This window comes from Diaphorobacter sp. LI3 (assembly GCF_022807955.1).
GTDB lineage: Bacteria > Pseudomonadota > Gammaproteobacteria > Burkholderiales > Burkholderiaceae_C > Diaphorobacter > Diaphorobacter nitroreducens.
The window spans coordinates 777501-1687693 of the sequence record NZ_CP094346.1 but is presented as its reverse complement, the minus strand read 5'-3'; the positions used below and the strand labels follow the sequence as shown (position 1 = coordinate 1687693).

Annotated in this window: 823 protein-coding genes, 5 tRNA genes, 2 rRNA genes, 1 other RNA gene, 12 pseudogenes and 1 riboswitch (2 of these 844 cut by a window edge); of the genes and pseudogenes, 343 read left to right on the top strand and 500 right to left on the bottom strand. The window is 67.3% G+C overall.

The window, feature by feature from the left end; translation table 11 throughout:
• From MRB47_RS07855 to MRB47_RS07840, 4 genes are all read right to left on the bottom strand, one after another.
• Positions 1-745, bottom strand: partial view of a SufD family Fe-S cluster assembly protein gene (locus MRB47_RS07855; RefSeq protein ID WP_252102381.1) — the 5' portion only. It extends 503 nt beyond the left edge of the window; the window shows 745 of its 1248 coding nt (coding positions 1-745); the start codon lies at positions 743-745; the stop codon falls past the left edge of the window.
• A gap of 4 nt (positions 746-749) precedes the next feature.
• Positions 750-1520: a Fe-S cluster assembly ATPase SufC gene (sufC, locus tag MRB47_RS07850; RefSeq protein ID WP_252102380.1), complete on the bottom strand. Its 771-nt coding sequence runs from the start codon at positions 1518-1520 to the stop codon at positions 750-752.
• 80 nt (positions 1521-1600) lie between these two features.
• Positions 1601-3094: a Fe-S cluster assembly protein SufB gene (gene sufB, locus MRB47_RS07845; RefSeq protein ID WP_123676040.1), complete on the bottom strand. Its 1494-nt coding sequence runs from the start codon at positions 3092-3094 to the stop codon at positions 1601-1603.
• A 151-nt stretch (positions 3095-3245) separates the two neighbouring features.
• Entirely contained in the window at positions 3246-3965 is a 720-nt protein-coding gene (locus tag MRB47_RS07840; RefSeq protein ID WP_252102379.1) for an ArsR/SmtB family transcription factor, read from the bottom strand.
• A 108-nt stretch (positions 3966-4073) separates the two neighbouring features.
• Between MRB47_RS07840 and MRB47_RS07835 the strand changes: the two genes are divergently transcribed.
• The 10 genes from MRB47_RS07835 to murI all read left to right on the top strand — a co-directional run bounded on the left by MRB47_RS07835 (position 4074) and on the right by murI (position 10708).
• Positions 4074-4427, top strand: coding sequence for an NIPSNAP family protein (locus MRB47_RS07835; protein ID WP_252102378.1), 354 nt, complete (start codon positions 4074-4076; stop codon positions 4425-4427).
• A complete protein-coding gene (locus MRB47_RS07830; RefSeq protein WP_103738029.1) occupies positions 4424-4828 on the top strand; it encodes an antibiotic biosynthesis monooxygenase family protein in 405 nt (134 codons plus the stop codon). Before MRB47_RS07835 ends, MRB47_RS07830 begins: the two co-directional genes overlap by 4 nt.
• Positions 4829-4957: 129 nt before the next feature.
• Positions 4958-5170 carry a 30S ribosomal protein S21 gene (gene rpsU, locus MRB47_RS07825; protein ID WP_007833691.1) on the top strand — a complete coding sequence of 71 codons (213 nt, stop codon included), beginning with the start codon at positions 4958-4960 and terminating at the stop codon, positions 5168-5170.
• Positions 5171-5267: 97 nt separating this feature from the next.
• Complete coding sequence (locus MRB47_RS07820; protein ID WP_011806014.1) at positions 5268-5729, top strand: GatB/YqeY domain-containing protein; 462 nt, start codon at positions 5268-5270, stop codon at positions 5727-5729.
• Between the two features lie 337 nt (positions 5730-6066).
• Entirely contained in the window at positions 6067-7161 is a 1095-nt protein-coding gene (locus tag MRB47_RS07815; RefSeq protein WP_252102377.1) for a tartrate dehydrogenase, read from the top strand.
• A 203-nt stretch (positions 7162-7364) separates the two neighbouring features.
• Entirely contained in the window at positions 7365-7637 is a 273-nt protein-coding gene (locus tag MRB47_RS07810) for a metal/formaldehyde-sensitive transcriptional repressor (protein WP_088886391.1), read from the top strand.
• Positions 7634-8617 (top strand): CDF family Co(II)/Ni(II) efflux transporter DmeF, encoded by a 984-nt coding sequence (dmeF, locus tag MRB47_RS07805; RefSeq protein ID WP_252102376.1) that lies wholly within the window; start codon positions 7634-7636, stop codon positions 8615-8617. The genes MRB47_RS07810 and dmeF overlap by 4 nt, the downstream gene beginning before the upstream one ends.
• Positions 8618-8628: 11 nt before the next feature.
• Positions 8629-9273, top strand: coding sequence for a DUF938 domain-containing protein (locus tag MRB47_RS07800; protein WP_252102375.1), 645 nt, complete (start codon positions 8629-8631; stop codon positions 9271-9273).
• 25 nt (positions 9274-9298) lie between these two features.
• Entirely contained in the window at positions 9299-9730 is a 432-nt protein-coding gene (locus MRB47_RS07795; protein ID WP_252102374.1) for a GFA family protein, read from the top strand.
• Between the two features lie 102 nt (positions 9731-9832).
• A complete protein-coding gene (gene murI / locus MRB47_RS07790; protein WP_252102373.1) occupies positions 9833-10708 on the top strand; it encodes a glutamate racemase in 876 nt (291 codons plus the stop codon).
• Positions 10709-10775: 67 nt separating this feature from the next.
• Here the strand turns inward: murI and MRB47_RS07785 are convergent, their stop codons facing one another.
• From MRB47_RS07785 to MRB47_RS07765, 5 genes are all read right to left on the bottom strand, one after another.
• On the bottom strand, positions 10776-11291 hold the full coding sequence (locus MRB47_RS07785; protein WP_047350544.1) for a M48 family metallopeptidase: 516 nt from the start codon (positions 11289-11291) through the stop codon (positions 10776-10778).
• Positions 11292-11357: 66 nt separating this feature from the next.
• Positions 11358-12344, bottom strand: coding sequence for a Bug family tripartite tricarboxylate transporter substrate binding protein (locus MRB47_RS07780; RefSeq protein WP_041836343.1), 987 nt, complete (start codon positions 12342-12344; stop codon positions 11358-11360).
• Between the two features lie 50 nt (positions 12345-12394).
• Positions 12395-13396 carry a Bug family tripartite tricarboxylate transporter substrate binding protein gene (locus tag MRB47_RS07775; protein WP_252102372.1) on the bottom strand — a complete coding sequence of 334 codons (1002 nt, stop codon included), beginning with the start codon at positions 13394-13396 and terminating at the stop codon, positions 12395-12397.
• A gap of 37 nt (positions 13397-13433) precedes the next feature.
• Positions 13434-14408: a hydroxymethylglutaryl-CoA lyase gene (locus MRB47_RS07770; RefSeq protein WP_252102371.1), complete on the bottom strand. Its 975-nt coding sequence runs from the start codon at positions 14406-14408 to the stop codon at positions 13434-13436.
• Entirely contained in the window at positions 14405-15625 is a 1221-nt protein-coding gene (locus MRB47_RS07765; protein ID WP_252102370.1) for a CaiB/BaiF CoA transferase family protein, read from the bottom strand. The genes MRB47_RS07770 and MRB47_RS07765 overlap by 4 nt, the downstream gene beginning before the upstream one ends.
• A 120-nt stretch (positions 15626-15745) precedes the next feature.
• On the opposite strand from MRB47_RS07765, the gene MRB47_RS07760 reads away from it, so the two are divergent.
• From MRB47_RS07760 to efp, 3 genes are all read left to right on the top strand, one after another.
• Positions 15746-16645, top strand: a complete 900-nt coding sequence (locus tag MRB47_RS07760; RefSeq protein ID WP_220637662.1) for a LysR family transcriptional regulator — start codon at positions 15746-15748, stop codon at positions 16643-16645.
• Positions 16642-17754: an elongation factor P maturation arginine rhamnosyltransferase EarP gene (gene earP, locus MRB47_RS07755; RefSeq protein ID WP_252102369.1), complete on the top strand. Its 1113-nt coding sequence runs from the start codon at positions 16642-16644 to the stop codon at positions 17752-17754. The genes MRB47_RS07760 and earP overlap by 4 nt, the downstream gene beginning before the upstream one ends.
• Positions 17755-17920: 166 nt before the next feature.
• The gene (efp, locus tag MRB47_RS07750; protein ID WP_011806028.1) at positions 17921-18475 is read left to right on the top strand and encodes an elongation factor P; all 555 of its coding nucleotides are present in this window, start codon (positions 17921-17923) and stop codon (positions 18473-18475) included.
• Positions 18476-18589: 114 nt separating this feature from the next.
• Here efp and MRB47_RS07745 read toward each other — a convergent pair whose 3' ends face one another.
• The 4 genes from MRB47_RS07745 to ppsA all read right to left on the bottom strand — a co-directional run bounded on the left by MRB47_RS07745 (position 18590) and on the right by ppsA (position 24003).
• A complete protein-coding gene (locus MRB47_RS07745) occupies positions 18590-19057 on the bottom strand; it encodes a hypothetical protein (protein WP_047350521.1) in 468 nt (155 codons plus the stop codon).
• Between the two features lie 138 nt (positions 19058-19195).
• Entirely contained in the window at positions 19196-21283 is a 2088-nt protein-coding gene (locus tag MRB47_RS07740; protein WP_252102368.1) for a VC_2705 family sodium/solute symporter, read from the bottom strand.
• Positions 21276-21593: a DUF4212 domain-containing protein gene (locus tag MRB47_RS07735; protein ID WP_252102367.1), complete on the bottom strand. Its 318-nt coding sequence runs from the start codon at positions 21591-21593 to the stop codon at positions 21276-21278. Before MRB47_RS07735 ends, MRB47_RS07740 begins: the two co-directional genes overlap by 8 nt.
• Before the next feature lie 19 nt (positions 21594-21612).
• Positions 21613-24003, bottom strand: a complete 2391-nt coding sequence (gene ppsA / locus MRB47_RS07730) for a phosphoenolpyruvate synthase (protein ID WP_252102366.1) — start codon at positions 24001-24003, stop codon at positions 21613-21615.
• Between the two features lie 223 nt (positions 24004-24226).
• Here ppsA and MRB47_RS07725 point away from each other — a divergent pair, with 223 nt between their 5' ends.
• Positions 24227-25057 carry a pyruvate, water dikinase regulatory protein gene (locus MRB47_RS07725; protein WP_011806033.1) on the top strand — a complete coding sequence of 277 codons (831 nt, stop codon included), beginning with the start codon at positions 24227-24229 and terminating at the stop codon, positions 25055-25057.
• A 100-nt stretch (positions 25058-25157) separates the two neighbouring features.
• Here the strand turns inward: MRB47_RS07725 and ahpF are convergent, their stop codons facing one another.
• Positions 25158-26714 carry an alkyl hydroperoxide reductase subunit F gene (ahpF, locus tag MRB47_RS07720; protein ID WP_252102365.1) on the bottom strand — a complete coding sequence of 519 codons (1557 nt, stop codon included), beginning with the start codon at positions 26712-26714 and terminating at the stop codon, positions 25158-25160.
• Positions 26715-26819: 105 nt separating this feature from the next.
• Positions 26820-27383 (bottom strand): alkyl hydroperoxide reductase subunit C, encoded by a 564-nt coding sequence (ahpC, locus tag MRB47_RS07715; protein ID WP_015913767.1) that lies wholly within the window; start codon positions 27381-27383, stop codon positions 26820-26822.
• Positions 27384-27620: 237 nt separating this feature from the next.
• Here ahpC and bfr point away from each other — a divergent pair, with 237 nt between their 5' ends.
• From bfr to flhC, 3 genes are all read left to right on the top strand, one after another.
• A complete protein-coding gene (gene bfr, locus MRB47_RS07710; RefSeq protein ID WP_011806036.1) occupies positions 27621-28097 on the top strand; it encodes a bacterioferritin in 477 nt (158 codons plus the stop codon).
• A gap of 304 nt (positions 28098-28401) precedes the next feature.
• Positions 28402-28731: a flagellar transcriptional regulator FlhD gene (gene flhD, locus MRB47_RS07705; protein WP_011806037.1), complete on the top strand. Its 330-nt coding sequence runs from the start codon at positions 28402-28404 to the stop codon at positions 28729-28731.
• A gap of 41 nt (positions 28732-28772) precedes the next feature.
• Entirely contained in the window at positions 28773-29312 is a 540-nt protein-coding gene (gene flhC, locus MRB47_RS07700; RefSeq protein ID WP_252102364.1) for a flagellar transcriptional regulator FlhC, read from the top strand.
• A gap of 81 nt (positions 29313-29393) precedes the next feature.
• Here the strand turns inward: flhC and MRB47_RS07695 are convergent, their stop codons facing one another.
• The 4 genes from MRB47_RS07695 to ppc all read right to left on the bottom strand — a co-directional run bounded on the left by MRB47_RS07695 (position 29394) and on the right by ppc (position 35717).
• Positions 29394-29948 (bottom strand): FlgO family outer membrane protein, encoded by a 555-nt coding sequence (locus MRB47_RS07695; protein ID WP_252102363.1) that lies wholly within the window; start codon positions 29946-29948, stop codon positions 29394-29396.
• A gap of 14 nt (positions 29949-29962) precedes the next feature.
• Complete coding sequence (locus tag MRB47_RS07690) at positions 29963-30577, bottom strand: hypothetical protein (protein ID WP_011806040.1); 615 nt, start codon at positions 30575-30577, stop codon at positions 29963-29965.
• 97 nt (positions 30578-30674) lie between these two features.
• Positions 30675-32858, bottom strand: coding sequence for a YccS family putative transporter (gene yccS / locus MRB47_RS07685; protein WP_252102362.1), 2184 nt, complete (start codon positions 32856-32858; stop codon positions 30675-30677).
• Between the two features lie 9 nt (positions 32859-32867).
• A complete protein-coding gene (gene ppc / locus MRB47_RS07680; protein WP_252102361.1) occupies positions 32868-35717 on the bottom strand; it encodes a phosphoenolpyruvate carboxylase in 2850 nt (949 codons plus the stop codon).
• A gap of 125 nt (positions 35718-35842) precedes the next feature.
• Here ppc and hemC point away from each other — a divergent pair, with 125 nt between their 5' ends.
• Genes hemC through MRB47_RS07660 form a run of 4 tightly spaced genes read left to right on the top strand, consistent with a single transcriptional unit; the run spans position 35843 to position 39969 of the window.
• Positions 35843-36775 carry a hydroxymethylbilane synthase gene (gene hemC, locus MRB47_RS07675; protein ID WP_015913774.1) on the top strand — a complete coding sequence of 311 codons (933 nt, stop codon included), beginning with the start codon at positions 35843-35845 and terminating at the stop codon, positions 36773-36775.
• A 2-nt stretch (positions 36776-36777) separates the two neighbouring features.
• Positions 36778-37596, top strand: coding sequence for a uroporphyrinogen-III synthase (locus tag MRB47_RS07670; protein ID WP_252102360.1), 819 nt, complete (start codon positions 36778-36780; stop codon positions 37594-37596).
• Complete coding sequence (locus MRB47_RS07665) at positions 37586-38662, top strand: uroporphyrinogen-III C-methyltransferase (RefSeq protein ID WP_252102359.1); 1077 nt, start codon at positions 37586-37588, stop codon at positions 38660-38662. Before MRB47_RS07670 ends, MRB47_RS07665 begins: the two co-directional genes overlap by 11 nt.
• A 23-nt stretch (positions 38663-38685) precedes the next feature.
• Complete coding sequence (locus tag MRB47_RS07660; RefSeq protein ID WP_252102358.1) at positions 38686-39969, top strand: heme biosynthesis HemY N-terminal domain-containing protein; 1284 nt, start codon at positions 38686-38688, stop codon at positions 39967-39969.
• A gap of 16 nt (positions 39970-39985) precedes the next feature.
• Here the strand turns inward: MRB47_RS07660 and MRB47_RS07655 are convergent, their stop codons facing one another.
• The gene (locus tag MRB47_RS07655; protein ID WP_011804582.1) at positions 39986-40948 is read right to left on the bottom strand and encodes an IS110 family transposase; all 963 of its coding nucleotides are present in this window, start codon (positions 40946-40948) and stop codon (positions 39986-39988) included.
• Positions 40949-41329: 381 nt separating this feature from the next.
• On the opposite strand from MRB47_RS07655, the gene MRB47_RS07650 reads away from it, so the two are divergent.
• The 3 genes from MRB47_RS07650 to galU all read left to right on the top strand — a co-directional run bounded on the left by MRB47_RS07650 (position 41330) and on the right by galU (position 45917).
• On the top strand, positions 41330-41950 hold the full coding sequence (locus tag MRB47_RS07650; RefSeq protein ID WP_011806047.1) for a VOC family protein: 621 nt from the start codon (positions 41330-41332) through the stop codon (positions 41948-41950).
• Between the two features lie 134 nt (positions 41951-42084).
• Entirely contained in the window at positions 42085-44952 is a 2868-nt protein-coding gene (locus tag MRB47_RS07645; RefSeq protein ID WP_252102357.1) for a valine--tRNA ligase, read from the top strand.
• 77 nt (positions 44953-45029) lie between these two features.
• Positions 45030-45917 (top strand): UTP--glucose-1-phosphate uridylyltransferase GalU, encoded by an 888-nt coding sequence (gene galU, locus MRB47_RS07640; RefSeq protein ID WP_011806049.1) that lies wholly within the window; start codon positions 45030-45032, stop codon positions 45915-45917.
• Between the two features lie 110 nt (positions 45918-46027).
• On the opposite strand, the gene MRB47_RS07635 is transcribed toward galU, so the two are convergent.
• The 22 genes and pseudogenes from MRB47_RS07635 to MRB47_RS07530 all read right to left on the bottom strand — a co-directional run bounded on the left by MRB47_RS07635 (position 46028) and on the right by MRB47_RS07530 (position 68957).
• Entirely contained in the window at positions 46028-46255 is a 228-nt protein-coding gene (locus MRB47_RS07635) for a sulfurtransferase TusA family protein (RefSeq protein ID WP_011806050.1), read from the bottom strand.
• Positions 46256-46260: 5 nt separating this feature from the next.
• Positions 46261-46824, bottom strand: a complete 564-nt coding sequence (locus MRB47_RS07630; protein WP_252102356.1) for an NUDIX hydrolase — start codon at positions 46822-46824, stop codon at positions 46261-46263.
• 115 nt (positions 46825-46939) lie between these two features.
• Positions 46940-47845, bottom strand: a complete 906-nt coding sequence (cysM, locus tag MRB47_RS07625; protein WP_252102355.1) for a cysteine synthase CysM — start codon at positions 47843-47845, stop codon at positions 46940-46942.
• A gap of 611 nt (positions 47846-48456) precedes the next feature.
• A pseudogene (locus tag MRB47_RS07620) lies at positions 48457-48700 on the bottom strand (DUF2274 domain-containing protein).
• Entirely contained in the window at positions 48697-49959 is a 1263-nt protein-coding gene (locus tag MRB47_RS07615; RefSeq protein WP_013517130.1) for a TrbI/VirB10 family protein, read from the bottom strand. The pseudogene MRB47_RS07620 and the gene MRB47_RS07615 overlap by 4 nt, the downstream one beginning before the upstream one ends.
• A gap of 1 nt (position 49960) precedes the next feature.
• Entirely contained in the window at positions 49961-50941 is a 981-nt protein-coding gene (trbG, locus tag MRB47_RS07610; RefSeq protein ID WP_013517131.1) for a P-type conjugative transfer protein TrbG, read from the bottom strand.
• Positions 50938-51642 carry a conjugal transfer protein TrbF gene (gene trbF / locus MRB47_RS07605; RefSeq protein WP_013517132.1) on the bottom strand — a complete coding sequence of 235 codons (705 nt, stop codon included), beginning with the start codon at positions 51640-51642 and terminating at the stop codon, positions 50938-50940. Before trbF ends, trbG begins: the two co-directional genes overlap by 4 nt.
• A gap of 18 nt (positions 51643-51660) precedes the next feature.
• Positions 51661-52995, bottom strand: a complete 1335-nt coding sequence (gene trbL, locus MRB47_RS07600; protein ID WP_013517133.1) for a P-type conjugative transfer protein TrbL — start codon at positions 52993-52995, stop codon at positions 51661-51663.
• 12 nt (positions 52996-53007) lie between these two features.
• Positions 53008-53733 carry a P-type conjugative transfer protein TrbJ gene (trbJ, locus tag MRB47_RS07595; RefSeq protein WP_013517134.1) on the bottom strand — a complete coding sequence of 242 codons (726 nt, stop codon included), beginning with the start codon at positions 53731-53733 and terminating at the stop codon, positions 53008-53010.
• A complete protein-coding gene (gene trbE, locus MRB47_RS07590; RefSeq protein WP_013517135.1) occupies positions 53730-56165 on the bottom strand; it encodes a conjugal transfer protein TrbE in 2436 nt (811 codons plus the stop codon). The genes trbJ and trbE overlap by 4 nt, the downstream gene beginning before the upstream one ends.
• Positions 56166-56174: 9 nt before the next feature.
• On the bottom strand, positions 56175-56447 hold the full coding sequence (locus MRB47_RS07585) for a VirB3 family type IV secretion system protein (protein WP_013517136.1): 273 nt from the start codon (positions 56445-56447) through the stop codon (positions 56175-56177).
• The gene (locus tag MRB47_RS07580) at positions 56444-56821 is read right to left on the bottom strand and encodes a TrbC/VirB2 family protein (RefSeq protein WP_013517137.1); all 378 of its coding nucleotides are present in this window, start codon (positions 56819-56821) and stop codon (positions 56444-56446) included. The genes MRB47_RS07585 and MRB47_RS07580 overlap by 4 nt, the downstream gene beginning before the upstream one ends.
• Positions 56818-57852: a P-type conjugative transfer ATPase TrbB gene (gene trbB / locus MRB47_RS07575; protein ID WP_013517138.1), complete on the bottom strand. Its 1035-nt coding sequence runs from the start codon at positions 57850-57852 to the stop codon at positions 56818-56820. The genes MRB47_RS07580 and trbB overlap by 4 nt, the downstream gene beginning before the upstream one ends.
• Positions 57849-58295, bottom strand: coding sequence for a CopG family transcriptional regulator (locus tag MRB47_RS07570; protein ID WP_013517139.1), 447 nt, complete (start codon positions 58293-58295; stop codon positions 57849-57851). The genes trbB and MRB47_RS07570 overlap by 4 nt, the downstream gene beginning before the upstream one ends.
• Positions 58292-60292 (bottom strand): conjugal transfer protein TraG, encoded by a 2001-nt coding sequence (locus MRB47_RS07565; protein WP_041715981.1) that lies wholly within the window; start codon positions 60290-60292, stop codon positions 58292-58294. Before MRB47_RS07565 ends, MRB47_RS07570 begins: the two co-directional genes overlap by 4 nt.
• A gap of 218 nt (positions 60293-60510) precedes the next feature.
• On the bottom strand, positions 60511-60783 hold the full coding sequence (locus tag MRB47_RS07560; protein ID WP_009523287.1) for an EexN family lipoprotein: 273 nt from the start codon (positions 60781-60783) through the stop codon (positions 60511-60513).
• Between the two features lie 35 nt (positions 60784-60818).
• A complete protein-coding gene (locus MRB47_RS07555) occupies positions 60819-61712 on the bottom strand; it encodes a LysR substrate-binding domain-containing protein (RefSeq protein ID WP_252102354.1) in 894 nt (297 codons plus the stop codon).
• A 69-nt stretch (positions 61713-61781) separates the two neighbouring features.
• Positions 61782-64970: a CusA/CzcA family heavy metal efflux RND transporter gene (locus tag MRB47_RS07550; RefSeq protein ID WP_252102353.1), complete on the bottom strand. Its 3189-nt coding sequence runs from the start codon at positions 64968-64970 to the stop codon at positions 61782-61784.
• 16 nt (positions 64971-64986) lie between these two features.
• Positions 64987-66579 (bottom strand): efflux RND transporter periplasmic adaptor subunit, encoded by a 1593-nt coding sequence (locus MRB47_RS07545; RefSeq protein ID WP_411275737.1) that lies wholly within the window; start codon positions 66577-66579, stop codon positions 64987-64989.
• A 2-nt stretch (positions 66580-66581) separates the two neighbouring features.
• Entirely contained in the window at positions 66582-67898 is a 1317-nt protein-coding gene (locus MRB47_RS07540; RefSeq protein WP_252102352.1) for a TolC family protein, read from the bottom strand.
• Between the two features lie 165 nt (positions 67899-68063).
• Complete coding sequence (locus tag MRB47_RS07535; RefSeq protein WP_252102351.1) at positions 68064-68417, bottom strand: hypothetical protein; 354 nt, start codon at positions 68415-68417, stop codon at positions 68064-68066.
• A gap of 204 nt (positions 68418-68621) precedes the next feature.
• Complete coding sequence (locus MRB47_RS07530) at positions 68622-68957, bottom strand: DUF4148 domain-containing protein (protein ID WP_252102350.1); 336 nt, start codon at positions 68955-68957, stop codon at positions 68622-68624.
• Positions 68958-69101: 144 nt separating this feature from the next.
• Here MRB47_RS07530 and MRB47_RS07525 point away from each other — a divergent pair, with 144 nt between their 5' ends.
• Together MRB47_RS07525 and MRB47_RS07520 are read left to right on the top strand one after the other, a co-directional pair.
• Complete coding sequence (locus tag MRB47_RS07525; protein WP_252102349.1) at positions 69102-69788, top strand: heavy metal response regulator transcription factor; 687 nt, start codon at positions 69102-69104, stop codon at positions 69786-69788.
• Between the two features lie 128 nt (positions 69789-69916).
• Complete coding sequence (locus MRB47_RS07520) at positions 69917-71107, top strand: heavy metal sensor histidine kinase (protein ID WP_013517148.1); 1191 nt, start codon at positions 69917-69919, stop codon at positions 71105-71107.
• A 35-nt stretch (positions 71108-71142) separates the two neighbouring features.
• Here the strand turns inward: MRB47_RS07520 and MRB47_RS07515 are convergent, their stop codons facing one another.
• From MRB47_RS07515 to MRB47_RS07505, 3 genes are read right to left on the bottom strand one after another with little or no spacing between them, the layout of a single operon-like run.
• Positions 71143-71829, bottom strand: a complete 687-nt coding sequence (locus MRB47_RS07515; RefSeq protein ID WP_024537626.1) for a ZIP family metal transporter — start codon at positions 71827-71829, stop codon at positions 71143-71145.
• Between the two features lie 9 nt (positions 71830-71838).
• A complete protein-coding gene (locus tag MRB47_RS07510; protein ID WP_013517149.1) occupies positions 71839-72129 on the bottom strand; it encodes a double zinc ribbon domain-containing protein in 291 nt (96 codons plus the stop codon).
• A 22-nt stretch (positions 72130-72151) separates the two neighbouring features.
• Positions 72152-74596 (bottom strand): heavy metal translocating P-type ATPase, encoded by a 2445-nt coding sequence (locus tag MRB47_RS07505; protein WP_041715872.1) that lies wholly within the window; start codon positions 74594-74596, stop codon positions 72152-72154.
• Between the two features lie 103 nt (positions 74597-74699).
• On the opposite strand from MRB47_RS07505, the gene cadR reads away from it, so the two are divergent.
• Positions 74700-75155, top strand: a complete 456-nt coding sequence (gene cadR, locus MRB47_RS07500; protein WP_013517151.1) for a Cd(II)/Pb(II)-responsive transcriptional regulator — start codon at positions 74700-74702, stop codon at positions 75153-75155.
• On the opposite strand, the gene MRB47_RS07495 is transcribed toward cadR, so the two are convergent.
• The 9 genes from MRB47_RS07495 to MRB47_RS07455 all read right to left on the bottom strand — a co-directional run bounded on the left by MRB47_RS07495 (position 75156) and on the right by MRB47_RS07455 (position 82575).
• Positions 75156-77138 (bottom strand): relaxase/mobilization nuclease domain-containing protein, encoded by a 1983-nt coding sequence (locus MRB47_RS07495; protein ID WP_252102348.1) that lies wholly within the window; start codon positions 77136-77138, stop codon positions 75156-75158.
• A 448-nt stretch (positions 77139-77586) separates the two neighbouring features.
• The gene (locus MRB47_RS07490; RefSeq protein ID WP_013517154.1) at positions 77587-78186 is read right to left on the bottom strand and encodes a S26 family signal peptidase; all 600 of its coding nucleotides are present in this window, start codon (positions 78184-78186) and stop codon (positions 77587-77589) included.
• Positions 78183-78728 (bottom strand): DUF2840 domain-containing protein, encoded by a 546-nt coding sequence (locus MRB47_RS07485; protein ID WP_013517155.1) that lies wholly within the window; start codon positions 78726-78728, stop codon positions 78183-78185. Before MRB47_RS07485 ends, MRB47_RS07490 begins: the two co-directional genes overlap by 4 nt.
• A complete protein-coding gene (locus MRB47_RS07480; protein ID WP_013517156.1) occupies positions 78725-79009 on the bottom strand; it encodes a hypothetical protein in 285 nt (94 codons plus the stop codon). Before MRB47_RS07480 ends, MRB47_RS07485 begins: the two co-directional genes overlap by 4 nt.
• On the bottom strand, positions 79006-79644 hold the full coding sequence (parA, locus tag MRB47_RS07475; protein WP_252102347.1) for a ParA family partition ATPase: 639 nt from the start codon (positions 79642-79644) through the stop codon (positions 79006-79008). Before parA ends, MRB47_RS07480 begins: the two co-directional genes overlap by 4 nt.
• Before the next feature lie 253 nt (positions 79645-79897).
• Positions 79898-80731 carry a replication initiator protein A gene (locus tag MRB47_RS07470; RefSeq protein ID WP_013517158.1) on the bottom strand — a complete coding sequence of 278 codons (834 nt, stop codon included), beginning with the start codon at positions 80729-80731 and terminating at the stop codon, positions 79898-79900.
• A gap of 26 nt (positions 80732-80757) precedes the next feature.
• Positions 80758-81039 (bottom strand): helix-turn-helix transcriptional regulator, encoded by a 282-nt coding sequence (locus tag MRB47_RS07465; RefSeq protein ID WP_003107109.1) that lies wholly within the window; start codon positions 81037-81039, stop codon positions 80758-80760.
• An 83-nt stretch (positions 81040-81122) separates the two neighbouring features.
• Positions 81123-81896 carry a DUF2285 domain-containing protein gene (locus MRB47_RS07460; protein WP_013517159.1) on the bottom strand — a complete coding sequence of 258 codons (774 nt, stop codon included), beginning with the start codon at positions 81894-81896 and terminating at the stop codon, positions 81123-81125.
• Between the two features lie 328 nt (positions 81897-82224).
• Positions 82225-82575, bottom strand: a complete 351-nt coding sequence (locus tag MRB47_RS07455; RefSeq protein WP_013517160.1) for a DUF2958 domain-containing protein — start codon at positions 82573-82575, stop codon at positions 82225-82227.
• A 258-nt stretch (positions 82576-82833) separates the two neighbouring features.
• On the opposite strand from MRB47_RS07455, the gene MRB47_RS07450 reads away from it, so the two are divergent.
• From MRB47_RS07450 to chrA, 8 genes are all read left to right on the top strand, one after another.
• A complete protein-coding gene (locus tag MRB47_RS07450; protein ID WP_013517161.1) occupies positions 82834-83127 on the top strand; it encodes a helix-turn-helix domain-containing protein in 294 nt (97 codons plus the stop codon).
• 224 nt (positions 83128-83351) lie between these two features.
• Positions 83352-83681, top strand: coding sequence for an ArsR/SmtB family transcription factor (locus MRB47_RS07445; RefSeq protein WP_027457577.1), 330 nt, complete (start codon positions 83352-83354; stop codon positions 83679-83681).
• Positions 83682-83693: 12 nt separating this feature from the next.
• Positions 83694-84164: an ArsI/CadI family heavy metal resistance metalloenzyme gene (locus MRB47_RS07440; RefSeq protein ID WP_027457578.1), complete on the top strand. Its 471-nt coding sequence runs from the start codon at positions 83694-83696 to the stop codon at positions 84162-84164.
• A gap of 12 nt (positions 84165-84176) precedes the next feature.
• Complete coding sequence (locus MRB47_RS07435) at positions 84177-84674, top strand: arsenate reductase ArsC (protein WP_027457579.1); 498 nt, start codon at positions 84177-84179, stop codon at positions 84672-84674.
• A 10-nt stretch (positions 84675-84684) separates the two neighbouring features.
• The gene (gene arsB, locus MRB47_RS07430) at positions 84685-85770 is read left to right on the top strand and encodes an ACR3 family arsenite efflux transporter (RefSeq protein WP_049405857.1); all 1086 of its coding nucleotides are present in this window, start codon (positions 84685-84687) and stop codon (positions 85768-85770) included.
• Positions 85771-85785: 15 nt separating this feature from the next.
• Positions 85786-86208 (top strand): arsenate reductase (glutaredoxin), encoded by a 423-nt coding sequence (gene arsC / locus MRB47_RS07425; RefSeq protein ID WP_027457581.1) that lies wholly within the window; start codon positions 85786-85788, stop codon positions 86206-86208.
• A 94-nt stretch (positions 86209-86302) separates the two neighbouring features.
• Positions 86303-86605 (top strand): PadR family transcriptional regulator, encoded by a 303-nt coding sequence (locus MRB47_RS07420; protein ID WP_027457582.1) that lies wholly within the window; start codon positions 86303-86305, stop codon positions 86603-86605.
• Positions 86602-87831 carry a chromate efflux transporter gene (gene chrA, locus MRB47_RS07415; protein WP_027457583.1) on the top strand — a complete coding sequence of 410 codons (1230 nt, stop codon included), beginning with the start codon at positions 86602-86604 and terminating at the stop codon, positions 87829-87831. The genes MRB47_RS07420 and chrA overlap by 4 nt, the downstream gene beginning before the upstream one ends.
• A gap of 54 nt (positions 87832-87885) precedes the next feature.
• On the opposite strand, the gene MRB47_RS07410 is transcribed toward chrA, so the two are convergent.
• Together MRB47_RS07410 and MRB47_RS07405 are read right to left on the bottom strand one after the other, a co-directional pair.
• Entirely contained in the window at positions 87886-88842 is a 957-nt protein-coding gene (locus MRB47_RS07410) for an IS110 family transposase (protein ID WP_027457584.1), read from the bottom strand.
• 484 nt (positions 88843-89326) lie between these two features.
• Positions 89327-90301, bottom strand: coding sequence for an IS5 family transposase (locus MRB47_RS07405; RefSeq protein ID WP_252100569.1), 975 nt, complete (start codon positions 90299-90301; stop codon positions 89327-89329).
• Between the two features lie 98 nt (positions 90302-90399).
• Between MRB47_RS07405 and MRB47_RS07400 the strand changes: the two genes are divergently transcribed.
• Together MRB47_RS07400 and MRB47_RS07395 are read left to right on the top strand one after the other, a co-directional pair.
• On the top strand, positions 90400-91497 hold the full coding sequence (locus MRB47_RS07400) for a nucleoid-associated protein (RefSeq protein WP_041715873.1): 1098 nt from the start codon (positions 90400-90402) through the stop codon (positions 91495-91497).
• Complete coding sequence (locus tag MRB47_RS07395) at positions 91494-92480, top strand: GTP pyrophosphokinase family protein (protein ID WP_041715874.1); 987 nt, start codon at positions 91494-91496, stop codon at positions 92478-92480. Before MRB47_RS07400 ends, MRB47_RS07395 begins: the two co-directional genes overlap by 4 nt.
• Positions 92481-92613: 133 nt before the next feature.
• Here the strand turns inward: MRB47_RS07395 and MRB47_RS07390 are convergent, their stop codons facing one another.
• The 3 genes from MRB47_RS07390 to MRB47_RS07380 all read right to left on the bottom strand — a co-directional run bounded on the left by MRB47_RS07390 (position 92614) and on the right by MRB47_RS07380 (position 95833).
• Entirely contained in the window at positions 92614-92823 is a 210-nt protein-coding gene (locus MRB47_RS07390; RefSeq protein WP_013517165.1) for a hypothetical protein, read from the bottom strand.
• A gap of 62 nt (positions 92824-92885) precedes the next feature.
• Positions 92886-94940, bottom strand: a complete 2055-nt coding sequence (locus MRB47_RS07385) for a ParB/RepB/Spo0J family partition protein (protein WP_013517166.1) — start codon at positions 94938-94940, stop codon at positions 92886-92888.
• A gap of 65 nt (positions 94941-95005) precedes the next feature.
• On the bottom strand, positions 95006-95833 hold the full coding sequence (locus MRB47_RS07380) for a DUF932 domain-containing protein (RefSeq protein WP_013517167.1): 828 nt from the start codon (positions 95831-95833) through the stop codon (positions 95006-95008).
• Between the two features lie 1020 nt (positions 95834-96853).
• Between MRB47_RS07380 and MRB47_RS07375 the strand changes: the two genes are divergently transcribed.
• From MRB47_RS07375 to MRB47_RS07365, 3 genes are read left to right on the top strand one after another with little or no spacing between them, the layout of a single operon-like run.
• Positions 96854-97087, top strand: a complete 234-nt coding sequence (locus tag MRB47_RS07375) for a hypothetical protein (RefSeq protein WP_013517168.1) — start codon at positions 96854-96856, stop codon at positions 97085-97087.
• 49 nt (positions 97088-97136) lie between these two features.
• A complete protein-coding gene (locus MRB47_RS07370; protein ID WP_013517169.1) occupies positions 97137-97445 on the top strand; it encodes a helix-turn-helix domain-containing protein in 309 nt (102 codons plus the stop codon).
• Complete coding sequence (locus MRB47_RS07365; protein WP_013517170.1) at positions 97408-98436, top strand: reverse transcriptase family protein; 1029 nt, start codon at positions 97408-97410, stop codon at positions 98434-98436. The genes MRB47_RS07370 and MRB47_RS07365 overlap by 38 nt, the downstream gene beginning before the upstream one ends.
• 171 nt (positions 98437-98607) lie before the next feature.
• Here MRB47_RS07365 and MRB47_RS07360 read toward each other — a convergent pair whose 3' ends face one another.
• The 14 genes from MRB47_RS07360 to MRB47_RS07295 all read right to left on the bottom strand — a co-directional run bounded on the left by MRB47_RS07360 (position 98608) and on the right by MRB47_RS07295 (position 110072).
• On the bottom strand, positions 98608-98925 hold the full coding sequence (locus MRB47_RS07360; RefSeq protein ID WP_013517171.1) for a DNA-binding protein: 318 nt from the start codon (positions 98923-98925) through the stop codon (positions 98608-98610).
• Entirely contained in the window at positions 98922-99251 is a 330-nt protein-coding gene (locus tag MRB47_RS07355; protein ID WP_013517172.1) for a type II toxin-antitoxin system RelE/ParE family toxin, read from the bottom strand. The genes MRB47_RS07360 and MRB47_RS07355 overlap by 4 nt, the downstream gene beginning before the upstream one ends.
• 105 nt (positions 99252-99356) lie before the next feature.
• On the bottom strand, positions 99357-100721 hold the full coding sequence (locus tag MRB47_RS07350; protein ID WP_013517173.1) for a tyrosine-type recombinase/integrase: 1365 nt from the start codon (positions 100719-100721) through the stop codon (positions 99357-99359).
• 1009 nt (positions 100722-101730) lie between these two features.
• Positions 101731-104622, bottom strand: a complete 2892-nt coding sequence (locus MRB47_RS07345) for a DUF927 domain-containing protein (RefSeq protein WP_252102346.1) — start codon at positions 104620-104622, stop codon at positions 101731-101733.
• The gene (locus tag MRB47_RS07340) at positions 104619-104885 is read right to left on the bottom strand and encodes a hypothetical protein (RefSeq protein WP_252102345.1); all 267 of its coding nucleotides are present in this window, start codon (positions 104883-104885) and stop codon (positions 104619-104621) included. The genes MRB47_RS07345 and MRB47_RS07340 overlap by 4 nt, the downstream gene beginning before the upstream one ends.
• Entirely contained in the window at positions 104882-105103 is a 222-nt protein-coding gene (locus MRB47_RS07335; RefSeq protein WP_252102344.1) for a helix-turn-helix transcriptional regulator, read from the bottom strand. The genes MRB47_RS07340 and MRB47_RS07335 overlap by 4 nt, the downstream gene beginning before the upstream one ends.
• A 185-nt stretch (positions 105104-105288) precedes the next feature.
• Positions 105289-105570, bottom strand: coding sequence for a hypothetical protein (locus tag MRB47_RS07330; RefSeq protein ID WP_252102343.1), 282 nt, complete (start codon positions 105568-105570; stop codon positions 105289-105291).
• On the bottom strand, positions 105567-105884 hold the full coding sequence (locus MRB47_RS07325; protein ID WP_252102342.1) for a hypothetical protein: 318 nt from the start codon (positions 105882-105884) through the stop codon (positions 105567-105569). The genes MRB47_RS07330 and MRB47_RS07325 overlap by 4 nt, the downstream gene beginning before the upstream one ends.
• On the bottom strand, positions 105881-106105 hold the full coding sequence (locus MRB47_RS07320; protein ID WP_252102341.1) for a hypothetical protein: 225 nt from the start codon (positions 106103-106105) through the stop codon (positions 105881-105883). The genes MRB47_RS07325 and MRB47_RS07320 overlap by 4 nt, the downstream gene beginning before the upstream one ends.
• Positions 106106-106401: 296 nt before the next feature.
• On the bottom strand, positions 106402-107196 hold the full coding sequence (locus MRB47_RS07315) for a hypothetical protein (RefSeq protein ID WP_252102340.1): 795 nt from the start codon (positions 107194-107196) through the stop codon (positions 106402-106404).
• Positions 107197-107249: 53 nt separating this feature from the next.
• Complete coding sequence (locus MRB47_RS07310) at positions 107250-107450, bottom strand: helix-turn-helix transcriptional regulator (protein ID WP_252102339.1); 201 nt, start codon at positions 107448-107450, stop codon at positions 107250-107252.
• Positions 107451-107452: 2 nt separating this feature from the next.
• On the bottom strand, positions 107453-107740 hold the full coding sequence (locus MRB47_RS07305) for a hypothetical protein (protein WP_252102338.1): 288 nt from the start codon (positions 107738-107740) through the stop codon (positions 107453-107455).
• A gap of 313 nt (positions 107741-108053) precedes the next feature.
• Positions 108054-108371: a hypothetical protein gene (locus MRB47_RS07300; RefSeq protein WP_252102337.1), complete on the bottom strand. Its 318-nt coding sequence runs from the start codon at positions 108369-108371 to the stop codon at positions 108054-108056.
• Positions 108372-108866: 495 nt separating this feature from the next.
• Complete coding sequence (locus tag MRB47_RS07295) at positions 108867-110072, bottom strand: tyrosine-type recombinase/integrase (RefSeq protein WP_252102336.1); 1206 nt, start codon at positions 110070-110072, stop codon at positions 108867-108869.
• A 531-nt stretch (positions 110073-110603) separates the two neighbouring features.
• Here MRB47_RS07295 and MRB47_RS07290 point away from each other — a divergent pair.
• The 3 genes from MRB47_RS07290 (at position 110604) to MRB47_RS07280 (ending at position 111488) form a co-directional block, all read left to right on the top strand.
• On the top strand, positions 110604-110819 hold the full coding sequence (locus MRB47_RS07290; RefSeq protein WP_041839047.1) for a hypothetical protein: 216 nt from the start codon (positions 110604-110606) through the stop codon (positions 110817-110819).
• Between the two features lie 23 nt (positions 110820-110842).
• The gene (infA, locus tag MRB47_RS07285) at positions 110843-111103 is read left to right on the top strand and encodes a translation initiation factor IF-1 (protein ID WP_011806104.1); all 261 of its coding nucleotides are present in this window, start codon (positions 110843-110845) and stop codon (positions 111101-111103) included.
• A gap of 76 nt (positions 111104-111179) precedes the next feature.
• Positions 111180-111488 carry an RNA recognition motif domain-containing protein gene (locus MRB47_RS07280; RefSeq protein ID WP_011806105.1) on the top strand — a complete coding sequence of 103 codons (309 nt, stop codon included), beginning with the start codon at positions 111180-111182 and terminating at the stop codon, positions 111486-111488.
• A 247-nt stretch (positions 111489-111735) separates the two neighbouring features.
• Here the strand turns inward: MRB47_RS07280 and MRB47_RS07275 are convergent, their stop codons facing one another.
• From MRB47_RS07275 to MRB47_RS07235, 9 genes and pseudogenes are all read right to left on the bottom strand, one after another.
• Complete coding sequence (locus MRB47_RS07275) at positions 111736-112224, bottom strand: nuclear transport factor 2 family protein (RefSeq protein WP_252102335.1); 489 nt, start codon at positions 112222-112224, stop codon at positions 111736-111738.
• A gap of 3 nt (positions 112225-112227) precedes the next feature.
• Entirely contained in the window at positions 112228-113010 is a 783-nt protein-coding gene (locus MRB47_RS07270) for an SDR family NAD(P)-dependent oxidoreductase (RefSeq protein WP_252102334.1), read from the bottom strand.
• A gap of 11 nt (positions 113011-113021) precedes the next feature.
• Positions 113022-113558: a DUF3833 domain-containing protein gene (locus MRB47_RS07265; protein WP_252102333.1), complete on the bottom strand. Its 537-nt coding sequence runs from the start codon at positions 113556-113558 to the stop codon at positions 113022-113024.
• Complete coding sequence (locus MRB47_RS07260; protein WP_252102332.1) at positions 113555-114874, bottom strand: MFS transporter; 1320 nt, start codon at positions 114872-114874, stop codon at positions 113555-113557. The genes MRB47_RS07265 and MRB47_RS07260 overlap by 4 nt, the downstream gene beginning before the upstream one ends.
• Positions 114871-115467 carry a chalcone isomerase family protein gene (locus MRB47_RS07255; RefSeq protein WP_252102331.1) on the bottom strand — a complete coding sequence of 199 codons (597 nt, stop codon included), beginning with the start codon at positions 115465-115467 and terminating at the stop codon, positions 114871-114873. The genes MRB47_RS07260 and MRB47_RS07255 overlap by 4 nt, the downstream gene beginning before the upstream one ends.
• 27 nt (positions 115468-115494) lie before the next feature.
• Positions 115495-117171, bottom strand: coding sequence for a methyl-accepting chemotaxis protein (locus MRB47_RS07250; RefSeq protein WP_252102330.1), 1677 nt, complete (start codon positions 117169-117171; stop codon positions 115495-115497).
• 78 nt (positions 117172-117249) lie between these two features.
• Positions 117250-118470, bottom strand: coding sequence for an SAM-dependent methyltransferase (locus MRB47_RS07245; RefSeq protein WP_252102329.1), 1221 nt, complete (start codon positions 118468-118470; stop codon positions 117250-117252).
• A gap of 2 nt (positions 118471-118472) precedes the next feature.
• On the bottom strand, positions 118473-119291 hold the full coding sequence (locus MRB47_RS07240; RefSeq protein WP_252102328.1) for a DUF1365 domain-containing protein: 819 nt from the start codon (positions 119289-119291) through the stop codon (positions 118473-118475).
• Positions 119288-120593, bottom strand: a pseudogene (locus tag MRB47_RS07235) (NAD(P)/FAD-dependent oxidoreductase). Before MRB47_RS07235 ends, MRB47_RS07240 begins: the two are co-directional and overlap by 4 nt.
• A 168-nt stretch (positions 120594-120761) precedes the next feature.
• On the opposite strand from MRB47_RS07235, the gene MRB47_RS07230 reads away from it, so the two are divergent.
• Both MRB47_RS07230 and MRB47_RS07225 read left to right on the top strand, forming a co-directional pair.
• A complete protein-coding gene (locus MRB47_RS07230) occupies positions 120762-121712 on the top strand; it encodes a MerR family transcriptional regulator (protein WP_252102327.1) in 951 nt (316 codons plus the stop codon).
• Between the two features lie 25 nt (positions 121713-121737).
• Positions 121738-122346: a lipocalin family protein gene (locus MRB47_RS07225; RefSeq protein ID WP_411275736.1), complete on the top strand. Its 609-nt coding sequence runs from the start codon at positions 121738-121740 to the stop codon at positions 122344-122346.
• 575 nt (positions 122347-122921) lie between these two features.
• Here MRB47_RS07225 and MRB47_RS19965 read toward each other — a convergent pair.
• Both MRB47_RS19965 and MRB47_RS07220 read right to left on the bottom strand, forming a co-directional pair.
• Positions 122922-123056 (bottom strand): hypothetical protein, encoded by a 135-nt coding sequence (locus MRB47_RS19965; RefSeq protein ID WP_255580449.1) that lies wholly within the window; start codon positions 123054-123056, stop codon positions 122922-122924.
• 613 nt (positions 123057-123669) lie between these two features.
• Entirely contained in the window at positions 123670-123897 is a 228-nt protein-coding gene (locus MRB47_RS07220) for a hypothetical protein (protein ID WP_252102326.1), read from the bottom strand.
• Between the two features lie 225 nt (positions 123898-124122).
• On the opposite strand from MRB47_RS07220, the gene MRB47_RS07215 reads away from it, so the two are divergent.
• Positions 124123-124497, top strand: a complete 375-nt coding sequence (locus MRB47_RS07215; protein WP_015913797.1) for a CidA/LrgA family protein — start codon at positions 124123-124125, stop codon at positions 124495-124497.
• A 32-nt stretch (positions 124498-124529) separates the two neighbouring features.
• Complete coding sequence (locus MRB47_RS07210) at positions 124530-125219, top strand: LrgB family protein (RefSeq protein WP_370633114.1); 690 nt, start codon at positions 124530-124532, stop codon at positions 125217-125219.
• 21 nt (positions 125220-125240) lie between these two features.
• Here MRB47_RS07210 and MRB47_RS07205 read toward each other — a convergent pair whose 3' ends face one another.
• Positions 125241-126194: a LysR substrate-binding domain-containing protein gene (locus MRB47_RS07205; RefSeq protein WP_011806121.1), complete on the bottom strand. Its 954-nt coding sequence runs from the start codon at positions 126192-126194 to the stop codon at positions 125241-125243.
• Positions 126195-126358: 164 nt separating this feature from the next.
• Here MRB47_RS07205 and MRB47_RS07200 point away from each other — a divergent pair, with 164 nt between their 5' ends.
• The 3 genes from MRB47_RS07200 to MRB47_RS07190 all read left to right on the top strand — a co-directional run bounded on the left by MRB47_RS07200 (position 126359) and on the right by MRB47_RS07190 (position 130023).
• The gene (locus tag MRB47_RS07200; protein WP_047350724.1) at positions 126359-127555 is read left to right on the top strand and encodes an acyl-CoA dehydrogenase; all 1197 of its coding nucleotides are present in this window, start codon (positions 126359-126361) and stop codon (positions 127553-127555) included.
• Between the two features lie 152 nt (positions 127556-127707).
• Positions 127708-128964 (top strand): CaiB/BaiF CoA transferase family protein, encoded by a 1257-nt coding sequence (locus MRB47_RS07195; RefSeq protein ID WP_252102325.1) that lies wholly within the window; start codon positions 127708-127710, stop codon positions 128962-128964.
• Positions 128965-129054: 90 nt separating this feature from the next.
• Positions 129055-130023 carry a tripartite tricarboxylate transporter substrate binding protein BugE gene (locus tag MRB47_RS07190; RefSeq protein WP_015913802.1) on the top strand — a complete coding sequence of 323 codons (969 nt, stop codon included), beginning with the start codon at positions 129055-129057 and terminating at the stop codon, positions 130021-130023.
• A gap of 16 nt (positions 130024-130039) precedes the next feature.
• Here the strand turns inward: MRB47_RS07190 and MRB47_RS07185 are convergent, their stop codons facing one another.
• Positions 130040-131002 carry an IS110 family transposase gene (locus tag MRB47_RS07185; RefSeq protein WP_011804582.1) on the bottom strand — a complete coding sequence of 321 codons (963 nt, stop codon included), beginning with the start codon at positions 131000-131002 and terminating at the stop codon, positions 130040-130042.
• Positions 131003-131459: 457 nt separating this feature from the next.
• Between MRB47_RS07185 and MRB47_RS07180 the strand changes: the two genes are divergently transcribed.
• From MRB47_RS07180 to MRB47_RS07170, 3 genes are all read left to right on the top strand, one after another.
• Positions 131460-133022 carry a methyl-accepting chemotaxis protein gene (locus tag MRB47_RS07180; RefSeq protein WP_252102324.1) on the top strand — a complete coding sequence of 521 codons (1563 nt, stop codon included), beginning with the start codon at positions 131460-131462 and terminating at the stop codon, positions 133020-133022.
• A 247-nt stretch (positions 133023-133269) separates the two neighbouring features.
• Positions 133270-133869 (top strand): hypothetical protein, encoded by a 600-nt coding sequence (locus MRB47_RS07175; protein ID WP_011806125.1) that lies wholly within the window; start codon positions 133270-133272, stop codon positions 133867-133869.
• Between the two features lie 9 nt (positions 133870-133878).
• Positions 133879-134526 carry a DUF4124 domain-containing protein gene (locus MRB47_RS07170; protein WP_252102323.1) on the top strand — a complete coding sequence of 216 codons (648 nt, stop codon included), beginning with the start codon at positions 133879-133881 and terminating at the stop codon, positions 134524-134526.
• Here the strand turns inward: MRB47_RS07170 and MRB47_RS07165 are convergent.
• On the bottom strand, positions 134523-135479 hold the full coding sequence (locus tag MRB47_RS07165; RefSeq protein WP_252102322.1) for an SDR family oxidoreductase: 957 nt from the start codon (positions 135477-135479) through the stop codon (positions 134523-134525). The two genes, MRB47_RS07170 and MRB47_RS07165, sit on opposite strands and share 4 nt — an antisense overlap.
• Positions 135480-135524: 45 nt before the next feature.
• Between MRB47_RS07165 and MRB47_RS07160 the strand changes: the two genes are divergently transcribed.
• Positions 135525-136577, top strand: coding sequence for a CDP-6-deoxy-delta-3,4-glucoseen reductase (locus MRB47_RS07160; RefSeq protein ID WP_220637714.1), 1053 nt, complete (start codon positions 135525-135527; stop codon positions 136575-136577).
• Positions 136578-136764: 187 nt separating this feature from the next.
• Here the strand turns inward: MRB47_RS07160 and MRB47_RS07155 are convergent, their stop codons facing one another.
• On the bottom strand, positions 136765-137115 hold the full coding sequence (locus MRB47_RS07155; protein WP_103738818.1) for a four-helix bundle copper-binding protein: 351 nt from the start codon (positions 137113-137115) through the stop codon (positions 136765-136767).
• Positions 137116-137247: 132 nt separating this feature from the next.
• Here MRB47_RS07155 and MRB47_RS07150 point away from each other — a divergent pair, with 132 nt between their 5' ends.
• Complete coding sequence (locus MRB47_RS07150) at positions 137248-138219, top strand: Bug family tripartite tricarboxylate transporter substrate binding protein (RefSeq protein WP_103738817.1); 972 nt, start codon at positions 137248-137250, stop codon at positions 138217-138219.
• 263 nt (positions 138220-138482) lie between these two features.
• On the opposite strand, the gene folK is transcribed toward MRB47_RS07150, so the two are convergent.
• Genes folK through hda form a run of 4 tightly spaced genes read right to left on the bottom strand, consistent with a single transcriptional unit; the run spans position 138483 to position 142034 of the window.
• Positions 138483-139001 carry a 2-amino-4-hydroxy-6-hydroxymethyldihydropteridine diphosphokinase gene (gene folK, locus MRB47_RS07145; RefSeq protein ID WP_252102321.1) on the bottom strand — a complete coding sequence of 173 codons (519 nt, stop codon included), beginning with the start codon at positions 138999-139001 and terminating at the stop codon, positions 138483-138485.
• On the bottom strand, positions 138998-140593 hold the full coding sequence (pcnB, locus tag MRB47_RS07140) for a polynucleotide adenylyltransferase PcnB (RefSeq protein ID WP_252102320.1): 1596 nt from the start codon (positions 140591-140593) through the stop codon (positions 138998-139000). The genes folK and pcnB overlap by 4 nt, the downstream gene beginning before the upstream one ends.
• Positions 140590-141291: an HAD family hydrolase gene (locus MRB47_RS07135; protein ID WP_011806133.1), complete on the bottom strand. Its 702-nt coding sequence runs from the start codon at positions 141289-141291 to the stop codon at positions 140590-140592. The genes pcnB and MRB47_RS07135 overlap by 4 nt, the downstream gene beginning before the upstream one ends.
• 50 nt (positions 141292-141341) lie before the next feature.
• A complete protein-coding gene (gene hda / locus MRB47_RS07130) occupies positions 141342-142034 on the bottom strand; it encodes a DnaA regulatory inactivator Hda (protein ID WP_011806134.1) in 693 nt (230 codons plus the stop codon).
• 336 nt (positions 142035-142370) lie between these two features.
• Between hda and purM the strand changes: the two genes are divergently transcribed.
• From purM to MRB47_RS07115, 3 genes are all read left to right on the top strand, one after another.
• Entirely contained in the window at positions 142371-143420 is a 1050-nt protein-coding gene (purM, locus tag MRB47_RS07125; protein WP_252102319.1) for a phosphoribosylformylglycinamidine cyclo-ligase, read from the top strand.
• Positions 143421-143438: 18 nt separating this feature from the next.
• A complete protein-coding gene (locus MRB47_RS07120; RefSeq protein WP_252102318.1) occupies positions 143439-144518 on the top strand; it encodes an AI-2E family transporter in 1080 nt (359 codons plus the stop codon).
• Positions 144519-144741: 223 nt separating this feature from the next.
• Complete coding sequence (locus tag MRB47_RS07115; protein WP_011806137.1) at positions 144742-145134, top strand: universal stress protein; 393 nt, start codon at positions 144742-144744, stop codon at positions 145132-145134.
• 88 nt (positions 145135-145222) lie between these two features.
• On the opposite strand, the gene ppk2 is transcribed toward MRB47_RS07115, so the two are convergent.
• From ppk2 to murJ, 3 genes are all read right to left on the bottom strand, one after another.
• Positions 145223-146137, bottom strand: a complete 915-nt coding sequence (gene ppk2 / locus MRB47_RS07110; protein ID WP_011806138.1) for a polyphosphate kinase 2 — start codon at positions 146135-146137, stop codon at positions 145223-145225.
• Between the two features lie 107 nt (positions 146138-146244).
• Entirely contained in the window at positions 146245-147093 is an 849-nt protein-coding gene (locus tag MRB47_RS07105) for a SirB1 family protein (protein WP_047350733.1), read from the bottom strand.
• 13 nt (positions 147094-147106) lie between these two features.
• The gene (gene murJ, locus MRB47_RS07100; RefSeq protein ID WP_047350742.1) at positions 147107-148672 is read right to left on the bottom strand and encodes a murein biosynthesis integral membrane protein MurJ; all 1566 of its coding nucleotides are present in this window, start codon (positions 148670-148672) and stop codon (positions 147107-147109) included.
• 104 nt (positions 148673-148776) lie between these two features.
• On the opposite strand from murJ, the gene rpsT reads away from it, so the two are divergent.
• A complete protein-coding gene (rpsT, locus tag MRB47_RS07095) occupies positions 148777-149079 on the top strand; it encodes a 30S ribosomal protein S20 (RefSeq protein ID WP_011806141.1) in 303 nt (100 codons plus the stop codon).
• Positions 149080-149257: 178 nt separating this feature from the next.
• Here rpsT and MRB47_RS07090 read toward each other — a convergent pair whose 3' ends face one another.
• On the bottom strand, positions 149258-149572 hold the full coding sequence (locus MRB47_RS07090; RefSeq protein ID WP_011806142.1) for a DUF3579 domain-containing protein: 315 nt from the start codon (positions 149570-149572) through the stop codon (positions 149258-149260).
• 234 nt (positions 149573-149806) lie between these two features.
• On the opposite strand from MRB47_RS07090, the gene MRB47_RS07085 reads away from it, so the two are divergent.
• The 4 genes from MRB47_RS07085 (at position 149807) to MRB47_RS07070 (ending at position 152623) form a co-directional block, all read left to right on the top strand.
• On the top strand, positions 149807-151003 hold the full coding sequence (locus tag MRB47_RS07085) for an aspartate aminotransferase family protein (RefSeq protein ID WP_252102317.1): 1197 nt from the start codon (positions 149807-149809) through the stop codon (positions 151001-151003).
• Between the two features lie 14 nt (positions 151004-151017).
• Positions 151018-151935 carry an ornithine carbamoyltransferase gene (argF, locus tag MRB47_RS07080; protein ID WP_252102599.1) on the top strand — a complete coding sequence of 306 codons (918 nt, stop codon included), beginning with the start codon at positions 151018-151020 and terminating at the stop codon, positions 151933-151935.
• A 20-nt stretch (positions 151936-151955) separates the two neighbouring features.
• Positions 151956-152129, top strand: a complete 174-nt coding sequence (locus MRB47_RS07075) for a hypothetical protein (protein WP_220637720.1) — start codon at positions 151956-151958, stop codon at positions 152127-152129.
• A gap of 143 nt (positions 152130-152272) precedes the next feature.
• Entirely contained in the window at positions 152273-152623 is a 351-nt protein-coding gene (locus tag MRB47_RS07070) for a YkgJ family cysteine cluster protein (RefSeq protein ID WP_252102316.1), read from the top strand.
• A 130-nt stretch (positions 152624-152753) separates the two neighbouring features.
• Here the strand turns inward: MRB47_RS07070 and MRB47_RS07065 are convergent, their stop codons facing one another.
• From MRB47_RS07065 to MRB47_RS07055, 3 genes are read right to left on the bottom strand one after another with little or no spacing between them, the layout of a single operon-like run.
• Positions 152754-152951 carry a hypothetical protein gene (locus MRB47_RS07065; protein ID WP_011806146.1) on the bottom strand — a complete coding sequence of 66 codons (198 nt, stop codon included), beginning with the start codon at positions 152949-152951 and terminating at the stop codon, positions 152754-152756.
• 23 nt (positions 152952-152974) lie between these two features.
• A complete protein-coding gene (gene feoB / locus MRB47_RS07060) occupies positions 152975-154876 on the bottom strand; it encodes a ferrous iron transporter B (protein WP_252102315.1) in 1902 nt (633 codons plus the stop codon).
• Complete coding sequence (locus tag MRB47_RS07055) at positions 154873-155166, bottom strand: ferrous iron transport protein A (RefSeq protein WP_015913817.1); 294 nt, start codon at positions 155164-155166, stop codon at positions 154873-154875. Before MRB47_RS07055 ends, feoB begins: the two co-directional genes overlap by 4 nt.
• A gap of 117 nt (positions 155167-155283) precedes the next feature.
• Between MRB47_RS07055 and MRB47_RS07050 the strand changes: the two genes are divergently transcribed.
• A complete protein-coding gene (locus MRB47_RS07050; protein ID WP_252102314.1) occupies positions 155284-155610 on the top strand; it encodes a YkgJ family cysteine cluster protein in 327 nt (108 codons plus the stop codon).
• Between the two features lie 18 nt (positions 155611-155628).
• On the opposite strand, the gene MRB47_RS07045 is transcribed toward MRB47_RS07050, so the two are convergent.
• A complete protein-coding gene (locus MRB47_RS07045) occupies positions 155629-156096 on the bottom strand; it encodes an Lrp/AsnC family transcriptional regulator (protein WP_015913819.1) in 468 nt (155 codons plus the stop codon).
• Between the two features lie 94 nt (positions 156097-156190).
• On the opposite strand from MRB47_RS07045, the gene kynB reads away from it, so the two are divergent.
• The 3 genes from kynB to kynA all read left to right on the top strand — a co-directional run bounded on the left by kynB (position 156191) and on the right by kynA (position 159121).
• Positions 156191-156862 carry an arylformamidase gene (gene kynB / locus MRB47_RS07040; protein WP_370632957.1) on the top strand — a complete coding sequence of 224 codons (672 nt, stop codon included), beginning with the start codon at positions 156191-156193 and terminating at the stop codon, positions 156860-156862.
• A 73-nt stretch (positions 156863-156935) separates the two neighbouring features.
• The gene (gene kynU, locus MRB47_RS07035; RefSeq protein WP_252102313.1) at positions 156936-158249 is read left to right on the top strand and encodes a kynureninase; all 1314 of its coding nucleotides are present in this window, start codon (positions 156936-156938) and stop codon (positions 158247-158249) included.
• 2 nt (positions 158250-158251) lie between these two features.
• Positions 158252-159121, top strand: coding sequence for a tryptophan 2,3-dioxygenase (gene kynA, locus MRB47_RS07030; protein WP_252102312.1), 870 nt, complete (start codon positions 158252-158254; stop codon positions 159119-159121).
• 98 nt (positions 159122-159219) lie between these two features.
• Here the strand turns inward: kynA and MRB47_RS07025 are convergent, their stop codons facing one another.
• Positions 159220-161664, bottom strand: a complete 2445-nt coding sequence (locus MRB47_RS07025; protein WP_252102311.1) for a penicillin acylase family protein — start codon at positions 161662-161664, stop codon at positions 159220-159222.
• Between the two features lie 327 nt (positions 161665-161991).
• Between MRB47_RS07025 and MRB47_RS07020 the strand changes: the two genes are divergently transcribed.
• Positions 161992-162954, top strand: coding sequence for an IS110 family transposase (locus MRB47_RS07020; RefSeq protein WP_011804582.1), 963 nt, complete (start codon positions 161992-161994; stop codon positions 162952-162954).
• Positions 162955-162970: 16 nt separating this feature from the next.
• On the opposite strand, the pseudogene add reads toward MRB47_RS07020, so the two are convergent.
• Positions 162971-163723: pseudogene (gene add / locus MRB47_RS07015) on the bottom strand (adenosine deaminase); the annotation flags it as partial.
• Positions 163724-163905: 182 nt separating this feature from the next.
• On the opposite strand from add, the gene istA (MRB47_RS07010) reads away from it, so the two are divergent.
• Positions 163906-165450: an IS21 family transposase gene (istA, locus tag MRB47_RS07010; protein ID WP_252100662.1), complete on the top strand. Its 1545-nt coding sequence runs from the start codon at positions 163906-163908 to the stop codon at positions 165448-165450.
• 36 nt (positions 165451-165486) lie between these two features.
• The gene (gene istB, locus MRB47_RS07005) at positions 165487-166224 is read left to right on the top strand and encodes an IS21-like element helper ATPase IstB (protein ID WP_011805003.1); all 738 of its coding nucleotides are present in this window, start codon (positions 165487-165489) and stop codon (positions 166222-166224) included.
• A gap of 147 nt (positions 166225-166371) precedes the next feature.
• On the opposite strand, the pseudogene MRB47_RS07000 reads toward istB (MRB47_RS07005), so the two are convergent.
• A pseudogene (locus tag MRB47_RS07000) lies at positions 166372-166683 on the bottom strand (adenosine deaminase); the annotation flags it as partial.
• Between the two features lie 352 nt (positions 166684-167035).
• Between MRB47_RS07000 and MRB47_RS06995 the strand changes: the two are divergent.
• Both MRB47_RS06995 and MRB47_RS06990 read left to right on the top strand, forming a co-directional pair.
• Positions 167036-167602, top strand: a complete 567-nt coding sequence (locus MRB47_RS06995) for a hypothetical protein (protein WP_252102310.1) — start codon at positions 167036-167038, stop codon at positions 167600-167602.
• Complete coding sequence (locus tag MRB47_RS06990; RefSeq protein ID WP_252102309.1) at positions 167593-167916, top strand: hypothetical protein; 324 nt, start codon at positions 167593-167595, stop codon at positions 167914-167916. Before MRB47_RS06995 ends, MRB47_RS06990 begins: the two co-directional genes overlap by 10 nt.
• 1380 nt (positions 167917-169296) lie before the next feature.
• Here the strand turns inward: MRB47_RS06990 and MRB47_RS06985 are convergent.
• From MRB47_RS06985 to MRB47_RS06975, 3 genes are all read right to left on the bottom strand, one after another.
• Positions 169297-169488 carry a hypothetical protein gene (locus MRB47_RS06985; RefSeq protein WP_252102308.1) on the bottom strand — a complete coding sequence of 64 codons (192 nt, stop codon included), beginning with the start codon at positions 169486-169488 and terminating at the stop codon, positions 169297-169299.
• A 69-nt stretch (positions 169489-169557) separates the two neighbouring features.
• A complete protein-coding gene (locus MRB47_RS06980; RefSeq protein WP_252102307.1) occupies positions 169558-170904 on the bottom strand; it encodes an IS1595 family transposase in 1347 nt (448 codons plus the stop codon).
• Positions 170904-171203, bottom strand: a complete 300-nt coding sequence (locus MRB47_RS06975) for a hypothetical protein (RefSeq protein ID WP_252102306.1) — start codon at positions 171201-171203, stop codon at positions 170904-170906. The genes MRB47_RS06980 and MRB47_RS06975 overlap by 1 nt, the downstream gene beginning before the upstream one ends.
• Positions 171204-171514: 311 nt before the next feature.
• On the opposite strand from MRB47_RS06975, the pseudogene MRB47_RS19960 reads away from it, so the two are divergent.
• A pseudogene (locus MRB47_RS19960) lies at positions 171515-171823 on the top strand (N-6 DNA methylase); the annotation flags it as partial.
• Between the two features lie 52 nt (positions 171824-171875).
• Positions 171876-173417 (top strand): UvrB domain 3-containing protein, encoded by a 1542-nt coding sequence (locus MRB47_RS06970; RefSeq protein WP_252102305.1) that lies wholly within the window; start codon positions 171876-171878, stop codon positions 173415-173417.
• Positions 173418-173652: 235 nt separating this feature from the next.
• Here the strand turns inward: MRB47_RS06970 and MRB47_RS06965 are convergent, their stop codons facing one another.
• From MRB47_RS06965 to MRB47_RS06935, 7 genes are all read right to left on the bottom strand, one after another.
• Positions 173653-174018 (bottom strand): hypothetical protein, encoded by a 366-nt coding sequence (locus MRB47_RS06965; RefSeq protein WP_252102304.1) that lies wholly within the window; start codon positions 174016-174018, stop codon positions 173653-173655.
• Between the two features lie 721 nt (positions 174019-174739).
• Positions 174740-176647 (bottom strand): hypothetical protein, encoded by a 1908-nt coding sequence (locus MRB47_RS06960; RefSeq protein ID WP_252100595.1) that lies wholly within the window; start codon positions 176645-176647, stop codon positions 174740-174742.
• Positions 176648-176797: 150 nt separating this feature from the next.
• Entirely contained in the window at positions 176798-177952 is a 1155-nt protein-coding gene (locus MRB47_RS06955; RefSeq protein ID WP_252102303.1) for a BMP family ABC transporter substrate-binding protein, read from the bottom strand.
• An 84-nt stretch (positions 177953-178036) separates the two neighbouring features.
• The gene (locus MRB47_RS06950) at positions 178037-179185 is read right to left on the bottom strand and encodes a BMP family ABC transporter substrate-binding protein (protein WP_252102302.1); all 1149 of its coding nucleotides are present in this window, start codon (positions 179183-179185) and stop codon (positions 178037-178039) included.
• Between the two features lie 30 nt (positions 179186-179215).
• Positions 179216-180136 (bottom strand): ABC transporter permease, encoded by a 921-nt coding sequence (locus tag MRB47_RS06945; protein ID WP_172207694.1) that lies wholly within the window; start codon positions 180134-180136, stop codon positions 179216-179218.
• On the bottom strand, positions 180136-181209 hold the full coding sequence (locus tag MRB47_RS06940; protein WP_252102301.1) for an ABC transporter permease: 1074 nt from the start codon (positions 181207-181209) through the stop codon (positions 180136-180138). The genes MRB47_RS06945 and MRB47_RS06940 overlap by 1 nt, the downstream gene beginning before the upstream one ends.
• On the bottom strand, positions 181196-182797 hold the full coding sequence (locus MRB47_RS06935) for an ABC transporter ATP-binding protein (protein ID WP_252102300.1): 1602 nt from the start codon (positions 182795-182797) through the stop codon (positions 181196-181198). The genes MRB47_RS06940 and MRB47_RS06935 overlap by 14 nt, the downstream gene beginning before the upstream one ends.
• Positions 182798-182977: 180 nt before the next feature.
• On the opposite strand from MRB47_RS06935, the gene xdhA reads away from it, so the two are divergent.
• Both xdhA and xdhB read left to right on the top strand, forming a co-directional pair.
• On the top strand, positions 182978-184501 hold the full coding sequence (gene xdhA / locus MRB47_RS06930; RefSeq protein ID WP_252102299.1) for a xanthine dehydrogenase small subunit: 1524 nt from the start codon (positions 182978-182980) through the stop codon (positions 184499-184501).
• An 86-nt stretch (positions 184502-184587) separates the two neighbouring features.
• Positions 184588-186870: a xanthine dehydrogenase molybdopterin binding subunit gene (gene xdhB / locus MRB47_RS06925; RefSeq protein ID WP_252102598.1), complete on the top strand. Its 2283-nt coding sequence runs from the start codon at positions 184588-184590 to the stop codon at positions 186868-186870.
• Positions 186871-186905: 35 nt separating this feature from the next.
• Here the strand turns inward: xdhB and MRB47_RS06920 are convergent, their stop codons facing one another.
• Both MRB47_RS06920 and MRB47_RS06915 read right to left on the bottom strand, forming a co-directional pair.
• Positions 186906-189008: a diguanylate cyclase gene (locus MRB47_RS06920; protein WP_252102298.1), complete on the bottom strand. Its 2103-nt coding sequence runs from the start codon at positions 189006-189008 to the stop codon at positions 186906-186908.
• Between the two features lie 250 nt (positions 189009-189258).
• Complete coding sequence (locus MRB47_RS06915; protein WP_252102297.1) at positions 189259-189882, bottom strand: Crp/Fnr family transcriptional regulator; 624 nt, start codon at positions 189880-189882, stop codon at positions 189259-189261.
• Between the two features lie 255 nt (positions 189883-190137).
• Here MRB47_RS06915 and MRB47_RS06910 point away from each other — a divergent pair, with 255 nt between their 5' ends.
• The 3 genes from MRB47_RS06910 to MRB47_RS06900 all read left to right on the top strand — a co-directional run bounded on the left by MRB47_RS06910 (position 190138) and on the right by MRB47_RS06900 (position 193807).
• Complete coding sequence (locus MRB47_RS06910) at positions 190138-191160, top strand: porin (protein WP_088886342.1); 1023 nt, start codon at positions 190138-190140, stop codon at positions 191158-191160.
• Between the two features lie 224 nt (positions 191161-191384).
• Entirely contained in the window at positions 191385-193271 is a 1887-nt protein-coding gene (locus MRB47_RS06905; RefSeq protein WP_252102296.1) for an EAL domain-containing protein, read from the top strand.
• Positions 193272-193369: 98 nt separating this feature from the next.
• Positions 193370-193807, top strand: a complete 438-nt coding sequence (locus tag MRB47_RS06900) for an HIT family protein (protein ID WP_252102295.1) — start codon at positions 193370-193372, stop codon at positions 193805-193807.
• A gap of 7 nt (positions 193808-193814) precedes the next feature.
• Here the strand turns inward: MRB47_RS06900 and MRB47_RS06895 are convergent, their stop codons facing one another.
• A complete protein-coding gene (locus tag MRB47_RS06895) occupies positions 193815-194804 on the bottom strand; it encodes a 2-hydroxyacid dehydrogenase (RefSeq protein ID WP_252102294.1) in 990 nt (329 codons plus the stop codon).
• A gap of 144 nt (positions 194805-194948) precedes the next feature.
• Between MRB47_RS06895 and MRB47_RS06890 the strand changes: the two genes are divergently transcribed.
• The 3 genes from MRB47_RS06890 to MRB47_RS06880 are packed head-to-tail and all read left to right on the top strand — an operon-like array spanning position 194949 to position 197840.
• Positions 194949-196205 carry a multidrug effflux MFS transporter gene (locus MRB47_RS06890; RefSeq protein WP_252102293.1) on the top strand — a complete coding sequence of 419 codons (1257 nt, stop codon included), beginning with the start codon at positions 194949-194951 and terminating at the stop codon, positions 196203-196205.
• The gene (miaA, locus tag MRB47_RS06885) at positions 196195-197166 is read left to right on the top strand and encodes a tRNA (adenosine(37)-N6)-dimethylallyltransferase MiaA (protein WP_252102292.1); all 972 of its coding nucleotides are present in this window, start codon (positions 196195-196197) and stop codon (positions 197164-197166) included. Before MRB47_RS06890 ends, miaA begins: the two co-directional genes overlap by 11 nt.
• The gene (locus MRB47_RS06880) at positions 197163-197840 is read left to right on the top strand and encodes an ABC transporter ATP-binding protein (protein WP_252102291.1); all 678 of its coding nucleotides are present in this window, start codon (positions 197163-197165) and stop codon (positions 197838-197840) included. The genes miaA and MRB47_RS06880 overlap by 4 nt, the downstream gene beginning before the upstream one ends.
• Here MRB47_RS06880 and MRB47_RS06875 read toward each other — a convergent pair.
• Complete coding sequence (locus tag MRB47_RS06875) at positions 197837-198265, bottom strand: Hsp20/alpha crystallin family protein (protein ID WP_015913840.1); 429 nt, start codon at positions 198263-198265, stop codon at positions 197837-197839. The genes MRB47_RS06880 and MRB47_RS06875 overlap by 4 nt on opposite strands.
• A 137-nt stretch (positions 198266-198402) precedes the next feature.
• Here MRB47_RS06875 and MRB47_RS06870 point away from each other — a divergent pair, with 137 nt between their 5' ends.
• From MRB47_RS06870 to MRB47_RS06860, 3 genes are read left to right on the top strand one after another with little or no spacing between them, the layout of a single operon-like run.
• Positions 198403-201036, top strand: coding sequence for an FtsX-like permease family protein (locus MRB47_RS06870; protein WP_252102290.1), 2634 nt, complete (start codon positions 198403-198405; stop codon positions 201034-201036).
• Positions 201037-201045: 9 nt separating this feature from the next.
• Positions 201046-202137, top strand: coding sequence for a PLP-dependent cysteine synthase family protein (locus tag MRB47_RS06865; RefSeq protein ID WP_252102289.1), 1092 nt, complete (start codon positions 201046-201048; stop codon positions 202135-202137).
• A complete protein-coding gene (locus MRB47_RS06860) occupies positions 202137-203279 on the top strand; it encodes a carotenoid 1,2-hydratase (protein WP_252102288.1) in 1143 nt (380 codons plus the stop codon). Before MRB47_RS06865 ends, MRB47_RS06860 begins: the two co-directional genes overlap by 1 nt.
• Positions 203280-203480: 201 nt before the next feature.
• On the opposite strand, the gene MRB47_RS06855 is transcribed toward MRB47_RS06860, so the two are convergent.
• The 7 genes from MRB47_RS06855 to MRB47_RS06825 form a co-directional block, all read right to left on the bottom strand.
• A complete protein-coding gene (locus MRB47_RS06855) occupies positions 203481-204482 on the bottom strand; it encodes a branched-chain amino acid ABC transporter permease (protein WP_088886334.1) in 1002 nt (333 codons plus the stop codon).
• Between the two features lie 18 nt (positions 204483-204500).
• Entirely contained in the window at positions 204501-205385 is an 885-nt protein-coding gene (locus MRB47_RS06850; RefSeq protein WP_088886333.1) for a branched-chain amino acid ABC transporter permease, read from the bottom strand.
• Between the two features lie 48 nt (positions 205386-205433).
• Entirely contained in the window at positions 205434-206630 is a 1197-nt protein-coding gene (locus MRB47_RS06845) for an ABC transporter substrate-binding protein (RefSeq protein ID WP_123675978.1), read from the bottom strand.
• Between the two features lie 83 nt (positions 206631-206713).
• On the bottom strand, positions 206714-207916 hold the full coding sequence (locus tag MRB47_RS06840) for an ABC transporter substrate-binding protein (protein WP_015913847.1): 1203 nt from the start codon (positions 207914-207916) through the stop codon (positions 206714-206716).
• Positions 207917-207960: 44 nt separating this feature from the next.
• On the bottom strand, positions 207961-208674 hold the full coding sequence (locus tag MRB47_RS06835) for an ABC transporter ATP-binding protein (protein ID WP_252102287.1): 714 nt from the start codon (positions 208672-208674) through the stop codon (positions 207961-207963).
• Position 208675: 1 nt separating this feature from the next.
• Positions 208676-209446: an ABC transporter ATP-binding protein gene (locus MRB47_RS06830; RefSeq protein ID WP_088888483.1), complete on the bottom strand. Its 771-nt coding sequence runs from the start codon at positions 209444-209446 to the stop codon at positions 208676-208678.
• A 172-nt stretch (positions 209447-209618) separates the two neighbouring features.
• Positions 209619-210404 (bottom strand): TOBE domain-containing protein, encoded by a 786-nt coding sequence (locus tag MRB47_RS06825; protein ID WP_252102286.1) that lies wholly within the window; start codon positions 210402-210404, stop codon positions 209619-209621.
• A 140-nt stretch (positions 210405-210544) separates the two neighbouring features.
• Between MRB47_RS06825 and modA the strand changes: the two genes are divergently transcribed.
• The 3 genes from modA (at position 210545) to modC (ending at position 213166) form a co-directional block, all read left to right on the top strand.
• Positions 210545-211306, top strand: a complete 762-nt coding sequence (modA, locus tag MRB47_RS06820) for a molybdate ABC transporter substrate-binding protein (protein ID WP_252102285.1) — start codon at positions 210545-210547, stop codon at positions 211304-211306.
• A gap of 91 nt (positions 211307-211397) precedes the next feature.
• On the top strand, positions 211398-212081 hold the full coding sequence (gene modB, locus MRB47_RS06815) for a molybdate ABC transporter permease subunit (protein WP_047349501.1): 684 nt from the start codon (positions 211398-211400) through the stop codon (positions 212079-212081).
• An 8-nt stretch (positions 212082-212089) separates the two neighbouring features.
• Entirely contained in the window at positions 212090-213166 is a 1077-nt protein-coding gene (modC, locus tag MRB47_RS06810) for a molybdenum ABC transporter ATP-binding protein (RefSeq protein WP_411275735.1), read from the top strand.
• 123 nt (positions 213167-213289) lie between these two features.
• Here the strand turns inward: modC and MRB47_RS06805 are convergent, their stop codons facing one another.
• The 4 genes from MRB47_RS06805 to MRB47_RS06790 are packed head-to-tail and all read right to left on the bottom strand — an operon-like array spanning position 213290 to position 216485.
• A complete protein-coding gene (locus MRB47_RS06805; protein ID WP_252102283.1) occupies positions 213290-214144 on the bottom strand; it encodes a molybdate ABC transporter substrate-binding protein in 855 nt (284 codons plus the stop codon).
• 9 nt (positions 214145-214153) lie between these two features.
• Positions 214154-214978, bottom strand: coding sequence for a substrate-binding domain-containing protein (locus tag MRB47_RS06800; RefSeq protein ID WP_252102282.1), 825 nt, complete (start codon positions 214976-214978; stop codon positions 214154-214156).
• Complete coding sequence (locus MRB47_RS06795) at positions 214975-215751, bottom strand: phosphate ABC transporter ATP-binding protein (protein ID WP_252102281.1); 777 nt, start codon at positions 215749-215751, stop codon at positions 214975-214977. The genes MRB47_RS06800 and MRB47_RS06795 overlap by 4 nt, the downstream gene beginning before the upstream one ends.
• Positions 215748-216485: an ABC transporter permease gene (locus MRB47_RS06790; RefSeq protein WP_011806253.1), complete on the bottom strand. Its 738-nt coding sequence runs from the start codon at positions 216483-216485 to the stop codon at positions 215748-215750. Before MRB47_RS06790 ends, MRB47_RS06795 begins: the two co-directional genes overlap by 4 nt.
• A gap of 50 nt (positions 216486-216535) precedes the next feature.
• Between MRB47_RS06790 and MRB47_RS06785 the strand changes: the two genes are divergently transcribed.
• Entirely contained in the window at positions 216536-217657 is a 1122-nt protein-coding gene (locus MRB47_RS06785) for a substrate-binding domain-containing protein (RefSeq protein ID WP_252102280.1), read from the top strand.
• Positions 217658-217692: 35 nt separating this feature from the next.
• Here the strand turns inward: MRB47_RS06785 and MRB47_RS06780 are convergent, their stop codons facing one another.
• The 3 genes from MRB47_RS06780 to MRB47_RS06770 all read right to left on the bottom strand — a co-directional run bounded on the left by MRB47_RS06780 (position 217693) and on the right by MRB47_RS06770 (position 221523).
• Positions 217693-219663, bottom strand: a complete 1971-nt coding sequence (locus MRB47_RS06780; RefSeq protein ID WP_252102279.1) for a TRAP transporter large permease subunit — start codon at positions 219661-219663, stop codon at positions 217693-217695.
• Positions 219660-220280 (bottom strand): TRAP transporter small permease subunit, encoded by a 621-nt coding sequence (locus MRB47_RS06775; RefSeq protein ID WP_011806256.1) that lies wholly within the window; start codon positions 220278-220280, stop codon positions 219660-219662. The genes MRB47_RS06780 and MRB47_RS06775 overlap by 4 nt, the downstream gene beginning before the upstream one ends.
• Before the next feature lie 127 nt (positions 220281-220407).
• Positions 220408-221523: a TRAP transporter substrate-binding protein gene (locus MRB47_RS06770; RefSeq protein ID WP_123675969.1), complete on the bottom strand. Its 1116-nt coding sequence runs from the start codon at positions 221521-221523 to the stop codon at positions 220408-220410.
• A gap of 432 nt (positions 221524-221955) precedes the next feature.
• On the opposite strand from MRB47_RS06770, the gene MRB47_RS06765 reads away from it, so the two are divergent.
• On the top strand, positions 221956-223008 hold the full coding sequence (locus MRB47_RS06765; RefSeq protein ID WP_252102278.1) for an Ldh family oxidoreductase: 1053 nt from the start codon (positions 221956-221958) through the stop codon (positions 223006-223008).
• A gap of 92 nt (positions 223009-223100) precedes the next feature.
• On the opposite strand, the gene MRB47_RS06760 is transcribed toward MRB47_RS06765, so the two are convergent.
• Both MRB47_RS06760 and MRB47_RS06755 read right to left on the bottom strand, forming a co-directional pair.
• Positions 223101-224318, bottom strand: a complete 1218-nt coding sequence (locus MRB47_RS06760) for a multidrug effflux MFS transporter (RefSeq protein ID WP_252102277.1) — start codon at positions 224316-224318, stop codon at positions 223101-223103.
• 59 nt (positions 224319-224377) lie between these two features.
• Positions 224378-226024: an acyl-CoA synthetase gene (locus MRB47_RS06755; RefSeq protein WP_252102276.1), complete on the bottom strand. Its 1647-nt coding sequence runs from the start codon at positions 226022-226024 to the stop codon at positions 224378-224380.
• Between the two features lie 80 nt (positions 226025-226104).
• Here MRB47_RS06755 and dnaG point away from each other — a divergent pair, with 80 nt between their 5' ends.
• The 4 genes from dnaG to MRB47_RS06735 all read left to right on the top strand — a co-directional run bounded on the left by dnaG (position 226105) and on the right by MRB47_RS06735 (position 232545).
• Positions 226105-228081 (top strand): DNA primase, encoded by a 1977-nt coding sequence (gene dnaG, locus MRB47_RS06750; protein WP_252102275.1) that lies wholly within the window; start codon positions 226105-226107, stop codon positions 228079-228081.
• A 271-nt stretch (positions 228082-228352) separates the two neighbouring features.
• Positions 228353-230758, top strand: coding sequence for an RNA polymerase sigma factor RpoD (gene rpoD, locus MRB47_RS06745; protein ID WP_252102274.1), 2406 nt, complete (start codon positions 228353-228355; stop codon positions 230756-230758).
• Positions 230759-230962: 204 nt separating this feature from the next.
• Positions 230963-231922, top strand: coding sequence for a ketopantoate reductase family protein (locus MRB47_RS06740; RefSeq protein ID WP_252102273.1), 960 nt, complete (start codon positions 230963-230965; stop codon positions 231920-231922).
• Positions 231923-232086: 164 nt separating this feature from the next.
• A complete protein-coding gene (locus MRB47_RS06735) occupies positions 232087-232545 on the top strand; it encodes a methyltransferase family protein (protein WP_252102272.1) in 459 nt (152 codons plus the stop codon).
• A 44-nt stretch (positions 232546-232589) separates the two neighbouring features.
• Here MRB47_RS06735 and MRB47_RS06730 read toward each other — a convergent pair whose 3' ends face one another.
• From MRB47_RS06730 to MRB47_RS06720, 3 genes are all read right to left on the bottom strand, one after another.
• Positions 232590-233591 (bottom strand): Bug family tripartite tricarboxylate transporter substrate binding protein, encoded by a 1002-nt coding sequence (locus MRB47_RS06730; protein WP_252102271.1) that lies wholly within the window; start codon positions 233589-233591, stop codon positions 232590-232592.
• A 96-nt stretch (positions 233592-233687) separates the two neighbouring features.
• Entirely contained in the window at positions 233688-234896 is a 1209-nt protein-coding gene (locus MRB47_RS06725) for a CaiB/BaiF CoA transferase family protein (protein ID WP_252102270.1), read from the bottom strand.
• A 38-nt stretch (positions 234897-234934) separates the two neighbouring features.
• Positions 234935-235906, bottom strand: coding sequence for a hydroxymethylglutaryl-CoA lyase (locus MRB47_RS06720; protein WP_252102269.1), 972 nt, complete (start codon positions 235904-235906; stop codon positions 234935-234937).
• 111 nt (positions 235907-236017) lie between these two features.
• Here MRB47_RS06720 and MRB47_RS06715 point away from each other — a divergent pair, with 111 nt between their 5' ends.
• The 3 genes from MRB47_RS06715 (at position 236018) to MRB47_RS06705 (ending at position 237888) form a co-directional block, all read left to right on the top strand.
• Positions 236018-236920: a LysR family transcriptional regulator gene (locus tag MRB47_RS06715; RefSeq protein WP_252102268.1), complete on the top strand. Its 903-nt coding sequence runs from the start codon at positions 236018-236020 to the stop codon at positions 236918-236920.
• Positions 236921-237094: 174 nt separating this feature from the next.
• Positions 237095-237400: a winged helix-turn-helix transcriptional regulator gene (locus MRB47_RS06710; protein WP_011806269.1), complete on the top strand. Its 306-nt coding sequence runs from the start codon at positions 237095-237097 to the stop codon at positions 237398-237400.
• 128 nt (positions 237401-237528) lie between these two features.
• Positions 237529-237888 (top strand): FKBP-type peptidyl-prolyl cis-trans isomerase, encoded by a 360-nt coding sequence (locus MRB47_RS06705; protein ID WP_011806270.1) that lies wholly within the window; start codon positions 237529-237531, stop codon positions 237886-237888.
• Between the two features lie 95 nt (positions 237889-237983).
• Here MRB47_RS06705 and rimO read toward each other — a convergent pair whose 3' ends face one another.
• The 5 genes from rimO to MRB47_RS06680 all read right to left on the bottom strand — a co-directional run bounded on the left by rimO (position 237984) and on the right by MRB47_RS06680 (position 243484).
• On the bottom strand, positions 237984-239375 hold the full coding sequence (rimO, locus tag MRB47_RS06700; RefSeq protein WP_015913872.1) for a 30S ribosomal protein S12 methylthiotransferase RimO: 1392 nt from the start codon (positions 239373-239375) through the stop codon (positions 237984-237986).
• A gap of 27 nt (positions 239376-239402) precedes the next feature.
• Positions 239403-239972, bottom strand: a complete 570-nt coding sequence (gene phaR, locus MRB47_RS06695; RefSeq protein WP_252102267.1) for a polyhydroxyalkanoate synthesis repressor PhaR — start codon at positions 239970-239972, stop codon at positions 239403-239405.
• A 199-nt stretch (positions 239973-240171) separates the two neighbouring features.
• A tRNA-Val gene (locus MRB47_RS06690) sits at positions 240172-240248 on the bottom strand.
• A 60-nt stretch (positions 240249-240308) separates the two neighbouring features.
• The gene (locus MRB47_RS06685) at positions 240309-242522 is read right to left on the bottom strand and encodes a RelA/SpoT family protein (RefSeq protein WP_228403809.1); all 2214 of its coding nucleotides are present in this window, start codon (positions 242520-242522) and stop codon (positions 240309-240311) included.
• Between the two features lie 26 nt (positions 242523-242548).
• Positions 242549-243484 (bottom strand): alpha/beta fold hydrolase, encoded by a 936-nt coding sequence (locus tag MRB47_RS06680; RefSeq protein WP_252102266.1) that lies wholly within the window; start codon positions 243482-243484, stop codon positions 242549-242551.
• Between the two features lie 69 nt (positions 243485-243553).
• Between MRB47_RS06680 and MRB47_RS06675 the strand changes: the two genes are divergently transcribed.
• On the top strand, positions 243554-244336 hold the full coding sequence (locus tag MRB47_RS06675; protein WP_252102265.1) for a 3-hydroxybutyrate dehydrogenase: 783 nt from the start codon (positions 243554-243556) through the stop codon (positions 244334-244336).
• A 79-nt stretch (positions 244337-244415) separates the two neighbouring features.
• Here MRB47_RS06675 and MRB47_RS06670 read toward each other — a convergent pair whose 3' ends face one another.
• Positions 244416-245129 (bottom strand): SIMPL domain-containing protein, encoded by a 714-nt coding sequence (locus MRB47_RS06670; RefSeq protein WP_252102264.1) that lies wholly within the window; start codon positions 245127-245129, stop codon positions 244416-244418.
• Between the two features lie 220 nt (positions 245130-245349).
• Between MRB47_RS06670 and ompR the strand changes: the two genes are divergently transcribed.
• Both ompR and MRB47_RS06660 read left to right on the top strand, forming a co-directional pair.
• Positions 245350-246081, top strand: a complete 732-nt coding sequence (gene ompR, locus MRB47_RS06665; protein WP_011806277.1) for a two-component system response regulator OmpR — start codon at positions 245350-245352, stop codon at positions 246079-246081.
• Positions 246082-246164: 83 nt separating this feature from the next.
• Positions 246165-247673 carry an ATP-binding protein gene (locus MRB47_RS06660; RefSeq protein WP_252102263.1) on the top strand — a complete coding sequence of 503 codons (1509 nt, stop codon included), beginning with the start codon at positions 246165-246167 and terminating at the stop codon, positions 247671-247673.
• A 72-nt stretch (positions 247674-247745) separates the two neighbouring features.
• Here MRB47_RS06660 and ispF read toward each other — a convergent pair whose 3' ends face one another.
• Both ispF and ispD read right to left on the bottom strand, forming a co-directional pair.
• Positions 247746-248225 (bottom strand): 2-C-methyl-D-erythritol 2,4-cyclodiphosphate synthase, encoded by a 480-nt coding sequence (gene ispF / locus MRB47_RS06655; protein WP_252102262.1) that lies wholly within the window; start codon positions 248223-248225, stop codon positions 247746-247748.
• 20 nt (positions 248226-248245) lie between these two features.
• Complete coding sequence (gene ispD / locus MRB47_RS06650; protein WP_047349483.1) at positions 248246-249085, bottom strand: 2-C-methyl-D-erythritol 4-phosphate cytidylyltransferase; 840 nt, start codon at positions 249083-249085, stop codon at positions 248246-248248.
• Positions 249086-249186: 101 nt separating this feature from the next.
• On the opposite strand from ispD, the gene mfd reads away from it, so the two are divergent.
• The 5 genes from mfd to MRB47_RS06625 all read left to right on the top strand — a co-directional run bounded on the left by mfd (position 249187) and on the right by MRB47_RS06625 (position 257182).
• Positions 249187-252681, top strand: coding sequence for a transcription-repair coupling factor (gene mfd / locus MRB47_RS06645; RefSeq protein ID WP_252102261.1), 3495 nt, complete (start codon positions 249187-249189; stop codon positions 252679-252681).
• An 8-nt stretch (positions 252682-252689) separates the two neighbouring features.
• Entirely contained in the window at positions 252690-253364 is a 675-nt protein-coding gene (locus tag MRB47_RS06640) for a hypothetical protein (protein WP_103737491.1), read from the top strand.
• A gap of 41 nt (positions 253365-253405) precedes the next feature.
• Entirely contained in the window at positions 253406-254122 is a 717-nt protein-coding gene (serB, locus tag MRB47_RS06635) for a phosphoserine phosphatase SerB (protein ID WP_011806283.1), read from the top strand.
• Positions 254123-254357: 235 nt separating this feature from the next.
• Positions 254358-255143: a MetQ/NlpA family ABC transporter substrate-binding protein gene (locus MRB47_RS06630; RefSeq protein WP_252102260.1), complete on the top strand. Its 786-nt coding sequence runs from the start codon at positions 254358-254360 to the stop codon at positions 255141-255143.
• Between the two features lie 131 nt (positions 255144-255274).
• Positions 255275-257182, top strand: a complete 1908-nt coding sequence (locus MRB47_RS06625) for a hypothetical protein (protein WP_252100595.1) — start codon at positions 255275-255277, stop codon at positions 257180-257182.
• 640 nt (positions 257183-257822) lie between these two features.
• Here MRB47_RS06625 and MRB47_RS06620 read toward each other — a convergent pair.
• From MRB47_RS06620 to xseB, 4 genes are all read right to left on the bottom strand, one after another.
• Positions 257823-258905 carry a TRAP transporter substrate-binding protein gene (locus MRB47_RS06620; protein WP_011804476.1) on the bottom strand — a complete coding sequence of 361 codons (1083 nt, stop codon included), beginning with the start codon at positions 258903-258905 and terminating at the stop codon, positions 257823-257825.
• 271 nt (positions 258906-259176) lie between these two features.
• Complete coding sequence (gene dxs, locus MRB47_RS06615) at positions 259177-261066, bottom strand: 1-deoxy-D-xylulose-5-phosphate synthase (RefSeq protein ID WP_252102259.1); 1890 nt, start codon at positions 261064-261066, stop codon at positions 259177-259179.
• A 103-nt stretch (positions 261067-261169) separates the two neighbouring features.
• Positions 261170-262066 carry a polyprenyl synthetase family protein gene (locus MRB47_RS06610; protein WP_252102258.1) on the bottom strand — a complete coding sequence of 299 codons (897 nt, stop codon included), beginning with the start codon at positions 262064-262066 and terminating at the stop codon, positions 261170-261172.
• A gap of 8 nt (positions 262067-262074) precedes the next feature.
• The gene (gene xseB / locus MRB47_RS06605) at positions 262075-262320 is read right to left on the bottom strand and encodes an exodeoxyribonuclease VII small subunit (RefSeq protein WP_015912683.1); all 246 of its coding nucleotides are present in this window, start codon (positions 262318-262320) and stop codon (positions 262075-262077) included.
• Positions 262321-262626: 306 nt separating this feature from the next.
• On the opposite strand from xseB, the gene MRB47_RS06600 reads away from it, so the two are divergent.
• The 9 genes from MRB47_RS06600 (at position 262627) to MRB47_RS06560 (ending at position 273804) form a co-directional block, all read left to right on the top strand.
• On the top strand, positions 262627-263766 hold the full coding sequence (locus tag MRB47_RS06600) for an aromatic ring-hydroxylating oxygenase subunit alpha (RefSeq protein ID WP_015912682.1): 1140 nt from the start codon (positions 262627-262629) through the stop codon (positions 263764-263766).
• Between the two features lie 97 nt (positions 263767-263863).
• The gene (locus MRB47_RS06595) at positions 263864-264775 is read left to right on the top strand and encodes a DMT family transporter (RefSeq protein ID WP_015912681.1); all 912 of its coding nucleotides are present in this window, start codon (positions 263864-263866) and stop codon (positions 264773-264775) included.
• Between the two features lie 60 nt (positions 264776-264835).
• Positions 264836-265735, top strand: coding sequence for a sulfurtransferase (locus MRB47_RS06590; RefSeq protein ID WP_015912680.1), 900 nt, complete (start codon positions 264836-264838; stop codon positions 265733-265735).
• A 323-nt stretch (positions 265736-266058) separates the two neighbouring features.
• Positions 266059-266367, top strand: a complete 309-nt coding sequence (locus tag MRB47_RS06585) for a DUF3649 domain-containing protein (RefSeq protein WP_015912679.1) — start codon at positions 266059-266061, stop codon at positions 266365-266367.
• Positions 266364-268043: a PepSY-associated TM helix domain-containing protein gene (locus MRB47_RS06580; RefSeq protein WP_252102257.1), complete on the top strand. Its 1680-nt coding sequence runs from the start codon at positions 266364-266366 to the stop codon at positions 268041-268043. The genes MRB47_RS06585 and MRB47_RS06580 overlap by 4 nt, the downstream gene beginning before the upstream one ends.
• Before the next feature lies 1 nt (position 268044).
• Entirely contained in the window at positions 268045-268398 is a 354-nt protein-coding gene (locus MRB47_RS06575; RefSeq protein WP_252102256.1) for a DUF3325 domain-containing protein, read from the top strand.
• A 263-nt stretch (positions 268399-268661) separates the two neighbouring features.
• Positions 268662-269387 carry a DUF4198 domain-containing protein gene (locus MRB47_RS06570; protein ID WP_252102255.1) on the top strand — a complete coding sequence of 242 codons (726 nt, stop codon included), beginning with the start codon at positions 268662-268664 and terminating at the stop codon, positions 269385-269387.
• 32 nt (positions 269388-269419) lie between these two features.
• The gene (locus MRB47_RS06565) at positions 269420-271576 is read left to right on the top strand and encodes a TonB-dependent siderophore receptor (RefSeq protein ID WP_252102254.1); all 2157 of its coding nucleotides are present in this window, start codon (positions 269420-269422) and stop codon (positions 271574-271576) included.
• A 74-nt stretch (positions 271577-271650) separates the two neighbouring features.
• Positions 271651-273804: a TonB-dependent siderophore receptor gene (locus MRB47_RS06560; RefSeq protein ID WP_252102253.1), complete on the top strand. Its 2154-nt coding sequence runs from the start codon at positions 271651-271653 to the stop codon at positions 273802-273804.
• 56 nt (positions 273805-273860) lie between these two features.
• On the opposite strand, the gene MRB47_RS06555 is transcribed toward MRB47_RS06560, so the two are convergent.
• The 5 genes from MRB47_RS06555 to MRB47_RS06535 form a co-directional block, all read right to left on the bottom strand.
• Complete coding sequence (locus MRB47_RS06555; protein WP_252102252.1) at positions 273861-275297, bottom strand: NAD-dependent succinate-semialdehyde dehydrogenase; 1437 nt, start codon at positions 275295-275297, stop codon at positions 273861-273863.
• A gap of 135 nt (positions 275298-275432) precedes the next feature.
• Entirely contained in the window at positions 275433-276869 is a 1437-nt protein-coding gene (locus MRB47_RS06550; protein WP_252102251.1) for an efflux transporter outer membrane subunit, read from the bottom strand.
• A gap of 14 nt (positions 276870-276883) precedes the next feature.
• Positions 276884-280117: an efflux RND transporter permease subunit gene (locus MRB47_RS06545; RefSeq protein WP_252102250.1), complete on the bottom strand. Its 3234-nt coding sequence runs from the start codon at positions 280115-280117 to the stop codon at positions 276884-276886.
• Positions 280118-280145: 28 nt separating this feature from the next.
• Positions 280146-281405, bottom strand: coding sequence for an efflux RND transporter periplasmic adaptor subunit (locus tag MRB47_RS06540; RefSeq protein ID WP_252102249.1), 1260 nt, complete (start codon positions 281403-281405; stop codon positions 280146-280148).
• Between the two features lie 224 nt (positions 281406-281629).
• Positions 281630-282469 (bottom strand): alpha/beta hydrolase, encoded by an 840-nt coding sequence (locus MRB47_RS06535; protein WP_015912669.1) that lies wholly within the window; start codon positions 282467-282469, stop codon positions 281630-281632.
• A gap of 165 nt (positions 282470-282634) precedes the next feature.
• Here MRB47_RS06535 and MRB47_RS06530 point away from each other — a divergent pair, with 165 nt between their 5' ends.
• The 3 genes from MRB47_RS06530 (at position 282635) to MRB47_RS06520 (ending at position 284461) form a co-directional block, all read left to right on the top strand.
• Complete coding sequence (locus MRB47_RS06530) at positions 282635-283549, top strand: LysR family transcriptional regulator (RefSeq protein ID WP_088887450.1); 915 nt, start codon at positions 282635-282637, stop codon at positions 283547-283549.
• A gap of 109 nt (positions 283550-283658) precedes the next feature.
• Positions 283659-283931 (top strand): VF530 family DNA-binding protein, encoded by a 273-nt coding sequence (locus MRB47_RS06525; RefSeq protein WP_252102248.1) that lies wholly within the window; start codon positions 283659-283661, stop codon positions 283929-283931.
• A gap of 152 nt (positions 283932-284083) precedes the next feature.
• Positions 284084-284461, top strand: a complete 378-nt coding sequence (locus MRB47_RS06520) for a hypothetical protein (protein ID WP_252102247.1) — start codon at positions 284084-284086, stop codon at positions 284459-284461.
• A 33-nt stretch (positions 284462-284494) separates the two neighbouring features.
• On the opposite strand, the gene MRB47_RS06515 is transcribed toward MRB47_RS06520, so the two are convergent.
• From MRB47_RS06515 to MRB47_RS06495, 5 genes are read right to left on the bottom strand one after another with little or no spacing between them, the layout of a single operon-like run.
• Positions 284495-285463: an alpha-E domain-containing protein gene (locus MRB47_RS06515; protein ID WP_011804459.1), complete on the bottom strand. Its 969-nt coding sequence runs from the start codon at positions 285461-285463 to the stop codon at positions 284495-284497.
• A complete protein-coding gene (locus tag MRB47_RS06510) occupies positions 285457-285612 on the bottom strand; it encodes an alpha-E domain-containing protein (protein WP_015912665.1) in 156 nt (51 codons plus the stop codon). The genes MRB47_RS06515 and MRB47_RS06510 overlap by 7 nt, the downstream gene beginning before the upstream one ends.
• The gene (locus MRB47_RS06505) at positions 285606-285761 is read right to left on the bottom strand and encodes an alpha-E domain-containing protein (RefSeq protein ID WP_252102597.1); all 156 of its coding nucleotides are present in this window, start codon (positions 285759-285761) and stop codon (positions 285606-285608) included. The genes MRB47_RS06510 and MRB47_RS06505 overlap by 7 nt, the downstream gene beginning before the upstream one ends.
• A 1-nt stretch (position 285762) precedes the next feature.
• Entirely contained in the window at positions 285763-287226 is a 1464-nt protein-coding gene (locus MRB47_RS06500) for a circularly permuted type 2 ATP-grasp protein (protein ID WP_047349598.1), read from the bottom strand.
• A gap of 48 nt (positions 287227-287274) precedes the next feature.
• Positions 287275-289860: a DNA internalization-related competence protein ComEC/Rec2 gene (locus MRB47_RS06495; RefSeq protein WP_252102246.1), complete on the bottom strand. Its 2586-nt coding sequence runs from the start codon at positions 289858-289860 to the stop codon at positions 287275-287277.
• Positions 289861-290002: 142 nt separating this feature from the next.
• Between MRB47_RS06495 and MRB47_RS06490 the strand changes: the two genes are divergently transcribed.
• Positions 290003-290461 (top strand): RidA family protein, encoded by a 459-nt coding sequence (locus MRB47_RS06490; protein ID WP_252102245.1) that lies wholly within the window; start codon positions 290003-290005, stop codon positions 290459-290461.
• 133 nt (positions 290462-290594) lie between these two features.
• Here the strand turns inward: MRB47_RS06490 and MRB47_RS06485 are convergent, their stop codons facing one another.
• The 4 genes from MRB47_RS06485 to MRB47_RS06470 form a co-directional block, all read right to left on the bottom strand.
• Positions 290595-292370, bottom strand: coding sequence for a methyl-accepting chemotaxis protein (locus tag MRB47_RS06485; protein ID WP_252102244.1), 1776 nt, complete (start codon positions 292368-292370; stop codon positions 290595-290597).
• A 192-nt stretch (positions 292371-292562) separates the two neighbouring features.
• Positions 292563-294917 (bottom strand): DNA topoisomerase IV subunit A, encoded by a 2355-nt coding sequence (gene parC / locus MRB47_RS06480; RefSeq protein ID WP_252102243.1) that lies wholly within the window; start codon positions 294915-294917, stop codon positions 292563-292565.
• Complete coding sequence (locus tag MRB47_RS06475) at positions 294914-295792, bottom strand: lytic transglycosylase domain-containing protein (protein WP_252102242.1); 879 nt, start codon at positions 295790-295792, stop codon at positions 294914-294916. Before MRB47_RS06475 ends, parC begins: the two co-directional genes overlap by 4 nt.
• Before the next feature lie 40 nt (positions 295793-295832).
• Positions 295833-297815, bottom strand: a complete 1983-nt coding sequence (locus MRB47_RS06470; protein ID WP_015912658.1) for a DNA topoisomerase IV subunit B — start codon at positions 297813-297815, stop codon at positions 295833-295835.
• A gap of 116 nt (positions 297816-297931) precedes the next feature.
• Here MRB47_RS06470 and MRB47_RS06465 point away from each other — a divergent pair, with 116 nt between their 5' ends.
• From MRB47_RS06465 to MRB47_RS06445, 6 genes are all read left to right on the top strand, one after another.
• Complete coding sequence (locus MRB47_RS06465; RefSeq protein ID WP_015912657.1) at positions 297932-299149, top strand: MFS transporter; 1218 nt, start codon at positions 297932-297934, stop codon at positions 299147-299149.
• 2 nt (positions 299150-299151) lie between these two features.
• Entirely contained in the window at positions 299152-299280 is a 129-nt protein-coding gene (locus MRB47_RS19955) for a hypothetical protein (protein ID WP_011804451.1), read from the top strand.
• A gap of 2 nt (positions 299281-299282) precedes the next feature.
• A complete protein-coding gene (locus tag MRB47_RS06460; RefSeq protein WP_252102241.1) occupies positions 299283-299867 on the top strand; it encodes a class I SAM-dependent methyltransferase in 585 nt (194 codons plus the stop codon).
• Between the two features lie 34 nt (positions 299868-299901).
• A complete protein-coding gene (gene dapA / locus MRB47_RS06455) occupies positions 299902-300798 on the top strand; it encodes a 4-hydroxy-tetrahydrodipicolinate synthase (RefSeq protein ID WP_011804449.1) in 897 nt (298 codons plus the stop codon).
• A gap of 83 nt (positions 300799-300881) precedes the next feature.
• Positions 300882-301970, top strand: a complete 1089-nt coding sequence (gene bamC / locus MRB47_RS06450; protein ID WP_015912654.1) for an outer membrane protein assembly factor BamC — start codon at positions 300882-300884, stop codon at positions 301968-301970.
• A 38-nt stretch (positions 301971-302008) separates the two neighbouring features.
• Positions 302009-302791: an MBL fold metallo-hydrolase gene (locus tag MRB47_RS06445; protein ID WP_252102240.1), complete on the top strand. Its 783-nt coding sequence runs from the start codon at positions 302009-302011 to the stop codon at positions 302789-302791.
• A gap of 88 nt (positions 302792-302879) precedes the next feature.
• On the opposite strand, the gene MRB47_RS06440 is transcribed toward MRB47_RS06445, so the two are convergent.
• The 3 genes from MRB47_RS06440 to MRB47_RS06430 form a co-directional block, all read right to left on the bottom strand.
• Entirely contained in the window at positions 302880-303146 is a 267-nt protein-coding gene (locus tag MRB47_RS06440) for a hypothetical protein (RefSeq protein WP_041835919.1), read from the bottom strand.
• A gap of 193 nt (positions 303147-303339) precedes the next feature.
• Positions 303340-303852 (bottom strand): hypothetical protein, encoded by a 513-nt coding sequence (locus MRB47_RS06435; protein ID WP_252102239.1) that lies wholly within the window; start codon positions 303850-303852, stop codon positions 303340-303342.
• Between the two features lie 23 nt (positions 303853-303875).
• Entirely contained in the window at positions 303876-304997 is a 1122-nt protein-coding gene (locus MRB47_RS06430) for a cupin domain-containing protein (protein WP_252102238.1), read from the bottom strand.
• Positions 304998-305050: 53 nt separating this feature from the next.
• Here MRB47_RS06430 and MRB47_RS06425 point away from each other — a divergent pair, with 53 nt between their 5' ends.
• Positions 305051-305575 (top strand): peptidylprolyl isomerase, encoded by a 525-nt coding sequence (locus MRB47_RS06425; RefSeq protein WP_252102237.1) that lies wholly within the window; start codon positions 305051-305053, stop codon positions 305573-305575.
• A 576-nt stretch (positions 305576-306151) separates the two neighbouring features.
• Here the strand turns inward: MRB47_RS06425 and MRB47_RS06420 are convergent.
• The 4 genes from MRB47_RS06420 to coaBC form a co-directional block, all read right to left on the bottom strand.
• Positions 306152-308059 (bottom strand): hypothetical protein, encoded by a 1908-nt coding sequence (locus MRB47_RS06420; RefSeq protein ID WP_252100595.1) that lies wholly within the window; start codon positions 308057-308059, stop codon positions 306152-306154.
• 133 nt (positions 308060-308192) lie between these two features.
• Positions 308193-308690 (bottom strand): glycine zipper 2TM domain-containing protein, encoded by a 498-nt coding sequence (locus MRB47_RS06415; protein ID WP_252102236.1) that lies wholly within the window; start codon positions 308688-308690, stop codon positions 308193-308195.
• Positions 308691-308855: 165 nt separating this feature from the next.
• Entirely contained in the window at positions 308856-309302 is a 447-nt protein-coding gene (dut, locus tag MRB47_RS06410; RefSeq protein WP_252102235.1) for a dUTP diphosphatase, read from the bottom strand.
• A 97-nt stretch (positions 309303-309399) separates the two neighbouring features.
• On the bottom strand, positions 309400-310620 hold the full coding sequence (coaBC, locus tag MRB47_RS06405; RefSeq protein ID WP_252102234.1) for a bifunctional phosphopantothenoylcysteine decarboxylase/phosphopantothenate--cysteine ligase CoaBC: 1221 nt from the start codon (positions 310618-310620) through the stop codon (positions 309400-309402).
• A gap of 91 nt (positions 310621-310711) precedes the next feature.
• Here coaBC and MRB47_RS06400 point away from each other — a divergent pair, with 91 nt between their 5' ends.
• The 6 genes from MRB47_RS06400 to MRB47_RS06375 all read left to right on the top strand — a co-directional run bounded on the left by MRB47_RS06400 (position 310712) and on the right by MRB47_RS06375 (position 315680).
• Positions 310712-312370, top strand: a complete 1659-nt coding sequence (locus MRB47_RS06400) for a CTP synthase (protein WP_015912646.1) — start codon at positions 310712-310714, stop codon at positions 312368-312370.
• A gap of 15 nt (positions 312371-312385) precedes the next feature.
• A complete protein-coding gene (kdsA, locus tag MRB47_RS06395) occupies positions 312386-313243 on the top strand; it encodes a 3-deoxy-8-phosphooctulonate synthase (protein WP_252102233.1) in 858 nt (285 codons plus the stop codon).
• A gap of 4 nt (positions 313244-313247) precedes the next feature.
• The gene (locus MRB47_RS06390) at positions 313248-313538 is read left to right on the top strand and encodes a DUF1330 domain-containing protein (RefSeq protein ID WP_103737324.1); all 291 of its coding nucleotides are present in this window, start codon (positions 313248-313250) and stop codon (positions 313536-313538) included.
• A gap of 83 nt (positions 313539-313621) precedes the next feature.
• Positions 313622-314908: a phosphopyruvate hydratase gene (gene eno / locus MRB47_RS06385; RefSeq protein WP_252102232.1), complete on the top strand. Its 1287-nt coding sequence runs from the start codon at positions 313622-313624 to the stop codon at positions 314906-314908.
• A 26-nt stretch (positions 314909-314934) separates the two neighbouring features.
• Positions 314935-315219, top strand: a complete 285-nt coding sequence (locus MRB47_RS06380; protein WP_011804436.1) for a septum formation initiator family protein — start codon at positions 314935-314937, stop codon at positions 315217-315219.
• Positions 315216-315680: a hypothetical protein gene (locus tag MRB47_RS06375; RefSeq protein WP_252102231.1), complete on the top strand. Its 465-nt coding sequence runs from the start codon at positions 315216-315218 to the stop codon at positions 315678-315680. Before MRB47_RS06380 ends, MRB47_RS06375 begins: the two co-directional genes overlap by 4 nt.
• A gap of 92 nt (positions 315681-315772) precedes the next feature.
• Here the strand turns inward: MRB47_RS06375 and MRB47_RS06370 are convergent, their stop codons facing one another.
• Entirely contained in the window at positions 315773-316759 is a 987-nt protein-coding gene (locus MRB47_RS06370) for an Hsp33 family molecular chaperone HslO (RefSeq protein ID WP_252102230.1), read from the bottom strand.
• Positions 316760-316791: 32 nt separating this feature from the next.
• Entirely contained in the window at positions 316792-317316 is a 525-nt protein-coding gene (locus MRB47_RS06365) for a gamma carbonic anhydrase family protein (protein ID WP_011804433.1), read from the bottom strand.
• A gap of 49 nt (positions 317317-317365) precedes the next feature.
• On the opposite strand from MRB47_RS06365, the gene MRB47_RS06360 reads away from it, so the two are divergent.
• The 3 genes from MRB47_RS06360 (at position 317366) to MRB47_RS06350 (ending at position 320937) form a co-directional block, all read left to right on the top strand.
• The gene (locus MRB47_RS06360; RefSeq protein ID WP_252102229.1) at positions 317366-318172 is read left to right on the top strand and encodes a ferritin-like domain-containing protein; all 807 of its coding nucleotides are present in this window, start codon (positions 317366-317368) and stop codon (positions 318170-318172) included.
• 147 nt (positions 318173-318319) lie between these two features.
• Positions 318320-319591 carry an EAL and HDOD domain-containing protein gene (locus MRB47_RS06355; RefSeq protein WP_252102228.1) on the top strand — a complete coding sequence of 424 codons (1272 nt, stop codon included), beginning with the start codon at positions 318320-318322 and terminating at the stop codon, positions 319589-319591.
• A 50-nt stretch (positions 319592-319641) separates the two neighbouring features.
• Positions 319642-320937, top strand: coding sequence for an EAL and HDOD domain-containing protein (locus MRB47_RS06350; RefSeq protein WP_252102227.1), 1296 nt, complete (start codon positions 319642-319644; stop codon positions 320935-320937).
• Between the two features lie 47 nt (positions 320938-320984).
• Here the strand turns inward: MRB47_RS06350 and MRB47_RS06345 are convergent, their stop codons facing one another.
• The 3 genes from MRB47_RS06345 to MRB47_RS06335 form a co-directional block, all read right to left on the bottom strand.
• Positions 320985-321962, bottom strand: coding sequence for a Bug family tripartite tricarboxylate transporter substrate binding protein (locus tag MRB47_RS06345; RefSeq protein WP_252102226.1), 978 nt, complete (start codon positions 321960-321962; stop codon positions 320985-320987).
• Positions 321963-322041: 79 nt separating this feature from the next.
• On the bottom strand, positions 322042-322941 hold the full coding sequence (gene xerD / locus MRB47_RS06340) for a site-specific tyrosine recombinase XerD (protein WP_041836206.1): 900 nt from the start codon (positions 322939-322941) through the stop codon (positions 322042-322044).
• Between the two features lie 565 nt (positions 322942-323506).
• A complete protein-coding gene (locus tag MRB47_RS06335) occupies positions 323507-325414 on the bottom strand; it encodes a hypothetical protein (protein ID WP_252100595.1) in 1908 nt (635 codons plus the stop codon).
• 332 nt (positions 325415-325746) lie between these two features.
• Here MRB47_RS06335 and MRB47_RS06330 point away from each other — a divergent pair, with 332 nt between their 5' ends.
• The 6 genes from MRB47_RS06330 (at position 325747) to accD (ending at position 333047) form a co-directional block, all read left to right on the top strand.
• Entirely contained in the window at positions 325747-328404 is a 2658-nt protein-coding gene (locus MRB47_RS06330; RefSeq protein ID WP_252102225.1) for a FimV/HubP family polar landmark protein, read from the top strand.
• Positions 328405-328474: 70 nt separating this feature from the next.
• Complete coding sequence (gene truA / locus MRB47_RS06325; RefSeq protein WP_252102224.1) at positions 328475-329299, top strand: tRNA pseudouridine(38-40) synthase TruA; 825 nt, start codon at positions 328475-328477, stop codon at positions 329297-329299.
• On the top strand, positions 329296-330039 hold the full coding sequence (locus tag MRB47_RS06320) for a phosphoribosylanthranilate isomerase (RefSeq protein WP_252102223.1): 744 nt from the start codon (positions 329296-329298) through the stop codon (positions 330037-330039). Before truA ends, MRB47_RS06320 begins: the two co-directional genes overlap by 4 nt.
• The gene (gene trpB, locus MRB47_RS06315) at positions 330040-331308 is read left to right on the top strand and encodes a tryptophan synthase subunit beta (RefSeq protein ID WP_252102222.1); all 1269 of its coding nucleotides are present in this window, start codon (positions 330040-330042) and stop codon (positions 331306-331308) included.
• Complete coding sequence (gene trpA, locus MRB47_RS06310; protein WP_252102221.1) at positions 331305-332114, top strand: tryptophan synthase subunit alpha; 810 nt, start codon at positions 331305-331307, stop codon at positions 332112-332114. Before trpB ends, trpA begins: the two co-directional genes overlap by 4 nt.
• A 60-nt stretch (positions 332115-332174) precedes the next feature.
• Complete coding sequence (accD, locus tag MRB47_RS06305) at positions 332175-333047, top strand: acetyl-CoA carboxylase, carboxyltransferase subunit beta (protein ID WP_135148127.1); 873 nt, start codon at positions 332175-332177, stop codon at positions 333045-333047.
• Positions 333048-333126: 79 nt separating this feature from the next.
• Here the strand turns inward: accD and MRB47_RS06300 are convergent, their stop codons facing one another.
• A complete protein-coding gene (locus MRB47_RS06300; protein WP_252102220.1) occupies positions 333127-333675 on the bottom strand; it encodes a YggT family protein in 549 nt (182 codons plus the stop codon).
• 85 nt (positions 333676-333760) lie between these two features.
• On the opposite strand from MRB47_RS06300, the gene MRB47_RS06295 reads away from it, so the two are divergent.
• The 3 genes from MRB47_RS06295 to MRB47_RS06285 are packed head-to-tail and all read left to right on the top strand — an operon-like array spanning position 333761 to position 336828.
• Positions 333761-334408 (top strand): LON peptidase substrate-binding domain-containing protein, encoded by a 648-nt coding sequence (locus tag MRB47_RS06295; RefSeq protein ID WP_252102219.1) that lies wholly within the window; start codon positions 333761-333763, stop codon positions 334406-334408.
• A 6-nt stretch (positions 334409-334414) separates the two neighbouring features.
• Positions 334415-335518 carry a glycosyltransferase family 4 protein gene (locus MRB47_RS06290; protein WP_252102218.1) on the top strand — a complete coding sequence of 368 codons (1104 nt, stop codon included), beginning with the start codon at positions 334415-334417 and terminating at the stop codon, positions 335516-335518.
• Positions 335515-336828: an exopolysaccharide biosynthesis polyprenyl glycosylphosphotransferase gene (locus MRB47_RS06285; protein WP_252102217.1), complete on the top strand. Its 1314-nt coding sequence runs from the start codon at positions 335515-335517 to the stop codon at positions 336826-336828. Before MRB47_RS06290 ends, MRB47_RS06285 begins: the two co-directional genes overlap by 4 nt.
• Before the next feature lie 3 nt (positions 336829-336831).
• Here MRB47_RS06285 and MRB47_RS06280 read toward each other — a convergent pair whose 3' ends face one another.
• Positions 336832-337410: a class I SAM-dependent methyltransferase gene (locus tag MRB47_RS06280; RefSeq protein WP_252102216.1), complete on the bottom strand. Its 579-nt coding sequence runs from the start codon at positions 337408-337410 to the stop codon at positions 336832-336834.
• Between MRB47_RS06280 and MRB47_RS06275 the strand changes: the two genes are divergently transcribed.
• The 15 genes from MRB47_RS06275 to MRB47_RS06205 all read left to right on the top strand — a co-directional run bounded on the left by MRB47_RS06275 (position 337402) and on the right by MRB47_RS06205 (position 352420).
• Complete coding sequence (locus MRB47_RS06275) at positions 337402-338562, top strand: glycosyltransferase family 4 protein (RefSeq protein WP_252102215.1); 1161 nt, start codon at positions 337402-337404, stop codon at positions 338560-338562. The two genes, MRB47_RS06280 and MRB47_RS06275, sit on opposite strands and share 9 nt — an antisense overlap.
• Positions 338556-339428, top strand: coding sequence for a glycosyltransferase (locus MRB47_RS06270; RefSeq protein WP_252102214.1), 873 nt, complete (start codon positions 338556-338558; stop codon positions 339426-339428). Before MRB47_RS06275 ends, MRB47_RS06270 begins: the two co-directional genes overlap by 7 nt.
• Entirely contained in the window at positions 339425-340576 is a 1152-nt protein-coding gene (locus MRB47_RS06265) for a hypothetical protein (RefSeq protein WP_252102213.1), read from the top strand. The genes MRB47_RS06270 and MRB47_RS06265 overlap by 4 nt, the downstream gene beginning before the upstream one ends.
• A gap of 35 nt (positions 340577-340611) precedes the next feature.
• Positions 340612-342159, top strand: coding sequence for a lysine--tRNA ligase (gene lysS / locus MRB47_RS06260; protein WP_011806371.1), 1548 nt, complete (start codon positions 340612-340614; stop codon positions 342157-342159).
• 73 nt (positions 342160-342232) lie between these two features.
• Positions 342233-343258: a diguanylate cyclase domain-containing protein gene (locus MRB47_RS06255; protein ID WP_252102212.1), complete on the top strand. Its 1026-nt coding sequence runs from the start codon at positions 342233-342235 to the stop codon at positions 343256-343258.
• Between the two features lie 39 nt (positions 343259-343297).
• The gene (locus tag MRB47_RS06250; protein ID WP_011806373.1) at positions 343298-343966 is read left to right on the top strand and encodes a mechanosensitive ion channel domain-containing protein; all 669 of its coding nucleotides are present in this window, start codon (positions 343298-343300) and stop codon (positions 343964-343966) included.
• Positions 343967-344328: 362 nt separating this feature from the next.
• A complete protein-coding gene (locus tag MRB47_RS06245; RefSeq protein WP_011806374.1) occupies positions 344329-345450 on the top strand; it encodes a branched-chain amino acid ABC transporter substrate-binding protein in 1122 nt (373 codons plus the stop codon).
• Positions 345451-345551: 101 nt separating this feature from the next.
• Positions 345552-346478, top strand: coding sequence for a high-affinity branched-chain amino acid ABC transporter permease LivH (gene livH / locus MRB47_RS06240; protein WP_011806375.1), 927 nt, complete (start codon positions 345552-345554; stop codon positions 346476-346478).
• Positions 346478-347719, top strand: a complete 1242-nt coding sequence (locus MRB47_RS06235) for a high-affinity branched-chain amino acid ABC transporter permease LivM (protein WP_011806376.1) — start codon at positions 346478-346480, stop codon at positions 347717-347719. The genes livH and MRB47_RS06235 overlap by 1 nt, the downstream gene beginning before the upstream one ends.
• Positions 347716-348483 carry a high-affinity branched-chain amino acid ABC transporter ATP-binding protein LivG gene (gene livG / locus MRB47_RS06230; RefSeq protein WP_015913961.1) on the top strand — a complete coding sequence of 256 codons (768 nt, stop codon included), beginning with the start codon at positions 347716-347718 and terminating at the stop codon, positions 348481-348483. Before MRB47_RS06235 ends, livG begins: the two co-directional genes overlap by 4 nt.
• Positions 348483-349196: an ABC transporter ATP-binding protein gene (locus MRB47_RS06225; protein ID WP_011806378.1), complete on the top strand. Its 714-nt coding sequence runs from the start codon at positions 348483-348485 to the stop codon at positions 349194-349196. The genes livG and MRB47_RS06225 overlap by 1 nt, the downstream gene beginning before the upstream one ends.
• A gap of 331 nt (positions 349197-349527) precedes the next feature.
• Positions 349528-349668, top strand: a complete 141-nt coding sequence (locus MRB47_RS06220) for a hypothetical protein (protein ID WP_252102211.1) — start codon at positions 349528-349530, stop codon at positions 349666-349668.
• A gap of 144 nt (positions 349669-349812) precedes the next feature.
• A complete protein-coding gene (gene istA / locus MRB47_RS06215; protein ID WP_252100662.1) occupies positions 349813-351357 on the top strand; it encodes an IS21 family transposase in 1545 nt (514 codons plus the stop codon).
• 36 nt (positions 351358-351393) lie between these two features.
• Complete coding sequence (gene istB / locus MRB47_RS06210) at positions 351394-352131, top strand: IS21-like element helper ATPase IstB (RefSeq protein ID WP_011805003.1); 738 nt, start codon at positions 351394-351396, stop codon at positions 352129-352131.
• 82 nt (positions 352132-352213) lie between these two features.
• On the top strand, positions 352214-352420 hold the full coding sequence (locus MRB47_RS06205) for a hypothetical protein (protein WP_252102210.1): 207 nt from the start codon (positions 352214-352216) through the stop codon (positions 352418-352420).
• A gap of 353 nt (positions 352421-352773) precedes the next feature.
• Here the strand turns inward: MRB47_RS06205 and MRB47_RS06200 are convergent, their stop codons facing one another.
• The 25 genes from MRB47_RS06200 to MRB47_RS06080 all read right to left on the bottom strand — a co-directional run bounded on the left by MRB47_RS06200 (position 352774) and on the right by MRB47_RS06080 (position 376319).
• Positions 352774-353073: a carboxymuconolactone decarboxylase family protein gene (locus tag MRB47_RS06200; RefSeq protein WP_252102209.1), complete on the bottom strand. Its 300-nt coding sequence runs from the start codon at positions 353071-353073 to the stop codon at positions 352774-352776.
• A 381-nt stretch (positions 353074-353454) separates the two neighbouring features.
• A complete protein-coding gene (locus MRB47_RS06195; RefSeq protein ID WP_088886243.1) occupies positions 353455-354507 on the bottom strand; it encodes a 6-phosphofructokinase in 1053 nt (350 codons plus the stop codon).
• A gap of 14 nt (positions 354508-354521) precedes the next feature.
• Positions 354522-355613 (bottom strand): beta-N-acetylhexosaminidase, encoded by a 1092-nt coding sequence (nagZ, locus tag MRB47_RS06190; RefSeq protein ID WP_252102208.1) that lies wholly within the window; start codon positions 355611-355613, stop codon positions 354522-354524.
• A 67-nt stretch (positions 355614-355680) separates the two neighbouring features.
• Positions 355681-356073: a holo-ACP synthase gene (gene acpS, locus MRB47_RS06185; RefSeq protein WP_011806383.1), complete on the bottom strand. Its 393-nt coding sequence runs from the start codon at positions 356071-356073 to the stop codon at positions 355681-355683.
• Between the two features lie 51 nt (positions 356074-356124).
• Entirely contained in the window at positions 356125-356904 is a 780-nt protein-coding gene (locus MRB47_RS06180) for a pyridoxine 5'-phosphate synthase (protein WP_047351556.1), read from the bottom strand.
• Between the two features lie 139 nt (positions 356905-357043).
• A complete protein-coding gene (locus tag MRB47_RS06175) occupies positions 357044-358759 on the bottom strand; it encodes a DUF4153 domain-containing protein (protein ID WP_252102207.1) in 1716 nt (571 codons plus the stop codon).
• A 189-nt stretch (positions 358760-358948) separates the two neighbouring features.
• Positions 358949-359737 carry a DNA repair protein RecO gene (gene recO, locus MRB47_RS06170; RefSeq protein ID WP_252102206.1) on the bottom strand — a complete coding sequence of 263 codons (789 nt, stop codon included), beginning with the start codon at positions 359735-359737 and terminating at the stop codon, positions 358949-358951.
• Between the two features lie 253 nt (positions 359738-359990).
• Positions 359991-361004 (bottom strand): GTPase Era, encoded by a 1014-nt coding sequence (gene era, locus MRB47_RS06165; protein WP_011806387.1) that lies wholly within the window; start codon positions 361002-361004, stop codon positions 359991-359993.
• The gene (gene rnc / locus MRB47_RS06160; protein WP_123675902.1) at positions 361001-361687 is read right to left on the bottom strand and encodes a ribonuclease III; all 687 of its coding nucleotides are present in this window, start codon (positions 361685-361687) and stop codon (positions 361001-361003) included. The genes era and rnc overlap by 4 nt, the downstream gene beginning before the upstream one ends.
• Before the next feature lie 5 nt (positions 361688-361692).
• Positions 361693-362070 carry a DUF4845 domain-containing protein gene (locus MRB47_RS06155; RefSeq protein ID WP_123675901.1) on the bottom strand — a complete coding sequence of 126 codons (378 nt, stop codon included), beginning with the start codon at positions 362068-362070 and terminating at the stop codon, positions 361693-361695.
• Positions 362071-362097: 27 nt separating this feature from the next.
• Positions 362098-363075 carry a signal peptidase I gene (gene lepB / locus MRB47_RS06150; protein WP_088888474.1) on the bottom strand — a complete coding sequence of 326 codons (978 nt, stop codon included), beginning with the start codon at positions 363073-363075 and terminating at the stop codon, positions 362098-362100.
• A gap of 5 nt (positions 363076-363080) precedes the next feature.
• Positions 363081-364889 (bottom strand): translation elongation factor 4, encoded by a 1809-nt coding sequence (lepA, locus tag MRB47_RS06145; protein ID WP_011806391.1) that lies wholly within the window; start codon positions 364887-364889, stop codon positions 363081-363083.
• A 440-nt stretch (positions 364890-365329) separates the two neighbouring features.
• Positions 365330-366760: a DegQ family serine endoprotease gene (locus tag MRB47_RS06140; RefSeq protein WP_252102205.1), complete on the bottom strand. Its 1431-nt coding sequence runs from the start codon at positions 366758-366760 to the stop codon at positions 365330-365332.
• A gap of 139 nt (positions 366761-366899) precedes the next feature.
• Entirely contained in the window at positions 366900-367922 is a 1023-nt protein-coding gene (locus MRB47_RS06135; RefSeq protein WP_411275734.1) for a MucB/RseB C-terminal domain-containing protein, read from the bottom strand.
• Positions 367923-367987: 65 nt separating this feature from the next.
• Entirely contained in the window at positions 367988-368611 is a 624-nt protein-coding gene (locus tag MRB47_RS06130) for a sigma-E factor negative regulatory protein (RefSeq protein ID WP_252102203.1), read from the bottom strand.
• A 40-nt stretch (positions 368612-368651) separates the two neighbouring features.
• Positions 368652-369287, bottom strand: a complete 636-nt coding sequence (rpoE, locus tag MRB47_RS06125) for an RNA polymerase sigma factor RpoE (protein ID WP_103737424.1) — start codon at positions 369285-369287, stop codon at positions 368652-368654.
• Positions 369284-369817: a hypothetical protein gene (locus tag MRB47_RS06120; RefSeq protein ID WP_252102202.1), complete on the bottom strand. Its 534-nt coding sequence runs from the start codon at positions 369815-369817 to the stop codon at positions 369284-369286. Before MRB47_RS06120 ends, rpoE begins: the two co-directional genes overlap by 4 nt.
• Before the next feature lie 91 nt (positions 369818-369908).
• Positions 369909-371153 carry a beta-ketoacyl-ACP synthase II gene (gene fabF, locus MRB47_RS06115; RefSeq protein WP_252102201.1) on the bottom strand — a complete coding sequence of 415 codons (1245 nt, stop codon included), beginning with the start codon at positions 371151-371153 and terminating at the stop codon, positions 369909-369911.
• Between the two features lie 57 nt (positions 371154-371210).
• Positions 371211-371450, bottom strand: coding sequence for an acyl carrier protein (gene acpP, locus MRB47_RS06110; RefSeq protein ID WP_003058049.1), 240 nt, complete (start codon positions 371448-371450; stop codon positions 371211-371213).
• A gap of 103 nt (positions 371451-371553) precedes the next feature.
• Positions 371554-372294: a 3-oxoacyl-ACP reductase FabG gene (gene fabG, locus MRB47_RS06105; RefSeq protein ID WP_252102200.1), complete on the bottom strand. Its 741-nt coding sequence runs from the start codon at positions 372292-372294 to the stop codon at positions 371554-371556.
• Positions 372291-373244, bottom strand: coding sequence for an ACP S-malonyltransferase (fabD, locus tag MRB47_RS06100; RefSeq protein WP_252102596.1), 954 nt, complete (start codon positions 373242-373244; stop codon positions 372291-372293). The genes fabG and fabD overlap by 4 nt, the downstream gene beginning before the upstream one ends.
• 57 nt (positions 373245-373301) lie before the next feature.
• Positions 373302-374279: a beta-ketoacyl-ACP synthase III gene (locus MRB47_RS06095; protein WP_011806400.1), complete on the bottom strand. Its 978-nt coding sequence runs from the start codon at positions 374277-374279 to the stop codon at positions 373302-373304.
• A gap of 18 nt (positions 374280-374297) precedes the next feature.
• Complete coding sequence (gene plsX, locus MRB47_RS06090; RefSeq protein WP_252102199.1) at positions 374298-375329, bottom strand: phosphate acyltransferase PlsX; 1032 nt, start codon at positions 375327-375329, stop codon at positions 374298-374300.
• A gap of 122 nt (positions 375330-375451) precedes the next feature.
• Positions 375452-375634 (bottom strand): 50S ribosomal protein L32, encoded by a 183-nt coding sequence (rpmF, locus tag MRB47_RS06085; protein ID WP_011806402.1) that lies wholly within the window; start codon positions 375632-375634, stop codon positions 375452-375454.
• Between the two features lie 133 nt (positions 375635-375767).
• Positions 375768-376319 (bottom strand): YceD family protein, encoded by a 552-nt coding sequence (locus MRB47_RS06080; protein WP_252102198.1) that lies wholly within the window; start codon positions 376317-376319, stop codon positions 375768-375770.
• A gap of 26 nt (positions 376320-376345) precedes the next feature.
• Between MRB47_RS06080 and MRB47_RS06075 the strand changes: the two genes are divergently transcribed.
• Together MRB47_RS06075 and MRB47_RS06070 are read left to right on the top strand one after the other, a co-directional pair.
• Positions 376346-376945 (top strand): Maf family nucleotide pyrophosphatase, encoded by a 600-nt coding sequence (locus tag MRB47_RS06075; RefSeq protein WP_252102197.1) that lies wholly within the window; start codon positions 376346-376348, stop codon positions 376943-376945.
• Entirely contained in the window at positions 376942-377748 is an 807-nt protein-coding gene (locus tag MRB47_RS06070; RefSeq protein WP_252102196.1) for an SAM-dependent methyltransferase, read from the top strand. The genes MRB47_RS06075 and MRB47_RS06070 overlap by 4 nt, the downstream gene beginning before the upstream one ends.
• 84 nt (positions 377749-377832) lie before the next feature.
• Here MRB47_RS06070 and MRB47_RS06065 read toward each other — a convergent pair whose 3' ends face one another.
• Genes MRB47_RS06065 through MRB47_RS06050 form a run of 4 tightly spaced genes read right to left on the bottom strand, consistent with a single transcriptional unit; the run spans position 377833 to position 380938 of the window.
• Positions 377833-378876 carry a S49 family peptidase gene (locus MRB47_RS06065; RefSeq protein WP_252102195.1) on the bottom strand — a complete coding sequence of 348 codons (1044 nt, stop codon included), beginning with the start codon at positions 378874-378876 and terminating at the stop codon, positions 377833-377835.
• Between the two features lie 4 nt (positions 378877-378880).
• Complete coding sequence (locus MRB47_RS06060; protein WP_011806407.1) at positions 378881-379258, bottom strand: Rieske (2Fe-2S) protein; 378 nt, start codon at positions 379256-379258, stop codon at positions 378881-378883.
• Entirely contained in the window at positions 379258-379926 is a 669-nt protein-coding gene (locus tag MRB47_RS06055) for an HAD family hydrolase (RefSeq protein WP_015913984.1), read from the bottom strand. The genes MRB47_RS06060 and MRB47_RS06055 overlap by 1 nt, the downstream gene beginning before the upstream one ends.
• A complete protein-coding gene (locus MRB47_RS06050; RefSeq protein WP_123675887.1) occupies positions 379919-380938 on the bottom strand; it encodes an RluA family pseudouridine synthase in 1020 nt (339 codons plus the stop codon). The genes MRB47_RS06055 and MRB47_RS06050 overlap by 8 nt, the downstream gene beginning before the upstream one ends.
• 589 nt (positions 380939-381527) lie before the next feature.
• On the opposite strand from MRB47_RS06050, the gene MRB47_RS06045 reads away from it, so the two are divergent.
• From MRB47_RS06045 to queF, 5 genes are all read left to right on the top strand, one after another.
• The gene (locus MRB47_RS06045) at positions 381528-384617 is read left to right on the top strand and encodes a ribonuclease E/G (protein WP_252102194.1); all 3090 of its coding nucleotides are present in this window, start codon (positions 381528-381530) and stop codon (positions 384615-384617) included.
• A 147-nt stretch (positions 384618-384764) separates the two neighbouring features.
• A complete protein-coding gene (gene yaaA, locus MRB47_RS06040; RefSeq protein WP_252102595.1) occupies positions 384765-385547 on the top strand; it encodes a peroxide stress protein YaaA in 783 nt (260 codons plus the stop codon).
• A gap of 31 nt (positions 385548-385578) precedes the next feature.
• On the top strand, positions 385579-385965 hold the full coding sequence (locus MRB47_RS06035; RefSeq protein ID WP_011806411.1) for a hypothetical protein: 387 nt from the start codon (positions 385579-385581) through the stop codon (positions 385963-385965).
• 22 nt (positions 385966-385987) lie between these two features.
• Entirely contained in the window at positions 385988-386857 is an 870-nt protein-coding gene (locus tag MRB47_RS06030) for a 2OG-Fe(II) oxygenase (protein ID WP_252102193.1), read from the top strand.
• 58 nt (positions 386858-386915) lie between these two features.
• A complete protein-coding gene (queF, locus tag MRB47_RS06025; protein WP_252102192.1) occupies positions 386916-387761 on the top strand; it encodes an NADPH-dependent 7-cyano-7-deazaguanine reductase QueF in 846 nt (281 codons plus the stop codon).
• A gap of 2 nt (positions 387762-387763) precedes the next feature.
• Here the strand turns inward: queF and MRB47_RS06020 are convergent, their stop codons facing one another.
• The 7 genes from MRB47_RS06020 to MRB47_RS05990 all read right to left on the bottom strand — a co-directional run bounded on the left by MRB47_RS06020 (position 387764) and on the right by MRB47_RS05990 (position 396753).
• Positions 387764-389326: a methyl-accepting chemotaxis protein gene (locus MRB47_RS06020; protein WP_252102191.1), complete on the bottom strand. Its 1563-nt coding sequence runs from the start codon at positions 389324-389326 to the stop codon at positions 387764-387766.
• A 93-nt stretch (positions 389327-389419) separates the two neighbouring features.
• On the bottom strand, positions 389420-390589 hold the full coding sequence (gene dinB, locus MRB47_RS06015; RefSeq protein ID WP_252102594.1) for a DNA polymerase IV: 1170 nt from the start codon (positions 390587-390589) through the stop codon (positions 389420-389422).
• Between the two features lie 75 nt (positions 390590-390664).
• Positions 390665-391600, bottom strand: coding sequence for a DMT family transporter (locus tag MRB47_RS06010; RefSeq protein WP_252102190.1), 936 nt, complete (start codon positions 391598-391600; stop codon positions 390665-390667).
• A 157-nt stretch (positions 391601-391757) separates the two neighbouring features.
• Complete coding sequence (locus tag MRB47_RS06005) at positions 391758-392930, bottom strand: L-lactate dehydrogenase (protein ID WP_411275733.1); 1173 nt, start codon at positions 392928-392930, stop codon at positions 391758-391760.
• A 216-nt stretch (positions 392931-393146) separates the two neighbouring features.
• A complete protein-coding gene (pbpC, locus tag MRB47_RS06000; protein ID WP_252102189.1) occupies positions 393147-395453 on the bottom strand; it encodes a penicillin-binding protein 1C in 2307 nt (768 codons plus the stop codon).
• Positions 395425-396297 (bottom strand): methylglyoxal synthase, encoded by an 873-nt coding sequence (locus MRB47_RS05995; RefSeq protein WP_015913994.1) that lies wholly within the window; start codon positions 396295-396297, stop codon positions 395425-395427. The genes pbpC and MRB47_RS05995 overlap by 29 nt, the downstream gene beginning before the upstream one ends.
• Positions 396298-396375: 78 nt before the next feature.
• Positions 396376-396753 (bottom strand): YkvA family protein, encoded by a 378-nt coding sequence (locus MRB47_RS05990; RefSeq protein WP_103737410.1) that lies wholly within the window; start codon positions 396751-396753, stop codon positions 396376-396378.
• A 144-nt stretch (positions 396754-396897) separates the two neighbouring features.
• On the opposite strand from MRB47_RS05990, the gene MRB47_RS05985 reads away from it, so the two are divergent.
• Positions 396898-397113, top strand: a complete 216-nt coding sequence (locus MRB47_RS05985) for a DUF3079 domain-containing protein (RefSeq protein WP_011806421.1) — start codon at positions 396898-396900, stop codon at positions 397111-397113.
• 12 nt (positions 397114-397125) lie between these two features.
• On the opposite strand, the gene MRB47_RS05980 is transcribed toward MRB47_RS05985, so the two are convergent.
• The 6 genes from MRB47_RS05980 to MRB47_RS05955 all read right to left on the bottom strand — a co-directional run bounded on the left by MRB47_RS05980 (position 397126) and on the right by MRB47_RS05955 (position 408572).
• Complete coding sequence (locus MRB47_RS05980) at positions 397126-398001, bottom strand: endonuclease/exonuclease/phosphatase family protein (RefSeq protein WP_015913996.1); 876 nt, start codon at positions 397999-398001, stop codon at positions 397126-397128.
• Positions 398002-398071: 70 nt separating this feature from the next.
• A complete protein-coding gene (locus MRB47_RS05975; RefSeq protein ID WP_011806423.1) occupies positions 398072-398893 on the bottom strand; it encodes a carbohydrate ABC transporter permease in 822 nt (273 codons plus the stop codon).
• Positions 398894-399041: 148 nt separating this feature from the next.
• A complete protein-coding gene (locus MRB47_RS05970) occupies positions 399042-399944 on the bottom strand; it encodes a carbohydrate ABC transporter permease (RefSeq protein WP_252102188.1) in 903 nt (300 codons plus the stop codon).
• A gap of 13 nt (positions 399945-399957) precedes the next feature.
• Positions 399958-401253, bottom strand: a complete 1296-nt coding sequence (locus MRB47_RS05965) for an ABC transporter substrate-binding protein (protein ID WP_015913998.1) — start codon at positions 401251-401253, stop codon at positions 399958-399960.
• Between the two features lie 93 nt (positions 401254-401346).
• The gene (locus tag MRB47_RS05960) at positions 401347-402387 is read right to left on the bottom strand and encodes an ABC transporter ATP-binding protein (RefSeq protein WP_015913999.1); all 1041 of its coding nucleotides are present in this window, start codon (positions 402385-402387) and stop codon (positions 401347-401349) included.
• A 164-nt stretch (positions 402388-402551) separates the two neighbouring features.
• The gene (locus MRB47_RS05955) at positions 402552-408572 is read right to left on the bottom strand and encodes an alpha-2-macroglobulin family protein (RefSeq protein WP_252102187.1); all 6021 of its coding nucleotides are present in this window, start codon (positions 408570-408572) and stop codon (positions 402552-402554) included.
• A gap of 228 nt (positions 408573-408800) precedes the next feature.
• Here MRB47_RS05955 and MRB47_RS05950 point away from each other — a divergent pair, with 228 nt between their 5' ends.
• Complete coding sequence (locus tag MRB47_RS05950; protein ID WP_011806429.1) at positions 408801-410909, top strand: catalase; 2109 nt, start codon at positions 408801-408803, stop codon at positions 410907-410909.
• 89 nt (positions 410910-410998) lie between these two features.
• Here MRB47_RS05950 and MRB47_RS05945 read toward each other — a convergent pair whose 3' ends face one another.
• Together MRB47_RS05945 and argH are read right to left on the bottom strand one after the other, a co-directional pair.
• Positions 410999-411973, bottom strand: coding sequence for a Bug family tripartite tricarboxylate transporter substrate binding protein (locus MRB47_RS05945; RefSeq protein ID WP_252102186.1), 975 nt, complete (start codon positions 411971-411973; stop codon positions 410999-411001).
• Positions 411974-412106: 133 nt separating this feature from the next.
• Positions 412107-413567, bottom strand: a complete 1461-nt coding sequence (argH, locus tag MRB47_RS05940; RefSeq protein ID WP_252102185.1) for an argininosuccinate lyase — start codon at positions 413565-413567, stop codon at positions 412107-412109.
• 49 nt (positions 413568-413616) lie between these two features.
• On the opposite strand from argH, the gene MRB47_RS05935 reads away from it, so the two are divergent.
• Positions 413617-414684, top strand: coding sequence for a sensor histidine kinase (locus MRB47_RS05935; RefSeq protein ID WP_011806432.1), 1068 nt, complete (start codon positions 413617-413619; stop codon positions 414682-414684).
• Between the two features lie 46 nt (positions 414685-414730).
• The gene (locus MRB47_RS05930) at positions 414731-415483 is read left to right on the top strand and encodes a LytR/AlgR family response regulator transcription factor (RefSeq protein WP_015914004.1); all 753 of its coding nucleotides are present in this window, start codon (positions 414731-414733) and stop codon (positions 415481-415483) included.
• A gap of 145 nt (positions 415484-415628) precedes the next feature.
• Here the strand turns inward: MRB47_RS05930 and MRB47_RS05925 are convergent, their stop codons facing one another.
• The 3 genes from MRB47_RS05925 to polA all read right to left on the bottom strand — a co-directional run bounded on the left by MRB47_RS05925 (position 415629) and on the right by polA (position 420379).
• A complete protein-coding gene (locus MRB47_RS05925) occupies positions 415629-416459 on the bottom strand; it encodes a ZIP family metal transporter (protein WP_252102184.1) in 831 nt (276 codons plus the stop codon).
• A 116-nt stretch (positions 416460-416575) separates the two neighbouring features.
• A complete protein-coding gene (locus tag MRB47_RS05920; protein ID WP_011806435.1) occupies positions 416576-417469 on the bottom strand; it encodes a dienelactone hydrolase family protein in 894 nt (297 codons plus the stop codon).
• 141 nt (positions 417470-417610) lie between these two features.
• Positions 417611-420379 (bottom strand): DNA polymerase I, encoded by a 2769-nt coding sequence (polA, locus tag MRB47_RS05915; protein ID WP_252102183.1) that lies wholly within the window; start codon positions 420377-420379, stop codon positions 417611-417613.
• A 142-nt stretch (positions 420380-420521) separates the two neighbouring features.
• On the opposite strand from polA, the gene MRB47_RS05910 reads away from it, so the two are divergent.
• The 4 genes from MRB47_RS05910 to MRB47_RS05895 all read left to right on the top strand — a co-directional run bounded on the left by MRB47_RS05910 (position 420522) and on the right by MRB47_RS05895 (position 423363).
• Complete coding sequence (locus tag MRB47_RS05910) at positions 420522-420938, top strand: hypothetical protein (protein ID WP_088886204.1); 417 nt, start codon at positions 420522-420524, stop codon at positions 420936-420938.
• A 36-nt stretch (positions 420939-420974) separates the two neighbouring features.
• Positions 420975-421343 carry a DUF2782 domain-containing protein gene (locus MRB47_RS05905; RefSeq protein WP_252102182.1) on the top strand — a complete coding sequence of 123 codons (369 nt, stop codon included), beginning with the start codon at positions 420975-420977 and terminating at the stop codon, positions 421341-421343.
• Positions 421344-421434: 91 nt separating this feature from the next.
• On the top strand, positions 421435-422385 hold the full coding sequence (locus MRB47_RS05900) for a homoserine kinase (RefSeq protein WP_088886202.1): 951 nt from the start codon (positions 421435-421437) through the stop codon (positions 422383-422385).
• A gap of 150 nt (positions 422386-422535) precedes the next feature.
• Positions 422536-423363 carry a BPSS1780 family membrane protein gene (locus MRB47_RS05895; protein ID WP_252102181.1) on the top strand — a complete coding sequence of 276 codons (828 nt, stop codon included), beginning with the start codon at positions 422536-422538 and terminating at the stop codon, positions 423361-423363.
• 267 nt (positions 423364-423630) lie between these two features.
• Here the strand turns inward: MRB47_RS05895 and MRB47_RS05890 are convergent, their stop codons facing one another.
• The 9 genes from MRB47_RS05890 to MRB47_RS05850 form a co-directional block, all read right to left on the bottom strand.
• Positions 423631-425781, bottom strand: coding sequence for a PhoX family protein (locus MRB47_RS05890; protein ID WP_252102180.1), 2151 nt, complete (start codon positions 425779-425781; stop codon positions 423631-423633).
• A 181-nt stretch (positions 425782-425962) separates the two neighbouring features.
• Complete coding sequence (locus MRB47_RS05885; protein WP_252102179.1) at positions 425963-426535, bottom strand: OmpA family protein; 573 nt, start codon at positions 426533-426535, stop codon at positions 425963-425965.
• 128 nt (positions 426536-426663) lie between these two features.
• Positions 426664-427257, bottom strand: a complete 594-nt coding sequence (locus MRB47_RS05880; protein WP_252102178.1) for a hypothetical protein — start codon at positions 427255-427257, stop codon at positions 426664-426666.
• Positions 427258-427301: 44 nt separating this feature from the next.
• A complete protein-coding gene (locus MRB47_RS05875; RefSeq protein ID WP_252102177.1) occupies positions 427302-427532 on the bottom strand; it encodes a hypothetical protein in 231 nt (76 codons plus the stop codon).
• A gap of 230 nt (positions 427533-427762) precedes the next feature.
• A complete protein-coding gene (locus MRB47_RS05870) occupies positions 427763-428410 on the bottom strand; it encodes a sel1 repeat family protein (protein ID WP_252102176.1) in 648 nt (215 codons plus the stop codon).
• Between the two features lie 161 nt (positions 428411-428571).
• A complete protein-coding gene (locus tag MRB47_RS05865) occupies positions 428572-429723 on the bottom strand; it encodes a CsgG/HfaB family protein (RefSeq protein WP_252102175.1) in 1152 nt (383 codons plus the stop codon).
• 57 nt (positions 429724-429780) lie between these two features.
• Positions 429781-430215 carry a hypothetical protein gene (locus tag MRB47_RS05860; RefSeq protein WP_252102174.1) on the bottom strand — a complete coding sequence of 145 codons (435 nt, stop codon included), beginning with the start codon at positions 430213-430215 and terminating at the stop codon, positions 429781-429783.
• A 48-nt stretch (positions 430216-430263) separates the two neighbouring features.
• A complete protein-coding gene (locus MRB47_RS05855; protein WP_252102173.1) occupies positions 430264-433824 on the bottom strand; it encodes a beta strand repeat-containing protein in 3561 nt (1186 codons plus the stop codon).
• 183 nt (positions 433825-434007) lie between these two features.
• Positions 434008-434367, bottom strand: a complete 360-nt coding sequence (locus tag MRB47_RS05850) for a hypothetical protein (protein ID WP_252102172.1) — start codon at positions 434365-434367, stop codon at positions 434008-434010.
• A gap of 385 nt (positions 434368-434752) precedes the next feature.
• On the opposite strand from MRB47_RS05850, the gene MRB47_RS05845 reads away from it, so the two are divergent.
• Positions 434753-435358, top strand: coding sequence for a hypothetical protein (locus MRB47_RS05845; RefSeq protein ID WP_252102171.1), 606 nt, complete (start codon positions 434753-434755; stop codon positions 435356-435358).
• A 50-nt stretch (positions 435359-435408) separates the two neighbouring features.
• Here MRB47_RS05845 and MRB47_RS05840 read toward each other — a convergent pair whose 3' ends face one another.
• On the bottom strand, positions 435409-437859 hold the full coding sequence (locus tag MRB47_RS05840; RefSeq protein ID WP_252102170.1) for a UvrD-helicase domain-containing protein: 2451 nt from the start codon (positions 437857-437859) through the stop codon (positions 435409-435411).
• 64 nt (positions 437860-437923) lie between these two features.
• Between MRB47_RS05840 and MRB47_RS05835 the strand changes: the two genes are divergently transcribed.
• From MRB47_RS05835 to MRB47_RS05825, 3 genes are all read left to right on the top strand, one after another.
• Positions 437924-438631: a hypothetical protein gene (locus MRB47_RS05835; protein ID WP_411275732.1), complete on the top strand. Its 708-nt coding sequence runs from the start codon at positions 437924-437926 to the stop codon at positions 438629-438631.
• Between the two features lie 191 nt (positions 438632-438822).
• Positions 438823-439800 (top strand): GMP reductase, encoded by a 978-nt coding sequence (locus MRB47_RS05830; RefSeq protein ID WP_015914016.1) that lies wholly within the window; start codon positions 438823-438825, stop codon positions 439798-439800.
• Between the two features lie 84 nt (positions 439801-439884).
• Positions 439885-439960: transfer RNA gene (locus MRB47_RS05825), tRNA-Lys, on the top strand.
• A 118-nt stretch (positions 439961-440078) separates the two neighbouring features.
• Here MRB47_RS05825 and MRB47_RS05820 read toward each other — a convergent pair.
• From MRB47_RS05820 to MRB47_RS05780, 9 genes are all read right to left on the bottom strand, one after another.
• Positions 440079-441299, bottom strand: coding sequence for an NnrS family protein (locus tag MRB47_RS05820; protein ID WP_252102168.1), 1221 nt, complete (start codon positions 441297-441299; stop codon positions 440079-440081).
• 62 nt (positions 441300-441361) lie between these two features.
• Positions 441362-442195, bottom strand: coding sequence for an ATP-binding cassette domain-containing protein (locus tag MRB47_RS05815; protein WP_252102167.1), 834 nt, complete (start codon positions 442193-442195; stop codon positions 441362-441364).
• Positions 442192-442983 carry an ABC transporter permease gene (locus MRB47_RS05810; RefSeq protein WP_252102166.1) on the bottom strand — a complete coding sequence of 264 codons (792 nt, stop codon included), beginning with the start codon at positions 442981-442983 and terminating at the stop codon, positions 442192-442194. Before MRB47_RS05810 ends, MRB47_RS05815 begins: the two co-directional genes overlap by 4 nt.
• Before the next feature lies 1 nt (position 442984).
• Complete coding sequence (locus MRB47_RS05805; protein WP_252102165.1) at positions 442985-443314, bottom strand: DUF2149 domain-containing protein; 330 nt, start codon at positions 443312-443314, stop codon at positions 442985-442987.
• Positions 443311-443856 (bottom strand): MotA/TolQ/ExbB proton channel family protein, encoded by a 546-nt coding sequence (locus MRB47_RS05800; RefSeq protein ID WP_252102164.1) that lies wholly within the window; start codon positions 443854-443856, stop codon positions 443311-443313. The genes MRB47_RS05805 and MRB47_RS05800 overlap by 4 nt, the downstream gene beginning before the upstream one ends.
• A 13-nt stretch (positions 443857-443869) precedes the next feature.
• Positions 443870-447793 (bottom strand): cobaltochelatase subunit CobN, encoded by a 3924-nt coding sequence (locus MRB47_RS05795; RefSeq protein WP_252102163.1) that lies wholly within the window; start codon positions 447791-447793, stop codon positions 443870-443872.
• Between the two features lie 85 nt (positions 447794-447878).
• A complete protein-coding gene (locus tag MRB47_RS05790; RefSeq protein WP_252102162.1) occupies positions 447879-449831 on the bottom strand; it encodes a TonB-dependent receptor plug domain-containing protein in 1953 nt (650 codons plus the stop codon).
• Entirely contained in the window at positions 449816-450946 is a 1131-nt protein-coding gene (locus MRB47_RS05785) for an ABC transporter substrate-binding protein (RefSeq protein ID WP_252102161.1), read from the bottom strand. The genes MRB47_RS05790 and MRB47_RS05785 overlap by 16 nt, the downstream gene beginning before the upstream one ends.
• 10 nt (positions 450947-450956) lie before the next feature.
• A complete protein-coding gene (locus MRB47_RS05780) occupies positions 450957-453110 on the bottom strand; it encodes a TonB-dependent receptor family protein (protein WP_252102160.1) in 2154 nt (717 codons plus the stop codon).
• Between the two features lie 75 nt (positions 453111-453185).
• On the opposite strand from MRB47_RS05780, the gene MRB47_RS05775 reads away from it, so the two are divergent.
• The 4 genes from MRB47_RS05775 to MRB47_RS05760 all read left to right on the top strand — a co-directional run bounded on the left by MRB47_RS05775 (position 453186) and on the right by MRB47_RS05760 (position 456394).
• A complete protein-coding gene (locus MRB47_RS05775; RefSeq protein ID WP_252102159.1) occupies positions 453186-453926 on the top strand; it encodes a Crp/Fnr family transcriptional regulator in 741 nt (246 codons plus the stop codon).
• Positions 453927-454003: 77 nt separating this feature from the next.
• The gene (locus tag MRB47_RS05770; RefSeq protein WP_252102158.1) at positions 454004-454396 is read left to right on the top strand and encodes a DUF2946 family protein; all 393 of its coding nucleotides are present in this window, start codon (positions 454004-454006) and stop codon (positions 454394-454396) included.
• Positions 454397-454489: 93 nt separating this feature from the next.
• Entirely contained in the window at positions 454490-454978 is a 489-nt protein-coding gene (locus MRB47_RS05765; RefSeq protein WP_123675851.1) for a copper chaperone PCu(A)C, read from the top strand.
• Positions 454979-455158: 180 nt separating this feature from the next.
• Positions 455159-456394 (top strand): multidrug effflux MFS transporter, encoded by a 1236-nt coding sequence (locus tag MRB47_RS05760; RefSeq protein ID WP_252102157.1) that lies wholly within the window; start codon positions 455159-455161, stop codon positions 456392-456394.
• A gap of 276 nt (positions 456395-456670) precedes the next feature.
• On the opposite strand, the gene MRB47_RS05755 is transcribed toward MRB47_RS05760, so the two are convergent.
• Positions 456671-458566, bottom strand: coding sequence for a DEAD/DEAH box helicase (locus MRB47_RS05755; RefSeq protein ID WP_252102156.1), 1896 nt, complete (start codon positions 458564-458566; stop codon positions 456671-456673).
• A 282-nt stretch (positions 458567-458848) separates the two neighbouring features.
• Entirely contained in the window at positions 458849-459427 is a 579-nt protein-coding gene (orn, locus tag MRB47_RS05750; protein ID WP_088886186.1) for an oligoribonuclease, read from the bottom strand.
• Between the two features lie 38 nt (positions 459428-459465).
• Here orn and MRB47_RS05745 point away from each other — a divergent pair, with 38 nt between their 5' ends.
• Genes MRB47_RS05745 through rsgA form a run of 3 tightly spaced genes read left to right on the top strand, consistent with a single transcriptional unit; the run spans position 459466 to position 462087 of the window.
• Positions 459466-460779 (top strand): M48 family metallopeptidase, encoded by a 1314-nt coding sequence (locus MRB47_RS05745; protein ID WP_252102155.1) that lies wholly within the window; start codon positions 459466-459468, stop codon positions 460777-460779.
• Positions 460776-461114, top strand: a complete 339-nt coding sequence (locus MRB47_RS05740; protein ID WP_088886185.1) for a 4a-hydroxytetrahydrobiopterin dehydratase — start codon at positions 460776-460778, stop codon at positions 461112-461114. The genes MRB47_RS05745 and MRB47_RS05740 overlap by 4 nt, the downstream gene beginning before the upstream one ends.
• A gap of 4 nt (positions 461115-461118) precedes the next feature.
• Positions 461119-462087, top strand: coding sequence for a ribosome small subunit-dependent GTPase A (rsgA, locus tag MRB47_RS05735; RefSeq protein ID WP_041838880.1), 969 nt, complete (start codon positions 461119-461121; stop codon positions 462085-462087).
• 65 nt (positions 462088-462152) lie between these two features.
• Here the strand turns inward: rsgA and MRB47_RS05730 are convergent, their stop codons facing one another.
• The 6 genes from MRB47_RS05730 to rpsP form a co-directional block, all read right to left on the bottom strand.
• On the bottom strand, positions 462153-463139 hold the full coding sequence (locus MRB47_RS05730; RefSeq protein ID WP_123675847.1) for a CobD/CbiB family protein: 987 nt from the start codon (positions 463137-463139) through the stop codon (positions 462153-462155).
• Positions 463140-463217: 78 nt separating this feature from the next.
• Positions 463218-463943 (bottom strand): CoA pyrophosphatase, encoded by a 726-nt coding sequence (locus MRB47_RS05725; RefSeq protein ID WP_411275731.1) that lies wholly within the window; start codon positions 463941-463943, stop codon positions 463218-463220.
• A 77-nt stretch (positions 463944-464020) separates the two neighbouring features.
• The gene (rplS, locus tag MRB47_RS05720; protein WP_011806470.1) at positions 464021-464404 is read right to left on the bottom strand and encodes a 50S ribosomal protein L19; all 384 of its coding nucleotides are present in this window, start codon (positions 464402-464404) and stop codon (positions 464021-464023) included.
• 113 nt (positions 464405-464517) lie between these two features.
• Positions 464518-465285, bottom strand: a complete 768-nt coding sequence (gene trmD, locus MRB47_RS05715; protein ID WP_172208091.1) for a tRNA (guanosine(37)-N1)-methyltransferase TrmD — start codon at positions 465283-465285, stop codon at positions 464518-464520.
• Positions 465286-465303: 18 nt separating this feature from the next.
• Positions 465304-465876, bottom strand: a complete 573-nt coding sequence (gene rimM / locus MRB47_RS05710; RefSeq protein WP_252102154.1) for a ribosome maturation factor RimM — start codon at positions 465874-465876, stop codon at positions 465304-465306.
• A gap of 88 nt (positions 465877-465964) precedes the next feature.
• Entirely contained in the window at positions 465965-466216 is a 252-nt protein-coding gene (gene rpsP / locus MRB47_RS05705) for a 30S ribosomal protein S16 (protein WP_011806473.1), read from the bottom strand.
• A 127-nt stretch (positions 466217-466343) separates the two neighbouring features.
• Between rpsP and MRB47_RS05700 the strand changes: the two genes are divergently transcribed.
• On the top strand, positions 466344-466865 hold the full coding sequence (locus MRB47_RS05700) for a GNAT family N-acetyltransferase (protein WP_220637837.1): 522 nt from the start codon (positions 466344-466346) through the stop codon (positions 466863-466865).
• Between the two features lie 22 nt (positions 466866-466887).
• Positions 466888-467334: a TM2 domain-containing protein gene (locus MRB47_RS05695; RefSeq protein ID WP_252102153.1), complete on the top strand. Its 447-nt coding sequence runs from the start codon at positions 466888-466890 to the stop codon at positions 467332-467334.
• Between the two features lie 121 nt (positions 467335-467455).
• On the opposite strand, the gene MRB47_RS05690 is transcribed toward MRB47_RS05695, so the two are convergent.
• The 8 genes from MRB47_RS05690 to MRB47_RS05655 all read right to left on the bottom strand — a co-directional run bounded on the left by MRB47_RS05690 (position 467456) and on the right by MRB47_RS05655 (position 474883).
• Positions 467456-468466 carry an inorganic phosphate transporter gene (locus MRB47_RS05690; RefSeq protein WP_011806476.1) on the bottom strand — a complete coding sequence of 337 codons (1011 nt, stop codon included), beginning with the start codon at positions 468464-468466 and terminating at the stop codon, positions 467456-467458.
• A gap of 59 nt (positions 468467-468525) precedes the next feature.
• Positions 468526-469173, bottom strand: coding sequence for a DUF47 domain-containing protein (locus MRB47_RS05685; protein WP_252102152.1), 648 nt, complete (start codon positions 469171-469173; stop codon positions 468526-468528).
• A gap of 172 nt (positions 469174-469345) precedes the next feature.
• Positions 469346-469708: a DMT family protein gene (locus tag MRB47_RS05680; RefSeq protein WP_011806478.1), complete on the bottom strand. Its 363-nt coding sequence runs from the start codon at positions 469706-469708 to the stop codon at positions 469346-469348.
• Positions 469709-469827: 119 nt separating this feature from the next.
• Entirely contained in the window at positions 469828-470559 is a 732-nt protein-coding gene (locus tag MRB47_RS05675; RefSeq protein WP_252102151.1) for an ABC transporter ATP-binding protein, read from the bottom strand.
• A 2-nt stretch (positions 470560-470561) separates the two neighbouring features.
• Positions 470562-471344 (bottom strand): ABC transporter ATP-binding protein, encoded by a 783-nt coding sequence (locus MRB47_RS05670; protein ID WP_252102150.1) that lies wholly within the window; start codon positions 471342-471344, stop codon positions 470562-470564.
• A gap of 21 nt (positions 471345-471365) precedes the next feature.
• A complete protein-coding gene (locus MRB47_RS05665) occupies positions 471366-472442 on the bottom strand; it encodes an ABC transporter permease subunit (protein WP_252102149.1) in 1077 nt (358 codons plus the stop codon).
• 13 nt (positions 472443-472455) lie between these two features.
• The gene (locus MRB47_RS05660; RefSeq protein ID WP_252102148.1) at positions 472456-473385 is read right to left on the bottom strand and encodes a branched-chain amino acid ABC transporter permease; all 930 of its coding nucleotides are present in this window, start codon (positions 473383-473385) and stop codon (positions 472456-472458) included.
• A 199-nt stretch (positions 473386-473584) separates the two neighbouring features.
• Positions 473585-474883, bottom strand: coding sequence for a replication-associated recombination protein A (locus MRB47_RS05655; protein ID WP_252102591.1), 1299 nt, complete (start codon positions 474881-474883; stop codon positions 473585-473587).
• 79 nt (positions 474884-474962) lie between these two features.
• On the opposite strand from MRB47_RS05655, the gene MRB47_RS05650 reads away from it, so the two are divergent.
• The 11 genes and pseudogenes from MRB47_RS05650 (at position 474963) to MRB47_RS19945 (ending at position 485540) form a co-directional block, all read left to right on the top strand.
• A complete protein-coding gene (locus MRB47_RS05650; RefSeq protein WP_252102147.1) occupies positions 474963-475580 on the top strand; it encodes a uracil-DNA glycosylase family protein in 618 nt (205 codons plus the stop codon).
• Positions 475581-475820: 240 nt separating this feature from the next.
• A complete protein-coding gene (locus MRB47_RS05645) occupies positions 475821-475976 on the top strand; it encodes a hypothetical protein (RefSeq protein WP_252102146.1) in 156 nt (51 codons plus the stop codon).
• A 12-nt stretch (positions 475977-475988) separates the two neighbouring features.
• Positions 475989-476528 (top strand): cytochrome C oxidase subunit II, encoded by a 540-nt coding sequence (locus tag MRB47_RS05640; protein WP_252102145.1) that lies wholly within the window; start codon positions 475989-475991, stop codon positions 476526-476528.
• 16 nt (positions 476529-476544) lie between these two features.
• Positions 476545-478239 (top strand): cbb3-type cytochrome c oxidase subunit I, encoded by a 1695-nt coding sequence (locus MRB47_RS05635; protein ID WP_252102144.1) that lies wholly within the window; start codon positions 476545-476547, stop codon positions 478237-478239.
• 17 nt (positions 478240-478256) lie between these two features.
• Positions 478257-479156 (top strand): heme o synthase, encoded by a 900-nt coding sequence (gene cyoE, locus MRB47_RS05630; protein ID WP_252102590.1) that lies wholly within the window; start codon positions 478257-478259, stop codon positions 479154-479156.
• Positions 479157-479171: 15 nt separating this feature from the next.
• The gene (locus MRB47_RS05625; RefSeq protein ID WP_252102143.1) at positions 479172-480038 is read left to right on the top strand and encodes an SCO family protein; all 867 of its coding nucleotides are present in this window, start codon (positions 479172-479174) and stop codon (positions 480036-480038) included.
• A 17-nt stretch (positions 480039-480055) separates the two neighbouring features.
• The gene (locus MRB47_RS05620; protein ID WP_252102142.1) at positions 480056-481639 is read left to right on the top strand and encodes a cytochrome b N-terminal domain-containing protein; all 1584 of its coding nucleotides are present in this window, start codon (positions 480056-480058) and stop codon (positions 481637-481639) included.
• Positions 481636-482139, top strand: coding sequence for a carboxypeptidase-like regulatory domain-containing protein (locus MRB47_RS05615; protein WP_252102141.1), 504 nt, complete (start codon positions 481636-481638; stop codon positions 482137-482139). Before MRB47_RS05620 ends, MRB47_RS05615 begins: the two co-directional genes overlap by 4 nt.
• On the top strand, positions 482136-483575 hold the full coding sequence (locus MRB47_RS05610) for a cbb3-type cytochrome c oxidase subunit I (protein WP_252102140.1): 1440 nt from the start codon (positions 482136-482138) through the stop codon (positions 483573-483575). The genes MRB47_RS05615 and MRB47_RS05610 overlap by 4 nt, the downstream gene beginning before the upstream one ends.
• Positions 483576-483587: 12 nt before the next feature.
• Positions 483588-484211, top strand: a pseudogene (locus MRB47_RS19950) (cytochrome b N-terminal domain-containing protein); the annotation flags it as partial.
• A gap of 273 nt (positions 484212-484484) precedes the next feature.
• Complete coding sequence (locus MRB47_RS19945; protein WP_411275749.1) at positions 484485-485540, top strand: CDP-6-deoxy-delta-3,4-glucoseen reductase; 1056 nt, start codon at positions 484485-484487, stop codon at positions 485538-485540.
• Here the strand turns inward: MRB47_RS19945 and lolA are convergent.
• Positions 485530-486162 carry an outer membrane lipoprotein chaperone LolA gene (gene lolA, locus MRB47_RS05600; RefSeq protein ID WP_252102138.1) on the bottom strand — a complete coding sequence of 211 codons (633 nt, stop codon included), beginning with the start codon at positions 486160-486162 and terminating at the stop codon, positions 485530-485532. The two genes, MRB47_RS19945 and lolA, sit on opposite strands and share 11 nt — an antisense overlap.
• An 11-nt stretch (positions 486163-486173) precedes the next feature.
• Complete coding sequence (locus MRB47_RS05595) at positions 486174-488504, bottom strand: DNA translocase FtsK (RefSeq protein ID WP_252102137.1); 2331 nt, start codon at positions 488502-488504, stop codon at positions 486174-486176.
• A 292-nt stretch (positions 488505-488796) separates the two neighbouring features.
• On the opposite strand from MRB47_RS05595, the gene trxB reads away from it, so the two are divergent.
• The 3 genes from trxB to rpmG all read left to right on the top strand — a co-directional run bounded on the left by trxB (position 488797) and on the right by rpmG (position 490408).
• Complete coding sequence (gene trxB / locus MRB47_RS05590) at positions 488797-489750, top strand: thioredoxin-disulfide reductase (protein WP_252102136.1); 954 nt, start codon at positions 488797-488799, stop codon at positions 489748-489750.
• A gap of 233 nt (positions 489751-489983) precedes the next feature.
• The gene (gene rpmB / locus MRB47_RS05585; RefSeq protein ID WP_003058229.1) at positions 489984-490217 is read left to right on the top strand and encodes a 50S ribosomal protein L28; all 234 of its coding nucleotides are present in this window, start codon (positions 489984-489986) and stop codon (positions 490215-490217) included.
• Between the two features lie 20 nt (positions 490218-490237).
• Positions 490238-490408: a 50S ribosomal protein L33 gene (gene rpmG, locus MRB47_RS05580; protein WP_011806495.1), complete on the top strand. Its 171-nt coding sequence runs from the start codon at positions 490238-490240 to the stop codon at positions 490406-490408.
• Between the two features lie 135 nt (positions 490409-490543).
• On the opposite strand, the gene MRB47_RS05575 is transcribed toward rpmG, so the two are convergent.
• The 3 genes from MRB47_RS05575 to MRB47_RS05565 form a co-directional block, all read right to left on the bottom strand.
• Positions 490544-491755 (bottom strand): fatty acid desaturase, encoded by a 1212-nt coding sequence (locus tag MRB47_RS05575; protein WP_252102135.1) that lies wholly within the window; start codon positions 491753-491755, stop codon positions 490544-490546.
• A gap of 132 nt (positions 491756-491887) precedes the next feature.
• Complete coding sequence (locus MRB47_RS05570; RefSeq protein ID WP_011806497.1) at positions 491888-493165, bottom strand: RsmB/NOP family class I SAM-dependent RNA methyltransferase; 1278 nt, start codon at positions 493163-493165, stop codon at positions 491888-491890.
• Positions 493166-493208: 43 nt separating this feature from the next.
• On the bottom strand, positions 493209-495080 hold the full coding sequence (locus tag MRB47_RS05565; RefSeq protein WP_252102134.1) for a M48 family metallopeptidase: 1872 nt from the start codon (positions 495078-495080) through the stop codon (positions 493209-493211).
• 50 nt (positions 495081-495130) lie between these two features.
• Between MRB47_RS05565 and MRB47_RS05560 the strand changes: the two genes are divergently transcribed.
• Positions 495131-495379, top strand: a complete 249-nt coding sequence (locus tag MRB47_RS05560) for a DUF1653 domain-containing protein (protein WP_041836404.1) — start codon at positions 495131-495133, stop codon at positions 495377-495379.
• Positions 495380-495585: 206 nt separating this feature from the next.
• A complete protein-coding gene (locus MRB47_RS05555; RefSeq protein ID WP_252102133.1) occupies positions 495586-496143 on the top strand; it encodes a hypothetical protein in 558 nt (185 codons plus the stop codon).
• Positions 496144-496207: 64 nt separating this feature from the next.
• Here MRB47_RS05555 and purN read toward each other — a convergent pair whose 3' ends face one another.
• Positions 496208-496792 (bottom strand): phosphoribosylglycinamide formyltransferase, encoded by a 585-nt coding sequence (gene purN / locus MRB47_RS05550; protein ID WP_015914055.1) that lies wholly within the window; start codon positions 496790-496792, stop codon positions 496208-496210.
• Positions 496793-496815: 23 nt separating this feature from the next.
• Here purN and MRB47_RS05545 point away from each other — a divergent pair, with 23 nt between their 5' ends.
• The 4 genes from MRB47_RS05545 (at position 496816) to MRB47_RS05530 (ending at position 501560) form a co-directional block, all read left to right on the top strand.
• The gene (locus MRB47_RS05545) at positions 496816-497493 is read left to right on the top strand and encodes a YceH family protein (protein WP_252102132.1); all 678 of its coding nucleotides are present in this window, start codon (positions 496816-496818) and stop codon (positions 497491-497493) included.
• A gap of 87 nt (positions 497494-497580) precedes the next feature.
• Positions 497581-498762: an acyl-CoA dehydrogenase family protein gene (locus MRB47_RS05540; RefSeq protein ID WP_252102131.1), complete on the top strand. Its 1182-nt coding sequence runs from the start codon at positions 497581-497583 to the stop codon at positions 498760-498762.
• Positions 498763-498772: 10 nt separating this feature from the next.
• Entirely contained in the window at positions 498773-499888 is a 1116-nt protein-coding gene (locus MRB47_RS05535) for an acyl-CoA dehydrogenase family protein (protein WP_252102130.1), read from the top strand.
• Positions 499889-500240: 352 nt separating this feature from the next.
• Entirely contained in the window at positions 500241-501560 is a 1320-nt protein-coding gene (locus tag MRB47_RS05530) for a tetratricopeptide repeat protein (RefSeq protein ID WP_011806506.1), read from the top strand.
• Positions 501561-502127: 567 nt separating this feature from the next.
• On the opposite strand, the gene MRB47_RS05525 is transcribed toward MRB47_RS05530, so the two are convergent.
• Both MRB47_RS05525 and MRB47_RS05520 read right to left on the bottom strand, forming a co-directional pair.
• Entirely contained in the window at positions 502128-504035 is a 1908-nt protein-coding gene (locus MRB47_RS05525) for a hypothetical protein (RefSeq protein WP_252100595.1), read from the bottom strand.
• Between the two features lie 112 nt (positions 504036-504147).
• Positions 504148-504705: an HNH endonuclease gene (locus MRB47_RS05520; RefSeq protein ID WP_252102129.1), complete on the bottom strand. Its 558-nt coding sequence runs from the start codon at positions 504703-504705 to the stop codon at positions 504148-504150.
• A 162-nt stretch (positions 504706-504867) separates the two neighbouring features.
• Here MRB47_RS05520 and MRB47_RS05515 point away from each other — a divergent pair, with 162 nt between their 5' ends.
• From MRB47_RS05515 to MRB47_RS05500, 4 genes are all read left to right on the top strand, one after another.
• Positions 504868-505911, top strand: a complete 1044-nt coding sequence (locus MRB47_RS05515) for a bifunctional riboflavin kinase/FAD synthetase (protein ID WP_252102128.1) — start codon at positions 504868-504870, stop codon at positions 505909-505911.
• 114 nt (positions 505912-506025) lie between these two features.
• Entirely contained in the window at positions 506026-508881 is a 2856-nt protein-coding gene (gene ileS, locus MRB47_RS05510; protein WP_252102127.1) for an isoleucine--tRNA ligase, read from the top strand.
• Positions 508881-509378 carry a signal peptidase II gene (lspA, locus tag MRB47_RS05505; RefSeq protein ID WP_011806510.1) on the top strand — a complete coding sequence of 166 codons (498 nt, stop codon included), beginning with the start codon at positions 508881-508883 and terminating at the stop codon, positions 509376-509378. Before ileS ends, lspA begins: the two co-directional genes overlap by 1 nt.
• Before the next feature lie 97 nt (positions 509379-509475).
• A complete protein-coding gene (locus MRB47_RS05500; RefSeq protein ID WP_252102126.1) occupies positions 509476-511146 on the top strand; it encodes a Na/Pi cotransporter family protein in 1671 nt (556 codons plus the stop codon).
• Here MRB47_RS05500 and MRB47_RS05495 read toward each other — a convergent pair whose 3' ends face one another.
• The 3 genes from MRB47_RS05495 to MRB47_RS05485 form a co-directional block, all read right to left on the bottom strand.
• On the bottom strand, positions 511147-512115 hold the full coding sequence (locus MRB47_RS05495) for a bile acid:sodium symporter family protein (protein WP_172208152.1): 969 nt from the start codon (positions 512113-512115) through the stop codon (positions 511147-511149). It lies immediately after the preceding gene.
• Positions 512116-512336: 221 nt separating this feature from the next.
• Positions 512337-513158 carry an NUDIX hydrolase gene (locus tag MRB47_RS05490; protein ID WP_252102125.1) on the bottom strand — a complete coding sequence of 274 codons (822 nt, stop codon included), beginning with the start codon at positions 513156-513158 and terminating at the stop codon, positions 512337-512339.
• Entirely contained in the window at positions 513155-514141 is a 987-nt protein-coding gene (locus MRB47_RS05485; protein ID WP_103737068.1) for a quinone oxidoreductase family protein, read from the bottom strand. Before MRB47_RS05485 ends, MRB47_RS05490 begins: the two co-directional genes overlap by 4 nt.
• 132 nt (positions 514142-514273) lie before the next feature.
• Here MRB47_RS05485 and MRB47_RS05480 point away from each other — a divergent pair, with 132 nt between their 5' ends.
• Positions 514274-515176 carry a DMT family transporter gene (locus MRB47_RS05480; protein ID WP_041838882.1) on the top strand — a complete coding sequence of 301 codons (903 nt, stop codon included), beginning with the start codon at positions 514274-514276 and terminating at the stop codon, positions 515174-515176.
• A 19-nt stretch (positions 515177-515195) separates the two neighbouring features.
• Here the strand turns inward: MRB47_RS05480 and MRB47_RS05475 are convergent, their stop codons facing one another.
• The 3 genes from MRB47_RS05475 to MRB47_RS05465 all read right to left on the bottom strand — a co-directional run bounded on the left by MRB47_RS05475 (position 515196) and on the right by MRB47_RS05465 (position 519917).
• A complete protein-coding gene (locus tag MRB47_RS05475) occupies positions 515196-517880 on the bottom strand; it encodes an EAL domain-containing protein (protein ID WP_252102124.1) in 2685 nt (894 codons plus the stop codon).
• Complete coding sequence (locus tag MRB47_RS05470; protein ID WP_252102589.1) at positions 517877-518959, bottom strand: TRAP transporter substrate-binding protein; 1083 nt, start codon at positions 518957-518959, stop codon at positions 517877-517879. Before MRB47_RS05470 ends, MRB47_RS05475 begins: the two co-directional genes overlap by 4 nt.
• A 127-nt stretch (positions 518960-519086) precedes the next feature.
• Positions 519087-519917, bottom strand: a complete 831-nt coding sequence (locus MRB47_RS05465; protein WP_252102123.1) for an SDR family oxidoreductase — start codon at positions 519915-519917, stop codon at positions 519087-519089.
• A gap of 728 nt (positions 519918-520645) precedes the next feature.
• Here MRB47_RS05465 and MRB47_RS05460 point away from each other — a divergent pair.
• Positions 520646-522553: a hypothetical protein gene (locus MRB47_RS05460; protein WP_252100595.1), complete on the top strand. Its 1908-nt coding sequence runs from the start codon at positions 520646-520648 to the stop codon at positions 522551-522553.
• A gap of 584 nt (positions 522554-523137) precedes the next feature.
• Here MRB47_RS05460 and MRB47_RS05455 read toward each other — a convergent pair.
• The 8 genes from MRB47_RS05455 to MRB47_RS05420 form a co-directional block, all read right to left on the bottom strand.
• Entirely contained in the window at positions 523138-524649 is a 1512-nt protein-coding gene (locus tag MRB47_RS05455) for a tripartite tricarboxylate transporter permease (protein WP_252102122.1), read from the bottom strand.
• Positions 524650-524665: 16 nt separating this feature from the next.
• Entirely contained in the window at positions 524666-525154 is a 489-nt protein-coding gene (locus MRB47_RS05450; RefSeq protein WP_088888468.1) for a tripartite tricarboxylate transporter TctB family protein, read from the bottom strand.
• Between the two features lie 303 nt (positions 525155-525457).
• Complete coding sequence (locus MRB47_RS05445) at positions 525458-527254, bottom strand: GspE/PulE family protein (RefSeq protein ID WP_252102121.1); 1797 nt, start codon at positions 527252-527254, stop codon at positions 525458-525460.
• 20 nt (positions 527255-527274) lie between these two features.
• A complete protein-coding gene (locus MRB47_RS05440) occupies positions 527275-528036 on the bottom strand; it encodes a hypothetical protein (protein WP_011806519.1) in 762 nt (253 codons plus the stop codon).
• 4 nt (positions 528037-528040) lie between these two features.
• A complete protein-coding gene (locus MRB47_RS05435; protein ID WP_252102120.1) occupies positions 528041-528571 on the bottom strand; it encodes a DNA-deoxyinosine glycosylase in 531 nt (176 codons plus the stop codon).
• Positions 528572-528664: 93 nt separating this feature from the next.
• The gene (locus MRB47_RS05430; protein ID WP_252102119.1) at positions 528665-529504 is read right to left on the bottom strand and encodes a TatD family hydrolase; all 840 of its coding nucleotides are present in this window, start codon (positions 529502-529504) and stop codon (positions 528665-528667) included.
• Positions 529505-529625: 121 nt separating this feature from the next.
• Positions 529626-529823 carry a DUF2892 domain-containing protein gene (locus MRB47_RS05425; RefSeq protein WP_011806522.1) on the bottom strand — a complete coding sequence of 66 codons (198 nt, stop codon included), beginning with the start codon at positions 529821-529823 and terminating at the stop codon, positions 529626-529628.
• 55 nt (positions 529824-529878) lie between these two features.
• Positions 529879-530160, bottom strand: a complete 282-nt coding sequence (locus MRB47_RS05420; RefSeq protein ID WP_172209352.1) for an ArsR/SmtB family transcription factor — start codon at positions 530158-530160, stop codon at positions 529879-529881.
• Positions 530161-530300: 140 nt separating this feature from the next.
• Between MRB47_RS05420 and MRB47_RS05415 the strand changes: the two genes are divergently transcribed.
• Positions 530301-530672, top strand: a complete 372-nt coding sequence (locus MRB47_RS05415; protein WP_011806524.1) for a carboxymuconolactone decarboxylase family protein — start codon at positions 530301-530303, stop codon at positions 530670-530672.
• A 56-nt stretch (positions 530673-530728) separates the two neighbouring features.
• Here MRB47_RS05415 and lolD read toward each other — a convergent pair whose 3' ends face one another.
• From lolD to MRB47_RS05400, 3 genes are all read right to left on the bottom strand, one after another.
• Positions 530729-531409 (bottom strand): lipoprotein-releasing ABC transporter ATP-binding protein LolD, encoded by a 681-nt coding sequence (lolD, locus tag MRB47_RS05410; RefSeq protein WP_047349873.1) that lies wholly within the window; start codon positions 531407-531409, stop codon positions 530729-530731.
• The gene (locus MRB47_RS05405; RefSeq protein WP_011806526.1) at positions 531402-532655 is read right to left on the bottom strand and encodes a lipoprotein-releasing ABC transporter permease subunit; all 1254 of its coding nucleotides are present in this window, start codon (positions 532653-532655) and stop codon (positions 531402-531404) included. Before MRB47_RS05405 ends, lolD begins: the two co-directional genes overlap by 8 nt.
• Positions 532656-532792: 137 nt before the next feature.
• Positions 532793-533983, bottom strand: a complete 1191-nt coding sequence (locus tag MRB47_RS05400; RefSeq protein WP_252102118.1) for a glycerophosphodiester phosphodiesterase — start codon at positions 533981-533983, stop codon at positions 532793-532795.
• Between the two features lie 116 nt (positions 533984-534099).
• Between MRB47_RS05400 and MRB47_RS05395 the strand changes: the two genes are divergently transcribed.
• The 5 genes from MRB47_RS05395 to MRB47_RS05375 all read left to right on the top strand — a co-directional run bounded on the left by MRB47_RS05395 (position 534100) and on the right by MRB47_RS05375 (position 538597).
• Positions 534100-535056, top strand: coding sequence for a phosphoglycerate mutase (locus tag MRB47_RS05395; RefSeq protein ID WP_252102117.1), 957 nt, complete (start codon positions 534100-534102; stop codon positions 535054-535056).
• Positions 535053-536777 carry a single-stranded-DNA-specific exonuclease RecJ gene (gene recJ / locus MRB47_RS05390; protein ID WP_252102116.1) on the top strand — a complete coding sequence of 575 codons (1725 nt, stop codon included), beginning with the start codon at positions 535053-535055 and terminating at the stop codon, positions 536775-536777. The genes MRB47_RS05395 and recJ overlap by 4 nt, the downstream gene beginning before the upstream one ends.
• A 94-nt stretch (positions 536778-536871) precedes the next feature.
• The gene (locus MRB47_RS05385; protein ID WP_252102115.1) at positions 536872-537552 is read left to right on the top strand and encodes a CsgG/HfaB family protein; all 681 of its coding nucleotides are present in this window, start codon (positions 536872-536874) and stop codon (positions 537550-537552) included.
• On the top strand, positions 537549-537926 hold the full coding sequence (locus MRB47_RS05380; RefSeq protein WP_123676240.1) for a DUF4810 domain-containing protein: 378 nt from the start codon (positions 537549-537551) through the stop codon (positions 537924-537926). The genes MRB47_RS05385 and MRB47_RS05380 overlap by 4 nt, the downstream gene beginning before the upstream one ends.
• The gene (locus MRB47_RS05375) at positions 537923-538597 is read left to right on the top strand and encodes a DUF799 domain-containing protein (RefSeq protein ID WP_252102114.1); all 675 of its coding nucleotides are present in this window, start codon (positions 537923-537925) and stop codon (positions 538595-538597) included. The genes MRB47_RS05380 and MRB47_RS05375 overlap by 4 nt, the downstream gene beginning before the upstream one ends.
• Positions 538598-538705: 108 nt before the next feature.
• On the opposite strand, the pseudogene MRB47_RS19940 reads toward MRB47_RS05375, so the two are convergent.
• A pseudogene (locus MRB47_RS19940) lies at positions 538706-540460 on the bottom strand (methyl-accepting chemotaxis protein).
• A 213-nt stretch (positions 540461-540673) separates the two neighbouring features.
• Between MRB47_RS19940 and MRB47_RS05360 the strand changes: the two are divergent.
• Positions 540674-541552, top strand: a complete 879-nt coding sequence (locus MRB47_RS05360) for a 3',5'-nucleoside bisphosphate phosphatase (protein WP_047349830.1) — start codon at positions 540674-540676, stop codon at positions 541550-541552.
• A 15-nt stretch (positions 541553-541567) separates the two neighbouring features.
• Positions 541568-542203, top strand: coding sequence for an L-threonylcarbamoyladenylate synthase (locus MRB47_RS05355; RefSeq protein ID WP_015914083.1), 636 nt, complete (start codon positions 541568-541570; stop codon positions 542201-542203).
• A gap of 124 nt (positions 542204-542327) precedes the next feature.
• Here the strand turns inward: MRB47_RS05355 and MRB47_RS05350 are convergent, their stop codons facing one another.
• From MRB47_RS05350 to MRB47_RS05335, 4 genes are read right to left on the bottom strand one after another with little or no spacing between them, the layout of a single operon-like run.
• Positions 542328-544397 carry a nitric oxide reductase activation protein NorD gene (locus MRB47_RS05350; RefSeq protein WP_252102112.1) on the bottom strand — a complete coding sequence of 690 codons (2070 nt, stop codon included), beginning with the start codon at positions 544395-544397 and terminating at the stop codon, positions 542328-542330.
• Positions 544398-544399: 2 nt separating this feature from the next.
• Positions 544400-545203 carry a CbbQ/NirQ/NorQ/GpvN family protein gene (locus MRB47_RS05345; RefSeq protein WP_011806537.1) on the bottom strand — a complete coding sequence of 268 codons (804 nt, stop codon included), beginning with the start codon at positions 545201-545203 and terminating at the stop codon, positions 544400-544402.
• 19 nt (positions 545204-545222) lie between these two features.
• Positions 545223-546596 carry a cbb3-type cytochrome c oxidase subunit I gene (locus tag MRB47_RS05340; RefSeq protein WP_088888459.1) on the bottom strand — a complete coding sequence of 458 codons (1374 nt, stop codon included), beginning with the start codon at positions 546594-546596 and terminating at the stop codon, positions 545223-545225.
• A 30-nt stretch (positions 546597-546626) separates the two neighbouring features.
• Positions 546627-547499: a c-type cytochrome gene (locus MRB47_RS05335; RefSeq protein ID WP_252102111.1), complete on the bottom strand. Its 873-nt coding sequence runs from the start codon at positions 547497-547499 to the stop codon at positions 546627-546629.
• A 272-nt stretch (positions 547500-547771) separates the two neighbouring features.
• Between MRB47_RS05335 and MRB47_RS05330 the strand changes: the two genes are divergently transcribed.
• Together MRB47_RS05330 and MRB47_RS05325 are read left to right on the top strand one after the other, a co-directional pair.
• Entirely contained in the window at positions 547772-548458 is a 687-nt protein-coding gene (locus tag MRB47_RS05330) for a site-2 protease family protein (RefSeq protein WP_411275730.1), read from the top strand.
• A gap of 24 nt (positions 548459-548482) precedes the next feature.
• Positions 548483-549787 (top strand): tryptophan--tRNA ligase, encoded by a 1305-nt coding sequence (locus MRB47_RS05325; protein ID WP_047349826.1) that lies wholly within the window; start codon positions 548483-548485, stop codon positions 549785-549787.
• Positions 549788-550688: 901 nt separating this feature from the next.
• Here the strand turns inward: MRB47_RS05325 and MRB47_RS05320 are convergent.
• Together MRB47_RS05320 and MRB47_RS05315 are read right to left on the bottom strand one after the other, a co-directional pair.
• A complete protein-coding gene (locus MRB47_RS05320) occupies positions 550689-551717 on the bottom strand; it encodes a hypothetical protein (protein ID WP_252102110.1) in 1029 nt (342 codons plus the stop codon).
• Positions 551718-551781: 64 nt separating this feature from the next.
• Positions 551782-552177 carry a hypothetical protein gene (locus tag MRB47_RS05315; protein WP_252102109.1) on the bottom strand — a complete coding sequence of 132 codons (396 nt, stop codon included), beginning with the start codon at positions 552175-552177 and terminating at the stop codon, positions 551782-551784.
• 267 nt (positions 552178-552444) lie between these two features.
• Between MRB47_RS05315 and istA (MRB47_RS05310) the strand changes: the two genes are divergently transcribed.
• On the top strand, positions 552445-553989 hold the full coding sequence (istA, locus tag MRB47_RS05310) for an IS21 family transposase (RefSeq protein WP_252100662.1): 1545 nt from the start codon (positions 552445-552447) through the stop codon (positions 553987-553989).
• Between the two features lie 36 nt (positions 553990-554025).
• A complete protein-coding gene (istB, locus tag MRB47_RS05305; protein ID WP_011805003.1) occupies positions 554026-554763 on the top strand; it encodes an IS21-like element helper ATPase IstB in 738 nt (245 codons plus the stop codon).
• A gap of 612 nt (positions 554764-555375) precedes the next feature.
• Here istB (MRB47_RS05305) and MRB47_RS05300 read toward each other — a convergent pair.
• From MRB47_RS05300 to serS, 11 genes and pseudogenes are all read right to left on the bottom strand, one after another.
• Entirely contained in the window at positions 555376-556971 is a 1596-nt protein-coding gene (locus tag MRB47_RS05300; protein ID WP_252102108.1) for a YfjI family protein, read from the bottom strand.
• Positions 556964-557899, bottom strand: a complete 936-nt coding sequence (locus tag MRB47_RS05295; RefSeq protein WP_252102107.1) for a toprim domain-containing protein — start codon at positions 557897-557899, stop codon at positions 556964-556966. Before MRB47_RS05295 ends, MRB47_RS05300 begins: the two co-directional genes overlap by 8 nt.
• Positions 557896-558189, bottom strand: a complete 294-nt coding sequence (locus MRB47_RS05290; protein WP_252102106.1) for a hypothetical protein — start codon at positions 558187-558189, stop codon at positions 557896-557898. The genes MRB47_RS05295 and MRB47_RS05290 overlap by 4 nt, the downstream gene beginning before the upstream one ends.
• Positions 558186-558362, bottom strand: coding sequence for a helix-turn-helix transcriptional regulator (locus MRB47_RS19935; protein WP_411275748.1), 177 nt, complete (start codon positions 558360-558362; stop codon positions 558186-558188). Before MRB47_RS19935 ends, MRB47_RS05290 begins: the two co-directional genes overlap by 4 nt.
• A 133-nt stretch (positions 558363-558495) precedes the next feature.
• On the bottom strand, positions 558496-559053 hold the full coding sequence (locus MRB47_RS05285) for a hypothetical protein (protein WP_252102105.1): 558 nt from the start codon (positions 559051-559053) through the stop codon (positions 558496-558498).
• Positions 559054-559419, bottom strand: a pseudogene (locus MRB47_RS05280) (JAB domain-containing protein); the annotation flags it as partial.
• A gap of 191 nt (positions 559420-559610) precedes the next feature.
• A complete protein-coding gene (locus tag MRB47_RS05275) occupies positions 559611-560177 on the bottom strand; it encodes a hypothetical protein (RefSeq protein ID WP_252102103.1) in 567 nt (188 codons plus the stop codon).
• Positions 560174-560401 (bottom strand): hypothetical protein, encoded by a 228-nt coding sequence (locus MRB47_RS05270; protein WP_252102102.1) that lies wholly within the window; start codon positions 560399-560401, stop codon positions 560174-560176. Before MRB47_RS05270 ends, MRB47_RS05275 begins: the two co-directional genes overlap by 4 nt.
• A 295-nt stretch (positions 560402-560696) precedes the next feature.
• A complete protein-coding gene (locus MRB47_RS05265; RefSeq protein WP_252102101.1) occupies positions 560697-561920 on the bottom strand; it encodes a tyrosine-type recombinase/integrase in 1224 nt (407 codons plus the stop codon).
• A 176-nt stretch (positions 561921-562096) separates the two neighbouring features.
• A tRNA-Ser gene (locus MRB47_RS05260) sits at positions 562097-562186 on the bottom strand.
• Between the two features lie 34 nt (positions 562187-562220).
• Positions 562221-563549, bottom strand: coding sequence for a serine--tRNA ligase (serS, locus tag MRB47_RS05255; RefSeq protein WP_103737083.1), 1329 nt, complete (start codon positions 563547-563549; stop codon positions 562221-562223).
• Positions 563550-563681: 132 nt separating this feature from the next.
• Between serS and MRB47_RS05250 the strand changes: the two genes are divergently transcribed.
• Entirely contained in the window at positions 563682-564362 is a 681-nt protein-coding gene (locus tag MRB47_RS05250) for an HPP family protein (protein WP_252102100.1), read from the top strand.
• 3 nt (positions 564363-564365) lie between these two features.
• Here MRB47_RS05250 and MRB47_RS05245 read toward each other — a convergent pair whose 3' ends face one another.
• From MRB47_RS05245 to MRB47_RS05235, 3 genes are all read right to left on the bottom strand, one after another.
• Positions 564366-565688 carry a hemolysin family protein gene (locus MRB47_RS05245; protein ID WP_252102099.1) on the bottom strand — a complete coding sequence of 441 codons (1323 nt, stop codon included), beginning with the start codon at positions 565686-565688 and terminating at the stop codon, positions 564366-564368.
• A gap of 250 nt (positions 565689-565938) precedes the next feature.
• Positions 565939-566934 carry a 4-hydroxy-3-methylbut-2-enyl diphosphate reductase gene (ispH, locus tag MRB47_RS05240; protein ID WP_252102098.1) on the bottom strand — a complete coding sequence of 332 codons (996 nt, stop codon included), beginning with the start codon at positions 566932-566934 and terminating at the stop codon, positions 565939-565941.
• A gap of 13 nt (positions 566935-566947) precedes the next feature.
• Positions 566948-567424 carry a peptidylprolyl isomerase gene (locus MRB47_RS05235; protein ID WP_252102097.1) on the bottom strand — a complete coding sequence of 159 codons (477 nt, stop codon included), beginning with the start codon at positions 567422-567424 and terminating at the stop codon, positions 566948-566950.
• Positions 567425-567506: 82 nt separating this feature from the next.
• On the opposite strand from MRB47_RS05235, the gene radC reads away from it, so the two are divergent.
• From radC to MRB47_RS05220, 3 genes and pseudogenes are all read left to right on the top strand, one after another.
• Positions 567507-568223, top strand: a complete 717-nt coding sequence (radC, locus tag MRB47_RS05230; protein ID WP_015914096.1) for a RadC family protein — start codon at positions 567507-567509, stop codon at positions 568221-568223.
• The gene (locus MRB47_RS05225) at positions 568220-569434 is read left to right on the top strand and encodes an esterase-like activity of phytase family protein (RefSeq protein ID WP_252102096.1); all 1215 of its coding nucleotides are present in this window, start codon (positions 568220-568222) and stop codon (positions 569432-569434) included. The genes radC and MRB47_RS05225 overlap by 4 nt, the downstream gene beginning before the upstream one ends.
• Positions 569407-570099, top strand: a pseudogene (locus MRB47_RS05220) (Smr/MutS family protein). Before MRB47_RS05225 ends, MRB47_RS05220 begins: the two are co-directional and overlap by 28 nt.
• 134 nt (positions 570100-570233) lie before the next feature.
• On the opposite strand, the gene MRB47_RS05215 reads toward MRB47_RS05220, so the two are convergent.
• From MRB47_RS05215 to MRB47_RS05125, 19 genes are all read right to left on the bottom strand, one after another.
• Positions 570234-572315, bottom strand: a complete 2082-nt coding sequence (locus MRB47_RS05215) for a bifunctional 2',3'-cyclic-nucleotide 2'-phosphodiesterase/3'-nucleotidase (protein ID WP_252102095.1) — start codon at positions 572313-572315, stop codon at positions 570234-570236.
• Between the two features lie 138 nt (positions 572316-572453).
• On the bottom strand, positions 572454-572879 hold the full coding sequence (locus MRB47_RS05210) for a group II truncated hemoglobin (protein ID WP_015914100.1): 426 nt from the start codon (positions 572877-572879) through the stop codon (positions 572454-572456).
• A gap of 42 nt (positions 572880-572921) precedes the next feature.
• Positions 572922-573308: a TraR/DksA family transcriptional regulator gene (locus MRB47_RS05205; protein ID WP_015914101.1), complete on the bottom strand. Its 387-nt coding sequence runs from the start codon at positions 573306-573308 to the stop codon at positions 572922-572924.
• Between the two features lie 43 nt (positions 573309-573351).
• Positions 573352-574923: an AAA family ATPase gene (locus MRB47_RS05200; RefSeq protein WP_252102094.1), complete on the bottom strand. Its 1572-nt coding sequence runs from the start codon at positions 574921-574923 to the stop codon at positions 573352-573354.
• A 45-nt stretch (positions 574924-574968) separates the two neighbouring features.
• Entirely contained in the window at positions 574969-575196 is a 228-nt protein-coding gene (locus MRB47_RS05195) for a hypothetical protein (protein WP_252102093.1), read from the bottom strand.
• 8 nt (positions 575197-575204) lie between these two features.
• Positions 575205-577778: an ABC transporter permease gene (locus MRB47_RS05190; protein ID WP_252102092.1), complete on the bottom strand. Its 2574-nt coding sequence runs from the start codon at positions 577776-577778 to the stop codon at positions 575205-575207.
• A 72-nt stretch (positions 577779-577850) separates the two neighbouring features.
• On the bottom strand, positions 577851-578741 hold the full coding sequence (locus MRB47_RS05185) for a formate dehydrogenase accessory sulfurtransferase FdhD (protein ID WP_252102091.1): 891 nt from the start codon (positions 578739-578741) through the stop codon (positions 577851-577853).
• A gap of 116 nt (positions 578742-578857) precedes the next feature.
• A complete protein-coding gene (locus MRB47_RS05180) occupies positions 578858-579250 on the bottom strand; it encodes a hypothetical protein (RefSeq protein WP_252102090.1) in 393 nt (130 codons plus the stop codon).
• Positions 579247-580452 (bottom strand): formate dehydrogenase subunit gamma, encoded by a 1206-nt coding sequence (locus tag MRB47_RS05175; RefSeq protein ID WP_252102089.1) that lies wholly within the window; start codon positions 580450-580452, stop codon positions 579247-579249. Before MRB47_RS05175 ends, MRB47_RS05180 begins: the two co-directional genes overlap by 4 nt.
• A gap of 13 nt (positions 580453-580465) precedes the next feature.
• Positions 580466-580699 (bottom strand): lipoprotein, encoded by a 234-nt coding sequence (locus tag MRB47_RS05170; protein WP_047349804.1) that lies wholly within the window; start codon positions 580697-580699, stop codon positions 580466-580468.
• Positions 580696-581316 carry a formate dehydrogenase FDH3 subunit beta gene (gene fdh3B / locus MRB47_RS05165; protein ID WP_011806563.1) on the bottom strand — a complete coding sequence of 207 codons (621 nt, stop codon included), beginning with the start codon at positions 581314-581316 and terminating at the stop codon, positions 580696-580698. The genes MRB47_RS05170 and fdh3B overlap by 4 nt, the downstream gene beginning before the upstream one ends.
• A gap of 10 nt (positions 581317-581326) precedes the next feature.
• Complete coding sequence (locus MRB47_RS05160; protein ID WP_252102088.1) at positions 581327-584296, bottom strand: formate dehydrogenase subunit alpha; 2970 nt, start codon at positions 584294-584296, stop codon at positions 581327-581329.
• A 21-nt stretch (positions 584297-584317) separates the two neighbouring features.
• Positions 584318-584530: a formate dehydrogenase gene (locus MRB47_RS05155; protein WP_015914109.1), complete on the bottom strand. Its 213-nt coding sequence runs from the start codon at positions 584528-584530 to the stop codon at positions 584318-584320.
• Positions 584531-584703: 173 nt separating this feature from the next.
• Positions 584704-585342 (bottom strand): molecular chaperone, encoded by a 639-nt coding sequence (locus MRB47_RS05150; protein WP_011806566.1) that lies wholly within the window; start codon positions 585340-585342, stop codon positions 584704-584706.
• Positions 585339-587402, bottom strand: a complete 2064-nt coding sequence (locus tag MRB47_RS05145) for a 4Fe-4S dicluster domain-containing protein (RefSeq protein ID WP_252102087.1) — start codon at positions 587400-587402, stop codon at positions 585339-585341. Before MRB47_RS05145 ends, MRB47_RS05150 begins: the two co-directional genes overlap by 4 nt.
• Positions 587362-588045, bottom strand: a complete 684-nt coding sequence (locus MRB47_RS05140) for a DUF3306 domain-containing protein (protein WP_088888675.1) — start codon at positions 588043-588045, stop codon at positions 587362-587364. The genes MRB47_RS05145 and MRB47_RS05140 overlap by 41 nt, the downstream gene beginning before the upstream one ends.
• Positions 588038-588619: a DUF3305 domain-containing protein gene (locus MRB47_RS05135; RefSeq protein ID WP_252102086.1), complete on the bottom strand. Its 582-nt coding sequence runs from the start codon at positions 588617-588619 to the stop codon at positions 588038-588040. The genes MRB47_RS05140 and MRB47_RS05135 overlap by 8 nt, the downstream gene beginning before the upstream one ends.
• A gap of 21 nt (positions 588620-588640) precedes the next feature.
• Positions 588641-591532, bottom strand: a complete 2892-nt coding sequence (gene fdhF / locus MRB47_RS05130) for a formate dehydrogenase subunit alpha (RefSeq protein ID WP_252102085.1) — start codon at positions 591530-591532, stop codon at positions 588641-588643.
• Complete coding sequence (locus MRB47_RS05125) at positions 591529-593514, bottom strand: NADH-ubiquinone oxidoreductase-F iron-sulfur binding region domain-containing protein (protein WP_252102084.1); 1986 nt, start codon at positions 593512-593514, stop codon at positions 591529-591531. The genes fdhF and MRB47_RS05125 overlap by 4 nt, the downstream gene beginning before the upstream one ends.
• Before the next feature lie 350 nt (positions 593515-593864).
• On the opposite strand from MRB47_RS05125, the gene pstS reads away from it, so the two are divergent.
• The gene (gene pstS, locus MRB47_RS05120) at positions 593865-594980 is read left to right on the top strand and encodes a phosphate ABC transporter substrate-binding protein PstS (protein ID WP_252102083.1); all 1116 of its coding nucleotides are present in this window, start codon (positions 593865-593867) and stop codon (positions 594978-594980) included.
• Positions 594981-595001: 21 nt separating this feature from the next.
• Here the strand turns inward: pstS and apbC are convergent, their stop codons facing one another.
• From apbC to selD, 3 genes are all read right to left on the bottom strand, one after another.
• Positions 595002-596093 carry an iron-sulfur cluster carrier protein ApbC gene (gene apbC, locus MRB47_RS05115; protein ID WP_103737100.1) on the bottom strand — a complete coding sequence of 364 codons (1092 nt, stop codon included), beginning with the start codon at positions 596091-596093 and terminating at the stop codon, positions 595002-595004.
• A gap of 78 nt (positions 596094-596171) precedes the next feature.
• The gene (locus MRB47_RS05110; RefSeq protein ID WP_252102082.1) at positions 596172-597242 is read right to left on the bottom strand and encodes a tellurite resistance/C4-dicarboxylate transporter family protein; all 1071 of its coding nucleotides are present in this window, start codon (positions 597240-597242) and stop codon (positions 596172-596174) included.
• Positions 597239-598309: a selenide, water dikinase SelD gene (gene selD / locus MRB47_RS05105; RefSeq protein ID WP_252102081.1), complete on the bottom strand. Its 1071-nt coding sequence runs from the start codon at positions 598307-598309 to the stop codon at positions 597239-597241. The genes MRB47_RS05110 and selD overlap by 4 nt, the downstream gene beginning before the upstream one ends.
• Before the next feature lie 128 nt (positions 598310-598437).
• On the opposite strand from selD, the gene mnmH reads away from it, so the two are divergent.
• From mnmH to MRB47_RS05080, 5 genes are all read left to right on the top strand, one after another.
• Complete coding sequence (mnmH, locus tag MRB47_RS05100) at positions 598438-599487, top strand: tRNA 2-selenouridine(34) synthase MnmH (RefSeq protein ID WP_252102080.1); 1050 nt, start codon at positions 598438-598440, stop codon at positions 599485-599487.
• 166 nt (positions 599488-599653) lie between these two features.
• The gene (locus tag MRB47_RS05095; protein ID WP_252102587.1) at positions 599654-600223 is read left to right on the top strand and encodes a restriction endonuclease; all 570 of its coding nucleotides are present in this window, start codon (positions 599654-599656) and stop codon (positions 600221-600223) included.
• Between the two features lie 33 nt (positions 600224-600256).
• A complete protein-coding gene (locus MRB47_RS05090; RefSeq protein ID WP_088888439.1) occupies positions 600257-601489 on the top strand; it encodes a patatin-like phospholipase family protein in 1233 nt (410 codons plus the stop codon).
• A 59-nt stretch (positions 601490-601548) separates the two neighbouring features.
• Positions 601549-603615 carry a methionine--tRNA ligase gene (metG, locus tag MRB47_RS05085; RefSeq protein ID WP_047349793.1) on the top strand — a complete coding sequence of 689 codons (2067 nt, stop codon included), beginning with the start codon at positions 601549-601551 and terminating at the stop codon, positions 603613-603615.
• Positions 603616-603680: 65 nt separating this feature from the next.
• The gene (locus MRB47_RS05080) at positions 603681-603941 is read left to right on the top strand and encodes a hypothetical protein (RefSeq protein ID WP_252102079.1); all 261 of its coding nucleotides are present in this window, start codon (positions 603681-603683) and stop codon (positions 603939-603941) included.
• A gap of 48 nt (positions 603942-603989) precedes the next feature.
• Here MRB47_RS05080 and MRB47_RS19930 read toward each other — a convergent pair whose 3' ends face one another.
• Positions 603990-604418 (bottom strand): helix-turn-helix domain-containing protein, encoded by a 429-nt coding sequence (locus tag MRB47_RS19930; RefSeq protein WP_411275747.1) that lies wholly within the window; start codon positions 604416-604418, stop codon positions 603990-603992.
• Positions 604419-604438: 20 nt separating this feature from the next.
• Here MRB47_RS19930 and MRB47_RS05070 point away from each other — a divergent pair, with 20 nt between their 5' ends.
• A complete protein-coding gene (locus MRB47_RS05070; RefSeq protein WP_011804582.1) occupies positions 604439-605401 on the top strand; it encodes an IS110 family transposase in 963 nt (320 codons plus the stop codon).
• On the opposite strand, the gene MRB47_RS05065 is transcribed toward MRB47_RS05070, so the two are convergent.
• Complete coding sequence (locus MRB47_RS05065) at positions 605389-606186, bottom strand: AraC family transcriptional regulator (protein ID WP_252102077.1); 798 nt, start codon at positions 606184-606186, stop codon at positions 605389-605391. The genes MRB47_RS05070 and MRB47_RS05065 overlap by 13 nt on opposite strands.
• Positions 606187-606301: 115 nt before the next feature.
• Between MRB47_RS05065 and MRB47_RS05060 the strand changes: the two genes are divergently transcribed.
• From MRB47_RS05060 to MRB47_RS05045, 4 genes are all read left to right on the top strand, one after another.
• Positions 606302-607915, top strand: coding sequence for an FAD-dependent oxidoreductase (locus tag MRB47_RS05060; protein ID WP_252102076.1), 1614 nt, complete (start codon positions 606302-606304; stop codon positions 607913-607915).
• Positions 607912-609060: an L-lactate dehydrogenase gene (locus tag MRB47_RS05055; RefSeq protein WP_252102075.1), complete on the top strand. Its 1149-nt coding sequence runs from the start codon at positions 607912-607914 to the stop codon at positions 609058-609060. Before MRB47_RS05060 ends, MRB47_RS05055 begins: the two co-directional genes overlap by 4 nt.
• 71 nt (positions 609061-609131) lie before the next feature.
• The gene (locus MRB47_RS05050) at positions 609132-610799 is read left to right on the top strand and encodes an acetolactate synthase large subunit (protein WP_252102074.1); all 1668 of its coding nucleotides are present in this window, start codon (positions 609132-609134) and stop codon (positions 610797-610799) included.
• 120 nt (positions 610800-610919) lie between these two features.
• Positions 610920-612827 carry a hypothetical protein gene (locus MRB47_RS05045; protein WP_252100595.1) on the top strand — a complete coding sequence of 636 codons (1908 nt, stop codon included), beginning with the start codon at positions 610920-610922 and terminating at the stop codon, positions 612825-612827.
• A gap of 616 nt (positions 612828-613443) precedes the next feature.
• Here the strand turns inward: MRB47_RS05045 and MRB47_RS05040 are convergent.
• Entirely contained in the window at positions 613444-614130 is a 687-nt protein-coding gene (locus tag MRB47_RS05040) for a YitT family protein (protein WP_123676274.1), read from the bottom strand.
• Between the two features lie 149 nt (positions 614131-614279).
• A complete protein-coding gene (gene bamE / locus MRB47_RS05035) occupies positions 614280-614780 on the bottom strand; it encodes an outer membrane protein assembly factor BamE (protein WP_252102073.1) in 501 nt (166 codons plus the stop codon).
• A 144-nt stretch (positions 614781-614924) separates the two neighbouring features.
• Between bamE and MRB47_RS05030 the strand changes: the two genes are divergently transcribed.
• The 5 genes from MRB47_RS05030 (at position 614925) to MRB47_RS05010 (ending at position 618502) form a co-directional block, all read left to right on the top strand.
• On the top strand, positions 614925-615128 hold the full coding sequence (locus MRB47_RS05030) for a DUF3460 family protein (RefSeq protein WP_015914130.1): 204 nt from the start codon (positions 614925-614927) through the stop codon (positions 615126-615128).
• Between the two features lie 75 nt (positions 615129-615203).
• The gene (locus tag MRB47_RS05025) at positions 615204-616064 is read left to right on the top strand and encodes a segregation and condensation protein A (RefSeq protein WP_011806590.1); all 861 of its coding nucleotides are present in this window, start codon (positions 615204-615206) and stop codon (positions 616062-616064) included.
• Positions 616065-616110: 46 nt separating this feature from the next.
• On the top strand, positions 616111-617700 hold the full coding sequence (gene nadB / locus MRB47_RS05020; protein ID WP_252102072.1) for an L-aspartate oxidase: 1590 nt from the start codon (positions 616111-616113) through the stop codon (positions 617698-617700).
• Between the two features lie 27 nt (positions 617701-617727).
• Entirely contained in the window at positions 617728-618108 is a 381-nt protein-coding gene (panD, locus tag MRB47_RS05015; RefSeq protein ID WP_252102071.1) for an aspartate 1-decarboxylase, read from the top strand.
• 31 nt (positions 618109-618139) lie between these two features.
• Positions 618140-618502 carry a 5-carboxymethyl-2-hydroxymuconate Delta-isomerase gene (locus tag MRB47_RS05010; RefSeq protein WP_011806593.1) on the top strand — a complete coding sequence of 121 codons (363 nt, stop codon included), beginning with the start codon at positions 618140-618142 and terminating at the stop codon, positions 618500-618502.
• Positions 618503-618840: 338 nt separating this feature from the next.
• Here the strand turns inward: MRB47_RS05010 and MRB47_RS05005 are convergent, their stop codons facing one another.
• From MRB47_RS05005 to nadC, 3 genes are all read right to left on the bottom strand, one after another.
• On the bottom strand, positions 618841-620640 hold the full coding sequence (locus tag MRB47_RS05005; RefSeq protein WP_252102070.1) for a chorismate-binding protein: 1800 nt from the start codon (positions 620638-620640) through the stop codon (positions 618841-618843).
• A 69-nt stretch (positions 620641-620709) separates the two neighbouring features.
• Positions 620710-621834: a quinolinate synthase NadA gene (nadA, locus tag MRB47_RS05000; RefSeq protein ID WP_252102069.1), complete on the bottom strand. Its 1125-nt coding sequence runs from the start codon at positions 621832-621834 to the stop codon at positions 620710-620712.
• A gap of 79 nt (positions 621835-621913) precedes the next feature.
• Positions 621914-622792, bottom strand: a complete 879-nt coding sequence (gene nadC / locus MRB47_RS04995; RefSeq protein WP_252102068.1) for a carboxylating nicotinate-nucleotide diphosphorylase — start codon at positions 622790-622792, stop codon at positions 621914-621916.
• Positions 622793-622857: 65 nt separating this feature from the next.
• Here nadC and panB point away from each other — a divergent pair, with 65 nt between their 5' ends.
• Positions 622858-623739 carry a 3-methyl-2-oxobutanoate hydroxymethyltransferase gene (gene panB, locus MRB47_RS04990; RefSeq protein WP_252102067.1) on the top strand — a complete coding sequence of 294 codons (882 nt, stop codon included), beginning with the start codon at positions 622858-622860 and terminating at the stop codon, positions 623737-623739.
• Positions 623740-623755: 16 nt separating this feature from the next.
• Entirely contained in the window at positions 623756-624625 is an 870-nt protein-coding gene (gene panC, locus MRB47_RS04985) for a pantoate--beta-alanine ligase (protein WP_252102066.1), read from the top strand.
• Between the two features lie 310 nt (positions 624626-624935).
• Here panC and MRB47_RS04980 read toward each other — a convergent pair whose 3' ends face one another.
• The 4 genes from MRB47_RS04980 to MRB47_RS04965 form a co-directional block, all read right to left on the bottom strand.
• A complete protein-coding gene (locus MRB47_RS04980) occupies positions 624936-625928 on the bottom strand; it encodes an NAD(P)H-dependent glycerol-3-phosphate dehydrogenase (protein WP_252102065.1) in 993 nt (330 codons plus the stop codon).
• A 71-nt stretch (positions 625929-625999) separates the two neighbouring features.
• On the bottom strand, positions 626000-626452 hold the full coding sequence (secB, locus tag MRB47_RS04975) for a protein-export chaperone SecB (protein ID WP_011806600.1): 453 nt from the start codon (positions 626450-626452) through the stop codon (positions 626000-626002).
• 101 nt (positions 626453-626553) lie between these two features.
• The gene (gene grxC, locus MRB47_RS04970; RefSeq protein ID WP_011806601.1) at positions 626554-626811 is read right to left on the bottom strand and encodes a glutaredoxin 3; all 258 of its coding nucleotides are present in this window, start codon (positions 626809-626811) and stop codon (positions 626554-626556) included.
• Between the two features lie 50 nt (positions 626812-626861).
• Positions 626862-627269 (bottom strand): rhodanese-like domain-containing protein, encoded by a 408-nt coding sequence (locus tag MRB47_RS04965; RefSeq protein ID WP_047349768.1) that lies wholly within the window; start codon positions 627267-627269, stop codon positions 626862-626864.
• Positions 627270-627342: 73 nt separating this feature from the next.
• Between MRB47_RS04965 and gpmA the strand changes: the two genes are divergently transcribed.
• The 4 genes from gpmA (at position 627343) to MRB47_RS04945 (ending at position 630989) form a co-directional block, all read left to right on the top strand.
• A complete protein-coding gene (gpmA, locus tag MRB47_RS04960; protein ID WP_252102064.1) occupies positions 627343-628086 on the top strand; it encodes a 2,3-diphosphoglycerate-dependent phosphoglycerate mutase in 744 nt (247 codons plus the stop codon).
• Positions 628087-628201: 115 nt separating this feature from the next.
• Positions 628202-629638: a S41 family peptidase gene (locus MRB47_RS04955; RefSeq protein WP_011806604.1), complete on the top strand. Its 1437-nt coding sequence runs from the start codon at positions 628202-628204 to the stop codon at positions 629636-629638.
• A 67-nt stretch (positions 629639-629705) separates the two neighbouring features.
• Positions 629706-630470, top strand: coding sequence for a HesA/MoeB/ThiF family protein (locus MRB47_RS04950; RefSeq protein WP_123676200.1), 765 nt, complete (start codon positions 629706-629708; stop codon positions 630468-630470).
• Between the two features lie 108 nt (positions 630471-630578).
• Positions 630579-630989 carry a response regulator gene (locus MRB47_RS04945; protein WP_015914142.1) on the top strand — a complete coding sequence of 137 codons (411 nt, stop codon included), beginning with the start codon at positions 630579-630581 and terminating at the stop codon, positions 630987-630989.
• 116 nt (positions 630990-631105) lie between these two features.
• On the opposite strand, the gene MRB47_RS04940 is transcribed toward MRB47_RS04945, so the two are convergent.
• Entirely contained in the window at positions 631106-631666 is a 561-nt protein-coding gene (locus MRB47_RS04940) for a response regulator transcription factor (protein WP_252102586.1), read from the bottom strand.
• Here MRB47_RS04940 and MRB47_RS04935 point away from each other — a divergent pair.
• From MRB47_RS04935 to MRB47_RS04905, 7 genes are all read left to right on the top strand, one after another.
• Positions 631601-631741 carry a hypothetical protein gene (locus MRB47_RS04935; RefSeq protein ID WP_252102660.1) on the top strand — a complete coding sequence of 47 codons (141 nt, stop codon included), beginning with the start codon at positions 631601-631603 and terminating at the stop codon, positions 631739-631741. The two genes, MRB47_RS04940 and MRB47_RS04935, sit on opposite strands and share 66 nt — an antisense overlap.
• A 150-nt stretch (positions 631742-631891) precedes the next feature.
• The gene (locus tag MRB47_RS04930) at positions 631892-633235 is read left to right on the top strand and encodes a CHASE3 domain-containing protein (RefSeq protein ID WP_015914144.1); all 1344 of its coding nucleotides are present in this window, start codon (positions 631892-631894) and stop codon (positions 633233-633235) included.
• Positions 633236-633402: 167 nt separating this feature from the next.
• Positions 633403-633567 (top strand): DUF1328 domain-containing protein, encoded by a 165-nt coding sequence (locus tag MRB47_RS04925; protein ID WP_011806609.1) that lies wholly within the window; start codon positions 633403-633405, stop codon positions 633565-633567.
• Positions 633568-633622: 55 nt separating this feature from the next.
• Positions 633623-634015, top strand: coding sequence for a hypothetical protein (locus MRB47_RS04920; RefSeq protein ID WP_252102063.1), 393 nt, complete (start codon positions 633623-633625; stop codon positions 634013-634015).
• 22 nt (positions 634016-634037) lie between these two features.
• Positions 634038-634583 carry a bacterioferritin gene (locus MRB47_RS04915; protein ID WP_011806611.1) on the top strand — a complete coding sequence of 182 codons (546 nt, stop codon included), beginning with the start codon at positions 634038-634040 and terminating at the stop codon, positions 634581-634583.
• 99 nt (positions 634584-634682) lie between these two features.
• Positions 634683-634997 (top strand): BON domain-containing protein, encoded by a 315-nt coding sequence (locus tag MRB47_RS04910; RefSeq protein WP_015914146.1) that lies wholly within the window; start codon positions 634683-634685, stop codon positions 634995-634997.
• A 90-nt stretch (positions 634998-635087) separates the two neighbouring features.
• Positions 635088-636188: a putative zinc-binding metallopeptidase gene (locus tag MRB47_RS04905; protein ID WP_252102062.1), complete on the top strand. Its 1101-nt coding sequence runs from the start codon at positions 635088-635090 to the stop codon at positions 636186-636188.
• Here the strand turns inward: MRB47_RS04905 and coaD are convergent, their stop codons facing one another.
• The 4 genes from coaD to MRB47_RS04885 form a co-directional block, all read right to left on the bottom strand.
• The gene (gene coaD / locus MRB47_RS04900; protein ID WP_252102061.1) at positions 636189-636686 is read right to left on the bottom strand and encodes a pantetheine-phosphate adenylyltransferase; all 498 of its coding nucleotides are present in this window, start codon (positions 636684-636686) and stop codon (positions 636189-636191) included.
• A 144-nt stretch (positions 636687-636830) separates the two neighbouring features.
• Positions 636831-637454 (bottom strand): 16S rRNA (guanine(966)-N(2))-methyltransferase RsmD, encoded by a 624-nt coding sequence (rsmD, locus tag MRB47_RS04895; protein WP_252102060.1) that lies wholly within the window; start codon positions 637452-637454, stop codon positions 636831-636833.
• The gene (locus MRB47_RS04890; protein ID WP_252102059.1) at positions 637451-638833 is read right to left on the bottom strand and encodes a M16 family metallopeptidase; all 1383 of its coding nucleotides are present in this window, start codon (positions 638831-638833) and stop codon (positions 637451-637453) included. Before MRB47_RS04890 ends, rsmD begins: the two co-directional genes overlap by 4 nt.
• Before the next feature lie 15 nt (positions 638834-638848).
• Complete coding sequence (locus MRB47_RS04885) at positions 638849-640303, bottom strand: M16 family metallopeptidase (protein ID WP_252102058.1); 1455 nt, start codon at positions 640301-640303, stop codon at positions 638849-638851.
• Between the two features lie 29 nt (positions 640304-640332).
• Between MRB47_RS04885 and ftsY the strand changes: the two genes are divergently transcribed.
• Positions 640333-641481 carry a signal recognition particle-docking protein FtsY gene (ftsY, locus tag MRB47_RS04880; protein WP_252102057.1) on the top strand — a complete coding sequence of 383 codons (1149 nt, stop codon included), beginning with the start codon at positions 640333-640335 and terminating at the stop codon, positions 641479-641481.
• 50 nt (positions 641482-641531) lie between these two features.
• Here the strand turns inward: ftsY and cutA are convergent, their stop codons facing one another.
• The gene (gene cutA / locus MRB47_RS04875; RefSeq protein ID WP_252102056.1) at positions 641532-641894 is read right to left on the bottom strand and encodes a divalent-cation tolerance protein CutA; all 363 of its coding nucleotides are present in this window, start codon (positions 641892-641894) and stop codon (positions 641532-641534) included.
• A gap of 191 nt (positions 641895-642085) precedes the next feature.
• On the opposite strand from cutA, the gene rpoH reads away from it, so the two are divergent.
• From rpoH to MRB47_RS04860, 3 genes are all read left to right on the top strand, one after another.
• A complete protein-coding gene (gene rpoH / locus MRB47_RS04870) occupies positions 642086-643021 on the top strand; it encodes an RNA polymerase sigma factor RpoH (protein ID WP_088888417.1) in 936 nt (311 codons plus the stop codon).
• Between the two features lie 126 nt (positions 643022-643147).
• Positions 643148-644158, top strand: coding sequence for a Bug family tripartite tricarboxylate transporter substrate binding protein (locus MRB47_RS04865; RefSeq protein ID WP_252102055.1), 1011 nt, complete (start codon positions 643148-643150; stop codon positions 644156-644158).
• A 236-nt stretch (positions 644159-644394) separates the two neighbouring features.
• A complete protein-coding gene (locus tag MRB47_RS04860; RefSeq protein ID WP_252102054.1) occupies positions 644395-645111 on the top strand; it encodes a Crp/Fnr family transcriptional regulator in 717 nt (238 codons plus the stop codon).
• Positions 645112-645132: 21 nt separating this feature from the next.
• Here MRB47_RS04860 and MRB47_RS04855 read toward each other — a convergent pair whose 3' ends face one another.
• From MRB47_RS04855 to MRB47_RS04830, 6 genes are all read right to left on the bottom strand, one after another.
• Positions 645133-646956 carry a putative bifunctional diguanylate cyclase/phosphodiesterase gene (locus MRB47_RS04855; RefSeq protein WP_252102053.1) on the bottom strand — a complete coding sequence of 608 codons (1824 nt, stop codon included), beginning with the start codon at positions 646954-646956 and terminating at the stop codon, positions 645133-645135.
• Positions 646957-647171: 215 nt separating this feature from the next.
• Entirely contained in the window at positions 647172-647735 is a 564-nt protein-coding gene (locus MRB47_RS04850; RefSeq protein ID WP_252102585.1) for an SCO family protein, read from the bottom strand.
• 57 nt (positions 647736-647792) lie between these two features.
• A complete protein-coding gene (cyoE, locus tag MRB47_RS04845) occupies positions 647793-648713 on the bottom strand; it encodes a heme o synthase (RefSeq protein WP_252102052.1) in 921 nt (306 codons plus the stop codon).
• On the bottom strand, positions 648710-649909 hold the full coding sequence (locus MRB47_RS04840) for a COX15/CtaA family protein (protein ID WP_252102051.1): 1200 nt from the start codon (positions 649907-649909) through the stop codon (positions 648710-648712). Before MRB47_RS04840 ends, cyoE (MRB47_RS04845) begins: the two co-directional genes overlap by 4 nt.
• Positions 649906-650655 (bottom strand): hypothetical protein, encoded by a 750-nt coding sequence (locus tag MRB47_RS04835; RefSeq protein ID WP_252102050.1) that lies wholly within the window; start codon positions 650653-650655, stop codon positions 649906-649908. Before MRB47_RS04835 ends, MRB47_RS04840 begins: the two co-directional genes overlap by 4 nt.
• Positions 650597-651373 (bottom strand): SURF1 family protein, encoded by a 777-nt coding sequence (locus MRB47_RS04830; protein WP_252102049.1) that lies wholly within the window; start codon positions 651371-651373, stop codon positions 650597-650599. The genes MRB47_RS04835 and MRB47_RS04830 overlap by 59 nt, the downstream gene beginning before the upstream one ends.
• Before the next feature lie 15 nt (positions 651374-651388).
• On the opposite strand from MRB47_RS04830, the gene MRB47_RS04825 reads away from it, so the two are divergent.
• Positions 651389-651613 (top strand): twin transmembrane helix small protein, encoded by a 225-nt coding sequence (locus tag MRB47_RS04825; RefSeq protein ID WP_015914161.1) that lies wholly within the window; start codon positions 651389-651391, stop codon positions 651611-651613.
• A 177-nt stretch (positions 651614-651790) separates the two neighbouring features.
• On the opposite strand, the gene MRB47_RS04820 is transcribed toward MRB47_RS04825, so the two are convergent.
• From MRB47_RS04820 to MRB47_RS04790, 7 genes are all read right to left on the bottom strand, one after another.
• Positions 651791-652672: a cytochrome c oxidase subunit 3 gene (locus tag MRB47_RS04820; RefSeq protein WP_015914162.1), complete on the bottom strand. Its 882-nt coding sequence runs from the start codon at positions 652670-652672 to the stop codon at positions 651791-651793.
• Positions 652673-652730: 58 nt separating this feature from the next.
• Positions 652731-652940, bottom strand: coding sequence for a DUF2970 domain-containing protein (locus MRB47_RS04815; RefSeq protein WP_047349752.1), 210 nt, complete (start codon positions 652938-652940; stop codon positions 652731-652733).
• The gene (locus MRB47_RS04810) at positions 652937-653557 is read right to left on the bottom strand and encodes a cytochrome c oxidase assembly protein (RefSeq protein WP_088888409.1); all 621 of its coding nucleotides are present in this window, start codon (positions 653555-653557) and stop codon (positions 652937-652939) included. Before MRB47_RS04810 ends, MRB47_RS04815 begins: the two co-directional genes overlap by 4 nt.
• Positions 653558-653572: 15 nt before the next feature.
• The gene (locus MRB47_RS04805) at positions 653573-653683 is read right to left on the bottom strand and encodes a cytochrome oxidase small assembly protein (protein ID WP_011806633.1); all 111 of its coding nucleotides are present in this window, start codon (positions 653681-653683) and stop codon (positions 653573-653575) included.
• Between the two features lie 17 nt (positions 653684-653700).
• Positions 653701-655335: a cytochrome c oxidase subunit I gene (gene ctaD / locus MRB47_RS04800; protein ID WP_015914164.1), complete on the bottom strand. Its 1635-nt coding sequence runs from the start codon at positions 655333-655335 to the stop codon at positions 653701-653703.
• 32 nt (positions 655336-655367) lie between these two features.
• Positions 655368-656537, bottom strand: a complete 1170-nt coding sequence (gene coxB, locus MRB47_RS04795; RefSeq protein WP_252102048.1) for a cytochrome c oxidase subunit II — start codon at positions 656535-656537, stop codon at positions 655368-655370.
• 422 nt (positions 656538-656959) lie between these two features.
• Positions 656960-657868: a class I SAM-dependent methyltransferase gene (locus tag MRB47_RS04790; protein WP_252102047.1), complete on the bottom strand. Its 909-nt coding sequence runs from the start codon at positions 657866-657868 to the stop codon at positions 656960-656962.
• Positions 657869-657903: 35 nt separating this feature from the next.
• On the opposite strand from MRB47_RS04790, the gene MRB47_RS04785 reads away from it, so the two are divergent.
• A complete protein-coding gene (locus tag MRB47_RS04785; protein WP_252102046.1) occupies positions 657904-658632 on the top strand; it encodes a ComF family protein in 729 nt (242 codons plus the stop codon).
• A 90-nt stretch (positions 658633-658722) separates the two neighbouring features.
• Positions 658723-659211 carry a tRNA (cytidine(34)-2'-O)-methyltransferase gene (locus tag MRB47_RS04780; protein ID WP_172208380.1) on the top strand — a complete coding sequence of 163 codons (489 nt, stop codon included), beginning with the start codon at positions 658723-658725 and terminating at the stop codon, positions 659209-659211.
• A 31-nt stretch (positions 659212-659242) separates the two neighbouring features.
• Here the strand turns inward: MRB47_RS04780 and MRB47_RS04775 are convergent, their stop codons facing one another.
• From MRB47_RS04775 to MRB47_RS04765, 3 genes are all read right to left on the bottom strand, one after another.
• On the bottom strand, positions 659243-659707 hold the full coding sequence (locus MRB47_RS04775; RefSeq protein ID WP_011806640.1) for a MaoC family dehydratase: 465 nt from the start codon (positions 659705-659707) through the stop codon (positions 659243-659245).
• Between the two features lie 82 nt (positions 659708-659789).
• Positions 659790-660410, bottom strand: a complete 621-nt coding sequence (locus MRB47_RS04770; protein WP_011806641.1) for a ParA family protein — start codon at positions 660408-660410, stop codon at positions 659790-659792.
• 147 nt (positions 660411-660557) lie between these two features.
• Positions 660558-661196 (bottom strand): LysE family transporter, encoded by a 639-nt coding sequence (locus tag MRB47_RS04765; RefSeq protein WP_011806642.1) that lies wholly within the window; start codon positions 661194-661196, stop codon positions 660558-660560.
• Positions 661197-661483: 287 nt separating this feature from the next.
• Between MRB47_RS04765 and kefC the strand changes: the two genes are divergently transcribed.
• The gene (gene kefC / locus MRB47_RS04760) at positions 661484-663355 is read left to right on the top strand and encodes a glutathione-regulated potassium-efflux system protein KefC (protein ID WP_252102045.1); all 1872 of its coding nucleotides are present in this window, start codon (positions 661484-661486) and stop codon (positions 663353-663355) included.
• Positions 663356-663477: 122 nt separating this feature from the next.
• Here kefC and MRB47_RS04755 read toward each other — a convergent pair whose 3' ends face one another.
• The 5 genes from MRB47_RS04755 to MRB47_RS04735 all read right to left on the bottom strand — a co-directional run bounded on the left by MRB47_RS04755 (position 663478) and on the right by MRB47_RS04735 (position 668050).
• On the bottom strand, positions 663478-664470 hold the full coding sequence (locus MRB47_RS04755; protein WP_015914171.1) for a Bug family tripartite tricarboxylate transporter substrate binding protein: 993 nt from the start codon (positions 664468-664470) through the stop codon (positions 663478-663480).
• An 88-nt stretch (positions 664471-664558) separates the two neighbouring features.
• Positions 664559-665359 carry a 3-oxoadipate enol-lactonase gene (gene pcaD / locus MRB47_RS04750; protein WP_252102044.1) on the bottom strand — a complete coding sequence of 267 codons (801 nt, stop codon included), beginning with the start codon at positions 665357-665359 and terminating at the stop codon, positions 664559-664561.
• A 27-nt stretch (positions 665360-665386) separates the two neighbouring features.
• Positions 665387-666598 carry a 3-oxoadipyl-CoA thiolase gene (gene pcaF / locus MRB47_RS04745; RefSeq protein ID WP_252102043.1) on the bottom strand — a complete coding sequence of 404 codons (1212 nt, stop codon included), beginning with the start codon at positions 666596-666598 and terminating at the stop codon, positions 665387-665389.
• 75 nt (positions 666599-666673) lie between these two features.
• Positions 666674-667327 carry a 3-oxoacid CoA-transferase subunit B gene (locus MRB47_RS04740; RefSeq protein ID WP_252102042.1) on the bottom strand — a complete coding sequence of 218 codons (654 nt, stop codon included), beginning with the start codon at positions 667325-667327 and terminating at the stop codon, positions 666674-666676.
• A gap of 27 nt (positions 667328-667354) precedes the next feature.
• Entirely contained in the window at positions 667355-668050 is a 696-nt protein-coding gene (locus MRB47_RS04735) for a 3-oxoacid CoA-transferase subunit A (protein WP_015914175.1), read from the bottom strand.
• Positions 668051-668165: 115 nt separating this feature from the next.
• Here MRB47_RS04735 and MRB47_RS04730 point away from each other — a divergent pair, with 115 nt between their 5' ends.
• A complete protein-coding gene (locus MRB47_RS04730; protein ID WP_252102041.1) occupies positions 668166-668969 on the top strand; it encodes an IclR family transcriptional regulator in 804 nt (267 codons plus the stop codon).
• Between the two features lie 66 nt (positions 668970-669035).
• Here the strand turns inward: MRB47_RS04730 and MRB47_RS04725 are convergent, their stop codons facing one another.
• A complete protein-coding gene (locus MRB47_RS04725; RefSeq protein WP_015914177.1) occupies positions 669036-669257 on the bottom strand; it encodes a hypothetical protein in 222 nt (73 codons plus the stop codon).
• A gap of 151 nt (positions 669258-669408) precedes the next feature.
• Here MRB47_RS04725 and MRB47_RS04720 point away from each other — a divergent pair, with 151 nt between their 5' ends.
• Entirely contained in the window at positions 669409-669843 is a 435-nt protein-coding gene (locus MRB47_RS04720; RefSeq protein WP_041836092.1) for a DUF1841 family protein, read from the top strand.
• Here the strand turns inward: MRB47_RS04720 and MRB47_RS04715 are convergent.
• Positions 669804-670706 (bottom strand): universal stress protein, encoded by a 903-nt coding sequence (locus tag MRB47_RS04715; RefSeq protein WP_252102040.1) that lies wholly within the window; start codon positions 670704-670706, stop codon positions 669804-669806. The genes MRB47_RS04720 and MRB47_RS04715 overlap by 40 nt on opposite strands.
• Before the next feature lie 460 nt (positions 670707-671166).
• Entirely contained in the window at positions 671167-671826 is a 660-nt protein-coding gene (locus MRB47_RS04710; RefSeq protein ID WP_011806652.1) for a c-type cytochrome, read from the bottom strand.
• 108 nt (positions 671827-671934) lie between these two features.
• On the opposite strand from MRB47_RS04710, the gene MRB47_RS04705 reads away from it, so the two are divergent.
• From MRB47_RS04705 to MRB47_RS04675, 7 genes are all read left to right on the top strand, one after another.
• Positions 671935-672777, top strand: coding sequence for an AAA family ATPase (locus tag MRB47_RS04705; protein WP_252102039.1), 843 nt, complete (start codon positions 671935-671937; stop codon positions 672775-672777).
• A gap of 13 nt (positions 672778-672790) precedes the next feature.
• The gene (locus MRB47_RS04700) at positions 672791-673018 is read left to right on the top strand and encodes a hypothetical protein (RefSeq protein ID WP_047349743.1); all 228 of its coding nucleotides are present in this window, start codon (positions 672791-672793) and stop codon (positions 673016-673018) included.
• Positions 673019-673035: 17 nt separating this feature from the next.
• Positions 673036-673638 carry a GNAT family N-acetyltransferase gene (locus MRB47_RS04695; RefSeq protein WP_135149825.1) on the top strand — a complete coding sequence of 201 codons (603 nt, stop codon included), beginning with the start codon at positions 673036-673038 and terminating at the stop codon, positions 673636-673638.
• A gap of 18 nt (positions 673639-673656) precedes the next feature.
• Positions 673657-674844 (top strand): vWA domain-containing protein, encoded by a 1188-nt coding sequence (locus MRB47_RS04690; protein ID WP_252102038.1) that lies wholly within the window; start codon positions 673657-673659, stop codon positions 674842-674844.
• A 5-nt stretch (positions 674845-674849) separates the two neighbouring features.
• Positions 674850-676754, top strand: coding sequence for an autotransporter assembly complex protein TamA (locus MRB47_RS04685; RefSeq protein WP_252102037.1), 1905 nt, complete (start codon positions 674850-674852; stop codon positions 676752-676754).
• A gap of 107 nt (positions 676755-676861) precedes the next feature.
• Complete coding sequence (locus MRB47_RS04680; RefSeq protein WP_252102036.1) at positions 676862-681001, top strand: translocation/assembly module TamB domain-containing protein; 4140 nt, start codon at positions 676862-676864, stop codon at positions 680999-681001.
• Positions 681002-681106: 105 nt separating this feature from the next.
• Positions 681107-681181, top strand: a tRNA-Arg gene (locus tag MRB47_RS04675).
• Between the two features lie 30 nt (positions 681182-681211).
• On the opposite strand, the gene MRB47_RS04670 is transcribed toward MRB47_RS04675, so the two are convergent.
• The 4 genes from MRB47_RS04670 to MRB47_RS04655 form a co-directional block, all read right to left on the bottom strand.
• A complete protein-coding gene (locus tag MRB47_RS04670) occupies positions 681212-681571 on the bottom strand; it encodes a hypothetical protein (protein WP_252102035.1) in 360 nt (119 codons plus the stop codon).
• Between the two features lie 290 nt (positions 681572-681861).
• On the bottom strand, positions 681862-683265 hold the full coding sequence (locus MRB47_RS04665; protein WP_252102034.1) for a phospholipase D-like domain-containing protein: 1404 nt from the start codon (positions 683263-683265) through the stop codon (positions 681862-681864).
• Between the two features lie 332 nt (positions 683266-683597).
• Positions 683598-683954 carry an arsenate reductase (glutaredoxin) gene (arsC, locus tag MRB47_RS04660; RefSeq protein WP_015914188.1) on the bottom strand — a complete coding sequence of 119 codons (357 nt, stop codon included), beginning with the start codon at positions 683952-683954 and terminating at the stop codon, positions 683598-683600.
• A gap of 68 nt (positions 683955-684022) precedes the next feature.
• Entirely contained in the window at positions 684023-685657 is a 1635-nt protein-coding gene (locus MRB47_RS04655) for an ABC transporter permease (RefSeq protein ID WP_088888392.1), read from the bottom strand.
• A gap of 245 nt (positions 685658-685902) precedes the next feature.
• On the opposite strand from MRB47_RS04655, the gene MRB47_RS04650 reads away from it, so the two are divergent.
• Complete coding sequence (locus MRB47_RS04650) at positions 685903-686979, top strand: ABC transporter ATP-binding protein (RefSeq protein ID WP_252102033.1); 1077 nt, start codon at positions 685903-685905, stop codon at positions 686977-686979.
• Positions 686980-687022: 43 nt separating this feature from the next.
• On the opposite strand, the gene MRB47_RS04645 is transcribed toward MRB47_RS04650, so the two are convergent.
• From MRB47_RS04645 to MRB47_RS04585, 13 genes are all read right to left on the bottom strand, one after another.
• Entirely contained in the window at positions 687023-688249 is a 1227-nt protein-coding gene (locus MRB47_RS04645) for a Yip1 family protein (protein ID WP_011806664.1), read from the bottom strand.
• A gap of 130 nt (positions 688250-688379) precedes the next feature.
• Entirely contained in the window at positions 688380-689120 is a 741-nt protein-coding gene (locus MRB47_RS04640) for a lysophospholipid acyltransferase family protein (RefSeq protein ID WP_252102032.1), read from the bottom strand.
• 19 nt (positions 689121-689139) lie between these two features.
• Entirely contained in the window at positions 689140-690435 is a 1296-nt protein-coding gene (locus tag MRB47_RS04635; RefSeq protein ID WP_252102031.1) for a dihydroorotase, read from the bottom strand.
• 212 nt (positions 690436-690647) lie between these two features.
• A complete protein-coding gene (locus MRB47_RS04630) occupies positions 690648-691610 on the bottom strand; it encodes an aspartate carbamoyltransferase catalytic subunit (protein WP_011806667.1) in 963 nt (320 codons plus the stop codon).
• A gap of 2 nt (positions 691611-691612) precedes the next feature.
• The gene (pyrR, locus tag MRB47_RS04625) at positions 691613-692146 is read right to left on the bottom strand and encodes a bifunctional pyr operon transcriptional regulator/uracil phosphoribosyltransferase PyrR (protein WP_011806668.1); all 534 of its coding nucleotides are present in this window, start codon (positions 692144-692146) and stop codon (positions 691613-691615) included.
• Complete coding sequence (gene ruvX, locus MRB47_RS04620) at positions 692143-692562, bottom strand: Holliday junction resolvase RuvX (protein ID WP_252102030.1); 420 nt, start codon at positions 692560-692562, stop codon at positions 692143-692145. The genes pyrR and ruvX overlap by 4 nt, the downstream gene beginning before the upstream one ends.
• Positions 692559-693158: a YqgE/AlgH family protein gene (locus tag MRB47_RS04615; protein WP_011806670.1), complete on the bottom strand. Its 600-nt coding sequence runs from the start codon at positions 693156-693158 to the stop codon at positions 692559-692561. The genes ruvX and MRB47_RS04615 overlap by 4 nt, the downstream gene beginning before the upstream one ends.
• 125 nt (positions 693159-693283) lie before the next feature.
• Entirely contained in the window at positions 693284-699364 is a 6081-nt protein-coding gene (locus tag MRB47_RS04610; protein WP_252102029.1) for an Hpt domain-containing protein, read from the bottom strand.
• Between the two features lie 46 nt (positions 699365-699410).
• A complete protein-coding gene (locus MRB47_RS04605; RefSeq protein WP_252102028.1) occupies positions 699411-701675 on the bottom strand; it encodes a methyl-accepting chemotaxis protein in 2265 nt (754 codons plus the stop codon).
• A gap of 21 nt (positions 701676-701696) precedes the next feature.
• Complete coding sequence (locus MRB47_RS04600; protein ID WP_011806673.1) at positions 701697-702224, bottom strand: chemotaxis protein CheW; 528 nt, start codon at positions 702222-702224, stop codon at positions 701697-701699.
• A gap of 16 nt (positions 702225-702240) precedes the next feature.
• A complete protein-coding gene (locus tag MRB47_RS04595) occupies positions 702241-702606 on the bottom strand; it encodes a PleD family two-component system response regulator (RefSeq protein WP_011806674.1) in 366 nt (121 codons plus the stop codon).
• An 11-nt stretch (positions 702607-702617) separates the two neighbouring features.
• A complete protein-coding gene (locus tag MRB47_RS04590) occupies positions 702618-703010 on the bottom strand; it encodes a PleD family two-component system response regulator (RefSeq protein WP_015914196.1) in 393 nt (130 codons plus the stop codon).
• Positions 703011-703061: 51 nt separating this feature from the next.
• The gene (locus MRB47_RS04585; RefSeq protein WP_011806676.1) at positions 703062-703214 is read right to left on the bottom strand and encodes a rubredoxin; all 153 of its coding nucleotides are present in this window, start codon (positions 703212-703214) and stop codon (positions 703062-703064) included.
• Between the two features lie 115 nt (positions 703215-703329).
• Here MRB47_RS04585 and MRB47_RS04580 point away from each other — a divergent pair, with 115 nt between their 5' ends.
• The 3 genes from MRB47_RS04580 (at position 703330) to MRB47_RS04570 (ending at position 707504) form a co-directional block, all read left to right on the top strand.
• Positions 703330-704274, top strand: coding sequence for a hydroxymethylpyrimidine/phosphomethylpyrimidine kinase (locus MRB47_RS04580; RefSeq protein WP_011806677.1), 945 nt, complete (start codon positions 703330-703332; stop codon positions 704272-704274).
• Positions 704258-705562 carry a glutamate-1-semialdehyde 2,1-aminomutase gene (gene hemL, locus MRB47_RS04575; protein WP_015914198.1) on the top strand — a complete coding sequence of 435 codons (1305 nt, stop codon included), beginning with the start codon at positions 704258-704260 and terminating at the stop codon, positions 705560-705562. The genes MRB47_RS04580 and hemL overlap by 17 nt, the downstream gene beginning before the upstream one ends.
• 181 nt (positions 705563-705743) lie before the next feature.
• Positions 705744-707504 carry an alkaline phosphatase D family protein gene (locus MRB47_RS04570; RefSeq protein WP_252102027.1) on the top strand — a complete coding sequence of 587 codons (1761 nt, stop codon included), beginning with the start codon at positions 705744-705746 and terminating at the stop codon, positions 707502-707504.
• A gap of 88 nt (positions 707505-707592) precedes the next feature.
• On the opposite strand, the gene MRB47_RS04565 is transcribed toward MRB47_RS04570, so the two are convergent.
• From MRB47_RS04565 to dusB, 4 genes are all read right to left on the bottom strand, one after another.
• Positions 707593-708057, bottom strand: coding sequence for a c-type cytochrome (locus tag MRB47_RS04565; RefSeq protein ID WP_252102026.1), 465 nt, complete (start codon positions 708055-708057; stop codon positions 707593-707595).
• Between the two features lie 19 nt (positions 708058-708076).
• Positions 708077-709678: a bifunctional phosphoribosylaminoimidazolecarboxamide formyltransferase/IMP cyclohydrolase gene (gene purH, locus MRB47_RS04560; protein ID WP_088888382.1), complete on the bottom strand. Its 1602-nt coding sequence runs from the start codon at positions 709676-709678 to the stop codon at positions 708077-708079.
• An 82-nt stretch (positions 709679-709760) separates the two neighbouring features.
• Positions 709761-709994, bottom strand: coding sequence for a Fis family transcriptional regulator (locus tag MRB47_RS04555; protein ID WP_011806682.1), 234 nt, complete (start codon positions 709992-709994; stop codon positions 709761-709763).
• Entirely contained in the window at positions 709975-711036 is a 1062-nt protein-coding gene (gene dusB / locus MRB47_RS04550; RefSeq protein WP_252102025.1) for a tRNA dihydrouridine synthase DusB, read from the bottom strand. Before dusB ends, MRB47_RS04555 begins: the two co-directional genes overlap by 20 nt.
• Positions 711037-711205: 169 nt before the next feature.
• Here dusB and MRB47_RS04545 point away from each other — a divergent pair, with 169 nt between their 5' ends.
• Positions 711206-711739 (top strand): YqaA family protein, encoded by a 534-nt coding sequence (locus MRB47_RS04545; protein ID WP_252102024.1) that lies wholly within the window; start codon positions 711206-711208, stop codon positions 711737-711739.
• Positions 711740-711761: 22 nt separating this feature from the next.
• Here the strand turns inward: MRB47_RS04545 and MRB47_RS04540 are convergent, their stop codons facing one another.
• On the bottom strand, positions 711762-712733 hold the full coding sequence (locus tag MRB47_RS04540; protein WP_252102023.1) for a LysR family transcriptional regulator: 972 nt from the start codon (positions 712731-712733) through the stop codon (positions 711762-711764).
• Between the two features lie 202 nt (positions 712734-712935).
• On the opposite strand from MRB47_RS04540, the gene MRB47_RS04535 reads away from it, so the two are divergent.
• Positions 712936-713949, top strand: a complete 1014-nt coding sequence (locus tag MRB47_RS04535; protein ID WP_252102022.1) for a tripartite tricarboxylate transporter substrate binding protein BugE — start codon at positions 712936-712938, stop codon at positions 713947-713949.
• A gap of 14 nt (positions 713950-713963) precedes the next feature.
• On the top strand, positions 713964-715382 hold the full coding sequence (locus tag MRB47_RS04530; RefSeq protein WP_252102021.1) for a M20 family metallopeptidase: 1419 nt from the start codon (positions 713964-713966) through the stop codon (positions 715380-715382).
• A gap of 197 nt (positions 715383-715579) precedes the next feature.
• On the opposite strand, the gene MRB47_RS04525 is transcribed toward MRB47_RS04530, so the two are convergent.
• The 3 genes from MRB47_RS04525 to MRB47_RS04515 form a co-directional block, all read right to left on the bottom strand.
• Positions 715580-716086, bottom strand: a complete 507-nt coding sequence (locus tag MRB47_RS04525; RefSeq protein ID WP_088888377.1) for a GNAT family N-acetyltransferase — start codon at positions 716084-716086, stop codon at positions 715580-715582.
• A 166-nt stretch (positions 716087-716252) separates the two neighbouring features.
• On the bottom strand, positions 716253-717347 hold the full coding sequence (gene ychF / locus MRB47_RS04520; RefSeq protein WP_088888376.1) for a redox-regulated ATPase YchF: 1095 nt from the start codon (positions 717345-717347) through the stop codon (positions 716253-716255).
• Between the two features lie 124 nt (positions 717348-717471).
• A complete protein-coding gene (locus tag MRB47_RS04515; RefSeq protein ID WP_252102020.1) occupies positions 717472-718341 on the bottom strand; it encodes an MOSC domain-containing protein in 870 nt (289 codons plus the stop codon).
• 102 nt (positions 718342-718443) lie between these two features.
• Here MRB47_RS04515 and MRB47_RS04510 point away from each other — a divergent pair, with 102 nt between their 5' ends.
• From MRB47_RS04510 to miaB, 7 genes are all read left to right on the top strand, one after another.
• Positions 718444-719583 (top strand): FAD-dependent monooxygenase, encoded by a 1140-nt coding sequence (locus MRB47_RS04510; protein ID WP_252102019.1) that lies wholly within the window; start codon positions 718444-718446, stop codon positions 719581-719583.
• Positions 719584-719627: 44 nt separating this feature from the next.
• Complete coding sequence (locus tag MRB47_RS04505) at positions 719628-720338, top strand: DsbC family protein (protein WP_011806716.1); 711 nt, start codon at positions 719628-719630, stop codon at positions 720336-720338.
• A 167-nt stretch (positions 720339-720505) separates the two neighbouring features.
• On the top strand, positions 720506-722287 hold the full coding sequence (locus MRB47_RS04500) for a M61 family metallopeptidase (protein ID WP_252102018.1): 1782 nt from the start codon (positions 720506-720508) through the stop codon (positions 722285-722287).
• A gap of 50 nt (positions 722288-722337) precedes the next feature.
• On the top strand, positions 722338-723117 hold the full coding sequence (locus MRB47_RS04495) for an enoyl-CoA hydratase (RefSeq protein WP_015914224.1): 780 nt from the start codon (positions 722338-722340) through the stop codon (positions 723115-723117).
• Between the two features lie 26 nt (positions 723118-723143).
• Positions 723144-723220 (top strand) — tRNA-Met (locus MRB47_RS04490).
• A gap of 102 nt (positions 723221-723322) precedes the next feature.
• The gene (locus MRB47_RS04485) at positions 723323-723772 is read left to right on the top strand and encodes a hypothetical protein (RefSeq protein ID WP_162844551.1); all 450 of its coding nucleotides are present in this window, start codon (positions 723323-723325) and stop codon (positions 723770-723772) included.
• 137 nt (positions 723773-723909) lie between these two features.
• The gene (gene miaB / locus MRB47_RS04480) at positions 723910-725256 is read left to right on the top strand and encodes a tRNA (N6-isopentenyl adenosine(37)-C2)-methylthiotransferase MiaB (RefSeq protein ID WP_252102017.1); all 1347 of its coding nucleotides are present in this window, start codon (positions 723910-723912) and stop codon (positions 725254-725256) included.
• Between the two features lie 121 nt (positions 725257-725377).
• Here the strand turns inward: miaB and ffh are convergent, their stop codons facing one another.
• Complete coding sequence (gene ffh, locus MRB47_RS04475; RefSeq protein WP_135148851.1) at positions 725378-726757, bottom strand: signal recognition particle protein; 1380 nt, start codon at positions 726755-726757, stop codon at positions 725378-725380.
• 91 nt (positions 726758-726848) lie between these two features.
• On the opposite strand from ffh, the gene MRB47_RS04470 reads away from it, so the two are divergent.
• The 8 genes from MRB47_RS04470 to MRB47_RS04435 all read left to right on the top strand — a co-directional run bounded on the left by MRB47_RS04470 (position 726849) and on the right by MRB47_RS04435 (position 736993).
• Entirely contained in the window at positions 726849-727649 is an 801-nt protein-coding gene (locus MRB47_RS04470; protein ID WP_252102016.1) for an inner membrane protein YpjD, read from the top strand.
• Positions 727646-727876 (top strand): PP0621 family protein, encoded by a 231-nt coding sequence (locus tag MRB47_RS04465; protein WP_252102015.1) that lies wholly within the window; start codon positions 727646-727648, stop codon positions 727874-727876. Before MRB47_RS04470 ends, MRB47_RS04465 begins: the two co-directional genes overlap by 4 nt.
• Before the next feature lie 4 nt (positions 727877-727880).
• Positions 727881-729581: a sensor histidine kinase gene (locus MRB47_RS04460; RefSeq protein ID WP_252102014.1), complete on the top strand. Its 1701-nt coding sequence runs from the start codon at positions 727881-727883 to the stop codon at positions 729579-729581.
• A gap of 15 nt (positions 729582-729596) precedes the next feature.
• A complete protein-coding gene (locus MRB47_RS04455; RefSeq protein ID WP_252102013.1) occupies positions 729597-731105 on the top strand; it encodes a sigma-54-dependent transcriptional regulator in 1509 nt (502 codons plus the stop codon).
• A complete protein-coding gene (gene ampD / locus MRB47_RS04450) occupies positions 731086-731685 on the top strand; it encodes a 1,6-anhydro-N-acetylmuramyl-L-alanine amidase AmpD (RefSeq protein WP_252102012.1) in 600 nt (199 codons plus the stop codon). The genes MRB47_RS04455 and ampD overlap by 20 nt, the downstream gene beginning before the upstream one ends.
• Before the next feature lie 355 nt (positions 731686-732040).
• Entirely contained in the window at positions 732041-734959 is a 2919-nt protein-coding gene (locus MRB47_RS04445) for a ribonucleoside-diphosphate reductase subunit alpha (RefSeq protein ID WP_252102011.1), read from the top strand.
• A 138-nt stretch (positions 734960-735097) separates the two neighbouring features.
• Entirely contained in the window at positions 735098-736288 is a 1191-nt protein-coding gene (locus MRB47_RS04440) for a ribonucleotide-diphosphate reductase subunit beta (RefSeq protein WP_011806728.1), read from the top strand.
• Between the two features lie 180 nt (positions 736289-736468).
• A complete protein-coding gene (locus MRB47_RS04435) occupies positions 736469-736993 on the top strand; it encodes a histone (protein WP_252102010.1) in 525 nt (174 codons plus the stop codon).
• 96 nt (positions 736994-737089) lie between these two features.
• Here MRB47_RS04435 and MRB47_RS04430 read toward each other — a convergent pair whose 3' ends face one another.
• From MRB47_RS04430 to MRB47_RS04400, 7 genes are all read right to left on the bottom strand, one after another.
• Positions 737090-737986, bottom strand: a complete 897-nt coding sequence (locus MRB47_RS04430) for a carbohydrate kinase family protein (RefSeq protein ID WP_252102009.1) — start codon at positions 737984-737986, stop codon at positions 737090-737092.
• Positions 737987-738011: 25 nt separating this feature from the next.
• Positions 738012-739349 (bottom strand): DUF3426 domain-containing protein, encoded by a 1338-nt coding sequence (locus MRB47_RS04425; RefSeq protein ID WP_252102008.1) that lies wholly within the window; start codon positions 739347-739349, stop codon positions 738012-738014.
• A 49-nt stretch (positions 739350-739398) separates the two neighbouring features.
• A complete protein-coding gene (gene prmA, locus MRB47_RS04420; protein ID WP_252102007.1) occupies positions 739399-740292 on the bottom strand; it encodes a 50S ribosomal protein L11 methyltransferase in 894 nt (297 codons plus the stop codon).
• A gap of 84 nt (positions 740293-740376) precedes the next feature.
• Positions 740377-741726 carry an acetyl-CoA carboxylase biotin carboxylase subunit gene (accC, locus tag MRB47_RS04415; RefSeq protein WP_011806733.1) on the bottom strand — a complete coding sequence of 450 codons (1350 nt, stop codon included), beginning with the start codon at positions 741724-741726 and terminating at the stop codon, positions 740377-740379.
• Between the two features lie 113 nt (positions 741727-741839).
• Positions 741840-742304 carry an acetyl-CoA carboxylase biotin carboxyl carrier protein gene (gene accB / locus MRB47_RS04410; RefSeq protein ID WP_011806734.1) on the bottom strand — a complete coding sequence of 155 codons (465 nt, stop codon included), beginning with the start codon at positions 742302-742304 and terminating at the stop codon, positions 741840-741842.
• A gap of 110 nt (positions 742305-742414) precedes the next feature.
• Positions 742415-743002 carry a TlpA family protein disulfide reductase gene (locus MRB47_RS04405; RefSeq protein ID WP_252102006.1) on the bottom strand — a complete coding sequence of 196 codons (588 nt, stop codon included), beginning with the start codon at positions 743000-743002 and terminating at the stop codon, positions 742415-742417.
• Complete coding sequence (locus tag MRB47_RS04400) at positions 742999-743610, bottom strand: hypothetical protein (protein WP_103737170.1); 612 nt, start codon at positions 743608-743610, stop codon at positions 742999-743001. The genes MRB47_RS04405 and MRB47_RS04400 overlap by 4 nt, the downstream gene beginning before the upstream one ends.
• Before the next feature lie 216 nt (positions 743611-743826).
• Here MRB47_RS04400 and mpl point away from each other — a divergent pair, with 216 nt between their 5' ends.
• The gene (gene mpl, locus MRB47_RS04395; protein ID WP_252102005.1) at positions 743827-745251 is read left to right on the top strand and encodes a UDP-N-acetylmuramate:L-alanyl-gamma-D-glutamyl-meso-diaminopimelate ligase; all 1425 of its coding nucleotides are present in this window, start codon (positions 743827-743829) and stop codon (positions 745249-745251) included.
• A 48-nt stretch (positions 745252-745299) separates the two neighbouring features.
• Here the strand turns inward: mpl and MRB47_RS04390 are convergent, their stop codons facing one another.
• From MRB47_RS04390 to MRB47_RS04365, 6 genes are all read right to left on the bottom strand, one after another.
• On the bottom strand, positions 745300-745611 hold the full coding sequence (locus MRB47_RS04390; RefSeq protein ID WP_011806738.1) for a hypothetical protein: 312 nt from the start codon (positions 745609-745611) through the stop codon (positions 745300-745302).
• A gap of 94 nt (positions 745612-745705) precedes the next feature.
• Positions 745706-746824, bottom strand: a complete 1119-nt coding sequence (locus tag MRB47_RS04385) for a 3-deoxy-7-phosphoheptulonate synthase (RefSeq protein ID WP_196994997.1) — start codon at positions 746822-746824, stop codon at positions 745706-745708.
• A 254-nt stretch (positions 746825-747078) separates the two neighbouring features.
• A complete protein-coding gene (locus MRB47_RS04380; protein WP_252102004.1) occupies positions 747079-747627 on the bottom strand; it encodes a hypothetical protein in 549 nt (182 codons plus the stop codon).
• Between the two features lie 22 nt (positions 747628-747649).
• Positions 747650-749110 (bottom strand): metalloprotease TldD, encoded by a 1461-nt coding sequence (tldD, locus tag MRB47_RS04375; protein ID WP_252102003.1) that lies wholly within the window; start codon positions 749108-749110, stop codon positions 747650-747652.
• 61 nt (positions 749111-749171) lie between these two features.
• Positions 749172-750344, bottom strand: coding sequence for a rod shape-determining protein RodA (gene rodA / locus MRB47_RS04370; RefSeq protein ID WP_252102002.1), 1173 nt, complete (start codon positions 750342-750344; stop codon positions 749172-749174).
• A gap of 56 nt (positions 750345-750400) precedes the next feature.
• On the bottom strand, positions 750401-751357 hold the full coding sequence (locus MRB47_RS04365; protein WP_252102001.1) for a hypothetical protein: 957 nt from the start codon (positions 751355-751357) through the stop codon (positions 750401-750403).
• A 214-nt stretch (positions 751358-751571) separates the two neighbouring features.
• Here MRB47_RS04365 and MRB47_RS04360 point away from each other — a divergent pair, with 214 nt between their 5' ends.
• Both MRB47_RS04360 and MRB47_RS04355 read left to right on the top strand, forming a co-directional pair.
• A complete protein-coding gene (locus tag MRB47_RS04360; protein WP_252102000.1) occupies positions 751572-752324 on the top strand; it encodes a DUF4198 domain-containing protein in 753 nt (250 codons plus the stop codon).
• Between the two features lie 19 nt (positions 752325-752343).
• A complete protein-coding gene (locus tag MRB47_RS04355) occupies positions 752344-752499 on the top strand; it encodes a hypothetical protein (RefSeq protein WP_252101999.1) in 156 nt (51 codons plus the stop codon).
• Here the strand turns inward: MRB47_RS04355 and MRB47_RS04350 are convergent.
• Entirely contained in the window at positions 752448-752981 is a 534-nt protein-coding gene (locus MRB47_RS04350) for a protein kinase domain-containing protein (RefSeq protein WP_252101998.1), read from the bottom strand. The genes MRB47_RS04355 and MRB47_RS04350 overlap by 52 nt on opposite strands.
• 91 nt (positions 752982-753072) lie before the next feature.
• On the opposite strand from MRB47_RS04350, the gene MRB47_RS04345 reads away from it, so the two are divergent.
• Complete coding sequence (locus MRB47_RS04345; RefSeq protein WP_252101997.1) at positions 753073-753660, top strand: YqiA/YcfP family alpha/beta fold hydrolase; 588 nt, start codon at positions 753073-753075, stop codon at positions 753658-753660.
• Here the strand turns inward: MRB47_RS04345 and MRB47_RS04340 are convergent, their stop codons facing one another.
• The 4 genes from MRB47_RS04340 to MRB47_RS04325 form a co-directional block, all read right to left on the bottom strand.
• A complete protein-coding gene (locus MRB47_RS04340) occupies positions 753661-755214 on the bottom strand; it encodes a PglL family O-oligosaccharyltransferase (RefSeq protein WP_252101996.1) in 1554 nt (517 codons plus the stop codon).
• A 146-nt stretch (positions 755215-755360) separates the two neighbouring features.
• Positions 755361-755756 carry a c-type cytochrome gene (locus tag MRB47_RS04335; protein ID WP_371814800.1) on the bottom strand — a complete coding sequence of 132 codons (396 nt, stop codon included), beginning with the start codon at positions 755754-755756 and terminating at the stop codon, positions 755361-755363.
• Between the two features lie 71 nt (positions 755757-755827).
• A complete protein-coding gene (locus MRB47_RS04330) occupies positions 755828-756412 on the bottom strand; it encodes a ferritin-like domain-containing protein (RefSeq protein ID WP_252101995.1) in 585 nt (194 codons plus the stop codon).
• A 108-nt stretch (positions 756413-756520) separates the two neighbouring features.
• Positions 756521-757252, bottom strand: coding sequence for an RNA polymerase sigma factor (locus tag MRB47_RS04325; protein ID WP_252101994.1), 732 nt, complete (start codon positions 757250-757252; stop codon positions 756521-756523).
• A 128-nt stretch (positions 757253-757380) separates the two neighbouring features.
• Here MRB47_RS04325 and MRB47_RS04320 point away from each other — a divergent pair, with 128 nt between their 5' ends.
• The 5 genes from MRB47_RS04320 to ruvC all read left to right on the top strand — a co-directional run bounded on the left by MRB47_RS04320 (position 757381) and on the right by ruvC (position 762706).
• Complete coding sequence (locus MRB47_RS04320; protein ID WP_088888350.1) at positions 757381-759552, top strand: ribonuclease catalytic domain-containing protein; 2172 nt, start codon at positions 757381-757383, stop codon at positions 759550-759552.
• 79 nt (positions 759553-759631) lie between these two features.
• Positions 759632-760492 carry an energy transducer TonB gene (locus MRB47_RS04315; protein WP_015914250.1) on the top strand — a complete coding sequence of 287 codons (861 nt, stop codon included), beginning with the start codon at positions 759632-759634 and terminating at the stop codon, positions 760490-760492.
• Positions 760492-761340, top strand: coding sequence for a shikimate dehydrogenase (aroE, locus tag MRB47_RS04310; protein ID WP_252101993.1), 849 nt, complete (start codon positions 760492-760494; stop codon positions 761338-761340). Before MRB47_RS04315 ends, aroE begins: the two co-directional genes overlap by 1 nt.
• Before the next feature lie 3 nt (positions 761341-761343).
• A complete protein-coding gene (gene mtgA / locus MRB47_RS04305) occupies positions 761344-762066 on the top strand; it encodes a monofunctional biosynthetic peptidoglycan transglycosylase (RefSeq protein ID WP_123676134.1) in 723 nt (240 codons plus the stop codon).
• A 79-nt stretch (positions 762067-762145) separates the two neighbouring features.
• Positions 762146-762706: a crossover junction endodeoxyribonuclease RuvC gene (gene ruvC / locus MRB47_RS04300; protein ID WP_015914253.1), complete on the top strand. Its 561-nt coding sequence runs from the start codon at positions 762146-762148 to the stop codon at positions 762704-762706.
• Between the two features lie 36 nt (positions 762707-762742).
• On the opposite strand, the gene MRB47_RS04295 is transcribed toward ruvC, so the two are convergent.
• Complete coding sequence (locus tag MRB47_RS04295) at positions 762743-764395, bottom strand: methyl-accepting chemotaxis protein (RefSeq protein WP_252101992.1); 1653 nt, start codon at positions 764393-764395, stop codon at positions 762743-762745.
• A 254-nt stretch (positions 764396-764649) separates the two neighbouring features.
• Between MRB47_RS04295 and MRB47_RS04290 the strand changes: the two genes are divergently transcribed.
• Complete coding sequence (locus MRB47_RS04290; RefSeq protein WP_252101991.1) at positions 764650-766275, top strand: methyl-accepting chemotaxis protein; 1626 nt, start codon at positions 764650-764652, stop codon at positions 766273-766275.
• Positions 766276-766326: 51 nt separating this feature from the next.
• Here MRB47_RS04290 and thiC read toward each other — a convergent pair whose 3' ends face one another.
• The 3 genes from thiC to lpxC form a co-directional block, all read right to left on the bottom strand.
• Complete coding sequence (gene thiC, locus MRB47_RS04285; protein WP_252101990.1) at positions 766327-768171, bottom strand: phosphomethylpyrimidine synthase ThiC; 1845 nt, start codon at positions 768169-768171, stop codon at positions 766327-766329.
• A gap of 101 nt (positions 768172-768272) precedes the next feature.
• A riboswitch (TPP riboswitch) is annotated at positions 768273-768382 on the bottom strand.
• 33 nt (positions 768383-768415) lie between these two features.
• On the bottom strand, positions 768416-768592 hold the full coding sequence (locus MRB47_RS04280; RefSeq protein WP_011806756.1) for a hypothetical protein: 177 nt from the start codon (positions 768590-768592) through the stop codon (positions 768416-768418).
• Between the two features lie 18 nt (positions 768593-768610).
• Positions 768611-769534: a UDP-3-O-acyl-N-acetylglucosamine deacetylase gene (gene lpxC / locus MRB47_RS04275; protein ID WP_252101989.1), complete on the bottom strand. Its 924-nt coding sequence runs from the start codon at positions 769532-769534 to the stop codon at positions 768611-768613.
• Positions 769535-769753: 219 nt separating this feature from the next.
• Here lpxC and MRB47_RS04270 point away from each other — a divergent pair, with 219 nt between their 5' ends.
• The gene (locus MRB47_RS04270) at positions 769754-771493 is read left to right on the top strand and encodes a methyl-accepting chemotaxis protein (RefSeq protein ID WP_252101988.1); all 1740 of its coding nucleotides are present in this window, start codon (positions 769754-769756) and stop codon (positions 771491-771493) included.
• Between the two features lie 141 nt (positions 771494-771634).
• On the opposite strand, the gene ftsZ is transcribed toward MRB47_RS04270, so the two are convergent.
• The 24 genes from ftsZ to dapF form a co-directional block, all read right to left on the bottom strand.
• The gene (gene ftsZ, locus MRB47_RS04265) at positions 771635-772864 is read right to left on the bottom strand and encodes a cell division protein FtsZ (protein WP_252101987.1); all 1230 of its coding nucleotides are present in this window, start codon (positions 772862-772864) and stop codon (positions 771635-771637) included.
• A gap of 162 nt (positions 772865-773026) precedes the next feature.
• A complete protein-coding gene (gene ftsA / locus MRB47_RS04260; RefSeq protein ID WP_015914259.1) occupies positions 773027-774256 on the bottom strand; it encodes a cell division protein FtsA in 1230 nt (409 codons plus the stop codon).
• Positions 774257-774273: 17 nt separating this feature from the next.
• Entirely contained in the window at positions 774274-775107 is an 834-nt protein-coding gene (locus MRB47_RS04255) for a cell division protein FtsQ/DivIB (protein ID WP_252101986.1), read from the bottom strand.
• Positions 775104-776102: a D-alanine--D-alanine ligase gene (locus MRB47_RS04250; protein ID WP_015914261.1), complete on the bottom strand. Its 999-nt coding sequence runs from the start codon at positions 776100-776102 to the stop codon at positions 775104-775106. The genes MRB47_RS04255 and MRB47_RS04250 overlap by 4 nt, the downstream gene beginning before the upstream one ends.
• The gene (gene murC, locus MRB47_RS04245) at positions 776099-777532 is read right to left on the bottom strand and encodes a UDP-N-acetylmuramate--L-alanine ligase (protein ID WP_123676129.1); all 1434 of its coding nucleotides are present in this window, start codon (positions 777530-777532) and stop codon (positions 776099-776101) included. Before murC ends, MRB47_RS04250 begins: the two co-directional genes overlap by 4 nt.
• A complete protein-coding gene (gene murG, locus MRB47_RS04240) occupies positions 777529-778728 on the bottom strand; it encodes an undecaprenyldiphospho-muramoylpentapeptide beta-N-acetylglucosaminyltransferase (protein WP_123676128.1) in 1200 nt (399 codons plus the stop codon). The genes murC and murG overlap by 4 nt, the downstream gene beginning before the upstream one ends.
• Before the next feature lie 94 nt (positions 778729-778822).
• Entirely contained in the window at positions 778823-780103 is a 1281-nt protein-coding gene (ftsW, locus tag MRB47_RS04235; protein WP_015914263.1) for a putative lipid II flippase FtsW, read from the bottom strand.
• Positions 780100-781992 (bottom strand): UDP-N-acetylmuramoyl-L-alanine--D-glutamate ligase, encoded by a 1893-nt coding sequence (gene murD, locus MRB47_RS04230; protein WP_252101985.1) that lies wholly within the window; start codon positions 781990-781992, stop codon positions 780100-780102. Before murD ends, ftsW begins: the two co-directional genes overlap by 4 nt.
• Positions 781989-783167: a phospho-N-acetylmuramoyl-pentapeptide-transferase gene (mraY, locus tag MRB47_RS04225; RefSeq protein ID WP_088888341.1), complete on the bottom strand. Its 1179-nt coding sequence runs from the start codon at positions 783165-783167 to the stop codon at positions 781989-781991. The genes murD and mraY overlap by 4 nt, the downstream gene beginning before the upstream one ends.
• Positions 783158-784606: a UDP-N-acetylmuramoyl-tripeptide--D-alanyl-D-alanine ligase gene (locus MRB47_RS04220; RefSeq protein WP_252101984.1), complete on the bottom strand. Its 1449-nt coding sequence runs from the start codon at positions 784604-784606 to the stop codon at positions 783158-783160. The genes mraY and MRB47_RS04220 overlap by 10 nt, the downstream gene beginning before the upstream one ends.
• Positions 784603-786108 carry a UDP-N-acetylmuramoyl-L-alanyl-D-glutamate--2,6-diaminopimelate ligase gene (locus tag MRB47_RS04215; RefSeq protein WP_047350618.1) on the bottom strand — a complete coding sequence of 502 codons (1506 nt, stop codon included), beginning with the start codon at positions 786106-786108 and terminating at the stop codon, positions 784603-784605. Before MRB47_RS04215 ends, MRB47_RS04220 begins: the two co-directional genes overlap by 4 nt.
• The gene (locus MRB47_RS04210) at positions 786105-787853 is read right to left on the bottom strand and encodes a peptidoglycan D,D-transpeptidase FtsI family protein (RefSeq protein ID WP_088888338.1); all 1749 of its coding nucleotides are present in this window, start codon (positions 787851-787853) and stop codon (positions 786105-786107) included. Before MRB47_RS04210 ends, MRB47_RS04215 begins: the two co-directional genes overlap by 4 nt.
• On the bottom strand, positions 787850-788152 hold the full coding sequence (gene ftsL, locus MRB47_RS04205; RefSeq protein WP_088888337.1) for a cell division protein FtsL: 303 nt from the start codon (positions 788150-788152) through the stop codon (positions 787850-787852). The genes MRB47_RS04210 and ftsL overlap by 4 nt, the downstream gene beginning before the upstream one ends.
• A 109-nt stretch (positions 788153-788261) precedes the next feature.
• A complete protein-coding gene (gene rsmH, locus MRB47_RS04200) occupies positions 788262-789188 on the bottom strand; it encodes a 16S rRNA (cytosine(1402)-N(4))-methyltransferase RsmH (RefSeq protein WP_252101983.1) in 927 nt (308 codons plus the stop codon).
• Positions 789189-789197: 9 nt separating this feature from the next.
• Positions 789198-789626, bottom strand: coding sequence for a division/cell wall cluster transcriptional repressor MraZ (gene mraZ, locus MRB47_RS04195; protein WP_011806773.1), 429 nt, complete (start codon positions 789624-789626; stop codon positions 789198-789200).
• A gap of 264 nt (positions 789627-789890) precedes the next feature.
• Positions 789891-791231, bottom strand: coding sequence for an ATP-dependent protease ATPase subunit HslU (gene hslU, locus MRB47_RS04190; RefSeq protein ID WP_252101982.1), 1341 nt, complete (start codon positions 791229-791231; stop codon positions 789891-789893).
• A gap of 95 nt (positions 791232-791326) precedes the next feature.
• Positions 791327-791872: an ATP-dependent protease subunit HslV gene (gene hslV, locus MRB47_RS04185; protein ID WP_015914271.1), complete on the bottom strand. Its 546-nt coding sequence runs from the start codon at positions 791870-791872 to the stop codon at positions 791327-791329.
• 93 nt (positions 791873-791965) lie between these two features.
• Complete coding sequence (locus tag MRB47_RS04180; protein ID WP_252101981.1) at positions 791966-793774, bottom strand: STAS domain-containing protein; 1809 nt, start codon at positions 793772-793774, stop codon at positions 791966-791968.
• A gap of 53 nt (positions 793775-793827) precedes the next feature.
• Entirely contained in the window at positions 793828-794673 is an 846-nt protein-coding gene (gene dksA / locus MRB47_RS04175; RefSeq protein ID WP_228403853.1) for an RNA polymerase-binding protein DksA, read from the bottom strand.
• A gap of 23 nt (positions 794674-794696) precedes the next feature.
• Entirely contained in the window at positions 794697-795815 is a 1119-nt protein-coding gene (locus MRB47_RS04170) for a CobW family GTP-binding protein (RefSeq protein WP_015914274.1), read from the bottom strand.
• Between the two features lie 107 nt (positions 795816-795922).
• On the bottom strand, positions 795923-797110 hold the full coding sequence (locus tag MRB47_RS04165) for a class I SAM-dependent rRNA methyltransferase (protein ID WP_252101980.1): 1188 nt from the start codon (positions 797108-797110) through the stop codon (positions 795923-795925).
• Between the two features lie 90 nt (positions 797111-797200).
• Positions 797201-798172 (bottom strand): tyrosine recombinase XerC, encoded by a 972-nt coding sequence (locus MRB47_RS04160; RefSeq protein ID WP_252101979.1) that lies wholly within the window; start codon positions 798170-798172, stop codon positions 797201-797203.
• A gap of 99 nt (positions 798173-798271) precedes the next feature.
• Entirely contained in the window at positions 798272-798964 is a 693-nt protein-coding gene (locus MRB47_RS04155; protein WP_252101978.1) for a DUF484 family protein, read from the bottom strand.
• Positions 798961-799839 (bottom strand): diaminopimelate epimerase, encoded by an 879-nt coding sequence (gene dapF / locus MRB47_RS04150; RefSeq protein WP_088888328.1) that lies wholly within the window; start codon positions 799837-799839, stop codon positions 798961-798963. The genes MRB47_RS04155 and dapF overlap by 4 nt, the downstream gene beginning before the upstream one ends.
• Positions 799840-800033: 194 nt before the next feature.
• Between dapF and MRB47_RS04145 the strand changes: the two genes are divergently transcribed.
• From MRB47_RS04145 to MRB47_RS04125, 5 genes are all read left to right on the top strand, one after another.
• Positions 800034-800231, top strand: a complete 198-nt coding sequence (locus MRB47_RS04145) for a hypothetical protein (protein WP_015914278.1) — start codon at positions 800034-800036, stop codon at positions 800229-800231.
• 83 nt (positions 800232-800314) lie between these two features.
• Positions 800315-800515 carry a hypothetical protein gene (locus tag MRB47_RS04140; protein ID WP_011806784.1) on the top strand — a complete coding sequence of 67 codons (201 nt, stop codon included), beginning with the start codon at positions 800315-800317 and terminating at the stop codon, positions 800513-800515.
• A gap of 34 nt (positions 800516-800549) precedes the next feature.
• Complete coding sequence (locus MRB47_RS04135) at positions 800550-802256, top strand: MBL fold metallo-hydrolase (RefSeq protein ID WP_252101977.1); 1707 nt, start codon at positions 800550-800552, stop codon at positions 802254-802256.
• The gene (locus MRB47_RS04130) at positions 802249-803049 is read left to right on the top strand and encodes an rRNA pseudouridine synthase (RefSeq protein WP_252101976.1); all 801 of its coding nucleotides are present in this window, start codon (positions 802249-802251) and stop codon (positions 803047-803049) included. Before MRB47_RS04135 ends, MRB47_RS04130 begins: the two co-directional genes overlap by 8 nt.
• Before the next feature lie 182 nt (positions 803050-803231).
• Positions 803232-805025 (top strand): lysoplasmalogenase family protein, encoded by a 1794-nt coding sequence (locus tag MRB47_RS04125; protein ID WP_252101975.1) that lies wholly within the window; start codon positions 803232-803234, stop codon positions 805023-805025.
• Positions 805026-805029: 4 nt separating this feature from the next.
• Here the strand turns inward: MRB47_RS04125 and ruvB are convergent, their stop codons facing one another.
• Positions 805030-806100 (bottom strand): Holliday junction branch migration DNA helicase RuvB, encoded by a 1071-nt coding sequence (ruvB, locus tag MRB47_RS04120; protein WP_011806788.1) that lies wholly within the window; start codon positions 806098-806100, stop codon positions 805030-805032.
• Positions 806101-806324: 224 nt separating this feature from the next.
• Between ruvB and MRB47_RS04115 the strand changes: the two genes are divergently transcribed.
• Genes MRB47_RS04115 through MRB47_RS04100 form a run of 4 tightly spaced genes read left to right on the top strand, consistent with a single transcriptional unit; the run spans position 806325 to position 812376 of the window.
• On the top strand, positions 806325-806963 hold the full coding sequence (locus tag MRB47_RS04115; protein ID WP_011806789.1) for a DUF2760 domain-containing protein: 639 nt from the start codon (positions 806325-806327) through the stop codon (positions 806961-806963).
• A gap of 8 nt (positions 806964-806971) precedes the next feature.
• Complete coding sequence (locus MRB47_RS04110; RefSeq protein WP_252101974.1) at positions 806972-808882, top strand: Hsp70 family protein; 1911 nt, start codon at positions 806972-806974, stop codon at positions 808880-808882.
• A 10-nt stretch (positions 808883-808892) separates the two neighbouring features.
• Positions 808893-809486: an NAD(P)H-dependent oxidoreductase gene (locus MRB47_RS04105; RefSeq protein ID WP_252101973.1), complete on the top strand. Its 594-nt coding sequence runs from the start codon at positions 808893-808895 to the stop codon at positions 809484-809486.
• A gap of 4 nt (positions 809487-809490) precedes the next feature.
• Positions 809491-812376, top strand: a complete 2886-nt coding sequence (locus tag MRB47_RS04100) for an Hsp70 family protein (protein WP_252101972.1) — start codon at positions 809491-809493, stop codon at positions 812374-812376.
• Between the two features lie 264 nt (positions 812377-812640).
• On the opposite strand, the gene MRB47_RS04095 is transcribed toward MRB47_RS04100, so the two are convergent.
• On the bottom strand, positions 812641-814107 hold the full coding sequence (locus MRB47_RS04095) for a trypsin-like serine peptidase (RefSeq protein WP_252101971.1): 1467 nt from the start codon (positions 814105-814107) through the stop codon (positions 812641-812643).
• Positions 814108-814129: 22 nt separating this feature from the next.
• Positions 814130-814702, bottom strand: coding sequence for a Holliday junction branch migration protein RuvA (gene ruvA / locus MRB47_RS04090; protein WP_252101970.1), 573 nt, complete (start codon positions 814700-814702; stop codon positions 814130-814132).
• Positions 814703-814758: 56 nt separating this feature from the next.
• Between ruvA and MRB47_RS04085 the strand changes: the two genes are divergently transcribed.
• The 3 genes from MRB47_RS04085 (at position 814759) to MRB47_RS04075 (ending at position 817188) form a co-directional block, all read left to right on the top strand.
• The gene (locus tag MRB47_RS04085; protein ID WP_041838940.1) at positions 814759-815712 is read left to right on the top strand and encodes a PhoH family protein; all 954 of its coding nucleotides are present in this window, start codon (positions 814759-814761) and stop codon (positions 815710-815712) included.
• Between the two features lie 65 nt (positions 815713-815777).
• Entirely contained in the window at positions 815778-816236 is a 459-nt protein-coding gene (ybeY, locus tag MRB47_RS04080) for an rRNA maturation RNase YbeY (protein WP_011806796.1), read from the top strand.
• Positions 816237-816411: 175 nt separating this feature from the next.
• Positions 816412-817188, top strand: coding sequence for a sulfite exporter TauE/SafE family protein (locus MRB47_RS04075; RefSeq protein WP_011806797.1), 777 nt, complete (start codon positions 816412-816414; stop codon positions 817186-817188).
• A gap of 26 nt (positions 817189-817214) precedes the next feature.
• Here MRB47_RS04075 and dbpA read toward each other — a convergent pair whose 3' ends face one another.
• The 3 genes from dbpA to MRB47_RS04060 are packed head-to-tail and all read right to left on the bottom strand — an operon-like array spanning position 817215 to position 820054.
• Positions 817215-818624: an ATP-dependent RNA helicase DbpA gene (gene dbpA, locus MRB47_RS04070; RefSeq protein ID WP_252101969.1), complete on the bottom strand. Its 1410-nt coding sequence runs from the start codon at positions 818622-818624 to the stop codon at positions 817215-817217.
• Between the two features lie 9 nt (positions 818625-818633).
• On the bottom strand, positions 818634-819098 hold the full coding sequence (gene dtd, locus MRB47_RS04065) for a D-aminoacyl-tRNA deacylase (RefSeq protein WP_252101968.1): 465 nt from the start codon (positions 819096-819098) through the stop codon (positions 818634-818636).
• Positions 819095-820054, bottom strand: coding sequence for a cation diffusion facilitator family transporter (locus MRB47_RS04060; RefSeq protein WP_252101967.1), 960 nt, complete (start codon positions 820052-820054; stop codon positions 819095-819097). The genes dtd and MRB47_RS04060 overlap by 4 nt, the downstream gene beginning before the upstream one ends.
• A gap of 131 nt (positions 820055-820185) precedes the next feature.
• Between MRB47_RS04060 and MRB47_RS04055 the strand changes: the two genes are divergently transcribed.
• Both MRB47_RS04055 and MRB47_RS04050 read left to right on the top strand, forming a co-directional pair.
• On the top strand, positions 820186-822276 hold the full coding sequence (locus tag MRB47_RS04055; protein ID WP_252101966.1) for a putative bifunctional diguanylate cyclase/phosphodiesterase: 2091 nt from the start codon (positions 820186-820188) through the stop codon (positions 822274-822276).
• A gap of 61 nt (positions 822277-822337) precedes the next feature.
• Positions 822338-823819 carry an AMP nucleosidase gene (locus MRB47_RS04050; RefSeq protein WP_252101965.1) on the top strand — a complete coding sequence of 494 codons (1482 nt, stop codon included), beginning with the start codon at positions 822338-822340 and terminating at the stop codon, positions 823817-823819.
• A 72-nt stretch (positions 823820-823891) separates the two neighbouring features.
• Here the strand turns inward: MRB47_RS04050 and MRB47_RS04045 are convergent, their stop codons facing one another.
• Positions 823892-825142, bottom strand: coding sequence for an MgtC/SapB family protein (locus MRB47_RS04045; RefSeq protein ID WP_228403604.1), 1251 nt, complete (start codon positions 825140-825142; stop codon positions 823892-823894).
• 247 nt (positions 825143-825389) lie between these two features.
• Here MRB47_RS04045 and MRB47_RS04040 point away from each other — a divergent pair.
• From MRB47_RS04040 to MRB47_RS04025, 4 genes and pseudogenes are all read left to right on the top strand, one after another.
• Positions 825390-826262, top strand: a pseudogene (locus MRB47_RS04040) (ATP-binding cassette domain-containing protein); the annotation flags it as partial.
• 1 nt (position 826263) lies between these two features.
• Entirely contained in the window at positions 826264-827073 is an 810-nt protein-coding gene (locus tag MRB47_RS04035) for an ABC transporter permease (protein ID WP_012655518.1), read from the top strand.
• An 11-nt stretch (positions 827074-827084) separates the two neighbouring features.
• Entirely contained in the window at positions 827085-827576 is a 492-nt protein-coding gene (locus MRB47_RS04030) for a hypothetical protein (protein WP_088887735.1), read from the top strand.
• Positions 827573-828919, top strand: a complete 1347-nt coding sequence (locus MRB47_RS04025) for a GAF domain-containing protein (protein WP_252101964.1) — start codon at positions 827573-827575, stop codon at positions 828917-828919. The genes MRB47_RS04030 and MRB47_RS04025 overlap by 4 nt, the downstream gene beginning before the upstream one ends.
• A gap of 20 nt (positions 828920-828939) precedes the next feature.
• On the opposite strand, the gene MRB47_RS04020 is transcribed toward MRB47_RS04025, so the two are convergent.
• From MRB47_RS04020 to MRB47_RS04010, 3 genes are all read right to left on the bottom strand, one after another.
• Positions 828940-829371: a hypothetical protein gene (locus MRB47_RS04020; protein WP_252101963.1), complete on the bottom strand. Its 432-nt coding sequence runs from the start codon at positions 829369-829371 to the stop codon at positions 828940-828942.
• Entirely contained in the window at positions 829368-830087 is a 720-nt protein-coding gene (locus MRB47_RS04015) for a hypothetical protein (RefSeq protein ID WP_252101962.1), read from the bottom strand. The genes MRB47_RS04020 and MRB47_RS04015 overlap by 4 nt, the downstream gene beginning before the upstream one ends.
• Before the next feature lie 175 nt (positions 830088-830262).
• Complete coding sequence (locus MRB47_RS04010) at positions 830263-831858, bottom strand: GMC family oxidoreductase (protein ID WP_252101961.1); 1596 nt, start codon at positions 831856-831858, stop codon at positions 830263-830265.
• 112 nt (positions 831859-831970) lie between these two features.
• Here MRB47_RS04010 and MRB47_RS04005 point away from each other — a divergent pair, with 112 nt between their 5' ends.
• The 4 genes from MRB47_RS04005 (at position 831971) to MRB47_RS03990 (ending at position 836277) form a co-directional block, all read left to right on the top strand.
• Positions 831971-832819, top strand: coding sequence for a 3-hydroxybutyryl-CoA dehydrogenase (locus MRB47_RS04005; RefSeq protein ID WP_252101960.1), 849 nt, complete (start codon positions 831971-831973; stop codon positions 832817-832819).
• Positions 832820-832839: 20 nt separating this feature from the next.
• Positions 832840-833640, top strand: coding sequence for an HpcH/HpaI aldolase family protein (locus MRB47_RS04000; protein WP_252101959.1), 801 nt, complete (start codon positions 832840-832842; stop codon positions 833638-833640).
• Between the two features lie 194 nt (positions 833641-833834).
• Positions 833835-835094, top strand: a complete 1260-nt coding sequence (locus MRB47_RS03995) for a YjgN family protein (protein ID WP_252101958.1) — start codon at positions 833835-833837, stop codon at positions 835092-835094.
• 58 nt (positions 835095-835152) lie between these two features.
• Complete coding sequence (locus MRB47_RS03990) at positions 835153-836277, top strand: M48 family metallopeptidase (RefSeq protein ID WP_252101957.1); 1125 nt, start codon at positions 835153-835155, stop codon at positions 836275-836277.
• Positions 836278-836342: 65 nt separating this feature from the next.
• On the opposite strand, the gene rnpB is transcribed toward MRB47_RS03990, so the two are convergent.
• Both rnpB and MRB47_RS03980 read right to left on the bottom strand, forming a co-directional pair.
• Positions 836343-836684: RNase P RNA component class A (gene rnpB / locus MRB47_RS03985), an RNA gene on the bottom strand.
• A gap of 49 nt (positions 836685-836733) precedes the next feature.
• Entirely contained in the window at positions 836734-836904 is a 171-nt protein-coding gene (locus MRB47_RS03980) for a hypothetical protein (protein ID WP_011806814.1), read from the bottom strand.
• Positions 836905-837147: 243 nt separating this feature from the next.
• On the opposite strand from MRB47_RS03980, the gene cysK reads away from it, so the two are divergent.
• The 5 genes from cysK (at position 837148) to MRB47_RS03955 (ending at position 843213) form a co-directional block, all read left to right on the top strand.
• The gene (gene cysK / locus MRB47_RS03975; protein ID WP_011806815.1) at positions 837148-838065 is read left to right on the top strand and encodes a cysteine synthase A; all 918 of its coding nucleotides are present in this window, start codon (positions 837148-837150) and stop codon (positions 838063-838065) included.
• Positions 838066-838279: 214 nt separating this feature from the next.
• Positions 838280-839050 (top strand): endonuclease/exonuclease/phosphatase family protein, encoded by a 771-nt coding sequence (locus tag MRB47_RS03970; RefSeq protein ID WP_103737197.1) that lies wholly within the window; start codon positions 838280-838282, stop codon positions 839048-839050.
• Positions 839050-840267 (top strand): cardiolipin synthase ClsB, encoded by a 1218-nt coding sequence (clsB, locus tag MRB47_RS03965; RefSeq protein WP_252102584.1) that lies wholly within the window; start codon positions 839050-839052, stop codon positions 840265-840267. The genes MRB47_RS03970 and clsB overlap by 1 nt, the downstream gene beginning before the upstream one ends.
• Positions 840268-840280: 13 nt before the next feature.
• On the top strand, positions 840281-841330 hold the full coding sequence (locus tag MRB47_RS03960; RefSeq protein ID WP_015914286.1) for a YbhN family protein: 1050 nt from the start codon (positions 840281-840283) through the stop codon (positions 841328-841330).
• A gap of 101 nt (positions 841331-841431) precedes the next feature.
• Complete coding sequence (locus MRB47_RS03955) at positions 841432-843213, top strand: NAD(P)/FAD-dependent oxidoreductase (protein WP_252101956.1); 1782 nt, start codon at positions 841432-841434, stop codon at positions 843211-843213.
• A gap of 12 nt (positions 843214-843225) precedes the next feature.
• Here MRB47_RS03955 and MRB47_RS03950 read toward each other — a convergent pair whose 3' ends face one another.
• The 13 genes and pseudogenes from MRB47_RS03950 to MRB47_RS03890 all read right to left on the bottom strand — a co-directional run bounded on the left by MRB47_RS03950 (position 843226) and on the right by MRB47_RS03890 (position 856595).
• Positions 843226-843858 carry a trimeric intracellular cation channel family protein gene (locus tag MRB47_RS03950; protein WP_252101955.1) on the bottom strand — a complete coding sequence of 211 codons (633 nt, stop codon included), beginning with the start codon at positions 843856-843858 and terminating at the stop codon, positions 843226-843228.
• Positions 843858-844397, bottom strand: a pseudogene (locus tag MRB47_RS03945) (peptidase dimerization domain-containing protein); the annotation flags it as partial. The pseudogene MRB47_RS03945 and the gene MRB47_RS03950, both read right to left, overlap by 1 nt.
• Positions 844300-844515, bottom strand: coding sequence for a hypothetical protein (locus MRB47_RS03940; RefSeq protein ID WP_252101954.1), 216 nt, complete (start codon positions 844513-844515; stop codon positions 844300-844302). The pseudogene MRB47_RS03945 and the gene MRB47_RS03940, both read right to left, overlap by 98 nt.
• 267 nt (positions 844516-844782) lie before the next feature.
• Entirely contained in the window at positions 844783-845715 is a 933-nt protein-coding gene (locus MRB47_RS03935; RefSeq protein WP_011806821.1) for an electron transfer flavoprotein subunit alpha/FixB family protein, read from the bottom strand.
• Between the two features lie 21 nt (positions 845716-845736).
• Entirely contained in the window at positions 845737-846486 is a 750-nt protein-coding gene (locus MRB47_RS03930) for an electron transfer flavoprotein subunit beta/FixA family protein (RefSeq protein ID WP_015914289.1), read from the bottom strand.
• 21 nt (positions 846487-846507) lie between these two features.
• Positions 846508-847482, bottom strand: a complete 975-nt coding sequence (locus tag MRB47_RS03925; RefSeq protein ID WP_252101953.1) for an NAD(P)H-dependent flavin oxidoreductase — start codon at positions 847480-847482, stop codon at positions 846508-846510.
• Positions 847483-847493: 11 nt separating this feature from the next.
• Positions 847494-848489 carry a Bug family tripartite tricarboxylate transporter substrate binding protein gene (locus MRB47_RS03920; protein ID WP_252101952.1) on the bottom strand — a complete coding sequence of 332 codons (996 nt, stop codon included), beginning with the start codon at positions 848487-848489 and terminating at the stop codon, positions 847494-847496.
• A gap of 70 nt (positions 848490-848559) precedes the next feature.
• Positions 848560-849795, bottom strand: a complete 1236-nt coding sequence (locus tag MRB47_RS03915) for a CaiB/BaiF CoA transferase family protein (RefSeq protein ID WP_011806825.1) — start codon at positions 849793-849795, stop codon at positions 848560-848562.
• A 35-nt stretch (positions 849796-849830) separates the two neighbouring features.
• A complete protein-coding gene (locus MRB47_RS03910; protein ID WP_252101951.1) occupies positions 849831-850661 on the bottom strand; it encodes an oxepin-CoA hydrolase, alternative type in 831 nt (276 codons plus the stop codon).
• 109 nt (positions 850662-850770) lie between these two features.
• A complete protein-coding gene (locus tag MRB47_RS03905; RefSeq protein WP_252101950.1) occupies positions 850771-851901 on the bottom strand; it encodes an acyl-CoA dehydrogenase family protein in 1131 nt (376 codons plus the stop codon).
• A 25-nt stretch (positions 851902-851926) separates the two neighbouring features.
• The gene (locus MRB47_RS03900; RefSeq protein WP_123676833.1) at positions 851927-853126 is read right to left on the bottom strand and encodes an acyl-CoA dehydrogenase family protein; all 1200 of its coding nucleotides are present in this window, start codon (positions 853124-853126) and stop codon (positions 851927-851929) included.
• Positions 853127-853136: 10 nt separating this feature from the next.
• Positions 853137-854336 carry an acetyl-CoA C-acyltransferase gene (locus MRB47_RS03895; RefSeq protein WP_252101949.1) on the bottom strand — a complete coding sequence of 400 codons (1200 nt, stop codon included), beginning with the start codon at positions 854334-854336 and terminating at the stop codon, positions 853137-853139.
• Between the two features lie 141 nt (positions 854337-854477).
• Positions 854478-856595, bottom strand: coding sequence for a 3-hydroxyacyl-CoA dehydrogenase NAD-binding domain-containing protein (locus tag MRB47_RS03890; RefSeq protein WP_252101948.1), 2118 nt, complete (start codon positions 856593-856595; stop codon positions 854478-854480).
• A gap of 131 nt (positions 856596-856726) precedes the next feature.
• Between MRB47_RS03890 and MRB47_RS03885 the strand changes: the two genes are divergently transcribed.
• Positions 856727-857536, top strand: a complete 810-nt coding sequence (locus MRB47_RS03885) for a LysR family transcriptional regulator (RefSeq protein ID WP_252101947.1) — start codon at positions 856727-856729, stop codon at positions 857534-857536.
• Here the strand turns inward: MRB47_RS03885 and MRB47_RS03880 are convergent.
• On the bottom strand, positions 857524-858486 hold the full coding sequence (locus MRB47_RS03880; RefSeq protein ID WP_011804582.1) for an IS110 family transposase: 963 nt from the start codon (positions 858484-858486) through the stop codon (positions 857524-857526). The two genes, MRB47_RS03885 and MRB47_RS03880, sit on opposite strands and share 13 nt — an antisense overlap.
• A 203-nt stretch (positions 858487-858689) precedes the next feature.
• On the opposite strand from MRB47_RS03880, the pseudogene MRB47_RS03875 reads away from it, so the two are divergent.
• Positions 858690-858848, top strand: a pseudogene (locus tag MRB47_RS03875) (LysR family transcriptional regulator); the annotation flags it as partial.
• Between the two features lie 13 nt (positions 858849-858861).
• Here MRB47_RS03875 and MRB47_RS03870 read toward each other — a convergent pair.
• The 7 genes from MRB47_RS03870 to uvrA form a co-directional block, all read right to left on the bottom strand.
• Positions 858862-859224: a hypothetical protein gene (locus MRB47_RS03870; RefSeq protein WP_252101946.1), complete on the bottom strand. Its 363-nt coding sequence runs from the start codon at positions 859222-859224 to the stop codon at positions 858862-858864.
• A gap of 94 nt (positions 859225-859318) precedes the next feature.
• Entirely contained in the window at positions 859319-860197 is an 879-nt protein-coding gene (gene htpX, locus MRB47_RS03865; protein ID WP_088888315.1) for a protease HtpX, read from the bottom strand.
• Between the two features lie 127 nt (positions 860198-860324).
• Positions 860325-861098: a DUF3025 domain-containing protein gene (locus MRB47_RS03860; RefSeq protein ID WP_252101945.1), complete on the bottom strand. Its 774-nt coding sequence runs from the start codon at positions 861096-861098 to the stop codon at positions 860325-860327.
• A complete protein-coding gene (locus MRB47_RS03855; protein ID WP_123676838.1) occupies positions 861095-861952 on the bottom strand; it encodes an NYN domain-containing protein in 858 nt (285 codons plus the stop codon). The genes MRB47_RS03860 and MRB47_RS03855 overlap by 4 nt, the downstream gene beginning before the upstream one ends.
• A 34-nt stretch (positions 861953-861986) precedes the next feature.
• Positions 861987-863030 carry a dihydroorotase gene (pyrC, locus tag MRB47_RS03850; protein ID WP_252101944.1) on the bottom strand — a complete coding sequence of 348 codons (1044 nt, stop codon included), beginning with the start codon at positions 863028-863030 and terminating at the stop codon, positions 861987-861989.
• Between the two features lie 138 nt (positions 863031-863168).
• Positions 863169-863678: a hypothetical protein gene (locus MRB47_RS03845; RefSeq protein ID WP_088888312.1), complete on the bottom strand. Its 510-nt coding sequence runs from the start codon at positions 863676-863678 to the stop codon at positions 863169-863171.
• Between the two features lie 137 nt (positions 863679-863815).
• Positions 863816-869641, bottom strand: a complete 5826-nt coding sequence (gene uvrA / locus MRB47_RS03840) for an excinuclease ABC subunit UvrA (protein WP_252101943.1) — start codon at positions 869639-869641, stop codon at positions 863816-863818.
• Between the two features lie 158 nt (positions 869642-869799).
• Between uvrA and MRB47_RS03835 the strand changes: the two genes are divergently transcribed.
• Both MRB47_RS03835 and MRB47_RS03830 read left to right on the top strand, forming a co-directional pair.
• Positions 869800-870912, top strand: a complete 1113-nt coding sequence (locus MRB47_RS03835) for an ABC transporter substrate-binding protein (RefSeq protein WP_088888310.1) — start codon at positions 869800-869802, stop codon at positions 870910-870912.
• A 133-nt stretch (positions 870913-871045) separates the two neighbouring features.
• Positions 871046-872170 (top strand): ABC transporter substrate-binding protein, encoded by a 1125-nt coding sequence (locus MRB47_RS03830; protein ID WP_252101942.1) that lies wholly within the window; start codon positions 871046-871048, stop codon positions 872168-872170.
• Between the two features lie 86 nt (positions 872171-872256).
• On the opposite strand, the gene MRB47_RS03825 is transcribed toward MRB47_RS03830, so the two are convergent.
• The 6 genes from MRB47_RS03825 to MRB47_RS03800 all read right to left on the bottom strand — a co-directional run bounded on the left by MRB47_RS03825 (position 872257) and on the right by MRB47_RS03800 (position 877382).
• Positions 872257-872430, bottom strand: a complete 174-nt coding sequence (locus MRB47_RS03825) for a hypothetical protein (RefSeq protein WP_015914305.1) — start codon at positions 872428-872430, stop codon at positions 872257-872259.
• 142 nt (positions 872431-872572) lie between these two features.
• A complete protein-coding gene (locus MRB47_RS03820) occupies positions 872573-873583 on the bottom strand; it encodes a porin (RefSeq protein WP_252101941.1) in 1011 nt (336 codons plus the stop codon).
• 238 nt (positions 873584-873821) lie between these two features.
• Positions 873822-875516, bottom strand: a complete 1695-nt coding sequence (locus tag MRB47_RS03815) for an MFS transporter (protein ID WP_015914307.1) — start codon at positions 875514-875516, stop codon at positions 873822-873824.
• A gap of 446 nt (positions 875517-875962) precedes the next feature.
• The gene (locus MRB47_RS03810; RefSeq protein ID WP_047350701.1) at positions 875963-876616 is read right to left on the bottom strand and encodes a 2-hydroxychromene-2-carboxylate isomerase; all 654 of its coding nucleotides are present in this window, start codon (positions 876614-876616) and stop codon (positions 875963-875965) included.
• Entirely contained in the window at positions 876613-876897 is a 285-nt protein-coding gene (locus MRB47_RS03805; RefSeq protein WP_252101940.1) for a DUF1289 domain-containing protein, read from the bottom strand. Before MRB47_RS03805 ends, MRB47_RS03810 begins: the two co-directional genes overlap by 4 nt.
• Entirely contained in the window at positions 876894-877382 is a 489-nt protein-coding gene (locus MRB47_RS03800; RefSeq protein WP_252101939.1) for a YbaK/EbsC family protein, read from the bottom strand. Before MRB47_RS03800 ends, MRB47_RS03805 begins: the two co-directional genes overlap by 4 nt.
• Positions 877383-877495: 113 nt before the next feature.
• Between MRB47_RS03800 and MRB47_RS03795 the strand changes: the two genes are divergently transcribed.
• Positions 877496-879229, top strand: a complete 1734-nt coding sequence (locus MRB47_RS03795) for a diguanylate cyclase (protein WP_252101938.1) — start codon at positions 877496-877498, stop codon at positions 879227-879229.
• Positions 879230-879243: 14 nt separating this feature from the next.
• On the opposite strand, the gene MRB47_RS03790 is transcribed toward MRB47_RS03795, so the two are convergent.
• From MRB47_RS03790 to MRB47_RS03755, 8 genes are read right to left on the bottom strand one after another with little or no spacing between them, the layout of a single operon-like run.
• Positions 879244-880158 (bottom strand): hydroxymethylglutaryl-CoA lyase, encoded by a 915-nt coding sequence (locus tag MRB47_RS03790; RefSeq protein WP_103738664.1) that lies wholly within the window; start codon positions 880156-880158, stop codon positions 879244-879246.
• Positions 880159-880186: 28 nt separating this feature from the next.
• Complete coding sequence (locus MRB47_RS03785; RefSeq protein ID WP_252101937.1) at positions 880187-881107, bottom strand: 2-hydroxyacid dehydrogenase; 921 nt, start codon at positions 881105-881107, stop codon at positions 880187-880189.
• 38 nt (positions 881108-881145) lie between these two features.
• Entirely contained in the window at positions 881146-883164 is a 2019-nt protein-coding gene (locus tag MRB47_RS03780) for an acetyl/propionyl/methylcrotonyl-CoA carboxylase subunit alpha (protein WP_252101936.1), read from the bottom strand.
• Entirely contained in the window at positions 883165-883884 is a 720-nt protein-coding gene (locus MRB47_RS03775; protein ID WP_047350695.1) for a DUF4126 domain-containing protein, read from the bottom strand. It abuts the gene before it with no gap.
• 6 nt (positions 883885-883890) lie between these two features.
• Positions 883891-884673: an enoyl-CoA hydratase/isomerase family protein gene (locus tag MRB47_RS03770; RefSeq protein ID WP_103738668.1), complete on the bottom strand. Its 783-nt coding sequence runs from the start codon at positions 884671-884673 to the stop codon at positions 883891-883893.
• The gene (locus MRB47_RS03765; protein WP_252101935.1) at positions 884670-885179 is read right to left on the bottom strand and encodes a DinB family protein; all 510 of its coding nucleotides are present in this window, start codon (positions 885177-885179) and stop codon (positions 884670-884672) included. The genes MRB47_RS03770 and MRB47_RS03765 overlap by 4 nt, the downstream gene beginning before the upstream one ends.
• Before the next feature lie 9 nt (positions 885180-885188).
• Entirely contained in the window at positions 885189-886793 is a 1605-nt protein-coding gene (locus tag MRB47_RS03760; protein ID WP_252101934.1) for a carboxyl transferase domain-containing protein, read from the bottom strand.
• A 14-nt stretch (positions 886794-886807) separates the two neighbouring features.
• The gene (locus MRB47_RS03755; protein WP_123676845.1) at positions 886808-888544 is read right to left on the bottom strand and encodes an AMP-binding protein; all 1737 of its coding nucleotides are present in this window, start codon (positions 888542-888544) and stop codon (positions 886808-886810) included.
• A 145-nt stretch (positions 888545-888689) separates the two neighbouring features.
• On the opposite strand from MRB47_RS03755, the gene MRB47_RS03750 reads away from it, so the two are divergent.
• Complete coding sequence (locus tag MRB47_RS03750; protein WP_252101933.1) at positions 888690-889760, top strand: AraC family transcriptional regulator; 1071 nt, start codon at positions 888690-888692, stop codon at positions 889758-889760.
• A 59-nt stretch (positions 889761-889819) separates the two neighbouring features.
• On the opposite strand, the gene MRB47_RS03745 is transcribed toward MRB47_RS03750, so the two are convergent.
• Together MRB47_RS03745 and MRB47_RS03740 are read right to left on the bottom strand one after the other, a co-directional pair.
• Positions 889820-890500: an HAD family hydrolase gene (locus MRB47_RS03745; protein WP_252101932.1), complete on the bottom strand. Its 681-nt coding sequence runs from the start codon at positions 890498-890500 to the stop codon at positions 889820-889822.
• The gene (locus MRB47_RS03740; RefSeq protein ID WP_252101931.1) at positions 890490-892454 is read right to left on the bottom strand and encodes a diguanylate cyclase domain-containing protein; all 1965 of its coding nucleotides are present in this window, start codon (positions 892452-892454) and stop codon (positions 890490-890492) included. Before MRB47_RS03740 ends, MRB47_RS03745 begins: the two co-directional genes overlap by 11 nt.
• 126 nt (positions 892455-892580) lie before the next feature.
• Between MRB47_RS03740 and MRB47_RS03735 the strand changes: the two genes are divergently transcribed.
• Complete coding sequence (locus tag MRB47_RS03735) at positions 892581-894092, top strand: ABC transporter substrate-binding protein (RefSeq protein ID WP_252101930.1); 1512 nt, start codon at positions 892581-892583, stop codon at positions 894090-894092.
• Between the two features lie 292 nt (positions 894093-894384).
• On the opposite strand, the gene MRB47_RS03730 is transcribed toward MRB47_RS03735, so the two are convergent.
• On the bottom strand, positions 894385-895371 hold the full coding sequence (locus tag MRB47_RS03730) for a hypothetical protein (RefSeq protein ID WP_252101929.1): 987 nt from the start codon (positions 895369-895371) through the stop codon (positions 894385-894387).
• A 308-nt stretch (positions 895372-895679) separates the two neighbouring features.
• Between MRB47_RS03730 and MRB47_RS03725 the strand changes: the two genes are divergently transcribed.
• Complete coding sequence (locus tag MRB47_RS03725; RefSeq protein WP_411275729.1) at positions 895680-896309, top strand: LuxR C-terminal-related transcriptional regulator; 630 nt, start codon at positions 895680-895682, stop codon at positions 896307-896309.
• Here MRB47_RS03725 and MRB47_RS03720 read toward each other — a convergent pair.
• Both MRB47_RS03720 and MRB47_RS03715 read right to left on the bottom strand, forming a co-directional pair.
• A complete protein-coding gene (locus MRB47_RS03720; RefSeq protein ID WP_252101928.1) occupies positions 896303-898156 on the bottom strand; it encodes a hybrid sensor histidine kinase/response regulator in 1854 nt (617 codons plus the stop codon). The two genes, MRB47_RS03725 and MRB47_RS03720, sit on opposite strands and share 7 nt — an antisense overlap.
• A 12-nt stretch (positions 898157-898168) precedes the next feature.
• Positions 898169-898585 carry a YchJ family protein gene (locus tag MRB47_RS03715; protein ID WP_252101927.1) on the bottom strand — a complete coding sequence of 139 codons (417 nt, stop codon included), beginning with the start codon at positions 898583-898585 and terminating at the stop codon, positions 898169-898171.
• 107 nt (positions 898586-898692) lie between these two features.
• Between MRB47_RS03715 and MRB47_RS03710 the strand changes: the two genes are divergently transcribed.
• Positions 898693-899160 (top strand): DUF421 domain-containing protein, encoded by a 468-nt coding sequence (locus tag MRB47_RS03710; RefSeq protein WP_252101926.1) that lies wholly within the window; start codon positions 898693-898695, stop codon positions 899158-899160.
• Positions 899161-899442: 282 nt separating this feature from the next.
• Here the strand turns inward: MRB47_RS03710 and MRB47_RS03705 are convergent, their stop codons facing one another.
• From MRB47_RS03705 to MRB47_RS03665, 9 genes are all read right to left on the bottom strand, one after another.
• Positions 899443-900573, bottom strand: coding sequence for an acyl-CoA dehydrogenase family protein (locus tag MRB47_RS03705; protein ID WP_011806864.1), 1131 nt, complete (start codon positions 900571-900573; stop codon positions 899443-899445).
• 49 nt (positions 900574-900622) lie between these two features.
• Positions 900623-901291, bottom strand: a complete 669-nt coding sequence (locus MRB47_RS03700; RefSeq protein ID WP_252101925.1) for an SDR family oxidoreductase — start codon at positions 901289-901291, stop codon at positions 900623-900625.
• A 102-nt stretch (positions 901292-901393) separates the two neighbouring features.
• On the bottom strand, positions 901394-902584 hold the full coding sequence (locus MRB47_RS03695; protein ID WP_103738677.1) for an acetyl-CoA C-acyltransferase: 1191 nt from the start codon (positions 902582-902584) through the stop codon (positions 901394-901396).
• Complete coding sequence (aceK, locus tag MRB47_RS03690; RefSeq protein ID WP_015914329.1) at positions 902581-904410, bottom strand: bifunctional isocitrate dehydrogenase kinase/phosphatase; 1830 nt, start codon at positions 904408-904410, stop codon at positions 902581-902583. Before aceK ends, MRB47_RS03695 begins: the two co-directional genes overlap by 4 nt.
• A gap of 37 nt (positions 904411-904447) precedes the next feature.
• Entirely contained in the window at positions 904448-905110 is a 663-nt protein-coding gene (gene can, locus MRB47_RS03685) for a carbonate dehydratase (RefSeq protein ID WP_015914330.1), read from the bottom strand.
• 55 nt (positions 905111-905165) lie between these two features.
• Positions 905166-906356, bottom strand: coding sequence for an isovaleryl-CoA dehydrogenase (locus MRB47_RS03680; protein WP_011806869.1), 1191 nt, complete (start codon positions 906354-906356; stop codon positions 905166-905168).
• A gap of 129 nt (positions 906357-906485) precedes the next feature.
• The gene (locus tag MRB47_RS03675) at positions 906486-906896 is read right to left on the bottom strand and encodes a MerR family transcriptional regulator (RefSeq protein WP_011806870.1); all 411 of its coding nucleotides are present in this window, start codon (positions 906894-906896) and stop codon (positions 906486-906488) included.
• 217 nt (positions 906897-907113) lie between these two features.
• Positions 907114-907226: ribosomal RNA gene (gene rrf / locus MRB47_RS03670) — 5S ribosomal RNA — on the bottom strand.
• 120 nt (positions 907227-907346) lie between these two features.
• Positions 907347-910193, bottom strand: a 23S ribosomal RNA gene (locus tag MRB47_RS03665); it runs 29 nt beyond the window's last position.

Here is a 910193-nt window from a genome sequence, read left to right as displayed (position 1 = left end):
GCGCACTGGCGCCCGCGCCCTGCAGCGTGATGTGGCTGCGTTGCAGGTGGTAGCTGGCGCCCGTGGCAACCAGCGCCTGGGCATAAGCGGCACCTGCCGCCACATGGACCTGCAGGTGGTGCGCCACGCGGTCGTCAGCCAACGGCGCAGCGACGCGCAGGTGTTGTAGCCGTGCCCCCTGCGCCAGACGAATGTGGGCGTGCAGGTTTTGCGCCACGGTCGACAGACCGTCTGCGGCAGGCCGCTCATGGGTTTCGATCAGAACGCACTGCACGCCGGCTTCCACGTCCAGCACCAGCAAGGGCGCCTCGGCCGCGGCGCCGGGCTGGTGGTACAGCTCCAGGCACACAGGCTCGCGCTCACGGCCCGGCGTGGCGGCCACGCGCAGGCGCAGGCCCCGGCGACACAGGGCACGGTGCGCCCAGGCGAAGGGGGCAGCAGCCCCATCCCCACTGCCGGACTCTGGCGACGGCAGCCCTGCCATCAACTCGGCGCGCTGCGCCGGATCCAGGGCGTCCAGCCAACGCGCCTGGACGCTGGTGGCCGCCTGTGCGTGGGGCAGGCGCAGCGTCCAGCCCGCACCCGCGGGCAACGAGGCCTCGTCGACGACCCCGGCCTGCGTTCCCAGCCAGTCCTGCAGCGCGGGTGGGGGCAGGTGGTGAAAGGCTTCGCTGCGCCGGGCAATCCAGCCCTGCGTCTGCAGGCGCTCGCGCGCGGCATGCATGTCGGCTTGTGCGCTGTTCATGGTGTCATGCCTCCGCCGTGGCAGGTTGGCGCGCAAAGCCCGTACGGGCGATGCGCCGCGCCAGTTCCACGTCGCCCGTCTCGGCGATGCGGCCCTGGTCCAGGCGCAGCACGGTGTCGGGCTGCAGCTGCTCGATCAGGTGCAGGTAGTGCGATACGACGATGAAGGCCGTGCCCTGTTCGCGCAGTTTCTGCACCAACGCGACCACGGCGCGCACTCCGTCCACGTCCATGCCCGAGTCGATCTCGTCCAGCAGCGCCAGGCGCGGTTGCAGCAGCGCCAGTTGCAGCAGTTCGTTGCGCTTGCGCTCGCCGCCGGAAAAGCCTTCGTTCACCGGGCGGCCCAGCATGGCCTGGGGCAACCCCAGTTCATGGGCGGTCTGCTTGGCGCTGGCCAGGAAGTCGAACGCGTCCAGCGGCTGCTGGCCGCGCGCCTCGTGCACGGCATTCAGCGCGGTGCGGATGAACAGGTTGTTCTTCACGCCGGGCACATCGGGCGGCGACTGGAAGGACACGAACAGCCCCGCGCGGGCGCGCTCATGCGCGGGCAGCTGCAGCAGGTCCAGCCCGTCCAGCAGCGCCTGGCCGTCCTGCACCTGGTAACTCGGGTGGCCGGCCAGCGCCATGCCCAGCGTGCTCTTGCCGCTGCCGTTGGCGCCCATCAGCACAACGAGCGCGCCGGCGGGCACGTCCAGCGAGACCGATTGCAGCACGGTGCGCTCGCCAACGCGCACACGCAGGTCGCGCACTTGCAGCAAAGGAGTGGTGGAGGTCATGTGGATTCCCTATTAATTTGATAGCTATTCGCGCTGGATGGATAAGGGCTAGAGGCCTTTTTCATTCAAACTTTGTCATCTCAACCCACCGCGCCTTCCAGCGACACGGCAAGCAGCGCCTTGGCTTCCAGCGCGAATTCCATGGGCAACTCTTCCAGCACCGCCTGGCAAAAGCCGCCGACGATGAGGGCCGTCGCCTCCTGCGGGTCGATGCCACGCTGCTGGCAATAGAACAGGCGCTCCTCCGAGATGCGCGTGGTGGTGGCCTCGTGCTCCACCACGGCATCGCTGCGCGCGGTGTCCACGTAGGGGAAGGTGTGTGCGCCGCAGTCGGGCCCGATGAGCAGCGAGTCGCACTGCGTGTGGTTGCGCGCGCCGGCGGCGCCGGGGTTCACGCGCACCAGGCCGCGGTAGCTGTTGTGCGCGTGGCCCGCGCTGATGCCCTTGGAGACGATGCGGCTGGTGGTGTTCTTGCCCAGGTGGATCATCTTGGTGCCGGTATCCGCCTGCTGGAAGTGGTTGGACACGGCGATGGAGTGGAACTCACCGTTCGATTCGTCGCCGCGCAGCACCACGCTGGGGTACTTCCAGGTGATGGCCGAGCCGGTCTCGATCTGCGTCCAGGCGATGCGCGAGCGCCTGCCGGCCGCCAGGCCGCGCTTGGTCACGAAGTTGTAGATGCCGCCCACGCCGTTCTCGTCGCCGGGGTACCAGTTCTGCACCGTGGAGTATTTGATGAACGCGTCGTCGTGCGCGATCAACTCCACCACGGCGGCGTGTAGCTGGTTCTCGTCGCGCTGCGGGGCGGTGCAGCCCTCCAGATAGCTGACCGAACTGCCCTCCTCGGCAATGATCAGCGTGCGCTCGAACTGCCCCGTGTTCTGCGCGTTGATGCGGAAGTAGGACGACAGCTCCATGGGGCACTTCACGCCCTTGGGAATGTAGACAAAGGAGCCATCGGAAAACACCGCCGAGTTCAGCGCGGCATAGAAGTTGTCGCCCTGCGGCACCACGGTCCCCAGGTATTTCTCGACCAGCTCCGGGTGGTTCTGCACCGCATGCGAGAACGAGCAGAAGATCACGCCCACTTCGGCCAGCTGCTCGCGGAAGGTGGTGCCCACCGAGACCGAGTCGAACACTGCGTCCACCGCCACGCCGGCCAGGCGGGCGCGCTCGTGCAGCGGCACGTTGAGCTTCTCGTAGGTCTCCAGCAGTTTCGGGTCCACCTCGTCCAGGCTCTTGGGCGCGTTCTTGAGCGACTTCGGTGCCGAGTAGTAGCTCAGCGCCTGAAAATCGATGGGCTCGATCTTCAGGTGCGCCCAGTCGGGCAACTCCATCGCACGCCAACGCTCGAAGGCCGCCAGCCGCCAGTCCAGCAAAAACTGCGGCTCGCGCTTCTTGCGCGAGATGGCGCGGATGGTGTCCTCGTCCAGGCCCGGCGGCAGGGAATCGGACTCGACGTCGGTGACGAAACCGTGCTGGTACGGGCGCTGCAGCGCCTGCTCCAGTGCGGGCGCCTGCGACGCCTCGCGACCGGCGACGGGCGCGTCGAGGATGGCGGGTTGTGAGGACATGACCGTGGGGCGGAGTTTTAATATTCATATGTTATGAATCTTTTAAAAATCCGCCAAACCCGCATGCGGTCCCTGCACCCGCATCAGGGGTTTACCGGCTCGCCGCTTCTAGGGGCCAGCGGCTTGCCGTCAGGCCAGCGCATCACCCCAGTCAGCCGGTCACCTCGCCCCAGCGCACCACGCCCAGCCAGTTGCGCAGCGCCGCCACGCCGGGCGGCGTGATCTCCAGCGCGCGCGATGCCTGCGCGCGCCGCAGCCAGCCGCGCTCCAGGCAATGCACGCACAGCAGCGCCCCCAGGCGCCCGGCCATGTGGGGACGGCGCTCACTCCAGTCCAGACAGGGCCGGCATGGTGGGCGCCGCGCGGCGCCTGCGGCCAGTGCGTCCTGCGCGGCCAGCCCCAGCGGTGCCAGCACGGCCTGCGCCCGGCCGGTCACCCGCCCACCCGCATCGTCATCGAAGACGATGGCGCCCTCTTCCAACAGGTGCGCGGCGATGGCCACGCCCAGGCGGCCGGCAATATGGTCATAGCAGGTACGCGCCTGGCGCAGCGCCGCGTCGCGCGGGCCCACGACCACGGGCCGCGACACCGTCGCCTGCCGCACGGCCAGCTGCATCAGCCCTTCCAGCAAATGCGCCACCTCGGGCGAAGCCAGGCGGTGGTACCGATGGCGCCCCTGGCGTTCCAGCACCAGCAGCCCGGCCTCCACCAACAGGCCCAGGTGGCGGCTGGCCGTGGCGGCAGACACGCGCCCAGCCTCGGCCAATTCACGTGCCGTAAGGGCGCGCCCATCCATCAGCGCGACCAGCATGGCGGTGCGTGCCGGCTCGCCCACCAGGGCCGCGACATGCGCAATCTGGTTGGTGTTCATGCGCGCAGTGTGCCGCAGCCAGCCCGGCGCACGCTTCGCTCCAGGACGAAACATCGGCCGTGCGACGGCCGGCACCATGGACGCATCCACCCACCACAGGAGCACGCCATGCCCATCACCTGTTTCATCCGCTACGAGATCGACCCTTTTCAGCGCGAAGCCTTCTGCGCCTATGCCGAAGCCTGGGGGCGCATCATCCCGCGCTGCGGCGGCCACCTGCTGGGCTACTTTCTGCCCAGCGAGGGCACCAATTACGAGGCCTGGGGCCTGATCGCCTTCACCAGCCTGGCCGACTACGAGGCCTACCGCGCCCGGCTCAAGGCCGACCCCGAGGGCCGCGCCAACTTCGAGATGGCGCAGCGCCAGCGCTTCATCCTGCGCGAGGAACGCAGCTTCACCGAGGCGGTGGCGGGCACCCTCGCGCGCCCCGCATTGCCCACCACCACGCAGGCCCAGCCATGATCGCCGTCATCTTTGAAGTGCAGCCGAGCAGCGACGGCCGCCAGGCCTACCTGGACCTGGCGGCAGACCTGCGCGCCGCGCTGCAGGCCATCGACGGCTTCATCTCCGTGGAGCGCTTCGAGAGCCTGTCCACGCCCGGCAAGCTGCTGTCGCTGAGCTTCTGGCGCGACGAAGAAGCTGTGGCCCGCTGGCGCGCGTTGCCGCAGCACCGCCAGGCCCAGGCGGCGGGCCGCGCAGGCGTGTTTGCCGACTACCGGCTGCGCGTGGCCACCGTGCAGCGCGACTACGGCCTACATGCGCGAGGAGAGGCACCCGCCGACTCGCGCGCCTGCCATGCGCCGCGGCCTGTGCCCAACCCCGCGCCGGGCAGCCGCTTGCCCGGCAGCGCAGAGCCGTTATAATGCTCGGCTCTGCTGGCATGACCCCGTCGGCCGGATACTAGTTACAGACGGGGAAAACCGCCGTATATGGCTTTTGGGCCCGATCTTCCCGAAAACCCGCTAGCGGCACCTATTGGAAAACATTAGCTAATGACGACCATTCGTGTAAAAGAAAACGAACCCTTTGACGTGGCCCTGCGCCGCTTCAAGCGCACCATCGAAAAGCTGGGCCTGCTGACCGACCTGCGCGCCCGTGAGTTCTACGAGAAGCCCACCGCCGAGCGCAAGCGCAAGAAGGCTGCCGCCGTGAAGCGCCACTACAAGCGCGTGCGCAGCATGCAGCTGCCCAAGAAGCTGTACTAAGCACAGCCCGGCGTTGACACCAGACGCCACAAAACCCGCGCTAGGGACGCCAAGCGCGGGTTTTTTGTTTTCTACACCGTTTGACTGGAGAAACACCATGAGCCTCAAGGACCAGATCACCGAAGACATGAAAACCGCCATGCGCGCCAAGGACAGCGAGCGCCTGGGCACCATCCGCCTGCTGCAGGCCGCCATGAAGCAAAAGGAAGTGGACGAGCGCATCACGCTGGATGACGCGGCCATCGTGGCCATCGTGGACAAGCTGATCAAGCAGCGCAAGGACAGCATCACCGCCTTCGAGGGCGCGGGCCGCCAGGACCTGGCCGACAAGGAAAAGGCCGAAATGGCCGTGCTGCAGGCCTACCTGCCCGAACGCATGTCGGCCGACGAAGTGGCTACCGCAGTGAAGTCCATCGTGGCCGAAGTCGGCGCAGAACTGGGCAAGACGGTGGGCCCCGGAGACATGGGCAAGGTGATGGGCGTGGTCAAGACCCGCCTGGCCGGCAAGGCCGACATGGGCCAGGTGTCGGCCGCCGTGAAGGCCGCGCTGAGCAGTTAATTGCCACTATGCTATTCATAGCTGCTTGCGCTTGATCTGTCTCGATCACAGACCCATTTGGCATTGAGTTCATTCGCTGGCAAGCGCTGGTAGCTATCGTTTTCGCTGCGCCGCACACGCCCCGCTCAACAGCCGCTCGGACACCCCCAGACCTGGCTGCTGGCAGACCGCTGGGCTGCGCGGGGCGCGGCCCCCGTACTGGGCGTCCCCCCGCCATTCCGTGCGCAGCGGCAAACGTCCTGCCAACGTCACGAAAGACGCAGACACGGGCGCGCACATTGAACGGACGCTCTCCTCGGTGAACAATGGCGGGCTTACATCGTTTGAAAAGCCACCCATGCAGCAGCAACGCACCCACAAGATCGCCGTGATCGCCGGAGACGGCATCGGCAAGGAAGTCATGCCCGAAGGCCTGCGCGCCGTGCAGGCCGCCGCCCGGCGCTTCGGTCTGAACCTGGAACTGCACACCTTCGACTGGGCGCATTGCGACTATTACGCCCAGCACGGCCAGATGATGCCCGACGACTGGAAGGCGCAGCTGTCGGGCATGGATGCGATCTTCTTCGGCGCCGTGGGCTGGCCGGCGACCGTACCCGATCACATCTCGCTGTGGGGTTCGCTGCTGAAGTTCCGCCGCGAGTTCGACCAGTACATCAACCTGCGCCCCGTGCGTCTGTTCGAGGGCGTGCCCTGCCCGCTGGCCGGCCGCAAGCCCGGCGATATCGACTACCTCGTGGTGCGCGAGAACACCGAGGGTGAATACACGTCGCTGGGCGGCATCATGTACGAGGGAACGGACCGCGAGATCGTGATCCAAGAGTCGGTCTACTCGCGCCACGGCGCCAACCGCCTGCTGAAGTTCGCCTTCGACCTGGCGCAAAGCCGCCCGCGCAAGCACGTGACGCTGGCCACCAAAAGCAACGGCATCGCCATCAGCATGCCCTGGTGGGACCAGCGCGCCGACGATGTCGCCAAGGGCTACCCCGAAGTCACGCTGGACAAGCAGCACATCGACATCCTCACCGCGCGCTTCGTGCTGCAGCCGGGGCGCTTCGACGTGGTGGCCGCCACCAACCTGTTCGGCGACATCCTCTCCGACCTGGGGCCCGCCACCACGGGCACCATCGGCCTGGCACCGTCGGCCAACCTGAACCCCGAGCGCACCTTCCCCAGCCTGTTCGAGCCCGTGCACGGCTCGGCGCCCGACATCTACGGCCAGAACATCGCCAACCCGATCGCCATGATCTGGTCCGGCGCGCTGATGCTGGACTTCCTGACCCACGGCCAGGGCGCGGGGCGGCAGGCCCACGATGCCATCGTTGCGGCCATCGAAGAGATCATCAAAAGCGGCCCACGCACACCAGACCTGGGCGGTGCGGCAAGCACCACGCAGGTGGGCGAGGCCATCGCCGCGCGCATCGCGCACGGGTAACCCCCGCCCGCATGGCGCGGCATGTTTCCGTCAACGGACTTACGCTATTAATTAAATAGCATGTAGCGCTTTTCCATCAAGCGCTGCAGCCCATTTCAACAACATATTGCGCACGCGCCCGCTGCGCGCAATGGCCAAGTTCCCGCCGCGGTCCGTGCGGCCGGGTTAGCATAGCCCCCCGCACTATATTTTCAAGTCATTCCATGTCCCACACCCACGGACAAAAAGACAAGCTGATCGCACGCGTGCGGCGCATCAAGGGCCAGATGGAGGGCGTCGAGCGCGCCCTGGAGGGTGACGCCGCGTGCGCGGAAGTGCTGCGGCAGCTCGCTTCGGCACGCGGCGCCATGAATGGTCTGACCACCGAAGTCATGCTGGGCCACCTGCAGGCTCATGTGGTGGACGCTGGCACCGATGCCGAGCGCCGCACCGGCGGCGAAGAAATGATGGACATCCTGCGCTCGTACCTGAAATGACTTCCTCCACCCTGCACACCGCGGGCGCGGCGCCCGCACCCTTCCCCGCCGACCATCACCACGTCTTCCTGGGCGCGGAGCACCAGCGCAACGAGCGGCGCGTGTGGCTCGTGATCGCGCTGACGGCCGGCATGATGGTCGCCGAGATCCTGGCGGGCAAGCTGTACGGTTCGATGGCCCTGGTGGCCGACGGCTGGCACATGTCCACGCACGCCGGTGCCATGCTGATCACGGCGCTGGCCTATGGGTATGCACGCCGCCATGCGGCCAACCCACGCTTCTCGTTCGGCACCGGCAAGATGGGCGACCTGGCCGGCTTCGCCAGCGCCGTGGTGCTGGCCATCGTGGCGCTGCTCATCGCGTGGGAGAGCTTCCTGCGGCTGACCGACCCCGTGCCCATCCGCTTCGAGCAGGCAATCGCCGTGGCGGTGATCGGCCTCGTGGTGAACCTGGTGTCCGCCCGGCTGCTGCATGGCGGACATGGGCACCACCACCATGGCCACGATCACGTGCACGACCATCACCACGCCGACCACGACCACGATCACGGCCGCCATGGCCACGACAACAACCTGCGCGCCGCGTACCTGCATGTGCTGGCCGACGCGCTGACCTCCGTGCTGGCCATCGCGGCGCTGCTCGTGGGGCGCAGTTACGGCTGGCTCTGGGCCGACCCGGCCATGGGCGTGGTGGGCGCGCTGGTGATCGCCCGCTGGTCCTGGGGGTTGATCCGTGACGCCGGCAGCGTGCTGCTGGATGCGCCAGCCGAAGGGCCGCAGGTCCGCCAGGAGATCGAGGACATCCTCGCCGCCACGGGCGACACGCTGAAAGACCTGCACGTCTGGCAGGTCGGCCCGGGCCATTTTGCTGCCATCATCTCCGTCGCCTCGGCCACGCCGCAGCCCGCGCAACACTACAAGGCCCTGCTGCTGCCGGTGCACGAGCTGTCGCACGTCACCGTGGAAGTACAGGCGCTTTGAGCACACATGCCATGAGTCACCCTCCCCTGCCGTTTTCCCAGGCCTGCGAAAACAACCAGGCGCCCATCTTCGCCGTGCTGCAGCAGGCCTTCGCCGACCGGCGCCATGTGCTGGAAATCGGCTCGGGCACGGGCCAGCACAGCGTGTATTTCGCGCCGCGCCTGCCCCACCTGGTGTGGCAGACCAGCGACCTGGCGGACAACCACGCGGGCATACGCGCCTGGCATGCGCAGCACCCGGCCCCCAACCTGCGCCCGCCGCTGCTGCTGGACCTGGCGCACAGCGATTGGCCGCAGGGCGCCCCTGGCAGCGGGCCGTTCGACGCGGTATTCAGCAGCAACACCGCGCACATCGTGGCCTGGCCGCTGGTGCAGCGGCTGTTCGCGCTGGCGGGCGCCCACCTGCCTGGCGGCGGCGTGCTGGCGCTGTACGGCCCCTTCAACTACGGCGGAACCTACACCAGTGACAGCAACCGCGCCTTTGATGCCTGGCTGCGCCAGCGCGACCCGCACAGCGGCATCCGCCACTTCGAGGACATCGTGGCGCTAGCGGCACAGCACGGCCTCGCGCTCGCGCACGACCACGCCATGCCTGCGAACAACCGGCTGCTGGTGTTCCACCGCACCGCCGCCCCGGCGGAGCCTGCCGTAGAGTGACGCCAACACACCTTCGCCGTCTGCTATGAACCCATCCGAGCCGCTGCACCACGGCGCCTGCCTCTGCCAGGGCGTGCGCTTCACGATCCGCGGGCCGCTGGCCCCGATCCAGATCTGCCACTGCGCGCAGTGCCGCCGCGCGCAGGGCAGCGCGTTTGCTGCCAATCTGCCGGTGGACGTGGATCGGCTGCAGTTCCAGGCCGGCCAGGACCTGCTGCGGCGCTTCGAGTCCTCCCCCGGCAAGCGGCGCGTGTTCTGCGGCATCTGCGGTTCGCCTGTATTCAGCGAGCGCGACAGCCTGCCCGGCGTGGTGCGCATCCGCGCAGGCCTGCTGGACGAGCCCGTGGCCACGGCGCCGGCATTCCACATGCATGTGGCCTCGCGCTGCAGCTGGTGGCCCCTCCAGGACGATCTACCCCAGCACCCGCAGGGGTACGTACCGCCCGGCGCGGCCTAGAGCGCACCCCTGCAGCCCGGCCGCCGCACGGGCATACTGGAGGCCCGTGCGCCGCCGCCCCTCCTGGCGGTGCCCTTCCCCCGATTTCTTGCCACGCCTTCCATGACATCGCCCCTTGCCGCCCGGCCCATTGGTGTGTTCGACAGCGGCATTGGCGGCCTGAGCGTGCTGCAGGCGCTGCGCCACGAACTGCCGCACGAGCATTTCGTCTACCTGGCCGACAGCGGCAACGCTCCCTACGGCGACGCCAAGGGCGACGCCTTCGTGCAGCAGCGCACGCTGGCCATCGCCCGCTGGCTGCGCGAACACCACGGCATCAAGGCGCTGGTGGTGGCCTGCAACACGGCCACCGCCGCCGCGGTGGAACAACTGCGCGCCGCCCTGCCCGACCTGCCCGCCATCGGGGTGGAGCCGGCGCTCAAGCCCGCCGCCGCCAGCAGCCAGACGCACCACGTGGGCGTGCTGGCCACGCGCGGCACGGTGGGCAGCGCGCGCTTTCAGCGCCTGCGCGATGGGCATTCGGCCGGCACGCGCTTTTCGGTGCAGCCTTGCGACGGCCTGGCGCGCGCCATCGAGCAATGCACCGAGGAGCCGCTGCCCGCCGCCGCATCCATGGCAAAAATAGAAGCGCTTTGCGTCCAGTACACGGGCGCGCTGGGCACTTTTGGCTTGAAGACGGGCGAGATCGACACGCTGGTGCTGGGCTGCACCCACTACGTGTTCGCCAAGGACATGCTGCGCGCCCTGGTGGGGCCGGATGTGCAGATCATCGACACAGGTGCGCCCGTGGCGCGCCAGACCCGGCGCATCCTCGACCAGGCCGGCGCCCTCGCACCCGAGCACGCGGCGGATGGCGCGCCCGCCGCGCCGGGGCATATCCAGCTCTACACCACCGGCCAGTTGGCCGCGCTGCAGTCGGCAGCCGAACGCTGGCTACAGTTGCCCGCGCAGTACTGCGCGGCGCTGCAGATCGACTGATATTCAAGCCAAAACGGGCTGCAGCGCTTACCTATCAAGCGCTGGCAGCTATTTTTTCAATAGCATTTCACCACAGCAGCTCACCACCCGCGTCCAGGTGCGTGAGGTACAGGCGCAGGTCGAACTCGAACTGGTGGTACTGCGGCTCCATGTGGGTGCACAGCTGGTAGAAGGCTTTGCCATGGTCCTTCTCGCGCAGGTGGGCCAGCTCGTGCACGACGATCATGCGCAGGAACTCGTCGGGCGTCTGCTTGAACAGCGCGGCCACGCGGATCTCATGCCGCGCCGCCAGCCGCCCGCCCTGCACCCGCGTGCGGTGGGTGTGCAGCCCCAGCGCATGGCGCACCACGTGGATCTTGCTGTCGAACAGCACCTTGTTCACCGTGCCCGCGTTGCGCAGGTGGCGCGCCTTGAATTCCTGGGCGTAGTCGTACAGCGCCTTGTCGCTGCGCACCGCGTGCCCCTCGGGGTACTTGCGCTGCAGCAGCGCGCCCAGCTGGCCCTGCGCCAGCAGCGCATGGGCCTGGGCCTGCAGCGCGGGCGCGTAGGCCCGCAGGTAGGGCAGATCGAGAGGGGCTGTCATCAGGGCGCCGGGCAGCGGCACCGGGCGTGCCGCCGCATTCCAAAGGGCGCCCAGTGTAGGGCGGATTTATTCCGCCTCGATCTTGGAGCTCTTGATCACGCCCGCCCAGTTGGCGAAGTCGCTCTTCACGCGCTCGCCCAGCTGCTGCGGGCCCTGGTAGTCGGCCGCGGCACCCTGTTCCTGCGCCTTCTTGCGGAAGGCCGGGTCTTCCACCACCTTTTTCATGTCGGCGGCCAGCTTGTCGATGACCGGCTTGGGCACCCCTGCGGGCGCAAACAGCGCGAACCACGAGGTGGCGTTCACGCCCGGGTAGCCGGCCTCGGCCGTGGTGGGGGCGTCGGGCAGGCTGGCCAGGCGCTCCTTACCCGTGACGGCCAGCACGCGCAGCTTGCCGGACTGGATGTGGGGCATGAACGGCGGAGCGGTGCCGAAGGTCAGGTCCACCTGGCCGCCCAGCAGGTCCTGCAGCGCGGGGCCCGTGCCCTTGTAGGGCACGTGCACCATCTTGATGCCGCCCTGCTGCTCCAGCATGGCGCCGGTCACGTGCTGCAGCGAGCCGTTGCCTGACGAGGCGTAGTTGAGCTTGCCGGGGTTGGCCTTGGCGTAGGCCACCAGCTCGGCCAGGGTCTTCACCGGCAGGCCGTCGCGCACCACGATGATCTGCGGCGCCGAGATCACGTTGGCGATGGGCTGGAAGTCCTTCTGATCCCACTGCGGTGCCTTGGTGAGATGGGGCGAGATCACGTGGTAGCCCGAGTACTGCATGAGCAGCGTGTAGCCATCGGGCTCGGCGCGCTTGACGATGTTGGCCGCGATGGCGCCGTTGCCGCCACCCTTGTTGTCCACCACCACCGACTGGCCCAGCACCGGCGCCAGCGCCTGCGCGGCCATGCGCGCCGAGATGTCGGTGGTGCCGCCGGCGGCGGCCGGCACGACGAAGGTCACCGTGCGCGATGGGTAACCGCCCTGCGCCCAGGCCGTGGACAGCGCCAGCGGCGCCAGAGCGGCCAGCGCCAGTGCGCCGAAATGTTTGCGTGTGATGCGCGTGGTCATCATGGGTTGTGTCTCCTTGTTGAAAGTTGTGCGAAATCGGGATGGAAGAATCAGTCCACGGTGGCGCCGGTGTCCTTGACCACGCGCGCCCACTTGGGCAGGTCGGACTGCACCAGCGCACCCAGCTGGGCGGACGTGCCCTTGAACGGCTCGCAGCCCACGACGGCGAGCTTGTCCACCACATCCTTGTGGTCCAGCGCGCGTGCCACTTCGGCCTGCAGCCGCTCGACGATGGGCGCGGGCGTGCCCGCCGGGGCGAACATGGCGTACCACGGTGCCTGGGCGAAGCCCTTGAGCGTCTCGCCGATGGTGGGCACGTCGGGCAGCGCGGCGACGCGCTTTTCGTTCACCACGCCCAGCACCTTGAGCTTGCCCGCCTTGATGAAGGCGATCGACGAGGGCAGGCTCTGCACGGACAGCGGCACCTGCCCGCCCGCCACGTCGGTGGCGGCCGCTGCCGAGCCCTTGTAGGGAATGTGCTGCAGCTGGATGCCAGCGGCCTTTTGCAGCAGCTCACCGATCAGGTGGTTGAGCGTGCCGTTGCCAGCCGAGGCGATGGCGTACTTGCCGGGGCTGGCCTTGGCCAGCCGGATCAGGTCCGCCACGTTGTTGCCCGGGAACGAAGGGTGCGCCACCAGCACGTAGCCGGCGGTGGCGACGGGCGCCACGGGCTCGAAATCCTTGACGGCGTCGAACCCCGGGTTCTTGTAGAGCGCCGGGCCGATCACGTGCGCGCTGTCGGCCGTGACCAGCAGCGTGTAGCCATCGTGCTTGGTACGCGCCAGGGCCGCCGTGGCCAGCGTGCCGCCCGCGCCGGGGCGGTTGTCCACCACCACGCTCTGGCCCATCTGCTCGCCCAGGCGCTGCGCCAGCACGCGCGCAATCGCGTCGTTGGCGCCGCCCGCGGCCTGCGGCACCACCAGGGTGATGGGCTTGGAGGGGTACTTGTCCTGCGCGGCGGCGCCCAGGGGCGCGGTGCACAGCAGGGCGCCCACAGCGGCCCCAAAGGCCAGCGCGGCCCTGCGGCCGTGGGATGCAGTGGTCAAAGGCATCGGGTTGTCTCCTGTCGTTATGGATGTGCGGTGAAAGCTACCGCGCCAGCGCACGCTCGCGGATTGCGTCGAAGCCGGCCGGCACCGGGTGCAGGTCCAGCCGGCACCCCGCCTTCACGATCTGGCTGGGCACCTCGTGGCCGATCAGCGCGGGCAGGCGGGCCGCAGTGGCAATCAGCGCCGGCAGATCAATGCCCGTGTCGTAACCCATGAGCTGCAGCGCATGCACCACTTCTTCGGTGCATACATTGCCCGTGGCACCCGGCGCATAGGGACAGCCGCCCAGGCCGCCCAGCGATGCGTCAAAGCGCTGCGCCCCCGCATCGATGGCCGCCAGCATATTCCCCAAGCCCATGCCGCGCGTGTTGTGAAAGTGCAGCGTGAAGGCCATGCCCGGCCAGCGCGCGCGCGCAGCGGCCACCACCTGCCCCACCTGCGTGGGAAAGGCCATGCCCGTGGTGTCGCACAACGTGATGCCCGCAACGCCCAGGTCGGCGAAGCGCTGCACCTGCTCCCACACGGCGTCCAGCGCCACATCGCCCTCCATGGGGCAACCGAACACGCACGACAGCGACACGTTCACCGGCACCTGCGCCGCCTGCGCCATGGTGATCACCTGTGCCAGTGCCGCGAACGATTGCGCGCGCGTCATGCGCAGGTTGGCGAGGTTGTGCGTCTCGCTGACGGACATGACCAGGTTCAGCTCGTCGGTGCGCGACTCGATGGCGCGCTCCGCGCCGCGCGCGTTGGGCACCAGCGCGGTGTAGGTCACGCCGGGGCGGCGCTCGATCTCGCGCATCACCACCTCGGCGTCGCGCAGCGCGGGGATGGCCGTGGGCGAGGTGAACGAGGTCACCTCGATCTTGGACAGGCCCGCGTGGGACAGTGCATTCACGAGCGCGATCTTGTCCTCGGTCGGCACGAACTGCGCCTCCATCTGCAGGCCGTCGCGCAGGCCCACGTCGCACAGCTCGATGCGCCGCCCGGCGCCGTTCCACACGCTGGTCGTCATTGGATCACTCCCTTGCTGCGCAGCAGCGCGATCTGCTCGGCCGTCAGCCCCGCCTCGGCCAGCACGGCATCGGTGTCGTCCCCCAGGCGCGGCGCGCTGGTGCGGATGGTGCCCGGCGTGGCCGAGAGCTTGGGCACGATGCCCGGCACCTGCAGCTCGTAGCCGTCGCGCGTGCGCTGCGTGAGCAACATGTCTCGCGCCTGGTAGTGCGGGTCCTCGGCGATGTCCTTGGCGGTATAGACCTTGCCCGCGGGCACGCGTGCGGCGGCCAGCAACTCCATGACTTGCGCCACGGTGCGCTCGGCGGTCCAGCGGCCAATGGCGGCATCGATCTCGGCCACGCGCGCCACGCGGCCGGCGTTGTCGGCCAGTTGCGGGTCATCGGCCAGATCCTGGCGGCCGATGGCGGCCATCAGGCGCTTGAAGATGCTGTCGCCATTGCCGGCCACCAGCACCCAGCCGTCCTGGCAGGGGTAGGCGTTGCTCGGCGCAATGCCCGGCAGCGCGCTGCCCGCGGCCTCGCGCACGGCGCCAAAGGCGCTGTACTCGGGGATCAGGCTTTCCATGCAGTTGAACACCGCCTCGTGCAGGGCCACGTCGATCACCTGGCCCACGCCGCCGTTCACCTTGCGGTGGTACAGCGCCATCATCACGCCGATGGCGCCGTGCAGCGCGGCCAGCGTGTCACCGATCGACACGCCCACGCGCACCGGCACGCGGCCCGGCTCGGCCGTGAGGTGGCGCAGGCCGCCCATGGCCTCGCCGATCACGCCAAAGCCCGGCAGGTCGCGGTAGGGGCCGGTCTGCCCGTAGCCCGAGATGCGCAGGATGACCAGGCCGGGGTTGAGGGCGTGCAGCGCCTCGGGCGACAGACCCCAGCCCTCCAGGGTGCCGGGACGGAAGTTCTCGATGAGCACATCGGCTTCGGCGATCAGGCGGCGCGCTATGTCCTGCGCTTCGGCCTGGCGCAGGTCCAGCGCCACCGACTTCTTGTTGCGCGACTGCACCTGCCACCACACGGAGGTGCCCTCCTTGATGAGGCGCCAGTTGCGCAGGGGGTCGCCCGCACCCACGGCCTCGATCTTCACCACATCGGCGCCGAACTCGCCCAATGTCTTGCCGCAGAACGGCCCGGCGATGAGCTGGCCCATTTCGATCACGCGCACGCCGGCCAGTGCCGCGGGCGTGGGGGCAGCGGTGTAGTACTTGGGGGTCATATATCTCCTGCAATCCAGGCGGCATGATGCGGCGCCCCGGCCGGGCCGCAAAACGCTCAAGCGCGAAGCTGCCATCGCAAACCGGCATGGCCCGCCGCCGCCGCAGTACCATCGCCGCCCATGAAGCTCGACCCGGTCTCCCTGCGCCTGTTCGTCGCGGTGATGGAGGAAAACGCCATCGCCCGCGCCGCCGCGCGCGAACACATCGCGCCCTCCGCCGCCAGCCGCCGCCTGGCCGAGCTGGAGGACGCGCTGCGCGTGGAGCTGTTCACGCGCAGCAACCGCGGCACCGAGCCCACGGCCGCGGCCTACGCCCTGCTGCACCTGGCGCGCGGCGTGCTCAACGACCTGGACGGCATCGCCACGCAGATGCAGGACTTTCGCGCCGGCGTGCGCGGCCACGTGCGCGTGGTGGCCAACATCTCGGCCATCACGCAGTTCCTCCCGGGCGAACTGCAGCGCTTCATGGCCGCGCACCCGCAGGTCGATGTGCGGCTGCAGGAGCAGATCAGCACCGCCGTGGCGCAATCGGTGGCCGAGAACGCAGCCGACGTGGGCATCCTCAACCACGGCAGTTATGGCGAGCGCGTGAGCCTGCTGCCCTACCGCGAGGACGAGCTGGTCCTCATCGTCCCCGCGGGCCATGCGCTGGCACGCCGCCGCAGCGTGCGCCTGGCAGACGCCCTGGCCTGCGACTTCGTGGGTATGCATCCGGGCAGCGCCATCAACAACCTGCTCACACGCGCCGCGGCCGAGCAGGAGATGCCGCTCAAGCTGCGCATCCAGGTCACGAGCTATGACGCCCTGTGCCTGATGGTGTCCGCCGGCCTGGGCGTGGCCGTGCTGCCGCGCGGCAGCGCCCAGATCTACCGCGGCACACTGGCCCTGCGCGCCATCACGCTGGATGAGCCCTGGGCACGGCGGCGCCTGTCGCTGTGCGTGCGCTCAGAGGAGTCGCTGTCCAGCGTCGCACGCTTGCTGGTGGACCACCTGCGCGCCGGCGCCCAGGAGGCGCCATGACGAAGGCCACGGCCCACCTGCGCTGGGACATCTTTTGCCAGGTGATCGACAACTTTGGCGACATCGGCGTGTGCTGGCGCCTGGCGGCCGATCTGGGCAGCCGCGGCCACCGCGTGCGCCTGTGGGTGGATGACGCCAGCGCTCTGGCCTGGATGGCGCCGCAGGGCGCACCTGGCGTACAGGTGCTGCCTTGGCCCACGCAGGCGCCCGTAGACGGGCCCGGCGACGTGGTGGTGGAGGCCTTCGGCTGCGAAATTGCTCCGCAATTCATAGCTGCCATCGCTCACCACACAAACGCTACAGGCCCAAAACCCTTATGGATCAACCTGGAGTACCTGTCGGCCGAGGCCTATGTGGAACGCTGCCACCGGCTGCCGTCTCCGCTCATGAGCGGCCCGGGGGCGGGCCTGACACGCTGGTTCTACTACCCCGGCTTCACCGAGCGCACGGGCGGCCTGCTGCGTGAGCCAGACCTGCTGGCGCGCCAGGCCGCGTTCGACCGCTCCGCCTGGCGCGCCGGCCACGGCATCGGGGCAGACGAAGTCGCCATCTCGCTGTTCTGCTACGAGCCACCCGCCCTGCCCCAGCTGCTGGCGCAATGGCAGCCGCGCAGCGACGTGCGGCTGCTGGTCACGCCCGGACGTGCCACGGCGGCCGTGCGCCAATGGCAGCAGCGGTTTGAGAGTCAAAAAAGCCTCCAAGGCTCATACAGCAAACGCGAGCAGCTATCAATTTCATATCTGCCACCCTGCCCTCAGCCGGCCTTTGACGAAATGCTCTGGGCCTGCGACCTGAACTTCGTGCGCGGCGAGGACTCACTAGTGCGCGCCCTGTGGGCGGGCCAGCCGTTCGTGTGGCAGATCTATCCGCAGCACGACGATGCGCACCACGCCAAGCTACTGGCCTTCCTGGACTGGCTGCACGCCCCTGCATCGCTGCGGCGCTGGTCGGCCCTCTGGAACGGTCTGGAGACCCGCAGCGAGTTACCGCCGCTGGACGCGGCCACCCTGGGCGAATGGCGCGCATGTATACAGTCCGCGCGTGCGCGGCTGCTGGCACAGCAGGATTTATTGACCTTACTGCTAGGGTTTGTGGCGGAGAAAAGCTAGAATCCCCGGTTTTGCGCCATACGAAGGCGGCACTCGCGTGCCCAGCCGGCGCCCCCGCCGCGGAACATGCGCCGGGGTGGAAGGCGGCCCAGTTCACGCAAACGCCTGGGCCACGCCCGCCCGCCCCGACTTGTGGAGCGGTCAACCTTTCCTTCCCAAGCAAGCCATGAAAATCGCTCAAGAAATCCGCGCCGGCAACGTGATCATGCAGGGCAAAGACCCCATGATCGTGCTGAAGACCGAATACGCCCGCGGCGGCCGCGGCGCCGCTACCGTGCGCATGAAGCTGAAGGCGCTCCTGTCCAACATGGGCACCGAAGTCGTCTTCAAGGCCGACGACAAGATCGACAACGTGATCCTGGACAAGAAGGAGTGCACCTACTCCTACTTCGCCGACCCGATGTACGTGTGGATGGACGCCGAGTACAACCAGTACGAAGTGGAAGCCTCCAACATGGGCGATGCCATCAGCTACCTCGAAGACGGCATGGCGGCCGAAGTGGTGTTCTACGACGGCAAGGCCATCTCCGTGGAACTGCCCACCAGCGTGGAGCGCGAGATCACCTGGACCGAACCCGCCGTGAAGGGCGATACGTCCGGCAAGGTGCTCAAGCCCGCGAAGATCGCCACCGGCTTCGAAGTGGCCGTGCCGCTGTTCGTGGACCAGGGCGACAAGATCGAGATCGACACGCGCACGGGCGAATACCGCAAGCGCGTCTAAGAACACCTTGCGTCCGGCTGCGGACGCCGTTCATGCAAGGGGAGCGTGTCATGCACGCTCCCTTTTTTATTGAGGACTGGGTGGGTCCGGCAGGGGCCACGCCCAGCGCCGCATTCACGCGAACAACGCCCTCTCCAGCCTGGTGTACTTGGCGTCTCCCACGGCCTCGCGGATCTTGGGAGCCAGCGCCGCCAGATCCTCATACCCCGCAGCGCCCTCGACCGCCAGATTCAGGCGGAAGCCCTTCAGCCCAAGGCTGGCGGTAAGTTCGGTGGCGATCGGGTAGGCGGCTTGATAGCGCTCGCGCTGCGTGCGCCCCGTGCCATCGACCTGCACCTCGGCGCCGTCCGCCGGCGCTGCGGCCGCGGGTGCCGGCGCTCCCGGTCCGCTCTCCAGCAACCCCTGGTCGATCATGAGCTGCACGTCCTCGCGCGAGATACCCATGGCCGCCGTGGCCGTCAGCACCTGGTCCAGGGTGCGCTTGCCGTCGAACAGGATGAAGGCTGAGCGCTGGCGCGGCGACAGCGCACCCTGGCGATCCTTCAGCGCCAGTTGCCCAGCCGGTGTTTTCACGAGAATCATGCCCACCTCTTCGCTTGGTACGTGATGGAAAAGCGGCATGGAACGCCGCACGGGATCAGCGTCGCACGGATGTGGCCATTTGTGAATGAGGTCAAACCGCAGGTCGCCCGTGGGCGCGCAGCCGCGGGGCGCGGCGCGCTACAGCCCGTCCGCGGGAGCCGGCCGCACGCGGCCCGGCCGCGTGGCCAGGCTGACGCTCCACGCCACAGCCAGGCCTACCGGCACGCCGAAGACCCCGGCCGAAATCGGATGGATGCCGAACCACAGGCCATCGACGAGCAGCGCGGAAGGCACCCATTCGCGCACGCTATCCACCTGCGCCAACAGGTAATACACGGTGACGGACAGGCCGGCGAGCATGCCGGCTACCGCGCCCTGGCGCGTAGTACCGCGCCAGAAGATGCCCAGCACCATCGCGGGCACGAAGGCCGATGCGGCGATGGAAAACGACGCCGACACCATGGGCAGGATTTCCGACGGCTTGAGCGCCGCAACGAACGCCGCGGACAGCGCCACGGAGAGCAGCGTGAACTTGGTCAGGATCACCCGCTGCTCGGGCGACGCCTTGCGGCGCGTTTCCTGGTGGTACAGGTCGCGCACCAGCGCGTTGCTGATGGTGAGCAGCAGGCCATCGGCAGTGGACAGCGCAGCGGCCAGCCCGCCCGCGGCCACCAGGCCGGAGATCACGTAGGGGAGCCCGCCGATCTCGGGCGTGGCCAGCATGATGAGGTCGGCCCCGAAGCGGATTTCGCCGAACTGCACGATGCCATCGCCGTTCACGTCCTCCACGGACAGCAGCGACGCGTCCACACGCGCCCATTGCGCCATCCAGTTGGGCAGTTGGTCGAAGCTGCTGCCCACGAGGTTGTTCATGACCTCGAACTTCACCAGCACGGCGAGCGCCGGCGCACTCAGGTACAGCAGTGCGATGAAGAACAGCGACCACGCGACCGACGCGCGCGCGCCCGCCACCGAGGGCACCGTGTAGTAGCGCGTCAGCAGGTGCGGCAGGCCGGCCGTTCCCACCATCAGGCAGAACATCAGCGCCAGGAAGTTGCGGCGCGCATCGTCGAAGGTCTGGCGCTCCTGCGGGGTGCCCTGCGGATCGCCCGCAAACGCCTGGCTGTGGCGCGGCAGGCCGCCCATGGCGCGGGCGCGCTCATAGTTGTCGCGCATCTCGCGCGTCCAGCGATCGCGCGCGGCAGCCTCGTCGCGCGGCATGGAGGCCAAATCCCGGCTGGCGGCCACGATCAGCCCCACGTCGGCGTTCTGGGCGCGCAGGCGCTGGATGCGCTCGCGCGCCGCTTCGCGCTCCCGCGCGAGTGCGGCGGGCACGTCGGCCAGCCGCGCCTTGTAATCCTCGGCGCGCTGCAGGTAGGCCGCGACCACGTCTTGCTCGACCTCCGAGGCCAGCAGCCCGCCCTCCAGCGTGGCGATCTTGCCGATCTGTGCTCCCGCCACCACAGGTGCAACGGGGTTGCCGAGCTGCTTGTACGCCAGCCACGACACCGGGATCAGGAACGCCAGCAGGATGACGATGTACTGCGCCACCTGCGTCCAGGTGATGGCGCGCATCCCCCCCAGGAACGAGCACAGCAGCACGCCGCCCAGGCCGAGCATGATGCCGATCTCGAACTGCACCCCGGTCAGGCGCGAGGCGATCAGCCCCACGCCGTAGATCTGCGCCACCACGTAGGTGAAAGAGCACAGCACGGCCGACAGGGCCGCGATGATGCGTGGCCAGCGCCCGCCAAAACGCACCTGGAAGAAGTCCGGAACGGTGTAGAGGTTCATCGCCCGCAGGTGCGGCGCGATGAGCATGGCCACGAGCACGAAGCCGCCCGTCCAGCCCAACAGATAGGCCAGCCCGCCCGGCTGCTCCGGCGTGCCCGAGAAGCCCTGCAGATACAGCGCGCCCGACAGGCTGATGAACGAGGCCGCGCTCATCCAGTCCGCGGCGGCGGCCATGCCGTTGTAGAACGGCGGAATGCGGCGGCCCGCCACGTAGTATTCGTCCGCATCCGTGGTGCGGCCGTACACGCCGATGGCGGCGTAGGCCATCACGGTGAGAAACAGGAAGATGGGGCCAATCCACTGGCGCGACAGCCCGCGCTGCTCGGCCCAGGCCATCAGGGCCACGAACCCCAGCAGCCCTGCGATGTACAGCGCCACGATGCGGTTCAGGCGCGCCATGTAGCTGCGCCCCTCGCCGCCGCGTTCAATCATGGGGTGGGGCTGTGGCAGCGTCGCGCTGCGCCGCCATGTCCTGCCGTTCGAAGTAGCTCATGGCGGTACAGTAAACGCAGACGATGCCAATGAACATCAGGACTGCCCCCTGGGAGGCAATCCAGTAGCTCAACGGCCACGGGCCCACCAGGAATTGCAGGTCGCGCGCGAAGTAGCCGGTGCCGAACGACACCAGCACCCACACGAGCAGCAGGCCCGCCTTCAGCCACAGGTGGCGCGCATCGTGCAGGTCGGGGGCAAAGGGCGCCCCCTCAATCTCTTCCTGCGTGAGCGACCGGCGGTGGGGCATGGCCTGCGGCTGCGGCGCGTCAGCGCGCCAGTTGCTGCCAGGTATCGATCACGCTGTCAGGGTTCAGCGAGATCGACGTGATGCCCTCACGCGCCAGCCACTGGGCAAAGTCGGGATGGTCGCTGGGGCCCTGCCCGCAGATACCGATGTATTTGCCCTGCGCGCGGCACGCCTTGATGGCCAGGTGGATCAGCGCTTCCACGGCCGGGTCGCGCTCGTCAAAGTCGGCGGCCAGCAGTTCCAGGCCCGAGTCGCGGTCCAGGCCCAGGGTGAGCTGGGTCAGGTCGTTGGAGCCGATGGAGAAGCCGTCGAAATACTCCAGGAAGCGCTCGGCCAATATCGCGTTGCTCGGGATCTCGCACATCATGATGAGCTTGAGCTCGTTCTCGCCGCGTTGCAGGCCGTGCTGTGCCAACAGCTTGGTGACGCGCTCGGCCTGGCCCAGCGTACGCACGAAGGGCACCATGACCTGCACGTTGGTCAGGCCCATGTCGTTGCGCACGCGCTTGATGGCCTCGCACTCCATGGCGAAGGCCTCGCCGAAGTCCTGGCTCACGTAGCGCGCTGCGCCACGGAAGCCCAGCATGGGGTTCTCTTCCTCGGGCTCGTAGCGGCTGCCGCCGATGAGCTTGCGGTACTCGTTGGACTTGAAATCCGACAGGCGCACGATGACGGGCTTGGGCCAGAACGCGGCGGCGATGGTCGCCACGCCCTCGGCCACCTTGTCCACGTAGAACGCGCGCGGGCTGGCATGGCCGCGCGCCACGCTCTCCACGGCCTTCTTCAGGTCGGCATCCACGGCGGGGTAGTCCAGGATGGCCTTAGGGTGCACGCCAATGTTGTTGTTGATGATGAACTCCAGGCGCGCCAAGCCCACGCCTTCGTTGGGCAATTGTGCGAAGTCGAAGGCCAACTGCGGATTGCCCACGTTCATCATGATCTTGGTGGAGATGGGCGGCATCTCGCCGCGCTGCACCTCAGTCACCTCGGTCTCGAGCAGGCCGTCGTAGATACGGCCGGTGTCGCCCTCAGCGCAGCTCACGGTGACCAGCGTGCCGTCCTTGAGCACGTCGGTGGCGTGGCCGCAGCCCACCACGGCCGGAATGCCCAGTTCGCGCGCAATGATGGCCGCGTGGCAGGTGCGCCCGCCCCGGTTGGTCACGATGGCGCTGGCGCGCTTCATCACCGGCTCCCAGTTGGGGTCGGTCATGTCGGTGACCAGCACGTCACCGGGCTGCACCTTGTCCATCTCGGCGATGTCGTTGACCAGTCGCACCGGGCCGGTGCCGATCTTCTGTCCGATGGCGCGGCCTTCGGCCAGCACCGGGCCGTGGCCCTTGAGCTTGAAGCGCTGCTCGGCCTGGCCCTTGGCCTGGCTCTTCACCGTCTCAGGGCGCGCCTGGAGGATGTAGAGCTGGCCATCAGTGCCGTCCTTGCCCCACTCGATGTCCATGGGACGGCCGTAGTGCTGCTCGATGGTCAGGGCGTAGTGCGCGAGCTGCTGCACCTCGTCGTCGGTCAGCGAGTAGCGGTTGCGCTGTTCGGTGGGCACGTCGATGGTCTTGACCAGCTTGCCCGACGTGGCCTTCTCCTCGGGCGAGGCAAAGACCATCTGGACCAGCTTGCTGCCCAGGTTGCGGCGGATCACCGCCTTGTGCCCTGCGCGCAGCATGGGCTTGTGCACGTAGAACTCGTCGGGGTTCACGGCGCCCTGCACCACGGTTTCGCCCAGGCCGTAGCTGGAGGTGATGAACACCACGTCCTCGAAGCCGCTTTCCGTGTCGATGGTGAACATCACCCCGGCCGCGCCCAGGTCGGAGCGCACCATGCGCTGCACGCCCGCCGACAGGGCCACCACGTCATGGGCAAAACCCTTGTGCACGCGGTAGGAGATGGCGCGGTCGTTGTACAGCGACGCGAACACTTCCTTCATCTTGTGCAGCACGGCTTCGATGCCCACCACGTTCAGGAAGGTCTCCTGCTGACCGGCAAAGGAGGCATCGGGCAAGTCCTCGGCCGTGGCGGAGGAGCGCACGGCGAAGCTGGCCTGGTCGTTACCCGCCGACAGCGCGGCAAATGCCTCGCGCACGGCCTTTTCCAGGTCGGCAGGGAACGGCTGGTTTTCCACCCAACCGCGGATCTCGGCGCCGGCCTCGGCCAGCGCGCGCACGTCGTCCACGTCCAGCGCGGCCAGGCGCTGGCTGATGCGGTCGTGCAGGCCTTCGTACTTGAGGAACTCGCGGAACGCATGCGCGGTGGTGGCGAAGCCCGTGGGCACGCGCACCCCCTGGGGCAGTTGGGAGATCATCTCGCCGAGGGAGGCGTTCTTGCCGCCAACGACCTCGACGTCGCTCATTCTCAGGTTCTCAAACGGTACGACCAGGGCGGTCGCCTCGAAACGTGCAGACATGGGAAAGCTCCAGAGTTTAAAAACCGGTCTGCGCCCACCGTCGCGTCAAGGGAAGGCGGGCAGTCGTCGCTCATGCAGCGGCCACGGCTTTGCTGTTGTTGTTGTGGGCCGGCGCGGTGCATGGGGAGAAATTGGGAATAATGGGCGCCATTGTAGGCGGGCTGCCCGCCGCAGCGCACGCGCCATCGCATCACCACGCTCTCCTTCCCGCTCTTCCTTTCCCATGCTTGCCACGCACACGCGCACCGTGTTCTATATCTCCGACGGCACCGGCATCACGGCCGAAACCTTCGGCAATGCCATCCTGGCGCAGTTCGACATCCGCCCGCGCCACGTGCGCCTGCCCTTCATCGATACCGAGGACAAGGCGCACCAGGTGGTGCGCCAGATCAACCACACGGCCGAGCTGGAGGGCAAGAAGCCCATCGTGTTCACCACGCTGGTGAACATGAGCGTGCTCAAGATCATCGAGGACGGCTGCAGGGGCATGCTGCTGGACATGTTCGGCACCTTCATCCGCCCGCTGGAGTCCGAACTGGGCGTGAAGTCACACCACCGCGTGGGGCGTTTCTCGGACATCAGCGTGTCCAAGGAATACAGCGACCGCATCGAAGCCATCAACTTCAGCCTGGACCACGACGACGGCCAGAGCCACCGCGACCTGTCGGGTGCGGACGTGATCCTGATCGGCGTGTCGCGCAGCGGCAAGACGCCCACGAGCCTGTACCTGGCCATGCAGTGCGGCCTGAAAGTGGCCAACTATCCACTGATCCCCGAGGACTTCGAGCGCCGCCAACTGCCGCCCGCACTGGTGCCGCACCGCAAGAAAATCTTCGGCCTGACGATCGACCCACAACGGCTGTCGCAGATCCGCAATGAGCGGCGCCCCGGCTCCCGGTACGCCGATCTGGTGAACTGCCGCAACGAGGTGGCCGAGGCCGAGGCGATGATGCGCCGCTCGGGCATTCGCTGGCTATCCACCACCACCAAGAGCATCGAGGAGATCGCGACCACCATCCTGCAGGAGGTGCGGCCGGAACGGCTGCAGTACTGATCGCCCCTGCATCAAAACAAAAGCGCCCCGAAAGGCGCTTTGTTTTTAATAGCTATCAGCGCTTGACTGGTAAGCGCTAGAGGCCAATTTGGCTTAGATATCAGTGGCGAATCAGGTGGTCGAAGGCCGACAAGGCCGCCGTCGCGCCCGCCCCCGCGGCGATGATGATCTGCTTGTACGGCACGTTGGTGCAGTCTCCCGCGGCGAACACGCCCGGCACGTTGGTGTGGCCCCGGGCGTCGATGATGATCTCGCCAAAGCGCGTCAGGTCCACCGTGCCCTTGAGCCAGTCGGTGTTGGGCAGCAGACCGATCTGCACGAAGATGCCCTCGACCGCCACGGTCTTGGCCTCGTCCGTCGTGCGGTCCTTGTAGGTCAGGCCGGTGACCTTGCTGCCGTCGCCATTCACTTCCGTGGTCTGGGCGTTCAGGATGACCGTCACGTTGGGCAGGCTGCGCAGCTTTTTCTGCAGCACGCCATCGGCCTTCAACTCGCTGGCGAACTCCAGCACCGTCACGCTCTTGACGATGCCGGCCAGGTCGATCGCGGCCTCCACGCCCGAGTTGCCGCCGCCGATGACCGCCACGTCCTTGCCCTTGAACAGCGGGCCGTCGCAGTGCGGGCAGTACGTCACGCCCTTGGTGCGGTACTGCTCCTCGCCCGGCACGTTCATGTTGCGCCAGCGCGCGCCAGTCGACAGGATCACGGTCTTGCTCTTGAGCGTTGCGCCGTTGTCGAGTTCGATTTCCACCAGGCCGCCTTCCGTTGCGGCGGGCTTCAGCGCCTTGGCGCGCTGCAGGTTCATCACCTCGACGTCGTAGTCGTTCACGTGCTGCTCCAGCGCGATGGCGAACTTCGGGCCCTCGGTCTTGCTGACCGAGATGTAGTTCTCGATGTCCACCGTATCCAGCACCTGGCCGCCGAAACGCTCGGCCACCACGCCGGTACGAATGCCCTTGCGCGCCGCATACACGGCGGCCGCGGCACCAGCGGGGCCACCGCCGACCACCAGCACATCAAACGGATCCATGGCATTGATCTTGGCCGCCACGCGGGCATGGGCGCCGCTGTCGATCTTGGCCACGATCTCCGCCAGCTCCATGCGGCCCTGGCCGAAGTTCTTGCCGTTCAGGAACACGGTGGGCACACCCATGATCTGGCGTTCCTTGATCTCGTCCTGGAACACGGCACCGTCGATGGCCGTGTGCGTGATGCGCGGGTTGAGCACGCTCATCAGGTTCAGCGCCTGGACCACGTCGGGACAGTTGTGGCAGGACAGCGAGTAGTAAGTCTCGAAATGGAAGTCGCCATCCAAGCCCTTGACCTGCTCCAGCAGGTCCGCCGATTCCTTGGAGGGATGGCCGCCCACCTGCAGCAGCGCCAGCACCAGCGAGGTGAACTCATGGCCCAGGGGGACGCCCGCGAAACGCACGCCGGTGTCCACCCCGGGGTTGGTGATCAGGAAGGACGGCTTGCGCACGGGCGCGTCGTTCTTCTCGACCACGGTGATCTTGTCGGAGAGGGAGCGGATCTCCTGGAGCAGTTCCCGCAGCTCTTGGGAAGTGGCGCCATCGTCCAGCGTGGCGACCAGCTCCACCGGGCGCTGCAGGCGCTCCAGATAGGCTTTCAATTGGGCTTGGAGGTTGGCGTCGAGCATAGGGTTACTCCTAATCAATCTAGTTATGGGCAAAAAAAACCCGGGCGCCTGGCACCCGGGCGTCTTGGTCAGCCGCCGCGGCGGCTGAACGCGGCTGGTGCCAGCTTAGATCTTGCCGACCAGGTCCAGCGAAGGAGCCAGCGTCTTGGCGCCCTCTTCCCACTTGGCGGGGCACACTTCACCGGGGTGGCTGGCCACGTATTGAGCAGCCTTGACCTTGCGCAGCAGATCGGCGGCGTTGCGGCCGATGCCTTCGGCGGTGATTTCCATCGCCTGGATCACGCCCTGGGGGTCCACGATGAACGTGGCGCGGTCTGCCAGGCCCTGGCCTTCGCGCAGGCAGTCGAAGTTCTGGCTGATTTGCCAGGTGGGGTCGCCCAGCATGGTGTACTTGATCTTGCGGATCGTGTCGGAGGCGTCATGCCATGCCTTGTGCACGAAGTGCGTGTCGGTGGACACGGAGTACACCTCAACACCCAGCTTCTGCAGCTCGTCGTAGTGGTCGGCCACGTCGCCCAGCTCGGTGGGGCACACGAAGGTGAAGTCGGCCGGGTAGAAGAAGAACACGGCCCACTTGCCCAGGACGTCCTTCTCGGTCACTTCGACAAACTTGCCGTTCTTGAAGGCTTGCGTCTTGAAAGGCTTGATAGTGGTGTTAAGCACGGACATTGCTGTTTCCTCTTACTTAGGTTGATGGGCTAGAACAAGACTGAAGTCTAGGCCGGATCGAATGATAAATCCAATAAATTGAACACATCAATTGAATTGACATTGACTATCAACTCATTCCATTCGAGAACACGACTCAGCATCACACGCAGGCAAAGCCTGCACGCAGGGGCATTGTCTTGCACCCTGGTGCCAGGGTCATGACAATGCCCCTTTCTGACTGAAAGGAGAAGCCCCATGAAAGGCGACGCGCAAGTCATCGCACACCTGCAGGCCCAGCTGAAGAATGAGCTCACGGCCATCAACCAGTACTTCCTGCACTACCGCATGCTCAAGCACTGGGGCTTCGACAAGCTGGCCAAGAAGGAATACGACGAGTCCATCGGCGAGATGAAGCACGCCGACCGGCTGATGGACCGCATCTTCATGCTGGACGGCCTGCCCAACCTGCAGGACCTGGCCAAGCTGCAGGTGGGCGAAGACGTACCCGAGATCCTGGAATGCGATTTGCGCGCCGAGCGCGGAGCGCAGGCCACCATCAAGGAAGGCATTGCCTACTGCGAGTCGGTACGCGACTATGTCTCGCGCGAACTGCTGGAAGACATCCTCGAAGACACCGAAGAGCACATCGATTTTCTGGAAACCCAGATCGAACTGGTTGCCAAGGTCGGGCTGCAGAACTACCTGCAGTCCCAGATGGGCGACGCCGACTGAGCCAGGCGCCAGGCGCCTGACACGGTGCCTTCCCCCCTGCGCACGACCGCGCGCAATCCATCCAACGGGCTGCGGCCCGTTTTTTCATGCCTGTACCGGCGAAACCGCTACCGCAAACACGCGCCACACGCCGACGCCGCTGTAAGGCAAATTCCTACAAAGGCTGCTCATCCGCCAGACGCTACGCAGCGCCGAACCCCGACTTAATTTCTTTTTGCCCCGGTTTCACAATCCATTTCATCGGATCACGCAACACATGCAACGTTATGCAACGCAGTGATCCCCTCTTGGAAAGGATTGCCCCATGACCTCCGAACAACTGCTCGCCGAAATCCGCGAAGCCAACCTCACTTACCTGATGCTGGCACAGACCCTGATCCGCCAGGACAAGGCCGAAGCCGTGTTCCGTCTGGGGCTGAACGAAGAAGCGGCCGACATTCTGGCATCGCTGTCCGCCGCGCAGGTGCTCAAGCTGGCCTCGCGCAACACGCTGCTGTGCAGCTTCCGCGTGGACGACGAACTGGTGTGGAGCCTGCTGACCAGCCACAACACGCCGCGCAAAGCCGCCAGCGAAGCCACCAACACGCTGCACGCCAACATCCTGATGGCCAGCCGCGTCTCCGAAGTGCTCTGAAGTCCCACGCCAGCGTTCCCCTCTTCTTCCGAAAGCCCGCCATGTCCGCACCCGCCAAGAGCGTTCTCAACGAATCCAAGCAAATCGAACGCGCCGCCATGCTGATCGAGATGGGAGCCCGCATGCAGGTGCTGGAGTCCGAGACCACGCTGTCGTACGAGCGACTGATCCGCCTGTACAAGGAGATCGCGGGCAAGTCGCCGTCCAAGGGACAGCTGCCCTTCTCCACGGACTGGTTCCTCACCTGGCAGGAGAACATCCACAGCTCGCTGTTCCTGAACATCTACGAATACCTGTCCAAGGGCGTGAGCCTGGACGCGGTGGAACTGCTCACCAAGGCCTATCGCCTCTACAACGAGCAGGTGGCCGCGGCGCAGATCGACCCGCTGCTGTCCTTCACGCGCGCCTGGCGGCTGGTGAAGTTCGTGGATGCCGGCATGCTCACGCGCACCAAGTGCTCGCACTGCAGCGGCCAGTTCGTCACCGAGTTGTACGAGAACCGCCACTATACCTGCGGCCTGTGCAACCCGCCCGCACGTGCCGGCAAGAGCAAGAGCGCCGGCGCACTCACGCTGCACTAATTCAAGTGAAAATAGCCTCTAGCGCTTACCCATCAAGCGCTAATAGCTATTAAATAAATAGCATAACGGCGCGGCAATGGGCTACCGGCCCGCCAGCAGACCGCGCACGTTGGCATCCATGGGCAGTGCATAGTCGTGCGCCGCCAGCACCGCGTTGCCCGCGCCCACCAGCTTCAGGCTCACGTAAACCGCCTGCGACGCCACCGCGTAGGTGCCCACCAGCACGGCCTGGGCCGCCTGGGCGCGCGCCACCTCCTGTGCGTGCCGCGACAGCAGCAGCTCGCCCTGTCCGGGACGCATCGCCAGGGTCTCGCGCATGCGCAACTCGGTCACGCGCAAGCCGCGCTGGGCCAGCCGGCCCGCCAGTTGCTCGGCCACCAAGCGCCCCAGGCGCGAAGATTCATCCAACCGGTCCAACTGCACCACTGTTCCCACCAGCACGGGGGCGCCGGGGTCCAGCGGCACTTGCAGCAACAGCGCATCCGCGGCGCCGTGGTTGCTGGCCATCAGGTCCACGGGGTCGCTGCTGGCCGCAGCGCCGTAGTAGTAGCGTGCGCAGCCCGGCAGGGCCAATGCGCTGGCGGTCAGCACCGCTGCCAGCAGCACGCGCCGCTGTATTCCAATGCGTTGCGTCATGCGGTCTCCCTCCTTCATGGCACGACCCGCCAGGTCGTGAGGGGCCCCGGCGCCGCAGCGGGGCGCTGGTACAGCGGTGCGTCCGGCTGCGCGATCGTGTACACGTCAGATGTGCGCACCAGCACCCGGCCCTCGCTTTCCAGCGACGTGACGACCAGCACCTCGGTGCGCATCGGCACACTCGCGTCCGCATGCGTTGCATTGCGCCGCACGTACACACCTTCGGCCAGGCGCTGCAACGGCGCCGCGGACGCCGCACCCGCGTGGTGCTGCACCAGCTGGGTGCTGGCCCGCAACCGCAGGGCTACGGGTTCGGTGGTCACGGCGATGCCCCGCTCCACCAAATGCGTGACCAGCAACTCGCGAAAGCCGCGCTGAAAGTCGGAGGCCTGGGGGGCCATCTCCACATGGATCGGGTGCTGCCCCGCGGGCCACGCACGCAGCCGATCGGCCACATGCGCCGCCACGTCGGCAGCCAGCACGTCCCATTGGCGGACTGCGTTCACCGCCTGTTGCTCCGTGGGCGCGTGCGCCCCCTCCGGCGTCGCGCCGTGCGGCGCCGTTGGCAGGGGCGCGCAGCCGGCCGCCAGCCCGGCCAGGACGCAGAAGGCCAAAACCCGGTTTCTCATGATCGAAGAATATGTATTGCGTGACGACCGGCCATGCTAGCCGGTGCGCCTGCGCGCCAAGGGTGGAACAAGAGGGGCTTTGCGGGCCAGATCAGCCTCAGGCCGCCGCGCCCTGCCCGGCAAGCGAGCGCACCGCGGCCCGCAGCGGCGCCACCTGCCGGCACACCAGCGCCAACTGGGCCTGCACGAGCGACAGGCCGTCGCCGGAGGCATCGGCCGCCTGCTCCAGCGCCAGCGCCAACCCCTCGGCAGCGCCATCCTCCTGCGCCAGCGCATGCCGCCCGCGCAGCGCCTGGGCCATCTGCTCGATCTGGTTCGCGGCCTCACGGGCGGCGCGCTCTGCCAACGAATCGGCCGCCACGTCGGCCGGCAGACCGCGGTGCGCACCCAGGGCCGACAGATAGCTCAACAGCGTGTGCGAGAGCACCAGCAACTGCAGGCCCACGCGCGCGTGGCGGCGCACCCAGCGCGGCTCCAGCAGCATGTGCGACAGGGCGGCGGACAGGGCCGCATCGGCGTTGTGCGCCACGCGGCGCGCCAGGCGGTAGTCCAGGTCGTCGTTCTTGCCGGTGGCGTACTGCGACATGATCTCGCGCAGGTACAGCGCATGGGCCTCCAGCGCCTCGGCCGCCACGGCACCCAGGCGCTTGCCCTGCCAGTCAGGCAATACCAGGAACATGGCGGCCGCCGCGATGAGACTGCCGATCACCGTGTCCAGCAGGCGCGGCAGGATGAGCGTGTAGCCTTCGCCCGTGGTCTGGTTGAAGCACAGCAGCACCATCAGCGTGATGGCCGCCGTGGCCAGCAGGTAGCGCTGGGTTCGCGTAAGGAAAAACAGCACCCCCGCCGCCACGGCCAAGAGCGCCTGCAGGGTCGGGCTGGGGAACAGCTCCAGCAACGCCCAGCCCGCCACCAGCCCCAGCGCGGTGCCCAGCACGCGCCGCGCCACGCGGGACACGGTGGCCCCATAGGTCGGCTGGCAGACGAACAGCGTGGTCAGCAGGATCCAGTAGCCATGCCGCGGGTCCGTGAGCTGCATGGCGGCATACCCCGCGGCCAACGCCAGCGTGAGGCGCACCGCATGCCGAAACAGCACCGAGCGCGCATGCAGCTGCGCACGCACGCGGCCCCACGCATCGGCCAGCGAGCGCGGCGTGCGGTCGAACAATGCGATGTCCCCCAGCACCGCGTTTTGCATGGGCAGCGTGGCGGTGGTGAGTTGCGCGTCCAGCGTGCTGAGGTTGCGCGCCAGCGCGCGCAGCGAGCGCAGCGGGCGCTGCCAGGCGCTCTGGCCCTGGCGCTCCAGGTAGGTGATGGAATCATGCAAGTCTGCCAGCGCCTGCGCATGCCCCGCATCGCGCACCAGCGGGCGGCGCCGGCGCAGTGCTTCACCCAGCTGCGTGCAGGCCATGCCCTGCAGCGTGAGGACGCGCTGGCAGCGGTACAGCACATCGCTGTGAAAGAGCACGTCCGCCCATTCGTTGTAGTGGTAGTGCGAGGAGCTCGCGCGCTCGTGAATATCCTGGGCGATGAAATACAGGTTGAGCAGCTGCAGCAGCCGGCCCTGGGGCGGCTGCGCGTCCATGCGGCTGAACAGGCTTTCCTTGGCGCTGTTGAGCGCCGCCACCACGCGCGCATTGGTCTGTGCCAGCGCCAGCCGCCTCTGCTGCACATCCACGCCGCGCACGGGCTCGAAGACGCTGGCCTTGAGCCGCAGGTAGGCGCCCAGTTCCTCGTACAGCGCAGCCATGCCATGCCGCAGGGGCAACAACGGCGTGAGCACACACCACGCCAGCGACAGCAGCCCGTACCACCCCGCGCCCGCCAGCAGCAGCGCAGGCATGCGCCACCAGGGCTGCGTGTCGCCCGCGCCCTGGGGCACGCTGAGGGCCGCATACAGCGCCAGGATCACCGTGGCCGAAGCGATCGCGCGGTAGCGCCCGCCGACCGCGCCCAGCAATGTGAAGACGAAGCTGCACACCAGCAGCACCAGCAGGAACCACAGCGGCTGGTCCACGAGCGCCGCCACCGGAAAGGCCACCAGCGCGAAGCACGCCAGTGTGACCAGCAGCGCCTTCAGGCGGCCGCGCCAGCTGTCATCCGTCTCGGCCAGCGCAGACGCGAGCACGCCCAGGAACAGCGGCACCACCAGCTCCACCTGGTGCGTGCCCCAGCTCCAGGCCATGGCGCCGCCCAGCGCGAGCAGCACGCGCAGGCCGTAAGCCCAGGCGACCTGCGCGCCCAGGCGTTGCAGCCACTGCGCCGTGATGCCGTCTACCACGCCCGTACCTCAGCCCGTGTTGCGCAGCCCCGCGGCAATGCCGTTGATGGAGATGTGAATGCCGGTCTGCACGCGCTCGTCGCCCTGGCCCGCGCGCCAGCGGCGCACCAGCTCCACCTGCAGGTGGTGCAGGGGGTCGATGTAGGGGAAGCGGTGCCGTATGGAGCGCGCCAGCGCCGTGTTGGCCGCCAGGCGCTGCTTTTCTCCCGTGATGCGCGTGAGCGCGTCGGCCGTGCGCTGCCATTCGGCCTCGATCACACCGAACACCTTCTTGCGCAGGCGCGCATCGGCCACCAGCTCGCTGTAGCGCGAGGCCAGCGCCAGGTCGCTCTTGGCCAGCACCATGTCCATGTTGGACAGCAGCGTGCGAAAAAACGGCCACTGACGGTACATCTTCTGCAACAGCGCCAGTTGAGCCTTGGGATCCTTGCCCGGCGCGTGCGTGAAGGCATCCACCGCCGCGCCGAAGCCAAACCAGCCCGGCAGCGTGAGGCGGCACTGGCCCCAGCTAAAGCCCCAGGGAATGGCGCGCAGATCCTCGATCTGCTGGCTGGCCTTGCGGCTGGCCGGGCGCGAGCCGATGTTGAGCTCGGCAATCTCGCGGATCGGCGTGGAATTGAAGAAGTAATCGGTGAAGCCCGGCGTCTCGTACACCAGCGCGCGGTAAGCCTCCATGCTGGCCTGCGAGAGCTGCTCGGCCGCTTCCAGGAACGCCTTGGTGGCGGACTTGGTGGGTTGCAGCAGCGTGGCTTCCAGCGTGGCGGCCACCAGGGTTTCCAGATTGCGCCGGCCGATCTCGGGGTTGGCGTACTTGGAGGCGATCACCTCGCCCTGCTCGGTCAGGCGGATCTGCCCGCGCACGGTGCCGGGCGGCTGCGCCAGGATGGCCTGGTAGCTGGGCCCGCCGCCACGCCCCACCGTGCCGCCACGGCCGTGGAACATGCGCAGTTGGATGGGCGCGCCCGCCTGGGCGGCGTTCATCTCGTCGAACAGCGCCACCAGCGCGATCTCGGCGCGGTACAGCTCCCAGTTGCTGGTGAAAATGCCTCCGTCCTTGTTGCTGTCGCTGTAGCCGAGCATGATGTCCTGCTCGGCCCCGCTGGCGCGCACCAACTGCACGATGCCAGGGATCGCGTAGAACTCGCGCATGATGGGCGCGGCATTGCGCAGGTCCTCGATCGTCTCGAACAGCGGCACCACGATCAGGTCCGCCCTGGCGCCCGTGTCCAGCGTGCCTTGCAGCAGGCCCACCTCCTTTTGCAGCAGCAGCACCTCCAGCAGGTCGCTCACCGTCTCGGTGTGGCTGATGATGTAGTGGCGGATGGCGTCGTCGCCATAGCGCTCGCGCATCTGGCGCGCGGTCTCGAAGATGGCGACCTCACCCGTCGTGTGCTCGGAATACGGCGCCCCCACCACGCGCAGGGGCCGTGCGTCACACAGCAGGCGCAGCAGCAGCGCGCGGCGCGCGGGCTCGGGCAGGGCCTCGTAGTCGGACTCCACCCGGGCGGTGGCCAGCAGTTCGGCCACCACGCGCTCGTGCTGGTCGGAGCTTTGGCGCAGATCCACCGTGGCCAGGTGAAAACCGAACACTTCCACTGCGCGCATCAGCGGGCGCAGGCGTTCGCCCACCAGGGCCGCACCGCGGTGCGAGCGCAGCGAAGCCTCGATCACGCGCAGATCGGCCAGGAAGTCGCCCGCGCTGGCGTACGCATTCTGTGGGGCTACGGCATGGCGTGCAGCCTCGCCGCCCGTCAAATCCCTGAGCGTGGCGGCCAGCCGCGCGTACACGCCCGTGAGTGCGCGGCGGTAGGGTTCGTCGCGGCGGTGCTCGCTGGTGTCGGGCGAGCGTGCGGCGAGCTGCAGCATCTCGGCCGAGACCTGCACCAGGTTGCTGGAGAGCGACAGCTCGCGCCCCAGGTGATGCACCTCGGTCAGGTAGTGGCGCAGCGCCACCTCGGCCTGGCGGCGCAGGGCCAGGACCAGCGTGTCGGCGCTCACGTTGGGGTTGCCGTCGCGGTCGCCACCGATCCACTGGCCCATGCGCAGGAAGCTCGCCACGGGGTGGCTGCCGCCCAGCTCGCGCTCCAGCTCGGCATAGATCTTGGGGATCTCGTGCAGGAAGGTGTATTCGTAGTACGAAAGGGCGTTCTCGATCTCGTCGGCCACGGTGAGCTTGGAGTAGCGCAGCAGCCGCGTCTGCCACAGCTGGGCCACGCGCGCGCGCAGCTGGGCCTCGTTGGCGGCCAGCTCGCGCGGGGTGAGCGTGTCTTTCGCGCTGTTGTAGAGCTGGGCGCGCGCCTGGATATCGTCGCGCTGGGTGAGCAGCAGGGCGATCTCGCGCTCCGCGTCCAGGATGCTCTTGCGCTGCACCTCGGTCGGGTGTGCCGTGAGCACCGGCGCCACATAGCTGGTGGCCAGCGTCTGCGCCACGGTGCGCGGCGCGATGCCGGCCCAGCGCAGGCGCGCCAGCGCCACCTCGATGCTGCCCTCCTGCGCGCTGCCCGCGCGCTCGTGCACGGCGCGGCGGCGGATGTGGTGGCGGTCCTCGGCCAGGTTGGCCAGGTGGCTGAAGTACGTGAAGGCGCGGATCACGCTCACCGTCTGGTCGCCCGTCAGGCCCTTGAGCAGCTTCTTCAGCGCCTTGTCGGCCTCGTGATCCGCGTCGCGCCGGAAGGCCACTGACAGTTTGCGGACCTGCTCCACCAGGTCATAGGCCGCCACGCCCTCCTGTTCGCGGATCACGTCGCCCAGGATGCGCCCCAGCAGGCGGATGTCCTGGATCAGCGGCAGGTCCTTGTCGGTCTTGCGGGCGGGCGCCGGCGCCGCGGCGGCGTCGGTCTTGCGGGCGGGGGCGGTCATGCGCAAAGGTCTCCTGGCGCGCCGATGGGATGGTTGATGGAATGGCGCGGCTGTTGCAGCGCAGCATGCTAGCATTCCCCCGCTGCCCCGCCGCCGTGCCTGCGGGGGCCGAGACAGACGCCGCAATGACCACTCCCTCCCCCTCGCTTCCTTCCATCGTGATCGCCACGCGCGAAAGCCAGCTCGCGCTCTGGCAGGCCGAGCATGTGCAGTCCTTGCTGCGCGCGCGCGGCCACGCCGTGGCGCTGCTGGGCATGACCACGCGCGGCGACCAGATCCTGGACCGCACGCTGTCCAAGGTGGGCGGCAAGGGCCTGTTCGTGAAGGAGCTGGAAGTGGCGCTGGAGGAAGGCCGCGCCGACATCGCGGTGCATTCGCTCAAGGACGTTCCCATGGAGCTGCCCCAGGGCTTCGCCCTGGCCTGTGTGATGGAGCGCGAGGACCCGCGCGACGCCTTCGTGTCGCCCGGCTACGCATCGCTGGACGAACTGCCCCACGGTGCGGTGGTGGGCACTTCCAGCCTGCGCCGCCAGGTGCTGCTGCAAGCGCTGCGCCCCGACCTGCAGATCGAGCCGCTGCGCGGCAACGTGCAGACGCGCCTGCGCAAGCTGGACGAGGGCCAGTACGCGGCCATCGTGCTCGCGGCCGCAGGCCTGAAGCGCTTGGGCCTGCACGAACGCATCCGCGCCGTGTTCACGCCCGAGCAGATGCTGCCCGCCGCCGGCCAGGGCGCGTTGGGCATCGAGATCCGCGGCGACCGCCACGACCTGCGTGAGGCGCTGGCGCCGCTGGCCCATGAGCGCACCTGGCTCACGGTGACGGCCGAGCGTGCCGTAAGCCGCGCCATGGGGGGGAGCTGTTCCATGCCGCTGGCCGCGCATGGCCAGTGGGACGGCGACACGCTCTCGCTGCGCGCCGCCTGGGGCGACGTCGCGGCCCGGGTGCCGCTGGTGCGCGCCGAGGGCGCGGCCCCCGTGCATACGCTGGAGCAGGCCGACGCGCTGGGACTGGCCGTCGCCGCACAGCTGCGCACTGCGGGCGCGGTGGGAGCGCTCTGACCTTGCCCGTGCCGCCGCCCCGGGCCATCGTCACGCGCCCCGCGCGCGAGGCCACGCAGTGGGCCGCCGATCTGCAGGCGCGCGGCATCGCCGCGCTGGCGCTGCCACTCATCGCCATCGGCCCGGTGACCAACCCGGCTCTGCGCGAGGAACTGCAACAGGCCCGCGCACGGATGGACCGCTACTGCGCGGTGATGTTCGTGAGCGGCAACGCGGCGCAGTATTTCTTTGAATCAAATATGCCTCTAGCGCTTTCTGGACAAGCGTTAGCAGCTATCAAAACGAGAGTATGGGCTCCCGGCCCCGGTACCGTGGCGGCACTCGTGCAGGCCGGGGTTGCGCCCGAGCGCATTGACGCTCCCGGCGCCGACGCCGCGCAGTTTGACTCCGAAGCCCTGTGGCAGGTGGTCGCGCCGCAGATCGGCCCGGGCGACCGCGTGCTCATCGTGCGTGGAGCCAACGCCCCCACGGCCGAGGGCGGCAACGGGCGCGAATGGCTGGCCCGGCAGGTCGCCGCTGCGGGTGGCGCGGTGGACTTCGTCGCCGCGTACGAGCGCGGCGCACCCCGCCTCGACGCCCAGCAACTGGTGCTGGCGCAAGCAGCCGCCAGCGACGGCTCGGTCTGGCTGCTGAGCAGTTCCGAGGCCATCGCCAACCTGCGTGCTGTGTTGCCCGCGCAACACTGGGGCATGGCCCGCGCCCTGACCACCCACCCGCGTATCGCGCAGGCCGCACGTGTGGCCGGCTTTGGCAGTGTGCACGAATGCCGTCCGGCGTTCGATGAAGTGGCAGCCTCGATAGAATCGCTTTATGAGCAATGAGTCCTCATCCGGGCTGCCCGCACCGGCGCCCGCCGCTCCCCGGCCCGCCGCGGCCCACGGCGGCCGCGCGACCCTGTTCGCGCTGAGCGCCATCGCCATTGCCGCGCTGGCCAGTTCGGTGATGCTGTGGCAGCGGCTGTCGTCCATCCAGGAGCAGTTGGCACGCCAGTCGGCCGACTCCGGCGCCCAGGCCATCGAGGCACGCACCATGGCCCAGCAAGCGCAGGAACTGGCGCGCGAGACCTCCACGCGCCTGGCCGTGGCAGAAGCCCGCGTGAGCGAAGTCGCGCTGCAGCGCAGCCAGCTGGAAGAGCTCATGCAAAGCCTCTCGCGCACGCGCGACGAGAACCTGGTGGTGGACGTGGAAGCCGCCATCCGCCTGGCGCAGCAGCAGGCCCAACTCACGGGCAGCCTGCAGCCCCTGGTGGCCGCGCTCAAGAGCGCGAGCCAGCGCGTGGAGCGCGCATCGCAGCCGCGCCTGGCGCCCGTGCTGCGCGCCATGGGCCATGACCTGGAGCGCCTGGAGCGCGCCAACGTCATCGACACTGCGGGTCTGCTCGGCCGCCTGGACGACCTGGTGCTCCAGGTGGACGAGCTGCCCCTGCTGGGCAGCGTGGCCCAGGCAGCCAGCATGCGCCGCCCGGCGGGCGAGGCGACGGCGCCCGCCCCCGCCGCGAGCACCGCCAGCCAGCCGCGCTGGCAAGCCACGCTGCACCGCACCTGGGAAGGCGTGCGCGACGAGGTGCGCGGCCTGGTGCGCGTGAGCCGCATCGACCATCCCGACGCCATCCTGCTCGCCCCCGACCAGGCCTTCTTCCTGCGCGAGAACCTCAAGCTCAAGCTGCTCAATGCACGGCTGGGCCTGCTGGCGCGTCGCATGGATTCGGCGCGCGCCGACCTGGCCGGCGCCTACAGCGCGCTGGGCAAGTACTTCGACCCTGCCTCGCGCCGCACGCAGAACGCCATCGCGGCCCTGCAGCAGCTGCAGGCGCACATGAAGACCGTCGAAATGCCCGCGCTGGAGGACACCTTCGCCGCGCTGGCCACGGCCGCGGCCGGCCGTTGACCCGCCCCTAGGACACTCTGCCCATGCGCGCAGCACTCTGGTTCCTGGCCCTGTTCGGTGTGGCCGTTGCCGTCGCCCTGTTTGCGGGCAACAACCAGGGCACGGTCACGTTGTACTGGCCGCCCTACCGCATCGATCTGTCCCTCAACATGGTGCTGATGCTGCTGTTCGGCGGCTTCACGCTGCTGTACGCGGCGCTGCGCGCCCTGGCGGCGCTGCTGGAGCTACCCATGCAGGCGCGCCGCTGGCGCCTGCTGCAAAAGGAGCGTGCCATGCACGGTGCGCTGCTGGATGCGCTGTCGCAGATGCTGGGAGGGCGCTTCCTGCGCGCCCGCAAGTCCGCGGAATCCGCGATCGCGCAGGAGCGCGCCCTCGAAGACGCCAAGGAAGCCCTGCCCCATGGCCGTCGGCTGCGCACGCTGGCCCACATGGTGGCCGCGGAAAGCTCGCATGCGCTGCAGGACCGTGCCACGCGGGAAGCACACTTGCAGCAGGCGCTGGACAACATTCCCGATCGTGCGGTCGCCATCGAGCAGGAATTGCGCGAGGGCGCGCAGCTGCGCGCTGCACGCTGGTCGCTGGACGAGCGCGACGCCACCACCGCGCTGGAGCGCCTTTCCGTCCTGCCGGCCGGCACGGCGCGCCGCACGCTGGCACTGCGCGCCAAACTCAAGGCATCGCGCCTGTCGCACCAGACCGAGCAGGCGCTGGAAACCGCCCGTCTGCTGGGCAAGCACCACGCTTTTTCGCCGGCCGCCGCCGAGAGCATCGTGCGCGGCCTGGCAATGGAACTGATCAACGGCGCCTACGACCCGGCCCAACTGCAGCGCATCTGGCTGGGGCTGGAGCCCCATGAGCGCGCCATGCCCGAGATTGCCGTGCATGCGGCGCAGCGCCTGGGCCAGTTGGGCGGCGATGCGATGCAGGTGCGCGCATGGCTTCTGCCGGTGTGGGAACGCATGACGGACCCCGCTCAGCCCCCGCTGCCCGATGCCCAGGTGCTCAAGCTGGTGCGCGCGCTCGAGGGCAGCCTGCAGGCGCTGGATGCCAACTGGCTGGCGCGCATCGAGTCCGCCCAGCAGGCGGCTCCGCGCAACGCGCGTCTGCAATACCTGTCGGCCAAGGCCTGCCTGCAGCGCAACCTGTGGGGCAAGGCCCAGCAGCTCTTCACCCAGGCCGCTCAGCAGCTTCCCGATGCGTCGCTGCGCGCCAGCGCCTGGCGCCACCTGGCCGAGCTGGCCGAGCAGCGCGGCGACGCAGAGGCCGCCGCGGATGCCTGGAAGAAAGCCGCCCAGGCGAACGCCTGAGTAACCGTCTTCGAAGTCAAGCGCAATGAAGCGACTTGTCCCAAGGTTTTCCAGTGCGCACCATGGCGTTGAGCGTGGTGAGCAACTTGCGCATGCAAGCGACCAGGGCGACCTTGGGCAACTTGCCAGCGGCCTTCAGACGCTCGTAGAAGGCCTTGATGGCCGGGTTGTAGCGGGTGGCCGTGAGCGTTGCCATGTACAGCACGCGGCGGATCTCGAAGCGCCCGCCTTGTACGCGCCGCCTGCCCTTGCTGCCGCCGGAGTCATTGGCCATGGGCGCCACGCCCACCAATGCAGCGATCTCGCGCCGGTTCAGCCGGCCCAGCTCTGGCAGCTCGGCAATCATCGTGGCACTGGCCACCGGGCCGACTCCCGCAGCCGACTGCAGCAGCGTGTCGAGCTCCCCAAAGTGCTCGCGCACATGCGTGACCATCTGCTCTTCGATCTCATCGAGCTGCGCCTTGATCGCCGCCTCGATGGCCTCGATGCTGGCGTGCAGCTTCTTGGGCGTGATCTGCAGCCGTTGGCGCTCCGAATGGAGCATGGTCAGCAACTGGCGCCTGCGCGTGACCAGGGCCGCGAGCCACTGCTGGCGCTCATCGGCCAGGGGGCGCAAGAAGCGCTGCAGATCGTCGCGGCGCAGCAGCACCGCTGCCAGCTCGGCCAGCGTGCGCGCATCCACCGCGTCGGTCTTGGCCAGGCGTCCCATGGATTTGGCGAAGTCGCGCGCCTGGCGCGGGTTGATGACCGCCACGGGCAGGCCTGTGGCCTGCAGGGCACACGCTAACGCGGCCTCGTAGCCGCCGGTGGCCTCCATCACCACCAGACCCACGTCCAGGGGCTGCAGGGCAGCCGCCAGCGCCGAGTGGCCTTCGGCATCGTTGTCAAACCGCTGGGCGCTGCTCTTGGCACCCAGCACACAGACATCCACGTGCGCCTTGGCCACGTCGATGCCCACCGTCACTGAGGTAACAGACATGATCTTCAGATCCCTTGCTTGTGCATGCGCGCTCAATCAAGGCGCGCGTAACCGTTCGGGCTTCACGAAGACCAGCGCGGCGGCCATGCGTTCTGTACTCAGTCACGGGCTCTATCACCCCAGCGCCTACCAAACTGCACGGGCCGGTCTGGCCGCCTCAACGGCGTTCAGACTCTACCGCGCTGGTCTGGTTTAAAGATACAAGCACCACTCCCCCTTTCCCGTTTGAGGCCACCGGCCGCCTTTGCCGCGGCGGCTGCGCCATGCCTGCTGGACAGCGGTTTTCAAATTCACTTAACGCAAATCAATTACGAATAGTAGAATTTCAGGCACTTCTTCATACCAGCATGCGCCCTGGCGCCCTATCCCGGAGACAACGCCATGACTGCTCCCCACGACACCCTCCCGCCCCCCGCCGCCATCCAGCAGCTGCACCACTACGCCTACAAGGCGCGCGACGCGGAGGAGACGCGCCACTTCTACGAGGACATCCTGGGCCTGCCGCTGTACCACATCATCCAGAGCGACTACGTGCCCAGCACGGGCGAGTACTGCCCCTACACCCACTTCTTCTTCCGGCTGCAGGACGGCTCGTTCATCGCGTTCTTCGACCTGGGCGACGACGTGAAGCCCGAGCCCTCGCCCAACACCCCCCCGTGGGTCAACCACATCGCCTTCCGCGTGAACACCGTGCAAGAGCTGGAGGACACCAAAACCCGTCTGCAGGCACACGGTGTGCAGGTGCTCGGAGTGACCGACCACCACATCTTCAAGAGCATCTACTTCTTCGACCCCAACGGCATCCGGCTGGAGCTGTCGGCCCAACTGGCCGACACCGCGCAGATGCAGCGCGAAAGCACCACCGCCCACGCCCGGCTGGCCGAGTGGACGGCCCGCAAAGAGCAATGGCGCAAGGAACGCGCCGGCGGCCATGCCAGCGCGCCGCTCAAACCCCAGACCAACGACCGCCCCGAATTCGTGCCCACCACAGGGTCTGAGTAAAAAGCGCCTCCAGCGCTTATCCAGCAAGCGCAAGCAGCTATCAGTATGGAAGCATGGCGGTAACCGAATAAAATGCCCCCATCCTCCGAACCACTGCCCAGGCGGCATCCCACGGGATGCCGTTTTTCATTGCCATGAGCGACACGATCGAACAACCCGGCCTGAACAGCCTCTCCAAGTCCTTTGAGCCCGCCGCCCTGGAGGCCCACTGGGGCCCCGAATGGGAAAAGCGCGGCTACGGCGTGGCAGGCTACCGCGGCACGGGCGCGGCGCGGGCTGGGCAGCCGGCGTTCGCCATCCAGCTGCCTCCGCCCAACGTGACGGGCACGCTGCACATGGGGCACGCGTTCAACCAGACCATCATGGACAGCCTGACGCGCTACCACCGCATGCTGGGCCACAACACGGCCTGGGTGCCCGGCACCGACCACGCCGGCATCGCCACGCAGATCGTGGTGGAGCGCCAGCTGCAGGAGCAAGGCGTGAGCCGCCATGACCTGGGCCGCCCCGACTTCGTGAAGAAGGTGTGGGAGTGGAAGGAAAAGAGCGGCAACACCATCACCACCCAGATGCGCCGCCTGGGCGACAGCGTGGACTGGAGCCGCGAGTACTTCACCATGGACGACAAGCTCTCCAAGGTGGTGACCGACACCTTCGTGAAGCTCTACCAGCAGGGCCTGATCTACCGCGGCAAGCGCCTGGTGAACTGGGACCCCAAACTGCAGTCCGCCGTGTCGGACCTGGAAGTGGAGAACGAGGAAAAAGACGGCTCGCTGTGGCACATCGCCTACCCCTTGGCCGACGGCAGCGGCCAGCTGGTGGTGGCCACCACCCGCCCCGAGACCATGCTGGGCGACGTGGCCGTGATGGTCCACCCCGAGGATGAGCGCTACGCGCACCTGATCGGCAAGATGGTGAAGCTGCCGCTGTGCGACCGCGAGATCCCGGTGATTGCCGACGCCTACGTGGACAAGGAGTTCGGCACCGGCGTGGTCAAGGTCACGCCCGCGCACGACAACAACGACTACCAGGTGGGCCAGCGCCACAAGCTGCCCATGATTTGCGTGCTCACCCTGCAGGCCACGGTGAACGAGAACGCGCCGCCCAAGTACCAGGGCATGGACCGCTTCGTGGCGCGCAAGGCCATCGTGGCCGACCTGGAGGCCCAGGGCCTGCTGGTCGAGACCAAGAAGCACAAGCTGATGGTGCCCATTTGCACCCGCACCGGCCAGGTGATCGAGCCCATGCTGACCGACCAGTGGTTCGTGGCCATGAACAAGGTGGCCCAAGAAGGCACGGGCGACGCCACCGGCAAGAGCATCGCGCAAAAGGCCATCGACGCCGTGGCCAGCGGCCAGGTGCAGTTCGTGCCCGAGAACTGGGTCAACACCTACAACCAGTGGATGAACAACATCCAGGACTGGTGCATCAGCCGCCAGCTGTGGTGGGGCCACCAGATCCCGGCCTGGTACGACGAGGACGGCAATGTGTACGTGGCCCGCAACGAACAAGAGGCCCAGGCCCAGGCCCCCGGCAAGACGCTGACCCGCGATGCGGACGTGCTCGACACCTGGTACTCCAGCGCCCTGGTGCCCTTCAGCACCATGGGCTGGCCAAACCAGACCGACGCTGCCACCGACGACTACAACCTGTACCTGCCCAGCAGCGTGCTGGTCACGGGCTACGACATCATCTTCTTCTGGGTCGCCCGGATGATCATGATGACCACGCACTTCACCGGTCGCGTGCCGTTCAAGCATGTCTACATCCACGGCCTGGTGCTGGACGCGCAGGGCAAGAAGATGAGCAAGTCCGAGGGCAACGTGCTCGACCCGGTGGACTTGATCGACGGCATTGCGCTCGAACCCCTGCTGGACAAGCGCACCCAGGGCCTGCGCCGCCCCGAGACCGCACCCAAGGTGCGCCAGAACACACAAAAGGAATTCCCCGAGGGCATTCCCGCCTATGGCGCCGACGCGCTGCGCTTCACCTTCGCCGCGCTGGCGTCGCTGGGGCGCAGCATCAACTTCGACAGCAAGCGCTGCGAGGGCTACCGCAACTTCTGCAACAAGCTGTGGAACGCCAGCCGCTTCGTGCTGATGAACTGCGAGGGCTACGACTGCGGCATGGACACCGCGCAGGGCTGCACTGAAAGCTACCTGCGCTTCAGTCAGGCCGACCGCTGGATCGTCTCGCAGCTGCAACAGGTCGAGGCCGAAGTGGCCAAGGGCTTCGCTGAGTTCCGCTTGGACAACGTGGCCAACACCCTCTACGACTTCGTCTGGAACGAGTTCTGCGACTGGTACCTGGAAATCGCCAAGGTGCAGATCCAGACTGGCAACGAAGCGCAGCAGCGCGCCACGCGCCGCACGCTGATCCGTGTGCTGGAGGCCATCCTGCGCCTGGCGCACCCCGTCATCCCCTTTGTCACCGAAGCGCTGTGGCAGGTAGTGGCCCCGCTGGCGGGCCTGAAGGGCGACTCCATTGCCATCGCCGCCTATCCGCAGTCCCAGCCCGAGAAAATCGACGAGGGCTCCATCGCCTACGTGGCGCGCATCAAGCAGGTGGTGGACGCCTGCCGCACGCTGCGCGGCGAGATGGGCGTGTCGCCCGCACAGCGCCTGCCGTTGCTGGTGGCGGGCGACGCGGACTTCATGCGCGACATCGCCCCGGTGCTGCAGAACCTGGCCAAGCTCAGCGAGGTGAAGGTGTTCGACGACGAGGCCGCCTGGGCCCAGGCCGCGCAAAGCGCGCCCGTGGCCGTAGTGGGCGACGCCCGCCTGGCGCTGTTCGTGGAGATCGACGTCGCTGCTGAAAAGGCCCGCCTGTCCAAGGAGGCCGCGCGCCTGTCCGGCGAAATCGCCAAGGCCAACGGCAAACTGGGCAACGAGGCTTTCGTGGCCAAGGCCCCGCCGGCCGTGATCGAGCAGGAAAAGAAGCGCGTGGCCGACTTCGGGGCCACGCTGGCGCGCATCCAGGAGCAGCTCGCGCGCCTGGGCTAAGATCAGCCCGATCACCGGACAAGGGCGCTGCAGGCGCCCTTGTTTTTACCCGGCACCCTTTTCGTGAGGCACCCGACTTGAACGCACCCACCCGTGTCCGCAAGGCCGTCTTTCCCGTCGCGGGGCTTGGCACCCGCTTCCTGCCCGCCACCAAGGCATCGCCCAAGGAGATGCTGCCGGTGGTGGACAAGCCCCTGATCCAGTACGCCGTTGAGGAGGCCTACGAGGCCGGCATCCGCGACATGGTGTTCGTCACCGGCCGCAGCAAGCGCGCGATCGAAGACCATTTCGATACCGCGTACGAGCTGGAGAACGAGCTGGAGAACGCCGGCAAGCGCGAGATGCTCGCGCTGGTGCGCAGCATCGCGCCCGACGACATGAACTGCCTGTTTGTGCGCCAGCCACGCTCGCTGGGCCTGGGCCATGCCGTGCTGTGCGCCGAGCCCCTGGTGGGCAACGAGCCCTTTGCCGTCATCCTGGCCGACGACCTGATGACCGGCGAGCCCGGCGGCCCCGGCGTGATGGCGCAGATGACGGCCGCTTTCGCCAAGCAGGGGCGCTCGCTGCTGGCCGTGCAGGAAGTCCCGCTGGAGCACACCAAGCGCTACGGCATCGTCAAGGGCGAGAGCGCTGGCGGCGCGCTGATCCGCGTTGACGAGATCGTGGAGAAGCCCGCACCCGAAAAGGCACCGTCGCGCATGGGCGTGGCCGGCCGCTATGTGCTCACGCCGCGCATCTTCGAAGAGATCCGCAACCAGCCGCAGGGCGTGGGCGGCGAGATCCAGCTCACCGATGCGATCGCGCGCCTGATGCAGCACGAGACGGTGTATGCCTACCAGTACGCTGGCAAACGGTACGACTGCGGCAGCAAGGAAGGTTTTTTGGAGGCCACGGTCGAACTGGCACTGCAGCACCCGCAGGTGGGCCCACAGTTCCGCGAATACCTCCAATCCCTGGCGCTGTAACGCACCGCCGGGGCGGTGCCCCTGCCTCCCGCCCGGGCATGGGATTCCTGTTTTGATAGCTACCAGCGCTTACCCAACAAGCGCTGGACGGCTATTTAGCCATTAATCACTCAGCGACGGCGCAGCACGTGGATGAATTCTTCGCCCACGGTCTGTTGCTCAACCAGTTCGTTGCCGGTCTGCCGGGCAAACGCCTGGAAGTCCCGCAGCGAGCCGCTGTCGGTCGCCACCACCTTGAGCAGCTGGCCGCTGGCCATGTCGGCCAAGGCCTTCTTGGCCTTGAGGATGGGCAGGGGGCAGTTCAGGCCCCGGGTGTCGATTTCCTTGTGGATGTCCATTTTTCTCAGTCCTTCGGCGCGTCCAGTCCGCGGCGGCGCTCTGCATTTTCCTCGGCGGTGAAGAACACCGGCTCGTGGCCACGCGAGCGCAGCCAGTCGGCCAGCGCATAGCCTGTGCCCGCGGGCCAGCACTTGAGCTGGTCCAGCTCATAAAAGCGGTGCTCCAGCAGCTCCAGCGACAGGCGCACCTCGCCTTCGGCCCGTACATGGTAGGCGATGATGACCTGGTTCATGCGCATGAACTCATACACACCCACCAGCTGCACACTGCGCGCGTCCAGGTTGGTTTCTTCCTTGACTTCGCGGGCAATGCCGTCCTCGGGCGTCTCGCCAGCCTCCATGAAACCCGTGATCAGCGCGAACATCTTGGGTGGCCACAGTGCATTGCGCGCCAGCAGCACGCGGCCGTCCACCTCCACGATGGCCGCCAGCACGGGCGTCGGGTTGTTCCAGTGCGTCCAGCCGCAGGCGGGGCAGCGCAGGCGTTCCTTCTCACCGCTGTCCTCAATGACCACGATGGATGCCAGCGCCGTGGCGCAGTGGGTGCAATAGCGGGTTTCGTACGACATAGCGATGCTCCTCCAGCATGCGCCATGGCAGTCACAGCGCCCCGTAATTGATAGCTGCTCGCGCTTGACTACCGGGCGCCAGCGGCCTTATTGATGCCCACTGTGATCTTCACGTTCACGCAGGGAAGACGCCGGTGGAGAGGTAGCGGTCGCCCCGGTCGCACACCACGAAAACGATGGTGGCGTTTTCCTCGCGTTGCGCGATCTGATGCGCCACCCAGCAGGCGCCGGCTGCGGAGATGCCGGCAAAGATGCCCTCTTCGCGCGCCAGGCGCCGTGCCATGTCCTCGGCATCGTCCTGGCTCACCAGCACCAATTCGTCCACCAACTGGGGCTCGTAAATCTTGGGCAGGTATTCCTCGGGCCACTTGCGAATGCCCGGGATACGCGAGCCTTCCTGCGGCTGCGCACCCACGATGCGCACCGCGGGGTTCTTCTCGCGCAGGAAGCGCGCGACGCCCGTGATGGTGCCCGTGGTGCCCATGGCGCTCACGAAATGGGTGATGCGCCCCTCGGTCTGCTCCCACAGTTCGGGGCCGGTGGTCTCGTAGTGGATGCGGGGGTTGTCCGGGTTGGCAAACTGGTCCAGCACCACGCCCTTGCCCTGCGCCACCATCTGGTCGGCCAGATCCCGCGCGTATTCCATCCCCCCGCTCTTGGGCGTGAGAACCAGCTCCGCGCCGAAGGCCTTCATGGTCTGCGCGCGCTCCACGGACAGATCCTCCGGCATGATCAGCACCATGCGGTAGCCCTTGATGGCCGCAGCCATCGCCAGGGCGATACCGGTGTTGCCCGACGTCGCCTCGATCAGCGTATCGCCGGGTTTGATCTCGCCGCGCTCTTCGGCCCGGCGGATCATCGACAGTGCCGGCCTATCCTTCACCGAACCCGCCGGGTTATTGCCTTCCAGCTTGCCCAGAATGACATTGCCGCGTGCCGCGTTGTCCTGTGCACCGATGCGCTGCAGTGCGACCAGCGGCGTGTGTCCGATCGCGTCTTCAATGGTGGGGTAGGTCTTCATACCGCGTTACTGTGCCATAATTTGCGACTTCGCTTTCGCGCCTGCCCGGGTGGTGAAATTGGTAGACGCAGGGGACTCAAAAATAGGGACTTCTACGTAGTTCTTGCTTGAGGCCACTGCCTGCCAAGCCGCATGGGACAAGGGATTGAGTGATAAATCGCCTCTTGATCGAGATGCCTGCATTTCGAGCCAGGAGTCAGCTAGGAGCCAGGACGATGCAAGCTGGCTCCCAGTGAGGAGTAGATAGTTGAAGTAGCATCGTGCGTCATGCCCGAGTGGTGAAATTGGTAGACGCAGGGGACTCAGACCAAATTTGAGCCCTCGGAGGGAAACCCCCGAGGTGAAGCCCGTCAAACTCGGCGAAGGCCCTGGACGATCAGTCCGAGCTAATACCGAGCCAAGCCCTGGAGCCGAAAGGTTCCTCGGAAGGTGTAGAGAGCAGACGGCGGGCACCTAAAGCCGAAAGGCTATGGTGAAGGCGTGCTCCAGCCCACGAACGTCGTTTCTTCGGAGACGGCGGCGGCGAAAGCCGAAGTGGGAAGAAAATCCCCCGCCGCAAGGCGTGCCGGTTCGATTCCGGCCTCGGGCACCAATTCGAAAGCCGCCCCTGTTCACGCAGGGGCGGCTTTTTCGTTCTTGGCCTGCCTGCGCCTGAACGCCCTATCCCCCGCCATGAAGGCTTCCAGCATGTGCGGGATCAGCGTCATAACATCGACCGTCTCGCCATACGCCTGCGCGTGCAGCGCGGCGTAGCGGTCGTAGGTCAGCTTTCAGGCTAACCGGGCACGCAAAGGTCAGCTTGACGCTCTCGGTCTTGGGCAGCGGCCCGAGCCGCAGCTTCTTGGTCGTGCTCATCGAATGGCTCCACGCTGGAAGAACATCGGCTGGTACGGACGCAACACCAGATCGCGGTTAGCGATGATCCGCACCGGCAGGCCGGGCCGTTCAGTCAGCGTTGGCTGGATGTTCATGTTGCGTCGGGTCATTTCCTGGCCAACCTGGTTGATGCTGTCCTGCGCGCTGTCGCGCCCGGCGATTACGATGCGATTGCCATCCTGCCGGTTCTCCGGCGCGGCCAGCTCGGCGCCCACGCCCAGCATCGTCGTCAGCGCAGCACCGGCGACGATGCGGCTCCAGTGGTAGTCCACACCGTCTTCCAGGCCGGAATAGCCGGCCGGATCGGTACCCACGAGGTTGTCCAGCGTCAGCGAGGACGTGTCCGGCAGGATGATCCGGTTCCACACCACCTGAACCCGGCTCTGCCCATAGCTGACCTGGCTGTTGTACTTGCCCAGGATGCGCGACCCCTGCGGGATCAAAAGGAACTTGCCCGTGGCCGTGTCGTAGACCGGCTCCGTCACCGTGGCGATCACGTCGCCCGGCAAGTCCGACTTGATGCCCGTCACCAGCGCGCCGGCGATCACCGTCCCGGCCATCACCTGATACGGCGAGGACGGCATTTTCAGATTCCCGGAATTGCGGGTCTCCGTAGAGCCGCCCTTCAGGAACGCCTCTTTTTGGTCTTGCCGGTTTTGCACAGCGGTCGGGTCGGCAGGCTGAGCCGCCGTCGAGGCTGGCCCGGCGGCCAGCGGGTCGAAGCCCGCCAAGGCCGATGCTTGGCCAGCCGCAGCGACTTGCGCAGTCGCTGGCGCGGCGGTCTTGCCAGGCGTGCCCGAGCGGAAGAACACCGAGGAAGCTGCTGCCGCTTCAGCTTCCTTGCGCCGTGCATCCTCCGGGTCGTGGCCCGGCGGCGCGTAGGTGGGCGCCACGGGCTGCTGCGACTTCACGATGGCCGGGCCAAGGTCGCCCGGCAGCGGCGGCCCCAGTTCCGGCACCTTCGGCAGCTTGGAGTAATCCGAAGGCAAGCCATCCAGCCCTTCGGACTTCGACACGCGATCGACGTTGTACAGCTCGGTCTGCTCACCCGCGCGCCGGTGCGGCTGCAATGACCAGATCGTAGCCCCGAGCACGGCGACCGACAGGCCGCCGGTGAGCATGACTAGCGTGCGCCGGTTCAGGCGTGTGACCGGGCGCGGCTGGGCGCGCAGCGCCACCGCCTCGGGCACGACCTTGCCCGCCTGCGGTGCAAGGTCAGGGGAATCGTCCTGGCTCATGTCAATTCCTCCTTGTGCCGTCCGTGCGCTCAATCCGCACCACGTCGCCCTTGTCCCCGCCCAGGCGCAGTTCGGCCGCGCCGAACAGGCGATCCACGATGTAGTACGGCGAGCGGAAACGGTAGTTCACCAGTTGCCCGTCACCTTGCGCGCCGATGACGAACAGCGGTGGCAACTCGCCCTGGGCGATGCCCGGCGGGAACTGGATATAGACCTTCTCGCCATCATCGAAGGCGCGCAGCGGTTTCCACGGCGGGTTGCTGCCACTGACCGCGTAGCGGAAACGGATCTTCTCCAGCGATAGCCCGCTATCGACCGGCGCGGCGGCGCTGGCCGCCTGCGCCTGGCGCTGCAAGGCCAGCATCTTGTCTTTCGGATACTCCCAGGACACCGACGCCATCCACGTCTTCTCGGTCGAAGTCAGCTCAATCAGGTACGTGCGCCGGCTGGTCGTGATGACCAGATTGGTCTTGAGGCCCGAGCGGATCGGCTTGACCATCACATTGACGCGCAAGGCGTCGCCGCTGCCGCTGGACGTGTCGCCCACGATCCAGCGCACCGTGTCGCCAGCAGCGACAGTCACCAGTTCCTCGCCCGGCTGGAGCGCGATCACCGTCACGCGGCCCACGGCCGCATAGACCTGATATAGCGCGCCGTCCGTGAAGGGCCACACCTGGATTGCGTTGACGTAGCCCTCGCGCGTCGGCGCAATGCGCGCTTCGGCATTGGCGCGGGACACGCGCACGGTTTCATCGGCGGGTTCTGCGGCGGGCTTGGCATCCGGCACAGGCTTCATCTGAGCCGGCATCGGCAGCACTTGCGGCATGGCCACCACCTCCACCGGCGCAGGCGGCTCCGGTAGCGGCTGCGCCTGCACCGGCTCATCGAGCGAGATGGACGGCGGCGGCTTGCCCTGCGTGGCGCAGGCCGACAGGGCAAGCAGGATCACCGGCAAGACGGATTTACGGAAAAGATCATTCATGGTTTTGCTCCTTCGTTTCCTTCCAGTTCGCGGCTCCACGACAGCCCGTTGACGTAGATGCCCAGGGGGTTCTTGCGCACACGCTGCTCGGTGCGCGGCGTCTGCTGCACGATGGAAACCACCGCGTTCCAGCGTTCAGTGCGATCCAGCGCACCGTTCACGAAGCGCGTCTCCGTCCAGCGCACGTTGAAAGACGTGTCGCTGGCGCGGGTCACGCTGGTGATCTGCACCGTCACCGACTCCTTGCCGATGCGCGCGAACGGATCGTTCACGCGGGCGTACTCGTTGAGCACCACGGCGCCTTTGTCGGTGGTGTAGTCATAGGCATCCAGCCAGTTCTGCCGCACCACGATGGGGTCGATGGACAGCGAGCGCACCAGGCCGATGAAGCGGCCCAGGTGATAGGCCACCTGGGCATCACTGGGCTTGTAGGGCGCGGCGGCTTCGCCCACGGCGCGCACCTGGCCCGCGTTGTCCACCTCGATGACGTAGGGCGTCACGATGGACTGCGCGGAACGCCAAACCAGCCCGCCCGCCATCAGCACGGCCAAGGTGAGGCAGCCGAAGGCCATGAAACGCCAGTTCTTCGCCTGCACGCGGGTCGAGCCGATGCGCTCGTCCCACACCTGTGCGGCGGACTGGTACGGGGTGGCAGGCTGCGGCGTGTCGGCGTAGCGCACCTGCGGTCGTTTGAATTGCATGGGTGTTCTCCTTGAGGATCAGGAATCGGAATCGCGCAGGCTCGGCCCCTGGCTGGAGCTGCCGCCGTCGCCCCCGCGCAGCGTGTGGGCGGCTGTCGTCGCGGCGTGGGTGAGTTGCTGCCTGCGATGCAGGCGCTTGGCCCAGGCGGGTTGCTCGACGGGCGGAGATGAACCAGCAGCGTCAGGCCCGGCGGATGCAGCGCTGGATGCCTGCGCGTCGTCAGGCCCAAAAGCCGCCGCCATGCGCTCTTTCATCGAGCGCGCCCCGTCGGCAACCTTCTGCCCGGCCGCCCGCGCGCCAGTCTTGGCGACATTGCCTACGCCAGCGGCGGCACCCTTGAGGCCGCCACCGGCCGAAGCGGAGCCCGCCTGATATGCCGACCTGGCAATGCTGGCGGTTGATGTCATCGAGCGGGCGGCTGCGGGGGCCATGCGCGCTCCGGCCGTCACGGCACTACCGACGCCCGCAGCCGCGGCACCGACCGCCACAGCGGTTCCGGCTGCGCCGATGGCGGCACCAGCCATCGCGCCTGCGCCAAGCTGCGGCCCACCCGATACCAAGCCCGTCGCGATGCCCGGCCCAAAGATGCCCAGGGCCAGCATCGCGAGCGAGGCCAGCATGATGACCAATGCCCGGTCGATCGACGGCTCCGAGCCGGCCGGTATGTTGAACTCGGAGAACAGCCCTGAGCCGATGCCCACGATCACGGCAAGCACCAGCACCTTGATGCCCGACGACACCACGTTGCCCAAGACCTTCTCGGCCAGGAACGCTGTCTTGTTCCAGAGGGCGAACGGCACCAGCACGAAGCCCGCGAGCGTGGTCAGCTTGAACTCGATCAGCGTGACGAAGAGCTGCACCGCCAGCACGAAGAAGCTGACGATGACCACCATCCATGCGAAGAACAGCACGACGATGGGCATGATGTGGATGAACACCTCGGGGAAGCCCGCCATCTCCTTGATCTGCTCAAGAATGGGCGCCCCGGCGTCGATGCCCACCTTGGCGAGCCGTCCCGGCTGCAAGAAGTTGCCCAAGCTCAAGGTCGAGCCGCTGGCCGTCAGGCCCAGGCCCGCGAACGAGCGGAACACCGCGCTGGCGAGCATGTTGAAGTTGCCGATGATGTAGGCGAAGGCACCGACATAAAGCACCTTGCGGAGCAATTTGGAGATCACGTCCTCGCCCTGGCCGGAGGCATGGCCCATTGCCCAGAACAGCCCGGCGAGCGTCATGTCGATGACGATCAGCGTGGCCGTGAGGAACGCCACCTCGCCGTGCAACAGCCCAAACCCCGAGTCGATGTAGCGCGAGAAAACATCGAGGAAACGGTCGATGACCGAAACGTCGTTCATGGCCCGACCCCGTCAGCGGCTATAAAAATCGACGGTCTGAGGCGTGTACGGCGTGCCTCCACCCAAGAAGCGCCGGTTCACCTCGCGGCCCCGCTCCACAGCGGCGGCCTGCCGCGCCAGCTCTAGCGAAGCGGCACGATCCTGAGTGATGTTCAGGCGCTGTGTCTGGATGGACTGCTTGGCCTGCAAGGCCAGAAGCTGGTTGGTGGCTTGCATGGCCTGCAAAGCACCCACGGCCGATTGGCTCTTGCCCACGAGGTCGGCCAGCACGCTTTCGTCATCGCTCAGGTTCTGCGATGCCTGGGCCTGCATCTGCATGGTGGTCTGCAAGCCATTGAGCGTGTTCTTCCAGCGTTCCTGCGCGTCGCGGTACATCTGGTTGCCGCTCACCGTGGCGGCGTATTGCTCTGGATACAGGCGCTGGAACTCCCGATCCAGATTCGTCACGTCATAAGCCAGGCCTCGGGCCTGGGCGATCAGCCGCTGGGTGGTCGCCAGGTTGGCGCGTAACTGGCCGACCACGCTGGACGGCAGGCTGGCCAGGTTGCGCGCCTGGTTACGCAGCATCTGCGCCTCGTTCTCAAGCTGCTTGATCTGGTTGTAGATCTGCTCCAGCGTCTGGATGGCCGTCAGCGTGTTCTGGATCAGGTTCGTAGGGTCGATCACGACCCATTGCGCATGGGCAGTGGCGGTGCAAAGCATGGCCGCGACGGCGGCGGCGAGTAGACGCCTTTTCATGATGGGTTCTCCTGGAGGTGGGTGGACGGGAACGTGGAAAGCAGGTCGGCGGCCCAATGCAGGCCGCGATGGCGCAGCCACGCGGCTGCAAACGGGGTGACAGCGGATGAAGCGGCGAGCACCGCGTCGATGTCGCGCTGGTCTTGCGGTGTGGACGCACCCGCGAAGGCGAGCGCCGCCGGCCCCAAGTCGAGGTCGAACAGGCGGTTTCCGAGGCGGGATTGGTAGTAGTAGTCGCGCTTGGGCTGCCCGGTAGCGACGATCTCGATCTGGCGGCTGTTGAGGCCGAAGCCTTCGTAGATAGCTCGGATTTGCGGCTCGGTCGCCTGCGGGTTCGGCAGAAAGATGCGGCTCGCGCAGCTTTCGATGATCGCGGGCGCGATGCTCGAATCCTTGATGTCGGCCAGGCTCTGCGTGGCGAAGATGACGCTGACGTTCTTCTTGCGCAGCGTCTTGAGCCACTGGCGAATGCGCGCCGCAAACACCGGGTCATCGAGGAACAGCCACGCTTCATCGAGGATCAGCAGCGTGGGCGCACCGTCAAAGCGTTCATCGAAGCGCGCAAAGAGGTAATGCAGCACGGCCATGACGGCGGCCTTGCTGTGCATCAGCTCCTCCATCTCGAAGCACTGCACGTCGGCCATGCCCAGCCGATCATGGTCGGCGTCCAGCAGCTTGCCGTGCGCGCCACCCAACACATAGGGCGCGAGCGCCTGCCGCAGCGAGTTCGATTGCAGCAGCACCGACAGACCCGTCATCGTGCGCTGCTCCACGGGCGCACCAGCGAGACTGCCGAGCGCCGACCAGATGGCAACCTTCTCGTCGGGGCCGACCGCGACACCTTCGTGCCGCAAGCGCCCTTCGATCCATTCGGCCGCCCAGGTGCGGTAGCCCTCACGGTCGATGCGGGCCAGCGGCTGGAAAGCAATCTCGCCATCCATCCCGAGGTCGTAGTGCTCGCCGGCCAGGCCCAGGATCGTGGCGCGCATCGAGCGCCCCATGTCGAAGGCGAAGATGCGTGAGCCGCGATAACGCCGAAACTGCATCGCCAGCGTAGCGAGCAGGACGGACTTGCCCATGCCGGTCGGCCCGGCCACCAGCGTGTGGCCCACGTCGCCGATGTGCGTGACCAGCCGGAATGGCGTTGCGCCTTCGGTGCGGGTCACGATCAGCGGCGGGCCGTCGAGGTGGGAGTTTTTCTCCGGCCCGGCCCATACGGCGGACACCGGCATCAGGTGCGCCAAGTTCAGCGTCGAGACGATGGGCTGGCGGACGTTCGCGTAGGCGTGGCCGGGAATCGACGACAGCCACGCCTCCACCGCGTTCAAGGTCTCGGGGATCGTCACGAACCCACGCCCTTGAATCACCCGTTCCACCATGCGCAGCTTCTCGTCGGCCTTTGCCGGGTCGGCGTCGAGCACCGTCACCGTGGTGGTGACATACCCGAAGGCCACCTGGTCGCTGCCCAGCTCCTGCAACGCTGCGTCTGCATCGGCCGATTTGTTGCTGGCGTCGGTATCAACCAGCGGGGTTTCCTGCTGGAAGATGGTTTCGCGCAGCAGCGCGATGACGTTCTTGCGCTTGGCGAACCATTGGCGGCGCAGGCGGGAAAGTTCCTTTTCCGCATCGGCTTTGTCCATGCAGAGGAACCGGGTTGACCAGCGATAGCCAAAGCCGAGGCGGTTGAGGTCGTCCAGAATCCCCGGCCAGGTCGAGGTCGGGAAGCCCCGCACCGACACCACGCGCAGGTGCTGGTCGCCCAGCATGGGCGCCAGGCCGCCAACCAGTGCGGAATCCGTCAGCAGCGCGTCGATGTGGAATGGCACTTCGGGCACGCTGACGCGGTAGCGCCGCGTGGAGATGGTCGAGTGCAGATAGGTCAGCGTCTGGCCGTCATCGAGCCAGGCGATTTCCGGCATCACGCCATCGAGCAGGTCGAAGACGCGATCGGTTTCCGCCACGAAGGCCGTCAGGCGCTCGCGCCAGTCCACGCCTTCGGTGGGCCGGTTCTCGTACAGCATCCCCGCCGCGCGGGCGCGCGATTCCTCGGGCGGCAGGTACACCAGCGTCAGGTGGTAGCCGCTCTCGAAGTGGTTGCCCGAGTCCTCGAACGTAGCGCGGCGTTCCTCGTCCACCAGCCACGAAAGCGGCTCGGGAAACTCCGAGTGCGGATAGTCGGCGGCGGCGCGGCGCTCGGCCTCGATGAACAGCGCCCAGCCCGAACCGAGCCGGCGCAGCGCGTTGTTCAACCGCGCAGCCGTGGCGATCAGCTCGCCCTGCGTTGCGCTATCGAGGTCGGGGCCACGAAAGCGCGCCGTGCGCTGGAAACTGCCGTCCTTGTTCAGGACGACGCCCGGCGCAACCAGTCCAGCCCAAGGCAGCCAGTCGGCCAGCAGCGCGGGCCGCTGGCGGTATTCGGCAAGGTTCAGCATGGCATTCCCTCACACGTCCAGCAGCGGCCGGTGCTTGATGTGCCGCGCGAACACGGCCATGAACTGCGGATCGACTCGGGCACCCCACACCGCCAGCGAATGGCCGGCGATCCACAGCACCACGCCGGGAATCCACAGTTGCAGGCCCAGGCCCACGGCGGCGGCCAGCGTGCCGTTGGTGATGGCCACGGTGCGCGGAGCGCCGCCCATCAGGATCGGCTCGGTCAGAGACCGATGTAGCGGCACCTCGAAGCCGGGCATTCCATCGTGCGGGCCGTTCATACGACGGCCCCACCGGAGAAGCTGAAGAACGACAGGAAGAAGCTCGAAGCGGCGAACGCGATGGACAGGCCAAACACGATCTGGATCAGCTTGCGGAAGCCGCCCGAGGTATCGCCGAAGGCCAGCGCCAAGCCCGTGGCGATGATGATGATGACTGCGACGATGCGCGCCACCGGCCCCTGGATGGATTCGAGGATAGATTGCAGCGGTCCTTCCCAGGGCATCGAAGAACCGGCGGCCTGCGCAGTACCTGCGAGCAGCAGCATGAAGGCAGCGAGCATCAAGCCCTGAATGGCCGGGCGAGCCAAGCCATGCAGCCGTGCGGGCCGAGGAAGCGGATTTGCGGAAATACGGAAAGCATCAACGTGCGTCATGGAAGTTCTCCAGAGTGGTCGGGGGACGGGGAGGAAAGGTCGGACTGCGGCAGCAGCTCCGGGAATGGAGCCTCAAGCGCATCCGCCAGGTGGTAGCCCACGCCATCGAAGCCGATGACGCGGGCGATGCTCTCGATGCGGCGCTTGCGCCCGCGCCCAGCGATGTGGATGACCACATTGACCGCTTCCGCGATCAACGCACGGGGCGGGTTCACCGCCACTTCGAGGATCAGTTGCTCCAAACGCAGCAGCGCGCCCAGCGCGGAGCCGGCATGGATCGTGGCAATGCCGCCCGGATGGCCTGTACCCCACACCTTGATGAGATCCAGCGCTTCGGCGCCGCGTACCTCGCCGACGACCACGCGATCCGGGCGCAGGCGCATGGACGAACGCACCAACTCGGTCATGGACACGACGCCCTGGCGTGTGCGCAGCGGCACATGGTCGCGGGCCGCGCATTGCAGCTCCACAGTGTCTTCGAGCACCAGCACGCGGTCGCCCGTGGCGGCGATCTCCGCCAGTAGCGCATTGGCCAAGGTGGTCTTGCCGGTGCTCGTCCCACCTGCGATCAGGATGTTTTGGCGCTCGCGCACGGCGCGCACCAGCAGACCCGCCTGCGCGGCGGTCATCATTCCGTCCTCGATGTAGCGCGACAGCGGGATCACGCCAAAGGCGCGCTTGCGCAAGGCGAAGGCCGGCCCCGGTGCGGCGGGCGGCAAGATGCCCTCGAAGCGCTCGCCCGTCTCGGGCAGCTCCGCCGTCAGGAGCGGCTGACCGCGATGCACCTCGGCGCCGACGTGGGCCGCGACGAGGCGGATGATGCGTTCACCGTCCGCCTCGGACAGCTCCACACCCATCGGTGCGCGACCCGACGAAAGCCGGTCGATCCACAAGGTTCGATCCGGGTTCAGCATGACTTCCACTACGTCGGGGTCTTCCAGCGCGGCGGCGATCAGCGGCCCCATTGCCGTGCGCAGCATCTGGATGCGGCGATCCAGGGAAACGGCGGTGAAGGAAGGAACGGCGCTCATGACGCGCGCTCCTGCGCGTCGTCCATGCGTGCCGGGTCTGGATGCAGTTCTTCCACCACGTCCCGCACCAGACTGCGACCGCGCAGCAAATGCCGCCCGAGTTGTTCGACGAACTGCTCGAAGCGCGCCTTGCCCTGGGCGCGCGCTGCGTCCTGATGCGCTTCGGGCACGGGCGTGCTCACCGTGAGGAAGTAGCGGATGAACAGTGCCAGCGTCTCGATCTGGATGTTCAGGTCGCGCTCCATGCGCTCGGCGTGCCGTGACAAGCGATCCAGGCGCTTGGCAATTGCTGCTTCGCGCTGGTCGGCGGCATCGGGCGACAGCCACGATGCCAAGGCGGCAGCGACGATGCTGGACTTGGATACGCCTTTCTTGGCGGCCAGTTCGTCGAGCCGCTTGCCATGCTCAGGCTGGATGAACACGTTGAGGCGGTGTTGGGTCATAGGTCGATTCCGTCGTCAGGGTCGAGGGAAGCCAGCCGGGCCGTGCGCTGCATGGCCGGATCAAGCTGGCGCGGAAGGGGAAGCGGCAAGTCGTCGTCGTCATCGAGCAACCCGAGGTCGGCTGCGGGCGCGGCCAGCTCGGGGTCGTAGGCGACGGTTTCGGAGAGTTCAGGCTGACGGCGCGGGCCGCCTTCATCCGTGGAACCCAGGCCATCGGCGGATGCCGTGGCCGGTGCGGCGGGCACGGCGGGGATCGCCAGCCCGCTCCAGTCGTCCGGGCGTAGCGGCGGCGCGTCGGCGTACTGACCGCCTGCAAGCACAGGCGGCGGCAGCACGCGGCGCTTGAAATTGGCGTCCGCGTAGTAGCGCAGCTTCTTCGCCTTGATCGGTGCCACGCTGGACACCATCACCACGGCCTCGTCGGGCGGAAGCTGCATGACTTCACCCGGCGTCAGCAGCGGACGCGCGGTTTCCTGGCGCGACACCATCAGGTGGCCCAGCCACGGCGCAAGCCGGTGGCCCGCGTAGTTGCGCTGGGCGCGCAGCTCGGTGGCCGTACCCAGCGTCTCGGAGATCCGCTTGGCGGTGCGCTCGTCGTTCGTGGCGAACGTCACGCGCACATGGCAGTTGTCGAGGATGGAATGGTTCTGCCCATACGCCTTGTCGATCTGGTTGAGCGACTGCGCGATGAGAAAGCTGCGGATGCCGTAGCCCGCCATGAAGGCCAGCGCCGTCTCGAAGAAGTCCAGGCGCCCCAGCGCCGGAAACTCATCGAGCATCAGCAGCAGCTTGTGACGGCGCTCGATGCCATCGGAGCCATCGAGCGATTCGGTGAGGCGCCGGCCGATCTGGTTGAGGATCAGGCGAATGAGCGGCTTCGTGCGCGAAATGTCCGAAGGCGGCACCACCAGGTACAGCGACACCGGATGCTCGGCCGCGATCAGGTCGGCGATGCGCCAGTCGCAGCGCGATGTGACTTCGGCCACCGTGGGGTCACGGTACAGGCCGAGGAACGACATGGCGGTGCTCAACACGCCGGAACGCTCGTTGTCCGATTTGTTGAGCACTTCGCGCGCGGCCGACGCCACCACCGGGTGCGAGCGATCGCCCAGGTGCAGGGTCGTCATCATCCGGTGCAGCGTCAGCTCGAACGGGCAAGCCGGGTCAGACAGGAAGTTGGCGACGCCGCACAGCGTCTTGTCCTCGCCGGCATAGAGCACGTGCAGAATCGCGCCGACCAGCAGCGCATGGCTGGTCTTCTCCCAATGATTGCGTTTCTCTAACGCCCCTTCGGGATCGACCAGAATGTCGGCGATGTTCTGCACGTCGCGGACTTCATGCACGCCGCGCCGCACTTCCAGCAGCGGGTTGTAGGCCGCTGACTGGCTATCCGTCGGGTTGAACAGCAAGCAATGCGAAAAGCGCGAGCGCCAACCGGCGGTGATCTGCCAGTTCTCGCCTTTGATGTCGTGGATGACGGCCGAAGCTGGCCAGGAAAGCAGCGTCGGCACCACGAGGCCCACGCCCTTGCCCGAGCGCGTGGGCGCGAAGGTCAGGATGTGTTCCGGGCCTTCATGGCGCAGGTACTGGTGGTCGTGCTGGCCGAGGAACACGCCGGTCGGCTGCGTGAGGCCGGCCTTGCGAATGTCATCCGCGTTCGCCCAGCGGGCCGAGCCGTAGGTCGTGACCAGGCGCGATTGCCGCGAGCGCCAGATCGACATGCCGATGGCGACCACCACCGCCAGCAATCCGCTGCCGCCTGCGATGGCGCCGCCGGTGTCGAACACGCGCGGCGCATAGGCATCGAAGACGAACCACCACTCGAACAGCCGCCACGGGTGATAGACCGGCGTACCGAAGAAATCGAACCAGGGCGAGCCAAGGCGTAGCTGATAGCCCAGGGCGGCGGCTGTCCATTGCGTGGCGCTCCACACCCCAGCGATCACGATGCCGAACACCACGGCAATCTGACCGAACAGCACGTTCGTTCCCTGCATCATCCAGCCTCCGATCGCGGCACAGGCATGTGCCGCCCTCGTGAGGATCAGTGCCGCTGGGCGTGCCGGTCAAAGACCGTTATCGGCAGGTTGATGCCGCAAAAAGCATGGTTTCCGGCAGGGAAGAACTGGGGCGAAAGACCGCCACAACGGGCGCGCTGCTGCGCAGCGCGCAAAAAGGCGCAGGCACGCGCAGGTGCGTTGCGGCAAACCGACCATCAGAACTTCGGCGGTTCCTTCGGCGGCGTATAAGGCACCTTGCCGTCACCCAGGAAACGCCGGTTCGTCGCCTCGGCCACTCGGTTGCACAGCACGTCGCCCATCGTCGGACGATCCGTCTTGCACTGCTGGCGCAGTTCTCGCAAACGCACGGGGTCAGCAGCCAGTTCCTCCACGCTGGGCACGGCGGCGGGCTTGGACGGCTCAGACTTGCCGCAGGCGACCAGCAGAACTGCTAGCGACGACATAGCGATGATCTTGGATAGGTTCATGGCTTGAATCCTCCGAAGTGAAACGGGGCCAATGGCTAAGCGTCTCCCGGTCCCAGGGCTTCGACCCGCTCGATAAAGCGGGCTAGCGCCTGCGACGGCTCGGCGTCGCGGCGCAGCAGATAGGTAGTGAGCATGGGCGACTTTCCCGCGAGCGGTCGGCCCACCACGCCCGGCTCGCGGCTGGAAGCGATGTGCGCGGCGCCTGCGAGCCCCAGCGCCAAGCCGGCCGACACGAAAGTCATCATCACGTCGAACGTGGCGACGTACTGTTCGATCAAGGGCTCCCGGTCCTGCTTGCGCAGGATGCGGTCGATCTGCTTGGCATGGCCTTCGCAAACTGCCGGGTCGCCCAGCACCAGGGGATGTTGCAGCACTTCATCCAGCGGTACCCGCCTGTGGGCCAGTAGTTCATGGCGCGCGGGCATGGCGACCATCAGCTCATCCTCCCAGGCGGGTTCGATGATGATGCCGTCGCCCACCTCGTCGGCCATCGAGAAGCCCGCGTCGTATAGATCGTCACGCAGGCCGCTGAGTTGCTGGGCCAGCGGCACCTCGAACAGGCGGATCTCGATCTCCGGGTCTTCCTCGCGGCAGCGCGCCAGCAGCGCCGGCAGGCGCGAGGGGGTGATGCCGTCGGACAGCGCCACGCGCAACCGGCCGTGAAAGCCATTGGCTGCCGCCTTCACGCTCTCACGCGCCTGGTCCAGCGCCAGCAGCACGCGAGGCGCGTTCTCCATCAGCAGCTTGCCCGCCAGCGTCAGGCGCGTGCTGCGGCTGGTACGCACGAACAGTTGCGCGCCCAATTCCTCTTCCAATTCCCTGATGGCGCGCGACAGTGGTGACTGTTCGATATGCAACCGCTCCGCAGCGCGGACGAAGTGAAGCTCTTCGGCAACGGCCAGAAAGTACCGGAGGTGACGCAATTCCATGAGTCGATGTCCCTGTAAAGCTTAAAGGAGTCTGTCGTGGTGCCGTAACGGCGTTCATCGTTTGTCCTTTCAAGCGGTTACGCCCTCATGTGCTGGCTCTGCCGTGACATCCTCTTCCTGCTCATCCGGGCGATGGGCCAGCCGGTACAGGATCGGCAACACCAGCAGCGTCAGCATGGTGGAAGACAAGATGCCGCCAATCACCACGGTGGCCAACGGCCGCTGTACTTCCGCGCCGGTGCCCGTAGCAATGGCCATCGGGATGAAGCCCAGCGATGCCACCAGGGCCGTCATCAGCACCGGCCGCAAGCGCGTCAGCGCGCCCTCGCGGATGGCTGCGTCCAGCGGCGTTCCGCCCTCTCGCAGGCTGCGGATGTAGGAAATCATCACCAGGCCATTGAGCACGGCAACGCCCGATAGCGCGATGAAGCCCACGGCGGCCGAGATGGACATGGGAATGTCGCGCAGCCACAGCGCCAGGATGCCGCCGGTCAGCGCGAACGGAATGCCGGTGAAGACCAGCAAGCCGTCCTTGACATTGCCGAACATGGCGAACAGCAGCACGAAGACCAGCAGCAGCGACACCGGCACGACGATCTGCAAGCGCTGCGTGGCGGATTGCAGGTTCTCGAACGTGCCGCCCCAACTCGTCCAATAGCCCGTGGGAATCTTGATCTGCGCCAGTGCCGCCTCGGCGTCGGCCACGAAGGAGCCCACGTCACGGCCGCGCACGTTGGCACTCACCACGATGCGGCGCTTGCCGTTTTCCCGGCTGATCTGATTGGGGCCGGGCGCCAGCTCGAAGCTCGCCACCTCGGCCAGTTGGATGAAGTTGGTTCGGCCCTCGCCGCCGCCCGCGCCACCCGTTCCGCGCGGCAGCGGAATCGGCAGGCGCTTCATGCTTTCCAGGTCGTTGCGCAAGGACTCGGGCAAGCGAACCAGAATGTCGAAGCGGCGATCACCCTCGAACAGCGTGCCGGCCTCGCGCCCACCGATAGCCGTAGCCACCGTGTCCTGGATGTCGGCCACGTTCAGCCCATAGCGCGCGGCTTTCTGGCGGTCGATGTTGACCGTGAGCATGGGCAATCCGGTGGTCTGCTCTACCTTGACCTCGGACGCGCCGGGAATCTTCTGCAACATGGCCGAGACCTCTTCGCCCGTCTTGTTCAAGACGTCCATGTCGTCACCGAAGATCTTTACCGCCACATCGCTGCGAACCCCCGAGATGAGTTCGTTGAAGCGCAGTTGAATCGGCTGCGAGAACTCATAGTTGTTGCCCGGCACCTTGCCCACGACCTCCTGAATGGCTTGCAGCAATTCGTCGCGCGACTTGCGCGGCTCGGGCCACTCGGACACGGGCTTGAGCATGATGTAGCCGTCGGAAATGTTCGGTGGCATGGGGTCGGAGGCGATTTCCGCCGTGCCGGTGCGCGCAAAAACGCGGTCGATCTCAGGGAATTTGGCCTTCAGCGTCGCTTCCAGTTGCTGCTGCATCGCCACCGATTGCGACAGGCTGGTGCCCGGAATGCGCAACGCCTGGATGGCGAAGTCGCCTTCGTTCAGGCTGGGCACGAACTCGCTGCCCATGCGGGTGGCGATCAGACCGCACAGCACCACCGCCACGGCGGCTGCCGCCAGCACCACGGCCTTGGCCGCCATCACGCGATCCAGCAGGGGGCCATACCAGCGCTTGGCCTGAACGATCAGAAAGTTTTCCGTCTCGCTGACCCGGTGGCCGATGAACAGAGCGACCGCCGCCGGAATGAAAGTCACCGACAGGATCATCGCCCCCACGAGCGCGGCCACCACCGTGAACGCCATCGGGTGGAACATCTTCCCTTCCACACCCGTCAGGGCAAAGATGGGCAGGTAGACCACCATGATGATGAGCTGCCCGAACAGCAGCGCGCGGCGCGATTCCTTGGACGCCAGGAACACTTCGTGAAAGCGCTCCGCCCGCGTCAAGGGCCTGCCCTGGTGCGCCTGCGCATGGGCCAGTCGGCGCACGCAGTTCTCGACGATCACCACCGCCCCGTCGATGATGATGCCGAAGTCCAGCGCCCCCAGGCTCATCAGGTTGGCGCTCACCTTGTAGTGCACCATGCCGGTGAAGGTGAACAGCATCGACAAGGGAATCACCGTCGCCGTGATGATGGCCGCACGGATGTTGCCCAGGAACAGAAACAGGATGACGATCACCAGGATCGCGCCTTCCAGCAGGTTCTTCTTCACCGTGGCGATGGCCTTGTCCACCAGCACGGTGCGGTCGTACACCGTCACCGCGTGCACGCCCTCGGGCAGGCTGCGGTTGATCTCCACCATCTTCTTGTCCACGGCCTGCGACACCGTGCGGCTGTTCTGGCCGATGAGCATGAAGACCGTGCCCAACACCACTTCGCGGCCGTTGTCCGTGGCGGCACCGGTGCGCAGTTCGCGCCCCATCCCCACGTCCGCCACGTCGCGCACGCGGATGGGCACCCCGCCCGCGCTGCTGAGGATGACGTTGCCAATGTCCTCAAGCGTCTTGACCTGTCCGGGCGCCCGGATCAGGTACTGCTCGCCGCGCTTTTCGATGTAGCCCGCGCCCACGTTGCCGTTGTTGCGATCCAGCGCCGTCACGATGTCCTGCAAGGTGACGCCCAACGAGGCCAGACGCGCTGGGATGGGCGCGATCTGGTATTCCTTGGCATAGCCGCCGATCGAGTTGATTTCCGTCACGCCGGGCACGTTGCGCAACTGCGGCTTGATGATCCAGTCCTGAATCTCGCGCAGGTCAGTGGCCGTGTAGGGTGTGCCATTGGGTTTCTTCGCACCGTCCTCGGCCTCGACCGTCCACAGGTAAATCTCGCCCAGGCCGGTGGAGATCGGCCCCAGCGCGGGGGTGATGCCGGCGGGCAGTTTGTCGCGTGCCTCCTGGATGCGTTCATTGACCAACTGGCGCGCGAAGTAGATGTCGGTGCCGTCCTTGAAGATCACGGTCACTTGCGACAGTCCATAGCGCGACAGGGAACGGGTCTGCTCCAGGTTGGGCAGGCCCGCCATCACGGTTTCAATCGGGTAGGTCACCCGTTGCTCGGTCTCCAGCGGTGAATATCCTGGCGCTTGGGTATTGATCTGTACCTGGACGTTGGTGATGTCCGGTACGGCATCGATGGGGAGCTTTTGGTAGTTGAACACGCCGACGGCAGCCATACCGATGACTGCCAGCAACACCAACCATCGGTGCTCGATGGCTGCGCGAATGAGTTTTTCAAACATGGACGTGGCTCCGGCATCAATGGGTGTGTTCGGCAGAGGCTTTGCCGAGTTCGGACTTCACGACGAAACTGCCTGCCGCCGCATACGCTGCCCCGGCCTGGAGCCCTTGCAGCACTTCGACGCGCTTGCCATCGCTGCGGCCCAACTGCACGGGCTGGGTCACGAAGCCGTCACTCACCTTGACGAAAACGACGGGCTTATCACCCACGGTCTGAATCGCATCGCTGGCCACGGTGACGGGCACGGTGGCCTCGGATGCGGTCACTTCCACATTGACGAACAGGCCGGGACGCCACGCGCCCTGCGGATTGGCCAAGACCACGCGGGCCTTGGCCGTGCGGGTCTGTTCGCCGATCAGCGCGCCCACGAAAGTGATGGTGCCTTGCGCGCTGGCATCGAAGGCCGTGGCCTTGATGTTGACTTTTTCGCCCACTCGGACGAGCGGCAAATCCTTGGCAGGCACGTTGATTTCCGCCCAGACCTGGCCCAGGTCCGACACCGTGAACACGGCGGCGTCTTCCTTGACGACTTCGCCCAGGCTGAGGTGCTTTTCAATCACCACGCCATCGAAGGGTGCGCGCAACTCCAGGCGGTTCAGCCCGCCCGAAGACCCTGGGGCCAGGCCCACGGCAGACAGCTTCTGCTGCGCGTTGGCCACGGCGACCTGCGCCTCGTTCAATGCCTGCCCGGCTTGCAGGTAATCCTGCTCGGCGGAAATTTTCTGTTCCCACAGCCGCTTCTCGCGCTCGAAGGTGGTCTTGGCCAAAGCCAGCCGCTTTTGCGCCGTCTGCAATTCGCTGCGCTGCTCGGATGCGGTCGGGCTGGTTATGACCGCCAGCACCTGTCCCTTCTTGACCGTTTGTCCCAAGCTGGCCTGCACGTTCTCGACCACGCCCGCCATGCGCGGGACGACATGCGAGGTGCGGTCTTCGTTCAGGCGGATCTCGCCCGGCAATTGCAGGGCAGACTTGATGCTTGCAGCCCCTGCGGTGTCGATGCCGATGGATGCCGCCTTGATTTGCGTATCGCTGAGTTCGACTTTCCCCTCTTCCTGGCGGAAGCTGAACGTGAAAGGCGCATTGGCCGTTTGCGCCACGATGCTGACCTCGAACGCATGGGGCTCCGGCACGGTCTCGCGGCTCAGCAGACTGTTCTTGTCGGGCGTGAAGTTGAGCGCCTGCTTCTCGCCGGTCAAACGCGAAACGGTGGCGCTGACCTTGGCGGCGCTGGCGGCCAGCGCCTTGCCCTTGTCGTACAGCCAGATGCGCAGACGCGGCTCGCCTCCGTCCTCGGCGAGCAATGCCTCCAATCCGAAATCCCCTTCATTGAACAGCTTGCCACCATGCGGCCCCTTGCCCGGCCCTTCATGGTGCTCGCCATCCGCATGGCCCTTGTCGTCCTCGTGCTGCGCATCGCTTGTCTTGCCATGATGCTCACCATCGCTGTGGGCCTTGGCTTCAACGTGGCTGCCGTGGCCCTCGCCTTCGGCGGTCTTGCCCGTCTTGCCGCCGAGAATGGCGCCGCCCAGTCCAATGCCCACCGCGGCGATCACGGCGATGGCGATCCACTGTTTCTTGCCGACGTTCAGTTTGTTCGTGTCGAGTTTCATGTTCATTCCTTGTTTGCGGGCGGGGTGGTCGTGGGTTCGGATGCGCCGATCACGCGATCCATGTCCGCCGCCGCGCGATGCGCTTCGGCCAGTGCCTTGAGGTATTGGGCTTGGGCGGCGAAGTAGGTGCGCTGCGCGTCCAGCACTTCCAGGAAGTTGAACTTGCCGTAGCCAAATCCCACGGTGGCCGCGTCATAGGCGCTCTTGGCTCCTGGCAGCACCTCGCGCTGCAACACGTCGATCTCGCCGCGCACTGAGGCCAGCCGCTCGCGGGCTTGAAGCACGTCCGTGCTCAGGCGCACGTTCAGCGCCTGGAGTTCGTCCCGCGCCTTGTCTTCACGTTTCAACGCTTCCAGCAAGTTGCCCTGATTGCGGTCGAACAAAGGCAGCGGCACGGAAACGCCGAGCATCAACTGATTGCGCGCAAGCTCGTTCGGGCGCTTCACGCCCAGGCTGACCGTGACATCTGGCGTTTGCTTGCTCCGCTCCACGTCAGCCAATGACCTGCGGCGTTCAACTTCCAACTGCGCCCGGCGCAATGCCGACGAGGCCGACAGGCGCTGCTGGATGTCATCCAGCGAAGGGACGACCGGGAGATCATCCACACTGCCCGACACCTGGGTGAACTGCGGCGGGCTGGCCCCCAGCAAGCTGGCCAGCCGTGCGCGGGCGCTGCGCTGTTCGCTTTGGGCCTGCGCCAGTTCAACCCGCACACCAGCCTCGGCCACCCGGGCCTTGGTTTCCTCGACCGGAGAGACCTTGCCCGCCGTCACGCGCTTGGCAACGGCGTCCGTCGCTTTCCTGGCCAAGTCAACGCTGTCCTGGGCCAGGGCCGTGCGATCCTGGGCGGCCAGCGCCTCGAAGAAGGCGGCGACCACGGCGGCGCGAATTTCGACGCGCCGCGCGTTCAACTCCTCGACCGCGACATCACGCCCTCGCTCGGCCGCCGCGATGCGGGCGGCGCGCTTGCCTCCCAATTCGATGGGCAGGTTGATCTGCGCGCTTTGGGTGCGGGTTGGCGTGCGCTGGTCTTCAAGCGCATACGCCAGTTCGGGGTTGCGGCGCGCTTGCGCCTGAAGCACCTGGCCTTGCACGGCCTCGACTTCCCGCTGAGCGACGGTCAGGTCAAGATTGGCTTCCAAAGCCAGCGCGATGGCTTTTTGCAGGCTCAGTGGAGCCGTTGCTTCAGTCTGCGCCCCGCTTTGGGCATTGCCCGGTAGCGCTGGCAGCGGCTGGGCGAAAGCCAGCCCTGCCGTGAACGCAAGGAGCAAGCCTGCCGCCGTTGCCCTTGCGTTGTGATTGTGAATACCCTTCAACATCCGATTCTCCAGTGACTTGAAATACACGAGGAAATCGGCGGGGGGCGATCCAGATGATCGCCAGCAACGTCGTCACATCAGCCGCATGAAGCCGACCGCACACCGTGACGCGCCATGCGCGACGGTAGAGGGATGACGAAGGGAAAGGAACGCGCTCCCCGCCGATCAGGCGAGGGCACGCCACTGAGGGCGCTCTAAACGTTCGGGTGGAGGCACTGCAAGGCGCTCCGGGTGGTACGCCGTATCTACGGACGGGCTGATCGGCGACGCCAACTTGACATCCTCAGACAAGACCGAGAAGCACCCGGCATGACAGGACGCGCAATCAGGATCGCCGCCCAGGGTCTTGGCCGGATCAGGGCTGGCGTCCTTGCCGTCGGCGGCCTTGTGCTGATGTGCATGGTGGCCGAAGTGCTTGGCCGCAGCCCCAGTTTCATGCTGGCAATAACTGGCCACAGCCGCCCAACTGAATTGGAGCGGCAAGAACACCAGCAAGACGATAGCCAGCCATTTGCGCATAGGGGTAACAGTGTAGCAGCTACAGGCTTCAATCCGCCATTCCTCGCTGCTTGGGTTTGTTTCAGAGTCCTCTGCGCGTAGCGTGCCTCCTCGCGGGTTCATCCAGAATGAAATAAGGACCGCTTCTATATTCGAATAGCTGTGGTCGCTTGACGCAACGAAGCGACACGAGGGGCACGGCAGCGCAGGGTATTGGCAGCAGTGTCAACCGCCGGAATACATTTCGAGCCGCGCACGCCGCGCTTCTGGTGATTCGCTGCGCATCTCATCGACAACCTGTTGGCGCGCCTTCGGTGCTGCGGAACTCTTGATGGGCACCGGCAGTCCACGTTGCATCAGCGTGAGCGTACCGTCCTTGCGGGCTGCCTCGACCTCGGCCAGCACCTGGGCACGGGTCTTGGTACTCTTGAAATGATCGGGGTGATACGTGAAGCCCTGCTCATTGGACGCGGGGTGCCAGAGCGAATCGGCCTGGGCCGCCATGGGCAGTGCCGTGGCCAGGATAATGGCTTTCATGGCGACAAGATGGGTCAGTTTCATTGCATGGTCCTTTCCAGTGTGATTTGCAGAAAATCGATATGCCCGAAGGCATGAGCACAATGTAAGAACCGGCACCGAACGGGAGTAAAACGTGCAGATGACAATTTGGACAGGTTGCGAGAGACCGCAGCAGGAACGCTGCGCATGAAGCTGCTGATCGTGGAAGACGAAGCCAAGCTCGCGGACTATCTTCGCAAGGGACTCTCTGAAGAAGGCTATGTGATCGATGTGGCTGCCAACGGCATCGATGGCCTCCACATGGCCTCTGACGGCCACTACGACCTGATCGTTCTCGACACCATGCTGCCGGGCATCGATGGCTTCGGCTTGCTGGCTGCACTGCGGCAGAGCAAGCAGACGCCGGTGATCATGTTGACGGCCCGCCATCGCATCGAGGATCGCGTACGCGGGCTGAAGGCAGGAGCGGACGACTACCTCGTTAAGCCGTTCGCCTTTTCCGAACTGGTGGCACGCATCGAGGTGCTGCTGCGCCGCACCGCCGGTACTGCGCCCGCGCCTGATGCGCTGGTGCTGTGCCTGGGGGACTTGCATATGGACCTGGCGAGGCGGCACGCTACTCGGGCCGGCCAGCGCATCGATCTGTCCGCAAAGGAGTTCCAACTGCTGACGCTGCTCTTGCGCCGCAAGGGCGAGGTTCTGTCACGTACCGAAATCGCGGAGCAAGTATGGGACGTGAACTTCGATCACGGTACCAACGTGATCGACGTCGCTGTGCGTCGCCTTCGGAGCAAGCTCGACCTGCCCTTCGAGCGCCCACTGCTGCACACCGTCCGTGGCATGGGCTACGTACTCGAAGATCGGCAGTCGTGAGACCCAGGCGTGCCGGATCGCTGGGACGGCGGCTTGCCCGTTGGCTCGCACTTCTCACCCTGGTCGGGCTGGCCTTAACCTGCCTGGGCATTTACACCGTCACCGCGCTGAGCTTCAAGGAGCGGCAGATGGACACGCTGCGGCAACAGCAGACCCAGGTGAACCATCTTATTGCCGAGGCAGCAGAGTTAGACAGCGGCACGCTCGCACACAAGCTCGACGATGGCATGGTCGGCCGACAGGACATGAAATTGATCCTGACCCGTGCCGACGGCAGCGTCATCTATGCCAGCGCCGGCATTCCAGTGCATCACCGCGTGATCGACATGCGATTCGAGGCTACGACCGGCATCCCCCCCATCCAGGCGGTGCTGAGTCTTGATGTCAGCGAGGACGATCGTGTGCTAGAACGCCTAGCCCGCACGCTCGTCGCCGCCGCACTCGCTGGCGCAGTGGTGATTGCTGCTGGCGGATTTACGCTGGTGCAAATCGGGCTGCGTCCCGTGCGCGACCTCTCGGCTCAGATCCAGGCACTGGAGGCCGATACTCTGCACCGGCTTCTGGATGGCTCCGCTCAACCCGACGAACTGGCTCCGCTGGTGGCTCACGTCAACGAGTTGCTGAAGCGTCTGCACAAAGCCTACGAACAACTGGAAGCCTTCAATGCTGACGTTGCGCATGAACTGTTCACGCCGTTGGCGACGTTGATGGGGGGCACTGAAGTTGCTTTGCGCAAAGCACGCGATGCCGACACGTTGCGAGACGTGTTGGGCTCGCACCTCGAAGATCTCCAGCGCATGTCGATGATCGTGCAGGACATGCTCTTTCTGTCGCAAGCCGACCGTGGGGCTGAGGCCCGCCGCGAGCACGTCGCCAGCATGGCAGGCGTTGCGCGCACGGTGGTGGAATTGCACGAGGCAGCCATTGAGGAAGCCGGGCTGAAAGTTCGTATCAATGGTGATGCCACTGGCTTGGCCGACGTGCGCCTATTGCAGCGCGCATTGTCAAACCTGATCGGCAACGCAACCCGGCACGCGCATCCGCACAGCACCGTTGTCGTGCAAATCGACCGGCTGGACGGCGAGATCGCCCTGCGGGTGGTGAACGAGGGGCAGACGATTTCAGCCGAGCATTTGCCCAATCTGTTCAACCGCTTCTACCGGGCAGATGCAGCGCGGTCGGATGCCGCCCGCAATCATGGACTGGGCTTGGCCATCGTGGCTGCCATCGCCCGCATGCACGGAGGGCGGACGATGGTCGATTCGAGCAACGGCATCACGTCTATCGGGCTCATGGTGCCCACCCCGCGCGCGCAATAGTCAACGGATCGGGCACCACCAACAGACTGGCTCCACTAGCCAATTACTTCTTCCAGCAGGAGAAGCGCCAGAAAGCCGACAAAGAACATCGCCGTCACCCAGGGGCGATCTGGCGTTTCGTGTGCTTCGATCAGCAGTTCTTCGGTCACGAGGTAGAGCAACGCAATCAGACCAAACGCGAAGAAGCCAGTCAGAAGAGGGTTGGGCAACAGCGCCACCGGCGCTCCAAGCAAGGCCCCGATCGGCAGCAAGAGCACGAGCGCGGCCGTGATCCAGACGACCCTGGCACGGGAGCGAACGCTCTCGCCGAGTTCCGTGGCCACTGTCAATCCCAGGAACAGAACCTCGATGGTCAGGGCGATGGTCAGAAGCAAGCCGACCTTTGGGCCAGCCGCAAACCCGATACCAAGCACCAAGCCATCAATCAGGATGTCGATGCCGATCACGGTCAGGAGACCGGCCGGCCCCTTCGCCAACGCTTCCAGATGCTTCACCAGCAGCATGGTGGCGACGCCGATTCCGCCGCCGATCATCGTCGCCCAAGGCGAGGCCCGGTGCATGATGTCGGGCAAGATTTCGCCGGCCGCCGCCGCGAACACGACGCCAGCGGCGAAATGCTGAATCGCGCTGACCAGTGTTGGCCCCGGCCGCACGTTCACCGCGACCGCAGCTCCGATGATGGCGGCCGCTGCCGGGATCAAGGTGTAGATCCAGGCCGAGATCACCATGACTTAAGTTACCGCGTTGCCGCACTGAGCACAGAATTTCGCGCCGATCGGAATGACGCTACTGCACTTCGTGCACGACGCTGGCACCAGCGATGTCCCGCACTGGCCGCAAAAGCGAGCGCCGTTCGGATTGATCGCTTTGCATTGCGGGCAGGTGATGCCACTGACCGAAGGCGCTGGATTGTGCCCCCAGTCGTGGCTGCTGGGGCTACCGTGGCCGCGGCTATTGCCATGCCCGTGGGAACTGCCATGCCCCCCGCCATGCCCGCCAAAAATTCGATCCAGAATTCCCATTTTCAACACTCCATATTCAGTTTTACTGACCCGCCCGCTGCCTGAGCAGCCTCAGCCCGTTGAAGACCACCAGCAGGCTCGCCCCCATGTCGGCGAACACGGCCATCCACATGGAGGCATCGTCGAAGATGGCCAGCAGCAAGAACACCAACTTGATGCCCAGCGCGAGCGCGATGTTCTGCCACAGCACGGCGTGGGTGCGCTTGGATAGCCGGATCGTTTCGGGCAGGCGGCGCAGGTCGTCGTTCATGACCACCACGTCGGCGGCTTCCATCGCCGTGTGGGTGCCCGCGCCGCCCATAGCGAAGCCGATGTCAGCCTTCGCCAGCGCGGGGGCATCGTTGATGCCGTCGCCGGTCATCGCCGTGACGCCCAGGCGCTGCTGAAGCTCGCCGATGGCGCGCAGCTTGTCTTCGGGCAGCAGGTTGCCGCGCACCTCGGCGATGCCCGCCTGGGCGCCGACGGTTTGCGCCGTCGCTAGGTTGTCCCCCGTCAGCATCACCGGCGTCACACCCAGCGCCTTCAGGTCGGCCACGGCCTGCGCCGACGAGGGTTTGATCGTGTCAGCCACCGCGCAGATGGCCATGACCCGTTCGCTGCTGGCCAGCAGCGTGACGGTACGGCCCGCTTGTTCATGCACTGCGAGGCGGGCTTCGAGTTCAGCCGAGCATTGCCCGCGCTCTTCGATCCAGCGGTGGTTGGCCAGCACATAGGTATGGCCGTCGATCACCCCCTGCACGCCGCGCCCGGCAACGGCCTGAAATTCGTCCACCTCTTGCGCGGCGGATGACACGCCGTCCGCGATGGCTTTGGACACCGGGTGATCCGACCGCGCCGCGAGGCTCTTGGCCAGCCCCTCCAGGACTTGCTGACCGAGTCCTGCGTCCACGGGCTCGAAGGCCACCAGCTTGGGCTTGCCTTCGGTGATGGTGCCGGTCTTGTCCAGCGCCACGGCCTTGATCTTGCGCGCCTCTTCCAGGTACACACCGCCTTTGATCAGGATGCCCCGCCGCGCCCCGGCGGCCAAACCGCTGACGACGGTGACGGGCGTGGAAATCACCAAGGCGCAGGGGCAGGCAATGACCAGCAGCACCAGAGCCTTATAGGCGGCCTGCATCCAGGTCAGCCCCATGAGCCACGGAGCCAACAGCGCAACGGCAACGGCCAGGACAAACACCGCAGGCGTGTAGATGGCGGCAAAGCGATCCACGAAACGCTGGGTGGGGGCGCGGGAGGACTGGGCCTGCTCAACGGCGTGGATGATGCGCGCCAGCGTGCTGTCGGAAGCAGGCGCCGTAACACGGATTTCCAGCGCCGCAGCCTGATTGATGGTGCCGGCGAAGACTTCATCGCCAGGGCTCTTGTCCACCGGCAGGCTTTCGCCGGTCACGGGGGATTGGTCAATGGCGCTCTGGCCCAAGGTCACGATGCCATCCAGAGGAAGGCGCTCGCCGGGGCGAATACGCACCGTCGCGCCCACAGTGACTTCCTTGACGCCGATGCGTGCCCAACTGCCGTCGTCTTGACGCACTTCGGCCTGCTCCGGCGCGAGCGCCAGCAAGCTCTTGATGGCACCGCGCGCCCGATCCACGGCGCGCGCCTCGATGGCTTCCGCAATGGCATACAAGGCCATCACCATCGCCGCTTCGGGCCACTGGCCGATCAGAAAAGCGCCGGTCACGGCCACGGTCATCAGGGCATTGATGTTCAAGCGGCCCTGTCGCAGCGCGGCCAGTCCCTTGCCGTAAACCGAGAAACCCGACAGCGCGATGGCCGCCGCAGCCAGTGCCATTCCCAGCGCCTTGACTGGCACGCTGTCTGGGAAGGCGAATGCCAAGCCTTCGGCCGCCACGGCGAGCCCCAAGGCGCCCAGCGACTTGCCCCAGGTCGTCCAGAAGCCCGTTGGCGAGGCAACCGCAGCGGCAGCAGCCGACGACCCGGTATCGCCAAGAGGTTCCGGCTTGAAGCCTGCCTTGCGGATCGCGTCCACCGCCTGCTGCAAGACAGGATCATCGGCGGCAATGGCCAGCTCGCGGTCGCCCAGATTGAATTGCAGGCTACGAATTCCCGCCATGCCGTCCAACGCCCGGCGGATTTCCGACTCCTCCGAGGCACAGTCCATGTTTGCAATGCGGAAGCGCTGGGCATTCTTCGCGCCGAGGGGTTCTGGCTTGAAACCCGCTTTGCGGATCGCTTCCAGGGCTTGGGGCAGCGCGTGGTCATCGGCGGCAATGGCAAGCTCTCGATCCCCTAGGTTGAATCGCAGGCCGCGAATCCCCGCCATGCCTTCCAGCGCCCGGCGGATTTCCGACTCCTCCGAGGCGCAGTCCATGTTTGCTATGCGAAAGCGCTGCGGCTCGACAGTCGTTGGATCAGACGGTGTTGGCTCGGGCACCGCAGGCACTGTTGCACAGCTACTCCCGCAGCAAGCAGCGTCGGCGTGTTGGCGTTGGTGGGCAGGGTTCATGAAATTCTCCTTTTCAGGCAAATTGGAAACCCTATACCCACTACAGAGTCAAGCGCCTACAATGAGCCTTGGAGAAAAACTCGCGACCGCTCAAGATGAAGCTATGAAAATCGGCGAACTGGCTAAGGCCGCACATACCCAGGTAGAGACGATCCGGTACTACGAGCGTGAAGGCTTGCTACCAGAAACGGCCCGTACAGATGGCAACTACCGCATGTACGCAGAAGAACACGTTGACCGACTGTCCTTCATCCGGCACTGCCGGGGTTTGGACATGACACTGGATGAAATCCGGGTTCTATTGCGCTTCAAGGATGCTCCGCACGAGAACTGCGCCCAGGTGAATGACCTGCTCGACGAGCACATCGACCATGTGGCTACCCGCATCAAGGAATTGAAAGCGTTGGAACGACAGCTCAAGACCTTGCGGGAAAGCTGCCGGGAATCCCAGCAGGCCAGCCAGTGCGGCATCTTGACCGAACTGTCCTCAGCATCGCGCCAGGTGCACGAGCCAGCAACGCGCAGGGGTCATGTTCATGGGGCACATAGCCTCAAGTGACTAGCTCAAAGAAACTCCAAGCCGACGCCCGATTTCCCATGAGGCCGCTCCGCCACGCACCGTCGCCGCAAGCTGCTGCCCCAGTCGCTGCTCGATCACTGGCTTCCACGGCACCAAGCTGAAGCCCATGCCGTCATCGAGCATCGCGTAACGGCCGCTGGCGAGCATGACACTGCGGCGGTAGATGCCAGCCACGCGCTGGCCATCGGCCACCGGCCGATGCTCCAGCCCGGATTCGGCGGCAATGTTCTTGGCAACCTGCGCCAGTTCCCGATTGCGCAGTGCGCCCAGCAGGTTCCGGGCGAGGATCACGCGCTGCCCGCGCCGCTCTGCCAGTCCCTGTTCGGCCAGGAAGTCGGCGCGCTGCTGCATCGCCTGCTTGGCCTCGCCGCCAAAGCCCAGGTCGCCCAGGCCCGAGCCGCCGCCGATCAGTTGCTGGTCGAGCCAGGTGGCCCCGATCACGCGCGCCTGCCGCTCGATGGGCAGGTGCGATTTCAGCTCCACGGCTACGCCGCCCAGGCGCTGCGCGTCGTACTGGCGGCCCTGCTCGGGCAGGTCGTCCGGCACCTTCCATAGCCCCTCGGCCACGCGCTCCACGATGCCAGTCCGGCGCAGAGCTTCGAGCCGGCGGACGTGGGCCGCGACGACTTCCTGCGGATCGCGGCCCGGCGCGGCCTGGCCCTGCGCGATGGCAAGGTGGTGGTCGGTGCGGTACAGGCCATCGCTCGCCAGTGCGGCGATGTTCTTGTCGGCCGCGCGCACGTCGGCCGATCCCTTCACCTCCACCACGGCGCCGGCCGGATAGTTCGCCAGCTCGTCGCGGGCGTTGAGCGCGACGTAGTGGGCCTTGCCGTCCACGCCGTCGATGACCAGATAGCCCCGGTCGCGCAGCTCGTCGGCCAGCCCCTTCGCGGCCACGCGGCCGACAATGGTGCGACCATCGTCGCCAGGCTCGAATACCGCCAGCTCGCGCGGCTCGCCCCGCATGGCCCGCTGCATGGTGCGGATGATGTCGCCGCGCTCGCCCAGGGCGCGCAGGGTCTTTTCCGCGTCGGCATGGACGGCCCAGGTGCCGGGCTGCGTTTCATCGGCCAGGCCCAGGCGCTGCAAGCGTTGCAGGCGGCCGATCAGCAGCAGGCACTGGCGTTGCAACCTCGACTCGTTGAGCCGTTCGACATGCACCAGGCCATCGTCGCCCAGCTCGCGCTTGAGCGTGCGATCCAGGTTCGTCCACCGCTCCTGATCCACCTCGCGCCGCAAGGTCTGCTGGATCTCCAGCTCGGTGCGCGGCCCCAGCCATTCGGTCGCCAGTTCGGCGGCGCGATGGCGGAAGCCGTCGGCGATGTAGTCGCCGGCGATGATGAGGTCTTTGCCGGTGTCGTCGCGCCCGCGCACGACGATGTGCGTGTGTGGGTTGTCGGTGTTCCAGTGATCGACCGCCACCCATTCCAGCCGCGTACCCAAGTCAGCTTCCATGCGGCCCATCAGGTGCCGCGTGTAGGTGCGCAGGTCTTCCAGCTCGGCGCCATCCTCGGGCGAGAGGATGAAGCGGAAATGATGCCGGTCATCGGCGCAGCGTTCCTTGAAGGCGTCGAGGTCGGCGGTATCGGTCTGCGGCCCGTAGGCTTGGCCCGGCTCGCCATCGCGGCCCACGCCGTCGCGCTCGATGTAGCGCAGGTGCTTGGCGAGCGACTGCGGGCTGGCCCGCTGCTGATTGACCAGCAGCGTCTTGATGGCCACGCGCCGCGACATGGGCGTGAGCTTCGCCCCCGCGAAGCGCGCTGCCGTGTGGCCGCGTCCCAGGCGCGAGCCGGGCCGCTGGCCGGCGCGCTGTCCGCTGCCGCTGGCGCCAGGACGGCGCACCGAGGACTTGCCGCTGCTGGCCTTGCCTGCCTGCTTGAGCACCTTGGAGACGAAGCCCTGGCCCCGGTTCTTCGGGGCACTGGGGCGGATGCGGAAATCATCGTCGCGGCGGTCGGTCATGGCTGCGCTCCCTGCAAGCTCTGGCGTGTCCGGTCGTGCGAAGCACGCGGACATGCCTGCATTGGCGCGGGCTTCGCGCCCCACGCGGCACGGCGGCGAAGCCGCTCCGTGCCGCGCCACCCCCACGTGCAGACTGGCTTTGCGGGCCGACAGGTGCCGCACCCTTTTGTCTTGCCTTCCGCCTTTGCCCCTCGCTGGCGCTCCGGGCAGCGGCGGCCCGGCGGCGCTGCTGCGCGAGCAGCCAGCGCGCCGGCGAACGCGGACACGGCCACAGACCGGGCGCGTTCGAGGCAAGACGCCTGCACGTTGGATGGCTGCGCCGAAGGCAGCGCGAAGTGCGGCGCGGATGCGCTCGCACTGCACGCGCTACGACACGGCGACGGCCAGCAGCACGACACGCCCGATGGCACGACAAGATGCACGGCGACGTGCAGCGAGTCGGCGGCCATCATGGGCGGGACTCCAGCCAGACCGGATGCGCGACGCCGATCACGGCGGATGTGCTGACCGGCCCGAAATACCGGCTGTCGAACGACGCCGGGTTGGTCACACTGAGCAGGAACAGTTCGCCGGGTTCTAGGTGACGGCACTGCTGCCAGGATGGCAGCGGCCGGCCCCAGCGGTCGGCAGGCAGCACGGCGGCCGAAGGCACGCCGTCGATGCGGACGACGCGGCCAGTGATGCACACCTCCTGCGGCGCGACGGCGCCCACGCGCTTGAGCAGCGGCACGCGCGCCGGTAGGTAGCCACGCTGCGCGGCCAGCGCGGCGGCGTCTGGCGGCAGCGTGGTCAGGACGATGCTGCCCACGGACAGAGGACGTGGCAGCGAGCCGGTATCGTGGCCCAGCGGATCGACGCGATACCAGCCGACCGCCACACTGTCGGACGGGTTGTAGATCAGGCGCGGCATCGGCTGCACGAAGGACGCCCAGGCCAGCGCAGCGAGGCCGCAGGCGGACAGGCCCGCCAGCACGATACGAGCGCGCAGGCGCGAGCGAGGACGCGGCGGAATGCCCGCTGCACCGGCAACGGCGGATGGAAACGTCATGACAGCGCCCTCCCGGTGAGCCAGGCAGCATGTCGCTCGGCGGTGTATTCGGGCAGCGGCAGGCGCGCAGCGAGCCGGTTGGCGAGCGTGCGCCAGTACGCGGGCGAGGCGCCGTTAGGCGCGATGCCCAGCGCCTCGATGGCGTCGATGCGCTCCAGCACGGCGCGCACCTGGTTCTCGCCCTCGGCGTGTAGCAGCAGGCGCGCGCCCGGCTGCACGCCGGGGATGCGCTGCGCCGCATCGAGCGGCGTGCAAGCCTGCATCACCATGAGCTGCCAGCGGATCGTGCCGTAGTCGTTGGCCTGCCAGCGGATGCGGCAGAGCATGGCGCCCGGCAGGAACACCGCGCAGCGCCGCCAGCGGTCGAGCTGGAGCGTGCGCGCAGGTTCGCCGAAGCGCAGGTAGAGCTTGAAGCGCGGTTCGATGTAGGCCAGCGCCACGCGCGTCAGCGGCGCGCTGGCGGGCTGGCCGGAAGGTGCTGCGAGCGCAGCCGTGGCCGCGCAGGCAACAGGCGCGGCGGCAGACGAAACGGATGCAGTCATGGGGTGTTCTCCCTGCGGTGCTCTGGAAACTCCCGCTCCAGCAGGCCGCGCAGCAGGTCGGCGACGGTCACGCCTTGCGTGAAGGCCGAAACCTTGATGCGCGCCCGCATCGCGGGCGTGATGTCGAGGGTCAAGCGAGCCGTGTAGAGGTCGCCCTTGCCCAGCGCATCGGCATCGCCCTGGCGAATCCACGCCTCGGCGTGCGGATTCGCGGGTGGACGCGCGCCGATGCTGACGCGCTTTGCCGTGCGCTTGCCGTTCGGTGGCGGCTTCGCGGTCATGGCGTCCACCGCAGCAGTTCGTCCACCAGTGCGGTGATTTCGCGGGCGGCGGCGCTGTCCGGCGCCGTCTCGCGTGCAAGCCGGCCAGCGGCCACGCTGTCGGCGAACACGATGCGCTGATGCACTTCCGCACGCAGCGCAGGAAGCGGTTGGTCGGCTAGCGCCTGGCGCGCTTCGCGCCCGATCACGGTGGTGCTGACGCGCCGGTTGATGACGAAGGCCGCGCGCAGCGCAGGCCGGAACACCTGCGCCTCACGGATCAGCGCCACCATCTCGGCGCTGGCCCACAGGTCGTAGGGGCTGGGCTGCACGGGGATCAACACGCGCTCGGCCGCCAGCAGCGCGGAGCGCGCCAAGGCGGCGATGCGCGGCGGGCCGTCGATGACGACGTGATCGGCCCGCTTGGCGACTTCTGGCGCCTCTTGGTGCAGCGTTTCGCGTGCGAGGCCCACGGCGCTGAACAGCCGCGGCAAGCCTTGTTGGCTTCTGCGCTGTGTCCAGTCCAGCGATGAACCCTGCGGGTCGGCGTCCAGCAGGACGACGTGCTGGCCGCGCATCGCCAGCTCGCCGGCGATGTGCGTGGCGAGCGTGGTCTTGCCCACGCCGCCTTTCTGGTTGAGCAGAGCGACGATCATGGCGCGGCCCTCCGTGTTGGAAAGCCGGGCTTTGGCTGCTGCGCTTGTGGCCGCGTGGTGGTTGTCCACCGCAACGGCGTTTCTCTACTAAAAGTTAGAGAAATTAAGTTAGGGAAGTTAGAGGGCGAACAAACCCAATGCTGGCGCGGGTTTGCGGACGATTTTGTTGCCTGATAGCACGAGGATTCGTTGCCTGATAGCACGATACCTCTGTTGCCTGATAGCACGAGTCCATCCACAGACTCTCCCGAAGTTATCCCCGTGCCGTCTGCGGCACGGGCCGGAACGTCAGCAGCGGCGAGGAAATCCCGGATACGTGCTCGATGCCCAACAGGTAGCCCGGCAAGGCTTGCCGCGCCACCAGCGCCCGCAGGTCGGCGGCGAAGTCGTAGTAGCGCGCCACGCTGCCCGATTTGCGGTACAGGTGCTGGAAGTCGAATTGCCAGCCGCCCGGCTGTCGGCCGCCGTGCTTGCGCACCAAGCGGTACAGCCACCGCTCGATGCCGCCGGTCAGCCGGAAATACGCCGGGTCGATGGTCAGCACCAGGGCGGCATCCAGCACGCCCGCATAGAACCAGTCCGGCAGGATCAATTCGAGGCCCAGCGGCGTGCCGCTGGCATCGGCCAGTTCCTTCCATTCGTTGATCCACGAGAAGCGGTGCAGGCGCCGGCCGGTCGTCTCGCGGATGGACGTGGCTACCGTGGTCGATTGCAGCCGGTCGAGCGCGGCCTTGAGGCGCTGGTAGTCGCGCAGCGACGTACCGCGCCCGATGAAGCGCAGCACCTCGTAGGGGCGTACCTGCATCAAGCGCGAGGGCCGCAGGCCCGCGTCGCGCGCTTCCACGATCTGGCTGGCGGCCCAGATCAGGATGTCGGCATCCCAGATCGTGGCGATGCCGTGCTCGGCTGTGCCTTCCACGCGGATGGTCACGTTGCTCGCGCGGAAGTCGATCGGCGCCGTGCGCCGCGACTTCGCCAGCGAGAAGAACGGAAAGGCCATCAAATCCTGGCTGTCGCGTGGCGCCATGTCGCCCGGCAGCGCGCGGAACAGGTCGAGCTGTTCGCGTTCCTGCAAGGGTTTGGACATGGCGAAGGCCGCCCACGCGCCGCCGATCAGCGCGCACGACTGTCGGCCGAGTGGTGCTCGGCGTATTCGGGATCGGAAGTCGTCTCGAAGCTGCGGTCGGCGGCCCAGGCATCGAGGTCAGCCACGGCGTACATGACGCGGCGGCCGAACTTGCGAAAGCGCGGGCCACCGCCGATCACGCGCTGCTTTTCCAGCGTGCGCGGCGACAGGCGCAGGTACTCGGCGGCTTCGTCGTTGGTGAGATAGCGTTGGGGCTGCGCGGCAGCGGTCGAGACAGTGGCGGCAGGCCGCAAGGGAGCGGGACGCATGGTGTGAACCTCCATAGCTTTCAAAGCTCCGGCCACACAGCGCAACCGGATGGAGGCAGTCTCAGAAAACGCGGCCCGCGTGCTCAGGGTCGTTTCGCGTCCGCATCAAAACGACCCTTCTCAAGTGGTGGAAGCTGTGCTAGGCGGCGATAGCCGCCGCGCATCAGCGCATCGCCACGCCGCACCAGGCGGCGCACCTTGGAGCGCAAGCCGCCGTCGGCGTACCAGTCGGCCACGGCATCCACGCCGAACAAGCCTTCGCCGACCTCGCGCAAGGACGCGCCCGCCAGGGTCGCGTCGAGCGCCTGCAAGGTGTGCAGTTCCAGTAGCGCCACCGGTGCTGGCCTGGGCAACGCAACGGCTGCGGGAGTCGCCAGTGTGGTGCCGCAAGCGCGATAGCGCGGCGATGCCGTGGCGTCGGTTCGCACGGCATAGGCGACAGCCATGCCGTCTTCCAGGCCAGGCGCCAGCGCGAAGCGCAGGCAATGGCCTGGGCTGTGCGCGATCAGCGCCAGCCGTTTGCCGTCATGGAGCAGTTGCTTATGGCCGGGGATGCGCCAGAACGCGAAGGATTCGGCATCCACGGGCGGATCAGCATCGGGGTGGAGCTGCACCACGGCAGCGTGGCCGGGCTGCCAGGCCGGATGCGCGTCACGCGCATCCAGCGCCGGGTCTTCCAGCAGGCGCAAGCCCCAACGATGCGCAGCATCGGGGCGTCGCGCGCGGCGCAGCCAGTCGAGCCGGTAATCAGGATGACGGCGCAGGTATTCCCAGGCCAGTGCGAGCGTATCCAGCCACAGGACGTAGAGGTACGCGGCGGTGGGATACCAGTGCGCGAAATGGTGGGGGCTGACCATGACGAAAGCTCCTGTCGAACAGCAGGAACGTCGCCACGGCGTCAAACATGCGGGAGCATCAAATCCAGGTAGAAATCCGGTTAAGCTGTAACTGCTGGTGTCAAGACCGATAGGCTCCGGCGTGTTGCGAAATCCGTCTGAATGCGACGGCCGCCTGATCCACAAACGTCACGCGGCACAAAACACCGTGCCGCAAGCCGCGTGAATGATCGTGACTGTTTCAGTCACAGATATTCGGTTTGATGCAAGAGTGCGAATTCAGACTCTGCGGGCCAGGAATAAGACCGAAATAGTCTGAATGCGCCCGGCTTGGTCGGAGCGCGAACGTTCAATCGACGATAGAACCGTTTTCCTGCGCCAGCCGCAGATATTCCGACAGCGGGTGCACCGCCTGGAAATACAAATCCCGCATCACGGGCTGTTTGTTCGGGCCGACGATGGAGGTCAGGTCGGACAGCTTGATATGGCCCAGCTCGGGCATACCGATGCCCACGTCCATGACGCCGAACGCCGTATCGCCATCGGCAGGATCTAGCGAGGCCAGCAGCCAGATGGCGTGCGCGTCGGGAGTGAACAGCCGCACGACCGGCAACGGGTCGTGCGGTTCAGCGGCGGCAACCCGCCGCCCGTTCGCCAGCAGCGCGGCGCGCTGCGCATCGGTGACGAGGGGAGCGTTCATCGTGGTGCTCCTGTTCCAACATGGAATGCCGGTTTTGCGCTTCCACGCCGAAGCGCGGATGTGATTTCCACGGAAGCCGTTGAAACACGAAAGCGCAAAAGCGGCATTGTAGAAATCCGCAAAGACACGTTGGCGGCTTTCCGGCTCTGTCGGAAACCGTAGAAGCGGATTTCCGTAAAAGCACGAATAAGGGCCAAAGGCATGTATGAGTTAAAGATAACGTGGTTTTAATTGTGCTGCGAATCGACGCTTCTGTCCATGCAGAAGCGATCCATCCAGCGCGGCCGGCCGACCGGCGCCACCACCTACGATGCCGAGCTGGCGCAAGCCTTCGGCGCGGCGGTGCGTGCGCTGCGGACGGAGCGCGGCATCGCGCAGGAGTCGCTGGCACACCTCGCCGGCATTGAGCGTTCGCACATGGGCAAGGTCGAGCGCGGCGAGCACATGCCCACGCTGGCGATCATCTTCAAGATCGCCGGCGCGCTCGAATGCAGCACGGCGGTGCTGATGAGCGAGGCTGAAAGCCAGCTCGCAGCAGCGGCCCAGCCGTAGGCGCTGGCCGAGCCGATCCGGCGCAGCCGGTTCGGCGGCATCGAGGGGCGCCAAGCATCGCGCGGCGGGGATAGCCCGCAGGGCTTTCCCCTGGAGTGCAAGCGCCAGCGCGCAGCGCCGCAGGCGCGAAGGCGTGAGCAACTGTCTTGAAAGTCAAGCCACGCAGGCTTGATCCAGCATAAGCGGCATTGCCATTGATTCAATAATTGATGTATTATTGAATAATGAATGAAGCCCAAGCCGTTTCCGCCCTCGGTGCCCTGGCCCATGCCCAGCGCCTGCGCGTGTTCCGATCCCTAGTCGTCGCCGGCCCCGAAGGGCTCACGCCCAGCGTTCTGGCCGATCAGCTCGACGTGGCCCGCAACGCGCTGTCCTTCCACCTGAAGGAACTGGCTCATGCTGGCCTCGTCACCATCGAACAGCAAGGCCGCAACCTGATCTACCGCGCCGACTTCAGCCAGATGAATGGGCTGCTCGGCTACCTGACCGAGCACTGCTGCCAAGGCAGCACGTGCGAGGTCAGTGATTCCTCCTCTGCCTGTACCTCCTGCTGAAAGGATCTCCCCATGAAGCGCTTCCACGTCCACCTGCACGTCGATGACCTGAACCGCAGCATCGGCTTCTATTCCCAACTGTTCGCCGCGCAGCCCGCGCGCGTCGAAAGCGACTACGCCAAATGGATGCTCGAAGACCCGCCGGTCAACTTCGCCATCTCCACACGTGGCAACAAGCCGGGCATTGACCACCTGGGTATCCAGACCGACGATGCCGAGGAATTGGCGGTGCTGAAGGCCCGCGCCGAGGCGGCCGACATGACGCTGCTGGACGAGGGCACCACGACCTGCTGCTACGCGCGCAGCGAGAAGCACTGGATCACCGACCCGCAGGGCGTGGCCTGGGAGCACTTTCACACGCTGGGCAATATTCCGGTCTTTAACGAAGCGGCGCCTGCAGCGACTTCCGCCGCAGCGTGCTGTACCCCGGTGCGCGGCAAGCCGATGGGCGTTGCGGTGAAGCCGGCCTCCTCCTGCTGCTGATGTGAGATACCCATGACCACCGACAAGATCTACAGCGCCCTGTTCATCTGCACGGGTAACTCGGCTCGCTCCATCCTGGCCGAAGGCATCCTCAATGAATTGGGCCAGGGGCGCTTTCGCGCCTACTCGGCGGGCAGCCACCCCAAGGGCGAAGTCCACCCACTGGCGCTCGCCACGCTGGAGCGGCTGCACATGCCGACCGCTGGCTACCGCAGCAAGAACTGGGATGAGTTCGCGGCGCCCGGTGCACCGGAGCTGGATTTCATATTCACGGTCTGCGACAACGCCGCCGGCGAGGTCTGCCCGGTGTGGCCGGGACGGCCAATGTCGGCGCATTGGGGCGTTCCTGACCCCGCAGCCGTCAAAGGCACCGATGAGCAGAAGCGCAAGGCATTCACGGATGCGGCGCTGACGCTGCGCCGACGCATCGAGCTGTTCCTGTCGCTGCCGCTGCAGCGGCTGGACGCCATGTCGTTGCAGCATGAGCTGCGCAATATCGGTACGAAGTGAGGCCGGGGCAATGAATGCAATCCCTGAAGCGCTGCGGCCTGAACAAGCGCCGCAGCCCATGAGCCTCTTCGAGCGCTACCTGACGCTGTGGGTGTTCCTGTGCATCGTGCTGGGCGTGGCCCTGGGCCAGTTCGCACCCGGCGTGTTCCAGGCCATCGGCCGCCTCGAGGTCGCGCAGGTCAACCTGCCGGTGGGCCTGTTGATCTGGGTCATGGTCATTCCCATGCTGCTCAAGGTGGACTTCGGTGCGCTGGGCCAGGTCAGGCAGCATTGGCGCGGCATTGGCGTGACGCTGTTCATCAACTGGGCCGTCAAGCCGTTTTCGATGGCGCTGCTGGCCTGGATCTTCGTGCGCCAGATCTTCGCCCAGTGGCTGCCGGCCGACCAGCTCGACAGCTATGTTGCCGGCCTGATCCTGCTGGCCGCCGCGCCCTGCACGGCCATGGTCTTCGTCTGGAGCCGGCTGACCGGCGGCGACCCGGCGTTCACGCTGTCGCAGGTGGCGCTGAACGACACCATCATGGTCTTCGCCTTTGCGCCCATCGTCGGCCTGCTGCTGGGCCTGTCGTCCATCAGCGTGCCCTGGAGCACGCTGATGGTGTCGGTGCTGCTCTACATCGTGATCCCGGTCATCCTCGCGCAACTCTGGCGCCGCGCGCTGCTGCGCCAGGGCCAGGCCGCCTTCGATGCCGCGCTGGCCCGCATCGGCCCGCTGTCCATGGCCGCGCTGCTGCTCACGCTGGTGCTGCTGTTCGCCTTCCAGGGCGAGGCCATCCTGCGCCAACCGCTGGTGATCGCCATGCTGGCCGTGCCCATCCTGATCCAGGTGCTGTTCAACTCGGGGCTGGCCTACTGGCTCAACCGCCAGGTGGGCGAGCAGCACCGCATCGCCTGCCCGTCGGCACTGATCGGCGCTTCCAATTTCTTCGAATTGGCGGTGGCCGCCGCCATCAGCCTGTTCGGCTTCCAGTCCGGCGCGGCGCTGGCCACCGTGGTCGGCGTGCTGATCGAGGTACCCGTGATGCTGCTGGTCGTGCGCGTGGTCAACCGCTCGCGCGGCTGGTACGAATGCGGCCCGAACCCTTCCTCCCGCTAACCCAGGCAAGCCACCATGAGCAACATCACCATCTACCACAACCCCGCCTGCGGCACGTCGCGCAACGTGCTGGCCCTGATCCGCAACAGCGGCGAGGAGCCCACGGTCATCGAGTACCTGAAGACGCCGCCCGACCGGGCGACGCTGACGGCACTGATCGCCGCGATGGGCGTATCGGCGCGCGCCGTGCTGCGCGAGAAAGGCACGCCCTATGCCGAGCTGGGCCTGGATGACCCGCAGTGGAGCGACGTGCAGTTGATCGACTTCATGCTCCAGCACCCCGTCCTCATCAACCGGCCCATCGTGGTCACGCCGCTGGGCACGCGCCTGTGCCGGCCATCGGAGGCCGTGCTGGACATCTTGCCGCAGCCGCAGCGCGGCGCGTTCAACAAAGAGGATGGTGAGGCCGTGGTGGATGCTGAGGGTCGCAAGGTCTAAATACCTCTGCGTGCGCAGTCGGGTGATCTGAAGCTGATATTATCGAATTTCGTTATCGATATTCGATATGAAAGAACAATCGACACCGCGCGCTATGGAGCACCACGACTTGCTGTCGGGACTGATCCGCCTGCATGTGCTGCACCACGCGGCCGAGCAGGAGATCTACGGGCAATGGATGATCGACGAGCTGGCCCACCACGGCTACCGCCTCTCTCCCGGAACGCTGTACCCGATGTTGCACAAGATGGAGCGCGACGGCTACCTCGTCTCCCGCCAGGAGCGTGAAGGGCGCACCGTGCGCAAGCTCTACACGATCACGCCCAAGGGCAAGGAAGGCTTGGCACTGGCCAAGGAACGCATCCGGGAGTTCACCGGGGAGGCGATGCACAAATGACAGATTCAACCAACACCTTGCAGCATGAGTCCGCAGCCGCGCGCGGCTCACCCGTCGAAGTCTTCGGCGCCTTTCTCAAGCTGGGGCTGACCTCCTTCGGCGGGCCGATCGCGCACCTGGGCTATTTCCGCTCGGAGTTCGTCGAGCGTCGCCGCTGGCTGGATGACCGCAGCTACTCCGATCTGGTCGCCCTGTGCCAGTTCCTGCCGGGGCCGGCCAGCAGCCAGGTCGGTATGGCGCTGGGGTTGGGCCGCGCGGGCTGGCTGGGGCTGCTGGCGGCCTGGGCCGGATTCACCTTGCCATCGGCGATTGCGCTGATCCTGTTCGCCTTTGGCATCGCCGAGTACCAGGGGCTGGCCCAGTCCGGCTGGGTGCACGGGCTCAAGGTCGTCGCCGTGGCCATCGTGGCGCAAGCGGTCTGGGGGATGGCCAAGTCGTTGTGCCCGGACCGGCCGCGCGCCGCGCTGGCCATTCTGGCGGCGCTGCTGACCATGGTCCTGCCCTCGGCCGCGGGACAGCTTGCCGCCATCGCGGTGGCTGGGCTGCTGGGCTGGTGGACATTGAAGATCGCGCAACCCGGCGGCGGCCACGCCCACAGCTACCCCGTCTCGCGCAAGCTGGGCATCGTGGCGCTGCTGCTGTTTGCCGCACCGCTCGTCGGGCTGCCCCTGTGGGCGGCAGCCACGGACTCGTCCACGATAGCCCTGCTGGAAGGGGTGTACCGCTCCGGTGCACTGGTCTTCGGCGGTGGACACGTTGTGCTGCCGCTGCTGCAGGCCTCGGTGGTGCCCAGCGGCGTCGTGAGCAATGCCGACTTCCTGGCCGGCTACGGTGCGGCGCAGGCCGTGCCGGGGCCGCTGTTCACTTTCTCGGCCTACCTCGGCGCGGTCGCCCACGGACCGCTGCATGGCTGGATCGGCGGGCTGGCACTCCTGGGCACGATCTTCCTCCCCGCTTTTTTCATGCTGGTCGGTGCACTGCCGTTCTGGGAAGTGCTGCGCCACCGCGCGGGCATCCAGACGGCCATGGCCGGCATCAACGCCGGCGTGGTCGGTATTCTGGTGTCCGCCCTCTATGACCCGGTATGGACGAGTGCCATCCACAGCAAGGCGGATTTTGGGCTGGCGCTGCTCTCGTTCGGGCTGCTGACGGTGGGACGCGTGCCGCCAGCGCTCGTGGTGCTGCTGGCCGGGCTGGCGGGCTGGGTCATGGCGATGGGTATCTGAAGCCCATTCGCCGGCGCAGCGGCCGGCCGGACATGGGGACACTCTCCAGCAATTTCAGGCCTGTGCAAGCTGGTCATTCCATGGCCGCCCGCTTTTGACCATGGCATTCAGGATAATCAGCAGCTTGCGCATGCAGGCCACGATGGCCACCTTCTTCGGCTTGCCTGCCGCCAGCAGACGCTCATAGCAACGCCGTATCACGGCGTTGTGACGCATGGCGACGATGGCGGCCATGTACAAAGCGCTCCTGACCGCGGCACGTCCGCCGCAGATGAAGCGTTTGCCGCGGGCCTGGCCCGAGTCCCGGTTCATCGGAGCGACGCCTACCAGCGCAGAGATCTGCCTGGCCTTGAGCCGGCCAAGCTCTGGCAGCTCGGACATCAGCGTCGCAGCCGTTGCCGGACCAACCCCTTTGACGCTCTTGAGCAAGGCGGCCAGATCGGGCTGATGGTACGCCAAGTGTTCCGCAATCCTCCGATCCAGCGCTTCAAGCTGTCTCGACAGCACATCCATCAGTTCCACAATGTCCTGCACCACCTCGGCATGCGCCATGTGCTTGCGCTGGCGCTCACTGACCAGAAGGCGCACCAGTTGCCGGCGTCGAAGCACCAGTGCATGAAGGTATTGCTGCGCCTGGTCTGGCATCGGCTTGATGAAGCGGTCTCGATCCGGCCGCAGATTCAGCACCTGGGCCAGCTCAGCCAGCATGCGGGCATCCACGCTGTCGGTCTTGACTAGGCGCCCCATGGCCTTGGCGAAGTCCCGTGCCTGCCGAGGGTTGATGACGACGACAGCGAATCCCGCAGCTTGAAGTGCGCAGGCGCAGGCCAGTTGGTACTGTCCGGTCGCCTCCATCACGATCAGCGAGACCTGATGGTTTTTCAGCTCTTCGATCAACGCTTGATGCCCGGCACCATCGTTGCTGAATATGGCCGTAGGCTGCTCGTGCCCCATGGCTACATCCATGGTCTTCTTGGAGATGTCGATACCGACTGCAATTTGATTGGCCATGATCCCTGCGTCCCTTCCTTGCAAATGCGAACGGCGTTCACGCAACTGTTCGGGCTTTCAGAGATCGGGCGCATGCATGCGCCCAAGACTCACGCACGGGCTCCATGGGCACCGAGGGATGACGGGCTACATGCTGCGGCCAACCCCGAACCCTGACAGGTCCGGGCGTGACGGCACTGCCGGACACGCACTTCAAAGATACAAGGGATTGAAGCCGAATGGCCGTGACGGCGAAGGCGGCACGGGGCGCAGCCCGAAAGCCCGGCGGCGCTGCGCGCCGACACGCTCACATCAGTGAAAACGTGCAGCGAACCGAGTGCCCAGAAGTTCGCTGCATAGGTTCATCGTTGTATCCTTAAGGCAACGCTGAACAAGCCGTCGTAATTTGCTATGCGGCACTGAACGACGCAGTTTTTCGGATGTTTTGGCCCCTCGCACCGCCCATTTGGGCAGTTCGCGGGGCCTTCAGGCCCGATTCCCGCCCTTACGGGCGCACCTGTCCCAACAGATGACTGCGGCACAGGTAAATGTTGGCCAGCGCCAGGGCCGTGAATGCGCGCGTGGCGTTCTTCTGCAGCCCGCGATAGCGCACCTTGCTGAACCCCCATAGCCGCTTGACCACGGCAAAGACATGTTCGACCCGAGCACGCACCCGCGACTTGTTGCGGTTCTTGGCCCGCTGCACTTCGTCCACCTCGCCAGCGCAGCGCGTGCGCTGGTTGGTGAAGTCCTTGGCCCTGGGCGCCTTGCTCGCGATCAGTGCCTTCTGGCTGGCATAGGCCGAGTCGCCATAGACCCGTTGCTCATTGCCGTGCAGCAAATCAGGCAGTGGATGCTTGTCATGCACGTTTGCCGCTGTGACCACCGCGCTATGGCTCAGCCCCGTTTGACTGTCCACACCGATGTGCAGCTTCATGCCGAAGTACCACTGCTGGCCCTTGCGGGTCTGGTGCATCTCGGGGTCTCTTGCCTTGTTAGCGTTCTTGGTCGAGCTGGGCGCACCGATGATGGTGGCGTCCACGATGGTTCCGGTATTGACCTTGATGCCGCGTGCCTGCAGCTCCTTGCCAACGCGTGCAAACAGGGCTTCGCTCAACCTGTTGTCGTTGAGCAGCCGACGGAACCTGAGCATCGTGGTCGCGTCGGGCACGGGTTCACAGCCCAAGTCAATGCCGACGAAGCGACGCAGACTGGCACTGTCGTAGAGGGCTTCCTCACACGCCAGGTCGGCGAGATTGAACCAATGCTGGATGAAGTGGATGCGCAGCATGCGCTCCAGGCCAATGGGAGGGCGCCCATTGCCGGCCTTGGGGTAGTGCGGTGCGATTTCTTCGCACAGCGCCGCCCAGGGCACCAGCGAATCCATAGTCTTGAGGAATTCGTCGCGCCGCGTAGGCTTACGGTGTTGTTCAAAGCCCAACTGCGCGTCGGCTGCCATAGCAAGGGTCTGCTGCTTCATGGCCCAGTAATTTACCCAGGCTGGAGCAGCAGCGGAGACTTTTTCAGCATTGCCCTAATGCAAATTTCGTTGCATCAAGATACTTTCAGCCAGCTCTCATGTCCTTTGAAAATCTCTCGATTGGCCGTCTGATCATCCACGAAGTCTTTGCACGAGGCGCGGACAGGGCCTTGGTTCAGCCGACTTACGGGAACCAGCTCTTGGTGCTCCCTCAAGACGCGAGGGATGCCTTGCAAGCCCGCATCACGAATGCTCTCGGGAAATCATCTCACGGTGTCGAAATGACGATCCGAGAGTCCGGGGCCGACAGCACTTGGCACAGAGCTAAAGAAATCGTCGAGGCGCAGGGCAACGATGCCCAATTCGTAAACATCTCCCAAAACATTGCCAGCAAGTTGGCGGTTGCCCAGGCCAATCGCACCATCCCTGGCGGCATCGTCGTGGTGATCGAAGGAACTTGCGGCAACCCCGCCAAGTCCTTCATGTGCGTCATCAAAGCCGAGCCCCATGGGGGCTTCACCAAGCGGCAAGCGGGCGGGCATTTGACCTTGGAATACATCAAGGAACTCATCCTCACACCCCAGGCCAAGCTCTACAAGATTGGAGCCTTCCTGCGACAAGATCCCGCAGCAGCCACACCCCAGGAGCCCACTACCGGCTGGAGAGCCTTTCTGTTTGATGACCTGATTACTCAGGGCAACAAGCTCGCTGCTGCGCAGTATTTTTATGAGTCTTTTCTGGGGTTGGAATTTCCATCCAACAGTGCATTTCAGACCAAACAGTTCCACGCACTGACCAAAGATTTCATCCGCAATGCCAATGTCGATTCGGAGAAAAAAATCGACCTCTTGAATGCTCTAACCACCTACTTGAAGACGGATCAGGCCGCCACGATTCAGGTGGACGTGTTCTCCCAAAATTATCTGGGAGACGCAGCTCTGCAAGATGCATACACGGCCTATATGGGGCAAAAGAGTTTTCCCAATACGGCCATCCATAAGGATCTCTCTGAGGTTCAAAGCCAATTGCGGCTGCGGAAACTCACATTCGGGCATGACATCAAGCTCACCGCTCCCGCAGATCAATTCGAGAACTACGTGCGAATCGAGTCCATCGACGGTGATGCCGATGAGCACGGCAACGTGCCCAAGTGGACCAAGATCACGGTGCGCGACCACATCCGAGACCAAGAGTGAACGAACAAGAAATCCTTGCGCGATGGGAAGCTGACAAGCCCTTATACAGAGCTTGGGCCAAGCTCATCGACCAGGAAATCGAAAGGCGCCTTGTATCCGCCATTGCCCCAACGCCGCTGGACTACTTCTTGAAGGTTCCCATGGTGCCTCGCCTCAAAGGCGACACCAGCTTGATTGACAAGGCCCTGTACCGCAGCAAGCCCTATAAGAATCCGTATGAGGACATTACTGACAAGGTGGGCATGCGGTACGTGGTACTGTTGACCACGCACATCAATACGTTCTGCTCGATCATCGAAAGCCGTGAGTGCGAAGCATTCTGGTCATGGTCCAAGGACAAGGACTACGAAGAGGAGCGGTTGGCCAAGCCCTTGGAGTTCTCCTATCAATCGGTTCACTACGTACTGCGCTCCAAGGCGGAGCTGTCCGTCGATGGGGTGAATCTCCCCGAGGGCCTTGCGTGTGAAGTGCAAATCCGCACGCTCTTGCAGCATGCTCATAGCGAACTAACCCACGACACGCTCTACAAGCCCAAGACCACTGCAAAACCCTCCATCAAGCGCACTGTTGCCAAGAGCATGGCATTGATCGAAGCTACAGACGAATTCTTCGAGCAAGCCATGAAGGATCTCGCCAGCGCCAGCGAGCCACAGCGGCAACTCTTGGACTACCTAAGTACGACCTACAGGAAGGGCACCGGCCTAGAGCCTGGCCAGGAGCGATCCAATCAGCTTGTGGTCGATGCCTTCATGGAGTTTCTGCCGCAGGAAACCAGTGCTCGTATCGAGGAATTCTTGACGGCCAAGAACTACATTTTTGAAAAGATCAAAGAGCAAAACGGCCAGCGACATTTCTTCAATCAACCTGCTGTACTCCTGGCGTACTTCCTCGTCGAGAAAATGCCTGCCCAGACCCGAGAGAATTGGCCTATAGACTCGGATGATCTGGCCAAAATATTCAGTGATTTGGGCGCCGCATTTTAAGGGGCGCACGGTTGCAGTGCTCAATTCTGATTCGGAGGTTGGCCTTCAACACCGGGCGCGGCCACCGCCGCGCCTGGATTTTGCATTTCACCACGCCCAGGGCGGAACGGCCTGGGCGCGGTGCTGATCGCGGTTATTCCTTCGTCTCGATGAGCCACCACACGGCGCGCGGCAAGGCGCGGCCCGTGATGGGGTGAATGTCGGTGAGGTCGGCGCGGGCCGACCAGCCCGAGGGCGGGCGGTAGCCGCGCACGTCGCCTGCGCCGTGCCAGCGGCGGGCGCGTACCGTGCCGGGCGCGTAGATCGCCGCCATGCGTGGGCGGCTGGTGGTGATGCGGGTCATGGGGGCTTCTCCTTGCAGCGAAGCGCCCCGGTCGAGGCCGGGGCGCTCGCCTTCGGCGCGGGTCAAGCGGCTAGCGCCTCGGCGGGTTCATCCGCCATTGCTTCGGCATCCTCCGGGGCGTCCTGCTCCGGGCCTGCTTCCTGCGCCACATCCTGCGGGCCTGTGGCCTTGAAGATCGCAGGCATCCAGCCCTTGCCATCGGCCAGTCGCTCGGCTTCGCTGGCAATGTCGGCCTTCTTGAGCTTCGCCAGCCGGGTGACGGATTCCGGTGCAAACGCGCCCACGGCATCCAGAATCACGGCCTTGGAAACGTGCTTGAAGTAGCCTTCTGCGGTCGGCTGCCACCATGCGGCCATGTCGAGGCCCACGGCCTGCGCCAGTTCTGCGCCGGGCTGGTGCGGCGTGGCACGTGGCGTCACCACGTCCACCGTGGAAGCCACGCACACGGCCAGCAGCCGCACCAGTTCGTCTTGCGGCTTCGCCAGCAGCGCGGCGAACAGTGCGGCGCTGTCCTCCGGCAACCCTTCCCCGGCCACCTGTTGCAGTTCGCGCAGCGCCACGGCGGCGGGCGATTCCGGCCAGTCCGGGGCCATGCCTTCCAGCCGGTCTTGCACTTTGAGGCCCACGCCCAGCGGCAGATCGTGGCCGTAGCGGCTTTCCTGCAAGACGGTCTGCACCATGCCATGCACCACGGCAGCCAGCGCCACCTGCGGATGCCGTGCGACTTCGATTTGCAGTGCGGCGGTGCGGTGCGCGCTCAGGCGCTGCGCCAGCCGGTCGGGCATGGCGGCGGTCTTGGGCTGCTCGTCGTCCTCGCCTTCGTCGTCGTTCTCGGCATCCTCGCCGCTGAACCCTTGGCGCAGCCGTTCCAGCGTGCGCAGCGCCTTGGCCTCGGCCTCGCGCATCAGGCCGCGATGAATGATGGCCTCGCCGTTGCGGTCGATGGTGACGATGGCACCGGCTGCGGCCTTCACGTTCGGGCTGTAGTCCTGCAAGCCATCCTCCAGCGCCTGCAACTGTTCGCCCAGGGTTTCGCCTTCCTCCTGCAAGGCGTCGGCCTTGTTCTCGTCATCGGCGTCCATCGCAGCATCCACCGCTTCGGCGACTTCCTGCATCTTGGCTTGCAGCTTCTCGATGCGCTGTGCCTCGCGCTTGTTCGGCTCGCGGCGCTCCCTCGGCGCACGCTGGAAAGCTTGCAGGTCGGCATAGGTGGCAGCGGGTGCTGCATCCACCCAGGCCCAGCCTTCGGCCTTTGTCTCGGCGGCGATGCCCGCCAGCTTGTCCTGCACCAGCCGTTCCAGCAAAGCGGCATCGGTCAGATACACGCCCGCATCGCCTTCCGCGAACAGGTCACGGCGAACCCTGCCGCCCGCCTGTTCGTAGACATCCAGCCCGACGAAGCGCACCAGCGGATGCCGGTAGGCGTCGATTTCGCGCTCGGTCAGGCGTTCGCGCAGATTGGACGGGTGACGTTGCCACGTTGGCGCATCGTAGAACGCGCTTTCCTGCGCGGCGTGGTCGTCGGTGATGGCAAGGGCCATCAACTGGTCAAGGCTCACCGCATCGGCGCGATAGTCGGCCATCAGGCGCGGCGAGACGTTCGCCAGCTTCAAGCGGCGCTGCACCACCAGCGGCGTGACGCTGAAATCTGCTGCAATGTCCTCGATGGGTCGGCCTTCGGCCACCAGCGCGGCGAACGCCTCGAACTGGTCTGCCGGGTGCATGGCTTCGCGCTGCACGTTCTCGGTGAGGCTGGCCGTGCGGGCCGTGCCATCGGCCACCAGCAGGCAAGGCACTTCCCATTCCTTGCTGATGCGGTGCTTTTTCGCCAGCAGCTTCAACGCGGCGAGGCGACGGCCACCGGCGACCACCTCGTAATGCTCGCCATCGGCGGATGCAATCACGATCAGGTTTTGCAACAGGCCCACACGCCGGATGGATGCGGCCAGTTCGGGAATGGACATGCGCGGGGTCTTGCGCACGTTGCGGCCCGTGGGCCGCAGCACCAGCCGCGACAGCGGAACCAGAATCAGGTTCTTGGTCGGGTCGGCGGCTTCCAGCGGGATAGCGGCGGCGGTATTGACGGCGCGGGCTTCGGTTTGGGTGATGGCGTTCATGGTGAATCTCCAATCGTGTGAAACAAGGGAATGGAGGGGAACCGCCCCTCCGGCGGGGGAGCGGTTCAGGCTTTCAACTGGCGCAGGCCATCGGCCAGCATCCAGAGAGCGCGATTGAGGCGCACATCGGAATCAATGCCCTGCACAGGTCGGGTTTGCTGGCGGCGTCCGTTGGCGCTGCGGCCATGCAATCCGCCTTTGGTCAAGTTCTCCTGCGTGCGGTTGAACACGCTCCACAAGTCCGGGCGGCGGTCGTCGAACCGGCGCGGCATCAAGATTTGCGATTCGGTGATGGGTGCGGGTTTGTCCGGGTCGTCGTACTTCAACGCCAGCGCAGCACGGGCGAACACTTCGGATTCGCCATCGTCCAAGGTGATGCCGCGCATCAAGTCGCGCGACTCCTTCACCCGCTCGAAGCCGCTCAACACCTCGAAAGCGCCTTCAATGACGGAACCGGCCACGTCGCCTTTGTGGGGCACGCGCACATCGGCCACGGTGTCGCCGCATACAAGGCCATTGCTGCAAACGAACCGGAACATTCCGGCCAGCATCTGATAGCTGCTGGTGCCGTCATGCGAGTTCAGCAGCACGATTTCGTTAGCCTCCGCGCCGTTGATCTGGCTGGCGTGGCGCAGGCGCAGCATGTGTTTCGTGTGCTCGCGTTTGCCTTCATCGCGCACGCGGGTTTGCGTCACCATGAAAGGCTGGAAACCTTCTTTGCGAAGCTCGGTCAGCACGGCAGCGGTCGGGATGTAGCTATACCGTTCGGAACGGCTCTCATGCGGGGCGTCCGCGAAGATGGACGGGGCCACGCTGCGAATCTGGTCATCGGACAGCGGGTAATCACTGCGCAGCGAAGGGGAGCGGGAAGCGAAACGGGATGCGAGTTGCATGGTCTTTCTCCTGACAAAAAGAGGTTTGCTGTTCACACCGCACACCGGATTCCAAGATTCGGAGCCCAGCCTTTCGGCTGTTCGGTGCGGTCGGCACGAGGAACCCGGTTGGCCCTGTTGCCACCGTCTTTCCTGAGTTCATCGCCCGCGACGGTCAGGAGCGCGCGAACGGGTGCCGTCAAGGAGGCAAGCGCAGGGTTGGTGCGGCCCGCAGGCGCAGCCGAGGACACGGCCCTGCGCGCCTTGACGGCACACGTGCGCGGGCTACAGTCGCGGACAAGGTGATGGAGTCAGGGAAGACGGCTGGACATGGCAACGGCCCTCCCCACACGCCGACCGCACGGCAAGCGAAGCGCGCAGGCCTGAAGCTGGAAGCCGGGCCGGAGGCGTCAGCCGAGCGGAGCGAGGGAACGATGGAAGCCCGTCAGGGGCGAGACGCCGCAGGCGGCTCGATGCGCAGCACGACAGCGCGACCGGCCATCTCCCAGGTGGCCGGGGACGCCCGGACTTCGGTGTTCGACATGCACCGCCCCCTTGGGAGACAGCCCCCTTACCCCGAGCGGGGAGTCCATGCTGGCGATCCCAGCTCTTTGCCCCAAGGAACGGCGAAGACGCAAAACGTTACAAATAAGACGTACTGACAGTCAAAATTCAGTCTGAATTGTGCGTACAATGCGAAACGGCGGCACGTGATCGTGCTGCTGCGGTTCAGAAGATTTGTTGTTCCCGACCCGAAAAGGCAAAGGCTCAGTGATCAGGGCTTCAGTTGATGAAGTCCGCTACGCAGACAGTGTGCGTGGCTTGTAACGCGGCACAGTTGGCTCAGCTTACTGTGACCAGCAGGACGATCAGAACTCTCAGAGTGCGAAGACCATACGGCTTCTTGCTCAGCGAGGGGGAAGGTTGAGCCAGCAGCGTGCAACTGTGGTGGGCTTGGTTGGTGTCGAGTTGGCTCCTTTACGGCGCTGCCTTGAAACGGGGGAAGCAGGGCAATGGTGCCTTGTGTAAAGGAGGTCCTAAATGGACAAGCAAATCTTGGAAAACCACATCAATAGCCTGAAGAAGGCTTGCGATGCATGCAGAAGCCAACTCGACACTGGTGCTATGAAGGAACTGGATCGTGAAGTCTCGAAGCTAGAACAGCTTTGTGACCAACTCCAGAGCGCAACGGATGCGGAAACGCTGAAGGTGCGCACCCTCCAGGTCATCGCGGCATTCGTCAGTATCGCGACGAATATCCGAGACTGGCTGTGAGGCCGTCATGGGCACCCCAAGCCCATTCTTAGTTTTGTGAGATTCACATATGAACATCGGACAGGCTATTCAACTCGCTCGGTCCAAGCGCAAGCTCTCCCAAGCTGCGCTGGCGAAGCGGGCTGGTATCTCAGTGTCCTATCTCTCGCTGCTTGAGCGTGGCCGACGCGACCCGCCTTTGTCCACTCTGCAACGGATTGCCGCTGCGCTCGTTATGCCGGTAGAGATTCTTTTCTTCTTGGGCGCGGAAGAAGGGGAACTCGGACACTTGAATAGAGACCTTGCTGGTCAACTGGCAATCACCGCATTGGAGCTTCTGAATGGACCTCTACCCGATCAAGCCGAGGTATCGGTCTAATCCCGTCAAGAGCATTGCTGCACTGGCTCGCGGCCTACGCTGGGATGCGCAATCACTGGTGGAACTGGCTGATCGAGCCAATGGCATGTGGCGCACCGTGAAGCCAAAGCCGGGATCTACCAGGCAGACATTTGACGCGATGGGGCAGCTCAAAGAGATCCATCAGCGTTTAAAGCTCAATGTCTTCTCCAAGGTGGATTTTCCAGAATACTTGCAAGGTAGCTTGAAGGGACGTGACTATGTCACAAACGCATCTATTCACAAGGGCAAGCAGATACTGATCTGCGAAGACGTGAAGGGATTCTTCCCTTCTGTGAGCGCGGCTTTTGTTGAGGACGTGTGGTGTGGCTTCTTCAGATTCTCTCCTGACGTTGCCAAGCTTCTAACGAGGCTCACCACAAAGGATGGCTATCTTCCCCAAGGGGCCATTACGAGTTCATTTTTAGCGAATCTCGTGATGTGGCGGTACGAGCCCTGGCTACATGCAAAGTTCGCTCAGCGAGGCATCACCTATTCCCGTTATGTGGATGACATGGCAATGTCATCAGCGACACATTTGGATAAGGAAACTCAGACTTGGATCATTGCCCAAGTCTATGGAATGCTTGCTCAGCACGGCTTGAAGGCGAGCCGTAAGAAACATGAGGTTTTCTCGGCTTCGCAGCCGATGATCGCGACGAAGCTGACTGTGAACCGCAAACCGTCATTGAGTCCCAAAAAACAGTCCAAAGTTCGGACGCGAGTTCGGCAATTGGAGATCGCCGCCACGAGCGGCGCGAGCACGGATGAACTCCGGGAGCTTGCGAACAAGGCCGCCCAACAGGTGGGTCAACTTGGGCGCTTTCACAAGACGCCAGCAGCAAAGCTCAAGAGTCGTATTGCAGTTGTTCGGGACAATTTGTCGCCAGAGGCTTTGTCCGTCACAACGGCACCTGCGAAGGTCAGGCTTGACACAGTTCCTCTCGTCACGGATGCCCGGCCCTGGGAATAGCGGCGGTTGCCGCGCGAATTTTTCGCAGCGGTCGCAATAGAGGAAATGCGCTGCCCCAGCAAGACGCCGCGCAGAAACACACGCAGTCGATCAGTTCAACGAGCTAAGCCGAAGGCGTCAGCGATGGAAGCCCGTCATACGAGAATCGGCGGGCGCTCCCCCCCCAGGGAATCAAGCCGCGTGCGCGGACGGCGGCAAGGCCAGGGGCTGCACCGCCAAGCGCAGGCCCATCGCCTTGAGGATGGCCGACAGGCTGCTGAGTGCAGGATTGCCCTTGGGCGACAGCGTGCGGTAAAGCTGAGTCGGATTCAGGTGCGCCTGCTCGGCCACCGCCTGCACGCCGCCCACGGCCTGCGCGAGTTGGCGCAGCACGGCCATCAGCTCGGCCTGGTCGCCATCGGCCAGGATGCCGTTGATGACTTCGAGTGCGAGCGCCGGGTCATCCCGGAACAACTCGGCCATCGCATCGTCATGGGGTCTGCTTCTCATTCGTCGCCTCTTTGTTGCCAGTCCTGCCAATACGCCACTGCCCGGGCTATGTCCGCATCCTGTGTGCGCTTGTCGCCACCGCACAGCAGCAACACCAGCCGATGGCCAGCCAGCCCGTAGTACACCCGGTAGCCCGGCCCGGCGTCGATGCGCAACTCCCACACACCATCACGGCAAAACTTGTGATCACCGAAGTTGCCTTGCTCGACGCGGGTCACGCGCCGGATGACCGCCACCTTGGCCTGCGCATCGCGCAAGCGCCGCAGCCAATCGTCGTAGACATCCTTCTGCTCGTCGACCGTCAGGTAGTGCTCGATGCGGTACATGGTATTTTCGTTTATTGACGAATTCAAGTCAAGGGACAAAGGAACTGCGGGGCGGGATGCCCGGCCTGTCGCAACAGCGCGGCGACAGGCTGGACGCCCCGCAGCTCACGCGATGGCCGTTTCCGGCGCCTTCGTTGACGGCGATCCGGCCCGCTTCGTGCCGGGCGGCACAGCGCGCGTTGGACTCTTGCGATGGCGATACGGGCGATAGTTGCCCTGGCTCGTACGGGTCTTTTCGCCATCCGCGACCGCCAGAACCGAGGCGGGCGCCGTTGGTGTCGGCGCAGCCTGGGCCTGGCCGTCGATGGCGCCCCGGCGCAGGGTGGCCACCTTCTCGGCAGCGGCCCGCACCGGGTCATCCTCTGCATGGACATACGCCATGAACTGCGTGACGGTCTTGTGCGCAGTCAGCGCCATGCCGACCTTGATGGGAATACCGGAGTTGGCAATGTCGGTCGCCGCGCGATGGCGGATGCCGTGCGTCCCGACATGCGCTACCTCTGCGCGGCCCAGGATGCGCTTCCAGCCGTTGTAGTACGTGCTGTCGGGCAATGGCTTCTTGGCATCGAAGATGGCCGGACACACGTAAGGCGAGTCGTCGATGCGAGGCGCATTGCGCAGCAACTGGTACGCCGCCTCGCTCATCGGCTTGGACATATCGCCCGTCTTGCTGTCAGGCCAGACGACTCGGCGATTCTCGAAATCAACCCAAGCCCATTCGAGCGTGCGGATTTCGGTCATCCGCGCGGAAAACTCGAATTGCAGGCGAACCGCCAGTGTCACGGTCGGATGCTCCAGCCCCTGGGCATCCGCACGGTCGAGGTACGCATAGAGTCGCGCCAGTTCCTCGTTGTTGATGTACCGCGTCTCGCCGTCCTCGCGGTACTTGGGGACGTGACGGCACGGATTGGAGCCGTCAGGCCGGTAGCCCCACACCTCGGCCATGTTGAACATCTTGCGCAGACAGGCCAGAACCCGATTGGCCGTGACGCCGATCCTCGCCTTGTCCTTCATCAGCGTGGTGATGTGCGCCCGCGTTACGTCCGGCACCTTGAGCTTGCCCAGGGCAGGCAGGATGTGGCGGTCGATGTAGCCCTGGTAGGAATCGACCGTCCGGGGCTTGTTGCGCGGCCTGGAGTATTCCTCGATGAACTGTTCGCACAACTCCTTGACCGTAGGGGCCATGCGCGCGGCCAGCTTGGCAGCGCTGGGGTCGTCGCCCTTGCGCACGTCGGCCAGCCAGTCCTGTGCGATCGACCGCGCCTGCTCGACGGTCAGTTCGCCGAACTGGCCGATCTTCGGCTTGCGGCGCTCGCCCCAGTTCGTGCGGTACTGGAGCATGAAGACCTTGCGGCCGTGGGCGGTGACTTTGCAGAGAAAGCCGGGGACAATGGTGTCCCGCAGTTCGTAGTCCTTGCCGGTGACTTCTGCCGTATCGACAGCGGATTTGGTGAGTTTGATCTTGGCCATGACGCCTCCTAGTTCGGGATCGAACGCAGGAACCAGCCAGGAGCCACGGCATCGGAATGTCTGCCGCAATCGGTCTGGTCTAGGCGTAAGGCTAAACGGGACTAGCCTCTTGGAAAACCAAGCGCAGCAAGGCTCTGCGGGTTCCAGCGTGGTTCCATGCTAGTCTCGGGACTCAATCTCAAAATCCCCCGCCGCAAGGCGTGCCGGTTCGATTCCGGCCCCGGGCACCACATACAAGGCCGCACAGTTCCCAGAACGTGCGGCCTTTTCTTTTTTCCCTATGAAACCCTCGATAGCGTCGTGCGCAAAGGTGCGGGGAAGTGTGCCGCAATCCGGGGGCACGTGGGGGCACATTTGGGGGCATGAATCGGAAAAGTGGGGGCACATCCTCTGAATCCGTGCCCCTTCAAGCGCATACCCCCACCCCCTAAAACCTGCGCGCACAAAAATTTGAGGAACCGGTCGGTTTCCGGCCATGGGAAGCCAGACTTCGGAAGCCCCCCTACCCCCATTTTTCCCGGTGTTGCAGGCGAAGAGAAGCGGTCGGTCTTGCGGGTGTCAGCCCCTACGTTTTTGATAGCCCCTGGCCAGCCCCACGCAAAACACCTCACGCACATTTCCGGGCGAATGAACACCAAGCGCGAAGCGGGCCATTGCTACACCTCTTCGGGGTATCGTGTTTTTGCGTGTGAACAGTGTGAACAGCGAGACAACCGCATGGATACTGGGTTTGCGTGTTCCCACCCTGTTCTCACTCGCGCCTGCAATGAGAACAACAGCCAGAAAAATCAACAGAAACTGCACATTAACGGGAGTGCTACGCGAAGCGCAGGCCGTGGCGGGTTACGCATGCGTGAATGGGAGCGGCGCCCCCTGTTGCACATTCTGGTGAATGTGACTGCTGTGATTTTTGGGCGCGAAAACAATCCCTCGCCCACGCCCCACCGGGCGCACCGGCAGGCCACGGCCAAGCCGTGCATACGTGTGCATGTGCCCGGCCTGGCCGGGGCTACATGTCCAGCTCAAACAGTGCGGGGGCGATGCGGTAGCAGTTGGCCAGGCCATGGCCTGGCAGGCGCTGGCGGCAGTCGTAGGCTCGGCCAGCCCCAGGCACAAGGGCGCCATGCTCCAGCAAGACGCGGCACACGGCTTGGTAGTCAAAGCCTTGGCAGACTTCGGAGCGGAACACCTCGGGCAAGATGAAGAATTCCACGCTCACGCCGTCGCCCAGCGCGGCCGGCATCTTGTCCCCGAATTCGCCCAGGTGCTGGCCGTTGGTCTTGATGGGCTCGCCGTGCTCATTGAGCATGCGCCGGTATCCTGCCCGGTGCAGCGTCTTGGCGTTATGGTCATCGGCCGCCCGGTGCCACCAGGTGAAGCGCCCTTCCCCGTGCGATTCAAGGAAGCGCCGCACCTGGCGCAGCATGTTGCGCACCTCGCCATTGCCAGCCCCACCACGGGCCGCCAGCCACGCATCAAAGCACGCACGTGCAGCCCATTCCGATTCGCAGGGTTCCCAGCCCGTCAGCCCCGCCTCAGTGGCCAGCTCGCCGGCCATGGCCACCAGGGCAAAGCGGGCGGCCACCCGCTGCACCTGGCCGGATGCGCCGGGCGGCGCCCACTGCTCGGTCAGGGCCTGCACACCCTCACGCAGCCGGCGCGGCAGCGTGGCCCAGTGGGTGCAGGCCCATTGAATGAAGGCCAGCCCCGGCGCCCCATAGCATGCCTGCGCCTCGCGGGTCAGGTGGGTCGCAAAAGCGGCAGGGCTGGCGTGGCCATGGATGTTTTCAAAGGTTCCCATGCCGGCGCCGGCATCGGCTGGTATGTCGGCCATGCGCACCTCTTGGCCCGTGCGGGCGCGCTTCATGCCCTCGGCCATGTGGTCGGCCAGCCCCAGCTCTCCAGCACTCAGGAACAGCAGGCGCCAGGACAGGCGGGCACGCGGCGCACCGCCACGGGTTGCGCGGGCCTTGCTCTGTTCGTTGGCCAGCATGTAGGCGCACTCGCCCGCCACCTTGCCCTCTACCTGCGCCAGCTCGTCCAGGATCAGCAGCGCATCACAGTGCTGTGCGGCGATGGCCTCCAGGGCGTTATCGGTGGTGCGCCAGCGCTGCATATAGCTGGGGCCGCCGTTCACGCTGGCGGCCAGGCGCAGCGCCGTGGTCTTACCCGAGCTGCTGTCGCCCCGCAGATGAAAGCCACCGCTCTCCATGCTGGCCGGGCGCAGCAGCGGCCCGGCAAAGGCGCAGGCCACGGCGAACACCAGGCGGCTATTGCCGGCGCACAGTGCGCCGATGCGATCACGCCAGGCGGCGGCGTCCTTGCGCACGCGGAAAGTGTTTTCCATCTGGCTATCGGACTGGAACACGATGCGCTCGGCATCGTCGCCGATGGTCTGGTGTGGCAGCACGTAGGCGGCGCCGCCCTCGGTGGGGTGCCAGCCGATGCGGTCGGTGCAGCTCGCAAACTCAGGCGGGCGCCGGGTCTGGATGTATTCGGTCAAGCGATTGCGGGCCGTGGGTGATGTGGCGATGCGCAGGCCCATGTTCAGCAGCGCGGCGCGGTACTCGCCGCCGTCGCCCGACAGCATGCGGGAAGGCATGGCCCATTGCTTGGCGCGGCCCAAGGGGTCGGCAAATTGCAGCAGGTAGCCCCAACCGTTGCCGTCCTGGTCGCGGGTCAGTGCAGCCACATCGAGGCGCGAGCACAGCCACAGCGGGCGCAGTGGTTCGCCATCGCGGCCTCGGCCGTGGTAGTACACGCCGCCGTCATCTACCGTGAAAGGGTCGTGCACGTCGCCGCCATCGGCGCCGGCCGAGCTGGGGCTGCTGGCCTGGCCTGCGGCTGGGGCTGCATCGGTGGCGGCCTGGTGGGCGTCTATCGCGGCCTGCACCGCCTGGCGCACGGCATCCAGCCCTTGCGCCTGGTGCATGTCGTTGAAGTCCACATTGCCGGGCGCATCGTCACCGGCCGGCATCGAGGGGAACACCGCCAGCCCCCGCACGGCGCGGGCGGCGGCCTCGGCTTTCACGCGACCGGTGTTGGTGCCGGTGCGCGCCTCGGTGGAGCGGTCATCATCGCCGCACAGCACCAGCAGCGCGGCCGGGTACAGGCGCCGCAGCTCGCGGGTCACGTGCAGCAGGTTGCCGGCATCAAAGGCCACGGCCACGGGCCAGCCCCCGGCATCTTGTCCCGCTTCGTGCAGGCTGGCGCATGTGGCGTAGCCCTCGCCCACCAGCATCACGGCCGGAGCCTGGCCGGGCTCGCCCAGCATGTGCCACAGCCCCGACTTGCGCCCGCCCTTTTGAAACAGCTTGTCGGTGCCCTTGGGCGGCCGCTCGGGGGCAATGCGCTGCACGTTCCACAGCACGCCCTCCGCATCCCGCAGGGGCACCAGTGCCGCTCCATCGGGCAGGAAGCGCAGGCCGTGGGGCTGCACGCCCTTGCGGACCAGGTAGGGGCTGGCACCCGTGGGGCTGGCGGCATCCCATAGGGCGCGGGCAGCATCAGCCGCAGCGACTTGCGCGGCCTGCTGGCGCTCTGTTTCTGCCCTGGCCGCCTGCTGGCGCTCGGCATCGCGTCGGGCCAGCTCGGCGGCGCTGGGCGCGGCCGGTGCGTTGCCGGCCTTGGGCAGCTCGAAACCGTGTTGCTTGGCAATGTGCAGCAGCGTGGCCACCGTCACGCCGCCGCCCGCCTTGACGCTGCGCCAGGTGCTGCGCGTGGCGCTGGCATCGTGCCCCTCGGCCGTCGCGCTCCAGGCCTCAAACAGCCCCCGGCCCGTGTCGTCGGGGTACTCGCTCTTGATAGCCATGGCCACCCGCGCCCATTCATCGCGGGGCAGGCTGGCCGGGATGTGCTCCAGGGCCGCGCGGATCTGATCGGGGGTGATGGTGGTGGTCATTTATCGGCGGTATGGGGCTGGCCTGGCGCGGCGCCGGTCGCCAGGCGCTCGGCCAGGTAAACGAAGGCGGCGGCCTGCATGTGAGCAACAGTGAGGGCCGGGCGTGCTTCATGGGGCACTTGATCCATCAGGTTCCATGCCGCATCGATGGCATCGGCTAAGATGCGGTCGGCCACATCCGAAGCGATGAAACAGCGCTTCACATCAACGGGTGCCAGCGTTTCGTAGTCATGTGGCGTGAAGTCAAAGGTGTTGGCGCTCATTGCTGCGCCTCCGCGATGCGCTCCTGAACCCAGGTGAGAACGGCGCTTTCGGGCCAGGCCACCATGCGGGCATTCAGCCGCACGGACTTGGGGAATTTGCCGGCGCGCATGAGTTCGTAGATCGTGGACTTCTTGCATCCCGTCAATCCCTCGACTTCGGGCAGGCGCACCAGGCGATCACGGGGAACGACTGGGCGGGCTTGGTGGACTACTTGCATGGGTGGAATTCCTTCCGTTTAAGCCCCCGCGCATCCATCACGGATCGAGCGGGTATGGAAGGAGATGCTCGCGATGCAACCCACCTTTTGTCGCCTTGTTTTGGTGCGAGCAAGCCCACCCAGAGGCGGCAAAGGGCACTACGGACGCCAACATGGCAAGGCGGCGCAAGGCAATACACAAGGCATCAGCGGCCCCGCTGCCGTGCTTGCAGCGCCTGCGCCTCGATACTGGCCGCCTCACGCATCGCCCAGTCCGCAGACGCATAGGTTTTCAAAGCGGCGTCCCGGAGTCCACGCGCCTTGACCTCCAGTGCATCAGCACTGTCCAACCATGACTTACGAATGGCGCGGATATGCTTGCCCCGGCGAATGCTGGAAACGTTCGAGGGTGGGCGGCCTGGCCCCAACTTGGCGGTAAGAACGGGCGCGGCAGCAGCACCAGGCAATGGAATGATCGTGGCGGTCATGGCGCGTCCCCCTGCGGTTGATGCTGCGCAGTGCCCGCGGGAATGGCCGCTTGCAGCGCACTAGCCGCGTCCAGCAGGTACACCGGCGCCCAGCACGCTGCAGGGTCTATTGGGAAGTCGCCACGGCTTGAAATCTCCGCCAATATTGCCGACACACCGCGCGCCGCATCAATCAGCATGGCAAGGCTGTCAAGCGTGTCTAGCAAGGGCGCATCCATCTGCACGGCGAATACTTGGCCGCAGCCACCAATGGCGAACGGCAAATGCGCTATCGCGGGCCGCGCCAGGCCGGGTGCTTGAGCGGGAGCATTCATGCCGCCCCCCCTTGTGCACACGTGTGCACCTGATTGACGGACGCCAGCGCCTGCACCAGCTTGCGCCGGGCGGCGGCCACGTTGCCGCGTTCCAGGTAGAAGCTCGCCAGGTTGCAGGCGTTGAAGGCCGCAAGCATGGGCATCAGGTGCGCGGTGGGGATGGTGCCCGGCTGGGGCTGAATGGGCGCAGCGCTGCGGCTGGCCGTAGTGGTGGCGGTCATGGACTGGATTCCTGTAGGAGAACCAAGAGACCACCGTTTGCGTTCTTACGCGCATCGGGTGGACGGGATGTTAAGAACACGCCTACAGACGTGCGGGCGGCGTTACCGTTCGCCCCATCCCGCCCGAAACCATGGCGGGGCGATGTAGGCGCACCAGCCCCAGTAATTTGGGCGTGACAAAGCCCCGCTTGTCGGTGGGGGCTGCTACCGCTGTAGGTTTTGGTGTTCTTACGCACCGGGCCTTTCGGCTTGCGCGCAGTGTAGCGCGGGGTGCGGGAGCCAAGCAAGGGCTGGGACTATGCGGCCTTGTCGCGCACTGTCGGGAAGGGGCTGGCCTTTGGCTCGGGGAACCGCTTGAAAAGCTCAGTCACGCCCTGGCCTTGGGACTTCATGCCAAGCGCGCGCCCCACCGCTGCCTTACCACCACGTCCATTAGCGGCATCATGTGCTTTGACTGCGGCCCGCACGTAACCCACCCATTCAACCTCCCATGAAGGCCACTCGCTGCCGTCTCTCCCCTTGTAGGGCGCGAGGTAGCGGCACAGGGTGTCGAAATCCGTCACGTCACCCCTGCCAAGCTGGCCGGCAGGCGCTGCTGCCTTGTCTGCCGCCGCATCGACGATGGTGCCCCAGCCCCATAGCTCATGAGCCACAGCAAACGAAACAGCCAGGGTACACGGGCCGCCTGTCCTATCTCCGCGCTCACTGAACTCGAAAGGGGTTTCCTTCGTTTCGTCATACTCGACATGGCAGCCGGGCGTATTCACCAGCCGCGCCAGCTCATAGGGTTTCATCAGCCAGGAGGCTTTCATATCTCGCGCAGCCAAGCGCGCCCTGGCCACGCGGGGCGGTAACTCCTCCAAATCCTCTGTGCCGGAGAAAAACCTAAGCCATTTGCAGGGCTCATCCTCTGCCTTGGCATCCTCCACAGGATCAAGGCGGTACACCAGCGGCGGCGCGTTACCCTCCAGCGGCGCGCACACCACCCGCACGGCACTGGCAAATGACATTTCGCGGGCCTGCATCAACCAGCGCACCACGTCAGCCAGGCGCACCACGCGGCCATCCGGCCCATCCTTGAAACGCTGCAAGCCATAGGGGCTATGCGGTTGCCAGCCGCTGGGTGGGTCTATGTGGAGTGGCATCAGCGCTTCCCCCGCATGAATGCCTGCACGTCTGCCAGACGCCAGTAGCGCATCTTCTGCGACACGTTAATGAAGGGCCGGGGGAAGTCCGGCCGCTTGGTGAGCCGGTCGGTGACGTGCGCGCGCGTACAGCCCAGCATCGCGGCGATGCCAGCTGTATCAACGCGCGCAGGTTCATAAGCAAGCGTCTTGCGCTCCATGGCTATTCTTCCCCCATGGCGCGCGGCGGCACCAGGTAGGCCGCATGCAGGCGCTCCAGGTCTTGCATGAACCAGCCTTCACTCTTGGGGCTGGTGGGCACGGCGTGGGCCGCGTGCAAGCGCTTCAAGTCCAACAGCAGGCCCAGGTGCTGGGGAACCCATGCAGGGATTGGCACGCCCTCATTACGCCAGCGGCTGGGGGTGTTGCGGTGCAGGCCCGTAGCCCTGCAAAAGTCCACGGCCTTCCAATCGAGGGAGGCTAAGGCGGCATCAAATTCTTCAAGGGTCATTGCGGCGCATCCTTTACTAGATGCGGCATTGTGGCATGCAATCCCTCATTGGTGCACAATCATAAAAATACGCACTGTATTTAACATAACGCCCGTCGTGTCTACTGTGCATTGTTGATAACTTCCGCACACTATCGGGAAACCAAGCATCCATGCGGGTTTGCGGGCGATGGCGGTTTGCTGAAATTTTGAGCACAGCAGCAGAAAAAGTTATCCACAGCCATACGACGGCACGGCGATGCTCACGTGTGCACGCCCCGCTGTAGCGGGCCACGTGGCAGAAATAGAGAATGATTCGCAGTAAGTAAATTTGCTACGTGGGCGGCTCAAGATGCGGGATTGGCCGGACTGCCCACGCGGCCAGCAGCGCATGCACTCCAGGCGGCCCAGCCTCACCACCAGGCGCGGGCAAGGCATATTCCGCCACCGGCCGATTGCGATAGGACACGCGACGCGTGCGAGCAATGACCACAGCCCCATAGCGCCGCAGGTTGCCCATGGTGTACGTGGCCGCCTGGCGCCCCACGCCGGCATGCGCCGCCACCTCTCGCAGCGTGGCCCCACGCTCGGGCGTCGCCAGCTCGCCAACGGCCCGCAGCAAGGCCAAATGCACCTCGCCACGCGGTCTCATGCGTTGATTCCCTCTCGATCATCCATGCACCCACTCTAGGCGGGCAGTGGGGTACCTAGGCGGCTTGTCCCCTTACACGCATGCGCTATCCGGCCCGCCCGGTACCCGGCGCCAGGGGAAGGCCCTTTTGCGCTCAATTCCGGCAATGTGCGCAAGCGCCCGGCAAGGTGCAGCCGGGCGGTGTGCATAGACGAAACGGGGGGCGAGTGGGCGGAATTGGGAGAAAAGAGACAAATATTTTTCACTATGTGATGTGTTCTCACTCTGTTCTCAGTTTGTTCTCACTCTGTTCACATTGAAAATCGGCCGCCAGGCCGCGCCAATCCTAGATTCTTGAGTCTGTTCTCACTGTCACACTGAAAATCATTGCCTACGCCGGTTGAAGGCATTGCCGGCAGACATGCAGGCGCGTGCATGGGGCATGAAAAAGCCGCCCGGCTGGCATGCAGCGGGGCGGCTGGCGGGGGCTGTGCTGGGGCTGGTGGTGCTGGGCGATCAGGCCACCCGCTGGGGGAATGGCACCACGTTACCCGCCTTGCGGCCGTCCAGGTAGTCAGCCCACCACTGCATCAGCCGGGAGCGTTCATCCATGTAGGTGCTGCGGTGGTAGGCCGCCCGGATTTTGTTGCGCTCCATGTGGGCCAACTGGCGCTCGATCACATCAGGGTTCCAGCCGCATTCATTGGCCACCGTGGAGAACAGCGCCCGGAAGCCGTGTGCGGTGGCGGTGTACTTGTAGCCCATGCGGGCCATGGCCGAATTGAAGGTGTTTTCGCTCAGGGGCTTGCTGGGATAGGTAGGGCTTGGGAACACCAGCTCACGATGACCGCTCAGGGGCTGCATGGCCTCCAGCACCTCCAGGGCCTGGCGGGACAGCGGCACGCGGTGTTCGCTACGCATCTTCATGCGCTCGGCCGGGATCACCCACAGCCCCGCCGCCAAGTCGAATTCAGCCCAGCGGGCGCCGCGCACCTCGCCGGGGCGGGTGGCGGTCAGCATCACCATGCGCAGGGCCTGCACCGTGTGGGGCTCGCCCTCGTAGGCATCCAGCTTCGCCAGGAAGGCGGGCAGCTCGGCCGGGGCCAAGGCGGCGCGGTGCTGCACCTCGCGGGGCTTGAGGATTTCAGCGGGCACCAGATCAAGCATGGGGTTCGCCTCGATGCGCTCATGCGTGACGGCCCAGCGGTAGATGGCCTTCACCCGCTGCAACACGCGGCCGGCCTGGTCGCCCGCGCCCCGTGCCTCGATCTTCTTAACGGCGGCCATGACCTCGCCCGGCTTGATGCCGGCCATGGCACGGGCGCCCAGCGTGGGGAACACGTCGGCCTCCAGGGATGCGCGAATGCGGCCGGCAGTTTCGGCCTCCCAGCGACTGGCCTGGTGCTTCATCCAGTCGGCGGCCACGGCCTGCAAGGTGTTGGCCGATTCATGGGCGGCCTTGGCTTTTTCGGCCTTGCGCTGCTGGCCGGGATCGTCGCCCGCCTGTAGCACCTCACGGGCCGCCGCAGCCAGGGCGCGGGCATCCTTGAGGCCCACGGCCGGGTACACGCCGAAGGCCAGGCGTTTTTCCTTGCCGCCGTGCCGGTACTTCATGCGCCAGTACCGGCCGCCCGCCTTGGTCAGTTCCAGGTACAGCCCGCCGCCGTCGAAGTGCTTGCCGGGTTCAGTCAGGGTGCGCAGCTTGGCATCGGTCAGCTTCATGGGGGGGTATCCTCAACAGTTTGGGGGCACATTTGGGGGCACATTTCGCCCATGCGCAAACGCTATCAAGGATTCATGCGGGTTTCAAGGCTTACTTTGGATGCGGCCCCGAGCCGCACAGTTCCTAGAACGTGCGGCCTTTCTTTTTTCCTCCGAAACCCTCGATAGCGTCGTGCGCAAAGGTGCGGGGGACTGTGCAGCAATCCGGGGCCCTAAGGCGCCTGCTGGTCGGTATCGGGTACATCCACAAGAATTAAGTTTGCTTTTTTCATTTCGGCGAGTAATAATCCGCCAACGCGCTACCCACTGCTTGCTTCGATAGCGCCTGCCTGACAGCATCCTGGCTGATGCGCCTTGCGCCGCACTTCTTGCAAAGTGTCGGCCGTCACTCTCCAAAGCAGCAAGCTCATCGCAGACCTTAAACCTCTTACAGGGTCTGCCCCGCCTTTCCTGCGCCGACGCGCGGCAGGTCTTTTCCCCTCTTTTCTCTCCTGGATGGTCGCCTTCGCGATTACATCCTGTCTGTTTGCAATGCTTGAAAAACAAAACGCCGAGCGCGTGGGCAACTACGTTGTCACGCCGCTGACCAAAACCACCAATGTCGGTGTTACTGCTTCGGTTTCCATACGCCGGGGAATGTACGACCGCATCTTCCGCTTCCTCCCAAGCTTCCCCTGCGATGCACAAGCAGTCCAGTACGCCTTGGCGCAAGGGCGCCGCATGGTGCTACACAACCAATTGGGCTGATCCTGCTATTGACGGAGGTACCCGTGGCCAAAGAAGAGTTGATTGAAATGCAGGGCAAGGTCGATGAAGTTCTGCCTGACGCCCGTTACCGCGTCACGCTTGACAACGGGCATCAGCTCATCGCGTATACCGGGGGCAAGATGCGTAAGTTCCGCATCCGCATTCTGGCCGGTGACCTGGTGACCCTGGAGATGTCTCCGTACGACCTCAACAAGGGTCGAGTGACATTTCGGCATATCGAGAACCGCACGCGCACCACCCCTCCAGCGCGCCGGCGCCATTGATTTTGGTTCCCCCACTCATTTCCTCTGGGATGCGCTTACAAACCGTCCCTTCATTTCCCGAAAGAAAGACACTGACATGAACAACCGACTGTACGTGGGCAATTTGGCCTATTCCGTGCGTGATGAATCGCTGCACCAGCAGTTTTCCCAATTTGGTTCCGTCACCTCCGCCAAGGTGATGATGGAGCGCGATACAGGCCGGTCCAAGGGCTTCGGCTTTGTAGAAATGGGCAGCGATTCCGAGGCACAGGATGCCATTAACGGTCTGAACGGCCGTTCTGTCGATGGACGTGCACTGACGGTCAACGTCGCACGCCCCATGGAAGCTCGCCCAAGTTTTGGCGGTGGCGCAGACCGTGGTGGCTACCGCGGTGGCCGCTACTGATAGGGCCTTGCCGCGGCAATTGCCTCAGAGTGCCCCGGACCATCCGGGTGAGTGCGTGTTTTGGACGCTGACCACCTCCCACAGAGCCCTCCGCCGCGTCTTATGCCGTTGACGAGATGGTCGCCCCATCTCCTTCTTGGCCTCGAACACCCCGATGACGAAAGTCGTCGGGGTGTTCCGCTTTGTGGTGAGGGGATATCGTGGCTTCATGGACGTTCATCGGCATGAACCTCTCCCCTTCTCCACCTTAACGGTCGCTAGGGGGCGAACAGCGATGAGGATGCGGCAGGGGCGCCGCGCCAGCCTTGCGCAGCCAGCGCATCAGAGCCCCCAAAACAGGCAATTTTTCATACAGCTCTTCAGCCGGGTCCCAGTAATCGCGGTGCAGTGTCACGCGGCCTTGGGCATCAAAATGCACCAGGGTCGCGCCGTGGATGCATTGAGGCACCTGTGCCCGCCAGCGCTTCAGGCGGAAGTGGAACTCCCATTGCAAAAAGGCCCGGTCGTCCTGCACCAGCCGCTGGGTGACGATAAAGCGCGGCTGCTCCAGGCTTTCGAACATGTGGGCAAAGATGGCACGGATGGCGGGCACGCCGTGCACATCATTGAAGGGGTCCTTGAACCGTGCGTCAAGCACGTAGTAGTCCTCCAGTAGGGGCAACTGCGCTGGGGTTAGCTGCTCGTACAGCTGGACCAGCCGGGCGACGCAAGCGTGGGTGTCTATAGGTGGGTGCATACGTCACAGCCCGGTCATACGGTGGACCAGCGGAAAGTACCAGCGGTACGGCAGCACGCGCAGCAGCTTGAGCCACAGCGTGAAGCGGCGTGGAAAATGCAGTTCAAACGCGCCCCTCCCCCAGCCGCGCAACATGGCCTGGGCCGCCTGCTCCGGCGTGAGCAGCGCGGGCATGGTGAAGTCGTTCTGGCGCGTCAGGGGCGTATCGACAAAGCCGGGGTTCACCACGCTCACGCCCACGCCCTGCTGGCGCAGATCAAGGAACAGCGTCTCGGCCAGGTTGATGAGGGCCGCCTTGGTCGGTCCGTAGGCCAGGCTCTGCGGCAGACCGCGCCAGCCGGCTACGCTGGCGACCAGGCTCAGGTGGGGCGCACGGCCGGCCTGGGCCGAAGCCAACAGGCCTGGCACCACGGCGGCGAGCACATGCAGCGCGCCCGTCAGGTTGACCTGCTGGTGGCGCAGCAGCTCGGGCAGCGCCAGCGCGTCGGCTCGCATGGGGGTGTAGTGGCCGGCGCAGTAGCACACCAGGTCCAGTGGTGACTCGGTCTGCAGGCGCGCGGCAACGTCCAGGACCGCCTGGGCGTCGGTCACATCCAGCACCACTGCTTGGCTGCCAGGGTGTTCGTGCGCAAACGACGCCAGCAGCGCCTGCTGGCGTGCCGACACGATCACCTGCGCGCCCTGTGCGTGCAATTGCGCTGCGACGGCCCGGCCAATACCGCTGGAGGCGCCCACCAGCCACACGCGCTTGCCGCGCCAGTCAGTGATGGCAGGGTTCAAAGACACAGTGCGGCTCCTTATGTCTTGGTGAACGACAGCAGTACCTCGCCCAGGGTGACGCCGAACTTACTCATCGTGGCCCGATTGAGCATGACTCGGTCATCGACCAGGAACATCCAGTCGTCGAACTGCACTTCATACTCCTTGCCGTCCACCGGCAGGCGCAGCGTGTAGTTCCAGCGGAAAGCATTGCCCGCAGTCTGGCCCTGGGCCTCACCCACCACATCGTCAGCGGTCCCGGTGTAGCGCCCATCGGCATGCTTGGTCAGGCGCCAGATGCGGCGCTGGGTGCTGCCGTCCGAATAGGTGAAAGCCTCGTCCAGCACGCCTTGATGGCCCTCCCAGTGGCAGTCCATCACCACGGTGAAGCGGCGCACCACCTCGCCGCCTCGCTGCTGAAAAATTCCGTAGGCCAGGATGCGGCCGTTGAAGTAGCGGTCCAGCTCCAGCTGTGGACGCTCCTGGGCATAGTCGGTCACCTGGGGGCTGGCACAGCCGGTCAAAGCGGCAGTGCCCGCGAGCAGGGCCAGCAAGGCGTGGCGGCGGGTGTTCATGGGGAAACTCCTTGGTCATGCAACGGCGGGGAGGGGTGGATCAGCAGGCGGTACAGCAAACCTGCTGCCAGAAGCTTGAGGGCGCAAGGCAGCAGCGCGTAAGCCCAAGCGAGGCGCTGTAGCGCGTGGGCGTCCTGGATGCCGGGGCTGTAGCCGAGCCACTGCAGCAACGGCAGCGCCGCGCCTGCGGCCAGGGCCAGATTCAGTTTGGTGGCCAGGTTCCACCACCCCAGGTACGCCCCTTCGCTGCGCCCCTGAGCCCCCTGGCGTTCCACCAAGCGCGCCAGCAAAGCCCCGGGCAAGGCCAGATCCGCCCCCAAGGCGATACCGGACAACGCACAGATCCACGCAAAGGCCGCAATCTGCCCGCTGCCCAGGAGCGTCGTCCAGCCAAAACAGGCCACCGCCAGCAGCATGCCGCCCAGCCAGGCGCGCTCCAGCCCCCAGCGGCGCACCGCGCGCAGCCACCCTGGCATGGACAGCGCCCCGCTGACAAAGTACAGCACCAGAAACAAGGCAATCTGCGCCTGTGTGGCCTGCAGCCGGTCCTGGGCAAAAAACAGCATCAACGCCGCCGGAACTGCGCTGGCAATGCCGTTGCACAAAAACACCGCCAGCAGGCGACGAAAGGCCGGCTGGCGCAAGGGTTGCCAGACCGTGGCCCAGGCAAAAGCGGCAGATAAATCCCGCGGCGCAGGTGCTGCAGGGCGCGGCGCCCACCACAGGGCCAGCCACCCGGCCAGCAAGCTCAGCGCGAACACCACCAGCATGGGCCCGGCGCCCCAGGCCACCGACAACGCACTGGCCGTGACCACGCCGATCAGCCCCGGACCTTCGCGCCAGGCCACGACATGGCTGCGCTGCAGCGCGTCGCCGCCCAGACGCACGCCCCAGGCCTGGTGCGCAATCACCAACTGGCTGTGCGCCAGGCAGGTCACCAACAACCCTGCCACCATCCACGCCGCCAACGCCTGCGGTCCTTGCACCGCGGGAAAGAACAGCCCCGACAGCCCCAGCACCTGCGCCAAGGCCGAGCCCCCCGCCACCCACAGGACCGCACGCAACGGGCCTTGGTACAGGCGGTCGCTCAAGCGCCCCAGCAGGGGCTCGGCGGCTGCATCCAGCAGACGCACCAGCATCAGCAAAGCACCCACACTGGCCAACGGCAAAGCCAATTCCGTGGCGTAGTAATGCGGTAACACCACATACAGCGGCAAGGCCACAAAGGCCAGCGGCAGACCGAGCAGGCCATAGGCCGGCCCGGACCACCAATGGGCCAGCGGAACCGCACGCACGGGCGCAGCCCGGGGAGTCATGGGGCCGCTCCGCCAGGGGTGCGGGCCAGCAAGGCACTGCGCAGACCCGGCTCCGAGGTCTGCGGTGACAACCAGATGCCAAAGAACAGGCGCGCCAGCTCCGCATCGTCAATCGCGGCCAACTCCTGGCTGCCGCGCCACAGACGCATGCCTTGGCCCGGCTGGTACAGGCCGGTGAGCCGCTCGCCTGGCTGCACGTCGGGAATCACGGCCGCCAGGCGCTGCTGCCAGCGCTCGGCCTGTTCAGAAGGCACGCTGGCCTGGCGCTGCATTTCCTCTACCGAGCGCCGGGCAATGGCCGCACCGGTGAAGCCACGGTGGTAGGTCAACTCCAGCGCCAGCGGATGCGCACCAAAGCGGCTGGCGTCAAAACCAGGCGTGACCCACAGCCGTGCGTCGTAGATGCGCAAGCCCAAAAACCGCATCTGCCCTTCCCCCGCCAGGGTGGCCCCCATGAGGGATTGCCGCACCCAGGCCGGGACAGCGCCACCGTCCTGTCCGGCCGTGGGACCGGCCGAAGCCACCGCCAACGCCAAGGCCGCACCGCCTGCAAAAGCCCAGCGCTTCAAGGATGAAATTCGGCTCCAGGGCATATGGGTCAAGCGCTAGCCGCTATCGTTTTAATATGCAACAGAAGCTGCAACATCGCCCCGGAGCCGCAAGGCAGAGGGTGCAGCAGTCACCATGGGGGAAGTGCGGCGCACCACCGACACCGGTGCACCACCGCCTGCGTCCTGCGCCAAGCGGAACACACTGACGGCCTCGGCCAGTTGCGCAGCCTGCTGCTTCAGGGTTTGTGCAGCCGCGGCGCTTTGCTCCACCATGGCCGCGTTTTGCTGGGTGGCCTGGTCGAGATGGGTCACGGCATTGCCCACCTGTGCGATACCGTCGGTCTGCTCGGCAGTGGCGGTGCTGATTTCCGCAATCAGGCCCGCCACGCGCTGGGCCTGTTCCACGATGTCGGTCATGGTGGCTCCTGCGTCGCCCACCAGGCGGGCGCCCTCCTCCACCTTGGCCACACTGCCGTCGATCAGTCCTTTGATCTCCTTGGCAGCGTCGGCGCTGCGCTGCGCCAGCGCCCGCACTTCGCCGGCCACCACGGCAAAGCCGCGGCCCTGCTCACCGGCGCGCGCAGCCTCCACGGCGGCGTTGAGCGCCAGAATGTTGGTCTGGAACGCAATCGAATCGATCACGCCGATGATGTCGGCCATCTTGTGGCTGCTGGCCGTGATCTCCTCCATGGTGCTGACCACTTGGGCCACCACCGCACCGCCCTTGTGGGCCGCCTGGCTGGCGGAGGCCGCGACCTGGGTGGCCTGGCGGGCCGAGTCGGCGTTGTTCCTCACCGAAGCGGTCATCTGCTCCATGGACGCAGCGGCCTGCTGCAGGTTCGCGGCCTGCTCTTCGGTGCGCTGCAGCAGCCCGGCGTTGCCGCCGGCAATCTCTTCGGAACCCACGGTGACGGCATTCGACGCCTGGCGCACCTGGCCTACCACGCGCGCCAGACTGGCCTGCATCGCCCCCAGCGATGCCAGCACACTCCCCGGCTGCGCCTGGGCAGCGCCCGTCACCGGCCGCAGGTTGCCCTGCGCCACGAGGCTGGCCACGTCGGCCAGCGCTGCGGGTTCGGCCCCGAGCTGACGCACGATGCTGCGCGCCACGCTCCAGGCCACCGCCACGCTGAGCACCAACGCCAGCAGCAGCGCCGAGAACATCACGCCGAGGAAGCTGCCCGCCTCGTCCATGGCGCCCTGGTTGGTCGCCTGGATGCGCGCTTCCTTGAAGTCTATGAGCTTGTTGATGGTTGCCAGCCACTGCACGTATTGCGGCTTGGCCTGCGTCCACAGGGTTTGCACCGCAGCGGCGTCGCCCGCCTGCACCTGGGCAATGATGGCCTGAGTGGTGGCCACGGCCTTGGATTCAGCGCTGCGAATATCGGCATACAGCTGCCCCAGTTCAGGGGCCGCGCCTTTGCGGGTGATGAGCTTTTCCAGCGGCGCAGCCGACTGGGCGTAAAAGTCCGCCAGCGCAGCGATGGTGGCGATCTCCCGGTCGCGCTCGGCGGGGGACGGACTCAGCACCACGTCGCGCACGGCGATGGAGCGATCATGGGCCGAGCCACGGAAGTTGATGGCGTAGCGCTGCACCTGCACGTGGATGTCGTTGTTGGTTCGCAGCGCCTGGTCAATGCGGTTCACCTTCACCAGGGCGATACCCGTCAGCACCACCAAAAGGACCAGGATCAATCCGAACCCCGCGTACAAGCGGGCGGCGACCGTCATTCGAGATAAGAACATGATGATTTTCTTGTTGAAAAAAAAGGGGGGGCCGCACGGGGCCATGAAAGGCGGGGGTCGTTGCCCGTGAGGGGCGCTTCAGTCCTTCACCAGCGTGTACTGCACGACGTCGATGCTGCGTGCATCGAATGCGGCCTCGCAGTACGCCAGATAGAACTCCCAGGTGCGCTGGAAAGACGCATCAAATCCCTGGGCCTGTACCTGGGCTCGCTGCTGGACGAAGCGTTGGTGCCAGCGGCGCAGGGTTTCCGCGTAGTCGCGGCCGAAGGCAAACTCCTCCACCACCCGCAGGCCCGCGCCCTGCGCGGCGGCGCGAAAACGCGATGGGCTGGGAAGACACCCCCCTGGGAAGATGTACTGCTGGATGAAGTCGGTGCCCCGCACATAGCGGTCGAACAGCGCGTCGTCGATCACGATGCTTTGCACGCAGGCGCGCCCGCCCGACTTGAGCAGGCGCGCCATGGCACCAAAGTAACTAGGCCAATAAGCCTGCCCCACGGCCTCGACCATTTCGATGGAACAGATGGCATCGAACGGGCCATCCTGGATATCACGGTAGTCCTGCAGCCGTAAATCCACCTGGGCGGCCAGGCCCGCGGCCTGCATGCGCGCCTGGCCCCAGGCCAGTTGCTCGGTGGACAGCGTCACTCCTGTCACCTGCGCCCGGAACTCGCCAGCGGCCATCTCTGCCAGGGCACCCCAGCCACAACCGATTTCCAGCACCCGGTGGCCGGGCTGCACGCCCGCGCTGTGCAGAGCGCGGCGTACTTTGGCGTGCTGCGCCTGGGTGAGGTCTCCCCCCAGGTTGCCCTCAAACCATGCACTGGAGTAGTTCATGCTCGGGTCCAGCCACAGCGTGTAGAAAGCGTTGCCCAGGTCGTAGTGCGCGTGGATGTTGCGCCGGCTCCCGGCACGGGTGTTGCGATTGAGCAGGTGACGCAGACGGTACGCAAGCCGCCCCCACCAGCCGCCATAGACCAGAGACTCCAGCGCATCGCGGTTGTCCATCAGCAGCCGCAACAAGTCGGCCAGGTGGGACGTACTCCAATCCTGGGCGATGTAGCTCTCCGCCAGGCCAATATCCCCCGAGCGCAGGACGGCTCCAAACACCTTCCAGTTGTGCAGGCGCATGCTGGCATGCGGGTGTTGGCCGCTACCCAATTGCACGACGTTGCCGTCGGGTAGCTCCAGATGGAGCGTGCCACGCTGCAGGCGCTGCAACAGTCGCAGTCCATGGCGTGCCGCGGCAGACATGTCAGGCAAGGGGAGCGCGGACGGCGAGACAGTGGTGGTGTTCATGGTCAGGTGCTCGGCGAGGAAGATCGGGTCACGGGCCGTGCAGGCGGCGTGGGTTTGGAATGCAAGGGCGCACGCTTGATCCACAGCAGCAGGGCATGCCAGTAGATGCGCGCAGTGACGCCCCATGTCAGAAACGGGTAGTGCCACAGCGCCCGGCGGCGGCTGCTGGCGTCCAAGGGTTGCAGGCGCCCTGCCACGCCGGTGAGCACCAGCGGGCCCTGGGCATCGTCAAAGTCGATGCGCACGCGCGTGGACTCAAGCCCCTGTGTGCCACTGCGCTTGAATTCAAAGCGGTAGCCGCCTTCCACCGGGCAAAACGGCGACACATGGAAAACCTTGCGCGCGCGTAATTCCTCGCCGTACCTTGGTGCGTCGAGCAGGTAGGCATGGCGCTCGCCGAAGGTGTTGTTCACTTCGGCCACGATGGCACGCAGGCTGCCGTCACGGCGGTGGCAGTACCAGAAACTCACCGGCTTGAAGCTGTAGCCCAGGATGCGCGGATAGCAGTGCAGCCAGATCTCACCCTGCGCATCGGTAATGCCTTCGCCGCGTAGCAGCTCTTCCAGCCAGGCCAATGCCCCCCCGGCTTGCGGGCTGCGGCCATCACCGTGGTCGGCATCGCGAAACGCCAGAGCACCCGGCCGGTTCAGCGCCAACACGCCCGCGGCCTGCGGCTGCGCGCGCAGCGTGCGCATGGGCAGCAGCAGAAAGAAGGTCGGGACGATGAAACGGTGACGGCGCGGGCGCAGCCGGGTGTGCCACACATGACCGAAGCCGATGTGCGGCCGGTTGCCAGTGACCGCGGTGACTGGAGGGCTCATGCGGCCTCCCGCTGACGCAACTGCTCCAGCAGCAGATCGGCGGCGCGGTAGCCCGACTGCAGGCCGTCTTCATGAAAGCCATACCCCGTCCAAGCACCGCAGTACCACGTGCGCTGCACGCCCTGCAATTGCGGCACCTGGTCCTGGGCGGCAATGGCGGCCAGATCGAACACGGGGTGGTCGTAGTCGAATTCGGCCAACACCTTCTCCGCCGCAATCGAACGCGTCGGATTGAGAGAGACCAGCACGGGGTCTGCAAAAGGCAAAGGCTGTAAGCGATTGAGCCAGTAATGCAGGCACACGCGCGCCGATTCACGTTCCCTGCTGGCCGCGCGCTCGTAATTCCAGGCGGCCCAGGCGCTGCGCCGCTGCGGCATCACATGCGCGTCGGTATGCAGCACCGCGCGATTGGGCTGGTAGTGGATGGCACCCAGCACCTGGGTTTCCTGCTGTGTCGGCTGCGCCAGCAGGCGCAGGGCCTGGTCGCTGTGCACCGCCAGCACCACGGCGTCGAAGCGCTCGGTTTGCCCCCCTGCATGCACCTGCACGCCAGCGGCATCGCGCACGATGCGCTGCACGGGCATGGCCAGTCGCGCATCAAGCCCCCGCAGCAGTTGGTGCACGTACTGGCCGTGCGCCACCCGCCACCGTGAACCACTGCGGGCGGTTGCTCACCTGAATCAGCCCGTGGTTGTGGCAGAAACGGATCATGGTGGCCACGGGAAAGCGCAGCATCTGATCGGTGGGGCAACTCCAGATGCAGCCCAGCATGGGCAGGAAATACCAGTCGCGGAACGCTGTGCCAAAGCCATGCCGCGTCAGAAACTCGCTCAGGGGCTGGGCCAGCGCGGCCTCTTCGCCCGACTCCGCCAGGGTGGTGCACAGCTGATTGAAACGCAGCAGCTCGCGCAGCATGCCCCAGAAACGCGGACGCAGCAGGTTGCGGCGCTGGGCAAACACGGTTGCCAGGTTGGCACCGCTCCACTCCAGCGTCCCGGTGCCCAGTGCGCCGGCGCCAGGCACCTGCACCGAGAACGACATGTCCGAGCGCGCGGTGGGTATCTGCAGCTCGTCAAACAAGGCAATCAGCCCAGGATAGGTCCGTTCGTTGAAGACCAGAAAGCCGGTGTCGACGCCATGCGTTACCAATTCCCCGGCCGCGTCCGGCAAGCACACGTCCACCGTGTGGGTGTGGCCGCCGAAGTAACGCCCCGCCTCGAAAAGCGTGACACGCGCCTGCGCCCTCAGGCGGTGGGCTGCGGCCAAACCTGAAATTCCCGAACCAATGATGGCGATTTTCATGATCACTCCAACCCTCGGCGAAATACCAGAGGTAGCGCTGTGCGCAGACAATGGGCGTAATGTAGTGGACAAAACAAATTTTGTCCTAGACAATTTCACCAATCACCACAGTTTGTCCATGACTTTCAATACCCTCCTGAGGCCTGTACGCCGCATAAAGGTTGGCGCATGAGCACGCCAGACCATCCCGAGAGCGCAGGTTTGCCCATCGCGGCCGTGGAGCGCGAAACCGGCGTGGCCAAGGACACCTTGCGCGTATGGGAAAAACGCTATGGCTTCCCGCAACCCTTGCGCGACGGGGCAGGGGACCGCCTGTATCCGAGCGAGCAGGTGCAACGGCTGAAACTGATTCGCCGCCTGCTCGACACAGGGGTCAGGCCCGGCAAGGTGGTGGGCTTGGACAGTGCAGAACTTCTGTCCTTGCTGAACCAGAGACCTTCATCCCCCAGTTCATCTTTGTCCAAGACAAATCTTCAGGCGTTCTCCTCACCTGCGACCCTGGCTCCGCTTCTTGAGGCCATCGGAGCACACGATCCGCAAGCCCTGCGGCACGCCCTGAGTCACGCGCAACTGCGCATGGGGCTCGCTCCGTTCGTCACCGAACTGGTGGCTCCCCTGACCACGGCCGTGGGCGAAGCCTGGGTGCAAGGGCGCTTCGAGGTCTTCGAGGAACACCTCTTCACCGAGGTCATCACCGGGGTTCTGCGCAACGCCATTGCTTCCCTGGCGCCGCTGCCCATACCGCAAGGTCCCAAGGTCCTGCTCACCACGCTGCCCCAGGAATTGCACAGCTTGGGGTTGCTCATGGTTGAAGCACTGCTGGCATTGGAAGGCTGTACCTGTGTTTCGTTGGGTACGCAGACACCCGTGGGCGACGTGGCCCAAGCCGCCGTGGCCCATCGGGCGGATGTGGTGGCTTTGAGCTTTAGCAATGTGCATAACGGGACAGTCGTTCACGCCAGCCTGCGAGAGTTGCGGGCCCAGTTGTCTCCCACCACCGCGTTGTGGGTCGGCGGCTCGTGCACGGCTCTGTACCAAAAGCCTCTGGAAGGGATCACTCCCGTCCAGCACCTGACGGGGCTTCAACCCTTGGTGGCGCAATGGCGCCACACACACTGATCCAGCACTTGGTCAAGGACATCACATGTACCTGCTCCCAGCTTTTCTGTTTTCTGTGCGGCGCGCACTCATCCCGTCCTGCCGCGCAGGCCTGTGGGCGCTGTGGATGGCGGGCGTCGCCGTAATGGCCGGCTGTGCAAACACCAGCCCCCCGCCGGGCGTAGAAGCGGTCACGCCATTCGATCTACAGCGCTATCAGGGGCGCTGGTATGAGCTGGCCCGGCTCGACCACTCATTCGAGCGCGGCATGACGGATGTGTCCGCCACCTACACCCCCCAGGCGGACGGCAGCGTGCGCGTGGTCAACCGCGGCTTTGCCGCCGCATCGGGCCAATGGCGCGAAGCCGTTGGCAAGGCGCTGTTCACGGGTGCCCCCACCACCGGATCGCTCAAGGTGTCCTTCTTCGGCCCGTTCTACGGCGGCTACCACGTCGCGGCGCTTGACCCTGACTACCGCTGGGCGCTGGTGTTGGGGCCTGATACCAGCTACTGCTGGATTCTGGCGCGCGACAAACAACTGGACGCTGCGCAGCGCGATGCCATCGTGGCTCGCGCCCAGGCGCTGGGGGTGGATACGCACGCTCTGATCTGGGTCACGCACAAGCGCCAGGATCCTGCGCACCCGCCCCATTGACTGCATGTACCAGCGAGCAGCGGGAAAAAGAAGCCTACGTGGGATCGAGAGCGCGCTCAGTGGCGTGCGGCTTTCTTTGACCCACGGTCGTAGCCGGTCAGTCGTGCGGCAATGCACATCGTCTACTGCGCCGAGGGCGCGCCCCCGGCAGGTGCGCCCATGCCTTCGCGACCCGGGGTGGTAGGCGTGTCGCCGCGCTGGGGCGCTGAGGGCTGGGGGGCATCCACCGACGGCCCGGCCATTCCGGCGGACCCTTGGGTGGCTGCGGGAGCCCCTTCGCCAGGCGCACTCAGGCGATCCTTTGGAGCGCGCAAGTTGAATACGACAACGGCTATCAGCGCGATCAGGGCGGTGACAAGGGCGATGCGAATGGCGCGCTTGTCGTCGCGCTGGCTCGGTGGGGTGGTGCCCGGGGATGGTGCAGCGCACGGACGGTTGGGGGTGCGGTTCATGATGAAGCTCCTGTTTTAATGAAGCACCACGTTAGGAACACAGGGGCACGGCCACTGTCAGACGAATGCCCCGTTCGAACGCCCCGTTCAACAGCGCAAAAAGACCATCGGCCTCTCCCGGCGCTACCACGGCGCCCACAGGAACAGCAGCATCACCGCCACGGCGATGAGCAGCAGTGTCACAGTCCTGGAGGTGGCCACGCGGTTGCGGCCTGAAGAATGGGGTACTTCGCCTGAGGCGGGTTTGGTAGGTGGCATGTCACGCTCCGGTAGTTGCGGTCCACCATAAGCGCCTGGGGGGGCCTGCCTTGTAAGACAGCCACCCGCGCAAGTGCGCGTACTGCCCGTACGTACCGCCATTCAGCCCAGGCGCGGAGGCGTGTCAGCGGGCTCCGGGGGTGGTGCGGGCACATCCGGCTCCACGGGGGGATCGGCCGGTTGGCGGTGAGCGAGAGCGGTGCGGTGAATCATGTCAGCCATCTCCGGGTCGGTGGCATACCGCGCCAGAGGCAGCGGCAGGACGATGTGCCTGCCGCCCGCGCCTCGGCAATCGAGTACGCGGGGCCCCGTGAGGACTGGCCAGCACGGGACGCTGCCAAAGGGCAAAGCTTACGGGTGTTAGCCACATGCCGCCGGGCGGCGATAAGAGGACGCCACCCTTGCCATGCATGCGGCCACAGCGTTCGGCCCAGACCTGGCGCCAGGGCTCCCGCAATGGGAGCCGAGAAGCCCGGCCCGCGCCGCCTGGGCATGGCAGCGAAGCTGCGATGCGCACCCGTCGGGTGTTTGCCGCGGTGGCCGTAAGGTACCTTCGCCCGCACGGGACGCCGTGTAGGACGGAGGCGAATCCGCCCCGCAGCGGTGATCCGGCTCAGTTGTTTTGGCGCTTGATGAGCTGCAGGCCCAGGTCGGTGATGTGAAACTCGCCCCCGGGCGTCTTGCCGATATAGGCCCAATCCAGCAGGCGCCCGGACAGGTGGTGCTTGAGCGCGTCGGGCACGCTGATGGCCTGGCCCATTTCGAGCTGCTTCAGCGTGGCGATCTCATCCACGGTAGGTTCAAACGTGGGTGCGTGGTACAGGGGCTGGGCGGTAGCCATGGCAAGTCCTCCTGGTGCAATGGTGCGGCAACCGTTACGTTGCACCGGAGGGTGCTTCGCCGGGCGACCGCTGCACACCAGGGTATTGCGGATGGCCGTTGCGCGCAACCGGCGGAGCCCCCGACCTCCCGCAAAGAGGCGGCATCACCCCAGCGCCAGCGCGGGGCGGTGGGTATCAGGGATGATCATGGTTTTTGCGCCTGCGCGCCGCCCTGCCCGCCTTCAATGCTCTACGCCCTAACCGCCCTCTTCATCCTCCAGTTGCTGGGAGAACTTCTGGTCCAACTCCTGGGCCTGCCCCTGCCTGGCGCTCTCGCAGGCATGTTGCTGCTGCTGGCGGCGCTGCTGGCATACGGGCGCGTCCCGCAGGCGCTGGAGAGCACCGCGGGCAGCCTGCTGCAGAACATGATGCTGCTGTTCATCCCGGCGATCGCCGGGGTCATGCTGCACTTTGACCGCATCGCGCGCGAATGGCTGCCATTCCTCGTGGCCGGCATCGTGGGGGCGGCCATCACGCTGGTGGTAACGGCATGGACGCTGCGCTGGCTGCTGCGCGACAGCGCCGACGCACGCCCGCGCGAGCAGGAGCAGGCCCAGTGAGCGCGTCTCTCCCTGGGCTGGCCGCATGGCTCATGGCGTCGCCACTGCCCTGGCTGGCGCTGACGCTGGCGGCCTACACGTTGACGCTGGCGCTGTATCGGCGCAGCGGCGCACACCCGCTGCTGATCCCACCACTGACAGCGACGGCACTCGTCGTGGCGGTGCTGCTGCTCACGGGCACGCCCTACGCCACCTACCGCGAGGGCACGCAACTGTTGAGCTTTCTCATCGGCCCCGCCACGGTGGCGTTGGCCGTGCCGCTGTTCGCGCAGCGCGAGCGCATTCGCCAGCTCTGGCGCCCGATCAGCGTGGCGCTGCTCGTGGGCTGCACGGTGGCGATCGTCTCCGCCCTGCTGCTGGCCTGGGCTCTGGGCGCATCGTATGAGACGCTGATGGCGCTCGCACCCAAATCCGCCACCATGCCGATCGCGCTGCCCGTGGCGGAGCGCATCGGCGGCGCGCCATCGCTGGCAGCGGTGGCCGTGGCCATCACGGGCATTGCGGGGGCGGTGCTGGCGGGGCCGCTGCTGCGCCTGCTGCGCGTGCACGACCCGGCCGTGCGCGGCTTTGCCATCGGCCTCACGGCCCATGCCATCGGCACGGCGCGCGAACTGCAGGTGCATCCCACGGCCGGTGCCTTCGCCGCGCTGGCGATGGGCCTGAACGGTGTGGCCACTGCCGTGCTGGTGCCGGTATGCGTCGCGTTGATGGGTGGACGCTGATCGACAGATGCTGAAGAGCGGCTACGCCAGCGGCCCGGCCACCGCCATGTCCTGCAGCCAGCCAGCGAACGCGGCCAGCACCGGCGGCTGGGGCTGCGCGGGGCTCACGAGGTAGTAACCCCGCTCGCCACGCAACGGACGCGGGCAGGCCACCACCAGCTCGCCCCGGGCGATCTCGGCCTCGATCAGCATGGGCGGCATCAGCGCAATCCCCAGGCCGTGGGCCGCCGCGGCGGCCGTCATGGAGAACAGTTCATAGCGCGGCCCTTCCAGCGCGCGCGGCGCATCCGGCACTCCCATGGCATCGAACCACTGTCGCCAGCCATAGGGCCGGGTGCTTTGCTGCAGTAGCGGCAGCCGCGCCAGCGCCGGTGGCGGCAGGCCCTGGTGTGCACGGCCCGTGCCGCGCGGCATGCCCAGTTGCTGCGCCGCCGTCTCCAGCAGGCGCGGGCTGCACACGGGCACCACGTCCTCCTGCATCAGCAGCTGCGCCTGCACGCCGGGCCAGTTGGCGACCTGCTCGGGCGTGCCCGCGTACAGCGCCGCGTCGAAAGCCGTATCGGTGAACAGGAAGGGCCGGGTCTGCGTCTCGATGTGCACCACGATCTCGGGGTGGCGCGCGGCCAGCAGAGGCAGGCGCGGGATCAGCCAGCGCGTGGCAAAGGTGGCCACGGCCGCGAGCGAAATGGCGCCGCCATGCCCCTGGTGGGCCATGACGTCGAGCGTGTCGCGCTCCAGCCCCTGCAGCCAGCGCGCCACCTGTTGCCCGTAATGCCGCCCTGCGGGGGTGAGCACCACCCCGTGGCGCGTGCGGCGAAAGAGTTGCACGCCGAGTTGCTCCTCCAGCGCCAGGATTTGGCGCGACACCGCGCTTTGCGTCAGCGCCAGCTCCTGCGCGGCGCGGGTATAGCTCTCGTGGCGCGCAGCGGCTTCAAAGCAGGCCAGCGCCTGGGTGGATGGCAGGTGTCGTCGCATCGCAGCATCTTAGCCAGATATTCTTAAATCAAATATCTGGATGCGAATAACTCGCTTGCCGCCACTCATCCACACGCCATACGATCACCTTCGTTAACCAAGCAATGCACCTTGTGCATGCTTGGGTCCTACCACCCACCCCGCATTCCAGCACTGGAGACACCATGACCCGCACCGCCTTCCAATGGGACGACCCCTTCCAACTCGACCAGCAGCTCACCGAAGACGAGCGCGCCGTCCGTGACGCCGCGCGCGCCTACTGCCAGGACAAGCTGGCGCCGCGCGTGCTGGACATGTTCCGCCACGAGAAGACCGACGTGACCATCTTCCGCGAGATGGGTGAACTCGGCCTGCTGGGCCCCACCATCCCCACCGAGTACGGCGGCGCCGGGCTGAACTATGTCAGCTACGGCTTGGTGGCGCGCGAGATCGAGCGCGTGGACTCGGGCTACCGCTCCATGGCGTCGGTGCAGTCGTCGCTGGTGATGGTGCCGATCAACGAGTTCGGTTCCGAGGCGCAGAAGCAGAAGTACCTGCCCAAGCTGGCCTCCGGCGAATTCATCGGCTGCTTCGGCCTGACCGAGCCCGACCACGGCTCCGACCCCGGCAGCATGGCCACGCGCGCCTACAAGGTGGACGGCGGCTATCGCCTCAAGGGCAACAAGATGTGGATCACCAACAGCCCCGTGGCCGACGTGTTCGTCGTCTGGGCCAAGGAAGTGGAGGCATCCGGCACCGTGGGCCAGATCCGCGGCTTCATCCTGGACAAGGGCATGAAGGGCCTGTCCGCCCCCGCCATCCACGGCAAGGTGGGCCTGCGCGCCTCCATCACCGGTGAGATCGTGATGGACGACGTGTTCGTGCCCGAGGAAAACGCCTTCCCCGAAGTGCGCGGGTTGAAGGGCCCGTTCACCTGCCTGAACAGCGCACGCTTCGGCATCGCCTGGGGCGCCATGGGCGCGGCCGAGTTCTGCTGGCACACCGCGCGCCAGTACACGCTGGACCGCAAGCAGTTCGGCCGCCCGCTGGCCGCCAACCAGCTCGTGCAGAAAAAGCTGGCCGACATGCAGACCGAGATCACGCTGGGCCTGCAGGCCGCGCTGCGCGTGGGCCGCATGAAGGACGAGCACCAGAACGTGGTCGAGATCACCTCGCTGATCAAGCGCAACAACTGCGGCAAGGCCCTGGACATCGCCCGCCTGGCGCGCGACATGATGGGCGGCAACGGCATCAGCGACGAGTTTGGCGTGGCACGCCACCTGGTGAACCTGGAGGTGGTCAACACCTACGAGGGCACGCACGACGTGCACGCGCTCATCCTGGGCCGCGCGCAGACGGGCATCGCCGCGTTCGCCAACTGACCCAACGCGGCGCGCGGGCCGCATCAAAGGCCCGTCACGCGCGCTCTCAAAATAGGAGCTTCTCGCGCTTACCCTGCAATCAGTTCAATGGTTTTTATCCTTGAATTATTGGCACAACAAGCGCGAGCAGCTACGTTTTCAATAGCGATTTCATGAGTGCTTCCACCCCCCGCGGCGCCTTGGACGGTATCAAGGTACTGGATCTTTCGCGCGTGCTTGCCGGTCCCTGGTGCACCCAGATGCTGGCCGACCTGGGCGCCGATGTGGTCAAGGTCGAGCGGCCCGTGGCCGGGGACGACACCCGCCACTGGGGCCCTCCCTTCCTCAAGGACGCGGAAGGCAACGACTCGCGCGAGGCCAGCTACTTCACCGCCTGCAACCGCAACAAGCGCAGCATCACCGTGGACATGGCCCACCCCGAAGGCCAGGCCCTGCTGCGCAAGATGGCCGCCGAGGCCGACGTGGTGGTGGAGAACTTCAAGGTCGGGGGTCTGAAGCAATACGGGCTGGACTATGACAGCCTCAAGGCGCTGAACCCGCGCCTGGTCTACTGCTCCATCACCGGTTTCGGCCAGGACGGGCCGTATGCCGAACGCGCCGGCTATGACCTGATGGTGCAGGCCATGTGCGGCCTGATGAGCATCACCGGCCATGCCGACGGGCAGCCCGGTGGCGGGCCTCTGAAGGTCGGCGTGGCCGTGGTGGACGTGTTCACCGGCCTGTACGCCAGCAACGCCATCCTGGCCGCGCTGAACGCGCGCGACAACGCCCGCAACGGCACCGGCGAAGGGCAGCACATCGACATGGCTTTGCTCGACGTGGGCATGGCCGTGCTGGCCAACCAAGCGGCGGGCTACCTGGCCACCGGGCAGGCGCCCGGACGCGCCGGCAACATCCACCCCAGCCTGGCGCCCTACCAGGACTTTCGCAGCCGCGACGGCAACGTGCTGCTGGCCATCGGCAACGACGGACAGTTCGCGCGCTTTTGCCAGGCGTGCGGCCACCCCGAATGGGCACAGGACGCACGCTTTGCCACCAATACCGCACGCGTGCAGCACCGCGCTGCGCTGCTGGCGCTGATGGAGCCCGTCCTGCAGACCCGCAGCACCGCCGAGTGGATCGCCCTGCTGGAGGACAAGGCCGTGCCCTGCGGCCCCATCAACACCATTGCCGAGGCCTTCGACGACCCGCAGGTGCGCGCGCGCGGCATCCGCAGGGAGTTGCCCCGCGACGCCGGCGACGGCATCGCCCACGTGGCCACGGTGGCCAACCCCATGCGGCTGTCGGGCACGCCCGTCAGCTACCATCGCGCGCCACCCGCGCTCGGCCAGCACACCGACGAGGTGCTGCGCGAGCTGGGCCTGGATGCTTCGGCCATCGCAGCGCTCAAAGCGGGGGGTGCCATCTGACCCTTTTCCCGCACCGGCCCCTTCGGTGCTTCCTTCCCGCCATCACTGGCACGCCATTGCTTCACCACATCGATAACAGGAGATAAAAGCATGATTCGTCGCAGCGCACTCACCCTGGGCCTACTGGCCCTGCTCGGCACGGCCGCCCAGGCCCAGTCCGGCTACCCCAACAAGCCCATCCGCCTGCTGGTGCCCTTCGCAGCGGGCGGCACCACCGACCTGATCGCCCGCGTGGTGGCCGAGCCCCTGGGCCGCGAGCTGGGCCAGCCCGTGGTGGTAGAGAACAAGGGCGGCGGCGGCGGCGCCATCGGTGCGGCCGAAACCGCGCGCGCCACGCCGGACGGCTACAACCTGGGCGTGGCCACCGTGTCCACCACGGCCACCAACCCGGCCATCAACCCCAAGATCCCCTACAACGTGTTCACCGACTTCACCCCGGTCGTGAACATCGCCGCCACGCCCAACGTGATTGCGGCCAACCCGCAGTTCGTCGGCAAGGAATACAAGAGCTTCCTGGCCGAAGTCAAGAAGACTCCAGGCAAGTACTCGTTCGGCTCGCCCGGCACCGGCAGCATCGGCCACCTGATGATGGAAATGTTCATGCTGGAGACCGGCACCCAGCTGGTGCACGTGCCCTACCGCGGCTCGGGCCCGGCACTGAACGACGCCGTCGCCGGCCAGATCCCGCTGATCTTCGACAACCTGCCGTCCGCCCTGCCCTTCATCAAGGACAAGCGCCTGACCGCCCTGGTGGTGGCCGCCCCGCAGCGCCTGGCCGTGCTGCCCGACGTGCCCACACTGGCCGAAGTGGGCCTGCCCAACGTGAACCGTATGGCCTATTACGGCATCATCGGACCCAAGGGTCTGCCCAAGGACATCGTGGACAAGGTCAACGCCGCAGTGCACAAGGTGCTGAAGGACCCTGCGGTGCGCAAGCGCATTGAGGACACGGGCTCGCTGATCGTGGCCGACACGCCGGCGAAGTTCGCCCAGGAAATCAAGGCGGAGTACACGGCTTACAAAAACGTGGTGGACAAGCAGAAGCTCACCATGGACTGAGTAACCGTCTTCGAAGTCAAGCGCAATGAAGCGACTTGTCCCAAGGTTTTCCAGTGCGCACCATGGCGTTGAGCGTGGTGAGCAACTTGCGCATGCAAGCGACCAGGGCGACCTTGGGCAACTTGCCAGCGGCCTTCAGACGCTCGTAGAAGGCCTTGATGGCCGGGTTGTAGCGGGTGGCCGTGAGCGTTGCCATGTACAGCACGCGGCGGATCTCGAAGCGCCCGCCTTGTACGCGCCGCCTGCCCTTGCTGCCGCCGGAGTCATTGGCCATGGGCGCCACGCCCACCAATGCAGCGATCTCGCGCCGGTTCAGCCGGCCCAGCTCTGGCAGCTCGGCAATCATCGTGGCACTGGCCACCGGGCCGACTCCCGCAGCCGACTGCAGCAGCGTGTCGAGCTCCCCAAAGTGCTCGCGCACATGCGTGACCATCTGCTCTTCGATCTCATCGAGCTGCGCCTTGATCGCCGCCTCGATGGCCTCGATGCTGGCGTGCAGCTTCTTGGGCGTGATCTGCAGCCGTTGGCGCTCCGAATGGAGCATGGTCAGCAACTGGCGCCTGCGCGTGACCAGGGCCGCGAGCCACTGCTGGCGCTCATCGGCCAGGGGGCGCAAGAAGCGCTGCAGATCGTCGCGGCGCAGCAGCACCGCTGCCAGCTCGGCCAGCGTGCGCGCATCCACCGCGTCGGTCTTGGCCAGGCGTCCCATGGATTTGGCGAAGTCGCGCGCCTGGCGCGGGTTGATGACCGCCACGGGCAGGCCTGTGGCCTGCAGGGCACACGCTAACGCGGCCTCGTAGCCGCCGGTGGCCTCCATCACCACCAGACCCACGTCCAGGGGCTGCAGGGCAGCCGCCAGCGCCGAGTGGCCTTCGGCATCGTTGTCAAACCGCTGGGCGCTGCTCTTGGCACCCAGCACACAGACATCCACGTGCGCCTTGGCCACGTCGATGCCCACCGTCACTGAGGTAACAGACATGATCTTCAGATCCCTTGCTTGTGCATGCGCGCTCAATCAAGGCGCGCGTAACCGTTCGGGCTTCACGAAGACCAGCGCGGCGGCCATGCGTTCTGTACTCAGTCACGGGCTCTATCACCCCAGCGCCTACCAAACTGCACGGGCCGGTCTGGCCGCCTCAACGGCGTTCAGACTCTACCGCGCTGGTCTGGTTTAAAGATACAAGCGCGCACCGCCTCCACCCTCACCAGCCCCGCCCCCGCGGGGCTTTTTCGTTTGCGCCATGGGTGCAACGGCAGGCCTTCCTGATATGCCCAGGCATTGCAGGGTAATTACCTACTGAAACAAAATTCAAGAAAAAGTCACGAATGCCGATGAGCATATGACCGGCCTCACCCCGTCCTGCACTGCGGCAGCAGCAGGGCGGTGGCGCACCAAGCGATCCTGCATTTGTGTGCGCCCACATACCCAACCCACCATGAAACTCCGCCACAAGCTCCCCCTTGCCTTCACCATTGCACTGCTGGCGCTGTTGCTGACCGCCCTGTTCGGCATCGCGCGGCTGAACCAGGCCATCACGGTCTACCAAACGACCGTGGCCACCAGCATGGAACACGAGCGGCTGGTGAGCAACCTGCTGGCGGACTTCAAGACCCAGGTGCAGGAGTGGAAGAACGTGCTCGTGCGCGGGCACGACGCGGACCAGCGTGCGCGCCACTGGCGCAGCTTCGAGGCCACCGAGGCCACAGTGCGCACGGTCGCCCGGAAACTGCAGGACGGGATGCAGGAAGGGCCTGAGCGCCAGCGTGTCGCGGCCTTCGCGGCCGCCCATGAGCGCATGGGCGCGGCCTACCGGCGCGGTTATGAGGCCTTCCAGGCCGCCGGCTTCGACCCGCAGGCAGGCGACCGCTCGGTGCAAGGCATAGACCGGGAGCCGGCACAGATGCTGGACGAGGCCAACACGCTGATCCGCGAGGCGAGCGCCGCGGTCGCCGCCCGCACCGACGGCGCTGCGCGCAACGCCACCCGCATCAGCCTGGGCGTGATGCTGGTGGTCTGCGCGCTCAGCATCGGCGGAGCGGTGGCCTTCAGCCGCACCGTGACCCGCCCCCTGGGCCAGGCCGTGGAAGTCGCCGAGGCCGTGGCCAATGGCGATCTGACGATCGCGCGCGCCTCCAGCGGACGTGACGAAGTGGCCCAGTTGCTCAACGCGCTGCACAAGATTCAGCAGAGCCTGTCCAACGTGGTGGCCGATGTGCGCGCCAACGCGCGCCAGGTGGCACTGGCCAGCACCGAGATCGCCCAGGGCAACAACGACCTGTCGGCCCGCACCGAGCAGCAGGCCGGCGCGCTGGAGGAAACGTCCGCCTCCATGGAGGAGCTGAGTGCCACCGTGCGCCAGAACGCCGACAACGCGCGCCAGGCCAACCAGCTGGCAGCCAACGCCTCGCAGGTCGCCAGCCAGGGCGGCGAAGTGGTGACCCAGGTCGTCACCACCATGCAGGGCATCAACGAAAGCAGCCACCGCATCGCGGACATCATCGGCGTCATCGACGGCATCGCCTTCCAGACCAACATCCTGGCGCTGAACGCCGCGGTGGAGGCCGCACGCGCCGGCGAGCAGGGCCGCGGATTCGCCGTGGTGGCCGGCGAGGTGCGCGCGCTGGCCCAGCGCTCGGCCGCCGCGGCCAAGGAGATCAAGCAACTGATCCACACCAGCGTGGAGCGGGCGGAGCAAGGGTCCGCACTGGTCGGCCAAGCCGGCGCCACCATGACGGAGGTGGTGACGGCCATCCAGCGGGTGAGCGGCATCGTGGCCGAGATCAGCACCGCCAGCCAGGAGCAAAGCGCCGGGGTGCACCAGGTGAGCGATGCCGTGGCGCAGATGGACCAGGCCACGCAGCAGAACGCCGCACTGGTGGAGGAAAGCGCAGCCGCCGCCGACAGCCTGAAGCTGCAGGCCGAGCAACTGGTGCAGTCCGTGGCCCTGTTCCGCCTGCGCGCCGACGGCTCCGTGCCCGCAGCGCAACAGCGCGGGTAGGCAGCGTCGGCACCCTTGCGCCAGGCGGAATCATCGCGCGCCGCGCGGCCGCCAAGCCCTGCGCTGGCGGCGAAACACCCGGTCACAATGGTGAAGAGGCGGCAAAGCCTGACAAAGCCGGTCCGGTAGGGTCAACCAAAATGGTCCGACGCGCGTCTGACACACAAGAGGTGGCAGCGAGACCACCGCCTTTACCATCACAGCGCCGGCCCGGACCGCCCGGCGTGCTTACCCGGGAGAACTCTCCATGCCGCTTTCGCGTTGGACTTCTGTGCGCATCCTCACCGCCGGCGTGCTCGCCTCGCTGGCTGTCGGCTGCGCGGCTGTGCCGGGTGACCCCTACTACGATGGGGGCGGCTACTATCCCGCGCCATCGTCCATGACGGTGTACGAGCAGCCCGGCGTGATCTATACCGCCCCGCCGTTAGGCTGGCGCGACTACCCCCCTCCGCCTTCCGGCTGGCGTGAAGACGCCTGGCGCGAGCGCCAGTGGCGGGAAGCGCGTGAGCGCCAATGGCGCGAGGCCCAGGAGCGCGAACGCCGTGAGGCGGACCGTCGTCGCGAAGCCGACCGCCGCCGCGATGCGGACCGCCGTGAAGCCGACCGGCGCGAAGCGGAACGCCGCCGCGACGCCGAACGTTGGGAGGCCGAACGCCGCCGCGACTGGGACCAACGCCGTAAGGAAGACCAACTGCTGCGCCACCCCAACCCCGACGTGGCACGCGAACGGCAGCTGCAGTTCGAACGTGACCGCCGCGCGGAGCGCGAAGCCGAGCGGGAGCGACGCAACCAGGCATTCCAGCCCCAGCCCGGCGATCGCCCCAACCCGCGCCCCGACTGGCGCTGAAGGCCGCCCATGACCCGAGCCCTGCCTGGCTCCCTTGGCAGCGTCAGTGCCGCCCTGGCGCTGACGCTGGTTACCTGTCTGCCCCTGCCGTCAATGGCCCAGGTGGTGCGCTGCACCGACCCGGCCACGGGCAAGGTGACTTACACCGATGGCGACTGCGGCCGCGGCCAGTCCGCACGCGAAGTCGAAGCCCGCAAGACCCCCCAGGAAATCCAGCAGGAGCGCGAGCAAGCCGCCGAAGCCCTGGAGCGCAAGCAGGAGCGACAGCAATGGGAGCGCCAGCAACAGCGCGACGCCGAGCCCGCGACGCGCGCAGCGCGCCCTCGCGCCACCCCGGCCGATCCATCGCAATCCGTAGACTGCCAGCGCGCACGGCGCAACCTGCAGGAGGTGCTCTCCACCATAGGCCGCGGCATGTACGACGAGCAGGCGCGGCTGGATGCGGCACAGCGCCAGGCTGACCTCGCCTGCCTGAGTCCGGCGGACTATGCACGCGCGGAGAGCGCGCGCTCCAGCCGCACCGTCTATCCCTCGCCCTACTACGCCCCGCCGGTGGTGGTGGTGCCACCACGGCCCGCGCCGCCGCCGCGGCGCGAAATCACGCACTGCAACGTGTTTCGCTGCTACGACAAGCAGGGCAACACCTACCCCCGCTAAGGGTGCGGTGCCTGCAGCCCTTCGCGCACGGTGGGGTAGCGCAAGCGCAGGCGCAGTTCGCGCGCCATGCGCGCAGTGGTCAACCGCCGCGATTCGCCCATGAAACTCAGCAGCGACAGCGGTAGCTGCTCCTGCGCGGTACTGCGCTGCACGCGCGGCGGACGCGGCAAGCCATAGAGGTCGGCCGCGAAGTCGAAGTAGTCTCCCATCTTGAGCTGGCTGTCGTCTGCCACGTTGTAGATGCGTTGCGCACGAGCGCGCCACAGCGCCAGCATGCAGGCCCGCGCCAGGTCATCCGCATGGATGTGGTTGGTATAGACGTCGTCAGGCTCGGCCAGCACGGGCGTGCCGCGGCGCAGGCGCGCTTCGGGCGTGCCGCCCTCACGGTCAGGGGCGTAGATGCCGGGCACGCGCAGAATGCTCACGGGCACGCCCGCACGACCCAGGTGACGCATGGCGCGCTCGGCATTCACGCGGCGCTGCGCGCGCGGCGTGGCGGGCGCCACGGGCCGCGACTCGGGCACCCATGCCCCCGCGCAGTCGCCATACACGCCACTGGTGGAGGCATACACCAGGGATTGCGGCAGCGTGCGCCGGCGCAGCGCACGCGCCAGCGCCGTGCTACGGGGGTCCAGCCACCAGCGCGGACCAACCTCGCGCTCGCCAGGTGGCGGCGCCAGATGCAGCACCCGCGTGGCCACGCCCGCCAGGCGCGCCAGCGTGGCCGCATCGTCCAGATTGCCCAGCAGCGGCGTAACGCCCGCCCCACGCAACTGCGGCACGCGCGTGGGCGAGGACGTGAGCGCAAGCACGCGCGGGCGGCCACTACCGCCCTGGGGTCCGTTCAGGCTGCGCACCACGCGCAGCCCCACGTCGCCGCAGCCAATGATGAGCACGCGCTGGCGGCGAAAGCGCGCCGGCAGGGCGCCGAGAGGGTTTTGGATTGAGGGCAAAATCGGTCGGTTTACTTGAAGACAACTCCAAGGATACCCACTGTCATGACCAGCGCAGAGACCGCATTCCAGATCACCGTGCAGCCCAGTGGCCGTGCCTTCGAGGCGCAGGCTGGCGAAACCATCCTGTCCGCGGCCATCCGCGGCGGCGTGGGCATGCCCTACGGTTGCAAGGACGGTGCCTGCGGCTCGTGCAAGTGCAAGAAGCTCAGCGGCTCGGTGGTGCACGGCGATCACCAACAGAAGGCGCTGAGCACCGAGGAGGAAGAAGCCGGCTTCGTGCTCACCTGCTGTGCCCAGCCGCTGACCGACGTGGTGCTGGAATCGCGCCAGGTGACCGACGAGAGCGCCTATCCCATCAAGAAGCTGCCGGTGCGCGTGGCGGCGCTCACGCGCGCATCGCACGATGTGATGCAGGTGCGCCTGCAACTGCCCGCGGCCGACACCTTCCGCTACCACGCGGGCCAGTACATCGAATTCATCCTGCGTGACGGCGCGCGCCGCGCGTACTCCATGGCCAACGCACCCCACACGCAGGAAGGCGCGCCAGGCGTGGAGCTGCACATCCGCCACATGCCCGGCGGGCGCTTCACCGACCATGTGTTCAACGCCATGAAGGAGAAGGAAATCCTGCGCGTGGAGGGCCCTTTCGGCAGCTTCTTCCTGCGCGAGGATTCCGACAAGCCCATGGTGTTTCTGGCTTCGGGCACGGGCTTTGCGCCCATCAAGGCGCTGATCGAACACATGCAGCACAAGGGCATCACGCGCCCGGCCACGCTCTACTGGGGCGGGCGCCGCCCGGCGGACCTGTACATGGACGGCTGGATCCGCGAGCGCCTGGCCGCGCTGCCAAACCTGCGCTACGTACCCGTGGTCTCCGACGCCCTGCCCGAGGACGGCTGGGCCGGCCGCACGGGCTTCGTGCACCAAGCGGTCATGGAGGACATTGCCGACCTCTCGGGCTATCAGGTCTATGCCTGCGGCGCGCCCATCGTGGTGGACTCGGCCCGCGCCGCCTACAGCGCGGAGCGAGGCCTACCGCCCGACGAGTTCTACGCCGACGCGTTCACGTCCGAGGCCGACAAGCACGGCGGCTGACGGGCGCTTCCCCCGTAGCGCACCGCGCACAACCCTGCGCCACGCAACGGGCGTTGTGCCCGGCCAGCAGGTGTCGTCGAACGGGATCTGCTAGACCACGGGCGCCGTGCTCCATCCGCGCCGCACGGCACTCCGAAGGCGGCGACAGGGCCGCGGTAAGCGCCGCCGCTCAGGGAGCGTGCTTCGCTCAAGCGATCATGTCGCGGCACAGGCTGGCGCAGCGCTTGCAGGCTTCCGCGCAGTCCTGGCAATGGTCCGCCGCGTGGCTCATGCATTCCTGTGCGCAGCTTTCGCAGATGCGCGCGCACAGCTCGCAGACATAGTTCACGTGGGGGCTCTCGCGGGCCATGGTGGCGGCAGCCAGGCGGCAGATGTCGGCGCAGTCCATGTCCAGCGCGATGCACTTGGCCATGTGGCGCGGGTCGGGCTCGCGCAGGCACGCCGCGGCGCAGAAATCGCAGGTGGCAGCGCATGCGTTGCAGGCCGCGATGCAGTGGGAGTAGCGTGATTCGTCCAGGATGGTGGGGGCGTCCAGCATGTCAGTCCTTTCATGGGCGGGGGCAGGCAAGGCCCGGGCCCATCGTAGAAAGATGCGCTGCGCCTTGTCGTAGGACAGGGCAGCATTGCGGCGCCACGGAAGCGTCTTCCATTTTTTGCACAATGGAGGCCTATGAACCGCAGACACCTTCTTCTTTCGGCCGCTGCCATTGGCGCGGCACTCGCAGCCCCCCTGAGCCACGCGCAGGACGCGCCGATCCGCCTGGTCGTGCCCTACGCGCCTGGCGGCCCGCTGGACGTGACGGCCCGCGCGCTGGCCGAGCGCGTGCGCGACACGCTCGGCGTGGTGGTCGTCGACAACAAGGCGGGTGCGGGCGGCAACATCGGCGCCGATCTGATCGCCAAGTCCGCGCCCGACGGGCACACCATCGGCATCGCCGCCACGGCCACGCACGCCGTGAACCCCTGGCTGTACAACCGCATGCCCTACGACGCAGCCAAGGACTTCGCCGGTATCACGCAGATGGTGCGCGTGCCCAACGTGCTGGTGGTCAACGCCGCGCGGGCCGAGCAGCTCAAGATCAACACCCTGCAGGACCTGATCGCCTACGCCAAGGCCAACCCCGCCAAGCTCAACTACGGCAGCGGCGGCAACGGCAGCGCCGGCCACCTGGCGGGCGAGATGTTCAAGCAGAAGGCCGGCATCTTCGCGCTGCACATCCCCTACCGCGGCGCCAGCCCCGCGCAGCTGGCCCTGCTGGCCGGCGAGGTGGACTTCAACATCGACAACCTGGCCGCCGCCGCGCCCAACATCAAGTCGGGCAAGCTCAAGGCCCTGGCCGTCACCTCGCTGGAAGCCAGCCCCATGCTGCCCGGCGTGCCCCCGCTGTCGCAGACCTTCAAGGGCTTTGCCATCGACACCTGGTGGGGTCTGGTGGCACCGGCCGGCACGCCCAAGCCCGTGATCGCCAAGCTCAACAAGGCCTTCACAGAGGCACTCAAGGCACCGGAAACCAAGACGCGCTTTTCCGCGCTGATGGCCGAGCCCGTGGCCACCACGCCCGAGCAGTTCGACGCCTTCATGGCCGCCGAGCGCGCCAAGTACCAACAGGTGGTGAAGGCCTCCGGCGCCAAGGTGGACTGACCGGAACGCGGCATTCCGGGTGCCACCGGAGTGCCGCGGGCGGCGCACGGCGCGACTATCCGGGCGTGTCGTCGTCAGCCTGGGGCCAAGCCGCCCCAACGGCGCCCCCTGTTGCGCTGCCGCACCCGCCGCCACGGCGGGGACGCCTCGCAACCGGCGGCGTGCTTACATAAAAAATAAGAGCGCCTCACGCTTGCCATATGGCGGTTTTCAGGTGGTTTCACCTTCAAACGTCCGTACGACCAGCGCAAGCAGCTATTAATTCAGGAGTTTGCGCCCAGCCATTCGGTGGCTTCGGCCAGGCGCTCGATGCGCTGGCCGCTGGCCAGGGCGCGCTGGGCGGCTGTGCCACACGTCTGGGCCAGGCCGGGCGCCAGTTCCGCCAGGGGGCGGAGCACGAAGGCCCGCTCGCCCATGCGCGGGTGGGGCAGCGTGAGTTCGGCGCCGTCCAGGCGCTCCTCCCCGTACAACAGCAGATCCAGGTCCAGCGTGCGTGGCGCGTTGCGGTAGGGGCGCTCGCGCCCCGCGGCCTGCTCGATGGCCTGCAGAGCATGCAACAGCGCCAGTGGCGCCAAGGTGGTCTGCAACTGCGCCACGGCATTGAGATAGTCGGGCCCGCCGGCATCCACCGGCGCGCTGCGGTACAGCGACGAAACCTGCCGCACCTGGGTGCCGGGCAACGCGCCCATCGCCCGCACCGCGTCGCGCAGCGCGCCGCGCGCATCCCCCAGATTCGCGCCCAGGCCCACCCAGGCGCTGGCCGCCACGGAAGGCGAGGTCACACCTCGCCCGCGGGCGCGCCACCCTCGGATGCACCGCTGCCCGTGGGCTTGCGGCGACGGCGGCGGCGCTTCTTGGGCGCAGCAGCGTCCTCTGCCGCTGGCTCGGCCAGGGAATCACCGGCATCGCTGGCCCTGCGCGGGGGCTCGGCGTCGTCCGTGGCGACTGGCGCGGCCTTGGGCACGCGCCGTACCGTGGGCTGGGCCTTGCGCTGGCGCGCGCGCTGCTCCTCGCGCGCCTGCTCGATCATGTCCTCACGGCGCGCATCGTCGGCCAGCGAGAACTCCTGCCACCACTCGGCCAGCGCCTCCTCCACCTCGCCCACGTCCGCGCGCAGGCGCAGGAAGTCGAAGCCCGCGCGAAAACGCAGGTGCGCCACCATGCCGAAGGGCGTGCTACCCGAGCGTTTCTCGAAGCGCGGCTGCATGACCCAGATCTCGCGCATGTCCGCCGCCAGCTTGCCGCGGCCGGAGACATCGCCGATGCGCTTGTCGAACACATCGTCGATCGCATCCTGCAGCGCCGGGAAGGGCTGCTGGCGCCCCAGGCGCTGCTCCCAGCCGGCCTTCACGTCCTGCCACAGCACACAGGCCAGCAGAAAGCTGGGCGCAACGGGTTTGCCCTCGCCCACGCGGCGGTCGGTGTCGGCCAGCGCGGCCTGCACGAACGGGTGGCTGGAACGGTCCACCACCACGTCCAGCAGCGGGTAGATGCCCGTGGCCAGCCCCAGGGATTTGAGCTGCGCGATCGAGGCCAGTGCGTGGCCGGTCTGCAGGAGCTTCAGCATCTCGTCGAACAGGCGGCTTTGCGGCACCTCCCGCAGCAGCGGCTCGCACTCCACCAGGGGCTTGGCGGTCTTGGGCTCCAGGGCAAAGCCCAGCGGGCTGAGCTTGGCCGCAAAGCGCACGGCGCGGATGATGCGCACGGGGTCCTCGCGGTAGCGCGTGGCCGGGTCGCCGATCATGCGCAGCACGCGTTTCTTGGCGTCCTCGATGCCCTTGTGGAAGTCCACCACGACCTCGGTCTCTGGGTCGTAGTACATGGCATTGACGGTGAAGTCGCGCCGCGTGGCGTCCTCGTCCTGCGGGCCCCATACGTTGTCGCGCAGCACGCGGCCGCTGGCGTCCACGGCATGGTGCATGCCGGCCAGCTGGGCCTTGCTGGTCTTTTCGTTGCCCCCCACCTGCTCGGCTGCCGCGTTGTCCATGTAGGCGCGGAAAGTGGAGACCTCGATCACCTCATGCTCGCGCCCGCGGCCGTGCACCACGTGCACGATGCGAAAGCGCTTGCCGATGATGAAAGCACGCCGGAACAGGCTCTTGACCTGCTCGGGCGTGGCGTTGGTGGCCACGTCGAAGTCCTTGGGCTTGAGGCCCAGCAGCAGGTCGCGCACCGCGCCGCCGACGATGTAGGCCTCGTAGCCCGCCTGCTTGAGTGTGCGCACCACGTCGCTGGCGCGGCGGTCCACCAGTTCAGGGTTGATGCCGTGCACCGCGGCGGGCACTTCTGCACGCTTGCCAAAGCGGCCGCGTGTGCCACGGCCCGCGCCTGCGGCGCCCTTGCCCAGCAGTTTGTCGATGAAGGTCTTGATCATGGGTGTGGGGGAAACAGGTCCAGAATGCGCCAGCCGCGCTGGGAAGCCAGTGCGCGCAGGCGTGGATCGGGGTTGGTGGCGACGGGATGATCCACCTTTTCCAGCAGCGGCACGTCGTTCATGGAGTCACTGTAGAACGTGCTGTCCACGTCCGTCCAGCGCAGGCCGCGCTCGGCCAGCCATTGCTCCATGCGCTGCACCTTGCCCTCGCGCATGGAGGGCACGCCGCGAATGCCACCGGTGATCCAGCCGTCGTCGCCGCGCTCCAGCTCCACGGCGACCAGCTGATCCACGCCCAACGCCAGAGCGATGGGGCGGGTGACGAACTCGTTGGTGGCGGTGATGATGAGCACCTCGTCGCCCGCGTCGCGGTGGCGCTGTACCAGTGCACGCGCTTCCTCGCGCAGCGCGGGCTGGATCACCTCGCGCATGAACTGCGCGTGCGCCAGGGCCGCCGCCTCGGCGCCGCGCTGGCGAATGGCGTCGGTGGCGAAGCGCACGTAGTCGTGCACGTCCAGCCGCCCGGCGACGTAGTCGTCGTAGAACGCCTTGTTGCGCCGGCCAAACTCTTCGCGGTCGGCCCAGCCGATGCGGATGGTGAATTCGCCCCACTCGTAGTCGGAATCCAGGGGCAGCAGGGTGTGGTCCAGGTCGAACAGGGCCAGTCGGCGGCGTTGTACCTGCGTGTCAAAGGTCATGCGTTGATTGCAATGGGTGGATGAAAGCGCCCTGCACCGATGGCCGCGCGCTACTCGGTCTCCAGCATGGTCTTGAGCAGCGGGACGGTGACGGCGCGCTGCGTGCGCAGCGCAAAGCTGTCGAGCCGGTCCAGCAGCTGCATGAGGCTGCCCAGGTCGCGCGAAAAGCGGCCCAGCATGTAGTTCATGACCTCATCGGCCAGGAAGATGCCGCGCGCATCGGCCTGCTGGCGCAGCACGGCGCGACGCTCCTGCTCGTCCAGCAGCTGGAGCTGGAACACGTGGCCCCAGCCCAGCCGTGTGCGCAGGTCGTCGCGCAGCGGCAGGTCGGCCGGCGGCAGGTCGCCCGCGGCCAGTACCCAGCGGGGCGCTCCTTCGGTGGGGTTGATGGCGTTGACAAACCAGTTGAAAGCCGCCGCCTGCTGCGCCGTGGTGTACAGGTGCACTTCGTCGAGCAGCACCGCGCTCCAGCGCTCGTCGAAGGCCGAGGGCAGCGCCACGGAGGCGTCGAGCCAGCCCACGCTGGCGCCCTGCCCGCGCAGCGCCTCGTACGTAGCCCGCAGCAGGTGCGACTTGCCGGTGCCCGTTTCGCCCCACAGGTAGGTGGGCACGGGCGAGCGCGGCGCGGCGCCACCGGCCACCGCCAGCCGCAGGTGCTGCAGTGCCTGCGCGTTGGGGCCGGCATGGAAGTTGTCGAGCGTGGGGCCGGTCACCAGGCCAATGTCCAGGGCCAGCTGCTTCATGGCGAGCGCCACCCGCGCAAATGCGGCGCGCCCCGGCCTCCGCGCGCAATGCGGAGCGTGGCCGGGCCGTAACGGGATGGAGTGGATGGCATGGGAGGCAAGGTAGGGGACGCGCCGCGGTTCACCGCCGCGAAACCACGGAGGCACCCGGAAAGCGGGCGGCACGCAGGGCGTGCAACCCGCGATTTTAGTGCGTCGATGGCCCAGACGACCCGAGCCCGGGCCGCGTGCGGCGCAGCCCGCCGCGCGGGGGCATTCGCGGCCCGCCCGGGCGGACCCTTAAAATCCCCGCTTTCCGGCCCGCCGACCGCGGCCCTCAGCACTGACGCACATCCCATGAGTTCCTCTGCCCCCTCCACTCCCATCTCCTACAAAGACGCCGGCGTTGACATCGACGCAGGCGACGCGCTGGTCGAGCGCATCAAGCCGCTGGCCAAGAAGACCCTGCGCGAGGGGGTGATGGCGGGCATCGGCGGCTTTGGCGCGCTGTTCGAGGTGCCCAAGCGCTACCAGGAGCCGGTGCTGGTCTCGGGCACCGACGGCGTGGGCACCAAGCTCAAGCTGGCGTTCGAGTGGAACATGCACGACACCGTGGGCATCGACCTGGTGGCCATGAGCGTCAACGACGTGCTGGTACAGGGCGCCGAGCCCCTGTTCTTCCTGGACTACTTCGCCTGCGGCAAGCTGGACGTGGACACCGCCGCCGCAGTGGTGGGGGGCATCGCCCGTGGCTGTGAGCTGAGCGGCTGCGCACTGATCGGCGGCGAGACGGCCGAGATGCCCGGCATGTACCCCGACGGTGAATACGACCTGGCCGGCTTTGCCGTGGGCGCGGTCGAGAAGTCGAAGATCCTCACCGGCCAGACGGTGAAACCCGGCGACGTGGTGCTGGGCCTGGCCTCCAGCGGCGTGCATTCCAACGGTTTTTCGCTGGTGCGCAAGTGCATCGAGCGCGCCGCGGCCGCCGGCACGCTGCCCGACACGCTGGACGGCAAACCCTTCAAGGCCGCCGTCATGGAGCCCACGCGCCTGTACGTGAAGAACGTGCTGGCCGCGCTGGCACAGCATCCGATCAAGGCCCTGGCCCACATCACCGGTGGTGGCCTGCTGGAGAACATTCCGCGGGTATTGCCCGAAGGCACGGCCGCCCACCTGAAGGCCGGCAGCTGGCCGCAGACGGAGCTGTTCGCCTGGCTGCAAAAGACCGCCGGCATCGACGACATCGAGATGAACCGCACGTTCAACAACGGCATCGGCATGGTGGTGGTCGTCCCGGCTGAGGCCGCCGATGCCACGGCCGCCACGCTGCGCGCGCTGGGCGAGGCGGTGTACACCATCGGCGCCATTGCCGAGCGTGGCGACGGCGCCGCCGTCGTCGTGGGCTGATCCAGCGCGATTGGCACGATGCCTTCGGGTCAGCCGCCGCAAGGCTCCGCCGCCACGCCTGACGCCCTGAGGCCGCCATTCGCGCCCGCCACGCGGGGCGTGGTGATCGCCAGCTACGTGCTGATGGGCGCCGCGCTGCTGCTGGTGATGCTGCGCGGGCTGCTGCCCGGGCTGCTGTGCGTGTGCCTGGGTTTTCTGCTCACGCGTTGGCTGGCGCCACGCCTGGCGTGGTTTCCGTTGCGCACGGCGAACAGCATGGCAACCCGCGGCCAGACGGCAGCCGCCACGCTGGTCATGCTGTCTCCCTTGCTGCTGCTGGCGCTGGCGCTGTCGCATTCGCGCACCTATATCGTCGACGCCCCCCAGCAATACCGCGAACTGCTGGACTTCCTGGCCCGCACCGTGCTGGAACTGCGGCTGAAGCTGCCCACCGACATCGCGGCCCAGTTGCCCGAAGGCGCCGCCGAAATCCAGCGCACCATCGCCGCCTATCTGGCCGCCAAGGCCGGCGCCCTGGCCATGGCGGGGCGCGCCTGGCTCACGGGCCTGCTGTATGCCTATGTGGGCCTGCTGATCGGGGCACTGGCCGCCGTACGCAGCGTAGGCGCTTCACGCGGCCCCTTGGCACAAGAGCTGGTGCTGCGCATCGCACGTATGGGAGAGGCCTTCCGTCAGATCGTCGCGGCGCAGTTCTGGATTGCCGCCTTCAACACGCTGCTCACCGCACTGTTCCTATTGCTGGTGCTGCCCCTGTGGGACTTGGACCTGCCCTACACCCCCGCTTTGATCACCCTGACCTTCGTGGCCGGCCTGGTGCCCATCGTGGGCAACCTGCTGTGCAACGCGGTCATCACGCTGGTGGGACTGTCGGTATCGCCCGTTGCGGCCGTGGCCTGCCTGGCCTTCCTGATCCTGATCCACAAGGCCGAGTACGTGATCAACGCCAAGGTCGTCGGGCGGCGCACCCACATGGGCGTGTGGGAGCTGCTGTCGGTGATGTTCGTGGCCGAAGCCGTCTTCGGCCCTGCAGGGCTGGTGGCGGCACCGCTGTTCTACGCCTACCTGAAAAAAGAGCTGGAAGCCGCGCGGCTGGTATAGCCGTCGCGCCGCAAAAACCATAGCTGCTCGCGCTTGTCTAGAAAGCGCTGCAAGGCTTTTTCACCCCCAAACCCTCTTCCCGCGTCCGCCGCAGCGCCTGGCCCTCATCGCGCGCCCCGCACCCGGGATGACACTCGCCAACGCCTGCGATGTTGGGCTATTCTGGCGGCTGGCGCGCAGTGCGCCAGACACATCGTCATCACAGCTATAAGGGAGACTTTGCATGACCATTCTCGTCGCCTACGTTCCACGCCCCGAAGGCCGGGCCGCGCTGGACAAGGGCATCGAAATCGCCACCCGCCGCAATGAACGCCTGGTCGTCGTCAACGCCGGCCCCGGCGGGCGCCAGGAAGACCCCAGCATCGTCAACGGCTACGAGGCCGAACGTGTGGAGGAGCGCCTGGCCACGCTGCCGATCGAGGCCGAGTTCAAGCAGTTCGTGCGCGGCAAGAGCACCATCGAGGAGATCGAGGAAATGGTCGCGGCGCTGCAGGTATCCGTGCTGGTGATCGGCCTGCGCAAACGCTCGCCCGTCGGCAAGCTGCTGCTGGGCAGCATGGCGCAGGAGATATTGCTCAACGTCGATTGCCCGGTATTGGCCGTCAAGGCCGCTTAAAGGCACGTCCGAGCGCCCCAAGGTGCTCGGCTCCCCCGGCCTCCGCTTGCCTTGGCGTGGACAGGATCACCCGCCCAGTCGTCAATCGTCAGTACCGCTCGGGCACGATCATGCTGCCGGGTGTGGGCTGGCGCAGGTAGTCCGGGTGGCGCACCCGGTCGGGCAGCACCACCTCGGTATGCGGCACATCGGCATACGGCAGCTGCTCCAGCAAGTGGGCGATGCAGTTGAGGCGCGCTTTCTTCTTGTCCACGGCCTGCACCACCCACCAGGGGGCCTCGGGGATGTGGGTGCGCTCCAGCATCGCCTCCTTGGCCTTGGTGTATTCCTCCCAGCGCACGCGGCTCTCCAGGTCCATGGGGCTCAGTTTCCACTGCTTGAGCGGGTCGTGGATGCGCCCCAGGAACCGCAAGTGCTGCTCCTCGTCGGAGATCGAGAACCAGTACTTGATGAGCCGGATGCCTGAGCGCACGAGCATCTTCTCGAACTCCGGCACGCTGCGGAAGAACTCCTCGTACTCCTCCTCCGTGCAAAAGCCCATCACTTTCTCGACGCCCGCGCGGTTGTACCAGCTGCGGTCAAAGAGCACGATCTCGCCTGCCGCAGGCAGGTGCGCCACATAGCGCTGGAAGTACCACTGCGTGCGCTCGCGGTCATTGGGCGCAGGTAGCGCCGCCACGCGCACCACGCGCGGGTTCAACCGTTGGGTAATGCGCTTGATCACCCCGCCCTTGCCGGCGGCATCGCGCCCCTCGAAGATCACCACCACCTTCTGCCTTGAGTGCTGCACCCAGTCCTGCAGCTTGACCAGCTCGCCCTGCAGGCGGAACAGCTCCCGGAAATATTGCTGGCGTGCCAGCCGGTCCACGGGCGCCTGCAGTCCGTGCTCATCGAAGGCGCGGTCCTCGATCTCCAGCTCCAACTCCTCGTCATAGCCGTCGGCCAGATCGTCGGCGATGCGTTCCATGAGTTCGTGGGAATTGATCTCGGATATATGCGGCATGACTGGTACCTTCTCGGCAGGCAGAAGATGGTGACAACTCTTCGTGTCCAGCACATGACATGGTGCGCTTTTGCCATGTTTTTGTCACATGGCACGCTTGGCCTGGATCAGAAACGGCGCAATTCTTTCACGCGCTGTGCGATCGCAGGGGCATCTTCGGCACCCGCAGCGTGGGCCAGATAGGTCTCCAGGTTCTCCAGCGCTTGCAGGGATGCGCCGCTCTCCGCATACGCCAGGCCGCGGTCGCGCCACTCGCTCCAGGCATCGGGCAGCAACACGATGAGCCGGTCCTGCACCGCCACCAGGCGACTCCAGTCCTGGCGCGCGCGGTGGATTTCCTTCAGATTGCGCAGCATGCGCGCAAGAATGTCCCGCTCCGTGGCGGCCTGCAGATACAGGCCCAGCGGAGCTTCGTCCTCCAGCGGTCCGTGTCCGCGGCGAAAAGGTTCCAGCCGCTCACCCAGCGCTTCGCGCGAGAGGGAAAGCCCCGTCATCGGGTCCATCACGACCTGGCCCGTGGGCATGAGCACCTTGACCAGGAAATGCCCGGGAAAGGCCACCCCGTGCGCACGCAGGCCCACGCCCTGCGCCAGCTCCAGCCACAGCACCGCCAGCGAGATGGGAATGCCGCGCCGCTTCTCCAGCACGACGTGCAAATAGCTGTTGCCCGGCGCGTAGTAGTCGTTGAGATTGCCCGCAAAGCCCAGTTCGCCAAAGAAAAACTGGTTGAGCAGATTGAGCCGCAGCAGCGGTTCGGCATCCTGCGCAATGCGCCGCTGCAGCCGCGCCTGCAGGCGGTCCATCTCGTCCAGGAACTGCTGCACATCCAGGCGCGGATATTCGTCCTGCGCGATGCAGGCCGCCGACTCCAGCAACGCGATGGCGCCGCCCTGCGGCACCTGGACCAGCGACGCGAAATACTCCAGCGGCGTGGGAACGGAATAGCTCAACGCCATGCGCCCTCTCCCTTCAGCGGCGCAACAGCTGGCGCAGCTTGAGCCCGCAGGCCCACAGCGCGCCAAAGTACAGCGCGGCCGATGCGGCGAGCAGCAGCGCCAGCAGTCCCGCACGCTGCAGGCTGTGCGCTCGCAGCGCCAGCCAGTCGAAGTGGTGGGAGGCCCAGAGCAGGAACACGGCCAGCAGCGCACTAGCGGCAATCACCTGTAGCGCAAACCGGCCCCAGCCTTCGCGGGGGCGAAAGCTTCCCCGCCGCAGCAGCCCCGTGAGCAGCCACAGGGCGTTGATGAGCGCACCCAGGCCAATGGACAGCGCCAGCCCCGCGTGCGCCAGCAGGGGCACCAGCGCGGCATTCATGATCTGCGTGGCCACCAGCACCACGATGGCGATGCGCACGGGCGTGCGGATATCCTGGCTGGCGTAGTAACCCGGCGCCAGCACCTTGATGGCCACCAGGCCCAGCAACCCCGCTCCATAGCCTGCCAGCGCCACGGAGATCTGCCGTACGTCGCCGTCGTTCAGCGCACCATGGTGGAACAGCGTGGCCACCAGCGGCGTTGCGAAGGTCAGCAGTCCCACGGCGCAGGGTACGGCCAGCAACACCACGATGCGCAGCCCCCAGTCCAGCATGGCCGAGTAGCGTTCACCATCCCCCGCAGCCTTGGCGGCCGACAACTGCGGCGTGAGCACCACGCCCAGCGCCACGCCCAGCAGGGCCGTGGGAAATTCCATGAGGCGGTCGGCATAAAACAGCCATGTCACGCTGCCCGGCGTGAGATAGGACGCGATCTGCGTGTTGATCATCAGCGAGATCTGTGCCACCCCCACGCCCAGCAACGCCGGCGCCATCAGGGTAAGAATGCGGCGCACGCCTGGGTCCTGCCAGGCACTGCGTACCCTGCCCCAGGTCATGCCGATGCGGGGCAGCAGCCCCAGGCGGCGCAATGCGGGCAGTTGCACCGCCAGTTGCAGCACCCCGCCGCCCATCACCCCGCCCACCATGGCGTAGATGGGCTCTATGCCCCGCGCCGCCAGTTGTGGCGCGCCCAGCCAAGCGGCCGCGATCATGCACAGGTTCAGCAGCACGGGTGTGGCGGCCGGCACGCCAAAGCGCTTCCAGGTGTTGAGCACGCCCGCCGAAAGGGCCACCAGCGACATGAATCCAATGTAGGGGAACATCCAGCGCGTCATGAACACGGCGGCGTCGAACCCCTCCGGACTCTGGCGCAACCCGCTGGCCAGCGCCCACACGAGCAGCGGCGCTCCTACCACCCCCAACACGCAGGTCAGCAGCAGCGCCCAGAACAGCGCCGTGGCCACGGCGTTCACAAGTGCATGGGTGTCCTCATCGCCATGCTGCGCCTTGTGCGCGGCCAGCACGGGCACGAAGGCCTGGCTGAACGCCCCTTCGGCGAACAAGCGGCGAAACAGGTTGGGAATGCGAAAAGCGACGTTGAAAGCGTCTGTCAGAACATTGGCGCCGAACATCGAGGCCATGAGCAGATCACGCACCAGGCCCGTCACGCGGGAGGCCAGGGTCAACAGCGATACGGTGGAAGCGGCTTTGAACAGGGACACCGGCGCAAGTGTATGCGTTTGGCGTCGCGCCACGCCCGAAATGGCGGCTGCGCTATAATGGCCGGCTTTGCTGACAACATCCTCAGACACAAGGAACACATACCATGGCATCTGGAAAGCCAAAGAAAAAGAACCCCCGCCTGGCATCGGGCCGCAAGCGCGCCCGCCAAGGCCTCAAGCTGAACGCAGCCAACACCTCGCTGCGCTCCAAGTACCGCACCGCCGTCAAGAACGTCGAGAAGGCTGTTCTGGCCGGTGACAAGACCAAGGCAACCGAGTTGTTCGCCAAGGCCCAGTCCGTGCTGGACACCATCGCCGACAAGGGCATCTTCCACAAGAACAAGGCAGCTCGCGACAAGAGCCGCCTGTCTGCCAAGGTGAAAGCCTTGGCTCTGGCAGCCGCCTAAATTCACCGCCTGCCCCGCGCAGGCCAACAGCCCGGGTGGCTCGCCACCCGCCGTTTGTAACGGGTGCGCTGTCAGCAAAGCAGAGAAACCGCCTCCGGGCGGTTTTTTTGTGCCGGGCGCTGCTCGGCACAGCACTTCGGGGGCACACACGCCCACCCAAAAGAAAAGGCCTGTGTTGTCAGGCCTTGGGATCGGGGAGCAGGCAGGCTTCGACGACCTGCAAGTTGTTGTCTCTGGCAAAGTTGAGCACGAAGTCCCACGCCATGGGCTCGTGCGCCTGCAGGTCGCGGTGGACCACCACGCACTTCACTCCGTTCATGCTGGTAGGAATGCACCAGGGGGAGTAGTTCAGGTGGCTGCCAGGCACGGCACCGCCGGGGCGGAACTGGCTCATGACCCCCGCCAGGCGCTCGGCCCAGTCGCTGGGCCGAAAGGTCCTCCCTTCGAGGGTAATGCCTTGGATGAAGACTTCTTTGGAGGAGGGAGCAACCATCGGGTTCGGGTCGTGTAAGGGGCGCCGACCTTGTGCGTCGGCGTGGCACGGATTCTAACTCTTATATAAGAGCTACCCTCCAATGCCCCAGCACCGCCTGCCAGCATTGAACGCAAGCGCAGCGCATGACTGTGATGCGCAATCTTCAATGGTGCGCGCGGGGGCAGCCCCTAGAATCGCATTTCCCTTTTTGGGGCTGTTCCCCGTTTCCCTCTCTTGTCAGGAGATGTCCGCATGACCGCATTTGTCGAGGCTGCCTCGCCCCACGTGATGAACACCTATGGCCGCGTACCCATCGCGCTGGAGCGAGGCCAGGGCGTGCGTGTGTGGGACGTGAACGGCAAGCAGTACCTCGACGGACTGGGCGGCATCGCCGTGAATACGCTGGGCCACAACCATCCCAAGCTGGTGCCGGCGCTGCAGGACCAGATCGCCAAGCTGATCCACACCTCCAACTACTACCATGTGCCGGGTCAGGAAAAGCTGGCCCAGCTGCTGACCGAGCGCGCGCACATGACCAACGTGTTCTTCTGCAGCACCGGCCTGGAGGCCAACGAGGCTGCCATCAAGATCGCGCGCAAGTACGGCGTGGACAAGGGCATCGAAAAACCCGTGATCGTGGTCTACGACCATGCCTTCCACGGGCGCTCCATCGCCACCATGACCGCCACCGGCAACCCCAAGGTGCGCAACGGCTTCGGCCCGCTACTGGAGGGCTTCCTGCGCGTGGCGCCCAATGACATCGAGGCGCTGCAGGAGGCCACCGAAGGCAACGCCGACATCGTCGCCGTGATGATGGAGCCCATCCAGGGCGAAGGCGGCCTGCATCCCATGCGCGCCGACTACCTGCAGCAGGTGCGCGCGCTGTGCGACGCCAACGGCTGGCTGCTGATGCTTGACGAGGTGCAGGCCGGCATGGGCCGCACCGGCAAGTGGTTTGCCCACCAGTGGGCCGGCATTGTCCCGGACGTGATGACGCTGGCCAAGGGCCTGGGCTCGGGCGTTCCCGTGGGCGCAGTGCTGGCGCACGGCGCCGCCGCGCAGGTGCTCAAGCCGGGCAACCACGGCTCCACCTTCGGCGGCAACCCGCTCGCCATGCGCGCGGGTGTGGAGACCATCCGCATCATGGAAGAAGACGGCCTGCTGCAGAACGCCGCGGACGTGGGCGCCCACCTGAAGGCCGAGTTGCAGCGCGCACTGGGTGAGACCGCTGGCGTGAACGAAGTCCGCGGCCAGGGCCTGATCATCGGGATGGAGTTGGACCGCCCCTGCGGCGTGCTGATCGATCGCGCGGCCGAGGCCGGCCTGCTGCTGTCGGTGACCGCCGAGCGCGTGATCCGCCTGGTGCCCGCGCTCACCCTCACGCGCGCAGAAGCCGACGAGATCGTCGCCCTGCTCACACCCCTGGTGCAGACCTTCCTGTCTGAATGAAAGATCGACCGCGTATGAAGCACTACCTGCAATTCACCGACTTCACCGCCAACGAATACAACTACCTGTTCTCGCGCGCCGCCATCATCAAGGGCAAGTTCAAGAGCTACGAGAAGTACCACCCGCTAGCCGACCGCACCCTGGCCATGATTTTCGAGAAGGCCAGCACCCGCACGCGTGTGAGCTTTGAGGCCGGCATGTACCAGCTGGGCGGCAGCGTGGTGCACCTGACCACGGGCGACAGTCAGTTGGGTCGCGCCGAGCCCATCGAGGACAGCGCGCGCGTGATCAGCCGCATGACCGACCTGGTGATGATCCGCACCTTCGGCCACGACAAGATCGAGCGCTTCGCCGAATACTCGCGCGTGCCCGTCATCAACGGCCTGACCAACGAGTTCCATCCTTGCCAGATCATGGCGGACCTGTTCACCTACATCGAGCACCGCGGCTCGATCGCGGGCAAGGTCGTCGCCTGGGTGGGCGACGGCAACAACATGGCCAACACCTGGCTGCAGGCGGCCGATCTGCTGGGCTTCACCGTGCACGTGAGCACCCCCGGCGGCTACGAGGTGGACGAGAAGCTCGCCTTCGGCGGCAAGCCCCACCGCGCGGGCTGCTACAAGGTCTTTGCCGATCCCATGGATGCCTGCCGCGGCGCCGATCTGGTGACCACCGACGTGTGGACCAGCATGGGCTACGAGGCCGAGAACGAAGCGCGCCGCAAGGCCTTTGCCGACTGGTGCGTGGACGCCGAGATGATGGCCGTGGCCAAGCCCGACGCGCTGTTCATGCACTGCCTGCCCGCGCACCGCGGCGAGGAAGTGATGGCCGACGTGATCGACGGCCCCCAGTCCGTCGTCTGGGACGAGGCGGAAAACAGGATGCACGTGCAGAAGGCACTCATGGAGTACCTGCTGCTCGGCCGCGTCTAAACCCATCCCGCATCCCACCCATGGCCCCCGCGCAACTCCACCCCACGCGCCCGGGCCATCCACCCTGCCCCGCCCGCCAGCGCCCGCTGGCGCCTGAACTGCACGCGGCCGCCCGGCGCATGGCGGCACGCGTGCATGCGCTGCAGGTGCGCATTCATACCTTCTACCTGAAGTTCCTCCAGGGCCACACCTAGCGGCCCGGTTCTGCGCGGCAGGCGCCCCAGCGCATGCCCGCCCTCCCATCGCTCCCCCTGATCGCCCGCGATCCCCGGTGCCGGCTGCGCGTCGCACCTGGGATGGGGCCCGTTGCCGATGCCCCAGAACCCGAGGAACCTGCATGTCCGTCCCCGTCCACCCCTGCCTGCACTGCGGTGCATGCTGCCAGAACTACCGCGTGGAGTTCTCCGTCTATGAACTGCAGTCCATGGGCGGGCGCGTGCCCGACGCCCTGGCCCATGAGGCCGGAGGCAACCGCTACCGCATGAATGGCACCGAGCGCCACCCCGTGCGCTGCGTGGCACTGGCCGACCTGGGCAACGGCTGCATCGGCTGCGGCATCTACGACCAGCGTCCCCAGCCGTGCCGCGACTTTCCGTTCGCCTCCTACGGTTGCCACGACACGCGCGCCAAGCTGGGCCTGCCGCCGTTGACGGATGGCGACACGCAGGAGTGGCCGCAGGCCGCTTGAAGTGGCTCTTCAAAAAGAAGAGCTGCTGGCGCTTGCCAGGCAATGATTTCAGATAGTTTTGATACTGAAACCTTTGCCTGACAAGCGCCAGCAGCTATGCTTTTAGGCCCGCGACCGGGCTATCCCGGCTTCAGGGCTTGCGTGCCGGCGCGCAGCGGTCTCCGGCGCAGGCATTGCAGCCCCCGCAACTGCTGCCGGTCTTGGCCATGGGCGCCAGTGCCGGGTGCACGCGCGCGGCGCGGGCGCGCCAGCGCTGCGGCAGCCAGCGCCACAGCAGCGCCAGGGCGGCCACGGCCACGATCACGGCGGTGAGAATGTCTTGCCACATGGTTCTGCTCCTGGGTGACGGTTTCAACCACCGCCCAGCGCCAGGGCCACGCGGTAGGTGATGAAGCTGGCCGCATAGGCCAGTGCGAAGAGATAGCCCGTCATGACGAGCGGCCAGCGCCAGCCGTTGGTCTCGCGGCGCACGGCGGCGATGGTGGAGACGCACTGCGGCGCGAAGATGAACCACACCAGCAGCGACAGCGCCGTGGCCAGCGACCATTGCGCCGCCAGCATGGGCGCGAGCTGCGCGGCCGTGTCGTCGGCCGAAGCGGCAATCGCGTACACCGTGCCCAGGGCGCTCACCGCCACCTCGCGCGCGGCCATGCCAGGCACCAGGGCGATGCTGATCTGCCAATTGAAGCCGATGGGCGCAAAGATCACCTCCAGCGCCGCGCCGATGCGCCCGGCGAAGCTGTATTCGATGGCCGGCCCCGTGGCGTCCGCCGGCGGCGCGGGGTACGACGACAGGAACCACAGCAGGATGGTGACCAGCAGGATGATGCCGCCCACGCGGCGCAGGAAGATGCCCGCGCGCTCCCACAGCCCCAGCGCCAGGTTGCGCACGCTGGGCCAGCGGTAGGCGGGCAGCTCCATCAGCAGCGGCGTGGCGCCGTCGCCGCGCCGCGCCAGCCGCGCAACGGCCGCCACGGCCATGGCGCTCACGATGCCGCCCAGGTACAGCGCGAACAACACCAGCCCCTGCAGGTTGAACAGCCCCGCCACCGTGCGATCGGGGATGAAGGCCGCGATCAGCAGCGCGTACACCGGCAGGCGGGCCGAACAGGTCATCAGCGGCGCGATGAGGATGGTGACGAGCCGGTCGCGCCAGTCCGGAATGGAGCGCGTGGCCATGATGCCCGGCACCGCGCAGGCGAAGCTGGACAGCAGCGGGATGAACGAGCGTCCCGACAAGCCGACGGTGCCCATCACGCGGTCCAGCAGGAAGGCCGCGCGCGGCAGGTAACCGGACTCCTCCAGCGCCAGGATGAAGAAGAACAGGATCAGGATCTGCGGCAGGAACACCAGCACCCCGCCTGCGCCGGCGATCACGCCGTCGGCCAGCAGGCTGCGCAGCGGCCCCTCGGCCATGTGGGCGTTCAGCCATTCGGCCACGGCGGCCGTGGCGCCTTCGATCCAGCCCATGGGCACCTCTGCCCAACTGAACACGGCCTGGAACATCAGGAACAGCGTCACTGCCAGCAGCAGCATGCCCCACAGCGGGTGCAGCACCACGGCGTCGATGCGGTCGTCGCGCTGCAGGCGCAGCGCGGGCTCGCGCACGGCCAGCCCCATGATGCGGCGCACTTCCTGGTGCAATTGCTGCACGCGCTGCGGGCGGTCTTCCTCCAGCGCATTGACGGGCGGTGGCGCCTGCGTGCCCACGGCGGCGCCGCGGGCGGCCTGCGGGGTGGCCGTGTCCAGCCACTGCAGCAGCTCGCGCGCCCCGTCGGCGCGCACGCCCACGGTGGTCACCACGGGCAGGCCCAGTTCGCGCGCCAGGACTTCGCGGTCGATCTGGATGCCCTGCTGCTGCGCCATGTCGCTCATGTTCAGCACCAGCACCATGGGCAGGCCCAGGTCGCGCGCCTCCAGCACCAGGCGCAGGTTCAGGCGCAGGTGCGTGGCATCGGTCACGCAGACCAGCAGCTCGGGCATGGCCTCCCCTGGGTGGCGGCCGGTGACCACATCGCGGGTGACGGCCTCGTCCAGGCTCTGCGCGTGCAGGCTATAGGCGCCGGGCAGGTCCAGCACGCGCACGCGCCGGCCGCTGGCGGTGGTGAACAGGCCTTCCTTGCGCTCCACGGTGACGCCCGCGTAGTTCGCCACCTTCTGGCGTGCGCCGGTCAGCACGTTGAACAGCGCTGTCTTGCCGCAGTTGGGGTTGCCCAGCAGCGCGATGTGCAGGGGAGATGCCGCCGTGCTCATGCCGCGGCCTCCAGCGCATCCACGCGCACCTGCACCAGGGCCGCCTCATGGCGGCGCAGGGCAAAAGTGGCCTGGCCCACGCGAACGGCCAGGGGGTCGGCCGCGGGAAAGCCCCGGGCAATCACGCGCACGGGCTCGCCGGGCAGGAAGCCGATCTCCATCAGGCGCAGCACCATGGCCTGCGACCGGCCATCCTGCGCCGGCAGCAGCCCGGCAACCGTGGCCGGCACGCCATGCGGCAAGGTATCCAGCCCCCGCGGCTGCGCGGCGTCATTCCCCGTGTGAAGCATGTTGTATTGCAGTCAATGAATAAAAGTAATTCTCATTCTAATGGAACTGCACGCTGCTGGATTGATGCACATCAGGACCTGTGGCGCGTCACAATGACAACCCCTGCGACGCACGCCATGACCACTCTTCACCCTTGCCTGACCTGTGGCGCCTGCTGCGCCAGCTTTCGCGTGGACTTCTCGGTGCACGAGACGGAGGAGCTGGGCGGCTGCGTTCCCGATGGGCTGGTGGTGCCGGTCACGGACCACACCGCGCGCATGCGCGGCACGGACCATGCGCAGCCGCGCTGCTCGGCCCTCACGGGCCAGGTGGGCCAGCGCGCGGCCTGCGGCATCTACGAGTGGCGCCCCTCGCCCTGCCGCGAATTCGAAGCCGGCAGCGCTGCCTGCAACCGCGCGCGCCAGCGCCACCATCTGCCGGCACTGGACGGGCTGGTGCTCTGAACACCGCAGGACCCGCTTTCACACGGGCAACCCGCCGATGCGCCCCTTGAACTCCTGCAGCGAAAAATAGGTCTGTACCTGGCGCACGCCGGGCAGGCGGTGCAGGCGCCGCTGCAGCAGCTCGGAATACGCGTCCAGGTCGGTCGTCACGACCACCAGCAGGAAGTCCGCGGGGCCCGAGATGCCGTGGAACAGCACCACCTCGGGAATGGCGCACACCGCCTCCTCGAACGCCACGGACAGCGCCTCCGTCTGGTGGTCGATGCCCACCATCACGAAAGCCATCACACCCAGCCCCACCGCACGCCGGTCCAGCTGCGCGTGGTAGCCGCGCACTACCCCGGCGTCCTCCAGCCGCTTCACGCGTCGCCAGCAGGGCGACTGCGACAGGTGCGCCATTTCGGCCAGTTCGCCGGAGGTCAGGCGGGCGTTGTCCTGCAGCGCGCGCAGCAGCTGGCGGTCGGTACGGTCGATCTCGGCTTGCATGATTTAACCCAAAAATGTCTCTTTGAGAATGGATTATCCAAATGAATCACCCATCAGGGATAAACCATTTACCCGCCCCTCCGCCGCGCATAGCATGCGCGCCATGACCGCCACCTCCACGCCATCGCCCGCGCTGTGGGACATCTCTGCCCCCGTGCATGCGGGTAGCCCGGTGTTCCCGGGCGATACACCCTACCAGCAGCAGTGGAGCGCCACACTGGGCCCCGGCTGCCCGGTGAACGTGAGCGCACTCACGCTCTCGCCTCACGTGGGCACGCACGCTGACGCGCCCCTGCACTACGCAGCGGACGGCGCAGCCATCGGCGCCCTGCCGCTGGAAGCCTTCATCGGCCCCTGCCGCGTGGTGCATGCGCTGGACTGCGGGCCGCTCATCGAATGGACCCACATTGCCCATGCGATGACGGGCACTTTGCCGCCGCGGGTGCTGGTGCGCACCTACGCCCGCATGCCCGTGGACCGCTGGGACGCGGGCCTCACGGCCTACGCGCCCGACACCATCGAGCGCCTGGCCGACGCCGGCGTAGTGCTCGTGGGCATCGACACCGCCAGCATCGACCCCGCCGACAGCAAGCCGCTGCCCAGCCACCAGGTGATCCGCCGGCGCGGCCTGCGCGTGCTGGAGAACCTGGTGCTGGACGATGTGCCCGAGGGCGACTACGAACTCATCGCGCTGCCGCTCAAGCTCACCACGGCCGACGCATCGCCCGTGCGCGCCGTGCTGCGTGCGCTGCCGCCGCGCGCATGACCATTAAGCCGTTTTAGCCTCTAACGCTCATGCAATAAGCGCTAACAGCTACTTTATTAATAGCAAAAACCACATGACTACCTTGCAAGAGTGCCGCACACGCGATGCGCAGGACCCGCTGCGCAGCCTGCGCGACCATTTCAGCCTGCCCGAGGGCGTGATCTACCTGGACGGCAACTCCCTGGGCGCTCTGCCCCGCGCCACGCCGGCGCGCGTGGCCCAAGTAGTGCAGCAGGAATGGGGACAGGACCTCATCACCTCGTGGAACAAGGCTGGCTGGGTCAGCCTGCCGCAGCGCCTGGGCAACCAGTTCGCTTCCTGGATCGGCGCGGGGCCGGACCAGGTGGTGTTCACCGACACCACCTCGGTCAACCTGTACAAGGTGCTGTCGGCTGCCGCGCGCGTGGCCCGCGCGGACCATCCCGGTCGCACCCAGCTCGTCAGCGAGCGCAGCAACTTCCCCACCGACCTGTACATCGCCCAGTCCGTGTGCCAGGAGTACGGACTGGAGTTGGTGCTGGTGGAGCCCGAGGAAATCGCCACGCAGCTGACGCCCCAGGTCGCCGTCCTGCTGCTCACCCACGTGAACTACCGCACCGGCGCCATGCACGACATGGCAGCCGTGACCGCGCAGGCGCACGCCCACGGCATTCTGTGCGTCTGGGACCTGTGCCACAGCGCGGGCGCCGTGCCCGTGCACCTGCTGGACGCGAATGCCGACTATGCGGTGGGCTGCAGCTACAAGTACCTGAATGGCGGCCCTGGCGCGCCCGCCTTCGTGTGGGTGCACCCGCGCCTGGCGGACCGCCCGGATGCGACATTTGCGCAGCCGCTGTCGGGCTGGTTCGGCCATGCCGCGCCCTTCGCCTTCACGCCCGACTACCAGCCCGCACCGGGTATCGCACGCTACCTCTGCGGCACGCAGCCCATCGTGAGCCTGTCGGCCCTGCAGTGCGGGCTGGACATCTTTACCGCCGCCGAGCCTCTGGGCGGCATGGCGGCGCTGCGCGCCAAGTCGCTCGCACTGACCGATCTGTTCATCGCGCTGGTCGAGGAGCACTGCGCCGGCCACGGCCTGGGACTGGCGACGCCGCGCGATCATGCGGCGCGCGGTTCGCAGGTGTGCCTGACACGTGGCGAGGGCCTGGGCGTTCAGGGCGTCGGCAGCGGGGCCTACGCCATCGTGCAGGCCCTGATCGCGCGCGGCGTGGTCGGCGACTTCCGCAAGGGCGACGGCGGCAAACACCTGGACATCCTGCGCTTTGGCTTCACGCCGCTGTATGTCGGCTTTGAAGACGTGTGGAATGCCGTGCAGCACCTACGCCAGGTGCTGGAATCCGGCGAATGGCGCAAGCCCGAGTTCAACCACCTCAACGCCGTGACCTGACCATGACCTGCCCCCACCACCCCAGCGCATCCTCCGGCGCCACCGAAGCCATCGTACGCCAGGAGGGCGCACAGCTCGACTTCAGCCACAGCATGAGCTATGGCGACTACCTGCAGTTGGACAGCGTGCTGGGCGCGCAAAAGCCCCTGTCGCCCGCGCACGACGAGATGCTGTTCATCGTGCAGCACCAGACCAGCGAGCTGTGGATGAAGCTCATGCTGCATGAGCTGCACGCGGCCATCGCCCATATCGCGCGTGACGAGTTGCCGCCCGCTTTCAAGATGCTGGCGCGCGTGTCCAAGATCCTCGAGCAGTTGGTGCACGCCTGGGACGTGCTGGCCACCATGACGCCGCCCGAGTACACCGCCATGCGCCCGCACCTGGGCCAGTCCAGCGGTTTCCAGAGCTACCAGTACCGGTGCATCGAGTTCGCCATGGGCAACAAGAACCGCGCCATGCTGCAGCCCCATGCCCACCACCCCGAGCGCCTGGCCCAGGTACAGGCGGCCTACGAGGCGCCCTCGCTCTACGACGAAGCACTGCGCCTGCTGGCGCGCCGCGGCCTGCCCGTGCCGGCCAGCCATACCGAGCGCGACTGGCGCCAGCCCTACGAGGCCAGCGAAGCCGTGGAGCAGGCCTGGTTGACCGTGTACCGCGATCCACAAAGGTATTGGGACCTGTACCAGCTGGGCGAGGAGCTCACCGACCTGGAGGACGCCTTCCGCCTCTGGCGCTTTCGCCACGTGACCACGGTGGAACGCGTAATCGGCTTCAAGCGCGGCACCGGCGGCACGGGCGGCGTGAGCTACCTGCGCAAGATGCTGGACGTGGTGCTGTTCCCCGAGATCTGGCGGCTGCGCACCGCGCTGTGAACTGCCACCTCCCCGCCGCTCCATGAACAAAGGCCCCGCATGGCGGGGCCTTTGCACAGAGGGTCGTCCTGGCCGGTGCGCATGGCACCGGCGCGCCGTTACTTGGCGCTGGCGGAGACGGTGGTCGTCCGGTAGTCCGGGTGGCCCGTAATCTCGGACTCCGAGAACGGCATGCGCACCCACTGCTTGGCGCTGTAGGCCTTGGTGTAGTCGCCAAAATGCGGCGACGCCGGGTCGTCGGACAGCGAGAACGTCAGGAAGGTGTGGGCCTGCACGCCGCTGGAGGGGAAGCTCACCACCTGCATGTATGAGTTGCCATGCGGCTGCCCGTCCATGCTGTAGCCGCCCGCCGTGATGTCGTTCTCGGAACAGGTGATGGTGAAGTAGCCCACGCCGCCACAGCCGCCGTACAGCGGCAATTTGGCACCGCCCTTGGTGGCAAACAGCACTTCGCCGCGCGGTGCATCCAGCGCGAACCCGCTCTGCCCCACGCGGCTGATGGCCGTGGCCATGGCCTGGCGCAGCGCGGTCACGGCCGCCACGTTGATACCGCGCGGAGTATTCAGCGGGTCGGCCGCGTCAAAGGGCACCGAGTACAGCCCGGTGGTGGGCACGCGGGTCCAGAACTCGTCCCACAAATGGGAGCCCCGGGACTCCTTGTTCCCGCGGTTGTCCCACGCACGCAGCGTGGCGCAGGCCTGCGTGGCGTCCACCGTGGCACCGTTCACCATCCATTGCGAGGGCGTGCAGATCAGCGTCAGGATCTCGTCCTTGAACCGCTCGGCCGAGAACACGCGGCTGTTCAGCACCATGTCGCGCACGATGGCGGCGCTGGCCTTGTTGCCGCTGTAGTCGTCGGTGCCGGCCAGCCGCTCCAGGGCCATGGTGTGGCCCAGGCGCGTGCGCAGCGTCAACGCCGCCGTGCCCGCGGGACCGAAGATGGCCGGGTACCCCGTGAGCGGCGCATTCGCGTTGGACAGCCAGTAGCTGTCGTTCATGTTGCCCACATAGTCCTCGCGCAACAGGCTGGGCATGCGCGACGGGCCGATGGCGCCCTTTTGCTTGGAGTCCGCATCGGTCTGCCAGTCACAGGCGCTGCGCGAGCCGTCGAAGAACGGCACGTTGGGCAGCGCCGCGCCCACGGCCGCGCCGAACGGCGTGGTGCACGCGGCCACCTGCTCGGGCGACACGTTGGGCACCGCGCCGATGTCCGCGTACCAGACCCGCGCGCTGCCACGCCCCACGGCCACCGTGTTGACCCATGGAATCGCGGACTCTTCCTTCTGGATGGCCATGAACTCTTCCAGCGAACGCGCCTGGTTCCAGCGCATCCAGTTGCGGAAGGTGCGGAAGTTCTCACCGTTGATGTCACGGATGGCGAAGGCCGTACTCTGGCTCCAGGCCAGAGCGGGGTTGAGCCCCGCCAGATTGACCAACGGCCCGTACTCGGAGGTGTACAGCGTGCGCGTCACATCGCTCAGCGTGCCGTCGGCATTGCGGCTGGACACAGTGATGCTGCGCGGCGCCATCTTGACCGGCTGGCCGTCACGCAGGTAGGTGGTGGGGTCGCCCGACTGCAGCTGCAGCTGGAAGAAGCCGAAGCGCCGCGCCGTGGAGACCGTGTGGCTCCAGGCGACGTTGTCGTTGAAGCCGATCAGCACCAGCGGCACGCCCAGGAATCCGACGCCGCTGACGTTCACCTGATTGTCGATCGTGACCTGGGCCTGGTAGAACCGGTCCGGCCCCTTCCAGTACCAGTGGGGGTTGCCGAACATCACGCCGCTGGACTCGCCCGTGGCCGCTGGCGCAAAGCCATACATGTTGCTGCCGATGCCCGCGTCACCGCCTACCTGCAGGGCGGGAGGTGTGGTCAGGCGCTGGTCCAGGGACGGGGCGGTCTGCGCGTCTTGCGCCGCGCCGGCCTTGGCTGCGGCAGGGGCGACGGCATTGGCGATGGCCTCCACGAAATTGCTGTACCCCCCCGCCAGGTTGGCCGCGTACATGCGGCGCCAGACGTCCTCCTGCGTGATGGGCTGCACCCATGCCTCGCTGCGGCAGGCCGCGTGGGCCGTCCCTTTCTTGGCAACGTCCACGTACTGGTTGTAGCCGGCCACGAAGCCCTCGACCATCTGCCGCAGATTCTCGGGCTGCGCCGCGGCCATCTTCTGCACCACGTCGGCGGAGATCACATGGCGGTGGAAGAAGTCCGAGTCGATGTTGCGCGGGCGTCCGATGGTGCTGTTGTAGACCAGCTGTGCGCTGCCGCCAAAGTAGCGCGAGCGCTCGCCCCGGTAGGTGAGGAAGGCATCCGCCAGCGTGCACAGGTTGTCCTGCGCCTGGACATACCCCATACCGAAGCCCCCGCCGGCCCAGTTGGAGGCCTTGATGTGCGGCACGCCCATCGCGGTGCGGCGGATCTCCGCCTGGTACGCCAGCGGCGCGTCGTCCGCGTCGTCGTTGCCCCCGCAGCCGGCCAGCAGGGCCAGGACCGCCGTCGCCAACAGCGCGCGTGGCGCCGCAGCACGAGTCACTCTCTCTTGCATGCGTTGTCTCCTTTGTTGTGGTGCACCCCTGCCGGTCCCCCGGCCCGGGCCAACCCAGGATAGACGCAACGCAGCGGAATGCCTAGCACCCGGCTGCGCGCGAGCGACACGCCCCGCGGTGCCTTGTATCTTTAAACCAGACCAGCGCGGTAGAGTCTGAACGCCGTTGAGGCGGCCAGACCGGCCCGTGCAGTTTGGTAGGCGCTGGGGTGATAGAGCCCGTGACTGAGTACAGAACGCATGGCCGCCGCGCTGGTCTTCGTGAAGCCCGAACGGTTACGCGCGCCTTGATTGAGCGCGCATGCACAAGCAAGGGATCTGAAGATCATGTCTGTTACCTCAGTGACGGTGGGCATCGACGTGGCCAAGGCGCACGTGGATGTCTGTGTGCTGGGTGCCAAGAGCAGCGCCCAGCGGTTTGACAACGATGCCGAAGGCCACTCGGCGCTGGCGGCTGCCCTGCAGCCCCTGGACGTGGGTCTGGTGGTGATGGAGGCCACCGGCGGCTACGAGGCCGCGTTAGCGTGTGCCCTGCAGGCCACAGGCCTGCCCGTGGCGGTCATCAACCCGCGCCAGGCGCGCGACTTCGCCAAATCCATGGGACGCCTGGCCAAGACCGACGCGGTGGATGCGCGCACGCTGGCCGAGCTGGCAGCGGTGCTGCTGCGCCGCGACGATCTGCAGCGCTTCTTGCGCCCCCTGGCCGATGAGCGCCAGCAGTGGCTCGCGGCCCTGGTCACGCGCAGGCGCCAGTTGCTGACCATGCTCCATTCGGAGCGCCAACGGCTGCAGATCACGCCCAAGAAGCTGCACGCCAGCATCGAGGCCATCGAGGCGGCGATCAAGGCGCAGCTCGATGAGATCGAAGAGCAGATGGTCACGCATGTGCGCGAGCACTTTGGGGAGCTCGACACGCTGCTGCAGTCGGCTGCGGGAGTCGGCCCGGTGGCCAGTGCCACGATGATTGCCGAGCTGCCAGAGCTGGGCCGGCTGAACCGGCGCGAGATCGCTGCATTGGTGGGCGTGGCGCCCATGGCCAATGACTCCGGCGGCAGCAAGGGCAGGCGGCGCGTACAAGGCGGGCGCTTCGAGATCCGCCGCGTGCTGTACATGGCAACGCTCACGGCCACCCGCTACAACCCGGCCATCAAGGCCTTCTACGAGCGTCTGAAGGCCGCTGGCAAGTTGCCCAAGGTCGCCCTGGTCGCTTGCATGCGCAAGTTGCTCACCACGCTCAACGCCATGGTGCGCACTGGAAAACCTTGGGACAAGTCGCTTCATTGCGCTTGACTTCGAAGACGGTTACTCAGTCGTTCTCCGTGAACTGCTCGAAGCACTCCTTGAGCCGGTGGTGCCATGCGCGCTTGTCGGCTTCGGCGGCAAAGCTGGCCTCGAAGCTGTTCCAGGCCAACTGGTAGGCATGGCGCGCCGTGAGCCCGGGCACCGCCGCGAAGAGCTGCGTGAAGTTGTCGTTGACGTAACCGCCGAAGTACGCGGGATCGTCGGAGTTCACGGTCACCGCCAGCCCCGCCTCCAGCAGCTGCAGCAGGTTGTGATCGGCCAGGCGCGGGAACACGCACAGCTTCAGGTTGGACAAGGGGCACACGGTGAGCGGTATGCGCTCATCGGCCAGTCGGCGCATCAGCGCCGGGTCGTGAACGGCCTGCACGCCGTGGTCGATGCGCTCGGCCTGCAGCACGTCCAGCGCGCTCCAGATATAAGCCGGCGGACCCTCTTCACCCGCATGGGCCACCACGTGCAGGCCCAGGGCGCGGCAGCGCTCGAACACGCGGGCGAACTTCTCGGGCGGGTGGCCTCGCTCGCTACTGTCCAGCCCCACGCCGACGATGCGGTCCAGCAGCGGCAGGGCCTGCTCCAGCGTGGCGAGGGCATCCTCCTCGCTCAGGTGCCGCAGAAAGCACAGGATGAGCGACGCAGACAGGCCGTGGCTGCTGCGCGCGTCCGCGCAGGCACGGTGCAGCCCGTTGATCACGGTCTCGATGTGCACGCCCCGCGCGGTGTGCGTCTGCGGGTCGAAGAAGATTTCCGCATGCGCTATGCGTATTCCACGCGATGGCGGACACGATTCCATGCTGATGGCGGACAGTGTTCCAGCGTGATGGCGGACAGTGTTCCACGCTGAAGGCGGACAGCATTCCAAACTGATGGCGGACACCTGCGGGGTGTTCTGAGTGACCCGAACGCGGCATACGCTGCCCGGTTTTTTGACCGGAACCAGCGATGCCCACACCCAGGGTCACCATGAGCAAACTACGACACACACTGCAACTGCTGCACCGCGGGGCCTTGAGCACCCGTCAAATCGGTGCCGCCCTCGGCATCTCCAAATCCACTGTCAGCGAGATAGCCAGCTACGCGCGCGTGGCCGGCGTGGACTGGGCACTGGCCCAGAGCCTGAACGACGACGAACTCCAGGCCCGGCTCTACAAGCCACCCGTGGCGCGCGAGTCCCGGCACCTTGAACCCGACCACGCCCACATCCACCGCGAACTGCGCCGACCTGGCGTGACGCTGCAGTTGCTTTGGGAGGAATACCAGCAACAGCACAGCGGGCAGGCGTACAAGTACAGCGCCTTCTGCGAGAAGTACAAGGCCTGGGCCCGGCGCCTGCAGCGCTCCATGCGCCAGACCCACACGGGCGGTGACAAGCTCTTTGTGGACTACGCCGGCCAGACCGTTCCCGTGGTGGATGCCGACACTGGCGAGATACGCCAGGCCCAGGTCTTCGTGGCCGTGCTGGGCGCATCGAACTACACCTACGCCTGCGCCACCGCCAGCCAGAAGACCACCGACTGGGTGGCCAGCATCATTAGCGCGCTGGAGTTCATCGGCGGCGTGCCCCGCCTGCTGGTGCCTGACCAGCCGCGCGCCCTCATGGCCCGACCCGACCGTTACGAGCCCACCGCGCACCGCCTGCTCGAAGAGCTCTGTGCGCACTACAGCCTGGCCGTGATGCCCGCGCGCCCGGCCAAGCCACGCGACAAACCCAAGGTGGAGGTCGCTGTGCAGGTGGTCGAGCGCTGGATTCTGGCCAGGCTGCGCCACCAGACCTTCTTCAGCCTGGCCGAGCTCAACCGGGCGATTGCCGCCTTGCTGGTGGACTTGAACCAGCGCGCGTTCAAGAAGCTGCCGGGCAACCGCACTAGCGCCTTCGCCGAACTCGACCGGCCAGCCCTGCGCCCCCTGCCGCCGGTGCGCATGCCCATCGCGCGCTTCAAACCCGCCCGCGTCAACATCGATTACCACGTTGAGCTCGATGGCCACTACTACTCGGTGCCCCACGCCCTGGTGGGTGAGCCGGTGGAGTTGCGCATCACGGCCGGCACGCTCGAAGTCCTGCACGGCAGCAAACGCGTGGCCGCCCACGCCCTCAATCCCCGACGGGGTGCACACACCACCACGCCCGAGCACATGCCGGCCTCGCACCGGGCGCACCTGCAGTGGACGCCGGCCAAGCTCATCGCCTGGGGTGAGCGCGTGGGCGCGGCCACCGCCGCCGTGGTGCGCTGGCAGATGGAGCACCGCCAGCATCCCGAGCAGGGTTACCGCTCCTGTCTGGGCCTCATGCGCCTGGGCCGTGAGTACGGGGCTGACCGGCTGGAGGCCGCCTGTGCGCGGGCGCAGTCGATTCGCTCACCGTCCTACAAGAGCATCGCCTCCATCCTGGGCTGCGGCCTGGACCAGCGGCCGCTGGATGCGCCGATGGCCGCACAGGCGAGCCTGCCGCTGCACGAGAACGTGCGCGGGCCGGGCTACTACCACTGAACTCCAACGTGCAAGCAAACCTAACAAGGAAGAACCATGCTCAACGAACAGACCTTGAACCAACTGCGCGCCCTGCGCCTGGACGGCATGGTGGCCGCCCTCAGCGACGCGGCCACCCACATCACGGCCAGCGAGCTGCCCTTTGAACAACGCCTGGCGCTGCTGGTGCAGCGCGAGGTGGACTGGCGTGACAGCAAGCGCCTGGAGCGCCTGTTGAAGGCGGCCCGCCTGAAGGTCTCCAGTGCCTGCCTGGAGGACATCGACTGGCGCGCCAGCCGGGGCCTGAGCCGAGAGGTCATCACCAGCCTGGCCGGCGGGGACTGGCTGCGCCATGGCCACAACGTGCTGCTCACCGGCGCCACCGGGTGCGGCAAGACGTGGCTCGCCTGCGCACTGGGGCAGCAGGCCGCGCGCCTGGGCTTCTCGGTGCTCTACACCCGCGCGCCACGGCTGCTGCAGGAGCTGCACGTGGCCCACGGCGATGGCAGCCTGGGCAAACGGCTGGCGCAACTGGCGCGGCTGGACCTGCTCATCCTGGACGACTTCGGCATCGCGCCGATTGCCGCGCACGAGCGAAACGACCTGCTGGAATTGCTGGACGACCGGGTGGGCACGCGCTCGACGCTCATCACCAGCCAGTTGCCGGTGACGGCCTGGCACGCCTGGCTGGACGAGCCCACGCTGGCCGACGCCATCCTGGACCGCATCGTGCACGGCTCGCACAAGATAGCCCTCAAGGGCGAGTCGATGCGCAAGCTCACCAAGGCCGTCTGAGCCGGCCGCGCCGACCGCCATTCCACGCTGATGGCGGACACTTCGGCTACGATTTGAGCGTCACTCAGGACACCCGCGCAACGTGTCCGCCATCGCCTGGAACGCTGTCCGCGATGGGAATGGAATCACTGTCCGCCATCAGTGGAATGCGCACGCTACGTTATCCATAGCTGCTCGCGCAAGATAGGCGCGGGCCATATCGTAAAAATCCTGCTCATGCAGCAGCACGCTGGCGCCTGCGTAATAGATGTCCAGGAAGCTCTGCAGATCGGTGAAGGCGTAGGCACGGCGCAGTTCTTCCACGCTGGCGTAGGGCAGCGGCACACCGTTGCGTTGTGCCAGCGCGAAGATCATCTCGGGCTCGAGCGAGCCCTCGATGTGGATGTGCAGTTCGGCCTTGGGCATGGCCCTCAGCAGGCCGGGCAGGCGTTCGGCGGGAATGGGCGGGACCTTGAACATCGGCAGGCTCCAAAAAATGAGGCCGCAACCTACGGGACATCGCGGCGGTAGGCCGATGATGCCTTGTCGGCGCCCATGTGCAACACCTCCCGGCCCGCAACGGCGGGCATGGCCATACCGAGGGTGTTATGCCTCTGATGGCCCAAGCACCCGTATTCCGCCCCCCTTGTGCCCAAAACTTAAGCAGTCCCCGCCACATTCCGTGGCTTCACGTCGGTATCGTCTCTGAACGATGTCCACCGTGACCCCTTTGCTTCCAACCCAGCCACCCCGCACGCGCACCGGTGCCAGCGCTCGCACAAGCCCGCACTCAGGCCCGCGCACGCGCACCCCTCCTGCTATCAAGTGGCTCTTGAACGAGAGGGCAGCGCTGGCTGGCGCACAGCAGTCCACTCAGGATGCCATCCCTCGACTGCAGCACCAGGTGGAGCTCGCGCTGGCCGACTTGGCACGCGCGGAGCACGAGCTGGCCGTAGCTGAAAAAGCCCTGGAACTTGGCTCCAAAAAGCTCCAGGCGCTGGACAGCACGTTGGCGCAAATCAACTCAGGTGTCGACCCGTGCGCCGGCGGCGCTGTCAAAGCTTGGCAAGGCCGGTACGGCGAACGGGGCGCCCTGACTCAATTTCTTCTGGAGCTGCTCAGGCGAAGCGCACCGGCGCCTATGGCTCTTGCAGTCATCGTCGACCAGGTCGAACTGCACTTTGGCATCCAGCACGCCGAGCCCAAGTCACGCCAGCGCCTGAGATTCAGCATCCGCACTTGTCTACGCCAATTGCAAGCAAAGACCGGGGCGGTAGAACCGTTCCGCCCCACCCAGAGTCATCCCCCGGGCTACTGGGTCTACAAAGAACTGGCCTCCATGGACAAGCTGCGGGAGCTTGCCAACAAAGTGGGCGCGCGGGAGGCTGCATGGCCCTGACCATGACACGCACGCGCACCCAGACCGCGCTGACTCAACTGGTGGAAACCTTGGCCAATCTCAAGGGCGAGCTGGCCTTTGTGGAGGCTTGGCTAGCCGAGCCGGAAGTCCCGGCAGAGCTGAGCGCGCGCGGGGAGGTGCTGCGCGCACAGATGGAGGCCCTGGCGACCACGTTGCAGGTGTTTGACCCCGGGCTGGATGTCGGGCAAGTGGCGGCGGCTGATGGGTGGGCCAGGGAGTTTGGTTGCAAAAGGATGAGCACTAAGGCCCTGCGCAACCGCTACTTTGCGGGAGCTCCGGCGCGTCGGTCGTAACCTTAGGTGGGGTCGGCTCCGGAGAAGCAGTGTCTTTAGAAAAAGCTGGAATCAAAGCACTTCCCGAGGGGTCTCGCATGAACGTCTGAACTGCTGCGGTGGTGCACAGGCGACTGAACCAATTCCAGCCAAAGGAGTTTTTGTAAGCCTGGGCCGCCATCGGGGAGCACCAACCGACCAATTCGAGCATGTCCCCGTGTAGTATGCGCAGCGCCTGCACTGCGGCGCTCCAGTGCCGGTTACCCTTTTCATCGAGGCCTAACCAGTGCGGCTTCCAAACAGGCTCAAAGTGACAAACGCGGTTGCGCAGGTCTTGTAGCCGCTTTAGCCGGAGTACAACCTGAACCTTGTTTTCTTCCCGGCTCCAGTGGGCGGGCCGCGAGTGGGGGTGGTGCCGGAACACGTCGGAAAAGGTCCTTGGGGCGTATCTCTGTGAAAGTCCCTCCATCACGTTGGGCCAGAACCCAAAAGTGAGCTCAGCAACCACAGCGTCGGGGGTTGGCTGGACGGCTCTCCGTATGGGGGGAGTTCCTTCGCAGAGCAATGCTTCAACTTTTTCGAGAGACTTCCCCTTCAAAGGTAAGCTATTTGGCTGTGCTCTGTCGTACCACGCAAATGTGCTGCTCTTACCTCTAGAGCACTGAAGGGACAGAGACTCGTGAATGGCATTGCGCAGCACGACTTCTGCTGTCCCGATAAAAGGGTGCAGGCTAGCACTGACAGCTTGAGCCCACAGGTAGGCCCCCAAGTGCTCCTTGTCTGAGGCAGGCTGAAAAGCTTGTTTGTAGGGGGTAAGCCTTGGCTTTGATAGCAAAGCTAGCACCTTGTCTGACTCGTCGACAGGGCTCGAGTTGGGGGCCTGTAGGGGGTCAGCGGAAGCGGGAGGGGGTTGACTCATATAAACGTTTTCGCTATTCTACGAGGGTAGGCCTTGGAGAGCCCACTCCCGCACCTGCGTAAGCAGGTACCTAAGCCGGTGACGACTTCAAGAGCATCAGAGCGACACGCCACCTTAGGGTGGCGTTTAGCTTTCTGGGCTCCGAACTGCGTTGTACGCTTAAGATTACCAAGACGTCCCCCGGTTTGACCCGCCAGCGAAGCAGGCCCCGGTCATGAGGACCTCGCTGCAGGAGGCCGCTCTTGGACCGAACGTCAGACACGTAGCAGCTGCTGAAGGGTGTGCGCGTACGTTTGGTCGCAAGGGCCTGACCCTTGAGCGCTTCTGGTGCCGCTACATAAAAGCGCCCACCCGTCCAACGAAGTGAGCGCCAAAGTTGAAAACAACCGCGTGACTTCAGCTGGTTCTTCGTTGAACGAAAAAACCATAGGACCAGAAGGCACGCGGTAACGCTTAAAGCCTTTCGACTACTACGGCAAAAATCAAGCCATGCGTCGCGTTGAACCGCTTTGTGTCCGAGATGCGAATTTCCCGGCTTTGACTTCTGCAGTCACCTGTTGGTACCAATCAGCTACTCCTTTCGCGTCTTCCGGGTCTGGCGCCACCAAGCTAGTGGTTTGCGTAGGAAAGAGCTGCTCGACTGCTTCGGCTACTGTTTGATTTTTCTGGCTCATATTTCTTCTCCATGGTTGGACGCACAACTCGTGCGCACTATGTGTAGGCACAGAGTTGGCGACAGGCTTTCACCTGGGCGGCTTTGGCTTCCACCCCTTCGGCCGCCCCCGCCCCTTTGCCGACAACTCCCCCTCCACGAGCATTTCGTGCTCCCGATGCAGCCCCTGCACGTACCCGCGCCACCACTGCGACAGCCCCACGCCCATCACGGTGCGCAGCAACTGCCGCAACCGGTCCCTTGTTGACAGCTTTCGGGTGTCCTCGCGCCAGGCGTTCTCCGCGGCGTAGTCCGCCAGATACTTGTTGGACGGTGACAGGTAAATCCCCTCGGCCGAGCGGCGCATGCGCCAGTTGAAGCTCTCGGCCAGGTTGTTGCTCACCCCCTTGCCGTCGCTGTAACCCTTGGAGTGGTTGATGGTCTGGTGCTGGTTGAACAACTTGGAAAACGAGTAGTACGCTGGGTCCTCGTCGCTCATGACAGCCGATTCGGCCGATGCGAACTTCTTGGCCATGGCAACCACCGTGGCCGCCGATTCGCTCAAGGCAATGCCAATGCGCGTGGCCACAGCACCTTTCTTCTTGGCTTGGCTGCGTTGGCGAATCACCAGCAACAACCGGCGGTCTGCCGGCTGCTTTGCTTTCTTGTCCCATTTCGGAGGCTTAGGTGGGCCATGAATCTCACCGGTCTCTGGGTCAACAGAGGGCTTGAGCAGGTGAGCGGGTATCTTGGGCTTGCCCGCAGCGCCACCGCCCAGCGGCTTGTTGCGCTTTTCCCGGTAGCGGCGGCCGTTGATGTCCATGCCGTCCATCTCCTGGATGCCGCACAGCGCGCCCACGTTGAAGCCGCGCAAGAGGCCTTCCCGCAACTTGTGGGCAAGTGTGAACGCCGTCTTGTAGGTCACGTTCCAATCCCGGCGCAGCTGCAGCGCCGGTTTGCCTGAAGAACCGTTGGCCCAAGAAAAGGCCATCTTCAGTATCTTGACCAGCGGCAGTTTGCGGTCAGCGAACACGGTGTCTTCGCTGAACACCGCACGATAGAAGCCGCGTTGGCCTTCAATCTGGGCGATTTCGGCATTTGCCAACAAGCGTCCGCGCGAGCCCATATCTTCGGCCTCCACGGCGACACAGATGCGGCTGGCGTAGGCGCAGCGGCGGTCGGGCTTGATGGCAGGCGGGATGGCCTGGTTGGGGTAGACCACCTGGGCGATGGCGCGCGCCACCAGGTCCCACAGGCTGCCCGACCAGCGGGGGTAGTCACGCAGGTGGCCTGCCATCTCGCTGCCTTGGCGGGGCAGCATGGCCACAAGATAGCTGGCCAGGGCTTCGACCTTGTCGTAGGCGATGTCGAGCGACAGCAGTTGGTTGTGCAGGCTGCGGTTCTCCAGCTCGCCGATGTGGACAGTGACGTGCAACATCAGGCCGTCTCCACCACCCAGGTTTGGGCGTAGGCCGCGCCGTCGACCTCCTCAAAGCCTGTCAGGCGCAGCTTGTTGTCTTCGGCCCAGACCAGGCGCACGTCCGACAGCTCCGGCAGGACATCGGTCTGCAGCCCCGAGGTCGCCTGAATCAGGCGAGCGCGAACCACGGCGCGGCTCAGGTCATAGTCGCGCGCCTCGTTGACTTTCAGCACCCCTTCAAAGGGTGGAATGTCCAGCAGTTCGGGGCGCTTGAGCGCGCGTCCCTTGTGTTGCAGCAGTTTGACCTTGACTCGCATGATGATTTCCTGGATGCCGATGGCCGGCTGATTCGTGACTGTTGGCGTGTAGGCTCCTCAGTCGGCGGGTCGCCCTAAAAACGGCAACAGCTCCGCCGGCCCTAAAAAATCGGGCTTGAACGATTTCCAAATGCAGGGGCGGCACGGGCGTCAGGCAACGCCCTGGTCGACGGCCGCTACCGTCGGGTTTTGCGGACCACTCCGATGACTACCCCCATTACCTCCAAGGAGGTCGCCGGGAAGATGAGCGAGACCGTGAAGGCCGCCCTCTGACCCGGGCCGCGTGTGTCCTGGCGTGCCCCCCGTTTGGCATGTCAGTGCACGATTCCAGGCTGGCCCAATGGGATTCCAGCGACGGCGAGGCTGCAGACCGCTTTGTTCGCAGCGAAACCTGGGCGGTGCGCGAACTCGTGAACCGGGCGTCGAAAAAAGCCGTTTTTCTGGTGCCGCCCGGGGTGTTGTTCACCCGTGGCCAGGAACAGCGCCTGCGGGAGTATCTGTTGAACCGCGGTGGTGAGTACAACGAATTGCACAGCGTGGTGGCGTTGCCCAGCGGGGCTGTGTCTGGCACCAACCTGGGCTCTGCCGTGATGGTGCTGACACCTGACCACGGCAATGACGACATCCTCATGGTGGACCTGGGCCTGTCGCGCCGCTCCATGTCCAACTTGGATGAGTTGGTCAGGACGCACCGCCGGGTTGCCGGTGCCTTTCCACGTCTACTCGATGCGCCAGGCCATCGAGGAAGAGTTCATCCTCGACGTGCTCAAGCACTACACCAGCTACGCCATGTTCTACAACTTGGGCGCCGTGGCCAACGAGAAGCTGGTGCCTCAGAAGAAGGCCAAGCAAGCCTTGGCCCAGTTCGCCAAGCTGCACGCCCACAACATCTCCCAGAAGGTGGTGGTCATCGTGGAGCACTTCCGCGAGCACGTGGCGGCCAAGATGGGTGGCAAGGCCAAAGCCATGCTGGTGACCGACAGCCGCAAAGCCGCGGTGCGCTACAAGCTGGCCATCGACAAATACATCAAGGACCAGAAATACACCGACCTCAAAACCCTGGTGGCATTCTCTGGCGCAGTGAACGACCCCGACTCGGGCACAGACGAGTTCACCGAGTCCAACATGAACGATGTGAAGGGGCAGGAGCCCTCCGAGGCGTTCAAGCAGGACGAGTACCGCATCCTGCTGGTGGCCAACAAGTACCAAGTCGGCTTCGACCAGCCCTTGCTGCACACCATGTACGTTGACAAGCGGTTGTCCGGCGTCTTGGCGGTGCAGACCCTCTCACGCTTGAACCGGCGCTACCCGGGCAAGGAAGACACCTTCGTCCTGGACTTTGTGAACAAGCCGGCCGACATCCTGGCCAGCTTCCAGCCTTACTACCGGACCGCCCAGATTGAGGAGGTCACGGACCCGAACCTGGTGCATGAGCTGATGGCCAAGCTCAACAAGGCCAAGGTCTATTTCTGGAGCGAAGTGGAGACCTTTGCCGAGGCGTTCTTCAATCCCAAGGTGAAAACCCAGGCTGCCCTGCACGGCGTCCTCAAGCCGGCCTTCGACCGTTACGAAGAGCTGGAAGACGAGGAACAGCAGCTCTTCAAAAAGGACCTGGGGTCGTTCCTGCGCCTGTACGAGTTCCTGTCGCAAATCATCCCGTACAACGACCCCGAGCTGGAAAAGCTGTTCGTTTTCGGCAAGAACCTGATGCCCCGTCTGTCGGAGCATGGCCGCAAGGACCAACTGTCCTTGGACGAGGACGTGAAGCTGACCCACTACCGGCTGCAGAAGATGGGCGAGCAGGCCCTGGACCTGGAGAAGGCGGAGGTGGTCAAGCTGCCTGGCATCAAGGAGGCCGGCACCGGTGCGGCGAATGAGGATGAGCGCAAGGAACTGAAGGAGATTGTCGCCAAGATGAACGACCTGTTCGCTGGCGACATCACCGAGGCCGACTTCATCGGGTCACTGACCACTTGGCAAGGTCGGCTGATGACCAGCGACACCCTAGCGGCGCAGGCCAAGAACAACTCAGAGGAGCAATTCGCACTGGGCAGCTTCAAGGACGAGTTCATGGATGTGGTGATTGAAGCGCAAGACGCCCAGAACAGCATCGCCGAGCAGATGCTCAAGGACGACCGCATCATGGGGGTTATGCAGAAGATGCTGGCCAAAATGGTGTGGAAGCAGTTCCAGCAGACGGCGAGCGTTGACTAACGGGTGTTTGGCCTGGCACTATACCGGCCTACCCTTAGATAAGAAAAGGCTCTGTCACCTATTCGTGTTGATGAAGTTTTGGCGATGCGCCGCGAGCCAAGCACTGGCGCGGGTTTCAGGCGAGGACGCCGAAGCCCTTCTGGCAGAGGGCGCCAACACGTTCAGGTGACAGAGCCTAAGAAAAACTACCCCTTGAACTGACTTCAAGGGGTAGTTTCAATCAAGGTGTCGTGCTTTACAGCTCCAAGAACTCAACGTTTTTAAGCTGAATGCGGCGGGAGCGATAAATTTCGCGACCATCTTCGAGCTGCAGAACACTTCCGGAAAGAGCCTTTGGTAGCTTTTCCCATGTCAAGATTTCCTTGCAATACGGGCGTGCGTTCTCCCCCAAGTACTCGAGCACGAAGGCCCCGGCGTCAAGGTAGCCAGGCCTTAGCTCTTCGTTGAAGGATGGCACCACCCTTTTTGCCGCCGAAAAACACTTCTGCAACTGCTCTACCGTGAGCATACCGTCTTCCGATAATTTGGTGCAGGGCACTACTGCGCACACAACAAGGGCAACGCCCTCGCCACTGTCGATGGACATGTGAATGGCTGGCATGGTATCTCCATAAGTTCCTATGAAGCGTGTAGGCACTGCCAGCCTGGCTTTCTAACGCGGAGCGGTCCAAAGGCCAGGCCCCTCTAATTTCTTCATGGGTGCGACAAAAAAACACCGTAAGTTATTGTTTTTAAATGGAATTGGCCAACAGAGGCATAACACCCCATACCGACAAAAAAGCCACCCCGAAGGGTCTAGCCGTTCCGTTAAGGTGTTGCTAAGCCCTTGATTCAAGCCCCTCTGCTTCGGCACGAGGGGCTTCGTTTCTTTGGTCGCTATAAGGGACATGCTGAATTTCAAGCCCCTTTCCCTAGGCGTCGCGCTCGTGTGTGCCGCCAGCTTCCTCACTGCCTGCAACGACGAGCCCGCTCCGGACTTCAGGGGCAGCACTCCCGTGGCATACGGCAATCGGACTGTCTCTCTGAGCGTTGAGGCTTGGCGAGACAATGGCAGCCAGCCTTGTCGTGTCCTTATCAGAGGCGCTGAAGTAACAAATTGGGTCAAACCAACCGGTATTCTGCCGCGGATGACCCTAGCCCCGGCAGTAGTGCTGGCCTGCACAGGGCGGAGCCCGTACCTTTCCTCGGTGAGCGGCGAGGGTGAAGGGGGTGTAGCCGAATGGGAAGAGTCCTCGGGGCCTGAATCGGGAGCCCCCCTCTCTGTCTACCAAGTGCGAGTGAGCTCCCTGACTGCGGACCAAGCTCACCTCGAACTACGGGTCCTACGCGGCAAGTGACTCGCTTGCGTGAGCCACGGGGCCGGAGGGCTTGAGCGACCGAGCGGCAGGCGCGCGGCGTCTTTCGGGCGGTTCGGGAGTGAAATAGATGATGTCTTCGGGCGCTATGGGTCCGCGCGCCAGCCCCAGCCGCATTGCCGGCGTTTTCCCGTCCCGGCCAACCTCGCAGTAGTTGAAGTACGTCCGGAAGATGCCGAGCACCTTCACCAGGACTTCGGGGTTGTAGGCGCTCTTCCCGAACCAGAGACGTCGGTCGGTGTTGGCGCTGGCCACCGCGCGTTCTGCCAGCGTGAGGCCTCGCCGGACCTGCATAAAGAAGCGGTCGACAGCGGTAAGGGTGGCTTTCAGGTGCAGTAGCGCCTGGTGGCTAAGCTGGAGCCGACGCTTGTCCGGTTCGGTTTCGACCGGGTCGATATCGGTCAGCCAGCAAACGGATTTCTCAGGCTCACGCATCTCCGATATGGGATGGCGGAACCAGCGGTCCCCCCACTTGCCGATGGCAACCATGCGCGCCAGTTCTTCCTCGGCAGCCAGAAGTTCTGCAGCCTCAGGGGTTACCCCGTATTTCTCCGCTAAGCGCGCCAGACGCCGCTTGGTTGCACCAACCAGCGCGCGCTTCATGTCCACTGACATATCTTTGAGCACCTTGACATAGAAAGCGTCAGCCGTCCGGTCCAGAACCCTTTTCGGCACGGCCGTCAGAATGGCCGCACGTATGCCCGACTCCTGGTCTGTGAAGAAGCGAATCTTCTTGGCACGGCAGAGCAGTCGAGTGACAAGCTGGATGTGGGCGTACATCACCACTTGCTCATGCAGCAGCATGCCCTTTACGGGGGCACGGGATGAGTTCGCGGGGCCTTCACCATCTTCTATATCGGGGCGACCTAAGGCTGCGTCGTACGTCTCTTCGATGACCGATTCCATAGGCTTTCGGGAGGTACCTCCGCGAGGCGCCGCCCTCTCAGCCGCAGCATTCCAATCAGCCGGTAGCCAGACTCTCGCGTAGCGGCGAAACGCTCTGGCAAGTGCATGGTCGCCAAAGCGAACCATGTCCTTCTCTACGTCAGCAGAGTCCAGCGCAGGGTCAAAGTTGACGTTGACCCCGAACACATAGCCCGTAGCCTGGTCGGCCGTTGCAATGGACAGCAAAAGTGTGTTCTTTCGCACCTTCTTAGAGTGCCAGTTCACCACCAGCTTTTGCCGGTCAACCGACAGATATCTTGAGCCTAGGTCGTCGCGTCCCATGAGGGTTCGCTCACGCTCGCCGGCGAACATCTGGGCCTGCTCATAGAGGAAGTCGATGCGGTCGTATAGCTGGCTGGGGGAGATATCGAGGACCTTGATGATGCGCCGCAGCGGCATGGCGTTCATCAGATGCACCAAGATATCGCGATTGGAGTGACTGCGACGTTGGCGCTTGGTTGACCGGCCGCCGAAGGAGAACGCCTTCTTGCAGCCGACACACTTGAACCGGGGAGTTCCGTGGGCGTTGGTGCCGAAGCGAGTCACATTCTCAAGGGATGGCGCCCCCTCCGATAGAGAGCAGGCCTCGTTCGGACACTGCGGGAGTACTGGTTCAAGGTACTCCGACATGCGCATAAGCTCCTCGGCAATCGCCAAGTTGCTCTGCATAGGGGTGATTTCCTCGCACAGGCGGCACTTCAGTGCCGGCTGGTCCTTACCGGTAGCGACCACGGTGTAGTCGCCTGGGCCAACGGAAGAAGCTGGAGTACCGGCCCCGCCTCGGGCAACCGCAAGCTTGGGCGGTACGCCGAAGTTACCGCACTTGGGGTTCTTGCAGTGATTGACTTGAATACCCGCCGCGGCCGGCGGAAATCTAGGCGGCCACTTAGTCGGCTTTACTGAAGTTGGATGAGATTTTTCCTTGGACAAAGAAACGCCCTAGTCGTTGACTAGGGCGGAATTTTGAGCCATTACAGCTTTCTTAGCAACACTTTAACAGAACGGCTAGCCCGAAGGGTGGCTCGTTGTACCGGGCGGACGATCTCCGCAAAGAAAGCCGCCTGGTGCGGCAATGGCCGCTTATTTCTTGTCGCCGCCGGGCACCTGGCCCTCCACGCCCTTGACGTAGAAGCTGATGCTGGTGAGGAACTTGTCATCAGCCACTGCGCCCTCGTCGAGGACGGTCTTGCCCGCGTTGTCCACGATGGGGCCCTTCCAGATCACGAAGCTGCCATCCTTCAGTCCGTTCTTGGCCGCATCGACCTTGGCCTTGGCCTCGGCGGGCACGTCCTCGGCGATGGAGACGAGGTCGATCGCGCCTTCCTTCACACCCCACCAGTGCTGGCCGGAGGTCCAGGTGCCTTCCAGCACGTCCTTGGTGGCCTTGGTGTAGTACGGAGCCCAGTTGATGATGGCCGACGCCAGGTGGGCCTTGGGGCCGTACGCCGTCATGTCGCTGTCCCAGCCGAAGGCGCGCTTGCCCTTTTCCTGGGCGGTCTTGAGCACGGCGGGCGAGTCGGTGTTCTGGAACAGCACGTCGGCGCCGCCATTGATCAGCGAAGTAGCGGCTTCGGTCTCCTTCGGCGGGCTGAACCACTCGTTGACCCAAACCACCTTGGTCTTGATCTGCGGGTTCACGCTCTGCGCGCCCAGCGTGAAGCTGTTGATGTTGCGGATCACCTCGGGAATCGGCACCGAGCCCACCACGCCCAGCGTATTGGTCTTGGTCATGGCGCCCGCGATGATGCCCGCGAGGTACGCGCCCTCGTAGGTGCGGCTGTCGTAGATGCGCGTGTTGTCGCTGGTCTTGTAGCCGGTGGCGTGCTCGAACTTCACGTCCTTGAACTCGGCGCCCAGCTTCTGGATCACGTCCATGTAGCCGAACGTGGTGCCGAAGATCAGCTTGTTGCCCTGCGTGACCATGTCGCGCAGCACGCGCTCGGCGTCTGGGCCTTCGGGCACGCTTTCGACGTACGACGTCTGGATCTTGTCGCCGAACTCGGCCTCCAGCTTCTTGCGCGCCTGGTCATGCGCGTAGGACCATCCGCCATCGCCCACAGGCCCCACGTAGGCGAAGGCGATCTTCAGCGGGCCAGCCGCAGCCGCTGGTGCCGCAGCCGGCGCGGGGGCCGCCGGAGCCGGCTCCTCCTTCTTGCCGCAGGCCACCAAAGCGGTGGCGGCGACGGCCGTCAGTGCAGCCATCTGGAACAGGGAACGTTTGCGCAGATCAGTCATGGTTTTTCTTTCGTCGGAATGTGAAAGCGGACCCAGGTTTCAAAGCAAAAGGCGCGCCCATCTTGAGGGGCGCGCCCGTGTTTGTCACTTGCCGTCGGTGCCGGGCACCTTGCCCTCCACGCCGGCCACGTAGAAATTGATGCCGGAGAGGAACTTCAGGTCGCCCACCGTGCCGGCGGCCAGCACTTCCTTGCCAGCGTTGTCCTTGATGGGACCGGTCCAGACGGCAAAGCTGCCGTCCTGCATGCCTGCCTTGGCCTTGGCCACGCGGTCCTTGATCTCCTGCGGCACGTCGTCAGCAATCTTCAAGAGGTCGATCGCCCCCTCCTTCACACCCCACCAGTGCGCGCCGCCCTGCCACTTGCCGGTCAGCGTGTCCTCGACCACCTTGGTGTAGTAGGGCGTCCAGTCGATCACAGCCGAGCCCAGGTGCGCCTTGGGCGCATAGGCGCTCATGTCGCCGTCCTTGCCGAAGGCGCGCGCGCCGCGCTCCTCCGCCGCCTTGAGCACGGCCGGCGAGTTGGTGTTCTGGTACATCACATCCACGCCGCCGTTGAGCAGCGATGCGGCGGCCTCGGCCTCCTTGGGCGGGCTGAACCATTCATTGACCCACACCACCTTGGCCTTGATCGACGGGTCCACGCTTTGCGCGCCCAGCACGAAGCTGTTGATGTTGCGCACCACTTCGGGGATCGGCACCGAGGCCACCACCCCCACGGTCTTGGTCTTGCTCATGCCGCCCGCCACGATGCCGGCCAGGTATGCACCTTCAAAGGTCTTGGTGTCGTAGGTGGCGACGTTGTCGGCCTGCTTGTAGCCAGTGGCGTGCTCGAACTTCACGTCCTTCAGGTCGGCCGCAACTTTCTGCACGAACTCCTGGTAGCCGAAGCTCGTGGCAAAGATCAGCTTGTTGCCCTGGCCTGCCATGTCGCGCATCACGCGCTCGGCGTCGGCGCTCTCGGACACGCTCTCGACGAACGAGGTCTCGATGCGGTCGCCGAACTTCTCCTGGATCGCCTTGCGGCCCAGCTCATGCTGGTAGGTCCAGCCGCCATCGCCGATGGGGCTCACGTACATGAAACCGATCTTCAGCTTGTCGGCCGCGGGTGCGGCGGCCGGTGCCGGTGCGGCGGCAGGTGCCTCTTCCTTCTTGCCGCAGGCCGCCAGCGTGGCGAGGGCCACAGCCGACAGGGCCACAGCCTTTAAAAGGGATCGTTTGTTCAGTACGTTCATTGCGATGGGTTTTATGGATGGGAAACGGGGTCAGCTGCCCGGATGGAACGGCTTTCCGAGCGCGGCCGGCATGTTCGCACGAATCCAGGCCGGGTTGCGCGAAATGAGGACCAGTACCACGATGGTCGCCACGTAGGGCAGCATGGACAGCAACTGGCTGGCCACCTGCACGCCCGTGGCCTGCAGGTGGAACTGCAGCATGGTCACGCCGCCGAACAGGTAGGCGCCCAGCAGCACGCGCGCGGGCCGCCAGGTGGCGAAAGTGGTCAGTGCCAGCGCGATCCAGCCGCGCCCGGCCACCATGCCCTCCACCCACAGCGGCGTGTACACGGTGGAGATGTAGGCGCCCGCCAGCCCGCACAGCGCACCGCCCGCCGCCACGGCTCCCAGGCGAATGCCGCGCACGGGGTAGCCCAGCGCGTGGGCGGATTCGGGCGACTCGCCGACCGAGCGCAGCACCAGGCCGGCGCGCGTGCGGTAGAGGAACCACACCAGGAGCGCGACCAGCACCACGGTCAGATAGACCAGCGGGTGCAGCCTGAACAGCGCCTGGCCCACCACCGGCAGATCGCCCAACACCGGCCAGGCGAACTTGGGCGTGTCCGGCAGCTTGGCCTGCACATAGCCGATGCCCACGAAGGCCGAGAAGCCCACGCCGAACAGGCTCAGGGCCAGGCCGGTGGCGTACTGGTTGGTGTTGAACCAGATCACCAGCACGCCGAACAGCGCCGCCAGCACCGCGCCGGCCGCCATGCCCGCGAGCAGCCCCAGCGTGAAGCTGCCCGTGTGCACCACGGTGGCAAACGCGGCGATGGCCGCGCACAGCATCATGCCCTCGGCCCCCAGGTTGACGATGCCGGCCTTCTCGTTGATCAGCAGGCCCAGCGCGGCGATGGCCAGCACTGTGCCGGCGCTCAGCGTGCTGCCCAGCAGCAATGCGTACGATTCCATCACGCGCGCCCTCCCCTGGCACCCACCCACCGCACGCGGTAGGCAATCAAGGTGTCACACGCCAGCAGCGTGAACAGCAGCAGGCCCTGGAACACGCCCGTGAGCGACTTCGGCAACCCCATGCGCGACTGCGCCAGTTCGCCGCCGATGTAGAACATGCTCATCAGCAGCGCCGACAGCACCATGCCCACCGGATGCAGCCGCCCTACGAAGGCCACGATGATGGCCGCAAAGCCATAGCCCGCCGGTACATACGGCGTGAGCTGACCAATGGGTCCGGCCACTTCCAGCGCCCCCGCCAGGCCCGCCAGGCCGCCGGAGATCAGCAGCGCCGTCCACAGCGCGCGCCGCGACGAAAAGCCCGCGTAGCGCGCCGCCGCCGGCGCCAGCCCGCCCACCTGCAGCGCGAAGCCCGCGCGCATGCGGAACAGAAACACCCACAGCAGCGCCGCACCCAGCAGCGCCAGCGGCAGCCCGATGGTCACGCGCGAGCCCGTGAACAGCTTGGGCATCTGCGTGACGGGCTCGAACATCTTGGTCTGCGGGAAGTTGAAGCCCATCGGGTCCTTCCACGGCCCATACACGAGGTAGCCCAGCAACAGCGTGGCCACGTACACCAGCATCAGGCTGACCAGGATTTCGTTGGCATTGAAGCGGTCGCGCAGCAGCGCAGTGATGCCCGCCCACGCCATGCCTCCCAGCACTCCGGCTACCAGGATGGCAGGCACGATCCACGGACCGGTGGCCTTGTCGGCCAGCAGTGCCACGCCGCCCGCAGCCACGGCGCCGATCACGAACTGCCCCTCCGCGCCAATGTTCCAGACATTGGAGCGAAAACACACCGCCAGTCCCAGCGCGATGAGCAGCAACGGGGTGGCTTTCACAGCCAATTCGCCCAACGCATAGGGCGACTTGATAGGTTCCCAGAAGAACACCTGCAGCCCGCGCACCGGGTCCTTGCCCAGGGCCGCAAACAGCAGCACGCCGATCAGCACCGTGATCGCCAGCGCAAGCAGCGGCGAGCCAAAAACGAACAGGCGCGACGCCTCGGGGCGCGCCTCAAGCTTGAGCATGGCCGGCCTCCTCGGGTGCGCTGGTCGCGCGCAGGTGCGCCTGCACCTCGGCGTGCCACAGGCCGCTCATCCATTCGCCGATGCGCTCCACCGTCGCCTCGGCGCGTGGCACGGACGGCGACAGATGCCCCTTGGCCAGCACGTGCAGCCGGTCACAGATTTCGAACAATTCGTCCAACTCCTCGCTGAGCACCAGCACGGCACAGCCCTGGTCGCGCAGCTTCAATATCTCGCCGCGGATCTGCGCGGCAGCGCCCACGTCCACGCCCCAGGTGGGCTGCGAGACGATGAGCAGGCGCGGGCCGGCATCGATCTCGCGCCCCACGATGAATTTCTGCAGGTTGCCGCCCGACAGCGACTTGGCCGCCGCATTCGGCCCGCCCGCCTTGACCTGAAAGCGCGCGATGATGGCGCGCGCCTGCGCCTGCAGTTGCCCCATGCGCAGCCAGCCGAAAGCGCCCACCGCATCGGTGCGGGTCAGCAGCAGGTTGTGCGCCAGCCCCATGCTGGGCACGGCGCCGCGGCCCAGGCGCTCTTCGGGCACGAAGTGCAGGCCCAGCGCGCGGCGCTGGCGCGGGTTCATGCGGCCGACGGGCACCAGCCCCTGCGGCCCCGCCACCTGCACCATGGCGGGCGCGGCGTGCTGGTCCTCGCCCGACAGGGCGTAGAGCAACTCTTTCTGCCCATTGCCCGAGATGCCGGCAATGCCCACCACCTCGCCCGCACGCACCTCCAGGTCGATGTCGATGAGCGGCACGCCGAAGGGGTCGGCCGCCGGCAGGCTCAAGGAACTGGCGCGCAGCACCACCCCGCCGGTGGTCACCTCACGGTGCGCCAGGGCCGGCGGCTCGGCGCCGATCATCATGCGCGACAGCGACGCGTTGGACTCCTGCGAAGGGTCGCACACGCCCGTGACCACCCCTCCGCGCATCACCGTGCAGGCCGTGCACAGCGCGCGGATTTCGTGCAGCTTGTGGCTGATGTACAGGATGCTGCAGCCCTCGCTGGCCAGTTGCTTGAGCACCACGAAGAGCTTGTCCACCGCCTGCGGCGTGAGCACCGAGGTGGGCTCGTCCAGTATCAGCAGCTTCGGGGACGTAAGCAGCGCGCGGATGATCTCCACGCGCTGCATCTCGCCCACGGAGAGCGTGTGCACGGGCCGCAGCGGGTCGATACCCAGGCCGTACTCGGAGGCCGTGGCGCGGATGCGGCGCTCCACCTCGGCCAGCGGCACGCTCTTGTCCTGGCCCAGCCAGACGTTCTCGGCCACGGTCAGGGTGTCGAACAGGCTGAAATGCTGGAACACCATGGCAATGCCCAGCTGGCGCGCCTCCTGCGGATTGCGCACCTGCACCGGGCGGCCGTCGAACAGCATCTGGCCCTCGTCAGGCTTCACGGCGCCGTAGATGATCTTCATCAGCGTGGACTTGCCGGCGCCGTTCTCGCCCAGCACCGCATGCACCTCGCCGGGCTGCACCGTGAGCGATACGCCATCGTTGGCCACCACGGCCGGGTATCGCTTGGTGATGCCCGTCAGCTGCAGCCGCGGCGCGCCGGTGGCGGGGGCAGAAGGGGGTGAGGGATTCATCCTGCGATTGTCTCCTAGTTTTTTGGACGGCTGCCTGGAATCAAAACAGCATGCGGCGCCGACCCACCGGGCGCCAGCAGCTACTTTTCTTATAGCAAACCGTCGGCCACCAACCACGCCGGCGGGGTTATGTGTACCGCCCTATGGTCAAGCCGGCGCCTGCGGCATACCCTTGGGTACATGACAACGCCCCGCCCCTTACGCTTCATCCGCCGCGGCCGGACCGTGCAGTTGCACGGCATCGCGCCCGACCGCACCCTGCTGGAGATTCTGCGCGAGGACCTGGGCGCCACCGGCACCAAGGAGGGCTGCGGCGAAGGCGACTGCGGCGCCTGCACCGTGGTGCTGGGCGAGGCGCGCCAGGGCCGCATGCACTACCAGGCCGTCAACAGCTGCATCCGCCTGGCCCATTCCATCGACGGCATGGCGCTGTGGACCGTGGAGGACCTGGCGCACGACCCGCTGATCCGGCCCGCGTCCGACCCAAAGTGCAGCGCACTGCACCCCGTGCAGGAGGCGCTGGTCCAATGCCACGGCTCGCAGTGCGGGTTTTGCACGCCGGGTTTTGCCATGAGCCTGTTCGGCCTGTACCAGAACGAGGTCTGCCAGAACCGAGGCATCACGCGCACGCAGGCGGCCGAGGCGCTGTCGGGCAACCTGTGCCGCTGCACGGGCTACCGCCCCATCTTGGATGCCGCACAGCAGATGCAGCAACTGCCGCGCGTGCAGGTGGACGAAACCGCGTTGCTACAACAATTGGAGCTGCTCGCGCTTACCCCGCAAGCGCTAGAGGCCGATTTCTCTTATATCTCGCCGGCCACGCTCCCTGATCTGCTGGCCGCGCGCGCCGCCCACCCCGACGCGCAACTGGTGGCCGGCGCCACCGACCTGGGCCTGTGGATCACCAAGCAGCACCGCCGCTTCCCGCGCCTGTTGGACGTGACGCGCGCCGCGGAACTGACCGGCGTGGCCGAGCACGACGGCCAGCTCACGCTGGGCGCGGCCGTATCGCTCACCGATGCCTTCTCTGCGCTGCAAGCCCACTGGCCGCAACTGCACCGCTTTGCCGCGCGCTTTGCGGGCCTGCCGGTGCGCAACAGCGGCACGCTGGGGGGCAACGTGGCCAACGGCTCGCCCATTGGCGACTCGATGCCGCTGCTGATCGCGCTGGGGGCGCAGGTGGAGCTGGCCAGCACGCGCGGCAGCCGGCGCATGCCGTTGGAGGATTTCTACACCGGCTACCGGCAGAACCAGTTGGCGGCAGACGAGCTGCTCACCTTCATCCACCTACCTCTGCCCACGCCAGACCAGGGGCTGGCGGACCAGCGGCTGGCGGCCTACAAAGTCTCCAAGCGCTTCGACGACGACATCTCTGCCGTGTGCCTGGCCATCCAGCTGCGCATCGAAGGGCAGACCATCACCCGGGCGCGCATCGGCGCGGGCGGCGTGGCCGCCACCCCGGCACGCGCCCGCCAGACCGAGGCTGCGCTGACCGGCCAGCCCTGGACCGCCGCAACGGCCGAGCGCGCCGCCGCCGTGCTGCAGGCCGAATTCAACCCCATCAGTGACATGCGCGCGAGCGGCGCCTATCGCCGTGAAGTGCTAGGCGCGCTGGTGCGCCGCTTTTGGCGCGAGACCCGCGGCGGTGCGGAGACCCCAGCGCTGGAGCGCCTGCAACCCCTGACGCTGGAGGCCACGCCATGAAGCGCGATGACGACCACGCTCCCACTGCGCGCACGACCTCTGGCCGCGCGGCCGCTGGCAACCCAACGGTCATGACCCAGCCCGCCATGGGCCAGCCCCACGCGCACGAGAGCGCACGCGCACAGGTGGCAGGCAGCGCCCACTACATCGACGACCTGCCCGAGGTAAAGGGCACGCTCTACGCCGCCCCCATCCTCAGCACCGTGGCGCACGGGCGGCTGGAAAGCGTGGACACGCAAGCCGCACTGCAGCTTGCGGGCGTGCACGGCGTGGTGCTGGCACAGGACATTCCAGGCGATCCGGTACTGGCGGCGTTCGCCCATGATGAGCCGGTGTTCGCGCAGGCTACGGTGCAACACATCGGCCAGGTGATCGGCCTGGTGGTGGCCGATTCGGTGATGCAGGCGCGGCGCGCGGCGCGGCAGGTGAAGCTGAGCATCACCGCCCTGCCCGCCATCCTCACCGTACGGGACGCCTTGGCCGCCGAGAGCTATGTTCTACCGCCCGTGCACGTGCGCCGGGGCGACGCGGCCCAGGCGCTGGCGCAGGCGCCGCACCGCCTGCAGGGGCGTCTGGAAGTCGGAGGGCAGGAGCATTTCTATCTGGAGGGCCAGATCGCCTATGCCCTGCCGCAGGAACAGGGGCAGTGGCTGATCCACTCCAGCACCCAGCACCCCGGCGAGGTGCAGCACTGGGTGGCGCATGCGCTGGGCATCGACAGCCACGCGGTGCGCGTGGAGTGCCGGCGCATGGGCGGCGGCTTTGGCGGCAAGGAAACGCAGGCCGGCCACCTGGCCGTGTGGGCGGCGCTGGCGGCGCACAAGTTCGGCCGGCCCGTCAAGCTGCGCCTGGACCGCGACGACGACTTCATGGTCACCGGCAAGCGCCACCCCTTCGCCTACGAATGGGACGTGGGCTTTGACGACGCCGGGCGCATCACCGGCCTCAAACTGATGATGGCCGCCAACTGCGGCTTCAGCGCCGATCTGTCGGGCCCCGTGGCCGACCGCGCGGTGTTCCACTGCGACAACGCGTACTTCCTGGAACATGTGGAGATCGCCTCGTACCGCTGCAAGACGCACACCCAGAGCCATACCGCGTTCCGCGGCTTTGGCGGACCGCAGGGGGTGATCGCCATCGAAACCATTCTGGGCGACATCGCCCGCGCCCTGGGCCGGGACGCGCTGGACGTCCGCATGGCCAACCTCTACGGGCTGCACGAGCGCAACGTGACCCACTACCAGATGACCGTGGAGGACAACATCCTGCACGATTTGCTACCGCAATTGGAGCAGTCCGCGCTCTACAGGCAACGGCAGGAGGCCGTTTCGGCATGGAATGCCGCGAACCCCGTGCTCAAGCGCGGTTTGGGCCTGACGCCGGTGAAGTTCGGCATCAGCTTCACGGCCACGCAGTTCAACCAAGCTGGAGCGCTGGTGCACGTGTACACCGACGGCAGCGTGCAGGTGAACCACGGTGGCACTGAGATGGGCCAGGGCCTGCACACCAAGGTGGCGCAGATCGTGGCCGATGAGCTGGGCGTGCCCCTCTCCCGCGTGCTGGTCACTGCCAGCGACACCGCCAAGGTGCCCAACGCCAGCGCCACCGCCGCCAGCAGCGGCACCGACCTGAACGGCCGCGCCGCGCAGTTCGCGGCCCGCCATGTACGCGACAACCTGGCGGCGTTCGTCTGCGGGCTGGACGGCTGCGGCGCGGGCGCCATCCGCTTCGCGGGTGGGCAGGTCATATCCCCCAAGCGCACGCGGCGCTGGGAGGACGTGGTGAAGGAGGCCTACGCCAACCGCATCCAGCTGTGGAGCGACGGCTTTTACCGCACGCCCAAGATCCACTACGACAAGACCACGCTCACCGGCCGGCCCTTCTACTACTTCGCCTATGGTGCCGCCTGCACCGAGGTGGCCATCGACACCCACACCGGCGAGAGCCGCGTGCTGGCCGTGGACATCCTGCACGACGTGGGCCACAGCATCAACCCGGCCATCGACCTCGGCCAGATCGAGGGCGGTTTCGTGCAGGGCATGGGGTGGCTTACCACCGAGCAACTGGTGTGGAACGACGAAGGACGCCTGGCCACGCACGCCCCCAGCACCTACAAGATCCCCGCCACGGGCGACGTGCCCGAGCACCTGCGCGTGCAGCTGTGGCACCAGCCCAACCGCGAGGACAACGTGGGCGGCAGCAAGGCCGTGGGCGAGCCCCCGTTCATGCTGGCCATCAGCGTGTACGAAGCACTGCGCAATGCAATCGCTGCGGCCCGGGGGGACGACGCCGATGTGCGCGCGCCCGTGCAACTGACCGCGCCCGCCACGGCAGAGAACGTGCTGCGCGCGATCGGGCGGCTGGAGTAACCCGCCGCCGTGTGCGGCCATGCCAGCCGAGCCGTTCAGGCCGGTACCTGCACGCTGCCTACGGCGATGCGGTTGCGCCCGGCGCGCTTGGCCTGGTAGCAGGCCATGTCGGCGGCATAGAGCAGCGCCGCCACACCGTGCGCACCGGGCGCCAGCGGGACCAGCCCCACGCTCAGGCCCAGGGTGAAGCTACGCCCGCCATATGCGGGCTCCCACGCCTGCACGGCGGCGCGCAACTGCTCGGCTACGGCCTGCCCGCGCGCCAAGGAGCTGCCCGGCAGCACGATGGCGAACTCGTCGCCGCCCACGCGCGCAGCCCAGCCGTTGTGCCGCACTTCCGATTCGAGCAGACGAGCCAGATGGCGCAGTACGTCATCGCCCGCATCATGGCCGGCAACGTCGTTGACCACGGTGAAATGGTCCAGGTCCATGAACAGCAGCACCCCGCCGTCTTCCTCCGACACACCCCGCGGGCCCCGCGCAGCACGCGCGTCCAGCAGCATCTGCAGGCGCAACTCAAACTCCGCGCGGTTGAGCAGTTGGGTCAAGGGGTCGTGGGCGCGCTCCCAGGACTGCTGCTGGCGCGCTGCACGCTCCGCAGTGAAGTCTTCCAGCGACCACACCAGGCCGCTGGACGGCACGCCGGGCTCCACCAGTTGCCCCTGCGCCCGCACCCACAGCGTGCTGCCGTCCTTGCGCAGCAGCGGCAGTTCGCCATCGAAGCTGCCGTGGGCCGCAAACCGCGCACGCACCTGCTGGGCCACATCCGCTGCGCCGGGCGGCGAGGCCAGCAGATCCGTCAGCCGGCGCCCCTGGAGCTGCGCCGGCGCATAGCCCAGCATGCGGCCGGCCTGCTGGCTCACGACCTCCACCTGCTCGTCGCGGCTGACGACGATGCCCAGCGGCACGTGCGCCAGCACCGCACGCAACTGGCGCGCCGACGCCTCCGACCCACGCTGTTGCAGCCGCCGGTGTTCCAACAGCCGGGTGCAGACGCGCACCACATCGTCCACCTCGCCAGGGCTGTGCGGCCATGGGCCGTCATGCCCGGCGGACCCGCTCGCCGGCGCACCAGCGGCCTCTGCGTCCATCAGCGCTCGGGCACGCTGGCGCAGCAGGATCAGCGGGCGCGCGATCCACAGCATGGCGCCCAGCGCCAACAGGGCCACCAGCGCCGTGGCCGCGGCCGCGAGCGCCCAGGCCCGGCGCTGGACACCCTGCATTGGCGCCAGCACGGCCTGCGAAGCGCTCACCCGGGCCACCACCCATTGCGGCATGGGCACGCTGGCCAAGCTCACCACGTGGTCCGCCTGCACGGTGGTTTGCGCGCGGCCGGCCAGCGGCGCATCGTCCGCACGGCGCCAGCGCGCATAGGCCTCGCCCAGGCCGGGCTCGTCGGCCACCTGGCCCAGCACGCGCTCCATATTGGGGTGCGCCAGGATCACCCCGTCGCGCGTGAACACCACCAGCTGCGAGTCGCTGCGCGCAGGCAGCGCCAGGGAATGCGGCAGCAGTCCCTGCGATTGCAGCCGCAGCACGCCCGCCACGGCCCCGATGACGCGGCCCTCCCCCCGCAGCAGCGGCATGGTGAACATCACGCGCGCCTCGGCCGGCGTGGCGCCGATGAGGCCCGACACCAGCGGCTTGCCGTCCAGCAGCGTGCGCACGAGGTAATCGCGCTCGCCCGGGTCCAGACCCGAGGCCTTTTCCAGCTTGCCATAGCGCAGGTTGATGGCGAGGTTGCCGTCCTTGCGCGCAACCTGGATGGCGTCGAAGAAGCGCACGGCCGGCAGGCCCTGCTGCAGCAGCCATTCCAGCGACGCGGGGGACTCCAACAGCTCGGGGGTGATGCCCTCGGCCACGGTGGCAAGCACCTTCTGGCTCTGCTCGATCTTGCTGGCCAGCAACCGCGCCACCAGTTCCACCTCGTCGTTCTGCTGGCTGACCAGGCGCTGCATGACCTCCTGGCCCGCGGCGCGCGACAGCACCCACACGGTGAGCATTGCGGAGAGCACGATGGCCAGCGCCGCCACCGCCAGCAGCTTGCCCACCAGCGGACCGGGCAGCCATGCGAAGCCTTCAGGCTCCCGCTCGGGCGCCACGTCTTCCCACGCGGCAACATGCTCGGGCGGTGTCATGGGCGCTCCGCGTTCGAAGCGCCCGAAACGAGAGGATCGAGGAAGGCGCGAACCATGGTCGTAGGGGGGCTACAGCCTCACCAGAGGCCCGAACCAATATACGCAGGCACCCCCGGCTCCAGACTGGGTGGAACCCTGTGACGGCGCGGGAAAAACCCTGACGCCTCAGGCCTTCAGGTAGAGAGCGGTAACAACTGGATGCAAAAGGGCCGCCGCAGCGGCCCCATCGGGCGGAGTGCCCAGCGTGTGCTCAGACGCCGGCCACCAGCTGCAGCGCGCGGGGCTGCGGCAGGCTCAGCACGTTGCCCGTGCCAGCGATCAGGCCGTGCTCGCGCAGATGGCGCAGCACACGCGAGAGCGTCTCGGGCGCAATGCCCAACTGCGCCGCAATCAGGCGCTTGCGCTGGTGCAGCGTAACGCGCAAGCCGCCGTCTTCACTGTTTTGCGCATGGCGCAGCAGCCACTGGGCGCAGCGGGCTTCTGCGTCCTGGGCCAGGCGGCTCACGGCCAGTTCCGTCTGTTGGCAGTAACCGGTGGCCATGTCGCGCAGCAGCGCCTGTGCGCCCACGGGCAACTCATCAAAGGTGCGCTTGAAGTCCTCCAGCGGTAGCCGGCGCAACTGCACGCGGGTGTCCGCCACCATGTCCACGGCGCAGGGCTGCTCCAGCAGCGCGGTGGCGGCGTCGAGCCAGAACGGCCCTTCGACCACACCAAGCTGGTGGCGCATCACGCCGTCCTCGCGCACGCCCAGCAGCACGCGGCCACTGTCAAGGTAGAGCACGGACGCAGGTTGTTGGTGGCGCTCACGCAGCACCTCGCCCGCGGTGGCCACCTCGATCTGTGCGGACTGGTCGGAGGACGGTAGGGGGAACATGACCGCCACTGTGCCGGCGCACCGCCCGTCCTGCTTTGAGCGAAATCAAAAGTGGACGTGCAACCGCCGGAGTGCCGGGCCGCCTCACGCGCCGTTCCGGCGGGTCCGGGCGCAACAACTTGCGTTCGCAGTGTTGCAAAAACACGAAAAAGGCTGGCGGCATGATGTTTGCTTGACCACAATCGCTGCCTGACACGAAACCGTCATAACAACCCCTGCGCCAGCCGCGCATCCCCGCCCTACAGAGGAGAACCCATGTACCGCCATTTGATCGCTATTGCCGCCGCCACGCTGTGCGCGGCCACGGCGCACGCCCAAACCTCCGTCACGCTTTCGGGTCTGACCGACGTCTACGTCGGCTCCATGAAGATGGCCGGCGACGCCGACCGCCGCTCGGTGGTCAACAGCGGTGGCATGACTACCTCGTGGTTCGGCTTCACCGGCTCCGAAGACCTGGGCGGCGGCTTGAAGGCCAACTTCCAGCTCACCTCGTTCATCCAGGTGGATGCCGGCACGCAGGGCCGCTTTCCGGGCGACACGTTTTTCTCGCGCGATGCCAACGTGAGCCTGTCGGGCAGTTTTGGCTCCGTGCTGCTGGGCCGCTGGATGGCACCCAACTTCCTGCCGTCCGTGGTGGGCAACCCGCTGGGCGACTCGTTCACGTTCTCGCCGCTGATCCTGCACAAGAACGTGCCGCTGTTCAACGCCTCCGGCTGGCAGGCCACCACCCCGTCCGACACAGGCTGGAGCAACCAGATCGCCTACAGCACGCCCGACATCGGCGGCTTCAAGGCCAACCTGCAGTACCAGTTCGGCGAACTGCCGGGCGATAACGGCAAGAAGAACGTCGGCGCTAATTTCTTCTACTTCGGCGGCCCGCTGACGCTGACTGGCTACTACGAGCGCGACCAGATCAGCAACCCCGGCCAGGGCACCTACCTAGGCACGACCAAGAAGGACTGGATGCTGGCCGCGGCCTACGATTTCAACGTCGTGAAGCCCTACCTGAGCTACGGCCAGACCAAGGCCGACAACAGCCCCGGCAAGGCCAAGACGATGCAGGTCGGCGCATCGGCCCCGCTGGGCGGCGGCAGCCTGTTGGCTTCCTGGGTCAAGACCGAGCTGACGGACTCGGACCTGGACCGCAAAACCTTCACGCTGGGCTATGACTACAACCTGTCCAAGCGCACGGACGTGTACGCGATGTACATGAACGACAAGATCACCAACCAGTCCACGGGCAACAGCTTCGGCGTGGGTATCCGCCACCGGTTCTGACGAAGCCGGCCCTGTCGGCCACTGCACGGCACGCGGCGCCATGCGCCGCGTGCTTTTTTTTTGCCCGCAGATACACCAATGAAAAGTGGCCCTGACGCTTACGGACAAAGCGCCAGCAGCTATTAATTCAATACCGTCCATCGCCCTTGCCAGGCGCATGCGCGTCACGGGCCTGTCACCCGGAAGGCCTACGCTCCCCTTTTAACAGTTACCAATTGCTACCGATGCCTGATGCTCCGCGGCTGTCTCTGCGCGCACTGCTGCCTTCGCTGTCACCCAGGGTGCGGCGGGGCGAAGGGCCGCTGGCGCGGCTGCTGCGCGCGGGTGGGCTGCACTGCGTATTCCAGCCCCTGGCCGACCTGCGCGAGGGGAACCTCTATTCACACGAGGCGCTGATCCGCGGCCCGGAAAACTCGCCGCTGCAGTCGCCCGACGCCTTGCTGGCCCAGGCACGCGCCGAAGACCTGCTGCACGACTTCGAACTGCTGTGCGTCGCGCAGGCACTCACCCAATGGGGCCAGCAGGCCACGCCGGGCCGGCTGTTCGTGAACATCAGCGCCGACGCGCTGGTCTGGGGCGTCGGGCTGTGCGGCGCGGAGCCTCTGGCCCACGTGGTGCGCCGGCTGGGCGTGTCACCGCACATGGTGGTGCTGGAGATCACCGAGCACGAGCGCGTGCACGACCTGGTGCCGCTGCGCGACGCACTGCGCCAGGTGCACGCCAGTGGCATGCGCCTGGCGCTGGACGACTTCGGCGACGGCCATTCCAGCCTGCGCCTGTGGTTGGAGGTGCGCCCGGACTTCGTGAAGATCGACAAGTACTTCACGCGCGACATCGGCCAGCACCCCGAGAAGCTGCAGATGCTGCAGGCGATCCGCGGCATTGCCGAAGTGTTCGGCACCACGCTGGTGGCCGAAGGCATCGAGACCAGCGACGAGCTGCGCGCGCTGCGCGACCTCGATATTTCCTACGGCCAGGGCTACCTGCTGGGCCGGCCCGCGCGTACCGCTCGCCTGGCGATCGAGCCGCCCGCGCTGGCCGTGCTGCGGGACCGCCGCGTGGCCGTGCTGCCGCACGGCGGCCAGCCCATGCGCCCGGGCATCTTGCGCAACCTGCTCATGGCGCAGGCGCCCACCGTCACGCCCTGCACCAGCAACGACGCGGTGGCCGAGCTGTTTCGCACGCATGGCGATCTGCACGCCATTGCGGTGCTGGAGGGCGAACGCCCCGTGGCGCTCATCAACCGCCAGGAGTTCATGAACCACTACGCCACGCTGTACTTTCGCGAGGTGCACGGCCGCAAGCCCTGCATGGCGTTCGCCAATACGTCGCCGCGCGTGGTGGAGATGGACTGCGACGTGGAGCATCTGGTGGGCATCCTCACCTCGCAGGACCAGCGCTACCTCAACGACGGTTTCATCGTCACCGACAACGGGCGCTACGCGGGCCTGGGCACCGGCGAGCAACTGGTGCGCGGCGTGACCGAAGCGCGCATCGAGGCCGCGCGCCACGCCAACCCCCTCACCTTCCTGCCCGGCAACATCCCCATCAGCCTGCACATGCAGCGCCTGCTGGACAACCGCGCGGCCTTCGTCGCCTGCTACGCCGACCTGAACCACTTCAAGCCCTTCAACGACCACTACGGCTATTGGCGCGGCGACCAGATGATCCGCCTGGTGGCGCGGCTGGCGCTGACGCACTGCGACCCGCGGGCCGACTTCGTGGGCCATGTGGGCGGTGACGACTTCATGCTGCTGTTCCAGAGCAGCGACTGGCTGGCGCGCTGCCAGCGCATCGTGGACTCGTTCGCGCGCGAGGCCATCGCCCTGTTCGATGAATCCGCGCGCCAAGAAGGCGGCATCTGGGCCGAGGACCGGCATGGCGTGAACCGCTTCTTTCGCTGTACCACGCTGTCGATCGGCGCGGTGCGCGTGTCGCCGGGCAGCATGGAGCATGCCGAAGAGGTGGCCAACCTCGCGGCGCTGGCCAAGCGCGATGCCAAGCAGTCGCACGCGGGCATCGCCTGGCGCGACGCCGGCCCAGGCGGGCTGGTCTGCCTGCAATCGCCCTTGACGACCATCGATGCGGCGCGCGCCGCGCCGCGGGCCTAGGCCGGCGCGCACTAGGTCCTTACACTCCAGCGCGACAGGGTCACCGCATCCCCATCCGCGGCCAACCTGAATATTCCAACCTACAGGAGAGACCGCCCGTGCCCATGTTCGTTGACACCTCGCCGCCCGGCCAATGCATCTTCTGCCGGCTGGTGGCCGGCGAGATCCCCAGTGCCAAGGTCTATGAGGACGCGCTCACGATCGCCTTTATGGACATCGGCCAGGTCACGCCGGGTCATGTCCTCGTCGCTACCAAACGGCATGCGGCCACCTTGCTCGACACGACCCCCGAAGAGGCCGCGGCGCTGATGCAGACCGCGCGCCGCGTCGCGCTGGCGGTGCGCACCGCGTTCGACCCGCCCGGGCTCACGCTGCTGCAGGCCAATGGCGCGCTGGGCGGGCAGACGGTGGCGCATGTGCACCTGCACGTGGTGCCGCGCCACCAGGACGACGGCATCACCTTCACCTGGCCACGCCAGGAGCCGCCAGCCGCCGTGCTGGCCGGTTATGCCGAGCGCCTGCGCGCGGCGCTGTAGTCTGCGGTCAGATCGGCGAGACCACGCCGCGCCCCGCAAAGTGGCCCTCGGCGTTGGCCAGGAAGCGGTCCACGCTGGCCTGCACGGCCTCGGGCGACCAGCCGGCCACGTGCGGGGTGAGCAGCACGTTGTCCAGGCCCACCAGCTCCTGCGGCGGCGCGGGCTCGCTCTCGTACACATCCAGCCCCGCGCCGGCAATGCGGCGCTCGCGCAGCGCGGCCGCCAGGGCCTGCGTGTCCACCACGCTGCCGCGCGCGATGTTCACCAGGTAGCCCTGGGGGCCCAACGCCTGCAGCACCTCGGCATTGACGCGGTGGCGCGTGGACGCCCCGCCCGGCGTGGCGCACACCAGCACGTCGCACCAGGTGGCCAGCTCCTGCAGGCTGGGGAAGTAGCGGTGCGGCACCTCCGCGCGCGGGCTGCGGTTGTGGTAGCCGATCTCCATGTCAAAGCCTGCCGCGCGGCGCGCGATCTTGTGGCCGATGGTGCCCAGCCCGAAGATGCCCAGCCGCTTGCGCGAGACATTGGGCGGCAGGCCGATCGCGTCGCGCCACACGCCCGCGCGGCACTGCTGGTCCAGGGTGCGCATGCCACGCACGATGGCAATCAGCAGCCCGAACGCATGGTCGGCCACGCAGTCGTCGTTGGTGCCCGCGCCGTTGGCCAGCGCAATGCCGCGCGCGCGGGCGGCGTCCAGCGCCACGTTCTCGTAGCCCGCGCCGAGGGCACACACCAGCTCCAGCGCGGGCATGGCGGCGATCTCCTGCGCCGTGAGACCGACGGCGCCGATGGTCAGCACCGCCCTGAAGCGCGCGCCCTGCTGTGCGATGGCCTGGGCGCGCGCGTCGGGCGTGGGGGCATAGCAGACGTCAAAACGCTGTCCGATCTGGTCCAGGTGCTGCGGCGTCATGCCGTTGAGGATAAGCAAGGGAATGCGGGTGGTGGAGGTCACGGCGTTGCTCGAAGCTGAATGCGCGCAGTGGACTACGTTTTTCATAGCTGCTCGCGCTTGTCCATAGGGCGGTACAGGCCATTTTCACCCAAATGCGTTGGGCCTGCCCTGCGCACCGCTCCAAGCCCCGGCGGGGGTGCGGGGCCTTGGGTCTGGCGCGCCATCGACTCTGCTACCCTCGCGCGCATCATGTCCGTCCCGTCCGCCGCCATCGGCCCGCAGCAGGCGCCTGCGGTACCCGTGCCTGTGCCTCCCGGCCTGGCCATCCTGGTGCTGGCCCTGCTGCTGAGCATCCAGCCCGTCACCACCGATCTGTACCTGCCCGCCCTGCCCGCGCTCACGCGCAGCCTGAACGCACCCGTGGCCGCAGGCCAACTCACGCTGTCCGCGCTGCTGCTGGCCTTTGGCTGCTCGCAACTGGCATGGGGGCCGCTGTCCGACCGATTCGGCCGCCGGCCGGTGCTGCTCACCGGGCTGGCGATGTACACGCTGGCGGCGGTGGGCGCGGCGCTGGCGCCGTCCATGGCGGTGCTCATCGCCTGGCGCACGGCCCAGGGCGTCGCCATGGGCGCCGTGGTGATGTGCGCGCGCGCCATCGTGCGCGACCTGTACACGCCGCTGGCGGGCGCACGCGCCATGTCCAAGGCGCTGACCGGCTTGGGGCTCGTGGCCTGCCTGTGCGCGCCGCTGGGCGGGCTGCTGACCGAGTGGTTCAACTGGCGCGCGGCACTGCTGGCGCTCACCGGCTACGCCATGGGCACGCTGGCGCTGGTGGCGCTGCGCATGCCCGAGACGCTGCACCAGCGCAACCCGCACGCCCTGCGCCCCGCCATGCTGGCAGGCACCGCGGTGCAGATATTGCGCACGCCCGCGTTCTGGGCGTTCTCGCTGCTCACCACGGCCAGCTATGGCGGGCTGTTCACCTTCCTCGCGGCCTCGTCCTTCGTCTACCTCGACGTGCTGGGCATTTCGCGCACGCAGTACGGGCTGGCGCTGCTGTCCACGGCCGTGGCGTACCTGCTGGGCACGCTGCTGTGCCGGCGGCTGTTGGCGCGCCACGGCCTCAAGCGCACGGTCGCCATCGCCGGCGCGCTGTCGGCCAGCGGCGGCCTGCTGATGTTGCTCGCCGCCGCGCTGGGCTGGCACAGCGTGGCCGCGCTGCTGCCGCCGTTCTACCTCTACATGGTGGGCCACGGCATCCACCAGCCCTGTGGGCAGTCGGGCGCGGTGGGACCGTTCCCGCAGGCGGCGGGCATGGCCTCGGCGCTCAATGGTTTCATGATGATGCTGGCGGGCTTCGCCATCGGCCAGTGGCTGGGCGGGGCGCTGGACGGCAGCGTGTGGCCGCTGGTGCAAGGCGTGGCCCTGTGGTCGCTGCTGCTGGCGGCCATTGCCTGGACGCTGGTGCAGCGCCATGCCCCGCAGGAGGTTGCCCATGCCCGCTGACCACATTCCCGCGCTCGCACTGGCTGGGCCCACGGCCTCGGGCAAGACGGCGGCGGCGTTTGCCATTGCCGACGCGCTCGCGCCCCGCCTGCCGGTGGAGATCATCAGCGTGGACTCGGCACTGGTGTACCGCGGCATGGACATCGGCACCGCCAAGCCCACGCCCGCCGAGCAGGCCCGCGTGCCGCACCACCTGATCGACATCCGCGACCCGCTGCAGGCCTACAGCGCGGCCGAGTTCGTGCAGGACGCCACGCGTCTGATCGGCGAGATCCGCGCGCGCGGCGCGCTACCGCTGCTGGTGGGCGGCACCATGCTGTATTTCAAGGCGCTGTTTGACGGCATCGACGACATGCCGCCCGCCGACGCCGCCGTGCGCGCGCGCCTGGAGGCCCAGGCCGCCGCCATCGGCTGGAGCGGCATGCATGCCGAACTGGCGCGCGTGGACCCGCCGACCGCCGCGCGCCTGGCACCCGGCGACAGCCAGCGCATCCAGCGCGCACTGGAGGTGTGGCATGTCTCGGGCCGGCCGCTGTCGAGCTTTCACACGACCAAAACCGTAGCTGCCAGCGGCCGCCCGATGAGCGCTGCAAGCCTTTTTTCCTTGGAGCCACACGACCGCGCCTGGCTGCATGGGCGCATTGCCGAGCGCTTTCACGCCATGCTGGCCGCCGGCTTTCTGGACGAAGTCCTGCGCCTGCGTGCGCGCGGCGACCTGGACGCCGAGCTGCCCAGCATGCGCTGCGTGGGCTACCGCCAGGCGTGGGAGTCACTGGACGGCCTCTACCCGATGAGCAGCCTGCCGGAGCGCGGCATTGCCGCCACGCGCCAGTTGGCCAAGCGCCAGATCACCTGGCTGCGCAGCATGCCCCAGCGCCATTCGATCGCCTGCGACGCGCCCGACGCCACTGCGCAACTGGTGCAGGCCGTGCGCGCGCGCGTGTGGGGTGGCCGCGCATGAGCGCCCAACCCACGTCCCTGCTGCAGGTGCGCGGCCTTGCCAAGCACTACGGCGGGCAGGCGGTGTTCGAGGGCGTGGAACTGCAAGTGCAGCGCGGAGAGTTCGTCGCCATCGTTGGCGACTCGGGCGTGGGCAAGTCCACGCTGCTTAACTGCCTGGCGGGGCTGGACCATTGGGATGCCGGTCAGGTGCTGCACGAGGGCGTGGATCTGGGGCAGTTGGACGACACGCAGCGCGCCCTGTGGCGCCGCGCCCATGTGGGCTTCGTGTTTCAGGCCTTCCATGTGCTGCCGCATCTGGACGTGGCACAGAACGTGGGCCTGCCGCTGATGCTGCTCAACCGCCCCGATGCGCGGCGCGTGCAGCAGATGCTGGCCGCCGTGGGCCTGGAAGGCCTGGGCGAGCGGCTGCCGCAGCAGCTCAGCGGGGGGCAATTGCAGCGCGTGGCCATTGCCCGCGCGCTGGTGCACCGCCCCGCCCTGCTGCTGGCCGACGAGCCCACGGGCAACCTGGACCCCACCACGGCGGCGCTGGTCATGGATCTGCTCATCGCCCAGACCCGCGAGCACGGCGCCGCGCTGGTGCTGGTGACCCATTCGCAGGCCGCCGCGGCGCGGGCGGACCGGGTGCTGCGCCTCACGGCGCAGGGTATCCGCCCGGCGCAAGCGATTTAGTCGATCGTCAGGCGCTGGGTCTTGTTGCCCTGCTTCTTGGCCAGCGTGAGCGTGAGCACGCCGTTGTCGTACTTGGCCTTGCACTGGGCGGCGTCCACATCCACGGGCAGTTGGAAGCTGCGCGCCACCGAGCCAAAGTAGCGCTCGCTGCGCAGCACCTTCTCGCCTTCTTTCTTCTCGTCGTGCTGGCGCACCTCGGCGCGCAGGCTGACCACGTTGCCATCGATGGAGATATGGATGTCCTCCTTGGGTACGCCGGGCACCTCCGCATGCACGGTGTAGGCGGCGTCGTCCTCCTTCACGTCGATCTTGATCTGCGACGGCGTGGGCAGCCCATCGCCGTGCAGCGGGCGGACATAGAAGCCCGGCGCAAAGTCCTTGAAGAAATCGTCAAACAAGCTGCCACGGGTGACCAGTGAATTCATGATGAAACTCCTTCTTTCGAGAACAAGGTGAAGCGGCCCGCACGGGCCATCCGTCCGGCGAGGTCGGCCCCCGCCGTCTTCAGGCTATATAGGCGCTGTCGCGCCGCGGTTCAAGAACCCCCGCACGTTTGAATTTGATGCAGCGCAACTCCATGCGCCGCGGGCCGCACAATCGCGGCATGCTGACCGCCCTGCTGCGCACCTTCTCCTGGCGTGCGCTGCGCCACCACCCCGGGCGCAGCGCAGCCGCCGTGGCCGCCGTCATGCTGGGCGTGGCGCTGGGGTTCGCAGTGCATGTGATCAATGCGTCAGCGCTGGACGAATTCGCCCAGGCCGTGCGCGCGGTGAACGGTCAGCCCGACCTGGAACTGCGCGCCACACGCGGCGCGCTGCCCGAATCGCTCTATGGCGAGGTTGCCCGCCAGCCGCAGGTGCGCCTGGCCAGCCCGTGGCTGGAAGTGCCGGTACGGGCGTCCGCGACCCGCGGCCAGACACCCGTGGCGCTGCGCGTGCTGGGCGCCGATGCGCTGCTGCTGCCCGCCATGGCGCCGGCCCTGGCGCCGCGTGCCTACGACGGCGCCGACCGCCTGGCCATGCTGGCGCCCGCCAGCGTGTTCCTCAACCCTGCGGCGCAACAGGCGCTGGGCCTGGGCACCATCGACGCACAGACCCCCGCCATCACACTGCAGGCAGGCCTGGCGGCGCACCCCGTGCGCGTGGCGGGCACGGTGGCCGCGGGCGGCGCGCCCCTGGCGGTGATGGACATCGGCGCCGCGCAGGATCTGTTCGGCCGCGCGGGGCAGCTCACCCGCATCGACCTGCGACTGCAGCCCGGCAGCACGCCCGCCAGCGTGCAGCAGGTGCTGGCCGCCCTGCCCGGCTGGCCGGCGGGCGTGCAGTTCGCCGCGCCGCAGGACGATGTGCAGCGGGTGGACAGCCTCTCGCGCGCGTACCGCGTCAACCTCACGGTGCTGGCGCTGGTGGCGCTGTTCACCGGAGGCTTCCTGGTGTATTCGGTGCTGGCGCTCAGCGTGGCGCAGCGTGCGCCGCAGTTCGCGCTGCTGGCCGTGCTGGGCACCACGCCGCGCGAGCGCCAGGCGCTGGTGCTGCTGGAATCCTGCGCGCTGGGCCTCATCGGCAGCGTGGCCGGCATCGCCCTGGGCACGGCGCTGGCGGCGCTGGCGCTCACCCTGCTGGGTGGCGACCTGGGCGGCGGCTACTTCACCGGTGCACAGCCTGCGCTGCAGTGGAGTACACCGGCGGCGCTCCTCTACGGCCTGCTGGGCGTAGCGGCCGCGCTGATCGGCGGCTGGTGGCCCGCGCGCCATGCGCAGCAGTTGCCGCCGGCGCAGACCCTCAAGGGCCTGGGTGCGCAGGCCGGGCGCGGCGCGCGCGCCTGGATCGGTCTTGTTTTGATAGCTGCTAGCGCTTTACTGGCAACGCTTCCGCCCATTTTTGGCATACCGCTGGCGGCCTACGTGGCGGTGGGCCTGCTGCTGATCGGCGGCATTGCCCTGCTGCCCTGGCTGGTGCAGGCGCTGCTGGCGCGGCTGCAGCCGCTGGCGGCGGGCCATGCCCTGGCCCTGCTGGCGCTGGAACGCGCCCGCCGCATGCGCGCCAGCGCCGCCGTGGCCGTTGGCGGCGTGGTGGCGGCGCTGAGCCTGGCCGTGGCGCTGACGGTGATGGTAGGCAGCTTTCGCGGCTCGGTCAGCCAGTGGCTGGACAGCGTGCTGCCCGCGCCGCTGTACCTGCGCGCGGCCGGCGGCGCCAGCGGCGACGAGGCCGCGGTATTCCCCCCGGATTTCGTCCATGCCGTGGCGCGCCTGCCCGCCGTGGCGCGCGTGCAGGCGCTGCGCACCAGCAGCCTGCAACTCGCACCCGACCGCGCCCCCGTCGCGCTGCTGGCCCGGCCGCTGGAGGGCGACCCGGCCCGCGCTCTGCCACTGGTGGACCCTGCGCGCCCCGTGCCCCCAGGGCGCGTCGGCGTGTACGTGAGCGAGGCGGTGGTGGACCTGTACGGCGCCCGCCCAGGCGCGGACTGGCCGCGGCTTTCAGAGGTTTTCAGGCCCCCAGCGCAGTCTGAAAAAGCGCCAGCAGCTACATTTTTCGTAGCTGGTGTGTGGCGCGACTATGTGCGCCAGCACGGCGCCATCGCGCTGGACCTGCAGGACTTTGCGCGCCTGACGGGTGACGCGCGCGCCAGCGACCTGGCGCTGTGGCCCATGCCGGGCCGCGAGGCCGGCGCGCTGCGCAGCGAGGTGCTGGAGCAGGCCCGCGAGAGTCTGGGCGCCTCGGCGGCGGATGCACTGGAATTCACCTCGGCCGATGCGATCCGCGCACGGTCGCTTGCGATCTTCGACCGCAGCTTCGCCGTCACCTACTGGCTGCAGGCGGTGGCCATCGGCATCGGGCTGTTCGGCGTGGCGGCCAGCTTCAGCGCACAGGTACTGGCGCGGCGCAAGGAATTCGGGCTGCTGGCCCACCTGGGGCTCACGCGGCGGCAGATCCTGGCGGTGGTCGCCGGCGAGGGCGCGGCCTGGACGGCCGTGGGCGCAGTGGCCGGCACGTTGCTGGGCCTGGCCGTGGCGACGGTGCTGGTGCATGTGGTGAACCCGCAGAGCTTTCATTGGACCATGGACCTGGCCGTTCCCTGGCCGCGACTGGGCGCGTTGGCCCTGGCCGTGGTGGCGGTAGGCACGCTGACCGCCTGGCTGGCAGGCCGCCTGGCCGCGGGCCGCGACGCGGTGATGGCCGTCAAGGAAGACTGGTAGTCGCCGACAATGCGGGCCATGTTGTCCCCCTCCTCTCTTTCCGCCCCGGCGGCCGGCAGCGACTGGCTGCACGAGGCCATCGCCCGCATCGAGGCCGACTACCAGCGCAGCGCCGACACCCACCTGATCCCGCTGCCGCTGCCCGCGTTCGCCAGCGCCGGCATCGACCTGTATTTGAAGGACGAATCCACCCATCCCACGGGCAGCCTCAAGCACCGGTTGGCGCGCTCGCTGTTCCTGTATGCGCTATGCAATGGCTGGGTGCGCGAGGGCTCCACCATCGTGGAGGCATCGAGCGGCTCCACCGCCGTGAGCGAGGCGTATTTCGCGCGCCTGCTGGGCCTGCCCTTCGTGGCGGTGATGCCGCGCAGCACCTCGGCCGAGAAGATCGCGCTGATCGAGTTCTACGGCGGACGCTGCCACTTCGTGGAGCGTGCGGGCGACGTGTACGGCGCGGCGCGCGCCATCGCCGCCGACACCGGCGGCCACTACATGGACCAGTTCACCTACGCCGAGCGCGCCACCGACTGGCGCGGCAACAACAACATCGCCGAGAGCATGTTCACCCAGATGCAGCGCGAGCGCCGCCCGGTGCCGCGCTGGATCGTGGTGGGTGCGGGCACGGGCGGCACCAGCGCCACCATCGGCCGCTACGTGCGCTACCAGCGCCACGCCACGCAGGTGTGCGTGGCCGACCCGGCGGGCTCGGTGTTCGGCGCCTACCACCGCACGGGCGACGCCACGCTCACCGCGCCGGGCTCGCGCATCGAAGGCATTGGCCGCCCGCGCGTGGAGCCGAGCTTCATCCGCACGCTGGTGGACCGCATGGAGGAAGTGGCCGACGACGACTCCGTCGCCGCCATGCGCGCGCTGTCCACCCTGCTGGGGCGGCGCGTCGGCCCATCCACGGGCACCAACTTCGTCACCATGCTGCGGCTGGCGCAGGAGATGCGCACGCAGGGGCAGCGGGGGTCGATCCTCTCGCTGCTGTGCGACGCGGGCGAGCGCTACCTGCCCACCTACCATGACGACGCCTGGGTGCAGCGCTGCCTGGGCGACTGCGCGGCCGCGCACGGGCGGCTGCAGGCGCTGCTGGCCTGATGGTCGGGCGCCGCGCGCTGCTGGTGCTCGCAGCCCAGAGCACCCTGGGCTGGAGTGCCACCGGCTGGGGCTCTCCCGCCTGGGCCCTGGCGCCGCGCACGCTCGCCTTCCCGCGCGACCACGGCAGCCACCCCGATCTGCGCACCGAGTGGTGGTACATCACCGGCCATGCGCAGGCCGACGAGCGGCTGTGGGGCTTTCAGATCACCTTTTTTCGCACGCGCGTGGATGCCACGCAGGGCATGCAGTCGGCCTTCGCCGCGCGCCAGCTCGTGTTTGCGCACGCGGCGTTGACCGACGTGCAAGGCCGTCGCCAATTGCACGACCAGCGCATTGCCCGCGCGGGCTTCGGCATTGCCGAGGCGCTGGAGGGCGACACGCAGGTGCGCCTGCGCGACTGGTCGCTCACGCGCCATGCCAGCAGCGCGCCGGGCGGCAGCCGCTACGAGGTGCGCGCGCAGGCAGAAGGATTTGCGCTGGAACTGGACTGCGCCAGCACCCAGCCCGTGCTGCTGCAGGGCCAGGCCGGCCTGTCGCGCAAGGGGCCCGACGCGGCGCAGGCCAGCTACTACTACAGCCAGCCCCAGTTGGCCGTGACGGGCGCCATCACCCTCGCGGGCCGGCGCATGCCGGTGCAACCGCTGGCCGCCCCCGCCAACCGCGCCTGGATGGACCATGAGTGGAGCGAGGCGCTGATGCACCCCGAGGCCGTGGGCTGGGACTGGATCGGCATGAACCTGCACGACGGCGCCGCACTCACCGCGTTCCGCCTGCGACGCGCCGACGGCAGCACGCTCTGGGCCGGCGGCTCCTGGCGGCCCGCAGGAGCGGACACCGCGCAGGTGTTCGCGTCCGAGGCCGTGGTGTTCTCCCCGCTGCGCCATTGGCACAGCCCGGCCAGCGGCGCGCGCTACCCGGTGCAGTGGCGTGTGGACACGCCCGCGGGCGGCTTCATCGTGCGTGCGCTGCTGGACGCGCAGGAGCTGGACAGCCGCGGCTCCACCGGCGCGATCTACTGGGAAGGGCTGTGCACGCTGCATGCAGCGCGGGCGCGGGGCGATGCGGGCGAACCGGCCGGCCCCGAGGTGGGGCGGGGCTATCTGGAGATGACGGGCTATGCGCAGCGCCTGCGGCTGGGCTGACGGTGCGGCCTGTCGCTATGCATGTGATAGCTGCCAGCGCTTTGCTTTTGGGCATTTCCACCCGATTTGCACCTAGACCCTAGATACAACAAGCGCCGCCAGCTATCAAAAACAAAGCGGCCATGCAGGGCGGTTGCCGCGCATGGCCGAGGGTGCCGCCGGCCTGGGGCTTGGCCCAGCCGGCATGCGGTGACGAGGGCGTCAGTGGCTGCCGCTGCCCCCTGTGCGGCGGCGCTCCAGCCAGGCGATGATCTCTCCCATGATGCCGCGACGGAAGGCCAGCACGCAGACCACGAAGATCAGGCCCGTGACGATGGTCACCGACTCGCCCAGGGTGTTGAACCAGTCGATGGTCGTGAGTTGCGCGAGCAGCGTGCCCAGCTCGCCGATCTTGTTCTCCAGCAGCACCACCACGGCCGAGCCCACCAGCGGGCCGCTCAGCGTGCCCAGGCCACCCACCAGCGTCATCAGAACCACGTGGCCGGAAGCACTCCAGTGCACGTCGGACAGCGTGGCGAAGCCCAGCACCAGGGTCTTGAGCGCGCCGGCCAGACCCGCAATGGCGGCCGAGATCACGAAGGCCAGCAGCTTGAAGCGGTTGGTGTCGTAGCCCAGCGAGATGGCGCGCGGCTCGTTTTCCTTGATGCCCTTGAGCACCTGCCCGAACGGCGAATGGATGGTGCGCACGATCAGCAGGAAGGCCACCACCACCACGATCAGGCACACGTAGTACATGGTCAAGTCGCTCGACAGGTCGAGCACGCCGAACAGCTTGCCGCGCGGCACGCCCTGCAGGCCGTCCTCGCCGCCCGTGAAGGGCGCCTGCAATGCCGCGAAGAACAGCATCTGTGCCAGGGCCAGCGTGATCATGGTGGCGTAGATGCCCTGGCGGCGAATGGCGAAGAAGCCCATCACCAGCCCCAGCAGCGCACCGGCCAGCAGGCCGGCCAGCAGGCCGAGCTCGGGCGTGGCGCCCCACACCTTCACGGCATGGCCCGTCACGTAGGCCGCGCCGCCCAGGAAGGCCGCGTGGCCGAAGGACAGCAGGCCCGTGTAGCCCAGCAGCAGGTTGAAGGCCGAGGCGAACAGCGCGAAGCACAGCAGCTTCATCACGAACACCGGATAGGCGCCAAGGAAGGGCGCGACGATCAGGCCGAGCAGCAGCAGGCCGTAGCCAATGGGAGCGAATTTATTGACGTTCATGTGGTTCACCCCGTTGGCTTACTTCTCTTTGCCGAACAGGCCGGCGGGGCGGATGAGCAGGACGATGGCCATGATGACGAACACGACGGTGGACGAGGCTTCGGGGTAGAACACCTTGGTGAAGCCCTCGATCACGCCCAGGCCCAGGCCGGTGAGGATGGAGCCCATGATGGAGCCCATGCCGCCGATCACCACCACCGCGAACACGACGATGATGAGGTTCTGGCCCATCAGCGGCGTGACCTGGTACACGGGCGCCGCCAGCACGCCGGCGAAGGCCGCGAGCGCTGCGCCGAAGGCGTAGGTCAGCGTCACCATGACGGGCACGTTGACGCCGAAGGCTTCCACCAGGCGGGGGTTCTCGGTACCGGCGCGCAGGTAGGCGCCCAGCTTGGTCTTCTCGATCACGTACCAGGTGGCGATGCACACCACGATGGAGGCCACCACCACCCAGGCGCGGTAGTTGGGCAGGATCATGAAGCCCAGGTTGGTCGCGCCCTCCAGCAGCTCGGGCGTGTCGTAGCCCAGGCCGGAGACGCCGTAGATCGAGCGGAACACGCCCTCGATCATCAGCGTGAGGCCCAGCGTGAGCAGCAGGCCGTACAGGTGGTCGAGCTTGTAGATCCAGCGCAGCAGGAGCCGCTCGATCACCACACCGATCACCCCTACGATCAGCGGAGCACAGATCAGCATCACCCAGTAGTTGACGCCGAAGTAGTTCATGGCCATCCAGGTGATCAGCGCCCCCAGCATGAACAGCGCACCATGCGCGAAGTTGATCACGTTGAGCAGGCCGAAGATGACGGCCAGCCCCAAACTGAGGATCGCGTAGAACGAGCCATTGACCAGCCCCAGGAGGAGCTGACTCAGCATGGCCGGCAATGAAACACCAAAAATTTCCATGGGAACTGAACGCTGATGTAGGGGAGTCGGATCAGGAGAGCAGCGCGATCACTTCCAGAGGGCGCACTTGCTCTCGGCCTTGGTGGTGAACACCTGTTCACCCGGCAGTTTCTTGATGAGCTTGTAGTAGTCCCAGGTGCCCTTGGACTCTGACGGCGACTTCACCTGCATGAGGTACATGTCGTGCACGTAGCGGCCGTCGGCACGCAGGTAGCCGGAACCGAAGAAATCGTTCATCTTCATGGCGCGCCAGGCCTCCATCACCTTGTCGGCGTCGGTGGTCTTGGCGGCCTCGACGGCCTTCAGGTAGTTCATCGTGGCCGAGTAGTCGGCAGCCTGGATCTCGGTGGGGCGGCGCTTGGTCTTGGCCATGAACTTGTCGGCGAACTTGCGCGTCTCGTCGTTCAGGTCCCAGTACCAGCTGGTGGTGAACTGCAGGCCTTCGGTGTTGCGCAGGCCCAGGCTGTGCACGTCGCTGAAGAAGATCAGCAGGCCGGCCAGCTTCATGCTGTTGCCGATGCCGAATTCCTTGGCCGCCTTGATCGAGTTGATGGTGTCGCCGCCGGCATTGGCCAGGCCCAGGATCTGCGCCTTGGAGTTCTGCGCCTGCAGCAGGAAGGACGAGAAGTCGGACGCATTCAGCGGGTGGCGCACCGCGCCCACCACCGTGCCGCCCTTGTCCTTCACGACCTTGGAGGTGTCGGCTTCCAGCGCATGGCCGAAGGCATAGTCCGCCGTCAGAAAGAACCAGCTCTTGCCGCCGCCATCGACGATGGCACCGCCCGTGCCCTTGGCCAAGGCCACGGTGTCGTAGGCGTAGTGCACGGTATAGGGCGTGCACTGGTCGTTGGTCAGCGCAGAGGACGCCGCGCCGTTGTTGATCATCACGCGCTTTTTCTCTTCGGCGATCTTGGCCAGCGCCAGCGCAGTGCCGGAGTTGGTGCCGCTGAAGATCATGGTCAGGCCCTGCGTGTCGATCCACTCGCGCGCCTTGCTGGCGGCGATGTCAGCCTTGTTCTGGTGGTCGGCCGTCAGCAGCTCGATGGGTTTGCCCAGCACCTTGCCGCCAAAGTCGTCGATGGCCATCTGGATGGCCACGCCACCGTTCTTGCCTTCCACGTCGGCGTAGAGGCTGGACATGTCGGTGATGAAACCGATCTTGACCTTGTCCTGCGCGTGCGCGGTCGACGCCATGAGCCCTGCGGCCCCGAGCACGAACGCCAATGTCGTGAGCTTCGCTTTCATGTGGTGTCTCCTTTGTCTTTCATGCTTTGGTTTGCAACGTCGACGCGCGCGGTCCCGGGCAGTGCCCGGGGCCGTGGCTCAACTCACTTCCACAGGGCGCACTTGCTCTCGGCCTTGGTGGTGAACACCTGGTCGCCGGGCAGCTTGGCCACGACCTTGTAGTAGTCCCAGGGTTCCTTGGATTCGGAGGGCGACTTCACCTGCATGAGGTACATGTCGTGCACGAAGCGGCCGTCGGCGCGGATCGTGCCCTTGGCATAGAAGTCGTCGATCGGCGTGGACTTGAGCTTCTCCATGACCTTGTCGGCATCGGTAGTGCCGGCGGCTTGCACGGCCTTCAGGTAGTTCATGGTGGCGGAGTAGTCGGCCGCGTGGATGTCCGTAGGCATGCGCTTGGTCTTGGCGAAGAACTTCTTGCCGAACTCGCGCGTCTTGTCGTTCAGGTTCCAGTCCCAGCTGGTGGTCAGCAGCAGGCCTTCGGTGTTGCGCAGGCCCAGGCTGTGGATGTCGGTCAGGAACACCAGCAGGCCGGCCAGCTTCATGTTCTTGTTGATGCCGAATTCCTTGGCCGCCTTGATGGCGTTGATGGTGTCGCCGCCGGCATTGGCCAGGCCCAGGATCTGCGCCTTGGAGTTTTGTGCCTGCAGCAGGAAGGAGGAGAAGTCGGACGCGTTCAGCGGGTGCTTCACGTTGCCTACCACGCGGCCGCCGTTTTCCTTGACCACCTTGGCGGTGTCGTTCTCCAGCGCCTGGCCGAAGGCGTAGTCGGCCGTCAGGAAGAACCAGTCCTTGCCGCCCTGCTTCACCACGGCGCCGCCCGTGCCCTTGGCCAGGGCCACGGTGTCGTAGGCGTAGTGCACGGTGTAGGGCGTGCACTGGTCGTTGGTCAGCGCGGAGGAACCGGCGCCGCTGTTGAAGTACACGCGCTTTTTCTCTTCGGCCACCTTGGCCATGGCCAGGGCAGTGCCGGAGTTGGTGCCACCGAACAGCATCGTCAGGTTCTGCGTGTCGATCCACTCACGTGCCTTGCTGGCAGCGATGTCGGCCTTGTTCTGGTGGTCGGCGGAGAGCAGTTCGATGGGTTTGCCCAGCACCTTGCCGCCGAAGTCGTCGATGGCCATCTGGATGGCCAGAGCACCGTTTTTGCCTTCCACGTCGGCGTAGAGGCTGGACATGTCGGTGATGAAGCCGATCTTCACCTTGTCCTGCGCATGGGCCTGCATGGCGGATACCGCCAGGCCGGCGGCCCCCATCACTGCGACCAGTGTCTTGAGTGTCTTTTGCATTGTTGTCTCCTTGGTGGGTGCGAAACGAATGGGAAAGGGGTCGGTCAGACGCCCAGCAACTGGTTGAGCACGGGCATCTTGGCCTCCAGCTCGTCGGCGCCAAACTGCAGGGCGATCTGGCCGTGCTCCATGACGTAGAAGCGGTCGGCCAGCGGCGCGGCGAAGCGGAAGTTCTGCTCCACCATCACCACCGTGTAGCCCTTCTCGCGCAGCGTGATGATCATGCGTGCCAGCGCCTGCACGATCACGGGCGCCAGGCCTTCGGAAATTTCGTCCAGCAGCAGCAGCTTGGCGCCGGTGCGCAGGATGCGGGCCACGGCCAGCATCTGCTGCTCACCACCCGACAGGCGCGTGCCCTGGCTGTTCTTGCGCTCGGCCAGGTTGGGGAACATGGCGTAGATCTCGTCGATCGACATGCCCGGCGAGCCCGTCTTGAGCACGGGCGGCAGCATCAGGTTCTCCTCGCACGACAGGCTGGAGAAGATGCCGCGCTCTTCGGGGCAGTAGCCCAGGCCCAGGTGCGCGATGCGGTGTGTGGGCAGGTGGATGGTCTCCACGCCGTGGATCTTCACCGAGCCCTTGCGTGCGCCGGTCAGGCCCATGATGGCGCGCATGGTGGAGGTGCGGCCCGCGCCGTTGCGTCCCAGCAGCGTGACCACCTCGCCGGGCTGCACGACCATGTCCACGCCGTGCAGCACGTGCGATTCGCCGTACCAGGCTTCGAGATTGCGGATTTCCAGTGCGGGGGTGCCGGCCATGTCAGTGCGCCCCCTGCAGTTGGCCGTCGGTCGTGCCCATGTACGCTTCCATGACTTGCGGATTCTTTGAGACTTCTTCGTAGGGCCCTTCGGCCAGGACGGCGCCGCGCTGCAGCACCGTGATGCGGTCGGCGATGGTCGAGATGACCTTCATGTTGTGCTCCACCATGAGGATGGTGCGGCCCGCGGAAACCTTCTTGATGAGCTGAGTGACGCGGTCCACGTCCTCGTGGCCCATGCCCTGCGTGGGCTCGTCCAGCAGCATCAGTTCGGGCTCCATGGCCAGCGTGGTGGCGATCTCCAGCGCACGCTTGCGGCCATAGGGCAGGTTCACCGTGACCTCGTCGGCCAGCTCCTGCAGGCCGACCTCGGTCAGCAGTTGCACCGCACGGTCGTTGAGCTGGCTGAGGCTGCGCTCGCTGCGCCAGAAGTGATAGCTCGTGCCCAGCTTGCGCTGCAGGCCCAGGCGCACGTTCTCCATCAGCGTGAGGTGAGGGAACACCGCCGAGATCTGGAACGAGCGAATCACGCCGCGCCGCGCGATCTGCGCCGGATGCTCACGCGTGATGTCGTGGCCGTTGAAATGGATGGTGCCCGACGTGGGCTCCAGGAACTTGGTCAGCAGATTGAAGCAGGTGGTCTTGCCTGCGCCGTTGGGTCCGATCAATGCGTGGATGGACCCGCGGCGCACGCTCAGATTCACATCGCTGACCGCGGTGAAGCCCTTGAATTCCTTGGTGAGGCGGGATGTTTGCAGTATGACGTCGCTCATTGTCATCAGGCACGTGCCGCGCGGGGTGCGCGACACAGACCGTCTCCATGTTTATGTTGCACCGCATCCTAAAGTGCCACCCCGTGCGCCATAACTGGGAGAAATGCCTATGTATAAACGCCTACGTAGGAACGCTTCATGCCCCCGGCCAACACGGGGCCTTGCGGGTCATTCATGCGCTCTCGGCGGCGATCACGATGGCCGACTCCTCGGCCACCATGACGACACGCGAGCGCACGCGCAGCCCCGATCCCGCGGCAGCGAATCCCACCATCTGCATACCCGCCTCCAACTGCGCCGCGACCTCGTCCCCCAACTCGCCGCGCGACACGCGCGCGGCCCGCGCGGCCCAGTGATTGGCGGCACCCGGCGCAGGCGCGCGTGCCGCAGCCAGCACACGCACGGCCGTGGCCTTGCACAGCGCCTGCACGGGCACGCCCGGGCGCAGGCCCAGCAGCTCGGCGCTCTCGCGCGTGATGCGCGAAAACACCTGCAGCTGCGCCGCGTCGCCCGCCCCACGCAGATGCACGCGCACGATCTGCCCACACGCCTGCATGCCTTGCACGATGCAGGGCCATTGGTTGCGCATGCTGGTGCGCACCGCCAGCCGCGCGGCGACCGCCTGTGCGCCGCCGCCCTCGCCCACCCCGGCCAGCACCGTGGCGCGTACCTGCCGCATCGCATCGGCCGCCTCCAGCAACTGCCGCCCCGCGGGCGTGAGGCGCGCGCCGCCGCCGCCCACTCCGCCCACCACGCGCTCCACCAACGGTGCGCCGGCCAGGTTGGTCAGCGTATCCAGCGCCTGCCACGCGGCCTTGTAGCTGACGCCCACGGCACGCGCCGCCTGGGAGATGGAGCCGCCCTGCCCGATCTGGCGCAGGATGTCGATGCGCTTGTCGGCCATGCCATGGCCGAGGGCGTCGAGGAACGATACGGAATGCTGCATGGGCGCGATCATGCCGCCTTGCGCGCACGGGCGCCAAGGCGCTTGGGGCGCACGCGGCATGCTGCAAACGGCAAACGGCAAACGGCAAACGGCATGCACGGTTGGGTAGCTATACTTCCCGCTATTCACAAATGGAATAACGAGGTCCTCTCATGTCCGGTTTCCCTGTCCGCTCCATCCTGTGGTCCGCTCTGGCTGCCGCTGCCCTGCTGCCGGCAGCGCACGCGGGTGAGGTATCGGTGGCCGTGGCCGCCAACTTCACCGCGCCCATGCAACGGATCGCCGCGCAGTTCGAGCAGGACACGGGCCACAAGGCCGTGCTGTCTTTTGGCGCCACGGGCAAGTTCTACGCGCAAATCGCCAACGGCGCGCCGTTCGGGGTGCTGCTGGCGGCCGACGACGCCACGCCGCAGAAGATCGCCCGCGAGGGCCTGGGTAACGGCGCCACGCGCTTCACCTACGCCATCGGCCGGCTGGTGCTGTGGAGCAAGCAGCCCGGCTATGTGGATGCCGAAGGCCAGGTACTGCGCACCGGCGACTGGAAGCACATCGCCATCGCCAACCCCAAGCTGGCGCCCTACGGCCTGGCCGCGATGCAGACGCTGGACAAGCTGGGCCTTGCGGCGCAGGTGCAGCCACGCGTGGTCACGGGCGAGAACATCGGCCAGACCTACCAGTTCGCCGCATCGGGCAACGCGCCACTGGGCTTCGTGGCGCTCTCGCAGGTGATGGAGAACGGCCAGTTGCGCGAAGGCTCGGCCTGGGTCGTGCCCGCCACCATGCACGCACCGATCCGCCAGGACGCCATCGTGCTCCAGCGGGGCAAGGGCAACCCCGCGGCCGACGCGCTCATGCAGTACCTGCGCGGCGAGAAAGCGCGCGCCGTCATCCGTGCCTACGGCTATGATTTTTGAAGCGCCTTGCGCATGATGGCGGGGCATTTCCCAGCCATTCCGACTGACAAACCAGATAAATCAAGCGCCAACAGCTCTTGTTTTCATAGCATTGAACACACCCCTGATCGGCCCTGACGACTGGGCCGCCATCTGGCTCACGCTGCAGCTGGCCAGCGTCACCACCGTGCTGCTGCTGGTGCTGTGCACACCGCTGGCCTGGTGGCTGGCCCACACGCGCTCGCGCTGGCGCGGCCCCGTGGGGGCCGTGGTGGCGCTGCCGCTGGTACTGCCGCCCACGGTGATCGGCTTCTATCTGCTGGTGAGCATGGGGCCAGGCGGCGCCATCGGGCAGCTGACCGAGGCGCTGGGCCTGGGACGGCTGCCGTTCACCTTCCCGGGGCTGGTCGTCGGCTCCCTCGTGTATTCGCTGCCGTTCGCCGTGCAGCCGCTGCAGCGCGCCTTCGAAGCGCTGGGCCGCCGGCCGCTGGAGGTGGCGGCCACGCTGGGCGCCAGCCCGCTGGACCGGTTCTTCAGTGTCGCCCTGCCCTTGGCGCGCCCCGGGTTCGTGACGGCCGCCATCCTGAGCTTTGCGCACACGGTGGGCGAATTCGGCGTGGTGCTCATGCTGGGCGGCAACATCCCCGGCGTGACGCGCGTGGTGTCGGTGCAGATCTACGACCATGTGGAAGCCCTGGAGTACGCCCAGGCGCACTGGCTCGCCGGCGGCATGGTGGCGTTCTCGTTCATCGTGCTCATGCTGCTGCACTGGCTGCAGCCCCGGGGGGGGCGATGACGGGCGCAATGAACGGCATTCACGCCCGGCTGTCTTTGGCGCGGCCGGACTTCACGCTGGACGTGCAGCTGGCGCTGCCGGGCCATGGCGTGACGGCGCTGTTCGGCCCCTCGGGCTGCGGCAAGACCACCTGCTTGCGCGCGCTGGCGGGGCTGGACCGCGCGCGCGGCAGCGTGCAGGTCAACGGCGAAGTCTGGCAGGACGACGCCACCGGCCAGTGGCGCCCCACGCACCAGCGCGCGCTGGGCTATGTGTTCCAGGAGGCCAGCCTGTTCGCGCACCTGGACGTGCGCCGCAACATGGAATACGGCCTGCGCCGCCAGCCGCCCGCACGCCGCCGCGTGTCGCTGGAGCAGGCGGTGGAACTGCTGGGCCTGGGCGCCCTGCTGCCCCGCATGCCCCACACCCTCTCGGGCGGCGAGCGCCAGCGCGTGGCCATTGCGCGGGCTCTCGCCACCAGCCCGCGCGTGCTGCTGATGGACGAGCCCCTGGCTGCACTGGATGCCGCGCGCAAGGCCGAGGTCATGCCCTACCTGGAGCGCCTGCAGCGCAGCCTGGACATTCCCGTGCTCTACGTGAGCCACTCGAGCGACGAGGTGGCCCGGCTGGCCTCCCACTTGGTGCTGCTGCAGGCCGGCCGCGTCACGGCCCAGGGCCCCACGGCCGAGCTGATGGCGCGGCTGGACCTGCCCCTGGCGCACGGCGACGCCGCCGCGGCGCTGGTGCAGGGCCGCGTGCTGGCGCACGACGCGCACGACCAGTTGCTGACCGTGGCCATCGACGGCGGGCAGATTCAGTTGGCCAGCGGCCGCCCGCGCGCCGTGGGCGAGAGCGTGCGTCTGCGCGTGCTGGCGCGCGACGTGAGCCTGGCGCGCACCCGCGCGGCGGACAGCAGCATCCTGAACCTGCTGCCCGCACGCATCACGCAGTTGGCCGACGACGGTCCCGGCCAGGTGCTGGTGGCGCTGGACGCGGCGGGCACCACGCTGCTGGCGCGCATCACGCTGCGCTCTTGCCGCACGCTGGCGCTGGCCGTGGGCGATGAGGTGTTTGCGCAGGTCAAAGGCGTCGCGCTGGTGGACTGAGGCGATCCCTCACCGGACGCACGGCGCTACACGTCATCTAGACCAGCCATGCCGCGGCACGCAGGTGCGCCCACCCATCGCCAAGTTCACCCCCCGCGATGGTGAAGCCGTGCCGCTCGCCGCTCAGGGCGCGGCAAATCCCAGGCGCCGCAGCACGCGCTGCGCGGGCTCGGCCATCAGGGTCTGGGCAAAGTCCAGCGCGGCCTGGGGCGCACCGCGACGCACCGTAAGCCCATAAGCCGCAGCCACCTGCAGCTCTGGCGGCACCTGCACCACCTGCAGCGCCGGCACTTCGCGCTGGGCAGAAACGGCGTTGGTGCAGTAGGTCAGAAACACGTCCGCCCGCCCCTCGGCCATGACCCAGGCATAGGTGCCGCGACCGGGTGGCGCCTTGGGCGAGGTGGGCCCGCCGGTCAGTTGCAGCGCCTTGGCCTCCAGCCGCGCAAAGGCGCCGGGGCGTACCTGCTCTGCCCGGCGAAACAGCTCCCAGGCATAGTCGCCCGACGGGTCCGACTGGGGCGTGGAGGTGCCCAGCCGCATGTCGGCGCGCAGCAGCGTGTCCAGCAGGTTGGCCGTGGTCACCGGCACGCCGGGCGCAGCCAGTGCACACAGGGCATTGCGGGTGAACACCTGCGACGCGCCCCAATCGCCCGCGCGCGCCAGGCGCTGCGGGTGCTCGGTATCGGCGGAGGCGAATACCATGGCCGGCTCGCCGGACTCGATGCGCTCGCGCAGCAGGCCGGACGCCCCGAAGGTCAATGCCACCTTCTGGCCCGTGCGCACCTCGTGCTCACGGGCAATCTCGGTGAAGGCCTCGCGCAAGCTGCCGGCGGCATAGACGGTCACGTTCGTGGCCGCGCCCATGCCCGCGGACGGCGTGCTTGCACCCATTGCTGTGCCGCCAGGCTGGGCACAACCGCTCAACACGGCAGCCATTGCGGCCACGCCGGCCACGCAGAGCAAGGAACGGCGGTCCATGGCATGGCCTTACGGGTTGGCGTTGGGGAAGAACAGCTGCTCGCCGTTGATCTTGTAGCCGGCGATGGCGCTCTGGCCCGCGGGCGAGACCACCCAGTCCACGAACTTCTGCGCCTCAGCCTGCTTCACATGCGGGTGCTTGGCGGGGTTCACCACCATCACGCCATACTGGTTGAACAGGCGCTTGTCGCCTTCCACCAGCACCGCGAGGTTGTCGCGGTTCTTGAAGTTGAGCCAGGTGCCTCGGTCCGTCAGCGCGTACGCACCGCTGGAGGCCGCGATGTTCAGCGCCGGGCCCATGCCGCACCCGCATTCCTTGTAGCCGCTGCCCTTCACGCCCTCGGTGGCGATCTTCCAGTAGCGCAGCTCGGCTGCATGGGTGCCGCTCTTGTCACCGCGCGAGATGAACTCCGCGTTGGCCGCGGCGATCTTCTTGAGCGCGGCGGCGATGTCGTTGCCCTTGGTGCCGGCAGCATCCGCCTTGCCACCCACGAGGATGAAGTCGTTGTACATGACCGGGTAGCGCTTCACGCCCCAGCCGTCGGCCACGAACTTCTCCTCGGCCACCTGGTCGTGCACGAACAGCACGTCGGCGTCGCCGCGGCGCGCCATGTCCAGCGCCTGGCCGGTGCCCACCGCCACCACCTTCACGTCGATACCGGTGGCCTGCTTGAAGGCCGGCAGCAGGTGGGTGAACAGGCCCGACTGCTCGGTCGAGGTGGTCGACGCCATCGTGATGGCCTGTGCCGCAGCGCTGCCATAAACTACCAAAGCAATAGCTGCTACCGCAGTCTGGGTAAGCGCCAGGGGCCAAAAACGCTTGTAACTCTTCATGCCATTTCTCCTTTGACGAACAGACGGGCGGCCTCGGGCAGGGGGCCGTTGAAAAAATCGTGCACGGGCAGGTCCGCCAGCACGCGCCCGTGCTCCAGGTAGAGCACACGGCTGGCCAGGCGCTTGACCTGTCCCAGGTTGTGGCTGCTGAACAGCATGGTCACCGGCTGATCGGGGCCAGCGCTGCCGTGGCTGGCGGCGAAGTCGGCCATCAGCGATTCGATCTCGCGCTTGGCATGCGGGTCCAGGCTGGCGGTGGGCTCGTCCAGCAGCAGCACGTCGGGCCGCAGGGCCCAGGCGCGCGCAAACGCCAGCCGCTGCTGCTGCCCGCCGGACAAGGTGCGCGCGTTCTGCCGCGCGATGTCCTGCAGCCCCACGCGGTGCAGCGCCACGGCGGCCTGGGCGCAGGCCTCCTGCCAGCGCACCCGGCGCAGCCACAATCCCAGCGCCACGTTGTTCAGCGCGCTGGTACGCAACACGAAAGGCCGCTGGAACACCATGGCCACGCGCGGCGCGCCGTCGCGGCGCAGCTGTCCCGCGCTGGGGCGCACCAGGCCGTGCAATGCGCGCAGCAGCGTGCTCTTGCCACTGCCGTTGGCACCCACCAGAGCCACGCGCTCGCCGGGCATCACACGCAGATTGACTCCGTCCAGCGCCTGCACCGCGCCGTAGCGCACGGACAGCTCGCGCAGTGCAAACAACGGCGGCTCGATGGTGGAAACGTCGCCCGGGCTCTCCTCCCCGGGGAGGACAGGTGACGGCAGCGCGCTCATGCCCCCACCCCGGCCAGGCCGCCCACGGCGGCACCATCCACGCGTTCACGCCAGCGGCGCAGCAGCGCAATGCCCACGTTGAGCAACAACACGACGCCCAGCAGCACGAGGCCCAGCGCCAGCGCCAGCGGCAGATCGCCCTTGCTGGTCTCCAGCGCGATGGCGGTGGTCATGACGCGCGTGAAGCCGTCGATGTTGCCGCCCACGATCATCACCGCGCCCACCTCCGAGATGGCGCGGCCGAATGCGGCGATCAGCACCGTGAGCAGCGCATAGCGCTCGTCCCAGGCCACCAACAGGGCACGCAACAGGGTGCCGGCGCCCAGCGAGCGCAACTGCTCGCCATGCAGGCGGTCCACGTCCTCGACCACCTGGCGCGTAAGCGCGGTGACCACGGGCAACACCAGCAGCGCCTGCGCCAGCACCATCGCCTTGAAAGAAAACAGCCAGCCCAGGCTGCCCAGCGGGCCGGTGCGCGACAGCAGCAGGTACACGCCCAGGCCCACCACCACCGAGGGCACGGCCAGCAGGGTATTGAGCACCGCGAGCACCGCGTCGCGCCCGGCAAAGCGCGCCACGCCCAGCCATGCCCCCAGCACCACGCCCGCGCCGCAGGCGAGCAGGCAGGCCGTGGCACTCACGGCGAGCGAACGCACGACGATGGTCCACAAGGCGGCATCGGCGGAGGTGATGAGGTGCAGCGCCGTGGCGACGCTCTGGGTCATTGTGGACATGGGTTGGGCTATCGTATGCAGCAATCCAATACCCGGCGATATGAAAACTTGTGCATAGGATCCAACTCCACTACACGCTCGACCGCGACGCGGACGACGCGCTGATCCGCAATCCCCTGCTCGACATGCTGCAGGCCGTGGCGCAGCAGGGCTCCATCTCGGGCGCGGCGCGCGCGCTGGACCTGTCGTACCGCCACGTGTGGGGCGCACTCAAGCGCTGGGAAGCACAACTGGGCAGCGAGCTCATCATCTGGGGCAAGGGCCAGTCCGCCCAGCTCAGCGAATTCGGCACCAAGCTGCTGTGGGCCGAGCGCCAGGCACAGGCGCGGCTGGCGCCGCAGATCGAGGCGCTGCGCGCCGATCTGGAACGCGCGTTCGCCGTGGCGTTCGACGAACATGCCCACGTGCTCACGCTGTATGCCAGCCACGACGATGCGCTGTCCGTGCTGCGTGCGTTCGCCACCGCGCCCGCCCACGCGGGCCAGGGCGGCGCGCTGCATCTGGACATCCGCTTCACCGGCAGCGTGGACGCGATCCGCGCACTCAACGAAGGGCGGTGCACCATCGCCGGCTTTCACACGCTGGAGGAGCCGGGCATGGACACCCTGGCCGCGCAGACCTACCGCCCGCTGCTGCAGCCGGGGTTGCACAAGGTGATCGGCTTCGCGCGCCGCGCGCAGGGCCTGATCGTGGCGCGCGGCAACCCGCTGGGCCTGACCTCGCTGGCGGACGTGGCGCGCACGGGCGCGCGCTTCGTCAACCGCCCGCTGGGCACGGGCACGCGGGTGCTGCTGACCGACCTGCTCGCGCAGGCGGGCCTGGAACCCGCAGAGATCGAGGGCTACGACCGCGATGAGCCCTCGCACGCCGCGCTGGCGCAGGCCATCGCCGCCGGCAGTGCCGACGTGGGCATGGGCATCGAGCTGGCGGCGCGTGCGCGCGGGCTGGACTTCGTGCCGCTGGTGTACGAGCGCTACCACCTGGCCTGCCTGAAGTCCTCACTGGAGCAGCCGGCCACGCGCGCGCTGCGCGAACTGCTGCAGACCCCTGCCTGGCAACGGCGCATGGCTGCCATGCCCGGCTATGCGCCCATGCACTGCGGCGAAGTGCTGGCCATGAGCCGCGTGCTGCCGTGGTGGAACTTCACGCGCCGCAGGGCCGCGGCGCGTTGACGCCATGAGGCGGGACCGCAGTCCCCGGCCCGGCATCACTTGTAGAGCAGTTGCGGCAGCCACAGACCGATCTGCGGCCACACATACAGCAGCACGATCGCCAGCACCTGGATGCCCATGAACGGCAGCATGCCCAGGAAGATCTGGTTGAGCGTCACATGCGGCGGCGCCACGCCCTTCAGGTAGAACGCCGACATGGCCACGGGCGGCGACAGGAAGGCCGTCTGCAGATTCAGCGCCACCAGCAGGCCGAAGAACAGCGGGTCCACGCCGAAGTGGCTCAGCAGCGGGATGAAGATGGGCATGAAGATCACGATGATCTCCGTCCACTCCAGCGGCCAGCCCAGCAGGAAGATCACCACCTGCGACAGCACCATGAACTCGATCTTGCTCAGGTTCATGGAGAGCACCCACTGCTCGATGAGCTCCTGCCCCCCCAGCAGCGCGAAGGCCGCGGAGAAGATGGCCGAGCCCACGAACAGCCAGCACACCATGGCCGAGGTCTTGGCCGTGAGGTACACCGACTCGCGCACCACATCCATGCTCAGGCGCTTGTAGGCCGCGGCCAGCACGAAGCCGCCGAACGCCCCCATGGCCGCCGCCTCGGTCGGCGTCGCCAGACCGAACACGATGGAGCCCAGCACGGCCATGATCAATGTCAGCAGCGGGAAGAACGAGCCCAGCAGCATCTTGAAGATTTCCAGCCGCGCGAAGCTCAGGAACAGATAGAAGAGCGCGGTGGCCGCACCCAGCACGCCAAACATCACCCACCACCAGGTGGGCGCGGGTTGCGTGGCAGCCTGGGGCGTGGCACCTGCGGTGGAGCCAGGCGGCTCCCCCACCGCGGATGGGGCGGATGGGGCGGACTGCGCGGGCTCGGCGCCGGGGGGTTCGGCCAGCGCACCACTGTCCGCGCCCGGAGGCTCCTGCAGGCCCGTGGATTCCTGCGGCGGTTCTTGCAGACCGCCCTCCACCGGCGGCTCCTGCAAGCCAAACTCCGACGCCACCCGGGGCGAGTTGTCGTTGAAGCCGATGGGTTGGATGCCGTACGCCTCCTCCACCGACACCGTGGTGACCGCACGCCAGCTGCTGGTGGCCAGCAGTACGAACAGCAGCCCCGGCATCACCACCAGTGCCAGTTGCCGCAGCACATAGGCCGTGGGTACCTGCGCATTGCGCTTGCCCTTGAGGGCATCCAGCAAGCGCGCGGGGGCGTATTGCCGCGTCTCGGCGGGCAGCGCGGCGGTCATGGCCGGCAGCACCACCTGCCGCTCCTCGGCCGACAGCGGCGGCGCCCAGGCCGGCTTGAGCTTGGCCATCAGGATCACATACATCACATACAGGCCCGCCAGCATGATGCCGGGGAAGAAGGCGCCCGCGTACAGCTGCACCACCGATACGCCCGCCGTGGCGCCATACAGGATCAGCAGCACCGACGGCGGAATCAGGATGCCTAGGCAGCCACCCGCCGTGATCGCGCCGGCCGACATGGGCGTGCTGTAGCCCGCGCGCAGCATGGCCGGCAGCGCCAGCAGGCCCATCAGCGTGACCACCGCGCCCACGATGCCCGTGGCGGTGGCAAAGATGGCGCAGGTGATCAGCGTGGCCACGGCCAGCGAACCCGGCACGCGCGCCATGGCCAGGTGCAGGCTCTTGAAAAGCTTTTCGATCAGGTTGGCCCGCTCGACCAGGTAGCCCATGAACACGAACAACGGGATGGCGATGAGCACATCGTTGGCCATGCTCTTGTAAGCCGCCTGCACCATCAGGTCCAGCGTGCGCGTGATGTCGCGGTCGTACGCCAGCCAGGTGAAGATCATGCCCATGCCCATGAGCGTGAACGCGGTGGGAAAACCCACCATGATGGCCACCACCACCAGCGACAGCATCAGCAAGCCCAGGTGGCCGCGCGTGACGGTCTCCACGCCCAGCAGCATCCCGACGGCGCCGGCCACCACCAGCGCCATGATGGCAAAGCCGAACCACAGTTCCTTGCGCATCTTCATGGCTTGCCCCCCTGTGCGGCGGATGCGGGAGCCGGCACCTGCAGGTCGCTGTCGTTCACGTGCACCATCTCCTTGAGCTTCTCGACGTCCACCTCTTCCACGTCCTCGCCGCGCCGGGGCCACGCGCCCTGGCGCAGGCAGATCACGCAGCGCGCGATCTCCGCCAGCCCCTGCAGCAGCAGCACCGCGCCGGCCAGGGGGATCACGAACTTGAAGGGGTACAGCGGCAGCGGCGTGGCGGAGAACGTCTGCTCGCGGATGGCCAGCGATTCCTGCGCATAGGTCCAGCCGGCCCAGGTCATGGCCAGCACGCCCGGCAGGAAGAACAGGATGTAGAGCAGCAGGTCCAGCCCGGCCTGCACGCGTGGGCTGAAGAAGCCGTACAGCACGTCGCCGCGCACGTGGCCGTTCTTGGCCAGGGTGTAGGCGCCCGCCAGCATGAACATGGTGCCGTACAGCATGATCTGTGCGTCCAGCACCCAGGCATGGGGGTTGTTCAGCGCATAGCGCGAGAAGACCTCCCAGCAGATCAGGGCCGTCAGGCCCACGACGGCCCAGGCCGCCGCCTTGCCGATGAAGGTGGACACGGCATCGATGCCGAGTAAGAGTTTTTGCATGGCTGGAAGAGAACGCTGCGGCCCCGCGGGGCAATGAACGGATACACGCTGGCCCGGGCGGCACCGCCTGCGCGTGCCCCCGGCCCTCGTCAGAATGAAAGGCAGGCCCGCCGGGCCTGCCGCGGCATCAGCTCTTGCGCTGCGCGAAATAGTGGTTCCAGGCCATCTTGAAGTCGACGTCGGTGTCGTTCTTCCAGCGGCCGCTCCTCTGCGCAAAGGTGCGCATGGAGTCCATCACCTTCTTGAACATGGCGTTCTCTTCGGCTTTCTTGGTCGTGACCTTGTCCCAGGCGGCCAACTGCGCGCGCAGGATGGCGTCCGGCGTCTTGTAGAACTTCACCCCCTGCTTGGATTGCATCTCGGCATAGTCCTTGGCGTAGCGGTCGGCGGCCTTCCAGCTCATGTCGGCGCTGGCGGCCTGCACGGCGTAGTCGATGACCGCCTTCAGCTCCGACGACAGCGCGTCGTACTTGCTCTTGTTGAACAGCACTTCAAACTGCTCGCTGGACTGGTGGAAGCTGTGCAGCATGCAGTTCTTGGCCACGTCGGGAAAGCCCAGCACGCGGTCGCTGGAGGCGTTGTTGAACTCGGCCGCATCCAGCAGGCCGCGGTCCAGCGCGGGCACGATCTCGCCGCCGGGCAGCGGGTTCACGGCCACGCCCATCTCGGTGAACACATCCACCGCCAGCCCCACGGTGCGGAACTTCAGGCCCTTGAGGTCTTCCACGCGTGCCACCGGCTTCTTGAACCAGCCCAGCGGCTGCGTGGGCATGGGGCCGTAGAGCTTGGAGACCACGTCCAGGTTCAGGCTCTTGTAGATCTCGTCGAGCAGCTCCTTACCGCCGCCGTAGTAATGCCACGCGAGCACGCCGTTGGCATCCAGGCCAAAGGCCGGGCCCGAGCCCCACAGCGCCACGGCTTGGTTCTTGCCGTACCAGTAGGCCACCACGCCGTGGCCACCGTCCAGCGTGCCCTTGGCCACGGCATCCAGCAACTGGAAAGCCGGCACCACGGCACCCGCGGGCAACACCTCGATCTTCAGGCGGCTGCCCGCCATGTCGTTGATCTTCTTGGCCAAGTCTCCCGCGAACTCGTGAAAGATATCCTTGGCGGGCCAGGTGCTCTGGAATCGGAACACCGTGGTCTGGGCCGTGCTGATCATGGGCACGGACATGGCTCCCGCGGCAACCGCAGCACCCTTGAGTAGGTTTCGGCGGCCTGGGGTCTTGGTCTGCTCTGTCATCTACTTCACTCCTTGATTGGGATGCCTGGACAATCCAGACCCGTATCTTTGGCGGGTTGCAAACGCACGCCAAAGAGGGTTTACGCGAAGCATCGCGCACCCCACCACGGCGTTCCGCCGCTTTTTGCGCAGTGCACACCTGCGCAGCTCCAGCGCACCGCACCTGTGCAATGCCGTGCATATCTGGCGCAGGGCGCTACGAATTGCGAAGCATGGTGGTGGGGTATGGCCCTGCAATTACTGCGGCGCAGCACGCAGGACCCACTCGGCATTTAGCGGCATGCGCACCACACGCGCCCCAGCGGGGCGGATCATGCGAAGATTGAAGCAAAAACACCGTTAACCCCATAGTGGGAGAGCGCGAGAAGCTATGCTTTTGGAAGCAAGACCCCCCTGCACACCACTTACGCGCCCCACACAGGAGACCTCTGCATGCCCCTTTCTCACACCGCCAGCGGCGACGTCCAGCACGTGCCTTTCGATGACCTGCGCGGCACGCTCGCGCGCATCTTCGAGCGGCATGGCACCAGCGCCGAAGTGGCCGCCGTGCTGGCCCACAACTGCGCCAGCGCCGAACGCGACGGCGCGCACAGCCATGGCGTGTTCCGCATCCCCGGCTACCTGTCGACATTGGCCAGCGGCTGGGTGGACGGCCACGCCGTGCCGCGTGTGGAGGATGTGGCACCCGGTTACCTGGCGGTGGATGCCGGCAATGGCTTCGCCCAACCCGCCTACCGGGCCGCCTATTCGGCGCTGGTGGCCAAGGCGCGCGCGAACGGCGTGGCGCTGCTGGCAATCCGCAACTCGCACCACTTTGCGGCGCTGTGGCCCGACGTGGAGCCGCTGGCTGACGACGGGTTGGTGGCGCTGGCGCTCGTCAACAGCATGGCCTGCGTGGTGCCCAGTGGCGGCACCACGGCGCTCTTCGGCACCAACCCCATCGCCTTCGCCGCGCCCCGCGCGGGCCATGAGCCGCTGGTGTTCGACCTGGCCACCAGCGCCATCGCCCACGGCGACGTGCAAATCGCCGCGCGCGAGGGCCGCCTGCTGCCCGACGGCCACGGCGTGGACCGCCACGGCCAGCCCACGAACGACCCGCGCGCCATCCTGGACGGCGGCGCGCTGCTGCCTTTCGGCGGCGTGCACAGCAGCTACAAGGGCTCGGCCCTGTCGATGATGGTGGAGCTGCTCGCGGCCGCGCTCACGGGCGGCAACTTCTCGTTCGAGTTCGATTGGAGCGCCCACCCCGGCGCACAGACGCCCTGGACGGGCGAGCTGATCATCGCCATCGACCCAGCCAAGAGCGCGGGCCGCAGCTTTGCGCAGCGTTGCGAAGACCTGGTGCAGGCCATGGCGGCCGCGGGCCAGACGCGCCAGCCCGGCGAGCGCCGCTACCGCCAGCGCGCGCGGTCGCTGAAGGACGGCGTACCGCTGCCTGCCACCACCTGGGCCGAGCTGCAGCGCCTCGCCGACGGGCCAATTTAGAAAATTGAATCAAATGGGTCTGCAACGCCCAATTAATAAGCGCTAATAGCTATTAAAACAATAGCATTCGGGTCTTACTCCGGGAACCCCGTCTACTCGCCGCGCACCCGCTCGCCGCGCGCCCGCTTCTCGCGCCGCAGCGCGAACTGCAGACACCCCTGCCCCACCAGCGCCGCGCCCAGCAGCACGCAGGACGAGGCCAGCGCCGGGTTGGAGCCCCAGCCCACCAGCAGGGTGAACAGCGCGCCCAGCGCCATCTGCGCAAAACCGTATAACCCGGCAGCCGCGCCGACGTGGCGCGCATCCACCGTCAGCACCTTGGACAGCGCCGCCGGGCTGGCCATGCCGGCACCCAGCACGAACAGCAGCATCAGCCCCACGGTGGCTTCCAGCGTCAGGTGGCCCAGCAGCTCCAGCGCCAGAAAGACCAGCGCGCAGGCCACACTCACCGCGTTGCCCCAGACCAGCAGCCGGCCCAGCCGCATGCTCAGTGCCAGGCGCCGCGTGAGCGCATTGCCGATCGCCATGCCCACCATCACCACGCCCAGGGCAATGCCCACGTCGCGCAGCGGGTGCCCCAACTGCTCGGTGATGATGAACGGCGCCGCCGCGATGAAGGCATACACCGCCGTGGTCGCGCAACCACCGCCCACCGCATAGGCCACGAAGGTGGGCGAGCGCAAGAGCGCGGCGTAGGCGCGTGCCAGCCGACCCGGGCTCACACGGCCCGTGGGCGTACCCGTTTCGGGCACCTTGTGCCAGGAAAGCAGCAGCGTCGCCACACCGGCCAAGGCCAGTGCCACGAACACCGCCCGCCAGCCGCCCAGCGCCACCAGGCCCGAACCCACCAGCGGCGCCATGCCGGGGCCGACCATCATCATCAAGTTGAGCAGTGCCAGGGTGCGCACGGCCTCCACCGGGCCATTGGTGTCGCGCACCATGGCGCGCCCCAGCGCCAGCCCGGCGCAGCCGCCCAGCGCCTGGATGAACCGCGCAGCGATCAGGGCCGGTGCGGTCGGCGACAGCATGGCAGCGATGCTTCCCGCCGCGTACAGCGCCAGCCCGCCCAGCAGCAGGGGACGCCGTCCCAACGCATCGGACAAGGGGCCGTAGACCAGTTGCCCGAGCGCCAGCCCGACGATGTAGATGCTGATCGTGGCTTGCACCGCCGCGGGCCCCACGCCGAGCGCGCGCGCCGCGTCGGGCAACGCGGGCACGAACATGTGCATGGCCAGGGTGCCGCTCAGGGTGATGAGCACCAGCAGCCACAGCGGGGGTGCGCCGGCAGAAGGCGAAGGGGACGCGCGCATCGCGGAAGGTTAGCAGCCAGGCCGTGGCGCTGGCCGCCGCCGCCGGCCCTCGGCGGACGTCAGACGTCGATGGCCGCGGCCGATCCCGCCTGCTTGCGCAGTTCGAACTTCTGGATCTTGCCGGTGCTGGTCTTGGGCAGTTCGCCGAACACCACGGCGCGCGGCACCTTGAAGCCGGCCAGGTGCTTCTTGCAGTGCGCCACGATGTCCTCGGGCGTGGCCTGCGCGCCCGCCTTCAGCTCAACGAAGGCACAGGGCGTCTCGCCCCACTTGGGGTCGGGCTTGGCGACCACGGCGGCGGCCAGCACGTCGGGGTGGCGGTAGAGCACGTCCTCCACCTCGATGGAGGAGATGTTCTCGCCGCCCGAGATGATGATGTCCTTGCTGCGGTCCTTGATCTTGATGTAGCCGTCGGGGTACTGCACCGCCAGGTCACCACTGTGGAACCAGCCGCCACGGAAGGCCTCCTCGGTGGCCTTGGGGTTCTTCAGGTAGCCCTTCATGGCGATGTTGCCGCGGAACATGATCTCGCCCATGGTCTCGCCGTCGTGCGGCACGGGCTCCATGGTGTCTGGGTTGAGCACCATGGCCGCGCGTTGCAGGTGGTAGCGCACGCCCTGGCGGGCATTGAGGCGCGCACGCTCGCCGATGTCCAGCGCGTCCCAGGCCGCGTGCTTGGCGCAGACGGTGGCCGGGCCGTACACCTCCGTGAGGCCGTACACATGGGTCAGGTCGAACCCCATCTGCTCCATGCCCTCGATCATCGAGGCCGGCGGCGCTGCCCCGGCCACCATGGCCTTCACGCCCGCGGGAACGCCCTCCTTCATCGCCGCAGGCGCGTTGACCAGCAGGCCATGCACGATGGGCGCGCCGCAGTAGTGTGTGACGCCGTGGTTGCGGATGGCGTCGAAGATGGCCTGCGCCTCGACCCGGCGCAGGCACACATTGACGCCCGCGCGCGCCGCCACCGTCCAGGGAAAGCACCAGCCGTTGCAGTGGAACATGGGCAGCGTCCAGAGGTAGACGGCATGCTTGGGCATGTCCCACTCCAGCACGTTGCTGACGGCATTGGTGTGCGCGCCGCGGTGGTGGTAGACCACGCCCTTGGGGTTGCCCGTGGTGCCCGAGGTGTAGTTGAGTGCGATGGCGTCCCACTCGTCGCCGGGCAGTTCCCACGCGAACTGCGCGTCACCCTGGGCCAGGAAGGCCTCGTACGTCAGCGTGCCCAGGCGCTGCGCGGCCGGGCCGTACACGGCGTCTTCCACGTCGATGAGCAGCAGCGGCGCCTGCGACTGGCGCAGCGCCAGCGCCTTGGCCATCACGGGGGCGAATTCGGGGTCCACGATCACCGCCTTGGCCTCGCCGTGGTCCAGCATGAAGGCGATGGTCTCCGGGTCCAGCCGGGTATTCAGCGCATTGAGCACCGCGCCCGCCATGGGCACGCCGAAGTGCGCCTCCACCATCGGCGGGGTGTTGGGCAGCATCACGGCCACGGTGTCGTTCTTGCCGATGCCCGCGCGGCGCAGGCTGCTGGCCAGGCGGCGGCAGCGCGCGTAGGTCTGCCCCCAGGTCTGGCGCAGCTCGCCATGCACGATAGCCAGGCGGTCGGGGTAGACCTCGGCCGTGCGTTCGATGAAGGAGAGGGGCGACAGCGGCGCATGGTTGGCTTCGGTGCGCGGCAGATTCTGGTCGTACATGCTGGTCACGTGCGGGGCTCCTTTGTTTCTTGTTCAGGCCGGGAATGCAAGACCCATTCATTAGAGCAAAGCCAGCTGACGGCGGGCTGATGGAAAATACCCCGGTGTCCATCCCCCAGTCGTTCATCCAGGAGTTGCTTGCGCGCGTTGACGTCGTCGATGTGGTCGGCCGCTATGTGCAGCTCAAGAAGAGCGGCGCCAACTTCATGGGCCTGTGCCCCTTCCACGGGGAAAAATCGCCCTCATTCAGCGTCAGCCCGTCCAAGCAGTTCTTCCACTGCTTTGGCTGTGGCAAGAACGGCAATGCGATCGGGTTTCTCATGGACCACGCGGGCATGGGCTTTCGCGAGGCCGTGCAGGACCTGGCCCAGCAGATCGGTATGCAGGTGCCCGACGACGAGAACACCTCGCCTCAGGACCGCGAACGCGCCGCCGCCCAGCGCCAGAAGCAGGCCACGCTGACCGACGTGCTGGAGAAGGCCGGCGACGCCTGGCGACGCCACCTGCGCGAGTCGCCGCGCGCCGTCCAGTATTTCAAGGGCCGGGGCGTATCAGGCCAGGTGGCCAAGCGCTACGGACTGGGCTACGCGCCGGAGGGCTGGCGGGGCTTGGCCAGCGTGTTCCCCGAGTACGACAGCCCGCTGCTGGAGGAAAGCGGCCTGGTGATCGTGAACGAGGAAGACGGCAAGCGCTACGACCGCTTCCGCGACCGCGTGATGTTCCCCATTCGCAACGTCAAGGGCGAGTGCATCGGCTTTGGCGGGCGCGTGCTGGGCGACGACAAGCCCAAGTACCTCAATTCGCCCGAAACCCCGGTGTTCCACAAGGGCCGCGAGCTCTACGGCCTGTACGAGGCGCGCAACGCCATCCGCGAACACGGCTACGCCCTGGTCACCGAAGGCTACATGGACGTGGTGGCGCTGGCGCAACTGGGCTTTCCCAATGCCGTGGCCACGCTGGGCACGGCATGTACGCCCGAGCATGTGCACAAGCTGTTTCGCTTCACCGACACGGTGGTGTTCAGCTTCGACGGCGACGCCGCCGGGAGGCGCGCGGCGCGCAAGGCGCTGGACGGCGCCCTGCCTTACGCCAGCGACACGCGCAGCGTGAAGTTCCTCTTCCTGCCGGCCGAGCACGACCCCGACAGCTTCGTGCGCGCCTATGGGCCGGAGGCGTTCGCGCGCCATGTGGGCGACGCCGTGCCGCTGTCGCGCTTCCTGCTGGAGGCTGCGCGCGAGGGCTGCGACCTGGGAACGGCCGAGGGCCGCGCCCACATGCTGAGCAACGCGCGCCCGCTGTGGGCAGCGCTACCCGACGGCGCGCTCAAGCGCCAGTTGCTGACCGAGCTGGGTGAACTGGGCCAGTTGCCCGCGCCGGATCTGGCCCAGCTCTGGGCGCAGGACAGCCCGCGCACCGGCTCCGCCGCGCACCCGCCCGCGCACGACGGCGCCCCCTTCGGCGACGAGCCGCCCTGGGGGCAGGAACCGCCGGGCATGGAATACGGCAGCCCCGCCGGTGGCGAGCCCGCACGCCGCTGGCGCAAGGGCGGCGAATGGAAGGGCGGGCGCTGGCGCCGCGAAGAGCAGCGCCCCCCACAGCCGCCGCTGCCGCGCCGCCCCCTCACGGGGCGTGCCGACCATGCCGCGCGCCTGCTGCTGTCGCACATGGAGTTCCTCGAAGAGCTGTCGCACGAAGATCACACGCTGCTGTGCGACCAGCCCGCGCCGCACGGCGCGCTGTTCGTCTGGCTGGAAGGGCAATTGCACGAGCACGGACCCCAGTCCTGGGCGGTGCTGCGCGAGGCCTTGGCAGGCCATGACTGCCAGGCCCTGGCCGAGCGGGTGATGACTGGCTCCCACGCCCAGACCGAGGGGGACGAGACCGAGTTGCGCGCCGAACTGCGTGGCTTGCTCAACCGCATGCTCATCGAAGCCATCAAGCTGCAGCAGAACGCCCTGATCGCCGCGGCCTCGCAGGACCCGGCGGCCATCGAGCGCTACCGGCAATTGCAGGAGCGCCGCCGCGCGCTGGAAGAGGGGCTTACAAAAATGACCTCGGGGGCTTGACAAAGCCCCTTGAATTTTGCTGCGCCGGTATAATGTACGGTTTGTCGGCAAGAGCGACAGCAGCACCTCCGGACCAGGCGACCGTGACAAACGCGCACCACCGCCCTCCCCCACCGCAAGGACTGCACACCAAATGTTCGCCCAGACATCTTGCCCCTGAGGGTTTTCCCCTCAAACCGCGAAGGCCCTTGCCGTCGCCGTGCCTGCCCGCGCCGGGTTCCTTGGCGCTTGTGTTTTCTTTGTGTGTCCGTTTTTGACCTTGAGGTTGTCCATGCCCGTTCAAAAGTCCGCGAAGTCGCCCAAGTCTGCCTCTGGCACCCCCGCGAAGGCCGCTTCCAAAGCCGCAACCACTGTGAAAGCCGCCGCCAAGGCGCCCGCGAAAGCCGCCCCTGTCAAGGCCGCTGCCGCCGCGCCCAAGGCTGCGCCGAAAGTCAAGACTGTGTCCACGCCGAAAACTGCTGCCGAGCTGAAAAAAGCCGCTGATGAACTGTTGAAGAAGAAGCCCACGCGCGCCAAGGCGGCTGCTGCCGAGCCCGAAGTCGCCGAAGAGGCGCCCAAGAAGAAGCCCGGCCGCCCCGCCAAGGCCGCCGGCACCACCGCTGCCGCCAAGGCCCCTGCCAAGCGCGGCCGCAAGCCCAAGGCCAAGGAAGAAGGCCTGGAGGACGACGCCGACCTGTCCGACATCGAGTCCGACCTCGAAGGCGAGCCCGAGGCCGAGGTGGTTGAGGCCGCCGAAGCCGCCCCGGTCGAGAAGGCCAAGCCCCTGCGCATGAAGATCAGCAAGGCCAAGGAACGCGCCTTGATGAAGGAGTTCGGCCTGGACGAGACCGTGCTGTCCGAAGAGGACATGGCCAAGCGCCGCTCGCAGCTCAAGAAGCTGATCACGCTGGGCAAGACGCGCGGCTACCTCACGCAGGTGGAAATCTCCGACCACCTGCCCGACAAGCTGGTGGACGCCGAAACCATGGAAGTCGTGGTCGCCATGCTGGGCGACATGGGCGTGGCCGTGTACGAGCAAACGCCCGACGCGGAAACCCTGTTCCAGAACAACGTGACCCCCACGGCCACCACCGTGGAGGAGGCCGAGGAAGAAGCCGAGGCCGCCCTGTCCACCGTGGACTCGGAATTCGGCCGCACCACCGACCCCGTGCGCATGTACATGCGCGAGATGGGTACGGTGGAGCTGCTCACGCGCGAAGGCGAGATCGAGATCGCCAAGCGCATCGAGGGCGGCCTGATGGACATGATGGAGGCCATCAGCGCCTCGCCCGCCACCATCGCCGAAATCCTCAACATGGGTGAGGAAATCCGCGAGGGCAAGGTCGTCATCTCCACCGTGGTGGACGGCTTCTCCAATCCCAACGAGGCCGACGACTACGTGGCCGAGGAAGATTTCGACGAGTTCGACGAGGAAGACGACGACGACGGCAAGGGCGGCTCCAAGGCGCTGACCAAGAAGCTGGAAGAGCTCAAGAACGAGGCCCTGCGCCGCTTCGACACGCTGCGCGCGCTGTTCGAGAAGATGCACAAGATCTACGACAAGGACGGCTACGGCGGTCCCGCGTACATGAAGGTGCAGCACGAGATCTCGGCAGAGCTGATGACCATCCGTTTCACGGCCAAGACCATCGAGAAGCTGTGCGACATGGTGCGCGCCCAGGTGGACGACGTGCGCAAGATGGAGCGCGAGCTGCGCCGCATCATCGTGGACAAGTGCGGTATGCCCCAGGAGACCTTCATCAAGGACTTCCCGGCCAACCTGCTGAACCTGCAGTGGGTCGAGAAGCAGGCCGCCGCCGGCAAGCCCTGGAGCGCCGTGATGCAGCGCAACATCCCGCCGATCCAGGAACTGCAGCAAAAGCTGATGGACCTGCAGGCGCGCGTGGTGGTGCCGCTGTCCGAGCTCAAGGAGATCAACAAGCGCATGAACGCGGGTGAAGCCAGCTCGCGCGACGCCAAGAAGGAGATGATCGAGGCCAACCTGCGCCTGGTGATCTCGATCGCCAAGAAGTACACCAACCGCGGCCTGCAGTTCCTGGATCTGATCCAGGAGGGCAACATCGGCCTGATGAAGGCGGTGGACAAGTTCGAATACCGCCGCGGCTACAAGTTCTCGACCTACGCCACGTGGTGGATCCGCCAGGCGATCACACGATCCATCGCGGATCAAGCTCGAACCATCCGCATCCCGGTGCACATGATCGAGACCATCAACAAGATGAACCGCATCAGCCGCCAGCACCTGCAGGAGTTCGGCTTCGAGCCCGATGCGTCCATCCTGGCCGCGAAGATGGAGATCCCCGAGGACAAGATCCGCAAGATCATGAAGATCGCCAAGGAGCCGATCTCGATGGAAACCCCCATCGGCGACGACGACGACAGCCACCTGGGCGACTTCATCGAGGACAGCAGCAACACCGCACCCGTGGACGCCGCCATGCAAGCCGGCCTGCGCGACGTGGTGAAGGACATCCTCGACGGCCTGACCCCGCGCGAAGCCAAGGTGCTGCGCATGCGCTTCGGCATCGAAATGTCCACCGACCACACGCTGGAAGAAGTGGGCAAGCAGTTCGACGTGACGCGCGAACGCATCCGCCAGATCGAGGCCAAGGCGCTGCGCAAGCTCAAGCACCCGAGCCGCTCGGACAAGCTGCGCAGCTTCATCGACTCGCTGTAAGCCACGCATCTTCCGCGCACACCTCGCGCAGCCAACGCCCCCGCCGCTCGGCCGGGGCGTTTTTTATTGCGCGTCAGGGTTTCAAGCCAAATCGGCTTTTCACGCTTATACAGCAAGCGCCAGCAGCTATATTTTTGATAGCAAAACATGGAACGCCCGATCGGTGGACAATGGCCGTCCCGTCCTTCCTGAAAGCTGCCCGCCATGCCTCTGAACACCCCTTCGCACACCGGCCGTCTGCGCTTCGCCGTGATGGGCGCAGGCGCGGTGGGCTGCTACTTTGGCGCCCTGCTGGCGCGTGCGGGCCACGCGGTCACGCTCATCGGCCGCCCGGACCACGTGCAGGCGATCCAGGCCCACGGCCTGCGACTGCAAACCGCCACGCAGGACACCCATGTGCCACTGGAGGCCAGTACCGATGCCAGCGCCGTGCGTGGCGCCGACGTGGTGCTGCTGTGCGTGAAGTCCACCGACACCGAAGCAGCGGCGCGCCAGATGCAGCCCTACCTGGCACCGGGCGCGCTGGTGCTCACGCTGCAAAACGGCGTGGACAACGACGAGCGCGCCCGCGCCGTGCTGGGCGCGGCGCACCCCGTGGCGGCCGCCGTGGTGTATGTGGCCACAGCCATGGCCGGGCCTGGGCACGTGCGTCACTTCGGGCGGGGTGAGCTGGTGATCGGCCCGTCGCCCGCCAGCGCGCGCGTGGCGCGGGAGCTGTGCGACGCGGGCATCCCCGCCGAGGTGTCGGACAACGTGCGCAGCGCCCTGTGGGCCAAGCTGGTCATCAACTGCGCCTACAACGCGCTGTCGGCCATCGTGCAGCAGCCCTACGGCTGGGTGGTGCAGCAGGACGGCGCGACCGATGTGATCGCCGACGTCGTGGCCGAATGCCTGGCCGTGGTGCAGGCGGACGGAGTGCACCTTCCCGCAGACATCCACGCGGCCGTGCGCGGCATCGCGCAGAGCATGGCGGGCCAACGGTCCTCCACCGCGCAGGACCTGGCACGGGGCCGCCCCACCGAGATCGGCCACCTGAATGGCTACGTGGTGCAGCGCGGCGCCGCGCTGGGTGTCGCCACGCCGGTCAACCGCGCGCTGCTGGTGCTGGTACGCATGGCCGAGGCCAGTGGCGTGCATGGCCCCCAGGACCATCAAAAAACATAGCTGCCAGCGCTTGATAGGCAAGCGCTAGAGGCCAAAAACACCCTGAATCGCCACAACGCAGACGCGCCGCACCGCGGGCTGGGCGCCGCCTCGGGACCGGCCTACACTGGCTGCGCGTGCACCCTCCACTTTTTCCGTCTCCGGGCGCCCGCCGGCCCACACCCATGCACTGGCTTGAACACAAGATCCCTCCGCCGCTCGTCGCCGCCCTTGCCGGCGTGGCGATGTGGTTCACCGCGCAGGCCAGCGGCGGCGTGACGGACAGCGCGCCGCGCACCGCGGCGGCCGTCCTGCTCGCGCTGGTGGGCCTGGCGTTCGACGTGGCCGGCCTGCACGCGTTTCGGCGCGCGCGCACCACTGTCAACCCGCTGCGGCCGGGCGGTGCCTCGGCGCTGGTGGTGGGCGGCGTGTACCGCGTCACGCGCAACCCGATGTACGTGGGCCTCGCCCTCCTGCTGCTCGCATGGACGGTGTACCTGGGTGCGCCGCTGGCGCTGCTGGGCGTTGCGGCGTTCGTGGCCTACATCACGCGCTTTCAGATCGTTCCGGAAGAGCGGGTGCTGGCGCAGAAGTTCGGGCCGGAGTTTGGCGCCTATCGATCCAGGGTGCGCAGGTGGCTGTAGCGCTTATCCAGCAAGCGCTGACAGCTCCTTGAACGATAGCAAAGTCAGTCCATCTTCACGCTGGCGCTCTTCACCACCTGCCCCATGCGCGCCAGTTCGCTGCGAAAGAACGCGGCCGAAACATCGGGCGGCGTGAGCTTGATCTCATAACCCTGCGCCACCAGCGCGTCGCGCGCCTCGGGCATGGCCAGCGCGGCCTTGAAGCCGTAGTACAGCCGCGCCACGTCCGCCGGGGGCACGCCGGCAGGCGCCACGGCGGCGATCCAGCCCTCCAGTTCATAGCGCGGCAGGCCCTGCTCGGCGAGGGTGGGCACGCCGGGCAGCGAGGGGACGCGGGCAGCCGTGGTCACGCCCAGCGCGCGCAGGCTGCCGGACTTGATGTGCGCGGCCGCCGGCGCCACGGCCACCACGCCCAGCTGCACCTGCCCGCCCAGGATGTCATTCATCAGCGGGCCCATGCCGCGGTAGGGGATGTGCTTGATGTCCAGCTGCGCCTGGTCCACGAACATGGCCGCGCCCAGGTGCAGGATGGTGCCGTTGCCCGACGAGCCGTAGTTGAGCACGCCGGGCTTGGCCTTGGCGAGCGCGATGAGTTCGCGCGCGTTCCGGGCCTGCACCGAGGGATGGGCGACGAGCACGAAGGGCGTGGCGCCGATCACGGTGATGGGCGTGATGTCCTCGATGGCATCGAAAGGCGCCGATGGGTACACATGCGGGTTCACCACGTGGTTGTTGGACACCACGCCGATCACCGAGCCGTCCTTGGGCGCGCGCACGAGCTGCGTGGTGCCCGTGATGCCGCCCGCGCCGGGCAGGTTCTCTATCACCACCGGCTGGCCCAGCGCCCTGGACAGGCTGGCCTGGATGGCGCGGATGGCACCGTCCGCGCCCGAGCCGGCCGACAGCGGCAGGATCACGCGCAGCGGCCGGTCGGCCGCACCGGGGCCCTGCGCATGCGCCAGCGCGGGCGCACAGAGGGCAGCACTCCAGGCCAGCGCCTGGCGGCGCGTGAGGCGGCGGGGTGCGGGGAGTGCATCGAGGGGCATGTGTGTCTCCGGTGGTTTTTATAGGGGTCTCAGAAAGCGCGGACTCAGGGATTGGCGGGCCACGCATGCACAAGGTCGTGGCCCGATTGCTCCCCCTCAGGCCACGGCTGCGGACGCGCGCAGCGCGGCCACCTGGTCGGCCGTGTAGCCCAGGCCTGCCAGCAGATCCTGCGTGTGCTGGCCGAGCCGCGGCGGGTCCAGGCGCACGCCCATGCGCTGTCCGTCCAGGCGCAGCGGCAGGAGCGTGGTGCGCGCGGTGCCGCCCGCGCGCTCGCCGTCGGGCAGGGTGATCTCGGCCAGGCCGCCCGTGGCGTTGAGGTGCGGGTCGTCAAACAATTGCTCGGGCCGCAGGATGGGTGCGAACGGCAGGCCATGGCGCTCGAAGACCGCCGCCAGTGCATCGGCCGTGTGGGCGGCCAGGCGCTGGCGCAGCTCGGGCAACAGCGTGGGCCGCGCGCGCACGCGGTCGTTGTTGGTGGCATAGCGCGGGTCGGCCTTGAGGTCGGCATAGCCCATGGCGTCGCAGAAGGTCTGCCACTGCGCGTCGCTCACCGCGGCCAGGAAGATCTGGCCGCCGTCCTTGACGCTGAACACGTCGTACACCGCCCAGGACGAGATGCGGTCGGGCATGGGCGCGGCGGGCTGGCCGGTGACGGCGTACTGCATCATGTGCTGGCCCACGAGGAACACGTTGTTCTCGAACAGCGCCGAATCCACTTCCTGGCCGCGCCCGGTCTGCTGGCGCTGCATGAGCGCCGCCATGGCGCCGATGGCGCCGAACATGCCGCCCATGATGTCGTTCACGCTGCTGCCGGCGCGCAGCGGGTCGCCCGGGCGGCCGGTCATGTAGGCCAGCCCCCCCATCATCTGCACCACCTCGTCCAGCGCCGTGCGGTGCTCGTAAGGGCCGGGCAGGAAACCCGTGTGATTCACATACACCAGGCGCTCGTTCAGGCGCGACAGGGCCGCGTAGTCCAGGCCGTACTTGGCCATCACGCCGGGCTTGAAGTTCTGCGCCACCACGTCGGCCGACGAGGCCAGGCGGATGGCCACCTCCAGCCCCGCGGTACTGCGCAGGTCGATGGCGATACTCTTCTTGTTGCGGTTGAACATGGGAAAGAAGCCGGCACCCGCGCCCAGCAGGTGGCGTGTGCGGTCGCCATCCACGGGCTCGACCTTGATGACCTCGGCGCCCAGGTCGGCCAGCACCATGCCGCAGGTGGGGCCCATGACCATGTGGGTGAACTCCACCACGCGCAGGCCCTCCAGGGGCAGCCGGGGAGAAGAGGAAGCGTTGGAATTCATGGTGTCCCAAAGAAGAAGCTAAAAACAGGCGCGCCCGCTCAGGCAGGCTGCGCCAGGGTTGAAACAGAAGCGTCCGCGTGGCGCGGCAGACCGGCCTGCCACAGCGTGCCATGCAGCGTCTCGCCCACGAGCCAGCCCTGCACGCGCTGGCGCAGCGCGAGCAGCGCGGCCACGTCGAGTCCCGTGGACAGTCCCATGCGCTCCAGCATGAAGGCCAGGTCTTCGGTGGTCACGTTACCGCTGGCGCCGGGCGCATGCGGGCAGCCGCCAATGCCGGCCAGGCAGGCGTCGAAGCGGGTGATGCCCGCCTGCCAGGCGGCGTAGCAGTTGGCCAGCCCCATGCCGCGCGTGTCATGGAAATGCGCGGCGGCCAGGCGGTCGCCCACCAGCGCGCGCGCTTTCTCGAAGAGGCGCTGCACGCCGGCCGGATCGGCATAGCCCACGGTGTCGGCCAGGCTCACGCGGTCGGCGCCGGCATCCAGCAGCGCCTGCAGCAGGCGCAGCACCTCGTCCTCGGCCACGTCGCCCTGGAGCGTGCAGCCGAAGGCCGTGCCCACGCCGCCCTCGATGCGCGTCACGCTGCCCGCTGCATCGCGGGTGGCGCGGATGCGGGCCACCTCCGCCACCACCTCGTCGGGCGTCTTGCGCAGGTTGGCGAGGCTGTGCGCATGGCTGGCCGACAGCGGCACGATCATCCAGTGCGCACCCGCATCGATGGCGCGCTCGGCCCCCTTGAGGTTGGGCACCAGCACCGAGGCCACCAACCCCGGCAGCGTGAGCGCATGCGCGAGCACCTCGGCGGTGTCGGCCAGTTGCGGCAGCAGGCGCGCGGGTACGAAGGAGCCCACCTCGATCTCGCGCTGGCCTGCGGCGTAGGCGGCGTCCAGCCACGCGATCTTGTGTGCTGTCGGCAGCGTGGTGGCGATGCTCTGCAGGCCATCGCGCAGGCCCACCTCGCGCACGGTGGCGTGGCCGGGGCGCGGGTCGCAGAGGGTGGGTAGCGAAGCCATGGAATTGCCTGGAGGGTTGATGTGCGTCAGTGCCGTTGTGGATTTTAAAAATTCCAGCACACTACGAAACCTCAATTTAGGAACCCCAAGCGTTCCCAAACGGAAATTCTCATGCGTCTGCCCGACCTGCTCTCGCTCAAGCTGTTCGTCGCCGTGTGCGAGCACCGCAACATTGCGCGTGCCGCGCAGCAGGAGGCCATCGTGGGCTCGGCCGTAAGCAAGCGGCTGACGCAACTGGAAGACACCGTGGGCGCGCGCCTGCTGGTGCGCCGCCGGCATGGCGTGGCGCCCACCCCGGCGGGTGAGGCGCTGCTGGAGCATGCGCGCGAGATGCTGGCCAGCGTGGGGCGCATCGAGCGCGACATGGCCGCGTTCAACACCGGCATTCGTGGGCAGGTGCGCATGCTGGTCACCGCGTCGGTCATGGCCGAGTCGCTAGCCGACGACGTAGCAGCGTTCCTGCAGGACCCCGCGCACCGCGACATCCAGGTGAGCATGGAGGAGCGCGTGAGCCCCGAGGTCGTGCGCGGCGTCCGCGAGGGCAGCGCCACCGTGGGCATCTGCTGGGACGCGGCGGACCTGCAGGGGCTGCAGACCCGCAGCTACCGCCACGACCATCTGGCCATCGTCGCCCACCCCGATCACCCCGTGGCCCAGTCAGCGCGCGTGCGCTTTGCCGACGTGCTGGGGCATGAGTTCGTCAGCATGCCGGCGCTGAGCGCCGTACAGGTGCTGCTGGCGCGCGCCGCGGCCGTGGAGGGCAAGATGCTGGCACACCGCGTGCAGGTGTCCAACTTCGACGCTGCGCTGCGCGTGGTGCGCGCCAACCTGGCCATCAGCGTGATCCCACGCGAAGTGGCCGAACCGTTTGCCGCCGCCACCGGCGTGCGCGTGATTCCGCTGGCCGACGGCTGGGCACGGCGGCGCTTTGCCATCTGCTTTCGCAGCGAGGAGGGCCTGTCACCCGCCGCCCGGCTGCTGGTGGAGCACCTCGTGCGCAGGGCGCCGGAGTGAGCCGCATGGCTACCCCATTTTTCAGGGTTTGCACATGTCAGCCGGACGCAACGAGCTACTAAACTTGTAGCAGGTACATTTCCAGGCTATATTGCTATCGTTTTTTGCAACCACCGCCGCTCCGCCCCTGCGCGGCGCGGCACCCCACCACCCTATGCGCAAGGAGAAGCGTTCATGAGCTCCAAGGAAAACGCCGCCGTCAACCAGCTGTTCGAGAAACTCGAATGCCGTTATGCGCTGCGCGTGCTGTGGGCCCTGCGCGACGGCCATCCGCAGACGTTCCGCCTGCTGCAAGACAGCGTCGGCGGCATCACGCCCAACACGCTCAACACCCGCATCAAGGAACTGCGCGAGTGCGGGCTGCTGGACCACGGCAGCGACGGCTACACCGTCACCCCCGTAGGCCAGGATCTGCTCAAGCGCCTGTCCGATGTGCAGGCTTTTGCCACCCGCTGGTCCGCCGCGCGCGTGAAGAAGTAAAGCGCCCCGCAAGCCCTTAGGCCCCCACCAGCCCGCCGTGTGCGGGTTTTGGTCTTTTTGGCCCCTAGCGCTTATTGGATAAGCGCTAACAGCTATCTTTTTTGAATCAAATCAAGGAACCGTTCACCATGGCATTCACCACCACCGCCTCCGGCCTGCAGTATGAAGACACCGTCGTCGGCACCGGCGCGCAGGCCACGCGCGGCCAGTCGGTGCGCGTGCACTACACCGGCTGGCTCTACAACGACGGCCAGCAAGGCGCCAAATTCGATTCCAGCCGCGACCGCAACGACCCGTTCGAGTTTCCCCTGGGCGCGGGCATGGTCATCAAGGGCTGGGACGAGGGCGTGCAAGGCATGCAGATCGGCGGCCAGCGCACACTGATCATCCCGGCAGCCCTGGGCTACGGCGCACGCGGCGCCGGCGGCGTGATCCCGCCCAACGCCACGCTGAAGTTCGACGTGGAGCTGCTGGCCGTCGGCGTCTGACGGAACTCCGCGCCCCGCTGGCGGGGCGCCCGGAAAAAAAAGGGAACGTGGTTCGCACGTTCCCTTTTTTGTGGGCGCTGTATGGCCGCCGTTGATTACACCGGCACGCCCACCAGGTCATGCCCCTGCGTTCCCACGATGCGCGCCTTCACGAAGTCGCCCACCTTGTAGGTCTTGCTGAATTTCTCGGGCGGCAGCAGGTGCACCACGCCGTCGATCTCGGGCGCATCGGCGTAGCTGCGGCCCACGCCGCCCTTCTTGCCCAGGCCCACGGCCTGGTCCACCAGCACCTGCATGGTCTGGCCCACGCGGCGCTGCAGCTTGGCGGTGGAGACTTCCTCCGCCACCGCCATGAAGCGCGCACGGCGCTCCTCGCGCAGTTCCATGGGCAGCATGCCCGGCAGCTCGTTGGCGGCGGCGCCCTCCACGTCGCTGTAGGCAAAGCAGCCCGCACGGTCGATCTGCGCCTCGCGCACGAAGTCCAGCAGGTGCTGGAACTCTTCTTCCGTCTCGCCGGGGAAGCCCGCGATGAAGGTGCTGCGGATCACGATCTCCGGGCAGGCCTCGCGCCAGCGCAGGATGCGCTCCAGATTCTTCTCGCCGCTGGCGGGGCGCTTCATGCGCTTGAGCACGTCGGGGTGGCTGTGCTGGAAGGGCACATCCAGGTACGGCAGCACCAAGCCCTGCGCCATCAGCGGAATGATGTCATCCACGCTCGGGTAGGGGTAGACATAGTGCAGGCGCACCCACGCGCCGTAGGTGGCGGCCATCTCGCCCAGCGTCTGCACCAACTCCAGCGTGCGCGTCTTGACGGGCTTGCCGTCCCAGAAGCCCGTGCGGTACTTCACGTCCACGCCATAGGCCGATGTGTCCTGGCTGATGACCAGCAGTTCCTTCACCCCGCCCTCGAACAGCGCCTTGGCTTCCTTGAGCACATCGCCCACCGGGCGGGACACCAGGTCGCCGCGCATCGAGGGGATGATGCAGAAGGTGCAGCGGTGGTTGCAGCCCTCGCTGATCTTCAGGTAGGCATAGTGGCGCGGCGTGAGCTTGATGCCCGCCTCGCCGAAGCTGCCCGGCACCAGGTCAAGGAAGGGGTCGTGCGGCTTGGGGCAGTGGGTATGCACGACCTCCATCACTTCCTGCGCCGCATGCGGCCCGGTCACGGCCAGCACGCTGGGGTGCACCTCTTTCACGAGGTTGCCGCCCGTCTCGCCGGCGCGCGCGCCCAGGCAGCCGGTAACGATCACCTTGCCGTTCTCGGCCAAGGCTTCGCCAATGGTGTCCAGACTTTCCTTCACGGCTTCATCGATGAAGCCGCAGGTGTTGACGATGACGAGGTCTGCGCCCTCGAAGGTCTTGGAGGTTTCGTAGCCCTCGGCGCTGAGTTGCGTGAGGAGGAGTTCGGAGTCGGTGAGGTTCTTGGGGCAGCCGAGGCTGACGAACCCGATCTTGGGGGTCTTGGCGGGGGAGAGTGCTTGGCTCATCCCCGCATTTTCCCAGTTCTGCCGGGCTCAGCGCTTTTTGAGGCCAAACGCGCCCAGCATCTGCTCGGTCTGCTTCTGCATCTGGTCCTGCATCTGCAGGAACATGTTCTGCGACTGCTCCACGTAGTTGCCCATCAGCCCCTTCATCATGGGCGACTGCAGATTCATGAATTGCGTCCACATCTCGGGCGTGAGGCCTTGCGACTGCTCGGCCAGCTTGGACTGGATCTCGGTGAACATCTGCACGTTCTTTTCCAGGTACGCACCCATGAAGCCCTGCATGGCATGGCCATAGAAGCGGATGATGTTGGCCAGCGCCGCCTCGCTGAACATCGGCGCGCCGCCTGCCTCCTCCTCCAGGATGATCTGCAGCAGGATGCTGCGCGTGAGGTCTTCGCTGGTCTTGGCGTCGCGCACCACGACGGATTCGCCCTGCATCACCAGCTGCTTGACCTCGGCCAGCGTGACATAGGTGGAGGTGGACGTGTCGTACAGCCGGCGGTTGGGGTACTTCTTGATCACGCGCTGGGCGGTTTTTGGGTCAGGTGCTGGGTTCTTGTCTGGCACAGGCGGCTCCTCGGGTACATGGCCAGTCATGGCTTGTATTGCAGTGCAGCAGATTCTAGGCAGGCCGCACCCGCGCAGCGCGCAGGAATACCCTGATGGCTTGCACGACCGCCTGCTCCAGGCTGAATGCGGGGGATCCGGAAACAAAAAAGCCGCTCTGTCGAGCGGCGTTTTGTACAGAATTTCTCTCCTTGCATGCTGAAGTCTGGGTGGCTTCCGCAGAGAGAAATGGTAGGCGCGATTGGACTCGAACCAACGACCCCCACCATGTCAAGGTGGTGCTCTAACCAGCTGAGCTACGCGCCTGTGTTTGTTCGAGAAGCGGGAGTATAGCAGCAAAAAATGCCGCCTCGGCCCTGGCGGCCGTCATCGCCGGCGCGCCGACCGCACCCCCTGCACCGCGGCCACGATACCCAGCACCTTGTTGAGCCGCCCCGCATCGGACACCTCCACGGTGAAGGTCATCCATGCCGTTCCCTTGACGGACTGTGTTTGCACGCCGATGACGTTGGTCTTCTCGCGCGCGAACACTTCCGAGATGTCGCGCAGCAGGCCCTGGCGGTCCGAGGCTTCCACCGCCACGTCCACGGGGTAGACGGCGGCTTCTCCGGCGGCGCGCTGCGACTTTCCCCACTCCACGTCGATCACGCGCTCCGCATTGCGCGCCGCCATCTCGCGGAAGTTGCTGCAATCGGCGCGGTGCACGCTCACGCCCTTGCCGCGCGTGACGAAACCACGGATCTCATCGGGCGGCGCGGGCTTGCAGCACTTGGCCAACTGCGTCATGAGGGAATCCACGCCCACCACCAGCACGCCACCCTTGGGCGCGCCGTCGGGTGTGCGCGCCTTCTTGAGCAGCACGTCAGGCTCATCGACCGCCGGCTCGGGTGGGCGCAACAGGGTCTCGATGCTGCGCAGCGAGAATTCGTCCTTGCCCACCACTTCGAACAAGGCCTCGGCCGACTTGAAGCCCAGCTGCACCGCCAGGTCGTCAAGCTTGAGGGCCGTCTTGCCCTCGCGCTGCAGCAGCTTTTCCACCAGCTCGCGGCCGCGCGCCACCGTGGCATGGGTGGCCTGTGCGTTGAACCACGCGCGCACCTTGGCCTTCGCGCGGTTGCTGGTGAGGTAGCCCAGTTCCGGGTTGAGCCAGTCGCGCGAAGGACGCCCTTCCTTCACGGTGGTGATCTCCACCGTCTGGCCGTTTTGCAGCGGCGTGTTCAGCGGAACCATGTTGCCGTCGACACGCGCACCCCGGCAGCGGTGGCCGACGCTGGTGTGCACGGCATAGGCGAAGTCCACGGGCGTGGCGCCCTGGGGCAGTTCCACCACGGCCGCGTCCGGGGTCAGCACATAAATGCGGTCTTCGAACAACCCGCTGCGGCTGGCGGAACCCACCAGGTCGCGCTCCCACGCCAGCAGCTGGCGCAGTACGGCGATCTTGGCGTCGTACTCGCTGCTGGCCGACACGCCGGCGTAGCCCTTGGTGCCCGCCTCCTTGTAGGCCCAGTGCGCGGCCACGCCATGCTCGGCATGGTCGTGCATGGCCTGGGTGCGGATCTGGATCTCGATGGCTTTGCCCGCCTCGTCGCGCACCACGGTGTGCAGCGACTGGTAGCCGTTGGGCTTGGGGCGGGCGATGTAGTCGTCGAACTCCGCCTCGATGGGCTTGAACTGGCTGTGCACCCAGCTCAAAGCGGCATAGCAGTCCTTGACGCTCGGCACCACCACACGCAGCGCACGGATGTCGAACACCTGGTCGAAGTTCAGCGACTTGCCGCGCATCTTCTTGACGATGCTGTAGATGTGCTTGGGCCGGCCCTGCACGCTGGCACTGATGCTGCGCGCGCGCAGCTCGGATTCGAGACGGCTGCGCACCTGCTCCATGTACAGCTCGCGCTCCACGCGCTTCTCGTCGAGCAGGCGGGCCACTTCCTTGTAGGTCTCGGGCTCCAGGAAGCGGAAGGCCAGGTCTTCCAGCTCCCACTTCATCTGCCAGATGCCCAGGCGGTTGGCCAGCGGCGCGAACACCTGCAGCGCCTCGCGCGCGATGGCCGGCGATACCGGGCGCTTGGCTGCGGCGTAAAAGCGCAGCGTCTGCAGGCGGGACGCCAGGCGCAGCATCACCACGCGCAGGTCGCGCGAGAAGGCCAGCAGCATCTTGCGCACGTTCTCGGTCTGCGTGGCCGCATCGTCCACCTGCTGGCCCGTCACCTGCGCCTCGCGCGCCTGCAGTTGCACGCGCATGAGCTTGGTGGTCTCCAGCGCCAGCGCGGCGAAATTGCTGCCGAAGGCCTTGGTGATCACTTCCTCGGGCTTGTTCAGGTGCGAGCAGGCATACACCAGATAGGCCGCCGCCTGCATGGTTTCCGAGCCGCCCAGGTGCTTGAGGATGGCGGACACCGCATCGGCATGGACGAGGGTGTTCTCTCCGGTTTCCAACGTTTCGCCGATCAAGAGCGGCTCGGCAAAGGCGCGGGCGCGCACCAGGGCGTCGGCATGCTCCGGCCCCGCCTGCGCGGTGGCTGCGATGAGCTGCGGCACCGCCTCGGGTCGGGGCCCGGCGGCCGCGCCCTGCCCCATGGGCAGATGGCCGATGGAACTGCTCTTCATGCTGTCAACTCCTCCTGCCGCTCCAGCAGGAACTGCGCGACCACGGCCACCTGGTCCGGCTGCACCAGCGTCGGCGCGTGGCCCACGCCGGCGAACTCCACCAGCCGCGCACGCGGGCCGCGCGCGGTCATCTCGCGCGCCGTGGCGCTGGACAGCAGGTCCGAGTCCGCGCCGCGCAGCAGCAGCACCTGGGCCGGGATCTGGTCGTACAGCTGCCATAGCTGCTGCTCACCCGCCAGCGCGGCCTCCGGCGTAAGAGCGCGAAAGGGCACGGCGATCGCCGGGTCGTAGTGCAGGGCCAAGCCCCCTTGGGGCGTCTCGCGCACCATGGCGCGAGACAGCTCCAGCCACTGCGCAGGTGTGTGCGGCCCGAAGCTGCGCGACACCGCCCACAGCGCGTCGGCCGCCTGCTGCAGCGTCGCGAAATGCGCGGGCTGGCCCAGGTACTGGCCGATGCGCGCGAGCGCCTGCCACTCCACCCGCGGCCCCACATCGTTGAGCACCAGGCGCCGCACGGGTACCGGCAACACCCCCGTCTGGCCGCACAGGCCCATGCCGATGAGCCCGCCCATGCTCGTGCCCACCCAATCCAGGGTGGCGATGGGGCCTTGCGCGTGCAGTTGCGCCAGCAAGGCCAGCATGTCGGCCGCGTACAGCGGCAATTGGTATTGCATCGGATCGGCCAGCCAATCGCTGCGTCCGCGCCCCACGACATCGGGGCAGACCACGCGCGCATGGCGGGCCAGCGCGCGTGCCAGGGTGTCGAAGTCCCGCCCCTGGCGTGCCAGCCCGTGGACGCAGATGATCACATGGGGATGGGCCGCGTCGCCCGTCTCGTTCCACTCCCAGTAGGCCATGCGACGGCCTTGTTCCGGGTGGCCGGCGGCCGCGGGGCCGGGGCACGGTACGTATTTCAGCGTAGGTTGAATCATGGAAACGGTACCGTCATGCAGCGCTCGATAATGCCTGCGCTGCATCCTAATTCATTCGGAGAGACTCTCATGCTGAACGGCAAAACCGCCCTCGTCACCGGCTCCACCAGCGGCATCGGCCTGGGCATCGCCAAGGCGCTCGCGCGCCAGGGGGCGAACATCGTGCTCAACGGCTTTGGCGACGTGGACGGTCCGCGCGCCGAGGTGCTGGCCGTCGGCGAGGCCGCAGGCGCCCGCGTGGCCTACCACGGCGCGGACATGAGCCGCCCCGCGGAGATCGAGGACATGCTCAAGTACGCCGCATCCCAGTTCGGCCGCGTGGACATCCTGGTCAACAACGCCGGCATCCAGCACGTGGCCAGCGTGCAGGACTTCCCCGTGGAAAAGTGGGACGCCATCATCGCCATCAACTTGACCAGCGCCTTCCACACCACGCGCCTGGCGCTGCCCGGCATGCTGGCCAATGACTGGGGCCGCATCATCAATGTGGCGTCGGTGCACGGCATGGTGGGCTCGGCGCAGAAGTCGGCCTACGTGGCGGCCAAGCACGGAATCGTGGGCCTGACCAAGGTGACGGCGCTGGAGACCGCCCCGACGGGCGTGACCTGCAACGCGATCTGCCCCGGCTGGGTGCTCACGCCGCTGGTGCAAAAGCAGGTGGACGCCAAGGCCGCCGCGCTGGGCATCTCCAACGAAGAAGCCAAGAAAGTGCTGCTGGGCGAGAAGGAGCCCTCCATGCAGTTCACCACACCCGAGGAGCTGGGTGAACTGGCCGTGTTCTTCTGCTCGGCCGCCGCCAACAACGTGCGCGGCGTGGCATGGAATATGGACGGCGGCTGGGTGGCGCAGTAAGCCCGCTATTAATAAAGTAGCTTGCAACGCCCGACTGGCGGGCGCTGCAGGCCAAAATGGCTGATAGCGACCGCTGGGGTCACTTGAGCTGTACCGAGCCAGCCACCGTCACCACCACCTGGGCCTTGCCGGCCTCCACAGGCACGGGAGCGTCGGACGCATAGGATGCCGCCTTGGCCTCCATGGCCATCATGCGTGGGCGCGGGCCGGGCGACATCTCATTGCTGTTCACCGCCACCTCGCGCAGCGTGTAGCCGCCAAAACCAAAGCCCCGCGCCAGTTCGGAGGCGCGTGCCTTGAAGGCCTCGATGGCCTGTGCCTGGGCCTCGGTCTCCACCTTGGCCCGCGCCTCGCGCGACAGGTCGAATGCGATCTGGCTGATGGACATGCTCTGGATCTTGCCCGCCGTGGCCGTGATGCGCGGGAAGTCGCGCCCTTCCAGCACCAGCTCGGCGCGGCCCTGCCAGCCGGTGATCTTGCCGTCCTTGCCATAGCGCGGGTACATGCCGAAGGCCCCCGTGCGCACGTCCATCTGCTGCGGCTGGGCGGCGCGGCGGGCTTCGGCCAGCGCGGCGTCCAGCGCCTGTTTGAGTTGCGTTTGCACGCCTGCGGCGTCCGCGGCTTCCTTGGTGGCGGCCAGCGTCAGCATCAGCAAGTCCTGCTGCACCTGCACCGTGCCCGATGCGGAGAGCTGCAGCACGTTCTGCGGCGGCGCCGAAGGATTCTGAGCGTAAGCGGCCACAGCGCCCGCCATCAGTGCGCAAGCAGCTATTGTTTTTATAGTTCTTTGCATGGTGTTCCTTTTCTTGGGTTGACGTTGTACAGGCATGTGCAGCATGCCCCAGGACCGACGCTAACCGCGTCAGCGCAGCGCTGGCATGAATGCCGGGTAATGTCGTTGCGAGGCGTCGCAAAACCTGTAACAGTTGGTCAGACCCCGGGGTAAAACCGGACTTTCCGTTCGCAAGCTGGTCAGAATCGGCTCTGTTACAAATTGGACTGGGAAAGAAAGCATGGCTTCAACAACCAACCGTACCGACAAAGTTCTCGTGGTGGATGACGATGCGCGCATCCGCGACCTGCTGCGCCGCTACCTCACCCAGGAAGGCTTTGAAGTTATGGTCGCGGAAGATGGCAAGGCCCTCAACCGCATCCTGCTGCGCGAGACCGTGGACCTGATCGTGCTGGACCTGATGATGCCGGGGGAAGACGGCCTGTCGATCTGCCGGCGCCTGCGCGCGGCCAATGACCGCACGCCCATCATCATGCTGACCGCCAAGGGCGAGGATGTGGACCGCATCGTGGGCCTGGAAGTGGGCGCCGACGACTACCTGGGCAAGCCCTTCAACCCGCGCGAACTGCTGGCCCGCATCCACGCCGTGCTGCGCCGCCGCCCGCCGCAGGAGGCCCCGGGCGCACCGTCGGGCGACAACGAAGTGGTGACCTTCGGCCCCTTCACCTTCGACCTGGGCACGCGCGCGCTGCAAAAGAACGGCGAGGAACTGCCGCTGACCACGGGCGAATTCGCCATGCTGAAAGCCCTGGTGCGCCACCCGCGCCAGCCGCTGTCGCGCGAAAAGCTCGCGCTGCTGGCGCGCGGGCGCGAGTTCGAGCCGTTCGACCGCAGCCTGGACGTGCAGATCTCGCGCCTGCGCAAGCTGGTCGAGGTGGACGCCGCCGCGCCGCGCTACATCCAGACCGTGTGGGGCGTGGGCTACGTGTTCGTGCCGGACGGCACGAACTGACCAGGGCATCCCTGCGAAAGGAACGGCGGCCCCACTCCACCGGCACGCCGTGCCCTGCATGACCGCTTGCACGCCACCTTGACATGAGCGCCACCCACGACGCGCCTTCCGATGCCACCAGCCCCGCGCCGCTGGAAACGTCCGCCAGCCGGCGGGCCCAGCGTGCACGTGTGGGGCTGAACCTCTTCTGGCGCACCTTCTTCCTGCTGGCCGTGCTGCTGATCGGCAGCATCATGGCGTGGCTGCAGACGCTGCGCGCGCTGGAGTTCGAGCCCCGCGCCCTGCAGACGGCGCAGCAGATTGCATCGCTGGTCAACCTGAGCCGCGCGGCGCTCATCCACTCCGACGCCATCGCGCGCGTGTCGCTGCTCAAGACCATGGCCGACCAGGAGGGCGTGCGCATCCTGCCGCGCGAGCCGGGTGACAAGTTCGAGCTGCTCTCGCCCTCCCCGCTCGGCTCGCGCCTGACCGAAGAACTCACCCAGCGCCTGGGGCCCGGCACCATCGTGGCCGCCAGCGTGAATGGCGAGACGGGGCTGTGGGTGGGCTTCACCATCAATGGCGACCCGAACTGGATGCTGATGGACCGTTCGCGCCTGAGCGCCGCTGGCGGCAAGACCTGGATGATCTGGTTGATCACCGCGGGCGCGCTGTCGCTGGCGGGTGCCGCCGTCATCGCGCGGCTGATCAACCGCCCGCTCAAGCAGCTCAGCGACGCGGCCAACCGCGTGCGCGACGGCGACTTTGCCAACAGCCGCCTGGACGAAGAGGCCGTGACCAGCGAGATCCGCGAGGTCAACATCGGCTTCAACCGCATGGCGCAAAAGCTCGCCAAGCTGGAGCAGGACCGCGCGGTGATGCTGGCCGGCATCTCGCACGACCTGCGCACGCCGCTGGCGCGGCTGCGCCTGGAAACCGAGATGAGCGTCACCGACGACGTGGCGCGCGAGCACATGGTGGCCGACATCGTGCAGCTGGACGCCACCATCGACAAGTTCCTGGACTATGCGCGGCCCGACACCACGGTGGCCCTGAGCCCCGTCAACCTGCATGGCGTGGTGTCGTCCTGCGTGTACGCGGTGCAGGACCACCGCGAGTTGCAGATCTCGATGAACGTGCCCGAGGACCTGATCGTGATGGCCGACGAGGTGGAGTTGGCGCGCGTGATCTCCAACCTGCTGGAGAACGCCCGCCGCTACGGCAAGAACCGCGAAACCGGCATCACCACCGTGGACATCGCCGCCAAGGCGCGCGAGAAGTGGGTGCTGGTGAAGCTGCGCGACCACGGACCCGGCGCGCCACCGGAGCAACTGGCCAACCTCACCAAGCCGTTCTTTCGCGGCGACTCCGCGCGCACCGCCGCGGCTGGCGCAGGCCTGGGCCTGTCGATCGTGGACAAGACCGTGCAGCGCATGGGGGGCATCTTCGCGCTGGCCAACTCGGGCTCGGGCGGGCTGGTCGCCCACATCCAGTTGCAGCGCGCGATGAATCTACGGCAGGGCCAGGACCCCCAGCAGCGCCTGCAGCGCCCGCAGATCAAGCGCCACCTGCCACCGCGCAGCGGGGTGCCGTCACCCCAGCAAAATCGATAGCAGCCAGCGCTTGCTGCGTGGCTGATTTACAGCGTTTTCTGCCGAAAACCGGCACTCTTCCAGCGCAAGCAGCTATTTTTTGAATAGCAACACGGCGGCGCGCGCCTCGATGGACAGGCCCTGCCCCGCCGGGCCCAGGCGCTCGGCGGTCTTGGCCTTCACGTTCACTTGGTCCAGCACCAGGCCCAGCGCGGCGGCAATGCGCTCGCGCATGGCGGGGATGTGCGTCGCCAGGCGCGGTGCCTGCGCAACGACTGTGCTGTCAATGTTGCCGATGGCGTATCCCGTGTCGCCCACGCGGCGCGCCGCCTCCTCCAGCAGCGCCACCGAATCCGCGCCCTTGAAGCGCGCGTCGGTGTCGGGGAAGTGGCTGCCGATGTCGCCCAGCGCCGCAGCGCCCAGCAGCGCATCGGTGATGGCATGCAGCAGCACATCGGCATCGGAATGGCCCAGCAAGCCCATGGTGTGCGGGATCTCCACCCCGCCGATGACCAGGCGCCGCCCGGGCACCAGCGCATGCACGTCCCACCCTTCGCCGATTCTGAAATTCATGCCCATTGCGTCCGCCGCCCTCATGCCTTGGAAGAAAAGAAAGTCTTGACCGGATCACTCGCCGCGGCGCCGCGTTCGCCGCCAAAGCGCTCCAGCGTGGCGCCGTGCATGCGCTGGGCCAGCACGGCCTCGGCCAGCGCGAAGTCCTCGGGGTAGGTCACCTTGAAGTTCTGCGCGCCGCCAGGCACCAGGCGCGGGCGCAGGCCCATGGCCTCCATGGCACTGGCCTCGTCGGTGGCGGTGGCGCCCACCCGCTCCAGCGCATGGCGCAGCGCACCGATGCGGAACATCTGCGGCGTCTGCGCCAGCCATTTGTCGCTGCGGTCCACGGTGGCGGCCACGCGCACGCCGCCGGGGCCGTCGCTCGCCACCTTGAGCGTGTCCGCGAGCTTGTGCGCCAGCAGCCCACCCACGCTGTCGTGCTGGCAGGCGTCGATGAGCGCATCGATCTGCTGCGCCGTCACCAGGCAGCGCGCCGCATCGTGCACCAGCGCCCAGTCCTCATCCTGCGCGCCGCGCGATTGCAGGGCCTTCAGGCCGCCCAGCACCGTGTCGGCGCGCGTGGGCCCGCCGCAGGGCACGGCAAAGAAGGCCGGGTGGGGGTGACCGTCGAAGAAGGTGTCGCCCGCGGCCACGGCCACCAGCGTGCCCGCCAGGCGCGCCACGCCCGCAAAGGCCGCCAGCGTGTGCAGCACCATCGGATGGCCGGCCACCGTGTGGTACTGCTTGGGCAGCACGGGGGGGCCGTCCTGCCCGCCTCTGCGCACGGCGCGCGTGCCGGTGCCGGCGCAGGGCACCAGCCCCCAGAAGCGCCCGGCCACAGGGCGAGCAGGGGTGGTGGGCGGCAGCAGGTCGGTCATGGGCGGGCATTCTAAAATCCCCGATCGTCGTCTTGAGCCTCCTGGCGCACACTGCTCCGTGTCCTGCGCCCTATCCCATACCATGAGGCGACGCCACCTGCATGCAGCTGCCCAAACTCTCCCCCGGAAAACGATTCACCCTGCCCCGTCCCGTGGGCAGCGCCGACGCCTTGCTGCTGGCCCGTCTGGGCGAGCGGGAAAAGGCCGCGGGCCGCACCACCGCCATCGTTACCGCCGATGCGACCGACGCCCAGCGGCTCATCGACGAGATGGCCTTCTTCGCGCCCGAGTTGCGCTGCGCGCTGTTTCCCGACTGGGAAACACTGCCCTACGACAGCTTCTCGCCGCACCAGGACCTGATCAGCGAGCGGCTGGCCACACTCTGGCGCATCCAGCAGCGCGACAAGGACACGGGCGCCGACGTGGTGCTGGTGCCGGCCACCACGGCGCTGTACCGGCTGGCGCCGCCGTCGTTCCTCGCGGGCTACACCTTCCATTTCAAGGTCAAGCAGAAGCTGGACGAGGCCAAGCTGCGCGCCCAGCTCACGCTCGCGGGCTACCAGCATGTGTCCCAGGTGGTGGGCCATGGCGAATACGCGGTGCGCGGCGGGTTGATCGACCTGTTCCCGATGGGTTCGGCCGTGCCGTACCGGGTGGACCTGTTCGACGACGAGATCGACTCCATCCGCACGTTCGACCCCGACAGCCAGCGCAGCCTCTACCCGGTGCCCGAGGTGCGCCTGCTGCCCGGGCGCGAGTTCCCCATGGACGACGCGGCGCGCGCCAAGTTCCGCCAGCGCTGGCGCGAGCTGCTGGAGGGTGATCCCACGAGGAGCCGCATCTACAAGGACATGGGCAACGGTGTGGCCACGGCGGGCATCGAGTACTACCTGCCGCTGTTCTTCGACGAGACGGCCACCGTGTTCGATTACCTCGGCAACGAAGCCACCGTGGTGCTGCACGGCGACCTGGAGACGGCCTTCCAGCGCTTCTGGCAGGACACGCGCGACCGCTACCGCCTGATCCAGGGCGACCCGGACCATCCCACCCTGCCGCCGGAGGCGCTGTTCCTGGGCGCCGAGCAGTTCTACGCCCAGGCCAACCAGCACGCCCAGTTGTCGCTGCGTCCCGGTGTGGAAGACGTGGCGGACAACGCGCAGTTCCAGCAGCTGCCCGACCTGTCCGTGGTGCGCGGCGCCGAGGACCCGCTGGCGCGGCTGCAGGCGCACATCCGAGCCACGGCGCAGCGCGTGCTGCTGCTGGCTGAAAGCGACGGCCGGCGCGAGAGCCTGCTGGATTTCCTGCGGGCCTCGGGGTTGAACCCGCCGGCTTTCGACTCGCTGGCTGAGTTCCAGTCCACGCCCGAGGAACGTGTGGGCATCGCCACGGCGGCGCTGGCCTCGGGCTTCGCGTGGATGGAAGAAGGCCTGGACCTGGTCACCGAGACCGAGCTGTTCGCCGCCGGCTCCACCACGCGCCGGCGCAAGAAGCAGGAGCAGGCCAGCGACGTCGAAGCGCTGATCAAGGACCTGTCCGAGCTGAAGGTGGGCGACCCGGTGGTGCACAACCAGCACGGCATCGGGCGCTACCGCGGCCTCATCCACATGGATGTGGGCAACAAGAACCCCGACGGCAGCCCTGCGCTGCAGGAGTTCCTGCACCTGGAATACGCCGACAAGGCCGTGCTCTACGTGCCCGTGAGTCAGCTACAGCTTATCGGCCGCTACACGGGCGTGTCTGCCGACGAGGCCCCACTGCACAAGCTGGGCAGCGGCCAGTGGGAAAAGGCCAAGCGCAAGGCCGCCGAGCAGGTGCGCGACGCCGCGGCCGAGCTGCTCAACATCTACGCCCGCCGCGCCGCGCGCGAGGGGCATGCCTTCCGCTACTCGCCCAACGACTACGAGCAGTTCGCCAACGACTTCGGCTTCGAGGAGACCGCGGACCAGAAGGCCGCGATCCACGCCGTGGTGCAGGACATGATCAGCCCACGCCCCATGGACCGCCTGGTCTGCGGCGACGTCGGCTTTGGCAAGACCGAGGTGGCGCTGCGTGCCTGCTTCGTGGCCGTGGCCGGGGGCAAGCAGGTGGCGTTCCTGGCGCCCACCACGCTGCTGGCCGAGCAGCACTACCGCACGCTGAGCGACCGCTTCAGCAAGTGGCCCGTGAAGGTGGCCGAGGTCTCGCGCTTTCGCTCGGGCAAGGAGATCACCGCCGCCGTGAAAGGCATTGCCGACGGCACGGTGGACATCGTCGTGGGCACGCACAAGCTGCTCAGCGAATCGACCCAGTTCAAGAACCTGGGCCTGCTCATCATCGACGAGGAACACCGCTTCGGCGTGCGCCACAAGGAGGCGATGAAGCAGTTCCGCGCCGAGGTGGATGTGCTCACGCTCACCGCCACGCCGATCCCGCGCACCATGGGCATGGCGCTGGAGGGGCTGCGCGACCTGTCCGTGATCGCCACCGCGCCGCAGCGGCGCCTGGCCATCAAGACCTTCGTGCGCAACGAAGGCACGGGCGTGATCCGCGAGGCCGTGCTGCGCGAGCTCAAGCGCGGCGGCCAGTGCTACTTCCTGCACAACGAGGTCGAGACCATCGAGAACCGGCGCCAGAAGCTCGAAGAGATATTGCCCGAGGCGCGCATCGCCGTGGCCCACGGCCAGATGCCCGAGCGCGAGCTGGAGCGCGTGATGCGCGACTTCGTGGCCCAGCGCTACAACATCCTGCTGTGCTCGACCATCATCGAGACCGGCATCGACGTGCCTACGGCCAACACCATCATCATCAGCCGCGCCGACAAGTTCGGCCTGGCGCAGCTGCACCAGTTGCGCGGGCGCGTGGGGCGCAGCCACCACCAGGCCTACGCCTACCTGATGGTGCCCGACATCGACGGCCTGACCAAGCAGGCGCAGCAGCGCCTGGACGCCATCCAGCAGATGGAGGAGCTGGGCTCGGGCTTTTACCTCGCCATGCACGACCTGGAGATCCGCGGCGCGGGCGAGGTGCTGGGCGAGAGCCAGAGCGGCAACATGATGGAGATCGGCTTCCAGCTCTACAACGAGATGCTGGCCGAGGCGGTGAAGCAACTCAAGGCTGGGAAGGAGCCCGATCTGCTCGCCCCCATGCAGGCCGCCACCGACATCAACCTGCACGCCCCGGCCCTGCTGCCCGACGACTATTGCGGCGACGTGCACCTGCGCCTGTCGTTCTACAAGAAGCTGGCCACGGCCAAGACCGGCGACCAGATCGATGGCCTGCTCGAAGAGATCGTGGACCGCTTCGGCAAGCTGCCGCCGCAGGCGCAGACGCTGATCGACGTGCACCGTCTGCGCGTGCTGTCCGCGCCCTACGGCGTCGTGAAGGTGGATGCCGCCCCCGGCGTGATCACCATCACCTTCAAGCCGCAGCCCCCGGTGGACCCGATGGCCATCATCCACCTGATCCAGAAGAACAAGCACATCAAGCTGGCGGGCAACGAGAAGCTGCGCATCGAGCGCGAGCTGCCCGACCCCGCCGCGCGCGCCCAGATGGTGCGCGACGTGCTGCGCAGCCTGGGCCAGCCGCTGGCCGAGGCGCAGGCCGCCGTCCCCGCCTAGGCAGATCCATGGCACTGGAAGCCGCCCTCGCCCTGCTGGCACTGGCCTTCGCGCTGGCCGCGCGGCCCTGGCGGCTGCTGGGCAGCCGCAAACCGTTGGCGCACGAGGCCCATGGCGCACCTGCCACGCTGTGGACGCCGCTGCTCGCCACGCTCGTGCTGCTGCCCTGGGCCTGGGCCCTGCCTACGCTGCACCGCATGCCGCTGCAGCTGCAGTGGTCAGGCGCCTGCCTGGTGCTGCTCATGCTGGGCTGGCCGCTGGCGGTTCCGGCCCTGCTGGCCGTCGGCACGATCGCCGCGCTGATCTCGCCCAGCCTGGGCTGGGGCGACGCGCTGGGCCTGGCCGTGTGGCAGGGCATCGTCCCCGCCACGCTCGCGCTGCTCGTGGGCGTGCTGCTGCGGCGCCTGGCGGGCGCGCGTGCGCTCACCGGCGTGCGCATCTTCGTCTATGTGCTGGGCCGGGGCTTCCTGGGCACGGCGCTGTGCGTGTTCGTGGCAGGCTCGCTGTCGCAATGGGCGGGCCATGTGCTGCCGGGCGTGGGCGAGCAGCTGTCACTGGTGGCGCGCTGGCTCATGGCCTGGGGCGATGGCATGGTCACGGGCATGTTGTGCGCGGTGTTCGTGGCCTTCAAGCCCGGGTGGCTGGCCACCTGGTCCGACCAACTGTACCTGCCCAAGCCCTGAACGACAATCCCTCTTTTTCGCATCCGCTCTACTCCGCTTCCATGTCCCAGACTCCTTTTGAATTTGCCCCCGGTCTCGTCGTGCAGGGCATCACGCCGCCGCTGCGGCTGGCCGACTACAAGCTCATCGCCTTCGACATGGATTCCACGCTCATCAGCATCGAATGCGTGGACGAGATCGCCGACGCCGCCGGCCGCAAGGCCGAGGTGGCCGCCATCACCGAGGCCGCCATGCAGGGCCTGATCGCCGACTACAAGGAAAGCCTGCGCCAGCGCGTGGCGCTGCTCAAGGGCGTGGGCACGGACCACCTGGAGCGCGTGTTCACCGAGCGCTTGCGCTTCAACCCCGGCGCGGCCGAACTCATCGCCGCCGCCAAGGCCGCGGGGCTGGCCACGCTGCTCGTTTCGGGTGGGTTCACTTTCTTCTCCGACCGCGTGAAGGCGCACCTGGGGATCGACTTCGCACGCTCCAATGTGCTGGAGATCGAGAACGGCCTGCTCACCGGTCGCATGGTGGACCAACCCTGGGGCGACATCTGCGATGGCGCGGAAAAACGGCGCACCCTGCTGGAGGTCGCCTCGCTCATGGGCATCGACGCGCGCCAGACCATCGCCGTGGGCGACGGGGCCAACGACCTGCCCATGATGGGCGCGGCCGGGCTGTCCGTGGCCTACCACGCCAAGCCCGCCGTGCGCGCACAGGCCCGCGTGGCCATCAACCAGGGTGGACTGGACCGGCTGCTGGAAGTGCTGCGCTGAGTCTCATACGGCAACCCATTGAAGCTCTCATATTCATAGCTGTTAGCGCTTTTTAAATAAGCGCTTGAATGGTTTTTTGGCAAAATTTCATAGGATAAAGAACCCATTCCATATATGAATATAAAAATAAAAACGACTTGCGGCTGAGTCGTCCCGCTTACACTTCACACCCTGGTCATCGCCCTCTTGCACAGGGCGGTGCTCTCAAGTCACCGCTACAAGGAAACCGTTCTCCATGCTGAAGAAAACCCTGTCTGCCATTGCCCTGGCCGCTGCCGCGCTGGGTGCACAAGCCGCCGACGTGCTCAAGGTAGCCGCCACGGCCGTGCCGCACGCGGAGATCCTGAACTTCGTGAAGCCCCAGCTCAAGGCCCAGGGCCTGGACCTGCAGGTCAAGGAATTCAGCGATTACGTGCAGCCCAACGCCGCCGTCGAGGACAAGCAGCTGGACGCCAACTTCTTCCAGCACCAGCCCTACCTGGACAGCTACAACAAGGACCGCAAGAGCAGCCTGGTGGCCGTGCCCAACGGCAAGATCCACGTGGAGCCCTTTGGCGCCTACTCCAACAAGATCAAGAACGTGAAGGACTTGAAGGACGGCGCCACCGTGGCCATCCCCAACGATCCCTCCAACGGCGGCCGCGCCCTGATCCTGCTGGCCAAGCAGGGCCTGATCGTGCTCAAGGACCCCAAGAGCCTCACGCCCACGCCGCTGGACGTGGTGAAGAACCCCAAGAAGCTCAAGTTCAAGGAGCTCGAAGCCCCGCTGCTGCCGCGCGCGCTGGCCGATGTGGACCTGGCCCTGATCAACACCAACTACGCGATCGAAGCCAAGCTCAACCCCACCAAGGATGCGCTGTTCATCGAAGGCGCCGACTCGCCCTACACCAACATCGTGGCGGCCCGTGCCGACCGTGCCAACGACCCCAACATCGCCAAGCTGATCAAGGCGCTGCACACGCCCGAGGTGAAGAAGTTCATCCAGGACAAGTACAAGGGCGCCGTGGTCCCGGCGTTCTGACCACGCACCGCGCAGCGGCAACGCTGCACGTAAAAAAAGCGCTGCCGCGGCACTAGCCGTTCTGTTAAAGTGTTGCTAAGAAAGCTGTAATGGCTCAAAATTCCGCCCTAGTCAACGACTAGGGCGTTTCTTTGTCCAAGGAAAAATCTCATCCAACTTCAGTAAAGCCGACTAAGTGGCCGCCTAGATTTCCGCCGGCCGCGGCGGGTATTCAAGTCAATCACTGCAAGAACCCCAAGTGCGGTAACTTCGGCGTACCGCCCAAGCTTGCGGTTGCCCGAGGCGGGGCCGGTACTCCAGCTTCTTCCGTTGGCCCAGGCGACTACACCGTGGTCGCTACCGGTAAGGACCAGCCGGCACTGAAGTGCCGCCTGTGCGAGGAAATCACCCCTATGCAGAGCAACTTGGCGATTGCCGAGGAGCTTATGCGCATGTCGGAGTACCTTGAACCAGTACTCCCGCAGTGTCCGAACGAGGCCTGCTCTCTATCGGAGGGGGCGCCATCCCTTGAGAATGTGACTCGCTTCGGCACCAACGCCCACGGAACTCCCCGGTTCAAGTGTGTCGGCTGCAAGAAGGCGTTCTCCTTCGGCGGCCGGTCAACCAAGCGCCAACGTCGCAGTCACTCCAATCGCGATATCTTGGTGCATCTGATGAACGCCATGCCGCTGCGGCGCATCATCAAGGTCCTCGATATCTCCCCCAGCCAGCTATACGACCGCATCGACTTCCTCTATGAGCAGGCCCAGATGTTCGCCGGCGAGCGTGAGCGAACCCTCATGGGACGCGACGACCTAGGCTCAAGATATCTGTCGGTTGACCGGCAAAAGCTGGTGGTGAACTGGCACTCTAAGAAGGTGCGAAAGAACACACTTTTGCTGTCCATTGCAACGGCCGACCAGGCTACGGGCTATGTGTTCGGGGTCAACGTCAACTTTGACCCTGCGCTGGACTCTGCTGACGTAGAGAAGGACATGGTTCGCTTTGGCGACCATGCACTTGCCAGAGCGTTTCGCCGCTACGCGAGAGTCTGGCTACCGGCTGATTGGAATGCTGCGGCTGAGAGGGCGGCGCCTCGCGGAGGTACCTCCCGAAAGCCTATGGAATCGGTCATCGAAGAGACGTACGACGCAGCCTTAGGTCGCCCCGATATAGAAGATGGTGAAGGCCCCGCGAACTCATCCCGTGCCCCCGTAAAGGGCATGCTGCTGCATGAGCAAGTGGTGATGTACGCCCACATCCAGCTTGTCACTCGACTGCTCTGCCGTGCCAAGAAGATTCGCTTCTTCACAGACCAGGAGTCGGGCATACGTGCGGCCATTCTGACGGCCGTGCCGAAAAGGGTTCTGGACCGGACGGCTGACGCTTTCTATGTCAAGGTGCTCAAAGATATGTCAGTGGACATGAAGCGCGCGCTGGTTGGTGCAACCAAGCGGCGTCTGGCGCGCTTAGCGGAGAAATACGGGGTAACCCCTGAGGCTGCAGAACTTCTGGCTGCCGAGGAAGAACTGGCGCGCATGGTTGCCATCGGCAAGTGGGGGGACCGCTGGTTCCGCCATCCCATATCGGAGATGCGTGAGCCTGAGAAATCCGTTTGCTGGCTGACCGATATCGACCCGGTCGAAACCGAACCGGACAAGCGTCGGCTCCAGCTTAGCCACCAGGCGCTACTGCACCTGAAAGCCACCCTTACCGCTGTCGACCGCTTCTTTATGCAGGTCCGGCGAGGCCTCACGCTGGCAGAACGCGCGGTGGCCAGCGCCAACACCGACCGACGTCTCTGGTTCGGGAAGAGCGCCTACAACCCCGAAGTCCTGGTGAAGGTGCTCGGCATCTTCCGGACGTACTTCAACTACTGCGAGGTTGGCCGGGACGGGAAAACGCCGGCAATGCGGCTGGGGCTGGCGCGCGGACCCATAGCGCCCGAAGACATCATCTATTTCACTCCCGAACCGCCCGAAAGACGCCGCGCGCCTGCCGCTCGGTCGCTCAAGCCCTCCGGCCCCGTGGCTCACGCAAGCGAGTCACTTGCCGCGTAGGACCCGTAGTTCGAGGTGAGCTTGGTCCGCAGTCAGGGAGCTCACTCGCACTTGGTAGACAGAGAGGGGGGCTCCCGATTCAGGCCCCGAGGACTCTTCCCATTCGGCTACACCCCCTTCACCCTCGCCGCTCACCGAGGAAAGGTACGGGCTCCGCCCTGTGCAGGCCAGCACTACTGCCGGGGCTAGGGTCATCCGCGGCAGAATACCGGTTGGTTTGACCCAATTTGTTACTTCAGCGCCTCTGATAAGGACACGACAAGGCTGGCTGCCATTGTCTCGCCAAGCCTCAACGCTCAGAGAGACAGTCCGATTGCCGTATGCCACGGGAGTGCTGCCCCTGAAGTCCGGAGCGGGCTCGTCGTTGCAGGCAGTGAGGAAGCTGGCGGCACACACGAGCGCGACGCCTAGGGAAAGGGGCTTGAAATTCAGCATGTCCCTTATAGCGACCAAAGAAACGAAGCCCCTCGTGCCGAAGCAGAGGGGCTTGAATCAAGGGCTTAGCAACACCTTAACGGAACGGCTAGGGTACGCCGGGGCTTTTTTTATATTGCGCGGGCAACAAAAAAGCCGCAGGGAACTGCGGCCTCGTTGGATTGGTCGCAAGCCGCCGCCGCAAGGGCAGCAGCCCGCCACGCGATCAGATCTTCACACTGTTCATGTACTGGTTGAACGGGAACTCCGAGAAGCGGTTCCACAGGATCTGGTCGCGCTGGAAGGCGCGCATGTCCTGGTGGATCTTCTTGAACTCGGGCGACTTGGCCTCGTGCTCGGCAAACACTTCCATCGACGCCTTGAAGCCGGCGTCCATGATCGCCTTGGGGAACGCCTTGAGTTGCGTCTTGTTGGCCACCAGGTTCTTGATGGCGCGCGGATTGAACACCTGGTACTTGGCGGTCATGTCGGCAGCGGCCACGCGGGTGGCTGCGTCCAGGATCGCCTTGTGCTCGGGCGACAGGGCGTTGTACTTCTTGATGTTGATGAAGAACTCCAGGTCAGCGGAGCCTTCCCACCAGCCGGGATAGTAGTAGTACGGCGCCACCTTGTTGAAGCCCAGCTTTTCATCGTCGTACGGGCCAACGAACTCCACGGCGTCCAGCGTGCCCTTCTCGAGCGCCTGGTACACGTCACCGGCGGGCATGTTCTGCGCCACCACGCCCAGCTTGGCCATGGCCTCGCCGAACACGCCGCCGCCCAGGCGCATCTTCAGGCCCTTGAGGTCAGCGACGGTCTTGATTTCCTTGCGGTACCAGCCGCCCATCTGGGTGGTGGTGTTGCCGGCGCTGGCGGTCTTGAAGTTGTACTTCTCGAAGAAGGCATCCAGGTACTTGCGGCCGTTGCCGTGGTCCTTCCAGGCTGCCATCTGCAGCGTGGTCAGGCCGAAGGGCACAGCGCAGCTGAAGGCGAACACGGGGTCCTTGCCGGTGAAGTAGTAGGCGGCCGTCTGGGCCATATCGATGGTGTCGCCCTGCAGCGCATCCACCACGCCAAACGCGGGCATCAGCTCGCCGGCGGGGTGCACGGAGATCTCGAACTTGCCGCCCGACATCGCCTTGACGGCCTGGGACAATTTTTCTGCACTGCCAAAGATCGTGTCCAGCGACTTGGGGAAGCTGGAGGCAAGGCGCCAGCGAACGGCGGCCTGGGCATGCACTGCGGGTGCAACCCCGGCTGCGAGTACGCCAGCCAAACCGGCCTGCTTGATGATTGAGCGACGATCCATGGACAAATTCTCCGAAATGATGAAGCAAACAAACAGTAACGCGGTTGAGTGTACGCGCCACTGAATCCCGCCGATGAGCGGAGGTAAATTGTAAAAACGCGGGTTGCCGGCCCCGTTGCGGGTTTCCCCTGAAAAATCCGCGAATGGCGCGTATTACTCGGCCGAGCAAGGGGCAACGCAGGCCCCCACGATGGGCGGCACAGGCGCCGCGACGCATCCCAGCGGCACGCTGCCGCGGGATGACTGCATTGTGAAAGGAAGGGAAAGCGCGTCAGGCCGCTGCCAGCGCCTGCTCGCCCGGCAATGCGCCGAAGCGCTCGGTGATGGAGCGCTGTATGCCAGCGGCGTCCAGCCCCTGCAGGGCCAGCAGCTTGGCCGGGTCGCCATGCTCGATGAACGCGTCGGGCAGGCCCAGTTGCAGCAAGGGGCGCTGCACGCCTGCGGCGGCCAGCGCCTCGGCCACGGCACTGCCGGCGCCGCCCATGATGCAGCCCTCCTCGACGGTGACCAGCGCATCGTGCTCCGCTGCCACCTGAAGCAGCAGCTGCGTATCCAGCGGCTTGGCCCAGCGCATGTTCACCACCGTGGCGTCCAGCGCCTCGGCCGCCTGCAGCGCCGGGTACAGCAGCGTGCCGAAAGCCAGGATGGCAATGCGCCGGCCCTTGCGGCGCACCTCGCCCTTGCCGAAGGGCAGCCCCTCCAGATCGGGCAGCGGCGCCACGCCCACGCCCGCGCCGCGCGGGTAGCGCACGGCCACAGGGTGGTCTTGCTCGTAGGCGGTGGTGAGCAGTTGGCGGCATTCGCGCTCGTCGGCCGGGCAGGCCATGCTCATGTTGGGAATGCAGCGCACGAAGGCGATGTCATACGCTCCGGCGTGCGTGGCGCCGTCCGCACCCACCAGGCCCGCACGGTCCAGGGCAAACACCACGGGCAGGTTCTGCAGCGCCACGTCGTGGATGAGCTGGTCATAGGCGCGCTGCAGGAAGGTCGAGTAGATCGCCACCACCGGCTTCACCCCCTCGCACGCCATACCGGCGGCAAAGGTCACGGCGTGCTGCTCGGCGATGCCCACGTCGTAGTAGCGCTCGGGAAAGCGCTGGTGGAACTCCACCATGCCCGACCCCTCGCGCATGGCGGGCGTGATACCCACCAGGCGCTCGTCCTTCTCGGCCATGTCGCACAGCCACTGGCCAAAGACCTGCGTGAAGGTCTGCTTGGGCGGCGTGGCCGGTTTCACCAGGCCCACGCGCGGGTCGAACTTGCCCGGGCCGTGGTAGGCCACCGGGTCGGCCTCGGCCAGCTTGTAGCCCTGGCCCTTCTTGGTGACCACGTGCAGGAACTGCGGGCCCTTGAGGCCGCGGATGTTTTCCAGCGTAGGAATCAGCGAGTCCAGGTCGTGCCCATCAATGGGGCCGATGTAGTTGAAGCCGAACTTCTCGAACAGCGTGGCCGGCACCACCATGCCCTTGGCCTGCTGCTCCAGGCGCTTGGCCAGCTCCAGCAGCGGCGGCGCGTTCTTGAGCACACTCTTGCCCACGTCGCGCGCCTTGGCGTAGAACTGTCCGCTCATGAGCTGCGCCAGGTAGCGGTTCAGTGCACCCACGGGCGGGCTGATGCTCATGTCGTTGTCGTTCAGGATGACCAGCAGGTTGGCGTCGGCCACGCCGGCGTTATTCAGCGCCTCGAAGGCCATGCCGGCGGTCATGGCGCCGTCGCCGATGATGGCTACACAGCGGCGTTCGTCGCCGCGCTGCTTGGCCGCCAGCGCCATGCCCAGCGCCGCGGAGATGCTGGTGGACGAGTGCGCGGTGCCAAAGGTGTCGTATTCGCTCTCGGCGCGCTGCGGAAAGCCCGACAGGCCGCCCAGCTGGCGCAGCGAGGGCATGCGGTCGCGCCGCCCGGTCAGGATCTTGTGCGGGTAGGTCTGGTGGCCCACGTCCCACACCAGCCGGTCGCGCGGCGTGTCGAACACGGCGTGCAGCGCCACGGTCAGCTCCACCGTGCCCAGGTTGGACGACAGATGCCCGCCGGTCTTGGACACGCTCTCCAGCACGAAGGCGCGCAGCTCCGTAGCCAGTGCCTTGAGCTCGGCACGGGGCAGCCGGCGCAGGTCGGCGGGATCGTTCACGCGCTCAAGCAGCGGATAGTTCGTCGTGGACATATGCTATGTTTTTAGTAGCTGCTAGCGCTTGATGAAAAAGCGCTAGAGGCCAATTTGATTCATAAAAAGACACCAGCCCCGCCATGCGCAGCCTTGCCCATCATCAATGCGAACGGCGCACCACCATGTCGGCCAACGCCGCCAACGCCCGCGTGTCGGTCAGGCCGCTGGCGGCCAACGCCGCCAGTGCCTGCGCGCGCAGGGCTTCGGCATGCGCGCGCGCGGCCTCCAGCCCCATCAGCGAGACATAGGTCGGCTTGTCGCTCGCGGCGTCCTTGCCGGCGGTCTTCCCCAGTGTGGCGGAGTCCTGCGTCACGTCCAGCACGTCGTCCACTACCTGGAAGGCCAGGCCCATGGCTGCGCCGTAGTCGCTCAGCGCGCGCAGCGTGCCCTCCGGGGTCTGGCCGCAGACCGCGCCCATCACCACGCTGGCCTGCAGCAGCGCACCCGTCTTCAGGCGGTGCATCTGACGCAACTGGTCTTCAGACAGCTGCAGGCCCACGCTGGCCAAGTCGATGGCCTGCCCGCCGGCCATGCCGTCGGCGCCTGCGGCGCGGGCCAACTCACGGCACAGCCGCGCCTGCATGGCCGGCGGTACCCCCTCCTCGGGTGTGAGCAGCTCAAACGCCAGCGCCTGCAGTGCGTCGCCCGCCAGCAGTGCACGCGCTTCGCCAAAGCGCACATGCACCGTGGGCTTGCCGCGGCGCATCACATCGTTGTCCATGCAGGGCATGTCGTCATGCACCAGCGAATAGGCGTGGATCAGCTCCACCGCGCAGGCGGCGCGCAGGGCAGCCTGCGCGTTTCCGCCGACGGCCTCGCAAGCGGCCAGCACCAGCAGCGGGCGCAGGCGCTTGCCGCCATCCAGCACGGCATAGCGCATGGCCTCGCCCAGGCCTGCGGGCGCATCGGGGCACACCCAGTGGGACAGGGCGTCCTCGACCCGCGCAAGCTGCGCGCGCATCCAGCCATCGAAATCGAACACAGGTACGGCGGACATGGCGGGCGTCACTCCTGCGTCCATGGCTGCAGCGTGCCTTCGTCCAGCACCTTGATCTGGTCCTGCACCGCGTCCAGGCGCGCGCGGCAGAAGTTCAGCAACACCGCGCCCCGCTGGTAGCCCGCCAGCATCTGGTCCAGCGGCAGCTGGCCCGACTCGATGCGGCCCACGAGCTGCTCAAGCTCTTCCAGTGCGGCTTCGTAGCTGACGGGATCGGGCTGGGTGGATGAAGGGGCGGCGGGGGCCTTGGCCATGGAGACGCAGCGCCAAGGGCGCAAGTGGAAACGGCCAATTTTAGGCGCAGGGCCCCGCGCCTGCCCGGCGAAGGCCGCGGGGATGCCCCCGCGGCCGGCGGGAGATCGCCGCCCCGGACGCCGCACGCGGCTTGCTAGGCGCGCGCAATACACGTACACCCACCGCGGAAATAACCCCACCACCTATAATCCCATTCCTTCACTACGAACCGGCTATGGAGTACTTCCCTGGGCCGGTTTCGTTTTTTCTATAGCCCCGTGCGCACGCGCACCCTCCCTGTGGGGAGTCTTTAGGTCAGGTCACCCATGTCTGATTTAAGTCTTCAACTGCAGCAGGCCGCAAGCCAACTACCAGTTTCCAGCTATTTCGACGAAGCGCTGCTGCAGCGCGAACTGGAGACGATCTTCCAGCGAGGGCCCCGCTACGTGGGGCACCAACTCGCCGTCCCCGAGGTGGGCGACTACTTCGCGCTGCCCCAGGAAAAGGAGGGCCGCGCCCTCGTGCGCAATGCCCAGGGGCAGGTGGAGCTGATCTCCAACGTCTGCCGGCACCGCCAGGCAGTGATGCTCAAGGGCCGCGGCAACCTGCAGGCCCAAGGCAAGGGCCATGCGGGCGGCAACATCGTCTGCCCGATTCACCGCTGGACGTATTCCACCAGCGGCGAGCTGTTGGGCGCGCCGCATTTCGCGCACGACCCCTGCCTGAATCTCAACAACTACAAGCTGCGCGAATGGAACGGCCTGCTGTTCGAGGACAACGGTCGCGACATCGCCGCCGACCTGGCCGGCATGGGCACGCAGCGTGAGCTGTCGTTCGAGGGCTATGCGCTCGACCATGTGGAACTGCACGAGTGCAACTACAACTGGAAGACCTTCATCGAGGTCTACCTGGAGGACTACCACGTGGGTCCGTTCCATCCGGGCCTGGGCAACTTCGTCACCTGTGACGACCTGAAGTGGGAGTTCCAGAAGGAATACTCCGTGCAAACCGTGGGGGTGGCCTCCACGTTCGGCAAGCCGGGCTCCGACGTGTACAAGAAGTGGCACGAGGTGCTGCTGAAGTACCGCGAGGGCAAGATGCCCGAGCGCGGCGCGATCTGGCTTACCTACTACCCGCACATCATGGTGGAGTGGTATCCGCACGTACTTACCGTCAGTACGCTGCACCCGATCGGTGTGGACAAGACGCTGAACATGGTGGAGTTCTACTATCCCGAGGAAATCGTCGCCTTCGAGCGCGAGTTCGTCGAGGCGCAGCGTGCGGCCTACATGGAAACCTGCATCGAGGACGACGAGATCGCCGAGCGCATGGACGCGGGCCGCAAGGCCCTGATGGAACGCGGCGACAACGAGGTCGGCCCCTACCAGAGCCCCATGGAGGACGGCATGCAGCACTTCCACGAGTGGTACCGCGGTCGCATGGGTGCCGCCGTGTCCCGCGGCTAAGGCCCCACACCGCCGCCCCACGCTACCATTACAATAGCTGCCAGCGCTTGATACACAAGCGCTGGCAGCTATTTTTATTCATACCCATAGGTTTTCCATGCAAGCGCTCTGGATGGTGTTGGCGGCGTTCCTGTTCGCAAGCATGGGGGTCTGCGTGAAGATGGCCTCGGCCTACTTCAACGCGGCCGAGCTGGTCTGCTACCGCGGCTTCATCGGCATGGCCATCCTCTGGGCGCTGGCACGCTCGCAAAAGGTGGCGCTGGCCACACGCTACCCCGGCATGCACGCCTGGCGCAGCCTGATCGGCGTGACTTCGCTGGGCGCGTGGTTCTACGCCATCGCCTACCTGCCCCTGCCCACGGCGATGACGCTCAACTACATGAGCAGCGTGTGGATCGCCGCCTTCCTGATCGGCGGCGCGCTGCTCGCCTGGCGCCCCTCCAGCGCGCAGCCGCGCCCGCCGTTGCAAGTGACCCTGGTGCTGACCGTGCTGGTCGGGTTCGCGGGCGTGGTCATGATGCTGCGCCCCAGCATCGACGACAACCAGGCCTTCGCGGGCCTGGTGGGCCTGTGCTCGGGCCTGACCGCCGCGTTCGCCTACATGCAGGTGGTGGCGCTGTCGCGCCTGGGCGAGCCCGAGACGCGCACCGTGTTCTATTTCGCCGTGGGCTCGGCCGTAGCCGGCGGCGCGGCCATGCTGGTCACGGGCATGTCCGACTGGCCCGGGTGGCCCGCGCTGTGGCTGCTGCCGCTGGGCCTGCTGGCCGCGGGCGGGCAGTTGTGCATGACACGTGCCTACTCGCGCGCCCTCACCGCCCGCGGCACGCTGGTGGTGGCCAACCTGCAGTACTCGGGCATCGTGTTCGCCAGCATCTACGGCGTGGCGCTGTTCGGCGACCAGTTGCCACTCATCGGCTGGGCGGGCATGGCGCTCATCGTGGGCAGCGGCATCACGGCCACCGTACTGCGTGCCCGGGCCGCGCCGGACACGCCTGCCGAAGAACACTGACGCGCTGGCGCGCCCAACGCCACGACAATGGGGCCTGATCGATACGCACAGAGCCCGACCATGCACTACACCACGCTGATCTCCGTTCCTGAACTGCAGTCCCTCCTGCACAGCGGCCAGCCGCTGATGGTGTTCGACTGCAGCTTCGACCTCACCCAACCCACCCTGGGCGCCAGCCAATACCGCGAGGCGCACATCCCCGGCGCCTTCCACGCCGACCTGGACAAGCACCTGAGCGCCCGCCATGGTGCCCCCGGCGCGGGCGGCACGGTCGTGGCCTCGGCGGCGGACGAGCCCGCATCGGGCGGGCGCCACCCGCTGCCCAACCGCGAGCGATTTGCGACCTGGCTCTCGGACATCGGCTTTGCCAATGACATGCAGGCCGTGGTGTACGACCGCAACGGCGCCAACTACTGCGGCCGCCTGTGGTGGATGCTCAAGTGGGCGGGGCATGATGCCGTGGCCGTGCTCGACGGCGGGCTGCAGGCCTGGCAGGCCGCCGGCGGCGCGGTGGCCAGCGGCGACGAGCCGGCGCGTTTCCAGTCGCACTTTCGGCTGCAGGCGCCGCTGCGCCGGCTGGTGAGCGCGCAGGAGGTGCTGGCGCAACTGGGTCAGCCCGGCCAGACGGTGGTCGACGCGCGCGCCACACCGCGCTACCGGGGCGAGGTGGAGCCGCTGGATCCCGTGGCGGGCCACATCCCCGGCGCACTCAACCGCCCCTTCGGCCTGAACCTGGGAACGGACGGCCACTTCAAGAGCCCGGAGCAGCTGCGTGCCGAGTTCACCAACCTGCTGGATGGCCGCGACCCCGCCACCGTCGTCCATCAATGCGGCAGCGGCGTGAGTGCCCTGCCCAACCTGCTGGCCATGGAAATCGCGGGCCTGGGTCCCACGGCCCTGTTTGCCGGCAGCTGGAGCGAGTGGTGCAGCGACCCCGGCCGGCCGGTTGAGCGCGGCTGACGCTCACGCGGACGCTTCCGCAACGTTACAGCCCGTTTTGCGGTGCACGGCCAAGCCGGCGCCGTGCATGGGCCTGCCTGTGGTGCCCGCGCAGCGGCACCTGTCGCGCGCACGCATCGCAACGGCGGACGGCCTTCACGTGCGCAGGCATTTCTCACCTATACTTAAATGCGAATCGTTCTCATGACATATCTTAAGTAACCCGTGATCCGCACCTGCTCCGCCTTGACGTTGCGCCTCGACGCCGCCCCGCCCCTGTTCAACGGCGAGGCCTCGGCCGCCGTGCGGCCGTCCCGCTCCCTCGCGGCACAGGAGGGAGTCCGATGAGGCCCACGCAACCGTTGTGGCGCTACCGGCTCGCCGTGGCCTCGCGCACACTGGCCGCGGTGGCGGGAGGCTACGCGCTCACGGCGGCCTTCACGGCTGCGGCCGCGCTGGCCCTGGCACAACGCAGCACCCGCGTGGACGCCGTGCTGGCCGCCACCTTGCTGGCGTGGCTGGTCTATGCGTTGGCCATCGCCTGGGTTTTCTTTGCGCGCACGGCCTGGCAGGCCTGGGGCGGCGTGCTGGGCCCTGCGATGCTGCTGGGGCTGGCCGCCCAGGTGCCGCAATGGCTGGCGGGTGCCGCATGAGCCCGCCCGCCGATGCATCCCGCGCCCCCGCACGCGAGGGCTTTCGCCAGGCCATGGCCTGGCTGCACACCTGGGCGGGGCTGCTGCTGGGCTGGCTGCTGTTTGCCATCTTCGTGACGGGCACGCTGTCGTATTTCAAGCCCGAGTTCAACCACTGGATGCGCCCCGAACTCCAGGCCTTGCCGCCCGCCAGGGCAGATGACGCGGCAGCCGTCGCCGAGCGCGCCCTGGCCGCCCTGCGGCAGCACGCACCGCAGGCCACCCAGTGGATCATGCGCCTGCCCGACGAGCGCCAGCCCGAGGTGTCGCTGCTGTGGCACGCGTGGCCGCGCGAGCGCTTCCAGACCCTGCTGGTGCACCCCGCCACCGGCGACATCCTCACGCCACGGGCCACGGCGGGGGGAGACTTCTTCTACCGCTTCCATTTCGAGTTGCGCACCGCGCACCAGGGCCGCTGGGTGCTGCAAGGGCGCTGGATCGTGGGCGCGGCCACGCTGCTGATGTTCGTGGCGCTGCTCACCGGCGTGGTCACGCACCGGCGCATCTTCAAGGACTTCTTCACCTTTCGCCCCGCCAAGGGCGGCCAGCGTGCATGGCTGGATGCGCACAACGTCAGCGGCGTGCTGGCGCTGCCGTTCTACCTGGTGATCACCTTCAGCGGACTCATGATCTTTCACTCGCTGTACCTGCCGGCAGGCATTGCCGCCGTGTATCCCGGCGCACGCGGCACCGACACGACCAGCTACTTCGCAGAACTGCAGGGGGACGCCCCGCGCAGCGCGGGCACCGCCCAGGCCGGTCCGCCCGCGCCCCTGCCACCGCTGGCCGTGGCCGCTGCCATGCAGCAGGCCCAGGCCCACTGGCAGGGAGGGCGCGTGCAGCGCCTGCGCGCGCAGCGCGACCCCGGCGGCGATGTGCGCCTGGAGGTCACGCGCCATGACGGCGACCGCCTGCAGTACGGTCCCGAACGCCTGTGGTTCGATGGCGCCAGTGGCCAGTTGCTGCACGAAGCCGCCCCCGCCGGCGCGGCCCGGCAGACCTATGGCGTGCTCTACGGCCTGCACCTTGCACGGTTCGCAGGTCCCGGCCTGCGCTGGGCCCTGTTCGGCTTCGGCGTGCTGGGCAGCCTGATGATCGCCACCGGCTTGGTGCTGTGGACTGTCAAGCGCCAAGCGCAGGCACGGCGTCCCCATGCCGGGCAGCCCCAGCGCCTGCCCTTTGGCGAGCGGCTGGTGGCCAGCCTCAACCTGGCGGCGCTGGCCGGCCTGCCGCTGGCTTTGGCGGTCTACCTCGCTGCCAACCGGCTGCTGCCGCTGCACTGGGCGGCGCGGGCCGATGCGGAGCTGGCCTGTTTCTTCAGCGCATGGGCGCTAGCGCTGCTGCTCGCGGCCGTCTCGCCGGGCCGGCGCGGCTGGTGCGCCCTGCTGGCACTGGCCGGGACGCTCTGGGCGCTGCTGCCGCTGCTGAACGCAGCCACCACGCACGCGCACCTGGGCGTCAGCCTGCCAGCCCGCGACTGGGTTTTGGCGGGCATGGACCTGGCATTCCTCGCCACCGGCGCGTTGCTGCTGGCGCTGGCCTACCGGCTGCGGCCCCTGCGGGCGACCACTGGCGCAAGGGCCGCCGCCGTGCCCGCACACCTGTCGGCCGCGCGCGGCCACCGCGCGGGAGCCTGAAATGACTGAACTGTTGTTGTGCCTTTCCGGCTGGTGCGCCATAGCCCTGGGCATGGATCGGCACCACGAGGACGCGCTGCGCCGATCCGCCACCGCCCCCACGCTGCAGCGCCTGCGCGGCGCGGGCTGGGTACTGCTGGCAGCGGCCCTGGCCCATGCCGTGGGACGGCCGGCCCCGACCGTGCCCATGGGCCTGGTGTGGTGGGGCGTAGCCCTCTCCCTGGCAGCGCTGGCCGCCACGGCGCTGGCCACCTGGCGGCCACGCTGGCTGCCTACCGCCGGCGTGGCGGCCTTGCTGGCCGCGCTGTTCGTAGGGGCCGCGGCCACGGGCTGCGCCGGCGCGGGGCCGGGCTGAGCCCGCATGGCCCGCATCGCGGGCCGGTGTGCCGACGCACACGCACTTCTTTCAGAGCCACCCACGCCAGCCGCCCGGCTGGCGCAGGCAGCCAGCGTTATCCACAAGGCGCCCCGGGGCGCCCTTGCGAGAGCCTTCATGCACCTGCCTGTATTTCACATAAAAACCTGCCACAGCGCTTATCCGTAAAGCGCGGCAGCTATTCATTCAATAGCAAACGCCATTCCGCGCATACATCCATCCATTCACAGGAGAACACGCCCATGTCCCTCATCCCTCGACACCCCCTCGCGCGGCTGGCCGGTGCGCTGCTGCTGGCCGGCGGCGCTGCGCAGGCCCACCAGGTCTGGCTGGAGCAGGCACCGAACGAGACGCGCCTGCACTTCGGTGAATACGCCGATAACCTGCGCGAGACCTCGCCGGGCCTGTTGGATAAATTCACCGCAGTGCCTGTGCTACGCCAGGCCGGAGCGCGGTCGACCGAAGGCCGCCGCACGCCCACGGCCTTCGTCTATGCGCCGCAAAGCGCTGCGGACACGCTCTGGGCGGAAGCCCCGTACCCGCTCATCGACCGCAGCAAGACGCAGCGTCCGCCGCTGCTGTGGCGCCCCGCGGCGCGCTGGGTGTCCAGCCTGGCGCAGCCGGTGGACGCCGCCGCGCCCCTGGACCTCGTGCCCACGGGGCAGGACGGCACGCTGCGCGTGGTGTTCCAGGGCGCCCCGCTGCCCAAGGCCAAGGTGACGCTGGTAGCGCCCTCCGGCTGGTCGCGCGAGGCCACCACCGGCGAAGACGGCACGGTGCGCTTTGCCCTGCCATGGCAGGGCCAGTACGTGGCCGAGGTCCAGCACACCGACAAGACCCCCGGCGAGCACCTGGGCCAGCCCTATGGCGAAGCGAGCTACGTGACCACGCTGAGCTTCGTGCAGACGCACGGCGCCATATCGCCTGCCATACCCGCCCTGCCCGCACCGCCCGCCAAGGCGCGCTGAGCGGTGTCCCGCCCCTTGCATCCCCTACCGCCATGAAACCTCCCCTTGTTCCCCGCCCGCGGCGCACGGCCGTGGCCCTGGCCGCGCAGGCCGCGCAGGCCTCGCTGTGGCTGCTGTGCGGCAGCGCGATCGCGCAGACCGCCGAGGCCCTGCCGGGCGCGCCAGCGGCAACCGCCACCCCCACCCTGCGCCAGGTAGACGTGGTCGACTCCACGGCGGGCGCCGCCGCCACGCCCGCGCGCCGCGCGCAAAGCAGCTCGCGCCTGGGCCTGCCAATGCTGGAGACGCCGCGCGCCGTGAGCGTGATCGACAGCGCGCTGCTGGAGCAGCAGTTGGCCACCACTGAGCGCGACGTGCTGCGCAACGCGGCCGGCGTGTCCTCGCGCAGCGAATACGCAGGCTCGTACTCGCAGTTCGCGATCCGCGGGTTGTGGGCCAACAACACCTACAACTATCTGCGCGACGGTGCCAAGTTCGTGCACCTGCTCGATCCACCGCTGTTCAACATCGAACGCGTCGAGGTCATCAAGGGCCCGGCCGCGCTGGAGTTCGGCCAGGTGGCGCCGGGCGGCCTCGTCAACTACGTGAGCAAGCGGCCCCAGGCCGATCCGCTGCGCAGCGTGAAGATCGGTGCGGGCAGCCACGGCTGGCGCAATGCCGAATTCGACCTCACCGGCCCCCTGAATGCCGACGGCACGCTGCGCTACCGGCTGGACGGCGGCGCGAGCCGCGGCGGCAGCTTCGTGGACGGCAACACGCCGCGCAAGCAGGGCCTGGCCGGCAGCCTGGAATGGCAGCTCACGCCGGACACGCGCTGGCGCGCACAGGCCGAGTACCAAAGCCTGGAAGGCGTATCCACCGTGGGGCTGGCGGTGCCCGACCCGCAGAACCCGCGCAGCGCGGACGTGCTCCCGGTGGGCACCTTCTATGGCGAGCCCTGGCTGCGCACCGACGGGCACCTGCGCTTTTATTCCACGGAGCTGCAGCACCGCTTCACCGACAGCCTTGAAGGGCGGGTGCACCTGTCGCGCAACGAGACCTTTCGCAACGTGAACATGGTCTATCCCATCGGCCCGGTGACGGACGGCCAGGTGGCGCGCAGCTACTGGCTGGCACCGGGGCAGAACTACACGTCGGACACCGCGCTGGCCGAACTGCGCGCACAAGTGCGGACGGGTCCCGTGCGCCACACGCTGCTCGCCGGGCTGGATTGGCGTGCCATCGAGGGCGTGTACGGTGCGCGTGGCACGGGCAACCTGGGTGCGGTGGACCTGTACCAGCCCGTGACGGGCCTGGTGCCGCCCGCGGGTTCGGGCGGCAGGGCCGCGGTGGCCTCGGACACGCGCAACACGGGCCTGTTCGTGCAGGACCGGCTCACCCTGGGCGACTTCAGCCTGCTGCTGGGTCTGCGCCACGACCGGCTCAAGGACGCTTACACCAAGCCCGCCACGGATCTGAGCAAGACCCAACCCAGCGCCGCGCTGAGCTGGCAGCCCCTGCCCGCCAGCATGTTCTATGTGAGCCATGCGCGCTCGTTCCAGGCGAACTCGGGCACGCTGCTGTGGGGCGACCGCGCGGCACCACCCTCCGAGGGCAAGCAGCTGGAGGTGGGCTGGAAGCAGGAATGGCTGGGCCAGCGCCTGCTCACCACCGTGTCGGCCTTCGCGCTGGAACTGACCAACGCACCGGCCAACGACCCCGAGCACCCCGGCTACTCGGTGCTGACGGGCCGCCAGCGCATCAAGGGGCTGGAAGTGGAGGCCCAAGGCCGCATCACCCCGGGCTGGAGCGTCACCGCGCAGGCCACCTTCCTCGACCCCAAGGTGCTGGCCGACACCGTGGCCGGCGCCAACGTGGGCCACCGCGTCGCGCTCGCCCCGCGGCGCACCGCCTCGCTGTGGACCCAGTACCGCCTGCCCGGGGTGCCCGACCTGTGGGTCGGCGGCGGGCTGGTCCACCAGGGCGACAAGTTCACCGCCAACGACAACCGGTGGCGCCTGCCCGGCTACACCGTGGTGGACCTCGCGCTGGGCTACCAGTTCGGCGGCGGCGTGCGACTGCAGGCCAACCTGAAGAACGCCGCCAACCGGCGCTACTACGTGGACGCATCCACCACGGCCGCGGGCTTTGCGGCCGTCACACCGGGCGAGCCGCGCTCGCTCTACGTCACGCTGGACTACACGTTCTGAGCCCCTCAATTTCTATCAAAACACGCTGCAGCGTCCGTCCATCCTGCGCAACCAGCTTCACTATTCATAGCACCATGATCTTTCGCCCTTCCCCCGCCACGCGCACTGCCGCCGCACAGGCCGCCGTGGCGCTGCTGTGCGGCGCCGCCGCGCATGCCCAGACCACCGAAGCCGCCCTGCCCGCGGTCACCATCAGCGCCGACCCGGCGCAGCAAAGCGCCACCGAACCGGTACGGGGCTTCGTGGCCCGCCGCGCGCTGTCGGCCACCAAGACCGACACGCCGCTCATCGAGACACCCCAGGCCATCAGCGTGGTCACGCGCGACCAAATGGAAGCCCAGGGAGTACAGACGCTGCGCGAGACCACGCGCTACAGCGCGGGCATCGTATCGAGCTACTTCGACAGCCGCGTGGACAGCTTCAAGGCGCGCGGCGGCGATGTGACGCAGTACCTGGACGGCCTGCTGCGCACCTATGGCACGTACAACAATGTCAAGGCAGAGCCCTACACGCTGGAGCGCGTGGAATTCCTGCGCGGCCCCTCTTCGGTGCTCTACGGCCAGGGCAGCGTGGGCGGCGTGCTCAACCTCACGTCCAAGCGTCCGCTGGCCGAGCGCCAGCGCGAGGTGCAGGTGCAGGTAGGCAGCCATGCGCGCAAGCAGATCGCCGCCGACCTGACCGGCCCGCTGGATGCCGAGGGCCGGTGGCTCTACCGCCTGGTGGCCGTGGGCCGCGACAGCGGCACGCAGGTGGACCACGTGGACGATGACCGCGTGGTGTTCGCGCCATCGCTCACCTGGCGGCCGAGCGCGGACACCTCGCTCACGCTGCAGGCGCACTACCAGAAGGACCAAAGCGGCTCGCTGATCGGCTTCTTCCCCTGGCAGGGCACGCGGCTGCCGAGTGCCTACGGGCGTATTCCCACCAACACCTTCATCAGCGAGCCGGGCTGGGATGCCTACGACACCGAGAACACCTCCTGGGGCTACCTTTTCAGCCACCGCCTGAATGGCGACTGGACGCTGCGCCAGAACCTGCGCCGCACCGTGAGCGACGTGGACTACCGCACGCTCTACACCAGCTTCGCCGCCAATGCCGCCAGCGGCCGACCCGCGCGTCCGGTGTTCGACGCCAATGGCCGTACCGTGCTGCGGGACGCCGCCTGGCAACGCAACGCCAGCCGCCTGCTGCTCATCGACACGCAGCTGGAGGGGCGCCTGCGCGCGGGCGCGGTGGAGCACACGCTGCTGGTCGGCGTGGACGGTCAGCGCAACCACACCAGCCAGTCCAATTGGCGCGCCGTGGCGCCCGCCATCGACGTGTATGCACCGGTGTACGGCAACTTCACCCCGCCCAGCAGCGCCGCCCTGACGGCCCTGCCCGACGTGACGCAGCGCCAGCTGGGCCTGTACCTGCAGGACCAGATGCGCTGGGGTGCGTGGACCGCCACGCTCGGCCTGCGCCATGACCGCGCCAAGACCGACACCGAAGGCCGCCCCGCCGCGGCGGTGGACGACAAGGCCTGGACCAAGCGCCTGGGCCTGACCTACCAGGCCGGCGGGGGCTGGGCACCGTATGTGGGCTATTCAGAGTCGTTCCAACCGCTGGGAGGCGTCAACGTGTACGGCACGCCCTACAAACCCCAGCGCGGCCAGCAGTGGGAGGCTGGCGTGAAGTGGATGCCCGAAGGGCGCGGCATCTCGGCCTTTGCGGCGCTCTACCACCTGCGCGAGAAGAACCGCAAGACCACCGACCCGAGCAACCCGCTCAACAGCCTGCAGATCGGCGAGGTCACCATCAAGGGGCTCGAAGCCGAGATGACCGCCAGCCTGGCGCGCCATTGGGACTGGACGCTGGGCTATGCCTATGCCGACGCCACCATCAGCCGCAGCAACGCGGGCGACCAGGGCCAGCGCGTGGCGGGCGTGCCGCGGCACACGGCGTCCAGCTGGCTCATGCACCGCTTCGCGGCCCAGGGCCGGGGCGGCTGGACGGTGGGCGCCGGCGTGCGCTACACCGGATCGCAGTGGACCAGCACACCGGCCATCGATACCCCGTCAGTGCTGCTGGCCGATGCCATGGTGGCCTACGACGCGGGCGATTGGCGCCTGGCGCTGAACATCAACAACCTGACGGACAAGGTCAACATCACCCAGTGCCTGGCGCGCGGCGACTGCTTCTACGGCGAGCGCCGCAACGTGCTGCTGACGGGCACCTACCGCTTCTGAGCGCGGTGTAAAAAAAAGCCCCGGCAGGCCGGGGCTGGTGGTGCTGAAGGGCTGCGTCAGACGTGGGTGATGGAGATCGCGCGCGTGTTCAGGCACGCCTCCAGCGCCTCAGGGCCGCCCTCGGAACCGTAGCCCGAATCCTTGATGCCGCCAAACGGCAGCTCGGCCGAGGGCGTCGCGGGCTGGTTGATCCACAGCATGCCCACCTCGACGCGCTGGCTCAGCAGGTGCGCATTCTTGAGCGAGCGCGTGAACGCGTAGCCCGCCAGGCCGTAGGCGAGGCGGTTGGCCTCGGCGATGGCCGCTTCGAGCTGCGTGAAACCCTGCACGGCCGCGACGGGTCCGAAGGGTTCCTCGTTGAAGATGCGTGCATGGGTGGGTACGTTGTCGAGCACCGTGGGCGCAAAGAAGTTGCCCACCTCGCCCAGCCGCTCGCCACCCGTGCGCACCGTGGCGCCCTGCTGCACGGCATCGCCCAGCAGGTCGGCCATGGCCGCCACGCGGCGCGGGTTGGCCAGCGGGCCCATCTGCGTGCCCTCGGCCAGGCCGTCGCCCACCTTCAGGCCTTGGGCATGGCGCGTGAGCGCGGCCACGAAGTCGGCGCGCACGCTCTCGTGCACCAAAAAGCGCGTGGGCGAGATGCAGACCTGCCCCGCGTTGCGGAACTTGGCGCCGCCCGAGGCCTTGACCGCCAGTTCGATGTCCGCGTCCTCGCAGACGATCACAGGGGCGTGGCCGCCCAACTCCATGGTCACACGCTTCATGTGCTGGCCCGCCAGCCCCGCCAGTTGCTTGCCCACGGGGGTGGAGCCGGTGAACGTGACTTTGCGCACGATGGGGTGCGGGATCAGATAGTTGGAGATCTCGGCCGGGTTGCCGTACACCAGGCCCACCGCACCGGCGGGCACGCCGGCATCGGCAAATGCACGGATCAGCTCGGCCGGGCTGGCGGGTGTCTCCTCGGGCGCCTTGACCAGCACCGCGCAGCCCGCGGCCAGCGCCGCGCCCAGTTTGCGCACCACCTGGTTGATAGGGAAGTTCCAGGGCGTGAACGCGGCCACTACGCCCACCGGGTCCTTCACCACCATCTGGCGCACGGCCAGGTTGCGCGACGGCACGATGCGGCCGTACACGCGCATCCCCTCATCGGCAAACCACTCGATGATGTCGGCCGCGGCCATGGCCTCGACACGCGCCTCGGCCCGGGGCTTGCCCTGCTCCTGCGTAAGGATGGCGGCAATGGCATCGGCGCGCTCGCGCATCAGCGCCGCCGCCCGGCGCATGGTCTTGGCGCGCTCGATGGCGGGCGTGTCGCGCCACACCTCGAAGCCCTTTTGCGCAGCCGCCAGCGCACGGTCCAGGTCGGCAATGCCCGCATGCGCCACCCGCCCGATTTCCTGGCCCGTGGCCGGGTTGTGCACGGCGATGGTCTTGCCGCTCTCGGCGTCCTGCCATTGGCCGGCGATGAAAAGGCGCGTGTCGGGATAGGTCATGCAATGGGCTCCTGGGTGTCATGTCAAGAAAAATCGGGCGCCAGGCGCAGGGGCAAGACCCGCGCCGGCCGCAACTGGTCACTATAGAGTGCAACGCCCCGCGGCGCAGTCGCGTGGGCGCGAATCCCCACGCGCTCAGCTGGTGGTATCCCAACCCCCGCCCAGCGCGCGCACCAAGCCCACCGTGGCCACGTACTGCGCTGTGCGCACCTGCAGCGCCTGGCGGCGGTTGCGCAGCTCGCTGCGGCGCGCATCCAGCAACTCCAATTGGCTCACCAGACCGTTGCGGTAGCGCGAATCGGACAGCTGCGTAGCGCGCGCCGCAGAGTGCACGGCGCGGTCCTGTGCCTGCGCCTGGCCGGCCAGCAGGCGCAGCGCGCTGAGCTGGTCTTCCACCTCGCGAAAGGCCGTGAGCACCTGGCCGCGGTGGGCGGCGAGCGCCCCTTCCAGCCGGGCGCGCGCACCCTCCTCCTGGGCGGCGCGCTGGCCGCCATCGAAGAGCGGCAGCGACAGCAGCATGCCAATGCCCCACGAACGCGCCGACCACTTGAACAGATCGCCCAGCTCTGGCGATGCAAAGCCCGCGCTGCCCGTGAGTGCCAGCGCGGGAAACCACGCCGCCTGCGCCACGCCCACGCGTGCCTGCGCCGCCAGCACCGCGGCCTGGGCCGCAGACACATCGGGCCTGCGCGCCAGGACCGTGCTGGGCACGCCGGGCGGAATCACCGGCAGCGCGGCCTCGACCGCCGCCGGTGGCAGCGAGAAGCCCGTGGCCACGTCGCCCACCAGCACGGCCAATGCATGCCGTAGCTGCGCCTGCTGGCGCTCCAGCGCCAGTGCCTCGGACTCGGTGGCCGCCACCTCGGTCTGCACGCGCGCCACGTCCAGTTCCGCCACGTCGCCCGCCTGGTAGCGGCGCTGCGTGAGGTACAGCGTGCCGCGGTAGGCTTCCAGACTCTCATCCACCAGCGCGCGCTCCGCCTGCAGCGCACGCAGTTGCAGATAGGTCTGTGCCACGTCGGCCTGCACCATCAGCCGCGTGCTCTGCAGCAGCGCGGCGCGGGCCTGGGCGTCCAGCCGCGCCGCATCGCTGGCGCGCGCCAGCCGGCCGAACAGATCCAGCTCATAGGACACGCCCAGCCCCGCCGTTGCGAGCGTGGCAGGCTGCGTGCCATTGGTGGTGGTCACACCGGCCTGGCGTGAGACGCCGGCGTTGGCGCCCACCTGGGGCGCGCGCTCTGCATCTGCCGAGCGCAGCAGCGCGCGCGCCTCGGCCAGCCGGGCCGCAGCCTCCTGCACGCTGGTATTGGCCTGACCAGCGCGTTCGACCAGATCGCTCAGCACCGGGTCCTGAAAACCCAGCCACCAGGCACCGCGGGGCTGTGCCTCCGCGGGCGCCGCAGTCGTCCAGGCCGGGGCACCCTCCGTCGCCGCTGCGCTGAAGGCGGCGGGCACGGCAACGCCCGCGTGTTCCGGCGGCGGCGCCAGCGGCGCGCCCATGCAGCCTGCCAGCACCAAGGCCGCGGCCAGCGGCGCCAGCCGCGCGGGGAAAGCAAGGGAAAGCATCGTCATGGGGAATTCCTTTTTCATTCGTGCTGCCCGCGCGGCGCGGCCGGCAGGGGACGCGCCGCGGCACCAACACCGGTCTTTTCGATCAATGGCGCGGTATGGCTGCCGTGCTGCTGCAGCGGGCGGTTACCGGCCATGCGGCGCAGCGCCACGTAGAACACGGGGGTGAGGAAGAGGCCGAAGGCCGTCACCCCGATCATTCCGGCGAACACCGCCACGCCCATCGCGCTGCGCATCTCGGAACCCGCACCGGTGGACAGCACCAGGGGCAACACCCCCATCACGAAGGCCAGCGAGGTCATCAGGATGGGCCGCAGCCGCAGGCGGCTGGCCTCAATGGCGGCCTGCACCGGCGTGCGGCCGGAAAACTCCAGCTCGCGCGCAAACTCCACGATCAGGATGGCGTTCTTGGCCGACAGTCCTACCAGCACGATGAGCCCGATCTGCGTGAACACGTTGTTGTCCCCGCCGCTGAGCCAAACGCCCGTCATGGCGGCCAACAGGCCCATGGGCACGATCAGGATGATGGCGATCGGCAGCGTGAGGCTCTCGTACTGCGCGGCCAGCACCAGGAACACCAGCAGGATGGCGATGGGGAACACCAGCACCGCAGAGTTGCCGGCTAGGATCTCCTGGTAGGTCAGCTCGGTCCATTCGAAGGAGATGCCCTGGGGCAGCGTCTCGGCGGCGATGCGCTCCACCGCCGCCCGCGCCTGGCCCGACGAGTAGCCGGGCGCCGGACCGCCGTTCACGTCGGCCGACAAGAAGCCGTTGTAGCGCATGGCACGCTCGGGGCCGAAGCTGGGCTCGATCCTCATCAGCGCCGACAGCGGCACCATCTCGCCCGTCGTGGAGCGTACCTTCAGCAGCGCCACATCTTCTGCGCGGGCACGGAAGGCCGCGTCGGCCTGCACGCGCACGCTGTAGGTGCGGCCGAACTGGTTGAAGTCATTGGCATACAGGCTGCCCAGGTAGATCTGCAGCGTATCGAAGATGTCCGTGACCGGCACACCCAGCTGGCGTGCCTTGGTGCGGTCGATGGCGGCATAGAGCTGCGGCACGTTGACCTGCCAGCTCGTGAACAGGCCCGTCAGCTCGGGCGTCTGGTACGCCTTGGCCATGAAGGCCTTCACGGCCGCGTCCATGGCCTCGTAGCCCAGCGACGCACGGTCCTCGATCTGCAGCTTGAACCCGCCCGTGGTGCCCAGCCCCGCCACCGGCGGCGGCGGAAACATGGCGATGAACGCATCCTGGATGCCGCCGAATGCCTGGTTCAGCTGCCCGGCCACCGCCCCACCGCTCTGGTCGGCGCGCGTGCGCTCGGCGAAGGGCTTGAGCGTGGCGAACACGATGCCCGCGTTGGAGCTGTTGGTGAAGCCGTTGATCGACAGGCCCGGAAACGCGATGGCGTCTTCCACGTTGGGGTTCTTCTTCATGATTTCCCCCATGCGGCGGATCACGTCGTCGGTACGATCCAGCGTGGCGCCGTCGGGCAGCTGCGCAAAGCCGATCAGGTACTGTTTGTCCTGCGCCGGCACAAAGCCGCCCGGTACGGCCTTGAACAGGCCCCAGGTGACGCCCACCAGGGCCAGGTAAATGGCCAGCATCAGCGCCTTGCGCCCCACCACGCGGCGCACGCCGCCGCTGTAGGCCTGCGAGCCCCGGTGGAACACGTGGTTGAAGCTGCGGAAGAAACCGCCGAACACACGGTCCATGCCGCGCGTGAGCGCATCCTTGGGCTCGTGGTGGCCCTTGAGCAGCAGCGCGCTCAACGCTGGCGACAGGGTGAGCGAGTTGATCGCCGAGATCACCGTGGAGATGGCGATGGTCACCGCGAACTGGCGGTAGAACTGCCCGGTGAGGCCGCTGATGAACGCCAGCGGCACGAACACCGCCACCAGCACCAGCGCGATGGCGATGATGGGCCCGCTCACTTCGCGCATGGCGCGGTAGGTGGCCTCGCGCGGGCTCAGCCCTGCCTCGATGTTGCGCTCCACGTTCTCCACCACCACGATGGCGTCGTCCACCACGATGCCGATGGCCAGCACCAGTCCGAACAGGCTCAAGGCGTTGATCGAGAAGCCCAGCAGGTGCAGCACGGCGAACGTCCCCACCACCGACACCGGCACGGCCAGCAGCGGAATGATGGAGGCGCGCCAGGTCTGCAGGAACAGGATCACCACGATCACCACCAGCGCCACGGCTTCCAGCAGCGTCTGGATGACGGATTTGATCGACGCCCGCACGAACTGCGTGGGGTCGTAGGCGATGCGGAACTCCACGCCCTCGGGCATGTTCTTTTGCAGCTCTGCCATGGTGGCGCGCACGTTGGTGGAAATGTCCAGCGCGTTGGACCCCGGCGCCTGGAACACGCCCATGCCCACGGCCGGGTCGTTGTTGAGTAGCGAACGCAGCGCGTAGTCGGCCGCGCCCAGCTCCAGCCGGGCCACGTCGCGCAGACGGGTCACCGCGCCATCCTCGCCGGTCTTGACGATGATGTCGCCGAACTCTTCCTCGGTCGTGAGACGCCCCTGCGCGTTGATGGACAGCTGCAGGTCCACGCCCGGCAGGCCCGGCGATGCGCCCACCACGCCGGCCGCGGCCTGCACGTTCTGACCGCGGATGGCGGCCACCACATCACTGGCCGAGAGGCCGCGCTGCGCGACCTTCTGCGGGTCGAGCCACACGCGCATGGAGTAGTCGCCGCCGCCAAAGATCTGCACCTGGCCCACGCCCTGGATGCGCGCGAGGCGGTCCTTCACATTGAGCACGGCGTAGTTGCGCAGATAGTCGATGTCGTAGCGGCCGTTGGGAGAGACCATGTGCACGACCATCGTCAGGTCGGGTGCGCTCTTGACCGTGGTCAGCCCCAAGCGGCGCACCTCTTCCGGCAGCCGCGGCTCGGCCTGCGAGACGCGGTTTTGCACCAGTTGCTGCGCCTTATCCGGGTCGGTGCCCAGGGCAAAGGTCACGGTGAGCGTCATCACGCCGTCGGTCGTGGCCTGGCTGCCCATGTAGAGCATGCCCTCCACGCCGTTGATGGATTCCTCCAGCGGCATGGCCACGGTCTCGGCGATCACCTTGGGGTTGGCGCCAGGGTAGGTGGCGCGCACCACCACGGAGGGCGGCGCGACCTCGGGGTATTCCGAGATCGGCAGCGCGCGCAGCGCGATCAGCCCGGCAAGAAAGATGAGCACCGACAGTACGCCCGCGAAAATCGGGCGGTCGATGAAGAAGCGGGACAGGTTCATGGTGAAGGTCCTTCGTTGCGCCGCCCCCTCAGGCAGCGGGCTGCTTGGGCGTGGCGCGCGCCTGCGCGCCGTTGCCGTCCAGTTCGGCCTTGGCGGCCATGGGCACCTCCTGCGGCGCCACCTGCACGCCGGGGCGCACGCGCTGCAGGCCATTCACGACAATGCGCTCGCCGGCCTTGAGGCCCGAGGTGACGACGCGCAGCCCATCCACGTGCACCCCCAGGTGCACTTCGCGGTATTCGGCCTTGTCGCCCTCGCCCACCACCATCACGAACTTCTTGTTCTGGTCCGTGCCCACGGCGCGCTCGTTGATGAGCACGGCCGAGGAGCGGTGCGCCTGGCCCATGCGGATGCGTGCGAACTGGCCCGGCATGAGCGTGCCGTCGGCGTTGTCGAACACCGCGCGCACGCGCACCGTGCCGCTGCGGGCATCCACCTGGTTGTCGATGAGTTGCAGGTGCCCCACGTGCGGCGTGCCACCCGTGGTGCCCGTGCCCATCTGCACCGGTATGCGGTCCACCGCGGCACGTGCGTTGCCACTGGAGCGCGTGCTGGTGCGCAGGTCTTCCAGCGCACGCGCAACCACCTGCTCGTCAGTGTCGAAGCTCGCATAGATCGGGCTCACCGAGACCAGCGTGGTGAGCACCGGCGCGCCGGCCCCCGCCGCCACCAGGTTGCCCACCGTGACCTCGATGCGGCCCACCCGCCCCGCGACGGGCGCGCGCACCTGCGTGTAGCCCAAGTTCAGCCGCGCGGTCTGCAGCGCCGCCTGGGCCGCGCGCAGGTTGGCCTCAGCCTCGCGCTGGGCGTTGGCACGCTCGTCGTGCTCGCGCTGGGCAATGGCGCGCTCTTCCCACAGGCGCGTGGCGCGCTCCATCTCGCTGCGGGTGTAGGACACGCGGGCCTGCGCGGCGACGACCTGTGCCTCCGCCCGGTCCACCTCGGCCGCGTAGGGCGCAGGGTCGACGGTGAAGAGCAGGTCGCCCTGCTTCACCAGTGCGCCCTCGCGGAAATGCACTGCCTGCACGGCGCCCGCCACACGGGGGCGAATGTCCACGCGCTGCACGGCTTCCAGCCGGCCGGAGAACTCGTCCCACAGCGCAATGTCCTGCTGCAGCACGGCCGCCACCGAGACCGGCATGGCCTGCGGGGCCGTGCCAGCGGCGGGCGCCTCGGCATGCGAACTTTGCAGGCCCAGCACGGTTCCCCCGGCTACGGCCACGGCAAGGGACACGCCGGCGGCGGTCCACCAGCGGCGACGGGACGACGAGAAAAATGGTGAATTCATGGTGATTCCTCCAGGCCTTTCGGCAATCAACGACAGGCCGCTCGCAGTGCGCGGCGGCAGATTCAGGCAAGGCTTTCTCCTCCGGCACGCAAAGCCGGAACAACAGGGGCGGCGGGAACGCCGGGTTGGCGCTGGAGCGGGCTCGGCGCGCGGAAACTCACCGCAGGTGAGAATCAGGCGCCTCGCCCCTCCCTAAAGCCTGTACAGGGGCTGGATCACAAGGCTCAGCTCGATGCCGGACATCGCGTGGCCTCAAAGAAAAGCCGGAACTGCTCCTGCACCTGCACCGCGCAGGGGCAGGGATTCGTTCCGGGTTGCAGCAGGGCGTCGGGCCACTGCGCCGCCTGGGTGAAGACATGCCGCTTGACCGCAAGCCCCGCCGCTTCCAAGCGCGCGGCGTAGGCCAGCGCCTCGTCGCGCAGCGGATCGGTGTCGCCCACCAGCACCAGTGTGGGCGGGAGACCCGCCAGCCGCTGCGCGGTACCGGGCACGGCGTAGGGATGCTCGGCATCGCGCGCGCAGCGGAAAAACTTCAGCCAGCCATCGGCCCACTTGCACGCCGTGGCTTCGCCCGTGGCGGCGCGCAGTGACGGGGTACCCACGCAGGGGTCCAGCATGGGCGACAGCAGGATCTGGCCGGCCAGCGGTGGATGCGACTGGTCGCGCGCCATCATGCTGATGCCCGCCGCCAGGTTGCCACCCGCCTCCTCGCCCGCCAGATACACGAGCGCACCCGGCCCCGCCAGGCGCGAGCGGTGCTTGAACGCCCACTTGAGCACGGCGTAGCCGGTCTCCAGCGGCTGGGGAAACGGATGCGCCGGTGCCAGCGGGTACGCCACCGACACCACCCGCGCGCCCGCGGCCTCCAGCAGCCCACCCACCGTGCAACCGTTGTCGAGGTCACCCGACACGAATGCGCCACCATGGAAATGCACCACCAGCGGCGACGTCTCGCCAGCTTTCTTGCGTCCGTACATGCGCACAGCCACCTGCTGCTCCGTGGCCACCTCAATGGTGGTGTCGGTGCAGAGGGAGGGCGATGAAGGACGGGTGCTCTGGATCATGGTTGGGTTGGCCGGCAAGTCCGGTTGATGGGAAATGTAGCGAGGCGGGCAGTGCCGATAAATGGTGCATCTTTCACCGCACTGTTTCCCAATGCCGAACAATCGGCGCGCACGGTGCGTGTGAAAATCCGTCGGCCTCACAAGGGACAAGAGAAGGAGAAGCACATGGACCAGATACAGGCCATGCGCATATTCGCGCGGGTGGTCGAAGCTGGCACCTTCACGCGCGCCGCCGATTCATTGCAGCTGCCCAAGGGCACCGTGACCAAGCACGTCCAGGCGCTGGAAGAGCGCCTGCGCGTGAAGCTGCTCAACCGCACCACGCGCCGCGTCACCGTGACGGCCGACGGCGCCGCGTTCTACGACCGCACCGTGCGCCTGTTGGCCGACTTCGACGACATCGAAGCCAGCATGAGCCAGGCGCGCGCCAACCCGCGCGGGCGTCTGCGCGTGGACGTGGGATCGTCGGTGGCGCGGCTGCTCATCGTGCCAAACCTGGCGCAGTTCCAGGAGCGCTACCCCGACATCCAGATCGACCTGGGCGTCAGCGACCGCACCGTGGACCTCATCGGCGACAACGTCGACTGTGTGATCCGCGGCGGCGAGCTGGCCGACCAGTCCCTGGTGGCGCGGCGCATCGGAAACCTGGAATTCATCACCGTGGCCGCGCCCGCCTACCTGGAGCGCTTTGGCGTGCCCGCGCACCCTCTGGACCTGGAGCGCAGCCACCGCACCGTGATCTACTTCTCGCCCGTCTCGGCGCGCCGCTATCCGCTGGAGTTTCACAAGGACGGCGAGGTGATCGAAACCTCGGGCCCCTCTCACCTGGCCGTGAACGAGAGCAACGCCTATCTGAATGCCCTCGTCGCCGGCCAGGGCGTGGGGCAGATCACTACCTTCCAGGCCCAGCAGCACTTCGAGCGCGGCGAACTCGTGCGCGTGCTGCCCGACTGGTCCCACCCCCTGCTGCCCGTGTACGTGGTGTATCCGCCCAACCGCCATCTGAGCGCCAAGGTACGCGCCTTCGTCGACTGGGCTGCGGAGCTGTTTGCCAACGAGCCGCTGCTGCAACACCAGTAGAGGCAATTGCTATATTTTTAATAGCTGTTAGCGCTTACCAAATAAGCGCTAGAGGGCAATTTCCTTCAAACCAACGTTCGTGAGCGGCAAGCGCGTATGCTCGCCGTCCATGACCGACCAACCTGCAGCGCCCGCCCCACAACCACCCGCACAGCCCCGCAATCCGCTGCACGGCATCACGCTGGAGGCGATGGTCGTGGCGCTGCAGCAATACTTCGGCTGGGAGGGTCTGGCCAGCCGCATTCCCGTGCGCAGCTTCCAGAGCGACCCCAGCGTCGCCTCCAGCCTCAAGTTCCTGCGCAAGACGCCATGGGCGCGCGAAAAGGTCGAGGGCCTGTACCTGTTCATGCTGCGCGAGCAGCGGCGCAACGCATCGCGTTGACCGCGGGGACGGCCGCACTGGCGAACGTGCACGGCAGCTGGCGCACGCCGGCGCGCGGCTCGTCGCAATGCGCTGGAACGCCGACGGGCGGGCCGGCACAGTGGCTCCACGGACGGCATGGTGCCGCCGGCAGTGTCCCCACAGGAGCCCTCATGAACGCCTTGCATACGCTGACCTCGCAGGTCCCTTCCACGCGCCGCCCCTTGCTGCGCGGCGCCATCGCCAGTGCCGTACTGGCGCTGGCCGGCACCGCCACCACGGGCGCGCTGGCCCAGGTGCCGCAGCACACCCCCGCGCCCTCGGCAGCGCAGACGCAGGTGACCGCCATGCCCCATTCCACCCACGACCGTACCAACGCTGTCGGCCGCACACGCGCTGAAGTGATTGCCGAACTGCAATGCGCGCGCGAGTCGGGCGAGCTGGAGGCCAGCGTGCTGGCCCAGTACGGCCTGGTGCCCCCTGCCCGCCAGGGCGCGCGCGCGAACTGCGCGCAAGACGCCCAGAGCCGCCAGATGGCACAGGGCCAATAAACACCCCCCGGAGCCCGGGCCCGGAAGTGGCGGTCAGTCCGCCGCGGGCGCGAGAAAGTCCCTGCTGATGCAGCCGCCGAGTTCGTTCACGCGGTCCAGGAACTGCGTAAGGTAGGCATGCAGGCCGGTGGCCAGGATTTCGTCGATGCGGCCGTAACGCAGATCGGACAGCAGGCGTCCGGCCCGCCGCTCGGTCTCCCCCGAATGCTCATGCGCGACGGCGGCCAGGTTGTCCACCACCTCGTGCATGCTGGCATGCAGCGAACGCGGCATGTCCCGCCGCAGCATGAGCAGGTCGGCCACGCGCTCGGGCGTGATCACGTCGCGGTACACCTTGCGGTAGACCTCAAACGCCGAAACGCTGCGCAGGATGGCGCTCCAGTGGTAGAAGTCGGCCTCGGGCGTAGAGCGGCGGGCATCACCCGCCAACCCATGAAAATCGCTCTGCACCGCATGGAACTTCACGTCCAGCAGCCGCGCCGTGTTGTCGGCGCGCTCCAGGAAGGTGCCCAGGCGCAGGAAGTGAAACGCCTCGTCCTGCAGCATGGTGCCCAGCGTGACCCCGCGCGACAGGTGCGAGCGGTACTTGACCCATTCGAAGAACTGCCCGGGGTCGCGCTCGAAGGCCCCCTCGCGCAGCTGGCGTGACAGCTCCAGCCAGGTCTGGTTCAACGTCTCCCACACCTCCGTGGTGAGGGCACCGCGCACGGCGCGCGCGTTCTCGCGCGCCGCGCGCAGGCACGCGGCGATGGACGACGGGTTGCCCTCGTCGCACACCATGAACCGCAGCACACCCGTGGCCGTGATCGCACCCTGCCGCGCGGTGTAGGCGGGAATCAGCTCACTGATCGACAGCAGCCCGCGCCAGCCCTCCTGCGCCTGGGCATCGGACTGCGGCAGCAGGGAGGTCTCGTAGCTGACGTTGAGCATGCGGGCGGTGTTTTCTGCCCGCTCGGTGTAACGGGACATCCAGAACAGGTGATCGGCAGTGCGGCTCAGCATGTGGCCTCCTCGGCTTGGGCGGGCAGCAAACCCCGCACGCGCTGCGCGCGCCCGCCGTGTTGTGGCGCAAGCCCGCCTGCGGCGGACCTGTCTGCCCGCTCGGTGTAACGGGACATCCAGAACAGGTGATCGGCAGTGCGGCTCAGCATGTGGCCTCCTCGGCTTGGGCGGGCAGCAAACCCCGCACGCGCTGCGCGCGCCCGCTGTGTTGTGTCGCAAGCCCGCCTGCGGCGGACCTGTCTGCCCGCTCGGTGTAGCGGGACATCCAGAACAGATGGTCGGCAGTGCGGCTCAGCATCTCATTGACCTCCATCCTCATCCCCTAGCACCCAGGTGTCCTTGGTGCCGCCGCCCTGCGACGAGTTGACGACGAGCGAGCCCTCCTTGAGCGCCACGCGCGTGAGCCCGCCGGCCACCATCTGCACTTTCTGTCCACTGAGCACGAAGGGCCGTAGATCGATGTGGCGCGGCGCGATGCCCGCATCCACGTAGGTGGGACAGGTCGAGAGCGAGAGCGTGGGCTGGGCGATGTAGCCCGCGGGATTGGCGATGAGCGCGGCGCGGAAGGCCTCGATCTCGGCGCGCGTGGCCGCGGGTCCGATGAGCATGCCGTAGCCGCCCGCGCCGTGCACTTCCTTGACCACCAGCTCCGGCAGATGCCCCAGCACGTACTGCAGGTCTTCAGGGCGGCGGCACATCCAGGTGGGCACGTTGGCCAGGATGGGCTGCTCGCCCAGGTAAAAGCGGATCATCTCGGGCACGTACGGGTACACCGACTTGTCGTCCGCAATGCCCGTACCCACGGCGTTGCAGATGGCCACGTTGCCCGCGCGGTAGGCCTGCATGAGCCCCGCGCAGCCCAGTGTGGAGGTGGGCCGGAACACCTGTGGGTCGAGGAAGTCGTCATCCACGCGCCGGTAGATGACATGCACGCGCTGCAGGCCGCGCGTGGTGCGCATGTAGACGACGTTGTCCTTGACGACCAGGTCCTGGCCTTCGACCAGCTCCACGCCCATCTGCTGCGCGAGGAAGGCGTGCTCGAAATAGGCGCTGTTGTGCATGCCGGGCGTGAGCACCACCACGGTGGGGTCGGCGCTGCTCCAGGCCGGCGCGCTGGCACGCAGCGTGTCCAGCAGCAGGTCGGGATAGTGCGCCACGGGGGCCACCTTGTGCAGCGCAAACAGCTCGGGAAACAGCCGCATCATCATCTTGCGGTTTTCCAGCATGTATGACACGCCGGACGGCACGCGCAGGTTGTCCTCCAGCACGTAGTGGATGCCCTCGCCATCCGCGCCCGGCGCGCGCACGAGGTCGATGCCCGCGATGTGCGCGTACACGTCCTGCGGGACGTCCAGGCCCACCATCTCGGGACGGAACTGCGCATTGGCCAGGATCAGGTCGGCAGGCACGATGCCTGCGCGCAGGATGTCCTGGCCGTGGTAGATGTCGTGGATGAAACGGTTGAGCGCCGTGACACGCTGCACCAGGCCGCGCCGCATGCGGCGCCATTCCTGCGCGGGGATGATGCGCGGAATCAGGTCGAAGGGGATCAGCCGCTCGGTCCCGGCGCCCTCCTCGTCCTTGTCGCCATACACGGCGAAGGTGATGCCCACGCGGCGGAAGATCACCTCGGCCTGCGCGCGGCGGGCCTGCATGGCATCGGCCGGCTGCTGCGCCAGCCACTGGCCGTAATGCCGGTAGTGCGCCCGCACGTCGCTGCCCCCGAAGGGCAGCACGGTGTACATCTCGTCGAACTGCTGCATGCGGCGTGCCTCCTGACCCCAGGATAGCAAGTTGCAGGCCCGGCAACGCTACGGCTGCGGCAAAAGTGACGCCTCGGGCACGCGGTGGTGCCAGTAGCGCCGCGTGGCCTCTCGTTCACAGTGCACGGCCAGCGGCGCACCGGATACCCAACGCGCCGCACCGCAGGGCGGCGACTGCACGAGCAAGACGCCGCGCTGCCGGTAGCGCGCCGCCACGTCGGGCGCGGGGTGGCCGAAGCGGTTGCGGTAGCCAGCCTGCACCAGCGCGGTGCGCGGCTGCACGGCATCCAGGAACGGCGCGCTGGACGAGCTCTTGCTGCCATGGTGCGGCACCAGCAGCAGGTCTGCCGCCAGCGCGGCACCACCATCTACCAGCGCCTGTTCCTGCGCGCGCTCGATGTCGCCCACCAGCAGGGCCACCGCACCGCCGGTGTTGTCACTGGTCCGCGCGGCTGCGATGCGCAGCACACAGCTCGTGGCGTTGGACGTCGGCGCACGGGCGCCCGGCACATCGCCCGCATCGCGCGGCGGGTGCAGCACTTCGAAAAGCACGCCGTCCCAGTTCCAGTGCTGGCCTGCCAGGCAAGGCTCGGCGGGCCGCAGGGCCTGCAGTGCATGGTCGGCCTCAATCGACCCCAGCAGGCGTGCCTGCGGCTGTTGCGCCAGCACTGCCGCGGCACCGCCGGTGTGGTCGGTATCGCGGTGGCTCAACACCAGCAGGTCCAGCCGTTCGCCCAGCGCGCGCAGCAGGGGCACCAGCACGCGCTCGCCCGCGTCGCTGTCCTGGTGGTAGCGCGGGCCGGCGTCGTACAGCAGCGCATGGCGCGCCGTGCGCACCAGCACGGCCTGGCCCTGGCCCACGTCGGCGGCCAGCAGCTCGAACTGCCCCGGCTGCGGGCGCGCGGGCTGCCACCACAGCGCCGGCAGCAGCAGCGCAAGGCCCAGGGCACGTACGCCCCACGGCAGGCGCAGCGCCAGCAATACGCCGCCGGCCACGGCTGCCGCGCCGGCCCACAGCGGGGCCATGGGCAAAGCGACCTGCGCCCAGGGCCAGGCTGCCAGCCACTGCAGCAACACCGACAACGCCTGCACGCACCACGCCGCCGCCTGCCACAGCGGCGCCCACAGCACCCCCAGCAGCGCCAGCGGCGTGACCACCAGCGTGGTCCACGGAATCGCCACCAGATTGGCCAGCAGCCCCACCAGCGCAACCTGCCCGAACAGTAATAGCGTGAGGGGCGTGAGCGCCAGCGTCACCACCCACTGTTCACGCAGCAATGCATAAAAACGGCCTGTAACGCCCACTGGATAAGCGCGAGCAGCTCCCAAATCGGTAGCAAACAGCACGGCCACGGCCACAAAGCTCAGCCAGAAGCCCGGCTGCAGTAGCGCCCACGGATCGACCGCCAGCACCACCGCGCAGGCCAGCAGCCACACCTGCGGCCAGGGCCAGCGCCGCCCCGACAGGCGCAGCAGCGCCACCGTGGCCAACATGCACACCGTGCGCTGCGCGGGCACGCCCCATCCGCTGAAGAGCGCATAGGCAGCGGCCAGCAGCACACCGCCCACCAACGCCGCCGTGGGCGCGGGCACGGCCAGGCACAGGCGTTGCGAGCGGCGCCAGGCCCGGTCCAGCAGTGCGGCCGCAAGCCAGGCAAACAGCGTGATGTGCAGCCCCGAGATGCTCATGAGGTGGGCCACGCCCGTGGCGCGGAACACATCCCAGTCCGCCCGCTCGATGGCGCGCTGGTCGCCCGTGACCAGCGCCGCCACCACCCCGGCCGCACGCTGGCGGGCTGCATCCTGCGCAGGGTCCACCAGCGTGCGCACGATGGCGTCGCGCACCCGCTGGCGCAGTTGCTCCACGGGGTGGCGCCAGGTGGCGCCCAGCCGCTCAGGCGGGCCGTGCAGCGCATCCAGCCGCGCGCTGGTGCGCACATAGCCCGTGGCCTGCACCCCTTGCTCCCATAGCCACAGCTCGTAATCGAAGCCGTGCGGATTGCGCCCGCCGTGCGGCGCCTTCAGGCGCACGGTCAGGCGCCAGCGTTCACCGGCGCGCACAGCGGGCGGAGGACTGTCCGCGCCTGCCTCACCACCCAGCCCGCCGGCATACCAGGTCAGGTCGATGAGCGGCGGCACACGCACGGGCGCACCGTCCAGTTGCGCCGCCTCCACTTCCAGCCGCAGGCGCAACCCGGTCTCGCGCGGCTGCGGCATGGCGGCAACCACGCCCGTCACGCGCAGATCACGCCCCTCCAGCGCCGGCGCCAGAGACTGCTCCAGGAAGACCGCAGCGCGCATGCCGCACAGCCCGTACATCAGCACCGCGGCCAGAATCGCCACGCCGCTGCCGTGCCAGCGGCGCGGGCCGCGCACACCGGCCCACCAGGCGCCCCCCCCGGCCGCCAGCAACGCGCCAACCATCAACCCCGCATAGGACGGCCAGGGCCACAGCGCAGGCTGCTGCAGTTGCAGCGCCACACCCAGCACCCCCGCAGCCAGCGCAACGGGCAGATGCCAGGCCCGCACCACAGACACGCGAGCGACCGGCACGCGAGCGGACGCCGTCGCCACCCGCGCGGCGGTGCTCCCTCCCTGCTGGTGCTGTGGCCCTTCGGGCGCCCACTGGTCCATGGCCGCATGCTATGCGAACGCACGCGATGGGTGCTCCGCCGGCGTGGCGATGTGCAACACTCGCCCGGTCCCACGCCGCGTCGGCGGCCGTGGGCGCGTTTCCCGGGCCGTGCCGCGCCCGCCCTCGTTTTCAAGGATTGCCATGAGCGTTTACGACAAGCTGAAGGAACTCAACATCACCCTGCCCCCCGTGGCCGTGCCCGCCGCCGCCTACGTGCCCTATGTGCAGACCGGCAACCTGGTGTTCCTGAGCGGCCACATTGCCCGCAAGGACGGCAAGCCCTGGGCCGCGCAGTTCGGCCGCGACATCACCACCGAGGAAGGCAAGGCCGCCGCACGCGCCGTGGCCGTCGACCTGCTGGGCACGCTGCATGCCGCCACCGGCGGCGACCTGAACCGCGTGCAGCGCATCGTGAAGGTGATGAGCCTGGTGAACTCCACGGGCGGCTACACCGAGCAGCACCTGGTGACCAACGGCGCCAGCGAACTGCTGGGCGAAGTGTTCGGCGACAAGGGCAAGCACGCGCGCAGCGCCTTTGGGGTGGCACAGATCCCCATGGGTGCCTGCGTGGAGATCGAGTTGATCGCCGAGCTGGCCTGAGCCGCGCACCGCGTTCTTTCCCAGCCTCCCGCGTGCGCTCGTCGCGGCATGCGGAAGGTGAAGGAGCCAGCCCCGCGCGCCCGCGTGGCAAGCAAGGCGCCCCGTCAGCGCAAGGCGTGCGACCGCACGCGGATCAGAAGGACTCCCAATCGTCCTCACCACCTTGGGCCAGGGCCGCAGGCCGTGCGGCGGCGGCAGGTGCAGCAGCCGCACGCAGGGGGGCCGCCACACGCTGCGCCGGCGCCCGTGCCGGCACTGCCGCCGCGCGGGGCGCGGCGGGTGCCTTGCCCACAGGTGCCACCGGCATGGGACGTGCCTGTGGAGCGGCCGGCACGGGGCGTGCGGCTGACGGCACAGCAGCTACCGCGCCATCGATGCGGAATGCTGCCACCACGCGCGTGAGGTGATCGGCCTGCTCGCGCAGGCTTTGCGCCGCGGCGGCGCTCTCCTCCACCAGCGCCGCGTTCTGTTGCGTCATCTGGTCCAGTTGACCCACGGCCTGGTTCACCTGCGAGATGCCTGCGCTTTGCTCGGTGGCGGCGGCGGTGATCTCGCCCATCATGTCGGCCACGCGCTGCACCGACTGCACCACCTCTTGCATGGTGGAGCCCGCGCTGTGCACCAAGCGCGAGCCGCTTTCCACGCGGCCCACCGAGTCGCTGATCAGGTCCTTGATCTCCTTGGCGGCCGATGCCGAACGCTGCGCCAGGTTGCGCACTTCGCCCGCCACCACGGCAAAGCCCCGGCCTTGCTCACCGGCGCGCGCCGCCTCCACGGCCGCATTCAGCGCTAGGATGTTGGTCTGGAAGGCGATCCCGTCGATGACGCCGATGATGTCGGCGATCTTGCGGCTGCTGTGCTGGATGTCGTCCATGGTGGACACCACCTCCCCCACCACGCTGCCGCCGCGGCGCGCCACGTCGCTCGCGCCGCCGGCCAGCTGGCTGGCCTGGCCCGCCGTCGCCGCGCTGTGCTGGACGGTGCTGGTGAACTCCTCCATGGCCGCGGCGGTTTGCTGCAGGTTGCTGGAGGTGGATTCGGTGCGCGCGGACAGGTCCTGGTTGCCGGTGGCGATCTGCGCGCTGGCCACGGCAATGCTGTCGGTGGTGTGGCGCACCTCCTGCACCATGCGCGCCAGCGAGTCGCGCATGCCGGCCAGCGAGCGCAGCAGCTCGCCAAATTCATCGCCACGCTGCACATCCACCGCCTGCTCGCGCAGGTCGCCGTCCGCCACGCGCGCCGCGAGCGCGTTGGCCTCGGCCAGCGGGCGCTGGATGCTGCGGATCAGGAAATACGCCCCCAGAACGATGGCCGCGAGCATCATGGCTGCGGCCGCGGCCGCCAGCTTCACCGTGAGCATGCGCGTGGCGGCCATCTCCGCCTGACGCGCCTGGGCGGTCTGCTCCTGCATGCGCACGAAATCCTGCAGCGTGCCCAGATAGGTGGCCACGGCGGGCACGTAGGACTGCTGCGCCAGGCGCACCGCCTCGTCATGGCTGCCGGCGTCCTTGAGCTGGCGGGCCTGGTTGCGCAGATCGATCATGGCCTTGCGCGCGGTGGCGATGCGCCCCATCTGCTCGCGGTCGGCGGGCGTGAGCGCCATGGCTTCCAGCCCCTTTTGCAATTCGCTGATGCGCGCCGAGGTGGCGGCAATGTCGCCCTTGAACGCCTGCTCCACCACGGCGTCGGTGCTGAGCACCAGCGCCAGCGTGCGGGCCGCATTGGTCTCGGTCAGGCCGGCCCAGCGTGTGGCCGTCTGCACGCGCTGCGTCATCTCGCGGCTCAAGGCGTCGGATTCGGCCTGCGCCCTGGCAGAGCGCACACCAGCCACGCCCACGACGGTCAGTTGGGCGAGCACGATGCAGCCCACGGCGAGCCAGAGTTTGTGGGAAATGCGCAGCGATCTCATGGGGTGGGCTCCTGGAATTCGTTATGGCGGGGTTGCGAGAATGCTACCAAACGCAACAAAGAAGCCCCGCCGCCCACGCGACATACTATCGCTATCAAAAAAATAGCTTCTCGCGCTTTCTACACCGTAACTTCAACGGCTTTTATCCGTAAAATCTTGTACCAGCAAGCGCGACCAGCTATTGTTTTTGAATCACTCCACGCGCAGCACGTCGGACGGCTTGAAACCCAGGTCGGCCGCCTTGCCCTTGCGCCCGCGCACGGCGCGCGCATTGTTGAGCGAGCGGATCTCCAGCTGCTCCTCGCGCGGCTTGCCGCCACGGCCCACGCCCACGAAGCGCACGCTGCGCGTGTAGGCCGCCGCGCCGGCCAGTTGGTCCTTGGGCTCCAGGTCGATGAGCATCAGCCCGCGGCCGCCCTTTTCCATGAGCTTGAGTTCGGCGATCTCAAACGTGAGCACTCGCCCACCCACGGATGCGCAGCACACATGGGTGGCGGGCGCCAGCGGCTGGCTGCCGCTGGTGAACGCCGCATGCGAGGGGCGGCACAGGCGTTCGCCCTCACCCAGGTTCACAAAGGCCTTGCCGCCACGGTTGCGTGCGGTCATGTGCTCCACGGTAGACAGGAAACCATAGCCGCCCGAGCCCGCAAGCAGCAGCGCTGCGTTGGCCGGTCCGGCGAAGTAGTGCATCGGTTGCGTGCCGGCCTCCAGCTCGATCAGCGTGGTGATGGGCTGGCCGTCGCCACGCCCGCCCGGCAGGCTGGACACCGCCACCGAGTACACCCGCCCGTTGCTGCCGAAGACGATGAGCGTGTCCACCGTGCGGCACTCAAAGGTGCCGTACAGGCCGTCGCCCGACTTGAAGGCGAAGCTGCCCGCCTCGTGCCCGTGGCCCTGGCGCGCACGCACCCAGCCCTTTTCGGACACCACCACGGTGACGGGTTCGTCCAGCACCTTGACCTCGGCCACGGCCTTCTTTTCGGCCTGGATCAGCGTGCGGCGCGCATCGCCGAACAGTTTGGCGTCTGCCTCGATCTCCTTGACCATCAGGCGGCGCAGCGAGGCGGGGTTGGCGAGGATGTCCTCCAGCTTCCCCTGCTCGTCGCGCAGCTCTTTCAGCTCCTGCTCGATCTTGATGGCTTCCAGCCGCGCCAGTTGGCGCAGGCGGATTTCCAGAATGTCCTCGGCCTGGCGGTCCGACAGGTGAAAGCGCGCGATCAGCGCCGCCTTCGGCTCGTCGGCCTGGCGGATGATGGCGATCACCTCGTCGATGTTCAGCAACACCAGCTGCCGCCCCTCCAGGATGTGGATGCGGTCCAGCACCTTGTCCAGCCGGTGCTGGCTGCGCCGCGTGATGGTGGTCTGGCGGAAGTCGATCCACTCCTGCAGCATCTCGCGCAGCGACTTCTGCACGGGCCTGCCGTCCAGCCCCACCATGGTCAGGTTGATGGGCGCGGAAGTCTCCAGGCTGGTGTGCGCCAGCAGCGCGGTGATGAGGTCCTGCTGCGGCACCTTGCCGGTCTTGGGTTCGATGACCAGGCGCACCGGCGCGTCCTTGCTGGACTCGTCGCGCACGCCGTCCAGCAGCGCCAGCAGCGCAGCCTTGAGCTGCGTCTGCTCCTGCGTGAGCGCCTTCTTGCCGGTCTTGACCTTGGGGTTGGTGAGTTCCTCGATCTCCTCCAGCACCTTCTGCGCAGAGACGCCTGGCGGCAGCTCGGTCACCACCATCTGCCACTGGCCGCGCGCCAGGTCCTCGATCTTCCAGCGCGCGCGCACCTTGAGGCTGCCGCGGCCCGTGCGGTAGGCGTCCTGGATGTCCGCATCAGTGCTGATGATCTGGCCGCCGCCCGGGTAGTCAGGGCCGGGGACCAGCGCGAACAGCTCCTCGTCGCTCAACTGCGGCTTCTTGACCAAGGCCACGCAGGCGTCGGCCACCTCGCGCAGGTTGTGGCTGGGGATCTCGGTGGCCAGGCCCACGGCGATGCCGCTGGCGCCGTTGAGCAGCGCGAACGGCAACCGCGCGGGCAGCTGGCGCGGCTCCTGCGTGCTGCCGTCGTAGTTGGGCACGAAATCCACCGTGCCCATGTCGATCTCGTCCAGCAGCAGGCCGGCGATGCGGGTCAGGCGCGCCTCGGTGTAGCGCATGGCCGCCGCGCCGTCGCCATCGCGGCTGCCGAAGTTGCCCTGACCGTCGATCAGCGGGTAACGCTGGTTGAAGTCCTGCGCCAGGCGCACCAGTGCGTCGTAGGCCGACTGGTCGCCGTGCGGGTGAAAGCGGCCCAGCACGTCGCCCACCACGCGGGCGCTTTTGACGGGCTTGGCCGCCACGTTGCGGTTTGGCCCGCTGTAGCCCAGGCCCATGCGGTCCATGGCATAGAGGATGCGCCGCTGCACGGGCTTGAGACCGTCGCACACGTCGGGCAGCGCGCGGCCCTTGACGACCGAGAGGGCGTATTCCAGATAGGCGCGCTGGGCATAGCCGGCCAGTTCCAGGCTGTCGCCGTGGTCGGCGGGCGCGGAGAAGTCGAGAGTGGGTTGGTCGCTCATTCAGTGAAGACAGACTCGGTCGATGACTGCCGGGCCAGGCGCGTGGGCGCAGGCGTGGACATGCGCTGCGCGTCGCCGCGCTCACCGGCATCGGATAGGGAATGGGGCGTGGCGGGCAGTTCCATGCGCACGCGCCCGGGGTTCGCGCGCTGATTGCGCGTCGGTAGCGGCGGCTTGAGCAGCGCATACAGGCCCATCACGCTCTGTACGTAGTTGCGCGTCTCACGGTAGGCGGGCACGCGGTTGCCGGCGCGCTGCACGGCACCCTCGCCCGCGTTGTAGGCTGCCAGCGCCAGGTCCAGGCGGCCCTCGAAGAGATCCATGAGGTAGCGCAGGTAGCGCGTGCCCGCGGCCACGTTGGTGGCGGGGTCCACCAGCTTTTGTTCCACCGAGCGCCTGGCGTCGCCGCTCACGCCGAAGCGGCTGGCGGTGGCGGGCATGAGCTGCATCAGCCCCACGGCGCCGCGCGGTGAAACCGCACGGGTGTTGAAACCCGACTCTGTGGCGATCACCGCCTGCAGCAGCGCGTAGTCCACGCCATGGCGCGCCGACGCCGAGCGCAGGTGCTGGCGCACGAGCTTGTAGTCGTGCGACACCTCGAAGAAGGCCAGCAGCCGCGCCCCCGAGGGACTGGCCGGCCCGGTGGAGACATCGGCCGCACCCTGACGTCCGGTGTTGGAGCCGTCGCGCTCGGAGTCGAAGTCGTTGCCGCGAAAGAACAGCGCGTAACGCTCGTCCAGCTGCTGCGCGGCGAAATGCGTCACCCCGCGCTCGTCCACGAAGGCCCACAGGTCCGCATGCGCGGTTTGCTGCAAAAACAGGAGCGCGCAGCACATGCCAGCCGTGCGCAAAAGCCCCAAAAGGCTGTTACGCATACGGTATCCCAGGCGCGCAGTCATGGCGAGGGTGCCTTCGTCAGATGTCCACATCCACCAGGTCGCCGTGCAGCTCCATGAGCTCGCGGCGCGCGGCGGCCTCGCCCTTGCCCATGAGCTTGGTGATCAGGCCCTCGGTGGCGGAGAAGTCGAACGTGCCCAACTGCACCGGCAGCAGGCGGCGCGTGTCGGGGTTGAGCGTGGTCTCCCACAGCTGCTCGGCGTTCATTTCGCCCAGGCCCTTGAAGCGGCTGATCTGACATTTCTCGCGCGGCACGCCGTCCTTGGCGCACTTGTCGAGGATGCTTTCCAGCTCGGATTCATCCAGCGCATACACCTTGGCCGCGGGCTTCTTGCCGCGCGCCGGCACGTCCACGCGGAACAGCGGTGGCCGGGCGACAAAGATATGGCCAGCCTCGATGAGCTTGGGGAAGTGGCGGAAGAACAGCGTGAGCAGCAGCACCTGGATGTGCGAGCCGTCCACGTCCGCGTCCGAAAGGATGCAGATCTTGCCGTAGCGCAGGCCGGACAGGTCAGGGGTGTCGCTCGGGCCGTGCGGGTCCACGCCGATGGCTACCGAGATGTCATGCACCTCGGTGTTGGCAAACAGGCGGTCGCGGTCGACCTCCCAGGTGTTGAGCACCTTGCCGCGCAGCGGCAGGATGGCCTGGCTTTCCTTGTCGCGGCCCATCTTGGCACTGCCGCCGGCCGAGTCGCCCTCGACCAGGAAGACCTCGTTGTAGGCCAGGTCACGGCTTTCGCAGTCGGTGAGCTTGCCGGGCAGCACGGCCACGCCCGAGCCCTTGCGCTTTTCGACCTTCTGGCCGGCCTTTTGCCGTGTCTGCGCGGCCTTGATGGCCAGTTCGGCCAGCTTCTTGCCGTATTCCACGTGCTGGTTCAGCCACAGCTCCAGCGCCGGGCGCACGAAGCTGGACACCAGCCGCACGGCGTCGCGCGAATTCAGCCGCTCCTTGATCTGCCCCTGGAACTGCGGGTCCAGCACCTTGGCCGCCAGCACATAGCTGGCGCGCGCAAACACGTCCTCGGGCAGTAGCTTCACGCCCTTGGGCAGGAGCGAGTGCAGCTCGATGAAGCTCTTGACCGCGTTGAACAGGCCGTCGCGCAGGCCGCTTTCATGGGTGCCGCCGGCGCTGGTGGGGATCAGGTTCACGTAGCTCTCGCGCACCGGCTGGCCTTCCTCGGTGAAGGCCACACACCATGCGGCGCCCTCGCCCTCGGCAAAGCTCTCGTTGTGGCGGTCGGCGAAGCCCTCGCCCTCGAACAGCGGGATCACCGGGTCAGCGCTCAGCGTCTGCGCCAGGTAGTCGCGCAGGCCACCCTTGTACTGCCAGGTCTGGGTGTCGCGCGTCTTTTCATTGACCAGCTGCACCGTGACGCCGGGCATGAGCACCGCCTTGCTGCGCAGCAGGTGCGTCAGCTCGCCCATCGGAAGGTTGCTGGACTCAAAGTATTTGGCGTCGGGCCAGACGCGCACGGTGGTGCCCTGCTTGCGCTCGCCCGCCTGCAGCGGGCGCGCCGCCAGCGGCTCGGTCACGTCGCCGCCCGCAAACACCAGGCGCGCCACCTGGCCCTCGCGGTGGGTGGCCACCTCCAGCCGTGTGGCCAGGGCGTTGGTGACGCTTACGCCCACACCATGCAGGCCGCCCGAGAAGCTGTAGGCCCCGCCCTTGCCCTTGTCGAACTTGCCGCCCGCGTGCAGGCGGGTGAACACCAGCTCCACGACCGGTGCGTTCTCCTCGGGATGCAGGCCGAACGGAATGCCCCGGCCGTCGTCCTCCACGCTCACCGAGCCGTCGGTGTGCAAGGTCACCTTGATCTTCTTGCCAAAGCCCGCCAGCGCCTCGTCGGCCGCGTTGTCCAGCACCTCCTGGATGATGTGCAGGGGGTTGTCGGTGCGGGTGTACATGCCCGGCCGCTGCTTGACGGGCTCCAGTCCCTTGAGGACGCGGATCGAGCCTTCGGAGTAGTCGCTGGCGGAGGTGGATGCGGGTTTGACTGCCATGGCGGCGGATTGTAGTGCTGGATATAAAACCAGGATGGTGGCGCTTTCTTGCCCCGCCAGCGTGCCGCACAGGGGGGCGCCAAGCAGGCGACACGGGTTTTCGCTACATTCGCCGGATGCACGACGCAACCCGAAAACTGTCCATGGCCCAGGTGCTGATCTGCGGCGCCGCCATCGTCACTCTGTCCATGGGCATCCGGCACGGCTTCGGCCTGTGGCTGCAGCCCATCACCCAGGACATGGGCTGGACACGCCAGACCTTTGCCCTGGCCATGGCCATTCAGAACCTGTCCTGGGGGCTGTTCGGCATCTTTGGCGGCATGCTGGCCGACCGCCTGGGCGCCTTCCGCGTGCTGATCGGCGGCGCAGCGCTCTACGCCATGGGCCTGGCCGGCATGGCGCTGTCTCCCACGCCGCTGCTGTTTTCGCTGACCACGGGCGTGCTGATCGGCGCTGCGCAGGCGGGCACCACCTACGCCATCATCTACGGGGTGCTGGGCCGGCAGATCCCTGCCGACAAGCGCTCCTGGGCCATGGGCGTGGCCGCTGCGGCGGGCTCGTTCGGCCAGTTCCTCATGGTGCCGCTGGAGGGGCAACTGATCCTGCGCCTGGGCTGGCAAGAGGCCCTGCTGGTGCTCTCGGCCATGGTGATCCTGATCGTTCCGCTGGCCTTCGGCCTGCGCGAGCCGGGCTTTCATGGCAGCGCCCCCATCAAACGTACCCAGTCCGTGGGCGAGGCCTTTGCCGAGGCGCTGCGCTACCGCAGCTTCCTGCTGCTCACCGCCGGCTACTTCGTGTGCGGCTTCCAGGTGGTGTTCATCGGTGTGCACATGCCCAGCTATCTGCGCGACCAGGGCCTCACGCCCCAGGTGGCCAGCTATGCGCTGGCGCTGATCGGGCTGTTCAACGTGTTCGGCACCTATATCGCGGGCTCGCTGGGCCAACGGATTCCGAAGCGCCACATCCTGGCGTTCATCTATTTCGCCCGTGCCGTGGCCATCACCATCTTCCTGCTGGTGCCGCTGTCGCCGTTGTCGGTCTACGTGTTCTCGGCCGTGATCGGCGCACTGTGGCTGTCCACGGTGCCCCCCACCAATGCCACCGTTGCGCAGATCTTCGGGGTGCAGCACCTGTCCATGCTCAGCGGCTTCGTGTTCTTCAGCCACCAGATCGGCAGTTTCCTGGGCGTGTGGCTGGGCGGCTATCTGTATGACCGCACGGGCAGCTACGACATCGTGTGGTACCTGGCAATTGTGCTGGGCATCCTCGCCGGCCTGGTGAACCTGCCCGTACGCGAGGGCGCCATCGTGCGCGCCACCCCTCAGGCGGCCTGACCATGCGCACCCTGTACAAGCGGTCGATCGTCGCAGCTGCGCTGCTCGCGGTGCTGCTGGGGGTGTTCGCGCTGTACCTGCAGCCCGACTTCATGCTGACGCTGGCGGACCAGATCTGGGCCTGCTTCTGACGATGGCCCCGCACGGCACCGCCCATGCGCCGCTGCCCGCGGCCTCGGAATGGATACAGCGCTGGTCCCACCTGGTGCCTGCAGGCGGCAGTGTGCTGGACGTGGCTTGCGGTCACGGCCGTCACATGCGCTGGTTCCATGAAAGAAAACACCCGGTAACGGGCATAGACAAAGCGCCAGAAGCTATCGAAAGCATAGCGCCATGGGGCGCAACGATCGTCGCGGATATCGAGGCTAGCCCCTGGCCCCTGCCCGGGCAGCGCTTTGCCGGCGTGGTGGTCACCAATTACCTGTGGCGTCCTTTGCTGCCCACCATCGTGGACAGCGTGGCGCCCGGTGGCGTGCTGCTCTATGAGACCTTCGCCGTGGGCAACGAAACTGTCGGCCGGCCCGCACGGGCCGAATTCCTGCTGAGGCCGGGCGAACTGCTGCAGGCCTGCCGGGACCTGCGCATCGTGGCTTATGAGGAAGGCTTCCTCGACGCGCCCGCGCGCTTCGTGCAGCGCATCGTCGCCGTGCGGCCTGCGCCGTCCATGGACGGGCCTCTGCGCGCGCCTCTGCGCGCGCCGCTGCAGGGCCCCGTCTAGTTAGAATGTCTTTTTACCGTTTTTGAACGCGGACATGACTTCTCCCAGCGCCCCCCTGACCGGCAGCATCGTCGCCCTCGTCACGCCCATGCATGACGACGGCAGTGTGGACTACCCCGCGCTGCGCAAACTCATCGACTGGCACATCGCAGAAGGCACCGACTGCATCGGCGTGGTGGGCACGACCGGCGAATCGCCCACAGTGAACGTGGAGGAGCACTGCGAAATCATTCGCGTGTCCGTGGAACAGGCCGCCAAGCGCGTGCCCATCATGGCGGGCTGCGGCGCCAATTCCACGGCCGAGGCCATCGAGCTGGCCAGGTTCGCCAAGAAGGTCGGCGCCGACAGCCAGTTGCAGGTCGTGCCCTATTACAACAAGCCCACGCAGGAAGGCCAGTACCGCCACTTCAAGGCGATCGCCGAGGCCGTGGGCGACCTGCCGATGGTGCTGTACAACGTGCCCGGCCGGTCGGTGGCGGACATGCAGCACGAAACCGTGCTGCGCCTCACGCAGGTGCCCGGCATCGTGGGCATCAAGGAAGCCACAGGCAACATCGAACGCGCGCAATGGCTCATCCGCGACGTGCCCAAGGGCTTTGCCGTGTATTCCGGCGATGACCCCACGGCCGTGGCGCTCATGCTGTGCGGCGGCCAGGGCAACATCAGCGTGACGGCCAACGTGGCGCCCCGCCTGATGCACGAGCTATGCGTAGCCGCGCTGGCCGGCGACACCCGCCGTGCCATGGAGATCCAGTTCCGCCTGATGCCCGTGCACAAGCAACTGTTCGTCGAGGCCAACCCCATCCCCGTGAAGTGGGCTGTGCAGCGCATGGGCCTGTGCGGCGGCGCTCTGCGCCTGCCCATGACGCCCCTGAGCCAGGGCAACGAAGCCGTGGTCGAGGCCGCCCTGCGCGCCGCGGGGCTGCTCTAAGCTCTAATTTCACCCAGCCTGTTGCCAGCTTGCAGCGTATTTGGAACGCTCCCGGCCGAATCTGGATCAATGAGGATTTTCGCGTGAACGCTACCACCCGTTTGGGCCTGCTGGGCCTTGCCGTGACCCTGTCCGCCTGCTCCGTGCTGGAGAACGACAAGATCGATTACAAAAGCGCCACCAAGGGGGCAACCCTGGAGGTGCCTCCGGACCTGACGCAGCTCTCGCGCGACACACGCTACACGGTGCCTGGCGGCGTCGTGTCTGCTGCCGCTTTCGAAGCCGGCCAGGCGCAACAGCCCCGCGGCGCGGCGAGCGCAGCCCCGAAGTCCATTGGAGACGTACGCATCGAGCGCGACGGCAACCAACGATGGCTGGTGGTGGACCGCCCTGCCGACCAACTGTGGGACCCGGTGCGTGACTTCTGGATCGAAAACGGCTTCGTGTACGTGCTGGAACAACCCAAGCTCGGCCTGCTGGAGACCGACTGGGCCGAAAACCGCGCCAAGCTGCCGCAGGACATCATCCGCTCCACGATCGGCAAGGTCTTCGATTCGCTGTATTCCACGGGCGAACGCGACAAGTTCCGGACCCGCCTGGAGCGCAACGCCAGCGGCGGCACGGAGATCTACATCAGCCACCGCGGCATGGTGGAGGTCTACACCAACACCCAGAAGGACAACACCGTCTGGCAGCCCCGCCCGGCTGATCCGGAACTGGAAACCGAATTCCTGCGCCGGCTGATGGTCAAGCTGGGCGTGAGCGAGGAGCAATCCAAGGCCGCCGCCGCAGCGCCCGTACCCTCCGCCCCGTCCGCGCGTATGGCCACGGTGGACAACGTGCCGGTGGTGCAGCTTGATGAAGGCTTCGACCGCGCTTGGCGCCGCGTAGGCGTGTCGCTGGACCGCACCGGCTTCACCGTGGAGGACCGAGACCGCAGCCAGGGCGTGTACTTCGTCCGCTACGTCGCCCCGACCGAGAAGAAGGAGCAAGGCTTCTTCAGCAAGCTGTTCAGCCGCTCGCCCGACGCGGTGCCGCCGCTGAAGTACCGCATCGTGGTGCGCAGCGAGGGCAACCGAAGCACGGTGTCGGTGCTCAACGCCGCAGGCGCGCCCGAGACCTCCGCCAATGCACAGCGCATCGTGCGCGTGCTCGCGGATGATCTGAAGTAAAAGGGGCGGCGCGGCGCCGCGCCGCTTGCGCCTACACGATGCTGCGCTTTCGCAATCTGGCCAGCGGCAGCACCGGCAACGCCACGCTGGTTGAAGGGCGCAGCGGCGCGCATACCCGGCGCCTGCTCGTGGATTGCGGGCTGGGCATCCGGCAACTGCAATGGCGCCTGGAGGCTGCGGGTACGGCCCCGGCGCAGTTGGATGCCGTCTTCATCACGCATGAGCATTCCGATCATGTGGGCTGCGTGCTGAAGCTCGCCCTGCGCGAACGCATCCCCGTTTGGATGAGCGAGGGCACCTACGGCGCCCTAGGGTCACCCGACCTTGACGGCCTGTTGCATGTGGCGTGCGATGGCGTACCCGTCGATATGGGCAGCTTTTGCGCACATCCTTTCAGCGTGCCGCATGACGCACGTGAACCATTGCACTTGCGCTGCAGCGATGGCGCGACGCACATCGGCCTACTGACCGACCTGGGCCATGCGGCAGAAACGGTGGTGGAACGGCTGCAGGGTTGTCACGCGCTGCTGCTCGAAGCCAACCACGACGCCGACCTTCTGGCGTCGGGCGACTATCCCGTGTTCCTGAAACGGCGCATCGCAGGTCCGCGTGGGCACCTTCCCAACCATGTCAGCGCGGACATCCTGCACGCCGTACATCACCCGAATCTGCGACACGTGGTGGCTGCACACCTGAGCGCACGCAACAACCGACCGGATCTCGTGCAATCCGCTCTGGCGCAAGCTGTGGGGTGGCATGCAAGTGACATCGTAGTGGCCGATCCGCGCGAGGGCACTCCCTGGATCGAGGCCAGCTACTGAGCCATTGCCCAAAAAAGAAAACCCCGACCTTGCGGTACGGGGTTTGCAGCAAGCCCGGCCCCTGGAGGGGCCCGGCATCAGAGTGTTCTTACTTGGCTTCGGAAGCGGCAGCGCCGGTAGCGGCGGCAGCAGCAGCATCAGCAGCCGCCTTGGCGGCATCGGAAGCTGCGTCGGTAGCGGCAGCAGCAGGTGCCTCGACAGACGCTGCGGGCGCGGGAGCAGGTGCGGGCTCAACAGCCGGTGCGGGAGCAGGAGCTTCCACAGGAGCGGGAGCAGGTGCGGGCTCTTCCTTCTTGCCGCAAGCGGCGAGAGCGGCAGCAGCGATCAAAGCAGCCAGAACAACGGAGTTCTTCATTTGGTGTCCTATCAAGGGGAACGATTGTTATCAAACAGCCCAACGCCGCCATCCACGCGGCCTGTCAGGCAGTGGCGCTACGCTTTGCGAAGCAAACGCCGGGGGCAAAACCAGTTCGAAATTATAGAAAGATTTCGTCAATAGTGGATAACACGAATAACTGGCTACCCTTGTTACAAAGAGGGTGAATCCGTCACAGGCCAAGTACGGATGCAGGGAATCCAGGAGTGCTCTTGCGGTCTACCCACTCCTGCAGCGATTCGCGCAGGATGATGCGGCGCTCCGGCTCGGCGCCGGCGACGCCGTTGCACCGCACCGGGTCGTGCCGTTGTAGCGCCCACAGCGGCGACCACAGTGCACTGGGCACATCCTGCGGATCTGCGACGGACGCCTTGCGGCAGACAATGATGTGGTCCCAGCGCACGCGCCACTGCACAAAGCGCGCGTGCCGCCGCACGATTTCATCGAACCCCGCCGCCACCAGCACGAAGCGCCGCCCCGCCCGCGCCCAGTCCTGCAGGGAATTGGCCACGGAGCGCTCCCCCAACGGCCAATCGTGGAAGCTGGCGTCCGACAGGATGAGCTCGGGCCAACCTTCGCGCGCAGCGCATGCCAGGGCATCGCGCACCAGTTGCTGAAATGCCACCCGCCCTTCAAACCGGCCAGCGGGCAGCGATGGCTGTGCGTGCGAGCTGGCGTCTTCCATGGTTTATCTCCGGCGGCGACGCGTCAGGCCTGCGCGCCCGCATGGGCCCAGCCTGCCTCGCACCAGGCGGACAGCAGTTCCAATGCTTCATCGCTCGCCCGCGCGAGGTCCCGCGAGTCCAGCAGACGCTCGTCGGCCAAGCGACGCATCAGTACCGCATCGCGACCGGCCGCGCGATAGCTTTCGCCGTTGATGAACACATGCCTGTCGTCATACATCATGCGCGTGCGCCGGTCCAGCACCACGCTCTCCAGCATGCCCGCCGGAGACGACTCGAACCACACGTTGGGCTTGGGTTCGGTCAGAGCCTCGCCCAGCGCGCACTCCAGCGCCTGAGGCTGCTGCAACGCGCGCTGCACCGCCTTGCGTGCGAAGTCTTGCAACGCGGCCGGGATGGCTCCCGGGTTCGCAACAGCGGACTGCTGTGCGTCACGGTAGATGGCCCCCTCCTCGTCGGCCGCCGCCTCCGCCATGCGCTGCAGCACCTCATGCGCCAACTGGGCACCATTGGGCGAGCGAAAGCCGATGGAATAGGTCATGCATTCCCCCTCGGCAATGCCATCGTGGGCCCAGCCCGGGGGCAGGTAGAGCATGTCGCCGGGCTCGAGCACATGCTCTTCTTCGGGCTCGAAAGCCGCGAGGATCTTCAGCGGCAACCCGGGGCGCAGCGTCTTGTCCTTTTGCCGGCCAATGCGCCAGCGCCGCCGCCCATGGGCCTGCAGCAGGAAGACGTCGTAGTTGTCGAAATGCGGCCCCACGCCTCCGCCGTCGGTGGCATAGCTGATCATCAGGTCATCAAGCCGCGCCTCGGGCACGAAACGGAACTGCTGCAGCAGCGCGTGCACGGCATCGTTGTGCAGATCCACGCCTTGCACCAGCGCGGTCCAGCGCGGCGTGGCCAGGGACGGCAGGGAGCGGCGTGCCAACGGCCCGTGGCGCAGCACCCATTGGCCGGCCTTGTCCTGGATGAAGCGCGACTCCACACCGTCCTGCCCCGCCAGCTCCAGCAGTTCGGCGCGGCTCAACAGCGGCTTGAAGCCGGGGATGGCCTGGCGCACCAGCAGCGGCTTCTTGTGCCAGTGGCGGCGCATGAACTGCGCCGGGCTCAGGCCCCCGAGCAGGGCCAGCGGTTGTTGAACGTCCATGGAATCAAAATGGCCGCGCGCGCGGCAGGGCAGTGAACTGCGACAATTCTCCTATGGAAATTACCGAACAATGTGTGGTCGCCTTGACCTGGGTCTTGAAAGACACGCTGGGCGAGGAACTGGATGTGCTCGACGATCCCGTGGAATTCCTCGTGGGGGGCGACGACCTGCTGGGCCGCATCGACGAGGCCCTGCAGGGCCATGGCGTCGGCGCCGAACTCTCGCTGCACCTGGAGCCCGAGGAAGCTTTTGGGGACTACCAGGACAAGCTGCTCTTCCTGGAGCCCCGCCAGCTGTTTCCCGCGGATATCGAAGAAGGCATGACGTTCGAGGGAACGGCTTTGCCCCAAGGCGTCAACCCCGATGCACCGCGCGACGCGCTGTACACCGTGGCGCAGATCTACCCTGAGCACGTGGTGCTGGACGGCAACCATCCGCTGGCAGGCATCGCACTGCGGCTGCAGCTCAAGGTGCACGCGGTGCGCGAAGCCACGGAGGAAGAAATCGGCCGTGGCACAGCGGGTACGGGGTTCTTCCGCATTCAGCCGCAGGCGCCGGGCAGCGACCTGATCCACTGAACCACGCACCTTTCGACACACAGCCCCAAAAAACGGGCTCCCCTCGGGACTAGCCGTTCCGTTAAGGTGTTGCTAAGCCCTTGATTCAAGCCCCTCTGCTTCGGCACGAGGGGCTTCGTTTCTTTGGTCGCTATAAGGGACATGCTGAATTTCAAGCCCCTTTCCCTAGGCGTCGCGCTCGTGTGTGCCGCCAGCTTCCTCACTGCCTGCAACGACGAGCCCGCTCCGGACTTCAGGGGCAGCACTCCCGTGGCATACGGCAATCGGACTGTCTCTCTGAGCGTTGAGGCTTGGCGAGACAATGGCAGCCAGCCTTGTCGTGTCCTTATCAGAGGCGCTGAAGTAACAAATTGGGTCAAACCAACCGGTATTCTGCCGCGGATGACCCTAGCCCCGGCAGTAGTGCTGGCCTGCACAGGGCGGAGCCCGTACCTTTCCTCGGTGAGCGGCGAGGGTGAAGGGGGTGTAGCCGAATGGGAAGAGTCCTCGGGGCCTGAATCGGGAGCCCCCCTCTCTGTCTACCAAGTGCGAGTGAGCTCCCTGACTGCGGACCAAGCTCACCTCGAACTACGGGTCCTACGCGGCAAGTGACTCGCTTGCGTGAGCCACGGGGCCGGAGGGCTTGAGCGACCGAGCGGCAGGCGCGCGGCGTCTTTCGGGCGGTTCGGGAGTGAAATAGATGATGTCTTCGGGCGCTATGGGTCCGCGCGCCAGCCCCAGCCGCATTGCCGGCGTTTTCCCGTCCCGGCCAACCTCGCAGTAGTTGAAGTACGTCCGGAAGATGCCGAGCACCTTCACCAGGACTTCGGGGTTGTAGGCGCTCTTCCCGAACCAGAGACGTCGGTCGGTGTTGGCGCTGGCCACCGCGCGTTCTGCCAGCGTGAGGCCTCGCCGGACCTGCATAAAGAAGCGGTCGACAGCGGTAAGGGTGGCTTTCAGGTGCAGTAGCGCCTGGTGGCTAAGCTGGAGCCGACGCTTGTCCGGTTCGGTTTCGACCGGGTCGATATCGGTCAGCCAGCAAACGGATTTCTCAGGCTCACGCATCTCCGATATGGGATGGCGGAACCAGCGGTCCCCCCACTTGCCGATGGCAACCATGCGCGCCAGTTCTTCCTCGGCAGCCAGAAGTTCTGCAGCCTCAGGGGTTACCCCGTATTTCTCCGCTAAGCGCGCCAGACGCCGCTTGGTTGCACCAACCAGCGCGCGCTTCATGTCCACTGACATATCTTTGAGCACCTTGACATAGAAAGCGTCAGCCGTCCGGTCCAGAACCCTTTTCGGCACGGCCGTCAGAATGGCCGCACGTATGCCCGACTCCTGGTCTGTGAAGAAGCGAATCTTCTTGGCACGGCAGAGCAGTCGAGTGACAAGCTGGATGTGGGCGTACATCACCACTTGCTCATGCAGCAGCATGCCCTTTACGGGGGCACGGGATGAGTTCGCGGGGCCTTCACCATCTTCTATATCGGGGCGACCTAAGGCTGCGTCGTACGTCTCTTCGATGACCGATTCCATAGGCTTTCGGGAGGTACCTCCGCGAGGCGCCGCCCTCTCAGCCGCAGCATTCCAATCAGCCGGTAGCCAGACTCTCGCGTAGCGGCGAAACGCTCTGGCAAGTGCATGGTCGCCAAAGCGAACCATGTCCTTCTCTACGTCAGCAGAGTCCAGCGCAGGGTCAAAGTTGACGTTGACCCCGAACACATAGCCCGTAGCCTGGTCGGCCGTTGCAATGGACAGCAAAAGTGTGTTCTTTCGCACCTTCTTAGAGTGCCAGTTCACCACCAGCTTTTGCCGGTCAACCGACAGATATCTTGAGCCTAGGTCGTCGCGTCCCATGAGGGTTCGCTCACGCTCGCCGGCGAACATCTGGGCCTGCTCATAGAGGAAGTCGATGCGGTCGTATAGCTGGCTGGGGGAGATATCGAGGACCTTGATGATGCGCCGCAGCGGCATGGCGTTCATCAGATGCACCAAGATATCGCGATTGGAGTGACTGCGACGTTGGCGCTTGGTTGACCGGCCGCCGAAGGAGAACGCCTTCTTGCAGCCGACACACTTGAACCGGGGAGTTCCGTGGGCGTTGGTGCCGAAGCGAGTCACATTCTCAAGGGATGGCGCCCCCTCCGATAGAGAGCAGGCCTCGTTCGGACACTGCGGGAGTACTGGTTCAAGGTACTCCGACATGCGCATAAGCTCCTCGGCAATCGCCAAGTTGCTCTGCATAGGGGTGATTTCCTCGCACAGGCGGCACTTCAGTGCCGGCTGGTCCTTACCGGTAGCGACCACGGTGTAGTCGCCTGGGCCAACGGAAGAAGCTGGAGTACCGGCCCCGCCTCGGGCAACCGCAAGCTTGGGCGGTACGCCGAAGTTACCGCACTTGGGGTTCTTGCAGTGATTGACTTGAATACCCGCCGCGGCCGGCGGAAATCTAGGCGGCCACTTAGTCGGCTTTACTGAAGTTGGATGAGATTTTTCCTTGGACAAAGAAACGCCCTAGTCGTTGACTAGGGCGGAATTTTGAGCCATTACAGCTTTCTTAGCAACACTTTAACAGAACGGCTAGCCCCTCGGGAGCCCGTTGTGTGTGCGCGGCGCCGCCATCTGCGCTTCAATCGTCTTACATGCGCGATATCTGTCCGCCATACAGCCGCACGCGGTCTCCGGTGCGCAAATCGCCTGGCGACGGCACTTCGTACACCCGCTGGCCGCCCCGGTCCAGGTTCACCGTGATGCGATAGGCCTCGTAATCGCCAGTGTTATTGCGGCCTTCGATAGCGTTGCCCGCCACCGCGCCACCCACGGCCCCGATGGCGGTAGCCGCCGTGCGGCCGGAGCCCGAGCCAATTTGATTGCCCAGCACGCCGCCCACGACGGCACCCAGGATCGCGCCAGCGCCGGACGTGCGGTTGCGCGCCTGCAGTCCCTCGATGTAGGCCACGGTGCCGTACTCGGTACCTTGCTGGTTAGGGTAGGTGGTGTATCCCGGCGCCGGTTGGCTGGTGTAGCCGGGCGTCGGATGGTAGTCAGAGTAGCGCGGCTGTTCGGCACAAGCAACCAGTGCGCCAGCCACCAGCGTGGAGCCGGCCAAGGCGATGAAGCGGGAATGAGGACGCATGGAAATCTCCTTGGTTCAACAATGCAAGCATGGCTACATAAAAGCGGCCACCCATTGGGAGATTGAAGCACCGCGGCATCCTCCACGCTGCCGGCCATGCCCGGCGGGCCTCGTAGTGAAGTGCGCATCCGCCATGTAGGCAGGGGCCGACAGCGGCGCTGGCGCTCAGTGCTTGCCCGTGGAGCCGTAGCCGCCCTCACCGCGCTCGCTGACCGGAAACTCCTGCACCACGTTGAACTGGGCTTGCACCACCGGCACGATGACCAACTGCGCCAGGCGCTCCATGGGTTGCAGGGTGAAGGCCTGGGGGCTGCGGTTCCACGCGCTGACCATGAGTTGCCCCTGGTAGTCGCTGTCGATCAAGCCCACCAGGTTGCCCAGCACGATGCCGTGCTTGTGGCCCAGCCCCGAGCGCGGCAGGATCAGCGCGGCATAGCCCGGGTCCTGAAGGTAGATGGCGATGCCCGTGGGCACCAATTGCCAGGCGTTGGGCTCCAGCGTGAGCGGCGCATCCAGGCACGCGCGCAGGTCCAGCCCCGCGCTGCCGGGCGTGGCATACGTGGGCAATTGATCCGCCATGCGGGGGTCGAGAATCTTGACGTCAATTTTCATGGGAGCAGAGGTTCAAAGGAATGGTCCGGCGGCGTCACGCCGGCAGCACCGCGGGCCGAACCCGCGATCATCGCCCAACCGGTGAGCCCCTACCCGCTCAAACGGCGGCAAGGCGCCGCGCGATCTCCGCCACGAGCTGATGGCCCAGCGCCTCCTTGGAAGCACGGGGCAGTTCACGATGGCCCTGCGCGTCGACCAGCAGCAGCGCATTGTCGTCCTGCCCGAACGTGGCCGGGCCGATATTGCCCACCAGCAACGGCACGCCCTTGCGCTCGCGCTTGGCGCTGGCATGCTCCAGCAGGTTCTCGCTCTCGGCGGCAAACCCCACACAGTACAGACGGCCAGCGCGCGCGCGCTCGGTGCGCGCCACCGTGGCCAGGATGTCGGGGTTCTCCACAAACTCCAGTGCCGGCACGTCGCCCGTGCCGTCCTTCTTGATCTTGTGCAGCGCAGCAGTGGCGGGACGCCAGTCCGCCACCGCGGCTGTAGCTATGAAAATAGTAGCTTCTCGCGCTTGCTCCTCAACGATTGCAAGCATATTTTGTGCTGAACGCACGTCGATGCGGCGCACGCCGCGCGGGGTGGGCAGGTGCACCGGCCCGGCGACCAATGTGACCTGTGCGCCAGCGGCACGCGCCGCGCGGGCAATCGCAAAGCCCATCTTGCCGCTGGACAGGTTGGTGATGCCGCGCACCGGGTCAATGGCCTCGAAGGTGGGGCCAGCGGTAACCAGCACGTGCTGGCCCGTAAGCAACTGGGGGGTGAAGAAGGCCTCCAGTTCCTCCAGAATCTCCGCGGCCTCCAGCATGCGGCCGTCGCCCGTCTCGCCACAGGCCTGGTCACCAAAGCCCACGCCCAGCACCGTTGCGCCGTCGCGCGCCACCTGGGCCAGGTTGCGCTGTGTGGCCGGGTGGCCCCACATCTCGCGGTTCATGGCGGGCGCCAGCAGCAACGGCACCCGATCCCGGGGCCGTGCCAGACACAGCAGGCTCAATAACTCGTCGGCCCGCCCCTGCACCAGCCGCGCAATGAAGTCCGCGCTGCACGGCGCAATGAGGATCGCGTCCGCCTCGCGGCTCAGGTTGATATGGGGCATGTTGTTCGCCTCGCGCGCGTCCCACTGCGAGGTGTAGACGCTGCGTCCCGACAGCGCCTGCATGGTCACGGGCGTGATGAACTGCGCAGCCGCCTCGGTCATGACCACCTGCACCGTGGCGCCGGCCTTCACCAGCAGCCGGCACAGTTCCGCCGATTTGTAGCAGGCCACGCCGCCGCTCAAGCCCAGGACAATGTGTTTGCCAGCCAACTGTTCGTTCATGGGGGCGCAATTTAGCAGAGGGCATGGCCCCTGCCACTGCATCCCTGCAGTGGGCTGATTACAATCCCAATTTCCCACCACCATCAAAGACATGACCAAATTCGTCTTCGTCACCGGCGGTGTGGTGTCTTCCCTGGGCAAGGGAATCGCCTCAGCCTCCCTTGCCGCGATCCTCGAATCGCGGGGTCTCAAAGTCACCCTCATCAAGCTCGACCCGTACATCAACGTGGACCCGGGCACCATGTCGCCCTTCCAGCATGGTGAGGTCTTCGTGACCGACGACGGCGCCGAAACCGACCTGGACCTCGGCCACTACGAGCGCTTCATCGAAACGCGCATGAAGCAGGCCAACAATTTCACCACCGGCCGCATCTACCAGTCCGTGCTGGAGAAGGAGCGCCGCGGCGACTACCTCGGCAAGACCGTGCAGGTGATCCCGCACGTGACCAACGAAATCCAGGAGTTCATCAAGCGCGGCGCCGGCATCGGCACGCCAGACGCCGTGGACGTGGCCATCTGCGAGGTGGGCGGCACGGTGGGCGACATCGAGTCGCTGCCCTTCCTGGAGGCGGTGCGCCAGCTCTCGCTGAAGCTGGGCCCGAACAATTCGGCCTTCGTGCACCTGACCTACCTGCCGTGGATCGCCGCGGCCGGCGAACTCAAGACCAAGCCCACGCAGCACACCGTGCAGAAGCTGCGCGAGATCGGCATCCAGCCCGACGCACTGCTGTGCCGCGCGCTGCACGCCGTGCCCGAGGAAGAGAAAGAGAAGATCTCCCTCTTCACCAACGTGGCCGAATGGGGCGTGATCTCCATGTGGGACGTGGACACCATCTACAAGGTGCCGCGCATGCTGCACGAGCAGGGCCTGGACGGACTGATCTGCGACAAGCTGCGCCTGAACACACCGCCCGCCAACCTCAAGCGCTGGGACGACCTGGTGTATGAGACCGAGCACCCGCGCGGCGAGGTGCAGATCGCCATGGTGGGCAAGTACGTGGAACTGTCGGACGCCTACAAGTCCGTCAACGAGGCGCTCAAGCATGCAGGCATGCAAAGCCATGTGCGCGTGAAGATCACCCACCTGGATTCCGAGACCATCACCGACGACAACGCCGCGCAACAGCTGGCGCAGTACGACGCCATCCTGGTGCCCGGCGGCTTCGGCAGCCGCGGCGTGGAGGGCAAGATCTCCACCGCCCGCTATGCCCGCGAACACAAGGTGCCCTACCTGGGCATCTGTCTGGGCATGCAGGTGGCCACCATCGAATATGCGCGCCATGTGGCGGGCCTGGCGGGCGCCAACTCCACCGAGTTCGACGCACACTGCAAGCACCCCGTGATCGCCCTCATCACCGAGTGGAAGGACGAGGACGGCACCATCAAGACGCGCGATGCCAACTCCGACCTGGGCGGCACCATGCGCCTGGGCGCGCAGTCCTCCGACGTGCAGCCGGGAACGCTGGCCCACAGCATCTACGGCGACGTGGTGACCGAGCGCCACCGCCACCGCTACGAGGCCAACGTGCAGTACCTGGACAAGCTGCGCACCGCCGGCTTGGTGATCTCGGCGCTCACGCAGCGTGAGCACCTGACCGAGATCGTCGAGCTGCCCAAGAGCGTTCACCCCTGGTATATCGGCGTGCAGTTCCACCCCGAGTTCAAGTCCACGCCCTGGAGCGGCCACCCGCTGTTCAACGCCTTCATCAAGGCGGCCGTGGAACACCAGAAGCCAGCGGCGAAAGCCTGATTGGAAGGAAAGCCCATGCAGCTGTGCGGATTCAACGTCGGCCTTCAACATCGCTTCTTCCTGATCGCAGGCACCTGCTCCATTGAAGGCCTGGAGATGTCGCTCGACGTGGCCGGCCAACTCAAGGAGTCCTGCGCGCCGCTCGGCATCCCGCTGGTCTACAAGGGCTCGTTCGACAAGGCCAACCGCTCGTCCGGCACCAGCAAGCGCGGTGTCGGCCTGGATGCCGGTTTGAAGATCCTGGACGAAGTGCGCCGCCAGCTGCAGTTGCCCATCCTGACCGATGTGCACGACACCTCGCACGTGGCCGAAGTGGCCAGCGTGGTCGACGTGCTGCAGACCCCGGCCTTCCTGTGCCGCCAGACGGATTTCATCCGCGCCGTGGCGCAAAGCGGCAAGCCGGTGAACATCAAGAAGGGCCAGTTCCTTGCGCCCTGGGACATGAAGAACGTCATCGACAAGGCCCGCGCCGCCGCGCGCGAGGTGGGCCTGTCGGAAGACCGCTTCCTGGCCTGCGAGCGCGGCGTGAGCTTTGGCTACAACAACCTCGTGGCCGACATGACCAGCCTGGCCGAGATGCGCAACTCCGGCGCGCCCGTGGTGTTCGACGTGACCCACTCGGTACAGAAGCCCGGCGGCCTGGGCGCCGTGAGCGGCGGCGCGCGCGACATGGTGCCCGTGCTGGCCCGTGCCGGCGTGGCCGTCGGCGTGGCGGGCCTGTTCATGGAAACGCACCCCAAGCCCGCCGAGGCCTGGTCGGACGGCCCCAACGCCGTGCCGCTCAAGCACATGCGCGCGTTGCTTGAAACGCTGGTGGCGCTCGACGACGTGACCAAGAAGAACGGTTTTCTCGAAAACAACTTTGGAGCCTGACACCATGCCCAGCGGCTACATCATCGCCAACGTCCGCGTGACCAACCCCGCGCAGTACGAGGAATACAAGAAGTGGTCCACCGCCGCCTTCGCGGCGCACAACGCCGAGATCTGCGTGCGTGGCGGCCAGGTGGAGGTGATGGAGGGCGACTGGCAGCCCGAGCGTGTGGTGATCGCCAAGTTCCCCAGCTTCGAGGCGGCCAAGGCGTTCTACCATTCGCCCGAATACGGCAAGGCCCGTGCGGCGCGCGAGGGCGCAGCCATCATGCGGCTGGTGTGCGTCGAAGGCCTCTGACGCTACTCATTTGATAGCTGCCAGCGCTTGATGGAAAAGCGCTAGCGGCCAATTTGATTAAAAACTTCCGCAAAAGGAAACCCATGAGTGCCATCGTTGACATCGTAGGCCGCGAAGTGCTGGACAGCCGCGGCAACCCCACCGTCGAATGCGACGTGCTGCTGGAATCGGGCGTGATGGGCCGCGCGGCCGTGCCCTCGGGCGCGTCCACCGGCTCGCGCGAAGCCATCGAGCTGCGCGACGGCGACAAGGCCCGCTACCTGGGCAAGGGCGTGCTCAAGGCCGTGGAGCACATCAACACCGAGATCTCCGAGGCCGTACTGGGCCTGGACGCCTCCGAGCAGGCCTTCCTGGACAAGACCCTGATCGACCTGGACGGCACCGACAACAAGAGCCGGCTGGGCGCCAACGCCATGTTGGCCGTCTCGATGGCCGTGGCCCGCGCCGCCGCCGAAGAGTCCGGCCTGCCCCTGTACCGCTACCTCGGCGGCATGGGTGGCATGCAGCTGCCCGTGCCGATGATGAACGTCATCAACGGCGGCGCGCATGCCAACAACAGCCTGGACCTGCAGGAGTTCATGATCATCCCCGTGGGCGCACCGAGCTTCCGCGAGGCCGTGCGCTGGGGCGCCGAGGTGTTCCACGCGCTCAAGAAGATCATCAACGACAAGGGCATGAGCACCGCCGTGGGCGACGAAGGTGGTTTTGCGCCTTCCGTGGAAAACCACGAAGCCGCCATCCGGCTGATCCTGCAGGCGATTGAAGCCGCCGGCTACACCGCGGGCGAGCAGATCGCCCTGGGCCTGGACTGCGCCGCCAGCGAGTTCTACAAGGACGGCCAGTATGTGCTGGAAGGCGAAGGCGGCCTGCGCCTGACCGCCCAGCAGTGGACCGACATGCTCGCCACCTGGTGCGACAAGTACCCCATCATCTCCATCGAAGACGGCATGGCCGAGGGCGACTGGGACGGCTGGAAGACCCTGACCGAGCGCCTGGGCCAGAACGTGCAGCTGGTGGGTGACGACCTGTTCGTGACCAACACCAAGATCCTGAAGGAAGGCATCGACAAGCGCATCGCCAATTCGATCCTCATCAAGATCAACCAGATCGGCACGTTGACCGAGACCTTCGCCGCCATCGAGATGGCCAAGCGCGCCGGCTACACCGCCGTGATCAGCCACCGCTCGGGCGAGACCGAGGACTCGACGATCGCCGACATCGCCGTGGGCACCAACGCCGGCCAGATCAAGACCGGCTCGCTCTCGCGCTCCGACCGCATCGCCAAGTACAACCAGCTGCTGCGCATCGAAGAAGACCTGGGCGACATCGCCTTCTATCCCGGCCGCGCCGCGTTCTACAACCTGCGCTAAGCCCACCCGCACCGCTGCGCCCCGCCATGGGCACACGCATCGTTCCGCTCGCCCTGCTGCTGCTCCTCGTGGGGATCCACGCGCAGCTGTGGACCGGGCGCGGCAGTGTCGGTCATGTAGAGGACATGCGCCGGCAGATCGCCGCCCAGCAGGCGGCGAATGCGCAGGCGCGCCAGGCCAATGAGCGCCTGGCCGCCGAAGTGCAGGACCTGAAGGACGGCCTGGAGATGGTCGAGGAAAAGGCGCGCAGCGAACTGGGCATGGTCAAGCCCGGCGAGATCTACGTGCACGTCACGCCGGCCCGCAAGTGAGCCCCTCGCCCGGCCCCGTGCCCGGCGCTGCGATGGTGCGCATCGCCATCCTGGGCGCGCACACGCCCGCCTGCACCGCCTTGCGCGACGGCATCGCACAGCACTGTCCCGCGCTCGCAGTCGCGGCGGCCGGCCCCAATCTGCCAGCCCTGCCGGCGGACCTCACGCTGCTGTGCGCACTGGACCTTCCCGATGCACACGAGCTGCAACTGCGCGACGCGCTGGCCCAGGCCGGCACGGCCTACCAGGTGCTGTACGGGCCGCCAGCGGCGCAACTTCGCAACGCACTAAACGCTATTGATTTAATAGCTACTCGCGCTTATCCATCAAACGTTGAGGCCGAATTGGAGTCGAAACCCAGCCATCCTCGGCTGCGCGCTTGGGGTTGCGAAGAATGCGTGGAGCCCCAGTGCGAGCACCGGCTGTTCACCGCGCTGCGCGGCCTGGGTGCAGGAGCATGAGGCGGACGCTTCACGCTCGTTGAAGCGCGACCGCCTGCAGCGCCGCGGCGCGCAGGCTGGCTCGCGGAAGCCGCTCAGAGCGGCCGCCTGGATCACTGCATGCGCGACGGCGCGGGCGGCTGCTTGTGCGGATCGGTGAACAACTGCGCGGCATCCACCGGGTCGAAGTGGTACTGCTGGCCGCAGTATTCGCAGCCCACCTCGATGTTGCCGCGCTCCTCCAAGATGCTCTCGACCTCTTCCGTGCCCAGGCTGCGCAGCATGTTGCCCACACGCTCGCGGCTGCAGGAGCACGCGAAGCGCGGGCCGCTATCGCCCTGCTGAGGCGCAAAGCGCAGCAGTTTTTCCTCCCAGAACAAGCGGCGCAGGATGGTGTCCACGTCCAGCGTGAGCAGCTCCTCGCGCGTGAGGCTGCTCGCCAGCGTGGCGATACGGTTGTAGTCCTCGTTGCGGCCGATCTGGTCGTCGTCCTCGCGCCCATGGCCGCCAGCCAGGTTGGCCTCGCCCTTCAGGGGCATGCGCTGGATCAGCACGCCCGCGGCCACCTGGTCGTTGGCAGCCAGCACCAGCGTGGTATCGAGCTGCTCGGACTGCAGCATGTAGTGCTGCAGCACGTCGCTGAGCTTGTGCAGCTTTTCCTGGTGGTCGCCATACAGCGGCACCACACCCTGGTAGGGCTGCTGGCCGGGCAGACGGTCCTTGGGGTCCAGCGTGATGGCGCAGCGCCCGCCGCCGCCCACGTTCACCATGTCCGGCAGGCCCGCGTTCGCGGGCAGTTCGCCCGACACCGACGCGGTGGCGCGCAGGCTCAGGTCGGACTGCACCTCGGCCACGGCCAGCTTGACGGGGCCGTCACCAAAGACCTGCAGCACCAGCGCGCCGTTGAACTTGATGTTCGACTGCATCAGCACGCCGGCGGCGGCCATCTCACCCAGCAGCTCGCTCACGGGCGCGGGGTATGGCCCCGTTTCGGTGTTGGCCGCGCGGCGTCGCAGCAGCTCTGTCCAGGCGTCGGTCAGGCGCACGATCATGCCGCGCACGGGCAGGCCATCAAACAAAAACTTGTGCAGTTCGGACACGCAGTATTTCCAGTCAATCAACGGCCGGGCTATTACCCCAGCTTGCGCAGACCCGCCTTGAAGCGGCGCGCGTTTTCCATGTAATGCCGCGCACTCTGGCGCAGCCCTTCGATCTGCTCCGGCGTGAGCTGGCGCACCACCTTGGCCGGACTGCCCAGGATCATCGATCCGTCGGGAAACTCCTTGCCCTCGGTGACCAGCGAGCCGGCGCCCACCAGGCAGTTGCGGCCTATCTTCGCGCCGTTGAGCACGATGGCGCCAATGCCGATCAGCGATTCATCCCCGACGGTGCAGCCATGCAGCATGACCTGGTGGCCCACGGTGACGCGCTCACCGATCACCAGCGGTTGGCCGATGTCGGCGTGCAGCACGCTCGCGTCCTGCACGTTGGTGCCCGCGCCGATGGTGATGCGCGCCGTGTCGCCACGCACCACGGTGCCGAACCATACGCTGGCGTCCTCGCCCAGCACCACGTCGCCCATCACCTGGCCACTGTCGGCCACCCAGGCCGATGCGGCCACCTGCGGCGCCACGCCGTCGAGTTCATAGATCGCCATCGCTTGTCTGTCTCCGTTGTTTGTGTAGGGGGAACCTAGAATTGTAGGGATGGAGCTTCGCCAACGTGCCCTGGAGGTCTTGCGCCTCTGCGACCCTGAAGAAAAATCGGCCGCAGCGCTGGATATGTATACGCAAGCAGCTCGCATTTCAATAGCGACAGAAATGCGTCTCACCGCCCCGCCCGCCGACACCCTGCCCGGCCGCCCCGCGCGGCCGCAGCTGCTGCACCACACCGCCGTGGCACGCCGCTCGCCCGCCACGCCCGAGGGGCGCGCGGTGCTGATCCACGCCATCGCCCATATCGAGTTCAACGCCATCAACCTCGCGCTGGACGCCATCTGGCGCTTTGCCGGCATGCCCGAGACGTTCTACCGCGACTGGCTGCGCGTGGCGGCCGAGGAGGCGAAGCACTTTCGCCTGCTGCGTGACCACCTGCGCCGGCAACTGCACCATGACTATGGCGACTTTCCCGCGCACCAGGGCCTGTGGGGCATGTGCGAGAAGACGGCCGACGACATCGTGGCGCGCATGGCCCTGGTGCCGCGCACCCTGGAGGCGCGCGGACTGGACGCCACGCCGCTGATCCAGCACAAACTGCGCCAGGTCGGTACACCGGACGCGCTGGCCGCCGTGGCGATCTTGGACACCATCCTGCGCGAGGAAGTGGGCCACGTGGCCATCGGCAACCACTGGTACGGCTGGCTGTGCACGCGCGCCGGACTGGACCCCGTGGCGCACTACGCCGCGCTGGTCCAGCGTTACGAAGCCCCCCGCCCGAAGCCGCCGCTGAACGAGGCGGCACGCCGCGCCGCCGGTTTCAGCGAGGCGGAGATGCGCTGGCTGCAGCACGGCTGAATCGCCTCCAGCCGCACTGCCATCCCCCAGCCATCGGGGGTTCTTCCCTACAATGCCAGCAGCGATACGCCACGCCGCTGCCGCCAGCCCTCGCGCCTGCGGCGGGCACCCGCATCGCCCGGTATCCCGCACACGCCCAGGCATTCCATGACGAACCCCACACCTCCCGCTTCTCCCTCGGCGGCCGGCGCCTCCCAGGCTGGCAGCACCGGCTCCATGATCGCCCGGCAGGCCATCATGAACGGCCAGCAGGCGGTCGTCGGCTACGAACTCTTCAACCGCTCGCGCTCCACCGTCGGCCACACGGCCGCCAGCGACGTGATCCTGGTCTTCACCGCGCTGTCGCATGCGGGCACCGAAGAGCTGATGGGCAAGATGCTGATTTTCGTGAACTGCACCCACGAAAGCCTGACGGGCGGGCACCTGGAACTGGTGAACCCCGACAAGGTGGTGCTGGAGATCCCTCCGCTGGGCCACGTGGCCGCAGCCGAGGTGCATGCGCGGCTTCCCATCCTGCAGGCGCTGCGCAGCCGGGGCTTTCACCTCGCCTTCAACCACACGGTGCTGGAATCCACCTACGCGCCCTGGCTGCCGCTGGCCGACTACATCAAACTCGACATGTCGGTGCTTGCGCGCGACCAGCTCGCGGTGCTGATCAACTACGCGGGGCGCCATTCCCAGGCCGAACTGATCGCGGAAAAGCTCGAAACCGCGCAACAGTACGACATGGTGTCGTCCATGGGCGTGGAAATGTTCCAGGGCTACTGGTTCTCGCGCCCCACGCTGGTGGAAGCCAAACTGCTCACCCCCGGCCAGGCGAGCATCGTGCAGCTGCTCAACCTGGTGCGCAGCCAGGCCAGTACCGACGAGATCGAAGAGGTCCTCAAAAAGGATGCTGGGCTGGCCTTCAACCTGATGCGCCTGATCAACTCCGCGGGGCTGGGCATGACGCGCGAGATCACCTCCTTTCGCCAGGCGGTGCTGCTGCTGGGACTCAAGAAGCTGTTCCGCTGGGCCGCCCTGCTGCTCACGGCGGTGCGCAGCGGCGGTACGCCCCCGGCCGTGGGGCAGACGGCCGTGGTGCGCGGCCGCCTCATGGAACTGCTGGCCCAGGAATTTCTGCCCGCCGAAGAAGCCGACCAGGCGTTCGTGATCGGCATCTTCTCCATGCTGGACCAGATGCTCGGCATGCCGCTGGCCTCCGCCGTGGGGCTGCTCAACCTGCCCGAAGAGCTGTCCACTGCCCTGCTACAACGCAGCAACGTGTACGGACAACTGCTGACGCTCGCCGAAGCCTGCGAGACCAGCGACGACCACACCTTCGACCAGTTCGCCCAATCGCTCCACCTGACGAACCAGCAGATCAACTGGGCCCACTTGCAAGCCCTGGCCTGGGCGGACCAGATGGCGCCCGCCTGAGCCACTGCCGCGCCGACCTCCTAGAATCCAACGAACTTCCCACGCCATCCATGTCGAGCCTTTCAGACACCGCCGCACAGCTCCCCGCCGATTCCGCCCAGCCGTCACCCGAGGCCACTGAGGCGCAGAATCAGGTCGTCATCGCACGACAGGCCATCCTGGACGAACAGCGCACCGTCTTTGGCTACGAACTGTTCGACCGGTCCACCGCCGCGGACGCGCACACCGCCGCCAGCGATGCGGCGCTGCTGTTCAACGCGCTGTCGTATGCGGGCTCCGAGGCGCTGGTGGGCAAGAAAACCGTCTTCATCAATTGCACGCATGACAGCCTGGCCGGCGGACACCTGGAGCTGATCCACCCCGAGAAAGTGGTGCTGGAAGTACCCACGCTCGGCGCCCAGGCCACGGCCGAGCAGATCGAGCAGTACATCCCCACGCTGCAAGCAGTGCGCACGCGCGGCTTTCGGCTGGCCTTCAACCAGGACGTGCTGCGGCGCGCCTACAGCAGCTGGGTGCCTCTGGCCTCGTTCATCAAGCTGGACATGCAGGCCTTCAAGCCGGAGCTCGCCGAGCCGCTCGTGAAGTTCGCCCAGGCCCACTCGCAGGCCACGCTGGTGGCCGAGAAGGTAGAAACGGCCGAACAGTACCAGCGCATGGCTTCGCTGGGCGTGAAGCTGTTCCAGGGCTACTGGTTCGCGCAGCCCTCGCTGGTCAAGGCGCAAACCATCCGACCCTCGCAGGCGACCATCATCCAGCTCATCAACCTGGTGCGCCAGCAGGCCAGCACCGGAGAGATCGAGGAGCTGCTCAAGAAGGACCCCACGCTGTCCTTCAACCTGCTGCGTTTCATCAATTCCTCGGGCTTCGGCCTGTCGTGCGAGGTGACCTCGTTCCGTCACGCGGTGATGATCCTGGGCCTGAAGAAGCTGTTCCGCTGGGCGGCGCTGTTGATGACCACCTCGCGCGCCAGCGGCTCGCCGCCCGCCGTGGGCCAGACGGCCGTGGTGCGCGGCCGCCTGATGGAACTGCTGGCCGCCGAGCTGCTGCCCCCCGAGGAATGCGACAACGCCTTCGTGGTGGGTGTCTTCTCGCTGCTGGATGCGATGCTGGGCGTGCCGCTGGAGCGCGCCCTGGAAACGGTGGCCCTGCCCCAGCCGGTGCTTGACGCACTGCTGCACAACAAGGGCGTGTTCGCCCCCTTCCTCGAACTCACCAAGGCCTGCGAAAGCGGTGACGACGAGGCTTTCGCGCGCACGGCCGAAGCGCTGCACCTGTCCAACCGCCAGGTCAACTGGGCCCACCTGCAGGCACTGGCCTGGGCCGAGAGTCTGACGGCCGACGAATAAACCCGATGCCCCCTGTGCGCGGGCCGGCCGGCGCGCACAGGGCCGCTTCAGTTCAGGCGGATGTTGGCGGCGCGGATGATGCGCGCGTTGCTCTGCGACTCCGCCGCGATCTGCCGGCGAAATGCCTCGGCGCTGCCGCCCGTGGGCACGTTGTCCGAAGCCTCCAGGCGCGCCTGGATGTCGGGCAGCGCCAGCGCACGGTTGATCTCGGCATTCAAGCGCTCCAGCACCGCGGCCGGCACGCCCGCTGGCGCGAACATGCCGAACACCGAATTCAGGTTGGCCGCGGGCAGGCCCAGTTCGCCCAGCGTGGGCACGTTCGGCAGGGTGGTCAGCCGCGCGGGCGCACCCACGGCCAGCGGGTGCAGCTTGCCCGCCTTGATCTGCTGCATCACGGCCGGGCCGGCGTTGGTGGACAGCACCTCGAACTGACCCGAAAGCGCATCGTTCAGTTGTTGCCCGCCGCCCTTGTAGGGCACGTGCGTGATCTGCACGCCGCTGCCCTGCATGATGTGTTCCAGCATGATGTGGCCCAGCGACGCCAGCCCCGATGTGGCCCATCGCACCTGGCCCGGCTGCGCCTTGGCGGTCGCCAGCAGGCTGCGGAAGTCACGCTCCTTGGCGGCCTGCGTGCCCAACAACAGCACGGGCGAGTACATCACGCTGGCCACGGGCACGATGTCGCGCGTTGCGTCGTACGGCGGCGTGCCCAGGTGCGGGTTGAGCACCAGCGGGCTGATCGCCGAGAAGCCCAGCGTGTAGCCATCGGGCGCCGCCTTGGCCACCGCGTCCATGCCGATGGTGCCGCCCGCGCCGGCCTTGTTCTCCACCACCACGGCCGTGCCCAGGCGTTCGGACAGTTTGTCGCCCAACGCGCGGGCGACCACGTCGCTGACGCCGCCCGCGGGATAGGCCACGATGATGCGGATGGGCTTGGCGGGCCAAGTCTGGGCCTGCGCGCCCAGGGGCAGCGCGGCAGCCAGCGCGAGGGAGGCCAGCACGCGACGGCGCACGGAATCTGTCATTGCAACTCCAGAGTTTCAAGAAAGAGCGCGATTTTTCACCCGTTTGCCACTGCTCGCCGGCACTCCGCGCCATGCCCCTTCAACCGCGCGGATGGTGCTGCGCATGCAGCGCCTTCAGCCGCTCGCGCGCCACGTGGGTGTAGATGGTGGTGGTGGAAATGTCGGCGTGGCCCAGCAGCAGTTGCACCACGCGCAGGTCCGCACCGTGGTTCAACAGGTGCGTGGCAAAGGCATGGCGCAGCGTGTGGGGCGACAGCGGCGCGGTAATGCCCGCAGCCTGCGCGCATTTCTTGACGATGACCCAGAACATCACGCGCGACATGGCCGCGCCGCGCTGCGTGACGAACAGGTCATCCGTTTGTTGCCCGCCCAGGATGGCGCCACGCCCCTCGGCCAGGTAGCGCTGCAGCCAGCGGTGCGCCTCTTCGCCAAAGGGCACCAGCCGCTCCTTGCCGCCCTTGCCCATGACGCGCAGCACGCCTTCGGCCAGCCCCAGGTGGAAAGTTTTCAGCGTGACCAGCTCGCTCACGCGCAGGCCGCTCGCGTACATCAGCTCCAACATGGTGCGGTCGCGCAGGCCCAGCGGCGTGGCATCGTCCGGCGCATGCAGCAGGGCCTCCACCTGCGCCTGCGTCAGCGTCTTGGGCACGCGCAGCGGCTGGCGCGCGGCCTGCAGGCGCACTGTGGGGTCGGCTGCGATGCGCCGCTCGCGCAATGCCCAGTGGAAGTAGCGCCGCAGCACGGTGAGGCGGCGGTTGGCCGACGTGGCGCGCGTTTGCGCGTGGCGGGCAGCGAAGTAGCCCTGCAAGTGGTGCTCTGCCGTGGCATCCAGCGCCAGCGGAGGGTTCTGCTGCGCCAGCCATTGGGCATACAGCGTGAGGTCCCGGCGGTAGGCGGCCAGCGTGTTGCGCGACAGGCCGTCCTCCAGCCAAAGGGCGTCGATGAAGGGGTCTATGGCGTTCTGGCTGTCGGGCAACATGGCGAAAACCATAGCATCAAAAAAACGCCCGCGGCAGGCTAGCCGTTCCGTTAAGGTGTTGCTAAGCCCTTGATTCAAGCCCCTCTGCTTCGGCACGAGGGGCTTCGTTTCTTTGGTCGCTATAAGGGACATGCTGAATTTCAAGCCCCTTTCCCTAGGCGTCGCGCTCGTGTGTGCCGCCAGCTTCCTCACTGCCTGCAACGACGAGCCCGCTCCGGACTTCAGGGGCAGCACTCCCGTGGCATACGGCAATCGGACTGTCTCTCTGAGCGTTGAGGCTTGGCGAGACAATGGCAGCCAGCCTTGTCGTGTCCTTATCAGAGGCGCTGAAGTAACAAATTGGGTCAAACCAACCGGTATTCTGCCGCGGATGACCCTAGCCCCGGCAGTAGTGCTGGCCTGCACAGGGCGGAGCCCGTACCTTTCCTCGGTGAGCGGCGAGGGTGAAGGGGGTGTAGCCGAATGGGAAGAGTCCTCGGGGCCTGAATCGGGAGCCCCCCTCTCTGTCTACCAAGTGCGAGTGAGCTCCCTGACTGCGGACCAAGCTCACCTCGAACTACGGGTCCTACGCGGCAAGTGACTCGCTTGCGTGAGCCACGGGGCCGGAGGGCTTGAGCGACCGAGCGGCAGGCGCGCGGCGTCTTTCGGGCGGTTCGGGAGTGAAATAGATGATGTCTTCGGGCGCTATGGGTCCGCGCGCCAGCCCCAGCCGCATTGCCGGCGTTTTCCCGTCCCGGCCAACCTCGCAGTAGTTGAAGTACGTCCGGAAGATGCCGAGCACCTTCACCAGGACTTCGGGGTTGTAGGCGCTCTTCCCGAACCAGAGACGTCGGTCGGTGTTGGCGCTGGCCACCGCGCGTTCTGCCAGCGTGAGGCCTCGCCGGACCTGCATAAAGAAGCGGTCGACAGCGGTAAGGGTGGCTTTCAGGTGCAGTAGCGCCTGGTGGCTAAGCTGGAGCCGACGCTTGTCCGGTTCGGTTTCGACCGGGTCGATATCGGTCAGCCAGCAAACGGATTTCTCAGGCTCACGCATCTCCGATATGGGATGGCGGAACCAGCGGTCCCCCCACTTGCCGATGGCAACCATGCGCGCCAGTTCTTCCTCGGCAGCCAGAAGTTCTGCAGCCTCAGGGGTTACCCCGTATTTCTCCGCTAAGCGCGCCAGACGCCGCTTGGTTGCACCAACCAGCGCGCGCTTCATGTCCACTGACATATCTTTGAGCACCTTGACATAGAAAGCGTCAGCCGTCCGGTCCAGAACCCTTTTCGGCACGGCCGTCAGAATGGCCGCACGTATGCCCGACTCCTGGTCTGTGAAGAAGCGAATCTTCTTGGCACGGCAGAGCAGTCGAGTGACAAGCTGGATGTGGGCGTACATCACCACTTGCTCATGCAGCAGCATGCCCTTTACGGGGGCACGGGATGAGTTCGCGGGGCCTTCACCATCTTCTATATCGGGGCGACCTAAGGCTGCGTCGTACGTCTCTTCGATGACCGATTCCATAGGCTTTCGGGAGGTACCTCCGCGAGGCGCCGCCCTCTCAGCCGCAGCATTCCAATCAGCCGGTAGCCAGACTCTCGCGTAGCGGCGAAACGCTCTGGCAAGTGCATGGTCGCCAAAGCGAACCATGTCCTTCTCTACGTCAGCAGAGTCCAGCGCAGGGTCAAAGTTGACGTTGACCCCGAACACATAGCCCGTAGCCTGGTCGGCCGTTGCAATGGACAGCAAAAGTGTGTTCTTTCGCACCTTCTTAGAGTGCCAGTTCACCACCAGCTTTTGCCGGTCAACCGACAGATATCTTGAGCCTAGGTCGTCGCGTCCCATGAGGGTTCGCTCACGCTCGCCGGCGAACATCTGGGCCTGCTCATAGAGGAAGTCGATGCGGTCGTATAGCTGGCTGGGGGAGATATCGAGGACCTTGATGATGCGCCGCAGCGGCATGGCGTTCATCAGATGCACCAAGATATCGCGATTGGAGTGACTGCGACGTTGGCGCTTGGTTGACCGGCCGCCGAAGGAGAACGCCTTCTTGCAGCCGACACACTTGAACCGGGGAGTTCCGTGGGCGTTGGTGCCGAAGCGAGTCACATTCTCAAGGGATGGCGCCCCCTCCGATAGAGAGCAGGCCTCGTTCGGACACTGCGGGAGTACTGGTTCAAGGTACTCCGACATGCGCATAAGCTCCTCGGCAATCGCCAAGTTGCTCTGCATAGGGGTGATTTCCTCGCACAGGCGGCACTTCAGTGCCGGCTGGTCCTTACCGGTAGCGACCACGGTGTAGTCGCCTGGGCCAACGGAAGAAGCTGGAGTACCGGCCCCGCCTCGGGCAACCGCAAGCTTGGGCGGTACGCCGAAGTTACCGCACTTGGGGTTCTTGCAGTGATTGACTTGAATACCCGCCGCGGCCGGCGGAAATCTAGGCGGCCACTTAGTCGGCTTTACTGAAGTTGGATGAGATTTTTCCTTGGACAAAGAAACGCCCTAGTCGTTGACTAGGGCGGAATTTTGAGCCATTACAGCTTTCTTAGCAACACTTTAACAGAACGGCTAGACCTTCGGGTGGCGTTTTTTCGAGGTCATAGATTGATACGGCCCGTTACCGATCGTTGTCCATTACCAACAGGAATAAGGCCGTCCCGGCCTCTTCCCGCACCGTATAAAACGTGGCGCGACACCTCAGCTTGTCAGTGCAAAACATTGATGCTATGGTGCTTTTTACATATTTTCACGCGCCTGGGCGGCTCGATCACGACCAGAAAAATACCGCCCCCTCGGCACCATCCATCTCTTCATTCGTCGCACACATGCATCGCTGGAAATTTTCTGTCCTGGCCACCGCGGCCATCCTCTCGGCTGGTCTTTACACCACCGATGCAAGTGCTCTCGCCCTGGGCCGCGTGAATGTCCAGTCGGCGCTTGGCGAGCCCCTGCGCGCGGAAATCGAACTGCCCCAGATCACTGCTGCCGAGGCCGAATCGCTGCGCGTGAGCACCGCCAGCCCTGAAGTTTTCCGCAGCCAGGGCATGGAATATTCCCCCGCTGCGCATAGCGTGCAAGTGCAACTGCACCGCCGCACGAATGGCTCCATGGTGCTGCGCTTGAGCAGTACCCGCCCGGTCAACGATCCTTTCGTGGATTTGGTTATCGATGCGACCTGGAGTTCCGGCCATATCGTGCGTAGCTACACGATGCTGTTCGACCCGCCGGCGAGCCGCCCGCAGGCGGCGGTGACCGCCGCACCTCAGGTAACGTCACCCCGTGCCGCGGCAACTGCGCCGCGCGCCCCCGCCACCACCGCGGCGCCCGCGCCTGCCGCACGCCCAGCAACCCCTCCCGCACCCGCCGTAGCCGGCCGTCCCACCCCCGCAGAGGCACCCGCGTTCGCTGGCGGTGACGAGATTCGCGTGCGCCCCGGGGACACGGCCGGCCGCATCGCGGAAGCCCATCGCCCCGCTGGCGTCTCGCTGGACCAGATGCTGGTAGCAATGATGCGCGCCAATCCGGACGCGTTCGTCAACAGCAATGTGAATCGTCTGCGTTCCGGCGCAGTGCTGCAGATGCCTAGCGAAACGGAGGCGCAAGCCACGGACGCCACCGAAGCTCGCAAGATCGTCGCCGCGCAAAGCCGCGATTTCAATGAATTCCGCCGCCGCATGGCTGCGACAGCTCCCAAGGCCGAGGTTGCGGCCGCAGAGCGCTCCGCGCGCGGCACTGTGCAGACCCAGGTGGACGAGAGCAAGCCCGCCGCTGCCGCCCCCGATAAGCTCACTCTCTCCAAAGGCAGCGTTCAGGCCCAGAAGACCGAGGAGCAGATGGCCCGCGACAAGCAGGCCGAACAGAACAGCGCCCGCATGGCGGAGCTGTCCAAGAACATCTCGGACCTGAACCAGCTCAGCGGCGCCTCCGCGCCAGCCGGCGCTGGCGCAGCTGCGCCAGGAGCCACAGCGCCTTCCGCCCCTGCCAGCCAGCCGGCGGTGGCAGTACCCGCCGCCGGGGGGCTGCCCGCGCCCGCTACCGCGGCTGCGAGCGCCGACATGAGCGCTGCCACGGCAGAAGCTGCCGCACCAGCGCCCGAGGCCTCTGCCGCCGAGGCGGCTGTTCCCGCCGAAGCAGCATCTCAGGCCTCTGCCGCAGCACCCGCTCCCGCCGCCGTGGCCCCGCGTCCAGCCCCCCAGCCCGTTCTCTACGAAGAGCCCAGCTTCCTGGATGCCCTCACGGAGGACCCGCTGCTGGCAGGAGGCGCACTGGCGCTCGTACTTGCGTTACTGGGCTATGGCGGCTACCGCGTGGTCCAAAGCCGCCGCAACCAGGGTGCCCTGGACAGTTCGTTCTCGGAAAGTAGCCTGCAGCCGGATTCTTTCTTCGGCGCCAGTGGCGGCCAGCGTGTGGACACGGCCAACAGCGAACTCACGACCGGCTCCTCGTCCATGACCTATTCGCCCAGCCAACTGGATGCCGGTGGCGATGTGGATCCGGTGGCGGAAGCCGACGTCTACCTCGCCTACGGCCGTGACCTGCAGGCGGAGGAAATTCTCAAGGAGGCGCTGCGCCACCATCCAGAGCGCGTGTCCATCCCCGCCAAACTGGCCGAGATTTATGCCAAGCGCCAGGACCGCAAGGCGCTGGAGTCCGTCGCCAACGACGTGTTCAGGCTCACCAACGGCCAGGGGCCCGACTGGACCCGCGTGTCCGACCTGGGCCGTACGCTCGACCCCGAAAATCCGCTGTACCAGCCCGGTGGCCGTCCTGCCGTTGCCGCCAGCGCCACAGCGGCCGCTGCATCGACCGCGGCCTTTGCAAGCACGCTGGGCGCAGCAACTGCTCCCGCGGCACCCACGGGCGGACCGGACTCTGTGCTGCCAGACCTCGATCTGGACTTGGATCTCGATCTGCACGAAGCACCGTCGGCCCCGGCCCCGGCGCCAAGCACGTTTGCCATGGCCGCAGCCAACAACACCGCCGCAGCCGCGCCGGTAGTGCCGGCCGCCCAGGCGCCCGTACCGTCCCTGGATCTGGGCGACCTGGAACTACCCCAAGCCTCCTGGGACGAGCCAGCGGTGACGCCGCAGGCGACGACAGAGCCCGACGTGCAAAGCGAGCCTCTTCCGTTGAACCTGGACGATGACTTGTCCCTGATGGACTCCGGCGTCGCCCCCCTGACCAGCCGCGACGCGAAGGCCGCCACCTCGGAATCCCTGGAGTTCGACCTCGGCGATCTGTCGCTGGACCTTGACACCCCCACGGCGGCCGCTCCCGTCGCACCCTCGGTCGCCGCCAAGGCAGCGTCCTCCGCTGCCGACGCGCTGCCGGACGACCCTCTGGCCACCAAGCTCGCACTGGCGGAGGAGTTCAACACCATTGGCGACAGCGAAGGCGCGCGGGCCCTGGTGGAAGAGGTCATCGCCGAATCGTCCGGTGAGCTGAAGGCCCGCGCCCAGCGACTGCTCACCGAACTGGGCTGATGTCCATGCGGCGGTGGGCACGCAGCCATTGCCGCGCTGACGTGCCATTGCCCTCCGAAAGGAGCATCCGATGAGGATGGCCCTGGGCGTCAGTTACAACGGCCAGGCGTACAACGGCTGGCAGAGTCAGCCCTCTGGCAACACGGTGCAAGACCGTCTGGAAGCGGCCCTGGGCCGCTTTGCCACGCAGGAGATGCACACGATCTGTGCCGGGCGCACCGACGCCGGCGTGCACGGGCTGATGCAGGTGGTGCACTTCGATACGGAACTGCAGCGTGCGCCGTTTTCATGGGTCCGCGGTACCAACACCTTCCTGCCGGCGGACATCGCCGTGCAGTGGGCGCAACCCGTTCCCGATGCCTTTCATTCCCGCGCCTGCGCCGTGGCCCGGCGCTATGCCTACGTATTGCTGCAGTCGCCCGTACGCCCCAGCGTTGATGCCGGGCGCGTGGGTTGGGTCTTTCATGCCCTCGATGAGCAGGCCATGCACAGGGCGGTGCAGCATTTGCTGGGCGAGCATGACTTCACGTCATTCCGCGCCTCGGCCTGCCAGGCCAAGTCGCCGGTGAAGACATTGCACCGCATCGACATCACACGCCGGGCTCCGCCAGCGGGCGAATCCACCGGCACCCACGGGTGTATCCCCTGCTACTGGCGCTTTGAATTCGAAGGCAATGCGTTCCTGCACCACATGATCCGCAACATCATGGGCTGCATCGTCGCCATTGGCCAGGGGCTGTATCCGCCCGAATGGATGCGCACGGTGCTGGAGGCGCGGTCGCGCGACGCGGCTGCTCCTACCTTTTCGCCCGATGGCCTGTACTTCCAGGGCCCGGTATACGGCGCGGAATGGGGCCTGCCGACGCGCACGGCTGCGTATGATTGGCTGCCATGAGCAGTCCGACCGCAGCACAGACCACCCCCGTCCACTCCACCGCGCGCACACGCATCAAGATCTGCGGCCTCACGCGCGAGCAGGACGTGGACGCGGCCGTCGCCAGCGGTGCCGACGCCGTCGGCTTCGTGCTCTATCCCGCGAGCCCGCGCGCCGTCACCCCAGAGCGCGCAGCGCAACTGGCCCGGCGGCTGCCGCCCTTTGTCACGCCAGTGCTGTTGTTCGTGAACGCCCATGCTACTGATGTGATAGCTGCCTGCGCTGATGTACCGGGCGCGACAGCGCAATTCCATGGTGACGAAACGCCCGAGGACTGCCTGCGCTCCAGCGACGGGGGCCGCATTCCCTTCCTGCGCGCCGCGCGCATTCCCCTGGGCGAAGGTGCGGCACGGTTCGACCTCGTAAAATACGCCCACGATCACTCTCACGCCCGCGCCATCCTGCTCGACGCCCATGTCGAGGGCTATGGCGGCGGTGGCAAGGCATTCAATTGGTCACTCCTTCCAACAAACGTCGACTGTCATCTCGTTTTGTCTGGTGGACTCACGCCTGCAAACGTGACCGATGGCATACGGCAAGTGCGCCCGCGTTGCCGGGCGCTGGCCGTTGATGTCAGTTCCGGCGTGGAGGCCACGGGCCCCGATGGTCTGCTCCTGAAGGGGATCAAGGACGCCGGCAAGATCGACCGCTTCATCGCCGCCGTACGCGCGGCCGATGCGGCACCAGTTCCTTATTTGTAAATGCCTGCATATACCCAACCCGATGCTTCGGGCCATTTTGGCCCCTATGGCGGCAGCTTCGTCTCCGAGACGCTGACGCACGCCATCAATGAACTGCGCGAAGCCTATGCGCGCTACCAGAACGACCCGGAGTTTCTCAAGGAATTCCACTATGAGCTTGCGCACTTCGTGGGCCGCCCCTCGCCGGTTTACCACGCGGCGCGCACCAGCCGCGAGATGGGCGGCGCGCAGATCTACCTCAAGCGCGAAGACCTGAACCACACCGGCGCACACAAGATCAACAACGTGATCGGCCAGGCCATGCTCGCCAAGCGCATGGGCAAGCCGCGCATCATTGCCGAGACCGGCGCCGGCCAGCACGGCGTGGCCACCGCCACCATCTGCGCGCGCTATGGCCTGGAGTGTGTGGTGTACATGGGCGCCGAGGACGTCAAGCGCCAAAGCCCCAACGTCTACCGCATGAAGCTGCTGGGCGCCACCGTGGTGCCCGTCGAGTCGGGCAGCAAGACGCTGAAAGATGCGCTCAACGAGGCCATGCGCGACTGGGTGGCCAACGTGGACAACACCTTCTACATCATCGGCACCGTGGCCGGCCCCCACCCCTATCCCATGATGGTGCGTGACTTCCAAAGCGTGATCGGCAAGGAATGCCTCACGCAGATGCCCGCCATGCTGGCCGAACAGAAGATCGCCGCCGAGCAACCCGACGCCGTCGTGGCCTGCGTGGGCGGTGGCAGCAATGCCATGGGCATCTTCCACACCTACATCCCGTTCGAGAAAACCCGCCTGATCGGCGTGGAAGCCGCAGGCGAAGGCCTGGACAGCGGCAAGCATTCCGCCAGCCTGCAGCGCGGCTCCAGTGGCGTGCTGCACGGCAACCGCACCTTCATCCTGCAAGATGAGAATGGCCAGATCACTGAGACGCACAGCATCAGCGCCGGCCTGGACTACCCCGGAGTGGGCCCCGAGCACGCCTGGCTGCAGGAAATCAAGCGAGCCGAGTACGTGGGCATCACCGATACGGAAGCGTTGGAAGCCTTTCACTACCTGTGCCGCACCGAGGGCATCATCCCGGCCCTGGAATCCAGCCACGCCGTGGCCTACGCGCTCAAGCTCGCCAAGACCATGACGTCCCAGCAATCCATCCTTGTGAACCTGTCCGGCCGCGGCGACAAGGACATCGGCACCGTGGCCGACCTGTCTGGCGTGGACTTCTACGACCGTCCCTCCATGCGCGGGTTGACCGTCAAGGGAGGACCCGCCGCATGAGCCGCATCGCTGACACTTTTGCAGAGCTGCAGTCCAAGGGCCGCAAGGCGCTCATCCCCTACGTCACAGCAGGCTTTCCCTTCGTCGACATCACACCGGCTTTGATGCACGGCATGGTCGAGGCCGGCGCCGATGTGATCGAACTGGGGGTGCCCTTTTCCGACCCGATGGCCGACGGCCCCGTCATCCAGAAGGCGGGCGAGAAGGCCCTGGCACTGGGCGTGGGCCTGGCCCAGGTGCTGGAGATGGTGCGCAGCTTCCGCCTGCGCAACAGCATCACGCCCGTGGTGCTGATGGGCTACGCGAATCCGGTGGAGCGCTACGAGCAGCGCCACGGCAAGGGCGCCTTCGCCCGTGACGCGGGCGAAGCCGGCGTGGACGGTGTGCTGATCGTGGACTACCCGCCCGAGGAGTGCGAGCAGTTCGCCGCCGACCTGCGCGGCCACGGCATCGACCTGATCTTCCTGCTGGCGCCTACCTCCACGCCGGAACGCATGCAGCAGGTGGCTCGCGTAGCCAGCGGCTACGTCTACTACGTCTCGCTCAAGGGCGTGACCGGCTCCGGCGCGCTGGACACGGCCGCCGTCGAGGCCATGCTGCCGCGCATCCGCGAGCATGTGAAGGTCCCCGTCGGCGTGGGCTTTGGCATTCGCGATGCCGCCACCGCGCAGGCCATCGGCCGCGTGGCCGATGCGGTGGTCATCGGCAGCCGCATCATCCAGCTCATCGAAGACCAGCCCCATGAGAAAGTGGTCGGCATCACCGTGGACTTTCTGCGCGGGGTGCGCAAGGCGCTGGACGCATAATGACGGCCCTGCGCGCCGGCCACGGCCCGCGCGCAGCCGCGATCTGAACAGAGGAAACCTATGTCCTGGCTCGAAAAACTCCTGCCCTCCAAAATCCAGCAGACCGACCCTACCGAGCGTCGCCAGATGCCCGAGGGCCTGTGGATCAAGTGCCCGAGCTGCGAGAACGTGCTCTACAAGACCGATCTGGAGCACAACGAAAACGTCTGTCCCCAATGCGGCCACCACCACCGCATCGGTGCCCGTGCGCGGCTCAACGCCTTCCTGGACGGCGAGGGACGCTATGAGATCGGCCAGGAAGTGCTGCCGGTCGACGCTCTCAAGTTCAAGGACAGCCGCAAGTATCCCGAACGCCTAAAGGAGGCCTTGGAGAACACCGGCGAGACCGACGCGCTCATCGTGATGGGCGGCGCGGTCAAGAGCATCAACGTCGTAGTGGCCTGCTTCGAATTCGATTTCATGGGCGGCTCCATGGGTTCCGTGGTGGGCGAGCGCTTCGTCCGCGGCGTGGAAACCGCCATCGAGCAGAAGGTGCCCTTCATCTGCTTCACCGCCACGGGCGGCGCACGCATGCAGGAAGGCCTGCTCAGCCTGATGCAGATGGCCAAGACCAATGCGGCCCTCACCCGTTTGGCCAAGAAAGGCCTGCCCTACATCAGCGTGCTGACCGACCCTACCATGGGTGGCGTGTCGGCCGGCTTCGCATTCGTGGGGGATATCGTGATTGCCGAGCCCAAGGCCCTGATCGGCTTTGCCGGCCCGCGCGTGATCGAATCCACCGTGCGCGTCACATTGCCCGAGGGTTTCCAGCGCGCGGAGTTCCTGCAGACCAAGGGCGCTGTGGACTTCATCTGCGACCGCCGCGAACTGCGCCACACCGTGGCGCAATGCCTGTCCATGCTGCAGCGCCTGCCGGCCGACGCGGTAGCCTGAACCACGGGCATCAAAAACAATAGCTGCTAGCGCTTGGTGGACGGGCGCTAGCAGCTATTTTTTATTGAGAACAGTGTCGCTACATCATGACGCTGGCCTGCAGATGCCCCAGCACGATCATCACGACCTGCAGCAGTACCAGCACCACCAGCGGCGACAGGTCCACCCCGCCCAATAGCGGTAGAACACGGCGCACGGGGCGCAACAACGGCTCGCACAGGCGGGTGATCACATCGCTGATGGGCGATCGCGTCTGCACCCACGAGAGCACTGCATAAACGATCAGCAAGCCCATCAATCCCGACACGGCCACGCGCGCCAGGCCAAAAAACGCCATCCACGGCAGCCAGGCCAGTCCCATCCCCCCGCCCACCAGAAGCCACAGCAGCAGATACTGGACCAGTTGCAGCAGCAGCGCCGCCGCAAGGCAAGACAGATCCCACCGCCCCGCCGACGGAACGAGTTTGCGCAGTGGCAGCACCAGCCAGTCGCTCAAGGCAAACACGAGACGGCCCACGGGATTGGCAAACGACACCCGCTGCAGCTGCATGTACAGCCGCAACAGGCAAGCCCCGGTAAGCAGGCCGCTGGCAACGTCGAGGAGAAAAGACAGAATTTGAAACAGCATGGCCGATTAGCAAATAGGTCGACCCCGTTGCAGTGCGCCGCACACGGGTTCAACGTGGGATGATAGCGACGCTACGCATGCCGCCATGTCCGATCCCCTCACGCTGACCTCCCTGCCCCTGTTTCCGCTCAACACCGTGCTGTTTCCCGGTGGTGTTCTACCGCTGCGTGTGTTCGAGGTGCGTTACCTGGACATGGTGCGCAAATGCCACCGCACGGGTGCCCCCTTCGGCGTCGTGGCCCTGGCCCGCGGCCATGAGGTGCGCCAGGCGGGAGCCCTGCCGGAAAGCCTATACAGCGTCGGCACATTGGCCATGATCGAGCATTTAGAAGAACTGCAAGCGGGGCTGATGCACGTACGTTGCCGGGGGATCGCCCGCTTTCGTGTCCTGCGCCAACAACTGCTGCCCCACGGGCTGTGGACCGCCAATGTGGAACAGATCCCTTGCGACACGCCGGTCCAAGTTCCCCCAGACTTGCAGCGTGCAGCTAGCACACTGACGCAGGTGTTGTCGTCATTGCGCGAGCAGGCGGCAGGAGCAGCCGGGGGACCAACCGCACACGCACAGCCCTCACGCACAGATCTCCAAGACTGCGGTTGGCTTGCCAATCGCTGGTGCGAGTTATTGCCCATTCCGTTGGAACTCAAGCAGCAGCTCATGCAACTGGACAACCCGCTGGTGCGGCTGGAGCTGGTGAGTGACATCCTGGAACGTACCGGCATTTCTGGCTAGCGTTGCATGCAGGCCAAACTGAAGGTGATGCAAGTGATCACCAAGGGCGAACGAGGAGGTGCCCAGACCCATGTGCGCACCTTGTGCCAGGCTCTGGCCTCCCGCATCCATTTCAGCGCTGTCATTGGCGGCACGGGTCCCACGCCGCTCGAAAGCGACCTACACACGCTGGGACTGCCGATTTACCGCCTGCCAAGCCTGCGCAATTCGCTGGCGCCCTGGCATCTGTTCCGTTCGGTACTGCAACTGCGCGCCCTGATCCGCGAGCACGAACCCGACATGTTGCACGCGCACAGCGCCGTATCGGGCGTAGTCGCACGCCTGGCGGGCAGACTGTGCCGCAAGCCCGTGATCTACACAGTGCATGGCTTCGCTTTCAAACCCGAAGTACCCCGGGTACGCCGCACAGTGGCGTGGTGCTGTGAATGGTTGCTGGCGCGTTGGACGGAGCACATGGTGTGTGTATCGCAGCACGAGCGACAACTTGCCCGAGGTTTGCCGATTCGCGCTGACCGGCTGACCGTCGTACCCAATGCCATAGAAAACAATAGCCAACGCGCTCAGCCTGGGCTGGAACCCGTGCGCGTCGCCATGGTAGCCCGGCTGGCCGCACCCAAGCGCCCCGACCTGCTCCTGCATGCCCTGGTCCGGCTGCGCGATGGCCTGGGGCATGAGGTAGCGGCTAGCATCATTGGCGATGGCCCGGATCGCACGGCCTTGCAGGCGCTGGCATCCGGGTTGGGCTTATTTCAAGTGAGTTTCGTGGGCGACGTGGATGATGTGCCCCAGCGCCTCGCGCATCACCACCTTTTCGTGTTGCTGTCTGACCACGAAGGTCTTCCCATCTCCGTGATCGAAGCCATGCGGGCGGGGCTGCCCGTCGTGGTCAGTCGACTGCCTGGGATGGCGGAATTGCTCCCCTCCGAACAATACGGATTCCTGGTGTCCAATGACGTGGAGGCCATCGCTCAAGCCATGGAGCGCCTAATCCGCAGCCCCGCGCTGCGCGAGCAAATGGGCCGAATGGCCCGCCGCCATTACGAAGAACATCATGCCCCGGAACGCATGGCGTCAGCCATACTCGCCATCTACACCCAGGTCCGTGCATGACCCCGCCTGTTGTCACCTCCCGACCCTGCGCCGAACCCGACCCGGCACGGCGTGATGGCGCGCTGCTGTGGTGGAGCCTGCTCGGCCTGTTGCCTCAAGCACTGGGTTACGCCATAGCGCACAAGATGCAACACGCAGGCTGGGTCACACCGCTGTTCCCCGCCACCGTGCTGTGGTGTGCGGTGTCCTACCTGTTGGCAACACGCTGGCTGCACCAGGGCGCCCATCTGCCGCCGCGGGAGCAGGGTGGCTTTTTGCTGGTGGTGATCACGGTGGCCTTTCTGCTCACCCCGTTGGGCTTTGCACTGCTGCAGGCGCCCTATTCGCGCGGCGCCGTATTGATGGCATACATGCTGGCCTTGGCTTGGCTGCTGTGCGGGCATGCGCTGTGGGGGACCCGTCGTACGCTGCACCTGGCCTACGTGGATGCCGACTTACCCTACGTCCTGCGCCAAATGCTGCGCCCGCAGGAGCAAGGCGATGACCGACTGCGCCTGACCAGCTGGGTGGCCGGACTACCAGCGCGAAAACAGCGCGTAGCCGTGGACGGTGTGGTGCTAGACCGGCTGGCTGATCCCGACCCGCAACGCCAACAATGGATCAGCGAGCTCAAACTCCAGCGCATCCCTCTCTACAGCGCAGAAGCGGCAGCGGAAATGCTGTCGGGCCGCAAAATCACCGGGACGCTGGGCGAGCAAGATCTATGGCAACTGACCAATTACCCTGCTTACGACATCGCCAAGCGCATGCTGGACTTGGGCCTGACCCTCATCACGGTGCCGCTATGGGTTCCGCTGTGTATGGCCGCGGGGCTGGCAGTGAAGTTCGATTCACCCGGCCCCATGTTGTACTCGCAGCAGCGCATGGGTCGCCACGGACGCAGCTTCCGCATATGGAAGCTGCGCAGCATGCGTCACGAGCCTGCCAGCCACATCGTTCAGTTCGCCAAACAGCAGGACGACCGTATCACGTCAGTTGGCCGCTTCATCCGCCGCACGCGGCTCGATGAACTACCCCAGCTCTGGAACGTACTGCGCGGAGAAATGAGCCTGATCGGCCCGCGTCCCGAGCAGGCAGAGTTCGCGCACCACTTTGCCGCAGCCATGCCCGCCTACCCCTACCGCCACTTGGTGCGCCCCGGTCTCACGGGCTGGGCGCAGGTGCAGCATGGCTATACCGATAGCGCCGAGCAGACCGCTATCAAGCTGAGCTATGACCTGTATTACGTGACGCACTGCTCCATGGCTCTGGATCTGCTCATTGCCTACAAGACGGTGCGCACGGTGCTCACAGGTTTCGGAGCGCGCTAGTTGTCAACGTGCCTTCACTCGCGCAACCAGCACATCCGCCCACAACGGCCTGCGCACTGCCAGCCGATGCAACAGGCATCCCTTCATCGTCCCCGGTGCCGCCACCTGGCAGCTGTGCAGTTCGGCGCCCACTAGCCCTGCATCCGCCAGCACCTTCAGTAGTGTGAAGGGTGAAAACCACGCCCGATGGTCGGTGTTGACATGCTCCACCCCGCACACGCCGTGAAGCGCATTGCGCAGGGACAACGCATTGGGCACACTGACGACGAACTCCGCCTGTGGCAGGCACTGCGCCAGCCGCCGCAGGAACGCGGCGGGGTCAGGCAGGTGTTCAATTACATCAGGCACCAGCACCATGTCGGGCGCACACCGGGCCAGCACCTGCGGGGCCTCGGGAGCGAACACGTCGAGCTGCTGCACGTGGTCAAAACCCAGGCTGCGCGCCGTGTCCACAGCGGTGGCGTTGATGTCGATACCATGGCAGATCCGTGCGCTGCGGCTGAGAAGCGTGTGCAACCAACTGCCGTCGGAGGCGCGACGTGCAATCAGCGGTGCATGGTCGGCAAAGCCCACATGCAGCACGCACTGCTGCGCGACCCAGCCGGCCAGCAAATCACCGCGTGGCTGGGCATGTCCGATAATCCCCGGCCTGAAAGGCAAATCGTCGCTGAAAGCCTCGCCCAGCAAATAGGTTTCAATGTGTGGCATCGTGCAATTATTGGCGCGCCCTCCACCAGAATGCACACGCGCTACATCCTGCTGTTGCAAGAAGACTTGGCCGTTGGCGGTATTCACACCGCCACACAGGCGCTGGCGAATGCACTGCGGTGCGCAGGCCAGATACCGGTCGCCTTGGCCCTGCGCAATACGCGTATCGGAGCGCTTCTGCGTGCCGTTTGGCGGGCCGACATCATCGTAGCCACGAACGGCTTTCTGCCTTCCTATGCAGCCTGGCTGCTAGGCATGCTGCTGCGCCGGCCCGTGGTGGCATGGCTTCACGGCCCCACGCAGGAGGTGCTGGAGCACGCCCATGCCAGTGCTGCCAAACGCGCCTGGCTGCGCTGGCTGTATCGCCGACTACGCTGGGTGGTGTTCGTCTCAGCCCACACACGCGACTCGTTCCTTGAATTCACGGGCGGTGCAGCGGCAGGGCAACGCCTGGAGGTGATTCCTAATGCCCATCCTGATTGGCAGCCCGCGCCAATGGGCGCGTCACCGCAATACCTGGGTTTCGTGGGCAGGCTTGCGCCGGAGAAGCAGCCCGAATTGCTGGTGCAGATGCTGCGCTTGCTGCCGACTACTTATCGGCTTTGCATGGTAGGCGATGGCCCTTCACAACCGGCGCTGTGTGCAGCCGGTGCTGACCTGCAGCAAGTCGGCCGGCTGGAGTTGCGCCCTTTTCATCTCGTACAGGCCACGGTGTACGCCCCATGGCAAGTTACCGTGCTCGCATCGCTCTACGAAGGCTGCCCCATGGCAGCGCTGGAATCGCTGGCCGCTGGCAGGCCCTGCGTGGGCCTGCCTATCCCCGCGCTGCGCGAAATGTTGGGGCCAGACATGCCCTATGCGCTGGCTCACGACTGCAGCGCGGCTGCGCTCGCTCGCGCCGTGCAAACCGTGTGCGCCATGCCACCCGAACAGCTGGCGCACGACATGGCCCAGGTGCTGCGCCGCTACAGTCCTGAGCGCTTTTCGCATAACTGGCAACGCGTGCTGCAGGAGGCGGCGTGCTGATCCACTTCATTCACCCCGGCAGCGCTTACCTGCCCGAACTGGCGGCATATGGCGACTTCCTTGCGGCGCTGGGGCACAGCGCGCAGGTGCATTCCCGCCCTGCGAGCGTACCTGCAGATGCGGTCATCTGCTGGTGGATGTGCGGCCGCGTGCCGCACGACGCGGCGCGGCGGCTCAGCCATGCCTTTCACATCCATGAATACGCATCGGCTTCAGTGCCGCCCTGGCCTAAGGTCAAGGACCGGGCCAAGCGCGCCCTGCAGCCCGTGCCGCAGTACCGCCTTTTCCAGAATACCTGGGTGCGCGATCGGCTGGGATTTTCCGACGGCGTGCCGTACGAGTTCCGTGACATGGGCGTGGAGCCGTCCTTTCTTGCCCCGTGTGCGAGACGGGCTGCGCCCGAGTTCGACGGAGTCTATCTGGGGGACATGCAACGCCTGCGGCAGTTTGTGCCACTTTTGACCGCACTACAACAGGCAGGCCAGCGCACTCTGCTGATTGGCGAGCCGCCTGTCGATCTGCGTAAAACACTGCACACCTTGGGGCACGTCACGGGTCGCGTTCCGCACGGTCAGGTACCCACCCTGCTGCGCCGCGCGCGCTACGGACTGAACCTGGTTCCTGACCAATTGCCGTACAGCCAACAGACGTCCACCAAACTCATCGAATACTGCGCGGCAGGTTTGCCAGTGGTCAGCACCGACTACGACTGGGTGCGGGCCTTTGAAGCGCGGCACGGAGCGCGCTTTGCCTACCTGCCCATACCAGACATGGCTGGCTGCGTGGTGCCTGATGTATCCACACTGGCATGGCCGCGCGTACTTGAACGACTGGCACTCTGGCGCCGCCTGGGGCTGTGCCCGTGAACCGCACCTCGCTGCTGATGGCCGGAGCCAGCCTGATCGCGCTGATCGCACAAGCGCTCATGGGTGCGGCCATGCTCCACTTCTTCACGCCCACGGCGGCAGGCCACTTCGCCGTCGTAGCACAAGTGGCGTTTTTCTGGGTCACGCTGGCACTGGCACAAAGCCCACTTCAGTTCCTTGCCGACGCACACCTGCCCCCACAGCGGGCGCTACGTGCTGCTCTACGCGCCAGCCTGCTGCGCTGGATACTGCTGCTGCCCCTGGTGGCCGCAGCCCTATGGTGGTCGGAACCCGTCCTCCCTTTGGCCACCGTGGTGGCCTGGGCCGGGCTGCTAGCGCTGTTGCAAATGGGCTGGTACCTGGCCCAGCCCTGGGTATTGCGTACGGCATCACCGATGTCCGCCGCCTGCGTACGCACAGCCCCCCCCTTGCTGGCGCTGGCGCTGGCCGCCGGGCTGGGTATGCGTGGAAACGCTGACAACGCCACCGGCCTACTGGCCGCGGCGGCGTGCGGCTATGCAGTGGGGGCGCTCTGGTTGCTTCACGGTAGCCGCACCGTCCATTCACCTCAATCCGCAGCAAGGCAATCCGACGGCCGCAGCGCTCTCTTGCGCATGGCGCACGCGGTAATGGATGCCGTGGCCGGCGTAGCTCTGGTGTTGGCCTGGCAGCGGCAGCATGGCACGGCGGACGCCAGCTATCTGGCAGTGCTGCTACGGCTGTTCGGCTTAATGCCCGCCATCGTGCACGCGGCCTGGTCACAAGTGCTGCTGGCACAAGCGCGGCCCTCACGCTTGAAGTCGCTGGGCGTAGGGATGGGAGCTGCCCTGGTCACAGGGCTGATCGGTCTGGGGAGCGCCGCCGTACTGCAGACCACACTGCTGGCGCCTACATGGCAGGGCCTGCTGCCCTATATCCTGCCCATCATGCTGTGGCAGGGTAGCGCATGCATCTTCGCGGCACTGAGCCATCGGCCCTTCCAGCAGGGACTGGCGCGCCGCTACTCATTGCTGACCATAGGTTTCAATATCATGCAGATAATGGTGCTGCTCGCCCCCATGGGTTGGACGCCGCAGGTGCACCTGTGGTGGCTCGCCAGCCTTTGCACCGCTGGGCTGCTGATGCTGTCGGCCTGGATGGCAAAATAGAGGGTTTCTGCCCAAGTTCCAGCCAGCACTCCGCCATGTCCACTGAAGCCACTCCTGCACCAGCCCCCCAGGACGAAAACCAACTCATCGCCGAACGCCGTGAAAAGCTCAAGGCTCTGCGCGAGAACCAGGCCCAGGGTCAAGGCGTGGCATTTCCCAACGACTACAAGCCCCAGCACCATGCCGCAGTGCTGCAGCAGCAGTACGGCACATTGGATGGAGAAGCGCTCGAAGCGCAGGCGATCACGGTGAGCGTGGCCGGCCGCATGATGCTCAAGCGCGTCATGGGCAAGGCCAGCTTCGCGACCCTGCAGGATGGATCGCTGGGTGACACCGGCGGGCGCATCCAGCTCTACGTGACACGCGATGCCATTGGCGAAGAAGCCTATTCCGACTTCAAGCGCTGGGACCTCGGTGACATCCTGGGTGCCGAAGGCACGCTGATGAAGACCAAGACCGGCGAGCTATCGGTCAAGGTGTCGCGCCTGCGCCTGCTCACCAAGAGCCTGCGCCCCATGCCCGACAAGTTCCACGGTGTGGCCGACCAGGAGGTCAAGTACCGCCAGCGCTACGTGGACCTGATGACCGACGAGGCCGCGCGCCGCCGCTTCGTCGCGCGCAGCAAGGCTGTGGGCAGCATCCGCTCTTTCATGATGGAGCACGGCTTCCTGGAGGTGGAAACGCCCATGCTGCACCCCATTCCCGGCGGCGCCAACGCCAAGCCCTTCGTCACCCACCACAATGCGTTGGAGCAGGAGATGTTCCTGCGCATCGCGCCCGAGCTGTACCTCAAGCGCCTGATCGTCGGCGGCTTCGAGCGCGTGTTCGAGATCAACCGCAACTTCCGCAACGAAGGCATCTCGGTGCGCCACAACCCCGAGTTCACGATGATGGAGTTTTATGCGGCCTACTGGAACTACCGCGATCTGATGGATTTCACCGAGGCGCTGGTGCGCGATGCCGCACTCAAGGCCACGGGCACGCTGCAGCTCACCTACGGTGGCCGCGCGGTGGATCTGGCCCAGCCCTTCCAGCGCCTCACGATCCGCGAGGCCATCTACCAGCACACCGAGGCCGGCGCACATGTGGACGATGCCGCCTGGCTCATCAGCGCGCTCAAGAAACTGGGCATGACCGAGGAGAAGGACCGCCTGTCCACTCGGACCCTCGCCAGCCTGCAGGTGCTCTACTTCGAGGAAGAGGTGGAGGACAAGCTCTGGCAGCCGACCTTCATCATGGAGCACCCGACCGAGATCAGCCCTCTGGCGCGCGCCAACGACCTGCGCCCCGAGGTGACGGAACGCTTCGAGCTCTACATCACCGGCCGCGAGTTCGGCAATGGCTTCTCGGAGCTGAACGACGCCGAAGACCAGGCCGCCCGCTTTCATGCGCAGGTCGCTGCCAAGGACGCGGGCGATGACGAGGCCATGTTCTTCGACCACGACTTCGTACGTGCGCTGGAATACGGCATGCCGCCCACAGGTGGTTGCGGCATCGGCATCGACCGGCTGATGATGCTGCTCACCGACAGCCCGAGCATCCGTGACGTGATCCTGTTCCCGGCCCTGCGGCGCGAGCACTGACCCGTGGGCATGCGTGGCCGTACGTGGCCACGCTGACATCCCGCCGCACCAGCGGCCTCCACTGCGCCACCTCATGAGCCCTCCTGCCAGCGCCAACGCATTTCCGCAGTTCCTGCTTGAGCCCTTCAGCGTGCTGCTGGTGGAGGACCAGGCGTCCGTGCGCGCCACACTGGCAAGCGAGCTGCGCCATGTGGGGGTGTCGGAGGTACTGGAGGCCGCCTCGGCCGACGCGGCGCTACAGCTGTTCAAGCTGCGGCGTCCCGACCTGGTGCTGCTGGACATACGCCTTCCTGGCGGCAACGACGGCTACTGGGTGGCCCAGCGCATGCGCGAGGCAGAACCCGGCGGCTGGACGCCCATCATCTTCCTCTCGGGGCTGGATGGCGACCTGGATGTGTGGCGCGGCATCGAAGCCGGTGGAGATGACTACCTCGTCAAGCCCGTCAAGCCGATCGTTCTGGCCGCCAAGCTGCGCGCCATGCGCCGGCTGCGCGACATGCGCAGGCGCCTCGTGGAACTGACCGAAGAGCTGCACGTGGCCAACCAGCACCTCAACGAGATGGTGGAGATGGACCCGCTCACGGGGCTGGTCAACCGCCGCGGCTTCGACCGCATCCTGCACAGCGAGATCCTCGCCGCGCGGCGCGACGGAGTGCCGCTCACGCTGATGCTGTGCGACCTGGACCATTTCAAGAGATACAACGACACCCTGGGCCATGTGCAGGGCGATGCCTGCCTGAAGGAGGTCGGCCGCGTGCTGCACGACGTCTGCATGCGCCCGCGCGACGTGGCCTCGCGCTATGGCGGCGAAGAATTTGCACTGATCCTGCCCAACACGCCGCGCTCGGGCGCCATGACGTTCGCGCGCGCGCTGGGCAAGCTGTTGAAGTCCCGCGCCATCGCCCATCCGGGCTCGCCCAACGGCGAAACGCTCACGCTGTCGGGTGGCATTACCACGTGCGTGCCCGACGACGGTACCAGCGCCGAGACCATGCTCATGCGCGCCGACGAGGCCCTGTATGCCGCCAAGGCCCAGGGCCGGGACCGCTTCTTCAGCTTCGAGATGCAGATGGACACCATCGAGCAGCGGCAGATTTGAGCCGCGCCAGCGCTTGCCCACCCGTTCATTGCCCACGACATGCTGCCGCGACTGAAAACCGCCCTTCCCGTCTGGATGCACGACTGGCTCGACATCATCGTGCCCGGTGTGCAGATTGTGCTTATCGTCCTGGCCGCGCTGCTGCTGCAGCGCCTGCTGCTGCGCATCATCATGCGGGCCAGCGACCACTACCAGTTCCCGCACGAACTGCTCACACCCATCAACGCCGTGGTGCGCTGGCTCATCCTGGGCAGCGCCGGCCTGCTGGTGCTGGAGCGCCTGGGGGTGTCAGCGGCCGTGCTGTGGACGGCCTTCACCGGCTTCGCCACAGTGGGCGCGGTGGCGTTCTTCGCGGCATGGAGCGTGCTGTCCAATCTGTTTTGCGCCTTTCTGATCTTCACCGTCGGCCCGTTCCGCGTGGGAGACCACATCGAACTGCTGGACACCGCCGACAAGCCCGGCGCCCTGGGCCGCGTGATGGACATCAACTTGCTTTACATCACGCTGGAGGACGCCACCGCCCCCGAGCCTGGCACGCTGCTGCAGATTCCCAACACACTGATCTTCCAGCGCGTGGTGCGCCGCTGGCGTGCCGGCACGCCGGTGCCGGAGTCACGGCTACATCCTGCTCCGGATTCCGCCGCCTGCGCCGCCACCGCTCGCGAGCCCGCCAGCACGCCCGCGCCCAAGCCGGCGAGCTTTCCTTGATGGCCCAAGTACATCGACGGGGTTGATGCTCATCAAAATATAGCTGTCCGCGCTTGATGGGCGGGCGCTGCAGGCCTTTTTGACATATATTCGGGCACCCCACGGCCGCACAGCGCGGTCACTGCGCCCCGGGTGACGGGCAAAACCCTATCGCCCCCGCGCATGTCAGTCCGCCGTAAGCCCCGCGGACAACGCTGCCCGTCTTTCGGCAACAGCCCTAGCAAAAACCTTCCGGCAGGGCCACCCCCGGTTACCCTGTTGCCAACGCCACACATCCCGTTAATCTTTGCGGCCTACGTCTCAGGCCCCCACCGGGGCCTGTTGATTTTTCAGACCGCTTTACCCAAAGTTGAAAGAGTCCTATGAGCATTCCGTTCCGCATGCACACCGTCGTTGCCGCACTGGGTCTGGCCGGTGCCGCTTTGTTCTCCACCGCGCATGCGCAAGTCAAGATCGCCATGGTGATGCCCACCACTGGCCCGCTGACGCAGTACGGTGACATGGTCAAGGAAGGCGTGACCACGGCCGTCGAGATGGCCAACGCCGCTGGCGGCGTGGGCGGCAAGAAGATCGAGTTGGTCTCCATCGACGATGCCTGCGAACCCAAGCAAGGCCCCGTGGCCGCCAACCGTGTGGTGAATGCCAAGATCGGCTACGTGATCGGCCCGGTGTGCTCGGGTGCCTCCATCGCTGCCGCTCCCATCTACAACAACGAGGGCGTGGTCGTCATCACCCCGTCGGCCACCTCCCCGGCGCTCACCGACGGCAAGAACTACCACTTCATCTTCCGCACCATCGGCCGTGACGACCAACAGGGCCCTGCCGCTGCCAAGTTCATCGCCGAAAAGGCCAAGCCCAAGAAGGTCGCCGTGCTGCACGACAAGCAGTCCTATGGCCAGGGCATCGCCTCCTCCGTGCGTGACGACCTGAAGAAGGCCGGCATCACCGTGGCGCTGTTCGAAGGCATCAACGCCGGCGACAGCGACTACTCCGCCGTCATCACCAAGCTCAAGAGCGCTGGCGTGGACTTCGTGTATTACGGCGGCTACCACCCCGAGATGGGCCTGCTGCTGCGCCAGGCCGGCGAGCAAGGCCTGAAGGTGCGCATGATGGGCCCCGAGGGCGTGGGCAACCCCGAGGTGAACGCCATTGCCGGTAACGCCGTGGAAGGCATGCTGGTGACGCTGCCGGCCGACTTCGCTGCCAACCCCAAGAACGCTGCTGTCGTGGCCGCCTTCAAGGACAAGAAGCGCAATGCGTCCGGCGCCTTCCAGCTGACCTCGTTCGCCGCCACCCAGGCACTGCTGGACAGCATCAAGGCCGTGGGTGACAACCCTGCCAAGGTGGCCGACCACCTGCACAAGAGCACCATCGAAACGGTGCTGGGCCCCGTGTCCTGGAACAAGCAGGGCGACCTGAACAGCTTCGACTTCCAGGTCTTCCAGTGGCACAAGGACGGCAGCAAGAGCCTGGCCGCCAAGTAAACCCACCTCCCCGTCCCAAGGGTGCGTTGCGCAAGCCACGCACCCTTGGTCCATTGCATTCGGCCCCTGGAGGGGCCTTTTCCTGTTGAGGGGTGGCATGCATGTCTGATCTCATACCCCAGCTGGTACAACAGCTGTTCAATGGTCTTTCGCTGGGCGCCATCTACGCGTTGATCGCGATCGGCTACACGATGGTCTACGGCATCATCGGAATGATCAACTTCGCCCATGGCGACATCTACATGATCGGCGCCTACATCGGCCTGGTCACGCTGTCGGCCGTCGGCGTGCAGAGTGGTCTGCCGGTGTGGGCGATCATCGCCCTGATGCTGGTGGTAGCGGTGGCCATCACGGGCGTCTACGGCTTCGTGGTGGAGCAGGTGGCCTACAAGCCGCTGCGCAGCAGCCCGCGCCTGGTGGCGCTGATCTCGGCCATCGGCATGTCCATCTTCCTGCAGAACTGGGTGGCGCTGGGCCAGGGCGCGCGCGACATGGCCGTGCCCTCGCTGATCCCCGGCGCGCTGCGCTTTGGCAGTGAAGGCGGCTTCGAGGTCTACGTGCCCTACTCGCGCATCCTCATCATCGCCGTGGCGGTGGTGCTGATGATTGCGCTCACGCTGTACATCCAGCACTCGCGCATGGGCCGCGCCTCGCGCGCCTGCTCGCAGGACATGCACATGGCCAACCTGCTGGGCATCGACACCAACCGCGTGATCTCGTTCACCTTCATCCTGGGCGCCATGCTGGCGGCCGTGGGCGGCGTGCTGATCGCACTCGCCGTGGGCAAGCTCAACCCCTTCATCGGGTTCATCGCAGGGATCAAGGCGTTCACGGCGGCCGTCCTCGGGGGCATCGGCTCCATTCCCGGCGCCATGCTGGGCGGGGTAATCCTGGGCGTGGCCGAAACCTTCGCCGCCGCCTACATCTCGTCGGAGTACAAGGACATCGTGGCCTTCGGCCTGCTGGTGCTCATCCTGCTGGTGCGCCCCACGGGCCTGCTGGGCAAGCCTGAAGTGGAGAAAGTCTGATGCACGCCACCGGTTTTTCTTCCCATCTCAAGAACGCGCTGATCGCCACCTTTCTGGCGGCCATCGTGGTACTGCCCATCTTCACGCTGCACTTGGAGCGGGCGGGCACGCGCACCATCATCGTGCCCGAATGGCGCACGCTGCTGTGGGGGTGCCTCGCCGTGTTCGTGGTGCAGCTGCTGCGCCCGCTGCTGGGCGCGCGGCTGCCCAAGCTGTCGCTGCCCAGCCTGCCTCAGGCGGCGCCGGGCCAGCGCAAGGTGCTGATCTTCGTGGCGCTGATGATCGCGGCATCGTGGCCGTTCTTCGCCGGCCGCAACGCGGTGGACATCGCCACGCTGGCCATGATCTACGTGATGCTGGGCCTCGGCCTGAACATCGTGGTGGGCTTCGCCGGCCTGTTGGACCTGGGCTTCGTGGGCTTCTATGCCGTGGGTGCCTACACCTATGCGCTGCTGTTCCACTGGGCCGGCTGGAGCTTCTGGGAAGCCCTTCCCCTGGCCGGCGCGGCGGCGGCGCTGTTCGGCTTCGTGCTGGGCTTTCCAGTGCTGCGCCTGCGGGGTGACTATCTGGCCATCGTGACGCTGGGCTTTGGCGAAATCATCCGGCTGCTGCTGGTCAACCTGACCGACTGGACGGGCGGGCCGGACGGCATCTCCAGCATCCCCAAGCCGTCCGTGCTGGGCCTGGAGATGACGCGCTCGCCCACCGTGGAGGGCGGCACCACCTTCCACCAGTTCTTCGGGATGGAGTTCAACTCGCTGCACATGGTGATCGCCCTGTACCTGATGGCGCTGCTGCTCGCGGTGGTCACGCTGTTCATCAGCAACCGCCTGATCCGCATGCCCATCGGCCGCGCCTGGGAGGCACTGCGCGAGGACGAGATCGCCTGCCGGTCGCTGGGCCTGAACCCCATGAAGATCAAGCTCTCGGCCTTCACGCTGGGCGCCATGTTCGCGGGCTTCGGCGGCGCGTTCTTCGCGGCGCGCCAGGGCATCGTGAACCCCGAGTCGTTCACCTTCATCGAGTCTGCGCTGATCCTGGCCATCGTGGTGCTGGGCGGCATGGGCTCGCAGCTGGGCGTGATCGTGGCGGCCATCATCCTTACCGTGTTGCCCGAACTGGCACGCGAATTCTCCGAGTACCGCATGCTGATCTTCGGCCTGGTCATGATCCTGATGATGGTGTGGCGCCCGCAGGGCCTGCTGCCCATGAAACGCCACCATGTGGAGGTGCCCGCATGAGCGCCCCCCTGCTTGAGGTCAAGGACCTGTGCATGCGCTTCGGCGGCCTGCTGGCAGTGGACCATGTGGCCTTCGACGTGAAGCCGCAGGAGGTGTTTGCCATCATCGGCCCCAACGGTGCGGGCAAGACCACGGTGTTCAACTGCATCAGCGGCTTCTACCAGCCCAGCAGCGGCCAGATCGCGCTGCAGGGCCAGGCCATCGCGGGCTACACCAGCCACCAGGTCGCGCGCCAGGGCGTGGTGCGCACGTTCCAGAACGTGCGCCTGTTCAAGGGCATGACGGTGCTGGAGAACCTGCTGGTGGCCCAGCACCACCAGTCGCAGGCGCCGCTGCTGGCGGGCCTGTTCAACACCGCGCGCTACCGCCGGAGCGAGGCTGAGAAGATCGATCAAGCCATGCACTGGCTGGACGTCATGGGCCTGCGCGAGTTCGTGAACCGCGAGGCCGGCAACCTGGCCTACGGGCACCAGCGCCGCCTGGAGATCGCGCGCTGCATGATCACCAAGCCACGCCTGCTCATGCTGGATGAGCCCGCCGCGGGCCTGAACCCGCAGGAGAAGAAGGACCTGCAGGCGCTGATCGACCAATTGCGCCGCCAGTACGGAGTGACGGTGCTGCTCATCGAGCACGACATGGGGCTGGTGATGGGCGTTTCCGAGCGCATCCTGGTCATGGAATACGGCAAGCCCATCGCCATGGGCACGCCCGACGCCATCCGCAACGACGAACGGGTCATCAAGGCCTATCTGGGGGAAGCGTGATGGCCCAGCCCATGCTGCAAGTAGAAAACCTGTCCACGCACTACGGCGCGATCTGCGCAGTGAATGGCGTGAGCCTGCACGTGAACCAGGGCGAAATCGTCTCGCTGATCGGCTCCAATGGCGCAGGCAAGACCTCGCTGCTCATGACCCTGTGCGGCACGCCGCGCGCCAGCGGGGGCACCGTGCGCTTCGAGGGCGAGGACATCACCCAGCAACCCACACACCTCATCATGCGCAAGGGCATCGCCGTCTCGCCCGAGGGACGCCGCATCTTCTCGAACCTGACCGTGGTCGAGAACCTGAAGATGGGTGGCTTCTTCCAGGACGGCGCTGCCATTGAGGAAGGCATGGAACACGTGTTCAAGCTGTTTCCGCGCCTGAAGGACCGCGCAGCGCAGCGTGCCGGCACCATGTCGGGTGGCGAGCAGCAGATGCTGGCCATCGGCCGCGCGCTGATGAGCAAGCCCCGCCTGCTGCTGCTGGACGAGCCCACGCTGGGCCTGGCGCCGCTGATCATTGCGCAGATCTTCGAGATCATCCAGGCCATCCGTGCCGAGGGCGTGACCGTGTTTCTGGTGGAGCAGAACGCCAACCGCGCCCTGCAGATCGCCGACCGCGGCTACGTGCTGGAAAACGGCCGCGTGGTGCTGGAGGACACAGGCGCCGCTCTGCTCACCAATGCGGACGTGCGCAAGGCCTATCTGGGCGCTTGACGCAAAGCTGGTGCGACACGAAAGCGGCCTACAGGCCGCTTTTCTTTTGATAGCTGCTTGCGCTTATCCCATAAGGGCTTGGAATCATGTTTCCTTCAGATTCCACCTGAACGACAAGCGCGCCCTGTTTTGCAACGCGTGCGGTGCTGAGGCCCCCCGCGTTTCCCGTGGCAAGTGCCGGGACTGCTCCACGTCGCAGCCAAAAGAATGGCCGCCGCAGTAGCGTGCCTCCTACCACGCAGGTAGGAAACCGCTGACCTGTTTCCCTGTACGCGACCATTTCAATGGATCTGCAGGCAATCCCGCCTGTCCACCTCTTTGGAGAACGACCATGGCACAGCAAGGCAACCAAACCCAGAATCAGCAACAACAACAGCAGCAAAACCAGCAAAACCAGCAAAACCAGCAGAACCAACAGAACCAACAGCAGGGCTGCGTATTCCACGCGATGGCGGACACGATTCCATGCTGATGGCGGACAGTGTTCCAGCGTGATGGCGGACAGTGTTCCACGCTGAAGGCGGACAGCATTCCAAACTGATGGCGGACACCTGCGGGGTGTTCTGAGTGACCCGAACGCGGCATACGCTGCCCGGTTTTTTGACCGGAACCAGCGATGCCCACACCCAGGGTCACCATGAGCAAACTACGACACACACTGCAACTGCTGCACCGCGGGGCCTTGAGCACCCGTCAAATCGGTGCCGCCCTCGGCATCTCCAAATCCACTGTCAGCGAGATAGCCAGCTACGCGCGCGTGGCCGGCGTGGACTGGGCACTGGCCCAGAGCCTGAACGACGACGAACTCCAGGCCCGGCTCTACAAGCCACCCGTGGCGCGCGAGTCCCGGCACCTTGAACCCGACCACGCCCACATCCACCGCGAACTGCGCCGACCTGGCGTGACGCTGCAGTTGCTTTGGGAGGAATACCAGCAACAGCACAGCGGGCAGGCGTACAAGTACAGCGCCTTCTGCGAGAAGTACAAGGCCTGGGCCCGGCGCCTGCAGCGCTCCATGCGCCAGACCCACACGGGCGGTGACAAGCTCTTTGTGGACTACGCCGGCCAGACCGTTCCCGTGGTGGATGCCGACACTGGCGAGATACGCCAGGCCCAGGTCTTCGTGGCCGTGCTGGGCGCATCGAACTACACCTACGCCTGCGCCACCGCCAGCCAGAAGACCACCGACTGGGTGGCCAGCATCATTAGCGCGCTGGAGTTCATCGGCGGCGTGCCCCGCCTGCTGGTGCCTGACCAGCCGCGCGCCCTCATGGCCCGACCCGACCGTTACGAGCCCACCGCGCACCGCCTGCTCGAAGAGCTCTGTGCGCACTACAGCCTGGCCGTGATGCCCGCGCGCCCGGCCAAGCCACGCGACAAACCCAAGGTGGAGGTCGCTGTGCAGGTGGTCGAGCGCTGGATTCTGGCCAGGCTGCGCCACCAGACCTTCTTCAGCCTGGCCGAGCTCAACCGGGCGATTGCCGCCTTGCTGGTGGACTTGAACCAGCGCGCGTTCAAGAAGCTGCCGGGCAACCGCACTAGCGCCTTCGCCGAACTCGACCGGCCAGCCCTGCGCCCCCTGCCGCCGGTGCGCATGCCCATCGCGCGCTTCAAACCCGCCCGCGTCAACATCGATTACCACGTTGAGCTCGATGGCCACTACTACTCGGTGCCCCACGCCCTGGTGGGTGAGCCGGTGGAGTTGCGCATCACGGCCGGCACGCTCGAAGTCCTGCACGGCAGCAAACGCGTGGCCGCCCACGCCCTCAATCCCCGACGGGGTGCACACACCACCACGCCCGAGCACATGCCGGCCTCGCACCGGGCGCACCTGCAGTGGACGCCGGCCAAGCTCATCGCCTGGGGTGAGCGCGTGGGCGCGGCCACCGCCGCCGTGGTGCGCTGGCAGATGGAGCACCGCCAGCATCCCGAGCAGGGTTACCGCTCCTGTCTGGGCCTCATGCGCCTGGGCCGTGAGTACGGGGCTGACCGGCTGGAGGCCGCCTGTGCGCGGGCGCAGTCGATTCGCTCACCGTCCTACAAGAGCATCGCCTCCATCCTGGGCTGCGGCCTGGACCAGCGGCCGCTGGATGCGCCGATGGCCGCACAGGCGAGCCTGCCGCTGCACGAGAACGTGCGCGGGCCGGGCTACTACCACTGAACTCCAACGTGCAAGCAAACCTAACAAGGAAGAACCATGCTCAACGAACAGACCTTGAACCAACTGCGCGCCCTGCGCCTGGACGGCATGGTGGCCGCCCTCAGCGACGCGGCCACCCACATCACGGCCAGCGAGCTGCCCTTTGAACAACGCCTGGCGCTGCTGGTGCAGCGCGAGGTGGACTGGCGTGACAGCAAGCGCCTGGAGCGCCTGTTGAAGGCGGCCCGCCTGAAGGTCTCCAGTGCCTGCCTGGAGGACATCGACTGGCGCGCCAGCCGGGGCCTGAGCCGAGAGGTCATCACCAGCCTGGCCGGCGGGGACTGGCTGCGCCATGGCCACAACGTGCTGCTCACCGGCGCCACCGGGTGCGGCAAGACGTGGCTCGCCTGCGCACTGGGGCAGCAGGCCGCGCGCCTGGGCTTCTCGGTGCTCTACACCCGCGCGCCACGGCTGCTGCAGGAGCTGCACGTGGCCCACGGCGATGGCAGCCTGGGCAAACGGCTGGCGCAACTGGCGCGGCTGGACCTGCTCATCCTGGACGACTTCGGCATCGCGCCGATTGCCGCGCACGAGCGAAACGACCTGCTGGAATTGCTGGACGACCGGGTGGGCACGCGCTCGACGCTCATCACCAGCCAGTTGCCGGTGACGGCCTGGCACGCCTGGCTGGACGAGCCCACGCTGGCCGACGCCATCCTGGACCGCATCGTGCACGGCTCGCACAAGATAGCCCTCAAGGGCGAGTCGATGCGCAAGCTCACCAAGGCCGTCTGAGCCGGCCGCGCCGACCGCCATTCCACGCTGATGGCGGACACTTCGGCTACGATTTGAGCGTCACTCAGGACACCCGCGCAACGTGTCCGCCATCGCCTGGAACGCTGTCCGCGATGGGAATGGAATCACTGTCCGCCATCAGTGGAATGCGCAGCAGGGCCAACAAGGCCAGCAGGATCCGAGCCGGCAGCAGAACCTGAACCCGCAGGATCAGCGTGATCAGCAGAAATTGCAGAGCCAGCAGAGCCCCAACCAAATGGGCGGCAAGCAGAACCAGCAGGATCGCTGAACGTGGTAACCCCAACGGTGCCTGGGCGCGCAAGCGCTTTCGGCACCTGCGGGCAAGCACCGTCGCTGCCGCTGTCTACCAATCTCCCGAACGGGTTTCCCGGCCCCAACAGCGTGGCCGACTACCGCCCGCCGCTGGCTTGGCACCCAGCGCACAGCTCCGCGGCACCCTCTTCATTCGCGCCAAAGGCACGGTGAGTGCGTACAGGCCCACCTGATGCGTGTGAACATCCTTCCCCATCCAGCCATGCCGGCGCCCGCAGGGCGTGTCGTCCGCACGCGCGCTTGTCCAGGGCCCGCACCGTGCGGCGGACTTCACGTAAGGGCATAGGCCGCTGCGGCGGCCCGCCGCCGTCAGGCCCTGACGGGGTAGCGGCTGGAGATGGCGATCCGGTTCCAGGCGTTGATGACCACCGCCAGCCATTCAACGGCGGCTATCTCCTCCTTGGACAAGACGCCTGCCGCCTGCGCGTAAACGGCATCGGGCACCTGCCCGTCCGCGACCAAGGTGACGGCCTCCACCAGTTCCAGAGCGGCGCGCTCCTTCGGGCTGAAGTAATCGGTTTCACGCCACGCGGACAGCACCGCAATGCGGTCGCCGCTCTCCTGGCTGGCCAGCGCGTCCGTGCGTGCAGCCTGACACAGAAGGCGCACCGGTTGAGCTGGGATGCCCGCAGGCGCAGGAGGTGCGTGAACCCCGTCGCGATGCCGGCCTGTGCCGCAGCCTCGGACGCCAACCGGTCCAACTCCACCACCGCCTGATACAGCGCGGGGGCACTCTTTCCAAGATTCACTCGTTCACGCATACGGCTCCCGATGCCTGTCCGGCAGAAAAACCCGGCGCCAGCGATGGGCTACCGCTGGCTGGCCCGGCGTGCCGGCCAGCCCCGATCGTCGCAGATGCGCGGCAGAACACCCGGCCGGCACGGTCGCAAGACCGCGTTGGCATGCAGAACAAAATGCGAATCGAATTTGTCTCTAAGCCTTGCTTATAAAGCGCGAGCAGCTCCTAAACATGAAGCACAACCGGCATATCTACTCCCCCAAGCACACGTCGATCGCCCGCGCGATGGCGATCAGTTCATGGTCCAGCGGCACCTTGCGCTGGGTGTTGGCCACCTGGGCGATGGGAACACTGGCGATGTGCCCGCCCTGTAGCGTGACCATGTGGCCGAACTGGCCATCGATCACCAGTTGCGCCGCCCGGTGACCGAAGCGCGTGGCCAGCACACGATCGAACGCGGTCGGGTCGCCCCCGCGCTGCACATGGCCCAGCACGGTGGTGCGCACCTCGCTTTGCAGGTGCGGCTGCAGCCGCTGGCGCAGCACATGGCCCACGCCACCCAGGCGGACCGGGTCGGGGCTGTGGGCCACCTGCTCGCGTACCGTGAGGCCGGCGCCGCGCTCCTTGGCGCCTTCGCCGATGCAGATGATGGTGTAGCGCTGGCGCTGCTCGCGCCGACGGCAGCGCTCGATGATGGGCTGCAGGTCGTAGTCGATCTCGGGCAGCAGGATCACGTCGGCCGCGGCGGCAATGCCGCTCTCCAGGGCCAGCCAGCCCGCATGGCGGCCCATGGTCTCGACGATCATGACGCGGTGGTGGCTGTAAGCGGTGCTCTCGATGCGGCGCAGCGCGTCGGTGGCCGTGGCCACGGCGGTGTCAAAGCCGAAGCTGCGCTCGCACAGCGCGATGTCGTTGTCGATGGTCTTGGGCACGCCCACGCATTGCAGCCCGATCCGCGCCAGGCCATGGGCCAGGCTCATGGTGCCGTCGCCGCCAATGGCCACCACCACGTCCAGGCCCAGCGCGCGCACGTTGCGCTCCACCTGGGCCAGCGTCGCTTCGTCCTTCAGCGGGTTGGCGCTGTTGCTCGTGCCCAGGATAGTGCCGCCCATGTGCACGATGCCCGAGACCTGGTCCCAGGTGAGCAGCCGCGCGCGCGACGCTTCGCCCATCAGGCCCTCGAAGCCGTCTTCGATGCCCAGTACCTCGCAGTGTCCGTGGTGGATCAGCGACTTGGTGACCGCGCGGATCACCGCGTTCAGCCCCGGGCAGTCGCCCCCGCCGGTGAGTACCCCGACACGCATCGCCGCCACCCGTTTTAAGGCAGCAGGTCCAGCGCGTGCATGTACGCTGGCTGCACCATGAGGTCGTCCCACGGCTGGGGCAGTGTCTCGGGCAGCAGGGCCAGGCGGCGCGCCTCGCTCGCACCGCTGGCCTGCCAGCGGCCCGCGGCCTGCGCGGAGGCCAGGCCATCGATGAGTTCGTCCACCGCCGCGCCGCCGCCCAGGCTCTGGTTGCACAGCAGCACCAGGTCGCAGCCGGCATTGAGCGCGGCCACACCGGCGTCGGTGTAGCTGACCACCTCGCCATCGAGACGGCGCGCGCCTTCCATGCTCAGGTCGTCGCTGAAGATGGCGCCGTCAAAGCGCAGCCGTCCGCGCAGGATGTCCTGCAGCCATTTGGTGGAGAAGCCCGCCGGGCGGTTGTCCACCTTGGGATAGATCACATGCGCGGGCATCACGCTGGTGAGCACCGTGGACAGCCACGGGTACGGGGCCGCGTCGTCGGCCAGGATCGCCGTGAGACTGCGGCGGTCCACCGGAATCTCGGTGTGCGAATCGGCCTTGACGAAGCCATGGCCGGGAAAATGCTTGCCGCAGTTGGCCATGCCCGCCTGCAGCAGGCCCTGCATGAGCGCGCGCGCCAGCATGGCGACCACGCGCGGGTCGCGGGCAAAGGCCCGGTCGCCGATCACGCCGCTGGCGCCGTAGTCCAGGTCGAGCACCGGCGTGAAGGAGAAGTCCACACCGCAGGCGCGCAGCTCGCTGCCCAGCACGTAGCCCGCCGCCGTGGCGGCGTCCATGGCGCGCAGGGCGCCGCTGCCTTCGCGGTGCTTGCTGCCCTTGCCGTCGTCCATCCACAGCTCGCCGAAGGCACGCATGGGCGGGATGTGCGTGAAGCCATCGGTCTTGAAGCGCTGCACGCGACCGCCCTCGTGGTCCACGCAGATCAGCAGGTCGCCCCGCACGGCCTTGATGGCAGCGGTGAGTTCCAGCAACTGCGCGCGGTGCTCCCAGTTGCGCGCGAACAGGATCACGCCGCCCACGAGCGGGTGGGCCAAGCGCTGGCGATCGGTGGCTGTGAGCTGCGTGCCGGCCACGTCGATGATGAGGGGTGCGTGTTCTGTCATGGGTTGCATGCTTTCATTTTGATAGCTATCAGCGCTTGCCACACAAGCGCTGCGGGCTGATTTGGCTTCAATCTTTCTCGACCACGCAGAAGCTGGCGGCGTAGTCGCTCTCGTCGGTCACGCTCAGGTGGCAGCGCAGGCCGCGCGCGGCAAACCAGTCCTGCAGCGCGCCGTGCAGCACGATTGTGGGCTGGCCGCTGGGCAGGTTGGCCACCTCGCAGTGCCGCCAGGTCATGGGCATGTGCAGCCCCAAGCCGATGGCCTTGCTGAACGCCTCCTTGGCAGAAAAGCGCGTGGCCAGGTAGCGCACGCCGCGCTCGGGCCAGCGTGCCGAGCGTGCGCGCCAGGTGGCCAGCTCGCCATCGGCCAGCACCTTTTCGGCGAAGCGATCGCCATGGCGCGCCAGGCTGGCGCGGATGCGGCGCACGTCGCAGATGTCGGTACCGATGCCGTAGATCATGGGGTTATGAGTCAAATAGGTCTCTAGCGCTTATCCAACAAGCGCCAGCAGCTATGGTTTCAGGAGTCCCCGCTCCGTCATGCCCTGGGCGATGCAGCGCTGGTAGGCACGCACCGTGTCGCCGTAGCCCAACTCCAGCGCATCGGCGATCAGCGCATGGCCGATGGACACCTCCAGCACGCCGGGCACGTGGGCCAGGAAGTCCGCCAGGTTGTCGCGGCTGAGGTCGTGGCCCGCGTTCACCCCCAGGCCGACATCCAGCGCGGCCTGGGCGGCAGCACGGTAGCGCTCCAGTTGCACGGCCTGCTGCGGCGTGCCCCAGGCGGCGGCGTAAGGCTCGGTGTACAGCTCCACGCGGTCGGCCCCCACGGCGCGCGCGGCGGCCATCTGCTCAGGCACGGGGTCCATGAACAGGCTCACGCGCACGCCCAACTGCCGGCATTCGGCAATCAGGGGCGCCAGGCGCTCGGCATCTTGCGGAAAGCTCCAGCCGTGGTCGCTGGTGAACTGGTCCTGGCTGTCGGGCACGAAGGTGGCCTGGTGCGGGCGCACCTGGCGGATGAACTCCATCAGGTTGTGCGTGGGGTTGCCCTCGATGTTGTACTCGGCCTGCGGCCATTGCTTGAGCAGCTCGGCCAGTTGGTACACATCGTGTGCACGGATGTGCCGCTCGTCGGGGCGCGGATGGACGGTGATGCCCTGCGCCCCCGCCTCCAGGCACAGCTGCGCGGCGCGCAGCACGCTGGGAATGCCCAGATGGCGCGTGTTGCGCACCAGCGCCACTTTGTTGACGTTCACGGAGAGGGCGGTGCGCGCGTGGGAGGTGGTCATGGGATGCGAAGCGGTGGCGTGAAGCTAGGCAATATAGCAATCTGCGACGGGGGCGGGGACGACGCTGCGCAAGGGCGCGGCGCGCGGCGGCGCGGGTTGCGGCCGCGCCGGGGCGCCTGCGCAACGCCGCCGGGCCACCTCAGTCCGTCTCGCGCACCGAGTAGCGCTCGCCGCCGATCACCAGGTCGCGCCAACGGGGCGGCTGGGTCTGGACGCCCTGCTCCACCCACTGCCCGGCCCGCGCGCCTTGCACATGCCGGAGGTTGCCCTGCAGACGCCCCACCGTCCGCCACTGCGCACCGTCCCGCGCGAACACCTGGCTCGCATAGCCGCTGAGCAGCACCTGCTCCGCCTGCCCGTCACCGTCCAGGTCGATGCGCAGCACGGGACAGGGCGCGGCCTCGGTGCAGGTCAGCGACAGCTGGTTCCCCCGCAGCTGGGTGAGCAGGAATTCAAGCCATGCGGCATCGGGCGCCGCGTCGGCGGGAAACGGCTGCAACCGGGCGCGCAGGGTCTCGGCGGTCCAAACAGGCGTTCCACGGCCCCGCGCGTACCGGTGCGTGTCCTGCTGGGCCGCCTGGGCCTGTTCCCGGATCTGCGCGGCCTGGGGGTGGCTCTGCTCCTGCGCCAGCTGCTCCAACGCCGCGCGACCGGCCCGGCCCGCGTCCCAGCGCAGGTAGCGGAAGTCGAAGGCCTGCACGTCCACGCGTTGCGCCTGCAGGCGCGCCAGCTGGCTGGCGACAGCGATGCGCGCCGGGTCCAGCACGGGCGTACAGGTCAACAAGGCCAGCGCAACGGCCAGCCAGGCCGCCGCCACGTTCACCCGCCGCGCCAGCGCCATCCAGGGCGCACCGCGCCGCAGTGCGGCCACCGCATACCCGACGGCGTAGACCGCCATCAGGGCCACGGCCAGCGCGGCCCAGACGCGGTCCGCGCTCCAGCCGTACTGCGCCACCCGCAGTCCCAGCGCATAGGCGCACAGCGCGGCATACACGGGCATTGCCAGCAGGCCGGCCGCGCAAAAGCGCTGCAGCCCGGGGCTGAAGCGCTGGCTTTCCGCCCGGCCGTCGCTCCAGGCCACGTTGAACAGAAACACCAGCCACGCCATGAGACCGAGCATGAGCGCCGTGGCGTGCCCGGTCTTCCACAGCGGTGCCAGGCCGCGCACCGGCAGCGCCACGAGGAACAGCAAAGCGATCAGGCAGGCCAGCGGCAACAGCCAGCCCAGCACCTGGAGCATCGAACGCCAGAAACCCGCCAACGCTTCTTCCCGCGCCGCGTACAGCGACAACCCCATGCTGAACGCCATCGGGGTAGCCATGTAGACGAACGGGCGGCTGGTGAATGTGTCCAGAAATAGCGACACGCCCAGCACCTTGAACAGCCCGGCCAGCAGGAACAGCAGCGCCCAGAACAGCCCGGCGAACAGGCCCGCCAACAGCAACTGGAAGGCATGGCGCCAGGCCGTGGCGAAGAGCCGGGCGTAGTCGCGCGCCCAGGTGCCGCTGGCCAGGCGTTGCTCGGCAAAAGGCAGCAGCACGAACCAGCTGCAGGACAGCAGCACCCCCAGGGCCATGGCGGCGCGGCCGCGGTTCTCACCCAGCGAGGCATGGCCCGCATAAGCCGCGGCCGCGGCGAACACCATGGCCAGGGCCGCTGCGTACACCCACAGCAGGCGGCGTGCACGGTACGCGGCCAGCAGTTGCAGGGTCGGCGGCACCGCCAGCACCACGGCGTAGAGCGGCCAGAGCACAGCGGCGTCGCCCTTCGGCAGCAGCCCGTGCAACGCCCACAATGCGGCGCCCTGCGCGATCGCCCAGCCGATCATCCACCCTCTTGCCCTGCCATGCTCCATGCCCTGTTCCCTCCCGTTGTCTGTGTTTCAGAAGCTGCCCTCAAACCCATCGCGGAAGCGATTCTCGCGGACTGGCCCGTCTGCACGGCACATCGGGCGCCGACAGCGCGTGCCATTGGCAAGATATGTCACGGCGCCTGGGCACGGAGCTAAGACCACGCGCCGCGTGGAAAGCCTGAGGACAACTTCTCAGAGTTTCTGCAGATCCATCATCAGCTGGCGCGTGCGCAGCAAGGGGCTGCCGCAGTGGTATTGCAGCAGCGCACGCAACTGCGTCTTGAGATCGGCCGCCACCGGCGCCTCGGCTGTCGCGATGGCCCGCAGCGTGGCGGTGTAGCGCGCGGGCTCGTCCAGCGCGCCCTGCAGGGCCAGCCACTGGCCTCCCGAAAGCGCCGCCCGGTCGGCCGGCACGGCCGGGCGCAGGCCGGCTTCCGGCACGAGCGCGTAGCGCGCCGCCGCGTGCAGCGGAGCAAGCGTGGAGGTCTCGGCATCCAGGCCCGGCAGCAGGCCGATCTCGCGCAGCAGCAGCAGCTCGAAGCTGCGCAGCACGGGCTCCAGCGCATCGCCATGTTCCCCCTCGTGGTCCACGGTTGCCAGCACGCGCACCACGCCGGCATAGGTATCGAACAGCGGCGCGTGGGTGTCCTCGCGCGCCAGCAGCCGCAGGAGCAGTTCGTTGAGGTACAGGCCCGATAGCAACACATCGCCCGTCGGCATGACATGGCCACCCGCCCACTCCGCGCCCTTGAGCGCATGGATCTCGCCATGCCCCTCGCCGCCCAGCGTGTAGGTCACCCGCAGCGGCTGCAGCGGCAGCAGCACGGGCCGAAAGTTGGAGGTGGGCTTCTTCGCCCCTTTGGCGACCAGCGCCACGCGGCCGTAATGGCGCGTGAACGTCTCCAGGATCAGGCTGGATTCACTCCAGTCGTAGCTGTGGAGTACGTAGGCGGGCTCGTCGGCGATGCGGCGGGCGGCCATGAATTGCTATTTTTTTAATAGCTCCCAGCGCTTGACAGATGAGCGCTGGAGGCCGATTTGCTTGAAAATCCGTGTGCAAGCATCCCCGGCGCCGCGTGACGTCGCCACTGCACCACCCGTCAGAGCGCAGCGAAACGGGCCACGCCAGAAGCCTCCGCGGAGCGAGCCTTGCCCAGCCACCGCGTCACCCCTGTGCCCGCGAAACGCAGCGCCGCGCGCAGGGGAAGACGGCACAGCCGTTCACGGGACGGTCCTATTCATAACCGAAGGAGCGCACGCGCGCTTCATCATCGGCCCAGCCGGAACGCACCTTGACCCAGACCTCCAGAAACACCTTGGCATCCATGAGCTTTTCAAGCTCCTGCCGTGCCTCGGTGCTGATGCGCTTCAGGCGTTCGCCCTTTTCGCCGATCACCATGGCCTTGTGACCGTCGCGCTCCACCACGATGGTGGCCGCGATGCGGATGAAGCGCTTGTGCTGCTTGCTCTTTTCCTCATCGAACTTGTCGATGACCACCGTAGAGGTGTAGGGCAATTCGTCGCCCGTGAAGCGGAACAGCTTCTCGCGCACGGTTTCAGAGGCGAGGAATTTCTCGCTGCGGTCGGTCAACTCGTCCTCGGCATACCACCAGGGCTGCTCGGGCAGGTACTTTTCGCAGATGCCGTACAGGCGCTCGATATCGCCCTTGTTCTTGGCCGACATGGGCACGAACTCCGCGAACGGGTGCCGGCCCTGCATGTCCCGCAGCCACGGTGCGATCTCGGCGCGGCGGTGCACGGTATCGAGCTTGTTGGCGATGAGCAGCGTGGGGATGCCCGGCTTGAACAGCGACAGCACCTTGGCGTCGGCCAGCGTGAAGCTGCCGGCCTCGACCACGAAGAGAATCAGGTCCACGTCGCCGATCGCGCCCATCACGGTCTTGTTGAGCGACTTGTTGAGCGCGGTGGAATGCCGGGTCTGAAAGCCCGGCGTGTCCACGAACACGAACTGCGTGGCGCCGCGCGTGCGGATGCCCGTGATACGGTGGCGCGTGGTCTGCGCCTTGCGACTGGTGATGGAAATCTTCTGCCCCACCAGCGCATTCATCAGCGTGGACTTGCCCACATTGGGTTTGCCCACGATGGCGATCAGCCCGCAGCGCTGCCCGCTGGCCTCGGCCGGGGCATCGCCGCCGGGGCGCGCGGCCGCCAGCATGGCTTCCAGGTCATTTTGGCCGCTAGCGCCCGAATCGTCTGCGCTACCAGCTACGGTTTCAGTAGCATTCATACGTTTTTCGCTTTCAACTGGGCCAGCATGGCACCGGCAGCGGCCTGCTCAGCGGCGCGGCGCGATGCGCCGCTGCCGCGCTCCACGCGCTGCAACTCGACCACCTCGCACTCCACATGGAACACCTGGTTGTGCGCGGCGCCCGTGGTGGAGACGACCCGGTACTGAGGCAGATTCATTTTGCGGCCCTGCAGCCACTCCTGCAACGCGGTCTTGGCATCCTTCGCCGCCTCCTGCAAGCGCGGACTCAACTCCACGCCCTCGAACAGGCGGTGCACCAGCCGCTCGGCGCACTCATAGCCGGCATCCAGGTACACCGCGCCGATGATCGCCTCCAATGCATCGGCCAGGATGGACGGGCGCAGCTTGCCGCCGGACTTGGCCTCGCCCTCCCCCAGGCGCAGCACCGGCGGCAACTGCAGCCGCACGGCGATCTGGTGCAGCGAGTCCTGCTTGACGAGCAGTGCACGCACGCGCGACAACTCCCCTTCGGGCAGGTCGCGCATGCGGCGAAACAGCAGGCTGGAGACCGCGAGGCTCAGCACCGAGTCGCCCAGGAATTCCAGGCGTTCGTTGTGGTCCGCGCTGAAGCTGCGGTGGGTGAGCGCGCGCTGCAGCAGCGACGCATCGGAGAACTGATGCTGCAGGCGTTGCTGCAGCGTGGAGAGACTGGCCGGTTGCACTAAGACTAGTAATTCGGGGGTTGGGTCGATTCCTGGAAGCGGTAGACCAGGAAGGCCGGTCCCGCCAGGGCAATTTCACGCGAATAGCTGAATGACACCACGATCTTGTCATTGCGCTTGGTGATTTCCAGGTCCTTGCCGGCAATGGAATGGATGTCGTCAATGGCTGCTGCCCGGTCGAACGCTGCGCGGATCTCGGGCACCGTCGAGCCGTCGCGCGCCGCCTTCACCGCGGCCTTCTTGATCGCGAAGTATTCGAGGAAGATGGGTACGGACTGCCCGCCAATCGCGAATGCGGCCACGGCGATCAGGCCCACGAAAATCACGCCGATGAACGACAGCCCCCGCTGACGCGAACGAGTGGTGGTGCGTTGTGCTCCCATGTCTGCTTCCCTCTCTGCCAATACTGGTTAGTTGAACGGTCCGATGCGCTTGAGATTACCGAAGTTCATCCACACGAAGAAGGCCTTGCCTACGATGTTCCCGTCCGGCACGAAACCCCAGTAGCGCGAATCGAGCGAATTATCGCGGTTGTCACCCATCATGAAGTAGTGCCCTTCAGGCACCTTGCAGGTCACGCCCTCGACGCTGTAGCGGCACTGATCGCGGAATTGGTAATTGCTCGCACCCTGCACGAACGCCGGAACTTCGGGGTTGTTGAGAAGACGGTGCGGGTGTGCCCCCAGTTGCTCCTCGAACTGCTTGAAATAGCGCATCGCGTCCGGGTCGAAGAAATCCGGTAGTGCCGTGGTGGGCACTGGCGTGCCATTCACCGTCAGGCGCTTGTTCAGGTAGGCCACCTCATCCCCTGGGATACCCACCACGCGCTTGATGTAGTCCATGTTGGGTTGGGGCGGGTAGCGGAACACCACCACGTCACCACGCTGCAGCGGATTGCCTTCAGTGATCTTGGTGTTGATCACGGGCAGGCGCAGGCCATAGGTGAACTTGTTCACCAGGATCAGGTCGCCCACGAGCAGCGTCGGGATCATCGAACCCGAGGGAATCTTGAAGGGCTCGAACAGGAACGAGCGCAGCAGAAAGACGATGGCGATCACGGGGAAGAGCCCCGCCGTCCAGTCCAGCCACCAGGGTTGCATGAGGATGCGCCCCTTGGCTTCCTGCAGGTCGTCCTGGTCCACCTTCTGGATGCCCATGCGATCCAACTCGGCGCGGCGCTGGGCCGCTGCGGCCTCCAGTGCCTGCGCGGCCTGGCGGCGCCGGGGCAGGAAGATGAAGCGCTCGGCCAGCCAGTACGCCCCGGTCACCACCGTGGCCAGGAACAGCAGCAGCGCGAAGTTGCCTTCGAGCGCGCCGAAATACCACGCGCCCACATAGCCCACGAATGCCGCGAGCACCGCGGCCGTGATGTATTGCATGACTTGCACAGCGATCAATCCTCAACCTGCAGAATCGCCAGGAAGGCCTCTTGCGGCACCTCCACCGACCCAATCTGCTTCATGCGTTTTTTGCCTGCCTTCTGCTTTTCCAGCAGCTTGCGCTTGCGGGTGATGTCGCCGCCGTAGCACTTGGCCAGCACGTTCTTGCGCAATGCCTTGATGGTCTCGCGCGCGATGATGTTGGCGCCGATGGCCGCCTGGATGGCCACGTCGAACATCTGGCGCGAGATGATCTCGCGCATCTTCGCCGCCACCGCACGGCCGCGGTATTGCGACTGGCTGCGGTGCACGATGATGGACAGCGCGTCCACCTTTTCGCCGTTGAGCAGGATGTCCACCTTGACCACATCGGAAGGGCGGTACTCCTTGAACTCATAGTCCATCGAGGCATAGCCGCGCGAGACACTCTTGAGCTTGTCGAAGAAGTCCAGCACGATCTCGCCCAGCGGCAGTTCGTAGGTCAGCATGACCTGGCGGCCGTGGTACTGCATGTTCATCTGCACGCCGCGCTTCTGGTTGGCCAGCGTCATGACCGGGCCCACGTAGTCCTGCGGCATATACAGGTGCACGGTCACGATGGGCTCGCGGATCTCCTGAATCTTGCCCTGGTCGGGCATCTTGGACGGGTTCTCGACCATGATGACCTCGCCATCGCCCTTGACCACCTCGTACACCACGCTGGGCGCGGTGGTGATCAGGTCCTGGTCAAATTCGCGCTCCAGGCGTTCCTGCACGATCTCCATGTGCAGCAGCCCCAGGAAGCCGCACCGGAAGCCGAAGCCCAGCGCCTGCGACACCTCGGGCTCGAAGTGCAGCGACGCATCGTTGAGCTGCAGCTTTTCCAGGGCGTCGCGCAGCGCGTCGTATTGGTTGGCTTCCGTCGGGTACAGGCCGGCAAACACCTGGGGCTGGATTTCCTTGAAGCCCGGCAGCGCCTCCGTGGCGGGGCCCAGGTTGTTGGGCAGCTTCTTTTCCAGCGTGATGGTGTCGCCCACCTTCGCTGCCTTCAGTTCCTTGATGCCGGCGATGATGTAGCCCACCTCCCCCGCCTCCAGCGCATCGCGCGACTGCTGCGCGGGCGTGAACACACCGAGGTTGTTCGCCTCGTAGGCCGCGCCGCTGGCCATCATCTTGAAGCGTTCGCCCTTCTGCAGCCGGCCATCGACCACACGGACCAGCATGACGACGCCCACGTAGGAGTCAAACCAACTATCGATGATCATCGCGCGCAGAGGCGCCTCGGACTGGCCGCGCGGGGCCGGCACCTTGGCAACGATCTGCTCCAGCACGTCGTCGATGCCCATGCCTGTCTTGGCCGAAATGGCAATGGCTTCGCTTGCGTCGATGCCAATCACATCCTCGATCTCGGCCTTGGCGGTGTCTGGATCGGCCTGGGGCAGATCCATTTTGTTGAGCACGGGCAGCACTTCCACACCCAGATCCAGCGCGGTGTAGCAGTTGGCCACGGTCTGCGCCTCGACGCCCTGCGATGCATCGACCACCAGCAATGCACCCTCACACGCCGAAAGCGAGCGCGACACCTCATAAGAGAAGTCCACGTGGCCCGGCGTATCGATCAGGTTCAGGTTGTAGACCTTGCCATCACGCGCCTTGTATTGCAGTGCCGCGGTCTGCGCCTTGATGGTGATCCCGCGCTCCTTCTCGATGTCCATCGAGTCGAGCACCTGTGCTTCCATCTCCCGGTCGGCCAGTCCCCCGCAGCGTTGGATGATGCGGTCAGCAAGCGTGGACTTGCCGTGGTCAATGTGCGCAATGATCGAAAAATTTCTGATGTGGTTCATCAACGGGATACGACAAGTATTTGAACCGCAAGGCTCATGACAAGAAAAAAGGGCGCGTCAAACAAGCGACGCGCCCTGAACCAACAATCTTTGGCAACTGCGATAGTTGGAGCTTCATTGTAGGCAAAAAGGCCCCGACAAGGGGTGCGTCCTACAAGCGCCCGGGGTCGTTGCCGGGCTGCAACGAGGCACTTATCCACATCTTATTCAACCAACACATCTCATATTGCTGAATAACAAGTGAACAAGCCATGGAAAACCTGTGCATGACTTAGCGCGTTTTCCGCATGGCGACGTCCAAGGTGGAGTTATATTGATTGGCGCCTTTGAAACGCACTTATTCTATCAATAAGTACATAGCGCCCCGTTGATACCAACCCTGCGAAAGAGCGTTCCCCGCTACGGAATCGCAGGGCTCCAGCGAGCCCTGGCGACGCTGCCTAACGGCTGGGGCGGATCAGCGCATATTGCGCCCATTCGCCGCGACGGAAAAGCACGTTGATGGGTTTCCCCATGTCAGCCTTCGCTAGTACCGCTTCGAAATCCTTGAGGTTACGGACTTCGGTGTTAGCCAGCGCGATGATCACATCGTCTGCCCGCAGACCGGCACGCGCCGCCGCGTCGTTGGCAGAGACCACGCGCACCCCCCCCTTCACCTTCAGCTCCTTCGCCTGCGCAGCGGTCAGGTCGGCAACGACCAAGCCGATCTGCTGAGCCGCTGTCGAGGACTTGCCCTTGCCTTCTGCTTCGGCTGCCTTGGCTGCCACCTTTTCATCGGGCTCCACCTCGGCAATGGTGATCGACAGGTCGCGCAATGCGCCACGGCGGAACACCGTGATATGGGTCTTGGTTCCTGGCTTGGTGTTGCCCACCAGGCGGGGAAGGTCAGACACCTTCTCGACGGCCTTGCCGTCATAGCGCGTGATCACGTCGCCCGCCTCGATGCCAGCCTTCTCCGCGGGGGATCCAGTCTCCACGCCGCGCACCAGCGCGCCGTCGGTTTTGCCAAGCCCGATGGACTCCGCCACATCCTTGGGAACCGAGCCAATCTGAACACCAATGCGGCCACGGCTCACACGACCGCTCACGCGCAGTTGCTCGCTCACGCGCATGGCCTCGTCAATGGGAATGGCGAACGAGATACCCATGAATCCGCCGGAGCGGGAGTAGATCTGGCTGTTGATGCCCACCACCTCGCCCCGCATGTTGATCAGAGGGCCGCCGGAGTTACCGGGATTGATGGCCACATCCGTCTGGATGAAGGGCAGATAGTCGCCCGTATCGCGCTGCTTGGCACTCACGATGCCGGCGGTCACGGTGTTTTCCAGGCCAAAGGGAGAGCCGATTGCCATGACCCATTCACCCGCTTTAAGACGGCCCACGTCACCCACCTTTACCGCGGGCAGTCCCGTGGCGTCGATCTTGACGACGGCAACGTCGGTGCGCTTGTCCGAGCCAATGATCTTGGCCTTGAACTCCCGCTTGTCCGTCAGCGTCACGATCACTTCGTCCGCCCCCTCCACCACGTGGGCGTTGGTCATGACATAGCCGTCAGGACTCAGAATGAACCCCGATCCCACGCCACGCGGCTGCTCTTCGGGCTGCGCACGCTGCGGCCCTTGCTGGCGTGGAATGTTGGGCACCGGGACACCAAAGCGCCGGAAGAACTCCAGCATGTCTTCATCCATGCCCCCGATGGAGGGCCTCGCCGTCACCTTCTCGGTTGTGCGAATGTTCACCACGGACGGTCCCACCTGCTCGACCAGTTCGGTGAAGTCAGGCAGGCCACGCACCACGGCAGCAGGCTGGGCCTGCACCGAAGCGGGCGCCGCCACCAAGCCTGCGCCGCCCATTGCCAAGGCGATGGCCATAGCGCAGGGCCACCATGCGCGCTTTGCACGGAGTTTCGTCATCATCAGCCTTTCTTTTCCAGACAACCCGCAACAGCGGGAATAGCGGTTTGTGAGAAAGCCGCGCGCATTGGTTCCCGTACACCGGGAACGGCGTGCATCACTCGTCCTTGCGTTGGACGGACTCGATGAACCGCTGGAGCGTTCGGGCAGGAACTTCCCCCACAGCGGTCACCCAGGCAGTTTTGTGCACCTGCCGGCCCACCACTTGTGTGGCGCCCATACTGGCACTGCGCACAGATGCAGCATGGCGTGCCGCATCGAACGGCTCCACAAAGACGGAAAGCGTGGCCAAGCCGTCTGAGTAAATGCACTGCAATAGCGGGGACGCCATAGCCATCACGTCTTTGCGATAGCAGCCCTGGGAGACGAATCCGGTCACCGCCTTGCCCATGGTCCAGCCTTGCGCTTCGGCCGTCGTCCGCTGAAGAGGGACCTTCACGAGACGATACCCCTGCAAGTCCTCCATCATCTGTTCGATGCGCGACAGATCCGCCGGGACATCCAGATTCAGTTCCGAAAATGCCGCCTGCTCCAGGAGCCGACCTTCGCCGTCCAAGGTCTGCATCTTGACAACCAGTCCAGACACACGATCCACCCAGATCTGGTAGCCGAATCGCCAGGCATCACGGGGCTGGAATAAAAGCCGATCGGCATCCCTCCCGGCCACGCGCTCCTGCCCGAGGGCCCGCAGTGCGTAATGCTGCGAAGGATGGACACCCTTGGCATCGGCAACACGCGGAAAAGAACCGGGCACGTCGCGCAATTCGCTGCGTACCACACGGGCATGCGGAAGGAAGGTGCGGACCTCCTCTTCGCGCCGGAAGACCACCCGTGGTGTTCCGCTCAGCGCCTCGACCCGCTCAATTTGCCGCGCACCCTCGCAGGCATGCCAGATCCGGGAACTGACCATGGCCCCATTGGAAGAAAGAACCACGAACGTGCCACGGTAGCTGCGAAACAGCGAAGCATGGTGCATGCGCGCAACCCACTCCGCCACGTCGCGTGGTTCGCCAGGGGTCGTTGGTGCGGGGCCTGACATGCAGTTCGCCGCAGCCACGCCACAGAGCATCAAACCGCCACACACCAACCACCATGACCGCAACCTGCGGCAGCACTGCATTACTCGCCACCGAATCACGCGCCTGGACTCCCTAGCCTAGACATTCCAACGATGAGCCCGACCCTTTAGCGCGCAGGCGCTTCAAACGTGGCGTTCCGCAGGAAGCCTGCCGGCATCTGCAGTGCAGTCGTGCTGCCAAACTGCTTGTGCGCCGCGAGCAACTCATCCAGACGCGGATCACGCAACATGACCTGTTGCCCATCAGGGCCGGCGGCTGTGGCCAGCAGAGCGGGCGCCGTGGCCGTCATGGCTGGCTGGGCCGCCGCCAACTGCGCACCTGCCGGGCGGCCGTCACCTTCGGCGCCCAGATAAACACTCCATCCAACAGCCGCGACTGCGGCAAACGACGCGAACCCTGCCGCCACCTTCCAGCGGAACACTTCGGCGTTGGCTGCGTTGTCTTTCGTCCGCCCCACCTTCATAGAGGCCACGTGACCTACTTCCACGGCCGGCAAACGGGGCGCCGGTTCGCGCGCCAGTTGCGTGCGCAGGCGGTCTACGAGTTCAAGGTCTCCCATGCCCGCTGCTTCAGAACTGCGCAGGGTGTCACCTATCAAATGGTAGAGCTGCCACGTCGCCCGCCCCTCGGCGTTCGCGGCATAGGTGAGCGCGTGCGCAAATTCTTCGCCCTGCAACTCCCCATCGGCCAAAGCCGACAGCTGTTCTCGCATCATCATGTCGTCGTTCATGGTGTTTACTCGCCAAACCGCGCCATTGCCATTCACACGCCTACCACCGCTTGCCGGAGCGCTTCTCCAGCAAAGGCTTGACCCGCGCGGAAATTGCCTCGCGCGCACGGAAGATCCGCGAGCGCACCGTACCGATGGGGCATTCCATGGCTACGGCAATTTCCTCGTAACTCAACCCCTCGATCTCCCGCAGAGTCACGGCCTGCCGCAAATCCTCGGGCAGTGCCTCCATGGCCGCATTGACAGCGGCAGCGATTTCCTGGGCCGCCAACACGGTTTCGGGGGTTTCGTCGCTGATTAGTTCACGATCCAGGAAGGAAGTTTCATCTTCGGAGTCGCTGCTGCCGCGAAGAGCGCTCTCCGTGACAACCGGATTGCGTTTCATGTCTACCAGCGCCTTCTTGGCGGTGTTCACGGCGATGCGGTAGAGCCACGTATAGAACTGCGCCTCTCCACGGAACTGGTGCAAGGCTCGGTAGGCGCGCAAAAAGGTTTCCTGCGTGATGTCGGCCACCAGATCGGTATCGCGCACCATACGCCCCACCAGGCGCTCGATGCGCCGCTGGTATTTGATGACCAGAAGTTCATAGGCGCGCTGGTCCCCCGCGACGGTGCGCTCGACCAATCGCAGATCACTGTCGGCGGGCTCTTGGGGCGCGGGCGATGGGGTCGTCATGTCTTGTGGGATGCTCCGCCACCCTGCGGGGGTGGCATTCCGTCGGTTGTCTGCTTCGCGGGCGCGCCAGCGAGGGGGCCGCCACGGGCGCGCGAATATACCGCACGCCGCAGAGCCGGCCATTGGAGAGGGTCGCTTCTGCATTCCATCCACAGCCATTGCCGTGTGTGGGATGCACCTTGCACGGAAAGCATCAGGATGGTCTGAAAGTCAAGATGCACCGCGGGTGACTGATCCACGGGCATACGCATGCCCGCTCGCCCAGTCTCCAACCACCACAGGCTGCCATCCCACACCAAAAAGCCTTCCGGCAGGCGGTGCCAGAAGCGCCAGGCCGCCGCCATACCCAACACCCAGGCCACAGCACCAACCCAGGCGCGCATGGCCAGGTCGGGCTGACGTCCATGGGATAGCAACCAGACCGATAGACAGGCCATGCCGGCCAGCGCCAACACGACAAGGGTGCGGGCCACCACGAGCGAGCGGCCATAGGGGTAGCGAACGGCGGGAGCGTGCAAGGACTCACGCATGGCGGACGTTAGCCAAACACTGGTGAGGACGAGCCCGCCCGATGATCCAGAGACTCGCGGACGCGCCGGCCGCCGCGCCAGGCCCGATCAATCAGACGCGCCGAAACACCAGCGTTCCGTTGGTGCCACCAAAGCCAAAATTGTTCTTGACTGCGATGTCGATCTTCATGTCCCGCGCCGTGTTGGCACAGTAGTCCAGATCGCACTCCGGATCCTGCTCGAAGATATTCGTGGTAGGAGGCACCTTCTGCTGGTGCAAAGCGAGTACGGTGAACACACTCTCAATGCCTCCCGCTCCACCAAGCAAATGCCCGGTCATCGATTTGGTCGAACTCACCACCATCTTCTTGGCATGGTCACCCAGTGCCGCCTTGATGGCATTGGTTTCGTTGAGATCCCCCAGCGGCGTGGACGTGCCGTGCGCATTGAGGTAATCCACCTCGTCGACATTCACGCCGGCATTGCGCAGTGCGGCAACCATGGCACGCCGCGGGCCATCCATATTGGGTGCCGTCATGTGCCCGGCGTCGGCGCTCATGCCATAGCCCAACACCTCGGCGTAGATGCGCGCGCCACGCGCCTTGGCGTGTTCGTACTCCTCCAGCACCAGAACCCCCGCACCCTCCCCGAGAACGAAGCCATCGCGGTCCTTATCCCAGGGGCGTGACGCCGTCTGCGGATCATCGTTGCGCGTGGACAGGGCACGCATGGCTGCGAAGCCGCCCACACCCAGGGGCGAGACGGTGGACTCCGTACCGCCAGCGACGATCACATCGGCGTCCCCGTATTCGATCTTACGGGCCGCTTCGCCGATGCAGTGCAGGCCCGTGGTGCAGGCTGTGACCACCGACAGGTTCGGTCCCTTGAAGCCGAAGCGCATCGACACCTGGCCAGCCACCATGTTGATGATGGATGCAGGGACGAAAAACGGCGTGATGCGGCGCGGCCCCCGGTTGGTCAACTCCGCATGCGTGTTCTCGATCAGCGGCAGTCCGCCGATGCCGGAACCAATGATGCAGCCGATGCGGGTGGCCAATTCATCGTCCAGCGCCTCGCCCGTGGGCAGACCAGCGTCGCGCACTGCCTCTTCGGCCGCCGCGATACCGTAATGGATGAACGTATCCATTGTGCGCGCATCTTTGGCACTGATGAAGGAGTCCAGGTCAAAACCCTTGACCTCGCCAGCTATCTTGCAGGCAAAGTTCGTCGTATCGAACTTGGTGATGAGGTCTATGCCGGATTTCCCGGCGAGGATGTTGGCCCAGGCATCGGCCACCGTATTGCCAACGGGGGTGATGCAACCCAGGCCGGTCACGACAACGCGACGACGGCTCATGCGCTAAACCTTTGCTGATGGGATGCCGCGCCCCAGGGAGTGCGGGGCGGCAGCGACTTAGGCCTTCTGGTGGGTATTGGCGTAGTCGATGGCGTTTTGCACCGTCGTGATCTTCTCTGCGTCTTCGTCAGGGATCTCGATGCCGAACTCGTCTTCCAGCGCCATCACCAGTTCCACCGTGTCCAGCGAGTCGGCACCCAGATCTGCCACGAAGGCTTTTTCGTTGGTGACTTGGGACTCTTCCACGCCGAGTTGTTCGGCAATGATTTTTTTGACACGTGCTTCGATATCGCTCATGGTTTCCCTCAGGGGGTTGTGAATGAATCCGCGATTCTAGCCGCTCCGGGTAAAGCCCCGTAGCAGCCCGCCGTACGGACAAAACGGCGTCAACTGACTTTAATTACATGTACATGCCGCCATTGACATGCAACTCTTGTCCCGTCACATAACCTGCACCAGCCGATGCAAGGTAAGCCACGGCATGGGCGATGTCACTGGGCTGCCCCAATTCGCCCATGGCGATCTGAGATTTCAGCGCTTTTTTCTGCTCTTCCGGCAGATCGGCAGTCATGTCGGTGGCAATGAAACCCGGAGCCACGCAGTTCACCGTGATACCGCGGCTGCCCAGTTCACGCGCCAACGCGCGGGTCATACCTGCCACACCAGCCTTCGCGGCCGCGTAGTTGGCCTGTCCGGGGTTGCCCGATGCGCCCACCACGCTGGTGATACTGATGATGCGCCCAAAGCGCTGTTTCATCATGGGCCGAATAGCCGCACGGCTGACGCGGAAAACGGCCTTGAGATTGGTGTCAAGCACGGCATCCCAGTCGTCGTCCTTCATGCGCATGGCCAGCGTGTCACGCGTGATGCCCGCGTTGTTCACCAGCACATGCAGGCCCCCATGCTCCTTGACGATGGCATCCACCAGCGTGTCCACTGCTGCGCCGTCGGTCACGTTCAGCTTGACGCCCTTGCCACCGTGGGCCGCCAGGGCCTGGCCGATGCGCTGCGCGCCTTCATCCGTGGTGGCCGTACCAATCACCCGCAAGCCCCGCTCGGCGAGCTCGGCGGCAATGGCGGCTCCGATGCCGCGGGTGGCGCCGGTAACCAGCGCAATCTGGGGAGAGGCGGATTCACTCATGCCAGCAGTTCCTTGGTTTCGGCCAGGGTGGCCGGGTCAAACAGTGAGGCGCCAACCAGTTCGGGGTCGATGCGCTTGGTCATCCCGGCCAGCACCTTGCCGGGCCCGCATTCGATCACATGCGTCACGCCACGCGCCTTCAGCGCCTGCACACACTCCACCCAGCGCACCGGGCCGAAGGCCTGCCGATAGAGTGCATCGCGGATGGCATCTGCGTCTTGCTGCACCGCGACGTCCACATTGTTGACCACGGGAATGCGCGGAGCGCCCAGTTCCAGTGCAGCGAGCGCGGCACGCAGTTTTTCTGCGGCGGGCTTCATCAGGCTGGAGTGGAAGGGCGCCGACACCGGCAGTGGCAGTGCACGCTTTGCGCCCGCTGCCTTGAGCACTTCGCAGGCTTTCTCCACGCCCGCCTTGGTACCCGCAATCACGGTCTGAGCGGGATCGTTGAAATTCACGGCTTCCACCACATCGGTGGATCCAGCACCAAAGCTGGCCGTAGCCTCGGCGCAACCGGCGATCACTTTAGCTGACTCCAGCCCGAGGATGGCCGCCATGGCGCCTGCACCCACTGGCACGGCCTCCTGCATGGCGGCGGCACGCAGGCGCACCAGCGGAGCTGCCTGGGCCAGACTCAAAACACCCGAGGCCACCAACGCGGAGTATTCGCCCAGGGAGTGCCCGGCCACGGCGACCGGCAGTGCCCCGCCCTCAGCACACCACACACGCCAAGCCGCAATCCCGGCCACCAGCATCACCGGCTGGGTGTTGGTGGTAAGGGCCAGCGCCTCCTTGGGCCCCGCATGAATCAACGCACCGACGTCTTCGCCGAGCGCCTCGGAAGCCTCGCGCAGCGTCTCGGCCACCACGGGATGGTCACCCCAAGCGTCCAGCATGCCCACCGACTGCGAGCCTTGGCCGGGGAACACAAATGCAAAAGTTTTCGACATGGTCAAACAGTTCAAGACAAAAAGCGGCTCCAGCGCTTGCACAGCAAGCGCCAGCAGCTACATTTTCAGGAGCACCGCACCCCAGGTGAAGCCGCCGCCCACCCCTTCCAGCAGCACCGTCTGGCCCGGCTGGACCTGGCCATTGCGCACGCCATGGTCCAGTGCCAAGGGAATGGAGGCGGCCGACGTATTGCCGTGCTGATCCACCGTGACCACCACCTTGTCCATGGACAGCTTCAGCTTACGCGCCGTGCTCTGCATGATGCGAATGTTGGCCTGGTGGGGAATCAGCCAGTCGATATCGGCGTCGGTCATGCCCGCCTTGTCCAGCGTGGCGCGCGCCGCTTTCTCCAGCACGCCGACGGCCAGCTTGAAGACGGCCTGGCCATCCATCTTGAGCAAAGGGTCGCCCAGAATCTGACCGCCGTAGACGTTGCCCGGCACGCAGAGGATGCCAACATGGCTGCCATCGGCATGCAGGTCGCTCGCAAGGATGCCGGGCGCTTCCGAGGCCTCCAGCACCACTGCGCCGGCGCCGTCGCCGAACAGCACACAGGTGGTGCGGTCGTTGAAATCCAGAATGCGGCTGAAGACCTCGGACCCCACGACCAGCGCACGGCGCGCTCCACCGGAGCGGATCATGGCGTCGGCCACCGTGAGTGCATAGACGAAGCCGCTGCACACGGCCTGCACGTCGAAGGCGGGGCAGCCATTGGCACCCAGCTTGTTTTGCAGAATGCAAGCGGTGGAGGGGAACACCATGTCCGGTGTGGACGTGGCGACGATGATCAGGTCAAGATCTTGCGCCTGGCAACCGGCGGCCTCCAGCGCGCGGCGCGATGCTTCCAACGCCAGGTCGCTGCTGGTGACGTCCCGGTCGGCGAAATGGCGTGCGCGGATGCCCGTGCGCTCCACGATCCATTCATCGGAGGTCTCGATGCCCTGCTGCGCCAGCTGGGCCACCAGGTCATCATTGGTTACCCGGTGCGGCGGCAAATAGCTGCCGGTGCCGGTAATGCGTGAATAGCGTGTCATTGGGGGAGGCACGGCCGGTCAGGAAGCGGGCTGGGCGTCTGCGGCTGCCAGCAAAGGCGCCGCATGCGCAACCCGCGCGCGGACGCGGTCGAGCAGGTTGTTGCGGGCCGCATCATACGCCCGGATCAAAGCCTGCTCGAAAGCCAGCGCGTCGGCCGAACCATGGCTCTTGAACACGAGCCCCCGCAGTCCGAGCAGGGCGGCTCCGTTGTAACGCCGGTGATCCATGCGCTTCATGATGGCAGATAACACCGGATAAGCGACGATGGCAGCAATTTTCCTGAAAAAGTTGCGCGAAAACTCCTGTTTGAGCGCTCCCGCAATCATCGATGCCACGCCCTCACTGGCCTTGAGTGCCACATTGCCAACGAAACCGTCACACACCACGATGTCCACAGTGCCCTTGAAGATGTCGTTGCCTTCCACATTACCGTGAAAGTTCAGGTCGCCGGATTTGGCCGCAGAACGCAGCAGTTCACCGGCTTTCTTGATGACATCGTTGCCCTTGATGACCTCTTCGCCAATGTTCAGCAATCCTACGAGCGGTTCATCGCGGTCCTGCAGCACCGACACCAACGCAGATCCCATGACAGCGAATTGCAGCAAATGCTCGGCCGTGCAATCGACATTCGCGCCCAGGTCCAGCACCGTGGTGGCACCGCCTTGCGCATTGGGCATCTGGGTGGCGATGGCGGGGCGGTCGATGCCGTCCAGCGTCTTGAGCAGATAGCGCGCGATGGCCATCAGCGCGCCAGTGTTACCGGCGGAGATGGCCGCATGCGCCACGCCATCCTTGACTTGCTGGATGGCCACGCGCATGGAGGAGTCTTTCTTGCGACGCAGCGCGACCTCCACCGCATCGTCCATCGTGACCACCTCCGACGCCACGACATGCGTCACGCGCTCGTGTACCAGACCCTGCAGGCTGTCCTGCCCACCCACCAGGATCAGGCGTGCGTCAGGGTGATGCTCCAGGAACTGTCGGCACGCGGGAAGCGTGACGCCGGGGCCATGATCGCCCCCCATGCAGTCAACAGCCAGTGTGATCATCGGCAAATCGTCAAGCCGTCAGGCGGCCGTTAAATAAAAGGGCCATTTTGGCGCATGCCAAAACGACAAAGGCCCGCGCTACATTTTTCGTAGCAGCGGGCCCGGAGGGTGCGCAGCCTGGATCAGGCTTCGGATTTGTTCTTCAGTACCTGACGGCCGCGGTAGAAGCCGTTGGGGCTGATGTGGTGGCGCATATGGGTTTCGCCGGTCGTGGGCTCCACGGCGATGCCAGGCACCGTCAGGGCATTGTGCGAACGGTGCATGCCGCGCTTGGAGGGAGACTTCTTGTTTTGCTGAACAGCCATGATCGGCTCCTAGGGTCTTGAAAGGGTTGGTGAAAAACGCGATCAGCCCATTGAAGACACGAGGGGATTCGCGCGAAGCCCTCGATTATATCTCAAATGATTTTTGATCGGAACCGCCGAACGGGGCCGTTTCTCAGGCGTCCGGATTGTCCTTGCGAAGCCCTGCCAGGGCTGCAAACGGATTGGGCTTTTCGGCACTGGCCTGCTCGAAGTCCTCGTCGCTGGAGGCCAGCGTGACATCTGTCGGGCATTCCTCATGGCGCGGCACCACCGGCAGGGCCATGAGCAGTTCGTCTTCGATCAGCTCGCGCAGATCGAACTCGCGGCTCAATGCCAGCAGGTCCTCATCGCTGTCGCCATCCAGTGCCTCAGCGGTGGCTTCATCGGCCACGAAGCGGAATTCGCGCTCTACCTCTAGGGGCACGTCCACGGAATGCAGACAGCGCTGGCAGGTCATCGGCAAGGTGGCGCTGGCTTTCAGACGCAGCCAGACCTGGCCGCCCACGCCGTGCGTGGTGCGCACTTCGCCGTCCGCCGCCCAATCCACGCGCAGATCCGGGTGCAGCCCCTGCGCCTCCTCGGCCAGACGCTTGTATTTGAGCAGCGTGTCATGACCGGACAGGTGAGCGCCGGCCTGTGCAAAAGCCTTGACGTCCAGCCGGTCGGGGGAGTGTTCCTTGGTCATGCTGGGCAGTGTAAGAGAATCCAGGCATGCCGGATTTCTCCCCCCTGTCCCGCTCCCTGGTATTGGGATCGACCTCGCGCTACCGGCGCGAACTCCTGGCCCGACTGGGCCTGCCCTTCGACGTGGCTGCCCCCGCGGTGGACGAGACACCGCGGCCGGACGAAGCCCCGCGCGCGCTGGCACTGCGCCTGGCGCTGGCCAAGGCGCGCGCCGTGGCCAGCCTGCATCCGCAGGCCATCGTGATCGGCTCCGACCAAGTGGCAGACCTGGACGGCGAGCCGTTGGGCAAGCCCGGCAACCACGAACGCGCCACCGCCCAGTTGCGCCGCATGCGTGGCAAGACCGTGGTGTTCCACACCGCCGTGGCGGTGGTCTGCCAGGACTGCGGCTTCGAGCTGGTGGACCTGGCGCCGGTGCGGGTGCGCTTTCGTGACCTTTCGGACGACGAGATCGAGCGCTATCTGCGTGCCGAGCAGCCGTACGATTGCGCCGGAAGCGCCAAGAGCGAGGGCCTGGGCATCGCGTTACTCGACGCGATCGACAGCGACGACCCCACCGCCCTGATCGGGCTACCCTTGATACGCACCTGCCGCATGCTGCGCGCCGCAGGGCTGGTGCTGCCATGAGCGAAAGCACTGCAACGGTTGGCCCGACCCCGGCTCGGGGCACCCTGTATCTGGTGCCCGCGCCGCTGGACTTCGGCTGCGAGAGCCAGGCACCCCTGACCGAAGCCCTACCGGAGGGCACGTTGCGCCAAGCCGCACGCCTCACCCATTGGATTTGCGAGAACGCCAAGAGCTGCCGCGCCTACCTCAAGCGCGTGGACGCGCTGCACCCGCTGGGGGCGCCGCTGCAGGCGCAGCAGATCACCGAACTGCCGCGCGAAGTGCACAAGAAGGGCGACCACGGCGCCCGGGGCCATGCATCGTTCGACGCACGTCCGCTGCTGGCGCCGGCATTGGCAGGGCACGACATGGGCCTGGTCAGCGAGGCGGGCATGCCCGCCGTCGCCGACCCCGGCAGCTCCGTGGTGCGCGCGGCGCATGACCTGGGGCTGCGCGTGGTACCGCTGGTGGGACCGGTGTCGCTATTGCTGGCACTGGCAGCCAGCGGACTCAACGGCCAGAACTTCGCCTTCGTGGGCTATCTGCCGCAGGACGCAGGCGAGCGCACCAAACGCCTGCGCGAGCTGGAAACTCTGGCCCACAAGCAGGGCCAGACACAGCTTTTCATCGAGACGCCTTACCGCAACGCCGCACTGTGGCAGGCGCTGCTGCAGGGGCTGCAGCCGCAGACCCGGCTGGCGCGCGCAAGCGGCCTGACGCTGGCCGATGCGCAAGTTGCCAGCCACACGGTGCGCGAATGGCGCCAACACACCGCCGGCACGCCGGACAACCGTGTACCCACGGTCTTCGCCATCGGTGCGTAGGCCGCACGCACGGCCCCGGTTAATTCAAAAATAATAGCTTGCAGCGCTTGATAGATAAGCGCTGGAGCCTGATTTAACCCAATATCAGCGCAGCTGCGGCAGCTGCAGCGCAGCCAGGCCCTTCACGGCGCCCATGCCTACCGCGGCGCCAAACTTCTTGGCCAGGCGCTCGGCCACGTTGTCACGGCGGGTGTAGTCGATCACGTCCTCGGCCTTGACCACCTCGCGCGCCACGTAGTCCAGGTTGCCCAGCTGGTCGGCCAGTCCCATCTCCACCGCCTGCTGGCCCGTCCAGAACAGGCCGCTGAAGGTTTCAGGCGTGACCTTGAGCCGGTCGCCCCGCCCCTGCTTCACCACGCCGATGAACTGCTGGTGGATCTGGTCGAGCATGGCCTGGGCGTATGCGCGCTGGGTTTCGGTCTGGGGGCTGAACGGATCGAGAAACCCCTTGTTCTCACCGGCGGTGAGCAGGCGGCGCTCCACCCCCAGCTTTTCCATGGCGCCGGTGAAGCCGAAGCCGTCCATCAGAACGCCGATGCTGCCCACGATGCTGGCCTTGTCCACGAAGATGCCGTCCGCCGCCGCCGCGATGTAGTAGGCCGCCGAGGCACAGGTTTCCTCGACCACGGCATAGACGGGCTTGTTGTACTTGGCCTTCAGCCGCACGATCTCGTCGTTGATGATGCCCGCCTGCACCGGACTGCCGCCCGGCGAGTTGATGAGCAGCACCACGGCCTGCGAACCCGCATCCTCGAATGCGCTGCGCATGGCGGCTACGACAAATTCGGCGCTGGCCTCGGCGCCCGCGGCGATCTCGCCCTTCACGTCCACCACGGCCGTATGCGGCGTGCTCTTGCTGGTTGCGGTCATTTCGCGCGAAAGCGCGGCCCAGATCACCGCGCCCGCCAACAGGACCCACGCCAGGCGCCAGAAGTTGCGCCAGCGGCGCGCCGCGCGCTGCTCGGCCAGGGTGCCGAGCACCAGCTTCTCCAGCGTCTCGCGCTCCCAGCCGGGAGCGGCTGCGGCCTTGCTCGCTTCATTTTTTGTAGCTTGTTGCGCCCACAGGTCGGGCGCTGCGGGCGGATTTCCCTCAAATCCCGTGGGTTCGGTGCGGGTCGGATCGGTCATGGAGTCAAAACTCTACGGTGTGCAGATGGAGGGCAGTATGCCAGCGCACCCGGCCCCCTTCCTCGGACAAGGCGATCTTCACCAGCCCGCCGCGGCACGGACCGCCAGCGCAGGCTCCCGTGTCGGGCTGGTAGGCCGCGCCATGCGTGGCACACAGCAGCCAGCGGCCGGTGTCGTCGAAAAACTGACCTTCCTGGTAGTCCATCTCCATCGGTACATGGGTACAGCGGTTCAGGTAGGCGTGCACGCGGCCCTGATAGCGGATGGCGAAAGCGCGGCAGATCTGGCCGCAGTAGCGCACGTCGAACGCCACGGCGCGGCCGCCATCCACCAGTGCCTCGCTGGGGCAGAGGTCGATGCGTTGCTCCACCGGAGTCGCCATTACGCGTGCTCCTGCAGCCAACGGTGCAGATCGGCCACGGACGAAGCCACGCACAGCGGCCCCAGTTCGGCAAAGCCCGCCGTGTCGTGCGCGCCATAGCCCACGCCCACGCTGGCACAGCCCGCGGCGCGGGCCATTGCGAGGTCGTGCGTGGTGTCGCCGATCATCAGCAGGCGCTCGGGCTCCACGCCGAACTCGGCCATCAGCTCCTGCAGCATCAGCGGGTGCGGTTTGCCGGCGGTTTCGTCCGCGGTGCGCGAACCGTCGAACATGCCACGCAGCTGTACCTGGTGCAGCACCTGGTCCAGGCCGCGTCGGCTCTTGCCCGTGGCTACGGCCAGCAGGTGGCCGCGCGTGCGCAGGCCCTCCAGCATGGGCAGCACGCCGTCGAACAGGCTCAGGTCGTCCTGGTGCTGCAGGTAGTGGTAGCGGTAGCGGTTGCCCAACTCCGTATAGCGCTCGCGCGGCACGTCGGGGGCCGCATGGGCCAGGGCCTGCGGAAGCGCCATGCCGATCACCCAGGCGGCGGCTTCATCCGTAGGCACGGTGCCGCCCACATCGCGCACCGCATCCTGAATGCTGCGCACGATGATGGCGGTGGAGTCAAACAGCGTGCCATCCCAGTCGAAGGCAATGAGATCGAATCGGCGCGGGCGGAAATCAGGCATGTGCGGGGTCGTCGGAAAGGAAAGCGGTCAGTTCGGGCGGCAATTCGGCGCGCAATTCCAGGCGCTCACTGCTGGCCGGGTGGTCAAACTGTAGCCGCCATGCGTGAAGGAACATGCGCTTCAAGCCTTGCTTCTGCAGGCGCCGGTTCAGGTCGAAGTCCCCATACTTGTCGTCGCCCGCGATCGGGTGGCCCTGGGAGGACAGGTGCACGCGGATCTGGTGCGTGCGCCCGGTCTTGATGGTCACCTCCAGCAGGCTCATTGCCGGCAGGCCCTGCAAGGGGCGCGGCGCGAGCTGGCTGCGCACCTTGACCAGGGTGACGGAGCGCATGCCGTCCGGGTCGTCGGGCGTGGTCACGCGCACGCGGCGCTCGCCATCCTCCTGCAGGTATTTGTGCAGCGGCGTGTCGATGACCTTCTTGTTGGCGGGCCAGTGGCCGGTGACCAGCGCCAGATAGGTCTTGCCCGTCTCGCGCCCCCGGAACTGGTCCTGCAGATGTGTGAGCGCCGAGCGCTTCTTGGCCACCAGCAAAATGCCCGAGGTCTCCCGGTCCAGCCGGTGCACCAGTTCCAGGAAGCGCGCCTGCGGGCGCGCCTGGCGCAACTGTTCGATCACGCCAAAGCTCACGCCGCTGCCGCCGTGCACGGCCGTGCCGGCGGGCTTGTCGATGGCGATCAGGTGCTCGTCTTCCAGCAGGATGGGGAATTCGCGCGCGGGCGCGGGGCGCTCCGCCTTGTCCAGCACCTTGTCGGACACGCGCACGGGGGGCAGACGCACCAGGTCGCCCGGTGCCACGCGCGCGTCGGCGCTGGTGCGCCCCTTGTTCAGGCGGACCTCGCCGCTGCGGATGATGCGGTAGACGTGGGTCTTGGGCACGCCCTTCAGGTGGCGGATGAGGAAATTGTCGAGCCGCTGGCCCGCGGATTCGGCGTCGACCTCGACGATGCGGGCCGCCGGGGCTTCTGGCGGGGTGCGGCCAGCGGCCGGTTTGCCCCCTATAATGTGTTTCACCTGCGCGACGAATGTGTAAGTGGTTGATTTGTCTGGAGTTTAATGGACCCAGCCCGGCTCGGCGCGCAGCATGGTTGATGCCAACGGGCGTCATGCGCGCAGATTGCAGGCCGGTTGCCTGCGAAGGTCCGCATGCCGGCCGTGCAGGCTGACAAATCGAAACACTGAATCTACGGAATCCCAAGCTGGCCGCGCACCCCACCCGGGCACTGCGGCCAGCGGATCAAAGCGAAAATCATGTGGGTGTTGCTGGCATGGATGGTGTCATTGTGGCGAGGGCGTCAGCCTTTGCCACGTGCACGCAAATCGCCACCAACACCCGCCGGTCAAGCGCCAACGGCTACATTTTTAGTAGCACGCCTGCGCGCTGACCGGCTCGCCCCCATCCACGCGCCACCACCCCGCCTGCTGAGTTAGCCAACCCAGCAGTCGTGGTGCATCCCGGCAATTCCCTCGTTTCGATGCGTCAGTCCAGGCATTTCCGGCTCGTGTAGAGCCTGTTTGGTTTGGAACCGGCGGTACGCGCCGCTGCAGCCCTGAGAGAGCGCTGCGCGCGGGCCGCCACGACACAACGAAAAGGAATTGCATCATGAAGCGGATGCTCATCAATGCCACGCAGCCCGAGGAGCGGCGCCTGGCCATCGTGGACGGCCAGAAGCTGCTGGACTACGAGATCGAGATCGAAGGGCGCGAGCAGCGCAAGGGCAACATCTACAAAGCCATCGTCACGCGCGTGGAACCGTCGCTGGAGGCCTGCTTCGTTGACTATGGCGAAGACCGCCACGGCTTCCTGCCGTTCAAGGAAATCTCCAAACAGTACTTCGCCGAGGGCGTATCACCCAGCCAGGCCAGGATCCAGGACGTGATCAAGGAAGGCCAGGAGCTGATCGTCCAGGTCGAGAAGGAAGAGCGTGGCAACAAGGGCGCGGCCCTGACCACCTTTATCAGCCTGGCCGGCCGCTATGTGGTGCTGATGCCCAACAACCCACGCGGCGGGGGCGTGTCGCGCCGCATCGAGGGCGAGGACCGCGCCGAGCTCAAGGAGGCGATGGACCAGCTGGAGTACCCCAAGGGCATGAGCATCATCGCGCGCACCGCCGGCATCGGCCGTTCCGCGCCCGAGTTGCAATGGGACCTGAACTACCTGCTCAAGCTGTGGACCGCCATCGATGGCGCCGCCAAGGCCGGTAAGGGCGCCTTCCTGATCTATCAGGAATCCAGCCTGGTGATCCGCGCCATCCGCGACTACTTCAACAGCGACATCGGTGACATCCTCATCGACACTGACGACATCTACGAGCAGGCGCACCAGTTCATGGCGCACGTCATGCCCGAGCATGCCGGCAAGGTCAAGCGCTACCGCGACGACGCACCGCTGTTCTCGCGCTTCCAGATCGAGCACCAGATCGAGTCCGCCTACGCGCGCACCGTGACCCTGCCCTCGGGCGGCGCCATCGTGATCGACCACACCGAGGCTCTGGTCAGCGTGGACGTGAACTCAGCACGCGCCATCAAGGGCGGCGACATTGAGGAAACCGCCACGCGCACCAACCTGGAGGCCGCCGACGAAGTGGCACGCCAGATGCGCCTGCGCGACCTGGGCGGCCTGATCGTGATCGACTTCATCGACATGGAGGAGAGCAAGAACCGCCGCGAAGTGGAAAACCGCCTGCGCGACGCGCTGCGCCAGGACCGCGCGCGCGTGCAGTTCGGCACCATCAGCAAGTTCGGCCTCATGGAGATGAGCCGCCAGCGCCTGAAGCCCTCGCTGTCCGAAGGCGCACACATCCGCTGCCCGCTGTGCGACGGCACCGGCCACGTGCGCGACACGGAAGGCTTCTCGCTGCAGATGCTGCGCATGATCCAGGAAGAGTCCATGAAGGACAGCACCGCCGCCGTGCACTGCCAGGTGCCGGTGGAGGTGGCCAGCTTCCTGCTGAACGAAAAGCGCACCGAGATCGCCAAGATCGAACTCAAGCAACGCGTCTCCGTGGTGCTGATCCCCAACAAGTCGCTGGAAACGCCGCACTACAAGCTGGAGCGCCTCAAGCACGACGACCCGCGTCTGGAAAACCTGGACGCCAGCTACAAGCTGGCCGACGTGGAGGAAGACCAGACCAAGGTCACGCGCCGCTCGCAGGAGCCTACCAACAAGCAGACGCCCGTGATCAAGGGCGTGTTGCCCGATGCACCCGCCCCTGTGGCCGAGCCGCGCCCCGAAGGCGCCGCCCGCGGCGCCACGCGCCCGCAGGGCCACGGCCAGCAGCGCCCGGCAACAGCCCCCACGCCTGCGCCCCAGCGCCCGGCCGCCGCACCGGCGCCCGAGCAGGGCTTCTTCGCATGGATCAAGAGCCTGTTCGGCTTTGGCGCCGCACCCGCGCCCGCACCTGTGGCGGCCCCCGCGCAGACGCCGGCGGAACCCGGCGCACGCGGCGAAGGGCGTCGCGGTGAGCGCGGCGGTCGCCGTGGCGAACGCACTGGTGAACGCAGCGGCGAGCGTGGCGGTGAGCGCAACGGCAACCGCGAAGGCGGCGAAGGCCGCGGCCGCCGTGGCGAAGGCCGTGGCGGCGAGCGCAGCGCCGAGGGCCGCGAGAACCGCGAACCGCGTGAGCCACGCAATGGCCGCGACGGCGAACGCCGTGGCGAGCGCGCGGAAGGCGAGAGCCGCCGCGAGCCGCGCGAAGGCCGTGGCGGCCGCGAGCGCGGTGAGCGCAACGCACAGCCGCCCGTGCAGTCTGCGGCCGACCTGGCCAACACCCCGGTCACGACCGATGCCGACGTGGCAGTGACCGAGGAGCGCACGGCACGCACCGGCGAGCGCGGTGAACGCCGCGAACGGGGTGAACGAGGCGAGCGCCGTGAGCGCGGTGGCGAACGCGGCGGCGAGCGCCGCGAACGCGGCCCGCGCACCATCGACGCCAACGCCCCCGCCGCTGGCGCCGACTTTGCCGACACTGCGCCCCTGGCCGCATTGCCGGACCTGGACCTGTCCGGCGCTGAAGTCGGTACGTCCGGCGCCGAAGCCCCCGCCGGCGAGGAGCGCCGCGAGCGCCGTTCGCGCGACCGCTATGGACGCGACCGCCGCGAACGTGGCGAGCGCGGCCCGCGCAATGCCGAGGCCAGCGCCACCGGTGCCGATGCCGAAGCGCCTGGCGCGCCGCTGATGGACCTGGACCTCCCCGCTCCCGCTGCGCCGGCCGAGGAGGACTCCGCCCCCGCACGCCGCAGCTATTTCGCCTCCGCTCCGGCATCTGCCCCGGCGGCAACGCCGCAGGCCGCGCCCGAAGCCACGGCCGCAGTGACGCCACCCCCGGCCGCCGTGCCAGCCCCCGCACCGGCGCCCGCGCCCGTTGCAGCGGCACCTGTGCCCGCACCAGCTCCGGCTGCCGCCGCGGTAGCGCCGGCAACCGGTGGCATGCCGCGCGTGCAGGCATTCACGCTGCCCGTGGACACGCTGCAGCAGGTGGCGCAGGCTTCGGGCCTGCAATGGGTGAATTCCGACGCCCAGAAGATCGCCGCCGCGCAGGCCGCGATTGCGGCCGAGCCCAAGCCCGTCCACGTGCCGCGCGAGCGCGCGCCCGTGGTGGTGCTGGATGAAGGTCCGCTGGTGCTGGTGGAAACCCGCCGCGACCTGGGCGCGATGCAGCTGCCGTTCGACCAGGACAACGCGGCCGCCTAAGCCCGCGCCATGGCAGAACACCGGGGGCGTCATGCCCCCGGTGGCGTTTTACGCTATCGATAAATGAGCTGCTGGCGCTTGATGGATAAGCCTTAGAGGCATATTCAGCTGATAGCCACGGCAGCTCGCACATTGGGAGTAATGACCGTGCTGTTCCTGCTGTCGCCCGCCAAGTCGCTGGACTACGACACCCCCCTGCCCGCCGGCCTGCCGCACACGCTGCCCGCGTTCGTGCCCGACGCACAGCGCCTGATCGCGGTGCTGCGCGAGAAGTCGCCGCAGGAAGTGGCCGCGCTGATGTCGATCAGCGACCCGCTGGCCGCCCTCAATGTGGCGCGCTATGCGGCCTGGCAGCCGCGCTTCACGGCCACCAACGCGCGCCAGGCCGTGATGGCCTTCAACGGCGACGTGTACGAGGGGCTGCAGGCGCAGACGCTCTCCCTCGAAGACCTGCAGTGGGCGCAGCAGCATGTCGCCATCCTGAGCGGCCTGTACGGTGTGCTGCGGCCGCTGGACCGCATGCAGCCCTATCGCCTGGAGATGGGCACGCGCCTGGCGACCGATGCCGGCGCCAACCTCGACCAGTTCTGGGGCGCGCGCATCGCCGAACACCTGAACCAGCGCCTGGCCGCGGACGCCACGCCGGTGGTGGTCAACCTGGCTTCGCAGGAGTACTTCAAGTCCGTGGACCGCAAGGTGCTCAAGGCGCGCGTGATTGAATGCGTGTTCGAGGACCACAAGGCCGGCCAGTACAAGATCATCAGCTTCTACGCCAAGCGCGCGCGCGGCCTGATGGCGCGCTGGGCCATTCAGCAGCGCGCGGCCACCCCGCGGCGGCTGGAGGAATTCGACCTGGAAGGCTATGCTTTCCACCCGGCCTCGTCCCAGCCCGACCGGCTCGTGTTCCGCCGCCACGCCGCCGGCAGCTAGACAGGTTCCCCTCCTTTCCTGGACGCCCCCCATGAACCACGCCGTCGAAACCGCGCACTACCCCGCCACCCAAGCCGTCGACCAGCCCTTCGAGGCCACCGTGCGCGAAGGCTGGGGCGTGTGGATCACGTTCATGCGCGAAGAATTCCTGAAAGCCACCTTCACCCGGCGCGCCGATGCGGAGGCGTTTGCCGCCCAGCACACGCATGGCGGCCAGCGGGGCCAGGTGCGGCGCATGTGGCTGCTGGTGAACGAGACAGCCGGCGAGGCTTATGCGCTCGCGTCCGACGGCGTGCAGCCGCTGCAGGGTGTAGACCTGGACTTTCGCCACCACCAGCGCCTGCAGACGCTGCGCAGCGACGTGCTGTCGCGCTTGAGCGATGCCGAACTGCAGGTGCTGGGCCTTAAGCGCACCTGAAACCCTGCCCCAACGAAAGCCCATGCCCGATCACAGCTTCGCCTCCTCCCAGTCCGTTACGCCCGAGCTGCGCCAGTGGATCCTCGACCAGTCCGGCGCCGGCATCGCCACGCCCGCACTGATCGAGGCCATGCGCAACGCGGGCTGGGCCGATAGCGTTGCCGTGCGCGCGGTGGAGGAGGTACTGCGCGCGCATCTGGACGGCGCTGTGCAGCCGCAAGGCCTACCGCCCGCCGTGCCGGTACCCGAGCCCGACATCGCCGACGCGCCGCTCTTCATCGACGTGGGCGACCGCCAGGTCGAGGTGCTGATGTCGATGGCCCAGCCGCGCGTGGTGCTGTTCGGCAACCTGCTGTCGCCCGAGGAATGCCAGGCCATCATCGACGCTGCACAGCCACGCATGGCGCGCTCGCTCACCGTGCAGACCACCACCGGCGGCGAAGAGGTGAACGCGGACCGCACCAGCGACGGCATGTTCTTTCAGCGCGGCGAGACGCCCGTGGTGCAGCGGCTGGAAGAGCGCATCGCCCGCCTGGTGCGCTGGCCCATCCAGAACGGCGAAGGCCTGCAGGTGCTGCACTACCGCCCCGGCGCGGAATACAAGCCGCACTACGACTACTTCGACCCCGACCAGCCCGGCACCTCCACCATCGTGCGCCGCGGCGGCCAGCGCGTGGCGACGCTGGTGATCTACCTGAACAACCCGCGCAAGGGCGGCGGCACCACCTTCCCCGACGTGCCCCTGGAAGTGGCGCCGCGCCAGGGCAATGCGGTGTTCTTCAGCTACGAGCGGCCCCATCCCAGCACGCGCACGCTGCACGGCGGCGCCTCGGTGATCGAGGGCGAGAAGTGGATCGCCACCAAATGGCTGCGCGAACGGGAATTCAAATGAAATGAGCCTCTAGCACTTATTCGATAAGCGCTAGCAGCTATCCAATCCATAGCACACCATGAACACCCCGGAACACTCCCAGCTCGGCAAGGCCTCGGCCTATGCCGACCAGTACGACGCGTCGCTGCTGTTTCCCATTCCGCGCGCGGACAAGCGCGCCGAGATCGGCATCGACGGCAACGCCCCCTTCTTCGGCGCGGACCTGTGGACGGCGTTCGAGCTGTCCTGGCTCAACCTGCGCGGCAAGCCGCAGGTGGCCATCGCCCACATCACCGTTCCCTGCGAGACGCCCCACATCGTCGAGAGCAAGTCGTTCAAGCTGTACCTCAACAGCTACAACAACACGCGCTTTGCCACCGCACAGGACGTGCAGGCGCGCCTGCGCACCGATATCAGTGAGGCCGTCTGGCGTGGCGCAGAAACCCCGGGCACCGTGGGCGTGCGCCTGGTGCTGCCCGAGCAGTTTGACCAGGAGCCGCTGCACGAGCTTGACGGACTGCTGCTGGACCGGCTGGACATCGAGTGCGACACCTACCAGCCCGCGCCCGAGCTGCTGCGCGCCGCCATGGACGAAGCGCCGGTCAGCGAGGTGCTGGTGAGCCACCTGCTCAAGAGCAACTGCCTGGTCACCGGCCAGCCCGACTGGGGCAGCGTGCGCATCGCCTACAGCGGCCCACAGATCGACCAGGAACGGCTGCTGCAGTACATCGTGAGCTTTCGCAACCACAACGAATTCCACGAGCAATGCGTGGAGCGCATCTACATGGACCTGTGGACGCGCTGCAAGCCCATCAAACTGGAGGTGTATGCGCGCTATACGCGCCGCGGGGGCCTGGACATCAACCCCTGGCGCACCAGCCACCCGCAGGCGATGCCGAAGAACGTCCGCACCGCGCGTCAGTAAGTTCAGCGCACGCGGAACACTTCCAACGTGCGCCCGAGCACGGCAGCACTGTCACTCATGACGCGGGATGCTGCGGCCGATTGTTCCGCCAAGGCTGCGTTCTGCTGGGTGTCCCGATCGAGCAGGGTGACGGCCTCGTTGACCTGTGAGATACCCTCTGCCTGCTCGCGCGCTGCGACACCCATCTGGCCCATCAGGGTATTGACGTGCGCCACCGACTGCACCACCTGTTCGATGGTTTTGCTGGCCGACTGCATCAGGCCCGCACCGCGGCCGATGTTGCTGGCCGACTCGTTGATGAGCGCCTGGATTTCCTTGGCAGCCTCGGACGAGCGCTGCGCCAGGCTGCGCACCTCCCCTGCCACCACGGCAAAGCCACGCCCCTGCTCACCCGCACGCGCGGCCTCGACGGCTGCATTGAGCGCCAGGATGTTGGTCTGAAAGGCGATGCCCTCGATGGTCGAGATGATCTGCCCCATCTTGCGCGAAGACTGCTCGATGGCACTGACCACTTGGCTGACCTGGGCCACCGCCTGCCCGCCCTGGGTCGCCAGTTCGGCACTGTGGTGGCTTTCACGCACCACCTTCTGGGCAGCCTCGTTGGAGTTTTCCACCGTGGCGGAAAGCTGCTCCATGGCGGCGGCCGATTCTTCCAGGCTGCTGGCCTGCGACTCGGCCCGGCCCGACAGATCCTGTGCGCTCTGGGCGATTTCCGCCGAGATGCCGCTGAAGCGCTCCATTTCCTCCATCGCGTCGCCCACCACGGCCCGGATGTTGAGTTGCAACCGCTGCACGCGCGCCATGACCTTGCCCAGCACATGGGTCATGGGCAGCTCGGGCTCGCGGTGCGTGAGGTCGCCAGCGGCCATGCTGTTGAGCAGGCGGCGCAGGCTGCGGATGGGCAGGGTCATGCCCACGTGGTAGCGCGCCAGCACCAGGCCCGCCGTCACCAGCCAGGCCAGGGTGTGCAGGGCCACGGCCATGCCATCGTTCCAGCCCAACCAGCCTGGCACCAGCGACACCAGCATGAGCGGCAACAGCATGGCCGCCAGGCGCAGCGTGGGGCCCGCGCGGTAGCGCTTGCGCAGATGGTCCCACATGCTGGTACTGCGCACGCCCCCGGCGTGCATCCGGATGGTCTGGCGCCCAGACTCGCGCTCCTGCTTGACGCGGGCATACAAGGCCTCGGCGGCCTGGACCTGCTCGCGCGTGGGCTTGGTGCGCACCGACAGGTAGCCCACCGGCTTGCCCTCGCGCATGATGGGTGTAACGTGGGCCTGCACCCAGTAGAAGTCGCCATTCTTGCGCCGGTTCTTCACAAAGCCCGTCCAGCTGCGCCCGCGGCCTATGGTGGACCACATGTCCTTGTAGGCCTCGGGCGGCATGTCCGGGTGGCGGATCATGTTGTGCGGCTGGCCCATGAGTTCTTCCATGGTGAAGCCACTCACACGGGCAAAGGGCGCGTTGCAGTGCGTCAACACCCCTTTGGCATCGGTGGTGGACATCAGCAGCTCGTCGGCCGGAAAGTCGTATTCGTTGTTGGTGACGGGAAGGTTGACGCGCATAGGTAAGTCCTGCCGAAAGGTTCCGCACGGAAACAGTGCAAACCATTGTGCCGTGGTTTGCTGACACAAAAATTTACATAATAATCCTGATTGTCAGAAAAGACCCAGGGCGGAACATTGCTCCCGCCCCGGCGGCATGCTGTCGGCGCTGTGCGGCGCCACCGGCACCAGGGATGCCACGCGCACCCCCAGCAGGCGCAGACGCCGGTCCAGCGGCACACGCTTGAGGCACAGGCCCGCCACGCGGCGGATGGTTGCCGCGTCATGCGTGGGCACGGCAATGGTCTGGTCGCGGGTGACGGCGCGAAAGTCGTCATAGCGCAGCTTGATGCCGATGGTGCGGCCCACGTAGCCCTTGCGCTGCAGGTCCTGCGCGACGCGCTGGCACAAGTCGGTAAAGATGGCGCCGAGTTCGGCGCGGTCGCGCACGGCATGCAGGTCGCGCTCGAAGGTCGTCTCGCGGCTGATGCTCACCGGCTCGCTCTCGGTGACCACCGGGCGCTCGTCGCGGCCCCAGGCCGCGTCGTGCAGCCAGGCACCGTAGGAACGCCCGAACTGCTGCATCAGCCACGGCAGCGGCCGCTGGGCCAGTTCGCCAATGGTGCGGATGCCGTGGGCGAGCAGCCTGGCCTCGGCCTTGGGGCCCACGCCGTTGATCTTGCGGCAGTCCAGCGGCCAGATCAGGTCTTGCAGGTCGCCTGGCTGCACGATGGAGATGCCATTGGGCTTGTTGAACTCGCTCGCCATCTTGGCGATGAGCTTGTTGGGCGCCACGCCGATCGAGCAGGTCAGCCCCGTGGCGTCGAAGATGCTCTTCTGGATCAGCCGCGCCAGCACCCGCCCGCCGTCGCGCTGGCCGCCCGCTACTCGCGTGAAGTCGATGTACACCTCGTCCACGCCGCGGTCTTCCATGACGGGCGCGATGGAGAGGATCACTTCCTTGAAAAGCCTGGAGTAGCGGCGGTAGGCAGCAAAGTCCACCGGCAGCAGCACGGCCTGCGGACACAGGCGCGCGGCCTTCATCAACCCCATGGCGGAGCCCACGCCGAACTGGCGCGCCGCATAGGTGGCGGTGGTGATCACACCGCGGCCCGCGTAGTCCTTCAGCAGCGCAAACGCCGCCACCGGAATATCCCCCGGCCGCCCGGCGTAGGCAGCGGTCAGCGCTTCGTCCTGCGGGCGGCGGCCGCCACCGATCACCACGGGCAGCCCCTTGAGTTGCGGGTAGCGCAGGAGTTCGACGGAGGCGTAGAACGCATCCATGTCGAGGTGGGCGATGCGGCGAACAGGGGCGGTGGCGGTCACTGCCGCGATTGTCGCGCCTCCCCCGGTCCGCTCCTACACGCCCTGCAGGCAGATCAGCACCAGCCCTGCCAACATGAGCGCCATGCCGACCTTCTCGGGCCGCGAGAAGGACTCGCTCAGCAGGCGGCGCGACACCAGGTAGCTGAACACCACCTCCGCCATGCCCAGCGTGCGCACGGCCCCCGTGGTCTGCATGGCATAGGCCGTGAACCAGGCCAGCGACGCGGCCGCCCCCATGCTGCCCGCCACCAGCGACATGCGCCACGCGGGCCACAGCGCGGCCAGGCCCCGCTCGGTCTTGAGCGCCACCCAGGCACCCAGGCCCAGGGTCTGCAGCGTCTGCGCGATGAGCACGCCCCAGGCGCCCGACAGCCAGGGGGTTTCCGCCCCCAGCGCCAGCGCCCCACCCCGAAAGCCCACCGAGGCGATGGCAAAGCTGGCGCCGCAGGCCAGGCCATAGAGGGCCGGGCGGCTCAGCCAGGCTGCAGGCGACAGCAGCTGTCCGCGCGGGGGCAGCGACAGCAGCAGCACGCCCAGCGTGGCCACCACCATCGCCAGCAGCGCGAGCGGCGTGGGCAGTTCGTGCAGGAACACGCTGGCGAACAGCGCCACCTGCAGCACCTCGGTCTTGGACAGGGTCACGGCCACGGCGAAGTTGCGCTCGGCCATGGCCAGCAGCAGGAAGGCCGTGCCCGCGATCTGGAAGAACGCGCCCAGCGCGATCCAGCCCAGGTAGGCGGCGCTGAAATGCGGCACGGCCGGCGGCTGCGCGGGCCAGGCGTACAGCAACGCCAGCCACACGCCGGCAAACGGCAGGCCGTAGAGAAAGCGCACCAGCGTGGCGGGCAGCGTGCCCAGCTCGGCGGTCAGGGAGCGCTGCGCGGTGTTGCGCACGGTCTGCGCCAGCGCGGCAAACAGCACCACGGGCACCCAGAGCCAGGGTGCAACGGCGGTCAGGGAGGAGGTCATGCGCCGCCGAGCATAGCCAGCGCCATCGCCGCGCAGCCCCTGCGATTGGCGAGGGGCGCCTCAGCCCATGGCGATGGCCATCCTGAATACCCGAAGCCAAATCGGCCGCTAGCGCTTATCTACCAAGCGCCAGCAGCTATTAAAACAATAGTACGCGTCAGCTCTGCGGCGCGGTGGGATAGGTGCCGGGCACGAGGATGGAGCGGCCCACGTTCTGGATGTTGGTGTGGCCGCAGAAGGCCATGGTCACGTCCAGCTCCTTGTGGAGGATCTGCAGCGCCTTGGTCACGCCCGCCTCGCCGAATGCGCCCAGGCCATACACCATGGCGCGGCCGATCATGGTGCCGCGCGCGCCCAGCGCCCAGGCCTTGAGCACGTCCTGGCCGCTGCGGATGCCGCCGTCCATCCACACCTCGGTCTGCGTGCCCACGGCATCCACGATGGCTGGCAGCGCATGGATGGTGGACGGCGCGCCGTCCAGCTGGCGCCCGCCGTGGTTGCTGACCACGATGGCGTCTGCGCCGTGCTGCACGGCCAGGCGCGCGTCCTCCTCGACCATGATGCCCTTGAGGATCAGCTTGCCGCCCCACTGCTCCTTCACCCAGGCCACGTCGGCCCAGGACAAGCGCGGGTCGAACTGCTCGTTGGTCCAGGCGGCGAGCGAACTCATGTCCGACACGCCCTTCACATGCCCCACCAGGTTGCGGAAGGTGCGCCGGCGCGTGCCGGCCAGCCCCAAGCACCACTGGGGCTTGGTCATGAGGTTGAGGATGTTGGCCAGCGTGGGCTTCGGCGGCGCGGTCAGGCCGTTCTTGATGTCCTTGTGGCGCTGGCCGATCACCTGCAGGTCCAGTGTGAGCACCAGGGCGCTGCACTTGGCGTCCTTGGCGCGCTGGATCATGCGGGCCATCGCATCGCGGTCGCGCATCATGTACAGCTGGAACCAGAACGGCGCGCTGGTGTTTTCGGCAATGTCCTCGATGGAGCAGATGCTCATGGTCGAGAGCGTGAACGGAATGCCGAACTTCTCGGCCGCGCGCGCGGCGTGGATCTCGCCGTCGGCATGCTGCATGCCGGTCAGGCCCACGGGCGCGATGCACACGGGCATCTTGACCTGCTGCCCCACCATGGTGGTGGCGGTGCTGCGACCCTCCATGTTCACGGCCACGCGTTGGCGCAGCTTGATGGGGTGGAAGTCGTCTTCGTTGGCGCGGTAGGTGCCCTCGGTCCAGGAGCCCGAGTCGGCGTAGTCATAGAACATGCGCGGCACGCGGCGTTCAGCGACCACGCGCAGGTCTTCGATGCAGGTGATTTTGGACAGGTCGGCCACGGCAAATCCCTCGGGCTGTGCGAGCGTGCCGCGCCTGGAGCGCCAGCGAATGGCCGGCGCCTTCCCAGTCCGGCAGGCTCTTGGTGAGTGCGTTGACGGAAAAGCGTGGATCGTAGTCCCAGCCCGGCGCCGCGTGCTTGAAGGATTTGAGCGCGCTGTGAAAATTTTGCAGCGCGGGCGCGGGCGCCAGGCGCCGGGCTCGCACGTGCCGCTGCGTCAGCGCCGCGCGCGCACGCCCGCGCCGCGCACCTCGATCTGCACCTGGTCCAGTACCTTGCCCTGGGCGTCCACCAGCTCCACGCTGTGGCGGCCCGGCCAAGGCAGCCATGCCCACTGCGCGCCGCTGCCGGCCATCCGCCCGTCGATGCGCCAGCGCACCGCCGCGCGGCCCACACCGCCCGCCGTGAATTGCAGGCGCTGGTGCGCGGGCGGAATGTCCGGGTCCAGCGCCACCACGGTGCCCGACGCCGGCGCCAGGATGCGCGCCGCTACCGCTTCAGGATTTGCATCATTTGTGCCTGTAGCGCCCGTCTCGCTTGCGCCACCAGCTTCACTTTCGATAGCAAATAACGCTTGCTGCGTGCCGCCCATGAACCACTCCTGCCGCGCACCCTCCAGCGGCTGGCCGCCGTCGCCCGGCCCGAAGCGCACCGCCTGCCGCACCAGGCCCTGTGGCGGGCGCGGCGCGCGGCTGGGCGTGCTGCGGTGCAGCCAGCCCATGACCTCGGCCCAGATGGGTGCTGCGCCGCTGGTGCCGCTCACGTCATGCATGGCGGCGCCGCTGGCGTTGCCCACCCACACGCCCACGGTGTAGCGCTGCGACCAGCCCACGGCCCAGTTGTCGCGCATGTCCTTGCTGGTGCCGGTTTTCACCGCCGTCCAGAAGCGCGTGGCCAGCACGCTGTCGGTGCCGAAAGTGCGCACGCGCGCGTTGGCATCCGACAGGATGTCACCCACGATGAAGGCCGCGCCGGCATCCAGCGCCGGCGTGAACACCGGGCGCTGCGCGGGCGCATAGGCCACGGGGCTCAGGCGCCCGCCGTTGGCCAGCGCGCGGTAGGCATTGGTCAGGTGCAGCAGCGGCACCTCGCTGCTGCCCAGCGCCAGGCTGTAGCCGTAGTAGCCGCCTGACTCCGGCAGCGGCAGGCCCAGGCGCCGCAGTTGTTCGAAGAAGGCGTCGGGCGTCACCATCACCAGCGTGCGTACCGCCGGCACGTTCAGCGAGGCGGCCAGCGCGGTGCGCGCGGACACCCAGCCCTTGAACTGGCGGTCGTAGTTCTGCGGGATGTACAGCCCGCCGGCGGTGGCGATGTGCGCGGGCGAATCGTGCACCAGCGAGGCGGCCGTGAGCCGCCGCTCGGCAATCGCCTGCGCGTACAGGAAGGGCTTGAGCGTGGAGCCGGGCTGGCGCAGGGCCAGCACGCCATCCACCTCGGCCGCCTGGCTCAAGGGGCCGGACGAGCCCACCCAGGCCAGCACCTCGCCCGTGGCGTTGTCCAGCACCACCAGCGCGGCGTCTTCCACGTTGCGCCCGCGCAGCTCGCGCAGGTGGCGCGTGAGCGTGTCCACCGCCATGCGCTGCAGCGGCGCGCTGAGCGTGGAGCGCACGCGCTGCGCGGCAGTGCCATCCCGCGATGTACCATCTTGCGACACGCGCTCCTGCGTGCGCCCAGCCTGGCGCAGCAGCTGGCGTGCGAAGTGCGGAGCAATCCCCTCGCTGGCGTCGAAGGCACGGCGCTGCAGCGCGGCGGTGGTGAACAGATCCAGCGCGTCGCAATCAGACCCCTGCGTGCCGCTGCCACCCGCGCGGCGCATATCGCGCAGCACGCCGCAGGCGCGCCGGGCCACCAATGCGGGCCGCGCATTGGGCGCGCGCACGAGGGCCGCGGCAACGGCGGCCTCGCGCTCATCCAGGCCGTGCGCGGCTTTGCCGAACAGCGTGCGCGCCAGCGCGTCGATGCCCACGATCTCCCCGCGAAACGGCACCAGGTTCAGGTACGCCTCCAGGATCTGGTCCTTGCGCCAGCGTCGGTCCAGCACCTGTGCGGCCACGGCCTGCCCCAGCTTCTGCGGCACGCTGCGCCCACCGGGGCCCTGGCGCAAGAAATCGGCATCCGGGCCGTCGAGCAGCCCCGCCAGCTGCATGGTCAGCGTGCTGGCGCCGCGCGTGCGCTGGTTCCACAGGTTGCCCCAGGCGGCGGCCGACACCGCGGCCCAGTCCACGCCGCTGTGCTCGTAAAAGCGCCGGTCCTCGCTCAGCACCAGCGCCTGGCGCAGCGCGGGCGACACATCGGCCAGGCCCAGCCACTGGCCGCGGCGCACGGTGGCGTCGGTACGCAGGCGCTGCAGCACCTCGCCCTCGCGCGAAAGCACCAGGGTCTCGGACGAGCGGAAATCGGCGCGCACCTCATCGAACGTGGGCAGCGCCAGGCTGACGGTGCTGGCCAGCGCCAGACACGCCGCCGCGAGGGCGCGTCGCCACCTCACAGGCGCATCACCGCGTGGCGCGCAGCGCGGCCGCATCGCACCAGCGCTGCGCCACCTGGGGCGAGGTGGTGCATACCGCGTCGTGCGTGGCGGTGGTCACTGCGCGCTCCAGCAACTGGATGTCGGCCTCGTGCTGGCGCGCCACATGCGGGTCCTCGAAGAAGATGGCGCGGTGGCAGCGCCGCTGCAGCACCCAGTCGGCAATCTGCGCGTCGCCGCCCAGCGGGCCGCTGTTGAAGCGCTGCACCCAGGGCGTATCGGCGGGCCAGCCGCGCGCCCAGGCCAGCTCGTTCAGGCGCTGGCCCGTGGTGCCCGTGGCCACGCGCTGGCGAAAGCGCGAGAGCAGCTCGAAGTTGCGCGCCGCAAAGTCCAGCATGGCGGACTTCATCGCATCGTGGGCGATCAGCGCCAGCGTCTGCGCGCCGTAGTCATGGAAGCGGTCGGCGTTGCGGTCGGCCGGCAGGCCGGCATGCATGCGCTCCATCTCCACCCAGTCGCGCGCGCTGGCCACGGTGGACAGGAACGGCTTGCCGTGGATCACGCACTGGCGCTTGAGCGCCAGCGCCTCCGGGAAGATGGACGACGGGTCCACCGGGTCGATGAGGTAGATGGCGCCGTCCAGCGTGCGGCCCGGCTCGGGCATGCCCACCACCTCGGCCACGAGCTTCATCAACCCGCCCTCGCGCCCATAGGGGTAGCGCACCAGCGGCCGGTAGCCCTGCAGCATGCCGGCGGCGGCGATCGCATCATGGGTGCGGCCCACGGTGTGCAGGCCCAGCCGCAGTTCGCGTATGCCCGCCTCGCAGGCGCGCAGGAAGGCGAACAGCGCACCGTCTTCGGTATGGTGGTGCAAACGGTTGGCGGCTAGACCCATCAGCATGTACAAAGGCTTTCAGACGAAGAAGAGGGACAACTGCCGAGCATAGTCGCAGCCGCACACGCCACCGCTGCCGCGGCCTTACCGACCACGCCACCAGGCGAAGAGCAGCACAGCCAGCAGCACCCACAGCATGACGATGATCGCCGCGGCCAGCCAGCTGCGCGGGCGTGCCAGCATGCGCGCGGCACGCTCGCGCGCGGCCAGCAGCACCGGCGGCGGCAGCAGGCGCAGCACCAGCGCCAGGCCCAGGGGCACGATGAGCAGGTCGTCCAGATAGCCCAACACGGGAATGAAATCAGGCACCAGGTCGATGGGGCTCAGCGCATAGGCAGCCACGGCCAGCGCCAGCAGGCGCAGCGCCCATGGGGTACGGGGGTCGCGCGCAGCCAGGTAGACGACGAGCACGTCGCGCTTGAGCGCACGTGCCCATTGCTTGGCGGTTTGCAGCAGTCCCATGGCGTGTTCAGGCGGGGGGATTCATCCAAAGGGCTGCATCGTACGAACTGCCCCGCGCGGAAATGGCTTGATGTACATCAAAACCCCACTGGGATCGGGTGACGACAGTGGCTGCATTCCCCCTTCGACCCCCTCCCCTGCCCCATGGCCAAGAAGTTTCCGCTGAACCCCGCACATCCCGAGCGCACGTGCTGGGGCTGCGACCGCTACTGCGCCGCCGATGCCATGCAGTGCGGCAACGGATCGGAGCGCAGCCAGCATCCGGCGGAGCTGTTCGGCCCCGACTGGGCCGAGTGGGAGCCGCCTTCTGCCGGCGAGGCGCCTGCACAGCAGCAGCCCGCCGCATCACAGCCAGCCTGACCGCGCGGCCACTCATTGCAGCTCCAGCAGCACGGGCTGGTGGTCTGATGCCTGCGTCACGCCATCGACCCGCACCGCGCGCACCCGGCTCCTCAGCGAATCACTGACCCAGATGAAGTCGCAGGCCAGCGGCTGCGGCGCATAGGTCTGGTCGAACACGCAAAAAGTGGGCGGCTGCGGCGCGCCGGGGTGCAGCAGTCGCCATGCATCCCACAACGGGGGCTGGCCTGCCTGACCCGCGGTCGCGCCCTCCTCGTCCGCCAGCGCAGCGGCCAGCATGGCGTATTCAGGCTCGTGCGCCTGCAGGTTGAAGTCGCCGCACAGCACGGCATGGGGCGTGTGCGCCTTGGGCTGGAACGGCGAGCCGTCGGCCAGGCCCTGCGGCCGCTGCGCAGCCTGCGCGCAGGCCTGCAGGTGCAGCGCACGCAGCGCCAACGCCTGCGCCATGCGCTGGGGCTTGGAGTAGTACTCCAGGTGCGTGGTCATCACGCGCACCGGGCCCAATGCGGGGTCCTGCACGGTGAGCACGCTGCACAGGCGCGGCATGCTGCGCACGCCGGCATCGGGCGGGTATGGCAGCGGGTGGTGCTGCAGCTGCAGCACGGGCAGGCGCGTGGCGATCAGGTTGCCAAAGCGCTGGCGGCCCGCGGCGGTCCACTCATCCACCGCCGCGCCAAAGAACACCTGCCAGCCTGCGGGCAGCGCGGACTGCACCTGCGCCACCTGGTCGCCGGGCGAACCGGCCAAGCCGGGGTAGTTCACCGCGATCTCCTGCAGGCACAGCACATCCACGTCGCCCAGCGCCACTGCGTATTGCACGATGCGCGCGGGGTCCACGCGGCCGTCCAGGCCGCGGCACCACTGAGTGTTCCAGGTGACGAGCTGCATGGTTTACTCCTGAAAACAGAGCTGTTCGCGCTTGCTGCACGGGCGCTGGAGGCTGATTTGGTTTGAATTGCTACTTGATGCCCGCGCGCATGAAGCTTTGCACGAACTGGCGCTGAAAGAGTATGAACCCGATGAGCAGCGGCGCGGTGGACATCAGCGTGGCCGCGGTGATGAGCGACCATTCCACGCCCTGCTCCACCGACGAGAACACCTGCAGCCCCACGGTGAGCGGGCGGGATTCCACGCTGTTGGTGATGATGAGCGGCCACAGAAAGTTGTTCCAGTGAAAGCTCACCGACACCAGCGCAAAGGCGGTGTACACCGGCCGCGCCAGCGGCACGTATACGCGCCACAGGATCTGCAGGGCGCTGGCACCCTCCACGCGCGCGGCTTCATCCAGCTCCTTGGGAATGCCCATGAAGGTCTGGCGCAGCAGGAAGATGGCAAACGCCGAGGCGAAGTACGGCAGCCCGATGGCCACCAGCGAATCCACCAGGCCCAGGCGGCCCATGGTCTTGTAGTTCTCGACCAGCAGGATGTCGGGCATGACCATGAGCTGCACCAGCACCAGCGCGAAGGCCACGTTCTGGCCGCGAAAGCGATAGCGCGCGAAGGCATAGGCCGCCAGCGTGGACAGCACCAGCTGCGCGGCCAGGATCATCGCCACCAGCACGGTGGTGTTGAGGAAGTAGCGCGCGAAGGGCGCGGCCTCCCAGGCGCGGCGGAAGTTCTCCAGCGTCCAGGGCGCCAGCAGATCGAAGCGCGTGGCGTACTCCGCGGGGTGAAAGGCCGTCCACACCGCATAGGCCAGCGGCAGCAGCCACAGCAGGGCCAGCGTCCAGGCGGCCAGGGTGTCCAGCAGGGTGACCTGGTACAGCGTATTGGTTCTCATGGCGCGTCGCGCCCTCCTAAGGGATGAAACCGGCACCACCTAAGCCAGGGCCGCCGTGCAAGGGCCGCCCCACCGCACGGGCAGCGTCCTCCTTCCCACGCGCAGCGTGAGAGAAGGGGGAAGCGGCGCAGCCGCTCAGGGGGGTGTTTCACTGGTAATGCACCCGTTTGTCGAACACGAAGAACTGCACCAGCGCCACGCCGGCCAGCGCCACCACCAGCACCACCGTGAGCGCCGCGGCATAGCCCGTGTCCCAAAACTTGAAGCCCACCTCGTACAGGTGGTACAGCAGCAGCGTGGAAGCGTTGTCCGGCCCGCCGCGCGTGAGGATGAAGAGATGGTCCACCAGACGGAAGGCGTTGATCACGGCATTGACCAGCACGAACAGCGTGGTGGGCATAAGCAGCGGCCACTGCACGCGGCGAAAGAAGTACCAGCGCGACGCGCCCTCGATGGCCGCGGCCTCCTTCAGGCTGGGGTTCAGCGTCTGCAGCGCGGCCAGGTAGAAGATCATGAAGAAGCCCGCCTCCTTCCACACCGCCACCACCGTGACGCAGGCCAGCGCCGTGGCCGGGTCGCCGAGCCAGTTGCGCGACGGCAGCCCGAGCAGGCTGGTGATCTGCTCCAGCAGCCCGTACTGCGGCGTGTAGAAGAACAGCCAGATGTTGGCCACGGCGATCATCGGCAGCACGGTGGGTGTGAAGTACGCCATGCGCACCCACGTGCGTCCCGCCATGCGTTCATTCACCCACAGCGCCATGATCAGCGCCAGGCCGATGGACAGCGGAATGGTCGCGCCAGCGAACCACAGGTTATTGCGCACGGCCTGCCAGAACACGGGGTCGTCCACCATGGCCGCATAGTTCTCCAGCCCCACCCACACCCCCGCACGGCCGCCGCGGGGCGTGGAATGGAAGCTGTCGATCAGCGTGGCCAGCGTGGGCCAGTGCGTGAAGGCCACCAACAGGACCAGGGCCGGAAGCAGCAGCAGCCAGGCGTGCACGGCACGCTGGCTGCTGCCCGCATCCGGCGTGCTGCGCATCACCGGCATGGGAGGCTCGCCCTTACTTGTAGCTGCGCAGGATGCGGTCGGCCTCGCGCTGTGCGTCCTTCATCGCTTGCGCCGAGGTCTTGGTGCCGTTCAGCGCGGCCTGGATGGCGTCGTTGAGCACCTTGGTCACACGCTGGTTGTCGTGCGTGGAGAACTCGGCCACCGATACCGGCAGTTGGTCGCGCGCCACCAGCGCGGGCGGGAAGTCCTGGCCGTACTTCTTGAGGGCAGGCGTGTCATAGGCGGCCTGCGACACGGCCACGTAGCCGCTGTCCATGCTCCACTGCGCAGCGCGCTCGGGCTGGGTGATCCACTTGGCGAACTCGAACGCGGCCTGCTGCTGCTCTTGTGGCGCCTTCTTGAAGATGTAGAAGTTGCCGCCGCCCGTGGGCGAGCCCTTGCGCAGGTTGCCGGCAATCTGGGCCACGCCGAAGTCGAACTTGGCGTTGTTCTTCACGTTGGTCAGGTTGCCCGTGGTCGTGATGATGATCGCGGCCTTTTTCTCGAAGAAGTCCTTGGGCGTCGTGCCCCACTCCACCACGCCCTTGGGGTGCACGCCTTCCTTGGTCAGGTTGACCCAGAAGTCCAGCGCCTCGATGACCTTGGGGTGGTCGAAGGTGACCTGGGTGCCGGCCCCGTTGGCCAGCAGCACGTCGTTGGGCGTGGTCAGCGTCTGCAGCATCCAGTAGGCAAAGCCGGTGGACGGGATCTGGATGCCGTACTGCGTCACGTTGCCGCTGGCGTCCTTCTTGGTGAGCTTGTGCGCCGCTTCCTTCAGTTCCTTCCAGTTCTGGGGCGCCTTGTGGGGGTCCAAGCCGGCTTCCTTGAAGGCCTCCTTGTTGTAGTACATGACCACCGTGGAGCGCTGGAACGGCACGCCCCAGGTCTTGCCGCCCGTCTGGCTGTTGGCCATGAAGGCCGGGTAGAAGCCCTTGATCCAGGCACGGTCGGCGTCGGTCTTCACGAAGTCGTCGATGGGGGCGATGGCGTCCTCGTCGATCAGCGTGAACATGTCGGTGGACAGCAGCACCGAAGTGGCCGGCGCCTTGCCGGACTTGTGCGCGGTGAGCGCCTTGACGATGGTCTCCTGGTACGTGCCGGCATAGATGGGCACCACCCTGTACTGCGGATGCGCCTTGTTGAAATCGGCCGCGTAGCCGTCGATCACCTTGGTGATGGGGCCGCCCACGGCCACGGGGTAGTAGAACGGCACCTCCACCGGGGCCTGCGCATGGGCAGTAACGGCACACAGCGCCATGGCCGCGAGGGCGGGCGCAGCCAAGGTCTTCAAAAACATCTTGCGTTGCATTGCGAAAGCTCCTGAGGTCTGGAAAGAGTGGGGAGAGGAAACGAAAGGCAGCGCCGTGCACGCGCATGCGGCGCAGGCTGTGTAAGAAGTGGCTCAAGCCGCCAGGCGCTGGCCCTGGGCGTCAAAGAAATGCTGGTCGTGCCCGCACCACCGCAGGCGCACACCCTGGCCGTTGGCTGCGGGGGCGTGCTGCCCCGGCGCGCGCACGGTGATGAATTCGGTGCCGATAGCGCAGCGCAGCACGGCATCCGCGCCCAGGTATTCCTGGCTGTGCACGGAGGCGGCCACGCCGCTCGACCCACCGCTGCCATCGTCCAGGGCCACGGCCTCGGGACGCAGGCCGAGCCAGTGCGCCTGCGTGCGACCCACGGCGATATCGGTGCCCGCGATGCGGCCCTGTTCCAGGCGCACCAGGTTCATGGCGGGCGTGCCGATGAAGCGCGCGGCAAAGGTGGAAGCGGGCGCGGCGTACACATCGCGCGGCGGCGCGCACTGCTCCACACGCCCCTGGTGCAGCAGCACCACCTGGTCAGCCATGCTCATGGCCTCGGCCTGGTCGTGCGTCACGTACACCACGGTGAGGCCCAGGCGCTGCTGCAGCTCGCGCAGCTCGGTGCGCATCTCCTGGCGCAATTGCGCATCCAGGTTGGACAGCGGCTCGTCCATCAGGCACACGCGGGCCTGGGCCACCAGGGCGCGGCCCAGCGCCACGCGCTGCTGCTGCCCGCCGGACAACTGTGCGGGTCGGCGCTCCAGCAGCGGGGCCAGGCCGAGCAGCTCGGCGGCTTGCGCCACGCGCTGCGCGGCCTCGGCCTTGGGCACCTTGCGCACCGCCAGTCCAAAGCCGATGTTCTGCGCCACGCTCAGGTGCGGAAACAGCGCATAGTTCTGAAACACCATCGCGATGCCGCGCCGCGCCGGCGGCAGCTGCGTGACGTCCTGCCCGTCGATGCGCACGCTGCCCGACGTGGGTGACTCCAGCCCGGCGATGATGCGCAGCGTGGTCGATTTGCCGCAGCCCGAGGGTCCCAGCAGCACGCAGAAAGAACCGGGCTCAATGCGCAGGTTCATGGACTGCAATGCCGTGGTGCTCCCCCAGGACTTGGCAACCGCATCAAGTTCGATCAGTGACATCGCGGCAGTGTAGGGACCGCTTGTGACGCTGGCGTTACGCACCCGCACGCCGCGGCGGGCCACCCGCCCGCCCGCCACGGCCCGTCGATCGGTCCGTGGCGGTGCGACACCAAAACTGCCGCTAACGCCCGTCCATCAAACGCCAGCAGCTATGCATTGAATAGTCACGGGCGCTGCACCACTTTCACCCGTGCATTCGGTGCCTCGCCGAACATCTCGGGCGCATACAGTGCCTCGACGCGGCTGGGCGGCAGCGCAAAGTCGCCCGCATTGTTCACGCGCACGGTGTACTGCATCGTCACCGTGCCCTTGGGCAGGTACTCGTAGTAGCTGCGGAAGGACTCGAAGCCGCGTTCCTCGAACGCGGGCCAGCCCCGGCCCTCGCGCTTTTCGCCCTGCGTGGCGATCTCGGAGTCGCGTCCCAGGCCGCTGCCCAGGATGGTCGCCCCTGCCGGGATGGGATCGGTGATCGCCACCCAGGTCATGTCGGCCGTACTGGTCACCTCCAGCGTCACGCGCAGCACGTCGCCGCGCGAGTAGCTGCCCGCGGGCAGTGCCTTGTCGGCCTGCTCAACCGGCGTGACCGTGCGCTTGAGGGTGTAGCCCGCGCTGAACGGCTGCTGGCGCGGCACGGCCGCCACCGACTGCAGCGTGAGCCACGGCTTGCCCGGCCCCTGGTGCGTGACCACGAGCGGCTGCGCCGCGCCAGCGCCCGTGCCCCACGGCAGGAACATGCCGTTGTTCTTGAGCATGCCGGGCGCCGCTGGCGCGCCGAACCAGCGGGTCTGGTGCGCGGCGCCCGTGGCGTCGCTGGCCTTGGCCGGCTCCACCTTGGCCCAGTCCACGCTGGCGCTGTGGCCGCCGAGCGTGGCGCGGGTGGTGCCGGCCACCGGCGTGGACTCGAAACGGGCGCTGAACTTCTCCAGCGCCAGCCCGCCCCACAGGTTGGCCGTGGTGGTGTGCCATGCGCCGCCCTGCTGGCGCGCGATGAAGCCGCTGGCCAGGCGCCCCATGTCGTCCTTCCACGCGGGGTCGTCCAGCACGGCCAGCATGAGGCGCGCGGTGTTCACGTCGCCGTTCTGCATCAGCCACCACCAGTAGTCCTGCTGCTCGGTGCTGAACAGCAGCTTGGTGCCCTGGTAGGACAGGCGGCCCTTGAGGATCTGCATCGCCTCGGCCAGGCGCTGCTCGCGCTGCGGCACACCCTGCACCCGCTTGAGTACGTTGACCCAGTCGATCACCGCATGCGTGGGCCACTGGTTGGGCGCGATGGTGATGCTCTCCAACAGCCGCGCCGGGGCATGGCCCGTGCGCGACAGCGCCTCGATGGCCGCCAGCTTGCGCAGGTCCAGATCCTTGCGCGGGCTCCAGAAGTCGCGCTGGATGCGCCCTTCCACGAAGGCCGTCAGCCCGCGCTCCATGGCCTCGCGCACTTCGACAGGCAGCGTGAACTCGGGGTACAGCGCGGCCGCTTCGTGCGTGGCGGCCAGCAGGTAGGCGGTGAGCGTGTCGCTGCCCCGGTTCGCGCTGCCTTCGCTCGGCGGGAAGTAATAGGCCAGGCCGTCGCCGTCCAGGTAGGTGGGCATCTGCGCGGCCACGCTGCGCCACAGTGCGGCATCGCGCAGGCCGATGGCCTTGCTGGCCTTTTGCTCCAGGCAGGCGAACGGGTAGTTGGCCCACCAGTCGCGCACGCCGGGCAGGCCCTCGGCCAGCCGGGGCTGCAGCGCCAGCTTGAGGCCGCCGCGCCCCTGCAGCGCACCGGCGGGCGGCGCCGCCTCGGTCTGGAAGCTGCCGTCCAGCTGCACCAGCGTGGCCTGCTGCACGGCCAGCGGCACGGCCGGCACCAGCCGCTGGGTCACCTTGAGCGCATCGCGCGCGCCGCTCACCGTATCGCGCGCCTCGATCTCCCACAGCAGCGCCTGGGCACGCGTCTGGGCCAGCTGCGCGGGCGCGGTGACGGACCACGCCACCTCGCGCGACTCGCCTGCGGGGATCTCCACGGTCTGCTGGTCCAGCTGCAGCAGCGTGGCACGCGGCGTGACCTCGACCTTCATCGCCGCCTTGGTGGTGTTGCGCAGCGTGAGCTGCGCGCGGAACTGGTCTTCCTCGCGCACCAGCGGCGGCAGGCCGCTGATGATCTGCAGGTCCTGCGTGGCGCGGATCTGCGTGGCACCGGTGCCGAACAGGCCCGTTCCCGCATCCGCCACCGCTACCACCTTGAAGGTGGTGAGCGCGTCGTTAAGCGGCACGGTCACCTGCGCCCGGCCGTTCGCGTCCAGCTGAATGGCGGGCCGCCACAGCAGCAGCGTGTCCAGCAGCTCGCGCGTGGCCGTGTGGCCGCCGCCGCCGCCCGCAGGCACGGCCTTCTTGCCGTAGTGGCGCCGGCCGATGATCTCCATCTGCGCGGTGGAAGTCTCCACACCCCACGCCCGGCGCTGCAGCATGGCCTCCAGCAGGTTCCAGCTGGTGTTGGGCATCAGCTCCAGCAGCGCCTGGTCCACGGCGGCCAGCGCCACCTCGGCGCCGGCAGCGGGCTTGCCGTCCGGCAGCGTGGCGGTGATGGTGACCTGCGCCTTGCCGCGCACCGGGTAGCTGTCCTTGTCGGCCTTGACCTGCACCGCGATCTGGTGCGCGGCATGGCCCACACGCAGCTCGGCCACGCCCAGCCGGTAGGCGGGCTTGGACAGGTCCACCATGGCCGTGGGGGCGACGTACTCGCGGCCCTCGTACCAGAAGGCGTTCCACCATTCGCGCGGCGCCTTGAAGCCCCAGGTGAAGAAGCTGTACCAGGGCACCTCGCGCAGACGCCCGCGCAGCGCCAGCACGCTCACGTAGACGTTGGGGCTCCAGTCCTGCCCGATCTGTACCTGCACCGTGGGGTCCTGGCCATTGAGCTGCACCACGCGCGTGTCGATGATGCCCTCGCGTTCCACGCTGACCAGCGCCGTGGCATGGCGAAACGGCATGCGCACCTGCAGCCGCGCCGTCTCGCCGGGCTGGTAGCTCTTTTTCTCGGGCAGCACGTCGATGCGGTCATGGTCCTCGCCGCCAAACCACAGCTCGCCGCGCCGCGTGACCCAGACGGAGGACGCGGCCTGGGCCTCGTTGCCGTCCTTGTCGCGCGCGGTGACCACCAGCTCCACCTCGCCGGGCTCGTCCAGCTTGGCGTCGCACAGCAGCAGGCCGCGGCTGTCGCTTTTGCCGGTGCACACGGTGCCCAGGTCCTTGGTCTCGGTCTTGTTGTCGTAGCTGTAAAAGCCTCCCACCATGCGCTTGCGGCTGGTGGTGGTGACATGCGCGATGGCCTGCACGGCCAGGGGCACACCGGCCTGGGGCTGGCCCTGCAGCGACAGCGCCAGCGCCTGGAAGCGCACGCGGCTCGCAGCCGATGCCCAGCCCTCGGTCTTCACGCCCGCCACCACGGCGGCCGGCCACAGCGTGTGCGTGCTGCGCACCGTCTGCACCTCGCCATTGGGGTCGGCATAGGTGGCCTCCAGCACCAGGTCCTGCGCCTGGCGGGCCGGGGGCAGTTCTTCGATGGTCACGCGACCCGCGCCGCTCTTGTCCAGCGTGAGCGCCAGCTTGTCGGCCACCACGCGCGTGTCCTGCCGCGCCGCGGGCTCCTCGTCGTCATCGTCCGCCTGCGCGCCGCGCTTGCGGGGCGGCTGGAAGCTGAAGGCGTCGAAGTCGCCGAACTGCAGGAACTTGCCGCGCACCATGGCCGACACCCGCACTGGCAACTGGCCGGCAGGGCCGCCAGACACGTAGCCCACCCGCACGTCGGCCGGCACCGAGCGCACGCGCACCAGCGGCTTGCTGTCCGCGGGCGCGATACGCCCTTCCAGCACCGGCAGGCGGAACTCCTCCACGCGGAAGCTCCCGGACTCGAACGAGCGCTCGCCCCCATTGACGTCAGTGCCGCGCAGTTCCACCTGGTACAGGCCCAGCTTGGCCGCCGGCGGCACCGCGAACTCGCTGGTGGCCGACAGACCGCCCGTGCCCGTCTTGCGCCACTGCAACGGCTGGGTGAACTGCTGGCCGCTGCCGACGTGGGTGATCGCCAGTTCCGACGGCCGCTCCTGCGGCAGCGCAAAGCCCTGACGGTTCTGCAGGCGCAGCACGTGCTTCATGGACACGGTCTCGCCCGCGCGCAGCAGCGTGCGGTCGAAGATGGTGTGGGCCACGGTATCCGGGCGCGGGTCGCTGCTGGTGGGCAGGTTGAAACGCCAGGGCTCGATGCCGCGCTGCCAGTCGCTCCAGGCAAAGGCCAGATCCTCCACCCCGTCCGCGCCGCGGTGGCGCGCGCTCACGAAGTAGGCCTGCGAGCCATCGCCGTAGTCGTCGTAGCCGTCTGCGTCGCCGCAGCGCGGCGGCTCGGGCGACAGTCCGTCAAAGCGCGCAATACCCTGCGCATCGGTCTGCGCCTGGGCCAGCAGGCGGCCCCGGCAATCGGACACGCGCACGCTCGCGCCCTGCACGGGCTGCCCCTTGTCCAGCGTGGTCACCCAGGCCAGCGCGTTCTCGCGGCCCAGCTTGAAATGCACGCCCAGGTTGGTCACCAGCGCCGCCGTGCGCACATACATGGTGCGGCCGGCGCCGTGGCGCTCGTCCAGCAACGCGCCGCCCAGCGCCTGCGACGCCACCTCCACCACATGGAAACCCGGCGCCAGCGGTATGCCCACGACCTCGAACGGCCGCGGGTCCGCTGCCGCGGCGCGGGGCAGCTCCAGCGCCTTGGCGCCGCTCTGGCCGGCCAGCAGCGACAGCATGCGGGTCTGCACGTACTCCTTGTTCTCCTGCCCCTGCAGCGGCTGGGGCAGTGTGCTCACGCCGTCCCGGCGGGCCTGCCCACGCTCCACCAGCGCGCCGTGGTAGCGGCGCACCTTGCGCATCCAGGCGACGATCTCCGCATCGCCGCCGGGCTGCAGCGTGCGCACCCGGCCTGCCGGCGCCTCGGGGGTGGACGCGGGTTGCAGGCCCTGCACGCGCAGCGCGGGTTCCACCTTGCGCAGCGTCACGGGCAGCAGCGCGGGCGGGTGGTCCTCGGCCGGGCCTTCGGCAAAGCGCTCGACGATGCCAAAAGGCGCCGCCGCAAACTTGGCCAGCGGCGGCATGCCGCCCGTGGCCACCTTGAGCGGGAAACTCGCCGCATTGCGCGGCGCGCGCCCCGCGGCATCGCGAAAGTCCGCCGGCAGCTCCACCGTGAAGGACGTGCTCTCGGCCAGCGGCACGCCGAAGCGCACGGCGTTCACCAGCGTGTCGCCCGGCTGCGCGGCCGTGCCCTCCCCTTCGCCCTCAAAACGCGGCAGCAGCGTCTCGTAGCTGGACTTCAGACGTATGCCCGCCGCCACCTTGCGCGACACGGGTGCGTTGAACGACAGCACCATGGGGCGGATCGGCAGGCACGCGGCCTGGGCGTTCTCGCGCTCACACTGGAACTCCACGGCAAAGGGCTCGCGCACCTGGAAGGCAAAGCGCTTTTCCACCGTGTTCGCCACGCCGCTGGGCGTGGCCACGCCCTTGCCGAAGACGAGCTGCATGCGCGTGCCCGAGGTCAGGCGGCGGTTGCATGCCAACGTGGCGTATTGCAGCGGCGCCTGCGCGGCGCGCTTGTCCAGCCCGAGGGCCTTGAGGATGTCGCCGCGCTGCGCACCTTCGACCAGGCGCACAGGCACGCGCTCGCCCACGCCGTCCAGCGCGCACCAGGCATGGCTGCGCAGGCTGTCCTGCGTGGCCGCGCCGTTCAGTTGCAGCACGAACACCTGCTCCTCGTCGATGGACTGGTAGGTGCCGGGCAGGATGCGCTGGACAAACGGGCCGCCACTATTGAATTGATAGCTTTTCGCGCCCGACAGCTCTGCGCCAGAGGCCGATTTGAACCCCGACCTGGCGGTGGCCGTGCAGCGCACGCCCGGCGGCAGGTCGCGCGCGAAGTCGAACACCCATTCGCGCTCGCCCGTCCAGCGGCCCGTGCCCTTGGCCGCATCGGCGTCGCTGCACTGCACCGTGAAGGGAGCCGGCGCCTGTGGGTCGCCAAAGCGCACGGCGGCCGCGTCAAACCGCGCCACCACCTGGCGCACCTGCGCCACCTCGCCCTGGGGCGAAAAGCTGCTCACCTGCAGCGCCTGCGCGCCGCCCGCCAGCAGTGCGCCACCCGCGGCAACCCACCGTATCCATGTATTCAAGAGATCCCCCCTGCAGTGCTTTGGCCGAGCGTATCAAAGCGCTCCATGCGCCACGCGGCTGTTGCATGCGCTTACAGGCTGGGCAGACACCGTCCCGCGCGGTGGCGCATGACGACGCGCAAAGGGGCGCAAGTCCTACCCAGGCGCCGCAAAACCGCGCGAAACATGGCGGCTCGCCGCAGCGCGGCACCGTGCAACACCCACCGCCATTTCGCCCAAGGAGCGTCCATGCCACGAACCCCCGCCACCAAGCAACCCCTACCCGCCCGCCAGGCCGCGGCCCATGCGGACAGCTACCGCGGCCATGCCGGAGAACTGCAGCAGCAGGCCGCCGGCCAGCACCCGGTGCTGACCACCCAGCAGGGCATTGCCGTGCCCGACAACCAGAACACCCTGCGCCCCTCGCCGCATGGGCCAGCGCTGCTGGAAGACTTCATCCTGCGCGAGAAGATCACCCACTTCGACCACGAGCGCATTCCCGAGCGCGTGGTGCACGCGCGCGGCTCCGCGGCGCACGGTTTCTTCGAGCTCACGCACTCCCTCGCGGACTACACCACGGCACGGGTACTGACCGAAGTCGGCACGCGCACGCCCGTGTTCACGCGCTTTTCCACGGTGGCCGGTGGCGCCGGATCGGTGGACACACCGCGCGACGTGCGGGGCTTTGCCGTGAAGTTCTACACGCCCGAGGGCAACTGGGACCTGGTGGGCAACAACATCCCGGTGTTCTTCATCCAGGACGCGATGAAGTTCCCCGACCTCGTGCACGCCGTGAAGATGGAGCCCGACCGCGCCTTCCCGCAGGCCGCCAGCGCGCACGACACGTTCTGGGACTTCATCTCGCTCATGCCCGAATCCATGCACATGGTGATGTGGATCATGAGCGACCGCACCATTCCGCGCAGCCTGCGCATGATCGAGGGCTTTGGCGTGCACAGCTTCCGGCTGGTGAATGCCGCGGGTGAGAGCACATTCGTCAAGTTCCACTGGCGGCCCAAGCTGGGCATTCAGTCCACCGTGTGGGACGAGGCGATGAAGCTGCAGGCAGCGGACAACGACTTCCACCGCCGCGACCTGTTCGAGGCCATCGAGGCGGGCGACTACCCCGAGTGGGAGCTGTCCGTGCAGCTGTTCACCGAGGAAGAGGCCGGCACGTTCCCCTTCGACCACCTGGACGCGACCAAGCTCATCCCCGAAGAGCTGGTGCCGCTGCGGCCCATCGGGCGCATGGTGCTCAACCGCTGGCCCGACAACTTCTTCGCCGAGACCGAGCAGGTCGCCTTCTGCCCGGCCAACCTGCCGCCGGGCATCGACTTCAGCAACGACCCGCTGCTACAGGGGCGCCTGTTCAGCTACCTGGACACGCAACTGCTGCGCCTGGGCGGCCCCAACTTCGTGCAGATCCCCATCAACGCGCCCAAGTGCCCCTTCGCCCACAACCAGCGCGACGGCCACATGCAGATGCTCGTGCCGCAGGGCCGCGTGAACTACGAGCCCAGCAGCCTGCAGGCCGACTCGCCCCGCGCATCGCAGGCGGCGGGTTTTCGGCACGTGGCGCAGACCGACGAGGGCAGCGGCAAGGGGCGCATCCGCCCCGAGAGCTTTGCCGACCACTACAGCCAGGCGCGCATGTTCTACCGCAGCCAGAGCCCGCTGGAGCAGGCGCACCTGGCGTCGGCGCTGGTGTTCGAGCTGTCCAAGGTACAGACGCTGCATGTGCGCGAAGGCGTGGTGGGCCATCTGCTGCACATCGATACGGAGTTGGCGCAGCGCGTGGCCGATGGCCTGGCGCTGCCGCAGCTGCCGCCCGCCCCCCCGCTGGCCGTGCCGGTGCAGGACCTGCCGCCCTCGCCCGCCCTGCGCATCATCGACCGCATGAAGCCCACGCTGCAGGGCCGCTGCGTGGGCATTCTGGTGGCCGACGGCTCCAACGGCACTACCGTGGCCAACCTGCGCAAGGCGCTGGAGAAGGCGGGCGCGCAGGTGAAGATCGTCGCGCCCAAGGTGGGTGGCGCGCTGCTCAAGGACGGCACGCAGTTGCCTGCCGACGGGCAGCTGGCAGGCACGCCGTCGGCGGTGTTCGACGCGGTGGCCTCGGTGCTCTCGCCGGAGATGGGCGCGCAGCTGGCGCGCGAGGCCGTGGCGGTGGACTGGTTCCGCGACGCCTTCGGCCACCTCAAGGCCATCGCTGCCTGCAAGGGCACGCAGGCCATCCTGCAGGCCGGCGGCATCGAACCCGACGCGGGCGTGGTGGACCCGGCCGACGCGCAGGGCTTCATCGCCGCCGCGCAGACGCGCCAGTGGGCGCGCGAGCCGCAGGTGCGCACGCTGGCGTGAACGCGGGCCTGCGCTGGCCTGCGGGGCAGCGGCCGGGGTGCGCCCCTACCGCGCCCCTACCGCGCCCCTACCGCGCGGCTACTGCACGCCTACTGCGCCGTGAAGCCGCTGTTGCGGATGATGCGTGCCCAGGCTGCGGTGTAGGCCTTCTGGCGCGCGGCCAGTTGCCCGGGCGCCATGTGGCCCACGGTGAGACCCAGGGTGGTGAGCTGCTCATGCACCGCGGGCTGCGCCAGCACCTGCGCCAGTGCGGCGGAGAACTGCGCGATGAAAGCGCCGGGCGTGCCGGCCGGCGCGTAGATGCCGTAGTACGGCAGGTCCTCGAAGCCCTTGAGGCCCAGTTCGTCGAACGTGGGCACATCGGGCAGCGCGGCCTGGCGCTGCGTGCCCAGCACGCCCACCACGCGCAGCTTGCCGCCGCGGTGGTGCTCGATGAAGTCCTGCACCGATCCCACGCCCGCCGCGATCTGGTTGCCCAGCATGTCGCCGATCATGGGCGCGCTGCCGCGGTAGGGCGCGGCCACCAAGTCCAGCCGGTACTTGCGGCCCAGCAGCTTGACCAGAAACTCCGGCGTGGACGCCGGCGCCGGCACGCCCACCGCGCCCTGGCCGCCCCGCGTGGCCTGGAGCCACTGCACATACTCGTTGAACGAACGCGCGGGCGTGCCGCCCGAAACGGCGAACGCGTTCACGAAGGTGGCAAAGCCCGCCACCGGAACGAAGTCGCTCACCGGGTCGAAGCCGGGGTTCTTCACCACCAGCGGCAGGATGGAGATGGTGTGGTCGTGCGTGAGGAACAGCGTGGTTCCGTCGGCCGGCGCGGCCTTGAGCACCTGCGCCGCGATCTGCCCGCCCGCGCCGGGGCGGTTGTCCACCACCACGGGGATGCCCAGCACGTCCTTGAGCTTGTCGGCCAGCAGGCGGGCGATGGCATCCGAGCCGCCTCCGGGCGGAAAGCCCACCAGGATGCGCACCGGCTTGGTGCCGTCGGCCCAGGCGGGCAACGCCGGCAGCACGCTGGCGGCAAGGGCGCTGGCCAGCAGGTGGCGGCGGTGCAGGTTCATGGTGGCTCTCCTGGGGCGGCAGGGCGATACAAATTCAGGAGCTGCTCGCGCCTGCCAGTAAAGCGGTTCAGCATCAAAACATACTGAAAACCGCTTACATCAAGCGCTGACAGCTCCTATTTTTGATGAGCAATCAGGCGGACAGCCGCGCACGGTGGCGCGCCAGCTGCGTGCGCACCTGCGCGGGCGCGGTGCCGCCCAGGGTGTTGCGCGCGTTCAGCGAGCCCTGCAGGCTCAGGGCATCGAACACGTCCTTCTCGATCGCCGGGTGAAAGCCCTGCAGAACGGCCAGCGGCAGCTCCGACAGGTCCACGCTGTGCGACACCGCGGCCTTCACCGCGTGGGCCACGGTCTCGTGCGCGTCGCGGAACGGCAGGCCCTTCTTGACGAGGTAGTCAGCCAGGTCGGTCGCCGTGGCGTAGCCCTTGAGCGCCGCGGCGCGCATGGCCTCGGCGTTCACGGTGATGCCGCCGTCCTTGCAGCCGGTGGCGGGGTTCATCTGGCCGCCGATCATCTCGGCGAAGATGCGCAGCGTGTCTTTCAGCGTGTCCACTGTGTCGAACAGCGGCTCCTTGTCTTCCTGGTTGTCCTTGTTGTAGGCCAGGGGCTGGCCCTTCATCAGCGTGATCAGGCCCATCAGGTGGCCCACCACGCGGCCGGTCTTGCCGCGCGCCAGCTCCGGCACGTCGGGGTTCTTCTTCTGCGGCATGATCGACGAGCCGGTGGTGAAGCGGTCGGCGATCTTGATGAAGCCGAAGTTCTGGCTCATCCAGATGATGAGTTCTTCGGACATGCGGCTCACGTGCACCATGCACAGGCTGGCGGCGGCCGTGAACTCGATGGCGAAGTCGCGGTCGCTCACGCCGTCCAGGCTGTTCTGGCACACGCCCTCCATGCCCAGCGTCTTGGCCACGCGCTCGCGGTCCAGCGGGTAGGTGGTGCCGGCCAGCGCGGCGGAGCCCAGCGGCAGCACGTTCACGCGGCGGCGCACGTCGCGCATGCGCTCGGCATCGCGTGCAAACATCTCCACGTAAGCCAGCAGGTGGTGCGCAAAGCTCACGGGCTGCGCCACCTGCAGGTGGGTGAAGCCGGGCAGGATCACCTCGACGTTCTGCTCGGCCACCTCGACCAGCGACAGCTGCAGCTCGCTCAGCAGGCCCTCGATCAGGTCGATCTCGCCGCGCAGCCACAGGCGCACGTCGGTGGCCACCTGGTCGTTGCGGCTGCGGCCGGTGTGCAGGCGCTTGCCGGCGTCGCCCACCAGCTGGGTCAGGCGCGCCTCGATGTTCAGGTGCACGTCCTCCAGGTCCAGCTTCCACTCGAACGCGCCGGACGCGATCTCCTGCGTGATCTGGGCCATGCCCTTCTGAATGTCGGCGTGGTCCTGCGCGCTGATGATGCCCTGCGCGGCCAGCATCTCGGCATGGGCCAGGCTGCCCGCGATGTCGGCCTGCCACAGGCGCTTGTCGAAGAACACGCTCGACGTATAGCGCTTGACCAGATCGCTCATGGGCTCGGAGAACAAGGCCGACCAGGCCTGGGCCTTGGTGGCGAGCTGGTCGTGGGACGGTTGCGAGGCGGAAGAAGAGGACATGGGGGCAATAATCCGGGGGTTTCGACACCCGGAACGCCCGGATGCCGCAATGCAAGAGACGCAAATTTTATCGACCCGCCCCGCCGCCCTGCCCGAAGCCGCACCGCGCAGTGCGGTACGCGGCCGCGCGCTGGTGTTCGACGCCTGCCAGGTGGGCGTGGTGCTGCGCGCCGTGCTGTTCGTGGAACTGGTGCTGGGCGTGGGCGCCTTGTTCGGCGCGGGCAGCCTGGCGGAATGGCTGGCGCGCCTGGCGTTGCTCACGGGCGGCGCGCTGCCGGCCACCCTCGCCTGGCTGATCACGGCCTGCAGCCTCAAGACGGCGCTGCAGCGCCTGCAGGAGCCGCTGCAGTACGCCGCCGGCGTGCTGCTGGGCGCACTGGCCGGCCTGCTGGCCTGCGCCATGCTGGCCCTGGCCAGCGGCCCCGCGGGCGCCCCGCCACCGTGGCTGGCCAGCGCCGCCAGCGGCGCGCTGCTGGCGGCGCTGCTGGTCACCGCGCTGAGAATGCGCGCCCGCGCCCGCACGCCCGCCGCCACCACCGCGCGCCTGACCGAGTTGCAGGCGCGCATCCGTCCACACTTCCTGTTCAACACGCTCAACAGCGCCATCGCCCTGGTGCGCGACGAACCCGCCAAGGCCGAGGCGCTGCTGGAAGACCTGAGCGACCTGTTCCGCCACGCCCTGGTGGAGCAGGGCGAGTCCGCCACGCTGGAGGAAGAGATCGTGCTGGCGCGCCGCTACCTGGACATCGAGCAGGTGCGCTTTGGCGAACGCATGCGCGTGCAATGGGTGCTGGATGCGCGCGCCAACGCCGCGCGCCTGCCGCCGCTCTTGCTGCAGCCGCTGGTGGAAAACGCGGTCAAGCACGGCGTGGAGCCCAGCGCGCGCGGGGGCAAGCTGCGCATCGCCACCGAGCGGCGCGGCGGCCGCGTGGTGCTGACCATCACCAACACCCTGCCCACCGATCGCCCCACGGCCGAGGACGCGCCGCGCGGCCACGGCATCGCCCAGGCGAACGTGCGCGACCGCCTGCGCCTGCTGCACGACGTGGACTGCGACTTCAGCGCCGGCGTACAGGGCGGCCTGTACCAGGTGCGCATCTCGCTGCCCGCACCCTGAATCCCCGGGCCACGCGGCACGCCACATCCACTACAGTCGACGCCCCATGCACATCCTGATCGTGGACGACGAACTCCTGGCCCGCAGCCGCCTGCGCACGCTGCTGGCCGACTGCGACCCCCGCCACAGCGTGACGGAGGCCGCGCACGCCGCGGACGCGCTGGCACAGCTGGAGGCCAGCGGCGGCCGCGCGGTGGACGTGGTGCTGCTGGACATCCACATGCCCGGCCAGGACGGCCTGGGACTGGCGCACCACATCCAGCGCCTGCCGCACCCGCCGGCCATCGTGTTCGTGACCGCCCACGCGGACCATGCGCTGTCGGCCTTCGAACTGGATGCCGTGGACTACCTGACCAAGCCCGTGCGCCTGCAGCGCCTGCAGCAGGCACTGGCCAAGGCGCAGCGCGCCGCCGCCCCCAGCGCCGCTCCCACGCGCTCGCCGCTGCCGGCACCCAGCTGCGAGGTGCTGCTGATCCAGGAGCGCGGGCGCACCGAGCGCGTGCCGCTGGACGACGTGCTATTCCTGCGAGCCGAGCAGAAATACGTGACGGTGCGCACCCTCACGCGCAGCTTCGTCATCGACAGCGCGCTGTCCGACCTGGAGGCGCGCCACGCGGGCCACTTTCTGCGCGTGCACCGCAGCACGCTGGTGGCCCGCCGCGCCATGCGCGCGCTGGAGCGCTATTACGACGCCGAGGAGGGCGAAGGCTGGGCCGTGCGCCTGCACGGGCTCACCGAGCCCCTGCCGGTCTCGCGCCGCCAGGTGGCCGGGGTGCGCGAGGCGCTGGCCACGGGTTGATACGGCTGCGGCGTTCCAGGCGCCCACACGCCCGCACCCTCTAAACGCCTGCACCCTCTGCGCGGCCGCCGGCCCTTGGACTGGCGCCGCGGTCCTCCCCGGGCAGGCATGCGCGGCGCGCACACCGGCGAACGCCCTGCCGTGCTCAATGCGCGTGCGCCAGCCCGCTCACAAAGGTCACCACCGCGATGCCGGCCGCCAGCCAGGCGATCTGCGCCAGCGTCTGCGCGGCCGAGAGGCGTTTTTGCAGCTGCGGGATCAGGTCGGCCAGCGCCACGTACACGAAGCTGCTGGAGGCGATGGCCAGGAAATACGGCAGCCCGCCGTCCCACAGCCCCACCAGGTAGTAGCCCACGAGGCCGCCCAGCGCCGTCAGCGCGCCCGCCAGCGAGACCTTGAGCAGCGCCGCGTTGCGGTGGCGGGTGCTGTGGCGCAGCACCACTAGGTCGCCGATATGGTGCGGCACCTCGTGCGCCAGCACCGACAGCGCGGCCACCACGCCCAGCCGCATGTCCGCCATGAAGGCCGAGGCGATCAGCACCCCATCGCCAAAGCAGTGCACGCTGTCGCCGGTCAGCAGCGCCCAGCCGCCATGCCCGTGCTGGCCCGGGCCATGGTGATGGTCGTGCGCGTGGTCAGGGTGGTGGTCGTGGTGGCCCTGGCCATGGATGTGCCGCTCGGACGGGCTGTGCTCATGGCCGTGGTGCCACAGCTCGGCCTTGTCCAGCAGGAAGAAGAACACCAGCCCCAGCAGCAGCGTGGCAAACAGGTCGTGCGCACTGGCCTGGCTCTCGAACGCCTCGGGCAGCAGATGCATGAAGGCGGTCGCCAGCAGCGCGCCCGCGGCCAGGCTCAGCAGGTGGTGCGGCCCCACGCGCCGGCGCGTGCCCATGCCCAGGCGCAGCAGCGCCGCCGCCACCCACACACTGCCAATGCCCGCGGCCAACGTGGCCAGGATGATCGCTATTAATGTCATAGCTGCTTGCGCTTTCTCTTATTGGCCTAGGTGCCAATTTCATTCATTCAAAACCAAACTCTCCGCGCCATCAAAAAAAGCCCCGAAGGGCTTGTGTGCGTGCTGGCTGCCGCGGCTCACGCCACGCCGTGCTGCTTGAACCAGGCCAGCGTGCGCTTCCAGCCGTCCTGCGCGGCTTCCTTGCGAAAGCTCGGGCGGTAGTCGGCATGGAAGGCATGCGGCGCGTCCGGGTAGACCACGAACCGCGAGGCTTTCGCTGCGGCAGACCCTTCTGACAGGGCGCTTTTCATCTTATCAATCGTGTCAAGAGGTATGCCGGCATCTTTTTCGCCATACAGACCCAGCACGGGTGCCTTGAGGATGGGCGCCAGGTCCACGGGGTGCTTGGGATTCAGGGCACTGGCCTGCCCCACCAGACGGCCATACCAGGCCACCCCGGCCTTCACCGGGCCATGCGCGGCGTAGAGCCAGGTGATGCGGCCGCCCCAGCAAAAGCCGGTGATGCCCACGCGCTGGAGGTCACCGCCATGGGCTCCGGCCCATTGCACGGCGCCGTCCAGGTCGGCCATGACCTGGGCATCGGGCACCTTGGACACCAGTTCGCTCATGAGCTTGGCGACTTCACTGTAGGCGCGCGGGTCGCCCTGGCGCGCGAACAGGTCGGGGGCAACGGCAAGGTAGCCCTCGTGCGCCAGGCGGCGGCAAACGTCGGCAATGTATTCGTGCACGCCGAAGATCTCTGAAATCACCAGCACCACGGGCAGCCCCGTCTTGCCCTGCGGCGCCGCGCGGTAGGCGCGCACGTCAAAGCCGTTCACCGCAAAGTGCACCTCCCCCGCCGTGAGCCCGTCGGCCGGGGTGGAGACCGCTGTCTGCGCCATCACCGGCGCGGCCGCGGCGGCATAGCCGGCCCCCAGCATGACGCCCAGCGCGGTGCGGCGGCTGGCGCCCGCTGCCGTGCTACGGCCGGGGACGAGTGCATCGAAGTCGTTCTGGAGATCGCTGTGCATGACGGAGGCTCCTGGCAAAGGGTGGCAAGGGTTGGGGGACGGACGCCCCTCGGCGCTGGCCAGGAGGCATGGCGTGCCAATGTAGCGGCAATGGCCGTTTTGCGCATGCGACCCGCCCGCGCCACCGGGCGACAAGCGCTATCAGTGCGCCTTGTCCCAGTCGGGCCCCACGCCCACTTCGGCCAGCAGCGGTACCTGCAGCTCGGCCACGCCGGCCATCAGGCGCGGGATCTCACGGCGCAGCCAGTCCACCTCGCCCTCGGGCAGCTCGAACACCAGTTCGTCGTGCACCTGCATGATCATGAGCACCTCGGGCTTGCGCGCGTCCAGCTCGCCCTGCACGGCCACCATGGCCTTCTTGATGAGGTCGGCCGCCGTGCCCTGCATGGGCGCGTTGATGGCGGCGCGCTCGGCCGCGCCGCGGCGCGGGCCGTTGGGCGAGTTGATCTCCGGCAGGTACAGGCGCCGGCCGAACACCGTCTCCACGTAGCCGCGCGCCTTGGCCTGGGCCTTGGTCTCTTCCATGTACTGCTTCACGCCGGGGTAGCGCTGGAAGTAGCGGTCGATATAGGCGGCGGCGGCCTTGGTCTCGATGCCCAGGTTCTTGGCCAGGCCGAAACTGCTCATGCCGTAGATCAGGCCGAAGTTGATGACCTTGGCGTAGCGGCGCTGCTCGCTGCTCACCTGGTCCAGCGCCACGCCGAACACCTCGGCCGCCGTGGCGCGGTGCACGTCCAGGCCCTCGCGGAAGGCGTGCAGCAGCGCCTCGTCGCCGCTGATGTGCGCCATGATGCGCAGCTCAATCTGGCTGTAGTCGGCACTGGCAATCACGCGGCCCGCGGGTGCCACGAAGGCCTCGCGCACGCGCCGGCCCTCCGGCGTGCGAATGGGGATGTTCTGCAGGTTGGGCTCGTTGCTGGACAGCCGCCCGGTGACGGCCACGGCCTGCGCGTAGTGGGTGTGGACGCGGCCGGTGCGCGGGTCCGCCAGCGTGCTGAGTTTGTCGGTGTAGGTGCCCTTGAGCTTGCACAGGCTGCGGTGTTCCAGCAGTTTGGCGGGCAGCGGGTAGTCCTCGGCCAGCTTCTCCAGCACCTCTTCGTCGGTGCTGCGCGCGCCGGTGGCGGTCTTCTTCACCACGGGCATGCCCAGCTTGTCGAAGAAGATTTCACCCAATTGCTTGGGCGAGCCCAGGTTGAAGGGCTGGCCGGCGATGGCGTACGCCTCCTGCTCCAGCTGCAGGATGCGCTGGCCCAGCGCGTGGCTCTGGGCGGCCAGCTTGCCCGCGTCGATCAGCACGCCATTGCGCTCGATGCGAAACAAGGTCTCGCTGCAGGCCATCTCCAGCTCGTAGATGCCGCGCAGCTTGTCGTCGGCCTGCAGCTGGGGCCATAGCACGCGGTGCACATCCAGCGTCTGGTCGGAGTCCTCGCACGAGTAGGCCGCAGCCTTGTCCACCGGGACCTGTGCAAACGGGATCTGCTTGGCCCCCTTGCCACACAGGTCTTCGTAGCTGATGCCGGTGCGGCCCGTGTGGCGCTCGGCCAGGCTGGTCAGGCCATGGGGCTTGTGCACTTCCAGCACGTAGCTTTGCAGCATGGTGTCGTGCGCATAGCCGCGCACCTGGATGCCATGGTTGGCGAACACATGTCGGTCGTACTTCACATGCTGGCCCAGCTTGGGGCAGGCCGGATCTTCCAGCCAGGGGCGCAGGCGCTCCAGCACCTCGGCCAAGGGCAGCTGCGGCGGCGCGTCAGGGCCGTTGTGCGCCAGCGGAATGTAAGCGGCGGCTCCGGGCTCGACGCTGAAGGACACGCCCACGATCTCGGCGCGCAACTCGTCCAGCGACGTGGTCTCGGTGTCCAGCGCCGCCAGCGGCGCGGCCTTCAGGCGCGCGAGCCAGCCGTCGAGCTGCTCCCAGGTGAGGATGGTGTCGTAGGTCACCTCGCGCTGCTGCGCCTGCACGGCGACGGCGCTGGCGTCGGGCGTGGCGAAGAGGTCTCCGCTGGCGCCAGCATCCGGCACCACCGCGGACGGCAGCGCGCGTGCCAGGCTCTTGAAGCCATACTTTTGATAAAAATCGCGCAACGCGTCCGCCTGCTCAGCGCCAACAGCTATCGCATCGATAGCAGGCAGACCATCGAGGTGGCCCGCCAGGTCGCAGTCGGTCTTGATGGTGACCAGCGTGCGCGCGGTGGGCAGCCAGTCCAGCGCCCCGCGCAGGTTCTCGCCGGCCACGCCCTTGATGGCGCCCGCGTTGGCCAGCAGCGCATCCAGCGAACCGTATTCCGTGAGCCATTTGGCGGCGGTCTTGGGGCCGACCTTGGGCACGCCGGGCACGTTGTCCACGGCATCGCCCACCAGGGCCTGGTAGTCCACCATGAGCGTCGGGGGCACGCCGAACTCGGCGGTCACGCCGGCCACGTCCCGCTTCTTGCCGTTCATGGTGTCGATGATGGTGATGTGTTCGTTCACCAGCTGGCTCAGGTCCTTGTCGCCGCTGGAGATCACCACCTGCATGCCCTGGCCGGCCGCGGTAGCAGCCAGCGTGCCGATCACGTCGTCGGCCTCCACGCCGGGGATACACAGCACCGGCCAGCCCAGCAGCCGCACCACCTCGTGGATGGGCTCGATCTGCGCACGCAGGTCATCGGGCATGGGCGCGCGGTGCTGCTTGTACTCGGGGTACAGCGCATCGCGAAAAGTGGGGCCGCTGGCATCGAAAACGCAGGCGGCGTAGTCGGCCGGGACTTCTTTCTTGAGCGCCTGCAGCATGTTGATCATGCCGCGGATGGCCCCCGTGGGGGCGCTGGCGGGATCGCCCGGCACGGCGCGCAGGTCGGGCATGGCATGGAATGCGCGGTACAGGTAGCTGGAGCCATCCACCAGCACCAGGGTCTTGGGGCGTGTCATCGGTGAATTCTCCCACGCTCATCGGCCGTGGCCGCCATCGCAATCAGCACCCCGCGCACGGGCAGGTGCAGTGGAAAGCGGCACAATCCGTCGCCATGGCCCGGCGGTGCGCCGCGCCCTCCCCTCTCCCCAAGGCTGCCCCATGAAACACCACCTGCTCGCACTCGTCGCCTGCGCCACCACCACCCTGGCGTGGGCCAACCCGGACTTCAAGAACGTGCCGCCTTCGATGCAGAAGTCGCTGCACGGCATCAGTGCCGCACAGTTTGACGGCGGCGTGCTGCGCGCGCAGATGAACAAGCCCGAGGTCACCGAGCTGGTGTACAACACCTTCGTCTTCCACAACATCTGCGCGCAGCAGTGGCACGACCCTGCGCAGTTCGCGCGCCTGGGCCTCACGCGCGTGGAGCTGTTCAACGCCGCCGGCACGCAGGGCTTTGCCTTCGATGCGCGCGGCGACGTGTGCGAGGAGATGGGCAAGCTCGGCAAGAACTTCCGCACCTTCATCGGCAAGTACACGCAGGCCTGCAGCGCCAGCACCTGCCCGCCGCAGCGCTGAGCGCGCATGCCGGCGCACGGCGCCTACAATCGCGCCATGCGCGCTCTCCACTCCACCTTCCTGCTGCTGGCCCTGGCCAGTGCTCCCGCCCTGGCTCAGAATGCAAGCCAAAATGCCATTCAGCCCAGGACGGACGGGCGCGGCCAGCTATTGGAAAGAGAGCAGCAGACTGAAGGGCGCCACAACCAGCGCGTAGAGCACATCGTGGTGGAGGACGCCGGCAGCCGCGTGCAAGAGTTGCGCGTGGGCGGGCAGACGCAGAGCATCACCGTGCAACCCAAGACCGGCACGCCGCTGCCCGCGTACGAAGTGCGCTCCAACGACGGAGCCCGCGCACGCCCCGGCAACTTCAACGAGTCGGACACCGTGACCGCACCGCGCGTGTGGAACTTGCGCAATTTCTGACCGCTGCCAGCGCGGCATTCCTGGGCGGCCCGTGTCGCCCGCTCCTTCCCCCGCTTTTTTCAGCACGCCGAGTGCACTGACGTACTGACCGATGGCCGTTTTCACCGAAGTCTCCACCAAAGAGGCGCGCGAATTGCTGCGCCGGCTGCAGCTGGGCAAGCTGCTTGAGCTGCGCGGCATCGAGGGCGGCATCGAGAACACCAACTACTTCGTCACCTGCGAGCAGGGCGAGTACGTACTCACGCTGTTCGAGCGCCTCACCGCAGAGCAGTTGCCTTTCTACCTGCACCTGATGAAGCATCTGGCGCACGCGGGCATCCCCGTGCCAGACCCGCAGGCCGACAAGCATGGCGAGATCCTGCACCAGGTGTGCGGCAAGCCCGCTGCGCTGGCCACCAAGCTGCGCGGCAAGAGCCAGCTCAGCCCCCAGGAAGCGCACTGCGCGGCCGTGGGCACCATGCTGGCGCGCATGCACCTGGCCGCAAGCGGCTATGAACGCCAGCAGCCCAACCTGCGCGGCCTGCCCTGGTGGAACGAGACCGTGCCGGTGGTACTGCCGCACATCGGCGCCGAGCCGGCGGCGCTGCTGCAGTCCGAACTGGCCTACCAGAACCATGTGGCGGCCTCCAGCGCCTACGCGGCGCTGCCGCGCGGCCCCATCCATGCCGATCTGTTCCGCGACAACGTGATGTTCGAAGGCGAGGAACTCACGGGCCTCTTCGACTTCTATTTCGCGGGCGTAGACACCTTCCTCTTCGACCTGGCCGTGTGCCTGAACGACTGGTGTATCGACCTGCCCACCGGCGCGCACGCCGCACCGCGCGCCCAGGCCATGATCGACGCCTACCAGGCCGTGCGCCCGCTCACCGCGCATGAACGCGCCCTGCTGCCCGCCATGCTGCGCGCCGGGGCGCTGCGCTTCTGGATCTCGCGCCTGTGGGACTTCTACCTGCCGCGCGAGGCCGCCATGCTCAAGCCCCACGACCCCACACACTTTGAGCGCGTGCTGCGCCAGCGAGCGGCCCATCCGGTGACTCTGTAGCCGCCATGGTGCGCCGCGCGCCCCGCAACAGCCACTCCACACATAACCGTTGGTTTCATCCACCGCTGCGGCCTGTGCAGCGGCAACTGGGGTAAATTCCCCCATGCGCCCGCACCGCTGCCGCGGCGCTCCACCTTCGATTTCCAATCCATGAAACTGCACATCGTCCCCGCGCGCGCGGGCCTGGAATGGGTACGCCTGGGCATTCGCGTGTTCTGGCGCCAGCCCATGGCGCTGGCCGCGCTGTTTTTCATGACCATGGCGGCGATGTCGCTGGCCACCATGCTGCCCCTGGTCGGCCCCGCCGTGGCGCTGGGCCTGCTGCCCTCGGCCACGCTGGCCATGATGGTGGCCGCGGCCGAGGCCAGCCAGGACCGCGTGCCCACGCCCGCACTGCTGCTGGTGGCGTTTCGCACCGGCAAGCAGCGGCTGAACCACATGCTGACCCTGGGCGCGCTCTACGCCGTGGGCTTCCTCGGCCTGATGGGGCTGTCGGCCCTGGTGGACGGCGGGCAGTTCGCACGCGTATACCTGGGCGGCGAGCCGCTGACGCGCGAGATGGCCGAGTCGGGCAGCTTCCAGGCGGCCATGTGGCTGTCGCTGCTGCTGTACGTGCCGCTGTCGCTGCTGTTCTGGCACGCGCCTGGGCTGGTGCACTGGCACAACGTGCCGCCCGTGAAGGCGCTGTTCTTCAGCATCGTCGCCTGCCTGCGCAACTTCGGGGCCTTCACGGTGTATGGGCTGTCGTGGATGGGCGTGTTCCTCGGCGCAGGCGTGGTCATCAGCCTGCTGGTCACGATGCTGAGCGCCATCGGCCTGGGCGCCGGCATGGCCGGCGGCATCATGGTGGCGACGGCGATGATGTTGGCCGCCATGTTCTTCTCGTCGGTGGTGTTCACGTTCCGCGACAGCTTCGACGCGCCCCACCACGACCACGGCGACTCGCCCGCTGCGGCGTCACCCGAGCAGGATTCATAAAGCTGCGCCAGCGGAGTCGTCGGGGCGCTCCGCCCGTTCCCGTGCTTCCAGATATTCCGACGGAGCGGGCCGAGTCCCCGCGCGCTTCGGCGCACCCGGGCGTGCCCCGAGCCAAACAGTGCGCTTGGGGTGCACTGCTCCTCAGCGAATAAGGTTCCACCCGCACCCTCGCCCTGAACAGGCAAGAAAAAACCCGCCAGAGGCGGGTTGGAAGTGCCGCGGAGCCGTCCTGCGCGCAAGGCGAGAGGCGGCTCCCGTGCAAGCCGGTTAGATACCGATCGTGCCGCCGTCCTTGCGCGTCACCACCACGGTGGCCGAGCGCGGACGCTTGAGGCCCTTGTGGCTGCTGGTGATCCCAGGCTGGTTGCCGGGCCAGTAGCTGGTGAAGGTGCTGGTGGCGAAGTTGGCCTTCTCAGCGTCCTCGCCCGGGTGCTGCACGTTGAAGAACAGCGTCTTGCCGTCGGGCGTGACCACCACGCCCGTGATCTCGCAGTCGAACGGGCCGACCAGGAAGCGGCGCACCGTGGCCTCGGTGGGCTTGGAGCCCATGATCGTGGCCTGGCCCTCCTTGGTGGTGACCTTGCCGCCGTCACCGACCTTGCCGGGAATGGCGGCCAGCATCATGCAGTTGGTCACATCGGTGTAGGAACCGTCGTCGGTCTGGATCCACAGCAGGCCGCCGGCATTGGCGCTGCGCTGGTCGAAATGCAGGCCGTCGGGGCTGGAGAAATCGTTCACGGCGGTCAGGCCCGACAGGTTCTCGCTCTGCTTGTTGTCGCTGCGCGCGCCGAACAGGTACACGTCCCACTGGAACTTGGTACCCGCCTGGCCGCCCTCTTCCTTCCAGCGGATGATGTGGCCATTGGTGTTGCCCACGCGCGGGTTGGCGGCGTTCAGCGTGGCGGCCGTGCGCTGCGAGTTGTTGGTCATGGTCATGTACACCTCGTTGTTCAACGGGTTCACGCCACCCCACTCGGGACGGTCCATCTTGGTCGCGCCGCGGGCGTCGGCCGCCAGGCGGCAATGCATGACCACATCGGCCTGGTCGGCGAACGGGTACAGCGCGTTGGTGGCGTCGATGCCGTTCTTGCCGAACGTCAGTTCCAGCCACTCGCCGCTGCCATCGTTGTTGAACTTGGCAGCATACAGCGTGCCCTTGTCCAGGTACTTGGCACCGGCGGCCACGCCGCCGTTGATGTCCTTCGGATCCCACTTGGCATCGGACACGAACTTGAACACGTACTCGTTGCGCGCATCGTCGCCAGAGTAGATGACGATCGGCTCGCCGGCCTTGGCGGGCGCCGGCCAGGCCCCTTCATGGTTGAAGCGGCCCAGCGCCGTGCGCTTGACGGGTTTGCTGTCGGGGCGGAAGGGGTCGATCTCCACCACCCAGCCGAAGGTGTTGAAAATGTTGCGATAGTCCTCAGCGGCGCTGGCGGCGCTCACCTTGCTGTTCCAGCGCTGGTACTGCTCGCCCTCGGCGGTGTCCCAGAGGTAAGGGCTCTTGCGGTTCTCGGGCAAGCCATAGCGCTTCAGTGCCACGATTTCGGTGGCCGAGCGTTGGGCGTCGTCGCCGGCGGCACGGCCGATGACGTTCAGGAAGTTCTCCTCGCACGTCAGGTAGGTGCCCCAGGGCGTGTAGCCGTTGGCGCAGTTGTTGTTCATCCCGAAGGCTTGCTTGCCGTCCGGCGAGAGCTTGTTGAACAGCTTGGCGTTGCCGGCGGCGGGGCCGCCAAAGTCCATCGGCGTAGCCGAGGTGATGCGGCGGTTGTATTTGGAGCCGCGCACCATCTCCATCTCGTTGCTGCCGCTCTTGCGCTTGACTTCCACCACGCTGGCACCGTGGGCGCGGATTTCCTTGTCCACCTGCTCGGCCGGGCGCTTGCCGTCCACCGTGATGCGCCCCGTGGGATGCAGACCATAAGGCGCAACCACATACTCATGGTTCACGCACAGCAGGCCGCGGTCGGAGCGGCTGGGGTCGAACTTGCCGTCGTCGGACATGCCAAAGTAGTACATGCCGTCGTGGCCGTCGCCGATGCGGCGGTCATAGGACTCGGCCGTCTCGGAGCCATCGTCCTTCCAGGACTCGTCGCCATAGTGGATCGGGTCGCCCAGGGCGTGCAGGATGCTGACCTGGTAACCCTCGGGTACCATTACCAGGTCGGCGTTGCTCTTGGCGACGGCATTGAAGTTGAGGCGGATCGGCTCGGGTGCGGGAGTTTCGTCATCGTCGCTGCCACCGCCGCAGGCGCTCAGGCTCACGCCGCCCAGCAGAGCCGCAGTAGTGGCGCCGACACCGCCCTTGAGGGCGCTGCGACGGCTCAGGCGCGCGGCCAGGACGCTGTCGATGTGCTGATTGGACGAATGGTTGACGATTTCATTGTCGTCGTACTCGGAAACGATCGTGGTGTTCATGGGTCGTTGGACTCGGTAGTGGCAATCAAGGTCCCGCGATCCTGGAGTACGTCTGTTGCGCCCGCATGACGTGTACATGACATCTTCAAGACACCGCTTCGCACGCCGGGCCTTCCGTGCACGCGCGAGGGACACACAGACCCACAGCGCCTGAGCGACGCGCGGGCCCGCGTCCCATCCCCTACCGCACCGGCAATGCCCCGATCACGATCTGCACGCGCCGGTTGCGCTGGCGCCCATCAGGATCGTCCCGCCCATCCGGCGTGGTATTGGGCGCGACAGGCTGGCGTTTGCCCATGCCGCGCGTGGCGATCGGCCGCCCCGTGCGCGACTGCAGCGCGGCGGCAACGGCGGCGGCGCGGCGCTGCGACAAGGCGTCGTTGTAGGCATCGCCCCCCTTGCCGTCTGTGTGTCCCACCACGTCGATGGGCGCCTGGGGGTAGCTCTTGAGCAGCTCGGCCGCCTTGTCAAGCGAGCGCGCGGCATCGGCCCGCAACTCGGCCTTGTCAAAGTCAAACAACACATCGGCAGGCAGGTCGATGGAGATGGCCTGCTCGGGCGTGGGCTGGGCCTGCAGTTCCACCAGCAGCGCGCGGGTCTGCTCCAGCCGCTGCGGCGGCACCTCGGCCGCGCGCAGCAGCGTGGCCGGCCCTGCCGCCGCCTGCAGCCGGGTTTCGGTCTCGCGCGGCACCAGGCCGCCGTGCGTCACGTGCGGCTGCAATTGGGTCAGCGGGGCAGCGTCCGCTGGTTGCAAATGGGTGGGCGTCGCCGCGAGCGACTGGCTGCTGCGCCGCACTTCCAATGTCTGCGCCGCTGAGGCCACGGCGGCGCAGCACGCGGCCCACAGGACAGCCCGCGAGGCTGGCGAACACCGCACCGCCATCAACCCGCCTGCAGCGGCAGGTCCATGGACAGCCCCGGCGCAACGATGTTGTCGCCATCGTTGCCGTCATTGAAGACCAGCTTGAGCGTGCGCGCGGTGGGCAGCACGCGGCCCAGGAAAACCAGTTGCCCATCCAGGGTCTGGCCTTCGCGGATGGTGATGTCCCGGTTGTGGTCCGGCCGCTTGACGTGCAGGCGCGCGCCGCTTTCGTCCTGCAGGTAGGTATCGGCCAGCGCCAGCATGGTGGAATCGGTGATGCGGTTGGCAAAGGAGATGCTCACATCCAGCACCGTAGCGTCGCCCCCGATCTGCACACTCTTGACGCGCACCGTCACCCCCGCCGGTGCCACGCCTTGCACGCCCAGCGGCAAGGTGCGTGGCGCGGCCGGAGCAGCGCTGGGAGCGGTTACCGCCTCCGGTACCGCAGACACCGCCGTGGTTGCCGCCGCAGGCGCAGCAGCCACGGCGGGAGCGGGTGCCGGCGCGGGTGCGGGGACCTGCACCGCCGCTGTGCCCACCGGATCCTTGCAGCCCGTGAGCCACAACGCCGCCATAGCCACCGCCGCCCAGCCCGCGATACCTTTGTATGCCATACCCATCTTTACTCCTTAAGTGGTTCTCGAAAAACGCATGCGCATCAACGGATGCGAATGCTGTTCACTTGCGAAGGGGCGCCCAACGCCTCGCCCGGGGCGGCAGTGGGTGGGCAATCGCGCGTATCCACATGACGGGAGTTGCGCCCCTGCACGATCACCGTGCGGCCTTCCAAACGCGCGCCGCGCACGTCCACGCTATTGACGGAAGTGTCCGTGGCGCCGCAGATCGTTGCGGCCGCGCTGTTGCCCGTGGCTTCCACGCGATTACCCATCCCCTCCCGCTTCGGTGCGTTCCTGGGTTCTACCGGCGCGGGACGCCGGACGGCCCCGACCTGGCCGGCACTTCCGTCCTGCGGGCGGGACGGCCCGATATCGCCGCGGGGTCCCAAGCTGCCTCGCGGACCGAGGGGGTCGCCAGCCCACGACAACACAGGCAGGCTGGCGCCCCATCCGGTCCAGAGGGTTGCGGCAAGCATTAGGCAGAAACGTTGCATAACGGCAATCAGGGAGATGCGGGGATACCGGGCAACCGCGCGCCGGGCAACGGCGCTGTCGGACCGGAGGATGACTGAGGTACCCCAGGCAAGCTCCGGCCGGGCAGCGATGGCGCGGCGGCGGGTAACGCAGGCGCCGGCGCAGACGTGAGCGGCGCGCCTGTCGGCGCCTGCGGAGCACTCGGCGTCTGGCGGAGAACCTGGGCCTCCAGTTCCAGCGCGAAGCGTTCAGCCAAGGCCATTTCTTCGGCGGCCATTTCCGACCCCAGATCGTTGATAGCCTGGGCCACGTCGGGGGCCGCGGCGGTTGCGCCCGGCGCCCCAAGGCGCTGCGCCAGACGGGCATAGCCCAGGGCCTTGACTTTGTCCTGCGGCACACCACTGCCGCGGCGGTTCATCTCCGACAGGCGTTGCATCGCCCGCGGGTCACCCCGCACCGCCGCCATCACGTACCAACGGTAGGCCTGCCCCACGTCGCCCAGGCCAGCGCGCGGGTTTTCGTAGGCATTGCCCAACAGCGACAGAAGCTGCGGGTTTTGCGTGGTCACGGCCTCACGCTTGAGACGCTCCAGTTCATTGCGATACAGGGGGCCCTGGCAGCCCAGGTCAGTCACCCCTTTTTCCAGAGACTGATTGCAGGCTTCGAGAAAGCGCACGCTCGCACTCACCGGGGGTGATCCGCTCCCCTGCGCCGTGGGAGGCACAGGTGAGCCACCAGGTGCGGGCGCGACTGCAGGCACCGCCGCGGGCTGCGCGTGTGCGCCCAGCGAAAGGCAGAGGGCCGCGCCGCACCAGGCCTTGTAGACGAACATCCTGCTCATGTGCCTGCCTTGCCATTCGCCGCCGGCGAGGGGGCCGCAGGTTGCGCTGCAGCCTGCACCGCCGCATCCCATGGCATGGGCACATTGAAGAACAGCGGCTGGAAGCCTTCCCAACTCATCACGTCCACAGAACCCCACTCTGCGAAACGCGCGGCGTACACACGTTCCAGGGCCGCCCGCGTGGGCTCGTCATATTTCTGTGTGACCTCCACGGGCTCGCCATACTTGCGCAGCATCACCTGGATGAGGCCGATCTTGAGCTCAGGGGTCAGGCCATTGAAGGCATTGCGCATGTTCTGCATGACCACGGGATCGGGCGTTCCACCTGGAATACAGCGCCAATACGGCGTGTTAGTGGCCTTGCCCACAAGTTCCAGGACGCTCAAGTCCACCAGCGTGCGGATCGCCGAATGGCGTCCTTGCAAATACTTGCCCTCCATCTTGAAGCCGAAAGCGTCGCCGTAGAAGCCCAGGCTGGCGTTGTCCTCGGAGCTGAAGTTCAGCACCTTGACCACGTTGGACGCCTGTATCTGCGGCACCATCTGCTGGGTGGAAAAACTCACGAGATTGAGGTCCAGCGCCAGCGCCGAGTAGATGGCGGTGCGCTTGACGTCACCGCCCAGCGTGACCGTACCGTTGCCTCCTCCGAATTCGATGCCCACCGAGTTCACCCGCCCCGCGCCTGCAATAGCGCGATCGAACTCCGTCAATGCGCCAGTGATGAGGAAATCGGGCATGGTCACGCCGAACTTGGCCCCCAACTGCGCCTGGGCAACCAAGTATTCCGGATGGTAGGGAACGTACACCACGCGCGCACCGATGCGGTTGACAGCGGTACGCACCATCTCCGTGATGTCGCCGGGAATCTCGGCGCCCACGAGAGGGTTCGACAGATTGGTGGCGTCGAGGATGCTGCGCGTTTGCATGTAGAGGACCGGGTCGCCGTCCTTGTAGATATCCAGCATTCGGCCGAAACGGCCCAGCGCCTGCGCATAGGGGCTGAGGTTGGTGACCGGCAGGAGCTTGTCGGATTCGCGCTCCTGCATGAGCTTGTTGGCGTCCTTGAGCGCGTTCTCGGTGGTGGCGCAGCCCGCCAGCAGCACCAGAGCCAACGCGGCCCCTCCCATTCGCAGATAGTTAGTTCTCATATTTCTTTGTGTTCAACGATGACCTGTTGGCGCTGCAGACGGCGACGCCCCTGCGCCCTAGCGCGAATTCAGCACTGTGATGTTCTCCACGCCACGGCCCTCCACATACAGCGTGACGTTGCCGGACACGTTGCCCTGAATCACCGGGCTGGCAATGCGCAACGTGCCGTCGGCGCCTCGCTGTATATCGGAGTACGAGGTACGGATCACCAGGTTTTGCTGGTTGTCGGGCAGTTTCAGCGTACCGTCGGGCTGCACCAGGGCGCTCTGGTCCACCAGCGTGTTGCGGGCGATGGCACGCGCCACTCGCGCCTTGGCGCTCACCGAGGGGTACACGCCATCATTGAGGCGTACACCACTCTGAGCCATGTCCTTGTAGGAACCCAGTTGCTCGCCGTAATTGACCATCTGCGCTGGCGCGGATAGCGCCACGATCGACAGCACCCCGCCGGCGGCCCAGGTGCGAATGGCGTTTTCCAGGTTTTTTTTCATAGGTGGACCTTCCTTGCACATTGAATGAAAGAGCGCCGTACGGCATCGCTACATGCTCAACAGGTTCACTGCAGGCAGCACGGTCACGGACTGGTTGACCACGCCAGAGGAGGGCACCGTGTAGGTGTAGCCCGGGTTGGCCGCGAAGGCCGCGTTGCCTGCCACTCCGGCGGCTCCCGTGATCGCGCCACCCACATTGCGCACGCTGCCGGATGTCATGCCGGGACCGGCCATGGTGGCGTTGCCCACGATGGCCACCGTGCCGGTCACCACGCCATGGTTGATGAGGGAATTGGACACGCCTCCAACGGTCGCACGGCCGTGGTTGCCAACAATCGCCACTGTACCCGCCATGACGCCTTGGTTCACCACGGAATTCACCGTGCCGCCCATCACCGCCCCGCCCCTGTTTCCGGCAATCACGACCTGGCCGCTGAGCAGCCCGCGGTTGTCCACGCTGTTGACCGTGCCACCGCCCAACGCGGTGCCCTGGTTGCCACTGATGACGATACGGGCTCCCTGCATGCTGCCGCGATTGCGCACGCTGTTGACCGTACCGCCGCCCTGTGCGCTGCCGGTGTTGCCGGCGATCAGCACTTGCGTGCGCCGCAGCGCGCCGGTGTTGTCCAGCGTATTCACACGCCCGCCGCCCTGGACGCTGGCCTGGTTGCCGAAGATGGTGATGCTGGCCGTCGCAATGCTGCCGTCGTTGCGCACGCTGTTGGCGCTGCCGCCCGTCGCCGTACCCTGATTGCCAAGCACCGTCACCTGGCTCGCGGAGAAACCTCCCCGGCCCACCACACTGTTGACCACGCCCCCTGAATCCGCCTGCCCCTGGTTGCCCAGGATGGTGATGCTACTGCCTTGCAGCGAGCCCGAGATGTCTGCGCTGTTGACCGTGCCCTGGCGCGCGGTGCCCTTATTAGCAGCCAAGGTGACCTGCGTGCCGCGCACGCGCGCGCCCTGGCGCACCCGCAGGCTGTTCGCTGATGCATCGCGCGCCCCCCCGGCATCCGACCCGCCCTGGTTGCTAGCCAACTGCACGCTGGAGCCCTGCAGGCCGCCATCGACCTGCACGCTGTTGGTGAGCGCGACGCGGCCGTCACGTGCCTGTGCGCCGGAGGCGGAATTGCCCGCCAAACTCAACTGCACCGCCTCGGCAGTCCCGTCGCCTTGAACGAAACTGTTGGCAGAAGCCAACCCTTCGTCCGCCCGCACGTTCGCCGCGAAGTTGCCCGCCAGTTGAATGCTGGCTGCACGCAGCTGTCCCAGCACCTGAACTGAGTTGGCATTGGCCTGGCCGATGCCCTTGCCCCAGGCCATCCCCGCCACCGTCGCTTCGCGGCCCTGGCTGCGCACGTTTGACGCATTGTTGCCGGCAAGCGTGACGCTGCTGGCTTCCACCCGGCCACGGTCGTTGAGCGCAAGCGCATTGGCATTCACACGCCCGCCCTGCGCCTGCGCCTGGCGAGCCCGGTTACCGGCCACCATCAGCGAAGAGCGGTCCAGCCCCGTGGCGGCTGCCCCATCCATGTAAAGGGCGTTCGCCGCCAGCACCCCGTTGCCATGGCGGCCCACGCCCAGTACCTGCGACGCCCCGCCCTCGGCCACGATGCCCTCGACCACGTTGCCGGTGATCGCCACATTGCTGCCACGGATTAGCGCCCCCCGGTAGGCCGCAAGCGCGTTGACCAGGGCCGTGCCGCCGTGCGCCTGGACACTGCGCGCCTGGTTGCCGGCGACGGCCCAGGTCGATGCCGCATCCACCCACGCGCCGTTGTGCAGCACCAGGGCGTTTGCCGCAGCCCGCGCCTGCGCACTGCGCGAGGCCATACCGCCACCTGCAGCGGCCGAACCCGCCTCGGTTGAAATCTGCCGCGCCGTATTCCCGGCGATGGCCCCGGTTCCTGAAAGACGCGCCGCCTGTCCGCCGCCGTGCTCCAGGGCCACGCTGTTGGCCATGGCAATGCCGCCACGCGACTCAATCCGCACAGCCGTATTGCCGAGCACTGCAAGGCGGGAGGCGTCCAACTGCGACCCTGCAATGGCCAGTGCGTTGGCCAGCGCCGACGCGTTCTGCGCGGAAGCAAACAGCACTCCGCCACCGGCCTGGGCGGCATACCCCGTGGCGCTCACGCCTTCGGCATGGTTGGCGGACAGCGTCACGTCCGACTGCTGGACCCGCCCCTCGCTGAGCAGCAACGTGTTGGCTCCCGCCAGCCCCCCTGCGCCCTGTACCTGCTGGGCGGCGTTGCCCGCGAGCGCCACACGCGCTTGCGCCAGCGTGGACTGGCGGTCGGCCACGGCGGCATTCGCCAACGCACGGCCGTTGCGCTCGAAGCCCGCCACCGCGCCACCGCCAATGCTGCCCGTCGCGCCGGCCGTCTGCACCTGGGCCGCCCGGTTGCCCGCGACGTGGACGCTACCGCCCTCCACCGTGGCGTCATCCAGCCACAGGCTGTTGGCGACGGCTGCGCCGCCGGTCGCCACGACGCCCTGTACCCGGTTGCCCGCCAGGTCATGGCGCGGACCGGCACGCAGCGCGCCGCGCGTCACGGAGATGCTGTTGGCCAGTGCCGTGGCCGACATGCGCACATCCGCAAGTGCGCCACGCAGGACCGATGCCGCGCCACCCCATGCGCGCACATCGGTGGCCTCGTTGCCTGCGAGGGAGGCAGCATATCCCCCCGCCGCGTCTGCGCGATGTTCGCTAAAGCTGATGCTGTTGGCCAGCGCACTTGCGCCGTCCGCCCCCACCTGCCTGGCCTTGTTGGCCGTCTGCTGCAGCCGCACCCCTGCGAGTTCGCTGGACGCCAGCGACACGGTGTTGGCTGCGGCCACGCCTGTCAGCTCGACCTGTGCGATGGTGCCCCTCCCCACGCCACCCGCTCCCCCGCCAGCGCGCACGTCGGTGGCTTCATTGCCCGTCTGGGTGACATCGGTGCCCACGAGCTCGCTGCGCGCGGCCGTGACACCGTTGGCCAGCGCCGCACCGCCAATGGACGTCACCTCCCGGGCGTTATTGCCGGAGACCACCACCTGCGAATTGCGCACCGCCGTGGCGTCCAGCAGCACGCTGTTGGCAGTTGCGCGGCCCGGCATCTGCAGCGACCCGCTGCCCAGCAGCACCTCGCTCTTGGCGCCAAAGGCGGCCACTTCGGCTGCACGGTTGCCCTGTACCACCAGGCCGGAACCCCTGATCGGTTGAGCGCCAGTGCTGCCCGCGGCCAGCACCACGTTGGCCGTGGCCGCCCCGCCCAGCGCATGCACGAAGCCCGTTATCTGGTTGGCCAGCACATGCACGCGCGACTGGCGCAGTTCCATTCCCGCGATGCCCGCGGCATGGGCCTGTGCGGTACCCGCCAGATCCACCCGCATGCCCGCGTTGGCAAGTGCCGAGCCCTTGCTGCCTGTGGAGACGACCGGACCCGCCGCCCGGTTGCCCTGCACACGCACTTCGCTGGCGCCATCCACCTGCGTGCCGGCGCTGTTCTTGTGCCAGCCGAGGCCGGCCAGCATGGATTCCTGTGCCGTGGCGCGCAGCGGCAGTGCCGCCGCTGTCAGCCCCAGGCACCAGATGATGACCATTGGCCTGTCAATGCCTTGCACCTTGTGTCCTCTCTCTGCCACACCCTGGCGTCTGCACCGGTTGCGCGCTGAGGCGCCAGGATGCACACGGCAGGGCGCCGGTCGCACGGCCGCCGGGCTCCGCGCCGCGCGTCCCGCGGCTGGACCCGTACGTCGCGGATAGCAACCCACGGTAGAGGCCAGCCACCGCCGCGCGGTACAGCATCAGTTGATGTTGATGCTGTTGACGTTGGCCGTACCGCCAATGGCCTTGATGTCGGTGGCTTCGTTGCCGCTCACCGTGATGTCAGAGTTGCGGATCTTCGAGCCGGTGATGTTGATGCTGTTGACGTTGGCCACGCCCTCCATCGACACCTCGGCCACCTTGATGCCGGCCTTGCCGCCACCGGCAATCACGTTGGTCGCCTTGTTGCCGGTCACGGTCACGCGGCTGTTGGTCACTTCCGAGCCGGCGGAGCCCTTGCCCGACAGCAGGCCCGGAATGGTCACGTTGCCGCTCTGGGCAAAAGCGGCGCCGCAGCCCAGGGACAGGGCGGCAATGGCGGTCACTGCAAGTTGTCGCATTTCATGAATCCTTTCGAGTGGATGATGGGTAATCGGCAATGCAATAAATGCGGCCCTTCAGGCTGCGGGCGGATTGTTCCCAACATCACAAGACTTCATGTAAACAAAAGTTCTGCTCTTTACACACCTAATGTAAGCACACACCAACCCTTATTTTTCACCGATTCCACGCATGGGCCCTCGGGGCGCATGGAATATCTTCGCTCGCGGAGGAGAACTGCCGGCTTTCGATCTAGCAGAGCCAAAATGATTAAAAAATCATCACGAATCAATTGCGACATGAATCATCAAGTTACGCTTTGAATAATCAAGAAACCTGCTCAACCAGTCCGCCACCAAAATCAATCTCAAATAAATTTCCAAACCTAATAGTCATCAATATTTCATGAAAATACGGCAGATTAATTTGGGTATTTGTATTCTGGGCGTGGCAATGGCGCTGGGCGCATGCTTGGACAGCGGAGGACAGAACATCCGGTTTCCCGCCGATCCCGCCATCCAAGCGGCGCTGCAGGCGCAGTTCGCCAATGATCCGCACAGCGCGGCGGCGCGTGAACTGGTCCGCACGCTGGGGGGAGAAGGCGGAGAGTTGCGCTATCGGGTGCGGCACGTGCTGTACCGCCAGGGACCGTTCGAGGCGCGTTACGACGCCGTGCTGCACCTGGGTCAGCCCGGCGCGCGGAACCTGCAACAGCTCTACGCCAGCATGATTCCGGAGGCGGAGCGCACCCGGTTGCCTGCACAGGACTTGGCGCATTACGAGGAGTGGCTGCGCCAGCAGGCCGCCACGCTGGAAAAGGCGAACCCCGACCAGTCTCGCGCGCTGCGCCACACGCTGGAAGTGCTGGGCCCCTGCTACCGCGACGCACCGGCGGGGGCCGAAGTCGTCGTCATGGAAGGCCTGTCCGCCTTGTTGTCGCCGGAACGCAAGGGGCTGTTTGCCGAAAAGCTCCCCTCCGACCAGGCGGTGCTGCGCTGCCTGCCCTCCTAGCGCCGGCGCAGGCAGGCAGGGCCGCCCGTCGCCACCCGCGCCAACCCGCCTTACTCGACGATGGTGAGCTTGGCCACCGACAGCGCCAGCCACTTGGTGCCGTGGCGCGGAAAGTGCACCTGCGCACGCGCGTCGGCGTCCGCGCCTTCGATGGCGAGCACCTTGCCCTCGCCGAACTTGGTGTGGAACACCGCCAGCCCCACGCGCAGGCCATGGCCCGGCGCCGCCTTGACCGGGGGTACGGGGGGACTGGCGAACACTTCGGTCTTGAAGCCAAATTGACCTCTAGCGCCCGACTGGTAAGCGCGAGCAGCTCCTGAATCAGGAGCAAAAGATCCAAACCCCGCCTGGCGCGGTGTGATCCATTTGAGCGCCTCCTCGGGTAGCTCATCAAAAAAGCGGCTCTTGACGTTGTAGCGCGTCTGCCCGTGCAGCATGCGCGTCTGCGAATGGCTCAGGTACAGACGCTTGCGCGCGCGGGTGATGGCCACGTACATCAGGCGGCGTTCTTCCTCCAGGCCGTCGCGGTCGCTCATGGAGTTCTCATGCGGGAACAGCCCTTCCTCCATGCCGCCGATGAACACGCAGTCGAACTCCAACCCCTTGCTGGCATGCACCGTCATGAGCTGCACCGCATCCTGCCCCGCCTGGGCCTGGTTGTCCCCCGCCTCCAATGCGGCGTGGGTCAGGAAGGCCGCCAGCGGCGACAGCGTTTCGCCGGTGTCGGCATCCACGTTGCCAGGGGCATTCAGCATCGGCGCGTCGGGGTCCAGCCCCTGGCTGGCCGGGCTTTGCGTGAGGGCATTGCCGTGCTCGTCCAGCGGCAGCGCGACCGCATCGCGGCCAAAGCCCTCCTGGGTGACGAAGCTCTCGGCCGCGTTGATGAGCTCGTCCAGGTTCTCCAGCCGGTCCGCGCCTTCCTTTTCGTGGCGGTAATGCTCCAGCAGGCCGCTGGATTCCAGCACCTGGCCGATGATGCCGCGCAGGTTCTGGCCCTGCGTCTGCTCGCGCAGCACTTGAACCAGGGCCACGAAGGCCCCCAGGTTGGTGCCGGCCTTGCCAGGCACCGCACTCACCGCGTCGTGCAGCGAGCAGCCACTGCTGCGCGCCGCATCCTGCAGCACCTCCAGCGTGCGCGCACCAATGCCGCGCGGCGGGAAGTTCACCACGCGCAGAAAGCTGGTGTCGTCGTGCGGGTTCTCCAGCAGGCGCAGGTAGGCCAGCGCGTGCTTGATCTCGGCGCGCTCGAAAAAGCGCAGCCCGCCGTACACGCGGTAGGGCACGCTGGCGTTGAACAGGGCCGATTCGATCACCCGGCTCTGCGCATTGCTGCGGTAGAGCACAGCGATCTCCTTGCGCGGCATCTCGCCGTCCCGCACGAGCTGCTTGATCTCATCGACCATCCACTGCGCCTCGGCCAGATCGCTGTTGGCCTCGTAGATGCGCACGGGCTCGCCCGGGCCCTGAGTGGTGCGCAGGTTTTTTCCCAAGCGCCGGCTGTTGTGGCTGATCAGCGCGTTGGCCGAGTCCAGGATGTTGCTGTAGCTGCGGTAGTTCTGCTCCAGCTTGATCTGGTGCTGCACGTCGAACTCGCGCACGAAGTCCTGCATGTTGCCCACGCGTGCCCCGCGAAAGGCGTAGATGCTCTGGTCGTCGTCACCCACGGCCAGCACGCTGCCCTGCGTGTGCAGGCGTCCGTCCACCACGTCGCCCGCCATCTGCTTGAGCCAGGCGTATTGCAGCTTGTTGGTGTCCTGGAACTCGTCCACCAAAATGTGCGCAAAGCGCCGCTGGTAATGCGCCCGCACGGGGTCGTTGTCGCGCAGCAGCTCAAAGCTGCGCAGCATCAGCTCGCCAAAGTCCACCACGCCCTCGCGCTGGCACTGCTCCTCGTACAGCTGGTACAGCTCCACCTTCTTGCGCGTGTCGGCATCGTGCGCCGGCACGTCGCGTGGGCGCATGCCCTCTTCCTTGCAGCCTGCGATGAAGTAGGCCAGTTGCTTGGGTGGGAAGCGCTCCTCGTCCACATTGAACTGCTTGCACAGCCGCTTGATGGCCGAGAGCTGGTCCTGCGTGTCCAGGATCTGGAAGGCTTGCGGCAGGCCTGCCAGCTTGTGGTGCGCGCGCAGCAGGCGGTTGCACAGCCCGTGAAACGTGCCGATCCACATGCCCCGCACGTTGATGGGCAGCATGGCTGAGAGGCGCGTCAGCATCTCCTTGGCCGCCTTGTTGGTGAAGGTGACGGCCAGGATGCCGCCCGGAGTGGCCAGACCGTTCTGCAGCAGCCAGGCAATGCGCGTGGTGAGCACCCGGGTCTTGCCGGAGCCGGCGCCCGCCAGGATGAGCGCATGGCCGGCAGGCAGCGTCACGGCGGCCAGCTGCTCGGGGTTGAGGTTTTGCAGCAGCGGCTGCACCGCCTGGGACGAAACCCCGGTAGCGCCGGCACCATTGCCAGTGCCAAAAGGCGCTGGCGCGCCGGAAAACAGGTCGTGTGGGAGCATTCCGCCATTGTAGGAACGCGACCGGCGCATGCAGCCGCTCGGGCTTTGTGGAACCATGGCACCCATGCGCTATCCACTGCTCACCCTGCTGGCGTGTCTCGCCATGCCCCTGGCGATGGCGCAGCCGCGCGCCTCCTGCTCCAGCGACGCCCAGCCCAAGCCCACGGTGCTGGTGGAGCGCTTTCTCAACGCCGACTGCGCCAGCTGCTGGGCGGAGCCGCCGGCGGTCCCGGCCACCGGCCGGGATGCGCTGGTACTCGACTGGATCGTGCCCGGCACGCAGGGCGAAGATGCCCCGCTGTCTGCCGCGGCCACGCCCGATGCATTGGAACGTCTGCGGTCACTGGGGCGCGAGGTGCCGCAGCGCAGCGACACCTTCGTGAGCAGCCTGCCCACGCTGCCCACCACCGCCCTGCTGCGCGTGGCCCACGGGCCCGCAGTGGCAGACTACGTGGGCGCGCATCTGCGCTTCATTCCCCCGCATGGCAAGACCCCGCGCCGCCTTCAGGTCACGCTGCTCATGCTGGAGGAAATACCCCCGGGCGCCGAGGGCAGCCCGGTCACGCGCCACCTGGTGCGCAATGTCTTTCACGGCGTGTGGGACGCGCCCGGGCAGCGCCCCTCACAGGAGCGGGGCGGCTGGCTGGAGATACGCCCCATGCGCATACCCCACGGAGCGCAGCCCGAGCGCCTGCGCATGGCGGCCTGGGTGCAAGGCGATGGCGGCGACTGGGTAGGCGCCGCACACACCTACTGCGGCACGGGTCATTAAAGCGAAGGCAGCGCGGCGGGTAGAATCAATCACCGGGCCCAAGTTTCTTGCGCCCGGTTTTTTTGTGCCTGCGCACTGCAGGGACCGGCCCGGCCATCACGCCTGCGGCCCGCAAAAGCCGGAAAGCAAGCCAAGCGCCCCATCGCCCGCGAAATCCCTCGCGCGCGACCTCTACAGGAGCTTGGAACCTCATGGAAATCTTCGACTACGACAACATCCTGCTGCTGCCGCGCAAGTGCCGCGTGGAAAGCCGCTCGGAGTGCGACACCAGCGTGGAGCTGGGCGGGCGCCGCTTTCGCCTGCCCGTGGTGCCCGCCAACATGAAGACGGTGGTCGACGAGAAGATCTGCACCTGGCTGGCGCAGAACGGCTACTTCTACGTCATGCACCGCTTTGACCTGGACAACGTGCAATTCGTCAAGGACATGCATGCACAAGGGTGCTTCGCATCGATCTCGCTCGGGGTGAAGCAGCCCGACTACGACACGGTGGACCGCTTTGTGGCCGAGGGCATCTGCCCCGAGTACATCACCATCGACATCGCGCACGGCCACGCCGACAGCGTGAAGAACATGATCACGTACCTGAAGGCCAAAATCCCCGCGGCCTTCGTGATCGCCGGCAACGTGGGCACGCCCGAGGCCGTGATCGACCTGGAGAACTGGGGCGCGGACGCGACCAAGGTGGGTATCGGCCCCGGCAAGGTGTGCATCACCAAGCTCAAGACCGGCTTTGGCACGGGCGGCTGGCAGTTGTCGGCGCTGAAGTGGTGCGCGCGCGTGGCCACCAAGCCCATCATTGCCGACGGCGGCATCCGCAGCCACGGCGATATTGCCAAAAGCGTGCGCTTTGGCGCCACGATGGTGATGGTGGGCTCGCTGTTCGCGGGCCACGAAGAATCGCCCGGCAAGACCGTGGAAGTGGACGGCGAGCTGTACAAGGAGTACTACGGCTCGGCGTCCGACTTCAACAAGGGCGAGTACAAGCACGTCGAGGGCAAGCGCATCCTGGAGCCCATCAAGGGCAAGCTGGCGGACACCCTGACCGAGATGGAGCAGGACATCCAGAGCTCCATCAGCTATTCGGGCGGCAAAAAGCTCATGGACATCCGCAAGGTGAATTACGTGATCTTGGGCGGCGACAACGCCGGCGAGCACCTGTTGATGTAAATTTTTCGTCCGACGTCGCAGCGAGGCGAAAAAAATGGTGCATAATCCATGGCTGTGCTGCAACGCGGCATCTCTGAAAAGAGAGGGCTCTTAGCTCAGTTGGTAGAGCAGCGGACTCTTAATCCGTTGGTCGAGTGTTCGAGTCACTCAGGGCCCACCAAAGACAGCCAAGCCGAATCCGCAGCGCGGATTCGGCTTTTTTCATGGCGATCTGGGCTCCACGCCAGCCCGGCTCTCCCGCCCCTTCGCCCGCTTGATGCGGGCCTTCTCCTCCCCACCTATTCAGGCCCATCGCACCCCTGGCGCCCATCGCTGCGCGGCCGCCACAGCGGCGGGCCGATGCGCCACAGAACGGCCAGGAAGGCCAGGCACCAACCTGCAGCCGCCAGGGCCAGCCAGCCACCTCCCCCGCCCATCCCGCCAGCGGCCGCACGCACGGCCGTCGCCACCAGCAGCGCGGCCGCGCCCAGGGGCACCCACCGCCCGGGGTCCGGCGCGAGGCCGGCGTGGGCACGCCCAGCAATGGCGATCACCACGTAAATGCTCAGCCCCACCGTGCCCATGCCCATCAGGTGCCGGCCTGCAGCGGTACCGGGAAGGACACCCAGATGCGCCAGCCCCAGCGCGCTATAGCCCAGGGCCATGCAAGCGTACATGGCGTAGAGCAGCAGCGGAAACCGCCGGCGCCACAAGGCGGCACCGACGTGCCAGTCACCCATCAGGTGAAAGACCGCCGCCGAGGCAGCCAGCGCCAGCCAGCCCGCCAGCGCGCTCGCCGGGCGCAGGAACTCGGCCGCGGTGTACAACGTGATGCACAGTGCCGCCAGGTGGCGCCGCGGCAGGCGGGCCACGTAGGGAGCGGCACCCGGCGTGACCTGCTCGATGGCGCGGTTCACGATGCGCATCGAAATGCGGCTGGCCGCCACCACGATGAGCAACATGAGCACGCCCAGCGCCGCATGCAGCCACCGCAGCCCCGCCATGCCGCGCAGCGCATCGGCGTAGAAGCCCGCCGCCGTTCCTGCCAGAGCCAGCAGCAGCACGCCAAACGACCCGTGCCGTCGCCCTTGCGGGCTGCGCAGCGCGGGCGCCAACACCGCCAGCAGCGCCAGCGGCAGGCCCACCTGCGCCGCGGCCGCCAGCCACAACGCCGCACCGCCGGCATGGCCTGACACCCAGAACCCCAGCCGGCCACACAGCCACAGCAGCACCAGCGCGCGCAACTGGCTTCGCGTGGCGCCAGGCCTGCCGGTGAACTCCGGTAGCGCCGTCAACGCAAAGCCCGCCACCGCCGCCATGGCAAAGCCGTAGACCAGTTCATGCACATGCCACACCAGCGGCCCGCCGACCACCCGGGGCACGGGCCAGCCCAGCGCCAGCACGAAGGCCCACCAGCCCAGCAGGCCGATGGCCGCCACCATGGTCAATACAAAGAAGGGGCGCATGCCGCACATCCAGATGGGATGGCCGCTGCGCAGCAGGTTCGCGGGGTGATTCATTTCAAAAAAAGGAGCTGCTCGCGCTTTCCCTGCAATGGCTGGCGGCATTTTTCATATCAAGTTCAACAACCACTGCGCTGCGGCCCGCCGACCATGGCGGCGGTGGCGTGCCACGTGCCCTCAGCCGCCACGCTGTCGTCCGCGTCCGTGGCGGAGCCCGCCCTGTCGGGCAACCCGAACGCGACACGCACCGCGGGATGCTGCTGCAACTCCGCCGCGCAGCGGTGCACCAGCGCGTCGCCACGCGCTACCGCCGCGCCGGGCGGGTGGTAGCGCGCCACGATGCGGCCCGGCGATGCGGCCATCACCAGCACCTCGTCCGCCAGCCGAACGGCTTCCATCAGGTCGTGGGTAATCAGCAGCACGGCCATGCCGGTGTGTGCCTGCCGGGCCAGCAGCAACTGGTGCAACTGGCTACGCAAGCCCACATCCAGCGCGGCAAAGGGCTCGTCCATCAGCAGCAGCGCGGGTGCCAGTACCAGCGCGCGCGCCAGCGCCGCGCGGCTTTGCATGCCGCCCGACAACTCGGCCGGGTATTGCGTCAGCGCCGCAACCGGCAGGCCCAGGGCCTGCGCCATCTCGGCGGCCTGGCGGTGGCGCTCGGCACGCGCGGCCCCTCGGGCCTTCAGGCCCAGTGCGATGTTGTCGCGGGTGGTCATCCACGGCAGCAGCCGCGGCTGCTGGAACATCACCGCGGTGGGCTGCAGGGGCTGTTCGATGCGGCCCTGCTGCGACGCCAGCAAGCCGGCGCACAAGTGCAGCAGCGTGGTCTTGCCGCAGCCCGAGGGGCCCACCAACGCAACGATGCGCCCTGGTGGCACCTGCAAATCGATGCCTTGCAACACCATCGCCGGCCCGTAGGCGTGGTGCAGCGCCTCAATCTGCAGGCCGCTCATGTGCCCGCTCCCCGCCAACGCTCCAGCTCGCGCTTGACGGGCTCCAGCAGCGCGTACTCCAGCACCAGCAGGCTGCCCACGACGGCGCAGATCCAGGCCAGCGATGCGCCCGTGTCCAGGTGCGAGCGCGTCACCGCCAGCGCCGCGCCCACGCCGTCGCTGGTGGCCAGCAGTTCGGCCATCACGGCCACTTTCCACGACGAGCCCAGCGCCGTGATCCACGCGGGGAAGAGGTACGCCGCGACATGCGGCAGGTACAGATCGGTGAGGCGCATGCGCCAGGGCAGGCGATAGGCGCGCGCCATGTCCTTGAGGTGGTGGTCCAGCGTGCGCGTGCCCTGCAACGCGCCGATGAACACCACCGGCAGGCAGGCCACGAACACCGTGAACACCGGCGTGCCATCCCCCGCGCCGAACCACAGCATGGCCAGCACCAGCCAGGCGATGGGCGGCATGCCCAGCAGCAGCGTGACCCAGGGCCGCGCCATCATCGAGGCCGTCATCGACAGCCCCGCCAGCAGCCCCAGCGCACTGCCCACGGTCACCGCCAGCAGCAGGCCGGCAAGCGCTCGCCGCGCGGTCACGGCCAGCTCGGGCCAGGCAACGCCCGATTGCACCAGGCCCCAGAGGGTAGCGAAGGTGGTCATCGGGTCGGGCAGGATCAGCGGGCCATACAAGCCCGCGCCCAGCTCCCACAGCGCCACGAACAGCAGCAGGCTGGCAGCCGCGCCCCAGCCGCTCCAGAGGTACGCGGGAATGCCGCGCAGCCAGCGCCAGGCAAGGCCCATGTCAGCCGCCCTCCCCCGGCTCGGGCACGTAGACCATGGAGCCGTCCTTGAGCCGGTAGGCCACGCCGGCCTTGGCGCCCTCGCCCTCCCCGATCTCGCCGCTGGCGCGGTAGCGGTCGATCTTGCGGCCGTCCTTCACGATCACCTCCATGCTGGGCTGGCCGGGGTTCTTGATGACGGTGACCGATTCGCTGCCAAAGGGATTGACCGCACTGTTGGCCACCGCCAGCAGCAGCGCCGCGATGATGACCAGGAACACATCGATGAGGTTGACGACCGAGAGGATGGGGTCATCCGTCTCCGATTCGTCCAGCAGGCGCAGGCGGCTCATTGCACCCCCTCCATCGCCAGCGCGCCCACGGGGTCGTGCACGGGCGCCGGCGCGGGCGGCTGCACCGGCGCACGCTGTTCGATGAGGGCCAGGTCCACGGCATACCAGCGCCGGCGCACGTTGACCACGGCATAACTGATGGCTGCCGCCAGCAGCGCAAGGATCACCGCCGAGAACGCCACCATGAGGTTGCGCGAGACGTCGGCCAGTTGCCCGTCGGCCAGTGCCATGAGCGCAGGCCCCATGGGGATCATGGTGGCCACCAGGCCCAGCATGGGCGCCACGCGGGTGGCAATGCGGGCGAACTCCAGCCGCTTCGTGGCCAGCGCCTCCAGGTCGATCAGCGAAAGCGCCGGATTGCGCGCCCGCGCGGCGGCCAGTTCAAACCCGCCGGGCTGGCCCCGGTGGCGCTGCCACGCCTGCCATGCGAAGGCCCCCAGCGCATAGAACGCATGCACGAACAGCAGCGCGATGGCGATGAGCACGGGATAGAGGAAAAGCTGGCTGGCGACGTACATCGCCGATTCGATCGGATTGGTCATGGTGTATCGAGGTTCAATGGGATGGAACAAGGGCGCGCCGGCGCTGGCGCAGGGCGCCCGCCGCGGTGATGCCCGCAAGCAGCAGCCCCAGCGCGGCCGTGGCCAGCGTAGGTCGGGGGGGCTGCACCGGCTCCACGGGTGCCAGGCGCATGCCCGTTACCGTGGGCGGTGGCGGCACGGGTTCGGGGGCCGGTTCGGGCGGAGCCTGCGGCTCAGGCATCGTCGCCGCTTGCGGGGCCACGGATGGCGTTGCCGTGGGACGCGCGGCGCGCGCAGGCGACTGCAGGCCGAAGCCCATCGCGGCGGCCTGCGGCGCCCCCTCGGCAACGAAGGACGCAAAGCGCGCGTTGTCGCTGCGCACGTCGAAGCGCCGCGACAGGTCGCGCCAGCGGCTCTTGAGCGTCTGCAGCGTTTGCGCATCGGCCTGCCAGTAGCCCTGGCGCGCGGCCTCCAGCATGCGCTCGATGGTCTGCGCCAAGGCGTGCGGGTTGTGCTGCTCGAACCACGCATCCAGGCCCAGGCGGTGCTTGTCGCGCACGTAGACGTCGGCCATCTCCTGCCACTGGTCGTCGCGCACGATCTCACGCGCCACGGCCGTCCAGCCCCAAAAATTGTTGGTGGCGTCCAGCACCTGCAGCGTGCCCGCGTAGCCTTCCTTCATCAGGCCCTGGATGTAGCCGGGGTGGAACTGGCGCGTCGCCAGCTCCTTGGCGAGAAACTGCGCCGCGCCTTCCACGCGCCCGCTGCCCGGCCCGCGCAGATTGCTGATGAGCAGCTGCGGAGCCTTGCCGTCGAGGTGGCGCACGGCCAGCGCAATGCCGCCCAGGTACTGGAACGGGTCGTCGGTGGTCAGCATGCCGTAGGTGTTGGAGCTGCGCGAGAGCACGGCGGCCTGCGTGCCGCGCAGGTGCTCGGCATAGAGGTTGCCCGTCTCGTCCTTGCTGCCGCGTTGCGCGGCAGGCAGGCTGCCCCACTCGGACTCGTCGGGCCCGTAGGCGTACTGCATGCGCGAGAGATAGAGCTGCGCGAGCTTGCGGTCGCCCTCGGCCTTGCCCTGCCAGGTGTCGGTGGCCAGCACCGCATCGTCCAGCCCCGTGCCGTAGCGGCCCGACTCGGAAGAGAAGATGCGTGTCTGGCCCGCGCGCAGCGCCGCGCCCTCCGCCATGCCGCGCGCGAGCTGCTGCATTGCGTTGGGGAAATGGTCGCGGTACAGGCCGGTGGCCGACAGCACCACATCCACCCGCGCACGGGCGAGCTGCTTGCGCGGCACCAGCCGCACGCCGGTGACGCGCCCGCCCTGGTCCCACACCGGCTCCACCCCCATGAGCCACAGCGCCTGCGCCTCCAGCATGCCCTGGTGGCGCATGGTTTCCACCGACCAGAGCGAGAAGGTGACCTTGGTGGGCGCGGTGCCGCCATGCTGTTCGCGGTACGCGGCAATGAGCTGCTCGGCGGCCTGCTTGCCGGCCTCCCAGGCCTGCGGAGTAGGCACGCGCGAAGGGTCGAAGCCATACAGGTTGCGGCCCGTCGGGTAAGCGTCGGGGTTCTTGAGCGGATCGCCGCCGTAGGACGTGGGCAGGTGCCGCCCCGCCAGCACGGCGAGCAGCGCCGGCAGTTCGTTCTGCGCGCCGATGGCCTGCCACCACTGCCGCGCCTGGGTCATGTGGTGTCGCAGCGGCGCGGGCAGCGCGTCGTCGGCTTCGCCCTCCAGCAGATGGCGCGCCAGCAGGCGGTAGGGCACGGTCTGCGCCATGCGCTCGTAGTCGCCCACCAGGGCTTCGTCGATGTCCTCGGCCGGTGTGCCCGCATGGCGCGCGGCAGCCTCCCAGTAGGGGCGGCCCAGCATCAGCAGCACGGTGCCCAGGCGGTGCGCGTCGGCCGGCGCGGTGCCCAGCGTGTGCAGGCCCAGGGGCTGGGCGGTCTCCGCCAGTTCGTGCAGGTGCGCATGCAACTGGTTGACGAAGCCCGCGAAGTCGGCGCGCGCCTGCGCGGCGGTGAGGCCCATGTCGGCCACGATGCGCTGCTTCTCGGCGCCCGCCAGCAGATCGGCGGCGATGCGCTCCTTCACCGCACCCTCGTCCTGCGCCACCCAGGCGTGCAGCAGGTCGTGCAGCGCGGTGAGCTGCGCATGCAGCCCCGCGGGCTGAAACGGCGGCGTCTGGTGGCTCACGATCACCGCGCGCCCGCGCCGGCGCGCCTGCTGCGCCTCGCCGATGTTGTCGGCGATGTAGGGGTAGGCCACGGGCACGTCGCCCACGGCCAGCATGCCGGGGTCGGTCACGGCCAGGCCGCGCTCCTTGCCCGGCAGCCATTCCTGGCTGCCGTGCGTGCCGAAGTGCACGAAGGCATCGCCCGCGTTCCGCCGCGCCCACAGGTACACGGCCAGGTAGTGGTGGGAAGGCCAGGCGCTGGTGGAGTGGTAGAGCGACTTCTCCTTGTCTGCCCACTTTTCGCCGCGCGGCGGCTGCGGCAGCAGCGCCACTTTGCCCAGCATGAGGCGCGGGATGACGAAGAACGCCTGGCCGCCTTCGCGCACCACCATCGACGAGTCCTCGGGTGCGCCCCAGCTCTTGTGCAGCGCATTGCGCGTGGCCGCGGGCAGCGTGGCGAGCCAGGCGCGGTATTCCTGCATCGGCAGGCGGTCGGCCAGACCATCGCGCAGCAAGGGCGCCAGCATGCCGTCACGGTAGGCGGGCGCGAGCAGGCGCTGCAACTGCGCGATCAGCGGCTGCTCGTCCGCGGCCTGGGTGTCGTAGCCCGCCCCACGCAGCCCGGCCAGCGTGGCCTGCAGGCTGCGCGGCACGTTGAGGAACGAGGCCGACAGGTTCTTCTCCCCCGGCGGGTAATTCCAGAAGAACACGGCGATGCGCTTGTCGGCGTTCGCCTTGCGCTGCAGCGCCACCAGGTTGATCGCCTTGCCGACGACGGCGGCGGCCTGCGCGGCGATGGGCACGACCTGCTCGTCCCCCGCGCGCGTGGCGGCGGCCACCTGGATGTCCACCACGCCCGCGTACTCGGCCTGGGCCAGGTAGAAGGGCACATCCATGAGGGCCACGCCCTGCGGGCTGGCGGCCCACTGGGCCTCGTCGCCCCGCCGGTAGGGCATGGCCTGCAGCACGGGCATGCCCAGCCGCGTGAACTCGGCGCGCCGCTCGTCGGCGTTCAGCATGATCTGCGTGTTGATGAGCACGTCGGCCAGCACCGGCGTGCCCGCGCCGCCGGGCTGCAGCACGCGCGTGACGCCGCCCGGGTCGAGCATGGGCGTGTAGAACGCCAGCGCCGTGGCGCCGGCGGCTTCGATGCGCGCGATGAGGTCGTCGATGAATGCCGTCTGCATCGAGGCGATGTACTGCTGGTGCAGGGCGATGGCGACCACGGGGCGGCGCTGGCCGTCCGTGGGGTCGACGCCCTGCGTGCGCAGGTAGGCGGCGGGGTCGGCCGTCACCAGGCCCGGCGTGCGCGGGTGGTAGATGCCGGTCTTGGGGAACACCACGGGCGCCGGCGCCGCCCCCAGCGCGTCGCGCCCCTGCAACTGTGCGGCCAGCGTGGCGAAGAACCCCTCGAAGTTCTGGCGCCCGCCGCTGGCGTAGTAGCGCACGAGCCGCTGCGCCACGGCCTCGGGCAGGCTGCCGCCCCAGGCGGGACGCGCGTCGTACAGCCAGGCATGCGGCACTGCCAGGGCGGGCAGCGCGCGCGTGAGCCGCGCGCGCACCTCGTCCTGCAGGTAGCTGTCGAAGAACACCGCGTCATGCCCGCGCCACAGCCCGCCGTCCACGTCGGCGGGCAGGCTGCCCAGGAAGCGCACCTCCACGGTCAGCCCGTGCGGGCGCGCGATCTCGGCCAGCTGGTGGAACTTGCCAGCCGGTACGTTGCCCGTGGCAATGAACAGCACCGATGCCGCCTGCGCCGCGCCCGCCAGCAGCAGCATCAGGCCCATCAACCATTTTTTAACCAAATCGACCTCCAGCCCTTGTTTATCAAGCGCAAGCAGCTATCAAAACAATACCGCCCGCGCAAAGCGTTCAGAAATCCAGCCGCGCACTCACGAAGACGCGGCGGCCCTGTTCGGCATAGCCGAACGCGGGGGACTTCTCCGCCAGGCGCAGATCGCCCAGGTTCTCCAGGCCGGCGCGCAGGTTCAGCCGCTGGTGCGCGCCCAGCGCCCAGGCGCGCCCCACGCTCGCGTTCCACAGCGTGTAAGCGGGCAGGCGCTGGCCGGAACTGGTCTGGCGGCCCGTGTACTCGGCGCCCAGCTGCGCGTCCCAGCCCGCCACGCGCCATGCCAGGCGCGAGGCCACGCTGGTGTCGGGCCGGTCGGACAGGCGCTCGCCCGTGGCCTTGTCACGGGTGCGCAGCAGCGTGGCGTCCATGCTCCAGCGCAGCGCGTCGGTGATGGCCCAGGTGAAGCCGGCCTCCAGGCCCTGGATGCGCGCCGCGTCCACGTTGTCGTAGAGGTAGGTGCGGCGCGTGCCCACCTGCTGGATCAGGCTGTAGGTGATGAGCTGCTTGACCTCGGTATGGAACGCGGTGGCGCGCAGCGACCAAGCGGGGCTGACCTGCCAGTCGGCCCCGATCTCGAAGGAGTTGGAGGTCTCCGGCTGGATGTCGGCGTTGCCCCGGAAGGTGTGCGGCCCCTCGGCGCCCACGTAGTTCGGCGAGATCTGCTTGAGCGTGGGCGCCTTGAAGGCGTGTCCCAGGCCGCCCTTGACCACCAGCGCGGGGCTGGCTTCCCACACCAGGTAGGCGCGGGGGCTCAGCTCGGAGCCGAAGATGCCGTGGTGGTCCGCGCGCAGGCCCAGCGTGGCCAGCAGGTTCGTGCCCAGCGCGAACTCGTCCTGCACGAACAGGGCCTTGTGCGACACGTCGTCGCGGCCGTTCAGCAGGCCGGAATTCACCAGCTCTTCATTGCGCCACTCGCCGCCCACGGTGACCTGGTGGCCACCCCAGCGGGTGGTGGCGTGGCCGTCCACCACATCGTCCGTCATGTCCTGCGCCCGCGTGGGGCTGACGCCGTTGGTGCGGCTGTTGCGCACGCTGATCTCGCTGCGGTAGGCGCGTGCCTGCGCCTTCCAGGCGCCTATCTCGCCCTTCCACCCCACGTGCGTCTGGCGGCGGTCGAGGTCATAGCGGTTGGCATAGGGGCGCGCGCCGCTCACATCGTCGTAAAAGCGCCGTTCCTCGCCATCGGTCACGCCGGCCTCCAGCCGGTGGCCGGGCGCCAGGTCCAGCTCGGCGTTCAGCCCCAGGCTGCGCGGCTTGCGGCCCTCGATCTCGCTGTAGCGCGGGTCCTCGCGCTGCGCCACGGCGTCGCGGTGGGCGTACTCGGCATTCACCGACAGGCGCAGCCGGTCGTTCAGTGGGCCCGCCGCAAACAGCGAGGCGCCCCCTTCGGCCGCGGCCTCGCCGCCGGCGGGGAAGGCGGCGTTGAAGCCCAGCGAGCCGATCCAGCGGTCGCCCGGCTTGCGCGTGATGATGTTGACCACGCCGCCCAGCGCCTCGGACCCGTACAGCGCCGACATCGGCCCGCGGATGATTTCCACACGCTCGATGGCCGACACCGGCAGCCAGCCGTACTGGTAGTCGGAATGGCCGATCACGTCGTCGCTCGCGCTGATGCGCCGCCCGTCGATGAGCGTGAGCGTGTGCTTGCCCTCCAGCCCGCGCAGCGCGAGCGTCTTGCGCCCGCCCACCTGGCGCCCGCTGAAGGTGATGCCCGGCGCGCCGCGCACGGCGTCCAGCAGGTCGGCCGCGTTGCGCTCGGCGAGGTCCTGCGCGGTGATCACGGTGACGCTGGCGGGCGCCGTGCGGGCGTCCTGCTCGGTCAGTGTGGCGGTCACGGTGACGGGCGCCAGGGCGGTGGCGGCCGGGGCCTCGGCCGCGGCCTGGGCACGCGCGGCGCCCGACAGGCACAGCAAGGCGGCCAGGGCCAGCGGATGGCGACGGCAAAGGGTCACATGGATCAAGTGGTGTGGCATGAACGTCCTGAGGAAAGACCGCAGTGGCTGGACGCTGGCGCCGCATTGCTGGCGTGGGGCTGGGCGGGAGAGTGGAAGAAACCGGAGTCGGGCAGCCGCCCGCCCAGCAGCGCGGGGTCGCGCGCGAGCAGTTGCTGGAAGAAGAAGTCGACCTCGGCGCGCGCCCGCTGCGCCGGGACTGCGTCCAGCTGGCTGGTGGCCAGCGCGTCGGCCACGGCGTCGGGGGTCAGCAGGTCGATGCGTGCGGCCACCATGCGGCCGCACTCCTGGGGATGGGCACGGCACCAGGCGACGGAGCGCGCATAGGCTGCGTCCACGGCCGCGAGCGCGGCGCCTTGCCCGCGCAGGGCGCCCACGGCGGCAATGCCCGCCTGCGGGATGCGCGGCGCGCGCTGGAACACACGGCCCCATTCCTGCTGCAGGTCGGCGCCGCGGTGCAGCGCGGGCGCCACCAGCCCGAGGGGAAAGGACTGCGTCTTGCGCAGCGCCAGGGACACGGCGGGCTCCGACAGCAGCGCATGGCGCACCCGGCGTGTGATGAGCAACTGCATGGCTTCCATGGGCGTGGGCACGTAGCGCACGCGGAAGTCGCGCCGCACGTCCAGCCCCTGCCGGGCTGTAAGCAGTTGCAGCATCAGATCCGGCATGTCGCCGCGGAAAGGCACGGCGATTTCCTCGCCGCGAAAATCCGCCACCGTGCGCCGCGCGCCATCACGCGTGACGATCCACAGCGCGCCCCAGGTGGAGATGCTCAGCAGCGTGACGCCCGCGCCACGGTTGTAGAGGTTGGCCGCCACGTTGCTGGGCATGGCCAGCACATCCGCCTTGCGGCCCAAGGCCATCACGCGCAGCTGGTCGGGGTCGCGCCAGGGGGTGAACTCCACACGCTCGGCCACGCCCGCCAGCGCCTGAGTCTCGGCCATGTGGATCAGGGGCGCCGAGACGATGGCAGGCGGCCCGGCCAGCACCAGGCGGGCCAGCGGCGCGGCGGGTGCGGCAGGCACCGTGGGAGCCGCCGCACCCCATGCCGGCAACCCGGCCAGCGCGAGCGCACCCGAGGTCTGCAGCAGGCGGCGGCGGCCCTGGTCAACGGACTGCACAGGGTTCGTCAGCATCGCATCACCCTCAGAACTGGTAGCTCACGCCCGCCGCCACGTTGCGGCCCAGGCCCGGCAGGTAGCCCGGCTGCGCGGCCGTGGCGTGGTTGCGAATGGCATAGCTGCTGGCGTAGCGCCGGTCGGTGAGGTTGTCGGCCTGCAGGTAGGACGTCCAGGGGCCGCTCTTCCATTCCAGCTTGAAGCCCAGCAGCGCGTAGGCGTCCTGCTCGCTGCCGGCGGTGTTGGCGTGGTCGGTGGGCGTGTCGGTGGGCATCCAGCGCAGGCTGGGACCCATGCGCCAGACACCCGCACCCGTGGCGACGCGCCACAGCACCTCGGCATTGATCAGGTGGCGCGGCACGCCGGCGATGCGGTTGCCGGCGTAGATGCCGTCTTTGAAGCGGAAGTCGCTGTACGTCCAGGAGCCACGCCAGTCGAGTGCGCCCATGCCCAGCGGCCAACTCCCCGACAGCCCTGCCTCCACGCCCTGGTGGCGCGTGCCGCCGGCGTAGTTGTAGGTGCCCACCTTGATGCCGTTGGCATCGGTGGTGCTCATGAGTTCGCCGGCCACCTGGCTGCGGTACACGGCGGCCGTCCAGTGCAGCGCACGGGCACCCTCGCCCCAGCGGCCTTGCCCGCCGACCTCGAAGGTGGTGGCGCGCTGCAGGTCCAGTCGCACCAGCTCGCTGCTGGCCGCCGCGGGCGCGTTGGGCGCCACGGTGGCGGAGACGATCTCCCAGAATGTGGGCGCCTCCTGGCTGCGGCTCAAGTTGGCCCACCAGCGCACGGCCGGGGTGGGCGTCCAGTTCACCCCCACCTTGGGCGTGGAAAAGCTCCACTGCTGTTGCAGCGTGCGGCCGTCCAGGCGGCTGGCGGCGTCGCGTGTCTGGTGGCTCCAGCCCCACTGACCGACCAGCGTCCATGCCGGCGCCAGGCGCCAGTCGGCCGCCAGCAGCGCCTGCAGGTTGTCGGCCGTGAGGTCATAGGCGCCAAAGCGCTGCAGCGCTGCCCCGTTCACGGGGCTGGTGGCATCCAGATCGCGGTCCATGCGGCTGCGCGACCAGCCCAGCGCCGCGCGCCAGGCCAGGGGACCGGCCGTCTGCCCGCTGGCCTGCCACTGCGCACCTGCAGTGCGGCTGCGGGTGATGGTGTAGCTGGTCTGGTTGTTGAACAGGTCGTCCGTGTCCTGCCAGTAGATGCCCAGCTCCTGGCGCAGCGCATCGTCACCCCAGCGCGAGCGGTTGGCCAGGCGCAGCTGCGTGGCTTCACGGCGCGGGTCGCGGCGGTAGACGTTGAGCAGCTGGTCCTGCGGCGTGGCGCCGTCGCCCATCACACCGCGCGGCTGGGTGCGCACGCGGTCCTTGGGCACGACGGTGGGGATGTCGAAGTCCAGATCGGTCCACGACAGGTAGGTGCGGTTCTCGAACCCGCCGGCGGCCTGGAACCCCACGTTGGCATGCAGCGCATCGCGCTGCGACGCCGAATGGTGGCGGTAGCCGTCGTAGCGGTCGCCGCTCACGCTGATGCGCCCATCCCACTGCGCGCCCTGCAGGCCGACCGCGCCATGCAGCGCCTGGCGGCCAAAGCTGCCCACCTCGGTGCGCACGCGGCCCCGCTCGTCGGCGCCCGTGAGCGACTGGAAGTCCAGCTCTCCCCCGAGCGTGGTCGCGCCCGGCGTGAGCGTGTTGGCGCCGCGGCGCACGCTGACCAACGCGGCATTGCGCGGCTCCACCAGGCCGATGATGAAGGAGCCATCGGCGTCGTTCAGCGGCAGTCCATCCTGCAGCAGCAGCACGCCGCGGTTCAGCGGGTTGCTCTGGATGCCCGACCCGCGTATGGACAGGCGCGGCTGGTCCGTGGCACCAAAGAAGTCTTGGATCACGATGCCCGGCTGGTAGTCCAGGGCGTCGCGCAGCGTGGCCAGGCGCGTCTCCTGCTGCGGAGTGGCCAGGTTGGAGCCGCCGGGAACGCGGTCCAGGCGCTGCTGCTCCGCCGCCACGGAGGGGCGCAGCGGCGCGGCCGCTTCGGCATCGCCCTCGGCACGCACGGTCACCGTGGGCAGTTGCGCCGGAGCAGGCTCGGCCGCCATCGCCAGCGGGCACAGCAGCGCCAGGGCGGGGGCCGTCGTGCGGGTCCATGCACGAAGACTGGAGCGAAGGGAAGGAAGGTGGTGCGGCGGCATGAAAGTGAGAGAATTTGAAATAAATGCGATTCATTCGTATTCTCAAAGCATGCCACCACATAACCGGAATATGAAATGACTTTTATCAACGCGACCCCGGCCGGCGCGGCGGACGCGCAACAGAGCGGCTTCAGAGAGGCGAGCAGCCTGTTGGGCACGAACGCGCTGCTGCAGGGCTTGCCGGCGCCGGCATTGCAGGATCTGGCCCAGCATGCCCTCGCGCGCACGCACTCTGATGGGGAAACGCTGTTCCACGAAGGCGAAGCCGCCTGCCACTGCCTGCTGGTGGCGCAGGGTGCCGTGGAAGTGCTGCGCTATGACGCCACGGGCGAGGAGCGCATGCTGCACTGTTTCACCCCCGGACAGTGGGTGGCGGAGGCGGCCATGTTCATGCCGCACGGGCTCTATCCGATGACGGCGCGCGCGCAAGGCGCCACGCGGGTCTGGCGCATTCCCCGGCAGGCGTTGCGCACGGCGTGCGAGCGCCACCCGCTGCTGGCGCTGCGGCTGCTGGAATCGCTGAGCCTGCGCCTGTACCACTGCGTGAACGAGGTGGACTGGCTCACCAGCAGCAATGCGCAGCAGCGCCTAGCCGCCTACCTGGTGGCGCGGTGCAGCGAGGGCGGCGAGCCGGTCGAGCTGCCCACCAGCCAGCGGCACCTGGCGGCGCGCCTGGGCATCCGCGCCGAGACGCTGAACCGCCTGCTTGCCCAGTGGCAGGCCAAAGGCTGGATCCGCGGCGAACGGCGTACATGGCGCCTGTGCAATGCGCACCAGCTGCGTCAACTCGCCGCGCCCGCCACGCGCACGTTCTGACGCCCTGGCCACAGGGCCGCAACTCGCGTGGCTGGCGGCTGGCCGGAGCGCCCTCACCCACCGATAATGCGCCCACCATGCACATCCTGCGCAACGCCCGTCACCTGGCACGCCTGTTGTTGGCGTGCTTTGCCGTGTCGCTGGGCGTGGCGACGGCAGCGCCCTTCGTGCAGGCAGGCCATTTAGAGCGCGTCTGCACTGCCTCGGGCGAGGAGCGCTGGGTTGCCGCCGGCGGCAACAGCGCGGTGGGCACCAACGATGCCTCCCACCCCGCGCATGCGCTGGACTGCGCCCTGTGCCTGCCGCCCCTGCTGCCCGCTCTGGATGCACCCCCGTGGCGCGGCCTGCAGCAGCTCCCGCATGTCCCATCTGCGGATGTGGTGCGCCAGACCCATGTACCGGCGCTCAGCCGCGCGCCTTTCCCGCCGCGCGCCCCGCCGGCGGCGCCACTCGCCCTCGCACCGTTTTGAAAACGGCGGGCACGGGCCACCGTGCACCCGCACTCTTCTCGCATACCACGGCAGCGCTGCCCGCCTGCCCCATCGTTTATTCAAGGATTTTTCATGTTCTCCCAATCGCTCGTCTCCCGCATCGCCATCGCCGCCACCCTGCTCGTGGCCGGCGCAGCCCACGCCCAGGTCACCGTGCAGGACGCCTGGGTGCGCGCCACGGTGCCGCAGCAGAAGGCCACCGGCGCCTTCATGCGCCTGACGGCCGCGCAGGATGCCCGCCTGGTCAGCGCCAGCAGCCCGGTGGCCGGCGTCACCGAAGTCCATGAAATGAAGCTCGTGGACAACGTGATGAAGATGCGCCCGCTGCCCGCGCTGGATCTGCCAGCCGGCCAAGCCGTGGAACTCAAGCCCGGCGGCTACCACATCATGCTGCTGGACCTGAAGCAGCCCGTCGCCCAAGGCTCGACCGTGCCCCTGACGCTGGTTTTCGAAGCCAAGGACGGCCAACGCACGACACAGGAGTTGCAGGCGCCCGTGCGCGCTGTCAGCGCCACGGCCGCGCCGGCCATGGGCCATGGCAAGCCGCACGGCGGCCATTGAGGCTCATCCAGTACGGCCGAAGGCTTTTTAGACCTCTAGCGCTTGCGCAGCAAGCGCTGACAGCTATCAATAGCATAGCTTCCACACGCACCCATCGCGGGCGCGGACGAGGGGGTTGGCCGATAATGCGGCGCTTTGCACGGCGCCTGCGTTGCGCGCCCTCCCCCGATTTCCCACACCATGCACTCTGACGCGGAACACCTGTGGCGCGCGCCGCGCTGGGCACTGGCCATCCTACTGGCTCTGCTGGGCATGGTGGGGCCGTTCGCCATCGACACGTACCTGCCCGCCTTCCCCGCCATCGCGGGCGCGCTGCAGGCCACACCGGTGCAGATGCAGCAGACGCTGTCGGCCTACCTGTTCGCGTTCGCCTTCATGACGTTGTTCCATGGCTCCCTGTCCGACAGCTTCGGGCGTCGGCCCGTGGTGCTGTGGGGCCTGGCCGTTTTCACGCTCGCTTCCCTGGGCTGCGCACTGTCGCAGAGCATCGGACAGTTGGTAGCGTTCCGGGCGCTGCAGGGCCTGTCGGCCGGCGCAGGCATCGTGGTGTCGCGCGCCGTGATCCGCGACATGTTCCCGCCCACGCAGGCGCAGCGCGTCATGGCGCAGGTGACGATTTTCTTCGGCGTGGCGCCGGCCATCGCGCCCATCGTAGGCGGCTGGCTGTCGGTGCACCTGGGCTGGCACAGCGTGTTCTGGTTTTTGACGGGCGTGGGAGTGCTGCTGTGGGTGGCCAACTGGCGCCTGCTGCCCGAGTCGCTGCCCGCGCACAAGCGCCAGCCGATCCACATGGGCCACCTGCTGCGCGGCTATTGGGAATTGGGCACCAGCCCACGCTTCATCCTGCTGGCGCTGGCCAGCGGCGTGCCGTTCAACGGCATGTTCCTCTACGTGCTGTCGGCCCCGGCCTTCCTGGGCGAGTTGCTGGGCCTGGGGCCCACGGAGTTCTTCTGGTTCTTCGTGATCAACATCGCCGGCATCATGGGCGGCGCCTGGGCCAGCGGCCGGCTGGCCGGTCGCATCCCGCCCAAGCGCCAGATCCGCCACGGCTTCGTGATCATGCTGACGATGGCGCTGCTCAACCTGGGCGCCAACCTGGCGCTGGCGCCGCATGTGTCGTGGGCGCTGTGGCCCATCGGCATTTTCTCGTTCGGCTGGGCCCTGATGGTGCCCGTGGTCACGCTGCTGGTGCTGGACCTGTGCCCGCAGCGCCGGGGCATGGCCTCGTCGATGCAGGCGTTCGTGGGCGCCACGGCCAACGGCCTGGTGGCGGGCGTAGTGGCGCCGCTGGTCATGCATTCGGCCCTGGCGCTGGCGGCGGCCTCACTGCTGCTGATGCTGGTGGGGCTGGTGTCCTGGATCTACCTGCACCACCGCTGGCCAGACATCGGCCGCCACACCATGCACGTGGGCTGAGAGCGGCGCGCGGCCCCGTGTGCCGCGGCGACCGGCGCCCCTGGCGCCGCAGTCGTGCAGCTTCTGCATCTACTCGCCGGGCCGGGTCGGTGCACCCACCAACTCGCCCCTCAAGCCGCAACAGCCTGCCCTCCGAGAGGTCCACGGCCCCGGCCCGGACGAACGGGTTGTTGATCTCCTGCGCGGCCCCGGTGCGCTTCGCGGGGAGTTGGCACACAATAAAAAAGCCAGCCCTGGACGAGAGGGCTGGCTTGTCATGGGATCCGCGCTGCCGGCTTAGCGGTCGTTGCGCGCCGGGCGCTTGCCGGCGCCGTGGGGTACGAACGGCTTGCCCGCGCCCTGCGGCTTGGCAAACGCGGGCTTGCGGCCAAAGTCTGCGCGGGGTGCTGCAGCGTCACCGCGGCCACCACCATGGCGGCCGGCGTCGCCAAACCGGGAGGCTTCGCCAAACCCGCTCTTGCGGCCATAGCCTTCACCGTCGCGGCGGCCGCCGAAGCTGTTGCCACGATCGCCACCGCGCGGTGCGCCATAGCCCTCGCCAGAGCGAGGGGCTGCGCCGCGCGGGCCGCGGTCGGCAAAGCCGCCACGGTCATTGAAGCCGCCACGGTCGCCGAAGCTGCCACGGTCGCCGAAGCTGCCACGTGGGTCACGGTCGCCATAGCCACCACGATCACCAAAGCCGCGCTCGCTGCCGCCGCGGCCAAAGCGCTGCTCGCGCGGGCCACGGTGACCATCACGCCCGCCACGACCGCCGAAGTCGGCACGGCCACCTTGCGGGAAGCGCTGGGTAGGCTCCAGGCCCGCGACCACCTCGGCCTTGAACTGCTGGCGGCTGTAGCCCTCGATGTCGAAGATCTTGCGGCGGTCGCGGAACTCGGCAAAGGTCACGGCCAAACCGTCGCGGCCGGCGCGGCCCGTACGGCCGATGCGGTGCGTGTAGTCCTCGGCCTTCATGGGCAGGCCGAAGTTGAAGACGTGGGTGATGGTCGGCACGTCGATGCCGCGCGCGGCCACGTCGGTCGCCACCAGGATCTGCACCTGGCCATTGCGCAGCGCCATCAGGCGGCGGTTGCGCAGGCCTTGGCTCAGGGCGCCGTGCAAAGCCACGGCACTGAAACCTTCCTGCTGCAGGTCATTGGCCAGACCATCGCACTCCACCTGGGTGCTGGCGAACACGATGGCCTGGTCGATGGAGGCATCGCGCAGCCAGTGGTCCAGCAGCTTGCGCTTGTGCTGCGCGTTGTCGGCCCAGTACAGCATCTGCTTGATGTTGGCGTGCTTTTCCTGCGGCGTGTCGATCTGGATCTTCTTCACCGACGCGCCGTTGTCGTGCATCACCCGCATGGCGAGCTGCTGGATGCGCGGCGCGAAGGTGGCGCTGAACATCATGGTCTGCTTGCGCTGGGCGGTGAGCTGGTTGATCTCGGCCAGGTCGTCGGAGAAGCCCAGATCCAGCATGCGGTCGGCCTCATCGACCACCAGGAACTGCACCTGGTCCAGCTTGATCTGCTGCGAACGCTGCAGGTCCAGCAGGCGGCCCGGCGTCGCCACCACCAGGTTGGCATTCTGCAGCTTGGCGATCTGCAACTGGTAGGGCATCCCACCCACCACGTTGGCGATGCGCAGGCCCTTGCAGTGCTTGACCAGATCGATGGCATCGTGCGCCACCTGTTGCGCCAGTTCGCGCGTGGGGCACAGCACCAGCGCACCGGGCGTCGCCGCCTTGAAGTTGCGCGCCTGCGTGGGGTTCTTGCGCTTGGGGCGCTTTGGGGGGGCCTCGCCACGCGCGGCCGCCTCGGCGGCGGCGCGCTCGAAGGCGGCGCGCTCGGCGACTTCGGCCTCGGCCTGTTGGCGGATCAGCGTGTGCAGCACGGGCAGCAGGAAGGCCGCAGTCTTGCCGCTGCCAGTCTGGCTGGAGACCATCAGATCGATGAAGCTCGCGTCATCGCCCGAGCCCATGGCCAAGGGAATCGCGCGAGTCTGCACCTGCGTGGGCTCGGTGTAGCCGAGGTCGGCCACAGCCTGCACCAGTTCGGGCGCAAGGCCCAGTTCGATGAAGCCGGCGGGCAGAGCGGGCGCGGCGGTGGTAGGAGAAACAGGCGCCTCAATCGAAGCGGCCATAGGGGATTGGGCAGGCGCGATCTCGCCCTGCACGTGCATGGTGTCTGTCATGTCGTATGTATGAAGCGCGCGGGTGCAACCCGCGGCGGCTTCGTCAGTGGTTCATCAAAACATCAACCATCCAACGAAACCTGCACCAGCAGTGAGAGCTGGGCGGGTGGGTCATTGACGCAGGCACTGGAACGCTGGAAACCGTTCAAGGCCCGCAACCCATTGTGAGAAGGGAGATGCGCAAGGGCTGCGCGATGCGGCCAAACCTTCAGTCGGGTTTGGGGGTCGTTTTCACGCAAGCCTGCGATTGTCGCACGATTCGGGTTTTCCCGCAAACGGGGATCAAACGGCCAGCAGATGCGTGCGGTAGTGCAGTAGTTCGTCGATGGATTCGTGCACATCGGCCAGGGCCGTGTGGCGCTGCGCCTTCTTGAACGAGCTGTAGGCCTCAGGCTTCCAGCGCTTGGCCAGCTCCTTCAGCGTGCTCACGTCCACATTGCGGTAGTGGAAGAACGCCTCCAGCTTGGGCATGTACTTCACCAGGAAGCGCCGGTCCTGCCCAATGCTGTTGCCGCACATCGGCACCACGCCCTTGGGTACATAGCGCGACAGGAAGGCGAGCAGCTCGCGCTCGGCATCGGCCTCGGTGATCGTGGAGGCCCGCACCTTGTCGATGAGGCCGCTGCGGCCATGCGTGCCCTTGTTCCAGGCGTCCATGCCGTCCAGCACCGCGTCCGCCTGGTGGATGGCGAAGACCGGCCCTTCGACGCGCAGCGTGAGGTCGGCACTGGTGACGACCACGGCGATCTCCAGCAGGCGTTCGGTTTCGGGGTTGAGGCCGCTCATTTCACAGTCCAGCCAGACGAGGTTCTGGTCGGATTTGGCAAGCGCGGGAGCAGTAGGGTTGGCAGTGTCAGACATGCCGGGAATTGTCGCCGATGGCCTAAACTCGCGCGCAGATGCAGCCTCCTTCCGCCTCCCTCCTCTCGCCATCCCACCTGACCACACTGGTGTTCGCCGGACTGCTGCTCGCAGGCCTTGCCTTGCGCCTGTGGCTGGCCACACGCCAGATCCGCCACGTGGCGCAGCACCGCGGCGCCGTGCCCACGGCCTTCGCCCACCGCATTCCGCTCGCCGCGCACCAGAAGGCGGCCGACTACACCATTGTCAAGGCGCGCTTCGGCCTGCTGGAAATGGCGCTGGCTACCGCCGTGGTGCTGGGCTGGACGCTGCTGGGTGGGCTGGATGCGCTGAACCAGGCGCTGCTGTCCTGGCTGGGCGGTGGCATGCTGCAGCAATTGGCGCTGCTGGCCTGCTTCGTGCTCATCGGGGGTGCCATCGACCTGCCCGTCGCGCTGTACCAGACCTTCGTGATCGAGCAGCGCTTCGGCTTCAACCAGATGACCCCGCGCCTGTGGCTGGCCGACCTGCTCAAGTCCACGCTGCTGGGCGCGGTGATCGGCCTACCGATCGCGGCGCTGATCCTGTGGCTCATGGGCGCCGCCGGACCGCTGTGGTGGCTGTGGGCCTGGGGCACGTGGATGGGCTTCAATCTGCTGCTGATGGTGGTCTTCCCGCTGTTCATCGCGCCGCTGTTCAACAAGTTCCAGCCGCTGGAGGACGAATCGCTCAAGGCGCGCGTCACCGCGCTGATGCAGCGCTGCGGCTTCGCAGCCAAGGGCCTGTTCGTGATGGACGGCAGCCGCCGCAGCGCGCACGCCAACGCCTATTTCACCGGCGTGGGCAAGGCCAAGCGCGTGGTGTTCTACGACACGCTGCTCAAACAGCTGTCGCCCGGCGAAGTGGAAGCCGTGCTCGCGCACGAACTCGGCCACTTCAAGCACAAGCACATCACGCGGCGCCTGGTCGGCATGTTCGCCATCAGCCTAGCGGGCTTTGCGTTGCTGGGCTGGCTGTCCACGCGCGCGTGGTTCTACACGGGCCTGGGCGTGCAACCCAACCTGATGCTGCCGGGCGTGCCCGGCGCCGCGCCCAACGACGCGCTGGCGCTGCTGCTGTTCCTACTTGCAGCGCCCGTGTTCACGCTGTTCGTCACGCCCGTACTGGCGCAGCTCTCGCGGCGCCATGAGTTCCAGGCCGATGCCTACGCTGCGGCCCAGAGCAGCGGCGACGACCTGGCGACCGCCCTGCTCAAGCTCTACGAAGACAACGCCTCCACGCTCACGCCCGATCCGGTGTTTGCGAAGTTCTACTACTCCCACCCTCCCGCCACGGAGCGCCTGGCGCGTCTGCCCGTGGCCTTGCAGCCATGAATTCGATGTTCCCCAAGAAAGACTGGTCCACACAAACCAGGCGCGCGCTCACAGCTACTGAAATAGTAGCAAAACTGGTCGATCTGCCGGGCTGGCAACTGTCCGGCGACGGCGCCGATGTCGCCATCGAGAAGACCTACCGCTTCGCCAATTACCACGAGACCATGGCCTTCGTGAATGCCGTGGCCTTCATTGCCCATGCGCAGGACCACCACCCGGATCTGTCGGTGCACTACGGCCGCTGCGTGGTGCGCCTGAATACGCATGATGTGGCCGGCATTTCGGCGACCGACATCGATTGCGCGACGCGCATCGATGCACTGCTCGCACCCTGAGCCCATGGCCCAAGCCCCTGCGCGCCTTGAAGGCCTGGTGGTCGCCAGCCACGGCCGCCATTGCGTGGTGGAGAGCGCGGGCGGCGAGCGCCGCATCTGCCATCCGCGCGGCAAGAAGAGCCAGGCCGTGGTGGGCGACCGCGTGCTGTGGCAGCCCGCCGCGCCCGGCCAGGGCCGCGGCCATGGCGACGAGGGCACCATCGAAAAGGTGCTGGAGCGGCGCAACCTGCTGTACCGCCAGGACGAGGTGCGCACCAAGTCGTTCGCCGCCAACCTGGACCAGGTGCTGATCCTGATCGCGGCCGAGCCTGTGTTCTCCGAAAGCCAACTCGCGCGCGCTCTCATCGCCGCAGAAGCGGCGCGCATCACGCCGTTGATCGCGCTCAACAAGAGCGACCTGGTCGAGCCGTTCGCGCGCGCCTGGGAGCGCCTGTGGCCCTACCGCCATATGGGGGGCGAGCAGGACACGCAGCACCACTACCGCGTGCTGCCGCTGTCACTCAGCGAATCGGGGGCGGTGGACCGCGACATGCTGATGCACCTGCTGGCCGGCAAGACCACGCTGGTGCTGGGCCCCTCGGGCGCCGGCAAGAGCACGCTGGTCAACCTGCTGGTGCCCGGCGCCTCGGCGCAGACGGGCGAGATCTCGCAGGCCCTCAATTCGGGCCGCCACACCACCACCACCACCACGCTGTACTGGATCGACCCGCAGCGCACCACGGCGCTCATCGATTCGCCCGGCTTTCAGGAATTTGGATTGCGCCACCTCGCGCCCACCGACCTGGCGCGCTACATGCCCGACATCGCAGCCCATGCCGAGGGTTGTCGCTTCTACAACTGCACCCACCTGCACGAGCCCGGGTGCGCGGTGCAGGCCCAGGTGCGCGACGAACAAGACGCGCAGGCCATCAGCCCCCAGCGCTACCGCATCTATGGCGAGTTGTTTGCGGAGTTGAGCGAGAGCCCCTACTGAGTTTGAAGCGAAAAGTGGCTTTCGCGCTTATTCAGCAAGCGCCGAAAGCTATTAAATAAGGAGCATCACCCCAGCAGCCGCGCGAAGGTGAGCAAGGCCAGCAGCAGCATCCACACCACGACCGAGCGCCACACCAGCCCCACCACGCTGCGCAGGTGGCCTACCTCGGGCTCGCGGCCAGGAGTACTGTCGCTGTCGCCAATGTCGGCGTCCACCTCGAAGCCCGGCTGCACCTGCGCACCTGCGCGGCTGCGCAGCGCCTCGCCGCCCAGGCGCACATTGATGGCCCCGGCGGTTGCCGCCAGCACCACGCCATCGTTGTCGTTGGGGAAGCGCTGTGCGTGGAAGCGCCAGCCCTCGATGGCCTCCTCGAAGCTGCCCACCACGGCAAAAGACAACGCCGTCAGCCGTGCGGGAAGCCAGTCGATCACCGTCCATGCCTGGGCCGCGGCCTGCTGCAGCGACTCGCTGGGCGGCTGCGTCGTCTCGCGCGCACGCGCGCCCCAGTAGCGCGACACGAACTCTGCCAGGCGGTAGAGCACCGCCCCCGTCGGGCCCAACCCCAGCGCCGCAAGGATGGAGAACCACGCCAGCACGCCAAACACATGGCGGTGCGCCGCAATCACCGAGTACTCGATCACGTGGCGCACGATCTCGCTGCGTGGCAGCTCGCTCACCTCCACCTGCTTCCACTGGGCCAGACGCGCCCGCGCATCGGCCGCGTCGCCCTCCTCCAGCGCGTCGCGTATCCCCGTGAAATGGTGGCTGAACTGGCGAAAGCCCAGCGTCACGTAGAGCACGGCCACGTTCCAGACCAGGGCGAACGGCCACCCCAGCCAGTGCAGCAGCGCCAGGTGCACCGCCAACACCACCAGCGGCGGCACCAGCACGGCCAGTCCCCAGGCCACCCAGCCGTGGTGCGACTGCCCCGCGTCGAAGTTGCGGTTCACCGACACCGCCCAGGCACGCAGTCCGGCATGGATGGGGTTGCTGCGCGCGAGCGGTCTCGCCTGCTCGATCAGCAATGCGAACAGGATGGCAAAGAAACTCATGCGGCAATCATACTGGCGCTTGTTACAAGGCCCAACACCACGGGCGACAGCGCGGCAGCCTCGCTGCGGCGCCCCCCTTCAGGCCATCATGAAGCGGTAGAAGTTGCGCAGCATGCCGGCCGTGGCACCCCAGATGTAGCGCGTCGTCGCGCCGTCCTGGTAGGGCATGGCGAACCATTCGCGCTGCGCGCCTTGCCACTGCAGCCGATGGCGCTCGTGGTGCGCGGGGTTGAGCAGGAAGTCCAGCGGCACCTCGAACACGTCAGCCACCTCGTACGGGTTAGGCTGGAGCGCGAAGCCCGGCCGCACCAGCGCGACCACCGGCGTGACGAGGAACGAGGTGCCCGTCACATACATCGACAGGTTGCCCAGCACCTCGACCCAGTGCAGCTCCAGGCCCACCTCCTCCTGCGCCTCGCGCAGCGCGGTGGCGGCGGCATCGCGGTCTTCGGGATCGGTGCGCCCCCCCGGAAAGGCCACCTGGCCGGAATGCGTGGACAGGTGCGCCGTGCGCTCGGTGAGCAATACCGTGGGCCGATCGCGCAGCACGATCGGCACGAGGACGGCGGCGTGCGCGGGCTCGCGTTCCGCGAACTTCTTCTCGCGCTGCACCTCAGGCGTCCAGGGCGGCGGCGCGGCAAAGCGCAGTCGCAGTGCCTCCGGCGTCTGCGCATGCGGGGGCACGGCGGGTAAATGGTCGTCCACCCCTACGAGCGGCACGGTGCGCGGATCGAAGTGAGGCAGCGAAGACAGCGAAGGCAGGGCCGCCGCAGAGGACGCGCCGACAGGACGATGAGAACTCACGGGGGTCAAAAAAGAAAAAACCGCTACAGGCTTTCGCACTGTAGCGGTTTCGAGTCGCGCGGGAAGCGCAGCCGTATTTATGCGGCCACTGCAGCTGCCTTGACGCGCGAAGGCAGCTTTTCCTTGATACGTGCCGACTTGCCGCTGCGCTCGCGCAGGTAGTACAGCTTGGCGCGGCGCACGTCGCCGCGGCGCTTCACTTCGATGCTGGCGATCAGCGGGCTGTAGGTCTGGAACGTGCGCTCCACGCCTTCGCCGCTGGAGATCTTGCGCACGGTGAAGCCGCTGTTCAGGCCACGGTTGCGCTTGGCGATCACGACGCCTTCGTAGGCCTGCACGCGCTTGCGGGTGCCTTCCACCACGTTCACGTTCACGATGACGGTGTCGCCAGGCGCGAACGAGGGAATGGTCTTGTTCAAGCGGGCGATTTCTTCCTGCTCGAGGATCTGGATCAGGTTCATGGTTGGTTTCCGACGATCATGTCCGCGCCAGGATTGGCAGGGCGCCCCTATTGGCGCCTTTGTGGCTATGGTTCAGGCCCACAGCGGCCGGCCAGAGGATCGAGAACAGGCGATTATAGCAAGCTTGCGTTTTGCGCCAAGAGGGCCTCGTCCGCGCGCGTGAGCTGCCCGCGCTCGCGCGCGGCCTGCAGCAGGTCCGGGCGGTGGCGCGCAGTGATGAGCAGGCGCTGATCGCGCCGCCAGCGCTCGATTTGCGCATGGTGGCCAGACAGCAGCGGCGCGGGAACGGCGCGCCCGGCCCATTCCTCGGGGCGCGTGTAGTGCGGACAGTCCAGCAGCCCGTCCAGCGCGGGATTGAAGCTGTCGAGCTGGTGGCTGCCCTCGTCGTGCAACACACCCGGCTGCAGGCGCGCCACGGCGTCCAGCAGCGCCATGGCCGCGATCTCGCCGCCCGAAAGCACGAAGTCGCCCAGGCTGATCTGCGCATCCACGTAGGCGTCGATGAAACGCTGGTCCACGCCCTCGTAGCGTCCGCACAGCAAGATGGCACCCGCGCCGGCGGACCAGTCCTGCACCGCGGCATGGTCCAGCCGGCGGCCAATGGGGGAGAACAGCACCAGGGGCGCCCGCGCCTGCTCGCCCTCGGCGCGATCGGCGCGGATGGCGGCCAGGCAGCGCGCCAGCGGCTCGGCCAGCATGACCATGCCGGGGCCGCCGCCAAAGGGCCGGTCATCCACGCGGCGGTAGTTGCCCTCCGCATGGTCGCGCGGGTTCCACAGCCGCACCGCTACCTGGCCCGACGCGTAGGCGCGCCGCGTCACGCCGCTGGCAAGAAACGGCTCGAACAGCTCGGGAAACAGGGTGATGACATCGAAACGCATGGCACGCGGACAGCCGCCTCAATAGTCGGGTTGCCAGTCCACGGTGATGCAGCGCCCCGCCAGGTCCACTTTGTCCACATAGGCCGACACAAAGGGAATCATGCGCTCGTGCGGCTTGCCTTCGTGCTCGTAGGCTAGCACCAGCGTGGTCTGCGGCCCCGTGGGCAGCAGGTCGCGCACGGTGCCCAGCGCCACGCCCTCGCGGTTGACCACAGGCAGGCCGATCAGGTCCACCCAGTAGTACTCGTCATCGCCCGCCGCGGGGAAGTTGGCGCGGGGCACGAAGATGCGCGCGCCGCGCAGCGCCTCTGCTGCGTCACGGTCGTCCACACCCTGTGCCCAGGCGACCACCGAGTCCGAATGCGTGCGCGCCTGCCGGATGGGCAGCAGCACGGTGCCAGCGAAAAAACTCTTGGCGCCCTTTTCCGCCGGCTGCAACAGCCAGGACTTGGCGGCGAGCAGTGCCTCGGGGTTGCTGCTGTAGGGCAGCACCTTGAACCACCCTTTCACGCCCCAGGCATCGGTGATGCGGCCCACCTCCACGGCGTCGGAGGGCAGTTCGGCGGTTTCCAGGACAGGCAGCTGAGGCATGGCGGCGGGATGCGATGGTGAGGCAAAGAAAAAGGCGGGGTCCGTCAGTTGCACCAACGGAGCCCGCCCTTTTCGGGAGTGCGAACGATCAGGCGGCCTTCTGGGCGGCTTGCTTGATCAGACGGTCCACGGTGGGAGAGGGTTGTGCACCCACGCCCTTCCAGTACGTCAGGCGGTCCTGGGCGATGCGCAGGCCTTCTTCGCCTTCCTTGGCGGAAGGGTTGTAGAAGCCCAGGCGCTCGATGAAGCGGCCGTCGCGGCGCACGCGCTTGTCGGCAACGACGATGTTGAAGAACGGACGGCCCTTGGAGCCGCCGCGGGAGAGTCGAATCACGACCATAATGAATCCTTCGGGTGGTTACACAGCAGTGGCTGCGCTCTGTTTTGCGGCGTTTGAGACACGCGACTTGGCCACCCGGCCAGCGACACGCTGCAAAGTCCGCGATTATATCCACAACACAGAAAAGATGCCCCTCATCCGCGCCAGCCGGGACGAAGACGTCGCCGCCATCACCGCCATCTACACCCACCACGTGCTGCACGGCACGGGCACCTTCGAGATCGACCCGCCCACGGCGCAGGACATGGCGGCGCGGCGCGCGGATGTGCTGGCCAAGGGCCTGCCCTACCTGGTGGCCGAAGAAGCGGGTCAGGTCCTGGGCTTTGCCTACTGCAACTGGTTCAAGCCCCGCCCTGCCTACCGTTTCTCGGCCGAGGATTCGATCTACATCGCCGACGCGGCACGCGGCCGGGGCCTGGGACGGCAGTTGCTGGAGGCCCTCGCCATGCAGGCCGAGGCCGCCGGCGTGCGCAAACTCCTGGCAGTGATCGGCGACTCGGCCAATGCGGGTTCCATCGGCGTGCACCGGGCCGCAGGTTTCACCGACGTGGGCGTGATGCGCTCCGTGGGCTGGAAGTTCGGCGCCTGGCGCGACATCGTGCTCATGGAAAAGCCCCTGGGCGCGGGCGATACCACCGCCCCCGAATGAAGGCGCGCCAATAATCGCGGCCATGAAGAACAAGACTGTTGCCGCGTGGCTGGCGTTCCTGGGCGGCCCGCTGGGGTTGCACCGCTTTTACCTGCACGGACTGAGCGACTGGATCGGCTGGCTGCTGCCGATCCCCACGGCCCTGGGCGTGTACGGCATCCAGCGCGTGCAGCAATGGGGGCAGGACGACCAACTGAGCTGGATGCTGATTCCGCTGCTGGGATTCACGATCGCAGGCTGCGCACTGCGCGCGATTCTCTACGGTCTGATGACGCCCGAGCGGTGGAACGCGCGCTTCAACCCCGCTGCGGTGCCCGACGCCGCGCCGGGGCGCACGCACTGGTTCACGGTGTTTGCCATTGCGACATCGCTGCTGGTGGGCACGGCCGTGCTGATGGCCAGCATTGCCTTCAGCTTCCAGCGCTACTTCGAATACCAGATCGAGGAAGCGCGCAAGATTTCACAATGAAATCAGGATCCAGCGCTTGATGGACAGGCGCCAGCAGCTACTCAAACGATAGCAATACCACTCCAGCCTGGCAGATCGCGGGCGCCGCGCACTACGGCGCAAAGGCCGCCCGCGAAGGTCGTCAATAGAGCTGCAGGCTCACCCAGTAGGCGATCGCCGCCACGAAGGCGCTGGCGGGGATGGTCAGGATCCACGCCCAGACGATGTTGCCGGCCACGCCCCAGCGCACGGCGCTGGCGCGCTGGGTGGAACCCACGCCCACGATCGCGCCCGTGATGGTGTGGGTGGTGGACACGGGGATGCCCAGCGCAGTGGCGATGAACAGCGTCATCGCGCCGCCGGTCTCGGCGCAGAAGCCCCCCACGGGCTTGAGCTTGGTGATTTTCTGGCCCATGGTCTTCACGATGCGCCAGCCGCCGAACATGGTGCCCATGCCGATGGCCGCGTAGCACGAGATGATGACCCACATGGGGGGCGAGGCATCGCCCGCCGAGGCGTAGCCCGTGGCGATCAGCAGCAGCCAGATGATGCCGATGGTCTTTTGCGCGTCGTTGCCGCCGTGGCCCAGGCTGTAGGCCCCGGCGGAGACGAGCTGCAGCCGGCGGAACCACTTGTCCACGCGGTTCGGACTGGTGCGACGGAAGACCCAGGCCACGATCAGCATCATCAACGAGCCCAGCAGGAAACCCAGCATGGGCGACACGAAGATGAAGGCCACGGTCTTGAAAATGCCGCTGGCCACCAGTGCGCCCGCGCCGGTCTTGGCGATCACCGCGCCCACGATGCCGCCGATCAGTGCATGCGATGAGCTGCTGGGGATGCCGTAGTACCAGGTGATGACGTTCCAGGTGATGGCCCCCACCAGCGCGCCGAAGATCACGTGGGTGTCCACCACGCTCGGGTCCACGATGCCCTTGCCGATGGTGGCCGCCACGCTCAGGTGGAACACGAAGATGGCGACGAAGTTGAAGAAGGCCGCGAAGACCACGGCTTGCGTGGGCTTGAGCACGCCCGTGGAGACCACGGTGGCAATGGAGTTGGCGGCGTCGTGGAACCCGTTCATGAAGTCGAACACGATGGCGAGCGCCACGAGCACGACCACGATCCACAGGGCGGTTTGTACTGTTTCCATGCTGGGAATGAGGGGGCGAGCCCTGCCAGGGATGCGAAGCGCAGGCCTGCGGCCGCGCCTCAGGAGTTCTCGAGGATGATGCCCTCGATGAGGTTGGCCACGTCTTCGCAGCGGTCGGTGATGGTCTCCAGCAGCTCGTAGATGGCCTTGAGCTTGATGACCTCGCGCACGTCCGGCTCCTCGCGGAACAACTTGCTCATGGCGCTGCGCAGCACGCGGTCGGCGTCGCCCTCCAGGCGGTCGATTTCCTCGCAGGTCTTGAGCGCGGCCTCGGCCACGGCCGGATCGGCAATGCGCGACAGCAGCTTCACGGCGTCGCGCACGCGCTCGCAGCACTTGACGCTCAGGTCCGTCAGGCGCGTGATTTCATCCGTCATGTGGCGGATGTCGTACAGCGCCATGGTCTCGGCCGAATCCTGGATCAGGTCGGCCACGTCGTCCATGGTGTTGATCAGCGAGTGGATCTGCTCGCGGTCGATGGGCGTGATGAAGGTCTTGTGCAGCGTGCGGTTGACCTCGGACGTCACGCGGTCGGCGGCGCGCTCGGCGTTGTCCACGTCCTGGTTGTACTGGTCGCGCAGGTGGGTGTCGCTGTAGTTCGCCACCAGTTGCGAGAACGCCCGCGCGGCCTCGACGATGCGGTCTGCATGCTGGTTGAACATCTCGAAAAAATTGCCCTCGCGGGGCAACAGCTTTCCAAACAACATGCCGACTCCTGATCGAACCTTCTGGCGGTATATGTGACGCAGAGATGACCAAGATGTGACAAATCTGCGAAAACCGCGAGTTTAACCGGCGCCAGACAGCCGCCCGGCGCACCAGGTCAAAGCGGATGCGCAGAGACCGGCGCCCCCCGGCAGGGCCTGCGCGGCTCGGCTCCTACGCGCTGCGGAAGATGAAGTACACCGCCCCGACGAGGCACAAACCCGCCCAGAGGTAGTCCCATTTGAGCGGCTCGTTCAGGTAGAACACGGCGAAGGGCACGAACACCGTCAGCGTGATCACCTCCTGCATGATCTTGAGCTGCCCCACGCTGAACTGCGTATGCCCAATGCGGTTGGCCGGCACCTGCAACAGGTATTCGAACAGGGCGATGCCCCAGCTCACCAGCGCCGCCACGTACCACGGGGCCGTGGCCAGGTTCTTCAGGTGGCCGTACCAGGCCATGGTCATGAAGATGTTGCTGGCAACCAGCAGCAGGATAGTCTGGAGGGGGATGGGCAGGGATTGCAGAGCGTGCATGGCGCGGCGGATTTTACAAGCCAAATCACACTCTAGCGCATATCCATCAAGCGCTGGTAGCTATAAAAAACAAAGCACCGCCGCAGCGGTGCCTGGTCCAGCGGCCAGCGGCCGCCCTTTCACTCCCCCAGGTAGGCGGCGCGCACGCGCGGATCGCTGAGCAGATCCCGTCCCCCGCCGGCCATGGTGATCAGGCCGGACTCCATCACGTAGCCGCGGTCGGCAATCGCCAGCGCGCGGCTGGCGTTCTGCTCCACCAGCACGATGGTCACGCCCAGGGCATACACGTCGCGCACCACCTCGAAGATCTTGTCCACCATGATGGGCGACAGGCCCATGGAGGGCTCGTCCAGCAGCAGCACCTTGGGCTGGCTCATCAGCGCGCGGCCCATGGCCAGCATCTGCTGCTCGCCACCGGACATGGTGCCCGCCAGCTGGTCCTTGCGCTCGCGCAGGCGCGGGAAGATGGTGAACATCTTTTCGATGTCGGCGGCAATGCCCGCCTTGTCGTCGCGCGTGTAGGCGCCCATGAGCAGGTTTTCGGTGATGGTCATGCGCGCGAACACGCCGCGCCCCTCGGGCACCATCACCAGGCCCTGCTTGACCAGATCCCAGGCGCCGCGGCCCTTGATGCTCTGGCCCAGGTACTCGATGTCGCCATCGTTGAGCCCCAAGGTGCCGGTGATGGCCTTCATGGTGGTGGTCTTGCCGGCGCCGTTGGAGCCGATCAATGTGACCAGTTCGCCCTCGCGCACCTCCATGTCCACGCCCTTGACGGCTTGGATGCCGCCATAGGCCACCTTCAGGCCCCTGACCTTCAGCAGTACTTTCTTGTTGGTTGTATCGGCCATTTTCAGTGCCCCCCCGTGCCCAGGTAAGCCTCGATCACTTTTTCGTTCTTCTGCACCTCGGCCGGCGTGCCCTCGGCGATCTGCTTGCCATAGTCCAGCACGGTGACGCGGTCGCACAGTCCCATCACCAGCTTCACGTCGTGCTCGATGAGCAAGATGGTGCGGTTGTCCTTGCGGATGCGGTCGATCAGCTCGCGCAGCTGCAGCTTCTCGGTGGCGTTCATGCCGGCGGCCGGCTCGTCCAGCGCGATGAGCTGTGGTTCGGTGGCCAGGGCGCGCGCGATCTCCAGGCGGCGCTGGTCGCCATAGGACAGCGTGCGCGCCTTGAAGCCGGCGTACTTGGCTATGCCCACGTACTCCAGCAGTTCCTGGGCGCGTTTGGCGATGGCGGCCTCTTCCTGCCTGAAGCCCTGGGTGCGCAGCACCGCGCCAAACAGGCCCGAGTGGGTGCGGATATGCCGCCCCACCATCACGTTCTCCAGCGCCGTCATCTCGGCAAACAGGCGGATGTTCTGGAAGGTGCGCGCAATGCCGGCCTGGGCCACCTTGTGCACCGCCGTGGGTTCATAGGGCCGCCCCGCCAGCTCGAACGAGCCCGTATCGGGCGTGTACAGGCCGGTGATGACGTTGAAGAACGTCGTCTTGCCGGCGCCGTTGGGCCCGATCAGGCCGTAGACCTGGCCTCGTTGAATGGTGATGCCCACGCCCGACAGGGCCTGCAGGCCGCCAAAGCGCTTGGAGATGCCCGCGACCTTCAGCACCACGTCTTTCGATGTATCTGCCATGTTGTTGCTCTACCGGTGGTGTCAGGACTTCTGCGCAAGGCTCTTGCCATGCTCGGGCGCGGGCCACAGGCCCCGCGGGCGCAGCAGCATCACGATGATCATGGCCAAGGCGATCAACAGTTGGCGCAGGATGGACGAGTCCAGCCGCCCGTCGGTCATCGCCTGCAGCGGGCCGGCCACGTAGCGCAGCACCTCGGGCAGCGCGGACAGCAGCACCGCGCCCAGGATCACGCCCGGGATATGACCCAGGCCGCCCAGCACCACCATGGCGACGATCATCACCGACTCCATCAGGCTGAAGGACTCGGGCGAGACAAAGCCCTGGAACGCCGCGAACATGGCGCCCGACACGCCGCCGAACGAGGCCCCCATGCCGAAGGCCAGCAGCTTCATGTTGCGCGTGTTGATGCCCATGGCCTTGGCGGCGATCTCGTCCTCGCGGATGGCCATCCAGGCGCGGCCGATGCGCGAGTCCTGCAGGCGGTAGCAGATGACGATGGTGATCAGCACCAGCGCCAGGAACAGGTAGTAGTACAGCGTGACGGAGTTGATGGTGAAGCCGAACAGCTCCAGGCGCCGCGCCAGATCCAAGCCGAAGATCTTCACCGAGTCGATCTGGCCTATGCCCTTGGGTCCATTGGTGATGTTCACCGGATGATCCAGGTTGTTCAGGAAGATGCGGATGATCTCGCCAAAGCCCAGCGTCACGATGGCCAGGTAATCGCCGCGCAGCTTGAGCACCGGGATGCCCAGCAGCACCCCGAAGCAGGCCGCCAGCACCAGGGCCAGCGGAATCACCGCCCACAGCGACAGGTGCAGGCCATTCGGGAAATGCTGCGCAAACCAGGCGAAGTTCTCCGCCAGATGGGGCGAAGCCAGCAGGGCGAACATGTAGGCGCCCACGGCGTAGAAGGCCACATAGCCCAGATCCAGCAGGCCGGCGTAGCCGACCACGATGTTCAGGCCCAGGGCCAGCATCACGTACAGCAGCGCCAGGTCGGCGATGCGCACCCAGGCGTTGCCAAAGTACTGCAGCACCAGCGGCAACACCAGCAGGGCGATGCCGCCCAGGATCCATTGGATCTTGTTGTTTTTCATGTTCTGACCCTCCTCAGGCGCGATCGGCCACACGTTCCCCCAGCAGGCCCGAGGGTCGCAGCGTGAGGATGATGATGAGCACGATGAAGGCAAAGATGTCGGTGTAGTGGCTGCCCAGCACGCCCCCGGTGAGCGCGCCTATGTAGCCCGAGCCGATGGCCTCGATCAGGCCCAGCAAAATGCCGCCGACGACGGCGCCCGTCAGGTTGCCGATACCGCCGAACACCGCCGCGGTGAAGGCCTTCAGCCCCGGCAAGAAGCCCATGGTGTGCTGCGCCGTGCCGTAGTTGGCCGCCCACATGATGCCGGCAATGGCCGCCAGCACGGCACCGATGATGAAGGTGGCCGAGATCACCATGTCGGGCTTGACGCCCATGAGCGCCGCCACGCGCGGGTTTTCCGCCGTGGCGCGCATGGCCCGGCCCAGCCGGGTATAGCCCACCAGATACACCATGGAGGCCAGCGCCAGCACCGTCACCCCCAGGATCAGCACCTGGGTGGTGGTGATCACCGCGCCGCCGATCTGGAACGGCGTGGCCGGCAGCAGCGTGGGATAGGGCTTGTAATTGGGCTTCCAGATGATCATGGCCACGGTCTGCAGCAGGATGGACATGCCGATGGCGGTGATCAGCGGCGCCAGGCGCGGGCTGTTGCGCAAGGGCTTGTAGGCCACCTTCTCGATCGTGAAATTCAGCGCGGCGGCCACCACGCAGGCAATCACCGTGGCGATCAGCAAGATGAGCCAGCCCGGCGCGCCCGGCATGGCGTCCTGCATCAGTCCGATGCAGCTCCAGCTGGTCAGCGCCCCGATCATGAGCACCTCGCCGTGCGCGAAGTTGATGAGCTGGATGATGCCGTACACCATGGTGTAGCCCAGGGCTATCAAGGCGTACATGCTGCCGAGAACCAGACCGTTGATGATCTGTTGCAGCAAGATGTCCATAACAAAAAGTCCTTTGTGTTGACGTTCCCAGCAGCAGGCACCAATGCGCGGTGCAGCCTTGTGGGCCCGTCTGCCGTTTACCAAAAAACCCGCGAGCCAAAGGTCTGCGCGGGTTGGGTGAAGAATTTTGTCACGGCTTTACCAGCACCAGCGGACAGGCGGGGCGGTATTTTCCCTGGCTTTGCTGGCAAGCAAACACCTATTTGGGCCCTGCGGCGGCGTTGCGGGCGCGCAACTCTTCGAGCTTCTGGCCGATCTTGATCTCCAGGCCGCGCGGCACGGGAGCGTAAAAACAGGGGGCATCCATGCCCTCGGGCAGGTAGCTCTCGCCGGCCGCGAAGCCGCCCTCCTCGTCATGGGCATAGCGGTAGCCCTTGCCATAGTCCAGCTGCTTCATGAGCTGCGTGGGCGCATTGCGCAGGTGCAGCGGCACGGGGCGGGTGCCGTCCTGCTTCACGAAGGCGCGCGCCTTGTTGTAGGCCATGTAGCCGGCATTGCTCTTGGGCGCCACGGCCAGGTAGAGCACGGCCTGGGCCAGGGCCAGCTCGCCCTCGGGGCTTCCGAGCCGCTCGTAGGTCTGCGCGGCCTCGTTGGCGAGCTGCATGGCGCGCGGGTCGGCCAGGCCGATGTCCTCCCAGGCCATGCGCACGATGCGCCGCGCCATGTAGCGCGGATCGGCCCCGCCGTCGAGCATGCGCACCAGCCAGTACAGCGCCGCGTCGGGGTCGGAGCCGCGTACCGACTTGTGCAGCGCGCTGATGGTGTCGTAGAACTGCTCGCCGCCCTTGTCGTAGCGGCGCATGCGCTCGCCCAGCACGCGCACCACCCAGGCGTCCTCGATGCGCGCAATGCCGGCTTGGGCCGCCGTGATGGCCAGTGTTTCCAGCGTGTTCAGCAGGCGGCGCGCATCGCCGTCGGCATAGGCCACCAGGCGCTCTACAGCTTCATTTTCAATAGCTGGCAGGGCTTGCAGCGCCTGCGCCTTGGCCACGATCTGCTTCAAATCGTCGGGCGCCAGCGGCTGCAGCACATAGACCACGGCGCGCGACAGCAGGGCCGAGTTGACCTCGAACGAGGGGTTCTCGGTGGTCGCGCCGACAAAGGTGAACAGGCCACTTTCCACATGCGGCAAAAAGGCATCCTGCTGGCTCTTGTTGAAGCGGTGCACCTCATCGACGAAGACGATGGTGCGCTGCGGCATCAGGCCGCTCGCCGCGCCTTCGGCCAGCTGCACCGCGTCGCGTATGTCCTTCACGCCCCCCAACACGGCGCTGATGCTGATGAACTGCGCATCGAAGGCCTGGGCCATGAGGCGCGCAATCGTCGTCTTGCCCACGCCCGGCGGCCCCCACAGGATGCAGCTGTGCGGCCGGCCCGACTCGAAGGCCAGGCGCAGCGGCATGCCCGGCCCCAGCACATGCTGCTGGCCTATGACCTCGCCCAGCGAGTGCGGCCGCAGGCGTTCGGCCAGGGGTTGGTGGGCGGCGACAGGATTCATGGACATGGCAACGGGCGAATGGTTGATGGTAGCGGGCAAATCCGCCCATGCCCGACAATGGCGCGCACCGAAAGACTCCATGGCCCGCCACGAATCGCTCGATGCCCTGCTGCGCCGCGTGCGTGCCTGCACGATTTGCGCGCCCCACCTGCCGCTGGGCCCGCGGCCGGTGCTGCAGGCCGGCCGCAGCGCACGCCTGTTGATCGCCGGCCAGGCACCGGGGCGCAAGGTGCATGCCTCGGGCATACCGTTTGACGACGCCAGCGGCCAGCGCCTGCGCGACTGGCTGGGGCTGACACCGGACCAGTTCTACGACCCAGCGCTGGTGGCCATATTGCCCATGGGTTTTTGCTACCCCGGCAAGGGCGCCTCCGGCGACGCCCCGCCACGCCCCGAATGCGCGCCGGCCTGGCGCGCGCAGCTGCTGGCGCATCTGCCCCATATCGCTCTCACCGTGGTGCTGGGCCAGTACGCCCTGGCCTGGCACATGCCCGATGAACGGGACGGCGTGACCCAGGCCGTGCAGAACTGGCAACGCCACTGGCCGCGGGCCGTGGCCCTGCCCCACCCCAGCCCGCGCAACAACGGCTGGCTCAAGCGCAACCCATGGTTTGAGGCAGAGCTGCTGCCGCGGGTACGCACACGCGTCGGCGCATTGCTGGCGCCACAGGGCAAGTCCGATAACGCCTTCGGTTGATATAGATCAACCGAAGGTTGATCTTCGGCAAGCCCGGTCGCCGCCGCACCAGGCGGCAAAAAGATGCGTCCTCAGACGTAAAGCACGGAAATTGCGCGCCATGCATTGGGCGTTACCAGACCGAAATGCAAGGGTTTTCCCTTGACTCGCCCTGCTGCCAAACCTTGACATAGTTCATGGGTCAACCCAGCATAACAGTCAAGAATCCAGCTGCTGATAAGCCTTTTAAAGGAGAAGACCATGAGCCACCATGATGATGAGAACGAGAGCGTTCCGCTCATGCAGCAGTTGCTCGATAGCCCGTTCGTGCTGCTGTTTTTGGGTGTGATGATCCCGATGGTTGTTTACAACCTATGGGGAGTTTTAGACATCCTGACCATTCCCCTGGCCAAATAAGAGGAGCGACCCATGAGCGCAATACTCCCCCCCGCCGAGAGGTTGTGGTGGAAACACCCCCTCGACCGCGTCGAGGCCGTCTGGATCATCATTTCCTTTGTCTGGTGCATGGTCATGTTCTTCATGATGGTGGGCTGGCACATCTACGGCAAGCAGAACCTGGCCACCGAAACCTACAAGGTGGAGCCGGCCAAGTTCGCCGAGCGTGCCCAGGCCGTTGTTGACAAGTACACCGTGCGCACAGAGCTCGAGCAAAAGATCCCCGTGGTGGCGCCGCCCGAAGGCGCCGATGTCTACATGATCGGCCGCCTGTGGAACTGGTGGCCGATCCTGGAGCTGGAAAAAGGCAAGACCTACAAGCTCCACCTGACGTCCATGGACTACAACCACGGCTTTTCGCTGCAGCCCACCAACATCAACATTCAGGTCGTGCCCGGATATGAGCATGTGATCAAGGTCACCCCCAACGAGTCCGGCACCTTCTCCGTCGTCTGCAACGAGTATTGCGGCATAGGCCACCACGAGATGGTGGGCCGCATCTACGTGAAGTGAAGCGGAGGCACATCCCATGACTACCACCTACCGTACCTGCCCGCGCACGGGCCTGCAATTCGAGGCCCAGGCCGAGAAGCTCATGATCGCCAACGCCTTCATGGCCGTGGTCGCCCTGCTCGTGGGCGGCCTGCTGGCCATTGGCGTGGTGCTGACCCGCTGGCCCGCCGTGCACTGGCTGCCGGCCGACACCTTCTACATGGTGCTCACCGCCCACGGCATCGACATGCTGATCTTCTGGATCATCTTCTTCGAGGTCGCCGTGCTCTACTTTGCCTCCTCCACGCTGCTGCGCTGCCGCATAGCCACGCCCAAAATAGCCTGGGTGGCCTTTGCGCTGATGCTCATTGGCGCGGTGTGGAACAACATCGTGGTGTTCCAGGGCGAGTCCAGCGTGATGATGACCTCCTATGTGCCGATGATGGCGCACTGGGCGTTCTACCTGAGCCTGATCCTGTTCGCCGTGGGCGCACTGATCGCCTGCTTCGTGTTCTTCGGCACGCTGGTCGTGGCCCGGCGCGACAAGACCTATGAGGGCTCCATTCCGCTGGTGACCTTCGGCGCCATGACGGCCGCCATCATCGCCGTGTTCACCATCCTGTCGGGCGCCTTCATCCTGGTGCCCACCTTCCTCGTGTCCATAGGCCTGCTCAAGAGCGTCGATCCGCTGATCTACCGCGTCGTCTGGTGGGCCTTCGGCCACTCCTCGCAGCAGATCAACGTGGCCGCCCACATCTCGATCTGGTATGCCGTGGCGGCCATCGCCTTGGGCGCCAAGCCCATGTCCGAGCGCGTGAGCCGCGGCGCCTTCCTGCTGTACATCCTGTTCCTGCAGCTGGCCAGCGCCCACCACATCCTCGCCGACCCCGGCGTCAGCACCGAGTGGAAGGTGGTCAACACCAGCTACTTCATGTACTTTGCCGTTCTCGGCTCCATGATCCACGCCCTGTCGATCCCCGGCGCCATGGAAGTGGCGCAGCGCGCGCGTGGCTACAACAAGGGCTTGTTCGAGTGGCTGCGCAAGGCGCCCTGGAGCAACCCCACCTTCTCCGGCGTGTTCATCGCCCTGGTGGGCTTCGGCTTCCTGGGCGGCACCACCGGCGTGATGATGGGCACCGAACAGCTGAACCTGCTGATCCACAACACCATCTACGTGCCCGGCCACTTCCACGCCACCGTGGTGGTCGGCACCACGCTGACTTTCATGGCCCTGACCTACTTCCTGATCCCGTCGCTGTTCAAGCGCGAGATGATCTCCCCCGGCCTGGCCAGGCTGCAGCCCTATCTGTTCGGCTTTTCGATGTACTTCTTCTGCCTGGTCATGATGGGCGCGGGTACCCTGGGTGTGTCGCGCCGCCACTGGGACATGGCCTTTAGCGGCAATGCCCTGGCCTACGAATGGCCTGGTGCAGCGTACCTGATGATGGGCCTGGTGGGCGTGGCCGGCGTGTCCGCCATCGCCGGCGGCGTGATCTACGTCTACGTCACCGTCGGCTCGCTGCTGTGGGGCAAGAAGCTCGACGCCGGCGCGCCCAGCCCGAAGTTCACCCCCGTGGCGCGCGCGGCCCCGACGGCGGCCGCACAGACCTACGGTTCGGCTGGTTTCGTGGCGCCCGGCACCTTCGTGCTGGCCATGCTCTTCCTCTTGACCTTTGTGCTGTACTACTTCGTGAACTGGAAGTACCTGGGCCAGCTGTGGGGCCTGAGCTGATCCGGAGCCTTTGCGTGATGCACACCACAACGCTCAAGCCCGCAGGGCGCAGCACGGCGCAGACGGCGCGCGACGTCATCTCGCTGTTCAAGCTGCGCATCGGCGTGCTGATCATGATCACCGCCCTCGTTGGTATGGCCGTGACGCCAGGGCCCGCGCCCAGCTTCGTGCAGGCGCTGGTGCTGGCGCTGTCCGTGCTCATGGCGTCGGCCAGTGCAGGAGCGTTCAACCAGTATGTGGAGTACGAAAGCGACCGGCTGATGCGGCGCACCAGCCGGCGCGCCTTCGCCACCGGCGCCCTGCCCCACCACCCTGGCTGGCTGGTCTTGATGGCCGTGCTGCTGGCGGTGGCGGTGACATCGGCCTGGCTGGTGCTCAATGCCGTGGCGGCCCTGCATGTGTTCCTGGGCGCATTTTTCTACGGGGTGGTCTACACCCTGTGGCTCAAGCGCCGCACGGCCATGAACATCGTCATCGGGGGCCTGGCCGGCAGCTTTGCCGTGCTCGCCGGCGCCGCCGCCGTCGACCCCGGCCTGGGTCCCCTGCCCTGGCTGCTGGCCCTGGTGCTGTTCCTGTGGACGCCGCCGCATTTCTGGAGCCTGGCCATCGCCAACAGCGCCGACTATGCCCAGGCGGGCGTGCCCATGCTGCCCGTAGTGGTGGGGCCCGAACGTGCCGCCCGCACCGTACTGCTGAGTACCATCGCCCTGTTCCTCGCCTCACTGGCCCCGCTGGCCTTCGGCGCGGGCTGGGTGTATGGCGCGGGCGCCCTGGTGGGCGGCCTGCACTTCGTGCGCAAGTCCTGGCAGCTGGCGCGCAAGCCCGGGCGCGCCACGGCCATGGGTTCGTTTTTCGCATCCCTGGTGCAGCTGAGCCTGCTGCTGCTGGCCGCCAGCATTGACGCGCTGATGCGCTGAAGCGGGAGCCGCGCCATGGCCTGCCTGCAGCTGCTTCGCATACACCGCCTGGTTGCCTCGTGCACCATGGGGCTGATGCTGGTGCTGCCGGCCATGGCCGCCTCACCCGATACCACCGACACCACCGATCTGGGGCTGGATCGCGAAGCAGCGCTGCGCACCAGCCAGGCCGCCATCGGCCGCAAGGTGGGTGAGCATATCTTGCTGAACCGCGAGGGCGTGCCCACCTCCCTCGCGTCCTACCGCGGCAAGCCGCTGCTGGTGAGCTTCATCTACACCGGCTGCTTCCAGGTCTGCCCCACCACCACGCGCTCGCTGCAGGAAGCCGTGGAGGGCCTGCAAAAAAGCGTCGGGCCGAACCAGTTCAACGTGGTCAGCATCGGCTTCAACCAGCCAGCCGATTCGCCCCAGGCCCTGAAGGCCTTTGCCACGCAATACGGCATACGCCAGCCGAACTGGGAATTCCTGAGCCCGCCGGCGGCCATCGTGCCCGACCTGGCGCGCGATTTCGGCTTTGTCTACCAGTCCTCCCCGGCGGGTTTCGACCATGTGCTGCAGGTCTCCATCGTGGACGCCGATGGACGCATCGTGCGCCAGGTGTACGGCGAGGGCGTGGCACCCGCCGAGCTCGGCGAGCCCTTGAAGATGCTGCTGGCGGGCCAGCCCGTGCAGTCCAACGAGCTGATCGGGCATCTGGTGGATCGGGTGCGCATCCTGTGCACGGTGTTCGACCCCAAGACCGGGGCCTACAAGGTGGACTACACGCTGCCCATACAGATCGCCGGCGGCGTGACGTTTTTCGTGCTGATGATGATCTTTTTCGTCAATGAGTGGCGCTCAAGCCGCAAGCTGGCGCGCAGCAAGGGGATGCGCAACGCCTGATGCGCAACGCCAGTCCCATGTCCTTGCCAGGTCCAGCCCGGCCCTCCCTGGGCCCCGCCACCGCCCCGCCGCCCCTGCCCCGCCTAGCCAGCGCCTACCGTGCGCTGGAGCATGGCTTTGACGCAGCCTTTGGCGCGGGCGCCAACCCGCTCAAGCACCTGGGCGCCTTGGGCTTCATGCTGCTGTGGCTGCTGGTGGCCAGCGGCAGCGTGCTCTACATCGTGCTCGACACCTCGGCCGCCGGCGCCTACCGGTCCATCGCCGCACTGGCCGACGTGCCATGGATGCTGGGCACGGCGCTGCGCGGCGTGCACCGCTACGGGGCCGACGCGTTCGTCGTCGTCATGGGCCTGCACATCGTCCGCGAATGGCTGCTGGGCCGCTACCGGCACTGGCGCAAGGCGATCTGGTGGACGGGCGTGCCCCTGGTGGGCCTGGCCTTTGTCAGCGCCGTGGGCGGTTTCTGGCTCAACTGGGATCGCCTGGGCCAGTATTCGGTGGTATCCACCGCCGACTGGCTCGACGCCCTGCCGATTCTGGGCGCCTCGCTGGCGCGCAACTTCCTGGGCGACGTGAACCTGAGCGACCGGCTCTTCACCCTGTTCATCTTCATCCACATCGGCATGCCGCTGCTGATGGTGTTCGGACTGTGGTTCCACATTCAGCGCGTTGCGCTGGCCAAGGTGTTTCCGCCGCGCGTGCTGGCCTGGGGTACCTTTGCCAGCCTGTTGCTGCTGGCCCTGCTGCTGCCCGTGCACAGTCAGGGCCCGGCAGATCTGCGCAGCCAGCCCGCGGCCCTGGCGCTGGACTGGTGGCTGCTGTTCATCCACCCGCTGGTGGATGCCACCTCCCCCACCACCGTCTGGGCGCTGCTGGCCCTGGCCTTTGTGCTGCTGGCACTGCCGCCCCTGTGGCCCAGCCGCGCGCGCGAAGCCGTGGCGCTGGTCTACCCAGAGCATTGCAGCGGTTGCTCGCGCTGCTTTGACGACTGCCCCTACTCCGCCATCACCATGGTGCCGCACAGCAACGGCAAGGCCGGCATGCGCCTGGCGCAGGTGAACCCCGACCTGTGCGCCAGCTGCGGCATCTGCGCCGGCGCCTGCCCTTCTTCCACGCCGTTTCGCAAGACCGGCCAATTGGTGACCGGCATAGACATGCCGCAATGGCCGGTGGATGAGCTGCGCGCACGGCTCGCGCAAGGCCTGGACGCCATGCCCGGCCCGCGGCGCTTTGTAATCTTTGGCTGCGCCCAGGGCCTGCACTCGCCGCCGCAGGAGCCGGACGTGCTGCATTTCCAGCTGGTATGCGCCGGCGCCCTGCCTCCCTCATTCGTCGAATACGCCCTGCGCCACGGCGCCGATGGCGTGCTCATCAACGGCTGCCGCGAAGGCGGCTGCGAATTCCGCCTGGGCCAGCGCTGGACGGCGCAGCGCCTGACGGGCCAGAGAGAACCCCGCCTGCGCGGCTCTGTAGCGCCAGATGGCTGGCAAATGGCCTGGACCGACAGTGGCGACGAGCCAGCCCTGGCAGCGGCGCTGGACGCCCTGCGCCAGCGCAGCCACACCGCCGCACAACCTGTTTCTGAGGAGAGTCATCCATGAACCGCGCACTCAACTGGACCGGCCAGGCGCTGCTGTACGGCGGCTTTGCCGTCGTGCTGGGCGTGTTTTCGCGCTGGCCGGTATACCACCCGCTGCCCGACGATATGGCGCAGATCAAGGTCAGCTTCATACACCACGGCGCGCGCATTGCCGAATGCCGCCCCTACACGGCCGAGGAGCAGGCCAAGATGCCGCCCAACATGCGCAAGACGGAAAAATGCGAACGCGAGCGCTCGCCCGTGTCCATAGCGGTGGATATCGACGGCAAGACGGTGCTGGAACGCATCTCGCCACCTTCCGGCCTGTCGCGCGACGGAGCCTCCACCCTGTACCAGCGCCTGAACGTGCCCGCCGGCCAGCACCAGATCGCCGTGCGCTTCAAGGACGACCAGAAGGCCGAAGGCTTCACCTCGCAGGTGCAGGAGACCGTCACCCTCAAACCCGCGCAGGTGCTGGTGATCGACTACAGCACCGACAAGGGAGGCATCGTCCTCCAATGAGCTCCCACGCCCCCCCTTTTTCCGGCCGACCGGCGGCGCCGCCAGCCGCCGGCACGGTGGCCGCAGCGTCCACTGCCGACTATGCGCTCAGCCTGCCCGGCGATACCCGCCTGCCGCTGGCACGCGGCTGGCTTTGGCTGGGCCTGGCGGCCCTGATCGGCTCGGGCCTGTTTTCCATCCTGCTCGTCGCCTCGCGCACGCCGTATGTGAACCAATGGCTGCCCTCCGGCAACTTCTTCCACGTCGCCCTGGTGCTGCATGTGGACCTGTCGGTGCTGGTGTGGTTTGTCGCCATGGCCGGCCTGCTGTGGAGCCTGCATGGCAAGGCGCGGGCCATGGGCCTGGGCTGGCTGGCGCTGTGGGTCACGGGCGGCGGCACATTGGCCATGGCCCTGGCGCCGTTCCTGAACCCGGGCGAGCCCATCATGGCCAACTACATCCCGGTGCTGCAGTCCTCGCTGTTCCTCACCGGCCTGGTGGTGTTTGGCCTGGGCGCCACGCTGCTGGTGCTGCGCAGCCTGCTGGCCGCGCCCGGCATGGGGCGGCAGCTTGACGGCCGCGGCGCGCTGGGCTTTGGCCTGAACGCCGCCGGCGTGGCCACCGCCGTGGCGCTGCTGTGCTTTACCTGGTCGTGGCTGGTGCTGCCCACCAGCCTGCACGGCAAGGCCTACTACGAAATCCTGTTCTGGGGCGGCGGCCATGCGCTGCAGTTCACCTGGACGCTGCTCATGCTCGTCGCCTGGCTGTGGCTGGCCAACGCCTGCGGCGCACGCATCATGCTCAGCCCGCGCATCACGCTGGCGCTGCTGCTGCTGGCGCTGGCGGGCGTGTTCGTCACGCCCGTCGCCTATGTGGCGCATGACGTGGCGTCGGTGGAACACCGCAACCTGCTGACCTGGGCCATGCGCCTGGGCGGCGGGCCGGCCATCGTGCCGGTGGCCCTGGCGGCCGTGGTGGGCGTGCTGGCCGTGCGCCTGCAGGGCGACGCCGGCCTGCGCCCGCTGCGCGCGGCGCTACTGTCCTCGGTGCTGTTGTTTGCCGCCGGCGGGGTGATCGGCATCTTCATCCACGGCAGCAACGTGCGCATTCCGGCGCACTACCACGGCAGCATCGTGGGCGTGACGCTGGCGCTCATGGGCGCGGTGTACCGCATCCTGCCGGCCCTGGGCTATCAGGCGCCGCAGGGGCGCCTGGCCACGCTGCAGCCGTGGCTGTACGGCATGGGCCAGCTGATGCACATCATCGGCCTGGTGTGGTCTGGAGGCTACGGCGTGCAACGCAAGGTGGCGGGCACCGACCAGGTGCTGCGCAGCACGGCAGAAGTGGCCGGCATGGGCCTGATGGGCCTGGGCGGGCTGATCGCCATCATTGGCGGACTGCTGTTTGTCGTCGTCGTGCTGCGCGCCATGCGCCAGCCGCAGGCGCTGTCCAATTGAGGAGAACAAGCCATGATCAAGAAACTCCAAGACCTGCTGCAGTGGCTGTTCTTGCGCGTCGAAGGGCTGTTCAATGCCGCCTTCGGTGACCGCATCAACCCCTTCTATCACCTGGGGGCCATCACCTTCTTCCTGTTCTGGGTGATCGGTGCCAGCGGCCTGTACCTGTACATCTTCTTCGAGACCGGCGTGGCCGAGGCCTATTCCTCGGTGATTGCCCTGACCACCAGGCAATGGTGGCTGGGCGGCATCCTGCGCAGCGTGCACCGCTATGCCTCCGACGCCATGGTGCTGACCATGGTGCTGCACATGCTGCGCTACTTTGCCTTCAACCTGTACCACGGCTTCCGCTGGTTCTCCTGGATGACCGGGGTGATGCTGATCTGGATGGTGTATGCCGCAGGCATCAACGGCTACATGCTGCCCTGGGATCAGCTGGCGCAATACATCACCGTCACCAGCTTTGAATGGCTGGACTGGCTACCCATCTTCAACGGTAGCCTGATGCGCAACTTCCTTTACTCCGAGCATGTCGGCGCGCGTTTTTTCACGCTGCTGTCCTTCATGCACCTGGGCGTGCCGCTGGTGGTGCTGATGGTGATGTGGATCCATGTGCAGCGCGTGCCCAAGGCGCGCACCACGCCGCCGCGCCCCATCGTCATCGGGCTGCTGGCGACCCTGGTGGTGCTGTCGCTCATCGCCCCCGTGCACAGCCAGGGCGGGCAGACCGACCTGGCCCAGACGGCCACCCGCATAGAGATGGACTGGTTCTACATGGCCGTGTTCCCGCTGCTGAGCGAATGGCCGCTGGGCCGCGTGTGGGGCCTGGTGGTGGGCATCTCCGTCATCATCGCCCTGCAGCCCTGGTGGCCGCCGCGGTTCAAGCGCGGCGAAAAGCGCCAGCACCGCGTGCAGATACATGGCGAACAGGGTGCACTGAGCAACATCGCCGTGCGCGACGGCGAAACCATACTCGACGCCGGCCTGCGCCAGGGCCTGGCCCTGCCCTATGAATGCCGCAACGGCGCTTGCGGGCTGTGCGTGTGCTCCATCGAGCAAGGCCAGTTCGAGCATCGCCCCTACCAGCGCAGCGCACTGCCCGATGCCGACAAGGAACGCGGCAAGGCGCTGATGTGCTGCGCCGTGCCGCAGGCGGACATGGCCATCGACGTTGCCGGCTTTACCGGGGCGGCAGCCCAGGCCATGGAGGTATTCCACGCCACCGTGGCGCAGCTGGAACGCCTGTCGCCCGACGTGATGCGCGTGATGCTGCAGCTGCCGGCGGGCCAGCGCCTGCAGTTCGCCGCCGGCCAGTACATCAACATCCTGCTGGACGACGGCCAGCGCCGCGCCTTCTCGTTCGCCAACCGCCCGGGTGCCAGCGACCAGATCGAGCTGCATGTGCGCCTGATGCCCGGCGGACGCTGGACCACCCATGTCTTCGAGGCCATGAAGCTGGGCGACAACGTGCGCTTTGAAGGCCCTCTAGGCCAGTTCACGCTGCGCGAGAGCGACCACCCGATCCTGTTCATCGCCGGTGCCACAGGGTTTGCACCCATCAAGAGCATCGTCGAAGACGCGTTTGCGCGCGGTGTGCAGCGCCCGATGCGCCTGTACTGGGGCGTGCGCCGGCCGCAGGATCTGTACATGCTGGCGCAGGCCGAAGAATGGCAAAGCGAGCACAGCAACTTCACCGTGGTGCCCGTGGTGTCCGAACCCACGCCCGAGGACGGCTGGAGCGGCCGCACCGGCCTGGTGCACGAGGCCATGCTGGCCGACTTCCCCAGCCTCAGCGGCAACGAGGTCTACCTGTGCGGCTCGGTGCGCATGGTGGAGACAGCGGTGCCCACGTTCATCGCCCACGGGCTCGATGAGAGCTTCTGTTTTTCCGACGCCTTCGTGATGGCCGCGCCAGCCGCAGCCCAGCAGCCATCATCGCCGGGCGCCGAAGCCGCTACTGCTTGAGCACGTCCGCTCCGGCGGGCGGCTTGAACTGGAAGGTTCCCGCAGGCAGGGCCGGATTGAGCTGCATGCCCGTGAAGCGGATCAGCGAGCGCTGGCCGAAGCCGTCCAGGATGTCCAGGGCGGCCAACCGGTCGCCCTCGAAGCCCACGCGCACGCTCTTGAGCTGGCCGTCCCTGGCCTTCGGCGTGGCCAGCACCCATTGCAGGCCGTCCTGCTCGGGCGCGGCCTCAAGCTGGTAGTCGGCGCGCAGCGCCGCCAGGTCGGGCGCCGCGGCCAGCAGCGCCGCGGGCGTGCTGCCCAGGGCCTGGGCCTGGGCGCGCTGGGTGACCTGGTTCAGGTCCACGTCGTAGAGCCACAGCGTGTGCCCGTCGGCAACGATGGTCTGCTCGAAGGGCTTCTTGTAGACGAATTTGAAGCGCCCCGGGCGCTGGAACTCGAAGCTGCCGCTGGACTGCTTGGGCCGCTGCACCTGGCCGTCCTTCGGTGGCGCGGTCACGGTCTGCGTGAAGTCGGCGCGACCGCTGTGCGCGGTCTTCATGAATTCTTCGAGGCTGTTCAGGCCATCTGCGCTTGCCCACTGGGCGCTAGCAGCTATCAAAATTGCAGTAATCGCTTGTTTCACAGTCACGCCTCCTACTCGCTGCGTGCAGGCACCAGGACTTCGCGCTGGCCGCTGGTCGTGAGCCCGCTCACCAGCCCCGCCTTTTCCATGTCTTCGAGCAGCCGCGCCGAGCGGTTGTAGCCAATGCGCAGCTTGCGCTGCACGTAGGAGATGCTGGCCTTGCGGTCTTTCAGCACCACCTCCACGGCCTGGTCGTACATGGGGTCCTTCTCGCCGTCGCCGTCACCGCCCTCCATGCCGAAGCCGCTGTCCTCGCCGTCTATGCTGCCGCCCTCCAGCACTCCTTCGATGTAATCGGGCTCGCCTTGTTCCTTCAGGTAGCTGACCACGCGATGCACCTCGTCGTCGCTGACGAAGGCGCCGTGCACGCGGATCGGCAGGCCCGTGCCGCTGGCCATGTAGAGCATGTCGCCCATGCCCAGCAGGGCCTCGGCACCCATCTGGTCCAGGATGGTGCGGCTGTCGATCTTGCTGCCCACGGAAAACGCGATGCGCGTGGGAATGTTGGCCTTGATCAGGCCGGTGATCACGTCCACGCTGGGGCGCTGCGTGGCCAGTATCAAATGGATGCCGGCGGCGCGCGCCTTCTGCGCCAGGCGCGCGATCAGCTCCTCGATCTTCTTGCCCACGACCATCATCAGGTCGGCCAGCTCGTCGATCACCACCACGATGTGCGGCAGTCGCTCCAGCGGCTCCGGGCTCTCCGGTGTGAGGCTGAAGGGGTTGGGGATGTGCTCCTCGCGCGCCTTGGCGTCATCTATTTTCGTGTTGTAGCCCGCGAGGTTGCGCACGCCCAGCTTGCTCATGAGCTTGTAGCGGCGCTCCATTTCGGCCACGCACCAGTTCAGCCCGTGGGCGGCCTGCTTCATGTCGGTGACCACCGGCGCGAGCAGGTGCGGAATGCCCTCGTAGACCGACATTTCCAGCATCTTGGGGTCGATCATCAGCAGGCGCACGTCGCGCGCCTCGGCCTTGTAGAGCAGCGAGAGGATCATGGCGTTGATCCCCACCGACTTACCCGAGCCCGTCGTGCCCGCCACCAGCACGTGCGGCATCTTGGCCAGGTCCGCCACCACGGGCGCGCCCACGATGTCCTTGCCCAGGCCCATGGTCAGCAGGCTCTTGGCGTCGTGGTAGACCTGCGAGCCCAGGATCTCCGACAGGCGGATGGTCTGGCGTTTGGCGTTGGGCAGTTCCAGCGCCATGAAGTTCTTGCCAGGAATGGTCTCGATCACGCGGATGGACACCAGCGACAGCGAACGCGCCAGGTCCTTGGCCAGGTTCACGATCTGCGAGCCCTTGACGCCCGTGGCGGGCTCGATCTCGTAGCGCGTGATCACCGGGCCGGGCATGGCGGCCACCACGGTGACGTCCACGCCGAAGTCCTTGAGCTTCTTCTCGATCAGGCGGCTGGTCATCTCCAGCGTCTCGGGCGACACCGTCTCCTGGCGCGCCTGCGCGGCGTCCAGCAGGTCCACCTGCGGCAGGTTGCTGTCGGGCATCTCGCTGAACAGGGGTTTCTGGCGCTCCTTCACCACGCGGGTGCTCTGCACCACATCGGACAGCACGGGCTCGATGATGGTGACAGGCTGCGGGTGCTGCACCTCAATCTCGTGGCGCTCTTCCTGCACCACTTCCTCGCGCTCGCGCGCGGCGCGCCGTCCCACGGCCACGTCCTTGGCCTTCTCGCGCCGCGCCCGGCCGCGCTGCACCAGCGCATCGATGCGCCCGCCCAGGCGCTCGGCCAGATGCCCCCAGGAGAAACGGAACACCAGCGCCGCGCCCAGCACGACCACCACCACGCCGGCCAGGCCCGAGCCCGTGAACCCGAGCCAGCGCACGGCCAGCGGCCCCGTCATATAGCCCAGCATGCCGCCCGCATGGCCGGGCAGCAGGGCTTCGAACCGGTACAGCCGCGACCATTCCAGTGCCGTGCTGGCGCACAGCAGCAGCGCCAGGCCGCCCCAGAATACGCCGCGGCGCTGCCACGGCGCGTGGCCTGCGGCGCCATCGCCGCGCATCCAGCGCGCCAGCGACGCAAACCAGGCGCGCACGCCCGCGGCGACGCACCACCAGACGGAAAAGCCCAGCACGAAGTAGCTGCCGTCGGCGAGCCACGCCCCGAGCCTGCCCACCCAATTGGACAGCGGCTGTCCATTGCCCGCACCCGATGTGGACCAGGCCGCATCCTGCGCGGAATAGCTCACGAGGGCCAGCAGCCAGAACACCAGGCCCAGCAGGCCCAGCACCAGGCCGATCTCATGGCCGAAGCGCGCCGCGCCGGTGCGTGGCGCCGACTTGCTGGAGGAAGAAGCGTTCAGGGTGTTGAGGGAGTACGTCATGGGATAAGAGCGCGCAAGCTTACCCCATGCCGACGACGCGTCTGTGTGCCGTGCGCTGCGTGCGGCAGCCCGCCCCAGGCCTGCCGGCTGCGCGCCTTTTTGTCACTGCGCTGCGCCAGCGCAAAGGCCGATACGCCCGCCCCGGCCGTGTTATTCATGGCTTCTTACAATGGCCGCGATTGAAAACCCGACCGCAGGCGCCCGCGCGGACCGGTTGATACTGGGGGGCCCGGCCCCAGGTTCTTACGGGGCACGCCGGTCGCCCGGCATAACAAAACCTTACTTTTCAGCCATGTCCACTACCCAACACGCCAAAGTCATGATCCTCGGCTCCGGCCCGGCGGGCTACACCGCTGCGGTGTATGCCGCCCGTGCCAACCTCAACCCCGTGCTCATCACGGGCCTGGCCCAGGGCGGCCAACTCATGACCACGACCGAGGTGGACAACTGGCCCGCCGACGTGAACGGCGTGCAAGGCCCCGAGCTGATGCAGCGCTTCCAGGAACATGCCGAGCGCTTCAAAACGCAGATCGTGTTCGACCACATCAGCCAGGTGGACCTGTCCAAGCGCCCCTTCACCCTTACGGGCGACAGCGGCACCTACACCTGCGACTCGCTCATCATCGCCACGGGTGCATCGGCCAAGTACCTGGGCCTGCCCTCCGAGGAAGCCTTCATGGGCAAGGGCGTGTCCGCCTGCGCCACCTGCGACGGCTTCTTCTATCGCGAACAGGACGTGTGCGTGGTCGGCGGCGGCAACACCGCCGTAGAGGAAGCGCTGTACCTGTCCAACATCGCCCGCAAGGTGACGCTGGTACACCGCCGCGACAAGTTCCGCGCCGAGCCCATCCTGATCGACAAGCTCATGGAGAAGGTGGCGGCCGGCAAGATCGAGCTCAAGACCTTCTTCACGCTGGACGAGGTGCTGGGCGACGCCACCGGCGTGACCGGCATCCGCCTCAAGCACACCGACGACGGCCACACCGAGGACATCGCGCTGCAAGGCTGCTTCATTGCCATCGGCCATGCGCCCAACACCGACATCTTCCAGGGCCAGCTGGCGATGGAAAACGGCTACATCGTGACCCAGGGCGGCCTCAAGGGCTTTGCCACGCAAACCAGCGTGCCGGGCGTGTTCGCCGCCGGCGACGTGCAGGACCATGTGTACCGCCAGGCCATCACTAGCGCCGGCACGGGCTGCATGGCCGCGCTGGACGCGCAGCGCTTCCTGGAACAGCAGGAATAACGCACTAAGCCCCGCGCATTCGGCTCCTGCAGGTTTCGGCATGCAGGGGTTTTTTGATATTCGGGCTATAATGCGCGGCTTTGCCAAATCCTGCGCCTGCAAATTGCAGCGCAAAGGCTGCGGCGACCGGGTTACCGCCACCCGTTCAAACTGGCGAGGTGAGGCTGACCGGCACGCTCCTGCTCTCGCGGGACTTCAGCGCCGGCAGCCGTTGCAACTATCGGAGTGTCCTGATGGCACGCGTATGTGAAGTAACGGGCAAGAAGCCCATGGTGGGAAACAACGTCTCCCACGCCAACAACAAGACCAAGCGCCGTTTCCTGCCCAACCTGCAGTACCGCCGTTTCTGGGTGGAAAGCGAGAACCGTTGGGTGCGCCTGCGCGTGTCCAGCGCCGCTCTGCGCCTGATCGACAAGAACGGTATCGACTCCGTGCTCGCAGACATGCGTGCCCGTGGCCAAGCCTAATTTCCTCAAGGAGAACAACCATGGCTTCCAAAGGCGGACGCGAAAAGATCAAGCTGGTGTCCACGGCCGAAACCGGTCACTTCTACACCACCACCAAGAACAAGAAGACGATGCCTGAGAAGATGTCGATCATCAAGTTCGACCCCAAGGCTCGCAAGCACGTCGAGTACAAGGAAGCCAAGCTGAAGTAATTCGGCCCGGCTCCTGTCAAAAAGCCGCCCGGCGTTGCGCCCGGCGGCTTTTTTCATGTCCGGCGTGGGCATAAAAAACCGCGGCACCCTTTCGGGTCGCCGCGGTACTGCGGTGAAAGCCAGCCGCCGTGTCGCTCAGGCGTGGGCCGCGCGCAGCTTCAGCGAGAACTCCTTGAGCGCCGCGATGCCGCTGGCCTCGGCCCGCTGGCACCAGGCCTGCAGGTCTGCCGTCAGCTGGTCGCGCGACTGCGAGGTGTTGAGCCAGAGCTGGCGCAGCTCCTCGCGCATGGTGACCATCTTGTCGAGTACGGGGTGCGCCGCGCGCACTTCGGCCAGCGTCGGCTGGGCCTGGGCAGGGACCTTCTCGGCGTCGCGGTGCAGCCAGCGCTTGGCGCGCTTGAGGGCCGACACATCGGCCTTGCGCGCCTTGAGCGCGGCGATCTCGTCCTTGCAGGCCTGGCGCACGCCGCGTGCATAGCCAGCCATGACCTCGTAGCGGTTGGCGATGAGCGCCTCCAGCGTCTTTTCGTCGGCCACCGGCTTCACGGCGCCCAGGCGCAGCTTGGGCGGCACCTTCTTGACCTTGGCCCAGCCCAGGCGCTGCAGCGCGCTGATGTAGAGCCACCCCACGTCGAACTCATACGGCTTGACCGAGAACTTCGCGGCCGTCGGATAGGTGTGGTGGTTGTTGTGCAGTTCTTCACCGCCGATCACAAGGCCCCAGGGCACGAGGTTGGTGGAGGCGTCCTGCGCCTCGAAGTTGCGGTAACCCCAATAGTGGCCCACGCCGTTGACCACGCCCGCGGCCCAGAACGGGATCCACGCCATCTGCACGGCCCACACGGCGGCGCCCACGGCGCCGAACAGCACCAGGTTGATGACCAGCATCAGCCCCACGCCCTGCCAGGTGAAGCGGCTGTAGACGTTGCGTTCCATCCAGTCGTCCGGCGTGCCATGGCCGAACTTCTTCAGCGTCTCGGCGTTGGCCGCCTCGGCACGGTACAGCTCGGCCCCGCGCCACATCACGGTGCGCAGGCCGCGCGTCTGCGGGCTGTGGGGGTCATCGGGCGTCTCGCACTTGGCGTGGTGCTTGCGGTGGATGGCCACCCATTCCTTGGTGACCATGCCCGTGCCCAGCCACAACCAGAAGCGAAAGAAATGCGCAGGCACGGGCCCCAGGTCCAGCGCACGGTGCGCCTGCGAGCGGTGCAGGAAGATCGTCACCGCCGCGATCGTGATGTGGGTGGTGGCCAGGGTGTAGAGCACGATCTGCCACCAGGCCAGGTCCCACGCGCCATGCGCCAGCCAGTCGAGCGCGGTATTCCACGCGGCGCTATCAAACAACATACAAACCTCGATCCACTATCCAATACCGCCGCGCAGCCGGCGACGTTCCACATTGTCGGGCGCCGTCTCCGCGGACCGGAACATGCCCGGCCGCCAGGATGGCTTCGCGTTGCGTGCCAGCGCGTAGGAAAGTTACGCGCGGCGGGTCCAGACGGCAGCGAAGAAACCGTCCGTCTGGTGCAGATGAGGCCACAGCCGCAGATATCCAGTGCCGCTGGCGCCGCCATGGCACAGGCGTGCGGCATCGGGCACCTTCAGCTGCGTGAGCAGCGCGCCGGCGTCCTGCGGCTCGAAATCGGCATGCGCCGCGCCGAAGGCTTCGGCAATGGCCTCGTTTTCCTGCGGCAGCACGCTGCACGTGGCATAGACCAGCCGCCCGCCAGGTTTGACCAGGCGCGCCGCGCTTTCCAGGATGGCGGTCTGCTTGCCGGCCAGCTCCCGCAGCGCCTCGGGCGATTGGCGCCACTTCAGGTCGGGGTTGCGGCGCAGCGTGCCCAGGCCCGAACAGGGGGCGTCCACCAGCACGCGGTCAATCTTGCCGGCCAGGCGTTTGACGCGCTCGTCGCGCTCGTGGGCGATGGCCGCGGGGTGCACGTTGGACAGGCCCGAGCGCGCCAGGCGGGGCTTGAGCGCCTCCAGCCGATGGGCCGACACGTCGAAGGCGTACAGCCGCCCCGTGCTGCGCATGGCCGCGCCGATGGCCAGCGTCTTGCCGCCGGCACCGGCGCAGAAGTCCACCACCATCTCGCCACGCTTGGCGTCCAGCAGCAGCGCGAGCAACTGCGAGCCCTCGTCCTGCACCTCGATAGCGCCGCGCGTGAACGCGTCCAGCTTGGTGAGCGCAGGCTTGCCGGCGATGCGCAGTCCCCAGGGAGAGTAAGGTGTCACTACCGATTTGATAGCTGCTTGCGCAAGCTCCTTCTGCACTTGGTCGCGTTTTTCCTTCAAGGCATTGACGCGCAGGTCCAATGGCGCAGGCTGCGCCAGGCTGTCGGCCAGGGCCCAGAAGCCGCTCTCGCCCAGCTGCTGCTTGAGCGGCGCCACCAGCCACTCGGGCAGGTTGTGGCGGTGCGGCGCCAGCAGGTCTTCAGGACGCACGGCGTCGCACTGGTCCAGCCAGGACTTTTCCTGTTCGGTCAGTGCGCTCTTGACGAAGTCGCGCGGGCCGTGAAAGCCCAGGATGGCCAGGCGCCGTTCCTTGGGGCCCGCGCCCGAGCGCGCCAGCTGCTCGAACAGCAGCTTCTTGCGCAGGACGTTGTAGACGGTTTCGGCCAGCGTGGCGCGCTCGCGCGGGCCCAGGCCGCGGTGCTCCCGGAAGTAGCGCGAGACCACGGCGTCGGCCGGGTGTTCAAAAGTAAGGACCAGCCTGACGAGTTCCGCGCAGGCGTCCACAAGGGCTTTGGGATGCATGGCGTGATTGTCCCATCTCGCGCCCGCATCATCCGCCGCCGCCTCAAGCCCCTCCGGGCCCGGCGTGCACAGGTTCGAACGCCTGGCGCTCGATGTCCTCCAGCGCCGCCGCGTCACCGGCCGCGAGCACCAGCACCTGTCCCGGCAGTTCCAGCTCGCTCTCCAGACGGCGGCACAGGGCAAAGCGCGCCTGCGCATCCAGACCGCGCAATTGCACGAACAGCAGGTAGGTGCGCCGCTGGGGCATGGCGCGCAGTTGCTTGCACACCAGCCAGGCGCGCGCCACCGCGCGGTGCAGGGCCAGCTCGGCCTGCAACTCGCCGAGCTCGAACGCGCTCAGATCGTGGCGCGTCACGCGCTGGAAGAAGGGCGTGTCGTACAGCTCCTCCAGGGCGGCATCCTCCACCTCCTCCGCCTGGCGCACGCGCTCGCGCCAGCGCTTGAGGGCCTCGGCGTCATAGTCCCCACCGGCCTCGGCACGCTGCTCCAGCGCCTGCACCGCGCCCCGGGCCGCACCCCAGCGATGGGTGGGACTGCCGTCCCACAACGCCTCACAGCAGCGCAGGCGCCCTGCCACGTCCTGTGGCGCCAGGCTGTCGGCCAGCCCGAGCAGCGCACCCACATGGGCAGGTTCGCGCGCCAGCACGCGCTCGTACAGCGGCTGCACGGCGGCCTGCGGGTCCAGCCGGCGCATCAACCGCGCCAACTCCACGGTCTCGGTGGCGCTGTTGCCGGCCTGGGTGGACTGCAGGGTGCGCACGCGCTCCTGCGCCCGCTGCAGGCGGGCGTGGTGCTGCTTCCACACCGTGGCGTTGGCCTTGCACCACTGGTCATCGAAGTGCGCCAGCCAGCCGCGCGCCTGCGCCCCCAGCAGCGACAGCGCCCCGCGCTGCGACCACGGCGGCAGCGTGGGGCGCCCACCCGTGAGCGCCTCCACCCGGTCGCGCAGCACGGGATGGGTGTCATCCACGCCGCTCAGGCGCCGTACCGCTTCGCGCAGCGCCATCTGGGCGAAGGCCGGCTCCGGCGGCAGTGCCAGCAGGCGCTGCAGGGCGCCGTAGGGCCCGGCGGGCAGCGGTTGGGACAGCGCGCCCTGCCAGTGCTGGCGCCAGAACTGCTCGCCCAGCCAGGCGCCCTTGATCTCGACCTCGGTGAGCGCGGCGGCCACCTCATCCTGGCCCAGCAGGCGCGCGGCGATGCGGTCGGCCTCGTATTCGTCCTGGCGGGCCAGAGCGAAGGTCTTGGCGGCAAAGCGCGGCCAGTACCAGTCCAGGAACGCCCGCGTGGCCACGGCCATGGGGCCGGCATCGTCCTGCATGCCCTCGTGCAGGCGGTGCCAGCTCAGGCGGGTGCGGTAGATCCAGGCCGCAAAGCGCCCGTGGTCGCCACGCAGGTGGCCGTATTCGTGGGCCAGCACCGCCAGCAGGCGCTTTTTGTCCAGCGCCATGAGCAGCGGCAGACCGAGCGTGAGCTGATTGCGCGCACCGCCCAGCATGCCCCAGCGTGCCTCCTGGCGGATGCTGGCGTTGAAGTCGTCGTCCAGATACACCTCGTGGATGGGCGGCCCCTTGATCTTGCGGCGGATGCGCTCCAGCGCATCGAACAGTGCCGGCGCCTCACGCGCGGTGATCTGTACGCCCTGGGGCGGGCTGCGCGGCACCCACAGCGCACGCAGGCTCAGCCATAACAGGCCGCACGCGGCCATCACAATCCATACCCAGGCGAAGCGGAACTTGCCGTGGAGGAGTTGGGGCACCACCCACACCAGCATGCCCACGGCCAGCGCCAGGCAGCCCAGCACCCAGGCGTAGCCCAGCGCCGCAAAGGCGGCCACGCCGCGGCGGTAGGCACGGCTGTCGTCGGCGCTGGCCATCTCGCTCATGCGCACCATGTGTATGAAGTCCGCCTTCTCCATCAACCGCCCTCCCGTTGTGATGCGTATTTTTTCTACCGCGAATGCTATCCATGAACGATGAACTGCCACCCCTGGTTTGCACACCCCCCGGCCGCTACCGCCACTACAAGGGCGGGCTGTACGAGGTGCTCGGCACGGTACGCCACAGCGAGACGCTGGAGCCCATGACCCTGTACCGCGCGCTGTACGGCGAGCAGGGCCTGTGGGTGCGCCCGGCCGCCATGTTCAACGGGACGGTGGTGGTCGATGGCCGCGAGCAGCCGCGCTTCGCCGCGTGCGCGGGCACACCCGAGGATTGAAGCCAAATACGGCCCTTGCGCTTGTCCATCAAGCGGTAGCAGCTCCTCTTTCAATAGCAAATACCGCCTACTGGCTGCGCGCGGCCCGGCACCCCTGCCCTCCCTTGTCCTACGCCGGTGCCCAAAGGCGGGCACTACGGTGTAGTCAGGACGACAAGCGGCGGCGTGCGCAGGCGAGTCTTGCGCGCCGCGGAAAGGAGCCTTTCATGGACTATCTGCTGCAGGGAATGTTTGGCGAGCGGTCGCTGACCAAGGTGGCCGCCGTGTTCAACGACCGGGCCGACGCGCAGGCGATGGTGGCGCGGCTGCAAAGCCTGCCCGGTATGGCGCCCGGCCAGGTGCGCATGCTGGGGCCGGAGGATGCGCGGGAAGACCATGCCGAGCACTTCGGCCGCACGCTGGAGCCGGAGCAGCGTGGCATCTTCCGCACGATGATCCGCGCTCACGTGGTGACCGGTTTCGCGGGCGGCGTGCTCGGCCTGCTGCTCTACGCGTGGCTGCTGCGCTCGGGCACCCCGCTGATCGTCAGCAGCCCACTGCTGGCCTTCATCGCCGTGGTGGGCTTTTGCACCACCTTCGGCCTGTTGGCCGGCGGTCTCGTCACCATGCGCCCCGACCACGTGGGGCTGATCGCCGAGGTGCGTGAAGCCCTGGAGCAGGGCCGCTGGGCGGTGGTGGTGCACCCGACCGACACCGCGCAGACACGGCAGGCGCGCGCGTTGCTGCAGGATGGCGGCGGCGCGCAGGTGGCGCGCACGCTGTGAGCGTGCCTCCCGGGCAGATTGCAAGCAAATCATGCTCCAGCGCACACCCCATCAGCGCTAACAGCTATCGATTCGCGAGCAAATGCGCCAGTACGGCGCGTGGGTAGATCAGGTGTTCCTGCGTGAGCACGCGGGCGGCCAGCGCGTCGGCCGTGTCACCCGGCAACACGGGCACCACCGCCTGGTCCAGGATGGGGCCCACGTCCAGTTCTGCCGTGACCTCGTGCACCGTGCAGCCGGCGAACCTGCATCCGGCGTCGATGGCGCGCTGGTGCGTGTGCAGGCCCGTGAAGGCCGGCAGCAGCGAGGGGTGGATGTTGACCAGCCGGCCCGCGAAGTGGTCCACGAACCCGGGGGTGAGAATGCGCATAAAGCCGGCAAGCACCACCAGGGACGGCTCGTAAGCGTCGATGGCCTGGGCCAGCGCGGTGTCGAACGCCTCGCGCGAGGGATAGGCCTTGTGGTCCAGCACCTGGGTGGCAATGCCCTGTTCGCGCGCCAGCGCCAGGCCCTTGGCATCGGCCTTGTTGCTCAGCACCGCGGCCACACGGATGCCGTGGCGGCCCGCCCAGTCCTGCTGCTGCGCGGTGCGCACGATGGCCGCCATGTTGGAGCCGCCGCCGGAGATCAAAATCACGATGTTCTTCATTTGCCGGAAATTATCCCCTGCCCATGCCCTTTGACGCCCGCACCCGCCCCCTGACCGCGCCGCAAGCGCGCGTGCTTGCCACGCTGCTGGAAAAGTCCCGCACCGTGCCCGACAGCTATCCCCTCACCCTCAACAGCCTGCTGGCCGGCTGCAACCAAAAGAGCAGCCGCGATCCGGTCATGCAACTCACCGAGAGCGAGGTGCAGCAGGCGCTGGATGATCTGCGCCAGCAGACGCTGGTGCTGGAGATCGGCGGCGCGCGCGTGGCGCGCTGGGAGCACAACTTCACCCGCGGCTTGGGCGTGCCCGACCAGTCCGCCGCGCTGCTGGGCCTGCTGATGCTGCGCGGCCCGCAAACCGCGGGCGAGCTGCGCATCAATGCCGAACGCTGGCACCGGTTTGCCGATATCTCCTCAGTCGAGGCTTTCCTGGACGAGCTGCAGTCGCGCTCCGATGACAAGGGCGGGCCGCTGGTCACGCTGCTGCCGCGCGCGCCGGGCGCGCGCGAGCCGCGCTGGGCCCACCTGCTGTGCGGCCCTGTGGATGCCAGCCTCGCCCAGATGGCCAGCGCATCGCCCGCGTCACGCAGCGAGGAAGACGGCGCACTGGCCCAGCGCGTACAGGCCCTGGAGGATGAGGTGGCCGCGCTGCGCGCCACCGTGCAGCGCCTGTGCGAGCAACTGGGCGTGGCCGAGCACTGACCTCGTCAAGACCCCGCCCCTGTCACGGTTCGGACAGGGCTGAAAAGCACGCCCGTGCTACAACGGCGGCTTCACAGGAGACAGCACATGGACCTTGCATTCACCCCCGAAGAGCAGGCATTCCGCGAGGAAATTCGCGCCTGGGTGCGCACCCACCTGCCCCAGGACATCGCACACAAGGTGCACAACGCCCTGCGCCTGACCAAGGACGACATGCAGCGCTGGGCCAAGATCCTCGGCGCCAAGGGCTGGCTGGGCTACGGCTGGCCCCGGGAGTTCGGCGGACCCGGCTGGAATGCCGTGCAAAAGCACTTGTTCGAAGAGGAATGCGCCCTCGCCGGCGCGCCGCGCATCGTGCCCTTCGGACCGGTGATGGTGGCGCCCGTGATCATGGCCTTTGGCAGCAAGGAGCAGCAGCAGCGCTTCCTGCCCGGCATCGCCAGCGGCGAGGTGTGGTGGAGCCAGGGCTACAGCGAGCCGGGCTCGGGCTCGGACCTGGCCAGCCTCAAGACCCGCGCCGAGCGCGTGGGCGACAAGTACATCGTCAACGGCCAGAAGACCTGGACCACGCTCGGCCAGTACGGCGACTGGATGTTCAACCTGGTGCGCACCAGCACGGAGGGCAAGCCGCAGACGGGCATCAGCTTCCTGCTGCTGGACATGAAGTCGCCCGGCGTCACCGTACGGCCCATCAAGCTGCTGGACGGCGAGTGCGAGGTCAACGAGGTGTTCTTCGACAACGTCGAGGTGCCTGCCGACCAGCTCATCGGCGAGGAGAACAAGGGCTGGACCTACGCCAAGCACCTGCTCAGCCATGAGCGCACCAACATCGCCGACGTGAACCGCGCCAAGCGCGAGCTGGAGCGCTTGAAGCGCATCGCCAAGGCCGAAGGCGTGTGGGACGACATGCGCTTTCGCGACCACATCGCGCTGCTGGAGGTGGACATCGTCGCGCTGGAGATGCTGGTGCTGCGCGTGCTGTCGATGGAAAAGAGCGGCAAGAACCCGCTGGACATCGCCGGCCTGCTGAAGATCCGCGGCAGCGAGATCCAGCAGCGCTATGCAGAGCTGATGATGCTGGCCGCCGGCCCGTTCGCCCTGCCCTTCATCGAGGAAGCCATGGAAGCCGGCTGGCAGGGCGACTTCCCTGGCGGCGTGGCCGCCAACGCCCCGCTCGCCTCCACCTACTTCAACCTGCGCAAGACCACCATCTACGGCGGCAGCAATGAAGTGCAACGCAATATCGTCGCTCAGACCGTGCTGGGTTAAGGAGACAACCATGGATTTCAATTTCTCCGACGACCAGCAGCAACTGCGCGACGCCGTACGCCGCTGGGTGGACAAGGGTTACGGTTTCGAGCGCCGCCGCGCCATCGTGGCCGCAGGTGGATTTGACCGCGCCGCTTACAACGAGTTGGCCGAACTGGGCCTCACGGCCCTCACCGTGCCCGAGGCCCACGGCGGCCTGGGCCAGGGCGCCGCGGATGCCATGGTGGCCATGGAAGAGCTGGGCCGCGGCATCGTGATGGAGCCGCTGGCGCATGCGTTCATTGCGGCCCGCGTGCTTAGCGAATGCGCCGACGACAACATGCAGTCCGCCTGGCTACCGCGCATCGCCAGCGGCGAAGCCCTGGTGGTGCTGGCCCACCAGGAGCGCAAGGCCCGCTACCGCCTCGATGTTTGTGAGGCAAAAGCGGCCGCAGCGCCCGGTGGATATGCGCTCACAGCTATCAAAAGCGTAGTTCCGGCGGGCGACCAGGCGGACGCCTTCCTCGTGCCCGCACAGCTCGATGGCCGCATCGCGCTGTTCCTGGTGGAACGCAGCGCCGCCGGCGTGGCCACGCGCGGCTACCTCACGCAGGACGGCAGCCGCGCCGCCGAACTGTCGCTGACCCAGGCGCCCGCCACACTCGCCACCGCCGACGGCCTGGCCGCGCTGGAGCTGGCCGTGGACACCGGCATTGCCGCCGCCTGCGCCTACGCCGTGGGCGCCATGGAGCAGACCCTGGCCATCACCGCCGACTACATGAACCAGCGCAAGCAGTTCGGCGTGCCCATCGCCAGCTTCCAGGCGCTGCGCCACCGCATCGCCGACATGAAGATGCAGCTGGAACTGGCGCGCTCCATGAGCTACTACGCCAGCCTGAAGCTGGGCGAGGAAGCCGGCGAGCGCCGCCGCGCCCTGGCCCGCGCCAAGGTGCAACTGGGCCAGTCCATGCGCTTCGTCGGCCAGCAGGCTGTGCAGTTGCACGGCGGCATCGGCGTGACGGACGAGTACATCATCAGCCACTACTTCAAGACACTCACGCAGCTGGAGATGTCGTGGGGCGACACGCTGCACCACCTGGGCGAGGTGGGCGCGCGCATGCAGGACACGGCGGGGGTGTTTGCCTAAGGGCCCCAAGCAGCGCTTCCAGGAAGCATCTCCGCTGGCTTAGCGCTTGCGGGGATGCTGCTGTGTGCGGATGCTCTGCTTGCGCGCAGAGCGCTCTACGAACGCGTGCCTTGCACGGCACGAAGATCGCTGCCTTTCTGGACACCGCCGCCGAATCCAGTGCCTGGCGCGCAGTTTTTGGCTTGAACCAGGAAGCCCCACAGCGTATAGCCCACCTGCACTGCGCAGACGTGCAGGCGGCCGCATTGGCGTCGGCGAAACGCGCTTTACGCTCCGCCGCCGACGGCTTCCACGCTTCCCGGATAATGACGGGTTTTCCGTTTAGCGCCCTAACGCGCAGCACCTTTTTGCCATGAGCGCCACTGCCCCCCACGCTGACCCCATCCGCCAGTACCTCGAGACCGCCCGCACCCAGATCGCCAAAGGTGAACTCCGCCAGGCTGCCGAGACCCTGAACAAGGCCCAGAAGAAGTCGCCCAACGACGCGCGCGTCTTCATGCTGGCCGGCCTGATGGCGGAGAAGGCAGGCAACGTCAAGGGCGCCTTCGAAGCCCTGCGCAAGAGCGTCGCCCTGGCACCTACATGGGGCCCGGGTCTGCTGGAGCTGGCGCTGCTGCTGGCGCGACAGAACCAGTTCCAGGAAGCCGTGGAGACGGCCGAGAAGGTTGCCAAGCTGGAGCCCAAGAATCTGTTGGTGCTGGCCGGGGTGGTGGACATTGCGCACCGTGCGGGCCACGCTGAAATGGCCGTGCGCCATCTGCGCCGCGGTCTGGAGCTGGTGCCGGGCGACGTGCAGTTGCGCCGCCTCCTGGCCGCCGACCTGGAAGGCCTGGGGCAACACGCCGAAGCACTGGATGTATGGAACGGCTTGATCGCGCAGGATCCCAAGGACCAACAGGCGCTGCTGGGCCGCGTGAAGACCCTGCTGGCGGCAGGCAAGCCCGCCCAGGCCGCGGCCGATACCACCACGTTGCTTGAGTTGGCGCCCGGCGATTCCGTGTATGCCTATTACAGCGCGCTGGCCCATGGCGTTACCCCGCCGCACCAGCCTGTCGAGTTGAACCGCCATCTGTTTGATGGCCTGGCCGAGGTCTACGACCAGCACACGGTACGCGGTCTGCGGTACCAACTGCCGAAAATCGTGGCCGACAAGATCCTGGCCCGCTACCCCGATAAGCACCTGAATGTGCTGGACCTGGGCTGCGGCACGGGGCTGCTGGGTGTGTGCCTGGGCCGCATCGACGGATTCCTGATCGGCGTGGATGTTTCCACCAAGATGATCGAGCAGGCCCATCGCCACCGCGTGTACGACCGGTTTCACACCGTCAACCTGCTGGATGCGCTGCGCGAGACGCCGGGCGACATCTATGAGGTAATCACCGCCCTGGACGTCTTCATTTACACCGGCGAGCTGGGGGAAACCATTCCCAACGCGCACCGCATTCTGCTGCCGGCCGGGGACTTTTACTTCTCCTGCGAGGCCGCCCCGGAAGAAGGTACCGACCTCGTGCTGCAGTCCAATGGCCGCTATGCCCACAAGCGCAGCCATGTGCAGGCGCTGTGCCGCCAAGCGGGCTTTGAATCGGTGGAGATCGAAGATCTGACGCTGCGCTACGAAGGCGGCGAGCCTGTGCAAGGCTTCCTGGTCAAGGCCCGCAAGGCGGCTGCTTAAGAAAGCCCAGCCGGCCTCATCAAAAAACGCGGCCAAGGCCCTAGCCGTTCCGTTAAGGTGTTGCTAAGCCCTTGATTCAAGCCCCTCTGCTTCGGCACGAGGGGCTTCGTTTCTTTGGTCGCTATAAGGGACATGCTGAATTTCAAGCCCCTTTCCCTAGGCGTCGCGCTCGTGTGTGCCGCCAGCTTCCTCACTGCCTGCAACGACGAGCCCGCTCCGGACTTCAGGGGCAGCACTCCCGTGGCATACGGCAATCGGACTGTCTCTCTGAGCGTTGAGGCTTGGCGAGACAATGGCAGCCAGCCTTGTCGTGTCCTTATCAGAGGCGCTGAAGTAACAAATTGGGTCAAACCAACCGGTATTCTGCCGCGGATGACCCTAGCCCCGGCAGTAGTGCTGGCCTGCACAGGGCGGAGCCCGTACCTTTCCTCGGTGAGCGGCGAGGGTGAAGGGGGTGTAGCCGAATGGGAAGAGTCCTCGGGGCCTGAATCGGGAGCCCCCCTCTCTGTCTACCAAGTGCGAGTGAGCTCCCTGACTGCGGACCAAGCTCACCTCGAACTACGGGTCCTACGCGGCAAGTGACTCGCTTGCGTGAGCCACGGGGCCGGAGGGCTTGAGCGACCGAGCGGCAGGCGCGCGGCGTCTTTCGGGCGGTTCGGGAGTGAAATAGATGATGTCTTCGGGCGCTATGGGTCCGCGCGCCAGCCCCAGCCGCATTGCCGGCGTTTTCCCGTCCCGGCCAACCTCGCAGTAGTTGAAGTACGTCCGGAAGATGCCGAGCACCTTCACCAGGACTTCGGGGTTGTAGGCGCTCTTCCCGAACCAGAGACGTCGGTCGGTGTTGGCGCTGGCCACCGCGCGTTCTGCCAGCGTGAGGCCTCGCCGGACCTGCATAAAGAAGCGGTCGACAGCGGTAAGGGTGGCTTTCAGGTGCAGTAGCGCCTGGTGGCTAAGCTGGAGCCGACGCTTGTCCGGTTCGGTTTCGACCGGGTCGATATCGGTCAGCCAGCAAACGGATTTCTCAGGCTCACGCATCTCCGATATGGGATGGCGGAACCAGCGGTCCCCCCACTTGCCGATGGCAACCATGCGCGCCAGTTCTTCCTCGGCAGCCAGAAGTTCTGCAGCCTCAGGGGTTACCCCGTATTTCTCCGCTAAGCGCGCCAGACGCCGCTTGGTTGCACCAACCAGCGCGCGCTTCATGTCCACTGACATATCTTTGAGCACCTTGACATAGAAAGCGTCAGCCGTCCGGTCCAGAACCCTTTTCGGCACGGCCGTCAGAATGGCCGCACGTATGCCCGACTCCTGGTCTGTGAAGAAGCGAATCTTCTTGGCACGGCAGAGCAGTCGAGTGACAAGCTGGATGTGGGCGTACATCACCACTTGCTCATGCAGCAGCATGCCCTTTACGGGGGCACGGGATGAGTTCGCGGGGCCTTCACCATCTTCTATATCGGGGCGACCTAAGGCTGCGTCGTACGTCTCTTCGATGACCGATTCCATAGGCTTTCGGGAGGTACCTCCGCGAGGCGCCGCCCTCTCAGCCGCAGCATTCCAATCAGCCGGTAGCCAGACTCTCGCGTAGCGGCGAAACGCTCTGGCAAGTGCATGGTCGCCAAAGCGAACCATGTCCTTCTCTACGTCAGCAGAGTCCAGCGCAGGGTCAAAGTTGACGTTGACCCCGAACACATAGCCCGTAGCCTGGTCGGCCGTTGCAATGGACAGCAAAAGTGTGTTCTTTCGCACCTTCTTAGAGTGCCAGTTCACCACCAGCTTTTGCCGGTCAACCGACAGATATCTTGAGCCTAGGTCGTCGCGTCCCATGAGGGTTCGCTCACGCTCGCCGGCGAACATCTGGGCCTGCTCATAGAGGAAGTCGATGCGGTCGTATAGCTGGCTGGGGGAGATATCGAGGACCTTGATGATGCGCCGCAGCGGCATGGCGTTCATCAGATGCACCAAGATATCGCGATTGGAGTGACTGCGACGTTGGCGCTTGGTTGACCGGCCGCCGAAGGAGAACGCCTTCTTGCAGCCGACACACTTGAACCGGGGAGTTCCGTGGGCGTTGGTGCCGAAGCGAGTCACATTCTCAAGGGATGGCGCCCCCTCCGATAGAGAGCAGGCCTCGTTCGGACACTGCGGGAGTACTGGTTCAAGGTACTCCGACATGCGCATAAGCTCCTCGGCAATCGCCAAGTTGCTCTGCATAGGGGTGATTTCCTCGCACAGGCGGCACTTCAGTGCCGGCTGGTCCTTACCGGTAGCGACCACGGTGTAGTCGCCTGGGCCAACGGAAGAAGCTGGAGTACCGGCCCCGCCTCGGGCAACCGCAAGCTTGGGCGGTACGCCGAAGTTACCGCACTTGGGGTTCTTGCAGTGATTGACTTGAATACCCGCCGCGGCCGGCGGAAATCTAGGCGGCCACTTAGTCGGCTTTACTGAAGTTGGATGAGATTTTTCCTTGGACAAAGAAACGCCCTAGTCGTTGACTAGGGCGGAATTTTGAGCCATTACAGCTTTCTTAGCAACACTTTAACAGAACGGCTAGGGCCAAGGCCGCGTTTTTTCTTACCCGCCAACGTCAGCTCAACAGCCGCGACGACTTGGGCACGTGGGCCATGAGGAACTCCATCTGGTCGGCCAGGATGCGCCGGTTGCGCAGGATGAAGTCTTCCCACAGGTTGGGTACGTAAGGCGTGTACAGCAGCGGCATGTGCGCCTGCTCGGGCGTACGCGGGCCCTTGCGGTGGTTGCAGGGGCGGCACGAGGTGACCACGTTCATCCAGTGGTCCACGCCGTTCCTGGCAAACGGCACGATGTGCTCGCGGGTCAGGTCCTGTTCCTGGAAATGCCCTCCGCAGTAGGCGCACACGTTGCGGTCGCGTGCGAACAGCTTGGCGTTGGTGAGGCTGGGGTAGAGGTCGAAGGGGTTGATGTTCGGCACGCCACGCGTACCGATGATGCTGCTCACCGCGATCTGTGACTGCTCGCCGGTGATGGCGTTATGGCCACCGCGAAACAGCGCGACCTGCGCGCCGATCTCCCAGCGCACCTCGCCCGCGGCGTAGTGCGTGACCGCCTGCTCCAGCGTTATCCAGGATTGCGGCAGCCCCTGGGCCGACAGCTTCAAGACCTTCACAACACGCCTCCTGCCATGGGACACAAGAATCGGAACGTTGATGTCTCGCCGGTCGCACTGTGCAGCGCAGCCGGTAGCGCACAATATACTCTTTTTCATGACAAATTGGCGTCAAGCGCTTGATGGACTTGCGCCAGCCGCTATCAAAAGAAAAGCACTGCGATGAAGATCTTCCGCGGCTTCCATCACCCGGACGTGGCACCCGCCTGCGCCCTCACCATCGGCAATTTCGACGGCGTGCACCGCGGCCACCAGGCCATGCTGGCCCTGCTGAACAGCGAGGCGCAGCACCGCGGCGTGCAAAGCTGCGTGCTGACCTTCGAGCCGCATCCGCGCGACTACTTCGCCGGGGTGCACAAGCGCCCGGATCTCGCGCCCGCGCGCATCGGCACGCTGCGCGACAAGCTGTCCGAGCTGGCGCGCTGCGGCGTGCAGCAGACCATCGTGCTGCCGTTCAACGAAAAGCTGGCACGCCAGGCACCCCAGGCCTTCATCGACGATGTGGTGGTGGGCGGCCTGGGTGCGCGCTACCTGCTGGTGGGCGACGATTTCCGCTTCGGCGCCCAGCGCGCGGGGGACTACGCCATGCTGGACACCGCCGGCCGCAAGCGCGGCTTCGAGGTGGCGCGCATGAACAGCTACGAGGTGCACGGGCTGCGTGTTTCCAGCTCTGCCGTGCGCGACGCCCTGGGCGCCGGCGACATGGAGGAAGCCACTCGCCTGCTGGGGCGCCCGTACGCGATCTCTGGCCACGTGGTGCATGGACGCAAGCTGGGCCGGTCGCTGGGCCGCTCCGCCGCCAGCGGGCCTCACCAGGACGGCTTTCGCACGCTGAACCTGCGCTTTGCGCACTGGAAACCGGCCGCCAGCGGCATCTTCGCGGTACTGGTGCACGGGCTGGACGCCGAGCCCCTGCCCGGTGTGGCCAACCTGGGCGTGCGCCCGTCGCTGGACCCGAGCGACGTGAACGGCGGGCGCGTGCTGCTGGAGACGCATTGCCTGCAGTGGCCCGCTCACCTGGGGGCCGAGGGGGCCTACGGTAAAATCGTGCGCGTGGAACTCCTGCACAAACTGCACGACGAGCTGAAGTACGACAGCCTGGGCGCCCTCACAACCGGCATCGCCAAGGACTGCGATGACGCCCGCGCGTACTTCGCATCCTCCCACGCAGAGACCCGTCGCCAGACCACCCGCGACCGAATTTGACGGGGCCGCCTTCGCCCCGCCAGCGCTTGGCGGGCCGCGCCAGCCCCGCCCTTGTCCTGCCCCCGTGTTTGCCTTTCGGGCCACGCCCGGAACGCCCTTGACCTGAAGGTTCCCATGTCCGATTCCAACCCCAAGAACGCCCCCGCCAGTGCCTACCGCGGCACGCTGAACATGCCCGACACGCCCTTTCCCATGCGCGGCGACCTGCCCAAGCGCGAGCCGGGCTGGGTCAAGGAATGGGACGACAAGGGCATCTACAAGAAGCTGCGCGACGCCCGCAGCGGCGCGCCGAAGTTCATCCTGCACGACGGCCCGCCGTACGCCAACGGCCAGCTGCACATCGGACACGCGGTAAACAAGATCCTGAAGGACATGATCATCAAGGCGCGCCAGCTCGAAGGCTTTGACGCGATCTACGTGCCGGGCTGGGACTGCCACGGCCTGCCGATCGAGAACGCCATCGAAAAGCTGCACGGCCGCAACCTGCCGCGCGACGAGATGCAGGCCAAGGGCCGCGCGTTTGCCACCGAGCAGATCGCGCAGCAGATGGTGGACTTCAAGCGCCTGGGCGTGCTGGGCGACTGGGACAACCCGTACAAGACCATGAATTTTGCGAGCGAGGCCGGCGAGGTCCGCGCGCTCAAAAAGGTCATGGAGCGCGGTTTCGTGTACCGTGGCTTGAAGCCCGTGTACTGGTGCTTCGACTGCGCCTCGTCGCTGGCGGAGTTCGAGATCGAATACCAGGACAAGAAGAGCCAGACGCTGGACGTGGCGTTCAAGGCACATGAGCCGGCCAAGCTGGCCGCTGCCTTCGGCCTGCCCGCCCTGTCCAAGGACGCCTTCGCCGTCATCTGGACCACCACCGCCTGGACCATTCCCGCCAACCAGGCACTGAACCTCAATCCCGAGCTGCCGTACGCACTGGTGGACACCGAGCGCGGCCTGTTCATCGTGGCCGAATCGCTGGTCGAGGCCTGCATGACGCGCTGGGGCCTCACGGGCCAGGTCCTGGCCGTGGTGCCCGGCGAAAAGCTCGCGGGCCTGGAGTTCGAGCATCCGCTGTACGACATGGACGCGGGCTACCGGCGTCTGTCGCCTGTGTACCTGGCCGACTACGCCACTGCCAGCGATGGCACGGGCCTGGTGCACTCCTCGCCCGCCTATGGCGTGGACGACTTCAACTCCTGCGTCGCCCACGGCATGGCCTACGATCAGATCCTGAACCCCGTGCAGGGCAACGGCACCTACGCGGCGGACTTTCCGCTGTTCGGCGGCCAGCACATCTGGAAGGCCGTGCCCGTCATCATCGACGCACTCAAGGTCGCCGGCCGCCTGCTGAACACCACCACCATCACCCACAGCTACCCGCACTGCTGGCGCCACAAGACGCCCGTGATCTATCGCGCCGCGGCGCAGTGGTTCGTGCGCATGGACGAGGGCGAAGGCGTGTTCACCGACCCGGCGCAGAAACCCGCACAGACCCTGCGCCAGATCGCGCTGGAAGCCATCGAGCACACGGCCTTCTACCCGGACAACGGCAAGGCCCGCCTGCGCGACATGATTGCCGGACGGCCCGACTGGTGCATCTCGCGCCAGCGCAGCTGGGGCGTGCCGATCCCGTTCTTCCTGCACCAGGACTCGGGCGAGCTGCACCCGCGCACCATGGAGATCATCGACCAGGCCGCAGAGATCGTCGAGCAGGGCGGCATCGAAGCCTGGAGCCGCGTGACGGCCGAGGAGATCCTGGGCGCGGAGGACGCCAAGCACTACACCAAGAGCACCGACATCCTGGAAGTGTGGTTCGACTCCGGCTCCACCTTCTGGCATGTGATGCGCGGCACGCACCCCACCATGCACCATGACGAGGGTCCCGAGGCCGACCTGTACCTCGAAGGCCATGACCAGCACCGCGGCTGGTTCCACAGCTCGCTGCTGCTGGCCAGCGCCATCTTCGGGCGCGCACCCTACCGCGGCCTGCTCACGCACGGCTTCACGGTGGACGGCCAGGGCAAGAAGATGAGCAAGTCGCTGGGCAACACGGTCTCGCCGCAGGAGGTGAGCGGCAAGCTGGGCGCCGAAATCATCCGCCTGTGGTGTGCCGCCACCGACTATTCGGGCGACCTGGCCATCGACGACAAGATCCTGGCGCGCGTGGTGGACGCCTACCGCCGCATCCGCAACACGCTGCGCTTCTTGCTCGCCAACGTGAGCGACTTCGACCCGGCCCAGGACGCCGTGCCGTTCGAGCAGCTGCTGGAGATCGACCGCTACGCCCTCTCGCGCGCGGCGCAGCTGCAGCAGGACATCCTGGCGCACTACAAGGTGTACGAGTTCCACCCCGTGGTCGCCAAGCTGCAGCTGTACTGCTCGGAAGACCTGGGGGGCTTTTACCTCGACGTGCTCAAGGACCGCCTGTACACCACGGCGCCCAAGAGCCTGGCGCGCCGCAGCGCGCAGACGGCGCTGTACCAGATCACCCATGCCATGCTGCGCTGGATGGCGCCTTTCCTGTCCTTCACGGCCGAAGAAGCGTGGAAGGTGTTCGGCCAGTCCGAGACCATCTACCTGGAGACCTACCAGACCATTCCCACGGCCGACGAGGGCCTGGCCGCCAAGTGGGAACGCCTGCGTGAGATCCGCGACGCGGTGAACAAGGAGATCGAGACCGTGCGCGCTGCCGGCACCGTGGGCTCGTCGCTGCAGGCTGTGGTCACGCTCACTGCCGCGCCCGAAGACCATGCGCTGCTGGCCAGCCTGGGCGACGACCTGAAGTTCGTGCTCATCGTTTCAGCTACACATTTGGTAGCTGGCAGCGCCCTGCAGATCAGCGTTGCGGCCAGTTCCGATGCCAAGTGCGAGCGCTGCTGGCACTATCGTGCCGACGTGGGCCAGAATCCCGAGCACCCCACGCTCTGCGGGCGCTGCGACAGCAACTTGCATGGCGCCGGTGAAAACCGGGTGCACGCCTGATGGCGCGCGCCGCCGTATCCCGCAGCGCCAGCCTGTGGCCCTGGTTGGCCTGGGCCGTGCTGCTCGTCATTGCCGACCAGTTCACCAAGACGCTGATCCTGGGCTACTACCGCCTGGGCGACGCGACCTACGTGACCAGCTTCTTCAACATCGTGCGGGCGCACAACACCGGGGCGGCGTTCTCCTTCCTGGCCGATGCCGGGGGATGGCAGCGCTGGCTGTTCACGGGCATTGCGCTGGCAACGGCGGTCTTCATCCTATGGCAGCTGCGCGCCCACCCGGGGCAGAAGCTGTTCTGCTTCGCGCTGTCCAGCATCCTGGGCGGTGCCATCGGCAACGTGGTGGACCGCCTGCAGCATGGCTACGTCGTGGACTTCCTGGACTTTCACCTGCGCGGCTGGCATTTCCCGGCCTTCAACGTGGCCGACTGCGCCATCACCGTGGGCGCGGCCTGCCTGATCCTGGACGAACTGCTGCGCGTGCGCCGCGCCGGCTGAAGGCATCCCCCTGGGCGCCGTGGCGGCGCCCGATCACGGGTATGCTGCACTGTTTCACGGTTCCACGGGACCGTTTTAAGGAGTTCTGAGCCCGCCCATGAAGCACCTGCTGAATCTGCTGGCCGCCATTGCCCTGCTGGTGTGGGGCATCCAGATGGTGCGCACCGGCATCCTGCGCGTTTTCGGCGCCAATTTGCGCCAGCTGATCGCGCGCGGCGTGCGCACGCGGCTGCTGGCCGTGCTCTCGGGCATAGGGGTGACGGCGGTGGTGCAGTCCAGCACCGCCACGGCGCTGATCGTGTCGGCCTTCGTGGGCCAGGGCATGATTTCGCTGATGGCGGCGCTGACCGTGATGCTGGGCGCCGACGTGGGCTCGGCGCTGATGGCGGTGGTGTTTTCCCTGGACCTGTCCTGGCTCTCGCCGCTGTGCATTTTTGTCGGCGTCGTGCTGTTCGTCGCACGCCAGGACGCCAAGCCGGGGCGCGTGGGGCGCGTGCTCATCGGCCTGGGCCTGATGCTGCTGGCGCTGCGCCTGATCACCGAGTCCACGCTGGTGCTGACGCAGTCAGAGGTGGTGCGCGCCCTGCTCATGACGCTGACCAGCGACATCACGCTGGAGGTGCTGACCGGCGCCATTTTGGCCGTGATCTCTTACTCCAGCCTGGCCACGGTGCTGCTGGTGGCCACGCTGGCAGGCTCGGGCGGCATTCCCACCGAGGTGGCACTGGGCCTGGTGGTGGGGGCCAACCTGGGCAGCGGCGTGCTAGCCGTGCTCACCACGCTGCGCTCCAGCCTGCAGATGCGCCAGGTGCCGATCGGCAACCTGCTGTTCAAGATGGTGGGGGCGGTGGTCATGATTCCGCTCATCGGCCTGTGGCATACCCATATCCAGGCCCTTGTGCCCGACAAGGCCGGCCAGGTGGTGCTGTTTCACCTGGCCTTCAACTTCATGGTGGCGCTCTTGTGCCTGCCCATCGCCGGCCACATCGCCACCGCGGTGAAGAAAATCACCCCCAAGGAGGAGGTGTCGGCCGCGCTGTCGCGCCCGCACCATCTCGACGCCTCGGCCCTGTCCACGCCCTCGCTGGCCATCTCCTGCGCCGCGCGCGAAGCCCTGCACCTGGCCGACCTGGTGGAGACCATGCTGGGCGGCCTGAAGACCGTGTGGCAGACCGACGACCAGAAGCTGGGCCAGGAGCTGCGCGCCCTGGACGACCAGGTGGACAGCCTGTACTCGGCCATCAAGTACTACATGACCAAGATCTCGCGCTCCGAGCTGGACGAAGGCGAGGGGCGGCGCTGGACCGAAATCATCAGCTTCACCATCAACATGGAGCAGATCGGCGATCTGGTGGAGCGCGTGCTGCAGGACGTGGAGGACAAGAAGATCAAGAAGGGGCGCCAGTTCTCGCACGCCGGCCTGCAGGAAATCAATGAAATGCACGACCACTTGGTGGCCAACCTGCGCCTGGCCATGAGCGTGTTCCTGACCAGCAATGTGCGCGACGCGCAAAAGCTGCTGGAGGAAAAAAACCGTTTCCGCGAGCTGGAACTGGCCTACGCCGCAACCCACCTGAACCGGCTGGCGGAAAACACCATCCAGAGCATAGAAACCAGCTCGCTGCACATCGACATCATCAGCGACCTCAAGCGCATCAACTCGCTGCTGTGCTCGGTGGCCTATCCGGTGCTGGAAGCCAATGCCGCCATCCGCCCGCTGCATGCGAAGGCGGCAGGCGCCCCGGCGATGCCCGACGAGCGGCTGTAGTCAGGCGCGCCGGGCGTAGCGCTGCGCCAGCACCGCGCACACCATGAGCTGCATCTGGTGGAACACCATCAGCGGCAGCACGATGGCGCCCGCGGCCTCTGAGGGGAACAGCACCTTGGCCATGGGTACGCCGCTCACCAGGCTCTTCTTGGAGCCACAGAACACGATGGTGATCTCATCCTCCTTGGAAAAACCCAGGCGCCGCGCCAGCCAGGTGGTGGCGGTGAGCGCCAGCCCCAAGATCACCGCGCACACCACCAGCAGGCCGGCCAGCGCGGGCAGCGGCAATTCGCGCCACAGGCCGCCCACCACGGCTGCGCTGAATGCGGTGTAGACCACCAGCAGCACCGAGCCCTGGTCCACGTACTTGAGCGTCGCCGCGTGGCGGCCAATGAAACCGCCGATCCACGGCCGCAGCAGGTGCCCCGCAACGAAGGGCAGCATCAGCTGCAGCATGATGCGACCGATGCTGCCCAGCACGTCCTGCTGCACCGTGCCCGAGGCCTGCGGCAGCACCACGCCCACCAACAGCGGCGTGATCACGATACCCAGCAGGGTGGAGGCCGAGGCGCTGCAGATGGCCGCCGCCATGTTGCCACGCGCCACCGCCGTGAACGCGATAGCCGACTGCACCGTGGCCGGCAGCACACACAGGAACAGCACGCCGGTGTACAGCTCTGGCGTCACCAGCGGCTGCAGCACCGGCCGCAGCACCAGGCCCAGCACCGGAAACAGCATGAAGGTGCTGGCCACCACCAGCAGGTGCAATCGCCAGTGGCCGATGCCTGCGATCACGGCCTCGCGCGACAGCTTGGCGCCATGCATGAAGAACAGCAGCGCCACCACGCCCACGGTGGCCTTCTCGAAAAACGCGCCCACGGCGCCGGATGCAGGCAGCAGGCTGGCCAGCGTGACGGTGGCCACGAGGGCAAGGGTGAAGTTGTCGGGCAGCAGACGGGAACGGGCCATGGTGTGCGAGGAGCGGTGGAGAAAGCGTGCCATAGTGCGGCGAGCCTGCCGGCGCAGGCATGAGGCCTGGATTGTCGGGCATGTGCCCCTATGGCGTCGGCGCGCCGCATGTTCTCCAGTCCGCTGCACAGGCAACCGCCGCGGGGGTGCTTCACTAACGAATGAAATCGCTGTCTAACGCTTGTCCATTATGCGGTAACAGCTATTGTTTTAATAGCAAATCACCAACCATAGAAACCGGCCAGCACCAGCGCCGCCTCCGGCGTGAACGCCCCTCGGGCCAGGCGCTCGTGCACCTCGCCATGGGTCAGGCATTCGAAGTGCGCCACTTCGCCATCCTGGTTCACCGGCACCACGCCCTCGGGCAGGGTAGCGTGGAACCAGTCGATGCGCTCCACCATGTAGCCGATGCCACCCGCCTCGCTGCTGGGCTGCGCAAACTGCACCTGGCCGCCGGCTGCCAGGGCCTGCAATTGCTCCAGGCGCAGCCCGGCCTCCTCCCATGTCTCGCGCGCCAGGGCTTCATGCAGGCTGTCGGCCGCGGACACCATGCCGCCCATCAGCGTGTCCCACTGGCCGGGGTTGTTGGGCTTGGTGAAGGAGCGCTGCTGCACCCACAGGGCGCCCCCCGCCGTGCAGCCCACCAAGTGCACGGCCTGCGTGGCCAGGCCCAGCACGCGCACGGCCCCGCGCTCCACGGTCGCCAGGCGCCGGCCATCGGGCGTGCACACGGCCAGTTGCTCGTCGCGCCAGGGGCCGCAGCAGCCCGCCGTGCGCAGCGCATGGGCCAGCGCATTCAGCGCCGCCGTGGCCTCCTGCGCCGGCAGGGCCCAGGCGGGTTGCCCTTGATGCTCTATTTGTGATAGCTGCCAGCGCTTGTCCAGTAACCTCTGAATGCCAATCTGATCAAAAACCGCGGCATCCACCGACCCCACGCACTCGCGCCCCAGCAGCAGCGGCACGCGCGGTGCCACTGGCGGGCAATGCGCCTGCCGGCGTGCGGCGGCCACCCAGGCGGGCGCCGGCTGGCTGGGCGCCGTCATTCCAGCGTGAGGATGGTGGAGCCCGTGGTCTTGCGCGCCTCCAGGTCGCGGTGCGCCTGCTGCACGTCGCGCAGCGCATAGCGCTGGGCAATGTGGATCTTCACCTGGCCGCTGGCCACCACGGCGAACAGGTCGTCCGCCATGGCCTGCGTGGCCTCGCGCGTGGTGATGTGGCTGAACAGCGTCTGGCGCGTGACGTACAGCGAGCCCTTGGCGCCCAGCATGCCGGGTGCGAACGGCGCCACGGGGCCCGACGCGTTGCCGAAGCTGGCCATCAACCCGAAGGGACGCAGGCAATCCAGCGACTTGTCCCAGGTGTCCTTGCCCACGGAGTCGTACACCACCTTCACGCCGCGCCCGCCGGTGATCTCCTTGACCCGGGCGGCGAAGTCTTCCTTGGCATAGTTGATGGCATAGGCCGCGCCGTTGTCCAGCGCCAGCTGGCACTTGGCGTCCGATCCTGCGGTGCCGATGAGCTGCAGGCCCAGGGCCTTGGCCCACTGGCAGGCGATCAGGCCCACGCCCCCCGCGGCCGCGTGGAACAGCACGAAGTCGCCGGGCTCCAGCCCTTCGACGGGGCGGGTTTTCTTCAGCAGGTACTGGGCGGTCAGGCCCTTGAGCATCATGGCCGCACCGGTCTCGAAGCTGATCGCATCGGGCAGCTTGCACACGCACTTGGCGGGCATCACGCGCACTTCGCAGTAGCTGCCGGGCGGCTGGCTGGCGTAGGCCGCGCGGTCGCCCACACGCAGGTGCGTGACGCCCTCGCCCACCGCCTCGATCACACCCGCGCCCTCCATGCCGATGCTGGCCGGCATGTTCAAGGGGTACAGGCCGGTGCGGTGGTACACGTCGATGAAGTTCAGGCCCACCGCGCGGTGGCGGATGCGCACCTCGCCCGGGCCGGGCTCGCCGACCTGCACGTCAACGATCTGGAGTTCTTCGGGGCCACCGTGCTGGCGGATCTGAACGGCGAGGGTCATGGGAATGGGTCTCCTGGAATGATTGCAAGCGAACGCCGCAGATGCTGCCATGATTTGCCAGCCCTTGCCGTGCGCGGGACACACACGGGAGGACGCCGACTGTCACGTCTTTCGCTTACAGTTGCTGCCCCTATGACCCAACGACTCTCACCGGGCACGATTGCGATGCTCGTGGCCGCGCCGCTGCTATGGGCCGGCAATGCCGTGGTTGGCCGCGCGCTGAACACGCTGATCCCGCCCATCACCCTGAACTTCGTGCGCTGGCTGCTGGCGTTTGCGCTGCTGCTGCCGCTGGCCTGGCAGGTGCTGCGCCCCGGCAGCCCGCTGTGGCCGCACTGGCGCCGCTATGCGCTGCTGGGCCTGCTGGGCATCGGCAGCTACAACGCGCTGCAGTACCTGGCGCTGCAGACCTCCACGCCGCTGAACGTGACGCTAGTGGGCTCGGGCATGCCGGTATGGATGCTCATCATCGGCGCGCTGTGCTTCGGCGTGCCGGCCTCGCGCAGGCAAATAGCGGGGGTGCTGCTGTCGGTGGCCGGCGTAGTGCTGGTGCTCAGCCGCGGCAGCTGGGAGCAGTTGCTGGCGCTGCGCCTGGTGCCGGGCGACCTGTACATGGTCGCGGCCACCATCTCCTGGTCGTTCTACAGCTGGCTGCTGGTGCGCACCAGCGAGCCGCGCGAACTGCGCGGCGACTGGGCGGCCTTCCTCATGGCGCAGATGATCTTCGGACTGGGCTGGTCGGGCGCCTTTGCGGGCGTGGAATGGTCACTGGGCGCCACGCAGATCACCTGGGGCTGGCCGCTGGCTGCTGGCCTGGCCTTCATCGCCGTGGGCCCGGCCATCCTGGCCTATCGCTTCTGGGGCGTGGCGGCGCAGCGCGCGGGGCCGGTGGTGGGGGGATTCTTCATCAACCTCACTCCGCTGTTCGCGGCGGTGCTGTCCACGGTCTTCCTCGGAGAAGCGCCGCACCTGTACCACGCCCTGGCGTTCGCGCTGATCGTGGGTGGCATCGTGGTGTCGTCGCGCAGGGCCTAGGCCGGCGCGCGCACAGGCGTTAGTGCGCTGCTGCGGGTTGCGCCTGCGGCGCGTCGCCGTAGCGGGCTTGCAGCGCCTCCACCGGCATGGGGTGCGCCAGCAGGTAGCCCTGGTACACGTCGCAGCCATGCAGCGCGAGAAAGCTGCGCTGTTCCTCTGTCTCTACCCCCTCGGCCACCACTTCCAGATCCAGGTTGCGCGCCATGCCCAGGATGGTCTGCACCACCACATCGTCGCTGCGACTCTCGCCCAGGTGGTGCACGAAAGTGCGGTCGATCTTCAGTCGATGCAAGGGCAGCCGCGTGAGGTAGGCCAGTGAAGAGTAGCCCGTGCCGAAATCGTCCACGGCGAAACGCACACCCTTGGTGCGCAGCTGGTGCATTTTGGCGATGGAGTCTTCCACGTCCTCCAGCACCAGGGATTCGGTAAGTTCCAACTCCAGCCGGTGCGCCGGTGCGCCGCTGCGCAGCAAGAGTTGCGACAGCTGCTCCACGAAGTCGGGGCTGCGGAACTGGCGCGCGCTCACATTCACGCTCAGCGACAGCTCGCGCAGCCGCGGCGATGCCTGCCAGCGCGCCAGCAGCTCGCAGGCGCTGGCCAGCACCCAGCGGCCCAGGGGCACGATGAGCTCGCTGTCCTCCGCCACGCCGATGAACTCCGCAGGCAGCACCAGGCCGCGCTCCGGGTGCTGCCAGCGCAGCAGCGCCTCGACCCCCACCACGGCGCCGTCGCGCGTGAACTGGGGCTGCAGGTGCAGCAGGAACTGCCCTTCGCGCAGCGCATCCTGCAGGTCCGACTCCAGCCGCGCACGCGCGCTCAGCGCCACCTGCATGCGAGGGTCGAAGAAGCACACCGCGTTGCCGCGCTGCGCCTTGACCTGGTACATGGCGATGTCCGCCTGCTTGAGTACTTCGGCCGCAGTCTGCAGCACGCTGCCGAACAGCGCGGCGCCCACGCTGCAGCTGCCGTGGTAGCTCTGTCCCGCGATCGGATAGGGCTGCGCCAGCAGTTGCACGACCTTCTCGGCCACGGCGCGCACCTGCTCGCGGGCGCGTTCCGCCTCGGTCGCCAGGCCGGCCAGCAGCACCACGAATTCGTCCCCGCCCAGGCGCGCCACGATGTCGCCCACGCGCACGCCGCTTTCCAGGCGGCGGGCCACCTGCTGCAACAGGTAGTCCCCGATCTCGTGGCCCAGGGTGTCGTTGAGGGTCTTGAAATGGTCCAGGTCGATGAACAGCACCGCGCCATGCGTGCCCGTACGCACCGCCGACGCGCTGGCGTCGCCCAGCTGATCCAGCAGGAGGCGCCGGTTGGGCAGGCCGGTGAGCTGGTCGTAGAACGCCAGGTGCTCCACCTCGGCCGTGGCCAGCCGCAGGTCGGTCACGTCGTGGTAGATGATGACCACGCCGCCATCGGCCGTGGCGCGCTCGGTGATCTGCACGTAATGGCCGTTGGGCAAAAGCTGCTCCACCCCGCCTCGCGGCGTGCACTGCTGCTGCAGGCGCTCCTCCACCCACGCGCGCTTTTCCTCCGCGCTGGCGCCGGGCAGGTGGTAGTGCACGGTCGTCTCCAGTACGCGGCGAAACGGTACGCCCTCCCCGATGGTGCTGACGAGCCAGGGGAACATCTCCTCGAAGCGCAGATTCCACTGCACCACGCAGCGCTGTGCGTCCAGCAACACGAAGCCGCTCACCATGGCTTCGAGCGCCTGGTCCAGCGTGGCCTTGGAGCGCGCCACCACCCGCCGCGCACTGTGCATGCGCCGCAAGTACAGGGCGACCACGCTTCCCGCGGCCACCACCGTGGCCGCAAACAGCAGCGCGCCGAACAGCACCGTCAGCGCCTCCTGCCGCCAGCCCGCCAGCGCCGCGTCGCGCGGCAGGCTGACGGTGGCCCACAGATCGGGGTAGATGAGCGGACGCGCCACCACCATGGCCGGCTTGCCCGACAGCCGTGCGCTGGCCTGCCATGCGTGCACGCCATCGTCCGCGCCGCCTTCCTGCAGGGCCGGCGCTGCGCGCTCCTGGCGCTCCACGGTCCCCTGTGGCGCCTCCACGCCCAGCAGCAGCACGCCTTGCGTGCGCTCCAGCGTCACTTCCATGTCGGGAACCTCCAGCCCCTGCATCAGCACCGCCACCAGTGCTTCCGTCGGCACCTGCGCGACGACCAGCAGCGGCGTGCCGTCGCCCATGCGCAACTGGCGCGCCATGTACAGCACCCGCTCGGAACTGGTAGGACTCACCACGGGTTGGCTGACGGACAGCGTGGCCACCGCGGGCGCGAGGGCGGCCGCCAGGAAGCCCCCGGGCAGCTCCACGCCGTCCAGTTCGCCGGTGGACGCCGAAGATGCCAGCACGGCACCCCGCGCGTCCAGCAGCGCCACGTAGCGCAGCAGGAGGTTCTGCCGCGCCACGCCGCGCAGCAGCGTGTCGGCCGCCGCCACGTCAAGGCCCGCACGGTCGCGTGCGCGCAGGGCCAGCAGCTCTTCCGTATGCGCCAACAGCACGTCGAAAGAGAGCAGCGTGCGGTTCATGCCCGCCTCCGCCCCCGCGGCAAAACGGGTGACGCGCGCCTCGGCAACGTCCAGCGCGTCCGCGCGCGTATGCCACAGCAGCACGGCCACCGCCACCGCCAGCCCTGCGAGCAGCGCAGCCACCACCCCCCAGGTGATCAGGTGCAGGCGCCTGCCGGGCATGGGCTTCATGGCTGCACCGGCGCACTCATGCGGCGCGCAGGACCGATGGTGCGATCCCAGATATCACGGCAGCGGGCTCCGCAGCGCCGGACCCAGCGCGGCAGCACCACGGTGTTGAAGATGGTCTCGCGCCGCGCCTCGTCCTGCGCGCGCACCGGCACCAGCGCCATGGCGCCCTGGCGCCCAGTGGTGCAGCTGGGGCTCCCGACATTGCAGGCCAGGCCCTGCTCGGTCTCGCCCTGGGCACTGAGCCACACGGCCGTCTCCAGCTTGGGCAGCTCGGCCTGCAGCAGCTGGCGCAGATCGGCGGGCAGCGCCTGCCAGGCCGCGCGATTGGCCGCAAACACCGCCATGCCCCAGCTGATGGGCATGGGGTAGAGATAGGCCGCATGTGCGTGCAGACCGAGGATGTTGCCCGACATGCTGGCGGTGACGGCGCATTCGCTGGCGCCCGTCTCCATGCTCTTGACCACTTGCGCGAAGGGCACGCGCTGGGGCTTGGCGCCCAGTGCCGCAAAAAAGTCGCCCTGCGCGGCCGAGGACACCCGCACATGCCGCCCGCGCAGGTCATCCAGGCCCAGCAGCGGGTCCTTGCAGAACAGCACCTGCGCCGGGTAAACGTAAACCGCCAGCAGCTCCACGCCATGCTCCTCGCGCAGGGCTTTCTCCAGGTACGGACGGAAGGCCGCGAGCGAAGCGCGCAGCGTCGCCAGGTCCGGATTCAGCCCCGGCAGGTCCACGGCGGTGTACTGGGGGTACTGTGCCGACAGGGAGCTCATGAGCACCGTGCCGAAGGGCACCACGCCCAGTTGCAAGAGGCGCAGCATCTCCATGCCCGGAACGCCGGCACGGTCGAAGGGCACGATATCGGCGCGGTAGCGGCCCTCGCTCAGGCGCGGCAAATCGCGCGTCCAGAAGGGCGCCTCCAGTTGCGTGTACTGCGTGACGCCGGCCAGCCCTCCCACCACGCGCAGGCGCAACGGCGCGGCATCGGCCGCGGGCGTGTCCGGCGCGCCGGCGTGCGCGGCCGCGCACAGCAGCGCCGCGCTCCACAAGGCCAGCCGCCCGCGCAGTGCGGGGCAGCGCATCCGTCGTCCCAGCAGTTGCATGCAACACCCTTTCGGCACCTGAGCCCTGCAGCCGCCCGCCCCCATCGCGGCGCGGGGCATGGCGGTCGGTCGGCGCGTTCTCGCCCGTTGTGGTCTGGCGCGTCCCTCAGAAGGTGCCGGGATAGGCACCGCCGTCGGCCAATACGTTCTGCCCCGTCATATAGCCCGCGTGCACGCTGCACAGGAAGGCGCAGATTGCGCCGAACTCCTGCGGCGTACCGAAACGGCGCGCCGGGATGGTGCCTTGCTGGGCGCGGCGCACTTCATCGAGGCTCTTGCCGGTCTTGCCGGCCGCGGCCTGGAGGGTGCCCGCGAGCCGGTCGGTATCGAACTTGCCCGGCAGCAGGTTGTTGATGGTGACGCCCTGCGCGGCAATGGCGCTGCGCGCCACGCCGGCCACAAAGCCGGTCAAGCCGCTGCGCGCGCCATTGGACAGGCCCAGGATGTCGATGGGGGCCTTCACTGCGCTGGAGGTGATATTGACGATGCGGCCAAAGCCCCGCTGCGCCATGCCGTCCACCGTGGCGCGGATCAGTTCGATGGGCGTGAGCATGTTGGCATCCACCGCGCGCATCCAGGCATCGCGGTCCCACTCGCGGAAATCGCCGGGCGGGGGGCCGCCGGCGTTGGTGACCACGATGTCGAAGTCCCGGCCCGGCCCGCCAGCTATGGAAAAAACGGCTGCGCGCCCCTCTGGGGTGGTGATGTCGGCCGCCGCAGCCAGCACCGTGGGTTGGTTGCCATTTTGGCCTCTACCGCCCGACGCATCTGCGCCAATAGCTATCAAATCAGAAGCAGTGCGCTGCAATTCACCGGCATTGCGGGCGTTGATCACCACGTTCACGCCCTCGCGCACCAGCGCCTCGGCGCAGCCGCGGCCCAACCCCTTGCTGGCCCCGCAGACCAGCGCCCATTTACCCGCGATACCCAGATCCATACCGTGCTCCATCGCCGCCGGAGGCGGTTCCTGCAAAACAATTTGAAACGATCATAGTGGACACTGCCCACACCCGCATCAGGACCACCGCCCGCGTCGAACACCGCGCGGGGCACGAAAACCCGTCCTCCGTCCCAGGGAATGACTATCAACCGAACCGTCAGACGCGCGCGGCCATGACGGGTGTTGCACCGATCATGCCTGTGTGCCGCCATGCCAGGGCCCGCGTGCTGGAAGGCGATTCTCTTAGGCGCGCCTGAGCAGCGGCTGCAGCGCCGTCGGGTGCCACCCAGGCAGCCGGCGCTGGCCTCCAGTACCTGCTCCTTCTGCGCGTTCACCCGATGCGTCGCCGCACCAGCCCGCCACTGTAGACGAGATACACCGCATCGCCCGCCAGGAAGACCGGCGACCGCGCCATCGCAGCGGGTGCCACTGCGCGGCCGTTGCCGGCGCGACACACGGCCACTTGGCCGGCAGCCTCATGGAGGCAGAACCTCCGCGCTCGCCGGCAGGCCGGCATGGGCCCTTCCACCAAGCATCCCCAACCCTTCCAGCGCTTGTCGCCCAAGCGCCACCAGCGCCCCATGTAGGAGCATCTGCGCCACTACCCCGTTGCCGCCACGCATAAAAAAAAGCGCCCCGGAAAGGGCTAGCCGTTCTGTTAAAGTGTTGCTAAGAAAGCTGTAATGGCTCAAAATTCCGCCCTAGTCAACGACTAGGGCGTTTCTTTGTCCAAGGAAAAATCTCATCCAACTTCAGTAAAGCCGACTAAGTGGCCGCCTAGATTTCCGCCGGCCGCGGCGGGTATTCAAGTCAATCACTGCAAGAACCCCAAGTGCGGTAACTTCGGCGTACCGCCCAAGCTTGCGGTTGCCCGAGGCGGGGCCGGTACTCCAGCTTCTTCCGTTGGCCCAGGCGACTACACCGTGGTCGCTACCGGTAAGGACCAGCCGGCACTGAAGTGCCGCCTGTGCGAGGAAATCACCCCTATGCAGAGCAACTTGGCGATTGCCGAGGAGCTTATGCGCATGTCGGAGTACCTTGAACCAGTACTCCCGCAGTGTCCGAACGAGGCCTGCTCTCTATCGGAGGGGGCGCCATCCCTTGAGAATGTGACTCGCTTCGGCACCAACGCCCACGGAACTCCCCGGTTCAAGTGTGTCGGCTGCAAGAAGGCGTTCTCCTTCGGCGGCCGGTCAACCAAGCGCCAACGTCGCAGTCACTCCAATCGCGATATCTTGGTGCATCTGATGAACGCCATGCCGCTGCGGCGCATCATCAAGGTCCTCGATATCTCCCCCAGCCAGCTATACGACCGCATCGACTTCCTCTATGAGCAGGCCCAGATGTTCGCCGGCGAGCGTGAGCGAACCCTCATGGGACGCGACGACCTAGGCTCAAGATATCTGTCGGTTGACCGGCAAAAGCTGGTGGTGAACTGGCACTCTAAGAAGGTGCGAAAGAACACACTTTTGCTGTCCATTGCAACGGCCGACCAGGCTACGGGCTATGTGTTCGGGGTCAACGTCAACTTTGACCCTGCGCTGGACTCTGCTGACGTAGAGAAGGACATGGTTCGCTTTGGCGACCATGCACTTGCCAGAGCGTTTCGCCGCTACGCGAGAGTCTGGCTACCGGCTGATTGGAATGCTGCGGCTGAGAGGGCGGCGCCTCGCGGAGGTACCTCCCGAAAGCCTATGGAATCGGTCATCGAAGAGACGTACGACGCAGCCTTAGGTCGCCCCGATATAGAAGATGGTGAAGGCCCCGCGAACTCATCCCGTGCCCCCGTAAAGGGCATGCTGCTGCATGAGCAAGTGGTGATGTACGCCCACATCCAGCTTGTCACTCGACTGCTCTGCCGTGCCAAGAAGATTCGCTTCTTCACAGACCAGGAGTCGGGCATACGTGCGGCCATTCTGACGGCCGTGCCGAAAAGGGTTCTGGACCGGACGGCTGACGCTTTCTATGTCAAGGTGCTCAAAGATATGTCAGTGGACATGAAGCGCGCGCTGGTTGGTGCAACCAAGCGGCGTCTGGCGCGCTTAGCGGAGAAATACGGGGTAACCCCTGAGGCTGCAGAACTTCTGGCTGCCGAGGAAGAACTGGCGCGCATGGTTGCCATCGGCAAGTGGGGGGACCGCTGGTTCCGCCATCCCATATCGGAGATGCGTGAGCCTGAGAAATCCGTTTGCTGGCTGACCGATATCGACCCGGTCGAAACCGAACCGGACAAGCGTCGGCTCCAGCTTAGCCACCAGGCGCTACTGCACCTGAAAGCCACCCTTACCGCTGTCGACCGCTTCTTTATGCAGGTCCGGCGAGGCCTCACGCTGGCAGAACGCGCGGTGGCCAGCGCCAACACCGACCGACGTCTCTGGTTCGGGAAGAGCGCCTACAACCCCGAAGTCCTGGTGAAGGTGCTCGGCATCTTCCGGACGTACTTCAACTACTGCGAGGTTGGCCGGGACGGGAAAACGCCGGCAATGCGGCTGGGGCTGGCGCGCGGACCCATAGCGCCCGAAGACATCATCTATTTCACTCCCGAACCGCCCGAAAGACGCCGCGCGCCTGCCGCTCGGTCGCTCAAGCCCTCCGGCCCCGTGGCTCACGCAAGCGAGTCACTTGCCGCGTAGGACCCGTAGTTCGAGGTGAGCTTGGTCCGCAGTCAGGGAGCTCACTCGCACTTGGTAGACAGAGAGGGGGGCTCCCGATTCAGGCCCCGAGGACTCTTCCCATTCGGCTACACCCCCTTCACCCTCGCCGCTCACCGAGGAAAGGTACGGGCTCCGCCCTGTGCAGGCCAGCACTACTGCCGGGGCTAGGGTCATCCGCGGCAGAATACCGGTTGGTTTGACCCAATTTGTTACTTCAGCGCCTCTGATAAGGACACGACAAGGCTGGCTGCCATTGTCTCGCCAAGCCTCAACGCTCAGAGAGACAGTCCGATTGCCGTATGCCACGGGAGTGCTGCCCCTGAAGTCCGGAGCGGGCTCGTCGTTGCAGGCAGTGAGGAAGCTGGCGGCACACACGAGCGCGACGCCTAGGGAAAGGGGCTTGAAATTCAGCATGTCCCTTATAGCGACCAAAGAAACGAAGCCCCTCGTGCCGAAGCAGAGGGGCTTGAATCAAGGGCTTAGCAACACCTTAACGGAACGGCTAGCCGGAAAGGGGCGCCTTACGAGGGTTGCCCTGGCACATGCCAGGGCGGCCACCTGCGTCAGTCCTCGACGAACGCTTCCTCGCGCTTCTTGCTCACCGCGGGCAGCAGCACGATGACCAGCAGCAGGGCCGCGGCCGCCAGCAGGCCGGCAGAGATGGGGCGCGTGACGAACACGCTCCAGTCACCACGCGACAGCAGCAGCGCACGGCGCAGGTTTTCTTCCATCATCGGGCCCAGGATGAAGCCCAGCAGCAAGGGAGCGGGTTCCACCCCCAGCTTGTAGAACAGGTAGCCGATGACACCGAATCCGCCCACCATCCACACGTCGAATGTGTTGTTGTTGGTGGAGTACACCCCCACCGCGCAGAACAGCACGATGGACGGGAACAGCCAGCGATAAGGCACGGAGAGCAGCTTGATCCACATGCCGATCAGCGGCAGGTTCAGGATCACCAGCATGGCGTTGCCGATCCACATCGAGGCGATCAGGCCCCAGAACAGCTCGGGGTTGCTGGTCATCACCTGCGGGCCGGGCTGGATATTGTGGATGGTCATGGCACCCACCATCAGCGCCATCACGGCGTTGGGCGGAATGCCCAGCGTCAGCAGCGGGATGAAGGAGGTCTGCGAACCCGCGTTGTTGGCCGACTCGGGAGCCGCCACGCCGCGGATGTTGCCCTTGCCGAACGGCACTTCGCCGGGATGGAGCTTGGTCTTCTTCTCGATCGTGTAGGCCGCAAAGGCCGACAGCAGCGCGCCGCCGCCGGGCAGGATGCCCAGGGACGACCCCAGGGCCGTGCCGCGCAGCATGGCGGGGAGCATGCGTTTGAAGTCCTGTGCCGTGGGGAACAGGCCGTGCACCTTGGCGGCAAACACTTCGCGCTCGTCGTCGGGCTTGGACAGGTTGGCGATGATTTCGCCGTAGCCGAACACGCCCATGGCGATCACGGTGAAACTGATACCGTCGGTCAGCTCGGGGATGTCGAAGCTGTAGCGGGCCACGCCGGAGTTCACGTCCGTGCCCACCAGGCCCATCAACAGGCCCAGCACGATCATGGCGACGGCCTTGAGCAGCGAGCCCGAAGCGAGCACCACAGCACCGATCAGGCCCAGCACCATCAGCGAGAAGTACTCGGCGGGGCCGAACTTAAAGGCCACTTCCGTCAGCGGGGGCGCAAAGGCCGCCAGGATCAACGTACCCACGCAGCCCGCGAAGAACGAACCAATGCCGGCAGCCGCCAGTGCCGGGCCTGCACGGCCCGCGCGCGCCATCTGGTAGCCGTCGATCACGGTCACCACGGAGGACGACTCGCCCGGCAGGTTCACCAGGATGGCGGTGGTGGAGCCGCCGTACTGCGCGCCGTAATAGATGCCAGCGAGCATGATCAGCGCGGCCACGGGCGGCAGCGCATAGGTGGCGGGCAGCAGCATGGCGATGGTGGCCACGGGGCCCACGCCGGGCAGCACGCCGATCAGCGTGCCCAGCAGACAGCCGATGAAGCAGTAGATCAGGTTCTGGAACGTAAACGCGACGCCAAAACCCATCGAGAGGTGTTCAAACAATTCCATGGTCTAGATCTCCGAATCAACCCACGATGAAGCTAGGCCAGACGGGGAACTGCAGAGCCAGCCCCCAGATGAATGCCACGTAACTGCCCACGGCCAGGATGGTGGCCAGGATGAACACTTCCTTGAAGTGGAACTGGTTGCCCGCCAGGCTGGCCACGAAAGTCAGGCCGTAGATGGCAACGATCAGGCCCATGGCCGGCACGCCGAAGCTGGGCAGGCCCGCCAGCAGCACGCCGAACAACAGGTTGGCGGAAATGATGAAGAAGATCTGCTTCCACGCCCACTTGCCGATCTTGTCGCCGTCCACCGTCTCGACCACGGTGGCCTTGAACATGATGGCCGCGCCGATGATGCCCAGCAGAATGCCCAGCAGCAGGGGGAAGTAGCCCGGGCCCATGCGGGCGCCGGTTCCTACGCTGTAGGTGGTGGCGCCCCAGGCAAAACCACCGCCGACGACGAGGAACATGAGGCCGGAAAAGAAATCTTTCTGACTCTTGATTTTCACGAATGTCTCCCAAAAGGAACGCGACGGGCGATTGTGGAGTGTCGGGCAGCGTTTCTCGATGTGGATTCCACCTACCGGTAGATACAAGTTTTCCCTAGAGGCAACGCCCCCTGGAACTGCACTTCGGCACGGCACCGACCGCTGCGCGGCGTCGAAGGTGGCGCGAGGGCCCTGGTCAGGCCGGGCCTGCGCCGCAGGAGCGCGGAAATACCGCCTTCCACCGCGTTGTGAAGGATGGGCGCGCGCCTGGTGACTGCGGCGGAACGGCGCATCCGCTGCGCCGCGATGGCAGAGATCGAGGCGCTACTCCAGCGGCGGGGTGGCGGCGATGACTTCCTCGAACGTGGTCACACCCTCGGCCGCGCGCAGCGCGCCCGCCAGGCGCAGCGGGCGCATGCCGTCCTGCACGGCCTGGCGGCGCAACGCGTCGATGGAGGGCGATTGGTTCACCTGGGTCTTGAGCGCCTCGCTCACGGTGAGCAGTTCATAAAGCCCCATGCGGCCGCGAAAGCCCGTCATGCGGCACTCCACGCACCCCACGGGCTTGTAGGCGCGATAGCCCCCGTTGATCTTCCAGGGGCGGATCATGTCGGCCAGCGCCTCGGGGTCGGCTGCCTCGTCCACCTGCCGGCAGTGCCGGCACAGCATGCGCACCAGGCGCTGCGCCAGCACCCCCAGCAGCGTGGCGTTGATGAGGTACGGCGGCACGCCCAGCTCCATGAGGCGCGTGACGGCGCTGGGCGCGTCGTTGGTATGCAGGGTGGAGAACACCAGGTGACCGGTGAGCGCGGCCTGCACGGCCATGTCGGCCGTGGCCAGGTCACGGATCTCGCCCACCATGATCACGTCCGGGTCCTGGCGCATGAGGGCACGCAGCCCTTCGGCGAAGGTGAAGTCCAGCTGCGGCTGCACCTGCGTCTGGTTGAAGCTGGGCTCGATCATCTCGATCGGGTCCTCCACCGTGCTCACGTTCACCTCCTCGGTGGCCACGCGCTTCAGGGTGGAGTACAGCGTAGTGGTCTTGCCCGAACCCGTGGGCCCGGTCACCAGGATGATGCCGTGCGGGCGCTTGACGAGTTGCTCCCAGCGCTGCGCATCGTGCGCAGTGAAACCCAGCGCGTCCAGGTCCTTCACGGCGTTGTCGGGGTCGAAGATGCGCATCACCATCTTCTCGCCGAAAGCGGTGGGCAGCGTGGACAGGCGCATTTCCACCTCGTCGCCACGCGGGTTGCGCGTCTTGATGCGGCCGTCCTGCGGGCGGCGCTTTTCCACCACGTCCATGCGGCCCAGCAGCTTCACGCGCGCCACCATGGCATTGAGCACGCCCATGGGCATCTGGTAGACGGCATGCAACACGCCGTCGATGCGAAAGCGGATCACGCCCTGCTCGCGGCGCGGCTCCAGGTGGATGTCGCTCGCGCGCTGGTCGAAGGCGTACTGCCACAGCCAGTCCACCACGCGCACCACCCCCTGGTCGTTGGCGTCCAGCTGCTTGTTGGTCTTGCCCAGTTCCACGAGCTGCTCGAAGCTGCTGCCCGCGGCGCCGCCGCCGGCCTTCTGCGCCTCGCGCACCGACTTGGCCAGCGCGTAGAACTCCGCCGTGTAGCGCGTGATGTGCTGGGGGTTGGCCAGCACGCGCCGCACCGTGCGCCGGGACTGGCGCTCCACCTCGGCGACCCAGTCATGCAGGAAGGGCTCGGCCGTGGCCACCACCACCTCCTTGGAGGTCACCTGCACCGGCAGCACCTTGTGGCGCTCGGCGTAGCTCGCGCTCATGGCGTCGGCCACACGGCCCACGTCTACCTTCAGCGGGTCGATGCGCAGAAACGCCAGGCCGCAGCGCTGGGCCACGTATTCGGTGAGGATGTCCACGTCCAGCGGCTTGCCGTCGCTGGCGCGCAGCATGGCCACGTTGCCCAGCCGCACCAGCGGGTGCTGGCTGCTTTCGGCCTGCGAGCAGCGTGCGATGGTGCGTTGCGCCTGCTCGGCGGTGATCACGCCATCGGCACGCAGCCAATCGACGATGAGCCGCCACTGCAACGGGCCGGTGGGCCCGCCGGCGGCCGTGGGGGGGGATGCGGGCAATGCTTCGGCAGTCATGGTGCGAGTGGCGGCAGAGGTCAGGCGACCGGTTTGAATACGCGCAGCCACTTGGTGGCCGGCAGGTCCCAGCGGGCCTGCACGCTTTCGGCGCGGGCCAGCAGCTCGGCACGTTTGGGCCGCGTGGGCGTGCGCTGGGCCAGCACCACGGTATTGCCCTCGCGCGTGGGCTTGAAGGCCCAGAGCGCGTCGGCGCCAAAGGCCTCGGCGAGCTTGTCCAGGCTGCGCTCGTAGCTGGAGGCGCGGCCGAACAGGTTCACCGTGAGGCAGCCGTCCAGCGTCAGCAGCGCACGGCAGTCGGCATAGAACTCCGCGCTGTCCAGCACCGGCGCGGCGGCCTCATGGTCGTACAGGTCCACCGCCAGCGCGTCCACCGTGCCGTGCCATTCGGGCTTCTTGATTTCCTGGGCCGCGTCGGCCAGCACCACACGCTGCATGGGGCCGTCGGGCGGCAGCTTGAACCAGGCGCGGCAGACGGCCTCCACGCGCGGGTTCAGCTCGACCACGGTGCAGCACATGCGCAGCTTCTTGCGGCAGAACTTGGTGATGGCGCCGGCCCCCAGGCCCAGTTGCATCGCGTGGCGCTTGGCCACGCTGGCAGGCTCCACAAACAGCAGCCAGGCCATCATGCGTTGCACGTATTCCAGTTCGATCTCGAACGGCTGCGCGATGCGCATGGAGCCCTGAATCCACGGCGTGCCCAGGTGCAGGTGGCGCACTTCACCATCATCGGAGACGCTCACCTCGGGCAGTTCGGTGGCGGCGGTTTTCTTGCGGGTCAAATCGTTATACCAATCCAAAAGTCGCCAGGGCCTCGCCCCAGGCGTGCAGTTTTTTCTCGAAGCTCCACGACGCGTTGGCCGGGCTGGTGGACGGCAGGCGCAGCGATGGCATCGGCGCATCTGCCTTCAGCCCCAGGCTGGCGCGCACGGCCTTGGCGTGGCGGAAGCTTTCCCCGCCATTGTGGGCGATGGCGGCCAGCCCCGGCGCGCGGGCATGCAGGCCAGCGAAGTCGTTGACCTGCGCGTTGCGGATGCTGGTATCCAGGCTGCCCTCGCGCTCGCAGGCGGCATACACGTCCCACAGGCCCAGGCCGCGGGCCAGCAGCCAGTCGCAGCGCACAGCGTACTGGTCGCGGCCCGGCAGCGGATGCTGCGGCCACAGCGCCGCCAGGATGCGCCAGAAGTGGTTCTGCGGATGGCCGTAATACTGCTGCGCGGCGAGCGATGCCACACCGGGGAAGCTGCCCAGCACCAGCACCCGCGTGCCGGAGCCCACCACGGGCGGCAGGCCGACCAGGCGACCGGCAGACAGCACTACCGTTTTTTTCTGCGCAGCCACCGGCCCTCCATTACTATTGTTTGTATAGCTGCTCGCGCTTGCTGCATAAGCCTTTGAGCCCGAAAGCACTCAAACCTGTGCCAACAGTTCAGCCAGCCGTGGCAACGCTGCGCAAGCGTTGGCGCGCGTGGCATGGGCCAGTTCTGTGCTGGAGATGCCGCGCAGCTGCGCCACCACCGCACCGATGCGCGGTAACTGTGCAGGCGTGTTGCGTGCGGGCGGGCGGCCAGCAGCGCGCTCGGCCGCGGTCACGTAGAGCCAGTGCGGCGGAATGTCGGGCGCATCGGTCTCCACCACCAGCGCGTCCAGCGGCAGTTCGGTGGCCAGGCGGCGCAACTGTAGCGCACGGTCGAAGGTGACCGCGCCGCCAAAGCCCAGCTTGAAACCCAGATCGATGAAGGCCTGCGCCTGCTGCAGGCTGCCATTGAAGGCATGGGCAATGCCGCCGCGCACCGGCAGCTCGCGCAGCGCCTTGAGCAACTGGTCCGCCGAGCGGCGCACATGCAGGATCACGGGCAGGTCGAACCGGCGCGCCAACTGCAGCTGCGCCCGGTAAAAGTGCTGCTGGCGCCCCGTGTCCAGATGGGGCACGAAGAGGTCCAACCCGATTTCGCCGACGGCCACCAGGCGCGGGTCATCCTGGTACTGCTCCAGCGCGCGCGCCAGGGCGGGCACGTCTTCGTCGCCGGCGACGGGAGTGAACAGGGGATGGATGCCCAGCGCATAGCTGTCGCCGTGGCGGTGCGCCAGGTCCCGCACGGCCTGCAGATTGGCGAGTTCCACCGCGGGCAGCACGCAGTGGGCCACGCCGGCCTGCGCGGCGCGTGCACGCTCGGCATCTGCGAGCGCTGCGCCGCCGTGATCTGCAAATTCATCCAGGTGGCAATGGGTGTCGATCCAGACGTCCATGCGCCGGATCATGCCACCGCACGCCCCCAGCGCCGGTCCGCAGTGTCTCAGTGCGTTTCAGCGCCAATGTCCTGCGGATCGGTCGGCGGCGCATCGGCGCCGCAGGAGCTGCTGTGCCCCATCAGCCCTTCTTGCTCAGCGGGCAGGTGTTCATGCCCAGCAGCGAGTACGCAGGGCAGGTGCCCGCCAGGCCCGTCAGCAGCGGCACCACGCCCAGCCAGCCCCACCAGCCCACGGTGCCCGTGGCCGCCAGGCCGATGAGCACCAGACCCACCGCGATGCGCAGCCCGCGGTCCCAACCCCCAACGTTGTGTTTCATGACACTTCTCCTAGTTGACGAAAAAAACGGTACCTCTGCGCAGCGACGCGGCCGCTCAGGGGCAGAAGATGTCCTTGAGCGCAGCCACGAGCTTTTCCGCCGCCGGGTCGGCAATGCGGTAGTACAGAGTCTGCGCGTCGCGGCGGAAGGTCACCAGCCCCTCGTCGCGCATGCGCGCCAGGTGCTGCGACAGCGCGGACTGGCTCAGGCGCACCTGCTCCAGCAGCGTACCCACGGAGGCCTCGCCCTGCTCGATCAGCAGGCACAGCACGAGCAACCGGTGCTCGTTGCCCACCGCGCGCAGCAGCGCGGCCGCGCGCGCGGCGCCCTGCTGCATGAATTCCAGGTCGGCGGTAGTGGCCACCTGCACTCCTTGTTGATAAATATCTAAATTAACGTAAGCTAATTTAGTAGATACTAATAAACGTGTCAACAGCGCCGAGCTGGCGCATCCCTTTCACCACCAGGAGTTCCACCATGACCTCGTCCACCGACTACAAGGCCCTCACGCGCGAAATCTCTAGCAATGTCAGCGAGCTGCGCAACAGCGTTCCGCAGGTAATGCAAGGTTTCAACGCGCTGGGCAAGGCGGCTCTCGCGGGCGGCGCCATCGACGCCAAGACCAAGGAGCTGATCGCGCTGGGCATTGGCGTGGCCGCGCGCTGCGATGGCTGCATCGGCTTTCACACCCAGGCCCTGGCACGCCTGGGCGCCACGCGCGCCGAGGTACACGAGGTGCTGGGCATTGCGGTGTACATGGGCGGCGGCCCCGCGCTGATGTACGCAGCCAATGCCGTGGCCGCGTTCGACGAGTGCGCCCCCGCGCAAGCGCCCGCCGCGACGGCCTGACCTACTATTGAAAATATAGCTGCCAGCGCTTGCCCAGCAAGCGCTGGAGGCCGTTTTTAGCTCAAAGCACCGGAGACCAAGCGCACGACGCGGTCGCACCGCGCGGCCAGCGATTCATCGTGCGTGACCATCACGAAGGCAGTGCCCTGCTCGCGCGCTAGCTGCAGCATGAGGGCGAACACGGCATCAGCGGTCGCACGGTCCAGGTTGCCGGTGGGCTCGTCGGCCAGCACGCAGGCCGGCTGCGTGACCAGCGCCCGGGCAATGGCCACGCGCTGGCGCTCGCCACCCGACAGTTCCGCCGGGCGATGGTGCACACGCTCGCCCAGGCCCACGGCCTGGAGCATGCGCACCGCCCGCTCGATGCACTGCGCGTAGGGCTCGCGGCGGATGCGCAGCGGCATGGCCACGTTGTCCTGGGCGCTGAACTCGGGCAACAGGTGGTGGAACTGGTAGATGAAGCCCAGGTGCGCATTGCGCAGGCGCCCCTGCTGCGCGGGCGATAGCGCCTGCAGCGCCTGCCCCTGGAGCGTGACGGTGCCGGCGCTGGGCGCGTCCAGCCCCCCCAGCAGATGCAGCAGCGTGCTCTTGCCCGAGCCCGACGCCCCCACGATGGCCAGCGTCTCGCCGGCGTGCACTGCCAGGTCCACGCCCTTGAGCACGGTGACGTCCAGCCGGCCCTCGGTAAAGCGTTTGGTCAGGCCTTGCGCCTGCAGCACCACTTGCCCATTACTCATAGCGCAGCGCCTCCGCGGGGTTCACGCGGCTGGCGCGCCAGCTCGGGTACAGGGTGGCCACGAAGGCCAGGATCAGGGAAATGACGGCAATGGGCGCGATGTCGCTGCTTTGCGGGTCGCTGGGCATCTTGCTGATGAGGTAGATGTCCTTGGGCAGGAAGCTGGCGTTCAGCGCCCGCTCGATGGCGGGCACGATCACGTCGATGTTGAAGGCCACGCCCAGGCCCAGCAGCAGGCCGGCCAGCGTGCCGATCACGCCCACCATGGCGCCCTGCACCATGAACACGCCCATGATGCTGGCGGGGCTGGCGCCCAGCGTGCGCAGGATGGCGATGTCCGCGCGCTTGTCGGTCACGGTCATCACCAGCGTGGACACCAGGTTGAATGCCGCCACCGCAACGATCAGCGTGAGGATGATGAACATCATGCGCTTTTCCAGCTGCACGGCCGCGAACCAGGTGCGGTTCTGCTGCGTCCAGTCGCGGATCAACAGGTTGCCCGAGAGGCTGTGCGCCAGCTGCTGCGTGACTTCGGGTGCGTCATGCAGGTTCTTGAGCTTCAGGCGCACGCCGGTCGGCCCTTCCAGGCGGAAGATACGCTCGGCATCCTCGTGGTGCAGCATCACCAGCGCAGAGTCGTATTCATAGTGGCCCGAATTGAAGGTGCCCGCCACCGTCATCTGCTTGAGGCGCGGCACCACGCCCGCAGGCGTGACCTGGCCGGCCGGGGCAATCAGCGTGACCGCATCACCCGCGCGCACGCCCAGCTGGCGCGCCAGCTCACTGCCCAGGATCACGCGGAACTCGCCCGGCACCAGGGCCTTCAGGCCCTCCAAATTCTCGGCGGCCAGGTCGGTCACCTCGGCCTCGTGCGCGGGGTCGATGCCGCGCACCAGCGCGCCCTTCATGTCCTCGCCACGCGCCAGCAGCGCCTGGGCGGCGACGAAGGGCGCGGCGCCCACCACGTTCGGATTGGCCCGCGCCTCGGCCAGCGTGCGCGGCATGTCGGGCAGCGCTGCACCGCCCGGCGCGAAGATCTCGATGTGCGAGACCACGCTGAGCATGCGGTCGCGCACCTCTTTCTGAAAGCCGTTCATCACGGACAGAACGATGATGAGTGCCGCCACCCCCAGCGAGATGCCCAGCATGGACACGCCCGAGATGAAGGAGATGAAGCCGTTGCGCCGCGTGGCCCGGCCTGCCCGGGTGTAGCGCCAGCCCAGGGCCAGTTCGTAGGGAATTTGCATGGAAGCGCGATTGTGTCATCGACCCGGGCCCGCGGCGCGGGCCCAGGGCAGCAACGCGCGGCGGCCTCAGCGCAAGCCGGGTGCGGAAGGGGCTGACGCGCCAAGGCCGCCTGCCCTGCGCGGCGCCGGCCCGCGGCTCAGCGGCCCGTTTCCGTCAGATAGGCCTTGCGCGCAGCCACCGCGGTGTCGGCGAAGTCGGAGAACACACCATCCACGCCCAGGCGGTAGAACTGCAGGTACTCGGCCTGGGGGGCACCCTTGTAGTCGAAGGCCAGGCGGCGGTTTTCGTTGCGCATGGTCCAGGTGTGGACCATCAGGCCCAGCTTGTGTGCGTCGGCCACCAGGCTGGTGGGAGTGCTGCTGGAAGCGTCGGCGTAGTTGACCGCGCCATCCTTGTTCACGTCGACCATCTTGCCGTCGGCGCCAAAGGTGCCCTTGACCGGCACGATGTAGGGCTTCCAGGGGCCCACGCCGTCGGCGTACTTGGCGATCTCGGCCAGGCCCGCCGGCGTGACCATGGAAGCGAACAGGTCCTTGCGGCCCGCGCGTGTCCAGTCGTAGGGGCGGTCATATGGCGCCTCGAAGGTGACCGCGCCGGTCTTGAAGTCGTAGTCGTTGCCATCCACCAGCTGGATGAGGCGCACCTGCGTCTTGGTGCGCAGGTACTTGAGGTTGGCCGTCTCGAACGACTGCAGGATGACCGGCGAATCCTTCTTGGTGTAGCCGTACTCGGCCAGGATGGCCAGCAGGCGGTCTTCGAGCTTGAGGCCCGCATCTTCATGGTAGGTGGGGTGCTTGGTCTCGGGATAGACGCCGATCACGCGGCCCACCTTGCCACCCTCGGTCTTGGCCAGGTCCAGCACCTCGCGCAGCGTGGGGATCTGGAACTTGCCGTTATAGGACTGGTCGCGCTCGGCCAGCGGCTGGATGGCGCGCAGGGTCTTCAGTTCCGCCAGCGTGAAGTCGGTGGCGAACCAGCCTTCTTCTTCCACGCCGTCGACCATGCGCTTGGTCTTGCGGCTGGCGAACTCGGGGCGGCTGGCCACATCGGTGGTGCTGGTGATGTTGGGTTCGTGGCGTGCCACCAGGTGGCCGTCCTTGGTGGCCACCAGATCGGGCTCGATGAAATCCGCCCCCATCTGGATGGCCAGCGCATAGCTCTCCAGCGTGTGGTCCGGGCGGTAGCCCGAGGCGCCGCGGTGCCCCACCACCAGCGGAGCCTGGCCGCTCAGCGTCGGCAGCGGTGCGGGGTCGTCGCCGCCGCCACAGGCGGTCGTCAGCAGGGAGGCACTCATCGCAATGATCAGGGGAAGACGGTGAGAAGACATGGGCATCCTTGGCCGTAAAAGTGAGCGATCCAGTCTCTGTTGCACTTGTGACGCTTGCATGACGCTGTGGGTTTTGCGCCCACCGTCATCGGGTGCATCCGGGACAATACACCCCTATGTCGGACATGCCCCATTTACTCATCCCGCTGGCCGCCAGCCCGGCCCAGGGATGCCAGCAGGCGCTTGAAGGCCTGGAACTGCCCCAGTTGGACCGGCTGTTGGCCCGCCTGTCCAGCACCGGCCTGGACGCTGGCGCCGAGACGGACTTCGCCCCGCCCCATGAACGCGCCCTGGCCCGCCACCACGGCCTGCCCGCCACGAGCGAGGGCCCCACGCCCTGGGCCGCGTGGTATCAGCACCAGCAGGTCAGCGCTCCCCATGCGGCCACTGGTGCCTGGGCCTTCATCACCCCTTGCCACTGGCAGGTCGGTGCCGACCATGTCACGCTGGGCGACCCGGCGCGGCTGCAGCTGGACGAGGCCGCCTCGCGCGCGCTGCTCGCCATCGTGGCGCCCTGGTTTGCCGAGGACGGCATCACGCTCGCCTACGACCAGCCGACGCGCTGGGTCGCGCAAGGTGCAGTGTTCGACAACCTGCCCACCGCGTCGCTGGACCGCGTGATCCAGCGCGACGTGCGCGCCTGGATGCCCGACCCCGCCCGCGCGCGCCTGCTGCACCGCCTGCACAGCGAGATGCAGATGCTGCTGTACACCCACCCCTTCAACGACGCGCGCGCGGCCCAGGGCCTGCCGCCGGTCAATGCCTTCTGGGTGCACGGCGCAGGCGCCCTGCCCCAGCCACCCGCCCCCATGCCGGCGCCCGAGATGCCCACCACCCTGCTGGACGCTGCGCTGCGCGAGGACTGGCACGCTTGGCGCCAGGCCTGGGCCGCGCTGGACGCCGGCCCCGTGGCGCGCCTGGCCGCGCATGTGGCGGGCGGCGGCGCGGCGCGCCTCACGCTGTGCGGCGAACGCGGCGCACAGTCCTGGCATACGGCGCCGCGCAGCCTGGGCCAGCGCATTCAGAGTCTTTTTAAGCCCCAGCGCTTTTCCAGCGTGCGCGAGCAGCTATGAAAATAGTAGCAAGAGACATCCCGCCGCGCGTGGTCTGGGCGCTGGAGCAGGCCGGCGTGCACCCGCTGCTGGCACGCCTGTACGCGGCGCGCGGCATCCGCGCCAAGGAGGAGCTGGACGACGCCCTCGCCCGCCTGCTGCCGCCCGACACCCTCATGGGCGTGCAGCAGGCCGCGGCGCTGCTGGCCGACGCCATCAGCCAGGACCGGCGCCTGCTCATCGTGGCCGACTACGACTGCGACGGCGCCACTGCGTGCGCAGTGGGGGTGCGCGGCCTGCGCCTGCTGGGCGCACGCCATGTTCAGTATTTGGTGCCCGACCGCGTGGTGGACGGCTACGGCCTCACCGCCTCCATCGCGCAGCGCGTGCACGAGCGCGGCGCCGACGTGCTCATCACCGTGGACAACGGCATCGCCAGCATCGAGGGCGTGGCGCGCGCCAAGGCGCTGGGGCTGACGGTGCTCATCACCGACCACCACCTGCCCGGCCCCGAACTGCCCGCGGCCGACGCCATCGTGAACCCCAACCAGCCGGGCTGCGGCTTCGAGAGCAAGTCCATCGCCGGCGTGGGCGTGATGTTCTATGTACTGATGGCGCTGCGCGCCGAGCTGCGCGCGCGCGGCGTGTTCGACAAGGCCACGCAACCCAAGCTGGAGCCGCTGCTGCCGCTGGTGGCCCTGGGCACCGTGGCCGATGTGGTGCGCCTGGACAACAACAACCGCCGCCTGGTGGCGCAGGGCTTGAAGCGCATCCGCGCCGGCCAGATGCAGGCCGGCATCCAGGCCCTGTTCGACGCCGCCGGGCGCAAGGCCCCCGTCGCCACCACCTTCGACTTCGGCTTTGCCCTTGGGCCCCGCATCAATGCCGCGGGGCGCCTGGCCGACATGACGCTGGGCATCGAATGCCTGCTGACCGACGACCCGGCGCGCGCCGCCGACCTGGCCCGGCAACTGGATGCCATCAACCGCGAGCGGCGCGAACTGGAGGGCGGCATGCGCGAGCAGGCCCTGCTGCTGGCGGAGAGCCTGTTCGACGAAGGCGAGGAGCCGCCGCCCGCCATCAGCGTGTTCGACCCGGACTTCCACGAGGGCGTGGTGGGCATCGTGGCCTCGCGGCTCAAGGACAAGCTGCACCGCCCCACCTTCGTGTTCGCTGCCAGCAGCGCGCCGGGCAAGGAGCATGAGCTGAAGGGTTCAGGGCGCTCCATCCCCGGCTTTCATCTGCGCGACGCGCTGGACCTGGTGGCCAAGCGCCACCCCGGCGTGATCCTGAAGTTCGGCGGCCACGCCATGGCGGCCGGCTGCACCGTGGCCGAGGAGCATTTCGACCACTTCGAGCAGGCCTTCGCCCAGGTCGCACAGGAATGGCTGGATGCCGCGACGCTCACGCGCCGGCTGGAAACCGACGGCCCGCTGGCCCCGGAGTACTGCCGCGCCGAGCTGGTGGACACCCTGCACCGCGAGGTCTGGGGCCAGGGCTTTGCGCCGCCCACCTTCAGCGAGGAGGTGCAGGTGCTGAGCCAGCGCCTGGTGGGCGAGGCGCGCAACCACCTGTCTATCAAGCTGCTGCACCAGGGCCAGCCCGTGGACGCCATCTGGTTCGGCCACACCGACCCGCTGCCCGAACGGGCGTTGCTGGCCTTCCGGCTGGACGTGAACGAGTGGCGGGGCGAGCGGCGGGTGCAGTTTCTGGTGGAGGGACTGGAGTCGCCTGCAATGTGACGCTCGGAGCAGCCTAAACGCAACAAAATGTGAATTTTGTATGCATTAAACCGTATGATCCAGCGCCATTCCTGGACTCTTATTGGTTTTCCCCATGAATGGTTCTCTCTGGCGTTGCCACGCCCTCGTCATTGCAGTCGCCGCCCTGACTGCCGGCTGCGTGACCACCGAGCAATCGCGCACCCTCGAAACTCCGAAGCCCACCGCGTCCGCGCGCGCGTATCAGGGGGTGCGCAGCCCCATTTCCATTGGCAAGTTCGCCAACCGGTCCAACTTCCAACGCGGAATCTTTTCTGATGGTGTGGACCGTCTCGGCGGTCAGGCGCAAACCATTTTGATGACGCACCTGCAGCAAAGCGGACGCTTTAACGTGCTCGACCGCACCAATATGTCGGAAACGCAGCAAGAGGCCGCCCTCCTCAAGCAAGCCCAGACACTCAAGGGGGCGCAGTTCGTCATCACCGGCGATGTCACCGAGTTCGGTCGCAAGGAAGTCGGTGACCGGCAGCTGTTCGGGGTGCTGGGGCGCGGCAAGGAACAGGTGGCCTACGCCAAAATCAGCCTGAACGTGGTGCGCGTACAGACCGGTGAAGTCGTCTTTGCGGCCCAGGGGGCCGGCGAATACAGCCTGTCCAGCCGCGAGGTCGTAGGTTTTGGCAGCCGCGCAGGGTATGACTCCACCCTGAACGGCAAAGTGCTTGACCTGGCCATCCGCGAAGCCGTGGACAAGCTCGTGAGCGGTGTCGAATCTGGCGCATGGGTGCCCGCACAATGAGCCGCCACACCACCACCCGCTTGGCGCTTCCCATCGCAGCTGCGTTGGTCATGGCGGGCTGCGCCACCACATCCCATCAGCCCCTGTACGGCTGGGACGGCTATCAGCCTCAGGTGTACGAATACCTCAAAAGCAGCGGCAATGCCGATGCTGAACAGCAAGTGGCCAAGCTGGAAGAAGCGCAGCAAAAAATAGAGCAGCGCGGCCAAGCCTTGCCCCCTGGCTATCGCGCCCATATGGGCATGCTGTACGCCAAGGCAGGGCAGGACGAAAAAAGCGTCGCGGCCCTTACCGCGGAAAAGACCACCTTCCCCGAATCGGCGTCTTTCATGGACTTCCTTTTGCGCACACTCACCGGAAAGGCCCCGCAATGATTTCCCGTATTGGCGTTCGCACTGCCGTGGCAGCCTGCGCCGCCGCCATCCTGCTTTTGAGTGGTTGCGCGACGCCTCAGCCCTACGACTATTCGGCATTGCGTCAAGCCAAGCCCCAGTCCATTCTGGTGCTCCCTCCATTGAACCAGACGCCCGAAGTGACTGCGCCGGCGGGCGTGCTCTCACGCGCCACGCTCCCCCTGGCGGAGTCCGGCTATTACGTGCTGCCAGTGGCCGTGACCGAAGAGACTTTCAGGAACAACGGCATCATTTCGGCCCAAGACGCACAGGAATTGCCCGTGGCCAAGTTGCGGGAAATTTTTGGTGCGGATGCGGCGCTCTACCTGGACGTGCGGCAGTACGGCTCGGTGTACTCCATCGTGAGCAGTGAAACCCGGGTAACGCTGGCCGCCCGACTCATGGATCTGCGCACGGGCGAGCAACTGTGGTCCGGGGAGGCAACAGCCTCGAGTGCAGAAAACAAGAGTTCAAGCGGCGGCTTGGTGGGCATGCTGGTGTCTGCGCTCATTGACCAGATTGTGGAAACCTTGTCAGACCGCAGTGTGCAGATCGCCGAGGTCGCAAACGGCCGACTGCTGTATGCCGGCCGTCCGGGAGGACTATTGCATGGGCCTCGCTCTCCCAAGTACGGAGCAGACAGCAAGCCATGACCACGTAACGTCCTAAGCGGCGTATGGATGGCGAAAGGCGCGGCACAGGCCGCGCTTTTTTTGTCCCGACTGGGGGCGGGACGTACCAATGACGCTATTTTTTTGAGCTTAGAAGCTCTCCCATTCGCCATCCGCATCCGATGCCGCAGGCGTCTTGGCCGGCGCGATCTGGGGGGCGGACACCTTGGCGGCAGCCTTTGTCGGCATGGGCTTGGCCAGCGTCGCACGCGCCGGCGTTGCGGCCGGTGTCTTGACCGGGGCGGGCGCTACCGCTGGCGGCGCCACGCGGGCCGGGCTGCGGGGCGCCGCGACGGCGCCATTGCCCACGTTGAACACGGCCACTACCTGCGCCAGGCGCTGCGCCTGTTCATGCATGGCGGCGGCGGCGGCGCTGGACTCTTCCACCAGCGCGGCATTTTGCTGCGTCATCTGGTCCAGGTTCGCCACGGCTTGGTTCACCTGGCCGATGCCGTCGCGCTGCTCGGTGGACGAAGCGGTGATCTCGCCGATCAGGTCGCTCACGCGGCGCACGCTGTGCACGATGTCCTGCATGCTCTGCCCGGCCTGCTCCACCTGGGCCGAGCCCGATTGCACGTTGTCCACGCTGGTGGTGATGAGCTGCTTGATCTCCTTGGCGGCCTCGGCGCTGCGCTGCGCCAGGCTGCGCACTTCGCCCGCCACCACGGCAAAGCCGCGGCCCTGCTCGCCCGCGCGTGCGGCTTCCACGGCGGCGTTCAGCGCCAGGATGTTGGTCTGGAAGGCAATGCCATCGATCACACCGATGATGTCGGCGATCTTGCGGCTGGATTCGGTGATCTGCTGCATGCTGGTGACCACCTGGCCCACCACTTCGCCGCCACGCTCTGCGGCCTGCGCGGCGTTGGCGGCGAGTTGGTTGGCCTGGCGCGCGGTGTCCGCCGACTGGGTGACGGTGGCGGTGAGCTCTTCCATGCTGGCGGCCGTCTCTTCGAGGTTGGCCGCGGTCTGCTCGGTTCGCGCAGACAGGTCGTGGTTGCCCGTGGCGATCTGGCTGGACGCCGCCGAGACCGATTCCACGCCCGAGCGCACTTCGCCCACCACGCCGCGCAGACGTGCTCCCATGGCCGACAGCGAGCGCAGCAGGTGGCCCAGTTCGTCACGACGGTCATCGTGCACGTCTTGCGTCAAGTCGCCACCGGCAATCGCGTTAGCCAGCCCCACTGCCCGCTCCAGGGGATGCGTGATGGAGCCCACGAGCAGATTCGCCAACACCAGGGCCAAGACCACCACCACCGCGGCGATGCCCGCGCCCATCCACATGGCGCGCTGGTGCAAGGCCTGGGCCTCTTGCTTGGCGGCGTCGCGCTCGCGTTCTTGCAGTTGGACATAGGCGTCCTGTTCGCCCACATAGCGCTCCACGGCGGGCAGCAGTTTGCTGTCCACCAGGGTCTGCGTGCGGGCGAAGTCGCCTTCGGCCCGGGCCTTGGTGGCCTACGCCAGCGCGTCCAGCATCACCTTGCGGGCGGCGGCCACGCGTTCCATCTGGGCCTTGTCCTCCGCAGAGAAGGCCACGGCCTCCACCTGTTTTTGCAGGGCATTGATGGCCTCGATCCCCTGCTTGGCTTTCTTCTGCAGGCCCGACGCCAGGGTCTCGTCGGCCGAGGCCAGCGCGCTCACGGACTGGTCCACGGCCAGCATGGTCAGCCCTTTCCAGCGCAGGGCCAGGCTGATGCGGTCTTCGTTGGCCTGCACGATGCGCGCCGCCTCATCATCGAGCTGGGCGGTGTAGGCCAACAGGCCCGCCAGCAAAAGCAGCATGGAGACCAGCAGCCCCAGGACGAGGCCCCACAGTTTGCGGGCGACGGGGAAATGGTTGAAGTTCATGTTCTACGCAATCAGGGGCGTCGTGGCGCCATAGCGGTGGAAGGAGGCACACGGGCGCAACAACCCGGCAGCCTGGACAAAAAGAGGCTCATATTGTCGCATTTATGCGCATTTGATTACAAATATTCGTCGCTGCCTGCAGCCCGACCCGTTTGTCACTGTGTTGCAACCACCACGACAACATGCCCTGCGGGCTCCCCCTAAAATGAAATCGTGTCCATCCTCCTCAATGCCGACCTCCACTGCCACTCCGTGGTGTCTGACGGCACCCTCACACCCGAAGCGCTGGCAGCCCGTGCGCATGCCAACGGTGTAGCGCTGTGGGCGCTGACGGATCATGACGAGATCGGCGGCCAGCACCGCGCCGCCGCCGCCGCGCACGCGCTGGGCATGGACTACCTCACGGGCACAGAGATCTCGGTCACCTTCGCCGACACCACGGTGCATATCGTGGGACTGGGGTTCGACCCGGACAATGCACAACTCGCCCAGGGCCTCGCGGCCACGCGCGGCGGGCGCGGCGAACGGGCACAGGAGATGGCGCAGCAACTGGCGCACGTGGGTATCCGCGGCGCATTCGAAGGGGCGTTGCGCTACGCGGGCAACCCCGAACTGGTCTCGCGCACGCACTTTGCCCGCTTCCTCGTGGAGACCGGCGTGTGCCACGACACCTCCGAAGTGTTCCGGCGCTTTCTCACCGAGGGCAACCCCGGCTACGTACCCCACCGCTGGGCCACGCTGGGCAATGCGGTGCGCTGGATCCGCGAGGCCGGCGGCATGGCCGTGATCGCCCATCCTGCACGCTACCGATTCACGGCGAATGAGGAATACGCCTTGTTTTCCGAGTTCAAGCAGCACGGCGGCCAGGGCGTGGAAGTGGTGACCGGCAGCCATACGCCATCCGAATATCCCGTGTACGCCGCCATGGCGCAGGAGTTCGGCATGGCCGCCTCGCGCGGCAGCGACTTCCACAGCCCGAACGAATCACACACCGATCTGGGCGCCCTGCCGGATTTGCCAGGCCAGCTCACCCCCGTGTGGGAGCTGTTGTCCGATCGCATCCTGCGCGCCCCCCGCACCACTGCCGGCTGACCGCCGCGCCCCTCCATGGCCCAATATTTCGAGATCTACGCCGACAACCCGCAGCCGCGCCTGCTCAAGCAGGCCGCCACGCTGCTATCGAGCGGCGGCATCCTGGCCGTGCCCACCGACTCCAGCTACGCGCTGGTCTGCCGCCTGGACGACAAGGACGCCGTGGACCGGATTCGTCGTATTCGGCAGATCAACGACAAGCACCACCTCACCCTGCTGTGCCGCGACCTGTCGGAGCTGGCCAATTACGCGCATGTGGACAACCGCCAATATCGCCTGCTGAAGTTGGCCACGCCGGGGCCTTACACCTTCATCCTGGACGCCACCAAGGAAGTGCCGCGCCGCGTGAGCCATCCGCAGCGCAAGACCATCGGTCTGCGCGTGCCCGACCGCAAGGGCCTGCAGATGCTGCTGGAGCTGCACGGCGCGCCGCTGCTGGCCACCACACTGATCCCGGCGGGCGAAAGCGAGCCGCTGAACGACCCGCAGGAGATCCGCGAGCGCTTTGAAAAGCAGCTCGATGGCATCCTCGACGCGGGCGGCTGCCCGCTGGAGCCCACTACGGTGCTGGACCTCACGCCCATGAATACCGGCGGCGACCCCATCGTGGTGCGCGAAGGTGGCGGCAGCCTGGCCAAGCTGGGGCTTTAAGGGCACGCGCCCGGGCTTGGTGCGTGCCACGGCGGCGCAATGCGCCGACGGAAGATTCAGAACGTTTAAGGCCTCTAGCGCCCATCCAGCAAGCGCCAATAGCTACTAAAACAGTAGCAATCAGTCACACCACCACCAGCCGGCGCAGCCATTGCAGCAGCACCTGCGGCAGTTCCTCGGGCCGGGGCAGCAGCGCGTAGTGATGGGCACCGAACACCGTGGGCAGATAGCGGGCCGCCTGGCGATCGATGGTCAGGCAAAACGGCGCAATGCCTTGCAGCCGCGCCTCGGTCACGGCCTGGCGCATGTCCTCCAGTCCATAGCGGCCTTCATAGGCGTCGATGTCGTTGGGCTTGCCATCGGACAGCAGCAATAGCAGGCGGTGCGCGGCCGGCTGGCGCATCAGCGTGCTGGTGGCATGGCGCAGCGCGGCGCCGGCGCGCGTGTAGTGTTCGGGCTCCAGACCGGCGATACGCAGTGCGGCGTCCCGCCCGTAGGACTGGTCAAAACGCTTGACGTTGCGCACCACCACCCCCTGCGGCCCCTCACCGGAGAACGCCTGCACCGCAAACGGCGCGCCCATGCCGTCCAGCGCCATGCTCACCAGCAGCAGCGCCTCACGCGCCACGTCAACCACCCGCCGGCCCGGCGCCACCCAGCCGTCGGTGGAGCCGCTCACATCCATGAGTACCAGCACCGCCAGGTCGCGGTGCAGGCGGCGCTCGCTGCGGTACAGGCGCTGGGGCAGCGGCAGGCCCGCGGCAAAGTCTGCGCGCGCCTCGATGCAAGCCTCCAGGTCGATCTCGTCGCCGTCGAGCTGGCGGCGCACGGCCACGCGGCGGCTGCGCAATAGCTCGAACCGCCTGCGCACGGCGTGCAGCATGGCCCGGCGCTCATGCAGCGTGGCTTCCAACCAATCGGGCGCGCCCAGGGCTGCGTCGTGCACCCACACGGCGGCGCCGGGGCGCCGGTAGCTGCCGCTGGCGCCGTCCCACTCGGGGTAGTACAGAACGTCGACGCCCGGCGCGGCGGCCGCACCACCGCCCGCCCGCGCCTGACGCGCCAGATGCTCCGGCGGGTCATCGGACAGCAGCACCTCCTTGGGACGGCCGGGCGTGGCCACGAGGCGCGCCTCGGGCAGTTCGGACAGCGCATCGGCGAACTCCTCGGCCGCCGTGCTGGCGTCACGGTCGCTCGGGCGCTGCATGCCCATGGGGTCCGCGGCCTGCTCGTGCGGCTGGGCGGTCTGCACCATCCATGCACCGGGACCGTTCGCGTCGTCCTCATCGGGAAGCGACTGGCGCACCTGCGGACGGCGCGCCAGACGGGCAGCATGGGTCGGCCCAGAGGCATCCTCTGCACCGTCCGCCGTGGCGTGCGCAGGCGCGGGGGTAGCCGGCGTGCGCAGCTCGCCCAGCCACGCGTCGGCCATGCACCAGCGCTGCTGGCGCGCGGGGGCCGCGGCCGGGCGCAGGCGCGAAGCGAGGGCACGTGCATGCGCCAGCACCTGTGGCGCCGGGGCCGGCAGCGATGGCATCAGGCCGGGAGGCCCGGCGCCCGCGGGGGGGCCGGCCAGCAGGGCGTGCGCCAGCGACTCCAGCGGTTGCAGGTGCGGCGCCAGCGCTGCCACGGCCGGGCGCGCAGCCAGCATGGCCTGCCGTAGGCGCGCCTGTGGCGCGGCCATGCCCGGCAGGCGCAGGGCCAGCGCGTGGTCGGCGGCGTGGGCTTCGAGCAGTGCGAACAAGGCCCGCTCGAAACCGTCCACCGCCTGGGCAGCGCATGCCGGCGCCCCCCGCAGTGCGCGCATGCCGTGCACCAGCGCGAGCGTGCGGTAGCGCTCGTCGGCGGGGGGCGCCCCGTCCTTCCCCGCTTGCGCGCCGGGTATGTCCGTCAGCGCGGGGGGCAGCCACAGGTTGGCGCCGTCGGTGGCGGGCACGGCGTCGCGCTGGCTGGGGGCCTCTGCTCGCTGCATCCAGCGCGAGAGGAAGGTGGGCGGCGCAGGCGGTTGCGCCGCGCGCAGCTGCAGGCGGATGCCCAGCGCGGCGCTTACCAACAGGTCCAGGCGCGGCGCCACATCGGCCAGATGCAGCCGGGGTGGGCCGGCCGGCGAGGGGCGGTGGCGGCGCCACAGCGCCTGGGCATAGATCGTGGCATGTCGCGCCGCGTCGGTGATGACATCCTCGGCCTCGGCCATGGTCAGACGAAGGTGGCGTCGACAAGGTCGCGCATGGCGCCCACCAGCGATGCCTCGTCCGACAGCGGCGCCACGATGGCGTGCAGGCAGGCGCGGCGCAGGTCCACGCCGCGCACCGCCAGCTGCGCGGCCGCCACCAGCAGCCGCGTGCTAGGCACCTCGGCCAAGCCACGGTCTTGCAGTGCGCGCAGCCGCGTGGCAAGCTGCACCAGCGCGCGCGCCTCGGGCTCGGCAATGCCGCTTTCCTGCGCGACGATGCGCGCCTCTACCTCAGGCGCGGGAAAGCCGAAGTCCAGCGCCACGAAGCGCTGGCGCGTGCTGGGCTTCAGGTCCTTGAGCATGCGCTGGTAGCCGGGGTTGTATGACACGATGAGCCCGAAGCCGGGCGCGGCCTCGACCACCTCGCCCGTCTTGTCGATGGGCAGGATGCGCCGGTGGTCGGTGAGCGGGTGCAATACCACTACCGTGTCCTGCCGTGCCTCCACCACTTCGTCCAAGTAGCACAGCGCGCCCTCGCGCACGGCGCGGGTCAGCGGCCCGTCGTGCCACACGGTGCCGCTGCCCTGGATGAGGAAGCGGCCGATCAGGTCGCTGGCGCTCAGGTCGTCATGGCAGGCGATGGTGATGAGCGGGCGCTTCAGGCGCCAGGCCATGTGCTCTACGAAGCGCGTCTTGCCGCAACCTGTGGGTCCCTTGAGCATGACGGCCAGGCCCTGCGCGTGACACTGCGCGAAAACCTCGATCTCGTCGCCGCTGGGCAGATAATAGGGGGGCTCCGGCGCAGGGGACGTTGCCGGGCGGGCCATCCCCGCCCCGCCCTGTAGATCAAATCGCTGCAGCACGGTGCGTATCGAGGGGACGGTCCACCGGATCGCTGGCGCTGACCTCCAGCCGCAGCGGGTGGCGGAAGAAATCGATGATGAACAACGCAACGCCAATCGCGAAGATGGACGCGGTGATGACCAGCATGACAAAGTGCACCTGGATCTTGAGTTGCGCATCCAGGTAGCCCATGCCCATGATGCGCTCCAGGTACACCTGCCCAATGCCCGCGGTGGCGAACGACAGCGTCATGCCGAACATGCCCGCCAGCTGCATCCAGAACGACAGGTAGCCCATGGCGGTGCCTTCCTCGGGCCTGCGTGTGAGGGCCGGCTGCGCATAGCTGATCATGGCCATCACGATCATCGCGTAGGCTCCGTAGAACGCTGCGTGCCCATGCATGGCGGTGATGAGCGTGCCGTGCGTCCACTTGTTCACGCTGGGAAAAGTGTGCGCCAGGCCCAGCAGGCCGGCGCCGAACAGCGTGAACACGGCGCTGCCCACCGTCCAGTGCAGCGCCAGCTTGTTGGGGTGGGCCATGCCCGAGCGGCGCATGGCGAAGTAAGCATACATGGCCATACCCACCAGGGCTACGGGCTCCAGTGCGCTGAAGAAACCCCCGATGGGCAGCCAGTACTGCGGCACGCCCACCCAGTAATAGTGGTGCGCCGTACCCAGGATGCCGGCAATGAACACCAGCCCCACGATGACATAGAGCCACTTTTCCATCACCTCGCGGTCGGCGCCGGACAGGCGGATCAGCAAATAGGCGAGGAAGCCGCCCTGGATCATCTCCCACACGCCCTCCACCCACAGATGGATGGTCCACCAGCGGTAGAAGATGGCCACGGTGTAGTTGTGAAACTCCAGCAACGCCGGCAGGTACAGCACCGCCGCCAGGCCCAGGCCGCCCAGCAGCACACCCTCCGGTGTCGTGAAACGGCCGGACTTGCGGATCGTCATGCCGACGTTGTAGAGGAACATGAGCATCACGATCACGATCACGATCTTGGAGGGCAGCGGCTGCTCCAGCAGCTTGTTGCCCGTGCCCCAGCGGAACAGGTAGCCCACCACCGTAGCCACACCCATCACCGTCCACAGCACGAGCTGGATGTAGGCCAGCCGTGTGCTGTGCAGTTCGGTGCGCGACTCGTCGGGCACCATCCAGTACGTGGCCCCCATGAAGCCGCACAACACCCAGACGATCAGGATGTTGGTATGGATCATCTTGGTCACGTCGAACGGCAGGATGTACAGCAGCGGATCCGGCCCCAGGTACTTGGTGGCCGACAGCAGGCCGAACACCAGCTGCAGCCCGAACAGGGCCACGGCCACGGCGAAATACCAGTAGGCGACGGATTGGGACTTGTATCTCATGGCGGACTCCGGCGATGGCTGCGGGCGTGCTTACTTCATGGACATCAGGTAGGCCACGAGCTGGTCAATCTGCTCGGCCGTGAGGTCCTTGGCGTAGGTCGTGGGCATGAAAGAGGTCCCATCAGCCGAGTACATGGGCCCGGGCACCAGGTGCGCGCTGGGCGAAACGATCGACTCATGCAAGTAGGCCGCCACATCCTTGGCCTGGCCTTTGTAGTCGGACGAGCCCAGCAGTGCCTCGGTGCGGCCCTTCACACCTGCGAGGGACGGCCCGGCCATATTCACGCCAGGCGCGGTGGAGTGGCAGGCGGTGCAGGCGGGCGTGGCCGTGCGGAATACCCGCTCGCCCAGGGCAATCGGGTCTTCGTTGCCCGACAGCGGGCGCGCACCGGGGGGCGCAGCGATGCCGCCCCGTTCGATCTTTGCGTCGTCCGCCTGCTGCGCGGCGCTGCGGTCAGCCCCCGGCAGTGTGGAGCCCGTCACGAGGATGGGCCGCGGCGGCCATCCCTGGTTGTCCACGTTGCTGACCCAGTCGAAGAAAGCGATGAGTCCGGCAATGTCCTCGTCGCTCAGGTCTTGCTTGGGCATCAGGCGACGGTGGCGCTGCTCGTCGTAGAACTTGGAAGGATCCTTCAGGTAAGCCTTCAGATACGCCTCGCCGCGCAGCTTGGTGATCTTGGTCAGATCGGGCGCGTAGTAGGCGCCTTCGCCAAAGATGGTGTGGCAGTTGATGCAGTTGTTCTTGTGCCAGACATCCTTGCCGTGCACGACCGCCGGAGTAATGGACTCGGCATTGGTCAGCGCATCGAACTTGCGGTGGCTGTCAAAAGTGAGGAGGAGGAACACCGCCGCCGAGATGCCCGTGGCGACGATGGCGAAAAGACGCGTCTGGCACTTGTTCATGGGGTTCTCCCTTTCACACGCCGATGCCAGACCAGTACATGACGGCCATGGTGCCGGCGTAGACCATGGCCACGACCATCAGCAGCACCACGACGAGCGCAAACACCTTCACAGGCAGAGACCAGGCATGCATGGGGTGGCCTCCTCTAGCTTGTTGTTTGGGCCGGCGCGCCGTGGGAGCGCGCGCCACTGCCGTGCATGGTGACGGCCTGTCCAGCATGCGGCTGTCGGACAACTGCCCGTGCGCTGTAAGACAGGAACCCGCGGCGCGCATGCGCGACAATCGGCGGGTGCCCATGACCGACCTTATCCAGACCGTCCTCATCTACGCCCTGCCGGTGCTGTTTGCCATCACCGTGCACGAAGCCGCGCATGGCTATGCCGCCCGGCACTTTGGCGACAACACCGCGCTGATGATGGGCCGCATCACGCTCAACCCCCTCAAGCACATCGACCCGGTGGGCACCGTGCTCATGCCGCTGCTGCTGTATTTCGTCACCTCGGGGGCGTTCCTGTTTGGCTATGCCAAGCCCGTGCCGGTGAACTTCAGCCAATTGCGCCACCCCAAACGCGACATGATCTGGGTGGCGCTGGCGGGTCCGGCATCCAACTTCATCCAGGCCATCGGCTGGGCGCTGCTGTTGGTCGCGCTGGTCGCCACCGGCACTCAGGAGCGCTTCTTCCTGGAGATGGCGCGCGCCGGCATTGCCGTCAACCTCGTAATGTGGGCGTTCAACCTGTTTCCGCTGCCACCCCTGGACGGGGGGCGCATCCTCGTCGGCCTGCTGCCGTGGAAACAGGCGCATTTTCTCTCGCGCATCGAACCCTACGGCTTCTTCATCGTGCTCGCACTGGTGGTGGCGGGCGTCGTGGGCGCGCTGTGGCTGCGCCCCCTGATGGCGTTGGGCTACAGCGCCATCAACCTCATGCTGTCGCCACTGGTCGCGCTGCTGCGCTGACCGGCTCCTTCTCTGATTCCCCTCATGCCAAAGACCATCCGCTTCCTCACCGGCATCACCCCCTCGGGCACGCCGCACCTGGGCAACTTCGTGGGCTCCATCCGCCCCTCCGTGGCAGCCAGCCGTAACGCAGGCGTGGAGAGCTTCTACTTCCTGGCCGATTACCACGCCCTCATCAAGTGCCAGGAGCCCGAGCGCGTACACCGCTCCACGCTGGAGATCGCCGCCAGTTGGCTCGCCGCTGGCCTGGACCCGCAGCAGGTCACCTTCTACCGTCAGTCCGATATCCCTGAAATTCCTGAGCTGCACTGGTTGCTGACCTGCGTGACCGGCAAGGGGTTGCTCAACCGCGCCCACGCCTACAAGGCCGCACAGGACAAGAACCAGGAAGCCGGCCGCGACCTGGACGACGGCGTGAGCGCAGGGCTGTTCATGTACCCCGTGCTGATGGCGGCCGACATCCTGATGTTCAACGCCCACAAGGTGCCCGTGGGCCGCGACCAGATCCAGCACATCGAAATGGCCCGCGACATGGCGGCCAGCTTCAACCACCTCTACGGCGAACACTTCACGCTGCCCGAGGCGGCTGTCGAGGACAACGTGGCGTTGCTGCTGGGCCTGGACGGGCGCAAGATGAGCAAGAGCTACGACAACACCATTCCGCTGTTCTCGACGCGCGAGCAGTTGAGGAAGCTCATCGGCTCCATCGTCACCGACTCGCGCGCCCCTGGCGAGCCCAAGCAGGTGGAGGGCTCGGCCCTGTTCCAGATCTACCAAGCCTTCGCCACACCCGAAGAGACCGCCGCCATGCGGCGCGCCTATGCGGACGGCATCGCCTGGGGCGACGCCAAGCAGATGCTGTTCGAGCGGATCGACCGCGAAATCGCGCCCATGCGCGCGCGCTATGACGACCTGATGGCCCATCCCGAGAAGGTGGAGGCCGCCCTGCAAATCGGCGCCAAGCGCGCCCGCGCCATCGCCGCCCCCTTCCTGCAGCGCCTGCGCGCCGCCGTAGGCCTGCGCAGCCTGAGCGCCGTCGCACACCCCGCACCGGCCACGCAGAAGACCAGCAAGGCCACCCTGCCCGCGTTCAAGCAATACCGCGAGGCCGACGGCAAGTTTTACTTCAAGCTGGTGGCTGCCGACGGCCGCTTGCTGCTGCAAAGCACGGGTTTCGACGCCCCGCGCGACGCCGGCCAGTCCATCGCTCGGCTGCAAAAGGAAGCCGGCGCACTGCAGGCCCTGGCCCCCCTGTTGACGCCGGTGGACGGCGTGCCAGCATCAGAGGTGGAGGCAGCGCTGCTGGCTCTGGCAGCTGCGCAGGAATGAATCCCGGCGCCCGTCGCTATTATTTACATAGCTACTGGCGCTAGCTCAGCAAGGCCCAGGGGGCAGAATCGCTCGAAATTTGGTCACAAGAGCTGGCCCCAGAAGGGACGCACCAAGAAAAAAGCCTTGCAGGCGACTGGCTTGCAAGGCTTTTTAGTGAGGGTGACATTCATAAAAGTCCTTGAAACCCGCATGAATGCTCGAACTCGATTTTCAGGAATTCAAAGATGCCCCCTAATATGCCCCCAAACCGTCGGGGCTCATGGTCGCCAGCGTCCTGAGTGAATCAGTTCCCCCGCGACAGTCTCAACCTCACCCCACTGCGCCTGCAGGACGTGCAGCGCCACTCGCTGCGCGAAAGCATGCGCACCACTGGCATGAGATCCAAACGAAGGACGCAGCATTGCATCCGCTCGCTGGTAATCGGTGGCGTATGCGTAGTGAATCGGCCCACTCCAAGGGGCGCCGGACTCCAGAACCTCAGCCATAACACCTGCATGAAAAACAGCAGCGGCTGTGGCTGCCAGAACTCCCGTTTCGTCTTGGCCGGGGTCGGGTAGTTGTGCGAATGTCTCAAGCGCTGGCCAATGCGCCTCACCGCTTACTCGGTCGCCACGGATAGAAATGGTGGCCTCGGGAGGCAAGAGCCCAACCCACTGCATAAGGATGATGTGCCCGGCCTCATGCACCGCAACTTGCCGCACCGGATCGGAGAGCCTGGGGCGCACTTGCCACGGTTGCGCACGACGCAAGATGGCGGCGCCGGGGTAAGGATAGGAAGGCATGGTCAGGGAAAGGTGGCCGGGTCGCTGCGCTCCCACAGTAAGCGCGTCCGCATCCGGCCTTGTCTCGCAAATCCACCTATCTGCGTGACGCGGTGCCACGAAGGGCTTACTCCACACTAAATCAGGTCGCTGCCACCTCGCACGACACCGGTACGGCGCATGAACGTCGCGCCCAAATCTGCGGTAACGCGAACCCCCGTGCCATCTGTGTTGAACAACGCCTTGTGCTCCATCCGCAGTGGATTGGATGCGCCCGTCAAGCGCAGCAAGGTCAAAACTGGGTGAAATTTGGCGTCAGGAAACACAAACCAGCGAGTTGCAGGCAATCCCGCCAGCGCAGAAACGGAGATTGACAGCCCCCCATCCAATGCGGCCTTTCGGGCCGCATATTCAAGTTCTGGCGCCACCACAAGATGTGCAGCCCGCAAGTTCAAAGCGTTTCCTGCCGCACTGTTCTGGTTGCGGAGCATGCCCATAGCAACGCCCAGCGCAGGGCCGTCCAAAGCAGCCTTGACGGTGTTGGCGCCTGAGAACATGTCCTCTTCGTCATCCATCTTTGGATTGCCATTGAGGGTGGCGGCCACAATCGCCGCCTCCTTCTGCGCTGCATGCGCACCAACAGCGGCAAACACTGCCTTGAGGGCGTTCAGCTGGTCGTTGATAACCAATTCGCGCGACACAGTGACGATTCGCCCGAAGGTGCTCATTTGGGCGGTAGCGCCACCCGCTGCGACCAACGCCGCGCCGTGGGCAATCTCGGAAAACTCACCCAATGGCTGCAAGTCCAAGTCGCCGTCGATGGCCGGAAGCGGCTCCTGCTGCAGCCGCGATACGGTGGTGATGCCGCTGAACTGCAAGTGTTCTTGAGCTGCGGCATCGTATGCCGCGACAGTCACATTCTTGGCCCCATCGGCCAATAGACGGGCAAAGTCTGCGCTACGCAGTCCGCGGGCAACTACCGCCATTGCGGCTTCTGTGTTGCTGGGCGTGCGAAGCTTGGCGCCGATGGCAAAGGCAATTTGTCGGGCACTCAAACTTTCGGCCAGTGGGTGCGTAGTCCTGCAGGGCTCTGCCCCCATTTGCAATGCGAAGTAATCGGGCGCTGCGGCCATGACCTCAGCAGGATTGAGAGTAGCTACGTGCATGAGTGAACTCCTAAAGTGTGTGCTCATGCTCTCTGAACATCGCTGCCCGCGATGCTGAATTTGGTCAGCTAATTTGCAGCAGGGAATACAGCTTGCGGGGGCTGCGAAGGTGGCGTGTGCCGCTCACCTGGTAGGCCCGCCAAAGTGATGATTCGTGAGGCGTGAGGGGCAGCACCTGCCCTCGCCGAAGTGCAGGCAAAAGAGCCAGTTCGAAGCGACGCACAGCCCGCGCAAGCCTCTGCGCTGCCTGCCATGTTGTATCGCCGTCTGTCACCAACTCCTGCGCGGCCTGCAGCAATGCAGCGTTTCGCAGCCGAATGCGCTGGGGGAGACTGAGCCCAAGGCAATCGCACACCGCAGAATCGTTGGAACAGGCCAGCAGTCGCCGCGCCAGTTCGGGAGGTAGCTGCACAGGGGCGCCGTTGGCAGCCTGCAATAGCAACTCAACTGCAGCGGTCATGCGTCCACCTTTGACGCACATTGTGGCTGTACCGTGCTACGGCCTTCACTTAACCCCCCTAGGGGAACTGGCGAACAGTCCGACTGCGTATTCCACGCGATGGCGGACACGATTCCATGCTGATGGCGGACAGTGTTCCAGCGTGATGGCGGACAGTGTTCCACGCTGAAGGCGGACAGCATTCCAAACTGATGGCGGACACCTGCGGGGTGTTCTGAGTGACCCGAACGCGGCATACGCTGCCCGGTTTTTTGACCGGAACCAGCGATGCCCACACCCAGGGTCACCATGAGCAAACTACGACACACACTGCAACTGCTGCACCGCGGGGCCTTGAGCACCCGTCAAATCGGTGCCGCCCTCGGCATCTCCAAATCCACTGTCAGCGAGATAGCCAGCTACGCGCGCGTGGCCGGCGTGGACTGGGCACTGGCCCAGAGCCTGAACGACGACGAACTCCAGGCCCGGCTCTACAAGCCACCCGTGGCGCGCGAGTCCCGGCACCTTGAACCCGACCACGCCCACATCCACCGCGAACTGCGCCGACCTGGCGTGACGCTGCAGTTGCTTTGGGAGGAATACCAGCAACAGCACAGCGGGCAGGCGTACAAGTACAGCGCCTTCTGCGAGAAGTACAAGGCCTGGGCCCGGCGCCTGCAGCGCTCCATGCGCCAGACCCACACGGGCGGTGACAAGCTCTTTGTGGACTACGCCGGCCAGACCGTTCCCGTGGTGGATGCCGACACTGGCGAGATACGCCAGGCCCAGGTCTTCGTGGCCGTGCTGGGCGCATCGAACTACACCTACGCCTGCGCCACCGCCAGCCAGAAGACCACCGACTGGGTGGCCAGCATCATTAGCGCGCTGGAGTTCATCGGCGGCGTGCCCCGCCTGCTGGTGCCTGACCAGCCGCGCGCCCTCATGGCCCGACCCGACCGTTACGAGCCCACCGCGCACCGCCTGCTCGAAGAGCTCTGTGCGCACTACAGCCTGGCCGTGATGCCCGCGCGCCCGGCCAAGCCACGCGACAAACCCAAGGTGGAGGTCGCTGTGCAGGTGGTCGAGCGCTGGATTCTGGCCAGGCTGCGCCACCAGACCTTCTTCAGCCTGGCCGAGCTCAACCGGGCGATTGCCGCCTTGCTGGTGGACTTGAACCAGCGCGCGTTCAAGAAGCTGCCGGGCAACCGCACTAGCGCCTTCGCCGAACTCGACCGGCCAGCCCTGCGCCCCCTGCCGCCGGTGCGCATGCCCATCGCGCGCTTCAAACCCGCCCGCGTCAACATCGATTACCACGTTGAGCTCGATGGCCACTACTACTCGGTGCCCCACGCCCTGGTGGGTGAGCCGGTGGAGTTGCGCATCACGGCCGGCACGCTCGAAGTCCTGCACGGCAGCAAACGCGTGGCCGCCCACGCCCTCAATCCCCGACGGGGTGCACACACCACCACGCCCGAGCACATGCCGGCCTCGCACCGGGCGCACCTGCAGTGGACGCCGGCCAAGCTCATCGCCTGGGGTGAGCGCGTGGGCGCGGCCACCGCCGCCGTGGTGCGCTGGCAGATGGAGCACCGCCAGCATCCCGAGCAGGGTTACCGCTCCTGTCTGGGCCTCATGCGCCTGGGCCGTGAGTACGGGGCTGACCGGCTGGAGGCCGCCTGTGCGCGGGCGCAGTCGATTCGCTCACCGTCCTACAAGAGCATCGCCTCCATCCTGGGCTGCGGCCTGGACCAGCGGCCGCTGGATGCGCCGATGGCCGCACAGGCGAGCCTGCCGCTGCACGAGAACGTGCGCGGGCCGGGCTACTACCACTGAACTCCAACGTGCAAGCAAACCTAACAAGGAAGAACCATGCTCAACGAACAGACCTTGAACCAACTGCGCGCCCTGCGCCTGGACGGCATGGTGGCCGCCCTCAGCGACGCGGCCACCCACATCACGGCCAGCGAGCTGCCCTTTGAACAACGCCTGGCGCTGCTGGTGCAGCGCGAGGTGGACTGGCGTGACAGCAAGCGCCTGGAGCGCCTGTTGAAGGCGGCCCGCCTGAAGGTCTCCAGTGCCTGCCTGGAGGACATCGACTGGCGCGCCAGCCGGGGCCTGAGCCGAGAGGTCATCACCAGCCTGGCCGGCGGGGACTGGCTGCGCCATGGCCACAACGTGCTGCTCACCGGCGCCACCGGGTGCGGCAAGACGTGGCTCGCCTGCGCACTGGGGCAGCAGGCCGCGCGCCTGGGCTTCTCGGTGCTCTACACCCGCGCGCCACGGCTGCTGCAGGAGCTGCACGTGGCCCACGGCGATGGCAGCCTGGGCAAACGGCTGGCGCAACTGGCGCGGCTGGACCTGCTCATCCTGGACGACTTCGGCATCGCGCCGATTGCCGCGCACGAGCGAAACGACCTGCTGGAATTGCTGGACGACCGGGTGGGCACGCGCTCGACGCTCATCACCAGCCAGTTGCCGGTGACGGCCTGGCACGCCTGGCTGGACGAGCCCACGCTGGCCGACGCCATCCTGGACCGCATCGTGCACGGCTCGCACAAGATAGCCCTCAAGGGCGAGTCGATGCGCAAGCTCACCAAGGCCGTCTGAGCCGGCCGCGCCGACCGCCATTCCACGCTGATGGCGGACACTTCGGCTACGATTTGAGCGTCACTCAGGACACCCGCGCAACGTGTCCGCCATCGCCTGGAACGCTGTCCGCGATGGGAATGGAATCACTGTCCGCCATCAGTGGAATGCGCATCCGACGACGCGGCCCGAATTACCCGCATGGCTTTTCGGGCAAAAGAACCTAGTACCCCGGTAGCTGTCAACCAATGTGTCAACCGTTTTGAATCGCCATCCTCTAGCGCAGCAGCGGGGCTCGAATTACCCTCACTGGAAGGTGCTGAAAAGTACCTCCCAGTCGTCAGGCCGTCACCCCTCACCCCCAACAAAAATGACAAGAAAGACAAAAATCCCTGCATGGATTCACTCCGCTGCAGAGTCAGGCCGCGAACCACCACCCACGACAAAAAAGACAAAATGACAAAAATCACTGGTTCCCCACCGGCGCCCGTCTGCCCGACAAGCACTGACTGGGCGCCCCTGCCTGTCTGAGTGATTTTTGTCTTTCTTGTCATTTTTTTTCTATGCGTGAGGTCTGGCCTAACCCCTTGATATAGAAAGAAAAATGTCAAAAAAAGCCTTATTGCAAGAATGTCAGGTTGACAAGAAACAGGCCGGGTTGACGCGGTAGCGCTGGCTTGGCTTCTTGCCCTTCTCTCGCACCACAAAGCCCTGCAACACATGGTTGACCTCCAGACGGTCCAGCGCCTTCTTGAGTCGCTCCACGTCGCGGAACCGGCCCGACATGGCCTGATGGCACTCACTGCGCAGGAACACGGCCTCGCCCCGCCCGCGTGCCCAGCGCAACACGGCATCGGCATCAACGTCCACCTGGTCAGCGCCCAGCAGCGCAAACGCCGCCTGCGCGTGGGGGATCAGCAATCGCCCCAGGGTGATGGCGTCATCCATGCACGCATGGCTCACCTCCCTGGCGTGCAGCCCGGAGGCGGCCAGCTCCAGCAGCGCGGCCACGCGCGCCACCGCGCCGGGCAGCTTGCTGGTCCAGTCGCTGATGGCCTCGTACTGCCCGCCCTCGCCCTGCTCATCCTCGATGGCCTGGGCAAAGTCCAACCAGACTTCGCGCGCCGCGTCCGACAGCACCAGCACCACGGGCTCGCCCACGGCCACAGGCTCATCACCCAGCAGGCGCAGCACCTGGTACTCGTATTCGTCACGCAACGGCTGCGGGATGGGTGCATGCTTGCGCACGTCCCGCTTGCCCACCGTGCTGACGGGCAGCGCGAACAGGAAGCGCGCCAGCAGGCCCGTATCCCGGAACCTGCGTGAGCCCGCCACATCGGCCAGCACGCCCGGCTGCAGCAGCAGGCCGAACGACAGTGCCGGTTGATCCACATGGGCGCAGCGGCCCGCGCGATCCACGCGCATGGACGATCCCGCGTGCCCCTGCAGGAACACATCCAGGTTGGCCGCGCCCCCGTTGTAGAGCCCGGCCATGATCTGGAAGATGCCTGCCTCGTCGCTCAGCACCGCCATGCGCTCGCCATGCTCCACCAGCAGCGCCTGCAGCCGCTCGGGCGTGGTGTCGCCCGTGAACAGGCGCGGCGCCCGCAACTCGTCGGGCATGTCGGTTTCCTCGCGCTCAATCTCAGCGGTCAGTGACTCGCGCTCCTGCGCATCCTTGGCCTTGGCCGCGTCCTGCTGCAGCCGCTCGATGCGCTTCTTGGCCACCATACGCGCCGCGTTCACGCGGGCAATGTCGCTGCGCATGCGGTCGCGCAGCAGCTTTTCCCAGTAGATCAGCGGCGCCTGCATGGCCGTCAGCACCGCGCTTTTGCGCGTACCGCTGGGCGATGCGCTCAGGGTCCACAGGCTCAACGGCTCGGTGTAGCTGTCGCCAAAGGGCGCCACCACATACCGGCGCTGCAGCACCGTAGCCAGCACCCCCAGGCCCACCAGCACGGCCAGCGCGGGCGGCGTCTGCGTGCACGCGCTCACGGCCTGGGCCATGTCGCCCAGCCAGCCAGGCAGCACCGTGGCGGGAATTTCGGGCACCGGGCGCATGCCCGGCAGGATGGGCACAGGCCACTCAATGGCTGGTGCGTCTTGCTGTGCCTGCGGTTCATGCTGCGCATGCTCAATCACCGCCGCCACCTGCTCCTGCACCGCGTCCAGGCCCTCGACCGCCGCCAGGTCGTTGAAGTCCGTCAAAGGCGGGAAGATCTCAGACATGGGCGCCTCCAGCGAACTGAGGCACCACCACCAAACCACCAACAGCCCGCGCGGCCTCGTGGGCACGTGTCACGCCAGGATTGCCCGGCGTGCGCGCGTCGTCGTCGGCGCAAACCACGATGCGCAGCGCTGGGAACTTGGCGCGCAATGCCCTGGCCACCGCAGGCAGGTTGCCGCAGTTGAAAGCCACCGCCACCGCCTGGCCCGTGGCCTGGTGCAGCGTGGCGCCCGTGGCATAGCCCTCGCACAGCAGCAGCACGCCCGCCGGGCGCCCCATGGCGTAGTAGCAACCTGCGATGCGCCCGCCCGATAGAAAGCGCTTGGCGCCATCCGGCCCAATGAACTGCAGCGTGTGCAGCGTGCCGCCCGCGTCCCGCGCCGGGATCAGCAGCATGTCGCGCAGCCGCCGTATGCCAATGGCCGCGATGCGCTTGCGCTCCAGGTACGGGTGCGCATTGGTCGCTGGCCTGGCCCGCTGCCAAAGGCGCTCAGCCTTCTCGCGCGCCTGCTCGTGCACGGCTGCCAGCTCGATCACGCGCGCCGCCTGCGCGGCCTGCATGGCCTGGCGCAGCTGCTCGCGCTCCTGGCGCGTGGGAGGCTTGTCGCGCACCTCCCGCCAGTTGTGTGACTCGCCGGTTTTCCAGCTTCCGAAGGCCCCGGCCAGGATCGGATGGTCGTGCAACACATACCAACCGTTGGCACTGCCCGCCTTGTCCCCACGCACGCGAAAGCGCCGCAGCTTGCCATCGGGCACCAGGTCAATGGCTTTGAACGGCTCCAGGCCGACAGACCGCATGGTGTCCCGCATGGACAGGGACCGCGCGCCGTTGACAGGCACCACCATGCCGCGAATAATTGCCCTGTCCGTTTTTTGCTCAGCCGCCTCGGGTGCGTCCAACACCCCGGCGGCTTTCTCTTTGTAGGTCATCGCTCCCCCATTGGTTTTTCGGCGAACGCAGTACCCGGCACAAAGCCATCAGCCAACTGCAAAGGGTTGCCGGGCTCCGACTGGGCCAACACCTCACCCGAAGCCGGATCACAAACCACCAGCACGCCAGGCCACGCCAGGCGCACCAGATAGGATCGCGAGCCCATGCGCATGGGCTTTTGAAACAGGGGCTTTGTGGTGGCGTGCAGCCCTGCGAACGTCGCTGCACGCTGCAGCGTTCTTTGCGCGACGGCCTGGGCATCAGCCCGCGCTTGCTCCATTGGTGTCATCTCGACTCCTCCGAAAACTGTTGTTCGATCCATTGATCAACCGCGCGGCTATCCCACCGTGTGCACCTTGGCGACAAGCGGCGCGGCGCCGGGAAATCACCCCGACGCACCGCTGCCCAAATCCACGATGTGCCGCGATTGATTCGTGCACCAACCTGCCGCACGTCCTCCATGCGCAGCGCGGCCACGTTCGTTGCTTGGTTCATGTCATACCTCCAGAAACAAGCGTCTCAATGCACGGTAGTGCACACATCAAGACGCAAGCGGATGATCCGGTTCAGGCGGACCTTTGACAGGGGTAGATATTCAGTCGCGGTTGACGCCTGGCCCAAAAGCCTGGCGAATGGCTTCTGCCCACACCTCGGCAGCCCTTTGGCGATGCTGTAGGGTCAGCTTGCGATCCAGGGCGATCAGGCGCCGCAGCTCATTGCGCGGCTCCCCGTCAACACCCATGGCATCCGCGACTATCCGCAGGCCCCGCACAAGCGCGCTGTTTTCCGCAGAACTGAGGCGCGCACCGAAATGCAGAAACAGCGGGGTCATGGATTCCACGAACGCCTCCAGATTCGGACTTGTTCGCTTTCCACGCGCCTGCTTCTCACCATCTTCATGAAGCAACTTCAAAACGGCTTTGCGCAGGTCTTTGTGGTCTTCGGCATCGCCAAAATTGCCCTGGCGGGCGCGAGCCTCAACCACCTGCACCGCTTCCCAGTCGCCCAATATCTTTTCCAGATGCTCCCTGTCGATCCTGTCGAGCTTCGGGATTCGCAACGCATCAGCCAGCATGTGCCAATAGAGCATGTGCCCTCGGCAATGCTCCAGGATCTCGGCGCTTACGGGTTGAAGCTCGGTCAGGTAGGCCACCTATAGCAAACCTTCCTCCGCCATGCTCAGGCTCTGCGCGCCAGCGACGATCACATGGTCCAGCACGCGCACATCGACCAAGGCCAGAGCCTCCTTGAGCGCGCGCGTCAGGACCTCGTCCGCCCGGCTCGGTTGGGTCACTCCGCTGGGGTGGTTGTGCGCCAGGATCACCGCTGCCGCACGATGATTCAACGCAGCCTCCACGATCTCGCGCGGGTGCACGGATGTCTGCGTCAGCGTGCCCGTGAAGTGGCATTCATACGCAATGGCCCGGATCTGACTGTCGAGGTACAGCACGGCGAAGCGCTCGCACCGCTCGCCCCCCAACTGCAAGCCAAGGTAGGCGCGCACTGCGGCCGGGCAGTCGCATGCCGCCCCCGGCGCTCGCAGCCGGGCGCCGACAATGGACAACGCGCGATCCAGTGCATTGCATTCGCGCACCGTCAGGGCGCTGCGCAGGCTGTGCAACCCATCGGGAATGCCGTAGGCGGGTAGAGGCTTGGGCACGCCCGCGCGCCGCGCCTTCGCGGGCGCCGTCGTCTTGGTGGTGGTCGTGCTCATCGGTCACCCCCAGCGCCCACCAGTGCGCCCAGGCGGTCGTACACGTCATCCAATACCATGGCCGCCGTGTCGGGGTATTCGCTACACTGGCAGCGCGCTTTGATGGTGTTCAGCCCCAGTGCCACATGGGGCATGCCGCTGGCGATGACGTCAATCTCGCCCAGCACCCTGCGGGCTTCAGTGGCGAAGGTGGCCAGGCCCACGATGTGCCGGATGCACATCAGCTCGCGCTCTGCCGCGTAGGGCAGGGGCTCGCGCTCTGCCATGTCGGGATCGTCTTCGGCATCCGCAATGGCCCCATCGTCTGCGCCAGGGGCAGCGGCGGCTGGCAGTGCAGCCAACTGGTCGAAGACATCCAGCGCCCCAGGCTGCAGCACGGGCGGGGCCGACCAGCACGACGCGGGAACGTGGGGCGCCAGCAGTTCCAGGGCATGTTCCAGCGCCAGGCCTGCGCCGTCCGGGTCGGGGCGCAGGGCCTGCGCGTTCATGGCGGCGTACACGGCCTGATAGGCACGATGTGCCTTGGCGCCGTCGCTCAAGGCGTTGAAGGCGGCGGCGCTCATGCTGCACTCCCTTGCCCGCAAGCCTCCATGCGCCGCAGCGCGGCCAGGGCCTGCACGGCCTTGCGCGTGGCGCCGGGCACGTTGGCCGCAGGCTGGCGCAGGTAGTGCAGGGCCATCGCCAGCGCGTTGTGCGCATCGGCATGCAGTTGAATGGGGTCGGGATTGCCCGTGGCGGGCGTTGTGGGCGCAGCGCTTGGGCTGGCGAGGTGGATGACCCTGGTCATGGCTTCTTGCTCCTTGTCGAGACTTGAAACCACCCACCACGTTCTCAAGCGCAGCGGGTGGACGGGATGTTGAAAACACGGGACAAGCCGTGCGCCGGGTGTTGCCATGCCGACCATCCCGCCCGAAACCAAACGAATGCCCGCAGCGCGCGGGTATCCACAGAATCCAGACGTGACAAAACCTCACTGACGGGGAGGTTGCACCGCTTGTCCAAAGGTGTTTTCAAGCACCGGCCCTTTCGGGTTGCGCGGATTATGGCATGCGCGCGCGCCGCAGTGTCAAGCGCTTTTCAGCTCACGCTGCGCGAGGTGCCAGCGGGATCACGTCCGCACCCTTGCGCAGCTTGTCGAGGTGGTCGGCCCATGCACACATCATGGCGCGGCGGTCTTTCAGGTACAGCGCATGGTTGTAGGCGGCGCTCACCTCGTTGCGCTCCTGGTGGGCCAACTGCAGTTCGATGGCATGGTGCGCGTAGCCCTGTTCGTGCAGGATGGTGGAGGCCACCCCACGGAAGCCGTGGCCTGTCATGCGGCCCTTGTAGCCCATGCGTTCCAGGGCCTTCAGGATGGTGTTGTTGCTCATGGGCTTGGCGTGGTCGCGCTCGCCAGGGAACAGCAGCTCGCGCCCGTTCGCCAAGGTCTGCAGCGCCTGCAGCACGTCGATGGCCTGCGGTGCCAGCGGCACGATGTGCGGGGTCTTCATCTTCATGCGCTCGGCCGGGATGCGCCACTCCTGCGCCTGCAGGTCGAATTCGTCCCAGCGCGCGGCGATCAGCTCGGACGTGCGCACGAACGTGAGGGCCATCAGCTTCATGGCCATGCGCGTGTACGGCCCGCCCTGGTACGCCTCAATCTTGCGCAGCAGCTCGGGCAGCTCCTTTTCGTCCAGTCGGGCGTAGTTCTCTTTGCGGCGGCTCTTGAGGGTGTCGCCCGGCCTCACGTCGGCAGCGGGATTGCGCTCGATCAGGTCGTGCGCCACGGCATACCGCATGACCTGTCCGGACATCTGCAGCACCCGGTGCGCCAGGTCGATGGCGCCCCGATCCTGAACCTTCTTGGCCATGTGGGTCAGGTGCCTGGCGGTGATGGTGCTGATGGGCAAAGCGCCCAGCGCAGGGAATACATCGGTCTCCAGCCGCTTGATGGCGTAGTCGGCATGGCGCGGGCTTTTGCCGTCCTTCCAGTGCGCCCACCACAACCGGGCCACGGCCTCGAAGGTGTTGGCCTGGTTCACGGCGCTGGCCATCTTGGCATCGCGGCGGAGCTGGCCGGGGTCATTACCCGCAGCCAGCACCTTGCGGGATTCGTCGCGCGCTTCGCGGGCCTGCGCCAAGGAAACGTCGGGGTACACACCCAAGGCCAAGCGCTTTTCCTTGCCGCCGAAGCGGTACTTCCAGCGCCAGTATTTGCCACCGGCGGCGGTGATCTCCAGGTAGAGAGCTTTCTCATCGGCCAGGCGGACGCTGGGGCGTCCTTCGGGGCAGGCGGCCTTCCTGCACGCGGTGTCGGTCAGGGGCATTTTGGGGGCACATTTCTGGGGGCATCGGAAAAGCCCGATTTGTGCCCCCAATTCTGCCCCCAAAAATCCGTGGATTCATGCGCACGGTAGCGGACGGTACAGGACGAAAAAAAGCCCGCTCTCCTTGGAGAAAGCGGGCTTTTCTGGACGGTAGCGCTCGGTAGTGGAGCTAAACCTGGCGGAGAGGGTGGGATTCGAACCCACGGTAGTGTTGCCACTACGCCTGATTTCGAGTCAGGTACATTCGACCACTCTGCCACCTCTCCTGTGTGTCGAAGCCCGCGATTCTAGCAGGAAATTTCAGACCGACAGCGTGGCTTGGCCGCCCATGTAGGGGCGCAGCACCTCAGGAATGGTCACGCTGCCGTCCTCGTTCTGGTAGTTCTCCAGCACCGCCACCAGCGTGCGGCCCACGGCCAGGCCAGACCCGTTGAGGGTGTGCACCAGCTCGTTCTTGCCCTGCGCGTTCTTGAAGCGCGCCTGCAGGCGGCGGGCCTGGAAGGCTTCGCAGTTGCTCACCGAACTGATCTCACGGTAGGTGTTCTGGGCGGGCAGCCACACTTCCAGGTCGTAGGTCTTGGCGGCGCCAAAGCCCATGTCGCCCGTACACAGGCTCATCACGCGGTAGGGCAGGCCCAGCTTCTGCAGTACAGCCTCAGCATGGCGGGTCATTTCCTCCAGCGCCTCGTAGCTCTTGTCGGGATGCACGATCTGCACCATCTCGACCTTGTCGAACTGGTGCTGGCGGATCATGCCGCGCGTGTCACGGCCGTAGCTGCCGGCTTCCGACCGAAAGCAGGGCGTATGGGCCGTGAGCTTGAGCGGCAGCTGGGCCTCGGCCAAGACTTCGTCACGCACGAAGTTGGTAAGGGGCACCTCGCTCGTGGGGATGAGGTACAGCTGCGCGTTGTCGGGTACGGGCTCAGCGTCCTGACCGCCCTTCTGGGCCGCGAAGAGGTCGCCCTCGAACTTGGGCAATTGGCCCGTGCCCTTGAGCGAGTCCGCATTGACGACGTAGGGCACATAGCACTCGGTGTAGCCGTGCTCCTGGGTCTGCACGTCCAGCATGAACTGCGCCAGGGCCCGATGCAGGCGCGCGATGCCCCCCTTCATCACCGTGAAGCGCGATCCCGAGAGCTTCACGCCCATGTCGAAGTCCAGGCCCAGCGGCTCGCCCAGGTCCACGTGGTCCTTGGGGGTGAAGCCCAGGCTGCGCGGCTGTGGGCCATCGGGGCTCCAGCGGCGCACCTCCACGTTGGCGCTCTCGTCCGAGCCCACGGGCACGCTCTCGTGCGGCAGATTCGGGACGGCGGCCAGCATCGTCTGCAGTTCGCCCTGGATCTGATCCAGCCGGGTGGCAGAACCGTCCAGTTCCGCCTTGATCGCGGCCACCTGGGCTTTCGCAGCCTCGGCGGCGTCCTTCTCACCCTTGCCCATGAGCATGCCGATCTGCTTGGACAGCTGGTTGCGCTGCGACTGCAACTCCTCGGTGCGCATCTGGATGGTCTTGCGCTCGGACTCCAGGGCCTGGAACGCCTCCACATTCAGGAAGGCCTGGGGCTTCTTGCGGGTTTCCAGCCGTGCGACGGCCGATGCGAGGTCTTTGCGAAGGAGGAGGATGTCTAGCATAGGCGGCGATTTTAGTGGCGCAGCCCGGCATGCTAAGAGCGTACTGGGGCGAAAGCCGCGGCGTTTCGCGCCGATAACATGGCAATGCACCACGAATGCGGGTGCATTGGCCAGGGGTCAGGAGGCAAAGCCATGTTTTTCGTGTTCGGCCCTTCGGGGCAAATCTACCGGGGTGGACCGGACAAGCTGGCGCAGGTGGCGCCGGTGCGGCGCGTGCACCGCCCCCAGGCCCTGCGCACGCGCGCCCTGGACAGCGACGCGGCACCTGTTGCGACCGCAGCCCCTCCCGCCACGGCGCAGACGGCGACGCCCAAGCCCCTGCGCCTGCTGGAGGCCGTATCGGCCTATGTACAGACCGAGCAGGGCCCCGCCCAGCCGCGTCAGCCGCTGTCGCGCGTGGGCGACGTGATGACCAGGGGCGCGCTCACGGTGGCCCCCGATCAGCGCGTGAACGATGCGTGGCAGACGCTGGCCGAGCACGAAATTGCACAGGCCCCCGTGGTGAATGATCAGGGCCAAGTGGTGGGCCTGCTGCTGCGCGCCGACATGGCGCCCCTGGACCTGCTGCCCGAGCCCGGCGCGGTCAAGCAGGCCATTGAGCTCGCACGCCGGCCGGTCTCCGAAGTGATGGTGAGTCCCGTACCCACGGTGGCGGAGGACACGGAACTGCGCCGCGTGGCGGGCGTGCTGCTGGACACCGGCCTGCCCGGCCTGCCGGTGACGGATGAGCGCGGATTGCTCGCGGGTTTCATCTCGCGCACCGACATCCTGCGCGCGGTGGCGGCGGACCCGCCGCTGGACCTGTGGAGTTGAGCCTCAGTCGCCGCTCGCGGGATCGGCGCTGACTTCCTCGTCGGGCAGGCGGGAGGCCAGCACCTTGTCGATGGTCTTGCCATCCATGTCCACCACCTCGAAGCGCCAGCGTTCCCACTGCACCGTGTCGGTGACCTTGGGCAGCTTGCCGGTCAGCAACATGACCATGCCGCTCAGGGTCTGGTAGCGGCCGCGGTCCTCTTCGGGAACGGTGGACAGTTGCAGGCGGTCCTTGAGTTCGGGCACGGGAATGTGGCCATCCAGCAGCCAGCTGCCGTCCTCGCGCTCCACGGCCCAAGAGGTTTCAGGGTCGCGCGGCTGGAACTCGCCCGTGATGGCCTCGATGATGTCCTGCACGGTCACGATGCCCTGCACCTCGCCGTACTCGTCGATGACGAAGGCCATCTGCACGTCGGACTGCCGGAAGTTGTCCAGCAGTTCCATGGCATTGATGGTCTCGGGCACGTACAGCGCCGTCTGCAGCGGCTGGGTCGTCAGGTCGCGCGCCTGGGCGTCGCGCACCGTGCGCGACAGCCACTGGCGCGCGTTGAGCACGCCCAGGATGTTCTCCATGCCGCCGCGCACCACCGGAAAGCGCGCATGGTCGGACTCCTCGATGCGCCGCAGGTTCTCCTCGAAAGGCTCCTCCACATCGAGGAACACCACGTCCGCGCGCGGCACCATCAGCGAGCCGATCTGCCGGTCGTCCAGGCGGAACACGTTGCGCACCATCTGGTGCTCGTGCGACTCGATCACGCCGGCACTCGTGCCCTCGGCCAGCACGGCGTGGATTTCGTCCTCCGTCACGGCACTGGCGGAATATTCCTTCACCCCCAGGGCGCGCAGCAGCCCCTCGGTGGAGATCGACAGCAGGCGCACGAAGGGCTTGGTGGCGAGCGCCAGCCAGTTGATGGGGCGCGCCACGACGCGCGCCAGCGTCTCGGGGTAGCTCTGGCCCAGCCGCTTGGGCACCAGCTCGCCCACAACGATCGAGAAGTAGGTGATCAGCACCACCACCAGGCCCGTGGCCAGGTAGCCGGCCAGTTGCGGCTCCACCCCCAGGCCCAGCAGCCACTCGCCCAGCGGCTTGGCCAGGGCCGACTCGCCCACGATGCCGTTGAGCACGCCGATCGAAGTGATGCCGATCTGGATGGTGGAGAGAAAGCGCGTGGGGTTCTCACCCAGCTTGGCCGCGGCGATCGCCCCGCTATCGCCCTCATCGATCAGCTTCTGCAGGCGCGTCTTGCGCGCGGAGACCAGAGCCAGCTCGGACATGGCGAACACGCCATTGAGCAGGATGAGGGCGAACAGTATTGCTATTTCCATATGCAGGGGGCCCAGCGTGCCCCCACGGTGTGAAGAAGCGGAAATTGTAAAGAGGCCCACATTCTGCGGGGGATTGGCCATCCGGTGCCACATGCCCCACCCACGCGCAGGCATTGCCACATAGATGCAAAATATGCCTCTAACGCTTATCCATCAAGCGCAAACAGCTATAAATATTGAAGCAACAATGTCGCACACAGGGTTCGCGCAGCCCCGCGACGCCCGGGCTTTAGCGGGCGAAGAAGTGCGTTCAGTGTCCGCCCGGGCCGGTTTCGGGCGGGCGCTCGGTGATCTCCAGGCCCGTGGCGGCGTCCAGCTTCAGGCCCTTGGGCAGCGGGAATTTCACGGTTTCCTCGATGCCGTCCAGCTTGCGCACGGCCACCGCGCCCAGTTCCTTGATGCGCGTGATCACGGCCTGCACCAGCACCTCGGGTGCCGACGCACCGGCCGTGAGGCCCACGCGGGAGATGCCGTCAAACCACTCGTGGCGCAGCTCGTCCACGCTGTCGATCATGTAGGCCGGCGTACCCAGGCGCGCTGCCAGCTCGCGCAGGCGGTTGCTGTTGGAGCTGGTGGGGCTGCCCACCACGACCACCAGGTCCACCTGCGGGCTGAGCAGCTTCACCGCGTCCTGGCGGTTCTGCGTGGCGTAGCAGATGTCCTGCTGCTTGGGCTCGCGGATCGACGGAAAGCGCTCGCGCACGGCGGCGGTGATCTCGGCCGCGTCGTCCACGCTGAGCGTGGTCTGCGTGACCACGGCCAGCTTCTCGGTCTGCGCGGGCTGCACACGGGCCACGTCGGCCACGTCTTCCACCAGGTGGATGCCATGGTCCAACTGGCCCATGGTGCCCTCGACCTCGGGGTGCCCCTTGTGGCCGATCATGATGAACTCGTAGCCTTCCTTGGCCAGCTTGGCCACCTCGACATGCACCTTGGTCACCAGCGGACACGTGGCGTCGAAGATGGTGAAACCCCGCGCGCGCGCCTCGTCCTGAACAGCGCGGCTCACGCCGTGGGCCGAGAAGATCAGCGTGGCGCCGGGCGGCACCTCGTCCAGGTCCTCGATGAAGATCGCGCCCTTGGCCTTCAGGTCGTTCACCACGTAGGTGTTGTGCACGATCTCGTGGCGCACGTAGATGGGCGCGCCGAACTTGGCAATGGCGCGCTCGACGATCTCGATGGCCCGGTCCACCCCCGCGCAAAAGCCGCGCGGCTCGGCCAGAACGATTTCCTGGGGTTTTTGCATGGCGGCGTCCCGTTCAGAGCACGCCGATGAGCAGCACTTCGAAGGTGACGGGCACGCCCGCCAGCGGGTGGTTGAAGTCAAAGCGCACGGCGCCGTCTTCGCGCACCTCCAGCACCACGCCGGCGTACTGGCCCGTGCCGTCGGGCGTGGGGAACTGCACCACGTCGCCCACGGTGTATTCCTCGTGGGGGTCGCCCAGCTCGTTCAGCAGCTTCTTGGCCACCCACTGCTGCATGTCGGGGTTGCGCTCGCCGAAAGCCTCGCCCGCGGCCAGCTCGAACGTGGCGCGCGCGCCCTCGGGCAGGTCGATCAGGCGCTGCTCCAGCGCGGGCGAAAGCTCGCCCGTGCCGACCGACAGCGTGGCGGGCTTGTCCTCGAAGGTATTGATCACGTCACCCGCCGGGCCGGCCAGGCGGTAGTGCAGCGTGAGGAACGAGCCCTGTTGCACAGTGGGCACGGTGGACGAGGATGCGAAGACGTCTGCGGTCATGAAAGCTCTCGATAAACTGCCGGCATTGTAGAAAACCGGGCAAGCCCCCACGGCCGTATGCCGGGGCGGCGCCCACCGCGCCATGCCCCTCAAAGACCTGCCGCTGGATGCCCAGCCCCGCGAAAAGCTGCTCGCACGCGGCCCCGCAGCACTGTCCGACGCCGAACTGCTGGCCATCCTGCTGCGCACGGGCCTGGCGGGCAAGGGCGTGCTGCAGCTGGCCCAGGAGCTGCTGGATGATCCCGTGCGCGATCCCGCCACGGGCCGCAGCGCCGGCGGCGGCTTTGGCGGCATTGCCGGGCTGCTGCACGCCAGCAGCCAGGACCTGCAGCGCATCAAGGGCCTGGGCCCCGCCAAGCGCGCCGAGCTGATGGCCGTGCTGGAACTCGCCCGCCGCGCCATGGCCCAGCAGCTGCGCGAGCGCGAGGTGTTCGACTCGCCGCAGGCCGTCCAGCACTACCTGCAGCTGCACCTGGCGGGGCGCACGCACGAGGTGTTCGCCGTGCTGTTCCTGGACAGCGGCAACCGCCTGATCGCCATGGAAGAGCTGTTCCGGGGCACGCTCACGCAAACCTCGGTCTACCCCCGTGAAGTGGTGCTGCGCGCCCTGCACCACCATGCCGCCGCCGTGGTGCTGGCGCACAACCACCCCAGCGGCAGCGTGCAGCCGAGCCGCGCCGACGAGGCGCTGACCCAGACCTTGAAGGCCGCGCTGGCGCTGGTGGACGTGCGCGTGCTCGACCATGTGATCGTGGCGCCAGGCGCGGCCCTGTCCATGGCCGAGCAAGGGCTGGTGTGAGCGCACCGGGGCGCGCGCGGCGCGTACTGGCCCAGGCGCTGCTGCTGGCCATGGCGGGCTGCGTCCCGCTGGCCACGCGCCTGTCGCCCCCGCAGCCGCCGGCCCAGGCCCCGCTGCTGCGGCTCATCGGCACTGCCACCGTGCCGCCGCTCACCCGCTATGGCGGCACCACGGTGGGCGGCCTCTCCGGCATCGACTACAACCCCGCGCAAGACACCTACCTGATCATCAGCGACGACCGCTCCAGCCATGACCCGGCGCGCATCTACACCGCCCGGCTGCGCTACGACGCCACCGCCCTCGCCCCGCCCGAATTCACCGGCGTGCATACGCTGCTGCATGCCGGCGGCCGGCCCTACGCGCCGTGGCTGAGGGCGCACCCCGGCATGGACGTGCCCGACGCAGAGGCCGTGCGCTGGCTGCCCGGCGGTGCGCAGTTCGTGTGGACCAGCGAGGGCGACTTCAGCCGCGGCTTCGGCCCGCAACTGCGCGTAAGCCGCGCCGACGGCGCGGCCGTGCGCGATGTCGCCCTGCCCGCCCGCTTCACGCCCCAGGCCGGCAGCGGACCGCGCAGCAACGGCACGCTGGAGGGCCTCGCCCTGGCGCCCGATGGCCGCACCGCGTGGCTGTCCATGGAACTGCCCTGGCGCCAGGACGGCCCCCCGGCCACGCCCGCATCGGGCGGTGCGCCGGTGCGCATCACGGCCATCGACCTGGTCAGCGGCCAAGCGCTGCGCCAGATCGCCTACCCGCCCGACGACGTGCCGCAGGCCCGCCGCCTGCCCTGGGGACCGCAGATGAACGGCGTGAGCGAGATCCTGGCCGATGGTGCGCACCACCTGCTGGTGCTGGAGCGCGCCTACAGCGCCGGCGCCGGCTTTGCCGCGCGGCTGTACCGCATCGACACGCGCGCGGGCAGCGACACACTGGCGCTGGATGCGCTCACCCCCGCCAACCACCACAGCCCCCCCAAGACCCTGGTGGCCGACTTCGCCGCCCTGGGCCTGGATGTGGACAACCTGGAGGGCATGACCTGGGGCCCGTCCCTGCCCGGCGGTGGCGCAGGCGGCAGCACGGCGGGCAGCTGCGTGCTGGTCTTCGTGAGCGACGACAACTTCAACCCCGCGCAGGTCACGCAGTTCATTGCCGCCGAATACCTGGACCCCCAGGGCGAACATGGACGATGCGGTACAACCGCCCCCAGCCCATGAACGCTGCCCTCACCGCCCGTTCCTTCGCCGACCTCAAGCCCCTGCGCCGTGCGTTGCAGGAGGCCGCGCAGCAGCGGGCCGAGCGCGAGCGCCTGCGCCGCGAGGCCGAGCGGCGCGCCCGCGCCGAGCACCACCTGTTCGCCGACGCAGTGGGCCCCGTGCAGCCGCTCAAGCGGTGACACGAGCGGCGCTGGTCCACGCCCGAGCCGCCCGAGCCGCTGCCCGTGCAGCGCGCGCTGGACGAAGAGCGCGTGCTGCGCGAGTCGCTGAGCGACGAGTTCGACGTGACCACGCTGCTGGACGTGGACGACCAGCTCAGTTTTCGCCGCCCGGGCATCGGGCTGGACGTGACGCGCAAGCTGCGCGGGGGGCACTGGAGCATCCAGCGCCAGTTGGACCTGCACGGCCTGCGCACCGATGAGGCGCGCGAGGCGCTGGGCGATTTCATCCGCCTGGCGCACCGCACGGGCCTGCGCTGCGTGCGCGTGGTGCATGGCAAGGGGTTGGGGTCGCCGGGCCGCACACCGGTGCTCAAGGGCCGGGTGCAACGCTGGCTGGTGCAAAAGAAAGAGGTGCTGGCCTTCGTGCAGGCGCGGCCGCTGGACGGCGGCGCGGGCGCGCTGGTGGTGCTGCTGCAGCCCGGGCGGCGCAGGCCGGGCGGCTGACGACCAGCACTTCAAGCCAAAACAGCCTTCAGCGCTTATCCATCAAGCGCCAGCAGCTATTGTTTTAGAAGCAAAAGGCCCACGGGGGCGTGCACCACCGTGGGCCAGCCCCCGTGCGGGGGGACGCGCAGCGCTTACTTGGACAGGTCGATCTTGTACTTGGCCATGCCCTTGCCCGAGCCGTCATCGGCCGCGAGCAGCGACACGCCGGCCAGCCCCGCGGCCTGGGCCACGGGCAGCGCGTCCGCGCCGGAGCTGAACACCACGTCGCCCGCGGTCGTCACCTGGGTGAAGCGCCAGCTCTTGGCCGCTCCGTTGGCCACGCGCGTGACCTGCGGGTTCTTGCGCACGTACTCGATGACCACATCACGGTTGGCATCCGGCGAGGCCCAGATGGTGGCCGAGCCGTCCAGCTTCGGGATGAAGCTCTTGCCGCTGGTGGCGCGGTAGTTGTTGGTGGCGATCACGAACTCCTGCGCCGGGTCGATGGGCTGGCCCTTGTAGGTCAGGCCCTTGATGCGGCTGCCCACGGGCTGCGTCACGTCGATCTCGTACTGCACGTCCGCGGTGGTGAACATGTCGAAGTTGTAGCCGGGGAAGGTGCTGATGAGCGCCTGCTCGCCGGCCTTGGCGGGGTCGATCTGGTTGAAGCGCTTGGCGGCGGCCTCCAGCCAGTCCTTGATGTCGGCGCCGTTCACCTTCACCGCGTACACGGTGTTGGGGTACAGGTACAGGTCGGCCGCGTTGTAGATGGCCAGCGGGCCGGCCGCGACGTCGGTGAAGTCCTTGCCGCCCTGGAAGCCCGACTTGAACGGCGCGCTCACCGACAGCACGGGCAACTGCGCGTACTGCGGCAGGTTGGCCTGGATGTAGGCCGCCACGTAGGCCTGCTGCGCCTGGTTCACGATCTGGATCGCGCCGGGGTCGCCCACGTCGGCAAACAGCGTGCTCATGCGGAAGTCGGTGTTGCCGATCGGCGTCTTCACGTAGTTGATGGCGGCCTGGTGCTGGCTCTCGATCAGCGGTGCCACGGCGGGGTCAGCGGCCACGAATACGTTGGCGCCTGCGGCGTCCTTGGTCTGGATGTTGCGCAGCTCGCTCTTGCTGGCGGCCTTGTCCACGCTCCAGGCCTTGCCGTCCCACTTCAGCGCAAGCTGGATCACGCCCAGCGACTTGCCCCAGGAGCTGGCCATCACAGCAGGCACGCCATTGATGGTGCCGGCCTTGTTGTCCACGCCAGCCTGCGTGAAGGCGGGCTTGGCCGACAGGTCCGGGAACACGCTGTGCTGGTGGCCCATGACCATGGCGTCGATGCCCGGCACCTTGGACAGGTGCAGGCCCGGGTTCTCCATGGTGGGCGAATAGCTGCTGGCGTCCAGGCCGCCGTGCAGCAGCGCGACGACCAGCTGGGCACCCTTGGCACGCAGCTCGGGCACGTACTTTTGCGCGGCCTCGACGGCGCCTTCGGTGTAGACCTTGCCCTCCAGGAAGCGCTTGTCCCAGTTCATGATGCCCGGCGTGGTGAAACCGATCACGCCGATCTTGATGGGCAGCTGGACCTCCTTGCCGTCGCTGGACTTGGCCACCAGCGTGCGCTCCAGTACCGTGTAGGGCTGCACCAGGGGCTTCTTGGTCTTGCTGCTGTACACGTTGGCCAGCACGGCGGGATAGCCGTTGCCCGCACATTTCTTGGTGGCGTCCACGCCGTCCACCTCCAGGCCGCCGCCCAGCACCTGGTTCAGGAACGGCAGGCCGTAGTTGAACTCATGGTTGCCCAGCGTGCCCGCGTCAAAGCCTAAAGCGCCCATGGCTTTGTACATGGACAGCTGCTGCGTGCAGGGGATGGGGCTGACCGTGGCCTCGTAGTCGGCCAGAGCCGTGCCCTGGATGGTGTCGCCGTTGTCCACCAGCAGGGTGTTGGCGAACTCCTTGCGCGCGGCGCGCACCAGCGTGGCCGTGCGCTCGAAGCCGTAGGTCTTGTCCTCAGCCAACTTGAAGTAGTCGAAGCTGCGCACGTTGAAGTGCAGATCGGTGGTTTCCAGCACGGCCAGCGTGGCCGTGGCGGGCGTGGCGGCGGAGCTGTCGCCATCGTCGTCGTTGCCGCCGCAGGCGGCCAGCAGCGCGGCACAGGCCAGCGCGCCCAGCGCATGGCGACGGGGGAAAACAAAGGCAAGGCGCACGGCAAATGGCTGGCCGCGCAAGAAAGTGTCCTGCATGGAAGACCCTGGTGGTGGATAAAACACCAGAGTCTGTGGGCCGGGTTTGACAGGCATGTGACGCCGCGGGTCCACATGTCGCATCCGTCTTCACCGCGCTTGCCACAAGCGCCAATAGCTATTGAATCAATAGCTATCTCAACCGCCGCGGTTGCGCATCCAGTCGGCCGTTCCCATGAAGCTCTCGTTCAGGCGCGCGCGCAGATCGTCGGGCACGTCCACTTCCCCCATGGCCTGGTCCATGCAGGCGACCCACTGGTCCCGCTCCAGGATGCCGATGGAAAACGGCATGTGGCGCGCGCGCAGGCGCGGGTGGCCGAAGCGGCTCTGGTAGTGGTCGGGCCCGCCCAGCCAACCGCAGAGGAACCAGAACAGCTTGTCGCGCGCGTCATCCAGGGTAGTGCCGTGGCTGGCACGCAGCTCGGCGTAGCCGGGCTCCAGGTCCATGAGGTCGTAGAAACGGTCCACCAGTTGGCGGATGCGCGGCTCGCCGCCGATCCGCTCGAACGGTGTGGCAGGCGTGGGGGCGGACGGCGCGGAATCAGGTGCTGACATACGCGCCATTGTAGAAAGCGGGCCGGCGCCGGCGCCGCTTCCTCAGGGCTGTCAACGCTCGCCGCGCGCCTCGGCCTTGGACTGGCAGGCAATGCAGCGCGCCGCCGCGGGCTGGGCCAGCAGGCGGGCCACGCCCACGGGCTGGCCGCAGTCAGTGCACTCGCCATAGCTGCCGTCGGCCAGGCGTGCCAGGGCCGCGCGCACCGCCACCAGCTCGTCGTGGTCGCGCGTGGCCTCGGCGTCGCGCACGGTGGCTTGCGCCATGCGGTCGGCCTGGTCCTTGCGGTCGTCCAGCCGCTCGGCATCGGCGCGGTTGGTGGCCACGGCCAGCGTGTCGCGCTGGGCCTCGCCCAGTTCGGCCAGCAATTGCTGCTTGCGCTGCTCCAGCGCACCGCGCAGCTGTTCGCGTTGGGAATCGGAGAGAGGGGTGGTGTTCATGGTTTCAGCATGCCACTGGCGATACGAGGCATGTTGACACACATCAAGCACCGCCCTCCGCGCCACGGCCCGCCGCCTGCCAACGGCCGCACAGCGCCACCGCATCCCATGCCCGGTCGGTGGCCACATCCAGCACCTGTGCCTGCTCGTCGGGCGCCAGTGGCTCGGCGCTGTCCTGCTGGCGCGCGAGCACGGCCAGGCTGGCCTCCGACGGGTCGGTGCCGGCCGCGCTGCGGCGCAGCACGCGCTCGCGCAGTTGCTGTGGGTCCGCATGGCAATGCAGGATGGTGAACGGAACGCCCAATTCGCTTGCCAGCGCGCGAAAGGCGTCGCGCTCGCGCCGGTGCAGGAAGGCCGCGTCCACGATCACCGGGTAGCCTGCCTGCAGCACGGCGCGCGCCTGCTGGCGCAGGTGCGCGAAGGTGCGCCGCGAGGCCTCGGGGGTATAGATGTCCACACCCCGCGCGGCGGAGCTGTCCAGCGCCGCCAGGCCATACAGGCGCTTGCGCTCTACATCCGAGCGCAGGCGCACGGCGCCTTGCTCCAGCAGCGTGGCGGCGACGGTGGACTTGCCAGACCCCGACAGTCCATAGGTGATCAGCAGGCGGGGGGCCAGCGGCGCGGCCAGGCGTTCGGCGCAAGCCAGATAGTCCGGCCCCGATGTCCCCGCCAGACCCTGCGCGGCACGCAGGCGCGCGGCCATGGCCCGCACCAGCGCGCGGTAGACCTCGTAGGGGCGCAGCACGGCCAGGCCGGCATAGTCGCCCGTCACCGCCAGGTAGCCGTCCAGGAAGCGCCAGGCCAGGTCCGACCGGCCATGGGCATGCAGGTCCATGCTGAAGAAACCCGCGTCGGCCAGCGTGTCGATCCAGCGCAGCGGCGGGCTGAACTCGATGCAGTCGAAGGCGGTGAGCACACCCGCCAGCAGCACCACGTTGCCCAGGTGCAGGTCCCCATGGCCTTCGCGCACATGGCCCGTGGCGTGGCGCACGGCCCAGCACAGGGCCAGCAGGGGCTGGCGCGCGCTGAACCACATGCGCAGCGCCGCCAGCCGCGCGCTCTCGGCTTCGCCGAGCAGCGGCACCAGCGTGTCCAGCACGCCGGTGATGGCCTGCTCCACCTGCACGGCCGTGCCCCAGCCGCCATCCGGCGGCGCCACCGGCGCGCCGACGTGAAAGCGCGCGAGATGCGCGGCAAACGCGTCCACCTGCGCGGGCAGCAGCGCGCCGGCGCGCACCAGGGCATCGGCCTCGCTGCCCTTGGGAAAGCGGCGCATGCGCAGCACCCAGTCGATAGCGTTGCCGGCTTCCTCCACGCTCCCCAGGCGCGGCGCCTTGGCGCTGCCCACCACCGGCAGCATGTCCCGGTAGAGCATGGGCGCCAGGCGCTGGTTCAGACGCAGTTCCTCGCCGCAGAAATGGCGCCGCGCCTGCAGCGTGCGGAAATCGGCAAAGGGCAGGTGCAGCGGCTTTTTGAGCTTGTAGGCATGCGTGGGGGTCAGCAGCAGATGCGACAGGTGCGTCTGCACATGCTCCACCGGCCCCCCCTCGGCCACGCCCAGGGCCCGACACAGCGCGGCAGCCAGATCGGCACTCTCGTCTGCGTCAATAACCAAATTGGCCTCCAGCTCAATACCAGCAAGCGCTGGCAGCTATCAAAATCATTGTTGACGATGGCGCAGCGAGGCGTCCCAGGCCGGGTTGGGCAGGCCCTGGCCGGCGTACTGCTGGTGGCGCGAGTTGGAGCGCCACACGCCGCCGCCCACACCCACCTGCGGCTGCGTGCGGTACCAGTACCAGCGCCCGTCTTCGTCCTGCGCCAGCCAATCCCAGCCCTCGGGCGCCTGCGACCAGTCGGGTTCCCAATGCGGCGTGTCCTGTTGCGGCATGGCCCTCCTCACTCCTGCGCTGCGCTGCGCAACGTCTGTACCACGGGGCGGCGCAGCACCTCGCGCAAACCCCACCAACCCGCCGCCAGCGCCAGCAGCGCACCCGCCAGCGCACCGGCGATCGGCACCCAGAACTGGGCCGTCCAGCTGAAGTCGAACACATAGCGCGCCAGCGCCCAGCCCACGGCCACGGCCACACAGCTGGCCAGGAAGCCCGCCAGCAGGCCCACGCCGGCCAGTTCGGCACGCTGCACCTGTCGCAGCAGGCTGGCACGTGCGCCCACGGCACGCATGATGGCGAATTCGCGTGCGCGCTCCTCGCGCGTGGCGGTGACGGCCGCGAACAGCACCACCAGCCCAGCCGCCAGCGTGAAGGCAAACAGAAACTCCACCGCGCGGATCACCTGCGCCAGCACCCCTTGCACCTGGGCCAGCGTGGCGCTCATGTCCACGTTGGTGATGTTGGGGAAGGCATGCACCAGCGCGTTGTCAAAGCCCGGCTGCTGCGGCGCGCGGTAGGCGGCCAGGTAGGTGTAGGGCACGTCGGGCATCTGCGCCACCGGGTACATCACGAAGAAATTGGCACGCATGGAACTCCAGTCCACCTGACGCAGGCTGGTGATGCGCGCCTCGCTCTGCACGCCGGCAATGTCAAAGCGCAGTCTATCGCCCAGCTTGAGGCCCAGCGTCTTGGCGATACCCTCCTCCACGCTCACGGCGCCGTGCTCGTCAGGGGTCCAGCGCCCGCCCACGATGGGGTTGTGCTCCGGCGCGTCGTGGGCGTTGGAGAGGTTGAACTCACGGTCCACCAGGCGCTTGGCGCGGTCGTCCTCATAGTCGTCCATGCTCACCGGGCGGTCGTTGATGGCCACCAGCCTGCCGCGGAACATGGGGTACCAGTCGTACTGCGCCACGCCCGCCCGCTGCAGCATCTGGCGAAAGGCCTCGGCCTGGTCCGGCAGGATGTTGATCACGAAACGGTTGGGCGCCGTGGCCGGCGTGGCACGCTGCCAGCTGGCGATGAGGTCCGTGCGCAGCAGCACCAGCAGCACCAGCGCCAGCAGCCCCACCGCCAGACTGCTGACCTGCACCACGGCATAGGCGGGGCGCGCGGCGATCTGGCGTGTGGCCAGCACCAGCCAGCGCGGCGCCGTGGTCTCGCGCACACTCTTGCGCAGCAGCCCCACAGCCGCCCAGGCCAGCGCGGCAAACAGCAGCGCGGCTGCGGCAAAACCACCCACGGCGATCGCGCCCAGCTTCCAGTCGCGGCTGACCACCAGCAGCAGCGCCGCAAACCCCGCCACGCCCAGGCCCAGCACAGCCAGGGACGTGGGCCGCACATTCCCCAGGTCACGCCGGATCACGCGCAGCGGCGGCACCTGCGCCAGCTGCAGCACCGGCGGCAGGCCGAAGGCGCACATCAGCGTGAGGCCCACGCCCACGCCGAAGGCCACGGGCCAGAGGCTGGCCGCAGGCAGTGCCGATTCCACCAGCCCCGCAAGCAGCAACACGAACACATGGTGCACCGCAAAGCCCAGCAGCACACCCAGCGCGCTGGCGAACAGGCCGACCAAAGCGAACTCCATCACGTAGGCGCCGGCGATCGTGCGCTGGCTCTGGCCCAGCACGCGCAGCAGCGCGGCGGCGTCCAGATGCTCGTTGGCGAAGCCGCGCGCGGCCAGCGCCACGGCCACGGCCGAGAGCAACGCCGCCAGCAACGCCACGAGGTTGAGGAACTTCTGCGCGCGGTCCAGCGTCTGGCGCATCTCAGGCCTACCGCTGTCCAGCGACTCCACACGCACGCCGCGCATGCCCGGCTCGGCCGCCGCCGCACTGGCCCAGGCGGTGAAGCGCTTGACGGCGTCCGGTGTGCCGGCCACCGCAAAGCGGTAAGTGATGCGGCTGGCGGGCTGCACCAGCCCGGTAGCGGGCAGATCCATCGCATTGAGCATCACGCGCGGGGCAAAGTTCATGAAGCCCGCCCCGCGGTCGGGCTCCAGCGTGATGATGCGCGTGATGCGCAGTTGCGTGTCCCCCAGCAGCAGGAAGTTACCCAACTGGAGCGCCAACGACTCCAATAGCGGAGCGTCCACCCAGACCTCGCCCTGCGCTGGAATGCTTTGTGTGGGAATGCCGGGGCGCTGAGGGGCGTCCGCCACCTGCAGGCGGCCGCGCAACGGGTAGCCCGGCTCCACGCTCTTGAGCGCCACCAGCCGGCTGGCGCCGCCCTGCAGATCGGGCGCGCGCCCCATGGTGGGAAAGCTCAGGGTGGTCACGCCCGTCAAACCCAGCGCCCGTGCCTGCTCCACAAACGCGACGGGCGTGGGGTTGTCGCTGGCCACCACTGCGTCGCCGCCCAGCAGTTGCAGTGCGTCGCGCGCCAGGCCACCCTGAAGTCGATCCGCAAAGAAACCCACCGAGGTGAGCGCTGCCACGGCCAGCGTCACGGCGACCATGAGCAGGCGCAACTCGCCCGCGCGCAGATCACGCCAGAGCGTGCGCCAGCCCAGGCGAGCCCATGGCACAGCGATGCGGCCGGTTGCCGAGTCTTGCGAAGATGCAGAGGCGGGGGATGCGGGCATGGCGTGCATCATGCCACCGGCACTATGTGTGCCTCAATGACCGCCATTGGCCACATAGGGCCCCTTGCGCCGCTACGCAGCGGGTACAGGCGGCGCCTGTGCCTGCTCTGGCTGCAGCACCAGCCGATCCGCCCCGCTGTAGCAGAGAAAGCGCCGATTGGTCGCACGTCCGATGGCGCACAGCCCCAGCTGGCTGGCCACGGCATGCCCCATTTGCGTCATGCCGCTGCGCGACACCACGATGGGCACCCCCATCTGGGCGGATTTGATGACCATCTCGCTCGTGAGGCGACCCGTGGTGTAGAAGACTTTGTCGCTGCCTTGCATGGCCTCGGCAGGCTGCTGCATCCACATCCAGCCCGCAATGGTGTCAATGGCATTGTGGCGTCCCACGTCCTCCACAAAGACGAGCATCTGCGGCCCCTGGAACAGGGCGCAGCCGTGCACCGAGCCAGCGGACTTGTAGGTGGATTCCTGAAGTCGGATGGCGTTGACGATGCCGTACAGCTCGGCCTGCGTCAGTTGCGCGGGAGGCAGGTGTATGCCGGCCACCTCGTCCATCAAGCCGCCGAACACGCTGCCCTGGCCACAGCCGGTGGTGACGACCTTGCGCGCGGTGCGCTCTTCGATGCGTGCGATGCCGCGGCGCGTGGCGACGGCGGCGGCGTTGACCTCCCAGTCCACGGTGATGGACTCGATCTCCTCCACGGAATCCACCAACCGCTGGTTGCGCAGGTATCCCAACACCAGCAGCTCGGGGTGTGCGCCCAGCGTCATCAGCGTGACCAGCTCGCGCCGATCCACGTACACCGTGAGCGGGCGTTCGGCGGGAATGTGCAGCTCTTCGCGCTCGCCTCTTTCGTTGATGGCTTGCACCGCATGGGTGAGCGGCGCAACCGCCTGCGTGAGCCGCGGCACACTGGCATGGCGAGAGAGGGTCTGTGGTTGGGACGTTGGCGTCATGGGTGCAGCGTACACGTAACGACGCCCCGGCGCGCAGAGCGCGGCGGGGCGTGCAGTACAGAGAGGCCACAGTCACCGGCCCGCGGGCCTCCAGGCACTGCGGACTGGCGGCTCGGTCAGCTCTTGGGGGCCGACGCGGCGGCGGCCGGCACGGCCGTGTTGGGGGGGCTGGTGGCAGTGCCCGCAGGCGAGTGAGCACCCGCGGCCTCTAGCGGCTTGGCCTCCGGCGGCGTGTAGCTGAAAGGACCCGGATCAATGCACGCGGGGGCAGACGCCGCAGGCGCGGCGTTCGGCGCGGTGCGGCGGTAGTGCGCCACCACGCGGTCCTGTGCCTGACACAGCTTATAGGCGTCCACCTTGCCGGACCATGCGGCCTTGGCGGCGGTCTCTGCCGCCTTGGCCTGTGCCTCGGGCGACAGGGGCGGCAGCTTGGCGGCTGCCACGCCGGCCAACGACGCCAGCGCCAGACCCGCTGTGCAGCGGCGCACGAGAGTTGCTGCAAAAATCATGAGGTTCCTCCTACGGCGGGGTGGGAAGGCGTGGTTTGCGCGGCGGGAGCCGCACCACTGCGCTGTGCGGGAATCTTGCCGCTGCGGACATCGTCGGCCCACAGCTCATGGTGCTCGCGCGCCCAGGCCTCGCTCACGTAACCGGTCTTCATGGCCTTGTAGGCCCCGCGCATGCCGATCGTGCCCATGTAGATGTGGCCCAGCAGCAGCGCCATCATCCAGAGGGCCAGCGTGGCGTGCACCATGTGGGCGATCTGCATCTCTCCGCGCAGCAGGCCCCAGCCGGGGATCAACTTGTCGAGCACCAGGCCCGACAGCACAACAAACACGCCGGGAATAGTGATGCCCCACCAGAACATGCCCTTCTCGCCTGCGTTGAAGCGGTGCGACGGCACTTCCTTGTGGGTGAACATGCCACCTACCTTGGACAGCCAGACGAAGTCCGCGCGGTTGGCGATGTTGTCCTTGATGAAAGTGACGATGATCACCGTGAGCGACACGGCGAACAGCGGGCCCATGAAGTTGTGCACGTTCTTCGCCGCGTACGCCAGCCAGCCGAAGAGCTGTGCGCCCAGCACGGGCAGCAGGAAGAACTTGCCGAACGCCATCAGGATGCCCGTGATGGCCAGCGTGACGAACGCAATCGCATTGGACCAGTGCGCCGCGCGCTCGAAGGGCGTGAAGCGCTCGATCCGGCGACCGCCAGCCTCGGCATCCGCGTGGCCCAGGGTGCCCTTGGTCACAAAGAAGATGGCCAGCGCCAGCACGGTGATGCCCAGCAAGGCCGCACCGTAGGGAATGATCCAGTTATTGCGCACCTCACGCCACGCCTGGCCTGCCGTGGTGTAGCGCGAGCCGGGGTATTGCGCGAACGGCTGGATCAGGTTGCCGGCCTCAGGGGCCTGGCTCGCCGGCAGGCTGCTGTAGCCCGTCACCCCATCTCGCACCTGCCGCCACATGGGCGCGTTGTTGCCCGGCTGAACCTTGGCACGCTCACCGTTGGTCTGCTGGGCGTAGCCCGGCTCCTCACTGGCATCGGGCTTCACGTCGAAGATGTTCTGGCTTTTGACGGCACCAACCGCCGCCGGCACAGGGGCAGCGTCTGCCGCCGCGGGCGCTGCCGCGTCGCTGGCGGGCGCCGCCGGGGCCTGCGCCCACGCGGCACCGCTGGCAAGCAGCAATGCACACAAGAGGTGTTTCATGGCAGACCTCGCATCACCGCACGCGGTTGTATTCGTTTTGGCCGTACTGCATGCGGGTCTTAAGCTTTTGCTCCCAGCTGCCCGCATCGCCCGCCTTCCAGTCGGGAGAAGTGAAGTTGCTGCCCGTGCCCGCGTAGGGCGGTGCGTCGTACTTCACACCGCCGCCGGTCTGCGGTTTCTCGCCGCAGGCCGTCAGGGCCACGGCTGCGCCCAGGGCGCCCAGAACATGCCATGCACGCGTCTTCATGACTTTGCTCCCGCCGGCGGCTGGCCGGCCTGCTTGGAACCATAGGCCGTGCCCCAGCCCCAGACCTCGGCGCCCTTGCCCCGCTGGACCACGCGGGTGCGGAAGATGTCGGCGACCACGTCGCCGTCACCGGCCAGCAGCGCCTTGGTGGAGCACATTTCGGCACAGGCGGGCAGCTTGCCCTCGGCCAGGCGGTTGCGTCCGTACTTCTCGAACTCGGCCTGGCTGCCGTGCTCCTCGGGACCACCGGCACAGAAGGTGCACTTGTCCATCTTGCCGCGCACACCAAAAGTGCCCTGCGAGGGGAACTGCGGCGCACCGAACGGGCAGGCGTAGCTGCAATAGCCGCAGCCAATGCATACGTCCTTGTCATGCAGCACCACACCCTCTTCCGTGCGGTAGAAGCAGTTCACGGGGCACACCGCCATGCAAGGCGCATCGCTGCAGTGCATGCAGGCGACCGAGATGGACTTTTCACCGGGCACGCCGTCATTCAGGGTCACCACGCGGCGGCGGTTCACACCCCAGGGCACTTCATGCTCGTTCTTGCACGCTGTCACGCAGCTGTTGCACTCGATGCAACGCTCCGCGTCGCAAATGAATTTCATCCGTGCCATCGCTGCCTCCTTATGCGCGTTCCACGTTGCAGATCGTGGTCTTGGTTTCTTGCATCATGGTCACGCTGTCGTAGCCATAGGTCGTGGCGGTGTTGACCGCCTCGCCGCGCACCACGGGCGCTGCCCCCTTGGGGTAATACGCCAGCATGTCGGCGCCTTGCCAGCGGCCGGAGAAGTGGAATGGCATCCACACGGTGTCGGGCGCTACGCGCTCGGTGACCAGGGCCTGCACATTCAGGCGCGCGCCCGTGGGGGTGCTGAGCCAAACGCGCTCACCGTTGCGGATGCCACGGTCGGCAGCGGTCTTGGGGTTGATTTCCACGAACGCTTCCTGCTGCAACTCGGCCAGCCAGGGGTTGGAGCGGGTTTCTTCACCACCGCCTTCGTACTCGACCAGGCGGCCCGACGTCAGGATGAGCGGGAACTTCTCGTACACCTTGTCCGCCACATTCTTGTCCTGCAGGCTCTTGTAGAGCGTGGGCAGGCGCCAGAAAGCCTTCTTGTCCTCGTGCGTGGGGTACTTGGCCACCAGATCGGGACGCGTGCCATAGATGGGCTCGCGGTGCTGGGGAATCGCATCGGGGAAGTTCCACACCACGGCCCGCGCCTTGGCGTTGCCAAAGGGATGGCAACCATGGTTCTTCATGACCACGCGGATGATGCCACCCGAGGAATCGGTCTTCCAGTTCTTGCCTTCGGCCGCCGTCTTCTCGGCGTCGGTCAACTCGTCCCACCAGCCCAGCTTCTTGAGCAGCACGTGGTCAAACTCGGGGTAGCCGGTGGTGATGTCTGCGCCCAGTGAGTGCGATCCATCCTCGGCCAGCAGGTTCTCGCCATTGCGCTCCACGCCGAAGTTGGCGCGGAAGTTACCGCCACCGTCCATGACGTGCTTGGATGTGTCGTACAGGTTGGCCGTGCCTGGGTGCTTGAGCTCGGGCGTGCCGTAGCAGGGCCATGGCAGGCCGAAGTAGTCGCCAGCGAAGTCGTAGCCGGTTTCCTTGTCCTTGCCGCCCTTGGCCTTGAGGGTCTTCACGTCGAACACATGCATGTTCTTCATGTGGGCCTTCAGGCGCTCAGGGCTTTGGCCGGTGTAGCCAATGGTCCAGACACAGCGGTTGATCTCACGCAGGATGTCCTCGGGCACGGGTTCGTCCATGCCCTTGACCTTCTGCATCTGGTAGTTCTTGACCAGTTCCTTGTCGAAGCCGAGCTTCTGCGCGAACTGGTACATGATCATGTGGTCGCTGCGGCTCTCCCAGAGCGGCTCGATGACCTTTTCGCGCCACTGCAGCGAGCGGTTGGATGCCGTGGCCGAACCACTGGTTTCAAACTGGGTGCAGGCCGGCAGCAGGTACACGGCCCGGTTGGGATTCAGATCCTCTGGCTTGCCGGGCATGGCCGCCATGGCCGCCGTGGCCGACGGATAGGGATCAACCACCACCAGCAGGTCCAGCTTGTCCATCGCGCGCTTCATCTCCAGGCCGCGCGTCTGCGAGTTGGGCGCATGACCCCAGTAGAAGACACCGCGCAGGTTGGAATCCTGGTCGATGAGCTCGTTCTTCTCCAACACGCCGTCGATCCAGCGCGAGACGGTGATGCCGTTCTTGCTCATCATGGCGGGCGATGCGTAGCGGCCCTTGATCCACTCGAAGTCGACCCCCCAGGCGTTGGCGAAGTGCTTCCACGAGCCTTCGGCCAGGCCGTAGTAGCCTGGCAGGGAGTCAGGATTGGGGCCAACGTCAGTCGCGCCTTGCACGTTGTCGTGGCCACGGAAGATGTTGGTACCACCACCGCTCTTGCCCACGTTGCCCAGGGCCAACTGCAAGATGCAGGAGGCACGCACCATGGCATTGCCGATGGAATGCTGCGTCTGGCCCATGCACCACACGATGGTGCCGGGGCGGCTGTCGGCCAGCATCTTGGCAACCTTGAACATCTGTTCTTCTTTGACGCCGCAGGCCTCTTCCACCTTGTCGGGTGTCCACTTGGCCATGACCTCGTCGCGCACCTTTTCCATGCCGTAGACACGGTCATGGATGTACTTCTTGTCTTCCCAGCCGTTCTTGAAGATGTGATAGACCAGGCCGAACAGGAAAGGAATGTCGGTGCCCGAGCGGATGCGCACGTACTCGTCGGCCTTGGCGGCCGTGCGGGTGAAGCGTGGGTCCACCACGATCATCTTGCAGCCGGTTTCCTTGGCATGCAGCATGTGCAACATGCTCACGGGGTGGGCTTCAGCCGCGTTGGAGCCGATGTACAGAGCGACCTTGCTGTTTTGCATGTCGTTGTACGAATTGGTCATGGCGCCGTAGCCCCAGGTGTTGGCCACACCCGCCACGGTGGTCGAGTGGCAAATGCGCGCCTGGTGATCGCAGTTGTTGGTGCCCCAGAAGCTCACGAACTTGCGCAGCAGGTAGGCCTGTTCATTGCTGTGCTTGGAAGAGCCGATGAAGTACACGCTGTCAGGGCCACTGGCCTTGCGCAGTTCCAGCATCTTGGCGGAGATTTCGGTCAGGGCCGTATCCCAGCTGATGCGCTCGTACTTGCCGTTGACCAGCTTCATCGGATAGCGCAGGCGGTACTCGCCGTGGCCGTGCTCGCGCACCGAAGCGCCCTTGGCGCAATGCGCTCCCAGGTTGATGGGCGAATCGAACACCGGCTCCTGGCGCACCCATACGCCGTTTTCCACCACGGCATCCACCGCGCAGCCCACCGAGCAGTGCGTGCACACGGTGCGGCGCACCTCGACCTTGGTATCGCCGATGGCGACCTTGGCACCCTCGGCTGCCTGAGATTTGCGCACCAGCGTGAGCTGCGAAGCGGCAATGCCCACCCCCACCCCCAGGCCCGAGCGGCGCAGGAAAGCGCGGCGGTCCATGGTAGGCAGGGCCTGCGAGAGCCCACGCCGCAGGCTGTGCACGAAGGGGGAAGAGGCCTGTGCACCTTGCGGCGCATGGGAAGATTTTTTAGTCAGCAACATGGCGAACCCCGCTGTGCCGCATCAGATGCGGGTGGTGTTGTAGTAGTGGCGGACATGGTCCGATTCATGGTAGCCGCCGCCCCGCTCGGGGGTAGGGCGCGGGGCCTGTTCCACCACAGCCTGCGGGGTGGTCACCATGCGCGGAAGCACGGCCACGGAAGCGGCTGCGGCACCGACGGTGGCAGCACCTGCAAAGAAACGACGACGGGAAGGGGTGGGCTGGCGGTCCTGCATTTTTGTCTCCAGGAATGCTGGCAAGAAAACGGAAAAATCGCGGCGTATGAAGCCGCATTCATACAGTCTATGACATTGGTCACAATGCGGCAACGTCACCCGAGGATCGGGCTCACCTTTGGCGATGGGCGTGCTGCACCGTTGTACGTTCCGCGCTAGGTGCGGCGCCGCGCTTACTCGAGCATGTCGAAGCCCTGCGACTCCACAGCCACGAAGGCGCGCGTGAATCGCGCCAGGACGGCGTAAAAGCGCGCCCGCGGCTGCTGCTCCAGCACATCACACAACTGCAGCACCCAGGGCTGGATATGCGCGGCAAAGAAGGTGCGCTGCGACTCCAGGTGGCACACGCCCCCATCGTCACCAGCGATCAGGTAGCGCATCACCTCGCACAGGTAGGCGATGTGGTCCTCGGTATCGGGCATGTCCTCCGGTGCGGCCAGGCCCAGGCGCTGCAGGTCGGTGCGCAGCCGCGCCAGGGGCTTTTCGTTCAGAAAGCCGCTCAGGTAGTGCGAGCCGTACAGGAATACCTCGGGCTTGCCCACGCCGCCAAAGAGCGCGTCGTACTCGTCGGCCACCGCGCCGTCCGTCAGCTCGCGCGCCACGGCAACGAGCTGCTGCCAAGGCTCCTGCAAAAAGGCGCCGCTGGCGGGCGCCTCGGTCACGGCGACGCGCAACGCATCCAGCAGTGCCGGATCGGGCGAGGCGTAGTACAGCTGGGCCAACAGGCCGTACAACTCTGCGCGCGCGGTTTCCTCATCCAGCGCGGAGGTGGTGGCCGGGGCGGTGAGGTGGGCTGTGGTGGGGCTGCTCACAGGTCGGTCACTTTCGCTTCGTTCTGGGCGGAGTACAAGTCAATCACGCGGCAGTCGCCGCACATCTTGAGGCGTTCCAGCGCCTCACCCTGGAACATCGGGTGGTCGGCCAGCCTGCCCAGCATGGCCTCGATGGCCTGCAGCGTGCCGAAAGGCTTGCCGCAGCGGATGCAGCCATAGGGCTGGGTCTCGTTCAGCACGCGCGGCTGGCCGCGCTCCGGCGTGAGCAGCATGCGCGGCTGCAGCGCGATGGCGTTCTCGGGGCAAGTGCGCTCGCACAGGCCGCATTGCACGCAATTCTGCTCAGTGAAGCGCAGCTGCGGTGCCTGCGGATTGTCCTGCAGCGCGCCGGCGGGGCAGGCGCTCACGCAGCTCAGGCACAACGTACAGCGGTCCTTGTCCACGACCACCGTACCCCACGGAGATGGCCCTTTGGGTAGCGCAATGGCCTCGGGCAACTCGCGCGCGGGGGCATTGGTCACCAGATGATCCAGCGCCAGCTCCAGCGTAGCGCGCTTGTCATTGGTCGGCGTGAAGCGGGCGGCCTGCGCCGGTACGCTGCCGCACGCGCCGCCGATCGCGCGCAGCCCCGCATCCAGATCGGTCGCGGAGCGCGCATGCACGCAATGCAGATGCGTGCCCGTATAGCCCAGGCCGTGCAACAACGCCTGCGCCACCGCCATCTGCGACTGCAGGCCCTCCACGTACTGCGGTGCCTCGTCCCCCGTGAACAGCACCGCCACCTGTGTCGCCCCCTGCGCGATGGCACTGAGCCACAGATCGATACCGACACTGGCTGTATGCCATAGCGCCACGGGGATCATGTGCGCGGGCACGCCCTGGGCCACGCCCAATTGGGCCGCGCGCCCCAGTTCATGCACGAGCTGCTGCCCGCTCTCCTGGCTGTGCAGCAGCAGGCTGGGCTGGCGGCCGCCGGCCTGGGCATAAGTGGACAGCAGGGTACGGATGCGCGTGCCCATGTCCTGCGCGGACGGGTAGGTATAGCCCATGGCGCCCGTGGGGCAGACCGTGGTGCAGGCGCCGCAGCCCACGCACAGGTGTGGATTGACCACCACCTGCTGGCGCACGGGGTCGCTGCTGATGGCCTCGGCCGAGCAGATGTCCACGCAGGCATTGCAGCCCACCTCGCGGTTGCGGCTGTGGGCGCAGAGTTTCTGGCGGTAGCTGAAAAACTTGGGCTTCTCGAATTCACCCACCAGGTCGCGCAGGCGCAGCAGCGCCTGCAGGTCCTGCCCGTCCCAGCGGAAGTACCCCTGCGGCAGCGCGTGCTGCAAAAAGGTGGGCCCGGCGCCGGCAGGGCGCAGGTCCAGCACCAGATCAAAGTCCTGCGACTGCACCTCGGCCTCGCGCTCGAAGCGGATGGCACCCGCCACCGCGCAGGCCTTCACGCAATCGCGGTGGCCGGTACAGGCCGTCATGTCGATCTGGTAATCGAGCCCGATGGCGTTCTCGGGGCAGGCGGTCACGCAGGCATTGCAGCGCGTGCACAGGTCCAGGTCGATGGGGTTGTCCGCCGTCCATTGCAGCGCAAATCGCCCCAGCCAACCCTTGAGTGACACAACGCGCCCGCCCAGCACGGGAAAGCGCCGCTCCTGCCGGCCACCGGCATCACCGGGGCCTTGCGCGAACAGCGTCACGTCCAGCACGTCGGCCAGCAGCGTGGCCGCACGCTCGGCGGCATCCAGCGCGCCGATGATCAGCAGACGTCCACCACTGCGAAAGCTCACGGTGGGCACAGGCTCGGGCTCTGGCAGATGGGCCGCCGCCAGCAACGCAGCGATCTTGGGGCCGGCCTGGCGCGCATCGCGGCTCCAGCCGCCAGTCTCGCGAATGTTGACGAAGCGCAGGGGCGAAGTGGCCCCTTCGGTCTGCTCGGCCAGTTCGGTGAACAGGCGTTGTTCCTGGGTGCAGGCGACAAGCACCGTCTCGCCGCTGCGCACGGCCTGCTGGAAGGCGCCGGCCTCGCGGCGGCACAGGGTGGAGTGGAGCGTCAGCTCCTCATGCAGAGCCGTTCCCAGTGCCCTGGGGTCCAGAGGCATGGTCCGGTTGCAATCGCATATCAGCGTCTTGGGCATCAGGTAGGTGGCTGGCGGGCGCGGTCTGCTGCGGTGCAGCATCCGGCGCCTGCGGGCTAGGAATGGCGTTGCATACGCCGGACTGTGCCACATCAAGGTCGCCCGCGGCCTGCTGCGGCTCGATCACCCCAGCACCCTGGCCGGCCTTTGCCGTGCTGGAGCGCTCCTGCGGCGCGTCCTCCTGCACCAGCCCCAGCACCTTGGCGCTGGCAAGCTGGCGCAGCGTGCTCAGCGGCAGCGGCGTGGGCTGGGTGTAGTCGTCGATATAGACATCCAGCCCGTCCATCACATTGAAGTGCGGGTCGCTGAACAGCTTCTTCATGGCGGCATTGCGAACCTCCGGCGCCACGCCGCGCGTCACGAAACTGGAGAAGTCGGACTCTGGCGTGAGCGCCTGCACGTCCTGCAGCGTAGGCAACGGCCGCGCTGCGGCTGCCGGTTGCGCTGCTGGCTGTGCGGTGAGTTGCTGCACGGGTGCCACAGGTGCTTCACGCTGCGGCGGCAGATCGGGCGCCGCAGCAACCTCCACCTCGGTCTGGGAAGCGGTTTCGGGGTCTCGCGCCTCCTGCTTGCGCCGCGACCAGCGGCCCAGGAAGCCCTCAGCCATGACCGCCCTCGCCTTCTGCCGGCGCGCCACCGCCACCGCCGCCTCCGCGCGTCTTGCCCGTGGAGATGGAAGCGGGGTTGCCGAACCGGTCGGTCAGTGGGCGAAAGCTCTCGGGCCGGCGGCGGCGCTTGGGCTCGGGCTGGTAGTGCTCCGTCACAAAGGCCTGAAGCCATTCGCGCACCGGGCCGGGCGCAGGCACCTGGTCCACGTTTTCCTGGGCATCCAGCCATCGGCCCGCATCGTGGTAGCTCAGGCTCACATCGACCGGGCGCGCCAGCTGGTGCCCGTCCGCGCCGGGCTCCTCGTCCATGCGCCAGTGCACGAACCAACAGGGCTCGGGCGCGCTCAGATTGAGGTGGTAGCCCTCGACATCGTCGCGGAACAGCTCCACGGCGAAGCCGGGGAACAGCCAGTGCTCCTCGGCCTCGCTCTGGCGCAACAGGCGGGGCACGGAGCCAAACACGTCTTCATGCGGCACGACCTCGCCCAGGGACCAGCGCCAGGGCTGCCAGCGGTTGTTCAGGTGCTCGCGGTGCATGACCACAGCAACGGAGATAAAGGGGCGGGAGGACATGCGCGCCACTGTACGCCGGAGTCAGCCGCCCTGCCCCTGCGGCGGCGCAATGCCCCGCACGGCCACGGCGCAATACTTGAACTCGGGAATCTTCCCGAACGGGTCCAGCGCCGCATTGGTGAGCAGGTTGGCCGCCGCTTCCACATAGGCAAACGGCATGAACACCGCACCGCGCGGCGTGCCGTCGTCGCGGCGCACACGCACCTGCACGGCACCACGGCGCGAGCGGATCGCCGCCCAGTCGCCCGGCGCCAGCCGCAGGCGCGCCAGTTCGTCGCCGTGCAGCGAGGCCGTGGCGTGCGGCTCGATGGCATCGAGCACGGCCGATCGCCGCGTCATGCTGCCCGTGTGCCAGTGCTCCAGCTGGCGGCCCGTGATGAGCACCAGCGGGTAGTCGGCATCGGGCCGCTCGTCGGCCGGGATGATGTCGGCCGGCACCAGCGTCACACGGCCCGTGGGGGTGGGAAAGCGCTCGGTGAATACGATGGGCTGGCCCGGGTCCTCGGCCGAGAGGCAGGGGTAGGTCACGCTGGACTCGCGCTCCAGCCGGTCCCAGCTGATACCCGCGATGGCGCCGGCCATGGCCTGACGCATTTCCTCGTAGACGGCAGCCACGCCAGCTTCTGCGCCCTCGTAGTCCCAGGCCAGGCCCATGCCCTTCGCCATCTGCTGCACGATCCACAGGTCGGGCCGCGCGTCACCCGGTGGCGTGAGAGCGCGCCGGCCCAGCTGCACCATGCGGTCAGTGTTGCTCACGCTGCCGGTCTTCTCGGGCCAGGCGCTGGCGGGCAGCACCACGTCGGCCAGCCAGGCGGTTTCGGTCAGGAAGATGTCCTGCACCACGAGGTGCGACAGGCTCGCGAGCGCCTGGCGCGCATGGTTCAGGTCAGGGTCGCTCATGGCCGGGTTCTCGCCCATGATGTACATGCCGCGCACCTTGTGCGGGTCGGCCTCATCGGCCAGGGCCTTGTGCATGATCTCGACCACGGTGTAACCCGGCGCGTCGTCCAGCGGCAAGCCCCAGAACTGCTCGAACCACGCGCGCGCCTCGGCGTTCTCTACGCGCTGGTAGTTGGGGAACATCATCGGGATCAGGCCCGCGTCGCTTGCGCCCTGCACGTTGTTCTGGCCGCGCAGCGGATGCAAGCCCGTGCCGGGCCGGCCGATCTGCCCGGTGACGGTGGCGAGGGCAATCAGGCAGCGCACGTTGTCGGTGCCATGCACATGCTGGCTCACGCCCATGCCCCAGAGGACCATCGACGCCTTGGCCGTGGCGAACGCGCGCGCCACCTCGCGCAGCGTGACCGCGGGAATGCCGCAGAGCGGCGCCATGGCCTCAGGGCTGTAGGCGCGCACGTTCTCTCGCAGGGCCTCGTAGTTGAGCGCACGGTCACGGATGAAGGCCTCGTCGGCCAGGCCCTCTTCGATCACCGTGTGGATCAGCGCGTTGAGCACGGCCACATCGGTGTCGGGCCGGAACTGCAGCACGCGCCAGGCGTGGCGCCCGATGTCGGTCACGCGCGGGTCGGCCAGCACGATCTTTGCACCCCGCCGGGCGGCATTCTTCATCCATGTGGCGGCCACGGGGTGGTTGGATGTGGGGTTGGAGCCGATCACCAGAATGACCTCGGCATGCGCCACGTCGCTCACCGGGTTGCTCACCGCGCCCGAGCCCACGCCCTCCAGCAGCGCCGCCACGCTGGAGGCGTGGCACAGTCGCGTGCAATGGTCCACGTTGTTGCTGCCAAAGCCGGTGCGCACCAGCTTCTGGAACAGGTAGGCCTCTTCGTTGCTGCCCTTGGCCGAGCCAAACCCCGCCAGCGCCTTGGGGCCGTGCGCATCGCGCAGCGCACGCAGTCCGCCTGCGGCGCGCTGCAGCGCCTCGTCCCAGGTCGCCTCGCGGAAGACCTCGCGCCAGTCCTCGGGCCTCACAGCGCCCTGCCAGTCCTTGGGAACGCCAGGTTTGCGCACCAGCGGCACCGTGAGGCGCTGCGGGTGGTGCGCGTAGTCAAAGCCGAAGCGCCCCTTCACGCACAGGCGGCCCCGGTTGGCCGGGCCGTCACGGCCGTCCACGCGCACGATTTTTTCGTCCTTTACGTGGTAGGTGACGAGGCAGCCCACGCCGCAGAACGGGCAGACCGAGTCCACCGTGCGGTCCACCTTCTGCGGGCCGATGTGGGTCTTGGGACTCAGCGCGCCCGTGGGGCAGGCCTGCACGCATTCGCCGCAGGCCACACAGGTGCTGGCGCCCATGGGGTCGTCCAGGTCGAAGACGATCTTGCTGTCGGCTCCGCGCAGTGCATAGCCGATCACGTCGTTGACCTGTTCCTCGCGGCAGGCGCGCACGCAGCGGTTGCACTGGATGCACGCGTCCAGGTGCACGGCCATGGCCGGGTGGCTCAGGTCGGGCGCGGGCTGCGCGCGGCGCAGCGCGGCCAGCGCGGGACGCACGGCCACGCCCAGCGCATCGGCCCAGGCGCTCAACTCGCCATGCTGCCCCGGGGGCGTTGGTACTTGGTCAAATTGTGCTCCAGCGCTCTCCTGGCAAGCGCTACCAGCTATTGTTTTTGTAGCGTCGTTCCACTTGTAGCCGGTCTCTGGCATGTCGGACAGCAGCAGTTCCAGCACCATCTGCTGGCTCTTGAGCGCGCGGGGGCTCTGGGCGTGCACGCGCATGCCGGGCGTGGGCGCGCGGCAGCAGCTGGGCGCCAGCGTGCGCTCGCCTTCGATCTCCACCACGCAGGCGCGGCAGTTACCGTCGGGCCGCAGGCCATCGGTGTGGCACAGGTGGGGGATCTGCACGCCGTAGCGGCGCGCGGCCTGCCACAGGGTTTCGCCCGGAAGGGCCTGCAAGAGTTCGCCGTCGAGCTCGAACGGCACGGCGCCTGCGCCGGTGTGCGGTGCGGCGCTCATGGGCGATCCTCCGGCACTGCGGCGGGCGGAATGCGCTCGGTGCGCACGCCGCCACGCGGCAGCGGCAGGTCACCGGGCCAGGGGCCCTCGCCCACCTCATGCGCAAAGTACTTGTGGATGCAGCGGATCGGGTTGGGTGCCGCCTGCCCCAGCCCGCAGATGGAGGCATCGGCCATCACCTGCGCCAGGTCGTCCAGCGTGTCCTCGTCCCACAGCGGCGCCTGCATGAGCTGCGCCGCCTTGGCCGTGCCCACGCGGCACGGCGTGCACTGGCCGCAGCTCTCATGCGCAAAAAAACGCATCATGTTCAGCGCGGCATCGCGCGCGCGGTCGTGCTGGCTGAGCACGATCACGGCCGCCGATCCGATGAAGCAGCCGTGCGGCTGCAGCGTGTCGAAGTCCAGCGGCACATCGGCCAGCCGCGCCGGCAGGATGCCGCCCGACGCACCACCGGGCAGGTAGGCATACAGCACGTGCCCGTCGGCCATGCCGCCGCAGTATTCATCCACCAGTTCACGCAGCGTGATGCCCGCGGGCGCCAGCTTCACGCCGGGTTCCTTCACACGCCCGCTCACGCTGAAGCTGCGCAGCCCCCTGCGCCCGTGGCGGCCGAAGCTGGCAAACCACTGGGGGCCCTTTTCCACGATGTCGCGCACCCAGTACAGCGTCTCAAAGTTGTGCTCCAGCGTGGGCCGGCCGAACAACCCCACCTGGGCGATATAGGGCGGGCGCATACGCGGCTCGCCGCGCTTGCCTTCGATGCTCTCGATCATCGCGGACTCCTCGCCGCAGATGTAGGCGCCTGCCCCGCGGCGCAGCTCGATGCGCGGCAAGGCGCACGGCGGGTCGGCCTGCAGTTCGGCAATCGCTGCCTGCAGGAGGGCGCGGCAGCCGTGGTATTCGTCGCGCAGGTAGATGTATACCTGCGCGGTGCCCACCACCTGTGCAGCCACCAGCACACCCTCAAGGAAGCGGTGCGGGTCGCGCTCCAGGTAAGTGCGGTCCTTGAACGTGCCGGGCTCACCCTCGTCGATGTTCACCGCCATGAGGGCCACGCCCCCACGCTCCCCGGCTTCGCGTGGTCCGCTGCCCGCCGAGGGGGCCGCTGCCTCGCTTGGGGCGGCCTGGCGCCCGGCAAGGGCCGCCTGCTCGCGCACGATGCGCCACTTGCGCCCCGCCGGGAAACCCGCACCGCCCAGGCCGCGCAGGCCCGAGTCCTCCATGGCCGCAAGCACGCCGTCGGCCGGCACGCGCCCCTGCGCCAGGCCGGCGGCCAACGCATAGCCGCCGCCCGCCCGATAGGCGGCCAATCCCACCCACGGCGGCGCGACCGCCTCCGGCCCGCGCGTGACGGCCGTTTGCGGCAGCGCTTCAAAAACAGGAGCTGTCGGCGCTTGAGGGTGCTGGGCCTGAGCCCGATCCGGCATCAAATCGACCCGCTCCAGCACCGCCCCCAGCGTGGCACGCGGCACCGGGCACTGGTGCACCACGGCCACAGGCGCCTGCTCACAGCGGCCCACGCACGGCGCGGCCTGCACACGCACGTCGCCATGGCCCGCGGCGCTCAGCCGCCCGGGCAGTTCGGCCAGCAACGCGTCGGCCCCGGCCATGCAGCAGGACAGCCCGTTGCACACGCGCAGCACCAGGCGCGGCGGCCCGTCGGCGTCGCGCAGCACCTCGAAGTGGTGGTAGAAGCTTGCCACCTCGTACACCTCGGCCATGGGCAGGTTCATCAGGCGCGCCAGCGCCACCAGGTGCCGCTCGTACAGCGCACCGTGGCGATCGTTGATCAGGTGCAGGTGCTCGATAAGCCGGTCGCGCGCATAGCCCTCGGGCGGGCGCGCGCCGATCAGCGTCTGCACCTCGGCCAGGGCAGAGGCCTCGGGCTGGCGGCCCTTGAGGTGGGCCTTGCGGCGCAGGCGCTCGCGCAGATCGTCTGCCGTGGCCACGGGCACGGCGGTGAATTCGGGTCGGGAGATCATGGAATCGCGGGGAAAAGGAAGCGCAGGCAGTGTGCGCCGCGCCCCCCGCGGCGTCAATGCACGCGGTCCCACCGGGCAGGACTAAGGCCGGGCCCTGCTGTCCGGCACGCCGCCCCGCGCTTGCCTGCGCGCACTTCGCTTGCCCTCGGCACCTTGTTCCCATACCGCTCCCTCTGCATGGCATCTCATCCAGCCGTCCTGCCTCCTTGCAAAGGCCGGTAAGATGCGCGCCCTTCAAAGCCGCGCTCCGCTCCTGGCTCCCGCCCGGCCCTGCAGGCCCCCGCCGCCGCACCCCTGGATTGCGGCGCATGCGGGGCCTGCCCTACCACTCTTTCCGACGCTTTTTCGCTATGCAAACGACTTTCCGATCGCGTATCGCGCTGATCGCCGCCCCCGTGCTGGTCAGCCTGGTCCTGGCCGCACCCGCACTGGCCCAAGACATCACCCTCCGTGGCGCGGGCGCTTCCTTTCCTGCCAAGGTGTATGCCCAGTGGGCCAGCCACTATGCGCAGGAGCGCGGCACCAAGGTCCAGTACGCAGCCGTCGGCTCTACCCAAGGCGTGCAGCAGATCAAGGCGCAGCAGGTCGACTTCGGCGCCACCGACATTCCCCTGTCGCCGCAGGAGCTGGCCCAGCATCACCTGATCCAGTTCCCCACGCTGGTGGGCGGTGTGGTGCCGGTCGTGAACCTGCCGGGCGTAGCCAGCGGGCGGCTGCGCCTGGATGCGCAGGTGCTGGCCGCCATCTTCGCCGCACGCATCGACCACTGGAACGACAAGGCGATTGCCGCGCTGAACCCTGAATTGAAGCTGCCCAACCTGCCGATCACGCGCGTCGTGCGGGCCGACGGCTCGGGCACCACGCAAGTGCTGCTCGCCTACCTGCGGCTGGCCGCGGCCGCGGACGACAGCGCCATCCCCCTCAAGGACGGACGTGCGAATTGGCCCGCCGGCGGCGCGATCCAGGCCGTGGAGGGTTCCAGCAAGATGGTGGCGGCGGTGCAGGCCACCGCCGGTGCCCTGGGCTACGTGTCATCGGACTATGTGGTGGGCGACGGTCCCGCCGCCGTCGCGCTGCGCAACCGGCGCGGCGAATGGGTGACCCCTTCGGTGGCGAGTTACCGCGCCGCCGTGCGCGGCGCCAACCTGTTTCGTGACGGCCTGAACGCGCCGCCGCTGGTGGACGTGGACAGTCCCATGGCCTGGCCCATCGTGTCAGCCACCTACATCGTGATCAACAGCAAGCCCGCCGCGCCCGAGCGCACGGCACGCGCGCTCAACTTCTTCTATCGCTCGTTCCTGATGGGCGACCGCGCGGTGGCCGGCACCGGCTTTGCGCCACTGCCCGCCGAGACGCAGGCCCGCGTAGTGGCGCTGCTGAGCACGGTGCGCGCACCGGACGGCAAGCCGCTGCCCGTGATGGGCGGAGCAGAGGAAGGCGCGGGCGCGCGGCTCGCGCTGCGCTGAGCCGCACCGCGCCCTGACAGATCAGGTGTTCTTGCTGATCGAGATGGTGGGGAACTTGCTGGAGAAGTCCTTGGCCTGCTGCGCGATCTTCACGGCCACATCGCGCGCCACCTTCTTGTAGATCTGCGCGACCTCGCCGTCAGGGTCGGCCACCACGGTGGGCTTGCCGCTGTCGGCCTGCAGGCGGATATGCATGTCCAGCGGCAGCGCGCCCAGGTAGTCCATGCCATAGTCGGCGGCCATCTTCTTGCCGCCGTCGGCGCCGAAGATGTGCTCCACATGGCCGCAGTTGCTGCACACGTGCACGGCCATGTTCTCCACGATGCCCAGGATGGGCACGCCCACCTTCTCGAACATCTTGATGCCCTTCTTGGCGTCCAGCAGCGCAATGTCCTGGGGCGTGGTGACGATCACGGCGCCGGTCATGGGCACGCGCTGGCTCAGGGTGAGCTGGATATCGCCCGTGCCCGGCGGCATGTCGATGATGAGGTAATCCAGGTCTTTCCAGTTGGTCTGGCGCAGCAGCTGCTCCAGCGCCTGCGTAGCCATGGGGCCGCGCCAGATCATGGCCTCGTCCTGGTCCACCAGGAAGCCGATGGACATGACCTGCACGCCGTAGTTCTCGAGCGGCTCCATGGTCTTGCCGTCCTCGCTCTCCGGGCGGCGGCTGATGCCCAGCATCATGGGCTGGCTGGGGCCGTAGATGTCGGCATCCAGCACGCCCACGCGGGCGCCTTCGGCGGCCAGCGCCAGGGCCAGGTTGGCGGCTGTGGTGCTCTTGCCCACGCCGCCCTTGCCCGAGGCCACGGCGATGATGTTCTTCACCTGCGGTAGCAGCTGTACCCCCCGCTGCACCGCGTGCGCGATCACCTTGGTGTTGATGTTGACCGACACGTTCTCCACGCCCGCCACTGCCTTGGCAGCGGCGATGAACTGGCGGCGCAACTCGGGCACCAGGCTCTTGGCGGGGTAGCCCAGCTCCACGTCGAAGGCGACATCGCCGCCGTTGATCTGCACATTGCGCACCGCGCGCGTGCTCACGAAGTCCTTGCCCGTGTGCGGATCCTGGACGCCGGCGATCGCCGCCAACAATGCCTGTTCTGTGAGTGCCATGGTTGTGTGGTTTGCTGAAGAGAAAGCCGGAGTCTAGCCAAGCGGCCTTGGCACTGGCGCGCCTGTGCCTTTGTTTGCCTACAGCCCACGCAGCTGGCGCGCCACGCTGCGCAGCATGCCGATGAACGCCAGCAGCCAGGCCAGCAGCGCCACGGCAAAGAACAGCCGGGGCAGCGCATCCAGAAAGCCAAAGGCCATGGCCTGGTCCATCTGCCAGGTGCAGGCCGCGTACATGCCCAGCGGAAACACCGCGCCCCAGTACAGCGGGTCGTAGCGCAGCGGAAAGCGGCGCACGCCGTGGCGCCAGATGCCCAGCAGCACCAGCATGGGAATCCACCAGGTGCCCGCGGCCCAGTAGAACACCGTGAAGCCCTTGAGGAACGGCAGCAGCGACACCAGGAACGGCGCCTGTGGCGCGTTCAGGATCAGCAGCGATCCGGCCAGCGTGGAAATGGCCATGGCCCCCATGTTGATCCAGTACGGCGGCGACAAGTCGCCCGGCGAGAAGGGAAAGAACAGGTAGCGGTAGAAGATCAGCGCCATCATCCAGATGTAGAGCATGCCGCCCCACAGCCACATGGACAGCGCCAGCAGGTTGAGTTCCAGCCGCAGCGGCTGGCCGATGCGCGCGGCCAGCAGTGCGCTGGACACGGCCAGCGCCTGCGTGGACACCACGGCCAGCAGCCAGGCACCGCTGATGCCCCGGTCCAGCGCGGGCTTGTCCCGGCGGATGGTGAAGGCCGTGAAGATGGTGTAGGTCAACACCAGCCACAGCAGCGCCGCCAGCGCCCATAGCGCGAAGCCCAGCGGCACATGGCCCAGCAGCACGATACACTGGCTGGCCAGGATGCCCGTGGCAGCCACCATGGTGAAGTAGCCGGTCCCGCGCGCGTGGTCCACCATGTCACCAAAGAAACGCCGCGGATAGCGCCAGGCCCGCAGTACATACAAGATCCACAGCACCACGTACTGCACGGCATTCAAGGCCAGCAACGCGCGCGCTAGCAGGGGATGGCCCAGCATGTCCGCAGCCAGTGAAACGATGCCTGTGGCCATGACCAGGCCGAAGTAGGCTGGCGACAGCTCGCGCAATCCCCCCTGCCCCGCCGGAGTAGCCAGCTGCGGCGGCGACCCCGGCGGCGTGTTCAACGCAGCTCCAGCCGTGCCGGCCCCGCCTGCACGCTGCCGATCACCGCCGCCTGCGCGAAGCCCTCGCGCGCGAACACCGCGAGCACGTCCTGCACGCTGTCCGGCGCGCAGGCCACCAGCAGGCCGCCCGAGGTCTGCGGGTCCGTCACCAGCGCCTGTGCGGTGGCCGGCAGGCCGGCGTCCAGCGCCACGCCCTCGCCATAGCCGGCCCAGTTGCGGCCGCTGGCGCCGGTCACGAAGCCCGCCGCGGCCAGGTCCGCCACGCCGGGCAGCAGCGGCACGCGCGCCCAGTCGATCTGCACCGTGACGCCCGCGCCGCGCGCCACCTCCAGCGCATGGCCGGCCAGGCCGAAGCCCGTCACGTCGGTGATGGCGTGCACGCCGGGCAGCTCGGCCAGCAGCGGGCCGGGGGTGTTCAGACGCGTGGTGGCGGCAATCATCTCGCGGTAGTGGGCGTCGGCCAGTTGCTCCTTCTTCAGCGCAGCCGAATACACGCCCACGCCCAGCGGTTTGCCCAGCACCAGCACGTCGCCCGGCTGGGCGCCGGCGTTGCGGCGCACCCGGTCCGGGTGCACCAGGCCCATGGCCACCAGGCCGTAGATGGGCTCGACCGAGTCGATGGTGTGGCCGCCCGCGATCGGGATGCCCGCCGCGCGGCACACGTCCTGCCCGCCGCGCACGATGGCGCCGATCACGTCCAGCGGCAGCGTGTTCACCGGCATGGCCACCAACGCCAGCGCCATGATGGGCTTGCCCCCCATGGCGTACACGTCGGACAGTGCGTTGGTGGCAGCGATGCGGCCGAACTCGTATGGGTCGTCCACGATGGGCATGAAGAAGTCCGTGGTAGCCACCAGCGCCTGGCTCTCGTTCAGTCGGTACACGGCCGCGTCGTCCGAGGTCTCGATGCCCACCATCAACTCGGGCGGCATGACGGCGCCCGCGCCGCTTTGCTGCAGGATCTGCGACAGCACGCCCGGCGCGATCTTGCAGCCGCAGCCGCCGCCATGCGATAGCGAGGTCAGGCGCGGATGGGAAGGGGCGGCGGTGGGGGCGGAAGCATTCATGGCAAACAGGGAAAAAGCGCGGTGACGGACAATGGCGCCTGCCCCGACGCACAAAAGTGTGCCGCGGGCGCGCCGCGCGCATCATCCCAGATTCGCACCTGCCCGGCTTTGTTCAGCACCGCATTCCCGTGTCCCACCACCGCCCCATCCGTCCCGAAGACCGCCACCAGTTCGACGCCCTCATCGACGCGCGCTCGCCCGCCGAATACGCCGAGGACCACATCCCCGGCGCGATCAACTGCCCGGTGCTGAACGACGAGGAGCGCGCCATCGTCGGCACCATCTACGTGCAGCAAAGCGCCTTCGAGGCGCGCCGCGTGGGCGGGGCCATGGTGGCGGCCAACCTGGCGCACCACCTGCGCACGCATTTCGCCGACAAGCCTGCGCACTGGCGCCCGCTGGTCTACTGCTGGCGCGGCGGCATGCGCAGCGGCTCCATGGTGCAGTGGATGCGCCTGGTGGGCTGGGACGCGCAGCAGCTCGCCGGCGGCTACAAGTCCTTTCGCCGCCATGTGATGACGCAGATCGAGACCCTGGTGCCGCAGCTGGAGCTGCGCGTGCTGGTGGGCGCCACCGGCAGCGCCAAGACGCGCGTGCTGCAGCAGCTGGCCGGCATGGGCGCGCAGGTGCTGGACCTGGAGCACTACGCCCGCCACAAGGGCTCACTGCTCGGCGCGCTGCCGGGCGTGCCCCAGCCATCGCAGAAAAATTTCGAGACACAGATCGCCACCGCACTGGAGGCGCTGGACCTGTCCCGCCCCGTGTATGTGGAGGGTGAGAGCGCGCGCATCGGCCGCCTCACGGTACCCGTGCCGCTGGAGCAACGCCTGCACGCCGCCGCGTGCATCGAGATCGAAGCCACGCCCGAAGAGCGCCTGGCCTACCTGCTGCGCGACTACGCTTACCTGGGCGACGACCCCGATGCACTGGCCAAGCGCCTGGGCACGCTCACCGAGCTGCAGGGCAAGGAAGTCGTGCAGCGCTGGCAGGCCTGGGCCCGGGCGGGGGAGCTGTCCGCGCTGTTCGCCGAGCTGATGCTGCTGCACTACGACCCGCACTACGGACGCTCGCAGGCGCGCAACTTCACGCACTGGGAGACACGCCAGCGCGTGGGCGCGCCGGACCTGTCGCCCGAGGGCATCGCCAGCGTGGCGCAGGCCGTGCTGGCGCTGGAATAGTTCGGCGTCAAATCAGGCTGTAGCGCTTTATGGATAAGCGCAAGCAGCTATCATTTTTGAAACCCTCTCGCGCACATGAAATCCCGGCGATTCGTGCGGGAACACGCCGCCTTCGGCTAGGCTCAAACCCACCTCATTCCTCAAGGACTCCTTTGTGAAACTGAAGATGGCCCCGAACTCGGGCTTCGCAATCCTGCTGCGCTCGCCCTGGTGGGTGAGCTTTGCCATCGCCGCCGCCATCGTGCTCGTCTGCGGCGCGCTGCTGCCGGGGGACATCGCCCCGTTCGCCGCCATGGGCGCGCTGCCGATCGCCGTGATCGGCTGCATCGCCGCGTGGCGCCAGTGGCGCGCCCCCAGCGCCGCGCGCGTTCAGGGTGCCCTGCAGGCCGCTGCCGCCATGCCGTGGAAGGATTTCGCCAACACGCTGGAGCGCGCATGGCGCACCGAGGGGCACGAGGTGCAGCGCCTGGCCGGCCTGCACGCGGACCTGCGCATCACGCAGGGCGACCGCGCGGTGCTGGTGGCCGCACGCCGCTGGAAGGCCGCCACGCATGGCGTGGAACCCCTGCGTGAACTGCACGCCCAAGCGCAGCAGCAAGGCGCGCAGGCCGTGTACGTGGCGCTGACCGGCACCGTGAGCGAGACCGCACGCAGCTTTGCGCGCGAGCATGGCGTGGTGCTGCTGGAGGGCGATGCCCTGGCTGCCCTGCTGCTCAAGGCCACGCCCGCAGGTTAAAAAAACAGGGCGCAACCCAAGCCGCGTGGCTCCATGACCCACTCCCCTGCCCCTGCGCACACCGGCCTGGTGCTGATGGGCGGCGGCGCGCGTGCCGCCTACCAGGTGGGCGTGCTGCAGGCGATTGCCGACCTGCGGCTGGCTTGCGGCGAGCGGCGCGGGCCGGGGCCATTCGGCATCCTCACCGGCACCTCGGCCGGCGCCATCAACGCGGCGGCCCTGGCCTGTGGCGCGGACCAGTTCGACCGCACGGTGCGGCGCCTGGCGCGCGTGTGGACCCAGTTCCATGCCCGACAGGTGTACCGCGCCGACTCCCTGAGCGTGATGCGCAGCGGCGCGCGCTGGCTCACGCTGCTGTCGCTGGGCTGGGCTCTCACCCGCTGGAGCCGCATGCGCCCGCACTCGCTGCTGGACAACGCGCCGCTCGCGCAACTGCTGGACCAGTTGGTACCGCTGGCGCGCGTGCCGCGGCTGATCCGCGCGGGCCACCTGCGCGCCCTGGCGGTGACCGCGTCCAGCTACAGCTCGGGCCAGCACGTGGCGTTCTTTGACGCCGGAGACGCCCAGGAGCCCTGGGTACGCTCATTGCGCAAATCCGCGCGCGGCCCCATCACGCGCAACCACCTGCTGGCCTCGTCGGCCATTCCGTTCATGTTCCCGGCAGCGCCACTGGCCATCGACGGGCACACCGAATACTTCGGCGACGGCTCCATGCGCCAGACCGCGCCGCTGGCGCCCGCCATCCACCTGGGTGCGCAGCGCCTGCTGGTGGTGGGCACCAGCCGCACCTATGAGCCGCCGCGCCCCTGCATGGCTGGCACGCAGCAGCCCTACCCGGCGCTGGCCCAGGTGGCGGGCCACACGCTGTCCAACATCTTTCTGGATGCGCTGTCGGTGGATATCGAGCGCGCTCAGCGCATCAACCAGACGCTGGCGCTGATTCCGCCCGAGGCCCGCAGCCACAGCCCGCTGCGGCCGCTGGAGCTGCTGGTGTTCGCCCCCTCGCGCAACCTGGACGAGATGGCGGCGCGGCATGTGTGCGATCTGCCGGGGACCATCCGCACCCTGCTCAGTGCGCTGGGCGTGCGCGCCGACCGGCCTGACGCGGGCACCGGCGCGCTGGCCAGCTATTTACTGTTCGAGCGGGGTTACACGCAAGAGCTCATGGCACTGGGCCACGGGGACGCGCTGGCGCGGCGCAGCGAGATCTGCGCCTTCTTCGGCTGGCAGGACCACGGCAATCCCGTGCGGGCGCCGCGGAACTGACACGCCCTAAAATCGAGGGTTGCGCCTCGAAACCCGAGGCGACTGGAGAGCCGCCCCCGATGACCGCACGCAAGATCTTCGTCACCACCGCCCTGCCGTATGCCAACGGCAATTTCCACATCGGCCACATCATGGAGTACATCCAAGCCGACACCTGGGTGCGCGCACAGCGCATGCAGGGCAACGCGGTCAATTTCGTCGGCGCGGACGACGCCCATGGCGCGCCCATCATGATTGCCGCCGAGAAGGCGGGTAAGACGCCCCAGCAGTTCGTGGCCGACATCGCCGCCGGGCGCAAGCAATACCTGGATGGCTTTCACATCGCCTTCGACAACTGGAGTAACACCGACAGCCCGGAGAACCACGAGCTGTCCCAGCAGATCTACCTGGACCTGAAGGCCGCCGGCTTCATCGAGACGCGCACCATCGAGCAGTTCTTCGACCCCGAGAAGAACATGTTCCTGCCCGACCGCTTCATCAAGGGCGAGTGCCCGCGCTGCCATGCCAAGGACCAGTACGGCGACAACTGCGAGGTCTGCAGCTCGGTCTACGCGCCCACCGACCTGATCAACCCCTACTCGGCGCTGTCGGGCGCCAAGCCGGTGCTCAAGACCTCCGAGCACTTCTTCTTCAAGCTCTCCGACCCGCGCGCGGTGGAGTTCCTGACCGAGTGGACGCAGAACGGCCAGCATGTGCAGCCCGAGGTGGCCGCCAAGATCAAGGAATGGTTCGGCACGCGCACCAATCCCGACGGCACGACCAGCGAAGGTCTGGACGACTGGGACATCTCCCGCGACGCCCCCTATTTCGGCATCGAGATCCCCGATGCGCCGGGCAAGTACTTCTACGTGTGGCTGGACGCCCCCGTGGGCTACCTGGCCTCGCTCAAGAACCTCTTGAACAAGCGCGGCGAGGACTACGACGCCTACATGGCCGACCCGCAGCTGGAGCAGTACCACTTCATCGGCAAGGACATCATCACCTTCCACACGCTGTTCTGGCCCGCCATGCTGAAGTTCAGCGGCCGCAAGACGCCCACGAAGATCTGCGTGCACGGCTTCATGACCGTGAACAACGGCGAGAAGATGAGCAAGAGCCGCGGCACGGGGCTGGACCCGCTCAAATACCTGGCCCTGGGCATGAACCCCGAGTGGCTGCGCTACTACCTGGGCGCCAAGCTCAACGGCAAGAACGAAGACATCGACTTCAACCCTGAAGACTTCATGGCCCGCGTGAATTCCGACCTGATCGGCAAGTACGTGAACATCGCCAGCCGTGCCGCGGGCTTCATCTACAAGCGCTTCGGCGGCAAGCTGGGCGAAGTCAGCGCCGATGGCCAGGCGCTGCTGGCGCAGCTGCGCGAACAGGCCGGTCCCATCGTTGCAGCCTACGAGGCGCGCGACACGGCCCGTGCCGTGCGCGAGACCATGCTGCTGTGCGACCGCGTGAACAGCTACGTGGACGCCAACAAGCCCTGGGAGCTGGCCAAGCAGGAGGGCATGGAGGCGCGCCTGCAGGACGTCTGCACCACCTGCATCGAGGCCTTCCGCATCCTGACGATCTACCTCAAGCCCATCCTGCCGCAGGTGGCGGCCGAGGTGGCCCGCTTTCTCATCGTGCCGCCCGAGCAGTTTGCCGAAGTGGCCCAGCCCCTGGGCGCCGGCCACCAGATCGGCCAGTACCAGCACCTGATGCAGCGCGTGACGCAGGAGCAACTGGACGCGCTGTTCGAGCCGCCGGCTCCCGCAGTCGAAAAGGTCATCCCTGGCGGAGAGGAAATCGCCCCGACGATCACCATCGACGACTTCGCCAAGGTGGATCTGCGCATCGCGAAAATCGTGAAATGCGAGGCCGTGGAAGGCTCCACCAAGCTGCTGCGCCTGACACTGGACGTGGGCGAAGGGCAGACACGCAACGTCTTCAGCGGCATCGCCAGCATGTACAAGCCCGAGGACCTGCAGGGCAAGCTCACGGTGATGGTGGCCAATCTGGCACCGCGCAAGATGAAGTTCGGCCTGAGCGAGGGCATGGTGCTGGCCGCCAGCCACGCCGACGAGAAGGCGCACCCCGGCATCTTCGTACTGGAGCCCTTCCCCGGTGCGCAGCCGGGCATGCGCATCCACTGATGCCCCGCCCCGGGCGATCGCGCCAGCCCCTGCGCCTTGCGGCGGCAGGGGTTTTTTTGTGCGCCTTGCTTTCGGGGTGCACGGTGGTGGCGGTGGGTGCAGCCGCCGTCAGTGTCACGGCGACCGCCGTGGGGCTGGCGGCCGACGCCGCCGTGGGCACGGCCAAGGTTGTCGGTAAAGGCGTGGGCAAGGCCTATGACGCGATGACCGACGAAGAAGACCACAGCGGCATCACCATCCGCTACCGCGAAGGCGGCGCACCGCAGCCGCTGCCGGATGCCCCGCCGCAGGAGCAGGCGGCACCCACGCCTGAGGCGCTGCCGTAGCCGCTGCGCGCGTTGCCTGGCGGCGCCCGCCACAGGACGGACACACGGTCACGCCGAGGGCTCGCCCGGTGGCCGCGCGGCCTGCCGCCACTGCCCCGGTGTGCAGCCTGTCCAGCGGCGAAAGGCCCGGTTGAACACGCTGGGCTCCGCGAACCCCAGCGACTGGCTGATCTCGCCCAGCGGGCGGTCCGCCTGCGCCAGCGCGTGCAGTGCGGCCTGGTGCCGCGCCGCGTCCAGTACGGCGGTGTAGCTCAAGCCCAGCGCCTGCATGCGTCGCGCCAGGGTGCGCTCGCTTGTATCTTTAAACCAGACCAGCGCGGTAGAGTCTGAACGCCGTTGAGGCGGCCAGACCGGCCCGTGCAGTTTGGTAGGCGCTGGGGTGATAGAGCCCGTGACTGAGTACAGAACGCATGGCCGCCGCGCTGGTCTTCGTGAAGCCCGAACGGTTACGCGCGCCTTGATTGAGCGCGCATGCACAAGCAAGGGATCTGAAGATCATGTCTGTTACCTCAGTGACGGTGGGCATCGACGTGGCCAAGGCGCACGTGGATGTCTGTGTGCTGGGTGCCAAGAGCAGCGCCCAGCGGTTTGACAACGATGCCGAAGGCCACTCGGCGCTGGCGGCTGCCCTGCAGCCCCTGGACGTGGGTCTGGTGGTGATGGAGGCCACCGGCGGCTACGAGGCCGCGTTAGCGTGTGCCCTGCAGGCCACAGGCCTGCCCGTGGCGGTCATCAACCCGCGCCAGGCGCGCGACTTCGCCAAATCCATGGGACGCCTGGCCAAGACCGACGCGGTGGATGCGCGCACGCTGGCCGAGCTGGCAGCGGTGCTGCTGCGCCGCGACGATCTGCAGCGCTTCTTGCGCCCCCTGGCCGATGAGCGCCAGCAGTGGCTCGCGGCCCTGGTCACGCGCAGGCGCCAGTTGCTGACCATGCTCCATTCGGAGCGCCAACGGCTGCAGATCACGCCCAAGAAGCTGCACGCCAGCATCGAGGCCATCGAGGCGGCGATCAAGGCGCAGCTCGATGAGATCGAAGAGCAGATGGTCACGCATGTGCGCGAGCACTTTGGGGAGCTCGACACGCTGCTGCAGTCGGCTGCGGGAGTCGGCCCGGTGGCCAGTGCCACGATGATTGCCGAGCTGCCAGAGCTGGGCCGGCTGAACCGGCGCGAGATCGCTGCATTGGTGGGCGTGGCGCCCATGGCCAATGACTCCGGCGGCAGCAAGGGCAGGCGGCGCGTACAAGGCGGGCGCTTCGAGATCCGCCGCGTGCTGTACATGGCAACGCTCACGGCCACCCGCTACAACCCGGCCATCAAGGCCTTCTACGAGCGTCTGAAGGCCGCTGGCAAGTTGCCCAAGGTCGCCCTGGTCGCTTGCATGCGCAAGTTGCTCACCACGCTCAACGCCATGGTGCGCACTGGAAAACCTTGGGACAAGTCGCTTCATTGCGCTTGACTTCGAAGACGGTTACTCAGTCCCAGCGCTGCCGCGGCCTGGGCGCGCTCGGGGGCCTTGCCGTGCAGCGGCGCTTGCAATTGATCGGCCATCCATGCGTGCAGCGCCTGCGCCAGGTCGGCCGGCGCTGACAGTGCCGCCAGCCGTGTCGTCGCATGTTCGCGGTGCAGGCGCGCGAGCTGCTCGTCGGCCTGGGGCAGCGGCGCGTCCAGCAGCGCGTTGTCCAGCAGCACGCCGCTGAAGGCCTGCTCGAATTCCACGGCGCAGCCGAAGGCCTCGCGGTAACCCGCCAGCGGCCCGATGCGTGCCTGGCTGAACTGCACCTGCCGCGGACGCACCACCTGTCCCGTGACCCACCGCGCAAACGCCACGACCGCGGCCAGCACCGCCTCGATCTGGTGCGGGCTGAATGCCAGCGCGCCCTGGCGCGGGTGGTACACCACCCAACTGGCGGTTTCGCCCGCGATCATCTGGAAACGCCCGCCGTCGCTGATGAGGCGCTGGTACTGCTGCACCGCGGCAATGGCCGCGCGCAGGCTGGACGCGGACTGCAGCAGGTAGCTCACCACATTGAAACTGCCCGGCCCCACCTGTGCCCCCACCTTGAGGCCAAAACCCGAATCCTGCGTGCAGTGCACGGCTGCGCGCCACAGCCGCGTGATGTGGTCAATGGGCCAGCGCTCGTGCGCCAGCTCGGCCGGTGCGATGCCCGCCCGCGCCAGCAGGCGCTCGCGCGCCACGCCCGCGCGCTCGGAGGCGGCCAGCACGGTGTTCACCCAACTCATCGAAACGCTGGCCTGCAAGGTCAATTTCTATGGCCTCCAAAGTCTATGCCGCGCCATGATATGCCGCTATTTTGGCCGGCAGTGCGCCACACAGAGCGCGCAAGGAGACAGCCGCATGGCAACCCAACATTCCGACACCGTCGTCATTGGTGGCGGTCTGGCCGGCATCGTGGCCGCGCTGGAGCTGCTGCGCGCGGGCCAGCGCGTCACGCTGGTGGACCGCGACACGCCTGAACGCTTCGGCGGCCTGGCGCTGTGGGCCTTCGGCGGCATGGCCCTGGTGGGCACGCCGCTGCAGGCAAAGATGAAGATCCCCGACACGCCCGAGCGTGCGCTGGCCGACTGGCTGCGCTTTGGCGAGCTGGACGCTGACGACCACTGGCCCCATGCCTGGGCGCGCTACTACGTGGAGCATTCGCGCGCGCAGGTGCACGACTGGCTGCTGCAGGAGGGCGTGAAGTTCATGCCCGCGGTGAACTGGGTGGAGCGTGGATTGAACGGCGAGGGCAACAGCCTGCCGCGTTACCACATCGTCTGGGGCACCTCGCGCGAACTCACGCGCTGCCTGATCGCGGCACTGCGGCGTGCGGGTGAAGGCAGCAGGCTCACACTGCTACACGGCCACCGCGCCACGGCACTGGACCACCAGGGTGGACGGATCTCCGGCGCCGTGGCGGTGAACGAAGCCACGGGCGAAGAGGTGCGGCTGCACGCCCCGGTGGTGGTGCTGGCCATGGGCGGCATCAACGGCGGGCACGAGGAGACCCGCGCCAACTGGCCCCAGGGCCGGCCGCGCCCCGCCGCCATGCTCAATGGCGCGCACCCCTTCGCCGATGGCAAATTGCACCGCCACGCCGCCCACCTGGGCGCGCAGATCACGCACGCGGGCGAAATGTGGAACTACGCCGCCGGCTTTCCGCACCCGTTTCCGCATTTTGAAGGGCATGGCCTGTCGGCCATCCCGTGCAAGTCGGCGCTGTGGCTGAACCACCGGGGCGAGCGCATCGGCCCCGCGCCGCTGGTCACCGGCTTCGACACGCACTGGCTGTGCCAGCGTGTGGCCGCGCAGGAAAAGCCCTGGACCTGGCACCTGCTCAACTGGCGCATCGCGGCCAAGGAGTTCGCCATCTCCGGCGCCGAGCACAACCAGCGCATCCGCGACAGGCAATTCCCGCAGTTCCTCAAGGAAACGCTGCTGGGCAACCACCGCCTGGTGCGCCAGATGCAGCGGCAAAGCCCGCATTTCCTGGTGGACGACACCCTGGCGGGGCTGGCCGCGAAGATGAACGCACTCACCGCCTCGCTCGATGTGGCGCCTGAGGTACTGCAGGCCACGGCCGACGCCTTCGACGCCAACTTTGCCCACGGCGCCAAGCTGCACAACGACGACCAGATCCGCCGCATCCTGCACGCGCGCCAGTGGGGCCCCGACCGGCTGCGCACCTGCGCGCCCGCACCGCTGCAACAACCCGGCGCGGGGCCGTTCATCGCCATCCAGATGCAGCTCATCACGCGCAAAAGCCTGGGCGGGCTGCAAACGGACCTGCACAGCCGCGTGCTCGACGGCGCAGGCCAGCCCATCGACGGCCTGTACTGCGTGGGCGAGGCGGCGGGCTTCGGCGGCGGCGGTGCGAACGGCAAGCGCTCGCTGGAAGGCACCTTTTTGCCCGGCTGCATCCTCACCGCGCGCGCAGCGGCGCGCGCCATCACCGGGAGGGCCGGCGCATGACCCACTACCCCGCATCGGTCGCCGACTGGCGCCACCGGGCCGCGCAGCGCCTGCCGCGCTTTCTGTTCGACTACATCGACGGCGGCGCCAGCGACGAGCGCACGCTGGCGGCCAACGTGCAGGACTTCGCCGCCCTGCGCCTGCGCCAGCGCGTGCTGGTGGACGTGGCCCAGGTGGACACGCGCGCCACCCTGGCCGGCCAGCCCTGCGCGCTGCCGCTGGCGCTGGCGCCCATCGGCCTGGCGGGCATGGCCGCGCGCCGGGGCGAGGCGCAGGCCGCGCGCGCGGCGCACGCAGCGGGCGTGCCATTCACGCTCTCCACCGTGGGCATCTGCCCCATTTCCGAGGTGACGGCCGCGGCCGGTACGCCGCCCTGGTTCCAGCTCTACATGCTGCGCGACCGCGGCGCCGTGCGCGCGCTGCTGGACGGTGCCTGGGCCGCGGGCTGCCGCACGCTGGTCTTCACGGTCGATCTGCCGCTGCCCGGCATGCGCCTGCGCGACATCCGCCACGGCATGGCCGCGAGCGGCGCACGCCCGGCGCTCATCCGCGCCGCACAGGTGCTGGCGCGCCCCGGCTGGGTGCGGGACGTGGCGCTGCGCGGCCAGCCGCTGCGCTTTGGCAACCTGACCGCGCAAGTGCCCGGCGCGCGCGACCTGGGCGCCTTCAAGGCCCGGGTGGACGCGCAGTTCGACCCCAGCGTGACGTGGCGCGACATCGACTGGCTGCGCGGCCAATGGAAGGGCCGCCTGCTGCTCAAGGGCATCCTGGACGTGCAGGACGCCCAGGCCGCCGTGCAGGTGGGCGCGGACGGCATCGTCGTCTCCAACCACGGCGGGCGCCAGCTCGACAGCGTGGCCTCCACCGCCGCCAAGCTGCCCGCCATCGCCCAGGCCGTGGGCGCGCAGACCGAGGTGCTGGTGGACGGCGGCGTGCGCAGCGGCGTGGATGTGTTCAAGGCCCTGGCGCTGGGCGCGCGCGGCGTGCTCATCGGCCGCCCCTGGGTGTGGGCGCTGGCCGCGCAGGGCGAGGCGGGCGTGCGCACCCTGCTGGCCCAGTGGCAGCGCGAGCTGCTGCTGGCAATGACGCTGGCGGGCGTGACGCGCGTTGCCGACATCGGCCCCCAGCACCTCGACACGGATTGATGACAAAAAACGGCTCCAGCGCTTACCCATCAAGCGCTAGCAGCTATCAATAGCGAAGCAAGGAGATTCCCATGAACGGCGCACAAGCCCTGCTCAAGACCCTGGCCGATGCCGGCATCGAGGTCTGCTTCACCAACCCCGGCACGAGCGAGATGCACTTCGTCGCCGCGCTGGACAGCGAGCCGCGCATGCGCGCCGTGCTGGCGCTGTTCGAGGGCGTGGCCACCGGCGCGGCCGACGGCTACGCGCGCATGGCGGACAAGCCCGCCGCCACGCTGCTGCACCTGGGCTGCGGCCTGGGCAACGGCCTGGCCAACCTGCACAACGCACGCAAGGGCAAGGTGCCGGTGGTCAACATCGTGGGCGACCACGCCACGTACCACACGCAGTACGACGCGCAGCTGCAGTCCGACATCGAGACCGTGGCGCGCAACGTCTCGCCCGGCTTCGTGCGCACCGCGCAAAGCACTGCGGCCCTGTGCCAAGACGCGGCAGACGCCATTGCTGCCGCGCGCGGCCTGCCGGGCCAGGTGGCCACGCTGGTCCTGCCGGCCGACGTGTCGTGGGGCGAGGGCGGCCAGCCCTGTCCGCCCCCGGCGTTGCCCGCGCCCGCCGCCGCCAGCGACGAGGTGGTGCAGGCCCTGGCTCAGACCCTCATGCAGGCCATCCGCGCGGGCGAGAAGACCGTGCTGCTGCTGGGCGGCCACGCGCTGCGCGAGGGGGCGCTGCGCAGCGCCGCGCGCATTGCGGCCCACAGCGGCGTGCAGTTGCTCGCCGAGGTGTTCCCCACCCGCATGGAGCGCGGCGCGGGCCTGCCCGCCGTGGAGCGCGTGGCCTACCTGGCCGAGCTGGCCGGCGTGCAACTGGCGGGCGCGCGGCACCTGGTGCTGGTCGATGCCAAGTCACCCGTCTCGTTCTTCGCCTACCCCGGCAAGGCCAGCGACCTGGTGCCGACGGGCTGCACGGTGCACACCCTGTGCAGCCCGGCGCAGGACGCGGCGGCGAGCCTGGACAAGCTGGCCGCCGCGCTGGGCGCCAGCGCCACGCAGCCGCCCCTGGCCCCGGCGCAGCGCCCCGGCCGCCCGCGCGGGCCGCTCACCGCGCCCAAAGTGTGCAAGGCCGTGGGCCACCTGCTGCCCGAGAACGCCATCCTCATCGACGAGGCCATCACCTCCGGCCTGATGCTGGGCGTGATGACGGCGGGCTGCCCGCGCCACGACCTGATCACGCTGACCGGCGGGGCCATCGGCCAGGGCCTGCCCAATGCCGTGGGCGCGGCCATCGCCTGCCCCAACCGCCCGGTGATCGCACTGATCGGCGACGGCACGGCGATGTACACCCTCCAGGCGCTGTGGAGCATGGCGCGTGAGAACCTGCATGTGGTGTCGGTCATCTTCAACAACGCCAGCTACTCGGTGCTGAATGTGGAGCTGGAGCGCGTGGGCGCCGAGAAAGCGGGCCCCAAGGCCAAGTCGCAGCTCGACCTGAAGGGCCCGGTACTGAACTTCGCCCAGCTCGCGCAGGGCATGGGCGTGCATGCGGTGCGCGCCAGCACGGCCGAGGACTTTTGCCAGGCGCTGGAATACGCACTGGCGCACCCCGGGCCGCACCTGATCGAGGCGCTGGTGCCCGAGTCGCTCGCCGGCCCCAAACGCAAAGTGCTGCCCTGGCTGCTGCGCGCCCTGCCCAGCCTGCCGCCGCAGGTGGCACGCGCACTCAAGCGCAAGATTGCGCCGTAAGGCGGCCGAGAGCCCCACGCAAGAAAGCCCCGCACCGCGGGCTAGCCGTTCTGTTAAAGTGTTGCTAAGAAAGCTGTAATGGCTCAAAATTCCGCCCTAGTCAACGACTAGGGCGTTTCTTTGTCCAAGGAAAAATCTCATCCAACTTCAGTAAAGCCGACTAAGTGGCCGCCTAGATTTCCGCCGGCCGCGGCGGGTATTCAAGTCAATCACTGCAAGAACCCCAAGTGCGGTAACTTCGGCGTACCGCCCAAGCTTGCGGTTGCCCGAGGCGGGGCCGGTACTCCAGCTTCTTCCGTTGGCCCAGGCGACTACACCGTGGTCGCTACCGGTAAGGACCAGCCGGCACTGAAGTGCCGCCTGTGCGAGGAAATCACCCCTATGCAGAGCAACTTGGCGATTGCCGAGGAGCTTATGCGCATGTCGGAGTACCTTGAACCAGTACTCCCGCAGTGTCCGAACGAGGCCTGCTCTCTATCGGAGGGGGCGCCATCCCTTGAGAATGTGACTCGCTTCGGCACCAACGCCCACGGAACTCCCCGGTTCAAGTGTGTCGGCTGCAAGAAGGCGTTCTCCTTCGGCGGCCGGTCAACCAAGCGCCAACGTCGCAGTCACTCCAATCGCGATATCTTGGTGCATCTGATGAACGCCATGCCGCTGCGGCGCATCATCAAGGTCCTCGATATCTCCCCCAGCCAGCTATACGACCGCATCGACTTCCTCTATGAGCAGGCCCAGATGTTCGCCGGCGAGCGTGAGCGAACCCTCATGGGACGCGACGACCTAGGCTCAAGATATCTGTCGGTTGACCGGCAAAAGCTGGTGGTGAACTGGCACTCTAAGAAGGTGCGAAAGAACACACTTTTGCTGTCCATTGCAACGGCCGACCAGGCTACGGGCTATGTGTTCGGGGTCAACGTCAACTTTGACCCTGCGCTGGACTCTGCTGACGTAGAGAAGGACATGGTTCGCTTTGGCGACCATGCACTTGCCAGAGCGTTTCGCCGCTACGCGAGAGTCTGGCTACCGGCTGATTGGAATGCTGCGGCTGAGAGGGCGGCGCCTCGCGGAGGTACCTCCCGAAAGCCTATGGAATCGGTCATCGAAGAGACGTACGACGCAGCCTTAGGTCGCCCCGATATAGAAGATGGTGAAGGCCCCGCGAACTCATCCCGTGCCCCCGTAAAGGGCATGCTGCTGCATGAGCAAGTGGTGATGTACGCCCACATCCAGCTTGTCACTCGACTGCTCTGCCGTGCCAAGAAGATTCGCTTCTTCACAGACCAGGAGTCGGGCATACGTGCGGCCATTCTGACGGCCGTGCCGAAAAGGGTTCTGGACCGGACGGCTGACGCTTTCTATGTCAAGGTGCTCAAAGATATGTCAGTGGACATGAAGCGCGCGCTGGTTGGTGCAACCAAGCGGCGTCTGGCGCGCTTAGCGGAGAAATACGGGGTAACCCCTGAGGCTGCAGAACTTCTGGCTGCCGAGGAAGAACTGGCGCGCATGGTTGCCATCGGCAAGTGGGGGGACCGCTGGTTCCGCCATCCCATATCGGAGATGCGTGAGCCTGAGAAATCCGTTTGCTGGCTGACCGATATCGACCCGGTCGAAACCGAACCGGACAAGCGTCGGCTCCAGCTTAGCCACCAGGCGCTACTGCACCTGAAAGCCACCCTTACCGCTGTCGACCGCTTCTTTATGCAGGTCCGGCGAGGCCTCACGCTGGCAGAACGCGCGGTGGCCAGCGCCAACACCGACCGACGTCTCTGGTTCGGGAAGAGCGCCTACAACCCCGAAGTCCTGGTGAAGGTGCTCGGCATCTTCCGGACGTACTTCAACTACTGCGAGGTTGGCCGGGACGGGAAAACGCCGGCAATGCGGCTGGGGCTGGCGCGCGGACCCATAGCGCCCGAAGACATCATCTATTTCACTCCCGAACCGCCCGAAAGACGCCGCGCGCCTGCCGCTCGGTCGCTCAAGCCCTCCGGCCCCGTGGCTCACGCAAGCGAGTCACTTGCCGCGTAGGACCCGTAGTTCGAGGTGAGCTTGGTCCGCAGTCAGGGAGCTCACTCGCACTTGGTAGACAGAGAGGGGGGCTCCCGATTCAGGCCCCGAGGACTCTTCCCATTCGGCTACACCCCCTTCACCCTCGCCGCTCACCGAGGAAAGGTACGGGCTCCGCCCTGTGCAGGCCAGCACTACTGCCGGGGCTAGGGTCATCCGCGGCAGAATACCGGTTGGTTTGACCCAATTTGTTACTTCAGCGCCTCTGATAAGGACACGACAAGGCTGGCTGCCATTGTCTCGCCAAGCCTCAACGCTCAGAGAGACAGTCCGATTGCCGTATGCCACGGGAGTGCTGCCCCTGAAGTCCGGAGCGGGCTCGTCGTTGCAGGCAGTGAGGAAGCTGGCGGCACACACGAGCGCGACGCCTAGGGAAAGGGGCTTGAAATTCAGCATGTCCCTTATAGCGACCAAAGAAACGAAGCCCCTCGTGCCGAAGCAGAGGGGCTTGAATCAAGGGCTTAGCAACACCTTAACGGAACGGCTAGGCACCGCGGGGCTTTTTTTATATGAATGATTTCGGCCTCTGGCGCCCGTCACACAAGCGCGAGCAGCTCACTTTTTCATATCAACGGCATCAACCGCCCTGGTAGCGTCCCGGCCGGTGGCTCACCCACAGGAACACGCACATCACCACCGTGGCCAGCACCGACCAGGCCACGCGCTGCCATGGCACCACGCACAGCGCCAGCAGCACCACGCAGCAGTCGATGGCCAACTGCACCTTGCCAGCCCGGATGCCGTGGCGCTGCTGCGCGTAGAGCGACACGATGGTCGCGCCGCCCAGGCTGGACTGGTGGCGCGCCAGGAACAGCACGCCCGTGCCCATCAGCAACCCTCCGGCCACCGCGGCGAACGCCGGGTGCAGGTAGTCGATGTGGAACACGTTCGGCGCCAGCACCATCACCAGCGACAGCATGGCCACGCAGACGAAGGTCTTGAGCGTGAAGGCGCGCCCCAGGTGGCGCCAGGCAAACCAGTAGAACGGCAGGTTGATGAGAAAGTACACCGCGCCGAACGACCAGCCCGTGGCGTAGTGCAGCACGAACGCCAGCCCCGCCGTGCTGCCCGTGAGCAGCCCGGCCTGGGCGTACATGAGCATGGCCAGCCCGACGAACAGCGAGCCGGCGAACAGCGCCTGGGCGTCCTCGAACGGGCCGTGGCGCAGGGTGGCGTTGGAAGAGGGAACGTGCGCCGCGCCAGCGGGCGCGAGTGCGGAAAGAGACGATTGGGCGTGCAAAGTGTGTGCGGTGCGGCTGGCCATGGTGTGGTTCCTGAGCATCCTGCGGGCGGCGCTGGTGGCGCCGGGGCGCAATCATCTCATGGAAAACCCTAGGTCTGCTGGACGCCCGCGCCCGTCCCTCCCCGCTCGCGCATTTCAGGGCGGCTCCAAGGAGGCGGCCCAGGATCGGCTCAAGGGCCGTCGTGCAGCTTCTCGGTGCTGGCCGCACGCAGCACGCGCCCGTCGGCGCCGAACACCACGGTGAACAGCTTCTCCTGCGCGGGGGCGTCGGTCCAATGCCAGTCCCACTCGGTCTCCTGCTTGAGCTCATAGGTCACCTGCTTGCCAGGCTTGCCCAGCAGGCGGCGCACCTGCTCCTGCGTCATGCCGGGCTGCACCTTGGCGAAGTGGTGCGGCGCCAGCACCTGGCGCAGCGCGCTCATCTTGCCGTCGGTGTCGATGGTGATCATGTAGTTGCGCCGCCCGGCCGGCTGGCGGTTGTACTCCAGGGTGCGCGAGCCGTCGGCCTCCTGCCAGACCTGCTCGGGCTCGCCAAAGCGCGCACGCACGTCCTGCTCGGTGGAGACGCCCTCTTCCAGCTCGCGGATGCGCTGCTCGTCGCAGCCCGCCAGCAGGGTGAGCACGGCCAGCACGGAGGCGCCCGCGCCCTTGAGCCAGTGGTGTAAAGCCATCGGTAGGTCCATCCTCATGGTGATCGGCCGCCCGGTCGCGGCGCACAGGCTGCACTGTAGAGCGTCCACGGGCCTGCCGCACGGGCCGTCACCCAGGGGCCGGGGCTAAAATGCGCGGTTACCAAGAGGCTCACGCACCGCACCATGTCCTTCTTTCGCCGCCCCGACTACGAATCCGACACCACCCAGTTCATCAAGCAGCTCAAGGCCCAGAAGCCCGAGCTGGATGCCCAGCAGCAGGCCGGCCGCGCCCTGCTGTGGGACAAGCAGGTGGACCACGATGCCTGGCAGGACTACAACGCCGGGCGCATCCCCCAGCAGCCCTACGTGTACCAGTCGCGCTCCTGAGCGCGCCACACATCAAATCAGGCTCCAGCGCCCATGCAGCAAGCGCTGGCAGCTATTGAATAAATAGTAAGCTCCATGGCCGCTCCGCGTCTCGCCGCGACTGCCGACGACGGTGCGCCGCCGGCCTCTGGCGACGGCCTGCCGCAGGTGGTGGACCAGGTGGCGCTGGCGCGCCTGTATGGCGAGCCCCTGTTCGCGCTGCCGCAGGACCTGTACATCCCGCCTGACGCGCTGGAGGTGTTCCTGGAGGCCTTCGAAGGCCCGCTGGATCTGCTGCTGTACCTGATCCGCAAGCAGAACTTCAACATCCTGGACATCCCCATGCTGGATGTCACGCGCCAGTACCTGGGCTACGTGGAGGAGATCCGCAGCCGCAACCTGGAGCTGGCGGCCGAGTACCTGCTGATGGCGGCGATGCTCATCGAGATCAAGTCGCGCATGCTGCTGCCGCCCAAGAAGCAGGAAGGCAGCGCCGAGCCCGAGGACCCGCGCGCCGAACTGGTACGCCGCCTGCTGGAGTACGAGCAGATCAAGCTGGCCGCCATGCGCCTGAACCAGGTGCCGCAGTACGGCCGCGACTTCCTCCGCGCGCAGGTCACCATCGAGCAGAGCCTGCAGCCGCGCTTTCCGGACGTGAGCCTGACCGACCTGCAGGAAGCCTGGCGCGACATCTTGAAGCGCGCCAAGCTGGTGCAGCACCACAAGATCACGCGCGAGGAACTCTCGGTGCGCGAATACATGAGCCATGTGCTCAAGGCGCTGCAGGGCCGGCGCTTCGTGGAATTCGAGGAACTGTTCCAGCCCGAGAAGGGCGGCACCGTGCTCGTGGTGACCTTCATCGCGCTGCTGGAGCTGGCCAAGGAAACCCTCATCGAGATCACCCAGGCCGAGGCGTTCGCACCCATCTACGTGCGCCTGGCCTATACGCCTGTCTGATCGCCCTCCCCCTCGCCACGGCCGGGTGGCTGCGGCGCACATTGCCATGACCTCACACGACTTCGACGTACTCATCGTAGGCAGCGGCCTCGCGGGGCTGACCGCCGCGCTGCAGCTGGCGCCCACCCACCGCGTGGCCGTCCTCACCAAGCGCCAGCTGGCCGACGGCGCCAGCGGCTGGGCCCAAGGCGGCATCGCCGCGGTGCTGGCGGAGGGCGACAGCTTCGAGTCGCACGTGCAGGACACGCTGGTGGCCGGCGCCGGCCTGTGCGATCTGGCGGCCACACGCTTCGTGGTGGAGAACGCGCCGCAGGCCATCCGCTGGCTGCAGGGCCTGGGCGTGCCGTTCTCGCAGGAGGAGGGCGCCCTGCACCTCACGCGCGAAGGCGGCCACAGCGCGCGGCGCATCGTGCACGCCACCGACGCCACGGGCGCGGCCGTGCAGCGCACGCTGATCGACGTGGTGCGCGCCACGCCCGGCATCACGCTGTTCGAACACCACACCCTGGTGGACCTGATCACCAGCGCCAAGCTGGGACTGGCTGGCGCGCAGCGCTGCCTGGGCCTGTACGCGCTGGACGAGGCCACCGACGAGGTGCTCACCTTTCGCGCACCGCACACCATCCTGGCCACGGGCGGCGCGGGCAAGGTGTACCTGTACACCACCAACCCCGACACGGCCACGGGCGACGGCATTGCCGCGGCCTGGCGCGCGGGCTGCCGCGTGTCCAACCTGGAGTTCATCCAGTTCCACCCCACGTGCCTGTACCACCCGCACGTCAAGAGCTTCCTCATCACCGAGGCCGTGCGTGGCGAGGGCGGGCAACTCAAGCTGCCGCCGCAGGCCGGCGGCGCGCGCTTCATGCCCCAGCACGACGCGCGCGCCGAGCTGGCGCCGCGCGACATCGTGGCGCGCGCCATCGACTTCGAGATGAAAAAGCACGGCCTGGACTGCGTGCACTTGGACATCTCGCACCAAAGCCCCGCGTTCCTGCAGGAGCACTTTCCCACCATCCTCGCGCGCTGCGCGGAGCTGGGCATCGACATCACGCGCGAGCCCATCCCCGTGGTGCCCGCCGCGCACTACACCTGTGGCGGCGTGCTCACCGACCTGGCGGGCCGCACCGACCTGCACGGCCTCTTCGCCATTGGCGAGACCGCCTGCACCGGCCTGCACGGCGCCAACCGCCTGGCCAGCAACTCGCTGCTGGAATGCATGGTGTTCGCGCGCGCCGCGGCCGCGCACATCCAGCAGGCGCAGCGCGCGGACCTGCCCGCGCTGCCCGCGTGGGACGACAGCCGCGTGACCGACGCCGACGAGTGCGTGGTTATCTCCCACAACTGGGACGAGCTGCGCCGCTTCATGTGGGATTACGTGGGCATCGTGCGTACCACCAAGCGGCTGGAACGCGCGGCGCACCGCATCGCGCTGCTGCAGGGCGAGATCCAGGAGTTCTATGCCAACTTCCACGTCACGCGCGACCTGCTGGAACTGCGCAACCTGGTGCAGGTGGCCGACCTGATCGTGAAAAGCGCGCAGATGCGCCATGAAAGCCGCGGCCTGCACTTCAGCCGCGACTGGCCCGACGTGGCCGCCCCCGCCGCGCCCACCATCCTGGTGCCGCCCGCACGCTGACCCCTTTTCACAATCCAAGGAGATTCCATGTACCGCACCCTGCTCAAATCCAAGATCCACCGCGTGAAGACCACGCACTGCGAGTTGCACTACGAAGGCTCGTGCGCCATCGACGAAGACCTGATGGAAGCCGCCAACATCTGCGAGAACGAACAGGTGCACATCTGGAACGTGGACAACGGCGAACGCTTCGTCACCTACGCCATCAAGGGCCAGCGTGGCAGCGGCATGATCTCGGTGAACGGATCGGCCGCGCGCCGCGCCTGCGTGGGCGACCTGCTCATCATCGCGGCCTTCGCCCAAGTGGCAGAAGCCGACGTGGCCGCCCACCAGCCGCAACTGGTGTTCGTGAACGACCAGAACCGCCAGGTGGAACTGCGCCACCACGTACCCACGCAGGCACTTTGATCCACCACCCCTCCACTCCCGGGAACACACCATGCCCCATCTGACCATCGAATACTCCAGCAACCTGCCCGGCTATCCCGAGGCCCAGGCACTGGCCGATCTCAACGCATCCCTGTGCGCCAGCCCTGAGATCCTGGACGAAGCCGACCTCAAGTCGCGTTTCGTGCGCACCAGCGGCAGCTTCCAGATCGGCACACAGCCCGCCAACCGCGCGTTCGTGCATGCGCAGCTGCGCCTACTGTCCGGCCGCAGCCCCGAAGCCAAGAAAGACCTGGCGGGTCGCATCGCCGAGGTGTTGCGCCGCCACACCCCGCACCCTGCGGGCGTGCTGGTACAGCTCAGCGTGGAGATCGTGGACATGGACCGGCCGAGCTACGTGAAGGAACGCCTGTAAGCACCTGGGGATCCGGAACGTAAAAAGGAAACCGCAGTGCTCTGAAAGTCACAGCGGTTGGGGTGCCTGCCCGGCCCGGCCGTTCCTCACCGGGAGAACGCCGCCGAGGCACGGCGCACGGCATGTGCAGGCTGCTTACGCACGCACCCGCGCTGCCTCCGTGCGCACGTCCCCACTACCCGGCCGTCCCTGCGGTGGGGCCAAGCCTATGGAACAAACAACTTCGCGCAATCCTGCACCAAGTGGGAAATTCGGCGGGTTCAGCAGGTTCAGCGGGTTTTGCCGTAAACGCCGATATGCGCGGGTGCGGAACCACCGCCTTAGCAGGGGGGCCCCGCTTAAGGCGCCCCGTCCAACGTCGCGTCCAGCCAGCCGCGCAGGCTGTTGATGAAGGCCCAGCCCTGCACGCGCGGCAGATCCTGCAAGCGCACCACAGCTTCCACCACGCGTCCCTCGCGCAGGGCGACGGCGCGGCCCACGCCGGGCAGCAGGCCGCAGGCCGGCGGCGGCGTGACCCAGCGACCGTCCAGCAGCAACGCCAGGTTGCCGAAGGTGCCCTCGGTGATCTCACCCGCCGCGTTGTAGAGCACGGTGTCGAACACGCCGCCGCCCGCCGCGGGTGCGAAAGCGGCGTAGTGCGCGCGGCGCGTGGTCTTGTGCCGCGTGAATTCGCTGTGCGCCTCGGTGAAGGGGCGATCGGCCAGTGCCAGCCGCACGGGCATGGGCGTCGCGGCCAACGCGAAGGCTTCGGCGCGCGGCACGCCGTGTGCGTTCAGCAGCAGGCGCACGCGCCAGTCGCCCTGCGCATGGGAAGCGGCCAGTGCATCCAGGCAGGCCTGCACGCGCGCGGCATTCCAGGGATAGCCAAAGTGCACGGCGGCGGCCTGCATGCGCGCCAGGTGCTCCGCGCAGTGGCGCAGCACGCCGGCATGCAGCCCCAGCGTTTCCAACAGGTCGAACGGCGCGCTGGCGCGATCCACGAAGGCGCGCTTGGCCGCCCACTCGCCCCACTCGGCCGCCGGGTCGGCGCCCCAGACGATGCCGCTGCCGATGCCGCAGCGCGCGTGGCCGCCCCGCAGCTCCACGGTACGGATAGGGACGTTGAAGGTGGCGGCGATGGCGCCCGCGCCCGCCGCCGGATCGGGCCGCACCACGCCCACCGCGCCGCAGTACACGCCGCGCGGGCCGGTCTCCAGTGCGGCAATCGCGCGCATGGCCTCCACCTTGGGCGCACCCGTGACCGAACCGCAGGGAAACAGCGCGCCGAACACGTCGGCCAGCCGCGTGCCGGTGCGCGTGCGCGCCACCACGTCGGAGGTCATCTGCCAGACGGTGGGCAACTGCTCGGTGTGGAACAGCGCCGGCACGCGCACGCTGTGCGGCGCGGCGATGCGCGAGAGGTCGTTGCGCAGCAGATCCACGATCATCACGTTCTCGGCGCGTTCCTTGGGGCTGCCGCGCAGCGCCGCGGCCTGCGCCGCATCGGCCTCGGGCGTGGCGCCGCGCGCGGCCGTGCCCTTCATGGGACGGGTGAGGATGCCGCCCGCGCCCGTGGGCCCGGAGCGCCAATCGAAGAACAACTCGGGCGACACCGACAGCACCTGCGTGCCGACGCCGTCGTCAAGGTGCGCCGCGTAACCGCCGGGCTGCGCGCGGCGCAACGCCGCGAACAGTGCCTGTGCGTCGCCTTGCCATGTGCCCATGAGCGGTGCGGTGTAGTTGACCTGGTAGTAGCGCCCCGCTGCGATGCCCTGCTGGATCTGCGTCAGCGCTGCATCGAATGCGGCGCGTGGCAGCGCCTGCGTCCAGGCGATGGTCGCCGTTCCCGCGGCCTCGTGCGCGGGCCAGGGCGCGGGGGAGTCGTACACCGCGAACCAGGCGAGCGCGGGCGCGCCCTCCCCTTGCGCCTCGGCATGCACCGCCAATGCCGGGTCGAACGCGGGCGCGGCCTCGTAGCGCACCCAGCCCACGCACCAGCGGCCGGCGCGCGCCGCGGCTTCCACCGCATGCAACACACCCGTCACTTCCTGCAGACGTGCAGCCACCAGCACCTGGCGCGGCGACGCGAAGGCGTGGCGCAGGCGCGGCGCGGCGGCGTCGCGCGGATCGGCAAAATCGATCAGCGATGTGGTGGGCATCAAAACAGGCCGTAGCGCTTATCCATCAAGCGCGAACAGCTACTCAATTTATAGCAATCAAACACCCCGTCAGGCCGCCCCGAAATGCGGCACCAGCGCACCCGCGGGCTGCCCGCTCTTGAGCGCCGCGGTGAAGGCCAGCATGCGGTCGATGGGTTGGCGCGCGCGCGGGATCAGCGCGGGGTCCACATGGATGGCGTTGGCGCCGGTCTCCAGCACGCGCGCCACGTCGGCCAGCCCGTTCATGGCCATCCAGGGGCAATGCGCGCAGCTCTTGCAGGTGGCGCTGTTGCCGGCGGTGGGGGCCTCGTGGAAGGTCTTGCCGGGGTTGAGCCTGCGCAGCTTGTGCATCATGCCGTTGTCGGTGGCGACGATGAACTCGCGCGCGTCCATTTCACGCGCAGCCTGGAGGATGGCGGACGTCGAACCCACGGCGTCGGCCAGGGCCACAACCTCGGGCGGGCTCTCGGGGTGCACGAGCACCTTGGCTTGCGGGTGTTCCTTCTTGAGCAACTCTAACTCCAGCGCCTTGAACTCGTCGTGCACGATGCATGCACCGTTCCAGAACCCCATGTCGGCGCCCGTTTCGCGCTCGATATAGGCGCCCAGGTGGCGATCGGGGGCCCACAGGATTTGGTGGCCCGCATCCTTGAGCGCACGCACGATGTCCAGCGCGCAGCTGGACGTGACCAGCCAGTCGGCACGCGCCTTCACGGCGGCGCTGGTGTTGGCGTAGACCACCACCGTGCGGTGGGGGTGCTGGTCGCAGAAAGCACTGAACTCGTCGATGGGGCAGCCCAGGTCCAGCGAGCAGGTCGCGTCCAGGTCGGGCATGAGCACGGTCTTCTCGGGGCTGAGGATCTTGGCCGTCTCGCCCATGAAGCGCACGCCGCTCACCACCAGTGTCTGCGCCGCGTGGTCGCGGCCAAAGCGCGCCATCTCTAGCGAATCGCTGACGATGCCGCCGGTTTCCTCGGCCAGGTCCTGCAGGTCCGGGTGCACGTAGTAGTGCGACACCATCACCGCGTTCTTCTCTTTCAGCAGGCGGCGGATCTTGTCCTTGAGCACCACACGCTCGGCGGGCGATAACTCGGGCGGCACACGCGCCCAGGCGTGCTTGGTGGAGCAGGTGGCGCCGTCCGCGCCCGCGAGGGGCTGTTCGTACTCGACGTCCTTGATGGCGGTCGTATTCATGGCAATGCTCTCGCCGCCGGGACGCGACGGCTTTACGAGGGGGAATCGATTGTCGCGTCTTGGAAGACGCTACGCCGTGTCAGGCCAAATCCTGCAGGCGCATGGAGAAATCCGTGGCCTTCACATCCTTGGTCAGCGTGCCGATGGAGATGCGGTCCACGCCCGTCTCGGCCAGCGCACGCAGGCCTTCCAGCGTGACGCCGCCCGAGATCTCCAGGATGGCGCCCCCGCCCGCATGCGCCGCGTTGATGCGCACGGCCTCGCGCAGTTGTGCCAGCGGCATGTTGTCCAGCAGCACCATCGTCGCGCCCGCATCGAGCGCCTCCTGCAGCTGCGCCAGCGTTTCCACCTCGATCTCGATGAATGCAGCCTGCGCAGCCACCGCCTGGGCGGCCCGCAGCACCGCCGTCACGCCGCCGGCGGCAGCGATGTGGTTTTCCTTGATGAGCACGGCATCGTGCAGGCCGATGCGATGGTTGGTGCCACCGCCCGTGCGCACGGCGTACTTCTGCGCCAGGCGCAGGCCCGGCAGCGTCTTGCGCGTGTCCACGATGTGGGCGCGGGTGCCGGCCACGGCATCCACATAGGTGCGCGTCTTGGTGGCCACGGCCGACAGCAGCTGCAGGAAGTTGAGCGCCGTACGCTCGGCGCTCAGCAGCGCGCGCGCCTGGCCTTCGATCTCCAATACCACCTGGTCGGTGGCGCAGCGCGCGCCCTCGGCCACATGCCAGGTCAGCTTCACACCGGGGTCCAGCGCACGCAGCGCGGCCTCGACCCAAGGAGCGCCGCAGATCACGGCGGCTTCACGCGCCAGGATGCGCGCACGCACGCGGCGCGCGGGGTCGATCAGGCCGGCCGTCAGGTCGCCGCTGCCCACGTCTTCCAGCAGGGCGCGGTCCACATCGGCACGGGCCAGCGCCGCGAGTGCGTCGGCGCCAAACAAGTCTCTCGTCGTCATGGGGCGAGCATAGCCGCATCGCATAGACTCGCCGCACTTTTGCAACCCGACGGATCCCAAGCGCCATGACCGACTCCCCCACCGCCGGCACGCCCTATGGCACGCTGCCGCCCGCGTCGCCGCTGCCCCAGAGGCGCCCCGTGAGCCTGCCCCGCCTGGCGCAGATGCGCGAGGCGGGCGAGAAGATCACCATGCTCACCGCTTACGACGCCACCTTCGCAGCCGTGGCCGACGCCGCGGGCGTGGAGTGCATCCTGGTGGGCGATTCGCTGGGCATGGTCTGCCAGGGCCTGCCCAGCACCGTGGGCGTGACGCTGGAGCACATGGCCTACCACACGGCCAGCGTGGCACGCGGCCTGCACCGCGTACAGGGCACGGCCTGGCTGATCGCCGACCTGCCCTACGGCAGCTATGCCGAGAGCCGCGAGCAAGCGCTGCGCAGTGCCTGCCAGCTCATGCAGGCGGGCGCCCACATGGTCAAGCTCGAAGGCGGCGGCTGGACCGCGCCCACGGTGCAGTTCCTCGTGGAGCGCGGCGTACCCGTGTGCGCGCACCTGGGCCTCACCCCTCAGACGGTGCACGCCCTGGGCGGCTACCGCGTGCAGGGCAAGGGCGACCAAGCCGCCCAGCAGCTGCGCCGCCAGGCGCTGGAGCTGCAGGACGCCGGCGCCGCCATGCTGGTGCTGGAGATGGTGCCGACTCCCCTGGCACGCGACCTCACGCAGGCCCTGCCACGCTGCCACACCATCGGCATCGGCGCGGGCAGCGGCACGGCCGGGCAGGTGCTGGTGATGCACGACATGCTGGGCATCAACCTGGGCAAGAACCCGAAGTTCGTGCACGACTTCATGCAGGACGCGGGCAGCGTGCGCGGCGCCATCGAGGCCTATGTGCAGGCCGTCAAGCAAGGGCGCTTCCCCGACGACGCACTGCACGCCTGGAATTGACCAAACACCTTCACCCATGATCACCGTCCGCACCATTCCCGAACTGCGCGCCGCCATCGCCGCGCATCCCGGCGCAGGCCGCCCCAGCAAGCGCCCCGCCTTCGTGCCCACCATGGGCAATCTGCACGACGGCCACATCGCCCTGGTGCGCCAGGCCCGGCCGCTGGGCGACGTGCTGGTCGCCAGCATTTTTGTGAACCGCCTGCAATTCCTCCCGCACGAGGACTTCGACAGCTACCCCCGCACCTGGGAGGCCGATTGCGCCAAGCTGGAGGCCGCGGGCTGCGACATCGTCTTCGCGCCGCGCGAGAGCGATCTCTACCCTGAACCCCAGACCTTCAAGCTGCAGCCCGACCCGCAACTGGCCGACATCCTGGAAGGGCATTTCCGCCCAGGCTTCTTCACGGGCGTGTGCACCGTGGTCATGAAGTTGTTTTCCGCAGTGTTCTTCGCCAGCGGCGGCGGCACGGCCGTGTTCGGCAAGAAGGACTACCAGCAGCTCATGGTGATCCGCCGCATGGTGCAGCAATTCGCGCTGCCCGTAGAGGTGGTGGCAGGCGAGACGGCCCGCGCCGACGATGGGTTGGCCCTGAGCTCACGCAACGGCTACCTGAGCACCGCCGAGCGCGCCCAGGCCGTGCAACTGTCCGCGGCGCTGCGCGCGCTGGCCCAGGCGGCGCAGGCACCCGGCGCCCCCCCGCTGGCCGCCCTGGAACAACAGGCTCTGCAGACCCTGGCGCAGCAAGGTTGGGCGCCCGACTACCTCACTGTGCGCCAGCGCCACGATCTTCAGCCCCCCGCTGCAGGCGCGGCCGCCGGTACGCTGGTGGCGCTGGGCGCGGCACGCCTGGGCAGCACGCGGCTGATCGACAACCTGGAATTCTGAGACCGCGCGCGGCGGCAGTCCGTGCGTAGGCGTAGGCGCACTCGCACAAGCACAGGACCGCGATGACCTACGCGGCGTGGCAGCCTGGACGGACATCGGGGCGTCTGGCCCATCGCTAAGGTGAAGGCATGTTTCAACCATCCCTATAGGAGGCGTACATGCCGATCATTCTTTGGCTTCTGGGTGTCCCGCTGAGTATCGTTTTGCTGCTGATGCTGTTCGGTGTCGTGTGACCCAAGCACCCTGAACCGCGCACGACAAAAAGCGGCCTGCGGGCCGCTTTTTGCTGTTCACGGGAGATGTGTGCGCATCAATGGCGCTCGACGGTAGGCTCGCGCTCCATGAGCCGGGCCACCGCCTCGGCAGCGCGCAGTTCACCGTCGAGCAGCGCCACGACGCACTCCGCAATGGGCATCTCAACGCCCAGCGCACGCGCGCGCTGTACCACGGTGCGGGCGCTGTACACCCCCTCAGCCACATGGCCCAGTGACTCCACCGCCTGTGCCAAGGTCCGCCCCTCGGCCAGCAACAACCCCACACGGCGGTTGCGCGACAGGTCGCCCGTAGCAGTCAACACCAGATCCCCCAGGCCCGACAGGCCCATGAAGGTCTCGGGCCGCGCGCCCAGGGCAAGGCCTAAGCGGGTCATTTCCGCCAAACCGCGGGTAATCAATGCCGCACGCGCATTCATCCCCAGTTGCAGCCCGTCGCACAGGCCGGTGGCAATCGCCAATACGTTCTTGACCGCACCGCCGACTTCCACGCCTACGATGTCCTCGCTGGCGTACACGCGCAACGCGGGCCCGTGAAAGGCTTGCACCAGCGCATCGCGCACCGTGGCACGGGGGCTGGCGGCCACCATGGCCGTGGGTTGGGCGGTGGCGACCTCCTGGGCGAAGCTGGGGCCGCTGAACACGCCACTGTGCAGCCGCGGTGCGACCTGCGCGCACACTTCATGCGCCATCAGCCCCGTGCCGGCCTCGAAGCCCTTGCACAGCCACGCGATGGGCGCCGCGCAGCCGTCCAGCCGTTCCAGCATGCCGCGCAGCGCAGCCATGGGCGTGCCGACGACGACGAGGTCGGCGTCAGCGGCCAGCGCGCCCATGTCACCCGACGCCACGTGCAGCCCGGGCGGGAACGCAAGGCCGGGCAGGTAGCGCTGGTTCTGCCGCTTCGCCTGCATGGCCTGCGCCTGCGGTGCGTCACGGGCCCACAGCGTCACCTCATGGCAGGCTGCGTGCGCAGCCGCGCTCATGGCCAGGGCAGTGCCCCAGGCGCCTGCGCCAAGGACTACTATTTTCATAGCTATTCGCGCTTATCAGGCGGGCGCTAGAGCCTTAAATGGCTCTAACACCCGTTACGACCAAGAAGCCGTTACTGGGCCGTGCTGGTGGCAGCCTCGGCGGCTGCGGCCTGTTGCTGCTCGTACATGGCCTGGAAGTTGATCTCGGCCAGGTGCACGGGCGGAAAACCCGCACGCGTCACGGTGTCGGCCACGTTGCCGCGCAGGTAGGGGTAGATGATCTGGGGGCAGGCGATGCCGATGATGGCGCCCATCTGGTCCTCGGGCACGTTGCGGATCTCGAAGATGCCGGCCTGCTTGGCCTCCACCAGGAACACGGTCTTGTCCTTGATCTTGGTCTGCACGGTGGCGGTCACGGCCACCTCAAAGATGCCTTCGACCACGGGTGTGGCCTCGACCCCCAGCTGGATGTCCACGCTGGGCTGCTCCTGCTCCAGCAGGATCGCGGGCGAATTGGGCTGCTCCAGCGACAGGTCCTTCAGGTACACGCGCTGAATCTGGAACACGGGGGTTTCTTCGGCCATGGTGGTCTCGGTCTTTCGGTCAAAACAAAGCCCGCCCGGGAGAGGCTCCCGCAGCGGGCAACATGGGGCGCATTATGCAACGCGCCAATGGCGGCAAAGGCTCAGGCGCCCAGCAGCGGCACCAGGCCGCCACGGCTGTCCAGGGCCACGAGGTCGTCGTGTCCGCCGACGTGGGTGTCACCAATGAAGATCTGCGGGACGGTGCGCCGGCCGGTGATCTCCATCATGTGCTGGCGCGCGGCGGGGTCGGTGTCCACGCGGATTTCCTCGATCTGCTCCACACCCTTCAGCTTCAGCAACTGCTTGGCGCGGATGCAATAGGGGCACACGGCGGTGGTGTACATCTTCACGGCTTGCATGGGACGGCGACCTTTCTGCGTAACGAACAATGCTGGTAGATGCGGGCGCCTCAGGCCTTTTCAACCGGCAGGTTGGCCTCGCGCCAAGCGGCCAGGCCGCCGGCCAGCGCCTGCGCCTTTTCGTAGCCCAGGCCCTTGGCGATGCCTGCAGCCCGCGAGGCGCGCGCGCCCTTGGCACAGACGAGGATGATGGGCACGGCCTTGTTCTTGGCCACCTGCGGCAGGCGCTCCTGCAACTGCCCCAGCGGGATGTTCTTGGCGCCACCCACGTGGCCCGCGGCGAACTCCTCAGGCTCGCACACGTCGATCACCACCGCCTTCTCACGGTTGATGAGCTGTACGGCCTGCGCCGTGCCCAGGGTACCGGCCCCGGCCCCCTTGAGGGCAGGCAGCAGCAGCATGACGCCCGAGGCCAGCGCGAGGAAGATCAAATACCAATTGTCGAGAACGAAATTCACGGGGTTCCTTGGGGTATGCAAACCGCGCAATTCTAGAATGTCGGGTTTTTGACCTGAAGCCCCAAGGGACACCATGCACAAACTCGTTCTGATCCGCCACGGCGAATCCACGTGGAATCTGGAAAACCGCTTCACCGGCTGGACCGATGTGGATCTGACCCCCACGGGCATCGAGCAGGCCAAGAATGCCGGCCGCCTGCTCAAGGCCGAGGGCTACGAGTTTGACCTGGCCTACACCAGTGTGCTCAAGCGCGCCACGCGCACGCTTTGGCACTGCCTGGACGAGATGGACCGCACCTGGCTGCCCGTGGAGCACAGCTGGCGCCTGAACGAGCGCCACTACGGCGCTCTGCAGGGCCTGAACAAGGCCGACATGGCCAAGCAGTATGGCGACGCGCAAGTGCTGGTCTGGCGCCGCAGCTACGACACCCCCCCGCCGGCCCTGGAGCCCACCGACCCGCGCTGCGAGCGTGGCGACATCCGCTACGCGGGCCTGGCGCCCGAGCAGGTGCCGCTGACCGAGTGCCTCAAGGACACGGTGGCGCGCGTGCTGCCCTACTGGAACGAAGCCATCGCGCCAACGATCCGCTCGGGCAAGCGTGTGCTGATCGCCGCGCACGGCAACTCCATCCGTGCGTTGGTCAAATACCTGGACAACATTTCCGACCAGGACATCGTGGGCCTGAACATTCCCAACGGCATTCCGCTGGTGTACGAACTGGACGCGGACCTCAAGCCGCTGCGCCACTACTACCTGGGCGACGCCGAGGCCGCCGCCAAAGCCGCAGCCGCGGTGGCATCGCAAGGCAAGGCCTGAGCCGCCGCCTTCTGGAAAGCGTAGCGCGGTCTTGCTTGAAAAATAGGCAGATCCTGAAGGAACTGCCCAGGCCGCAGCCCTTCCAAGGTGTATATTGAATCGGTAGAGGTGTTCTATGGGCCACAAACTCAAAATTGCTGGATGGATATCGGTGGGCGTGGTGGCCGGAGCGCTCACGACCGTCTCGCTGCAGACCGTGGCACGCGGCGCCATGACCCCGCTGCCGCTGGAGGAAATCCAGCAGCTCTCGGCCGTGTTCGGCCTGATCAAGACCGACTATGTAGAGCCGGTCGATGACCGCAAGCTCATCACCGATGCCATCGGTGGCATGGTCGCCAGCCTCGACCCGCATTCGCAGTACTTCGACAAGAAGTCGTTCAAGGAATTCCGCGAAGGCACCACCGGCCGCTTCGTGGGCGTGGGCATCGAAATCACCCAGGAAGACGGCCTGATCAAGATTGTCTCCCCCATCGAGGGCTCCCCCGCCGACCGCGCGGGGCTCAAGACCAACGACCTCATCACGAAAATCGACGATACGGCCGTGAAGGGCCTGTCGCTCAACGACGCGGTCAAACGCATGCGGGGCGAGCCGAACACGCAGGTGACGCTGACCATCCTGCGCCGCGACGAGAGCCGCAGCTTTCCCGTCACGATCACGCGCGAGGAGATCAAGACCCAATCGGTCAAGGGCAAGATCGTCGAGCCGGGCTACGCCTGGATCCGCCTGTCGCAGTTCCAGGAGCGCACGGTGGACGACTTCGTGCGCAAGGTCGAAGAGGTCTACAAGCAGGATCCCCGCCTCAAGGGGCTGGTGCTGGATCTGCGCAACGACCCCGGCGGCCTGCTGGATGCGGCCGTGGCCGTGTCGGCTGCCTTCCTGCCGGAGAACGTGACGGTGGTCTCGACCAACGGCCAGCTGGCCGAGAGCAAGGCCACGTTCAAGGCCTCGCCCGAGTTCTATCTGCGCCGCGGCAGCGGCGACCCGCTCAAGCGCCTGCCCGCCGCCATCAAGACCGTGCCCCTGGTGGTGCTGGTCAACGAAGGCTCGGCTTCGGCCAGCGAGATCGTCGCGGGGGCGCTGCAAGACCACAAGCGCGCCACCATCATGGGCAGCCAGACCTTCGGCAAGGGCTCGGTGCAAACCGTGCGGCCGCTGGGCCCCGACACGGGCATCAAGCTCACGACGGCGCGCTACTACACGCCGTCGGGCAAATCGATCCAGGCCAAGGGGATCGTGCCAGACGTCATGCTCGACGAGACCGCCGAGGGCGACATCTACGCATCGCTGCGCATGCGCGAAGCCGACCTGGAAAAGCACCTGACCAGCGGCCAGGGCGAGGAAGCGAAGGATGCCGGCCGCGAGAAGGCGCGCGAGGAGGCCCGCAAACGCCTCGAGGAAGAGGCCAAGAAGCCCGTGTCCGAGCGCAAGCTGCCCGAGTACGGTTCGGACAAGGACTTCCAGCTCAGCCAGGCACTCAACCAGCTCAAGGGCCGCACCGTGCTGGCCAGCAAGACCCTCACGGAACGCAAGGAAGAGAAGAAGGACAACTGACGCTGTCTTTCTTGGCAACCAGGCCGGGACTCCCGCGGAGCCCGGCCTTTTTCACGCCCACCACCCCATGAACGACGATCAACTGCTGCGCTATTCCCGCCACATCCTGCTCGACGAGATCGGTATCGAGGGGCAGGAACGCATCCTGGCAGCCCACGTACTCGTCATCGGTGCCGGCGGTCTGGGCTCGCCGGCCGCGCTGTTTCTCGGCTCCGCAGGCGTGGGGACCCTGACGCTGGTGGACGACGACGTGGTGGACCTCACGAACCTGCAGCGCCAGATCGCCCATACCACGGCGCGCGTCGGCACGCCCAAGGTCGACTCCGCGGCCCAGGCCGTGCAGGCCATCAACCCCCTGGTTTCAGTGCGCACCGTGCGCCAGCGTGTGGACGCCGCCGCGCTGGATGGGCTGGTCAACGCCGCAGACGTGGTGCTCGACTGCACGGACAACTACCAGACGCGCCAGGCCATCAACGCCGCGTGCGTACGCCAACGCAAGCCCCTGGTGGCAGGCGCGGCCATCCGCTTCGACGGGCAGATTTCCGTGTACGACCCCCGCCGAGATGACACGCCCTGCTATGCCTGCCTGTTCTCGCCCACCGCCCGTTTTGAGGAGGTGCAATGCGCCACCATGGGCGTGTTCGCGCCCATGGTCGGCATCATCGGCACCATGCAGGCGGCCGAGGCGCTCAAGCTGCTCGTGGGGGTCGGAAGCTCGCTCGCTGGCCGGCTGCTGATGCTGGACGGGCGCGACATGCAGTGGACCGAAGTGCGCACCCTGCGCGACCCGGCCTGCCCCGTGTGCGGATCCCTGCACGCGCCAGCCGGGTAGGAATGCACCTACGGGCACTGCACCCGGCTGCTGGCAGAATCCGCCAGCCTGTTTTCATACAGTAGCGCCGATGCCCTATTTTTCGTTCCCGGCCGAACAGGAAGCACCGTGAAACTGCGCACGTACATCGTCGAAGACAACGCCACCATCCGCGAAAACCTGATCGGAACGCTCGAAGAACTGGCGGAGGTGGAAGCCGTCGGCATCGCCGAGACGGAGGACGAGGGCAAGGAGTGGCTTACCTCGCACACCTCCCAGTGGGACCTGGCCATCGTGGACCTGTTCCTACGCCAAGGCAGCGGGCTGGGCGTGCTAGCCGCCTGCCGCAACCGCCTGTCAGCGCAGAAGATGGTGGTGCTGAGCAACTACGCGACACCCGACGTGCGCATGCGCTGTGCGCAGCTGGGGGTGGACGCCGTGTTTGACAAATCCAACGAGATCGAGGCGCTGGTGGACTATTGCATCGAACACAGCAACAGCACGCAGCGGGCAGCTGCTAGTTCAGCGGCCACCAATTGACGGCGCTGCGCGGGCCCCATCTGCACTTTGACACGCGCCCATCCTTACTCTCAAACCTCTGCACAAAGCACAAGGGCCAGTCAGTGACTGGCCCTTGTGCTTTGTGCGCTTTGCGCTCAATCGATGAGCTTGTTCTTGAGCGCGTAGTACGTCAGATCGCTGTTGGAGGACAGCCCCATCTTTTCCATGAGCCGCGTGCGGTAGGTGCTCACGGTCTTCACGCTCAGCGACAGCGACTTGGCGATGTCACCCGCCGTCTCGCCCTTGGCCAGCTTGAGGAACACCTGGAACTCGCGCTCCGACAGCTGCTCGTGGGGCGGCGCATCGTCCTTGCGGTTGAGCTGCTGGGCCAGCAGGTCGGCCACGGACGGGGTCAGGTAGCGGCGCCCCAGGGCGATGGTGCGGATGGCCTCCACGATCTCCTTGGGCTCGCATTCCTTGTTCAGATAGCCGCTCGCACCCTGTCGGATCAGATTGATCGCATAGTGCTCCTCGGGGTAGCCGCTGAGGATCAGGATGCCCATGTCGGGCGCCTTGGCGCGCAGCATGGCCAACGCATCCAAGCCGCTCTGGCCGGGCATGGACAGGTCCATCACCAGGACGTCGATCTCATGAACGCGCACCAGATCGATGGCTTCCCTGCCGTTGCTTGCCTCGCCAACGACCCGCAGGTCCACATGTTCCGAGAGAAATTGGCGCAGCCCGGCACGGACTATCGCATGGTCATCCACAATGCCAATCTTGATCATTGAGCCTTCTTTCAAGAGGAGAGCGCCTTGCTCCCCGGTAAGGTATGGTCTGAAGATCTGCCCATCTGCTCTGCATTGCACTAGCATGGCAGCGCAGGCCGATGATATGCATTTTCAACCGTGCCCTGCCAGTCCCCTTGGAGAAGCCCAAGCATGAGTTGGTCCCGTTTGCGCAAGATCGCCGTCAGTCTGCCGCTGGCATTGCTGGCTGTGGCCCTGCTGGTCGGCATCAACGAAACCGGGTACATGCGCTCGCACGCGGCCGTGGGCGACCTGGCCCGCTCGCACGCCACGCGCGCTGCGCTCGACCGGCTTCTGCAGAACATGCTCAACGCCGAGACGGGGCTGCGCGGCTACCTGCTCACCGGCGACGAGCGCTATCTGCAGCCCTACGAGCAGGCGGTCGCCACCATCAATACCAACCTTGATGAGCTGCGCCAGACCTACCGGCACGCACCGCAGGACCTGGACGACTTTTCCCAGCTGTCGCAGCAGATCACGCGCAAGCTTTCCGAACTCGACCTCAGCCTCAAGCTGCGCCGCCAGGACAACGACGACGCCTGGAAGTTCGTGCTCTCCACCGACGTGGGCAAGGAGAACATGGATGCCATTCGGGCGATCGCAGCCCGACTGGTGGCGCGCAGCGCCCAGCAAACGGAACACAGCACGCAGGAGATCCTGCATTCGCTGATGCTCTCGCGCATCGGCATCGCCGCCGTGGCGGTGGTGGGGCTGCTGGCGTTCTACCTGTACCTGCGCCAGACCAGCGCCTTGCAGGCTGCGCATGCGCGCGAGCAGGAGGTGTTGGCGCGCGAACGCGACCGACTGGAGCAGTTGGTACGTGAACGCACTGCCGCGCTCTCCGAGTTGGCCAGCCATCTGCAGCAAGTACGCGAGGAAGAGCGCGCACACCTGGCGCGCGAGCTGCACGACGAGCTGGGTGCTTTGCTCACGGCCGCCAAGCTGGACGTGGCGCGCCTGAAGTCGCGCATCGATTTGCACACCCCCGAGAACGCCGAGCGCGTGCAGCACCTCACCGAAACGCTCAACAGCGGCATCGCGCTCAAGCGGCGCATCATCGAGGACCTGCGCCCTTCGTCGCTCTCCAATCTCGGGCTCACCACGTCGCTGGAAATCCTCACGCGCGACTTCGCGCAGCGCAGCAACCTGCAGATAGACACCAGCCTGGAGTCCGCCAAGCTGTCCGACGCAGCGCAGCTCACCGTCTACCGGCTGGTGCAGGAGTCGCTGACCAACATCAGCAAGTACGCCAACGCGCGCAAGGTGCTGGTGTCGGTCCACAGCTATCCCAACCATGTATCGGTACAGGTGCGGGATGACGGCGACGGGTTCGACATCTCAAGCATCGCCCCCGACGCGCATGGTCTGTTCGGCATGCGCCACCGTGTCGAGGCGGCGGGCGGCAAGCTCACGGTCACGTCCACGCCCGGCGAGGGCACCCTGGTCAGCGCCGTGCTGCCGCACACGCTGACCTGACGCGTTCGCAGCCCTGCGTCCGGGCTGCTCATCTGATCGGTGGCGTCCTACAGCGGGGTGCGCCAGCCACCGGCACTCATGCAACGCCAGCCTCCCTACAGTCAAGCCATGTGCTCAGGCGCATTCGCAACCACCCGGCGCACCGCGCCGAAAACAAGGAGCTGGTTATGTTGCATTACGCAGTGGTATTCCTGGTCATCGCCTTGGTGGCCGCCCTGTTCGGATTCGGAGGCATCGCCGCCGGCGCCGTGGGCATCGCGAAGATCCTGTTCTTCGTGTTCGTGATCATGGCGGTTGTGACCTTCGTGCTCAGCTTGTTGAAGAGGGGCTGATGCCCCAGCAACCTGGCCCGCCAGGCAGATGCCACCACAGAAAGGAACTCCCCCAATGACGATCCAAACCACCACCCAGAAGGCGGTAGAGACGGCGCACAACGTGGCCGAAGGCGTGTTCGACAAGGCGTCCGAAACACTGCAGTCCACCCGCCGGATGACCAATGAGTCCATCGACAAGGCCGAGACCCGCATGCAGCGCATGCAAGAGGGCGTGGACCCGATGATCGACGACCTGGCCGCCAAGGCGCAGGATCTGGCCACGCGCGGCATTTCGTACTGCGCGCACACCGGCGAACGCGCGCGGCGCCAGTTCCACCAGGCTGCGGACGCCACGAACCGCTACGTCGCGGAACAACCCGGCAAGTCCCTGCTGATCGCCGCAGCCGCGGGCGCCGCCTTTGCCACTGCGCTGATGTGGACACGCCACCGCGGCGAGCGTTATTGAGACTACCGCAGGAACCGACCCGATGATGCACAGCGATACCCACGCCAGCGCGCTTCAGCTTGACGAAGCCGCGCTGCGCCAGGCAGCCACCGCGGATCTGGACGAAGGCGCCGTGACGCCCGCGTACGGCCCACACCGCGATGCCATCATTGCCCTGCTCAACGACGCTCTGGCGACCGAGTTGGTCTGCGTGCTGCGCTACAAGCGGCACTATTTCACGGCGGACGGCCGCGAGTCGCCGGCGATCGCCGCAGAGTTCCTGGTGCACGCCAACGAGGAGGCAGCCCATGCCGATCTGCTCGCCCAACGCATCGTGCAGTTGGGCGGATCGCCGGACTTCTCCCCTTCTACGCTACTGTCGCGCAGCCATGCGCAATACGATGAGTCGTCCGATTTGCAAGACATGGTGCGCGCCAACCTGGTAGCGGAGCGCATCGCGGTGGAGGCCTATCGCCAGATGATCCAGTTGATCGGCGACAAGGATCCCACCACGCGGCGCATGCTCGAAGGCATCCTGGCCGACGAGGAAGAGCATGCGGATGAACTGAAGGACTGGCTGCACCGCTAGCCTCCCTTTCCCAACCGTTGAGGCCACCGGAGGGTGCAACAGGCCGCAGCGGGGTTATCCCAGCACCCGTGTTTTCAACCATAACCCAAGGACACAACCATGAAATACGCACGTGCCATCGCCTTTTCCCTGCTTGCAGGCGCCACCATCGTTTCCACCGGCTGCTCGGTAGCACGCAACCAGCAAACCGTGGGCTCCTACATGGACGACGCAGGTATCACCACCGCCGTGAAGGCCAAGATGGCAGAGGACAAGAGCGTCTCTGCCACCGCCATCAGCGTGGAGACGCTGAACGGCACCGTCCAGCTCTCGGGCTTTGCCAAGACCCAGGCCGAGAAGGACCGCGCCGAAGCCATCGCGCGCAACACCAAGCATGTGCGCGAGGTGCGCAACAGCATCGTCGTGCGCCCCTGACGCACACGACTGCGCAGGAACGCCGCCCTCTGGGCGGCGTTTTTTTTCACTGGCACGTGAGGCGCACTACCTGCGTCAGAATCCCTACGCATGCGACTGTTCCACTGCGGCCAATGCGGCTCCCTCGTGTTCTTCGAGAGCGTGCAATGCGTGCACTGCGGCTGCACGCTGGCGTTCTCTCCCGAAGACATGGCCATGTTGGCGCTCGCGCCTGCGGACGACGGCGACCACGCCCTGTCGCGCACCTGGCAGCGCGTTCCTACACGCGGCAGCGACGGTACTGCGCCACCGGCCCACTACCAGCTATGCACCAACCGCACCACCTACGGCGCCTGCACCTTTGCGCTACAGGCCGCAGATGCCCAGGCGCACGGCGGGCTGTGCGCCGCCTGCCGCCGGACGCGCGTGCTACCGGACCTGTCCCTGCCCGACAACCTGCGCCGCTGGTCGCAGATAGAGAGCGCCAAGCGGCACCTGTTCTACACGCTGGCGCGCCTGGGACTGTTGAGCACGCAGCAGCCCGGGCCGGTGTATGAATTCCTGGCGGACGTGGCGGGCGCGCCGCCCGTCATGACGGGGCATGCCCAGGGTGTCGTGACCCTCAACGTGGCCGAGGCCGATGACGACGAGCGCGCGCGCCGGCGCCAGGCCATGCATGAGCCCTACCGCACGCTGCTGGGTCACCTGCGGCATGAATCCGGCCACTACTACTGGGAAGAGTTGGTGCTGCGCGCCGGGCATGTGGAGGCCTTCCGCGCACTCTTCGGCGACGAGCGGCGCGACTACGCCCAGGCGCTGCAGGCGCACTACCAGCGTGCCCCCCTGCCCGCTGCGCAATGGCAGCCGCAGCACGTCAGCGCCTATGCCGCCGCGCACCCCTGGGAGGACTGGGCCGAAACGTGGGCGCATTACCTGCACCTGGTCGATCTGCTGGAGACGGCCGCCAGCTTTCAGACCCACATGGCCATTCCCGGCACGACACCCGACCACGCGCAGCACTACGCCATGCCCGACCCGTTTGCACAGCCGGCGCCCGGTTTTGATGCCATGGTCTCGGCGTGGATGCCGCTGACGCTGTTACTCAACAGCCTGAACCGCAGCATGGGCCAGCGCGATGCCTATCCGTTTGCCCTGTCCACGGGCGCGCTGCGCAAGCTGCGCTTCGTGCACGACACCGTGGCGCGGCGCTGATCACGCCGCGGCGGTGCGGCCCAGCTTGTGCAAGAGGCGCTCGTGCACGCCGGGCGAGACAAACTGCGCCACGTCGCCGCCCAGCGTGCCGATCTCGCGCACCAGCGTACTGCTGATGAACTGGTACTGGCTCGCGGGTGTGAGAAACACCGTCTCGACGCCGGGCACCAGCGCGCGGTTCATGCCGGCAAGCTGGAACTCGTAGTCGAAGTCCGTGCCCGAGCGCAGCCCGCGCACCATGGCCGTGCCGCCGCGCGCGGCAGTGAACTCCGTCACCAGCCCCTCGAAGGACTCGACCTGCACCTGCGGACAGTCGGCAAGCGCCTGGCGCGCCATCTCCATGCGCTCGTCCAGGCTGAACAGGGTTTTCTTGTGGTGGGCAATGGCCACGGCCACGATTACGCGGTCGAACAGTCTTGCCGCGCGGCGCACCAGATCCTCATGCCCCAGCGTGATGGGGTCGAAGGTTCCGGGATAAACGGCGAGCACATGCACCATGGCGTGGGGTCTCCTTGCAGTGGCGGAGCCCGCACGGCCCCGTGGGGCGGATTATGCAGCGCACGCCTGCCCATGGGCCATTGAAGCCAAATCAGCCTCCAGCGCCCTACCAACAAGCGCGAGCAGCTCCTATATCAATAGCAATCAGGCTTTGTGGAGCAGGTGCGCATGCACGGCCCCGGCCTTCAGGTGCCGGTGCAGCGCCAGCCCCAGCGGGCCAAGCTGCTCCTGCATCCAGGCCGCGGGGGCCTCCAGGTAGATGAAGCCGTCGGGCGCCACGGCCTGTGCGGCGGCCTGCAGCGCAGGGGCGAACAGCTCGCCGCCAAACGGCGGGTCGATGAGCAGCAGGTGCATGCTGGCCGGCGTGCACTGGCGCAGCGCGGCCACGCCGTCGCCCCGCTGTACGCGCACGGCGCTCGTGTGCAGGCGCTGGCGCAGCGTCTCCAGCTGTGCGGCCAGTGCGGCGTCGCCCTCCACCAGCAGCACGCTGGCCGCGCCGCGCGATGCGGCCTCGAAACCCAAGGCGCCTGTGCCGGCAAAGGCATCCAGGCAGCGCCAGCCCGTCAGGTCCTGGCCCAGCCAGTTGAAAAGCGTTTCGCGCACGCGGTCGGGCGTGGGGCGCAGTCCGGGCTTGTCCAGCACGGGCAAGCGCGTGCGTTTCCACTGCCCGCCGATGATGCGCACCTCGCCGGCGCCCTTGGCGGGCGCACGCACTGCAGTACGTGTGGCTATGCGCGGGGCGGCTGGCGCCGCGGCACGCCGGTTCATGGCCGGGCCTTTGCCGTGTCGGCCGGCTGCGCGCCCACGGTGACGGTCACCATGCGCTCGGGCTGCAGCTTGCGCTGCAGGGCGGCGCGGATGTCGGCCACGGTAAGGGCCTCCACGCGGTCGGTCCAGTGCTCCAGGTAGTCCAGCGGCAGGTCGTTCCAGGCGATGTTGACCACGTTGGCCAGCAGCTTGCGGTTGCTGTCGATGCGCAGTGCAAAGCCGCCGACGAGGTTGTCCTTGGCGGCGCGCAGTTCGGCCTCGGTGGGTCCTTCGGCCACGAAGCGCGCGAGCACGTCGCGCGTGACCTGCACGGCCTGGGCGGCCTGGTCGGGCCGGGTCTGCAGGCCGACGACGAAGGCCCCGGCGTTCAAGCCAGGCGAGAAGCTGCTGCCCACGCTGTAGGACAGGCCGCGCTTCTCGCGCACCTCATTGGTCAGGCGCGAGGTGAACCCACCGCCGCCCAGGATGTGGTTGCCCACCAGCAGCGCGAGGAAGTCCGGATCCCGCCGCACGAAGCCCGGCTGGCCGATGAGCACATGGGCCTGTGCCGAAGCGAAGGACACATCCTCCTGCACGGCGCGTGCCAGCGGCTGCACCTCGGCCACGGCTGGCAACGGCGCGCAGGCCCCGGCCTGGGGCACAGGCAGGCGCGACAGCAGCGTCTGCACCAACGTCTGCGCCTGGGAACGCGTGAGGGCTCCCACGATGCTCACCCGCGCACGGCAGGCCTGCAGGTACTGGGCATGGAAAGCCTGCAGATCGGCCGGCTGGATGTTGTTCAGTGTCTCGGCCGTGGCGCGCTGGCCGTAAGGGTGGCCGCCGAACACTGCGGCGTTGAAGGCCTTGCTGGCCACGGTGCCGGGGCGTGTGTCGGCCTCCTTGATGGCGGCGCTCCAGCGCGCCCGCTCGCGCTGCCACACGTCCGGTGCATAGCTGGGCTGGCCCAGCTGGCGCGCGGCCAGGCGCGCGGCACGGTCCAGCAGATCGGGCTCGGTCAGCGAGCGCAGCGAGAACGCCAGGCCGTCGCGCTCGGCGCCCGCCTCGAAGCTGGCGCCCAGGTCGGCCCAGGCCTCGCCCAGGTCGTTCTCGTCCATCGGGGGCTCGTTCGGCCCGCCCGCGGTCACGCCTTTGGAGCTCATGAGCGCGGCCGCCGCGGCCAGGCCCGCCTGGGCCGCAGGGTCGCGGCGCGCGCCGGCATCGAAGTCCACCTGCACGTCCACCATGGGAATGGCCGGGCTTTCCACCAGCCACACGCGTGCGCCGCTGGGCTCGGTCCAATGCTGGATGGGCAGGAGCGCCCAGGCAGATTGGGTATAAAAAATGGCTCCAGCGCCTATCAGAAAAGCGCGAGCAGCTATCGTTTTAAGAGTTTTGTACATCGCTGACACCTTGGCTCAATGCACGCGGCCACCGGCAGCGTCGGGTGCTGGGGCAGCGCGCTTGGCACCGGCCGCCACGGGCTGGGGCAGCAGCGTGGCAACGGTGAGCTGATCGTCGCCGAAGTAACGCGCCGCCACGGATTGCACCTGCTGCGGCGTGACCGCGCGCAGCAGCTTGAGCATGCGCTCGTCCGCGTCCAGCGGCAGGCCCTGCACCCAGTTGCTGCCCAGATCGCTGGCCTGGCTGTAAAGCGAATCGCGCGCGTAGATGGTGGAGGCCGCCCACTGCGTTTTCACGCGCGAGAGCTCGGCCTCGCTCACGCCCTCGCGCGCCACGCGGGCCACCTCGGCGCGCAGCGCCTCCTCGACCTGGGCCGAGGTCTTGCCCGCGGCGGGCACGCCGGTCATGAGAAACAGCGCCGGCCCGCGTCCGAGGATGGACGCCTGGCTGTCCGCGCCGTCGGCCACACGGTCCGCACCCTGCGTGAGGGCTCGCTCCAGGCGCGCGCCGTCGTAGCCGCTGAGCACGGCCGACAGCACCAGCAGCGCCAGGCCGTCACGGTCGGCATCGGTCATGTCGTCCAGGCGCGTGACGCCCGGCACGCGGAAGGCCAACGCCACGTAGGCCTGCTCGGCCGGCGCCTTGAAGGCGATGCGGCGCAGGCCCTGCTGCGCCGGCTCGGTGCGCGGCTTGCGCGCTGGTAAGGCACGTGCGGGAATGGTGCCGTAGGTCTTCTCCGCCAGGGCCAGCACCTGCGCCGGGTCCACGTCACCCGCCACCACCACGGCGGCATTGTCGGGCACGTACCAGTCGCGGTGAAAGCGGCGCACGTCGTCGGGGGTCATGGAGTCCAGATCGCTCATCCAGCCCACCACCGGGCGACGGTAGGGCGAAGCGATGAAGGTGGAGGCGAACAGCTGCTCGATGAGCGCGGCGCGCGGCTGGTCCTCGGTGCGCATGCGGCGCTCTTCCTTGACGACCTCGATCTCCTTGGTGAACTCCGCGTCGGGCCACTGGTTGTGGGCGAAGCGGTCGGATTCCAGCCGCATCACGTCGGCCAGCCGGTCGGCCGGTATCTGCTGGTAATAGCCGGTGTAGTCGCGGCTGGTGAAGGCGTTCTCCTGCCCGCCCAGCGCCGCCACGCGGCGCGAGAACTCGCCCGGCGGCACGGCCTTCGAGCCCTTGAACATCATGTGCTCCAGCACATGCGCCACGCCCGAGGTGCCGTCCACCTCGTCCATGGCGCCTACGCGCAGCCAGACCATGTGCACCGCCGTGGGCGCGCGCCGGTCAGGCTGCACGATGAGCTGCATGCCGTTCTTCAGGGTGAATTGCTGCGCACCGCTGGCCGAGGTGGCCTGGGCGTGCGCCGCCGCGGCAGACGCAGCAGGTGGGGACTCATGCGCCGGGTTTTGCGCCCAGGCGTGCAGACAGGCCAGCAGGCCCACAAGGGTGATAGCGCGTTTCATAGAATGGCTGCGATTCTAAGAACCCGCCAATGTTCAGTTTTTTCAAGAAGAAACCGCCCGCCCCCACCGAACCCGCCCTTGCACCCGAGGACGTGGCCAGCCCTGCGGCACCACCCGCGGCCGAAGCCCCTGCCAGCGGCGGCGCATTCGGCTGGCTGCGCAAGCCCTTTGGCGCAGGCGCCACCAGCGTGCCGGAGCCGGCTGCCCCTTCGGCCGGCGCCCCCGCAGCCATCGACGCGCCCCTTGCCGTCCCCGAGCCCACCCCGAAGCCCGAGGGCGCACGCCAGGGCTGGATGGACCGGCTGAAATCCGGCCTGCGCAAGACCGGCAGCAGCATCGCGACCGTCTTCACGGGCACGCAGATCAACGAGGCGCTGTACGACGAGCTGGAGGAAGCCCTGCTCATGGCCGACACCGGGGTGAAAGCCACGCAGCACCTGCTGGAGGACCTCAAGCGCCGCGTGAAAGAAACCAAGACCACCGAGCCTGCTGCCGTAAAGGGACTGCTGGCCGATGCGCTGGCCGACCTGCTGCGGCCGCTGGAAAAGCCCCTGGTGATCGGCGAGCACACACCCACCGTGATCATGGTGGCCGGCGTGAACGGCGCGGGCAAGACCACCTCCATCGGCAAGCTCACCAAGCATCTGGCCGACCATGGCGAGAGCGTGCTGCTGGCCGCCGCCGATACCTTCCGCGCCGCGGCGCGCGAGCAGTTGGGTGTCTGGGCCACGCGCAACACGGTGGAGATCGTCAGCCAGGAAGGGGGCGACCCTGCCGCCGTGAGCTTTGACGCCGTTACCGCCGGCCGCGCGCGCGGCAAAGATGTGGTGCTGGTGGACACTGCCGGCCGCCTGCCTACGCAGCTGCACCTGATGGAAGAGCTGAAGAAGATCCGCCGCGTGGTCACCAAGGCCGATGCCAGCGCCCCGCACGAGGTGCTGCTGGTGATCGACGGCAACACCGGCCAGAACGCGCTGGCGCAGGTGCGCGCGTTCGACGACGCGCTTCAACTCACCGGCCTGATCGTCACCAAACTGGATGGCACGGCCAAGGGCGGCGTGCTGGCCGCCATCGCGCAGGAGCGGCCCGTGCCCGTGTACTTCATTGGCGTGGGCGAGAAGGTGGAAGACCTGGAGACCTTCAGCGCACGCGAATTCGCCCAGGCCCTGCTGACCTGAGATAGTTACCCCCTGTGGGCGGATGCAGGCGGCATCCGCCAGTCATGGCTTCAACGCGGCGCTTGACCAGCCCCGGCTATCGAGGCCGGGCCCACCTGCTGCGCCACCCACAGCACATAGTCCTGCTCTGCCTGCACGGCGTGGGTGAGCAGTTGCGGCACTTCGTAGGGGTGCTGGGCACGCAGCCATTCCCGTAAGGCGGGCGCGGCAGACAGCAGCGTCTTGCACACCAGCCGCCACTCTGCTTCCGCCTGCTGTACCCCCTGCCAGACATAGTGCGAGGTGATGGCCTCCACCTGCACGCAGGCGGCCAGGCGCGCCTGGACAGCGCCGCTGGCCAGTCGGTGTGCGGCGGCGGCGTCGCCCACGGTGGTGGTCACAACGGCGATCTGTGCGTCTCGGGAAGAGGTCATGATTGAAGTCTGGCACAAGGCGTACCTGCACAATGGACCCTTGACGCGCGGCGAAGCAGCCCCACCTGCGTTTTAAGGGCCGTCGTTGCGCCTCTTGGTGGTTATTTCCTACATCCGTAGGGGAACTATGCCTTTAGCACTCTCTCCAATGGAGTGCTAATATGATTTGCATGGAAGAAAGGACTACCGATATGGCACTCCAGACTGCAACCTCCGTGACGACCCTCGCGCCCGCGAACCCGTGGGCGCTGGTTCCCCCGCTGGGCAACCTGGACGCCTATATCTCCGCCGTCAACCGCCTTCCCCTGCTCACGCAGGAGGAGGAGCAGCGCTACGCGCGCCAGCTCAAGGATGACAACAATGTCGAGGCTGCCGGCCGCCTGGTGCTGTCGCACCTGCGCCTGGTCGTGTCCATCTCGCGCCAGTACCTGGGTTACGGCCTGCCGCATGGCGACCTCATCCAGGAGGGCAACGTGGGCCTGATGAAGGCCGTCAAGCGCTTTGACCCTGACCAGGGCGTTCGCCTGGTGAGCTACGCCATGCATTGGATCAAGGCCGAGATCCACGAGTACATCCTGAAGAACTGGCGCATGGTCAAGGTGGCAACGACCAAGGCGCAGCGCAAGCTGTTCTTCAACCTGCGCTCCATGAAGCAGGGCTTCAAGGCCGACGCGCTGGACGCCGACACGCACCGCGAAACCTTATCCGATCACGAGATCGACCTGGTGGCCGAGCAGCTCAACGTGAAGCGCGAGGAAGTCATCGAGATGGAAACGCGCCTGTCCGGTGGCGACGTGCTGCTGGACCCCGCTCCCAGCGACGATGGCGAGCAGGCCTTTGGCCCCATCGCCTACCTCGCCGACGCGGGCCATGAGCCCACCGCCATGATCGAGTCGCGCCAGCGTGACGCGCTGGCCACGGACGGTATTGCCACCGCCCTGGACAGCCTGGACGCACGCAGCCGCCGCATCGTGGAGCAGCGCTGGCTGCAGGTGAACGACGATGGCTCGGGCGGCATGACACTGCACGAGTTGGCGGCCGAGTACGGCGTGAGCGCGGAGCGCATCCGCCAGATCGAGGTGGCCGCCATGAAAAAGATGAAGAAGGCGCTGGCCGAGTACGCCTGAGCCTTCGCCCAGCAGCCCGGATCGCGGGCAGATAATCCAGGCGCGCAGCCCTCACCGGCTACGCGCCTTTTTCTTTGCCGGCGGGGCCGCACCTGGCTGCCCGGCCCAGACTGGAGATCGCCACCCATGTTCCCCCACCCCCTCGCCCGCCGCGGCCTGCTGGCACTGGCCCTGGCTTCGGCCTGCGGCGCCGCCGTGGCCCAGAAGGATGCCGCGCCCGCCACCCCCGGCTGGCCTGCCAAGCCCCTGCGCATCATCGTGGGCTTCCCACCGGGTTCTTCGCCCGACCTGACGGCGCGCACCTTCTCCGAGCCACTGTCCCAGGCCCTGGGCCAACCCGTGGTCGTGGAAAACAAGGTGGGTGCGGGCGGCAACATCGGCGCCGATGCGGTCGCCAAGGCGCAGGACGGCCACACCATCGGCCTGTTCATCAACGGCAACCTGACGATCGCCAAGCTGCTCAACGCACACGTGCCCTACGACCCCGTGAAGGATTTCGCGCCGCTGTCGCTGATCGGCGTATCGCCCCTGGTCCTGACCGCTCCCGTGAACCAGCCCGACGTGCCCGCGGGCGCCGACGCACGCGCCTTCCTGCAGGCCGCGCGCACCGCGGGCGACCGCTGGAGCTACGGCACCCCCGGCGTGGGCACCGTGGGCCACCTGGGCACCGAGCTGCTCAAGGCGCGCACCGGCATTGCACCGGTGCACGTACCCTACCCCGGCTACCCGCAGGTGGCCACCGCCATGCTGAGTGGCCAGTTGCAAATGGCGCTGCTGCCGCCCGCGCTCGCGCAGGCCCAGGCACGGGCAGGCAAGCTGCGCCTGATCGGCGTGACCTCCGCGGGCCGCAGCACGCTGGCGCCTGAGGTGCCCAGCCTGGCGGAGGCCGGCGTGCGCGATTTCCAGCTGGAGATCTGGAACGCCTTTGCCGCACCCGCGTCCATGCCCGCCCCGGTGCGCGCACGGCTGTCCCGCGTGATCGGTGAGATCGCCCGCAGCCCGGAAGTGCGCGCCAAGCTGTTCCAGCAGGGCTGGCAGGCCATTGGCTCCTCGGCCGAGGGGCTGGCCAACCGGATCCAGGCCGACACGGCCACCATGAGCCGCGTCATCCGCGAACAAGGCATCCGCGCCGAGTGACCGCGCACCGTCGCAGCGCGGCGGCCACGCCGGTAAGGGCCGGCGTGGGGCGCGCAGTGCAGGCACTTGGTCCCAAACGTTGACCTAGGTCACGGGGCAGGACGGCCCCGCCTTGCACACTCTCCGCCAATCCCCAGCACTCCGAGGCCGTTGACCGGCCCTCCGCGAGGCGCTACGGTATTCATAGCTTCCACCGCCTGCCAGACAAGCGCTGAAGCCCATTTTGGCTTGTACTCATGACCGACCATCCGTCCTCCGGCGGCCATACCTGCAACGACTGCGCCTGCCAGCAGCAGTGCCTGCTGGGCCGCCTGGACCCGCAAACGCGCGCGGGCTGGCGCGGGCACCTGACGGAGCGGCGCTTTCGCAAGGGCGAGATGCTGCAGCGCCAGGGCGAGAGCATCCACAGTGTGCAGGTGGTCAAGATCGGTACGCTGCTGGTGCAGCGCCGCGGCGACGATGGAGTGGAGCACCCCGTAGGCATGGCGGGCTGCTGCGAGGCCCTGGGCGCCCCCGCGCTGCTGCAGCAGCCGGCGGACCTGTCCTACGTGGCGGTCACGCCGGGGCGCGTCTGCCAACTGGACCTGGCGCCCCTGCTGGGGGCGGGCCGCCAGTCCCAAGGCGAATTCCTGCTGGAACTGGCGCGCGAACAACTGAACGCCAACGCGCGCCTGGCCGACTGGGGCCGCATCGCCCGCATCCGCGGCGTGGTGGGCCAACTGGCGGGCGCGCTGCTGCAACTGGCCGAGCTGCAGCGCAGCACGCTGGTGCGCCTGCCCAGCCATACGGTGCTAGCTGCCCTGCTCGCCACCACGCGCGAGTCCGTGGCGCGCGCCCTGGCGCTGCTGGCGCTCACGCGCGGCGGCCGCCGCTCGGCGGCCAACCTGTACCAGGCGCGTGCGGCTGCGCGCACCGCCCCTGCGGCGCAAGCGCCGGTGCACGCCGCGCTGTAAGCCAGCATCGCTGCCGGCACCTCAGCCCAGCGCACCTTCCGCCGCCATGTCGGCACCGGCCGCGTACAGCAGGGCCACGTCGTCAGGCGCCAGCGCCTTGGCAAACAGCCAGCCTTGGTAGCAGGCGCACTGCATCTCGCGCAAAAACTGCAGCTGCTCGCGCGTTTCCACGCCCTCCACGACCACCCGCAGCCCCATGGTGTGCGCCAGCGCGACCACGGCGCGCACCAGCGTGGTGTCGCCTCCGCTGGCAGGTACGTTGCGCATGAATTCCCGATCCACCTTGATGTGCGACACCGGCAGGCGCTTGAGGTAGGCCAGCGACGAGTGGCCCGTGCCGAAGTCGTCCAGCGCCACGGCCACGCCCAGCGCGCGCAGCTCGTTCAGCACCTGGCAGGCCTGCTCGGGGTCGGCCAGGGCTTCGGACTCGGTCACCTCCAGTTCCAGCAACTCGGGCGGGACATGGTGGGTGCGCAGGTTGCGCGCCACCTGCTCGACGAGGTCGGTCTGCCGCAGCTGCTGGGCGGACAGGTTCACCGCCACGCGCAGACGCATGCCCTGGCGCTCCCACGCCGCGATCTGGCGACAGGCCGCGGCCATGACCCAGGCGCCCAACTCCAGGATCAGTCCCGTGGCCTCCGCCACGGGTACGAAGCGCTCGGGCGACACCTCGCCCAGCTGCGGGTCGTGCCAGCGCAGCAGGGCCTCCACACCCACCATGCGGTTGGTGGCCACCTCGACCTGCGGCTGGTAATGCAGCGTCAGCCCGCCGTAGGCCAGCGCCAGCTTGAGCCGGTCGTGCAACTGGATCTTCTCGGCCATCTTGCGGCCCATGGACGGGGCGTAGAACGCGAAGTTGGCGCGCCCGCGGTGCTTGGCGTGGTACATGGCCATGTCGGCATAGCGCAGCAGCGTGGCGGCGTCGCCCGCATCCTGCGGGCACAGCGCGATGCCCATGCTGGCGCCGAAGTTCAGTTCGAACCCCTGCACGCGGCAGGGCACGCACAGCGCCTGCATCAACCGCGCGGCCACGCACTCGGCCTGCGCGGCGCAGGCCACCCCGGGCAACAGCACGGTGAACTCGTCGCCGCCCAGGCGCGCAAGGATGTCGCCCGTGCCCAGCGCACCCCGCAGGCGCCGCGCCACCTCCTGCAGCACCTGGTCGCCGGCGGCATGGCCGTAGCCGTCGTTGATGGCCTTGAAGTCGTCCAGATCGAGCAGCAGCAGCGCGAAGGGCAGGCTTTGCGCTGCGCCCTGCTCCGCGATCGCCTGTTCCAGCCGCTGGCCGAACTTCCAGCGGTTGAGCAGGCCGGTCAGCGTGTCGTGCGTGGCCTGGTAGTGCATGCGCGCCTCCAGGCGCCGCAGGTCGGAGACGTCGCGCACAAAAGCCACCACCGTGCCCCCGTGGGCGGAGGAATGGCCGAGGGCGATGTCCACCGGCACCTGGCTACCGTCGCGTCGCTGCAACCACAGGTCGCGCCCCATGCCCATGGGCCGGCGGCTGGGAGACTGGTGGTAGCGCTGCATATGCTGGCCATGCTCGGGCCGCGCGTGCACCGGCACCAGCAGGTCGATGGACTGGCCGCACAACTGCGCGTTGGTGTAGCCGCTGATGGTCTCCATGGGGGCGTTGACCATGAGGATGCGGCCCTGTCGGTCGGCCAGCACGATGCCGTCGGGGGCCGCATCCATGGCAGCGCGCTCCAGCGTGCCAGCGCGCAGGCTGCCGATGCGCTGAAGGAAGGCCGCCGCACTGTCGTCGGCGGCGTCATCGGTCCGATGGGGCGGCGGGTGCGTCACGCCGTCCTCGGACCGGGGGCGGGCGGCAGGGGCAAAGGAATCCATGGCGCGTCGGTAGGGCGTCGGTAGGTTGAGGCCGTGGCCGGCGCCTGCGCCATCACCGTCGATGCGCATGGCGACCAGCCACTGCGCACTCTAGGCAGGCGCGGCGCTCTCCTGGCGCCTATTGCCACCCAAGGTGACGCGCACGTCAATCCAGGCCCTACGGGCAATGTGGTTTTTGCCACACGCCAGCCCCTGGGCGCGTGGAGCGCGTGGAATCAGCGCGTTTCGTCCAGCAGCGCGCGCACGTCGGCCGCCAGGCTCTGTGCCCCACTGCCGTAGCGGTGGTACACGCGCAGGCGGCCGGCAGGGTCATAAACATAGCTGCCGGCGGAATGGTCCATGGTGTAGCTCGTGGGGGTCTGGCCCTCCACGCGCTTGTAGTAGATCTTGAAGTCCTTGGCCACGGCGGCCAGTTGCTCGGGCGTGCCGCGCAGCGCGAGGAAGCTGGGATCGAAGTTGGCCATGTAGGCCTTGAGTACCTCGGGCGTGTCGCGCTCGGGGTCCACGCTGACGAAGATGCCTTGCAGCTTGTCGCCGTCCGCGCCCAGGGCGCGCTTGACGTCGGCCAGTTCGGACATCGACGTGGGGCAAACGTCCGGGCACTGCGTGTAGCCGAAGAACACCACCACCACCTTGCCCGCGAAGTCCTTGAGGCTGCGCTGCTGGCCGTTGTGGTCGGTCAACTGCAGGTCGCGCGCGTACTCGGCGCCCGTGAGGTCCACCCCCTGGAACTTGGGCGCCTTCGGAGAACATGCGGCAAAAGTGCCTGCAACGCCCATCCAGAGAGCGCCAGCAGCTATTTTTTTCAGAGCATCACGTTTATCCATAAGCTTGCTTCACAGGAGGTAGTGGTCCACCAGCAGCGCCGCGAACAGCAGGCTCAGGTGGATCAGCGAGAAACGAAAGGTCTTGCGCGCCAGCGTGTCGGAGTAGTCGCGCCACAGCCGGAAGCCGTACAGGCAAAAGCCCGCGCTCAGCACCACGGCGGCTGCAAGGTAGGTCCACGAACTCATACCGTACACGAAAGGCATGAGGCAGCCTGCGAACAGGATCAAGGTATAGAGAAACACCTGCAGGCGCGTGAACTCGTTGCCGTGGGTGACGGGCAGCATGGGCAGGCCGGACTTGCGATAGTCCTCCACGCGGTACAGCGCCAGTGCCCAGAAATGCGGCGGCGTCCACAGGAAGATGATGAGGAACAGGATCAGTGCCTCGGGGCCCACCTCGCCGGTCATCGCGGCCCAGCCCAGCACGGGCGGCATGGCGCCGCTGGCGCCGCCGATCACGATGTTCTGCGGCGTGAGCGGCTTGAGGATCACCGTGTAGATCACCGCATAGCCGACAAACGTGGCGAAGGTCAGCCACATGGTCAGCGGGTTCACCCACCAGTACAGCAGCGCCGAGCCCGCCGCACACAGCAGCGCCGAGAACAGCAGCGTCTGCGTGTTGGACAGCTCGCCCTTGGCCGTGGGGCGCCAGGCCGTGCGCTTCATCTTGGCGTCGATGCCCTGCTCCACGATGCAGTTGAACGCCGCCGCCGCACCGGCCACGAGCCAGATGCCCGCGCTGGCCACGGCCATCAACGCCCACTGCGCGCCGCTGGGCATGCCCGGCACGGCCAGCACCATGCCGATGAAGGCGCAGAACACGATGAGCTGCACCACGCGCGGCTTGGTCAGCGCGTAGAACTGGGACAGCCGCGACGGCAGAGCGCGCGGCGCTGTGGCGGCGGGGGCGGGAGCAGGAGCGGCACTCATGCGGAAACTCTCTTGACGGAATCGGCACCGGCGCGCGGCTGCGAAGCCGTGGCGCCGGCGGTGGCGCGGCTGGCCGTGAGCGCCCAGGTCAGCACCACCACCAACGCGGCAGCGCCGCCCGTGTGCAGCACGGCGGCCACCAGCGGCCAGTCCAGCACCACGTTGGACAGGCCGGTGACAAACTGCAGCAGCGCCAGGCCTGCGAGCCAGCGCGCCGGGTCGCGCAACACGCCCGCGCGGCGCAGGCGCCAGGCCAGCAGCGCCAGCGCCGCCAGCACCAGGTAGGCCGCGAGCCGGTGCACATAGTGGATGGCCGTGAGCCCGGCGAAGCTGATGTGGCTGCCGTCCTGCAGCAGGCCCAGCGCGCGCCAGACCTGAAAGCCCTCGGCAAAGGCCATGTCGGGCCACCAGCTGCCCTGGCACTGCGGAAAGGTGGTGCAGGCCAGCACCGCGTAATTGGTGCTGACCCAGCCGCCCAGCACGACCTGCAGCGCCACCAGCGCCGCCGTCACGCCCAGCAGCCAGCGCAGGCCGCGTGGCAGCGCCACGGGCACCACGCCCCGCGTCATCTGCGTCTGGCGCACGGCCTGCACGCACAGCAGCGCCAACAGCACCAGCCCGCCGATGAGGTGCAGCGTGACGATGGCGGGGAACAATTTCATGGTCACGGTGAGCGCGCCGAAAGCGCCCTGCAGGCACACCCACACCAGCGTGGCGGTGGGCCACCAGGGGCTCAGCGCAGGCGCCGCCCCTGCCAACTGAGGCAACTGTGCGGCTGCGCGGCGTTGGCGCCACGCGCCCACGGTGAGCGCGATGATCAGCACGCCCACGCCGGTGGCAAGGTAACGGTGGATCATCTCCACCCAGGCCTTGCCGTGGGTGACGGGGCCGGTGGGCATGGCTTCCTGTGCGGCCGAGATCTCCGCACGCGCGCCCACCGGGCTGGCGTTGCCGTAGCAGCCCGGCCAGTCGGGGCAGCCCAGGCCGGAGTCCGTCAGGCGCGTGAAGGCGCCGAACAGCACCAGGTCGAAGGTGAGGAACAGCGTGAGCACGGTGAGCGCCTGCAAGCGCCGCACCGGTGTGCCGCCCCGCCCGCGCCACCACACCCAGGCCAGCGGGCCCAGGGCGATCACGATGCCCAGGGCCATCAGCTCCAGGGCCGGCGCCAGGTCGTACAGCGGCTGCATGTCCGTCACGGGGCCTCCTGCAAGCGGCCCGGCTGATCCCATGATGCCGAGGCGCGCAGCAGCCGGTCCAGGTCGCGCTTGGCCTTGGCCGCGCCAGCGCGGTCCAGCCGCGCGGGAAAGCGCATCATCCAGTGGCCCTGCGGGTCTACGACGTACAGGTGTTCTTCCAGCGCATGGCCGGGCGCGGGTTGCAGCCAGGTGGCCAAGGTGGCGGCATCCACGCGGCGCACGGTGGCGCCCTGCAGGCCGGGGGCGATCTCCGCCGGGGGCACGGCGCCGTCGGACACCAGCCAGACCCAGTCCATGCGCTCCTTCTCGCGGCCCATGGTTTCGCGCAACTGGCGCTGCAGGTACAGGTTGTTGCGGCAGCCGTCGTCGCAGGCGCCGGGTGCGACGCTCACCAGCAGCCACTGGCCACGCAGCTCGCCCAGCGTATGCGCCGTGCCGTCCAATGCGGTGGCTGCGGCCTGCGCGGGCAAGGCGCGCTGGGGTTCGATGAGCTCACCAAAGTTGCGCCGGCCCTCGGGACGCAGCACGTAATAGGTGAAGTACGAAGCGATCACGGGCGCCGCGCACACCAGCAACAGCCCCAGCATCTGCCAGCGGCCGCTGCGCGAGCGCTGCAGCGCCGCCATGGCATCGCCGGCCTGGGGCAGGCTGTGCACCGTGAGGCCCAGCGGCTGCTGGCCGCCGGTCTCAGGCACCACGCTGGCGGCCTGGGCGAAGGAAGCGTCGGACGAATTGGAACCAGACATAGAGGATTGCCACCAGGCCGCAAAGCCCGAACCATTGGAATGCGTAGCCGTAATGCTTGTCGACGCCGCTGTCGATGGGCGCCCAGTCGCGCTGCAGCCCGTCGCTGGCGGCGCCGGTCTGCACGACGGTCAGGGGCGCCAGCGCCAGGCCGGTCTCGGCCCCATAGGCGGCCAGGTCCAGATTTTGCCGGATGCGCGAAAACCCCTCGCCCTGGGCGGTGGGGGTGAACTCGTACAGCCGCGCCGGCGGGCCGGCGAGCCGCCCCTCCAACTGCACCGGTCCGGCAGGGGTGGTGATCTCCGGCAGGCGCGTGCGCTCCAGGAAGTTGCGCGGCGCCCAGCCGCGCTGTACCAGCACCACGCGCGGGCTGTCCGCCAGTTGCAGGGGCGTGAACACGAAAAAGCCCGGACGCCCGTACATCTGGCGGTTCTCCAGGAACACCGTGGCCTCGGGCAGCCACTGGCCGCGCAGCTCGGCGCGGCGGTGCAGCAGCGGCGCGGTGGCCTCCTGCGATGCCGACTGCAGCGCCTGTGCCAGTTCGGCACCCTGCAGCGGTGCGCGGGACTGGCGTTCGTCCATGGCCGCCTGCAGCGCGGTCTTCTGCGCGGCACGCGACAGTTGCCAGCGGCCCAGCGACGCGGTCACCACCATGGCGACCAGCGCCGCGAGGGTCACCAGCCAGAAGCGCAGGCCGAAGGGTTGTCGGGCAGGGTTCACCGGATAATGGGCCTCATGAAGATTCTGGTGGCATTGGCGTTTCTCGCCATCATCGCAAGCCTGGGCTCGGCGCTGTTTTTCATGATGCGCGGCAAGGGCGACGACCGGCAGCAGGGCAAGCGCATGGCCCGCGCGCTGGGGCTGCGCGTGGGGCTGTCCATCGTGCTGTTCCTGTGCCTGCTGCTGGCCTGGAAGCTGGGGTACATCCAGCCAACCGGGCTGCCCGCCGCAGTGCGCTGAGGCGCACGCCGATGGCCATAAAAAAAGTGAGCACCTTGCGCTTGTTGCACAGGGATTTCAATAGTTTTTATATCTAAAGTGCTTATCTATCAAGCGCAGGCAGCTCCTGTTTTTGAAGCAACCACCTCCGCGTAAAAAAAGCGCCTTGCGGCGCTTTTTCCCGATCCGGAGACGGGATTACATCCAATACACCAGGATGTACAGGCCCAGCCAGACCACGTCCACGAAGTGCCAGTACCAGGCCGCGCCCTCGAAGCCGAAGTGGCGCTCGGCCGTGAAGTGGCCGCTGTGCAGGCGCAGCGTGATGAACAGCAGCATCAGCATGCCCACGAACACGTGGAAACCGTGGAAGCCCGTGAGCATGAAGAACGTGGAGCCGAACACGCCCGAGGTGAGCTTGAGGTTCAGGTCGGTGTAGAGGTGGAAGTACTCGTAGCCTTGCACGCACAGGAACACGAAGCCCAGCAGCACCGTGACCCACATGAAGCCGATCGTCTTGGCGCGCTGGCCTTCGCGCAGCGCGTGGTGGGCGATGGTGAGCGTGACGCCCGACGTCAGCAGCAGCGCGGTGTTGATGGTGGGCAGCCAGAATGGGCCCACGGTCTGGAACGGCTCCACGGTGTTGGCCGGAGAGGCGGTCGCCCCGGCCGCCAGGCTGGGCCAGACGGCCTTGAAGTCGGGCCACAGCAGCGCATTGTCCAGGCTGCCCAGGGCCGGCACGGAATGCGCACGCGCCCACCACAGCGCGGTGAAGAAAGCGCCGAAGAACATCACCTCCGAGAAGATGAACCAGCTCATGCTCCAGCGGTACGAGATGTCGATCTTGCGGCCATACAGCCCGCCCTCGCTCTCGCGCGCGGCATCGCGGAACCACTGGTACAGCACGAACAGCCACCACGCCAGGCCGAAGGCCAGCGAATACTTGCCCCAGTCATGGCCGTTGATCCACTGGCTCGCGCCGAGGAGGACAAAGAACAACCCCGCCGCCGCCAGCACGGGGTGGCGAGACTCCGCGGGGACGTAGTAGTAAGGCGTCGTGCCGTGGGTAGATGCACTCATTTCAGCTCCTCGTTCTCAAAGTTCTCGGTTGTCTCGTTGTTATCAGCGGCGGCAGGCCTCAAGCAATCCAGTTCACCAGTCCGATCAGCAGCAGCACCAGCACAAACAGAGCGACCAATCCCACGAACACGATGTGCAGCGGCTGCAGCGTCTCCTGGTCGCGCTGGTACTGATCCCCCTTGCGCAACCCGATCAGCGACCATGCCACGGCACGCAGGGTGCGCAACAGCGATCCCTTGCGCGGCGGACGCGGGGGCGTGGGGCTCATGAACCGGCCTCCGCGGAAGTCGCCGGCAGTGCGGCGGCCGTGGACTGGGGCGCGGCCGGCGTCTTGCCGCCGACTTCGAAGAAGGTGTAGGACAGCGTGATCGTGGTGACGTCCTTGGACAGGCGCGGGTCGATCACGAAGGCCACGGGCCATTCCTTCTTCTCGCCGGGCTCCAGCGTGTATTGGTTGAAGCAGAAGCACTCCAGCTTGGTGAAGTGGGCGGCCGCCTGGCGCGGCGCATAGCTGGGGATGGCCTGCGCGGCCATGCGGCGGTCCTGCACGTTCTGGAACTCGTACATCACTGTGGCCAGCTCGCCCGGGTGCACCTGCACGGAGCGCTGCGCGGGCCGGAACTGCCACGGACCACGCGCGTTCGCATCGAACTCCACAGTGATGAGGCGGGTCTTGTCCACCTGGCTGTTGGCGGGCACCTGGGCGTTGCGACCGGCCGTGCCGTTGCCGGGCACCTGCCGCTCCGACAGCGACAAGATGTTGATGCCCGTCATCTCGCAAATGTGCTTGTAGATCGGGATCAGCACGTAGCCGAAGGCGAACATGCCGACCGTCACCACGGCCAGCTTGCCCACCATCTTTAGGTTTTCGCTACGCGCACCCATGGTCCCGCCCTTTCGTCAATGCAGCCAGGCGATCTTCACCATGAAGCCGATGAAGAACACCGCCGCCACCGACGCCAGGATCAGCGCCATGCGCAGGTTGGATTTTTTTTGCTCCGGCGTGGTCATGGCGATCTCCCGGAATGTCAGCCGATCACCCGCGTGGCCGTAGCGTCCAGCTTGGGCGGCACTTCAAAGGTGTGGAACGGCGCGGGCGACGGCACTTCCCATTCGAGGCCTTCAGCGGCTTCCCAGGGCTTTTGCGGCGCCTTCACGCCCCGCCCGCGCATGGCCGGCAGCACGACGAACAGGAAGAAGTACACCTGCATCAGTCCAAAGCCCAGTGCCCCGACGGACGCCAGCGCGTTGAAGTCGGCAAACTGCATGGGGTAGTCGGCATAGCGGCGCGGCATGCCCGCCAACCCCAGAAAGTGCATGGGGAAGAAGGTGATGTTGAAGGTGATCAGCGAGCCCCAGAAGTGGATCTTGCCGCGCGTCTCCGAGTACATGATGCCCGTCCACTTGGGGCTCCAGTAGTAGTAGGCCGAGAACATGGCGAACAACGAACCGGCCACCAGCACGTAGTGGAAGTGGGCCACCACGTAGTAGGTATCCTGCAGCTGGATATCGATCGGCGCCATGGCCAGGATCAGGCCCGTGAAGCCGCCGATGGTGAACACGAAGATGAAGCCCACGGCCCAGAGCATGGGCGTTTCGAAGGTCATGGAGCCGCGCCACATGGTCGCCGTCCAGTTGAAGATCTTCACGGCCGTGGGCACGGAGATCAGCATCGTGGCGTACATGAAGAACAGCTGGCCCGTGACTGGCATGCCCGTGGTGAACATGTGGTGCGCCCACACGATGAACGACAGGATCGCGATGGACGAGGTGGCGTACACCATGGAGGCGTAGCCGAACAGCTTCTTGCGGCTGAAGGCGGGCACGACCTGGCTGATGATGCCGAAGGCCGGCAGGATCATGATGTACACCTCGGGGTGGCCGAAGAACCAGAAGATGTGTTGGTACATCACCGGGTCGCCGCCGCCGGCCGGATTGAAGAAGCTGGTGCCGAAGTGGCGGTCGGTCAGCGTCATGGTGATCGCGCCGGCCAGCACGGGCATCACGGCGATCAGCAGGTAGGCCGTGATCAGCCAGGTCCAGGCGAACATGGGCATCTTCATGAGCGTCATGCCCGGGGCGCGCATGTTCAGGATGGTCACGATGATGTTGATCGAGCCCATGATGGAACTGGCGCCCAGGATGTGCATGGCGAAGATACCCACGTCCATGGACGGCCCCATCTGCAGCGTCAGCGGCGCATACAGCGTCCAACCCGCGGCAGGCGCGCCACCCGGCATGAAGAACGACGACACCAGCATGATGGCCGCGGGGATCATCAGCCAGAAGCTGAAGTTGTTCATGCGTGCGAACGCCATGTCGGACGCGCCGATCTGCAGCGGGATCATCCAGTTCGCGAAACCCACGAAGGCCGGCATGATGGCGCCGAACACCATGATCAGCCCGTGCATGGTGGTGAGTTGGTTGAACAGCTCGGGGTTCACCACCTGCAGCCCGGGCTGGAACAGCTCGGCACGGATCAGCAGCGCGAGCACGCCGCCGATCATCAGCATGGTGAACGAGAACAGCAGGTACAGCGTCCCGATGTCCTTGTGGTTGGTGGCAAACACCCAACGGCGCCAGCCGGTGGGGCCGTGGTGGTGGTCACCGTGGTCGTGTGCGTGGCCGCCGGCGTGCCCGTGATTGTCCAGAACTGCGCTCATGTTCGATTCCTCAATGCGTTGGGCGTTGCGGTTCACTTGCCGCGCTGGGCCACGATTTCAGACGGCTGCACCAGCTGACCCGTCTTGTTGGACCAGTCGTTCTTGGTGTAGGTCACCACGGCGGCCAGATCGGTGTCGCTGAGCTGCGCCCAGGCGGGCATGGCGCCGTTGGCAGCGCCCTTGAGCACCACCTGGATCTGCTTGGCGTGGTCGGCGTCGGTGACGATGGCCGAACCGTCCAGCGGCTTGATGGGGCCGGCCCCCTTGCCGTTGGCCTGGTGACAGGCGGCACAGTTGGCGGCGTAAACCTTCTCGCCGCGCGGCAGCAGCGCGTCCAGCGTCCAGACCTTGCTGGGGTCGTCCAGCTTAGCGGCGGCTTTCTTCTTCTCGCCATCCACCCACTGCGTGTATTCCTGTGCGGACACTACCTTGACGTGGATCGGCATGTAGGCGTGCTCCTTGCCGCACAACTCGGCGCACTGGCCGTAGTAGTCGCCCACCTTTTCCGCGCGGAACCACGTGTCGCGCACGAAGCCGGGGATCGCGTCCTGCTTGATGCCGAATGCCGGCACCATGAAGGCGTGGATCACGTCGTTGGCCGTGGTGATCACGCGCACCTTCTTGCCCACCGGCACCACCAGGGGGGCGTCCACCTTCAGCAGGTAGTCGGCTGGTGCATTGGCCACGTTGCCGCTGTCGGACATCCGGCGATGGCTGCTGTCCAGGGTGGAGATGAAAGACAGGCCCTCGCCCTCGCCCGACAGATAGTCGTAGCCCCACTTCCACTGGTAGCCGGTCACCTTCACCGTGAGGTCGGCATTGGTCGTGTCCTTTTGCGCCACCAGCACCTTGGTGGCCGGCAGGGCCATGAGAACCACGATGATGAAGGGGATCACCGTCCAGACCACCTCGACGGTGACGGACTCGTGGAAATTGGCGGCCTGGGCGCCGCGCGACTTGCGGTGCTTCCAGATCGAATAGAACATCACCGAGAACACGCCGACGAAGATCACCGTGCAGATGATGAGCATCATCCAATGCAGGAAGTGCTGCTCCTCGGCGATCTTGGTCACGGGGGGGTGCAAGTTCAGCTGGTTCACCGCCGGGCCGCCGGGCAGGCTTTGAACCGCATGGGCCGCCGTGCCCACCCATGCTCCGGCCATCAGCAGCCCAGAAGCCAGCTTGTTGGAAATGCTCTTCATAGTTCTCACTTACTTCTAAGCTCCAATTGACCAATCCCTCGGTGCGCGCCTGCGTGGGGTCAGGCGGCGCACAAAGCCATGCGGGCATGCCGTGCACCCGCTTTCACCAATCAGTCCAGACCGCTTTCCTGGCAGCCTGTTGTCTCCGCAATCCAACACGGACTCTCTTGATCGCATTCAGCATGCCCAGCACGGGACATGGCTGCAATACACGTTAGTCCCGAGAGAACACTGCCAAGAAGTGACGCAGAAAGGAGGCCTGAGAGCGCCGCGTGGCGCCATCAGAACTCCAGAAGACGCGACGCCGGCCGCGGGCGACCACCCGATGCAGGCGCGCCAAGAGAGTTCCGAATCTGCAATCTTAAAGAATTGTAGCCTGCATTGATTGAGGTCATTGACAGCGCAAATTGCACTGCACCCCCTCAGCGCGGCAGCGTGCGTCCTGCGTGGAGCATGGCGCGCATGTCCTGCAGCGACACCGCGCTGCTGCCCTCCACGCGCACGCGGGGCGCGGGCTTGAAGGCATGGCCGTAGACGACCTCGAAGGTCAATGCAAGCTGCCCCTCATGGCGAGGATCGGCCAGCCGCTGGGCCAGCGCCTCTTCCAGTCGCTGGCGCCAGTGGCGCCCGCGCAACGCGGGAAAGCGCTGCGGATGCAGGTTGCGCCCCAGGCCGCGCAGCTCCTGCAGCAGCCGCTCGGGCGTGGCAAAGGTGAGCGTGATGCGTTCCATGTCCATGACAGGCTCGGCAAACCCCGCATGCACCAGCATGTCGCCCCAGTCGTGCATGTCGGTCATGGCATGGCCGGCAGCGGGCCAGCCCAGCTCGGCATACAGCGCGTGCAGCTCGCGCAGCGTGTCAGGGCCCAGGCACGAGAACATCAGATAACCGTCCACCGCCAGTGCACGATGCCACTGGGTGATCAGCGCCTGAGGGTCCGCCGCCATGTGCAGGGCCATGTTGGACCACAGCATCTGCACGCTGCCCTCGGGCGGCACCCCGAAGCGCGGCGCCGCCGCGGACCAGCGCGCGGGGCTCCACCAGGGCTTTGCGAAGCGCACGCGCGCCAGCGCCTCCCCCGCGGGGGATGAAGTCTCGGTGATATAGCTGGCGGCTTGTTCGAAATGCTGGCCCACCAGGCCATGGCCCTGCACGCCGCCGCGCAGCGGATCCCAGTCGCACCAGGCCTGCGGCGCCTGCACGATCCACTGCAGCCGCTCCTGCATGCGCTGCGCCACCTCTTCGTGCAACCAGGGCGAGACTTCGGTCACCATGGCATGCCAGCGTGCAGCGGCAACCGGGTCGATGGTGGGCGGAAGGTGTTCGGACATGGCGGGCCGCAAATGGCCGCGAGTATATTGAGCCCATGCTGTTCACGCATCTGGCCACGCACCTGGCAGGGATATCGCGCGGCCTGGCCCGCATGGGCGCGGCAGTGCCCAGCCGCTGCGCGGTCTGCCATGCCTGGCCCGCGCGCCCCGTCTGCGACGCCTGCCGCATGCAGTTTGCTCCGCCGCTCTCGCGCTGCGCCACCTGCGCGCGGTTGCTGCCCCACGGCGTCGCGCAGTGCGGCGACTGCCTGCGCCACCCACCGCCGCTGGATGCCTGCGTGGCCGCAGTGAGCTACGCCTTTCCTTGGGCCGACCTGCTGGCGCAGTTCAAGTTCCATGCGGAGCCCGGCTGGGCCGGCGCCCTGGCGCAACTGATGGCGCATGCCCCAGGCGCGCAGGCAGCGCTGGCCCAGGCCGACCTGGTGTTGCCCGTGCCGCTGTCACCCGAGCGATTGCGCCAGCGCGGCTACAACCAGGCCCTGCTGCTGGCGCGCGCGCTGGGCCATCCACAGGTGCACGCGCGGATGCTGCTGCGCGTGCGCGATACCGAGGCGCAAAGCCACCTGCCGCGTGCCGAACGGCTGCGCAACCTGCGCGGCGCCTTCGTGCCCGACCCGCTGCGGGCCGCGCAACTGGCCGGCAAGCGGGTGCTGCTGGTGGACGACGTGATGACCACCGGCGCCACGCTGCATGCGGCCGCAGCGCCCCTGCGCGATGCGGGTGCGCTGCAGGTCTGCGCGCTGGTGCTGGCCCGCACGCCGTGACGCGCGGGCATGGCCGCCGGTATACGATTCATTACCATCTGCCGCCTCATCCGTCAGCCCGCCACCCGCGGGCCGCCGACAATAGCCACCATGTTTCACATCGTCCTCGTCGAGCCTGAGATTCCGCCCAACACCGGCAACGTGATCCGCCTGGCCGCCAATACCGGCTGCATGCTGCATCTGGTGGAACCGCTGGGCTTCTCCATGGAAGACCCTCTCATGCGCCGCGCGGGGCTGGACTACCACGAGTACGCCGAGGTGCGCCGCCACCCGGGCTGGACGGCCCTGCTGCGCGACATGCAGCCCGACCTGTCGCGCATGTTCGCGCTGACCACCCATGGCACGCAGTCGGTGTACGACACGGGCTTCCTGCCGGGCGACTGGTTCGTGTTCGGCGCCGAATCGCGCGGCCTGCCGCCGGAACTGCGCGAGACGTTCCCCCCCGCGCAGCGCCTGCGGTTGCCGATGCTGCCCAACCAGCGCAGCCTGAATCTGTCCAACGCCGTGGCCGTGACGGTCTACGAGGCGTGGCGGCAAAACAGCTTTCTCACTCCGTCCACGCAGACCCAGACTGCCTGAACCGGACCGGCAGGCCCCCGGCGCAGCCCCTTCAGGCGGGTGCGCCGTAGCTGCGCACCAGCGCCTCGGCCACGCACACGGGCTTGTCGCCACCCTCGCGCTCCAGGGTCACCTCCCAGGTCATCTGCATGCCGTCGGGCGCGACGGGCTCGGCCGCTGCCAGCACCATGTGCGCGCGCAGCCGGCTGCCCACGGGCACGGGAGCGGGGAAGCGCACCCGGTTGAGCCCGTAATTCACGCCCATGCGCGCGCCGGTGATGGCAAACGATGCCTCCATGAAGCGCGGCAGCAGCGACAGTGTCAGAAAGCCGTGCGCGATGGTGGTGCCGAACGGCCCCTGCGCTGCGCGCTGCGGGTCCACATGGATCCACTGGTGGTCGCCCGTGGCGTCGGCAAACCGGTCGATCTGCGCCTGGGTGACTTCCACCCAGTCGGTGACGGCCACTTCCTGCCCGACGCAGGAGGCCACTTCGGAATAGCTGCGGAAGGTTTTCATGCGGCCACTGTAGCGGCCTGCGCGCGCGGGCGCCTGTCGGCACCGCGACAGCCCCGGCGCCGGAACTCGGCCGGCGCGCGCGTCAGGCGCCGTCCAGCCAGGCGCAGATGCCCTGCCACTGCTCCAGGTCGCGCGCCACGCGGCCGGGCGACAGATCGAACAGCGACAGGCCGTGCGCCGCCAGGTGGATGTAGTTCTGCGTGTCGCGCAGGTAGCCCAGCACGGGCAGGCCCAGGCTGTCCACGAAGGCATGCAGCTTGTCCGCCGCGATGGTGCGCGCGTCCACGCGCATGCCCACGATGCCGATCGGCACGCCCGCGCTGCGACGGTGCGTGGCCAGTTCGTCCAGAAACTGGCGCGTGGCGAAGATGTCGAACACGCTGGGCTGCAGCGGCACGATGATGCGGTCGGCCAGCTTGAGCATGTCCTTCAACCGCCAGCCGTGCAGGCCCGCGGGCGTGTCGAGCACGGCGTGGGTGGCGTGCTTGGGCGGCTTGTCAAAGCGATCGGGCTCCACATCCCACGCGCCAATGGGGCGCGCCGCGGCCGGGCGTTGCTGCAGCCACAGCCGCGCGGACTGCTGGCGGTCCACATCGCCCAGCACCACCGCATGCCCGCGGCTGGCGTAGTAGCCAGCGATGTTGGTGGCCAGCGTGGACTTGCCCACGCCGCCCTTGGGATTTGCAACTGCGACCACGGTCATGCCTGCCTCCTGTGTTCCGTACCCGCGCGGGGCCAGCCCGCATCGTAGTGCCGGCGGTCACGGCCGCTGGCTCCACATAAGCAAAAACAGGCCTTAGCGCCCGTCCATCAAGCGCCACTAGCTATTATAAAAATAGCAAACCAGCGGCTATCCGTGCTGTGTGCCGCGCTTGACGAAAAACAGCCCTGCGCCCACCAGCATCAGCAAGCCGCCAAACACGCGGTTCTGCGTGCGCATGGCGCGTCCGCTGCGCATCAGCGTGCGCAGCGCGCTGGCGCTGGCGGCGTAGCCGTTCATCACGATCAGGTCCACCGAGAGCATGGTGACGGCCATCACCAGCAGCTGGCTCCACAGCGGGCGCGTGTCGGTCATGAACTGCGGCAGCACGGCCACCATGAAGATGATGCCCTTGGGGTTGGTGGCATTGGTCAGCAGGCCGGTGAGCACGCGGCGGCGCCAGCTCGCGGGCTGCGCCTGCAGGTCGCCCTGCAGCGTGCCGGCGGCGCCCGCGCGCCACTGCATGAAGCCCAGGTAGATCAGGTAGCACGCACCCAGCACCTTGACGATGCTGAAGGCCAGTTCCGACGCCACCAGCAGCGACCCCACGCCCGCGCCGGCCACCACCAGGATCAGCAGCAGGCCCAGCTCCAGCCCCAGGATCGTGGCGCCCGCCTTGCGCACGCCGTAGGACAGCCCGTGGCTCATGGACAGCACGGCGCCCGAGCCCGGCGAGATGGCGATCACCCACGACGCCGCAAAAAAAGCCATCCAGGTATGCCAGTCCATGTCGTGGTCCGTTGGGAAATGAGGGGGGAAGGAATGCGGCGATTCTATCGGCCGACGCAGCCGGCACGCTGCGCGGCGGTCCTCGGGCGTCCGGCATGAAAACGCGGTCTAGCGCTTTTCCATCCAGCGCTAACAGCTATCAAAACCAGAGCATTCACAGCACCCTGCCCGCCCGGCGGCCCCCCGCGCCTGCGCCGCCCGCGGGCCGGGTGCACAATTTCTGCCCGCGCCCGAGTGCGGCGCACGCACTTCCCCGCATCACTTTTCGCGCCCTCTTCCTGCACACCATGGCCCAAGCCCCCGTCTGGCTCACCTACGGATTCACCTACCTTGCCGCGGCCGTGATCGCCGTCCCCATCGCCCGCGCGCTGGGGCTGGGCGCCATCATTGGCTACCTGGCCGCAGGCATCGCCATCGGCCCCTGGGGCCTGGCGCTGGTGAGCAATGTGCAGGACATCCTGCATTTCGCGGAGTTCGGCGTGGTGCTGATGCTGTTTCTGGTGGGGCTGGAGCTGCAACCCAGCCGCCTGTGGAGCCTGCGCCGCCCCATCTTCGGCCTGGGTACGGCCCAGATGGTGGGCTGCGCCGCACTGCTGTGGGCCGCGGCCTGGGCGTTCGGGCTGCCATGGCGCGTGGGGCTGGTGGGCGCGCTGGGCCTGGCGCTGTCGTCCACCGCCATCGCGCTGCAGGTGATCCACGAGCGCAACCTGATGCGCACGGACAGCGGGCAGAAGGCCTTCTCGATCCTGCTGTTCCAGGACGTGGCGGCGATCCCCATCCTGGCGCTGCTGCCGCTGCTGGGCGTGGCCGCGCGCGCGGCCGAGCTGGACCATCCGCACGAAGTGCAAGAGCTGCTGCTGGAGGCAGCCAAGATCCTGGGCGTGGTGGGCGCCATCGTGCTCGGCGGGCGGCTCGCGCTGCGCCCGCTGCTGCGCTGGATCGCCAAGAGCAAGACGCCCGAGATCTTCACCGCCACCTCGCTGTTCCTGGTGGTGGGCATCGCCATGCTGATGCTGTCGGTGGGCCTGTCGATGGCACTGGGCGCGTTCCTTGCCGGCGTGCTGCTGGCCGACAGCGAGTTCCGCCGCGAGCTGGAGACCGACATCGAGCCCTTCAAGGGACTGCTGCTCGGCCTGTTCTTCATCGCCGTGGGCATGAGCATCGACTTCGGCGTGATCCTGCGCACGCCCTGGGGCATGCTGGCGCTGCTGCTGGGCTTCCTGGGCATCAAGGCACTGGTGATCTGGACGCTGGCGCGCGTGACCGCCATGCCCTACCAGGAGCGGCCGGTGTTCACGCTGCTGCTGGCGCAAGGCGGCGAGTTCGCCTTCGTGGTGTTCCAGGCCGGCGCGGGCTTTCGCGCGATTCCGGCCGAGATGGCGTCGCTGCTGATCGGCGCGGTAGCCTTGTCCATGCTGATCAGCCCGCTGCTGCTGGTGCTGCTGGACCGGGTGCTGCTCAAGCGCTTTGCCACGCTGAAGACCGCCCCGCAGGCGCAGGAGATCTCCGAGCCGCAGTCGGCCCCGGTGATCATTGCCGGCTTCGGGCGCTATGGGCAGATCGTGGCGCGCATGATGCTGGCGCAGGGCGTGCCCGCCACGGTGCTGGACCACAGCGTGGAGATGCTGGAGGTGGCCCACACTTTCGGCTACCGCGTGTTCTATGGCGACGCCACGCGCGTGAACCTGCTGCGCATGGCCGGCGCCGAGCATGCGCGCATCCTGGTGGTGGCGGTGGACGCGCCGGAGCAGTCGCTCAAGATCGTGCAACTGGCGAAGAAGCACTTTCCCCAGTTGCAGATCGTGGCGCGTGCGCGCGACGTGACGCACTGGCACGCGCTGCGCGATCTGGGCGTGGAGCATGTGGAGCGCGAGGTGTTCGAGTCCAGCCTGCGCACCGCACGCACGGTGCTGGAGCTCAACGGCCTGTCGCCGCAAGAGGCCGACACCTTGGCCGAGCGCTTCCGCGCGCACAACGTGGCGCTGTCCAACCGCATGTACGAGCACCACAACGACCGCGAGGCCATGATCGCCGTCGCCAAGCAGGGCCGCGCCCAGCTGGTGGAGCAGATGGCCAAGGAGCGCCAGGAACGCCTGGCCGCGGCGGAGGCTGGCGCCGGCCTGCCGCCCGAGGTGCCCCAGGCACCCAAGGCTCCATAACAAAAGAGCCTGTAGCGCCCGTCTATCAAGCGCTACAAGCTCTCGTATCAATAGCAAATTACCGCTACCCCTCCACCCGCCGTGTGAGGGAGGGGTAAGCGGCTGAACCGCTCAGCGAAGGGTCAGTCGGCCGTCGCGCCGGACTCCTTCACCACCTTGCCCCACTTCACGCTTTCGGCCTTGATGAAGGCGGCGAACTGCGCGGGGGTCTCGGCCACCACGTCACCGCCCTGCTCGGCGATCTTCTTCTTCACGTCGGCCTGGTTCAGCACCTTGATCAGCGCGGCGTGCAGCTTGTCCAACACTGGCTTGGGCGTGCCGGCCGGGGCAAACATGCCGAACCAGGAGGTTGCCTCGTAGCCGGGCACGCCGGCTTCGGCGATGGTCGGCACGTCAGGCAGCTCGGGCGAGCGCTTGGCGGTGGTCACGGCGATGGGGCGCAGCTTGCCCGAGCGCACGTGCTGGATGGCCGAGGGCATGTTGTCGAACATGACGGAGGTCTGGCCGCCCAGCAGGTCGGTCATGGCGGGGGCGCTGCCCTTGTAGGGGATGTGCAGCAGGTCGGTGCCGGTCATGCTCTTGAAGAGCTCGCCCGACACGTGGGGCGACGCGCCGCTGCCGGGCGAGCCAAACGTGATCTTGCCGGGGTTGGCCTTGGCGTAGGCGATCATTTCCTTCACGGTCTTGAACGGCTGGCTGGGGTGGGCCACCAGCAGGTTGGGCACCGTGGCCACGCGCGACAGCGGTGCAAAGTCCTTCACCGGGTCGAAGGGCATCTTCTTGTACAGCGACTGGTTGATGGCGTGCGTGCCCACCGTGCCCATGAACAGGGTGTAGCCGTCGGCTGCGGCCTTGGCGGCCAGCGATCCGCCAATGTTGCCGCCCGCGCCGGGCTTGTTGTCCACCACGACGGACTGGCCCAGCTCGGTGGTGAGGCCCTGGCCCACGATGCGCGCCAGGATGTCAGTGGTGCCGCCGGCCGAGAACGGCACGATGATGGTGATGGGCTTGGTGGGGAAGTTCTGCGCCAGAGCGCCCAGGGGCAGCGCGCCGGCGGCGGCCACGGCCAGGGAGGCCAGCAGCGTGCGGCGGGTGGTGTGATGAAGGTTGGTCATGCTTGTTTCCTCTTTCTCTAGGATTGGATGAATGGAAGGGAGCGGCGTGGGCAGCGCAGCAAGCCGCACTGCATCGCCACCTGCGGTCTCAGCCGCGCAGGAACTGCGCCAGGGCCTCGTCAAAGGCCTGCGGCGCTTCCAGGTTGGACAGGTGCGAAGCCGGCACTTCGGCCAGCCGCGCACCGGCAATGGCCGCCTGCATGAAGCGGCCGTCGGCCACGGTGGTCACGGGGTCGGCGCTGCCAGCCACGATCAGCGTGGGCACGTCGATGCCACCGACCTGCGAGCGCAGGTCGGCCAGCGCCAGGGCTTCGCAGCAGGCGGCATAGCCCTCGGGGGCGATGCCGGCAATCCAGCTCTGCGCGCGCAGCACCACGTCCGGCTCGGCCGCGCAGAAGGCTGGGGTGAGCCAGCGCGCGGGTGACGATGCGGCCAGTTCCGCCATGGCGTCACGGCCCTTTTCGCGCACCAGCGCGGCGCGGGCCTGCCAGCCTTCGGCCGTGCCGATCTTGGCGGCGCTGTTGCACACGGCCAGGCTCAGCAGGCGCTGGGGCTGATGCACGCCCAGCCACAGGCCCGTGAAGCCGCCCATGGAGATGCCGCAGAAGTGCGCACGCTCGATCCGCAGCGCATCCAGCAGCGCGACCACGTCGTCGCCCAGCAGTTCGAAAGTGTAGGGGCCGGGTGTCACCACGCTGGCACCGTGGCCGCGCGTGTCGTAGCGCACCACGCGGAAGTCCTGGGCGAAGCGCTCGGCCTGCGCGTCCCACATCTCCAGCGTGGTGCCCAGGGAGTTGGAAAACACCAGGGCCGGGGCGCCCTCGGGGCCTTGCACGCACACGCGCAGGCGCCCGCCTTGCACGTCCACCCAGCGTTCTTGCTTGTTCATGCTCGCTCCTCGGGTCACGCCGCGCGCTTACACGCGCTCCAGCACCACGGCGATGCCCTGGCCCACGCCGATGCACATGGTGCACAGCGCGTAGCGGCCGCCCAGCGTGTGCAGCTGGTTCACGGCGGTGGTGGCCAGGCGCGCGCCCGAGGCCCCCAGCGGGTGGCCCAGGGCGATGGCGCCGCCCCACTGGTTGACGCGCTTGTCGTCATCGGCAACACCCAGGTCGCGCAGCACGGCCAGGCCCTGTGCGGCGAAGGCTTCGTTCAGCTCGATCACGTCCATCTGGTCCAGCGTCAGGCCGGTCTGGGCCAGCACCTTGCGCACGGCAGGCGCGGGGCCAAAGCCCATGATGCGCGGCGCCACGCCGGCCACGGCCATGCCCACCACGCGGGCGCGGGGCACCAGATTGTATTGCTGGGCGGCCGCCTCATCGGCCAGCAGCAGCGCGCAGGCGCCGTCGTTCACGCCGCTGGCGTTGCCGGCCGTGACGGTGCCGCCCTCGCGCACCACGCCCTTGAGCTTGGCCAGCGCCTCCAGCGTGGTGGCGCGCGGATGCTCGTCCTGGCTGACCACGACGGCGTCGCCCTTCTTCTGGGGAATGACGACGTTGACGATTTCCTTGGCCAGGTAGCCGGCGGCCATCGCGGCGGCCGCCTTCTGTTGGCTGGCCAGGGCCATGCGGTCCTGGGCCTCGCGCTCGATCTTGAAATCGTCGGCCACGTTCTCGGCCGTCTCGGGCATGGAGTCCACGCCGTATTGAGCCTTCATCAGCTTGTTGATGAAGCGCCAGCCGATGGTGGTGTCGTACACCGCGTTGCTGCGGCTGAAGGCGCTCTCCGCCTTGGGCATCACGAAGGGCGCGCGGCTCATGGACTCCACGCCGCCGGCGATCATCAAGCGCGCCTCGCCCGCCTTGATGGCGCGCGCGGCGGAGCCCACGGCATCCAGGCCCGAGCCGCACAGGCGGTTGATGGTGGCGCCGGGCACGTCGATGGGCAGGCCGGCCAGCAGGCTGGACATGCGCGCCACGTTGCGGTTGTCCTCACCGGCCTGGTTGGCGTTGCCGTACAGCACGTCATCCACCGCGGCCCAGTCCACGCCGGGGTTGCGCTCCATCAGCGCCTTGATGGGCAATGCGCCCAGGTCGTCGGTGCGCACGCTGGAGAGGGCGCCGCCGTAGCGGCCGAAGGGGGTGCGGATCGCGTCGCAGATGAAGGCTTGGCGGGCGTTGCTCATGGTGTCTCCGAGGGGAATATCAAAAAAGTGAGCTGCCAGCGCTTGTCCATCAAGCGCTGGAGGCCGTTTTGGCACTTATTGCTGTGCAGGCTGGATCGGCAGGCCGACGATGCGCTCCAGCTCCTCGTGCGAGAGGCCGGGCACGGTGTCGATCAGGCGCAGGCCCTGAGGCGTGCATTCCAGCGTGCACAGGTCGGTGTAGATGCGCTTGACGCAGGCCAGGCCTGTCAGGGGGTAGCTGCAGGCCCCGACCACCTTGCATTCGCCGGTCTTGCTGACCAGATCCATCATCACCCAGGTGGACTTGGCGCCCACGGCCAGGTCCATGGCGCCGCCCACGGCGGGAATGGCGCCGGGCTCGCCGGTGCTCCAGTTGGCCAGGTCGCCCGTGGCCGACACCTGGAAGGCGCCCAGCACGCAGATGTCCAGGTGGCCGCCGCGCATCATGGCGAAGCTGTCGGCATGGTGGAAATAGCTGCCGCCGGGCAGCAGCGTCACGGGCTGCTTGCCGGCGTTGGTCAGGTCATAGTCCTCCTGGCCCTTGGCGGGCGCGGGGCCCATGCCCAGGATGCCGTTCTCGGAATGCAACACCACCTCGCGGCCTGCGGGGATGTGGTTGGCCACCAGGGTCGGTTGGCCGATGCCCAGGTTCACATAGGCACCGTCGAAGATGTCCTGGGCCACTCGTGCGGCCAGTTCGTCCTTGGTTCGTTTTTGATAGCTGCTCACGCTGTATCTCCTTGGGCTGAACGGGCTTTACTTCTTGAATCCACCGGCCTGGGTGGCCACGCGCGGCACCTGGACGACCTTGCTCACGTAGATGCCGGGGGTGACCACGGCCTCGGGGTCCATCTCGCCCAGCTCCACCAGTTCATGCACGGTCGCCACGGTGTACTTGGCCGCCATGGCGCACACGGGGCCGAAGTTGCGCGCCGACATGCGGTAGGTCAGGTTGCCCCAGCGGTCGCCCTTCTCGGCCTTGACCAAGGCCACATCGCCGTAGATGGGGTACTCCAGCACGTAGTGCTTGCCGTTGATCTCGCGGGTTTCCTTGCCTTCGGCCAGCTGCGTGCCATAGGCCGTGGGGCAGAAGAAGGCGCCGATGCCGGCGCCCGCGGCGCGCATGCGCTCGGCCAGGTTGCCCTGGGGCACCAGTTCCAGTTCGATCTTGCCGCTGCGGTACAGCTCGTCGAACACATAGCTGTCCACCTGGCGCGGGAAGCTGCAGATGATCTTGCGCACCTGCCCGCTCTTGAGCAGCGCGGCCAGGCCGGCATCGCCGTTGCCGGCGTTGTTGTTGACCACGGTGAGGTCGCGCGCGCCTTGGGCGATCAGGCCGTTGATCAGTTCAATGGGGTTGCCCGAAGTGCCAAAGCCGCCAATCAGTACGGTGGCGCCGTCCTGCACGCCCGCGAGCGCCTCGGCAACGGAATCCGCAATCTTGTTGATCATGTGTTGCTGGTCCAGTGAGGGGAAAAGGAGCCGGCCCGGGCCGGCTGTCGTGATCGTGTCACTTTGTTCGTATATAGAACAAATGTTCGTATAATGAATTTTAGGACGAACAGCCATGGATGACACCCCCCTTTCCGTAAGTAATACCCACAAGCCGGGGGATAGCTACGTACAGTCGTTTGCACGCGGGCTGGAGGTGATCCGTTCCTTCAGCGCGGCGGCGCCGCAGCAGACCCTGAGCGAAGTCGCGGCACGCACCGGCCTGACGCGCGCAGGCGCGCGCCGCATCTTGCTGACGCTGCAGACGCTCGGGTATCTAGAGAGCGATGGCCGGCTGTTCCGCCTCACGCCGCGCATCCTGGACCTGGGCTTTGCCTACCTGAGTTCCATGCCCATCTGGGACCTGGCCGAGCCGCTGATGGAGGCCCTCACCGACCGCGTGCATGAGTCCTGCTCCGCCGCCGTACTGGACGGGCTGGACATCGTCTATGTGCTGCGCGTACACACCCACAAGATCATGAGCACCAACCTGGCCGTGGGCTCACGCCTGCCGGCGTTCTGGACGTCGCTGGGCCGCGTGCTGCTGGCCGAGTTGCCCGAGCAGGACCTGCGCGCCCGACTGGCCGCGCTGCCGCGCCAGCAGTTCACGCGCCACACGGTGCTGGACGATGCGACGCTGCTCGCGCGCATCGCCCAGGCACGCGCCCAGGGCTGGTGCCTGGTGGACCAGGAACTGGAAGAGGGTTTGATTTCGGTGGCAGCGCCGCTCAAGAACCGGGCGGGCCAGGTGGTGGCGGCCCTGAACATCAGCGGCCAGGCCAATCGCACCAGCACCGAAATGCTGCGCGAGCAGTTGCTGCCCGAGTTGCTGGCCACGGCCCGGACCATCTCGCGCATGCTGGGCACGCACCGGCCCTGACGCACGTAGGACCTGGGCCAACGCCCGCCCGCACGGCGCGAACCGTGCGCGGCAATGGGACCTGCGTCAGGGCTTGCGCATGCTGAGTACCAGCACCAGGGCGCCCACGGCGATCGCGCCAATGCTGAGCCATTGCGGCACATTGACGGATTCCTTTTCCTTCACCGACAGCTCCAGCGGCCCGATGCGGGCCTGCGTGGTTTCCTTGGTGAAGCTGAAGCCCCCGGTGAAGAACCCGGCCAGGCCCAGGATCAGCAAGATCACGCCCAGAATGCGCATGCCCGTCATGGTATCCACCTCTTTTTTATGTTGGTCGTAGGGTCGGCAGCCGCCAGCGGCGCCCGCCGCTACTGTAGAGCTGGGCGTAACCCCGCCGGCGTAGGAGGCCACCGCGACATCCCGCGGCAGAGCCGCCGCGTTGCATGCTACTCTGGAATCCATGTTCAATCCCACCCAAGCCGACGTACGCCGCTTCTTCTGCGCCACGCATGCCAAGCAGCAGGCCGGCCAGCCCATGGAGGCCATCGAGACGCTGGCCGGCCTGTGGATCGCGGAGCATCCTGAGTACCAGCCCGAGCTGGCCGATGTGGACACCGCCCTTGCGCGCAACTACGACGAGACGCCGGACCGCACCAACCCCTTCCTGCACCTGTCGATGCACCTCTCGATCAGCGAGCAGTGCAGCATCGACCAGCCGCGCGGCATCCGCCAGGCCGTGGAACTGCTGGCCGCGCGCCTGGGATCGTTGCACGACGCGCACCACGCCGCCATGGAGTGCCTGGGCACCATGCTGTGGGAGGCCCAGCGCGCGGGCCGGGCACCCGACGGCGACGCCTATATCGCCTGCGTCCAGCGGCGCGCCACGCGGGGCTGAGCCGTGGTGCCGCGCGGTGCGGCGCCCGCGTAGTCGTGCGGGTACACCAGCACGTCGCAGCCCACGCCCCCCAGCAGCCGCTGGGCTACGCTGCCCAGCAGCAGATCCAGCATCCATCCCCGGCGACGGTGCATCAGCGCCACCAGCTCCGCGCCCGAGCGCTCCTGCTGCACGGCCACCTGCCGCGCCACATCGCCCATGCCGACGGTCATTCCCACGCGATTGCGCCGCGCCTCGAAGGCATCGGACAGCCGCACCAGCCGGTCGTGCGCATGCCGCTGCATTTGCGCGCGCCACGCGCGCACGGCCTGGGCCGATGCCTCCGCACTGCGCAGCTTGGCCTCATCGCGCAGGTCCACGGCATGGAACAGCTCCACCGCAGCGGCAGTGTCCAGTCCGCTCGCGTAGCGCACCATGGCATCGGCCGCCGGCGAAAAATCCACGGCCAGCAGCACATGCGCATAAGCCTCGCGCGCCGCACGCTGCACCACCAGCACGGGGCACGGACTGCGCCGCAGGATCTGGCTCAACGTGCCGCCGCGCCACAACTGCTCCACACCCTGGTGCGCGCGCTTATCCAGCACCAGCAGGTCCGCGCCCACGGCCGCGCGCAAGACCTCATCCACCACGCCGGCGCCGCGGTACGCCAGGGCCTTGACCGGCAGGTCGTGGCGGCGCGCCAGTTGGCGCGCGCGCTGCTCCAGCCGCGCCTGCGGGTCGACGAACTTCGGGTCCGGCTGCTCCGCACCGAACAGAAGATGCAAGCACGCCTTGTGCTCGGCAGCCAACAGCGCGGCACGGTCAAGCACATGCTCCGCCGCGGTCGAGAAATCGGTGAGGGCCACAATGGTCTGAAGGCGCATGGTCAAAACTCCTGGTCAACAAGCGGGAACAACGGCGCACAAAGCGACCGTCAGCGGCGCGTCATCGGCGGGAAGAAGGTGCGCATCCGGGGTGCCGCACGGCGGGGCGCGCGGCAAGCAGGCCCCAGCGCACCGGAGCTGGCTGCCCGGCGGTACGCGTGACGCTTGGATGAAAGGAGTGGAGAACCGCCGGGCCTAGTGATCTGCGGCCGGCGAAGCTGGTTTCAGAACACCCATCCTGCGCATGGCGCGCGCCATCACGACGGCTGCAGATGCAAGCCGCGCGATACGGACGCACGGGGTGGAAACCAGGAAACGCATAGTGCCGATTGTAGGAAGTCCCTCCCTCCGGGGCAACCATTCCGCACCTGGGTGTGCCAGATAAGGGAACCCGGCCCGCGTGCCTCACCCGGGCGTAAAAAAACCCGCGTTGGCGGGCTTCTTCAGGTGCGTGCCACGGTCAGCGAAAGCGCGGCTGTGGAACGACCTGCAGGTCTCCATCAAGCGAACCCAGGTAACCCGCCAGCGCCTTCAGCTCGGCGTTGGAAAACTGCTTGGCGATGCCGGCCATCACGCCGTTGCTGCGGCCCACGTACGCGCCCTTGTCGGTCTTGTATGACTTGAGCGCCACGAACAGGTAGTCCGCATGCTGGCCCGCGATCTTGGGATAGGACGGGTCGATGGGCTTGGCGAAGTTCTCGCCGTGGCAGGACACGCAAGCGCCCTTTTGCAGCAACTGCGCCACCTGGGCATTGGGTTCGCGCGAGGGCTTGGCGGGTGCCCCGGCGCTCGTGCCGTGCTCGGCATAGTAGGCCGACACATCGGCGATGTCCTGCTCGGACAGCGAATCGGCGATGCCGCGCATGGTGGGATGCTTGCGATCGCCCTTCTTGTAGGCGTCGAGTGCGGAGGCGATGTACTTGGCACCCTGGCCGGAAATCATCGGCACCTTGTGCACTTCGGGGAAGCTGGCTTGGTAGCCCGGGATGCCGTGGCACCCGATGCACATGGCGATCTTTTGCGCCCCAGCTTTGGCATCTCCCTTGATCTCCTCGGCATGGAGAAAACCGGTCGCACAAGCGACAGACAGGCCGAATATCGTGGTCAGTGTCTTCTTCATTTTGCGCGCACAATCAGGCGATTGGTTGTCTCCGCGTTCTAGTTCGTGGACGATTATAGCCAGCGCTTGTCAAGCCCTTTCATCAACGATTTCCCTATTCCCAGGCCCATGAAATTCCAAGGATCCCAGAATTACGTTGCCACCCAGGACCTGATGCTCGCGGTGAATGCAGCCATCACACTGCAGCGCCCGCTGCTGGTCAAGGGCGAGCCCGGCACGGGCAAGACCATGCTGGCCGAGGAAGTGGCCCAGGCGCTGGACATGCCGCTCCTGCAGTGGCACATCAAGTCCACCACCAAGGCGCAGCAGGGCCTGTACGAATATGACGCGGTGAGCCGCCTGCGCGACTCGCAACTGGGCGACGAGCGCGTCAAGGACATCCACAACTACATCGTCAAGGGCGTACTGTGGCAGGCCTTCACGGCCGACAAGCCGGTGGCCCTGCTGATCGACGAGATCGACAAGGCCGACATCGAATTCCCCAACGACCTGCTGCGCGAACTCGACCGCATGGAGTTCTACTGCTACGAGACGCGCGAGATGATCCGGGCCAAGCACCGCCCGCTGGTGTTCATCACCTCCAACAACGAGAAGGAGCTGCCCGACGCTTTCCTGCGCCGCTGCTTCTTCCACTACATCAAGTTCCCCGAGGCCGAGACGATGAAGAAGATCGTCGACGTGCACTTCCCCACGCTCAAGAGCGAACTGCTCACCGTGGCGATGAAGACCTTCTACGACGTGCGCAACCTGCCCGGCCTGAAGAAGAAGCCCTCGACCAGTGAGCTCATCGACTGGCTCAAGCTGCTGGTGGCCGAGGATATCCCTCTCGAAGCCCTGCAAAGCGCCGACAACAAGGTGGCCGTGCCGCCGCTGGTGGGCGCGCTGCTCAAGAACGAGCAGGACGTGAGCCTGTTCGAGAAGCTGGTCTTCATGAACCAGCGCAACCGCTGAGCCGGAGCCCGTCATGAGCACTGCACAGCGGCTTCTGATGGAAGGTGCGTCCGACGCGGTAGGGTTCGTGGGCGGCGCGCTCGCGGGCTATGGCGTGGGCCTGCTGCTGGGGATGGATATCTTCAGCGAGGGCTACGGGGCGGCCAGCATTGCAGGCATCGCCCTGGTGGGCATCGGGGGCGGGCTGGGCCTGCACCTGGCACGGCGCTGGCGCGCGGCCCGCAGCGCGCGGAAAGAATGAGCAAGGAGCGACCGTCCATGGCCTTCGTCGAGCCCGTCACCCTGCGCCAGAGCGGCCTGCGGCTGGAGCCCCTGGCCCTGGCGCATGAAGCCGGCCTCGCCGCCGCCGCGGCCGACGGCGAGCTGTGGAGACTGCGCGTCACCAGCGTGCCCGAGCCGCAGGACACGCGCGCCTACATCGAGACGGCGCTGCGCATGCGCGACGAGGGCAACCGTTTCGCGTTTGCCGTGCTCGACGATGCCACCGGCCGCGTGCTGGGCACGACGAGCTACCACGACATCCTGCCCGCCGTGAAGCGGGTGGAGATCGGCTACACCTGGTATCGCCAGAGCGTGCAGCGCACACATGTGAACACCACTGCCAAGCTGCTGATGATGGGCCATGCCTTCGACACGCTGGGCTGCCACGTAGTGGGCTGGCGCACGGACAACTTCAACTTTGCATCGCAGCGCGCCATCGAACGCCTGGGCGCGAAGAAGGACGGCGTGATCCGCGGCCATGCGCTGCGCCGCGACGGCACCATCCGCGACACGGTGATGTACAGCATGCGCAGCGGCGAATGGCCCGAAGCGCGCGCGCAGTTGCTATACCTTCTGCAGCGCCATGCGCCGGCTGAATAAGCGCTGGAGGCCTGTTTCATGTTGATCGACTTCTTCTACACCCTGCGCGCCGGCAAGCTGCCGGTGTCCGTGAAGGAATTCCTCACGCTGCTGGAGGCGCTGCAGGCCGGCGTGGTCGGCCCCAAGTCCGACGACGCCTGGAGCCTGGACGACTTCTACTACCTCGCGCGCACCGCGCTGGTGAAGGACGAAAAGCACTTCGACAAGTTCGACCGCGCGTTCGCTGCCTACTTCAAGGGCGTGGAGATGCTGGCCGACTTCCGCAAGGAGATCCCCGCCGACTGGCTGCGCAAGATGCTGGAGCGCGAGCTGACGCCCGAGCAGAAGGCCGCCATCGAGAAGATGGGCTGGGACGAGCTGATGGAGACGCTCAAGAAGCGCCTGGAGGAGCAGAAGGAGCGCCACGAAGGCGGCAACAAGTGGATCGGCACGGGCGGCACCAGCCCCTTCGGCCACGGCGGCTACAACCCGCAGGGCATCCGCATCGGCGGCGCGGGCAAGAACAAGAGCGCCGTGAAGGTGTGGGAGCAGCGCGCCTACCGCGACTACGACGACACGCAGGAGCTGGGCACGCGCAACATCAAGGTGGCGCTGCGCCGCCTGCGCAAGTTCGCACGCGAGGGGCATGAGCTGGAGCTGGACCTGCCGGACACCATCCGCGCCACGGCGGCCAACGCGGGCTGGCTGGACATCAAGATGGTGCCCGAGCGCCACAACAACGTGAAGGTGCTGCTGCTGATGGACGTGGGCGGCACCATGGACGAGCACATCCAGCGCGTGGAGGAACTCTTTTCTGCCGTGAAGAGCGAGTTCAAGCACCTGGAGTTCTACTACTTCCACAACTGCGTTTACGACTTCATGTGGAAGAACAACCGCCGCCGCTTTGCCGAGAAGTTCCCAACCTGGGACATCATCCGCAAGTACAACAAGGACTACAAACTCATCTTTGTGGGCGACGCCACCATGAGCCCGTACGAGATCCTGCAGCCCGGTGGCAGCGTGGAATACAACAACGAGGAGCCCGGCGCCGAGTGGTTGCAGCGCCTCACGCACGCCTTCCCCCGGTTCGCGTGGATCAACCCCGAACCCCAGGGCGTGTGGCAGTACCGCCAGAGCATTGGCATCATCCAGCAGCTCATGGGCAACCGCATGTACCCTTTGTCACTCAAAGGCCTAGAAGAAACGATGCGGCTTTTGTCAAAATAGCCCGCATGACCAAGCCAAGCTCAGCGCCGGCCCGGTGGCCGGCGTTGCTGTTTCTGCTGATCGGCCTGGCCCTCTTGCAGGGCTGCAGCCTGCTGCAGCGCCCCTCCCCCGCGCCGCACGACGCACCCTCTTCCATCACCTCCGAGGCGGGCCCGGACTCCGGCCCCGATGCGTTCGCGCTGGATGTGCAGGTGGAGGACGACACCCTGCGCGAGTACCTCACGCGCCATCTGGAGCTGCAGCGCTTTCGCCAACTGCCCGACCTGCAGGCGCATGAACTCACGCGGCTGCTGGGTTCGGCTGACGCGAACGCCCGCGACCTGCTGGCCACGCAGGGCTACTTCAGTCCCGAGATCACCATCGAGCTGCGCGAGCAGGCCACCGACGCCGACGCGCCCCCGCGCACCGTGCTGGTCAGCGTGTCGCCCGGCCCGCGCACGCACATCGCCAGCGCCGACATCACGCTGATGGGCGAGGACGGCCACGGTGCCGACGCGACCGAGCTCGCGCGCCGCCAGGCCCGGTTGCAGCGCGGCTGGTCGCTGCCGCCCGGCGAGCCGTTCACGCAGGAGGGCTGGGACAGTGCCAAGAACCAGGGCCTGCGCGATCTGCAGGCGCGCCGCTACCCCACGGCGCGCATCGCCAGCAGCCGCGCCGAGGTGGACGCCGACCGCGCCGAGGCCAAGCTGCAGGTGGCCTACGCGCCTGGCCCGGCTTACCGTTTTGGCACCCTGCAGATCCAGGGTGGCGAGCGTTACGACAACGAGGGCATGCGCCGCATTGCGCGCCTGCCCACGGGCGAGGACTACAGCGAGGCGCGCCTGCTGGACACCCAGCAGCGCCTGGCCAGCAGCGGCTATTACGACGCGGTGTTCCTCACGCTGGACACCGAGCACGGCGACCCGCAGTCCGCCCCCGTGATTGCCCAGGTGCGCGACGCACCGCTGCAAAAAATGGTCTTCGGCGTCGGTATCTCCACCGACAGCGGGCCGCGCCTGTCCATGGACCACACGCACAACCGCCTGCCGGGCTTGGGCTGGCGCGCCGTGAGCAAGGTGGCGGTGGACAACAAGCGCAAGCTGCTGTCCACTGACTGGACCGGGCTGCCGCATGCGAACGGCTGGCGCTGGTTCACCGGCCTGCAGCTGCAGCGCGAGGCCACGGGCAGCTACGACGTGGACAGCTCGCGGCTGCGCGCCGGGCGCACCAAGAGCACGGACCGCATCGACCGCAGCTACTTCCTGCAGCACGACACGGCCAAGAACCGCGGCGAGGACGCACCGCCGTCCAGCAGTGCGATTTCCGCCAACTACGGCTGGACGGGGCGCTACTTCAACAGCAATACCAACCCCACGCGCGGCTGGGGCCTGGCGGCCGAGCTGGGCGTGGGCACCACGCTGCGCCCGGAGCGCGACCCCTTCGTGCGCACCCTGCTGCGCTGGCAGTCCTTCGTCGGGCTGGGCCGCGTGGACCTGGGGAACAACGTGCGCCGCGGCAGCCGCCTGTCGCTGCGCCTGGAGGGCGGCGCGGTGCTGGCGCGCGACGGCGCCGACATCCCCGTTACCCAGCTGTTCCTGACCGGCGGCGACACCACCGTGCGCGGCTACGGCTACCGCAGCATCGGCGCGCGCACCGACGCGGACAAGCTCTTCGGCGGGCGCTACATGGCCGTGGGCAGCGCCGAATGGCAGCGCCCCATCACCGTGCGCGGCAACCGCACCGACTTTGAGAGCGCCCTGTTCATCGACGCCGGCGCCGTGGCCGACACACCTGGCGATCTCACGGCGCGCGTGGGCGTGGGTGCAGGCCTGCGCTGGCAAAGCCCGGTGGGCCCGCTGCAGGCCGACCTGGCCTATGGCCTGCACACGCACCAGGTACGGCTGCACCTGCGGCTGGGCTACACGTTCTGATATGCAAAAAAGTGAGCTGCCAGCGCTTGATACACAAGGGATTCTGATGGTTTTCATTTCAAATTCCTTTGCTGGCAAGCGCTAGCAGCTATTGTTTTTAAACCTCCATGACCCACCCCTCCAGCCACCAGCCCTACGCCGCAGGCGCGACGCCCACGCCGCGGCCGCCGCCGCGCCGCCGCGCCGGGCGCTGGGTGCTGGCCACGCTGGGGGGCCTGCTCATGGCGGCGCTGGTGCTGCTGGGCGGGCTGTGGTGGTGGGCCGGCAGCAACACCTCGCTGGCCAGCGCACTGGCGCGCGCGGCGCAATACCTGCCCGAGGGGCAGAGCCTGCAGGCGCGCGACGTGAGCGGCTCGCTGCGCTCGGGCGGCACGATTGGCTGGCTCCGCTGGAGCAGCCCCACGCTGGCCGTGGAGGTGCACGACGCGCGCATCGCCTGGAGCGTCGCGCCGCTGCTGCGCCGCCAACTGCGCCTGGGCGAGGTGCGGGCCGCGCAGGTGCTCATCACGCCGCAGGACGCGCCCGGCCCGCAGGAGCCCACCCCGCCGCTGCAGCAACTGGGGCTGCCGCTGCGGATCGAGCTGCCCTTCCACGCGGACCGCATCGACTGGGCCGGCAACACCGTCGCCGAGCAACTGGAGGGCACCTACCGCTACGACGGCGAGCAACACCGCTTGGCGGTGGACCAGGTCACGCTGGCCCAGGGCCGCTACGCGCTGCTGGCCACGTTGCAGGCCCAGGCGCCCATGGCGCTCACCGCCACGCTCAACGGCACGCTGCGCACGCCAGTGCCCGGCAGCGCGCAACCCTTGCAGGCCCTGGCCCAGGCCAGCGCGCAGGGCACGCTGGCCGGCGCGGGCGCACAGATCCAGCTCACGGCCCAGCTGCGCGGCACCGATGGCGCAGGCCCCACCCATCCACCGCTGCGTGCCGACCTGCAAGCGCGCATCGCCCCCTGGGCCGGTCAACCGCTGCTGCAGGCCGCGGCCGAGGTGCAGGCCCTGGACCTCGCCGCGCTGTGGCCGCAGGCGCCGGCCACCCAGCTCAGCGGCACCGCCGCGCTGGAGCCCGCCGAGGCCGACGCGCCCGGCTGGCAGGTCCAGGCCGCGCTGCGCAACGCCCTGCCCGGCCCGTGGGACCAGCAGCGCCTGCCTGTCGACACACTGCAGGCCCGCGCTGCGTTCGACGGCACCACCTGGACCGTGTCCGAATCGCTGGCGCGGGTGGGCAGCGGCAGCGTCACGCTGCAGGGCGCCTACACACCCGCCACGCGCGCGCTGCAGGGCCAAGCCGAGGTGCGCGCCCTCAACCCTGCGGCGCTGCACACCCTGCTGGACGCCGCGCCCGTGAACGGCACCGCCAGCGCCGAAAGCCGCGATGCTGCCGAGGGCGGCGCCGTGCGCTTCAGCGCCGATCTGCGCGCCGCCGGCCGCCCCGCCCCCACGGCCGCGGCGAAGGCGGGCGCCCCCGCGCCGCTGCGCCTGGACCAGTTGACCGTGCAGGGCCAGTGGCAGGGCGATCGGATCGACATCGCCCGCCTGCAGCTGGACGCCCTGCGGGCGCAAGTGCGCGCCCAGGCGCTGCGCATCGACCTGGCGGGACCGGCCGTGCAAGGCGCGCTGCAGGCCACGCTGCCAGGCGCCAGCGCGCAGTTCGACGGGCAGCTCGCACCCCAGCGCGGCAACGGCACGCTGGACCTGCGCATGACGGACGCGCAACGCGCGCAGCGCTGGCTGCAGGGCCTGCCGGGCCTGCCCGCTGCATTGGCGGGCTGGAGCCTGGACGGCAACGCCACGCTGGCCGCCACCTGGCGCGGCGGCTGGCACGACCTGCAGCGCCAACTGCAGGCCGCGGGCCTGCCGGCAGGCACGGCCGTGGCCGCCGCAGGCGCACCGCAGCGCTTTGACCTGCAGGCCCAGTTGTCCGCACCGCGCCTGCAGATCGCGCGCGCACCCCAGCCCGGCACGGACGCGGGCCCCCTCACGCTGGAGCTGCGGCGCACCACCGCCACGCTGCAGGGCTCACTGTCGCGCGCCGCGCTCGACTGGGATGGCGAGCTGCGCCACGGCCCGCAGCCTGACGAGGGCCCTTCCGCCCGCAATACCACCCTCACGGGCCAGCGTGCTCAGCTGCGCCTGCGCGCCACGGCGGCCAGCCGCGGCGCGGGCCAATGGCAGGCCCAGTTGGAATCCCTGCAGATGCAGGCCGACGCGGCCGGCCAGCCCGGCCCGTGGAAGCTGCGCCTGGCCGAGCCGGTGGCCATCCAGCTGCGCCAGTCCCCCCAGCTGGTGGTGGAGGCCGGCGCCGGCCAGGCCTTCGTCGAAGGGCCGCGGCCCGGTCATCTGCAACTGCGCTGGCAACCCCTGCGCTATGCCCAGGGCGCGCAGGGTGCCCTGCAGCTGCGCAGCCAGGGCGAACTGAAGGGCCTGCCGCTGGACTGGGCCAACGCCTGGCGCATGGACGGCGACGGCATGCTGGAGCGGGCGGGCCTGGCGGGCGACCTGCTGCTGGACGGCACCTGGGACATCGACGCCGGCGACACGCTGCGCGCCAGCGCCAGCCTGCGGCGCAGCGGCGGCGATCTGCGCATCCTCACGCTGGATGCCACGCCGACCACCGTGGTGCACAGCAGCGGCCAGGGCAAGGGCGCCCAGGCGGCGCAGGCCGTGCCCGCGCGCGGCGCCCCCGCCGGCGTGCGCCAGGCCGAACTCACGGTCAGCGCCGAAGGCCCGGCGTTGCGCACCCGACTGGACTGGGACAGTGAGCGCGCCGGCCAATTGCACGCCGAAGGCAGCACCCAACTGGCGCGCACGCCCGACGGCTGGACCTGGCCCGCCGAGGCCCCACTGGCCGCCACCGTACGCGCCGAACTGCCCGACGTGGGCGTGTGGTCCGCCCTGGCGCCGCCGGGCTGGCGCGTGCGCGGCACGCTGAGCGCCGACGCGCGCCTGTCCGGCACGCGCACCGCGCCGCAGTGGAGCGGACAGCTGGCGGCGGACCAGTTCGCCATCCGCTCGCTGCTGGACGGCGTGGACCTGCAAGACGGGCGCCTGCGCGCCGCGCTGCAGGGCGACCGGCTCACCATCACCGAGCTGAGCCTGCACGGCGGCCAGGGCAGCCGCGCACGCATCGCGGGCTACAGCGGCAACCGCACCGCGGCGCCGCAGGACGGCGGCACGCTCACCGGCGGCGGCACCGTATCGTGGGGCGCGGCGGGCGCAGGCGGCGCCGGTATCCGCATGGACCTGCGCGCGCAGGCACGGGCGCTGCAGCTGCTGGTGCGCGCCGACCGGCAGGTCAGCGTCTCGGGCGACCTCACGGCGCGGCTGCAGGGCGGGCAATTCACGCTGCGCGGCCAGCTCACCACCGACCGCGCCACCATCATCCTGCCCGAGGCGGGCGCGCCCACGCTGGGCAGCGACGTGGTGGTGCGCTCCGCCGCATTGGACAAAGAAGCCGCCGCCAAGGCCGCGCGTGACGCGCAGCAGGCCCAGAAGGCCGAGGCCGGCGGGCAGGTGCAGGCCGCGCGCCCGCCCGACATCGCCGTCACGCTGGACCTGGGCAACGACTTCGCCCTGCAGGGCCACGGCATCACCACACGCCTGACGGGGCAGCTGGACATCCGCAGCAGCGGCACGGCCGGCGCCCCGCCGCGCGTGACCGGCGAGGTGCGCACCGTGCAGGGCCGCTACCGCGCCTGGGGCCAGGCGCTGGACGTGGAAACGGGCTTGCTGCGCTTCAACGGCCCCTACGACAACCCGTCGCTGGACGTGCTGGCCATCCGGCCCAACATCAGCGTGCGCGCCGGCGTGCAGGTGACCGGCACGGCCCAGTCGCCGCGCGTGCGCCTGTATGCCGACCCCGACCTGCCGGACGCCGAGAAGCTCTCGTGGGTGGTGCTGGGCCGCAGCGCCGCCAGCGGCGGCGCCGAGGCCGCGCTGCTGCAGCAGGCCGCGCTGGCCCTGCTGGGCGGGGGCTCCGGCAGTGGCACCGGCGGTATCGCCAAGCGCGTGGGACTGGATGAGATCGGCTTCAAGGGTCCCGGCACGGGCGAGGACGCGAGCGCCGCTGCCCTCACCTTCGGCAAACGCCTGTCCAAGGACCTGTACGTGACCTACGAGCGCAGCCTCTCGGGCGTGCTGGGCACGCTGTACATCTTCTACGACCTGTCGCAGCACCTCACGCTGCGCGGCCAGACGGGCATGCAAAGCGCGGTGGACCTGATCTACACGGTGCGCTACGACTGAAGTTCTATGCCAAAAATCGGCCGTAACGCTTTCCCTTCAAGCGCAAGCAGCTATTAACTCAATAGCAAAAGGGCGGCATGGCACCGCCCTTACAATCTTGCCTCCCTCTCCGTAGTTCAATGGATAGAACGAGCGCCTCCTAAGCGCTAGATACAGGTTCGATTCCTGTCGGAGGGACCACTTTCCGGGCAGATGCCGGCGCAGGATCATCTAGCGCTCGCCGTCCGGCCCAGCCTTGGTGTCGGTTTCCGGTGCCGTGGGGTCGGTGTCCACCAGCCGGCCCGCCGCAGCGCCGCCCAGCGCCCCCGCCACGCTGCCCGCCAGGGTGCCCACAAAGACGCCCACCGGCCCCGCCGTGGCAGCGCCTACGGCCGCGCCGGCAGCTGCGCCCGCCATCGCGCCGCCGCCCATCAGCACCGATTTGGATTCACGCTCCTGGTCTTCGGTCGGCAGGGGCTGCTGTGCCTGCGGCTCCGGGTCTTGCGACGGCACGCCGTAGCCGGGTCGTGCCTGTTCGGCTAGGTCGGGGTCGATGGGGTTCTGGGGAAATCGCGGATCGGTGGCGTTCATGGCGCACTCCTTAAAACAGTGGTGGACGCACGCTGCGTGCGCCCGATACCCCCGTTGTAGTGCGGAGGTGGCTGCGGGCGTGCCCGCCAGCCGGCCGCAGGCGTGTCGGACGAGGGCGCCATCGCATCACTGCACGGCCCCGATCGCGCATCCCACGCCCCATGGGTCCGAAGGGACGTGCGGCGCACCTGTGCCGGGCAACCCGGGCACCACGACTACCCATCGCAGCCGCGCCGCCCAACAGCGAACGCGCCGGCCTACCCTTCGCCCTGCACGGGCGCGACAGCCGCCTAGAGCTGAAAGCCCACCGAGCGCACCACGCCTTCGATGACGTCGCGCAGCCAGGAGGGCGCACGCGCGTGGTAGGGGCGCGCGCGGGCCAGCAGCTGGTCGCTCCACTGCGCCAGCCAGTGCAGTTCCTGCGGGCCGTAGAACACGGTCATGGCCTCGTAGTTCAGGAACAGGCTGCGCGCGTCCAGGTTGAGCGAGCCTACGAGAGCCAGTTCGTCGTCGATGAGCACCGCCTTGGCATGCACCATGGCCGGAGACAGCCATACCCGCGCACCCGCGGCGGCCAGCTGGCGCAGCGCGCGCTCGCGGGCCAGGTCCGCCAGGCGGTGGTTGGAGCGCGCCGGCACCACCACGCTGACCTGCACGCCGCGCCGGCAGGCCAGGCACCAGGCGTCCAGCAGCGCGTCGTCGGGCACGAAGTACGGCGTGACGGCCACGATGCGCCGCTGGGCATGGTAGGCAGCCGCCAGCAGCAGCGCATGCACGGTGTCGTCGGCATGGTCGGGACCGCTGGGCAGCCACTGCGCCAACGGGCCGTGGGCAGGCGGCGCGGGCAGCGCCGGCGCGGCGGTGCTCCGCGCCTTGCGGCGGCGGCGCAGCACCAGGCCGCGCGCCACACGCCAGTCGGTGGCGAACTGGGCCTGCGCCTGCGCGGCCAGCGGGCCATGGACCTCGTAGCTCAAGTCCGTCCACGCGGGGTGGCCCGGCCGGTCGATGAAGTACTCGCAGGCCAGGTTGCGTCCGCCGCTCCACAGCCGCTCGCCGTCGGCCACGACCAGCTTGCGGTGGTTGCGCAGGTTGGTGCGCCCGTGCAGCGGGTTGTGCAGCAGCGGCATGAAGCGGCGCACCTGCAGGCCCTGGCGCCGCAGCGCGCGCAGCATGCCGGGCGGCGTGCGCATGCTGCCCAAGGCGTCCACCAGCAGGCGCACGCGCACGCCGCGGTGCACGCAGTCCAGCAGCGCGCGCGCCACCTCGCGCCCCACCTCGTCGTAGGCAAACACGTAGGTGCACAGGTCCAGCCGGTGGCGGGCCGACGCAATGGTGGCCAGCAGCCCCTGCAGCGCCTGCGTGCCGTCGGCATGCAGCACCACCTGCGCATTGCGCACGGCGGGCGCCAGCTCCAGGCTGGCCAGCAGCCGCGTTGCCCAGGGCGGCCCGCCTTCCGTTGCCTCCAGCGGCGGGCCGTGCGGGCGGCGTGCGGGCCGCGCGAACTTGCGCGTGCCGAACAAGAGGAACAGCGGTACGACCAGATAGGGAAACGTGACGATGCCCAGCACCCAGCCCATGGCGGCCGAGGGATGGCGGCGCTGGTGGCCGATGCGCGTGCCCATCACGTACACCAGCAGCCCCACGGCCACGAAGATCGCGTGGCCCAGGCCCGAGAGCACGGCCACGCGGATCATGCGCGGGGGTGGAGCACGCGGCGAGGGCCCGCCGACGACCGTTGCTGCACAGCGCGCGCCGCGGCCGCACGGCCAGCGACCGCATGCATGGGCCCCGCATGCGGGGCGCATTCTTCTGGCGGTACGGGTGGTGTCATGGCGCTCTCCCACGGCCCGGAACAGGCAGCATGCCGCCCAGCATATCGGCCCGGCGCCGCGCGCGACTGTAGGAAAGCGGCGCGGCGCCAGGGAAAATGGGTCTTTTTGCTATTTATTTAATAGCTATTAGCGCTTGAAACATAAGCGTTACAGGCCAATTTAACCGAAACACCCGAAATTCCGATGGCCCGGTATCAGAGCAACTCCAGCACCCGCTCGGGCGGGCGGCACAGCAGGGCACCGCGCGGCGTCACGACGATGGGGCGGTTGAGCAGCACCGGGTGCGCGGCGATGGCGGCGATGAGCTCGGCATCGGTGCGGCCCGGGTCGGCCAGATCCAGCGCGGTGTAGGCGGCCTCCTTGGTGCGCATGACTTCGCGCACGGGCACGCCCAGGCGCGCCACCAAGGCGGTGAGCTGGACGGCATCCAGCGGCTGGGCGAGATAGTCCACGACGGTGGGCTCGATTCCGCGCTCGCGCAGCAGCGCCAAGGCGCCGCGCGAATTGCTGCAGCGGGCGTTGTGGTAGATGGTGATGGCGGCAGAGGTCATACGCGCAGTGTAGGCCGCCACGCTGGGCCGTACCGGGCCGCCTCGGTGTCCAATGAGGCGGCGCCGGGTCAGCGCGACGACGCGCGCAGCGTGCGGCTCAGCAGGATCACTGGCACCAGCCCCACGGCCACCAGCGCCAGCGAGGGCAGCGCGGCCTCGCCCAGGCGCTCGTCGCGGGCCAGCTGGTAGGCCACCACGGCCAGGGTGTCGCTGTTGAAGGGGCGCAGCACCATGGTGGCCGGCAGCTCCTTCATCACGTCCACGAACACCAGCAGCGCCGCCGCCGCGGTGGAGCGCTTGAGCAGCGGCCAGTGCACGCGCGTGAGCACGCCCAGGCTGCCCACGCCCAGCATGCGCGCCGAGTCGTCCAGGCTGGGCGAGACGCGCGCGTAGCCGCTTTGCACCGACTGCAGCGCCACCGCGCAAAAACGCACCAGGTAGGCCCAGACGATACCCACGGCCGTGGCGGTGATGATCGCGGGCAGCCCCCAGCCGGGCGCCGCGGCCTGCATCCAGCCCACGGGCAGCAGCAGACCCACGACGATCACCGCCCCGGGCACGGCGTAGCCCAGGCTGACCAGCTGCACCACGCCACGCGTGAGCGCATCGCGCCGGCGGCGCACGGCAAACGCCAGCACCAGGGCAATGCCCACGGCCAGCACGGCCGTAATGCCCCCCAGCCGCACACTGTTGCCCGCCCATTCGATGAAACGCGACCAGGGCAGCACCGACCAGTCGGCCGCCAGCGGCCGCAGCATGAACAGCACCGGCGCCACGAAGCCCATCAGTACTGGCAGGGCGCACACCAGCCACGCCGCCACGGCGCTTGCACCGTGCAGCCGCGTGGGCTGCGCCTCGGTCGAGCCGGCGCGGCCCACGCCGCCCGTGGCAAAGCGCATGCGCCGCTGCGCGCGCAGCTCCAGCTGCAGCAGCAGCACCACCAGCACCAGCAGCACGGTGGCCAACTGCGCCGCGGCAAGCCGGTCGTCCATGGACAGCCAGGCCTTGTAGATGCCCGTGGTGAAGGTCTGGATGCCGAAGTACGCCGCGACGCCGAAGTCGGCCAGCGTCTCCATGAGCACCAGCGCCACGCCCGCGGCCACCGCCGGGCGTGCCAGCGGCAGCGCCACGCTGCGGATGCGCCGCGCGGGCGATGCGCCCAGCAGGCGCGCCGCCTCCATGAGGTGCGCCGCACGCTCGCCCAGCGCCGTGCGCGCCAGCAGGTACACGTAGGGGTAAAGCGAAAAGATGAACACCCACACCGCACCGCCCAGGCTGCGCACCTCGGGCAGCAGGCGGCCCTCCAGGCCGAACGTGGCGCGCAGCCCGACCTGCAGCGGGCCGCTGAACTGCAGGAAGTCGGTATACGCGTAGGCCGTCACATAGGCCGGCATGGCCAGGGGCAGCAGCAGCAGCCACTCCAGCGAGCGCCGGCCACGGAAGTCGAACAGCGTGACCGCCGCAGCGCAGGCCGTGCCCACCACGGCCGCGCCCACGGCCACGGCGAGACCCAGCCACAGCGTGGTCCACAGGTACCCCGGCAGCACCGTGGTGGCCATGGCGCGCAGGATGGCACCGGACTGCGCGCCGCCCTCGCCCCAGGGAAGCCAAGCCCCCAGCACGGCCAGCAGGGGCAGCGTGAGCAGCAAGGCCAACAGGATCAGTGAAGTGGAGCGCAGGGCGCGGCGGATTCGTGGCAGCAAGGGACGGCCGGTAGCGAGGTGCGAGGCGAAGAGAGCGCATCCACCGCCTGCCTGGTGAACCGTGGCGGCTGTGATGCAAATGGGAACAATTCTACGCAACCGCGGGCCGCAGGTCGGCCGCGCCCCCGCCGGCATGTGGGCCCTGGTGCGGCGCGCCCCAGGCGGCGCAGCGCGGGGCCACGCCTGCGCAGTACGGCGCTGTGGCGTGGGGTCATTCAGGGCAGCACACGCCCTAAACTCACGCCATGTTTCTGGAAGTGTCTCAATTGGACGTGCGGTACGCCAACCGCCCGCAAGCCGCCGTGCGCGGCGTGACCCTGGGCCTGGCCGCCGGCGAGATCGGTGTGCTCATCGGCCCCTCGGGCTGCGGCAAGACCACCCTGCTGCGCGCGGTGGCGGGGCTGGAACCCGTCACCGAAGGAGCCATCCGCCTGGGGGGCGAGGTGGTGGGCGCACCGGGGCGCAGCATGCCCCCCGAGCAGCGGCGCATGGGCATGGTGTTCCAGGACTATGCGCTGTTTCCGCACCTCAGCGTCGCGCGCAACGTGGCTTTCGGCATTCACGCACTCCCCCGCGCGGAGCAGGCCGAACGCGTGCGCGAGTCCCTGGCTCTGGTGGGTCTGGAGGGCAGCGAGGCGCGCTTTCCGCACGAGCTCTCGGGCGGCCAGCAGCAGCGCGTGGCATTGGCGCGCGCGTTGGCACCGCGCCCGCGGCTGATGCTGCTGGACGAGCCGTTTTCCAATCTGGATGTGGACTTGCGCGAGCGACTGGCCCACGAGGTGCGCAGCATCCTGAAGACCGCCGGCGCCACGGCACTGTTCGTCACGCACGACCAGTTGGAGGCCTTCGCCATCGGCGACCGCATCGGCGTGCTGGAGGGCGGCCACCTGCACCAGTGGGACGATGCCTACTCCCTCTACCACCGCCCCGCCACGCGCTTCGTGGCCGACTTCATCGGCCATGGCGTGTTCGCCCCCGCCACGCTGGTGCAGCAGGGCAGCCATGTGGTGGCGCGCACCCCGCTGGGCGACCTGACCGACATCGACGGCTGCCTGCTGCCGGCAAGCTACCCCGGCGGCGAATGCGACGTGCTGCTGCGTGCCGACGACGTGGTGCATGACGACAGCTCACCCGTGCGGGCGCGCATCGTGCGCAAGGCCTTTCGCGGTTCGGAATTTCTGTACACGCTGGAACTGGCCAACGGCCTCACCGTGATGGCCCACGTGCCCAGCCACCATGACCATGCCATGGGCGAATGGATCGGCATCCGCACGCAGGTCGACCACGTGGTGGCGTTCGCACGGGAGAACGCCGCACGCTGACCGCGGCCCCCTCAAGCGCCCCTGCCGTCGGGGGGCGCCAGGCTCAAGACTTGTCCTTGCGCGGCAGGTTCTCCAGCGCGGCCAGGTCGATCTGGCCCATGAAGCCCTGTACGTCCTTCAACGGCAGGTTCTCGGCCTCCACCGTGACCACCACGCCGTTCTTGAGCACCGCGCGCAGTTCCGCCTGGCTGCCGTCCTTGGCGTAGCTGTGGTGCAACGTGCGGCCATTCTCCTGCCAGGTCTTTTCCACGATGCCGTCGCTCTCGCGCTCGCCCTGCACCATGCCCGCCAGTTGGGCCAACTGGCCGAATGCACCCGCATCCACCACCGAAATGCGCACAACCTTGTCACCGTTGCCGTACTCGGCCTCCGCCTGGCTGGTCGGCAGGCCTGTGGCAGCGCCGTCGTGAACCTCATAGCTGGTGCGTTCCAGCGATCCCAGCTTGGCGGGCAGCGCGGCCTTGAGCGCATCGACCCCCACCGTCTGGTGCTTGGCACCTCCCATGGCCGCCGCCATCGCCTGGCCTGCGGCTTCGGTCATCTGTTGGGTATCGCCGCTCTTGTGCGCCTGCTCCATACGGCGGGCAGCCTCTTCCATCTTCTTGCCGGCCTCTTCCAGCTTGGCGGTATCCAGCGTGACCTGCCCACGCGGCGTGTCGATGACCACGGCCGGGCCGCCCGCACTGCCCCACATGGCGGGGCCATGCGGCATGAACAGCGAACCGATGGCCGCAATGACGATGCCCAGCACGATGGCCACCACCACGACCACCGCCGTATAGGGCACGGCGCGCGCAGCCGGGCTGCGCATCAGCAGCGGCAGGCCCAGGTACAGCAGGTACAGCGAATACAGCGCCGCCACCAGGCCCAGGATGGCCAGCGCCGGCAACAGGCTGAACACGCCGCCCAGCATGGCGGCCGTGCTGGCGTAGACCGCGACCTTGAGCGCCTGTCCCTGGTTCTGGGTGCCGCCGAACGTGGGTGCCAACGCATTGATGACCAGGGCCAGCACATACACGCCGACCAGGCTCAACACATAGGACACGGCCATGTTGGCTAGCCCGGCGAGCACCGGTACGCGCATGCTGAAGCCAAAGCCTCCCATGCCGATCAGCGACATGCCGATGAATCCGCAGACGGCCGGAATGGCCGCGAGGATCATCAGGTAACCCGTGAACAGGCGTGCCGTATCGGCAGGCTCCCCATCAATGGCGGCCCAGGTCTCGCGGGGCTTGAGCAAAATCCCCTTCACGCGCTCCATCAGTTGCATGCATCCCTCCCTCGGTTATTGGCAAAGAGGCGCACCATACTGCAGGCGCATGTCGATGCGATGGATGTAAACAGACCGTTACAGCCCCGTTGCACACACATGTGCACTTTTGGCGACAGCAGGAGGCTATTCAGCGCTGGCGCAGATCGTCCACTGCGGCATGCAATGCCTGGCCCCACACCCGGCGGTCGCGCCCCTGCGCACGCTCGGGCATGCCGAAATGCGCCACCGCCGTGATGGGCGGCGCGGTGAGCGTGCGCCAGATGGAGCCCACCAGCGTTTCGTCGCCGATGTAGCTCGGGGCGTGGGTGGTCTGGCCGCTTGCGCGGTCCACGAAGCGCAGGCCGATGGGCTGCACGGGCACGTCCGCCTGCAGCGCAGCCTGCAGCAGGTTGGGGTGAAAGGGCAGCAGCGTGCGCCCGTCGCCAGTCGTGCCTTCGGGAAACACCGCAAGTATTTCGCCCCGCAACAGGGCCTCCCGCATGCTGCCCACCATGCGCAGGGCATCGCGCCGCGACGCGCGCTCGATGTACAGCGTGCCCGCTGCCGTGGCGAGCGTGCCGACGATGGGCCAAGCCTGCACGTCGGACTTGGAGATGAAGCGGCAGTAGCGCGCCGCATGCATCACCGGGATGTCGAGCCAGGACAGATGGTTGGCCACCAGCAGCACCGGCCCCTGGCTCGGCGGGGTGCCGCGCACCTCCAGCGTGACCCCCGCGCAGGCCAGCAGGCCCAGCGCCCACGCCTGCACCCGCGCCTGCTGCTGCTCCACCGATAGGTGGGGGAAGCGCAACGCCACCACGAGCAGCCCCTCTGCAGCGTGCAGCACCAGCCGCAACACCCGCCAGCAGGCCCGTAATCCCCGCAGCATGTGCGTGTGCCGGCGTCGCTCAGCCGCGCTCGAACGCGACCTGGCCGCCCACCAGCGTGCAGCGCACTTGGCCCGGCAACTCATAGGTCGAGAACGGCGTGTGCTTGCCCTGGCTGGCCAGTGCGTCGGCCTGCACGGTCCAATGCGCCGCAGGGTCCAGCACGCACACGTCGCCCACCCCGCCTTCGATAATGCGGCCCACGCTGGCCTGCAGCGTACCCAGCGACGTGCCCAGCACCCGCGCGGGCTCTGCCGTGATCACGGCCAGCGCACGCTGCAGCGGCGCGCCGCCTTCCTGCGACCACTTGAGCGCCACGGACAGGAGCAACTCCAGCCCCGTCGCGCCGGGCTCGGCCTCGGCAAATGGCAGAGCTTTGGCATCCTCGTCCACCGGCGTGTGGTCGGACACCAACGCGTCGATGGTGCCATCCAGCAGCGCCGCGGCCAGCGCATCGCGGTCGCGCTGCTGGCGCAGCGGCGGCGTGAGACGCGCGCGGCTGTCGAAGTAGCCGATGTCCGCATCGGTGAGCATGAGCGAGTTGATGCTCACGTCGCAGCTCACCGGCAGGCCGGCCGCCTTGGCCTGCCGCACCAGATCCACCCCCGCGCTGCTGGACAGGCGGCACAGGTGCACGCGCGCGCCCGTGGTTTTGAGCAACTCGAAGATGGTGTGCAGTGCGATCGTCTCCGCTGCCACGGGCACGCCCGACAGGCCCAACCGTGTGGCCAGGGGGCCGCTGGCGGCCACGCCCTTGCCCAGGTGCAGTTCCTGCGGGCGCAGCCAGACGGTGTAGCCGTAGGTCGCGGCGTACTGCAGCGCGCGCTGCAGCACCTGGGTGCTGGTCAGCGGCACCTCGGCCTGGCTGAAGCCCACGCAGCCGGACTCCGTCAGCTCGGCCATCTCGGTCAGCACCTCGCCGGCCAGCCCACGCGTGACTGCGCCCAAGGGGAACAGCCGCGCCTGGTGCAGCTTCTCGGCGCGGAACTTGAGCATCTGCACCAGGCCAGGCTCGTCGAGCACCGGGTCGGTGTCGGGCGGGCAGACCAGGCTGGTCACGCCACCCGCGACGGCAGCCGCCATCTCGGACTCCAGCATGCCCTCATGCTCATGCCCCGGCTCGCGCAGGCGCGCCGCCAGGTCCACCAGACCCGGCAGCACCAGGCAGCCGCTGGCATCGATCACGCGGGTGGGCGTGAAACCCTGGGGCTCGCGGTCCACCGCGATGATGCGGCCCGCCGCCAGCGCCACGTTGCACACCTTGTCGAGACCGCTGGCGGGGTCGATGACGCGGCCGTTCTGGATGAGGATTTTCATGGTTCTAAGCCAAATTGGCCGTTAGCGCCCGTCCCACAAGCGCTAGCAGCTATCAACACAATAGCAAACAAGTCATGTTGGTGATCCATGGCGCCGTGCGCCACCCACACCCCATGAAACCGGGGCAACCCAGGTCGGGGCCGCCGTGCAAGGGCGCCCCGCCGTGTTCGCGGCGTCCCCCTGGGGGGAAGGCGCGAAGCGGCTCAGCGAGGTCATGCTTCATTCCCTGCCACGATGGACATGACCGCCATGCGCACCGCGATGCCGAAGGTGACCTGCGGCAGGATCACGGCCTGCGGACCGTCCACCACGGCGGAGTCGATCTCCACGCCGCGGTTGATGGGGCCCGGGTGCATGACGATGGCATCGGGTTTGGCCAGCCGCAGCTTCTCGGGCGTGAGTCCGAAGCTCTTGAAGTACTCTTGGCTGGAAGGCAGCAGCGCACCGCTCATGCGCTCGTTCTGCAGGCGCAGTGTGATGACCACGTCGCAGCCTTTGATGCCTTCCTCCAGGTTGTGGAACACCCGCACGCCCATCTGCGCCATGTCGGAAGGCACCAGCGTGCGTGGGCCCACCACGCGCACCTCGGCTGCGCCCAGAGTGGTCAGGGCATGGATGTCCGATCGCGCCACGCGCGAATGCAGCACGTCGCCCACGATGGCCACCGTGAGGTTGGAGAAGTCCTTCTTGTAATGGCGGATGGTGTACATGTCCAGCAGCCCCTGCGTGGGGTGCGAGTGCCGGCCATCCCCGGCGTTCACCACGTGCACGTGCGGTGCCACATGCTGTGCGATCAGGTAGGGCGCGCCCGATTCGCTGTGGCGCACGACGAAGATGTCCGCCGCCATGGCGCTCAGGTTGTCGATGGTGTCCAGCAGCGTCTCGCCCTTGGCGGTGGAGCTGCGCGCGATATCCAGATTGAACACGTCGGCCGACAGGCGCTTGGCCGCGATCTCGAACGTGGTGCGCGTGCGCGTGCTGTTCTCGAAGAACAGGTTGAACACGCTCTTGCCGCGCAGCAGCGGCACCTTCTTGACCTCGCGCTCCTGGACGCTGACGAAGTTGGTGGCCGTGTCCAGGATGTGCGTGACGATGTCCTTGGGCAGGCCCTCGATCGACAGCAGGTGGATCAGCTCGCCGTTCTTGTTGAGTTGGGGGTTGCGCTTGTACAGCACCGTCAGACCTCTTTGACGTCGAAATGGAAAGCGCCGGCCTCGCTGCGGGCCAGTGCCAGCGATTGCGTGGGCGGCAGCGCCACGCGCGCCGCAGCGAACTCGGCGGCCACCGGCAGCTCGCGGCCGCCGCGGTCCACCAGCACCGCCAGGCGCACGCGCGCCGGCCGGCCGTAGTCGAACAGCTCATTGAGTACGGCGCGGATGGTGCGGCCGGTGTAGAGCACATCGTCCAGCACCAGGATGTCCGCACCATTCACGTCGAACGGCAGCGTGGTCTGCGCGCTGGAGGCCAGGCCCCGCTGGGAGAAATCGTCGCGGTGCATGGCGGACGACAGCACCCCGGCCTGGCCCGGCAAGCCCAGGTCCTTTTGCAAACGCTCGGCCAGCCAAGCGCCGCCCGAGGCGATGCCCGCCAAGTAAGTGTCAGATTCGCGCAGCATGCGCACGCCGCGCAGCAGCTCGGCGTACAGCGCCTCGGCATCCAGCGTGAGATGGCCCGGGCGCGTGGCACCCGGCGGGGTCGTAGCAGAACTCATGGCAGGTTCCTCAAAAACTGTTCCAGGATGATGCAGGCCGACGCGGCGTCGGCATCAGCCGCGCCCGCAGAAAGGGCCTCGGTGGTGCTGTAGCGCTCGTCCACCTCGAAGACCGGCAGGCCGAAGCGCCCGCGCAGCTGGCGCGCGAACTTGAGCGCACGGGCGGTGTTCTCATGGGCAGCCCCGTCGGGATGCAGCGGCACGCCCACCACCAGGGCATCGGGCTGCCACTCGCGGATGCGCTCGGCCACCTGGGCGAAGCGGGCATCGCCCTCTGCGCGGATCGTGCCCTGGGGCGTGGCGCTGCGCAGCATGCGCGTACCCACGGCGACGCCGGTGCGCTTGAGCCCGTAATCGAAAGCCAGAAAGGATTGGAAATGCGCGGGGACGACGGCTGGAGCAGGCCGGCCGCTCATGCATGCCCCGCTTCGGGCGACAGCATCCACGACTGCAGGCCCAGCAACCCCAGTGCACGGTCATAGCGCTCTTGCACAGGCGTTTCGAAGATGACCGACACGTCCGCACCCACGGTGAGCCAGCTGTTTTCGGCCAATTCGGACTCCAGTTGACCTTCGCCCCAGGCCGAGTAGCCCAGCGTCACGAGGACGCGCCGTGGGCCCGCACCATGGGCCAGCGCCTCCAGCACATCCTTGGAAGTGGTCATTTCCAGCCCGCCGGGGATCGTCATCGTGGAGGCGTAGGGCGACTCGTCCTCGCTCTCTTGCGGGCCGCGCATGGCCTCGTGCAGCACGAAGCCGCGCTCGGTCTGTACCGGGCCGCCCTGGAATACCGGCTGCAGCGTGAGATCCTCTCGCCCGAGGGACAGGTCCACCTTCTCGAATAGCCCTTCCAGGCTGATAGGCGTGGGTTTGTTGATGATCAACCCCAGCGCGCCGCGCTCGCTGTGCTCGCACAAATACACCACACTGCGCGAAAAAGAGGCATCTTCCACGCCCGGCATGGCGATCAGGAAGTGGTGCGTCAGATTCATGGGCGCGGTATCGGCAGGCATGTGGCAATTTTACGGCCAACCACCGCATCGGCCCGTTATCCGAGGGCATCGCCCCGGTGCACAAAAGACAAGGCCCGGCAGGCGTGCAGCCTGCCGGGCCTGGGTGACGCTGGACTGCGTCGCCGTCAGGCGGTCACTGCCTCCGTGTTCAGGCTGGCGTAGTGGCGCACCAGGCTCATCAGCTCCTCGTCGGAGTAGGGCTTGCCCAGGTAGTGGTTCACGCCGAGTTCCATCGCATGGTCGCGGTGCTTCTGCGCAATGCGCGAAGTGATCATGATGATCGGCAGGTCCTGCAGCGCAGCGTCGGAGCGGATGTTGCGCGCGAGGTCAAAACCGTCCATGCGCGGCATCTCGATGTCGGACAACACGACCGCGGGGCGCTCTTCCTGCAGGCGCTCCAGCGCCTGCAGGCCGTCGGCCGCCAGGGCCACGCGGTAGCCTTCGCGCTGCAGCAGGCGCTGCGTGACGCGGCGCACGGTGATCGAGTCGTCCACCACCAGGATCAAGGGCACCTGCTGCACCGGCACCAGCAGCGAAGCGGCGGGCGTGCCGCCCTCGGCAGCCACCACCGCGCCGGCTTGGTCCACCGCCGGTGCGTGCGTGGCCGCGCGCACCTGGTCGCCGTACACCGTGGCCAGCGCCACCGGGTTGTAGATCAGCACCACGGTGCCCGAAGCCAGCACGGACATGCCCGCGAGGCCTGGCAGACGCGACAGCTGCGGCCCCAGGTTCTTCACCACGACTTCCTGGTTGCCCAGCACTTCGTCCACGTGCATCGCGATGCGCTGAGACGCGCTGCGCAGGATCACCACGGGGCGGCTCTTGCCCGTGACCTCCGTGCTGCGCGAGGACGACTGGAGCAATGCACCCGCCCAGTAGAAGGGCAGATCCTCCAGGCCATCCGAGAAGGTATGGCTGGCGTAGGCAGCGTCGAGCTCCGTGCCGGAACTACGGCGCACGATCTCCACCAGGTTGGCTGGCACGCCGATGGTCAGGTTGCCCGCGCGCAGCATCACCACCTGGGTCACCGCTGTCGTGAGCGGCAGCACCATGCGGAAGGACGTTCCCTTGCCCGCCTCGGTAGAGGTCTCGATACGGCCACCCAGGGCATTCACCTCCGAGCGCACCACGTCCATGCCGATACCACGGCCGGAAAGGCCCGTGATCTCCGACGCCGTGGAGAAGCCCGGCATGAAGATCAGGTTGGCCGCCTCGCCATCGCTCAGCTGCGCATCGGGGGCAATCAACCCTTGCGCCACGGCCTTGTCCCGGATGCGGGCGATGTTCAGGCCTGCCCCGTCGTCGCGGAACGCCACCGACACGTCGTTGCCCTCGTGCCGCAAGTCGATGGAGATCGAGCCCACAGGAGCCTTGCCGGCAGCAGTGCGCGTCTCGGGTTCCTCGATGCCGTGCCCCACGCAGTTGCGCAGCAGGTGTTCGAAAGCAGGGGTCATGCGGTCCAGCACGCCGCGGTCCATTTCGATGGAACCGCCCGAAATGTCCAGCTTGATCTGCTTGCCGGTTTCCTTGGATGCCTGGCGCACCACCGCATAGAGGCGTTCCGAGATGCCCTCGAACTCCACCATGCGCGTGCGCAGCAGGTCGCGCTGCAACTCACGTGCCTGGCGGCCCTGGGCGATCAGATCGTCTTCGGCGTCTTCCATCGCACGTTGCATGTTGCGCTGCACGGTGGCCACGTCGTTGACCGACTCCGCCATCATGCGCGTCAGTTCCTGAACGCGGGTGAAGCGGTCGAATTCCAGCGGATCGAAGCCCGCCGCCATGTCCTTGGACAGGGCCAAGCGGGACTGCATCTGTGATTCCGCCTGTACCTCGATGTCACGCAACTGCTGGCGCAGGCGCTCCAGGTTGCCCGACAAATCGGTCAGCGAACTGCGCAGTTGCGACATGCGCACGTCCAGCCGCGAACGCGCGATCATCACTTCGCCCGCCTGGTTCACCAGCCGGTCGAGCAACTGCGAACGTACGCGCACGGAATGCCCACCTGCCGCGCGCAGGGGGGCCGGCGCAGGGGCTGCACCCAACGGCGCACGCAACGCAACGGGCGGAGCGAGCGGCAGGGAAAGCCCTGGCGCGGGAGCGGATTGGACCACCTCTGCGTCCTGTCCATGCTCAGCGGCCGGTGCCACCGGCTCCGCTCCAGTTGCGCGCAGCGCGTCGAAACTCGTCTGCAAAGCGTCGAAGTTGACCAGCAAGGGCTCAATGTCTGCGGCCGCCACGGTTTCCGTGTCGATCTGCTCCACGGCCGTTTCCATGCGGTGCGCCATTTCGCCAAGCCGCATCGCGCCTGCCAGGCGCGCACTGCCCTTGAGGGTGTGCAGGGCGCGCAGCAGTTCGCTGCGTGCGCCCAGGTTCTCCGGCCGGGACGACCACTGGCGCAACGCCCCACCCAGCGTGGGCAACAGTTCGACCGCTTCTTCCTCGAAAATGGGGAACAGATCGGGGTCGATGTTGTCCAGCGCATCGATGTCGTCATCGATATCGACGGTGGTGGACACGGCAGGCGCGACAGTATCGCCCATCACGCGATCGCGGCCTACGGGGAGCGTAGGCGCCACCACGGGCGATGGGGCAGTCGGCTCGTCGACGGCCGTCGCATGCGCGGTGCCCTGAGGCGTTGCCGGCGCCGGCTCCAGCGTCTCGAATGCCTGTGCCTCTGCCTCGGCGAAAGCACGGTCTTCCAGCGACACCATGCCGCTGATCACTTCGGTCTGCAGGATCTCGTTGAGCTGTTCCAGCACCGAGGCGCTGGGCTCCTTCAGGAAGCCTGCGGCGAATTGGTGCAGCAGCCTCCGGATGTCCTCGGCAGCGGCGTTGAATGCCTGCGCATGCTCGGGGAGACCCTGCTGCAGCAGTTGAACATGCTGCAGCGTATGTTCCAGGGTACGCGCAAGATTGGACAGTGCCGAGAACCCGACAGTGGCAGAGCTGCCTGCCAGCGAGTGCGCCAACGCCACCGCGCTGTCCGGCAGCGGCTGGTGCAATTCCAGCGACCATTCCTGCAACGCAGTCACGAGGCGGCGCGACCATTCATCGGCCTCGTTGAGGTACACGTTGTATAACGGTATGCCGATGCGCAGGTGCTCGATGACCTTGACCGCTTCGTCGACCGCTTCCTCCACCGGACCGTCCGTCCCAGCCACGGTTTCGGCGGCTTGCGCAGACTGTACGTCCGCCGCTGGCTCCTCGTCCAGGATGAACTCGGGTTGGACGCCATCCGTGCCGATAAAGAATGTCTCGTCCTGCCGCACCGCGGATGCGTTATCCGCCAGCTCCGCCACCGTGTCAGCCGCTACTGTTGAAGCGGGTTCGCCGACGTCCTGTGCTGGCGCATCGGTGGCTTGCAGCGCAGCCTCGAACAGCGAGAAATCCACCTCCTCCGTCACCGTCTCGGGAGCTGCGGGCACCTCCTCCACCGGCAACACGGCCTGGTCGGCCTCATCCACATCGATGAAGGTGTCGACAAAGTCGCCGCCCACTTCCTCATGGCCCGCCGTCGCGTCCTGAGACGGCACGTCGACATCCGGCAGCACCAGATCAAACTCCAGCGCGGCAGCGTTGGCGTGGGCGTCAACCGCTTCGAGCGGTGCAGGCGGTTCAATGGCAAATGCTTGTGGTTCGGCCGCGGGCTCCGGAAGGTCTGGTACCGACAACACGGGCTCGTCAGACAGCAGCGGTTCTGCGGGCACTTGCGGCGCCACGGCCGCAGTGGTGTCCGCGGAATCGGAGGAGGGCACGCCCAGTGGCAGCAGCGTGCCATCCGTGCGCATCGCATCCGCCGCAACCCGGAAGGCTTCGGCCTTCCACGGGTCCGCAGCTCCTGCTGCGATGTCATCGGCCCATCGACCGAAGGCGCCCAACGCCTCGGAGGAGAGTTGCAGCAGCGCTTCCTTGATGGGTTTTTGCTCGGCCAGCCAGGCATTGAGCGTCTGCTCCATGGACCACGCGGCTTCACCAAATTCGTTCAGCCCCACCATGCGCGAGCTACCCTTGAGGGTATGGAAGGCCCGCCGCAGCGTGGTCTGCTCGCTCAGGTCACCCGGTGCAGCACGCAGCGCGTCAATGGCCGACAAGCCGGTGGCGACAACTTCGCGCGCCTCTTCCAGGAAGATGTCGAGCAGTTCATCCTCGCCATCGTCCTCCGGCAGGGCTGCGGCAGCGACGTTGCTCGAAGGAACCACTGGAAGCGCGGGCTCTTCCGGAGCGCCCACCGCCGAAACGGCGCCTTCCGACGTCGCCGCGTCCACGTCAAGCAGCGAAAAATCAATGTCCGCCAGTGCAGACGGCGTGGCGCTCTCGACCACAGCCGCAGCCGCGGGTTCGGGTGCGTCGGGGAATGGGAGCTCCAACGCGGGCACGGCTGGCGCTTCCTGATCATGCGCGCCCGGATGAGGCAGTTGCGCACGCGCCCGCCCCATGAGGACACGCAACTCGCCCAGCTCTTCGTCGTAAACGAAGAGCTTGCGCGCCATGGCACGCTGGTAGCTCAGCATGTCGATGAGAAAGCCCAGCGCTCCCAGGCTGTTGCCCAGTTTCTCGAAAACCTGCGGGCGCTCTTCCTCGGGCAGGTCGTTGGTCAGCATGCGCTCGACCGTGTCGCGCATGCGCACCACGGCCAAGGAGGCCTGATCCAGTCCCAGCACGGACAGCACGCCGCGCATCTGCTGCAAGCTGCCAGGCACGGAGGCAAGCAGGGTCATGTCTTCCGGGCTGCGGAAGAACTGGTCCATGGACTTCTCTGCCTCTGCCAGAGTCGCACGCAGTTCACCGACCACGCTACCCATGGTCTGGTGGTCACTGACGCGGCGATACAGCTCTTCCATCCAGGGTTCAAGAGGTTGCGATTCCCCGCCGGCAACCACGCTGTCCAGTCGCTCGGACAGCCGCGCAGCTCGCTCCGCCATGTACTGCTGGGCGGCATCCAGCTCCTCGAAGGACGCCTGCAGATACAGCACAGAGGTGGCCACTTCCATGGCCAGCGCTGCCGAAGGAGGCTCGCCCGACCGTGTGGTGGCCTCCAGGGCACGCGTCAGGGCCAGTGCCAGGCTTTCGCTGTCCGGGTGCAGTTTGCGCAATGAATCGCACACCAGGCTGAACTGGTCCGCTGCCGGTTTGAGCTTGTTGCGGTCTCCACCCGCAAGTGCGGACCAGGTTTCCGTGGCCGCGGCAATGCGCTTGCGCGCCTGCGCAAGAATGGCAGGGTCGAAAAGACCGAAGCGCGGCTGGTCATAGTCCACCGGCTGATAACGATTCAAATCAAACGCCCGCCGCACGGCCGTCAGCACCGGCATGTGGGAAGCTGCTTCCGCCGTCGCAGGCACCACGGCCTGGGCGCAGAAGAACAGAAGATCCTGCACCAGACGGTCGCTGATCGCCGTGTCCCCCTTGGCCAGGGTGGCGTATTGCATCAGCACGCGCGAAGCGACGCGCTTGGCATACAGGTCCGGATTGAGTGCCTGCTGCGCCAGCGCCTCGAAAAAGCCTGCGCAGATCTTCCAGAAAGCGCGGGCCTGGCGGTCGGTCTGCGCCGCGGCGAAGCCCAGGCAGGTTGTCTGCATGTCTGCAGCGGCGCCCGGGTCCGCATTCTTCACCAGCCGCAATACCGCGCTGTCCAGCCGCGCACGCGCTTCCGAGCCATAGGGCAGCGGCGCAGCGGCAACCGGCACGTCAGGATCATGGAAGCGCCGCTCCACGGGCCACAAGTCCGCTGGATGCACCCGCTCGCCCCCCGCCAGCGTCTGCGCCTCGCGGTACTGGGGAAACAGCGCCACCGGCGACACGGACTTGCCTGCGAGCACATGCTCCAGGTATTCGATCAAGGCAAAGCTGGCGCGCTCGATGACGGCCGCTGCATCATCGCTGCAGGTCTCCGGCCGCTGAACGAACCGCTGGACCGCCGTTTCCATGGCGCGCAACACCAGGGCCGGAGGCGCCATGCCCACCATCTCCAGCGCGCCGCTGGCCTGGTGGAGTTGCTGGCGTGCGATGCGCAAGGGCGCCGCGTCCAGTGAGGCAAGATCGGACTCCCGCGCTATCTCGGCATCGCGCACGAAACGGCGCATGGCCTTGACGGCACCATCCAAGGATTTGCGCAGTTCATCGAGCACCCATGCGAGCGGCCCAAGATCCTGCTCGCCCTGGGCCCAATCGGCGCCCTGTGCGTTTGCGGCGTCAACAGATGACATGGATTCGTCCCCGGCTGATCCGGAGCAAGTTCGTTAATGGAAGACGTCAGGCAATCTTGAATCGCGCCACCGACTGGCGCAGTTCCTCGGCCACGTGAGACAGTTCACGCACCTGCTGCGCAGTCGTACGGGTACCTTCTCCGGTCTGCTCCGTCACCGCAAAAATATGCTGGATGTTGTCTGCCACGCCGTTGGCGAGGTCCGCTTCGCGGGAGGCTGACGATGAGATCTGCTCAATCAGCTCGGCCAGCCGCCGCGACACGCGGTCGATCTCCGAAAGCGCCGTTCCTGCGCTGTCCGACAGACGCGCTCCTTCCACCACGCCCTGGGTGGAACGCTCCATAGCGGCCACCGCGTCCTGGGTGTCGGTCTGAATGGCCTTCACGAGCGCCGAGATCTGGCGCGTGGCGTCTGCGGAGCGCTCCGCGAGACGCTGCACTTCTTCCGCCACCACCGAGAAGCCGCGACCGGCTTCACCGGCGGAGGCAGCCTGGATGGCCGCGTTCAGAGCTAGCACGTTGGTCTGCTCGGTAATGTCCGAGATCAGCTCGGTGATTTCGCCAATCTCCTGGGATGACTCGCCCAGGCGCTTGATGCGCTTGGACGTATCCTGGATCTGGTCGCGGATGGCGTTCATACCACCGATGGCGTTTTGCACGGCCTGCAGACCCTGGTCGGCGGCCTGCAGCGACTGGCGGGCCACCGAGGCGGATTCCTGCGCTTGCGAAGACACGTCGTTAATACGCCTTGCCATCTCGAGCACCGAACGGCCCGTTTCACGGATTTCTCGCAGCTGCTCGGTGGACGCTGCGAGCAGCTCCGTGGAGGTGTTGTCCACCATGGCCGTCGTCTGCGCCACCCGGGTTGCCGTCTTCTGCACGCTGCCCACCAGTTGGCGCAGTTCTTCCACCGTGTAGTTCACCGAGTCGGCGATGGCGCCCGTGATGTCCTCCGTCACGGTGGCTTCCTGCGTCAGGTCCCCTTCAGCGACCGATTGCAGTTCGTTCATCAGTCGCAGAATGGCCGCCTGGTTGGCGTCGTTGATGCGCTTGGCTTCCTGTTCCTGGCGCTTGGCATCACGCTGCTGCGCTTCGGCCGTGGCTTGGCGGCTGCGGCTGTCCAGCAGCTGCACGCGCGAAATACCCACGCCGCACAGCAGCACGAAGATACCGGCCACGGCGAGCGCGGCGAACTGGCCCGCCCCCATGCCCGATTGTGCCGACAGCTTGCTTTGCAGACCTTCCAGTTGACGGCGCAGCGGTTCGCTGTCTGCCAGGATGGCCGATTGCGCCTCACGTGCGGATACCAGACCCTGGAGGTTGCCCAGGATGGCGCCGGCTTGCGTACGCATCTGCTCATACAGCTTGATGAGCGACTCCAGTTGCTCGCGGGTTTGGGCGTCGCGGGTGGCAGCCAGGCGGAGGTCGGCGCTACCGTCCAGCATGCCCTGTGCGATTTCCTTGAAGGAGTTCAAGTCCTTGCCCAGCAGGAACACCGCCTCGGGGCTCACGCCCTCCGTCGTTTGGAACTCGTTAGCCGACTTGCCGATACGCTGGGTCAACATCACCAGCTGGCCTGCGGCAGAAATCTCGGAGGCCGGCGCATTTTGCTGAAGCTTCAGGGACGAAACCGTCTCCGCGATCTCCAGCAGGTCCGAGGACTGGCGGTTGATGGTACGCAGAGCGTCGCCCACCTGCGTCAGGATCTTCTGCTGACCCATCACCACGCCCGCGTTGCGCTCGGCACGCTCCACCAACGGCGTGATGGCATCCAGTTCGGGGCGGAAAGGCTCGCCCAGTGCCTGCACATCCAGTTCGTTGTCGCCCCCGTTGAGTGCGCGCACGTTGCGCGCCAGCACGCCCGAGCTCTCCATCACGTCGGGGAAGGCCTGGGGGCTGCCCACCAAGGCCTGCGACACGGACTTTGCAAGCCGCTGCGACTGCATCAGCGACTGGCCGGTCGCCGTCAGCTGCTGCGCCGAGCGGTTGGCCTGCTGCAGAACCCAGCCGGCAATCAAGGCGAGCACCACCAAGCCAACACCCAGCAGCATCAGCAGGCGGCGCTGGTGGACGGCAGTGGTTGCGCGGCCCAGCAGAGGCAGCGAGACCAAGTCTTCATCCGCAAACTCCCCTTCGGGATATTGCGCCGCATCGCCGGGATCGCCCTGCACGCTGGCCATGCCATCGGTCTGGTACGCATCGGCAAGCAGTCCGCCCGCCGGGTGCTGCGCCAAGTCAGCGGGGTTCAGCTCAGCATCCGGGTCGGCGGGCTTGCGGTTAAACAATTTTCCAAATGGATTGACGACGGACATGGTGCTGCCTTACAGAAATAATCAAGCGCTGATGCTGAGAAAAGCGGGATGCTGGGAAAGAGCGTGCAGGTTCAATTCCTGCCAACGCGTGCCCTGTGCATCAAGATAGGTGGTGCCGAAATAGGGGGGCGCATCGGCCTCCGGCGGCTCGGAGGCGACGAAGGCCTCCATTCCCCGCAGGCCGGACAGCCGGTCCACGAGCAAGGCGGCATTCACGTCCAGCGCACCATTGAAGGCCAGCAGGCTGGATTCTGCCAAGGCCTGCTCCGTGCGCATCTGCGCGGCGCCAAGGAGGCCCGCCAGATCCACCACGCCGGTGAGCGCGCCACGCAGGTTGGCCACGCCCAGGAACCACGGTTGGGTATACGGAACGGGCTGCACCCCGCCCCAGGGGAAAATCTCCCCCGATTGACCAAGGGGGAGAAGGAAATAGCGTCCGGCAGACTCCACGGCCAACCAGGACGACACGGACACACCCTCGCCTCTGGCAGCCTGCAGCCGGGCGGCAAGTCGTGTCTGTAGCTCTTTCAGGGCTTCGCGGTTAGCCATGGGTATGCAGCCGGCCTCAGTTCAGCGCGTCGATCTTGGCCTGCAGTTCTGCAGGATCGACTGGCTTGGTGATGTAGCCGCGCGCGCCCTGGCGCATGCCCCACACGCGATCGGTTTCCTGGTTCTTGCTCGTGCACATGATGATGGGCACATCCGCATACTGCGGATCGCGGGTAATAGCACGGGTCAGCTGGAAACCGTTTTGGCCGGGCATGACCACGTCCATCAGGATCAGGTCCGGCTTTTCCTCGGCCAGACGGCGAAATGCCTCTTCGGCATTCTCGGCGGTACGCACTTGCATGCCCTTTTTCTGCAGCAAGTCGGTCAGAAACATCAACTCGGTCTTCGAGTCGTCCACGACCAAAACTTTCTGAATCGGCATTACAAAACTCCTTATTGGGCATTTCCAAATTGCTGCACAGCCTGCAGCAACTGGTCTTTGGTAAATGGTTTGGTCAGATATTCCTGGCAACCGACCATGCGGCCGCGCGCCTTATCGAAAACCCCGTCCTTGGATGAAAGCATTACCACGGGCGTATCAGCAAAACGCGCGTTGCGTTTGATGATGGCGCAGGTCTGATAACCATCCAGCTTGGGCATGAGGATGTCGCAGAAAATCAGCTGAGGCTGGTAATCATTGACTTTGGCCAAGGCATCGAAACCATCGTCGGCCAATAAAACCTCGTGCCCTCCCTGCTTGAGGAAAATTTCGGCGCTGCGCCGTATGGTATTGCTGTCGTCCACCACCAGGACACGGAAGGTGGGACCGGTCGTCGTCGTAGCCAATTTCTCGCTGCTCCTGAGGAACGAAAAAACAACGCTGGCAGGAGCCGCGCCTCAAATCTCGACCATCTCGAAGTCTTCCTTGCGGGCGCCGCATTCGGGACAGGTCCAGTTCATGGGAACGTCTGCCCAGCGGGTGTTGGGGGCAATGCCGTGCTCGGGGCAGCCCGCAGCTTCGTCATATATCCAACCGCAAATCAAACACATCCAAGTTTTTGGGTCCGTCACAGCTTAAGGGGCCTTCACATAGAATGCAACGATTGTATCTAGTCATCACTGCCGGATGCAGCTTTCGTGCCACCGGTTACGCTGGCACCCACCCATGCAATCGAATACCCCTTCAGCACCCGACAGCCAAAGCTTGACGGCGGATGACAGCGAATCCACCGCCCCCACCATCTGCGTGATGGTTTTCAATGCAAACGACCCCAGCGGCGCGGGAGGATTGGCGGCCGATATTTCGGCGGTGTCCTCGGTCGGAGGGCATGTCGCGCCGGTGGTGACCGGGACCTATGTGCGTGACAGCGCCGAGATATTCGACCATTACGCCTTCGAAGACGAGACGGTCGCCGAGCAGGCCCGTGCCGTGCTGGAAGACATGCCGCTGCACGCGATCAAGGTCGGCTTCGTGGGGAGCCCCGAGAACCTGAGCGCCATCTCCGAGATCGCCGCCGACTATGCGGACGTGCCCGTCATCGCCTTCATGCCGGACCTGTCGTGGTGGCAGGACGACCTGATCGACCAGTACCACGACGCCTTCCGCGAGCTGTTGCTGCCGCAGACATCGGTATTGGTTGGAAACCACAGCACCCTGTGGCGCTGGCTGCTGCCGGACTGGGGCAGTGAGCGCCCACCCTCGGCACGCGACCTGGCCATGGCAGTCGCGGAGATAGGCGTGCCCTATTTATTGGTGACCGGCATTCCCGCGGCGGAGCGGCACATCGACAATGTGCTCGCCTCACCGCAAACGGTGCTGGGCAGCGGGCGCTTCGAACGCTTTGAAGTGACTTTCATCGGAGCGGGCGACACCCTGTCGGCCACCCTGGCGGCGCTCATTGCCACCGGCAGCGACCTGGGCGAGGCCACGAGCGAAGCGCTCACTTACCTGGACGGCTGCCTGCAGCACGGATTCCGCCCCGGCATGGGCCATGTGCTGCCCGACCGCATGTTCTGGGCCCAGCCCGACGATGAGGACACCGACGACGACGTATCTCCCTCCGCGGTCGTGGAGGGCTTCGATTTGCCACCCCATGACACACAACACTGACCTCAATCTCCCCCTTTTCGAACGTGCCAAGGCGCTCATCCCCGGCGGCGTGAATTCGCCGGTACGCGCCTTCCGCGCCGTGGGCGGCACGCCCCGCTTCATCACGCGTGCCCAGGGCGCCTACATGTGGGACGCCAACGGCCAGCGCTTCATCGACTACATCGGCTCCTGGGGACCCATGATCCTGGGCCATGGCCACCCGGCCGTGCTGGAGGCCGTGCAGAAAGCAGCCCTGGAGGGCTTCAGCTTCGGCGCGCCGACCGAGCGTGAAGTGGAGCTGGCCGAGGAAATCATCCGCCACGTGCCGTCCATGGAGATGATCCGCCTGGTCAGCTCAGGCACCGAGGCCGGCATGAGCGCCATCCGCCTCGCGCGCGGCGCCACCCGGCGCAACAAGATCATCAAGTTCAACGGCTGCTACCACGGCCATGCCGACTCGCTGCTGGTCAAGGCCGGCTCGGGCCTGGCCACCTTCGGCCACGCCACCAGCGCCGGCGTGCCGCAAGAGGTGGTGCAGCACACCCTGGTGCTGGAATACAACGACGTGGCCCAACTGGAGGAGGCCTTCACGCTGCACGGCCCCGACGTCGCCTGCGTGATCATGGAGCCCATCGCCGGCAACATGAACTTCGTGCGCGCCAGCGTGCCCTTCATGCGCCGCGCGCGCGAGCTGTGCACGCAGCACGGCGCGTTGCTGGTCATCGACGAGGTCATGACCGGCTTTCGCGTGGCGCTGGGCGGGGCGCAAAGCCTGTACGCCCAGGCCATCCCGGGCTTCAAGCCGGACATCACCGTGCTCGGCAAGGTCATCGGTGGCGGCATGCCGCTGGCGGCCTTCGGCGGCTCGCGCGCCGTGATGGAGCAGCTTGCGCCGCTGGGCCCGGTCTACCAGGCGGGCACGCTGTCGGGCAACCCGGTGGCCACGGCCTGCGGACTGGCCACGCTGCGCGAGATCGCCAAGCCCGGTTTCTACGACGCCCTGGGCGCTCGCACCCGCGCCCTGATCGACGGCCTCGCGGGCGCGGCCAGCGCTGCGGGTGTGCCGTTCTGCGGCGACACCCAGGGCGGCATGTTCGGCTTCTTCCTGCTGCCGCAACTGCCGCAGAACTACCCCGAGGTGCTCAACACCGACGGCATGCGCTTCAACACGCTGTTCCACGGCCTGCTGGACGGCGGCGTCTACATTGCCCCGGCGCTCTACGAAGCCGGCTTTGTGAGTGCCGCCCACACCGAGCAGGACATCGCCGACACCGTGGCCGTGGCGCGCGACGTGTTCCAGAAGCTATAGTTTTCATAGCTTCCAGCGCTTGATGGGAAAGCGCTGGAGGCATAACACGTGCTTATTCGCCCGCATCCATCCCTGCGGGTGACCGGCGGATGGGCGCACTGACGCGTGCGCGACGGTGGTTCATGAAACCGTCATCCCTTGCTGCGAGCCTTGGCGGTTCATCACCTTTCACCCGCCCGCCATGCAGCGACACGACGATTCCAAGCCCCTCACCAACCTCCTGCAGGCTGCGCACGCCAGCACCCCGCACGCCGCAGACGGCGGGCGCCGCCGTTTCGTGCGGCAGATCACGCTGGGCGCCGCCGCGCTGGGCACCCTGCCCCTGGCGGCCTGTGGCGGCGGCGACGATGACGCACCCGCCGTACAGTTCGCGCACGGCGTGGCCAGCGGCGACCCGCTGGCCGACCGCGTCATGCTCTGGACGCGCGTCACGCCGCCCGCCGACTTCAGCGCCGAGATCCCCGTGCAGTGGGAGGTGGCCAGCGACGCCGCCTTCGCCAGCATCGTGGCGCGCGGCGAGGTGCGCACCAGCGCCGCGCGCGACTACACGGTCAAGGTGGACGCCACGGGCCTGAAGCCCGCCACCGTCTACCACTACCGCTTCAAGGCCTTCGAGGCCACCTCGCCCACGGGACACACCCGCACCCTGCCCACGGGCAGCGTGGCCCAGGTGAAGCTGGCCGTGTTCTCGTGCGCCAACTACCCGGCCGGCTACTTCAACGTGTACGCCGACGCCGCCCGGCGCGGCGACCTGGACGCCACCGTGCACCTGGGCGACTACCTTTACGAATACGGCCAGGGCGGCTACGCCTCGGGCAACGCGGCGGCGCTGAGCCGCCTGTCCCAGCCGGCCAACGAGATCCTGAGCCTGGCCGACTACCGCACGCGCCATGCCCAGTACCGGACCGATGCCGACCTGCAGGCGCTGCACGCCGCCGCGCCCATGATCGCCGTGTGGGACGACCACGAGATCGCCAACGACACCTGGATGAACGGCGCGGAAAACCACCAAGCCGCCGAAGGCAGCTTCGCCGCGCGCAAGGCCGTGGCGCTGCAGGCGTACCACGAGTGGATGCCCACACGCAACGCGCAGCCGGACGTCATCTACCGCAGCTTCGCCTTCGGCAACCTGCTGGCGCTGCACATGCTGGACACGCGCGTGGTGGGACGCGATGCGCAGGTCGACTACGCCGCCTTCTTCAAGCCCGGCGGCTTCGACGCAGCGGGCTTCACCACGGCCGTGGGCAATCCCGCGCGCCAGTTGCTGGGCACCGCGCAGACGCAATGGCTGCAGCAGCAGATGGCCGCCTCCAGCGCCACCTGGCAGATGCTGGGCCAGCAGGTGCTGATGGGCCGCATGAACATCCCCGCGCCCATCCTCATGGAAACGCTGCAGCTGGGCAGCGGCGTGACGGTGTCGCGCTACGCGGCCATCGTCGCCAAGGCGCGTACGGCGCCCGCCACGCTCACGCCGGAGGAGCAAGCCATCCTGGCGCAGCCCTCCATCCCCTACAACCTGGACGCGTGGGACGGCTACCAGGCCGCCCGCGAGACGGTGCTGGGCATGGCCCGCGCGATGAACAAGAACCTGGTGGTGCTGGCGGGCGACACGCACAACGCCTGGGCCAGCGAGCTGAACGACATGAACGGCAACCCCGTGGGCGTGGAGTTCGCCACCTCGTCGGTGAGCTCGCCCGGCTTCGAGGAATACCTGCCCAATGAGAACCCGGCCACGCTGTCGGCGGCGCTGCTTCAGCTGGTGGAGCCACTCAAGTACTGCGACACCGCGCGCCGCGGCTACATGGTGGTGACCGCCACGGCCACCGAATGCCGTGCGCAGTGGGTGTACGTGAACACCATTACCAGCCGCCAGTTCACCACCAGCGCCGAGACCACGCTGGCCGTACAGGCCGGCACGCCGGGCCGCCTGCTGAAGGTGTGAGCGGGACGGCGCAAGCGGTGCCGCCGTCCAAGCGAGGGTTTACAGCGTTTTCTGACTCTAACGCCCGTCCAATAAGCGCTAACAGCTATTAATTCAATAGCACACCACCCTCGGCGGGCGGCAGCGTCAACAGCCACTGCGCCATCTGCAGGGCCTGCGCCTCGGTGATCTGGGGATGGCGCGGCATCAGCGTGCGGCCCCATACGCCCACGCTGCCCTCGCGGATCCTGTCGGCCAGGTACGCGGCCGCATCACTGCGGCCGGCGTAGCGCGCGGCGATCTGGCGAAAGCCCGGGCCTACGGCGTGCCGCTCCAGGCCATGGCAACGCAGGCAATCCGATGCCTCGACCAGCGCGCGGCCCGCGGCCCGTTCCGGGTGCGCCTGCTGGGCGGCGTCCAGCGCCTGGGCTGCGGGCCCCGGCTGCAGGATGCGCCAGCCCACGTTGAGCACGCCCAGCACCACCAGCACCATGAACACCACCAGCGCCCAGCCCAGCCAGCGGGGCCGGGGCGGCGGTGTGTCGTCGTGCAGCGGGTCTGGGTCCACCGGCATGCGGCGTGGTCAGCGCGTGTCAGTGACGGAAGTGGCGCACGCCCGTGAAGACCATGGCCACGCCGCGCTCGTTGGCCGCGTCGATGACCTCCTGGTCGCGCATGGAACCGCCGGGCTGGGCCACGCAGGTCGCGCCCGCGTCGACCACCACGTCCAGCCCATCGCGGAACGGGAAGAAGGCGTCGCTGGCCACCACGGTGTTCTGCAGGGACAGGCCCGCGGCCTGCGCCTTGATGCTGGCGATGCGCGCCGAATCCAGCCGGCTCATCTGGCCCGCACCCACGCCCATGGTCATGCCGCCCTTCACGAACACGATGGCGTTGCTCTTGACGTACTTGGCCACCTTCCAGGCGAACAGCAGGTCCTGCATCTCTTCCTGCGTGGGCTGCTTGAGGGTCACCACCTTCACATCGGGCAGTTGCAGCTCATGGTTGTCGGCCGTCTGCAGCAGCAGGCCCGAGCCCACACGCTTGGCGTCCATCAGGTTGCGGCCCTGCTCCCACGCCGTGGCACCGCCGGAGGCAGGCAACGCGATCTTCATCAGGCGCACGTTGGCCTTGGCCTTGAACACCTCCAGCGCCTCGGGCGTGAAGTCGGGCGCCATCAGCACTTCAACGAACTGCTTGGCGATCTGCTGCGCGGCCGCGCCGTCCACGGGGCGGTTCAGCGCGATGATGCCGCCGAAGGCGCTCGTCGGGTCGGTCTGGAAGGCCTTGCTGTAGGCCTCGAGCGCGCTCGTGCCCACGGCCACGCCGCAGGGGTTGGCATGCTTGACGATCACGCAGGCCGGCAGCTTGAAGCTCTTGACGCATTCCCAGGCCGCGTCGGCGTCGGCGATGTTGTTGTATGAGAGTTCCTTGCCCTGCAGCTGCACGCCGGTGACGATGGAGCCGGGCGCGGGGTGCAGGTCGCGGTACAGCGCGGCCTGCTGGTGGCTGTTCTCGCCGTAGCGCAGGTCCTGGATCTTGGTGAAGATGCCGTTGCTCTGGCCGGGGAACAGCGCGCGTTCGGGCACGTAGCTCTCGGACAGCTTGGCCTCGTCGAACTGGATGGACGACAGGTAGTCGCTGATGGCGCCGTCGTACTGCGCGATGCGGTTGAACGCCGCCACCGACAGCGCGAAGCGCAGCTTGTCGGACAGCTTGCCAGCGGCCTTCAACTCGCCCAGCACCGCGTCGTACTGGTCGGCCGAGGTGACCACGCCCACGTCCTTCCAGTTCTTGGCAGCGCTGCGCACCATGGCGGGGCCGCCGATGTCGATGTTCTCGATGGCGTCGGCCAGCGTGCAGCCGGCCTTGGCCACCGTGGCCTCGAACGGGTACAGGTTGACCACCAGCAGGTCGATGGTGTCGATGCCGTGCTCCTTCAGCGCCGCCATGTGCGCAGGCAGCTCGCGGCGCGCCAGCAGGCCGCCATGCACCTTGGGGTGCAGCGTCTTCACGCGGCCGTCCAGCATCTCGGGGAACTGCGTGACCTCGGCCACCTCGGTGACGGGCAGGCCGCTCTCGGCCAGCAGCTTGGCGGTGCCGCCGGTGGACAGCAGGCGGATGCCCAGCGCATGCAGTGCCTGGGCAAATTCGACGATGCCGGTCTTGTCGGAGACGGAGAGGAGTGCGTTCATGGGGGACTCGTGATGGTTTTGATGAAATCGGGCTGTAGCGCTTGATGGGCAAGCGCCACCAGCTATTCTTTTAGAAGCAACATCAGAGCAGCTTGTGCTCCACCAGCTTCTTGCGCAGCGTGTTGCGGTTCAGCCCCAGCCATTCGGCGGCGCGGGACTGGTTGTTGTCGGCGTGGCTCATCACCACCTCCAGCAGCGGCTTTTCCACCAGGCGCACGACCATGTCGTACACGCCGTCGGGCGTCTCGCCGCCCAGGTCGCGAAAGTAGCCCTGCAGGCTCTCGCGCACGCATTGTTCAATGTTGTTCCGGCTCATGCTCTGTTTCCCTCAGGGGCGGGACCGCGTCGGTGCCGTCGTGTGCGGACGGCAGCCGGTCCATCTGCGCGCCCAGCGCGCTGAAGAAATCGGCCACCGCCTGCCACTGCGCCGCGCAGTCCTCGATGGTGTTGATGTGTTGTCGCAGTGCCTCGCCGCCCGGCAGCGCGCGCACATACCAGGCGATGTGCTTGCGCGCGCTGCGCACGCCGCTGGCCTCGCCGTACAGGCCGTAGTGGTCCTGCAGGTGCTCCAGCAGCAGGCGGCGCACCTCGGCCACCAGCGGCGGCGCGAGGTGCTCGCCGGTGGCGAGGTAGTGGCCGATCTCGCGGAAGATCCACGGCCGGCCCTGGGCCGCGCGCCCGATCATGACCGCGTCGGCGCCTGTGGCGGCCAGCACCGCCCGGGCTTTCTCGGGCGACGTGATGTCGCCATTGGCCACCACGGGCACGCGCACCGCGGCCTTCACGGCAGCGATGGTGTCGTACTCCGCCTGGCCCTTGTACCCCTGCTCGCGCGTGCGGCCGTGCACGGTCAGCATCTGGATGCCCACGTCCTCGAAGCGGCGCGCCAGCACCACGGCGTTCTTGTGCTGCTGGCACCAGCCGGTGCGCATCTTCAGCGTGACCGGCACGCCGCGCGGTGCGCAGGCGGCCACCACGGCCTCGGCGATCTCCACGGCCAGGGCTTCGTTCTGCATCAGGGCGGAGCCCGCCCACTTGTTGCAGACCTTCTTGGCGGGGCAGCCCATGTTGATGTCGATGATCTGGGCACCGCGGTCGATGTTGTAGAGCGCGGCCTCGGCCATCATGGCCGCGTCGGTGCCGGCGATCTGCACCGCGATCGGGCCGGGCTCACCCTCGTGGTTGGCGCGGCGGCTGGTCTTGAGGCTGTTCCACAGGTCCTTGCGCGAGGTCACCATCTCGCTCACCGCATAGCCCGCGCCCAGCCGCTTGCACAGCTGGCGAAACGGCCGGTCCGTCACGCCCGCCATGGGGGCGACGAACAGGCGGTTGGCCAAGGGAATGGGGCCGATCTGCATGGACGGTACGGGCGGGCTGGGGGTGTGTGGGCGAAGGGGCGGATTCTACCTGCCCAAAATTTCAGCAACCGAAAAGCCAGCACTGCGATTGCGCATGTTGCGCCCGCGGGTGGCGACGCAGCCAGCGCACCGCTGCCCCTACACTCGCAGCCCTGCTATGGAAATCTGGATGCACCAACTGCTGGACCTGCTGGCTCTGCCCCAATTCGGCCTGAGCACGGTGTTCATCGTGGCCTTCATCTCCGCCACGCTGCTGCCCGTGGGCTCGGAGCCGGCGGTGTTCGGCCTGGTCAAGCTGAACCCCGAACTGCTCTGGCCCGCGATCCTGGTGGCCACGGCCGGCAACACGCTGGGCGGTGCGGTCAGCTGGTGGATGGGCCTGGGCGCGCACCGCGCCTGGGACGCCGCGCGCCGGCACCGCCATGCGGGCCATGCGCAGCCCCCCGCCAAGCCCGCCCGCGAACTGAGCCGCACCGAACGGCGCGCCCGCGTGTGGCTGCGCCGCTGGGGGCCCAAGACCTGCCTGCTGAGCTGGCTGCCCGTGGTGGGCGACCCGCTGTGCGCCGTGGCCGGCTGGCTGCGCATGCCGTTCTGGCCCTGCCTGGCTTACATGGCCATCGGCAAATTCTTCCGCTACGCCAGCATGACGGCCGGCCTGCTGTACCTGGTGCCGGGCGACTGGGTACGCTGGCTGCACGCCTGACCCCCGCGCCCGGCTGAGCGCCTCACCCCAGGGGATGCGCGGCACGCCACAGCTTCAGCAGGTCCTGCAGCAACGGGGGAGCCGGCTCCCGCGCATGCATCACCCCCAGGTCGGCCAGCGCCAAGGCCGCGCGGTCCACCGCCATGTCCAGAATGCGGATTCCGCCCGCCGGGCGGTCATGCGCCAGGCCGGGCACGATGCTGCGCGGCACCAGGGCCACGGCGCGCGGGTGGCCGAGCAGCCCTTCCAGCACCGGCAGCGACACGGTGGACACCGGAAACCACTGCGCCTGCGGCAGCCGCGCCAGCACCGTGTGCTCGAAGATGTCGCGCACGGCGATGTTGGAAGTCGGCAGCACCCAGCGCGCGTCCCCGAGCGCCGCCAGCGGCACGGCCTGACGCACCGCTAGCGGATGGGTGCCGGCTGCGACAACCACTGCCTCGTCGCGCAGCAGCGGCTCGAACACAAAGCTCTCGGGCAACAGCGCAGGACGTCGGCAGAACACGGCGTCCAGCCCGCCACTGATCAAAAGCGACAGCAGGCGCGGCCCCTCGCCCTCCTGCACATCCACATGCACCTGGGGCCGCAGCGCATAGAACTGCGCCAGCAACTGCGCGAGGATGGCGTGCGCGGCTGCGGGGATGGAGCCCAGCCGCAGCGCGGCCGACGCGCCCATGCGGATCGCGGCCAGTGTTTCCGACACGTCCTCCAGTTGGTTCATCACGCTGCGCACGGCGTCGATCAGCGCCTGCCCAGCCTGGGTGGGGCGGATGCCGCGCGAGTGCCGCTCGAACAGCCGCAGATCCAGCACCCGTTCCAGCTCCGCCAGCGCCTGGGTGGCGGCGGACTGGCTCATGTCCAGATGGGCGGCCGCCTTCGCGATTGAGCAGCACTGCTGCAGGGCCAGCAGCAGTTGCAACTGGCGCAGGCGTACATGCTTGGCCAGGCGTGAGAACAGCACGCGGCCTTCGGGGAAGCTATCGGATTCGCGCATAGGTTCTCCAGGTTGTCCTTAGAGACTCGGATGCTCCAGTATGCAGCCATCGGTCCTGCTTATACCTTCCTGTCAAAACGGTGCCCGCGGGCAACCGGTTTTTTCTATATTCGCGGCACATGCAATGCGTGCATGAGCAGCAACGATTCACGCATACCCCGGCGTCTGGTTTTTCGACGCTTGAACCTGAAGGACACCTCCCATGCGCAACACCCCTGTGCCCGCCCGACGCCTGAGCCTCAAGTCACTCACCCTCTCCACCCTCGCCGCGGGCGCCGCCCTCGCACTGTCCCCTGCCGCACGGGCCGCCGACGCCTATCCCAGCAAGCCCGTCAAGCTGATCGTGCCGTTCGCGGCCGGCGGTTCGACCGACATCGTGGCCCGCGTGCTGGCCGAAGGCATGCGCCAGACGCTGGGCCAGTCCATCGTGGTGGACAACAAGGCCGGCGCGGGCGGCCTGCTCGGCACGGAGGCCCTGGCCAACGCGGCAGCCGACGGCTACACCATCGGCATGGCCACGGTGAGCACCATGACCATCAACCCGCTGCTGTACACCCGCGCGGCCAACCTGGGCGCCAAGCTCACCCCCGTGGCCAACCTGGTCACCATGCCCTCCGTCTACATGGTGCACCCCAGCCTGGGCGTGAACAGTTTCGAGGCCTTCGTGGCCAAGGCCAAGGCACAGCCCAAGCAGATCAGCGGCGCCGTACCGGGGCCGGGCACGCTGGGCCACCTGATGCTGGCGTCGTCCAACGAGACACTGAAGACCGACATCCTGGTCGTGCCCTACCGCGGCAACGGCCCTGCGCTCAACGATGCGCTGGCCGGCATGGTGCAGGTGATGCCCGACCAGCTGCCCTCGTCCCTGCCCCACATCAAGAGCGGCAAGCTGATTGCGGTGGCGCTGGCCTCCGAAAGCCGCTCGCCCGAACTGCCGAACGTGCCCACCTTCAAGGAACTAGGCTACAACGACCTGAACCAGCTGGGCATCAGCTGGTTCGGCATCGTCGCGCCCAAGAACACGCCCGCCGCCATCGTCAAGCGGCTGCAGGAGGCGGCTGTCAAGGCGGCGCACCTGCCCGACGTGCAAAAGCGCCTCAAGACCCTGGGCGCCACCCCCACCGACATGGACCAGAGCCAGTTCGCAGCCCAGATCACCGCGCAGACGCAACGCCACAAGGTGCTGCTGGACAAGGCCGGCGTGAAGCCCGAGTAAGCAGGCCGATTCCCATGCGCTCACTGCAGGACTTCTTCACACGCGAAACACCGCGCATGCATGCGCTGGCGGACCAGATCTGGTCGCTGGCCGAGCTGCGCTATGCCGAGACGGCGTCCGCCCAGCTGCACATCGATGCCCTGGCCGGTGTGGGCTTTCGCGTCACGCGCAACGTGGCCGGCATCCCCACCGCCTTCATGGCCGAGTGGGGCGACGAGGGGCCGGTGATCGCCTTCCTGGGCGAGTACGACGCCCTCTCGGGCATGAACCAGCAAAGCGGCGCCCTGGTGTGCACGCCGTCCGTGGACAGCCCCGGCCTGGCCGGGCACGGCTGCGGGCACCACCTGCTGGGCACCTCGGCCCACTTCGCCGCGATTGCGCTGCAGGCGCACCTGCAGGTCACGGGCGCGAAGGCGCGCGTGCGCTTCTACGGCTGTCCGGCCGAGGAAGGCGGCTCGGGCAAGACCTTCATGGCGCGCGAAGGCGCGTTCGATGACGTGGACGCCGCGCTTACCTGGCACCCGGCCAGCTTCACGGGCGTCTTCAGCCAGAGCACGCTTGCCAACATCCAGGCCAGGTTCATCTTCCACGGCAAGGCCTCGCATGCCGCGCACTCGCCCCACCTGGGCCGCAGTGCGCTCGACGCGGTGGAACTCATGAACGTGGGCGTGAACTACCTGCGCGAGCACATGCCTTCGGACGCCCGTGTGCACTACGCCGTGACGGACTCGGGCGGCCTGTCGCCCAACGTGGTGCAGGCCCGCGCCGAGGTGCTGTACCTGATCCGCGCGGCGCGCAACCACGAGGCCGCCGAGCTCTACGAGCGCGTGCAGAACGTGGCGCGCGGCGCGGCACTGATGACCGACTGCCGCGTGGAGATCGTGTTCGACAAGGCCTGCTCCAACCTGCTGCAAAACACCACGCTGAACCAGGTGCTCTACGCCAGGCTGCAGGCCGAGGGCGCGCTGGCCGTGGATGCCCGCGAACGGGGCCGGGCGGCGGACTTCCAGGCCACGCTCAGCCCGGGCGACATCGACGCCGTCAGCCGCCCGCTGGCCAGCGTGCTGCGCGGCCAGGTGCCCGCCGTGTTCGAAGGTGTGGCGCCCTACGACCCTGCAGCCAACGAGACCATGTTCGGCTCGACCGACGTGGCCGACGTGAGCTGGATCACCCCCACCGTGCAGGCCTGGGTGGCCTGCTATGCCTTCGGAACGCCGCTGCACTCATGGCAGATGGTGTCGCAGGGCAAGTCCTCCCTGGCGCACGCCGGCATGGTGCGCGCCGCCAGGGTGCTCACGGCGACGGCCATCGAGCTGGTACAGCAACCCGGACTGATCGCCCAGGCCAAGGCGGAGCTGCTGGAGCGCCGGCAGGGCCAGCCCTACACCTGCCCGATCCCGGCCGAGGTGCCGCTGCCCTTTCTGCGCCCATAGGCACACGGCGTCCACCATGACGCCGTGCGAAATCACTTCAAATTTGATAGCTTCCAGCGCTTATACACAGGGCGCCAGAGCCGCTTTTGGCTTGAATTCTCAAGCCGCAGGCTGGTGGTGCGGCCGCCAGGCGCCTCCCGGCGGGTACCGTCGCCGGCACCCCACTTGCGCCAGGCCGGCTCCTGCTTTCGCGCGCCCTATGCCGGAGCCGTACCGCACCCGGCCAAGGCCCCGGCGCGTTGCCAGCAGTAGGTCCAGAGGCCATCCTCGATGCCCAGCGCCTCCAGCCGCCGCCAGCCCTGCGCCTCGAAAAAGGCCTGCGCCTGCGGGTTGTCGTCGGCCACGTAGGCGCGCCAGTGCGGTCGTGCTTTTAGGGCGGGCAGCGCGCACAGCGCCTGCCAGGCGCGCCGCCCCCAGCCCTGGCCACGACGCCGGGGATCGACGGCGAAATCGGTGATCACCCAGCAACCCACCTCCGGGTCGGGCGTGAGCCCGACGACGGCCAGCAGCACGCCATCGGCCAGTACCGCCCATTCCTCGCCATTGGTGTCGGCCAGCACATCCGCCAGCCACTCGTCATCCATGGGGCCCAGATGCCGGTCCAGCAGCGGGTCCGCGTACCAGCGCCGGTAGGCGGCAAAGTCCCCTGCCTGAAAGCGCCGCACCTCCATCACGGCGTGCGGCGACGGCTTTGCAGCCCCCATGCCTGGACTCCTCTCTGCGGTTCGATGCGATTGCCGGCAGGCTCCGCGCCCTGCCCAGAGCGCCAGACCCCGCGGCGCTCGCCGCCGGTGCGCACCCCGGCCGCCGCCATGGCCTGCGGCGCCGTTCCGGTCTGTCCCGCAGAGGCTGCGGGACCGGCCCCGGTGGTCAGACGTTGAACAGGAAGTTCATCACATCGCCATCCTTGACGATGTATTCCTTGCCTTCGGCGCGCATCTTGCCCGCGTCCTTGGCGCCCTGCTCGCCCTTGTACTGGATGAAATCCTCGAACGCGATGGTCTGCGCGCGGATGAAGCCGCGCTCGAAGTCGCCGTGGATCACGCCGGCCGCCTGCGGCGCGGTATCGCCCACGTGGATGGTCCAGGCGCGCACTTCCTTCACGCCGGCGGTGAAGTAGGTCTGCAGGCCCAGCAGCTTGAAGCCCGCGCGGATCAGGCGGTTCAGGCCCGGCTCCTCCAGCCCCATTTCCTGCAGGAACATGTCGCGGTCCTCGTCGCCCATCTCGGCCATCTCGGCTTCGATCTTGGCGCAGATGGCGACCACGGGCGCGCCCTGGGCCTCCGCATAGGCCTTGAGCTTGTCCAGCAGGGGGTTGTTCTCGAAGCCGTCCTCGGCCACGTTGCCCACGAACATCGCCGGCTTGGCGGTGATCAGGCAGAACTGCTTGAGCAGCGGCGCGTCTTCCTTGGACACGGGCACGGTGCGCGCCGGCTTGCCCTCATCCAGCGCAGCCTGGATGGGCGTGAGCAGTTGCACCAGCTTGGCGGCTTCCTTGTCGTTGCCGCTCTTGGCCGCCTTGCTATAGCGCTGCAGGGCCTTCTCGACGGTGGCCAGGTCGGCCAGGCACAGCTCGGTCTGGATGACCTCGATGTCGGCGATGGGATCCACGCGGCCGGCCACGTGGATCACGTTCGGGTCCTCGAAGCAACGCACCACGTTGACGATGGCATCGGTCTCGCGGATGTGCGCCAGGAACTGGTTGCCCAGGCCTTCTCCCTTGGAGGCACCAGCCACCAGGCCCGCGATGTCCACGAACTCGACGATGGCGGGCACGATGCGCTCGGGATTGATGATCTCTGCCAGCTGCTGCAGGCGCGGATCGGGCACCTCCACCACGCCAGTGTTGGGCTCGATGGTGCAAAAAGGGTAGTTCTCGGCGGCAATGCCGGCCTTGGTGAGGGCGTTGAAGAGGGTGGACTTGCCGACGTTGGGCAGGCCCACGATGCCGCATTTCAGGCTCATGGCAGGGCTTTCGTAGGTTCGGGAGACAAACCCGCCATTTTACGGGAGGGGGTATGAAGCGAAGCGCGCGCGCGCCAATGCCCCGCAGACGCTCCCCTCGCCGGGCTCCCCCCGCAGGGCCCCCTCAGTCGAACCGCAGGTTGGCCGCCACGGGCTGGCCCACGCGCAGCACCGTGCCCGTGCCCTCGCGCACGATGGCATTCATGGCGAAGGTGATCGCGCCGTCCATGCGCGGATCCTGGCGGTAACGGCGCAGGGCCGTGCTGACGGCCGGGGTGCTCTCGGCCGTGGCGGGGTCGATGTTGGGGATGGGGCAGCGTGTGCACGGCTTGACGAGCTGCAGCCGCACCTCGCCTTCGCCCGTGCCGATGAACAGCTCGTCGATGCGGTCTTCGTCGTGCGCCTCGACCCCGGCAATCACCAGGTTGGGCCGAAAGCGCTCCATGCCCACCGCCCCCTCGCCCGCGGCCAGCAGCCGCTCGTTGAGGCCGTCCAGCGACCCCTGGCTCGCCACCAGCAGCGGAAAGCCGTCCGCGAACTGGGTGGGCGCCTCGATGCCGCCGGTCCACCGCAGGCTGGACAGCCGGCGGTACTCCGGGTCAAACCGCACCAGCCGGCAGCGCAGCCCCAAAAAGTCCGAAAACCACTGCGCGGCCAGGTCGCCCATGTCCCAGGCGGGCACGGTGTCGTCCCACACCTGCACGGTGGCCGGCTGCTCGACCCGGTCCAGCGCCACATGCAGCGCCAGCATGCCGGGCGCGCGCAGCACCAGGTCGTCGCTGCGCAACTGCGGGCGAATCAGCGCCATGCGCGGCAGCGTGCGCTGCGACAGGAACACGCCCTGCGCGTCGACCACCATCCAGGCGCGGTCCAGGTCCAGCCCGGTATCGGTCAGCAGAGCCTGCTGCACCTCGATGCCCGCGCAGGACTTCACGGGGTGGATGAACAGCCGGGCCACGGTACCGGTCAAATCATGGTCTGCACGAAAGCTCACGCTGCTGCTCCTGTCGCTGTCGATGGATGAGGGGGATTGGCCCGCGATTGTGCCGCCGCCCCACCCGGCGCAGGGGCGTAGCGCGGCTCCTACAATCCCGGGATGGCGCAGACATTTGACGTATGTATCCGCGGCGCGGGCGTGGTGGGCCGCACCTTGGCACTCTTGCTGGCGCGCGACCGCCTGCGCGTGGCGCTGGTGGGCCCGCCGGAGAGCGCCCCCTCCGACGGCGACGTGCGCGCCTACGCGCTCAATGCCGCCTCGCGCGCGCTGCTGGAATCCGTGCGCGGCTGGCCCGACGCGCAGCATGCGACGGCCGTGCTGCAGATGCAGGTGCACGCCGACCAGGACGGCCAGGTGCGCTTTGACGCGGCCCAGCAGGGCCACGACGCGCTGGCCTGGATCGTGGACGTGCCCGCGCTGGAGGCGCGCCTGGCAGATGCCGTGCGCTTTCAGCCGCTGGTGGAGCCGGTCGCCGCGCCCGTGGACGCCGCGCTCACCGTGGTGTGCGAAGGCCGCGCCAGCCGCACGCGCGCCGAGTTCGGTGCCGAATTCGACATCACCCCCTACGCCCAGCACGCGATCGCCACGCGGCTGGTGTGCGAGCGGCCCCACGGCCAGGTGGCGCGCCAGTGGTTCTTGCCCGACGGCGGCATCCTCGCCTTCTTGCCGCTGGACGGCGCCCAGGGGCGCGCCGTGGCCGTGGTGTGGTCGGTGCCGCAGGAGCAGGCTCCGCACTGGCTGCAGGCCGACGAAGGCAGCTTCACCCAGCGCCTGCGCGAAGCCAGCCGCGATGCGCTGGGCGCTTTGCAGCTCGCGGGCCCGCGCGCCAGCTGGCCGCTGCAGCAGGCCCAGGCGCGCCACTGGTGCGGCGCCCTGCCCGGCCAGTCCGCCCTGGGTGCGCGCCGCAGTTGGGCACTGGCCGGCGACGCCGCACACAACGTGCACCCCCTGGCCGGCCAGGGCCTGAACCTGGGCCTGGGCGACGCGCGCACGCTGGCGCGTGTGCTGCACGAGCGCGCGGCCTGGCGCAGCGTGGGCGATCTGCGCCTGCTGCGCAGCTACGAGCGCGAACGCAAGGCCGCGCTGCTGCCGATGGGCATGGCCATGGACGGCCTGCAGCAACTCTTCACCCGGCGCGAGGGCGCGCTGGCCGCGCTGCGCAACTGGGGCATGAAGGGCTTCGAGCGCAGCGGCCCGCTCAAGGCCTGGGTGGCCCGCCAGGCCATGGGCGCTGACTGATACGACGAGCCCCCTTTTTCTGAGTAGAAACGGAAACCAACGCAATGAAACTCCTCCCCACCTTGCTGGCCGCCACTGCCCTGTGCCTGGGCCTGAACGCATCGGCACAGGACGCCGCGATCCGCAAGGCGCTGGCAGAGCGCATCCCGCAGCTGCAGCAGATCGACGAAGTGCGCTCCACGCCCATGAAGGGGCTGTACGAGGTGCGCATCGGCACCGACCTGTTCTACACCGACGCCCAGGGCAACTACCTGATCCAGGGCGAGCTGATCGACACCAAGGCGCGGCGCAACCTCACAGAGGACCGCATCAACAAGCTGACGGCGGTGGACTTCAAGGCCCTGCCGCTGCAGGACGCCTTCACCCTGGTGCGTGGCAACGGCGAGCGCAAGCTGGCGGTGTTCGAGGACCCGAACTGCGGCTACTGCAAACGCTTCGAGAAGGACATGCAGAACGTGGACAACGTGACGGTGTACCTGTTCCTCTACCCCATCCTCAGCCCCGACTCGGCCGAGAAGTCGCGCAACATCTGGTGCGCCAAGGACCGCGCGGCCGCGTGGGACGACCACATGCTGCGCGACAAGACGCCCGCAGCGGCCAGCTGCGACACGGCAGCGCTGCAGCGCAACCTGGCGTTCGGGCGCAAGCACAAGATCACCGGCACGCCCACGCTGATCTTTGCCGACGGCTCGCGCGTGCCCGGCGCCATCGGCGCGCAGGACGTGGAAAAGCGCCTGGCCGCTGCCGGGAAGTAAGGCGCCACTGCCGCCCACCGCGCATCCTTCACCGGCATGCGCTGCAAATATGAGAGCTGCTAGCGCTTGCTCACTGAGGACTTTCAATACATTTCACATTGAAACCCTTGTGCAACAAGCGCGAGCAGCTATTTTTTTGATATCAGTCCCTCTCGCTGCCTCCCGCCATGTCTTTTGCCGCCAGCACCGCCGCCGTCCACTACCGCATCGACCCCACGCAGACCCACGCCCACCTGTACCGCGTCACGCTCACCGTGGCGGTGCCGGCGGCGCAGCAGGAGTTGTCGCTGCCGGTGTGGATTCCGGGCAGCTACCTGGTGCGCGAGTTCTCCAAGAACCTGCAGTCGCTGCAGGCGCAGCAGGGCGGCGACCCCGTGCCCCTGCTGCAGCTGGACAAGCACCGCTGGCGCGCGCAGTGCACGGCGGGCACGCCGCTGGTGCTGAGTTACGAGGTGGCCGCCTACGACACCTCGGTGCGCACCGCCTGGCTGGACGCCACGCGGGGCTTCTTCAACGGCACCAGCCTGTGCCTGCGCGTGCACGGGCAAGAGGACGCACCGCACACGCTGGAGGTCGCCTGCCCGCCCGCGCTGGCCGGCTGGTCGCTGGCCACGGGGCTGGAGCCGGTGGCGGCCGCCCCGTCCGGCTTCGGGCTGTACCGCGCACGCAACTATGACGAACTGGTCGACTGCCCCGTGGAGATGGGCCCGTTCTGGAGCGCCCAATTCACCGCCTGCGGCGTGACGCACCAATTGGTGGTGGCGGGCGCCGCGCCGTCGTTGGATGGCGAACGCCTGCTGCGCGACGTGCAGCGCATCTGCGAGGAGGCCATCCGCTTTTGGCATGGCGCGCAGCAGCCGCCATTCACGCGCTACGTGTTCCTGCTCAACGCGGTGCACGACGGCTACGGCGGGCTGGAGCACGGCAACTCCACCGCCCTCATCTGCGGCCGGCGCGACCTGCCGCGCGTGGGCGAGGCCGCCACGCCCGAGGGCTACACCACCCTGCTCGGCCTCATCAGCCATGAGTACTTCCACACCTGGAACGTCAAACGCCTGCGCCCCGCCGAATTCGCGCGCTACGACTACACGCGCGAGAACTACACCGAGCTGCTGTGGTTTTTCGAAGGCTTCACCAGCTATTACGACGACCTGCTGCTGCGCCGCGCGGGCCTGGTGGACCACGCCACCTACCTGCGTCTGCTGACCAAGAACATCAACCAGATGCTGCAGACGCCGGGCCGCCAGGTGCAGTCGGTGGCGCAGGCCAGCTTCGACGCCTGGGTCAAGTACTACCGCCAGGATGAGAACACGCCCAACAGCACCGTGAGCTACTACACCAAGGGCGCGCTGGTGGGCCTGTGCCTGGACCTCGCGCTGCGCCGCGAAGGCCGCACCACGCTGGACGACGTGATGCGCGCGCTGTGGCAGCGCACGGGCGGCGGCCCCATGGCCGAGACCGACCTGCTGGCCGTTTTGCAGGAGTTGTCGGGGCGCGACTGGTCCGGCGAGATCGGGCAGTGGGCGCACGGCACGGCGGAGCTGCCGCTGGCCGAGCTGCTGGCCGCCCATGGCATCCGGCTGCAGGCGGAGCCCGCGCAGATCGCTCAGCGCCTGGGCCTGCGCGTGAACGAGAACCACGGCGTGCACATCAAGACCGTGCTGCGCGGCGGTGCGGCAGAGGCGGCCGGCTTCATGGCCGGCGACGAATGGCTGGCGCTGGAAACGCCGGGCCAGGCCTGGCGCCTGCACAAGTTGGACGATGTGCCGCTGTACGCCGCCAGCGCCACCCAGATCACGGCCCTGGTGGCGCGCGACCAGCGTCTGATGCGCCTGGCGCTCACTCTGCCAGGCGCCGGCGCGGCCTCTGACACGGTGCGCCTGGACGTGCAGGACGCCGCCGTGGCCCAGCGCTGGCTGGGGCCGGCCCAGCCGGGCCCTCAGGCGTGAAGGCTTGGGTATATTCCCGGCATCCCACCCACTACAAACAGGAGATCACCTTGGCCTACGAATGCATCGAAGTCCGCACCGAAGCGGACAAGGTCGGCATCATCACGCTCGCCCGTCCCAAGCAGCTCAATGCGCTCAACGACCAGCTCATGACCGAGCTGGGCGAGGCCCTCAAGGCGTTCGACGCCGACGAGAAGATCGGCTGCATCATCCTGACGGGCAGCGAGAAGGCCTTCGCCGCGGGCGCCGATATCGGCGCCATGGCCAAGTACAGCTTTGCCGATGCGTACAAGGGTGACTACATCACGCGCAACTGGGAGCAGATCCGCAGCATCCGCAAGCCCGTCATCGCGGCCGTGAGCGGCTACGCCCTGGGCGGCGGCTGCGAGCTGGCGATGATGTGCGACTTCATCATCGCGGCGGACAATGCCAAGTTCGGACAGCCCGAAATCAAGCTGGGCGTGATCCCCGGCGCGGGCGGCACGCAGCGCCTGCCGCGCGCCGTTGGCAAGGCCAAGGCCATGGACATGGCCCTCACCGGCCGCATGATGGACGCCACGGAAGCCGAGCGCTCCGGCCTCGTCAGCCGCGTGGTGCCGCTGGACAAGCTGATGGAAGAAGCCCTGGGTGCGGCCCTCGTCATCAGCGGTTTCTCGCAGATCGCCGTGATGGCCGCCAAGGAATCGGTGAACCGCGCCTTCGAAGGGACTTTGAGCGATGGCGTGATGTTCGAGCGCCGCCTGTTCCATGCGCTGTTCGCCACCCAGGACCAGAAGGAAGGCATGGACGCCTTCGTGAACAAGCGCGCAGCAGTCTTCACGCACCAATAAATTTTTGTTCTATAATTCGCGGCTTCGGTGGTATAGCTCAGTTGGTTAGAGCGCAGCATTCATAATGCTGATGTCCCAGGTTCAAGTCCCGGTACCACCACCAGATACAACCCGCAGTGCCCCAGGTGCTGCGGGTTTTTCTTTAGCCGCGTGGCGGGCCGGCGCCTGCCACTAGAATTTTCGTTTCAGCCCCTGGATGTACACCATGAATCGCTGCAACACCCGCACCTTCGCGTCCACCCGCACCCGCGGCGCCTGGCTGGCGACCCTCGCATGCCTGGCACTGCTGGGCGGCGCCGCGTCCACGGCCGCCACGGCCCAGACGGTGGCGGCCACCGGCCTTGCGCGCACCTTCCCCGCCAATGCGCTGCGCGGCACGCTGAACTTCCAAAACCGCACGACGGCCCTGCTCAACGGCAATGCCATCCAGGTGGCGCCGGGCATGCGCCTGTTCAGCCCGCAGAACGCGCTGGTCATGACCCACACCGTGCAGGGCAAGCCCCTGAAGGTGAACTACGTGACCGAGGCCAGCACGGGCATGCTGCTCACCGCCTGGATCCTCACGCCCGCCGAGGCCGCCTTGCCCCGCAAGGGCAGCGACACCGAAACCAACGTGCGTTTCGAGTGGGACACCAAGCCCGCCGCGCTGCGCTGACACACCCGCGCTGATCCAGCGCGCTGAAGCCCGGCGCGCGTTCGCGTTTCGCCGGCCCCGCTGGCCAGCCCGCAACCGCCCCGCTGCCGCCTGCGCCGCGGTGGCTGGTCTTTCGCGAGATTGAAGAGACACAAGCCATGTCCAAGAAAGTTTTCATCAAGACCTTCGGCTGCCAAATGAACGAGTACGACTCGGACAAGATGGCCGATGTGCTGGGCGCAGCCCAGGGCTATGAGCCCACCGACGACCCGGAGCAAGCCGACCTGATCCTGTTCAACACCTGCTCGGTGCGCGAGAAAGCGCAGGAGAAGGTGTTCAGCGACCTCGGCCGCGTCAAGCACCTCAAGGACAAGGGCGTGCTCATCGGCGTGGGCGGCTGCGTGGCCAGCCAGGAAGGCGAAGAGATCATCAAGCGCGCACCCTACGTGGACGTGGTGTTCGGACCGCAGACGCTGCACCGCCTGCCCGAGCTGCTGCAGGCACGCGCCGCCAAGGACAAGCCCCAGGTGGACATCTCCTTCCCCGAGATCGAGAAGTTCGACCACCTGCCGCCCGCGCGCGTGGAGGGCGCCAGCGCGTTCGTGTCGATCATGGAAGGCTGCTCCAAGTACTGCAGCTACTGCGTGGTGCCCTACACGCGCGGCGAAGAGGTCAGCCGCCCGTTCGAGGACGTGTTGGTGGAGGTCGCCGGCCTGGCCGACCAGGGCGTGCGCGAAGTCACGCTGCTGGGCCAGAACGTGAACGCCTATCTGGGTGCCATGGGCGACACGGCGGAGAAAGCCGACTTTGCGCTGCTGCTGGAGTACGTGGCCGAGATTCCCGGTATCGAGCGCATCCGCTTCACCACCAGCCACCCCAACGAGTTCACGCCGCGCCTGATCGAGGCCTACGCCAAGATCCCGAAGCTGGTGAGCCACCTGCACCTGCCCGTGCAGCACGGCAGCGACCGCATCCTGATGGCCATGAAGCGCGGCTACACGGCCATGGAATACAAGAGCACCATCCGCAAGCTGCGCGCCATCCGCCCCGACATGGCGATGAGCAGTGACTTCATCGTGGGCTTCCCGGGCGAGACCGAGGAAGACTTCCAGAAGATGATGAAGCTGATCGACGATGTGCGTTTCGACAATTCCTTCAGCTTCATCTTCAGCCCGCGCCCCGGCACGCCCGCCGCCAACCTGCACGACGACACGCCGCATGAGGTGAAACTGCGCCGCCTGCAGGAGCTGCAGGCCGTGATCAACCGCAACATCCTGGAGATCAGCCAGGAGCGCGTGGGCACGGTGCAGCGTCTGCTGGTGGAGGGTGTGTCCAAGCGCGACGGCAGCGAGCTGATGGGCCGCACCGAGTGCAACCGCGTCGTCAACTTCCCCGGCCACGAGCGGCTGATCGGCCAGATGATCGACGTGAACATCACCGAGGCGCGTACCTACACGCTGCGCGGCGAGGTGGTGACCGGCGAGGTCACGACCGCGGTCGGATGACCCTCAAAAACCATAGCTACCAGCGCTTGCTACCTCTGGATTTCCAATGTTTTTCCGCCTGAAACCCTTGAAATACCAGCGCGAGCAGCTCTATTTATAGGAGCGGTCACCGCTCCCCTGTTCAGAACCGCGGCATGCCTCCCATGCCCGGCAGGCCGCCCTTCATGCCGCCCATCTTCTTCATGAGCTTCATGAGGCCGCCGCCCTTCATCTTCTTCATCATGCCCTGCATCTGCTCGAACTCGTTGAGCAGGCGGTTGACCTCCTGCACCTGCACGCCCGCGCCCTGGGCGATGCGCTTCTTGCGTGTGGCCTTGATGAGCTCGGGCTTGCGGCGCTCCAGCGCCGTCATGCTGCAGATGATGCCCTCCTTGCGGCGGATGTCGCGCTCGGCCTTGTCCATGTCCACCTGACCTGCCTTGGCCGTGAGCTGCGCGGGCAGCTTGTCCATGAGGCTGGACAGGCCGCCCATCTGCTTCATCTGCTGCAACTGGGCCAGGAAGTCGTTCAGATCGAACCCGTCGCCGCTCTTGACCTTGGCGGCGAGCTTTTGCGCCGCCTCCATGTCCACACCGGCCGTGACCTGCTCGACCAGCGCGACGATGTCGCCCATTCCCAGGATGCGGCCCGCGTGGCGCTCGGCGTCGAACACCTCCAGGCCGTCGATCTTCTCGGACACGCCGGCGAACTTGATCGGCGCGCCCGTCACCTGGCGCACCGACAGCGCGGCACCGCCGCGCGAGTCACCGTCCAGCTTGGTGAGCACGATGCCCGTGAGCGGCAGCGCTTCCTTGAAAGCCTTGGCGGTGTTCACCGCGTCCTGGCCCTGCATGGCATCGACGACAAACAGCGTCTCCACCGGGTTCAGCACGGCATGCAGGTCCTTGATTTCCTGCATCAGCACCTCGTCGATGGCCAGGCGGCCGGCGGTGTCCACCAGCAGCACGTCGAAGAAGTGCTTCTTGGCGTAGTCCAGCGCTCCAAGGGCGATGTCGCGCGGCTTCTGGTCGGGCGTGCTGGGGAACCACTCGGCGCCGGCCTGCTTGGTCACGGTCTTGAGCTGCTCGATGGCGGCAGGGCGGTACACGTCGCCCGAGACGGTCAGCACCTTCTTCTTGCGCTTTTCGATCAGGTGCTTGGCCAGCTTGGCCGTGGTGGTGGTCTTGCCCGCGCCCTGCAGGCCGGCCATCAGGATCACCGCCGGCGGCTGCGCGTTGAGATTGATGTCGGCCACGCCCTCGCCCATGGTCGCGGCCAGTTCCTTGTTCACGATGCCCACCAGCGCCTGGCCGGGCTTCAGGCTGCCCAGTACCTCCTGGCCCAGGGCTTTTTCCTTCACGCGGGCGATGAAGTCGCGCACCACAGGCAGCGCCACGTCGGCCTCCAGCAGGGCCATGCGCACCTCGCGCAGCATGTCCTGCACGTTGGCTTCGGTGATGCGGGCCTGGCCGCGCATCTCCTTGACGAGACGGGTGAGTTTTTCGGTGAGTGCGGAGGCCATGGCCAAATGCTCCAGATGCACCGGCCCGGGCGTAATGCCGGCCGATGGCACAGCCCCGACGACCAGGGGCGAAAGGCTAAACTGCGAACCCATGATTTTACCCAATGCTTCCCCGCTCGGCTGGCTGCTCGCCCTGGCCACCGCGGCCGCCTACGCGCTGGCGGCGGCCCTGGCGCCGCGCACCTCCACAGGCCGCGGCCAACTGGCCATCATGGCCCCTGCCTGGATGCTGCATGGCGCCGCGCTGGTCTGGGGCCTGCTGGGCAGCACGCCGCATTTCGGCTTTGCCGCCGCCCTGTCGATGACGGCCTGGCTGGTACTGACCACCTACGCCGTTGAGCGGCAGCTGTTTCCGCAGATGCGCGCGCGCTGGGTGCTGTGCGCACTGGGCGGCGCGGCCGTGTTGGTGGCAGCGCTGTTTCCGGGCCGGCCACTGCACGTATCCGCCTCGCCCTGGCTGCCGCTGCACCTCACACTGGGCATTGCCTGCTATGGCCTGTTTGCCGCAGCGGTGGTGCACGCCTGGCTCATGAGCCGTGCCGAGCGCCAAATGCGCCTGGCAGCCGATTCGCACAGCGGCATGCCGCTGCTGACGCTGGAGCGGCTCACGTTCCGCTTCGTGACGGCGGGCTTTGTGCTGCTCTCGGCCACGCTGGTGGCGGGCTGGCTGTTCAGCGAGCAGCTCTACGGCCGCGCCTGGCTGTGGGACCACAAGGCCGTGTTCTCGCTGCTGGCCTGGATCACCTTCGCAGTGCTGCTGCTGGGCCGCTCGCGCTTTGGCTGGCGCGGCCGCAGCGCCGTGCGCGTGCTGTATGCAGGCACGGCACTGCTGCTGCTGGCCTACGTGGGCTCGCGCTTCGTGATGGAAGTGGTGCTGGGGCGGGCGACATGAAATACCTGGTCCTGTTCGCTGTGCTGGCCGTGGTCTACGCGGTGTGGCGCGCGCAGCGCCGTGCGTCTGCGCCGCGGCAAGGCAACACCCAGCGCCCGTCCATCGCACCGCCACAGGACATGGTGCGCTGCGCCCACTGCGGCGTGCACCTGCCCAGTGGCGATGCCGTGCCCGGGGGGGCGCATATGTACTGCAGCACCGCCCACCGGGACCGTGGGCCCGCCTGAGCCGATGCCCTCCAAGCTGGCAGCCGCCGCCTCTCCCCTGCCCTTTCATCGCCTGTGGAATGCCTTCCTCACAGCGCGCGTGATGGTGGCGCTGGCGCTGCTGCTGCTGCAGTTGCTGGGCATTGCACTCAACCAGGCCGGCGAACCGCTGCTGTTCAGCATCTGCCTGGGCTACCTGGTGGCCACGGTGGCGCTGCGGGTGTGGGGGCACGGCGCCGTCCCTGATCCGCGGCCCGGCATCCAGTGGTTGCCGTCCATCGGGCTGGATCTGTTGCTGGTCAGCGTGCTGCAGGCGCTGCAGCAGTCGGGCGGCTTGAATTTCACGCCGTTGTTCGGACTTCCGGTCCTGATGGCAGGCGTGCTGGGATCCTTGACACTGGCTCTGGCAACCACGGCCGGCGCCACGCTGCTGCTGCTGGCCTGGGCCTGGTGGCTGGGCACATACGGCGGCGCCGGAGACGGCACGCAGCGCTACCTGCAGGCGGCATTAACAGGCACCGGCTACTTCATCGTCGCCTATCTGGTGCACCTGCTGGCCGCCAAGCTCACCAGCGAGCAGCAGATGGCCCGGCGCAGCCAGATGGATGCGCGCACCCACCGCGCGGTCAGTGCCCTGGTGATGCAGCACGTGGCCGATGGCGTGCTGGTGCTGGACCTGCATGGCCAGGTCCGCCTGGCCAACCCCGCGGCGTTGCTGATGCTCGGCCACAAGATCTCCGGAGATTCCTCCCTGACGCTCACGCACACGGCGGCCTTCAAACCCCTCATGGATCTGGCGTGCGCCACTTTCCAGATGGAGCGTCCCCAGCATGCCGATGTCAACGTCCTGCACGATGGCCAGATCCCCATGGCCCTGCGCGTGCGCGCATGGCTCACCCACACGCAGGACGCCCCGGACGACTCTCCGGGGGAGCCGCTGTGCGTGATGTTCCTGCACGACCTGCGCGAAATGGAAGCGCGCCTGCGCACCGAGAAGCTGGCCGCCATGGGGCGCATGTCGGCCGCCGTGGCACATGAGATCCGCAACCCGTTGGCAGCGATCGTGCAAGCCAACGAACTGCTGGACGAAGACCTGGACGACCCCACACAGAAGCGCCTGACACACATGGTGCGCCAAAACGCCGACCGGCTGGTGCGCATCACGGAAGACGTACTGGACATTGCGCGCGTGCAGCACCAGATCCACCAGGCTAGCTCCTCCACCGTGGCACTGGATGCCACCGTGCAGCAGGTGTGGAACGACTGGACGGCGCAGGACCCCGCACGCCGGCAGGGGCAATTGGTACTGGACGCGGGCGCGGCGCAGGTGGAGTTCGACGCCGAGCACCTGCGGCGCGTGCTGGTGAACCTGCTGGACAACGCATTGCGCTACAAGGGGCCCGAACCCGACTCGCTGTGCCTCGCGACGCGCGCCACCCCCGGCGGGAAGGCCGGCGTGCAGGTGTGGAGCGATGGCGCACCGCTGGACAAATCGGTGGAGCGGCATCTGTTCGAGCCTTTCTTCTCATCCGAAAGCCGCTCCAGCGGGCTGGGCTTGTACATCTGCCGCGAGCTGTGCCAGCGCCACGGGGCGGCCATCGGTCACCAGCGCACCACACGCAGTCTGGCGCGCGGCGAGGTGGCGGGAAACGCCTTCACTGTGACCTTCCGCAGCCTTTCGCGCCCTACGGACAGCACATCACTGTTTGACACAATCGTGGTCTGACACGGCCCACAGACCATGAATGCATCCACCGCCTCCATTCTTGTCGTCGATGACGAACCCGATCTGCGCACCCTCTATGAGCTGACCCTGCTGCGCGAAGGCTACCGCGTGGAAACCGCCGCCAGCGTGGACGACGCGCGCCAACAGCTGCAGACGCAGAAGTTCGACGTCGTGATCACCGACATGCGGCTGCCCGACGGCTTCGGCATGGACTTGCTGCACGACCTGCGCAGCCAACAGCGGCGTGAACGCTGCGTGGTCATGACGGCCTATGGATCGGCCGAGAACGCGGTGGAGGCGCTGCGCGCGGGCGCGTTCGACTACCTGACCAAGCCCGTGGACCTGAAGCAATTCCGTGCCGTGGTGGCTTCGGCGGTGCAGGGTATTGGCGCCGTACTGGCGGCGCCCAAAGCCACCCGCCCCGGCGCACGCAACGTCACGCAGTGGCCGGACATGCAAGATCCTGTGCTAGATCGCCTGATCGGCGACTCCGAAGCCATGCGTAATGTGAAGCAGCGCATCGCCAAGGTGGCGCGCAGCATGGCCCCCGTGCTGGTGCGTGGCGAGTCAGGCACGGGCAAGGAACTGGTGGCCCGCGCGCTGCACGCCAGCAGCCAGCGCTCCGAAGGCCCGCTGATCGCCGTCAACTGCGGCGCGATTCCCGAGAACCTGCTGGAGGCAGAGTTCTTTGGCGCGCGCAAGGGTTCCTACACCGGCTCTACGCACGACCGGGAGGGCTACTTCCAGGCAGCCCGTGGAGGCACGCTGTTCCTTGACGAAATTGGCGACCTGCCGCTGCCCATGCAATCCAAACTGCTGCGTGCGATCCAGGAGCGCACGGTACGGCCCCTGGGCTCCACGCAGGAAGAAGCCGTGGACGTGCGCATCGTCAGCGCCACGCACCGAGACCTGGCCGCTGACGTGCAGGCGGGGCGCTTCCGCCAGGATCTGTATTACCGGCTGAATGTCATCGAACTGCTGATCCCACCGTTGCGCGAGCGGCGAGAGGACCTACCCGCGCTGTGCGAGGCCTTGCTGGCCCGTATCGAGCAAGAATCGGGTGTGGCCGTTCCCCGCCTGACGGAAGAAGCGCTGCGGTGCATCGCACAGCACCCGCTCACCGGCAATGTGCGCGAGCTGGAAAACCTGCTGCACCGCGCGGTAGCCCTCAGCGATGGCCATGAGCTGCACGTTGAAGGCGCGCCAGCCTCCACCGTGGAGGCACCGCCGCCCCTACCGCAGCCCGTACCGTCCGCACCAGCCATCGCGCAGCCCGCTGAGCCGCACGCGCCCCCTCGTTGGCCCGGCATCAGCGAAGGCATGCCCCTGCCCAACGATCTGCAAGCCTGGCTCGACCAGCAGGAACGGGAAATACTCGTGCGCGCCCTGCGCGAGGCGGGTTTCAACCGCACGGCCACCGCAGCCCGCCTGGGCATCAGCCTGCGCCAGATCCGTTACCGGATTGCCCGGCTGCACATCGAGGTACCGCAAGACGGCGACAGCCATGGCGACGCGCAGCCCTGAGCCTGCGGCCCGGCGGCCTGCCTGGCACGGCGGCTGGTTCGCGAATGCGAGACGCATGGACTCGCCCAACCACGGGCCACGCCCCCCGCAGGCCAGCGTGGACCTCATCGTGGTGCATTCCATCAGCCTTCCCCCTGGAGAGTTTGGCGGGGACCATGTCCACCGGCTTTTCATGAACCAGCTGGACTGGGGCGCCCATCCTTATTTCCAGCAGATTCGCGGCCTGGAAGTGTCGACGCATTTCTTCATCACGCGCGCAGGTGTGCTGTGGCAGTTCGTGGACGTGGGCCGACGGGCCTGGCACGCGGGCCGTTCCCACTACCGGGGGCGCGATGCCTGCAACGACGACTCGATCGGCGTTGAGCTCGAGGGGCTGGAAGGTGGGAGCTTCGAGCAGGCGCAGTACGCCACCCTTGTGACCCTTTGCAAGGCGCTGCGGCAGCGCTACCCCGTGCGCTACATCGCAGGGCATGAGCACATCGCCCCTGAACGCAAACACGACCCAGGCCCTGGGTTTGACTGGCGTGTACTTCATGGTGCCTTCGCCGGCACGGGTGTTCTTTTTCCGCCGGGGTGCTGATCCCTCCTGCCACGCGGACGCATTGCCGCACTTTGCGCCTTCGCCTCGCCTTCACTCCGCATGATGAAGTTGCACGCGCGTTTGCGCGCAAGATCGGCCAGCATGCCGCACCATGGCTCAAGCCGTCGGATGCGGGCCTGATCCTACGGGGGCTGCGACGGCAGTAGAAGGCCCAGGCGTTCAATCACGACGAAACGATCTCGCCAGCCTCTTACGGGGATACACTACCCCTAGTGTCTTGAGCCATCAACACACACTAGATATAGTGTGCGGCGACAGTCTACGCCGCCGTCTCGCCGGCCGAAGGTGACTGCCGTCCGCCTGGCCATTTCTCCGAACACCTCCGAGGACCTCCATGCACGCTGCGCCCCTATCCGCTCCTGTTGACACCCCATCGCCTGCACGGGCCACCCCGTCGGCCACGCCGACCGGGGCCCATCCACTGATGCACTACCAGATCATCCGCCGCAACGGCGCCGTGGTGCCCTTCGAGCCGCAAAAAATCGCCGTGGCGATGATGAAAGCATTCCTGGCCGTTCACGGGGCACAGGGAGCAGCCTCGGCGAGCGTGCGCGAAGTGGTGGATCAGCTGACCCAGGCAGTCGTGCGCGCGCTGATGCGCTCGCGCCCCGCGGGAGGAACGTTCCACATTGAGGACGTGCAGGACCAGGTGGAGCTGGGCCTGATGCGAGGCAGCCATCATGAGGTGGCACGCGCCTACGTGCTCTACCGCGAGCGCCGCGCGCAAGAACGCGCACAGAAGAAGGAACAACTGCTACCCCAGATGCCGGCCCTGTATGTACAGGACCAAGGTCAGCGCGTGGAGCTTGACATTCTGCGCCTGCAGAGCCTGGTGGAAGCCGCATGCACGGGCCTGGGATCGGACGTCCAGGCCGCGCCCATCATCGCGGAGACGATGCGCAACCTGTACGACGGCGTACCCATGGACGAGGTGTACAAGGCATCCATCCTCGCGGCGCGCACCCTGATCGAGAAAGATCCCGGCTACACCTACGCGACGGCACGACTGTTGCTGCACACCATCGTGCGCGAGGTGTTAGGCCGCGACGTGAATCCCGCCGACATGGCCCTGGCCTACGCCGACAACTTTCCACAATTCATCCGCCAGGGCGTGGACAACGAGTTGCTCGACCCGTGCCTGATGGAATTCGACCTGCAGCGCCTGGGAAGCGCACTGAAGGCCGAGCGCGACCTGCAGTTCGACTATCTTGGCCTACAGACGCTGTACGACCGCTACTTCCTGCATGTGCGCAAAACGCGCATCGAGCTGCCTCAGACCTTTTTCATGCGCGTGGCCATGGGCCTGGCGCTGCGCGAGGACGACCGCAACGCCCGCGCCATCGAGTTCTACGAACTGCTCAGCTCCTTCGATTTCATGAGCAGCACGCCCACGCTGTTCAACAGCGGCACATTGCGCTCGCAGCTGTCCAGCTGCTACCTGACGACGGTGCCCGACGAGCTGGAGGGCATCTACGAATCCATCAAGGAAAACGCCCTGCTGTCCAAGTTCGCGGGCGGCCTGGGTAACGACTGGACACGCGTACGCGCCCTCGGTGCACGCATCAAGGGCACGAACGGCGAGTCGCAAGGCGTGGTGCCGTTCCTCAAGGTGGTCAACGACACGGCCGTGGCCGTGAACCAGGGCGGCAAGCGCAAGGGTGCCGTCTGCACCTACCTGGAAAGCTGGCACCTGGACATCGAAGAATTCCTGGAGCTGCGCAAGAACACTGGCGACGACCGGCGACGGACCCACGACATGAACACGGCCAACTGGATTCCCGACCTGTTCATGAAACGCGTAATGGAAAAGGGCCTGTGGACACTGTTTTCCCCCTCGGATGTCCCTGACCTGCACGACCTGTACGGACAGGCCTTCGAAAAAGCCTACATCGCCTACGAGGCCAAGGCCGAGAGCGGCGAGCTGCCCCTGTTCAAACGCGTACCGGCCGTCGACCTCTGGCGCAAGATGCTGTCCATGCTGTTCGAGACCGGGCATCCCTGGATCACCTTCAAGGACCCGTGCAACATCCGCTCTCCCCAGCAGCATGTAGGCGTAGTGCACAGTTCCAATCTCTGTACCGAGATCACGCTCAACACCAGCGATGCCGAGACGGCCGTGTGCAACCTGGGATCGGTGAACCTCGCGCGCCATCTCAAGGACGGAGGCATCGACCACGACAAGCTGCGCAAAACCGTGAGCACGGCCATGCGCATGCTGGACAACGTGATTGACATCAACTACTACGCCGTACAGAAGGCCAAGGATTCCAACCTGCGCCACCGCCCCGTCGGCCTGGGCCTGATGGGGTTCCAGGACGCGCTGTATGAACTGCGCATTCCCTACGCAAGCGACGCCGCAGTGGAGTTTGCCGATACCTCCATGGAGGCTCTCTGCTATTACGCCTACTGGGCCTCAACCGATCTCGCCCAAGAACGGGGCCAATACTCCAGTTACAAGGGTTCTCTGTGGTCCCAGGGCATCCTGCCGCTGGATTCACTGCAGTTGCTGGAGCAGGAACGTGGCGGGTACGTGGAGGTGGACCGTACGACCCGTCTGGACTGGGACATGCTGCGCGCCAAGATCGCGCAAGACGGCATGCGCAACTCCAACTGCATCGCCATTGCGCCCACAGCCACCATCTCTAACATCGTTGGCGTGGACGCCTCCATTGAGCCCTCCTTCGGCAATCTCTCCGTCAAATCCAACCTCTCGGGAGAGTTCACGGTCATCAACCAGTACCTGGTGCGCGACCTGAAGCAGCTGGGCCTGTGGGACGACGTGATGCTCATGGACCTCAAGCACTTCAAGGGATCGCTGCACGCGATCGACCGCGTTCCCCTCACCGTCAAGGCACTGTATGCCACGGCCTTCGAAGTCGCTCCCACCTGGCTCGTCGAAGCGGCGGCGCGTCGACAGAAATGGATCGACCAGGCGCAAAGCCTGAACATCTATATGGCCGGCGCCTCAGGCAAGAAGCTCGACGAGACATACAAGCTTGCGTGGATACGCGGCCTGAAGACCACTTACTACCTGCGCACGCAGAGCGCGACGCATGTGGAGATGAGTACCGTGAACACACGCCAGCTCAATGCCGTCGCGTCTGGCGCAAGCGACACAGGGGAGGGAACGATGGCACCAAGCTCGGCACTGAACGCTGCCGTGGCCGCAGCGCAGGCGCAGGCTGCTGCCATCCCTGCGACCGACGTGAAGTTCTGCGCCATTGACGACCCCGGCTGCGAAGCCTGCCAGTAATGCCGTGCGCATGCGGGCGCAGCGCGACACTCCGTCGCCTCGTTCGCATGTGTCGTGAAGCAACAGATCACGCCTGGCAACGCTTCGGTGCTTTTCATTTTGAAGCACTGCTTCCATAATCCGACCACTGGAAAACCTATGCTCACCTGGGACGACGAAGTCAAGCCCTCATCGCAAAAACTCTTGGACGGCAGTCACTCCAACGACCGCCCTGTGGAGCCTCCGCCAAACGGTTTCCAAGCACCCGTGTTGCAGTCCGTCGCCAGCACTTCGACGCGCACTGCCCCTACCGCGTCTGCAGCACCCCAACACCGCCGCGTGTCTGCGGTCGACAAACGCATCATCAATGGCCAGACCGACGTCAACCAGCTGGTGCCGTTCAAGTACAAGTGGGCGTGGGAGAAATACCTCGCCACCTGCGCCAACCACTGGATGCCGCAGGAAGTGAACATGACGCGGGACATCGCACTCTGGAAGGACCCGAACGGCCTGACCGAGGACGAACGGCGCATCGTCAAGCGCAACCTGGGCTTCTTCGTCACGGCCGACTCGCTTGCCGCCAACAACATCGTTCTAGGCACCTACCGCCACATCACGGCGCCGGAATGCCGGCAGTTCCTGTTGCGCCAGGCGTTCGAGGAAGCCATCCACACCCATGCGTACCAGTACATCGTGGAGTCACTGGGCTTGGACGAAGGCGAGATTTTCAATGCCTACAACGAGGTCCAGTCCATCCGCGACAAGGACGAGTTCCTGATCCCCTTCATCGAAGCGATCATGGACCCGCGCTTCACGACCGGCACACCCGAGAGCGACCAGACACTACTCAAGTCGCTGATCGTTTTTGCCTGCCTGATGGAAGGTCTGTTCTTCTACGTGGGTTTCACGCAAATCCTGGCACTCGGCCGCCAGAACAAGATGACCGGCGCTGCCGAGCAGTACCAGTACATCCTGCGCGACGAGTCCATGCACTGCAACTTCGGCATCGACCTGATCAACCAGCTCAAGCTCGAAAACCCACATCTGTGGACGGCCGAGTTCAAAGACGAGATCAAGGCCCTGTTCATCAAGGCAGTGGAACTGGAATACCGTTATGCCGAAGACACCATGCCGCGTGGCGTGCTGGGTATGAACGCCTCCATGTTCAAAGGCTACCTGCGCTACATCGCGAACCGCCGCGCCACACAGATCGGGCTGGAAGCGCTCTTTCCGAATGAAGAGAATCCATTCCCCTGGATGAGCGAGATGATTGATCTGAAGAAGGAACGCAACTTCTTCGAGACGCGCGTCATCGAGTACCAGTCGGGCGGCGCCTTGTCCTGGGACTGACATCTTCGTAGACCAGGCCATGATTTTTCAACCACGCTCCGCGCACACAGCACCGTTCGGCGCTGCGGCCTTGGGGCGTTTCCGCATTCGTGGTGACGCATATTCAGTCGTCGCCATGGATCGCTCCACGCCCAATGCAGGCGTGGGGTGCTCTTTGCAAATCGACCCAAGGAGAAAATGATGGCAACTGCGAAGAAACCCGCTGCAAAGAAAGCAGCTCCCGCTAAGAAGACGGCTCCAGCCAAGAAAGCTGCAGCGCCCGCCAAAAAGGCCGTAGCAGCCAAGAAGGCAGCGCCGGTCAAGAAGGCAGCCGCTCCTGCCAAAAAGGCCGTAGCAGCCAAGAAGGCAGCACCCGCCAAGAAGGCAGCCGCTCCTGCCAAAAAGGCCGTAGCAGCCAAGAAGGCAGCACCCGCCAAGAAGGCAGCCGCTCCTGCCAAAAAGGCCGTAGCAGCCAAGAAGGCAGCGCCCGCCAAGAAGGCAGCCGCTCCTGCCAAAAAGGCCGTAGCAGCCAAGAAGGCAGCACCCGCCAAGAAGGCAGCCGCTCCTGCCAAAAAGGCCGTAGCAGCCAAGAAGGCAGCGCCCGCCAAGAAGGCAGCCGCGCCCGCGAAGAAGGCTAAGGCTCCTGCCGCAGCGCCTGCTCCTGTCGCGCAAACAACGCTGAACCCGCAAGCCGCATGGCCCTTCCCCACGGGTGGCAAGCCATAAGGCTACGGGACAGTCCAGCCTACGACCCGGTGCTTGCACCGGGTTTTTTTATGGCGAATCCGCAGTCAGAAACGCTGCTTCAATCCCGGCGCTCGCTCAGTCAGGTTGAAAGTCCAGCTGGTAATTCTGCGGACCACGTTGTGCGATCTTGAGGGCGCCCAGCCGGTTGCCCAACTGAGCGCAACGTGCCAGGGTCCACCCCTTCTCCAGGCCGTAGAGCAAACCGCCACGCCAGGCATCCCCGCAGCCCGTGGGGTCTACCACCTGCGCCGGTTGAATAGGGGGAACATGCGTCCTGACACCCTGTTCCCAAATTTCACATCCCTGTGCTCCCAGTGTGACGATCAGGCCGCGGACCCGATGCGAGATCTCTGCCAGGCTCCAGCCCGTACGGTCGCACAACATCTTGCCTTCGTAATCATTGACGGCGATCCAGCTCGCCTGCTCGATGAATCGACGCAGGTCTGCGCCATCGAACATGGGCAACCCCTGTCCCGGATCGAACACGAACGGAATGCCCGCCTCGACGAATTGCGCCGCGTGCTGCAGCATGGCCTCACGGCCATCCGGCGCGATGATGCCCACGTGCGCACCCGCCCCGGGCGGGATGCGGTGCAGGTGGGCCTGCATCATGGCACCGGGGTGGAACGCCGTGATCTGGTTGTTGTCCCGATCGGTCATGATCATCGCCTGGGCGGTGTATGTATCCTCCACGCGGCCGACAAAGCGGGTGTCGACGCCGAGTTGCTGCAGTCGCGCCAAGTATTCGCCGCCATCAGCGCCCAGCATGGCCATGGGCAGCGGGTTGCCTCCCAACAGCTTGAGGCTGTATGCGATATTGCCAGCGCATCCTCCAAAGTCGCGGCGCAATGTGGGAACGAGAAACGACACATTCAGGATATGCAGTTGCTCGGGCAATATTTGCTCTGCAAAACGCCCATCGAACGTCATGATGGTGTCGAAGGCCAGGGAACCGCAAATCAGCGCAGCCATAGGGTCAAAGCTCAAGAGTAAAAAATCAGGGATAGAAGGCCACCAGCCGGTAGCCGGCCACCTGCGCAGCGCCCTGGATCACCTGCAACGGCAGTGCACCGCTCCACACGAAACCTGGTGCCAATTCCAGGGGGGCCCCCAGTTCGTCACGCAGCAATACGCGCCGCACAATGGGTTGGTCTTGCGCATCCGTCAGCGTGAGTTCCAGCGCCGGCATCGCAACGGCCTGGGTCGACGTATTCTTCACGCTCATCTGCAACTGGTACCCGGACGGATCGTGGCGCGCCTTCAGAAACGATGAGCTGTCGATGACCACTGCCGTGATGTGCCGTGGAGGTTGCAGCACGCACTGCAAGCGCCCGCACAGTCGTTCCATCCAGGCGCGGGCCACGGGATGACGCGATGCGATGTCGTCCCTTTCCTGGATGGCTATTTGGAGAAGCAAGGTCACCACCAACGTCAAGCCGACCAAGAACAGGCCCACACGCACGGAGGGCCTGCGCCAGAACGCGTTGCGGCGCGCAGCCTTCACGAAGCCAGGTTCAATGACGGGGTCCGTGCGGTCGTCGGCGTGCCCTTCTTCCCGCGCCAGCGATGGCGCGCCTGCATCCTCCGATGGCGCCAGAGACTCCAGCGGTTCAGCCGGGCTGGGCGCCATCTCTGGTGATTCGATGGTCTCCTGCGCCGCCCTCCCCGCAGCGGACGTGCCCCCCTCCTCTGTGGGTATCAGTGAAACCAGAACGGCAGGTGCTTCCGCGGATTCGTGGCTGCTGGGTTCCTCCGATTCCGCATCGTCCTCAAGAGGCGCCGCCGGTAACTCGTAACCCTGCGGGAGCGTATGGACTGGCGGGGCGGGAATATCGCGCGCGGCTGGAGAGAGGGGCGCCGCATCGGCATCCACCGGGGGCGCGGCCATTGCTTTCGGCGTCTTCGCAGGCGCTGCGCCCTCCGGATTCGCCAGCAGAAAGGCGGGGACCGGGGGCGGTGGGGGAACCCATGGTGGAGGTTCGCTTTCCGTACACAGGCCTTCATCCACCGCGGGAACCACTTCCTGCGGTGCCCACGCGGCCGCTGCAGACATCACCGGGTCCGGCGCAAGCGACGTTGGAGCCTCCACATGCCGCGCACTGCCCCAGACCTGAATGCCTTCCGAAGCTTTACCGACGGGCTGTGGCGGAGGCTTGAGCGCATCCAGAAGCAGGTCGGAAAGCAACGGCTCCGCCTCCTGCACCTGCAAGTGCTGCGATGCATCGAACACTTCCTTGCAGTGCCCGCATCGCACCCATCCTTCCGATATCCGCAGCTGATCGGCAACCACCCGAAAGGTGGTGGAGCAGTGGGGGCAGCGGGTGATCTGGCTCATCGGCTGTGGATTGTAGGGGCCCCTCTACGGCCCCGCGCAGCCCGCGCGGTTAGCGACGCGCGGTCATCAGGATCCAGCCATCCTCACGGTCCGACACCTGCAGCTGCAGCCACGGCGCATAGGCCTCCTGCAGCTCCTGCGCCTGCCGCTCCAGGATGCCGGCCAGCACAAGGTGCCCGCCCTGCGCAACATGGCCGCTGAGCAAGGGCGCCAGCACCTTCAGCGGCGTCGCCAGAATATTCGCCAACACGGTCTGGTATTGCCCTTGCGCCCGCTCGGGCAGACCCGCGTTCACCTGCACGCCGTTGGCTTGCGCATTTTGTCGCGTGGATTCCACGGCTGCCGTGTCAATGTCCACCGCGTCGATCTCTGTGGCGCCAAATTTCGCGGCGCCGATCGCCAGGATGCCGGAGCCGCAGCCATAGTCGAGCACGCGCCCCAGCGCCTGCCCGGCCGCGTCGCCATGTTTGGCAATCCAGCGCAGGCACATGCGCGTGGTTGGGTGGGTTCCCGTGCCAAAGGCCAGCCCCGGATCCAGGCGGATGCTGCGGCGCGCAGCCGCGGGCATCTCGTGCCACGTCGGCACGATCCAGAAATCGGTCGTGATGTCCACCGGCGCGAACTGGGATTGCGTGAGCCGGACCCAGTCCTGCTCCTGCACCACATTCACCCCCTGCACGATGCAGCCCTCGAAGAAATCCTGGGCCTGCAACAGTTGCCGCGCCTCCTCGGCCGCCTCTTGCGTAGGAAACAGGGCAGTGATGCGGCTACGCTGCCAACCCTCACGCGGGGCCGGCATGCCAGGTTCTCCAAAAAGCGCCTGCTCAGCATCGGTGTGCGCGTCGGCATCTTCCACCGAGACGCTCAAGGCTTCCAGCGCATCGAGCGCGTCGCTCACGGTCTCCACCCGTTCCTCGGGACACAACAGGTTCAGCTCGAACATGGGATCAGCCTCCTTGCACGCGATCCATGAAAAAAGCTGGCATCCGTTTCCGGATGCCAGCGGGCAGGTCAGAAGTGCTGGCGATCAGCGCTGGCGCTGCGACAGCCACTCCTCCAGGTAGTGGATGTTGGTGCCGCCCGCTACGAACTTGGCGTCCACCATGAGTTCGCGGTGCAGCGCCACGTTGGTATTGATGCCTTCGATCACCGTTTCCGACAGTGCCGTGCGCATGCGCGCCAGGGCTTGCTCGCGCGTATCGCCGTGCACGATGATCTTGCCGATCATGGAGTCGTAATTCGGCGGCACGTAGTAGTTCGTATAGGCGTGCGAGTCCACGCGCACGCCCGGGCCGCCAGGCGCGTGCCACATCGTGATGCGTCCCGGCGACGGGATGAACTTGTAGGGGTCCTCGGCGTTCACCCGGCATTCGATCGCATGGCCATGGATCTGAACTTGGCGCTGAGTGAACGGCAGTTTTTCGCCCGCAGCCACCATGATTTGCGTGCGCACGATGTCCACGCCCGTGATCCACTCGGTCACCGGGTGCTCCACCTGCACGCGGGTGTTCATCTCGATGAAGTAGAACTCGCCGTTCTCGTACAGGAACTCGAACGTACCCGCACCGCGGTAGCCGATCTTCTTGCAGGCGGCCACGCAGCGTTCGCCAATCTTCTCGATCAGCTTGCGCGGAATACCCGGTGCCGGCGCTTCCTCGATCACCTTCTGGTGGCGACGCTGCATGGAGCAGTCGCGCTCGCCCAAGTACACGGCATTGCGGTACTTGTCGGCCAGTATCTGGATCTCTATATGGCGCGGGTTCTGGAGGAATTTCTCCATGTACACGGCCGGGTTGCCAAAAGCGGCCTGCGCCTCGGCCTTGGTCATCTGCACCGCGTTGACCAGCGCCGCCTCGGTGTGCACCACCCGCATGCCACGGCCGCCACCACCGCCAGCGGCCTTGATGATGACCGGGTAACCGATGCTCTTGGCAATGCGGCGGATCTGCACCGGATCATCCGGCAACTCGCCATCGGAGCCCGGCACGCAGGGTACGCCCGCGCGGATCATGGCCTGCTTGGCCGACACCTTGTCACCCATCATGCGGATGGAGTCGGGCGTCGGGCCGATGAACTGGAACCCGCTCTTTTCGACCCGTTCGGCGAAATCGGCGTTTTCCGACAGGAAGCCATACCCCGGGTGAATGGCCTCGGCGTCCGTCACCTCGGCCGCCGAAATGATGGCAGGCATGTTGAGGTAGGACAGCGGCGAGGGCGCGGGGCCGATGCACACAGCCTCCTCCGCCAGCTTGACATATTTGGCGTCGCGGTCGGCCTCGGAATAGACCATCACGGCCTTCACGCCCAGTTCGTGGCAGGCACGCTGGATTCGCAGGGCAATCTCGCCGCGATTGGCGACCAAAATCTTCTTAAACATGGTTGGCCTCGCGGCTCAAGGCCGCATGCAGACAAAAACCCGCGCCAGCGCCTGGTGCTGCCATGCACGCGCAACGAGCGCATGCGGCGGGGGCTGAAGCGCTCATGCGCGGCTTACTCGATGACGAACAGCGGCTGCCCGTATTCCACCGCCTGCCCGTTCTCACCCAGGATGCGGGTCACCGTGCCGGACTTGTCGGCCTCGATCTCGTTCAGGATCTTCATGGCTTCGACGATGCACACCGTGTCACCTTCCTTGACCTTGCTGCCCACCTCGACAAACGGCTTCGCGCCCGGGCTGGACGCGCGATAGAACGTACCCACCATGGGCGACTTGACGATATGGCCAGAAGGGGCCGCCGCCGCGGGGGCAGGCAATTCAGCGACGGGCGCGGTGGGCGCGGCCGCTACGGGCGCGGCGGCCATGGGGGTTTGGACGGGAGCGGCGACGAACTGCTGCACCACGGCCCCGCCGCTCTTCACGATGCGGACCTTGCCCTCGGCTTCGGTGATCTCGAGTTCAGAAACATTCGACTCGGAGACCAGATCGATGAGGGTCTTGAGTTTGCGCAAATCCATGGGGGCTCCAACGGCTAGAAACGGAATGGGGAGCGAATTTACCCTAATTTCGGACTATTTCACCGAAACGACCCCAATTGCCACTATCTCCATTGAGGAAACACAAGCGCTCACAACGTTGTGGACCAGCCTTGGAGATCCTGCGCCGTCAGTTGGCCCATTTTACGCTTCAAAATGCTGCCATTTGCGCCAAACAGTACGGTAAAGGGCAGCCCGCCCTTTTCGTTGCCCAGCCCGCGTGCCAGGTCGGTGCCGCCCAGCCCCCCCAAGGCGATTGGGAAATCGAGAGGCATGCGCTCTAGAAATTTGCGCACGTTGGAAGGCTGATCGATCGCCAGGCCCACAACCTGCCATCCTTTGGCGCGGTGTTCCCCATAAAAGGCATTGAGCAGCGGCAGTTCTTCCACGCACGGGGGGCACCAGGTGGCCCAAAAATTCAACAGCAGGGGGCGACCCCGAAAGGCGGCCATGGACAGCACTTCGCCCGCCGGGCCTTCAAACTGCGCGCCCCAAACGGCGTCGGACACGCCCTCCTGCACCGGGCCCGGCCGCAGCCGCCAGGCCGCCAGCCCCGCGCCCCCCAGGGCGGCAAGGGCACCGGCCCCCACCAGCAGCCAGCGGCGGCGGCGGAGCGGATGGGCGCTCGGCGCCTTTGCGGAATCGGCAGACGCCGAAGAGGAAAGAGTGGGCTCGTTCATGAAGACAGGGTGGAAGTAGGCATTTCCTGCAGCAACCGGCGCACGGCTTGCAGATCACCCCGGGGCGCGCGCCCCCGGGCGTCGGGTCGCAGCGCGCCACGCAGGTCGTCCAGGTCATAGATCAGCAGATGCACGCCGATCTCTTCGTGCAACGCGGCGGATCGGCTGCTCAGACTCAAGGCATCGACCGGCTCGCCCCGGAAACCCATGACGGTGCGCGGCTCGTAATTCACATGGTGGTCGATGAGGGCAATCTCGGCCGATTTGGGATCGTCGCAGAACAGCGCCAGGTAGATGTCGGACAGCCGTGTGGCCGTGCCGTGCCAGACCGCACCGCCCAGGTAGGGGCGGAAGTCCTGCATGCGTTGCATCCACACCAGCGCCAATTCGCGCAGCGCCCGCAGTTCGGAGGGTTGGGTATCGGCGCAAAACAGGCCGATGTACTCCCGCACGGCGTCCTCGACGAGGTCGTTGTCGGGCAGCGGCGTGCGCTGGGGCAGCCCCAGTTCCTTGACCGCGCGGCGCTTGGCCGCCCCCCACTCCAGCCCCTCCTCGACCACCAGGCGGGCTGCGGCATTGGCGATTTCGATGGCAAGGGCGTTTTGCATGGCGGCACGGTCCAGAACGCAGGACGTCCATTGTCGCCCCAATGCCCCGCAATACCGTTGACGCAACCGTGACGGCGCACCCGCCGCAGGGGCAATGCACCATGCATCCGCCATTTGCTCCTTATTCGATAGCTGTTCGCGCTTGATCAACGCGCGTTAGAACCATTTTTCTCATAAATCCTGGAGGTTCCACCGAGGTCCATAGAATCAGGAGCCATGCATATACACATCCTGGGCATCTGCGGCACGTTCATGGGCGGCTTGGCCGCGCTGGCGCGCGAGGCGGGCCACCGTGTCACCGGCTGCGACGCCGGCGTCTACCCTCCCATGAGCGATCAGTTGCGCGCCTTGGGGATAGAGTTGATCGAAGGCTATGGCGCCGACCAGCTCGCGCTGAAGCCTGACATGTTCGTGGTGGGCAACGTGGTCAGCCGCGCGCGGCTGGCGGACGGCACGCCGAAGTTTCCGCTGATGGAGGCCATCCTCGACGCGGGCGCGCCCTATACCAGCGGGCCGCAATGGCTGGCCGAGCATGTGCTGCAGGGCCGCCATGTGCTGGCCGTCGCCGGCACGCACGGCAAGACGACCACCACGTCCATGCTGGCCTGGATTCTGGAATGCGCGGGCCTGGCGCCCGGCTTCCTGGTGGGCGGTGTGCCGATGAACTTCGGCGTATCCGCGCGTCTGGGCGCACCCGTACGGCCCCTGGCCGGGCCAGGACCGCTCGCCACGGCGCCGCTGTTCGTGATCGAGGCGGATGAGTACGACACCGCGTTCTTCGACAAGCGCAGCAAATTCGTGCACTACCGCCCCCGCACCGCCGTGTTGAACAACCTGGAGTTCGATCACGCCGACATCTTTGACGACCTGGGCCAGATCGAACGGCAGTTCCACCACTTGGTGCGCACGGTGCCGCCCTCGGGCCGCGTGGTGGTCAACGGGCTGGAGGAGAGCCTGGCACGCGTACTGCACGCCGGCTGCTGGAGCGGCGTGGCCAACTTTGGCACCGCGGTGAGCGACTTCGGCGCGCAAGGCGAGCCGCACGATTTCGAGGTGCTGCAGCGGGGCCGCACAGTGGCACGCGTGCAGTGGGCGCTGACGGGCGTGCACAACCAGCTCAATGCCCTCGCTGCCATCGCGGCCGCCGAGCATGTGGGCGTGACGCCGGTCCAGGCGGCCGAGGCACTGGCGCGCTTCGAGAACGTCAAGCGCCGCATGGAGCTGCGCGGCATGGTGCGGGGCATCGCTGTCTATGACGACTTTGCGCACCATCCCACGGCGCTGCGCACCACGCTGGACGGACTGCGCCGGCGCGTGGGCCCCAAGAGCGAAGGCCGCGGGCGCATCCTGGCGGTGTTCGAGCCGCGCAGCAACACCATGAAGCTGGGCACCATGAAGGCGCAACTGCCCTGGGCGCTGGAGCCGGCCGACCTGGCCTTCTGCCATACCGCCGGCCTGGACTGGGACGCCGCTGCGGCGCTGGCCCCCATGGGTGCGCGCGCGCAGACGGCGGGCGACCTGCCCACGCTGGTGGGCCAGATCCGCGCGGCGGTGCAGCCGGGCGACCACATCGTCTGCATGAGCAACGGCAGCTTTGGCGGAGTGCACGCCCAACTGCTCGCAGAGCTATCAAAACAATAGCTGCTATCGCTTGATTAATAAGCGCTAGCAGCCTTTTTGGCTTGAGACTTAGAAGCTGACAGCCATGCCCGGCACGTCCACGCGCACGACGGGCCTGGCAAGCGCAGCGACGGTGGCGCGGGCAAACTGGCCGGACCATGCAGGATCGGCCAGCAGCGTCGCCCCCGCGGCGCGGGCCACGGTCAGCACCTTGTCGGCCAGCAGCACCTTGCCGCTGGCGCGCAGCGGCTCGCATTCCAGGCGTAGAAATTCATCGTCCAGCCAGCGGCGCGCGTCCTCGTGCGACAGGGGCTGTCCCCCCTGCGCGTCCAGACGGAATTCCTGATCGGGGCTCAGGGTGACCAATACTTCGCTGTGCATGAGCTGTCTCGCCTCTTGATGGAATAGTGTTGACGGGTGAACGGGACGGCGCGGCCGCGCCATTCCCATGCCGCGAGCTTACACCGCGCCCGCTTCAGCGCACGCGCCGCGCTTGCACGGCGGCCGCCAGCTCGGCCAGGCAGGCAACGGAGTCGTCCCAGCCCAGGCAGGCATCGGTGATGCTCTTGCCGTATTCCAGCGCCGTGGCATCGTCCTTGCCCGGCGTGAACTTCTGCGCTCCGGGCTGCAGGTGGCTTTCCACCATCACGCCGAACACGCTGCGCGAGCCGCCCGCGATCTGTGCGGCGATGTCGCGCGCCACATCGCGCTGCTTCTCGTGCTGCTTGCTGCTGTTGGCATGGCTGCAGTCCACCATCAGCGACGCCGGCAGGCCGGCGGCCTCCAGGTCCTTGCAGGCCGCGGCAACGCTGGCTGCGTCGTAGTTGGGCGCCTTGCCGCCGCGCAGGATCACGTGGCAATCCTTGTTGCCCGCGGTGTGCACGATGGCCACCTGGCCGTTCTTGTGAACCGACAGGAAGTGGTGGCCGCGGCTGGCGGACTGGATGGCATCGGTGGCGATGCGGATGTTGCCGTCGGTGCCGTTCTTGAAGCCGATGGGGGCCGAAATGCCGGAGGCCAGCTCGCGGTGGACCTGGCTTTCGGTGGTGCGCGCGCCGATGGCGCCCCAACTGATCAGGTCGCCGATGTACTGGGGCGAGATCACGTCCAGGAACTCGCTGCCCGCCGGCACGCCCAGGCGGTTGATGTCGATGAGCAGCTGGCGCGCGATGCGCAGGCCCTCGTCGATGCGGTAGCTGCCGTCCAGGTAGGGGTCGTTGATCAGGCCCTTCCAGCCCACGGTGGTGCGGGGCTTCTCGAAGTACACGCGCATCACCACTTCCAGTTGATCCTTGTACTGCTCACGCACTGCCTTGAGCTTGCGCGCATAGTCCACCGCGGCGTGCGGGTCGTGGATCGAACAGGGGCCAATGATGACGAGCAGCCGGTCGTCCTCGCCGCTCATGATGCGTTGGATGCTGCGGCGTGTGTTGGCAATCAGCGACTCCACCTCCGACCCGCGGATCGGGAAGAAGCGAATCAGGTGGTCTGGAGGAGGAAGCACGGTGATGTCCTTGATGCGTTGGTCGTCGGTTTCGCTGGTTTTCTCGACGTTGGGATACCAGGCATCGCTGCTGGAGACATGGGCGTTCATGGGTGCTTCCTCTCGGGTGTGTGGGGGGTGAAGATGGAAAACGGAGAACAGATAACAAAAAACCGCCGGGCTTTTCAGCTTCGGCGGTTTCTTAGAGAAGGGGGCTCAGTCTGGGTGCGCGCGTACCTCTCATCCGCCAGGGACAGAGAACCAAAAGTAAAAGTAAAACGCGCCGTGAACTGACATGCGAACCAATGTAGCACGTATTGCGGCACCGCAACATAGGCACCGTGTTGCCGTCGCGCTACAACCGCTTACGGATGCCGTCCCTCGAACCACCACCGGCGCAGGCGCGCCAGCAGTGGCGCACGCGGCGGACGTTCCGCGGCAGGCCGGGTGTCGGGCGCCGATCGCTCCATGCAGGGGTCGCCCTGCATATAGATGTCGAGCACCAGCCGCGCCTCTCCCAGCGTGCGCCAGGCCTGCCGCTCGAAAGTATTGAAGCGCTCGGCCTCAGAGGGGCTGCGCTGCTGCAAGGCCTGCTGCCATTGCGCCAGGGCATCGCGCAATTCGCGCAACGCGCGCTGGTAGACACCGAATTCATACAGCGCATGCCAGGCCGACCCCATGCCAGTGAGGTGCAACTGGTGGCGCCTTGCGCAATGCGCCAGCGCCTCTGCGCTGCGCCGCACGGCCTCGGGCCCCAGCTGCCCCCGGCGCGCGCGCGTGGCGGCCTCGATATGCTGGGCCAGCTCGCCCAGGCTGTCGCGCAGCGCACGCGCGTCCTCGTCCGCCTCGCCGCCGTGCGGGTTACGGTCCGGATCGGTGAAAGTCTGCGGGCGGCTGGAGAGTGGCGCGGGCATGGCACACAACCGGCCGCGGCGCTCAGGCCGTGCCGCCCACCGTCAGGCCATCGATGCGCATGGTGGGCTGGCCCACTCCCACGGGCACGCTCTGGCCTTCCTTGCCGCAGGTGCCCACACCGCTGTCCAGGCGCAGGTCGTTGCCGATCATGGTCACCTTCTTGAGCGACTCCGGGCCGCTGCCGACGATGGTCGCGCCCTTCACGGGGTACTGGATCTTGCCGTTTTCCACCCAGTAGGCCTCGCTCGCGGAGAACACGAACTTGCCGCTGGTGATGTCCACCTGTCCGCCGCCGAAGTTGGTGGCGTACAGGCCCTTCTTGATGCTGGCGACGATTTCCTGCGGATCCTTGTCGCCGCCCAGCATGTAGGTGTTGGTCATGCGCGGCATGGGGATGTGGGCATAGCTCTCGCGCCGGCCGTTGCCCGTGGGCTTGACACCCATGAGGCGCGCATTCATCGCGTCCTGGATGTAGCCCTTCAATATGCCGTCCTCGATGAGCACGTTGCGCTGCGTGGCGTGGCCCTCATCGTCCACGTTGAGCGAGCCGCGGCGGTCGGCCAGCGTGCCATCGTCCAGCACGGTGACGCCCTTGGCCGCCACGCGCTGGCCGATGCGGCCGCTGAAGGCACTCGACCCCTTGCGGTTGAAGTCGCCCTCCAGCCCGTGGCCCACGGCCTCGTGCAGCAGCACACCGGGCCAACCGGGGCCCAGCACCACGGTCATCTCGCCCGCGGGCGCAGGGCGCGACTCGAGGTTGACCAACGCAGCATTCACGGCTTCATGGACATACTGCCCGATCTGCTCGTCGGTGAAATAGGCCAGACCAAAGCGCCCGCCCCCGCCGGCCGAGCCCACCTCGCGGCGGCCGTTCTGCTCGGCGATGACGGTGATCGACAGGCGCACCAGCGGGCGCACATCGGCGGCCATCAGCCCATCGGCACGCGCCACCAGCACCACGTCGTACTCGCTGGCCAGGCCCGCCATGACCTGCACCACGCGCGGGTCCTTGGCGCGGGCACATTGCTCGGCGCGCTCCAGCAGGCGCACCTTGTCGGTGCTGTCCATCGAGGCGATGGGGTCGATGTGCGGGTACAGCGAACGGCTGTTTGCTATCTTTTTTGTAGCTATTCGCGCACGTCCCACCTTATCCGCAGCCGAAATGGACCGTACGGTACGGGCCGCGTCGAGCAGCGAGGCCTCGGAAATATCGTCCGAGTAGGCGAAGGCCGTCTTCTCGCCGCTCACCGCGCGCACGCCCACGCCCTGGTCGATGGAGAACGAGCCCGTCTTGACGATGCCCTCTTCCAGGCTCCAGCCTTCGCTGCGCGTGTACTGGAAGTACAGGTCGGCGTCGTCCACGCGGTGCGCGCGGATCTCCGCCAGGGCGCGGGAGAGGTGGGACTCGTCCAGGCCGAAGGGGGTGAGCAGCAGCTCACGGGCCAGGCCCAGGCGTTCGATGGTGGGTTCGCGGGAAATCATCGGCCGATTGTAGGCAGGCGCCCTAGACCCTGCGTGCACGCAGGTTCCCTCCGCAGCCCCGCTACCGCGCCCGCGGCGGCCCCTGCTCGGGCTGGTGCTGTGCGCGTGCCACCGACATCAGCACCCCCAGCGCCAGCCCCAGCGTGACCATGGCCGTGCCGCCGTAGCTGACGAACGGCAGCGGCACCCCCACCACGGGCAGGATGCCGCTGACCATGCCCATGTTCACGAAGGCATAGGTGAAGAAGATCATCGCCACGGCACTCGCCATGAGGCGCCCGAACAGCGTATTGGCATTGGCCGCAATCGCCAGCCCGCGCCACACCAGCAGCACAAAGCAGACGATCAGGGTGAGGTTACCCACCAGGCCGAACTCCTCGGAAAACGCGGCGAAGATGAAGTCGGTCGTGCGCTCCGGAATGAACTCCAGGTGCGTCTGCGTGCCGGCCATGAACCCCTTGCCCCACACGCCGCCCGAGCCGATGGCGATCATGCCCTGGATGATGTGAAAGCCCTTGCCCAGCGGATCGCGCGTGGGGTCCAGCAGCGTGCAGATGCGCTGCTGCTGATAGTCGTGCAGCACCGGCCAGCGCACGCCCTCGGCGCACAGTTGCGGCTCGAACCAGACGATGAGCGCAATGCCCACCGCGCCCAGCAGCACCGGCGGCACCACCAGCTTCCAGGGCAGGCCCGCAAAGAAAATCACCGACAGCCCCGCGGCCATCACCAGCAGCGAGGTGCCCAGGTCGGGCTGTTTCATGATCAGGCCCACGGGCACCATGAGCAGCGCCCCCGCCACCACGAAGTCCAGCGCACGCAACTGGCCCTCGCGCTTTTGGAACCACCAGGCCAGCATCAGCGGGGTGGCGATCTTCAGCAGCTCGCTGGGCTGGATCACCACACCCACGTTGATCCAGCGCTGCGCCCCCTTCTTGGTGATGCCGAACAGCGCCACGCCCACCAGCAGCGCCACGCCCAGCGTGTACAACGGCACGGCCAGCATCATCAGCCGCTGCGGCGGCACCTGGGCCACCACGAACAGGATGCCCGCGGCCAGCAGCATGTTGCGGCCATGGTCGTAAAAGCGCGTGCCGTGGTCGAAACCCGACGAATACATGGCCACCAGGCCGATGGATGACAACGCCAGCAGCAGCAAGATGAGCGGCCAGTCAAAGCCGCGCAGCAGCGGCAGGAGGCGTTGCGGCAGGGAAGGTTTGTCGAATGCGGCGGCCATGGGGCGCGATTATCGGGCGCCAGGCCAGGCCCCCTGCGTGATTCCAGGACTAGGCATCAGTCGGCCTGGCGAAACGCCAGCACCAGCTGGTTGCGCAACGTGCGCAGCTGCCCCTGCATCTTGTCGTCCACCACCAGGCCGCCAGGGCGCTCATGATCGGCATAGATGAGAGCAAAGGGACGCTGCTTGATCGACAGCGGCAGCAGCAGAAAGCTGGTGGCATCGAAGCTGCCGAGGAACCATGCCGGCAGACGCGCTCGCACACGCTCCTCGGTGGCGTCGGCAATCAGGGTATCGGCGCCCCGCTGGCACACGGCGGCAAACAGGTCATCCGCGTCCTTCAGGGGCACGGCCAGGGCGCGCACGGCGTCTGCGCGGCCCTCGCCCAGTCCGAAACGCCCGGTCATGCGCTCGGTCTTGACCTCGCGCAGGCAGAACACGATGCGCCGCGCGCCCAGGGCACGCAGCATGGTTTCCAGCACCATGCGCACGATGTCATTGAGGCGGAAGTCCTCCACCATGGCGTTGCTGACCTCCTGGATGCCAGCGGCCAGCACCTCGGCCGCCTGGCTGGCGGCAGGCGCCGCATCAGTGGACTGCGCCAGCGTCAAGGGCAGGGTCTGCAGGGCGTCGTAATGCAGCTCATGGCCCGTGGCCGGGTCGGCCCATACCGGCGGCGCATCCAGGGCGGCGGGCGGAGCCAGCAGTCGCGCCGCGGGCGAGCCCTTGTCCACGCGCAAGTCCAGGGCGTCGGCCATGGCGATGAGCTGCTCGCGTGCCAGCACCGTGGCCTTGACGAACTCCTGCTGCGTCATCGAGAAAGCGACCGCATAGTGCGCCGCCAGCTGCTGCAGGCGGGCGCCGGCGGGTTCCGGCTCATGCTGCAGCATGATGGTGGCCGCCTCGTTCGCGGCACGTCCCACCCAGCGCAACCGCTCCACGCCCTCGGGCGGGCGCTGCGGCGGTCGTATGCAGCGCTGCAGGGAATCGGGCAGGCTCCACACACGCGCCACGCCGACACCCAGGTCTTCCAGTCGCTGAGCCCGATCCGATAAACTCCCACAGTGCCTGCGACAAGGTGCCATACACAACAAGAAAGAAAGCAGACTTGTTTAGCCGTCCATTCGTACAGCAGCCAACTATCCAAACAATATCAGTATGAATGCATTTCACCCCTTCCTTGCTGCCCTAACCCTGTGTCTGTCAGGCGCGGCTGCGCAAGCGCACGTGCCTTTTCTCAAGCCGAACCAGTTCCAGGTTGAACATGCGCGGCTGCAAGTGGAATCGGCCTTTACCGAGCTGCCATTTCAGGCCGACTTCGCCATGGATTCGCCGCACTTCGCACTCGTGCAGCCCGACGGCAGCGTACAGCCGCTGACGCCCACCGCCAAAACACCGGCTGCCGTATACCTCACCCCAGCGCTGACAGCTGACGGCACCTACCGCATCACCACCGGCGTGCGCAAAGGCCCGCTGTACAAGGCACTGGAAACAGCCGAAGGCAAGCTGTACTTTGCCGACGACATGGCCCGCCACAGCGGCCGGCCCACCCGCATGCAGTACTTCAGCCGCGCCGACGCCTACCTGGCCAAAGGCCAGCCGCGTTACACGCCGCGCCCATTGGGGCAAGGGGTGGAAATCATTCCCCTGGCCTCTCCGCACACGCTGCACGCGGGCGGCCAGCTACCGCTGCAAGTGCTGAAAAACGGCCAGCCCGTGCCTGGCGCACGCATCGTGGTGGCCGAGGACAACGAGCACTATCGCCAGCACCGCGTGGAAGACCTGTACGACGTGGAAAACGTGCGCAACAGCAACTTGCGCGCGGACACGCAAGGCAAGTTCAGCTTCCGACCGCGCCAGGCGGGGCTGACGCTGCTGTTCGTCACCGTGCATGACAAACTGCCCGACGGCACCTGGGAAAGCCACAACGCCGCCTTGACGCTGGAAACCACCCTGCCTGAGCCGCCAGCCCGCCGATAAAACCCTGAACCCGCCCCGCATGCAGCGCCTGCTGAGCCCCATGCACCACACCGCCCGCCTGCTGCCCATCACCGCGCTCAGCGCCAAGCAGCGCCACGCCATGGCGGCGCTGTACCTGGCGCATTACAACGCCAGCAGCCCCGCGCTGTTCCAGCGCGATTTAAGGCTACGCTGAACAAGCCGTCGTAATTTGCCATGCTGCTCTGAACGACGCAGTTTTTCGGATGTTTTGGCCTCTCGCGCCGCCTGCAGTCCTTCGAGCAGGTCCACCATCAGCTCCACCGCGTCGTGCACCGCACAGCGGCCCTGATGCGCCAGATGCTCGGCCAGCGTGCAGCCCGGCACATATTCGAACACCAGGTAGGGCTGGCCTTCGTGCACGTCGGCCTCGAACACCGGCACGATGCGCGGGTGCGACAGCCGGCCCACATGGCGCGCCTCGCGCAGCCACTGCTCCTGCGCCTGCGCGTCGCCGCCGTCGGCCAGCCACTTGACCGCGACCTCGCGGTGCAGGCGCGTGTCCCGCGCCAGCCACACGGTCGCCTGCGCGCCCCGGCCCAGCACGTGCTGCAACTCGAATCGCCCCAGGCGCTGGCGAGCGGGCATGGCGCCCGCTGCAGCGCCCAGGGTGGCCGGACGGGAAACGGAATCGGGCATGGCGTAAGCTGGCTACAAGATCCACGCATCATCCACTAAAAACCGCCGCCGAACCGGCATTTGCCTTTCGACAGCGCCGACGCTGACAGCCATGCCCACCACCCACCTGCTGTACCTGCACGGCTTTCGCTCCTCGCCCCAGTCCACCAAGGCCCGCCAGGTGGCCGCGCACGTGGCCCAGCACCACCCGGGCGTGACGTTCTGGTGCCCACAGCTGCCCCCCTCGCCGCGCGCGGCGATGGCGCTGGTCGCAGGCGGCATCGCCGACTGGCCGCAGGGACCGGGCATGGCGGTGGTCGGCTCGTCGCTCGGCGGCTACTACGCCAGTTGGGTGGCGCAACAGGCGCGCTGTACCAGCGTGCTGCTCAACCCCGCCGTCCACCCCGCGCGCGACCTGGAACGCTACATCGGCGAGCAGACCGCATGGCACAACCCCGAAGAGCGGTTCTTCTTCCGCCCCGAGTACATCGCCGAGCTGCAGGCGCTGGACGTGCGCCACCTGCCGCCCGCGGGGCCGGAGCTGCTGATCGCCGCGCAGGGTGACGAACTGCTGGACTGGCGCGAGATGGTCGCGCGCTACCCGCAAGCCACCCAGCGCGTACTGCCCGGCGGCGACCACGCGCTGAGCGACTTCGCCCGGCACCTGCCCGAGGTGCTGGCGTTCTGCGACTTGGTCTGATCAGCGCTCCAGCGGTGGGCCACCGGAAGGCTGGCCGCGCTGCCAGCGCCCGAAGTCGTACGGATAGGCGCGGCGGTAGCGGTCGGTGTGCAGCGCCACCTCGTCCTCGCGGCCCAGCAGCCGCGCGCTGGCGATGAGCTTCTCGATCACGCGCGGCTCGGGCGAGTAGTGCAGCAGTTGCAACGCCAGGGCATGCATCTCGGCCGCATTGGCGGGCGTGACCACCGCAGTGGTGAGTTGCGCGAACTGCGCTGGCGCACGGAAGAACCACACCTGCCGCGCCACGTCGGCAGCCGTCAGCGCGCGCAGCGCCGCGGGCCGCTCGGCCGTGGGACGGTACAGCACGCTCACGCGCGCGTAGTCGCGCACCAGCACGAACCCCATGGCCGGTGCCGCCAGCAGTGCCACGCCCGCCACCACCGCACCCACGGGGCGCCAGCGCGCCGCACGCGACAGCCAGGGCGCCAGCAGCACCAGCACGGCCAGCGCGGTGGCCAGTTGGAACGGCCCGTACCACAGCGGGAACTCCAGCAGGCTGTGCACGCCCACAAGGGCCAGCACGCCCCAGGCCAGTTGGCGGTGGGGCTGCGCCTCGCGCCAGGGGCGCGCGCGCAGCGCGGCCCACAGCGGCACGCCGCACAGCAGCAGCGCAGCCGGCAGGCCCAGTTCCACTGCCAGATGCAGCGGCAGGTTGTGGGCGTTGTCCAGCAGCACGCAAAAACGCTCTCCCGCAAACGGGTGGATGTAGTGCGCGTAGTCCAGCTCGCCCCAGCCCCAGCCGGCCCATGGCCGCTGGGCGATCAGCTCCAGCACGTTGGACCACAGCGTAGCGCGGCCGACGCAGGTCTGGGAGCCATCGGCCACCCGCATGAACAGGCCGTCCATGCGCATGCCCGTCCACCGCAGCAACAGCTGCGGCAAGCCCCACGCGGCCACCGCATAAACCGCCAGCCCCACGCCGGCCATGCCGAGCGCCAGTGCGCCGCTGCTGCGCCGCCACACGGCGAGCAGCGCCAACACCACCAGCCACTCCAGCGCCCCCGTGCGCGAGGCCGTGGCCGCGCCCGCAGTGGCCAGCAGCACCATGGCCCAGGGCACCGCGACCGCCGCCAGCACCGGCCAGCGCGCGCCGCGCCCTCCCAGCACCGGGTTGCCGTCCACCTGCTCCTGCAGGCGCGCCACCCACCACAGCAGCGCCCACACGCCCAGCGCCAGCAACGTGGCCTGCTGGTTGCGCTGGCGCAAGTTGCCGAAGGCCAGGCCCGGGCTGGAGGCATGCACCCACGGCGCCCACCCCGGGTCGCCCATGAAGAACTGCACCAGGCCGATGGCCGCGGCCACCAGCGCCGCCAGCAGCAGACCCGCCGCCAGATGGGCGCCCAGGCGCGCGGCACTGGGACGCCAGGCGCCGCACCAAGCCAGCGCCGCCAGCAGCCAGGCGCAGGCGCCGCTGGCCAGCAGCGGCCAAAAGTTGGAATACGGAGCCTCGGTAATGCCAAAGACGAAGGGCAGCGCCATCGCCAAAATCGCCAGCGGCGCGAAATCAGGACGCATGGCGGGGCGGTGGCGCAAAGGCGATGGTGGACGTCATGGTGGCGCCCATCATAGGCGCCGCCATGGCACCAGCCGCACTTCAAGCCAAAAATGCCTCCAGCGCTTTTGCAGCAATCGCTGGTAGCTATCAAAGGCAGAGCAATGGACTACCTGGGCGTGCAGGCGCTCCCCGGCTGCGTGGCCTGGCGCAGCCAGGCGATGAGCGCCGCACGCTCGCCATCGTCCTTCACGCCTGCGTAGCCCATGGACGTGCCGGGCACGGTGGCTGGCGGGTCCTTCAGGAAGCGCTGCAGCGTGCGCTCGTCCCAGACGATGCCGCTGGCCTTCATGGCCGGGGAGTAGCCGTCGAACCCCGGCGCCGTGCCCGCGCGGCGGCCGAACAGGCCGCAGTGCTGCGGTCCCGTGCGGTGGCCCTCGATGGCGTGGCACCCCGCGCAGCGCGCGTAGATCTGCTGGCCGCGCGCCAGCTGGGCTGCGTCAGGCGCCATGGGCTGGGGCGCGGCCGGCGCTGGCGTTGCCGGTGCGGGCCCGGCGACCGCCATGCCCGCAGCACCAAGCGCCAATCCGCCCACCAATGCCCAGGCCCGCCTACGCCCACCCGCCTGGACTCGGGTCATGACATGAACGCCGAGGGCACCGGCGCCTCACCCAGGGCCTGGCGCAGCACGGCCCAGTGCATGGCCTCGTCGCCCAGGATGCTGGCGGCCACCTGCGCCAGGGCACGGTCGGCAAACAGCGGCACCGCGCCCAGGTAGGCCGACACGGCGCCGCGCTCCAGTCCGGCGGCAAAGCGCAGCACGTCGGCTTCGGCCTTGAGCTTGTCGGTCGGCAAGCCGTACTGCGCCTTGGCCTGCACGGGCTTGCCGCCCATCTTCTGCACGGCGCCGGCGATCGCGTCGGCATGCTCCTTGTGGTGGCCCTGGAACTGCTGCGCCAGCGGCAGCACGCCGGAGGTGAGCAGACCGCTCTCGGCGCCCACCTGGTAGGCGGCCACGGCCTCGTACTCCGCCGCCAGTGCGGTGTTGAGGATGCGCACGTCGGCCTCGTGCTGTCGCGCATCGGTCTTGGCGCCAGCGGCCAGCGCGTCGCGCCCGCCCAGCAGGGCCACGGCCGAGGCCGAGAGCACGGCCGCGCCCACCGTGCGGCGGCGCGCGAGCAGCGCGGAAGAAGGAGTCAAGAGGAAGGAAGAGTGGTTCATGGTCATCTCCTTGAAGAAAGGGACAAGTGCCGCGCCGGCGGCGCGGGTAATCGGCGCGGCGCGCAGCGGCGCACGGGCCATAGGCGTGGGCGGGGTGGCGCCGGCCCGTCAGGCCAGCAGCCCGCGCCGCGCCAGTGCGTCCAGCACCTGCTGCACGACCTGGTCGCAGCGCGCGCCCGCAAACGGAAAGACGCTGTCGGCGCAGGCTTCCACCCGCGCGCCCAGCGCGTCGCGCAACATGGCGCGCGAGCGCAGGTAGCGGGTGCGCACCAGCTCTTCGCTGATGTCCAGACAGAAGGCCGCCTCCTGCACGTTCATCTCCTGCACGGCACGCAGGAGGAACACGCTGCGGTACAGCGGCGGCAGGCTGTGCACGGCCGACTCCAGCAGGGCGCGCAACTGGGCACGCGCAAGTGCCTGGTCGGGCGCGTCGTCGGGCGGGGCGAAATAGGACATGGCATCCTCCGGCTGCGGCTCCTGGTCGCTGGCCTGCGCGGGGTCGATGGCCACGCTGCGCGCACGCCGGCGCAAGACGTCCAAGGCCGTGCGCAGGCAGATGCGCGCCAGCCAGGTGCCCAGCGCGGCATCGCCGCGGAAGGCCCGCAGCCGCGTGAAGGCGCGCAAATAGGCCTCCTGCACCACGTCCTGCGCCTCGGCGTCGTCATGCACCACGCCGCGCGCGGCGCGAAACATCAGCCGGTTGTGGCGCCGCATGATGGCGGCGAAGGCTCCCGCCTCGCCGGCGAGGGCGCGTGTCACCAAGGCCGCGTCCGCCGCACGGTCGGCGATGGGGGTGGCAGTGACAACCGCCGCCTGCGGTAAGTCCTCGGATGGGTGCATGGCTCGCCTCGCTTTCGTTGAGACCCTTTGCCCATTGGACGCACGCCGAAGGCCTGGCGTGACAAACACCCGCAATCACCTGCCACGAACAGGGGCGCTGCCCGCCGCCATGGGAAAATCGCGCCCCTATGCATGCACTGTTCGACGAAGCCGGCAAGTTCCTGGCCGGCCGCATCCTCTCCGAAGCCGAAAGCTCGGCACAGATTGAGCTCGACTCGGGTAAACGCGTCAAGGTCAAGGCCGCCAACATCCTGTTGAAGTTCGACAAGCCCGCCCCGGCCGAGCTGCTGGCGCAGGCGCGCGAGATCGCCGCCGGCGTGGAGCTTCCGCTGGCCTGGGAGTTCGCGCCCGAGGAGGAGTTCGGCTTCGCCGAGTTGGCGCGCGACTATTTTTCTGCCCAGGCGCCAGTGACCGAGCAGGCTGGCATGCTGGTGGCGCTTTTCGAGGCGCCGCACTACTTCCGCCGCGCGGGCAAGGGGCGTTTTCGCAAGGCGTCGGCCGAGGTGCTGCAGCAGGCCCTCGCCGCCATCGAGAAGAAAAAGCAGATTCAGGCGCAGATCGACGCCTGGGCCGCCGAACTCGTCGCCGGCACCTGCCCGCAACCCGTGCGCGAGCAGCTCTACAAAATTCTGTTCCGCCCCGACAAGAACGCGCCCGAGTACAAGGCCGTGGTCGAGGCCAGCCGCAGCGCGCAGAAGGCTCCGCTGGACCTGTTGCAGGCCGCGGGTGCGATCGACTCCAGCTACCAGTTCCACTGGAAGCGGTTTTTGTTCGACAACTTCCCCAAGGGCACGGGCTTTCCCCAGCTGGCGGCACCCCAGCCGCCGGCCGACCTGCCGCTGGCGGATGTGCAGGCCTATTCCATCGACGATTCGGCCACCACCGAGATCGACGACGCCCTGTCGGTACAGGGCCTGGGCACCGGCACCGTGACGCTGGGCATCCACATTGCAGCGCCGGGCCTGGCGATCCAACCCGGGGGCGACCTGGACAAGCTGGGGCGCACGCGCCTGTCCACCGTCTACATGCCGGGCTACAAGATCACCATGCTGCCCGACGAGGTGGTGCAGATCTACACGCTGGACGAGGGCCGCGCCAACCCGGCCGTGTCGCTGTATGTGACGATCGACGAGGCCACGCTGGCCATTACCGCCACCGAGACGCGCCTGGAGCGCGTGCCCGTGACGGTGAACCTGCGCCACGACCAGCTCGACCACATCGTGACGGAAGAGTGGTTGGCCGACCCAACCATTCAACATGAAAACACGCCACAGGCCTTGCTGGATCTGCGCGAGCAGCTCTCCTTTTTGCACCGACTGGCCAAGCAGCTCAAGGCCCAGCGCGAAGTCGTGCGCGGCAAGCCCGAAACCTTCAACCGCCCCGACTACACCTTCCGGCTGAGCGCCGCCCGGCCGCCCGAAGGCGCGAACGCCCCCGCGGGGGGCAGCGCAGCCAGCGAAGCGGCAAGCGTGGGGGCCCACAAGCCCCGCAACGACGGCGCCGAGCCCAACGGCAGCGAAACGGTGGACATCACCACCCGCAAGCGCGGCGCGCCGCTGGACCTGATCGTGGCCGAGGCCGCCATCGTCGCCAACAGCACCTGGGGCAACATGCTGGCCGAGCACGGCGTGCCCGGCATCTACCGCAGCCAGGCCAGCCTGGCGCCGGGGGTCAAGGTGCGCATGTCCACCAAGGCGCTGCCGCACGCCGGCATCGGCGTGAAGAGCTACGCCTGGGCCACCTCGCCGCTGCGCCGCTACGTGGACCTGGTGAACCAGTGGCAGATCATTGCCTGCGCGCGCCACGGCAAGACCGCTGCACTGGCCGCACCGTTCAAGCCCAAGGACGCGGAGCTGTTCTCCATCATCAGCAGTTTCGATGCCGCCTACAGCGCCTACAACGGCTACCAGGCTGGCATGGAGCGCTTCTGGACGCTCAAGTACCTGCAGCAGAACCAGATCACCGAGCTGGACGCCACCGTGTTCAAGGAAGGGCCGAACGGCAGCTTCCTGGTGCGCGCCGACACCCTGCCACTGGTGCTGCCCGTGCTGGGCGCGCAGCAGCTGCCGCGCGGCGCACGCGTGCGCGTCAAGCTCGGCGAGATCGACGAGATCACGCTGGACGTGGCGGGCACCCTGGTGGCGCGCCTGGACGACCCGCTGGATGCCAGCGACGACGGCCCGGTGGACGAGGACGAGGGCGACGAGGAGGCCGTGGCCGGCCCGATCGCCATCGCGGTCGATGTCAACGAGGCCGAGGGCGAGGGCGCCGGCGGCACCGCTGATAATCGGGCGCCGTGACAACCGCTCCCTTGCTCCACCGCCATGCAGCGCGCCGCCCCACAGGGGCGCCGCGGCCTGCAGTGATGGCGGCCCGACGATGAAAATCTCCACCCTGCTTCAACGCCTGACGACGCTGCAGATCGCGCTGGGCGTCTCCATCGCCGTGCATGCCGCACTGCTCACGGTGCGCTTCGTGGACCCCGAGAGCTTCAACCGCGTGTTCCAGGACACGCCGCTGGAGGTGATCCTGGTCAACGCGCAGTCCAACGAGCGCCCCGACAAGGCGCAGGCCATCGCGCAGGCGTCGCTGGCCGGTGGCGGCGAGGCCGCCAAGGGACGCGCCACCAGCCCCCTGCCTTACTCGGCCCTCACCACGATCGGCGACGACCTGGAAGAAGCCCAGCGCAAGATGGACCAGATGCTGGAGCAGCAGACCCAGATGCTGGCCCAGCTGCGCAAGCAGCTCGCCGTGCTGCCCGAGCCCGACCCGCGCAAGCCCAGCCAGAGCACCGACAGCCAGGCCCAGGACGAAAAGCGCCGCCAGCTGGTGAAGCTGCTGGCCGAGATCGAAAAGCGCATCAACGAGGAAAACGCCCGCCCGCGCAAGCGCTACATCAGCCCCGCCACGCGCGAAGAGGTGTACGCCGTGTACTACGACGCGCTGCGCCGCAAGGTCGAGGACAAGGGCACGCAGAACTTCCCCGAGCAGGGCGGCAAGAAGCTCTACGGCGAGCTGATCATGATCCTGACCGTGAACCATGACGGCCGCGTGCTGGCCACCGAGGTGGTGCAGGGCTCGGGCAACCGCCTGCTGGACCGCCGCGCCGAGGCCATCGCCCGCGCCGCGGGGCCCTTTGGCCACTTCGGCCCGGCGATGCGCGCCAAGGCCGATCAGATCGCCGTGGTCTCGCGCTTCAAGTTCACGCGCGACCAGACCCTGGAAACCGACCTGCGCTGATGACCGCCGCCGCCGACCTCTACTGCGTGATGGGCAACCCCATCGCCCATAGCCGCTCGCCGTGGATCCACGCGCGCTTTGCCCAACTGACGGGCCAGTCGCTGCACTACGAGCGCCGCCTGGTTCCGCTGGACGGCTTCGCCCAGGCGCTGCAGAGCTTCGCCGCCGAAGGCGGGCGCGGCTGCAACATCACCGTGCCGTTCAAGCTGGAGGCCGCGCAACTGGCCACCACGCGCAGCGAGCGCGTGCAGTTGGCCGGCGCGGCCAATACCCTCGTGTTCGACGGCGGCAGCATCCATGCCGACAACACCGACGGCCTGGGCCTGGTGGCCGACATCACGCAAGGCGCTGGCGCTCCACTCGCCGGGCGCGACGTGTTGCTGGTGGGCGCGGGCGGCGCGGCCGCCGGCGTGCTGGGCCCGCTGCTGCGGCAGCACCCCCGGCGCATCGCCGTCGTGAACCGCACGCCCGCGCGCGCCCAGGCACTGGTGGACAGCCACGCCGCGCTCGCAGTGCTACAAAAAACAGAGCTACTGGCGCTGGACATGCAAGCGCCAGGGTCCGATTTCGATGTGATCATCAACGCCACGGCCAGCAGCCTGGAAGGCGGCCCGGTGCCCGTGCCCGCCAGCGTGCTGCGCCCCGGGAGCCTGGCCTACGACATGATGTACGGCCCCGCGGCGCAGCCCTTTCTGGACTGGGCCACGGCCCACGGCGCCACCGCGCGCGACGGACTGGGCATGCTGGTGGAGCAGGCGGCCGAGGCGTTCCTGCTCTGGCGCGGCGTGCGCCCGCCGTCGGCCCCGGTGCTGCAGGAGCTGCGCGCGGCCATCGCCGCGGGGGCCTGAGGCATGCGGGGCGCACTGCGCTGGTGCATGCTGGTGCTGCTGGCACTGCTGGCGCTGCAGCTGTTCTTCGTGGCGCGCATCGCGGCCATGGCGGTGATCGACCCGGAATCCACCACGTTCCAGCGGTCCGAGGCCTGGGCGCAATGGTCCCAAGGCAGCGGCGTGCGCTGGCGCCAGCAGTGGGTGCCGTACGCACAGATATCCGACCACCTCAAGCGCGCGGTGGTCGCATCGGAGGACGACAACTTCGTCAACCACGACGGCGTGGACTGGGATGCCATCGAAAAGGCCTGGGAGCGCAATGCGCGCATCGAGGCGCAACTGGCCGCCCGGCCGTCGGCCACGGGGCGTGCGCCCAAGATCCGCGGCGGCTCCACCATCACCCAGCAACTGGCCAAGAACCTGCTGCTGTCGGGCGAGCGCAACCTGGTGCGCAAGGGGCAGGAATTCGTGCTCACCCTGGCGCTGGAGCAGCTCCTGCCCAAGCAGCGCATCCTGGAGATCTACCTGAACAACGTGGAATGGGGGGCAGGCGTGTTCGGCGCCGAGGCCGCCGCGCAGCGCTACTTCGGCAAGAGCGCACGCCAGCTCACCGCGCCCGAGGCCGCGCGCCTGGCCGTGATGCTGCCGGCACCCAAACGCTTCGAGAAGGCGCCCGGCTCCGCCTACCTGGCCGGGCGCACGCGCGCGCTGCTGGCGCGCATGGGGCGCAGCGAGTTGCCCTGAACCACGTGTCATTCATACAAGCAAAATCGGCCTCAAAACCAATAGCAGCAATCGCGAACAGCTATAAATTTAATAGTCCATGAGAATCCTTGGCATCGACCCCGGACTGCAGACCACGGGCTTCGGCGTGGTGGACGTGGACGGCCATCGCCTGCGCTACGTGGCCAGCGGCACCATCCGCACCACGGGGCGCGCCACGGGCCTCGCGCTGGGGGACCTGCCGGGCCGGCTCAAGGTGCTGTTCGACGGCGTGAGCGAGGTGGCCGCGCGCTACCAGCCCAGCACGGCGGCGGTGGAAATCATCTTCGTCAACGTCAACCCGCAGTCCACGCTGTTGCTGGGCCAGGCGCGCGGCGCGGCGCTCACCGCGCTGGTGAATGCCAACCTGCCCGTGGCCGAATACACCGCGCTGCAGATGAAGAAGGCCGTGGTAGGCCACGGCCGCGCGGCCAAGTCGCAGGTGCAGGAGATGGTGCGCCGTCTGCTGGAGTTGCCCGGCCTGCCGGGCACCGATGCCGCCGACGCCCTGGGCCTGGCCATCACCCACGCGCACGCCGGCGCGGCCATGGCCCGCGTGGGCGAGGTCGCGCAGCTCACGCGGCGCCAGCACGCCATGTACAAGGCCGGGCGCAGTTACTGAACGACTGAACGCGGCCCTTGCCTCTGGGGCCTTTCCCTACGCAGCAAGCGCGGGCAAGCCAACGTCCTTCTCCGCCATTTCCGGAGCGGTGGTTGCGCGCGCCAACGCCACGGCCCTCGGCTGCGGCGCGCCGCCCTGCAGCTTGAAGCGGCTGACCGCCTCGGTCAGTCGGCCCGCCTGGTCGCGCAGCGACTGCGACGCGGCTGCGGACTCTTCCACCAGCGCGGCGTTCTGCTGCGTCATCTGATCCAGGTGGCTGACCGATTGGCCCACCTGGCCAATGCTGCCCGCCTGCTCGGCGGCCGCGCTGGTGATCTCGGCCACGATGTCGGAAACCCGGCGCACGCTGGCCACGATCTCGGTCATGGTCTCGCCCGCCTGCGCCACCAGGCGCGAGCCGCCCTCCACCCGCTCGACGGAGGCGCCGATCAGCGCCTTGATTTCCTTGGCGGCGTCGGCGCTGCGTTGCGCCAGGCTGCGCACCTCGCTGGCCACGACGGCGAAGCCCCGGCCCTGTTCGCCGGCGCGCGCGGCCTCCACGGCGGCATTGAGTGCCAGGATGTTGGTCTGGAACGCGATGGAGTCGATCACGCCCGTGATGTCGCCGATGCGCCGCGAGCTGTCGGAAATCTCGCCCATGGTCTGCACCACCTGCGCAACCACCGCGCCGCCGCGCACCGCCACCTCGGCCGCGTTGGCCGCGAGCCCGCTGGCCTGGCGGGACGATTCGGCACTGTGCTGCACCGTGCCGGTGAGCAACTCCATGGACGAGGCGGTCTGCTGCAGGCTGGCGGCGGTCTGCTCGGTGCGCTGGCTCAGGTCCTGGTTGCCCAGGGCGATCTCGTCACTGGCCGTGGCGATGCTGCCCGCGGCCTGCTGCACCTGGCCCACCAGGGTGCGCAGCGCATCCTGCATGCGGCCCATGGCAGCGACGAGGCTGCCGATCTCGTCACGCTGGCGGGACTGCACCGCATGCGACAGGTCGCCCGCGGCAATGCGCTCGGCCAGCGCGCGCGCCTGCTCCAGCGATTGCGTGATGGAACGCACGCTGAACAACGTCAGCGGAACGAGCACCGCCAACCCCAACAGCACGGCTGCAGCAATCAGCGTTGACATGGTGGCGGTGCGCTGGTCCAGGGCGGCGCGAGCCTCTTCCATGTGGCCGCGCGCCTGCGTGGCCAGGCTGGCCAGCAGGGCATCGGTGGTGTCCATGTGGGCCTTGAAACGCTCGGCATACGCCCCCGCACCCGCGCCATCAAGCAGGGCGCGCTCGATCTGGTCGAAGATCGGCACGAGCCCGCCTTCGTACTGCCCGACCTCGGCCAGCGCTTTGTCCAGTGCGCCGGTGAATTCCACGTTGCCGGCCTGCACCTCGCGCACCTGCGCCATGCTCTTGCGCAGCGCATCCAATTGGCGGCTCCAGCCCTCACGCAGCGCCTGCACCTCCACGGCGTTGTTGAAGTTGATGATGATGTCCTTCTCGGCGCGGCGCAGGTGCCCCAAGCCGGTGCGAAGTTCGGCCATGTCGGTGAGCGTTTGCACCTGGCGCGCAAACAGCTCTTGCAGCGTGGTGCGCGAGCGGTCGAGCGCAACGTAGCCCAGAGCGCCCACTGCAGTCAGCAGGACCAGGGAAAAAGTCGTGGCGAAATACAGCCGCGCGCGAATGGAAAGCTGCCCCAGAACCCTCATGGCATTCCTTTGCTGAACATGATGACCGGCGTGTGCAAGTTCCACGCCATGGCAGAGATACCGCCTCGTGGGCGGACCGGAATGCAACTGTATGTTGCAAGCGCTCAATCCCAAGGCAGGGTAATCACGGTCCCGTTGTCTCTGGTGAGATGGGGCTTAGGGAACGCGGCAAGGCATGCCTAGAAAACATATTGTCACAATCTTTGTCCATAGTGCGGTTCGGCCCTAGGGCTTTGCTCACCCCGAACACGCGCATGTCCTTCTCTTCTTCCCCTACCCGCTCTCTTTCCATCGGCCCGCTGGGTCGCCGGCTGCTGGGCCTGTTCATGACGGTGCTGGCGCTGAGTCTGGTCGGCTCGGCCATCGGCGTGTGGTCGCTGCGGCACATCGGCCAGTCGACCGACGACATGGTTCAGCACAGCGTGGCCAACGAACGGCTGGTGGCCGACGCCTATCGGCTGCAGGCCATCAATGCCGAGCGCTACAAGGCCGTGGCGTTGAGTTCAGAACCCGAGGTGGGGCAAGCCATCGGCGCCGACATTGCCGCTACGCAGCAGCAGTACGACAGGCTGGTAGCCACCCTGGCGCAGCGGCTGGCCGGCACAGCCGACGAGGAACTGCTGTCCCGCGTGAAGGCGCGGGCCGTCGACTTCCACGAGGCCCAGGCCGCACTGGTGCAGGCACGCGACTTCGGCCTCACGTCACGTATTCAGCAGGTGTATGGCGAACGCTTCCTGCCCGCGTCCCAGGCATTGCTGGGGTCGCTGGATGCGCTCACGCAGTCGCAGCGCCAGTCCATCGACACGGCCGCCCTGGCCGTGGGCGGCTGGAGCCAGCAGGCGCGCTGGTCGCTGCTGGCGTTCGGCAGCCTGTCCCTGGTGCTGGGCACCCTGCTCGCGCTGTGGCTGGTGCGCAGCATCACGCGGCCCATTGCACTGGCCAGCGACACCGCGCAGCGTGTTGCGGGGCTGGACCTGCGCCAGGACATCGTGGGCCACGACCGGGACGAAACCGGGCACATGCTGACGTCCCTGTCGGTCATGCAGTCCGCGCTGCGCAGCCTGGCGGGACAGGTGAGCACCTCCGTGCACAGCCTGCACACGGCTTCGTCCGAGATGGCCAACGGCAACGCCCACCTGTCCACCCGCACCGAGGAGGCCGCAGCCAGCCTGCAGGAAACGGCCGCCGCGCTGGAGCATGTGACACGCGCCGTTCAACAATCGGCCGAGACCGCCGAGCATGCCGAGGCACGCGCCGCACAGGCGGCAGCCACCGCGCACGAAGGCAGCAACGTGGTGACGCGCATGGAGCAGACCATGCAGCAAGTGGCGCACAGCGCGCACCAGATCGGCGACATCACGGGCATGATCGACTCGATCGCGTTCCAGACCAACATCCTGGCGTTGAACGCCGCGGTGGAAGCCGCACGTGCCGGCGAACAGGGCCGCGGTTTCGCGGTGGTGGCCAGCGAGGTGCGCAGCCTGGCGAACCGCTCGGCCGAGGCCGCGCGCGAGATCAAGGCGCTAATCCAGGCGTCCGTGCAGCAGGTGGATGCCGGCGCCACCCTGGCCGCTGATGCGGGGCGCACCATGGCGCAGGTGGTGGCGGCCATCCAGGACGCCGCGCGCACGATGGCCGACATACGCTCCAGCCACCATGCGCAGCAGCAGGACATCCTCTCCATCCACTCGGCCCTGTCGCGGCTGGACCAGATGACCCAGCAGAACGCGGCCCTGGTGGAAGAGTCCGCGGCCGCCACCGAGAGTTTGCGCGGCCAGGCCCATGAGCTGGCGGCGCAGGTCAGCCGCTTTCGCCTGCCGGGTGAACTGGCGCACGCACTGCCGTCGCCCATGCCCACCCGGCTGCTGGCCGCGGCCTGATACGGTCACTTGGAGCCGGCCGGGCATGACAGGCCGGCGGCTTTGCGTGGGTCAGTCGGCGCGGTGGATGGGCACGTAGAGCTCGCCGCCCGTGCGGTTGAACTCCTCTGCCTTGGACTGCAGGCCCTGTTGGGCGAATTCGCGCACTTCCTGCGTGATCTTCATCGAGCAGAACTTCGGCCCGCACATGGAGCAGAAGTGCGCCACCTTGGCGCTGTCCTTGGGCAGGGTCTCGTCGTGGTACTCCTTGGCCGTATCGGGGTCCAGGCCCAGGTTGAACTGGTCCTGCCAACGGAAGTCGAACCGCGCCTGGCTCAGCGCGTCGTCGCGCGCACGGGCACCGGGGTGGCCCTTGGCCACGTCGGCCGCGTGGGCCGCGATCTTGTAGGCAATGATGCCCTGCTTGACATCGTCGCGGTCGGGCAGGCCCAGGTGCTCCTTGGGCGTCACGTAGCACAGCATGGCCGTGCCCATCCAGCCAATCATGGCGGCGCCGATGGCGCTGGCGATGTGGTCGTAGCCGGGGGCGATGTCGATGGTCAGCGGGCCCAGGGTGTAGAACGGCGCCTCGTGGCAGGTCTTGAGCTGCTCCGTCATGTTGGCCTGGATCATGTGCATGGGCACGTGGCCGGGGCCTTCGATCATGGTCTGCACGTCGTGCTTCCAGGCAATCTGCGTCAGCTCGCCCAGCGTGTGCAGCTCGGCGAACTGGGCTTCGTCGTTGGCGTCCGAGGCGCAGCCCGGACGCAGGCCATCACCCAGGCTGAACGACACGTCGTACGCCTTCATGATGTCGCAGATGTCCTCGAAGTGCGTGTAGAGGAAGCTCTCCTTGTGGTGCGCCATGCACCACTTGGCCATGATGGAGCCGCCACGGGACACGATGCCCGTGCGGCGCGCGGCGGTGAGCTGGATGTAGGCCAGGCGCACGCCCGCGTGGATGGTGAAATAGTCCACGCCCTGCTCGGCCTGCTCGATCAGCGTGTCGCGGAAGATCTCCCAGGTCAGGTCCTCGGCAATGCCACCGACCTTTTCCAGCGCCTGGTAGATAGGCACCGTGCCGATGGGCACCGGCGAGTTGCGCACGATCCAGTCGCGCGTGGTGTGGATGTTCTTGCCGGTGGACAGGTCCATCACGTTGTCGGCGCCCCAGCGGATGGCCCAGACGAGCTTCTCCACCTCTTCCTCGATGCTCGACGTGACGGCGGAGTTGCCGATGTTGGCGTTGATCTTCACCTTGAAGTTGCGCCCGATGGCCATGGGCTCCACTTCGGGGTGGTTGATGTTGGCGGGAATGATGGCGCGGCCACGGGCGACCTCGTCGCGCACGAACTCGGGCGTGATGATTTTCGGAATGCTCGCACCCAGTGGGTTGCCGGCCAGGCGCTGCTCGCGCGCGGCGTCCTGCATGTATTGCTGCATCCACTCGCGGCGACCGTTCTCGCGCAAGGCCACGTATTCCATCTCGGGAGTGACGATGCCCTTCTTCGCGTAGTGCATCTGCGTGACGTTGGCGCCGCTCCTGGCGCGCAGCGGCTGGCGCTGCAGCGCCGCAGCCTCGGCGCGCAGCTGGGCCAGGCGGTCGCCATCCTCGGCCTTCTGGCCGTCGTCCAGCGCCTTGCGTACGCGACCCTCATAGCCCTCGGTGTCGCCGCGCGCGGCAATCCATTCGCCCCGCACGCTCGCAAGGCCCTTGCGCACGTCGATCTGCACGGCAGGATCGGTATAGGGGCCGGACGTGTCGTACACGCTCACCACTTCGCCGTTGGTGAGCTGAATGTCGCGCACCGGCACGCGCAGCCCGGGTTGGCTGCCGGCGAGGTAGGACTTGGTGGAAGCGGGAAAGGGTTCGCGCGTGAGCGCAAGCAGGCTGGCGAACTTGTCGGGGGCATTCATGGCGGGCAGCTCCTTCATCGGCGGGATGGATGGAATTGCTCCGCTATCGATCGGATGGACGGACGGAGCACGACCCTTCTTGCGGGTGTACCCGTTTCCCCCTATCCGACTGCAGCTCTTCTTACGCTGGTATGAACCAGATCAAGTTCGCGGTTCCGGCGGTCAGGTCCGCCATCTCAGCACGCCGTTACGTGCACCCCGGAGCGGGGCCGAGTATAGGCGACTTGACCGCCAGCAAGGTGCCTTACAGCAGACGCTCGAGGATCAGCACCAGGAAGAACATGGACGCCGCGATCACGGTCCATTTGACGATGACCAGTCCAAAACGCTTGTAGCGCTGCTGTCCCGTAGCGGCAAAAAAGGCAAACGACACGCCGGCAGCCAGCAGCAGCAGAAGGACAGCCCATCGGAAGATCAACATGCACGCGTCCCCCGTCCGTTACCAGGCACGCACCGGCTGTGTGAAACCTGCGGGCGCCTGGCGCTCATTCTCGAAGGTCACGATCTCCCACGCATCCTCGTGGGCCAGCAGTTCGCGCAACAGCAGGTTGTTCATGGCGTGGCCCGAGCGGAAGGCGCTGTAGGCCGCCAGCAGCGGCTTGCCCACGAGGTACAGGTCGCCCATGGCGTCCAGGATCTTGTGCTTGGCGAACTCGTCGTCGTAGCGCAGGCCGTCGGCGTTGAGCACCTTGTAGTCGTCCATGACGATGGCGTTGTCCAGCCCCCCGCCCAGCGCCAGGCCGCTGGTGCGCAGCATCTCCACGTCCTTGGTGAAGCCGAAGGTGCGCGCGCGGGCGATGTCGCGCGCGTAGTTGCCGCTCCCAAGGTCGAACTCCACGCTCTGCCCCGTGGAATCGACGGCGGGGTGGGCGAAATCGATCTCGAAGCGCAGCTTGAAGCCGTGGTAGGGCTCCAGGCGCGCCCACTTGAGGTTGTGCCCCTCGCCCTCGCGCACCTCGACGGGGCGCGTGACGCGGATGAAGCGCTTGGGGGCGTTCTGCAACTCGACGCCCGCGCTCTGCAGCAGGAACACGAAGGACGCCGAGGAGCCGTCGAGGATGGGCACCTCCTCGGCCGTGATGTCGATGTACAGGTTGTCCAGCCCCAGGCCGGCGCAGGCCGACATGAGGTGCTCCACGGTATGCACCTTCGCACCGCCGGCGCCAATGGTCGAGGCCATGCGCGTATCCACGACAGCCGTGGCGGTAATGGGAATGTCCACGGGCTCCGGCAGATCTACGCGGCGGAACACGATCCCCGTGTCCGGCTGTGCCGGGCGCAACGTCAACTCGACCCGCTGGCCGCTGTGCAGGCCTACGCCCACGGCGCGGGTCAGGGTCTTGATGGTGCGTTGCTGAAGCATCCCGCGATTTTAGGCGGCCAGACACGGGCCGACAGTACCCCTTTTCTATGACGTTGATAGCAGGCAGACGTTCTGCCGCCTGCCTTGCGCGTCGATCGGCAGAAGCGCTGACGCACGGACAACGCGCAGGTCGCCGAACAAAATTGGAACAAATGAGATAATTATGTAAATAAATGTTTTTAAAACTCGCCATCTTGGCGAATTTCGGAGAAAGCCCCCATGACCAAGCTCAGCCTCAAGATGAAGATTCTTGCCATGCTGGGAACGGCGCTGCTCGCGCTGATCGTGATGTCGACCCTGTCGTTGCTGCAGGAGCGCAAGCTCATCATCGACGCCCGCAAGGAAACCCTGACCACCGCCGTGCAGACGGCGCACAGCATCGTCGCCGCTTACAAGGAAGCGGCCGACAAGGGCGCGATGAGCGTAGAGGACGCGCAGAAGGCCGCCAAGGAAGCCCTGCGCCTGTCGCGCTACGGCGGCGCGGAAGGCAAGACCGAGTATTTCTACATCTGGACCATGGACAGCCGCGGCGTGATGCACCCCATCAAGCCCGAGTGGGAAGGCCAGAACATGGCCGGCAAGCTCAAGGACGGCGATGGCAACGACCTGCTCAAACAGATCACGGACGCACTGCAGCGCAGCAAGGATGGCAAGGCGTATGTCTCTGCCAGGTTCATGCGCCCTGGCGAGCAGACGCTCGCACCCAAGCTGCAATACGCCGTGCGCATCGATGGATGGAACTGGATGGTGGGCTCCGGCCTGTACACCGACGATATCGATGCCGCAGTGCGTCAGGCGCTGCTGACCGACCTGCTGGTGGTCGCGCTCGTCACCCTTGCCGTGGGAGTGGTCGGGTTTGCGGTGTTCCGCTCGGTGGTGCGCCAGATCGGCGGCGAACCCGCCCACGCCATGAGCGTCATGTCCGAAGTCGCGCAGGGCCATCTGGACACCGCCATCCCTCCCGCGCCCGCAGGATCGCTGATGGATGGACTGTCGCAGATGGTGGCCTCGCTGCGCCGCCTCGTGGTCGAGGTGCGCAGCGCCTCAGACAGCATTGCCACCGCGGCCAGCGAGATCGCGCAGGGCAACAACGACCTGGCCCATCGCACCGAGGACACGGCCAGCAACCTGCAGGCCACGGCCAGCAGCATGGAAGAGCTCTCCAGCACGGTGCGCCAGACCTCCGACGCCACCCAGACCGCCAACCAACTGGCCGCATCGGCCGCGCAGGTGGCGGCACGCGGCGGGGACGTGGTATCCCAGGTGGTGAGCACCATGGAAGGCATCAACGCCAGCAGCGGCAAGATCAGCGACATCATCGGCGTGATCGACGGTATCGCCTTCCAGACCAACATCCTGGCTCTGAATGCGGCCGTGGAGGCGGCGCGCGCCGGCGAACAAGGCCGGGGCTTTGCCGTGGTGGCCGGAGAAGTCCGCACACTCGCGCAGCGCAGTGCGCAAGCCGCCAAGGAGATCAAGGCATTGATCAACGATTCGGTGGAAAAGGTCCGCTCCGGCACGACACTGGTGGACAGCGCCGGCAGCACCATGACCGAGATCGTCAGCAGCGTTCAGCGGGTGACGGACATCATTGGCGAAGTGCGCGCCGCCACCTCCGAGCAAAGCCAGGGCATTGCCCAGGTCAGCACCGCCATGCACCAGCTTGACCAGATGACGCAGCAGAACTCCGCGCTGGTGGAGGAATCCACCGCCGCGGCGGCCAGCCTGCGCGAGCAGGCCATGAAGCTGACCGACGTGGTGGCGCTGTTCCGCGTGCAGGCAGGCGAGGTACAGCGGCCCCGCCCCGCCACGGCGCCCACGCGTGCTGCACCCCCCGCGGCGCGCCCGGCCGCAAGCGCACCTCGCGCTCTGTCCACTCCCGCGGCACCCGCGCTACAGGCCAAGCCCGCCAAGGCGCCCGGCGCCGGCCCGGACGACGGCGACTGGGAGTCGTTCTGACGCCGATCCGTGCGGCGCCCGCAGGCGCCAGCGCGCGCCGTGTAGCGCACGTCATACGGATGCGCGACCGCACATGAAAAAGCCGCTGGCGTGCCAGCGGCTTTTTCATTCAGGCACCTTGGTCGTGGCGCCGGTGGAGCTTCAGTCCGCCTGCTTGCGCAGGAAGGCCGGAATCTCCAGTTCATCCATGCCGCCCGAAGACAGCGCATCCACGCGCGCCGTGGCCACGGAACGGTTGGTGCGCCAGACGCTCGGCACGGCCATGCTGCCGTAGTCGGCCTGGGGCGCACCGCCCACCATGCCGGCGGAAACTCCGACCGCTGCGCCGGCCATCGGCATCTGGTACGCCACGTTGTCCGTGCCGGTGCGCAGGCTGCCCTGCACCACCTGCATGGGCTGGCGGCGCGCGTTCTGGCGCGACAGGCCCGTGGCCACCACGGTCACGCGGATCTCGTCACCCAGCGTGTCGTCGTATGCCGCGCCGAAGATCACATGCGCGTCCGGCGAGGCGTAGGCGTTGATGGTGTTCATTGCCAGCCGCGATTCGGCCAGCTTGAGGCTGCCCTTGCTTGCCGTGACCAGCACCAGCACGCCCTTGGCACCCGACAGGTCGATACCTTCGAGCAGCGGGCAGGCGATCGCCTGCTCGGCCGCGATGCGCGCGCGATCCGGGCCGCTGGCCGTGGCCGTGCCCATCATCGCCTTGCCGGGTTCGCCCATCACGGTGCGCACGTCCTCGAAGTCCACGTTCACCTGGCCGTACTCGTTGATGATCTCGGCGATACCGCCGACCGCGTTCTTGAGCACATCGTTGGCGTGCGCGAAGGCTTCTTCCTGGGTGATGTCATCGCCCAGCACCTCCAGCAGCTTCTCGTTGAGCACGACGATCAGCGAGTCGACGTTGGCTTCGAGCTCGGCCAGTCCATCGTCGGCGTTCTTCATGCGGCGCCCGCCCTCCCAGTCGAAGGGCTTGGTGACCACGCCCACCGTGAGGATGCCCATCTCCTTGGCCACGCGCGCGATCACGGGCGCAGCGCCCGTGCCCGTGCCGCCGCCCATGCCGGCGGTAATGAACAGCATATGCGAGCCCTGGATGGCCTGGCGGATGTCCTCCTGCGCAGCCTCGGCGGCCTCGCGGCCCTTGTCGGGCTTGCTGCCCGCGCCCAAGCCGCTTGCGCCCAGTTGGATGGTGCGATGCGCCGTGCTGCGGGTGAGCGCCTGCGCGTCGGTGTTGGCCGTGACGAACTCCACGCCCTGCACGTTGCGCGAGATCATGTGCTCGACGGCGTTGCCGCCGCCCCCGCCGACACCGATCACCTTGATCTGCGTGCCCTGGTTGAACTCTTCGGACTCGATCATTTCGATGGTCATGATGGTGCTCCTGAAACTTGGGTTGTGATTTGCAATTGCCGTAGGTTGGTGTTTGTTAGGGGACGGTCATTGCCGTCGGGCGGAGGCGCGGTACTTCGCCATCGCCCCCGGCGCCGCGGCGGCGGACTGGCGCGTGCCATCCAGAGCGGGGGGAAGGTCATGTCAGAAGTTCCCCACGATGAAGTCCTTGAACCGGCCAAATGCGGTCTTCACCGACCCGCTCTTGGCTGCCACCTTGAAGCCGCGCAGGCGCGCCAGGCGCGCCTCTTCCAGCAGGCCCATGACGGTAGCGGCGCGCGGCTGGGCAATCATGTCGGCCAGCGCGCTGGAGTACTTCGGGATGCCGCGGCGCACGGGCTTGAGGAAGATGTCCTCGCCCAGCTCCACCATGCCCGGCATGACGGAGCTGCCGCCCGTGATCACGATGCCCGAGGACAGCACCTCCTCATACCCGGACTCGCGGATCACCTGCTGCACCAGCGAGAAGATCTCCTCCACGCGCGGTTCGATCACACCCGCCAGCGCCTGCTTGGACAGCATGCGCGGGCTGCGGTCGCCCAGGCCTGGCACCTCGACCTGCGCCTCAGGGTCGGCGAGCAACTGCTTGGCGTAGCCGCTCTCCACCTTGATGTCCTCGGCGTCCTTGGTGGGTGTGCGCAGCGCCATCGCGATATCGCTGGTGATCAGGTCGCCCGCGATCGGGATCACCGCCGTGTGGCGGATCGCCCCCCCGGTGAAGATGGCCACATCGGTGGTGCCCGCGCCAATGTCCACCACGGCCACGCCCAGTTCGCGCTCGTCATCGGTAAGGACAGCCTGGCTGCTCGCCAGCGGGTTCAGCATCAGCTGCTCCACTTCCAGGCCGCAGCGGCGCACGCACTTGATGATGTTCTCGGCCGCGCTCTGCGCGCCGGTCACGATGTGGATCTTGGCCTCCAGGCGGATGCCGCTCATGCCGATGGGCTCTTTGACATCCTGCCCGTCGATCACGAACTCCTGCGGCTCCACCAGCAGCAGCCGCTGGTCGCTGGAGATGTTGATGGCCTTGGCCGTCTCCACCACGCGCGCCACGTCCGCCGGCGTGACCTCCTTGTCCTTCACGGCCACCATGCCGCTGGAGTTGAGGCCGCGGATATGGCTGCCCGTGATGCCGGTATAGACGCGCTGGATCTTGCAGTCGGCCATCAACTCGGCCTCCTTCAGCGCCTGCTGGATGCTCTGCACCGTGGCGTCGATGTTCACCACCACGCCGCGCTTCAAGCCATTGCTGGGGGCTACGCCCAGGCCGGCCAGCTTCAGCTCGCCCCCGGGCAGCACTTCAGCGACGACTGCCATGACCTTGGCGGTGCCGATGTCCAGCCCCACGACCACGTCTTTGTATTCTCTTGCCATAGTTCTTTGTCCTGCCCTCAGTTGTTCTGCCCCGCCCTGCGCGCACGCGACGCCGCGCGCAGCGCAGCCGCCTTCTGTGCGTCCGTACTCACGGTGGTGACGCCGCGCAGGCGCAGCGCATAGCCGCTTTCATGCCGCAAGTCGGCGTACTCCAGCGCATCCACGCGACGCCCCTGCCGTTGCGCCACGTCCGGCAGCGTGTGCACCAAACGCGACACGCGCTGCATCAGCAATTGCGTCGAGCCACTCCCCAGCTCCAGCACCGCACCGCTGTCCAGCGTGACCCGCCAGCCTCCATTCCCCGTGAGCTGCAACGAGTCGATGCCGGAACCCAGCGGCGCCAACGCGGGCGCCAGCTGGCGGTACATCTGCAGCAACTCCGCGGAGCGCTCGGGCGCGCCCATCAGGCGCGGTAGGTTGTCTTGCTCCAGGTCGCCCGCGTCGGCTTCAAAGACCTCGCCCCGGCTATTGACCAGGGTGTCGCTGCCTTCGGCGCCCCAGTAGGCGACCACGTCGTGCTCCTGCAGCTGCACGCGCAGGCCACTGGGGAACTCGCGTCGCACATAAGCCTGCCGCACCCAGGGCACCTGCTCGAAGGCGCGGCGCGCGGCCTGCAGGTCGATGGTGAAGAAGTTGCCCACGAGTTGCGGCGCAACGTTGGCACGCAGGCTCAACGCGCTGGTGTGCACGAGGTCGCCCTCCACCACGATGCGCCCGATCGAAAACGCAGGGTGGCGCAGCAGCCAGCCCCCGCCCACCGCCAGCACGGCCAGGGCGCAGCCCAGGAACAGGACCGTAGCGGTCATGTTCATGAGGCGAACGTCCAGCGGTGCGGGCAGCGTGTTGTTCATACCGGCTCCCGTCCTCCTGCCGCACCGGCCCGGCCCTGCAGCGCGTCCAGCGACGCGCTCGCCAGGATGCGCAGGCACAGGTCGGGGTAGCTGATGCCGCTGGCATTGGCCGACATCGGCACCAGCGAGTGGCCGGTCATGCCGGGCGAGGTGTTGATTTCCAGCAGGAAGGGCTTGCGGTCGCTCGCGCGGATCATGATGTCGGCGCGCGCCCAGCCGCGGCAACCCAGCGTACGGTAAGCCTGCACGACGATGCGCTGGATCTCGCGCTCCTCGGCCTCGGGCAGGCCGCTCGGGCAGTGGTACTGCGTGACGTCGGTGAAGTACTTGTTCTGGTAGTCGTAGTTGCCCTGGGGCGCCTCGATGCGGATCACCGGCAGCGCGCGCGCCTCGGCGCCTTGGCCCAGTATGGGACAGGTGGTCTCGTCACCATCGATGAACTGCTCGCACAGCACCTCGGGGTCATGCTGCGCGGCCAGCCGATACGCCTGTTCGCACTGCCCCAGCGAAGTGACCTTGGTCAGGCCGATGGTGGAGCCCTCGCGCGAGGGCTTGACGATCATCGGCGCGCCCAGCTCCTGGAAGGCCTGGGCCGTCTCCGCACTGCTGGACACCAGGCGCCAGTCTGGCGTGGGCAGGCCGTCCGCGCGCCAGATGCGCTTGGTCATGATCTTGTCCATGGCGATGCTGGACGCCATCACGCCGGGACCGGTGTACGGAATGCCCAGCAGCTCCAGCGCGCCCTGCACCGTACCGTCCTCGCCATGGCGGCCGTGCAGCGCGATGAAGCAGCGGCTGTAGCCGTGGGCCTTGAGCTCCGACAGATCACTGTGCGCGGGGTCGAACGCATGCGCGTCCACGCCGCGCGAGCGCAGCGCCTGCAGCACGCCGCCGCCCGACATCAGCGACACCTCACGCTCGGCCGACGTGCCCCCCATGAGCACGGCCACTTTGCCCAGCGCCTTCACATCAATCTTGGGGTCATTTTGGCTCATTGCGCCCGTCCTTCCTGCGCTAGCAGCTCATTTTTTTGCAGCAAATCAACCACCTTGGCGGGTACGCCACCGATCGAGCCCGCCCCCATGCACAGCACCACATCGCCATCCCGGGCGCCCGCGGCAATGCGCTGCGGCATGTCGGCCACGTTGTCGATGAACACCGGCTCCACCGTGCCGGCCACGCGCAGTGCGCGCGCCAGCGACCGGCCGTCGGCCGCCACGATGGGCGCCTCGCCCGCGGCATAGACCTCGGTCAGCAGCACCGCGTCGGCTGTGCCCAACACCTTGACGAAGTCCTCGAAGCAGTCGCGCGTGCGGCTGTAGCGGTGCGGCTGGAAGGCCAGCACCAGGCGCCGCCCCGGGTACGCCCCGCGCGCGGCCGCAAGCGTGGCCGCCATCTCCACAGGGTGGTGCCCGTAGTCCTCGATGAGCGTGAAGTGCCCCCCACCCTGCGCGGGCAGGTCGCCGTGGCGCTGGAAGCGCCGCCCCACCCCGGTGAAACCGGCGAGTGCGCGCAGCAGGGCCTCGTCGGGCACGTTCAGCTCGGCCGCCACGGCGATCACCGCCAGGGCGTTGAGCACGTTGTGCTCGCCGGCCAGGTTGAGCACGACCTGCAGGTCCGGCAGCGTCACGCCGTTGCGCCGCTGCACGGTGAAATGCATCTGCGTGCCCACGGCACGCACATCCACGGCGCGCACCTCGGCATCCTCGGACAGGCCGTAGCTCGTCACCGGGCAGGTCACCAGCGGCAGGATGTCGCGCACCGCCGGGTTGTCGATGCACAGGATGGCCGTGCCGTAAAACGGCATGCGGTGCAGGAAGTCCACGAATGCCTGCTTGAGCCGGCCGAAGTCGTGGCCGTAGGTCTCCATATGATCGGCATCGATGTTGGTGACCACCGCCATGACGGGCAGCAGGTTGAGGAACGAGCCATCCGACTCGTCGGCCTCGACCACGATGTACTCGCCCTGGCCCAGCTTGGCATTGGTGCCCGCGCTGTTCAGCCGCCCGCCGATCACGAAGGTCGGGTCCAGCCCCGCCTCCCCCAGCACGCTGGCCACCAGGCTGGTGGTGGTGGTCTTGCCGTGTGCGCCGGCAATGGCGATGCCCTTGCGCAGGCGCATCAGCTCGGTCAGCATCAACGCGCGCGGCACCACGGGAATCTTGCGCTCACGCGCGGCCAGCACCTCGGGGTTGTCGGCCTGCACAGCGGTGGAGGTCACCACGGCGTCCGCACCAGCGATGTGCGCCGCCGCGTGGCCCACATGGGTGGCCACGCCCAATGACTGCAGGCGGCGCAGCGTGGGGCTGTCGGCCAGGTCGGAGCCGGAAACCACATAGCCCAGGTTGTGCAACACCTCGGCAATGCCGCACATGCCGGAGCCGCCGATGCCGACGAAGTGGATGTGGCGAATGGCCTGCTTCATCGTGCCAGCCTTTCACATGCCGCGACGATGTCGCGGGTTGCGTTGATCTTTCGCATCGTGCGTGCCTTTTGCGCCTTGGCCAGCAGGTCCTGGCGCTTCATGTTCTGCAGCATCTCGGCCAGGCCGTGGGCGGTCAGGTCGGCCTGCTGCACCAGCCAGCCCCCGCCCACCTTCACCAGGTACTGCGCGTTGGTGGTCTGGTGGTCGTCCACCGCGTGCGGGAATGGCACGAACACCGCCGCAGCCCCCACGGCCGCAATCTCCGTCACCGTGCTGGCGCCCGCGCGGCACAGCACCAGGTCCGCTTCGGCGAACGCGGCCGCGGTGTCCTCGATGAACGGCGTGAGCGTGGCCTCGACGCCCGCCGCCGCGTAGCTGCGGCGCAGCGCCTCGATCTGGGACTCTCCGCTCTGGTGGGTGACGATGGGTCGGTCCTGCTCATGGATCCACGCCAGCGCCTGGGGCACGATGTCGTTGAGCGCCTTGGCGCCCAGACTGCCGCCCACCACCAGCAGGCGCAGCGGACCTTCGCGCCCGGCAAGGCGCCGCTCGGGACGTGGCTGGCGCGTAAAGGCGCGCCGCATGGGGTTGCCCACCCACTGCGCATCGGGCAGCACATTGGGAAAGGCCGTGTAGACCCGCGTGGCCAGCCGCGACAGCAGCTTGTTGGCCATGCCGGGCACTGAGTTCTGCTCGTGCAGCAGCAGCGGCTTGCGCGCCAGGCGCGCGGCAATGCCGCCAGGGAAGGTGACGTACCCGCCCAGGCCGATCACCACGTCCGGCTGCAACCGGCGCACCACCGCGCGCGCCTGCAGGCATGCGCGCGCCAGCCGCAGCGGCAAGGCCAGCAGTGTCTTCAGGCCCTTGCCGCGCACGCCGGAGAAGTCGATGGCCTCGAACGCAAAACCGCGCGGCGGCACCAGGCGCTCTTCCATGCTGCCGGGCGTGCCCAGCCAATGCACCTGCCAGCCACGTTCGCGCAGCGCCTCGGCCAGTGCCAGGCCAGGAAAGATATGTCCGCCCGTGCCACCGGCCATGACCAGCGCCGTGCGTTGGCGCGCGGGAAGGGAGTGCGCAGAGCGCTCCAGGACCTGCGTCGCGGGAAAGTTGGACTGAACGCCCTCGCGCCGTCCGGCCCGCGCGCGCGCGGATCGCCCACGGCGGGGGTGCTGGCTGTGGCCGAAACGTGACGTCATGTCGGCGCTCCTGGTGCGCGGCGCGCGCGCAGGGGCATGGCAAGCCGGCAGTACCGACGCACTGCCACAAGCCCGAGGCGGTGAATAAGGTTCCTCATGCACGGCCTCCGCGCATGAGCAGCTTGTTTTCGTAATCCACACGCAGGACCACCGCGATGGCGACCAGGTTCATCAGAATGGCCGATCCGCCAAAGCTCATCAGCGGCAGCGTCAGCCCCTTGGTGGGCAGCGCCCCCAGGTTCACTCCCATGTTGATGAAGGCCTGAAAGCCCACCCAGATCGCCACGCCCTGGGCCACGAGGCCCGAGAACACGCGGTCCAGCGCGATGGCCTGGCGGCCGATGTGCATGATGCGCCGCGTCATCCACAGGAAGGCGACGATCAGCGTGAGCACACCCACCAGGCCAAATTCTTCGCCGATCACCGCCAGCAGGAAGTCGGTATGCGCCTCGGGCAGCCAGTGCAGCTTCTCGACGCTGCCACCCAGCCCCACACCGAAGATCTCGCCGCGGCCGATGGCGATCAGCGCATGCGAGAGCTGGTAGCCCTTGCCCAGGGCGTGTTGCTCGCTGAACGGATCGAGGTAGGCAAACACGCGCTCGCGGCGCCAGGGTGAGCTGGCGATCATGATGGCGAAGGCCGCCACCAGCACACCCGCAATCAGGAAGAACATGCGCGCGTTCACGCCCCCCAGGAACAGGATGCCCATGGCGATCACCGCGATCACCATGAAGGCGCCCATGTCGGGCTCTGCCAGCAGCAGCGCACCCACCACCGCCACGGCGGCGGCCATGGGCAGCACGGCGCGAAAGAACCGCTCCTTGACCTCCATCTTGCGCACCATGTAGTCCGATGCGTAGATCAGCACCGCGAACTTCGCCAGCTCGGACGGCTGGAAGTTCATGAACCCCAGGCTGAGCCAGCGCCGCGCGCCATTCACCATGGTGCCCACGTGCGGGATCAGCACCGCGATCAACAGCACGATGGAGGCCACGAACAACCACGGCGCCATGCGCTCCCAGGTGTCCATCGATACCTGGAACGCGATCAGTGCCGCGACGAACCCCACGCCGATGGCAATCGCGTGGCGCAGCAGGAAGTGCGTGGGCGCGATGTTGCCAAAGCGCGGGTTGTCCGGCATGGCGATCGAGGCCGAATACACCATCACCACGCTGAAGGCCAGCAGCAGGACCACCACCCAAAGCAGCGCCTGGTCGAAGCCCAGCACGCGTGCGGGCGTGGCGGCCGTGCGACGGTATTCGGTGCCGCCCACGCGCACGGGCAGGACGTCGGCGTTTGCGGCCGGCGCGGCACCCGCCCAGGCCCGCATGCGCTGCCACAACGAGGGACGGGAAGCGGCGGTCGCGGCGGTCATACCGGCCCTCCTTCCAGCGTCTGGCCGGCGTCTTCGGCCAGCGCCTGCACGGCTTCGCAGAAAACGCGAGCGCGGTGCGCGTAGTTGTCGAACATGTCCAGGCTGGCGCAGGCGGGCGACAGCAGCACAGCGTCGCCCGCATGGGCGCGCTGTGTGGCCAACTGCACGGCCTCGGGCAGCGTGGCGGCGTCCTGCAGCGGCACGCCGCAGCCCTGCAGCGCGGCGCGGATCTGCGGCGCGTCGCGCCCGATCAACACCACCGCGCGCGCATAGCGCGCCACGGGCGCGGCCAGCGGCGAGAAGTCCTGACCCTTGCCGTCGCCACCCAGGATCACCACCAGGCGCCGGTCGGCGCCCAGCCCGGTCAGCGCAGCCACCGTGGCGCCCACGTTGGTGCCCTTGCTGTCGTCGAAGTACTCCACCTCGCGCACGATGCCCACGGGCTCCACGCGGTGCGGCTCGCCGCGGTATTCGCGCAGGCCGTAGAGCATGGGCGCGAGCGGGCAGCCCGCAGCCTGGGCCAACGCCAGCGCAGCCAGGGCATTGATGGCGTTGTGCCGCCCGCGGATGCGCAGCGCGTCGGCGGGCATCAGGCGCTGGATGTGCAGCTCGGCGTCCTGCGCCTTGCCGCGCTTGGCCGTTTCGTCCGCCTCGTGTGCACGCACCAGCCAGGCCATGCCGCTGACCACCTCGATGCCGAAGTCCCCCGGGCGCTGAGGCATGTCGCCACCGAAGGTCACGTGTGCGCGCAACTGGGGCTTTTGCAGCTTCACGCGCGCTGGCGGCGGCAGCAGGGCCATGACTTCCGCGTCCTCGCGGTTGAGCACCATGAGGCCGGTTTCGCCGAAGATGCGCCCCTTGGCCTGTGCGTAGGCCTGCAGGCTACCGTGCCAGTCCAGGTGGTCCTGCGTGATGTTGAGCACGGCCGCGGCTGTGGGCTCGAAGCCCTGCACGCCATCGAGCTGAAAGCTCGACAGCTCCAGCACCCACACCTCGGGCAGCGTGCCCGCGTCGATGTGCCGCGCCAGCGTATCCAGCAGCGTGGGGCCGATGTTGCCGGCCACCGCCACGCGCTTGTCCGCGCACTCCACCAGCAGCCCCGTGAGCGAGGTCACGGTGGTTTTGCCATTGGTGCCAGTGATGGCCAGCACCGCGGGCGCGTAGCCCTGACCGGCGCGCAGCTCGCGCAGCGCCTGCGCATACAAACCCAATTCGCCTTCCACGCTTATCTGGCGGGCGCGAGCAGCTATAACAACAGGAGCAATCTCATTCGGACTCAGACCTGGCGAACGGTATACCGCGTCCAGCGCGCGCCCCTGCACCAGGGTCTCATCGAAGGCGCCGGCGATGAACTCCACCTGCGGCAGTTCTGCGCGCAGCACCGCCAGCTGCGGCGGGCTGCTGCGCGTGTCGGCCACGGTGACCCGCGCACCACAGCGCACACACCAGCGCGCCATGGCCAGGCCCGAGGCGCCCAGACCCAGCACCAGCACCTGCTTGCCGGCAAGCGCGGGCGGCGCCTGCGGGGCCTCCTCGGACGCGACGGCAGGCTCCTCAACGGCGTGGTCCGCAGCCGGAGAACCGGGGGTGTCTTCAGCAGACGTGCCAGCGCCACCGTCCGCCGGAGCCGCGTCGGCAAAGATGCGCGCCACGAACTCGGCAGCGGCGGCCGCGGCTGACACCGCGGGTGCGGTGTAGTCATAGCGCGCCGCTGCATCTTGCGCGGGCGCGGGCAAAGGCGATAGATCCTGCGGCGGACTGTCGTGCGCCGCATCCTGCGGCAACGCGTCGTCCCGCTCCCCGGGCGCGGACGCGGGCGCCGGCGGCACAGTCGTCGCTGCGGCGCCGAATGCGTCGGGGTGCAGGGGATCGTGGTGGCCAGTGTTCATCGCAGCTTCAGCGTGGTCAGACCCACGAGGCACAACAGCATGGTGATGATCCAGAAGCGCACGACGACCTGCGTCTCCTTCCAGCCGCTCTTCTCAAAGTGGTGGTGCAGCGGCGCCATCTTGAGGAGGCGCCGGCCCTCGCCATATTTGCGCTTGGTGTACTTGAACCAGGTCACCTGCAGCATCACCGACAGCGCTTCCACCACGAAGATGCCGCCCATGATGGCCAGCACGATCTCCTGGCGCACGATGACCGCGATCGTGCCCAGCGCAGCGCCCAAAGCCAGCGCGCCGACGTCGCCCATGAAAACCTGGGCGGGGTGGGTGTTGAACCACAGGAAGGCGAGGCCCGCGCCCGCCATGGCGGCGCAGAAGATCAACAGCTCGCCCGAGCCGGCGATATAAGGGAACAGCAGGTATTTCGCATAGCCCGCGTTACCGGTCACATAGGCGAAGATGCCCAGCGAGGCGCCCACCATGATCACGGGCATGATGGCCAGGCCATCCAGGCCGTCGGTCAGGTTCACGGCGTTGCTGGAGCCCACGATCACCAGGTAGGTCAGGATCACGAAGCCCAGCACCCCCAGCGGGTAGCTCACTTCCTTGAAGAACGGCACCAGCAGGCCCGCCTTGGGCGGCAGGTCCATCGAAAAGCCGGACTGCACCCAGGTGATGAACAGCTCGAACACCCGCGTGTTGGAGTTCTCGGAAATGCTGAATACGAGGTACAACGCGGCCAGCAGCCCGATCACCGATTGCCAGAAATACTTCTCGCGCGAACGCATGCCCTCGGGGTCCTTGTTGACCACCTTACGCCAGTCGTCCACCCAGCCGATGGCGCCAAACCCCAGCGTCACGGCCAGCACGATCCACACGAAACGGTTGGACAGGTCGAACCACAGCAGCGTGGAGATGGCAATGGAACCCAGAATCAACACGCCGCCCATGGTGGGCGTGCCGCTCTTGGACAGGTGCGTCTGCATGGCGTAGCCGCGGATCGGCTGGCCGATCTTGAGCGAGGTCAGCATACGGATGACCTTCGGCCCCGCGATCAGGCCGATGAGCAGCGCCGTCAGCGCCGCCATCACCGCCCGCAGCGTGAGGTACTGGAACACCCGCAGAAAGCTCAGCTCGGGCGACAGGCCTTGCAGCCATTGGGTCAGCATCAGCAGCATGCGGCTCCCCCTTGCGCGGCAGCGCCTGCGGCGCCGTCCTCATGCAGTGCCTGCAGCGCCTGCACGACCTGTTCCATCTTCATGAATCGCGATCCCTTCACCAGCACGCTGCCCACCGTGGGCAGGGCCTGCCCCACTGCGGCCTGCAGCGTGGCCATGTCCTTGAAATGCCGTGCGGCCGTCCCACAGGCCTGCACGGCGTGGGCGCTCAGGTCGCCCAGCGCAAACAGCTGCTCGATGCGGCGCGCACGGGCGTGCGCACCGGCCTCGGCGTGGAACTGCGGCCCCTGGTCGCCCACCTCGCCCATGTCCCCCAGCACCAGCAGGCGCGGGCCAGGCAGTGCGGCCAACACCTCGATGGCCGCATGCACCGAGTCGGGGTTGGCGTTGTAGCTGTCGTCCACCACCGTGATGGAACGCCCCCCGCAACGCACGGCCAGTGCGCGCGAGCGCCCGTTGACCGGCGCGAAAGCCGCCAGCCCTTGCGCAATGCTCGCCAGAGGCACCCCCGCCGCCAGCGCGCAGGCCGTGGCGGCCAGGGCATTGGTAACGTTGTGGCGCCCTGCGATGGCCAGCCGCGTATCGAATGCGCCGTTGGGGGTGTCAATGCGCACCTGCCAAGCACCGCCGCCCCATTGCGCAGCGGCGCAACGCACCTCGCCCGCGGTCTCGCCAAAGGTCAGGCAGTGCCGCGTGCCGGCCAGCTCGCGCCACAAGGGCGTGAAGGCATCTGCCGCCGGGAACACAGCCGTGCCATCGGCCGGCAGGGCAGACAGCACGCTGCCGTTCTCGCGCGCCACGGCCTCGACCGTGTGCATGAATTCCAGGTGCTCGCGCTGGGCGTTGTTGACCAGGGCCACGGTGGGCCGGGCAATGTCCGCCAGATTCGCGATCTCGCCGGGATGGTTCATGCCCAACTCGACCACCGCAGCCTCGTGACCCGGCCGCAGGCGCAGCAGCGTGAGGGGTACGCCCACGTCGTTATTGAAGTTGCCCTGCGTGGCCAGCGCGGCGTCGCCTTTCCAGGCCCGCAGCACCGCCGCGATCATTTGCGTGACCGTGGTCTTGCCGTTGCTGCCGGTCACGGCGATCAGCGGCAGATCCCGCTGCGCGCGCCAGCCAGTGGCCAGCGCACCCAGGGCGGCCAGGGTGTCGGAAACCTCGATGCCGGGCAGGCCGGCGTCGGCCAGGCCCGCATGCGCAATGGCCGCCGCGGCGCCGGCCGTTCGCGCCTGGGACAGGAACTGGTGTGCATCGAAACGCTCACCCTTGAGCGCCACGAACAGGTCACCTGCGGCCAGCGTGCGGGTATCGGTGTGCACGCGCGCGAGCGGCGTGGCACCTTCGCCGATCAGTCGCGCACCAGGAATGCGGGCGCGCAGCAGATCAAACGCCTGGTGCAGCGTCATCATGGGGGAGTTGTTCTGATGGTGGCTCATGCCACGCCTCCTCGGCGCGCGAGCGCTGCACGCGCGTGCGCCATGTCGGAGAACGGCACACGCTGGCCCGCCGTCTCCTGGTAGTCCTCATGGCCCTTGCCGGCAATCAGCACCACATCGTTGGCGCCGGCCTCGGCCAGCGCTTGCGCGATGGCCGCGGCGCGGTCGACCTCGGCACGCACGCTGGTGCCTGCAATCGTGCCCAGCAGGATCTGATGGATGATGGATTGCGGCTCCTCACCCCGCGGGTTGTCGCTGGTGACGATGACCTCGTCGGCCTCGCGCTGTGCCACGGCTCCCATCAGCGGACGCTTGCCGGCGTCGCGGTTGCCACCGCAGCCGAACACGCACCACAGCCGCCCTCCGCGCTGCGCCGCCACGGGCTTGAGCGCGGCCAGCGCCTGGTGCAGCGCATCGGGCGTGTGGGCATAGTCCACAGCCACCAGCGGCTGACCAGCGGCCGCCAACTGCTCCATGCGCCCGGGCACGGGCCGCAGGCGCGCACAGGCCTGGAGCGCCTGCGCCAGGGGCACCCCCAGCGCACGCATGCCTGCAATCACGCCCAACAGGTTGGACACGTTGTACAGGCCGATGACCTGGGTTTGCAGCACCTCGGTATGCGCGCCTTCGGCCACCGTGAAGGCCAGGCCGGCACCCGTGTGCACGATGTGCTTGGCCTGCAGGCGGGCGGGGCCCTGCAGAGAGACGCTCCACAGATCCAGGTCGCTGCCCTGCAGCTCGGCGTGCAGAGCGGCGCCCTGCGGGTCGTCCACATTCACCACAGATGCGCGCAGCCCCGGCCAGTCGAACAGTGCGCGCTTGGCTTGCCAGTAGGCGGCCATGCCCGGGTGGTAGTCCAGGTGGTCCTGCGTGAAGTTGGTGAACAGCGCCACGTGAATGCGTGTGCCGTCCAGGCGGTGCTCGGCCAGGCCGATAGACGATGCCTCGATGGCGCAGGCGCGATGGCCCGCTTCCGCAAACTGCGCGAAGGCGCGCTGCAGGCGCACCGGGTCGGGGGTCGTCATGCCCGTGGTCTGCAACGCTGGCGGCACGCCCATGCCCAAAGTACCCACCAGCGCGCATCCAGCAAGCGCTGGCAGCTCTTCTTTTGATAGCTGATTGAGCGCATCCGCCAGCCACCAGGCCGTGCTGGTCTTGCCGTTGGTGCCAGTCACGGCCAGCACCTGCAGGCGCTGGGTGGGGTGGCCGAACCATTCGGAGGCAATCATGCCGGTCGCGGCCTTGAGGCCGCGCAGCGCCGCGATGTGGTCTCCCGCGAGGGCGAAGGGCTCCACGCCCTCGCACTCCACCAAGCAGGCGGCAGCGCCGCGCGCCACGGCGTCGCCCACGTGGGCGCGCCCGTCCGTGGCCGCGCCGGGCCAGGCGATGAACCCATCGCCTGGCTGGATCAGGCGGCTGTCCGTCTGTAGCGTACCCGTGACGCGCTGGCGCAGCCAGTCCACGGCCTCCTGCAGGGTGGTGAGCGTGTGCAGTGCGTTCACAGCGATTCCTCCACACCGTTGGAGACGATGAGCGGCTTGACCGCCATGTCGGGCGCCACGCCCATCATGCGCAGGGTCTGCTGCACCACCTCACTGAACACCGGCGCCGCAACCGCACCGCCGTAGATCACGCCGTTGCTGGGCTCGTCGACCATCACGGCCACGATGATGCGCGGGTGGTCGATGGGCGCAAGCCCGGTGAACCAGGCGCGGTACTTGCCCGAGGCGTAGCTCTTGCCCACCTGCTTGCGCGCCGTGCCGGACTTGCCGCCCACGGAATAGCCCACCGTCTGCGCCTTCTGGCCCGTGCCGCCGGGCCCCGCGGCCATCTGCAGCATCTTGCGCACCTGGTTGGCGGTGCGTTCGGAGAACACGGGCACGCCCACGGGCGCTTCGTGGGTCTTCAGCATGGTGGCGGGAATCACCTTGCCGCCGTTGGAAAACACGGTATAGGAGCGCGCCATCTGGAACAGGCTGGCCGACAGCCCGTAGCCGTAGGACATGGTGGCCTGCTCGATAGGACGCCAGCTTTTGTAGGGGCGCAGCCGCCCGCTCGCCACCCCCGGAAAGGCGATCTGCGGCTTTTGCCCGAAGCCGACGGCAGAGAAGGTTTCCCACATTTCCTGCGCCGGCAGCTGCATCGCGATCTTCGTGGTACCCACGTTGCTGGACTTCTGGATCACGCCCTCCACGGTCAACAGCCCGTAGTTGTGCGTATCGCTGATCGTCGAGCCGGTGATGGTCAAGCGGCCTGGCGTGGTGTCCACGCTGGTTTCGGGCTTGAAGCGGCCGCTCTCCAGCGCCAGCCCTACCGTGATGGGCTTGATGGTGGAGCCGGGTTCGAACACGTCGGTGAGCGCGCGGTTGCGCAGTTGCTCGCCCGTCAGGTTCTGGCGCTTGTCGGGCACATAGCTGGGGTAGTTGGCCAAGGCCAGCACCTCGCCCGTGCGCGCATCCAGCACCACCACGCTGCCGGCCTTGGCCTTGTGCGCCTGCACGGTGTCGCGCAGCTTCTGGTAGGCGAAGAACTGCACCTTGCTGTCGATGGACAGCTGCATGTCCTTGCCATCCACGGGCGGCACTTCGGCGCCTACGCCCTCCACCACGCGGCCCAGGCGATCCTTGATGACACGGCGCGACCCCGGCTTGCCCGCCAGATCCTTGTCGAAGGCCAGCTCCATGCCTTCCTGGCCATGGTCTTCCACGTTCGTGAAGCCCACCACGTGCGCGGCGGCTTCGCCCTCGGGATACTGGCGCTTGTATTCCTTGCGCAGGTAGATGCCCTTCAGCCCCAGGGCGGTGATCTGCTGGCCCACGTCCCAGTCGAGCTGGCGCTTGATCCAGACGAAGGTCTTGTCCTCGTCGGCCAGCTTGCCCTGCAGCGTGGACAGCGGCATGTCCATGAGACGCGCCAGGTCCTTGAGCTTGGCGCGCACCTCGGGTTTGGCCATTTCCACATCTTCGGGGATGGCCCAGATGCTGGCCGCCGGAACGCTGGAAGCGAGGATCAGGCCATTGCGGTCGAGGATGCGGCCCCGGTTGGCCGGCAGCTCCAGCGTGCGCGCAAAGCGCACCTCGCCCTGGCGCTGAAAGAAGTCGTTGCCGATCACCTGCACGTAGGCGGCGCGCCCCGCCAAGCCCACGAAACCCAGCGCCACCAGGGCGACGATGAACTTGCTGCGCCAGACAGGTGTCTTGCTGGCCAGCAGAGGGCTGGAGGTGTAGTTGACGCTGCGGCTGCTCACGGCGCGCGCCCCTCGCCAGCTGGCACGACGACGTTACCGCCGTCGGTCACGTATTCGGTAATGGCCGGCGTGGCGGTACGCATCTGCAGCCGGTCGCGCGCCAGGCGCTCCACGCGCAGCGGCGTGGCCTGCGCGCGCTTTTCCACCTGCAGACGCTGGTGCTCGGTCTCGAGGCGGCGCGACTCAGCCACCGCGCGATCGAGTTCGGTGAACAGCCTTCGCGACTGGTATTGCGTATGCACCAGGTATAGCGCGCTGGCCATCACCGCCAGCAGCAGCACAAGGCTGATGCGCGTCATCGCCCGCCTCCCGTGTGCCCTGCAACGCTCGAAGGACTGTGCCGCGAAGCGAGCGCGCCCCGCACATGCGCGCGCAGCGGCGTGGCGACATGGCACATCCGCGCGTCGCTCATGCGGGCACCTCCGTGCGTTCTGCCACGCGCATCACGGCGCTGCGCGCACGCGCGTTGGCGGCCACCTCGTCCGTGCTTGGCTTGATGCGCTCCAGCGCCTTGAGCCGCATCGGCTGGGGCGGCGCGAACGGCGCACGGCGGTCGTAGACCTCCTTGGAGTGCTGTGCGATGAACTGCTTGACGATGCGGTCTTCCAGCGAGTGGAAGCTGATGACCACCAGCCGGCCACCGGGCCGCAGCACGTGCAGGCTGCCCTCTAGCGCCTGCTGCAGCTCCTCAAGCTCGGCGTTGATGAAAATCCGAAGAGCCTGAAATGTGCGCGTTGCAGGGTTCTGGCCCGGCTCGCGGGTCTTGACCGCGCCAGCCACGATGTCGGCCAGTTCGGCGGTGCTTGCAATGGGGCCGCGTTCCGTGCGCCGAGCAACAATCGCCTTTGCAATGGGGCCAGCAAACCGTTCTTCACCGTAGTCACGTATCACCTCCGCAATCTGTGCCGCTTCGGCATCTGCCAGCCACTCGGCCACGCTCTGGCCACGCGTGGTGTCCATGCGCATGTCCAGCGGACCATCGAAACGAAAACTGAACCCGCGCTGGGGGTCGTCGATCTGCGGGGAGCTCACGCCCAGGTCCAGCAGCACACCGGACACGCTGGCGGCGGGCAGTTCCCCGAGATGGCTGAACCCCTGGTGCCGAATGGAAAAGCGCGCATCCGTGATGCGCGCCGCTGCTTGAATGGCTTCGGTGTCCTTGTCGAACGCCACCAGCCGGCCTTGCGGCCCCAACCGCTGCAGGATGAGCCGCGAATGCCCTCCCCTGCCAAAGGTGCCGTCCACGAAGGTGCCCGCAGGCGCATCGCCCTCGCCCAGCAAGGCGTGCACCGCCTCGTCGAGCAGGACCGTGGTGTGTTGCAGGGGCTGGTTCACACGCGGCCCCTAGAAAGAGAAATCCTTGAAGACATCGGGCATCTCGGCCTGCATGGCCGCGGCTTCCTTGGCCTCGTAGGTGGCCTTGTCCCACAGCTCGAAGTGGTTGCCCATGCCCAGCAGGATGGCGTCCTTGGACAGGCCGGCCGCCTCGCGCAATTCGGGCGAGACCAGCACCCGGCCGGTGCCGTCCATCTCCACGTCCATCGCGTTGCCGAGGAAGATGCGCTTCCACCATTGCGCGGACATGGGCAGCTGGGCAATGCGCTCGCGAAACTTCTCCCACTCGGGACGGGGGAAGACCATCAGGCAGCCATCGGGGTGCTTGGTGAGGGTGAGCTGGCCGCCCGCCTGCGCCGTGAGGGCGTCACGATGCCGGGTCGGCACGGACAGCCGCCCCTTTGCATCCAGACTCAGCGATGACGCCCCTTGAAACACCGATGGAACCCCTTGCCCGCTACTGCCGCTTTCCACCCCGAGAGAGGGCGCAAAGGGCACTTTTCACCACTTAATTGCACTTTTTTGCACTGTAGCAGGAAAAGAACACCAGGCAAGAGGCGCCGCAACAAAATTTTGCAATGAAATCAAGGACTTAGCGCCGATTTTCAAGGTGAAAATCGGGCAAATGTCCTTATTGATTAAGCACTTAGCTGTAGGTATGCAAGTGGTTTATGAAGGCTTGACGCCCCGCGCAACCAGGCATCACAGGATGTATCGGGACAAGTCTTCGTCCTGGCTCAGCGACTGCAGCCGCGCATTCACGTAGCCGGCATCCACCACCACGGTCTGCCCCGACAGGCGCGTGGCGTCATAACTCACCTCGTCCAGCAGCCGCTCCATCACCGTGGACAGGCGGCGCGCGCCGATGTTTTCGGTGCGCTCGTTCACCTCGAAAGCGATGTGGGCCAGGCGGGTGATGCCCTCGGGCGTGAAATCCAAGGTGACGCCTTCCGTCTCCAGCAGCGCCTGGTACTGCTTGACCAGCGACGCATGGGTCTGCGTGAGGATGGCCTCGAAGTCCTGCACCGACAGGGAGGTGAGTTCCACGCGGATGGGGAAGCGCCCCTGCAGCTCGGGGATCAGGTCGCTCGGCTTGGCCAGGTGGAACGCCCCCGAGGCGATGAACAGGATGTGGTCGGTCTTGACCATGCCGTACTTGGTGGACACCGTGGTGCCCTCCACCAGCGGCAGCAGGTCGCGCTGCACGCCCTGGCGCGAGACGTCGGCGCCGCCGGCCTCCTGGCGCGACGCGACCTTGTCGATCTCGTCGATGAAAACAATACCGTTCTGCTCGGCGTTGGCCAGCGCCCGCGTCTTGACTTCTTCCTCATTCACCAGCTTGGCGGCCTCTTCCTCGACCAGCAGCTTCATGGCCTCGGCGATCTTGAGCTTGCGCGCGCGACGCCGCTCCTGGCCCATCTGGCTGAACATGCCACGCAACTGCTCGGTCATCTCCTCCATGCCGGCCGGGCTCATGATTTCGAACTGCGGCCGCGCATCCGCCAGGTCGATTTCGATCTCCTTGTCGTCCAGCTGGCCCTCGCGCAGCTTCTTGCGGAACACCTGGCGCGCCGTGCTGTCGCCCGCGGGATCGCCGGTGCGCGCGGTATCGACGCTGGTGCCGCGCGCCGGAGGGATGAGCACATCCAGGATGCGGTCCTCGGCGGCGTCTTCGGCACGCACGCGCACCTTTTTCATGTCGGCTTCGCGCGTCTGTTTCACGGCCACTTCCACCAGATCGCGGACGATGGAATCCACGTCCTTGCCCACGTAGCCCACCTCGGTGAACTTGGTGGCCTCGACCTTGATGAACGGCGCGTCCGCCAGGCGCGCCAGGCGCCGCGCGATCTCGGTCTTGCCCACGCCCGTGGGGCCGATCATGAGGATGTTCTTGGGCGTGATCTCGTGCCGCAGGCTGGCGTCCACCTGCTGGCGGCGCCAGCGGTTGCGCAGTGCAATGGCCACGGCGCGCTTGGCGCCGTTCTGGCCGACGATGTGGCGGTCGAGTTCGGAGACGATTTCCTGGGGAGTCATGGAGGACATGCTGCAGCCTGCCTGTCTTTATGAGTCAAATGAGCCGCTAGCGCTTGATAGACAAGCGCAAACAGCTACAAAAAAGATAGCCAACCACACGACGCCTACAACGTCTCGATGGTGTGGTGCATGTTGGTGTAGATGCACAGCTCACCAGCGATCTCCAGCGACTTCTTGACGATCTCGGCCGCGGGCAGGTCGGTGTTGCTCAAGAGCGCCTTGGCGGCCGAGTGGGCGTAGGCGCCGCCCGAGCCGATGGCGACGATGCCCTGCTCGGGCTCCAGCACGTCGCCGTTGCCGGTGATGATGAGGGACGCGGAATGGTCCGCCACGGCCAGCATGGCCTCCAGGCGGCGTAGCACGCGGTCGGTACGCCAATCCTTGGTGAGTTCGATGGCCGCGCGCGTCAGTTGGCCCTGGTGCTTTTCCAGCTTGGCCTCGAAACGTTCGAACAGCGTGAACGCATCGGCCGTGGCGCCGGCAAAGCCTGCCAGAACCCGCCCCTGGTAGAGCTTGCGCACCTTGCGCGCCGTGCCCTTAACAACGATGTTGCCCAGGGTGACCTGGCCGTCGCCGCCAAGGGCGACCTGGATGCCGTCCGCCGTCTGGCGTCGGACGCTGAGGATGGTGGTGCCGTGGTACTGTTCCATAGCTCGTGCATATGGGGGCGCCACGCCGCCTTGCAAGCACGGCAGAGCACCTTCTCGGCAACGGCCCCGGAGTGGCAAATAGCCGGTGCGGCCTCAGTTCTTGCGGGGCACCACCCAGGCGTGCTCGTTCACGCCGATCACGTTGAAGAACACGGCGACCAACCGGTGCAGGTTGGTGAACTGCACCACATGCCCTTGCGCCTGCTGGGTGGCCGCCCAGTTCAGCACCGAGCCCACGGCAGCGAAATCGATGCGGATCAGCCGGTCGCAGGCCACGTTCAGCGGCACGCCGGGGCGCACGAGAGGCTCCAGCGGCTCCAGGACGGAGGCCGCATCCCCCTCGATGTGGCCTTCGAGCGTGGCGGCAGGCCCCTCGTCCACGCCGCCCGGCTGCGACAGCGCGAACCCCGACGCGTACAGCGTGCTGTCGGCCGCCTCGGGCGTGGCCGGTGGCTGCGCACCGTCGTCGCCGCTGTAGCCGCAGCGCGGAGGCACCCACGATGGCGGCGAGACCTCGTAGGTGACGCAGTAGTCCAGCGCGACGAGTTCGAATTCATCGGGCAGCCCCATGAGCCGTAGCGCCGCCATGCGCAGCCGCCACCACTGTGGATCGGCGCCGCGGTCCCCCGACTGGGTGTGGGCCTGCAGGACCCCCTGCAGCGCGGCGGTGCCGACGAAGTGGATCTGCACATCCCGCTCCGCGCAGGCCTCGAACAGCTCGGCCAGCGCGGTCACCGCCGGCAGATCGATCGCGGTCAGCCGCGTCCAGTTCAGGGTCCAGGGCGGCGCGGAACGCGCCAGCGAGGCCTGCAGCGCCGCAATCGATTGCTGCGTGAGGGTGGATTGCGCACTCCAGCTCAGTTCCCTCTGCGGGATGGCGGGTGCGCCCACGTCAGGCGTCATGGCCTTCAAACCCAGCTGTTCGGGCAACGAGAACCACAGCGGCGCCGAGCGACCGAAACGAGCGGCATAGTCAATGGCCAGCGCGTCGAAAGGCTCCTGCTGGCCCGTGGCCCGGTACAGGTCAAACAGGGTCATCCAGATGTCATGCTGCTGCTGGGGGTCACTGTGCTGGTGTTGGACCAGCACTTCCTTCAGGCCCGACTCCGCGCCGGCATAGTCGCCATTGGCAAAGCGGATCGCGGCCTCTTCCAGGTCGGGTTCGTGCACGAACTTCTCCGGTTGGGACGGCGCGGGCTGCGGCGCGTCCTCCGCGAGCGGCGGGGGCACGACCACCGGGCTCGCGTCGTGGAACATCGGCTCGACGGCGGGCGCCTTGTCGAGCGTCGGCGGCAGGCTCAGCGGCGCCGTCGGCGCAAAGGCGCGCGCAGGGTCGCCGGCCAGCCCGCTGGAGGCCAGCGCCGCCGCCATGGCCGCGGCCGCAGGCGACGGTTGTCCTGCGGTGGGTGCAGCGGCAAAAGCCGCGGCAGCCATCGGTGCGGGTCGCGCCGCGGGGGCTGCGGACGCTGCGGGCAGCGCCGCACCGTCAGGCGCGGGCGCCGCAGGGGTTGGGGCCGGGGTTTCACCCGACCCTTTGCCTTTCCACCATTGCTGCGACATCTGCGCCTCGATCTCGTCGATCTTCTTGAGCGTGACAGCCCGCTCATCGGGCGAGGTCATGCTGGTCTGGAAGAACGACGTGCGCGCAGTGATGTCTTCAGGGCGCTGGCCGTGCAGGGCCTCGCGCTGGCGCAGCTTGCGCAGCTGATCGAACTCGCGGCGGCGCACGAAATCGTTGCGCCGCTTGCGCTCGATCATCTCCTTGAGCGTCTGCTTGCTGTACTGGCTCTCGCGGTCCGCCTCGACCGCATCGAGATCGGACCAGTTGACGGTGGGATTGCGCACGAACCGCACCATCTTGGACAGCAGGCCGCCGGATGTGGTGGTTTCTTCCTTGCTCATGGATGCAAATGGGCGTGCGCAGTGCGAGCGTCTCGCGGCAATCGACCGCTGGGTCAGTCGCCAAACATTTTCTGCTTGAGTTCGCGGCGCTGCTGCGCCTCCAGCGACAGCGTGGCCGTGGGGCGCGCCAGCAGGCGGCCTACGCCGATGGGCTCGCCCGTCTCGTCGCAATAACCGTAGTCGCCGGCGTCAATGCGCGCGATGGACTGCTCGATCTTCTTGAGCAGCTTGCGTTCGCGGTCGCGCGTGCGCAGTTCCAGCGCGTGCTCTTCCTCGATCGTCGCGCGGTCGGCTGGATCAGGGACCACCACGGTGTCCTCGCGCAGGTGCTCGGTGGTTTCGCCCGCGTTGTTGTGCATGTCCTGCTTGAGCTGAGCCAGCTTGTGGCGGAAGAACGCCAGCTGCTTCTCATTCATGTACTCGCTCTCGGGCATGGCCAGCACTTCGGCATCCGTCAGGTCTTCGGCAGACTTGGTCTTCCAGTTGTTGGCCAGCTTGGGATCTTTCTTGGCGGCCGCCACAGGGGTTTGCAGGGTCGTAGGCATAGTTTGGGTAAAGCTGGCTTCGGGGGCGCCGGGCGCCGCCGCGGTGGCCTTGGATGGTACGGTCAATTGTCCGGAACCGGAAGGAGAAGGCCGGAGGCGCCGCGCGGTTACCGGCGCGGGTTCGTCGCCCGCGCGCTTGGCCTGGGCCGCAGCCTGGGCTTTGCTGGACTGGGCTTTCACTTCCTGTCTCCTCGCAGTTCGGGCTTTTTCCGCCTGCGTGCGGGGCCCAGGGCCCCTCGTGCAGCACGGTGCGAATGGCACGCGCCCCAGGGGGCGTTTTTGCCGGGGCGCGATTGTATAGACCTGCGCTGGCCGAGCGCAAAACGTTGTGGATACCACACAGGCGTAGTGCACTTTACCGCCAGCCACCACGGGTCTCACACCAGGCACTGCTCCAGCCCCTGTTGCAGGATGTCCTGCGGCAGGTCGATGCCGATGAACACCATCTTGCTCTGGCGCGCCTCGCCTTCGGCCCACTGGGGACCCAGGTCGCTGCCCATGAGCTGGTGCACCCCCTGGAAGATCACCTTGCGGTCGGTGCCTTTCATATTCAGCACGCCCTTGTAGCGCAGCATGCGCGGGCCGTAGATATTGACGATGGCGCCCAGGAAGTCCTCCAGCTTGGCCGGATCGAAGGCTCGGTCGGCGCGGTAGACGAAGCTCTTGACGTCGTCGTCATGGTGGTGGTGATGCGGGTGCTTGCAGTGCTCGTCATGCTTGTGCTCATGGCCATGGTCGTGGCCGCCGTGCTCGCCGTGCGCATGGCCATGACCATGGTCGTGCTCGTGTTCGCAGTGCCCGTGGTCATGGTCGCAATGGCTGTGGTCGTGCGCGTCTTCTTCCTTCAAGAAGTCCGGGTCGATGTCCAGCTTGGCGTTGAGATTGAAGCCACGCAGGTCCAGCACCTCGGCCAGCGGCACATCGCCAAAATGCACCGCGCGGATGGGCGCGCGCGGGTTCATGTGCTTGAGGCGGTGGATCAGGTCGTTCTTTTCCTCCTCGCTCACCAGGTCGGTCTTGGACAGGAAGATCTGGTCGGCAAAGCCCACCTGCCGGCGTGCCTCCTGGCGGTCGTCCAGCTGCTGTTGGGCGTGCTTGGCGTCCACCAAAGTAATGATGGAATCGATGAGATAGGTCTCGGCGATCTCATCGTCCATGAAAAAAGTCTGCGCCACGGGGCCGGGGTCGGCAAGCCCCGTGGTCTCGATCACCACGCGGTCGAACGCCACCAGCCCCTTGCGGCGCTTGGCGGCCAACAGCTGCAGGGTTTCGCGCAGATCCTCGCGGATGGTGCAGCAGATGCAGCCGTTGCTCATCTGCAGAATCTGCTCTTTGGACTCGGTCTTGAGGATGTCGGTGTCGATGTTTTCCTCGCCGAACTCGTTTTCGATCACGGCGATCTTCTGGCCGTGCATTTCGGACAGCACGCGCTTGAGCAGCGTGGTCTTGCCGGAGCCGAGGAAGCCGGTGAGGATGGTGACGGGAATCAGGGCCATGGGTCGCTTTCCGTGGAGTGCAAACGCAAAACGGCGGCCTGGACGACCGCCGCATGGGAATCGAATTTCAGTGTACAGAGCCTGTCAAGACCTTCGCGCCCGCAGCGTCATGCCGGCTTGCGCATGATGGCCAGACCCTTGAGGTACTCGCCCTCGGGGAACTCCAGCGTCATCGGGTGGTCGGGCGCGCCGGCCAGGCGCCCCAGCACGTAGCCGTCCACGCCCGCATCCGCACCCGCCGAGGCCACGATCTTGTGAAACAGGTCGGCGCTGATGCCGCCCGAGCAGGAAAAGGTATACAGCACGCCGCCCGGCTCCAGCAGTTGCAGCGCAAGACGGTTGATGTCCTTGTACGCGCGCGCCGCACGCTCGGCATGCGCCGCCGTGGGGGCGAACTTCGGCGGGTCGAGCACGATGGCGTCAAAGCGCCGCCCTTCGGCCAGGAAGCGGCGCAGGGATCCATTCACGTCGGCATCCAGAAATTCGGCCCGCGCCGCGTCGAACCCGTTCAATTGCACGTGCGCCCGCGCACGCTCCAGCGCGGGACCGGAAGAATCGATGGACGTGACCTGCCCCGCGCCGCCGGCCAGCGCCGCCACCGTGAAACCGCCCGTATAGCAATAGCAGTTGAGTACACGCTGCAGGCCCAGGCGCTGCACCGTGCCAAAGAAATGGTGCCGGCTGTCGCGCTGGTCCAGGTAGAAGCCCGTCTTGTGCCCTTCGGCAATGTCGAGCGTGAGCCGCCAGCCATGCTCGCGGATCGTCAGCTCTTGCGGCCCCTGCCCGCGCAGCCAGCCGGTGGCGGGCGCCAGGCCTTCCAACTGGCGCACGCTGGCGTCGGAGCGCTCGTACAGGCGCGACAGGCCTGTCGCCTGAAGCAGCGCATCGGCGATGACGGCCTTCCAGCGCTCCGTGCCCGCGCTGGTGAACTGGGCCACCAGCGTGTCCTCGTAGCGATCGACGATCAGCCCCGGAAGCCCATCGGATTCGCCATGGACCAGCCGCACGCCATTGCTTTCAATAGGAAAACGGTCTCTAGCACTTACGGATCGTGCGCAAGCAGCTATAAAAAAAGAAGCATCGATGCGCTGCTTCTCGTCAAAGCTCCACACCCGGGCACGGATGCGCGACTGGGGGCTGAACGCCGCCCAGGCAAGAAACTGGCCCTCCGCCGACTCCACCCGCACCGTCTCGCCGCTGTCGCCGCCGCCCTTGGCGATGGCACCTTCAAAAATCCAGGGATGGCGGCGCTGCAGCGAACGCTCCTTGCCGGGTTTCAGTCGAATGGTTTTCATCCCCGGATTGTGCGCGCGCGGGTGAGCGCTTTTGTCGCACCCGGCCGAACGCAGAGCGTGCGGACCACGCTACCGCCCGCCGCCCGCCACCTAGGGCTTGCGCCGTGCGCGCGGGTGCGCCGCGTCGTACACCCGCGCCAGGTGCTGGAAATCCAGCCGCGTGTAGACCTGGGTGGTGGTGATGTTGGCGTGGCCCAGCAGCTCCTGCACGGCGCGCAGGTCGCCGCTGGACTGCAGCAGGTGGCTGGCGAACGAGTGGCGCAGCATGTGCGGGTGCACGGGCGTGGTCAGGCCCGCCACCTGGCTGCGCTGGCGCAGGCGCGACCAGACGGACTGCGCCGTGAGCCGCGCGCCGCGCCGGCCGATGAACAGCGCCGGCTCCAGCCGCGCCGCGCCCGCGGCACCCAACGGCAGCGCGCGCTGCGCCAGCCAGGCCTGCAGCGCCTCGGCGGCGGCGCGGCCCACGGGCACGCTGCGGCGCTTGGAGCCCTTGCCGAAGACATGCGCCTCGCCCGCTTGCAGGTCCACCCAGCCGCGCCCCTGCTGGTGCGCGGCGGGGCTGGGCGCCACGTCCAGGCCCACCAGTTCGCCCACGCGCAGGCCGCAGCCGTAGAGCAGCTCGACGATGGCCGCGTCGCGCGCCTCCAGCCAGGGGTCGGCGCCCGTCTCTTGGTGCTCGGCCAGGCGCACCGCTTCGTCCACGGGCAGGGCCTTGGGCAGGGGCTTGGGCGCCTTGGGCGCGCGCACGTCCTGCACGGGGTTGTGCGGCACCAGCCCCTGGCGCGCGGCCCAGGTGTAGAACCCCCGCCAGCCCGAGAGGATGAGCGCGATGCCGCGCCCGCTGCGCCCGCTGGCATGCATCTGCGCCACGAAGCGGCGGATGTGCGCGCTGGTCAGGCGCAGCAGCGGCAGATCCACGCCCGCGGCCATGGCGGCCAGGCGCTGCAGGTCCAGCGTGTAGAGCGTGAGGGTGCGCGCGGCCAGGCGCTTTTCCACGCGCACATGCTCCAGGTACTGCAACGCCTCAGGCGGCAGGTGCACGGCAACTGGCGTGTCGTTCATTTGCTACTGAATAAGGAGCTTCTTGCGCTTGATGTGTGGTGTTCTCAGGCAAAAAACCTACGCAAACCCTTATCCATTCAGCGCAAGCCGCTCACTTTTTCATCGCATGCGCGACAGCGCTGAGCTGGCCAGCTCGGCCATGCGCGAGAGAAATTCCGTGCCCATGGTGGCCTCGAAGCGGTGCGGGTCGTGCGAGCCCAGCACGATCAGGCCGAAGGCCGGCTGGTCGGTGCTGTCGATCGCGCCTTCGCGCAGCGGCAGCAGCGCCAGCGACTGCACCTCGCCCGCCTGGGGCAGCCAGGCCGTGGCCTCGAAACCCAGGTTGGGCCCGCAGAACGGCATGGTCAGCGACGAGGCGAACAGGCGCAGGTCCTCGCTCACCGGCTGGGTGGCGACGAGGCCCGCGTGCTCGGGCGCGACGTTCCACACCCGCAGCGCGACCTGTGGCACGTCGAACAGCGTGCGCAGGCCGTTCTCCACGGCGCGCGGCAGGCGGGCCGCATCGCGCACCGCGGCCACCTCGCGCGTCCACTGGTGGATCTTCTGGGTGATGGCGGCGTTCTCGGTGCCGTGGCGCACCATCTCCATCACGCGGTGTTCCAGGCCCTTGATCTTCTCGCGCAGCATCTCGGCCTGGCGCTCGTGCAGGCTCACGGCGCGCTGGCCGTGGGGGCTGGCGATGGTGACACTGGCCAGCAGCTCGGCATGGCGCTCGAAGAAGCCCGGCGTGTTCGCCAGGAAGTGCGCGATGTCGTCTTCGGTGATGGGGGATACGGGAGAGGAAGAGGTCATAAAGCGTCCGGAATGTCGATCTCGCCTTCGAAGACGGTGGTAGCGGGGCCGGTCATGAATACGGGGTCTTGCAAGCCGCCGGCCCAGTCGATGGTGAGCAGGCCGCCCCGCGTGTGCACCTGCACGCGCGCATCCAGCAGCCCCAGGCGGATGCCGGCCACCACGGCGGCGCAGGCGCCTGTGCCGCAGGCCAGCGTCTCGCCCGCGCCGCGCTCGTACACGCGCAGGCGCACTTCACCACGGTTCACGATCTGCAGGTAGCCCGCGTTCACGCGCTGGGGAAAGCGCGGGTGGCTTTCGATCAAGGGGCCGGTCTGCGCCACGGGGGCAGTGTCCACATCGTCGACCAACTGGACGGCGTGCGGGTTGCCCATGGACACCACTGCTACCAATAGCGTAGCTGCTGACGCCTGCCCATCAAGCGCCAGAGGCCATTTTTGGCCTGAACCTTGCGACACGGGCGCGAGACCCGTGGTGTCGAACGGCACGCGCGCCGGCTCCAGCTCGGGGCGGCCCATGTCCACCGTCACACGGCCGTCGGCGGTCAGGTGCGGGGCGATCACGCCGGCCATGGTCTGCACGCGGATCGTGTCCTGCGCGGTGAGGCCCTTGTCGCGCACATAGCGCGCGAAGCAGCGTGCGCCGTTGCCGCACTGCTCCACCTGGCCGCCGTCGGCGTTGTGGATCACGTATTCGAAGTCGATGCCCGCGCCGGGCGAGGGGCGCACGGTGAGGATCTGGTCGGCGCCCACGCCGAAGTGGCGGTCGGCCAGAAAGCGGTACTGCGCGGGCGTGAGCCCCAGGCGTCCCTGCGTCTCGTCGAGTACCACGAAGTCGTTGCCCGCGCCCTGCATCTTGGTGAAGCGGATGTGCATGGCGCGATTATCCGCCGCATGCGCGCGTCGCCTGGGTGCAACCACGGGGAAACCCCGCACGGCTGACATCCGAGTTTTTTGCTCGGCTATTGATTTCGATCAGCCCGCCCCTGGGCTGCATGGGGAGCATCCGGGGTTCCCGCCGCGCCGCCCTGCCGGCAGCGGCGGGCCACGATAACGACAACGGAGGTGCGATGACCCTGACGATGGATGTACTCGACCGGCTGCATGCCGCCGACCCGAATGCCGCGACGGAACTGGTGCAAGACAGCGCCGACGCCGTGGCGCTCATCGAACTGCTGGAGATGCTGTGGAACTGTGGCATTCCGCGCGCGCCGCAGTTGCTGGAGCCCGTGCTCCAGCGGCTGCTGCAGCTGCGTCCCACGGATTGAACACGTCCGCCGCGGGTGCGGTTCGGCCGGCATGGGCAGGTTGTCCCTTTGATCGCCCCCAGAAAAGAGAGAGCGAGGCCACCATGACTCTGACCGTTGACGTACTTGACCGGCTGCACGCCGAAGACGTTGCCACCGCCACCCATCTCGTGCAGCGCAGCGCCGACGGCGCCGCGCTGATCGAGCTGCTGGAGATGCTCTGGAGCGTGGGCATTCCGCGCGCCAAGCCGCTGATCGGCCCGGTGCTGGAGCGCCTGTCCCAGCTGCGCCCGCTGCAGGGCTGATGGCGGGCGGCGTGCGCCTGCCGATAATGCGCCGATGCCACGCCTGAGCCAACAACTACACCCCCACCGCGAACCGGTCACCCCCCTTCACGCGGCCACCGTGCTGCTGCTGCGCGATGCGCCCCAACCCGGCGGCGGCAGCACGCTGCAGGTGCTGATGACGCGCCGCTCCGACAAGGCCAGCTTCGTGCCCGGCGCCTACGTGTTCCCCGGCGGCGGCATCGAGACGCAGGACGCCGACCCCGCCACCCACGCCCTGGCCGACCACCGCCCGGCGCAGACCGCCGCGCGCCTGACCGACGCGCTGGCCGCCATCCGCGAAAGCTTCGAGGAGCTGGGCGTGCTGCTGGCGCGCCACGGCGACGGCCGCTGGGCCGGGGCCGACGACATCGCCGCCATCGCACGCCAAGCACCGGCCGGCACCACGTTCGCCGCGCAATGCGCCGCGCGCGGCCTGCGCCTGGCGGCCGACCGCGTGTACTGGCTGGCCCACTGGACGGCCGACCGCAATTTACCGAAGCGCTTCGCCGTGCCCTTTCTCGTCGCGCGCATGCCCGAGGGGCAGGAGCCCGTGGCCGACGAGTCCGAGCAGTTCGAGCCCGTGTGGGTGAGCCCGGCCGACGCGCTGGCGCGCCACGAGGCGGGGCAGTTCTTCATGATCTTCCCCACCATCCGCACGCTGCAGCGCCTGGCGCAGTTTGCGGACGTGGACGCCGTGCTCGCCGCCGTCGCGCACGAGCAGCCTCTGTGGGTCAGCAGCCCGCGCTCGGGCCTGCTGGGCGGCAAGGAGGCCCGCTTCATGGAGGACGAGGCGCCCTTTGGCGAGCTGGCGCTGGTCACGCCCACGGGCCGCGGCGAGCATGCGCTGGACTGGCAGAGCGAGACGCCCGTGCCGCTGCTGAAGAACGTGCAGCGCCTCACCGCCCCCAACCCCGGCGTGATGACCGGCCCCGGCACCAACAGCTACCTGGTGGGCGACCCGGCCACGGGCTACATCGCCATCGACCCCGGTCCGGCCGACACCGAGCACCTGGACAAGCTCTGGCGCGCCGCGGGGGGGGACATCCGCATGATCGTGTGCACCCATTCGCACGCCGACCATTCCCCCGGCGCCGCGCCGCTGCAGGCGATGTGCGTGCGCGCCGGGCGCGCCGCACCGCCCATCCTGGGCCTGCCCTCGGCGCCCACGGCACGTGCAGCCAGCCAATTCACGCCCGACCGTTTGCTACAAGATAATGAGCTGCTCACGCTTTCTGGACAAGGGCCGGACGGCAAAATCACCCATAGCCTGCAGGTCATCCACACGCCCGGCCATGCAGCCAACCATCTGTGCCTGCTGCTGCGCGAGGACGGGCTGCTGTTCTCGGGCGACCACATCCTGAACGGCAGCACCACGGTCATCGACCCGCCCGACGGCAACATGGCGGACTACCTGGATTCGCTGGACCGGCTGGACGCGCTGTGCGCCGAGCACGGCGCCGATTTCATCCTGCCCGCGCACGGCTACGTGCTGGGAGGCCCGGAAGATGGGGCGCGCACCGCCATCGCGCGCCTGAAGGCCCACCGCCTGGCGCGCGAGGCCAAGGTGCTGGCCGCCATGCAGGCCCAGCCCGAAGGCAGCATGGACGACTGGGTGCGCCTGGCCTACGACGACGTGCCGCCGCGCATGTGGCCCATCGCGCAGCGCTCGCTGCTCGCGCATGTGGAGCGCATCCGCATGCTGGAGCCCGGCAATGACTGAGTCCAGCCATCCAACGGACGCGGTGCGCCTGTCCAAGCGCGTGGCGCAGCAGTTCCAGTGCTCGCGCACGACGGCAGAGCAGTACATCGAGGGTGGGTGGGTGTCGGTGGACGGCCAGGTGGTCGAGCTGCCCGGCGCGCGCGTGGCGTCCGCGCAAAGCGTGGTGCTGGCGCCAGACGCCAATCTGATGGAGCTCACCCCCGTCACCCTGCTGCTGCACAAGCCGCCGGGCTACGAGGCGGGGCTGGGCCTGGTCACTGGCGCGACACACGGCGCCCCGGGCGCGCACGGCAGCCGCAGCCAGGGCGCGCCGCAAGCCGTCGCGCTGCTCAACGCGCAGTCGCACCTGCCCGAAGACGCCGCCGGCACGCGCGTGCTGCTGCGCCATTTCAAACAGCTCGAATGCTTCACGCCGCTGCCCACCGAGGCCAGCGGCCTGGTGGTCTACACGCAGGACCGGCGCGTGGCCCGCAAGCTGCAGGAAGACATCGAAACGCTGGAACAGGAGTGCATCGTGGAGGTGGCAGGCCAGATCGCGGACGGCGGCCTGCAAAAGCTCTGCCACGGCCTGAGCTTCAACGGCCGACCATTGCCGCCCATCAAGGTCAGCTGGCAAAGCGAGACACGCCTGCGCTTCGCGCTCAAGGGCATCCGCCCCGGCCAGATCCCGGCCATGTGCGAAGCCGTGGACCTGTCCGTGCGGGCCATCAAGCGCATCCGCATCGGCCGCGTGCCCCTGGCCAAGGTGCCCGAGGGGCAGTGGCGCTACCTGCAGCCGTGGGAGCGCTTCTGAGCGGACGCGGGCCCCGGCGGCCGGAACGGACAGCGATGACGGCGACGCGGGTCGCCTTACGGCGGCGTGGAAGGGCGCGGCCCCCTTCAGCGCAGCCAGGCCCACCTACCCGATTTTCAGGCGCAGGCGCTTAAGGGTTGCCCTCCTCGCGGCGGGCTTGGCTGCAGCCCACAATCGTTCCCATGTCCGGCAGCCAGATCATCGTCCTCGTCACCCCGGTGTTCCTCGCCCTCATGGCGCTGGAATGGGCCATCGGCCGTTGGCGCGGACGGCCCGCGCTGCGGCTGGCCGATGCGGTGAGCAGCGTCAGCCTGGGCATGCTCAGCCAGACCAGCGCGGTGTTCACCGTGCTGCTGCGCGTGGGGCTGTACACGCTGGCCTATGAGCACCTGGCGCTGTGGCGCAGCGAGGCGTTCTGGACCACCTGGCACGGCTGGCTCATCGCGCTGGTGTTCTACGACTTCTGCTACTACTGGCTGCACCGCATGGGGCACGAAGTGGCCGTGCTGTGGGCCGCGCATGCGGTGCACCACCAGAGCCAGGACTACAACCTGTCCACCGCGCTGCGCCAGACCAGTTCCGGCGCGGTCCTGGGCTGGGTGTTCTACCTGCCGATGGCGCTGGCGGGCGTGCCGCCGCTGGTGTTCGTGGTGGTGGGGCTGGTCGACCTGCTGTACCAGTTCTGGGTGCATACCGAGCAGGTGGGGCGGCTGGGCTGGTTCGACCGCTGGTTCTGCAGCCCCAGCAACCACCGCGTGCACCACGCCGTGAACGACGGCTACCTCGACAAAAACTACGGCGGCGTCCTGATCGTGTGGGACCGCCTGTTCGGTACCTTCAAGGACGAGGACCCGCGGGAGAAATGCGTGTACGGCACGCGCGGCCTGCTCAACAGCTGGGACCCGCTCTGGGCCAACGCCCAGGTGTATGCGGGCCTGCTGCACGACAGCTGGCACGCCAGCCGCTGGGCGGACAAGCTGCGCGTGTGGCTGAAAGCCCCCGGCTGGCGCCCCGCCGACGTGGCGCAGCGCTTTCCCAAGCCGGCCTTCCACCTCCACGACATGCCCCTGTTCGACCCGCCCCTGTCCGCGCCGCTGCGCTGGTTTGCCGGCGTGCAGTTCGTGCTGCTGCTGGCGGGCGTGGCGGCATTCCTGTGGCAGGCCGACGGCGCACCGCTGGCGACCAACGCCGTGTGGTTCGCCACGCTGCTGGCCTGCCAGTGGGCGCTGGGCGCGGCCATGCAGGGGCGCATTGGCATGGGGTTGGCGCTGATGATCGAAGCCGGGGCGCTGGCCACGGCGACCAGCGCGCTGGGGTTCACGGCGTGGCACCTGCTGTTCAAGCCGCTGACCATGGCGATTGCTATCACTTATGTAGCTATTCGCGCTTATCCAATGAGCGCTACAGGCCGTTTTGGCTTGCACCGCTCATACTTGCTGCTGCTGGGCGCGCTGCTGGGTTCGCTGGCGGGCGACGTGTTCCTGATGCTGTCAGAGCACCTGTTCATTCCCGGCCTGGTGAGCTTCCTGCTGGCGCACCTGTGCTACATCGCGCTGTTCAAGCAGGGCGTGGGGTGGTTCGGCCACCGCGGGGCACTCGGGGGTACGCTGGCGCTGGGCATCGGCATGTACGCCTTCCTCTGGCACGGCGGATTGCCGGCCGCGCTGCGGGTGCCGGTGGCTGTGTATGTGGTGGTGATCGCGCTGATGGCGGCGCAGGCCTGGGGGCGCCACGCGGCGCTGCGCGAGCGCTCGTCGCTTGCGGTGGCGCTGGGCGCGTGCTGCTTCATGCTCAGCGATTCGCTGCTGGCCACCAACCGCTTCGTGCAGCCGCTGCCCTTGTCGCAGCTGTGGGTGCTGGCCACCTACTATGCGGCCCAGGTGCTCATCGTGAGCGGGATGGTCACAGCGCTGACCCGCGGCGCGGCGCACCAAGCCGACGCGCGGACGCAGCCGCTCACCCCCCACGCGGCTTGAGCGATCAGGCGGACTCGAACAGCCCGCCCGCGGCGCGCGGCGGCGCCACGCCCAGGTGGCGGTAGGCGGCCAGCGTGGCCACACGCCCGCGTGGGGTGCGCTGCAGATAGCCCTGCTGAATCAGGTAGGGCTCGATGACGTCCTCGATAGTGCCGCTCTCCTCGCCGATGCTGGCGGCAATGTTGTCCAGTCCCACGGGGCCGCCGTCGAAGCGATGCACCACGGCCTCCAGCAGCTTGCGGTCCATCACGTCGAAGCCCTGCGGATCCACGTCCAGCATGGTCAGCGCGCGGTTGGCGATGTCCAGGGTGATGTGGCCCGAACCCTTCACCTCGGCATAGTCGCGCACGCGGCGCAGCAGGCGGTTGGCGATGCGCGGCGTGCCGCGCGAGCGGCGCGCGATCTCCATGCCGCCCTCGGCGTCGATGGGCGCGCCCAGCAAGCCGGCCGAGCGCATGACGATGCGCGCCAATTCATCGGGCGTGTAGAACTCCAGCCGCGCGACGATGCCGAAGCGGTCGCGCAGCGGGTTGGTGAGCATGCCCGCGCGCGTGGTGGCGCCCACCAGCGTGAAGGGCTGCAGGTCCAGCTTGATGCTGCGCGCGGCCGGCCCCTCGCCGATCATGATGTCGATCTGGTAGTCCTCCAGCGCGGGGTAGAGGATTTCCTCGACCACGGGCGAAAGGCGGTGGATCTCGTCGATGAAGAGAACGTCGTTGCGTTCCAGGTTGGTGAGCAGCGCTGCCAGGTCCTTGGGCTTTTCCAGCACGGGGCCGCTGGTCTGACGCAGGTTCACGCCCAGTTCGGTGGCGATGATGTGGCTGAGCGTGGTTTTTCCCAAGCCCGGCGGGCCGAACAGCAGCACATGGTCCAGCGCCTCGCCGCGCTTCTTGGCCGCGCCGATGAAGATCTCGAGCTGTTCGCGCGCCTTGGCCTGACCCACATACTCCTGCAGCAGCTTGGGGCGCAGCGCACGCTCCAGCGCTTCCTCCTGTGAGGAGGCCGGCGCGGCCGACACCACGCGCTCGCGCGCCGGAGGGGGAGAGGGGGCAAAGTCGTCGGTATGGATCGTCATGCGAAGCGGACCAGGAAGGGCGCGTGCATTGTCCCCCATTCCCCCGTGCAGCCGGGCCGCGCCGCCACCCCGCGCGGGCCAGGGATAGCCGCCTTTCGGTAACATCGCCGCCTTCGCGCGCCGCGCGCGGGCGAGCCCCGTCCCCCTCCCGGACCACTCGAACGCCGCACCCGCCCCTGTGCGCCGCGCCGCCTCGGCCCGGCGCCCCCTTGCAGCGACAGCCCATGAACACTCCAGCACACCCCTCCTTCCTGAGCCGCATGGCCATCGCCATCGGCAGCTTTTTCGCCATCCTGGGCAACGGCCGCCTGGCCGCCGACATCCAGCGCCTGCGCGCGGGTGAAGCGCTGGCCGCCGACGTGGCGCCGCCGGCTCCCCAGGCAGTGCGGGTGGAAGTGCCCGTGGAGACAATCGTGGAGAAGATCGTCGAGGTCCGCGTGGAGGTGCCCGTCGAGAAAGTGGTGGAAAAGCGCGTCGAAGTCGCCACCGACACCGCCGCGCTGCAGCTGCTGGGCCTGCTGCAGCGCGAGGCGCGCCTGGTGGACTTTCTGCAGGAAGACGTGGCGCCCTACTCCGATGCCGAGATCGGCGCCGCCGCGCGCGTGGTCCACGAGGGCTGCCGCAAGGTGCTGCGCGAGCATTTCACCATCGAGGCCGTGCGCCCCGAGGGCGAGGGCAGCCACGTCACCCTGCCGGTCGGCTTTGACGCCACGGCCGTGCGCCTCACGGGCAATGTGCTCGGCCAGGCGCCGTTCACGGGCCAGCTGACCCACCGCGGCTGGAAGGCGACCGCCGTGCGCCTGCCGCAGCTCACCGACCCGCGGGCCGCCGCCGTGCTGGCCCAGGCCGAGGTGGAGCTGTGAACGCGGATATGCTCAACGCTCCTGAAACCATAGCTGCCAGCGCTTACCCTGCAAGCGCTACAGGCAAAAACAACGCCCAGTACAGCATCGGCATCGATCTGGGCACCACGCACTGCGCGCTGTCGTACGTGGACCGGCACGCCAGCGACGGCGACACCGTCGTGCAGCAGGTGCTGGATATTCCGCAAGTCACCGGACCGGCCAGCGTGGAGGCGCGGCCGCTGCTGCCCTCCTTCTTGTACCTGCCGCACGAGAGCGAGCTGAGCGCCGCCGACACCGCGCTGCCCGGTGGCGGCGCAGGCCAGGACGGCGTGGTGGGCGAGCTGGCGCGCACGCGCGGCGCGGCCACGCCGATCCGCCTGGTGTCCAGCGCCAAGAGCTGGCTGTGCCACCCGGGCGTGGACCGGCGTGCGCCCATCCTGCCGCCCGATGCGCCGCCGGAGGTGCCGCGCGTGTCGCCCCTGGCCGCATCGGCGCGCTACCTGTCGCACCTGCGCTGGGCCTGGAACCAGGCCCACCCCGAGGCGCCGCTGGAGCAGCAGGACATCACCGTCACCATTCCCGCATCGTTCGACCCGGCCGCGCGCGAGCTGACGGCCGAGGCCTGCCGCGCCGCCGGCCTGGAGCGCCTGACGCTGCTGGAAGAGCCCCAGGCCGCGCTGTACAGCTGGATCCAGGCCAGCGGCGGCGGGTGGCGCAAGCAGGTCGCCAGCGGCGACGTCATTCTGGTGGTGGACGTGGGCGGCGGCACCACGGACCTGTCGCTGATCGCGGCGCTGGAGAAGGACGGCGCCCTGGAACTGCAGCGCGTGGCGGTGGGCGAGCACATCCTGCTGGGCGGCGACAACATGGACCTGGCCCTGGCCTATGGCGTGGCGCGCAAGCTGGCCCAGGAGGGCAAGCCGCTGGACGCCTGGCAGACCCGCGCCCTGGCCCATGGCTGCCGCGCAGCCAAGGAGCTGCTGCTGGCCGACGAGGCGCTGCCATCCGTGCCCGTGGTCGTCCCCAGCCGCGGCAGCAAGCTGATCGGCGGCAGCATCCGCACCGAGGTGACGCGCGCCGAAGTGCAGGCGGTGCTGGTCGAGGGGTTCTTCCCGCAGGTGGCCGTGGGCGACAAGCCGCTGACCCGCGCGCGCGGCGCGCTCACGCAACTGGGCCTGCCCTACGCGCAGGACGCGGCCGTCACGCGCCACCTGGCGGCCTTCCTGTCGCGCCAGCTGGATGCCACGGCACAGATCCCTGGCCTGGCCGGCAGGCAAGCGGGGGGCGCCAGCTTCCTGCACCCCACGGCCCTTCTGTTCAACGGGGGCGTGCTGAAGGCCCCCCAGATCGCTGAGCGCATCGTCGGTGTCATCAACGGCTGGCTGGCTGCCGAGGGCGCCGTCCCGGCCCGGCTGCTGGAAGGCGCTCAGCTGGACCTGGCCGTGGCACGCGGCGCGGCGTACTTCGGCCATGTCACTGCGGCGGGGCGCGGCGTGCGCATCCGCGGCGGCACGGCGCAAAGCTACTACGTGGGCGTGGAGAGCAACATGCCCGCCATTCCCGGCATGGAGCCGCCCCTGAGCGCCCTGTGCCTGGCGCCGTTCGGCATGGAGGAAGGCACCGAGGTCGCGCTGCATGCCCAGGAATTCGGCCTGGTGGTGGGCGAGCCGGTGCGGCTGCGCTTCTTCGGCTCCAGCGTGCGCCGCGGCGACACCGTGGGCACGCTGCTGGACTTCTGGGGACCCGAAGAGCTGGTGGAACTGCAGGAGATCGAGGCCCACCTGCCCCCCGAGGGCCGCACGCCCGGCGAGGTCGTACCCGTCACCCTGCACGCCCGCGTGACCGACATCGGCACGCTGGAGCTGAGCGCCGTGCCCGTGGGAGGCCATGAGCGCTGGAAGGTGGAGTTCGACGTGCGCGCCCAGACACAGGCCTGACGCCAGCGCCATGCACTGCTTGGTCGTCATCGCGCATCCGCTGGAGGACAGCCTGTGCCATTCGCTGGCGCAGGAAGCCATCCGCACCCTCACCGCCGCAGGGCACACGGTGCAGGTGGAGGACCTGTGCCGCACGGGATTCGCGCCCGCGCTCACGGCGGCGGAGCGCCGCAGCTACTACGGCACGGCCTTCGACGGCGGCGCCGTGCAAGCGCAGATCGACCGGCTGCTGCTGGCTGAGGCGCTGGTGCTGGTCTTTCCGACCTGGTGGTTCGGCTTTCCGGCGGTGCTCAAGGGCTGGTTCGACCGCGTATGGGCGCCCGGCGTGGCTTACGACCATGCGAGCGACCTGGGGCCCATCCGCCCCCGCCTGCACCGGCTGCGCAGGACACTGGCCATCACCACGCTGGGGTCGCCCTGGTGGGTGGACCGGCTGGTGCTGCGCCGGCCTGTGCGGCGCGTGCTCAAGACCGCGCTGCTGGGCACCTGCGCGCCACGCAGTGCCTTCGACATGCTCTCGCTCTATGGCGCCGAGCGCCTGTCCGCCGCCCAGGTGCAGCGGTTCAACGCGCGCATCGCACGCGCGCTGTCTTCATGGGCTTAGCCGGGTGAAGCGCTACATCGTCGGCATCGACCTGGGCACCAGCCACACCGCCTGCGCCTATGCGCCGCTGGAAGGCCGCGCGGCGGACATCGCACTGCTGCCCATCCCGCAGCGCCTCGCGGCGGGCGAGGTGCAGGCGCAGCCGCTGCTGCCCTCGGCGCGCTACCAGGCGGCACCCGGCGAGTTGGGCGAGGCGTGGCGACAGCCCTGGCCGCCCCTGGAGGCCACGGACGACGCACCCGCCACCCTCGGCCGCTGGGCACGCGACCTGGGTGCAGCCGTGCCAGGGCGGCTGGTGGAAAGTGCCAAAAGCTGGTTGTCCCACCCAGGCGTGGACCGCACGGCGCCCATCCTGCCCTGGGGCGCGCCGCAGGACGTGGCCCGGGTCTCGCCGGTGCAGGCCAGCGCGTCGTACCTGGCACATGTGCGCGCGGCATGGGACGCCGCCCACCCCGATGCGCCGCTGCATGCGCAAGACCTGGTGCTCACCGTGCCGGCTTCGTTCGACGAGGGCGCGCGTGCGCTCACGCTGGAAGCCGCACGCCTGGCCGGCTTGCCAGCGCTGCAGCTCTTGGAAGAGCCCAAGGCCGCATTCCACGACTGGCTGGCGCTGCAAGGCGAACAACTGGCCGCGCAATTGGCGGGCTGCCGCCTGGTGCTGGTGGTGGACGTGGGCGGCGGCACCACGGACCTCACGCTGATCCGCGTGGACACGCAGGCCGGCGGCACGCCCCGGCTGACGCGCATCGCCGTGGGAGAGCACCTGATGCTGGGCGGCGACAACATGGATCTGGCGCTGGCGCACCTGCTGGAGCCGCAGTTCGCCGGCGACGGTGGCCACCTGCCCGCCGCGCGTTTGCCCGCCGCGCGTTTGCCCGCCGCGCGTTTGCCCGCCGCGCGTTTGCCCGCCGCGCGCTTTGCCCAACTGGTGCAGCGCTGCCGGCAGGCCAAGGAGTTGCTGCTGGCCGACGGCGCCCCCGACAGCGCCGCAGTCACGCTGCTGGGCGCGGGCAGCCGCATGCTGGCGCAGACGCACACGGCCACGCTCACACGCGCGCAGGTGCTGCAATGCGTGGTGGAAGGCTTTCTGCCGCAGGTGCCGATTGGCGATCGCCCGGCGCGCCGCCAGGGTGCGCTGCGCGGGCTGGGCCTGCCCTACCCCGCCGACGCGGCCATCACGCGCCATCTGGCGCAGTTCCTGGCGCAGCACGCCGGGGGCGATTTGCCCGACACCCTGCTGCTCAACGGCGGGGTATTCCATGCGCCGGCGCTGGTGCAGCGGCTCACGGAGGTGCTTGCGCACTGGCGCGGCGCACCGCCCCGCGTGCTGCACAACCCGCATCCCGACTGGGCCGTGGCGCGCGGTGCCGCGGCGTACGGGTTGGCGCAGCATTCATCATCAAATACACACACAGCCCAGTCAGAACAAGCGCCAGCAGCTCCTAAAACCATAGTCCCACGCATCGGCGGCGGCTCGGCGCGCAGTTACTGGCTGGTACTGCCGGGCAAGGCGGGCACTGCGCCGCAGGGCATCTGCCTGCTGCCCCGCGGCACCGAAGAAGGCGTGCGCCTGGTCCTGACGAGCCGGCGCTTCGCGCTGCGGCTGGGCCAGGCCGTGCGCTTCGCGCTGGTGGCGCGCAGCCAGGGCCAGGCGCAGGCCGGGCAGATCGCACCGCTGGAGGGCGACGGCTGGGCGGAATTGCCGCCGCTGGCCACGGTGCTGCCCGCACCCGAAGGCCGCGCCACCGCCCAGGTGGAGGTGCAGCTGCAGGCCTGCATGACCGAGGTGGGCACGCTGGAGGTGCGCTGCGTGGCAACGCAGGAGGCGGACCAATCCTGGCTGCTGCCCTTCGCCGTGCGCGGCGCGGCGGGCACCGATGGCGCTTCCAAATCGATAGCTTCCCGCACAGAACCAGAAAGCGTCAGCGGCCAAAAAGGCTCGGAGGTTAAAGCCTCACGCCTGCCCCAGGCGCTGGCGCTGATCGACCGCATCTTCGGCACCCAGGCACAGGACGTGGCGCCCAAGGAGGTGCGCCAGCTGCGCCAGTCGCTGGAAAAACTCCTGGGCCCCCGCGTCGGCTGGGACGTGGCCTTGCTGCGCGCGCTGTTCGATGCATTGCTGGCGCGTGCGCGCCGCCGCCGGCGCACGCCCGAGCATGAACGCACGTGGCTCAACCTGGCAGGCTGGTGCTTGCGCCCGGGGGTGGGCGCCGAGCTGGACGCGTGGCGCATCGCGCAGGTCTGGCAGCTCTATCCCCCGGGCCTGGGCCACGGCCAGGACGCCGCCAACTGGACCGAATGGTGGGTGTTCTGGCGCCGTGTGGCCGCGGGTCTGGACGAGGCGCAGCAGATGCAGGTGCTGGAAGCGGTGGCCGGCTGCATGCAAAAGACCGTGCAACGCAGCCAGGGCAAGGCCGCGTGGGGCAGCTACGACGACATGCTGCGCCTGTTCGCCGCCATGGAGGCCGTGCCCTGGCAGTACCGCCAGGAAATGGGCCAGTGGATGCTGCAGCGCCTGCTGCGGCCCGATGAGTCCGCACAGACCTGGTGGGCCATCGGCCGCCTGGCCGCGCGCCAGCCGCTGGCAGCCAACGCCCACCGCGTGATGCCGCCCGAGGCCGCGGCCGAGTTTCTGCATGCCACGCTGCGCGAGGACTGGCGCCACAACGAGCATGCCCTGTTCGCCGCCGTGCAGATCGCCCGCATGACCGGCGACCGCGCCCGCGACCTGCCCGACGCTCTGCGCACCGAAGTGCTGGAAAAGATGCGCGCCACCCACGCGCCCGCACGCTGGATCGCGCTGGTGGAACAGCCCACGGCCATGGAGGCCGAGGACCAGCAGCGCAGCCTGGGCGACAGCCTGCCGCCCGGGCTGGTGCTGGTGGGTTAGGGCCTGTTCACACTATTTTTGCCAGATGCGTTGCGATCAAAAAGGGCCAGGCGCAAGGCGCCAAACGAAGCTGGGGTGCTACCCCAGCGAGGCTTGGCAACGCCGCGAATGGCCCTTTTTGATCGCAACCCGGAGGGAACGGAGTGAAAACCGCGCCACGCGTCGTTGCCCTCCTAGCCAAGGCCCCGGCCTTGGCGTCGTCACGCGCCTAGATTGGCGCGGTTTTCACGCCATTCGCACTGGCAAAAATAGTGTGAACAGGCCCTAGTTGGCCGCCGTCGGATTCAGCCAGCGCCGCAGCGCCGTGCGGTAGCTGGTGTCGAAACGACCGTAATAGTCCACGCCGTCGCGCGCAGCGCAGCTGGCGGTTCCGCCCAGAAGCTGGCCCACCACATAGCGGCGCTCGCCAAACGTCACGAACGCGGCCGAGCCGCTGCTGCCGCCCTCCGTCGTGCCCTCCTGCCAGCCCAGCGTAAGGAAGGTGCCGTCGTCCGCATTACTGGAACGGCAACTGTTGTCCACGCACGTGCTGTAGCGCTGCACGGAGCCCAGGCTGACCTTCTGCAGATCGCCCTGGGGATGGTGCACACCCGCCAGCGCCGTGCCAACGCCCACCCCGCCAAAGTACGAGCCTGCATAGACGATGCCGGCAGGCGCCTGGCTGTTGAGCTGCATGAAGGCCGTGTCCGTGGTGGCCGACGCGTGCAGCAGCGCCGCACCGCCGGTGACGCGCACGGTGGCGGGGTTCACGGTGGCGGTGCCGCAGGTGCTGGAACGGTAGAACCAGTCCGTGGTGAGCGTGGACGCCACGGACTGCGTGGAAATGCAATGGTTGGCGCTCAGGAAGTAGGGCGTACCGCTGGACGCCGCATCGTTGAGCAGCGTGCCGGTGCACAGGTAGCTCTTGCCATCGTCGCGCACAAAGATCATGCGCGCCACCGAGCGGCTCTGGTCGTTGAACTCCGGCCGGCAGGTCGCGTCCACGTTGCAACTGCCCGACTCGCCCACCTTCTGGGCAAAGGCCTGCTCGGCCTGTGCGGGCGCCAGCGTGAAATGCGACAGCCGCGGCACGGACAGCCGGACGGCCGCTGGCGAGGCCGCAGCGGGAATCTCCACTTCCAGTGTGGTCTGCGGGCCGCTGAAGTCCGGGCTCCAATAGGTGCGCGCGGTGGTGTCATCCGCACCGCCACGCGCATTGCGCGCGGCCATGTCCTGCAGCTCGGACGCGCGCACCTCCATGGCCCCCGCTCCCTGCTCGCCGTAGAAGCGCAGCACCGCGCCCTCGGGCAGCGACTGCACGAGCACGCCCAGACGCACGCCATACGCTCCGTCGGCCGTGAAGCGCAGCGCTGCGGCCTGCGTGCCCCGCGCCGTCGGTTGCCAGCGCAGCAGGGCCGCAGTGGCCGCGACGGTGGCGGTGTCCGCCACGCTGCGCGCCTCGCCGATCTGCAAGGGCGTTCCGGGAGTGGCGGAGACCACGCCCTTCACGGCCGTGAGCGCGCCGAGGGCGATGGTGCGGGTTGCCTGCGCACTGACGACCGGGCTCACCGGCTGCTGCGAGGTGGCCACCTTGGCCGTGCCGCTGGGGTCGTAGGGCTCGATGCGGTCGCCCGCCACCGGAGGCGCAGGAGAGGGAATGTCGTTGCCGCCGCCACCTCCACCGCAAGCGGACAAGGCCAGCACCAGGGGTATCGCGGCCCATTGCGCCGCAGTTGTTGTCAGTAATTGCATTGCTCTCTCCTCTACGTAAGAACTATTTGGATAGCGACTTCAGCGCCAGCTTGATCCCCTCGCTCACTCCCACATCCGCCGGCAGCGCCTTGAGCGCAGCGGCGGCCTCCTTGTCGTTATAGCCCAGGGCCAGCAGCGCCTGCAGGATGTCGGCCTGGTTGTCGTTGGCCGCATGCGCGCGCACGCCGACGTCCGTGCCCAGCTTGCCTTTCAGCTCCAGCAGCAGCCGCTCGGCGGTTTTCTTGCCGATGCCCGGCACTTTGACCAGGCGCCCTGCTTCCTGCAGCGAAACGGCCTGCGCCAGGTCCGCCACGCCCATGCCCGAGAGGATGGACAGCGCTGTGCGCGGCCCCACGCCGCTGATCTTGATGAGTTCGCGAAACGCCTGGCGCTCCTGCGCCGTACCAAAGCCGTACAGCAGCTGCGCATCCTCGCGCACGATGAACTGCGTGAGTAGGCTCACCCGCTCACCCACAGCGGGCAGGTTGTAGAAGGTGCTCATGCTGACCTGCACCTCGTAGCCCACGCCGTGGCAGTCCACCAGCACCTCGGGGGGGTTCTTTTCCAGCAGCGTGCCGGTCAATTTGCCTATCATGGATGTCCTTTGCCGCGCCGGACACCCGCCGCGGAACTTCGACCGGAATTATCAGCGTGATCCTGCGCCACACCTTCACCCCCCATAACAACACGCGCCTGACCCATCTGTGCGGCCCTGCCGATGTGCACCTGCGCACCATCGAGGCGGCGCTGCAGGTCTCCATCGCCCACCGGCACGAGCAGTTCAAGGTGGACGGCCCCAAGGCCAAGGCCACGCAAGCCATGGAGTTGCTGCAGGCGCTGTACGAGATGGCGGATCGCCCCATCAAGGAAGAACACCTGCAGCTCATGCTGGCCGGCGACGCCAGCATGCAGGGCGATGACGAAGCCAGCGCCATCCAGCTCACCACGCGCCGCGCCGACCTGCGCGCGCGCACGCCCACGCAGGCCACCTACCTGGAAAACATCGCCACGCACGACATCACCTTCGGCATCGGGCCGGCGGGCACCGGCAAGACGTACCTGGCCGTGGCCTGCGCGGTGGATGCGCTGGAGCGCAGCAGCGTGCAGCGCATCGTGCTCACCCGCCCGGCCGTGGAAGCTGGTGAGCGCCTGGGCTTCCTGCCGGGCGACCTGACGCAGAAGGTGGACCCGTACCTGCGCCCACTGTATGACGCGCTGTACGACCTGATGGGCTTTGACCGCGTGCAGAAGGCCTTCGAGCGCAATGCGCTCGAGATCGCGCCGCTGGCCTTCATGCGCGGGCGCACGCTGAACAACGCCTTCGTCATCCTCGACGAGGCGCAGAACACCACGCCCGAGCAAATGAAGATGTTCCTCACGCGCATCGGCTTCGGCGCGCGCGCGGTGGTCACAGGCGACGTGAGCCAGATCGACTTACCCAAGGGCGCGATGAGCGGCCTGATCGACGCCGAGCGGGTTTTGAAGCGCGTCAAGGGCATCGCCGTCACGCGCTTCACCAGCGCCGACGTGGTGCGCCACCCGCTGGTGGCGCGCATCGTGGATGCCTACGACGCGCAGCGCAGCCGCCGCGGCGCAGGCGAGTAGGCGCCGGCCAAAAGCTCATAAATTCATAGCTGCTTGCGCTTGATAGATAAGCGCTGGAGGCAAAAATGGCTTTGAACCAATTGTCCCTGTCCCTCCAATTTGCACGCGACGCGGAGGCCACCGCGCACCGCGCCACCCTGCCCCGCCACGCGGTTGCGCGCTGGATCCGCCACGCCCTGGCCGTGGATGCCGAGATCACCGTGCGCATCGTGGGCGCCGAGGAAGGCCAGCGCTTGAACCGCGAGTTCCGCCACAAGGACTACGCCACCAACGTGCTCACCTTCGACTACCAGCAAGAGCCCGTGGCCGTGGCCGATCTGGTGCTCTGCGCCCCCGTGGTCGAGCGCGAGGCCCGCGAGCAGAACAAGACGCTAGAGGAGCACTACGCCCACCTGCTGGTGCACGGCACGCTGCACGCCCAGGGCTGGGACCACGAAACCAGCGAACAGGACGCGCAGGAAATGGAGGCGTACGAGACCGCCATCCTGCAGGAGTTGGGCTTCGCGGACCCCTACGCGGCATAACTGGCAGGCGGCGCGACCGCGCAGGCGCTCGCCACCGCGGGCGCCGGGGTGCGGAAAGCTGTTTTGCGCCCAGGTCACAAACGCGCCCGTCGGTGCGGCCTAAGATGCCGCGCGACCTGCGTCCTGCAGGTCCGCCTCTCACGCGGCAACCATCTCTTAAGGGAAGAACCCACGCATGGACATCCTGGGCTGGACGACCTCCATCGGCCACTTGGCACTTCTGCTCACCGCCGCATTCATCGCCGGTGCGCTCAACGCGGTAGCCGGCGGCGGCAGCTTCCTCACCCTGCCCGCGCTGGTGTTCACCGGCGTGCCGCCCGTGGTCGCCAACGCCACCGGCACTGTGGCCTTGCTGCCCGGCTACATGGCCGGTGCCTGGGGCTTTCGGGAAGACATGCAACCGCCGCCGGGCCTGTCGATGCGCGCCGTGGTCGTGCTGTCGCTCATCGGCGGCTCGGCCGGTGCGGCGCTGCTGCTGTTCACGCCCGACGCCACCTTCCGCAAGGTCGTGCCCTGGCTGCTGCTGGCGGCCACGGCACTCTTCGCCTTTGGCCCGCAGCTGCGGCAATGGGCCGGCAAAGCCGGCCATGGCACGCCCTCGGCCCTGAAAGCCGGCGCGGGCATGCTGGCGGTGGCGGCCTACGGGGGCTATTTCAACGGGGGCCTGGGCATCCTGCTGCTGGCGCTGTTCGGGCTGCTGGGGCAGACGCAGCTCAACGCCATGAACGGCATGAAGAACCTCGTGTCGGCCCTGCTCACGGCGATTGCCGTGGCCATCTATGCCGCAGGCGGCATCGTGCTGTGGCCGCAGGCCCTGGTGATGATGGTGGCCGCCACGTTGGGCGGCTATGGCGGCGCGCGCGTGGCACGCCAACTGCCTGCGCCGGTGCTGCGCTGGGGCATTGTGGCCACGGGGCTGGTGATGGCGGGGCTGTTCTTCCTGAAGGGCTGAACCCCGCCCCCAAGGCCCCAGGCGCGCTACAGCAAGCGCGCCTTCACCATCTTGCCTTTGACGCGGCCCGCATTCAGCTTGGCGCAGGCCTGGGCCGCGATGGCGCGGTCCACGGCCACGTAGGTGGAAAAATCGTTGACGTTGATCTTGCCGATCTGCTCGCGCGCATAGCCGAAGTCGGCGCACATGGCGCCCATCACGTCGCCGGCGCGGATCTTCTCCCTGCGCCCGCCGATGATTTGGATGGTGCACATGGGTGGCTGCAGTTCGCCCCCTGCCGTGGGGGTGAGTTCATCCACCGGAAAGAACTCGCACGCACGGCCTTGCAGCAATTCGATCCTGCCCACGCTGCCCATCTCATCCATGCTGACCAGGTTCAGCGCCAGCCCCTCGGCATCGCCACGGCCCGTGCGGCCGATGCGGTGGATGTGCACCTCGGGATCGGGCGTCACGTCGACGTTGATCACGGCCGAGAGGTCGGCAATATCGATGCCGCGCGCCGCCACGTCGGTGGCCACGAGCACGCTGCAGCTCTTGTTGGCAAACTGCACCAGCACCTCGTCACGCTCGCGCTGCTCCAACTCGCCAAACAGGGCGAGGGCACTGAATCCCTGGCTCTGCAGCGCAGTCACCACGTTACGGCACTGCTGCTTGGTATTGCAGAAGGCAATGCTCGACGCAGGGCGAAAGTGCGCGAGCATGCGCGCCACCACGTCGACCTTCTCGCGTGCATCCACCTCATACCAGCGCTGCGCGATCTTGCCTGCACCGTGCTGGGCGGCCACCTTCACCATCTGGGGCGCGCGCATGAAACGCTGTGCCAGTCCCGCAATGCCGTCGGGATAGGTGGCGGAGAACAGCAGGGTCTGGCGCTCGGCCGGACACTGGCGCACCACGGTCTCAATATCGGCCAGGAAGCCCATGTCCAGCATGCGGTCGGCCTCGTCAAGCACCAAGGTCTTGAGGTTGGCGATGTCGAGCTTGCCGCGCTCCATCAGGTCCATCACGCGGCCCGGCGTGCCGACCACGATGTGGGCACCGTTCTCCAGCGAAGCAATCGCGCCGCGCGAAGGCACGCCCCCATACACAGTGACGACCTTGATGTTGTCTTGCGCACGCGCCAAGCGGCGGATCTCGGTGGCCACCTGATCGGCCAGCTCGCGCGTGGGGCACAGCACCAGGCCCTGGACGGCGAACCAGCGCGGGTTCAGCCGATCGACCATGGCCAAGCCAAAGGCCGCTGTCTTGCCGCTGCCGGTGCTGGCCTGGGCGATCAGATCACGGCCCTGCAGGCTGAAAGGCAGGCTGGCGGCCTGGATGGGCGTCATCTGCGCATAGCCCAGCTGCTGCAGGTTGGCCAGCATTTCAGGGGACAGAGGCAGCGATGAGAAGGCGGAGGCGGACGGAGCAGGCGACGCGCCTGAAGAGATGGTCATGGTCGCCAATTATCCCGGCGGCGCTATCCGCAGCGGAAGGGTCACCGGTCCGTCGTTGACCAGGTGCACCTGCATGTCGGCGGCAAAGCGGCCCGTGGCCACCATGGGGTGCACGGCGCGCGCCTGGGCGACGAAGTAGTCGTACAGCCGCTCCCCCTGCGCCGGCAGTGCCGCCTGCGTGAAGCTGGGCCGGTTGCCGCCGCGCGTGTCGGCGGCCAGGGTGAACTGGCTGACGATGAGCAGGCCGCCGCAGGTGCCCTGCCCGTCCAGGTCCTGCACGCTGCGGTTCATCTTGCCGGCCTCGTCGCTGAAGATGCGCAGCTTGAGCATTTTGGCCAGCAGTTTGTCGGCCTGCGCCTCGCTGTCGCCCTGCTCGGCGCACACCAGCGCCAGCAGCCCCGGGCCGATGCGGCCCACGATCTCGCCGGCCACTTCCACGCGCGCCTCGCGCACGCGCTGCAGCAGGCCGATCATGTGCCGGCTCCTCCCGGCGCGGCCGCCTCGGCGGTCTCGAACACCGTAGCCTGCCCTTCGGGCAGCAGTTCGATGGTGGCGCGCAGGCCGGGCACGGCCTGCATCAGGGCCTGCTCGACGGCGGTGCGCTGCTCGGCGGCATGCCCCAGCGTCCAGTGCGCGGGCACATGCATGTGCAGATCCACGTAGTTGCGCGCGCCGGCGCGGCGCGAGGTGAGGCTGTCGAAATACACCACCCCTGCGCTGGCGTGGTTGTGCTCGCCCAACACCGTGAACACGCGCGCCAGCAGGCCAGGCTCCATGGCTTCGTCCATGAGACCCTGCGAGGCGCGCCAGATCAGCGCGCCCCCTTCGCGCAGGATGTTCAACGCCACCGCGATCGCCACCAGCGGGTCCAGCCACAGCCAACCGGTGGCGCCAGCGGCCAGTAGCCCGCCCACCACGCCGATGGAGGTCCACACGTCGGTCATCAGGTGCCGCGCATCGCCTTCCAGCGCCAGCGACCGGTGCACCTGCGCCGCGCGCAGCATGCCCCAGGCCAGCAGGCCGTTGCAGGCCGTGCTCAACAGCGACAGGCCCATGCCCCAGCCCAGTTGCTCCAGCGGTTGCGGGTGCATCAGCCGCAGCACAGCCGCCCAGAGGGTGGCGATGCTGGCGCCCACGATGAGAATGCCCTCGAAGCCGGACGAGAAATATTCCGCCTTGTGGTGTCCGTAGGGGTGGTCCTCGTCCGCCGGGCGGCGCGCAATGGTCACCATGGCCAGCGCGAACATCGCGCCCGCCAGATTGACGAACGACTCCAGCGCATCCGACAGCAGGCCCACCGAGCCGCTGACCCACCAGGCCAGCGTCTTGAGCACGATGGTGAGCAGGGCCACGCCCACCGAGGCGCGCAGCAGGTTGTGGGGCGTCATCCACGCGGGAACGCTCAAGGGGCCGGAGGGTGCGGAAGGCATACAGCGATTATCCCACCGCCGTGCCGCCCTGCTGGCACACAAGCGCCCGGCGCGCCGCCGGACGCGCCTGCTCGCCAAAGGCCAGGCGTTGGGATATAAGCTCCGGGACCGACCGCCCACTGGCACTGGATATGCCCTCCCCTCGCCCCCCTGCCTCCCCCCCCCTGCCCGACCTGGGCCCCCGCGCCAGTGATGCGCTGCTGCGGCTCATCGCCGACTCGGTGCCCGTCATGCTGGCCTATTACGAATCGACCAGCCTGCGCTGCGTGTTCGCCAACCAGCGCTATGCCGCCTTCAGCGGGCAAACGGTGCAGAGCATCATCGGCAAGACGGTGCGCGAGGCGATCGGCGAAAAGGCCTGGCAGGAGATCCTGCCCTACGTGCAGCGCGCGCTGGCTGGGGAGAGCGTTCAGTACACCCGCGAATACGCCGGCCCGCAGGGGCGCGCGCATATGCTGGAGATCAGCCTGCAGCCGCACTTCGGGGTGCGCGAAGGACGCAACGCGATGGTGGGTGCATTCGTGCTCATCAACGACATCACCCACCACTGGGAGGACGAGCGCGCCGTGCGCCAGAGCGAGGAGCGCATGCGCAAGTTCGCCATCGCTACCGAGGAGGGACTTGCCTTTCACCGCGACGGGCGCATTCTGGATGCCAACGAAGCGCTGCAGCGCATGGTTGGCTATTCGCTGGCCGAGCTCGTAGGCCAATCCATCTTCGATTTCGCGCTGCCTGAGTACCGCGCGCTGGCCGTGGAATACACGCGCCGCGGCAGCGAGAAGCCCTACGAGCTCGCCATGCGCCACAAGGACGGCCGCGTGATCCCGATCGAGGTGGTGGGCAAGACCATGCCCCAGCAGGAGGGTGACTACCGCGTGGTGGTGGTGCGCGACATCACGGCGCGCAAGCAGGCGCAGGAGCAGGCGCGCTTCCTGGTGCTGCATGACACGCTGACCCAACTGCCCAACCGGCGCCACCTCATGATGCAGCTGGCACGCATGGCGAGTGCCGCGCAGGAGCGGCAGACCCGCGCCGCCGTGCTGTTCATCGACCTGGACCATTTCAAGACGGTCAACGAGTCCCTGGGAAACCAGGCCGGCGACCAGCTGCTGATCGAGATGGCGCGGCGCCTGCAGGACGGGGTGAAGGCCACCGACTTCGTCGCGCGCGTGGGCGGCGACCAATTCATCGTGCTGCTGCCCGACCTGGCCAACCGCGCCGCAGCGGCCGAAGTGGCCGATGCGCTGCTGGCGCGCGTGCGCGCCGAGTTCGCCATCGGTGGCACGCCGCTGTCGCTGTCACCCTCCATCGGCATCAGCGTCTTTCCGGACGACGGCTACAGCCCCGACGACCTGCTGCGGCGCGCCGACGCGGCCATGCACCACACCAAGGAAAGCGGGCGGGGCACGCGCATGTTCTATGAACCGGGCATGGAAGGCCAACCCACGGAGCTGCTGCAGCAAGAGCACCTGCTGCGCGAGGCCGTGTTCCAAGGGGCCTTCGCACTGCACTACCAGCCCCAGGTGCGGGTGGCCGACGGCCGGCTGGTGGGCTTTGAGGCGCTGGTGCGTTGGCGACACCCGGTGCGCGGCCTCGTGGGGCCGGATGAGTTCATTCCGCTCGCCGAATCGCGCGGGCTCATCACGCCCATCGGCCGCTGGGTGTTGCACGAAGCCTGCCGCCAGCTCAAGGCATGGCACGACGAAGGGCTGCCCCGGGTGCCGGTGGCGGTGAACCTCTCAGCTATCGAGTTCCGCCAGCGCGACGTGGTGGGCGAGATCGCCCAGGTGCTGCAGTCCGCGGGGCTCGCACCGCAGTACCTGGAGGTGGAGATCACCGAATCCGCCCTCATGCAGCAGGCCGACCACACGCGCACCACCCTGCAGGCCCTGCAGGCCCTGGGCGTTGCCGTAACGGTGGACGACTTCGGCACGGGCTACTCGTCGCTGGCCTACCTCAAACGCTACCCGCTGGACAAGATCAAGGTGGACCGCTCCTTCGTCACCGACACGCCTGCCGACAGCGAAGACGTGGCCATCGTCACCGCCATCATCCAGCTCGCGCACAGCCTGCAGCTGCAGCCCGTGGCCGAAGGCGTGGAGACCGCGGAGCAGCTCGCGCTGCTGCAGCGCCTGGGCTGCGAACTGGCGCAGGGCTTTGGCATCGCACCGCCCATGGATGCGCAGCGCGCCCGCGAGTGGCTGCGCGCCCGGGCCGAGTGAGCAGCCGGCCCGGCCCGGCGCCGTGCCCACGCTGACACATGCGGCGTGGACAATAGGCACCATGGCTCAGATCCCCGCACTTCCCGATCCCACCTTCCACACGACCGAGACCGAGGCGCTGGCCCAGGTGCAGCGCATCTACCAGCAGCAGATCGACCATCTGCGCAGCGCCATGCAGCGCTTCGTGGCGGGAGAGACGCCCGCCGCACCCGTGCGCGCGTTCTATCCCTTCGTGCGCGTGCAGACCAGCACCGTGGCGCGCGCGCCCACGCACCTGGCCTATGGCTTCGTGGAGGGGCCGGGGCGCTACGAGACCACGCTCACGCGGCCTGACCTGTTCGCCGACTACTACACGGAGCAGCTGCGCCTGTTGCGCGCCAGCCACAACGTCGAGCTGGAAGTGGGCGTGAGCAATCAGCCCATCCCCATCCACTTCTCGTTCGCCGAGCACGACCACATCGAAGGCACGCTCAGCCCCGAGCGGCGCATGCTGATGCGCGACGTGTTCGACCTGCCCGACCTGGAGGCCATGGACGACGGCATTGCCAACGGCACCTGGTCGCCGCGCGCTGGCGAGGCGCAGCCGCTGTCGCTGTTTACCGCGCCGCGCGTGGACTATTCGCTGCACCGCCTGCGCCACTACACCGGCACGCAGCCCGAGTGGTTCCAAAACTTCGTGCTGTTCACCAATTACCAGTTCTACATCGACGAGTTCGTGCGCCTGGGCCATGCCGAGATGGCCAAGCCCGACAGCGAGTACATCGCCTTCATTGAGCCGGGCAACGTGGTCACGCGCCGCACGGGCCTGCCCGAGCAGGCCGGCGACGACCTGGGCGTGGCCCCGGCCCGCCTGCCGCAGATGCCCGCCTACCACCTCGTGCGCGCGGACCGCAGCGGCATCACCATGGTCAACATCGGCGTGGGCCCGAGCAACGCCAAGACCATCACCGACCACATCGCCGTGCTGCGCCCCCACGCCTGGATGATGCTGGGCCACTGCGCGGGCCTGCGCAACAGCCAGCAGCTGGGCGACTACGTACTCGCCCACGCCTACGTGCGCGAGGACCATGTGCTGGACGAGGAGCTGCCGCTGTGGGTGCCCATCCCCGCGCTGGCCGAGATCCAGATGGCGCTGCAGCAGGCCGTGGCCGACGTGACGCAGATGCCGCAGGACCAGCTCAAGCGCATCATGCGCACCGGCACCGTGGCCAGCACCGACAACCGCAACTGGGAATTGCTGCCCGACAACATGCCCCAGCGCCGCTTCAGCCAAAGCCGCGCCGTGGCGCTGGACATGGAAAGCGCCACCATCGCCGCCAACGGTTTTCGCTTCCGCGTGCCCTACGGCACCCTGCTGTGCGTGAGCGACAAGCCGCTGCACGGCGAGATCAAGCTGCCCGGCATGGCCAACCATTTCTACCGCGAACGCGTGGACCAACATCTGCGCATCGGCATGCGCGCCATCGACATCCTGCGCGCGGGCGGCGTGCACCGGCTGCACAGCCGCAAGCTGCGCAGCTTTGCCGAAGTGGCGTTCCAGTAGCCGCAGCCATTGCTATTTCATCGATAGCTGCTCGCGCTTATCCCATAAGCGTTTGAGCCGCCTTTTATCAATTTAGAGTAGCAACAGCACCGCGACGAAGGCCAGCGTGTGCAGCACCACGCCGCCACCGGCCGCCACGGCATAACGCCAGCCCCCGCTGACCAGGGCCGTCACGCATTTGCTGACGGCGTGCACGCTCAGCCCCGCCGCCAGCGCGCTCACCAGGCTGGGCCCCACGGGGTCCAGCGGCCGGCCCTGCGACATGATGGCCGCGGCCGCCGCATGGACGTCGGCCAGCGCCGCCACCAGGGCGCCGGCCAGCAGGCCCGCGTCGCCCCACCAGCCGCGCAGTGCCTGCACCAGCACCTGCACAGCCGTGAGCAGCGCGGCGATCAGCAGCGCGTCGCGCAGTTTGAACAGCGCCGTGCCGTCCACGTCCGCCGGGGCCGGCGCCTCACCCGCGGGCATGCTGCGCAGCAGTGCCCACCCCCAGACCAGCGCCACCACCCCGCCCGCCAGTGCCGGCGCCCACAGCCGCACCAGCCATTGGGGCTGCACGGTGGCCGCCACCACCAGGATCTGCGCCATGGTCGCCACGCACGACAGCACGGCCGCGCCCCCCTGCGCGCGCACGGGCTCGCGCCCCTCGCGCACGGCCACGCCCAGGCTGGCGATGGTGGCGGTGCTGGAGATGAAACCCGAGGCCAGCGCCGACAGGGCGTTCGCGCGGCGCGCGTCCATGAGCCGGCGCGCCAGATGCGCCAGCGCCTGGATCACCAGCAGCACCACCACCAGGCGCACCAGCACCTGGGGGTTCAGCGCCTCCCCCCACAGGGGCTGGTTGGGCGCCAGCGGCAATACCAACAGCGCCAGCGCAGCCAGGATCAGCCCGCCCCGCACCTCGCCCTGGCGCAGCCACTCGCGCGAAAACTCGTGCAGCGCCTCACGCGCCGCCAGCAGGCTGGTCACGGCGACGGCCAGCCCCGCCGCCACGGGCAGGCTCTGCGTGCACAGCACGCCGATCAGGTAGGCCAGCAGCAGCGCGATCTCGGTGGTCACGCCGGGGTCTTCGGAGCGGTCGCGCGCATAGGCCACCACGCCCAGCAGCGCAATGAACACCGCGCCCACCGCCACCAGCGCCTCGCTGCCCAGCAGCGCCGCCGTCGCACCCGACACCGCCGCCAGCGTGAACGAGCGCACGCCCGCGAGCGCGCGCAACGGGCCCTGGCCCTTGCGCCGTTCGCGCTCGATCCCCATCAGCAGGCCGCTGCCCAGGGCGCCCGCCAGAACGGCCAGCGTGTCCTGAAAGCCGGTTGTGTCCATGGTGTCCATCGTGGTTGGTTGGCTTTGACGATTGGACCATGGAAAGCGGGCATCCAAAGGGCGCCCCGCTCTCAGAAAACTCTGGTTTTGATAGCTATTAGCGCTTATCTGTAAAGCGCCAGCGCCATTTTTCTCATAAACCTCTGCAATGGCGCGGTCTTCCCCCCACAATCGCGCCATGCAAGTGCTTCTGGAAGCCCGCGACCTGCGCAAGCGCTATGGCACCGCCACCGTGGTGGATGGGCTGTCGTTCGCCATCGCGCCGGGGGAGTGCCTGGGCGTGATCGGCCCCAACGGCGCGGGCAAGACCACCACCCTGCGCATGTGCCTGGGCCTCACGGCGCCCGACGAGGGCAGCGTGCACTTTCACCCTGGCGGCGGCGCTGCGCCGCTCGCCATGCCGCAGGACGCGCTGGCCATCAAGGCCCAACTGGGCGTGGTGACGCAGTTCGACAGCCTGGACCCGGACTTCAGCTGCGCCGAAAACCTGCGCGTGTTCGGCCGCTACTTCGGCCTGAAGGGCACGGCCATGGCGCAGCGCATCGCGCCGCTGCTGGAGTTCGCCGCGCTCACGGCCAAGGCCGATGCGCGGCCGGGCGAACTGTCGGGGGGCATGCGCCGGCGCCTGTCGCTGGCGCGCGCATTGGTCAACGACCCGCGCCTGCTGTTGCTGGACGAGCCCACCACCGGCCTGGACCCGCAGGCGCGCCACCTGATGTGGGAGCGGCTGCAGCAGCTGCTGCAGGGCGGCAAGGCCATCCTGCTGACGACGCACTTCATGGATGAGGCCGAGCGCCTGTGTTCGCGCCTGCTGGTGCTGGACCATGGCCGCAAGATCGCCGAAGGCACGCCGCGCGCGCTGATCGCCGAGCACCTGGAACCCGACGTGGTCGAGGCCTACGGCCCCGGCGCGCTGGCCCTGGCGCAGGATGCGCAGTTGCGTCCGCTGGCGCGGCGTGTGGAAGTCAGCGGCGAGACCGTGTTCTTCTACACGCAGGACGCTCGCCCGCTGCTGCAGGCGCTGTCGGCCCACGGCAGCCTGCGCACCCTGCACCGGCCCGCGAACCTGGAGGACCTGTTCCTCAAGCTCACCGGGCGTCAAATCCGCGAGGAAGGCTGACATGCCCACGCCCACCACGCCCAGCCCCTGGCGCGCGCCCGACCTGTCGACGCGCTGGTGGCCCGTGTTCCTGCGCAACCTGCTGGTGTGGCGCAAGCTGGCGGTGCCCAGCCTGCTGGGCAACATCGCCGAGCCGCTGATGTGGCTGGTGGCCTTCGGCTACGGCATGGGGGCGCTGGTGGGACAGGTGCAGGTGGGCGGGCAGAACGTGCCCTACATCCTGTTCCTGGCCAGCGGGTCGATCTGCATGAGCGCCATGAATGCGGCCAGCTTCGAAGCGCTGTACTCGGCCTTCTCGCGCATGCATGTGCAAAAGACCTGGGACGGCATCATGAACGCCCCCATCAGCCTGGACAGCGTGCTGCTGGCCGAGATGCTGTGGGCCGCATTCAAGGCGCTGTTCACCACCACCGCCATCCTGGGGGTGATGCTCGCGCTGGGCATCAGCTACAGCCCCAAGCTGATCGTGGCCTGGCCGGTGCTGCTGTGCGTGGGCATCATGTTTTCCAGCATCGCGCTCATCTTCAATGCGCTGGCCAAGGGCTATGACTTCTTCACCTATTACTTCACGCTGGTGCTCACGCCCATGATGTTCCTGTCGGGTGTTTTCTTCCCGCGCGAACAGCTGCCCACGGCCATACGCCTCGCCTCGGACTGGCTGCCACTCACCAACGCCGTGGAACTGGTGCGCCCCCTCTTCATGGACCAGTGGCCGCAGCACCCGCTGCGCCACGGCCTGGTGATCGCCGTGACCACCGTGGCCGCGTACTGGGTGGCCCTGGCGCTCACCCGTAAGCGCTTTCGCGCCTGAGCCTTTCACGCATGCCTACGCTTCTGAGCGCCGAATACATCGCCCTGGTGGACCGGGGCGTCTCCACCATCGTGGCCTCGCGCGACGCGCAGTTGCGCCCCAGCGTGATGCGCGCCGTAGGCGCGCGCATCAGCACCAACGGCCAGCGCATCACGGTCTTCCTGCGGCGAAGCCAGTCACGACAGCTTCTGGCCGACATTGCCACCACCGGCCACATTGCCGTGGTCTTCAGTGACCCGCCATCCCACCGCACGGTGCAGGTCAAGGCCACCGCCGCCGTGCAACGTGCCGTGCTGCCGGCCGACGAGCCCGCGCTGCAAAGCTACCTGTCCGCCATGCAGCATGCCGTGGCCCAGGTGGGCTATGGCCCGCAGTACACCGCGGCCATGCTGAATGCACCACGGGACGATCTGGTGGCAGTGGAGTTTTCGCCCGAAGCCGCGTTCGACCAGACCCCCGGCCCACATGCCGGCGAACCGTTGCGCAAGGAGCGCCAGCCGTGAACGTGCCGCCCACCCTGCGCTCCATCCGCGCCTGCCTGGAGGGCGCGATTCCTGCCATCATGGCCACCTGCGCCCCCGACGGCACGCCCAACGTGGCCTACATCTCACAGGTGGTCTACGTTGATGAGCAGCATGTGGCCCTGTCGTTCCAGTTCTTCAACAAGACGCGCGCCAACATCCTCGCCAACCCCTATGCCAGCGTGCTGGTGCTGGACCCCGTGACAGCACGCTGCTTTCGCCTGCACCTGCACTTCTTGCGCACGGAGGCGGAAGGCGCACTGTTCGAGCGCATGCGCGCGCAGCTGGCGGGCATCGCCTCGCACAACGGCATGGCGGGCGTCTTCGAACTCAAGGGATCGGACGTCTACGCCGTCGAGCGCATCGAACCCGTGCCCGGAGAAGGACTGGCACCCAGCCCCGCGCAACTGCCACGCGCCGATCTGCTGGGCGCCGTGCGCCTGTGCAGCCAGCGCCTGGCGCGCTGCACCACGCTCGACGAGCTGCTACAGACACTGCTGGCTGGCCTGCACGAGCATCTGCACGTGCAGCATGCGATGGTGCTCATGCTGGATGCGCAAGCGGGCCACCTGTACACCGTGGCAAGCCATGGCTACACACATTCGGGCGTGGGCTCGGAGATCAAGCTGGGCCAGGGCGTGATAGGCGTCGCCGCGCGCGAAGCCACGCCGGTACGCATCAGCCACATGACCCATGCCGCGCTGTACAGCCATGCCATGCGCAGCAGCCTGGGGCAGAGCGCGCCCGCGCACGAAATTCCCTACCCGGGCCTGCCCGCACCGCACAGCCAGCTGGCCGTGCCCCTGTTGAGCTGCGGCCGCACGCTGGGGGTGCTGTTCGTGGAAAGCCCGCTGGACCTGCAGTTCCGCTACCCTGAGGAAGACGCGCTGGTGGCGCTGGCAGGACAGCTGGCCGCCGCGATCGACCTGCTGCAGTCGGCCGACGAAGCCACGGAAGCATCGCAAGAAGCCGCGCCCGCGCCGGCGCCGCGGGGGGCGCCCGTGCGGGTGCGGCATTTCGCGGTGAACGACAGCGTGTTCGTCAATGACACCTATCTCATCAAGGGCGTGGCGGGCGCGATCCTGTGGAAGCTGCTGCGCGACCATGAGCGCACCGGACGGCAGGACTTCAGCAACCGCGAACTGCGCCTGGACCCCAGCCTGCGCCTGCCAGGCGTGGCCGACAACCTGGAGGCGCGCCTGCTGTTGCTGCAGCGCCGACTGCAGGAAAGCGACACCGGCATCCATATCGACAAGACCGGCCGTGGGCGGCTGCGGCTGCGGCTGGACGCTCCTGTGCAGTTGGAAGAGATGGCCGGCGGTTGAAGGTCGCGCCGCCGCGGCGCTCACTTGATTGGGCGCCGGCGCAGCAACTCGATGTTGGCGCGCTGCTCTGGGGTGAAGGATGCCAGCGCGCTGGTGCGCGAAGCCTTGTCAGCCAGCGATTCCATGGCGAGGAACATGCCCGCGTGCAGTGCGGCATACACCGCCGTGGCGTACTCGATACTGCTGACCCGGTGGCGGGCCAGCAAGGCACGGATGCGCGGATCCGCATCCAGCTGACGCGCCAACTCCTGAACGGACTGCGCGTCCGGCTCGTCGTCGTCGCCGGGACGTGCGGCTTCTGGCGACGCAGCCTGCAGTGCCTCCATGCGCTCCAGCAACTGGGGCGTGAGCCGAAAACGTTCGGGGGGCGGGGGGCCCGCAGCCAGGGCACTCGCGCTGGCCATGCAAAGCCAGAATGCAGCCAGGGTATGGCGCAGCAACCAATGGCTCATTGCGGAAGCTCCAAAGCACGCGCCAGCTTGCCCCACTCGCCATTCGACAGGTGCGGACGCATGACACTCAATGCCGTGTCAAAGATGCCGGGAGGCGCACTGCGCCGCATGTCACCGAGCACCATGGCCCGCTCGCTCGGGGTCATGCTGGGCAGCATCCAGCGCAGCGTGACGAGCATCTCGTCCAGCGGTATCGACGCTACCAGCGCACCCTCGATGGCGGCCAGTTCCGCGTCGCTGTAATGCGCCCAGAGCACGGCGTTGTGCGCCGTCTCCTCCAACTGCATGTGCTCGAAGTTGTGTGCCACGAACAGCGCCAGCTGTTGGTACAGCGCGTGAGCCACGCGCGCTCGCCGCTCGCGCGGGCATTGCATGAGCTGCTGCGCCGCATCCGCCAGCGCCGCAATCGCCTGTCCATGAGCATCATGTTCCTGCTCAACCGCGGTGGCGCTGCCAGGTGCATGGCGCTCCATGGCGGGATGCACGTAGGTGTTCTCGTGGTACAGGTGCGCGCGGCAAAAGCTCAGCAGCTGCAGCACGCGTGCGCCGGCCTGGGACAGTTCGAGGTCGTCCTCGGCGTCCACACGACCTAGGCCCACGAGTGTGTCGACCATATAGGCGCGCAAGGCCTTGTGGATGAAGGCATAGAGGTCCATGCGCGGTGCGGCGGCGTCGGCCTGCGCGAGCGCGGTGATTTCCTGAGGGTTGAATTGCATCGTCGGTTCCGGTTCTTGTGGGTGTTGCGGCTTGGGAGCCTCGCCTTCCCATGCGGCACATCGTGTGTCTCACAGGTGCTGTGCAGTCTAGGAACGGTGCAGCGCGCGTGCTGCTAAAAAACGCTTATGCGAACCCTCAAAATTTCTTAAGCGCGCACTGCCGAACCGGAGCGCGTCATGCAGCCTGGCGCAGCAAGTCCACCGCGCGCTCGGCAATCATCACCGTGGGTGCATTCGTGTTGCCGCTCACAATGCGCGGCATGATGGATGCGTCCACCACACGCAGAGCCTGCAGGCCATGCACACGCAGTTGGGCATCCACCACGTCCAGCGGACCGCAGCCCATGCGGCACGTGCCCACGGGGTGGTAGATGGTGTCGGCCCAGCCGCGGATGAACTGCTCGATCTGTGCATCGCTTTGCGCGCGGGACGAATGGGGCAGCTCACGCGCGCCCAGGCTGGCCAGGGCGGGCTGCGCCAGGATCTCGCGCATGCGCCGCACGCCGCGCACCATGCGCTGCATGTCGTCGGGATCACTGAAGAATGCCGGGTCCACAAGCGGAGCGGCCGCCGGGTCGGCGCTGGCCAGCGTCACCCGGCCGCGGCTTCGGGGCTGCAGCAGGCATACATGGCAGGAATAGCCATGGCCCCATGTGGCCCGCCGGCCGTGGTCCAGCAGCTTGCCGACCACGAAGTGCAGCTGCAGGTCGGGCAATGGCTCCTCGGGGCGACTCTTGATGAAGCCGCCAGCCTCGGCGAAGTTGGTGGTCAGCATGCCGCTGCGGTGCGCACGCCACTCCCGCACGCCGCGCAGCACGTTCAGCGCCCCGGGCAGCGACAGGCCGAAGAGGTCCGTCAACCGCGGTGCGTCCATCACCTGCACCACGTCGGGATGGTCGTGCAGATGCGCGCCCACGCCCGGCAGATCGTGCACCACGCCAATGCCGTGGCTCTGCAACTGCGCGCCCGGCCCCACACCCGAGAGCATGAGCAATTGCGGCGATAGCAGCGCCCCCGCCGACAGCAGCACCTCACGCGTGGCGCGCACCTGCTGCGTCTGGCCGCCTCGGCGGTATTCCACGCCGGTGGCGCGCCGGCCCTCAAACAGGATGCGCGTGGCCTGCGCGCCGGTCACCACCTGCAGATTGGTCCGGCCCAGGTGGGGCGTGAGGTAGGCCTTGGCCACGCTGAAGCGTTCGCCCGCCCGGTGCGTGACCTGGTAGAGACCCACGCCCTCCAGTTGCGCGCCGTTGAAGTCGTCATTGCGTGGATGGCCAGCCTGCACACCGGCTTCGACGAAGGCGCGGCTGGCACGCTGCGGCGACTGCAGGTCCGCCACATTCAGCGGCCCGTCCGTGCCGTGCCAGGCGCTTGCACCGCGCTCGTTGTGCTCGGCCCGGAGAAAGTACGGCAGCACGTCGTTCCAGCCCCAGCCTGCATTGCCGGCCGCAGCCCAGTGGTCGTAGTCGCTGGCGTGGCCGCGCGCGTAGATCATGGCGTTGACCGAGCTGGAACCGCCCAGCACCTTGCCGCGCGGCTGGTAGCCCCGACGCCCGCCCAGGCCCGCCTGCGGCGTGGTGTGCAGCCCCCAGTTGAAGGCGCCGCTGCGCGCCATGGCGGCCAGCCCCGCCGGGCAATGGATGAGCACACTGGCATCGCTGCCGCCCGCCTCCAGCAGGCACACGCGCACCGTGGGGTCCTCGCTCAGCCGCCCCGCCAGCACGCAGCCCGCCGAGCCGCCCCCGATCACGACATAGTCGAACTCACGCATGCAGTGTCCCCTCGTTGTATGGCGATGCTGCAACGCAGCAGCAGACGCGCGATTGCCGATACCATCACGGCATCGTTTTTTTCTCACTACTACACTTTCAAGGGACATTTATATGACGATTTCGACCGTCGGCATCATCGGCGCGGGCACCATGGGCAACGGCATTGCCCAAGCATGCGCTGTGTCGGGCATCAATGTGGTGATGGTGGACATCTCCGACGCCGCCGTGCAAAAAGGCGTGGCCACCGTGGCGGGCAGCCTGGACCGCCTGATCAAGAAAGAAAAGATCACCGAAGCCGACAAGAGCGCCGCCCTCGCGCGCATCAAAACCTCCACCAGCTACGACGACCTGAAGGCCGCCCAGATCGTGATCGAGGCTGCCACCGAGAACTACGAACTCAAGCTCAATATCCTCAAGCAGGTGGACGCGCTGGTGGCGCCCGAAGTGATCATTGCGTCCAACACCTCTTCGATCTCCATCACCAAGCTGGCCGCCGCCACGTCGCGCGCCGACCGGTTCATCGGCATGCATTTCTTCAACCCCGTGCCGATGATGGCGCTGGTGGAGATCATTCGCGGCCTGCAGACTTCCGACGCCACGCACGACGCGGTGAAGCAGCTCTCCGAGCGCCTGGGCAAGTCGCCCATCACCGTGAAGAACGCCCCCGGCTTCGTGGTCAACCGCATCCTGGTGCCCATGATCAACGAGGCCTTCTTCGTGCTGGCAGAGGGCCTGGCAACGCCCGAGGACATCGACGCCGGCATGAAGCTCGGCTGCAACCAGCCCATCGGCCCGCTGGCGCTGGCCGACATGATCGGTCTGGACGTGTGCCTGGCCGTGATGGACGTGTACCTGACCGAGTTCGGCGACAGCAAGTACCGCCCCTGCCCGCTGCTCAAGGAGATGGTGGCCGCCGGCCGCCTGGGCCGCAAGACCGGCCGCGGCGTGTACCAGTACTGACCTGACCCAGACCACCTGCCATGCCCGTTCGCAACCCCTTCAAGCACGCACTGGCCGCCGGTCAGGCGCAGATCGGTATCTGGTCCACCCTGCCATCACCCCTGGTCACCGAGCTGATCGCGGGATCGGGCTTTGACTGGGTGCTGCTGGACACGGAACACACGCCCAGCGACGTACCGCTCATGGTGCAGCAGCTGCAGGCCGTGGCCGCCGGCTGCCGGGACCACACGCACGGCGTGGTGCGCCCGGCCTGGAACGACCCGGTGCTAATCAAGCGCTACCTGGACATCGGCGCGCAAACGCTGCTGCTGCCCTTCGTGCAGAACGCGGACGAGGCGCGCGCCGCCGTGGCCGCCATGCGCTACGCGCCGCACGGCATCCGCGGCATGGGCGGCTCCATGCGCGCCTCGGACTTCGGCCGCGACGCCGCCTATGTACGCGATGCGGAGAACGAGCTCTGCCTGCTGGTGCAGGTGGAGACGGCCGAGGCGCTGGAGCAGATTGAGGCCATCGCCGCGGTGGAGGGCGTGGACGGCATCTTCATCGGCCCGGCCGACCTGTCCGCCAGCATGGGCTTCCCGGGTGATGCCAACCATCCCACGGTGCGCGTCACGATCGACGACGCGATTCGCCGCATCCGCGCGGCCGGCAAGGCGCCCGGCATCCTCGTGGTGGACGAAGCCCGGGCGCGCGAATGCCTGGCCCTGGGCGCGCAGTTCGTGGCCGTGGGCATGGACATGCTCCTGCTGCGCCAGGCCGCGGACGGGCTGGCCGCGCGCTTCCGGCCAGATGCACGCGGGCCCGTCGCCACGAGCTACTGACCCCGACGCCCGCTCGGTCGGCGCTGCCGCCTACCAAACCGCCCGCCACAGCGTGTCCCGGTCGTCAATCTCGCTACATTAGCTATAGCTGCCAGCGTTGATATGGCGGCGGTTCCAGCTTTCTACGTCTAGAAAAATTCCATCTGGGCGCTGCGCTACACTGCGCGCCAACAACCACCAGAGAGGGAAAAACCATGGACGTCCAGGTATCGTCCGAGCGCGCGCGGGCGCGCTCTGGGCTGCGCTCGTCCTTCGAGTCACAAGACATCGAGCCACACACCATGCGCTTCACGGGCAGCGGCGGCGAGTACTTCCGCGTGTGGATCGTGAACGTACTGCTGAGCATTCTGACGCTGGGCCTGTACACCCCCTGGGCGCGGCGGCGTACGGCTCAGTACTTCTACGGCCACACGTTGGTGGCAGGCAGCCCCCTGGAATTCACCGCGCAGCAGCGGCGCATGGTGGTGGGCTTCGTCGTGCTGCTGCTGCTCACGGTGGCCTACCAGTTGGCCGTCAACACGGGGCAGGACACGGCCGTGGGTCTTTTCATCCTGGGCGGTGCGGCCCTGTCGCCGCTGATCTGGGGCAGCGCCATGCGCTTTCGACTGGCCAACACGCGCTGGCGCGGGCTGCGCCTGCAGTTCGCGGCGAGCTGGCGCGAGGTCTACACCGCCAGCTGGCCCGTGTTCGCTCTGGCACTGGTGTGGCTGGGCGTGTTCTGGGGCCTGCAGTCCCTGGCCCCGGCCGCGGTGGTGAACGAGGAAACCGGCCGCAAGCTGCCCGAGGTCACCGCGCCGCTGATAGGTCTGGTGGCGCTGGGCCTGCTGCTCACGGTGCTGTGCATCATCCGGCTGGAGTTCAACTACCGCAGCCTCCTGGTGCTGCGCTCACGCATCGGCAACGAGGCCGGCCGCTGGAAGCCCGTGTACATGGATTTCGTGAAGCTGTGGCTGGCCACGTTGGCGGTGTTTCTCGTCTCGCTGCTGGTGCTCGTCGCGCTGGTCGCGGGCCTCTTCACGGGCTCGCTCGGACTCGTGTCCAAGCTGGGCAAGGGCGGGATGGGGCTGGGCATCTTCGTGCTGATCATGGCGGCCTTCGTGGGCGCGCTGCTGGCGATGATGCTGGCCACCGCGCCGGCACGCGCCTATCGCGAGGCCGCGCTGTTTCGCCTGACCTGGAGCAACATCGGTGTGAGCCGCATCGCGCGCTTCAAGTGCAACCTCAGCACGGGCGGCTATGTGCTGCTGCGGCTGCGCAACATGCTGCTCACGGTACTAACGCTGGGGTTCTTCCGCCCATTCGCCATGGTGAGCGAATACCGCATGAAGCTCGAATCCGTCACCGTCCATGTCAAGGGCGGCGTGGACCAGGTGGCGGGGCGCCTGGGCCGGCAGCAGCCGGGCGGCATCAGCGATGCGCTGGCCGACGCGGCGGGCCTGGACCTGATCGGATGACCGGCCGCCCCAAAACACCTTCGTCCGGCGCCCCCTCGCGGAGACGCGATTGACGGGCATGGTGCTCGCCCATTGGTTCGACGGGCGCAGCAGCCGACCGCGCGCGGTGCAGGTGCGGCTGCTGCCCGCGCCCGACGGTCCCGCGCTGGAACTGCATGTGCCCGGTGCGCCGCCGCGCCGCTTTGCCCACCGCGCCGTGGCCTGGCCCGAGGCCTGGAACGCCCGGCGTCCGCAACCAAAACTCGTGGCCGATCTGGGCGACGACGGCAGCCTGGAGATCGACGACCCCGCCGCCTGGCAGGCCGCGCTGGATGCGGCCGGCCACCGGCCGGGGCTGGCGCAGCGCATGCAAACGCGCTGGGGCGTGTTTGCCGTCGTGCTGGTGCTGGCCGTGGCCGGGTTGTTCGCGTTCTACCGCCACGGCACGCCCTGGCTGGCCGCGCAGCTCACGCGCCATGTGCCGCTGGCCTGGGAGGTGGCGCTGGCCCAGAGTGCGCTGGCGCAGATGGACGCGGGCACCCTCAAGCCCACCACGCTCACACCTGCGCGCCAAGCCGCGCTGCGCGCACGTTTCGATGCGCTGCTGGCCGCTTCGCCCGCGGCGCTGCAGCGCTATGGCGGTTACGCGCCGCACTACACGCTCGCGTTCCGCTCCGGCCTGGGGCCCAATGCCTTCGCCTTGCCCGGCGGCACGGTGGTGATGACCGATGCGCTGGTGGAAACCGCCCGCGCGCAACGCCTGGACGACGACGCGCTGGTGGGCGTGCTGGCACACGAGATCGGCCATGTGGCCCACCGGCATACCACGCGCATGCTCGTCGAGCAGGGGGTGCTGCAGGTGGGTCTGGGGCTGGCGCTGGGTGACGTGTCCGGCCTGGTGGCCACGGGCAGTTCGTTGCTCACGGGCTTGGCCTACAGCCGCAGCCATGAGCGCGAGGCCGACTGCCACGCGCTCGCACTGATGCGCCATGCCGGCCTGCCCACCGCACCGATGGGCGACCTGCTGTTGGCCATGCTGCGGGACGAGGATTCCGCAACCCCCTCCCCGCAGGCCGGCAAGGCCCCGTCCACGCCCGAGGACCCGCCGCAATCCCACGGCCTGTGGACGCTGCTGAGCACCCATCCGGACACGCTGGAGCGCGCCACCGCGCTGCGCGCCGGCCATGCGCCGTATTGCTCCTGAGCGCTCCTGAAAAAAGAGCTGCCAGCGCTTGACTGTCAAGGGCTGGCAGCTGTTTTTGCATAAAAGTGTGAAGCGCGCCGATAAGCCGGATTCTGTGCACTGCGGTTGCCCGCAGCGTGACCGCCATTAATCTGGGCCGGGTGTCACCACCACGGCTCGGTGCTACCTACCCGCCAGCTCCGCGGAACCACGTCAACGCTGGCCTACTTGGTATTGCTGCGCGTAGAGATTGCCCGTTTCACCCCCAGTGGTCTGCCTTCGCAGGCACTCCCCCGGGACTCGTCTCTGTTGCTCTGATCCTCACCTCACGGTGGGCAGCCGTTAGCTGCTACGCTGTCCTGTGCAGTCCGGACGTTCCTCCAGTGCCTGGTTTCCCAGATTGCACCAGCGGCGGTCTGGCGTGCTTCACGGGCGCAATTATCCGCGTTTCTCCGCTGCGGCGCGCGGCCGGCGCGCTCAACGCGCGGGCAATAACTGGAAGATGTTGTAGGCAATGAGCAGCAGCGCGCCCACGATGCCCACCATCATCAGCGCCGGGCCCCAGCGCGACTCGCGCGCCGAGAAACCGATCAGCATCAGCGCACAGCTCGCGGTGAGCATGAGCATGGTGGTGTGCAGCAAGGTCATGGCGCAGGAGGGAAAGTGAAGACGAGACCATTGTCGCGCGCACACCCGACCGATGGCGCAGGCGGGCGCGCACGCGCCGGCAAATCTTGACGCACATCAATCGAGCCGGCCCGCAGGCGGACGATTCACGCCTGCGCCATATCCACAGCGGGAATATCCATATCGCTACGCCGCTGAACGACTCCCCCACAATGGACGCCTCTCCCGCTTTGCCGGATTCCCACCCTCTACCCTGGAGACACCATGCGAGTCGACAACATCCTGCACACCATCGGCAACACTCCCCATGTGCGCATCAATCGCCTGTTCGGCGCGGGTGCTAACGTGTGGGTGAAGTCCGAGCGCGCCAACCCCGGCGGTTCCATCAAGGACCGCATCGCCCTGGCGATGGTCGAGGCGGCCGAGCGCAGTGGCGCTCTGCAGCCCGGCGGCACCATCATCGAGCCCACCTCGGGCAACACCGGCATTGGCTTGGCGCTGGTAGCGGCCGTCAAGGGCTACCAGCTGGTGCTGGTGATGCCTGACAGCATGTCCATCGAACGCCGCCGCCTGATGTTGGCCTACGGCGCCCGCTTCGACCTCACGCCCAAGGAAAAGGGCATGAAAGGCGCCATCGCCCGCGCGCAGGAACTGGTGGCCGCGACACCCGGCAGTTGGATGCCCCAACAGTTCGAAAACCCGGCCAACGTCGAGGTGCACATGCGCACCACGGCGCAGGAAATCGCCGCCGACTTCCCCGACGGGCTGGACGCACTCGTCACCGGTGTGGGCACGGGCGGGCACATCACGGGCGTGGCGCGCGTGCTCAAGGCGCAGTTTCCGCAGCTCAAGGTGTTCGCGGTGGAGCCTTCGCAATCGCCCGTGCTGTCGGGCGGCCAGCCCGGCCCGCACCCCATCCAGGGCCTGGGCGCGGGCTTCGTGCCGCAGATTATGGACACCAGCCTGCTGGACGGCGTGATCCAGGTCGAGGCCGAGCCCGCGCGTGAATACGCCCGCCGCGCCGCGCGCGAGGAAGGGCTGCTGGTGGGCATTTCCTCCGGCGCCACACTGGCCGCCATTGCCCAGAAGCTGCCTGAGTTGCCCGCGGGCGCGCGGGTGCTGGGCTTCAACTACGACACCGGCGAACGCTATCTGTCGGTCGAGGGCTTCCTGCCCGCCTGACACGCCTGGCGCACCTTTTCGACAAGGCCCCGCAAGGGGCCTTTTTTATGCCTTGCCGCCAACGCAACGACGCGGCATGTTCACGCACCGGCATGGTCCACCGTCCTACAGCCGCGTGCCGGCCGCCAGGGAAACAATGCCCCATCGCCCTCCGCTGCCGCGCGGCCGCGCTGCGGTGCGCCCCCCCGGCAGCGGGCCGGCATTGGATTTCCCCATGACTCAGAACCCGCCTTCTTCCTCCCCCGTCGCGTTCAAGGTGCTGACCGTGAACGTGCACAAGGGGTTCACGTCCTTCAACCGCCGCTTCATGTTGCACGAGTTGCGCGAGGCGGTGCGCCAGGTATCGGCCGACCTCGTGTTCCTGCAGGAGGTGCTGGGCACGCACCAGCGCCATGCGGGGCGCGTGACCAATTTCCCACAGGAGCCGCACTACGAGTTCCTGGCCGACTCCATCTGGACGCAGTACGCCTATGGCCGCAATGCGGTCTACACCGATGGCCACCACGGCAACGCATTGCTGTCCAAGTTCCCGATCGTGCACTACGAGAACCACGACATCTCGGTCAGCGGCCCGGAGCGCCGCGGCATGCTGCACTGCGTGCTGCAGCCGCCCCAGCATGCACGGCCGGTCCATGCCATCTGCGTACACCTGGGCCTGCAGGAGGCGCACCGCCAGCAGCAGTTGCGCCGCGTGTCCGCGCTGGTGCATTCGTTTCCCGCGCAGGACCCGGTGATCGTCGCGGGTGACTTCAACGACTGGCGCGGCCGCGCGCACGACGTGCTGCAGCGCGAAGCCGGCCTGCATGAAGTGTTCGTGCAAGCCTGCGGGCGTGCCGTGCGCACCTTTCCCGCATCGCTGCCGCTGCTGCCGCTGGACCGCATCTATGTGCGCGGCACCTCGGTGCACACGCCGATGAGCCTGCCGCGCAGGCCCTGGAACCGCCTGTCGGACCATGCGCCGCTGGCCGCGGAGATCCTCCTGTGATGCGCCCGCGCCCGTCCTCGCGCTGGATACCCGGCAACCACTTTCGCCTGCTGGAGAACGGCGAGGAGTTCTTCCCGCGCGTGTTCGAGGCCATTGCCCAGGCGCAGCGCGAGGTGATGGTGGAGACCTTCATCCTGTTCGACGACCACATCGGCCAGGGGCTGCACGCGGCGCTGCTGCAGGCCGCGCGGCGCGGCGTGTCGGTGAACCTGCTGGTGGACGGCTTTGGCTCACCCGACCTGCCTGATCATTTTGTCGACAGCCTGGTGCAGGCGGGCGTGCGTTTTCGTGTGTTCGACCCAGGGCGGCGCTTCTTCGGCCAGCGCCTGAACCTGCTGCGGCGCATGCACCGCAAGATCGTGGTGGTGGACGGCACGCTGGGCTTCATCGGCGGCATCAACTACTCGGCGGACCATGTGGCGGACTTCGGCCCGCAGGCCAAGCAAGACTATGCCGTCGAGGTGCATGGCCCCATCGTGGCGCACATGCACCGCTTCACCCGCACGGCGGTCCTGCCCCCGTCTGTCCAGCGCACCCACCGCCACGAGCCGCTGCCGCAGCTGCCCGCAGCGGGCTCAGCCCACGCCATGTTCGTCACGCGCGACAACCACCGGCATACCAACGACATCGAGCGCCACTACCGTATCGCCCTGCGCGCCGCGCGCGAGCGAGTGGTGATCGCCAACGCGTATTTCTTCCCCGGCTACCGGCTGGTGCGCGAACTGCGCCGCGCCGCGCGGCGCGGGGTGGACGTGCGCCTGATCCTGCAGGGCGAACCCGACATGCCCATCGTGAAGACCGCGGCCGGCCTGCTGTACGACCACCTGCTGCGCGCGGGAGTACACATCTACGAGTACTGCGAGCGCCCGCTGCACGGCAAGGTGGCGCTGGTGGACCGCGAGTGGTCCACCGTGGGCTCCAGCAACCTCGACCCCCTCAGCCTGTCGCTCAACCTGGAGGCGAACGTCGTCATCCGCGATGCCTCCTTCAATGCGCTGCTGTATCAGCGCCTGTCGCGCCTGATGCAGCGGCACTGCCGCCAGGTGGAGCCCGCTCCGCGCGGCGCCTGGGAGGCCCTGCGCCTGCTGCGCGGCTACTGCGTGTACCACCTCATGCGCTGGTTTCCCGCCTGGGCGGGCTGGCTGCCCCGACACGAGCCCGCCATCGCCGTCATGCAGGCCGAGCCGCCCGCTGACCAAACGGCGCGCGCGTCCTGAGGCAAGGCAGCCCATGCACGGCCCTGCCACTTCGCCTGTCCACACCGCGCGCCGCCGCCGCAGCGGATGGCGCCGGTTGCGGGGCTGGCGCTGGCTGGCCGGCGTGGCCATGGCAGCGGTGGCCGCTCTGGTGGTGTGGCTGCTGGTGCGCCAGGGCCTGCAGGTGGACTGGCCCAGCGTATGGCAGGCGCTGCGCGCGTTGCCTGTGCCCACGCTGGCCGCAGCCGCGGCCCTGGCCTGGGCCGGCCACCTGGTGTACGGGTGCTTCGACCTGTTCGGTCGCCACGTGGTACGCCACGGGCTGGGCGCCGCCCGGACCATGGGCGTCACGCTGATCGCCTACCCCTTCACGCTCAACCTGGGCTCGCTGATCGGCGGCGCTTCGGTGCGCTACCGGTTGTATTCGCGACAGGGCTTGGACGTGGGCCAGATCGCGCAGGTGATCAGCCTGTCCATCGCCACCAACTGGCTGGGCTACTGCGTGCTGGCCTGTGCGCTGTTCTGGGCCTGGACACCGCCGCTGCCCGAGGGTTGGCGCATGGGCAGCGGCCAGCTCCCTTGGTTGGGCACGGTGCTGGCCTGCGTCGCGCTGGGCTACCTGGCGCTGTGCGCGCGGCGAGGCGGGCACCGACCGCTGATGCTGCGCGGGCGACGCCTGCCGCTACCGACCTGGCGCGTGGCGCTGCTGCAGTTGGTGCTGTCGTGCACCCACTGGGCGTTAATGGCCGCGTCCGTGTGGGTGCTGGCGCGCCAGCAGGTGCCCTACGCCGCGGCGCTGGCCACGGTGCTGCTGGGCGCGGTGGCCGGGCTGGTCTCGCGCATCCCCGCCGGCCTGGGTGTGCTGGAGGCCGTGGGTACGGCCGTGCTGGCCGTGCACCTGCCCGTGAGCCAGGCGCTGGCCGTGGTGCTGGCCTTCCGCGCGGTGTACTACTTCGCACCGCTCGCGCCCGCGGCGCTGGCCCTGCTGGCGACCGAGCTGTGGTGGCGGCGGCATCAGCCGACCACCAGTTCTCAAGCAAAATCAGCCCCTAGCGCTTTTCAGACAAGCGCGAGCAGCTATTAATACAATAGCAATTTGAGTTCTCCTCACCGGTCATGACCGTGCGGCGCTCCCTTATGATCGCCCTCCTCTTTGGCACCGCCCGATAGTCACGGGCCGCACCCATGATTCGCCTCTCCGAAATCAAGCTGCCGCTGGCAGCCCTGCCCGCCGGCGCCTACGACGCCGACACCCACCCCGACGCCCTGCTGCGCGCCCAGGCCGCACAGGTGCTGGGCGTGCCCGAGTCCGCCATCGCCGCCCTGCACGTGCACAAACGCAGCTTCGACGCGCGCAAGGCCGACCTGATGGCGGTGTACATCCTGGACCTGCAGCTCGCGAACGCGTCCCAGGCCGGCGCCCTGCTGGCACGCCATACCGGCCACCCGCACATCCAGCCCACGCCCGACATGGCCTGGCGCCCGGTGGGCTGCGCTGGCGAAGCGCCCGCACAGCGCCCGGTGGTGGTGGGCTTCGGGCCCTGCGGCATCTTCGCGGCGCTGGTGCTGGCGCAGATGGGGTTCCGGCCCATCGTGCTGGAGCGCGGCAAGCCCGTGCGCGAGCGCACCAAAGACACCTGGGGCCTGTGGCGCAAGCGCGCACTGAACCCCGAGTCCAACGTGCAGTTCGGCGAAGGCGGCGCCGGCACCTTCAGCGACGGCAAGCTCTACAGCCAGATCAAGGACCCGCGCCACCTGGGCCGCAAGGTGATGGAGGAATTCGTCGCAGCGGGCGCCCCGCCCGAGATTCTGTACGTGGCCCACCCGCACATCGGCACCTTCAAGCTGGTGAAAGTGGTGGAGTCGCTGCGCGCACAGATCATCGCGCTGGGCGGCGAGGTGCGCTTCGAGCAGCGTGTGGACGACGTGATCATCGAAACCGACACCGCCGGCCGGCGCCACCTGCGCGGCCTGCGCGTGCGCGATCTGGCCAGCGGCGCAGCGCAGGAGCTGCGCGCCGATCACGTGGTCATGGCCCTGGGACACAGCGCGCGCGACAGCTTCGCCATGCTGCACACGCATGGCGTGTCCATGGAGGCCAAGCCGTTCTCCGTGGGCGTGCGCATCGAGCATCCGCAGAGCGTGATCGACCGCGCGCGCTGGGGCAAGCATGCGGGCCACCCGCTGCTGGGCGCGGCCGACTACAAGCTGGTGCACCACGCCAGCCAGGGGCGCACCGTGTACAGCTTCTGCATGTGCCCCGGCGGCACCGTGGTGGCCGCCACCAGCGAGCCCGGGCGCGTGGTCACCAACGGCATGAGCCAGTATTCGCGCGCCGAGCGCAACGCCAACGCCGGCATGGTGGTGGGTGTAGACCCGCAGGACTATCCGCGCGACCCCGCGGCCTTCGAGGTCGCCCTGGGCGCATCTCACGGCGTGGACACGTTGCCCGCCGGGCAGGTGCACCCGCTGGCCGGTATCGTGCTGCAGCGCCAGCTGGAATCGAACGCCTACCGCCTGGGCGGCGGCAACTACAACGCCCCGGCGCAGCGCGTGGGCGATTTTCTGGCGCGCCGCGCGTCCACCGCGCTGGGGGACGTGCAGCCCTCGTACAAGCCCGGCGTCACGCTGGTCGGCATGGACGACGCCCTGCCCGCCTTCGCCACCGAGGCCATGCGCGAGGCCCTGCCCGCCTTCGGCCGCAAGATCCGTGGCTACGACATGCACGACGCGGTGCTGACGGGCGTGGAAACGCGCACCTCGTCACCGCTGCGCATCGGCCGCGGCGACGACTTCCAGAGCCTGAACACCGCCGGCCTGTACCCCGCCGGCGAGGGCGCGGGCTACGCGGGCGGCATCCTCTCGGCCGGCGTGGACGGCATCAAGGTCGGCGAGGCCGTGGCCTGTGCGATGCTGGGCCTGCCACTTCCCTCCTCGGGCACACGCGGCTCGGGTGGGGCGGCCTGAGCCGGGGCCAGTTCACTGCGGCGGCGCCTTTCTCCAGACCGGCGGAAGGCTCCACGAATACCGCAACGCCAGCAGACGCACGGCCAAGCAGACCGACGCGGCAAACCAGGGCGTCAGCGTCGCCCACCATTCCATGCGCTGCCCCATCACCTGGATCGCCGCCGCCAGCAATGCCGGAAGCGCGTAGATCTCCTTGTGCAGGATGATCGGTACGCGGTTGAGCAGCACGTCGCGCACCACGCCGCCGCCGACGGCCGTCACCATCCCCAGGAGGATGGCCAGCTCGGCGTTGTGGCCGTGGAGCAGTGCCTTGTGGGCCCCCACCACCGCAAAGAAGCCCAGTCCCACCGCATCGAAGAAGGCGATCGGATGCTGCAGCCGCTCCACCAGCGGCCGCGCCCAGATGCCCATACCCGCCGCCAGCACCACGGTGGCGAGGTAGCGCCAGTCGGACAGCCCCACCGGCGGCACCGCACCCAGGGCCAGGTCACGGATGACGCCGCCGCCACAGGCCGTCACGTAGCTGACGAACACCACCCCGAACAGGTCCAGGCGCCGCCCCCCGGCGGCAACGGCACCGCTGACCGCAAAGGCAAAGGCAAAGGTTCCCAGCAGATCCACCCACACGAACAGCTGGTGTTCCATCACGCACCTGGCGCGACGCACAACCACACCGACGCGGCCGTCAGCAGGGCCTGCAGCCCCGTTTCCAGCGTGGGATGCAGGACCGGCGCGAACTGCGGCGAATGGTTGCTCGGTATCTTGTTGAGCTGCTTGGCAGCCTTGGCCTGTGCGTAGAGCGCGGGGTCCGTGCCGCCCACGAACCAGAAGACATACGGCACGTTCCACGTGCGGCCGAAAACGCTGAAGTCCTCGCTGGCCGAGGCCGGCGCCGCCTCATGGGCCTGGCCGCCAAACTGCGCCTGGAAGGCCTGCGCCACCCGTTGCGTGGCGGCAGCGTCATTCTCGGTCAGGGGCTACTGGCTCAGGGTGGTGAACTCCGGCGGCCGCTCGGCGTTGGAGGCATCGCACTCGGCGCAGCAGATGCGCCTGATGGAAGCCAGCATGTACTCGCGCACATCGTTGTCAAACGTGCGCACGTTCAGCTTGATCGTGGCCTCGTCCGGGATGATGTTTTCCTTGGTGCCCGCCTGCAGCGACCCGATGGTGAGCACCGCGTTGTCCGGTGCGCACCTCCTGCATGGAAAGCTCGGGATGCTGGTGCAGATCCTTGTAGATGCCTTCCAGCTCCGCCAGCAGCGGGCCGCTGCGGTTCCTGAGTGCCTCGGCGAGTGGGTTCATGGACGGCTCCCGGCTTGGTGTGCGTGTGCAACTGTGCCGCATTCTGTCGCCGCACGACACCACCGTCCGCGGTCGATGCGCAAAACACTACTGGCAGCACACGAATGCCGCTGGGGGCAGGCGGCGCAGCGCGATGCGGCCGGAAATGCCCACTCCGACGCCAAGCTGAGGGATCAAGAAGGTGCCGCGGATCGTCGCTCAGGAGTCTGAGGAAGAACGAGAGGTTCGATCCCGCACGGCACCTCAGTGCCGTGCGGGTACGCCAGGTTACAGCCGAGAGGCCATCTCCGGCACGGCCTGGAACAGATCGGCCTCCAGCCCATAGTCGGCCACCGCAAAGATCGGCGCCTCCGGGTCCTTGTTGATCGCCACGATCACCTTGCTGTCCTTCATCCCCGCCAGGTGCTGGATCGCCCCCGAGATCCCCGCCGCGATGTACAGCTGCGGCGCAACGATCTTGCCCGTCTGCCCCACCTGCAGGTCGTTCGGGGCGTAGCCCGCGTCCACCGCTGCGCGGCTGGCGCCAATGGCCGCGCCCAGCTTGTCCGCCAGCGGGGTCATGACTTCGTTGAACTTCTCGCTGCTGCCCAGCGCCCGGCCGCCCGAGACGATGATCTTGGCGGCGGTGAGCTCGGGGCGGTCGCTCTTGGTGACTTCGCGTCCTGCAAAGCTGCTCTTGCCGGCGTCGGCCACGGCGGCGGTGGTTTCCACCGCAGCGCTGCCGCCCGTGGCGGGCGCCGCGTCAAAGCCGGTGCCGCGCACGGTGATGACCTTGACGCTGTCCGCGCTTTGCACGGTGGCGATGGCGTTGCCCGCGTAGATGGGGCGCTCGAAGGTGTCGGCGGAGATCACTTTGGTGATGTCGCTGATCTGCGCCACGTCCAGCTTGGCGGCCACGCGCGGGGCGACGTTCTTGCCGCTGGCGGTGGCCGGGAACAGGATGTGGCTGTAGTTGCCGGCAATCTGCAGCACCTGGGCGGCCAGGTTCTCAGCCAGGCCGTCCTTCAGGCTGGCGCCGTCGGCGTGCAGGACTTTGGCGACGCCTGCGATTTGGGAGGCGGCCTGGGCGGCGGCCTGCGCGCCTTCACCGGCTACGAGCACGTGCACGTCGCCCCCGCAGGCGAGTGCGGCGGTGACGGTGTTCAGGGTGGCGGCCTTGAGGCTGGCGTTGTCGTGTTCTGCAATGACGAGTACGGTCATGTTGTTTCTCCTGTCCTGCCTTTAGATGACCTTGGCTTCGTTCTTGAGCTTGTCCACCAGCGTGGCGACGTCGGGCACTTTCACGCCGGCGCCGCGCTTCGGGGGTTCGGCCACCTTGAGGGTCTTGAGGCGCGGGGCCACGTCTACGCCGAGGTCTTCGGGTTTGACGGTGTCCAGCGGCTTTTTCTTGGCCTTCATGATGTTGGGCAGCGTGACGTAGCGCGGCTCGTTCAGGCGCAGGTCGGTGGTGATGACGGCCGGGGTGGTCAGTTGCAGGGTTTCCAGGCCGCCGTCGACTTCGCGTGTGACGCTGACCTTGTCGCCGGCCACTTCGACCTTGCTGGCGAAGGTGGCCTGGGGCAGGTCTGCCAGGGCCGCCAGCATCTGGCCGGTCTGGTTGGCGTCGTCGTCGATGGCTTGCTTGCCCAGGATGATCAGGCCCGGTTGCTCTTTGTCCACCAGGGCCTTGAGCAGCTTGGCCACGGCCAGGGGTTGCAGCTCGGCATCGGTTTCCACCAGGATGCCGCGGTCGGCGCCAATGGCCATCGCCGTGCGCAGCGTTTCCTGGCATTGCGCCACGCCGCAGCTCACCGCGATCACTTCCGTGGCCACGCCTTTTTCTTTGAGCCGCACCGCCTCTTCCACGGCGATTTCGTCAAAGGGGTTCATGCTCATCTTCACGTTCGCGATGTCTACGCCCGTGCCGTCCGACTTCACCCGGACCTTCACGTTGTAGTCCACCACGCGCTTGACGGGGACGAGGATTTTCATAACAAGTCTCTTTCTGCTGGGTTATCGGAGCATGCCCGCCAGGCGCTGGGAGATCAGCGCTTCGGCCTGGGACATGATGGAGTCGATGAGCTGCTGCACGGTGGGCACGTCATGGATCAGCCCGGCAACCATGCCGCAGGACCACACGCCGGCCTGCATGTCGCCCTGCTGCATGATGCGCGGGTAGACGCCGGCCACCTCGGGCGCAATGTCCGCGAAGGTGATGGCGGCGCCCAGTGCGCGCTCCTTGTCCAGCACGCGCTCGGTGGCGCTGTTGGTGAGCACGCGCTCGGTATTGCGCAGCGGGCGCATGATGAGTCGCGTATCCAGTTCGGAGGCCGCAACGATCGCCTGCTTGACGTTCTCGTGCACCGGCGCTTCCTGGGTGGCGATGAAACGCGTGCCCATGTTGATGCCCTCAGCGCCAAGCGCCAGCGCAGCCACCAGGCTGCGCCCATCGGCCATGCCGCCCGAGGCGACGAAGTGGATCTTGAGTTCTTCGGCCGCGCGCGGCAGCAGGATGAAGTTGGGAATGTCGTCCTCGCCCGGGTGGCCGCCGCATTCAAAGCCGTCCACGCTGATCGCGTCGCAGCCGATGGACTCGGCCTTGAGCGCGTGGCGCACCGAGGTGCACTTGTGGATGACCTTGATGCCGGCCTCCTTCAGCGCGGGCATCCACTTCTGCGGGTTGTTGCCTGCCGTCTCGACGATCTTCACGCCACCCTCGATGATCGCCTTCACATAGCCCGGGTAGTCGGGCGGATTCACCGACGGCAGGAACGTGAGGTTCACGCCAAACGGCTTGTCGGTCATCGTGCGGCAGCGTGCGATCTCCTGCGCCAGCAACTCGGGCGTCTTCTGCGTGAGGCCGGTGATGATGCCCAGCCCGCCGGCATTGGAGACGGCTGCGGCCAGCTCGGCATACCCCACGTGGTGCATGCCGCCCTGGAGGATCGGGTGCTCTATGCCGAAGAGCTCGGTGATGCGGGTCTTCATGGCGCGCTCGCTCAGTCGTTGGCGATGCCCTTGTCGCGGATCACCTGGCCCCAGCGGGTGTAGTCCTGCTGCACGCGCTGGCCCATCTGGGCGGGGTCCATGAAATGGGCAATGGCCCCGGCGCCCAGCAGGCGGTCCTGCACTTCCTTCTCGGCCAGGATCTGGCGCACCTCATAGGCCACGCGGTCCACGACGGCCTTGGGCGTGCCCGAGGGCGCCACCAGGCCGCCCCAGGACACGGCCTCGTAGCCCTTGAAGCCTTGCTCGGCAATGGTCTTCACATCGGGCACCACGCCCACGCGCTGGGGCGAGCCCACGGCGATGGCGCGCAGCTTGCCGGCCTGGATGTGCGGCAGCGCGGCGATGAGGTCCGAGTACATCACGGGCACCTGGCCGCCGATGGTGTCGGTGATGGCAGGGGCGCTGCCCTTGTAGGGCACGTGCTGCATGTCGAAGCCGCCCATCTGCTTGAGCAGTTCCATGCTCAGGTGGCCGAAGCTGCCCGTGCCCGAGCTGGTGTAGTTCATCGGCACCTTCTGCGCCTTGGCATGCTGGATGAGCGAGCCCAGGTCGGTGACGTTGGGCAGCTGCGTGGGGTTCACCACGACCACGATGGGCAGGTCGTACACCATGGCCACGGGGGTGAAGTCCTTCACCGTGTCGTAGCCCGCCTTCTTGTACAGGTGCGGCGCCAGCAGCGTGGGGGTGGCCAGCATCATCAGCGTGTAGCCGTCGGCCGGGCTCTTGGCGACCTGTGCGGCAGCGATCGAGCCGGAGGCACCCGCGCGGTTTTCCACCACCACGGGCTGCTTGAGACGGTCGGCCAGCTTCTGGCCCACGATGCGCGAGGCCGTGTCGGTGGGTCCGCCCGCCGGGAATGGGACGATCAGCTTGACCATCTTGTCGGGCCAGGCGGCCTGCGCCATGGCTCCGCCGGCCACACTGGCGAGCAGGGGCGCGGCGGCCAGGGCCAGCGCGGTGCGGCGGGTGATTGCAGAAAATTTCATGACGTCTCCTAGAGTAAAAAATGGTTCCAGCGCTTACCCATCAGGCGCTGGCAGCTATCTTTTAGATAGCTCACTGCGGCGGCAGCGTCAGCACACCCTGCGCCTGCAAGGCCTGCAACTGCTCATCGCTGAGCGCCAGCAGCCGGTGCAAGACCTCACGCGTGCCCTCTCCCAGCGTGGGCGGGGCATTGCGGATCGGCAGGCGCTGGCCGTCCAGCCGGTACGGCGGTGCGAACACCGGCGTGGTGCCCTCGACGGGGTGCGGCATGTCCTGCACCAGGCGGCCGCGGCGCGTGCGCTCGCTGGTCAGCGCTTCGTGCAAGCCTGCCACCTTGCCGCAGGGGATGCCGGCCGCGGTCAGGCGCTGCAGCAGCAGGTCGCGCGGGAAGGTGGCGATCAGCTCCTTGAGCATGGGACCCAGCTCCAGCCGGTGCTTGGCGCGGTTCACGTTGGTGGCAAAGCGCGGGTCCTCGACGATGTCGGGCCGCTCGATCACCTGGCGGCAGAACTTGTCGAACTGCGCGTTGTTGCCCACCGCAATGATCAGCGGGCCGTCAGCGGACTCGTACATGCCGTACGGCACGATGGACGGGTGCGCGTTGCCGTAGCGCTCGGGGTCATGGCCGAGCTTGAGCGCGTCCAGGCCGTAGTAGCCGGTGATGGTGAGGCCGCAGTCGTACAGCGCCATCTCGATCAGGCGCCCGCGCCCCGTTCTGCTGCGCTGGAACAGCGCCGCCAGCACGGCCTGGCCGGCGTACATGCCGGTCATCAGGTCCACCACGGCGACACCGAACTTCAGCGGCGGCGTGCCCGCCTCGCCGTTGAGCGCCATGAGGCCGGTCTCGCCCTGGATCACCAGGTCGTAGCCGGGGCGCTTGGCCTCGGGGCCGCTGGTGTCGTAGCCGGCCACGGCGCAGTAAATCAGATCCGGCTTGATCGCCTTGAGCTGCTCGTAGCCCAGGCCCAGCTTCTCGGCGCCACCGGTCTTGAAGTTGTGGATCACCACGTCGCACTGCGGCAGCAGCTCGTGGACGATCTTCAGCCCCTCGGGGCTTTGCAGGTCGAGGGTGATGGACCGCTTGTTGCGGTTCATGCTGTTGTAGTAGGTGGTCTCGGTCTTGCCGATGCGCATGCCCCAGTCGCGGGTATCGTCGCCGCGGCCCGGGTGTTCCACCTTGATGACCTCGGCCCCCAGGTCCGCCAGTACCTGGCCGCACAGCGGCCCGGCGAACACGCGGGAAAGATCAAGCACCCTCACGCCGTCGAGCGGAAAGTCGATGTCGTGGGTCGGTGCGTTGGATGCCATGGGCTTGTCTCCTTGGATATCGGCCAATACGAAAATCAGTGCGCGCCGCGCAGTTTCGTGTAGTCGGGTGCGCGCTTTTCCAGAAAGGCCCCGATGCCCTCGCGCGATTCGGCGGTCTCCTGCGCGCGCACCATGCACTGCGCCTCCAGCTCCAGCTGCTGCTCCAGCGTGGTGCGCGGCGCGGCGCGGCACAGCTCCTTGATGCGGGCCATGGTCCACGCGGGGCCGCTGGCCACCTGCGCAGCCAGCGCCACCGCATCGGCCAGTGCGTGCCCGGGCTCGCACAGCCGGTTCACCGGGCCGAGCTGGTGCATGCGCTCGCCGCTGATGCGCTCACCCGTCAGGCACAGCTCGGTCAGCACCTGGCGCGAGACGAACTCGGCCAGGAAAGCCGTGGCGCCGCCGTCGGGCGTGAGGCCCACCTTGACGTAGGCCACGGAGAACACCGCATTCTTTGCCGCCACCAGCATGTCGCAGGCCAGCGCCAGCGACAGGCCGGCGCCCGCGGCCGCGCCCTCCACCGCTGCGATCACGGGCTTGGGGCAGTCGCGCACGGCGCGGATCAGGTCGTGCAGGCCTTCCAGCTTGGCGCGGCGCTCCGCGATGGGCAGCTCGCGGCGCTTGGCCAGCTGGCGCAGATCGCCCCCTGCGCAGAAGTGCCCGCCCTCACCGGTCAGCACCACGGCGCCGATGGTGGGGTCTGCCACCGCGTCCACCAGGGCCTGGGTGACGGCGGCATAGAAGGCCGGCGACAACGCATTGCGCGCCGCCACATTGTTGTGGGACAACACGAGCACGGCGCCTTCACGGCGGGTGCGCAGGACGCCGTCGGGCGCGCCATCCAGGGCTTTGTCGGTCACGGGCATCTCCTATGCTATTTATTTTGTAGCTATCCGCGCTTGATGCGCAATGGCTCGTGGCTATTTTTATGCTTAACCCCCTCTTCCAACGAAGAAGGGGCTCCAGAGACCCGCCTCAGGCCGCCAGGGCCATGAAGCGCTGCAGGTGGTGGTCCTCGTCGCCAAACTGGTGGCCGATCATCACCAGGCGCTTGGCGTAGTGCGCCAGGGGCAGCTCCCAGGTCATGCCGATGCCGCCGTGCAGCTGGATGCTCTCCTCGGCCACCTGCGTGCCCACGTAGCCCACGGTGTACTTGGCGGCGGACAGCGCCCGGTCGCGCGCGGCCCCCTGGGCGTTGTCGATGGCGTCGGCGGCGTTGATCACGGCCGAGCGCGCCTGCTCGACTTCCAGCAGCAGGTCGGCCATGCGGTGCTGCAGGGCCTGGAAGGTGCCGATGGCCACGCCGAACTGCTTGCGCGTGCGCAGGTATTCCAGCGTTTGGTCCTTGGCCACGTCCATCGCGCCCAGCGACTCGGCGGACAGCGCCAGCAGCGCATAGCCCGCGATGTGCTGCAGCACGGCGTGGCCCTCGCCCTCGGCGCCCAGCAGCGCGTCGGCCGGCAGTTGCACATTGTTGAAGGTGAGTTCGGCGGCACGGCCGCCCTCGAAGCGGTTGTAGGCGCGCTTGGCGATGCCGGCCGCATTGCCATCGACCAGGAACAGGCTGATGCCCGCCTCGTCCAGCGGCCCGCAGGCCGTGCGTGCCGAGACCAGCAGCAGGTCGGCCTTTTCGCCGAAGGCCACCACGCCCTTGGCGCCGTTCAGCTCCCAACCGCTGGCCGTGCGTGCGGCAGTGGTGGTCACGCGGTTCAGCTCGTAGTGGCCGCCGGGCTCGTCATGTGCCAGCGCGGCGATGGCGGTGCCGGCCACAAGGTCTTCCAGCCGCGCCTTCTGTGCGTCGCTGCCCGCGGCGATCAGCGCCTGGCCCACCACCAGCGCGCCCAGCAGGGGTTCGGCCACCAGGCCGCGGCCCAGGCTCTCGAACACCACGCTGATGTCAAAGCCCGCGCCGCCAAAGCCGCCCTCGGACTCGGGAAACAGCGCGCCGATGGCGCCCAGTTCGGCCAGCTGCGCATACAGCTGCGGGCTGTGGCCCTCGTCGCCATAGGCGATGCGGTTGCGCGCCTCGATGGCGTACTGCTCGGAGACGAAGCGGCCGAGCGTGTCCGCCAGCATGCGGCGGTCTTCGGTGTGTGCGAAGTTCATGTGCTTTTCTTCCCGCGCGGTTCGGTCACAGGCCCAGGATCATCTTGGAGATGATGTTCTTCTGGATTTCGTTGGAGCCGCCGAAGATCGACAGCTTGCGGTAGTTGAAGTAGCTGGCCGCGGCGGTGGCGGCCTCGTCGATGCCGCCCACGGGCGCCTCGTTCCAGCCCTCGTACTGGGCCTCGTCGATGTAGGGCACGGCATACGGCCCCATGGCGCGGCGGATCAGCGACAGGATTTCCTGGCGGATCTCGGTGCCGCGGATCTTCAGCATGGAGCTTTCCGCACCGGGCACGCCGCCGCCGGCCACGGCGGCGATCACGCGCAGGTTGGTGGTCTTCATGTTTTCCAGGTCGATCTCCACGCGCGCCATGCGCGCGGCGAACAGCGGGTCCTGGCTCAAAGGCTTGCCGTTCTTGTGCACCTTGGCGGCGATGACCTTGAGCTTGGCCAGCGCCGAGATGCAAAAGCCCACGCCGGCGATGCCGGTGCGCTCATACGTCAGCAGGTACTTGGCGTAGGTCCAGCCCTTGTTCTCTTCGCCGACCAGGTTTTCCACGGGCACCTTCACGTCGGTGAAGAAGACTTCGTTGACTTCCTTGTCGCCGTCCAGCGTGCGGATGGGGCGCAGCTCCACGCCGGGCGCCGTCATGTCCACCAGCAGGAAGCTGATACCGGCCTGCGCCTTGGCGTCCTTGTTGGTGCGCACCAGGCAGAAGATCATGTTGGCGTGCTGGCCCTGGGTGGTCCAGGTCTTTTGCCCGTTGACGATGTAGTGGTCGCCGTCGCGCACGGCCGTGGTCTTGACCGAGGCCAGATCCGAGCCCGCGCCAGGCTCCGAATAACCCTGGCACCACCAGTCATCGCCGTTCAGGATGCGGGGCAGCCAGTACTTCTTTTGCTGCTCGTTGCCGTACTTGATCAGCACCGGGCCGAGCATGTTCACGCCGAACGGCACGATGCGCGGGCCGCCGGCCAGCGCGCATTCGGTGTCGAAGATGAACTTCTGCACCGCGCCCCAGCCGGGGCCGCCGTGTTCCTGGGGCCAATGGTTGGCCAGCCAGCCGCGCTCGTTGAGGATGGCGTGCCACTCCTCCTGGTCTTCCTTGGTCAGGCGCTGGCCGGCCTTGACCTTGGCGGCGATGCGCGCGGGCAGCTTGTCTTTCAGGAACGCACGCACTTCGTCGCGAAATGCCTGCTCCTCGGGGGTGAATTGCAGATCCATGGGAGTCTCTTCAGAAAATTTCAAACAGCCCGGCCGCGCCCTGGCCGCCGCCGATGCACATGGTCACCACGGCCCATTTCACGGACGGGTCCTTGGCCTTGCGGCGCTGGCCTTCCAGCAGGACGTGGCCGGCCAGGCGCGCGCCCGTCATGCCGAACGGGTGGCCGATGGAGATGGCGCCGCCGTTGACGTTGAGCCGGTCCATCGGGATGCCCAGCTGCCGCTGGCAGTACAGGGCCTGCGAGGCGAAGGCCTCGTTCAGCTCCCACAGGGCGATGTCCTCCACCTTCAGGCCCGCACGCTCCAGCAGGCGCGGCACCGCGAACACGGGGCCGATGCCCATCTCGTCGGGCTCGCAGCCCGCCACGGCAAAGCCGCGGAAGGCGCCCAAGGCCTGCAGGCCGCGGCGCTCGGCCTCCTTGGCTTCCATCATCACGCAGGCGGCCGAGCCGTCGGACAGCTGCGAGGCATTGCCCGCCGTGACGAACTTGCCCGCGCCCTTCACGGGCTCCAGCTTGGCCAGGCCTTCGAGCGTGGTGCCGGGGCGGTTGCAGTTGTCCATGGTGGCGACCACCTCGCGGTAGGTCACCTCGCCGGTTTCCTTGTTCTTCTCGGCCATGGTGGTGGCGCAGGGCACGATCTCGTTGTCGAACACGCCGCTGGCCTGGGCGGCGGCCGTGCGCTGCTGGCTCTGCAGCGAGAACGCGTCCTGGTCCTCGCGCGTGATGCCGTAGCGCTGGGCCACCACGTCGGCGGTGTCGATCATCTCCATGAACAGCGCGGGCTTGTGCTCCACCAGCCAGGGATCCAGGTGCGAGGCGCCACTGCGGCCGGCCGGGTTCATGAGCGAAATGCTCTCCACGCCGCCGGCCACCATGGCCGGCACGCCCTCCAGGACGATGCGGCCTGCGGCCACGGCGATCGCCTGCAGGCCCGAGGAGCAGAAGCGGTTGATCACCGTGCCGCCCACCGTCACCGGCAGGCCGGCGCGCAGCGCGGTCTGGCGGCCGATGTTGCGGCCGGTGGTGCCCTCGGGGTAGCCACAGCCCCAGACCAGGTCTTCGATCAGGCCGGGGTCGATGCCGGCGCGCTGCACGGCGGCCTGCACCGAGAAAGCCCCCAGCTGGGCGCCCGGGGTTTGGTTGAACTCGCCGCGGTGCGACTTGGCCAGCGGCGTGCGGGCGGTGGAAACGATGACGGCTTCGCGCATGGCGGGTCTCCTGGTGTCTCGGGATGCTGTGTTGTTGATAGCTGCTAGCGCTTGTTCAATGGGCCTTCAAGCATGAAAACCCATTGAAACCTTTGAATGACAAGCGCTGACAGCTCCTGTTTTTGATAATCGGCCAGAGAATCAAGCTGCCTTGTTCAGGCTGTCGAAGTTGCGGCCCTCGGCCACCAGCTGTTCCAGCAGCGGCGCGGGCTTCCAGAACAGCGGGTCTTCCTTGGCAAAGGCCTGGATGTCGGCCAGCACCTTGTCCAGGCCCGTCATGTCGGCCCACTTCATCGGGCCGCCGCGCCAGCGCGGAAAACCGTAGCCGGACAGGAAAGTCACGTCCACATCCAGCGGGCGCAGGGCAATGCCCTCTTGCACCACCTTGGCGCCTTCGTTGACCATGGCAGCCATGTAGCGGCGCATGATCTCGTCGGCCGTGAATTGGCGCGGCGTGATGCCCTTCTTGGCGCGCTCGGCGTCCACGATGGCCAGCACCTCGGGGTCGGGCTGGCCCACGCGGGCGCCCTGCGGGTAGAGGTAAAAGCCCCGGCCGGTCTTCTGGCCGAACCAGCCGCGCTCACAGACGCGGTCGGCCACCTCGACGTAGCGGGCCTGGGGGTCGCGCGTGGCGGCGCGCCGCTTGCGCGTGGCCCAGCCGATGTCGCCACCGGCCAGGTCGGTCACCTGGAACGGACCCATCGCAAAGCCGAAGCCGCGCACGGCCTCGTCGATTTCGTAGGGGCTGGCGCCGTCTTCCATCAGGTAGTCAGCCGCCTGCTTGTACACAGCCAGGATGCGGTTGCCGATGAAGCCGTCGCACACGCCGGCGCGCACGGGCACCTTCTTCATCTTCTTGGCCAGCGCGAAGGCGGTGGTCACCACGTCGGGCGCCACCTTGGCGGGCACCACGATCTCCAGCAGCTTCATGATGTTCGCCGGGCTGAAGAAATGCAGGCCGATCACATCCTGCGGGCGCGAGGTGGCGGCGGCAATCGCGTCGATGTCCAGGTACGAGGTGTTGGTGGCCAGCACCGCGCCCGGCTTGCAGACGCGGTCCAGCTCCTTGAACACGGCCTTCTTGACCTCCAGGTCCTCGAACACGGCCTCGATCACCAGGTCCACATCGGCGATGTCGTCGTAGCGGGTGCTGGGCGTGTAGCGCGCCAGGATGGCGGCCTTGCCTTCCGCGGTCATGCGGCCCTTGGCGATCAGGCCGTCGTAGACCTTCTCGACGTTCTTCTGGCCGCGCGCGATGGATTCTGCGTCGCGCTCGATCATGGTCACGGTGAGGCCGGCGTCCAGCGCGGACACGGTGATGCCCGCGCCCATGGTGCCGCCGCCGATGATGGCGATCTTGGCGAAGTGGCGCGGCGCGGCGGCCTGCGCCTCGGGGATCTTGGCGGTCTCGCGCTCGGCGAAGAACGCGTGCACCAGGCCCTGGCGCTGCGGGCTGTTCAGGCATTCGACGAACAGCGCGCGCTCCTTGGCGATGCCCTCGTCGAACGGCAGCTCCACAGCGGCGCGCACGCATTCCACGATCTTGCCGGGCGAGAACAGGCCGCGGGTCTTCTTGGCGGTCTCAAGCGCCAGCGCGTCCAGCTCGGCCAGCGCGGCGGCCTGGTCGGCAATCTTCAGGTCCCGCGTGCGGCGCGGCTGCGCGCCCTGGGCCAGCAGCTCGTTGGCGTAGGCCAGGCCGGCGGCCACGGGGTCGGTGCCTTCGACCAGTCGGTCCACCAGGCCCGCCGCGGCGGCGGCCTTGGCGCTCAAATGCTTGCCGCTGAGCATCAGCTCGGCTGCCGCCTTCACGCCCATCAGGCGCGGCGCGCGCTGGGTGCCGCCGGCGCCGGGCAGCAGGCCCAGGTTCACCTCGGGCAGGCCCAGGCTGGCCGCGGGCAAGGCCAGGCGGTAGTGCGCGGACAGCGCCACTTCCAGCCCTCCGCCCAGCGCGGCGCCGTGGATGGCGGCGACCACCAGCTTGCCGCAGGACTCCAGGCGGTTGCACACCTCGGGCAGCGACGGCGGCACCGGGGGCTTGCCGAACTCGCGGATGTCGGCACCGGCGATGAAGGCCTTGCCCTCGCACACGATCAGCAGGGCGCGCACGGCGGCATCGCCCTCGGCCTGCTCCACCGCGGCCAGCAGGCCGGCGCGCACCGCCTGCCCCAGGGCATTGACGGGCGGGTTGTTGATGCTGACCACCAGCACCGCGCCTTCGCGGCGGGTCTGGACTTCAGGGGCCTGGGCGGCAGGGCTCATGCGTACGTCTCCGGTGTCTCGTAACGGAAAAGTCGCATTCTTGTTCTGATAATGGTTCTTTACAATCCACAGTCAAATTGACAGAGCGTCAAATCTTTTTGAACAAATACCTACTTCCACCGGAGCCTGACATGGACCTGAATGCCCTGACCCTGCTGGTGGAGATCGTGGACAGCGGCAACCTGAGCCAGGCCGCGCGCAAGCTGAAGATGACCCGCGCCAACGTCAGCTACCACCTGGCGCAGCTGGAGAAGTCGCTGGGCGTGCAGCTGGTCAAGCGCACCACGCGCCGCGTGGAGCCCACCGAGGTGGGGCTGCGCCTGTATGAACATGGCCGCAATGTGCGCAACGAGTTGGCCGCCGCACAGGAGACCATCACCAGCCTGGGCCAGGAGCTGCGCGGGCGCGTGGGCATCAGCGTGCCCAGCGGCTACGGCCAGATGGTGATGAGCGACTGGCTGATCGAGTTCAAGCAGCTGTACCCGGGCATCGTGCTGGACGTGCTGTTCGAGAACCGCGCCGACAACCTGCGCGACGAGGTGGACATCGCCATCCGCGTGATCCAGGAGCCGCCGCTGTCGGTGGTGGCGCGCAGCCTGGGCGACGTGCGCTATGTGGCCTGCGCATCGCTGGACTACGCCGCCCGCCACGGCCTGCCGCGCACGCTGCTGGAGCTGCGCAATGCCCCGGTGATCACGGCCGGCGTGATGGGGCGCCAGTTGCGCCTGGCGGCCTACCAGGGGCTGGAGCGGCAAGAGGTGATGCTGGAGCCCACGCTGATCTCAGAGCACTTTCCCTTCCTGCGCCAGGGTGTGTTGGCGGGCTTGGGCGTGGGCGTGGTGCCCGACTATGTGGTGCAGGACAAGATCGCCAGCGGCGAGGTGCTGACCACGCTGCAGGAATACCGCCTGAGTAACCGTCTTCGAAGTCAAGCGCAATGAAGCGACTTGTCCCAAGGTTTTCCAGTGCGCACCATGGCGTTGAGCGTGGTGAGCAACTTGCGCATGCAAGCGACCAGGGCGACCTTGGGCAACTTGCCAGCGGCCTTCAGACGCTCGTAGAAGGCCTTGATGGCCGGGTTGTAGCGGGTGGCCGTGAGCGTTGCCATGTACAGCACGCGGCGGATCTCGAAGCGCCCGCCTTGTACGCGCCGCCTGCCCTTGCTGCCGCCGGAGTCATTGGCCATGGGCGCCACGCCCACCAATGCAGCGATCTCGCGCCGGTTCAGCCGGCCCAGCTCTGGCAGCTCGGCAATCATCGTGGCACTGGCCACCGGGCCGACTCCCGCAGCCGACTGCAGCAGCGTGTCGAGCTCCCCAAAGTGCTCGCGCACATGCGTGACCATCTGCTCTTCGATCTCATCGAGCTGCGCCTTGATCGCCGCCTCGATGGCCTCGATGCTGGCGTGCAGCTTCTTGGGCGTGATCTGCAGCCGTTGGCGCTCCGAATGGAGCATGGTCAGCAACTGGCGCCTGCGCGTGACCAGGGCCGCGAGCCACTGCTGGCGCTCATCGGCCAGGGGGCGCAAGAAGCGCTGCAGATCGTCGCGGCGCAGCAGCACCGCTGCCAGCTCGGCCAGCGTGCGCGCATCCACCGCGTCGGTCTTGGCCAGGCGTCCCATGGATTTGGCGAAGTCGCGCGCCTGGCGCGGGTTGATGACCGCCACGGGCAGGCCTGTGGCCTGCAGGGCACACGCTAACGCGGCCTCGTAGCCGCCGGTGGCCTCCATCACCACCAGACCCACGTCCAGGGGCTGCAGGGCAGCCGCCAGCGCCGAGTGGCCTTCGGCATCGTTGTCAAACCGCTGGGCGCTGCTCTTGGCACCCAGCACACAGACATCCACGTGCGCCTTGGCCACGTCGATGCCCACCGTCACTGAGGTAACAGACATGATCTTCAGATCCCTTGCTTGTGCATGCGCGCTCAATCAAGGCGCGCGTAACCGTTCGGGCTTCACGAAGACCAGCGCGGCGGCCATGCGTTCTGTACTCAGTCACGGGCTCTATCACCCCAGCGCCTACCAAACTGCACGGGCCGGTCTGGCCGCCTCAACGGCGTTCAGACTCTACCGCGCTGGTCTGGTTTAAAGATACAAGCATCTTCGGCACCCACATGTACCTGCTGTACATGCCCAACCGGCACCAGACGCGCGCGGTGCGCACCTGCATCGACTTCCTGTTGGCCAAGGCCGGCCGCAGTGCGCTGCCGCCCGCCCCGCAGGCGGCGCCAGAGGCAGCAGCGACCAGCGGTTGATCGCCGGTCGGGTTCAGCGCGGCCCCCAGCGCCCGCCGCCGCGGTACCAGCCCTGCGGGCCCTGTTGCCAGCGGTAGGGGTGCCACACGTGGCCGCGGTGCGGCGGCACGGCCCAGTAGCCCGGCGTCCATACATAGCGCCCGCCACCCCAGCCCCAGTAACCGTTGATCCACACATGCACCGGCGAGGGCGCGACAGGAATCACCTCGGTGCGCAGCGGCGGCGGGGGCGCCGGCGCATACACCACCTCGCCCTGCGGCACGACGGGGTACGCCGGAGCCACCACGCAGCCGGTCAGTGCCACGATGGCGCTGGCCAGCGCCACGGCTGGCAGCACGCGGCGCATGCCCAGAGAAACAGGGAAGTTCATCGTCATGGCGCATTCCTGGCAGTCATGCCTTTACAACGCAAAAGCCCCTGCCGGTTGTTGACAGGGGCTTGTGAAGCGAAGGTAAAGACCGCGCGCTGGATCAGGCGCTCTGGCTGTTTTGCAGTGCGGCCACGCGCTCCTCGATGGGCGGGTGCGAGCTGAACAGCTTGCCGATGTTGCCCGTGATGCCCATGGCCTGCAGGCTCTGGGGCATGGCGCCCGGGTGCATGCCGCCCAGACGGTGCAGCGCGTTGATCATGGGCTGCTTGCGCCCCATGAGCTGGGCGGCGCCGGCGTCGGCGCGGAACTCGCGCTGGCGCGAGAACCAGGCCACGATGATGGCAGCCAGGAAGCCCAGCACGATGTCCAGCACGATGGTGGTGATCATGTAGCCGATGCCGGGGCCCGAGCTGTTCTCGTCGTTCCTGCGCAGGAAGCTGTCCACCGCGTAGCCGATCACGCGCGACAGGAACACCACGAAGGTGTTCATCACGCCCTGGATCAGCGCCATGGTGACCATGTCGCCATTGGCCACGTGCGCGACCTCGTGGCCGATCACGGCCTCGACCTCCTCGCGCGTCATGCCCTGCAAGAGACCCGTGGAGACGGCGACCAAGGCCGAGTTCTTGAACGCGCCCGTGGCGAAGGCATTGGGCTCGCCCTCGTAGATGCCGACCTCGGGCATCTGGATGCCGGCCTTTTCGGAGAAGGCACGCACGGTCTCCACGATCCAGGCCTCATCCCCGTTGCGCGGCGCGTTGATGATCGTGACGCCCATGCTCATCTTGGCGATCGGCTTGCTCATCAGGAGCGAGATGATGGCGCCGCCAAAACCCATGATGAAGGCAAAGCCCAACAGGGCACCCAGGTTCAGGCCGTTGGCCGTCAGGTAGCGGTTCACGCCCAGCAGGCTGGCAACGATGCCCAGCACCACCACGACGGCGACGTTGGTCAGCAAAAAGAGCGCAATGCGTTTCATCGATGGCTTCTCCGTGGAAAGCGACGGTAAGGCCGCGGACAGGCGCGGCGGGCAGAAAACAAGTTGGGGATGGAGCGCGGCGCTTCAAGCCGCGCGGGCAGCGAAGGGTGCGCCTGTTGTGGTTGCATTATGCGACGCGCGCGCTGCGGAAAACGAGGGAGTCATCATAGAAGCAAAAGTTCTCGTTCTCGGGCCACCAGCCCGGCACACCCAGAATCGGCAGGGGATTGAACGGCTTGGCCGCGAGCCATGGCGCGCTGAGGTCTCGCGCCAGCGCCTGGTCCACCATTGCTTCGTTTTTGATAGCTGCCTGCGCTTGATAGACGTGCGCTGTGATCGATTTTCGGGGTGAAACCAGTTTTTCCAGCAGGGCATGGCCCAGGACCAGCAGCCGCGCCTGCCGCCACAGCGGGCGCAGTTCCACGCACAGCCGGCGCCACTGGCGCGCGGCCAGGGCTTCGTGCAGGGGTTGCGGCGCCAGCAGCACGGCGCCGTTCTCGTCGAACACCGTGACCGCGTCACGCAGCGGCCCGCGCACCGCGCCCACGCCCTGCGCAGCGATGGCGCGGGCCTGCAAGTCGTTGAGACGCCGCTTGGTAGCCGGGTAGTGCAGCCAGATCAGGCCGTTGAAGAAGTCATGCAGGTTGTCGCGCGTGGGCACGCGGCGCTGGCCATGGACGAACTGCTCATAGGCCTCGCCCGCTGGGAGTGCCTGCTGCGGCGCGAAGCGAATACCCGGCGCCAGCCCCGCGCTGTCCATGGCGGCGTTGAGCGCGTCGGCCACGCAGGCGCCGGCCTGCACGCGTGCCGCCACCTGTGGCCCCAGCACCGCCAGCGGCGCAAGCCAGGGGCGTTGCCAGTCGATGGCCGCCAACGCCTGCGCGGCGGAGGGTTCGCTCACGTGCTGGCCGGCCCACCGGCGGGCGGGGCCGGAGCACGCGCCGCGCGCTTGTCGCGCACGGCCACGCGCGAGGTGCCCTCGTCGCGGAACTCGAAGGCCTGCGTGGCCGCCAGCAGCTTGGACAGCGAGGCATAACCGTAGTTGCGGGCATCGAACGAGGTCTTGTTGCCAATCTGCGTGCCCACCGCGCCCACGCGGGCCCAGCCGGTTTCGTCCGCGCACGCCTGCACGGCATCACGCAGCAGGTTCATGAGGCGCGTGTCCTGGCGCAGTTGGGCCGTGGGCACGCGCAGCGTGGCGGGGCACAGCGGCACGCCGGGGGCGGGCACATCCTCGGTCTTGGCGGGGGCGGGTTGCGCGGGCGCGGCCGTGGCCTCGGGCTGCGCCGGCAGGGGTGCGCCCTCGGCGTCTTCCTCGCTGACCAGCGACTCCAGGTACAGGAAACGCGAGCAGGCGTTCACGAAAGGCTTGGGCGTCTGCGCGGCGCCAAAGCCGTACACCGCCGAGCCCTTGGCCCGCAGGTGCATGACCAAGGGGGTGAAGTCAGCGTCGGACGACACGATGCCGAACGCGTCGGGCCGCTCTGAATAGAGCAGTTCCATCGCGTCCACCGTCATCGCCATGTCGGTGGCGTTCTTGCGCTTGGAGTAGTCGAACTGCTGGATCGGCCGGATGGCGAACTCCAGCAGCCGCTGCTGCCAGCCGCCCAGGCCGGACTTGGTCCAGTTGCCGTAGGCGCGGCGCACGTTGATCTCGCCCAGCGTGGACAGTTCGGTGAGGATCTCGTCGATCTTGTCGGCCGGCGCGTTGTCGGCGTCGATCAGCAGCGCAATGCGCAATTGGCGTTCCGCCATGGGTGACCTCCCCCTGTGTGGGTTGTGACGTTTTTTATGCCACCAGGCGCCAGGGCAGCGCCTCGCCCGCGCGCAGCGGCTTGAGCGCGGCTTCGCCGAAGGCGAAGCTGTCGGGCGGCGTCCAGCTCTCGCGGCGCAGCGTGACCGTGCCCGTGTTGCGCGGCAGACCGTAGAACGCCGGGCCGTGGAAGCTGGCAAAGCCTTCCAACTTGTCCAGCGCGCCCGCGTTGTCGAAGGCCTCGGCGTACATCTCGATGGCGGCGTGCGCGGTATAGCAGCCCGCGCAGCCGGTGGCATGCTCCTTCAGGTGCGCGGGGTGCGGCGCGCTGTCGGTGCCCAGGAAGAACTTGTCGCTGCCGCTGGTGGCCGCTTGCACCAGCGCCTGGCGGTGCACCTCGCGCTTGAGCACGGGCAGGCAGTAGTAGTGCGGGCGGATGCCGCCGGTGAAGATGGCGTTGCGGTTGTACAGCAGGTGGTGCGCGGTGATGGTGGCGGCCGTGAAGCGGCCGGCCTCCTGCACGTACTGCGCCGCCTCTTTCGTGGTGATGTGCTCGAAGACGATCTTCAGTTCGGGGAAGTCGCGGCGCAGCGGAATGAGTTGCTTCTCGATGAACACCGCCTCGCGGTCAAACAGGTCGATGTCGCTGCTGGTCACCTCGCCATGCACCAGCAGCAGCAGACCCGCCTTCTGCATGGCCTCCAGCGTCTTGTAGGTCTTGCGCAGATCGGTCACGCCCGCGTCGCTGTTGGTGGTGGCGCCTGCGGGGTAGAGCTTGGCGGCGACCACGCCCGCATCCTTGGCACGCGCGATCTCGTCGGGCGGCAGGTTGTCGGTGAGGTAGAGCGTCATCAACGGCTCGAAGGCCACCCCCTCGGGGACGGCGGTGAGGATGCGCTGCTTGTACTCAGCGGCCTGCTGCGCTGTGGTCACCGGCGGTCGCAGGTTGGGCATGATGATGGCGCGGCCGAACTGCGCGGCCGTGTGCGGCACCACGGTGCGCAGCGGCTCCCCGTCGCGCACGTGCAGGTGCCAGTCGTCGGGGCGGGTGATCGTGAGGGTGTCGGTGGTGGCGGTCATGGACCGCATTGTCCCATCCACTACGTGCGCAACACGCGCAAAAAAGAGCCCCGGCGCCGTAGCGGGCCGGGGCAAACCCCGTAGTAGGGGCGAGGGGTAAGCAAAAGAGAGCCGTAAAAGAGCGGGAGGAAGCGGTACTCAGCAGCCCGATGGGCGGTTGGGCCGCATGGGGATCACGCCTGAAACCGTCACCCGGGCGCCCGACCCGTCGGTGGCCGTCAGCGTCTTGTTGACCAGGCGGATGCGATCGGTGTCGCGCACCACGGCCACGTCGCTCCAGCCGTCGTCGGCGCGGAACTCGCGGTCCATGAAGGTGAAGAAGGCCTCGTACACCGACGTGGCATCGGGCTGGTAGCGGATGTCGCCAAACGCCTGGCCGCTGCCGCCCACGCGGTTGGCACCGTCGAAGCGGAAGGTGCACACCTCGGGGTAGGAGCCGATGGGGTTCTTCTTGTCCACATCGGTAAGGTTGATGTTGCCGTCGCCATACACCCCGTTGAGGCCGTCCACGGTGGAGCCGGTGACGGTCAACACGCCCAGTTGGTCGCTGGGCGTGGGATCGTCGTCGTTGCCTCCGCCGCAGGCGCTGAGAAGAAGGGCAGTGGCGGCCACCGCCGCGGCACAGGAGGTTCTGACAAAGGTATTCATGGCGCTGTGTGCTGTTGGGGGTTGAACACCGCCAGCAACGCGTGCTGGCAACATGGGTTCGATCCTAGAAAGCGCGCCCGGGGGCGGCGTGTGAGCCACGCACGCCGCACCCTGTAGGAAAAGCCCCCGCGGCCCGGTCAGCGCGCCAACACCGGTGCCAGCGCCTTGCCGGTGTGCGTGCCCTGGCGCACCACGTCCTCGGGCGTGGCTGCCGCCACGATGCGCCCGCCGTCCTTGCCGCCTTCGGGGCCCAGGTCAATGATCCAGTCGGCCTCGGCAATCACGTCCAGATCGTGCTCGATCACGACCACGCTGTGGCCGCCGTTGACCAGCCGGTGCAGCACCTGGATGAGCTTGTGCACGTCGGCCATGTGCAGGCCCACGGTAGGCTCATCCAGCACGTAGAGCGTGTGCGGGCTTTTCTGCCCGCGCCGGCCTACGTCGTCGCGCACCTTGGTGAGCTCGGTCACCAGCTTGATGCGCTGTGCCTCGCCGCCGCTGAGCGTGGGGCTGGGCTGGCCCAGTGTGAGGTAGCCCAGGCCCACGTCCTTCAAGAGCTGCAGTGGGTGGGCAATGCCGGGCATGCTGGCGAAGAACTCCACGGCTTCGTCCACCTCCATCTGCAGCACATCGCCGATGCTCTTGCCGCGCCAGGTGACGGCCAGCGTCTCGGGGTTGAAGCGCGCGCCGTGGCAGACCTCGCAGGGCACCTTCACATCGGGCAGGAAGCTCATCTCGATGGTGCGCACGCCCTGCCCTTCGCAGGCCGGGCAGCGGCCTTCGCCGGTGTTGAAGGAAAAGCGCCCCGCTGCATAGCCGCGCGCCTTGGCCTCCAGCGTTTCGGCAAACAGCTTGCGGATGGTGTCCCAGAAGCCGATATAGGTAGCGGGGCAGCTGCGCGGCGTCTTGCCGATGGGCGTCTGGTCCACCTCCAGCACGCGGTCGATGGTCTCGAAGCACGAGAGCCCCGCGCAGCCCGCCAGCGGCGGCGCCTTGCCCGCATCCATGGCCTCCCGCCCTGCCTTCGTGGCGCGCTGGCCCACCCAGGCCGCGACGTTGGAGAGCAGCACGTCGCGGGCCAGCGTGGACTTGCCTGAGCCGCTGACGCCCGTGATGGCCACCAGACGTTTGAGCGGCACGCGTGCAGTGACCTGCTGCAGGTTGTGCAGGTGCGCGCCGTGCACGGTGAGCCAGCGCAGGGGTTCCGCATCGTTTTGGCCTCCAGCGCCCGCCGGATGGGCGCCATCAGCTACTTTTTCAATAGCATCTACCGGACGACGCGCCTGCAGCGGGTGGCGCATGGCATGCAGCAGGTAGCGGCCGGTCTGCGAGTCCGCAGCCGCCTGCACGTCGGCCACCGTGCCCTGGGCCACCAGGCGCCCGCCGCGCTTGCCCGCGCTGGGGCCGATGTCGATGATGTGGTCGGCGCGGCGGATGGTGTCCTCGTCGTGCTCCACCACCACCAGGGTGTTGCCCTTGTCGCCGAGCTTGTGCAGGGCGTTCAGCAGGATCTGGTTGTCGCGCGCGTGCAGGCCGATGGTCGGCTCGTCCAGCACATAGCACACGCCCTGCAGGTTGCTGCCCAGCTGCGCCGCCAGGCGGATGCGCTGCGCCTCGCCGCCACTGAGCGTGGGCGCGCCGCGGTCCAGCGTGAGGTAGGACAGCCCGACTTCCTCCAGGAATTCCAGCCGGCTCTGGATCTCGGGCACAAGGTCGCGCGCAATCTCCGCCTCGCGCCCCGACAGCTGCAGCCCGGCGATCCACTGCCGCACTTCGGCCACCGACAGGCGCGCCACCTCGGTGATCGGCGTGCCGGCGAACCGCACGGCGCGCGCCACCGGGTTCAGGCGCGTGCCCTGGCAGGTGGGACAGGCGGCGTCGGCCACGTCCTCCATCTCGGGCTCGGCAAAGGTTTGCTCGCGGCCGCGGTTGTCCTCCGACTGCACGGAGTCGTCCAACACCTTGCGCTGCGCCGATGTCAGCTTGACGCCCGTGCCCACGCAGTCGGGGCACCAGCCATGCTTGCTGTTGTAGGAGAACAGGGAAGGCTGAAGCTCGGCATAGCTGGTGGCGCACACGGGGCAGGCGCGCTTGGTGGAAAACACCTGCAGCCGCCCGATGTGCGCCGTGGGCGCTCCGTCCTGCAGCGCCTGCTGCAGGCCGTCCAGGCCGCTCAGCACATGCACCACGCCCTTGCCCAGCTCCAGCGCCTTGGACAGTTGCGTGCGCAGCGTGTCTTCATGCTCCGGCGACACGTCCACGCTGGCCACGGGCAGCTCAATGGTGTGCTCCTTGAAGCGGTCGATGCGCGGAAAACCCGCGGTCGGCAGGAAGTGGCCGTCCACGCGCAGGTGGGTGTAGCCACGCGGGCGCGCCCAGTCGGCCAGTTCGGTATAGACGCCCTTGCGGTTCACGACCAGGGGCGCGAGCAGGCCGATGTGCTGGCCGCGGTAGTCGCGCAGCAGTTGCGCGGCGATGCTCTCGCTGGTCTGTGGCTGCACCGCCGCGCCGTCGTGCACGCAGTGCTGCACGCCCAGCTTCACATACAGCAGGCGCAGGAAATGCCACACCTCGGTGGTCGTGCCCACGGTGCTCTTGCGCCCGCCGCGCGACAGGCGCTGCTCGATGGCCACGGTGGGCGGTATGCCGTACACCGCGTCCACCTCGGGCCGCCCGGCCGGCTGCACGATGCTGCGGGCGTAGGCGTTCAGGCTCTCCAGGTAGCGGCGCTGGCCCTCGTTGAACAGGATGTCGAACGCCAGCGTGGACTTGCCCGAGCCGCTCACGCCGGTGATCACGTTGAACCGGCCGCGCGGAATGTCCAGCGTGAGGTGCCGCAGGTTGTGCTCACGCGCGTTCACGATCTCTATGGCGTTTTTGGCCTCTGGCGCTTTTCCATCCAGCGCGAGCAGCTTCTCTTTTCGTAGCGCCGCCTGCTGCTCGTGCACCGAATGGCCGCCCTCGCCCAGCGCCAGTTCGTACTCGCGCAGCGCTTGCGCGGTGTGCGACGTGGGGTGCTGGCGCACCTCCTCGGGTGCGCCCTCGGCCACCACCTGGCCGCCGGCGTCGCCGCCTTCAGGCCCCAGGTCGATGAGCCAGTCGCTGGCGCGGATCACGTCCAGGTTGTGCTCGATGACGATGAGCGAGTGCCCCGCGTCCAGCAGCTTGCGCAATGCGCGCATGAGCTTGGCGATGTCGTCGAAGTGCAGGCCGGTGGTGGGCTCGTCGAACAGGAACAGCGTGCCCTTGCGGGCCAGCGGCTGGCGCGACTTGGCCTGGCTCCGGGCCGCCTCGGCCAGGAAGCCCGCCAGCTTCAGGCGCTGCGCCTCGCCACCGCTCAGCGTGGGCACAGGCTGGCCCAGCTTCACGTACTCCAGCCCCACGTCCACGATGGGCTGCAGCGCGCGGATCACCTCGCGGTCTTTCGCAAACAGCTCTGCTGCCTCGTGCACGGTGAGGTCCAGCGCGTCCGCCACGTTGAGCAGCCTGCCGCCGCGTTCGATGCGCACCTCCAGGATCTCGGGCCGGTAGCGCTTGCCGTCGCAGTCGGGGCAGCGCAGGTACACGTCCGACAGGAACTGCATCTCCACATGCTCGAAACCCGAGCCGCCGCAGGTGGGGCAGCGCCCGTCGCCCGAGTTGAAGCTGAACTTGGCCGCGGTGTAGCTGCGCTCCCGGGCCAGCGGCGCCACGGCGAACAGCTCGCGGATGGCATCCCACGCACCCACATAGCTCACGGGGTTGGAGCGCGCCGTCTTGCCAATGGGCGACTGGTCCACGAACACCACGTCGCTCAGGTGGTCGGCGCCCAGCAGGCGCTCATGCGCGCCGGGCGTCTCCGTGGCCTTGCCGAAGTGGCGCATGAGCGCGGGCGCCAGCACGTCCTGGATCAGCGTGGACTTGCCCGAGCCGGACACGCCGGTGATGGTGACCAGGCGCTGCAGCGGGAACTCCACGTTCACATCGCGCAGGTTGTGCTCGCGCGCACCCTCCAGCACCAGGCGCGGCGTGGCATCCGTCACCAGGCGCTTGAGCCCGGTGCCGATCTGTTTGTGCCCGCCGAGGTACTGGCCGGTCAGCGTGGGCGCGCGGCGCAGTTCGCCCACCGTGCCGTCGAACACGATCTGCCCGCCGCGCTCGCCGGGCCCCGGGCCGAAGTCGAGGACGCGGTCGGCCGCGAGCATCACGGCGGGGTCGTGCTCCACCACCACCAGCGTGTTGCCCGCGTCGCGCAAGCGCAGCATGGCCTCGGTGATGCGGTGCATGTCGCGTGGGTGCAGGCCGATGCTGGGCTCGTCGAGCACGAACAGCGTGTTCACCAGCGAGGTGCCCAACGCCGTGGTCAGGTTGATGCGCTGCACCTCGCCGCCCGACAGCGTGCGGCTTTGCCGGTCCAGCGTGAGGTAGCCGATGCCCACGTCGCACAGATACTTGAGGCGCGTGGCGATCTCGTCATGCAGCAGCTGCAGCGCCTGGCGATCGCCAGCCTGAGAGTCGTTTTGGCCTGTAGCGCTTATCTGGAGAGCGCCACCAGCTATTGAAACAGGAGCATTCTGCACGCCCGCCATGCGCGCGAAGAAGCGCCGCAGGCGGTCGATGGGCAGCAACATCAGGTCGTGCAGGCACAGGCCGGGCAGCGCCTCCAGCTGCGCGCGCGTCCAGGCCACGCCCTGCGGCAGGAAGCGCTGCGCGGGGTCGAGCACGGCATCGGCGTCCTCCTTGCTGCCCAGCCGCCACAGCAGGCTCTCGGTCTTCAGTCGCGCGCCGGCGCACACAGGGCATGGCGTGTAGCTGCGGTACTTGGACAGCAGCACGCGGATGTGCATCTTGTAGGCCTTGCTCTCCAGGTACTCGAAGAAGCGGCGGATGCCGTACCACTGCTTGTTCCAGTTGCCGTTCTTGAAGCCGGGTGTGCCTTCGATCACCCAGTGCTTTTGCTCCGCGGTGAGCTTGTACCAGGGCGTGTCGCGCGGGATACCGGCGGCCTCGGCATGGCGCATGAGGTCGTCCTGCGCTTCTTTCCAGGCGGGGGTCTGGATGGTCTTGATCGCACCGGCGCGCAGCGTGAGCTTGTCGTTGGGAATGACCAGGCCGTAGTCCACGCCGATCACGCGGCCGAAGCCCCGGCAGGTGTCGCAGGCACCCACGGCGGAGTTGAACGAGAACATGGACGCGATGGGCTCGGCGTAGCGCAGGTCGCTCTCGGGGCAATGCAAGCCGGTGGAGAAGCGCCACAGGTCCGCTTCGCCATCGTCCCGCAGGCGATAGACATTGAGCCGCCCCCCGCCGCGCTTGAGCGCGACCTCGATCGCCTCGACCGCGCGCGCGCGCTCCACGTTGCCCATGCGGAAGCGGTCGGCCACCACGTCCAGCAGCTTGCGCGGGCCTGTGGGCGTGGCCACCTCGCGCTCGGCCTGCACCTTGGTGAAGCCGCTGGCCGACAGCCATTGCTCCAGCTGCTCCGCGGTGGTGCCCGCGGGCAGTTCCACGGGAAAAGTGAGCACGATGCGCGGGTCGTCCTCGGCGGCGCAGCGCCGCTGCAACTCGGCATGGATGGTGTCCGGCGAATCGTGGCGCACAGGCAGCGCCGTCTCGCGGTCGAAGAGCTGGCCGGCGCGCGCGAACAGCAGCTTGAGGTGGTCGTTCAGCTCGGTCATCGTGCCCACGGTGGAGCGCGAAGAGCGCACCGGGTTGGTCTGGTCGATGGCGATGGCCGGGGGCACACCCTCCACCTTGTCCACGGCGGGCTTGTCCATGCGGTCCAGGAACTGGCGCGCGTAGGCGCTGAAGGTCTCCACGTAGCGGCGCTGACCCTCGGCATACAGCGTGTCGAACACCAGGCTGGACTTGCCGGAGCCGCTGGGGCCGGTGACCACGGTGAGCTCGCCCGTGCGGATGTCCAGGTCGATGTTCTTGAGGTTGTGCTGGCGCGCGCCGTGGATACGGATCAGTCCCTGGGTCATGAGCGGGTCTTTCTGCAATGAGGCGGAACATTCTAGGGACGAGCCGGATTCCGCATCGACCGGGTGGACACCACACCACAGCCGGTCACGCAGGTGATGGCGCATCCGGCCCTATCCGTTAGACTGCGCCGCACCAACAACCAAAGAGAGGAGACGCCATGCAGCCATGGCATAAATGGGGGGCCGCCCTGGTCCTGGGCGCAACGCTGGGCGCAAGCCATGCACAGATCCTGGTGGGGCAAACGGCCGGGTTCTCCGGCCAGGTGGCCGCAGGAGTGCAGGAGACCACGCAGGGCGCCAAGCTGTTCCTGGACGCGGTCAATGGCAAGGGCGGCGTGCACGGGCAGAAGATCGAACTGATCTCGATGGACGACAAGTTCGACCCCAAAACCGCCGGCGAGAACGCGCGCACGCTGATCGAGGACAAGAACGTGCATGTCATGTTCCTCACGCGCGGCACGCCCCACACCGAATCCATGATCCCGCACCTGGACAAGCATGGCGTGGCCCTGGTGGGCCCGTCCACGGGCGCCATGGTGCTGCACCAGCCGGTGCGCAAGCACATCTTCAACGTGCGCGCCACCTACCAGCGCGAGGCCGAGAAGGCCATGACCCACCTGGCCTCGATGGGCATCACGCGCATCGCCGTGCTGTATGCGGACGACAGCTTCGGCGCCGATGGCGTGACGGGCGCGCAAAAAGGCCTGGCCCAGGCCAAGCTGCAGCCCGTGGTGCTGGAGAAGTTCAATCGCGCCAAGCCGGACTTCACCCCGCTGGTGGCCAAGATCTCCCAGGCGCAGGCCCAGGCCGTCCTGATGGTCGCCTCGGGCACGTCGGTGGTGGATGGCTACAACGCGCTGCGCCAGGCGGGCTCCACGGCACAGGTGGTCACGCTGTCCAACAATGCCTCGGGCGGCTTCATCAAGAGCCTGGGCGAAAATGCCCGCGGCGTGATCGTCACGCAGGTCTACCCGAACGAGCGCAGCCTGACCTTCCCGCTGGTCAAGGAAGCTATCGACCTGGCCAAGGCCAAGGGAATGACCGAGGTCAGCCCGGCCATGCTTGAAGGTTTTGCCGCCGCCAAGGTGCTGGTCGAAGGCCTGCGCCGCGCCGGCCCGAAGCCGTCGCGCGAGAAGATACAGACGGCCTTGGAATCCATCCAGAAGTTCGATCTGGGCGGGCTGGACATCTCCTACGGCCCCGACGATCACACGGGTCTGGACTTCGCCGATCTTTCCATCATCGGCACGGACGGCAAGTTCCGCCGCTGAAACCCTTTCATGAGGTCAGACGCCGCCCGGGTGATCGCGCGGCGTCTGCGGCACGTCATTCCAGCGTAGGCTGCCGCCGATACACTCGCCCCTGCTCGCACTCACGCGCAAATACACAGGGAAGAGACACCTCATGAAGACACATTGGAAGACGTGGGGCGCAGCGTGCGCCCTGGCGGTGGTCAGTGCGGCCTCATCATTGGCCCACGCGCAGTTGCTCGTGGGTCAGACCGTCGGCATCACCGGGTCCGCCGCGGCAACCGTCAAGGAATCGATGCTGGGCGCGTCGCTGTACCTGGACCATGTCAACGCCCGCGGCGGCGTGAACGGGCAGAAGATCGAACTCGTCACGCTCGACGACAAGTTCGACCCCAAGCTGACGCAGGACAACGCCCGCACGCTCATCGAGGACAAGGGCGTGCTGGCCCTGTTCATGACGCGCGGCACACCCCACACCCAGGGCATTGTTGCGCTGCTGGACAAGTACGGCGTGCCGCTGGTGGGGCCCTCCACGGGCGCCATGGCGCTGCACCAGCCCGTTTCCCGCAATATCTTCAACGTCCGCGCGCCCTACCAGCGCGAGGTGGAGAAGGCCATCGCCCACCTTGCGCTGCTGGGAGTCCAGCGCATCGGCATCGTGCATGTGGACGACGCCTTCGGCCAGGACGGCCTGGCCGGTGCGCAAAAGGGCCTGCAGAACAACAAGCTGCCCGCCTTGTTCGTGGAGAAGTTCGACCGGGCGAAGCCCGATTTCTCAGCCATCGCCCCGCGCGTGCGTGCGCAGGATCCCCAGGCCGTCATCTTCATCGGCACGGGCGCGGCGGTCGTGGACGGCATCAAGGCACTGCGCGCGGCCGGCGTGGGCGGGCAGATCGTCACGCTGTCAAACAATGCGTCGGGGGGCTTCACCAAGGCGCTGGGCGACCAGGCCCGCGGCGTCATCGTCACGCAGGTCTTTCCGTCCGAGCGGTCGCTGAACTACCCGGTGATCAAGGAAGCCCTGGAATTGGCGAAGGCGCAGGGGCTGAAGGAACTCACTCCGGCCATGGTCGAGGGCTTCGTGAACGCCAAGGTGCTGGCCGAGGGCCTGCGCCGCGCCGGCCCCAAGCCGGACCGTGCACGGCTGCACGCGGCCCTGGAAAGCCTGAGCAAATTCGACCTGGGGGGCCTGGAGCTTTCCTACAGCGCAAAGGAACACTCGGGGCTGGACTTCGCCGACCTGTCCATCATCGGAGCGGACGGCCGATTCCAGCGCTGAGCGGGCCGTAACGCCACGGCGGCGGAGTCCACCGCCCCATCCAAAACGCGGAGCCTGGCTCCGCGTTTTGGATGGGTGGGGCCGGTTTACTGCGCTGCGCTGGCGCTGGCGCCGGACGCGGGAGCAGCTGCGGACTCGGGCACATGCGTCGCTTCCACCCCATGCTTTTCACCGCTCATGTCCACCTGGTCTCCTGCCTTCATGATCACGAACAGCATGATCACTGCGAACACCACGAAACCCACCACGATCTTCCACATGCTCATCTCCTGAAAATTGTTGTCGACGGAAAAGGGCGGCACCAATAAAAAAGCCTCACACCATCGTGTGAGGCCTGTCTGATCGCAAGCCCGACTCCATTGAATCAGGCTTGCATTGCAGGCAGCTTACGCTGCCGGTGCATCAGAAGTTGTGGCGAACGCCCAGCGCCAGCGAGCTGAAGTCCTGGCCAGCTGCGCCCGTCATGTAGGTAGCACCTGCCTTGTTGTCCACCTTCGTGTAGAAAGCGTACACCTTGGTGCGCTTGCTGAAGTTGTAGTTATAGCCCAGGGTCCACTGCGTAGCGGAGCTGTCGGCAATGTCGCTCCACTTGCCAGCGCGGCCCACGTTCACGTGGAACTCGGAAGCACCCATCATGTAGGCGCCCGCCAAGCGGAAGTTGTTGCGGTTGCCTGCGCCCGTGGCGAGGAGCTGGTTGTCGTCCTTGTTACGCTGGTAGTAGCCACCCACGACGAACTGGCCGAAGGTGTACAACGCGCGCAGGCCCAGCTGGCGATTGCTGTCCACTTGGCTGTAGCCGGCGCCCAGGTTCAGCGCGCCGATGTTGTAGTTGGCAGCCAGGTCATAGCCATTCTTTTGCGGAATGGCAGCGTTTTTCTCATGCAACGAGACGGAAGCGTCGACCGTCAGCCCACCGAAGCTGGGCGTGCGATAGCCGATCTTGTTGGTGGTGCTCAAGCCGCCGAACCACACGGGATCGTAGTACAGAGCGTCCGAAGACGTGCCCGTGTCATGGTTGTGCATGCTCACGTAGTCGACCGTAGCGTAGTACGACTCGGGAAAGAAGTTGCCCAGGCGGATCATGCCGAAGCCGCCGGACAGGTTCACTTCGCTCTGGCGGGCGAAGGTCATGCCGGTGGTGGGGTGGGTCCAGCCCGAGCCCGTGCCGGTATCGGAGTTGAAGCCGCTTTCCAGCTGGAAGCCGGCCTTCAGGCCGCCGCCCAGGTCCTCAGTGCCCTTGAAGCCGAAGCGCGAGGAGTTGTTCTGCATGACGGTGTTGCTGGTACCGCCGACCTTCTGGCGTTCCACCGACGTGTTCACGCGGCCGTACAGGGTCACGCTGCTTTGCGCGAAAACAGCGGAAGTACCCAGCAGAGCCAGGGTAGCGAGCAGCAAACGACTTGGTTTTTGCATTTGAGTTCCTTGAATGCTTGTGTCCATCAGTTGTGGTAGGCACAGCTCGCCGCCCGCAGGGAGCCAGTTAGCACAATGTGCAGCTACGGCGCAAATTCTAGGTGTAACCATCTGGGCCAACACAGGGGAAAGTCCCGCCTGTAATACCCCTGACGTATTGCCGCCACACTTTCGCGCAGGCAAAGGTGTGGCGGCAGGGTTCAGTCAGGGAAAACCCTGACAAAAGAGCGGAACGAGGTCAGTCGTTGGCGTAGATGTCCACGTCCTTGGTTTCGCGGATGAACAGCGTGCCGATCACTGCCGTCATGCCGGCGATGATGATGGGGTACCACAAGCCGTTATACATATTGCCGGTGGACGCCACGATGGCGAACGATGTCGTGGGCAGCAGGCCGCCGAACCAGCCATTGCCGATGTGGTACGGCAGGCTCATGGAGGTATAGCGGATGCGCGTGGGGAACAGTTCCACCAGCATGGCCGCGATGGGGCCGTAGACCATGGTCACCAGGATCACCAGATACGTCAGGATGACGATCATCATCACCTTGTTCATCTTGGCGGGATCGGCCTTGGAGGGGTAGCCGGCGAGCTTCAGGTCTTCGGCCATCTCCTTCTTGAAGGCGGCGATGGCCTTCACGCTTGCCTCGTCGAACTTGTGGTTGACCACGGTGCCGCTGGGTGCCGTAACGACCTTGTCGCCGATCTTCACCACCGCCTGGGAGCCAGGTGCGCCTGCGGCGTTGTCATAGCTCACCGAGTTCTGCACCAGGTAGCGCTTGGCGATGTCGCAGGAGCTCTTGAAGTCGATCTCGCGTGCCACGGGGTTGCCCTGGAACGAGCAGGTAGCGGGATCGGCGGTCACCACGACACCCGCTGTCGCCTGGGCCTTGGCCAGGTCGGGGTTGGCGGCTTCCGTCAGCATCTTGAAGGCCGGGAAGTAGGTCAGCACGGCCAGCACGCAACCCAGCATGATGATGGGCTTGCGGCCGATCTTGTCGGACAGCGAGCCGAACACCACGAAGAACGGGGTGCCGATCAGCAGCGCGGCAGCGATCATCAGGTTGGCCGTGACGGCATCCACCTTGAGCTGCTGCATCAGGAAGAACAGCGCATAGAACTGGCCCGTGTACCACACCACGGCCTGGCCGGCGGTCAGGCCCACCAGCGCCAGGATCACGATCTTCAGGTTCTTCCATTCGCCGAACGACTCGGACAGCGGCGCCTTCGACGTCTTGCCCTCGGCCTTCATCTTCTGGAAGGCCGGCGACTCGGACAGCGACAGGCGAATCCACACCGAGATGCCCAGCAGCAGAATGGACACCAGGAACGGAATGCGCCAGCCCCAGTCGTTGAACACGGGCTCGCCCAGTATGGTGCGGGTGCCCAGAATCACCAGCAGCGACAGGAACAGGCCCAGCGTGGCCGTGGTCTGGATCCACGAGGTGTAGGCACCGCGGCGGCCATGGGGCGCGTGCTCGGCCACGTAGGTGGCCGCACCGCCGTATTCACCGCCCAGCGCCAGGCCTTGCAGCATGCGCAGCGCGATCAGGATGACCGGTGCCGCGATGCCGATGCTGGCGTAGCTGGGCAGCACGCCGACGATGAAGGTCGAGATGCCCATGATCAGGATGGTCACCAGGAAGGTGTACTTGCGCCCGATCATGTCGCCCAGGCGGCCGAACACCAGCGCGCCGAACGGGCGCACCAGGAAGCCGGCCGCGAAGGCCAGCAGCGCGAAGATGAACGCCGCGCCAGCATCCAGCCCGCTGAAGAACTGCTTGGCAATGATGGCCGCGAGCGAGCCGTAGAGGTAGAAGTCGTACCACTCGAACACGGTGCCGAGGGACGAGGCGAAGATCACCTTCTTTTCTTCCGCCGACATCGGTCGGGCGGCAGCGCCGGGGCGGCCGGCGTATGCAGTGCTGGTAGCCATGAATGCTGTCTCCTGCTTATTGGGATGGAATCGAAAATGCGCGTAAGAAAGCGCGAAAAACCGACGATCTGAAGCACTCTGCGGTGCTTGCGACGCAATATCGGGCCGCCATCTGACCGAAAGCTGACATGCGCCAAACGCTGCCGCCACCCCAGTCTTACGGCCATCTGACAAACTCCGTGGCAACCCGCAGATCGTTTTTCTTGATGCGAAAAATTGGACTGCGCGAGGCTGCGGTGAGTCCCGCGCACGGCACCAGACACGGGTAACCCCGCAGTTTTTCGCCAGGGTTTGCCCTCCCTAGGACAAACCCTTGACGCATGACAAACCCACGCCCGCCGCACAGTGCTGGGCACGGCCCCATGCAAAAAGGCGCCGCAGAACGCTGTCTGCGGCGCCTTGGAACGCCTGCCGCGGCCCCGTCGGCCGCCGCCGAGGAATGCGCTTCAGCGCACGGAAGGCAGGCCCGATGGCACCGCGGGGGCCGCATCCCATGCCGGCCCGTCAAACCACGCGTCGCCGTCCAGGTAGGCGCGCAACATGGGCAGGCTGTCGAGCCCCCAGAACAGGCGCCCCTCCACCTCAAAGGCCGGCACGCCAAACACGCCACGGGCCGACGCCTCGTCCGTGTTGGCGCGTAGCAGGGCCTTGGGCAGGGCGCCCGCGCCTTCGGCGTCGGGCCGCAACTGCTCTGCCAGGGCCTGCGCCAGCACGTCCAGGCGCGCGGGGTCCAGCGCATCCTGCCCACCCAGCCAGACATGCCGCAGCACGGTGCCGGCGACATAGCGGTTGACCGTGCCATCGTCGCTGCACGCCAGCGCCTGGCGCAGCAACGGCAGCGGATTGAAGGGGTGGCGCGCCGGCATGTCCAGACCGCAGCCCAGCGCATGGCCCAGCCAGGTGGCGTGCCGGTACGTCCAGTCGCGCTTGGGCGGCACGCCGGCCGGCCCGGGGTTGGCATGCTGCTGCAGCAGCGCGCCCAACAACACCGGCTTGTAGTGCAGGTGGTAGTTCAGCCCCTCCAGTACCTGCGGCAGCCGCTCGAAGGCCAGCCACGCGTACGGTGAGACGAAATCCAGGTAGAACGTGATGTGCTTCATGCCAGTGGCTCCAGCTCTTCGGGAAGGTCCACCCCCGCGCGTTGCAATGCGGCGGTCCAGATCGCGCGGCGCACGGCGCCATCGGCTTGCGACCAGGCGCGGATCTCGTCGATCGTACGGAAGCACCCCTCGCAATGGCTGCGGTCGGCCGTCATGCGGCAGACCGACACACAGGGCGACGGAACCGGCTCCTGGGAATTTAAGCCAAATTGGCCTCTAGCGCTTATTTCACCAGCGCGAGCAGCTATCAATTCAGAAGCATTCACTGCGGCGTCGCTCATGCGCTGACCTCCTGCACCACGTCGGCCACCGGGGCACCGGTGAGCCGCTGCAGATCGTGCGGGCTCAACTGGAACACGCCGTGGGGATGGCCGGCGGCAGCCCAAATCACATCGAAGCGGAACAGCTCGCGGTCGATGAGGGTGACAGGCGCGGTGGAATGGGCCACGGGCGAGACGCCGCCGATGGCGAAGCCGGTCTTGGCCTTGACGAACTCCGCGTCGGCGCGGCCCGTCTTGCCCACGAGGGCGTCGACCTTCTTCTCGTCCACGCGCCGGTCGCCGGAGGTAATGACCAGCACGGCTGCGTCATCGCTCTTGCGCCGGAAGATGATGCTCTTGGCGATCTGCCCCAGCGCCACGCCCAGCCCGTCAGCCGCCTGCTGCGCGGTGCGCGCGGCGTCGTCAAGCATGCGCGGCGCGTGGGGGTGGCGCAGGCGCTGCAACTCGGCAGCCACCCGCTGGGTGCTTTCAGGTAATGCGTGCATAACAGGGCAATGCGGGGCCTGGGACGGCGAAGCGCACGCACGGATGCGGAGTGCCTCGGCGCAGCCACAAGCCCCAGGCGGGGTTACAGTGTGATAGCTGCCATCCATTGTCCATGAACCTGCTTCGCGCCTGCCTGCTCTTGTGGCTTCTCGTCGGCAAACTGGCCTGGGCCGGTGGCGCCCCTGCGGTGCTGGACGATCACCGCAAGGGCCTATCGCTGGGAAGCACCGGCCAGCTTTTGTGGCTCGTGGACGACCTGGGCACCCTCACCATCGACGATGTGCGCGCAGCGGCTACCGATGCGCGCTTCGGCCCGCCCCCCCGCATGCCGCTGCGCGGGGCCACACCGGCCTACCACTGGTTCAAAGTGGTCCTGGAGCAGCGCGCGGCCAGCGGCGACTGGGTGCTGGCCACCCAGACCACGTCTTTGCAGGACGTGCGGTTCTACGGCCCGTTCGATGCGTCGGGTACGGCGCTTGCGCCGCCAGTGCATACGGGCCTGGCGCAGCCCTTCGCCACGCGGCCCCTGGGCAGCGAGCGCTACCTCACGCGCCTGCAGCCCCCGGGCCCGGGCACCTACACGGTCTACGCCCGGCTGTACAGCGAGACGGCGCCGTCCTTCGACCTGTCCGTCTGGGACACGGCCGAATACCTGCAATGGCGCCAGCACAAGCGGCTGTTCGACGGCATCTGTTACGGCATCCTGATCGCACTGCTGGTCTACAACCTCACGCTCGTGGGCATCTTCCGCGACACCACGTACACCTTCTACGTCGGTCAGTGCATCTTCGCGCTGTTGACGCTGGCCACCTTCAACGGCCACACGGCCCATTACCTGTGGGGCAACGCGCCGTGGTGGCAGGAGCGCAGCTATTTCGTATTGCCCAGCCTGTGGCTGTTCTTCGGCGCGCTGTTCACGCGCAGTTTCCTGGACACCCGGCAGACACCCTTGATGGACGGAGTGCTGGTGGCAATCGGCCTGCTGGCGGCGCTCACCGCCGTGCTCGGTGGGCTCGGGCAATTTGCCATCGCCCAGACGCAGAACGAACTGCTGGCCAGCGCCGGCATCGCGGCCGCGTCGCTCGCGGCGATTCTGGTGCTGCGCCGAGGCTTCACGCCCGCGCGCTGGTACCTGGGCGCGCAGGCGCTGCTGTTCGTCACGGTGGCCGGCGTGGTGCTGAGCAACTGGAAGGTGATCGACGCGCCCTTCATGCTGGCCAACGGCCTGCAGATCGGCGTGGCGGCCGAGATGGTGGTGTTCGCCGTTGCGTTGAGCACCCGCATCGACAGCCTGAATGCCTCCCAGATCGCCCTGCGGCTGCGCGCGGACCATCTGGCCAAGGCCGCGACCACCGACCCTCTCACGGGCCTGACCAACCGCATGGGGTTGACCCAGGGCGCAACGCAACTGCTGTCGGAAGGGGGCACGCACGCCCTGCTGCTGCTCGACCTGGACCGCTTCAAACCCATCAACGACACCTATGGCCATGACGCCGGCGACGAGGTGCTGCGCGCCGTTGCCACACGGCTGCAGACGCACACGCGGTCCGGCGACATCGTGGCCCGGCTGGGCGGTGACGAGTTCGTGGTCATGCTGGCCCACGCGCCCGCGGGCGACGACCTGACGGCGCTGGTCAAGCATCTGGAGCTGGCTATCTGCCAGCCGGTGTACTTCCAGCACCAGGAACTGTGCGTGGGCGTCAGCACGGGCGTTGCGCACAGCCCGCAGGACGGCCCCACGCTGACGGAGCTGATGCGCTGCGCCGACCAGCGCATGTACCAGGCCAAGCAGGCGCACAAGGACGCGGCGCAGCACCCGGCAGCGCCGGCTCTGCCGTTGGCCTGACGCCGGGTGGCCGCTCAGCCCTTGCGCTTGGTGAGCACCGCCACGGCCACGCGCGACTGCGGCTTGCGGCCCAGGAAGTCGCTGATGTAGGCGCCGGCGTCGATCAGCTGGTCCAGATCGATACCGGTCTCGATGCCCATGCCGTGCAGCATGTAGACCACGTCCTCGGTGGCCACGTTACCCGTGGCGCCCTTCGCATAGGGACAGCCGCCCAGGCCGGCCACGGACGTGTCGAACTGCCACACGCCCAGCTCCAGCGCCGCCAGCGTGTTGGCCAGCGCCTGGCCGTAAGTGTCGTGAAAGTGGCCGGACACGTCGTTCAGATCGTAGTGCTTGAGCGTTGCCTCGATGGCGCGTTGCACCTTGCGCGGCGTACCCACGCCAATGGTATCGGCCACGCCGATGTGCTGCACGCCGATGCCCTTCATGAGCCCGGCCAGGTATTCCACGCGCTCGGGTGCAATCTCGCCCTCGTAGGGGCAGCCCACGGTGCAGCTCATGGCGCCACGCACATACACGCCAGCGGCGCGCGCGGCCTCGACCACGGGGGCGAAGCGCTCGATGCTCTCGGCAATGCTGCAGTTGATGTTCTTCTGGCTGAAGGCCTCGCTGGCAGCGCCGAAGACCACGATCTCGTCGGGCTTGTCGAGCACGGCCGCCTCCCAGCCTTTCAGGTTGGGCGTCAGTACCGAATAACGCACGCCGGGCACGCGTGTAATGCCTTGCATGACCTCGTGGTTGTCGGCCATCTGCGGCACCCACTTCGGAGAAACGTAGCTGGTGACCTCGACTTCCTTGAGGCCCGCCTGCTGCAGGCGGTGTACCAATTCGATCTTGACGGCCGCCGGCACAGGCTGCTTCTCATTTTGCAGCCCGTCGCGCGGGCCCACGTCCACAAGCTTGACGCGGGAGGGGATGTTCGGGTTCATCGGTGGGTGTCCTTGGGTGAGGGATTCGTCAGTAGCCGCGTCCGGCATCCACCACGCCGGCCACGGCCTCGCCGCGCGCGAGCGCCGCGATCTTGCCGGCGATCTGGGCAATGCTCTCGTCGCGCAGCGTGCGCGCCGAAGTGTGGGGTGTGAGGGTGATCTTGGGATGTCCCCAGAAGGGATGCCCGGCAGGCAACGGCTCGGTGCGGAAAACGTCCAGCGTGGCGCCCGCCACATGGCCGGCGTCGATCAGCGCGAGCAGGTCCCCCTCGACCAGGTGCGCGCCACGCGCCACATTGATCACGTAGGCGCCGGGCAGGAGGCGGGCCAGCGTGTCGCGGTTCATGATGCCCTGCGTCTCGGGCGTGAGCGGGAGCAGATTGACCAACACGCGGGTAGCGGCCAGGAACTCGTTAAAGCCCTCCTGCCCACTGAAACAGCGCACGCCCGCCATCTGCTTCGGACTGCGGCTCCAGCCGAGCACGGGAAAGTCGAACTGGGCCACCGCGCGCGCCACGCGCTCGCCCAGTACGCCCAGGCCCATCACGCCCACAGGAAAGTCCTGGCGCAGGCGCGGCTTGCGGTAGCTCCACTGGCCCGCCTGCATGGCGGCCTCGTACTGGTCAAACTCGCGGAAATGCCGGATCAGCGCGTGGCACACGTATTCGGCCATCTGCACGGCCATGCCGGCGTCATCCAGACGCACGACGCGCACGGACGGCGGCAGGCGCAGCTTGAGCAACGCATCCACCCCCGCGCCGATGTTGAACAGCGCCCGCAAGGCGGGCTGTTCGTCGATGAACTGCTGGGGCGGTGCCCAGACCACGGCGTAGTCGGCCTGCGGGGCTCCGGGCTGCCAGACGGTAATGTCGGCTCCCGGCAGGGCGGCGGCCAGCCCCTGCAGCCAGGGTTCGGCCTTGGTATCGGTACAGCAAAAGGTGATCTTCATGGCCAACGAGCGTACCGCGGCTGGGCAAGCCCCCGCCGTCACTCGGCGGAAAGCCGCAGCAGTTCTGCGCCTTCGGCCACCTGGTCGCCTGGCGCGTAGAGCAGCTCCTGCACCACGCCATCGGCGGGGGCGGCGATGGTGTGCTCCATCTTCATGGCCTCCATCACCGCCAGGGGCTGGCCCTTGGTCACCTTGTCACCGGCCTGCACGGCAAACGACACCACCTTGCCCGGCATGGGCGCGGTGAGACGCCCGCCCTCGCTGGCGGCTTCGCCCGCATGGGCCAGCAGGTCCAATGCCTCGATGCGCGTGGCGCCACGGGGGGTGAAGATGTGGTCGGTCTCGCCCTGGGCATAGACCGTTGCGCAGGTGCGCTGGCCGGCGTATTGCAGGTCCAGACCGCCCGCCAAGGGCGTGAAAGCCAGCGGACCCCGCGCGGCTCCCTCGCCTTCTCCCACGGTCAGTTGGTAGCCGCCATCGCGTTCATAGGTCAGCCAGGCCTTGGCATGTGTGCCATTGAAGGCGAACTCGAAACGCCGGCGGCACGCTACCAGCGAACGCCAGCCGTCGCGGCGGCTGAACGGATTGGCGCCTTCCTGCGCCTGCTCACGCTGCAACTGGCTGGCCACGGCGGCTGCCGCGGCCAAAGGCAGGCCTACGCGCTCCTGGCCGAACAACACGGCCTCTTCGCGCGGGATCAGCGCGGTGTCCAGCCGCGCCTGGGCGAACGAATCGCTCTTCACCACATGGCGCAGGAACTGCACGTTGGTCGCCAGGCCCACGATGTGGGTCTGCGCCAGCGCATCGTCCAGCCGCGCCAGGGCCTGCGCGCGCGCGTCGCCGTGCACGATGAGCTTGGCGATCATGCTGTCGTAGAAGGGGCTGATGGCGTCGCCCTCGCGCACGCCGTCATCCACGCGCACGCTGCCCCGTTCGAAGCTGGTGCATGCCGGCTTGCGGTACACGTGCAGCTGGCCGGTGGCGGGCAGGAAGTTGTTGTCAGGGTTCTCGGCGCAGATACGCGCCTCGATGGCGTGGCCGATGATCTTCAGCTCGTCCTGGCGCTTGGGCAAAGGCTGCCCGCTGGCCACGCACAGCTGCCACTCCACCAGGTCTTCGCCGGTGATGGCCTCGGTCACGGGATGCTCCACCTGCAGGCGGGTGTTCATCTCCATGAAGTAGAACTTCATCTGCTCGGGCGCGTCGTAGCCGCCGGGCTGTTCCACGATGAACTCCACTGTGCCCGCGCCCACGTAGCCCACGGCCTTGGCGGCTGCCACGGCAGCCTCGCCCATCTGGCGGCGCAGGGCCTCGGTCATGCCGGGGGCGGGGGCTTCTTCCAGCACCTTCTGGTGGCGGCGCTGCACGGAGCAATCGCGCTCGAACAGATAGACGCAGTTGCCCTGCGTGTCGCCGAACACCTGGATCTCGATGTGGCGCGGGCGCAGCACGTACTTCTCCACCAGCACGGCATCATCGCCAAAGCTGTTGATGGCCTCGCGCTGGCAGCTGGCCAGCGCCGCGGCAAAGTCCTCGCTCTTTTCCACCAGGCGCATGCCCTTGCCGCCGCCACCGGCGCTGGCCTTGATGAGCACGGGGTAGCCGATACGGTCGGCCTCGCGCTGCAGCAGTTGCGGGTCCTGGTCCTTGCCGTGGTAGCCAGGCACCAGCGGCACGCCCGCCTTCTCCATCAGCTGCTTGGACTCGGCCTTCAAACCCATGTCCTTGATGGCCGAAGGCGGCGGGCCGATGAACACCAGCCCCGCAGCGGCACAGGCCTGGGCGAAGTCTTCGTTCTCGCTCAGGAAGCCGTAGCCCGGGTGGATGGCCTGCGCACCCGCGGCCTGGGCGGCCTCGATGATGCGCTCCCAGCGCAGGTAGCTGTCCTTGGGGGCGCTGCCGCCGATATGCACGGCCTCGTCGCAGGCAGCGACATGCTTGGCCTGGGCATCGGCGTCGGAGTACACGGCCACGGTCTTCACGCCCATGCGGCGGGCGGTTGCGGCCACGCGGCAGGCGATCTCCCCACGATTGGCAATCAGGATTTTTTGGAACATTCAGGCCACCTTGGCGGAATCGGAAAAGAAAGAGGAAATGCGCCGCAGCACGGCGCGCAGGAACTTGAACAGCACCACCAGCAGCAGCGCCGACAGCGCCAGCATCACCACCAGCGCAATGCCGAAGGCCAGCGGATACTGCGTAGCCAGCCAGACCACGCCGACGACCAGGCCGTCCTCAAAGAACGACAGGCCCCAGTTGGAAAACGGCTCGGGCGAGGTGTTGGCCGCCGCCCGCGTGGTCATCTTGGTGGCCAGCGCCGTGGCCGAGAGCGAGCCGCCCAGCAGCCCCGCGGCCAGCGCCATGGTGGCGTTGTCGGCACCGAACACGCCGGCGGCCAGCAGCGCACCGGCGGGCACGCGGATGAAGGCGTGGATGGCATCCCAGGCGCTGTCGAACCACGGCACCTTGTCGGCGAAGAACTCCACCAGCAGCATGAAGCCGCTGGCCATCAGCACCAGCGGGTGCTGCAGCAGCGCCAGCCCCGGCGGCAGCGGCAGCCAGCCGGCCACGCCCATCATGCCCACCAGGAACACCACGGCGTACAGGCGAAAGCCGCTGGCCCAACCCAGTGCGGCTGCCAGCGCCAGCAGGGCGGGCATGTCCAGCTGCTGCGTGGCGCGCGCAGCCCCTTCGGCCACCGCCTGGGCGGTACCCGCATCGACATGCAGCCCCACGCTGTGGAGCCACTGCACGATCTGGAGCCAGAGCGCGTCCATGGCGGATCAGCCCAGCCAGGAGGGCTTGCGCTTTTGCAGGAACGACTGCACGCCCTCGCGGCCCTCGCTGCTCGCGCGGATGTCGGCAATGCCCTCCACCGTGGCGGCGATGAGTGCGGCGTCGATCTCGCGCCCGGCCACGTCGCGCACCAGCGTCTTGCAAGCGCGCACGGCGTTCGGGCTCGCGGCCGTCAGTGCCTTGAGCAGCTCGTCCACCTGGGCGTCGAGCTGCTCTGCGCCGACCACTTGGTGCACGAAACCGATGCGCAGGGCCTCGGCCGCGCTGAAGCGTTCCGCGGTGAGGAAGTACCGGTGCGCGGCGCGCGCGCCCATGGCGCGGATCACGTAGGGGCTGATGGTGGCGGGGATCAGGCCGATCTTCACCTCGGACAGGCAAAAGCCCGCGGTATCGACCGCCACCGCCATGTCGCAGGCCGCGACCAGCCCCATGCCGCCGGCGTACACGTCACCCTGCACGCGCGCCACGGTGGGCTTGGGGCATTCGTAGATCACGCGCAGCATCTCGGCCAGCTTGGCGGCGTCGGCAAGGTTCTCTTGCCGCGTGTAGTCGGCCATGCGGCGCATCCAGTTCAGATTGGCACCCGCGCAGAAGGCCGGCCCCTCAGCGGCCAGCACCACGGCGCGCACGTCCGCGCGGCCCCCGACTTCCGTGAAGGCCGCGGTGATCTCTGCGATCACTTCGTCGCTGAAAGCATTGCGGATTTCGGGCTGCGTCAGCGTGATGCGCGCCACCGCGCCCAACTGGGTGATGGAAAGGTTCTGGCTCATGGCGTATCCGGGTTCTGCAGGAAGTAGACAAGGTCGAGCGACGGGCACGGCTGGCCCAGCGCGGTGAGTGCCGCCGTGATCTGTCCGCGGTGGTGCGTGCCGTGGTTGAACACATGCGCCAGCGTGGCGGCAAACGGCAGCACGGCGGGCGTGCCGCGCGTGGTGGTGTAAGACAGCGCACCCTCCCAGCGCGCTGGCGCAAAGCCGGCGATCAGCGGCTCCCAGCGCGCGGCGCCTTCCCGCAGCCGCTCGGCCAGGCGCGCGCGATCGCTCTCCACCTCGGCATCCAGCGCCATGCGGGGCGACGCGCCTTCGGCAAAGCGCGCGAACCACAGCAGGTGCTCGCCCACCAGCAGATGGTTGAGCGTGCCATGGATGCTGCGAAAGAACAGGCCCATGTCGCGCCGGTAGTCCGCCTCGGGCAGCGCCTGCACGGCTGCCAGCAGGCGCGCCGTGGCCCACACGTTGTAGCGCGCGAGCAGGCTGAAATGGGTAACGGCATCCATGGACGCGCCTTACATGCGGAACACGCCGAACTTCATGTCTTCGATCGGCGCGTGGCGCGAAGCCGCCAGCGCCAGCGCCAGCACGCGGCGCGTGTCGGCGGGGTCGATGATGCCGTCGTCCCACAGGCGGGCGGTGGCGTAGTAGGGGTGGCCCTGTTCCTCGTACTGGCGGCGGATGGGCGTCTTGAAGGCCTCTTCTTCCTCCATGCTCCAGCTGCCGCCCTTGCCCTCGATGCCGTCGCGCTTGACGGTGGCCAGCACGCTGGCGGCCTGCTCGCCGCCCATCACGCTGATGCGCGCGTTGGGCCACATCCACAGAAAGCGCGGCGAGTACGCGCGGCCGCACATGCCGTAGTTGCCCGCGCCGAAGCTGCCGCCGATGATCACCGTGAACTTGGGCACGTTGGCCGTGGCCACCGCCGTGACCATCTTGGCGCCGTGGCGGGCGATGCCCTCGTTCTCGTACTTGCGCCCGACCATGAAGCCGGTGATGTTCTGCAGGAAGACGAGCGGAATCTTGCGCTGGCAGCACAGCTCGATGAAGTGCGCGCCCTTCTGCGCGCTTTCGCTGAACAGGATGCCGTTGTTGGCCACGATGCCCACGGCCATACCCTCGATGCGCGCGAAGCCGCACACCAGGGTGTTGCCGTAGCGCGCCTTGAACTCGTCGAACGCACTGCCGTCCACGATGCGGGCGATGATCTCGCGCACATCGAAGGGCTTGCGCGTGTCCACGGGGATCACGCCATACAGCTCTTCTGCTGCATATTTAGGAGCTACTGGCGCTTGATCGGCGGGCGCTACAGGCTGATTTCTATTCAAATTTCTGACGGCCCCGCGCGCCAGCGAGAGCGCATGCAGGTCATTCTGTGCCAGGTGGTCGGCCACGCCGGACAGGCGCGTGTGCACGTCGCCGCCGCCCAGGTCTTCGCTGCTGACGACCTCGCCCGTGGCGGCCTTCACCAGCGGCGGGCCGCCCAGGAAGATGGTGCCCTGGTTCTTGACGATGATGGTCTCGTCGCTCATGGCCGGCACGTAGGCTCCGCCGGCCGTGCACGAACCCATGACCACGGCGATCTGCGCCAGGCCCTGCGCGCTCATGTTGGCCTGGTTGTAGAAGATGCGGCCGAAGTGGTCGCGGTCGGGGAAGACCTCGTCCTGGTTGGGCAGGTTGGCGCCGCCCGAGTCCACCAGGTAGATGCACGGCAGGCAGTTCTGCTGCGCGATCTCCTGCGCGCGCAGGTGCTTCTTCACCGTCATGGGGTAGTAGGTGCCGCCCTTCACCGTGGCGTCGTTGCACACGATCATGCAGGCGATGCCGGCCACGCTGCCGATGCCCGCGATCAGGCCCGCGCCGGGCGCGTCGTTGCCGTACATGTTGAGGGCTGCCAGCGGGGCGATCTCCAGGAACGGCGTGCCGGGGTCCAGCAGCATCTCCACGCGCTCGCGCGGCAGCAGCTTGCCGCGCGCCACATGCTTGGCGCGGGCGGCCTCGCCGCCGCCCTGGGACACGCGCTCGATTTGGGCGCGCAGGTCCTCCACCACGGCGCGCATGGCGGCGGCATTGGCCTGGAAGTCGACCGAGCGCGGGTTGAGTTGGGATTCAAGAATCATGGCGGTGGCTCGTTTCAAGCGGTTTTGTCTTCGGCAAGGCCCAGCTCGTCTTTCATGACGTCGCGGATCTTGAACTTCTGGATCTTGCCCGTCACCGTCATCGGGAAGCTGGTAACGAAGCGGATGTAGCGCGGCACCTTGTAGTGCGCGATCTGGCCTTTGCAGAAGGCACGGATGTCGTCCTCGCTGGGGCGCGTGCCGGGCTTGGCGATGATCCAGGCGCACAGCTCCTCGCCGAAGCGCTGGTCGGGCACGCCCACCACCTGCACGTCCTGCACCATGGGGTGGCGGTAGAGGAATTCCTCGATCTCGCGCGGGTACACGTTCTCGCCGCCGCGGATCACCATGTCCTTGATGCGGCCGACGATGTTCACGTAGCCCTCGTCGTCCATGGTGGCCAGGTCGCCCGTGTGCATCCAGCCGCCTTCGTCGATCGCCTCGCGGGTCTTGGCCTCATCGCCCCAGTAGCCGTGCATGACGGAGTAGCCCTGGGTGCACAGTTCGCCGCGCTCGCCGCGCGGCACCACAGCGCCGGTCTCGGGGTCGATGATCTTCACCTCCAGGTGCGGCTGCACGCGGCCCACGGTGGACACGCGCTTGGCCAGCGGCGTTTCGGCGTCGCTCTGGCAGCTCACGGGGCTGGTCTCGGTCATGCCATAGGCGATGGTGATCTCCGACAGGTGCATGTCGCCCACCACGCGCTTCATCACCTCGATCGGGCACGGGCTGCCAGCCATGATGCCGGTACGCAGGGTGCGCAGGTCGAACTCGGCAAAGCGCGGGTGGTCCAGCTCGGCGATGAACATGGTGGGCACGCCGTGCAGGCCGGTGCAGCGCTCGGCCTGCACGGTCTCCAGCACGGTCAGGGCGTCGAAGCCGTCGTTGGGGTACACGATGGTGCTGCCGTGCGTGAGGCAGGCCAGGTTGCCCAGCACCATGCCGAAGCAGTGGTACAGCGGCACGGGAATGCACAGCCGGTCCTCGGGCGTGAGGCGCATGCACTCGCCGATGAAGAAACCGTTGTTCAGGATGTTGCGGTGCGTGAGCGTGGCGCCCTTCGGGAACCCGGTGGTGCCGCTGGTGAACTGGATGTTGATGGGGTCGGTGTTGTGCAGCTGGGCGGCAATGGCATCGATGCGCGCGTCCTGCGCGTCGCCCCGCGCCATCAGCGTGGAAAACCGCAGCATGCCCGGCTGTTCGTCGCCTTGGCCCGCTACGCCTGAGCCGGCCGCGTCGATCCACACGACCGTGCGCAGCGTGGGCAGGCGCGCGGCCTGCAGTGCGCCGGGCTGGGACGCGGCCAATTCGGGCGCCAGCTCGCGCAGCATGCCCAGATAGTCGCTGGTCTTGAACTGCGGCATGGCCACCAGCGCCTTGCAGCCGACCTTGTTCAGCGCGTACTCCACCTCGGCCGTGCGGTAAGCCGGGTTGATGTTCACCAGGATCAGGCCCACCTGCGCCGTGGCCAGTTGCATCAGCACCCATTCGGCGTTGTTGTGCGACCAGATGCCGATGCGGTCGCCCTTGGCGAGCCCCAGGCCCAGCAGCGCGCTGGCCAGTTGGCGGGCCGCCTGGTGCAGCTCGGCGTAGGTGTAGCGCAGGCCCTGGTGGCGGCTGACCAGTGCCTCGTGCGTGGGCTGGCGCTGCGCCATGCCGGCGAAGAAGTCGCCCAGCGTCTGCTCGATGAGGGGGGTGGCGGCACTGCCACGCGCATGGCTCAACGCGGCCGATGGGGTGGATGCGGGTTCCATGGGCTTGTCTCCTGGTCGGGGTGGGCCAGCGCCCGCGCGGGGCCCGGCAACAGGCTGCACAGCATACGCCGCACCCCCGCACGCGCGGTGACCGAGATGGGTCAGAAAGGTTGCAAATTGCGCCACGGAGTTGCAGACTCCACGCATGCCCGACCACCCTGACCCTGCGCCGCCCCCGCCCGCACCCGCCGCACTCCTCGCTACACCCACGGCCGCCACGCCCATGGCATTTGTGCAAGCCATCGTGCAGGCCTACGCAGCGCGCGGAATGGACGCGGCGCAGGTGCTGGCGCTGGCACAAATCCCGCCAGAGCAGGTTGGCAACTCTGCGGGCCGCATCACGGCGCAGCAGATGGAGGTGCTGTCCGCCGGTGCGATGCGCGAGCTGGACGACGAAGCCCTGGGCTGGTTCTCCCGCCGCCTGCCCTGGGGCAGCTACGGCCTGCTGGCGCGCGCCTCGCTGAGTGCACCCACACTGGGCCTGGCGCTGGCGCGCTGGTGCCGCCACCACGCCCTGCTGACGGACGACATCACGCTGCACCTGCACGCCGAGGGCGAGCAGGCCACGCTCACCATCGCCGAGCAGCGCGACCTGGGCACGCTGCGCGAGTTCTGCCTGGTTTCCACGCTGCGCAACGCGCTCGGGCTGGCCAGCTGGTTCATCGACTCGCGCCTGCCGGTACTGGCGGCCGAGTTCCCCTTCGCGCCACCGCCCCACGCGCAGGCCTATGGCGTGCTCTTCAGCGGCCCGACGCGCTTTCAGGCGCCGCGCGCGGCCGTGCATTTCGATGCGCGCTACCTCGCGCTGCCGATCACGCGCGACGAGGCGGCCATGCGCCAGATGCTGCAGCACGCACTGCCCCTCACCGTGCGCCAGTACCGCCGCGACCGGCTGCTGGTGCAGCGCGTGCGCCAGGTGCTGGCCGCCCTGCCCGACGCGACCCACAGCGCACACACGCTGGCCGAGCAGTTGCACGTCTCGGCGCGCACGCTGCACCGCCAGCTCAAGGAGGAAGGCGCGTCGCTGCAGTCGCTGAAAGACGAGGTGCGCCGCAGCCGCGCGATCGAGCTGCTGCACCGCAGCGACCGCCCCATCAAGCAGGTGGCGCAGGCCACGGGCTTTGCCAGCGAGAAGAGCTTCATCCGCGCGTTTCGCGGCTGGACAGGCCAGTCGCCCGCGGAGTTCCGTCGCGGCGCACGCTCCGTAGCGGTATAGACGCTCATTTATTAGTAGCTGCTAGCGCTTACCCAGTAAGCGCTAGAGCTCAATTTGGCTTAAACCGCAACGCGCATGGCCTGCAGCAGCGCGGGCAGTTCTGCCATATCGGCCATGACCTGCACGGCGCCAGCGGCGCGCAGCGCCTCGGCAGAGCCATGGCCCACGGGCGACGGGCTGTAGCCCAGCACCGTGGCGCCCGCGGCCACGCCGGCCGTGACGCCCGTCACCGTGTCTTCCACCACCAGGCAGCGCAGGGGCGGCACGCCCACGGCTGCCGCCGCTGCCAGATACACGTCGGGTGCAGGCTTGGTGGCGGGCATCTCGTGGCCGCTGAAAACGCGGCCCGCGAACAGCGGCGCCAGGCCCACCTGCGCCAGTTGCATCTCCACCTTCTGCCGGTCGGCGCCGGAGGCACAGGCGATGCGCCCCTGCAGCAGCCCGTGCACGGCGCGCACGGCTTGGGGCGCGTTGGGGATGGCCACCAGCTCGGCCCGCAGGCGTGCGTTGCGGCGCGCGTAGAACTCGGCCATCCACGCGTCGGTGAGCGGGCGGCCGGTCTCGGCCTCGATGCGCGCAGCCTCGCTGCGCACGGTCTTGCCGATGAACAGGCGCATGCACTCCTCGGGCGCCAGCAGCCAGCCGGCTTCATTGAGCATCTCGCACAGCACGCCGTTGGTAATGGGCTCGCTGTCCACCAGCACGCCATCGCAATCGAACAATATCGCTTCAAATGTCATAGGTCAGCATGATCGCAGGCGCGGGCTGCCCGGCCTCGTACAGGGTGGCCGCGCACTGCGCGTCGTAGCTCACCACGCGGTCGCGGCCCAGCTGTTTGGCGCGGTACAGCGCGGCGTCTGCCTGCTGGAACAGGGGCTGGGCCGCGTCCACGCCGGCGCGCGTTTCGGTGCCTGCGGACACGACGTCGGCCGGACGCAGGTGGGCCAGGCCCATGCTTGCGGTGACGGTGAATCCGCCCGGGTTGGCGCGGTGCTCCAGCGACAGGGCGCGCAGCACCTCCTGCAGGCGGTGCGCCACGGCCAGGGCGGCATCGGCGTCCGCGCCCGGCAGCAGCACGGCGAATTCCTCGCCCCCATAGCGCGCCAGCAGGTCACCCGGCCGCCCCAAGGCCGACGCCAGCGCCGACGCTACGCGCTGCAGGCAGCGGTCACCCGCCACGTGGCCGTAATAGTCGTTGTAGGCCTTGAAATGGTCCACGTCGATCATCAGCAGCGCCAGCGACGAACCCTCGCGCAGCGCCTGGCTCCAGGCGCGCGCCACGGCCTCGTCCAGCGCCAGGCGGTTGGCCACCTGGGTGAGCGGGTCCATGCGCACCTGCGACTCCAGCGCGTTGCGGTAACGCGCGAGTTCGTCCTCGGTGTGCTTGCGGTCGGTGATGTCCTGCACGGTGCCGGTCATGAGCAGCGGCTCGCCGTCGCCGGCGGAGTCGCCGTACTCGCCCCACACCTCGATCCAGCGCACCTGGCCGTCGCCGTTGCGTTGGATGCGGTACTGGGTGCGCAGCGTCATGCGCCCGTCGGATGGCAGGCCGAAGATAGCGCTGGCCATGCGCGACATGATGAATGCCTCGCTCTGCCCCTCATAGACGAAGTAGCCCACCGAGGCCGCCTTCTGCGCATTGTCCAGCCAGCGCAGGTTGCGCTCCAGCTCCGCCTTCAACGCCCGTTCGCGCCGCCAGGCCCGCCCCTGCCACAGCACCACGACGCAGCCCAGCGACAGCAGCCCCAGGCTGACGAACAGGCTCAGGGCCAGCCATTCGCGCCGCTGGGCAGCGGTGAAGGCGTCGGCCACGTCCACCTTGGACACCAGCAGCCAGGGCGAGTCCGGCACCGCGCTGGCCACCGCCAGCACCGGCTGGTTGCGATAGTCGCTGCCGTAGAAGGCGCCCCGCACGCCCGCGACGGCCAGCACCATGGGATCGCGGCTGCCCGGCTCCGCCGGAAGGCGCAGCGCCAGTGGTTCATCGCTGCGATGGCGCAAGGGGCTGAGGAACAAGGCCGTGTCGTCCTGCCGCTCCACCAGCACCGATTCGGCGGTGCGGCTGCTGGTGGGCCAGGTCTCCAGCAATGGGTAGAGCGTGGTGCGCGCGTCCATCACCAGCCAGATGGCCCCCAGCGACGCGGTTCCGTCGTACAGCGGCGCCAGCAATCCGAAGAACGGAAAGGCGAAGGACGGGTCGCGGCGCAGCTCGACAATGCCGGGCTCGGCCCGCGCCAGCGCGCCCTCCAGCGCGCGCATCTCGGGTGGCTGCAGCGTGCCCGTGGCCGGCCCGCCGGCATCCAGGATCAGCCGGCCCTGCGGATCGACGAAATAGGCAGCGGTATAGCGCACATGCTCGACCAGGATGCGCAACCGCTCACGCACCGCCTGTTCGGCGTCAGGCGCCGCCGTTGCGCGCCAGCGGGCCACCGCCTGTGCCAGAAGGCGGTCGTCGGTGAGTGCCGCCGCCTCCCGCAAGCGCCGGCGCCGCCAGTCCGTCACCCCCCGCACCTGCATGTGGTTCACGGCCTGCAGGCCGCCTTCGATCTGATGGCGGTAGCGTTGCTCACGCGCCTGGTAGATGGCATGCACCCCCCAGCCAATCGCCGCAAACAGCAGGGCGACAAGCAACCCGAGCGCCCACCACGCGCGGGCAGGCGCCGGTAGGCGGAGCGAGGCCACAGGCGAAGTCATGGGTGAAAACGGCGCGGGTTGAACCCGCAGGGGACGATAGGAATAGCCAATGTGCTCCTACTATGTCACAGTCTGTAGCCTTTGAGCACCGGGGCCACAGGCCCCCCATCCCTGATGGTGTAGCCCATGCCTGCGCAGCCTCCCACTTCCCTCACCCGCCGTGCCTGCCTGGCCCAGGCCCTCGCGCTGTGCGCTGCGCCGGCCGCCGCGCAGGTCTCACCGCGTGCCGCTGAACGCTCCGTGGTGATCAACCTCTCCCTGGAGCCCGACAGCCTGGACCCCACCATGGCCGCTGCCGCCGCCGTGGGCGAGGTGACGCACTACAACGTGCTGGAGGGGCTGACGCAGATCACGGAAAACGGCGCGGTACAGCCACTGCTGGCCGAGTCCTGGAACACCGACCCGAACGGCCTCGCGTGCACCTTCCGGCTGCGCCAGGGGGTGCGCTTTCACGACGGCAGCGCGCTCAACGCGGCGGCCGTGCGTTTCAGCTTCGAGCGTGCCGTCGCGCCCGGCTCCACCAACAAGTCCCGCAAGGCGCTCTTCGACAACATCGCCACGGTGGTCACGCCCGATGCGCACACCGTCACGCTCACGCTGCACCACCCCGATCCGCACCTGCTCTTCCGCCTGGGCGAGGGGCCGGCCGTGATCCTGCACCCGGACACGGCCGCACGGGCGGCCAGCGCCCCGGTGGGCACGGGCCCCTACCGCGTACAGCGCTGGGAGCGCGGCCAACGCATCACGCTGGTCAAGGCCGAGTCCCACCGCCACGCAGCCCAGGTGCGCATGGAGCGTGCCGTGTACCGCTTTCTGCACGACCTGGAGGCGCAGGACAACGCCCTGCGCGCGGGCGAGATCGACGTGCTGTTCAACTTCGCCACGCAGACGGTGCGGCGCTTTCAGGACAACAGCCATTACCAGGTGTTGATCGGGGCCTCCGGCGGCAAGGGGATGCTGGCGTTGAACCACCGCAGCAAACCCCTGGACGACGTGCGCGTGCGCCGCGCCATCACCCACGCCATCGACCGCGAGGGCTTTATCCGCACCGCGCTGGATGGGCGCGGCGTGGTGATCGGCAGCCACTTCAGTCCCACGGACGCGGGTTACGTGCACCTGGCCAGCCTACACCCCTACGACCCCGCCCGCGCACGCGCCCTGCTGAAACAGGCCGGGGTGCAGACGCCGCTGCGGCTGGAACTGGCCCTGCCGCCCGCACCGTACGCACACGTGGGTGGGCCATTGATCGCCCGCGACCTGGCCCAGGTGGGCATCGAGGCCAACATCCAGCAGCTGAGCTGGCAGCAGTGGCTGCAGGGCCCGTTCAAGGGCCAGTTCGACATGACCCTCATCAATCATGTGGAGCCGCTGGACTACCGCATCTACACCGATCCGGGCTACTACTTCGGCTACGACAGCCCGGCCTTTCGCGCCCTGGTGGAACGCCACGCCAGCGCCACCAACGCGCGCGAGCGCCAGATGCTGTTCTCCCAGATGCAGCGGCATCTGGCGCAGGACGCCGTCAACGCCTGGATCTTCGCGCCGCAAATCGGCACCGTGGTACGCAAGGGCCTGCGCGGCACGTGGATGAATTACCCCATCTTTGCGCACCAGATCGCCGCCATGTGGTGGGAGTGAGCAACCATCACTCTCTATTTAATAGCTGTTGGCACTTATCAGCAATGGCTCGCGACCGAATTTGACATCTAGCCGATCTCCAGGCTGCCCGACCACGAACCATCAGCCCTCTGGCCTGCGCCGGAAGGTCGCTTTCGTGCCAGCGGTGAATGAGTCGCCGCCGCACCCAGTGCCTGCCGAGGAGCAGGCGCAAGGCCTCTGGGGGACAGAAGCTGCCCGACGCGCCCCGCGTTTCGCAGCGCGCGCCGTGGGCAATGGGTTGGCGGTCGACCAGGGTGCTGGGGGCAAGGCGTCAGGGGAAGGTGATCCCTGCCAGCGGATGCCGCAGGGCCACTGCGCCGCGCACGGACAGCTTGTGCACGCGCTGCCCGCCAAATACTAGTTCGCCGTAGAAGAAATAGCCCTGGGCCGCGCGCTCGTTCAGGCCGTCGAGGAACTGTGCCAGCGAGGTCTGATCTGGAAGCTCCTGCAGGTGGTAGTCCACCCGGCCGCTTTGCGCCGAACTTTTCTCGTAGACCTGTGCACCCGTCGATCCCGCCAGCACCATGCCTCCCAGATAGAGATAGCCCTGTGCACCCATGGTCTCTAGGCGCTTGAGCAGCACTTGCGGCAGGTGCATGTCGGTGATGTCCTGCAGGGAGTAACTGTAAGTGGTAGTGGACGCATCCTTCACGTACAGGTTGAAGATCTCCCCTCCGACAGACATGGGTCCCACCAGGCGGAAGCCCCGGGCCCCTTGCGCATTGAGCTGCGCCTGGAAGCCTGCCTGGGACAAGGCCGTGGGAAGGGGCATCTTTTCATAGACGAAGCGCTGCTTGCCGCCGATCTCGCGCACGAACAGCGTATACACCGCGCCGCCGTAACCTACAGGCCCCTTGAAAGCCCAGCCGCTCGCACCCTGCTGGTTGCAGCGAGCCAGCTCCGCCTCGCTCGATGCGGCCTGGGGGGCCAGGGCGTATTCCAGGCGCACACCCTGGTGCGCCGAGTCGGAAAGGTAGAAGTCCCCCGAGCCATCTGCCTGCGCCAGCACGGACACGAACGCGTAGCCTCGTGCGCCCAGCGCGTTCATAGCAGCCAGCGAGGTATCGAGCGCCTCCGAGGGCTCCTCGCAGCGATACTGTCCCGTTAGCATGCCAGGAGCTGGGGATGGGGCTGGTGCGGGTGATGGGGCAGGAGACTCACCTGGTGTGTCGTCGTTGTCGCCGCCGCCGCCGCAACCCGCCAACAGGGCGGTGATAGCGGTCAATGCCGCGCGGCGGTGGATGTCTGCAGTCATCATGGGGATTCCCTTGTCGTTGTGATGGGGTGTTGTGAGGCCGCCGTCGCGGGTGCGCTGGCAGCGGGTCTGGAGGCGCCTCCCGCCAGCGGCGGTGGACCCTTTTGGCACCACATGGGTGCGAATGTGGCGCAGCGCCCAGAATTGTGGTTACAGTCCCGCCCTTGCCCTATCCCCCGCTAGAGGGGTATTTGTTACTCCCGCAGCGCACCCCGTGCGGGCAGGCATCCGATGCGCAGGCCCTCTTCGTGACGTGTCTCTCCAACCCCGAAATTCCCCGTCTCACCCCACCCCGTCGATACGCGCTGGTCGTGGATGACCACCCGTTCATGGCGCACGGCCTGACGACCTTCCTGGGCCTGCAGGAGGGGCTGGACGAGGCCGTGCATGCCGGTTCCGCCCATGAGGCGCTGCACACCATCGTGCGGTGCGGCCGGCCGGTCTTGGCGTTGGTGGACTTCTGGCTGCCCGAGGGCGCCACGGACGGACTGGTGCGCGAGCTGTTGGCCCTGGCCCCCCAGATGCGCGTGCTGATGACCAGCGGTGACGACCATCCGGCGGTGGCGCTCAAGGCGCGCGCCAGTGGCGCCCATGGCTTTGTGCACAAGCAGCAGCCGCCCGAGGTCGTGGCCCAGGCCGTCGCCGCAGTGCTGGCGGGAGGCACCTGGTTTCCCGCGGCGTCCCCTTCAGCTGCGGCCAGTTCCACAAGCGCGCGCGAGGTCGCACTCCATCCCGCCGACCTGGGGCTGACCCTGCGCCAGGGCCAGGCGCTGGAGCTGCTGCTGCAAGGCCTGGCCAACAAGCAGATCGCTGCGGCGCTGAACCTGTCGGAACACACGGTCAAGGACCATGTGGCAGCCATTCTGGAGCGCCTGGGCGCCCGCAACCGGGTGGAGGCCATCGCCCGGCTGCGCGGCGTGCGGCTGGAACTGCCTTACTGAGGCGCCCGTTGCGCAGCGCCGGAAGGCGCGCCTTCCCCGAGCCAGCGTGATAGCAGCGCATGCAGCAGATCGGGGCACACGGGCTTGGACAACACCAGATAGCCTTCTTCCTCGGCCTGCCGCAGCTGCGGCGAGTCATGTTCCGCGCTGAGCATGACTCCGCGCGCGTGACCGCAGTGCTCCAGCACGGCGCACAGCACGGCAAAGCCGCTTTCGCCCCCCTGGAGGCGCTGGTCGCACAGCACCGCCTGTGGCCGGCCGCCCTGCGCCAGCCACTGCAGCGCCTGGGCACCGCTGTCGACCGTTTCCACCTGCAAGCCCCACGACTGCATCAGCAGCGCCAGGGCCGCGCGCACTTGAGGATCATCGTCCACCACCAGGCATTCCCCGGCGAGCAGCTGGTGGGCGGGGCCTGCCTGCGGCCTGTCCTGATCCGCCGGGGGCGGTGCCCCGTGGTGCAGCCGCGGCGGCACCGCCGGCACCAGCAGCCAGAAGCATGCGCCGCGGCCGGGTACCGAGTCGACGCCATATTCCACCCCCATGCTGCCCGCGCACAGCGCCACCGTGGCCAGGCCCAGGCCGTAGCCAGGGCCTCCGACCAAGGCACCTGCGCGTCCGCGCGCGTACGGCATGAAGATGCGCGCCCGCTCCTGGGGCACGATGCCGGAGCCCGTGTCCCAGACCTCGATGCGCCAGCGCGCACCCCGCCGACGCGCACCCAGCAGGACGCCACCTTCACGGGTGTAGCGCAGCGCGTTGTGCAGCAGGTTGAACACCATCTGGCGCAGCAGTGCGGGATCGGCATGGACCCACGCGGTGCCCCTGAGGGGAGCGCGGCAGCGCAGGCGCAGCCCGCTTTGCGCGGCCTGCGGCGTAAACACGGTGGCCACTTCGCCGAACAGCATGTCCAGGGACACGCTCTCCATGCGCGGGCGCATGCTGCCGTCCTCCAGGCGCGACAGGTCCAGCAGCGCCTCGAAAAGAAAGCTCAGCGAGCGCACGCAACCATGCATGTCCTGCAACACCGGAGCCAAGGACGGGTCCCGGTTGCGCTGCCGCGCCGTCTCCGTCAGCAGGGCCATGGCGTGCAGCGGCTGGCGCAGATCATGGCTGGCCATGGCAATGAAGCGGTTCTTGTCCGCCAGCGCCCGCTCGGCCTGCTCCTTGGCGGTGCGGTACTGCTCCGCCAGCCGCAGGCGCCGGCGCTCCTGGCGTGCCTGCAGTTGCACGAACCGCCGCCCGCCCGCAGCATGGCGGGCGATCACCGCGCCGAAAGCCAGCAGTAGGGGCAGCAGATAGGGCCAGCGCGTGGGAAAGAACCAGAACACTCCGCCCAGCAGGGGCAGGTACAGGGCGGCAAAGAAGCGCCAGAAGAGGCCGGGCAGCGGAGCCAGGAAGGTGGTCGCCGAGGCGAGCACCGCGGTCAGCGTCAGGTACAGCAGCAGCCGGAAGTCGCTCGATCCTGGGTGCAGGGCAATGCCGATCGGCGCGGCCCAGAAGGCGCCCACCGCCAGCGCCAGCCAGCCGAAAAGGCGCTCCCAGCGCGGCACTGCCACGCTGTCGGGGACGGAGGCCTCGGTCTCCATGCGCCGCCGCAGCGCCATGAGCACCAGCATCAGCAGGATGAACGACGCCCACCACACCAGCATGGGGGCGGCGGGCGCGTCGCGTCCGTACACCCAGCACAACACACCGGGAACGATGAGCACCGCCACCTCCGAGGAGCCGCGCTGCGCCAGCGACCTGAGCAAGCGTCGGCGCATGGCCAGGTCGAAGGCAGAGGCTCCGCTGCCGGGCGGCAGCGAGTTGCTCCAGGCGTGCGGATGCAGGCTGTCGCGTGCCTTCATGCCATGCCCCGCTCAGAGCAGGTCGCCGTCCACGTAGTACCAGCGCCCGCCCTCGCGCACGAAACGGCTACGCTCGTGCAGACGGTGGGCGCGGCCACTGCCGTCGCGCTGGCGGGCGACGAACTCGACTTCGGCATGCGTTTCGCTCAGCGGCAGGTAGGCGCGCACCTGCAGCCCCAGCCAGCGCACGCCAGGCTCGAACGGCAGCGCTGTCGGCCGCTGCGTGGCATGCCAGGTGGCCAGCAGGTAGCCGGCATCCTCGCGCACAAAGGCGGTGTAGCGTGAGCGCATGAGGCTTTCGGCGTCAGGGGCGGGATGGTGGGCAAAGTGGTCGATGTAGCGGCCGCAGCACTGCGCATAGGGCAGTGTGCGGCGCCGCGTGTCGGTGCGGCCGCAGGGACATGCGGCGGGTGAAGAGGCAGCGTTCATGGGAGGTGACCGGGCAGGAAGGCGGGCCGCATCATACGCAGACGTGACGGCGTGCGGCCTGTCATGATGGCGGCCGTCACGCGCATCGCGCGGTGAAGGAGGCAACCATGTGGTCCCTGAGCGTGCCGTGGTGGGAGTTCGCCCTGCGCGGCGTCATCGTCTACCTCTTCCTGCTCGTGTTCCTGCGCCTGACCGGCAGGCGCCAGACCGGGCAGTACGCGCCATTCGACCTGGTGCTGCTGCTGATCCTGTCCAACGCGGTGCAAAACTCGATGAACGCGGGGGACAACTCGCTCGTGGGTGGCCTGATCTGCGCGGCCACCCTGCTGCTGTGCCATGCGTTGCTCGCGCAGCTGACCTATCGCTACGAGCGTGTGGCCGCGTGGGTGGACGGCACGCCACAGGTCCTGGTGCAGGCCGGCCAGGTGGACCTGCGGTGCATGCGCCGCGAACTGCTGACCGCCGATGATCTGGCTGCAGCCTTGCGTGCAGGTGGCAGCCTGCATCTGCATGAGGTGGAGCGCGCCACGCTGGAGACCAATGGCACCATCACCGTGGTGCTGAAGAAACGTTGAAAGTGCAGAGAAAACGCTCCCGGCGCCCGCTGAATGGGCGCATTCAGCTATGCCATCAATAGCAATGAACACCAGAACTGCGCCGGGTACCCGCCGCACGTGCGCCCTCGCTCGCAGCCCGCATAGGAGAACTGGCGCGCCGGTGGCCGCCACCCTCCCTGCGCGCGGCCGTCCGAAAGCAGGTCCAGAGGGGTGCGGATCGGGTGCGGGTGCGCGTGCGCCGGCCTGGCACCAGAGGGAGGTGCACGGTGACACGCGGCGCCGCAGGGAGGCGACTTGGGATCAGGCCAGCGCGCGCTGGATGATGATCTTCTGCACGTCGCTCGTGCCTTCGTAGATCTGGCACACGCGCACGTCGCGGTAGATGCGCTCCACCGGGAAGTCGTTCACCACACCATAGCCGCCCAATGTCTGAATGGCGGCGCTGCACACGCGCTCGGCCATCTCGCTGGCGAAGAGCTTGGCCATGGCAGCTTCCTTCAGGCAGGGGCGCCCCGCATCGCGCAGCGCGGCGGCGTGCCAGATGAGCTGGCGCGCGGCCTCGATCTGCGTGGCGCAGTCGGCCAGGCGAAATCCCACGGCCTGGTGGTTGAAGATGGGCTGGCCGAAGCTTTCGCGCTCTTTCGAGTACGCCAGCGCCGCATCAAACGCGCTGCGTGCCATGCCCACGCTTTGCGCGGCGATACCGATGCGGCCACCTTCGAGCGCGCCCAGCGCGATCTTGTAGCCCTCGCCCTCCGCGCCAATGAGGTTCTCGGCCGGGATGCGGCAGTGGTCGAAGTTGATCTGCGCCGTGTCGCTGCTGTGCTGGCCCAGCTTGTCCTCCAGGCGCGCGACCACGTAGCCGGGCGTATTCGTGGGCACCAGGAACGCGCTCATGCCTTTCTTGCCCGCGCCCTTGTCGGTCACGGCAATCACGATGGCCACATGCCCGTTCTTGCCACTGGTGATGAACTGCTTGACGCCGTTGATGACGTACTCGTTGCCTTCTTTGACGGCCGTCGTGCGCAAGGCCGAAGCGTCGGAGCCCACATGCGGCTCGGTCAGGCAGAACGCGCCCAGCATCTCGCCGCGCGCCAGGGGCGTGAGCCAGTCGCGCTGCTGCTGCGCGTTGCCGTAGCGCATGAGGATGGCGTTGACCGGGCAGTTGGTCACGCTGATCGCGGTGCTCGTGCCACCGTCGCCGGCGGCGATTTCCTCCAGCACCAGGGCCAGCGTCAGGTAGTCCAGGCCCGCACCGCCCAGCTCCTCGGGCACGCAGATGCCGTAAGCGCCCAGTGCGGCCAGGCCCTGGTGCGCCTCGCGTGGAAAGTGGTGTTCCTTGTCCCAGCGCGCGGCATTCGGCCACAGCTCCTGCTGGGCGAAGTCGCGCACGGCGTCGCGGATCATTTCCTGGTCTTGGGTCAGCAGCATCGTGTCTCCGTAGGGTTCAGTGGTTCTTGAAGTGGCGCGTTGCGCGGGCTTACCAGTGCGTGGCGCGCCGGCCGTCGTGGTGCAGCAGGCGTGCGCGGTCCGCGGGTGTGACCTGCGCCAGCACCGCGCGCATGCCCCGCACGCTGTCGGCCACGGTGAGCGGGGCGGCCTCGCCGCCCATGTCGGTCTGCACCCAGCCGGGGTCGATGGTGACGAGCGTCGCGGCCGGGTAATCGTGCTGCGCCGCTGCCACGGCCATGTTCAGCGCCGCCTTGCTGGTGCGGTACAGCCAGGCGTTGCTGTCCGGCACGCCGCCGATCAGCGACATGGACGAGGACACGAAGGCAAACACGCCGCCCGCGGCCTCCACCAGCGGCGCCACCTGCGGAATGACCTGCATGGCGCCCAGCACGTTGGTGTGCATGACGGCGTCGAAGTCCTCGCGCGTGGGCGGGGTGCGCGCACCGGGGCGGCGCATCACGCCTGCGACATACAACGCCAAGTCGGGCTTTTCGCCGTCCAGCATCCAGGCCAGTCCGCTTACGCTGGCGGGCTGGGCCACGTCCACGGTGAGGGCCTGCGCGCCCAGCGCCTGCACGCGCGCGCGGCCGGCTTCGTCACGCACCGTGGCCAGCACGCGCCTGCCGTCGGCCGCGTACTGGCGCACCAGCTCCAGACCGATGCCGCGCGACGCTCCAATCACCAGGACTGTGGACATAAGTGATAAGCCAAATAGGCCTCCAGCGCTTATTCAGCAAGCGCTAGCAGCTATTAAAAAAAGAGCGCCACTGCGTGTGCAGGGGCGCCCATGGCTGGCGGGTCAGACCAGTTCGATGGCCATGGCCGTGCCTTCGCCGCCGCCGATGCACAGCGTGGCCAGGCCCTTCTTCTTGCCATGGCGCTGCAGCGCGTGGATCAATGTAACGATGATGCGCGCGCCGCTGGCGCCGATGGGGTGGCCCAGAGCGCAAGCGCCACCATGCACGTTGACCTTGTCGTGCGGCACGTTCAGCTCGGCCATCAGCGCCATGGGCACGACGGCGAAGGCCTCGTTCACCTCCCACAGGTCCACGTCCTGCACCGTCCAGCCGGCCTTCTTCAGGGCCTTCTGGGTTGCGCCCACGGGGGCGGTGGTGAACCACTCGGGCGCCTGGGAATGGGTGGCGTGCGCCACGATCTTGGCCAGGGGCTTGCAGCCCAGTTGCTGGGCGGTGGACTGGCGCATCAGCACCAGGGCGGCGGCGCCGTCGTTGATGCTGGAGCTGGAGGCGGCGGTGATGGTGCCGTCCTTCTTGAACGCGGGCTTGAGGCCGGCGATCTTGTCCAGCTTGGCCTTGGCCGGGCCTTCGTCGATGCTCACCGTCACATCGCCCTTGCGGGTTTTGACCGTGACGGGTGTGATCTCGGTCGCGAAGGCGCCGCTTTGCGTCGCCTGCTGCGCGCGCTTGACGCTTTCGATGGCAAAGGCGTCCTGCTGCTCGCGCGTGAAGCTGTACTTGGCGGCGCAGTCCTCACCGAAGGTGCCCATGGAGCGGCCAGCCTCGTAGGCGTCTTCCAGGCCGTCGAGCATCATGTGGTCGTACACCTTGTCATGGCCCATGCGGTAGCCGCCGCGCCCCTTCTTGAGCAGGTAGGGGGCGTTGGTCATGCTCTCCATGCCGCCGGAGACCATCACGTCGCGGCTGCCGGCGATCAGCTGGTCATGGGCCAGGATGGTGGCCTCCATGCCCGCGCCGCACATCTTGGACAGCGTCACCGCGCCGGTGCTCTGCGGCAACCCACCCTTGAAGCCTGCCTGGCGCGCAGGCGCCTGGCCCTGGCCGGCCATCAAACAGTTGCCGAACAGCACTTCGTCCACCTTCTCGGGGGCAATGCCGGCACGCTCGACGGCGGCCTTGATGGCGGCGCCGCCCAAGTCATGCGCCGCGAGGTCGGCAAAGTCGCTCATGAAAGCGCCCATGGGCGTGCGCGCGGCGCTGACGATGACGACGGGGTCGTGGTGTTGGCTCATGTGGAATCTCCTTGGGTTTGAAATGAAGAAGGGTTTGCGCAGCGAAAGCGCCGCGCACTGTCATAAGGAAACACGTCGTACACGTGGCCAGCCTGGATGCGCTCTTTGTGCGACTGCCAGAACTCCACGTCCAGCAGGTCGGCGTGATGGCGCATGAACGCCTCGCGCACGGCGTCGTTACCCAGCAGGAACGGGCCGAAGGTCTCGGGGAACACATCGTGCGGCCCCACGGGCCACCAGACCTCGCCAGACACTTCGTCCTCCTCGCAACGCGGCGGCGGCACGCGGCGGAAGTTGCAGTCGGTGAGGTACTCAATCTCGTCGTAGTCGTAGAACACGACCTTGCCATTGCGGGTGATGCCGAAGTTCTTCCAGAGCATGTCACCGGGGAAGATGTTGGCCGCGACCATGTCCTTGATGGCGTTGCCGTATTCGGTGACGGCATGCTCCAGCGCGCTGCGTGCCTCGGGCTTGTCGAGCCCGGTATCGAAGCATTCCTGCAGGTGGATGTTCAGCGGGATCATGCGCCGCTCGATGTACAGGTGCGCAATGATGACCTCCTGGCGGCCATCGCCGTCGCGGTCGCTGATCTCCATCTGGCTCGGCGCATGCCTGCGGATCTCCTCGATGAGTTCGTCGGAGAAACGCTCGCGCGGGAAGGCGACCAGACTGTACTCCAGCGTGTCGGCCATCCGCCCCACGCGGTCGTGCTGCTTGACCAGCAGGTACTTGCCCTGCACCTGTTCACGCGTGGTGTCCTTCGGTGCTGGGAACTGGTCCTTGATGAGCTTGAAGACGTAGGGAAAGCTCGGCAGGTCGAACACCAGCATCACCATGCCCTTGATGCCGGGAGCGATGCGGAATTTGTCGGTGGAATAACGCAGGTGGTGCAGGAAATCGCGGTAGAACAGCGTTTTGCCCTGCTTGGCCAAGCCCAGCGCGGTGTAGAGCTCGGCACGGGGCTTGCGCGGCATGAGGCTGCGCAAGAACTGCACGTAGGCACTGGGGATCTCCATGTCCACCATGAAGTAGGCCCGCGCAAAGGAGAACAGCATCTGCAGGTCGTTCTCGCCGAACAGCACGGCGTCGATCAGCAGGCGACCATCCTCACCATGCAGGATGGGCAACGCAAACGGCAGTTCGTTATAGCCGTTGATGACCTTGCCGACCAGGTACGCACCCTTGTTGCGAAAGAACAGGCTGGACAGCACCTGGACCTGAAAGTTGGTGCGCAGCTTGACCGCGCCCAGGCGCTGCTGCAGGGCATGCACCACGTGGCCCGCATCGCGCGGCAGGTCCTCGAAGTCCCGCTGCAGCGCGCAGTGCTCGACGATGCGCACCACGGTTTCGTGCAGGTTGTCGCGCGACGGGTAGTAGGCGCGATAGGTGGGCCGCGCCCCGGGGTCGTCGCTTTCGATGTACTCCGTGCTCACCGCGGGTCGCACGAAGATGAAGTCGTTATGGAAGTGCGTGCGGTGCAGGATCTTGGTGGTGACCGAATTGAAGAAGGTCTCGGCCAGCTCGGGCTGCAGGTGGTTCACCATGAGCCCGATGTAGTGCAGCTTGATCTGGTGCCACACCTCCATGGACTGGTCGCCCGCGTGGAACTCCTTGTCGAGGCGGCGCACGCACTCCTTGACGCGCAGATCGTAGAACTCGATGCGCTCGCGCTGGGCGCGTTGCTGGCCATGCCAGTCGGCGGTCTCGAAGCGGTGCTTGGCGCGCGCAGACTCGGCGCGAAACAGGCGGTAGTGGCGGTTGAAGCCATCCATCATCGCCTTGGCGATGTCGTAGGCCTGCGGGGCATCAAGTCGCTCGGGAAACATGACTGTGCCTGCAGAACCGCGCGCAGTGCGGTGCGCCCTATTGGCGCACGCGGCTGGCCACCAGGGCCACCGCCTGGCGGTGCGCCTCGCCGAGCCCCGCCACGTCAGGTACGGACATCTGCAGATTGGTGATCAAGCCGTTGTTCAGGCTGTAGCACCATCCGTGCAACTGCACCTTCTGACCACGCGCCCAGGCATCCTGCATCACCGTGGAGTGGGCGATGTTCATCACCTGCTCGATCGCGTTGAGTTCGCACAGCGCGTCGTGGCGCCACTGCACGTCCATGCCTTCAAGCAGGGCGGCGTGCTTGTCGCGCACGTCCTTCACATGGCGGATCCAGTTGTCCGCCAAACCAATGCGTGCGTCCTGCAGCGCCGCCAGTACGCCACCGCAGCCGTAGTGGCCCACGACCATCAGGTGCTCGACCTTGAGCTGGTCGACCGCGTACTGAATGGTCGACAGGCAGTTGAGGTCGGTGGGCACGACCACGTTGGCGATGTTGCGGTGGACGAACACCTCGCCCGGCTCCAACCCCGTGATCTGGTTGGCCGGTACGCGGCTGTCGGAGCAACCGATCCACATGTAGCGCGGTTTCTGTTGCGCCAGCAAGCCGGTGAAGAACCCTGGCCGGTCACGCTCCATCCGTTCCGCCCACTCGCGGTTGTGGGCAAACAGCTCGTCGATGGAGGCGGTGGTCATAAGGGCAATCCTTTTCTTCTTGCTGTGAATGAATGAGCGGCGTCGGCGCGGGCCATCAGCAGGTTTCGGCAAACAGCTCCCGGCCGATCAGCATGCGGCGGATCTCGCTGGTACCGGCGCCGATTTCGTAGAGTTTCGCATCCCGCCACAGGCGACCGAGCGGATATTCGTTGATATAGCCGTTGCCACCGTAGATCTGCACACCTTCGCCGGCCATCCAAGTGGCTTTCTCGGCGCACCAGAGGATGACGCTGGCGCAATCCTTGCGCACCTGGCGCACGTGGTCGGAACCCAGCATGTCCAGGTTCTTGGCCACCGTGTAGGCGAACGAGCGGCCCGCCTGCAGCACGGTGTACATGTCGGCCACCTTGCCCTGGATGAGCTGGAACTCGCCAATGCTCTGGCCGAACTGCTTGCGGTCGTGGATGTAGGGCACCACGTTGTCCATCACGCTCTGCATGATGCCCAGCGGCCCACCCGTCAGTACGGCGCGCTCGTAGTCCAGGCCGCTCATCAGCACCTTGGCACCGTTGTTCACGCCGCCCAGCACGTTCTCAGCCGGTACCTCGACGTTCTGGAACACCAGTTCCCCGGTATGACTGCCGCGCATGCCGAGTTTGTCGAGCTTCTGCGCAATGCTGAAGCCTTGCATGCCTTTTTCGATAAGGAAGGCGGTCACGCCGCGCGCACCCAGTTCAGGCTCGGTCTTGGCGTACACCACCAGCGTGTCGGCATCCGGACCATTGGTGATCCACATCTTGGAACCGTTGAGCAGGTAGTAGCCGCCCTTATCCTCCGCACGCAGCTTCATGCTGATCACGTCGGAGCCGGCACCGGGCTCGCTCATGGCGAGGGCGCCAACGTGTTCCCCGCTGATCAGCTTGGGCAGGTATTTTTTTCGCTGTGCTTCGTTGCCATTGCGGTTGATCTGGTTCACGCACAGGTTGCTGTGCGCGCCGTAGCTCAAACCCACCGATGCGCTGGCGCGAGAAATCTCCTCCATGGCCACCATGTGCGCGAGGTAGCCCATGTCGGCACCACCGTATTGCTCCGGCACGGTGATACCCAACACGCCCAGATCACCGAACTTGCGCCACAGGTCCATGGGAAACTGGTCGTTGCGGTCGATCTCGGCAGCGCGAGGCGCAATCTCGGCTTGCGCGAATTCGCGCACCGCGTCGCGCAGGGCGTCAATGTCTTCGCCCAACTGAAAGTTCAGGCCTGGCAACTGGGTGGCGGTGCTCATGGGTGTCTCCTCGGAAGATGATCTCTCACGGGTCGTTGGCTCGATATGTCCCCACTGCGATACGCCCAAGACGACGACGCTACAGGCCGGACAAAGCCAGGACGCGCAAATATGACGTTTACGTAAACGTCAATTATCCACGACTTTAGGCGTTGGGGCTTCAATTTTTTGAAGCAGTTCCTGAGCCTCGCGCTCATGCTCCCGCACCTCGTCCAGATTGGCTTGCAGATCCGTCATCTGGGACTCCAACTGCCTGCGATGCACCGCAAGAACCTCTAGGAACTTGCGCAGTTGCACCCCCGTGTCACGAGGGCTGTCGTAGAGGTCGATGATTTCTTTGGCTTCGGTGAGCGATAGACCCAGGCGCTTTGCCCGCAGTGTCAATTTGAGCCGTGTGCGATCGCGTGCGCTGTAAATCCGATTCCGCCCCCCTGGACCTGCCCGTTCCGGACGCAGCAAGCCCATGTCCTCGTAGAACCGCATGGCGCGAGTGGTGAGATCGAATTCTTTGGCAAGGTCACTGATGGTGTAGGTAGCCATGCATTGCAGACCGGGAGATCTGCTCCAAATGTAGCGTATTAGTTGACGTGAACGTCAATGCTACAGCAGATACATCCCCGTCAACACACCAAGCGGCTGCAGATCTACAGGGCAACTGGGAGTTGTGAATGCTGTGCGCCAGCCGATGTTGACCGCTCAAGCCTAAAGCAAAACGCCCTCCCACTGTGTTAGTGGGAGGGCGGTTTGGGCTGTAAGAGCCTGACGATGACCTACTTTCACACGGGAACCCGCACTATCATCGGCGCGAAGTCGTTTCACTGTCCTGTTCGGGATGGGAAGGAGTGGGACCAACTTGCTATGGTCATCAGGCATAAAGGGTTGCTGAGCAGTGAGGACTGCACAGCGAATTCATAGAGTCTGTGAATCAGCGTGGATTTGATTGCGTACTTGGCATAACAGTCTTGAGCTGCGATTGGCAGTCAAAGTTATAGGGTCAAGCCGCACGGGCAATTAGTACTGGTTAGCTTAATGCATTGCTGCACTTCCACACCCAGCCTATCAACGTCGTGGTCTACAACGACCCTTCAGGGGGCTCAAGACCCCGGCAGATCTCATCTTGAAACGAGTTTCCCGCTTAGATGCTTTCAGCGGTTATCTCTTCCACACTTAGCTACTCGGCAATGCCACTGGCGTGACAACCGATACACCAGAGGTGTGTCCACTCCGGTCCTCTCGTACTAGGAGCAGGCTTCCTCAAATCTGCAGCGCCCACGGAAGATAGGGACCAAACTGTCTCACGACGTTTTAAACCCAGCTCACGTACCTCTTTAAATGGCGAACAGCCATACCCTTGGGACCGACTACAGCCCCAGGATGAGATGAGCCGACATCGAGGTGCCAAACACCGCCGTCGATATGAACTCTTGGGCGGTATCAGCCTGTTATCCCCAGAGTACCTTTTATCCGTTGAGCGATGGCCCTTCCATACAGAACCACCGGATCACTATGTCCTGCTTTCGCATCTGCTCGACTTGTCAGTCTCGCAGTTAAGCACGCTTATGCCATTGCACTATCGTCACGATGTCCGACCGTAACTAGCGTACCTTCGAACTCCTCCGTTACGCTTTGGGAGGAGACCGCCCCAGTCAAACTGCCTACCATGCACTGTCCCCGATCCAGCTAATGGACCTAGGTTAGAACCTCAAACGCACCAGGGTGGTATTTCAACGTTGGCTCCATGAGATCTAGCGACCTCACTTCAAAGCCTCCCACCTATCCTACACAGATCCGTTCAAAGTCCAATACAAAGCTACAGTAAAGGTTCATGGGGTCTTTCCGTCTTTCCGCGGGGAGATTGCATCATCACAAACATTTCAACTTCGCTGAGTCTCAGGAGGAGACAGTGTGGCCATCGTTACGCCATTCGTGCAGGTCGGAACTTACCCGACAAGGAATTTCGCTACCTTAGGACCGTTATAGTTACGGCCGCCGTTTACTGGGACTTCAATCAAGAGCTTGCACCCCATCATTTAATCTTCCAGCACCGGGCAGGCGTCACACCCTATACGTCCACTTTCGTGTTTGCAGAGTGCTGTGTTTTTATTAAACAGTCGCAGCCACCGATTTTTTGCAACCGCTTTGGGCTCCCTTTGTACAAGTTCACCTACTTGCGGCATACCTTCTCCCGAAGTTACGGTATCAATTTGCCGAGTTCCTTCTCCTGAGTTCTCTCAAGCGCCTTAGAATACTCATCTCGCGCACCAGTGTCGGTTTGCGGTACGGTCGTCAATAGCTGAAGCTTAGTGGCTTTTCCTGGAAGCAGGGTATCACTCACTTCGTCTGCAAGCAGACTCGTTATCACCCCTCATCTAAGCCCGGCGGATTTGCCTACCAGGCACGACTACAGGCTTGAACCAACATATCCAACAGTTGGCTGAGCTAACCTTCTCCGTCCCCACATCGCACTATTGATCGGTACAGGAATATTGACCTGTTTCCCATCAGCTACGCATCTCTGCCTCGCCTTAGGGGCCGACTCACCCTACGCCGATGAACGTTGCGTAGGAAACCTTGCGCTTACGGCGAGCGGGCTTTTCACCCGCTTTAACGCTACTCATGTCAGCATTCGCACTTCTGATACCTCCAGCATCCGTTACCAGACACCTTCACAGGCTTACAGAACGCTCTCCTACCACGTGCAATAAATTGCACATCCGCAGCTTCGGTAACTGGCTTAGCCCCGTTACATCTTCCGCGCAGGACGACTCGATCAGTGAGCTATTACGCTTTCTTTAAATGATGGCTGCTTCTAAGCCAACATCCTGACTGTTTTAGCCTTCCCACTTCGTTTCCCACTTAGCCAATTTTAGGGACCTTAGCTGGCGGTCTGGGTTGTTTCCCTCTTGAGTCCGGACGTTAGCACCCGGTGCTCTGTCTCCCAAGCTGTACTCTGCAGTATTCGGAGTTTGCCTTGGTTTGGTAAGTCGCCATGACCCCCTAGCCAAAACAGTGCTCTACCCCCGCAGGTAATACTTGAGGCACTACCTAAATAGTTTTCGGAGAGAACCAGCTATTTCCAAGTTTGTTTAGCCTTTCACCCCTATCCACAGCTCATCCGCTAGTTTTGCAACACTAGTCGGTTCGGACCTCCAGTACCTGTTACGGCACCTTCATCCTGGCCATGGATAGATCACTTGGTTTCGGGTCTACACCCAGCGACTGAACGCCCTATTCGGACTCGATTTCTCTACGCCTCCCCTATTCGGTTAAGCTCGCCACTGAATGTAAGTCGCTGACCCATTATACAAAAGGTACGCCGTCACCCCTAAGGGCTCCGACTTTTTGTAAGCATGCGGTTTCAGGATCTATTTCACTCCCCTCCCGGGGTTCTTTTCGCCTTTCCCTCACGGTACTGGTTCACTATCGGTCGATGATGAGTATTTAGCCTTGGAGGATGGTCCCCCCATGTTCAGACAGGGTTTCTCGTGCCCCGCCCTACTTTTCTCTAGCTCAGTACCACACGTCTGTTTTCGCATACGGGGCTATCACCCACTATGGCCGGCCTTTCCATGCCGCTTTGCTAACAGTCGTGCTATCACTAGAAGGCTCCTCCGATTTCGCTCGCCACTACTTTCGGAATCTCGGTTGATGTCTTTTCCTCGAGCTACTGAGATGTTTCAGTTCACCCGGTTCGCCTCGCTGACCTATGTATTCAGTCAGCGATACCCTTGCGGGTAGGTTTCCCCATTCAGAAATCTCCGGATCAAAGCTTATTTGCCAGCTCCCCGAAGCTTATCGCAGGCTATCACGTCTTTCGTCGCCTATCATCGCCAAGGC

Bases quoted from the DNA above. Each gene is read 5' to 3' on its own strand.
- sufC (WP_252102380.1), bottom strand. From the start codon at position 1,520: ATGACCTCCACCACTCCTTTGCTGCAAGTGCGCGACCTGCGTGTGCGC.
- sufB (WP_123676040.1), bottom strand. From the start codon at position 3,094: ATGTCCTCACAACCCGCCATCCTCGACGCGCCCGTCGCCGGTCGCGAG.
- MRB47_RS07840 (WP_252102379.1), bottom strand. From the start codon at position 3,965: ATGAACACCAACCAGATTGCGCATGTCGCGGCCCTGGTGGGCGAGCCG.
- MRB47_RS07835 (WP_252102378.1), top strand. From the start codon at position 4,074: ATGCCCATCACCTGTTTCATCCGCTACGAGATCGACCCTTTTCAGCGC.
- MRB47_RS07830 (WP_103738029.1), top strand. From the start codon at position 4,424: ATGATCGCCGTCATCTTTGAAGTGCAGCCGAGCAGCGACGGCCGCCAG.
- rpsU (WP_007833691.1), top strand. From the start codon at position 4,958: ATGACGACCATTCGTGTAAAAGAAAACGAACCCTTTGACGTGGCCCTG.
- MRB47_RS07820 (WP_011806014.1), top strand. From the start codon at position 5,268: ATGAGCCTCAAGGACCAGATCACCGAAGACATGAAAACCGCCATGCGC.
- MRB47_RS07815 (WP_252102377.1), top strand. From the start codon at position 6,067: ATGCAGCAGCAACGCACCCACAAGATCGCCGTGATCGCCGGAGACGGC.
- MRB47_RS07810 (WP_088886391.1), top strand. From the start codon at position 7,365: ATGTCCCACACCCACGGACAAAAAGACAAGCTGATCGCACGCGTGCGG.
- dmeF (WP_252102376.1), top strand. From the start codon at position 7,634: ATGACTTCCTCCACCCTGCACACCGCGGGCGCGGCGCCCGCACCCTTC.
- MRB47_RS07800 (WP_252102375.1), top strand. From the start codon at position 8,629: ATGAGTCACCCTCCCCTGCCGTTTTCCCAGGCCTGCGAAAACAACCAG.
- MRB47_RS07795 (WP_252102374.1), top strand. From the start codon at position 9,299: ATGAACCCATCCGAGCCGCTGCACCACGGCGCCTGCCTCTGCCAGGGC.
- murI (WP_252102373.1), top strand. From the start codon at position 9,833: ATGACATCGCCCCTTGCCGCCCGGCCCATTGGTGTGTTCGACAGCGGC.
- MRB47_RS07785 (WP_047350544.1), bottom strand. From the start codon at position 11,291: ATGACAGCCCCTCTCGATCTGCCCTACCTGCGGGCCTACGCGCCCGCG.
- MRB47_RS07780 (WP_041836343.1), bottom strand. From the start codon at position 12,344: ATGACCACGCGCATCACACGCAAACATTTCGGCGCACTGGCGCTGGCC.
- MRB47_RS07775 (WP_252102372.1), bottom strand. From the start codon at position 13,396: ATGCCTTTGACCACTGCATCCCACGGCCGCAGGGCCGCGCTGGCCTTT.
- MRB47_RS07770 (WP_252102371.1), bottom strand. From the start codon at position 14,408: ATGACGACCAGCGTGTGGAACGGCGCCGGGCGGCGCATCGAGCTGTGC.
- MRB47_RS07765 (WP_252102370.1), bottom strand. From the start codon at position 15,625: ATGACCCCCAAGTACTACACCGCTGCCCCCACGCCCGCGGCACTGGCC.
- MRB47_RS07760 (WP_220637662.1), top strand. From the start codon at position 15,746: ATGAAGCTCGACCCGGTCTCCCTGCGCCTGTTCGTCGCGGTGATGGAG.
- earP (WP_252102369.1), top strand. From the start codon at position 16,642: ATGACGAAGGCCACGGCCCACCTGCGCTGGGACATCTTTTGCCAGGTG.
- efp (WP_011806028.1), top strand. From the start codon at position 17,921: ATGAAAATCGCTCAAGAAATCCGCGCCGGCAACGTGATCATGCAGGGC.
- MRB47_RS07745 (WP_047350521.1), bottom strand. From the start codon at position 19,057: ATGATTCTCGTGAAAACACCGGCTGGGCAACTGGCGCTGAAGGATCGC.
- MRB47_RS07740 (WP_252102368.1), bottom strand. From the start codon at position 21,283: ATGATTGAACGCGGCGGCGAGGGGCGCAGCTACATGGCGCGCCTGAAC.
- MRB47_RS07735 (WP_252102367.1), bottom strand. From the start codon at position 21,593: ATGCCCCACCGCCGGTCGCTCACGCAGGAAGAGATTGAGGGGGCGCCC.
- ppsA (WP_252102366.1), bottom strand. From the start codon at position 24,003: ATGTCTGCACGTTTCGAGGCGACCGCCCTGGTCGTACCGTTTGAGAAC.
- MRB47_RS07725 (WP_011806033.1), top strand. From the start codon at position 24,227: ATGCTTGCCACGCACACGCGCACCGTGTTCTATATCTCCGACGGCACC.
- ahpF (WP_252102365.1), bottom strand. From the start codon at position 26,714: ATGCTCGACGCCAACCTCCAAGCCCAATTGAAAGCCTATCTGGAGCGC.
- ahpC (WP_015913767.1), bottom strand. From the start codon at position 27,383: ATGTCCGTGCTTAACACCACTATCAAGCCTTTCAAGACGCAAGCCTTC.
- bfr (WP_011806036.1), top strand. From the start codon at position 27,621: ATGAAAGGCGACGCGCAAGTCATCGCACACCTGCAGGCCCAGCTGAAG.
- flhD (WP_011806037.1), top strand. From the start codon at position 28,402: ATGACCTCCGAACAACTGCTCGCCGAAATCCGCGAAGCCAACCTCACT.
- flhC (WP_252102364.1), top strand. From the start codon at position 28,773: ATGTCCGCACCCGCCAAGAGCGTTCTCAACGAATCCAAGCAAATCGAA.
- MRB47_RS07695 (WP_252102363.1), bottom strand. From the start codon at position 29,948: ATGACGCAACGCATTGGAATACAGCGGCGCGTGCTGCTGGCAGCGGTG.
- MRB47_RS07690 (WP_011806040.1), bottom strand. From the start codon at position 30,577: ATGAGAAACCGGGTTTTGGCCTTCTGCGTCCTGGCCGGGCTGGCGGCC.
- ppc (WP_252102361.1), bottom strand. From the start codon at position 35,717: ATGACCGCCCCCGCCCGCAAGACCGACGCCGCCGCGGCGCCGGCGCCC.
- hemC (WP_015913774.1), top strand. From the start codon at position 35,843: ATGACCACTCCCTCCCCCTCGCTTCCTTCCATCGTGATCGCCACGCGC.
- MRB47_RS07665 (WP_252102359.1), top strand. From the start codon at position 37,586: ATGAGCAATGAGTCCTCATCCGGGCTGCCCGCACCGGCGCCCGCCGCT.
- MRB47_RS07660 (WP_252102358.1), top strand. From the start codon at position 38,686: ATGCGCGCAGCACTCTGGTTCCTGGCCCTGTTCGGTGTGGCCGTTGCC.
- MRB47_RS07655 (WP_011804582.1), bottom strand. From the start codon at position 40,948: ATGTCTGTTACCTCAGTGACGGTGGGCATCGACGTGGCCAAGGCGCAC.
- MRB47_RS07650 (WP_011806047.1), top strand. From the start codon at position 41,330: ATGACTGCTCCCCACGACACCCTCCCGCCCCCCGCCGCCATCCAGCAG.
- MRB47_RS07645 (WP_252102357.1), top strand. From the start codon at position 42,085: ATGAGCGACACGATCGAACAACCCGGCCTGAACAGCCTCTCCAAGTCC.
- MRB47_RS07635 (WP_011806050.1), bottom strand. From the start codon at position 46,255: ATGGACATCCACAAGGAAATCGACACCCGGGGCCTGAACTGCCCCCTG.
- MRB47_RS07630 (WP_252102356.1), bottom strand. From the start codon at position 46,824: ATGTCGTACGAAACCCGCTATTGCACCCACTGCGCCACGGCGCTGGCA.
- cysM (WP_252102355.1), bottom strand. From the start codon at position 47,845: ATGAAGACCTACCCCACCATTGAAGACGCGATCGGACACACGCCGCTG.
- MRB47_RS07615 (WP_013517130.1), bottom strand. From the start codon at position 49,959: ATGAGCCAGGACGATTCCCCTGACCTTGCACCGCAGGCGGGCAAGGTC.
- trbG (WP_013517131.1), bottom strand. From the start codon at position 50,941: ATGAATGATCTTTTCCGTAAATCCGTCTTGCCGGTGATCCTGCTTGCC.
- trbF (WP_013517132.1), bottom strand. From the start codon at position 51,642: ATGCAATTCAAACGACCGCAGGTGCGCTACGCCGACACGCCGCAGCCT.
- trbL (WP_013517133.1), bottom strand. From the start codon at position 52,995: ATGAACGACGTTTCGGTCATCGACCGTTTCCTCGATGTTTTCTCGCGC.
- trbJ (WP_013517134.1), bottom strand. From the start codon at position 53,733: ATGAAAAGGCGTCTACTCGCCGCCGCCGTCGCGGCCATGCTTTGCACC.
- trbE (WP_013517135.1), bottom strand. From the start codon at position 56,165: ATGCTGAACCTTGCCGAATACCGCCAGCGGCCCGCGCTGCTGGCCGAC.
- MRB47_RS07585 (WP_013517136.1), bottom strand. From the start codon at position 56,447: ATGAACGGCCCGCACGATGGAATGCCCGGCTTCGAGGTGCCGCTACAT.
- MRB47_RS07580 (WP_013517137.1), bottom strand. From the start codon at position 56,821: ATGACGCACGTTGATGCTTTCCGTATTTCCGCAAATCCGCTTCCTCGG.
- trbB (WP_013517138.1), bottom strand. From the start codon at position 57,852: ATGAGCGCCGTTCCTTCCTTCACCGCCGTTTCCCTGGATCGCCGCATC.
- MRB47_RS07570 (WP_013517139.1), bottom strand. From the start codon at position 58,295: ATGACCCAACACCGCCTCAACGTGTTCATCCAGCCTGAGCATGGCAAG.
- MRB47_RS07565 (WP_041715981.1), bottom strand. From the start codon at position 60,292: ATGCAGGGAACGAACGTGCTGTTCGGTCAGATTGCCGTGGTGTTCGGC.
- MRB47_RS07560 (WP_009523287.1), bottom strand. From the start codon at position 60,783: ATGAACCTATCCAAGATCATCGCTATGTCGTCGCTAGCAGTTCTGCTG.
- MRB47_RS07555 (WP_252102354.1), bottom strand. From the start codon at position 61,712: ATGGAATTGCGTCACCTCCGGTACTTTCTGGCCGTTGCCGAAGAGCTT.
- MRB47_RS07550 (WP_252102353.1), bottom strand. From the start codon at position 64,970: ATGTTTGAAAAACTCATTCGCGCAGCCATCGAGCACCGATGGTTGGTG.
- MRB47_RS07545 (WP_411275737.1), bottom strand. From the start codon at position 66,579: ATGAAACTCGACACGAACAAACTGAACGTCGGCAAGAAACAGTGGATC.
- MRB47_RS07540 (WP_252102352.1), bottom strand. From the start codon at position 67,898: ATGTTGAAGGGTATTCACAATCACAACGCAAGGGCAACGGCGGCAGGC.
- MRB47_RS07535 (WP_252102351.1), bottom strand. From the start codon at position 68,417: ATGCGCAAATGGCTGGCTATCGTCTTGCTGGTGTTCTTGCCGCTCCAA.
- MRB47_RS07530 (WP_252102350.1), bottom strand. From the start codon at position 68,957: ATGAAACTGACCCATCTTGTCGCCATGAAAGCCATTATCCTGGCCACG.
- MRB47_RS07525 (WP_252102349.1), top strand. From the start codon at position 69,102: ATGAAGCTGCTGATCGTGGAAGACGAAGCCAAGCTCGCGGACTATCTT.
- MRB47_RS07520 (WP_013517148.1), top strand. From the start codon at position 69,917: ATGGACACGCTGCGGCAACAGCAGACCCAGGTGAACCATCTTATTGCC.
- MRB47_RS07510 (WP_013517149.1), bottom strand. From the start codon at position 72,129: ATGGGAATTCTGGATCGAATTTTTGGCGGGCATGGCGGGGGGCATGGC.
- MRB47_RS07505 (WP_041715872.1), bottom strand. From the start codon at position 74,596: ATGAACCCTGCCCACCAACGCCAACACGCCGACGCTGCTTGCTGCGGG.
- cadR (WP_013517151.1), top strand. From the start codon at position 74,700: ATGAAAATCGGCGAACTGGCTAAGGCCGCACATACCCAGGTAGAGACG.
- MRB47_RS07495 (WP_252102348.1), bottom strand. From the start codon at position 77,138: ATGACCGACCGCCGCGACGATGATTTCCGCATCCGCCCCAGTGCCCCG.
- MRB47_RS07490 (WP_013517154.1), bottom strand. From the start codon at position 78,186: ATGACGTTTCCATCCGCCGTTGCCGGTGCAGCGGGCATTCCGCCGCGT.
- MRB47_RS07485 (WP_013517155.1), bottom strand. From the start codon at position 78,728: ATGACTGCATCCGTTTCGTCTGCCGCCGCGCCTGTTGCCTGCGCGGCC.
- MRB47_RS07480 (WP_013517156.1), bottom strand. From the start codon at position 79,009: ATGACCGCGAAGCCGCCACCGAACGGCAAGCGCACGGCAAAGCGCGTC.
- parA (WP_252102347.1), bottom strand. From the start codon at position 79,644: ATGATCGTCGCTCTGCTCAACCAGAAAGGCGGCGTGGGCAAGACCACG.
- MRB47_RS07470 (WP_013517158.1), bottom strand. From the start codon at position 80,731: ATGTCCAAACCCTTGCAGGAACGCGAACAGCTCGACCTGTTCCGCGCG.
- MRB47_RS07465 (WP_003107109.1), bottom strand. From the start codon at position 81,039: ATGCGTCCCGCTCCCTTGCGGCCTGCCGCCACTGTCTCGACCGCTGCC.
- MRB47_RS07460 (WP_013517159.1), bottom strand. From the start codon at position 81,896: ATGGTCAGCCCCCACCATTTCGCGCACTGGTATCCCACCGCCGCGTAC.
- MRB47_RS07455 (WP_013517160.1), bottom strand. From the start codon at position 82,575: ATGAACGCTCCCCTCGTCACCGATGCGCAGCGCGCCGCGCTGCTGGCG.
- MRB47_RS07450 (WP_013517161.1), top strand. From the start codon at position 82,834: ATGCAGAAGCGATCCATCCAGCGCGGCCGGCCGACCGGCGCCACCACC.
- MRB47_RS07445 (WP_027457577.1), top strand. From the start codon at position 83,352: ATGAATGAAGCCCAAGCCGTTTCCGCCCTCGGTGCCCTGGCCCATGCC.
- MRB47_RS07440 (WP_027457578.1), top strand. From the start codon at position 83,694: ATGAAGCGCTTCCACGTCCACCTGCACGTCGATGACCTGAACCGCAGC.
- MRB47_RS07435 (WP_027457579.1), top strand. From the start codon at position 84,177: ATGACCACCGACAAGATCTACAGCGCCCTGTTCATCTGCACGGGTAAC.
- arsB (WP_049405857.1), top strand. From the start codon at position 84,685: ATGAATGCAATCCCTGAAGCGCTGCGGCCTGAACAAGCGCCGCAGCCC.
- arsC (WP_027457581.1), top strand. From the start codon at position 85,786: ATGAGCAACATCACCATCTACCACAACCCCGCCTGCGGCACGTCGCGC.
- MRB47_RS07420 (WP_027457582.1), top strand. From the start codon at position 86,303: ATGGAGCACCACGACTTGCTGTCGGGACTGATCCGCCTGCATGTGCTG.
- chrA (WP_027457583.1), top strand. From the start codon at position 86,602: ATGACAGATTCAACCAACACCTTGCAGCATGAGTCCGCAGCCGCGCGC.
- MRB47_RS07410 (WP_027457584.1), bottom strand. From the start codon at position 88,842: ATGGCCAATCAAATTGCAGTCGGTATCGACATCTCCAAGAAGACCATG.
- MRB47_RS07405 (WP_252100569.1), bottom strand. From the start codon at position 90,301: ATGAAGCAGCAGACCCTTGCTATGGCAGCCGACGCGCAGTTGGGCTTT.
- MRB47_RS07400 (WP_041715873.1), top strand. From the start codon at position 90,400: ATGTCCTTTGAAAATCTCTCGATTGGCCGTCTGATCATCCACGAAGTC.
- MRB47_RS07390 (WP_013517165.1), bottom strand. From the start codon at position 92,823: ATGACCCGCATCACCACCAGCCGCCCACGCATGGCGGCGATCTACGCG.
- MRB47_RS07385 (WP_013517166.1), bottom strand. From the start codon at position 94,940: ATGAACGCCATCACCCAAACCGAAGCCCGCGCCGTCAATACCGCCGCC.
- MRB47_RS07380 (WP_013517167.1), bottom strand. From the start codon at position 95,833: ATGCAACTCGCATCCCGTTTCGCTTCCCGCTCCCCTTCGCTGCGCAGT.
- MRB47_RS07375 (WP_013517168.1), top strand. From the start codon at position 96,854: ATGGACAAGCAAATCTTGGAAAACCACATCAATAGCCTGAAGAAGGCT.
- MRB47_RS07370 (WP_013517169.1), top strand. From the start codon at position 97,137: ATGAACATCGGACAGGCTATTCAACTCGCTCGGTCCAAGCGCAAGCTC.
- MRB47_RS07365 (WP_013517170.1), top strand. From the start codon at position 97,408: ATGGACCTCTACCCGATCAAGCCGAGGTATCGGTCTAATCCCGTCAAG.
- MRB47_RS07360 (WP_013517171.1), bottom strand. From the start codon at position 98,925: ATGAGAAGCAGACCCCATGACGATGCGATGGCCGAGTTGTTCCGGGAT.
- MRB47_RS07355 (WP_013517172.1), bottom strand. From the start codon at position 99,251: ATGTACCGCATCGAGCACTACCTGACGGTCGACGAGCAGAAGGATGTC.
- MRB47_RS07350 (WP_013517173.1), bottom strand. From the start codon at position 100,721: ATGGCCAAGATCAAACTCACCAAATCCGCTGTCGATACGGCAGAAGTC.
- MRB47_RS07345 (WP_252102346.1), bottom strand. From the start codon at position 104,622: ATGACCACCACCATCACCCCCGATCAGATCCGCGCGGCCCTGGAGCAC.
- MRB47_RS07340 (WP_252102345.1), bottom strand. From the start codon at position 104,885: ATGAGCGCCAACACCTTTGACTTCACGCCACATGACTACGAAACGCTG.
- MRB47_RS07335 (WP_252102344.1), bottom strand. From the start codon at position 105,103: ATGCAAGTAGTCCACCAAGCCCGCCCAGTCGTTCCCCGTGATCGCCTG.
- MRB47_RS07330 (WP_252102343.1), bottom strand. From the start codon at position 105,570: ATGACCGCCACGATCATTCCATTGCCTGGTGCTGCTGCCGCGCCCGTT.
- MRB47_RS07325 (WP_252102342.1), bottom strand. From the start codon at position 105,884: ATGAATGCTCCCGCTCAAGCACCCGGCCTGGCGCGGCCCGCGATAGCG.
- MRB47_RS07320 (WP_252102341.1), bottom strand. From the start codon at position 106,105: ATGACCGCCACCACTACGGCCAGCCGCAGCGCTGCGCCCATTCAGCCC.
- MRB47_RS07310 (WP_252102339.1), bottom strand. From the start codon at position 107,450: ATGGAGCGCAAGACGCTTGCTTATGAACCTGCGCGCGTTGATACAGCT.
- MRB47_RS07305 (WP_252102338.1), bottom strand. From the start codon at position 107,740: ATGACCCTTGAAGAATTTGATGCCGCCTTAGCCTCCCTCGATTGGAAG.
- MRB47_RS07300 (WP_252102337.1), bottom strand. From the start codon at position 108,371: ATGAGACCGCGTGGCGAGGTGCATTTGGCCTTGCTGCGGGCCGTTGGC.
- MRB47_RS07295 (WP_252102336.1), bottom strand. From the start codon at position 110,072: ATGAAGCTGACCGATGCCAAGCTGCGCACCCTGACTGAACCCGGCAAG.
- MRB47_RS07290 (WP_041839047.1), top strand. From the start codon at position 110,604: ATGCTTGAAAAACAAAACGCCGAGCGCGTGGGCAACTACGTTGTCACG.
- MRB47_RS07280 (WP_011806105.1), top strand. From the start codon at position 111,180: ATGAACAACCGACTGTACGTGGGCAATTTGGCCTATTCCGTGCGTGAT.
- MRB47_RS07275 (WP_252102335.1), bottom strand. From the start codon at position 112,224: ATGCACCCACCTATAGACACCCACGCTTGCGTCGCCCGGCTGGTCCAG.
- MRB47_RS07265 (WP_252102333.1), bottom strand. From the start codon at position 113,558: ATGAACACCCGCCGCCACGCCTTGCTGGCCCTGCTCGCGGGCACTGCC.
- MRB47_RS07260 (WP_252102332.1), bottom strand. From the start codon at position 114,874: ATGACTCCCCGGGCTGCGCCCGTGCGTGCGGTTCCGCTGGCCCATTGG.
- MRB47_RS07255 (WP_252102331.1), bottom strand. From the start codon at position 115,467: ATGCCCTGGAGCCGAATTTCATCCTTGAAGCGCTGGGCTTTTGCAGGC.
- MRB47_RS07250 (WP_252102330.1), bottom strand. From the start codon at position 117,171: ATGTTCTTATCTCGAATGACGGTCGCCGCCCGCTTGTACGCGGGGTTC.
- MRB47_RS07245 (WP_252102329.1), bottom strand. From the start codon at position 118,470: ATGAACACCACCACTGTCTCGCCGTCCGCGCTCCCCTTGCCTGACATG.
- MRB47_RS07240 (WP_252102328.1), bottom strand. From the start codon at position 119,291: ATGAGCCCTCCAGTCACCGCGGTCACTGGCAACCGGCCGCACATCGGC.
- MRB47_RS07230 (WP_252102327.1), top strand. From the start codon at position 120,762: ATGAGCACGCCAGACCATCCCGAGAGCGCAGGTTTGCCCATCGCGGCC.
- MRB47_RS07225 (WP_411275736.1), top strand. From the start codon at position 121,738: ATGTACCTGCTCCCAGCTTTTCTGTTTTCTGTGCGGCGCGCACTCATC.
- MRB47_RS19965 (WP_255580449.1), bottom strand. From the start codon at position 123,056: ATGCCACCTACCAAACCCGCCTCAGGCGAAGTACCCCATTCTTCAGGC.
- MRB47_RS07220 (WP_252102326.1), bottom strand. From the start codon at position 123,897: ATGGCTACCGCCCAGCCCCTGTACCACGCACCCACGTTTGAACCTACC.
- MRB47_RS07215 (WP_015913797.1), top strand. From the start codon at position 124,123: ATGCTCTACGCCCTAACCGCCCTCTTCATCCTCCAGTTGCTGGGAGAA.
- MRB47_RS07210 (WP_370633114.1), top strand. From the start codon at position 124,530: ATGGCGTCGCCACTGCCCTGGCTGGCGCTGACGCTGGCGGCCTACACG.
- MRB47_RS07205 (WP_011806121.1), bottom strand. From the start codon at position 126,194: ATGCGACGACACCTGCCATCCACCCAGGCGCTGGCCTGCTTTGAAGCC.
- MRB47_RS07200 (WP_047350724.1), top strand. From the start codon at position 126,359: ATGACCCGCACCGCCTTCCAATGGGACGACCCCTTCCAACTCGACCAG.
- MRB47_RS07195 (WP_252102325.1), top strand. From the start codon at position 127,708: ATGAGTGCTTCCACCCCCCGCGGCGCCTTGGACGGTATCAAGGTACTG.
- MRB47_RS07190 (WP_015913802.1), top strand. From the start codon at position 129,055: ATGATTCGTCGCAGCGCACTCACCCTGGGCCTACTGGCCCTGCTCGGC.
- MRB47_RS07185 (WP_011804582.1), bottom strand. From the start codon at position 131,002: ATGTCTGTTACCTCAGTGACGGTGGGCATCGACGTGGCCAAGGCGCAC.
- MRB47_RS07180 (WP_252102324.1), top strand. From the start codon at position 131,460: ATGAAACTCCGCCACAAGCTCCCCCTTGCCTTCACCATTGCACTGCTG.
- MRB47_RS07175 (WP_011806125.1), top strand. From the start codon at position 133,270: ATGCCGCTTTCGCGTTGGACTTCTGTGCGCATCCTCACCGCCGGCGTG.
- MRB47_RS07170 (WP_252102323.1), top strand. From the start codon at position 133,879: ATGACCCGAGCCCTGCCTGGCTCCCTTGGCAGCGTCAGTGCCGCCCTG.
- MRB47_RS07160 (WP_220637714.1), top strand. From the start codon at position 135,525: ATGACCAGCGCAGAGACCGCATTCCAGATCACCGTGCAGCCCAGTGGC.
- MRB47_RS07155 (WP_103738818.1), bottom strand. From the start codon at position 137,115: ATGCTGGACGCCCCCACCATCCTGGACGAATCACGCTACTCCCACTGC.
- MRB47_RS07150 (WP_103738817.1), top strand. From the start codon at position 137,248: ATGAACCGCAGACACCTTCTTCTTTCGGCCGCTGCCATTGGCGCGGCA.
- pcnB (WP_252102320.1), bottom strand. From the start codon at position 140,593: ATGATCAAGACCTTCATCGACAAACTGCTGGGCAAGGGCGCCGCAGGC.
- MRB47_RS07135 (WP_011806133.1), bottom strand. From the start codon at position 141,291: ATGACCTTTGACACGCAGGTACAACGCCGCCGACTGGCCCTGTTCGAC.
- hda (WP_011806134.1), bottom strand. From the start codon at position 142,034: ATGAAGCAGCTGGCCCTGGACATTGGCCTGGTGACCGGCCCCACGCTC.
- purM (WP_252102319.1), top strand. From the start codon at position 142,371: ATGAGTTCCTCTGCCCCCTCCACTCCCATCTCCTACAAAGACGCCGGC.
- MRB47_RS07120 (WP_252102318.1), top strand. From the start codon at position 143,439: ATGCCTTCGGGTCAGCCGCCGCAAGGCTCCGCCGCCACGCCTGACGCC.
- MRB47_RS07115 (WP_011806137.1), top strand. From the start codon at position 144,742: ATGACCATTCTCGTCGCCTACGTTCCACGCCCCGAAGGCCGGGCCGCG.
- ppk2 (WP_011806138.1), bottom strand. From the start codon at position 146,137: ATGCCGCATATATCCGAGATCAATTCCCACGAACTCATGGAACGCATC.
- MRB47_RS07105 (WP_047350733.1), bottom strand. From the start codon at position 147,093: ATGGCGTTGAGCTATTCCGTTCCCACGCCGCTGGAGTATTTCGCGTCG.
- rpsT (WP_011806141.1), top strand. From the start codon at position 148,777: ATGGCATCTGGAAAGCCAAAGAAAAAGAACCCCCGCCTGGCATCGGGC.
- MRB47_RS07090 (WP_011806142.1), bottom strand. From the start codon at position 149,572: ATGGTTGCTCCCTCCTCCAAAGAAGTCTTCATCCAAGGCATTACCCTC.
- MRB47_RS07085 (WP_252102317.1), top strand. From the start codon at position 149,807: ATGACCGCATTTGTCGAGGCTGCCTCGCCCCACGTGATGAACACCTAT.
- argF (WP_252102599.1), top strand. From the start codon at position 151,018: ATGAAGCACTACCTGCAATTCACCGACTTCACCGCCAACGAATACAAC.
- MRB47_RS07075 (WP_220637720.1), top strand. From the start codon at position 151,956: ATGGCCCCCGCGCAACTCCACCCCACGCGCCCGGGCCATCCACCCTGC.
- MRB47_RS07070 (WP_252102316.1), top strand. From the start codon at position 152,273: ATGTCCGTCCCCGTCCACCCCTGCCTGCACTGCGGTGCATGCTGCCAG.
- MRB47_RS07065 (WP_011806146.1), bottom strand. From the start codon at position 152,951: ATGTGGCAAGACATTCTCACCGCCGTGATCGTGGCCGTGGCCGCCCTG.
- feoB (WP_252102315.1), bottom strand. From the start codon at position 154,876: ATGAGCACGGCGGCATCTCCCCTGCACATCGCGCTGCTGGGCAACCCC.
- MRB47_RS07055 (WP_015913817.1), bottom strand. From the start codon at position 155,166: ATGCTTCACACGGGGAATGACGCCGCGCAGCCGCGGGGGCTGGATACC.
- MRB47_RS07050 (WP_252102314.1), top strand. From the start codon at position 155,284: ATGACCACTCTTCACCCTTGCCTGACCTGTGGCGCCTGCTGCGCCAGC.
- MRB47_RS07045 (WP_015913819.1), bottom strand. From the start codon at position 156,096: ATGCAAGCCGAGATCGACCGTACCGACCGCCAGCTGCTGCGCGCGCTG.
- kynB (WP_370632957.1), top strand. From the start codon at position 156,191: ATGCGCGCCATGACCGCCACCTCCACGCCATCGCCCGCGCTGTGGGAC.
- kynU (WP_252102313.1), top strand. From the start codon at position 156,936: ATGACTACCTTGCAAGAGTGCCGCACACGCGATGCGCAGGACCCGCTG.
- kynA (WP_252102312.1), top strand. From the start codon at position 158,252: ATGACCTGCCCCCACCACCCCAGCGCATCCTCCGGCGCCACCGAAGCC.
- MRB47_RS07025 (WP_252102311.1), bottom strand. From the start codon at position 161,664: ATGCAAGAGAGAGTGACTCGTGCTGCGGCGCCACGCGCGCTGTTGGCG.
- MRB47_RS07020 (WP_011804582.1), top strand. From the start codon at position 161,992: ATGTCTGTTACCTCAGTGACGGTGGGCATCGACGTGGCCAAGGCGCAC.
- istA (WP_252100662.1), top strand. From the start codon at position 163,906: ATGCCCACACCCAGGGTCACCATGAGCAAACTACGACACACACTGCAA.
- istB (WP_011805003.1), top strand. From the start codon at position 165,487: ATGCTCAACGAACAGACCTTGAACCAACTGCGCGCCCTGCGCCTGGAC.
- MRB47_RS06990 (WP_252102309.1), top strand. From the start codon at position 167,593: ATGGCCCTGACCATGACACGCACGCGCACCCAGACCGCGCTGACTCAA.
- MRB47_RS06985 (WP_252102308.1), bottom strand. From the start codon at position 169,488: ATGAGCCAGAAAAATCAAACAGTAGCCGAAGCAGTCGAGCAGCTCTTT.
- MRB47_RS06980 (WP_252102307.1), bottom strand. From the start codon at position 170,904: ATGTTGCACGTCACTGTCCACATCGGCGAGCTGGAGAACCGCAGCCTG.
- MRB47_RS06975 (WP_252102306.1), bottom strand. From the start codon at position 171,203: ATGCGAGTCAAGGTCAAACTGCTGCAACACAAGGGACGCGCGCTCAAG.
- MRB47_RS06970 (WP_252102305.1), top strand. From the start codon at position 171,876: ATGAGTTGGTCAGGACGCACCGCCGGGTTGCCGGTGCCTTTCCACGTC.
- MRB47_RS06965 (WP_252102304.1), bottom strand. From the start codon at position 174,018: ATGCCAGCCATTCACATGTCCATCGACAGTGGCGAGGGCGTTGCCCTT.
- MRB47_RS06955 (WP_252102303.1), bottom strand. From the start codon at position 177,952: ATGACTGATCTGCGCAAACGTTCCCTGTTCCAGATGGCTGCACTGACG.
- MRB47_RS06950 (WP_252102302.1), bottom strand. From the start codon at position 179,185: ATGAACGTACTGAACAAACGATCCCTTTTAAAGGCTGTGGCCCTGTCG.
- MRB47_RS06945 (WP_172207694.1), bottom strand. From the start codon at position 180,136: ATGGAATCGTACGCATTGCTGCTGGGCAGCACGCTGAGCGCCGGCACA.
- MRB47_RS06940 (WP_252102301.1), bottom strand. From the start codon at position 181,209: ATGCTCAAGCTTGAGGCGCGCCCCGAGGCGTCGCGCCTGTTCGTTTTT.
- MRB47_RS06935 (WP_252102300.1), bottom strand. From the start codon at position 182,797: ATGAATCCCTCACCCCCTTCTGCCCCCGCCACCGGCGCGCCGCGGCTG.
- xdhA (WP_252102299.1), top strand. From the start codon at position 182,978: ATGACAACGCCCCGCCCCTTACGCTTCATCCGCCGCGGCCGGACCGTG.
- xdhB (WP_252102598.1), top strand. From the start codon at position 184,588: ATGGGCCAGCCCCACGCGCACGAGAGCGCACGCGCACAGGTGGCAGGC.
- MRB47_RS06920 (WP_252102298.1), bottom strand. From the start codon at position 189,008: ATGACACCGCCCGAGCATGTTGCCGCGTGGGAAGACGTGGCGCCCGAG.
- MRB47_RS06915 (WP_252102297.1), bottom strand. From the start codon at position 189,882: ATGTTCCCCCTACCGTCCTCCGACCAGTCCGCACAGATCGAGGTGGCC.
- MRB47_RS06910 (WP_088886342.1), top strand. From the start codon at position 190,138: ATGTACCGCCATTTGATCGCTATTGCCGCCGCCACGCTGTGCGCGGCC.
- MRB47_RS06905 (WP_252102296.1), top strand. From the start codon at position 191,385: ATGCCTGATGCTCCGCGGCTGTCTCTGCGCGCACTGCTGCCTTCGCTG.
- MRB47_RS06895 (WP_252102294.1), bottom strand. From the start codon at position 194,804: ATGAAAAACGTAGTCCACTGCGCGCATTCAGCTTCGAGCAACGCCGTG.
- MRB47_RS06890 (WP_252102293.1), top strand. From the start codon at position 194,949: ATGTCCGTCCCGTCCGCCGCCATCGGCCCGCAGCAGGCGCCTGCGGTA.
- miaA (WP_252102292.1), top strand. From the start codon at position 196,195: ATGCCCGCTGACCACATTCCCGCGCTCGCACTGGCTGGGCCCACGGCC.
- MRB47_RS06880 (WP_252102291.1), top strand. From the start codon at position 197,163: ATGAGCGCCCAACCCACGTCCCTGCTGCAGGTGCGCGGCCTTGCCAAG.
- MRB47_RS06875 (WP_015913840.1), bottom strand. From the start codon at position 198,265: ATGAATTCACTGGTCACCCGTGGCAGCTTGTTTGACGATTTCTTCAAG.
- MRB47_RS06870 (WP_252102290.1), top strand. From the start codon at position 198,403: ATGCAGCGCAACTCCATGCGCCGCGGGCCGCACAATCGCGGCATGCTG.
- MRB47_RS06865 (WP_252102289.1), top strand. From the start codon at position 201,046: ATGCGGGCCATGTTGTCCCCCTCCTCTCTTTCCGCCCCGGCGGCCGGC.
- MRB47_RS06860 (WP_252102288.1), top strand. From the start codon at position 202,137: ATGGTCGGGCGCCGCGCGCTGCTGGTGCTCGCAGCCCAGAGCACCCTG.
- MRB47_RS06855 (WP_088886334.1), bottom strand. From the start codon at position 204,482: ATGAACGTCAATAAATTCGCTCCCATTGGCTACGGCCTGCTGCTGCTC.
- MRB47_RS06850 (WP_088886333.1), bottom strand. From the start codon at position 205,385: ATGGAAATTTTTGGTGTTTCATTGCCGGCCATGCTGAGTCAGCTCCTC.
- MRB47_RS06845 (WP_123675978.1), bottom strand. From the start codon at position 206,630: ATGAAAGCGAAGCTCACGACATTGGCGTTCGTGCTCGGGGCCGCAGGG.
- MRB47_RS06840 (WP_015913847.1), bottom strand. From the start codon at position 207,916: ATGCAAAAGACACTCAAGACACTGGTCGCAGTGATGGGGGCCGCCGGC.
- MRB47_RS06835 (WP_252102287.1), bottom strand. From the start codon at position 208,674: ATGGCCGGCACCCCCGCACTGGAAATCCGCAATCTCGAAGCCTGGTAC.
- MRB47_RS06830 (WP_088888483.1), bottom strand. From the start codon at position 209,446: ATGAGCGACGTCATACTGCAAACATCCCGCCTCACCAAGGAATTCAAG.
- MRB47_RS06825 (WP_252102286.1), bottom strand. From the start codon at position 210,404: ATGATCGCGCCCATGCAGCATTCCGTATCGTTCCTCGACGCCCTCGGC.
- modA (WP_252102285.1), top strand. From the start codon at position 210,545: ATGTCCGGTTTCCCTGTCCGCTCCATCCTGTGGTCCGCTCTGGCTGCC.
- modC (WP_411275735.1), top strand. From the start codon at position 212,090: ATGAACGGCATTCACGCCCGGCTGTCTTTGGCGCGGCCGGACTTCACG.
- MRB47_RS06805 (WP_252102283.1), bottom strand. From the start codon at position 214,144: ATGGACCGCCGTTCCTTGCTCTGCGTGGCCGGCGTGGCCGCAATGGCT.
- MRB47_RS06800 (WP_252102282.1), bottom strand. From the start codon at position 214,978: ATGAAGAGTTACAAGCGTTTTTGGCCCCTGGCGCTTACCCAGACTGCG.
- MRB47_RS06795 (WP_252102281.1), bottom strand. From the start codon at position 215,751: ATGAGCGCGCTGCCGTCACCTGTCCTCCCCGGGGAGGAGAGCCCGGGC.
- MRB47_RS06790 (WP_011806253.1), bottom strand. From the start codon at position 216,485: ATGTCCACAATGACCCAGAGCGTCGCCACGGCGCTGCACCTCATCACC.
- MRB47_RS06780 (WP_252102279.1), bottom strand. From the start codon at position 219,663: ATGAAGATGCGCAAGGAACTGTGGTTCGGCTTTGCCATCATGGCGCTG.
- MRB47_RS06775 (WP_011806256.1), bottom strand. From the start codon at position 220,280: ATGCAAAAACTCTTACTCGGCATCGATGCCGTGTCCACCTTCATCGGC.
- MRB47_RS06770 (WP_123675969.1), bottom strand. From the start codon at position 221,523: ATGACAGAGCAGACCAAGACCCCAGGCCGCCGAAACCTACTCAAGGGT.
- MRB47_RS06765 (WP_252102278.1), top strand. From the start codon at position 221,956: ATGCCCCTTTCTCACACCGCCAGCGGCGACGTCCAGCACGTGCCTTTC.
- MRB47_RS06760 (WP_252102277.1), bottom strand. From the start codon at position 224,318: ATGCGCGCGTCCCCTTCGCCTTCTGCCGGCGCACCCCCGCTGTGGCTG.
- dnaG (WP_252102275.1), top strand. From the start codon at position 226,105: ATGGAAAATACCCCGGTGTCCATCCCCCAGTCGTTCATCCAGGAGTTG.
- rpoD (WP_252102274.1), top strand. From the start codon at position 228,353: ATGCCCGTTCAAAAGTCCGCGAAGTCGCCCAAGTCTGCCTCTGGCACC.
- MRB47_RS06740 (WP_252102273.1), top strand. From the start codon at position 230,963: ATGCCTCTGAACACCCCTTCGCACACCGGCCGTCTGCGCTTCGCCGTG.
- MRB47_RS06735 (WP_252102272.1), top strand. From the start codon at position 232,087: ATGCACTGGCTTGAACACAAGATCCCTCCGCCGCTCGTCGCCGCCCTT.
- MRB47_RS06730 (WP_252102271.1), bottom strand. From the start codon at position 233,591: ATGCCCCTCGATGCACTCCCCGCACCCCGCCGCCTCACGCGCCGCCAG.
- MRB47_RS06725 (WP_252102270.1), bottom strand. From the start codon at position 234,896: ATGAATTCCAACGCTTCCTCTTCTCCCCGGCTGCCCCTGGAGGGCCTG.
- MRB47_RS06720 (WP_252102269.1), bottom strand. From the start codon at position 235,906: ATGGCTTCGCTACCCACCCTCTGCGACCCGCGCCCCGGCCACGCCACC.
- MRB47_RS06715 (WP_252102268.1), top strand. From the start codon at position 236,018: ATGCGTCTGCCCGACCTGCTCTCGCTCAAGCTGTTCGTCGCCGTGTGC.
- MRB47_RS06710 (WP_011806269.1), top strand. From the start codon at position 237,095: ATGAGCTCCAAGGAAAACGCCGCCGTCAACCAGCTGTTCGAGAAACTC.
- MRB47_RS06705 (WP_011806270.1), top strand. From the start codon at position 237,529: ATGGCATTCACCACCACCGCCTCCGGCCTGCAGTATGAAGACACCGTC.
- rimO (WP_015913872.1), bottom strand. From the start codon at position 239,375: ATGAGCCAAGCACTCTCCCCCGCCAAGACCCCCAAGATCGGGTTCGTC.
- phaR (WP_252102267.1), bottom strand. From the start codon at position 239,972: ATGACTGGCCATGTACCCGAGGAGCCGCCTGTGCCAGACAAGAACCCA.
- MRB47_RS06685 (WP_228403809.1), bottom strand. From the start codon at position 242,522: ATGGGGCAGGGCGCGGCCGCCGGGCCCCGACCCGAGGCGGTGCCGCAG.
- MRB47_RS06680 (WP_252102266.1), bottom strand. From the start codon at position 243,484: ATGATTCAACCTACGCTGAAATACGTACCGTGCCCCGGCCCCGCGGCC.
- MRB47_RS06675 (WP_252102265.1), top strand. From the start codon at position 243,554: ATGCTGAACGGCAAAACCGCCCTCGTCACCGGCTCCACCAGCGGCATC.
- MRB47_RS06670 (WP_252102264.1), bottom strand. From the start codon at position 245,129: ATGCAAAGAACTATAAAAACAATAGCTGCTTGCGCACTGATGGCGGGC.
- ompR (WP_011806277.1), top strand. From the start codon at position 245,350: ATGGCTTCAACAACCAACCGTACCGACAAAGTTCTCGTGGTGGATGAC.
- MRB47_RS06660 (WP_252102263.1), top strand. From the start codon at position 246,165: ATGAGCGCCACCCACGACGCGCCTTCCGATGCCACCAGCCCCGCGCCG.
- ispF (WP_252102262.1), bottom strand. From the start codon at position 248,225: ATGAATTTCAGAATCGGCGAAGGGTGGGACGTGCATGCGCTGGTGCCC.
- ispD (WP_047349483.1), bottom strand. From the start codon at position 249,085: ATGACCGACCTGCTGCCGCCCACCACCCCTGCTCGCCCTGTGGCCGGG.
- mfd (WP_252102261.1), top strand. From the start codon at position 249,187: ATGCAGCTGCCCAAACTCTCCCCCGGAAAACGATTCACCCTGCCCCGT.
- MRB47_RS06640 (WP_103737491.1), top strand. From the start codon at position 252,690: ATGGCACTGGAAGCCGCCCTCGCCCTGCTGGCACTGGCCTTCGCGCTG.
- serB (WP_011806283.1), top strand. From the start codon at position 253,406: ATGTCCCAGACTCCTTTTGAATTTGCCCCCGGTCTCGTCGTGCAGGGC.
- MRB47_RS06630 (WP_252102260.1), top strand. From the start codon at position 254,358: ATGCTGAAGAAAACCCTGTCTGCCATTGCCCTGGCCGCTGCCGCGCTG.
- MRB47_RS06620 (WP_011804476.1), bottom strand. From the start codon at position 258,905: ATGGATCGTCGCTCAATCATCAAGCAGGCCGGTTTGGCTGGCGTACTC.
- dxs (WP_252102259.1), bottom strand. From the start codon at position 261,066: ATGTCCACGACGAACTATCCGCTGCTTGAGCGCGTGAACGATCCCGCC.
- MRB47_RS06610 (WP_252102258.1), bottom strand. From the start codon at position 262,066: ATGTCCGCCGTACCTGTGTTCGATTTCGATGGCTGGATGCGCGCGCAG.
- xseB (WP_015912683.1), bottom strand. From the start codon at position 262,320: ATGGCCAAGGCCCCCGCCGCCCCTTCATCCACCCAGCCCGATCCCGTC.
- MRB47_RS06600 (WP_015912682.1), top strand. From the start codon at position 262,627: ATGTCTGATTTAAGTCTTCAACTGCAGCAGGCCGCAAGCCAACTACCA.
- MRB47_RS06595 (WP_015912681.1), top strand. From the start codon at position 263,864: ATGCAAGCGCTCTGGATGGTGTTGGCGGCGTTCCTGTTCGCAAGCATG.
- MRB47_RS06590 (WP_015912680.1), top strand. From the start codon at position 264,836: ATGCACTACACCACGCTGATCTCCGTTCCTGAACTGCAGTCCCTCCTG.
- MRB47_RS06585 (WP_015912679.1), top strand. From the start codon at position 266,059: ATGAGGCCCACGCAACCGTTGTGGCGCTACCGGCTCGCCGTGGCCTCG.
- MRB47_RS06580 (WP_252102257.1), top strand. From the start codon at position 266,364: ATGAGCCCGCCCGCCGATGCATCCCGCGCCCCCGCACGCGAGGGCTTT.
- MRB47_RS06575 (WP_252102256.1), top strand. From the start codon at position 268,045: ATGACTGAACTGTTGTTGTGCCTTTCCGGCTGGTGCGCCATAGCCCTG.
- MRB47_RS06570 (WP_252102255.1), top strand. From the start codon at position 268,662: ATGTCCCTCATCCCTCGACACCCCCTCGCGCGGCTGGCCGGTGCGCTG.
- MRB47_RS06565 (WP_252102254.1), top strand. From the start codon at position 269,420: ATGAAACCTCCCCTTGTTCCCCGCCCGCGGCGCACGGCCGTGGCCCTG.
- MRB47_RS06560 (WP_252102253.1), top strand. From the start codon at position 271,651: ATGATCTTTCGCCCTTCCCCCGCCACGCGCACTGCCGCCGCACAGGCC.
- MRB47_RS06555 (WP_252102252.1), bottom strand. From the start codon at position 275,297: ATGACCTATCCCGACACGCGCCTTTTCATCGCCGGCCAATGGCAGGAC.
- MRB47_RS06550 (WP_252102251.1), bottom strand. From the start codon at position 276,869: ATGACGATGCTTTCCCTTGCTTTCCCCGCGCGGCTGGCGCCGCTGGCC.
- MRB47_RS06545 (WP_252102250.1), bottom strand. From the start codon at position 280,117: ATGAACCTGTCCCGCTTCTTCATCGACCGCCCGATTTTCGCGGGCGTA.
- MRB47_RS06540 (WP_252102249.1), bottom strand. From the start codon at position 281,405: ATGAATTCACCATTTTTCTCGTCGTCCCGTCGCCGCTGGTGGACCGCC.
- MRB47_RS06535 (WP_015912669.1), bottom strand. From the start codon at position 282,469: ATGATCCAGAGCACCCGTCCTTCATCGCCCTCCCTCTGCACCGACACC.
- MRB47_RS06530 (WP_088887450.1), top strand. From the start codon at position 282,635: ATGGACCAGATACAGGCCATGCGCATATTCGCGCGGGTGGTCGAAGCT.
- MRB47_RS06525 (WP_252102248.1), top strand. From the start codon at position 283,659: ATGACCGACCAACCTGCAGCGCCCGCCCCACAACCACCCGCACAGCCC.
- MRB47_RS06520 (WP_252102247.1), top strand. From the start codon at position 284,084: ATGAACGCCTTGCATACGCTGACCTCGCAGGTCCCTTCCACGCGCCGC.
- MRB47_RS06515 (WP_011804459.1), bottom strand. From the start codon at position 285,463: ATGCTGAGCCGCACTGCCGATCACCTGTTCTGGATGTCCCGTTACACC.
- MRB47_RS06510 (WP_015912665.1), bottom strand. From the start codon at position 285,612: ATGCTGAGCCGCACTGCCGATCACCTGTTCTGGATGTCCCGTTACACC.
- MRB47_RS06505 (WP_252102597.1), bottom strand. From the start codon at position 285,761: ATGCTGAGCCGCACTGCCGACCATCTGTTCTGGATGTCCCGCTACACC.
- MRB47_RS06500 (WP_047349598.1), bottom strand. From the start codon at position 287,226: ATGCAGCAGTTCGACGAGATGTACACCGTGCTGCCCTTCGGGGGCAGC.
- MRB47_RS06495 (WP_252102246.1), bottom strand. From the start codon at position 289,860: ATGGACCAGTGGGCGCCCGAAGGGCCACAGCACCAGCAGGGAGGGAGC.
- MRB47_RS06490 (WP_252102245.1), top strand. From the start codon at position 290,003: ATGAGCGTTTACGACAAGCTGAAGGAACTCAACATCACCCTGCCCCCC.
- MRB47_RS06485 (WP_252102244.1), bottom strand. From the start codon at position 292,370: ATGAGATCGCTGCGCATTTCCCACAAACTCTGGCTCGCCGTGGGCTGC.
- parC (WP_252102243.1), bottom strand. From the start codon at position 294,917: ATGAGCGACCAACCCACTCTCGACTTCTCCGCGCCCGCCGACCACGGC.
- MRB47_RS06475 (WP_252102242.1), bottom strand. From the start codon at position 295,792: ATGCGTAACAGCCTTTTGGGGCTTTTGCGCACGGCTGGCATGTGCTGC.
- MRB47_RS06470 (WP_015912658.1), bottom strand. From the start codon at position 297,815: ATGGCAGTCAAACCCGCATCCACCTCCGCCAGCGACTACTCCGAAGGC.
- MRB47_RS06465 (WP_015912657.1), top strand. From the start codon at position 297,932: ATGCACGACGCAACCCGAAAACTGTCCATGGCCCAGGTGCTGATCTGC.
- MRB47_RS19955 (WP_011804451.1), top strand. From the start codon at position 299,152: ATGCGCACCCTGTACAAGCGGTCGATCGTCGCAGCTGCGCTGCTCGCG.
- MRB47_RS06460 (WP_252102241.1), top strand. From the start codon at position 299,283: ATGGCCCCGCACGGCACCGCCCATGCGCCGCTGCCCGCGGCCTCGGAA.
- dapA (WP_011804449.1), top strand. From the start codon at position 299,902: ATGACTTCTCCCAGCGCCCCCCTGACCGGCAGCATCGTCGCCCTCGTC.
- MRB47_RS06445 (WP_252102240.1), top strand. From the start codon at position 302,009: ATGCTGCGCTTTCGCAATCTGGCCAGCGGCAGCACCGGCAACGCCACG.
- MRB47_RS06440 (WP_041835919.1), bottom strand. From the start codon at position 303,146: ATGAAGAACTCCGTTGTTCTGGCTGCTTTGATCGCTGCTGCCGCTCTC.
- MRB47_RS06435 (WP_252102239.1), bottom strand. From the start codon at position 303,852: ATGGAAGACGCCAGCTCGCACGCACAGCCATCGCTGCCCGCTGGCCGG.
- MRB47_RS06430 (WP_252102238.1), bottom strand. From the start codon at position 304,997: ATGGACGTTCAACAACCGCTGGCCCTGCTCGGGGGCCTGAGCCCGGCG.
- MRB47_RS06425 (WP_252102237.1), top strand. From the start codon at position 305,051: ATGGAAATTACCGAACAATGTGTGGTCGCCTTGACCTGGGTCTTGAAA.
- MRB47_RS06415 (WP_252102236.1), bottom strand. From the start codon at position 308,690: ATGCGTCCTCATTCCCGCTTCATCGCCTTGGCCGGCTCCACGCTGGTG.
- dut (WP_252102235.1), bottom strand. From the start codon at position 309,302: ATGAAAATTGACGTCAAGATTCTCGACCCCCGCATGGCGGATCAATTG.
- coaBC (WP_252102234.1), bottom strand. From the start codon at position 310,620: ATGAACGAACAGTTGGCTGGCAAACACATTGTCCTGGGCTTGAGCGGC.
- MRB47_RS06400 (WP_015912646.1), top strand. From the start codon at position 310,712: ATGACCAAATTCGTCTTCGTCACCGGCGGTGTGGTGTCTTCCCTGGGC.
- kdsA (WP_252102233.1), top strand. From the start codon at position 312,386: ATGCAGCTGTGCGGATTCAACGTCGGCCTTCAACATCGCTTCTTCCTG.
- MRB47_RS06390 (WP_103737324.1), top strand. From the start codon at position 313,248: ATGCCCAGCGGCTACATCATCGCCAACGTCCGCGTGACCAACCCCGCG.
- eno (WP_252102232.1), top strand. From the start codon at position 313,622: ATGAGTGCCATCGTTGACATCGTAGGCCGCGAAGTGCTGGACAGCCGC.
- MRB47_RS06380 (WP_011804436.1), top strand. From the start codon at position 314,935: ATGGGCACACGCATCGTTCCGCTCGCCCTGCTGCTGCTCCTCGTGGGG.
- MRB47_RS06365 (WP_011804433.1), bottom strand. From the start codon at position 317,316: ATGGCGATCTATGAACTCGACGGCGTGGCGCCGCAGGTGGCCGCATCG.
- MRB47_RS06360 (WP_252102229.1), top strand. From the start codon at position 317,366: ATGGAGCTTCGCCAACGTGCCCTGGAGGTCTTGCGCCTCTGCGACCCT.
- MRB47_RS06355 (WP_252102228.1), top strand. From the start codon at position 318,320: ATGACGAACCCCACACCTCCCGCTTCTCCCTCGGCGGCCGGCGCCTCC.
- MRB47_RS06350 (WP_252102227.1), top strand. From the start codon at position 319,642: ATGTCGAGCCTTTCAGACACCGCCGCACAGCTCCCCGCCGATTCCGCC.
- MRB47_RS06345 (WP_252102226.1), bottom strand. From the start codon at position 321,962: ATGACAGATTCCGTGCGCCGTCGCGTGCTGGCCTCCCTCGCGCTGGCT.
- xerD (WP_041836206.1), bottom strand. From the start codon at position 322,941: ATGTTGCCCGACAGCCAGAACGCCATAGACCCCTTCATCGACGCCCTT.
- MRB47_RS06330 (WP_252102225.1), top strand. From the start codon at position 325,747: ATGCATCGCTGGAAATTTTCTGTCCTGGCCACCGCGGCCATCCTCTCG.
- truA (WP_252102224.1), top strand. From the start codon at position 328,475: ATGAGGATGGCCCTGGGCGTCAGTTACAACGGCCAGGCGTACAACGGC.
- MRB47_RS06320 (WP_252102223.1), top strand. From the start codon at position 329,296: ATGAGCAGTCCGACCGCAGCACAGACCACCCCCGTCCACTCCACCGCG.
- trpB (WP_252102222.1), top strand. From the start codon at position 330,040: ATGCCTGCATATACCCAACCCGATGCTTCGGGCCATTTTGGCCCCTAT.
- trpA (WP_252102221.1), top strand. From the start codon at position 331,305: ATGAGCCGCATCGCTGACACTTTTGCAGAGCTGCAGTCCAAGGGCCGC.
- accD (WP_135148127.1), top strand. From the start codon at position 332,175: ATGTCCTGGCTCGAAAAACTCCTGCCCTCCAAAATCCAGCAGACCGAC.
- MRB47_RS06300 (WP_252102220.1), bottom strand. From the start codon at position 333,675: ATGCTGTTTCAAATTCTGTCTTTTCTCCTCGACGTTGCCAGCGGCCTG.
- MRB47_RS06295 (WP_252102219.1), top strand. From the start codon at position 333,761: ATGTCCGATCCCCTCACGCTGACCTCCCTGCCCCTGTTTCCGCTCAAC.
- MRB47_RS06290 (WP_252102218.1), top strand. From the start codon at position 334,415: ATGCAGGCCAAACTGAAGGTGATGCAAGTGATCACCAAGGGCGAACGA.
- MRB47_RS06285 (WP_252102217.1), top strand. From the start codon at position 335,515: ATGACCCCGCCTGTTGTCACCTCCCGACCCTGCGCCGAACCCGACCCG.
- MRB47_RS06275 (WP_252102215.1), top strand. From the start codon at position 337,402: ATGCAGCACGCACTGCTGCGCGACCCAGCCGGCCAGCAAATCACCGCG.
- lysS (WP_011806371.1), top strand. From the start codon at position 340,612: ATGTCCACTGAAGCCACTCCTGCACCAGCCCCCCAGGACGAAAACCAA.
- MRB47_RS06255 (WP_252102212.1), top strand. From the start codon at position 342,233: ATGAGCCCTCCTGCCAGCGCCAACGCATTTCCGCAGTTCCTGCTTGAG.
- MRB47_RS06250 (WP_011806373.1), top strand. From the start codon at position 343,298: ATGCTGCCGCGACTGAAAACCGCCCTTCCCGTCTGGATGCACGACTGG.
- MRB47_RS06245 (WP_011806374.1), top strand. From the start codon at position 344,329: ATGAGCATTCCGTTCCGCATGCACACCGTCGTTGCCGCACTGGGTCTG.
- livH (WP_011806375.1), top strand. From the start codon at position 345,552: ATGTCTGATCTCATACCCCAGCTGGTACAACAGCTGTTCAATGGTCTT.
- MRB47_RS06235 (WP_011806376.1), top strand. From the start codon at position 346,478: ATGCACGCCACCGGTTTTTCTTCCCATCTCAAGAACGCGCTGATCGCC.
- livG (WP_015913961.1), top strand. From the start codon at position 347,716: ATGAGCGCCCCCCTGCTTGAGGTCAAGGACCTGTGCATGCGCTTCGGC.
- MRB47_RS06225 (WP_011806378.1), top strand. From the start codon at position 348,483: ATGGCCCAGCCCATGCTGCAAGTAGAAAACCTGTCCACGCACTACGGC.
- MRB47_RS06220 (WP_252102211.1), top strand. From the start codon at position 349,528: ATGGCACAGCAAGGCAACCAAACCCAGAATCAGCAACAACAACAGCAG.
- istA (WP_252100662.1), top strand. From the start codon at position 349,813: ATGCCCACACCCAGGGTCACCATGAGCAAACTACGACACACACTGCAA.
- istB (WP_011805003.1), top strand. From the start codon at position 351,394: ATGCTCAACGAACAGACCTTGAACCAACTGCGCGCCCTGCGCCTGGAC.
- MRB47_RS06195 (WP_088886243.1), bottom strand. From the start codon at position 354,507: ATGCGTGTCGGGGTACTCACCGGCGGGGGCGACTGCCCGGGGCTGAAC.
- nagZ (WP_252102208.1), bottom strand. From the start codon at position 355,613: ATGACAGAACACGCACCCCTCATCATCGACGTGGCCGGCACGCAGCTC.
- acpS (WP_011806383.1), bottom strand. From the start codon at position 356,073: ATGATCTACGGCATCGGTACCGACATCTGCGACGTGCGCCGCATCCGC.
- MRB47_RS06180 (WP_047351556.1), bottom strand. From the start codon at position 356,904: ATGACCACCTCCCACGCGCGCACCGCCCTCTCCGTGAACGTCAACAAA.
- MRB47_RS06175 (WP_252102207.1), bottom strand. From the start codon at position 358,759: ATGGAGCATGGCAGGGCAAGAGGGTGGATGATCGGCTGGGCGATCGCG.
- recO (WP_252102206.1), bottom strand. From the start codon at position 359,737: ATGGCCGCCCGCCGCATCGCCGACGAGCCCGCCTACGTACTCCACAGC.
- era (WP_011806387.1), bottom strand. From the start codon at position 361,004: ATGAATGCTACTGAAACCGTAGCTGGTAGCGCAGACGATTCGGGCGCT.
- MRB47_RS06155 (WP_123675901.1), bottom strand. From the start codon at position 362,070: ATGGGAGCACAACGCACCACCACTCGTTCGCGTCAGCGGGGGCTGTCG.
- lepA (WP_011806391.1), bottom strand. From the start codon at position 364,889: ATGAACCACATCAGAAATTTTTCGATCATTGCGCACATTGACCACGGC.
- MRB47_RS06140 (WP_252102205.1), bottom strand. From the start codon at position 366,760: ATGGCCATCGCCTTGGCAATGGGCGGCGCAGGCTTGGTGGCGGCGCCC.
- MRB47_RS06135 (WP_411275734.1), bottom strand. From the start codon at position 367,922: ATGCAGTGCTGCCGCAGGTTGCGGTCATGGTGGTTGGTGTGTGGCGGT.
- MRB47_RS06130 (WP_252102203.1), bottom strand. From the start codon at position 368,611: ATGAACGACGACATGATGATGCGAGAACAGCTGTCGGCTTTGGCCGAT.
- rpoE (WP_103737424.1), bottom strand. From the start codon at position 369,287: ATGACGACCCCATCGCCCGCGCCCCAAGAGCCCGCCGACAGTGATCTG.
- MRB47_RS06120 (WP_252102202.1), bottom strand. From the start codon at position 369,817: ATGCGTGAGTCCTTGCACGCTCCCGCCGTTCGCTACCCCTATGGCCGC.
- fabF (WP_252102201.1), bottom strand. From the start codon at position 371,153: ATGAGCCGTCGTCGCGTTGTCGTGACCGGCCTGGGTTGCATCACCCCC.
- acpP (WP_003058049.1), bottom strand. From the start codon at position 371,450: ATGAGCGATATCGAAGCACGTGTCAAAAAAATCATTGCCGAACAACTC.
- fabG (WP_252102200.1), bottom strand. From the start codon at position 372,294: ATGAGTGAATCCGCCTCTCCCCAGATTGCGCTGGTTACCGGCGCCACC.
- fabD (WP_252102596.1), bottom strand. From the start codon at position 373,244: ATGTCGAAAACTTTTGCATTTGTGTTCCCCGGCCAAGGCTCGCAGTCG.
- MRB47_RS06095 (WP_011806400.1), bottom strand. From the start codon at position 374,279: ATGACACGCTATTCACGCATTACCGGCACCGGCAGCTATTTGCCGCCG.
- plsX (WP_252102199.1), bottom strand. From the start codon at position 375,329: ATGATCACACTGGCTGTTGACTGCATGGGGGGCGATCATGGCCCCGGC.
- rpmF (WP_011806402.1), bottom strand. From the start codon at position 375,634: ATGGCTGTTCAGCAAAACAAGAAGTCTCCCTCCAAGCGCGGCATGCAC.
- MRB47_RS06080 (WP_252102198.1), bottom strand. From the start codon at position 376,319: ATGACCAAGGAACACTCCCCCGACCGGCTGGACGTCAAGGCTTTTGCA.
- MRB47_RS06075 (WP_252102197.1), top strand. From the start codon at position 376,346: ATGCCGGATTTCTCCCCCCTGTCCCGCTCCCTGGTATTGGGATCGACC.
- MRB47_RS06070 (WP_252102196.1), top strand. From the start codon at position 376,942: ATGAGCGAAAGCACTGCAACGGTTGGCCCGACCCCGGCTCGGGGCACC.
- MRB47_RS06065 (WP_252102195.1), bottom strand. From the start codon at position 378,876: ATGACCGATCCGACCCGCACCGAACCCACGGGATTTGAGGGAAATCCG.
- MRB47_RS06060 (WP_011806407.1), bottom strand. From the start codon at position 379,258: ATGGCGACTCCGGTGGAGCAACGCATCGACCTCTGCCCCAGCGAGGCA.
- MRB47_RS06055 (WP_015913984.1), bottom strand. From the start codon at position 379,926: ATGCCTGATTTCCGCCCGCGCCGATTCGATCTCATTGCCTTCGACTGG.
- MRB47_RS06045 (WP_252102194.1), top strand. From the start codon at position 381,528: ATGAAGCGGATGCTCATCAATGCCACGCAGCCCGAGGAGCGGCGCCTG.
- MRB47_RS06035 (WP_011806411.1), top strand. From the start codon at position 385,579: ATGAACCACGCCGTCGAAACCGCGCACTACCCCGCCACCCAAGCCGTC.
- MRB47_RS06030 (WP_252102193.1), top strand. From the start codon at position 385,988: ATGCCCGATCACAGCTTCGCCTCCTCCCAGTCCGTTACGCCCGAGCTG.
- queF (WP_252102192.1), top strand. From the start codon at position 386,916: ATGAACACCCCGGAACACTCCCAGCTCGGCAAGGCCTCGGCCTATGCC.
- MRB47_RS06020 (WP_252102191.1), bottom strand. From the start codon at position 389,326: ATGCGCGTCAACCTTCCCGTCACCAACAACGAATACGACTTTCCGGCC.
- dinB (WP_252102594.1), bottom strand. From the start codon at position 390,589: ATGGATGCGTTCTACGCCTCCGTCGAACTCCTGCGCTACCCGCAACTC.
- MRB47_RS06010 (WP_252102190.1), bottom strand. From the start codon at position 391,600: ATGACCTCCTCCCTGACCGCCGTTGCACCCTGGCTCTGGGTGCCCGTG.
- pbpC (WP_252102189.1), bottom strand. From the start codon at position 395,453: ATGCGGCCGCGCTGCGCGCCACGCGGTGATGCGCCTGTGAGGTGGCGA.
- MRB47_RS05995 (WP_015913994.1), bottom strand. From the start codon at position 396,297: ATGCTGATGGGTCTAGCCGCCAACCGTTTGCACCACCATACCGAAGAC.
- MRB47_RS05990 (WP_103737410.1), bottom strand. From the start codon at position 396,753: ATGGGACTGCTGCAAACCGCCAAGCAATGGGCACGTGCGCTCAAGCGC.
- MRB47_RS05985 (WP_011806421.1), top strand. From the start codon at position 396,898: ATGGCCAAGAAGTTTCCGCTGAACCCCGCACATCCCGAGCGCACGTGC.
- MRB47_RS05980 (WP_015913996.1), bottom strand. From the start codon at position 398,001: ATGCAGCTCGTCACCTGGAACACTCAGTGGTGCCGCGGCCTGGACGGC.
- MRB47_RS05975 (WP_011806423.1), bottom strand. From the start codon at position 398,893: ATGAGAACCAATACGCTGTACCAGGTCACCCTGCTGGACACCCTGGCC.
- MRB47_RS05970 (WP_252102188.1), bottom strand. From the start codon at position 399,944: ATGCCGGTGATGCGCAGCACGCCGGATGCGGGCAGCAGCCAGCGTGCC.
- MRB47_RS05965 (WP_015913998.1), bottom strand. From the start codon at position 401,253: ATGCAACGCAAGATGTTTTTGAAGACCTTGGCTGCGCCCGCCCTCGCG.
- MRB47_RS05960 (WP_015913999.1), bottom strand. From the start codon at position 402,387: ATGTCACTGATCGAACTTGATGCGGTTGCCAAGTCCTGGGGGAGCACC.
- MRB47_RS05950 (WP_011806429.1), top strand. From the start codon at position 408,801: ATGCCACGAACCCCCGCCACCAAGCAACCCCTACCCGCCCGCCAGGCC.
- MRB47_RS05945 (WP_252102186.1), bottom strand. From the start codon at position 411,973: ATGAACCTGCACCGCCGCCACCTGCTGGCCAGCGCCCTTGCCGCCAGC.
- argH (WP_252102185.1), bottom strand. From the start codon at position 413,567: ATGTCCTCTTCTTCCGCCTCGCAACCGTCCCACGACCAGCTCGCCACC.
- MRB47_RS05935 (WP_011806432.1), top strand. From the start codon at position 413,617: ATGCAAGAGACGCAAATTTTATCGACCCGCCCCGCCGCCCTGCCCGAA.
- MRB47_RS05930 (WP_015914004.1), top strand. From the start codon at position 414,731: ATGCACATCCTGATCGTGGACGACGAACTCCTGGCCCGCAGCCGCCTG.
- MRB47_RS05925 (WP_252102184.1), bottom strand. From the start codon at position 416,459: ATGACATTAATAGCGATCATCCTGGCCACGTTGGCCGCGGGCATTGGC.
- MRB47_RS05920 (WP_011806435.1), bottom strand. From the start codon at position 417,469: ATGCACAGCGATCTCCAGAACGACTTCGATGCACTCGTCCCCGGCCGT.
- polA (WP_252102183.1), bottom strand. From the start codon at position 420,379: ATGACACGCCCCAAGACCCTGGTGCTGGTGGATGGCTCCAGCTACCTG.
- MRB47_RS05910 (WP_088886204.1), top strand. From the start codon at position 420,522: ATGAAACACCACCTGCTCGCACTCGTCGCCTGCGCCACCACCACCCTG.
- MRB47_RS05905 (WP_252102182.1), top strand. From the start codon at position 420,975: ATGCGCGCTCTCCACTCCACCTTCCTGCTGCTGGCCCTGGCCAGTGCT.
- MRB47_RS05900 (WP_088886202.1), top strand. From the start codon at position 421,435: ATGGCCGTTTTCACCGAAGTCTCCACCAAAGAGGCGCGCGAATTGCTG.
- MRB47_RS05895 (WP_252102181.1), top strand. From the start codon at position 422,536: ATGAAACTGCACATCGTCCCCGCGCGCGCGGGCCTGGAATGGGTACGC.
- MRB47_RS05890 (WP_252102180.1), bottom strand. From the start codon at position 425,781: ATGAACACCACGATCGTTTCCGAGTACGACGACAATGAAATCGTCAAC.
- MRB47_RS05880 (WP_252102178.1), bottom strand. From the start codon at position 427,257: ATGGCATACAAAGGTATCGCGGGCTGGGCGGCGGTGGCTATGGCGGCG.
- MRB47_RS05875 (WP_252102177.1), bottom strand. From the start codon at position 427,532: ATGGGTAATCGCGTGGAAGCCACGGGCAACAGCGCGGCCGCAACGATC.
- MRB47_RS05865 (WP_252102175.1), bottom strand. From the start codon at position 429,723: ATGAGAACTAACTATCTGCGAATGGGAGGGGCCGCGTTGGCTCTGGTG.
- MRB47_RS05860 (WP_252102174.1), bottom strand. From the start codon at position 430,215: ATGAAAAAAAACCTGGAAAACGCCATTCGCACCTGGGCCGCCGGCGGG.
- MRB47_RS05850 (WP_252102172.1), bottom strand. From the start codon at position 434,367: ATGCGACAACTTGCAGTGACCGCCATTGCCGCCCTGTCCCTGGGCTGC.
- MRB47_RS05845 (WP_252102171.1), top strand. From the start codon at position 434,753: ATGAAAATACGGCAGATTAATTTGGGTATTTGTATTCTGGGCGTGGCA.
- MRB47_RS05840 (WP_252102170.1), bottom strand. From the start codon at position 437,859: ATGCTCCCACACGACCTGTTTTCCGGCGCGCCAGCGCCTTTTGGCACT.
- MRB47_RS05835 (WP_411275732.1), top strand. From the start codon at position 437,924: ATGCGCTATCCACTGCTCACCCTGCTGGCGTGTCTCGCCATGCCCCTG.
- MRB47_RS05830 (WP_015914016.1), top strand. From the start codon at position 438,823: ATGGAAATCTTCGACTACGACAACATCCTGCTGCTGCCGCGCAAGTGC.
- MRB47_RS05820 (WP_252102168.1), bottom strand. From the start codon at position 441,299: ATGAATCACCCCGCGAACCTGCTGCGCAGCGGCCATCCCATCTGGATG.
- MRB47_RS05815 (WP_252102167.1), bottom strand. From the start codon at position 442,195: ATGAGCGGCCTGCAGATTGAGGCGCTGCACCACGCCTACGGGCCGGCG.
- MRB47_RS05810 (WP_252102166.1), bottom strand. From the start codon at position 442,983: ATGGGCCTTGCCTGGCGCTGGCTGCGCGGCATTCCCGCGTACCTCTGG.
- MRB47_RS05805 (WP_252102165.1), bottom strand. From the start codon at position 443,314: ATGAGCCGCCTGCGCCTGCTGGACGAATCGGAGACGGATGACCCCATC.
- MRB47_RS05800 (WP_252102164.1), bottom strand. From the start codon at position 443,856: ATGACCAATCCGATCGAATCGGCGATGTACGTCGCCAGCCAGCTTTTC.
- MRB47_RS05795 (WP_252102163.1), bottom strand. From the start codon at position 447,793: ATGGGCCTGATGCTGCTGCTGGCGGGCGCGGCGCAGGCGGCATCGGTG.
- MRB47_RS05790 (WP_252102162.1), bottom strand. From the start codon at position 449,831: ATGCCACACCACTTGATCCATGTGACCCTTTGCCGTCGCCATCCGCTG.
- MRB47_RS05785 (WP_252102161.1), bottom strand. From the start codon at position 450,946: ATGCTGACGAACCCTGTGCAGTCCGTTGACCAGGGCCGCCGCCGCCTG.
- MRB47_RS05780 (WP_252102160.1), bottom strand. From the start codon at position 453,110: ATGCCGCCGCACCACCTTCCTTCCCTTCGCTCCAGTCTTCGTGCATGG.
- MRB47_RS05775 (WP_252102159.1), top strand. From the start codon at position 453,186: ATGACTTTTATCAACGCGACCCCGGCCGGCGCGGCGGACGCGCAACAG.
- MRB47_RS05770 (WP_252102158.1), top strand. From the start codon at position 454,004: ATGCACATCCTGCGCAACGCCCGTCACCTGGCACGCCTGTTGTTGGCG.
- MRB47_RS05765 (WP_123675851.1), top strand. From the start codon at position 454,490: ATGTTCTCCCAATCGCTCGTCTCCCGCATCGCCATCGCCGCCACCCTG.
- MRB47_RS05760 (WP_252102157.1), top strand. From the start codon at position 455,159: ATGCACTCTGACGCGGAACACCTGTGGCGCGCGCCGCGCTGGGCACTG.
- MRB47_RS05755 (WP_252102156.1), bottom strand. From the start codon at position 458,566: ATGACAGACACCATGCACGTGCAGGGCGAGATCGCGCCTGCCCAATCC.
- orn (WP_088886186.1), bottom strand. From the start codon at position 459,427: ATGTCTGACACTGCCAACCCTACTGCTCCCGCGCTTGCCAAATCCGAC.
- MRB47_RS05745 (WP_252102155.1), top strand. From the start codon at position 459,466: ATGCAGCCTCCTTCCGCCTCCCTCCTCTCGCCATCCCACCTGACCACA.
- MRB47_RS05740 (WP_088886185.1), top strand. From the start codon at position 460,776: ATGAATTCGATGTTCCCCAAGAAAGACTGGTCCACACAAACCAGGCGC.
- rsgA (WP_041838880.1), top strand. From the start codon at position 461,119: ATGGCCCAAGCCCCTGCGCGCCTTGAAGGCCTGGTGGTCGCCAGCCAC.
- MRB47_RS05730 (WP_123675847.1), bottom strand. From the start codon at position 463,139: ATGAGTTTCTTTGCCATCCTGTTCGCATTGCTGATCGAGCAGGCGAGA.
- rplS (WP_011806470.1), bottom strand. From the start codon at position 464,404: ATGAACCTGATCCAGATCCTCGAGCAGGAAGAAATCGCCCGCTTGAAC.
- trmD (WP_172208091.1), bottom strand. From the start codon at position 465,285: ATGCGTTTCGATGTCATCACCCTGTTTCCCGAGCTGTTCGAGCCGTTT.
- rimM (WP_252102154.1), bottom strand. From the start codon at position 465,876: ATGCCTCAGCTGCCTGTCCTGGAAACCGCCGAACTGCCCTCCGACGCC.
- rpsP (WP_011806473.1), bottom strand. From the start codon at position 466,216: ATGGTCGTGATTCGACTCTCCCGCGGCGGCTCCAAGGGCCGTCCGTTC.
- MRB47_RS05700 (WP_220637837.1), top strand. From the start codon at position 466,344: ATGCCCCTCATCCGCGCCAGCCGGGACGAAGACGTCGCCGCCATCACC.
- MRB47_RS05695 (WP_252102153.1), top strand. From the start codon at position 466,888: ATGAAGAACAAGACTGTTGCCGCGTGGCTGGCGTTCCTGGGCGGCCCG.
- MRB47_RS05690 (WP_011806476.1), bottom strand. From the start codon at position 468,466: ATGGAAACAGTACAAACCGCCCTGTGGATCGTGGTCGTGCTCGTGGCG.
- MRB47_RS05685 (WP_252102152.1), bottom strand. From the start codon at position 469,173: ATGTTGTTTGGAAAGCTGTTGCCCCGCGAGGGCAATTTTTTCGAGATG.
- MRB47_RS05680 (WP_011806478.1), bottom strand. From the start codon at position 469,708: ATGCACGCTCTGCAATCCCTGCCCATCCCCCTCCAGACTATCCTGCTG.
- MRB47_RS05675 (WP_252102151.1), bottom strand. From the start codon at position 470,559: ATGGCCGATACAACCAACAAGAAAGTACTGCTGAAGGTCAGGGGCCTG.
- MRB47_RS05670 (WP_252102150.1), bottom strand. From the start codon at position 471,344: ATGGCAGATACATCGAAAGACGTGGTGCTGAAGGTCGCGGGCATCTCC.
- MRB47_RS05665 (WP_252102149.1), bottom strand. From the start codon at position 472,442: ATGAAAAACAACAAGATCCAATGGATCCTGGGCGGCATCGCCCTGCTG.
- MRB47_RS05660 (WP_252102148.1), bottom strand. From the start codon at position 473,385: ATGGACATCTTGCTGCAACAGATCATCAACGGTCTGGTTCTCGGCAGC.
- MRB47_RS05655 (WP_252102591.1), bottom strand. From the start codon at position 474,883: ATGAATCCTGTCGCCGCCCACCAACCCCTGGCCGAACGCCTGCGGCCG.
- MRB47_RS05650 (WP_252102147.1), top strand. From the start codon at position 474,963: ATGGCCCGCCACGAATCGCTCGATGCCCTGCTGCGCCGCGTGCGTGCC.
- MRB47_RS05645 (WP_252102146.1), top strand. From the start codon at position 475,821: ATGAGCCACCATGATGATGAGAACGAGAGCGTTCCGCTCATGCAGCAG.
- MRB47_RS05640 (WP_252102145.1), top strand. From the start codon at position 475,989: ATGAGCGCAATACTCCCCCCCGCCGAGAGGTTGTGGTGGAAACACCCC.
- MRB47_RS05635 (WP_252102144.1), top strand. From the start codon at position 476,545: ATGACTACCACCTACCGTACCTGCCCGCGCACGGGCCTGCAATTCGAG.
- cyoE (WP_252102590.1), top strand. From the start codon at position 478,257: ATGCACACCACAACGCTCAAGCCCGCAGGGCGCAGCACGGCGCAGACG.
- MRB47_RS05625 (WP_252102143.1), top strand. From the start codon at position 479,172: ATGGCCTGCCTGCAGCTGCTTCGCATACACCGCCTGGTTGCCTCGTGC.
- MRB47_RS05620 (WP_252102142.1), top strand. From the start codon at position 480,056: ATGTCCTTGCCAGGTCCAGCCCGGCCCTCCCTGGGCCCCGCCACCGCC.
- MRB47_RS05615 (WP_252102141.1), top strand. From the start codon at position 481,636: ATGAACCGCGCACTCAACTGGACCGGCCAGGCGCTGCTGTACGGCGGC.
- MRB47_RS05610 (WP_252102140.1), top strand. From the start codon at position 482,136: ATGAGCTCCCACGCCCCCCCTTTTTCCGGCCGACCGGCGGCGCCGCCA.
- MRB47_RS05595 (WP_252102137.1), bottom strand. From the start codon at position 488,504: ATGACGTACTCCCTCAACACCCTGAACGCTTCTTCCTCCAGCAAGTCG.
- trxB (WP_252102136.1), top strand. From the start codon at position 488,797: ATGTCCACTACCCAACACGCCAAAGTCATGATCCTCGGCTCCGGCCCG.
- rpmB (WP_003058229.1), top strand. From the start codon at position 489,984: ATGGCACGCGTATGTGAAGTAACGGGCAAGAAGCCCATGGTGGGAAAC.
- rpmG (WP_011806495.1), top strand. From the start codon at position 490,238: ATGGCTTCCAAAGGCGGACGCGAAAAGATCAAGCTGGTGTCCACGGCC.
- MRB47_RS05575 (WP_252102135.1), bottom strand. From the start codon at position 491,755: ATGTTGTTTGATAGCGCCGCGTGGAATACCGCGCTCGACTGGCTGGCG.
- MRB47_RS05570 (WP_011806497.1), bottom strand. From the start codon at position 493,165: ATGCATCCCAAAGCCCTTGTGGACGCCTGCGCGGAACTCGTCAGGCTG.
- MRB47_RS05565 (WP_252102134.1), bottom strand. From the start codon at position 495,080: ATGGAGAAGGCGGACTTCATACACATGGTGCGCATGAGCGAGATGGCC.
- MRB47_RS05560 (WP_041836404.1), top strand. From the start codon at position 495,131: ATGAACGATGAACTGCCACCCCTGGTTTGCACACCCCCCGGCCGCTAC.
- MRB47_RS05555 (WP_252102133.1), top strand. From the start codon at position 495,586: ATGGACTATCTGCTGCAGGGAATGTTTGGCGAGCGGTCGCTGACCAAG.
- purN (WP_015914055.1), bottom strand. From the start codon at position 496,792: ATGAAGAACATCGTGATTTTGATCTCCGGCGGCGGCTCCAACATGGCG.
- MRB47_RS05545 (WP_252102132.1), top strand. From the start codon at position 496,816: ATGCCCTTTGACGCCCGCACCCGCCCCCTGACCGCGCCGCAAGCGCGC.
- MRB47_RS05540 (WP_252102131.1), top strand. From the start codon at position 497,581: ATGGACCTTGCATTCACCCCCGAAGAGCAGGCATTCCGCGAGGAAATT.
- MRB47_RS05535 (WP_252102130.1), top strand. From the start codon at position 498,773: ATGGATTTCAATTTCTCCGACGACCAGCAGCAACTGCGCGACGCCGTA.
- MRB47_RS05530 (WP_011806506.1), top strand. From the start codon at position 500,241: ATGAGCGCCACTGCCCCCCACGCTGACCCCATCCGCCAGTACCTCGAG.
- MRB47_RS05515 (WP_252102128.1), top strand. From the start codon at position 504,868: ATGAAGATCTTCCGCGGCTTCCATCACCCGGACGTGGCACCCGCCTGC.
- ileS (WP_252102127.1), top strand. From the start codon at position 506,026: ATGTCCGATTCCAACCCCAAGAACGCCCCCGCCAGTGCCTACCGCGGC.
- lspA (WP_011806510.1), top strand. From the start codon at position 508,881: ATGGCGCGCGCCGCCGTATCCCGCAGCGCCAGCCTGTGGCCCTGGTTG.
- MRB47_RS05500 (WP_252102126.1), top strand. From the start codon at position 509,476: ATGAAGCACCTGCTGAATCTGCTGGCCGCCATTGCCCTGCTGGTGTGG.
- MRB47_RS05495 (WP_172208152.1), bottom strand. From the start codon at position 512,115: ATGGCCCGTTCCCGTCTGCTGCCCGACAACTTCACCCTTGCCCTCGTG.
- MRB47_RS05490 (WP_252102125.1), bottom strand. From the start codon at position 513,158: ATGACGGCGCCCAGCCAGCCGGCGCCCGCCTGGGTGGCCGCCGCACGC.
- MRB47_RS05485 (WP_103737068.1), bottom strand. From the start codon at position 514,141: ATGACCCTCGCCGTTCAGATCCGCCAGCACGGTGGCCCCGAAGAACTC.
- MRB47_RS05480 (WP_041838882.1), top strand. From the start codon at position 514,274: ATGACCCAACGACTCTCACCGGGCACGATTGCGATGCTCGTGGCCGCG.
- MRB47_RS05475 (WP_252102124.1), bottom strand. From the start codon at position 517,880: ATGAAGCCCATGCCCGGCAGGCGCCTGCACCTGATCACCTGGGGGGTG.
- MRB47_RS05470 (WP_252102589.1), bottom strand. From the start codon at position 518,959: ATGCGCTGCCCCGCACTGCGCGGGCGGCTGGCCTTGTGGAGCGCGGCG.
- MRB47_RS05465 (WP_252102123.1), bottom strand. From the start codon at position 519,917: ATGGATCTGGGTATCGCGGGTAAATGGGCGCTGGTCTGCGGGGCCAGC.
- MRB47_RS05455 (WP_252102122.1), bottom strand. From the start codon at position 524,649: ATGGAATTGTTTGAACACCTCTCGATGGGTTTTGGCGTCGCGTTTACG.
- MRB47_RS05445 (WP_252102121.1), bottom strand. From the start codon at position 527,254: ATGACTGCCGAAGCATTGCCCGCATCCCCCCCCACGGCCGCCGGCGGG.
- MRB47_RS05430 (WP_252102119.1), bottom strand. From the start codon at position 529,504: ATGGACGTCTGGATCGACACCCATTGCCACCTGGATGAATTTGCAGAT.
- MRB47_RS05425 (WP_011806522.1), bottom strand. From the start codon at position 529,823: ATGAAACACAACGTTGGGGGTTGGGACCGCGGGCTGCGCATCGCGGTG.
- MRB47_RS05420 (WP_172209352.1), bottom strand. From the start codon at position 530,160: ATGCAGCAGGGCGCCGCGCGCGCGGCCGCGCTGCTGCGCGCGGTGGGC.
- MRB47_RS05415 (WP_011806524.1), top strand. From the start codon at position 530,301: ATGACCTCGTCCACCGACTACAAGGCCCTCACGCGCGAAATCTCTAGC.
- lolD (WP_047349873.1), bottom strand. From the start codon at position 531,409: ATGAGTAATGGGCAAGTGGTGCTGCAGGCGCAAGGCCTGACCAAACGC.
- MRB47_RS05405 (WP_011806526.1), bottom strand. From the start codon at position 532,655: ATGCAAATTCCCTACGAACTGGCCCTGGGCTGGCGCTACACCCGGGCA.
- MRB47_RS05400 (WP_252102118.1), bottom strand. From the start codon at position 533,983: ATGTCTTCTCACCGTCTTCCCCTGATCATTGCGATGAGTGCCTCCCTG.
- MRB47_RS05395 (WP_252102117.1), top strand. From the start codon at position 534,100: ATGTCGGACATGCCCCATTTACTCATCCCGCTGGCCGCCAGCCCGGCC.
- recJ (WP_252102116.1), top strand. From the start codon at position 535,053: ATGAAAATAGTAGCAAGAGACATCCCGCCGCGCGTGGTCTGGGCGCTG.
- MRB47_RS05385 (WP_252102115.1), top strand. From the start codon at position 536,872: ATGAATGGTTCTCTCTGGCGTTGCCACGCCCTCGTCATTGCAGTCGCC.
- MRB47_RS05380 (WP_123676240.1), top strand. From the start codon at position 537,549: ATGAGCCGCCACACCACCACCCGCTTGGCGCTTCCCATCGCAGCTGCG.
- MRB47_RS05375 (WP_252102114.1), top strand. From the start codon at position 537,923: ATGATTTCCCGTATTGGCGTTCGCACTGCCGTGGCAGCCTGCGCCGCC.
- MRB47_RS05355 (WP_015914083.1), top strand. From the start codon at position 541,568: ATGGCCCAATATTTCGAGATCTACGCCGACAACCCGCAGCCGCGCCTG.
- MRB47_RS05350 (WP_252102112.1), bottom strand. From the start codon at position 544,397: ATGGCCGAGGCCGAGGATGTCATCACCGACGCGGCGCGACATGCCACG.
- MRB47_RS05345 (WP_011806537.1), bottom strand. From the start codon at position 545,203: ATGGCCCGCCCGGCAACGTCCCCTGCGCCGGAGCCCCCCTATTATCTG.
- MRB47_RS05340 (WP_088888459.1), bottom strand. From the start codon at position 546,596: ATGAGATACAAGTCCCAATCCGTCGCCTACTGGTATTTCGCCGTGGCC.
- MRB47_RS05335 (WP_252102111.1), bottom strand. From the start codon at position 547,499: ATGAACAAGTGCCAGACGCGTCTTTTCGCCATCGTCGCCACGGGCATC.
- MRB47_RS05330 (WP_411275730.1), top strand. From the start codon at position 547,772: ATGCGCGACAATCGGCGGGTGCCCATGACCGACCTTATCCAGACCGTC.
- MRB47_RS05325 (WP_047349826.1), top strand. From the start codon at position 548,483: ATGCCAAAGACCATCCGCTTCCTCACCGGCATCACCCCCTCGGGCACG.
- MRB47_RS05320 (WP_252102110.1), bottom strand. From the start codon at position 551,717: ATGCACGTAGCTACTCTCAATCCTGCTGAGGTCATGGCCGCAGCGCCC.
- MRB47_RS05315 (WP_252102109.1), bottom strand. From the start codon at position 552,177: ATGACCGCTGCAGTTGAGTTGCTATTGCAGGCTGCCAACGGCGCCCCT.
- istA (WP_252100662.1), top strand. From the start codon at position 552,445: ATGCCCACACCCAGGGTCACCATGAGCAAACTACGACACACACTGCAA.
- istB (WP_011805003.1), top strand. From the start codon at position 554,026: ATGCTCAACGAACAGACCTTGAACCAACTGCGCGCCCTGCGCCTGGAC.
- MRB47_RS05300 (WP_252102108.1), bottom strand. From the start codon at position 556,971: ATGTCTGAGATCTTCCCGCCTTTGACGGACTTCAACGACCTGGCGGCG.
- MRB47_RS05295 (WP_252102107.1), bottom strand. From the start codon at position 557,899: ATGACCTACAAAGAGAAAGCCGCCGGGGTGTTGGACGCACCCGAGGCG.
- MRB47_RS05290 (WP_252102106.1), bottom strand. From the start codon at position 558,189: ATGACACCAATGGAGCAAGCGCGGGCTGATGCCCAGGCCGTCGCGCAA.
- MRB47_RS19935 (WP_411275748.1), bottom strand. From the start codon at position 558,362: ATGGAGGACGTGCGGCAGGTTGGTGCACGAATCAATCGCGGCACATCG.
- MRB47_RS05275 (WP_252102103.1), bottom strand. From the start codon at position 560,177: ATGAGCGCCGCCGCCTTCAACGCCTTGAGCGACGGCGCCAAGGCACAT.
- MRB47_RS05270 (WP_252102102.1), bottom strand. From the start codon at position 560,401: ATGACCAGGGTCATCCACCTCGCCAGCCCAAGCGCTGCGCCCACAACG.
- MRB47_RS05265 (WP_252102101.1), bottom strand. From the start codon at position 561,920: ATGCCCCTGACCGACACCGCGTGCAGGAAGGCCGCCTGCCCCGAAGGA.
- serS (WP_103737083.1), bottom strand. From the start codon at position 563,549: ATGCTAGACATCCTCCTCCTTCGCAAAGACCTCGCATCGGCCGTCGCA.
- MRB47_RS05250 (WP_252102100.1), top strand. From the start codon at position 563,682: ATGTTTTTCGTGTTCGGCCCTTCGGGGCAAATCTACCGGGGTGGACCG.
- MRB47_RS05245 (WP_252102099.1), bottom strand. From the start codon at position 565,688: ATGGAAATAGCAATACTGTTCGCCCTCATCCTGCTCAATGGCGTGTTC.
- ispH (WP_252102098.1), bottom strand. From the start codon at position 566,934: ATGCAAAAACCCCAGGAAATCGTTCTGGCCGAGCCGCGCGGCTTTTGC.
- MRB47_RS05235 (WP_252102097.1), bottom strand. From the start codon at position 567,424: ATGACCGCAGACGTCTTCGCATCCTCGTCCACCGTGCCCACTGTGCAA.
- radC (WP_015914096.1), top strand. From the start codon at position 567,507: ATGCCCCTCAAAGACCTGCCGCTGGATGCCCAGCCCCGCGAAAAGCTG.
- MRB47_RS05215 (WP_252102095.1), bottom strand. From the start codon at position 572,315: ATGCAGGACACTTTCTTGCGCGGCCAGCCATTTGCCGTGCGCCTTGCC.
- MRB47_RS05210 (WP_015914100.1), bottom strand. From the start codon at position 572,879: ATGGCGCGTATGTCAGCACCTGATTCCGCGCCGTCCGCCCCCACGCCT.
- MRB47_RS05205 (WP_015914101.1), bottom strand. From the start codon at position 573,308: ATGAACACCACCCCTCTCTCCGATTCCCAACGCGAACAGCTGCGCGGT.
- MRB47_RS05195 (WP_252102093.1), bottom strand. From the start codon at position 575,196: ATGCCGCAACAGGACACGCCGCATTGGGAACCCGACTGGTCGCAGGCG.
- MRB47_RS05190 (WP_252102092.1), bottom strand. From the start codon at position 577,778: ATGCCCGCATCCCCCGCCTCTGCATCTTCGCAAGACTCGGCAACCGGC.
- MRB47_RS05185 (WP_252102091.1), bottom strand. From the start codon at position 578,741: ATGACGCCAACGTCCCAACCACAGACCCTCTCTCGCCATGCCAGTGTG.
- MRB47_RS05180 (WP_252102090.1), bottom strand. From the start codon at position 579,250: ATGATTTTTGCAGCAACTCTCGTGCGCCGCTGCACAGCGGGTCTGGCG.
- MRB47_RS05175 (WP_252102089.1), bottom strand. From the start codon at position 580,452: ATGAAACACCTCTTGTGTGCATTGCTGCTTGCCAGCGGTGCCGCGTGG.
- MRB47_RS05170 (WP_047349804.1), bottom strand. From the start codon at position 580,699: ATGAAGACGCGTGCATGGCATGTTCTGGGCGCCCTGGGCGCAGCCGTG.
- fdh3B (WP_011806563.1), bottom strand. From the start codon at position 581,316: ATGGCACGGATGAAATTCATTTGCGACGCGGAGCGTTGCATCGAGTGC.
- MRB47_RS05160 (WP_252102088.1), bottom strand. From the start codon at position 584,296: ATGTTGCTGACTAAAAAATCTTCCCATGCGCCGCAAGGTGCACAGGCC.
- MRB47_RS05155 (WP_015914109.1), bottom strand. From the start codon at position 584,530: ATGCAGGACCGCCAGCCCACCCCTTCCCGTCGTCGTTTCTTTGCAGGT.
- MRB47_RS05145 (WP_252102087.1), bottom strand. From the start codon at position 587,402: ATGCCTCTGGACCCCAGGGCACTGGGAACGGCTCTGCATGAGGAGCTG.
- MRB47_RS05140 (WP_088888675.1), bottom strand. From the start codon at position 588,045: ATGGCTGAGGGCTTCCTGGGCCGCTGGTCGCGGCGCAAGCAGGAGGCG.
- MRB47_RS05135 (WP_252102086.1), bottom strand. From the start codon at position 588,619: ATGTCCTCCCGCCCCTTTATCTCCGTTGCTGTGGTCATGCACCGCGAG.
- fdhF (WP_252102085.1), bottom strand. From the start codon at position 591,532: ATGAGCGCCGCACCGCACACCGGCGCAGGCGCCGTGCCGTTCGAGCTC.
- MRB47_RS05125 (WP_252102084.1), bottom strand. From the start codon at position 593,514: ATGATCTCCCGACCCGAATTCACCGCCGTGCCCGTGGCCACGGCAGAC.
- pstS (WP_252102083.1), top strand. From the start codon at position 593,865: ATGCAAACGACTTTCCGATCGCGTATCGCGCTGATCGCCGCCCCCGTG.
- apbC (WP_103737100.1), bottom strand. From the start codon at position 596,093: ATGGCACTCACAGAACAGGCATTGTTGGCGGCGATCGCCGGCGTCCAG.
- selD (WP_252102081.1), bottom strand. From the start codon at position 598,309: ATGAATGCTTCCGCCCCCACCGCCGCCCCTTCCCATCCGCGCCTGACC.
- MRB47_RS05095 (WP_252102587.1), top strand. From the start codon at position 599,654: ATGGCCCCGAACTCGGGCTTCGCAATCCTGCTGCGCTCGCCCTGGTGG.
- MRB47_RS05090 (WP_088888439.1), top strand. From the start codon at position 600,257: ATGACCCACTCCCCTGCCCCTGCGCACACCGGCCTGGTGCTGATGGGC.
- metG (WP_047349793.1), top strand. From the start codon at position 601,549: ATGACCGCACGCAAGATCTTCGTCACCACCGCCCTGCCGTATGCCAAC.
- MRB47_RS05070 (WP_011804582.1), top strand. From the start codon at position 604,439: ATGTCTGTTACCTCAGTGACGGTGGGCATCGACGTGGCCAAGGCGCAC.
- MRB47_RS05065 (WP_252102077.1), bottom strand. From the start codon at position 606,186: ATGAGTTGGGTGAACACCGTGCTGGCCGCCTCCGAGCGCGCGGGCGTG.
- MRB47_RS05060 (WP_252102076.1), top strand. From the start codon at position 606,302: ATGGCAACCCAACATTCCGACACCGTCGTCATTGGTGGCGGTCTGGCC.
- MRB47_RS05055 (WP_252102075.1), top strand. From the start codon at position 607,912: ATGACCCACTACCCCGCATCGGTCGCCGACTGGCGCCACCGGGCCGCG.
- MRB47_RS05050 (WP_252102074.1), top strand. From the start codon at position 609,132: ATGAACGGCGCACAAGCCCTGCTCAAGACCCTGGCCGATGCCGGCATC.
- MRB47_RS05040 (WP_123676274.1), bottom strand. From the start codon at position 614,130: ATGGCCAGCCGCACCGCACACACTTTGCACGCCCAATCGTCTCTTTCC.
- bamE (WP_252102073.1), bottom strand. From the start codon at position 614,780: ATGGCTTTACACCACTGGCTCAAGGGCGCGGGCGCCTCCGTGCTGGCC.
- MRB47_RS05030 (WP_015914130.1), top strand. From the start codon at position 614,925: ATGTCCTTCTTTCGCCGCCCCGACTACGAATCCGACACCACCCAGTTC.
- MRB47_RS05025 (WP_011806590.1), top strand. From the start codon at position 615,204: ATGGCCGCTCCGCGTCTCGCCGCGACTGCCGACGACGGTGCGCCGCCG.
- nadB (WP_252102072.1), top strand. From the start codon at position 616,111: ATGACCTCACACGACTTCGACGTACTCATCGTAGGCAGCGGCCTCGCG.
- panD (WP_252102071.1), top strand. From the start codon at position 617,728: ATGTACCGCACCCTGCTCAAATCCAAGATCCACCGCGTGAAGACCACG.
- MRB47_RS05010 (WP_011806593.1), top strand. From the start codon at position 618,140: ATGCCCCATCTGACCATCGAATACTCCAGCAACCTGCCCGGCTATCCC.
- MRB47_RS05005 (WP_252102070.1), bottom strand. From the start codon at position 620,640: ATGCCCACCACATCGCTGATCGATTTTGCCGATCCGCGCGACGCCGCC.
- nadA (WP_252102069.1), bottom strand. From the start codon at position 621,834: ATGAATACGACCGCCATCAAGGACGTCGAGTACGAACAGCCCCTCGCG.
- nadC (WP_252102068.1), bottom strand. From the start codon at position 622,792: ATGACGACGAGAGACTTGTTTGGCGCCGACGCACTCGCGGCGCTGGCC.
- panB (WP_252102067.1), top strand. From the start codon at position 622,858: ATGACCGACTCCCCCACCGCCGGCACGCCCTATGGCACGCTGCCGCCC.
- panC (WP_252102066.1), top strand. From the start codon at position 623,756: ATGATCACCGTCCGCACCATTCCCGAACTGCGCGCCGCCATCGCCGCG.
- MRB47_RS04980 (WP_252102065.1), bottom strand. From the start codon at position 625,928: ATGAAAATAGTAGTCCTTGGCGCAGGCGCCTGGGGCACTGCCCTGGCC.
- secB (WP_011806600.1), bottom strand. From the start codon at position 626,452: ATGGCCGAAGAAACCCCCGTGTTCCAGATTCAGCGCGTGTACCTGAAG.
- grxC (WP_011806601.1), bottom strand. From the start codon at position 626,811: ATGCAAGCCGTGAAGATGTACACCACCGCCGTGTGCCCCTATTGCATC.
- gpmA (WP_252102064.1), top strand. From the start codon at position 627,343: ATGCACAAACTCGTTCTGATCCGCCACGGCGAATCCACGTGGAATCTG.
- MRB47_RS04955 (WP_011806604.1), top strand. From the start codon at position 628,202: ATGGGCCACAAACTCAAAATTGCTGGATGGATATCGGTGGGCGTGGTG.
- MRB47_RS04950 (WP_123676200.1), top strand. From the start codon at position 629,706: ATGAACGACGATCAACTGCTGCGCTATTCCCGCCACATCCTGCTCGAC.
- MRB47_RS04935 (WP_252102660.1), top strand. From the start codon at position 631,601: ATGAACGCGCACCAGATCGATGGCTTCCCTGCCGTTGCTTGCCTCGCC.
- MRB47_RS04930 (WP_015914144.1), top strand. From the start codon at position 631,892: ATGAGTTGGTCCCGTTTGCGCAAGATCGCCGTCAGTCTGCCGCTGGCA.
- MRB47_RS04925 (WP_011806609.1), top strand. From the start codon at position 633,403: ATGTTGCATTACGCAGTGGTATTCCTGGTCATCGCCTTGGTGGCCGCC.
- MRB47_RS04920 (WP_252102063.1), top strand. From the start codon at position 633,623: ATGACGATCCAAACCACCACCCAGAAGGCGGTAGAGACGGCGCACAAC.
- MRB47_RS04915 (WP_011806611.1), top strand. From the start codon at position 634,038: ATGATGCACAGCGATACCCACGCCAGCGCGCTTCAGCTTGACGAAGCC.
- MRB47_RS04910 (WP_015914146.1), top strand. From the start codon at position 634,683: ATGAAATACGCACGTGCCATCGCCTTTTCCCTGCTTGCAGGCGCCACC.
- MRB47_RS04905 (WP_252102062.1), top strand. From the start codon at position 635,088: ATGCGACTGTTCCACTGCGGCCAATGCGGCTCCCTCGTGTTCTTCGAG.
- coaD (WP_252102061.1), bottom strand. From the start codon at position 636,686: ATGGTGCATGTGCTCGCCGTTTATCCCGGAACCTTCGACCCCATCACG.
- rsmD (WP_252102060.1), bottom strand. From the start codon at position 637,454: ATGAACCGGCGTGCCGCGGCGCCAGCCGCCCCGCGCATAGCCACACGT.
- MRB47_RS04890 (WP_252102059.1), bottom strand. From the start codon at position 638,833: ATGTACAAAACTCTTAAAACGATAGCTGCTCGCGCTTTTCTGATAGGC.
- MRB47_RS04885 (WP_252102058.1), bottom strand. From the start codon at position 640,303: ATGAAACGCGCTATCACCCTTGTGGGCCTGCTGGCCTGTCTGCACGCC.
- ftsY (WP_252102057.1), top strand. From the start codon at position 640,333: ATGTTCAGTTTTTTCAAGAAGAAACCGCCCGCCCCCACCGAACCCGCC.
- cutA (WP_252102056.1), bottom strand. From the start codon at position 641,894: ATGACCTCTTCCCGAGACGCACAGATCGCCGTTGTGACCACCACCGTG.
- rpoH (WP_088888417.1), top strand. From the start codon at position 642,086: ATGGCACTCCAGACTGCAACCTCCGTGACGACCCTCGCGCCCGCGAAC.
- MRB47_RS04865 (WP_252102055.1), top strand. From the start codon at position 643,148: ATGTTCCCCCACCCCCTCGCCCGCCGCGGCCTGCTGGCACTGGCCCTG.
- MRB47_RS04860 (WP_252102054.1), top strand. From the start codon at position 644,395: ATGACCGACCATCCGTCCTCCGGCGGCCATACCTGCAACGACTGCGCC.
- MRB47_RS04855 (WP_252102053.1), bottom strand. From the start codon at position 646,956: ATGGATTCCTTTGCCCCTGCCGCCCGCCCCCGGTCCGAGGACGGCGTG.
- MRB47_RS04850 (WP_252102585.1), bottom strand. From the start codon at position 647,735: ATGGGCGTTGCAGGCACTTTTGCCGCATGTTCTCCGAAGGCGCCCAAG.
- cyoE (WP_252102052.1), bottom strand. From the start codon at position 648,713: ATGAGTGCCGCTCCTGCTCCCGCCCCCGCCGCCACAGCGCCGCGCGCT.
- MRB47_RS04835 (WP_252102050.1), bottom strand. From the start codon at position 650,655: ATGTCTGGTTCCAATTCGTCCGACGCTTCCTTCGCCCAGGCCGCCAGC.
- MRB47_RS04825 (WP_015914161.1), top strand. From the start codon at position 651,389: ATGAAGATTCTGGTGGCATTGGCGTTTCTCGCCATCATCGCAAGCCTG.
- MRB47_RS04820 (WP_015914162.1), bottom strand. From the start codon at position 652,672: ATGAGTGCATCTACCCACGGCACGACGCCTTACTACTACGTCCCCGCG.
- MRB47_RS04815 (WP_047349752.1), bottom strand. From the start codon at position 652,940: ATGAGCCCCACGCCCCCGCGTCCGCCGCGCAAGGGATCGCTGTTGCGC.
- MRB47_RS04810 (WP_088888409.1), bottom strand. From the start codon at position 653,557: ATGGGTGCGCGTAGCGAAAACCTAAAGATGGTGGGCAAGCTGGCCGTG.
- MRB47_RS04805 (WP_011806633.1), bottom strand. From the start codon at position 653,683: ATGACCACGCCGGAGCAAAAAAAATCCAACCTGCGCATGGCGCTGATC.
- ctaD (WP_015914164.1), bottom strand. From the start codon at position 655,335: ATGAGCGCAGTTCTGGACAATCACGGGCACGCCGGCGGCCACGCACAC.
- coxB (WP_252102048.1), bottom strand. From the start codon at position 656,537: ATGAAGAGCATTTCCAACAAGCTGGCTTCTGGGCTGCTGATGGCCGGA.
- MRB47_RS04790 (WP_252102047.1), bottom strand. From the start codon at position 657,868: ATGTCCGAACACCTTCCGCCCACCATCGACCCGGTTGCCGCTGCACGC.
- MRB47_RS04785 (WP_252102046.1), top strand. From the start codon at position 657,904: ATGCTGTTCACGCATCTGGCCACGCACCTGGCAGGGATATCGCGCGGC.
- MRB47_RS04780 (WP_172208380.1), top strand. From the start codon at position 658,723: ATGTTTCACATCGTCCTCGTCGAGCCTGAGATTCCGCCCAACACCGGC.
- MRB47_RS04775 (WP_011806640.1), bottom strand. From the start codon at position 659,707: ATGAAAACCTTCCGCAGCTATTCCGAAGTGGCCTCCTGCGTCGGGCAG.
- MRB47_RS04770 (WP_011806641.1), bottom strand. From the start codon at position 660,410: ATGACCGTGGTCGCAGTTGCAAATCCCAAGGGCGGCGTGGGCAAGTCC.
- MRB47_RS04765 (WP_011806642.1), bottom strand. From the start codon at position 661,196: ATGGACTGGCATACCTGGATGGCTTTTTTTGCGGCGTCGTGGGTGATC.
- kefC (WP_252102045.1), top strand. From the start codon at position 661,484: ATGGCCCAAGCCCCCGTCTGGCTCACCTACGGATTCACCTACCTTGCC.
- MRB47_RS04755 (WP_015914171.1), bottom strand. From the start codon at position 664,470: ATGACCAACCTTCATCACACCACCCGCCGCACGCTGCTGGCCTCCCTG.
- pcaD (WP_252102044.1), bottom strand. From the start codon at position 665,359: ATGAACAAGCAAGAACGCTGGGTGGACGTGCAAGGCGGGCGCCTGCGC.
- pcaF (WP_252102043.1), bottom strand. From the start codon at position 666,598: ATGAGCAACGCCCGCCAAGCCTTCATCTGCGACGCGATCCGCACCCCC.
- MRB47_RS04735 (WP_015914175.1), bottom strand. From the start codon at position 668,050: ATGATCAACAAGATTGCGGATTCCGTTGCCGAGGCGCTCGCGGGCGTG.
- MRB47_RS04730 (WP_252102041.1), top strand. From the start codon at position 668,166: ATGGATGACACCCCCCTTTCCGTAAGTAATACCCACAAGCCGGGGGAT.
- MRB47_RS04725 (WP_015914177.1), bottom strand. From the start codon at position 669,257: ATGACGGGCATGCGCATTCTGGGCGTGATCTTGCTGATCCTGGGCCTG.
- MRB47_RS04720 (WP_041836092.1), top strand. From the start codon at position 669,409: ATGTTCAATCCCACCCAAGCCGACGTACGCCGCTTCTTCTGCGCCACG.
- MRB47_RS04715 (WP_252102040.1), bottom strand. From the start codon at position 670,706: ATGCGCCTTCAGACCATTGTGGCCCTCACCGATTTCTCGACCGCGGCG.
- MRB47_RS04710 (WP_011806652.1), bottom strand. From the start codon at position 671,826: ATGAAGAAGACACTGACCACGATATTCGGCCTGTCTGTCGCTTGTGCG.
- MRB47_RS04705 (WP_252102039.1), top strand. From the start codon at position 671,935: ATGAAATTCCAAGGATCCCAGAATTACGTTGCCACCCAGGACCTGATG.
- MRB47_RS04700 (WP_047349743.1), top strand. From the start codon at position 672,791: ATGAGCACTGCACAGCGGCTTCTGATGGAAGGTGCGTCCGACGCGGTA.
- MRB47_RS04695 (WP_135149825.1), top strand. From the start codon at position 673,036: ATGGCCTTCGTCGAGCCCGTCACCCTGCGCCAGAGCGGCCTGCGGCTG.
- MRB47_RS04690 (WP_252102038.1), top strand. From the start codon at position 673,657: ATGTTGATCGACTTCTTCTACACCCTGCGCGCCGGCAAGCTGCCGGTG.
- MRB47_RS04685 (WP_252102037.1), top strand. From the start codon at position 674,850: ATGACCAAGCCAAGCTCAGCGCCGGCCCGGTGGCCGGCGTTGCTGTTT.
- MRB47_RS04680 (WP_252102036.1), top strand. From the start codon at position 676,862: ATGACCCACCCCTCCAGCCACCAGCCCTACGCCGCAGGCGCGACGCCC.
- MRB47_RS04670 (WP_252102035.1), bottom strand. From the start codon at position 681,571: ATGAACGCCACCGATCCGCGATTTCCCCAGAACCCCATCGACCCCGAC.
- MRB47_RS04665 (WP_252102034.1), bottom strand. From the start codon at position 683,265: ATGATCCGCGTGGCCGTGCTCTCGGGCCTGGGCCACGCGATCTTCGTG.
- arsC (WP_015914188.1), bottom strand. From the start codon at position 683,954: ATGACCTCTGCCGCCATCACCATCTACCACAACGCCCGCTGCAGCAAT.
- MRB47_RS04650 (WP_252102033.1), top strand. From the start codon at position 685,903: ATGTTTCTGGAAGTGTCTCAATTGGACGTGCGGTACGCCAACCGCCCG.
- MRB47_RS04645 (WP_011806664.1), bottom strand. From the start codon at position 688,249: ATGCAACTGATGGAGCGCGTGAAGGGGATTTTGCTCAAGCCCCGCGAG.
- MRB47_RS04640 (WP_252102032.1), bottom strand. From the start codon at position 689,120: ATGCTGCGGGGATTACGGGCCTGCTGGCGGGTGTTGCGGCTGGTGCTG.
- MRB47_RS04635 (WP_252102031.1), bottom strand. From the start codon at position 690,435: ATGAAAATCCTCATCCAGAACGGCCGCGTCATCGACCCCGCCAGCGGT.
- pyrR (WP_011806668.1), bottom strand. From the start codon at position 692,146: ATGAGTTCTGCTACGACCCCGCCGGGTGCCACGCGCCCGGGCCATCTC.
- ruvX (WP_252102030.1), bottom strand. From the start codon at position 692,562: ATGAGCGGCCGGCCTGCTCCAGCCGTCGTCCCCGCGCATTTCCAATCC.
- MRB47_RS04615 (WP_011806670.1), bottom strand. From the start codon at position 693,158: ATGCCTGCCGATACCGCGCCCATGAATCTGACGCACCACTTCCTGATC.
- MRB47_RS04610 (WP_252102029.1), bottom strand. From the start codon at position 699,364: ATGTCATCTGTTGACGCCGCAAACGCACAGGGCGCCGATTGGGCCCAG.
- MRB47_RS04605 (WP_252102028.1), bottom strand. From the start codon at position 701,675: ATGTCCGTCGTCAATCCATTTGGAAAATTGTTTAACCGCAAGCCCGCC.
- MRB47_RS04600 (WP_011806673.1), bottom strand. From the start codon at position 702,224: ATGGCTAACCGCGAAGCCCTGAAAGAGCTACAGACACGACTTGCCGCC.
- MRB47_RS04595 (WP_011806674.1), bottom strand. From the start codon at position 702,606: ATGCCGATTCAGAAAGTTTTGGTCGTGGACGACTCGAAGACCGAGTTG.
- MRB47_RS04585 (WP_011806676.1), bottom strand. From the start codon at position 703,214: ATGTGTTTGATTTGCGGTTGGATATATGACGAAGCTGCGGGCTGCCCC.
- MRB47_RS04580 (WP_011806677.1), top strand. From the start codon at position 703,330: ATGCAATCGAATACCCCTTCAGCACCCGACAGCCAAAGCTTGACGGCG.
- hemL (WP_015914198.1), top strand. From the start codon at position 704,258: ATGACACACAACACTGACCTCAATCTCCCCCTTTTCGAACGTGCCAAG.
- MRB47_RS04570 (WP_252102027.1), top strand. From the start codon at position 705,744: ATGCAGCGACACGACGATTCCAAGCCCCTCACCAACCTCCTGCAGGCT.
- MRB47_RS04565 (WP_252102026.1), bottom strand. From the start codon at position 708,057: ATGCCGGTGGACCCAGACCCGCTGCACGACGACACACCGCCGCCCCGG.
- purH (WP_088888382.1), bottom strand. From the start codon at position 709,678: ATGAACGCACTCCTCTCCGTCTCCGACAAGACCGGCATCGTCGAATTT.
- MRB47_RS04555 (WP_011806682.1), bottom strand. From the start codon at position 709,994: ATGAGCCGGAACAACATTGAACAATGCGTGCGCGAGAGCCTGCAGGGC.
- dusB (WP_252102025.1), bottom strand. From the start codon at position 711,036: ATGCAGATCGGCCCCATTCCCTTGGCCAACCGCCTGTTCGTCGCCCCC.
- MRB47_RS04545 (WP_252102024.1), top strand. From the start codon at position 711,206: ATGCACCAACTGCTGGACCTGCTGGCTCTGCCCCAATTCGGCCTGAGC.
- MRB47_RS04540 (WP_252102023.1), bottom strand. From the start codon at position 712,733: ATGCGCGAATCCGATAGCTTCCCCGAAGGCCGCGTGCTGTTCTCACGC.
- MRB47_RS04535 (WP_252102022.1), top strand. From the start codon at position 712,936: ATGCGCAACACCCCTGTGCCCGCCCGACGCCTGAGCCTCAAGTCACTC.
- MRB47_RS04530 (WP_252102021.1), top strand. From the start codon at position 713,964: ATGCGCTCACTGCAGGACTTCTTCACACGCGAAACACCGCGCATGCAT.
- MRB47_RS04525 (WP_088888377.1), bottom strand. From the start codon at position 716,086: ATGGGGGCTGCAAAGCCGTCGCCGCACGCCGTGATGGAGGTGCGGCGC.
- ychF (WP_088888376.1), bottom strand. From the start codon at position 717,347: ATGAGCCTGAAATGCGGCATCGTGGGCCTGCCCAACGTCGGCAAGTCC.
- MRB47_RS04510 (WP_252102019.1), top strand. From the start codon at position 718,444: ATGGCGCAGACATTTGACGTATGTATCCGCGGCGCGGGCGTGGTGGGC.
- MRB47_RS04505 (WP_011806716.1), top strand. From the start codon at position 719,628: ATGAAACTCCTCCCCACCTTGCTGGCCGCCACTGCCCTGTGCCTGGGC.
- MRB47_RS04500 (WP_252102018.1), top strand. From the start codon at position 720,506: ATGTCTTTTGCCGCCAGCACCGCCGCCGTCCACTACCGCATCGACCCC.
- MRB47_RS04485 (WP_162844551.1), top strand. From the start codon at position 723,323: ATGAATCGCTGCAACACCCGCACCTTCGCGTCCACCCGCACCCGCGGC.
- miaB (WP_252102017.1), top strand. From the start codon at position 723,910: ATGTCCAAGAAAGTTTTCATCAAGACCTTCGGCTGCCAAATGAACGAG.
- ffh (WP_135148851.1), bottom strand. From the start codon at position 726,757: ATGGCCTCCGCACTCACCGAAAAACTCACCCGTCTCGTCAAGGAGATG.
- MRB47_RS04470 (WP_252102016.1), top strand. From the start codon at position 726,849: ATGATTTTACCCAATGCTTCCCCGCTCGGCTGGCTGCTCGCCCTGGCC.
- MRB47_RS04465 (WP_252102015.1), top strand. From the start codon at position 727,646: ATGAAATACCTGGTCCTGTTCGCTGTGCTGGCCGTGGTCTACGCGGTG.
- MRB47_RS04460 (WP_252102014.1), top strand. From the start codon at position 727,881: ATGCCCTCCAAGCTGGCAGCCGCCGCCTCTCCCCTGCCCTTTCATCGC.
- MRB47_RS04455 (WP_252102013.1), top strand. From the start codon at position 729,597: ATGAATGCATCCACCGCCTCCATTCTTGTCGTCGATGACGAACCCGAT.
- ampD (WP_252102012.1), top strand. From the start codon at position 731,086: ATGGCGACGCGCAGCCCTGAGCCTGCGGCCCGGCGGCCTGCCTGGCAC.
- MRB47_RS04445 (WP_252102011.1), top strand. From the start codon at position 732,041: ATGCACGCTGCGCCCCTATCCGCTCCTGTTGACACCCCATCGCCTGCA.
- MRB47_RS04440 (WP_011806728.1), top strand. From the start codon at position 735,098: ATGCTCACCTGGGACGACGAAGTCAAGCCCTCATCGCAAAAACTCTTG.
- MRB47_RS04435 (WP_252102010.1), top strand. From the start codon at position 736,469: ATGGCAACTGCGAAGAAACCCGCTGCAAAGAAAGCAGCTCCCGCTAAG.
- MRB47_RS04430 (WP_252102009.1), bottom strand. From the start codon at position 737,986: ATGGCTGCGCTGATTTGCGGTTCCCTGGCCTTCGACACCATCATGACG.
- MRB47_RS04425 (WP_252102008.1), bottom strand. From the start codon at position 739,349: ATGAGCCAGATCACCCGCTGCCCCCACTGCTCCACCACCTTTCGGGTG.
- prmA (WP_252102007.1), bottom strand. From the start codon at position 740,292: ATGTTCGAGCTGAACCTGTTGTGTCCCGAGGAACGGGTGGAGACCGTG.
- accC (WP_011806733.1), bottom strand. From the start codon at position 741,726: ATGTTTAAGAAGATTTTGGTCGCCAATCGCGGCGAGATTGCCCTGCGA.
- accB (WP_011806734.1), bottom strand. From the start codon at position 742,304: ATGGATTTGCGCAAACTCAAGACCCTCATCGATCTGGTCTCCGAGTCG.
- MRB47_RS04405 (WP_252102006.1), bottom strand. From the start codon at position 743,002: ATGAACGAGCCCACTCTTTCCTCTTCGGCGTCTGCCGATTCCGCAAAG.
- MRB47_RS04400 (WP_103737170.1), bottom strand. From the start codon at position 743,610: ATGCAAAACGCCCTTGCCATCGAAATCGCCAATGCCGCAGCCCGCCTG.
- mpl (WP_252102005.1), top strand. From the start codon at position 743,827: ATGCATATACACATCCTGGGCATCTGCGGCACGTTCATGGGCGGCTTG.
- MRB47_RS04390 (WP_011806738.1), bottom strand. From the start codon at position 745,611: ATGCACAGCGAAGTATTGGTCACCCTGAGCCCCGATCAGGAATTCCGT.
- MRB47_RS04385 (WP_196994997.1), bottom strand. From the start codon at position 746,824: ATGAACGCCCATGTCTCCAGCAGCGATGCCTGGTATCCCAACGTCGAG.
- MRB47_RS04380 (WP_252102004.1), bottom strand. From the start codon at position 747,627: ATGCCCGCGCCACTCTCCAGCCGCCCGCAGACTTTCACCGATCCGGAC.
- tldD (WP_252102003.1), bottom strand. From the start codon at position 749,110: ATGATTTCCCGCGAACCCACCATCGAACGCCTGGGCCTGGCCCGTGAG.
- rodA (WP_252102002.1), bottom strand. From the start codon at position 750,344: ATGGCCGCCGCATTCGACAAACCTTCCCTGCCGCAACGCCTCCTGCCG.
- MRB47_RS04355 (WP_252101999.1), top strand. From the start codon at position 752,344: ATGCAGCGCCTGCTGAGCCCCATGCACCACACCGCCCGCCTGCTGCCC.
- MRB47_RS04350 (WP_252101998.1), bottom strand. From the start codon at position 752,981: ATGCCCGATTCCGTTTCCCGTCCGGCCACCCTGGGCGCTGCAGCGGGC.
- MRB47_RS04345 (WP_252101997.1), top strand. From the start codon at position 753,073: ATGCCCACCACCCACCTGCTGTACCTGCACGGCTTTCGCTCCTCGCCC.
- MRB47_RS04340 (WP_252101996.1), bottom strand. From the start codon at position 755,214: ATGCGTCCTGATTTCGCGCCGCTGGCGATTTTGGCGATGGCGCTGCCC.
- MRB47_RS04335 (WP_371814800.1), bottom strand. From the start codon at position 755,756: ATGGCGGTCGCCGGGCCCGCACCGGCAACGCCAGCGCCGGCCGCGCCC.
- MRB47_RS04330 (WP_252101995.1), bottom strand. From the start codon at position 756,412: ATGAACCACTCTTCCTTCCTCTTGACTCCTTCTTCCGCGCTGCTCGCG.
- MRB47_RS04325 (WP_252101994.1), bottom strand. From the start codon at position 757,252: ATGCACCCATCCGAGGACTTACCGCAGGCGGCGGTTGTCACTGCCACC.
- MRB47_RS04320 (WP_088888350.1), top strand. From the start codon at position 757,381: ATGCATGCACTGTTCGACGAAGCCGGCAAGTTCCTGGCCGGCCGCATC.
- MRB47_RS04315 (WP_015914250.1), top strand. From the start codon at position 759,632: ATGAAAATCTCCACCCTGCTTCAACGCCTGACGACGCTGCAGATCGCG.
- aroE (WP_252101993.1), top strand. From the start codon at position 760,492: ATGACCGCCGCCGCCGACCTCTACTGCGTGATGGGCAACCCCATCGCC.
- mtgA (WP_123676134.1), top strand. From the start codon at position 761,344: ATGCGGGGCGCACTGCGCTGGTGCATGCTGGTGCTGCTGGCACTGCTG.
- ruvC (WP_015914253.1), top strand. From the start codon at position 762,146: ATGAGAATCCTTGGCATCGACCCCGGACTGCAGACCACGGGCTTCGGC.
- MRB47_RS04295 (WP_252101992.1), bottom strand. From the start codon at position 764,395: ATGAGGGTTCTGGGGCAGCTTTCCATTCGCGCGCGGCTGTATTTCGCC.
- MRB47_RS04290 (WP_252101991.1), top strand. From the start codon at position 764,650: ATGTCCTTCTCTTCTTCCCCTACCCGCTCTCTTTCCATCGGCCCGCTG.
- thiC (WP_252101990.1), bottom strand. From the start codon at position 768,171: ATGAATGCCCCCGACAAGTTCGCCAGCCTGCTTGCGCTCACGCGCGAA.
- MRB47_RS04280 (WP_011806756.1), bottom strand. From the start codon at position 768,592: ATGTTGATCTTCCGATGGGCTGTCCTTCTGCTGCTGCTGGCTGCCGGC.
- lpxC (WP_252101989.1), bottom strand. From the start codon at position 769,534: ATGCTTCAGCAACGCACCATCAAGACCCTGACCCGCGCCGTGGGCGTA.
- MRB47_RS04270 (WP_252101988.1), top strand. From the start codon at position 769,754: ATGACCAAGCTCAGCCTCAAGATGAAGATTCTTGCCATGCTGGGAACG.
- ftsZ (WP_252101987.1), bottom strand. From the start codon at position 772,864: ATGACCATCGAAATGATCGAGTCCGAAGAGTTCAACCAGGGCACGCAG.
- ftsA (WP_015914259.1), bottom strand. From the start codon at position 774,256: ATGGCAAGAGAATACAAAGACGTGGTCGTGGGGCTGGACATCGGCACC.
- MRB47_RS04255 (WP_252101986.1), bottom strand. From the start codon at position 775,107: ATGAACAACACGCTGCCCGCACCGCTGGACGTTCGCCTCATGAACATG.
- MRB47_RS04250 (WP_015914261.1), bottom strand. From the start codon at position 776,102: ATGAGCCAAAATGACCCCAAGATTGATGTGAAGGCGCTGGGCAAAGTG.
- murC (WP_123676129.1), bottom strand. From the start codon at position 777,532: ATGAAGCAGGCCATTCGCCACATCCACTTCGTCGGCATCGGCGGCTCC.
- murG (WP_123676128.1), bottom strand. From the start codon at position 778,728: ATGACGTCACGTTTCGGCCACAGCCAGCACCCCCGCCGTGGGCGATCC.
- ftsW (WP_015914263.1), bottom strand. From the start codon at position 780,103: ATGACCGCCGCGACCGCCGCTTCCCGTCCCTCGTTGTGGCAGCGCATG.
- murD (WP_252101985.1), bottom strand. From the start codon at position 781,992: ATGAACACTGGCCACCACGATCCCCTGCACCCCGACGCATTCGGCGCC.
- mraY (WP_088888341.1), bottom strand. From the start codon at position 783,167: ATGCTGCTGATGCTGACCCAATGGCTGCAAGGCCTGTCGCCCGAGCTG.
- MRB47_RS04220 (WP_252101984.1), bottom strand. From the start codon at position 784,606: ATGAGCCACCATCAGAACAACTCCCCCATGATGACGCTGCACCAGGCG.
- ftsL (WP_088888337.1), bottom strand. From the start codon at position 788,152: ATGACGCGCATCAGCCTTGTGCTGCTGCTGGCGGTGATGGCCAGCGCG.
- hslU (WP_252101982.1), bottom strand. From the start codon at position 791,231: ATGTCCTCCATGACTCCCCAGGAAATCGTCTCCGAACTCGACCGCCAC.
- hslV (WP_015914271.1), bottom strand. From the start codon at position 791,872: ATGGAACAGTACCACGGCACCACCATCCTCAGCGTCCGACGCCAGACG.
- MRB47_RS04180 (WP_252101981.1), bottom strand. From the start codon at position 793,774: ATGAGCAAGGAAGAAACCACCACATCCGGCGGCCTGCTGTCCAAGATG.
- MRB47_RS04170 (WP_015914274.1), bottom strand. From the start codon at position 795,815: ATGGCCCTGATTCCCGTCACCATCCTCACCGGCTTCCTCGGCTCCGGC.
- MRB47_RS04165 (WP_252101980.1), bottom strand. From the start codon at position 797,110: ATGAAAACCATTCGACTGAAACCCGGCAAGGAGCGTTCGCTGCAGCGC.
- MRB47_RS04160 (WP_252101979.1), bottom strand. From the start codon at position 798,172: ATGAACGACACGCCAGTTGCCGTGCACCTGCCGCCTGAGGCGTTGCAG.
- MRB47_RS04155 (WP_252101978.1), bottom strand. From the start codon at position 798,964: ATGACCTCTTCCTCTCCCGTATCCCCCATCACCGAAGACGACATCGCG.
- dapF (WP_088888328.1), bottom strand. From the start codon at position 799,839: ATGCACATCCGCTTCACCAAGATGCAGGGCGCGGGCAACGACTTCGTG.
- MRB47_RS04145 (WP_015914278.1), top strand. From the start codon at position 800,034: ATGACCCTGACGATGGATGTACTCGACCGGCTGCATGCCGCCGACCCG.
- MRB47_RS04140 (WP_011806784.1), top strand. From the start codon at position 800,315: ATGACTCTGACCGTTGACGTACTTGACCGGCTGCACGCCGAAGACGTT.
- MRB47_RS04135 (WP_252101977.1), top strand. From the start codon at position 800,550: ATGCCACGCCTGAGCCAACAACTACACCCCCACCGCGAACCGGTCACC.
- MRB47_RS04130 (WP_252101976.1), top strand. From the start codon at position 802,249: ATGACTGAGTCCAGCCATCCAACGGACGCGGTGCGCCTGTCCAAGCGC.
- MRB47_RS04125 (WP_252101975.1), top strand. From the start codon at position 803,232: ATGTCCGGCAGCCAGATCATCGTCCTCGTCACCCCGGTGTTCCTCGCC.
- ruvB (WP_011806788.1), bottom strand. From the start codon at position 806,100: ATGACGATCCATACCGACGACTTTGCCCCCTCTCCCCCTCCGGCGCGC.
- MRB47_RS04115 (WP_011806789.1), top strand. From the start codon at position 806,325: ATGAACACTCCAGCACACCCCTCCTTCCTGAGCCGCATGGCCATCGCC.
- MRB47_RS04110 (WP_252101974.1), top strand. From the start codon at position 806,972: ATGCTCAACGCTCCTGAAACCATAGCTGCCAGCGCTTACCCTGCAAGC.
- MRB47_RS04105 (WP_252101973.1), top strand. From the start codon at position 808,893: ATGCACTGCTTGGTCGTCATCGCGCATCCGCTGGAGGACAGCCTGTGC.
- MRB47_RS04095 (WP_252101971.1), bottom strand. From the start codon at position 814,107: ATGCAATTACTGACAACAACTGCGGCGCAATGGGCCGCGATACCCCTG.
- ruvA (WP_252101970.1), bottom strand. From the start codon at position 814,702: ATGATAGGCAAATTGACCGGCACGCTGCTGGAAAAGAACCCCCCCGAG.
- ybeY (WP_011806796.1), top strand. From the start codon at position 815,778: ATGGCTTTGAACCAATTGTCCCTGTCCCTCCAATTTGCACGCGACGCG.
- MRB47_RS04075 (WP_011806797.1), top strand. From the start codon at position 816,412: ATGGACATCCTGGGCTGGACGACCTCCATCGGCCACTTGGCACTTCTG.
- dbpA (WP_252101969.1), bottom strand. From the start codon at position 818,624: ATGACCATCTCTTCAGGCGCGTCGCCTGCTCCGTCCGCCTCCGCCTTC.
- dtd (WP_252101968.1), bottom strand. From the start codon at position 819,098: ATGATCGGCCTGCTGCAGCGCGTGCGCGAGGCGCGCGTGGAAGTGGCC.
- MRB47_RS04060 (WP_252101967.1), bottom strand. From the start codon at position 820,054: ATGCCTTCCGCACCCTCCGGCCCCTTGAGCGTTCCCGCGTGGATGACG.
- MRB47_RS04055 (WP_252101966.1), top strand. From the start codon at position 820,186: ATGCCCTCCCCTCGCCCCCCTGCCTCCCCCCCCCTGCCCGACCTGGGC.
- MRB47_RS04050 (WP_252101965.1), top strand. From the start codon at position 822,338: ATGGCTCAGATCCCCGCACTTCCCGATCCCACCTTCCACACGACCGAG.
- MRB47_RS04045 (WP_228403604.1), bottom strand. From the start codon at position 825,142: ATGGACACAACCGGCTTTCAGGACACGCTGGCCGTTCTGGCGGGCGCC.
- MRB47_RS04035 (WP_012655518.1), top strand. From the start codon at position 826,264: ATGCCCACGCCCACCACGCCCAGCCCCTGGCGCGCGCCCGACCTGTCG.
- MRB47_RS04030 (WP_088887735.1), top strand. From the start codon at position 827,085: ATGCCTACGCTTCTGAGCGCCGAATACATCGCCCTGGTGGACCGGGGC.
- MRB47_RS04020 (WP_252101963.1), bottom strand. From the start codon at position 829,371: ATGAGCCATTGGTTGCTGCGCCATACCCTGGCTGCATTCTGGCTTTGC.
- MRB47_RS04015 (WP_252101962.1), bottom strand. From the start codon at position 830,087: ATGCAATTCAACCCTCAGGAAATCACCGCGCTCGCGCAGGCCGACGCC.
- MRB47_RS04010 (WP_252101961.1), bottom strand. From the start codon at position 831,858: ATGCGTGAGTTCGACTATGTCGTGATCGGGGGCGGCTCGGCGGGCTGC.
- MRB47_RS04005 (WP_252101960.1), top strand. From the start codon at position 831,971: ATGACGATTTCGACCGTCGGCATCATCGGCGCGGGCACCATGGGCAAC.
- MRB47_RS04000 (WP_252101959.1), top strand. From the start codon at position 832,840: ATGCCCGTTCGCAACCCCTTCAAGCACGCACTGGCCGCCGGTCAGGCG.
- MRB47_RS03995 (WP_252101958.1), top strand. From the start codon at position 833,835: ATGGACGTCCAGGTATCGTCCGAGCGCGCGCGGGCGCGCTCTGGGCTG.
- MRB47_RS03990 (WP_252101957.1), top strand. From the start codon at position 835,153: ATGGTGCTCGCCCATTGGTTCGACGGGCGCAGCAGCCGACCGCGCGCG.
- MRB47_RS03980 (WP_011806814.1), bottom strand. From the start codon at position 836,904: ATGACCTTGCTGCACACCACCATGCTCATGCTCACCGCGAGCTGTGCG.
- cysK (WP_011806815.1), top strand. From the start codon at position 837,148: ATGCGAGTCGACAACATCCTGCACACCATCGGCAACACTCCCCATGTG.
- MRB47_RS03970 (WP_103737197.1), top strand. From the start codon at position 838,280: ATGACTCAGAACCCGCCTTCTTCCTCCCCCGTCGCGTTCAAGGTGCTG.
- clsB (WP_252102584.1), top strand. From the start codon at position 839,050: ATGCGCCCGCGCCCGTCCTCGCGCTGGATACCCGGCAACCACTTTCGC.
- MRB47_RS03960 (WP_015914286.1), top strand. From the start codon at position 840,281: ATGCACGGCCCTGCCACTTCGCCTGTCCACACCGCGCGCCGCCGCCGC.
- MRB47_RS03955 (WP_252101956.1), top strand. From the start codon at position 841,432: ATGATTCGCCTCTCCGAAATCAAGCTGCCGCTGGCAGCCCTGCCCGCC.
- MRB47_RS03950 (WP_252101955.1), bottom strand. From the start codon at position 843,858: ATGGAACACCAGCTGTTCGTGTGGGTGGATCTGCTGGGAACCTTTGCC.
- MRB47_RS03940 (WP_252101954.1), bottom strand. From the start codon at position 844,515: ATGAACCCACTCGCCGAGGCACTCAGGAACCGCAGCGGCCCGCTGCTG.
- MRB47_RS03935 (WP_011806821.1), bottom strand. From the start codon at position 845,715: ATGACCGTACTCGTCATTGCAGAACACGACAACGCCAGCCTCAAGGCC.
- MRB47_RS03930 (WP_015914289.1), bottom strand. From the start codon at position 846,486: ATGAAAATCCTCGTCCCCGTCAAGCGCGTGGTGGACTACAACGTGAAG.
- MRB47_RS03925 (WP_252101953.1), bottom strand. From the start codon at position 847,482: ATGAAGACCCGCATCACCGAGCTCTTCGGCATAGAGCACCCGATCCTC.
- MRB47_RS03920 (WP_252101952.1), bottom strand. From the start codon at position 848,489: ATGAAATTTTCTGCAATCACCCGCCGCACCGCGCTGGCCCTGGCCGCC.
- MRB47_RS03915 (WP_011806825.1), bottom strand. From the start codon at position 849,795: ATGGCATCCAACGCACCGACCCACGACATCGACTTTCCGCTCGACGGC.
- MRB47_RS03910 (WP_252101951.1), bottom strand. From the start codon at position 850,661: ATGCCCGTGACCGACAAAGCCCTGGATGGCGCGCCCGACGGCGTCCTG.
- MRB47_RS03905 (WP_252101950.1), bottom strand. From the start codon at position 851,901: ATGAACTTCGCACACACCGAAGACCGCCGCATGCTGGCGGACACGCTC.
- MRB47_RS03900 (WP_123676833.1), bottom strand. From the start codon at position 853,126: ATGGATCTGCAATTCACCCCCGAGGAGCAGGCATTTCGCGACGAAGTG.
- MRB47_RS03895 (WP_252101949.1), bottom strand. From the start codon at position 854,336: ATGCGCGAAGCCGTCATCGTTTCCACCGCCCGCACGCCGCTGGCCAAG.
- MRB47_RS03890 (WP_252101948.1), bottom strand. From the start codon at position 856,595: ATGAGCCCTGCCGCCCAGGCCCCTGAAGTCCAGACCCGCCGCGAAGGC.
- MRB47_RS03885 (WP_252101947.1), top strand. From the start codon at position 856,727: ATGGACCTGAATGCCCTGACCCTGCTGGTGGAGATCGTGGACAGCGGC.
- MRB47_RS03880 (WP_011804582.1), bottom strand. From the start codon at position 858,486: ATGTCTGTTACCTCAGTGACGGTGGGCATCGACGTGGCCAAGGCGCAC.
- MRB47_RS03870 (WP_252101946.1), bottom strand. From the start codon at position 859,224: ATGACGATGAACTTCCCTGTTTCTCTGGGCATGCGCCGCGTGCTGCCA.
- htpX (WP_088888315.1), bottom strand. From the start codon at position 860,197: ATGAAACGCATTGCGCTCTTTTTGCTGACCAACGTCGCCGTCGTGGTG.
- MRB47_RS03855 (WP_123676838.1), bottom strand. From the start codon at position 861,952: ATGGCGGAACGCCAATTGCGCATTGCGCTGCTGATCGACGCCGACAAC.
- pyrC (WP_252101944.1), bottom strand. From the start codon at position 863,030: ATGACCGCCACCACCGACACCCTCACGATCACCCGCCCCGACGACTGG.
- MRB47_RS03845 (WP_088888312.1), bottom strand. From the start codon at position 863,678: ATGAATACCTTTGTCAGAACCTCCTGTGCCGCGGCGGTGGCCGCCACT.
- uvrA (WP_252101943.1), bottom strand. From the start codon at position 869,641: ATGACCCAGGGACTGATCCGTATCCACGGCGCGCGCCAGCACAACCTC.
- MRB47_RS03835 (WP_088888310.1), top strand. From the start codon at position 869,800: ATGCAGCCATGGCATAAATGGGGGGCCGCCCTGGTCCTGGGCGCAACG.
- MRB47_RS03830 (WP_252101942.1), top strand. From the start codon at position 871,046: ATGAAGACACATTGGAAGACGTGGGGCGCAGCGTGCGCCCTGGCGGTG.
- MRB47_RS03825 (WP_015914305.1), bottom strand. From the start codon at position 872,430: ATGTGGAAGATCGTGGTGGGTTTCGTGGTGTTCGCAGTGATCATGCTG.
- MRB47_RS03820 (WP_252101941.1), bottom strand. From the start codon at position 873,583: ATGCAAAAACCAAGTCGTTTGCTGCTCGCTACCCTGGCTCTGCTGGGT.
- MRB47_RS03815 (WP_015914307.1), bottom strand. From the start codon at position 875,516: ATGGCTACCAGCACTGCATACGCCGGCCGCCCCGGCGCTGCCGCCCGA.
- MRB47_RS03810 (WP_047350701.1), bottom strand. From the start codon at position 876,616: ATGAAGCACATCACGTTCTACCTGGATTTCGTCTCACCGTACGCGTGG.
- MRB47_RS03805 (WP_252101940.1), bottom strand. From the start codon at position 876,897: ATGAGCGACGCCGCAGTGAATGCTTCTGAATTGATAGCTGCTCGCGCT.
- MRB47_RS03800 (WP_252101939.1), bottom strand. From the start codon at position 877,382: ATGCACGCATTACCTGAAAGCACCCAGCGGGTGGCTGCCGAGTTGCAG.
- MRB47_RS03795 (WP_252101938.1), top strand. From the start codon at position 877,496: ATGAACCTGCTTCGCGCCTGCCTGCTCTTGTGGCTTCTCGTCGGCAAA.
- MRB47_RS03790 (WP_103738664.1), bottom strand. From the start codon at position 880,158: ATGAACCCGAACATCCCCTCCCGCGTCAAGCTTGTGGACGTGGGCCCG.
- MRB47_RS03785 (WP_252101937.1), bottom strand. From the start codon at position 881,107: ATGAAGATCACCTTTTGCTGTACCGATACCAAGGCCGAACCCTGGCTG.
- MRB47_RS03780 (WP_252101936.1), bottom strand. From the start codon at position 883,164: ATGTTCCAAAAAATCCTGATTGCCAATCGTGGGGAGATCGCCTGCCGC.
- MRB47_RS03775 (WP_047350695.1), bottom strand. From the start codon at position 883,884: ATGGACGCGCTCTGGCTCCAGATCGTGCAGTGGCTCCACAGCGTGGGG.
- MRB47_RS03770 (WP_103738668.1), bottom strand. From the start codon at position 884,673: ATGAGCCAGAACCTTTCCATCACCCAGTTGGGCGCGGTGGCGCGCATC.
- MRB47_RS03765 (WP_252101935.1), bottom strand. From the start codon at position 885,179: ATGGATGCCGTTACCCATTTCAGCCTGCTCGCGCGCTACAACGTGTGG.
- MRB47_RS03760 (WP_252101934.1), bottom strand. From the start codon at position 886,793: ATGATTCTTGAATCCCAACTCAACCCGCGCTCGGTCGACTTCCAGGCC.
- MRB47_RS03755 (WP_123676845.1), bottom strand. From the start codon at position 888,544: ATGGAACCCGCATCCACCCCATCGGCCGCGTTGAGCCATGCGCGTGGC.
- MRB47_RS03750 (WP_252101933.1), top strand. From the start codon at position 888,690: ATGCCCGACCACCCTGACCCTGCGCCGCCCCCGCCCGCACCCGCCGCA.
- MRB47_RS03745 (WP_252101932.1), bottom strand. From the start codon at position 890,500: ATGACATTTGAAGCGATATTGTTCGATTGCGATGGCGTGCTGGTGGAC.
- MRB47_RS03740 (WP_252101931.1), bottom strand. From the start codon at position 892,454: ATGACTTCGCCTGTGGCCTCGCTCCGCCTACCGGCGCCTGCCCGCGCG.
- MRB47_RS03735 (WP_252101930.1), top strand. From the start codon at position 892,581: ATGCCTGCGCAGCCTCCCACTTCCCTCACCCGCCGTGCCTGCCTGGCC.
- MRB47_RS03730 (WP_252101929.1), bottom strand. From the start codon at position 895,371: ATGATGACTGCAGACATCCACCGCCGCGCGGCATTGACCGCTATCACC.
- MRB47_RS03720 (WP_252101928.1), bottom strand. From the start codon at position 898,156: ATGAAGGCACGCGACAGCCTGCATCCGCACGCCTGGAGCAACTCGCTG.
- MRB47_RS03715 (WP_252101927.1), bottom strand. From the start codon at position 898,585: ATGAACGCTGCCTCTTCACCCGCCGCATGTCCCTGCGGCCGCACCGAC.
- MRB47_RS03710 (WP_252101926.1), top strand. From the start codon at position 898,693: ATGTGGTCCCTGAGCGTGCCGTGGTGGGAGTTCGCCCTGCGCGGCGTC.
- MRB47_RS03705 (WP_011806864.1), bottom strand. From the start codon at position 900,573: ATGCTGCTGACCCAAGACCAGGAAATGATCCGCGACGCCGTGCGCGAC.
- MRB47_RS03700 (WP_252101925.1), bottom strand. From the start codon at position 901,291: ATGTCCACAGTCCTGGTGATTGGAGCGTCGCGCGGCATCGGTCTGGAG.
- MRB47_RS03695 (WP_103738677.1), bottom strand. From the start codon at position 902,584: ATGAGCCAACACCACGACCCCGTCGTCATCGTCAGCGCCGCGCGCACG.
- aceK (WP_015914329.1), bottom strand. From the start codon at position 904,410: ATGTTTCCCGAGCGACTTGATGCCCCGCAGGCCTACGACATCGCCAAG.
- can (WP_015914330.1), bottom strand. From the start codon at position 905,110: ATGACCACCGCCTCCATCGACGAGCTGTTTGCCCACAACCGCGAGTGG.
- MRB47_RS03680 (WP_011806869.1), bottom strand. From the start codon at position 906,356: ATGAGCACCGCCACCCAGTTGCCAGGCCTGAACTTTCAGTTGGGCGAA.
- MRB47_RS03675 (WP_011806870.1), bottom strand. From the start codon at position 906,896: ATGGCTACCTACACCATCAGTGACCTTGCCAAAGAATTCGATCTCACC.